Genomic DNA, 912,494 nt, shown 5'->3' with positions numbered 1-912,494 from the left:
CAGCGGCTTCCAGGCGCTCAAGGCAGGAGGCAACTCGCTCCTTGACCCCTTCCGCATCAGCCAGGGTGTTGGCGGACAACCGCAGTTCCTGGCCGGCTGCCCAGGTCAGCTCTGTGCTGCCCGGACCCTCGTCCAGTTTCTCGTGGGCGGTCTTAAGAGTTTCAGCAAGGGTGACCACATCCAGCGTCTTGCGCTGCCGCTTCACCAGCACACGCAACTCCCGAGTCTTGGCCACCAGCACCGTCCAGGTGGCGAGGGAGGCGAGTGCCAGGCCAATCATCACCGACTTCACCACCCAGTCCGCCTGCATGAACATGCCCCAGGGGCTGAGGTCGTGGGGCAGTACAGGGCCGGTGTTCTCGTCCGCTGCGGCGTCGCCCCTGGTTTCACTCTCGATACCGTCCTCCGCCACCGCCTCTTGGTCGATGGTCATAGCACCCGTCTCATCCACCGAAATTGACACTGGCCTATCGCCAGCCTCGATGACCGTGGGTGGTATATTCCTCTCGGTATCAGCGTCAGTAGCATCAGCCTGCGCGAAAGCCGCGTTCGCCGCCAACAGGCCGATGCCCACCAAGGCCATTAAACGGCCCGGCATCGAGGACAAGTTTGCCTTTGTGTTTCTCATCATAGGTCTATTCATCAATGTCTTTGTCTAGTTCATTTATTGATTGCTTATCCAGAGGGCTGCCAATCACATCTCCCGCTTCAGTGGTTGAGAAGTGCTCCCTACTCATGCCCACAATATCCCGCCAATCCACTTCGAAAGCCTCCCCCGGCCCCACGTCCATCAGGATGTAGAAGGGCTGGCTGGGCAGTGGCGTGCTGAAACGCGACGCTGTATCCAGCTTGCCCGTGGCCAAGGTTGCGCCGTTGTAGGCGATAACACGCATGGTCTCATCCACCGCGCTGGAGCCATCGTGGTAACCACCTTCGCAGTCAATTCGGTCACCGTTCAGCTCGCAGCGGCATACCGGCGTGTGGGCATAGGCCATCGCACTGGTCAGGAAGACCAAGGCAACCAGTGGAATCCTCATGTGTCCTCCCTTATAAATCGCGCCATGGCCGGTGACAGGCGCTGGATATCAAACCGCTGGTGGTACACATCACCATTGGTGGCCTCCACCGTCAGCCACAGGCCATCGTCGAGGGTGGCCGCACGCGGCAGGGGAATCTCGGCGGTTTTCTCCCGCCCCCGGCCCTCGAAGGCATTGCCCGCGGTTCGCAAAGTGCCCACAGCGTCGAATGAAAAACGAGGCTCGCGAACTTTGAGGTAGGCCATACGGATATCCCGTTCGCAGCCATCACAAAAGCGGATAACGAACGCTTTCAGTGGCACATCCAGTGCAACCACTTCTGGCGGCTTTTGGTCTTTCTCCGCCAGCGAGAAAGACCAAGGGCCAATCTCGCCGTGAAGGGCATCGTCCCGCAGCAGCGGCTTGTCCGGTGTGTTCAGCAGTTGCCAGGCAAAAGCGCCGAACGGCAGCAACAGCGCAAACGTGGCGATACCGAAACGCATGCTTCGGGAACGGCGCGACACCACCACGCGCTCTGGCACAACAACCCCACCCACATTTCCTTTGCGCTTGCGCGCCCTGGTGGGCTTGCTCTCGGGCTGCCCCGGCCATTTGGGCAAATAAAACACAAGGGCCACACCGGCAATGGTTAACCACCCCAGCCATGTCACCGTGCCCACGTCGAATTGCCATTGGGCGATGCCCAATCCCAGCGCTAGCGCCAGCAACGCCCAGCCTAGTACTCGTAAAACCTGACCCCGAGATTCCGACAATTGCCTGCGTAACACCTGCTTGCTGTGCTTGGGCATGGCCATGGCCAGCGCGATAAACCCCGCCAGGCTGAGGAGCAACACCGCCATATGCAGTACCGTCATACGCCTCCTCCCAGCACGGAACCCGGCAGTAACAGCCAGGACAAGCCCGTGCACACCGCAGTGGCAATCACCAGCCCCAGCCAAACCGTACGCAGGCGTCTAACGGCGAAAATCCACACCAGCACTCCCGTATAAAGGGCGAAACTCAGCATGGTGGAAGCCAGGACAGCCTCGGCTTGCGGCAGCGGCCAGACCAGCGCCAGCAACACCGTAGCGGCGGATGTGAGGGCATAGCCACCCACCACGGCGGCCAGCACGCGAGAAGCCACGCTCCAGCGGTATCGGGCCGTGGGACTCAAAGAGGCGATCATGCTGCCTCCCCCGCCAATGCAGCGTTATTGGTCTGTGCTTCCTGCGCAGCTTTCTTCAACCAGATACGCTTGACCTTGATGGCCATGTAGCCGAAGGCGAGCCCCAATGCCAGCATGGTCAGGTCAAACCCGGCCAGTACCCAGTCACCGGCCGCAACGGTATTCAATAAGTGTTTGTCGGTGGTCAGGGCGTTGATCAGGGGTAACAGCGCAAACGCGGCGGCGGCCAGCCACAGCAGCTCGACCCAGGCTTTGCGGCATCCCTTGAGATCAGAGCACCGGAAGAACGCATAGATCAAGGCCTCACCCCAAATGAGAAACAGAAAGTGCATCTCCCAATTGGCACGGTCGGCCATCTCCACCGGCAGCAGGCGGTTGGCCCAGAAGTAGGCGGCCACCCCCGCAGGCAAGCCGGCGATGGTGGCGACATTGAGCGCCTCAACCAGTCGCAGGCCCCAGAACGGGTGTAGGTCGCAGTGCCCGCCGGTCGCTTCATGGTTCTTGCGGCGTTTTACCGTCCACAGCACGAGTCCGGTGCCGATCATGCCGCAACCCAACAGGCCGGCGATAAAATACAGCCAGCGCAACCAGGGTCCCGCAAAGCGGCCCTCATGGAGCGCCCGCAAGGTTTCATCGGTTCTAAGCGTCAGGCCGTCGGGCGGGTCCAGCGACAGAGGCTCGCCGGTATGGGCATGAAAGCGCATGATTTCGGCGTCGAATACCCGCACCTGGCCGCCGCGCACACGGCCGATATCCACCTGCGGTTCCTCACCAGCGTCGTGCTGGATAAACACGGAGCGCACCTGATCCTGTCCCCAGGCAGCTTCCGCCTTGGCGATCATATCCGGCACCGAGGCCGTGGGGCGGGTAATGGCTTTGTGGCTATGGTCGCCGAACAAGTCATCGAAATAACGTTCGGTGGACTTGTCATCGGTACCATAGATAGCGGCAATACCGGCGGGCATATACGTAATGCCGAAAAATACCAGCCCGCTGTAGGTGATCATCAGGAAAAACGGCAGCGCCATCACACCCATTACGTTGTGGGCATCCAGCCAGGAGCGCTGCCCCTTGCCGGGCCGGAAGGTAAAAAAATCCTTGAATATCTTCTTGTGAGTAATGATGCCGCTCACCAGCGACACCAGCATGATCATGGTACAGACCCCCACCAGTTTGAAGGCCAGTTCAGCATCCATATAGTGCAGGGCGTAATGCATCACATAGAGGGCACCACCCCCGCCAGTGTCTCGGGCGTCAATGGCATTAACCCCTTCACCATTGCCTGGGTCGAGAACCTCACTGCCAAACACGCCGTGCTCGTGCCCCTCCCTGGGCATGGTTTCCCAACTGATGGAAAAATCCTCCCAGCGCCGGAAGGCTTGTGAGCGGTGTGGCAGCGTGATGCTCCAGAATTCAGCCGTGGGGGCCACCTCCTGCAGACGATCCATGGCGGCCATCACCAGCTTGCCGTTATCCTGCAGCCTAGGTTGATGCAGAGGCAATTCCGGTTGCATCCAGCGGGTAATCTCGGAATTAAAATACCCGGCGGTGCCCGTAACAAACACAAAGAACAGCACCCAGCCCACCACTAGGCCGGACCAAGTATGCAGCCAGGCCATGCTCTGGCGAAATCTTTCTTTCACAATGCAATGTCTCAAGTAATCGTAGATTTGACCCGTGCGGATTGTTAATTCCCTCACCGAAGTCATTGCCCTGGGCAGCCATTCCCTAAATCGAAAGCCCCAAAGCTATAACTTATGGACATAAAATTAAGGGAAGAGTCAGGTTAAGTTGTACCTGACTCTAGCTTTACTACTTTTATAAACAGGCTCCGCGGAGGTGGATATTGGCTCGGAAAAAGCCCTACGCATGTTGCTCAGAATTTGTATTTGACTGTCAGCATATAGTTGCGCGGATCCCCAAAATAATTCCCGCCATCTGCGCTCAGAATTCCAGCGTAGTAGCGTTTATCAAATACGTTATTTATGTTGAAGGTTGCGTCTAGGTTTCGATTTATGGTGTAGTTTGCGTAAAAGTCCACCAGCGTATAGCCACCTTGTTCTACCCCGTATTGAGTATATATTTTGCTTTGGGCGTGCACCCCTCCGCCAACTTTCCAGCGGTTTAGTTCACCTGGTAGGCGGTATGAGGTAAAGACTTTGAGTAGGTTCAGCGGTAGGTTTGTTCCATAGCGTTTTCCCGAGCTGCCAGTGCCAACTTGAGAATATGAAGATGCTTCAAGCGTTTCGGCATAGTTGTAGGTATAACCTGCGCCAATCTGCCAGCCGTCAGTCAGTTCTCCAGAAATTTCTAATTCGATACCTCGGCTACGTACTTCTCCGGAGGTGGCATAACAGCTGATTTGTCCCAGGGAGCATTGTGAGGTTTCTAGCTGGGTAGGGAGATTTTCCAAATTGATTTGAAAAACAGCCAAGCTGGCATTTAAACGTCCGTCGAGGTATTCGCCCTTGATTCCAAGCTCATAATTGGTCCCCTCCTGGGGATCAATCAGGCCACCGCTAGGTGTCATGTAGTTCTGTGGGGAAAATATACGAGTCCCGCTTGCATAGGCTGTGTAAGTATCGTTCAAGTCATAAGTCAACCCGACATAAGGCGTGAACTCACGAGTCGCTTTGTATTCGGTATTATTTCTCCAAGTACCGGATCGGATACTCTCCTCGTACTCATACCAATCAAGGCGCCCACCTATAATCAACTTCAGGTCATCGAGTATGCTGAAGCGCGCCGTCGTATAAAGACTAGATTGTTCTGTGTCGGTATTAAGAGAGTAAGGGAGAGGGCTTTGTAACAAAGGGTATGGGGCCGAACTTGCCGAATTAGAATCAAGTGGATTGAGAGCGAAGCTGTAATCGGTGGGCCAACTGCCTGCCCAGTCGTCTTTGTTTGTTCGGTAACTGCTGCCGATCACCAGTTCGTGAGTTCTTCCCAATAGGGAGAATGGGCCAGAAAGCATTCCATCAACGCTTTTTTGAGTGATGTCATAGTTGTAGGACCCCACGTTGTACACGAGGTCGTCGTTAACTCTATAGAAACTGACGCCCAGCATGTCCATTTCGCTTTCGATATCAGTTGCCACCACCTTGGCCTTCCAGTCATTGGCAAAGCGATGTTCCAGTTCGGCGAATACCGTTTTACTTTCCTTGTCCCAATAGGTCCAACTTGGAGACATGGAGTGGGATCGGGAAATGGGCAGGAAACTACCGTCGGGCCATGTCGCCATACCCACCCAGTTTGCGCCTGGATTATCTTCCCCGTTGTAGGAGATTCCGAAGCTTAGCGTGGTCGCTTCGGACAGGTCGGCTTCCAGGATGCCGTAGATCAAACTGCGTTTATTCTCGCGGTAGTCTTGAAAGGAGTTCTTGTCTTGATAGGAGATTACGCTTCGTCCTCGCAGAGTCCCTTGATCATTGAGGGGGCCACCGACATCCACACTAGTATTGTAGTTGTCCCAGCTACCAGCGCCGGCGGTGATGGAACCTTGGAATTCCCGAGTTGGTCGTTTACGAGTCAAGTTGATGGAGCCTCCAGGCTGTCCAGCACCCTCCATCAAGCCTGAAGCCCCTCGGACGATTTCGACGCGATCGTACTGTGATAACAAACCAGTGCTAAGTGCAGCTTCCTCATAAAAGATCGGTAGGCCGTCGATCATCAGGTTGCTGAGCTGGAATCCGCGGGAGTTGAAACGGGGACGCTCGTCGCCCCATTTGGTCAAGGTAAGACCCGGGGTATGTTCCACTACATCATTGAGGGTAAACATGGACTGATCGTCCATCCGCTGGTGAGTGATCACGCTGACCGACTGCGGGGTTTCACGAATGGAAAGTGGTAGCTTCGTGGCTGTATTCATGGAGCCGGTGGTGTACGACTCCGTACCCTCTGTCGTCCCCCCCAACGTTCCCCCCGTCACCGTCACCGGCGGCAACATCATCGCACCTGACTGATCCGCTTTCGACAACACCACGGTATCACCACCAGTAAAGCGATAACTGATGCCGGTACCCGCCAGCAACTGCACCAGCGCCTGACGCGGAGCCAGGCGGCCGCTGACACCGGGGGATTGGATGCCCTCCAGCTCGCTGCTGGTGTAGGCGAAGGCAATACCCGTCTGCTCGGAAAAGCGGTCTAATGCCGAACCCAGCGGCTGAGCGGCAATGGCAAAATCCTGTGTTTGATCGGTTTGAGCCAACTGTACCTGATTGGCGGGTGTGGCAGCCTCTTGCGCCAAAGCAGGAGAAGAATTAAGCAGCACCGAGGCAATGGCTGCGCTCAACAGCAGTAGTCGGTGGGTTGCCGGCAACGGGGAAAGGCCTGCTACCGTTGGAATTCGGGTGTAACACGTCATGCAATTTGCTCCTGGTGTAAATAGTCCCCAAAACGTCAGGCCACGCTGCGACCTGCGAATAACAATGAGAAGCATTTTTGTCGCTCCCATTAAGTAGACGGGTGGGGTTTTCCAAACCGGTGCAAATTGTTGGACTATTTTTGATAGAACGCGCTGAAATAAGCTGTAATCGGCCCCTGTGGGCCGACATTGGATGACTTTTCTGCAGAGGATGAGGCCTAGCGTACAAGTACCAAGTAGTCCGTCAGGCGGGTGACCTTTAGCCCTTGGGTGCCAACAAGGGCATCCAACCCATTATCTACCGAGGTGATAGACAAGCGGGCAGTGACAGGTTGAAGGCTCTCGGTATCTGCCATCAGGATAATACGGCCGGGATGGTAGCGGTCAATTTCCTTCAGGGCGTCGGCCAGCGAGCGGTTGCGGATGTCTATAAAGCCCTGCCGCCAGGCTAATTGGCTCTTTGATTGGACCTCAATTACCCGACCAGGCGATTCTCCTTTGCGATACCGCACCTGCTGGTCATGCGTCAGGACCACCCGATTGCGGGACAGGGAGGTATCGGACGCAAGCTTGTCGACAGATGCGCCCTCGGGTAGCGGTGACACCACTTCCACCGTGCCTTCGCTAACGGTGACTTCCACACTGTCCTCGACTTTACGCACGGCGTATACCGTGCCGAGCGCAGTTGAACGGCCACCACTGGCGCTGACACTGAACGGGCGCTGCGGGTTCTTTGCCACGTCAAACTGGGCCTCACCCCGCAGCAATACGACTTGTCTGCGGCCCTCGGAGTAGTTGAGGTCGATCGCGCTATCGGTATTAAGCCAGGCGACTGAGCCATCGGGCAGGTCGATTCTGGCCTGCGCGCCCACCGCCGTGTGGTAATCCGCCATCAGGCCGGGTAATAGGTGTTGAATATTGAACGCGAACAGCGCAAAACAGGCCGCCATAGCTCCGGCCCGTAGGGCTTTGCTGCGACGATGAGGGTGGCTAGACTCGCGGTCGGAAAAAGGAACTACCTTTTCAGGTGGCGGCATCGCGGAATGAAGTTGGACGAGGCATCCGGGTTCGTCGCTGGCCCGCTCGACTCTTTTTTCTAATCGGTGCCCTGAGAGGGGAGCGAATGCATCACGCAGACCATCGATGTCTGCATCGAGGGTATCCAGTTCTTCGTAGGCGATCTGGTGGCGAGGGTCTGCGACCAGCCACATTTGGAAACGCACCTGTTGTTCTTCGGTTGGTGCGCCAGACGACATCAGCACAAACCAGTCCAGAGCCTGATCATCGATCAGCTCCTGGTCTTCAGCGCCGCCGGACTGTGTGGGGTGTGTTGGTTCGCTCATAATACCTTGTGCGGACACCTGCCAACCTGCAGATGCCTCGCATTTTGTCATCCTTATAATGTAAGACGAGTGAGACGGAAGTATCTCACGCTTTTTTTCTATCCCGTCGTTTTTGGCAGCACGAATATTGGCCAAGGGGATGACAGAAGTACACTGTCATGATTCATTCCCGGCGACTTTTGACTTTGAGGGATAGTGATCGGCCTGATTATCGCCCGGCGCCTGATCATGAAAGCGCCGACGTGCGGCACGTAATACCGCCATGGCGGTTTTGAGGTCTTTGTGTATGGTGGTTAGCCCCACACCGAGTTGCTCGGCGATTTCCGCCTGGGATTTACCCTCGTAGCGGCTGAGATGAAAAATGTGGCGAGTCCGATCACTCAACCCCGCCGCCGCCTGAGCCAAATAGGCTAATTCTGCCTTGGCCAAGGTATGGCGTTCCGGGCTGAGTTCATCGGTTTCCTGCCAGACAACGCCACTGGCCTCTTGCAATATCTCGCTACGACGGTTTTCAGTGCGAAGATGGTCGGTAGCAAGATTGGCTGCCATGCCGAACAGGTAGGCTTTGTGATTGCCGACCGAAGGCTGATCCTTCATGTCGCAGATTTTCAAGTATTGGTCGTGCACCATATCCACCGCCAAGCTCGACGAGCCAAGCCGCCGCTTCAAGAAGCGCAGCAAGTCAGGCTTGCACTCCATAAAGGCGTGCAGCAGGGTGGAGTTTTTCAACATTAATCCGTACCTATTGGACAGTACTAAGGTTAGGTTTCAACCAAGCAAACAAGCGACTCTCTGTACCCACGAACATCACCACTTAAGATCGAAAACGGGCTTGCTCCGTGTTACAAGGTCGCCACAGAGGATGAGCACTTGCACATTGATACATACGCGCATCGCACGGGAGCAAAAAACATAAATGATAATAAATCTCAATAGTATTGGCAATCGATTAACGAGCTGCTGCGTGCGACGGCGAGTTACATCGGGCCGCAGCTAAATAACGGACGGGCCTCGTTGTTTAGCTATTTCCCATGAAACACCGCCATTGCGAACCATCGCGGTGATGTGCTGCATCAGATCGACGGCAACGACGCCAGTCCCGGCGGTAATCCGGGTGGCGGCGCAGATACTCCCAAGCCAGCGCCGGGCCATCCAGGTGCAGGACGTAGAGATAGGCCGCCGTCGGATACCAGGACGGGGCGCAGGGATTAGCCATGGCGCAACCTCCCTCGGCTTGAGGAACGTCGCCACGGTGGAAAATTGCGCTATGAAGCCATCATCGCAACATCATGGGTGAAACGGTATATTGTCAGCGTCAAGACCGATTGGCTCCGGTGCGTTGTGGGTTTCGTCCGAATGCGACGACGGCTCGCCCCAAAATGGCGTGCCGTATTGGCCAGCCTGCCAAAAGCCGCGCCGTGCATCATGACTGTTTCGGGCAGCTATGCACTGCGTCGGTGCAAGGTTGCTTATCCAGACCCTGTCGGTCTGAGGTCAGACCTAAAAAGACACAGTGGGCCGCCACTGATGTGGCGGTTCAGTCGGTCATTGACCCATTTTCCTCGGCCAGCCGCAGGTATTCCGATAGTCGCCGCGTCGGCTGGAGGTAGCAATCACGCATCACGGGCTGTCCCTGCGGCCCGACGATGGACGCCAGATCGGACAATTTCACCATCCCCAACTCAGGCATACCGATGCCCAGGTCGATCAGGCCGTGGGCGGTGTCGTCATCGGCAGGGTCGAGCGAGGCCAGTAGCCAGGTGGCGTGCGCATCCGGGGTGAATAAGCGTACAACAGGCACCGGGTCGGCCTCCCTATTGTTGGCAAGCAGTTGCGCACGCTTTGCATCAGTAACGAGTGCGCTCATGGCCGCCCACCCACCATAAAGGCACTGAATCGCAGAACCGCATCAGCGTTTGTGTACAAACACACGCAAGCGCACTCCCTCAAATCCACGAAAACATAGAAGCGTGTAAGCGCATTGGCGTCTATCAGCAAAGGCACGAATACGGCTCTCCGGATGGCACATGATCCGCAAAAGCGGATTTCCGTAAAGGCACAAAAACACAGAGCAACACCAAATGAACACTATAGGTTGTAGTCCTATAGGGCGCAATAGGCTCTCATCTTGGTTTTTGAGGGGAAACCATTGGTGGCAGAACAGTACTCATTGGCGAAAGCATTGAAGGCAGTCAGAAAGGCGCGTGGCTTAAGCCAGGAAGCCTTCTCTGACGTGTCCAGCCGTACCTACCTGAGTACCCTGGAGCGCGATCTGAAAAGCCCGACCCTCAGCAAGCTGGCTGAGTTGTGCGAGGTGATGGACATACACCCGCTCACGCTGCTGATGCTGGCCTATGCCGGCGACAGTGAGGCACAGGCCGACCAGCTTTTGGCGCAGGTTCAGAAAGAATTACAAGAAATTATCAAACAACGCGATAGCTGATTGTCGGCAGTGCCTACCCACTCACAATAAAACCAGAGGCCCGCTAAGATTGAATAACATTGTGGCGAAACAAGGAGTAGAGGCGTTGCCAACTGCTGCGAAGCTAATGGCGTTCTACCTAAGTCGTGACCGTGTCCTGGGGCTGCTGAACCCTCAACACCTGCCCGCGCACGTAGTGGCGGCGCTTCAGGGGCACGACGTTCAGATGTCTGCCGCAATCCTTTCGAATGCTGTTGGTTCATACCTGTTGCAAACGATCGCTGCAGGCAGGGTAAAGACACTGCCACAATTGGCCTTCGAAGGCGAACTGAAAGAAGGCACTCCGTTCATCTATAACGGTCATTTCACAGGCAAGGGCTTCGCGGCAACTAACAAGACCCCTGCTTTGAATCTCACAGAAAGGCTCGACGAACCACTTGCCGGCAAGAAGCTCGTCTTCGAGTTTTCCAAGAACGGACTGGTGAATGACACTGCATACACCCGCATGTCTGGCTCGACGCGCTTGTTCGCATTTGGCTACATCACGAGTATCGACGACACCACCATCCGTGCAGTGCCTTACGTTATAGGGGATTTGGTCGCGAGCAGCCATGCGATGACTTCACCTTTCGTGCCGACACTCGAACTGCGCCCGGAAGACATCGAGCAGTTTGCCGGAATGGACGAGACTTGGTTTCCCTCTCAGGCCGAGTTCAAGCGCATGGCCATGGTCTCGGAACAGGCCGTTAAAGAGCTGATCTGTTGCCTATTGGGCGAGTATTCAGTGCCCAGCGATTGGGGTGGAGAGGAAAGCGATGTGTTGTCGGCCAACTTGCTTGTTGCCGGCCACCGTCACACTGGGGCGTTCTTGCTGAAAGGGCCAGCACGGTTTCACCCTATGAAGCCAACCGATCTTGGAAAAAATGGCGACCAACTCTATCGCCTCTTCAACATTCCTGCCCAGATCTACGTCGTGCAGCATTGCCATACCATTGGCGCCGCCGTCCGCAAACAGGCAGAGGCGTTTGCGCTTGCACGCAGTTTTGTCTCCCCCTGCCGGATCGTTTTCATGGATGGCTTCACGACAGCGCGCCTGCTGCGAGCCCATGGCCTTTGGCCGGCGACAGCGCCAATTTCGAGAAGAGGCAAGCCAGCATGACAGTACGGTCACCCCATCGCGACGCCCTGCGAATTCTATTCGTCTTGAGGGCAGGAGGTAATCCCGTCGAACCACCAACGGCTGAGCATGCACTCATCTTCAAAGGCGAAGCACGCCTACAAGCATTCGACTTCTGGATGCGAAATCCAGACTATCTTGCGGCTGAGTTGCTTGATTTGTTCACAGAAACGAAGGACAAGAGTTACTACGAGGCAGCGCAAGCGATCTTGGACGACGAGGAACCAGACCTTCGCCGCGTTCCGATGACCCGGTACTTTTTTGGCGCCTATGAACGCTTGGATGATGCCTTGTCGCTACTGAGGTCCCGCGATCTCGTTCGCATCACTGGTATCAAAGGAGCAAACAACAAGGTCTTGGAGACAGACTTCGTTCTCACTAAGACCGGCTATGAGACATGCTCGACCGCAGTATCGCAAGAACCAATCCTTCAATGGTACGCGGATAGGGCCAAGTTGGTAGCGAAGGTTGCCGGGACCATGGGCGGGACAGCTTTGAAGCAAAAACAGTATCAGCGCGCGAGTTATGCGGAGACCAAGTTGGGAGGGGTCATTCCTGCCATTACCGAAGATGTGCGACTTCGCCTCACGCAGCTGCAATCCGACTAGCGGGGAGGAAAGATGGCGAAACCCAAGGAAGAATGGCTACAAGCGATAGCCACGAGGGCAAAGGTGGAAACTTCCGAGGTTGAAGGAGTCCTTTCCGCCCACCAAATTCAACCATCACCTGTACTCGCCCAGCCTCGCAGGCTTGTTCTGCGAGAGATCGAGTTTTCTGGCGAGAAGGACGGCGTTGCGAACGCCGGCACTTTCGCGTTTTCATGGAAGACCCTTGATCACGGCCTGTGGGCCATGCTCTCTGAGCACAACTTGCGGGGCAAATCAACCATCATCGAGATCGTTCGATGGATGATAAGAGGAAGACCGTCAAGCAACCTGCAAGACGATGTGCGGCGATGGGTTCATGCCGTGCGACTGAGTTTCCTCCTTGACTCAGACGAATACGAGATCGTTGCCAAGACTCAGGGCAAGCCTATCGGCAGCCTGTACCGTATTCGTGCACCCAGCACTGCCGAAGGCGAACCAGAGAGAACCGTTCTTGCCAGCTTCGCCACCGATGGCGAGTTCGAAGCGGTCATGGCGGATTTTTTCATGCACACGTTCGCTATGGATCCAATATCGAGTTGGAGAAAAGGCGGAGAAAACGAGGGGCAGTCGGTAACACATAGTTGGGTAGCCTTCTCAGGAGCAATGTTCATCGGCACCAATTACGAGGTACTTCTTGGTGACATGCCCGTTGCCACTGGCCTCACATCACGACTGATGCAGATGTACCTAGGAGTTCCATGGGTTTCGACACTCGCTACTGCTAAAACCGCGTACCAGGGCGTCGAGCAAGCTGTTCAAGTTTCTACTCGAAAAGCAGAGCAAGCACATGAGGCGACCAAGGAGCGCATTGCAAGTATTAGAGCCCAACTGGCAGAGAAGCGTGCTGAGCTAGCAAAGATCCCAAGCGATGAGGCAGTACGCAACGCCATTGATGCCGATGCAATCGAGCTGGCCGATGTTCGTCGCCAAGAGCGGGGCATTGCCGAACATACGGAACGTGCCGTCACCGCGCTTCGAGAACTAAGCACCGTCTATCAGGAAGATCGGCGGGACCTCCAGACCCACATAGATGCCATGTCTGCGTCGGCAGTGTTTCGTCGCTTGGAGCCGAAGTGCTGCCCTCGCTGCGACCATACGATATCCAAGGCGAAGAAAGAGCTTGAGAGTTCTACTCACTCATGCTCTGTTTGCGGTGAGTCAATCACGAACTCCGAAGACGGTGAGGCAATCAAGGCTGAACTCCAGGAGCGTGTTGCAGCATCCGAGGCTGTAGTAAAACGCGCCTCGGCCAAGAAAGAGGAGGCGGAGAATGAACTGGCAGCCCTTCGCGAAAAGATTGATCTCCTACAAAATCGTCTTGAGTCAGCTTCTAAAGAGCTAGGTTCCGCAGTGCGGCGGCAGGAGGCTGCAACAGCCGTGGCGGTCCTGGAGGGTCGATTGGAGGAAGCCGAAGCCTCGATAAGCCCGGGTGTACAAGCTGATGACCGAAGCGACGAGTTAAAAATTCTGTCTGCTGTCGTGACGGAAACAGAGTCTCGAGTTAAGGCCGTCCGGGATGGATTGCTCGAAGATGTTTCTGAGCGCTTGGTCGAGTACGCCAATGCCTTCGGAATGGAGAACTTGTCAAAAGCATCATTGAAGGGAAACGCGTCGCTCTCGTTGACCAAAGGCGGAGTACCCACAAGCTACGGCAAGGTAACGGAAGGCGAAAAGCTGCGCCTGAAGGTGGCGACCGTTCTTGCGATGATCGAAATTGCCGAAGCACGGGGAATCGGCCGGCACCCAGGATTGCTCATGATTGATTCGCCTGCTGCTCAAGAGGTGTCACCCGTTGACGTGGATCACCTTGTTGCTGGACTTCAGGCAGTTTTCACCAAGTTGCCGAATTTTCAGGTGTTTGTTGCTGGCATCTCATCTAAGGCGATAACCGATCACATACCAAAAGCGCATCGCCGTGAGGTTTCCGGGAACGCCTTCCTATGGTAACTGGCATGCATCCGATCGAAGCAGAGCTCATAGAGATCGTGAAAGACGGGCGAGACTGGCAGTTGGGAGATCTTGGAGGGATAGAGAAACTCGCACCGGCAGCACGATCGCTCGGCACTACACCCATGATGCCCGAGCTGCTTCACCCACTTGTGTTGGGGTGGAGGAATGCTAAGGCGGGTGATCGAGAAGTGCACAAGGGTGTCCTACACGATCTATTGGAGGTCGCGACAACAGACTTCATACTCCTTGAAGCGGTCGACATCCTCGAACATCATCGGCCGCTGCCAGACGACGGAGATGAGTGTTGTTTCATGCTCTTTCTGGCAAAGGCATCAACCGGAGACCATTCGCTATCTGGATTAGCGCGCGGCGCAGCGCTGGAGGGCGCGTTTCGCTGGGCCAGTGACAACAGGCGCTGGCAGCTTCGCTTACTGGACTACTTCCTCGGTCTCGCTCCAAGCGACGATACAGAGTTCCTGCGACGGGCCGCCAAGATTGTCGGCGTCGCTTATTCCCACTGGCGTGACAAGGAACTGGTCGAAGTTCTGCACAAGCTCTCTCAACTCGAAGCGGTCCGACCTGAGGCCACTTTCGAGCTGGGGATGGCGGCTCTTTCTGAAGCCATGGATAGAGCGGATAGCAACGCGGCAGCCACCGCCTTCCGTGAGGCCAGAGACTGGTTTGGTGAGTCCGACGGAGCATCCGAGCGCCGTCCAGAAACTAGCTTGTACATCGATGGGCTTGACCTACTCCTGAGCTTCCACAGTGGTGCCGCAAGCACATCGTTCGGCACCGTGAGCGCTTGCGTTCAGCAGCACGCGTTCGAGCTGCACGCCTGGTCCGGAGGCTCCGGCCCTCCATGGTTGGGGGCAAGACAGACTGAGGCGGTGTGTTGGAGCGCCTTGGCCAGTGCCATTGCAGGACTGGCAGGTTCACTTGACGAGCCGAGTTGGTGGGAGCCGGCAATTGTCATAGAGGAGGGACTCCTGTCTGTGTATAGCGCAGGTCGATCGATCTTGCGTCGAGATCAGCACGGTGGTGTCGAATCGATGGTCAGACCTCGAATACGCGCAAGCGTCGCCACGCAAGCTGGACAGGCGCATCAAGTGCGCATGTGGCTCCAACAAAACACGACCCACGAATGGGCCAAGGAAGCCCAAGATCTGATTGCGCAGGTTGATACTTTCGTTGAACAGTCAGGCAGCCCGAAAAACCCTCCTGAGGCGGCGAGCGAACGGACCTCGCTCGCCGCCATCATCGCAAGATCCAACATCCCAGAAGAAAAGAAGAATATCCTCTCCGGCGTAGTCGAGAACGCTGTGTCATTGCAGCTTGCCAACCTGACAGGCTCCGAAGCCGATGTCATCGAACGCTGCTGTCAGGAGGCACAAGGGCACACCGACTATAGCGCGAATACGAATGGGGCACGTCTCTTCGATACCGTGCTTCTCTGGATGGTCCGTTTTATTTTTAATCGCCTGGAATTGACTAAGGGCGACGATCCAACTGGCGCCTACCTCTTCGAACGCGATGACGGCTCCCTTCCTCACGAGGGCGAACTACAGCAGGACTTTTTTCGCTGGATGGCAACGTATGCCGCAGGGAGCGATCTTGAACCGACAAACATTGCGAGTGGCAGAGCCGACATACGCCTGAAGTCCGGCCCCGAACGTCTCGTTGTCGAGGTGAAGCGCGAGGAAAAAGACTGCTCCTTCGATGCACTCTTCAAATCGTATGCAGCACAAACGACGGACTACCAGAATGTCAGTATTCGCTTGGGTGTGTTGTTGGTGCTCGACCTGGCGACATCCAACCGCGAAGGTGCGCCGCATCTAACAAGCTTGTTTGAGATGCGCCACGTGCGCCGCTGCGACGAATCCCAGTCACGGCTGATTTTGATCGTCAAGGTTCCAGGCCGGCGAAAGAGGCCGAGTGACCTCACAAAGTTTGCCAAGACTAACCGACCTTAAGCGACGTGAATGCAGTGATATGGTAAGGTGACAGCAAGACTGCCTTTCTACCTTCAACGAAGGCGTGGACGGACAAGTACAACACGCAGCCCCCCAGTGCCCGAGAGTTCGACACGACAAGGGGCAGCAAAAAAAGGGGCCGAAGCCCCAGAATCAGATCAGGCCACGTTCGGCAAAGGACGTGGTGTCGCTACTGGCGACAATGACGTGATCCAACGTACGCACGTCCACCAGCGCCAGCGCCTCGGCAAGCCGCTTGGTGATGGCCTCATCCGCGCGACTCGGCTCGGGATTCCCACTGGGATGATTGTGCGAAAAAATTACCGCCGCCGCATTGAGCCGCAACGATTCCTTGACGACCTCGCGCGGATACACCGATGCACCGTCAATGGTGCCCCGGAACATCTCGGCATAGTCAATCAGGCGGTGCTGCGAATCGAGGAACAGCACCGCGAAGACTTCATGCTCGAAGCCAGCTAGCTTGGTGCACAGGAACTCCTTGACGACAGCCGGTGAGGTGAAGGACATGCCCCGCTGGAGTTTCTGGTCGATGACATGGCGTGCCGCATCAAGAATTTGGTCTACGGACGCCGGCAGGTAGCGCCCCTGCGCGTCACGCACCAGCAGAGAGGAATCGAATGAGGAAAAGGACAGTTGAGTCATGATCGTGCTCCGGTTGCTCGGGCGGAATTACCCGGAACCGCCGCCAGCACGGCGCAGCGCAAGCCGTCAGGGGTGACCAACGGCCGCGGGACACAAGCACGCGGAGCACGCGCCGCCCTTGACGGCGAGCACGCCGTGGTACGGTGAAGGAAGCAGCAAGACCGCCCACACCCCGCCCACTGCACCCACTCGCTCTTGGCAAGCGGAGCGCGCAGGCCCAACGGCCGAAGACACTCAGGGATCAAAGCTGGATGGCCGTGACTCAGTATGAGGCGCGGGGCGCAGCCCGCGAGTCCGACGGCGGAACGCCGGGGTGCAAGGGTTAGATTGGGTGACCTTGTACTGTTGTTCTGTATGCCACACGCGCATAAAACCAACCACTATAGAGCACCGGTCGATATCCAACTCGTCGAGCAACCAGGATTGGCGTCGCCGAACAACTCATGAAGGATTTTCTATGAGCAGCACTCACACCTTCAGTCGGACGGTGGAGTGATTTTGTCTAAGATCCGAAACGACGGCGATCAATCTATTGACCGGCTCGGCTAATCGCTTTGGCAATACACGGTGCTCGGAAAAGGTTTTTTCATCGGCAATCCAGCGCTTCGCAATCCACACATCGTCCTCAGGGTGATTGTTGTCCACGCCGTTGCAATACTTGTAGCCAACCAGCGCATCGGTGTGCGACAGAAGAATACGTGCCATGGTCATGTGGAAACGGTGCGCTTGAAGATCGGTCGGCCCCTTTGGGCGAGGAAGGGTCAGACGAAGACATTTCTGATCATTGAATTCTTGCCAATCGGGCCCAACAACTTGCCCGGCACGCTCCAGCATCTTGCGAGCCTGGTCGTTCTTGCCGTTGACTAATGCTACAGCAACCATTCCCTTTGGATACTCCAGTTTGTCGGCCAACAGATTCATCCAGCGCACCAGCTTGTTTAGCGTTTCATCATCGGCAAATACCAGAAACTGATGGCGTTGCTCGTTATCAAGAAACGCCGGCAATTGAGCATAGAGGGGATACAACAAGTCATGGAGATAGATGTAGGTCTGCCGACGCCCTTGTTCATGGCTACGCGTGGTTGCTGTCAACACACGTTGCGCCCATTCTGGCGTCAGTTCGGTCAGTGTCATTTCGGTGATATCGATGGAGATGAGTGGGAACCCGAGCGACTTTCCGATCAGCGCTTTGCGTCCGTCGAAAGCGTGGCCGAGTTCGATTTCAACCCCGCCAAGTACCATCGGCTCAGCCTGGACTGGCGGGCCGAGCACGGCCACATCGAGCCTAAACTGACTGCCAAACGGTGTTTCAAGGGAGTGCTCAATTGCCACTTGATCGGCACCAAGCAACAGATTGCCCTGTAACGGATAATCGGATGCATCTTCATCTTTGAATACCCAAGGCATGGCAAGCCCGGCATTTAGACGGTTGGAGAGTTCTTCTGCAACTAACTCTTTCGCCCGGCGGTGTTCGGGGCTCTCCTGCACAGCGCGCCACCGGCTGGCTTCTTCATCGTCGAAGTGCGCTTTAGGCTTAAAGACGTGCTGGGCAGGCAGTACTCTAAAATGGGATCGCCGGCGCAGTTTTCCATTGTTGAAGGAGGGACTGACCCAGGTGACCATCTGTCGCGATCCGTCAGCGGAAACCAAAGGCCACAGCTTTCGCGCATGCTCCCGACTGCGGACGTCTCGCGCAGCGATAGAGGCCTTGAAGATCCCTTTCCGGGAGAAAACAACAATCGCCTCGTCCATGGTTCCCCCTTACATCGAAACAGCAAACCTGGAGACGCCATCCAGCTTTCGGTGAATCAATGATGCCAGCGTTAGGATGTCCAGGGCGTCTTGTTCAGACATCGGCCACTGCGTTTTGGCGGCATGGGCAAGTGGGTTGCGTACCGCCCCAAACAGACCGATCAATAGGTTTACAAAGCCCTTTTGTTCGCTCTTTTCAGACTCAGTACTCAATGTTCGCAAGACAAGAACGGGCTGCTGCCCCCCAAATGCTTTATTGACCAGGTCAGCCCCATCTCCACCGAGACCTGAAAGCTGACGAATCCGCTCGGCGACACCCTTAGTCGCCTCAAAGACCGCGTGAAAATAGTTCTCTTCCATGAGTTCCGCGCGGCAGTAATTCAGAACCTCTGCATGCACCGCACGACTCTCCAACGCAGCTCTGAGACGGCCCGCACGAGCACGGGCCTCGTCCAGCGTATTGGCCTTGTCAGCATGAGCGACTTTGCCATCGTTACGCACGTAGAACCCCGAAAAGGCCAGGACTACATTGAGTTCATCGCGGCGCCATGCAAATGCTCCAGAATTGCTGGCATAATTCACTGGATTCATCGCGCGGTTAATAAACATGATGAGATGGTTGCCGACTTGGTGCTGATTCTGTGCTTCAGCCAGTGCATTGAACAGCCGTTTCCATTTGGTCATATCTGGCGAGGGATCGGCTACCTGAATCTCTTGAAGTAATCGGCCAATTTGTGTGCCGGTCAAGCCCTGTGCGGTGTCAGCAAGAACACGGCAGGCCGCTTCCAAGTGCTGGGAACTGAATGGGGCAATGCGTGAAGCCATTCTCTGTTTCTCCGCCGGACTTGCTCTATCAAATAATGGCCTGCAGGCCCTTGTCGGCGATAACGTTAAGCAGTTTGAGCGCCGGGCCAGCGGGACGGGTTTCTCCCTGTTCCCACTTGCGTACCGTCGAAGCGCTGGTATGCAGGTGGTGGGCGAATACGGGTTGGCTGAAGTGCAATGCTTCACGCAAACGTTTAATATCGTCGGCACTGAATTCGCGCACTGGCGGCGGGCAAATCGCGTCGAATTGGCGCATGGTTACTTTGTTGATTGCGCCAGCGTCGTGCAATGCAGCCAAGTCACCGAGCAAAGATTCAATGATTTTGCTTGTCACAACATACCTCCAGTAGAACACCTGCCTGTAATGCCTTCACTAACGCCGTACCCGATAGTTCCAGAAATACCTTGCCAGCATATTGCAGTGCTTTTTTCTCGTCCCGCGTGATGTTGGCCTTGTCACTCTTCGGGAACCTATGCAGGAATATATAGCGGTGGCCAACACAGGCCGATAACAAGGTGCGGTAGCCACCGCTCTTACCTGAACCAGGCCGGGCGACCCGCTTCTTGTAAAGATGGCCGCCCAAGTCTGCATCAATCAGTCCGCTTTCCATTTCCTTGACAGCCTTGCACAGGGCCGCATCGGACAATTTCTCGCTCGCCTGCCACCGCGCAAAGTCCTTTCTCTTAAAAACCGTCATAGACTACCACTCCAAAAATATACCCGTAACGGGCATGATTGTCCAGATTCTAGGAGACTTGGCCGGTTCATACGGACGCTCTCTTGTCACGCTGCGCCCCGGTGATGGTCTTGCGCCGGTTCGCCACCAGTTCAGCCGCCTCACGCACCGGATCATCCTCGGTGTGGATGTAGCGCATGAACATGGTGACCGTCTTATGCGCGGTCAGCACCATGCCGACCTTGACCGGAATACCCGAGTTGGCAATGTCGGTGGCTGAGCGGTGGCGGATGCCGTGGGTGCCAACATGCGGTACACCAGCCGCTTTGAGCGTCCGCGTCCAGCCACCGTAATATTCCCCATAGGTCAGGTGAGTAAGAGGGTTGCGTGGCGGCGGCAGCACATAACGCATTCCGGGCTGTCGAGGGGCCGTGGAAAGCAGCCGATAGGCTTCCTCACTCATGGGCTTGGACATCCCACCGGTCTTGCTGTCAGGCCAGACCACCCGGCGGTTTTCCAGATCAATCCATTCCCATTCGAGCAGGACGATTTCAGAGCGGCGGGCAGCGAACTCGAATTGCAGACGGATCGCCAACGGGATGACATAAGGTACCAAGCCCTCGGCCTCGATTTGGTCAAGATGCTTGAACAACTTGGCCATTTCTTCATCGGTAATGAGGCGGGTCGTCTTGCCACCGGTATACAGCGGAACGTGCCGGCATGGGTTCGAGCCATCCGGGCGATAGCCCCAAATTTCAGCCAGGTTGAACATCTTACGCAGGACAGACAGGGCTTTGTTCGCCTCACCTGGCTTGTAGTCCAGCTTCTTCATCATCACCGCTACGTCAGATCGTTTCACATCCTGGACTTTCATTCGCCCCAGGATTGGGATGATGTTGCGGTCGATATTGCCCTGGTAGCCTTTCTGGGTGCTGGGTTTGTTACGATGCCTGGAATAGTCCTCCATGAACTTTGCACACAGCTCCTTGACCGTCGGTGCGTTGCGCGCCTCAGCCTTTGCGGCTCCCGGATCGCCGCCCCGGCGAACCTCAGCTAACCAACTCTGCGCCAACGAGCGGGCCTGATCGACCGTCAGTTCTCCGTACAGGCCCAGTGCCGGCTTGCGCCGCTCACCAGCATTTGTCCGGTACTGGAGCATGAAGACCTTGCGTCCGGCAGGCGTGATCTTGCACAGGAAGCCGGGGACGAGAGTGTCACGCAACTCAACGGGCTGCGCCTGGGGTTTTGCCGCATCGATTGCGGACTTGGTGAGTTTGATCTTAGCCATAGCTGACTCCTTGGAAAGACCCGTTTCCAGGAGCCTGTTAGGAGCCAAGCGGAAGGAAGCCGGGTCAAGTTTCGGAAAGCACCGGCATATGATGAATTCACCTAAGTTATTGATAAACTTGCTGTAGCGAGCCTAGGCGTAGTCCAGCAAAGTACGGTGCTGGAGTCATGGTGAAATAAAAAAAGCCGCCTCATGGGCGGCAAGAGCAGTACCTTGTTGGGACAGGGCAATCCACTTTATGTGTCGTCGTGGCAGGCATATCAGGTTGCATGCCTCTGCGGCGACCAGCCAGCCACAGTCTCCCGTCAGAGGCGGTGTGGCTGGCTGCAAACGGTTACTTCATTGTCGGCATTGAGAACTCGGCGCCGGCACGGATGCCGGTGGGCCAGCGGCGGGTGACGGTCTTCATGCGGGTGAAGAAACGTACACCGTCGGAGCCGTGCATGTTCAGCGGGCCGAATACGGAACGTTTCCAGCCACCGAAGCAGTGGAAGGCCATCGGCACCGGAATCGGCACATTGATGCCGACCATGCCGACCTTGACGTTCTCCTCGAACTGGCGGGCGGTGTCGCCGTCGCGGGTGAACAGGGCCGTACCGTTGCCGTATTCGTGATTGTTGATCAGCTGCAGGGCTTCATCGAAACTGTTGACGCGCACGACCACCAGCACCGGGCCGAAGATCTCTTCCTGGTAAATGCGCATCTCGGTGGTGACGTTGTCGAACAGGGTTGGGCCGACAAAGAAGCCGTTCTCGTGGCCGTTTACTGTGAAGTTGCGACCGTCGGCAACCAGGGTGGCGCCTTCCTCTACGCCGCTATCGATGTAGGCCAGGATTTTCTGCTGATGTTCGCGGCTGACCACCGGGCCCATGTGCGGCTCCTGCTCCTGACCCAGTCCGGGACCGACACGCATCTGGCCAATCTCGGTTTTCATCATCTCGACCAGGTTATCGGCTACTTCGTTACCGACACAGACCGCCACAGAGATCGCCATGCAGCGTTCACCGGCGGAGCCGTAGGCGGCACCCATCAGTGAGTTGACTACCTGTTCGGGATCGGCGTCCGGCATGACCACCATGTGGTTCTTGGCGCCGCCCAGTGCCTGACAGCGCTTGCCGTGGGCCGATGCGGTGGCATAGATATATTCGGCGATGGGAGTGGAGCCGACGAAACTGACCGCCTGCACGCGCTCATCGGTGAGCAGCACGTCGACTGCTTCCTTGTCGCCGTTGACCAGGTTGAAGACGCCCGCCGGCAGGCCGGCTTCGGCCAGCAGTTCGGCGATGAACAGGGTGGCGCTCGGGTCTTTCTCGGACGGCTTCATGACGAAAGTGTTGCCGCAGGCGATTGATACCGGAAACATCCACATGGGCACCATGGCCGGGAAGTTGAACGGCGATATGCCGGCGCAGACGCCCAGCGGCTGCATCAGCGAGTCGGAGTCGATGTCACGCCCTACGTTGAGCGAGTGCTCACCCTTCTGCAGGTGGGGAATGCCACAGGCGAATTCGACCACTTCCATGCCGCGGGTGATTTCGCCCTGGGCGTCGGAGAACACTTTGCCGTGTTCCAGGGTGATCAGCTCGGCCAGCCTGTCCCGGTTTTCGTCCAGCAGCTGCTTGAACTTGAACATGACGCGGGCACGGACCACAGATGGGGTCTTGGACCACGCGGGAAACGCTGCCTCGGCGGCAGCAATCGCGCTGCGCGTCTCGTCGGCGGTGGACAGGGTGACGGTGCCGCTCTGTTCGCCGGTGGCCGGGTTGTAGACCGGGGCGGTACGGCTGGACTCGCTCGGGGTGCGGGTGTTGTTGATAAAGTTAGTCACGTTGGTCATCTGAGTATATTCCTGAGTCTTGTTATAAAAATTATTGTTACTGCTGATTCCAGACAGCGGCATAGAGGTCGATCAATTCATCCACGCTGGGCACGCGAGGGTTGTTGCCGGGAGAGCCTGACGCCAGTGCCTGCTCGGCCATGGTGGTGCGCAGTTCGAAGTAGCGCGTTTCATCGATGCCATAGGCGGCGGGGCTAGGCACTTCCAGCTCCTCGTTGAGGGTGCGCAGTTCGGCGATCAGTTTGGCGTTGGCGGTGTCGGTATCGTCACTCTGCAGGGCGGCACCGATGGCGCGGGCACAGTCGGCGTAGCGTTCCGGCGCGCTGTCCAGCGAGAAAGCAGTGACGGTTGGCAGCAGCATGGCGTTGGACAGACCGTGAGGCACATGGAAGAAGGCGCCTATAGGTCGGCTCATGCCGTGTACCAGCGCCACTGAAGCGGCCGAGAAGGCAATGCCGGCCAGGGTTGAACCGAGCATCATCGCCTCGCGTGCTTCCCGGTTATCCGGTTGGTGATAGGCAGTACGCAGGTTCGGGCCGAGCAGCTTCATCGCCGCCAGTGCCTGGCTGTCGCTGTACGGGTTGGCCTTGGCGCTGACATAGGCTTCGATGGCGTGGGTCAGGGCATCGATGCCGGTGTCAGCGGTGACGCGAGCCGGTACCGACAGGGTCAGTTCATAGTCGATCAGCGCGGCAGCCGGCATGAAGCCGAGACCAACGCAGAGCATCTTCTCGTCCTTGTCGGCATCGGTAATGATGGTGAAACGGGTCGCTTCGGAACCGGTGCCGGCGGTGGTCGGGATGGCGATGATCGGCAGGCCCTGCTCGCTGACATCGCGCGGGAACTTGTAGTCGCGCATCTGGCCGCCGAACTTGCCCAGGATCGAGATCGCCTTGGCAGAATCGATCGGGCTGCCGCCACCGAGGGCGATGATCGCGTCGTAATTGCCCGCTTTGACTTTATCCACACCGGCCAGAATCGAGGCTTCAGTGGGTTCGGGCAGGGTGTCGGCAAAAAGGTCGCTGGCAACGCCGGCTTCGCTCAATGCTGCCTGCAGGTTATCCACATAACCCAGCTTGACCATCATCGGATCGGAAATGATCAGTGGGTTGCTGCAGCCCAAAGCCGCCAGTACTTCAGGAGCCTTGCGACTGGCGCCGGCACCTACTTCCATCAGGCGGGGCAGAATGATTCGGTTGCTCATTGTTATTCTCCGAAAGGGTCAGTTTGAATAGGCCATGGAAGGCAGCCAGGTCACGATCTGCTGCCAGTAGAAAACGATCGACAGTCCTACCAATTGCAGTGCGATAAAGGGTAGTACGCCACGGTAGATGGTGCCGACGGTGATCCCCTCGGGGGCCACGCCTTTCATGTAAAACAGGGCGAAACCCACCGGCGGGGTCAGGAACGACGTCTGCAGGCAGACAGCGAACAGGATGGTGAACCAGACCAGATCGAAACCGAGGCCGGACACCACCGGGGCCACCAGCGGCAGGATGATCAGGGTCAGCTCGATCCAGTCGAGGAAGAAGCCGAGTACGAAGGTCACCAGCAGAATGCAGATCACGATGCCGGTGGGGCTGAACGGCAGACCGGTCAGCGCCGATTCGATCAGCTCGTCACCACCCAGGCCGCGAAGTACCAGCGAGAATGCCGTCGCACCGAGCAATAGAGCGAAGATGAACGCTGTGGTCTTGGTGGTCTCGCGGCAGACTTCATAGAGCACCTGCAGGTTGACGCGCTTCTTGATTACTGCCAGCAGAGTTGCACCGGCGGCACCGACGCCGGACGCTTCGGTGGGGGTGGCGATACCGGCGAAGATGGAACCCAGTACCGCCAGGATCAGGCCGGCAGCAGGCAACACGGTGACAAACACCTTTGCAACCAGGAGCGGCGTCACCGGCTCTGCGTCGTCCGGGGCTGGCGCGGCCTGGGGACGCAGAAGTCCCACGGCAAAAATGTAACCGATATAGAGCGCAGCCAGCAGCAGACCCGGAAAGAGTGCGCCGAGGAAAAGGTCGCCCACCGGCACGCCCAGCCGGTCGCCCATCATCACCAGCATGATACTGGGCGGAATCAGGATGCCCAGGGTACCGGTGGAACAGACTGTGCCGCAGGCCAATTCGTGGCTGTAGCCCTGGCGCATCATCATCGGGATGCCAAGCAGCGCCAGCAACACCACGGACGCACCGATAATGCCGGTGGAGGCCGCCAATAACAGCCCGACGAAGGTGACGGTGATCGCCAGCCCGCCGCGAACGCGACCGAACAGGCGCACCAGATTGGTCATCAGGTCTTCGGCGATACCGGAGCGGTCCAGCATCAGGCCCATGAAGACAAACATCGGCAGGGCAACCAGCACCCAGTTGGTCATTACGTTCCAGATGCGGGGGACGGTGATTGAAACGTATTCCCAGTCGATGCCGATCCAGGCGTCCCACATCTGGTCGGCCATCATGGAGATAGCGGCAAAGATCAGTGCCACGCCGCCCAGTACCCAGGCAACCGGAAAACCGGTGAACAGCAGCACAATAAAGCTGGCGAACATGGTGATGGCGAGAATTTCATTAATTTCCACGGGCTTTCTCCTCGCTGATTCGTATTGTCCGGGGGAAACCGAACAGTAGCGCGCAGACACGGCTCAGGCGTGACAGCATGGCAAGCAGCAGCAGCGCAAAGCCGAGCACCAGTACCGCCTTGATCGCCCAGCGGTAGGGCAGCCCGCCCGGTGCCATGGAAATTTCGCTCATCTCGAAGGAGTACTGCACAAAGGGGATGGCGTACCAGAGTACGACCAGGGCAAAGGGCAGCAACAGGAACAGGATGCCGAGCAGCTCTATAACGGCCTGGGTTTTCAGACCAAGGCGTTCATGCAACAGGTCCACCCTGACGTGGTCATCGAGCACATAGCAGAAGGAGAGGCCGACCAGCCAGCCGATGGAGTAAAGGTGCCACTGCAGTTCCTCCAGCTCGATATGGCCCTCACCGAAGGCGTAGCGCAGCACCACGTTGATCATGATGACCAACATAAGCAGTGGCCAGCTCCAGTGAGCGATGGCTGAGATTGTGCCTATAACCGCGTCGAAGCTGCGTGACAGACGTGTATGGGGCAGCTCGGTGTGATGGACCAGCTGTTCCATGTCGAAGTTGTCAGGGCTTGGTGCCTCGTCGGCGTAGACCGGGGCAGGTGTTGTCAGTTGATTCATGTCTGGACTCCGGTGATACCTGAACAGTAGGAAGGGACGGGCGGCTCCCGCCCCTTCGCTGGCAATTCAGCAGCGCCTTACAGCGATCCCAGCTCTTTCCACTGGTCGTATCCCTGACGGAAGTCCTGAATCGAGGTATACACCTCCTTGAACATCGGGTCGGTACTCGAAGTTTCCTGCATCACTTCGTTGGTGGCGTTTTCCAGTGCCTCCATCAGTGCAGGGCTCAAGCGGTGCGGTGTTACACCCTTGGCGCCGAAGCCTGCCAGTTTTTCGCCCTGCAGAGATTCGCTGTAGGCCAGGCCGCGGAAAGTGGCGGCGGTACAGGCGGTCTCGATCAGGGTCTGGTTCTGTTTGCTCAGGCCGTTCCAGACATCGGTGTTGACCACCAGATGGGACGCGGTAAACGGCTGGTGCCAGCCCGGGAAGTAGTTGTGTTTGGCGACCTTGTCAAAACCGAGCATCTCGTCGATCGCCGGCGTGGCGAATTCGGTGGCGTCGATGGCACCTTTTTCCAATGCCGGGAAAATTTCACCGCCAGGGATGACCGTGACCGAGGCGCCCAGTTTCTGCAGTACCTTGCCGCCGATACCTGCAAAACGGATCTTCAGGCCCTGGAGGTCTTCTGGCGTATTGATCTCCTTGCGAAACCAGCCAGCTGTTTCAGCACCGGTGATGGAGCAGAGGATCGGATGGATGTTATGCGGGGCGTAAAGCTTTTCGGCCAGCTGATGACCACCGCCTTCGTACCACCAGGCGCTGTAGCCCATAGGATCCATGCCGAAAGGCACGGCGGCAAACAGAGCGGCGGCTGGCATCTTGCCCTGATCGTAGGCTAGCCAGGCGAAACCGGCGGGAATCTGTTTGTTCTTGACCGCTTCGGTGATTTGAAAGGACGGCACGATTTTGCCCGGCTCGTATACCTTGATCTGGGCTTCTCCGCCACTGGCTTCCTTCAGGGACTCCTCGACCAAGCGAATGGGGTTGCCTAAACCCGGCCAGTTAGTATTGAACACCGCCTGAACTTTCCAGCGCACCTGGTCGTCGGCGGCCTGAATGGCGGTACTGAAACTGGACGCCAGCACGGCGCCGGTTAGCAGGGCGAGTGAGTGTTTGGTCAGGGAGCGTGTGAACGGTTTCATATCAGTTCCTTTTTGTTATTTTGAGACTATAAGTCTCGTTATTTATGATATTGCCTTGATGTTATGTCAATTAAAATGAGATTTAAAGTCTCAAAATAATACTAAAGTATTGTGGTTGGGTGGTTTTGGCTGGCAAGCAACCGGAATCGGTATTGACCATGCTGTTGGTCGGAAAGGGCTGTATAATCAACTCATCGACATTCACCGGTCCGCTTGTTTGGGCCGATTCAGCGTCAGCGAGGTAGAGGTGTATGAGCAAAGAGACCAATCAGCAGTGGGGCGGCCGCTTCAGTGAGCCAACCGATGCATTCGTCGCCCGTTTCACCGCTTCGGTTGATTTCGACAAGCGTCTTTATCGGCACGATATCCAGGGCTCAGTGGCGCACGCACGTATGCTGGCGAAGGTGGGGGTGCTGACCGAGGAAGAGCGCGACGCAATCATCCGTGGCCTGGGCGAGATCCGGGTCGAGATTGAGCGTGGCGAGTTCGAGTGGTCGGTGGAGCTGGAAGATGTTCACATGAACATCGAGGCTGCACTGACGAAGAAGATCGGCATCACCGGCAAGAAACTGCATACCGGTCGTTCGCGCAATGACCAGGTCGCCACTGACATCCGTCTCTACATGCGCGACGAGATCGACCTGATTCTGGCCGAGGTCAGCCGCCTGCAGCAAGGACTGCTGGATCTGGCCGAGCAGGAAGCCGATACCATCATGCCCGGCTTCACGCACCTTCAAACCGCCCAGCCGGTTACCTTCGGCCATCATCTGCTGGCCTGGTTCGAGATGCTGAGCCGTGACTATGAGCGCTTTGCCGACTGCCGCAAGCGCGTCAACATCATGCCGCTGGGGGCCGCGGCTCTGGCCGGTACAACTTATCCGATTGACCGACACTACACCGCCGAACTGCTGCAGTTTGATGCTCCGGCGGGCAATTCCCTGGATGCAGTGTCCGATCGTGATTTCGGCATCGAGTTCTGCGCTGCTGCCAGCCTGCTGCTGATGCACATGACCCGGATGTCGGAGGAATTGGTACTCTGGACATCGGCCCAGTTCAACTTTATCAACCTGCCTGACCGTTTCTGCACCGGCTCTTCCATCATGCCGCAGAAAAAGAATCCGGACGTGCCTGAGCTGGTACGAGGCAAGAGCGGCCGCGTTTACGGCCACCTGATCTCACTGCTGACGCTGATGAAGTCCCAGCCGCTGGCGTACAACAAGGACAATCAGGAAGACAAGGAGCCGCTGTTTGACGCTGTGGACACGGTGAAGGGCTGCCTGCGTGCCTTTGGTGACATGGTGCCGGCTATCGAGTCGCGCAAGGATCAGATGCGTGAAGCGGCGCGCCGTGGTTTCTCCACCGCTACCGATCTGGCCGACTATCTGGTTCGCAAGGGCGTGGCCTTCCGTGATGCCCACGAAATTGTCGGGCTGTCCGTCGCCTACGGCATCAAGACCGGCAAGGACCTGTCCGACATGACACTGGAAGAACTACAGCAGTTCTCCGATGTGATCGCCGATGATGTGTTTGCAGTGCTGACGCTGGAAGGATCGGTGGCGGCGCGTAACCACATTGGTGGCACGGCACCGGATCAGGTGCGGGCAGCGGTGATTCGCGGTCGTGACCTGTTGGCGGCGCGTGCCGACTGAAAATGACGCGGTGGTCGAAGAGCCGCCAGTTTGGTGGCTCCAGTCTTGGTTTTGCTGTCAGCGCAGGGTGATGTCCACCATCAGATCACCGGCGATCGCTTCCAGTGCCTGCTGCAGATCATCCGGATCCAGGTCTGCCGGGGCCAACAGTTCTGCCTCGGCCTTGAACAGCTCTTCCGCCGACATTGAGCCAGAGGTCAGCTCGGTGCTCAATCGTTCTACATTGATGTGTCGTGCGGCCAGTGCCTGTGAAATCTCGCGCACAATACCCGGTTTGTCATGCCCCACCAGCTCCAGTGTCATCGGCTGCATCTCGGCTACGGGTGGGGCGTCTTCGCTGCGCTCCGCCGTGACTCTGAGTCCCTGTGTTTGCAGCGCTTCCAGTGCGCTGATCAGTGCCTCGGCCTGTTCGTTGGGCACTTGAGTGATCAGAATGCCGGCGAACTTGCCACCCAGGCGTGACATGCCCGACTCCAGCCAGTTACCCTGATGCTCGGCAATGGTGCGGGACAGCAGTCCGACCAGCCCCGGCTTATCCGGTCCGATGACCGTAAGAACCAATGATGTCAGCATTATATGCAGCCTTTGTTGGTAATGGTTGAGCAACCTGTGTTGCCGTCTCTTGTAGGGGAATGTATATCAGATGCAGCCGATAATCATCGCCCTCTGGCCTGTTTTTGCGCTCCTGCTGCTCGGCTTTCTGGCTCGTCGCAGTGGATTTCCAGGTGAAGGTTTCTGGCAGCCGGCAGAAAAGGCGACCTATTATGTGCTGTTTCCGGCTTTGCTGGTGGAGCGTCTGGCCAATGCCCAGCTGGCAGGTGACGATTCTATTCGGCTGGCGGCACTGGTTGTGGTTGTGTTGGTTATGGCCGCTCTGTTCTGTTGTGCCTGCAAACCGCTGTTGCGTCTGACGGTACCTGCCTTCACCTCTTTTTTTCAGGGCAGTGTACGCTTCAATACCTATGTTGCGCTTGCTGTCACTGCGGCGCTGCACGGGTCAGAGGGCATCGTGCTGGCGGCGGTGATAACGGCCGTGATGATTCCGCTGCTGAACCTGTTCAGCGTCCTGGCTTTTGCACTGACTTCCGAGCAGGCGTTTTCGCCGCGTCAACTGCTGATGACACTGGCTCGAAATCCGTTGATTCTGGCTTGTCTGCTGGGTATTGCGTTGAGCCTTTCGGGCGCTGCTTTGCCTTTGGGTGTAACTTCGGTGCTGGAGCTGTTGGGGCGTATGGCGTTGCCAATGGGGCTGCTGGCGGTGGGAGCCGGATTGGACTTGCGGGCCTTGCGTGGCGGCGGCAGGGCACTGGTCGCGGCCAGTCTGATCAAGCTTCTGTTTTTGCCGCTGCTGGCGTTTGCGCTGGCCGGGTTGTGGCAGCTGGACCTGCTGACAACCAGTGTAGTAGTGATATTTGCGGCCGTACCGACGGCCACTTCGGCCTATATTCTGGCCCGGCAGATGGGCGGTGATGCCGAGTTGATGGCGGGCATCATTACGGCACAGACGATGATTTCAATGCTGACGCTGCCCGTAGTTTTGATTCTTCTTTAAAAGTGTCGCCAAAAAAATACCTTATTTCATACATTTTTCGGCACGTTTGGCGACATATCCCTGAAGATATAAAAAATAGAGGTTAAAATCCGGAAAAGTGCCGCCAAAGGGGTTGAAAAAAAAGCTGCGTGTGAAAGACTAGCGTTTGTCACATGATTATGCTGACACTTAAAGCATAACTTTAACTGCAACCATCGGATAACTGCTGACGATCATGAATAAAAGCCCGGATCTGGTATTGGTACTCGTGATTGTGTTCATAGTAGGTGCCGTAATGACTGGCATCTCACAGAGCGATCTCCAACTGGCCGCCATGGTGCAGCAGGTTTTCAACAGTTGATGGCGTAAACCCGCGAGTCTGTCGCGATCGCGTCCAGCGGAACGTCCCACCTTTCTATCGGTAGCTGATTTACTCGTTGCAACTCGTGTGCAAGTCCCACCAGTTTTGGTCCGCGCATGCCATTGCCTTTCAGGCGGAAGGCAAACGTCCGGTCATAATAGCCTCCTCCCATGCCCATGCGGCCACCATCGGCTGAAAACGCCACCAGCGGCAGCAGTACCAGATCCAGTGCTACAGCAGGGCGAACAGGCTTGCCCTGAAGTACAGGCTCCAGAATACGGTAGCGATTGAGCTGCATCCGGGTCGTTGTGGCGTAGGGGGTAAACCAGAGTCGGTTGTGCCGGATCGGGTGCAGTACCGGTAGATAGAGCGTTTTGCCAAGCGTGCGGCAAAGGGTTATCAGTGGTCGGGTATCGATTTCGCCATCGTTGGGCAGATAGATTGCCACATGGCGAGCCTTGGCAAACCAGAGTTGTCGGGCGAGGTTTCGAGCAAGGCAGCGACCGGCTGTGCGCTGTTGCTGGGGGGTAAGTGCCCGTCTTCGGGCCCGCATTTCGCGGCGGAGTGTTTTGCGATCCTGCATGATGTAAAAGGCTTCCCGGAGTGCCGGTGTCGGTCGTGGCCCTGAACCCTAAGGTTCAGAGTGGAAGCGCTTACTGATATATCAGGCTTTCCGTCAAGCGGACATGCTCACAATATCAGTTGAGCGCTGCCGGGGTATTGCTTATCGGCTCGAGGGACTTGACCGACTGTCGAACACTCCAGGAACCTGATTTCATTATACGCGTGCTTGTCTGAATGTCAGCTCTTGTAATTCTTTCTGCTTCTGCTAAGGATGCTTAAAATTATGAAAATAAAGTGTTTTCAGGATGATGAAGAGTTTTCATTCGCTTTGGAGGTGTTGTTGCGTGCCAGGCTCTGGTCAATTTTCTGCCCCAATCGGCGCAGGTTGACCTCTACTGTCTGACGCTGTTCCTCTCGGCTTTTGATCAGCTCGTGCGACATATTCAATGCGGCCATAACAGCGATCCGCTCAAGGCCGATGATTTTGCCTGAGTGACGTATATCGAGCATTTTCTGGTTCAGGTAGTCGGCAGAGGCCAGTAACTCCGCTTCGGCTCCGTCCGGGCAGCTGATGGTATATTCCTTGTCGAGCAACTTGACGGTGACAGTGCGTGCGTCTGCGCTCATGAGTTCTGCTCCAGTGCCTTGAGTCGCTGTATCATGCCTTCAACCTTGCTGCGGGTCTGGTCATTCAGCTGGATCAATTGAGCACGTTCTTCGCGCAGACGGGTGTCCTGTTCGCGCAGCGTGCTGTTTTCAAGCTCAAGCTGTTCTACCCGCGCAAGAAGCAGGTCAATCTTGTGTTCCAGTGCGTTGAAATAATGTTCGGTCATGCCAGGCCCCATGCAGTATGCGCTGACTATAAACAGCCGTTGCGACAGGGTCAATCTGACACGCATGGCCCTGTATAGGGCTAAATGCTAGCATAGAGATCAATGCAGTGCCGGCCCTCTCCGGATACCCTCTGTAAAAACATGACCCGAACCGGATAGATCAATATGACAGATGAACAGGCCCCCGTAATCGAGCTGCCGGATTTTGACACTTTGGCTGACCTGCTGGTGGAAGAGGGATTGCTGACCCTTTCCCCCGCTGAGCTGCACGGACTGCTGTGCGGCCAGGTAGCGGCCGGTGCCCGGTTTGATCCGGTCACCCTGTTTGCCCGTATCGGCGAGCTGCTGGATCTGGAGCCGTTCAGCCGAGAGCTGACGCGTACTGGCATCATGCAGCTGTATCTGGCCACGCTGCAGCAGCTGCAGGCCCCGGACTTCAGCTTTGAACTGGTCCTGCCGGATGATGACCAGCCACTGGCGGGGCGTGCAGATGCGTTGGGTTTGTGGTGCAGCGGTTTTCTCAGCGGTTTCGGCCTGCAGGAACGCAAGGGTAGCCAGGGGTTGTCGATCGAAGGCCAGGAAACCCTGCGAGACCTGGCTCAGATCGTTCAGATCACAACGGCTGCCGATGCCGAAGCGGAAGAAGACGAAAATGACCTGATGGAAGTGCAGGAATACGTACGCATGGCGGCATTACTGGTGTTCAGTGAATGCAATGAGCCGGATGGGCAGCCGAGCGATGCTGCAGCCGAAACAGCGCCTGTTCTGCACTGACCGGAGGAAAGCCAGCATGAAAATTGCTCAATCTGAATTTGCCCGTCGCCGCCAAAGATTGCTGGAAAAATTGCCAGCCGGCAGTGTGGCGCTGGTCTGTGCAGCCCATCTGAAAACGCGCAACCGCGATGCCGAGTACAGTTTTCGCCAGGACAGCGATTTTTATTACCTGACCGGTTTTAATGAGCCGGACGCCTTGTTGCTCCTGATTCCCGGTCGAGCCGAGGGTGAGTTTGTACTTTTCTGTCCGCCGCGCGACCCGCAGATGGAGATCTGGACCGGCTACCGCGCCGGCCCCGAGGGCTGTGTACGTGATTTTGGCGCGGACCAGGCGTTCTCGCTGACAGAGCTTGAGCAGACAATGCCGAGCCTGTTGGATGGTGCCAGCCGGCTCTACTATGCACTGGGCAGCGATGAAGCCCTGGATGGTCGGGTACGCGGCTGGCTCAACGAGATTCGCGGCCGAGCCCGTCAGGGTGCGCAGGCGCCGGAAGAGCTGGTGCTGTTGGATAATTTGCTGCATGAGCTGCGTCTGTTCAAGTCTGAAGCCGAGCAGGAGGTGATGCGTCGTGCCGCCGAAATCTCGGCTGAAGCGCATTGCCGCGCCATGCGCGCAGCAAACCCCGGGATGCATGAGTACCAGCTGGAGGCCGAGATTACCGGCTACTGCATGCAGCAGGGCGCCCGCTTTCAAGCCTACTCACCGATTGTGGGCGCCGGCGCCAACGCCTGCATTCTGCACTACATCGAAAACAGCGCTCCGATGCAGGATGGTGATCTGGTGCTGATCGATGCCGGTTGTGAGCTGGACAACTATGCCAGCGATATTACCCGTACCTTTCCGGTCAATGGCCGCTTCAGTGACGAACAAAAGGCGCTGTATCAGCTGGTACTGGATACCCAGGAAGCCTGCATCGCGGCGATGAAGCCTGGTGTCCCCTGGAACAAGATTCACGATCTGTCGGTTGAGTGTCTGACCGATGGGCTGATTAAGCTGGGTCTGCTTGTGGGCGAGCGTGATGCGTTGATTGAGGAAGGTGCCTATCGTCGTTTCTACATGCATCGCATCGGTCACTGGCTGGGGATGGATGTGCATGATGTGGGCCAGTACAAATTGAAGAGCGAGTGGCGACCGCTTGAGCCGGGTATGGTGATGACCGTGGAGCCGGGGCTGTATATCGCACCGGATGATGACAGTGTTGAGCCTCGCTGGCGCGGCATCGGTATCCGTATAGAAGATGATGTGCTGGTCACGCCTGCGGGCTGCGAGGTGCTCACTTCGGCCGTACCCAAAACCGTTGCCGCCATCGAAGAGCTGATGGCTCGCCGCTGACTCAGTGAGGAACGCGCATGCAGCAGTATGATCTGGTCATAATTGGTGGCGGCATGGTCGGGGCGAGTCTGGCCTGCGCCCTGCTGCCGACGGCAAAAGCGCTCAATTTGCGGATGGCACTGGTCGAAGCCCAGCCTTTGCCGGGTGCGGATGAGCCGATTTTCACCCCCAGTTACGACAATCGCTCAACGGCGCTGGCTCAGGGTGTGCGCACCCTGTATGAGCGTATGGGGCTTTGGCAGGCGCTGCAGGCTCATCTGACGCCGATCAATACCATACACGTGTCCGAGCGCGGGCGTTTCGGCACCACCCGGCTACAGGCCGAGGATGAGGCCGTCCCGGCGCTGGGCTATGTGGTGGAAAACCATTGGCTGGGTCAGGTGTTGAATAGCCAGCTACAGTGCAATGTCGGTCCGTGGCTGACTCTGATGGCGCCGGTCGAGGTGACTGCGCTGGAGCAGCGTGCCGGCGGCAACAGGCTGCAGCTGCAGGTCAACGGCGAGCAGCAGAGACTGCAGGCTGACCTGGTGGTCATGGCTGACGGTGGTCGCTCGTCCCTGCGCGAACAGCTGGGAATTGGCTACAGCGTACAGTCCTATGATCAGCATGCACTGGTTGCCAATGTGTCACTGGATCGGCCGCACCGCAACATAGCCTATGAGCGCTTCACTCAGGATGGCCCGCTGGCGCTGCTGCCCGGCGAATCGATCAACGGCCACAACCGTTGCGGTCTGGTCTGGACTCTGGGTGATGACGAGCTGGACAGGGTTCTGGCGCTGGATGACGCGGCGTTTCTGGCGCGCCTGCAGGAGCGCTTCGGTTACCGTGCCGGCCGTTTTACCGCGGTGGGTGAGCGCTATCATTACCCGCTGAAGCTGTCGCTGGCAGAAGAGCAGGTGCGTGCCGGGCTGGTGGTGCTGGGTAACGCCGCGCACGCCCTGCATCCGATCGCCGGACAGGGCTACAATCTTGCCCTGCGCGGCGCCGTTGCGCTGGCAGACTTGATCATCGCGCGCAAGCGTGCCGACCTTGCGCTGGGTGACCTGACTGCGCTGCAGGAGTTTGTTGAGCAGCGGCGTCAGGATCAGTTTCGTACCATTCAGTTCAGTGATCGAACCATGAAACTGTTTACCAGCCACAATCCACTGCTGCGGGCCCTGCGTGGCAGCGGGCTGCAGCTGCTTGAAAGTTGTCCTCCTGCCAAAACCCTGTTTGCCCGTGCCGCCATGGGGCTTGACCAGCCCGCCGCACGGCTTCGCTGACCCTCTTTCCTGTCGGAGCTGAACATGACCTCATCCTCTATGACCGATATTGTGATCAGTGGCGCCGGCATGGTGGGCGCCGCACTGGCCTGTGCGCTGGCACCTTCAGGTGTCAGGATTCAGCTGCTTGAGCAGCGTCCCGGATCGTTGCAGCAGTGGTTGGCAGAAGCCGACGCTGCCATGACTCCGGGCAGGCATGACGCCCGCGTCAGTGCTCTCAATCTGGCATCTGTTCAACTGCTGACCTCTTTGTCCGCCTGGAGCGGTGTGCAGGCAAGGCGTGCCGCAGCCTATACCGATATGGAGGTTTGGGATGGCGAGGGCAGTGGCCGTATCCATTTCAGTGCCGATGCCCTGCATGAAAACTGCCTGGGCTATATTGTTGAGAACAGTGTGATATTGGCGGCGCTGCATGAGCAGCTCAATCGGTTTGATAATGTGGAATTGATCAGCGATGTATCCCTGAGGCAGTTGTCGGCTCCTGATACCGATGGTCACCGCGAGCTGGTGTTGAGTAATGGTCGTCGCATTGAGACTCGGTTGCTGGTAGGGGCTGATGGAGCGGAATCCCTGACGCGACAGTTGTCAGGCATTGGTGCCACTGAGTGGGACTATGGTCATCACGCCATTGTCACCACTGTTCACACCGAACAGTCACACGCGGATACCTGCTGGCAGCGCTTTACCGAAGATGGCCCGCTGGCACTGCTGCCGCTGGCCGCGAAGAATGATCGTACCCTGTCAATTGTCTGGTCGACTTCACCCGAGCATGCTGCCAGCTTGATGGCGTTGGATGAAGCTGACTTCTGCACCGCCCTTGGGCGCGCTTTTGAGCACCGTCTGGGGCGCATCGAGGGCTGTGACGAACGCCGCTCGATTGTGCTGCGCCAGCGCCACGCACACCGCTATGCCGAGACGGGACTTGCACTGGTGGGTGATGCCGCCCATACCATCCACCCCTTGGCCGGGCAGGGCGTAAATCTCGGTTTTATGGATGCCGCCGCGTTGGCTGAAGTGCTGCTGGCAGCCAAGGCGCGAGGTGAAAGCTGGACCGATGAAGCAGTGTTGCGCCGCTTCCAGCGTCAGCGTCGTAGCGCCAATCTGACCATGGCTGCTGCCATGGAAGGGTTTCGTCGCCTGTTTGCACCCCGGCCGCCGGTTGTGCGTCTGTTACGCAGCTGTGGCATGAATCTAACCGACCGGTTGGAGCCGCTTAAGCAACACTTGGTGCTGCAGGCGATGGGGCTTTCGGGTGAGCGACCGGCGCTGGCGCGGCGTCCAACTATTTGACGGGCGGTTAAAGATTGAACTGCGGCGTAAATGCCGATACATTGTCTTCCCTTTTTTTGTGTTAACCGGTTGCGACGTGGCTGTTGAAGCTGCAAATTCCGAACACTGCTGCAGATGAGTTTGCCGATGGGACATAAGACCGCACTCTACGAACAACATCATGCGCTGGGCGCCAAGCTGGTTGATTTCAGTGGTTGGGACATGCCACTGCATTACGGATCCCAGGTTGAAGAACATCATAAGGTACGTCAGAGCGCAGGCATGTTCGATGTGTCCCACATGACAGTGGTGGATGTGTCCGGAGCTCAGGCACGCAGTTACCTGCGCCACCTGCTGGCGAACGATGTGGCACTGTTGCGGCAGAAGGGCAAGGCGCTTTACAGCGGCATGTTGAACGAAAAGGGCGGCGTGATCGATGATCTGATCGTCTATTTGATGACCGAACCGGATTCATCCGGTGAATGGTATCGGGTAGTGGTCAACTGTGGTACCCGTGACAAGGATCTGCTCTGGATGGCTGATCAGGCCGTGCGCTTTGACGTTACGCTGACCGAGCAGCCCGACCTGGCCATGATTGCTGTACAGGGCCCGAAAGCGCGTCAGCGTGTGGAACAGGTGGTAAGCGAGTCTCGTGCCCGCCTGATTTCCGAGCTGAAGCCCTTTGTGGGCCAGGAATCGGAAGGCTGGTTTATTGCGCGTACCGGCTATACTGGTGAGGACGGTCTGGAAATCATGCTGCCCGAAGAAGAGGCGGCGGACTTCTGGCAGCACTTGCTGGACGCGGGTGTCGCTCCTTGTGGTCTGGGCGCTCGTGATACCCTGCGACTGGAAGCGGGCATGAACCTGTACGGCTCCGATATGGATGAAAGTGTATCACCACTGGCCGCTGGTATGGGCTGGACCATCGCTTGGAATCCATCAGAACGTGACTTTGTCGGTCGAGCAGCGCTGGAAGCACAGAAGGCTGCCGGGGTTGCCGAACGCCAGGTAGGCCTGGTCCTGACTGAACGTGGGGTGCTGCGCTCCCACCAGAAAGTGGTGGTCGATGGGCTGGGTGAAGGTGAAATTACCAGCGGCAGTTTCTCACCGACCCTGGGACACTCCATTGCGCTGGCGCGGGTGCCGGCAGGTATCGGCAGTGACGCCGAAGTCGAAATGCGTGGCAAGCGTGTGCGCGTGCAGGTGGTGAAACCGCCGTTCGTACGCCATGGTGAAAAAGTTTTTTCCTGAATCCTGAACAAGACCGATAGGAAGCCCAGATGAGCAACATCCCCAATGAACTGAAATATGTCGCCAGCCACGAGTGGATCCGCGAAGAGGGTGAAGGTGTCGTGACCATCGGTATTACCGAGCACGCTCAGGACCTGCTGGGTGATGTGGTGTTTGTCGAATTGCCGGATGTGGGTGATGAAGTTTCAGCCGGGGATGATGCCGGTGTGGTGGAATCCGTCAAGGCCGCTTCCGATGTCTATGCTCCTCTCAGTGGTGAGGTCGTGGAAATCAATGAAGCACTTGAAGATTCTCCAGAACTGGTCAACTCTGATCCCTATGGTGATGGCTGGTTCTTCAAACTCAAGCTGACGGACCCGGCAGAGCTCGATGATCTGCTGGATGCCGACGGATACGCAGCGCACTGCGAGTCCGAAAGCTGAACCCGGCCGTTGGGCCTGCATAATTCCACTGTCCCGGCTCAGGCCGGGACAGTCATTTCAGAGCATGTGAATACGATGAATCTCAGACCCCTCCAGCTTCAGAACAATGCAGACCGCCGCCTTAGGGCTGGCCATCTCTGGATCTACAGCAACGAAGTGGACAACCAGGCCACACCGCTGAAGGCTTTCGAGCCCGGTGAGCAGGTGGTGGTACAGGATGCCCGTGGCAAAGCGCTGGGTATTGCCTCGGTAAACCCCAATACACTGATCTGTGGCCGAATGCTGAGCCGGGATCTGCGTTATCCGCTGGATCGCTCGCTGCTGGTACATCGCTTCAAGGTGGCCCAGTCACTGCGTGAAATGTGCTTTGATCAGCCCTGCTACCGGTTGATCTTTGGCGATGCCGATCTTTTGCCCGGGCTGGTGGTGGACCGTTTCTACGACATCTTTGTGGTGCAGATTTCCAGTGCCGGCATGGAACAGCTGCAGCAGGAGATCGTGGATGCGCTTAACAAAGTGTTCCAGCCGCAGGCGATTGTGTTCCGCAATGACGGCAAGATGCGTGCAACCGAAGGCTTGGAGACCTATGTCGAAGTGGTGCAGGGCGAAGTGCCGGAGCTTGCCCCGCTGATGGAAAACGGGGTGAACCTGCTGGCGCCGATTCTGACTGGACAGAAGACTGGCTGGTTTTATGACCACCGTGAGAACCGGGCGCGCATGCAGACGCTGGTCAAGGGCAAGCGGGTGCTGGATCTGTTCAGTTACGTTGGCGGCTGGGGGGCGCAGGCACTGGCCGCCGGCGCCTCCGAAGTAGTGTGTGTGGATGCTTCGGTGACGGCGCTGGAAGTGGCAGCCGAAAATGCGCGCATCAATGAGGGTGAAACCCGCTTCAGGGGCCTGCAGGGCGATGCCTTTGACCTGTGCAAGGCACTGGTCGCCGACAAGGAGCGCTTTGATGTAGTGATTGTGGACCCGCCGGCCTTTATCGCCCGGCGCAAGGATATCCGCAACGGCGAGCGTGCCTATGCCCGTATCAATAATCTGGCCATGCGGCTGCTGGAAAAGGACGGCACACTGATATCCGCGTCCTGTTCCATGCATCTGGAAAAGAGCCGTCTGGTAGATATTCTGCGCGCGAACAGCCGCGAGCTGGATCGTAACGGCCAGATCTTCGCGCAGGGCAGCCAGGGCTCGGATCACCCGATCCATCCGGCCATTCCCGAAACCGAATACCTGAAAGCCTACTTTATGCGCGTGCTGCCTTCAGGTTAAACAGGTCTAAAGTCAGAGGAGAGCGCAATGCAGTATCAAATGCTGGGACAGTCCGAGCTGAATGTCAGCCGTATCGCACTGGGGACCATGACCTTCGGGCGTCAGAACAGTGAGGCAGAAGCGTTCGAACAGCTCGATTATGCCTTGGCTCAGGGCGTGAACCTGATCGATGCCGCCGAGATGTATCCGGTGCCCACCGCTGCAGAGTTTCAGGGGCGTACGGAGCAGTATATCGGCAATTGGATGCGACAACGCGGTTGTCGGGATCAGGTCGTACTGGCCACCAAGGCAGCCGGTCCTGACGAGATGGTTAGCTATTTGCGTCCTGATCTGCACCATGACGAGGCCAATCTGCGTGCGGCAATCGAAGGCAGCCTTACCCGTTTGCAAACGGATTATATCGACCTGTATCAGCTGCACTGGCCCGATCGCAAGACCAACTTCTTTGGCCAGCTGGGCTATCAGCATGACCCTTCAGCCGATGGCACGCCATTGGCTGAAACATTGCGTGTACTGGGGGACCTGGTAAGCGAGGGCAAGGTCCGCTACATCGGTCTGTCCAACGAAACCCCCTGGGGTACCATGAAGTGCCTTCAGCTGGCCGAGCAGCTGGGTCTGCCTCGGATCATCTCGGTACAGAATCCCTACAGCCTGCTCAATCGCACGACCGAGGTAGGGCTTGCCGAGGTGCTGCTGCGTGAAAAGGTGGGTCTGTTGGCCTACTCACCGCTGGGATTTGGCGTGCTCAGCGGCAAATACGCAGGAGGGGCTCGCCCTGAGGGATCGCGTCTGGCGCTGTTTCCCGAGTACAAGCGCTATATTACCGAGCAGGGACTTGCGGCCACTGATGCTTATTTGGCGCTGGCGGCCGAGCAGGGCATGGACCCGGCACAAATGGCGCTGGCCTATGTGAACAGCAGGCCTTTCCTGGGCAGTAATATCATTGGCGCGACTCGCATGACCCAGCTGCGCAGTAACCTCGCGTCCCTGCAGCTGACCCTGACTTCCGACCTGTTGGCAGAGATTGAAGCGATCCATCAACGCTACCCCAACCCCTGTCCCTGACTATAATCAAGACAGAAGCAGGCAACGATCTGAGATAATAGCTGCAAAAGACGACCGGTGACCCAAGGAGAGTCAATATGATTCATCAGCAACGCGTAGAGGATTTGATGCAGCCTGTACCCCATCCGCTGCACGTGGAGATGACGCTGGCCGAGGCGGTGGATCTGATACTGCAGTCTGGCCAGAGCGGTTTGCCCGTGGTTGATGATGAGCATCGGGTGTGTGGCTTTGTGTCCGAGCATGATTGTGTCGGTTATCTAATCAGTGGCAGTTACCACTGTGATAGCCGGATTCAGGTGCGCGATATCATGTTCAGCGAGCCGCTGTGTGCCAGCCCCGGAGAGAACATTATTGATCAGGTGCAGAAAATGGGCGGTGATAAACCCAAAACCTGGCCGGTCGTGGGCAAGGACGGTCGGCTGGCGGGGGTGATTAGCCGTCGTTCCATCATGCGTGCGCTTAATGCCAGCATGAAAGCCTGCCGCACGCGCCTCTGATGGGGAATGGCCGCGCCGAAACAGAGTCACCCCGGCGCAGCCATCGATATCACTCCATCAACTGCAGGATCGGCCAGCCACGTGCCTCTGCCGTTGTGCGCAGGCGTTCATCCGGGTTGGTAGCTACCGGGTTGTCCACTACTTCCAGCAGTGGCAGGTCGTTATTGGAGTCGCTGTAGAACCAGCTGTCTTTCAGGCTGTGGCCGGTCTGTTTCAGCCACTGCTGGAGGCGTGTCACCTTGCCACCCTGGAAGCACGGCGTACCGGCGACCTTACCGGTGAAACGGCCGTTGATCATCTCTGGATCGGTGGCCAGCAGATCATCGACACCCAGCCGTTGGGCAATGGGTGCCGTTACGAAGCGGTTGGTTGCAGTGATGATCAGCAGAAAGTCGCCCTGTTCTCGGTGCTGTTGCAGCAATGCTTCCGCTTTGGGCAGGATGATCGGCTCGATGCACTCATGCATGAATTCTGCGTGCCATCTGTCCAGTTGTTCCGGTGAGTGCTGGGCCAGTGGATTCAGCGCAAAATTCAGAAACTGGTGGATATCCATCTCGCCGCGCAGGTACTCTTCATAGAAGCGGTCATTGGCAGCGCGGTATTCCGTTTCGTCTACCACGCCCTTGCGGCACAAAAATTCGCCCCAGGCATGGTCGCTGTCGCCGCCGATCAGGGTATGGTCCAGATCAAAAATCGCCAGGCTCACGGCTAACTCCCTCAGTGTCGGTTGCCGGCGGAGCCGGCTGAAAATAAAGCGCAAGCATAGACGGGCCTGGAGGTACGTGCAATTGCCGAGAAGCGGTGGCTATTTGCCAAATCACGGATCTGTGGAACAATAAAACTAAAACGTATATTGATCGGGATCAGAATTGTGATTGATACAGATGGATTCAGGCCCAATGTCGGAATCATTCTGGTTAATTCGCAGGGTCAGGTTCTTTGGGCAAGACGCATCGGGCAGAACGCCTGGCAGTTCCCGCAGGGGGGCATACAGTCGAACGAAACGCCGGAGCAGGCAATGTATCGTGAACTGAGCGAAGAGATCGGTTTGTCGCCCCATGATGTTGAAATCATGGCGGTGACGAGAGGCTGGCTGCGCTACCGTTTGCCCAAACGCATGATCAGGCGCCACTCACACCCTGTGTGTGTAGGCCAGAAGCAGAAATGGTTCCTGTTGCGGATGCTCAGTGAAGACAGTGCCGTGCGGATCGACCATACCGACTCTCCCGAGTTTGATGGCTGGGAGTGGGTCAGTTATTGGTACCCTCTGGGGCAGGTGGTGTCCTTCAAGCGCGAGGTGTATCGGAAAGCGATGAAGGAGTTGTCACCGCGGTTGGCACGTTTATAGGCCGTGGTCTGATGCAGAGATAGGAGCGCTCCATGAGCATGTTGAGTGTACTGCGCAAAATCGTACAGGAAGTCAGTACTGCCCCGGACCTGGAGTCTGTGCTGGACCTGATTGTGCGCCGTATTCAGCGTGCCATGCGGACGGAGGTGTGCTCTATTTTTTTGCTGGACTCAGTGCAGCAGCGCTATGTACTGCGAGCAACCCAGGGGCTGAATCAGGAAGCGGTCGGCAAGGTCAGCCTGTCCATGACAGAGGGTATCGTGGGGCTTGTGGGACAGCGAGCCGAGCCGATCAACCTGGAAGATGCCTTCAGTCACCCGGCGTTTCACTACCTCCAGTCAACCGGAGAAGAGCGCTTTCATGCCTTCCTGGGGGTGCCGATCATCCATCACCGCAGTGTACTGGGGGTACTGGTCGTACAGCAGCATGATCTGCGCCGCTTTGATGAAAGTGAAGAGGCTTTTCTGGTAACGGTGTCGGCCCAGTTGGCGGGGGTTATCGCCCATGCAGAGGCGACCGGTTCAATCAACTCGGAGCAGCACCCCCAGGCCGAGGCGAAGGCGGTGCATGATCGTCGCTTCGATGGTGTGGCTGCCGCGTCGGGAGTGGCGATTGGAACTGTGGTCGTGGCAACCATCGACGCCGAGCTGGAAACCGTTCCAGACAAGACTCCACACGATGTCGAGCAGGAGCTGCACAGTCTGGAGATGGCGATGGAAGCGGTACGGGATGATATCCGCACCGCGGGACGCAGTCTGGCACAGCGGCTGAAGTCCGAAGAACAGGCGCTGTTTGACGTTTACCTGCGGATGCTGGATGACCCGGCGCTCAAGACTGAAATTGAGGCGCACATTCGTGCCGGCAACTGGGTTCAGGGCGCGCTGCGCGAAGTTATCCTTGGCCATGTGAAGCAGTTCAACGCCATGGAAGACGCCTACCTGCGTGAGCGGGCTACCGATGTGCGCGACCTTGGCCGGCGCATTCTCAGCTATCTGCAGGAAAGTGCTGGCCCGATGGAGGTGGATTATCCCGATGACAGTATCCTGATCGCAGATGAACTGTCGCCGGCGATGCTGGGCATGGTGCCGGAGAACAAGCTGGTCGGACTGGTATCGGTGACCGGCTCGGGCAATTCCCATGCAGCGATCATGGCACGCTCAATCGGCATACCCACCGTGATGGGGGTGGTCGACCTGCCCTTTACCCGCCTTGAAGGGCGCAAGGTGATAGTGGACGGTTACTCCGGTCGCATCTATGTGAACCCTTCGGAGCAGTTGCTGGAAGCCTTCCGTGAAGTGATGCGTGAAGAGCGGCTGGTGGCAGCCGGGCTGGAAGGTCTCCGGGACCTGCCGGCTGAAACAACGGACGGTTATCGCATGCCGCTGTGGGTCAACACCGGGCTGGTGGCGGATGTGACCCGCTCACTGGAGCGTGGTGCCGAAGGGATCGGTCTGTATCGTACTGAAATTCCCTTCATGATCCGTGATTTCTTCCCCAGCGAACAGGAGCAGCTGCAGAGTTATCGCAGTCAGATGGAAGCGTTTGCACCACGGCCCGTGACCATGCGAACACTGGATATCGGCGGCGACAAGGCGCTGCCCTACTTCCCGATCGAGGAAGACAATCCCTTCCTGGGCTGGCGCGGTATCCGAGTAACCCTGGACCACCCCGAAATATTTCTGGTACAGGTGCGGGCCATGTTGCGCGCCTCCGAGGGGCTCAACAATCTGCGCATCATGCTGCCGATGGTGACCAGTGTGCACGAAGTCGAAGAGGCGATGCGCCAGATCGACCGTGCGTTGGCCGAGCTGCAGGATGAAGGTTACGCGGTTGAGCGCCCGATGGTCGGCGTGATGGTAGAGGTTCCGGCCGCGGTGTACCAGGTGCGCCGCTTTGCACGCATAGTCGATTTCATCTCAGTGGGGTCCAACGATTTGACCCAGTACCTGCTGGCGGTGGACCGCAACAACCCGCGCGTGGCCGGCTTGTATGCACCCTATCATCCCGCTGTATTGCGCGCGTTGCAGTACATTGCCCGTGAAACCCGCAAGGAGGGCAAGCCGGTTTCCATTTGTGGCGAGATGGCAGCTGACCCCGGCGGAGCTCTGCTGTTGATGGCGATGGGGTATGAAGTGCTGTCAATGAACTCCAACAACCTTCCACGGGTCAAGTCCGCCATTCGTGGTGTAAGCCTGGCCAGAGCGCAGTCACTGCTCAGCCAAGTGCTGCGCATGGATGATGCCGAAGAGATCCACCGGTATTTGCGTCGTACCCTCAAGCATCTCGGCCTGGGGCAGCTGACCCGGCCACGCCTTCCCAATCAACAGGAACCAGCAGAGGACGATCCAGACTGTAGCGGCGCAGACTGAGTGCGCGGCCATCCCGGTCGTATCCCTCCTCCAAAAACAGCATGCGGCCGCTGCGGTGCTGCAGCAAAAGAGTGCTGGCGCGGGTACCATAATCCGGCGAACGGATGAAGCAGGATGACAGCAGCCGTTCCCGTTCCAGCCGGATACCGGTATCCGGCAGTGCCTCATCACTGGGGCGATGCTCATCGTGCAGCAATCGCAGTAGCTGGGTTTCGCTCAGCTCACGGTTATCCATGGCGCGTGCCAGGGTTGCCCTGGCACGCAGTGCCTTTGGCCAGGGTGTATCCAACAGCGCGTTGCTTAATGCATGGATGCCGGGCATGACCGGCTGACACAGACCGTTGACGTTGCTGTAATGCCAAAGTCCCTTGCCATCGGCCAGCAGCAGGTTGAAGCCGGCACGTGCGGCTGTAAGGCTTTGGCAGAAATCCTGTGCCGATTGCTGAGAGAGAATGAACTCTGTAACCAGCGTCCCGCGGCTGGGGGCTTCCTCGGGTGGCTGGCGCCGTGCATCGCGGTGATTGGTAACCAGTGCAAAGCGATTGTTGTTCCCCAGTGCCATCCAGCTGCCGCCTGCCTGCAGATCCCGACCGCCCAAAATGGGCAGGTCTGGCCAGGGGGCGACGGGTGCGGTGGGGCGCGCATGAAATTCATCACGGTTGGCAACCAGCAGCAGCGGCCATTCCGGATCGGCATTAACGGCAATAGTGAGCAGACACACATCCCCTCCGGTTTCATCTGTGGGCAACAGTCACTAATATAATCGACTTTTTCGTACCAGGATTGAAACCATGTTAACAACTTTGGCGCTGTATCTGTTGCTGGGTGCGCTGGCTGGTGTCGTTGCCGGCCTGTTTGGAATCGGTGGCGGTCTGCTGATCGTGCCGGTGCTGATCGTTACCTTTGAGCTGCAGGGAATATCCGCTGCTGTACTGACCCATATGGCGGTGGCAACCTCGCTGGCAACCATCGTAGTCACGTCGATCAGCTCTGTTCGGGCGCATCACGGGCGTCGGGCGGTGCGCTGGGAACTGTTCCGGCCGCTGGGGGCGGGTATTCTGTTTGGCGCTCTGCTCGGCGTGAATACGGCAGTACAACTGCCCGGCCCGGTATTGCAGCTGACCATCGGCATTTTTGTGCTGTTGGTAGCCATCCAGATGGCCCTGAATCTCAAGCCTTCTACAGGTGATGCGCAGCCATCAAGACCTGAGCTTGGGGTAGCAGGAGCCGGGATCGGCTGGGCGTCTGCGATTTTCGGTATCGGTGGCGGTACCCTGACGGTGCCCTATCTGAACTGGCGTCGGATCGATATGCAGCAGGCAGTTGCGACTTCAGCGGCCTGTGGTCTTCCAATCGCACTGATGGGGGCCGGCACCAATATCTGGCTCGGCTGGGGTGAACAGCAGCTGCCAGCGTGGAGTCTGGGGTATGTTTACCTGCCGGCGTTTGCCGGTATTGTCGTGGCCAGCTATCTGACGGCGCCGATCGGTGCGCGGCTGGCACACAGTCTGCCTCAGGCGAAGCTGAAAAAGGTTTTTGCCCTGTTTTTGCTCGCGGTATCGCTGCGTTTTATTCTCGGTAATCTCTGGTGAGGCTTTATGTGGATTCATAATATCAACCCGCTGGCGCTGGAGCTGGGCCCGCTGCAAATTCACTGGTATGGACTGATGTATCTGATCGGTTTTGGCGGTGCCTGGTGGTTGGGCAATAGGCGCGCCCGTCAACCATGTTCAGGCTGGACCGAGCAGCAGGTGTCGGATCTGGTATTCTGGGGCGCGGTCGGCGTGATCGTCGGTGGGCGTGCAGGCTACGTCCTGTTCTACAATTTTGACTATTTTCTGCAGGACCCGCTCTGGCTGTTCGCCGTGTGGGAGGGGGGCATGTCTTTCCACGGGGGCTTGCTGGGCGTGCTCGCAGTGGCATGGCTGTTTGCCAGGCGACAAGGGAAAACCTTCTTCGAAATCGGGGATTTCATTGCGCCACTGGTGCCGATCGGGCTCGGTGCCGGCCGGTTGGGCAACTTTATCGGCGGGGAGGTCTGGGGACGGCCAACGGATCAGTCTTGGGGCGTCATCTTCCCCCGTGCCGGTGACATGCTGGCACGACACCCGTCACAGCTGTATCAGATGCTGTTGGAGGGTGTTGTCCTGTTTGTATTGCTGTGGTGGTTTTCATCCCGTCCTCGCCCACGCATGGCAGTGTCGGGCCTGTTTTTGATGGCGTATGGCAGTTTCCGCTTTCTGGTTGAATTTGTGCGTGAGCCGGACGGGCATCTCGGCTTTATCGCGTTTGACTGGCTGACCATGGGGCAGTTGTTGTCGCTGCCAATGCTGCTGCTGGGAGGGTTGCTGATGCTGCTGGCTTACCGCCGCAAAACATAGATCGATCTGGTCTACACAACCCAAACGCCCTAGAATGAAGTCCATTTGTTTTTGGAGCGGGGCGCATATGCAGCAGTATCTGGATCTGATGCGTGAGATCAAGGAGCAGGGCACCGACAAGGGCGATCGCACCGGTACAGGTACACGTTCCCTGTTCGGGCGCCAGATGCGGTTTGATCTGAGTGAAGGTTTTCCACTGTTGACCACTAAAAAGGTGCACCTGAAGTCGGTGATCTACGAGTTGCTCTGGTTTCTCTCAGGCAGCACCGACAACACCTGGCTGCAGCAGCGCGGGGTTAGTATCTGGAATGAATGGGCGCTGGAAAACGGTGAGCTGGGGCCGGTCTACGGCAAGCAGTGGCGTTCATGGGCCTGTCCGGATGGGTCCAGTATCGACCAGATCGCCACTGTTGTTGAACAGATCAAGCGCACCCCCAACTCACGCCGCCTGATCGTCAGTGGCTGGAACCCGGCGGATCTGCCGGATGAGTCGCTCAGCCCGCAAGAGAATGCCCGGCACGGCAAGGCAGCTCTCCCTCCCTGCCATACTCTGTTCCAGTTTTATGTGGCAAACGGTCGGCTGAGTTGCCAGCTGTATCAGCGCAGTGCCGATTTCTTTCTGGGGGTGCCATTCAATATAGCCTCCTATGCGCTACTGACCCACATGATCGCACAGCAATGTGATCTTGAGGTGGGGGAGTTCGTACATACCTTTGGCGATCTGCACCTGTATGCAAATCATCTGAGTGATCCGGCCATTGTGGACGAACAGTTGTCGCGTACGCCCAAGCGCTTGCCTCAGCTGCAGATAAAGCGCCGACCGGCGGATATCTTCAGCTATGAATACGATGATTTCGAGGTGATCGGCTATGCGCCTGATCCTGCCATTCGAGCCCCTATCGCTGTCTGAATCCGAGGAGATCTCATGCGTCTGGCGATGATTGCTGCCCAGTCTCAAAACCGAGTAATTGGTAATAACAATAAGCTGCCCTGGTATCTGCCGGAGGATCTGAAGTACTTCAAGCGGGTGACTTTGGGTAAGCCGATCATCATGGGGCGCAAAACCTTCGAGTCGATTGGTCGACCGCTGCCGGGACGCACCAATATCATCATCACGCGAAATCCGGACTGGACTCATTATGGTGCAGGGGTCCGGGTTGTCCACAGTCTGCAACAGGCGATTGAGCTGGCAGAGAGCCTGGCACTCGTCAATGGCTTTGAGGAGTCGCTGGTCATTGGTGGTGCCGAGATATATGCACTTGCCCTGCCGCAGGCTGATCGCCTTTATTTGACTCAGGTTCATGCCGAGGTGCAGGGTGATGCGCATTTTCCGCCGCTCGACCCCGCGCAGTGGCGAGAGATGGCACGGGAAGACTTCAGTGCCATTGAACCCAATCCTTATGATTACAGTTTTATCGTGCTGGATCGTGCTGGAGGCAAGACTGCATGATGCTGGATAACCTGTTGCGGGTTCTGGCTGACGGTGCATTCCATTCCGGCAGTGAACTTGGTCGTACCTTGGGCATCAGTCGCAGTGCTGTCTGGAAGCACATGCAGCGACTGCAGGAGCTGGGTGTTGAGGTGTATAGCGTGAAGGGACGGGGATATCGTATTCCCGGAGGCCTGGATCTGCTGGATGAAGCTGACCTGCAGCAGCAGCTGCCGCAATCTGTGCGAGACCGGCTTGGGCAGTTGGTGCTGACGGTGGAAACGGATTCAACCAATACGCGTGCACTGGATGCCATGCAGGCGGGGCTCACGGCTGGGCTGTTCGCTTCCGAGTATCAGCACTCGGGACGGGGGCGGCGTGGGCGGCAATGGGTCAGCCCGCTGGGCTCAAGTCTTTGTTTCTCTCTGGCCTGGCGCTTTAACAGTGGTGCTGCCGCCCTTGAGGGGCTCAGTCTTGCTGTCGGGTTGGCACTGCAGCAGGCGTTGACACAGGAGGGGCTAGTGAATATCGGTCTCAAGTGGCCCAATGATCTGCTGGTGAATGATGCCAAGTTGGGTGGAATTCTGATTGAACTCAGTGGCGATGCGGCGGGTGAATGTCAGGTGGCTATTGGTATAGGTCTCAATGTCCAATTGCCTGAAGCAATGGTTGAGCAGCTGGATCAACCCTGTGTGGACCTGACTCAGCTGGGATATTCCGGTTCAAAAACACAGCTGCTTGCGACTGTGGTGAGTGAGCTGATCCACATGCTGGAGCGCTTTGAAACCAGTGGCTTTGCGCCACTGCGTTCCGCCTGGGAGGAGGCCAACGCCTTTCGTGGGCGCGAGGTGGCGCTGACCTCAGGGCCACGCCGGTATGAAGGGGTCTGTTTGGGGGTGACTGATCAAGGTGGGTTGCGGCTGCAAACGAGTACCGGACAGGAAGTGTTCCACGGTGGCGAAATGAGCGTGCGACTGCAATGATACTTGAGGTCGATGCGGGTAATACGTTCATCAAATGGCGCTACAGGCAGGGGAATGGCGCTGCAGCGGCAAGCGGGCGCTGGCTGACGCGCGACTTCAGTGCTGCGAGTCTGGCTGACTGCCCTGAGGTGCCGCAACAGGTGCTGGCAGGCTCGGTTGCCGGTGTCGCTTTCGAGCAGGCGTTGTCTGCATCAGTTGCAGCGGTTTGGGGTGTGCCGGTGCGATTTGCGCGAACGGCTACAGCGGCTGCCGGTGTGCGTAACAGTTATGCTGATCCGGCCAGAATGGGGGTTGATCGCTGGTTGGTGATGTTGGCAGCCTGGCAGCGTTGCGGGCAGGCCTGCTGCATCATTGATTGTGGCAGTGCAATTACAATCGATCTGCTCGGTGCCGAAGGTGAACATCTCGGCGGCTATATACTACCGGGCCTGCGCTTGATGCGTCAGGTGTTGACCGGCTCTACGGCCGGCATACTGGTCGATCGTGACATCGAGGTGTTCAGTCTTGAACCGGGTTGTGATACCAGCAGTGCTGTGGCTCATGGAACAAATCTGATGTTCAGCTCGCTGGCACAAATGCTGCCGCGTTGGCTGGAACAGCAGCAGACAGGTGCGCCCTTGCTGGTGACCGGGGGTGATGGTGCTCTGTTTTGCGAACTTATGGGTATGGGAGAACTTGTGCCTGATCTGGTCCTTGATGGACTGCGTTGGGCGCTGGAGTAAGGCATGCTGCGTTGGTTGTTGCTGATTCTGCTGTTATGCAATGCGCTGCTTTTTTTGTGGTACGCGCAGCGTGAGCAGACGGCAACTGCCAGCAGTGCCTTCAGTCAGGATCAGGTAACCCGGTTGCGGCTGTTGCATGAGTTGTCCGGAGGGGAGGTTGTACGCCCGCTTCAGCTCGAATGTTATCAGGTGGGCGTTTTTGCAACGGAGAATGAAGCTGGGCAGGCCGCCCAACTGCTGGCGCCGATCGCAATGGCCGTTGCACAGTTCCCCGCTCCGGAAGAGGTGGCGGGTTATCAGCTGGCGGTTGAGATTCCATCACAGGCTCAGGCGCAACGTGAGTTGCTTGACCGGCTGGCGATTGCGGGGTGGGTACCGCAAACCCGTCAGGGGCGCTTCCTGCTGGGGCCGTTCACCGGTGATCGTGCCCGTGCAGAAGCAGCGGTTGAGCAGCGTGCGCTGAAGGAAGGCTTGGGACTTAACAGTGAATTGCAGCCGGTCATGCAGCCAGGTACGGGTGTTCTGCTTGAAGTTGAGGTGTCAGCGGGAACGGAAATTGGCCTTGCCCCCAGGCAGTTGTTACTGCGAGGATGGCCGGGTATAAAAATTGAAAAAAAATTATGTTCTGGGCTTGCACAGTCCCAGTCGGATCAGTAAGATACGCACCACTTCGAGAGACAAGGCCGGTATAGCTCAGTTGGTAGAGCAACTGACTTGTAATCAGTAGGTCCGGGGTTCGACTCCTCGTGCCGGCACCATCTCGACGAAGTGTTTGAAAGGCTGGTGGGGTTCCCGAGTGGCCAAAGGGATCAGACTGTAAATCTGACGCGCGAGCTTCGGTGGTTCGAATCCACCTCCCACCACCATCTCCGTTCAAGCGGGTATGGTATAGTGGCTATTACCTCAGCCTTCCAAGCTGAAGAGGCGGGTTCGATTCCCGCTACCCGCTCCAACGAAGATATACCGAATATGCTCATGTAGCTCAGGGGTAGAGCACACCCTTGGTAAGGGTGAGGTCGGCGGTTCAAATCCGCCCATGAGCTCCAGTTTTGTCGCAAAGGGTAGATATAGAGATATGTCTACCCTTTGTTGTATTTGCGTCCTTGAAACGACTTGATCAGGTTGACTCGCGATGGCTAAGCAATCATTTGAACGTAACAAGCCGCACGTTAACGTAGGTACTATCGGCCACGTTGACCACGGCAAAACGACACTGACCGCTGCACTGACTCGCGTCTGTGCAGAAGTATGGGGCGGCGCAGCCGTTGCCTTCGACGGTATCGACAATGCACCGGAAGAGCGTGAGCGTGGTATCACCATCTCTACTTCACACGTAGAGTATGAATCACCGACTCGCCACTACGCGCACGTAGACTGCCCGGGACACGCTGACTACGTTAAGAACATGATCACCGGTGCTGCCCAGATGGACGGCGCGATCCTGGTATGTTCTGCTGCTGACGGCCCCATGCCGCAGACCCGTGAGCACATCCTGCTGTCACGTCAGGTAGGTGTACCTTACATCGTCGTGTTCCTGAACAAAGCGGACATGGTAGACGATGAAGAGCTGCTGGAACTGGTAGAGATGGAAGTTCGCGAACTTCTGGATCAGTACGACTTCCCGGGCGACGACACTCCGATCGTTGTTGGTTCTGCGCTGATGGCGCTGAACGGTGAAGACGACAACGGCTTCGGCACCTCTGCTGTTAAGAAGCTGGTTGAGACTCTGGACGAGTACATTCCTGAGCCTGAGCGTGCAATTGACCTGCCGTTCCTGATGCCGATCGAGGACGTATTCTCCATCTCCGGTCGTGGTACCGTAGTAACCGGTCGTATCGAGCGTGGCATCCTGAACGTGGGTGACGAAGTGGAAATCGTGGGTATCCGCGACACCACCAAGACCACCTGTACTGGTGTTGAGATGTTCCGCAAGCTGCTGGATCAGGGTCGTGCTGGTGAGAACGTTGGTGCGCTGCTGCGTGGTACCAAGCGTGACGACGTTGAGCGTGGTCAGGTACTGTGCAAGCCGGGCTCAATCAAGCCGCATACTCAGTTCGAAGGCGAAGTGTACGTGCTGAGCAAGGAAGAAGGCGGTCGTCATACTCCGTTCTTCAAGGGCTATCGTCCGCAGTTCTACTTCCGTACTACTGACATCACTGGCGCGTGTGAACTGCCGGAAGGTGTTGAAATGGTAATGCCGGGTGACAACGTTCAGATGTCCGTTACCCTGATCAATCCGATCGCGATGGAAGAAGGCCTGCGCTTCGCTATCCGTGAAGGTGGTCGTACTGTTGGCGCAGGTGTGGTAGCCAAGATTATCGAATAAAATTCGGTAATTACCTGTTGCACCTGTGTGGGGAGGTGCATATAATGTGCCTCCCTGTTACGCAACAGGCCAGTAGCTCAACTGGCAGAGCAGCGGTCTCCAAAACCGCAGGTTGGGGGTTCGAGTCCCTCCTGGCCTGCCATTCCTAATCGGGAATGGCGTCACACAAAGCGCAAGCTTTCATTTTTCCGAGGCCCTGGCGTGAACTCTAAAGTGACTTCCGAAGGATCTAAACTCGACGGCCTGAAGTGGCTAGTCGTTGTAGCATTGGTTGCAGCTGGTGTGGTAGGGAACTCCATGTTCGCTGGCGAGTCACTGCTGTACCGTGTTTTGGCGCTGTTGGCGCTGGCGGTGATTGCAGGGCTGGTTGCACTGCAGACCGCGAAAGGAAAGGCATTCTTCAGGCTGTTCAAAGAAGCCAAGAATGAGATTCGCAGGGTTGTCTGGCCGACGCGCCAGGAAACGCTGCAGACAACTGCAATTGTAGTGATTGCTGTACTGTTGGTCGGGCTGGCGCTCTGGGGGCTTGATTCCCTGTTGGGTTGGCTGGTGTCCGGCGCCATCGGATAAGAGGTGTGAGCATGGACATGGACAAGAAGCGCTGGTATGTCGTGCATGCCTACTCCGGCTACGAAAAGCGCGTCATGAATGCACTGAAAGAACGGATTGAACTGCATGGCATGCAGGATCTGTTCGGCGAAGTGCTGGTTCCCACCGAAGAGGTGGTTGAGATTCGTGACGGCAAAAAGCGTAAGTCCGAGCGCAAGTTTTACCCCGGTTACGTGCTGGTGCAGATGGCCATGAATGATGAAACCTGGCATCTGGTGAAGAATACTCCCCGCGTAATGGGTTTTATTGGTGGTACGGCTGATAAGCCTGCACCGATTACTGAAAAAGAGGCTCAGGAAATTCTGCAGCGTGTTGAAAGCGGTGCAGACAAGCCAAGGCCCAAGACTGTATTTGAACCCGGTGAGATGGTGCGTGTCATCGATGGTCCTTTTGCTGACTTCAACGGCGTGGTCGAAGAGGTCAACTACGAGAAGAACCGTTTGCAGGTGGCTGTTCTCATCTTCGGGCGCTCGACACCGGTTGAGCTTGAATTTACTCAGGTCGAAAAGGCCTGAGATTCTGGTAACGAAGCCGCCATCAGGCGGTTTTCGTTGTTGTGGAAATGGGGAGCCTTCAGGGCGTTTGAACCCAAAGGAGTAGCTTAATGGCTAAGAAAATCAACGCTTATATCAAGCTGCAGGTAAAAGCAGGTCAGGCTAACCCGAGTCCTCCAGTAGGTCCGGCTCTGGGTCAGCACGGTGTTAACATCATGGAGTTCTGTAAGGCGTTCAACGCCCAGACTCAGGGTATCGAGCCTGGTCTGCCGACTCCGGTTGTTATTACTGTATACAGCGACCGCAGCTTTACGTTCATCACCAAGACTCCGCCGGCTGCCATTCTGTTGAAGAAGGCTGCAGGTCTGAAGAGTGGTTCTGCGCGTCCGAACACTGAAAAAGTGGGTACTGTTACCCGCGCTCAGCTGGAAGAGATTGCAACCACCAAGATGCCTGATCTGACCGCGGCTGACATGGATGCGGCTGTCCGCACCATCGCCGGAAGCGCGCGCTCCATGGGCCTTGTTGTAGAGGGTGATGAATAATGGCTAAGCTGACAAAGCGCCAGAAGGCGATTCGTGAAAAAATCGAGAGCGGCAAGCTGTACGCAGTAACAGATGCTGTATCTCTGCTGGGCGAAGTTTCCGCTGTCAAGTTCACCGAGTCTGTCGACGTTGCGGTGAACCTGGGTGTTGATCCGCGTAAATCTGATCAGGTTGTACGTGGCTCCAGCGTACTGCCGAACGGTACCGGCAAGGATGTTCGTGTTGCGGTTTTCGCGCAGGGCGAGAATGCCGAGAAGGCAAAAGCAGCTGGTGCAGACATCGTTGGTTTCGATGATCTGGCTGAGCAGGTAAAAGCCGGTAACCTGGATTTTGACGTTGTGATCGCGACTCCGGACGCTATGCGCGTTGTTGGTCAGTTGGGTCAGATTCTGGGTCCGCGCGGTCTGATGCCGAACCCGAAGGTTGGTACTGTAACTCCCGACGTGGCGACTGCCGTTAACAACGCCAAAGCTGGTCAGGTGCGCTTCCGTACTGACAAGAACGGTATCATTCACTGTTCAGTTGGCAAGCTGGGCTTCGAAGCTCAGGCTATCCAGCAGAACGTTGAAGCATTGTTGGCTGAACTGAAGAAGCTGAAGCCTTCTTCCGCCAAGGGTGTTTACGTCAAGAAAGTGACCCTGTCCACTACCATGGGCCCGGGTCTGGCGATCGATCAGTCCTCTCTGAGCTTCTGATCGACGTAAAGGTTTTTTGAGGGTCTTCGTGACCTGTAATACAGAGACGAAGGCCGTCAAAGACCGCAGGTGATGTCGTCACTTCGGTTGCGGCATCTTAATGGAAACACCAGCCTGCGCAGACGGTGCGATTCACATGAATCAAAACCACCGTACTCAGAAGCCCCGCAGGGGGTGGTTGGTAAACAGTCGCAAGACTATATCCAGGAGTAAATCGTGGCATTAGGACTCGAAGACAAAAAAGCGATCGTCGCTGAAGTCCAGGAAGCTGCCAAGTCTGCTCTGTCTGCAGTTGTAGCCGATTCACGCGGTGTAACTGTAGAAGACATGACTGCTCTGCGTAAAGAAGCCCGTGCAAACGGCGTATGGCTGAAAGTCGTACGTAATACACTGGCTCGTCGCGCAGTAGATGGCACTGACTACGCATGTCTGCAGGACAGCTTTGTAGGTCCGACCATTATCGCCTTCTCCACCGAGCACCCGGGTGCCGGTGCGCGTATCCTCAAGGATTTCGCGAAAAAGAACGAGAAGTTCGAGCTGAAAACAGCCGCCTTCGAAGGTGAACTGGTCGATATCACAATGCTGGCAAGCCTGCCGACTTACGACGAAGCAATCGCCAAGCTGATGAGCGTCTTGAAAGAAGCTTCAGCCGGCAAGCTGGTTCGTACCATTGCGGCCATTCGCGACCAGAAAGAGCAGGAAGCTGCCTGAGATTCGTTCTCGGCTGTTTCTTGAAAGTTTTAACGAGCTATTGCTCTACCCAATTATCAGGATTTGAATCATGTCTCTGACTCACGAAGATATTATCAACGCAATCTCTGAAATGTCTGTTAAGGACGTTGTTACTCTGATCGAAGCCATGGAAGAGAAGTTCGGCGTAACTGCCGCTGCTGCTGTTATGGCTGGTCCGGCTGGTGATGCCGGCGCTGCTGCTGAAGAGCAGACTGAATTCAACGTTGTTCTGGCTGCTGCCGGCGACAAGAAAGTAAACGTCATCAAGGCTGTCCGTGGCGCTACCGGCCTGGGCCTGAAAGAAGCCAAAGAGCTGGTTGACGGCGCTCCGTCTACCATCAAAGAAGGCGTTTCCAAAGATGAAGCTGAAGAGCTGAAAAAGGCTCTGGAAGAAGCTGGCGCGACTGTTGAGCTCAAGTAATCGCGTTGATGCGCAAAAAGCGGCTTAAAACTGCTTGAAAGCGTATGGCTGGTGGCGAAACGCCACCGGCCTTTTTCCGTTATTTATAGACAGCAAATAAATAATGGCTACACAGCCCGATCGCAGGCATGCGACGGACTGGCTTCTCAACCTGGGTGCAGATGCTGGGGAACACTGATGGCTTATTCATATACTGAGAAGAAACGCATTCGCAAGAATTTCGCCAAGTTGCGACAGGTTATGGATGTGCCATACCTGCTGGCGATTCAGCTCGACTCTTATCGTCGCTTCCTGCAGGATGGCAACGCAAGCGATGGACGTCGTGACGAAGGCTTGCACGCTGCGTTCAATTCCGTATTTCCAATTGTCTCTTACTCTGGCAACGCAGCCCTCGAGTACGCCGGTTACCGTCTGGGCGAACCCGTATTCGACGTGAAAGAGTGTCAGCAGCGTGGTATCACCTACGCAGCGCCTCTGCGCGTCAAAGTGCGCCTGATCATCTATGATCGCGACTCTTCTACGAAGGCGGTCAAGGATATCAAGGAGCAGGAAGTTTACATGGGCGAAATGCCCCTGATGACCGAGAACGGTACCTTTGTTGTTAATGGTACCGAGCGTGTCATCGTATCTCAGCTGCACCGCTCTCCGGGTGTGTTCTTTGACCACGACAAGGGTAAGACACACTCTTCAGGCAAACTGCTCTATTCTGCCCGCATCATTCCTTACCGTGGCTCATGGCTCGACTTCGAGTTCGATCCGAAGGACAGTCTGTTCGTGCGTATCGACCGTCGCCGCAAGTTGCCGGCGACCATTCTGCTGCGTGCGTTGGGTCTTGAAGCGGAAGAAATTCTCGAAACCTTCTTTGAAACCACCGGCTGGACCCTCGAGCAGGATGCCATCTGGATGGACCTGATCCCGGAGCGTCTGCGTGGCGAGACCATGTCGTTCGAGATCAAGGACCCTGAAGGCAGCGTGATTGTTGAAGCGGGTCGCCGTATTACCCCGCGTCACATCCGCCAGATGGCCAAGGCAGGCATGCAGCAGCTGAACGTGCCGGCCGAATACCTGATCGGCAAGGCATTGGCGCGCAACCTGGTCGATCCGAGTACCGGTGAACTGGTTGCCAACTGCAACGCCGAGATCACCGAAGAACTGATCGGTAAGATGCAGGTGCTGGGTATTGATCGCATCGAGACACTGTACACCAACGACCTGGATTGTGGTCCGTTCGTGTCTGACACTCTGCGTATCGACCCGACTCGCAGTCAGCTGGAAGCGCTGGTTGAAATCTATCGCATGATGCGTCCCGGCGAGCCGCCTACCAAGGAATCGGCTGAAGGTCTGTTCGAGAACCTGTTCTTCTCTGAAGAGCGCTATGACCTGTCCGGCGTTGGTCGCATGAAGTTCAACCGTCGACTGGGCCGTGAAGAAGTAACCGGTTCCGGTGTGCTCGACAAGAGCGACATTCTGGACGTCATGAAGACCTTGATCGAGATTCGCAACGGTCGTGGCACCGTAGATGACATCGATCACCTGGGCAACCGTCGTATCCGTTCCGTCGGTGAAATGGCCGAGAACCAGTTCCGTGTAGGTTTGGTGCGTGTTGAGCGCGCCGTACGTGAGCGCCTCTCAATGGCCGAATCCGACAACCTGATGCCGCAGGATCTGATCAACGCCAAGCCAGTGGCCGCCGCGATCAAGGAATTCTTTGGCTCCAGCCAGTTGTCGCAGTTCATGGACCAGAACAACCCGCTGTCGGAAATCACCCACAAGCGTCGTGTTTCCGCACTGGGCCCGGGTGGTTTGACCCGCGAACGTGCCGGCTTCGAAGTCCGTGACGTGCATCCGACCCACTACGGTCGCGTATGTCCGATCGAGACCCCTGAAGGTCCGAACATCGGTCTGATCAACTCGCTGGCCGTTTTTGCCCGCACCAACGACTACGGCTTCCTTGAAACGCCGTACCGTCGTGTGCTGGACGGTCAGGTAACCGACGAAATCGATTACCTGTCGGCGATTGAAGAAAACAAGTACGTTATCGCCCAGGCTTCAGCGGCCATGGATGATAACGGTCGTCTGACTGACGATCTGGTGGCAGTGCGTCACCTCAACGAATTTACCGTAATGCCGCCAGAACGTATCCAGTACATGGATGTGTCTCCGCGTCAGGTGGTATCCGTTGCAGCGGCACTGATTCCGTTCCTGGAACACGATGACGCCAACCGAGCGCTCATGGGCTCCAACATGCAGCGTCAGGCCGTGCCGACTCTCCGTGCCGAGAAGCCGCTGGTCGGTACCGGTATTGAGCGTAACGTGGCGCAGGACTCCGGTGTCTGCGTGGTTGCGCGTCGCGGTGGTGTGATCGAGTCGGTCGATGCTGCTCGCGTTGTGGTACGTGTACATGACGATGAAGTTCAGGCGGGCGATGCCGGTGTGGATATCTACAACCTCACCAAGTATGTTCGTTCCAACCAAAACACCTGCATCAACCAGCGCTCCATCGTCCGTCCGGGCGAAGTGGTACAGCGTGGCGATATCATGGCTGACGGCCCGTCCGTTGACCTGGGTGAGTTGGCACTGGGCCAGAACATGCGCATCGCGTTCATGCCCTGGAACGGTTACAACTTCGAGGACTCCATTCTCATCTCCGAGCGTGTGGTACAGGAAGATCGCTTTACCACCATCCACATTCAGGAACTGACCTGTGTGGCGCGTGATACCAAGCTGGGGCCGGAAGAGATTACCTCCGATATTCCTAACGTGGGCGAATCTGCACTCTCCAAACTGGATGAGGCCGGCATTGTTCACATCGGTGCTGAAGTGGGCCCGGGCGACATTCTGGTAGGCAAGGTAACGCCGAAAGGCGAAACCCAGTTGACGCCGGAAGAAAAACTGCTGCGTGCGATCTTCGGTGAAAAGGCGTCCGATGTTAAGGATACCTCCTTGCGCGTCAAGACCGGTACCATCGGCAAGGTTATCGATGTTCAGGTATTCACCCGTGACGGCGTGCAGAAGGATGAGCGTTCACTCTCGATCGAAAAATCAGAGCTGGATGGCATTCGCAAGGATTTGAACGAAGAGTTCCGTATCGTCGAGCAGGCAACCTTCGAACGTCTGCAGCGTAAGCTGGTCGGTCTGTCCGCTGAAGGCGGTGCAGGTCTGAAGAAAGGCGAAGAGATCAGCGAAGAGTTCCTGTCCGGACTGAAAAAGTCCGAATGGTTCAAGATTCGTGTGGCTGATGAGTCGGTAGCAGAAGAACTGGAGCTGGCACGCAAGCACCTGGAAGAGCGTCGCGAGAACCTGGACAAGCGTTTTGAAGACAAGAAACGCAAACTGCAGACCGGCGATGATCTGGCACCGGGCGTACTCAAGATCGTCAAGGTATACGTTGCTACCAAGCGCCGCGTACAGCCGGGTGACAAAATGGCGGGTCGTCACGGTAACAAGGGTGTTATCTCGGTTATCATGCCGGTTGAAGACATGCCGTACGATGCCAATGGTGAACCGGTCGATATCGTGCTCAACCCGCTGGGCGTACCGTCACGTATGAACGTGGGTCAGATTCTGGAAACGCACTTCGGTGCTGCTGCCAAGGGTCTGGGTCGCAAGATCAACGGTATCCTGGAACAGGAGCAGGCCAAGGCCGAGAAGGTCAAGGCGCTGCGTACCTTCCTGGGACAGATCTACAATGATGATCACGGCGGTTTGACCGCGGGCCGTCAGGAAGAGCTGGACAGCTTCAGCGATGCTGAAATCCTGGAGCTGGCTGCTAACCTGAAGGGCGGTGTACCGCTGGCAACGCCGGTATTTGATGGCGCCAAGGAAAGCGAAATCAAGGCACTGCTGCGTCTGGCTGATATGGATGACAGCGGTCAGGTACGTCTGTATGACGGCCGCACCGGCGACCTGTTTGACCGTCCGGTAACCGTTGGCTACATGTACATGCTGAAGTTGAACCACTTGGTTGACGATAAGATGCATGCCCGTTCCACCGGCTCCTACAGCCTCGTTACTCAGCAGCCGCTGGGTGGTAAGGCACAGTTCGGTGGTCAGCGCTTCGGTGAGATGGAGGTCTGGGCGCTGGAAGCCTATGGTGCCGCCTACACCCTGCAGGAGATGCTGACCGTGAAGTCGGACGATGTGAACGGTCGTACCAAGATGTACAAGAACATCGTCGATGGCGATCACCGTATGGAACCGGGTATGCCCGAATCGTTCAACGTGTTGATCAAGGAAATCCGTTCTCTCGGCATCGATATCGAGCTTGAGAGCGAGTAAGACCTGAATGATCACCAGGCCGGGATCCGCGGGTCCCGGCGCAGAGAACTCCGCGAGGAGCTATAGACAATGAAAGATTTGCTGAATCTGCTGAAGTCCCAGGGACAGTCCGAAGAGTTCGACTCCATTCGTGTGTCCCTGGCATCACCGGATATGATCCGTTCCTGGTCTTACGGTGAGGTCAAAAAGCCGGAAACCATCAACTACCGTACCTTCAAGCCGGAACGTGATGGCCTGTTCTGTGCCAAGATTTTTGGTCCGGTCAAGGACTACGAGTGCCTGTGCGGCAAGTACAAGCGCATGAAGCACCGTGGTGTCATCTGCGAGAAGTGTGGTGTCGAAGTCACTCAAACCAAGGTGCGTCGTGAGCGCATGGCTCATATTGAGCTTGCATCACCCGTTGCACATATCTGGTTCCTGAAGTCACTGCCGTCTCGTATCGGCCTGATGCTGGACATGACCCTGCGTGATATCGAGCGTGTACTCTACTTCGAATCTTTCGTAGTGATCGATCCGGGTATGACCACGCTTGAGCGCGGTCAGATGATGAACGACGAGCAGTACTTTGAAGCACTGGAAGAGTTCGGTGACGACTTCGATGCCCGTATGGGTGCGGAAGCGATTAAAGAACTGCTGGCTTCAATCGATCTGGAAGAAGAGTGCCAACAGCTGCGTGAAGAACTGCCGCAGACCAACTCTGAAACCAAGATCAAGAAACTGTCCAAGCGTCTCAAACTGATGGAAGCCTTCCTGAAGTCGGGCAATGATCCCGGCTGGATGATCATGGAAGTGCTGCCGGTATTGCCGCCGGATCTGCGTCCGCTGGTACCACTGGATGGTGGTCGTTTCGCGACCTCCGACCTGAACGATCTGTACCGCCGTGTGATCAACCGTAACAACCGTCTGAAGCGCCTGCTTGACCTGAACGCGCCGGATATCATCGTGCGCAACGAGAAGCGCATGCTGCAGGAATCCGTTGACGCATTGCTGGACAACGGTCGTCGCGGTCGTGCCATTACCGGTTCCAACAAACGTCCGCTGAAATCCCTGGCCGATATGATCAAGGGCAAGCAGGGTCGTTTCCGTCAGAACCTGCTCGGCAAGCGTGTTGACTACTCCGGTCGTTCCGTAATCGTGGTAGGTCCGTATCTGCGTCTGCATCAGTGCGGTCTTCCGAAGAAAATGGCACTGGAGCTGTTTAAGCCATTCATCTTCTCCAAGCTGGAGCTGCGTGGCCATGCGACCACCATCAAAGCGGCCAAGAAGATGGTTGAGCGCGAAGAACCGCTGGTATGGGATATCCTCGACGAGGTCATCCGTGAGCATCCGGTCCTGCTGAACCGTGCACCGACTCTGCACCGTCTGGGTATTCAGGCGTTCGAACCGGTTCTGATCGAAGGCAAGGCGATTCAGCTGCACCCGCTGGTGTGTGCGGCATACAACGCTGACTTCGACGGTGACCAGATGGCGGTGCACGTACCGCTGACCATCGAGGCTCAGCTTGAAGCCCGCGCTCTGATGATGTCCACCAACAACATCCTGTCACCGGCAAACGGCGAGCCGATCATTGTACCGTCTCAGGACGTGGTACTGGGCCTGTACTACATGACCCGTGAGCGTATCAACGCCAAGGGTGAAGGCATGATCTTCTCTGACATCAAGGAAGTGCAGCGCGCTCACGGTGCCGGTCAGGTTCATCTTCAGGCACGTATCAAGGTACGTATTCCTGAAGTGATCCGTGACATTGAAGGTAATGTGGAAGAGCGTCATGAGCTGCAGGATACGACTGTAGGCCGTGCCATGCTGTTCGATATCGTGCCTGATGGCCTTCCGTTCGAACTGGTCGACCAGGCGATGAAGAAGAAGTCGATCTCACGCCTTTTGAACGAAGCCTATCGCCGTTGTGGTCTTAAGGACACGGTAATCTTCGCTGACCAGTTGATGTACATGGGCTTCCGTCAGGCGACCATGTCTGGCGCCTCCATCGGTGTGAACGACTTTGAAATCCCGGCCGAGAAGGTCGAGATCATTGCCGAGGCCGATAAAGAAGTTAAAGAGATCGAGCGTCAGTTCGCTGATGGTCTCGTAACTCAGGGCGAAAAATACAACAAGGTTATCGACATCTGGTCTCGTGCCAACGAACTGCTGGCCAAGAAGATGATGGATAACCTGAAAGTCGACGTTGTCATCGATGCCGAAGGCAACAAGGTCGAGCAGGAGTCCTTCAACTCCGTTTACATGATGGCCGACTCTGGTGCTCGAGGCAGTGCCGCACAGATTCGTCAGCTGTCCGGTATGCGTGGCTTGATGGCCAAGCCGGATGGTTCCATCATCGAAACACCGATCGTGGCCAACTTCCGTGAAGGTCTGAACGTACTTCAGTACTTCATCTCAACCCACGGTGCGCGTAAGGGTCTTGCGGATACCGCTCTGAAAACCGCAAACTCTGGTTATCTGACTCGACGTCTGGTTGACGTGGCACAGGATGTTGTAATCACCGAGCCGGACTGTGGTACCGATAAGGGTGTACTGGTACAGCCGATGATCGAGGGTGGCGATGTGATCGTGACTCTGGGTGAGCGTGTACTGGGGCGTGTCGTGGCTCAGGATGTGCTTGACCCGAGCGGCAAGGAAACACTGATCGAAGCCGGCACGCTGATTGACGAAACCTGGGTTTATCGTCTGGAAAATGACGAGAAATACAGCGGTATTGACGAAATTCTGGTGCGCTCCGCGATCACCTGTGAAGCTCAGGTTGGCATCTGTTCCAACTGCTATGGCCGTGACTTGGGTCGTGGACATTTGGTTAACCGAGGCGAAGCGGTCGGTGTTATTGCCGCCCAGTCGATCGGTGAGCCGGGTACACAGCTGACCATGCGTACCTTCCACATCGGTGGTGCTGCATCGCGAGCTGCTGCTGTGGATAACATTCAAGTCAAGAACGGTGGTGAAATCCGCCTGCACAACTTGAAATACGTTGAGCGTACTGATGGCAACCTGGTGGCGACCTCTCGTTCCGGTGAAGTCGGTGTAACCGATGAGCATGGTCGTGAGCGTGAGCGTTACAAGCTGCCGTACGGTGCCATCATCAAGGTGCGTGACGGCTCCAAGGTTGATGCCGGTGCTGTTGTGGCCAACTGGGACCCGCACACCCATCCGATCGTGACCGAAGTGGCGGGCCGCATCCAGTACGTGGGTATGGAAGATGGTATCACCATCAAACGCCAGACCGACGAACTGACAGGCCTCTCAACCATTGAGATCCTGGATGGCAAGGATCGTCCGCAGGCTGGCAAAGACATTCGTCCGATGGTCAAACTGGTAGACGAGCAGGGCAACGACGTGTTCCACCCGGGCACTGAAATGCCGGCCCAGTACCTGTTGCCGGCCAAGGCGATCGTCAACCTGAACGACGGTGCTGATGTTCAGATCGGTGACATTCTTGCGCGTATTCCGCAGGAAGGTTCGGTCAACAAGGACATCACCGGTGGTCTGCCGCGTGTTGCCGACCTGTTCGAGGCACGTAAGCCGAAAGAGTCTGCCGTACTGGCAGAGGTTTCAGGTACCGTAACCTTCGGCAAGGAAACCAAGGGCAAGCGTCGCATCGTGATCACCCCGCTGGATGGTTCTGATCCGGTTGAGATCATGATCCAGAAGTGGCGTAACCTGAACGTGTTTGAGGGTGAAACGGTTGAGAAGGGTGAGGTCATCTCTGATGGTCCGTCCAACGCTCACGACATCCTGCGAATCCTGGGTGTAGCCGAACTGGCCAAGTACATTGTCAGCGAGATCCAGGAGGTTTATCGCCTCCAGGGTGTGGCAATCAACGACAAGCACATTGAAGTAATTGTGCGTCAGATGCTGCGCAAGGCCGAGATTAATGAAACCGGCGATTCCGACTTCATCCCGGGTGACCAGGTTGAGTATGCCGCGATCATTGATCAGAACAAGCGCCTTGATGCGGAAGGCAAAATTCCGGCCAAGTACGAGCGCGTACTGCTGGGTATTACCAAAGCCTCTCTGGCAACAGAGTCGTTCATCTCCGCGGCCTCCTTCCAGGAGACAACCCGCGTATTGACCGAAGGTGCGGTAACCGGCAAGCGCGACTTCCTGCGCGGCCTGAAAGAAAACGTGGTGGTAGGTCGACTGATCCCGGCGGGTACGGGTCTGGCATACCACAGCGAGCGTAAGCGTAAACGTCAGATGGCAACAGAAGGTATGACCGTGAGTGCGGAAGATGTGCAGCAGGCACTGACCGAAGCACTCAATGCATCCATGTCTTCGCCGGACGCTGAGTAAATATTGCTCAATAATTGACGTCAGGGGCCGGAATTGATTAAAATTCCGGCCCTTTCGTGCTGGACTCAAAGTTCAGCTCATAAAGATGGTAAAAAACCAAACGTGGAGTTTGCTTAATGGCAACGATTAACCAGTTGGTACGCCAGCCACGTAAGCGCAAGGTGCAGCAGAGCGACGTTCGCGCGCTCGAAGCATGTCCGCAGCGTCGTGGCGTGTGTACCCGTGTTTACACTACTACTCCGAAGAAGCCGAACTCGGCTCTGCGTAAAGTATGTCGTGTGCGTCTGACCAACGGCTTTGAAGTGTCTTCCTACATCGGTGGTGAAGGTCACAACCTGCAGGAACACTCAGTTGTTCTGATCCGTGGTGGTCGTGTAAAAGACCTCCCGGGTGTTCGTTACCACACTGTACGCGGTTCTCTGGACTGCTCCGGTGTTAACGATCGCAAACAGGGTCGTTCCAAGTACGGTACCAAGCGTCCCAAGTCCTGATCCCGTCGCTCCGACGGTGAAGCTGTTCCAGCCGGTGGCCGCTTAGGGTTGCGTAGCTGTTAAAGCGAGACCGAAAGACGATAAGAGTAAGGGCGGATGTGAATACAATCCGCATATCCTGAAGACCTTAATTTATTACAGAGGGCTTATCCAATGCCAAGAAGACGCGTCGCTGCGAAGCGCGAAATCCTGCCGGATCCCAAATTCGGTAACATTACACTGGCAAAATTCATCAACCACCTGATGGTGCACGGCAAGAAGTCTGTTGCTGAGCGCATTGTTTATGGTGCGATGGACAAAATTGAAGAACGCACCAAGCAGGACCCGCTGGAGCTGTTCGAAAAAGCACTGGAAACTGTTCAGCCGCTGGTTGAAGTCAAGTCCCGCCGTGTAGGTGGTGCGACTTACCAGGTGCCCGTGGAAGTACGTCCCTCCCGTCGTATGGCTCTGTCCATGCGCTGGCTGGTAGACGCCGCCCGTAAGCGTGGCGAGAAATCCATGGCGTTGCGTCTGGCAGGTGAGCTTGCTGATGCTGCTGAAGGTCGTGGTGCTGCTGTTAAGAAACGTGAAGACGTGCATCGCATGGCAGAAGCCAACAAGGCCTTTGCCCACTATCGCTTCTAAACATCAGAGGAATTGAGTCGTGGCTCGAACTACCCCACTTGCACGATATCGTAACATCGGTATTTGTGCGCACGTTGATGCCGGCAAGACTACCACCACTGAGCGTGTTCTGTTTTACACAGGCCGTAGCCACAAGATGGGTGAAACCCATGACGGTGCATCCACTACTGACTGGATGGAGCAGGAGCAGGAGCGTGGTATTACCATCACCTCCGCAGCTGTTACTTGTTTCTGGAGCGGTATGCAGAAGCAGTTCGATGAGCACCGCGTCAACATCATCGATACTCCGGGACACGTTGACTTCACTATCGAAGTAGAACGTTCCTTGCGTGTACTGGACGGTGCCGTCGTGGTTCTGTGTGCTTCTTCAGGCGTGCAGCCGCAGACCGAGACTGTATGGCGCCAGGCCAACAAGTATGAAGTTCCCCGCATGGTGTTCGTCAACAAAATGGACCGCGCCGGTGCCAACTTCTACATGGTTGAAGAGCAGCTGAAGAAGCGTCTCGGTGCCGTCCCTGTTCCCATCAATCTGCCGATTGGTGCAGAAGATGAGTTCAAGGGTGTTGTCGACCTGCTGCGCGGCAAGGCGATCCTGTGGAACGAAGATGACATGGGTATGACCTTTGAAGAAGGTGATATCCCGGCTGACATGCAGGACACCGTTGATCAGTACTACGAGCAGATGGTTGAAGCCGCTGCCGAAGGTTCTGAAGAGTTGATGGAAAAGTACCTTGAAGAAGGTGAGCTGACCGTTGATGAAATCAAGGAAGGCCTGCGTGCACGCACTTTGAACAATGAGATCATCCTGATGCAGGCTGGCTCGGCGTTCAAAAACAAGGGTGTACAGGCTGTACTGGATGCCGTCATTGAATACCTGCCGTCACCTACAGAAGTTAAGGCGATCGAAGGTACTCTCGACGACAAGGCTGAGACCGTTGAAACACGTGAAGCGGATGACGATGCCCCGTTTGCGGCGTTGGCATTCAAGATCGCAACTGACCCGTTTGTTGGTACCCTGACGTTCGTACGTGTTTACTCCGGCGTGCTGAATTCTGGTGACAGTGTGTATAACTCTGTCAAACAGAAGAAAGAACGTATCGGTCGTATGGTGCAGATGCATGCCAACAGCCGTGAAGAGATCAAGGAAGTACGCGCTGGTGACATCGCGGCGATGATCGGTCTGAAGGATGTAACCACAGGTGACACTCTGTGCGACCTGGACAAGAAAATTGTTCTGGAACGCATGGAATTCCCTGAGCCGGTTATCTCCGTTGCAGTAGAACCGAAGTCGAAGGCTGACCAAGAGAAAATGGGCATTGCACTGAGCAAGTTGGCTCAGGAAGACCCATCTTTCCGTGTTGAAACTGATGAAGAAACCGGTCAGACCATTATCTCCGGTATGGGTGAGCTTCACCTTGATATCATCGTTGACCGCATGCGTCGCGAATTCAAGGTTGAGGCCAATATCGGTAAGCCGCAGGTTGCCTACCGCGAAAAAATCCGTAAGCCTGTTGTGGCAAACCACAAGTTTGCTCGCCAGTCTGGTGGTCGCGGTCAGTACGGTCACGTTGTTGTAGAGTTCAGCCCGAGTGATGAAGAAGGACTGGAGTTCTTGAACGAGATCGTGGGTGGTGCGATTCCGAAGGAATACATCCCGGCGGTACAGAAAGGTATCGAAGAGCAGATGAAGAACGGTGTTATCGCCGGTTATCCGCTCATCGGTTTGAAGGCACGTCTGTACGACGGTTCCTTCCACGAAGTTGACTCCAACGAAATGGCGTTTAAAATCGCCGCATCACAGGCACTTAAGAAGTATGCACAGGAAGCCAGTCCGTGTCTGCTCGAGCCGATGATGAAAGTTGAAGTCGTAACCCCTGAAGAGTACATGGGCGATGTGATGGGTGACCTGAACCGTCGTCGTGGTCTGGTGCAGGGTATGGAAGACAGCACATCCGGCAAGGTGATCAACGCTGAAGTACCGCTGGGTGAAATGTTCGGTTACGCTACTGACCTGCGCTCTGCGTCTCAGGGTCGTGCGACCTATTCTATGGAGTTCAAGGGTTATTCCGAAGCTCCGCAGAATATTGCCGAAGCCGTTATTAAGCAGAACTGATAAGCCAATTGCTGAATTAAGAGGATATAACCGTGGCTAAGCAATCATTTGAACGTAACAAGCCGCACGTTAACGTAGGTACTATCGGCCACGTTGACCACGGCAAAACGACACTGACCGCTGCACTGACTCGCGTCTGTGCAGAAGTATGGGGCGGCGCAGCCGTTGCCTTCGACGGTATCGACAACGCACCGGAAGAGCGTGAGCGTGGTATCACCATCTCTACTTCACACGTAGAGTATGAATCACCGACTCGCCACTACGCGCACGTAGATTGCCCGGGACACGCTGACTACGTTAAGAACATGATCACCGGTGCTGCCCAGATGGACGGCGCGATCCTGGTATGTTCTGCTGCTGACGGCCCCATGCCGCAGACCCGTGAGCACATCCTGCTGTCACGTCAGGTAGGCGTACCTTACATCGTTGTGTTCCTGAACAAAGCGGACATGGTAGACGATGAAGAGCTGCTGGAACTGGTAGAGATGGAAGTTCGCGAACTTCTGGATCAGTACGACTTCCCGGGCGACGACACTCCGATCGTTGTAGGTTCTGCGCTGATGGCGCTGAACGGTGAAGACGACAACGGCTTCGGCACCTCTGCCGTTAAGAAGCTGGTTGAGACTCTGGACGAGTACATTCCTGAGCCTGAGCGTGCAATTGACCTGCCGTTCCTGATGCCGATCGAGGACGTATTCTCCATCTCCGGTCGTGGTACCGTAGTAACCGGTCGTATCGAGCGTGGCATCCTGAACGTGGGTGACGAAGTGGAAATCGTGGGTATCCGCGACACCACCAAGACCACCTGTACTGGCGTTGAGATGTTCCGCAAGCTGCTGGACCAGGGTCGTGCCGGTGAGAACGTTGGTGCGCTGCTGCGTGGTACCAAGCGTGACGACGTAGAGCGTGGTCAGGTACTGTGCAAGCCGGGCTCAATCAAGCCGCATACTCAGTTCGAAGGCGAAGTGTACGTACTGAGCAAAGAAGAAGGTGGTCGTCATACTCCGTTCTTCAAGGGCTACCGTCCGCAGTTCTACTTCCGTACTACTGACATCACTGGCGCGTGTGAACTGCCGGAAGGTGTTGAAATGGTAATGCCGGGTGACAACGTTCAGATGTCCGTTACCCTGATCAACCCGATCGCGATGGAAGAAGGCCTGCGCTTCGCTATCCGTGAAGGTGGTCGTACCGTTGGTGCGGGTGTTGTTGCCAAAATCATTGCGTAATCCTTGTTGATTACAGCATGAGTCAAAAAGCCCTCCTCGGAGGGCTTTTTTGTAGCTGTTACCATGGTTGGTCAAAAAGTAAACTTTCGGTTGACGATGGTGGCTCCACTGGGTAAAATTTGCGTCCCCTTTATCCGAGGGGAGGTCGGCTATTGCCGTTAAAAAACTTACAGGAAATGCGTGATCAGAATGCAGAACCAAAAAATCAGAATTCGTCTGAAGGCTTTTGATCATCGCCTGATCGACTCATCTGCTCAGGAGATCGTTGAGACTGCTAAGCGGACGGGTGCTCAGGTGCGTGGTCCGATCCCACTTCCTACCCGCAAAGAACGTTTTACCGTACTGATCTCTCCGCACGTCAACAAAGACGCGCGTGACCAGTACGAAATCCGTACTCACAAGCGTGTACTGGACATCGTTGAGCCGACAGAAAAAACTGTCGACGCACTGATGAAGCTGGATCTCGCTGCGGGTGTTGAAGTGCAGATCAGCCTCGGCTAATAAGCACTGCGCTAATTATTCAATTAATGAAGCGCTATTTGTGGAATGCGCCTGAAAAGGGCAGCCATAGCGGGTGACAGCCCCGTACACAACTGGCAAGAGGTATAAACATGTCTGTAGGACTTATCGGACGTAAAGCGGGTATGACCCGTATCTTCACAGAAGATGGCGTGTCCGTGCCAGTCACCGTCATCGAAATGGAACCGAACCGTGTTACCAGCATCAAGACCGTCGAAACTGACGGTTATGCAGCGGTACAGGTGACCACCGGAAGCAAGAAGGCCAATCGCCTGAGCAAGCCGGAAGCGGGTCACTTTGCCAAGGCAGGTGTCGAAGCCGGCCGCGGTTTGTGGGAGTTCCGTCTGAATGGTGACGAGGAAATCAACGTTGGCGATTCGCTGACGGTTGAGCGCTTCGAAGCAGGTCAGAAGATCGATGTTACCGGTCAATCCAAGGGTAAAGGTTTCCAGGGCGGTGTTAAGCGTTGGAATTTCCGCACTCAGGATATGACTCACGGTAACTCCGTTTCTCACCGTGCTCCGGGTTCCATTGGTCAGTGCCAGACCCCGGGTCGTGTCTTCAAGGGTAAAAAGATGGCCGGTCACATGGGTGACGAGCGTTGCACCGTACAGACTCTTGAAGTCGTACGTGTTGACGCAGAGCGCAACCTGCTGATCGTCAAGGGAGCAATCCCGGGCGCCACTGGTGGCGATGTCATCGTTAAACCTGCTGTTAAAGCACGCGCCTGAGGAGGATTGTTATGAATCTGAATCTGACTGGAGCCAACGGATCGGTTGAAGTTTCCGATCTGGCTTTTGGTAAAGAGTTCAATGAGGCGCTGGTTCACCAGGTTGTCACTGCCTATATGGCAGCTGGCCGTCAGGGTACCAAAGCGCAGAAAAATCGTTCAGCTGTATCCGGCGGTGGTGCCAAGCCCTTCCGTCAGAAGGGAACTGGCCGTGCCCGTGCCGGTACCAGTCGCTCGCCGCTGTGGCGCTCGGGTGGTGTTACCTTCGCTGCGCAGCCGCGTAGCTTTGCTCAGAAAGTAAACAAGAAGATGTATCGTGCTGCAATGCGTTGCATCCTGTCTGAGCTGGTGCGTCAGGAACGTCTGGTTGTTGTTGAAGACTTCCAGCTTGAAGCACCCAAAACCAAGCAGTTCATTGCCAAGCTCGGTGAGCTGAAGCTGGACAATGCCCTGCTGATTACCGAAAACGTCGAGCAGAATCTGTATCTGGCTGCGCGCAACGTTCCGCACGTTGATGTACGCGACGCTGCAGGTATCGACCCGGTTAGCCTGGTTGGTTTCGAGAAGGTCCTGGTAACAGTCCCTGCTCTGAAGAAAATTGAGGAGGTGCTGGCATGAACCCGGAACGCATTTATAAAGTGCTGCTCGGACCGCACATCTCTGAAAAAGCCACAATCGTAGCAGAAGGCAGCGAACAGGTTGTCTTCCGTGTGGCCAAAGATGCAACCAAGCCGGAAATCAAGCGAGCCGTTGAAGAACTCTTCAATGTTAAGGTCGCAGGCGTCAGCGTTCTGAATATCAAGGGCAAAACCAAGCGCACTCAGCGTGGTCTTGGCAAGCGTAACGATGTTCGTAAAGCGTATGTTCGTCTGGCCGAAGGCTCCGAAATCGATTTCCTGGCAGGCGAATAACGAGGGGTTGAACAATGGCAGTTATTAAAGCAAAGCCGACCTCTGCTGGACGTCGTCATCTCGTAAAGGTGGTCAGCGCTGATCTGCATAAGGGTAAGCCTTTTTCCGCACTGGTCGAGAAGAAGAGCAAGTCCGGTGGTCGTAACAACAACGGCCGTATCACCACCCGTCATATCGGTGGTGGTCACAAGCAGCATTACCGTATCGTCGATTTTCGTCGCAACAAGGATGGTATCCCCGCTGTAATCGAGCGTGTGGAATATGATCCGAACCGTTCTGCGCACATCGCTCTGGTGAAGTACGCAGATGGTGAGCGTCGTTATATTATTGCGGCTAAAGGTTTGACTGCGGGTTCCAAAATCCAGTCTGGTGATGATGCCGATATCAAAATCGGTAACACTCTGCCGCTGCGTAACATTCCGCTGGGTAGTACTGTTCACTGTGTCGAACTGAAGCCGGGTAAGGGCGCTCAGATCGCACGTTCAGCAGGAACTTCAGCACAGCTGGTAGCCCGTGAGGGAACCTACGCGACACTGCGTTTGCGTTCAGGTGAAACTCGCAAGGTGCTGTCCGAATGCCGCGCGACCCTGGGTGAAGTGAGCAACTCTGAGCACAGCCTGCGTCAGCTGGGTAAAGCTGGTGCCAAGCGCTGGCGTGGTGTTCGTCCGACCGTTCGCGGTGTGGCGATGAACCCGGTTGATCACCCGCACGGTGGTGGTGAGGGTCGTACCTCTGGTGGTCGTCACCCGGTTACACCGTGGGGCGTGCCGACCAAGGGTCACAAAACCCGTTCGAACAAGCGTACTGATAAACTGATCGTACGCCGTCGTCAGGCTAAATAAGAGGATACAGCTGTGCCACGTTCACTGAAGAAAGGTCCGTTCATTGACCTTCACCTGTTGAAGAAGGTAGAGGCTGCAATCGAGGCTAACGAGCGTCGTCCGATCAAGACCTGGTCACGTCGTTCAACTGTGTTCCCACAGTTTGTAGGTCTCACTATTGCAGTACATAACGGTCGTCAGCATGTTCCGGTTTTTATTACCGAGGACATGGTAGGCCATAAACTGGGCGAGTTCGCTGCGACACGTACATACCGCGGTCATGCAGCCGACAAGAAGGCCAAGAAGAAGTAAGGGGGTTGATGATGGAAGTTATCGCCAAGCATGTAGGCGCCAACATCTCCGCCCAGAAGGCCCGACTGGTCGCTGATCAGATCCGTGGTAAGTCTGTGGGCGAAGCTCTGAATATCCTGGCGTTCAGCACGAAGAAAGGTGCACACCTGGTCAAGAAAGTACTCGAGTCTGCTATCGCGAATGCGGAGCATAACGAAGGTGCTGATGTTGACGAGCTGCGTGTATCAACGATCTTCGTTGATGAAGGGATGACCATGAAGCGTATCCGGCCGCGTGCCAAGGGTCGCGCTGATCGCATCCTGAAGCGTACGTCACATATCACCGTCAAGGTGGCCGACTAAGAGCTGACTGCTAGGAGAGTTCAATATGGGTCAGAAAGTAAATCCGACCGGTATTCGGCTTGGTATCGTTAAAGACCACACCTCTGTGTGGTACGCGGACAAGTCTGAATACTCTGCACGGCTGCTGAACGATCTCCAGGTTCGCAAGTACCTGGATCAGCAGCTGAAAAATGCATCTGTGAGCCGCATCGAAATCGAGCGTCCGGCACAGAATGCCAAGATCACCATCTACACGGCTCGTCCGGGTATTGTGATCGGCAAGAAGGGCGAAGATGTCGAGAAGCTGCGTAACGCCGTTTCCCAGATGATGGGTGTGCCTGTTCACATCAACATCGAAGAAGTACGCAAGCCGGATCTGGATGCAAAACTGGTTGCACAGAGCGTCGCCAGTCAGCTGGAACGTCGCGTAATGTTCCGTCGCGCCATGAAGCGTGCGGTTCAGAACGCCATGCGTCAGGGCGCCAAAGGCATCAAAATTCAGGTTGGCGGACGTCTCGGCGGTGCCGAGATTGCACGTACTGAATGGTATCGCGAAGGTCGTGTTCCTCTGCACACTCTGCGTGCAGACATCGATTACGCTACCTACGAAGCCCACACTACATATGGTGTGATTGGCGTTAAAGTCTGGATCTTCAAGGGTGAGATCCTCGGCGGTATCGAACAGGTACGTGCCGAGAAGAACGCGCCCAAGAAGAAAGGTTCTAAGTGAGGTAGACGTCAATGCTGCAACCGAAACGACTGAAATACCGCAAGGTAATGAAAGGTCGCAACCGCGGCCTGGCACAGCGCGGCAGCAAGGTCAGCTTTGGTGAGTTTGCACTGAAAGCGACCGGTCGTGGCCGCATCACTGCTCGCCAGATCGAAGCGGCCCGTCGTACCATGACCCGTCACGTAAAGCGTGGTGGCAAGATCTGGATTCGGGTTTTCCCGGATAAGCCGATCACCACCAAGCCGCTTGAAGTACGTATGGGTAAAGGTAAGGGTAGCGTGGAATACTGGGTCGCTCAGATTCAGCCCGGCAAGGTGCTGTTTGAAATGAGCGGTGTTCCCGAAGAGCTGGCTGCAGAAGCCTTCGCTCTGGCTGCTGCCAAGCTGCCGGTATCAACCACTTTTGTTAAACGGACGGTGATGTAATGAAAGCTACTGAACTGCGTGACAAGTCCGTTGAAGAGCTTCAGCAGGCTCTGCTGGGCCTTCTGAAGGACCAGTTTAACCTGCGTATGCAGAAAGCTACTGGCCAGCTGGCGCAGACTCACCTGCTTGGTCAGGTTCGTCGCGACATCGCTCGCGTTAAGACAGTACTTAACGAAATGCAGGTGACCAAATGAGCGCGGAAAAACGTACTCGGACTGTGACCGGTAAGGTCGTCAGTGACAAGATGGATAAAACCATCACAGTTCTGGTTGAGCGTAAGGAAAAACACCCGATCTACGGTAAGTTTGTAAAGCGCTCCACCAAACTGCATGCTCACGATGAGAAGAATGAGTGTCAGATGGGTGATCTGGTAACTATTGCCGAATCCCGTCCGCTTTCAAAGACCAAAACCTGGTCGCTTATTCGCATTGAAGAGCGTGCAGCAAAGGTGTAAACTAGTGCGCCTTTGCTCCATTATGCCTGCTCACCTCAGCTGCTAATGGCAGTTGTGGTGACGGTTTATACAGTTTGTGGAGTAGACCATGATTCAGACTGAAACGATGCTTGATGTTGCTGACAACAGCGGCGCCAAGCGTGTGCAGTGTATTAAGGTCCTGGGTGGTTCCCACCGCCGCTACGCATCCGTTGGCGACATCATCAAGGTGACCGTCAAGGAAGCAATTCCGCGTGGCAAGGTGAAGAAAGGCCAGGTACTTAAGGCTGTCGTAGTACGTACCCGTAAAGGTGTTCGTCGTCCAGATGGTTCACTGATCCGCTTTGATACCAACTCTGCGGTTCTGCTGAACAACAACGACGCTCCGATTGGAACGCGTATCTTCGGGCCAGTAACGCGTGAGCTTCGTAATGAGAAGTTCATGAAGATCATTTCCCTGGCGCCTGAAGTGCTCTAAGACTCTGTTTATTAACAGTGTCTTGTTAAAAACGCCACTCCCAGCAGGGTTTGGCGTTTTTGAGCATGAGAGGGTAGCAGGAAAAGACAAGGTAAAATAATGCGTAAGATTCGTCGCGACGATGAAGTCATCGTTATCGCAGGTAAAGATAAGGGCAAGCGCGGCAAGGTTATGCGCGTGCTTCAGGACGATCGTCTGATCGTTTCTGGCATCAACATGATCAAGAAGCACCAGAAGCCCAATCCGATGCTGGGTCGTCAGGGTGGCATTGTTGAGAAGGAAGCGGCTATCGCGACCTCCAACGTGGCTATCTTTAACGCGCAGACCGGAAAAGGCGATCGTGTAGGCTTCAAGCTGCTCGAAGACGGCACCAAGGTCCGCTTCTACAAGTCTACCGGCGAAACCATCGTTGGTGCTAAGTAAGAGAGGTTGGTGCAAATGTCCAGATTGAAAGCGCTTTACGCAAACGAAATCAAGCAGAAGCTCAAAGAAGAGCTGAACTGCCCGAACGTCATGGCCGTTCCCCGTGTTACCAAAATCACCCTGAACATGGGTGTTGGTGAAGCATTGGGCGACAAGAAACAGCTCGAAAACGCTGTTGCTGACATGACTGCAATCGCTGGTCAGAAACCGGTCGTAACCAATGCTCGCAAGTCAATTGCAGGCTTTAAGGTTCGTGAAGGTTGGCCTATCGGTTGCAAAGTCACTCTGCGTGGTCAGCAGATGTGGGAGTTCCTGGATCGTCTGGTTGACGTTTCCATCCCGCGTATCCGCGACTTCCGTGGACTGAACCCGAAGTCCTTCGATGGCCGTGGTAACTATAGCATGGGCGTCAAAGAGCAGATTATCTTCCCGGAAATCGACTATGACAAAGTCGACAAGCTGCGTGGTCTCGATATTACGATCACCACTACCGCGAAGAATAACGACGAAGGTCGTGCGCTGCTGTCCGCTCTGCAGTTCCCGTTCAAGAAATAAGGCAGGGGTTGAATAATGGCCAAGGTTTCCATGATCAATCGTGAGCTCAAGCGCGAGAATCTCGTGAACAAGTACGCCGCAAAGCGTGCTGAGCTCAAAGCAATTATTGCAAGCCCGAACAGCTCAGAAGATGAGGTGTGGGATGCACAGGTCGCGCTGCAGAAATTGCCGCGTGATGCTAGCCCGGTGCGTAAGCAGCGTCGCTGTCAGGTTACAGGTCGTCCGCACGGCGTATATCGCAAGTTCGGACTGTGCCGTATCAAGCTGCGTGAAGCAGCTATGCGTGGCGATGTTCCGGGTCTGAAGAAGGCAAGCTGGTAAGCTTGTCATTGGTAAGCTCAGTGGTCAGGGCAGGCAATTTGCCTGCTACCGCACTGCGCTGCACTTAAGAGGACGTTAATAGCATGAGTATGCAAGACACCCTCGCGGATATGTTTACCCGTATCCGCAACGGACACATGGCTGAAAAAGCCCATGTTGCCATGCCGTCTTCCAAACAGAAGGTTGCAGTGGCAAATCTTCTGAAGGATGAAGGCTACATCACCGACTTCTCCGTTGAAGGTGATGTTAAGCCGGTCCTGTCCATCGAACTGAAATATTTCGAAGGCAAGCCGGTTATCGAAGAGATCAAGCGTGTAAGCCGTCCCAGTCTGCGTATCTACAAGAGCGCGTCTGAGCTGCCGAAAGTGGCAGATGGTCTTGGTATCGCAATTGTCTCTACCAGCAAAGGCGTCATGACCGATCGCGCTGCCCGTAAGGCCGGCATCGGTGGTGAAGTTATCTGCACGGTATTCTAAGAGGTATTCCAATGTCACGAATTGCGAAGAAACCCGTAGTAGTACCGGCAGGCGTGGAGATTAAACTGGCGGGTCAGTCTCTGACAGCCAAAGGTAAAAACGGTCAACTGAGCCTGGATGTTCATGCTTCAGTTGCTGTAGAGCAGGCTGAAGGTCAGCTCGTTTTTGCTCCGCGTGATGGCGCCAAACAGTCCATGGCACTGGCTGGTACTACACGTGCACTGGTCAACAATATGGTGGTTGGTGTAAGTGAAGGCTTTTCCAAGACCCTGAATTTGCTGGGTGTTGGTTACCGTGCGCAGGCTAAAGGTAAAGTTCTGAACCTGACGCTTGGCTTCTCTCATCCGATCGATTACGAACTGCCCGAAGGTGTTACAGCTGAAACACCGAACAACACCACGATCGTTATCAGCGGTGCTGATAAGCAGCGTGTTGGTCAGGTGGCTGCAGAAGTTCGCGCATTCCGTCCGCCTGAACCTTATAAAGGTAAGGGTGTTCGTTATGTTGACGAATATGTACGCCGTAAAGAGGCTAAGAAGAAGTAAGGCAGGGTCATGAACGTTAAGAAACAAGCTCGTATCCGTCGTGCGCGTCGGTCGCGCATGCAAATGCGCGAGCAGAGTGCTGTTCGCCTTTGCGTGAATCGCTCTCCGCGTCACATTTACGCGCAGGTTATCTCTGCTGATGGCAGCCAGGTTCTGGCCTCTGCTTCCACAGTAGAAAAAGATCTGCGTGAAGGTGCTACCGGAAATATCGAAGCAGCCAAGAAAGTGGGTGCTCTGATCGCCAGCCGTGCTAAAGAAGCAGGCGTTTCCAAGGTAGCGTTTGACCGCTCCGGTTTTAAATACCACGGTCGTGTTGCAGCTCTTGCTGATGCTGCTCGCGAAGGCGGCCTGGAATTCTAAAGGTTTCTATTATGGCAAATCACGAACAGAAAGACGGTGAACTGCAAGAGAAGCTGGTTCAGGTAAACCGCGTCGCCAAGGTGGTAAAAGGCGGTCGTATCTTCGGTTTCACAGCGCTGACTGTCGTTGGTGACGGTAACGGACGTGTGGGCTTCGGCCGCGGTAAAGCACGTGAAGTTCCTGTTGCGATCCAGAAAGCGATGGAGCAGGCGCGCCGTAACATGGTTAGCGTCCAGCTCAATGGCCACACTCTGCAGTACCCGGTTAAAGCCCGTCACGGTGCTTCCCGTGTTTACATGCAGCCCGCTTCAGAAGGTACCGGTGTAATTGCCGGTGGTGCAATGCGCGCCGTTCTGGAATTGGCAGGCGTTCACAACGTACTGGCCAAGTGCTACGGCTCTACCAACCCGGTAAACGTAGTACGTGCAACTATCAACGGCCTGAAAGTCATGAAGGCGCCTGAAGATGTTGCAGCCAAGCGTGGCAAGTCCGTTGAAGAGATTCTGGAGAGCTAAGCGATGGCGAATACTATCAAGGTAACTCTGACTCGTAGCACCATCGGTCGGCTGCCCAAGCACATTCAGTGTGTGAAGGGTCTGGGTCTGCGCCGTATCGGCCACACCGTAGAAGTGGAAGATACTCCGGCTGTGCGCGGGATGATCAACAAGGTCAACTACATGGTTAGTGTAGAAGGCGAATAAAAGGAGTCACCCAATGCGTTTGAATTCTCTGCGCCCGGGCGCCGGTTCCAAGCATGCTCCCAAGCGTGTAGGTCGCGGTATCGGTTCCGGACTGGGTAAAACTGGTGGCCGTGGCCACAAGGGCCAGAAGTCCCGTTCTGGCGGTAGCGTGAACCCGGGCTTCGAAGGCGGTCAGATGCCAATCCAGCGTCGTCTGCCGAAGTTTGGTTTTACCTCTCGTCAGGCGCGCTATGTAGCTGAAGTTCGTTTGAACGAACTGGCTGCTGCCGGTGTTGACGTTGTCGACCTGGCTGCGCTGAAACAGGCTGATATCATCCGTGAAGAGATCAAGTCTGCACGCGTGATACTGTCTGGTGAGATCAAAAAGGCAGTCACCGTTAAAGGTCTTAAAGTGACCAAAGGTGCACAGGCTGCGATCGAGGCTGCTGGCGGCAAAGTCGAGGCGTAAATGGCTAAGCAAGGACAAATACCGGCAGGCATGCAGAGTGGACTGAAAGAGCTTTGGGCTCGTCTCAGATTCGTTCTGATTGCGATCATCGTATACCGTATCGGGGCTCATATTCCGGTGCCGGGTATCAACCCTGATCGTCTTGCTGCGCTGTTTGATCAGAATCAGGGAACCATTCTCAGTCTGTTCAACATGTTCTCAGGTGGTGCGCTGGAAAGGATGTCAATCCTGGCGCTGGGGATCATGCCCTACATCTCTGCATCCATAATCATGCAGTTGATGACAGTGGTCAGTCCGCACCTGGAGCAGTTGAAGAAGGAAGGAGAGGCGGGTCGTCGCAAGATCAGCCAGTACACCCGCTACGGTACAGTCATTCTCGCGACTGTACAGGGGCTTGGTATGGCAGTTGGTCTGGCCAGTCAGGGCGTTGCCTTCGCAGCCGATATGAGCTTCTACTTTGTAGCAGTCGTAACGCTGGTTGCAGGGGCTGTATTCCTGATGTGGCTGGGTGAGCAGATCACTGAGCACGGCATTGGCAACGGCATCTCGATTCTGATCTTTGCCGGTATTGTGGCTGGTTTGCCGGGTGCGATCGGTCAGTCCTTCGAATCAGCGCGCCAGGGTGATCTCAATATCCTGGCGCTGCTGGCGATTGCTGTCATGGCCATTGCTACTGTTGGTTTTGTTGTGTTCATGGAGCGTGGCCAACGCCGCATTACCATTAACTATGCAAAACGTCAGCAGGGACGTCGTGTCTATGCCGCGCAGTCAAGTCATCTGCCTTTGAAGGTCAATATGGCTGGGGTTATCCCGCCGATCTTCGCGTCCAGCATCCTGCTCTTCCCGGCTTCGGTTGGCCAATGGTTTGGTCAGTCTGAAGGGATGGAGTGGCTGCAGGATGTGGCACTGGCTCTTGGGCCAGGACAGCCGCTGTACATTCTGCTGTTTGCGATGGCAATTGTGTTCTTCTGCTACTTCTACACTGCGATTGTTTTCAATCCACGTGATGTAGCAGATAACCTGAAGAAATCAGGTGCCTTTATTCCAGGGATTCGTCCTGGTGATCAGTCCGCACGGTATATCGACTCCGTGCTGAGTCGCCTGACATTGTTTGGTGCGCTCTATATCACGGCCGTTTCGCTGATGCCCCAGTTTCTGGTGGTAGCCTGGAACGTGCCATTCTACTTCGGCGGTACATCGTTGCTGATCGTGGTGGTAGTGGTTATGGACTTTATGGCGCAGGTGCAGTCGCATCTGATGTCACACCAGTATGAGTCCCTGATGAAAAAATCGAATCTTAAAGGCGGCGCAGGTCTGCTGCGCTAAGCCTAATGAGGTGGATCATGAAAGTACGTGCATCTGTTAAAAAGATTTGCCGTAACTGCAAGATCGTACGACGCAACGGTTCCGTGCGCGTGATCTGCAAAGTGGAGCCCCGACACAAGCAGCGCCAGGGTTAATCCACAGCTGGCCGGGAGTGGAGGTGCGTAGCCTTGATTTATTTTTGATCAGGGTGTAACATTGCGCGCCTTCCACGAACTAAAGAATGATTGGTTCTGGTGAGCATTTCTCCCAGGACATAAATATGGAGTACATTGAATGGCCCGTATAGCTGGCGTCAATATTCCTGACAATAAGCATGCGGTAATTTCTCTGACTTACATTTACGGGATAGGCCGCACGACTGCACAACAGATCTGTGATGCTACCGGCATTGCGCCTAGCACCAAGATTGGTGATCTGTCTGAAGAGCAGCTCGATAATGTTCGTGGTGAAATTGCCAAGTTGACCGTTGAAGGCGACTTGCGTCGTGAAGTCAACATGAACATCAAGCGCCTTATGGACCTCGGTTGCTACCGTGGCCTGCGTCACCGTCGTAATTTGCCGGTGCGTGGTCAGCGCAGCAAGACCAATGCGCGTACCCGTAAAGGGCCGCGTAAGCCGATCCGTAAGTAAGCGATAGGAATTTCCGAATATGGCTAAGCCAGGTAATCGCACTCGTAAAAAGGTTAAAAAGCAGGTAGCGGATGGGCTCGCGCACATCCACGCCTCTTTTAACAACACTATCATCACTATTACCGATCGCCAGGGTAATGCTCTGAGCTGGGCAACTTCAGGTGGCTCCGGCTTCCGTGGTTCCCGCAAGAGCACCCCGTTTGCCGCCCAGGTGGCAGCTGAGCGTGCCGGTCAGGCAGCTCTGGAATACGGTCTGAAAAACCTCGACGTGTTTGTGAAAGGCCCGGGACCGGGTCGTGAGTCAGCAGTCCGTGCACTGAACGGCTGTGGCTACAAAATCACAAACATCACGGACGTGACCCCGATTCCGCACAACGGTTGTCGTCCGCCGAAGAAGCGTCGCGTTTAATCTGGAGACGGTAATATGGCTCGTTATCTTGGACCAAAGTGCAAGCTGTCCCGTCGTGAAGGCACCGATCTCTTCCTGAAGAGTGGTGTCCGCGCGCTTGACAGCAAGTGCAAAGCAGAAACAGTACCCGGTGTTCACGGTGCCCGTCGCGGTCGCCTGTCTGAATACGGTCTGCAGCTGCGTGAAAAGCAAAAAGTACGTCGCATTTACGGCGTGCTGGAACGTCAGTTCCGTGGTTATTACAAAGAAGCAGCACGCCGCAAGGGTGCTACAGGTGAAAACCTGCTTCAGCTTCTCGAAGGCCGTCTGGACAACGTTGTATACCGCATGGGTTATGGTTCTACCCGTGCTGAAGCACGTCAGGTTGTGTCTCACCGTCAGATCACTGTCAATGGTCAGGTAGTTAATATTCCTTCCTACCAGGTACAGGCTGGCGACGTAGTAGCAGTTCGCGAAAAAGCCAAAAACCAGCTGCGTATCAAACACGCACTGGATCTGGCTGCTCAGCGTGCTCCCGTTGAATGGATTGAAGTTGATGCTTCGAAGATGGAAGGTACTTTCAAGTCCCTGCCGGAACGTAGCGATCTTTCAGCCGACATCAACGAGCACCTGATCGTCGAGCTCTACTCGAAGTAATTCTTGAACTCTTGACTGGTGGAACTATGCAGCGTTCAGTAAACGAGTTTCTTTACCCGCGTCACATTGACGTGCAGGAGATTAGCAAAACCCGCGCCAAGGTGACTCTTGAGCCACTGGAGCGAGGGTTCGGCCATACCCTGGGCAATGCGCTGCGCCGTATCCTGCTCTCTTCCATGCCGGGTTGTGCAATTTCGGAAGTTGAGATTGAGGGTGTGTTGCACGAGTACAGCAGCATAGAAGGGGTGCAGGAGGATGTCATCGAGATCCTGCTCAACCTCAAAGGTGTTGCCATTGCTCTGCACAACGGTGATGAGGCGCTTCTGACACTCTCCAAGTCAGAGGCAGGTTCTGTCACGGCTGGCGATATTCAGCTGACTCAGGACGTTGAAATTGCCAATCCCGAACATGTGATTGCTCACCTGAATCCAGGTGCTGCACTGAACATGCAGCTGCGCGTGACACGCGGCCGTGGCTATGTGCCGGCTGACTCACGTAACAGCGACGAGGATGAAACTCGTGCCATCGGACGTCTGCAGCTGGATGCCAGCTACAGCCCTGTTCTGCGCGTGTCCTATGCAGTTGAAAGTGCACGTGTAGAACAGCGCACCGACCTGGACAAGCTCGTGATCGATATCGAATCCAACGGTACTATCGATCCGGAAGAGTGCATCCGTCGTGCGGCTACCATACTGCAGCAGCAGCTGGTCGTGTTTGTTGATCTGGAAGACGCGGGTGAACAGACTCGCGCCGAGCCGAATGAGCCGGAGATTGATCCTGTTCTTCTGCGCCCGGTCGACGACCTGGAGCTGACTGTACGTTCCGCGAACTGTCTGAAAGCAGAGCAGATCTATTATATTGGTGATCTGATCCAGCGCACCGAAGTAGAGCTGCTGAAGACTCCTAACTTGGGCAAGAAGTCTCTGACCGAGATCAAAGATGTGCTGGCATCTAAAGGTCTGTCGCTTGGCATGCGTCTGGAAAACTGGCCCCCGGCCAGTCTGAAAGGCGATGACAAGGTTGCCTCTTGAGTCTGACTTCTAACCCTAAGTTGCAAAGGATTTAGAAAATGCGTCATCGTAAATCTGGTCGACACTTAAATCGTACAAGTGCTCACCGCAAAGCGATGTTCAAAAATATGGCAGTGTCTCTGTTCGAACACGAACTGATCAAGACTACTCTGCCTAAAGCTAAAGAACTGCGCCGCTTTGCTGAGCCGCTGATCACTCTGGCCAAGATCGATTCGGTTGCTAACCGTCGTCTGGCGTTCTCCCGTACCCGCAGCAACGATGCTGTAGGTAAACTGTTCAACGAACTGGGTCCGCGTTACGCGGCTCGTCCCGGTGGCTATATCCGCATTCTCAAGTGCGGATACCGTGCCGGCGACAAGGCTCCCATGGCCTACGTTGAACTGGTAGATCGTCCGGTTGGTCAGACTGTTGCAGATGAGAGTGCAGAAGATTAATACTCTTCTGAACTGTTAAAAAAACCCGGTGCCTTTGGTTACCGGGTTTTTTTTCGCCTGTAATTTAGTGAAGGCGGGCTGTAGTGTTGGTGACAGCCCGCACAAGGTCAGACAGGTTTCAACATGGGTTTCAGGAAGCGTCCGGTATGTGACTGTGGCATGTTTGCAACGGTCTCGGGTGTGCCGGTGGCAATGATTTCGCCACCACCGCTGCCACCTTCCGGGCCCAGGTCTATGATCCAGTCGGCGGTCTTGATTACGTCCAGGTTGTGTTCAATCACGACGATGGTATTGCCGTGGTCCCGCAGGCGATCAAGGACATTGAGCAGTTGCTGTATGTCATAGAAATGCAGCCCGGTGGTGGGCTCGTCAAGAATATACAGGGTCTTGCCGGTGTCCCGCTTACTCAATTCTCGCGCCAGTTTGACACGTTGTGCTTCGCCGCCCGAAAGTGTCGTCGCTGCCTGTCCGAGACGAATATAGCTGAGGCCGACATCGATCAGGGTTTGCAGCCGTCGTGCCAGCGCTGGTATGGCGTCGAAGAATTCACGCGCATCCTCAACCGTCAGCTGCAATACCTCATCGATGCTCTTGCCCTTGTACTTCACTTCCAGGGTTTCACGGTTATAGCGCTTGCCCTTGCAGATATCGCAGGGCACATAGATGTCCGGCAGGAAGTGCATCTCCACCTTGATTACGCCGTCCCCCTGGCAGGCTTCACAGCGGCCACCCTTTACATTGAAGCTGAAACGTCCCGGTTTGTAGCCGCGTGAGCGTGCTTCCTGGGTCCCGGAAAAGAGTTCACGGATCGGTGTAAAAATACCGGTATAGGTCGCGGGGTTGGAGCGTGGAGTGCGTCCAATCGGACTCTGGTCTATATCGATGACCTTGTCAAACAGATCCAATCCTTCAATCCGCTCATAAGGTGCCGCGTCCAGCGTTGTCGCATGATTAAGTGCCGTGGCGGCAACCGGGTACAACGTGTTGTTGATCAATGTGGATTTGCCGGAACCCGACACGCCGGTCACACAGGTCATCAGTCCAACAGGAATTTCGAGCGTCACCTGCTGCAGGTTGTTGCCGCTGGCGCCTATCAGACGCAGTATCCTGTCACTGTCCACCGGCTTGCGTTGTTCCGGTATCGCAATCGACCGTTTGCCGGACAGATACTGGCCTGTGATCGATTCGGGATTGTCCATAATGGTCTGGGGCAGGCCCGCGGCGATGACACGCCCGCCATGTACGCCGGCTCCGGGGCCGATATCAATCAGATAATCCGCCATGCGGATGGCATCTTCATCGTGTTCAACTACGATGACGGTATTGCCCAGGTCACGCAGGTGTTCCAGAGTTTTGAGCAGACGTTCATTGTCGCGTTGATGCAGTCCGATGGATGGCTCATCCAGTACATACATGACACCGACCAGACCTGCACCAATCTGACTTGCCAGTCGGATGCGCTGAGCTTCACCACCTGAAAGAGTATCAGCACTGCGTTCAAGCGATAGGTAGTCGAGTCCTACATTGACCAGAAAACTCAGGCGTTCACGAATCTCTTTTAGAATCTTGTCGGCGATCTCGCCTTGTTTGCCTCCGAGTTGAAGCTGTTCAAAGTACTCTTTTGCCTGACCAATCGGCAGGCGTACAAGATCAGGCAGAGTGCGTTGGTCAATAAATACATGGCGCGCGTCAGCACGCAATCGGCTGCCATTGCATGAGGGGCATGCATGCATGTTGAGATAGCGAGCCAGGTCTTCGCGTACACTTTCGGACTCGGTTTCCCGGTAGCGCCGCTCCAGATTATTGATCACGCCTTCAAAGGGGTGCGCCTTCTTAACGCGTTCGCCTCGATCATTACGGTAGTGAAAGTCTACGCTGTCATCACCACTGCCGTGCAGAATGATATTGCGGTGTTGTTCGCTGAGTTTCTCAAACGGGGTATCCAGATCAAAGCCGTAGTGTTGACCTACCGCCTGCAGCTGTTGGTAATAGTAGAGACTTCGCTTATCCCAGCCACGTATGGCACCCTGTGCAAGGGTCAGTGATGCGTCCTGTACCAGTTTGGCTGGATCAAAATACTGTCGTACCCCAAGACCATCACAGGCAGGGCAGGCGCCGTGGGGGTTGTTGAATGAGAACAAACGAGGCTCGAGTTCCTGAATGCTGTGGCCGCAGGTCGGGCAGGCGAAACGTGCCGAAAATACCATCTCCTCCATACCCTCATCCATGGGGGCAATTCTGGCAATGCCATCGCTCAGCTCCAGAGCGGTTTCAAATGATTCTGCCAAGCGGGTTTGAAGGTCCTCTCGAACCTTGATGCGATCAACTACCACTTCAATATCGTGTTTGCGTTTCTTGTCCAGTGTTGGGGCATCATCAAGATCGACCACCAGCCCATCTATACGGGCGCGGACGAAGCCCTGGCTGCGCAGCTGGCTGATGATATGTAAGTGCTCACCCTTGCGGCCCTGTACGACGGGAGCCAACAGCATTACGCGTGTGCCTTCGGGCAGTGCGAGCACCTGATCAACCATCTGGCTGACGGTCTGTGCCGCCAGCGGCAAGTCATGTTCAGGGCAGCGCGGTTCGCCTGCTCGGGCAAAGAGCAGACGCAGGTAATCGTAAATCTCGGTGATGGTACCAACTGTCGAGCGGGGATTATGCGATGTGGATTTCTGCTCGATCGATATGGCTGGTGACAGTCCTTCGATATGGTCTACATCGGGCTTTTCCATCATCGACAGGAACTGGCGTGCATAGGTGGACAAGGATTCCACGTAGCGGCGCTGTCCTTCGGCGTAGAGAGTGTCGAAGGCGAGTGAGGACTTGCCTGATCCCGACAGCCCTGTGATGACGATCAACTGGTCGCGGGGGATATCGAGGTCAATATTTTTCAGGTTGTGGGTGCGTGCACCCCGTACCAGAATCTTGTCCATTGCGGCTCCGCCTTGGCTGGCAAAAAGGACTATTATAGAGCCTATAGCGGGACAGCAAAAACAGCTGTGCTTGTGGTATCCTCATGGGCGTACGGCCACATGCAGGATGCGGTGGCCCAGGCTAACAGGATAACGGGAGAGTGAGATGGCGCGCGGTATCAATAAGGTAATTCTGATCGGTAATCTGGGAGCTGATCCCGAAGTACGTTACATGCCATCTGGCAATGCGGTCACCAACGTGAACCTTGCCACCAGCGATAGCTGGAAAGACAAACAGAGCGGCCAGATGCAGGAGCGTACCGAGTGGCATCGGGTCGTATTCTTCAACCGTCTGGCTGAAATTGCGGGCGAGTATCTGCGCAAGGGTTCAAAGGTTTACATTGAGGGCTCCCTGCGTACCCGCAAGTGGCAGGGACAGGATGGCCAGGATCGCTACACGACTGAAATTGTAGCCAGCGAGATGCAGATGCTGGATGGACGCGGTGGTGAAGGGGGTGGTGGTTACCAGCAACCTTCACAGGGTGGCGGTTATGCACCTCAGGGCGGCGACATGGGCTATGGTCAGCCACAACAATACAATCAGGCACCGCCACAGCAGGCTCCGCGTCAGCAGCCGGTACAACAGCCTGCGCAACAACCTCAGCAGCCAGCCCCGGGTTTTGATGACTTTGATGATGACATCCCGTTCTGAGAGCTGATCCACGCGACTGCAGCAATACCTGTTCAAAGGCCCCGCAACGCGGGGCTTTTGTGTCTGTTGCAGGGCACTTTTTTCATATCGGGCAGGTGTGCAGGGGCAGAGTTTGCGGTATGCTCGAAATGAACCGGGCTTGCCCCCGAACTTTCATTCCAGTAACAGGTGAACATCCCGTCAATGGTGGCCAGCGCCTATACAACATCAGCCAAGGTTCTCATCTGCGGAGCGGATGGCCAGATTGGTCATGCTCTGGCGGAGCTGTTGTTGCAACAGCAGGGGCTTGAGTGTATCGCCCTAGGACGACGCAAACTTGATGTGACCGACCCTGAGCAGATCCGACAGCAACTTGAACGACACCTGCCTGACTACGTGATCAACTGTGCCGGCTTCAACCGGGTTGATGATGCCGAACGGCAGCCTGATCAGGCTTTGGCCGTGAACAGTGCCGGCGCGGCCAACCTTGCTGCCGCCTGTGCGCTGCTCAGTATCCCGCTGCTGCACCTGTCCTCGGACTATGTCTTCGATGGCCACTATGCCAGTGGCTACAGTGAGGATGACGCTGCCTCCCCGCTGGGCGTATTTGGGCGCAGCAAGTGGGAAGGTGAAGAATCCGTGCGCAACCTGCACTCTCAACATCTTATCCTGCGTGTGAGCTGGGTGTTCAGTGCCCGTGGTGACAATTATCTTTTGCGTACACTGGAGCAGGCGCGGCATGAAGCCATGATTGAGGCGGTTGATGACCGGCGTGGCTGCCCTACCTCGGCTGAAGATGTGGCGCGTGTCATCCTGGCCATCCTGCGCCAGCTGACCTGCGGTATTGATGTGTGGGGAACCTATCACTATTGCGGCGCTGAAATCACCTCCCGTTATGGCTTCAGTGAGGCGATTCTGGCCGCGGCGCGGCAGTATGAGGAGCTTGCTGTACAGGAACTTCGTGCCGTAGCATCGGCTGATTATCCGGCTGCTGCACAGCGGCCGGCTTCATCTGTGCTCAAGTGCCGTAAGCTGCTCAGTACCTTCGGTATTCGTCAGCGTCCCTGGCGCAGTGAGTTGCAGCGCGTCATTCGGGAGCATTACGGCGAACTCTAAATGTTCGCCGTATACCTTCACATTCTAAAACAGCCCAAGGCTGGCAGAACGCGTCAAAGCCACTGCCAGAATATACCCCAGACACAACAGTGCCGCGAGCAGAGCCAGCAGGCGTGTTTTCATTGTTTTGCCACGCTTCAGCGCAACCGTTCCAAAACCAATATATCCGACCAGACCCAGTATCTTGGCTGTGAGCCAGTGATGGGTGAGCGGGTATTGCGACAGCACCAGCATCAGGCCGATCGCACTGACCAGCAGCAACGTATCGATCACATGGGGGAAAATCTTGAGCCAGCGAGCATTGAGCGCCTTGGGCCAAACCAGCATAAGTGCTGCGCGCAACATGAACAGGGTGATACTCAGTCCGACCATGGTCAGGTGTGCATGTTTAAGCATCAGGTAAGTATTCAATGCCGGTTTCCTCAACTATTGCAGGCGGGTGGGTGTTGGATGGGCTTCACTATACCTGCGGCATGTCTGATTTGAAATTCGCCTTTGCCTGCAGGGGAATGTTTTACCTCCCGTTGCACTGTAAAACGGGCAGTAACAGGGTAAAATGTGCAACTTTTCAGCAGCCGCTAGAGGCGTGATATACGCGAATGAATGCTCAGACTCTGACACCGGATCCCTATCAGTCCATCCGCCCCTACCGGGATGATGAAGTCGAGGCGGTACTTCAGCGGCTGGTGCGCGACGACGAATGTATTTCGGCCCTGACACGCTACCAGTTTCCCAGGGCTTCCGGCCTGCTGGGCTGGCTGCTGCGTCCACTGGTGCGCATTGCTGTGGCAGCACGAGTTGGCGAGATCGAAAGCATAGATGGTTTCCAGCAGCTGGTGGCCGATTACATGCAGAAAATGATCGGACGCACCACAACGCGGGTTAGCTGCTCGGGTATTGAGCGTTTGGACCCCAACGAAGCTTATCTGTTCGTATCCAATCACCGTGATATCGCCATGGACCCGGCGTTTGTGAACTGGGTTCGCTATAAGGCTGGCATGTCGACGGTGCGCATTGCGATCGGTGATAACCTTCTGCGCAAACCCTATGTGTCGGACCTGATGCGGCTTAATAAAAGCTTCATCGTTAATCGCTCTGCCAAGGGGCGAGAGATGATGTCGGCGCTGACTCAACTCTCTTCCTACATCGATCACAGCATCAGCAATGGCCACTCTATCTGGATCGCGCAGCGCGAGGGGCGAGCGAAAGATGGCAATGACCGTACAGATCCGGCATTGATGAAAATGTTCTACATGTCGCACCGCAAGCAGCGCAGCCTGGGCGAGATGGTGGGGCGGCTCAACATTGTACCGGTATCCATTGCCTATGAGCTTGACCCCTGTGATGCGCTCAAGGCTCGTGAGCTGGCCGCTGTTGCGCTGCACGGTGCATACGAGAAATCTGAATACGAGGATATCAGCAGTATTGTCCGAGGCATTACCGGCGACAAGGGGGAGGTTCACATCGCTTTTGGTACTCCGCTGAGTGGCGAGTTTGAAACCCCTGAGCAGATTGCCGCTGAGATCGATCGTCAAATCCACCTCAATTACCGGCTGCACCCAAGCAATCTTGCTGCTGCCGGCGAGGCGGTCAGTGTCGAGCAGCAGCAGGCCTTTGACGCGCGCCTTGAAAATGTGAGCGATGAGGAGCGGCCGTTCCTGCGTCAGATGTACGCCAACCCGGTCATCAATCATCACAATGCCAGCCAGGGGGAGAGCTGATGCCTGCTCAACGCTCTGGCAGCATGTGGCTGTATCTGCGCGGCCTGCTCTATGCAGTTGGCTTTTACCCGTTGACCATGCTGTTTGCGATTCCCTGTTTGCTGATTGGCCCATTGCTGCCGTTTCGGGCCCGGTTCAAGTTTCTGACCCTGATCAATTACTTCTATATCGACTGGTTGCGCATCTGCTGTGGTTTGGGAGTTGAACTGAAGGGGCGTGAGCATCTTCCAAAAGAAGGTGCGTATGTGGTTGTGGCCAATCATCAGAGCGAGTGGGAGACGCTGTACTTCCAGACACTCATTCGGCCTCAGGCCGTGGTGCTCAAGCGCGAGCTGCTACGAATCCCGCTGTTCGGCTGGGCACTGGCGCTGTTGCGTCCGATCGCGCTTGATCGCAGCAAGCGGCGCGGTGCGCTGAAACAGCTGCTGGAGCAGGGGCAGCAGCGGCTGGACAGCGGTATTCCATTGCTGATTTTCCCGCAGGGTACACGTGTACCTGTGGGGCAGATGGGCAAGCTGAACAAGGGCGGTGCGATGCTGGCCGTGAGTCGAGGTGTACCGATTGTACCGGTGGCACATAATGCGGGTCTTTACTGGCCCGGTAACTCGTTCGTCAAGTATCCCGGCACCGTGCAGGTCAGTGTAGGTCCCGCGATCCAGACGGAAGGGCGCAGTGTGGATGAAGTGCATGCTGAAGTAGCAGGCTGGCTGGAGCAGACCATGCGAGAGCAGGGCAGTCTGGAGTAAGCTAAGGTTGAATTCGGCCCATAAAAAAGCCGCTCCATTATGAGCGGCTTTTTTATGGGCCAGCCAACGGGGCTGGCCGCAGTATCAGCCTTCGTATTTCTCGAACACCAAAGTTGAGTTGGTGCCGCCGAAGCCGAAGCTGTTGGACATGACGCGCTTGAGCTCGATGTTGTCCTTGCGTTCCGTGACAACCGGCATGCCGGCCGCTTCCGGATCCAGTTCTTCGATGTTGGCCGACGCACAGATGAAGTTGTTCTGCTGCATCAGGATCGAGTAGATCGCTTCCTGTGCACCGGTGGCGCCCAGTGAGTGACCGGTGAGTGACTTGGTAGAGCTGACCGGCGGCATCTTGTCACCGAAGGTCTGCTTCATCGCCTTCAGCTCCTGAATGTCACCAGCCGGAGTGGAGGTGCCGTGGGAGTTGATGTAGTCGATGGGGCCATCTACGGTGGCCATCGCCTGCTGCATGCAACGAATGGCGCCTTCACCGGACGGTGCAACCATGTCGTAGCCGTCGGAAGTAGCGCCGTAGCCAGTCAGCTCAGCGTAAATCTTGGCGCCACGAGCTTTGGCGTGCTCCAGTTCTTCGAGCACCAGCATGCCGGCACCACCTGCGATCACGAAACCGTCGCGATTGGCGTCATAAGCACGAGACGCTTTTTCCGGAGTATCGTTGTACTTGCTGGACAGCGCGCCCATGGCGTCAAACATGACACTCAGCGACCAGTGCAGCTCTTCACCACCACCGGCAAAAACAACGTCCTGCTTGCCGAGCTGGATCTGCTCCATGGCGCTACCGATGCAGTGTGCACTGGTCGCGCAGGCTGAGGTGATCGAGTAGTTGACACCCTTGATCTTGAACGGAGTTGCCAGACAGGCGGAGACGGTGGAGCCCATGGTGCGGGTAACGCGGTAGGGGCCTACGCGGCGGACACCTTTTTCACGCAGAATATCAGCGGTTTCAACGATATCGGCTGAAGATGCACCCCCTGAGCCGGCGATCAGGCCGGTACGGACATTGGAGATCTGGTCTTCGCTCAGGCCGGAATCTTCAATCGCCTGCTTCATGGCCAGGTAGGCATAAGCCGCAGCGTTGCCCATGAATCGACGCAGCTTGCGATCGATCAGGTTGTCCAGGTCGATATCGATGCTGCCCGCAACCTGACTGCGGAAGCCAAGCTCCTTGTACTCCGGCTGAAACTTGATGCCGGAGCGGCCCTGCTTCAGTGAGTCCAGAACTGTTTCCAGATCATTTCCCAGGCAGGAAACGATCCCCATACCGGTCACAACGACGCGTCGCATGTGTAGCCTCTCTTCAATCGTTCAGAAATATACTGTCTTATTATATGGCAAGGTTAACGGGTCGAAGTTCAGGCTCAGAAGTTATCTGTCTGCTTGAACAGGCCGACACGCAGGTCCGTGGCAGTATAGATGGTACGGCCGTCAACAGACAGTGAACCATCGGCTATACCCATAACCAGCTTGCGCTCGATGACACGCTTGAGCTCGATGTGATAGGTCACCTTGCTGGCAGTGGGAAGCACCTGACCGGTGAACTTGACTTCGCCGGAGCCCAGTGCGCGCCCGCGTCCTTCATTGCCGCGCCAGCCGAGGAAAAAGCCTACCAGCTGCCACATGGCATCAAGACCGAGACAGCCCGGCATGACAGGGTCTTCCGGGAAGTGGCAGTCAAAGAACCAAAGGTCTGGGCGGATATCGAGTTCGGCGATGATCTCACCCTTGCCGTACTGACCACCATCGGTGTTGATCTCGATGATGCGGTCCAGCATCAGCATGTTGCCGACCGGCAGCTGGGCATTGCCTGGGCCGAACATCTCGCCATGGCCGCACTTGAGCAGCTCTTCACGTTCAAAGGAGGAGGGTCTAGTCATAGGAAACCGTATATCCAAGGCATTTCATAAAATTTGCCCGATTATACCGATTTGACTGCCTGCAGGCACGGCCTGTGTGCCCTTATTTGATCGATATCGGATCAGATGAGGGATTTTAGCGGCTGCAAAGGCTCAAGTTGCACGCCGCAGTCGAGCTGCAGCGTGCTCAGGGATCAGCTGGTGCGGCGGGTTGCCATCTGTGCCAGGGTGGTGAGTGTCTCACGGAAAGAACTGGCCGGCAGTGCTTCCAGCGCGGTAATGGCGCGACTGACTTCGGCTTCGGCCTGCTGACGGGTGTAGTCGATTGACCCTGTGCGCTGCACGATATCCAGTACCGGTTGCAGATCGTCCAGACCGCCTTCGCGAATGGCGCCACGAATCAGTTTGCGCTCAGTCTCGCTGCCGACTCGCATGGCGTGGATCAGTGGCAGGGTGGCCTTGCCTTCCGCCAGGTCATCACCGACATTCTTGCCCATGGTGGCGCTGTCGGACAGATAGTCCATCAAGTCGTCCACCAGCTGGAAGGCGATACCCAGGTGGCGACCGTACAGGCGCAGTGCTTCTCGCTCCTCTGCGCTGGCATCGGCCAGAATGGCGCCAACTTCGGTAGCAGCCTCAAACAGCATCGCCGTTTTGCCGAGAATGACCTGCATGTAGGACTCTTCGGAGGTGTCCGGATTGCGCTGATTCAGCAGCTGTAACACTTCACCTTCGGCGATTACGGTAGTTGCATTGGAGATCACCTGCATGATCTCCATGCGGTTTATCTCGACCATGATCTGGAAAGCGCGGGAATAGAGAAAATCACCCACCAGTACGCTGGGCGCATTGCCCCATTTGGCATTGGCGGTTGCATTGCCACGGCGCAGCTCTGAGTTATCCACAACATCGTCGTGCAGCAGGGTAGCGGTATGGATGAATTCGATTACGGCGGCCAGCGGGATGTGCTGCTCGCCCCTGTAGCCGCAAGCGTTGGCGCTGAGCAGTACCAGCAGCGGGCGCAGTCGCTTGCCGCCGCCGGCGACAATATAGTGACCGATCTTCTCGACCAGGGGCACAGTCGACCCAAGGTGGTTAAGAATATAATCGGTTACCGCATCGAACTGCGGCTCTATGGTCGGATTAAGCTGGTGTGGCTGCATGGGCGGGGTTCTGTATGTGGACTGAACACCCGCCGCATGCTAGGGGGCTGGGAGAAGGGTGTCAAGCCGAGCTGGGAGACGGGCGTCGGGGCGGGGGATTTGGCAAGGATTGCGCTTGCCTGTAACGAGGGACTCGGGTAAAATTGCGCGCCTTAAACCTGTCCACGATCGCTCCCTACCATAGGGTGTCCAGAAGTCTTCAGACTTCGGCCATTAGAAGTAGGTTTCGTTTCCAGTAGCCGGGCAGGTTAATACTTGGAGAAAAGCATGTTTGCAGTAATCGTAAGCGGCGGTAAACAGTACCGTGTGCAGGAAGGACAGACACTGAAGCTGGAAAAACTGACTGCTGAAGCAGGTTCCAGCGTTGAGTTCGACCGCGTTTTGCTGGTCGGTAACGGCGACGACGTTAAGGTCGGTGCTCCGGTTGTTGAAGGTGCCAAAGTGGCTGCAGAAGTTGTAGCTCACGGCCGTGGTGACAAGGTCACCATCATCAAGTTCCGTCGCCGCAAGCATCACATGAAGCGTCAGGGTCACCGTCAGTGGTTTACAGAAGTTAAAATCACAGGCATCAGTGGCTGATCAACCGAATTAGGAGATTGAATAATGGCTCATAAGAAGGCTGGTGGTTCAACGCGTAACGGCCGCGACTCACAATCAAAGCGTCTGGGCGTAAAGCGTTTCGGTGGTCAGGCCGTTATCGCGGGTAACATTCTGATCCGTCAGCGTGGCACCAAGTTCCACGCCGGCACCAACGTTGGCCTGGGCAAGGATCACACCCTGTTTGCAACTGCAAACGGCGTGGTCAAGTTCGAGGTCAAGGGTCCGAACAACCGTAAATATGTGAGCGTCGTTCCTGCCTGAGCAGTGATCTGATACTCGCATCGAAAAGCTCCGCCCAGGCGGGGCTTTTTTCGTTTGCAGGCGGCCGTGCGCAAGCATCCGGCTGTCCCGCCCGGATTGAGGGGGTATGCTCCTCTGATCCCGGGATGAATGAAAGTTGGAGGTAATGATGAAATTTGTAGATGAAGCGACCATCACAGTGGAAGCTGGCAAGGGTGGTAACGGCTGTCTGAGCTTCCGGCGTGAGAAATTCATTCCAAAGGGCGGGCCTGATGGCGGAGATGGCGGTGATGGTGGCTCGATCTGGGTTGAGGCGGATGAATCGCTCAATACGCTGATCGACTATCGCTTTACCCGCCGATTCAAGGCGCAGAACGGTGAATCCGGCAGCGGTCGCAACTGTACCGGCTCCAAGGGTGAAGATCTGATCCTGAAGGTGCCCGTGGGTACAACAATAGTGGATGTCGATACCGGAGAGGTGTTGGCGGATCTAACCCGCATCGGTCAGCAGGACAAGATTGCTCAGGGCGGTTTTCATGGCCTGGGTAATACGCGCTTCAAAAGCAGTGTCAACCGCGCACCACGCCAGACCACCAAAGGCAGTGAAGGCGAATTGCGCAACCTGCGGCTGGAGCTGAAGGTGTTGGCCGATGTAGGGTTGTTGGGTCTGCCCAATGCGGGCAAGTCCACCCTTATTCGCTCCATCTCGGCAGCCAAGCCGAAAGTGGCGGATTACCCGTTTACAACGCTGGTGCCCAACCTTGGCGTGGTGCGCACCGAAGCGCATCGCAGCTTCGTGGTGGCCGATATTCCGGGCATCATCGAAGGTGCGGCCGAAGGCGCGGGGCTGGGGATTCGCTTCCTCAAGCATCTGGCGCGCAACCGGGTGCTGCTGCATCTGGTGGATATGGCGCCCTGGGATGAAACTACGCCCGCGCAGGCGGCGGTGACCGCCGTGAACGAACTTGAAAAATTCAGCCAGACGCTGGCGCAACAGCCGCGCTGGCTGGTGCTGAACAAGCTGGATATGTTGCCTGAAGAGGAGCAGGATGCAGCCTGTCAGGCCGTAATCGACGCGTTGGGCTGGGAAGGTCCAGTGTATCGAATTTCAGCGCTGAACAAGCTGGGGCTGACGCCGCTGGTGCATGATCTGCAGGATTTTCTGGATGCCCGTGCGGCAGCTATAGCGGAAGATCCGGAACTGCTCGAGCAGGAGAGGCATACGCGTGCACTGATCGATGAAGAGGCGCGTGAAAATCTGCAGCGTCTGCGCATGGAGCAGCGGGCGCGTCGCATGGCGGATGATGGTCTCGATGATGATGACTTCGACGATGATGATTACGATGTCGAAGTGGAGTATGTACCCTGACGGAGAAGGTATAAGGTGACAGCGGGACGTAATGGTCTGACCCAGCGCGGGCGCTGGGTGGTCAAGATTGGCAGTGCGCTGCTGACCAATGATGGTCAGGGGCTGGATCAGGTCGCCATTGCGCACTGGGTGGACCAGCTGGTAGAGCTGACGCGCAGTGGTGTCGAGGTGGTGCTGGTGTCTTCCGGCTCAGTGGCTGAGGGAATGACCCGGCTGGGCTGGGCTGGGCGTCCGCGCGAGATTTACCGCCTTCAAGCGGCAGCGGCTGTCGGTCAGATGGGGTTGGTGCAGGCCTATGAGACCAATTTCCGTCGTCACGGCATGCACACGGCTCAGATATTGCTGACCCACGATGACCTGTCCAATCGCAAGCGCTATCTCAATGCTCGCTCCACGCTGCGTACCCTGATCGAGCTGGGTGTGGTTGCAGTGGTCAACGAAAACGATACCGTTGTCACCAGTGAGATTCGCTTCGGTGACAACGATACGCTGGGGGCGCTGGTGGCCAACGCGGTCGAAGCGGATGTGCTGGTACTGCTGACTGATCAGCAGGGGCTGTATACCGCTGATCCGCGCAGCAATCCCGATGCAGAGCTGATCAGTGAAGCGATGGCGGAGGATGAGCGACTGGTCGCCATGGCTGGAGATGGTGGTCGGCTTGGACGCGGTGGCATGGCGACCAAGGTGCGTGCAGCCAAGCTGGCAGCGCGCTCTGGTGCACTGACGCTGATTGCCAGTGGGCGCGAGCCGGATGTGCTGCTGCGGCTCCACCGCGGTGAGCTGATCGGTACTCTACTGTTGCCTGAGAGAGAGCCCATGGCGGCACGCAAGCAGTGGATTGCCGGGCACCTGCAGGCGCGCGGTACGCTGGTGCTGGATGCTGGTGCCGTGATGGCGCTGGCGGAACGGGGCAAGAGTCTCCTGCCTGCTGGGGTGCGCTCGGTCAGCGGTGATTTCTCGCGTGGCGAGATGGTGATGATGATGGATGAGCAGGGGCGTGTGGTTGCACGCGGGCTGGCAAATTACGGCGTAGAGGATGCGCGTCGAATTATCGGTCGTCCCAGTCGCGAAATCGAGTCATTGCTGGGCTTCATGGGCGAGGAAGAGCTGGTGCACCGCGATAACCTGGTGCTGGCCTGAGGTCGGTACCTCGCGGCGTTATTACAGCAGCTGAATGACAGGCACAAAAAAACCGGCAATTGCCGGTTTTTTTATGCTGACAAGGTAGTGACTTATGCCATTGCCTTGATGCGAGCGGTCAGGCGGCTCTTGGTGCGGGCGATCTTGTTCTTGTGGAAGATGCCTTTGGTTACAGAGCTGTCCATGATCGGCTGAGCGACCTTGAACGCTGCTTCAGCAGCAGCCTTGTCACCGCCGTCGATGGCAGCGATTACTTTTTTCATGTACGTGCGCGCCATGGAGCGCAGGCTAGCGTTGTGTTGACGACGCTTCTCCGCCTGGCGAGCGCGTTTTTTGGATCCTGCGGAATTAGCCACGGTCCGGCTCCTTTGATAATTGGGTTGATCAGATTACGACGATGCGAGTGCCGAAAATTAGACGCGACATTATTCATGTCCGGCCGGTCGATGTCAACCTTTACGCGCGTCGTCTTGAATCCACTTTGTCTGTCTGGCAAAGGGGGATATGATCGGCGCACATTTTTTGCATTTCAATAAAGGGGTCAGTGTGACAGACAAGGCGAAACGGGGCGGTGTCGGGCTACTGCGCTCCAGTGGCGTTGTGGGCATCATGACCATGATGTCGCGAGTGCTTGGCCTAGTGCGTGATGTGGTGATTGCCAATTACTTTGGTGCCAGTGGCAGTGCCGATGCCTTCTTTGTCGCATTCAAGATACCCAACTTCCTCCGCCGTCTGTTTGCCGAGGGCGCTTTCTCCCAGGCCTTTGTGCCGGTGCTGTCCGAGTATCGCAGCCAGCGAGATCTTGCCGCGGTCAAACAGCTTGTTGATCGCGTTGCCGGGGCGCTGGGTTCGGTGCTGGTGCTGGTCACAGCAATTGCGGTGATAGGAGCGCCTGTGCTGGCTGTTGTTTTTGCGCCGGGCTTTTACATGGCCGGTGGCGAAAAGTTTGAGCTTGCCGCCGACATGCTCAGAATCACCTTTCCCTATCTGTTGCTGATCTCTCTGACTGCTTTTTGCGGCGCCATTTTGAACAGCTACGAGCGCTTCGCCATTCCGGCCTTTACCCCGGTGCTGCTGAATCTTTGCCTGATCGGTTCGGCGGTTTGGCTCAGCCCCTGGTTCGAAACCCCCATCATGGCGCTCGCCTGGGGAGTGCTGATGGCTGGCGGTGTACAGCTGCTGTTCCAGTTGCCGTTCCTGGCGCGGCTGCGGCTGTTGCCGCTTCCGAAGGCTGATTTCAAGGATGAGGGGGTGCGCCGAATTCTTAAGCTGATGCTGCCGGCACTGTTCGGCGTCTCGGTAGCGCAAATCAATCTGCTGCTGGATACCGTGCTGGCCTCTTTCCTGCAGACCGGCAGTGTGTCCTGGCTGTACTACTCCGACCGGCTGTCGGAGCTGCCGCTGGGGGTGTTCGGCATCGCTATCGCTACCGTGATTCTGCCCAGTCTGTCCCGCATCCATGCCGAAAAGAGCCCGGAACGTTTTGCCCATACCCTCGACTGGGCGATCCGCATGATTCTGCTGATCGGTCTGCCCGCTGCGCTGGCGTTGGCGGTGCTGGCCGAGCCGCTGATCGCAACCCTGTTCCATTACGGTGAAATGACCGATCGGGATGTGCAGATGGCCGCCATGAGCCTGCGCGCCTATGCCTTCGGTCTGCTGGCGTTCATGCTGATCAAGGTGCTGGCACCGGGCTATTTTGCTCGTCAGAATACCCGTACCCCGGTCAAAATCGCCGTCAAGGCGATGGCTGCCAATATGGTGCTCAACTTGATTCTGATCTGGCCGCTCGACCATGTGGGGCTGGCGCTGGCGACATCCATTTCTGCCTTCATGAATGCGGGCTGGCTGCTGCATGGGCTGATCAAGGAAGGCGTGTTCCGCTGGCAACCGGGCTGGGCCATGATGCTGTTCCGGCTGGTCAGCGCTTCCATAACGCTGGTGGCGGTGTTGTTGCTGATCATGAATTGGCTGGCCGGGAACTGGCTTGAGGCAGGTGTATGGCTGCGAGTGCAGTGGATGACAGTGCTGGTGCTGGCCGGAGCGGGGGCGTATCTCCTGATGCTGCTGGTGACCGGTCTCAGGTTACGCCATCTGCGCGGTTGAACACTTTCTGAGCGGTACTCGCCGGGTTCAGAGTACGATATACTTCGCAGTCCGAAATTCTGGCGCTGGCTCGGCAACTGCATGGAACTGATACGAGGCTTACACAATCTGCGTGATCGCCACCGTGGCTGCGTGGCAACAATTGGCAACTTCGATGGTGTTCACCTGGGCCATCGCAAGGTGCTGGCGCAGGTCAAGGCAAAGGCGGCTGCGCTTGGGCTGCCGAGTGTCGTTATCATTTTTGAACCCCAGCCGCGTGAATTCTTTGGCGGCGACAGCGTGCCGCCCCGTCTGACTCGTTTTGATGAAAAGGTACGTCTGTTGGCGGCCGAGGGTGTAGACCGGGTGGTCTGCCTCAGCTTCAATGCACGCCTGCGACAGATGTCGGCGGAAGCGTTCATCAATGAGCTGCTGCTGAAGGGGCTGGCGGTAGAGCATTTCGTGGTGGGCGATGACTTCCGTTTTGGTTGTGACCGCCGCGGCGACTATCACATGCTGTGCGAAGCCGGCGAGCGTCACGGTTTCACGGTTGAGGGTACGCACACCTTCACGTTGCAGGGCGAGCGTGTCAGCAGCACGCGTGTTCGCACTGCGCTGATGCGGAATGATTTTGAGCTGGCCGAGCAACTGCTGGGTTGGCGTTACGCCGTTACCGGCCGAGTGATGCATGGCCAGAAACTGGGGCGGCAGTTGGGTGTGCCAACCGCGAACGTGCGCATGCACCGCTACCCCTGTCCTCTGCGAGGGGTGTTTGCAGCCTGGGCTCATTTTGATGGCCAGTGTTTGCCTGCCGTCTGTAATGTGGGGTTGCGTCCCACCGTGCATGGCCGCCTGCCGGTGCTGGAAGCGCACCTGCTCGACTACACAGGGGCCGAGTTGTATGGCAGCCTGATGCGGGTGGAGTTTCTGCACTTCATTCGCCCCGAACAGGCCTTTGATGGTCTGGACGCGCTCAAGACACAGATAGAAGCCGATATTGAACATGTCCGCGCCTGGTTTGCCCAGGCGGGCCGAGACTGACCTTACCTCTGGAAGCGACCTGTTATGACCGATTACAAAGCGACACTCAACCTGCCGGAAACGGCATTCCCGATGCGCGGCAACCTGCCGCAGCGTGAACCGGCTCGTCTGGCGCGCTGGGATGAAATCGACCTGTATCGTCAGTTGCGTGAAGAGGGCAAGGGACGCAAGACGTTTATCCTCCACGATGGTCCTCCCTACGCCAACGGTAATATTCATATCGGTCATGCGGTCAACAAGGTGATCAAGGACATGATCATCAAGTCCAGGACTCTGAGCGGCTTTGACGCCCCCTACGTGCCAGGGTGGGACTGTCACGGGCTGCCGATCGAGCACAAGGTCGAAACCCTGATCGGCAAGGCCGGTGATAAGGTGCCCTACCGTGAATTCCGTCAGAAGTGTCGCGAATACGCCGCCGAGCAGGTCGCCGGGCAGAAAGCGGATTTTATCCGTCTGGGCGTACTGGGCGACTGGGACAACCCCTACCTGACGATGAACTTCGACACCGAAGCCAACATCGTGCGCGCGCTGGGCAAGATCATCGACAACGGCCATCTGGTGAAGGGCTACAAGCCGGTCTACTGGAGTGTGGTCGGTCAGTCCGCACTGGCTGAAGCCGAAGTGGAATATCAGGACAAGACCTCCACCGCCATCGATGTGCGTTTTACCTTCATCGATCAGGACAAGGTGCTGGCACTGTTCGGCGCCACTGCCGGTGAGGCGCCGGTGTCGGTGGTGATCTGGACCACCACGCCCTGGACCATTCCCGCCAACCAGGCGGTGTCGATCAACGGCGCGCTGGATTATGCGCTGGTGGAAGCGCACACCGAGCAGGGTGTGGATCGAATGGTCTTGGCTGCCGAGATGGTCGACGACATCATGGCGCGCTGGGGTGTGGACAAGTTTGAAGTGCTGGCGACCTGCAACGGCGCAGCGCTGGAGTTGCTGCAGCTCAAGCATCCGATCTATGACCGTCAGGTGCCGGTGATCCTCGGTGATCATGTCACCACCGATGCCGGTACCGGTGCCGTTCACACCGCGCCTGATCACGGCATGGAAGACTTTGTGGTCGGTCAGGCCTACGGTCTGGGCACACTGAACCTGGTGCAGGCCGACGGTACCTATACCGATGCGGCCGGCGAATTTGCCGGTGTTCACGTCTACAAGGCCGATGGTCCGGTGTGCGAGGCGCTGGAGCGTGAGGGTACCCTGGTGCACCTGAAGCGTTTCCAGCACAGCTACCCGCACTGCTGGCGCACCAAAACGCCGCTGATCTACCGTGCCACACCGCAGTGGTTTGTCTCCATGGAGGCGAAGCAGCTGAAGAGCCAGGCGCTGGATGCGATCAAGGGCGTGCAGTGGTTCCCCGAGTGGGGTCAGAACCGCATTGAATCCATGGTTGAGCAGAGCCCGGACTGGTGTGTCTCGCGCCAGCGTACCTGGGGCGTGCCGATCACCGTCTTTACCCACAAGCAGACCGGTGAGCTGCACCCGCGCACCGCCGAACTGATCGAGCAGGTCGCGCAGAAGATCGAACAGGGCGGCATCGATGCCTGGTTTGAGCTGGACGCAACCGAACTGCTGGGCGATGAAGCGGCCGACTACGACAAGGTCACCGATACTCTGGATGTCTGGTTCGACTCCGGTGTGACCCACCATGCGGTCCTGCGCGAGCGCGAAGGCCTCAGCTTCCCGGCCGACATGTATCTGGAAGGTTCCGACCAGCACCGTGGCTGGTTCCAGTCATCGCTGAAAACCTCCATCGCCATCAACGGCTGCGCGCCCTACAAGCAGGTGCTGACCCACGGTTTCACCGTCGACGAAAAGGGCTACAAAATGTCCAAGTCGCTCGGTAACGTGATCGCGCCACAGGAAGTCACCGATACCCTCGGTGCCGATATCCTGCGCCTCTGGGTCGCCTCGACCGATTACTCCGGTGAAATGGCCGTGTCCAAGCAGATTCTGCAGCGCACAGCTGATTCCTACCGTCGTATTCGTAACACCGCTCGCTTCCTGCTGGCCAACCTGAACGGTTTCGACCCGGCCACCCACAGTGTGGATGCTGCTGACATGCTGGCACTCGACCGTTGGGCCGTAGACGCCACGGCGCGTCTGCAGCAGAAGGTAATTGCGGCCTACGACAGCTATCGTTTCCTCGATGTGTACCAGCAGGTGCACCACTTCTGCGTGCAGGAACTGGGCGGGTTCTATCTTGATATTATCAAGGACCGTCAGTACACCACCCAGCCGGACTCGCTGGCGCGTCGTTCCTGTCAGACCGCTCTGTTCCATATCGCCCAGGCGCTGGTGCGCTGGATCGCGCCGATCCTCAGCTTCACGGCTGAAGAGATCTATGAAGCGTTGCCGGGCGAGCATAAGGACTCGATTCTGCTGACCACCTGGTATGAAGAGCTGTTCGAGCTGGCTGAGGACGATGCCTTCGGTCGCGAGTTCTGGCAGCGAGTGATGGCGGTGAAAGACGCCGTCAACAAGTGTCTGGAAGATGCCCGTAACGAAAAGCTGGTGAAGGCTTCACTGGCGGCAGAGGCGATCCTGTATGTGGATGACAGTCTGCGGGCCGATCTGGAGCGTCTGGGCGATGAGCTGCGCTTTGTCCTGATCACCTCCGAGGCCACGCTGAAGCCGCTTAGCGAAGCCGGTGATGCCCGGGCCACGGATGTGAACGGCCTCAAGGTGGCTGTGGCGGCTTCTGGTCATGCCAAGTGTGGTCGTTGCTGGCACCACCGCGAAGATGTGGGCAGCCATGCCGGCCATGAAGAGCTGTGCGGTCGCTGCGTCAGCAACGTTGAAGGTGAGGGCGAAACTCGCCATTTTGCCTGATGACCAAGACTCTCAAGACAGGAGCCAGTGCGTTGCACTGGCTTTGGCTCAGCCTGCTGGTGATCGTGCTTGATCTGGGCAGCAAGTATCTGGCCGACAGCCTGCTGACCTATGCCAACCCAGTGCCTCTACTGCCGGTATTTGATCTGACGCTGCTCTATAACACGGGTGCCGCGTTCAGCTTTCTGGCAGGTGCTGGTGGCTGGCAGCGCTGGCTGTTCGTGGCCATCGCTATGGGCATGAGTGCCTTCCTTCTGCACTGGATGTACCGTACTCCCCGGTCACATTACCTGTTGGGCGTGGGACTGGCGCTGGTGCTGGGCGGTGCTCTGGGCAACCTTTATGATCGTACAGTGCATGGTCATGTGGTGGATTTCATATCGCTGCACTGGGAAGGCTATTACTTCCCGGCCTTTAATATCGCTGACACGGCCATCACGCTGGGCACCCTCGCGCTGCTGGTCGATATGCTGTTCAGCCGTAACGACACAACTGTTGAGGAACAGAAATGACAGACGCTGCAATTGGTCCCGGTACTCGGGTCAGTCTGCATTTTGCAATTAAACTGCAGGACGGACAGATCATCGACAGCAACTTCGATGCTCAGCCCGCCAGCTTCACCTTCGGCGACGGCAATATCCCGGAAGGATTTGAGCAGGCGATGCTCGGCCTCAAGGCTGGCGAGCACACAGAATTGACCATCGCCCCCGAGCGGGGCTTCGGCATGCACAACCCTTCCAATATCCAGATACTGCCGCGCAGCCAGTTCAAGGATATGGAGCTGGAGCCGGGCCTGGTCGTATCATTTCAGGAGCCGGGCGGTGAGCTGCCGGGCATGGTGACCGAGTTCAATGATGACAAGGTCACAGTGGACTTTAACCATCCACTGGCCGGCAAGACGCTTATCTTTGAAGTGCAGGTGGAGGCGGTCGAGGCCGCTTGACACCCGCCGACAGACTGTTCAGTCTGTAAAGGCCCGACTCAGGATGAGAACGGCCTGCACAAGGTAAGTACAGCAAGAGACAGGATCATGGATGATCATACCCATATTGCCCCGGCCTCCCAGCGGGGGCTTACGCTGATCGAATGCCTGTTGGCCATTGCCATACTGGGTATTCTGATTGCAATTGGCCCTGGCGGCTTTCACTCCCTGCTGGCTTCCAGCCGGCTAGCATCGACTCAAACCGAAATTCGCTCGTTGCTGGCCAGTGCCCGCTCGGAAGCGCTCACACGCAATCGCCAGGTAACAGTCTGTCGTACACTGGATGGTGCTCAATGTGCCGGAACCGGTCGCGCCGGTCAGCGGCAGTGGCAAGGAGCCCTGCTGTTCGTTGATCTGGATCAGGATCGCAGGGTTGGCGCAGGGGAAACAGTGTTTTACGTTGCAAACTTTCACACAGCTGTGAACATAATCTGGAATCGGGGTGATTCTCTGATCTATCAACCGGACGGTACAGCTCTGGGTGGCTCCAATGGCACATTTTCCCTGCAGGCAGAGGGCACGGCCATCGAGCACCGGGTGGTGGTCTCTTTACTGGGCCGTGTGCGTACTGAGGTGATCAACCCCTGAAGCGAAAATGGGCTCCACCGGGAGGGAGCCTGACCACAAAACGTAACAAGGGAGCGTCGTTCCATGTCCGATTTTCTGATAGCCGGTGCTGGTGTTATTGGCCTGATGACTGCCCGTCTGCTTGCGCAGGCCGGTGCCAAGGTAAAACTGATTGAACGCGGCCAATGTGCCCGTGAAGCGTCCTGGGCGGGGGGCGGCATTGTATCGCCGCTGTACCCCTGGCGTTACAGCGATGAAGTGACAGCGCTGGCGCTGTGGTCTCAGAGCAGCTATGTGCATCTGGCTGAAGACCTGTACTCAGAAACTGGCTGCGACCCTGAACTGCGCCAGAAAGGGATGCTGATGGTCAATGTGGACCCGGAACAGGAGCAGCGAGCATTGGACTGGGCGCGGCGCTATCACCGCCCCCTGACTCGCGTTGAAGCCCCATTCATCTACGAAACCGAACCCAATCTGGCAGCAGGCTTCGAGTCCGGCATCTGGATGCCGGAAGTCGCCAGTATCCGCAACCCGCGCCTTGGTCGCGCTTTGCGCGAAAGCGTACAAAAGCACCCCAATATCACCCTGTATGAAGATACCGAGATTGTGGGCTTTACCACCTTCGGTGAGCGAGTGAACGGCGTGAAAACGGCTCGTGGCCAGCATCAAGCCGATGAGGTGATTCTGGCCGGTGGGGCCTGGAGTGGTGAGCTGCTGGCATCATTGGGGCTGAAGCTGCCGGTCGAGCCGGTGCGCGGGCAGATGATGGTGTTCAGAGCCCCTGTTGGGCTGGTCAATCGCGTGGTGATGCTGGAGGGACGTTACGTTATTCCGCGCAACGATGGCCGTGTACTGGTGGGCAGCACACTGGAGCATGTGGGCTTTGACAAGCAGACCACGGAAGAGGCTGGCCATTCCCTGTTTGATACCGCCACCCGCATTGTGCCCGAGCTGGCTGCATATGAAGTCGAGCATCACTGGGCCGGCCTGCGTCCAGGCTCTCCTGACGGTATTCCCTTTATCGGTGCCGTTCCCGGCTGGAAGGGGCTGCACCTGAATACCGGACACTACCGCAACGGGCTGGTTTTGGCGCCGGCGTCCACGCGCCTGTTGTCTGATCTGCTGCTTGAGCGTTCACCCGTCATCAATCCTGAGGCATACTCTCCTGCTGGACGTTTACAGGCACTCTGAGCAGTCGCAGGAGAGAGATGAGCACACCGATCCGGGTCGTTATGGCCCAGCTGAATCTGCTGGTGGGAGATATCCCCGGCAATACGGGCCGTATCATCGATACGGCCCTCAAGGCACGAGATGAACTGAACGCTGATCTCGTGCTGTTCCCCGAACTGGCCCTGACCGGTTATCCGCCTGAAGACCTGCTGCTGCGCCCCAGCCTTGAGCTGCGTGTTCAGGAAGCGCTGCAGCGCATTCTTGCCGCCGTATCGGGGGTCACGCTGGTGCTGGGCTACCCACGCTATCGCGAGGGCGCGCTTTACAACATGGCCGGCGTGATCCGTGACGGTGAGCTGCTGCATGAATATGCCAAGCAGTGCCTGCCCAACTTTCAGGTGTTCGACGAGAAGCGCTATTTTGCGGCGGGCGATGAAGTCGGAATGTTTGAGCACAAGGGCATCAAAATCGGCCTGAGCATCTGCGAAGACATCTGGCACACCGGGCCGGTTGAACAGCTTAGGGCTGAGGGTGCAGAGCTGGTACTGAGCCTCAACGCATCCCCTTTCCATATCGGCAAGCCGGCACAGCGTCGCGATGTACTGAATCAGCGGGCGCAGCAACTGGGTTGCCCTCTGGTGTATCTGAACCTGACCGGTGGACAGGATGAGCTGGTGTTTGATGGCGGCTCCATGCTGGCCTCGGAACAGGGCGATATTCTGTTTCAGGGCGTACATTGCGAAGAAGCGCTGTACAGCTGCAGCTTTGACCCGGCTACGGGCGTACTGAAACCGGAGCAGGCTGGCGTGGCCGAGCCGGACAGTGACGCACTGGTCTATCAGGTACTGGTGCAAGGCGTGCGTGATTACATCAACAAGAACGGTTTTCGCGGCGTGGTGCTGGGGCTCTCGGGCGGCATCGATTCGGCCCTGACGGTGGCGGTGGCGGTGGATGCGCTGGGTGCCGACCGGGTAGAAGCGGTGATGATGCCGTTCCGCTATACCTCCTCAATGAGCCTTGAGGATGCCGAAGCCGAAGCGCGGGCGCTGGGCATTCAATATGATGTGATCTCCATCGAGCCCCTGTATGACAGCTTCATGCAGCAGCTGGCGCCCCAGTTCGAGGGGCTGAACCCGGATACCACCGAAGAGAACCTGCAGGCCCGCTGTCGGGGTGTGCTGCTGATGGCGATCTCCAACAAGAAAGGCTACCTGGTGCTTACCACCGGTAACAAGAGTGAAATGGCCGTGGGCTATTCCACCCTGTACGGCGATATGGCCGGTGGCTTTGATGTGCTCAAGGATATCCCCAAAACGCTGGTATACCGGCTGTCGCGCTATCGCAATACGCTGTCGCCGGTGATACCTCAGCGCGTCATCGATCGTCCGCCATCGGCCGAGCTGGCGCCTGACCAGACCGATCAGGACAGCCTGCCGGACTACGATGTACTGGACCGCATTCTTGAACTGTATGTGGAGCGTGATTACTCCGCTCAGGCGATTATCGACGAGGGTTTTGCCGCAGAGGATGTAAACCGAGTGCTGCGTCTGGTCGATATAAACGAGTACAAGCGGCGTCAGGCACCGATCGGGCCACGCGTAACCCAGCGCGGCTTTGGCCGCGACCGGCGTTATCCGATTACGTCAGGCTGGAAAGCCGGAATCTGATTCCGGTTGTCGCTGCAACAAAAAAGGCCGGCAATTTGCCGGCCTTTTTATGTGCGTAAGGATGAAGTCTTGGCTTATTCGGCCGCATCCTCATCATCAAATACACCAAAGGTCATGCGACTGAACAGCGAGCGCTTGTTGGCTTGCTCTTCAGCGTCTGCACGATCCTGCGCTTCGGCCCGCAGGCGATCAGCGGCCGGAGTGGGGCGGGCCGGTTCAGCCGGCTCGGCACCACCAAATAGACCAAAACTGGCGGCTTGCATCAGGGTCGCACTGTCTTGCTTGAACGGACGTATCTGATACTCCGGGTAGTTCAGCTGCAGCACTTCCAATGCATTTTTGGCCAGGTCATGCATGTTCAGCTCGGTATAGGCCTCGGCCATGATCGCCAGCGCATCGGGAACGGCTGGAGTTTCCTGCAGGTTCTCGACCACATAACGACCACGGTTGGCTGCGGCCACCCAAGCCTGACGGCGCATGTAGTAGGACGCTACATGGATCTCGTGGGTAGCCAGACGGTTTTTCAGGTACTGCATGCGCTTTTGCGCATCCGGTGCATACTCGCTCTGCGGGTAGCGGTTGAGCAGGGTCGAGAAGCTCTCGAAAGACTCAAGTGCGGCACCGGGATCGCGCTGGCTCACATCGATTGGCAGATATTTTTCGAAGAAGGAGCGGTCTTCCTCGAACGCGGTCAGGCCCTTGAGGTAGTAGGCGTAGTCGATGTTATCGTGGTTCGGGTGCAGACGAATGAAGCGGTCGGCAGCGGCACGGGCCGATTCGGGTTCGTAATTGCGGAAGTAGGCGTAGATCAACTCCAGCTGAGCCTGCTCCGAGTAACGGCCAAACGGATAGCGGGCTTCCAGCAGCTGCAGCTTTTCAACCGCCAGGCCGTAGTTGTCGGCTTCCAGAGCGCTGAGTGCCTCGTCATAGAGCTGCTGCTCCGGTACATCCGGTGCCACCTTGTCGCCTCCAAACCATGAGCAGGCGGAGAGCAGGCTGAAAAGCGCCAGAGTAGCCAAGATTTTCAAGGGTCGCATGATCGATCATTCCTGATGCTGGGAGCCGAATTCGGCGTGACTGGCCGGATTCGGTTATACTGGCCAGATAGTATCCGGCCTATTTAAACATAACCGGAGCCCATGCCAAAACATCCGCCGATTAAGAATCATATTGATGTCAGAACAGTTAGAGTTAGAAACACAGGTACCGACCGAAATGTTCGGAATGCGACTGGATCAGGCGGTCGCGCAGCTGTTCCCGGATTATTCCCGTTCCCGCCTGCAGGGCTGGATCAAGGAGGGAACTCTAACCGTTGACGGCAAGGTGCTCCGGCCCCGTGACAAGCTTAATGGTGGCGAACGGATCGAGGTCAAAACCGAGCTGCAGCGCATCGAGCATCACGAGGCACAGGTGATCCCCCTCGACATCATCTACGAAGATGAATCGATCATGGTGATCAATAAGCCTTCAGGGCTGGTCGTCCATCCCGGCGCCGGTCATGCCAGTGGTACGCTGATGAATGCCCTGCTGCACCACTGCCCGGATATTGCTCAGGTACCGCGTGCCGGCATCGTGCACCGGCTGGATAAGGAAACCACAGGCCTCATGGTCGTGGCCAAGACAATTGCTGCCCAGACCGATATCGTGGTCCAGCTGCAGGAACGCAGCATGGGACGGGAATACGAAGCGGTTGTAAATGGTGTCATGACAGGTGGGGGCTGCGTCGAGGAGCCAATGGGACGCCATTCCAAAAATCGCCAGAAGATGGCGGTTGTAGGGGTTGGGAAGGAAGCGATCACTCACTATCGAGTGCTGGAAAAGTTTCGTGCGCACACGCACATCCGTCTCAAGCTGGAAACCGGGCGCACCCACCAGATCCGTGTCCACATGGCCCATATCAATTACCCACTGGTGGGTGATCCGCTTTACGGTGGCCGCTTTCGCATGCCCAAGGGAGCCAGTGGCGCCATGCAGCGTGCCTTGAAAGCGTTCCATCGTCAGGCGCTGCATGCCAAAAAACTGGAGTTGTATCATCCGACCAGTGGCGAGCTGATGTCCTGGGAAATTGATCTGCCCGAAGACATGCAGCATCTTTTGACCGTTTTGAAACGGGATGCACAGGAATACGACTACGAACTATGAAACTGATCCGGCCGGACTGGTCCCTTTCTGATGGTATTGGTGCATGTGTCACCACCCGTATTGGCGGGGTGAGCCAGTCGCCATGGGCATCGCTGAATCTGGGTGACCATGTGGGTGATCAGCCGGAGGCCGTGGCCGCCAACCGTTGGCAGTTGCAGCAGGCGCTCGGTAGCATCAAGCCTCAATGGCTGTCGCAGGTACACGGCATCGAAGTGGTCGAGGCTCAGGCCGATGGCCGTGTCCGCGAGGCCGATGCCTGTTGGAGTTCGACCCCCGGCGTGGCGTGTGCAGTGCTGACGGCAGATTGCCTGCCGGTGCTGTTTGCCGATCCGGCCGGCCAGCGAGTTGCTGCTGCCCATGCCGGTTGGCGCGGGCTGTTGAACGGTGTACTGGAAGCCACCCTGGACTGTTTTGAAACACCCGAGCGGGTGCAGGTCTGGCTGGGGCCGGCGATCGGGCCATTGGCCTTTGAGGTTGGGCCTGAGGTACGGACCGCATTCTGTGAACAGATGCCAGCGGCGGAACAGGCATTCGTCCCCTCGCCACTGCACCCCAACCGCTGGTTGGCGGATCTTTATCAGCTGGCGTGGCAGCGACTGCATCGGGCCGGTGTCACCGTGATCAGTGGCGGTGAGTATTGCACCTTCACCCAGCAGGATCTGTTTTTCTCCTATCGTCGCGACGGCGTAACCGGTCGCATGGCGAGTTTGATCTGGCTAGAAACAGCGGCCGGAGGCCGCAGGGACAGCTGAATGAACCTGACTGATTTAAAAGCTCAGCAAGTTGCGCTTATCCTTGCTCTGGATGGGCCGCAGTCCTTGCGGCAGCGGCTGGCAGCATTGGGTATCCTGCGTGGCCAGCGAGTAGAGCTGCGTACCAAGTCGCTCTGGGGCGACCCGCGTGCATACCGGATCGGCAATCAGCAATTCTGTCTGCGCAACGCTGAGGCGCAACATATTTGGATACAATTGCAAGATGACTGATCGCTGCTATACGCTCGCCCTGATAGGCAACCCCAACTGTGGTAAGACCTCGTTGTTTAATCAGCTCACTGGGGCCAGTCAGCGTACCGGGAACCTGTCAGGGGTGACGGTCAGTGGTCGTATCGGGGAATGTGTGCACCAGGGGGCACGGCTGAAAATCGTCGACCTGCCGGGTATCTATTCCCTGAGTCAGAACCGCAGTGAAGAGCGAGTCGCAAGAGACTACCTGACGCAAGAGCAGCCGGATCTGGTGATCAATGTGCTGGATGCAGGCAACCTGGGTCGGCACTTGGCGTTAACCAGTCAGTTGATGGAACAGAACGTGCCGCTGCTGCTGGCGCTGAACATGCTGGACGAAGCTGAGCGCAACGGCACTCGACCGGACCTGGCCGCCATGTCCGAGATACTGGGCGTTCCGGTGCTGCCCAGCGATGGCCGACGCAAACTCTATTGTGACAAACTGTTGGACGCGGTCGTGACCCGGTTACAGCAACCGGTTGCAGTACCCCCGCTTACAATCGAATACGAACCTCATATTGATACCCTGTTGAATCGTCTGGAAACACATGGACTGCCGCGTTGGCAGAGTGTGCGCTGGCTGGAGTCCGCTGGCGACGTGGATTTTGCCTTGACCGATGAACAGCAGGCCATGCTGGATGAGGGGCAGAACAGCATCCAGGCCGAGCACGCACTCGGAGCTGCCGAACTGGTGTCCGAAGGGCGCTACGGCTGGGTTCATGGCTTGCTGCACCGCATGGGGCAGAGCCATGAAGAGTGCAATTTGGCCGATGATCGTCTGGATCGTATTGTGCTGAACCGTTGGCTGGGGCTACCGGTTCTGGTTGCACTGCTGTGGTTGATGTTCGAAACCACTTTTACCGCAGGGGCACTGCCTGCAGACTGGATCTCTCAGGGCGTGGACTGGATGACGACACAGGTGGCACAACACATGCCTGAGTCTCTGCTGCGGGAAGTGATAGTCGATGGGGTAATGGCCGGTGTCGGTGGTGTGCTGGTATTCCTGCCCAACGTGGTGCTGCTGTTCCTGTTCATGGAATTGCTTGAGCAAAGTGGCTACATGGCCCGTGCTACCTTTCTTGTCGACCGGCTGCTCAGTCGAGTGGGTTTGCATGGCAAGGCGCTGGTGCCTCTGGTGATGGGGTTTGGCTGTAACGTGCCGGCAATTATGGCGACCCGCTCCATAGAAGAACCCCGCGCCCGCCTGATCACCATTCTGATCAACCCCTTTATGAGCTGCTCGGCGCGGTTGCCGGTACTGCTGTTACTTGCCGGGGTGTTTTTTCCGGACAACGCGGGCACGGTGTTGTTTGCGGTCTACGGGCTTGGGGTCTTGATCGCGTTGGCATGTGCCGCGATCTTTGCACGGGTGCTGCCGGCGCATTATGACGAAACGTTCATCATGGAATTGCCGCCCTGGCGTATGCCTGGTGGCCGCTCACTGCTGCTGCATCTTTGGGATCGCTGCCGCGACTTTATAACCAAGGCGGGCACCGTGATTCTGATTGGTTCCATTCTGATCTGGCTGCTGCAAACCTTCCCGCGTGGTGGTGAACCGTTGCTGGAACAGTTCGGTCATGCCCTAACGCCGCTCTTTGCTCCTTTGGGGTTCACCTGGCATGAAACGGTTGCACTGCTGTCCGGTTTCCTTGCCAAAGAGGTGATCGTCGCATCGCTGGCGGTTGTCTATCAGGCCAACAGCGAGAATACCGCCCAGCTGCAGCAGGCGATAGGCCAGGTACTGCCGGCAAGCGCGGGGCTGGCCTTTATGGTCTACACCCTTCTTTACATGCCTTGTCTGGCAACACTGGCAGTGATTCGGCGTGAAACCGGGCGGTGGGCCTGGGCTGTTGTTTCACTGCTGCTTGGGCTGACACTGGCGTGGGTGTGTGCCTGGATAACCTTTCATGTAGGGCAGTGGTTGCTGTGAGCACGATGACTGTGTTCGATTGGGTCATTTTGGTCGGCCTGGTGTTACTGGTCAGCATCTGGCTGCTGCACCGTATTCGCTCCAGCCTTAAGGTCGGCTGCTGCAGCACTGATACCTCCACTTGTGCCGGTTGCAGTGGTAGTTGCGGCAAGCGTAACCAGACGAATGTCAGCCCCTCGGCTGCCAATAACAAAAAGCCCGACTGATTGCTCAGCCGGGCTTTTTATCAAAGCGCTTATGGGTTTCAGGCGCCGATCACACCACCATCTTCACGCTGTACCACCATAATGGTGGAACGCGGCTTGCTGTTGCCGCCGCCCGGGAAGTGCGACGGGGCCAGCTCTTCACCCGGGTGCTGCACACCGATGAATACCGTGCGCTGATCCGGCGAGAACGCCAGACCGGTGATCTCACAGGCGATGGGGCCAGTGGCAAAGCGGCGGATTTCGCCGGTCTGCGGATCGGCACAGAGCATCTGGTTGTTGCCCATGCCGGCAAACTCGCCCTCGTTGCTGTACTTGCCGTCGGTCTGAATCCAGAGGCGGCCGGCAGCATCAAAGCCAAGACCATCCGGGCTGTTGAACATGTTATCGGCAGTGATGTTGTCGCTGCCGGCGTAGAGGCCTTCGGCAACGGTCGGGTTGCCGGCCATGGCGAACAGGTCCCAGTCAAAGCGGCTGTCCACATGGTTGCCCTGATGCGGCCACCAGCGCACGATCTGGCCGTAGTTGTTCTTGGCCCGCGGGTTCGGACCACCCACCGGCTGGCCTTCCTTGCCGCGGTTCTTGTTGTTGGTCAGAGTGCAGAACACTGCCTTGTTGTCCGGATGAACAGCTACCCACTCCGGGCGATCCATGGTGGTGGCGCCTACTTGCGTGGCGGCTTCACGGGCAAAGATCAGCACTTCAGCCTGGTCGGCAAAGCCGTTCTCGGCGGTAAGGCCATTTTTGCCGTGAGTCAGTTCGATCCACTCGCCCTGGCCCTTGATCTCGCCGTCATTGGCGGAGAAGCGCGCCACGTACAGGGTGCCTTCTTCCAACAGGTCACGGTTGGCCTGCTGGTTGTTCGGGTTGTACTTGGCCCTGGAAACGAACTTGTACAGGTGCTCGCCGCGCTCGTCATCACCCAGATACACCACCACATGACCGGATGGGTCGATGGTGAGAGCGGCATTTTCATGCTTGAAACGGCCCAGAGCGGTGCGCTTCTTCGGTGTAGCGGTCGGGTCCATCGGATCGATCTCGACCACCCAGCCGAAGCGGTGCGGCTCGTTCGCATGCTTGGCCAGATCGAATCGCTCGTCATGGCGATACCACTGGTAGTCACGGTTGCCCGCTTTCAGGCCGTAGCGTGTATCGCGTGCCGGCAGTGCAACGTCATCCTGAGCCGAGGCGAAGTACTTGTGGAAGTTCTCTTCGCAGGTCAGGTAGGTGCCCCAGGGCGTTTCGCCGTTGGCGCAGTTGTTGAATGTGCCCAGCGGCTTGCGGCCTGAAGGATCAGCGGCGGTTTTCATCAGCGCATGGCCAGCGGCCGGGCCGGTCAGCTCCATCGGTGTGTAGGCGGTGATACGACGGTTATGGTCGGAATCGCGGTTCACCTGCCACTCGCCCTTGGCGTTGCGGCGGATCTCGAAGATGGATACGCCATGTGCCGCCTGGGACTTCTTCACCTCATCGGCGGTCAGGTCCTGCTTGCCCTGATGAGCGAACAGGTATTCCGGGTTGATGTACTCGTTATTCACTGCCAGCAATGCACGGTCTTCGTCCAGCGGGAAGAAGCTCATGCCGTCGGTATTGTCACCGAACTGACCGGCCTGCGCGGCTGCATTCTGGGTACCGGATGCGTCAAATGCCGGCGCACCCTTGAGGATGGGGTCGCCCCAGGAAATCAGCGGCTTGGCTACATAGCCTTCGGGCACCACAAAAGTATCGGCGGTGCTGGCCTGTACGGCCTTGAATCCCATCAGCTTGCTGGGTTCCGGGCGGGTTACGGCTGCAACTGCCTGTGCCAGCGGGTTGGCGGCCAGGAACAGGCCCATGGCAGCGGCTCCACCACGCAGGAAGTTGCGGCGGCTGATGCCTTTCGCCGTCATGCGGTCAAAATCGGTCTGTTCCAGTTCCGGATGATCTTCGGGATCAAAATACTCAATCTGATTCATGTCACCTGTCCTGTATTGGGTTACCGGGATGCAGGTGCATGTTGTAGCAGTGTGCTATTACAGAATTAAGAAAAGTGTACTGCTGTATAAGAAATAACTAATTTAATTGCTGTCAGATCTTGAAGCCGCCCCTGCTGGCCCCTATCTATAGGGGTAACAGAAACAGCCGAACCGTCTGACCCCCTATGTCGGACCAGCGGCACCGAGAGATCCACAGGAGACCTCATGCGACCCGACAAATTTACCTCACGACTTCAGGAAGCCCTGTCCGACGCCCAGTCACTGGCGATCGGCAAGGACCACAACATGATGGAGCCGATCCACCTGCTGGCTGCCTTTTTGCAGCAGCAGAACGGCTCGGTGGCGCCGCTTTTGCGTCAGGCCGGTGCCGACCGGATGACCCTGACCGCCAAGGTGGGCGAAGCACTGGACCGCTTGCCGGTGGTGAGCAGCCCCGATGGCGAGATCCATCTGTCCCAGAACATGGCCCGTCTGTTCAATCTGACTGACAAGCTGGCGCAGCAGCGTGGCGACCAGTACGTCGCCAGTGAACTGGTGCTGCTGGCGATGCTGGACGGCAAGAGTGATGCCGGCAAGGTATTGAAAGATTGTGGCGTGAATCGCCAGTCACTGGAAAACGCTATCAATAACATGCGTGGAGGCGACAGCGTGAACGATCCCAACGCGGAAGAGACCCGTCAGGCGCTGGACAAATACTGCATCGACCTGACCGAGCGCGCAGAGTCCGGCAAACTGGACCCGGTGATCGGTCGTGATGACGAGATTCGCCGTACCATTCAGGTGCTGCAGCGCCGCACCAAGAACAACCCGGTTCTGATCGGTGAGCCCGGTGTGGGCAAGACTGCCATCGTCGAAGGGCTGGCGCAGCGCATCGTCAACGGTGAAGTGCCCGAAGGCCTCAAGCGCAAGAAAGTGCTGTCGCTGGATATGGGATCGCTGATCGCCGGTGCCAAGTTCCGTGGCGAGTTTGAAGAGCGCCTGAAAGCGGTGCTGAACGAACTGTCGAAACAGGAAGGCCAGATCATCCTGTTCATCGACGAGCTGCATACCATGGTCGGTGCCGGCAAGGGCGAAGGTGCCATGGATGCGGGCAACATGCTCAAACCGGCGCTGGCGCGTGGCGAGCTGCACTGCGTCGGTGCCACCACCCTGGACGAGTATCGTCAGTACGTGGAAAAGGACGCCGCGCTGGAACGCCGCTTCCAGAAGGTGATCGTCGATGAGCCCTCCGAAGAGGACACCATCGCCATCCTGCGTGGCCTGAAAGAGCGCTACGAAGTGCACCACGGCGTCGATATCACCGACTCCGCGATCATTGCCTCCGCCAAGCTGAGTCAGCGTTACATCACCGACCGCCAGCTGCCGGACAAGGCGATCGACCTGATCGACGAAGCCGCCTCGCGCATCCGCATGGAGATGGACTCCAAGCCGGAAGAGATGGATCGTCTCGACCGTCGCCTGATCCAGCTGAAGATGGAACGCGAAGCGCTGAAGAAAGAGAAGGACGAAGCCTCGCGCAAGCGTCTGCAAGAGCTGGAGCACAACATCGGCAAGCTGGAGAAAGAGTACTCCGACTTCGAAGAGGTGTGGAAGGCCGAAAAAGCCAGCCTGCAGGGTTCGCAGCAGATCAAGGAGCAGCTCGACCAGGCCCGTGTCGAAATGGAACAGGCGCGTCGTGCCGGTGACCTGGCGAAGATGTCCGAGCTGCAGTATGGCCGCATCCCCGAGTTGGAAAAACAGCTGCAGGCCGCCGACAGCACCGAGCAACAGGCGGAAGAGCATAAGCTGCTGCGCAACAAGGTGACTGAAGAAGAAGTGGCCGAAGTGGTCGCCCGCTGGACCGGCATCCCGGTCAGCAAGATGCTGGAAGGCGAGCGCGAAAAGCTGCTGCGCATGGAAGATGCCCTGCACCAACGTGTGGTGGGCCAGAGCGAAGCGGTGGTGGCTGTGTCCAACGCCGTGCGTCGTTCCCGCGCCGGCCTGTCTGACCCCAACCGCCCTAACGGCTCCTTCCTGTTCCTCGGCCCGACCGGTGTCGGCAAGACCGAACTGTGCAAGGCGCTGGCCAGCTTCCTGTTCGATACTGAAGACGCTATGGTGCGCATCGACATGTCCGAGTTCATGGAGAAGCACTCCGTGGCGCGTCTGATCGGTGCGCCTCCGGGCTATGTCGGTTACGAAGAGGGCGGCTACCTGACCGAAGCGGTGCGCCGCAAACCGTATTCGGTACTGCTGCTGGACGAGGTGGAGAAGGCGCACCCGGATGTATTCAACATCCTGCTGCAGGTGCTGGAAGACGGCCGCCTGACCGATGGCCAGGGCCGTACCGTGGACTTCCGCAACACCATCGTGGTGATGACCTCTAACCTGGGGTCTGACCTGATCCAGAACTACAGCGATGACGACGACTACAACCTGATGAAACAGGCGGTGATGGAGTCTGTGGGTACTCACTTCCGTCCCGAAGTGATCAACCGCATCGACGAGGTGGTGGTATTCCATAGCCTGCGCAAGGAACAGGTGGCCGGCATTGCCGAGATCCAGCTGGACCGCCTGCGCAAGCGCCTGGCCGAGCGCGAGCTGAGCATCACCTTCACCAGCACCGCCATGGACAAGCTGGTGGATGTGGGCTTCGAGCCGATCTACGGCGCTCGTCCGCTGAAGCGGGCGATCCAGCAGTGGATCGAAAATCCGCTGGCGCAGAGACTGCTGGCCGGCGAGTACGAACCCGGTCGCAAGATCGCGGTGGATGTAGAGGCCGGAGAGTTTACCTTCAGGTAATCTCTGGTTGTCACATCATGTTGAGAGCAAAAGCCTGCCGAGCGATCGGTGGGCTTTTTTACTTTGGTTGGGTGGTCAGTTCAGACTGTGCTGGCTATAGTGTTGTTAATGGATGACAGGGAGTACCGTGCAGATCAGCGCAGCACGGCGGCGTTCAGCACGTAATGAAGGAGTATCAGGTATGACCAAACCTCACCATATTTTTCCTCTGATCCCTTCTCGGCTGCCGTTGATGGTGCTCTCTACTGAGTGGCCCTCTGCCGAGCAGGTATACCTTTTTGTCAATTCCAATAAAAATAAATCCTTATCTATCAGTTGGTTATGTGATGGGTGAAGGAATTAAAAGGTATGCCTGCTAATAATTATTATGAGGTTTACCTCATAAATAGGCTGTTACATGTCCAATCAAACTGTGGAGTAAATATGGCAAAACAAGACAAAAGGTCTGTAGGTAGCATCCAGTTATCCATTGCACTAGTGATTGGATTATTGCTTGGGATGGTCACTTTCTATCTGCTCAAAGGAGTAGGTGACTATTCTAGTTTATTAGCTGCGGTGATTGGCGCATCAATTGCTTTACTTGTACCTATTTGGCAAACATATGTTGTTCAAAGGTCGAAGCTTGCGCTTGAAGTGAATGGAATAAGCCGCAAGGTATCGGATAAAGCTAAAGTTTCATTGGATGAACATTCCGAACTTTCATATTTGAGAAAAATGAAGGAAGAGGATAATCCTAGATTTATTTTACTGGGTGGTGAGCCTAAACGAGCACCCCAAGATCGGTCTGTAACTCTTGATGAGCTAGAAGAATTGCTTCAAAGGGCTAAGCAAGAGTTAAAAGATTTTCCTGAAAAAATAGCGGATAGAAAAACTGATCTTGAAAAAGTTAATGCATTTACCCCGGAGACCTTTTCAAAACACGAGTGCAATAAACTTAATAGACCGCTACGCCCAGAAATTGATTTTAATGCTGAAGACGTTTCAGCAACATTAACTGAATTTAAAAGGCACTTTGAGGAAAAGCTTTCTAGTGTAAAAGAAAAATACGATGAGCTTCAATCATCTATTCCTGAAATAGAGCGAAAAGTAAATCTAATTAAAGAAGATTTGATAGCAAATAAATCATATTTTGAGATTTCAGTGACTCTTATTAATTCAGGCCGGTTGAATACTTCAGTTAAAAGACCTGCTTTGTTCCGAGTGTATATTGGTAGAGAAAACTACATCGACTTGAAGCTAACTCTTAGTGACTTTGAATCAAAGTCTGAGATAGCGCCCAATTCCACAGTGGTTGGAACTTTCTCATCCTCTGACATTTCCCAGCTTCCAGAGGAAGATAGAAAGCTTATTAATACTTATTGGGGGCAGAGTGTTCAATGCAAACTATTTGTCGAGGACGTACAAGGTGAAGCAACAGCATCTAATTCGATAGCGTTTTCAGAAGGGCTATATCAAAAGATCATATTTGATCGCTTAGCTGTTGTTGCCACCAATCAAAACATGTAACAAATGCGTCAATTGGGACTGGTTTTCCGCTGTCGCTGCAAACCAGCCCATTACGCAGGCGTTATATTTAGGGGAAAGCTCGTGGGAATTTCTAATCCAGAAATCAAAAAACTATATGGCCTCGCAGCTGGAAGATGTAGCATTTGCAAACTCAATGTTTTCGACAATGAAGTTCATATTGGCGAGATGGCACATATCATAGCTAAAAGTTCTGGCGGTGCACGAGGCAATGAAGAAATAGTCAGAAATCGTAATTCGTATGAAAACTTAATCCTACTTTGCGCAAATCATCACACTGAAGTTGATCAAAATCCAAGTTACTACACCGTCGAACGTCTTCACAAAATTAAATCAGAGCATGAAAGCACGGTAGCATCTCATTTCGAGTCACCAAATGAGAGGGTAGGTGACATAAGTTTTCTCAAACTATTCATGCGTTTTGTTCCGTTCACCCAGCTTCGCTATTTTACCGAGCATTTGCCAGTCTCAGTAAATTTAAAACTATGTACAGTAGGGGATATGTTTGAAGCAGGTCTTGTTGATAACCCCCACTTATACCCACTAAATGATACAAACCTTCAGGCTCATTTTCATTTATTCATTGAGGGCTATTATGAACTTTGGAATATTATATCTGGATTCACTAATGTAGATGGTCGTCAGCAGGCCAATTTTAGCCAGGCTGATGATCGAGGGTACCTGCACATGGAAAGAAGATACCTGCCGTACGAAAAAGTAAAAAAGCTAAATGAGTCTCTGGATATAAAAAAATCCAACTTTATAAGCGCATATTCGGCGCTCATCGACTTTATTCGAAGAAACTACAAAGAAGTAGACTTGGGCTCCTATGAGCCATACAAAATATAACAAGGCCAAGCACGGCGACAGCTTTTTCGTTGCGGCTTTGCCTCCACTACAAAGCTGCGCGTGTTGGCGGCGTTAGCCAAAAATAAAAAGGAGGGAACAAACTTATGGAAGGCCATGATCTGAGACTCTATGCAAAGGGTGCAGCGTTCGAGGATGGAATATATGATCTCAGATCAATGGAGCTCCTAATCTCTAGCTACCGCTCAATCACTGACAGATTGATAGCCGTACAGCTCGGCCGCCGACAGCTCACTCCAGCAATCAAAAGCCAAATTGACTACCAAACCAGAATAAAATCTGGCTCGATTGAATTTCTCATAGATTTAGTTTTCACGCACAAAGAAATAATCGGAGCCTTGGCTGCAGATGGCGGTTACCAACTTGCAGGCAGTATTACCAAACTGTTTGGGGAAGCGATTACCCTTCGGAGGCAGGTCGCTGAGTTAATAGATAAAGGCTTGCCAATTAATATCACCATTAACAATAACGTCAATATTGGTTCCGGGAATATTATCGCCAATGCAGAAAATGGAGACATCAGAATCAACGACCCCAAAATTCTTTGGGCGGCTCAAGTTACCAAATATCCAGCGGATAGACTAGTTTCCGGAATCGATGGAAAGAAAATAGAGTATGCGCAGTTTTCCGCTAGAGACGGTGAAATGCGCCTGTCTCCAGATGATCGAGCTATTTTAGGGCAAAATAAGGAAGAGCTCGCTGCCACAATCCGAGTTACTGGCAGATTGGATATGGTCGCCTTCTCCGCACATCGAGGCACAATCGTTTCTGGCGGTGAGAAATTTCCGGTAACTTGGGATGACGGTATTAGAACAAAAATGCAAAAAATCGTGGATGTGGAGGGCGTAAACTTTACGGTGCGCCCCATCATTGATCATAAGCGAATGCATGGTGAAGCAATCGCATACCATGTCTTAGACTGTTTCGTTCCGCAGCGGGATTTAGGTTTTTAGTGGCTAACCAAGGGCTGCAGCGGACCGCTTTTCCGGCGCGGTGCGCCTCCAAATCGGCCGTTGAGCCCAGGCGTTATGTGTAGTAGCCCCCATTTAAACCGGACACCTTTGTAGAAGCAAAGGCCTAGGCATAGACCTAGTGCAAAGGAGTGTCCAAGGTGGAGAGAATCGAAGTCATAACCGGAGTGCAACGCCGTCGCCGCTATTCCGCGCAGGAGAAAGCATTCATGGTTGCAGAGTGTGAGCAGCCAGGCATGTCGGTGTCGCTTGTGGCCCGGCGTCATGGTATATCAGCTAGTCTGTTATTCCGTTGGAAGAAGCTGATGAAAGACGGTGGCATGTCCGCGATTGAATCCGGTGATGAGGTTGTCAGTGCATCCGAGTTGAAAGCTCTGAACAAGAAGGTTCGGGAGCTGGAGCGGATGTTGGGTCGCAAGACGATGGAAGCTGAAATACTCCGGGAAGCCCTGGAGGTGGCCCAGTCAAAAAAGTTGATCTCGCGCATGCCGTTGCTGCCACCGGACGATACCCTCTGAAGCGGGTTGCGGAAGTGCTGAAGGTATCGCGCTCCAATCTTCTGGATCGTCTTCATGGTCGCCAGAAAGGCCGAAGCCCGAGATACAACAAACAGGACGATGACCGGCATTTGCCGTTTATCCGTGAGCTGTGCGATGCTCGTGCTGCCAATGGCTATCGAAGGATCACGGCTCGACTGAATCGATTGCTCGCAGCCAACGATGAGCGAGTGAACCATAAGCGCGTGTACCGACTGATGAAGCAGGATGGGTTGCTGTTACCCCGGTATACGGGGCGACCTCAAGAGCGCTGCCACAACGGCCAGGTCATTACGTTGAAGCCTGACCTTCGCTGGTGCTCGGATGGCTTTGAGATCCGCTGCTGGAACAAGGAGGTCGTTCGTGTGGCCTTTAGCCTGGACTGCTGTGATCGCGAGCTGATGCGCTATGTAGCGACCACGGGTGGCATCACCGGTGAGATGGTTCAGGACTTACTGCTGGAAAGCCTGGAATACCGGTTCGGCCAGTCAGAGCGAGTGCCTCATCCGTTGGAATGGCTGACGGATAATGGCAGCTGCTACATTGCCAAGGAAACACGATCCTTCGCGTCTTCTTTAGGCTTTGTGGTGTGTACCACGCCCGTGAGAAGCCCTCAGAGCAACGGCATGGCTGAGGCCTTCGTAAAGACATTCAAGCGGGACTATGTGTACCTGAACGATCTTCCTGATGCTGCGACTGTTATGACCAGGTTGCCAGAATGGATCGAGGACTATAATCGCAGCCACCCACATAAGGGGCTGAAAATGAAATCGCCCTGGGAGTACCGGGCGGAACTGGCATCAAACGAATGAGGTGGTGTCCGGTTTAGCGGGGGCAACTACATTATGTTCACAGAGTGAGCATCGAGCATCATAAAAGGAGATAGCATGAGCACGCATACGTCAAATCAGAAAATTACTACTGCTAAGATTCGGGAAATGAAAGGGAAAGGCAGCATTGTCTCTTTGACGGCTTACACCAAGCCAATGGCGGGCTTTATGGATCCGTATGTAGATCTCATCATTGTTGGTGATTCAACGGGTATGGTTGCATACGGGTTTGATTCTACCTTACCTGTAACACTGGATATGATGATTGCCCACGGTGCAGCAGTTGTTCGTGGTACCGAGCGGGCTTGTGTTGTCATTGACATGCCCTTTGGCTCATATCAAGAAAGTAAAGAGCTGGCGTATCGCAATGCAGCACGCATATTGACGGAAACCGGTGCTCAGGCAGTGAAAGTCGAGGGAGGCTTGGAGCTTGTTGAAACGGTGGAGTTCCTGATCAGTCGGGGAATTCCTGTCATGCCCCACATAGGCCTTCGTCCGCAGCATGCAAATGCTCTTGGAGGCTTCAAGGCTCAGGGGCGAGATGACGATGCTGTTGCGTTGTTGGTTAAAGAGGCACAGGCCTTTGAATCAGCAGGTGCGTTCTCGGTATTGATTGAAGGTGTTTTTGAGAAAGCAGCAAGGAAGGTTACTGAAACCATTGCCATCCCCACCATCGGCATTGGCGCTTCTCCTGAGTGTGATGGACAAGTATTAGTGACTGAGGACATCCTTGGTTTGTTCTCAGATTACACCCCGAAATTCGCCAAAAAATATGTAGACCTCAGTGCCCAGATCAAAGAGGTATTTGCAGAGTTCGAAAAAGAGGTAAGAGCTGGAACTTTCCCTTCAGATGAGCATTGTTTTGGCCTAAAAAAGTGACATAACAAATGGCTGTTGCCGGACGTTGTAGTTCCCCCGGTTCAGTGGACACCTCGATCTAATTCAGACGAGGTGAGATATGCCAGCGTACAAGAACCCAAAAAAGACGCGACAGTACACGAACGAGTTCAAGGCCAAAGCTGTTAAGCTGACGCATCTGAGTGGGGCGAGCGTGAAGGGCGTTGCGGAAGCGCTGGATATCCATCCCTTCATGTTGTCCCGCTGGCGCAAGGAGTACCGGGAAGGCAAGATCGTGGCTGATAAACGTAAAATGGTGTCTAAGAAGCCAAAGGCTTTGAGTGAGAACGAACGGATACGAAAACTTGAGAAGCAAGTTGCTGACTTGAAGGAGGAAAATGACCTGCTAAAAAAGTGGCAACGGTTTCTCGCGGAGGAACGGAAGAAAGGTTCTGGTTCGTAGTTGAGCATCGCGAGCAGTTCGGTGTGTGCCGCTTGTGCAGGTTTCTGAAAGTATCAGCCAGTGGCTTCTATGCCTGGTTGAAACGCAAAGTGAGCCGGCGTCAGCAAAGCGATACTTTGCTGACCGAACGCATCATTCGGATTTTTGAGGCAAGTCGAGAAACTTACGGCAGTCCAAGAGTACATCAGGCCCTAAAGCGACAAGGAGTCCATGTGGGTAAAAAACGAGTCGAACGGTTGATGAGGGAAGCGGGTTTGAAGGCCCGTGTTAGCCGTGTTTACCGCAAACTTGCCGGGTTACACCGTTTCTACCAACGTGCGCCGAACTTGCGTAAAGATCTGCCTAAACCAGCTGCACCCAACCAGCATTGGGCCGCTGACCTCACCTATATCCGTGTTGGTAAACGCTGGCTGTATCTGGCTGCGGTAATCGACCTGTATTCCCGTCGTATTGTGGGTTGGTCTTTGGGTAAGCAGAAGACGGTATCACTGACGAAGGCCTCATTACAGATGGCGCTGCGTAACCGACGACCTGATCCTGGTCTGATTTTTCATACGGATCGTGGGGTTGAATACCGTGCCCACGAGATCCAGTCGCTTCTAAAGCAACACGGAGTTCTAGCCAGTGCCAACCGTCCAGGTATGTGTACAGACAATGCGGAAGTGGAGTCGTTCTTTCATACCTTGAAAGGTGAGCTGATAAAGGAAAATGTCTTTTATGGCGAAATGCATCTGAGAGATAAGCTGGTCGGATACATCCAGCACTTTTATAATCGAGTTCGACTGCACTCAAGCTTAAATTACCTGAGTCCGGTCGAATATGAAGCAATGACGGTATGAGCCGCGTAGGTGTCCGATTTATCGGGGGAAGATCATTCACAACGCATGGCATTTTTTTCTTCTACTTCAAATTTAGCGTTTATGGCACAATGCTTTAGGTTTGGGGGGCGTTGTTCACCCCTTAATTGGGCGTTAAATTTTGAGAGCACTGTAGATGCTGCATAAGTATTTTGAAGATATAAGCTCTGAGCTTGAGAGAAAATCTCAATCTGTTAGAGAGTATTTTAAAACACACAAACCTTCTGCAGGTGCTAACCGAGAAGGAATGGTCGCTTCATTTCTAGAAAACTATCTTCCTGATAAGTATGCAATCAGCTCGGGGCTTATCCTTTCAAAAGGCGGTGAATTTTCTAATCAAGCTGATATTATCGTGGCGGATAAAATGTCGAATTCGCCATTGTTTGGAGAGGATAACGAAAAAATTTGGCTAGTCGAGGCAGTGTATTCTTTAATTGAGATAAAAACACAGCTTACCCCTTCGACGCTGCGTGATTCCTTGGAAAAATGTCGACGGTTTAAATCGTTGCCTAGAGAGTATGCGTCAGATTTTGGACGGCAAAATATTAAAGAATCTCTTTTTGTTCTGTGGGCGTTTGAAGGCCCAAGTCCAGAGAAAATAAAAGAAAACGTGGCCCAAGAACTAGCCAAAATCCCTCGTAACGAACAGCCAGATTTTATAATCGTCCCGGGCTCTACCATGGTTAGGGCGGGGCATTACTATGAGCTTAGTAAGCTCGGGCAAGAAAACAGCCAGCATAGAGCGAAAATTTTAGCTAGATTTGCTGGTGATACTGATTTGGCTCTTGGCTCTGGCTTCGAAGTTAATGAACTGAAGGGCAATGCCCTTCTTGCTTGGCTAGTCTGGTTTTCATCATGGCTACATGCTGCCGGCGAGCGAAGAGCTGCTTTAGATAATTACGTACCTCAAGACTTAATTTGGGGTCGCGTAGTTTAAAATGTAACAAGCGCATGTTGTCGGACTAGTTTTTCGCTGCGCTTCAAACCAGCTAAAAATGCGAGAGTTAGAAGGTGAAAATGAAAGATCATCCTCCTTTAGAAGAACTCTTATACGAGGAAGAGGGAACGACTCTCGATTTCAAGCGAGAGCAGTACGTTTTCGTCTCTGGGAACGATTACCAAAAGAGTGAATTACTAAAAGATATATTGGCATTTGCAAACGCTTGGCGCAGAAGTGATGCATATATTCTTATTGGTGTCGAGGAGGTAAAAGGAGGCAGAAGTAAGCCGTTAGGAATCGAAATCGAATTGGACGATGCGCAACTGCAACAGTTTGTAAATGGCAAGACTCAAAAACCGATTGATTTTAATTACAGGACACTTCTCATCGATGGCCTGAAAATCGGAGTTTTTACTATTCCACTCCAGTCTCGTCCATATTATCTTGAAAAAGACTACGGAAAGCTAAAGAGGCATGTTGTATATATACGCCGAGGAAGCAGCACAGACGAAGCAAGCCCCGACGAAATTCACAATATGGGTAAGGCCGAAGTTCAGGATACCCAAGAGAGTCCAAAGATTGAATTTGCGTTTGCAAACCTAAGAGAAAGAACAAGCCTTGGTGCGTCAATGCCTATTGAGGCCATTGTGTTGGATATTCCACCATTAAAGAGCATCCCTGACTATCGAGAGGAAGAGTCTTACGGGTCTTTCGGAATGCAACTTTCGAGCATTAACCTAAATCACGCTAGGACAGACTACTACAGGGATCTCGTGAAGTATTATTATGTTCTAAAGAAGTCTGAAAAGCTGTCCTTTTGCCTTGTAAATAATTCTACTTTTACCGTTTCGGACATTAGAGTAGAAATAATAGTTAAAAAGCAAGTAAATAATTTTACTTTCTTCGAAGAAGATGTTTTCCCTGAATTTCCTAGGTCGCACTATGACGTGTTGGCCAATATGCGCCCAATATCCGAGCAATTGGCAAGGAGTTCAAGGCCTTCTATTGAAATACAGGATTTGGGCGACAAATTTAGAATTGAGGTTCCATTTGAGAAGGCGCAACCGAGACAGACCGTATTCTCTGATGAATGGATCTTCATTGCTTCAAATGATAGTTACGAATTTACTGCCAATGTCACCATTTATGCTGATAACATTCCTTTCCCCCTGGAAACCTCGCTAAAAGTTCAGAGCGTTGTTACGCATGAGCCGGGAAGTCTAGAAGCAATCGAATCTATGCATAAAGAATTTCTTTTAACAAAATACTCAAGTTGACGTCAGCTTCGTTACGCTCAACTTCCGCAACTTAGTATGGCGTTATATGCCAAAATGGAATCGTGCATATGGATATATGGGAACAACATTTCGGCTTAGCTGATGACTGTCTTCGAGCATGTGTCTTTGGAGACTATATTTTTCGGCAGGAGCCCCCAGTGGATAGCGCTTGGTTCGCCATAGGTGATATGTGTTATGCCGATGCAGTTATCTCTTGGAATCAACTATTTGGGCAACGAAGCCAAGAGACCCATTGGTCGAGGCTGACTGAAAAAATTAAAATTCCTGAAGGGGATAAATTGAGACCGTTTGGTCGCGATATGATAATCGAGTATTTATCCATCTCAAATGAAGAATGGGTCCGGTATCATAAAGAAATGGTTGATATGCGTAATATGCGGATAGCACATCTAAATCTTTCCCAAACAGTTGATGTTATACCAAATTTGACTAAGGCTATGCGCTGTAGTTACTTATACAGAGATTGGTTAACGGAAGCACTGCATTTGGGTAAAAGACTGGGGATAGATATTAATATTAGCTCTCAAAGAGCTAAGGATGCATCAGAAATTTTTAGAAGCCAAATCCACAATGCATACAATGGCATATAACAAAGCGTTGAAAACTGTTCGCTTTGCTTAATGGGACCAAAAATTCTACGCTTTCTCGGCCCTTTAACCGCGGCGTTATTAGACAATACAGGATATAAACGAGATGGATTTCGTCCACATAATCAGCAACTTGCTCACCAGTTTCTGGTATCTGATCCCCCTTTTTATATTGGTAGGTGTACTTAAGTCCGCTTGGTTCAAAGGTGTAATGGGTGAATTTATTGTCAATTTGTCAGCCAGATACTTCCTCGATAAGAGCCGCTATCGCCTGATCAAGAACGTGACGCTGCCATCCGGCGATGGCACAACCCAGATTGACCACGTCATCGTTTCGGTTTTCGGCGTGTTCGTGGTTGAAACGAAAAACATGAAGGGCTGGGTTTTTGGTGACCAGCACCAGAAACAGTGGACGCAGAAGATATTCAAACACTCCAGCAAGTTTCAGAACCCACTGCACCAGAACTACAAGCATGTGAAGGCACTGGAGCAGCTGCTCGGGCTTGAAGAGAGCCAGTTGCACTCAGTCGTGGTTTTTATCGGCGATAGCACCTTCAAAACCCCCATGCCGGATAATGTCACCCGCGGTTTTGGTTATGTTGGCTACATCAAGTCGAAAACCGAGCGGGTTATTGCCGAAGCTCAGGTTGATGAAATCGTCCGTCAGATTGAGTCGGGCCGATATCCCCGCACCTTTTCGACCCATCGCCAGCATGTGAAGCATGTTAAAAGCATTGTAGAAGCCAAGGAAGCAGCGGTGGCCTGTCCCAAGTGCGGCAGTGATATGGTGCTGCGCGAATCCAAAAAGGGTGAACACAAGGGGCAGCAGTTCTGGGGCTGCTCCAGGTTTCCGGGTTGCCGTGGGGTTATGAAGCTATAACCCCAGTACCAACTGACATCCATGACTTCGACTTTAGCCAAGTCTGTGAATGTTGCTCTAACCCCACCGTTTAGAAAAGTTTGCCGAGCAGGCCCTTGGCCAGGCCGCCGACAGCGTTGCCCAGCAGGTCGCCGTTTTCGCTGTTCTTATCGATCAGTTCCGGCAGCATCTGCGCCAGGCCGCTGGTGGCGGTGTCCTGCCCCAGCCCCAGGCTATTGGCAAAGTTTGCAATGCGGTCGTTGCCGAGCACATCCAGCAGGGTCGAGGGTGAAAGGGCGGCGTTGTCACCTCCACTCAGCCAGGAAGAGGCCAGGTTGGCGAGCCCTTCGTTGCCGTTGGTAAATTGTGCGATCAGGGCACTCAGGTCCAGTTCGCCATTCTGGGTCGGCAGCAGGTTCTGCAGGGCCGTGACGACACTACCCAGATTGAGCTGGTCACCGTTGCTGCCCAGCTTGCTGATGAATAGTTGTGCTGCCATGTTGATCAGGCTCATTTTATGTCCTCGTGTCCCGTGAGTGTGTTGCACTCCGGTGGTATCGGTGTAAGTGCCGGCCAGAACGCTGCGCCTCTGACCGGGTGCGTGTGGGTTAGAGCTTGTCCAGCTCAGCATCAAAGTAGGTTGCGGCGGCATCGGTAAAGTCGAACGTGGCCCGGATGTACTTCAGGGTATCAAGTTCGGTGCCGGTTATGCCCTGACCATCGTTGGCCGACTTCAGCAGGTCGGCTGCCTCATCCTTTGAAATTTTTCCTTCGCCGCGACCGGTGGTGTGGGCCTTGGCCAGTTCGAGCAATTCTTTTTCGTACTTGTTGCCGTCAATCGTCACGTAAGCCATGGTGTGTTCCCTTGTTACGGTAGAAAGTTAGCTGTAGATGCTAAGGGGGGGATGTCGGTCAGGTTCGGGGTACTGGTTATTGCCAAACAGGCAGAACAGTGCAACCGACATGACCAATCGTTACAAGAATGCCCGAACTACGTTTCATATTCGAGTATTAGTTGTCGATCATGCATCCGTAAACAGCAGATGACATCGCCATCTCATAAGAAAAGACTGATGAATATTGTCAGAAATGGTTAGATAACATGGTCTGGTGCGAGTACGGGGCCGCGGAATTCAACTCCGATTTACGTCAAGCTCAAAGAAATTTAAGCGCATTATGCTGCATAACCCTGGCTGACATGGGAGGAGGTTCAAAACTCTGTGTCAGCCAACCAGCGGAGAGCTTGCAGAACTGGCGATGTACGGCTTTCACCGTCTTGGTGCTGTAAATCGCCTTGCGCAAGTAACCGAGGTATTGCCGGTTGATCAGAGAATCACGGCGCAGCGATAAAAGCCCCGCACCAGGCGAGGCTTCTGTTGGCTGCTTGAGGAATTGATCAGTCAGCTTTGCGCAGCTGACGCATTCCCAGAAGGCCTGCTAGACCGCCGAGCAGCAAGAGTGCGCCAAGGGGCAACACTGGCACTGGCGTGACAGGCCCAGAGGATAAGACAGGACTGATCAGCGCAACAGGGTCTTGAATCCTCCCTGCAGTGGGATCTAGATCCAAGACAGGGTCGTTATCGGTCACAGTATACGTAACGGTGGTTTCCCCAAATGTGGCTGTGGTGATCTCTGTCCAAGTTGAGCCGTTGACCTTATAAATCTTAGTGCCTGCTGCGATCGGAGCACCAACATCAATCGTGATTGTTAAAGAACCCGAGACCCCGGTCGCGGTAAAGCTGTAAGTGCCAATCTGATCGCCAACCAAAACGCCACTTGGAGGCGTTGGGTCTGTAATCTTGCTGTAGGAGATAAGCGATCCATTGCCAGCAGGGATAGTAACGTTACTGCCGCCGGACTCTGGCAATGTGAGCACAGCGTTAACGGTTACATCAATTGCAGCTGAGGTTGCTGAGGTATAGGTTGAGTCAGCGGCTTTGGTGGCTGTAATGCTACAAGTGCCGGCTCCCGTACCAGTTAGAGTGCTACCAGAGACTGTACAAGGGCCGGAAGCAACAGAATAAGTTACTGCGCCGGTACCGGACCCGCCGGAGGTAGATAGTGCGCTGGTATTTCCGACATTGATTGAGGTCGGAGTGGCTGAGACTGTTAGCGTTGCCTGAGGTTGTGGTGAGCTACAGTTTGCAGATGTCTGGGTTGTCTGGGTCGTTGTGTTTGCGAATGCGTTTGAACTAAAAGTGGGTTGAGTGCCAATAATTTGTGCTGTACCAAAGTCTCCAACGACTGGGCAGATCGAATTCCCCTCGAATGTAAAGAGTGCGATTAAGCTTCCGCTCCCACCGTAATTACCGGAATCACTATCTGCCGGTAGGCCAGACCCGCCGTTGTATAGTGCAGCTACTTCAGTATCAGAAAGTGCCCGGCTCCAAATCGCGAAATCATCTATCTCACCGTCAAGTTCGCTACCTGTGGAGGTCGATTGCCCACCAAGAAAAAGGCCGGAACTGCCGGTGTTGATAACGTCTGTTTTTTCGTGCGTTCCGCATTTAGTGCCATTTATATAAATGTCGTACTGGGATCCTGTCCATACAACCACCTTGTGCACCCAGGCTTGATCATCCTGTGTATATCCACACGTCAAAACTGAACTCGGGGACCCACTGCCACCATTAATCGTCGGCCATGGCCTCTGATCGCCGAAGACGACTCCCATACCCATGCTTGAGGTGACCCCAGCTGCAAATGCATAGTAATCGCCCGATGTACCCGCAGTGTGTTTGAACCACACCTGTGCGGTGTATGGCTGGCTAGGATCTAGATTGCCTGTGGCACCTAAAGTGAAATCCGGGAATTTCACGATAGAGTCTGCTGCACTCACCATTGAATCAGTAGCAAATACACTGCCACAGAAAAACAGCAAAACCAGTGCGGATATGAGTTTTTCAAGTTTTCGACGGACGCACTCCATTCATTAACTCTCCTAAATAAGACAAACCAGCAGTAATATTTTTCCCACAGAGTATACCAACAGTGAGTATTGGTGGTAGCTTGAACAACGTGGAAGGTGTTCAAAACTCTGTGTCAGCCAACCAGCTTTATAGGCTGATGTGATGTTCCAGTCGCCCTGGGAAGTGGGTGGCCACCTGTGACAGGGTCAAGTTCCAGTTCTGCACGGTGTTCGTTCAGTGCTCAGAGGGCTTGAGTACACACAAAGACGCACTTGGTCTTGTGCCTGTGGAGCTGGCCGGCCTGAGCGAATATAGTGGCACCCTGTTCAATACCACAGAGGTCGATGTTCAGCCGTGACGCATTCAAGCCAGTATGACCATCTGGTTCATATCCAAACCCATGAGGAATTGCGGCTCTATGAGCTGATTCCCAACGTGGTGTGGGTGTTTGATATCGACAAGCACGGCTGGTGGTGGGGCAACTCGGCAGCGGTAGAGTTCTGGGGACTGGGTTCGTTGCAGGCGCTGATCGACAAGGACCTGTCCGGTGATACTCAGGGTGCGCGCGACCGGACGCTTCAGACCTTTGAATTGGCCGTGCGTGATGGCCTGACGGTTGATCCCTGGACGACCTACCCGAATGGCAAGCCCAAGACACTGCTGATGATGCATCGGGCGGTGTTGCTGGGGCCGGAGCGGCATCGCGGCATCATTGCGTATATCAACGAGCAGGTGAACATGGGCGAGCAGCCCGAGAACCTGCTGTTGATGGAGGCGATGCGCTATACCCGTGTGCCGGCCACCACCTTTACGCTGGATGGCGATCCGGTGGTCGAAAACCCCGCCGCAACAGACGCCTACAATTACTTGTACAACCAGCCACTGGACGAGGGTATGTGTGCCTTTGTTGCCCGCTTTGCCGATCCGGCTCAGGGGCACGCCTGTCTCAAACGGGTGCAGGCGGGTGAGGAAGGGCGCTGGGATTTCATCATGCAGACCGTTGAGGGGCCGCGGCGGCACAGTGTGGATATACGCCGTACCCGCCATCCGCTCAACGGCGACTTTCTCTTTCTGATGGTGGAGTATGACTTCACCGAACTGTACGAAGCGCTGGAGGCTGTCGAATCCGCCCGTGCTGAGCTGCATGATATTGCGATGAAGGACAGGCTGACCGGTGTGCACAGCCTGCATTACATGCAGGAAGCGGCCAAGGCCGAACTAGCCCATGCGGACCGTCATCAGCAGGTGCTCTGGCTGATGTTCATTGACCTGGATGGCTTCAAGTCGATTAACGACAACTTCGGCCACAACACCGGTGATGAGGTTTTGCGTGAAGCGGCGCGTCGTCTGCAGGCGGTGATCAGGGAAGAAGACCTGCTGGCACGAATTGGTGGTGACGAGTTTGTGGTGCTCTTTGCACACGACAACACCGAAGCGGATGCCACCTCCATTGCCCAGCGCATGCTCGATACGCTGGCGCAGCCGGTCCATGCGCTCGGCCATGAGGCCCATATCAGCGCCAGTATCGGCATCGCGCGCTTCCCGGATGACGGGGAAGATCTGGAGTCATTACTCAAGGCCGCGGATGGCGCCATGTACCGGGTGAAGAAAAGCGGCAAGAATGGTTTTGTATACGTGAGAGGATGATCCACCGATGAGCCAAACACAGCCCAACAATCCACTGCACGGCCTGACCCTTGAAAAGATCCTGACGCGCCTGGTCGAGCATTATGGCTGGGAGGGGTTGTATGACGAGGTTCGGGTGAATTGCTTCTGTAACGAGCCGTCCATCAAGTCGTCGCTCAAGTTTCTGCGCCGCACGCAATGGGCACGGGACAAGATGGAAGCCTTGTATATCAATACGTTCTGCTGAAGGCGGATATCACATGAACACCATACTGATCGGCAAGGGTGAGCAACCGGCGCAGTACTGCTGACATGGTGGAGTATGAGTACGCCATATTTACTGCCTTGGTAGTCCAGCTGGGTGTCAGGCGCACAGTAGCCCCTTCTTTGTTCAGAAAAGACTGTAGAATTTCCACAAATCTATGGGTTATAGCTAGGGAGACTAGCTAAATCCGCTGCGTGAGATAATACCCGCTGCACACGATGGAGCATGACCTTAATCAGGCTGATCAACTGCTGTATGGTGAATAAGCATTCATCTTTGCGGGCGCCGGGTATCAGTGGTACTGAGAGACGAGATGAGCTAAAGCACCATTAGCCCTGCTTTGTAAAAGTCCGTTACCCTGGCCTGAAGAAAAATGATGGCAAGCTGGCGATGCTATTCGCGCAGGCCAACGTTGTGCGGGTGGACCAGATGTTGAGAGCGCAGAGTTAATCCGTGTGTACTGCCTGAAAAGGCGGTTGCAGTCGAAACTGGGGTGGTTATAGTATTGGTCATAGGATGACAGGGAGTACCGTGCTGGTTGGTTGAAGGTACGGTGGCGTTCAGCATGTAGTGAAGGAGTACTTGAGATGATCAAACAGCATTACATTTTCTTCTGATTCCTTCTCGGCTTCCATTGATGGCGCTATCCGCTGAGACAAACTTTTGTCTAGCAAATATACATTTGTGTCAATTCTAATTGGAAAAACTTTTAAAGTTCCGTAAAGGAGATCGCTATGAATAAATATGTCAAAGCAGCCCCGCTTGTGGTAGCTCTAATGCTTACTGGATGCAACGATGAACCGACTTATGATGTTGAGTACTACAAAACGCATGAGAAAGAGCGGACTGAAAAATTGGCCGAGTGCAAGAACAATCCCGGAGAGCTACGCGAGACCCCGAATTGTATTAACGCTCAAAAGGCACACACCGCGATAATTTTTAACCCTAAACTGAAAGATGCTCCAAGCATCAACTAGAAGTCTTGCGGAGATGATATTGCATTCACTCCAATTATATTGTTTTTGCTTGATTCTTAAATTTTAAAGATTTCTGAAAAACTTGTTTATAACAGAGGTAAAACAAGGACTCATCAGGGATGGAGTAATAAAAAGGGGAATATTCGCCTGCGGGTTGCTTTTGTTCACTGGGCTGCTTGCCTTGGTGCCAATAAAATACTTTAACAGGTGATGGGCTATGATCGTTACCTATGCACATCGGGGTGAGCTGTAGTCCATCCCTTAGTCCAGCAAGATGGCTGAGTGCCAAAGCAATGTTTTGAAAACTGTATGTTTATGCTTATGATGGCAGTCAATAATGCCCTCCACGCTGTTTATTTGAACAGCGTGGAGGGCTGTTTTTTCTCGGCCGGACAATGGCCATGCCCGCTGCACCCCAACACAATATTGCCAAGCGTGCTAAGCGCTTCCCATGGGGTGAAAAGGCATGGCGCTTTGGCTGTTACGATAAAGGAACGATTGCATGCCCCTGCTACAGTGGCTCAATAAAGACCAAGCCGTCAGAACCGCTGCGCAATGCGCCTACCGTTTGCTGGAGCCTGTGCCAGAACTCTCGTACGGTGATCAGGACAGCGAAAACCTGGTGATTCAGGGCGATAACCTCGAAGCGCTCAAGGCATTGCTGCCGTTCTATGCGGGCAAGGTGAAGTGCATTTATATCGACCCGCCCTACAACACCAAAAGCGCGTTCGAACATTACGATGACAATCTTGAGCACAGTCAGTGGCTGTCGTTGATCTATCCTCGTTTGGAACTGCTGCGTGAACTGTTGGCGGAAGATGGCAGTATTTGGGTGTCGATTGATGACAATGAAGCTCACTACCTGAAGGTGGTGATGGATGAGATTTTTGGGCGGAAGAATTTTATAGCATCGAATATATGGCAGAAAATCTACTCCCCAAAAAATTCAGCAAAGCACTTTTCTGATGACCACGATTACGTAATCGTATACGCGAAGGATTCAGAGCGCTGGAAACCCAACCTTCTACCCAGAACAGAAAAGCAAAATAAAGCTTATAAAAATCCTGACGATGACCCTAGAGGGCTCTGGAAGGCTGGCGATCTTTCTGCCAGAAATTATTATGGTGAAGGTACTTATTCAATTACTTGTCCATCAGGGCGAGTTATAGATGGCCCACCAAGTGGCATGTATTGGAGGGTATCAAAAGATAAGTTAAGTATTCTTGATGCGGATAACCGAATTTGGTGGGGTAAGGACGGTAATAATACGCCCGCTATTAAGCGGTTCCTCTCAGAGGTAAAGCAGGGCCGTGTTCCACAAACTCTTTGGATGTACGAAGAGGTAGGCCACACGCAAGAAGCCAAAAAAGAAGCCGTAGCGCTTTTGAGAGATAGTGTTTTTGGTACGCCGAAGCCTGAGCGCTTAATGCAGCGAATTCTTCAAATCGCAACCATCGAAGGCGATCTTGTTCTCGACTCCTTCCTTGGTTCAGCCACCACAGTCGCCGTGGCCCATAAAATGAAACGCCGCTATATCGGTATCGAGTTGGGCGAACACGCGGTCACTCATTGCCAACCCCGTTTGGTAAAGGTGGTAGAAGGCGAGCAAGGTGGTATCTCCAAGTCGGTTGATTGGCAGGGAGGTGGCGGTTTCCGTTTTTACAAGCTTGGTCAGACGGTTTTTGACAGTTACGGCTATATCAACCCGGAAGTGCGCTTCGACGCACTGGCTGCTCATATCTGGTTTGCAGAGACGCGCTCACCCAAACCCCCGGCAGAAAAATCCCCCCTGTTGGGTCTGCACAACGGCGTTGCCTACTATCTGCTGTATAACGGCATATTGGGCGATCGGCGGCCTCAAGGCGGTAACGTGCTGACGTCCAAGGTGCTTGAACTGCTGCCGCCGCATGATGGTCCCAAAGTGATTTATGGTGAAACGACTCGCCTTGGCCCCGAGCGTCTGAAACAGCAACAGATTACGTTCAAGCAGATACCCTATGATGTGCGTGCACTGTAACAGCCCGTTCAAGGAGAGATGTCACCCATGTTCAGCTTAAAAGGCTACCAGACGCGCGCCATTGAAACTCTGAGCGACTTCCTGACCAATGCCAAGTCAACCGGCGATGTAGTCTCGGCTTATGCCAAGGCGATCAAGTCACAGAGTATGCCGCCGTTGGCCTACCGTGACTACGGCTTTGAGCAGGTTCCCTATGTATGTTTTCGCATCCCGACCGGGGGCGGTAAAACTGTGATGGCTTCGCATGCTGTTGCGACTGCTGCCAAGGATTATCTGGAAGAGGCGTTTCCCATCGCGTTGTGGCTGGTGCCCAGCACAACCATTCGCCAGCAAACCGTTGATGCGCTGAAAACCCCCGGCCATCCCTATCGGGAAAAGCTGGATCAGGCGTTCAATCAGCAGGTTTTGGTGCTCGATATCGACGAAGTCACCCAAATCCGCCCGCAGGATGTTGGTGGCAAAGCGATCGTTGTGGTGTCCACGTTGGCCAACTTGCGGGTGAACGATACAGCCGGGCGCAAGGTGTATGCCTACCATGAAAATTTTGAACCGCACTTTGCCAAACTCGGTGCTGTGCATCCTGCCTGGGCGCGTCTTGAGAAGGTTGGCGAATCGGACCTGCACGAGAACGGCCTGACCCGCAAAGAGTTGGGCAAGGTTAAATGCTCTTTTGCCAATCTGTTGGCTCTACATCGACCGGTCGTGATTGTGGACGAGGCCCATAATGCTCGCACCTCCCTGACCTTTGAAACACTGAAAAGAGTCTATCCCGCTGCGGTTATCGAATTCACGGCCACCCCCAATACCTCGACGACGAACGGCAGCAACGTGCTGTATCACGTTTCGGCAGCAGAGCTGAAAGCCGAAGAGATGATCAAGCTGCCGATCATGCTGACCGAGCACACGGACTGGCAGGCGGCGGTGAGGGATGCAGCTTTGAACCGTGAACGTTTGGCAAAGGATGCACGCAAAGAACCGAATGATTATATCCGTCCTATCGTGTTACTGCAGGCCGAACCGAAAAACGGCGCTGTGACCGTCGATGTACTCAAGTCATATCTTGAAAATGACCTGAAGATCGACTCTGAAAAAATCGCGATTGCTACCGGTACGCAGCGGGAGCTGGATGGTATTGATCTGTTCCGGTCCGATTGCAAAATCGAGTACATCATCACTATTGAGGCGTTGAAGGAAGGCTGGGACTGCTCTTTCGCTTACGTATTCTGCTCAGTCAAACAGGTCAGCTCCAGCAAGGACGCCGAGCAACTACTGGGGCGTGTGCTGCGGATGCCGTATGCCCGGCGTCGGGTCATCGAAGACCTGAATCGTGCCTATGCGCATTTGGCGACACCTTCATTTTCGAAGGTTGCCTCACAGCTTACCGACAAGTTGGTCGCAATGGGCTTCGAAGAGATGGAAGTCGCCGCTTTCCTGCGCCATCAACCGGCTACACAAGGGCAGGGTGATCTATTTGGCGGTGATAGTGGCTCCTCTGAAGCCCCGCCACCACCACCTCCGCGTACGGATCATTCCATTGTGCTGGAGTTGGATGTGATGCCGGACCTTGAACAAGTGGATGAAGACGACAAGCGCAAGATTTCGGCTACCCAGGACGGGGATACTATCCTGGTGAAAGTTACCGGGGAGGTATCCGAGCCTTTGGCCCGGGCACTGACAACGTCGAAAACCAAGCCCAAAGAGCGGGCAATCATCGAGCGAGATCTCAGAATCCACAACCAAAGCATTGCGGCGATGAAGTCACCGGCAGAACGAGGCGAACGCTTTGGGCCATTGCCTCAACTCTGTGCCCACATTCAGGGTGAGCTGGAACTGGTAGAGCCTGAAATGCTGCTGGATGCAGGGCAGTGGAGCCTGATGGACCACTACACTGTCGAGCATCTTTGCTTTAAAACTGATGAACAGAACACCAGCTTTGCAATCGATATTGAAGATAAAAAAGTTCGCTTTCATACCGCCGAGCCGGGAGCAACCTATGATCTCAACGAAGCCTTTATCGATGTTACCGAGCAAGATCTGATTCGCTGGCTGGATAGGGAACTGCGTCAGCCGGACATCATGCAGTTGCAAATGATCAAGTTTTTGTCACAGTCTGTGAAAGACCTGCAGCAACAACACAACCTGTCCATGACTGCGCTGGTGCGTAACAAATATCCGTTGGTTAAAACCCTTAAGGCCTTGATCAATACCTACCGTAAAGAGGCGCGCAGGAAGGGCTATCAGGATACGCTGTTCGGCAGTGGCGCAGCCGTATCCACAACGGCCGACTTTCAATACGAATTCAGTCCCGCCCATTACCCGGCGCGCCCGCCGTATTATCAGGGTAAATATCGCTTCCAAAAGCATTACTACCCACAAATTGAAGATATGAAGTCCACGGGGGAAGAGTTCGAGTGCGCCAAGGCGATTGATAGTCTGCCGCAGGTGAAATACTGGATCAGAAACCTGGTACGCCGTGATCATGCATCTTTTTGGCTACCGCTTGCGGATGGGCGTTTCTATCCCGATTTCGTGGTGGAGCTTACGGACGGTCGAATGCTGGTGGTCGAATACAAGGGCGATGCCTACGTGACCAACGATGACTCCGTCGAGAAAAGGGCTGTCGGGCAGCTGTGGGCCGAGTCCAGCGGAGGCCGCTGCCTGTTTATCATGGCGGTGCTGCAGGATAAGCAGGGGCGCGATGTACGCCAGCAGATTCAGGCGCTGATCAATGCGTAATCACGTTTAGGGGTAGTGTATGACCACCTTCATCATCGTTGTGGCTTTCGTGCTCATGGTGTTCGCCTTTTTCGGACTGATTTTGATGGTGGGTTCAATAATCAACACTGTAATCCGGACACTGTTCAAACCTCGAACAACGGGTAAATAAAATGGACTTTACCCCGATTATCATCCAAGTATTGAGCACACTCTGGTATCTGATCCCGCTTGCGATTTTGGCTATAGTACTCAAGTCCCCTTGGTTTAAGGGCGTCATGGGTGAGTTAATCGCTAACCCGCTGCACCAAAACTGCAAGCATGCGAAGGCGCTGGAGCCGCTGCTAGGGCTTGAAGAGAACTAACTTCGTAGCAGAGTGCACCTTTCCGTGCCAGAATGATCAGCGTATGAACGAGAGGTTTTATCCATGAACTTCCAGCAAATTGAAGATGAGGCTCTGCATCTTCCAAAAGAGAAGAAAGCCCGACTGATTCACCGGCTGGTATTGAGCTTGGACGCGCCTTCTGAGGAAGAGCTGCGGGCAGACTGGCTACATGAAGCTCACCGTAGGGCAGAAGAGCTTGATGATGGTTCCGTGCAGGCGGTACCGAGTGATGAAGTTATGAGAAAGGCCCGAGCGCTGATCAAATGAAGTATTGCTTTCACCCGGCAGCGGAAGCCGAGTTCCTGGAGTCGGTCGGTTACTATGAATCGAAGGTCTTAGGGTTGGGTGGAGCCTTGATAGAGGAGTTTGAGGCCCTGGCAATATTGATCGGCACGTCCCCTAAGGGGTGGCAGATCGAGTTGGAGCCAGATATTCGTCGAGCGCCCCTTCACCGATTTCCGTTGTCCATCATATACCGCCAGAAAGTAGAAGGCTTTCAGGTTTTGGCTGTTGCCCATGACCGTAGGCGTCCACAATACTGGCTTGGCAGGGCCTAACTGGCTACATATCAATATTGGTTCAGTCATTAGAGTGTCACAGGCAAAGAAAAAGGTGTTCCCTTTGGTCGTACCATCCATGATCCAAACACAGCCCAACAACCCACTGCACGGCCTGACCCTTGAAAAGATCCTGACGCGCCTGGTCGAGCATTATGGCTGGGAAGGGTTGTATGACGAGGTTCGGGTGAATTGCTTCTGTAACGAGCCGTCCATCAAGTCGTCGCTCAAGTTTCTGCGTCGCACGCAATGGGCACGGGACAAGGTGGAAGCCTTGTATATCAATACGTTCTGCTGAAGGCGGATATCACATGAACACCATACTGATCGGCAAGGGTGAGCAACCGGTACGGTTGCTGGGCCATTACGGCAACCGACATGGCTTGATTGCGGGGGCCACCGGTACCGGTAAAACGGTATCGCTGATGATGCTGGCCGAAGGCTTTTCACGCATGGGCGTGCCGGTGTTCATGGCGGATGTGAAAGGCGATGTGTCGGGCCTTGCCATGGCCGGTCAGTCCAGCGACAGGCTGATGCAACGTGCCGCCAAAATCGGCATGGAAGGGTTTTCCACTGAGGCGAGCCCGGTGCTGTTCTGGGATCTGTACGGCCAGGCCGGGCACCCGGTGCGTACCACCATCAGCGAGATCGGGCCCACACTGCTGAGCCGCATCCTTGAGCTGAATGATACCCAGACCGGTATCCTTGAGGTGGCCTTCAAGCTGGCCGATGATCAGGGCCTGTTGCTGCTCGACCTTGACGATCTGCGCGCTCTGCTGGGCTTTGTGGCAGACAATCGCAAGGACATTTCGGCTCAATACGGGCTGGTCAGTGCCCAGTCCATTGCCGCCATCCAGCGCAGCCTGCTGTCACTGGAGCGCGAGGGCGGTACCGCTTTCTTGGGGGAACCGGCGCTTGAGATCATGGATCTGATGCGCACGGATATGAGCGGCCGCGGCGTGATCAGCATCCTTATGGCGAACCGGCTCATGTTGAAGCCGCGCCTGTATTCCACCTTCCTGTTGTGGCTGCTGTCAGAGCTGTTCGAAAACCTGCCCGAGGTGGGGGATCTGGAGCGGCCCAAGATGGTGTTCTTCTTTGATGAGTCTCACCTGCTGTTTGATGACGCGCCGGCGGCGCTGCGGCAGAAGGTGGAACAGGTGGTGCGGATGATTCGCTCCAAGGGCGTCGGCATCTATTTCTGTTCACAATCGCCTGATGACATACCGAACGAGATTCTGGGTCAGCTGGGCAACCGCATTCAGCATGCATTGCGAGCCTACACACCGCGTGATCAGAAAGCGGTGAAAACCGCTGCCGAAACCTTTGTGGCCAACCCTGGGCTGAACGTGGCGGAGGTAATTTCACAGCTGGCCATAGGCGAGGCGCTTGTTTCCACCTTACAAGAGGGTGGTGTGCCCATACCGGTCGAGCGCACACTCATCTGTCCACCGCGCTGTCGCATGGGTGCCCTCACCGCGGAAGAACATGCAGCCGTACTGGCACGCAGTCCGGTCGCGCATAAATATGACACGCCGGTCAATCGTGAGTCGGCCTATGAAATTCTGGCCCAGCGTGCGGCTGAAAGCTCAGCGGTTAAGGAGACAGCCAAGCCGGAACAGGCTGAAGCATCTGAGTCCAAGGGGGTGGTCAGCGACCTCCTCTGGGGCAACAAACGGCGTCAGGGACTTGTTGAAACCATGGCCAAGCAGGCGGCACGTACGGTCGGGAGTCAGTTGGGCCGCAAGATCCTGCGCGGTTTGCTGGGCGGACTGCTGGGTGGCAAGGGACGTTAACGGACAGATTAGCAGGCCCGCGACCAGTGGTAGTGGGCTCAGGGAGTGATGCCATGAAAAAAATCCTGCTCGCACTGGCTGTCGTATTTGGCCTGTTCCAGTTACAGGGTGGTCACCTTGATGGACTGCTGGGCAGTGCCCCCGCGACCGGGCAGTCTCATCTTTCTGCGCAAGAGCAGGAGCTGTACAACACGCTTGAGCGGATTCGCCAGAACGGCCCTTATCCCTATCAGCGTGACGGTATTACCTTCGAGAACCGCGAACGATTATTGCCGATCAAGCCAAGGGGCTATTACCGGGAATTCACCGTTGATACACCCGGGTTGTCACACCGTGGGCCACGCCGGGTGGTAACGGGCGGAAACCCTCCTGAAGTGTTCTATTACACGGAAGATCACTATCGTTCCTTCCGGCGTATTCAGGGGCACCAGAATGACTGAAAAGCATTCTCCTATTGTCTGGCAGCACAATGCCCAGCCCGACCCGCAGGCCATCCCGCTGGATGAAAATGGTTGCCTGAACAAGGCTTCAATCCTGCACCGCCTCAAAGCTGCGTTTCAGTTTCCGGATTACTTCGGTGAGAACTGGGATGCCGCCTATGATGTGCTGCTGGATCATGTCGACCAATTGGAGGCTGAAACCGTGTGGCGGTTTTCAATTGGTCGTGACACCAAGGTGAATGAGCAGGAGCTGGCGGTGTGGGTTCAACTGATGACGGATCTGTGTGCCTACGCCGATGCGCAAGGGCTGACGTTACAGGTGCTGATCCATCAGCCTGCGGCAACATTCAAACATAAAACCTGACTATCGTGGCTTAAAACCGGATAATACGGCTCAAGTTAAGCATTCACCCATCCGGTACCCCGCTCATGGAAATCAAGGTCAACTATCTCGACAATCTCCGGCTTGAAGCCAAATTCGACGACTTCACGGTGATCGCCGATCAGCCGATCCGTTACAAGGGGGATGGCTCGGCGCCCGGTCCGTTTGACTATTTCCTGGCATCCTCGGCGCTGTGTGCGGCCTATTTCGTCAAGGTGTACTGCAACGCGCGTGATATTTCCACCGAGAATATCCGCCTGTCACAGAACAACATTGTTGATCCTGAAGACCGCTACAACCAGATCTTCAAAATTCAGGTGGAGCTGCCGGAGGATATTTCCGACAAGGATCGGCAGGGCATTCTGCGCTCCATCGACCGTTGTACCGTGAAGAAGGTGGTGCAGACCGGCCCCACGTTTGAAATCGAGGTTGTGGATAACCTGGATGAAGACGCGCAGGCGTTGCTGCTGGCCAAGCCCGAAGGCGAAGGTGCCACCTGGATCGAGGGCAAGGATCTGCCGCTGGAGCAGACCATCGCCAACATGACGCAAATTCTGGCGGATCTGGGCATGAAGATCGAGATCGCCTCCTGGCGCAACATCGTGCCCCATGTCTGGTCGCTGCATATTCGTGATGCGGCGTCCCCCATGTGCTTCACCAACGGCAAGGGTGCCACCAAGGAGAGCGCGCTGGCATCGGCGCTGGGTGAGTTCATTGAGCGACTCAACTGCAACTTCTTCTATAACGACCAGTTCTTTGGCGAAGAGATCGCCGATAGCGCGTTTGTGCACTACCCCAACGAGTGCTGGTTCCAGCCCGGGCCGGATGACGCATTGCCCGAGGGCATTCTGGACGATTACTGCCTGGATATTTACAACCCGGATGGCGAGCTGTTCGGCTCCAACCTGATCGATACCAACTCAGGCCGTGTAGACCGTGGCATCTGTGCGCTGCCGTTTGTGCGTCAGTCCGATGGCGAGACGGTGTACTTCCCCTCCAACCTGATCGAGAACCTCTACCTCAGCAATGGCATGAGCGCCGGCAATACGTTGGTGGAGGCACAGGTGCAGTGCTTGTCAGAGATTTTCGAGCGTGCGGTGAAGCGAGAGATCATCGAGCAGGAGCTGGCGCTGCCGGATGTGCCGCTTGAAGTGCTTGAGCAGTACCCCGGCATTCTGGAAGGCATTCGTGCACTGGAAGAGCAGGGTTTCCCGGTGCTGGTGAAGGATGCCTCCCTTGGCGGCCAGTTCCCGGTGATGTGCGTGACCCTGATGAACCCGCGCACCGGTGGCGTGTTTGCTTCGTTTGGTGCCCACCCCAGTTTCCATGTGGCACTGGAGCGCAGCCTGACCGAGCTGCTGCAGGGCCGCAGCTTCGAAGGCTTGAATGACTTCCAGCCGCCCACCTTCAACAGTTTGGCCGTGACTGAGCCGAACAACTTTGTCGAGCACTTCATCGACTCTTCTGGCGTAATCTCCTGGCGCTTTTTCAGTGTGAAGTCGGACTATGACTTCAGCCACTGGAACTTCTCTGGCAGTAACCAGGACGAAGCCGATACTCTGTTCGGCATTCTGGCCGAGATGGGAAGGGAAGTGTACATGGCGGTGTATGAAGACCTGGGCGCGCCGGTCTGCCGCATTCTGGTGCCGGGCTACTCCGAGGTCTATCCGGTGGACGATCTGGTGTGGGATAACACCAACAAGGCGCTGGACTACCGTGAAGAGATTCTCAACCTGCACCGCTTGAGTGATGATGAACTGGCGGATCTGGCCGAGCGGCTGGACGAGAGCCAGCTCGACGTCTACACCGACATTCGGACCTTGATCGGGGTGGAGTTTGACGAAAATACCGTCTGGGGTCAGCTCACCATTTTGGAGCTGCGGCTGCTGATCATGCTGGCGCTTGAACGCCATGAAGAGGCACTGGAGCTGGTGGAGCAGTTCCTGCAGTACAACGACAATACCGTTGAACGTGGCCTGTTCTACCGTGCCGTGCAGGCGGTGCTGGAAGTGGTACTGGATGATGAACTGGAGCTGGCCCATTTTCTGCCCAACCTGTCCCGCATGTTCGGCGCAGAACGGATGCAGGCCGTGGTCGGCTCTGTCATGGGCGAGGTACGTTTCCATGGCCTGACGCCCACCAGTATGAAATTGGAAGGACTGGACAGACACCTGCGTCTGATCGACAGTTACAAGAAATTGCACGCCGCGCGTGCAGCAAAGGCCGGTTTGTCTTGAGGGGCGGTCGGTTTCATCAGATCTGTGGAGGTAAGGAATGCTGACAACAAATCGTTCATCGGCGTTGATTCTGGGCGTGTTTCTTCTGCTTGGGCTGTCAGCGCTGGGTGGCCTGCTGGGCAAGGCGGCGCTGGATCATAAACAGCTTGATCGCACGGTGACGGTAAAAGGGCTGTCGGAGCGAGAATATCAGGCCGATATCGTAATCTGGCCGATCCCCTTTGCCGTGGCCAGTAATGATCTGGACTCGCTGTACACTGATCTGGAGGTGAATGCGGCACAGATTCGTGATTTCCTGACAGAAAATGGCATCCAGCCGGACGAGATCAGCTATGCGCCGCCGGTGATTACCGACCGTTCGGCGCAGCAGTATGGCGGCGACAACCGTGCCGAGTTCCGCTATGTGGCCAGCCGTATGGTTACGGTCTATTCGGAGAATATCGAAGGTGTGCGGGCTGTGATGAATGAGCTGCCCGAGCTGGGCAAGCGCGGCATCGTATTGACCGGAGGTGATTATCAGTCACAGACCGAGTACATCTTCACACGCCTCAATGAGGTCAAGCCGGAGATGATCGAAGAGGCGACCCGTAATGCACGTGAAGTGGCGCAGAAGTTCGCGGCCGACTCACAAAGCCGGTTGGGCAAGATCCGACGTGCCTCTCAGGGTCAGTTCAGCATCAGTGAGCGTGACCGAAACAATCCGCACATCAAGCAGGTACGGGTGGTGTCCACGGTCGAGTATTACTTGTCCGATTAAGCCTTTAAACAGCTGTTTTTGATCCAGCCCGGCGTCCGGGGCTTCAGTCCCGGGCCGCTTTGTGGGACAGTGTCGGCTGACAGCAGCATTGATGGAAACACAGCGTTCGATGAGCAAACTCAATATTCTGGTGGTCGATGATGCTCGCTTCATCCGCGAGCGCGTGACCTCCATGGTGCGGGAAGCCTTTCCCGACTTCAGCGTGATGGCAGTGGAAAACGGTACCGAAGCCACTCGGGCCATGCAGCAGAAGCGTTTTGATCTGATTTTGTGTGACTGGGAAATGCCCGAGATGAGCGGGCTTGAGGTGCTGCAGTGGACCCGGTCGCAGGACGATTACAAACAGACGCCGTTTTTGATGGTGACCAGCCGTGGCGAGCGTGAATATGTGCTCAAGGCCATTCAGGCAGGCGTGAACGACTATCTGGGCAAGCCCTTTACCCGTGAGCAGCTGGTGCAGAAGATGGTCAAGGCGCTGGATAAGCGTCAGCAGCTGAGCCCTGAGCAGCAGGCGCGTGCGGCGGCCATGCTTGAGGCAGATAAAAAGGCTACACCTGCCGAGGCTTCGGCGCCTGCCAAGATGCGCTCCAAGCCCAAGGGGCTGGCGCAGCTGCGCAACAGCGAACAGACCTTCCGCTGCGCCATCAAGGATCTCAACCTGCGTGAAGTGAAGGTTGTGATCAAGAATGAAGGTGCGTTCCCGCAGGTACTGGAACAGGTGGTCGTGGATATCGAACAGCTGTCAGGCGACAGCGTAGCGCGTATCAATGGCTTCATCACCTCGATACAGGCCACGGAACAGAAGCTGGATGCGGCCTATGTGGACGTGAACGTATTTTTTATGGACGATGACCCGGACAAACTGGCGCATCTGTCCAAATACATTGCCAGTGTGCGTTAAGTCATGAAACTGCGAGTTGCATTCCTGTTGGCCCTGTTGCTGGGCGGTTGTGCCGCCCCGCCACCCCCGGTGTCTGAGCCAAGGCAACAGGAGCCGGGTGTCTCCCCATTGCCACTGTCGATCGTGCCCGTGTATGACAGCCGTGCCGAGGTACAGCTGGGGCAGGCGCTGGTGCAGCACTATCTGAGCGGCCCCTATTACCGCATTTCGGCTCCGCTGCTGCTGTCGCAGCAGTATCAGGCTCGTTATGCCGCTGACACCTCTGACCCGCAACGGATGCTGGCGCTGTTCAGTCACCCGCAGGGGCATTGGGGTTTTGTGGCCGTGAGTGTGGCGCAGGGCAGTGTAATGAACCTGTTCGAGCTGCAGCATCGTAACGAAACCGGTTATGCACTGGTACTGAAGCGGGCGCGGATCTGCTTCAACACCGGCGCGGACCAGCCGCCACGCTGGCAGGGGCGCAGCTGGGTGTATGCATCACAACCGGGGCAGTTCGAGTGCAGTGGCCAAACCAACGGCTCCCTGTATCAGCTTGGCTCCGGCCTGCCCGGTGCGCTGGGGCCCTATGCCGAGTCTGGTGATACCGTGCTGTACAGTCGCGACCGCGAGTCGCTGCAGCAGATCGCCAGTCTGTTGAAGCACCAGTTCCGTCATCTTCGGGTTCCGCAGATCCGGCCCGACCCGCTTTGATCCCATTTCAGGACACACCATGCTTAGCTACCAGCACGGCTTTCATGCCGGCAATTTTGCCGATGTTCACAAACACCTGACACTGGTTCTGCTGTTGCAGGCGTTGAACCGCAAGGCCAAACCCTGGAGTTATCTGGAAACCCATGGCGGGCGTGCGCAGTATGATCTGCACGGTGATCAGGCGGCCAAGACCGGCGAATTCCAGCAGGGTATTGCCCGCCTGTGGCGTCAGTCGGTTCCCGAAGCGGTGCAGCCCTACCTTGAACAGGTCGAAGCCGTAAACGGGAAGGCGTTGCAATATTACCCCGGCTCTCCGCTGATCGCGGCCCAGATGGCGCGTGATGCCGATCAGATCAGTGTAATGGAGCTGCACCCGGCCGAGGCTGAAGCGCTGAAGCAGGTATTCCGTCAGGATGGCCGAGTGGCGGTACATCATCGTGACGGCTATGAAGGGGTGCTGTCGCTGTTGCCGCCGAAACCCAACCGAGGGGTGGTGTTGATCGACCCGGCCTACGAGGTGAAGCAGGAATACCAGCAGCTGGTGCGTTTTGTCAGCAAGGCGATCAAGCGTTGGCCCAATGGCTGCTTTGCCATCTGGTATCCGTTACTGCCGGCAGGGCTGTGGCAAAAGATGAAGTCAGAACTGGCGGCGAGCGGGATTCGCAACATTCTCTGTTCCGAGCTTGAAATTGCTGCAGCAGAGGGCGAACGGGGCATGTATGGCAGCGGTATGCTGGTGATCAACCCGCCCTGGCAGCTGGATGCCACACTTGGGCAGGTTTCACCCTGGCTGCAGGCAACGCTGCAGCAGGGGGAAGGGCGCTGGCGCGTGGAATGGCTGGTGCCTGAGTAAGGCTCAGTACAGCGCTTTCTCGTCACGCACCACGTCGATCAGCAGCTCCAGAAACAGGCGGTCGGCATCGCTCTGTTCCAACGGAATCTTGACGTTTGTGGTGGATGACAGCTCTTCGGCGATCAACACGCCGGCGTTCTTGTCATTGAAATGCTTGCGAGCGATCTCCAGCGCTTTCTCGCTGATATCAGGCTCGACCAGCACCTTGCGGATAAAACGCAGCAGCTCGTTGATCACGCGCTCCTTGTTTTTGATCTCGGCAATGCTCATTGTTTTGCTCTCCGGCATGTAGAACGTGGACATGCGCCTACTATAACGCTAATGCCCGACAACGCCCAGAGGGCTGTCCTGTACAGTATCGGCGTCGTTCAATGGTCGTAGGCGGTTGATCGCAGCTTGTCAAGGTGCGAGAATGTCAGGCTATTTTCTTGACTTGTGGCATACAGGAAATCCCGACGTCACAAGGGGTTATTAAGCGAACCCGGCTTAAGTCTCAGAACAGGTCTGTCAGATAAGAGATCCTCATCTGACCAGCACCGAACATGATCCAATGATGCCTGCGGGCAGGGCGCGGCCGGCGATACGATTGCTCCGCGGCCGGGTCATGTTCTCGTTGCAGAAACGCTGAAACTGTTAGTTCGTCGGCAGGTGGCCGGCGCTGAGTAGAGGGTACAACAGTGGAATTACTTTCAGGCGCAGAAATGGTGGTACGCGCCCTCAAAGACGAGGGTGTTCAGTACATCTATGGTTATCCGGGCGGGTCGTTGCTGCATGTGTACGACGCTCTGTTCCAGCAGGAAGATGTACAGCACATTCTGGTGCGCCATGAGCAGGCTGCAACTCACATGGCGGATGCTTATGCGCGTGCAACCGGTAAAGCCGGTGTCGCGCTGGTGACATCCGGTCCGGGTGCAACCAATGCCGTGACCGGTATCGCGACCGCGTTCATGGACTCCATCCCGATGGTGGTGATCACCGGCCAGGTGATGAGTCATCTGATCGGTGAAGACGCCTTCCAGGAGACCGACATGCTCGGTATCTCCCGTCCCATCGTGAAACACAACTTCAGCGTCCAGCGTCCGGAAGACATCCCGGCGATCGTGCGCAAGGCGTTCCATATTGCCGAGAGCGGCCGTCCCGGTCCGGTGGTAATTGACCTGCCCAAAGACATGACCACGCCGACCGAGCGCTACCCGTACGAGTTTCCGAAACACGTCAAGATGCGTTCGTACAGCCCGATCACCCGTGGTCACAGCGGTCAGATCAAGAAGGCAACCGACATGCTGCTGGCGGCCAAGCGTCCGGTGATCTATACCGGTGGTGGTGTCATCATGGGTGACGCCAGTGCCGAGCTGACCGAGCTGGCCAAACTGCTGAACTTCCCGGTAACCAACACCCTGATGGGGCTGGGCGGTTATCCGGGTACCGATCGTCAGTTCATCGGTATGCTGGGGATGCATGGCAGCTACGAAGCCAACATGGCGATGCACCATGCTGACCTGATTCTGGCTGTGGGCGCTCGCTTTGATGACCGCGTAACCAACGCCTGTGACAAGTTCTGTCCGACTGCCAAGATCGTGCATATTGATATTGATCCGGCCTCCATTTCCAAAACCATCCAGGCGGATGTCCCCATCGTGGGTCCGGCCAAAGTGGTACTGGAAGAGATGGTGCAGCTGGTCAAGGGCAGCAAGAAACAGCCGGATCAGGATGCACTGCACGCTTGGTGGCAGCAGGTCGACGAGTGGCGCCAGCGTCACGGCGGTCGTTACCGCACTGATGACTCTGCATTGATGAAACCGCAACAGGTTATCGAAATGCTGAGCCAGGTGACCAATGGCAACGCCTTCGTAACTTCTGACGTGGGCCAGCACCAGATGTTTGCGGCGCAGTACTACAAGTTCAACAAGCCAAACCGCTGGATCAACTCCGGTGGCCTCGGCACCATGGGCTTCGGTTTGCCGGCGGCCATGGGTGTGAAAATGAACTTCCCGGATGATGACGTTGTATGCGTCACCGGCGAAGGCAGCATCCAGATGAACATTCAGGAGCTCTCCACCTGCAACCAGTATGATCTGCCGGTGAAGATTCTGTGCCTCAACAATCAGTCGCTGGGCATGGTGCGCCAGTGGCAGGACATGAACTATGAGTCCCGTCACTCCCAGTCCTACATGCAGTCGCTGCCGGATTTCGTCAAGCTGGTTGAAGCCTACGGTCATGTGGGCATGAAGGTCGAGAAATACTCCGACCTGGAAGGCGCCATGCGCGAGGCCTTCGCGCTGAAGGATCGTCTGGTCTTCATGGATATCGCGGTCGATCCGTTCGAGCACGTATATCCGATGCAGGTACCGCGCGGTTCCATGCGTGACATGTGGCTGACCAAGACAGAGAGGACCTGAGCATGCGCCATATCATTTCAGTCCTGATGGAAAACGAGCCGGGTGCCCTGTCGCGCGTGGTAGGGCTGTTCTCCCAGCGTAACTACAACATCGAGTCGCTGACGGTCGCACCGACCGAAGACTCCACCCTGTCACGTCTGACCGTGACCACCATTGGCAACGATCGTGTGGTGGAGCAGATCACCAAACAGCTGAACAAGCTGATTGACGTGGTCAAGGTGGTGGATCTGTCCGAGGGTGATCACATCGAGCGCGAAGTGATGATGATCAAACTCAAGGCCAGCGGCCAGATGCGCGCCGAGATCAAGCGGACCTGCGACATCTTCCGTGGTCAGATCATCGATGTGACCCCGACGACCTACACCGTGCAGCTGGTGGGCGCATCCGACAAACTGGATGCCTTCATCAATGCGCTGGGCAGCGCTTCCATTATGGAAGTGGTGCGCTCGGGTGTGTGTGGTATTGCGCGTGGCGAGAAAGTCCTGAGCCTTTAAAAGCTATCGGCGTCACAAAAAAAACCGCTGGCCGTGCAGACGACCAGCGGTTTTTTGTTGCCCGCTGTCAACTCAGTGGGCGTCGAGGCGGTTGCGTCGGTCCTGCCGCCACAGCAACACGCCGGTAATCAACACCGCGATGCTGACCAGCCCAACAATGATCGTTGCCAGCGCATTGATTTCAGGACTGACGCCGAGGCGTACGCTGGAGTAGACCACCATCGGCAGGGTGGTGGCACCGGGACCGGAAACGAAGCTGGCCACCACCAGATCATCCAAAGACAGCGTGAATGCCAGTAGCCAGCCAGCGATCAGCGAGGGAGCGATGATCGGCAGGGTGATGCTGAAAAATACCTTCAGCGGGCGGGCTCCCAGATCCAGCGCCGCTTCTTCCAGCGACAGGTCCATATGTGCCAGTCGGCTTTGCACCACCACGGTGACATAGGCCATCGCGAAGGTGGTGTGGGCGATCACGATGGTGGTCATGCCGCGTCCGGCCGGCCAGCCGATCACGCTTTCCATCGCCACGAACAGCAGCAGCAGCGAAAGGCCGATAATCACCTCTGGCATCACCAGTGGCGCGGTTACCATCACCTCCAGCGAGCCCCTGCCGCGAAAGCGACGGAATCGCACCAGTGCCAATGCCGCCAGTGTGCCCAGCACTACTGCTATTGTAGCGGTCAGGGCAGCAATACGGACACTGAGCCAGGCGGCGCTGAGCAGCTGGGTATTCTGCAGCAGTTCGCCGTACCATTTGGTGCTGAAGCCGCCCCATACCGTGACCAGCCGACTTTCATTGAATGAATACACGATCAGGCTGATGATCGGGCCGTACAGAAAGGCATAGCCCAGCAGCAGAATGGTAATCAGCAGTGGCATGCGTTGTTTCATGTGGCACCCTCCTCGGCGGCTCTGCGCTCAAAGTGGCGCAGCAGCACAAAGGGCACAATCAACGCCACCAGCAGCAGTGCCGCCAGCGAAGACGCCAGTGGCCAGTCCTTGTTGTTGAAGAATTCGGTCCACATCAGCTTGCCCAGCATCAGGGTGTCCGGCCCGCCCAGCAGGTCGGGAATCACGAACTCGCCCATCACCGGAATGAACACCAGCATGGCACCGGCCAGTACGCCCGGCAGTGACAGCGGCAGGGTGATCAGCAGAAACTGCTTCCAGGGGCGGCAGCCCAGATCGGCGGCCGCTTCGAGCAGGGTCAGGTCCAGCCGGATCAGGGTGGCATAGAGCGGCAACACTACGAACGGCAGGTAGTTATAGACGACGCCGATATAGACCGCGAACGGTGTGTGCATGATCTCAAGCGGGGTATCGATCAGGCCGGTCCAGAGCAGGAAGTTATTGAGCAGCCCGTTGCCCTTGAGGATACCGATCCAGGCATAGATGCGAATCAGGAACGAGGTCCAGAACGGCAGAATGATCAGCATCAACAGCGGCAGACGCCAATGCGCCGGCGAACGCGCGATGGCATAGGCCATGGGATAGCCGATCAACAGGCAGCAGACAGTGGAGATTGCGGCTATTTTGAGCGAGCCCAGCAGGGCGCTCAGATAGAGTGAATCTTCCAGCAGCAGCTGATAGTTGCCGAAATTGACCATGATGGTCACAAGCCCGTCTTCGATTTCGCGGATCAGGTCCAGATAGGGAGGCTGTGCCAATACCGGCTCGGACAGGCTGATCTTGAGTACGAAAAGGAACGGCAACAGGAAGAACAGCGCCAGCCAGAACCAGGGGATGGCGATGATCAGGTTGCGCGCCGGTGGCAAGTGCCGTTTCAGCTTCATTCCGTCAGCACCCCGCAGCTGTTGGCCGACCAGCCCAGCAGTACCTCTTCGTCCCAGGTCAGTGGCTGCTCGGCCAGTGCCTGCACGTTGGACTGGGTGAACTGCACTCGCTTACCGCCAGCCAGCTCCACATGGTAGATCGATACGTCGCCCAGATAGGCGATCTCTTTGATGACTCCACGCAGTTGGTTGGGCGCATCGGCATCCAGCTGACTCAGGACTCGAACTTTTTCAGGACGCAGCGCGACCGTCACGGCCATTCCAGGTACCAGTGGCTGACTGTGGCGTACCAACAGCTGAGAGTCGGCCTCGTCACACTGCACAATCACCTGATCGTCGTCCTGTTGCACCACGTAACCGTCAAACAGATTGACCGACCCAATGAAGCTGGCGACATAACGGGTGGACGGAAACTCATACAGACGTCGAGGCGGGTCGACCTGTTCTGTGCGCCCTTCATGCAACAGCGCGATGCGCGAGGACATGGTCATCGCCTCTTCCTGATCGTGGGTCACCACGATAAAGGTGATGCCGAGGCGTTCCTGAATGTTGACCAACTCAAACTGGGTTTGCTCACGCAGCTTCTTGTCCAGCGCCCCAAGCGGCTCGTCCAGCAGCAGAATCTTCGGGTGTTTGGCCAATGCGCGGGCCAGCGCCACACGTTGGCGTTGGCCGCCGGAGAGCTGATGCGGTTTGCGTTGAGCCAGCTTCTCGATCTGAACCAGTGCAAGCATTTCGGCGACGCGAGCCTGACGCTCGGTCTTGGGCATGCCTTCCTGCTTCAGGCCGAAGGCGATGTTGTCTGCCACGGTCATGTGCGGAAACAGGGCGTAGGACTGGAACATCATGTTCACCGGTCGCTCGTATGGAGGCACATCGGTGACATCCTGACCGTCGATGAAAATGCGACCGCTGGTCGGGGTCTCGAAGCCGGCCAGCATGCGCAGCAGGGTGGTTTTGCCGCAGCCTGAGGGGCCAAGCAGAGAAAAGAACTCACCCTGATGAATGTGCAGGCTGACATCGTCGACCGCATAGAATGAGCCGAAGCGTTTGGTGAGGTTTTCGATTCGAACCAGAGGCTCCCCTTCGGGGGCCTGCCAGGGCTCTTCGGGTTTGAACTGGCGCAGTGTTGCCATCAGTGGTGGGTACTCCCGATAAAAAAGATGCCCCTGATTTCAGGGGCATCTCAGGTTCAGGTGATCGACTGGGTTCAGCGGCCGGTTTTGACTCGGGTCCAGCTACGGTTCATGTCGCGAATCTGGCGTTCTGTCGGCGTTTTCAGCACGATCAGATTTTCACGCGTTTCCTGCGGCGGATAGATGCCGGCATCGTTGCGGATCTCTTCGTCGATCAGCTCGGTAGCCGCCGCATTGGCGTTGGCGTAGGCCACATAGTTTGTGATCGGTGCGATGACGTCCGGCTGTAGCAGGAAGTTGATGAACTGGTGCGCGGCTTCCGGGTGCGGTGCATCCGCCGGAATCACCATCACATCGGTCCAGACCACAGCGCCTTCGGAGGGTACAGCATAGGCCACTTCAACCCCGTTGCCGGCTTCGGCCGCACGGTCACGGGCCTGCAGAATGTCACCGGAGTAGCCGTGGGCTACACAGATATCGCCATTTGCCAGGTCGTTGATGTACTGCGAGCTGTGGAAGTAACGAATATTCGGACGTACGGCCATGACGGTTTCAGCCGCCTTTTCCAGTGCAGCCTTGCTGAAGTCGGTGGTATCCTCGCCCAGATAGGCACGTGCCGCGACAAATACTTCGGTCGCATCGTCCATCAGCGTCACGCCACAGCCGGCCAGTTTGGCTACGATTTCCGGATCAAACACCAGGCGCCAGGTATCCAGCGGCATGTCGTCTCCCAGAATTTCACGCACCTTCTTTACGTTGTAGCCAATGCCGGTGGTGCCCCACATATAAGGCACCAGATGTTGGTTATCCGGGTCGATGTCGGCCAGTGATTTCATGATGACCGGATCCAGGTTATCCAGATTGGTCAGCTTATCTTTGTCCAGTTTCTGGTAAAGGCCGGCCTTGATGTGACGGTCGGCAAAAGGGCGTGCTGTCGGGAACGCCAGATCATAGCCGCTGCGACCTGCCAGCAGTTTGGCTTCAAGCACCTCGTTGGAATCGTAAACGTCATAGACGACCTTGATTCCGGTCTCCTGCTCGAACCGCGCCAGTGTGTCTTCAGCGATATAGTCAGACCAGTTGTATACGTTGAGTTCCTGCGCTGATGCGGCTCCCGCCAGCAACATACCAGGGAGCAGTTTTCCGAGTTGCTTGAACACTTTTTTCATCGCCATGGGTCTCCGGCAACGCTGTGAATGGTGGAGGCTCAAGAGAGCCTCACGGTGTGTCCGGCAGCGAATGCAGCGGACGGATTCAAAGCGTGAATATGGAACAAAAGACTGGCAAAAAAAAGTATTTTTTTGCAACTGCGGTTAAACAGGGCGGTTGAGCCTGATCAGTTTTATCAGTTGATCGCGTACAGCTGACTGAAGACGAGTGTGGTCTATAGTGAGACACACCACAGAAGGACAAGGAGAACGGGCATGTGTGATATCAAGGGGTGTGGAAATACGCATTCGGACAAGCCGCTGCCGCAGGCAACCGGTGAAGAACGGCGCAATTTTCTCAAGGGCATGCTGGCATTGCCATTGGCAGTGGTGCTGGCGGATCCGTTGCTGGCGCAAGCAGCGGGCAACCGGACTCGGTCAGTGCAGCTGGCACTGGGAGGCGGGGACAAGGTGCAGGCACACCTGGCCATGCCCGAGGGGGATGGGCCTTTTCCTGCGGTGGTGCTGATTCACGAATGGTGGGGGCTGAATGACCAAATCAAAGCGGTGGCGGCTGAGCTTTCCAATTTAGGCTTTATGGCGTTGGCGGTGGATCTTTATAAAGGCGGTGTGGCTGATACCCGTGAGGATGCAATGGCACTGATGCAGGCGGTCAATGAAGAAGAGGCAACAGACACACTGACAGGCTGGATTGACTGGCTGCGGCGGCACCAGGGCTGTAATGGCAAGGTCGCTACCATGGGATGGTGTTTTGGCGGCGGCTGGTCGCTCAATGCGTCCATGGAAACCCCGGTCGACGCGACCATCATCTATTACGGCAATGTCACCCGTACCCCAAAACAGCTGTCACGCCTGCGAGGGCCGGTGCTGGGTCATTTTGGAACGTTGGACAAGAGTATCGACGAGGCGATGGTGGGCGGCTTCGAGCGGGCCATGGCCGAAGCCGGCAAAGCCGATAAGCTGAACGTTTACTGGTATGTGGCGGACCATGCCTTCGCCAACCCTACCGGCGCCCGTTATGACGCCGATGATGCAGCCTTGGCATGGTCGCGTTCGGTCAGTTTCCTGTATCGACAGCTTGGTTAGCGCTGCTATCAGAACGGAAACAGCATTGGCGTCAGTATCAACGTGATTGCCAGTGCCAACAGCTGCAACGGAATACCCACCCGGGCGAAGTCGGCAAAGCGGTAGTTGCCGGGGGCCAGTACCAGGGTGTTGACCGGTGACGCGATGGGGGTGGCGAATGCGGTCGAGGCTGCAATAGCCACGGTCATCATCACCGGTTCTGGGTTGACGCCGGTCAGCTGGGCGGTGGTGATGGCGATGGGTGCCAGCAGGACCGTAGTGGCAGTATTGGAGATGAACTGACTCAGCAAGGAGGTCAGCATGAAAAGGCTGGCACAGAGAACCAGCGGGCTGCTGTCGCCGACCAGACTGACGAGGTGTTCAACTACCCAGGCCAGGGCGCCGCTGCGTTCCATCGCCAGTGCCAGCGGCAGCATGCCAGCGATCAAAATCAGACTGGTGGCGTTGAGAGAGCGGTAAGACTCCTGCAGTGATACGCAACCGGTGAGGATCATCGCCAGCGCTGCCAGCAGAATGGCGGACAGGTTGTCCAACCAGCCCGTGGTCATACACACCAGCATTGCCAGCAGAATAATCAGAGCAACCGGCCCACGGCTGCCGTGGGTGGGAATCTCTTCCAGCTCGGCAGGTGTCTGCAATACCACCAGCTCGCGCGAACCCTGCAGGCTGCGGATCTGTTCCCAGCTGCCGGCCAGCAGTAGGGTGTCGCCGGGTGTAAGCCGAGTTTCGGTAAAGCTTGTATCCATGGCGGCCTGGTCTCGGCGGATACCCAGCACGCTCAGCCCATAGCGCTCGCGAAAATGTCCTTCCTTTATTGAACGATCACACAGCGGTGACTCAGGGGGCAGCAGTACTTCGGCCATACCGAACTGACGTTCCAGCTGACTTATCTCCCGCGCAGGGAAGCCCATCCGCTTCAACTTCAGTGTTTCGCACAGGTGTTCCAGCCGTGCTTCGTCGGCATATACGATTAACTGATCCTGATACTGCATGCGGGTGTTGCTCAGTACCGGCACTAAACTGGAGAGTAGCCCGCCACTGCGGGAAATGGCGATCACGGTGACATCATATTCGGTGCGCAGTGCCGCTTCGGCCGGTGTTTTCTGCGCCAATGGGCTGCCGGGCGTGATCATCAGCTTGTGTAGCTGACGACTCAGGGCATAACGGCCGCTGATGGCGGCGACGCCCGGTGCGGTGTTTTCCGCCAGTTGCTGTGCTCGTTCGGGCAGCAGCTTGCGGGCCACCAGAATCAGATAGCCCATGCCTGCAATCAGAATCGCCAGCCCCAATGGGGTAAAGTCAAAGAAGCCAAACGGCTCAAGGCCTGCGCTGCGCATCTGGCTGCTGACGATGATATTGGGTGGAGTACCGATCAGTGTCAGCATGCCACCAATAAGAGCGGCAAAGGCCAGCGGCATCATCAACTGTGAGGGTTGCATGCCGGAGCGGCGTGCCATGCTCAGTACCACAGGAATCAACAGTGCAACGGCACCAGTGGAACTCATGAATGCGGACAGCAGCGCCACCACAGGTAACAGGAATAGCAGAAGTCGGGTTTCGCTGCTGCCGCCCATGCGCAGCAGCCAGTTGCCTGCGGCAGCGGCGATGCCGGTGCGAAACAGCGCTTCACCGACCACAAACAGGGCGGCGATCATGATCACCACCGGCTCACCGAAGCCGGCTACTGCTTCCGCAGGCGTGATAATGCCGGACAGTGCCAGCGTAACCACAACCATCAGTGCAACCAGATCCATGCGCATACGATCGCTGACAAACAGGGCGATGGTAATGCCGAGGGTGGCAAACACAAACAGCATGTCGGGTGTCATGGAGCGGGGCCCTCTTTGAAAGTTCAGCCGGCAGTGTAGGGATTAATCCGTGACAGGGCCATTATCCAGCAATGACCAGAACGCCCGGATCAGCGGGGAGCGAAGCTTGCGCTCCAGTGCAAACAGGCCGATCTCGTAGGGCTCCAGTGCCGGTGATACCGGCAACACCCGTACCCGATCTGCCAGGGGGCTGTTGTCCAGCACAATCTGGGGTACCACTCCGATGCCGAAACCCAGACTGACCATGCTGACGATCGCTTCGTTGCCGGCGACCTGGGCATAAATGCGCGGCTGGATATGACGTTGGCTGAACCATTGATTGACGCGATCACGTGAGATACCGCTTTCGGGCAGAATCATCGGCTGGCGGCTCCACTGTGCTTCACTGCCGAGGGTGTCGCTCGACTCGCTGGCAGGGGCGATGAACAGCAGCGGGGTGCGGTCGATGGGGCGAAAGGCCACCCCGGTGGGCAGGTGAGCGGGGCGGGCGGCGATGGAGATCTCTTCACGACCGCTCTGCACCCGGGCGATCGCATGCTCGGGATCGCCGGTATGCAGCTTGATCTCGACACGCGGATACAACTGGCGAAACCGGCTCAGCAGTGAATACAAAAAGCTGTAACTGGCAGTGACCGAGCAGTATACGCTGATCTCGCCCTGCAGCTCGCTGGCGCTTTCCAGCAGCGAGTGTCGTACCTGTTCCCACTGTTGCAGCGCTTCGCGGGCGTACTGGGCGAAACGCATTCCCTCGGGCGTGAGTTGGACGCTGCGGTTGTCACGCAGGAAAAGTTCAACGCCCAGCGAGTCCTCCAACTGCTTGATGGCGCGACTCAGGGTTGAGGGGCTGACATGGCAGGCTTCACTGCTGCGACCGAAGTGCAGGGTATCGGCCAGACTCAGAAACAGGCGCAGGGTACGGGTATCCATTATGTTTCTTAAAATGAAATATGATGTTGCAAATATATCATTTTACGCAATGATTCCTATCCCTTAATGTAGGCGCCATTGCTATAGTCATCACGGCTATATGCACCCAATCACTCCATTCAAGTCAAAGGATCAGAACCATGCAGGTTTATTACGATAAAGACTGTGATCTCTCCATCATCCAGGGCAAGAAAGTTGCCATCATCGGTTACGGCTCTCAGGGCCACGCCCATGCGTGCAACCTGCACGATTCCGGCGTTGATGTAACTGTTGGTCTGCGTGCCGGCTCTTCTTCCCGTGCCAAGGCTGAAGCTCACGGTCTGAAAGTGGCTGACGTGGCTGACGCCGTTGCCGCTGCCGATCTGGTGATGATCCTGACTCCGGACGAATTCCAGGGCCAGCTGTACAAGGCCGAGATCGAGCCGAACATCAAGCAGGGCGCTACTCTGGCCTTCGCTCACGGCTTCTCCATCCACTACAACCAGATCGAGCCGCGCAAGGATCTGGACGTGATCATGATCGCGCCGAAGGCACCGGGTCACACCGTGCGTAACGAATTCGTCAAGGGCGGCGGTATCCCTGACCTGATCGCGATCTTCCAGGATGCGTCCGGCAACGCCAAAAATGTTGCTCTGTCTTACGCTTCAGGCGTGGGCGGCGGTCGTACCGGCATCATCGAAACCACTTTCAAGGACGAGACTGAAACCGACCTGTTCGGTGAACAGGCTGTTCTGTGTGGCGGCTGTGTTGAGCTGGTCAAGGCCGGTTTCGAAACCCTGGTTGAAGCCGGTTATGCACCGGAAATGGCCTACTTCGAATGTCTGCACGAACTGAAACTGATCGTGGACCTGATGTACGAAGGCGGCATCGCCAACATGAACTACTCTATCTCCAACAATGCCGAGTACGGTGAATACGTAACCGGCCCTGAGGTGATCAACGAAGAATCACGTCAGGCGATGCGTAACGCACTGAAGCGCATCCAGGATGGTGAGTACGCCAAGATGTTCATCAGCGAAGGCGCGACCAACTACCCGTCAATGACAGCCCGTCGTCGCAATAACGCTGCGCACCCGATCGAGCAGACCGGTGAGAAACTGCGTGCAATGATGCCGTGGATCGCTGCCAACAAGCTGGTCGACAAAGAAAAGAACTGATCCCGCATTTGGTTGTGTGATTAGATCAACTGCCGGGCTTTGCCCGGCAGTTTTGTTTCGGTGCTGCGGTGCTCACCAGCGGTGCTGCTTGCACCGGTTTGACGCAAAAGCTGAACTGTCTTCTCTTCTTTCTGCTGCAATATCCCTGTCATCCTTGATAACCATAATTCCCGCAGGGTTTTGGCACGGCATCTGCTTGTGTCACCCATGCGTAGTAAAGTGACAGGCCCAGCCTTGCTTGGGCCTTGTTCTTATTACGCCAAAGTATTAGAGGAAGAACCACTTTTCTTGATCCAGGTCGTGAAGTGGATTCCGGAAACTTGAACTCCGGTATGGGCGTGCTATGAATGGCTTCACTAATAAAAATAAAACGCTTGGTAGTGCGCCCCGGCCCTTAGGCTGTAACCGGATGTGCTTGTGCTACCAACAGTCAAGGATGCGTCCATCATGAGTAATGTCGATTTTTCCGTTCTGTGTGAGCAGGCGAAGGCCTATGCCGGGTTTGAGCCGCAAGATGAACTGATCCTGGTTCAGGAGGCCTCTAGGCTACAGCCACACTTCTCCGCCATCACCGATGCCTTTTACGCCGAGTTGCAAACCATTCCAGAAGCCCTGCCGTTTCTGGAGGGGCGTGTCGATACTTTGAAAACCACCCATACTGCATGGCTCAGCAAGGTTTTTACCGGCCCTTACGATGCCGACTTTGCTGCCTATATGCACCATGTTGGCGTAGTGCATGTGCAGGTGAAGCTGCCTGAGAAGTTCATGACCAGTGGTATCGGCTTGATCAACAAACACCTCATTCCGTTGTTGCCTGAAATCTATGCCAATGATGTGGGTAAAATCGGTCAGGTACTCAAGGCGCTCAACGCCGCTACCAGTTTTTGTCTGTTGATCATGCTGGAATCCTACCGCGGCCATGAATTGGAGCGTTTCATGGAGGTAACCGGCATCAGTCGTGTGCTCTACAATAATTTGGCGGCCGCCTATCGCAGCCATCATGGCCATGCGGCCTGAGTTGAATCGAACTCCCCCTGTACCCGTCACCCGGCGCCTGTATTCATCCACCGCTGGGTGACTCTTAAGTGATAGACGTTTCGAACCATAACGAGTCAAAATCAGTCTTTTCTGGAAAGGGCTCTGCCACTGTGTGCAGGGTCCATTGCAAGGATGTGTTTAATGCGACAAATCGATTTTTCCCACCTGAATCAACAGGCTAAGCTGTTTGCCGGCTTTGATGCTCAGGATGAGCATGAATTATCACGTGCTCTGCCTCAATTGATAGCAGAGCTGGACTCCGTGACGGATGCCTTTTATGCGGAACTGGCCGGGATTCCCGAAGCAATGCCCTTCCTTGAAGGGCGACTGGATGCGCTGAAAGCGACTCATCGACAGTGGCTTGAAAAGATATTTACTGGTCCCTATGACGATGAATTTGCCGCGTACATGCATAAGGTGGGTGTTGTTCATGTACAGGTGCGCCTGCCTGAGCGCTTTATGGCCAGTGGCATTGGATTGATCAGCAAACACCTTATTCCTGTATTGGCACAGCAGTTCCGTGATGACCCGGAACGCTTGGGTACGCTGATGAAAGCCGTGAACGGTGTTACGGTGTACTGCCTGATCATCATGCAGGTTTCCTATCGCGAACACGAACTGGAACGGTTTATGGATGTGACCGGGATCAGCGAAGCGCTCTATGCCAACTTGTCGGCAGCCTATCGCAAGAAAACAGGTGTGTCGTCAGACTGAGTCAAAGCGACATGCAAGTGAGGCATTGATTGTTCTCTTTAAATAACAGTGGCTTGTGTTAGTTTAGCAAACCTTGATATTTGTGGTTGGCGTGAGAAAATAGCGCCCCTTTCGAGGGTCGCCGGGAGTGACCCTGAGCCAACACATGCAAGGACGTACCTGATGAGCCAGACAGATTTTGCCACCCTGTGCCAGCGTGGGAAGCTGAATTCCGGGTTTGATTCTGAAGACGAAAAGCTGCTGATTCAGGAGGGAGGCCGGCTGCTTCCCTATTTGGCGGAGGTGACCGAAAAATTCTATGACGAATTGCAGCAGATACCGGCGGCAGTGCCTTATCTTGAAGGGCGTGTCGAAGGGCTTAAGGCGACTCACTTGGCCTGGCTGCAAACCATTTTCAGTGGTCCCTACGATGCGAATTTTGCCGCCAGTATGCACAAGGTGGGGGAGGTACATGTCCAGGTCAAGTTACCGGTCGAGTTCATGGCCAGTGGTACCCTGCTGATCAAGAAACATCTGGTACCGATCCTGACACAGGTTTATGCCGGTGATGCCCTGCGTATGGGGTTGATGATGAAAGCGGTTAACGGTGTAACGGGGTTCTGCCTGATAATTATGCAGGAGTCCTATCAGAGCTCCTTGCTGGCACAGGAATTGGATAAATTCATGGCGATTACCGGTATCAGCCGGGCGCTGTTTAATAATCTTGCCAATGCCTACAAGGATGATGGTGGGACTGGGATGGTCTGATCTTCTCGGAGCGTTGGGTTTGGCCCTTGCTGTCGGGTAGAATGAGGCTTCCGGTTACACCAAAGAGGCAGCCTTGAATGAGTGATCAGCAACAATCGCCGAGAGATGAGAGTGAGCATCAAGACAACAGTGCCCAGCGTCACCGTGGTGTTTACCTGTTGCCAAACCTGTTTACCACCGGCGCCCTGTTTTCGGGTTTTTATGCCATCGTTGCTGGGATGAACGGACAGTTCATACCTGCTTCCATTGCCATATTTGTTTCCATGCTGCTTGATGGGCTGGATGGACGAGTGGCTCGCATGACCAATACTCAAAGCGCATTCGGTGCCGAATATGACTCGCTGGCCGACATGGTCTCCTTTGGAGTGGCGCCGGCGCTGGTAGCGTATAACTGGTTGCTGTTCGATCTTGGCAAACTGGGCTTTTTTGCCGCGTTCGTATTTGCGGCGGGTGGTGCATTGCGGCTGGCACGTTTCAATACTCAGATCGGTTCGGTCGACAAGCGCTATTTCATCGGTTTGCCAAGTCCTGCTGCGGCAGCGGTCGTGGCTGGGCTTGTCTGGACGTGTGCTGAATACGAGCTCGACATGAGTGGTACCGCCTATCTGGTGGCGTTCTATGTGGCGCTGTGCGGTGTATTGATGGTCAGTAATGTGCTGTATTACAGCTTCAAGGATATTGACTTCAAGGGCAAGGTACCGTTCTGGATTCTGGCGGTGATCGCGCTGGTTCTGGGGGTCATTTCGATCAGCACTTCTACTTTCCTCTGGTTGCTGTTCCTGCTGTATGCCCTTTCTGGACCACTGCTGTGGTGCTGGCGCCGCTTTAAACATCGCCACTGATTCTTAAAACGGGCTTCGGCCCGTTTTTGCCATCTGCTCTTCACCATCACTGGCCGTTTGGTGTGTTTGTCAGCTATACCTCAATTGAGGTGATTACCATGGCAAACAAGCCTGATTGGCTGCAGGCGTTGCTGAGCGTGCTGGCAGCCTTCTTTGGTGTGCAGTCTGAACGTAATCGTGAGCATGATTTCAGCCAGGGGCGCCCGCTGCATTATGTCCTGGCGGGCCTGCTCTTGGCGCTGGTGTTTGTGCTGGGTGTGATCCTGCTGGTGTGGTGGGTGCTCAGTCTGGCGGGTGTTTGACTCAGATCATTGCGCTTGCGCTTTTTTCAGGGCTGCTATACTCCAGATACCGGATCGCCTGTCGGACAGCATTGTGAGCCTGGCCGCAGGCCAAGACGGGGAGGCCTGGAGATGGGACTTAGAATAATAAAAACCATCGGCTCAGGGGTTGGATTGGCGCTGCTGGCACCTGCATCTTTACGTGCGGAATGGGGGCTCAATCTTACACCCGGTGTCACGGATGTCAGCCGTTCGGTATATGACCTTCACATGACAATCTTCTGGATCTGTGTCGCCATAGCACTGGTGGTGTTTGGTGTCATGTTCTGGTCGATCTTTCATCACCGCAAGTCGCGAGGGGCCAAGGCCCACCACTTTCATGAAAATACACTGGTTGAGGTAATCTGGACGCTGGTACCGGTGCTGATACTGGTTGGTATGGCCGTTCCCGCGACGGCCACCCTGATCAAAATGTACGACCCGTCCGAAGCTGAACTGGATGTGCAGATTACCGGCTATCAGTGGAAGTGGCGTTATGACTATTTGGATCATGAGCTGAGCTTCTTCAGCAACATGTCGACCCCGCGTGAACAGATAACCAATGCCGCTGAGAAGCAGGAAAACTATCTGCTTGAGGTGGACCGTCACCTTGTGTTGCCGGTGGGTACCAAGATCCGATTTCTGCTGACCGCCAACGATGTTATCCACAGCTGGTGGGTGCCTGCGTTGGCCGTCAAGAAGGATGCCATTCCCGGTTTTATCAATGAGGCCTGGACCATCATTGATGAGCCGGGTATCTACCGGGGGCAGTGTGCCGAGCTTTGTGGGCAGGATCATGGCTTCATGCCAATAGTGGTCGAAGCGGTCAGCAAAGAAGACTTTGATGTCTGGCTGATGGCGGCTCGGGCAGAAAAAGAGGCTCAGGTTCAGGCTGCTGAGCGCAGCTGGACACTGGATGAGTTGATGCAGCAGGGCGAGCAGGTATATCTGCAGGCCTGCGCGGCCTGCCACCTGCCGAGCGGTGAGGGGGTGCCGGGTGCTTTCCCTGCCCTGAAGGGCAGTCCAGTCGCATTGGGTGATGTGTCTGCACATATCAATATCGTGCTGAACGGCAAAGCGGGTACCGCCATGCAGGCGTTTCGTGATCAGCTCAGCACCGTTCAACTGGCCGCTGTGATCACCTATGAGCGTAATGCCTGGGGCAACAGCTTGGGTGAGGCGGTATCACCGGCTCAGATCTCGCGCTTGTTGCAGTCGGCCGATGGGGAGGGGGAGCAATGAGTACGCTGGATACCACTCTGGAAACGCATTCAGATGAGCATCATGGCCCTGCCAGTGGTCTCGGGCGCTGGTTGTTTACCACCAACCATAAAGATATCGGCTCCATGTACCTCTGGTTCAGCCTCTTGATGTTTCTGGTGGGTGGCTCCATGGCGCTGATGATCCGCGCCGAACTGTTCCAGCCGGGGCTGCAACTGGTTGAGCCGGGCTTCTTCAATCAGATGACCACCATGCACGGGCTGATCATGGTGTTTGGGGCGGTGATGCCGGCGTTTGTGGGGCTGGCCAACTGGATGATACCGATGATGATCGGTGCCCCGGACATGGCGCTGCCGCGAATGAATAACTGGAGCTTCTGGATCCTGCCATTTGCTTTTGCCATGCTGATCTCGACCCTGTTTATGACGGGAGGGGCGCCAAACTTCGGCTGGACCTTCTATGCACCACTGTCGACGACCTATGCCCCGCCGAGCGTGACCTACTTCATCTTCGCCATTCACATGATGGGGATCAGCTCGATCATGGGTGCGATTAACATCATCGCGACGATTCTCAACATGCGGGCACCGGGCATGACGATGATGAAACTGCCACTGTTCTGCTGGACCTGGTTGATCACCGCTTTCCTGCTGATTGCGGTCATGCCGGTGCTGGCGGGGGTGGTAACCATGATGTTGATGGATATCCATTTTGGCACCAGTTTCTTTGATGCTGGTGGCGGTGGGGATCCGGTGCTGTTCCAGCATGTGTTCTGGTTCTTCGGTCATCCCGAGGTCTACATCATGATTTTGCCGGCCTTCGGCATTATCAGCCAGATCATTCCCGCCTTTGCTCGCAAGCGTCTGTTTGGCTACGCCTCCATGGTATATGCCACCGCTTCGATCGCGATATTGTCGTTTCTGGTTTGGGCGCACCACATGTTCACGGTCGGTATTCCGCTGGCCGGTGAACTGTTCTTCATGTATGCCACCATGTTGATCGCCGTGCCTACCGGGGTGAAGGTGTTCAATTGGGTGGCTACCATGTTCCGCGGCTCGATGACCTTCGAAACGCCAATGCTGTTTGCGCTGGCATTTGTAGTGCTGTTTACCATCGGCGGTTTTTCGGGGTTGATGCTGGCGATCGCACCGGTGGATTTCCAGTACCACGATACCTACTTTGTGGTGGCTCACTTCCATTATGTGCTGGTACCGGGGGCCGTTTTCGCCATTATGGCAGGTGTCTACTACTGGTTGCCGAAGTGGACTGGTCACATGCTGGATGAGCGCATGGGTCGGTTTCACTTCTGGCTGAGCTTCATTGGCGTCAATATCACCTTCTTTCCCATGCACTTCATCGGGCTGGCCGGCATGCCACGCCGCATACCGGATTACGCACTGCAGTTTGCCGACTTCAATATGGTGGCCTCGGTGGGTGCCTTTCTGTTTGGCCTGTCACAGTTGATCTTTGTCTGGAACGTGATCGCCTGTGTACGCGGTGGCCGCAAGGCTGAAGCCAGAGCCTGGGAAGGTGCCGAAGGGCTGGAGTGGGAAGTGCCATCACCGGCGCCTTACCATACCTTTGCCGAGCCGCCGAAACTGCCGGAGTCGCTGCGATGAGCCCGCAAGCAGCCACTCGCAGGCTGGTAAGGCGGCTGGTATTGGGTTGTGTGCTGATGTTCGGTTTTGGCTTTGCGCTGGTCCCTTTGTATGACGTGTTTTGTGAAGTGACGGGGCTAAACGGAAAGATTACCAATACCGGCCCGGTTGCGGCATCGGAAGTGGATACCAGTCGAGAGATCAGGGTGAGATTGATTGCGGTTCATAACGAGGCAATGCCCTGGAAATTCGGGCCGCAGCAGAATCTGATTCTCACCCACCCGGGAGAGATGAAGCAGACAGCCTTTATGGCAACCAACCCGACCGGCCGGCGTATGGTGGCGCAAGCTATCCCGTCGGTTGCTCCTGCAGAGGCTGCGCGCTATCTGCATAAGGTGAACTGCTTCTGTTTTGAGCAGCAGGTCCTTCAGTCTGGTGAATCGGTCGAAATGCCGCTGCTGTTTGTGGTCGACAAGAACCTGCCGGAGCATATCCGCTCGCTGACCTTGTCCTACACCCTGTTTGATATCTCGCCGGCGATTTCATCAACAGAGCAGGTTGAAAAGGAGCAATCGTTATGAGCAATTCAACCTATTACGTGCCTGAGCAAAGTCGCTGGCCGATTTTGGCATCCATTGCACTTTTCCTGTTGGCCTATGGTGCCGGTACCCTGATGAATGCGTTGAGTGCGCAGCAGGGAGGTGGGCTTGGCGTCGCGTTGTTGTTGGCGGGGGCGTTGATGATGGGGCTGATTCTGGTGGGATGGTTCGGCAATGTGATTCATGAAAGCCGCAGCGGGCTGTATTCCGAGCAGATGGACCGTTCCTTTCGCTGGGGGATGAGCTGGTTCATCTTCTCGGAAGTGATGTTCTTTGCCGCGTTTTTTGGCGCTCTTTTCTACGTGCGTGTGCTGGCGCTTCCCTGGTTGGGAGGTGAAGGTGACAAGGGGGTAACCGAGCTGCTCTGGCCCGGGTTTGTGGCAGAATGGCCCCTGCTCAACCCGCCCGACAGTGCGCGTTACCCCGGGCCTGAAGCTGTCATCAGCCCCTGGCACATACCGCTGCTCAACACCTGCCTGCTGGTGACGTCCAGCTTTACTCTGACACTGGCACACAAGGCCCTGTTGCGAGACGAGCTGATTATGGTGCGCCGCTGGATGACACTGACAATTCTGTTGGGTCTGATTTTTATCGGCTTCCAGGCTTATGAATATGTGCATGCGTATCAGGAGTTGGGACTGACGCTGCAGTCCGGTGTTTACGGTGCCACCTTCTTTATTCTGACCGGCTTCCACGGTCTGCATGTCACCTTGGGTACGCTGATGTTGATGATCATTCTGGGGCGCGTGGTATTGGGTCATTTCAGCTCACGCCAGCACTTCGGTTTTGAAGCGGTGGCCTGGTACTGGCATTTTGTGGATGTGGTCTGGATTGGGCTGTTCCTGTTTGTGTATGTGCTCTGAGCTCTGAGCTCTGCCAGGGCGCATGTGAGCGAAGACGGCCGCTGCTGAAACCGTAGACCAGAAGCAGTATCAGCAATACGCTGAAAATGACACGCCAAAGCAGGCGATTGGCCGTGGTGCCATCGGCTGAAGGTCGTCGAAGCAGAGACCAAAGACTGCTGAACAGTGCGATCAATACGGCAATAAACAGCAGGACGATCAGAAGATGCAACATGGAAATTTCCTTATGTCTGATCAACCAAGTAAAGCGGATAGCCCCGCTGCATTCAAATATCTGCGCTGGCTGTTGGCGCTGCTCGGTGTTCCGTTGCTGTTTGGTCTGGGCTACTGGCAGCTGCAGCGTGCCGAACAAAAGCAGATTGGGCTCGATCAGCAGGCCGTTGAGCCGATGACGCGTGCAGCCACTGCGCTCAGGCAGCTTGAACGCCAGGCGTGGGTGCCGGTACGACTGGAGGTTGAGCTGTTGCCATATCGTATTTTTCTGCTGGATAACCGTACCCTTAATGGGCGTGTGGGCTACGAAGTGATCGTTCCGATGCGCGTCGATGAGGGCTCCTTGTGGCTGGCCAGTTTGGGGTGGGTTGAAGCGCCATCCCATCGAGACCGGTTGCCTGCCCTGCAACTTGAACAACAACGCATACAGGTCGATGGGGTGCTGGCTCATCCAACCGGGTCGATGACGCTGGCAGACCTGCCCGCTGAAGTAGGCTGGCCACGACGAATTCAATCCGTCGATCTGGAGCAGATCAGGCAGGCTTTGGAGATGGAAGTTGAGGCGGTCATGCTGCACCTCAAGACGCCAGTGAGTGATCAAATCACGCCAAGGAACGCTATTCATCAAGGAGTCAGTCCACAGCGGCATCAGGGCTATGCAGTGCAGTGGTTTGCGTTGGCCATCACATTGCTGCTCTGGCTGTTCTGGGCGGCTCGACATGGCAGGAGGCAGGGCGATGGCAAGTAATAGGTGCACTTTCTGGGCTATCTGGGCATTGGGCATGTTGCCAGTGTTGCTGGCCGTGGCGGTATATACCACAGGCGTCGGTATACCGAGTGAACAGGTGAATACTGGCAGGTTGTTGCAGCCGGCAGTGCCGCTGCAGCAATGGGGCGGGCAGGCTGACCGCTTTACACGTCATTGGTCGTTGCTGCTGGTGCACCGGGGTGGGTGTGACCATGGATGCTTGCGGCAGGAGGAAAGGCTTAAACGTATACATGATGCTTTGGGTCGGGATGCTGATCGCTTTCGGGTAAGAATGGAGGCTTCAGACGCATTGGCGCCAGGTGTTTGGGTTGTTGATCCGTTGGGCAATCTGGTACTGCATTACGGACAAGCCTATGAGGGCAAGGCAGTGCTGACTGATTTGCGACGACTGCTGAAAGCATCGAGGCTGGGATGAGTGCACTGAAGCTGGTAAGAAGCGCGATAGTACTGGCGTTGATTGTTGTGCTGCTGGGCGGCTGGACACGGCTGAATGACGCAGGCCTTGGCTGTCCCGACTGGCCGGGATGTTATGGAACGTGGGTGTTGCCATCAGATCATGTTGAGCTGGCTCAGGGCTATCCAGGAGTTGTGATTGATCTACGCAAAGGCTGGATCGAAATGATACATCGGTATGCGGCCGCTTGTCTGGGCCTCATTGTACTGGTGCTGGCAGTCATCGCACTGAAAAATCGCACGGTGACAGGGTATCCGTCGAAGCTGTCGCTGCTGTTGCTGGGGCTAGTAGTATTGCAGGGGCTGTTTGGAATGTGGACTGTCACATTGAAGCTGTTACCGGTCATAGTGACTCTGCACCTGATGGGTGGTCTTGCGACATTGACGCTGCTGGTACTGCTGGAACAGCGATTGAATCATTTTTACAACCCACAAGCTCAACCAACAGGGGGCCATATGGGAACACGCATACTGCTGTTCTGCCTGTTCCTGCAGCTGCTGTTAGGTGGCTGGACCAGTACCAATTATGCCGGCTGGGCCTGCAGCGATTGGTTGTTGTGCAATTCAGATGAAACAGTTGGATACGACTTTTCAACCGGGCTTAATCCTTTCATGGCCATAGGGCCCAACTACGAAGGTGGGCTGCTGGATGCTCCGGCAAGAGCGGCCATTCAGGTTTCACATCGCTTGGGGGCGTTACTGCTTATAGTGGTGTCGTGTTGGGTTGCGCTGTCGCTTTGGCGAAGGAGGTATCTGCGCTTTCATATCACGTTGTTTCTGGCTGCGCTGGGTGTGCAGGCGCTGCTGGGTATTGCCAATATTGTATGGATGTTGCCACTCGGGCTGGCAGTTGCACATCACGCGGTAGCCGTGTTGCTGTTGTTGTTGGCGCTGAATCTGCACGACCGGGCGAGAAGTCCGGTAATGGAGGCAAATCATGAGTATCGTGTCGTTTGCGGGTAATACCGTTTCAGATGCTGGCTGGAGAGACTATCTGGCGCTATGCAAGCTGAAAATTGTCGCCGTAATGTTGCTGACATTGGTGGTTGGATTCTGTTTGGCCCAGCCGGGATTACCATCGCTGTCACTGCTGCTGATAACCAGTATAGGAGTCGGGCTAGCTGCAGCCTCGGCAGCGGCGGTCAACCATGTTCTGGATCATAATATTGATTGCTGTATGGCAAGGACTGCGCGGCGACCGCTGCCGCAGGGGCGAGTCAGTCCGGGTAATGCGCTTCTGTTTGCAGCGGTGATCGGCAGCGCCGGGCTGTTGCTTCTTGCTACATTGGTGAACCCTCTGACGGCGGTGCTAACGCTGGCGTCGCTTATCGGCTATGCCATTGTATACACGGCTGTTTTGAAGCGAGCGACACCGCAAAATATTGTGATAGGTGGCGTTGCAGGTGCTGCACCTCCGCTACTGGGCTGGACTGCTGTGACAGGCTCGCTGGACTCGCAGGCGTTACTGCTGATGCTGATTATTTTTGCCTGGACACCACCTCATTTCTGGGCGCTGTGTATCGCTAGAAAGGATGACTATGCCCGTGCCGGGGTGCCGATGCTCCCCAATACCCATGGTGAGTCCTATACGCGGCTGCACATTCTGCTGTACTCAATACTCACAACAGTGGTGACATTGCTGCCGTTTATTAATGGTATGAGCGGACTTATCTATCTGGCAGGGGTCAGTATTATCAACTACCGCTTCATTACCTGGGCTGTACGATTGAATATTTCACGTAATCCGGGCGATCCGATGAAAATGTTTCGTTACAGCATTGTGTACATCATGTGGCTGTTTGCCATACTGCTTGTAGACCATTATTGGCAGCTATTCGTATAAACGGTTGTGGAGAAAGTAACGCGAACGGATTCGGGCTGAATCAATACAATAAAAATTGTAGCCCGGGGCCAACCCGGACTGCGAGGAGGATAGTGATATGTTCCTGCAGCACATGATGGGGGTGTTCTATCACCCGAAGCAGGAGTGGCGCTCGATACGCAAAGAGCATTACTCGGCGATACATGTATTTCTTGCCCAAATAAGTGTACTGGCAGCAATACCCGCCGTGTCACTTTTCATTGGTACCACTCAAGTTGGCTGGAGTCTGGGAGGGTCAGAGTTTGTCAAATTGAGTGTGGCCAGCGCGTTACCGGCAGCACTCGCATTTTATGTGGCAATGTGGGTGGCTGTCGGTTTCATTGCCTGGTCCATTCACTGGATGGAGAAAACCTATGGTGGGAATGTAAGCTATGAAGAATGCTTGGTGCTGACAACCTTCACCGCGACACCACTTTTTCTGTCGGGTCTTGCAGGCCTTTACCCGATGCTTTGGTTCAACGTGATTGTAGGCATGATGGCATTAGCTTATACCATCTACCTGCTTTACACGGGGGTACCGGAAATCATGCAAATTCCTGAAGAGCGAGCATTTTTCTTTGCCACTTCAATTCTAACGGTTGGGGTCTGTGTGTTGGTCGGGTTGCTCGCGGCAACCGCCATTCTATGGGGCACGTTTGTGCCACTTACCTATACCGCCGGTTAGGACGCTTCCAGCACATGAACAACAGGCGCTCTGACGCCTGTTGTTGTTTTGGGGTGGGGCAATGCCGGTTTTCATCTTTCTGAAACTTTTTTACACGCAGGTGTTGACTCCCTCAGTGGTGTCTGTAGAATTCGCCTCCTCGCTTGAGACGCCCCACCGGAAACGGTTCAGGGCAGATCGATTGAGCAAGTGGTAAGATGTTGAATTAAGTGGTTTTTTGGTTCATCATTGCGCTTCTTGAGTGACTGCCGAATCGTTGTTTGAGTGCTCAGCACTGAAACAGAAAACGAAAAAAACGGTTGACACTGAAACGGGTTGCGGTAGAATACGCGCCTCGCTTGAGACAACAGGTTGCACCGAACGGTGCGGTTGGCCAGGCCCGCTCTTTAACAAATTGATCAGGTAATATGTGTGGGCGCTTGTCAGGATTGAGCACACAAAGCTTAATCAAGGCAAGCAACCTAACTGAATATTCATTTAGCGTTGTGTAATACCTTGAGCTGAACGAAAAGCTGCTTGCAGCTTTGAGTTCACAAGATTTTAAACTGAAGAGTTTGATCATGGCTCAGATTGAACGCTGGCGGCAGGCCTAACACATGCAAGTCGAGCGGTAGCACAGAGAAGCTTGCTTCTTGGGTGACGAGCGGCGGACGGGTGAGTAACGCGTGGGAATCTACCTGGTAGTGGGGGACAACAGTCGGAAACGACTGCTAATACCGCATACGCCCTTCGGGGGAAAGTGGGGGATCTTCGGACCTCACGCTATCAGATGAGCCCGCGTCGGATTAGCTTGTTGGTGAGGTAAAGGCTCACCAAGGCGATGATCCGTAGCTGGTCTGAGAGGATGACCAGCCACACTGGGACTGAGACACGGCCCAGACTCCTACGGGAGGCAGCAGTGGGGAATATTGGACAATGGGGGCAACCCTGATCCAGCCATGCCGCGTGTGTGAAGAAGGCCTTCGGGTTGTAAAGCACTTTCAGCTGTGAGGAAAGGCGAGTGGTTAATACCCGCTTGCTGTGACGTTAACAGCAGAAGAAGGACCGGCTAACTCCGTGCCAGCAGCCGCGGTAATACGGAGGGTCCGAGCGTTAATCGGAATTACTGGGCGTAAAGCGCGCGTAGGTGGTTCAGTCAGTCAGATGTGAAAGCCCCGGGCTCAACCTGGGAACTGCACCTGATACTGCTGAGCTAGAGTACGGTAGAGGGTAGTGGAATTTCCGGTGTAGCGGTGAAATGCGTAGAGATCGGAAGGAACACCAGTGGCGAAGGCGACTACCTGGACCGATACTGACACTGAGGTGCGAAAGCGTGGGTAGCAAACAGGATTAGATACCCTGGTAGTCCACGCCGTAAACGATGTCAACTAGCCGTTGGGGGACTTGATCCTTTAGTGGCGAAGCTAACGCGATAAGTTGACCGCCTGGGGAGTACGGCCGCAAGGTTAAAACTCAAATGAATTGACGGGGGCCCGCACAAGCGGTGGAGCATGTGGTTTAATTCGAAGCAACGCGAAGAACCTTACCTACTCTTGACATCCAGAGAACTTTCCAGAGATGGATTGGTGCCTTCGGGAACTCTGAGACAGGTGCTGCATGGCTGTCGTCAGCTCGTGTTGTGAAATGTTGGGTTAAGTCCCGTAACGAGCGCAACCCTTATCCTTATTTGCCAGCGAGTAATGTCGGGAACTCTAAGGAGACTGCCGGTGACAAACCGGAGGAAGGTGGGGATGACGTCAAGTCATCATGGCCCTTACGAGTAGGGCTACACACGTGCTACAATGGCCGGTACAGAGGGCTGCAAACTCGCGAGAGCAAGCTAATCTCACAAAACCGGTCGTAGTCCGGATCGCAGTCTGCAACTCGACTGCGTGAAGTCGGAATCGCTAGTAATCGTGAATCAGAATGTCACGGTGAATACGTTCCCGGGCCTTGTACACACCGCCCGTCACACCATGGGAGTGGGTTGCACCAGAAGTAGCTAGTCTAACCTTCGGGAGGACGGTTACCACGGTGTGATTCATGACTGGGGTGAAGTCGTAACAAGGTAGCCCTAGGGGAACCTGGGGCTGGATCACCTCCTTAAACGATTGCGAAATTCTGGCAAGCGTTCACACATATTACCTGATCGAACTGTTAAAGCTGACTGAGCTTTAAAGACTGTGCTTGTTTAAAGTGCATCCTTTAAAGCTTCGGCTTTAAACGCTCTTTAACAAATTGGATCTGAAAGATTGTCTTGTATTGTTTGATACAAGCGCCAATCGGCGATAATCGTTACGAACCATTCATTTGAACAGACGCCTTCGGGTTATATGGTCAAGTGAATAAGCGTGCACGGTGGATGCCTTGGCAGTCAGAGGCGATGAAGGACGTAGTAACCTGCGATAAGGTTCGGGGAGCTGGTAAACAAGCTTTGATCCGAACATTTCCGAATGGGGAAACCCACCCGCTTGCGGGTATCTCTTAGCTGAATACATAGGCTTTGAGAGGCGAACCCGGGGAACTGAAACATCTAAGTACCCGGAGGAAAAGAAATCAACCGAGATTCCCTTAGTAGCGGCGAGCGAACGGGGACCAGCCCTTAAGCTGTGTTGTGGTTAGCAGAACGCTCTGGAAAGTGCGGCCATAGTGGGTGATAGCCCCGTATGCGAAAACCTATATGCAGTGAAATCGAGTAGGACGGGACACGTGTTATCCTGTCTGAATATGGGGGGACCATCCTCCAAGGCTAAATACTCCTGACTGACCGATAGTGAACCAGTACCGTGAGGGAAAGGCGAAAAGAACCCCTGTGAGGGGAGTGAAATAGACCCTGAAACCGTGTACGTACAAGCAGTGGGAGCCGTTTTCGGACGGTGACTGCGTACCTTTTGTATAATGGGTCAGCGACTTACTTTCAGTGGCAAGCTTAACCGTTTAGGGGAGGCGTAGGGAAACCGAGTCTTAATAGGGCGATCAGTCGCTGGGAGTAGACCCGAAACCGGGCGATCTATCCATGGGCAGGTTGAAGGTTGAGTAACATCAACTGGAGGACCGAACCGACTACCGTTGAAAAGTTAGCGGATGACCTGTGGATCGGAGTGAAAGGCTAATCAAGCCCGGAGATAGCTGGTTCTCCTCGAAAGCTATTTAGGTAGCGCCTCATGTCTCACCTTGGGGGGTAGAGCACTGTTTCGGCTAGGGGGTCATCCCGACTTACCAACCCGATGCAAACTCCGAATACCCAAGAGTGCAATCATGGGAGACACACGGCGGGTGCTAACGTCCGTCGTGGAAAGGGAAACAACCCAGACCGCCAGCTAAGGTCCCAAAGTTCTGGTTAAGTGGGAAACGATGTGGGAAGGCTCAGACAGCTAGGAGGTTGGCTTAGAAGCAGCCACCCTTTAAAGAAAGCGTAATAGCTCACTAGTCGAGTCGGCCTGCGCGGAAGATATAACGGGGCTCAAACCAGACACCGAAGCTGCGGATGCCTTAGGGCATGGTAGAGGAGCGTTCTGTAAGCCGTTGAAGCCAAAGGTGTAAACCATGGTGGAGGTATCAGAAGTGCGAATGCTGACATAAGTAACGATAAAGGGGGTGAAAAACCCCCTCGCCGGAAGACCAAGGTTTCCTATCCAATGCTAATCAGGGTAGGGTGAGTCGGCCCCTAAGGCGAGGCAGAAATGCGTAGTCGATGGGAAACAGGTTAATATTCCTGTACCGGCTGTAACTGCGACGAAGGGACGGAGAAGGCTAGGCCAGCGCGGCGATGGTTGTCCGCGTTTAAGGGTGTAGGCTGGGAGAGTAGGAAAATCCGCTCTCCCTTAAGGCTGAGACCTGATGACGAGTCTCCATGTGAGACGAAGTGGTTGATGCCATGCTTCCAGGAAAAGCTTCTAAGCTTCAGGTTACAGGCGACCGTACCCCAAACCGACACAGGTGGTCAGGTTGAGAATACCAAGGCGCTTGAGAGAACTCGGGTGAAGGAACTAGGCAAAATGGTGCCGTAACTTCGGGAGAAGGCACGCCGATGTCGGTGATGGAATTTACTTCCTAAGCTGATGTCGGTCGAAGATACCAGGTGGCTGCGACTGTTTATTAAAAACACAGCACTCTGCAAACACGAAAGTGGACGTATAGGGTGTGACGCCTGCCCGGTGCCGGAAGGTTAATTGATGGGGTTAGCTCACGCGAAGCTCTTGATCGAAGCCCCGGTAAACGGCGGCCGTAACTATAACGGTCCTAAGGTAGCGAAATTCCTTGTCGGGTAAGTTCCGACCTGCACGAATGGCGTAACGATGGCCACACTGTCTCCACCCGAGACTCAGTGAAATTGAACTCGCTGTGAAGATGCAGCGTCCCCGCGGCTAGACGGAAAGACCCCGTGAACCTTTACTATAGCTTCACAGTGGACTTTGACATTACTTGTGTAGGATAGCTGGGAGGCTTTGAAACCGGGACGCCAGTTCCGGTGGAGCCAACCTTGAAATACCAGCCTGGTACTGTTGAGGTTCTAACTCAGATCCGTTACCCGGATCGAGGACATTGTGTGGTGGGTAGTTTGACTGGGGCGGTCTCCTCCCAAAGCGTAACGGAGGAGCACGAAGGTACCCTCAGGCTGGTCGGAAATCAGCCAATGAGCGCAAGAGTAGAAGGGTGCTTGACTGCGAGACAGACACGTCGAGCAGGTGCGAAAGCAGGTTCTAGTGATCCGGTGGTTCTGTATGGAAGGGCCATCGCTCAACGGATAAAAGGTACTCCGGGGATAACAGGCTGATACCGCCCAAGAGTTCACATCGACGGCGGTGTTTGGCACCTCGATGTCGGCTCATCACATCCTGGGGCTGAAGCCGGTCCCAAGGGTATGGCTGTTCGCCATTTAAAGTGGTACGCGAGCTGGGTTTAGAACGTCGTGAGACAGTTCGGTCCCTATCTGCCGTGGGCGTTTGAGATTTGAGAAGAGTTGCTCCTAGTACGAGAGGACCGGAGTGAACGAACCTCTGGTGTTCCGGTTGTCACGCCAGTGGCATTGCCGGGTAGCTACGTTCGGACGGGATAACCGCTGAAAGCATCTAAGCGGGAAGCCCCCTTCAAGATGAGATCTCACCGGGGCCTTGAGCCCCCTGAAGAGCCGTCCGAGACCAGGACGTTGATAGGCAGGGTGTGTAAGCGTTGTAAGGCGTTGAGCTAACCTGTACTAATGGCTCGTGAGGCTTGACCATATAACGCCCAAGGCGTTTGAAATGAATGGTTCGACTGGAAACAGTCAAAACACGATTATCGGCTCGCAAGAGCACCGATTGAACGCTTGTAGCAACAACACAGACAATCAGAGCAACGTGACATATAGGCACGAGGCTCAATCAGATCCGGTTTGTACCAGTTTCGCCTGGCGACCATAGAGACGTGGAACCACCTGATCCCATACCGAACTCAGTAGTGAAACGCGTCATCGCCGATGGTAGTGTGGGGCTTCCCCATGTGAGAGTAGGTCATCGCCAGGCACTTAATACCAGAAACCCCGGTCTCGTTGAGGCCGGGGTTTTTGCATTGGGGCGAGGCACAGGCAGACGGCAGACTTACGAGAGAGTGCTTGGATAGCCCGGTTGCACTGGGTGCATTAGGCGAGCAGGTCTGCCGGTCGCTCGATGCTATAGCGGCTTCAGAAGCTATCCGACCGCTGTCAGAACGGGCCCGAGACCTGAATTTACTGGCAAAGCACTGGAGCAATAGGTCTATGAGAATAAGGTGAAACTGAAACTTATATAGCCTGGAAAGCTGGTGCAAAACGGGTATATCGAGAGCTTCAATGGCAAATTCAGGGATGAATGCTTGAACGAGCATTGGTTCGGGGAACTGGCACATGCCTGAAAGCTAATCAGTGAGTGGCGAGTTGATTACAATGAACCAAGACCAGCATTCATCACTGGGCTACCAAACTCCGCTGGAGTTTGCATCTGCGTTCTGAAAGCAGAAAACAGACTCAGCAACCAACGATATCATTGGAAGCCGACTAGATTAAATGTCGGGGGGGAGTACCGCTTCGTTCAGTCAGAGGCGAGTGCCTCACCCGTTTGAAGCCCTCAGAGTAATGGCATGGACTAGGCCTTCGTGAGGCGTTTAAAATGGACTATGTGTATCTAAACTGTCTTCCTGGTGCTGCGACTGTTATGACCAGGTTGCCGAAATGGATCGAGGACCATAATCGCAGCCACCCATATTTGGGATTGAAAATGAAATCTACCTGGGAGTAGCGGGCGGAACTGGCATCAAACGAATGAGGTGGTGTCCGGTTTAGCGGGGCCTGCTACAAACAACAGCCGGAACGGTAAGCGCGTCGGGCAAAAGAAAGGGCCCGGCGCTCTCCCTGCGGCGGGCCCTGTCACTGACTTCCCTGTCAGTCGCTGCTTCAGTCCCGAAGCAGGCGATGAGGTACGAACTCCTGTCGTCTTGGTCACACCTTGTGAACCTCAGGGGCATAATAGGGGTGTGATATGAGCGGGTATATAGGAAAAACTCTTATATTGTCCGTGCAGACATTTAAATAATGATCTATGTCAAAACATGGGGGCTTTGAGGGGGCTGCCCCGTATTCAAAGCGGCGTAGCCCACATACCTCTTCCCCTACGTTCACAGATCTATGGGGGTACGCATTTCGAGACCTGTAGTGGTTGGACTTGACCAAAGAAAACTAAAAAACTAAGCGTAATTGGACACACATCTGTGTGATGAGTAGCGGCGTAGAAATGGGGGATTACCAGACCTTTTTGACCTGACCGAACGGGGCCTATTGGAACGGCGACTCACGAGCAAGGTGGCTGCATAGTGGCAATATCCCCTCTGCCGGATGGACGCTGGAAGGTCGATATTGAACCGATCAAAGGGCGTCGTTTCCGCCGCATACTCAAGACTAAAGCGGACGCAAAACGCTTTGAGCTGGTGTGCAAGCAGAAAGTCACCCTGGAACCGGAGTGGTCACCCAAAGCCAAGGACCTGCGGAAACTGAGCGAACTAATCGAACTCTGGTATGACCTGCACGGCCACACTTTGCGCGATGGTGTGCGCAGGAAGACTGCGCTTATGAATATGGCGGCTCGCCTCAAGGACCCGGCAGCAATCAAGCTGACACCGACAGCGTACATGAAAGACCGTCGCAAGCGTTCTGAATCAGGGATTACCGATAAGACACTGAACAATGAGCTGACGTATATCCGTGCGGTGTATAACGAACTCTATGCACTGGACCAGGTGAAATACGAAAACCCTTTGGCCAAGGTGAAACCGCTCAAGCTGCAGCAGATAGAATTATCCTGGTTAGCACAGGATCAGATACAGGAGTTGCTCGACGCTATCCGCTCCCGATCGGCAGGGGCGAACCCTCACCTGGAGCTGATTGTACTGGTGTGTCTGGCAACCGGGGCAAGATGGTCAGAAGCCGAGAACCTGAAACCGTCATCTGTACGGAATAGGGCAGTGACTTTTAGTAACACGAAAAACGGCAAGGTTAGGACCGTGCCTATCTCCCAGGAACTGGAACAGCGGTTAATACAGCATTGGAAAACATACGGACCTTTCACCAGTTCAATCGGTGCATTCCGCAGGGCATTGGAAAAGACCACGATAGAGCTACCCAAGGGCCAGGCAGCTCATGTGCTACGCCATACGTTCGCCAGTCACTTCATGATGAACGGTGGCAATATCCTGACGCTTCAGAAAATCCTCGGACACTCCGCCGTAACAGTTACAATGCGATATGCACACCTGTCACCTGACCACCTTCAGGATGCGGTGCTGCTCTCGCCTGTGTTGGTGCTATCAGAGCCTGCTTGATTCCTGAGGGCGGCTACTTCCAGCTCAAGTTTCTCTTTCTCTAGCCTGAGTATGTCATCATGAAAGGGTTGTACTTGCTTTGACCACCTTGTGAAGCCTGACCACGAAACAAGAATCCCGATAGCAAGGATGACCCCTATAACGTAGGTGTAATGTGTCCTGTTACTTACGGCGACGTCTATCTGTCGTACGTATAGCTTTTCGTGCTCTTCCGCTTGTTTGGCAGATTCGTCAATTACAAGCAACTTTTCGAGATTAGAAATGATGCTCTGGTTGGCATGTTGATTGTTCAAGACAAATAAAACAAATGCAGTGATGATGATGACGAGGCCAAATGTGGCCTGAAACTTGTATATGTTGTCAGTGGAAATCGGAACTCTTGGGTCCATGATCAGCTCAACTCCATTTCAGCATTGAAGGAGTTGTATAGCTGGTGAGCGTCGCTGCTGTAAAGACGGTTTCGACACTTTTTCGACACTTCGGGGAAGGAGAGAGGTCCAGAAACGAAAAAAGCCTGTAAAAACAGGCTTTTAGCTTTTGCAATTTGGTGGAGGTGGCGGGTTTCGAACCCGCGTCCGCCAATCCTCTGCCTCAAGATCTACATGCTTAGGCATCTCTATTCAATTAACCCGTCGCGACCCGAGAGCCAGGGTGCTATGGGCGAGCTCTTTTAGTTTTAACCGTTCAGCTTAGAGCAAAGCATCCAGGCGATTCTGTCTCGTATGACACCGCGAACCTCTGAGTTACAGACACCTTAGAGTGCGGCGCTAGCCGACTTAAGCGGCTAGAGCGTAGTTATCGTCGTTTGCAACTATAACTGTGTGATGAGGGATTAACGAGAATCATCACGTTCTCGGCATGCACCCAAGGGTTCGTAATCAGCGTCGAAGCCAAGTCACCCCCAGATATGTAACGAGTCATTGTACCGGCATTGTAGACCGGAAGAAAGTGAAAAGGTTCAACGGGCTGCAACAGACATTTCGCGATGTTTCTGTCGATTCCAGTCTTTTTCTTTCTCGTCAGCGCGTTTGTCGTGCAGTTTCTTTCCCTTCACAAGCGCAATTTCACACTTGACCATGCCGTTCTTCCAGTAAAGAGCCAATGCTACACAGGTGTAGCCTTTGGCCTCGACGGCGGTAGTCAGCTTTTCAATCTCGCGTCGATGCAGCAGAAGCTTTCTATCACGCCTGGGCTCGGTGACAAAGTGTGTTGAGGCTGAGATCAGGGGTGTGATGTGTGCGCCTACAAGCCAGGCTTCATCATTTTTGAAGACAACGTATGAGTCGACCAGTTGGCCACGGCCTTCGCGCAGGCTTTTCACCTCCCAGCCGCTGAGAGACACACCGGCCTCGAATCGGGTTTCGATGGTGTATTCGTGCTTGGCACGCTTGTTCAGGCAGATGGTGTTTCCGCCGGGGGACTTCTTCTTTTTTGCCATGGCGCGATTATATAGAGCGACTGTCCGCATTGAAAGCGGGTGATATAGCTGTCCCAGAGTAATTAATCTCGTGTTTGAGCGTAGAGATGCAGCAAAAGGTTGTCACCCTTGTCCGAAATATGAACAATTGCGGTTCATGAAATTTTTAACCTGAGAGCACTATGCAGTCAAAGCAGTCTATGCACGGTTCATGGGCGAACCGTTGGATCTTCATTCTGGCAGCAACAGGATCTGCAGTTGGCCTGGGTAACATCTGGAAGTTTCCCTATATCACGGGTGAAAATGGTGGCGGCGCGTTTGTGCTGGTCTATCTGGTTTGTATTCTTCTGGTTGGCATACCGATCATGATGGGTGAAATTCTGGTCGGCCGTCGTGCCAGGCAAAGCCCGATCAACGCAGTGCGCGAAACCGCTGTGGAAGCGGGCAGGGATCCTCGCTGGGGCTTGATTGGCTGGCTGGGTGTGCTGGCTGGGTACATCATTTTCTCTTTTTACTCGGTGGTGGCTGGCTGGGTTCTGCACTACATCGCAGGTATGGGTACGGGGCAGTTTGTTGATATAGGCAGCGACCTTGCCGGTAAGAAATTCGAGTCGCTGCTGGCAAGTCCGGATCAGATGCTGATTTGGCACACTGTCTTTGTGTTGATGGTGGTCGTGGTTGTAGCAGGTGGTGTAAACAAGGGGCTGGAGCGGGCAACCAAGATCATGATGCCCGCCCTCTTCCTTTTGCTATTGGTGCTTCTTGGATACTCACTCAACAGTGGCAGCTTCGCCGAAGGCTGGTCATTCCTGTTCAGCTTTAACCCTGATGCACTGACATGGGATGCGGTACTGGTGGCTCTGGGACATTCCTTCTTTACCCTGTCGCTGGGTATGGGGGCAATTATGGCCTATGGTTCCTATATGGGTAAAAAGGATTCAATTGGCGCCACAGTCCTGACAATAGGGGTACTGGATACGGTGGTTGCGCTGGTTGCAGGCTTGGCCATCTTCCCAATTGTGTTTGCCAACCAACTGGACCCGGGGGCAGGTCCCGGGCTGATGTTTATCACCCTTCCGGTTGCGTTTGGTCAAATGCCGGGAGGACAGGTCTTTGGCTTTCTGTTCTTTCTCTTGGTAGGTGTTGCAGCATGGACCTCGGCCATCTCCCTGCTAGAACCGGCAACAGCCTGGGTTGTGGAGCGTTTTGGATTCAAGCGTCTTCACGCAGCCGCTTTACTGGGCCTCATCATCTGGCTGATGGGGATTGCATCACTGCTGTCGTTCAATCATTGGGCGGATATCAAGATATTCAGCATGGGTATCTTTGATTTCCTGGATTTTATTACTGCCAATATCATGCTGCCGTTGAGTGGGTTGCTGATAGCAGTCTACGCGGGTTGGGTTTTGACACAGAAGATGACTCGCGACGAACTGGCATTGGGTAGCTCTGGTGCTTACAGTGCATGGCAGTTCACCATTCGGTTCATCGCCCCGGTTGCGGTTGCAGTGATTTTTGTGGTCAACCTGTACGACAAGCTGGCCTGAGTCGCTGATCACCATGAGGATGCTATGACACAGGTAAACCGCAGCGCTTTGGTGCTGCATTCAGCTGAGCAAATGTTCGATCTTGTAAATGATGTGCGTAACTATCCGGCATTTCTGCCTTGGTGTGCGTCGACCGATGTTGTTTCTGAGTCTTCTCAGGAGCTGGTTGCTACTCTGCATCTTGCAAAGAGCGGGCTGAAGTACAGCTTTACCACGAGAAATTTCCTGCAGCGCCCAGACTCAATGGAGATTACTTTGGTTGAGGGGCCGTTCTCGTCTTTCAGGGGTAAATGGACCTTCACCCCCCTGAGTGAGGACGCTTCGAAAGTAGAGTTGCAGATGGATTTTGAATTCAAGGGCAAGCTCACCGGGCTTGCCATGTCCAAGGTGTTTAACTCGGTGGCGACGACATTGGTCGATGCGTTTGTGATGCGTGCCGATACAGTATTGGGTCAGGAGGCGTAATGATTAGTGTCGAAGTAGCCTATGCGTTACCTTACGAGCAGAAAATCATTGCACTGCAGGTAGATGAGGAATGTACGGCCTACCAGGCTGTTGTTCGCTCTGGAATTGCTGAGCTGTTTCCCGGTGTTGATCCTGCGACCGCGTCGATGGGAATCTTCGGCAAGGCGATAAAGGACCCTGCGACGACAGTGTTGAAGGATGGTGATCGGGTTGAAATATACCGGCCGTTAATTGCGGACCCCAAGGAAGTCCGTGCTCGTCGAGCTGCTAAAATGAAAGCGGAAAAGGCATCAGAGCAAACGAAACAGGGGGGCGGGGAGTGATTCCCCGCATCGTATAACCGACTAGCGAGACTGATCCTGCGCTACCCCGGGACGAAAGTCGCCGCTAAGGCGAGTCAGCCTGCCATCTTCAAAGAAAACGCTGACCCGCTCTTGGTAACGCTGGCCATCCCCCTCCTTGATGCTGTACAGGTAGTCCCAGCGTCCCTCGCTGAAGGTGTCGCTGATCAGCGGTGTACCCATGACATAGCGCACCTGAGAGTGCGTCATGCCGGGGCGCAGCTGGTTGACCATCTCCTGAGTAACCACGTTACCCTGAGGGATATCGATCTTGTAAACGCCTGGGAACTCGGAGCAGCCGGCGATCATCAGGGCAAGTGTTGTGCTGAGAAGAACCTTTCGCATCAGTAAATGGCTTCCGTTTTCATGCCTAAACAAAGATAATGGAGTCTAACATTGCAAATCCCGAACAGCATAGTGATTGAGACCTAATATGGCACTGGAAAATCAGGAACTGCGGAAAGCCGGACTGAAGGTGACTCTGCCGCGGGTCAAAATTTATCAAATTCTCGAACGTGCCGGCGAAGGTGACCACTTCAGTGCGGAAGATATATACAAGCTGCTGATGGAGCTTGGCGAAGATGTCGGCTTGGCAACGGTATATCGTGTTCTGACTCAGTTCGAAGCAGCCGGTCTGGTGTCGCGTCATCACTTTGAAGGTGGGCATTCTGTCTTCGAATTGGCGCGCGACGAGCATCACGACCATGTGGTCTGTGTAAAGTGTGGTCGAGTACGCGAGTTTACTGAGCCCAAGGTATCCGAAATCCTCGACAAGGTTGCGGACCAGCTTGGCTTTACCATTACTGACCGTACGCTTTATCTTTACGGTGTCTGCAAGGGCGGTTGTGAAGAAGAGGACAAGAAGTAGGCAGCCTTGCTGTCAGCCGCTCAGGCTGACAGCATTTCTCGTGCATGCTCCATTGACGTCCGCGTAATATCGACACCGCCCAGCATGCGGGCAACTTCTTCTACCCTTTGGGCCTCGCTCAACCTTGATACCCGGGTCTGGGATGTACCTTTCTGTCCCTTTTTGCTTACAAACAGGTGCTGATGCCCTTGTGCCGCCACTTGGGGTTGGTGTGTTACACACAAAACCTGCACCCGTTCACCCAGTTCACGCAGCATCCGACCGACCACTTCAGCAATGGCGCCACCGATACCCACATCGACTTCATCAAATACCAGTGTTGGGGTGCTGGATGTCTGTGCCGTAACCACCTGTATCGCCAGGCTGATTCGGGACAGTTCACCACCTGATGCAACTTTTGCCAGTGCACGGGCTGGCTGGCCCTCGTTGGTGCTAATCAGGAACTCGACCTCTTCAAGGCCGCTAGCACTGTAGCGCTCAGTATCCAGTGGCGTCAGACACGCACTGAAACGGGCGGCAGGCATGCCAAGGGCATGCAGCTGGGCGTCCACCAAGCGGTCCAAGTGCTCGGCCTGTTGTTGCCGTGCAAGGCTGAGCTCAGCGGCGGTTTTGAGGTAGCTCTGCCAGGCCGATTCTACTTCGTCGGCCAGTAATTCAATTTCGTTGTCGGATCGGGTCAGGCCCATTAGCTCCTGCTGTAGAGATTGCTGGAACTCAATAAGCTGCTCAGGCAATAAGCGGTGTTTGCGCGCTACATCGTAGATGGCCGTCAGGCGTTCCTCTACCTCCCGCTGGCGTTCGGGGTTGATTTCGACCGATTCCAGAAAGTGACGAACCTCGCGACCGGCTTCTTCTACCTGTATCAGTGCGCTGTTAAACATTTCACTGGCCTGTTGCAGGCACGAATCTTCCGTGCCCAGCTGTTGCAGCAACTGAAGGCAGTGGTGCAACATGGACTGACAGTTGAGGCTGTCATCCTCATGACTGATGTTGAGCAGCTGCTGGCCTGTACTCAACAAGCTGCCGGCATTTTCCAACAGTTGCTGCTCATGCTCGAGCTGTTCCAGCTCTCCCTGAGTCAGCGCAAGCTGCTCCAGCTCTTCGACCTGGTAGCTCAATAGTTGAATGCGTGCATTGCGCTCGTCCGATACCTGGGTCAGTTGCTCCAGCTCGGCATGCTGGCGGCGCCATTTGTGGTATAGACGGCGTGCTTCTTCAGCCAGCTCGGTATGGTTGCCGAATTCGTCCAGCAGGATCCGATGATGATCCTTCTTCAATAGTCGTTGATGTTCATGCTGGCCGTGAATGTCAACCAGGTACTGGCCGAGCTCGCGCAGCAGTGCCAGTGGTGCGGGGCGACCGTTAATATAGCTGCGGCTGCGGCCTTCGCGGGTTACAACTCGCCGCAAATGGCATTCCTGGGGATCTCCCTCGAGGTCGTGTTCGCTGAGCCACAGCCTGGCCTGTGGGATTGTGCGGATATCAAAGCTGGCCGTGAGCTCGGCGCGCTCTGAGCCGCTGTTGACACTGTCACTGTCAGCTCGATCACCCAGGCAGAGTCCGAGGGCGTCCAGCATGATTGACTTGCCGGCGCCGGTTTCGCCGCTGATGACGGTCATCCCTCGATTCAGCTCGACTTCAAGGTCGCTCACGATGGCGAAGTTGCGAATGGTCAGTTGGGTCAGCATGATAATTACACATGGTTATTTATACAGTATTTACTGTATAAGCCATTTGATCGATACCTGCAATCCCCAGCTGAAAAAAATCTTGCTGCCGGTTGAATCCATCTGAGAGAGCCCCATATAGATGCCATCAACGCCAATACTCAAGTGTCAGTTGGAGAGACCTGATGTCGAAAGAGCAGCAGAATCAGAATGAAGCCGTCGAGCCGGTTCAAAACGAACCTGAAGTGCTGGTCGCCGAAGGTGAAGTTGTAGAGCCAGGTGCTGCCGAAGAGACGGAAGTCAGCCTGATCCAGCAGCTGGAAGAGTCCCGCGCTGAGGTTGACGCTTTGAAAAAGGAACTGGTTGAGCTCAAACCGCGTGCGCAGGCCGAAATTCAGAACATTCGCCGCCGTGCCGAGCAGGATGTGGAAAAGGCACACAAGTTTGGTCTGGAAAAATTTGCGACAGAGTTGCTGCCGGTGGTGGATAGTCTTGAGCGTGCAATTGAAGCCAGTCAAGGCGATGAGGAGAAGGTCAAAGCGATTCGTGAAGGTGTCGAGATGACACTGGGGCTGTTCCTCTCCAGTCTGGAAAAATTCAATGTGGAGCAACTGAATCCGCAGGGTGAAGTATTTAATCCGGAGCACCACCAGGCGATGTCCATGGTGCCGGCAGAAGGTGTTGAGCCTAACACGGTCGTCACAGTGGTACAGAAGGGTTACCTGCTGAATGGCCGTCTGGTACGTCCCGCTATGGTGATGGTAGCAAAAGGCTGAAGGCCGGAGTTGAAAAACGCGCTGCCGTACCCATATAGATGCACAACGGCTAATTGAACAGTTTTTGACCCAATATGGGTCACAGAAAGATCGGAGTAAGACATGGGCAGAATTATCGGTATCGACTTGGGCACCACCAACTCCTGCGTGGCGATCCTTGACGGCGACAAGACCAAAGTGATTGAAAATGCGGAAGGTGATCGCACCACACCGTCCATTATCGCCTATACCAATGACGGCGAAACACTGGTTGGTCAGCCGGCCAAGCGCCAGTCCGTTACCAACCCGGACAACACACTGTATGCCATCAAGCGTCTGATTGGCCGCCGCTATGATGACAAGGTGGTTCAGAAAGACATCAAGATGGTGCCTTACAAAATCATTGCGGCCGACAACGGTGATGCCTGGGTTGATGTAAAAGGCAAAAAGATGGCTCCGCCGCAGGTATCGGCTGAAGTGCTGAAAAAGATGAAGAAGACCGCTGAAGACTATCTCGGCGAGCCGGTCACTGAAGCAGTGATCACCGTACCGGCCTACTTCAATGACTCTCAGCGCCAGGCCACCAAAGACGCAGGCCGAATTGCCGGTCTGGAAGTGAAGCGCATCATCAACGAGCCGACAGCGGCTGCGCTGGCTTATGGCATGGACAAGTCCAAGGGCGACAAGACCGTTGCCGTATACGACCTCGGTGGTGGTACGTTTGATATTTCCATCATCGAGATTGCCGATGTGGATGGCGAGCACCAGTTTGAAGTGTTGGCAACCAACGGTGACACCTTCCTCGGTGGTGAAGATTTCGACCTGGCGGTTATCAACTACCTGGCGGATGAGTTCAAGAAAGAAAGTGGAATCGACCTGCACAACGACCCGCTGGCGCTGCAGCGTCTGAAGGAAGCTGGTGAGAAAGCGAAGGTTGAATTGTCTTCCGCACAGCAGACTGACGTCAACCTGCCGTACATCACGGCTGATGCGACCGGTCCGAAGCACCTGAACGTGAAACTGACACGCTCCAAGCTGGAGTCACTGGTTGAAGAGCTGGTCGAACGTTCCATCGAGCCTTGCCGTATTGCGGTAAAAGACTCCGGCTTGTCTGTGTCCGAGATTGATGAGGTGATCCTGGTCGGTGGTCAGAGCCGCATGCCGCTGGTACAGAAGAAAGTAGCTGAGTTCTTCGGCAAGGAGCCGCGCAAGGACGTTAACCCGGATGAGGCGGTTGCCATCGGTGCTGCCATTCAGGGTGCGGTGTTGTCCGGTGATGTGAAAGACGTACTGCTGCTGGACGTCACTCCGCTGACTCTGGGTATTGAAACCATGGGTGGTGTTGCGACCTCCCTGATTGAAAAGAACACCACTATCCCGACCAAAAAGTCGCAGGTGTTCTCGACAGCGGACGACAACCAGACGGCTGTGACCATTCACGTGGTACAGGGCGAGCGCAAACAGGCGAGCCAGAACAAGTCGCTTGGTCGTTTTGATTTGGCCGATATCCCGCCGGCACCTCGTGGCATGCCGCAGATCGAAGTGACCTTCGATATCGATGCCAACGGTATTCTGAACGTGTCCGCAAAGGACAAGGCTACTGGCAAGGAACAGTCCATCGTAATCAAGGCTTCTTCCGGCTTGAATGATGATGAGATTGAACAGATGGTGCGTGACGCCGAAGCGCATGCCGAAGAGGACAAGAAGTTCGAGGAGCTGACCACCGCGCGTAACCAGGGTGATGCGATGATCCACACCGCACACAAGACCCTGAAAGATGCCGGTGACAAAGCGACTGCGGATGAAAAAGAGAAGATCGAATCGGCTATCAAGGATCTGGAAGAAGCGCTCAAGGGCACAGACAAGGAAGCCATCGAGAGCAAGACTGAAACTTTGACCGAAGCGCTGTCAGTGGTGGCTCAGAAAATGTACGCAGATGCGGCTCAGGCTGAACAGGCCGGTGGCGAAGCGGGTGAAAAGGATGCCGCGGACGATGTCGTTGACGCCGAGTTTGAAGAAGTCAAAGACGACGACAAGAAGTAAGCGTTCGCGAGTGTCGATCGTTGCAGTGTGACAACGCGGGCTTCTGCCCGCGTTGTCATGTCCGGCTCTTTGGAGTCAAACCTGACGGGTCAGATTCGGATCATGGCAAAACAGGATTACTACGAACTTTTGGGCGTATCGCGCGACTCCTCCGATCGCGATATCAAAAAAGCCTATCGTCGGCTGGCGATGAAATACCACCCCGACCGCAACCCGGGCGACAAGGAAGCTGAAGACAAGTTCAAGGAGATCAGCGAAGCCTACGAAGTGCTGTCGGATGCCCAGAAAAAAGCGGCTTACGACCAGTTCGGTCACGCGGGCGTGGATGGCCAGGGTGGTATGGGTGGCTTCGGAGGTGGTGGCTTTGAAGGTAACTTCTCCGATATTTTCGGTGATGTTTTTGGCGACATCTTCGGTGGAAGCGGTGGTGGGCGCCGCCGCTCCAGCGTACAGCGTGGCGCCGATTTGCGCTACAACCTCGATTTGACGCTTGAAGAAGCGGTACGCGGGTGTGAGAAAACGCTGCAGATCCCCACCTATGTCAGCTGCGAAACCTGTGATGGCAGTGGCGCCAAGCCAGGCACCAGTGCCAAGACTTGTTCTACCTGTGGTGGCGTGGGGCAGGTGCGGATGCAGCAAGGTTTCTTCTCTGTACAACAGACCTGCCCAACCTGCCGTGGTGAGGGTAAGGTCATTTCCGACCCCTGCGACAGCTGCCACGGTCAGGGCCGGGTGGAAAAAACCAAGACGCTGCAGGTTAAGATTCCGGCCGGTGTTGATACAGGTGATCGCATTCGACTGGCCGGTGAAGGTGAAGCTGGCTCGCATGGTGGTCCGGCGGGTGATCTTTATGTACAGGTACATGTGCGTGAACACGCGATTTTCCAGCGTGATGGCAAGCACCTTTACTGTGAAGTGCCGATCAGCTTTGTGGATGCGGCACTGGGTGGTGAGCTTGACGTGCCGACACTTGATGGCCGCGTCAAACTGAAGATCCCGACCGAAACCCAGACCGGCAAGCTGTTCCGCCTGCGTGGCAAGGGTGTGACCCCGGTTCGAGGCGGCAGCGTAGGTGATTTGATGGTGAAGGTTATCGTCGAAACGCCGGTTAATCTGAACAGTCGCCAGAAAGAGCTGCTGCGAGAATTTGCGGATGCCACTGAAGAAGGCAACAGCAAGCACAGCCCGAAGAAACACGGTTTCTTCGACTCGGTTAAAAAGTTCTTTGAAGATATGACCTGATCATCACACAATCAGGTAAATGGATACAGACCAGCGGGGCAGGTGCATGATCAGAGTAGCGGTGACCGGCGCAGCCGGCCGTATGGGAAAAACCATTATTGAAGCACTGCAACAGGCTGATGATGTCAGTCTCAGTGCTGCCATCGTTGAGCCTGGCAGCTCACTTATTGGTGCTGATGCCGGCGAACTGGCGGGAGTGGGCAGGCTGGATGTCAAATTGGCTGGCAGTCTGGACGATGTGGCATCCGATTTTGACCTGTTGATCGACTTTACCACGCCGGAAGTCACCCTGCAGAACCTGGCGTTCTGTGCTGCTAACGGCAAAAAAATGGTGATCGGAACTACCGGCCTGAATGAGAGTCAGAAAGAAGAGCTGAAACAGGCTGCGGAAAAAACGGCGCTGGTATTCGCTCCCAACATGAGTGTGGGAGTAAACCTTTGCTTTAAGCTGCTTGAGATCGCTGCCAAGGCACTGGGTGATGACGGTGGCTACGATATTGAAGTGATCGAAGCGCACCATCGACATAAGGTTGATGCGCCGTCCGGTACCGCTCTGCGGATGGGAGAAGTCGTTGCTGATGCGCTCGGACGTGATCTGAAGACCTGTGCCGTATATGGTCGTCAAGGGCAAACCGGTGCTCGTCCTGCAAAAGAGATCGGCTTTGAAACCATTCGGGCCGGAGATGTTGTCGGGGATCACACAGTGCTGTTCGCGACCGAAGGCGAACGTATTGAGATCACGCACAAGGCCTCCAGTCGCATGACCTTTGCCAAGGGCGCGGTCCGTGCCGCAGGCTGGTTGGGCGATAAGCAAACCGGACTGTATGACATGCAGGACGTACTGGGCCTGCACTGAACCCAACACGTTGTTGTTCCCTCTGCCCGCTCTAGTAGCGGGCTTTTTTATGCCTGTGCGCAATGTTTGTGTCACCTTGAGCTGGCATCCTGATTTCGATGCTTGCTGCGGCTGCACAGTTGGCGCTATGGTGTAGATCGATGAAGGCACTTGGCAGGGAGACAAGCATGTACAAACTCTGTTTTTTCGTCCCTGAAGCCAACTGTGAAGCGGTTAAGCAGGCTTTGTTTGCAGTTGGCGTTGGCCATATCGGCGATTATGATCAGTGTTGTTGGCAATCTCTTGGTACGGGGCAGTTTCGTCCGCTTGATGGCTCCAATCCCCACTTGGGCCGGCAGCATCAGCTGGAACGAGTAACTGAATGGAAGGTAGAAATGGTCTGCAGTGATGAGCTGATAGAGTCAGCTGTGGCAGCCCTGAAGCAGGCGCACCCCTATGAGGAAGTCGCCTACGAGGTCTACCCGCTGGCCGCATTCTGAGTGTGATGGCAAATGAGAAGGAAGTCGGTGTGACACAATTGTTGGTTCGCTACTCGCGCATTCTTGAGATCGTGGGTGATATCGTCAAAGTCCACGTGCCTGAGCCTGAAGAGGGCGAGGTTGCCGCCATCGGTTATGGAGATCTGGCGTTGATCGAAAATATCCTCGACCCCGATCAGCCTCCGTACATGGCGCAGGTGATTCAGCTGGATCGCGACAGTGTCTCACTGCAGGTATTTTCCGGCACCAAAGGTTTGTCCACCAAGGCCGGGGTTCGTTTCCTAGGTCATCCGATGCAGGTGACTTTTTCGCCGAACATCATGGGACGCGCCTTTTCCGGTTCCGGACGCGCCATTGACGGCGGTCCCAGTCTGTCCGAAGAAACCCGTATCGAAATCGATGGCCCCACGGTCAACCCGGCCCGGCGCATTTTGGCGTCACGTATGATCCGCACCGATGTGCCGATGATCGATGTGTTCAACTGCTTGGTCGAAAGCCAGAAAATCCCCATTTTCTCGGTGGCCGGTGAGCCATACAACCGCCTGCTGGCGCAGATCGGTGCTAACGCCGATGCGGATGTGGTGGTCTTTGGTGGTATCGGCCTGATCTTCGATGACTATCACTTTTTCCGCCGCGCTTTCGAAGAGGCCGGTGTTAGCGCACGCACCGTGATGTTCGTGCACCTGGGCTCCGACCCCACCGTAGAAGGCCTGCTGGTACCGGATATGGCGCTGGCGGTGGCTGAGCGTTTTGCCGTGGAAGAGGGCAAGCGGGTGCTGGTGTTGCTCACCGACATGACCGCTTATGCCGATGCGCTGAAAGAAGTGGGCATATCCATGGAACACGTGCCCTCCAACCGAGGTTATATCGGTGACCTCTATTCCCAGCTGGCGCGTCGTTACGAGAAGGCCTGCGACTACAAGGGCGCAGGCTCGGTGACTATTCTGTCGGTGACCACCATGCCGGGTGATGATGTCACCCATCCAGTGCCTGACAACACAGGCTATATCACCGAGGGACAGTTTTATCTGCACAACGGTGTGCTCGATCCCTTCGGCTCGCTGTCGCGTCTGAAGCAACACGTGATCGGCAAGGTGACCCGTGAGGATCATGGTCAGATCATGAATACCATGGTTCGCTTTTATGCCGAAGCGCGTGATGCGCAGCAAAAGCAGGCGATGTCCTTTGATCTGACCGAGTATGACGAGCGGCTGTTGAAATTTGGTGACTTGTTCCGCGATCGCTTCATGGACATCAGTGTCTCCATGCCGCTGGAGCAGGCGTTGGACCAGTGCTGGCAGACCTTGGCTGAATGCTTCAAGCCGGAAGAGCTGCTGATGAAGCAACAGCTGATCGACAAGTATTTCCCACAGCAGCAGGCAGGCTGAATCGGTTATGGCAAAGCTGGCGCTCAACAAGAGCACGCTCAACCATGAAAACCAGCGGTTGAAATCCTTCCGCCAATTCGTTCCGGCACTGGATCTCAAGCGCAAACAGATACTGGCGGCGCGGATGAAGTCTCGCCGTGTACTGGAGCAGCTGCAGCAGGATGAGGATCTGATCAACGCCAGTGTAGCTGAGCAAATCCCCATGCTGGCTCAGACGCGGCTCGACCTGAATAGCCTGATCAGGATTCAACGGGTTGAGCACCAGCTGGATAATCTGGTGGGCATTGAGTTGCCCCGCGTGGCACGTGTTGAGCTGGACAGAGCGCAGTACTCACGACTGGCGATGCCGCAGTGGGTCGACCGTGCAGTGGATTTGATGGGCCAGATGCTTGAGCTGAAAGTGCTGCAGCAGGTTGAGCGGGTACGGCTTGAACGTCTTGAGGCGGCGCTGCAAAAAACGACACAGCGCCTTAACCTGTTTGATAAGGTCCTGATCCCTCGTACCGAGTCTAATATCCGCCGTATCCGCATCGCCCTTTCGGATGCCGAGCGTGCCGGGGTCGTGCGGGCCAAGATTGCCAAGGGGAAACGGGCCAGGGTGGCACTGCAATGAGTATTGTAACGCTGCAAAAGGCGACCTTGATCGGGTTGACCGAGGACAAGGCTCAGGTGCTGGACCAGCTGCAGGCGCTGGGGCTTGTGCATGTTATTCCGCTGCGCCATGAATCGCAGGAACGTGAGGTGGCGTTACTCGATGGTGTATACCCCGAACAGCTGCAGCAGGCTATTCGGTATCTGCTCAGTTGTCCGCAGAAGCGCAAGCAAGTGACCACGGAGCGCCATTTCAGCCTGCGACAGGTACTTGAGGGTGTCCTGAAAAATCGCAAAAAACGACTGGAATTGAACGAGCAGCGCGACTTTTTGCGCAAGCGTATCAAGGATCTGGAACCCTGGGGCAGCTTTAATCTCCCCGGCGAGCAGGGCCTGTATGGCCAGCTGCTCTGGTTCTATCTGGTGCCCAATTACCGTATGCATGAGCTGGAAGGCAATGAGCTGCCCTGGGCTGTCGTGCACCGTGACAACCGCAACTCCTATGTGGCTGTCATCTCTCGAGAAGAGCCCCGCAGTAACCAGATGCCGGTACCTCGGACTCACACCGGCTCGGTCCCGCTTGAGCAGCTTGATGCCCAACTGGAAGACCTTGAAATTGAGCTGGAAGCTCTGGACGCCGAGCGCGAGGCATTTACCCGTTGGTTGTATCTGCTGCAACGTTCACTTGCCGGCAATGAAGATGAGGCCGAGCGTGAAGAGGTCAGTCGGCAGACGCTGGATACTGAAGAGGTGTTTGCGCTGCAGGGTTGGTTCCCGGCGCAGCAGCAGGACGCACTGGAAAGCTTTGCCCGCCGACAGGGGCTGGCGCTGGTGGTTGAAGCACCTGCCGAAGACGATCTGCCGCCCACGCTGTTACAGAACCCTGATCGCATCTCCGGCGGCGAGGATATTGTCCGTTTCTACCAGATGCCGGGTTACCGCAGTTGGGATCCATCGCGGGTGATCTTTTTCTCGTTTGCCATCTTCTTTGCCCTGATCATCTCGGATGCCGGCTATGCGCTTCTGTTGGCAGCGGTGCTTGGATTTTATTGGCGCCGCATGGGCGAAAGTGCCACCGGTCGCCGTCTGCGGGCGCTCGGGGTAACGCTCACTCTGTTTTCAGCTGCCTGGGGTGCGCTGGTGGGCAGCTACTTTGGTGCCGCTCCGCCTGAACAGCTGGAGGGTTTGAAGCTGTTTGATATGAATGATTTCGACAGCATGATGAAAATATCAGTGATCATGGGAGCCGGGCACCTGGTCTTGGCAAACCTGATTACGGCCTGGCGCAGTCGAGCCAGCACTGTCATGTTGGCCCCGCTGGGCTGGATTGTACTGATTCTGGCCGGTGTTAGCGCCTGGCTAAGGCAGCAGGTCGATATTGAATGGGCCATGCTGGCCGCGGGCGTGCTGGCGATTCTGCTCTGCTCCAGCCATCGTCCATGGCAGGGGGCGAAGAACTGGATGTGGCGGCTGATTGATGGCCTGATGGCCTTGACCGGACTGTCAAAAATGTTCGGTGATGTACTCAGCTATCTGCGTCTGTTTGCACTTGGGCTGGCCAGCGCTTCGCTGGCCATCACCTTCAACCAGCTCGCCAGCGACGTTGCGGCTGCCGTTCCCGGCATGGGGCTGCTGCTGGAGGTGTTGATCCTGCTGCTGGGGCACCTGCTCAATTTTGTACTGGCCGTTGTCAGTGGTGTGATTCACGGACTGCGGTTGAATTTGATCGAGTTCTACAACTGGAGCCTTGCGGATGAAGGCTACGCATTTCAACCTTTCACCAAGCGGGAGGTGAACCCTTGGACAACCTGATACTGGCACTGGGATGGGCGGGGCTGTATGGCCCCATGGCATTGGGTGCTATTGGCAGCATCATTGGCTGTGCACTGGCGGGGCAGGCTGCCTGCGGCGCGCTGCTGGAAACGGAAACCGGACATGGGCGATACGTCGGCATTGCCGCCATGCCATCGTCACAGACCATTTATGGCATCGTGGTGATGTTCTCGCTTAACCGTGAGGTGAATATCGACAATGCGCCGGGTCTGTTTGCCGTTGGCATTCTGGCGGGTCTGGCGCTGCTGTTCAGTGCGGTCCGGCAGGGGCAGTGCTGTGCCAGCGCGATCAACGTTTCCAAAATCAAGCCGGAAATATTCGGTATGTCGATTGCGCCAGCCGCCATAGTGGAAGGCTTTGCCGTGTTTGCCTTCATTTTTGCTCTGGTGATCAGCGCCGGCATTCCGGCCTGAGGAGGTAGACCATGACCGAGCAGGTTAAGGGCCATGCAGCGTCCGGTGTTGAAGAACTGATCTCGCGCCTGCGAGAGCAGGGGGTCGAGCAGGGCCAGCAACGTGCAGCCGAGCTGATAGAAGAGGCGGAGCACCGGGCCGACTGGTTGTTGCAGCAGGCGCATCAGGAAGCGGATGAGCTCAAGCGCAAAGCGCATGACGAGGCAGAACGCATGAAACGTGCCGGCGAAGACGCACTGAAAATGGCCGCTCGCGACATGAATCTGCAGGTGCGTGAGATGTTGTCGCGGACCTTTGCCGACCGGGTGAAACTGCTGATCAGCGAGGAGCTGGACAGCCATGCGTTCATGCGTGAACTGATCCGTGAAGTGGTACTGCAGGCCTGTGGTGATGCTGATCTGGCCAGTATGGAAAAAATTGACTTGCTGTTGCCGGCTGATTTCATTGGTCTGGAAGAGCTGCGGCGCCATCCTCAGGCCTACAGAGCCAGCCAGCTAAGCCAGTACGTGCAGGAGCAGCTCAGCGTGTTGCTGCGCGAGGGTATAGTACTGGATACCCATGATGGCAAGGGAATCAGGATTCGGACCAATGGCGAGGCTACCGAGATCGACCTGAGCGACCGTGCGCTGGCAGAATTGCTGCTGCGTCACCTGCAGCCACGCTTCAGAGCGATACTGGAAGGGGTGATCCGCTAGTGTCCTCGTCTTCCTACTACACGCTCATTCCTGCACTGCCGGCCTTGCCGGCACGCATGGATCAGCTCAAGGAGCTGCCGATCTCGATTCTGCAGCTGGAAAAGCGGCTGGGCATGCTCGATGCAGCGGATCAGCGGCAGCTGGCACTGGCGCTGCGTCTGTTTCAGCGTGAGCGTGATGGTGATGAAGAGTTGTCGGACCGGGATGAAGTCCAGCACTGGCAGCAGGAACTGGCACAGATTCAGGACCACACGCTGAAGCAGTTGCTGGAGCAGCACCTGGTCTGGCGTACCCTGATTGCCGCTCAGCGCTATCGGCTGGCGGGGCAGTCGGAGGGTAATGGGTTTCAGGGCTTCGGTGATCTGGTGTGGCTGATACGGCGCCACTGGCAGGAGTCCGACTTTTCCCTTGGCGGGCGTTTTCCATGGTTGGTTGAAGCCCAGAGTATGCTTAAAAAGGGTCAAAGTGCTGAGCTGGAGCAGCAGTTGCTAGTCTGGTTCTGGCAGCAGCTGCGTGAGCTTGAGCAGTGTAACCCCTTCAGTTTTACCGCCGTGGCCGCCTACCGCCTGCGCTGGTCGATTGCCGAATACCGGCTGCGCTGGCAGGGTGAGCAGGCGCAGGAGCAGTTCAGCCGGCTGGTAACCAGCGCGTTGGCAGGATTCAAACAGGACGAGACTCTCCACTCAGTGACAGAGGCAGGATAATGAGTTCAGCGAATACCGTGACCGCACGTGTGACCGGCGTGCATGATGATATTGTCAGTATCCGCATGCTGCGTGATGCAGAGGGTGAGTTTTACCCTCTGACCAAAAACGAAGTGGTACTGATCTGTCCGCAGCGGAGTGAGGCTGGCCGTACGGAAAAGCTGCAGGCCGAAGTGCTTCGGGTGCGCCATGGCGAAGCTGATGTGCAGGTGTTTGAGACCACGCGTGGTGTGGCCATCGGTGATGCGGTTGAGCAAACCGGACAGATGCTCTCCGTAGCGCTGGGGCCGGGCCTGCTGGGGCAGGTTTATGACGGCTTGCAGAATCCGCTGGAACTGATCGCCGGCCAGCACGGCTTTTTTCTGCCGCGTGGCCTGGCCGTTGACGGTATCGATCAGAATCAGAAATGGTCGTTCCAGCCAGTGGTTAAAGTGGGTACCCGCGTCAAGGCCGGTGATCTGTTGGGACGTGTGCCTGAAGGCAAGTTCAGCCACAAGATTATGGTGCCGTTCAATTTGCGCGGCGAAGCAGAGGTCAGCTGGGTGCAGGAGGGCAGCTTCAGTGTTGCGACCCCGGTGGTTCGGCTGCGGCTGGCTAATAGTCAGGAGCGTGAAGTCAGCATGCAACAGCGCTGGCCGGTGCGTGTACCGGTTAACCGTGATCTGTTGCGCGAAGGCTACAACCAGCGGCTGTTTCCACAACAGCCCATGCTGACCAGCATTCGCCTGATCGACACCTTTTTTCCGGTGGCACTGGGTGGTACTGCCTGCATCCCCGGCCCCTTCGGTGCCGGCAAGACGGTATTGCAGGGACTGATTTCGCGCTACTCCAACGTCGATATCGTGGTGATCGTGGCCTGCGGCGAGCGCGCCGGTGAGGTGGTGGAAACCATTACCGAATTTCCCAACCTGCCCGACCCGCGTGGCGGTACGCTGATGGACCGTACCGTTATTATCTGCAACACCTCGTCCATGCCGGTGGCTGCCCGCGAAGCATCCATCTATACCGGTATTACCATCAGCGAATACTACCGTCAGATGGGCTATAACGTACTGGTCATTGCGGACTCAACCTCGCGCTGGGCACAGGCTATGCGTGAAACATCAGGCCGTCTTGAAGAGATTCCCGGTGAAGAGGCTTTTCCTGCCTATCTTGACTCGGCCGTGAGAGCGCTTTACGAAAGGGCGGGTATGGTGCAGACCAACGACGGCAGTACCGGTAGCCTGACCCTGATAGGCACCGTATCGCCCGCTGGCGGTAACTTTGAAGAGCCGGTGACCCAGTCCACCCTGCGTACGGTGAAAACCTTTCTCGGCCTCAGTGCCGAGCGCGCTTACAAGCGCGCCTACCCAGCGGTGGATCCGCTGATCTCCTGGTCACGCTATCTGGATCAGTTGGAAGACTGGTTTACGCGCGAGCTATCCGACGGCTGGGTCGGGCAGGTCAAGCGCATGATTGAGCTGATCCGTGACGGCGAACAGGTTCAACAGATGATGCAGGTAACCGGTGAGGAAGGGGTAACCCTGGACGATTATCTGACTTTCCAGAAGGCTCAGTGTCTGGACCAGGTGTATCTGCAACAGGATGCCTTCGACGACGTCGATGCTTCCACCTCGCTCAGTCGTCAGCAGGAGTTGTTCGGATTACTGGTGCGCTGTCTGGACCACCCGCTGAAGCTGGAGGAAAAGGAGCAGGTGCGTGAGCACTTTGTCCGCCTCAGTGGTCTGTTCCGCAACCTGAACTACAGCCGCCAGGACAGCCCCGACTACACTCGATTCCTGCAGGAGATCGAGATGGTCGGCCTTTCGGCGGCAGGCTAATCAGGGTTTGAGCAGCAGGCTGTCGGTACCGGGCTCCATCTCAATATGGCGCAACGGGAAATGGTTCTCGCGCCGGTCCGCAAAGTAAAAGCGCAGGGCGTTCCGAATGGTGGTAAAAGCCAGCTGGTCCCAGGGGATTTCATCTTCACTGAACAGGCGGCTTTCCAGCGTCTCGTTACTGATGCCGAATTCGGGGCGCTCCAGTTCTGCCAGATAAATCAGCTGCACCTGATTGACATGGATAATGGATGTCAGCGTGTAAAGCTGCTTAAGCTGCACCCTGGCCTGGGCCTCTTCCAGCGTTTCCCGCAGGGCAGCCTGCTCGGTGGACTCGCCGTTTTCCATAAACCCGGCCGGCAGCGTCCAGTAGCCATAGCGTGGCTCGATGGCGCGGCGACACAGCAGCACCTGGTCGCCGTACACCGGCAGGCAGCCGGCGATGATGCGCGGGTTCTGGTAATGAATACGACCGCAGCTTTCGCATACGTGTCTTGGTCGGTTGTCGCCTTCGGGTACTCTCAAGCTAACGCGTTCGCCGCAGTGGCTGCAGAAGTTCATTGGCGGTGCCTGTTCCGGTTCAGAGTTGGCAGGGTAACGTCCCGCAATGGCGGGGTGCAAGCAGGGTCGCTGATGCCTGTCGTGCAGGGTATTATAGTGATCCCGTCCACAAATGGATCGTTTCATGTCTGACCCGCTTCACCAACTGCGTCATCGCTTGCAACGACATCGCCCCTGGCGGCTGCGTACGGCTGGGCGTGAAGCCGGAGTGCTGCTGGCGCTCACGGATAGCGCCGACCCGGAAGTGATTGTAACCCTGCGTTCGCCCTACCTTTCTACTCACAGTGGAGAGATGGCGTTTCCTGGTGGCAAGCGAGATCCTGAAGACCCTGATTTGCTGGCAACCGCGCTGCGCGAGGCTGAAGAAGAAATTGCCCTGCCGCCGGGACAGGTTGAAGTGATCGGCTCACTGGGGCAAGTTGTCTCGAAACATCTGTTGCAGGTGACCCCCTGGGTGGGAGTGATTCCATCGCGCCTGCCGCTGGAACCCAATCCCGGCGAGATTGACAGCATCCATCGGGTACCACTCAGCTATCTGCTTGACCCGGCCAACCGACGCCTTGATCAGATCGACTTTGCCGGCAAAGTGCGCTACGTACCCGCCTGGCACTGGCAGGGTGAGGTGATATGGGGGCTGACAGCCTATATTCTGGCGGAGCTGCTTAATGTGGGCTTTGATGCCGACATTCCGATGCGGCCCCGCCCCGAACACCGCGAGACCGAGCATGAATAAATATGCCGATGAAAAACCGGTGCCGAGCCCCTGTGTCAGTGTGTGCGCACTGGGTGAGGGTGATATTTGCATTGCCTGCCACCGCAGCGGCGAGGAGATCAGCCGCTGGGGGAGCATGAATAATGACGAGAAGCGGGCGGTCTGGGCGCTGATTCGGCAGCGGGAACAGGGCGAGATGCTGTGATCTCGCCAGAGTTTAGAAGCTTTCCAGGGCCTTGGCTGTCTTGGTAATGCGCACGGTTTTGACCAAGTTGTCACAGATCTGCAGGGTTTCCATTCGATAGCCAGATACCTCCAGGCAGACGTTGGCGTCCGGAATCGACTCCAGAATTTCCGTGATCAAGCCATTCAGTGTCTTGGGGCCGTCAGTCGGCAGGCTCCAGTGTAGAGCCTTGTTGACTTCACGGATGTAGGCGCTGCCATCGATAAAAAAGCTGCCGTCTTCCTGTGGGTGTATCTCCTGGTTCAGGTCATCATGGTCATTGGACATCTCTCCCACGATCTCTTCCAGAATATCTTCCAGTGTCACGATCCCTTCAACATCCCCGTATTCGTCCACCACGACACCGATGCGGCGGCTGTGGCGCTGGAAGTTGAGCAGCTGAGTCTGGAGGGGTGTGCTTTCTGGAACAAAGTAGGCTTCATGCACAACCTGCATGATGGCCGGCTTGGTCAGATTGCCCTGCTGAATAAGCTGGGCGAGATTGCGCATGTGCAGGATGCCGACAATGTTGTTGATGTCGCCGCGATAAACCGGAAGACGCGTGTGCCCGGTTTTGGACAACAGCTCCAGAATCTGATCCATCTCCAGATCCAGGTCGATTCCTTCCACTTCGTTACGCGGAATCATGATGTCGTTGACCGTGACCTCATTCAGTTCCAGTACTCCGAGAAGCATCGACTGGTTGCGATGGGGCAGCAGTGAGCCCGCCTCATGTACGATGGTCCGCAGCTCCTCGGTACTCAGGTGTTCGTTGCCGGCATCATTGACGTTGACGCCAAATAGACGCAGGAAACCATTGGTAATCCCGTTAATGACCCAAACCAGCGGGTAAGCCAGCTTCAGCAGCGGCTTCAGAATATAGGAGGCGGGAAAAGCGATTCTTTCCGGGTGCAGAGCGGCCATGGTTTTGGGTGATACTTCAGCGAAAATGAGTATCACCAGCGTCAGTCCAGCGGTGGCGATGGCAATGCCGGCGTCCCCCCAGAGGCGGACGGCAATCACGGTGGCAATGGCGGAAGCGAGAATGTTGACGAAGTTGTTGCCGATCAGAATCAGGCCAATCAGCCGGTCCGGTCGTTCCAGCAGACTATTGGCCCTGCGTGCTCCGCGATGACCGCTCTTGACCAAATGGCGCAGTCGGTAGCGGTTGAGGGACATCATCCCGGTCTCGGAGCTGGAGAAAAATGCTGAACAGAAGATCAGCAGAACCAGGATGGCGGTAAGTGTGCTTATCGACGCGTCGTCCAAGGGACAGGAACCTTTGTTTGCGGATTTGGGCGTTCATTTTCTGGTCAGCCACAGGGGCTGTCAAGCGAGCGGGCTACATCTTGAGTAGCATCTCCAATACCAGTTTGGAGCCAAAAAAGCCCAACATCAGCAATACGAAGCCACCCAACGTCCAGCGTACAGCAGTTTGGCTGCGCCAGCCCAGGAAGTGTCGCCCCGCCAGCAGAAGGGCATATACACTCCAGGCGATCAGCGAAAACAGAGTCTTGTGGACCAAGTGCTGGGCAAACAGGTTGTCAACAAACAGGAAGCCGCTGATCAGGGCGGCGGTCAGCAGCAGGAAACCGGCCCAGAGGCTCTCAAACAGTAAGCGCTCCATGATTTGCAGCGGTGGCAGCGAAGCAACCAATCCGCGGGTATGGTGTTGCTTCAGGGCGCGTTCCTGACGCGACAGCATCAGGGCCTGTACGGTAGCGATGGTGAAAAGGCTATAGGCCAGCAGTGACAGCAGGATGTGCGCCAGCAAACCGCCGGCGTAAGGTTTGTGTATGTTGGCTTCGGGTGTGACTGCTGTCAGCAGTGCCGTGATGGCGGCCAGAGGAAACACACCTACGAACAGGTTATCGAGCCGGTGTCTGAGGCTGCTGATAAGTACCAGTCCTGCCACGACCCAGGCGATGAGAGAGCCGACCGGGAAGAAACTGAGGTCGATGCCATTCGGGTGGTGCAACTCCAGATACACGGCATAGCCTTGCAGCAGAAAACCGGCAAGGCCCAGGATGCGAATGGGGGTGCGGAGCTGTTCATGGGCCGTGGACGACAGCCGACGACACTGCAGTACCGTGGCAATCGCATAGCAGAGTACAGCAACGAGTGTCGTGGTGATCAGCATCCATATCCTCCCTAAAGACCGCCAAGTGTGGCACAAATGCGCAGAGGAGGAAATATAAGGTGCCGCCTGGGCGGGGGGTCCTGTATAATATGTCGCCAAAGCGTTTTAAAAAGGTGGCTGCCGGGAGTGCGGTCGCCGGCAGATAGAGGTATGCGATGTTTGATAATCTGACAGAACGGCTTACACAGACACTGCGCAGTGTAACCGGTCAGGCAAAGCTGACTGAAGACAACATCAAGGGCACGTTGCGTGAAGTGCGCATGGCATTGCTCGAGGCGGATGTCGCCCTGCCTGTGGTGAAAGATTTCATCAACAGCGTGAAGGAACGCGCTGTAGGTCAGGAAGTCAGCAAGAGCCTGAGTCCTGGGCAGGTCTTCGTCAAGATCGTTAATGAGGAACTGATCCGCGTCATGGGTGAAGCCAACGCGGAACTGGATCTTGCGGCAACGCCTCCAGCCGTGCTGATGATGGCGGGTCTGCAAGGTGCGGGCAAAACCACCTCGGTGGCCAAGTTGGCGCGCTTTCTCAAGGAACGCAAGAAAAAGAAAGTGCTGGTGGTGTCTGCAGACGTATACCGTCCGGCTGCGATTCGTCAGCTGGAAACACTGGCCGGTGAAGTGGGTGTCGAGTTCTTCCCCTCCAGTGCTGACCAGGATCCAATCTTTATTGCTGAACAGGCGATTCAGCACGCTCGCGTCAAGGCGTTCGATGTTCTGATTCTCGATACTGCGGGTCGTCTCCATGTCGATGAAGACATGATGCAGGAGATCAAGCGTCTGCATGCCGCCGTTAACCCGGTCGAAACTCTGTTTGTCGTGGACTCGATGACAGGTCAGGACGCGGCCAATACAGCGCGTTCTTTCAATGAAGTGTTGCCGCTGACCGGTGTGATTCTCACCAAAACCGATGGTGATGCCCGTGGTGGTGCCGCTCTGTCTGTGCGTCATGTCACCGGCAAGCCGATCAAGTTCCTGGGGATTGGCGAAAAGACCGATGCGCTTGAGCCGTTTCACCCGGATCGTGTTGCCTCACGCATTCTCGGCATGGGTGACGTACTGTCGCTGATCGAGGAAGCCGAGCACAAGATCGACAAGGAAAAGGCCGAAAAATTTGCCAAGAAGATCACCAAGGGCAAGGGCTTTGATCTTGAGGACTTCAAGGAGCAGATCCAGCAGATGCAGAGCATGGGCGGCATGATGTCGATGCTGGAAAAGCTGCCGGGCATGGGGCAGATGGCACAGGCTGCGCAGGCTGCACAGGCCGAAAAGGGTGTGTTGCAGATGGTTTCTATCATTAACTCCATGACACCGCATGAGCGTCGTCATCCTGATATTGTGTCGGGGTCACGCAAGCGTCGTATCGCCCAGGGTTCAGGCACACAGGTTCAGGATGTGAACCGTCTGCTTAAACAGCACAAGCAGATGGCGAAAATGATGAAAAAATTCGGTTCCAAGTCTGGGATGGCCAAGCTGGCACGTGGCATGAAAGGCATGATGCCCCCAGGCATGGGCGGAGGCGGCGGCTTTCCGCGCTTCTGAGCTGATTAAAAACTGATCTTTTTGCTTTCAACGGGCGGTGGTTTCACGTAAAATCACCGCCCTGTTTAGTTTGGCCTTCGTTTATCTGGGCAGTTTGGCCGGGGAAGCGAAGAAACAAGAATGATGGGCGATCCTAAAACCCATCCAGCGAAATAAAGGGGTCCAGCGCATGGTCACTATTCGTTTGTCTCGTGGTGGCGCTAAAAAGCGTCCGTTTTATCACATCACTGTAGCCGATTCGCGCAATGCGCGTGATGGCCGCTTTATCGAGCGGGTCGGTTTCTTCAACCCGGTTGCACGTGGTCAGGAAGAGCGTCTGCGCGTTAACCTGGAACGTGTTGAGTACTGGGTTGGCAAGGGTGCTCAGGCTTCTGAGCGTGTTGCTCAGCTGCTCAAAGAAGCACGCAAGGCAGCAGAGTAAGGTCGGATTCGGGCCGTGTCAGTAAATAGTGAAAAACAGGAAGGCCTGGTTGTACTGGGACGCTTCACTGCACCTTATGGGATCAAGGGCTGGATCAAGATTCATTCCTATACCGAGCCCATGGAAAACATACTGAACTACAACTCATGGCTGGTTGAGTCAGGCGGGCAGAAAGTGCCTGTCAGGCTGGAAGCTGGCAAACGCCATGGGAAAGGCCTGATCGCCAAATTGGCCGGTGTGAATACTCCGGAAGAGGCAAAGCTCTGGCATGGGCGCGAGATTATGGTGCCCCAGACTGAGTTGCCTGATCTGGAGGCCGGTGAGTATTACTGGAGCCAGCTGGAAAACCTGTTGGTTTACACCGAATCCGGCGTATTGCTGGGACGGGTGAGTCACCTGATGGAAACCGGTGCGAATGACGTGCTGGTGGTGAAGGGTACGGCCGAGAGTATTGATCGCGAACAGCGCTTGATTCCCTGGCTGCCTGATCAGGTGGTGAAAGAGGTTGATCTTGATTCAGGATTGATGCGGGTCGATTGGGATCCGGATTTCTGAGTGATGTGGTTCGGGATCGTCAGCCTGTTCCCGGAGATGTTCGAGGCGGTTACCCGCTATGGCATCACCGGACGGGCGGTTCGTAACGGCCTGCTGCAGGTGGAGTGCTGGAATCCCCGCGACTTCACCCATGATCGGCATCGCACAGTGGATGATCGCCCGTATGGCGGTGGCCCTGGCATGCTGATGAAAGTGCAGCCGTTGCGTGATGCGATTCTGGCTGCAAAAGAAACCGCCGGTGAGGGCGCTCGGGTGATCTATCTGTCACCCCAGGGGCGCCGCCTTGATCAGGCGGGTGTGTGTGAGCTGGCAGCAGCGGAAAAGTTGATTCTGGTGGCCGGACGCTATGAAGGCATTGATGAGCGTCTGTTGCAGAGCGAAATTGACGAAGAGTGGTCACTGGGCGACTTTGTCCTCAGTGGTGGCGAGCTGCCGGCCATGGTGATGGTGGATGCAGTGGCAAGAATGATACCGGGTGTACTCGGTCATCAGGACTCTGCAACCGAGGATTCCTTCTTTGAGGGTCTGCTTGACTGTCCCCACTACACCCGGCCCGAAGAACTGGCGGGGCAGCAGGTGCCCGCAGTGTTGCTCAGCGGCAACCATGCCGAGATTCGGCGCTGGCGACTGAAGCAGCAGCTGGGAAGGACCTGGGAACGGCGTCCGGACCTGCTGCAAAAGATTGATCTGAACCCCGAGCAGCAGACGTTGTTAAGCGAATATGTCCGCGAGGCCCAGGAGGCCAGCGGTAGAAATACTTAGGAGCGAGCGATGAGCAACAAGAGCCTGATTATTCAGCAGATTGAAGCTGAACAGATGAGCAAAGAGATCCCGGCATTTGCACCGGGTGATACCGTAGTGGTACAGGTACGCGTAGTAGAAGGCACTCGTAGCCGTCTGCAGGCGTTTGAAGGTGTAGTGCTGGGCAAGCGTAACCGCGGCCTGAACTCCGCTTTCACCGTGCGCAAGATCTCCCACGGTGTGGGCGTTGAGCGTACTTTCCAGACCTTCAGCCCGACTGTTGAACAGATCGAAGTGAAGCGTCGCGGTGACGTACGTCAGGCCAAGCTGTACTACTTGCGTGAGCGTAGCGGCAAGTCTGCACGCATCAAGGAAAAGCTGGGCTGAGGTACGCCTCACCCAACGATCCAGAAAAAGGCAGCCATTGTGGCTGCCTTTTTTGTTGATCTGGATGCTCGCCATTTGTATGGTCAGGTCCTAGAATTCTTCTCTGAACGGAAACTGAATGGGTGCAGGAGTGTCGCCATGCGCAAGCTGGGAACGGGAGTGGTGGTTCTGATACTGATCGCGGCGGCCTCGTATGGCTTCTATTGGTATCAGGTCAAAAGCAAAGCCGATGAATTGTCGCAGCAGATGGCACCTTTTGCTGAAGTTAGCTATGGGTCCGTCTATGCTCACCCGGATGGCACTGTTGGCGTCAATAATCTGGTGATATCGCCCCGTCAGATGCATGCACCTGTCAGTATCGATGCAGTGCGTATCCGTGCAGGTAACCCTCTTTTTTTCCTCTTTGGTGGTGATGCTCCGCCCGAACAGCTTAACGTCAGTTTGAAGCGGATGAGACAGGGGCTAGACTCGGAGCTGTTCCGTATGGCTCAGCAGCAGTCCGACCTGATGCTTGAGTCCAATCCGCTCTATGTCAGCCCTAATGCATTGGGGTGTGGCAATGTACGTCAGTTTGATATCAATACCATGAAACGGATGGGATTCAGCGAAATGCTGATGGATATCAACCTGGATTATCGAGGCGACAACCAGGCGCGCAAGGTGCATCTTGACCTGTTCGTGGATATACAAGACCTGGCTGAAACGCGCATGGAAATGGCTATTAGTGCTGATCCAAGCCAGTTGCAGAATCCGATGATGGCCAGCGGCAATGCGCGCCTTGAAACACTCTCGTTCAGCTATGCGGATCAAGGCTATAATCAGCGGCGTGATCGTTTTTGCGCTGCTGAGTCGGGTATAAAACCTGACGAATATCGGCAGCAGCACCGGCAGCTTTTCGTTCAATGGCTGAATGCCAGTGGGGTTGAACTGCCCGACAGCCTGTTGACGGCCTATTTTGACCTGCAGCAGCCAGACGCTGACATGGCTTTAAGTCTGCGTCCGGTGGGGGGTGTTGGTGCTGCCGAACTGATGATGCAGGATCCGATGACGGTGTTGCAGTCACTCAATCTGCAGTTCAGCATCAATGGTAAGCCGCTGGCGCTTGACGGCATCAACTGGCCTGAATTAATGACGGGGCTGGCTATGGCCGGTAACCCCGGTCGCATGGAGTCTGGTGCTGAGCCTGAAGAAGACGCAGCCGTCGCGGAGGCTGAAGCGGAATTATCGGGCGGCGTAGAGGCCCTGCAGGCAGCAGAGTCTGATTCAGCTCCAGGACAACGGGTGCGGAAACGGCCGGTGATAAAACGATATCAGCCAACGCCATTGGCAGAACTGCCAGCCTATCTGGGCTCTCCTGTACGCATTTTTACCTACTTCGGCAACGATGTGGAAGGTCAGCTGGTACATGCTGACGGGCAGGGTGTCAGAGTCATACAGAGATTGAAGCAGGGTGTCGCCGAGTACCCTCTGGACAACGACCGCATTCAGCAGGCTGAGGTCTGGCGTTGAGTGCAGATCGTCGTTGTACCGCAGTAACCGTTGCCGCAGAGGATGAACAACAGATTGATCTGTGGCTCGACAGTCTGTGGCTGGAAAAGGGGTTGAGTGATAACTCGATCGCCTCATATCGGCGCGATCTGCGCCAGTATGCGCACTGGTTGAGCAGCCGTGGTGAGCACCTGCTGCAGGCGGGTCGAAACAGTTTGCAGCAGTATCTGAACTGGCGCCTGCAACAGCAGCTGCGCAGCAGTTCAACCTCTCGCCTGCTTTCCTGTTTACGTGGGTTCTACCGTTACCAGTTGCGCGAGGCGCGCATTGTCGAGGATCCGACACTGAATCTGGACAATCCGCGTATGGGGCGGCCATTGCCCAAAACCCTGACCGAACAGGATGTGGAATCTCTACTGGCTGCTCCGGATGTGAGTGAGCCGCTGGGTCTCAGGGATCGAACCATGCTGGAACTGCTGTATGCGACCGGCCTGCGTGTGACCGAGTTGATATCACTGCAGCTGGAGCAGATCAACAGTCGGCTTGGTGTTATTCGAGTGGTTGGTAAGGGTGACAAGGAGCGGCTGGTACCGGTCGGTGATGAAGCGCTTCACTGGGTGGGGCGTTATCTGGACCAGGCTCGGCCGCTGTTGACCGACAACCCGCGGGAAGAAACCCTGTTTGTCAGTCGTCGCGGTCAGGCCATGACCCGACAAACCTTCTGGTACCGGGTGCGCCGCTATGCCATCGAAAGCGGGATCGACAAACCGCTTTCACCACATGTGCTGCGCCATGCCTTTGCCACCCACCTGCTCAATCATGGCGCAGATTTGCGCGTTGTACAGATGCTGCTGGGCCATAGTGATCTGTCCACAACCCAAATCTATACCCATGTGGCCAGCCATCGCCTGCAGAAGCTGCACCAGGCACATCATCCACGTGGATAGGAACCAATTAACGAATTCGTGTTCTACCTGAAACGGTTCACCTGAAAATAGAGGTTTACATGCGATCAACAACACTGACTTCCGCCCTGATGCTGGTACTCACGGGCTCGGTCTGGGCAGCTGATGAAGCTGCCGAAAAAATCCGTCAGCAGCTCAACAGTGTGGACAGTCGGCTTAAGGTGCAAAGCGTGGAGCCAGCACCCATGGCCGGGCTGTATGAGGTGGTGCTGAGCAGCGGTGAAACCCTGTACGCCGACAGCGAGGGCACGCACCTTTTGGCAGGGCAACTGTATCGTGTGGATACAGAGCAGGGGCTGGTCAATCTGACTGAACAGAAACGCAACGAAGCCCGTCAACTTGCAATGCAGGGCGTTGAAGAGGCCGATATGGTGGTCTACAGGCCGACAGGTGAGATCAAGGCGACTGTCAACGTATTCACGGATGTAGATTGCCCCTACTGCCGCAAGCTCCATGACGAGGTGCCGGCACTGAATCGCATGGGGGTGCAGGTGAACTATCTTGCCTTCCCGCGTGGCGGCCCCCAGTCCAAGACTTTCTCCCGAATGGAATCGATATGGTGTGGCAACGAACAGGAGCGTCGTGAGCGCATGGATGAAGTCAAGGCCGGTGATTCAATCAGCCAGCAGGAGTGCGACAACCCGGTGCAGGCACAGTATGAACTGGGCCAGAAAGTTGGTGTCACGGGCACTCCTGCTCTGGTACTGGAAAATGGCACACTGCTGCCCGGCTATGTACCTGCCGCACGTCTGCAGCAGATGCTGGAACTGAACTGATTGGGTCAAACCGGGCATACCGAGGCGGGCGTGCATAGTGCATGGCCCGCCTTTTCGCTATAATGGAGCCCATTTTTTAACCGCCAGCTGGCGGCTGTCTGATCTGACCGAACAATCTGTGAGGTGTTGGCTTGAAACCTGTAAAAGTAGGGATCTGTGGTCTGGGTACCGTTGGTGGCGGTACATTCAATGTATTGATTCGAAATGCTGAGGAAATTTCCCGGCGTGCCGGTCGGAAAATCATCATTGAGCAGATCGGTACACGCAGCGAGAATCCAGCCTGTGACACCTCTGGCATGCAGCTGACTACTGATGTGTTTGAAGTGGCCACCAACCCCGAGATCGACATCGTGGTTGAATTGATCGGTGGCTATGAAACGGCACGCGAGCTGGTGATGACCGCCATCGAGAACGGCAAACATGTCGTGACAGCCAACAAGGCACTGATTGCGGTGCACGGTAACGAGATATTTGAAGCCGCGCAGGAACAGAACGTGATGGTGGCGTTCGAAGCATCCGTTGCCGGCGGTATTCCGATCATCAAGGCGATTCGTGAAGGGCTGGCCGCTAACCAGATCAACTGGCTGGCGGGCATCATTAACGGCACCGGCAACTACATCATGACTGAGATGCGTGAAAAGGGTCGGGCCTTTGCTGACGTGCTGCAGGAGGCACAGGCGCTGGGTTATGCTGAAGCCGATCCTACCTTCGATGTCGAAGGGATCGATGCAGCGCACAAGCTCACGATTCTGTCATCACTGGCGTTTGGTGTGCCGTTGCAGTTCAACAAGGCCTTTACCGAAGGCATCAGCAAAATCACCCCTCAGGATGTGCAATACGCCGAAGAGCTTGGCTATCGTGTCAAGCATTTGGGTATTACCCGTCGCACCGACAAGGGCATAGAACTGCGTGTCCACCCGACGCTGATTCCGCGTGATGTGCTGCTGGCCAATGTGAATGGTGTCATGAACGCGATTCTGGTGGACGGCGATGCAGTTGGCCAGACCCTTTACTATGGTCCGGGTGCTGGCGCGGAAGCGACCGCATCTGCGGTTGTAGCCGATATCGTCGATGTTGTGCGTACCCTGACCGCTGACCGTGACAACCGCGTGCCACACCTGGCGTTCCAGCCTTCCGAGCTATCCGATGCGCCCATTCTTCCGGTGGAGGAAACCACCAGCGCCTACTACCTGCGTCTGCAGGCCGTGGAGCGCCCCGGCGTGTTGGCCCATGTAACCCGTATTCTGGGTGAGAAGGGGATCAATATTGAAGCGATCATCCAGAAACAGACCACCGAAGCTCAAGTGCCGGTGATCATGCTGACCCAGCGGGTGGAAGAACGGATGATGAATGAGGCGATTCGCGAGATCGAAGCGTTGCCGGATATCCTCGGCGAGATCATCCGCATCCGTGTTGAGCTGCTGGCTGATTGAGGAACGAGCAATGAATTACATTTCTACCCGTGGCCAGGCGCCTAAACTGAAGTTTGCGGATGTGCTGCTGGCAGGTCTTGCCAGTGACGGCGGCCTGTATGTGCCGGAAACCCTGCCGACTTTCAGCCGGGACGAGATCGCCTCCTGGGCCGGTCTGTCCTATGCCGAACTGGCCTTCAAGGTGATCAAGCCGTTTGTGGATGACTGCATCACGGATGCCGATCTGAAGCGGATGATCGATGACACCTATGCCGGTTTCAATCACAGCGCAGTGGCACCTCTGAAAGAGCTGGGCACCAATGAGTGGGTATTGGAGCTGTTCCATGGCCCGACGCTTGCGTTCAAGGATTTCGCCCTGCAGCTGCTGGGTCGCCTGATGGACCATGTGCTGGCCGAGCGCGGCGAGCGTCTTGTCATCATGGGTGCTACCTCCGGTGATACCGGTTCTGCTGCCATCGAAGGCTGCCGTCACTCCAGGCACCTGGATATCTTTATCCTGCATCCGTACAACCGTGTGTCCGAAGTACAGCGCCGTCAAATGACCACCATCAAGGCCGACAACGTGTTCAACATCGCGCTGGAAGGCAACTTTGATGACTGTCAGGAGATGGTGAAGGATAGCTTTGCCGATCAGGGCTTCCTCAATGGCCTCAAGTTGGGTGCTGTTAACTCGATCAACTGGGCCCGCATCATGGCCCAGATCGTCTACTATTTCTCGGCTTCACTGGCTGTTGGCGGCCCTCACCGTCCGGTCTCCTTCTCGGTGCCCACCGGCAACTTCGGTGATATCTTTGCCGGTTATCTGGCCAAGCAGATGGGATTGCCAATCGAGCAGCTGGTGGTCGCCACCAACCGCAACGACATCCTGCACCGCGTGATCAGCGGTAATGACATGTCCAAAGGCGAACTGGTGCACACCCTGTCACCCTCCATGGATATTATGGTCAGCTCCAACTTCGAGCGCCTGCTGTTTGATGTCTATGGCCGTGACGGTGCCGAAATTGCCGATCTGATGGCACGTTTCAAGAAGGAATCCGTGCAGCTGGATCCGGCGCGTTGGGAGAAGGTGCGTGCACTGTTCGACAGCCACGCCATTGATGACGCCACTACCTGTGACGTGATCCGCGATGTGCATGCCGAAACTGGCTACCTGCTCGATCCGCATACCGCGATTGGCGTCAAGGCTGCTCGCGAATGCTGGCGTGACAAGTCGGTGCCGATGATCACCTTGGCGACTGCACATCCGGTTAAGTTCCCGGAACCGGTCGTCAAAGCGGGTCTGGAATCGCCTCAGCTGCCGGCCCATATGGCCGATCTGTTCGAGCGTGACGAGCGCTTTGAAGTGCTGGCTAACGATCTGTCCGTGGTTCAGCAGTATATTACTGATAACGCCCACCGCGGCTGAGCCTGCCATACCTGGTCCGCTCGGGCCAGGCACGGGGCCCGCTGCATTGACGGCGGGCCTTTTTGTTTGTGCACTTCCCGCATGTCACAGAGGTTGATATGGCACTATGACTGAACCGGTGATTCAACAGCGTCCCCTGCAGGTTGACCCTAGCCACCCGGGCCTGAAGGCTCTGCATCCGGTGCTGGCGCGCGTGTATGCCGCGCGTGGCATTGAGGATCCTGAACAGCTGGGCCGTCGCTTGCAGGAACTGCTGCCGGACAACCGCATGAAAGGCATGGCCGCAGCAGTGGAACGATTGGTGCAGGCGCTGGAGCAGCGCCAGTCAATCGTGATTGTGGGTGACTTCGACTGCGACGGGGCTACCAGTACTGCGGTGGCAATGCTGGGGTTACGCATGCTGGGCGCTGCTGAAGTCGATTATCTGGTGCCCAACAGGTTTGAATATGGCTACGGCCTGAGCCCCGAAATTGTCGATGTGGCGGCAGTGCACAAGCCAGACCTGCTGATTACGGTGGATAACGGCATTTCGAGCATTGAGGGTGTGGCTCGGGCCAACGCCCTTGGCATCGATGTGATCGTAACCGACCACCATCTGGCGGGTAATGAGCTGCCTGCGGCCTGTGCCATCGTCAATCCCAATCAGCCTGGCTGTGAATTCATTGCCAAGTCCACCTGTGGAGTGGGGGTGATTTTCTATGTGCTGATCGCGCTGCGTCGTGCCCTGCATGAACGCGGATGGTTCAAGGCACAGGCGCCCAATTTGGCCAGCCTGCTGGATCTGGTGGCACTGGGCACCGTAGCGGATGTGGTACCGCTGGAGCGCAACAACCGGGCGCTGGTCTGGCAGGGGTTGCAGCGTATCCGTGCCGGACAGGCACGCCCCGGGCTTTTGGCGCTGATCGAAGTGTCCGGGCGCAACCGTGAACGACTGGTGGCCGGTGATCTGGGCTTTGCCATCGCCCCGCGACTGAACGCGGCGGGGCGGCTGGAAGACATGTCGATCGGTATCGAGTGTCTGCTGGAGGATGATTACGAGCGGGCACTGGAAATGGCCCGGTCGCTGGATGATCTCAACCGTGAGCGGCGTGGCATCGAACAGGAGATGCAGCAGCAGGCACTGGAGTTGCTGGGTCGGCTGAGCCTGAATGATCAGGCGCTGCCCTTTGGTCTGTGCCTGTATGATCAGAGCTGGCATCAGGGCGTAATCGGCATTCTGGCCTCCCGCATCAAGGAACGGGTTCATCGCCCGGTGATCGCCTTTGCCCCCGGTGATGCCGGCGAGGTCAAGGGCTCGGCCCGTTCCATCAACGGCTTCCACATCCGTGACGGGCTCGATGCCGTGGCAGCCAAGCATCCGGGGCTATTGAAGAAATTCGGTGGCCACGCCATGGCCGCAGGGCTCACCATAGCGGAAGATCAGCTGGATGCCTTCCGCGACGCCTTTGATGCCGAGGTCAGGCGTCAGCTGGACGCCGAGGATCTGACCCAGCGCATTCTGACCGATGGCGAGTTGCCGGAAAGCGCCTTCAGCATGGAGCTGGCCGAGGCTCTGCGCAACGCCGGCCCCTGGGGGCACCATTTCCCCGAGCCGCTGTTTGAGGGCCGCTTCCATCTGCTGCAGCAGCGTATCGTCGGTCAGCGTCACCTCAAACTGGTGGTGATGCCCGAAGGTGGTGCTCAGGCACTGGATGCGATCGCCTTCAATGTAGACACCCTGCGCTGGCCCAATGAGTCGGTACAGAAACTGCGTCTGGTATATCGGCTGGACGTGAACGAGTTTCGTGGTCAGCGTACCCTGCAGCTGATGGTGGATCAGCTGCAGCCCTGTTAATGCCATTTACACACTGGAGATACTCCCATGCACGAACTGACTCTGGAAGAACTGACTGCCCTGCTGAATGTATTCAACCGCGCCGGTGCCAGTCAGGATGCCGTCGAAGCCGATCTGCTCAGCCGCATCAAGACGCAGCATGCCGAAAAGGAAGAACTGGCGTCGATGGACTTTGACGACTGCCTTGGCGGCGCCTGCAAACTGTAAGGGGACAGCATGTACTACATCGGAGCCCATGTCAGCGCAGCCGGCGGGGTGGAAAATGCGCCGCTGAATGCGGCCAAAATCGGTGCCAACGCCTTTGCCTTGTTCACCAAGAACCAGCGCCGCTGGGATGCAAAACCGCTGACAAGCAAAAGCATCAAGGTGTTCAAAGCCAACTGTGAGCGGCTGGGGTTCAGTGCCGACCAGATCCTGCCCCACGACAGCTATCTGATCAATCTCGGCCACCCGGAAGCCGAGCCTCTGGAAAAATCCCGTGCAGCCTTTCTGGACGAAATGCAGCGCTGTGAGCAGCTGGGGCTGAGACTGCTGAACTTCCATCCCGGCAGTCATCTCAGAAAAGTCGATGAGACAACTTGTCTGGCGACCATTGCTGAGTCGATCAACCTGGCGCTGGCCAAGACCGAGAATGTTGTAGCGGTTATCGAGAACACCGCCGGGCAGGGCTCCAACCTGGGCTTTCGCTTCGAGCAGCTGGCGGCGATCATTGACCAGGTTGAGGACAAGTCCCGTGTGGGTGTTTGCCTCGATACCTGTCACACCTTCGCTGCCGGGTATGACCTGAGAACCCCAGAAGCCTGCGAGCAGACCTTTGCCGAGTTCGAACGTATCGTCGGTTTTGAATACCTGCGCGGCATGCACTTGAACGATTCCAAGGGGACGCTGGAGAGCCGCATCGACCGCCACCACAGTCTGGGGCAGGGGGAGATCGGCTGGGCGCCGTTTGAATACATCATGCGTGACAGTCGTTTCGAGGGTATACCGCTGGTACTGGAAACCATCGAGCCGGAAATCTGGGAGGATGAAATTCAGCAGCTGAGAGCACTGGCTGCTGCCCAGTCCTGAGTCTGAAGCAGCGATCCAGACTGTCATTCAAGTGTCATCAAGATGCAATAGGCTTGCCCGGCTATCATTACGATCGACCGGGGAGCCCAATGTCCACACCGCCACCCTTACCATCCGCCACGCTGATGGCGGCAGAACGGGCCGAGCTTGAGCAAATTCTGCGTCTGGAATTGCTGGAGCCCGTATTCCAGCCGATCATGGACCTGCGCAGCGGGACGGCGATTGGTCATGAAGCACTTATTCGTGGCCCCCGCGGCAGCACACTGTATGCACCTTCGCGCCTGTTTCAGGCCGCTATCCGTCATGACCATCAACTGCAGCTGGAGCTGCTCTGTCGCAAGTGCTCGCTTGCCCGCTTTGCTGAATTGAAGCCGGGTGGGCTTTTGTTTTTGAACGTAACCGCGTCCCTGCTTAGCTCACCGGACCACCAGCATGGTTTTACTGCCGACTTGTTGCGTCAGCTGGATATTCCGCTGGAATCGATCGTAATCGAGCTGTCCGAGCAGCATCCGTTCGACCATCAGGGGTTGACGCGGGCGGCGGTGGAACACTACCGCAGCATGGGCTTTCAGATTGCGATTGATGATCTTGGAGCCGGCTACTCCGGTCTGCGCCTCTGGTCCGAGTTGCAGCCAGAGTTCGTCAAAATCGACAAACATTTCATCAGTGACCTGGATCGTGACCCGGTCAAGCGTGAGTTCGTGCAGTCAATTGGCCGGATCGGGCGCAATCTGCGTTGTCAGATACTGGCGGAGGGCATTGAGCGGTATGAAGAGATGCGCGCCCTGCAGCAGATGGGGATAGGTCTGGGTCAAGGGTTTCTGTTGGGTATGCCTTCTACATGCCCACAGCCGCTGCTGCGACCGGATCAGATTCGACGTCCGCTGCATGTGCGCTCGGGGCAGGCCGCACGGCAGCTGTTTCATCTCATGCGCCAGCCGATGCAGCGCCTGCGCGGTTGAGTCCCGGCAGGGCTGGGGTCTGCTGTCTGCCGATGGTATAGTCGCGTATTCAAACAACGCGAGCTGAGGTGGAGTGATGGCCCCTGTCTGGCAACCCGCATTCAATCTGACCGATGTCCGTCTGGAGCAGGATGAGCCGCTGTATCAGGGATTTTTTCGCCTGCATCGGTTGACGCTCAGTCACCCTCGTTTTGAGGGTGGACGGGTACGTATTCAGCGTGAACTGCTGGACCGTGGTGATGCGGTCTGTGTGCTGCTGTATGACCCGATCCGTGATGCAGTCGTTCTGGTGGAACAGTTCCGTGCCGGTGCACTGACCAAAACGGATGCCCCCTGGCTACTGGAGCTGGTGGCCGGCATCGTTGAGCCGGGTGAGTCGCCGGAAGATGTGGCACGGCGTGAAAGTATCGAAGAATCTGGCATCGAACTGGGTGAGTTGATCCCGATCACAGGTTATCTGCCCAGTCCCGGTGGCTGCGATGAGTGGATCGAGCTTTTCTGCGCATTGGTGGATGCTCCCGAATCGGGCGGCGTATTCGGTCTTGATGAAGAGGGTGAAGACATCAAGGTGCATGTGATTCCGGCCATTGAAGCCTTTGCGCTGGTGCAGCAGCGGGTGGTCAACAATGCGGCCGCAATTATTGCGCTGCAGTGGCTGCAGCTCAACCATGACCGTTTGAAAGGGTCGGGAGTGGGTCATGAAACGTAAGTATGTCCCCAACCTGAAACGTCAGCAGGCCGTGGGCGAGGGCAACTACATGCGCTTGCTCAAGCTGTTGCCGGACCTGGATTACTGCGACAAACGCGAGTTTCAGCTGGTGCATGATGGACACCGTGCGCTGGTACGGCTGCAGGTGGAAGAGCGCTTTACCTATACCACTACCGTACTGGTGTCGCATCAGTACGAAAATGTATCCGAATGGCTTGATGCCCCGCGTCTGGTGGTGAGGCTCTACCACGATGCCCGCATTGCTGAAGTGATCTGCATGCGTCGGAGGCAGCTGTCCGGGGTATATCCCTACCCCAACCGGCAGATGCACCAACCGGATGAAAAGGCACAGCTCAATACCTATCTGCACGAATGGCTCAGCCACTGTCTGGCTCACGGCCAGTTACTGGAAGAGGTGTTTGCCGAATGACTCGGCTGTTGCAGCTGAGTGACTGTCATCTGCCGCCGGTGGCCGGTGAGCTGTTTCGTGGTCGTGATGCAGATCAGTGCCTGATCCGGCTGGTACAGTGGCTGCAGTCCGAGTTTGCCCCCTTCGACCATCTGCTGCTGACCGGTGATCTGGTACACCATGGCGGACCGGATGCCTATGAGCGTCTGCTGCAAATTGTGGCGCCACTGAGCCTCTGTGTGCACTGGATCCCCGGCAATCACGATGTAACAGCCGCGATGCAGCTGGCTGACCACACGGGAAAACTGGGACATAAAGTTATCCACAGCGGAAACTGGACCCTGCTGTTGCTCGACAGCACCTCGGAACCTGATGGCCGCGGCAGCGGCAGTCTGAGCCGGTCCGAGCTGGACTGGCTGCAACGGCAGTTGGCACAGGCACCGCAACGACCCACACTGCTGGTACTGCATCACAATCCGACCCCCACCGGCAGTGTGTGGCAGGATGCGATCCGTCTGGGAAATTCGACGGCGCTGGCTGATCTGGTTGATGCCGCTCCTCATGTACGTGGTGTGATCTGTGGCCACCTGCATCAACTGCAGCTGCTGAGCTTTGCCGGACGTCCACTCTGGTCGGCGCCTTCGACCGTGGTACAGTTTCGTGCCGGCTGTGAACAGTTCGAGCTGGAAACAGATCCGTCGCGTGCCACTCCGGGCGCGCGCTGGTACAGGCTCCATCCTGACGGTCAAGTGGATGCCCATTCGTTGCAGCTGCCACACGAGTTAACCTCATGAACGCGCCGGTTTTTATATACGTGCATGGCTTCAACAGCTCGCCCCAGTCCTGGAAGGCCCGCTGCCTGCAGGCAGCATTTGAGCGGCAGGGACACGCAGCTCAGCTGAGAGTGCCAGCCCTGTCGCACTGGCCGGCCGAGGCGATTGAGCAGCTGGAAGCCGAGATTGCAGCGGCCAATGGGCCGGTCACGCTGATCGGCAGCTCACTGGGCGGTTATTACAGTACCTGGCTGGTGGAGCACAATCCGGCGCTGCGAGCGGTGCTGGTCAACCCTGCAGTCTATCCGTATCGGCTGCTGGAAGAGTGGCTGGGACAAAACACGAACCTCTATACCCGCGAACAGTATCAACTGACAGAGCGTCATCTGGAGCAGCTGCTGGTGTTGCATTGCCCGCAGTTGCAGGACCCGTCGCGCTACCTGTTGCTGGTACAAAGTGGTGATGAAACACTGGATTACCGCGAAGCTGTGGATAAATATGCCGCTTGTGCGCAGTTTGTGCAGCCGGGCGGCAGTCATGGATTTGAACATTTTGAGGCGCTGATTCCGGCCGTACAGGCATTTGCCGAGGGCAGAGTTGAACTGCCCGTGCCTGTTGCGCTGCCGATTGCGGCCCCCTGAACAGGAACACCCGATGTCGAAGCAATATAACGCCGATGCGATAGAAGTGCTCAGTGGCCTGGATCCGGTACGCCGCCGGCCGGGTATGTACACAGAAACAGATCGCCCCAACCATCTGGCACAGGAAGTGATCGACAACTCGGTCGATGAAGCCCTGGCCGGACATGCCAAACAGATCGATGTCATCCTGCATGAAGACGGCTCTCTCAGTGTGGCTGACGACGGTCGCGGCATGCCGGTGGATATCCATCCGGAAGAGGGCGTCAGCGGGGTAGAGTTGATTTTGTGCAAACTGCACGCCGGCGGCAAGTTCAACAACGATAACTACAACTACTCCGGGGGTCTGCACGGGGTTGGTGTGTCGGTGGTGAACGCTCTGTCCAAGCTGCTCAATGTGGAGATCAAGCGCGACGCTCAGGTGTACCGCATCGGTTTTGCCGATGGCGACAAGGTATCCGAGCTGGAAGTGATCGGTAGCTGCGGCAAGCGCAATACCGGCACCAGCCTGCGCTTCTTGCCTGATCCCAAGTATTTCGACTCGCCCAAATTCAGTGTCACCCGGCTCAAGCATAACCTGCGTGCCAAGGCGGTACTCTGCCCCGGCCTGAAGGTGACCTTTACCGACCTCAGCGGCGGCAAGAAGGAGCAGGAAGAGTGGTACTACGAGGACGGGCTGATCGCCTATCTGCGAGGTACCACTCAGGTGTATGAAACCCTGCCCACCGAGCCGTTCAGCGGCAGTCTGCAGGGGGAAGAGGATGCGGTTGAATGGGCGGTGCAGTGGCTGGCCGATGGTGGCGAAGTCACGGCCGAAAGCTACGTCAACCTGATCCCCACCGCGCAGGGAGGCACTCACGTCAATGGCATGCGTACCGGCCTGCTGGAAGCGATGCGCGAATTCTGCGAATTCCGCAATCTGCTGCCACGTGGCGTTAAGCTGAGCCCGGATGATATCTGGGACCGCTGCTGCTATATCCTGTCGGCCAAGATGCGCGACCCTCAGTTTGCGGGTCAGACCAAGGAACGTCTGTCTTCACGCCAGATTGCGGCCTTCATTTCAGGTGCAATCAAGGATGCCTTTTCTCTGTGGCTCAACCGTCATGTTGAAGAGGGTGAGAAACTGGCTGAATTGGTCATTGCCAGCGCACAGCGCCGGCTGCGTGCCGGACGCAAGGTGGTGCGTAAGAAAGTGACCCAGGGCCCGGCGCTGCCCGGCAAGCTGGCGGACTGTTCCGGTGCTGATGCCAGCCAGTCCGAGCTGTTTCTGGTGGAAGGTGATTCCGCGGGCGGTTCCGCCAAACAAGCTCGCAGCCGTGAGTTTCAGGCGATCATGCCGTTGCGCGGCAAGATTCTGAATTCCTGGGAAGTGGATCCGGCCGAAGTGCTGGGCTCACAGGAGATCCATGACATTTCGGTAGCGATCGGGGTCGACCCCGGCTCTGACAAGCTGGATGGCCTGCGTTACAACAAGATCTGTATCTTGGCGGACGCCGATTCCGATGGGCTGCACATCGCCACGCTGCTGTGTGCACTGTTCGTGCGTCATTTTCGTCCGCTGGTGTCCGCTGGCCATATCTACGTTGCCATGCCACCACTGTACCGCATCGACTTCGGCAAGGAGGTGTACTACGCCCTCGATGATGCAGAGAAAGATGGTATCGTGGAGCGGATCCGTGCCGAGCGCAAGAACGCCAAAATCGGCGTACAGCGCTTCAAGGGGCTGGGCGAGATGAACCCGTTGCAGTTGCGTGAAACGACCATGTCGCCGGATACGCGCCGGCTGGTACAGCTGACACTGGACAGTGGTGACGACACCATGGAGATCATGGACATGCTGCTGGCGAAAAAGCGCTCACCCGATCGCAAGCGTTGGCTGGAGCAGAAGGGCAATTTGGCGGAGGTGGTGTAAGCCCGAGCTAAATGGACAGCCAAAACAGAAACGCCGGGCAATTGCCCGGCGTTTTGCATGGTGCACAAGTCTGGTTATTCCGGGATGTAGTGCAGCAACGTTTTGCCCTGCTCGCCGTCGAACAGGCAACGGAAGCCATTGTCAGTCGAAATCAGCAGGCATTGTGAGTTGGTCGCTTCGGCCGGCGCCCACTCTTGGGCACAGCTTTCACGGCTCTGTGCATCAATGGTGTTGATCTTCATTGTACGGCCTTCAATGCTCCAGTTGTAATTGCTCTGGTAGAGCTCGCAGTCGGTGTCGGCATAGACATAGCGGCCTGTACCATCTTTGCGAATCTCTTCGTAACCAGCCTCTTCACCCACTTCACATTCGAAGGTTTTGTCGACCACTACAAAGTTGCCGACGGGGTCGATGGCGTCACGGTTTCCGGTTGCCAGGCGCATATCCATATCGGTCACCCAGCCCTGAGCGTTGATATCGGAGTGGTAACCAATACTGCCGGCTTGAGCACGCAGCAGCTCGGACAGTTGCACCTGAGAAACACAACCGGTTTCTGTACCGGTATCCATTTGTGCAGCGATGGGGGCTGGAATCTGATCCACCAGATCTGCCAGACGAGGATAATTGATGCTGAGGCTGTTGAGCCCGTTGGCGTCCAATGACTCTGCCCCGATCTTATCCACGGCCTGCTGAGCCTTTTCACCCTTGAACACGACAATGTGGTTGCCCTGAATACCAGCATTGACGCTCATGCCAGGGGCAACAAACGACAAATCCAGCTCTTTCAGGCTGCCATCCTGTGGAATACTGATCATACGACCAAATGGCGTGCTGCTGAGCAGGGACAATAACGGCTGAGGGTTGGCCGTGGCGATACTGAGCAGGAAGTCATATTGCTCAGGAATCGGTTGGGTCGGGCTCAGTTGCAGATCATATAGCGAGAAACCGGCTCCAGATGTGCCTTGTGCCATGCCGGCAAACAGTCCCATCATGGCCGGGCTGACATTCGCCATCTGCTGTTGAGCGCTGACCAGCTGAGGGCAGCTGAAGTCGGCTTGGGTAAACTGATTCCATAGAGCAGTCGTGGCAGGGACCAGGTTATCAATGTTGAGACCGAGGCCCAGTCCGAGAATCTGGTTGTCGACCTCACGGCTGTGTGCCGGGATATGGCCTCTGAGCTTGCTCAGGTTCTCCACAACGGCACCGTTTTTCAATTCCAGTACCGAACGACTGTTCAATTCGCTGCCGGATGTTGGACCCGTATTGCCCGCCACCAGGCGTGGCATCTGTGCAATAAGCGCCACCAGCTCGTTGCGACAGCTTGCTTCCAGCTGCTGCTCGATCGACTTGCCGGATGAGGCTTGAATGACCGGATGCAGCTGGTGTGCCAGCGAGTTGCTGCCAGGTTCCAGAATGCCACGGGCCAGTCGTTCCAGGTGGATGAAGGCGGTCATGCTCTCGTCAAGACCATATGTTTTTTGAATTTCCTGGAGTTCGCCGCTGTCAGCCAGTGATTGCTCAGGCAGATCCAGAGCCATGCGCAGGCGTTTGGCGGCCAGGTCGTCGCTGTAGATGAAAAAACTGATCGTGGCAACGCCGTCTTTGACACGAATAGCCAGATCCACGCTGCGATCATCTTCGGGATTGAGCCGCCAAGTGCGTACGGTAGTGTCACCCAGTTGTGTGTCAGTGGACGAAAGCCCACTGGCGGCCGAGGCTTCATCCAACGGTGCCCAGAAGGTAGCTTCGTCCGTTACCCCTATGCGGATTACTGGTACCAGGCCGTCCATGTAGATCGCCTGTGGACTGGCCAAGTCAAAGCCGTAGTGGTCCACCAGTGTACCGTAGGTGGTGGAGTGGGTAAGCAGATCGGCCAGCAGGTGGCGCGCAAAGCGGGCTGCGGGACTGTCTTCCCCTGCGTTGTGCAGCTCCTGAATCAGTTCGCTCAGCTCACTCTGTGAGACCGGCATCAGCGGGATATTGCGCATTTGCTGCACCAGTCCCGGATCGGCACTGCCGCCAAGGTACATAACGGTATCAGCCGGTACGTGTGCCGCCATCTCGGTCGGGCCTCCTCCGGCGTCCCCCAGCCAGCCCTGCTGCCAGGCCAGTCCACCGCCTGCAACCACGACCAGTACACCAGCCCCTATCCATTTCTGCATCTTTGACTCCTTCAATTACGGCTTGCGTGAAAATAACCGCCAGAACCCTCGGGTGCCGGGGTATGTAAAGGTGTATTAGCATATCACTAACCGAAAACAGGCTATAGTGATGAAAGGCAAATACCGGGTGAGGTTGAGATGCTGCGAGCTGTGAGTCCACATCTGTCTGCACTAATGCTGTTGTGTGTGATCGCAATGCCGTTACAGGCCGCAGAGTCGGTTGAAACGCATTTGCAGCAGCTGCTGCAGGCGGGGGCTGCGGGTGAGCTGCCGGCAACCGACAGACTTGATTGGCCGGTGCTGCAGTCTTTGTATGAACGCTCCGGCGGGCAACTGCTGTGGAGCAATATGCGTGGCGAAGCGAAAACGGTGATGCAGCAAGAGCTGGAGCACTGGATTCGAGCATCACTGCAACATGGGCTTGATCCGTCAAATTATCAGTATTCGCGGCTGCAGCAGCCGTTTTCGGCCGGATCAGCCATGAGCCCGGAACCGGTATTGAATGACCTTCTGTTGAGTGACAGTTTCATGCGTCTGGCGCGGGATTTGGCCGGCGTAACCCCTTCTGCCGAGGAGCATGATCGGTTGTGGCGTTTCCAGCCACGTACGCTTGATGCGGTCGACCTGTTGCTGCAGGCATCCGCGGCAGAAGAGGTGGGGACAACCCTGCAGGCACTGCTGCCCCGGTCAGCCGAATATCAACGTCTGGTTGAACACTATACACAGCTGTTACAGCGGACTGATCGCGAGGCATGGGTGGCACCGGACTTGAGCATGAATGGCCTGCTGCGCACGGGGGCGAGCCACTCTGTGGTTGTGGGAGTGCGTGAGTTGTTGATTCGCAAGGAGCTGTTGAATTCGGCAGAGAGTTCGTTTGAGCCGCAGGAGGTCTATACACCACTGGTTGTGGAGGCGGTAAGGGCGTTCCAGCAGCAGCAGGGACTGGAACCCGACGGTATTCTGGGACCTGCGACCCGCGCAGCGCTACAGCGCTCGCCGGAGCAGCAGCTGCAACAGGTACGGGTCAACCTGCAGCGCTGGCGCTGGCTGCCAAGGGACTTGGGCGAACGTTACCTGCTGGTCAGAACCGGGACCTACTCAATGACACTGGTTGAGCAGGACAGGGCGGTACAGCAATACCGAATCATCAGTGGTCGTCCGCACCGTCCTACCCTGTCGTTCGAGTCGGACGTGGACCACCTCATCATGCACCCACCCTGGACGGTGCCCTTCCGCCTGGCTGTTGAGGATCTGTTGCCCAAGCAGCGAAAGGATCCCGACTATTTTGCTCGCCAACAGATCGAGGTACTGCAAAAGGTAGATGGCAGCTGGCAGCCGGTTGACCCTGAAGAGATAGACTGGGAGAGCCTGTCGCGCCGAAATTTCCCGTATCTGTTGCGGCAGCGCCCCGGCCCCTTGAACAGCTTGGGGCGTATACGCTTCGGCATGTCAAACCCCTACAGTATTTACCTGCACGATACCCCGCAGCAGACGCTGTTCGAGTCCACCGAGCGGGCGTTCAGCTCAGGCTGTATTCGAGTGGACGAAATTGAAGACCTTGCCCAGCGGCTGCTGGGTGAACGCTCTCTGGAGCAGGCGCTGAACACCTCCCGTACCCACACGCTCAGGCTTGAACGGCCACTGCCGGTATATCTGGTTTATCTGACCGTCTGGGTGGATGAGCAACAGCAGGGACACTATCACCCCGATGTGTACGGGCTGGACTGGCAGTTGCAGCAGGCATTGGGGCCTCTGCCGGAGGTGCTTGATCCGAAGACTGAACAGGGTGCACTGGCACAAACTGTGCTTAAACAGTAGCCAATGGCAGGACTATTGGGTAAAATTCAACCAGATTTGTTTATTAATCATACAGTTGTCAATTTTTTCCGAGGTGCTGCATGCTGTTCACCCCACGCCAGATCAGATCGGGTGCCGAAACGGCGCCGGAATGTCGTCAACGTCGCCGTCTGTTGACCGGGCTGGCACTGACGGCAGCTGCCCTCCATGTGCCACAGGCGGCAGCCAATATCCGCCCTCTGTTCGAGCGTAAACTGCAGTTCAGCCATCTGCATACCGGTGAGCAACTGAAAACCACGTACTGGGCAGAAGGGCGCTACCTCAGCTCCAGTCTGGATGAGATCAACTACCTGTTGCGTGATTTCCGCACTGGCGAAATTCATCCAATTGATCCTCGGCTGCTGGACCTGTTGCACACCATCAGGGTGGAGAGCGGCAACATCAACAATCCGTTCGAGATCGTGTCCGGCTACCGATCACCGAAAACCAACAACCAGCTGCGCAGCAACGGTAATGGGGGCGTGGCCAAGAAGAGCCTGCACATGCAGGGCAAGGCGATCGATATTCGCCTGCCCGGAACATCGCTGAAAGAGCTGCACCGAATCGCCTGCGAGGCGAAGGCTGGTGGGGTTGGCCTCTACACAAGCTCCAATTTTGTTCATATCGATACTGGTAACGTGCGCTACTGGGGTAGCTGAGCGCGAATGACGGTCAGCTTGTCCCTCAGGCTGGCCGCTGACAGCTCGCCCAAATGAGAATCCTGTAACCGTCCCTGTGCATCAATGAACAGGGTAGTGGGCAGAGCACGAGAGCCATAGTGCGCCCCAAGCTGGTTCCGCTGGTCCAGCAGCACGTTGTCCAGCTCGATATTCAGCTGCTGCAGAAATCCCTTCACACTCTGTGCATCTTCTCCAAGATTGGCGAACAGAAAATGTACATCCGGTAATGACCTCTGGGCTTCGGCCAACACCGGCATCTCACGCACACAGGGAGGGCACCAGCTGGCCCAGATGTTGATCACGATCGGCTGACCGCTGAACTGCTGCAAGCTCACGGTCTCTCCGCTGAGGGTGTTGAAGTTCAAGGGAGGCAGCGCTTCAGTCGTTTTGTGCAACAACTGCAGCGGCAGTGCAGTGGCGGTCCAGAACAGTGCGCCGCTCACCAGCCCGATAGTGAGCGGGCGACGCAGTGCAGGCTGGCGCAGCCCGAAAAACAGGGCGCAGGCCAATCCGGCTAGCAGACCACTGACCCACCAAAACCCACCGTCGCGAATATCGAGGATCTGCACAGGCTGCGACAGGTACTCATCGGCATACCGCAGCACAAATCCCAGTCGAGCGCCGATCAGTCCCAGCAGCAGGGTGATGAACAGGGCGCTCTCCGGATTTCTGCCAGCGCGGCGACTGCTCACCCAACCGGCAAACAAGGCAACCAGAAAGGCGATCAGCAGGGCAAGGCGGTCTGCCGAGATGGCAAAGGGACCGATGGACAGTGACAGCATCGCAGGCTCCATGGCAAAAAGGACTGGTACAGTGACCCGTCAGGATCCGGAAGATTCCGTTTTTCGATGCGAAGACTGTAGTTCAGCACAGTAATCGCGTTCGGCAATGGCATCGGTGAACAGCAGATAGTCAGCGGCTACAGGTGCTCCGGGATAACTTTCCGGCAGATAGTCATAGGGTTCGTGGCGTCCCTCCTGCACTGATGTCAGCAACACAGTAACCGCCGGCTTTTCAAGCCAGAGCGGAATCCCCAGGTCATTTCGGGCGTGAATGGTGCCGGTCAGCATGACACCGCTGAGTGCCTTAAGCTGTGCCTGATCAAGACGCTCGGCCATCTGCTGGTCCCGGGCCAGTTGCACCTGCCGCATCCCCTCCAGCGAGTCTTTGGGAAGCTGACCACAATGGCTCTCGAACAGCAGCCGACGCATGTAGTTGGCGTGCAGCTCCCCCATGTCATCGGAGGGTGCGCCCTCTCGATAGACACTGCGTTGCTGTTCACGGGGCAGGTCGGTACCGATGACAGCGGGTGCTCGGTCGAGTGACAGGCGGACCACATCGGCATACAGCGCCCAGCTCCAGCCCGCATTCCAGTTCAAGCTGTCTGGTGTGGTGGTGCTGCCACGCATCAGTGCCTGATCCAGCAGGGGCTGTTGCACTGTTGTTGCCATCTCCAGAGCGACGGCGCCCAGCTGGCCACGATCGGCAAGACTTGCTATCCAGTGCCGTTGCAGCTGATGGTGGTGCGGATTGTCGTGCTGCTCGCCCAGCAGTAACCAGCCATCCGTGGGCAGTTGAGCGAAAAGCTCAGCCTCGGATACAAAGCGTTGCTCGGATAAGCGCCAGAGCTTGCCGATTAGCGGATGCTCAGCCAGTGCTGGAAACGACAGACCAAGGGCCAGCAACAGCATGATGCGTCGACGCATTACTGCCCCCGGCTCTTCACATCCAGATAATCCCGCTGAATAACGGTTTCGAGCGCGTTCATGGCCGCCACCAGCTCATCGAAGTGTTCACGGCAGGCTGTCAGCTGTTTGATCTGGTCAGATGATGGCGCGTTACCGCCACTGATGTTGGCGATGTCGATCAATTCGCTGATATAGGCCGCACGGGCATGCGCTACCATTGACAGTACAGGCTTCAGGCTGTCCAGACTCAGCTCGGGAATCTTCGGGTTGATGATTTCACGGTTGATGTCGCGGCGCTGTTTTTCCAGCTCCAGCAGCAGGCGATTGTTGTCCTGTGACATGGGCGGTTCCTCGGTGGTTGTCCTTTTCTATTATCCTATACGCAAAAATGCACGGACGGGAGCGCTCAGGATGCGCTTTTCCTGTCGAGCTGGCATACTCCCTGCCAATCTGCAGGCTGGAACAGCTGCCTGCGCTAACGGAATCCAGTGTTCAAGGATCAGTTGATGAGTGTAGAGACCACCTTTGACGGTGATACCGAAAAACTGTCACTGCGCGACTTTACCGAGAAAGCCTATCTCGACTATTCCATGTACGTCATCCTCGATCGGGCGCTGCCCAATATCGGCGATGGCATGAAACCGGTACAGCGCCGTATCGTTTATGCGATGTCGGAGCTGGGGCTGAAGGCCACGGCCAAGTACAAGAAGTCGGCCCGTACCGTGGGTGATGTGCTGGGCAAGTTTCACCCTCATGGTGACTCGGCCTGCTATGAAGCGATGGTGTTGATGGCACAGCCGTTCAGCTACCGCTACCCGCTGGTGGATGGTCAGGGCAACTGGGGCTCGCCGGATGATCCCAAGTCATTTGCTGCTATGCGTTATACCGAATCGCGGCTGGCACCCTATGCTGAGCTGCTGCTGAAGGAGCTGGCGCAAGGCACGGTGAACTGGGTTCCCAACTTTGACGGCACCATGGACGAACCGGAAGTGCTGCCGGCAAGGCTGCCCAATGTGTTGCTCAACGGCGGTACCGGGATCGCCGTTGGCATGGCGACCGATATCCCTTCGCACAACCTGCGTGAGGTGGCATCCGCCTGCTGTCATCTGCTGGATTATCCTCAGGCTACGCTGGAAGACCTGTGCAATATTGTGCGTGGTCCGGATATGCCCACCGAGGCAGAGATCATCACGCCGGCGACGGATCTGCGTCAAATCTATACCACCGGCCGCGGCAGTTTCCGCATGCGTGCGATCTGGAGCCGGGAAGATGGTGAAGTTGTGGTGACGGCGCTGCCTGCACAGGTATCGGGCGCCAAGGTGCTGGAACAGATTGCTGCCCAGATGCAGCAGAAAAAACTGCCGATGGTGAGTGATCTGCGTGACGAGTCCGACCACGAAAATCCGACGCGCTTGGTGATTGTGCCGCGCTCCAACCGGGTCGACTGCGACCAGTTGATGGCGCACCTGTTTGCCACCACGGATCTGGAGCGCAGTTACCGCGTCAACCTGAACATGATCGGCATTGATGGCCGACCGCAGGTCAAGGAGCTGCGCCAGATCCTGACCGAGTGGCTCAGCTGGCGGACCAGCGTAGTACGTCGTCGTCTGGAATATCGCCTGCAGAAGGTACGCGATCGTCTGCATATCCTCGAAGGCCTCATGGTGGCCTACCTCAATATTGATGAGGTGATCGCCATCATCCGGGAGGAGGAAAAGCCGAAAAATGAGCTGATGCGCCGTTTTGGCTTGACCGATGTGCAGGCCGATTCAATTCTTGATCTCAAGCTGCGTCACCTGGCGCGACTGGAAGAGATGAAGATCCGGGGCGAGCAGGACGAGCTGAGTGAAGAGCGCCAGCGTCTGGAGGAAACCCTGGGCTCGGATGAGTTGATGCGCAAACTGATCCGGGAAGAGATCGAAGCGGCGGCAGAGGAGTTTGGTGATGCCCGCCGTTCGCCTCTGGCCGAACGCGGCGAGGCGCGTGCCTTCAGTGAAAAGGATCTGCTCAGCGCCGACCCTGTCACGGTGGTGCTGTCCAAGCAGGGCTGGATTCGCGCAGCCAAGGGGCATGATATTGATGCATCGGGGCTCAGCTACAAATCCGGTGATGGCTTCAAACTGGCCTGTGCCGGGCGGATGAACCAACCGACCGTTTTGCTGGACTCGACCGGGCGCAGTTATACGCTGGATACCCATGCGCTGCCTTCGGCACGGGGACAGGGCGAGCCGGTGACCGGTCATATCAGCCTGCCCAAGGGCGCGGTGGTGGATGCACTGGTCTGCGGCCGTGACGAAGACGCGGTGCTGCTGGCCTCGGATGCAGGTTACGGCTTTGTCACCCGGGTTGATCAGCTCACCAGCAAAACCAAAAACGGCAAGGCCGCCCTGACTCTGCCCAAGGGAGCGAAGGTGCTGCAGCCGGTGCTGGTACCGAGTGGTGATGCATTACTGGCGGCGATCAGCAGTGAAGGGCGGCTGCTGGTGTTCCCGGTATCAGAGCTGCCCGAGCTGGCGCGCGGCAAGGGCAACAAGATCATCAACATTCCTTCGGCGCGTGCCGCCAGTGGTGAAGAGCTCATGACCCATATCATGCTGCTGGGGCCTGAGGATACGCTGATGGTGCATGCCGGTCGCCAGCACCTGAAGCTCAAGGGAGTCGAACTGGAGCACTATCGCGGTGAACGCGGCCGTCGCGGCAACAAGCTGCCGCGGGGGTATCAGCGGGTTGATGGCATGGAGGTCATCAGCGACTGATAGCTTGCCAGCCAGCCTCCTCAGGAGGTCGGCTGGCTGTTCTGTGCCCCCTGCTGACGTTCATTCAGCTTGCTCAGCAGGTGTCTTGCCTGTTTCTCCAGCAGGGCCTGATAGGATTCGCTGACGCTGAGAATCAGCACCTTGTCTTCATCCTCGCGCCGAATATCCGCTTTCTGCAGCAGGCTCTCCTTCAGCAGCGGCGCTTCGGTCAACGCCGTATGGCTGATCAGCTCATTGCTTTGAGTGGTGCGGGTGAGGAAGTGGGCTTCCTCCTGCATCCGTTCGATGCGATCATGTGCGCCACGCACCAGGGCCATGTGCAGGTTCATGACCGGCTGGAAAGCGCGAATCTGACTCTGGTTGTACTGCTTGTAGAGATGGGTGAACAACATGGCACAGCAGAGTGCATTGATGCCATGACTGTCCTTGTCATCCGCGTTGGTGAACAGTACGCGCAGGTTGCCATCGCTCATCGGCTCGATGCTGCCGCTGTAGATGCGGGCCACAGAGTTGGCCAGGGTTCGGTAGTTTTTCAGCAGTGCATTGCGCTCGTCATCCTCCACATTGTCGGAGTGGGCGCTTCGGGTGTCGATCAGCAGCAGGTAACCTGCCTCATCGGGAGTCAGCATCAGCTCCAGTTCGTGTTCGAAACTGTACAGGCCCAGTTGTTCCTCGTTGCTACCGAGCTTCAACGGGTTGGGATGCAAGGGGGTATACTCTTCCTCTTGTCCCGTGTGCTCCTCCAACTCCATCTCATCGGTGTCGGGCACCATCGCCTCGTCACTGTCATCGGCCAGATCGCTGATGTGCGGTACCTGAGGGATGAAGCTGGGCATGCGGGCATCATCCCGTTCCGGCTTAAGCAGTGACACCAGCTCATCTGTATCAAAACTGGGCTCGCGGCGGTCATCTAACGGATATGCAGCCTTCGGCTCGGTTTCCAGTTCCTGTTCAGGCTTTAGAGGGGCGGACTCAGCCGCCATATCGCCCTGCGAGTCCTGATTCGGTTGTGCGGGAGAGGGTTTGATTTCGGCTTCAACTTGAGCTTGCTCAGGTGGCTGCCTCTTGGTCACAGGGTCTGTATTGTTTGACGCTGCCGGTGTTGGTGAACGGGGCTCCGTACCCGTGTTGTCCATGTCGTCGAAGCTGAAAGCCGGAATGGAGTCTCGGGAAGCGGCAGGGGTCAGTTCACTGACCAGTTCACGGAAATCGGGCTTGGCTTCGGTCTGGTCCGAAACAGGCTGGCGACGCAGGCTGAGGCCCAGCAGCAATGCAGTCAACAGCAGACTGCCACCCAGCAACAGTGCTGTTTCCAGCAGTTGTCGGTGCAGTAACTGCTCGAAGGGAGTCGGGTTGGTCCAGTAGGTCAGCTGGCCAATGACTTCGTCCCCTTGCACCAGGTCAAGGCTGTGGCCACGCCCCTGAGGCTGCCCCGCCAACGCGATCAGGGTCTGGTCTGGAGCGGTCAGCCGTAAACCGCTGATCAGGGGTTGTGCCGCAAGTTCGTTGAACATGAAGTTCAGGCTGATGCGGTCATCGGATAGTACCAGCGGCTGGATCAGGATGGCGCTGCTGCGGCCAAACATCATACCTACTTCATTGGCCTGCTGGCGTGCAAGGTCGCTGCTGCGCAGGTACTCGAGTACACCGCCCAGGGACAGGCTCAGCAGCAGAATAAGGGCGACCGAGAGCAATGCGCGCAGGGACAGCGTGCGAGGGCTGTGGTGAGTGTCGTCTTGTGGCTCCATGGGGGCTTCTTGCATCGAGTGACTGATAGCGAAAGATAGATGTCCGATGATAGCAACAATCATCTCAAGGTCACAGCAATACCCCCGCAGCATAAACCAGCTTTTTGCAGCACCAAAAGACCTTTTGTGTCACTGGCGTTATACTGTGCGGCTGACAATGTCCAAGCGGATAGACGATGATGGATGTAGCACAGTATATGACCCAACTCGGTGAACAGGCACGCGCGGCTTCACGTCTGATGGCCCGTGCTGACACCGACAGTAAGAACAAGGCTCTGCTGGCCATGGCTGAGGCGATTGATGCCCGCCGTGAAGCGCTGGCAGAGGCAAACCGTACCGATATGGAAAACGGTCGCGACAAAGGGCTGGATGACGCATTGCTGGACCGGCTTGAGCTTACTCCGGCCCGTATTGACGGCATGATCGAGGGGTTGCGCCAGGTCGCGGCGCTGCCGGACCCGATCGGCGCGATTCGCGACATGAGCTATCGCCCGTCCGGCATTCAGGTTGGCAAGATGCGCGTACCCCTGGGGGTTATCGGCATCATTTACGAGTCGCGTCCCAATGTGACCTGCGAAGCGGCAAGCCTGTGCCTGAAATCCGGCAACGCGGCGATTCTGCGCGGTGGGTCGGAAGCGATCCATTCCAATCAGGCGATTGCAACCTGCATCGCAGAAGGACTGAAAGCTGCTGGCTTGCCTCATGAAGCGATACAGGTGGTGGAAACCATAGACCGTGAGGCTGTTGGCCGTCTGATTACGATGCCGGAATATGTCGACGTCATCGTGCCGCGTGGCGGCAAGGGCCTGATCGAGCGGATCAGCAACGATGCCCGCGTGCCGGTGATCAAGCATCTGGACGGTATCTGCCATGTGTATATTGATGCCGAGGCCGACCGTACCAAAGCGCTGAATATCGCCATCAACGCCAAAACGCATCGCTATGGCACCTGCAACACCATGGAAACCCTGCTGGTTGACGCGGCCGTGGCCGGTGAGCTGCTTCCGGAGCTGGCGGAGCACTATGAGCAGCTGGGCGTTGAATTGCGGGGCTGTGCACGTACTCTGGCGTTGCTGTCACGACTGAATGCGGCAACCGATGCTGACTGGGACACCGAGTACCTGGCACCGATTCTGTCGATTCGGATTGTGGATGGCATGGATGAAGCGATTGCACACATCAATCGCCACAGCTCACAGCACACCGATGCCATTATCACCGAGAACTATACCAAGGCGCGTGCGTTCCTGCGCGAGGTGGATTCCAGCTCGGTGATGGTGAATGCATCGACCCGCTTTGCCGATGGTTTCGAATATGGTCTTGGCGCCGAGATCGGCATCTCCACGGACAAAATCCATGCGCGGGGTCCAGTGGGGCTGGAAGGGCTGACATCGGAAAAATACATCGTTCTGGGTGACGGTCAGGTTCGCAGCTGATGCCGCCGCTGGTGTTCATGGGTGGAACCTTCGACCCTGTTCACAATGGCCACTTGCGTACGGCGCTGGAACTGCAGCAGTGGCTTGAAGTCGAACAGGTCTGTCTGATCCCTTCCGGCGAGCCGGTACACCGTGATCGGCCCGGCTGCACAGCGCGTGAACGGCTTGAAATGGTGCAGTTGGCGGTGGCAGACGAACCGGCACTCTGTGCCGATGCGCGAGAAGTCGAAGCGGATGAGCCTTCATACTCACTGCTGACGCTGCAGTCATTGCGGCAGGAGCGCGGGCCCGATTGCCCCATTGTCATGACCATGGGTATGGATGCCTTTCAGACGTTGGAGCGTTGGCACCGTTGGCAGGCGTTTCTGGATTATGCCCATATTCTGGTTATTGCACGGCCGGGCTATGTCGACAGTGATCTCAGCCCAGTGCTGCAGGCGCTGTTGCAGCAGCATCGAAGCCGTGATCATAAGGAGCTGCTTGGATTGCCCTCAGGGCGTATTCATATTCAGGAATTAACCCCGCTGGGGATATCCGCCACCCAGATCAGGCAGTTGATAGCGTCCGGACAGTCGCCGCGCTATCTGTTACCTGAGCCGGTGTGGCACTATATCAGCCAGCATGAACTTTATGGTTTTCACTCAAAAGAGAAGGTACAAAGCGCTAATGCAAACTGAGCAACTGCGTGAACTGGTGCACAGTGCACTGGAAGATATCAAGGCCCGTGACATCACCGAAATTGATGTGCGCGGCAAGTCCAGTGTGACCGATTACATGGTTATCGCCAGCGGCACTTCCAAGCGGCACGTGATGTCCGTGGCACAGGAGGTGCTCGACAAGGTCAAGGCGTCTGGTCTGCAACCCGTGGGCACCGAAGGCCAGGCGGTGGGTGATTGGATACTGGTGGATCTGGGCGATGTGATCGTACATGTGATGATGCCGGATGCACGCAGCTTCTATGACCTGGAACGTCTGTGGCGGTTTGATGCCGAAGACAGCGCAGAACCTGTGCAGGAGTAAGCACTGAAGTATGCGTATTCGCCTGCTTGCCGTTGGTAACCGCATGCCTGCCTGGGTTGAGGAGGGCTATAACGAGTATGCCCGTCGCCTGCCGCCGGACTTCCAGCTGGAGTTGGTGGAGCTGACGCCGGGCCATCGAGGCAAGAATGCCGACATCGCCCGCGCCATTCGCAGTGAAGGTGATGCCATGCTCGCGGCCATCGGCAAGGGGGACCGGGTGGTGGCGCTGGATGTGAAAGGTCGCCCCTGGTCAACTCCACAGCTGGCCGAGCAGGCCGAACAGTGGCGCATGGACGGCCGCAATATCAGCCTGCTGATCGGTGGGCCTGATGGCCTTGATCCGCGAGCCCTTGCATTGGCCGATCAGAAGTGGTCGTTGTCTGCACTTACGTTGCCGCACCCGCTGGTGCGAGTGGTACTCGCTGAACAGCTCTACCGTGCCTGGACCATTCTCCAGGGCCACCCTTACCATAAATAGTGGCGCACCATGGCACCCTTTGAGCGCTTGAAGGACTATTCTCAGGAAAGCATCACCTTTACCAACCGGGCCGCTTTTGCCTTCGGCTGTGTACTGTTGTTGATGCTGATACTGATTGGGCGCGTCTACTATCTGCAGGTGATCGAGTTTGACCGCTATGCGGCCATATCCGAAAAAAATCGAGTGCAGCTACAGCCTGTTGCCCCTCGTCGAGGGCTTATCTATGATCGCAACGGGGTGCTGTTGGCCGATAACCAGCCCAACTTTTCGGTCACTCTGCTGAAAGAGGAAGTGCAGGATCTCGATACCACACTGGCTGAGCTGGCCGAGCTGATTGAATTGAGTGAGCGTGATATCGAGCGTTTCGAGCAGCGTCTGCAACAGCGCCGGCGGCCGTTCGAAACGGTTCCGTTACGTTTTGGTTTGAGCGAAGACGAAATCGCCCGCATTTCACTGAATTATCATCGGCTCCCAGGTGTGCAGGTTGAAGCCGACCTGATTCGACGCTACCCCTACGGAGAATCCCTGGCGCATGCGCTGGGCTATGTAGGCAGGATAAACGAGCGTGAGTTGGGGCAAGTCGACCCGATCAACTATGCCGCCACACACTATATTGGCAAGCTGGGTATCGAGCGGTTCTATGAAGACCTTCTACACGGGCAAGTGGGTTTCCAGAAAGTAGAGACCAATGCTCGGGGGCGTATTTTGCGCGTGCTTGAACGTGAAGACCCGGTGCCGGGGCAGAATATACAGCTGAGTCTGGATCTGCGCCTGCAGCAGTTTTCCGAGTCTCTGTTAGAGGGACGGCGAGCTTCCATTGTGGCGATTGAGCCAGGCAGCGGCGAAATACTGGCACTGGTCAGTACACCGGGTTATGACCCCAACCTGTTCGTGACCGGCATCTCCAGTCGTGACTACAGCGCTTTGCGTGACTCTATTGATCTGCCATTGTTCAACCGTGCTCTGCGGGGCGGTTATCCACCGGGATCCACCATCAAGCCGGTCATCGCGCTGGCGGCACTGGAAACGGATACGATTACGCCAGAGAAAAGAATCTGGGACCCCGGCTTCTATCAGATCAATCAAAATGGTCGCCGCTATCGTGACTGGAAGCGTAGCGGGCATGGCTGGGTTAATCTCAATGATGCCATGGCTGAATCCTGCGATGTCTGGTTCTATGAGGTGGGTCACAAGATGGGCGTTGACCCAATGTCTGACTTCCTCGGTCGTTTCGGAGTGGGGGCAGATACCAGTCTGGATCTGCCGGAAGCCATCACATCCTTCCTGCCCTCAAGGGAGTGGAAAGAAAATGATCGTCGTTTGCCCTGGTACCCTGGTGACTCTATCAACCTGAGTATAGGGCAGGGCTTTCTGGTTATGACGCCACTGCAGCTGGCAACGACAGCCTCCGTGTTGGCCAACCGTGGGCGTTGGGTACAGCCGCATATGCTGCAGGGGCTGGTGCCGGAGTTGGGAGACACCCCGGTACCGTTTAATCCGATCTACCGACGCAAGCCAAAGCCGGCTGATGTTGTACTCAAGAATCCTGACCATTGGGATCACGTGATTGGTGGCATGGTGTCGGTCATGCATGGCGCAAAAGGTACTGCTCGCCGCTCCGCCCAAGGGGCGCAGTATCGTATCGCGGGCAAGACCGGTACGGCCCAGGTGGTTGGTATTGCGCAGGATGCGGAATACGATGCTGAAGCACTGGCAGAACGGCACCGTGACCATGCCCTGTTTATTGCGTTCGCGCCAGCGGATAATCCCCGCATAGCTGTGGCCGTCGTGGTCGAAAATGGGGGCGGCGGGTCGAGTACCGCAGCTCCCATTGCACGTGAAGTGATGGATGCCTGGCTCGTAGGCGATTACAACAATGACCTGCAGGTGAAACCATGAGTCATCGTGACTTTCAACGCACCATGCCAGGCAGCAACGTGCACCTTCAGCGGCCGGATGGACTCTGGCGTTATACCCACCTGGATGGTTGGCTGTTGCTGTTACTGCTGCTGCTGTGTGGGTTTGGTCTTTTTGTGCTCTACAGTGCCTCAGGGCAGGATTTTGGCTATGTGAAACGCCAGGCCGTCAGGATGGGTGCTGGCTTTGTGGTCATTCTGGTGTTGGCGCAGATCCAGCCCAGAACCTATCGGTTTCTGGCTCCGCTGGCGTATCTGGCTGGGGTTGGTTTACTGCTGGGTGTGCTGTTCTTCGGTGTTGGTGCCAAGGGTGCGCAGCGCTGGCTGGAACTGCCGGGATTCCGCTTTCAGCCTTCAGAATTGATGAAGCTGGCGGTGCCTTTGATGGTTGCAGCCTGGTTAACGCGACAGCAGTTGCCGCCCACTTTCCGGCATCTGCTCAGTACGCTGGTACTGTTGGCAATCCCAACTGCTTTGATCATGAAACAGCCCGATCTTGGGACTTCATTGTTAATCGCGGCTTCAGGTGTGTTCGTTATTCTGCTTTCGGGTGTCTATTGGCGCTGGATTTTTATTGCCCTTGGGCTGGTTGGGGCTGCCTTGCCGGCGCTCTGGGCCATTATGAAAGACTATCAGCGTCAGCGGGTACTTACTTTCCTGGACCCTGAAAGTGATCCGCTGGGGGCAGGCTGGAACATTATCCAGTCCAAAACCGCCATTGGCTCCGGTGGCCTGCCGGGCAAGGGTTGGCTGCATGGCACCCAGTCACAGCTCGATTTTCTGTCGGAGTCGCATACCGACTTCATTATTGCGGTGATTGGTGAAGAGCTGGGAATGTCCGGCGTATTGATTCTGCTGGCGCTATACCTGTTGATCATTGCACGAGGGCTGATTATTGCGGTGCAGGCACAAGACAGCTTTGCTCGCCTGCTGGCCGGCAGTATTACGCTGACTTTTTTTGTATATGTGTTCGTGAATATCGGAATGGTGACCGGGTTGCTGCCGGTGGTGGGGGTACCCCTGCCAATGGTCAGTTACGGCGGGACCTCAATTGTGACGCTGATGGCGGGGTTTGGCATACTGATGTCCATCAGGACACACAGACAGATGCTGACCCGCTGAGGGAGAGATTGAATGCGCAAGAAGATCGGAACACTGCTGCTGGCAGGGCTGATGCTGGCCGGAGCAGGCACAGGTTATGCGGCTGACGGATATGACACTCATCCACTCGCCGACGACGTCGTAACCAGGCTCGCTGAACAGGGCTTTGATGCTGATGAAGTGCGTAAGGTACTGGCTGAAGCTCAGCGACAGGAGTCGATTCTGGAAGCCATTTCGCGCCCTGCGGAGCGCCGCCTGACCTGGGGTGAGTATCGCAAGATTTTTGTGGAACCGAACCGGATCAGTCAGGGAGTCAGCTTCTGGAATGAGCATGAAGATACCCTCAAGCGAGCAGAAGAAACCTACGGTGTCCCGGCGGAAATTATCGTTGCCATTATCGGTGTCGAGACTCGCTACGGCCGTATCATGGGGCGTTATCGAGTACTGGATGCCCTGGCGACACTCGGCTTTGATTACCCCAAACGGGCTGATTTCTTCAGGGGACAGCTGATCGAGTTCATGCAGATGGTGCGAGAGGAAGATCTCGATCCCACTGAGCTGGTGGGTTCCTATGCCGGTGCCATGGGGTATGGCCAGTTCATCCCCTCGAGTTTCCGCAACTACGCTGTGGACTTCGATGCCGATGGCAAGCGCAATATCTGGAGCAACAAGGTTGATGCCATTGGCAGTGTCGCCAACTATTTTAATAAGCATGGCTGGAAGGCCGGTGAACCGGTACGTTCCAACGTGGTCATGAATGAACCGGCTGACCCTCAATGGGTTAATGCTGGCCTTAAGCCCGAAGTCAGTCTGGCCGAGTGGGAGGCGCGAGGCGTCTCCACGCGACGTGACCTTGATCCGGAACAGAAGGCGACCCTGATGGAGCTGACCATGGATGATGGTGAACATTACTGGCTCGGGCTGCATAACTTTTATGTCATTACCCGCTACAACCATAGCCACCTGTATGCCATGGCGGTGTATGAGCTGAGTCAAGCGATTCGTGAAGCACGTGAATCACAGGGGCGTTGAGATGAAAAGGCTGATGTTGCGGCTGCTGGCAGTAGCACTGACCCTGGGCGGTTGCGCTTCCAAGGACAGCGGCAGCAGTCGTTACAGTATGAAGCATGATCGTGGGCCTGATCAGGCGATCAGTATGGCTCATGTGCCGGATGCCGTGCCGCGCTACGAGCCGGTCAGCCGCTGGGGCAACAAAAGCCCCTATGAAGTGCTTGGCAAGCGCTACTACGTATTGCCGAATGCCGAAGGTTATCGTGTGCGGGGCAACGCCTCGTGGTATGGCAAAAAATTCCATGGCCACACCACTTCGAACGGTGAAATATACGACATGTACCAGATGACAGCGGCGCACAAATCGCTGCCGTTACCCAGTTTTGTTCGAGTGACGAACCTCGACAATGGCCGTCAGGTGGTCGTGCGGGTTAACGACCGCGGCCCGTTTCATGATGACCGAGTAATCGATCTGTCCTACGCGGCGGCCTACCGTCTGGACATGCTGCAGAAGGGCACGGCCCGAGTTGAAGTGGAGGTAATCATTCCAGGCAGTACCGGTGCCGTGCTGGCGCAGTCCAGAGAGCAGGAAGGGCGCAGCCTGGTCAGTGCTGATCAAGCTGCGATCACTGGACGCATGTTGCAGATCGCGGCATTCTCAACCGAGTCTGGTGCTCGGGATGTTGCGGAACGTCTGCGTGGTCTGCTGCAAGAGCCGGTTCAGATCAACCCGGTGCAGCGTGAAGCGCGAACCCTTTACCGGGTTCATCTGGGTCCACTGACTGGCAGTCATACACTGAGCTGGATTCTGGATCAGCTTAAGGCAGCGGGTTATCCGGGCGCACACTTGGTGGACTTGCCCTGAACCGGCGGGTAGAGTTGAACCTTTGTACGGGCAGCGGGTCACTGCTGCAAGACTTCACTTCCACGATGTAACGAGACTATGGCGCAACGACTCACTCTTCAACACTTCTTCGCTCTTTCTGTCCTGCTGGTGCTGATGCTGATGGCGAGCACAGCCCAGGCGGTTTCAGCCCTGATTCCGGCTCCGCCCCAGATTGCAGCGCGTGCCTATCTGGTGATGGATGCCGATACGGGACATGTCATCGCCGCGGACCGTGAAGATGAGCGCTTCCCGCCCGCCAGTCTGACCAAAATGATGACCAGCTATGTGGTCGAATACGAGATTGCCAAGGGCAATATTGCACTTGAAGACATGGTTCTGGTGAGTGAAAAGGCCTGGCGTACTGGTGGCTCACGCATGTTTATCCAGGAAGGAACGCAGGTCAGCGTGGATGATCTGCTGCACGGCGTTATTATCCAGTCAGGCAACGATGCCTCAGTTGCATTGGCCGAGCATATTGCCGGCAGCGAGCGGGCATTTGCTGACTTGATGAACCAGCATGCGCGCCTGCTGGGGATGGAAAACACCCATTTCGAGAATGCCACTGGCCTGCCGGCAGAAGACCATTATTCAACGGCGATCGATTTGGCAAAACTGGGCAAGGCCCTGATTAACGAATTCCCCCAGCACTACGCTCTCTATTCACAAAAGTACTTTACCTATAACAATATACGTCAACCCAACCGCAACAAGCTGCTGTGGCGTGATGATAGCGTGGATGGCATCAAAACCGGTCATACTGACGAAGCCGGCTACTGTCTGGTGGCCTCGGCCGAACGTGATGATATGCGCCTGATTTCAGTGGTAATGGGTAGCAGCAGTGAAGAGGTAAGGGCACAGGAGAGCCAGAAGCTGCTGTCTTACGGTTTCCGTTACTACCGAACCCACGCGCTGTACGAAGCGGGACAGGTGCTGCGTGACGAAAAAGTCTGGGCTGGCAGCCGCGACCAGATTCGACTTGGCGTGGCCGAAAACCTGGCCGTGACCGTTCCGCGTGGCCAGACCGACCAGCTCGAAGCCAGTATTGAACTGGATAAGGTGATTAAGGCCCCGGTGGCCAGCGGTGATGTGTTGGGGCAGGTTCAGATAACTCTTCAGGGAGAACGCGTGGCATCGGTTCCCCTGGTTGCGCTGGAAGCCGTTCCTGAAGGTGGGCTGTTCAAGCGTATCTGGCACGCGATACTGCTTTTCTTCATTGGCCTGATCGGCTAAAAATCAGACAAAAACCTTGAATCCGGTTTATGCTGCCCACATCTACTACTGATGTGGGCAGTTGCGTTTTATGAATAAAGATATCGTCTACCTCAACGGTGAATACCTGCCGGCGGATCAGGCACAGATCTCTGTGTTTGATCGCGGCTTTCTGTTTGCTGACAGTGTGTATGAAGTGATCCCTTACTATCAGGGGGTTGGCTTTCGCCTACAGCAACATTTAGATCGTCTTGCCTACAGCCTGCGTGCTATCCGAATCGAAACAGAGTATGACTGGGCGGCTATTTTGGATGAGCTTGTCAGTCGGAACGGAGGCGGTAACCTCTCGGTCTATCTACAGATCAGCCGAGGCAGTGCCGGTTACCGTACCCACGCCTATGACGACCGGATGCAACCAACCGTGTTTGCCTGCTGCTCTCCGATCCGCGACATCTATGCAGATGGCCCGGAGCAGGTTCAGGGCTTTAAGGTGATCGTGACTGCTGACCTGCGCTGGCATCGCTGTGATATCAAGTCCACCGGTCTGCTGCCCAATATTCTGGTACTGCAGCAGGCACGCGAAGCAGGCGCTGATGAAGCTTTGCTGGTACGCGATGGTCTGTTGAGTGAGGGTACCTCCTGCAACCTGTTTCTGGTACGTCAGGGCGTGATCTATACGCCCAAACGCAGTTCGGAAATTCTGGGTGGTACCACGCGGGAACTTATTCTGGAACTGGCGGCCGAGAATGGCATCCCCTATCAGGAAGTTGATTTACGACCGGATGAACTGGCTGGTGCGGATGAGGTCTGGATTTCCAGCTCCACCCGTGGCGTTGTGCCGGTGCTGGAGATTGATGGATGCCCCGTTGCTGATGGCGCCAAGGGCCCGCTGTGGCAGCGCATGTTTACCCTGTTTACCCGTTTCCAACACCGGTTGATGACCGGAGAGAGCTCATGAGTACAGAACCCAAAGCACCCAAAATTGAATTTCCTCACCCCGACTATCCGATCAAGGTGATTGGTGACAATGCGCACGACTTCAAGGGAATGGTGGTCGAAATCGTGCAAGTCCATGCACCGGATCTGGATATTGAGCAGGTCACCGTTCAGGAAAGCGGCAACGGTAACTACAGCTCGGTGCGTATGAGAATTACCGCGACCAGCAAGGAGCAGCTGGAAAATCTGCATCAGGATCTCAAAGCGACCGGCCGTGTGAAGATGGTGCTCTGATGACGCTAGCTGACCAGCTGATTGTGCGTGAGCTGGGGCTTCAGCCCTATGCCCCCATCTGGCAGCGGATGCAAACGTTCACCAACAACCGTACAGCGGACAGTCGCGACGAGATCTGGTTGCTTCAGCATGAACCGGTCTTCACACAAGGGCAGGCAGGTAAGGCAGAGCATCTGATTAACCCCGGCAGCATACCTGTGGTACAGGTGGATCGCGGTGGTCAGGTAACCTACCACGGCCCCGGCCAGCTCATCGCTTACCTCTTGCTGGACCTGCGTCGACGCAAGTTGGGAGTACGTGATCTGGTCGATATTATTGAGCAGTCAATCGTGGCCGTGTTGGCTGACTACGGTATCAACGCCTACCCGAAACCGGATGCGCCGGGCGTATATGTCGATGAGCGCAAGATCTGCTCGCTTGGACTCCGTATCCGCAGGGGTTGCTCGTTTCATGGTCTGGCACTTAACCTGAACATGGATCTGGAACCTTTTCTGCGCATAAACCCCTGCGGTTACGCGGGGCTTGAAATGACTCAGGTGCAGACCCTGGTGCCCGACGCCGATCTGGCGCAACTGCCCAATAACCTAGTAAATTACTTGGTTAAAAAATTGGGGTATAATCAGATCACCCGCACACCAATACTGGAAGACTGAATCAGAATGGCTGAATCCACCGAAAAAAACAGCGGTAGAGTCGAGCAGGGCGTCAAACTGCGTGGCGCTGAAAAGGTTGCTCGTATCCCGGTCAAGGTGATCCCGACCGAGAAGGAGGAGATGCAGCGCAAGCCGGACTGGCTGCGGGTTCGCATGGGCTCCAATGCTGAAGTTAAGCGGATCAAGGACAAGCTGCGCAAGCACAAGCTGGCGTCTGTCTGTGAAGAGGCCAGTTGCCCCAATCTGGGTGAATGTTTTAGTCATGGCACAGCGACTTTCATGATCATGGGCGATATCTGTACCCGTCGTTGCCCATTTTGTGATGTGGCCCATGGTCGTCCCAACGCACTGGCACCGGAAGAGCCGCGTGAGCTGGCCGAAGCGATTGCCGATATGGGACTGCGCTATGTGGTGATCACTTCGGTGGACCGTGACGATCTGCGTGATGGTGGTGCCCAGCATTTTGCCGATTGCATCCGTGAGACCCGTCAGCGTATTCCGTCGATACAGATTGAGACGCTGGTGCCTGACTTCCGTGGTCGCATGGACGTGGCACTGGAAATTCTCGAACAGACCCCACCTGATGTGTTTAACCACAACCTGGAAACCGTTCCTCGTCTGTACCGTAAGGTACGGCCGGGGGCTGACTATCAGTGGTCACTGGATCTGCTCAAGCGCTACAAGGCACTGCGGCCTGAAGTGCGGACCAAATCCGGCCTGATGGTGGGCTGTGGCGAAACAAATGACGAGATCATCGAAGTGATGCGTGATCTGCGAGCACATGACGTTGACATGATTACCATCGGTCAGTACTTGCAGCCAAGTCGTAACCATCTGGCGCTGGAGCGTTATGTGACGCCTGACGAATTTGCTGAATTTGAGCGGATCGCGAAGGAGCTGGGCTTTACCCATGTGGCCAGCGGCCCGTTGGTACGCTCTTCCTACCATGCAGATCTGCAGGCCAAGGGTGAACGTGTAAGCTGAAGGCTCTGTGTCCCGCGGTGATAAAAGCAAAAGAGGAGGCATAGAGCCTCCTCTTGCGTTTCAGCACATGCCTGAATTACTTGGCAGCGTCCAGCATATACTGGATGGCGGACTTCATTTCCTCATCCGAGCAATCCATGCAGGTGCCCTTGGGCGGCATGGCGTTAATGCCGGTCAGAGAAGTTGCCAGCAGTGCATCAATACCTTTCTCGGCACGGGGTGCCCAAGCGGCAGCATCACCGAACTTCGGAGCACCGGCAACACCTGTAGCGTGGCATACGGAGCACTTGGTTTTGTAGAGTTCTTCACCGCTGCGCTCGGCCATGGCGGCAGTCGAGGACAGCGTCAGGGCCGCGGCAGCGACCAGCAGAGTTTTTTTCATTGCAGGCTTCCTTTGTTATGGCCGGCAGCAAGGGCCGGAGTATAAAAAACCGTCAGAGTGTAGAGCGGCCTTTGACCTGTTGTAAATAGCGCAAAGGTCGTTAATCCCGGCTTAATATCAGTGTTTACGCATGGAAGCCCCAACTGGATTTGTCAGTGTCGGCCAAGGCGCATGGCAAACTCGGCCTGGCCCTGCAGCAGCCGGTCATGACGTCGGCTGTGTTCCTGCAAGTGGTGCTCGTGGATAGCCTGTTCCAGTACTTCATGCGGAACGGTCACCAGGTTGCGGACATCATCGATTGAGTAGCCGCGGTTTAGTAGCTGTTTCAGCTGTGCTGTCAGGTGAATGGTGCTCATGCTTTGATCCTCCGAATATGTCATGGGATCATTGAACCTGACGTTCGTTGCAGAAACATGTCAATCAGCGTTGCAGTAGGCTGCGGATAAGGCCGATGAATGCCAGTGGTACAAACACCAAACCTGCACCGGCCAGCAGCTCGGCCATGGTCAGACCGCCCAGCATTTCCGGTGTATAGCCGCAGGACTCCCAGATCTCGAACATCCAGGGCCACCAATGGTCCGGTGCAAACCAGTCAGGCAGTCCAGAGTCAAAACTGCAGCTGCCCTCAATCCAGTTGCGCTCAATGGCCAATAAGCGCCAGCTGCGTTCGGTAAAGCCCAGCGCAATAGCGGCAGTCAGAAGGTGACAGACCTTTTGCAGATGAGTGCAACGCTGTGCCAAAAGGCCTGTTATTGCAACCAGAACAAGAGCCGCAACCCAGAGGCGGATATGGATGCAGAGCACGCAGGGGCCGTAGTCCAGCCCATACTGGAAATATAGTGCCACGCCCTCAGCCGATAGGCTGCCGACCAATAGAATTGACCAGTAAATGCCGGGCCTGAATACATGATTCAGAAATGACTCAACAGCTGGTGTGCTCATCTGAGGTGCTCACGATAACGTTCAGAGAAAAGGTGTTGCAGGAGAGTAACGGGGCAGGAAACTTGAAGCAAGCGACAGAGGCTCTGAGAGAGCCTCTGTCGGGATGTTTCAATCAAACGGTTGAGGTTTCGGAGTCGCATCCACCGATGGTGGCAGAATCGGCATCAGGAACTGGGGCTGGTCACCGGTCAGAGTTTTCATGAAGGCCACGATCTTGGCGTTTTCTTCATCGGTGAATTTACGGCCCAGCTGCAGGCGACCCATGATGTCGGTGGCTTCGGTCAGGGTGGCCGCCTCACCGTCGTGGAAGTACGGATAGGTCAGCTCCACGTTGCGCAGGGTCGGTACCTTGAAGGTAAAGCGATCCGCATCCTTGCCGGTAACCGCCGCGCGGCCTTCAACAGGGTTGTTGGTTTGGTAGGGCTCAATCAGGCCCATTTTCTGGAACGAGTTGCCGCCGACTGCCGGGCCGTTGTGACAGGCGACACAGCCGCTGGTTTTGAACAGCTCGTAGCCTTCACGCTCAAACGGGGTGATGGCATCCTGATCGCCCAGCAACCACTGGTCAAAACGGGCGTTTGGTGTCACCAGCGTATTTTCGAACTCGGCAATGGCATCGGTGATCTTGTCGATATTCACCTCTTCATCACCGAATACCAGGCGGAATTCACGTACATAGCCTGGAATGCTTTGAATGACATCGACGGCCAGCACGTGAGTGAAACCCATTTCGGCCGGGTTGGCGATCGGACCACCGGCTTGCTCCTTCAGGTCAGCCGCACGACCGTCCCAGAACTGTGCCACGTTGAGGCTGGAGTTAAGAACAGTGGGCGAGTTGATCGGACCCTGTGCCCAGCCATGTCCGATGGACGTCTTGATATTGTCGGTGCCGCCCATGCTCAGGTTGTGGCAGGAGTTGCAGGAGATGAAACCTGACTTGGACAGGCGTGGGTCGAAGTAGAGTTTCTTGCCCAGTTCGGCCAGGGCCAGGTTCACGTTCTTGAGCGGTTCGATTGGCTGGATCGGCTCATTGGCAATGGCCGAGTGGCTCACAGTGCCGATGGCAAGTGCCAACAGTGAATGTTTCAACAGACGTGTAAGTGTCATGGCTTGTGCCTCTTTCAGTGGGCTTGAGTTCCATCATGGCCTTGTTAATCTTCGGTCGCGTTGACTGGGATCAAGTAATGTGCCGGGCTTCTCTGGGTTGAAGTGCCTGACCAAAAAATGAGTGTAGATGTTTATCGCAACAGCATGTTGCACAAATATAGTGCAAGGCACCACATTAGTGCTTTTGTTGCACCAATGTGGTGCTGTATAATACCGAGCTTTTTTCCGGCGGGTGTCCCGGTTCTGCCAGTTGTCATTCTTTCATCGACTCTGGTGTTGCCCGTGAAGCTTTAATCCATTCATCAGAGGTACATTGATGTCCTACATCCATAACACCATCACGCAGCTGATGGCTTCCAGCCCCGCCCAGGCAGAGTTTTATCAGGCTGTTGAAGAGGTGCTTGAGTCGCTGGAACCCTTGCTGGAGTCAGAAGCACGCTACCGGGACAGCGGTATCATTGAGCGCATGGTAGAACCAGAACGCCAGATCATGTTCCGCATTCCCTGGGTTGATGACAAGGGCAAGGTGCAGGTCAACAAGGGCTACCGCATCGAATTCAATTCGGCTCTGGGCCCGTATAAGGGCGGTCTGCGATTTCACCCTTCCGTAAACGCCGGCATCATCAAATTTCTCGGTTTTGAACAGATATTCAAAAACGCCCTGACCGGTTTGGCAATTGGTGGTGGCAAGGGCGGTGCCAACTTCAATCCCAAAGGGCGCTCCGATCAGGAGATCATGCGCTTCTGTCAATCTTTCATGAACGAGCTGTACCGTCACATCGGCCCGACGACTGACGTGCCGGCGGGTGATATTGGTGTGGGTGCGCGTGAGATCGGCTACCTGTTCGGGCAATACAAGCGCTTGACTGGCCGTTATGAAGGAGTTCTGACCGGCAAGGGGTTGCTGTGGGGTGGTTCACTGGTACGCAAGGAAGCCACGGGTTACGGCTGTGTCTACTTCGCCCAGAACATGTTGCAGGCCCATGCCGACTCGCTAGCGGGCAAGACCTGTCTGGTGTCCGGTGCCGGCAACGTGGCGATCTACACCATCGAGAAACTGTATCACCTTGGCGCCCGTCCGGTTACATGTTCTGACTCTACCGGTACGCTGTATGACTGTCACGGTATCAATCTGGAGACCCTCAAACAGATCAAGGAAGAGCGTCGTGGCTCGCTGGCCGAATATCTGGAAGAACATCCGAAAGCGGAGTTTACCCCGGTTGAGGCCTACCCTGAAGATGGCCATGCCGTATGGCGCTATACGGCCGATGCTGCCTTCCCATGTGCAACTCAGAACGAGTTGACCGAAGCGGATGCGCGCGCACTCATCGGTAATGGCGTGCGCTGCATTAGTGAAGGTGCCAACATGCCTTCAACGCCTGAGGCGGTGGAAGTGTTTATCGCCGAGCGTATTCACTATGGCCCGGGTAAGGCGGCCAACGCAGGCGGCGTTGCTACCAGTCAGTTGGAAATGGCACAGAATGCCAGCATGCAACAGTGGACCTTCGAGCAGGTCGATGAACGCCTGCAACAGATCATGGCTGGTATCTACCAGCGCTGCAGTGAAACGGCCAAGGCATTTGACCAGCCACATAATTTGGTACTGGGTGCCAATATTGCCGGCTTCCGCCGGGTGGCGGATGCCATGCTGGAGCAGGGTGTGGTTTAATCACCTGAACCGGTTTTGCCATCATAGCCCGGGCCCTGCGCCCGGGCTTTTGCTTATTGGAGTCTAAGGATGCGGTCTCTGGCCCCTGAATTTGTTGTGATGCTGGCAGGTATCACGGCTGCCCTTCATATCGGAAAACTGCCACCAGCTATTCCGGTGCTGCAGGATGCTCTTGGTGTCACGCTGGTTGAGGCCGGATTCCTGCTGTCTTTGGTGCAGCTGGCCGGCATGCTGGCAGGGGCCTTGATCGGGCTGCTGGCGGACAGTGCCGGCTTGCGCCGCAGTGTGCTGTTGGGGCTGGGTATTCTGATGCTTGCCAGCCTGCTCGGCAGCCAGGCACAGAGTGCGGCCATGCTGCTGTTGCTGAGGGGTATTGAGGGTTTCGGTTTTCTGCTGGTGACGCTATCCGGTCCGGGGCTGATTCGGCACCTGGTGGTGGCAGAGAAGCTGAGCCTGCGGCTTGGCTGGTGGGGGTGCTATATGGGGCTGGGCACCGGCACGGCCTTGTTGACTGGGCCGTGGGTAATGGCACATGTGGGCTGGCAAGGCTGGTGGATATTGATGGCACTGTTATCTCTGCTGATGCTGTTCTGGGTCTGGCGTGCCGTGCCGCCGGATCAGCAACTGCATACGCGCCAGGAGGGGCCGGTAGGCGGTGCCTTGGGACGTGTGCTGGGGCGACTGAAACTGACCCTGAGTCATCCGGGCCCCTGGCTGGTGGCGATGATTTTCGCCACCTATTCCGGTCAGTGGCTTTCAGTCATCGGCTTTCTGCCCTCAATCTATTCCGAGGCGGGCATCAGTGCCGGGCTGGTGGGTCCGCTGACTGCTCTGGCGGCGGTGGTCAATATTATTGGTAATGTCCTGTCGGGGCGTTTGCTGCATGTGGGGGTAGGGGCAAGGCAGTTGCTTTATGGCGGTTTTGCTGTAATGGCAATGACCACGTGGTTTGCTTTCTCGGCTCTGACAGCTGACTTCCCTTGGCTGCGTTACCTTGCTGTGCTGCTGTTTTCGGCCATCGGCGGCATGGTGCCGGGAGCGTTGTTCTCGCTGGCGGTAAGGTTGGCACCGGACAGCTCTGTGGTGTCGACCTGTGTTGGCTGGATGCTGCAATGGTCGGCTTTTGGTCAGTTTGTGGCGCCACCAGCCATCGCCTGGCTGGCAGCTCAGGCTGGTGGCTGGCACTGGACCTGGATGGCAACTGGTGCGATGTCACTGCTTGGTGTCGTGCTGGTGACCAGGGTCAGCCGTCTGCCGGGGTTCGCTGCTGTTCACTGAGGATGCTATTTACCAGGCAGAGCGGTGCAGGATCAATATCGCCCGGCTTGGCGCCTGCCTGCTGCATGGCCCACTCGACTCGCGCCTCGGGGGTCAGGTGAGGACGACGCAGTGCCTCAACCGCCTTCAGGCGTGGCAGCAGGCCCTTGCCATTGGCAATCTGGATGGCTAGCCCGGGGCGGGCATTCAACTCCAGCAGCAGCGGGCCACGTAATGCGTCGACGACCAGGTCCACCCCCATGTAGCCAAGCCCGGTGGCTTCATAACAGCTGCTGGCCATGTTCAGCAGATACTGCCAGCTCTCGATCTCGATGCTGTTGAGTTCAAGGCCGGTATCGGGATGCAGCGTCAATGGACGGTCGAACTGTACGGCGTTGCGGGCGCGGCCGTTGGCAAGATCCAGCCCGACACCCACTGCACCCTGATGCAGGTTGGCCTTGCCATCTGAAGCACGCGTTGCCAGCCGCAGCATTGCCATTACGGGATAGCCCTGGAACACAATGATGCGAATGTCCGGTACACCTTGAAAAGAGTGGCGTGCAAGGCCTGGCTCGGAGCGTACCAAAGCTTCAACGATGGCTACATCGGGGGCGCCGCCCAGTGAGTAGAGCCCCGCCAGAATATTGGACAGGTGGCGTTCGATTTCCTGCAGCGAAATTTCCATCCCGGATGCTTTGATAAAGCGCTCACCCTCATGCGAGCCGATTACCAGAATGCCCTTGCCGCCGGAGCCCTTGGCCGGTTTGATCGCAAAGCCATCGAAGCCTTTAACCCGCTCCATGAAGTGGCCAATTTCGTGCTGCTCACGCACCACCTGCAGCAAGGCAGGTGTGGCGACGCCGTACTCTGCCACGGTCTGTTTGGTTAGCAGCTTGTTGTCTACCAGTGGGTAGGCACTGCGGTCGTTATAGCGCGAAATATAGTCAATATTGCGCTTGTTCATATTGAGGATGCCGAGCCGGTTCATGCGGCGCGGGCTGATCCAATCGCCCCACCAGCCCATTAGTCGTACCTTTTCATCGGGGTGAATCGGCGCAGTTCGGTGAGCTTGTAACCGGTGTACTGACCCAGCAGCAGAATTAGCCCCAGTACTACAAGGTGTAGCTCGGGAAAATTGAAGCTGAGGTGCTCTGCCAGCGGCGCGCGCATCACCAGGAATGCAAAAATGGCGACCAGCAGGCTGCCAAAGCCCTGAGTAACCACCTCGCGAGCACCTTCTTCTTCCCATAGGATCGACATCCGCTCAATGGTCCAGGCCAGAATGACCATCGGGAAAAAGGTGACGGTCATGCCGGTGCTGTAGCCCATTTGGTAGCCGATAATACTGATGCCAGCGGTGATAAACAGCACCAGTACAATCAGAGCCGATATGCGTGATACCAGCAGCAGGTTCAGGCTGGATAGATATCCTCGCATCAAGAGCCCCAGTGTGACCACGCCGATAAAGGCCGCTAGGCCTGGCAGTAGAGAGGTTTGCACAAAGGCCACAGCAATCAATACCGGCATGAATGTGCCGGAAGTCTTGATGCCAACCACTATTCGCATCAGGCAGACCACCAGTGCACCAAACGGAAGCAACAACAGCATGCGGAACATGCCTTGCTGCTCAACCGGGAGTTGATGCAGGCTGAAGGCCCCGAACGCCTGCCCGTCAGCCTCGGCGCGGATGATTTGCAGGGCGGGAACTGTCTGACGCAACATTGAGAAGCTGACCACCGAGTTGCTGCCTCCGGTTACATCCAGTAATGAGCTGGCCTCCTGCCGCCAGAGCAATACATCATCCGGCACCCCTTGCTCAGCGGTACGTGGGTTGAACGTGAGCCAGCGCTTGCCGTCATGTACCTGCAGCCAGGGTAGCAGCGATTGCTGTCGGCGAGCGTCCTCAAGTCGCAGCCCTTCGGCGATGCGGGCCGGTGTGCCACTGTGGTTGATGAGAAGGTAAAGCGCCTCGGCGCGGGTTCTGTCACTCAGCAAAAGACGTGTATTCTGGTCCGGTGTTGGGCTGTTAAGCAGGGTGATCAACTCGCGTGTGAAGCTGGCCGGATTGCTGGAGCGACTGCCCGCCAGCTCAATCGCCGCGCGTGCGGCCGCAATGTCCGGTCCCTCCAGAAAAACTTCGCTGGCGGTGACTGGAGTATTGTCGGGCTCAGTGTCGGTCTGTGCGGAAGCGATCAGTCGGCTCTTGAAGTAGAGTGTTTGTGGACCGCTTGCCTGGCGGATTGTCCACTCCGCACGGCGATCATGGCCACGTTGTGTAATGGCAAAACCGTAACCGGGTGAGGCTGCCTGCTCGGACAGTACCGAAAATCCCGGCGGACTGTCCGGCAGGTTGAGGCTGACCGTGACGGGCTCGCCCCAGGCGCGAAAATCGACCCGTGCTTCGACCAGCCAGACAGGCTGTTGCTGGCCTGGCAGCCAGGGAACCCCCAGCTGATAATGACGCAGAACGGCCAGCAGGACGCCGGCCAGAATCAGCAGGCCCGTTGCAATATAAAAAGGGGCTTTTGAATGTCGGCTCAAGGTGTTTTGGCTCCCTGTTCAGTATTGAGGCCTTCGGGCAGCTCGGTCACGAACTCCTGGCCCACATCAATCAGCATCACATCACGCAGGATATTGCGTCCAACCAGTACTGGGTAGGTCAGGTGGCTGCGATCGCTCAGGGTAAATTCAGCCAGGTCACGGTGATCGCCAATCATGAACGGCAGCTCTACGACAATTCGTCGTTCGGGATCATCGGTGTTTGATTGTATGATGCGAGCACGGCGGGAAATTTCATGCTCCATGGTCAGGGTTTCATCACGGCCGGGTACACTGATATCAAACCGGACCCAAGGCTGTCCGTTGCGCTCAAAACGCTGGATATTGAGTGCATGCAGGGAAGAGGTTGTAGCCCCACTGTCAATGCGTGCAGTATAGACTAGGCCCGGATCGGCAATGTAAATCGGTTCCGTCTCACCCACTACCAGTTTGCCCTTGAGACGGGCGGACGGCTCGCTGGTGGTTGGCTGCGGTGGCAGAATGCTTGCCTGCTGTTGCGGCAGTGACTGAATCAGGTCCTGTTGTCGGTTCAAACGATCGAGCAGTGCCTGCTGGCGCAGCTGCTGGCGCGTTTCCATGACATCAAACTGCTCAAGAGTACGTGTTTCAAGAGCTTCAAGAGCTTCAAGGCGCTGCTGTTGCAGTTTGTGCTGTTGCTCCAGTTGATCCAGCTCGGCACGCTCCAGAAACAGATAACGATCGTGGCTACAGCCTGACATTAGTACGGCAAGGCCCAGCAGAAAAGTAAGACGGGTGATCCTTGATCGGGACGAACGAGTAGAAAGCATGGATAACTCCAGCCAGCAGATAAAATAAGGAACCTGACAGTGTCAGTTGACTCTGATGTGGGTATCGACTCTGCAGTAGCGCAGCTTAACAGACGGTGAAAAGTTCACCTGAATATGTTTTGCTGCAGCGTGCAACGTGACGTGGGCATGATAAGACCGCAAAGGATCGTCTGTCACTAACCCGGGCAATAGAGGGAGAAAAAATTCGTGAAACAATGGCTAACAGGATTGTTGATCATGGTTATGACGGCATTGGCGGCTCTTGCCTGGCATCAGCTTGCCCCCGTTGAGCAGCAACAGGGGCGGGAAAAACGTCCTCAAGCCGTACACGTGGTCCAGCCAGAAGTACAGACAGTCAGGGATAGAATTGAAGCGGTTGGCACCTTGCGCTCGCGCGATGAAGTTGTGGTGACCAGTGAGGTTACCGGGCGGATTGTAGCGATTGATTTCACCACCGGTCAGCAAGTGAAAAAGGGGCAGCTTTTGGTGCAGCTGGATGATCGTCAGGCTCAGGCTGATCTGGCGGTGGCTGAGGCACGGTTGGCCGATGCTCAGCGTCAATTGCGCCGAGCCCAGCAGTTGCGCAACAGCAACAGCATATCTCAGGCTCAGGTGGATGAACTGCGTACAACCGTCAATGTGGCCGAAGCCGAGCGACAGGCAGCCAGAGTCAGGGCAGCCAACCACCGTATCGTGGCCTCCTTTGCAGGCGTAGTCGGGCTGCGTGAGTTCAGTCCAGGTGCCTATGTTGAAAGCGGAGACCCGTTGACCACTCTGGATGCAAGCGGTGAGATGGAGCTGACCTTTGCCGTAGCTGAGCGTTTTGTCGGCCAGTTGCAGTCAGGGCAGCCTGTAAACAGTGTTACCTCGAGCTGGCCTGGCGAAGTGTTTCAGGGTGAACTGGCGGAACTGGATACCCGAATCGACCCGCTTAGCCGAACGCTAAAGGTCAGGGCACTGATCGACAACAGTGAAGGACGTCTGCGTCCGGGGCAGTTTATGTCGGTTCGGCTGACACTCAGGCAGCGCGAGGCGCTGGTCGTACCTGAGCAGGCAGTGCTGCTGCAGGGGGATGAGCGCTATCTGTTCGTCGCCACTGACGACAATACGGCCGAACGCCGTTCGGTACAGCTGGGCAGTCGTGAGCCGGGCAAGGTCGAAATTCTCTCGGGCATCAACACGGAAGATCGGGTTGTGATCACGGCTCAGGATCGGCTTTCCAGTGGTGATGCACTGCAGATTCTTGAAGGTACGGATAATGCCATTCCGGCGTCTGAGTTGATCCGGCAGGAGTCCTGAACATGGTGTTGTCCGATATTTCCATCAAGCGACCCGTGTTTGCCACGGTCATGAGCCTGCTTATTCTGGTGTTTGGATTGGCGGCCCTGAATCAGCTGCCGGTGCGTGAATATCCCGACATCGATCCGCCGGTAGTATCTGTTTCGACTGACTATACCGGCGCCGCCGCCGAGGTTGTGGATACCCAGATTACGCAGGTGATCGAAGGTGCAATCAGCGGTATTGAGGGTATTCGCTCCATTGAATCCAGTACCGAGCAGGGCGAATCACGCACCACCATCGAGTTCACCACCTCGCGTGATGTGGATGTGGCGGCCAATGACGTGCGTGATGCCGTGGCCCGTGTGATTAACCGATTGCCGGATGAAGCAGATCCCCCGGTGGTTCGCAAGGCGGACTCCAATGCACGACCGATGATGTGGATTACCCTGAGATCCGATATCTGGGATTCCGCACAGCTGAGTGACTTTGCTGACCGGGTACTGAAAGACCGTTTGGCGGTGGTCGATGGTGTGGCGGAGGTACGGATTGGCGGCGAGCGTCGTTATGCCGTGCGTGTCTGGCTGGACCCGAAGCGGTTGGCGGCGCGTGATATGACGGTGGCTGAAGTGGAGCGGGCACTGCGGGCCAACAATGTCGAGTTACCCGGTGGTTCGGTGGAGTCGGTCAGTCGTGACTTTACCGTGCGCACGGAGGGGCGGCTCAACCGGGTTGAAGAGTTCCGTGAAATGGTGATTCGCCGTGACGGTAACGTGCTGTTGCGACTGGGCGATGTGGCCGATGTGCAACTGGGTGTTGAGTCTGATGTCAGTCGTTTGCGTGCCAATGGACAGACCGCCATAGGCATGGGGATTACGCGTCAGTCGAAGGCCAACACGGTCGCGGTCTCAGACCGGGTGAAGGAAGAGCTGAGTCGGATTCGGGAGAGTCTTCCGCCTGAAGTAAGCATCACCGAAAGCTATGACGAGTCGATCTTTATTCGCGCATCCATCAAGGAAGTTCTGGTCACGCTGGCGATCTCGGTATCACTGGTGATACTGGTGATCTTCATCTTCCTGCGTTCCTGGCGGGCTACTCTGATACCGGCCGTGACCATACCGGTCGCGGTCATCGGTGCGTTTATCGGCCTTGGCTTTCTCGGCTTCTCCATCAACGTGTTGACACTGCTGGCGATCATTCTGGCGATCGGTCTGGTGGTGGATGATGCCATCGTCATGCTGGAAAACATTCAGCGTCGTATTGATGAGGGTGAGAAACCACTGGTGGCCGCCTATCTGGGGGCGCGTCAGGTTGCCTTTGCCGTGATCGCCACCACGCTGACACTGGTGGCGGTATTCGTGCCGATCTCATTTATGGGCGGGAATATTGGTCGCCTGTTCAGCGAATTCGGCTTCACACTGGCTTCGGCAGTTATCGTGTCAAGTTTTGTGGCACTGACGCTGGCCCCGATGTTGTGCTCCAAGTGGCTTCAACACAGTCCAGAGCAGGAAGAGGGACACCGGATCTGGATGGCAAGCGAACGTGTATTGGGGGCGCTTAACCGAGGCTATGAACGGTTGCTGCGCTTCTCATTGCGTCAACCCGGTCTTTTGCTGGGGATTGGCCTTGCTGGCCTGGTGCTGGCAGCCGTGATCTTTCCGCGCTTGCCGCAGGAGTTGGCGCCGACCGAAGATCGGGGTGTCATTATCATGCCCAGCAAGGCACCGCGTGGTTCCACAGCCGACTATACCGAGCATCATGTGCGCCAGGTCGAACAGCGACTGCTGCCCTATCTTGAAGACGGAGTCGCGGAACGCTTGCTGTCGATTGTCGGTTTCCGTGGTGAAGCTGACAACGCTTTTATTATCTTGGGTCTTAGCCACTGGGATCAGCGTGATGTTAAACAGCAGAGCATTGCCGCTGAGTTATTTCCAAAACTGGCACAGGTACCCGGCGTGCGCTCGATTCCGATCAACCCGCCGGGGCTGGGGCAAAGTGGCTTCAGTCAGCCCGTCTCTTTTGTAATCGGAGGGCCTGACTATGAAAGCGTACAAGGCTGGAGCCAAGAGATCCTGCAGCGAGCGCAGGAAAACCCTAACCTGATCAACCTTGAAACCGACTTCGAGCTGACTCGACCAGAGCTGCGCGTTGACATCGACCGCCAGCGTGCGGCTGATCTTGATGTCACGGTTGAAGATGTGGGGCTGACCTTGCAAACCGTACTGGCGTCACGTCAGGTTACCACCTACATGGATCGGGGCCGTGAGTATGATGTTATCGTACAGGCGCAGGATGCGAGCAGGGCGACGCCAGCTGACCTTGGGCGGATCTATCTTCGCCCGCGTGAAGGGGGCGGCCTGATTCCGCTGCAGGCACTGGTGGATGTAGAGGAGGTGGGGGCGAACCCAGACCTGCGGCGCATCGACCGCTTGCCTGCCGTCATTATCAGTGGCTCACTGGCGCCCGGCTATGACCTGGGTACGGCACTGAATTACCTTAACGGGCTGGCGCAGGACTATTTGCCACCTGAAGCCCGTGTCAGCTATCAGGGACTCAGCCGTGAATTTCAGGAATCTTCAGCGGCGATCTATCTGACGTTTGCACTGGCATTTGTCATTGTCTTCCTGGTGTTGGCGGCTCAGTTCGAGAGCTGGATTCACCCCCTGATTATTATGCTGACCGTGCCTCTGGCTGTGACGGGAGCACTGGCTGCGCTTTGGGCATCGGGGATCAGTCTCAATATCTACAGCCAGATCGGCATCATCATGTTGCTGGGGCTGATGGCCAAAAACGGCATCCTTATTGTGGAGTTTGCCAATCAGTTGCGTGATAAGGGTCTGGACGTACATGAGGCGATTCTCCAGGGGGCGATCATGCGCTTCAGACCGGTATTGATGACCACCATCTCCACCATCTTCGGTGCGATACCACTGGTGCTGGCGACAGGAGCGGGGGCGGAAAGCCGTGCCGCTATTGGTGTGGTCATTCTGGGCGGGTTGTTGTTTGCCGCCACGCTGACTCTTTTCATCATTCCGGTGCTGTATAACTTGCTGGCACGCTACGCCAAGTCAGCGGGTGCGGTTGAAAAGGCACTAAGCCGAGAGTTGCCAAAAGGACGAGAAGATGAGGTCAAATAGGAACGCAATTTGGGAGGCCCGAAGTCTATTACAGGACAGGTAGCACGGAAATAAGGGTAGGGCGAATCTCTCTTTCGGTAGCCAGGCAGTCTCATCCATTGCAGACCCTAGGCTTTGCGCCCACTGCGAACAGTGGTTGCCCTTTCGGGAGAGATTCTTTCGCTGGAAAGCGGGAAAGGCCATACATCAAAGCCAAACCTGATTGCATACTAGCAATATTAGTGTGCGTTCGCCAACCATAAGGTTTTGAGTCGGATCAATAAGAACGTGGGCCATGATACACTTTAACTTGATGTTTCCTTCCTACGGGCCATGGAGTGATCATGCCTCGCTTTTCGACCGAGCAATTGTGTACAGAGTGGACTGCAATCAATCAACGCTTCAGCGCAGAGGTTCAGCAGTTTGTCATCGACTTTTCCCAGCAGCACGCGAGCTCATTGTCAGAGCACTTTTATCGCGAGATGCTGGGTGATCCCGCTGCATCACAGTTTCTGTCAAACGATGAAGTACAGAGTCGTTTGGGTCAGTCCATGCAGCGTTGGGTTGCGGGCCTGTTTGTTTCGACCACTGAAGATGATGTGCTGCGATTGATAGCGGAACAACGCAAGATCGGTGAAGTGCATGCTCGCATAGGCATACCTGTTCATCTGGTGCTGAGAGGTGCACGTTGCCTCAAGGATCGCTTTGTACAGCTGCTGCATGAAGTGCCAAATCTGCCAGATGAAGATCAGTATGCGGCGATGCGACTGGCATCGGATACCATCGATCTGACAATGGAGGTTATGGGGCACGCCTACTCCCTGTCACACGATCGAAATTCGCGATCTGAAGAGGCCTATCGACTTTTTGCCATAACCCAGAATATTGCCAGCGAGAAAGAGCAGCAGAGGGCGGCTCTGTTCGACTGGGAAAATCAGTTGATGTTCAGTCAGGCGGTTGGTACTCAACTGAGTGAACTACCGCGCATACAGTCGTCGGACTTTGGTTTATGGTTCCGTCACAAAGGTATTCATGCCTTTGAGGGCTCGGCTGAGGCCGGCGCGGTGATGGATACCATGGAAGAGATTGACAGTGTGCTGCTGCCGCTTTTCGGATCGGATGGCAGTAACACCATCGCCATCAGCCAGGATTCACGCGTACATCTGCTGCGAGACCTGCGGGATAAGGTTAAAAGCATACGCTTTCACCTCAGCAATTTGTTTGAGCGCAACGATGAATTGGAATCCGGTCGAGATGTGCTGACGCGGCTGTTGAACCGGAAGTTCATGCCGGTAGTGTTGAGCAAGCAGGTCAGCCAGTCCCGCACTCAGAAAACAGCCTTCGCCGTCCTTGCTATTGATATCGATCACTTCAAGCAAGTGAACGACATTCATGGGCATCAGGCAGGGGACAGTGTCCTGCAACAGCTGGCGTTGATATTGCTGAACAACAGCCGTTCCGGCGATTACCTGTTCCGCTTGGGTGGTGAAGAGTTCTTACTCATTGCAGTTGATATGGATGCCACGCGTGCCAGGACTGTGGCGGAGAAGCTGCGTAAAAGCGTCGAGCGGGAAAGTTTCCTGCTGTACGATGGCAAAGAGCTGAAAGCCACCATCAGCGTGGGTGTGGCCTGCTTTGATGGTCACCCCGATTATCAGAGGGTGTTGCGCAAAGCCGATGATGCACTTTATCAGGCCAAAAACAGTGGCCGCAACAGAGTGGTAGTGGCGATGGGTGGTGGGGCGTCAGAAGCTGGTTGATGTAAAAAAGACTGGTGCCCCAGGCAGGACTCTAACCTGCGACCTGCCCCTTAGGAGGGGGCTGCTCTATACAACTGAGCTACTGAGGCATTTCAAGGCTGTGGATTCTACCGTCAGAAGTCCAAATTTTCTAGGCTTTACCCAGCCTGCGTTGACCTTCGTAGCGACCCTTGTCACCTTTCTGGTCATAAATGGAGTTGCCTTGGGCATGCCCCTGCAGTAATGCCAGCAGTTGGTCAGTATTTTGTTTACTGCGTACCAACGTCTGCTCGTTGCGCTGATTTAGCACGCGTACCTGTTCCAGTGACTGTTCCAGGCGCTGCCATGCCTGCTCCAGCAATTCGCTGGCGGGCGCGGGCAGGGTACGGATGAAGACAATGACAGCATCGCGGTTGGTTTCAACCTGAAGCTTTGTCAGCAGATCGTTGCGCTCACGAATGTTGCGATCAAGTCCCAGCAGGCATTCCTGTTTCTGCTGGTTGCTTTGTTTGAGCTGTTCAAGATCGCGTGTCTCAAGCGCAGTGAGTTCTGTGTCGAGCAGTGTCTGCAGCTGTGACAATAGTGCAGTGCCTTGGTCGATCAGGGCGCCAAACTGGATACTGATATCCTTGACGGGCTGGTCAGTCATCAGTTATCAGCCGAGTAAACTGTCAAGCTGCAGCATACGGTCGGCGATACGCTCATTATCGATCTTGTAGGAGCCATCTTCGATGGCTGCCTTGATCTGAGCGACACGGTCGCTGTCCACATCTGCGTTTCCGCTGTTTTCGCCCACAGAGCGCTGCAGCGCTTGCGCTGTATCACTGATACGTACAGTGTCGTCGCTCCGAGCAGGTGTATTGTCTGCAGGCTTGTTTCCGGTGTTGTTGCCGGTGGCCTGGGTCTGCTGCTCACTGACTTTACCTCGGTTGCCTGCCGACTGGGCGGGAGACAGGCCGGGAAAATCGATAGCCATTTTAAATTACCTCGCAATCAGTTCTATGCAAGGGTATCGGTCGCCCTGAGTAAAACTTTAAGGTTTTTTACATTAGTGAACTAACCGGCAGTATAGCGGAACAGGCCAGCGGCTGCTAACCGGTGATCATGGAACGCGAACCACGCCACCACCATCCACGCGTGCACGGATTTGTCGCTCTGAGCGATTGTTGATGATATCAATTATGTCGCCAATACGTCCGTCTTCGAGAGCAGTCCCTTCGGTACGGATGACAGCGCCGCCTCGGGATGCCTCGATTATCACCGGATCGCCTCGGCTGACAGCGTTTGCCTGAGTCAGCATGCGGGGGGAGATCGGAGTGTCGGCGCTGATACTGATGCGGGCCTGACTTCCGACGACATCCTGCTGACGGTAAAAATAATCACCTGACAAACTGGCAATATCGCGCTCCCGCAGCTGCAATTTTCCGGCGCTTATACGGCTGCCTTTGACGATTGGCGTTGCAGCGACCACAATCGCTTTATACTGCTTCACTCGGCCGGTGACAAAAAGGCTCCAGCGTGGAGTGCTGCAACTGGCTTTTGCGGTGATGCGCTCACCACTGTGGAAGGGCAGTGTTACATGAACGGGAGCTTCACAGGGTGCGAGTTGCAGGTGCTGATTGACCGGGTTCAGGCTGACCTCGACCCGGCTGTCTGGTACTTTAGACAACAAGTGTTGTTTAATGGCTTCAGTCACCTGCAAGTTGATCCGTGCTGCGGTATCATCGGCAGAGGCCGAAAAAGGCAGCATCAGGATGCAGACTATGGCAAAAACAGTGGCAACTGGTGTTAAATTGATATTATTCACGCGGGTGTCCTGGCTTTCGAAGCCGGGCGAAACTCATTGTTAGCGACCTCGGGGTTGGTTAAATCATGTCAGGGATCCTGGATACTGTAAACCTGCGCACGCAGATGGTCGGTCAGAACCGTCTTGAACTGTTGCTTTTCGGGCTGGAAACCAATCAGCGCTACGGCATTAACGTATTCAAGGTACGAGAAGTGCTGCAGTGTCCGGATCTGACTGAAGTGCCGCGCCAGACCAGTGCAATCAAGGGGATGGCGCATATACGTGGCGAAACCATCCCGGTACTTGACCTGTCTGAAGCGATTGGTCGCAGGCCAATCCCGGAAGAAGATCTGCCCAAAACCTTCCTGATTGTGGCCGAGTATAACCGCCGTACGCTTGCCTTCATGGTGCGCAAGGTTGACCGTATCCTGAATACTCAGTGGGACCAGATCATGGCCCCGCCGAAAGAGATCGGTAACGAGAATTACCTGACGGCTGTTTTCGAGTACGAAGGTAAGCTGGTTGAGATTCTGGATGTAGAACAAATCCTCGCGGACCTGTACCCGATGTCCACTGATGTCAGCGATGAAGTAGCGACTCAGGATGATCGCGCCCGCGCACGCCAGCGCCACGTTCTGATCGTCGATGACTCGGCCGTGGCGCGCAATCAGATGCAGCGCAGCCTGGAAGACCTTGGCGTGAAAGTTTCGATTGCCAACAATGGGCGTCAGGCGCTTGATCTGTTGAAAGGGTTGGTCGAAAAAGGGGTGGATGTTGAAAGCTTTTTCCTGATGGTGATTTCTGATATCGAAATGCCTGAAATGGACGGCTACACCCTGACCTCTATGATCCGTGAAGACCAGCGTATGTCTAAACTGCATGTGGTGCTGCACACTTCACTGAGCGGCGGTTTCAATGTATCGATGGTGAAAAAGGTAGGGGCCGACGGATTCCTGGCCAAATTCAACCCGAACGATCTGGCCGGAGTGGTAGTCAACCGTATCCGCCAGGTCGAACAAGGCTGACGGGGAGCGTCTCCGGGTGAGCAGCAGCTTTAGTATTACACCAGCGGAATTCCGTGAGTTCAGCAGTTTTCTTGAAAAAAGCTGCGGCATTCTGCTGGCTGAACACAAGCAGTACCTGGTCCAAAGCCGCTTGGGCAAGATCATGCAGCAGCAAGGGTGTTCAAGCCTCAGTGAGCTGGTGGCGCGTCTTGGCAGAGCGGGTGGCAACAGCCTGAAAGAGCAGGTAATTGACGCCATGACCACCAACGAAACCCTCTGGTTTCGTGATATTCATCCCTACGAAATATTGCGTAATAAGCTTCTGCCTGAGCTGCATGAGAAAAGTCGCTTTCAGAAGCTGCGAATCTGGTCTGCGGCCTGCTCTACCGGGCAGGAGCCGTACTCCATCAGTATGGTGATTGACGAGTTCAAACAGAGTCATGCCGGGGCTTTTTCGTCTGGCGAAGAAATACTGGCGACTGATATTTCCACCACGGTGCTGGATCAGGCACGACGGGGTGAATATGAAATGCTGGCGTTGGGGCGTGGTCTGTCTCAGGAGCGGCTGCACCGCTACTTTGAGTCATCACCCACCGGTAGCTGGGGTATCAAACCCCACATCAAGAGCCGGGTGCGCTTTCAAAGCCTCAACCTGCTTGGGCCTTACAGTTCACTGGGGCAGTTTGATCTGATTTTTTGCCGCAATGTGCTGATCTACTTCTCGTCAGATGTAAAACTCGAAATCCTGCGCAAAATGCACAAGCAGCTGCGCCCGGGGGGGTATCTGCTGCTGGGTGCTTCCGAGTCTCTCTCAGGCCTGTCTGACTTGTATAAAATGATCCACTGCCGCCCCGGTATTATCTACCAGGCAATCTGAAAACTGAGCGGCAGTCTTGCCGCCCTTTGCCGCTCGGCATTATTTGTAGCGGTACAGCCTTGCCGCTTGCCGCTGTATATTGCCTCCCTGAAACTGTCCGAACTTTCCCAAAGCCACCCATCACGGGTTTTTTCGCTACTGGCACGTTGCTTGCTTAATTACAGATATAGCAACCTGTAACGGATAAGCGGCAATGGCGATCAACTTTGACTCAGCACTGGGGATTCATGAAAACGCCCTGATACTCAGGGCGCGACGTGCTGAGGTGCTGGCCAACAATATTGCCAATGCGGATACGCCCAACTACAAGGCCCGTGATCTGGATTTTAGTGCCGTGCTCGAAGGTGAAACCGCTGGCGCCAATCTGTCGTTGAAGAAAACGGCATCCGGTCATCAATCCGAGTTTTTGTCACCGGATGCCGCGGCTGACCTGATGTTTCGTATTCCGAACCAGCCGTCAGTAGATGGCAATACGGTAGAGACCCAGGAAGAGATGGCTCGCTACACAGACAATGCGCTCCGTTATCAAGCGTCCTTTCAGTTTCTGAACAGCAAGTTCCAGGGGCTGACACGTGCAATCAAGGGTGAATAAACATGTCGTTGAGTAACGTTTTCAACATCGCGGGCTCCGCCATGACAGCGCAAACAGTGCGGCTTAACACCACCGCCAGTAACATGGCTAATGCGGAAAGCATCAGTTCCAGCGAAGCGGAAACCTACCGCGCCCGCAAGCCGGTGTTTGCACTCAAGGAAGCTCAGACTGAACACCTGCCTGATCACCTGCAGACATTGGTGCCGGGCCAAGGTGTTGATGTTAAAGGGATCATCGAAAGCGATTCGCCCCTGCGCATGGCGTACGAACCGAATCACCCGATGGCCGATGAAAACGGGTATATCTGGTACCCGAACGTAAATGTGGTGGAAGAGATGGCGGATATGATTTCAGCCTCGCGCTCGTTCCAGATCAACGCCGATATTATGAATACGGCCAAACAGATGCTGCAGCGTACGCTGACGCTGGGGCAATAAGGTCAGTAAGAGGATAACGCCATGAGCAATGTAAACGGCGTCGGCAGTAACAACATCTACGATCAGATCAATCAGAAGAACCAGGCGCAGTCCAAGGCGCTGAATTCTCAGTCTGAAGAAAGTCAGATGTTCATGAAGTTGCTGATCGCGCAGCTGCAGAATCAGGACCCGACCAGTCCGGCGGATCCAGCTGACTTCATGCAGCAAATTTCCACGTTGAGCAACGTTGAAAGTATTCAAAACCTGTCCAAGACCATGGAAAACATGAGTAACTCAATGCTGAGTAGTCAGGCAGCGTTACAGGCTTCGTCGATGGTTGGGCAGCGTGCATACGTGAATACGAATATTGCCCAATTGCATCAGGAAGAAGGTTATGTGGATGGGCTGGTCAGTTTGGAGAACAGTGTCAATGATGTACGCATCACCATCTACGATGCGGGCGGCAATCAGATTGACCAAGTCAGTATGGGGGCGCAACCGAAGGGTGATCATAACTTTGTGTGGCAGGGCGGAGAAGGCGTGCCACCGGGTAACTACCGGATAGTGGCTGAAGTTCCTATGGGGGCGGACGGCGAGTACGAAGAGGTGGCCACCTACATGGGTTTCAATATCAACAGCGTCACTCTGGGGCAAAATGGAATTGGCATGAAAGTGAATACGGCCATCGGTTCCATTGACATGAGTGAAGTGAAACAGCTGGGCTAACCCAGTCACAGTCTAGCGAGGTAATAACAATGGCAGGTTTCAGCACAGCCGTAACAGGTCTCAAAGCATCTACAGCCATGTTGGATGTGGCTGGTAACAACATCGCAAACTCAAGCACTGTAGGCTTCAAGTCATCGCGTACCGAGTTTGGTGATATCTATGCCACTGCCGTTGTCGGTGCGGGTTCGTCCAATACCCCTGGGTCAGGTGTCACCGTGACCGATATTGCCCAGGATTTCAGTGCCGGTACCATTGAGTTCACCAACAACAACCTGGACTTGGCGATCAATGGTTCAGGCTTTTTCCAGCTTGATGATGGTCAGGGCAGTGTGACCTACACCCGAGCCGGTGCGTTTGAGCTGGATAAAGAAGGCTTTATCGTTTCCAAAAACGGGAAATACCTGCAAGGGTATGGCCTTGATGCCGATGGTAACAGGCTGCCAATTGGCAACATGGCAGTCACTGAGAAAGAAAGTCCACCAAAAGCAACTGAAAACATCGATTTGTCGTTCAATATTGATGCGCGCTCTGATGCAGCTTCTCTTCTACCGACATACAACAAGGATGAGCCGGGTTCTTTTACCTGGACAACGACAGACCGTACTTTTGACAGCTTGGGTAATGAGCACACTATCAAGTACAACTTTGCGGAACAGCGCCCAGTCAAACAGGTGCTCAACTTTCAGCTTACAACCCCCACCAACTATCCAGAAATATCCGGTATCCAGCTCCAGGCAGGGGATTTTGACGCTAATGGAAGATTGATTGACAACTCGCCCGCGACAACTGGCTATGATGAACTGGCAGTTGCTGATGACCGCATCGATCTCTCGACGGTTGTATACGATACCGGCACGGGAGAGCTCAGCTTTGAATTGAAAGCGTGGGCTACGGATTCTGGTGATGTTTTGGTGGAAGAAGGTGGAGCCGCCCTTGCGAACCTCAATACAGCGGTAGAAGACCGTTATCGTGATGCTAATGAGGTCCGCGTATATACCGTGACCCCGGGTGCAGGCAGCGGAACCATTTCTTTGGCAGGGGAAGAAATTCAGGTTTCAGCTGCTGATAATACAGCCGATGGCATTGCTGGGCTGATTGCGGCACGTGAAGCCCGTATATTGGAGAACAACCCTTCGATAGAATCAATACAGGCTACGACCAACGCTGCAGGCGACGTTATATTGCAGGTGCGCTTTAAAGCAGATGAGGGTGACATCACTCCAGAGCCTGGCCAGCTTAACGATCCCTATCCAGTAACTGTAACCGGTAACGTCACTGCTGCGCATGATGCTGATGCTTCAATCCAGGGCGATAACTCTTACAGAGGCTACTATCGCATGTATGCCTACCTGAACAATGAAGAGTTGCTGGATATTGGTAAGGTACAGGATCCGGGCAAGGGAACGCTTACTGAGCCGGGGCCGATACTGGTCCAGTTTAACCCCACCAACGGTCTGCTGCGAGAGATTAATGGTCAGGCGTTTCCGGCTGGTGGACAGGTACCTGCTCTTACCATTAAGGGTGCGGATCCAGCCAACTCTCTGACTGAAATCACACTGGATCTGACCGGTAGTACTCAGTTTGCTTCCGCATCCATCGTGAAGGGGTCGCTACAGGATGGTTACACCAAAGGTGACTTGATTGGTGTGACGTTCTCTGCAACCGGGGAAATGGTGGCTTCGTTCAGTAATGGACAGAACAAGTCGCTGGGTGTGGTGGCCGTTGCAACCTTTGAAAACCAGGCGGGTCTGCAGCCGAGTGGTGATACCGAGTGGGCCGCCACGCTGGATTCAGGCGACGCGATTGTGAACCCGCCCGGAACAGGCTTGAACGGCACGTTGCGCTCCGCTGCACTTGAAGCGTCCAATGTTGATTTGTCCGAAGAGCTGGTGAAGCTGATTGAAGGTCAGCGTAACTATCAGGCCAACTCAAAGACCCTAGAGACCATGAATGCGATCACGCAGACGATTCTGCAGATCTGATCAGTGGTATATCAACACCACAAGCCGGGCTATATGCCCGGCTTTCTCGTTTATGGCACATAGTTTGCTTGATACAAGGTAAAGCCAGTTAAAACGGCAAGGTTTTACCGGAGTAAACGATGGATAAAGTGCTGTATGTCGCCATGACCGGCGCGCGCGAGAACATGTATGCGCAGCAAGCTCATGCCAACAACCTGGCCAATGCCACGACCACCGGCTTCAAAAGTGATTTCGAGCAGGCCCGTGCCATGCGGGTGCTGGGTGAGGGCTTCGAGTCTCGCGTGTATTCTATGAGCGAACGCCCTGGTACGGATATGGACAGCGGTACGCTGATGCAGACCGGTCGCGATCTTGATGTGGCTGTGGAAGGTGATGGCTGGATCGCCATTCAGGGACCGGACGGCAACGAAGTGTATACCCGTAATGGCTCCCTGCAGATCAATGCCGCCAACCAGCTGGTGACGGGCAGCGGTTTGCCGGTGATCGGCGCGGGAGGCATTCCGATCATCATTCCGCCAGCCGAAAATATTACGATCGGCAATGATGGCACTATTACCATCCGTCCGCTGGGTGAGAATGCGGTCGAAATTGCACTGGTAGACCAGATAAAACTGGTACAGCCGGAAAATGGTCAGCTGTTCAAGGGGCGTGATGGCTTCATGCACACCGATAATGATGTGCCCTTGCCTCAGGCGCTCAATGCTCAGCTTCGTTCGGGTTATCTCGAAGCCAGTAATGTAAACGCCATCTCCGAACTGACGGCCATGATCGGCCTACAGCGTCAGTTTGAGATGCAGGTCAAAATGATGAAGACGGCAGAAGAGATGTCTACTTCTGCGTCTGAGATTCTTTCACTGAGCTGATATTAAGGAGTCTGACCCATGCACGGTGCTTTGCATGTTGCTAAAACCGGTCTGAGTGCACAGGATACTCAGCTCAAGGTAATTTCCAACAATCTGGCCAACGTCAGTACTGTTGGCTTCAAGAAAGATCGGCTGGAGTTTGAGGATCTGTTGTATCAAATCCGTCGCCAGCCCGGTGCGGCTACCGGTGAAGACTCAATGCTGCCCTCTGGTCTGCAGCTGGGCAGCGGTGTTCGTACCGTCAGCACCCAGAAGATGTTTCGTACCGGTGACATGCAGATCACTGACCAGCCTTTTGACGTGGCAATCAATGGTCGTGGTTTTTTACAAGTTGCCATGCCCAATGGTGACATCGCCTATACCCGCAATGGCGAGTTGCACCTTGATGGCGAGAACCGTCTGGTCACTTCAGAAGGCTACCTGGTTGAACCTGCAATCACCCTGCCGGACCAGGTAACCAATTTTTCGGTGGGCAATGATGGCACCGTGAGTGTAACGGTAGCGGGTGATCCCAACCCTCAAGAGTTGGGACAGCTGGAATTGGCCGATTTTGTTAACCCCCAGGGGCTGCAGGCAACAGGCCAGAACCTGTACATTGAAACGGCTGCAAGCGGTGCGCCGATTGTTGGCCTTGCCGGAGAAGAGGGGCGCGGCATCATCAAGCAGGGGATGCTTGAAGGCTCGAATGTGAATGCGGTCGAAGAGCTTGTGGATATGATCACCACCCAGCGCGCCTATGAGATGAACTCCAAAGTGATCTCGACCGCAGACGAGATGCTGTCCTATGTCAGCCAGCAGCTCTAATGACAGGCTAAGGTGAACATAATGATGACCAGACTTTTGCGACTGTGGCCATTGTTTGGCTTGGTGCTGCTGACGGGATGTGTCAATAAGGCCCCCAAGCCGGATAATCCCTATTATGCGCCAATTCAGCCCGCGCAGATGCAGCAACCCAAACCGGTGAATGGCTCTATCTATCAGGCGGGCACCGGAATGGATCTGTACAGCGACGGGCGTGCGCATCGTGTGGGTGACATTATCACGGTGGTCCTGACGGAGCGCACCCAGTCTTCTAAAAGCTCATCAACCGATACCGACAAAACCACCAATATCGGTATTGGTGTACCCAACGTATTGGGTCAGGATCTGACCCTGTTCGGCAACCCTCTCAGTGCTTCCATGAACAGCAACAGCGGTTTTGAGGGCACGGGTAATTCCGATATGCGTAACAGCCTCAGTGGCAATATTACCGTGACCATTCATCAGGTGATGCCCAACGGTACCATGTTGGTTCGCGGTGAAAAATGGCTGACCCTGAATCAGGGGGATGAATATATCCGCGTGAGTGGTCTGGTGCGGCCACAGGATATCGGACCTGACAACAGTATCGAGTCTACACGCCTTGCTGATGCTCGCATTACCTACAGCGGCACCGGTGCCACTCATGACGCAAACGTTATGGGTTGGTTGGCACGCTTCTTTATCAGTCCGTTGTGGCCATTTTAAGAGCTTCTAAGGAGAACACCATGAATAAAATGTTTCGACTTGGATTGCTGTTACTGTCTCTGTCGGCCCTGCTGGCTGCTCCTGTGCAGGCTGAACGGCTGAAGGATATCACCAGCGTAGCGGGTGTGCGTACCAACCAGCTGGTGGGCTATGGCCTGGTAGTGGGGCTTGACGGTACTGGTGACAAAACCAGTTTTACCTCACAGACATTCCGTAACATGCTGAACAATTTCGGCGTGGCGATTCCTCCCAATGTTGACCCGAAATCAAAGAATATTGCAGCAGTCGCGATCCATGCGGACTTGCCTCCTTTTGCCAAACCGGGTCAGCCGATTGATGTCACCGTTTCCACCATTGGTGATGCCAAAAGCCTGCGTGGCGGCAGTCTGTTGATGGCGCCGCTCAAGGGTGCTGACGGCAATGTCTATGCCATAGCACAGGGTAACCTGGTGGTGTCCGGTTTCGGTGTACAAGGCAGTGACGGCTCGCGCCTGTCTCTGAACGTGCCCAGTGTCGGGCGGATTCCCAACGGTGCGACTGTTGAGCGCACAGTGCCCAATGCGTTTGCACAGGGTGACAGCTTGATGTTCAACCTCAACCATCCGGACTTTACTACCGCTCGTCGAGTGGCCGAGCAGATCAATAACCTGCTGGGGCCTGATATGGCACAGGCACTCGATGCAGCCTCTATTCGTGTGCGAGCTCCGCGCGATCCGTCACAGCGGGTCTCGTTCCTTTCTGTGTTGGAGAACCTCGAAGTCCAGCCCGGTGAAGAAACAGCCAGGGTCATCATCAACTCCCGTACCGGCACCATCATCATCGGTCAGAACGTGCGGGTATCGCCGGTGGCCATCACTCATGGTGGTCTGACCGTTGCCATTACCGAAAATTTGGATGTTGCCCAGCCCAATGTGCTTGGCGGTGGTAATACCGTGGTGACACCGCGTACCGAGATTGAGATTGAAGAAGGCTCGGGCCGCATGTTCGAGTTTGCGCCAGGTGCAACCCTGAGCGACATCGTTGAAGCGGTCAATCAGGTGGGGGCAGCGCCCGGTGATCTGATGGCGATTCTTGAAGCGCTCAAACAATCCGGTGCGCTCAAGGCTGAACTGGTGGTGATCTGATATGGCGATCGACAGCGGCAGGCTTACACCTTCACAAGCGGCGCTTTTTACTGACCTGAACCAGCTGCAAAAGCTGAAAACTCAGGCTGGCAATGACCAACAAGCCGCCCTGAAAGGTGTCGCGCAGGAGTTTGAGCAACTGTTCATGAACATGATGCTCAAAAGCATGCGTCAGGCCAGTGACGTGTTGGCGTCAGACAGCCCGTTCAACTCCGGTGACGTAAAGTTTTATCAGGAGATGTTTGACCAGCAGCTGACGCTGGATCTGTCGAAAAAGGACAGCATCGGGCTGGCCGATATCATCGTCAAACAGCTGAGTCAGCAACACGCGCCTGTCGTGGCACCGGGGCAAGATGAAGAAAAAGGTGACCAGCAGTCGATGACTGAACAGATGCTGTCACGCGCCTTTGGTGGCGAGCCGCTGCCGCAAACACCGGCTGGAAACTACCGTGCACCATCAGCCAGTGAGTCTGAGCAGGAAGGCAACAGCGATACGGTTCAACCTGTAACCCAGGAACTGACCGATCAGGACAAGGCCGGCTCCGAAACCGCAGCTGTGAAAGAAACCCTGCCGGCCCGATTTGAAACGCCAGCCGAGTTCATTGAGAAGTTGATGCCGCTGGCCGAGCAAGCGGGGAAAGAGTTGGGTGTAAACCCTAATGTGCTGCTGGCGCAGGCTGCGCTTGAAACCGGCTGGGGCAAGTTCATCACCCGTGATGCAACAAGCGGTGAGAGTAGTCGTAACCTGTTCAATATCAAGGCTCACCGCGGCTGGGAAGGTGATACCGCGAAGGTACAAACGCTGGAATACCGTGGCGGTGTACCCGAGAAGGAACAGGCTCGCTTTCGTGCCTATGACAGCTATGCCGATAGCTTCAGCGACTACGTTGATTTTCTGCGCAGCAACCCGCGTTATCAACAGGCGCTGGAACAGGGTGCAGACCCGACCCGCTTTGTACGTGAACTGCACAACGCCGGTTATGCCACCGACCCTGAATATGCCAACAAGATAGAACGTATTTTCAGCGGTGACTTGCTGGCCGGTTTGGGCCGCGGCACTAAAGAAGGCTGATTGTTGGCCGATAACCACACAGTAAACGGTGAAGGTGCGTGGCACCGCACAAATAACGGAGCAACATCGTAATGTCATATGGCCTGCTGTCACTCGGAGTTCAAGGTACACGTGCCGCTCAGTCTGGACTGGGTGTGGTCGGTAATAACATTACGAACCTCAATACACCGGGGTATACTCGACAAGTTGCCCAGTTCAACAGCCTGGAAGGCGGCGGTGTCGTTCAGGACAATGTTGCTCGGATAGCGGATCAGTACATTACGGCTCGCCTGTGGAGTGACAACTCACGATTTGAGGCTTCCAAGGCATACGAAGAGCTGGCTAGCCAGCTGGACAATCTGCTGGCCAGCGACAGCACCAGCCTGACGGTAAAAATGGATGACTATTTTGCTTCGCTTCAGGCCGCCAACGATGACCCTATTTCGCTTACAAATCGTGAACTTTTTCTGGCAGAGGCAGGTGCTCTTGTGCGCCGCTACCATGACCTTCACGACCGTGTTGCACAGATCAACGAAACAGTTAATACAAGAATACGCGAGCTTACAGAGCAGGTTTCTGTTTCTGCAGGTCAAATAGCCGACTTGAATGACCGCATACGCATCGCTGAAGCCGGCAGCAAAGATGCGTTTGAGCTGAAAGACCAGCGTGATGAGGCTGTCAAAGAGCTTTCGTCTCTGGTGGACATCAAGGTCATCGAACAGTCCAATGGTGAGTTCAGTGTATTTGTAGGCAACGGTCAGCCACTCGTTGTGGGGCAGTCAGCGTATGAATTCGTTGCCCGTGAAAATGAATTCAATCCATCGCGCTACGAGGTTGGTGTGGTGATTGCGGGTAAAGAGAATGTCATTACTGACATGCTGACAGGTGGTGAACTGGGAGGTCTGATTACCTATCGTCGTGAGACCATGGATCGAAGCCTGAACGAACTGGGGCGTTTGGCGATCACCTTCGCCGATACCATGAACGCACAGCATCAAAAAGGTATCGACTACGACGGTGAAATGGGTAGAAGGCTCTATAATGATATCAACTCAGCCGAACTCATGGAGTCGCGCTTTCGGTCACGTATTGACGCTACGGGTGACGTGCGCATCACTGACAGCTCCAAACTGCGGGCAAGTGAATACGAACTGGTATTTACCGGACAGGATGACTTCCGCCTGACTCGGCTAAGTGATGGTAAAAGCTGGACACAAAACAGCTTCACAGATGCGGGTAGCGCCGCTGACGTCGATGCCGAGAATGAAATCTGGTTTGACCCGGCTAATGGCGAGTTGCGCCTCCAGGTGGATGGTTTCAGGCTGGATGCGAATAGTAACGGCCCCTTCGCGTCCAATGAGAAAATGATGATCAGCCCGGTACGAACCGGTGCAGATGACATAGAGCTGAATATACTCGATGGCCGAGACTTGGCACTGGCCTCACCCGTGACCATTTCCGCTTCAACCGGGAATGCGGGGACAGCTACGGCAAACGTCAGCGTCAGTACAATCGATGATATTACAGAGACAGATCCTCGTAATGTCTTTCCCAAGCTACCCCTTACACTTGAGTATGACAGCTCGCTTGTTCCTGCCTGGACGGTTACGGATACAGACGGCAGTACAACAACCTGGGCGGTCACCGTTGATCCTGCACAGCCTGACAGGCTTGAACTAACCGATCAGGCGACAGGCAGAACCATGCTGGAAGTGGGGCTGAGTGGACAGGTACAGGACAATGATACCTTTACTGTTGGCTATAATTTCAGTGCAAATGGCTCAAGTATTGGTATATCCGATAACCGTAACGGCTTGGTGATGTCTGACTTGATGAAGCAGGCAACAACACTTGAAGGCAGTTATCAGGACAGTTATGGCCGGTTGATCGAAAGGGTCGGAACAGATACCAAAGTGGCACAAATGGACCGCAGTGCCTCTGAAGCGGTACTGCGCAACACAATAGCTCAAAGGGAGTCTGTCAGTGGTGTTAGCCTTGATGAGGAAGCGGTCAGGCTGATCCAGTTTCAACAGGCATATCAGGCATCTGCACAGATTATCAGTGCATCACAAACCATCTTTGACGCCCTTATCCAGGCTGTTTGAGAGAGGAGAAAACGATTATGAGACTATCAACCAATCTCTTCTACTCGCAGAATGAAACCAACATCAGCGAAGCCAACTCACGGCTTTACAAGCTGCAGCAACAATTATCCACTGGTAAAAAACTGCAGCAGCCATCCGACGATCCATTGGCGACAACACAGATCATGAAGTTTGATCGTGTTATCGCCCGTACCGAGCAGTTCAGGGAAAATATTTCGGTTTCCGAACGTCGTCTCAGCTATGAAGAAACGACGGTTGCCTCGGTCGTGACCAGCCTGCAACGTGTTCAGGAAATCGCGATTCGAGGCAACAGTGGTGCCATGTCAGATAATGACCGGCAGATACTGGCTGGTGAGTTGGATGGAATCCTGGATCATGTCAAAGGGCTTCTGAATACTCAGGATGCTCAGGGCGAGTATATGTTTGCTGGCTATCGTGGAGATACCGAGCCTTATGTATTGAATGCGGGCGGTACTGCTTACGAATACCAAGGCGATTCTGGGGAGCGTTTTCTGGATATCGGTGAGAATTCAACGATCCAGTCCACAGACCCGGGAAGCGCAATTTTTGGTGATAGTACGGATAATGTCCTGAACCAGATTCTGGACCTGAAGACGGCTCTGGAATCAGGCACTGACCCCTCTGCAGCCTCTCAGGGCGTCAACGGCTGGTACGAAAACATTGTCAGCCAACAGGCACAGCTTGGCTCCAGGTTGCGTGTACTTGAAGATCAGGAATGGAACCTGACTGATCTTCAAACGTTCACCGAGTCAACACGCTCCCTGTTTGCAGATACAGACTATTATGAAGCCATCAGCCAACTGTCGCTTGAGTCCACTGCGCTGCAGGCTGCCTATCAGAGCTTTGGCAAGGTCCAACAGATGAGCCTTTTCAACTATGTTGGATAAATCAGTGCTGAAGCAGGCAGACACGGAGACGCTGATTGAAACAGCCCTTGAGTGTGGGCGTCAGCAGGCGAGTATACTTGCTCATACCGAGACGCTAACGGATGAACAAATCGAAGAACTGATTGAAATAGAGAAAATCAGAGATTTCAGTATCCGTCTTATCGACTGGACTGATGTTAAACAATTTGAGGATCGTCTCCATGTGCTGCAAAAACTTGATAATGATAATCAAGTTTTGTTGAGTACAAAGAGAAAGGCGTTACAAAAAGATATTGAACTACTTAAGAAACGGCGCAATGTTGCCGGTGAGTACATGAACTTCCGGTGAGCTTGCTTTAGATGATACAAATTAATACAGGTGTGCCCTATGGACGTTAACAACAGTGTTGCGGTAAGTAGCGGGGTCCAAAAACTGACAGGCATGGATGGTAATGCCCAAACAGAAAAAGTCAGGCAAGCAGGTAGTGCGGAGCAGAACCCTGAGTCTCCACGGTATACCGTCGAACCTACTGAAAAAGCGGACCCCAAAGCGGTACAGGATGCTGTCGAAAAGCTTAGTGAGTTTGTAGAAACCGTCAGTAATCGGGGGCTTCAGATATCCATCGACAAAGATTTATCACAGGTTGTTCTGAAAGTCGTCAATAAAGACAATGAAGAAACAATCCGGCAGATTCCCACAGAAGAAGTGCTTGAGCTTATGAAGCGCATGAAAGACTTGTCTGAAGAGTTTTTTGGGGATGCAACCGGTTTACTGGTCGAGAGCAAGGTATAAGGACGCATGTTTTGAGCCATAACGAGATGCTCACCAACCAGTTTGGAGAACAGTATCTTTACGCCGTGAACAGGGACATGTTTCAACGAGAAAGTGCCTGGGAGCGTATAGAGCGTGAGTTTGGAAAGCTACTGGCGCGTGAAGATTCACTGATCATCTTTGTTGGCTCTGACTCGGGCAATATTATCCACTACATATTGGATCGCGGGTTGCCGGCGGGTACACGTTATATCTTTCTTGAACCATCGGAGATCCTGAGTCAGGTAGTAACAACAGTCGACCTGAGTTTGGCTGAAGATCGGATATCCCTCGTGGATTCAGAGCAGTTTGTAGAGGCATCACAAAACGCCTGTATTGTTAATTACCTGTATGTGGATGGTGTATTCCTCAAGCGTTCTCTTTCAGCAGAGTATGGGTTTGTTGGTCAATACCGTTCTGAGTACTGGGATGCCAGTAGTTACATCAATGAGCTGCGCTGGAATAGCCTTGTTTCTCTTGGACAGGATGCTTTTGTACAACGTCAATTGCAGAATTGCGCGGATAATGAAAATCCTATTTCAGACATCAAGGGCTGCTTGAAAGGCAGAACCGTTATCATACTGGGTGGTGGACCCAGTTTGGATGAGCACCTGGACTGGATAAAGTCACATCGCGAGCAATTGGTTGTCTTTGCTGTTTCTCGAATTGCTGGACGGTTAATGCAGGTGGGTCTTGAGCCCGATTTTGTGTTTTCAGTAGATCCGCACGATATCAGCTATCAAGTCAGCAAGGATATGCTGAAACTGGGTCCAGGAACTGTTTTCATTAACCAGTATCACGTCAGCCCCAGGCTGCTGTCACAATGGCCTCATCGCAAATATTTCATGGGGCCGTTGCTGCCGTGGGAGTCCGAACTGAACCCCAAGTGCCTCTTTAACGGGAGTGGGCCCACCGTAACGAACTCGGCTATTTCCGCTGCTGCATGGCTTGGAAGTCAACATATTCTGCTTGCAGGCGTTGATTTGTGCTTTACGCCGGAAGGTTACACCCACGCGAAAGGTAGCAGGGAAAGAGCCGCTGGGCCAAAAACGGATCTCTCCAGTCTGGTACTTGAGACAAATGGAGGACAGCAGGCCTGTACTACTCCTGATTTTGCTTCAGCGGCACGTAACATCGCTCAGCAGGCAAAAACATTAACGGAGAAAGGGGTCCGGGTGGTTAACATATCATCTGGTGCCGCTCGTATAGAGGGTGTTCAATTTCAATCACCAACTGAACTAGAACTCAATCTATCACTGCTGGTGGACAGACTGCATCTGCCACAGCCCAAGCAGGGGAGTAAAAGGCAATGGTTACGATCACTTGAACAGGATTTGAGTGAAGCTCAAAACAAGATCGTTGAAGTTTTGGTCTTGTTGGAGAAAGCACAGGAGCACCACAACGATATGTATGAGGGGGAATACATCAACCCTCAGCGCAAGCTACAGTTGGAAGGACTGGACAAGAAACTGTCAGAAGAGTATCCAGAGCTGTTCAAAATAGTTAAAACGCTCTCGGTGCGTGCACTTTTGCGAATGGCACAGACGTTTACCGATGATGATGAGCTCCAGCTTGAGCAAATTAAACAGCGCCTGGAAACGTATTACACAGCCCTGGAAGAAGGTGCGAAACGGTTACAACAGTATATTGAGGCTGGCCTGGAATCTGTGCGTATACGTCTGCGTGAGCAATCGTTGCTCAATGAGTCGATTGAGGCGCAACAGGCACTGGCATTTAAATGGATTGAGCGAAATGAGCCTGGGCGTGCGTTTTGTCTTGCGCCTGCTGGTAAAGGAGAAGACCCTTTTGTAAAGGCACGGCAAGCGTATGAAGAGGAATTACACAGGGACTCGCTTCAGGCTTTGGCTCAACAAAGCCAGGCCAGTAATCTTCATGCGCTACCGGCCAGGGTACAGTATCTTAAGGATAAAAAAGACATTGAAACCTTGCAGCTCTTGTATGAGTCACTGAGTGCAACGGAAGGTGCAATAGACTACCTTCCACTAATTGCTGCAACCCTTTACCAAATGGAAGACAAGTCAGAAGCTGCTCTGGCTGAGTTAATTCCAGTCATGGATCTGCCGGGATCACCGATAATAGAGCAGGCTCTGGCCATGATGGTCGGCCTGTGTAGTGAGCTTGGTTATCATCAAGCAGTCATGGATGCGATGGCGGGGCTGGCGAGTATCAATGCGTTCTATCTTGGTCTTTACGCTGATGCATTGATGGCCAATGGTCAGGCTTCCGATGCAGTAGAGCACCTTACTGAGTATTTGCACTATTTTCCTGGGGACAGGCAGGCTCTGGCAAAACTCAAGCGGTGGTATAAAGAGCTGGACAATAAGGAGGGAGTTCGCTTGGTCGAAACCCTGTTGGACCTACAAGGCTCGGATCAGTCCTGAGTTTTGCCCCCGTGCTGATCATTCAGCTCTGGGGGCGCGGTTAAATTATTCTTGATGATTATGATATTCTGCAGGGATTTGATCCCATGCGTCCTTGATCGGGAAAATCAAATCACGTGCTTTTTTCAACTCTTCTACATCGTTTTTGTCAGTAGCAACCAGCAGCCGCTCACGTACGTAACGGTAAAGTGATTGAAGATTTTCGGCCAGTTCGCCTCCTTTCTCCAAATCGAGTCCTTCTTCAAGCCCACCGATAATAGCCAAGGCCTTGGATATAGCTGTACCCTTGGCGTTCATATTCTGATTTTCGAGCGCTGTGATTGCCTGATCAATACGAACCAGATAAGTGTCAAACAGCATCTGAATCAGTTTATGTGGTGATGCGCTGTCAGCGCCCACTGATTTATAGGTGTTAATTCCATTCATATTAGACCCTATACCTTATCCGGATTTTTGAGGTGCAAAACCGGGCAATGCAGCAAGCTGCCCCGCCAAATAATTCCCGGTGTTATTATATTGAGCAACGAGCGTATCCATTGTGATAAACTGGTTCAGCATACGTGTTTCAAGAGTCTGTAAACGATCCTCAAGGTCCAAGCGCTCGTCTTCGACTTTTTTGAGTGACTGGTTCAGACTGTTTGTTCTGCTATCAAAGATACCGCCGAGCTCAAGCGATTGTTTTAGAGTACTCTCCAACTGCCCTGCTATACCATCTGCAGAGCTCAATAGATTGCTGAGGGCCTCAGGGCGGGCGCTCAAAACCTCATCGAATTTGTCACCATCGATAGACATCTTGCCGTATTGGTCGATTTCCATTCCGATACTGAAGAGTGAACCGTAAGGGTTGCTGGAGTCATTGGTACGCAATATATTACGAACCTCGCTCATGATCTGCCTTGCGCTGAAGTCACCCTGAAGAGCACCACCGGATTCACTCTCCGCATTATAGCTAGTCAGGCGGTCATAAGTATCGGCCAGTTTATTGTAGGCATTCACAAAAGCTTGCACGCTTTCTCGAGTAGCATCCTTATCGACATCCAGAGACAGTCCGACCGCTGTAGTGGTTTCAGCTTTCAGGTCCAGCGTCACACCTGGAATAACATCACTGATACTGTTGCTGCTGCGCGTGGCAAGCATGCCATCGACACGAATCTGTGCATCGTCGGCCGCTACCAGTTGGTTCATGCCGCCACTGCCAACACCACCGGCATCATAGCTGTATGACAGTTGTGAAAGCCCGGGCTCTGCACCTTCGGTAACGTCAATGCTGATCTGGTTATCAGTACCGCTGTTTTTGGCGGTTAGTACCAGACGTGCCTCAGTCCCACCTGCACCATCATCAACATTCACGATTGTGGCCGTCACGCTGCTGTTATCCGCTGCGTTGTTGATTGCATCACGGATACCGGCCAGCGAGTTGTTGTCGGTGTCAATGTTGACATCGAAGCTATTGGCTCCACTGCCGATCGTCATTGTACCTGTGCCAACACTGTCGCTGGCTGAGCTGAAACCGGCTGAGCTAAGTTTTTGAGCCTTGGCCAGGTTAAGAACCTCTACGGCATAATTACCGGCAGACGCACTACTGGAGGCTGAAGCGGTGAACATTGCTTCATCAGACGAAGTTGCGTTGACTTTCAACAGATCGTCAGCATCGGCCAGTTTGGCAGCAGCATCTTTAAAACTGCTCAAGCTGCTTTTAAGTGTCCCAAGCGCCGACAGTTCTGTTTGGTAGTTTGATTCGCGGCGGTTTAGGGCGTTATTTTTGGCTGCACCTTCTGCCTGTACCAACTGAGATACAAGGCCTTTGATATCAAGGCCACTGCCAATACCACTAAGTGAAATTGCCATAATCAACCTCCGTATAAAATAAAAAGCGCCCGTACGCTGGCTTCAGTATACAGGCACTTGTTCAGCTCTGTCAGGCCGGATGCTCTGGTTTAACCAAGCAGACTCAAGACGGACTGAGGTGCCTGGTTGGCCTGTGCCAACATTGAGGTACCGGCCTGCTGCAGAATCTGAGAGCGGCTCAGGTTGGCAGTCTCTACTGCAAAGTCGGCATCCACGATGCGTGACCGAGCGGCACTCTGGTTCTCGATCGCGTTTGACAGGTTATCGATGGTGGCGCTAAAGCGGTTCTGGATAGCACCCAGTTCGGAGCGTTTGGTGTCGATCATGGCAATGGCATTATCGATCTCTTCAATTGCAGTCAGGGCATCGCCTGCTGAACCTATACTGATTGTCCCACTTGCCAGAACCGCAGACATGCCAGTAGAGCCTGCTATAGCGCCAATTGTGATACTAATCTGGTTGTCAGCAGCGGTGCTGTAGCCAACCTGGAATACAGCATTAGCGATACTGCCATTGAGCACTTTTTTACCATTGTAATCGGTGTTCTTGATGATGCGATCAAGCTCTTCCCGCAGAGAGTTGAACTCAGTTGCGAGCTTGTCTTTATCACCGCCACTCAAACCGCCATCGTTAGCCGCCTGAACGGACAGGTCACGCATACGCTGCAGGGTGTCGGTGATGGTCTGCATGGAACCTTCCGCAACCTGAGCAACGGAGATGCCGTCGTTGGCGTTACGCTGTGCCACGGTCATGCCGCGAATCTGCGAGGTCATGCGGTTGGAGATTGCCAGGCCCGCAGCATCGTCCTTGGCGCTGTTAACACGCAAACCAGAAGACAGGCGCTCCATGGCAGTCTGCAGTGAGCTGTTGGTACGCGACAGGCTGTTCTGCGCGTTGAGTGACATAATGTTGGTATTAACTACACTGGCCATGACGGTCTCCTTCAGACGATCATTCGTACTTTAAATCGTGGGCTGATTGCCTTGTACAGAGGTTAGCGGCAGCAGAAAGTAAAGCTTGAGTGGTTTTGCGTCATTGTCTCGCACACGGCTTAAAAAAATACCCGCCAACCGGAGGGGTGGGCGGGTATCTGTGCTGAGGTGTTTGAGCTTGGTATCCCGAGCGAATTAACCCAGCAGGCTCAATACAGACTGAGGTGCCTGGTTGGCCTGTGCCAACATTGAGGTACCGGCCTGCTGCAGAATCTGGGAACGGCTCAGGTTGGCAGTTTCAACCGCAAAGTCGGCATCCACGATGCGTGAACGCGCAGCACTCTGGTTCTCGATCGCGTTTGACAGGTTGTCGATGGTGGCGCTAAAGCGGTTCTGAACAGCACCCAGCTCGGAGCGTTTGGTATCGATAGTCGCTATAGCCGCATCAATCGCGTTGATGGCTTCGAGTGCGTCACCGCCAGAGCCAATGCTGATTGCATCCGCCAAGACACTTGTTACACCGGCAGCACTTGCTACTGAGCCAATGGTAACACTGATCTGGTTGTCAGCTGCAGTACTGTAGCCCACCTGGAAAACAGCACCACTGATCTCACCATTGAGGACTTTTTTGCCATTGTAGTCAGTGTTTTTGATAATACGGTCTATCTCTTCCTTGAGTGAATTAAACTCAGTAGAAAGCTTGTTTTTATCACTGTTACTCAAACCGCCATCGTTAGCCGCCTGTACTGACAGGTCACGCATACGCTGCAGGGTATCAGTAATGGTCTGCATGGAGCCTTCCGCAACCTGAGCAACGGAGATGCCGTCGTTGGCGTTGCGCTGTGCTACGGTCATGCCCCGGATCTGTGAGGTCATGCGGTTGGAGATTGCCAAGCCCGCAGCATCGTCCTTGGCGCTGTTGACACGCAAACCAGAAGACAGACGCTCCATGGCAGTCTGCAGTGAACTGTTGGTACGCGACAGGCTGTTCTGCGCGTTGAGTGACATAATGTTGGTATTAACTACACTGGCCATGACGGTCTCCTTCAGACGATCATTCGTACTTTAAATCGTGGGCTGATTGCCTTGTACAGAGGTTAGCGGCAGCAGAAAGTAAAGCTTGAGTGGTTTTGTGTCATTGCCTCGCACACAGCTTAAAAAGATACCCGCCAACCGGAGGGGGGCGGGTATCTGTGCTGAGGTGTTTAAGCTTCGTATTCCGAGCGAATTAACCCAGCAGGCTCAATACAGACTGAGGTGCCTGGTTGGCCTGTGCCAACATTGAGGTACCGGCCTGCTGCAGAATCTGAGAGCGGCTCAGGTTGGCAGTCTCTACCGCAAAGTCGGCATCCACGATGCGTGACCGAGCGGCACTCTGGTTCTCGATCGCGTTTGACAGGTTATCGATGGTAGCACTGAAGCGGTTCTGAATGGCACCCAGTTCGGAGCGCTTGGTGTCGATACTGGCAATGGCGATGTCGATCGCGTTTATGGCCTGCTTGGCACTACCCGCTGCACCGATGCTGGCAGTACCAATTACACTGGCAATACCTGAGGCGGCAGCAAGAGCGCCGATGGTGATGCTGATTTGGTTATCGGCAGCGGTACTATAGCCAACTTGGAAAACAGCGTTGGTAATGTCGCCATCAAGAACTTTTTTACCGTTGTAGTCGGTATTGTCGATTATGCGACCAATCTCATCACGCAACGAGTTGAACTCAGTTGCGAGCTTGTCTTTATCACCGTCACTCAAACCGCCATCGTTAGCCGCCTGAACGGACAGGTCACGCATACGTTGCAGGGTATCAGTGATGGTCTGCATGGAACCTTCCGCAACCTGAGCAACGGAGATGCCATCGTTGGCGTTGCGCTGTGCTACGGTCATGCCGCGGATCTGCGAGGTCATGCGGTTGGAGATTGCCAGGCCCGCAGCATCGTCCTTGGCGCTATTGACACGCAAACCAGAAGACAGACGCTCCATGGCAGTCTGCAGTGAACTGTTGGTACGCGACAGGCTGTTCTGCGCGTTGAGTGACATAATGTTGGTATTAACTACACTGGCCATGACGGTCTCCTTCAGACGATCATTCGTACTTTAAATCGTGGGCTGGTTGCCTTGTACAGAGGTTAGCGGCAGCAGAAAGTAAAGCTTGAGTGGTTTTGCGTCATTGCCTCGCACACGGCTTAAAAAAATACCCGCCAACCGGAGGGGTGGGCGGGTATCTGTGCTGAGGTGTTTGAGCTTGGTATCCCGAGCGAATTAACCCAGCAGGCTCAATACAGACTGAGGTGCCTGGTTGGCCTGTGCCAACATTGAGGTACCGGCTTGCTGCAGAATCTGGGAGCGGCTCAGGTTGGCAGTTTCAACCGCAAAGTCGGCATCCACGATGCGTGAACGCGCAGCACTCTGGTTCTCAATTGCGTTTGACAGGTTGTCGATGGTGGCACTGAAGCGGTTCTGAATCGCACCCAAGTCAGAGCGGGCTGTATCAATCTTCTGTATTGCGATATCAATATTGTTGATAACACTATGAATATTAGAAGCACTTTGACCCGCGCTGATTGCAGTGCCTGCAGCCATGATTGTATTCAAACCTGAAACGTTGGACAGGTTTGCAACGGAAATAGTGATCTGATTATCAGCCGCAGTGCTGTAGCCAACCTGAAACGTACCGCCGGCGGACAAAGAGCCCTGAAGCACTTTTTTACCATTGAAATCAGTATTACCGATAATTCGACCGATCTCTTCTTTTAACTGAGCGAACTCGGTATTCAGCTTGTCCTTGTCACCGTCACTCAGACCACCGGAGTTGGCTGCCTGCACTGAGAGGTCACGCATACGCTGCAAGGTATCGGTGATGGTCTGCATGGAACCCTCAGCAACCTGAGCAACGGAGATGCCGTCGTTGGCGTTTCGCTGTGCTACGGTCATACCACGGATCTGTGAGGTCATGCGGTTGGAGATTGCAAGGCCCGCAGCATCGTCCTTGGCGCTGTTAACACGCAGGCCAGAAGACAGACGTTCCATGGCAGTTTGCAGTGAGCTGTTGGTACGCGACAGGCTGTTCTGCGCGTTGAGGGACATGATGTTAGTGTTGACTACACTGGCCATGACGGTCTCCTTTTAGACGATCACTTGAGCTTAAATTGTTAGCGGCATGATGCCTCCATGAACCTGTTAACGGCCGCACCCAAGGGTTCTTTAGCCATAAAACAGCATTTTTTTGATTTGCAAGCCTGTTGCGATGTCAGTTGCTTTGTTGTCGCGAAAGAAACTCTGCGAATACCAAGTCTTCAGCCGTATCGATATCAACTGAGTTGGTTCTATCCATAAGAAGAGCATAGGTAGGGGGAACAAAAAAATTATGATGATCGATTAATGCCTGTTTATTAATCAAGTAAACGGCGCCGTTGAGGCGGTAGTAGGTTGGCAAGTCTTGACTGCGTTTGTTAATCAATTCGGTGGACAGGAACTGATCCATATTTCCATCGTGTGGCAAGGTGTTGGCCCAAAGAGGTGTGTGATCCATTGCGCAAACGGAAACAATGCTTGTGGCACTTGTTTCCTCCATGCGTTGTACTGCTGCCTGGATATTTTGGGCGGTTCTGAGAGGTGATGTAGGTTGCAGCAATACTACTCGTTGGGCACTGTAGCCCTTCGATTCAAGTTGCTGAAGAGCATTCAGTACCGCGTCAACAGTGGTTGCTGTATCACTTGCGAGCTCAAGGGGCCGCTTGATGGCCATAACATCCTGCTGCCGAGCAAGTTCCAGCACGGCTGGGTCATCGGAAGTCACCAGGATTAAATCAACGACTCCAGACTCTTTCGCAGCATCCAGTGACCATTGAATCAACGGTTTACCGGCCAGTGGCAACATGTTTTTGCCTGGCAGTCGTTTACTGCCGGCACGTGCCGGGATAATGGCTACGATATCAAGCTGTTGCGTCATGTCATCAGACCCGCTAATACATCTGCCACTTCATCTTGTGCACGGCGAAAGTCTTCCATGCGACCTATATCCAGCCAATACTCATGAATGGGAAACATACTGACATGTTGGCTTTGGTCGATTGCTTGCTGTAACAGGGTGGGCATATCGATTCTGGTACCTGGCGTTACACTTCTGACAAGCTCGGGTGAAAGCAAATAGATGCCAGCGTTAATGAAAAAGTGCTGGATTGGTTTTTCGGTGATAGAGGTGATGCAGCTGCCATTACTCTCAATGACGCCATAAGGTACCTGGTGTTCATACTCGCGCACGCACATGGTTGCGATAGCTTGGCTCTGCTCATGGAAGTCAAGCAATTTGCGATAATCAAGCCGAGTTAACAGGTCGCCATTCATCAAGAACATGGGCCGGTCGATTTCTTGCTGAGGCAGCAAGCCCAGTGCTCCGGCAGTTCCCAGCGGGCTTTCCTCATGAATGTATTCAATGCTTACGCCCCAGTTGCGCCCATCACCAAAGTGGTTGCGAATTACATCCGGCATATAGTGTGTAGAGATGAAAAAGCGGTAAAAGCCGGCGTCTATAAAATTCTGCAAAATCAGCTCAAGAATAGGCTTGCCACCTACTTTTAGCATGGGCTTGGGGCAGTTATGAGTAAGTGGCCTCAAACGGGTACCGAATCCGCCAGCCATCAGAAAAACCGGGTTTGCTAGATGTTGCTTGTTCAGCAGGCGCTGCAGGGTTTCAAGACCGGTGATCCGGCCTGCGGAGTCAACAACCGGAAGGTGCAGTAATTGTTGTTGCTCCAGGGCTGCCAGCAACTGTGAACGGCTCCATTCGGAGCTGGCACTTCGCGGCTGCTTATTCATGACCTGTTGGATGTTAATGTCCAGTCCAAGATGATTCAGAAGTGCGCGACGAACATCGCCATCAGTGATGGTGCCCAGCAAATGCTTTTCAGAATCAGCTACCAACAAAATGCCCTGAGCTGAAGCGTCCATTTGCTGAATGGCTTGCTGCAGCGTTGCATTCGGGGAGATTAGAGTATCTTGCCAGCGTTTCATTAAGAGAAGCCTACTAGGTAGTGATATTGAGCGCTTGTGGTTTCGCTGCAAGCAGTTTGGCATAGGCTGGAAGGTCATGCAGCACTGTTGAGCCAGCCCCTACAACAACACCTTCGCCCAAATGACAACCTTGTATAACAGCAGCATTGGTTCCAATATGGCAACAGTTGCCGGTCGAGACATCTCCGCTTAGGGTCGCTCCCGGTGCGATATGGCAGTGCTTTCCTATGCTACAGTCGTGATCCAGTTGAGCACCTGTGTTGACTATCGTGTTTTCACCGATACTCACGTCTGCCTGTAGGATACATCCAGCCATTACTTGTGCGCCGTGAGAAACTGCGACTCCGCTACCCATGATAACAGTCGGATGCACAAGCGCAGGAAAGTGGAACCCTTTTATAGTGAGCTTGTCATACAGAAGGTTTCTCCTATCCCATCCCGGCAGACTCCCCAAGCCATTGGCCAGATATATCCGGTCAGTTTGATAACACTCTAAGGTAGAGTCATTACCTAGTACGGGAATCCCTCGCCATTCAGTCACACCGGTTTCATGCAGTTGAGGGTCAAGAATCCCGGCTACATAAGCTCCCATGGCGTTAACAAGGTCCAAAACTACTTTGGCATGGCCACCAGCACCCAATATTATGGTCGGGCGATCAAGGATCATAAAGCCTCACCCGCCTTATAGTTTTTAGTTGCTGGAGTGTTTATATTATCCCAGTAATGTAGCGCACTGATTCCATTTCCCGTCCTCGCCGTACCTAAAGACTCGAAGGTAAACAGGGATCCTTTGGCCATGTCCTGTTTGGCAACCAGGTTTTGGCGTGCCGAAGTGCGAGAGTCGAATTCGCTTGGCTGTGGTGCCTTGTACCCGTCCCCAAGAGCTTGTTCCAAAGAGCGTATTTGTGTGACCATTTCTTTAAGTTCATCTGGTTCAAGAGACGCTCGATGGTCAGGACCTGGGAGTTGGCGATCAAGAGTGAAGTGTTTTTCGATTATCGTTGCACCACGCGATACCGCAGCCAGAGGTATTAACAGACCTTCAGTATGGTCGGAATATCCTACGGGCAAGCCAAAAGCAGAACTCAAGGTATCCATTGCCTTCAGGTTTACCTCTGACAGAGGTGTTGGGTATTGAGATGTACAATGCAGCAGGGACACTTTTTCACGTATGCTCTTTCTGGCATCTTGAACTGACCAGTGCTGCCATATTTGATCCAGAGATTCAGGTTCTTTGTCACATAGAAATCCCCAAGCAAGTATGGCGAGAGCTTGTTCAACTTCTCCCAAGGTTGCCATGCCCGTAGACAGAATTATCTCCTTGCCTGTTCTTGCAAACGCTTTTAGGAGAGGAGCATTTGTAATTTCACCAGATGGGACTTTATAGAAAGGGAGGCCTAGCTTTTCAAGAAACGAAAGGCTTTTGATGTCAAAAGCGGTTGATATGAATGTAATCCCTTTATTTTCTGCGTACAGTTTAAGCTCAAAATGCCAACTTTCAGGAAGCTCCAGCTTCTTTAGCATTTCAAACTGGGTTTCATTAGAGTCTGTGCTTCTCTTCTGATAATCAGCCTTCGGTACCGACATTGAGGCAAGATCTTCCGTTTTGTACGTCTGGAACTTAACCGCATCAGCTCCTGCTGCAGCCGCTGCATCAACAAGGGCAAACGCTTTATCCTTCTCGCCATTATGGTTAACACCCGCTTCAGCAATAATAAGTACAGACATGGTCAGCGTATTTCCTTAAGAATCATGAATGCTTCAGCTGCAAGGCAATTAGACTGGGCGCCACGTAAGGTAGCCAACGCACGAAGACACTCCTCACTACGTGGGAACGGGAACATCCCCATTTCTCCATCAAACAGTGACATTATTGAGATCTTTTGATCCAGATAGTCTGAGATATCTTCATAAAGGTTTGGGCGGAACCCAGGGTCGTCCGGCCGTAGACAAAAATCGGTTTCCGATAGCGTTTCATACGCATATATTGCCTTTACAAATGGCGCACGAAATGTCTTTGTGGCAGAAATGGCTGCGTCAAATACAGCTGCATGATCACTGTGGACATCGTTTCGGTAAGGAATATAGATGCAATCAGGTTTCACATATTTGATGACAGCACCGATGGCATCAACCAGCTTGCCTTTCGCCAGAGTATCCAAGGCTGCCGCAGGTAGAGAGCAATGGTGTACATCATCAAACCCGTATGCTTTCTGAACAGATTCGATTTCCTCAGCACGAACTGGAACTCTTTCTTGAGGAAAGCCTGAAACATCTTTCATGGTCGTCACGATAAGCCAATGAACCGATGCACCTTTAGCTTTCAGTTTGAGAATGGTACCGCCACAGCCAAGTGTTTCGTCATCTGGATGAGGAGCAATCACCAGAATCGTTGCAGGAAAAAGAGACTCAGCTTTCAAGAGGATCCTCCGGTTTACGGACATATTCTGAAAAATTAATCTTTTTGATTAGCCCGTAGGCACGGTCAACACTTCGCCCGTCTCCATATGGATTGGAAATACAGCGAAGTTGTGAAAGGAATTCTTCAGATTCCGTATGCAAGACTGCTTGCGTTATGGCTTCTACCGAACCACTAGAGAAAATCACGTTGCTGGGGGCAAGGCGGCCTTTTTGTCTTTCCCCAACATTCACAGCAGGAAGAGGTATGGAAGGGGCTTCAAGAAGACCTGCCGATGAATTACCTATCATTAGATCTGCTGATCGAAGCAAATTAACGAACAGTGGTCTGGATAGATTTTCGTAAATCGTAATACGAGCTGACCCCTTTAGTGTTATTAATGCATCACGAATGGCATGGTTGCCTGGATCACTATTGGGCATGCCTGCATACACATGATACCCAAGGCCATTCAGGACGCTAACCATATTATGGATATAAGTGCCTGTACGCCCCAGTTCAGAGTCTACTGGGTGAAATATGAGGACCGCAATTTTTTCATCCTCAGCGTCTGAATCGATTCCTATACGATTCAATACTTCGCTCTTTGTAACGATAGGTTCGCTCAAAAACTTATCAAGCGCAACGCTTCCAATAACAAATATTCGACGCTCAGGTTCACCGATTGCCAGTAATCTTGTTTTGTGCTCCTCAGTACTGACAAAGTGTACTGATGCAAGCTTAGAAGTAGCATGACGAACTGGGTTATCGACATGGCTATCTTTTGCGTGATCACCGCCAAAAAAGTGAATTGTAGGGATGTTCAAGAAGGCACAGACAGATGCATATATGAGTACATCCTCTCGATCTCCCGCAAAAATAACAAGATCGGGAGTTTCATTGCTTAAAATATCGGCGCATGCTGACTGCAGAATGGCTGCCGACTTGACCCTCGAAACCTGACTGTCAGAGGCAAGTAAGGTTTCTATCCGATAGCTGATTATGAAGCCATCGTTTTCTATCTCTGATACAGAACCACCCTGTGCTGGGACTAAATGAGTACCTGATACTATTAATTGAAAGTCTACATCACTGTCTAGCGAGAGCCTCTTATACAAAGCACTCATCAGGTCATATTCAGATCTGATGGAGGTAAAGGCAAAAATTTTCATTTTTTTAGAATACATCAGAAATGCACATCTGTCTGCGAACCCTATTAGGGTCGAAATCTGTATTTAGACCAAGGCCGCCGAACATATAATCAAAAGATATAATGCTCTTATCAATGATGATATCTGATGGCAGAAGGATATTGTAGGCAGACGCAAGAGGAAGATTTTTGAGATCCCTGGGTGATTCATAAAACATCACATCGATTTGGCCATTATATTCTTTATAGGCGATGCTGTCATGCCATGAATATTTAACCCCTGGCTTAGAGAGTCTCCAATCACGAAGTTCGCTATCAGACAAATTTGCAAACATCTGGAAAGATTCTTCACATTGAGCGAAGCTATCAAGATTAATAAGTTCTTCTAGTTGATTTCGATTAACAGAAACGACAACATCGGGCTCGAGAACCTCCCACTCTAATTTCTTTCTGAAACCGGGAGCAGACATTTGGTTCGGAAATCCCATAACGAAATCTGCATCATCTTTTTTTAACTCATCATAAGTTAAATTTGCCAGCTTAGTAAAAAGACCATATTTTCGATGAGTCTTTGCTACCATGGTTGTCATTGAGAGAAAAGATTTTCTCTTAGCGCCAGATTTTTCAATCAATGGATATGGAATAACTGCGTAGTGTGCAACTAATCCATCATCAAATGCCAGTGCAGCATAGGGGCTTCCAAAAGGGTTATTTATATAAGCCCAGTCCCATATGTCACTTGACAGATCTTGATCATATGCTTCACGAAATAAATTAATAATTTCTTTTTTGTAGCCAAGCAGCTCGGACTTTTCTTTAATAATTATTGTCTTCATAAAAAACCTATTATCTTTTTTTGGGGATAAAGACCTTTTATTTTTATTTCAACACGTTGCTGAACGGTTTTTTCAGACATTGTAAATGCCGGCTTTATATTGACGCAGGTTTTCAGGTCGGGTGAACCACTCGATGGTTTCCGTGAGGCCCGAACGCAATTCAAAAGCAGGTGTAAAGCCTGTCAGGCCATGCAGCTTCTTGTTACAGCCCCAGAGTCTGAATACTTCGGACTTGCCGGGTCGTAAACGTTGTTCATCCGTAATGAACTGTACATCGCTACCCATGAGTTCTCGGATGAGCTCCAAGGTGTCCCGGATGGAGACTTCGTAGTTTGAGGCGATATTAACCGTTTCGCCAATTGCCTCTGGAGCTGCAGCCAGTGCCAAAAAGCCTGCGCAAGTGTCTGTGACGTAGTTGAAGTCTCGTGTCGGACTCAGGTCGCCCAATTGGATCTCTTTCATCCCGGATGCTATCTGGCTGATGATTGTGGGAATAACGGCGCGTGCAGATTGGCGAGGGCCATAGGTGTTGAAAGGGCGTGCGATGGTCAATGGAAGGCCAAAAGCGTTGTGGAAGCTCATGGCCATTGCATCAGCGCCGATTTTGGATGCGCTATAGGGTGACTGAGGTTGCAACGGGTGATTTTCATCGATAGGTACGTACTGCGCGGTACCGTACACCTCACTTGTTGAGGTATGAATGATCCGCTCAACGCCGTTTTCGAGAGCTGCCTGACATATATTCAACGTACCGTTGACATTGGTTTCCATGTAACTTTGCGGAGCCAGGTAGGAGTAGGGGATTGCGATTAAAGCGGCCAAATGAAACACAACATCAGTGTCTTTTGTGATGTGTTTGCAGTAGTGCGGATCACGAATATCGCCGTTCAATACCTCTATATCGTTCAGGCAATCAATATTTTCCAACCAGCCCCAATGGTTGAAGGAGTTGTATTGTGACAATGCTTTGACCTTGTAGCCTTCTCGGACGAGGAGTTCAGTCAGGTGTGAGCCGATAAATCCATCTGCACCAGTAACCAGTGCTGTTCTTGCCTGTGTCATGCTTGCTCCTGGGCTTTCAAGCATTGCGAGTTTGTGTACCGCTTTTATCTTATTGGGTGTATCGGTAACAGGACGTAATTATTAAGGGTGGCCCAACAAAAAAACCATTACGTCAATCTATTGACATATCCTCTCTATTCGGTAGATTGTCAGAATCCTGACAATGCCCGGACACCCCCATGAGCATAACCAACAGTGGAGTTTCTGACCAGCCTCCTTTCCAGGCTCTGATCATCGATGACGATGCTGACAGGCGTGAGACCTTGCGTGCCTGTTTGCAGTTTATCGAGCTTGAGTGTCATGTTTTTGACTTTGTAAGCTGGCTACAGCAGAGCAGGGCATTTGCGCTGGACTCGGTGGGGGTAGTGTTGATTGGTGAGAGCAGTCTGCCAATTGCGCTGAATAAGCTGGTCGCCGAGCTGGATCGGGGTCCGGTTATCCCTAAGCTGTTGACCTGCGACTGGCCGGAGCTTGATCAGGCTGCATTTGCGCAGTCCGGTATTCTGGGTGTGCTGGCGCAGCCTTATCGTTATCCACAGTTACTGGATTGGCTGCATCAGTGTGCCCTTCTGCGTGAGCGTGGCATAACTGAGCCGCGTGCACTGCCGGATATGCCGGGTTTTGTCGGCCAGAGTGCGCCCATTCGCGAGATCCGGCACCTTATTGCTCAGGTGGCACCACGTGATATCAGTGTCCTGATCACCGGCGAGTCCGGTACCGGCAAGGAGGTGGTGGCGCGTTGCCTGCATGAGCATTCGCCGCGCCGTGACGGGCCTTTTGTGCCGGTCAACTGTGGCGCCATTCCATCCGAGCTGCTCGAAAGTGAGCTGTTCGGTCATGAGAAAGGGGCGTTTACCGGTGCTATCTCCAGCCGACCCGGTCGGTTTGAACTCGCCAACGGCGGTACGCTGTTTCTGGACGAAATCGGTGATATGCCGCTGCCGATGCAGGTCAAGCTGCTGCGTGTGTTGCAGGAGCGGCAGTTTGAGCGGGTGGGGGGCAGCAAAACACTGGAAGTGGATGTGCGCATCGTTACCGCGACCCACAAGAACCTGGAGCTGATGATTCAGGATGGGCAGTTCCGCGAAGATCTGTATTACCGCCTCAATGTATTCCCCATCGAAATGCCGGCACTGCGCGACCGACTGGAGGATCTGCCACTGCTGATCAATAATCTGAGTCAGCAATTGGATGAGACCGGCTCCGGCCGGCTGCAGTTCCATCCGACCGCGCTGGAGTCCCTGCGCCTGCACCCTTGGCCGGGCAACGTAAGGGAGTTGGCCAATCTGGTTGAACGGCTCAGTATCATTCACCCTGGTGGTGTGATCGGGGTGTCGGAGCTGCCACCCAAATTTCGCCATATTGAAGAGCCGGACCCTGAACGTTATGCACGGCCTGAGTTGCCGCTGCAGGTCGATACAGATCAACCTGTCGTATCCGCCGAAGTTGCCGCTGTTGAGGCACTGCCTGCCGAGGGGGTTGATCTCAAGGCCTGGCTGGAATCCCATGAGCAACGCTTGATCCATCAGGCACTTGATGCGACCGATCAGGTAGTATCGAAAGCGGCACGCCTGCTGCAGATTCGGCGTACCACACTGGTGGAAAAAATGCGCAAATACGGGATTGAACGCCAGTGATTGAACACCAACAGCTGCAACAACGGATCGCCGAACTTGAACGTCAGGTGTCTGCACTTCAGGCCGACAGGGTGGCTCTTGAGCGCCTGCGCCGCCTGATTGATCGCATGCCCGGCGGAGTGCTGGTTATCGGTCAAACCGGACGTATTACCGAATTCAACCCGGCTGCGGTGTTGTTGCTGGGGATAGAGTTGGCCAATAAAACCTGGCTGGAGGTGATCAATCAGTGTTTTGCACCGAGGCCAGACGATGGCCATGAGGTATCGCTGAAGAACGGCCGCCGTGTAAGTCTGTCGACACAGGCATTGGATGGCGAACCGGGCCAGCTGGTGTTTATCACCGACCAGACCCACACCCGTACGCTGCAGGAGCAGCTGCACCATTACCAGCGGCTGTCGGAAATGGGACGGATGATGGCCTCGCTGGCGCATCAAGTGCGCACACCGCTGTCGGCGGCACTGCTCTACGCCAGCCACTTGATGGCACCGCAGCTGGATGATGACAAGCGGATCCGCTTTGCCGGCAAGGTTAAATCGCGCCTGACTCACCTAGAGCAGCAGGTGCGTGACATGTTGATCTTCGCCCGCGGTGAAACCCGATTGGAAGACCGTGTTGATGGCCGTACCTTGATGGCAAGGTTGGAAGACTTGCTGGATCAGCCTTTGAGCCAGCACGATGCAGATTGTGATTGCATCAACGAAGCACCTGATGCGGTGATCCAGTGCAATCTCGAAGCCCTGCTTGGGGCAGTGCTCAATCTGGTTAACAACGCCCTGCAGGCCTGCGAAGAGGGCTCTGAGCTCACGCTGCGTCTGGCCCAAGAGGGAGACAGACTACTGCTTGAAGTGATTGATGATGGCCCGGGCATGGATGCCGCTACACTGAAGCGGGCGCAGGAGCCCTTCTACACTACCAAATCACATGGCACGGGGCTTGGCCTTGCCATCGCTCAGGTGATGGCAAGAGCGCATCATGGCGAGTTTGCTTTGGCTTCGACACCGGGTGTCGGCACCCGTGCGAGCTTCCGTCTGCCCCTGATCAATTCCACCGCACAGGAGTCGGCATGAGTGTAAAAGTCTTGATTGTTGAGGATGATATCGACCTGCGCGAGGCGATTACCGATACACTGGCACTGGCGGATATCCACTATCTGGAAGCCGGCAGTGGTGAGGACGCGCTGGCGTTGCTGAAGCGGGACAGTGTGGATATGGTGATCTCTGATGTGAACATGCCCGGTATGGACGGCCATCAACTGCTGGCCCATCTGAAGCAGCAGACCCCCTCATTGCCGGTGGCCCTTATTACCGCCTATGGTCAGGTGGAGCGGGCGGTGGACGCGATCCGCAACGGCGCCGCTGACTACCTGATGAAACCCTTTGAGCCGCAACAGCTGATTGATCTTATCCGCACCCATGCGCAGGGCCTGCTGACGACGCAGTATGACGAACCCGTGGCTGAAGCACCGGGCAGTCGCCAGCTGCTGCAGCTGGCGCAACGGGTGGCCACAACCGACTCTACCGTACTGATCACCGGTGAGTCCGGTACCGGCAAGGAGGTGCTGGCACGATATATCCACAATCACTCGCCCCGTGCTGACAAGCCGTTTATCGCCATCAACTGCGCCGCCATTCCCGAGAGCATGCTGGAAGCAACTCTGTTCGGCCATGAAAAGGGCGCTTTCACAGGCGCCATCAGCAGCCAGCCCGGCAAGTTTGAACAGGCCAACGGCGGTACGCTGCTGTTGGATGAGATCAGCGAAATGGATCTGGGGCTGCAGGCCAAGCTGTTGCGAGTGTTGCAGGAGCAGGAGGTGGAGCGTATTGGTGGGCGCAAGGTAATCCCGCTGGATGTGCGCCTGCTGGCCACCAGTAACCGCCAGCTGGAACAGACCGTGGCGGAGGGAAAGTTCCGTGAGGATCTCTACTACCGTCTGAACGTGTTCCCGCTGCAATGGCAGCCGCTGCGCGAGCGACCGGAAGATATCCGCCCGCTGGCCGAGCGCCTGCTCAAACATCACTGCCGCAAGATGGGTCGCAATCTGGCATCGCTGGACCCAACAGCCGCCAGCAGTTTGTGCGAGCATCATTGGCCGGGCAATGTGCGTGAGCTGGATAATGTAATCCAGCGTGCGCTGATTCTTCAGGCCGGCAACCGGATTACGGCCGCTGATCTGCATCTGGGCAGTGCTGCAATCCCGCTGCGTAATGGGGCCACACAGCCAGCCCCGTCAGACAGCCTGCCCACGGAGACAGACGAGCCTGAAATAGACCTGGCCGAGGGCTTGTTGGGCAAAGACCTGAAACAGCATGAGTATCAACTTATCGTAGAGGCCCTGCGCGCCACTTCAGGCAGCCGAAAGGATGCTGCTGAAAAATTGGGCATCAGTCCACGCACGCTGCGATACAAGCTGGCGCGAATGCGAGAAGAGGGAATTGATCTGGAGTCATTGCTGTCAGGTAAGTAAGTGCACGCTTACTGTGTAGTATATGACTTTTGTCGGTATCCGAGTAGACCAATGTCTAATTCAGGGGACCCGAGTGGCTTCGGTATAACCTCTCATTAATCAACTCGATCGCGCCGACAATAGCGACTATAAATAAGTGCGGCGTTCCACGTTATAAAAACAAAACGCAAGCTAAGGGCATCACGATGAGTGAACAGAACGTATATCCGGTCGATCCGGCTTTTGCTGCCAAGGCGCATGCCGATGACGACAAATATCAGGCGATGTATGAGCAGTCGATCAACGACCCGGAAGCCTTCTGGGGCGAGCAGGGCAAGCGCCTGGATTGGTTCAAGCCATACACCAAGGTTAAAAACACCACGTTTGATCCGCACACTGTCGATATCAAATGGTACGAAGACGGCGAACTGAACGCCTCCTACAACTGCCTTGACCGCCACTTGGAAACCCGTGGCGATCAGGTCGCGATCATCTGGGAAGGCGACGACCCGAGCGAAGACGAAAAGATTACCTACCGTGACCTGCACGCACGCGTGTGTCGCTTTGCCAACGCGCTGAAAGCCAAGGGCGTTCAGAAGGGCGACGTGGTCACTCTCTACATGCCGATGATCCCGGAAGCCGCCGTTGCCATGCTGGCCTGTGCTCGCGTGGGTGCGGTGCACTCCATCGTATTCGGTGGCTTCTCGCCGGAAGCACTGGCAGCCCGTATTGAAGGCGCCAAGTCGAAGGTGGTGATCACCTCCAACTACTCGCTGCGCGGTGGCAAGGTCGTACCGCTGAAAGAAAATGTCGACAAGGCGCTGGATCATCATGAAGCCGGCAACCTGATCGAGACCGTATTTGTCGTCAAGCGTGTCGATAAGGATGTGGCCTGGAACGACAGTCGCGATGTATGGTACGAAGGCGCTGTTGCTGAACAGTCCGACGACTGCCCGGCCGAGCCGATGAATGCTGAAGCACCGCTGTTCATCCTGTACACCTCCGGTTCTACCGGTGCGCCCAAGGGTCTCAAACACACTACTGGCGGTTACATGGTGTACGCTGCCATGACTCATCAGTACGTATTCGATTATCACGAAGGTGATGTGTACTGGTGTACCGCTGACGTGGGCTGGGTGACCGGTCACAGCTACATCGTTTACGGCCCGCTGGCCAACGGCGCCACCACACTGATGTTTGAAGGTGTGCCGAGCTACCCGGACAACAGCCGTTTCGGCCGCGTGATCGAGAAACACAAGGTTAATCAGTTCTACACCGCTCCGACCGCCATCCGTGCACTGATGCAGCAGGGTGAAGATGTACTGGGCGACTCTGACCTGTCCAGTCTCAAGCTGCTGGGCTCTGTGGGCGAGCCGATCAACCCTGAAGCCTGGACCTGGTATCACCGCATCTTTGGTAAGGGTAAGTGCCCAATCGTAGATACCTGGTGGCAGACTGAAACCGGCGGCATCATGATTGTTCCGCTGCCGGGTGCAACGGCCACCAAGCCTGGTTCAGCCACGCGCCCGTTCTTCGGCGTACAGCCGGCGCTTCTGGATGGTGAAGGCAAGGAAATCGAGGGCGCCGGTGAAGGCAACCTGGTGATCAAGGACTCCTGGCCGGGTCAGAGTCGTTCGATCTGGGGTGACCATGAGCGCTTCATTCAGACCTACTTCAGCACCTTCAAGGGTGTGTATACCACAGGTGACGGTGCCCGCCGTGATGAAGACGGCTACTACTGGATCACCGGTCGTGTGGATGACGTCATCAACGTATCCGGTCACCGCATGGGTACTGCCGAAGTCGAGTCCGCACTGGTGGCTCACCCGGCCGTTGCCGAGGCCGCTGTTGTCGGTTACCCGCATGATCTTAAGGGTCAGGGCATCTATGTGTATGTCACCCTGCAGAGCGGCTTCGATGCAAGCGACGAGCTGATGAAAGAGCTGCGCAACTGGGTTCGTTCCGAGATCGGCCCGATCGCATCGCCGGATCTGATCCAGTTTGCGCCGGGCATGCCGAAGACCCGTTCAGGCAAGATCATGCGCCGTATTCTGCGCAAGATCGCCGAGGATGATTTCGGTGCGCTGGGTGACACCTCCACCTTGGCCGACCCGACCGTGGTGGATGATCTGATTGAGCACCGCATGAACCGTAAGGGCTGATCAACGCCCGACAGGGTAACAGCCATTGAAACGCCCGCCGCTCACCCGGCGGGTGTTTTTGTTTTGGGATTGGCGACAAACTCGCAGCTTGGTGCAGCACTGTCGACAATGAGGTGGTATTATTGCCCCCAAGTAAAGGCCCCCTATTTGACTGATTGGCACAACGTTCGACAACTTCGGCTACTCTTAAGCGGGCCAAGGAACGAGGGAGACGATGCATGCAACTGGCACAAAAGATCATTATTGCTGACGACCATCCGCTATTTCGCGCAGCGCTGCGACAAGCGGTGACTCAGGCGGTACCCGGTGTCGAGATTGTCGAAGCCGACAGTCTGGCGGCGGTGCAGGAGAAGGTCGAACAACACGGCGATGCTGATCTGGTGCTGCTGGATATCCACATGCCGGGTACGCATGGCTTTTCCGGGCTGGTGTTCCTGCGTGGCCAGCACCCTGGCGTGCCGGTGGTCGTGGTATCCGGCAGTGAACAGCCGCATGTTATGAAACGTGCCATCGATTACGGTGCGTCCGGATTTATCCCCAAGTCCGCACCACTGGAAATCATTTCCGAGGCGATTACCGCCGTATTGGAAGGTGAAGAGTGGTTGCCACAGGAGCTGACCGAGAACATGGGCGATGTGAGCGAAGAGGATCAGCAGTTTGCGGCGGCGCTTGCCTCCCTGACACCGCAGCAGTTCCGCGTTCTGACCATGTTGACTGAAGGGCTCTTGAACAAGCAGATCGCCTACGAGCTGAGTGTGTCGGAAGCGACCATCAAGGCCCACGTGACTGCCATTCTACGCAAGCTTGGTGTGCATAGCCGTACTCAAGCGGTTATTGCGGCCCAGCGTCTGGGCGTTGAGCCGCCCAAAACCGAAGTCTGATTCCACACCTTTTCCCGGGCGCCATAACGGCCCGGGTCATGCCTTTTTTTCAGTCTTTTTCCGCCCTCAAGGTAGCAATGATCTTGTTGATCATCGCACGCAGTGCCGCCGGCTTGATTGGCTTGGTCAGAAGCTGTGCCTGAGCCGTGTCGATCTCGTCACGCACTTCGTCAGTGCGATCCGCGGTGATCACAATGGCAGGCGAGAAGTATTCTGCCTCGGCAGGCTGGCCCTCAAGTACGGCCAGTTGGCGCAGTGCCATGACCCCGGTCTCGGTCTCGCCCAAGTGGTAGTCCGCCAGCACGATATCCGGTACCCAGCTGCGTTCCAGTGTGACGGCAACCGCTTCATCGCCCGAGAGAGCGGTCACTACATCACAGGACCAACCCTGCAGCAGTGCACTCATCCCTTCCAGAATTTTGGGTTCGTTGTCGATCACCAGTACCTTGATGCCGTTGAGTCCCTTACTGCGTATCCAGCCACGCTGCTCGGGCTTGGGTTTCTGTGCCAGTGAGGCATCCCCCAGTGGCAGGGTAATGCTGAATACTGTGCCCTGACCCGGCCAAGAACGAACCTTGAGCTGGTGCCCCAACATGCGGGCGATACGGTCGGTAATTGCAAGCCCCAGTCCCAGCCCCTTCACCTGACTGTGTTTGGGGTTGTCGATCCGCTTGAACTCCTCAAACACCTCGCGCAGCTTATTATCGGGAATACCAACACCGGTATCCCAAACTTCAAGCCGCAGCTGCTGGCCCTCTCGTCGTGCCCCCATCAGCACCTTGCCGCTGGCGGTGTAGCGCATGGCGTTGGACAGAAAGTTCTGCATGATGCGGCGAAGAAGAGTCTGGTCGGAATACACTACCTGGTGGCAATTGACGCTGTGGAACGCAAGGCCTTTCTCCTTTGCCAGCACGCTGAACTCGGTATTCAGAGTCTGGAACAGGTACTCCAGTGAGAAGTGGGTCAGTGTCGGTTCCAGTGCACCGGCATCCAGCTTGGATATATCCAGAATGGCGGTGATCAGTTCTTCCGCCGCCTTGAGTGAGCCGTCAAGATTTTCCACCAGCTGGCTGGTCTCGCGGCTGTGACTTTGCTGCGCCAGGGCAGAGCTGAACAGGCGCGCGGCATTGAGCGGTTGCAGCAGGTCATGGCTGGCGGCGGCCAGGAAGCGGGTCTTGCCCAGGTTGGCGGCTTCTGCATCGGACTTGGCCTGGCGCAGTTCATCTTCCATCAGGGCGCGGATGGTGTTCTCCTTGCGCAGTTCCTTGTTGACGACTGACAGTGCATGGGTACGCTCACGCACGCGCTGTTCCAGGTTCTCGTTGGTCTCTTGCAGTGCCTGCTCTGCCTTGCGACGCTCGGTGATGTCCTGATACAGCGTGAAGTAGCCCAGAACATCGCCGTATTCACCAATATGAGGGATGTAGGTCACCTCGGCAAAACGGATGCTGTCGCCCTGTGTGGGCAGGCGGGTTTCAAAGCGCTGTCGTTCACCTCGCAGTGCAGCGTCAATATAGTGACGCCGGTTGATGTACTCCTCTTCCGGCAGGGCCTGAAGGCAATGTACGCCGGCAATATTGTGCCGATCGAGGCCGAAGGCATCCGCATAGGCCTTGTTTATAAACAGAAAGCGGCATTCCGGGTCGAGATAGGCGATCAATACCGGCACGTTGTCGGTGTAGATGCGGATATTCTGCTCGCTCTCGCGCAGTGCCTCCTCGATCCGCTTGTGCTCGGTGATGTCCATGTAGGTGTTGACGTAACCGCCATTGGGCATCGGGTTACCACGGACTTCCAGCACTGTACCATCGGGACGATAGCGCTCGTAGCTGTGAGGGGCTCCGGAGCGGATCGAATCCAGTCGCATTCTGACCTGGTGCTCAACATCTCCCAGCCCGTATTCGCCCTTGATGGCGTTATAACGGAACACCTCTTCAATCGGGCGGCCGACACAGATCAGCCCTTCCGGGTAGCTGAACATCTCCACGTAGGGGCGGTTCCAGGCGACCAGTCGCATCTGCTGGTCCACTACGCTGATACCGAGGCTGATGTTCTCGATGGTGGACTGCAGCAGCGAGCGGTTGAAGCGCAGAGCCTGCGAGGCTTCATCCACAATGGTGACGACATCGCCGATCTCCATCTCGCGACCGCGCAGGGTTGAATCCATGACGATACGGGCCGATGATGCACCGATGGCACCCGACAGCAGGCGCTCAGTATGCTGGATCAGTTCGGGCGTCGCCTTTTCGGCTGCCATTGGCGGCCCTTCCCCCCGGCCCTGCCCAAAACTGCTGAACGCTTGGCGGGTGCGGCTCATGCCCAGAAAACGCTCGCTCAACATCTGCAAATCGCCAACGGTCACTTGCCCGAAATGGCGTGATGGGTCGGCAATGCCCTTGGCAGAGGTGTTCACGAAGGCGCTGGCCTGAATCCGGTCAACCAGGCGGATGCTGGTGAAGCGTGAGACCAGCACAAACAGCAGGATGTTGACGCCCAGGCTCCAGATCACACCGTGCGTCAATGGGTCGAGTCCATTCAGGCCAAGCAGGGCGGTTGGGTTGAGTAAACCGTTGCTGTCACTGACCTGAGGCAGCCATTCAACCGGAATCAATCGGGCCGAGTTGAGGGTCGGCAGCACCAGAGTGTAGACCCAAAGCAGAAAGCCGGCGCTGAGCCCTGCCAGCACACCGTAGCGGTTGCCGCTGCGCCAGTAGATGCCGCCGATGATGGCAGGCAGGAACTGGATCGCTGCCACGAATGCCAGCAGGCCGAAGGAGGCCAGCGGCCCCTGTTCGCCCAAGATGCGGTAGTAGAAGTAGCCCATCAGTAACAGGCAGATGATGGTGATGCGCCGCACACGCAGCAGCAGGGCGCCCAGATCACGGGATTGTGACAGGCGCAGCCATGAGATGCGGAACAGCAGCGGCATTACGATATCGTTACATACCATGGTAGCCAGCGTGATGCTGGCCACGATCACCATGCTGGTGGCCGCCGACAGTCCACCAATAAAGGCGAAGGTGGCCAGGTAGCCCGAGCCCTCTGCAAGTGGCAGCATCAGTACATAGGTGTCGGCATCAACATTACTGCCGTTGAAAAAGATCATGCCACCGGTGGCGATCGGCAGCACAAACAGGCCCAGTATCAACAGATAGAGCGGGAACAGCCAACGGGCGGTGTACAGGTTGCGACGTCGGGTGTTTTCCACAATGCTGACATGAAATTGACGCGGCAGGCAGATGGCTGCCGCGCAGGCCAGAACCACCTCGGTGAGAAAACCGGTGGTAAGCGGGTTGCTGAAATTCTGGTTGTCGCGCAGCTGTGTCTGCACCTGCCAAGCCAGGTCCTGAAAACCGTCAAAAATGCCGAAGATCACGAACAGCCCGACCGCGACAAACGCGGCAAGTTTGACCAGTGATTCAAACGCCACCGCCAGCACCAGTCCTTCGTGGTGTTCAGTTGCGTCGATGTGCCGGGTGCCGAACAGAATGGCAAACACCGCCATCAACAGTGCAACAAACAGGGCGGTGTCACTGCCCTTGCTCATGGCTTCGGTAGCCCCCGGCGCCAGTGCGTTGTAACTGATAGCTACCGCCTTCAACTGCAGGGCGATATAGGGAATGGTCCCCATGACCGCGATCAGCGTCACCAGTACCGCGAGACTTTGGCTTTTGCCATAGCGTGAAGAGATGAAGTCGGCGATGGTGGTGATGTTTTGCTGCTTGCTGACGGTGAACACCTTTTCGATGACACGCATTGCCAGCAGAAATACCAGAATTGGCCCCAGGTAGGTGGCGACGAATTCCCAACCGGTAGAAACGGCGCGGCCAACAGCCCCGTAAAAGGTCCAACTGGAGCAGTAGACGGCGAGGGAGAGCGAGTAAATGACCGGGTTGCTGGCCCACTGTTTTCCGGCACTGCTTTTGTCACCAAAGTAGGCGATGGCAAACAGCAGGCCCAAGTAGGCCAATGAAATCAGGATGATGGTCCAGCCGGATAGCATGTCGAATCTCGCTTGCAAGTGGATCAGGCGGCTAGTGTAGCGCCTAAGTCTTGTGTCGGCACCGTTACGGACACCAGAGCGGACCAAAGGCCTGTGACCATTGTATTACATGCCACGGATCATGTTTTTTGAATGTTTTTGTAACATGCTGATTCTTCGATGTTATTTTTGTTCGGGTACGGCAGGGAATACAGTGTTCTACTAAAGTCGGGGCTTTTATTCCGTGCGTTCTTTCTGCAAGATCACTCTGGAATTACTCTCGGCTCCAATAACAAGAAAACGGAGAAACAACATGGCAGATGATAAATCCAAAGCTGCTCAATACTGGTCGACGAACCTTCGTCTGATCCTGGGAAGTCTGGTCGTGTGGGCCCTTGTGTCCTATGGCTGCGGCATCCTGTTCCGTGGCATGCTGTCCGGCATTCCGGTCGGTGGCGCTGACCTCGGCTTCTGGTTTGCCCAGCAGGGCTCCATCCTTACCTTTATCGGCATCATCTTCCACTACGCCTGGAGAATGAACAAGCTCGATAAAGAGATGGGTCTGGAGGAGTAAGCCGGTATGAGTCAGTTTGCAATTAACTTGATCTTCGTAGGTGCATCCTTTGCACTCTACTTCGGCATCGCCATCTGGGCCCGTGCCGGTTCTACCAAAGAGTTCTACGTTGCAGGCGGGGGTGTTCACCCGGTTGCCAACGGTATGGCGACCGCTGCTGACTGGATGTCAGCTGCCTCCTTTATCTCCATGGCGGGTCTGCTGTCTGCAGGTTATGTCAACTCCTCCTTCCTGATGGGTTGGACTGGTGGTTATGTACTGCTGGCGATGCTGCTGGCCCCGTACCTGCGCAAGTTCGGCAAGTTCACCGTACCTGACTTCATTGGCGATCGCTTCTACAGTCGTGGTGCGCGCCTGGTGGCGGTAATCTGCCTGATCGTGGCGTCTGTTACCTACGTAATCGGTCAGATGACCGGTGCCGGTGTTGCCTTCTCTCGCTTCCTGGAAGTGAGCAGTACTGCCGGTATCTGGATTGCGGCAGCGGTTGTATTCTTCTACGCCGTATTTGGTGGCATGAAGGGTATCACCTACACCCAGGTGGCTCAGTACGTGGTGCTGATCATCGCCTACACCATCCCGGCCGTGTTCATCTCTTTGCAGCTGACCGGTAACCCGATCCCGATGTTTGGCATGTTCGGCGAGCACACCGAATCCGGTCTGCCGCTGCTGACCAAGCTGGACGAAGTGGTTCGTGAACTGGGCTTCCGTGATTACACCGCTGATGTGGACAACAAGCTGAACATGGTTCTGTTCACGCTGTCTCTGATGATCGGTACTGCAGGTCTGCCGCACGTTATCATCCGCTTCTTCACTGTACCGAAGGTGGCTGATGCGCGCTGGTCTGCTGGCTGGGCACTGATCTTCATCGCGCTGCTGTACCTGACGGCTCCGGCGGTTGCTTCCATGGCTCGTCTGAACCTGATCACCACGGTGTATCCGAATGGCCCGACTGAGCCGGCCATCGAGTACGCCGAGCGTCCTGACTGGGTGAAAACCTGGGAAGAAACCGGTCTGATCAAGTTTGAAGACAAGAACAGTGACGGTCGCATCCAGTTCTACAATGCCAAAGCGGGCGATGATTTTGCTTCCGTTGAGCAGGCGCGTGGCTGGAGCGGTAACGAGCTGACTGTAAACAACGATATTCTGGTACTGGCCAACCCCGAGATTGCTCAGCTGCCGGGTTGGGTTATCGGTCTGATTGCGGCCGGTGGTATTGCAGCGGCACTGTCGACTGCAGCAGGGTTGCTGCTGGCGATCTCCTCTGCCGTATCGCACGACCTGATCAAAACCATGATCAACCCGAATATCACCGATAAGGGTGAATTGATGGCGGCTCGTATCTCCATGGCTGTAGCGATTCTGGTAGCAACCTATCTGGGTCTGAACCCGCCAGGGTTTGCGGCGCAGACGGTACACTGGCGTTCGGTATCGCAGCTGCGTCCATCTTCCCGGCCCTTATGATGGGTATCTTCTCCAAGCGGGTGAACAACAAGGGTGCAGTCGCCGGTATGCTGGCTGGTCTGCTGAGTACTCTGGTGTACATCTTCACCTTCCTGGGCTGGTTCTTCATCCCGGAAACCAACACTCTGGCCAACACTCCGGATAACTGGATTCTGGGCATCTCTCCGCTGTCCTTCGGTGCGGTGGGTGCGATGATCAACTTCGTGGTTGCCTTCGCTGTGTCTCACATGACTGAAGAGCCGCCGGTTGAGATTCAGGAACTGGTAGAAAGCGTGCGTTACCCGAAAGGTGCTGGCGCTGCGGTTGACCACTGAGCATAATACTGCCTGAGTACAGACAGCAGGTGTCTGACAAGGGTTGATCCAAATCGGGCTTCCAACTGGAAGCCCGACTTTTTTCAGGAAGTGAGAAGTATGATCTGGAATCTGGTTGCAACAGCGTTTGCCGGTCTCGGTGCCGCGGGGGTAGCGCTCATCCTGCGTATGCTGAGCCGAAAAAAACTCCCCAAGTGGATCATTCCTGCTTTTGCAGGTGCTGGTATGCTGGCCTACCAGATCTATATTGAATACAGCGCACTGGATCTGATCAAGTCCAGGTTGCCTGAAGGTACTGCTGTGATCGAAACCGAAACGGACAGTATGGTGTGGCGCCCGTGGACCTATCTGGTTCCTCTGGAAACCGCCTTTACTGCACTGGATGTAACCAATGCCGACAGCCGAACTCTTGAAACGGGTGAACAGGTGGTCAGGTTTGTGTTGTATCGGTTCGAGAAGCACCATGTAACTCAGGCGCATCCTCAGGGGTATCTGCTCAACTGTGATAACCGTGAAGTGGTTAAGCTGGATGAGGAGGGGCGGCCGATGGCTTCGCCTGCAGAGCAGATTGCCAGAGGAAAGCAGGTATATCAGATGCTGTGCCAGCCCTGACTGGCCTTGGCACAACGAACCGCTCCGACTAAAGTCGGGGCATATTTAGCCACCTGTGTTTGTTAGATTCAGTGGATAAGCCCACAGGCTTTCACCGGATATAACAACAACAGAGTGGTGTCATGTATTCAGGTAAAGAAGGCGCCAAGGCAAGTTGGCGCGAGAACCTCAGAATTAGTCTTACCGGTCTGGTTATCTGTCTTGCTGCCTTGTATGGATATGGCACTGTCTTTATCGATGAGCAGCATCAAGCCCGCCTTTCAAACACCCCACCTGACTTCTGGTTTTCTCAGGAAGGCCCTGCTTTTCTCATGATTGTGCTTATGTGGGCTTATGTGTTCTGCATGAGTCGGCCCCGCCTTTGTCTCGAGCTGCAGGAGTAGAAAATGCCCAACTCGTTCAAGATCGATAACATCCCTTTCAGCCTGCTGAATGAGGAGGAGCAAACGCTGCTGCGTGCCAACCTGGATATCGCCTATTTCCAGAAAGGCGAAACCGTCATCCAGGCAGGTGAGGTGCCAGACGGCCTGCATGTGGTGCTGAAAGGCCGAGTCAGCGAGAGTGAAGCGGTTGCCGAGGATGGCGAAAAAAGAACTCAGCATGTGTTCGTACACTATGAGAACGAAGACTACTTCGGCGGCTGGTCGGCACTGAGAGGCAAGGCGATCCATAATTTCGTGGCGGAAGAGGAAACCATTTGTCATATCCTGCCGACACGAACACTGCTGGACTTGATGGCGACCAATGCCCAGTTTGCCGATTACTTCCAGCAGAACCTGGCGGTAAAGCGTGAGATTGTCGCTCAGCATGGCAGTAATCAGGACATGGCTGAGTTCATGCTGGCCAAAATCACCGATGCCACTGTTCGTGAGCCGTTGGTGGTAGAGCAAGGGACCAGCATTCGTGCTGCAACCGAGCTTATGCGAAGCCATAAAGCGGACTGTGTACTGGCACGCAAGGGTGGTCGTTATGGCATGGTAACCGGGACTGATCTGCTGGACGCAGTCGTGCTGAAGCAGCTGCCACTGGAAACGGATGTGTCCGATATCGCCAGTTATCGATTGATCGCCATTGACCATGAGGACTACCTGTTCAACGCGCTTGTGATGATGACTCAGCAGCAGATTGAGCGTGTAGTCGTGATGGATGGTCAGGAGATGGTGGGTATTGTCGAGCTGACCGATGTGCTCAGCTACTTCTCCAGCCATTCCCATGTGATTGGCTTGCGCATCGAGCGTGCAGCCAGCATCGACCAGTTGCGTGAGGCCGCACAGGGCCTGAATGAGCTGATCAAGGCGTTGATCTCTACCGGCGTCAAGATTCGTTTTACCATGGATCTGCTGGCGGCCATGAACGGGCGCATTATTGCCAAGCTGTTCGATCTGATCGTCCCTGCGGACATGCAGCCGCACGTCTGCTTGATCGTGATGGGGTCGGAGGGGCGTGCCGAGCAGATCATGAAAACCGATCAGGATAACGCGCTTATATTTCGTGACAATCTGGCCTGGCCTGAAATGCAGCAATGCATGCAGCAATTCAGCGAGACTCTGATTTCATTCGGCTTTCCGCCTTGTCCAGGTAACATCATGGTGTCCAATCCCGAATGGGTCAATTCGGTGGGTGACTGGACCCAGAAGCTCAGTGATTGGGCCGACACCTGTGAAGGCAGTGCACAGATGAACCTGGCCATTGCGGTTGATGCCAAGCCGGTAGCGGGTAACGAGGCGCTGTTCAAGGTGGCGCGTAACTGGTTCCTGCGTCACCTGCGGAACAATGATGTGTTTTTCTCGCATTTTGCCCGTGCCGCGATTGGGTTTGATACGCCACTTACCTTCTTCGGCAACCTCAAGGACAAGGGGCAGCTGGATATCAAGAAAGGCGGGATTTTCCCCATTGTGCATGGTGTCCGTACCATCGCGCTTGAACAGCGCATCCTCAAGACGAATACTTTCCAGCGCATTGAGGCGCTGATGGAAAGTGGCCAGATGCAGGAACAGCATGGCCGTGATTTATCGGAAGCGCTGGCGCTGTTTATTCAGCTGCGTCTGCGGCAGCAGATCCGCCGTGCCGAAGAAAGTCCTGATGGAGCCGATCCAACCCCAAACATGATCGACCTGCAGCAGCTGAACAAGCTTGAGCGGGAACTGCTGCGTGATGCCTTGCATGTGGTGAAAGGGTTCAAAAAGCACCTGACAATGCGTTACCACCTGGGAGGCTGATGTAGATGATCATTCCGCGCTCAATACGGCGTCTGAAAGAGAAACGTGAGCACAGGGAAGGGCCCTGGGCGCATCTGTTCGAAGCCTACAAGGGTGACGAAGTCGTGTCACTTGACTGTGAAACCACCAGTCTTGATGTGAAAAAGGCCGAAATACTGTCGATCGGAGCTGTGCGCATCAAAGGGCGTAAAGTGATTACCAGTGAGCGTCTCGACCTGAAATTGAAGCCTCCGGCCAGCCTCAGCGGTGATTCCATCAAAATCCACAAGATCAGAGCCAGCGATCTGGCGGATGGCATCGAGCTGGACGAGGCTCTGGAAAAGGTGCTCGAATTCGTCGGCAATCGTCCCATTCTCGGTTACTACGTCAATTTTGATATTCGCATGCTGGACAAGTTTATCCGCCCCAAGTACGGTTTCGGCCTGCCCAACAAGGCTGTTGAGCTTTCCCACGTCTATCACGACATCATCAAGTGGAAGCATGTGGGGGGTAATATCGACCTGCGCTTTGACACCATTGCAGGCAAACTGGATATCCCCATCCTTGAGCGGCACACAGCTTTGGGAGACGCCATCACGGTAGCGCTGATGTATGTGCGGCTGCGCTACGGTGAATCGCCAGAAGGGCGATACTAGGGCATGCATTAACGTCAGGTTCCCCGGCGGGCTATATGGCCCGCTTTTTGCATTATAGCGTTAAGCAGTAACAGCATGACCCTTGTCAGGCTCAATTGGCGTCAGGATATTGTCAACTCTGGCGTGATTGCAGCTTGAAGCGGGAGGGTTAGTCTCTATAATGTCAAAATATTGCCGTCCGGGAGGAAGCTCTGCATGATTGAACGAGCTGATATCAACAGCCTTCTGTCACAGATGCGCGCGATCAAGTCAGAGGTGCAGCAGGGGCCGCGTCCGGTCGAAATGCTGGATCTTAGGGCCGAAGGTATTGGTGCGCCGGGGATCAGCAAGACCGAAAGCAACAGTTTTGCGACGCTGCTCAAAGGGGCTGTGGATAAGGTCAATGAACACCAGTCGGAAGCATCACGGCTGCGTGAAGCGTATGAGCGGGGCGATCCTGGCGTGGATCTGCCGCAGGTCATGATTCAGGCTCAGAAGTCTTCGGTCTCGTTTCAGGCTATGACTCAGGTGCGTAATCGTTTGGTAACGGCGTATGAAGATGTCATGAAGATGCCGATTTAATGTTTTCAGGTTTTACACGGTCAGGGCTGAATGGATAACACACCGGCACAACTTAACAGCAAGGGCAGTTTGATGACCGGCTTTAACAGCCTGGGAATCCTGCGCCAGCTGGGTCTGATGGTGGGGCTGGCTGCCAGCATCGCCATCGGCTTTGCCGTTGTGCTCTGGTCACAGAAGCCGGATTATCGGGTGCTGTTTTCCAATCTCAACTTTTCCGATGCCAATGAAGTGATTGAACAGTTACGGCTGTATAACATGCCGTACAAGTTTGACGCTGACGGCCGGGCAATTCTTGTGCCGCAGGAGCATGTGCATCAAGCGCGGCTAAAACTGGCCGCTGAAGGTTTTACCGCTGACAAGACGGTAGGCTTTGAGCTGCTGGAACAGGAACAGGGGCTGGGGACCAGTCAGTTCATGGAGAATGCTCGCTTCCGCCGTGGGCTGGAAGGCGAGTTGGCGCGTACCATCAGCAGCCTGCTTGCGGTACGTTCTGCCCGTGTTCATCTCGCGTTGCCGAAAGAGTCTGTTTTTGTACGTGATCAGCGCAAGCCGCGTGCCTCTGTATTTATCGAAATGTTTTCCGGGCGCACGCTGGAGCGGGATCAGGTGGCCGCGATCGCCAATCTGGTGGCGTCCAGTATTCCTGAGCTGGCGGTGGATGATGTCACGGTAGTTGATCAGAAAGGGCGTCTGCTCAACACACGCAGCCAGGACCAGGATGTGGTGCTGGCGGCAAAACAGCTCGAGTACACCCGCAGCATTGAAGAGACCCTGCTTAACCGGGTCAACAGTATCCTCCAACCGGTTGTTGGGTTGGGCAACTTCCGGGCTGAAGTGTCGACCGATATCGATTTTACCGAAGTTGAACAGGCAGACGAGATATACAATCCGGATCTGCCGGCGTTGCGCAGCGAGCAGACACTGGAAGAAAACCGCGCCAGTGGTGATCTCGCTCAGGGGGTTCCGGGGGCGCTCTCCAACCAGCCGCCCGGACCCAACTCAGTTCCTGAGGAGATGGATGCCAATGCTGCCGCACGTGGTGGCGCCGCACGCTCGGGTTCAAGCCGTGAGCAGGCCGTGCGCAACTACGAGCTGGACCGTACCCTCAGTTATACACGACATCAATCTGGCGTGGTGAAACGCCTGAGTGTTGCGGTTGTGGTGGATGATCTTCAGACTATCAACCCCGAGTCCGGTGAAACCGTGCGTACGCCATGGACCGAGGCTGAACTCGAGCGGCTGCAGGTACTGGTACGCAATGCCGTGGGCTTCTCGGCACTGCGCGGAGACAGCGTCACAGTGGTCAACTCACCCTTCGTGCCCCCTGAGCAATTTGAAGTTGAAGAGTCTTCCTTTTGGCAGGAGGACTGGTTTTGGGATCTGATGAAGCAGCTGATGGCGGGGCTGTTTGTGTTGCTGCTGATTTTGGGTGTATTGCGCCCGATTCTGCGCAGCCTGGCGGATGCAGGTAAGGGACGTGAAGTGGCAACGCTGGGACCGGCCGGTGAAATATCGGCAGATCTTGAAGGGTTGGATGGCGCCGGAGTGGCAGATGACAAGGTGACACTCGGTAGCTCCGATCGTGGTGTCATGCCGACACCCAATGAAAGCTTTGACTATCAGCTCAATGCGATCAGGAGCATGGTCGCAGAGGATCCGGAGAAAGTGGCGCAGGCAGTTCGGCAGTGGGTGATCGATCATGAGCGATGATAGTGATCTCACGGACATCCAGAAAGCGGCCATTCTGCTGATCAGCCTGGGCGAGTCAGATGCAGCCGAGATTCTTAAGCACTTGGGCCCCAAGGAAGTGCAGCGTATCGGCGAGGCGATGACCCAGCTGGATAATGTGCCCCAATCGCGGGTCGAGTCGGTCGTTGCCGATTTCATGCATGTCGTCAGTGACCAGACCGGCATCGGCATCAATAACGATCGCTATATCCGTGCCATGCTGAATCAGGCATTGGGTGAAGAAAAAGCCAAGACATTGATCGACCGTATCCTTTTCAGCACCAATACTTCTGGGCTGGATACCCTGCGCTGGATGGATCCGCGTCAGGTTGCCGAAGTGCTGCGCTATGAGCATCCCCAGATTCAGGCGGTGGTGGTTGCCTACCTCGATCCGGACCAGGCAGCAGTCGTGTTGACTTACTTCGATGAAAAGGTGCGGTTGGACATCCTCATGCGCATCGCGGCGTTGGATCGTATTCAGCCGCAGGCCCTGCAGGAACTGAACGACATGTTTGAAACCCAGTTTGCCGGCAGCAAGGCCAGTCAGTCGCGCACTCTGGGCGGCGTGCGTTCAGCTGCGAATATCATGAACTACATCGAGACCAGTCTTGAAGCTGAACTGCTGGAAGGCATTAAAGAGAATGATGAAGGGCTGGCAAGTGAAATTTCGGATCTCATGTTCGTGTTCGAGAATCTGATCGATGTCGACGATCGCGGCATTCAGGTGATTCTGCGCGAAATTTCCACCGACAGTCTGGTGTTGGCGCTCAAGGGGGCCGATACTGCTCTGCAGGAAAAGATTTTCAAGAACATGTCCAAGCGTGCCTCCGAGCTGTTGCGTGATGACCTTGAGGCCAAGGGCCCGGTGCGTGTGTCTGAAGTTGAGGATGCTCAGAAGGAGATTCTCAACGTAGCGCGTCGTTTGGCCGATGAGGGTGAAATCATGCTGGGTGGCTCCGGCGAAGAGATGATCTGATGAAACAGGATGCTCCTGCCCGTATTCGTGCCGCTGATGTGGCCAGCCTCGAACGTTGGCTGCCGCCCGATGTTGGCGTGGAAGCGCCGGTTGTTCAGGCGCTGGCCCGTAAGCCGAAGGCTCCGCTTGAAGATGTCGATGTCTCCGTGGTTGAAGAGGAGATATTTGCCGAAAAATTAACGCTGTCACAGTGGGAAGAGATCTGTGAGGAGGCGCGACGGGAAGGTCATGCCGAAGGGTTGAGCGAAGGCCGTGAGCAGGGGCAAAAGGAAGGCTATGAGCAGGGACTTGCTCAGGGGCTGGAAGCGGGTCAGGCCGAGATTAAGGCTAGGCTGGAGAGGCTTGACGCCTTGCTTGAGCAGTTACAGCAACCGATCGAACAGCAGCGTGAAGAACTTGAATCTACCATTGTGAAACTGGTGGTGGCTCTGTCGGAGGCGGCGGTCAAGGCTGAGCTGAGTCAACGAGTTGAACTGCTTGCTCGCAGCGTCCATGAGGCGCTGGATCAGCTGCCAAGAGCCAGTGGCGAAATCCTGGTGCGGGTTAATCCTGACCAGCTTGCAGCCCTGGAGCCACTGCTGGATGACAGTAGGCTCCAGCTCAAATCAGACGAAGGTCTTGCAGCAGGCAGCTGTATCGTTGAAAGTGGCAGTTGTCGCGTCGACTATCGCACTGAAGAACGTTTTGCACAGGTGGCCGAGCAGCTGCTGGCGCGCCTTATCAGTACACCTGACGCCAATTCCAACTGATCACCGGAGCCCGCCTTGCCGGACCTGAATCACCGTCTTGAACGTTATCTGCAGGTTGATTATGAGCCGCCTCGTCCCGGTGTTGAGGGGCAGGTGACGAGGTTGATAGGCCTTACTCTGGAAGCCGTTGGGCTGAAAGTGGCCCTGGGCGACTATTGTATGGTGGATCTGCAGGGCGATGGCAGTGTCGAGGCTGAAGTGGTTGGCTTTGCCGGTGATCGTATCTACCTCATGCCACTGGATAGTGTGGACGGACTGGCCCCCGGTGCTGCGGTTCGTCCGCGTGTAGGAGCCAGTCTGGTGCCGGTGGGATTCGGTCTGCTCGGCCGAGTGATTGACGGTATTGGCCGTCCGCTGGACGGAAAGGGACCACTCAAGCCCGACGACATGGTGACGTTGGCCGGCGAAAGCATCAACCCGTTGCATCGACACCCGATTGAACAGACTCTGGATGTCGGGATACGTGCCATCAATGGTTTGCTTACGGTAGGCCGAGGTCAGCGTCTGGGTTTGTTCGCCGGCAGCGGTGTAGGCAAATCGGTGCTGCTTGGCATGATGACTCGCTTTACCGAAGCAGAAATTACTGTTGTGGGTTTGATCGGTGAGCGTGGTCGTGAGGTGCGTGAATTCATTGATCACAGTCTGGGTGCCGAAGGCATGGCACGTTCGGTGGTGGTTGCCTCGCCAGCGGATGACTCGCCACTGATGCGTCTGCGCGCGGCCCAGCTTACCACCCGTATTGCCGAATATTTCCGTGCACAGGGGCGTAACGTATTACTGCTGATGGACTCTTTGACCCGCTATGCCCAGGCGCAGCGAGAGATCGCGCTGGCTGTGGGTGAGCCTCCCGCCACCAAAGGGTATCCACCATCGGTATTTGCCAAGTTGCCCAAGTTGGTAGAGCGTGCGGGCAACGGTGAAACAGGAGGGGGCTCCATCACAGCCTTCTACACTGTACTGACTGAGGGTGATGACCAGCAGGACCCGGTGGCTGATTCGGCGCGCGCCATACTGGACGGGCACTTTGTACTGTCTCGTACGCTGGCGGAGCAGGGGCATTATCCCGCGCTGGATATTGAGGCCTCGATCAGCCGTGCCATGCCACAGATCGTGGACAACAGTCAGTTGAACTTGGCATTGCAATTCAAGCGGTTGTACTCGCGCTATCAACAGAATGCGGACCTGATCTCGGTTGGAGCCTATGCGCGCGGCAGTGATCCTGAAACAGATCGTGCGGTCGACATGCTGCCTGCCATTCGTGCCTACCTGCAGCAGGGAATGGATGAACCGATGCCAATGCAGCGCAGCGTACAGGAACTGGCGATGGTGATGTCGCCTCCGCCACAGCCCAAGAATCAGCCTGGCCAGCCGCAAACCCTGCGGCGTACCCCATAGGAGGCAGTGACGCATGGCAGCGAAACGATCGGATCGATTACAGGTAGTGCTTTCTGTTGCCGAGCGCAAGCGCAAGGAAGCTGACCGCTTTCTGGCGGATGCCCAGAAGCGGGTGAGTCAGGGGGAAGCCGGTATCGCCCAGCTGCAAACCTATCTGCGTGAATATCAGCAGCAGTTTACGACCAGTGGCCAGCAGGGCCTGAGTATAGGTGCATTGCATACTCAGCAGGCGTTCATGCATAAGATCAATACGACCATCTCCGAGCAGGAGCATGCGCTGAAACAGGCGCGAGAACAGCTGCAACAGGTGCGTGCTTACTGGCAGCAGGTTTATGCTCGCCAGAAAGGGATTGAGCGGCTGATTCGAAAGGCGCGTGAGGATGAGCAGCAGGAGCAGGAGCGCAAGCTGCAACGGGATATTGATGAGCGCTCGCAACATGGTCGTCCTCGCTTTATCTGAATTTGGCATTTAAATTGCTTGTTCCCTGTAACCTTGTATGCAGGAACCTCTCATGGCAATCACACAACCATCTCCTTCATCCCCTTTGTTACTGGGTCTGGGCGGCATTGGACAATCGCTGAATCCAACCGCTGGCGGGGCGGTTGCTCCGGTTAGCCCGATGAAGGGGGGCGGTTTTCATTTTCATTTCAACGGTTCGCTACAGGCCTATCAGGAGGCAAGGGTTGAGGCCGAAGCTGGCACAGCCTTGCCACCGACGGGCGAGCAATTGCCGGATGCGTCGGTCATCGAGTCGGAACAGACAAGTGGTGTTGTTGACCCTGAGCTGGAACAAGACGGTCGATTGCTTGAAACTGCTTCTGAAGACGCTGAACAGCAGTCAGTAGAGAAACAGCAGGCACAAGCTGTGCAGGCTCAGGCAGCACATACTCAGGCCGCAACAGCTGATAAAACGGCACAAACCATGGCAAGCGTTGATAATGCTGAGGCACGGCAACAGGCTGAAGCGGCCATGAAAGCTGAGTCTGAGCAACAAAGCGATCAACTTCGTCAGTCTGAAGCAGCGCGCGGTGAGCGCAATGGCGAGCAACTGACGCAGGAACAGAAAGCAGCGGAGCGGTCTGCGCAGACACAGTTCAGGGATCAACAGATCGCCGCCGAGGCTGCTCGCCAGCAGCAAGCTAACGGTCAGCAAAACCGTGAGCAACAAGTACAACAGCAAATGGCGCAATCACAGCCGAGGGGCAGTGCCGACCAGCAGCGTGCTGCCATGCGTTCGGACGCACAGGCAGCCAGCAGGGCCGAAGCGGTGCGGCAAAGTGAGGCCGTCCGTCAGAATGAAACGGCACATACTGTGCGAGCTACACCGGCACACCCGTTCCCGGGAGAGGGTGAACCAGCACAGCCTGCGATACCCGCATCGGTAATGCGTGCGCAGGCACAGTCGGGGGGCGCGACGGCAGGTGAGCGTGGAGCCACTGAAACCGTCCCGGCTGCGGGCATGGGCGCTGAAGTGAATGTCGATCCATTACGCCCTACCGAAACAGGTCAACCCGAAACCATTACACAACCCGGTGCCGAACAGTCGGCTCCGGGGCAGCCGCTTGTGAGCAGTGATTCGGCCGCTGGTGAGGCGCGTCAGCCACTTAACCTGCAGCCGCAGAGCAGTTCCACTCAATCGGCAATAGGAGCAACGGCGTCGACATCATCTGATGGCGTGTTGGATGCCGCTGTTACGACTAATGGCGCGCAACGCTCCGGCCCTGATGTGGCTGGTGGGCGAGCTCAGGCTGAAATGGTGGCCAGTCGTGCAGACCAGGTAGTGCAGAGCGGCACCGGCAGTAACATGGGTGATGAGGGGCGAGAGGAACAACCGTCTCAGCGGCAGGATTCACAGCAGGCCCAGGCTGCCGCCGGCAACCGTACGCAGAGTGTTGCGTCAGGAGGTGCCCTGCCACAGCAACCCTTTTCACTGGCTCAGCAACAGCTGCTCTCGCCCAACTGGGGGCGTGCGATGGGTGAGCGTGCGATTATGATGGCCCAGCACGGTCCGCGAACGGCCCAGATTCAGCTTGATCCGCCTGAGTTGGGTGCCATGCAGATTCGTATCCACATGCAGGGCGGCGATCAGGTCAGTGTCAGCTTCACCAGCCCCAATCCAATGGTTCGTGAGGCGCTGGAGCAGCAGATGCCACGTCTGCGCGAAATGTTTGCCGAGCAGGGACTCAATCTGCAAGATTCTTCAGTGGCGGACCAGTCCTCCCAGCAGCAATCCGGGCAGCACGAACAGGCGCGGCAGGGCCAGCCCGGTGGCCGTTATGGGCAGGGTGACGCGGGTCCGAACGAAGGGCTGACTTTGCATTCGGTCAAGGTCGGTCTGGTGGACTATTACGCCTGAGGCTTCAGCCCCAAAAACAGTGTGTTATATTAGTCTCCATCCAAGCGCATTAACGCTCGACCAGCGGAGGCACTGATGGCAGATAAAGAAGAAGCGGCGGATGACGAACAGGGAGCCAAGGGTTCCAAAAAGAAGTTAATCATCATACTCGTGGCCGTGACGCTCCTGTTGTTGGGTGGGGGTGGTGCCGCTGCATTCTTCCTGCTGTCGGGCGATGACGGCTCCGATGGCGAAGCTCAGCAGGTTGAGGCGGTCAAGCGAGAGGCGATCTATACCAAGGTCCGTACGCTGGAGGGCAAGCCATCCTTTGTGGTAACCCTGCAGTCGTCTGATGGCAAGCGGCATTACATGCAGGCCTTTATCGAGGCCAAAAGTCGGGACCCGGTTGTGGATGAGGCACTGAAGCTGCATATGCCGTTGATCGTGGCACGTCTCAATGCTCTGTTCGCTACCCAGGCATTTGAAGAGCTGCAGACGCTGGAAGGCAAACAGGCGCTGCGAACAGAAGCTACGGCGCTGGTGCAGTCGATTATGCAGGAAAAAATCGGCCAGCCCGGGGTCGAAACGATCCTCTTTACCAACTTTGTGATGCAGTAGGGTTATCCATGTCGGTCAAGGACCTGCTTTCACAGGATGAAATAGATGCGCTGTTGCACGGTGTTGATGACGGTGATGTCGAGACCGAAGACAATGCCGATGAGGATGCTGATGGCATAAGGCCATATGATCTGGCCAGCCATGAGCGTATCGTGCGTGGGCGAATGCCAACGCTCGAGATGATCAATGAGCGTTTTGCCCGCCACACTCGAATCAGTCTGTTTAATTTGCTGCGCCGCACCGCCGATGTGACCGTCGGTGGCATCCAGGTCATGAAGTACGGCGACTATATCCATACCCTTTATGTCCCCACCAGCATGAGCCTGGTCAAGGTGCATCCATTGCGGGGTACGGCGCTGTTCATCATGGATGCACGGTTGGTATTCAAGCTGGTGGACCAGTTCTTTGGAGGGGATGGTCGGCATGCGAAGATCGAGGGGCGAGAGTTTACTCCCACCGAAACACGCATTGTTCACAAAACCCTGCAGCAGCTGTTTCAGGATCTCAAGGATGCCTGGCGTTCAGTAGCCGAGCTGGAGTTTGAGCATATTGGTCATGAAGTGAATCCGGCCATGGCTAACGCCATCAACCCGACTGAGGTTGTGGTGGTGAGCTCGTTTCAGATCGACCTTGAAGGAGGTACCGGCGAGCTGCATATTACCATGCCCTATTCAATGCTGGAGCCGATCCGCGAGCAACTGGTATCGGGCGTGCAGGCCAATGAAGAGAAGGGTGATGAGCGCTGGCTGACAGCATTGCGGCGTGACATCATGATGGCCACGCTGGAACTCGATCTGACCGTGGCCGAACGCGAGTTGACACTGCGTGATGTGATGCAGCTGGAAGCGGGCGATGTTATCCCGGTAGAAATGCCTGAAAATCTTGAGCTGAGAGCCAACGGCATCCCCATGTTTGAGTGCCAGCTGGGGACCTCGCGTGGTAATCTGGCGGTTAAAATCAAGGACCCCATCAAGCGGCCGGGTAGTGAGTAAACCGGCCGGCGGAGAGTGACCAAGGTGAGTGACGAGAACAACGATCAGGATCAACAGGCGCTGGCGGACGAGTGGGCCGCAGCGCTGGAACAGCAGACCGGTGATGCCGGTGTGGATACAGATGCTCTGCTGGATGATGTTCAGGCGCAGTCCGGGGGCGGGGCTCAAGGTGTCGAACTCGATGAGCTGAAGGATGAATCCACGCCGATTGCGGATCCCAAGCTGGATGTGATTCTGGATATTCCGGTACACCTGACCATGGAGGTGGGCGGTACGGAGATCGCCATTCGCAACCTTCTGCAGCTGAGTCAGGGATCGGTCATTGAACTCGACCGTGTGGCGGGAGAGCCGCTGGATGTGAAAGTAAATGGTACCCTCATCGCGCACGGTGAAGTGGTCGTGGTGAATGACCGCTATGGTATTCGCCTGACCGACGTGATCAGTCCGCAGGAACGCATTCGGCGGCTTAAATGAGGGCTTTGCTTGCTCTGATGCTGTTGCCGACACTGGCATCGGCTGCTGAAGAGACCGGCAAGGCCGGTGCGCGTGTCGATCTGCCGGACCCGCTGTCGTTGGGTGCTATGGGGCAGTTGCTGCTCGGGTTAGCGCTGGTGGTTGGGCTTATCCTGGTGTTGGCCTGGCTGGTCCGCCGAGTGAATGGTGCGCCGGCGCAGGGCAGGGGGATGAAAGTGCTTGCAGCCCTGCCGCTGGGACAACGCGAACGTGCCGTGCTGGTTCAGATCGGGCAGGAGCAGATGCTGCTTGGCGTGGCGCCAGGTCGTGTAAGCTTGCTGGCACGGTTTGATGAACCTGTGCTGGATTCGGCAGAGTTGCGCGGAGCGGCCTTTGCTGACCGTTTGCAGCAAGTACTGGGACGGGGGCAAAGCGGGTCATGAAATGCAGGCTGCTTCCCATGCTGTTATTGCCGCTGTTGATGCTGCCCTCCATGGCTGCAGTAGCTGAAACCGGCATTCCGGCCGTGACGCTGGTCACCGGCGAGGATGGAACCAGCAACTACAGCGTCACCATCCAGATCCTGGCATTGATGACGCTGCTGACGTTCCTGCCGGCCATGTTGATGATGATGACCTCATTTGCACGCATCATTATAGTATTTGCCATTCTGCGGCAGGCATTGGGTCTGCAACAGACACCTTCCAACCAGATCATCATCGGCCTGTCTCTATTTCTGACGCTGTTCATCATGTCGCCGGTGCTGGAAGAGGTGAATGTCCGCGCTGTGCAGCCGTATATGGCTGAAGAGCTGGGGCCGATGGAAGCCTTTGAAGCGGCAGGTGTCCCCTTTCATGAGTTCATGTTGAACCAGACTCGCGAGAGCGATCTGCAGCTGTTCATGCGGATCTCGGAAACGCCTCCAGTGGAAACGGCAGAAGAGATCCCGTTTACTATACTGATACCGGCGTTCGTTACCAGTGAGCTGAAAACCGCCTTCCAGATCGGTTTCATGCTGTTCATACCCTTTCTGGTGATCGACCTGGTGGTCGCCAGTGTGTTGATGGCCATGGGTATGATGATGCTGTCTCCAATCATCATCTCTTTGCCATTCAAAATCATGTTGTTTGTATTGGTGGATGGCTGGGCCATGGTGATCGGTACGCTGGCCGCAAGTTTTGGTGTTTAGGGAGGTGTTATGGATCCGGGCATGACGCTTGACCTGTTCGGTCGCGCACTCTGGCTGGTGGTCATCATCGTCGCCGTCATTGTTGGCCCGGCACTGGCGGTCGGTTTGATCATATCGGTGTTTCAGGCCGCAACTCAGATAAACGAACAGACGCTGAGTTTTTTGCCCCGCCTGATTGTAACGCTGCTGGCGGTGATGTGGGCAGGTCCCTGGATCGTTACCAATATATCGGATCTGTTCAATTACCTGTTCATGAACATCCCCAGACTGATCTCCTAGGCCATGGAAATTACCCTGCTGCAGGTCGAGCAAATGGTCAGCAGTTTTCTTTGGCCTCTGTTCCGTGTTTCCTCCTTTTTCATGGCAATGCCGATCATCGGTACCCAGATGTTGCCGATGCGTTTGCGCCTTGGGCTGGCGCTGGCGGTGACCGTTTTAATCGTGCCGGTGTTGCCCCCCATGCCTGAATTTGATGGCTTGTCGCTGCAGAACTGGATTGTAGTGGCTCAGCAGGTACTGATTGGTTCCTTGCTTGGCTTTTCAGCCAATATTCTGCTGCAGAGTTTTGTGGCTGGTGGCCAGATTATGGCAATGCAGATGGGGCTTGGCTTTGCCTCCATGACCGATCCGGCAAACGGTGTGAATACCGTTATCCTGTCCCAGATCTATCTGATGATGCTGTTTCTGGGGATGAATGGCCATCTGGTGTTGATCGAAATTATGGTGGACAGTTTTGACGTCATTCCGGTAGGGCTGGAGGGTGTCAGTAAAATGACGCTATGGGAAATTGCCCATTGGGGTGGGTGGCTGTTCATGGCTGCGCTCATGATGTCACTACCGGCCGTGACAGCGTTGCTGGTGATCAACTTTGCCTTTGGCATCATGACCAAGGCGGCACCCCAGTTGAATATCTTTGCGATTGGCTTCCCTTTCACCATGCTGATGGGGGTGTTCATTGTCTGGGTCAGCCTTTCCGGTTTTTTCAGTCACTATCAGACATTCTCGGCCGAAGCGCTGGAGAATGTCAGTCAGCTTTTAAAAGCAGGGCGCTGAGATGGCTGAAGAGACGGGTCAGGAAAAGACAGAACAACCTACGGAGAAGCGCATCAAGGATGCGCGACAAAAAGGTGATATTCCACGCTCACGTGAACTTGCCTCCACCGCATTGCTGCTGGCATCGGCAGCTGCCGCTATTCTGTTTGGCGGTAATGTAGCCGCTACCATGATAAGCATCATGCAGGAAAGTTTTACCCTCGATCGCCAAGATGTTTTTGATACAGCGCGCATGTTTACGCATCTGGGTGAGGCCCTGTATGAGGGCTTTTTCAGCCTGTGGGGGTTTTATCTGCTGACGTTGCTGGCGGCACTGCTGAGCCCGATCGCTCTGGGTGGCTGGAATTTCAGCGGTCAGGCGATTCAGCCCAAGGGCAGTCGCATCAACCCGCTCAGCGGGCTCAAGCGGATGTTCTCGCTCAAGGCTCTGATTGAGTTGTTCAAGGCGCTGGCCAAGTTTCTATTGGTGGGGGCCTTTGCAATCATGGTTCTGTGGCTGGATCGGCCTGACCTGTTTGCACTTGCGAGAGAGGCAGTGGAACCGGCCATTGCCCATTCACTGCAGATTCTGGGTTGGTCCTTTCTGGTGATGAGTTTGTCGTTGATTATCATCTCGTTGATTGATGTGCCGTTTCAGCTCTACGACTACAACAAGAAGCTGAAAATGACGCTGCAGGAAGTCAAGGATGAGATGAAGAACACCGAGGGTAAGCCTGAGGTCAAGGGGCGTATCCGTCAACTCCAGCGTGAAATTTCACAACGCAAGATGATGTCCGAAGTGCCTGAGGCCGATGTGGTGATCACCAACCCGACTCACTATGCCGTCGCGCTGAAGTATGATCAGGGTGGCAGTGGGGCGCCACGTGTGGTTGCCAAGGGGGTGGACTTTGTTGCCCTCAAGATCCGCGAGATCGCACAGGAGCATGATGTGCCGCTTTTGTCGGCTCCTCCACTGGCACGTGCACTCTATCATGCCACTGAGATTGGTGACGAGATTCCCGCCGGGCTCTACCAATCGGTTGCCCAGGTATTGGCTTATGTGTTTCAGCTCAAGCGCTATCGCAAACGGTTGGAGGAAGCGCCGGAGCCGTTGCGGGATGAAGATATCGATATCCCTGAAGAGTATCGCAAGGATCCGGATGAGTAGGTGGCTTGGCCTGTTTTTTGCATTTAACCCCTCTTGAAGTACGTTAAGCGTCAGAAAAGCAGCGTTTTTTCTCGGTATGTGGCCGGATTGATTCGGATTGCAGTGTTGTTGCTTTGGTTTGATGTTTTTTTGACGCATTCGGAGGAAGAGTGGAACGCCAAGTCGTCCTGAACAATATGCGAAGCCTGTCGCAGGGGAATCTGGGGATTCCGCTGCTGCTGCTTGTCGTGCTGGGCATGGTGGCGTTGCCTGTTCCTCCGTTCATGCTCGATGTGTTCTTCACCTTCAATATTGCTCTATCGATCGTGGTGTTGCTGGTGGCGATCTATGCCCTGCGGCCACTTGATTTCGGTGTGTTTCCAACCATTCTGCTGGCTGCGACCCTGCTGCGATTGGCTCTCAATGTGGCGTCAACTCGGGTGGTTCTGCTGTACGGCCATGAGGGAGGGGATGCTGCCGGTAAGGTGATCGAGGCCTTCGGGGATGTGATGGTTGGCGGCAACTATGTCGTCGGTATCATCGTGTTCCTTATTCTTGTGATCATCATTCTTGTGATCATCAACTTTGTGGTTGTGACCAAGGGTGCTGGCCGTATTTCCGAAGTGAGTGCTCGCTTTACCCTTGACGCAATGCCCGGCAAGCAGATGGCCATCGATGCCGATTTGAACGCGGGCCTGATTGGTCAGGAAGAGGCGCGTGATCGACGTCGAGAAGTAACGCAGGAAGCCGATTTCTACGGTGCCATGGATGGTGCCTCGAAGTTTGTGCGCGGGGATGCGGTGGCGGGTATCCTGATTTTGGTGATCAACCTGTTGGGTGGTCTGGGGATTGGCATGGTGCAGCACGGGCTGGATTTCAGTCTGGCCCTGCAATATTACTCACTGCTGACCATCGGTGACGGGCTGGTTGCACAGATCCCGTCGCTGTTGCTGTCCACTGCGGCTGCGGTGATGGTGACCCGTGCCAACTCCTCCGAAGCGATGGGGTCGCAGGTATTCCGTCAGATGTTCGCCTCACCACGTGCGTTGACTGTGGCAGCTGCCATACTCTTTATAATGGGTATTGTGCCTGGCATGCCGCACTTTGCTTTCCTGATGCTGGCGATGGCCGCAGCCGGTATTGCCTGGTGGATTCGGCGTCAGGAGTTGCAGAAACTGGAGCAGGCCAAGGCGGAAGAGGCCGAGGCGCCGTCAGACAGCAAGCCAGCGGCGGAAGAGCAGAAAGAGCTGGGCTGGGATGATGTAATGCCGGTGGATATGATCGGACTGGAAGTCGGCTACCGGCTGATTCCGATGGTGGACAAAATGCAGGGTGGGCAGCTGCTGGGGCGGATCAAGGGGGTGCGCAAGAAGCTGTCTCAGGATCTGGGCTTCCTGGTGCCGTCTGTGCATATTCGGGATAACCTGGACCTGTTGCCCGGCGCCTATCGCATTACATTGATGGGCGTTATAGCAGGTGAGGCGGAGATCTACCCCGACCGCGAACTGGCGATCAACCCGGGTCAGGTATTCGGAGAGCTGAAAGGGGTCAGCGTGCGTGACCCGGCGTTTGGTCTGGAGGCGGTCTGGATCGAAAAGAGCCATAAGGAGCACGCGCAAACACTGGGCTATACAGTAGTAGATGCCAGTACGGTGGTGGCGACCCATATCAATCAGGTGTTGCAAACCCACGCCCATGAATTGCTGGGGCATGAGGAGGTACAGCAACTGCTTGATCTGCTGAGTAAGGCTTCGCCCAAGCTGGTGGAAGAGTTGGTACCGAAGAAACTGTCGATCAGTGCGTTGCTGAAGGTGTTGCAGAACCTGCTGATGGAACAGGTGCCGTTGAAGGATTTCCGCTCCATCGCCGAGGCGCTGGCCGAGGCGGTCAACCGGACACAGGATCCGCTGGCGTTAACTGCGGCCGTGAGGGTGGCGCTGTCACGTCTGATTGTGCAAACGGTCAATGGCTCGGAACCGGAGCTCGCTGTTATTACGCTGGACCCGTCACTGGAACAGATGTTGCTCGGATCCATGCAGCAGGGGCAGGACGAAGGGATGGTACTGGAGCCCGGTATGGCCGAGCGGTTGCAGCGCTCGCTGGGCGAGACCGCTCAAAAGCAGGAGATGTCCGGCAAGCCGTCCATCCTGTTGGTGGCAGCCCCGATTCGGCCGCTGATGGCCAAATTTGTACGTTATGGAGAACACCAGATTCATGTACTCTCCTATCAGGAGATCCCGGAGAACAAGAAAGTCACGATTGTGGCCACTGTGGGTGGACAAAATGGCTAGGGTTTGGCGGCTGGCGGCCGATAAGGGACGGGTATGAAGGTAAAACGCATATTTGCACCGGATATGCGCCAGGCAATGCGCCGGGTGCGTGACGAAATCGGCCCTGATGCCGTGATCATCTCCAACCACCGTGTAGCGGGTGGGGTCGAGGTTGTAGCCGCGCGTGAAGATGAATATGAGGCTGCTCAGGCAGAGCTCAAGCGCAGCCGCAGTCGTCGTCAGCCGCCCAATCGGGATGAGCAGATACGTATCCTTACCGGTGGGCACTCGCACCAATCGGAGCAGGCCAGTCGCAATGCGGCGCTTGAAGAGGAACTGAACCGTACCAGGGCTCGAATCGCAGAAGCCAGTCGACGCATCACCGAGCCGACGCCGGTAGCGGACCGCAGCGCAAATCGCCAGATCGATGACGAAGATGATGAAGATCTGCGCTCCATTCTTGAGTCGCTTCGTGCCCGCAACCGCCAGCGGGAAGTACCCTCTCCGCCTTCCCGTCAGGTTGCAACGCCCCGTCCCGCGTCACGACCTGTTGAGAGTGATACCCTGCCTGCGGATGACGATGCGTTGCTGAGTATGCAGCAGGAAATTCAAGAGCTGCGTAATATGCTGCAGCAGCAGGTGGCGCGTCCCGAACCGGCTGCGCCTGTGTTTGCCACGCCTGCCACAGCCCCAGTGCAGGAAAGATCAGCTGTACACGCCCGCCTGGAGCAGCTGGGCCTCGGTTCACAGTTGGTACAGCAGCTGATGAGCGGTGTGGAGCCTGAGCTTGCCGCTGACAAGGCCTGGCGCAATGCGCTCGCTCGCCTTTCGGATGCTTTGCCGGTGCTGGGTGAAGAGCTGGTGGAGCGTGGCGGCATGATCGCCTTTGTCGGCCCTACCGGTGTCGGCAAAACCACCACCATCGGCAAGCTGGCTGCTCGTCATGTGCTGCAGCACGGCAGCTCCAGTGTGGCACTGGTTACCACGGACTGTTTCCGCATCGCGGCTCATGAGCAGCTGAAAACCTTTGGCCGTATTCTGGATGTGCCTGTTCGCGTGGTGGATGAAAACCATAGCCTGGAAGAAGTGCTGCAAAGTCTTCGCAACAAGCGTCTGGTGCTGATTGATACCGCTGGCATGAGTGCATCCGACCCACAGGGGCTGGTGCAGATGCAGATGCTTTCCAGTGTCACTGTTCGCCTGAAAAAGTTGCTGGTGCTGTCCTGCTCTAGTCAGCGCCAGTTGATGCGCAGTGCGTTCGACAACTATCGAGAGCTGGGTCTGAACGGTTGTGTGCTCAGCAAGACAGATGAGTCGGGCAGCCTGGGTGAGGCGCTTACGCTGGCAATCGAAAAGCAGCTGCCGATCGCCTATGTGACTGATGGGCAGAAAATTCCGGATGATATCGGTATCGCCAAGCGGCATGATCTGGTCAGCCGTGCCGTGGTGATTGCACAGAAATCGGGGGAGCATGATGCAGATCAAGCTTCCGGCAGTTCATTATTCAGGGCGGGTTGAGGAGTCATTTGATGAAGCAGACCCACCCGGTCAAGGTGATAGCAGTAACGGGCGGCAAGGGAGGCGTTGGCAAGACCAATGTGTCGGTCAATCTGGCCACCGCTCTCAGTGAAATGGGGCAGCGGGTGGTGCTGATGGATGCTGACCTGGGCCTTGCCAATGTAGACGTGATGCTCGGGCTGAGAGCGCAACGCAACATTTCGGATGTGCTTGCAGGCAACTGCAGTCTCAAGGAAGTTATGGTGCCGGCAGGGGATAATTTCTGGATAGTGCCGGCGGCTTCGGGGACGCAGGAAATGACGGCTCTAAGCGCCCATGAGCATGCAGAGTTGATCCACGCCTTTAACGACATTGCCGATGAGCTGGATGTATTGGTTATTGACACTGCGGCTGGAATCTCGGACTCGGTGGTCAGCTTTGTGCGTGCCGCTCAGGAGGTGCTGGTGGTGGTCTGTGATGAGCCTACTTCGATTACCGACGCCTATGCACTGATCAAGCTTTTGAATCGTGACTATCAGATGACACGCTTTCGAGTGTTGGCCAATATGGTCAGAACGGAATCCGAAGGACGTAATATGTTCAATAAACTGTTGACGGTGACCGACAGATTCCTGGATGTTACGCTTCAATACGTTGGCTCAATCCCTTATGATGAAACGGTGCGCAAGGCTGTACAGAGACAAAAGGCTGTTTTGAAAGCCTTTCCCAAGGACAAGGCCGCATTGGCCTATCGCCAGTTGGCGAACAAGGTGGACAGCTGGCCGGTCAGTTCCAGCCCACGTGGGCACCTTGAATTCTTTGTCGAGCGGCTCGTGCAGGGAGCGCGGGCACACTGAAAAGAAGCGTATATGTACAACGAACTGGAGTTTAAGTCAGGGCAGGAGCTGATCGAGGAGTACACCCCTCTGGTGCGCCGTATTGCGCATCATCTGCTGGCGCGCCTGCCGTCCCATGTTGTGCTGGACGACTTGCTTCAGGCTGGCATGATGGGACTGCTAGAAGCTGCCAAACGTTACGACTCCAGCAAGGGTGCCAGTTTTGAAACCTATGCCGGTATTCGTATCCGCGGTGCCATTATCGATGAGGTACGGCGGGGTGACTGGACGCCGAGATCAGTACACCGAAATGGGCGTCGGGTCAGCGAAGCGATTGCCCAGGTTGAAAACCGGACCGGCCGTGACGCTACAGACTTAGAAGTTGCGGCCGAAATGGGAATAGGGGTTGCCGAGTACCATGCCCTGCTGCAGGATTCACTCGACAGCCGCCTGTTCAGCTATGATCAGTTGACTGACAGCTCCGAAGAAACACCCTCGGAGCAGTTTGTTGCCTCTGATCCAGACCCTGGGCATGCCCATGAAGGGGAAGGATTCAGGCAGGCGCTGGCGCAGGCGATAGGTGTCTTGCCAGAGCGTGAGAGGCTTGTGCTGTCGCTGTATTATGATGAAGAGCTGAACCTTAAAGAGATAGGACAGATTCTTGGGGTGAGTGAGTCGCGCGTGAGCCAGATCCATAGCCAGGCTGCGCTGAGGCTCAGGGGCCGGCTAAGGGATTGGCGCTGACCGATTGTGGTCTGGAATAAGGACGACTCTTGAAGGTGTTTTCTGAACTGGGAGAAGTGTCTTGAAGAAAGACATCAAAATTCTCGTTGTGGATGATTTCTCCACAATGAGGCGCATCATAAAAAACCTGCTGCGGGACCTTGGTTTTACCAATGTCGACGAGGCTGACGACGGCAAGACGGCGTTGCCGATTCTCAAGCAGGGAGGTATCGACTTCCTCATTACCGACTGGAATATGCCGGAAATGACCGGTATAGACCTGCTCAAGGCAGTCCGAGCCGATCCTGCTCTGGCTTCCATTCCGGTACTGATGGTAACGGCAGAGGCCAAGCGCGAGCAGATTATTGCGGCAGCACAGGCCGGTGTGAACGGTTATGTCGTAAAACCGTTCACGGCCGCCGTGTTGAAAGAGAAGATCGACAAGATCTTCGAGCGTATCGAGGGTTAACCGGAAGCGGGGAAGACAGATGGCAGCGCAAACGGCCAGTAAAGTGGACTTCAACGGCTTCGATGAGTTTCTGCGTAGCCGTGCCCAGGCACTGGTGTCCGAACTTGAGGCCGGCAACATGGCAGAGGCGATGGGGCTTATCAATGAGCTTCAGTTTGCCCGTCACCAGGTGTTCTATAACGAGGTCGGTCACCTGACGCGCGGCCTGCATGAGGCGATCAAGTCATTTTCCAGCGATGTCGGCGAAAAAATGCCGAGCGATGCGGAAAGTACGGTCTCTGCTATCGGTGATGCTTCAGATCGACTCAACTACGTGATTGAGCTCACTGAAAAAAATGCCCATGAAACCATGGATCGTGTGGATCGATCACTCAGCCTGGTTGATAAGCTGGATCAGCAGAGTGAACGTTTCAAGGATCTGCTGTTGCTGGTAGGGCAGCTTGAGGGTGAGTTCGAGGCATTGAACGGGGTTTATGATCGCACCTGCAGCCTCAAGGATCAGTCCGAGAAAACCATTACTGAACTGCGCACAACTTTGACTGATATCCTCGTCTCCCAGGGGGTTCAGGACATAACCGGTCAGTTGATCCGCCGAGTTATCACGCTGGTGACTCAGGTTGAGGGTCAGTTGGTCAAACTGATGGATATGGCGGCCAGAGTAGAACGGCTGAGCAGCCTGGAGAGTGCAGAGGATATAGCAGCCTCTGATGACAAGCCGGTACGCCGGAAGGGCCACGCGGCTGAACAAGAACAAAAACATGATCCTATCCGGGCGGAAGGGCCCCAGCTTCCGACAGGGAAAACAGATACGCTGTGTGATCAGGACGATGTTGATGACCTGCTTTCCAGCCTGGGATTTTGATAGGAGCTCCCTATGAGTTTGGATGTTGATCAGGAAATACTGGAAGACTTTCTCGTCGAAGCCGGCGAGATACTTGAGCAGCTGTCTGAGCAGCTTGTCGATCTTGAGCAGCGCCCCGATGACAAGGATCTGCTGAACGCAATCTTTCGCGGTTTCCATACCGTCAAGGGTGGTGCCGGCTTCCTGCAGTTGGAAGCGATGGTTGAATGCTGTCACAAGGCGGAAAACCTGTTTGACCTGCTGCGCAACGGTGAACTGAGTATCAGCTCCGAACTGATGGATGTGGTGTTGCAGGCACTTGATGCCGTCAATGCCATGTTTGAAGCGGTACGCGGTGGTGAAGAACCCCAGCATGCATCGCCTGCATTGCTGCAGCGTTTGCAGGACTTTGCTGAAGGGCGTGGTGAAACAGCACCGTCGGCACCGGCACCGGCACCGGCACCGGCAGCTGCCAGCACTCCAAAACCGGCAGCGCCTGTCCCCCAAGCATCAGCCCCTGTTAACCCAAACACACCGAACGATGAATTCGAGATGCTGCTGGGTGATCTGGCGGGCAGCCACCAGCAAAGTGAATCTGAGTCGGGTGGCGATGAGCTTATCACTGAAGACGAATTCGAGGCGTTGCTGGACGAGCTACATGGCCCCGGTAAAGCGCCGAAAATTGAAGCGGCCGCGGCTGCACCGGCAACCAACAGCGATGGTGAATTGATCACCGACGATGAATTTGAAGCGCTGCTGGATGAACTTCAGTCCAGTGGCCAGGGTGCCTTTGCTCATATGCCGGATGCAGAGCAGGCCAAACCGGCCGCTGCATCCGTTGCGCCTGCGCCGGCCTCGGCTGAGCCACCGCCTCCCCCCTCTGCCGAGCCAGTCGCTACTGTTGCAGATGACGCCAAAGAAGTGAAAGGCAAACCGGCTGCTGGCAACAAACCGGCTGCCGAGAGTAATGTCCGTGTCGATACCCGTTTGCTCGACAAGATCATGAACATGGTCGGTGAGCTGGTGTTGGTGCGTAACCGTCTGGTGCGTCTGGGCGGTGCTCGTGAAGATGAAGAGATGGGCAAGGCGCTTGGCACACTGGATATGGTCACCGCCGATCTGCAAACCTCGGTTATGAAGACCCGCATGCAGCCGGTGAAAAAGGTATTTGGCCGTTTTCCCCGTCTCATTCGTGATCTGTCGCGCAATCTCAAAAAAGAGGTGCGGCTTGAGCTTCGAGGTGAAGAAACCGATCTCGACAAAAACCTGGTCGAAGCGCTGGCTGATCCGCTGATTCACTTGGTGCGCAACGCCGTTGATCATGGTATCGAGTCGCCTGAAAAACGTTCTGCATCGGGCAAGCCGCGTGAAGGTAACGTGCTGCTGTCGGCTGAGCAGGAGGGTGATCACATCCTGCTGATTATCCAGGATGACGGTGCCGGCATGGATCCAGAAGTGTTGCGTAACCTGGCGGTCAAGCGCGGCATGATGGATGTGGAGGCCGCTCGCCGCCTAACCGATCAGGAATGTTTCAATCTGATTTTCCAGGCTGGCTTTTCTACCAAGACCGAGGTGTCTGATGTATCCGGCCGCGGTGTTGGCATGGATGTGGTCAAGACCAAGATTACCCAGCTTAACGGTACTCTCAGTATCGACTCGGTGATGGGGCAAGGGACCCGGATTGCGATTCAGGTACCGCTGACATTGGCGATCATGCCGACGCTGATGGTAGTGCTTGAAGGCCAGGCCTTTGCACTGCCGTTGGTGAACGTGAACGAGATATTCAACCTGGATTTGACCAAAACGAATATTGTCGATGGGCAGCAGGTGATTATTGTTCGAGACCAGGCGCTGCCGTTGTTCCACCTCAAACGTTGGCTCATTACAGGGCATGAAAATGCACGACTGCCGGACCAGGGGCATGTGGTCATCGTCAGTGTTGGTACCTCCAGAGTGGGCTTTGTTGTCGACCAGCTGGTAGGTCAGGAAGAAGTCGTGATCAAACCGTTGGGCAGCATTTTGCATGGAACGCCGGGCCTTTCGGGTGCCACCATCACGGGCGACGGGCGCATCGCACTGATCATTGATATACCGAATCTGCTGAAACACTACGCATCGACCTGATTCGGCAGGTGTGACTGAGGGAGCGCTATGCCGGTAAAAGTGTTGATTGTCGATGACTCGGGTTTCTTTCGCCATCGCATCGAAGAGATGCTGAGCGATGATCCTCGAATGGAAGTTGTCGGTACGGCGGTAAATGGACGCGAAGCTGTCGAAAAGGTAAAGCAGCTGCGTCCTGATGTGGTCACCATGGATGTGGAGATGCCGCAGATGAACGGGATCGAAGCGGTCCGTATCATCATGCGAGAAGCACCTACCAACGTGTTGATGTTGTCTTCGCTTACCCATGAAGGTGCGCGTGTGACCCTGCAGGCACTCGAAGCAGGTGCTGCCGATTATCTGCCCAAGGATATTCGTGCCTGGATGGACAAGGGCAGCAATGTGCGCAGCCAGCTGATTGACCGGCTTGTCGCACTGGGGCGGAGTCGTCGTTTTCAGCGCAGCTCTGTTTTCGAGCGCGATTTTCCAGGCAAAGCCAAACCGGGCACCACCATGGTGTTCCGTCCGGATGATCCGGAGCCTCCATCTCGGCGCACTGCAACACCTGCCCGTACAACGATGGCGGAACCAGCCCGTTCGTCAGTGTCTGGTGGTCTGAGTACGCGTCGTGAGCGTCCAGTGCCAGCCCCAACGGCTGCCCCTGCTACTGCGCGGGAGGTATCTGGCCCGGCCACGACACCGGCAGCACGGGTACGTTTTCCGGACTGCAAACTGGTGGTGATTGCCGCTTCCACCGGTGGTCCTGCCGCCCTGCAAAAGGTGCTGACGGCACTGCCCGCGAACTTTCCCTACCCCATTCTTCTGGTTCAACATATGCCAAAGACCTTTACCCAGGTATTTGCCGAGCGACTGAACCAGCAGTGTCATATCAGTGTTAAGGAAGCGGAAGACGGTGATCGGCTTCAGCCCGGACGTGCATTGCTTGCTCCGGGTGGGCTGCAAATGATCATTGATTCCAAGCAAACCGACCGGGTACGCATTCTGCCGGGTGACGAGCGTTTGACCTACAAGCCCAGCGCCGATGTTACCTATGCCTCGGCAGCCAAAACCTATGGGGCGAAGGTGCTGGGTATCACGCTGACCGGGATGGGGGCGGATGGCTGCGATGGCTCGCGTCTGTTGAAGCAGGCCGGCTCGACCCAGTGGGCACAGAACCGTGAAAGCTGCACCATCTATGGAATGCCTCAGGCCGTCATCAATGCAGGACTGGCAGATGCAATACTTGATCTGGATGATATTGGCCCGTTACTGGCAGGGCGAGGTTCGCGCTGATGTGGGTGCTGCTGGGCCTGTTGCTCAGTACGGTCGCCATCCTGGGGGCCAACTACCTTGAAGGTGGCCAACTTCAGGAGCTGCTTAACCTGCCTGCTGCTCTCATCGTGCTGGGCGGGACCTGCGGTGCCGCGCTGGTACAAACACCCAAAAACCTGTTGCTGCGCACCCTGCATTTGGTGCGGCTGGCACTGAGCGACCCTCAGCCACATCATGCCGACGGGATCAGTCAGCTGGTGCATTGGTGTATCACGGCCCGTCGCAAAGGTTTGTTGGCGCTTGAGAACGAGCTGACGGGCGTTGACGATCCGCTGATACGAAACGGTTTGCAGTTGCTGGCTGACGGCAAGTCGGTTGAGTTGATCCGCGCCACTCTGGAGGTAGAGCTGGTGGCTCGTGAGCAGCGAGACTACCAGGCCGCTCGTGTTATCGAAAGCATGGGTGGGTATGCCCCGACCCTCGGTATCATCGGTGCCGTGCTGGGGTTGATTCAGGTGATGGTGAATCTTGAAGATCCTGCTCTGTTGGGTGCCGGCATAGCTACCGCTTTCGTGGCAACCATCTATGGTATTGCACTGGCCAACCTGCTACTGCTGCCACTGGCCGGTAAAATGCGCCAGATCATTGACAGTCGTAGCCTGTATCAGGAGATGATGCTCGAAGGGCTCTTGTTCATTGCGGAAGGACAGGGGCCAAAGAGCGTGCAGCTACGCCTGCAGGGTTACCTGGAGCGGTCAGATGCCAAGACGTCGCCGGCCTGAAGCTGACCTGCGAACAGATCGCTGGATGATTTCCTGGGCGGACTTTGTCACCCTGCTGTTTGCATTTTTTGTGGTGATGTATGGTTTGTCCAGCGTGCATGAAGAAAAGTATCGACAATTGGCGCAGTCCCTTTCCGAGGTGTTTCGGGCCGAAGGTGGTAGCCAGGTCGTATCGCCGGATGGCGGAGAGGGGCTGTTGCCTGGGCGTGGACAGCAAATGCAGGTTCCGCCGGTAACCGTACAAGCACCGGATGCGGAGCAAACGCAGGCACTGGAGCAGTTGCAGCGCCAAGCTGAGGAGCAGTTCCGTGACTGGATTGAAGACGGCAGTGTACAAGTCACTGGCAACGCCTTGTGGATCGCCATTGAGCTGAATGCCAGTTTGCTGTTTGAAAGTGGCGACGCACTGCCGGTGATCGAGGCAGAGCCGCTGTTACAGCAGGTTGCTGCACTTGCTGCAGGCAGGGATAATCCCGTGCATGTGGAAGGCTTCACCGATAATCGGCCGATCAGTACTGACCGCTTTCCGTCCAATTGGGAGCTGTCTGCGGCCCGGGCAGCTGCGGTGGTCCGCATGCTGCAGTTACAGGGCGTTAACCCCGAACGAATGGCAGCGGTGGGTTACGGTGAGTACCAGCCTGCCTACAGTAACCGAACCGAAGAGGGGCGGCAGCGCAATCGGCGTCTGGTAATTGTGATCGCACGGGATGAGCGTGTCCGCCGCCTCGTACAGGCCTTTGGCAGTCAGCGAGTCAGTGAAGATGCGGTGCGTGCACTGTTGACCGCTGACGAGAACGAAGTGACAGGCGAGCCGCCTGCACTGGAACAGGTCGATACTGAGTCCGGTATTCTGTTTCGGCAGGCACGACCGGAGCAACAACAGGAACAATAACGATGCAGGTATGGGCAGTCTCAAATCAGAAAGGCGGGGTGGGCAAGACGACAACCGCTATCACCCTGGCAGGTCTGCTGGCAGAGGTCGGATATCGGGTGCTGCTGGTGGACCTGGATCCCCATGGCTCCATGACCAGCTATTTCCGCTATGACCCGGATGAGCTCGAACACAGCGTTTACGACCTGTTTGAGCAGATTCAGGTGGATTCCGAACGGGTGCATGGACTGATTCTCGACACATCCCATGAAAGCATCAAGCTCATACCCGCCTCTACCGCCCTGGCCACGCTGGAGCGAAAGGCTGTCGCCCAGGAGGGCATGGGACTGCAGGTGGCGAAAGCACTGCGACACCTGAAAGCCGAGTATGATTTTGTGATTATGGACAGCCCGCCGGTGTTGGGAGTGTTGATGGTCAATGCGTTGGCTGCCTGCAATCACCTGCTGGTGCCTGTCCAGACCGAGTTTCTGGCCCTTAAGGGGCTGGAACGAATGGTCAGAACCATTGAAATGATCAATCGTGCGCGCAAGAACAAGCTTGCCTATACCATTGTGCCCACTTTCTATGACCGTCGCACGCAGGCGTCCGTCAGTAGTCTTCGCGAGCTGCACCACCGCTACCCTGATCATATTTCCAATGCAGTTGTACCGGTTGATACCAAATTCAGAAATGCCAGCCTGAAGGGGCTGGTGCCGTCGTCACTCGATGCAGGTAGCCGTGGCGTGCACGCGTATGCGCGCCTCCTGCGCAGCCTGCTTGAACGGCGTAAACAGGGGTGAACTGATGGCAGACCAGAAAAAAGTTGTATTTGAGTACCTCGAGGCACTTTTGCAGGACCCTCAAGCTGACGAAGAGAAGGCTGTTGCAGAAGATAAAATGGAAACGGATGCAGCGACTGCAGTTGAGCCCGATGCCGTTAATCCGCCGATAGCTGAAGACGAACAGCCAGCAGAGGATGAGTCTGTTGTAGATGAGTCTGTTATAGCAACGGAAGATGAAGTGGTTGAGGTCGTGCAACCGACGGTAGAGATCACGCCTGCTGATTCCGTTATACAGGAAAGCGAGCCATCATTGCTCGAACCCGAACCCGAACCCGAACCCGAACCCGAACCCGAACCCGAACCGGAACCGGAACCGGAACCGGAACCGGAGCCCGAGCCCGGTCTCGCACCTGAACCCGTTATACCGAAGGTGGCTTCAGGTGAGGAGATGAATTGCATACTGCTCGATATGCACGGCCTGAAGCTGGCGGTACCGTTCGACTATGTGGAAGGGGCTCTGCAGCTGGAGTCGCTTTCACTGAGGCTTGATGGGCCGGAATGGGTCCTTGGCCGTTTCGGTGAAGAACCGGCCTGGACGCAGGTCGTGGACACTGCACGCTGGCTGATACCGGAGCGCTACAAACCGGAATACTCCAAGTATGCCGAGGTGATTATCCTGAAAGGCCGCCGTTGGGCCATTGCCTGTGATGAGTTGGTCAAGTCGATACGTGTCGATACCCGTCAGATCAACTGGCATCAGGACAAAAGTCACCGCTCATGGCTGCTGGGTACCTACATGCCTGAGCGTTGTGCCATACTGGACATCGATCAACTGTTGCTCGAGTTTGAAGCCTGCAGTGTCTGAAGGCCGTGAACCGTTTAGACAGATGGGGTAGACTCACCGGCTGTGCGTGAACATTGCTAATGGGCTGGGACCGGGTGTGGCCGAATATACGTCGATACTGTTGCTTGTGCTGACACTGACAGCTGTTCTGTCAGCGGTGATCTGCGTCTATGTACTGGTGCGCATCAAGCGGCAGGAGCGGCAGCAGCAGGCGCTGATCAATGTACTGCGGAATGAAATTCGCGCCATGACCAATGGCTCGATCGGCATGGGCAAACGCCTGCTGGCGATTGAGCGGACGCTCAATATAACGGTTGAGAAACAGCAGGAGCTGGAGAACCGTGATCCGGGCGTGCTGGCCTACAATCAGGCCGCCAAGCTTATGGAAATGGGGGCGTCGGTGGATGATCTGGTGCGCAACTGCGGTATCGGTCGTCCCGAAGCGGAGCTTATGGCGTTGCTTCACCGCGAGCTTCACACGACTCAAATGTTGCCGGAACAACATCAACGTCACTAGATGTTGCTGCCTGACTGCTTGAGCCCGTAGGCGAAGGCAATCACTTCCGCGATGGCACGATACAGTGCCTCAGGTATTTCCTCACCCAATTCCAGACGAATCAATACCTCGATCAGCTCAGGGCTTTCATGGATATGGATGTCATGCTCCTGAGCTAGTGCCAGTATCTGCTCGGCGATCAGGCCTCTGCCCTTGGCCACTATCTTCGGTGCGGTCCCTTTTGCCTGGTCATAGCGCAGGGCTACGGCACTGCGTTTCGGGTTATGCTCGCTCATGTATGTACATCCACCAGTCGGCGCTGAACGTCAGTCAGCTCAGGTTGGCTTGGGCGCCCTTGGCGCGCCTGTAGCGTTTCAACCAAAAAACCCTTGCGATGCAAACCATCGCTGAAATCGTCGAGACGGCGCTCAATCTGGCGCAGGGTAGAAGCCTGCTCGGCCCAGAGTTGTACCTGCAGGCGCCACTCCTCACTCAGGCTTAAACGAGCATCGACACTGCCGTGTTGTTCAAGATCGAAATGCAGAGCCACACCCCAAAGGGTCTCGACTTCACCGCTACTGCTGCGCCTGCGCTGCTCGGTTATGGTCAGCTCAGCGTTATCGTGTTGATCTGCCTGACGGATCGGCAGGTCAAGGCGGTAGACACGCTCCTGAGTACCGTCTGGCTGGTCCTTCCACCCTTGCAAACTGCTGACCTGCTGGGTTGTGCTGCGAGCCTGAAGGGCTTCCACCAGACGTGTCATTTGCTGGCGTGCATCCGGTGGCAGTTGTTCCGCTGCTTTCAGCAGTTGGCCTAGTTGCTGCTTCAGGTCCGGCGTTGCGCCGCGCTCAGTACCCCCCCCTTGAGCCAGTCTGGATTCGGTCAACAGGCCACCCTGCTGCAGGTTGCGCTGAATTGCCTGTTCGGCATCGGCACTGCCTGGGCTGACCGAAAACATGCTTAACATCGACTGCACCAGCTGGCCAATGGCACCCTGACTGCGACCGGCCGGGCTTTGACTCAGCTGGACCAGTTGGTTCAGAGCATCACCAAACGGGATCTGTCGCGGCAGGGCTTCGCGCAGCGCCAGTTGCATCTTCTGTTGCGCCGTGGCTTCCTGGGATGGGGTTGTGGGTATAGGGACTGGTTGCAGGTTGACCTGCTGTTCACTCACTCGAGTCAGGACCACCTGCTGCCCGCTGAGCAGGGGTTTGGGGCTGATCAGGTTGAGTGTCTGGTTGTTGAGATTAAGCCGGATCATATGGTTGTCGGCTTGTACCGGGACCTGTTTGCCAAGCGTTTGCAGTAGAGCCTGTCCCGTATGGCTGACGCTGGGCTGAGTAGTTGTTTGAGCTGTCTGGACAGCCGGGGAAGCAGATGTCGAAGCGCGCGCGGTACTGTCGGCTGGTGCAGTCTGAGTTTTGGCTGCGGTGTCGGGTGAAGTGGCCTGTGTGGTGGGTGCAGGCGCCACCGGGCGAGCCTCAGAACCTGCCGTTTGCGTCTGTGCTGCAGGGGGCTGGTTCGTCGGCGTGGTTGCTGAGGTGGCGGTACTGACCTGATTGACCGCGGATGACTGTAGCTGAGCCGAGTATACCTGCACCTGTGAGCTTATTGTCCCCGAGGGGGACATCTGTGTGGCCTGTGATGACGGTGTTGCCGAAGAAGGGGGCTGGCCTGTCACTGCACTGGCAGGTTGACGTGAACCGCTGGTTGCCTGCGCAGCAGGGCTTTCGCTGCGTGCAGGTGTTGGTGCATTGCCGGTCGGTTGTGTCCGACCCTGCAGCGAACTGTTGTTCCCGCTTGTGGTGGCTGCATTGCCTTGAGTTGCCCCTTGTGAGGTATTGCCACCGGGTGGTTGGAGATAGGCGGCAGCCGGTTTGGCAGAAGTTTCGGCTGGCGTTGTTCCTGCTCCTGGTTGAGGGCTGGTTGCAGCGACAGGCTGGCGTGGGATAACGGGCTCAGACCCGGTTACCTGCGCATTTCGAGGCACGTTCAGGGGTAACAGCTGTTGCAGGCGAGCACCATCGGATGAGGTCAACTGCAGTGTCATGCTGCTTTGCGCGGCCGGGGTGGTGTTGCCTTGAACGTTTGGCTGCGCTGGTGCGGGCAAACGAATCTGCAACTCGCCCGTATTACCCCGCTGCAGTACGATGCGATCTCCCTGTGTCAAAGGGGCCTGGGTAGTCAATTCCAGCAGGCGGCTGTTGATCTCCACCTGAATACGGAAAACAGCCGCGTTGCCCCCGCTGGCCGCTACGCTACGAACAGTCGCTGCCAGTTCACGCCCAGCCGCGGGCAGAAGACTGTCAGCACTGCCGCCCTTGCTGGTACCGGCTGCAGGTGTGGTGGAACTGGTGGTGGGTGTTAACACCGCATGACTCCCTGATATTGCATCTGGAACCTGACGATCAAGTCTCTATCTGTATATAATGGCGCCTTAATGTGCTATCGGCCAGCTCGGCGATTTTTGAAGGATAGAGGCTTGTCTGAACCCCTGCTCAAAGTAAGTCAGTTGTACTGTGAACGCGATGATCGGGTACTGTTCAGTCATCTTGATTTTGCGCTGTCTGCTGGCGAAATTGTTCAGATCGAAGGTCAGAATGGCAGCGGCAAGACTACGCTGCTGCGTATTCTCTGTGGTCTGTCACGCAATTATGAAGGTGAGATTCTCTGGCGGGGTGAGCCGGTTCAGGATGTGCGTGAGCAGTTTTGTCGTGAAATGCTCTATTTTGGTCACCAGGCAGGGGTCAAGGCGGTACTGACGCCTGAAGAAAACCTGCGCTGGTATGCTGCCCTGCAGCCCAATATTGCCGTAGCCGATATTCAGGCGGCTCTGGAGCGGGTGGGTCTGCGCGGTTACGAAGATGTTCCCTGTCATTCGCTTTCGGCCGGGCAAAATAGACGCGTCAGTCTGGCCAGATTGTATCTCAGCCGTGCACCACTTTGGATTCTGGACGAACCCTTTACTGCGATCGACAAGCAAGGGGTGGCAGCCAAGGAAAAACTGTTGCTTGAGCATGCCCGCCGAGGTGGCAGCGTGATTTTGACGACGCATCACGAGCTGGGCATCGAGGGGCCGGTACGTAAAATCAATCTTGATCAGCTGGCGGGAACTTCAGCATGAGCACAGGGACTAACCCCGAGAATATGCAGAAGGTGTCAGCGCCGGCGTTGTTTATGGCCACCATGCGGCGCGAGTTTCTACTTTCGTTCAGACGAAAAAGTGACCTGGCGAACCCGCTGATCTTTTTTCTCATGGTGGCAACGCTGTTCCCGCTGGGGGTGAGTCCTGAACCCGGTTTTCTGGCTCAGCTAGCACCCGGGGTTGTATGGGTGGCGGCCCTGCTGGCAACTCTGCTGTCGATGGATGCCCTGTTTCGCTCGGACTATGAGGACGGCTCGCTGGAACAGCTGCTGCTTAGCCCACAGCCGCTGTTTGTGGTGGTGTTGGCGAAAGTCAGTGCCCACTGGTGCATGACCGGGTTGGCACTGACCGTGATGGCGCCCCTGCTGGCCGTGATGCTGTTTTTGCCTGCTGAAGGGATGCCAGGGCTGATGTTGAGCCTGCTTTTGGGAACACCCACGCTCAGCTTGGTAGGGGCTATCGGTGCTGCTTTGACGGTGGGGCTGAAAAAGGGCGGTGTATTGATCTCACTGCTGGTCTTGCCGCTGTATATTCCGGTACTGATCTTTGGTTCCAGTGCTGTGCAGGCTGCCGTAACGGGTTTGCCGCTGGGAGGGTACCTCGCGCTTTTGGGCGCGCTGCTGGCACTTGCGCTGGCGCTTGCGCCACTGGCTATTGCGGCCGCATTGCGGATCTCAATCAGTAGTTAACAAGAAGAGAGACTATGGCTGACAAAAAATGGTTGCCGCGCTGGTTCTTCCAGCTTGCTTCACCTCGGTGGTGTTATCAGATCACCGGACGTCTATTGCCCTGGTTTCTGCTGGCAACCCTGATACTGCTGGCAGGGGGGGCTGTCTGGTCGCTGTTGTTTGCCCCGGCAGACTATCAGCAGGGCAACAGTTTCCGCATCATCTATCTGCATGTCCCATCGGCCATTCTGGCGCAGTCGGCCTATATGTTGATGGCGGTAGCCGGAGCCATTGGTCTGATCTGGAAAATGAAGATGGCCGATATGGTACTCAAGTCGGCCGCACCGATCGGCGCCTCCATGGCAGTACTGGCCTTGGCCACCGGCGCAATCTGGGGTAAGCCCACCTGGGGTTCCTGGTGGGTCTGGGATGCACGCCTGACCTCCATGCTGATTCTGCTGTTTCTCTACTTGGGCATAATGGCACTGAACTCTGCGATCGAAAACGAGTCAACTGCTGCTCAGGCATCGGCTGTGCTGGCGCTGGTCGGGGTAGTCAATATCCCGATTATCAAGTATTCGGTGGAGTGGTGGAATACGCTGCATCAGCCTGCCACGTTCAAGCTGACAGAAAAACCGGCCATGCCGCCGGATATGTGGCTGCCGCTGCTGGTCATGGTGATTGGCTTTTACTGTTTTTTTGCAGTCAGCCTGATGCAGCGGCTGCGTAACGAAATAATCTGGCGCGAACGTCGTGCCAGTTGGGTTCGCGAACTACTGAATAAGCAGTGAGGTTCAGGTGAGTTTCAACAGTGTCTCCGAGTTTCTGGCCATGGGTGGACATGGTCTCTATGTTTGGCTCAGCTACGGTTTGGGGGCAGGCGTGATTGTAGCCAACCTGATCCTGCCGAAGTTGAGTCGTAACCGTCTGTTGGCGGAACAAAAACGCCGCCTGCGCCGGGAGGAAACCGCATGACCCCAAAACGCAAACAGCGTCTGATAATTGTGATGTTCATTCTGGTAGGTGTAAGCGTGTCTGTAGGGCTGACCCTTTTTGCACTGAACCAGAACATCAATCTGTTCTACTCACCTACACAGATCGTCTCAGGTGAAGCGCCTCAAAAAACACGTATTCGTGCCGGTGGGATGGTGGTGGATGGCAGCGTCAAACGTGATCCCGATTCACTGTTCGTGCAATTTGACATTACCGACTATGACAAGACAGTGACGGTTGAATACGTTGGCATCCTGCCGGACCTGTTCCGTGAAGGGCAGGGCATTGTGGCTCAGGGCATGTTGAATGAGCATGGTGTCCTGAATGCGGCTGAAGTTCTGGCCAAGCATGATGAAAATTACATGCCCCCCGAAGTGGCCGACGCGCTGGCGAAGGCTGGTAAGATGCCGATGCCTGAGGGACAGGAGTTCAATAAATGATCTTTCCCGAACTGGGTGAATATGCACTGATTCTTGCACTGTGCCTGTCAGTATTGTTGACCGTGGTGCCGATGGTCGGCGCGACCCGCGGTAATACTCTCTGGATGGGATTTGCCCGTCCTCTGAGCAAGGGTATGTTTCTGTTCACGCTGTTCAGCTTTTTGTGTCTGGGCTGGGCCTTTCTGGATAATGACTTCTCCGTTGTCTATGTAGCCAACAACTCCAATACGGCGCTGCCCTGGTATTATCGTCTTAGCGCCGTCTGGGGTGGCCATGAAGGCTCCCTGCTGCTGTGGGCGCTGATTCTTTCGGGCTGGACCGTAGCCGTAGCGATAAAAAGCCGCGACCTTCCACCGGATATCATTGCCCGCGTGCTGGCGGTAATGGGGTTGATATCGGTCGGTTTTTATCTGTTTATCCTGTTTACTTCCAGCCCGTTTGAACGCTATCTGCCTGGTTTTCCGCAGGAAGGGGCAGACCTTAATCCTCTGCTGCAGGACTTTGGCCTGATCGTCCATCCGCCCATGCTGTATATGGGTTATGTGGGCTTTGCGGTTTCCTTTGCTTTTGCCATCGCGGCCCTGCTCAGCGGACGACTTGATGCGGCATGGGCGCGCTGGTCACGTCCCTGGACGTCCGTTGCCTGGGCTTTTCTGACCCTTGGTATCGCCCTGGGTAGCTGGTGGGCCTACTACGAGCTTGGCTGGGGCGGCTGGTGGTTCTGGGATCCGGTTGAAAACGCATCCCTCATGCCGTGGCTGGTCGGTACGGCACTGATGCACAGCCTGGCCGTGACCGAAAAACGCGGTGTATTCAAAAGCTGGACCGTATTGCTGGCGATCTTCACCTTCTCGTTGAGTCTGCTGGGTACCTTCCTTGTACGCTCCGGTGTACTGACATCGGTACATGCTTTTGCTTCCGACCCTGAACGTGGACTGTTCATTCTGATTATGCTGGCGATTGTCATTGGCGGCTCGCTCTTGTTGTATGCACTGCGTGCAGGTCAGATGAAGAGTGAATCAAGCTTTGGCCTGATGTCCCGTGAAAGCATGCTGCTGGTCAATAACGTACTGTTGGTTGTTGTCTGTGCAATGGTACTGCTGGGGACAATCTACCCGTTGATCGTTGATGCGCTGGGGTTGGGCAAACTGTCTGTTGGCCCCCCCTATTTCAATGCTCTGTTCAACCCCTTGATGGCGATCCTGATGCTGGCGATGGGGGTCGGCGCCGTGAGCCGCTGGAAGCAGACATCGTTGTCAATGATGGTGCAGCAGCTCTGGCTGCCGGGTGTGTTGGCGCTGGTGCTGGGAGCGGGCAGTGCCTGGCTCTATGCCGGTGAGTTGAAGCCCTGGGTAGTGCTGGGGCTGGTGCTGTCCTGGTGGGTAGTGCTGGCCGGCTTGCGTGATCTGTACAACCGCCTGCGTCACCGCCGCGAGAAGCTGAAGGGCTTGTCGAAGCAGACTCGCAGCTACTACGGCATGGTGCTGGCGCATGTGGGAGTGGCCGTTACGGTGGTGGGGGTTTCTCTGGTGTCGGTGTACACCGAGCAGCGCGATCTTCGAATGCAGCCGGGTGATACCCTGAGTTTCCGTGATTACACCTTCGTGTTTGAAGGCAGTAAGCACGTGGAAGGCCCTAATTTTACCTCTGACCAGGGGCAGATCAGGGTGCTGCACAAGGGCGAACCCTATGGATTCATGAAGCCTGAGAAACGACTCTATACCGCGCGTGGCAATGTGATGACCGAAGCCGCGATTGATCCCGGGTTTACCCGTGACCTGTATGTGGCCTTGGGCGAGCCGCTCGAAAATGGCGCCTGGGCTGTGCGCATGCAGTACAAGCCCTATGTACGCTGGCTTTGGCTTGGCGGGCTGTTGATGACGGCGGGTGGTCTGTTGGCTGCTTCCGATCCGCGCTACCGTAAGCGTTTGCGCCCGGCAGCGGCGCTGGCTGATGCATGAGGATTTGAGATGAATAACCGCAAGATTCTGGTTTTTGTTCCACTGCTGGTTTTCATCCTGCTTGGCGTGTTTCTTTGGGTCGGGCTGTATCTTGACCCCCGTGAGCTGCCTTCCGAGCTGGCAAAAAACAAGCGTCCTGTACCTCAGTTCAGTCTGCCGTCGGTCACGGACCCCGAGCGGACTCTGACGGAAGCGGACCTGACCGGTGAAGTCGCCCTGCTCAATGTATGGGCGACCTGGTGTCCGACCTGCAAGGAGGAACATGATTTCCTGAATATGCTTGCACTGGAGCAGGGTGTGACCATATACGGCGTCAACTACAAGGATGATCCTGCGAAGGCCCGTGAATGGCTGCGTCGCTACAAGGATCCATACCGGGCTGTCGTGCTGGATCAGAATGGCTCACTGGGTCTGGACCTGGGGGTCTACGGTGCACCTGAAACCTATGTGTTGGATGCGGCTGGACGTATTCGTTACCGCCATGTGGGAGCTGTTGATGCCGACGTATGGCAGACCCTGCAACAGGTAATGGCCAGTGTAGAGCAGGAGAGCACACAATGAGGGTATTTTTGCTGACTTTGCTGATCCTGCTGCCTGGTCTGTCTCAGGCAACAATTGATGCTTACGAGTTCAGCGACGAACAGTACGAAAAGCGGTTTCATGAGCTGACCGGCGAGCTGCGTTGTCCTAAGTGCCAGAACCAGAATATTGCGGATTCTGATGCTCCGCTGGCGGCGGACTTGCGACGTGAAGTGTACCGCATGCTGGAACAGGGGGAGCCTAATGAAAGCATCATCGATTTCATGGTGACCCGTTACGGTGAGTTTGTGCTGTACCGCCCAAGGGTCAATGAAGTGACATGGTTGCTGTGGTACGGACCTTTTGTCCTGTTGGGGATCGGTGTGTTGGCGGTTGTGATGATCAGCCGCAATCGCCGCCAGCACGTTGGATCCACCTCTGGAGAGGAAACGGGTCGAACCAGGCAAGCGGACGGACGAACGGACGAGTATGCGCCGGAGCCGGGGCTTGACCCGGAAGAGGCTGAGCGTCTGAAGAAGTTACTGCAACGGGATTCTGATAAATGAGTACATTGTGGATCGGCATAGCTGTCCTGACACTGGTTGCCCTGGCCTGTGTTTTCTGGCCGCTGGTGCGTCATCAGCAGCTGGCAAAGTCCGAGGCAACTCAACGTCAGCAACAAAACATCGATATTTTCCGTGAGCGACTGGCCGAACTGGAGTCCGAGCGAGAGCAGGGAACGTTGGCAGCGGAGGAGTTCGCGACTCTGAAGCTTGAGTTGGAGCGTAACCTGTTGATCGATGCAGAGGATGTGCCGATGCAGAGCGCGCCGCTGGTTCGTGTTGGCCAGACTCAGCTGGTCACCGTCACCTTGCTGGCGTTGATGATCCCGGCTGCGGCATTGGGACTTTACAACCATCTGGGGCGTGCAGATGACCTGGCCCTTGCACTCAATGCGCCGGCCAGCCAAGGCTCTCAAGGTGAACAGATGAGTCTTGAGCAGGCTATTGCCGGGCTGGAGCGTGAGCTGGCGACAAATCCGGATAACGCGCAAGGTTGGTACCTGTTGGCCAATACCTATATGAGCATGGGCAACTATGCCGGTGGTGCAGAGGCGTTCCGCGAACTGCTTCAGGTGCTGCCACAGGATGCCCCGCAATACGCCAGCGTAATGGGTCAGTTGGCACAGGCACTCTACTTTGCCGGTGAGACACAGATGACGGATGAGGTGCGCACTCAGATCGATGCAACGCTGAGTATTGATCCGACCGAAATTGCGGCGCTGGGGTTGCTCGGTATTGATGCCTTTGAAAAACAGGACTTCAATGCAGCCATAGAACACTGGAACAAGGCACTGGCCGGTGCCGAAGGACAGGCCGCTGAGTCACTGCGCAGCGGGATTGAGCGAGCAAGAGCCGAGCTGGAAGCGAGAGGGGAGCCGGTCCCGGATATAGAAATAGAACAGGCTGCGCTGGCTGAGGTAAAACTGCAGGTATCACTGTCAGCCGAACTTGCGGAACGGGCGCAGCCTGATCAGGTCGTGTTCATCTATGCACGACCGATAGGTGGTCGCATGCCGCTGGCAGCGGCACGCTATACAGTATCGGACTTACCGGTGGAGGTGATTCTGGATGACAGTATGGCGATGATGCCACAGGCACGCCTGTCACTGCATGATCAGGTTGAAGTGGGGGCCCGGATCAGCCTTTCCGGGCAACCGCAGGCCAGCAGTGGTGATTTCGAAAGCCGTCCGTTGCAGGTTTCTACTCGTCAGGGTGACGAGGCAGTTACACTGATCATCGACCAGGTGGTACAGTAACCTTCCGGCGAACATCGAACAGGTAAAAGGCAAGGGTATGGATATCAGTCTGCGCGAATGGCTCATCATCGGCGGTATACTGATCGTGGTACTGATTCTGATTGACGGCTGGCGCCGTGTGAGTGCCAACCGCAATCGTTTGCGTCTGGAAATTGACCGTACTCTTTCGGAGTTGGGTGAGGCAGAACCGTCGCAGCACAACCCTGAACTACCTAACGGTGGTGCACGGCGGCGCAGTCAGGAATCCGTACGAGAAACCCCGACACAAAAGCCAGCCGCAGCAAAGCCTGAACGAGCCGCAACAACACCGCCACAGCCAGTGCGGCGTGAGCCGGTATTCAATGAATCGATCACTTCCAAACCCGCGAAGCAGCCATCGAATGCCACGGCGGTACAGGCAGAGCTTAGCGAGATGGACCCGCTGTTTGATGATATTCCTGCCGATACTGAGACGGGCCGTGCTCGTCCGGTTCGGAACAGAAAGAAATCAACAGCAGAAAACGATTCAACACCAGCGCCGGTACAACAGACGATTGACGATGATCCTGAGCTGCTGCGCGCCGTCGAACAGGGTGAACTGCAGGGCGGTTCACTTGACTTCAATACCGATACCGCGCACGAAGAGAGTCAGATCAGTACCAGCCTGAATGACCGCATGGAGCTGGATTTTGAGCAGCCCATTCCGATCCTGTTCGACAAGGTACCCTCACCCGATGCGGCTGATCTCCCGGATGACACCCTTGCGGCCTATAAGCGCTCATTGAATGAACAGCCAGAACCTTCTCCGCGCCAGCGTATTGAGAACGATCCATTGCAAGGGCTGACGGCCACTGAGCTGCCAGCCGAACCGGACGAATCCCTGTTCAGCAGTACCGAGTTGGGTCTGGATGAAGAAAGCCCCGCTGTAGCAGAACCGACACCTGCAGTGTCTGAAGCGTCGGCTCCTGAAAAACCACGGCCCGGATTGCGCAGTGCACCCGATCCCGAGCACGTTCTGGTGATCACGGTCGTTGGCCGTAACCGTCAGCTGCTGCCGGGACCCGCTTTGCACAAGATCGTTACGGCCTGTGGCATGGAATGGGGCGAAATGTCGATTTATCATCGCAGTGAAACAGATGCGCCCGATGCTGCCGTCCAATTCAGTATGACCAACGCCGTTGCACCGGGTACCTTTGACCCAGAGCATCTGGAGCAGCTGCAAACACCTGCCGTGTCCTTCTTCATGTCCATGAGTGAACCGGATGATCCAATGAACGCTTATGAGTGCATGCTGGCGACCGCTGAAACGCTTGCCAAGCACCTCGACGGCGATCTGCTGGATGAAGACCGCTCAGTCATGCGTCCGCAAACCAAGGAGCACTATCGCGAGCGCATTCGCGAGTTCGAGATGCACAACCGCACCCGGCGGGTACACTGATACCCGCTTTCGTTCCACCTCTGACCAGACCCAGACTCCATGACCCTGCCTGAATCCGTCGTGACCCGTGCCAAGCAGTTACGCACCGAGATCGAACAACACAGTTACCGTTATTACGTGCTGGACGAGCCGAGTGTTCCGGATGCGGAATATGACCGGCTTTTCAATGAACTCAAAGCGCTGGAAGCAGAATATCCAGAGCTTGTGAGTGAAGACTCACCTACACAGCGGGTCGGTAAAAAGCCGGATTCAGGCTTTGCCGAAGTGCGTCATGAACAGCCCATGCTGTCGCTGGACAACGCCTTCAGTGATGACGAGATGGCTACCTTTGTTCGCCGCGCCCGTGAACGTCTGGGGCTGAGCTCTGATGCGCCGCTGGCCATTGTCAGTGAACCGAAGCTGGATGGCCTGGCGGTCAGCTTGCTGTACGAGCAGGGCCGATTGGTGCGTGCTGCAACCCGGGGCGATGGTTATACAGGTGAGGATATCACCCTTAATGTACGCACCCTGCCCAGCGTGCCTTTGCGTTTGTTGGGCGAAGGCTGGCCACGGCTGCTGGAAGTGCGGGGCGAGATTTACATGCCCAGAGCCGGTTTTGAACGGCTCAATGAACAGGCCCGTGATGCCGGTGAAAAAACCTTCGTCAATCCGCGCAATGCCGCCGCTGGCAGCCTGCGTCAGCTGGATCCGGCGGTTACCGCCCGGCGACCGCTGGAGTTCTGCTGTTACAGTACCGGCGTGGTTGCGGACGGGGAGCTGCCGGGCAGTCACATTGAACGGCTGCAACAACTCAACCGCTGGGGACTGAAAATCAATCCGGAAATGCGGCGTGTTGATGGGTTGGAGGGGTGTCGGGAAAGCTACCGCTCACTGGCGGATAAGCGCGATCAGTTGCCCTACGACATTGATGGCATTGTATTCAAACTGGACCGGCTTGATCAGCAGGAAGCGCTGGGCTATGTCGCCCGCGCACCGCGCTGGGCCATTGCGCACAAGTTCCCGGCTCAGGAAGAGATTACACGCCTCAAGGCGGTTGAGTTTCAGGTTGGCAGAACCGGAGCAATCACACCGGTGGCCAGGCTGGAACCGGTCTTTGTGGGCGGAGTCACCGTCAGCAACGCGACCCTGCATAACATGGATGAAATCGCCCGACTTGATGTGCATGCCGGTGACTGGGTCACGGTACGCCGTGCCGGTGATGTCATTCCGCAAATCGTACAGGTATTGAAGGAGCGTCGCGATGGCACTGAACAAAACATCAGCATCCCTTCATCCTGTCCGGTATGTGGATCGGATGTGGAGCGTACTCGGCTGATCAAGCGAGGCAAGGGGCGGGAACAGGTCAGTGAAGGCTCAATCTACCGCTGTGTCGGTCGACTCTCGTGCCGTGCCCAGCTGACCCAGGCCCTGATCCATTTTGTCTCGCGCAAGGCGATGGACATAGATGGGCTGGGCGAAAAGAATATTGAACAGCTGGTTGAGCGTGGCCTGATAAAGTCTCCGGCTGATCTGTATCGACTACGGGTGGAAGACCTGCTCGAACTCGACGGTTTCGCACAGGTGTCAGCTGAAAAACTGTACAGCGCCATTGCGTCCAGCCGCCGCGTGGAGCTGGCCCGCTTTATCTACGCGCTTGGCATTCCGGAAGTGGGGGAAGGCACGGCGCGCACGCTGGCGCTGCAGCTGGGGTCTCTTGAGCGGTTGCGTCAGGCACTGCCGTTGCTGCTGACATGGTTGCCGGATATCGGGCTGGAAGTAGGGCATGAGATTCATAACTTCATGCAGGACGAGCATAACTGCCAAGTGATGGATGCATTACTGGCACAGGGCATTGAACTTCAGCAGGAGGCCGATATTGCAGCAGCGCTGCAGGGCGCCATCAGTCTGCCGATGTTGCTGCAGCGGCTGGACATACCGGGAGTGGCTAAAACCGGTGCTATGGCTCTGGCCGATCACTTCCAGTCACTGGAGCCTCTTCTGCAGGCAGATGCCGAGGCACTGGAATCGGTTGCCAAGCTCAGCAAAAAGGCGCGTAGCGGCCTGCTGCAGAAGTTGGCAGAGCCTGACTGGTGTGAGCAGGCAAGGGCACTGGAGCAGCAACTAAAGGCCTTTGGCATGCACTGGCAGTGCGAGGGTCCGTCTGATACCGGCTCCACACAGCCACTGGCCGGGCAGACCTGGGTACTGACTGGAACGCTCGAAACCATGACCCGAGACGAGGCCAAGGATCGCTTGCTGGCACTGGGTGCCAAGGTCAGCGGCTCCGTCTCCGGCAAGACTCAGTGTGTGGTGGCCGGTCCGGGTGCGGGTTCCAAGCTGAACAAGGCGACAGAGCTGGGCATTGAGGTACTGGACGAGGATGCATTTATGAATCAGTTACAGGCTTGGGAAAAGGCATGATTGTTCCCTGGCAGTCACTAGACCCGGATACACTGCAGAATCTGCTGGAGGAGTTTGTCAGTCGTGACGGCACCGACTATGGTGAACAGGAACTCAGTCTGGCACAGAAGGCCGAGCAGATTCGACTGAAGCTGATCAGCGGTGAGGCTCTGCTGCTGTTCAGCGAAAGCACCGGTCAGTGCAACATTGTGCCCCGTGAACGCTTGCCGGAGTTTGATCACTGAGCCCGGCGGCGAGGAGATAGTGGATGGAGCAACTGGATCAGATCAGTACACTGATCGCCCTTTCGATGGGGGTGGCCTGGGCCAGTGGCATCAATCTTTATGCCACGGTGCTCATGCTGGGTGTACTGAACAATATGGGCCATATCAGCCTGCCGCCGGGGCTGGAAATAGTCTCTGATCCATTGGTGCTGATTGCCGCCGGTTTCATGTACTGCGTTGAGTTTTTCGCTGACAAAACACCGGGGGTTGATACGGGCTGGGACGCCTTGCATACCTTTATTCGCATCCCTGCAGGAGCTGCTCTGGCGGCGGGAGCCGTGGGTGATCTGAGCCCAGCTGTTGGGCTTGCAGCAGCCCTGACCGGCGCTTCAGTGGCCGCAGGCAGCCATGCACTCAAGGCGGGCAGTCGGGTCATGATCAACACTTCTCCCGAGCCGGTCAGCAATTGGGTCGCGTCATTCAGTGAGGACCTGCTTGTAATCGGAGGGCTTTGGACGGCCCTTAACCACCCGTTATGGTTTTTGGGTGGGCTCATACTGTTTATCCTGCTGCTGGTCTGGCTGTTGCCGAAACTCTGGCGCGGAGTGAAAAAAGTGTTCGGGTTTCTGGCCAGACTGTTTGGGGGCCAGAAAGATGACAGCCCGAGCCCCGAAGGTGATCTGGAGCGTGACGCACGCCGTGCGGCTGCACCTCGTCCAGGCATTAAGCCTCAGCTGCCTCCGGACTGATCAGGCCCAGCTCTCTACGTGACCATCATTGATCAGCATTCTGATCAGATCGGTGCGACACACAATGCCTTCCAGCTTCTCGTCGCGGTCTATCACCGGAATTGCGCCGATGGGGTAACGCACAAAGCTGGCGGCAATGCTGGAAACCTCAGTGTCGGGTGAAGCTACTATCATTTGGCGATGATAGGCCTGAGTGACACTGACCGGTGAGTCAGTGCCACGTTGCATGATGTCGTGTATGGAGATAATGCCCAATGCCCGTTCGTCAGCATCTACCACCATCAGATGCGAAACTTCCTGCTCCTGCATCAAGGCCCAGGCCTGACGCAGACTGGTTTCCGGCGGAATGGTGAGCACGGGGCTGGTCATGATCTGGGCCGCCCGCAGCCCTTGCGGCTTTTTGGGCTTGTCACCGGCGGTGCTGGCGTCCTGATAGGCTTTCTGCGAAGCCTTGCCTGGACTTTCACCGGGAACCTGAAAGCGCTCCTTTGATAGCTGTATGCGCTGCTCAAGATCCTGTTGCTGACGAATCTGGTCTTCAGAGCCCGGTACAGCAGCACTGTTGATGCTTTGAGTCAGACCTTCCACTCCGCGGGGGCGAAACAGAGACTCAACCGGTGTCTGGATCCGATACCCCTGATCGTAGATGACAAGTGCCATAAACTGCTACTCCGCCAGTGCCGGATAATGCCGGCCTTCTTATTATAGCGTCTTGCGGATCAAATTCTTGACCATAAAACGCGCCGGGTTAAGGATCCGAACCTGATCTGCAGCAAGCGGCAACGGCGCACCGCTGATCAGTGCCGCGATCAACTGCCCACAGATTGGACCACTGAGCAGCCCTTTCGATCCATGGCCCACATTCACGAAGAGCCCACGCTGCAGCGGAGGCCGTGCAGTGAAGGGCCAACGGGCATCATCGCGCAGCTTGGCATAGGTCTCGATGAAAGCGTCGTGGTCCGCTACTGCACCCGCCAGCGGCAGATAGTCGGGTGTACTACAGCGAAATGCGACCTTGCCCTCAAGCGACTGCTGCTGCAGGGCCTGGCCCAGCTTTGGCAGAGCCCGCTGCAGAATGTCGAGATTGTGCTGGTGCTCTTCCTGTCGTACCTGATCATTGCTGTCATGCAGTACAAATGATGCACCGAAACAGTACTCACCATTCAGCGGAGGGGAGATATAGCCCTCACCACAGACGACCGTTTTCAGCGGCGGGAGCCCGGCCGGTGCAGACGCCTGACTGGTCTGGCCTCTGATTGGTTTGAGCGGCAACTGTGACAGTGGATCAAACCTCACGGCCTGGCTGGCGCAGCAGACCACGACCTGCTCGCTACTGAATCCGCTGTTGCCCAGGTGCCAGCGCCCGGAACGACGCTCAAGTGTCTCAACGGGCGTGTTGTAGTGGCACTCAATATTGGGGTGTGACAGCAGCAACTCACACAACCGGGCAGGCGCTATCCAGCCTGCGGTGGGGAAAAACAGCCCGCCCTCACCGGTTGTGATGCCTGCCAGCTCACTGGCGGTTGCCGCATCCACGGCACGAACCAGAGAATTGGGGTAGGCGGCCTGTTCGATGACCTGCTGTTGCCGTTCGGCTTCCTTATCGGTCAGAGCCAGCTGCAGTACACCGCAACACTGGCCTAGCTCGGGGTGTTCCTCGCTAAGAGTAGCCAGCAACGCGCTGGTATGAATCAGGCCGCTGAGATGAAAGTGGCTGTGTAGGGTTGGGCTGGCGGGCAATTTTGCATACAGAGCGCCCTGCGGGTTGCCTGAACCCTCCATCGCCGGGGCTGCATGACGTTCCAGTACAATGACCCTGTAGCCCTGCGATGCCAGAGCGTAGGCGGTGGAAGCACCGGCGATGCCGGCTCCAATCACCACAATTGGCTCGTCCGTGATGGCAGCGGCTGGGCGCTGAAACCAGATCGGAGTGTCCGCCGGTGTGGCGTCAAAGGGGGCGAGAGTCATTCGACCGCTGAGCATTTCCCGCTTGCGGCCAAAGCCAGGGCGCTTGATGACTTCGAAACCGACCTCCTGCAGGCCACGCCGAACCACTCCGGCTGCGGTGAAGGTCGCAAAGGTGCTGCCCGGCCTGCTAAGGCGTGCAATTTCACTGAACAGTTGTTCATTCCAGAGTTCAGGGTTGCGTGCCGGGGCGAAACCGTCCAAAAACCAGGCATCCACTCGCGCATCGAGTCGGGGCAGCATCTCCAGTGCATCTCCCAGCAGCAGCGTCAGCAGAATACGCCCGGCATCAAACACGAGGGTATAGGCTCCGGCGACCGGCTGTGGATAACTTTTAAGAAGCTGCTTGGCCCCATCGCTGAATTCGGCAAAGTTCGACAGAGCCTGCCTGAGATCGGCAGCGCTTAGCGGGTATTTCTCACAGGAAATGTAGTGCAGCTGCTGCTTTGCTGGCGCCTGTTGCAGCCATAGCGCGCGGCAACACAGAAAGTTCAGCCCGGTTCCAAAACCGGTTTCGGCCACCACGAAAGGAGCGCCGCTGGCTTCACTGAATCGTTGCTCAAGTGCATTGGCATTCAGAAAAACATGGCGCGTTTCCGCTACGCCGCCTGCGCGGTTGAAATAGATATCGTCAAAAAGCGTGGATGACGGCACGCCATCCTGCCACTCCAGATCGGCCTGCTGCAGTGGTGATTGAGGGTCACTCATGTTCGTTTGCGGCGGTGGGCGCCTGTTGTTCACGGGCCGGTTTCATCAGGTGCAGCGAGCGGGTGCGTTTCAAGGCACGGTTCTCATGGTGCAGCGCGGTCTTTGCTAGCATGTGAGCGGTCACTGGAGCCGTGATCAGCAAGAACAGGGTAATCAGCAGCTCATGAAGGCTCAGATAGCCCTGTTCATAAGTCATCAGGATCATGGAGGCGATCAGAATACCGCCCATGCCTAGCGTGGTCGCCTTGGTTGGTGCGTGCAGGCGGGTATAAAAGTCGGGCAGCCGGATGAGGCCGACCGAGCCTACCAGCACAAAGAAGCCACCGATCAGCAGCAATATGGATACCAGAAGTTCAACCCAAAAAGTCATATGCAAACCTATTCAATGATGTCGCCGCGCAGCAGATATTTGCACAGGGCCACGGTGCTGACGAAGCCTAGCATCGCAATCAGCAAAGCTGCTTCAAAATAGAGGCTGGTACGCATGTACATGCCGTACAGCAGAATCAGGGCGATGCTGTTGATATACATGGTGTCCAGCGCCAGAATTCGATCCGACAGATCAGGCCCGCGCAGCAGTCGCCACAGGTTGAGAATCAGGGCAACACAGAGAATGCCGCTGACGATCATGAGTGCCGTGTCTAGCATGCAAAAATCTCCTTCAGCGGCGCTTCATAACGTGACTTGATGGTGGCAATGAGAGCCTGTTCATCGGTCACATGCAACGCATGAATATAGAGCCACTTGTGGTCCGACGACAGCTCCGAGCTCACGGTGCCCGGTGTCAGGGAAACGGTGCTGGCCAGCAGCGTAATCGGCAACTCTTCCTTAATATCCAACGGCACGGCAACGAACGCTGGCTGCAGCCGGCGCACCGGTCCCAGTACCAGAATGGCAACCTCGATATTGGCAACCACGATATCCCCCAGCACCTTGAGAATGTACTTCAGTGCCAGCAAAGGGCGCCTCACATGAGGCTGCTCGGTTTTGAGTGGAGCACACAGTATGGGGATCACCAGTGACAGAAACGCGCCGAGTACAATATGCCCCGGTGCAACCGTGTTGTTCAGCAACAGCCAAACGATAAACAGCAACAGGCTGTGTATCGGCATGGGCAGCCAGAATGAGCGACTCATGAAGGACCTCCCGGCAGCAGAACAGGCAAGTGAATCGGTACAGAGTGCAGCTGGTGTGCGGCCTCACGGGTATACTCCGTCATTGGGCCACCCAAAACCACAAGCATCGGGGCTGCCAGCAAGAGCAGGGTAACGGCAGCGAGGTGCCAGGGTGAAGCGACCTCGCCTTGACTCTTGTCGGTGCTGCGACGCCAGAACAGCGTTGTACCGGCACGTGACAGTGCGATGATGGCAATCAGGCTACTGATCAGCAAGACCGGCCATACCCAAAGCATTTCAGTGGTGCCGTGGGCGGCCTGCAGCAGCAAAACCTTGCCGACAAAGCCTGAGAATGGCGGAATGCCAGCCACTGTCATGGCACCAACAAAAAACAGCACACCCAGTAGTGCCGGTTGGCGTACGCGACGAGATACCACAAAACGGTCAGCGGCCTTGCCGCGTTGTTGCCCGATCAGATCTGCGATCAGAAACAGCGCTGCGCACACCAGCGTACTGTGGACCAGGTAATAGAGCCCGGCCGATGTGGCATCTTCGTTCTGCAGCGCGATCGATACCAGCAGTGTCCCCACCGAAATTACCACCAGGTTGGCCGTCAGCTCGCGCAGGTTGGGGCTGGCAAGTGCGCCAATACTGCCAACCACCAGGGTCAGCAGGGCCAGCGGCCAGATCCAGGGCTGGGCCATGAATGCCAGCTCACCGGCATTTTCGCCGAATACAACGGTATGGATTCTGAAAATACTGTAGATGCCGACCTTGGTCATGATCGCGAACAGCGCAGCAACGGGGGCGCTGGCCGACGCATAGGTACGTGTCAGCCAGAAATGCAGCGGCAGCATCGCGGCTTTAAGGCCAAATACCACCAGCAACAACAGGCCACCGGCACGGGCCAGGGTCTTCTCACCTCCGGAAAGCGCTGCAATCTTGGTCGACATGTCGGCGATGTTCAGGGTGCCAAGTGTGCCGTAAAGAATGCCCAGAGCGAACAGGAACAGGCTCGAACCGACCAGATTCAGCGCGACATAGTGAAAGCTTGCCTGAGTCTTTTGCTTGCCACCACCGTGAATCAGCAGGGCGTAGGAGGCAATCAACAGCACCTCAAAGAAGACGAACAGGTTAAAGGCGTCACCGGTCAGGAATGCGCCATTAATGCCCATGATCTGGAACAGTACCAGCGGGTGGAAGTAGGAACCGGTGCGGTCATCGCCGGCGCAGGCATACAGAATCGAGGCCAGCCCCAACACCGAGGTCAACAGCACCAGAAGGCTGGAGAGGCGGTCAGCGACCAGCACAATACCGAATGGAGGCTGCCAGTCGCCCAGAACGTAAAGCTGAATCCCCTGTTGCTGAACCTGCAGCAGCAGGATGGATACGAGCAGTGTCAATGCCGAAAAGAGCAGAGCGGCTGCACGCTGCCGATCCGGACTGCCGCACAATGGAGGCAACAGCAGCAACAGGGCGCCAATCATGGGAATCAGGATCGGCAAAATGGGCAGGTGTGCGGTCATGCCTTCTCCTTACGGCTGCGGGCCTTGGTTTCGGGCTGTGGTGGCAGGCGGCCGTCCACATGATCATTGCCCAAGTCGGCACGGGCACGCATGGCCAGAATGACGATAAAGGCGGTCATGGCAAAACCGATCACAATGGCCGTCAGTACCAGCGCCTGTGGCAGCGGGTCAGCGTAGCTGTAAGAGGTACCAAGAATGGCCGCACCATCCAGCTTCAAACGCCCACTGGAAAACAGGAACAGATTGACGGCGTAGGACAGCAGGGTAATGCCGAGCACCACCGGGAAGGTTCTGCCCCGCAGGCAGAGGAAAATCCCTGAAAAGGTCAGCAGGCCGACACAGGTCGCGTATACGGCTTCCATTATTCAGACTCCGGCAAAGTGGGTCGATGGTTGGTAGTCAGTTTGCCCAGGTTGGCCAGGATCAGCAGGGTAGCCCCCACAACGGTCAGGTAAACCCCAAGATCAAACAGCATGGCGCTGGCCAGTTCAAATTCGCCGATCCAGGGCAGACTGAAATAGTCGAACCAGGATGTCAGGAACGGGCGGTCGAAGAACCAGCTGCCCATTCCGGTCAGGGTGGCGATCAGCACACCGCTGGCAATCAGCCACTGGTAATTGACCTTCAAGCGCTCCTTGATCCAGTCGACCCCATGAGCAACATATTGCTGGACCAAAGCGACAGAGGTAACAAGACCGGCAATGAAGCCGCCGCCGGGCAGGTTATGGCCACGCAGGAAAATGTAAACCGACACCAGAAGGGCCAAGGGCAGCAGGCTCTGCGAAATGACGGCCAGCATCATGGGGTGACGGTCGCTGGCCCAGGCACGGCCACTCTCGTCCCCGGCAGGCATGTAGAGCCGCATGCGTACGATCAGTTTGTAGATACCCAGAGCTGCAATACCCAGTACCGTAATTTCACCCAGGGTATCGAAACCACGGAAATCCACCAGAATCACGTTGACTACGTTGGTACCACCGCCACCGGTTTTGCTGTTGGCCAGGAAAAAGTCAGAGATGCTGTGCAGCGGTCGGGTCATCAACGCATAGTTGATGGTGCCAATGATGCCGCCGAGCATGGCTGCAATACCCAGATCGCGGACCACCCGCTTGGGGGAGGATTCCTTGGGCGTCTTCTGTGGCAAGAAGAACAGGGCCAACATCAGCAGGATTACGGTCACCACCTCGACCGAAAGCTGAGTAAGGGCCAGGTCCGGCGCCGAGAAGCGGGCAAAGGTAATGGACACGATCAGCCCGACCACCGACAGGGTCAGCAGTGAAATCATACGCTTGCGGTGCCACACCACCGTCGCCAGTGCGCTGAGGCAGAGCAGTACGGCTGCCGTGATTTCAACTGCATCGATCGGCAGGTGAGGGCGCAGGCCGGCTGTGGTGTTCAGATCCATCAATGGGCCTGCCATCAAAACCAGTGCAAACAGCAGCAACAGGAACATGTAGCGCTGCAGAGAGCCGTTCTCGAGGAAGCCGTGGATACTGCGAGCCGTGCGCACCATTTGTTGAATGATGCGCTCAAACACCAGCTTGGCATCGGTTTCCGGGAATTGAGCCTGGAACTGATACAGGTGACGGCGGTTATAGTAGATCATCAGGCCGCCAGCCAGTGCGATGATGCTCATCAGCAATGGCAGGTTGAAGCCGTGCCAGATCGACAGGCTGTATTCCGGCACATTGCCGTCCAGCACCGCCGACGATGCGGACTCCAGTAGCCCGCCCACGATGAAGCCGGGGAAAATGCCAAGCAGAAGACACAGTGTTACCAGAATCTCGACCGGTATTTTCATATAGCGCGGTGGTTCATGGGGTGTCTTGGGCAGGTCGATCGGCTCGCCGTTAAAAAACACGTCATGGATAAAGCGCATCGAGTAAGCCACTGCAAAAATACCCGCCAGCGTCGCCAGTACCGGTACCATCCAGGACAGTGAGCCCAGAGCTACCTGATGCAGTGTCTCGGCAAAGAACATCTCCTTCGACAGAAAGCCGTTGAGCAAAGGTACACCGGCCATGGATGCTGCTGCCACCATCGCCAGCGTGGCAGTATGCGGCATGTAATGCCACAGACCGTTCAGCTTGCGCATGTCGCGTGAACCGGATTCGTGATCAATGATCCCCGCGGCCATGAACAGCGATGCCTTGAATGTGGCATGGTTGATGATATGAAACACGGCTGCCACGGCGGCCAGTTCGGTGTCCATGCCCAGCAACAGCGTGATCAGGCCCAAATGGCTCACGGTGGAGTAGGCCAGCAGCCCTTTCAGGTCATGCTTGAACAGCGCGATATAGGCACCCAGCAGCAGGGTGGCAAGGCCAGTCAGGCTGACGGTCAGGAACCAGAGCTCGGTACCGGACAAAACCGGATAGAAGCGAGCCAGCAGGAAGATGCCTGCCTTGACCATAGTAGCCGAGTGGAGGTAGGCGCTGACCGGTGTGGGAGCTGACATGGCATGTGGCAGCCAGAAATGAAATGGAAACTGGGCCGACTTGGTGAAGGCACCGAGCAGAACCAGAATCAATGCAACCGGGTAGGCTGCATGCTCGCGCAAAGTATCACCGCTGGCCAGTACCACGCTGAGGTCGTAGCTGCCGACAATATGAGCGACCAGCAGCAGGCCTGCAAGCAGGGCAAGCCCCCCGGCACCCGTAACCGTCAAGGCCATGCGGGCGCCCTTGCGTGCCTCGCTCTTGTGGTGCCAGAAACTGATCAACAGAAAGGAGCTGATACTGGTCAGCTCCCAGAACATCCATAGCTGCAGCAGGTTGTTGGATGTCACGATGCCGACCATCGATGTCATGAACAGGATCAGGTAGGCATAGAAGCGCGCCATGGAATCCTGGGGCGAGAGGTAATAGCGGGCATACAAAATGATCAGCAGACCAATGCCAAGTATCAGTAGCAGAAACAGCAGCGCAAGGCCGTCGAGCCGGAACGACAGCTCGAGACCCAACGCCGGTATCCAACTGAACGTTTGCTGCAGGGTTTCGCCGGCAAATATCTGCGGCACGGCCTGCAGTACCAGAAACAGTGACAGTGCCGGCAGCATGGCTGTGAACCACGCACAGGCGCTGCGGCCGAAGCGTTCGGTGAACAGGGGGACCAGGGTGCCGATCAGGGGTAATAACGGAATCCAGAATAGGCTCATCTGCTGGGCGTGCTCCGGTCGGTAGCGGGTGAATTCATGTATTAGCGGTCGATGAAATATGCGCTGAATGAGAGTAATTTATACCTTTTGACGGCTCCAGAGTCCACCAAATGCGGTCGAGCAGGGCGGACTTTCCAGCAACATGTGTGCCAGTGAAAAGACCGCCTTGATGTCAGAAAAGTTCAGAACAGGAGCTGTTGTACTTGTTCAAGCACGGCCGTTTCTGTCCAGGGCTTGGTCAGGTAGGCAGAAACACCTGCGGCTTCGGCTTCGCCACGGTGCTTGCGCGTTGAGCGGGAGGTTATCATGATGATGGGGATATCATTGAAGTTTTGGCTGTTGCGTACAATGGCCGCCAGTTCCATGCCGCTCATGCGGGGCATTTCCAGGTCCGTCAAAATCATGTCGGGCGGGTTGGCGCGCACCTTGTCGAGTGCATCCAGTCCATCAATGGCCGTGGTGACATCGTAGCCACTGTCGCTGAGCAATGTCTCGAGTGTTTTGCGTGCACTGAGTGAGTCGTCAACGACCAGCAAGCGTGGCAAGTGCAGGTCAAGGTTGGCATCAGGCGATTCCAGAGCCGTTGCCAGTACCGAGTGCCGGTGACGTACGCGGGCCTGCAGGTCAATAATGGGAGCGATTTCGCCGTTGGCAAGAATGGTCACGCCCGGAATGCCAGGGATGTCGGGTATATGCTCCCCCATCGATTTGAAGACCTGCTCTCGGTGCGCCAGTATTTCAGGTACAAATACGGCTGCTTCCTCATCCTGATCAAGCTGTACCAGTACGACAGGGTGTATGCGCATGGCGGCATAATCCGGAACGGCTTCACCCGTCAGGCCTTCAAGGGTATAGGCAGGGTATTCTGCATCTGCCGTAACGAAAACGGGCCGTTCATTATGTGTCTGCAGCTGCCCGTCAAGTGAAAGCAGGTTCTTGCTGATGCTGTGGCTGGACAAGGCATGGATTTTTCCGTTGCCCGAACGTACCAGCAGGGTGTGTACGAGGAGGGAAGATGCCGGCATCGACAGGTCAAACCGGGTGCCTTTGCCCGTCTGTGAATGAATGGTGAGTGTACCCTGCATGCGGGAAACCTGCTGATAGACCACATCCATGCCGATACCGCGACCGGACAGCTGGCTGATTTCGTCCCGCGTTGAAAAACCGGGCACAAGAATCAAGCGCTGGATTTCAGCATCGCTCAATACCGAGGATGGCTGAATCAACTGCTTGCGCTCGGCAATTTCACGTACGCGTTGCAGATTAATACCGGCGCCGTCATCTTCACAACTGACCTGGACTTTACTCTGGCGCTGGCTGAAACTGATTTTCAGTGTGCCGGTTTCATCCTTGCCAGCCTCGAACCGCATGTGCGGTGTTTCCAGGCCATGATCTACGGCATTGCGGATGATGTGCATCAGAGGGTCAGCCAGCTGATTCAAGATCTGGCTGTCCATCATTACGCTTTCACCTTCAATTACAAGTCGCGCCTGCTTGCCCGAGGCTCGGCAGGCTTGTCGCATGATGCGTTGCATGCGAGAGGTGATGCTTCTGACAGGCACCAATCGGGTGTTGAGTACGTTTTCCAGAGACTCTTTCTGCAAGTTGGCCTGAGCGACGTGCAGTTCAGTGAGCTGCCTCAGTTGCTGAGCTGTTTGATGGTCAACTTCACGTACGTCGGCAACGGCTTCCTGCAGTTGCGACAAGGTCGCGTGCATATCGTGATAACGGTCCATCTCCAGCGGGTCAAAGTCCGTGTCCCCTTCCTGCATGGAAGGTGTCAGGGTGAAATGGTCGTGCAATTGCTGTTCCAGATCAAACATCACTGTCTGCAGTACACGCTGGCGGTCTCGGTTGGAGCGGGTCAGGCGGCGCAGTTGCAGCAGGCTGTCATCCAGCTGTGCGTTCAGCGTGCTTGACTCTCCGGTAATACGGAACAGATTGTCGAGGATACCGACCGGAACGCGTATCTGGTTATTGTCACGAGATTCCTGCTGAGCCGGAGTGTTGAGCTGCGGCTCTGCTGCCTGAAACTCGGCCTGTTCGCGACGACGGTGGCGCTCTGTATCGTCGAGTGCTGCTGAAGCACACTCAACCCCCTCTGTCTGCAACCGGAAGAACCAGTTCATCAACTGCTGTAGCTGGATCAAGGCGGTTTCAGGCAGTTGACCGCCTTCCGTTACAGTCTCGCTCATCTGGGCCAGACAGTCGGCTGCATCCGTCAGGTCTTGTGACAGCTGCTCACCGGGGAGCGTGGAGGTATCGGTCAATACTTCCAGAATGTCTTCAAGATGATGAGTCAAGTTGGCAAGGCCGCGTATGCCTGCCATGTTGGCCAGCCCCTTGATGGTGTGTGCGGCACGTTGTGCGCCCAGCAAACCGTTGACATCTCGGTCACTTATCACAGCTTGCAGCTGTAGCTGGAACTCATCCACCAAAAGCGGCAACTCGGCGCACAGCATATCCATCAGCTGAAGATCTATTTCATCACCTGTACTCAGGTCAATATCGTCTGCTGTGGCGGTCTGCAGTTCTATTTGGTCCGGTGATCGGAGACTGGTTAGTGCCAGCAGTCCTGAAATAAAAGCGGCCTGCTGGGGGTCAGTATGAATAGGCAGGCAGTCATCACTGAGGCAATCAATCAGATCTTCTCGGATCAACTTGTCGGCTGGCGCCTCCAGGTGTTGATGCAAAGCGCTGAGGCAGTGGGCAAAGTGGGTGCGGTTATAGTCGAAAAATTGTTCCGGATGCTGGCGAAAGAGGTGGAGGTTGGCGCCAAGACCCTGCAGCAGCAACTGGGCTCCAGTCAGATTGACGGTAGCGCAGGCGCGGCTCAAGGGCTGGAGGGCGTCCAGGCTAGTCTCCAATAGTGCCATAGTGTCGCTGGGTGGTTGTTGCCACTGCAGCTCCAATGCCTGCAGTGAACTCGTCAGCATGGCCATAATGCCCGGATCTACGGCGGGGCCATCCTGCTCCAGCAGCGACATGTCCACCTCACAAAAGCGGTCGCCATTTCGGTGCTCATCAATGAATGGATCTGCATCGGCCTGTGTGTGATTTTCGGGTCCGTCGGGGGCGGCGGGCAACGTCTCTTGAATAAGCTCTAACTGATCCTTTTGTTCACTCGGGTCCAGCGGTTCTGGCCAGCGTGGGTCGAGCAATAGATCCAGAATACTGACTGCCCGCTGTTGGTCAGGGTGTTGCAGCAGCTGTTGCAATGCAGACTGTAATTCAAGAACGGGAGTGGCATGAAGGGCTTCCACTCCCTCAACCCGTTCGGCCGCCAGGGCCACCAGGTCCGCTAATACCGGCGAATCCGCAGCAAGTGTTTCACTCAGCTCAGCCAGCCCCTCGGCCAGTGCCTCTGGGTCGTCAGTGTGCTCAAAGCAGTTCAATAACTGTTCTGAAGGCGTGCAGCTGTCCATGTCAGCTTGAGCCTCGATCGCGGCAGCTGTTTCGAGAGGAGCTGCAAGGCGACGCAGGCGTGGCCATTCTTCTTCCAACAGCTGTGGCAGTAACTCCAGATCCTGTGGGTCGAGTGGCGAGTCCCATACGTCTGTTAAATGCGCCTGCTGCACATATTCCAGCAGGCTTTTCGGCGTGTCTGCATTCAAGATCAGGCCCAGTTGGTGCAGCACACTCTCAGCCTGGGCCGGGCTCAGAGCTGCTCCCTGTTCTGCCTCGATCTGCTCTGCCAGCAGGGCCATCAGGTCGCCACATCCCGGCATCCCCTGATCGTGAAACAGATCTGCCAGCTGATTCATTTGCTCGCTGATACTGTCTGGTTCACTCCCGCTGTCGGTTTGAAGGCACTCAATCAGTTGCTGCAGCGACTCAAGAGCCGTCGTGCTTGTGGTCTGGTCCATGACGACCCCCTTTACTCGGCCTGCTGCAGCTTGAATACGCTTATGGAGCGCTGCAGTTCATCGGCCGCGCCAACCAGTCGTTCAGACAACTGTTTCTGTTGCAGCATCTCGGTATTGGTTGCGTGTGTGAAGTCGTTAATGCTGCCAGCACGCTGGCGCAGATTCTGGGCCAGCTTTGCCTGGCCGGTTGCGCTTTGCGCAATACGTACCACGGACTCAACCAGAGACTGGGTCGTTTTGCGGGTTTCTTCCATACGTTCACCCGCCTGTTCGGCCAATCGTGTACCGGATACCACATCTTCAATTACGGTGTTTATGACGTGAATGGTATCAGCAGTTTCCAACTGAATATTGTTAACCAGGCTTTCGATCTCGGCGGTCGCTTCACGTGAGTTTTCAGCCAATCGCTGCACCTCATCAACAACAACCATCAGGCCGCGGCCGGCCTCGCCTGCCGAAGCGGCATGCATACTGGCGTTCAATGACAAAATATGGGTTCGTTCGGAAATGTTGTTGATCAGGCTGATAATACCGCCTATCTCCTGTGAACGTTCTCCCAGACGCTTGATGCGTTTTTCGGCCTCATGGATCGTCTGGCGAATCTTGTTGATACTGGCTACTGTTGCCGAAACGGATTCCTTGGCATTTTCTGTCGTATTGATCGCCTTTTGAGAGGCACTGTTGGTAACGGCTGCCAATTTGGCAATCAGTTGCATTGCCTGAATGGCTGAATCAAGGCCTTGCAGTGTTTCGTTGATCTGCTCCTGTTCTTTACTGGCGTGCAGAAGCACCGCTTCCGACTGTGTTTTAACCTGTACCGAGGTGCTGTTGACCTCAGAGGTAACCGCGCTGACTTCACGCAATACGTTTTCAATCGAGTTGGTCAGCTGGTTGATGGAGTCCGCCACTGCACCGGTGATATCTTCTGCAACCGGTACGCGTACAGTCAGGTCGCGCTGACTGATCTTGAATACATTCTGAATCAGCTGAATGATTGAGTCGTTCAGTTTCTTGTTTTCTTCCGACTGGCGGGCAATTGCCGCCTCCTTTTCATCCAGCAAACTGTTCAGTACGCTTGCCATTTGTCCAAGTTCATCGCGGCTTTCCAACTCTGTACGTGCATCGGTATCACCATTACGTACCGCATTTACAGTGGCGTAGAGCTTGGCAATCGGATCCAGAACGCCGTGCTTGACGATTGCCATGGCGGCGATAAGGGCGAAGCTGAGCAGCAGCAATGATCCAAGAAACAGTTTGAGCATTTCCGCCTTGGCCTCGTTGCGTTGGGCAATGGCTTCAGCACTGTAGATGTCCGGCAGCAGTTTCAGCACGATGTTTTCATGCTGCAGTGTGGCAAAAATGGGGCCGAACGCCTTTTGCAGTCGGAGTACCCGCTCCTTGCGTGGGGCTGACGAGGCTTTAACGGCATTCAGCTCTGCCAGAGCATGCTCAATGTCCAGTGTAGAAAGGCGATCTTTCAACTCATCGCCCCCGGGCAAATTGGTCAACAGAGCCGGTAATTTCTCAAGTTGAATAAAAAAGGCTTGAGTACTGTTTTCAAGCGTATTCAGAGACGCCACCGAAAGGGTCAGGCGAGCCCGCGTAAATGCCAGCTGCGCTTCATTGAGTTGCTGTGTCAAAACGGAAGCGACATTCGACACGGCACGGGTTTCAGCGTCAATGCGCTGCGATTCCTCATCAATAACGATGGTACGGTAGTAGGCAATTGCGATGGCTACCATACAGATGAGCAGCATAATGCCTGCTATCGCAAACTTGGTGCTTATCCGTATGCCTTGCAGGTTCCGTGAAGAAGTCATATCTGTTCCCTTGAAACGTATTGTTGGCTTTTTATTGTTGTTTGGAGGGTTGAAATTGCAGCTTTAAATGGTTCAGCAGCGCCGTGTGGTCAATTTCGTACCACCGCTGCCCGTTTTGTTGCCATGCTTGGCTGATAAAGGATGACAGGTTTGCGGGCTGATCGGTGGCGTTGAGATGTTCGACAGAGGAGAGGTCTGTTAACACGGATGGCAGAGTCGGAATCATAAATCCTGCTGTATTGGGGTGAGCATCCAGCAGCAGAATCCAGAATTCTCGTTTCTGTCCTGCCCTGGGAGTGTTCGTGTCAAGGTAACGTGCCAGGTCATAGACCGGAACGGCATGGCCGCGATGATTGATAAACCCGGCAAACCAGTCGGGGCAGTCTGGCAAGGCGCAAATGCTCTGCTTTGCCGCCAGTTCGCAGTACGTACCTGGCTGTAAAAGGAAATGATGGCCGCTAAGGCTGAAGCCGTGACGAATCTCACCAGATGCTGCTGCCGTTGTAGCCATGTCGGCTTGCAGCAGTCGGTCAAGCGTACTGTTGATATCGTCCATGATGCTCTCCTGTCAGCTGAAGGCCTTGACCTGATCCAGTATGTCCTGATCAGAAAACGGCTTGGCGACCAGTGCACTCGCACCCTGTAACTGCGCCCAAACCCGGTCTGCCTCCTGGTGCTTGCTGGATACGATAACGACTGGAATAGAACGGGTGCTTTCGGCGCTGGTGATATGCCGGCAGGCAGAAAAGCCGTCCACCTCGGGCATTACAATATCCATGAATATCAGATCGGGCTTTTCCTGCTCAGCCAGGGTGATGCCTTGCTGGCCGTTTTCGGCGACAAGAATCTTGGCGCCGGTTGTCTGAAGAATGGTTTTCAGGTGCTGCTGTTGAACAGGATCGTCTTCTACAATCAGGATTTTGTTGATGGCCATGGCAGATATCTTACTCCGGTAGATGAAACGCGTTATTTTCTGAATTCACTGACCCAGCGGGAAACACGCCGGATCACTTTTTGGAACTCGGCATGCTCGATAGGCTTGGTCAGGTAGGTTGAAGAGCCAGCCATGATTCCCTTGACCTCATCCAGAGGGGAAGTTTTCGATGACAGCATGATGATTGGTGTTTTCTTTAATGCTGGCATGGATCGCATGCGGGTACAGGTCTCAAAACCATCGATGCCAGGCATCATGATGTCGAGGAAAATAAAGTCATAATGGTTGTCGGCCACCTTGGCCAGAGCCGATTCACCATCATCGGCAAAGTCCAGATTTACTGGATGATCCAGCTGTTGCAGCTCCCTGGCCAGCATCTGCTGCATTGGGTGGCTATCGTCCACGACCAGAACGGCATAGGACGCATCAATCACCGCCTCAGGGGCGGTATCTTTCAGCTTCTGGACCTCAGCGATGCGGGCGTCGTATTTGCTGAACGGGTTCTCTGTTTCCGCCTGGACATCAAGATCAATGGCATCCGGCTCAGAAAGTGGCCTTTCAGCGGGTTCGGCTGCAGGTGTTGAGAGTGACGGTTCAAACGGCTGGTACTGTTCCAGTGTGCGGATGACGCGGGATGAGATCAGGGGTGATTTGATGTGAGGCAAGCTGCTGTCATTGGGGCGGGTTTTGCTGACCAGTATCACTCGAGAGTGATACTCCTGCGGCAGCTCTGAAACCGCCGGCTGCTGCAGTTGCTCTGGCCCGAACACGAGAAGAAGGTCGGGTAACTCATTCTGATCAAAACTGACGAGCACAAGCGGCCGTTTTGACAGGCTGAGAATTTTTTCCAGTTTTTTCAGCTGATCAGAGGGGAAACCCAGCGTCCCTATCTTCATGTACTATCCCTGCTCGTCGGTCGCTCTACCAGTAGGAGTCAGAACGATTATTATTGTCGTGCTTTTGTATCAACCGATTGATATGGGTTTTTAAAGCATAAGACAGAAGATGGCAACAGTGTGGTGGATAATTGTAGTGCTGTTGAATGATAGTGTCTTCGGGGAGTGACATTGTTGCTGCGCCTGTACGGATGCAGGGCTAACCGCTATCATGCTGACCTGTTGCCTGGCAGTAGTGGTGTAAGTGTATTGAGCGGTTGGGCATTTGGATTCAGACAGGATGTGAGCAGTGAATAAACTCTTTCTTATATTGATGGCCTTGATCGCTTTTTTATCGTTGTATTTTACACCAAATACCGGTTATGACCCCCTCCTTAAGGAATACAATATATGGCTTTGGGGTGTTGTAGCTGTCGTGATTATAAGTGCCGCCGTGAAGTCGGTTATCAATCGTGCTTTTGTTTTGCCTAAATATTATATTTGGTTTTTGTTGCTACCATTTGGGCTTACCGTGGGTGCTATTGTAAATGGTGTTCCATACCCGAAAGATTTGCTGTTCAGAATCGGGTATGTGCTATCGGGTGTCTTGTTTTTTATTTCGATTTACCAGTTTGATCTTGGGCGTCGCACCAAAGAAAATGCAGTATACATTTTTGTCTTCGCGACACTGTTATTCTCTGTTGTCAGTGTGCTGCAGGCTATTCCGGGGCAGATCTTGCTTGGGTGGATACCTCATATGACAACTCCGCGTATTATTGGGGTTTTTCAGCAGGCCAATGTCAATGTAAGCGCTGTGCTGACAGGTGTTTTGCTGTCGCTGTTCATCATGACAACGCCAGGTTTCTCAAAACGCAATGCAGTACTTAAACTCATATGTGTTCTGACGATCATGTTGGGTATGGCAGTTGTGGTTTCAAGTGGTTCACGTATTGGGCTACTGGCTGCCGTTTTGGCGCTGCCGGTCTTGTTCCTGTCAAGAGCAAAAGTCTTGTATCGGAATAAGACCACAGCCGCAGGGGCGATTTTGGCCTTGGTGATCGGTGTTGGTGTCGGCATGCAGGATTTGGCTGTACTAACCAAGGATATGAAACTCACTGAGAAGGGGGGTGAAGTCCCTGAAACGGTGCAGCTGGCAGCCTTGCCCGATCGTATCGGCATGTACGCATCGGGTGGGGGCGGCGCTACGGCGTTTGATCGCACGCTTTGGAAAATTCAGCGTCTTTTCCAGGGGGAGGGTGATGTCAGGCCTCACGTGTACAGCGTTGCTTTTGATGTGATGAGTGACAAGCCTTTTTACGGCTATGGAATAGGTACATTTCAGAGCGTTTTTCACGAGCGTGCAGCTGAGTACATGGCAGCAAGAGATGGTAAGCCACTAATCGGCCCCAACCGATACGGGCATCCACACAATGAATTGCTTTTGTGGGGTGTTGAGGGTGGTGCTATTGCGCTTTTGGCGATATTGGCTGTTGCAGTTGTCATTATGACCGCCCTGTTCAATCTCGGTTGGCAAAGAGGGGGCGCTATGTTTGCACTCCTTGTCCCGATTGCCATGCATACTCAGGTTGAACTGCCTTTTTATAGTTCGGTATATCATTGGCTGCTCTTTATTTTTATTGTGTACTTGACCCTGTCGTATAAAAGACCCAGTGCAGTGCGTTGTGAGAAAACGGCTGTAGTGATGCCGGTGGCATTCGGTATGGGTGTTTGGTCGGTCTTGTTGATCTATTTCTGCATCACGACTATTCCGGTAAGTCGTGATATTAACCATTTCTTTATGTATAAGCAGCTTGATATGAAAAAGCTGGAAGCCGCAGGTGATAATCTTTACTTTGGTGACTTTGCCACGATGTTGAGGTTGAAGGTTTTGTTAAATCAAGATCTCAGGAATAGGACCAATCACTGGACCAAAGAATTTATTGAATGGTCTGAAATGTACGTCAAGAAAGAACCGGAGACTTCAACTATTCATGCTATTGCGCTCGCTTACCGCAATCTGGGTTTGAACCGTAATGCACTTGAAACCCTTAATAGAGGGCTTTATTTATACCCTGGCAATAAAAAGCTGTCCCAGCTCTATCACCAGATTTTGATTGGGAAATGATGAACTTCGAGCTTGCTGACTAAGGTGTTGATGGTGAATATACGTTTGGGCGAAATGCTGGTTGCCAGTAAAAAAATCAGTGCTCGAGATCTGGAACGCGCACTGGTTGCGCAACAGGAAATGGGTGGTCTGCTTGGCCAGGTGCTGGTTAAGCTGGGTCTGGTTTCAGAGTCTGATGTTGCTGTTGCTCTTTGTACGCAGCTTGATGTTCATCGCGTGTATGCGGCTGAGTACCCTGAGGAGCCTGTTATTGTAGCCGGGGTGTCGAGCGTATTCCTCCAAAGCCACCAAATGGTTGTGCTGAGTAACGAGTCGGGAGAGCTGCAGGTTGCGTGCCCCGAGCCCCAGAGCCAGTATCTTTCTCACGCATTGGCGCTGGCTTCCGGTGCCAAGGTTGTTTTAAAGCTGGGACTTGAAACCGATATCATCGCAGTGATGCAGCGTTATGCGGAGCAGCAGTCTGTTGAGGGTGAGGCGGATGAGGCTTTTGACAGCTTTGGCGGTGATGAAGAGTTCATTGAGCATCTCAGAGATCTGGCCAGTGAAGCGCCAGTCATTCGGCAGGTCAACCAGATTATACATCGCGCCCTTGATATGGGAGCGTCCGATATACATATCGAGCCTTTTGATGATGGTCTTCACCTGAGATATCGCGTAGATGGAGTGATTCAGGAGATGCCTGATCCTCCGTCCCTGGAGCAGGCGGCCGCCATAGCCTCTCGTATCAAGTTGCTGGCCCATCTGAATATTGCGGAAAGGCGTCTGCCCCAGGATGGACGTATCATGACGCGCGTTAAAGGTCATGAGCTGGACCTTAGGGTGTCGACGATACCGACAGTGCACGGCGAAAGTATCGTGATGCGTGTTCTTGATCGTCAAAGTATCAAACTGAGCCTTGAGAGTATGGGGTTCAGTGATGATGTTCTGTCGGCGTACAAGGAGCTGCTGCACAGACCTCATGGAGTGTTGCTGCTGACGGGGCCAACAGGGTCGGGCAAAACCACGACGCTGTATGCATCTCTGGCCACACTGGACTCTCAGGCGCTCAAGATCATAACGGTTGAAGACCCGGTGGAATACCAGTTGAACGGCATTAACCAGATTCAGGTACAGCCGCAGATTGAACTGGATTTTGCACGTGCGCTGCGCTCTATTCTGCGTCAAGACCCGGATATCATCATGATCGGTGAGATGCGAGATTCAGAAACGGCCCAGATTGCGGTGCAGTCCGCTTTGACGGGGCATCTGGTCTTATCGACTCTGCATACCAATACCGCTTCTGGGGCGATAGCACGACTTGAGGACATGGGAGTTGAGCGTTACTTGATAACGTCATCCGTAAATGGGGTATTGGCTCAAAGGCTTGTACGTCGACTCTGTTCTCACTGTAAAGTGGAAACAGAACTTGAACCTGCTGTCGCAAAGTCTTCGGGCTTGAGTCGTTGGATGCCAGAACACCAGCATCACATATACACCAGTCATGGGTGTGAACACTGTCAAGGAACGGGTTACAGTGGTCGTGTTGCGATTCATGAACTGATTGTCCTGAACGAAGAGTTGCAAAAGGCTGTCATCGCGGGGTCTGATGCGGCAAGTCTCCATACCTTGGCTCGTCAAAACGGTATGTTGACGCTTTATGAGGATGGCTTGCGAAAGGTTGTAGCGGGTGTGACGTCTCTTGAAGAGGTGCTAAGGGTTACGCAGGATCAAAACAGCGAACAGCAGTTCTGATTGAATGTCTCTTGGTGAAACGGCGATTGTGTGAGTATGAGTGATGCCTGAGTACAGATACAAGGCAGTGAGTAAAAACGGGCCCATAGAAGAGGGGGGTATTCAGGCTGCAAACCGAGAATCTGTGCTGATACAGCTGCGAGCAAAAGGGTTAACGCCTCTTAAAATCTCGGAGAAAGACGAGCAAAACGATACGCAGGCTCCTTCGAAAGTATTTGTCCGTCACAGGTCCGGGCGTGTTTCCAAAGCACCGGTCGGTCGGTCGGATGTGATTGCATTGACTTCAGAGCTGGCTGTATTGATGCGAGCCGGTCTGCCTATAGATCGTGCCTTGAAGATTTTGCTCGAGATGAGCGCAAAGCAGCGTTATACCGAGCTGTTGCAGTATTTATTGGATACAGTTAAAGGCGGTAAGCCTCTAAGTACGGCATTACAGCAGCATGAGCGACTGTTCGGTAGCTTCTATATCAATATGGTTCGTGCCGGTGAGGCAAGTGGCCAAGTCAGTCAAGTGCTTGCACGCCTTGCTGAGCACCTTGAACAGTCGAAGCAGGTGCGTGGCACCGTTGTCTCGGCGTTGATCTACCCGGCAATCCTTGCGCTGGTTGCTGTTTTGTCAGTGGTTGTGATGCTTGGATTCGTGGTGCCTCAGTTTGAAACTCTATTCGCTGATATGGGGGATGCGCTGCCGGGAATGACACGCGCGGTTATAGTGACTGGCGAATGGGTACAGAATTGGTGGTGGCTGGTCCTGATGGTTGTTGTACCTGGTTTTTGGTTTCTGCGCAGGTGGGTTGGGCAGCCGGGAGGTAAGCGCTGGCTGGATCGGCTTCTGTTGCGCCTTCCCTTTGCTGGCGGAGTGCTGTTCAAATACGAAGTTGCCCGCTTTGCGCGCACATTGGGAACTTTGCAGGGGAGTGGGGTGTCACTCCTGCAGTCATTGAATATAGCCGTGAACACCGTTGGTAATGTACATATCAGGCATCTGTTTGAAGTGTTGGCGCCGGCCGTCAAATCGGGCCGCAGGATGTCGGCAGTCCTGCAGGAGAATGGCGGATTCTCTCCCATGGTTGTTCAGATGGTACGGGTGGGGGAAGAGTCTGGCCAATTGGGCGAGATGATGCTGGAGTTGGCGAAAGTGTATGACGCTGAGGTTCAGGCAGGAGTGAAGCGAGGGCTGACACTGCTTGAGCCTGTACTTATTCTCTTTATGGGTGGCGGAATAGCCCTTATCATTATCTCCATATTGATGGGGATTCTGTCAGTGAACGATTTGGCCATGTGACTGTTGTGGTTGTCAGTTTCACAGGTTGAACTCAAGGTATAAGTGGACGTAAATGAAATACAAAATGATGGCTAGACAAACGGGTATGACCTTGATCGAAATTCTGGTCGTACTTGCAATTCTTGGGCTTCTGGCGGGCTTGGTGGGTCCTAACCTGTTGAATCGACTGGATAGTGCAAAAAGCAAAACCGCACACGTTCAAATCAAGGATCTTGAGCAGGGGCTTGAAATGTTCAAGCTTGATGTGGGGCGCTTTCCTACAACGGAAGAGGGGCTTGAGGCACTTCAAAGCCAACCATCAAACGCGGCGGGCTGGAATGGGCCCTACCTGAAGGGAACGGTTCCTGTAGACCCATGGGGACGTGGTTACCTTTATAAAAGTCCGGGTGAGCACGCAGATGTGGATATCCTCAGCTATGGAGAGGATGGCAAGCCGGGTGGTGAAGGTGACAGTGCCGACATCCATAACTGGAAGTAGCAGGCGGCGGTTCCAGGCAGGTTTTACGCTACTTGAACTGCTGGTTGTGTTTTCCATGATAGGCTTGGTCATAGGCGCTGCTGTGCCTGCTACTGCAAGATTGTATGACTCAAGCCTGTATCGTAGCGCAGTGAGAGATTCGCTGGTGGCGCTGACGTCTGCTCGTTATCGAGCCGTTGCGCATGGAACAGTGCAGGATGTCCTGATCGATGTTCAGGGGCTTACGCTGGAGTCAGGGCGCGATAAGGTTGAATATCCTGACAAAGTGGCCCTGGAAGTGCTCAGTGCACGGGAAATGAATGTGCTGTATCCAGGTAAAGCCGTTATTCGTTTTTATCCAGACGGCACCTCATCAGGAGGAACCGTGAGTATCCGTAATCAGCGTGGGACAGGTGTGGATCTCAAGGTTGACTGGTTACTTGGCCGGGTCGTCCAGGAAAAATATGCGCTCTAGTGTTGCAAGAAGGCAAGTGTCGGGGTTCACGCTCCTCGAAATGTTGGTATCCATCGTGCTGCTGGCCATGTCTCTGGGGGCCTTGTACCACGCAGTGGGTGGTGCGATGCGAGCGGTCGGTACGGATGAAAAATATGTCTATGCAGTAGAGCTTGCGCGATCTCTTGTTGCTCTTAACACGCTGGTTGAGCCGGACAGTACTCAACAGGGTGAAACGGAAGGCGGCTTCATATGGGAAGTGCGGGCGCAGAGTATCCAGACTGAAAGCAATAAGGCATTGCCAGCAAAGCAACTGCAGGATCTGCGCGTTCAGGTTCAGTGGAGCGATACCGGTAAAAAGCGCTCTATCGTGCTGGAGTCGGTTGTGGCAGGTCGATTGGATGGATAGGCGCTCAAACTATCGCGGCTTTACAATTATCGAGATGCTGGTATCGCTGGTCATCTTTTCAATGATCATGTTGGCCACACTTACGGCCATGCGTACGTTTGGTGAGTCGCAATCTCGAATTGAACAGCATACAGACCGCCTCGACGAGATGAGGCAGGCTACCAACCTGTTGCGCAGCTTGGTGGGCAAAGCCATCCCGGTAACGGCCTTTGTTGAAGAAAAAGGGATCTATAACACTTTTTTCTACGGCAATGAGGAGCAGTTGGTCTGGATAGCTCCGCTGGTAACGGGGGCCGGAAGCGGTGGAGTGTACTTCTTCCGTCTTGCCTTGCAGGATGAAGTACTTGGTCTCCAGATGGCGGCTTTTCGCTCAGCGAGCGAGCCACCGCAATGGGATGGCATCGAAGTCTACCCGCTGTTGCGCAGTGTCGAGTCGATCGATATTTCCTATTTGGCTGACCTCGAACCCGCCACGGAGTGGCAATCGGAGTGGGCAATGGGGTATTTCAGTCCCAAACTTGTACGCTTGAACCTGAAGGTAAGGGGCAAGTATTGGCCCGAAACTGTTATCAGGCTGGATAACGGGATGTTGAGGCAATGACCAGACAGGGCAGGCTTGGCATGCCGAATCAGCAAGCGGGCGTTGCACTCGTGATGCTGCTTTGGTTCATAGCAGCGATGTCACTCCTTGTCACCGGACTTATGGGGGAGGCCAAGCTGGATATTCGCCTTTCGCAACTTTATCTTCGCCAGGCGCAAGCCGAGGCGTTGGGTGATGGAGCTGCGCAACGGGCAATGCAGGCGATGTTGGAGATGCGCCGCAGTGGTGAGCCTGTGCCTTCTGTATTTGAGTGGGGAGATGAACAGGCTCAAGTTCAACTGATCGCAAATGTCCGTGGTGCATCCGGTTATGTGGATTTGAACTGGGCAACCGAGCCATTGCTTGTTGAGCTATTCGTTGAGCTGGGTGAGCTGGAGTCACAAGCAGCTGCAGTGTTGGCCAGTACAATTATTAAGTGGCGCGGACAAAAATCTGAGCAGGAGGTGGCTGATCCTGATCTTCGTTACGGTCGATTTGAGGCTCCAGAAGACCTGTTGCTGGTTAAAGGAGTGAGTCGCTCTTTATTTGATAAAGTCTTGCCTGCGCTGGCGGTAAATAGTGGTTGGCATCCCGAAGTGAATATAATGAGTGCCCCTCCTGAGGTATTACGTATTCTGGCCGGCGGTGATGAATCACTGATGGATCATTGGCAACAGGCACAGCGTGAACCGGGGGCGGGGGCGGTGCAGCCCTCAGTAAAGCCGGAATTGGTGGGCTCATCAAATGAACCAATCTATCGCATAGAGGTTCTGATCAAGTTTGCAGATGGGCTGGTTTTCCGGCGTGTGCGATGGGCTGAATATGGTCAGAAAGGGCTTGATCAGCTACCATGGCGGTTTTTCAGAACTGAGCCCATAGTGCGTGTGAGTCAACCGGGAACTCCAGCTAATTAAGGATGGATATGTCAGACGCTAAAAACCCGTGGAGCTTTCTCGGATATGACCTGCGTCAGGTGGTTTCCCCTGTATCCTGGAAGCTGGCGTGGGAGGAGCTTTTTTTTGAAAAGAACCGCTTCTTCCATCCTTATATCTGTGAAGTAGTCAAACTGGTTACCGTTGATGGTAAGGAAATGTTCATCCGGCAGGACGATCCCGTAACTGCTGCCCGGAGCAAAGCAACAGCACTTCTTCTTCCGCCGGAACAATACTTGATCAGGGAACTGGTCATCCCTGCAGTGGCTGAAGCCAATCTATACGATATTGTCAGCCTGGATGTGTTGTCCAACAGCCCCTTCCCGGCTGATGAAACCCGTTATGGGTGGCGTATCACTAAACGCGGAGAAGGCCAGGTAGAATTGGTACTTGCAATAACATCCACTCAGCTTGTTCACCATGCATTTTTCCAGAGTAACTTGAAAGGGGTGCCTGCCGAGTATGAGATATGGTGTGCTCATGGTACTGGATACATCGAGATTTCAGGGTACCAGGAGCACCAGCGCATAAGGCGGCAAAAGAAAAAAATAGCCTGGCTCCTGGGGAAGTCTGCTGCAATAACTCTATTGCTGATGCTGTGCTCAATGTTGCCGGCAGGCTTTAAACTGCTTGAAATGCAAGCCGTGCGCAGCCAGTTTCTTGCTGTAAATGAAGAGGCAGAGGAGTCAGTCAGGCTGCGTGAACAGTTGGTGGCCAATAATAATTTGATAAACAATATCAAAACATTGCCAGCGAGCAGTCTTGACCCATTGCAGCAGTTAGAGCACCTGACAAGAAGTCTTCCTGATGATGTTTTCCTGAAACTTGTAGAAATGACTCCGGTAACCATAAGAATTACCGGGCAAGCGGATCGTGCTGCTGAACTCATGCAGGATTTGAATGCAGATGAGGCATATGAGCGTGTCACGGCACCAGCGGCCATAAGTATCAACAGGGCATCAGGCAAAGAACAGTTTACGCTTGATATCAGGTTGCCTCAGAGAGGTGGCGCATGATTCGGATGTTTGCGGGGTCCAGGGCTGCTCGACTGCTGGCTGGGATAATTCTGTTAATAGTTGTTTTGTTGTTGATAGTTGCCTTCAACATGTATGACCGTTATCAGCGCTACCAGGCTGAGATTGATAGCATGCAACCGCGTATCGCTCAGTTGCAAGGGCTCTTGATGGCGCATGAAAATATTAAGGCTTCAGCAGAGGAGGCAGGGCTGGAACTGTCCGAATATACCTATCCAGCCGGTCAGGACGAGGCTGCCCTAAACTCTGATTTGCAGAAAACGGCAAGATCAATATTTGCTGATGCGGGTATGCATGTAACGGGAAGTCAGATCTTGTCATCGAAGCCTACTGAAACACTAACACAGCTGATGCTTGATCTAAACGCAAGTGGTAGCTTCGAGTCCTTTGAAGCGGCCCTGCAAGGGCTGAAAAATGTGCGTCCACGTATTTTGGTCGATCACCTCCGAATAGAGCCTGTGCCACGGCTTCGTGGCGAAAAGACTCAGGTACTGACAGTCAATGCAAGACTGTTTGTGTACAAGGAGGGAGGATGATGATGGCTCGAGTAGGTTACTTGAACCTGGCACTGGCGGCACTGTTGGTGATATGCGCGATTCAACTGGCTTATGGCTCAATCAGGCTTAATACGATTGCGCCCCCGGAGCCAAGAGAGTTTTCATCCTCTGCATTTGAAGTGGTCAGAGTCAAGGAGCAGGGCAGCACACCAATCGTATTGAACGAGCTCATGGAAAGACCTCTGTTTTGGAGTGAGCGCCGTCCATATGAGCCTCCGGTTGTTGTCGAACCCGAAAAACAGCCCGAAAAACAGCCTGATCCCGGTGAAAAGGTTTTCAAGGATACACAGTTGCTTGGCATCTATGCTGGCGGGCAGCACCCCGGCGTCATTCTGTTGCACAAAGACAAAAGAATAAGGCTAAACCAACAAGACACCCTTGAGGGGTGGACGCTTGACACATTGAATGAACGTTCAGCTGAGTTTGTGAGTGCCAGTGAGCGTTACCGCATGGAAATTCAGTACCCGAAAGTGAATTTCAGTCAGCAACCCAATAACTGAATAAGCGTGAAAAATATGCAAGCAGCGCATAAAAAAAGATTCACTGTATGCCCGAATGTCAAGGCAAGGGCCGACGGGATATCAGCCCCGAACATGATGCGCCGGGCAGGTTTTGTATTGCTGCTTTCCATTATGGCAGCAGGTTGTGCGACAACAAAAAGCCCCACGCGTACGGCGCTCGATCAGGCATCTGACCAGGTGCGAGAAAACCAGGATGCCTTCGCACTGGTCCAGAATCTGCGCAATCAGGAATCGGCCACAGAAAACAAGAGTGAAGATCAGTCAGATCAGCTGAGAGAGCCTGTTGTTTTCAAGGGAACTGACAGGCTTCATAAAGCCCCGGCTGAGCGTGAACCTATCAAACTGTATGGTGAAGCGGTATCAATCAATTTTGAACGTGCACCGTTATCAGATGTTGTTCATGCCATTTTGGGTGACATCCTTGAATTGGACTACGTTATTGAGCACCCCATTGAGGGTGAAGTAACCTTCCGTACCCGAACACCGGTGCCACAGGATCAGTTGCTGCAAATCCTTGAGTCGCTGCTGCAAGCCAACAATGCGGTAATGGTGCGTGATGCAGATGACCGCCTGTTTGTCAGCGCATCGGGTCGTGTTACCCAGATGCTGCCGAGTGTGGGAAACCCTAACAGTAAAGGGGCTGGCTACAGTATCAATGTAATTCCTCTGCAATACATTTCAGCCAATGCCATGGCGGATATACTGCGACCTCTGGCGCCTGAAGAAGCCTTTGTCCGTGTTGATAACGCCCGAAACCTCTTAATGATGGCCGGCACGCGCAACCAGGTGGATGGCTGGATGGATATGGTCTCCACCTTCGACATTGATATGCTGGCGGGGATGTCAGTCGGGATTTTCCCGCTTGAAAACAGCAATGTAACCGATATTGAGATTGCGCTTTCAGAGTTGTTGGGTGGGTCGTCATCAGTGCCCTCAGGCAATGCGTCAGGTTCAGATGACAAGGGGGGAGCATTAACGAGTGCAGCAACCGGGCTTGGTGCTGTGGTAAAGGTGATTCCCATTGAGCGTCTGAACAGCCTGCTGGTTGTCACTCCTCGGGTTAAATACCTCGAAACAGTACGTACCTGGATTACGCGCCTCGATAGAGCGCCTGATGCAGCAACCGAACGTAAACTGTATGTCTACCCGATACAGAACGCATCAGCAGGGCACTTGGCGGATCTGCTTAGCCGTGTTTACGGTGGCGATGGATTCAGCTCTACGTCGTCGACGCAGGGCGGTAACGGTGGAGTAGCACCCGGGCTGACACAGGAACGCGTATCAGGGTCGAATACCACGACCACTCAGGGAGGCGGTTCATCCAGTTCAGCCGGAAAAAGCCAAGCGCCAACCAGTATTGAACTGGGCAATATGAGTGTAGTGGCCGACGAGCAAAACAACGCGCTGTTGATTTATGCCAATGGCAAAGAGTACAAGAAAGTTGAGTCAGCACTTAAGAAGCTGGACGTGATTCCGGCTCAGGTACTGATCGAGGCCAGTATTCTTGAGGTTACGCTGACGGATGATCTTGAATACGGAGTGGAATGGGTATTCAAGGATAACTTGGGCAGTGGCAACTCCGGTTTGGGGCAGCTAGCAGTGTCTGAAAATCCGCTAACTGCAATAGCGCCCGGTTTCTCGTATGCCATTTCCAACTCGGCGGGTAACATCAAGGCGGTATTGAACGCACTGGCACAGGAATCTTTGCTGAATGTGATTTCAACGCCATCAGTTATGGTGTTGGATAATCATACAGCCAGTATCCAGGTGGGTGATCAACAGCCGATCCGCTCGGGGGAGTCGGTCAACAGTGATGGCAATGTGCTGTCCACGCGTGTTGAGTACAAGGACACAGGGGTGAAATTGTCAGTGACACCCTCAGTCAATGCAGGCGGGCTGGTAACGATGGATGTTGAGCAGTCAGTAACCGATGTGGGGTCTGCTGATACTGTAACCGGCCAACGTACTTTTAACGAGCGTAATATTACAAGCCGAGTGGCAGTACGTTCCGGCGAGTCGGTTGTACTGGGTGGTCTTATTCGTGAAAACAAGTCTCTGGCAGAGACCGGTGTTCCGGGGTTGCATAAGATTCCGTTTTTGGGCGGTTTTTTCGGGAAAACAGCCAACACCGGTAAACGAACTGAGCTGCTGATTGTGCTCACCCCGCGGGTATTAGCCAACGAGCAGGATACACGAGATATCAGCCGTGAAATGAGATCGCGCCTTCGAGGTATGGACTTGTTAAGCGAGCCGCCGCAAGACCATTTGAGTCGTTCACAGCCTGAATAAATCCGCTGCAGGGATACCTATGCTCGCTTTTTTACTTAGGCCTTGGCGCCTGATCTTGACCAATACGGGCCTGATCAGGGCCTCGGTTAGTCACACTATTGTGTCACGCTACCGTGGCTCCTGGATCGGGCTTTTATGGCCTTTCATGTTGCCGCTGCTGATGATTGGCGTCTTCAGTTTCGTCTTTATATATGTGATGCCTCTGAAATGGATATCGACCGCTGATTCGGAGATCAGTTTTCCCCTGTTTCTGTTCTCGGGCATGATTGTGTTCACGCTCTTTGCTGAAGTCATTAATCAGTCACCACAGTTGGTGATGATGAACACAAACTTGGTCAAGAAAGTCGTATTCCCGCTGGAGATGCTCAATGTGTCCAACACACTGACAGCACTCGTGTTCTTTCTGGCAAATCTGTTGGTACTGCTGGTGTTTGTGTGGTTCCAGACAGGCTCAGTCAGTCTGCGTATACTGCTGTATCTGCCCTTTGTACTTCCATTCGCACTCTTTTTGATCGGCGCGTCCTGGTTTATTTCATCGCTGTCGGTGTACATAAGAGACTTGGTGCATGTTGTGGGTGTTGTGGTTTCGGCATTGATGTTTCTTTCACCCGTGTTTTACCCACTTGATTCGGCTGCCGAGATCGTGCGGTCGATACAGTTTCTGAACCCCATCGCCATCTTGATTGAGTCGTTGCGGGCCTTTCTGTTTGATACAAGCTATAACCTGCTGAAAGCGTTTGTGCTGATGAACTTGTATGGCCTCGTAGTGTTTTACCTGGGTTTTTACTGGTTTCAGCGGCTGAAAGGAGGTTTTGCCGATGTGCTCTGATGCCGTACTCAAGGTTGATAATGTCTGTAAGCATTACCGTGCCTGGGAAAGCCCGCATGAACGCCTGAAGGAGTTGCTTTTTGGGGTTGATGCCGCCAGTCAGGTTGAGGTGATTAAAAATATCAGTCTTGAACTGGGCAGAGGGCAAATACTGGGAGTTATAGGGCCGAATGGGGCAGGTAAGTCCACGCTTTTACAAATGATAGCCGGCACCTTGAGACCCAGTTCAGGCACGATCGAAATTGATGGGCGCCTGACGGCGTTGCTTGAGCTGGGTGCTGGTGTTGATCCTGAGCTCACGGGCATCGAAAACATCTACCTGATGTCGAGCACCTATGGCATACCGCGGCCACAGATTAAAGACAGTATAGACGATATCATTCGATTCTCGGGGCTTGGCAACTACATAGAAAAACCCGTGAAAACATACTCGTCGGGTATGTTCGTTCGACTGGCATTCTCGGTATCAACTGCACTCAAACCCGATGTGTTAATTGTGGATGAAGCGCTTTCGGTCGGTGATGTGGGTTTTCAGGCAAAATGCCTGGAGCGGCTTGAGGAGTTGATCGCATCTGGAACCAGTATTCTGTTGGCATCGCACGATATGCAACTGATACGGAATTACTGCACCTCAGCCATATGCCTGCATCAAGGCGAAATCATTTCCAGAGGTGAGCCGGAGGTCGTGACTGAGCGTTACTTGCATCTTATGCGACAGGATCGTGAAAATGCACAGGAAACGCTCAGCTGGACAGCGGATGAAGAAGCCAAGGCCCGTTTTGCCTCCAAAGAGGGTGAAATCCTCTCGGTTGAAGTCCTGGGGCACGAAGCTGAAAGAAGCTTTGCGACCGGAGATACCATCCGCGTCAAGATCGTATGCAAGCTGCATGAGCTAAAACTCACTCCAGCCATCATCCTGATATTGCGAGACGCGCGGGGCTATAATATTTATGGCTTAAAGGCGCGTACAGAGTTTTTGCGACAAACGCAGGATGGTTGTGTGAGCGCCGAATTTGAAATACCCCTGCACCTTGCCGAAGGCTCATACTCGTTCACCGTTCGGCTGGAAAACACCAAGACGGATACAATTAATTACTTGCTGGACAAGCATGTGGGTATCTGTGGTTTTACCGTAAGCGACTCGCAAAAATGTTTTTTGGGTGGTGTTAACTTGCATGGCAGGATTGTCCACGATGTCTGAGCTTCTTCTTATAGGTGGCTCCGGTGGGTCGGGTACGCGCGCCGTGGTCAGATTTCTTCAGCAGTTAGGCTGTTATGCAGGCAGTGAGCTGAACGAATCACTTGATTCCATGCCTGTCGCCCGTTTGCTTGACACTTGGGTAGACCGTTGGCTTGGTCGCAAGACTGATCAAGTTTCCGAGTTGGTGGCTGAGTTCAGTGAAGACTATGCGCAAGCCTTGAGCGATCATCTGGTCGGCTGCGACAGCGCAATATGCGTGGTGAAAAATCCACGCGCAATGCTGCTGCTTGATTTGCTGTATGCAGTAAGACCGGATATCAAGTTTCTGCACCTTGTACGCAATGGGGCATCCATGGCGTTTTCGTCAAACCAGCGTCAGTTTGAGCTGCATGGCCATTTTTGGCCTCAGTTGGCCGGCTCGCGTGAGCAGGCAGTGCTGGAGTTTTGGGCAGCAACCAATATGGCGGCAAGCGATATTGGGCGCCAGCACCCAGGACAATATGCCTGGCTACAGTACGAGGCGTTTTGTACTTCGCCACTGTCCCAGGTCCGGCAAGTATGTGAGCAGCTGCGGCTGGATTTGGACTGGAGCAGGGTCGATGAGTCGCTCGTGAGCGCTTCAGGTCGGGAGCAGCAGCAACATGACGCTATAAACAGGCTGGAGCTTGAGTCAGTCAGGCCTGCACTGCAAAGGTATGGCTATCCATGTTGACCTTCATGTGTATTGGGGCACAAAAATCGGGTACCACCTGGTTGTATGAGCAGCTGAATCGTATTGAACAGGTCGGTTTTCCCGGTGGTAAGGAAGTGCACTACTGGAATGCGCGTCATGTTTCTGAGCCATTGGAATGGTACCAGTCACTGTTTTCAACCGATGTAACTCGCATAGAAGGTGATATGACACCAGCTTACGCAATGCTGTGTGACGCGACGGTTAAACAGATACAACAGCTGTATCCGAAGTTGAAGATTATTTTTATACTGCGTAACCCGATCGAGCGTGCATGGTCATCGGCATTGATGGCCCTGAAGAGGGCAGAGCTTGAAATTGATGAAGTGAGCGATCAGTGGTTCATCGATCATTTCAACTCGCGGGGATCGCGCGCGCGCGGCGCGTACGAAAGTACGTTACGCCGCTGGCGCGGCATATTTGGCGAAGAGGCCGTTAAAACGATTTTCTACCAGGATATACAGCGTCATCCGTACCTTGTCTTGCAGGATGTCTGTGATTTTTTGCAGCTGGATCTGCCCGTAAAGGCTGAGTCGCAGGTGCAGGAGCGAGTGTTCGCGGGGCCGGGCTATCCACTGCGTGAAAGTTTAAAGCCAGTATTGTGGGCGCTGTACCGTGAGCCTGTTCAGTCTCTGCAGCTATATCTGCAAAAAGATCTGAGTGACTGGCTGTCAGACTACGGCCCAAGTTCTGTATAGGTCATTGAACTTAAATGATGTTCCTGGCTCCAACCTGTACGGCAGCACGTGCCTGTTTCAGGCAGTTGGCTGTAATGAAAAAGTCATGTTTTATGCCTAAAGTGGAAGGAGTTAAAAACGTGTTGAGTCATCGTTTGGGTGAAAAAGCGCCAAAGCACGTTGACACTGAAAATCAGTTTTGTCAGCATGCGGCCATGGTGGTCAAGGCCCCGCTCCGGTGGTTGTCAATGCTGATGCTGGCGCTTGTCGTCAGTGGCTGTGCAAGCTTGAAGCTGCCAACTGCGGAAAATCGTTTGGCTGAGCGTGCAGAACAGCGTTGGCACGCACTGATAGCCGGTGATTTTGACCAGGCATATGAATACGAAACACCGGGTTACCGCGCGGTGTATTCGAAAAAGGCCTTTCAGAACCGCTTTGGTCGCCATGTACGTTGGGTGAATGCCAGCACGCACAGCGTAAAAATACATGGTGATATTGCCGAAGTTCGTGTGATGATTGGTTACCGGTCATTAACAACAGATGGCCAGCCGATTGATGGTGTTCAGCCGATTCAGGAACGCTGGCAACTGGTTGATGGCAAGTGGTGGTACAGCAAGAGTCTGTGAACCGCCAACCGTGTGGAGTTCGATCCGGCAAGCTGGATGAGACAAGGTATATAAAACGAATCTGCTCTTGTCTTGTGTAAAAAGCCGGTGTTATTATGGGATTGCGTACTGGCACTTGATTGCAGGTCAGGTGTTGAGCAATATTTAGCAAGATCGATTCCGTCATAGATGATTAAAGGAATTTTGCAATGAAGAAAACGATCAATAAAACGGCATTCGTGTCCAAGCCTGTTGCTGCCGCTGTCGGTCTGGCAATGGGTGCGCTGGTGGCCGCTAATGCACAGGCAGTGAGCATCAGCAACGACGGTATTGGTGAAGTGCTGTTGTTCCCCTACTACACCGTGAATAACGGCTACAACACTAACATCAACATCACTAACACCACAGCTGACACTGTTGCGTTCAAGATTCGTTTCCGTGAATCCGAGAACAGCCGTGATGCTCGTGACTTTAACGTAGTGTTGTCTCCGTACGATGTTTGGAATGCTTCCATCGTTAAAACCGCTCAGGGCGGCGCGCGCGTTCAGACTTTTGACACCAGCTGTACTGTTGGTAAGCTGACTCCTAGCGCTGAGTTCAATGTGCCGGGTGTTGACTTCACCAATGCTGACTTTGTAGATGGCAATGCCGATACAGGTCGTACCGGTCTGGAGCGTACCACCGAAGGTCACATCGAAGTGATCTCAATGGGTCGCATCATCGGCGGTACTCAGACTCAGGTTGACGACTCCATCGCCTACTATGCTAAGCATGTAAACGGCACTCCGCGTGACTGTGATGTGGTTCGTGATCTGATGATCAACGATATCACCACTGCTCGTGCTCAGTTCGTGGCTCCGATCAACGCGCTGAAAGGTTCTGTAACCTTCCAGAACGTAAACAGCGGTAAGCAGATTACCTCTGAGCCGACTGTGCTGGCTGATTTCTACAACCCGGCTTCTTCTACTGACAACCTGGTAGTTCTGCCGTCAACTCAGGCACCTGGCCTGCACGATGTAACGCCTGCAATGGCTTACTGGTTGAGCGATGTAACTGGCTCCACTGGTGCTGCACAGTTTGACGCTACCAGCAGCAGCCAGAACGTTGATGCAGTATCCGCACTGCTGATGCGTAAGAGCATTGTTAACCAGTACTCTGTTAACCCGTTTAACGAAGCCAAGACTGACTGGGTTGTTACCTTCCCGACCAAGCATTACTACGTAGACGAGCGTAACCCGCTGGCAAACGTAGTGGATCCTGTTAGCTACTATCCTGCTTACAGCCACCAGGTAGGTGAAGATGCAGCGGTTGCTCCGTTCAACAAAACCTTCCAGCAGTCTACTGACGGCAGTGTTGCTGCTTGTGCTGAAGTAGGTGTTGACTTCACTTACTTCAACCGTGAAGAAGCTGAAGCTTCAGTTGATAACCCGGGCTTCTCTCCGGCTTCCGTAGCAGACTCTCAGAGCCTGTGTAAGGAAACTCAGATTGTAACCTTCAACAACAGCAACCTGTTCGGTGCTCACGGCGCTGTAGGTGTGAACGTTGCGGCTGATGGCTTCAACAGTGGTTGGATGAACATGAACTTCAACGACTCTCGTACGCTGACTGATGGTACCATCACTCTGGATGGTTACCCTGTAACTGGCTTCAGTGCAACTACTCTGGAGAACGGCGTAGGTTCTGAAGGCATCCTGAACTATGGCTTCTCTTCCAACCACGGTTACACTCGTGGCGAGTCGCTGTAATAATTGAACTAACTAAGTTAGTTTGAGACTAAAAAGGGGCTTCGGCCCCTTTTTTAGTGGCCGTATTATCGATGCAAACTGATCAAGGAGTAATATGAATACAAAGCTTAAACTGGCCTGTTTGCCTTTGCTGTTGGGCGTGTCTTTGCCTGTATTCGCAGATCTGGTGATTGGGAAGTCGGCTCCACTCAATAATGAGGATGTGAAACAGGAGCTGGCGTCACTGCCTGAAAATGACGTTAATCGCCTGATGGACCAGCCTCTTTTGTTGGGCAACTTTATAGACCAGCTGGATATGCGACGGGCAGTGGCAATTGCGGCGGAAAAAGAGGGTCTTGCAAGTGACCCCAAGGTTGCAAATGCAGTTCGCATTGCCTATGAGAATGCGCTGGTTGCGCTTCTGCGTGAGAAGTTGAGAGCAGATCTCGAAATACCTGACTTTACACCGTTGGCACGAGAACAGTATCGGGCGGAAAAAGACCGATTCACGAAGCCGGAGCAGGTGCAGGCGCGCCATATTCTGCTTACATTCAAGGATGAAGCTGAAAAGCAGGAGAAAATGGCGCTGCTTGAGTCCATTCGTGAACGGATAGCGAGCGGCGAGACTGAGTTTGATAAGCTGGCTGTTGAGTACTCCGAAGACAACGGCTCTGTTGCCAAAGGAGGCGATTTAGGGACCTTTGCTCGTGGCCGAATGGTCAAGCCGTTTGAAGATGCGGTTTTTGCACTCAATGAACCAGGTGAATTGAGCGGGATAGTCGAAACACGTTTTGGCCTGCACCTGATTCAGTTGGATAAACGGCTACCTGCGCGCCAATTGGAATTTGATGAAGTTAAGGATCAATTAATTCAGTCGATTCGCAACAACTATATCCAGACCTCGATTCAGGAAAGTGAACGTGATATCATGGACAACTACACGTCAGGGATGGACATGCAGGAATTGATTGAATTTTACAACCTGCAACCTGCCAAAACCCGCTAGAATAGGCGGTAGTTCCAGTACTCGCGTTTTCTTCATATTCAAGAGGGGGCGACCCCTCTTATTTTTGTCCTTTACACGCCTCGTGTATACTCTTCCCAACGTTTTCGGCCTCAGGTATTGACCCGTGCAAACCCCCAGGGCGCTATTCATTCTTGGTATGCATCGTAGCGGTACATCAGCCCTGTCCGGTGCTATCGCATCGGCTGGCGTGTATTTTGGTGATGATCTGCTTGAGGCAGAAGCAGGGGTCAACGATAAAGGCTTTTGGGAACACCGTGAGTTGGTGCGACTGAATGAAGCGTTGTTGGCTCATGCCGAGCTGAAGTGGTTCACACCTGTAGCCGCGGATGCAATGTCTGCAATTTGTGAAGCGCCTGAGCTGGCCGGTCCATTGTATGATCAGGCACGATCTTTTGCCAAGAAGCTGCTCAGCGGCCAGTCTTTGGTTGCAATCAAAGACCCGAGGCTTTGTCTGTTGGCACCGTTTTGGCAAAAAGTGTTTGCGCTCGAAGGAGCTGATTGCTGTGCCATTCACTTGTTGCGCCATCCGGCAGAAGTTCAGGCATCCTTGCTGCGACGTGATGGCATCAAGCCTGATCATGCCAACGCCCTTTGGCTTGAGCACGCAGCCTGTGCCCAACTGTTCTGTACAACGCTGCCTGCTGCCATGCGTGCCGTGGGAAGTTATGACCAATTGATGCGCTCGCCCGATACTACCACGGAGCATTTCTTAAAGGCCTGTGGGTTGGACGTCTCACCAGAGCCAACGCAGATAAAAGAGTGGATTCAATCGGATTTAAGGCATCACAAAGTGGGCTCACAAAAGCTGGCGGGTATTATGGGTGAACGTACAGAGGCCCTGTTCAATGCCATCATGGATAGCACGGCCCCTGATCTGTATCAGCCTGACCGGTGGAGTCCCTGCGAAGAAACAATATCGCTGTTGCGTCAACTCGCCGAACAATACGAAGATTACAATCGAACGGTGAGGGAGTTGCAGTCAAGTCGCGCCCAGCTGGATCAACTGGGCGAAGCGCATGAGCAGGCGCTTGCCATTTTGGCAAACCGAGATACTCAAATTGCCGAGCTGTGGCAGCAGCATGAAGCGTTGGGCCAATTGCATACTCATGCGCAAAATGTGGTTGAGCAGCGTGATCAAGCGCTTGAAGAACTGGTCCAGCGCTGTACATCGCTTGATGCCGAAGTGGCACAACTGAATATATTACGCCAACGGTTGGAAGAGCTGGAATCGCGCCTGCCTGTTCGTATCTATAAGAAACTGTTTTTGCGGAAAAAAAGTTAATGAGCGATTTGAAAACCTCCTACCGGGCCGTCGATGTCATCATCCCGGTCTACGCCGGTTTTAATGAGACCTGTGCTGCCATTGTAACGGCTGCCAAAAGCATAGATCATCGCTGGGCTCGTCTTGTGGTTATCAATGATTGCTCGCCCGAACCTGAGATTACCCAATGGTTGCGTGATCAACATCAGGCGCTCGGGTTTGAACTACATGAGAACAGCAGCAACCTTGGGTTTGTCGGAACAGTCAACAAGGGTATGCAACTCCACCCAGAGGCCGATGTGCTGTTATTGAACAGCGATGTGGAAGTGGCAAATGACTGGTTGGAGCGACTGCAGCAAACCGCTTATAGCCACGCCCAAGTCGCGTCGGTGACTGCAACGGCCAATAACGCAACCGTGTGCAGTTTTCCGGTTTTCTGCGAGGACAATGAGTTGCCAACAGGGCTTTCTCTGGAGGAGATTGATCAGGCATTCAAGGATTCGGTCCCGGCAACGACGAGTGTAGCGCTCCCGACAGGTGTTGGATGCTGCATGTATATGCGGCGTGACGCAATCGAATTACTGGGCCTTTTCGATGAGGAAGCCTACGGCCGTGGCTATGGGGAAGAAAACGACTGGTGCCAAAAAGCCATTGCCGCTGGGTGGACGAATCTGCATGCCCTGAATGTGTTTGTCTATCACAAAGGCGCTGTCAGTTTCGCAGAAGAATCGAATCCTCGGAAAGACGCAAATCTACTGACGCTATTAAAGCGATACCCTGCATATAATGCCGATGTTCAGCGATTTATCGCGGAAGATCCAGCAAGGGAATGGCGGTTATTGGCGTACGTTAAGGTACTTGCAGCAATTCGGAAGCCAAAGGTGCTCTTGATTGCTCATGGCATGGGAGGCGGTGTTTACACTCATCTGCGCGAACTGATTGCAGAGCAACAAGAGCTTGTATACCTACTGCTTGAACCCATCACCGGCGGCACGGTACGGTTGCACCTCAAGCCGTTTGCAAAAGGCCTGTACATTGATTTTGAAATAGAGGCAGACTATCCCCAATTACTTCAATTACTGTCTGCAGCAGGTGTTGGTCACGCCCATTTTCATCATACACTGGGCCTGCCGACGCGCGTGTGGGGGGTGGCGCGTGATTTGTCGGTCTCCATGGACTACACGCTGCATGACTACACGATCGTCAACGGAAATCCCGCCTTGCTCGGCAAAGACGGTATTTTTGTAGGAGATCACGCTGAGCGTGACAGACTTTGTGCAGTTTACCCACAGGGGTTACGGCAAAGCAATGGCGTGAAAATCAGTTGTTTCTGCTTGATCGGGCACGCTACCTTATTTGCCCAAGTGGTGATATGCACCGACGATTGTCCAGCCTGGATGAGTTCAGTCACCTGAAAAGCTGGGTGATTGCGCCGCATATGGATAACCACCGCCTTGATAACAACCTGCAGCCTCCCGAGCGCGGTACAGGACCTCTAAAGGTTTTGGTGTTGGGAGCACTCAGCCCTGAAAAGGGGGCTGACGTGTTGGAAACGGTTGCGACTGAAATACAAGATCAGCATGTTCAGTTTCATTTGCTGGGCTATGCCTACCGTGTTCTGAATGAGCGTGTGATCACACATGGTGCTTATGCAGAGTCAGATGCAATACAGCTGATTAAAGAGATTTCTCCACATGTTGTGTGGTTTCCTGCGCTGTGTGCCGAGACGTACAGCTATACATTAAGTCTCGCACTGGAGGCAGGACTCCCTGTTGTGGCATCGGATATAGGTGCATTCCCGGAGCGGCTGGCAGGCCGTGCAGGTAGCCATCTATTCAAACAATATACGGATAGTAACGCGTGGGTAGAGTTTTGGAATTCTGTAGCGTCTGACTATTCCAGGCTCCTCTCTGAAACTGTGGATAGATCAAGGGCCGTATCCGTAGACACGTCGTTTTATCATCAGGCATATACCGACGGGCTTGCGTCCGGGACGGTAACTGCGTCGGTCACTGTTGATTTGATTCGAGCACAAATGGAACGGGCTTTGTTGGTTGACCGGAGCTGTGGGCGACGGCGCTGGATATTCGACAAACTGCTTTCATTGCTCAGTACCCGCTGGGGCTCCAGGGTTGGGAGGTTGATACCGGTGAGATTACAACGGCGAATCAAGCGTCTACTGGTACGTGGCGCGATACACGAATGAGTGCTGACAAACCCCGTGTTGCTGTTCTTATGGCCGTGTGTAACGGGCTACCCTGGATTGAAGAGCAAGTTGACAGCATCCTTGCGCAGAGAGGGGTTCAGCTGGATTTGTATATAAGTGTTGATGAGTCTGCCGATAATACAGAATCTTTCTGCACCGAGTTAGCATCGAAAGAGCCAAATGTACGTGTATTGCAGGGATCAGGACCTGGCAGTGCTTGTGGCAATTTTGTTCGACTGATGAGAGAAGTCAGTACGCATAGCTATGAGTACATAGCCTTGGCTGATCAGGATGACATCTGGCAAGATGATAAGCTTGAACGAGGTATTAGCTGCCTTGAAAATGTGGCAGCGGATGCATATTCGTCCAGTTTTATAGCCTTCTGGGGCACCACGGGGCAACAACGTTTTATAGACAAGAGTGCTCCGCAGAGAGAGTACGACTATCTGTTCGAATCGCCGGGACCTGGTTGTAGTTTCATCCTGAAGCCTCATTTGGTTGAGCATTTTTGCTCTCATTTTAGAGAGATCAGCCTGGCAGATATTCAGCGTGTAACATTTCATGACTGGTTAATTTATGCCTTTGCCCGCTCCCATGGCTATAGCTGGTTTATTGATCAAGAAAGCCGGCTTTTATACAGGCAACACGAAAACAATGTGTTGGGTGTGAACAGTGGAGTCAAGGCACTTATCAAACGATTGCGGAATATGCTGTCAGGAGCATGGTTAGAACAGGCTTTACTGATTGCTGATCTTATTGGAATGAGAGAGCACCCATTTGTCGTTCCTTGGCGTCGAATTGGTCCGCGTGGAGTTATATTCCTTATCAGAAATTCAGGAAAAATTCGCCGCCGACTGTTTGATCGTATGTGCTTGGTACTCATTTTACCTTTTATGATGCTGAGTATTCGTCGTAATAACCATAAATATTAAAATCAATAAATGTGCAGTATACATGAGGGATTATTGTGAAGCGCTATAGTGTATCAGGGCTGATAAATCTGCTGTCATTGTGCCTTCTTATTACGTTAACTGGTGGTTGTTCAACCCCAAGTGATGAGCCAGCCATTGGCTTTGTCGATACCCCTCGAGTGGATGAGTGGGATACGCCGATTATCAACATCGAGGGTTGGGTTTATGATCCTGATGGTATTAAGTCTGTTAAGGTTGTTTTGAATGACCAACATGTCTTTTCAACAGTTCCAAAATTGAAAAGGGCAGACGTACTCAAGGCCCATCCACATATTACGACAGACACACCAGGATTTCTTATACAGGCTGATTTTACAGGACTGTTGGAAGGTCAAGATGTGTTGGCTGTATATAGTGTCGATATTAATGGTAATCGTACCCAACTTGCCACACTTGACTGGAGTGGAAAGGAGCAAGTTGATTGGCTTAAACGCGCATCCGAGGTGTCGGGATGGGACCTCGAACCATTCTATTTGCCTGTTGCAACCAGCGGCTTAGGTGACCCACAAGCTAAAGAGCTTGTTTCGGTATATGGAGCTAAACAAAACGAAACATTTAAGATTGGCCTGCGCATTCCTGTATTATACATGCGTACAACGAAAGGGAGGGATAGTGACTGGGTTTTTGATCCCGATTTCAATACTGAAACCCGTAGTGAGACAGGTAAACTGATCGCTGAAGATGCGCTGAATGACACATTGAAGCGTTCAATCGAGTTCAATATTCCGGTTCTTATCACATTGAATGGTGGTATTTGGGCTGATGCATCAGGAACGGAACCTGATTGGGATTTAATAGATCATCTTGAGGAAGATGAAAAAAACTGTCAGTGGACATATGAAGGAAAAGTGTTTTCTGATGAATATCTCTCAAATCTGCCGGGCTCAACATTGTCACCTGAGCTATCACGTGCCTTGACGTTGAATGTCTTCGCCGATGAAGTTCGATATTACAAGAAGAGGAATCTTCAACAAGCCGCGCGCATTATCGCAAATTTTGCACAGGAACATCCTGAACTGTTTATTGGTATCAATCTTGATCCTGACGTTTATATCAATCCTTTCTTTGAAGGCAAAGCCTGGTTTGATTATAACCCTGATACATTAAGGCAGTTCAGACACTGGCTTGCTGGTACAGGTCCCTATAGTACAGGTGGTGTGCTGGAAGGGGAGCACTTAAGTCCAGTTTTGACGTTGGCAGACGTATCAGATATTGCACAACAGCACTTTCTGTCTTGGGAAGAAGTTACCCCCCCCAAGCTTAAGAAGGGTGTTCATGAAACCTCTTGGCAAGAGTTATGGGGGCAGTTCCGTCGTCACTTGGTATATCAACACTACAATGACATGGCAAACTGGGTCGAAGAGGCGGGAGTTGACCCTTACAAAATCTTTACGGCACAAGGCTTTGCAGCAACATCAGAAAAAACAATGCCTATGCCAGTTCACATTATGAGCCCCGGAAAAAACTACGATACAGCCGGTATGAGTATCGAGGGCAGCAAGCCTGAGAATGGTCATCTTGGCGCCATTCTGTACGGCGACAGTGCTATTAATACGGCCAGAATGGAAAATGATCTCAGTTTGTTTGCGAATATACAAAGCTTCGATCTGGATTGGGGTGTCCCGGAATTTAACTTGGCAAAAATTGATAAGCCAGCCGATCTTCCTGGGTATGATCTTGCTTATCAAGCAGTGCTGGAATTGCTGAACAGTAATGTGCGTTATGTTTCGCCCATGGCGTGGAATGGCTCTAATGGAATCTTTGCAGGCAGTGAAGGGTTCGTCTCATATACCTCATGGAGAAATACACCAGCAGAGCAAGCATTCATGGATTTCTCATCGGCGCGTAAAGGTCTCAGCCGTACAGCCAAGTTGTGGCCTTTTGGTTTTAGAGGTATCTCAACAGTTGATGGCTGGACAGGAAGTAAGCCTGGCTCCCTGCATGGAGAAAATGGAAAACTTATCATTAATCCCGAGAGCGGAAATATACGTGTAACATCGCCGGATTTTCAATTGCGTTACTCCGGTAAATACATCATTGCAATTAAATTCAACCATATAAATGAAGCTGCCGAGTTGAAGATTGTGTTAAGAGATAAAGAAACAGGAAATGTGCTTTATGATTCATCTTTAACAAAAGGTGCAGAACTGATTTCAAATACTACAAGTATTGGTTATGAGTGGATGATAGAGTTAGAGGACACAGATCGAACTCAGCTTGAAATTGAAATAAGATCAAATGAGAAAACAGTAGTTGATCATGTGGCGATTGTACCTATTGTAAAAAATAAAAAATGAGTTGAGGGCTATACTGTGTCATATAAGCTTGTTCTGCTTACTTTATTATGTGTTTTTGGTATAGCCATAGGACAGGTTCTGTTTAAAAAAGCGGCTATCCAGCTGCCAGATGATGCTCATTTTTTTGACTGGGTAAATAATATTTGGCTGATATCTGCATTCGTTTTATACGGCCTTACGACTCTGCTCTGGGTGTGGATACTCAGGCATGCACCACTTAGCTTGGCGTATCCTTTTATGGCTTTTGCTTTTATTCTCGTACCGGTTATGAGTTTTTTAATACTTAAAGAGTCTGTGGAGTTAAGAACATTCATTGGCAGTGTACTTATCATCATCGGTGTGACCCTTACGAGCACCACATAACCGGGGAAGTAGAATGAAAATAGCGGTTGCAATTCCCTGCTATAAGGTAAAAAAGCACGTATTGAACGTCATTTCCAGAATACCTGCAATTGTTGATAGGATTTATGCAGTTGATGACGCATGCCCAGAGTCGAGTGGTAAATGGATTGAAGAGCATGGGAATGATCCCAGGTTAGTGGTGCTCTACAATGATGAGAATCAAGGGGTAGGAGGCGCTGTTTTAAAAGCGTATAAAGAGGCCTTGGCAGATGGAATGGATATCATTGTAAAAGTTGATGGTGATGGCCAAATGGCGCCAGAGCTAATCCCTCTCTTTATCAAACCCATCATGAATAGTCAGTGCGACTATACTAAAGGTAATAGGTTCTTCAGATTAGAGTCCTTGGAGAGTATGCCGCGTGTACGACTATTAGGTAATGCGGCGCTTTCATTTATAACCAAAGCAAGTTGCGGCTATTGGAATATAATGGACCCGACCAATGGATATACAGCAATCCATAGCGCAATACTTAGAGAGCTGCCTTTAGAAAAAATATCAAAACGCTATTTTTTTGAAACAGACATGCTGTTCAGATTGAATACAGTGCGTGCTGTTGTACGTGATGTTCCAATGGATTCTTTATATGAAGACGAGAAGTCAAATCTGCATATAAAGACAGTTCTACCCGAATTCATAAAGAATAATATGAAACGTCTTGTTAAACGTTACGGGTATAGCTATTGGCTTCGGGATTTTAATATTGCATCAATATACAGTGTTCTGGGTGCCTTACTGCTTTGCATTAGTGCAATATTTGGTGGATATCATTGGTTAATTGGTAATCTGAATAATGAGCTAAACTCCAGTGGCACAGTAATGCTCGCTGCTTTACCTGTTATCATAGGATTCCAGTTTTTAATTGCTTTCCTTCAATTTGACATGGCTAATGTTCCATCAGAGCCACTGGCGCCTCAACTAGATTCTGAAATCGCAGAAAAGAATTAATCTGATGGCTGATTTTATCCGGACTAAAAATAATATATATTGGATTAGTGCATTAGTTCTATGCTGCATATATCTGATGTTTAAGATTTTAAATTCCGCCGATTATACGATTGATTATCCTGATACATCAACAACGTATTTACCTCTTGCTGATTTTTTTCTTCAAGATCCTTTAGCGGCTCTACGATCTGAGAAAGCAATTACGGTCGCACCGGGAAGTTATATATATATGGCTCTTCTTGGTGCAGAAAAGGAAAATATATTAATCGCCAATATGATACTGGCAATAATTTCCGTTTTTATAATATTCGACACGGTTCGTAGGCTATTCAACAAGAAAAGCGCGTTGTTGGCTGCTCTTTTTTATGCTGTATCACCAACTCTTACAGAGGTAGTTGTCCCTGTATTGAGCGAGCCGCCGTATGTTTTCTTTACCTTAGTGTGGATCTGGTCTCTTTCATTAATATATACATATCCTGATAAAAGATGGCCTGTGGTCCTGTCGGGTGTATCATTGTTTCTCTCTATTATTACGAGAGGTATATTCTTTTATTGGACTATTGCAGCATTATGCATATGTGCAGCGATGTATTTTTTAGCAAAGAGGGCTGATGTAAAAAAATTCGCTGTGCGTGTTGCTTTTTCACATGTTATTACTGCTGTGGGTCTGTCTGCAGTCGTTGTACATAATGACTATTTCTTTAATACACCAATGATAGCAACAGGCAGTGGTGCAGCTCTGTATTTTGGGAATGATGTTGTAACTCACGGTTATGAGCCTCAGTATGTTGGCTTGTTACATCAAGAGTGGATGATAATAGATGGGAAAAAATCACATTTGGCACCCGAAAATGATGCTCGTTTGAAATATGCTGCTTTAGAAAGAGTAAAAGATACACCTCTAAAAGAATTAGCCATTTTTTATATTAATAAGTTAGGCGTTAATTTGTTTTTCAGTAAAGAGCATCTTAATGATTATATACTTAACAAGCGAACATTACGCATCTCGTTGATCATTCTGGCATTATATGGATGTTTTATTCTTTTCCATAATCCTGTTGTTGTTATGTATTTTTTTATAACAGCATACGCCGTGGCAGTCTTGATACCTGTCATGTATAACCAGCGTTACAGTATTGGTAACATAGATTTACTATTGGTGATAATGGCCGGAATGGGTACCGCTGTATTATTTTCAAAATCATTCAAAACTATAGTTTTCGTTTTTACCCTCATATTCTTATTATCTGCAATTGGGGGGCTTCATATGGCCTACAGCCATCCTCTTGTGCCTAATACAAGCAACCGCCATGTCAAAATGGCTTTGTTGGCAGATGAAAATAGTATTGGTTTCAATGGATTGGAGGGGAATCCATTTATAGATACGGTGCATACTATCGATAATGAGGCGTCAATCACATGGAGTAGCTTTGATGACAGAAAAAAAGGGGGAGTCCCCATTCTCCAAATTGACATTGAGACACTCGATAGTCGCTGTAGGAAGGTTTATTTTAAATATACAGCGGATGGTATTGCCCCGAGAGTCGAAAGTCTGCGTTTGGATGGCTTTAATAGTCCGGGTTTGCTGAATTTTGGGACGCAGCCATTTGATAGATTAGGTCACAAGAATGGTTCTATTACAGTGACGTTCGAATGCCCAATAGCTACAGAAATGAAGTTTAATAGTATGGCCCTGTACTTGTCACAGGCGGGAAGATACTATCGTGAAAGGCTCCCTGAAGAGCTTAAAGTAATTAGATGACTACGTGTGCAATGGATTCTTCATGGCTTGATCAAACCTTCCAGTCTTTAGGCTACACATAATTCTCAAAAGAGGCTTTCAGTGGTGCAAGAGAGAGTTTTTTGGCCCGACCTTGTTCGGTGTTTCGCTATTTTTCTTGTCGTGGTTGTACATACAAGCTCTCCTGTTGTACTCAGCTTTTCTGAGGTCGAGCCTAGAGACTGGCTGCTGGCCAATGCATTCGACTCATTTGCCAGGGTTTCTGTTCCACTTTTTTTCATGATCTCAGGGTATCTGGTTTTAAATAAAGACTATAATTTCATTTCGAATATATTTCGTGTCACCAAAAGAGTTTTGATTCCGCTTATCTTTTGGTCGTTTTTCTATATCTCATATGCGGCTACCGAATATGGATTAAGTTATTTTATAGAATATGATTATATGAGCTTACTTAAGTCCCCAGCTCAATATCATCTCTGGTTTCTGTATGATATTTTCTTTCTATATTTGCTGATTCCTTTCATGAAGGCATTTATTGAAAAAAAATTAGTGATATATTTTATGGTGTTTTGGTTTTCTAAAGAATTTTTAGGTTTCATGTCTGTAGATGTATACTGGCGATTTGATCCTATATCAAAATTTGCTGGTTATATGCTTATTGGATATTATATTGGTAATATAAAAGAAATTTCATTTAGAATTAAGGCTTCTTGTTTTATATTTTTCTTTGTATGTTTTTTGATAACATTTATTAAAACATACCAGCTTTCGTTTGAAGCAGGTGAGTTTGTTAAAAAATATTACTCCTATCGATCACCCAATGTTATGATTATGTCGATTTGTTTATTTATCTTATTCAAAGATGCTGACATGCGTTCGTGTGTCATGAAGACTTTTATCACGAAGATAAGTAAGTATGCCCTCGGGATATATGGGATACACGTGCTTGTGATTCACTTGCTTTCGATAGGGAGCTTTGGCTTCAGTATTTCTGCCATGGGATATGGTGGTAGTGGATTGGCATTAATTGTATCTATTCTGTCTGTTTTTATTGTGTCTTTCTTGGTTGTTATGCTTTTGGGAAGAATTAAAATTGTAAAGAATATACTTGGATGATTATTTAGTTAAAGTTGCATCAATACAATGTACAGATCTGTTATGGCTCATGTTTATTAGTGAGCATTTTGATCAACTCGCTACGCCAGTGCGGGATTTCAATCGCCAGTTGTTCACTGATTTTACGCTTGTCTAAAACACTGAAGGCAGGGCGCTTGGCAGGAGTCGGGTACTCCTTTGAAGGGATTGGGTATATACGACAATCAAGGTTTGCCAACTCCATAATGCTACAGGCAAAGTCGTACCAACTGGCTACACCCTCTTGGCTATAGTGGAATATTTCACCTGAATACCTTCCAGCTTCTTTTGAAAGTGCCAACTGAATGACCGCTTCTGCCAGTGCAGCCGCATGGGTTGGTGTCCCGATCTGATCGTTGACGACATTTAAAGACGGTCTGCTGGCACCAAGCTTAAGCATGGTTTTTACAAAGTTATTTCCGTAACGGGAATAAACCCATCCAGTGCGTACAATTGCGCTGTTGCCATGTGCGGCGACGACTGCTTCTTCGCCACGGCATTTGGTGGTCCCGTACACCCCCAGAGGGCGTGTATTGTCGGTTTCAGTCCAGGGGCGGCAGTGGTCGCCATCGAACACATAATCAGTTGAAACATGTAGCAGGCGTGTACCGCTGCTGGCAGCAATATCGGCCAGTTGTTTTACGGCTTTGTGATTGATCTGGTCAGCCAACTCCGGCTCGTCTTCTGCTTTGTCTACTGCTGTATAGGCCGCAGCGTTGATGATGATGTCGTAGTGGTGCTGACGAAACCACGCGTCAATGCTGGCCGGGTTGGAAAGGTCGAGCTGGTGTCTCCCGGTGAAAGTGAACTGATGATCCGGGTAGTATTCATGCAACGCATGGAGTTCCTGGCCCAGTTGTCCAGATTGTCCGGTAATCAGTATTTTCATCGGGGACTGGCTCCGTGAGTGACTCAATAAAATGAAGTGTTGATGTCAAACAGATTGTCAGCCTGGCTGAGTGTGGGCTGCTTACGATCCTTATTTGACAATATCAGGCTGTCTGCGGGCAATTGCCAGTCGATGCCAAGGGCGGGGTCGTCAAATGCAACGCCACGATCGTGATCGGGCGAGTAATAGTTATCCACCTTGTAGCTGAATATTGCACTCTCGCTGAGCACGACAAAGCCATGGCCAAAGCCACGCGGAATAAACAGTTGATGTTTGTTGTCGCCGCTGAGCTGAACGGCCAGGTGATGGCCGAAGGTGGGGCTGCCACGTCGCAGGTCAACGGCGACATCCAGCACTTCACCCTCGATCACGCGCACCAGCTTGCTCTGGGCAAAAGGCGGCAGTTGGAAATGCAGGCCACGCAGTACACCGCGTGACGAACGTGACTCGTTATCCTGGATGAATGCAACCGGGTGGCCCAATGCGGCTTCCAGCTGGTCCTGGCGAAAGGTTTCAACGAAGTAGCCACGGGCATCGCCATGTACCTTGGGTTTGATCAGAAACAGGCCCTCTATCTCTTGCGGCTCAATGATCATACCTTGGCAACTCCCGCACGCTGAAGCAGATATTGGCCATACTGATTCTTGAGAAGTGGCTTTGCCAGGTCAAGCAGCTGCTCACGGCTGATGTAACCCATCTCGTATGCGATTTCTTCAAGACAGGCAATTTTCAGACCCTGGCGTTTTTCAATCGTTTCGATGAATGAAGATGCTTCCAGCAGACTTTCATGGGTGCCGGTATCGAGCCAGGCGAAACCTCGGCCCATCAGCTCGACCTTCAGGCGCTGCTCTGCCAGGTACATCTGATTTACGCTGGTGATTTCCAGCTCACCGCGATTGGAGGGTTTGACATCGATCGCCTTTTGCACCACGTCATTCGGGTAAAAATAGAGCCCTGTAACAGCATAATTGGACTTGGGCTGTGTTGGTTTCTCTTCAAGGCTGATCACATTGCCCGCTGCGTCGAATTCGGCTACACCGTAGCGTTCCGGGTCAGTGACATGGTAGCCGAAAACGGTTGCCTTGCTTTCGTCACGTGCACTGTTTACAGCACGTTGCAGCATTTCAGTCAGTGAGTGTCCGTAGTAAATGTTATCACCCAGTACAAGGCAGACGTCATCGCTGCCAATGAAATCCTTACCCAGGATAAAGGCTTGTGCGAGGCCATCCGGTGACGGCTGTACAACATATTCAAAACGTATCCCCAGTTCGTTGCCGTCGCCTAGCAGGCGTTGAAAGCTGGCCTGGTCCTCTGGGGTTGTAATGATCAGGATTTCGGTGATGCCCGCCATCATCAAGACCGAAATGGGGTAGTAGACCATGGGTTTGTCGTACAGGGGGACCAGTTGTTTTGAGACCCCTTTGGTAATCGGGTAGAGGCGGGTGCCGCTGCCGCCGGCCAGTACTATGCCTTTCATACTGTTTCTCCAATCCGTTCCAGTTGGTAACGCCCGTCCAGGACTCTTTGCCACCAGTTGCGGTTGTTCAGATACCAGATAACGGTCTCGCGAAGACCTTGTTCGAAGGTGTGCGCGGGTACCCAGCCAAGTTCGCGCTCAATTTTGCTGGCATCAATGGCATAGCGTACGTCATGGCCGGGGCGATCGGTTACGAAGGTAATCAGGTCGTGGTAACCCTGTTCGGACTGGGGCCTGGTCTCGGGTGCAAGTTCTTCCAGAAGTGTGCATATGGCACGTACCACTTCAATATTGGCCACTTCATTGTGGCCACCTATGTTGTAGGTCGATCCGGGCTTGCCCTGCTCAAGGACCTGGCACAGGCCGCGAGCATGATCTTCTACGTGTAACCAGTCTCTGATCTGCTTGCCGTCACCGTATACCGGAAGAGGCTTACCACTGATGGCGTTGAGGATCATGTGCGGAATAAGTTTTTCCGGAAACTGGCAAGGACCATAATTGTTGGAGCAGTTCGTGATCAGAATGGGCAAGCCATATGTACGCTGCCACGCCCGGACCAAGTGGTCGGAGCTTGCCTTGCTGGCCGAGTAGGGCGAGCTGGGATTGTATGGTGTTGTTTCTGTGAACAGGTCATCGGTTCCGTGCAGGTCACCGTATACTTCATCCGTGGATATATGGTGAAAGCGGAAAGCGTTTTTTCGGTTATCTTCAAGGCTCTGCCAATACTCACGGCAGACCTCCAATAGGGTGTAAGTCCCTACAATATTGGTTTCAATGAAAGCTGAGGGGCCTGAAATGGAGCGGTCCACGTGACTTTCCGCTGCAAGGTGCATGATACAATCGGGCTGATGCTTCGCGAAGATTGCGTGCATGGCACCATGGTCGCATATATCCGCTTGCACGAATTCATATCGATCAGAACCGGATGCTTCGAGGAGAGACTCCAGATTTCCGGCATACGTCAGCTTGTCAACATTGATGACAGAGTGCTCGGTATTTGAAATCATGTGACGTATAACCGCCGAGCCGATAAAGCCGGCTCCACCAGTAATCAGAATTTTCATCTGCTCTCTCAGATATTGGCCTGAAGGGGTCGTGCTCTTTGTGTCATTCGAGCTGGATCAAAGGCCTCAATTCTACACTTGCCGGGACCTTGGGACCAGCAGGCTGAAATCGGGAGCAAGTGTTGACTATTGAGACGGGGTTGATAACCATCGTCGTTTTTTGAGGCAGAGGTTGGAAATGTTGCAAAAGGCAGTCAGGGTGCTCGCCATTTTGATGGTAGCGGTAATGTGGCACGTAGGTGCTCAGGCTGCTGGGTCATACAACACCGTTAGAGTGGGGGCGCTCGAAGCCCGGGGCGATTTCGAGATTCGACGGGAGGCAGCTCTAGCTGAGTACACACGCAGCGGACGGCACAAAACGATTACACTTGACAAATTAGAGCGGTCTGGTGAGCTGAGGCAGCAGGCCTTGTCACGGCATGGGGCCATTTCGGGCGTACCATTGTCAGCCGGCATTGGCAGGACTGTTAATGCCACACGTAACCAGAAACTGTTCGGTCAACTCCTGGACTGGGAAACGATGCACGATGGCTCGTCACTGGCTGCCATCTCATTTGTGAGTCCTGGGGCTGTTGGAAACAGATTGATTTTACGCGTTTTAAGCATTGACCCTAAAGCCGTTTTTGTTTTCAGAGATGGACATGAGCAGATTATTCATCAGGTAACCGGTCTTGAAGTTCTGGATGCGGTGACGGCTGGAGGTAAACAGGACAGGCTTTTTGCAGGTCCATATATTGATGGTGAAACGTCTATCCTGGAAGTTCTGCTTCCCGCCGGAGTCAGCCCTGATACTGTCAGGTTGGCAGTTCCTGCACTGTCACATATCTTTATTTCACCCCATGACGAAGAGTTCAATTCAAAGGTTGGTGAAAGTTCCAGTTGTCAGATTGACGTTGCCTGTAAGCCTGAATGGAATGATGTTAGCCGTGGTATCGCCAAAATGCTGTACTCGGATACTCGTGATGGATATTCCTATATCTGTACGGGCAATTTGATGAACGATACGCTTAATTCGGCTACTCCTTACTTTTTAACAGCAAATCACTGCATATCAACCCAAGACGATGCATCAACACTGCAAACCTTTTGGTTTTATAAAAGCACCAGTTGTAACTCGCAGGATGCTTCCTCTTCGCTAAAAGTTCTCTATGGTGGCGCTACGCTGCTTGATACTTCCATAGATACAGATAGCACTCTTCTGAAGCTGAATGATGCCCCACCAGCAGGGGTTCAATACTTGGGGTGGTCGACTTCGCTGCCGGCGTATGGAACATCGGTTGGAAGCGTTCATCATCCTTCCGGCGACGTGCAAAAAATTTCCACCGGGGGTATTTATGGGTTTAGTGACTGCCAAATAATCTCTGACGAGGGCGACTTTTCTTGTTTTGATTCAAGCGCGATTTCATCAAATCATATGCAGGTTAAATGGAGTAGTGGAGTAACTGAAGCAGGCAGTAGTGGAGCGGGCTTGTTTCAATCCATTAACGGTAGCCAGTATTTGGTTGGACAGTTGCATGGTGGGTTGTCATCCTGTGCAGCTCCCAGCCGAACTGATTACTACGGCAGTTTTGGGGTTGCTTTCGAAAATGGCCTTTCCACTTGGCTTGATCCTGAGCCTGTGGATGCTTCACGCAGTCCTGTATATCGTTTTTATAATCTGAATTCAGGTTCTCATTTCTTTACCTCTGATGCCGGTGAGAGAAGCTTCGTTATTGCTAATTACCCTTCCTATGTGTATGAAGGTATTGCATTTTATGCGTACAAAAAATCGTTGCCTGATCTTGATTCTGTATACAGATTTTATAATTTTAATACAGGTGCCCATTTTTATACGATCAACCAAGCTGAGCGTGACTATGTGATTGCAAGCTTTGACAGTTATGCTTATGAAGGTGATGCTTGGTATGCATCCAGTGGTGATACGGAGAACGCTACGCCTCTATACCGTTTTTACAATACCAGAACGGCTACTCATTTCTATACGGCTGATCCACGGGAGCGGGACTACGTAATTGCGACCTTCCCTTCATATGTGTATGAAGGTATAGGGTACTATGCGTGGTTGACGGAATAAAACAAAAAGCCCCTGCCAATTGACAGGGGCTTTTCAGAAAATGGTGGGCCTTCCGGGACTTGAACCCAGGACCTGCCGATTATGAGTCGGATGCTCTAACCAACTGAGCTAAAGGCCCCAAAAAGAGCGCCAATGATACCACTTCCGGTCATTGGCGCAATACTATTGAAATGAAGTACTTAGCCTTCGTCGATGAAGGTGCGCAGGTGATCGGAGCGGCTTGGGTGACGCAGCTTGCGCAGGGCCTTGGCTTCGATCTGACGAATACGCTCACGGGTCACGTCGAACTGTTTGCCCACTTCCTCGAGGGTGTGGTCAGTGTTCATGTCGATACCGAAACGCATGCGCAGGACTTTGGCTTCACGCGCGGTCAGACCGGAGAGGATCTCCTTGGTCGCTTCGCGCAGACCTTCGCCAGTCGCGGTGTCGACCGGGGAGGACAGGGTGGTGTCCTCGATGAAGTCGCCCAGGCTGGAGTCTTCGTCGTCGCCGATCGGGGTTTCCATGGAGATCGGCTCTTTGGCGATCTTCAGCACCTTGCGGATCTTGTCTTCCGGCATTTCCATGCGTTCGGCCAGCTCTTCCGGGGTCGCTTCGCGGCCCATCTCCTGTAGCATCTGGCGGGAGATGCGGTTGAGCTTGTTGATCGTTTCGATCATATGCACCGGAATACGGATGGTGCGTGCCTGGTCGGCGATGGAGCGAGTGATCGCCTGACGAATCCACCAGGTTGCATAGGTGGAGAACTTGTAGCCGCGACGGTATTCGAACTTGTCCACCGCCTTCATCAGGCCGATGTTGCCTTCCTGGATCAGGTCGAGGAATTGCAGACCGCGGTTGGTGTACTTCTTGGCAATGGAAATAACCAGACGCAGGTTGGCTTCAACCATCTCTTTCTTGGCGCGGCGGGCATGTGCTTCGCCAATGGACATGGCGCGGTTGACTTCCTTGATGTCAGCCAGGCTCAGGCCTATGGTCTCTTCAATCTGAACCAGTTTGCGCTGCGCGCGCTGCAGATCATACAGGTTACGGCTGATGGCAGCAGCATAGGGCTTGTTGCCGTTGGCTAGTGATTCGAGCCACTCGCTGCTGGTTTCATTGCCCGGGAAGCTTTTGATGAACGCAGGGCGTGGCATTTTGGCTTTCTGGGTGCAGATGCGCATGATGCTGCGCTCCTGCTTGCGGATGCTTTCGATGCAGTTGCGCACACGCTCGACCAGTAACTCATAGTAACGCGGCGACAGCTTGATCGGTGCGAAGGCGTTGCACAGAGCCATTACCGCTTCGGAGATTTCATCCTGGCTGGCATCGCGCTCACGTGCGGCATTCAGGTTGTCCAGGCATTCCTGAATCAGGCCAAAACGCTGACGGGCTTCTTCGGGGTCTGGGCCGCGTTCTTTTTCGTCAGTGCTGGAGTCGCTGTTGTCGCTGTCATCGTCGTCGTCATCATCGTCGTCGCTGCGATCATCATCGTCGTCATCGATATCGACCGGCGCATCGGTTTCATCTTCGGGCACTTCGGCATCGGGGTCGATATAGCCACTGAAGATGTCACTCAGGCGACCCTCTTCCTGCAATACCTGGTTATAGGCATCCAGAATGATGTCAACGCTGCCCGGGAAGCGGGACAGGGCCATCATGACCTCACGGATCCCTTCTTCGATCCGCTTGGCAATGTCGATTTCGCCTTCACGCGTCAGCAGCTCGACCGTACCCATCTCGCGCATGTACATACGCACGGGGTCCGTGGTGCGTCCGGCGTCCGATTCTACGGCGGCCAGTGCGGCAACGGCCTCTTCATCGGCTTCATCGGCCGAGTCACCGCCTGTCAGCAGAAGATCTTCGGCATCCGGTGCTTCTTCAGCAACGCGGATACCCATGTCGTTGATCATGCGAATGATGTCTTCGACCTGATCCGGGTCGGCGATATCTTCCGGCAGGTGATCGTTAACCTCGGCATAGGTGAGATAGCCCTGCTCTTTACCCCGGGCGATCAGTTCCTTTAGACGAGACTGCTGTTGGGATTTGTCTGACATAGAGCCCCTGCGACGAATGAATGCTGGTGTGACGGATGGCGTAAAAATAAGCGCAGTATTATACCTGTTTGCCGACGTTGCGGCTACAGCTGGTCTTTACTGCACTGCAGGCATATACCTGAGTTGGTATGAGAATAGACCAGAAATCAGATGCTTGCAGAAAAAAGCAAAAAACCTTCATGGTTGGCGGCTTTGCAGTAGCTGCTGCAGTTCACGTTTCTCATCATCGGTTAATGGGGCCTGACGCGATTTTTTCAAGAGCTGGTCAAGCAAAGTCTCATGGCGACGGCCCAACAGGCGGTTGAGAGTGTCCTCCAGCAGGCGTGCAGCGTCCACATCACCCATCACCGGGTCCAGGTGTGAGATCTCATTCAGCAACATCAGATCGGCGCGATGGTCGGGGTCGTCCTGCCAGTCTACCAGCAGTGTGCCGAGAGAGCCTTCAGGTTCCTGCTGTAAATAATGCAGCAGTCGGATCAGTACGCCGATGTTGGTTTCACTAATGCTGACAAAGTCGGCCGCTGGTGCTGTAGAGCGAGCCAGATCCGGTCGGTGCAGCAGGATGGAGATGGCCTGATTGACCAGATTGCGATGCTCGCTTTGGGTTGGTTTGTTGCGTACAGGTGCTGGTCGTATTTGCTGGTAAGGGTTGGGCGTGGAAGCCGGCTGCGAGGCTTTCTCTGCACTGATTGGTGCTGGCGTGCTGGTTGCCTGGTGCAGGTCGATAACGCTGCTGATCTGTTCCAGTGACAGCCCGGTGATTTCACAGATGCGATCCAGCATCATTTGCTTCAACAGGCTGGGCTGCATCGACTGGATGAGCGGCAGAGCCTGGTTGCTGAAACGGGCGCGGCCATCCATGCTGCTCAAATCGGCTTCATCTGACAGTTGGCGGAAGAAGAACTCACTCAGCGGCAGGGCTTGACTTACTCGCTGGGAAAAAGCCGTTTCGCCTTCGCGGCGAACCAGGGTGTCGGGATCTTCGCCATCGGGCAGAAACAGGAAGCGAGCTTCCTGGCCATCACGAATCACTGGCAGTGTAACGCCCAATGCGCGTTGGGCTGCCTGGCGCCCGGCTGCATCGCCGTCGAAGCAGAAGATCACCTCGGGTACGAGCTTGAACAGGCGCTCAAGGTGTTGTGCAGTGGTTGCGGTTCCCAGTGTGGCGACGGACCAGTGGATGCCGTGCTGAGCCAGGCTGACCACGTCCATGTAGCCCTCGACAATCAGCAGTCGTTCCAGCTGATTGCTGTGCTTGCGCGCTTCATACAGGCCGTAGAGTTCACGCCCCTTGTGGAAGGTCGGTGTTTCCGGCGAGTTCAGGTATTTTGGCTTGTCGTCGCCCAGAACGCGTCCGCCGAAGCCGAGTACACGCCCGCGCACATCCCGGATTGGAAACATGATGCGGTCACGAAAACGATCGTAATAGCGTTGCTTGTCTTCGTTGTGGATGACCATGCCGGACTGCTCCAGCAGGGGGGCGGCATTCTCCAGGTGAGCAAAGTGTTGCAACAGATTGTCCCAGCCCGGAGGAGCGTAGCCGATGCCGAAAGCCGCGGCGATCTGGCCGCTGAGGCCTCGCTGCTTCAGGTAGCCGATGGCGCGCTCGCGCTCGGAGGAGCTGCGCAGCATGTCCTGAAAGTAACGGTTGGAGTGCTCCAGCGCTTCAAACTGGCGCTTGATCTCCTGCTCGCGCTGATGGTCGGCAGGTCGACCTTCATCTCGGGGAACGTCGACACCGGCGAGTTTGGCCAGTTCTTCTACAGCTTCGGGGAAGTTGAGACGATCATATTCCATCAGGAAGCCGAGCGCGTTGCCGCCGGCGCCGCAGCCGAAACAATAATAGAACTGCTTGTCGGGGCTTACCGAAAAGGAGGGGCTCTTTTCCTTGTGGAAAGGACAGAGGCCGGAGTAATTCTTTCCGGCGCGCTTGAGTTTTACGCGGCCGTCTATCACGTCAACGATGTTGACGCGTGCAAGGAGGTCGTCGATGAAGTGTTGGGGTATTCGACCTGCCATGTTCGCTCCGCTGAGGACAGGTCAGCGTATGCGGACCTTAGAGTTTTTGCTTCACCAGGCCGGAGATGCTGCCCATGTCGGCGCGGCCTTGAACCTGGGGTTTGACGAGTGCCATCACTTTGCCCATATCCTGCATCGAGCTTGCGCCGGATGCGGCGATGGCGTCATCAATTATCTGAGCGATCTCAGTATCACTGAGTGGCTGCGGCAGGAAAGTTTTAATCACCTCCAGCTCCTGCTGCTCCTTTTCTGCCAGCTCCGGGCGCTCAGCCGCCAGGTACTGGGTAATGGAGTCTTTTCTCTGCTTCTGCATCTTGTCCATCACGGCCAGAATGCGTTCATCGTTGAGCTCAACACGCTCATCGACTTCGACACGCTGTATCTCGGCCTGAATCATGCGGATCGTACCAAGGCGAACCTTGTCCTTTGCGCGCATGGCATCTTTCATCTGTTCTGTCAGTGTACTTTTCAGATCAGACATTCAAGAGGCTCCGGTGGCAGTGAGTTCAGATGCTAAAACGTCAAATCAGTACAGACGTACGCGGCGTGAAGTTTCGCGCTGCAGCTTCTTGGCATGACGCTTAACGGCAGCAGCAGCCTTACGCTTGCGAACGGAAGTGGGCTTTTCATAGCATTCACGACGACGTACTTCAGCCAGGATGCCGGCTTTTTCGCAAGAACGCTTGAAACGACGCAGAGCAACGTCAAACGGCTCGTTGTCTTTTACTTTAACCTGAGGCATTCAGAGTCTCCTGAATCTGTAAGGAAATTGGATTTTCTCCCCGCTCGGATCAGGGATCCATGGCAAGAAGGCCGCATATTTTATTAAGCCCGGGCTGTGGTGTAAAGCAAAGACCCGTGAATTTTGCCTCTATCTGAAGGATAATGCCGTCCATATTGCAACTGCGTTGTCGAAGAGGCTGTTATGCGAGTGCTGGGAATTGAGACATCCTGTGATGAAACCGGTGTGGCGGTGTACGACAGCAAGCAGGGATTGCTGTCGGATGCGCTGTATAGCCAGGTCAAAATGCACGCCGAATATGGTGGCGTTGTGCCTGAACTGGCGTCTCGTGACCATGTGCGCAAACTGCTGCCGTTGATCCGCGAAGTGATGGCGAAGGCGGATTTGACGCTGGCCGACCTGGACGGCGTAGCCTACACCTCTGGTCCCGGGCTGATCGGTGCGCTGATGGTGGGCGCTTCAACCGGTCGTGCGCTGGCGCTTGGGCTGGGAGTACCTGCGATTGGGGTGCACCATATGGAAGGTCATCTGTTGGCGCCGATGCTGGAAGAACAGCCGCCGGCCTTCCCCTTTGTGGCACTGCTGGTGTCGGGTGGTCACACACAGCTGGTGCGTGTGGATGGTATCGGTCGTTACGAACTGCTGGGTGAGTCCTTGGATGACGCCGCCGGTGAAGCGTTCGACAAGGCAGCCAAAATGTTGGGGCTTGATTACCCGGGCGGCCCCTTGATCGCCAAACTTGCGCAGCAGGGTGATCGCAGTCGCTACCGTTTTCCACGGCCCATGACCGATCGCCCCGGGCTGGAGTTCAGTTTTTCGGGACTGAAGACCTTTACCCTGAATACGGCTAATGCCGCACGAGATGAGCTGGGCCGGATCGATCCGCAGACATTGGCGGATATCGCCTGTGCGTTTGAGGATGCGGTGGTGGATACGTTGGCGATCAAGTGCAAGCGTGCCCTGCAGCAAACGGGTTTGAAGCAGTTGGTTATTGCCGGTGGGGTCAGTGCCAACCGGAATCTGCGTGAAAAACTGGGTGCCATGGTGCAAAAGGAACGTGCAGAGCTGTTTTACGCTCGCCCCGAATTCTGTACCGATAATGGTGCGATGATTGCATATGCCGGTTGTCAGCGGCTGTTGGCAGGACAGCAGGCTGATCTGACCATCCAGTGCCGACCGCGTTGGCCACTGGATACGCTGGATGTGATTTAAAAGCGGTGTTCTCGACCGTTTATCAGCTTGCGGAGGTTGCTGCTGTGACGCAGCAGCAACAGCAGGCAGGTGATACTGATCGACCAGATCAGTTCGGGCAACAGCAACAGGCAGAGCAGGGGTGTCAGCAGAGCGGTGGCGATGGATGCCAGTGACGAAATGCGGCTCAGTCCAAAAAGGATCCCCCAGCACGCCAGCTGAATCAGTGCCAGAGGCCAGTGCAGTACCAGCATGGCGCCAAGCGTAGTGGCGACACCCTTGCCGCCGCGCAGGCTGCTGAAAAACGGAAACAGATGGCCGCAGACCGCAGCCAGCAAACACCAGCCCTGCAGCTGCAGTGAGGCACCGGACAGCAGAGCCAGCAGCACGGCCAGTGAGCCCTTGCCGAGATCGCCTGCCAGCGTCAGGATGGCGGCTTCTCGGCCACCTGTCCGAAGCACGTTGGTGGCGCCGGGGTTGCCGGAGCCACTCTGGCGAGGGTCTGGCAGCCCCATTGCACGACAGACCAGCACAGCACTTGAAAAAGAGCCGAGCAGGTAGGCGCACAACAGCAGCCAGAATTCAAACATGCAGGATTCCAGACGGGCCAGCATCGATCCTTCGCGGAGTGACTGCCAGCGTGGTAAATTAACAACTGCCTCAAATCAAGCATATACAAGGCGGGTGTCAGCTACAATGCAACTCTGACATGCGCCGTACCGACGGGAGTACAGATGGATATCGTCTACATTCGAGAACTGCAGGTTGAAACCGTTATCGGTATTTACGACTGGGAGCGTGAAGTGCGCCAGACCGTGAGTCTCGATCTGGAGATGGGGACGGATATTCGTGCAGCTGCCGCCACTGAAGATATCGACAGCACTCTCAACTACAAGACTGTAGCCAAGCGGCTGATTGCGTTTATTGGCCAGAGTGAATTCCTGCTGGTCGAGACCATGGCCGAAGAGATCGCTCAGATTGTGCAGGAAGAGTTTAACGTACCCTGGCTGCGGCTGCGCTTGAGCAAGCCTGGCGCCGTACGTGGTGCACGTGATGTGGGGGTGATCATCGAGCGAGGAGAGCGGGGCTGATGCACCGGGTTTACCTCAGTCTGGGCAGCAACATCGAGCGTGAGCACTATATTCGCGCTGCGCTTGATGCATTGAGCCGCCGGTTTGGGCATTTGCAGATTTCGTCGGTGTATGAAAGTGAAGCGGTAGGCTTCAAGGGCGATAACTTCTATAACCTGGTGGTCGGGATTGAAACCGATCTGGATGTGGCCGCGCTCTCGGCCAGCCTCAAACGGATTGAAGATGATAATGGCCGCGAGCGCAGTGGTCCCCGCTTCAGTGGCCGTACGCTCGATATTGATATCCTGACCTACGATGAGTTGACTGAGCCGGTGGCCGGGGTGCAGCTGCCGCGTGACGAAATTCTCAATAACGCCTTTGTGCTGCTGCCGTTGGCCGAAATTGCACCGGATGACCTGCACCCGGTGCTCCAGTGTCCCTATGCCGAGCTCTGGCAGACCTATGATCGGGCGCAGAAATTGTGGCCGATCAATTTCAGTTGGCATGGGCGAGTCATTTCGCGGACAGGTTCAGCTGTAGAGTGAGCGCCCACCGTCCACGGCCAATACCTGTCCGGTAACATAACCGGCCTGAGCGAGGTAAAGCACGGCCTGAGCGATGTCTTCGGGTGAACCGGTGCGGCGCAACAGTGTTTTGGCGAGTACCTGCTCCCGTGCCGCCTCACTCAATGCCGCTTCAGCTTCAGGCCACAGAATGGGCCCTGGAGCGATACCGTTGACTCGCACGTCAGGGGCCAGCTCCTTTGCCAGGGAATGAGTCATCATTTTCAGACCGGCCTTGGCGATGGAGTAGATTGGGTAACCATTCAAGCCGCGCTCGGCATGTATATCCACCAGATTAATGATACAGCCACTGTTGTGTTTCAGCTGCGGGGCCAGCGCAGTGCTCAGGAAGAAGGGAGCACGCAGGTTGCTGTTGATCAGCTGATCCCAGTCGTCCTGGGTCGCCTGATCCACCGGGGTGGGGTAAAAGCTGGAGGCATTGTTGACCAGCAGACCCAAGCGGGTCTCCGTGCCGAGTGTGTCGATCATTCCCTGCAGCTCATCGAGATTGGCCAGATCGCACTGCAATAGTCGACAGCTGTCGCCGCGGCGTTGATTGAGCTGTTCGGACAGTGCGGTAGCAGCTTCGGCCGAATGGCGGTAATGCAGTAACAGATCGTAGCCTGCATCATGCAGACGTTCACAGATGGTAGCGCCGATCCTGAGTGCGGCACCGGTGACCAGTGCCAGCGGACGTGTGCTCATGGCATTTTACTCCTTGTACCGGGCGCAGATTTCGGCCTGCTGTCGGGCCAGCTCCTCTCCCAGAGCCTTGCCGCTGAAGCCCTGCTCAATCAGCGTGCGGGTATCCACTTCAGACAACTGCATCAGCAGCCGCTGCAGAGCGGCTTCCCGCGTTACCGGTATGACGTGGACATGACGGACCAGCTGTAGAAGCGTAGGCATGAGAGCCGGGCGCCTGATCAGGTCCAGTTGTTTCAGCAGCTGTAGCCGTGCGTTGCCGTCCAGCCGGTCAAACTGATACAGACCGTTTACACCCTGGCGCAGTTTCAATGCCAGGTCGCGCATCCGATTGGGTACGCGGTGCTGGCTGCAAAAATTGCCGATAATGTCGCAGGCCTGTTCTGGCAGTATCGACTCGGTGGCCTGATACAGCAGCAGAGCCAGCGCCATGGCTGGTCGTGCGTCGGTATCGGCAATTCCAGACAGACACTGAGCCAATCGATTTGTGTCCAGCCCTTCCAGTTGGGGGAAGAGGCTGCCCAGCGCCCCCGTTTTTTGCAGCAGGGCGAAGTAATGCGCTGGACTGGGAGTGGCCAGCGCGCGCTCTGTCTCTTGCCAGACACGCTCTGGCGTCAGGTGGGCAAGTTCATCCCCGGCGCTGAGTTCGCGCATCAGTGCCAGCGTTTCGTCAGCAACCTGAAAGCCAAGATCGGCGAAGCGGGCATAGAAGCGCGCCACTCGCAGTACTCGCAGCGGGTCTTCACTGAAGGCCGGTGAAACGTGGCGCAGCATCCGCGTCTTGATGTCATCCTGACCGTGCCAGGGGTCGTGCAGCGTGCCGTCTTCCGCTTCCGCGATGGCGTTGACGGTCAGGTCGCGGCGGCGCAGGTCTTCTTCGAGTGTAACATCCGGGCTGGTATGGAACTGGAAGCCGGTATACCCCTTGCCGCTTTTGCGTTCGGTACGGGCCAGAGCGTATTCCTCACCGGTATCCGGATGCAAAAACACAGGAAAATCACGTCCGACCGGTTTAAAACCCCGACCCAGCATCTCGTCAGGGGTGGCACCGACCACCACCCAGTCTCTGTCCTTGACCTCAAGCCCCAACAGTCGATCCCTGACTGCGCCGCCGACCAGATAGATCTGCATCAGCGGCTGCAACGGTCCGGGCACTGTGCGCGCCAGGCTTCAAAACCACCGTCCAGGCTACAGACCTGTTCAAACCCTTGATGTGCCAGATAGGCGGCTGCCGACTGACTGCTGATGCCGTGGTAGCAGCAGACAATCAAGGGCTGGTCAAAGTCTGCCTGTGCAAGGTACTCCGGCAGGTTGTGGTTGCTGAGGTTGGTTGCATCGCGGATGTGAAGCTCGTTGAAGCTGGTTTCATCGCGGATATCGACTACCTGTGCACCCTGGTCGATCAGGTCACAGGCTTCGGTGATGTTGATACAGCGGTACTCACTCACGTGTCAGTCTCCGGGTGTTGGGTGGTCAGTGCAGGGTTGGCTGAACAGCTGGCCATCATCCAGGCGCAGTGCGCTTAGGGCGTTACCCCATACGCAGCCGGTATCGAGCGAGATGCTGCGCTCATTGCGATGATGCCCCAGTGTAGCCCAGTGGCCGTGCAGTTGTATGCGTTTGAGTGGTTTGGCCGGCGGCAGTTCAAACCAGGGGCGAAAACCGTTGGGCGCCTCTTCAGGGCGGCCGCTGGCACTGAATTCCAGCCGCCCTTCGGTCGTGATGAAGCGCATTCGGGTCAAATAATTGGTGATACAGCGCAAACGCGCGGGTCCCTTGAGGTCGTCCTGCCAAAGATCAGGCTGGTTGCCGTACATATTGGCAAAAAAACGTTCGGCTCTGTCGCTTTGGAGCACAGCTTCAAGCTCGGCAGCCAGATTGCGGGCAGTTTTCAGACTCCAGATATGAGGAATGCCGGCGTGGGTCATGACGTAGCCCAGCGACTTGTCATCATGCAGCAGGGGGCGATGCTGCAGCCAGTGCATCAGCTCATCCCGGTCGGGTGCGGCCAGAATCGGTTCCAGTGTGGAGTTTGCTTTCTTTCCGTTGCCATTGTGCAGGGCCAGCAGGTGCAGGTCGTGGTTGCCCAGTACACAGACAGCGCGATCCCCCAAACTTTTGACAAAGCGCAGGCATTGCAGTGAACCGGGACCACGGTTGACCAGATCGCCTGCAAACCAGAGTTGATCCTGGTCGTTGAAGTTGATCTGCTCTAGAAGCTGCATTAATTCGTTATAACAGCCCTGCAGATCACCAATTGCGTAGGTCGCCATTGAGGCTCCAAAACAGTGATACAGGTGGGCATGATAACGGAAGCGGGTACTGATCTGAAACCCGACGGCAGTTGAAAAAAAGAGGCCCCGCAGGGCCCCAAGACAACCTTAGTATGTTCAGTAACGCAGAGGAGATGTCTGATCAGAGATCGAAGGTCTTGCTGATGGTGAAGACAAATTCGGAGTCTTTCTCGCCATCGCCGTCGAGTTCAGTGTCCAACTGTTTGATGAATGCCAGGCTCATGTCCAGGCCCTGAATAGTTGTACCGTAACCGGCTTCAACGTAGTCACCGTCATAGTCTTCACCGAATACACCATAGGTCAGGTAGGCGCCTTCGTATTCACCTGTCAGGCTGAAGAAGGTGTAGTCGGCGTCATCACCTGCGCCGTCAACATTTTCACGGCCAAGGACAAACTGGGCACTCAGAAATTTGTAACCGCCGCCCAGGATGAGTTCATGGTAATCGGATGCATCATCAACAGTGTAGAAGTAGCCAGCGTAGCCTACATCGTAGGTGAAGTCGCCGATTTCACCGGCGTAGCCACCGTAGAGATCGTATTCGATTTCAGCATCGTCCAGCTGAGCACCCCAGGTGCCAACGTAGAAACCATTACCGAAGTCATAGTCAGCACCAGCCATCAGGCTGGCGTTGTTGGAGGTCTGATCAATGCCACGGAACCAGTAGTCACTCATGGCGCCCACGTTGACCGACAGTTCAGCGCTTGCGGCAGCGGATGCAGTCAGCAGGCCGGCAGCGATCAGAGATTTGGTCAGCTTTTTCATCATATTCCCCTTACAGTCTCTTGAAATAGCAAGTCGGGCATTGAGTGCCGCTTGTTGATCCTGTAAAAGCGAAAGCTGTGCCAGTGTTGATAAATACAAATATTTACAATGTGTTACATGGATATGACAATGTTGTGCTCTTGATTTGTGCACCAATAAAACGCACTCGGCTCCAGGAGTGTGCAGCCGTTGGCAATCGTGAGGGCAGGTGATCCAGTTAGAAATGTATTTTGAACAATTCGACACAACCTAAAGGGTTATTGCTTCGCTTTTGATACTAAAGTAGTGTCTTTTCATGGCTGCATTCTCAGTGAGTCGCAGTACGCCCAGCAGGAGATCTCAGTTGAAGATCAACATGCCGGTTACACAACAAGAAGAAACGTTTTCAGATAGTGCTAATATTCTTTCTACTCTGTTGATCGTCTGGACCATGCAACCCTGGCGAGAGCTTGCTGCCGAGGCACAGGTGGCAATTGGTGACCCCGTGGCGCGTTATATCTGCACCGGGCGCCATGATGGGATCGGTTGGGTACAATTGGTGATGAAAATGCTGCGCTCGCAGCGTGATGGACTGGTCGGACGGCACGTATTGCGAGTGGCAACGGACTTTAACGCGCTTGCAGCACAATTCTGGCAGCGCAGTGGCGCTTGACGGAATATAACTGGATTGAGCGATGGATAGACAACAGCAGTTTCTGGATCTGACCGGCGATTTTATTGCCAGTGTCGACAAGCATTACCGGATCGAGTTTATAAACCGCTCCGGCCGTGAGCTGCTGGGAATCGGTCAGGAACATGACCTGAGTGTGCAGCCGCTGCACGTCAGCGACTTTCATACCGAAAGTACCTGGCAGCAGCTGTCTCGCGAAATTTTTCCGCAGGTACTGGAATGCGGTTACTGGGCCGGGGTGGTGAACTTCCGCACCCTTGCGGGACATGAAGTGCCTGTCAGCCTCCGCATTTTGCCTCATCTGGATGAGCATGGTCAGGTAACCGGCCTGACCGGTATAGGCCAGGATCAGCGCTTGAAACGTGCCTTTCAAACCCAGGAAGCAATGGCGGAACGCATTCTGGATAGCACTATTGAAGGTATTATCGTCACGGATGCCGCCGCCCGGATCGAGCGGGTTAACCCGGCATTTACCCAAATCACCGGTTATTCTGCATTGGAAGTGATTGGGCAGACACCCAAATTGCTGCGCTCTAATCATCACGAACAGCCCTTCTATGATGCGATGAACGCGTCGCTGCGACACCACGGCAGTTGGCAGGGGGAGGTCTGGAACCGGCGCAAGAGTGGTGAAGTCTATCTGCAGTGGATGTCGGTCAGTGCACTGAAGAATGATAACGGCGTCGTAACCAATTTTGTTTCCATCTTCCATGACCTTACAGAAATGCGTGCAAAAGAGGCGCAAATCGAGGAGCTGGCATTCACCGATCCGCTCACGGGGATGGGTAACCGCTACAAATTGGTGCAGACGCTTGCCCAGCTGCTGAAACGAAACCGAAAACCCTCTACGAACTCAGCTTTGATTGCCTTGATGTGTATCGACATTGGTCAATTGTCACCGATCAATGATCGCTTTGGCATGCGTGGCGGCGACCAGCTGATCAAACGTCAGGCTGAACGACTGCAGCAACACTTGGGCGACAGGCTCAGTTTTTTTCGTCTGACCGGCGATGAGCTGGTGGCTATTATCAATGACACCCATGACCTGACCGGAATGGCGCGTTATGCCAATGAGTGTATCAGCCAGTTGCAGGTGCCGTTATATCTTGAAGGTGAGACGATTCGCTTGAGTCCTTCGGCAGGGCTGGCGGTTTTTCCCAAAGATGGAGATGATGCCGATACTCTGCTGGCCTGCGCCCAAACAGCGTTGATCGCGGCCAAGCAGGCCGGGCGTGACAGTTATCGTTTCTACGACGAGGCTCTGAGTAACGAATTGCGTCAACGGCTTATGCTGGAGCAACAGCTGAGACAGGCGATTCAGCATGAAACCGGTCTGGGGCTTGAACTCTACCTGCAGCCGAAGGTAAACATCATCGACCGTGCGCTGGTGGGAGCAGAGGTTCTGTTGCGTTGGCAACATCCTGAAAAAGGAATGATCTCGCCGGGCGAGTTTATCCCACTTGCCGAAGAAAGCCGTCTGATCGTTGCGCTTGATCGTTGGGTGTTCAGTCAAAGCTGTGCTTTGCTGCAGCAATGGCAGACTCTGCTGCCCGGATTGCCAAGACTGAGTGTCAACCTGTCGGCACGGCAGCTGCAGGAGCCGGATCTGGTTGATTGGTGTCTGCACACCATCGCACTATATGGTTTGGAGGCGCAACAGCTGGAACTGGAAGTGACCGAGACCGCATTTATCAACCTGGCGGACGATGTTTTGCGACAGCTTGCCGGTTTGCGTGCTGCCGGCTTCAGCCTTGCGCTGGATGACTTCGGGACCGGCTATTCCAGCTTGACCTACCTGAGGCGCCTGCCTCTGGATGTGGTGAAAATCGACCGCAGTTTTGTAGCGGACCTGTGTACCGATGCACGTGCGGCTACCTTGCTTAAAGGCATAATTCAGCTGCTCTCTGAGCTGGAGTTCGGAGTGGTAGCCGAGGGGATTGAAACCGATGAACAGGCCCGATTGCTGCAGGATATAGGATGCAAGACCGGGCAGGGTTTTCTGTTTTATCGGCCCATGCCGGCGAGCGAATTCATGCGGTTGTATGGGGAAAGCTGCTCGGCTGGCAACTGAGCCCCGATGCTTCACCAGCAAGCAGGCTGGTGTAGAATCGAGAGTTTTTTGGACATCGCATCGTGCCGGATACACCTGAAACGCCCAGAGACGAGATAGCCTACCCAGAAGCTTACCGTGATCTTGTCGTCGTGAGTCTTGCCCTGTCACTTGCCATGCTGGCCAACACCATGCTGTTGCTGACGGTGCCTTTCATGGCGTTGGAACTGCAGGTCAGCCCTGCCATGATCGGTCTGATTGTGGCAGCTCCCTACGTCTTGCCTTTGGTGCTGGCCATTCCAATCGGTGGTTTCGTCGGCCGTATGGGTGCCAGAAACATTATTCTGGCCGGGGCCTTGGGTATGTCTGCGGGGCCTTTATGCTCACTGTTCTTCCCCTCCTTGACGGGTCTGCTGGCCAACCAGGTTATTGCCGGCATGTCTAATATGGTACTTATTATTGCCGCCCAGTCATTGGTGTCCGGGCTTGGACAGGGACGAGTGCTTGAGCGCTGTTTCGGCTGGTACACAATGTGTATGTCAGCCGGACAGCTGTTGGGGCCTCTGCTTGCAGGCTATCTGATTGAACACTACTCGCTGCACCTGTCTTTTGCGACCATCGCTTTCATTCCGCTGCTGTCGTTTGTCAGTGCGCTGTTTTTCTCGTCCAGTGCCGGTTATGGTGGAAAAAGTCAGCGTGGCAATGCCAGTTATGTTGCCCAGTGGCGTTTGCTTCGAACCAACCACGGCGTACAGCTGGCGATCATCATGTCGAGTGTGTCGCTGTTTATCATGGGGGCACACGCAGGCTTCATGCCGATCTACCTTGAAGGGCTTGCCATCAGCGCGAGCCTAATCGGTGTACTGCTAAGCCTCAGAGCGCTGACCTCCATGCTGGTGCGATTGGTGATGTCGCGTATGATCGACTGGCTCGGCGGGCGTACCCGCTCGATTCAAATAGGTGTTGTTGTGGTGACGGGGGCGCTGATGCTTACCGGTATGGTGGGTGACCAGGTCGTATTGTTGGCCCTGCTGACCATAGCGATCGGTGTCGCGGGCGGGATATCTCAGCCGCTGTCGATGGTGATTCTGTCCGAAAGCGTCAGCCGTGAGCAGCGATCTCCCAGTCTGGCTACACGACTGATGGGTAACCGACTTGCTCAGGCATCCGCACCCGTTATGGTTGGTTTTCTGGCTGAGCTTTACGGATTTCCGACCGCGTTCGCCCTCTCAGCCGGCATCCTGTTGTTGCTGTTTCTGGTCTGGTCCTGGCGTGTGGGGCTGGGACACGGGTTTACGGTGGACAGGAGGGATGATCTCCCACCTGTCCAGTGATCGATTTCAGGTTGACTGTTGTGTCTCCTTATTTGGTGATGGGGCCAATTTTGTGTTTCGAGTGATTTTCACTGGGTTGAAGTCCCATCTGGCTCAAGTGACCACCTGGCTGCGCCTTGCTTTAACCAAGGCAGAAATCCTTTTAAAAAACGCGTCGTCGAAGGCATGAAGTAGCTGCCATGGTGATAACAGGGGTCCAGAGTGCTGACAATGCGTCGGCCGGGGCCGCTGCTGCTGTCGTCGTAGAGCACAGACCCGCCTTCCACTGCATCGATCAATGATACTGCTCCTTCAGGTATGATCAGGGTGCCGTGGCGGTGCCAAGTGGCGTCGTCCAGGCTGATATACCGGAACAGATCATGTTCGGGTGTGCTCATACGCAGGCCTGAGTCCTCACCTGGCGTGAGCCACCACCAGAAGTTGGTCATGCCAGGTGTCCACTCAACCCCTTTCAGCCATTGCTCACAATGGCTTTCTCCCAGTGCAATGACTGTTTTCCCCTCGGCCAGAAAGTCGGCGATTCGGTTACGAGCAGCGATCAGGTCGGCCGGGTTTTGGCGGCTGGCAATATATAGACAATCTACCTCGGACAAGTCAGCGTCGGGCAGGTCCAGTACGTAGATATTGCGGTCGAAGAACGGCTTGAGTTCTGGATCGTTATAGGTGGCGTGGTGGTAGTAGGTGCCACCATCAACAAAGGCAATACGCATCTTAATGGGCCTCCTCGGTTAATTCGGAAGCGCTGGCACACACCCAGTCCAGCAGCTGGGGAGCGATGCGAGCGGGGCTGGACTTATCGTTCAGGTACATCCACATGGTATTGCCGCTATGCATGAAAACCTGGCCACCTTCGGGGCGTTGCCAGACCCAGTCGATGGGCGACCCATCCTGTTTCAATCGGTGCAGTACCTGTGCATCTACCGGCGGAGGGTTGGCGCCGCGGGCATAGAATCCGGCCACGCCACGGCGAAAACTCAAATCCTGGCAGTCGACCCCGTCAAACACGGGATGCGTATGAACGCGCTCAACCACAAGGTCATCACGTCCGCGTCCTGCTGCCACTTGAAAAGGCTCAAGTCCATCAATCAGGGGATAAACGAGATGGCCATTAAAGACGATGGTGCCGCCAGCATTAAGGCAATCCATCAAGCCGTCTTTCATGCCCAGCAGAGCTTTTTGGTCAATATGGGCTTCAATCAGCAGTACTTGGCTGGCGCGCAGGTCGTCGGCACAGAGATCTCTCACAGAACGCGAGGCTATGCCTCGTGCTTCCAGAGCTTGTACAAAGGCTGGCAGTTCATGCGATATGGCTTGCAGGTGCAAAATGTTCATCATGTTTAGTATTCCTGTGTTTTCAGGTCTGAAAAGATGGGTACGGCGGTGCCTTGATGAGGCAGTTCATCCATGGCTACACGGCGCACGGGCAGGCGATAGAGACGTGACAGGGCGTCTTCGGTCATCACCTGATCAGGTGTGCCGAAGGTGTGCTCGCCGGCCCCAAACAACAGGAGGGTATGGCTGGCGAATTCCAACGCATGCTGCGGTGAGTGGGTGCTCATCACGATAGTCATTCCATTGTCAGCCAGATCGCGCAACAGGCGAAGGATCAGAGCCTGGTTATGCCAATCCATGGCGGCACTTGGCTCGTCCAGCAACAGGATATCGGCGTCGGTTGCAAGGGCTCGGGCCATAAGCACCAGTTGGCGCTCGCCACCGGAAAGCGAAGCAAAGGCACGCCGGGTCAGATGTTCGGCTTCGACTCGATGCAGCGCGGCTTCTGCTGCGGCATAGTCAGCCTTGCCCGGTGCCCGCAGCAGTCCGATCTGACCGGAGCGTCCCAGCAGCACCATCTCCAGTGCAGTGAGTGGTAGTGCCGGATGCACTTCCTGGGGTACAAAACCAAGCTTGCCGTTGTGCTCAACTCGGCCGCGCAGTGGCTCAAGCGAGCCGGATAGAATCTTCAGCAAGGTGGACTTGCCGACACCATTGGCGCCCAGTAGGGCGCAGAAACTGCCCTGGGGCAGACTCAGGCTCAGCGCGTTCAGCACCGGGTGGTCGGCATAGGCGTGGCCGATGCCTTCCAGCTGCAGGCCGTTAATTGACTCAACCATGCAGACTTCTCCCCAGGCGGCGCACCAGGAAGGCAAACAGGGGCGCGCCCAACAGTGCGGTCAGCACGCCCAAAGGAATTTCCACCTCGCTGACGCTGCGTGCCAAGGTGTCCACCAATACCAGATAGATAGCGCCTGCCAGCAGGGTATTGAGCATGAAGCTTCGGTGGTCGGTGCCAAAAGCCATGCGCACCAGATGGGGCACCACCAGACCGACCCAGCCCACCACGCCGCAAACGGCAACACTGGACGCGGCAATCAGGCCGACAGCCAGCAATGCCAAGGTGCGTGCGCGGCGCACCGGCACGCCCAAGGCACGGGCATCACGGTCACCTACCGAGAGCGCCATCAGATGGAATCTCAAGCTGTACAGCAACGCCAGACTGATGCCGGTGCAGGGCAAGGCAAGCATCAGTTTGGCACTGTCGGCGGCGGACAGGCTGCCCATCAGCCAGAATACAATGGCCGGCAGCTGGTTCTGTGGGTCAGCCACCAGTTTGACCAGTGATACTCCAGAAGCGAAAACGGCACTGACGACAATACCTGCCAGTACCAGTAATACGGTACCGCTGCCGCGAGCTTGCTTCCCCCCAGCCAACCAAAACACCGCCACAAGTGAGATGAGGCCAAATACCAGAGCACCGATCACCACCGGCCAGCCATCCCCGGCGAACAGGAAGGCCAGTACGCCACCGAAGGCGGCACCGGAGGACACGCCAAGCAGTTGGGGCTCTGCCAGCGGGTTGCGGAACACGCTTTGCAGCGCGGCTCCAGCTCCGGCGAGACCTGCCCCTATGACAGCCGCCAGCAGGATGCGGGGCAGTCTAACCTGCTCGACCACCCGTTGTTCGATCGGACTCCAGTCTCCCACGCCCAGAAGCGGCGCCAGTAGAATATGGCCAACCGTCTCGGGCGCAATCAGGTAACGACCGGTGCCCAATGCCAGAACCATGACAACCAACATCAGAAGAAACAGAGCCATCGTCACAAGAGGCAGTGGCAAGGTACGCTGGTTCATGATTCCTCCTTGGCAAATAGACGATGGTAGTCGCGACTGCCCGCGTTGAGCTCCAGTTTAAGCAAGTCATCCAGATCCTGTTCGCTAACCTCGTAGTCATATAACAGGCGATAACCTTCACGAATGCGTTGGCGAAGGTCAGGTTCTGCGTGCTCGGGATGAGCCAGAGAAAACAGCCAGTCCAGTGAAAGCGGTGTTTCCTGGCTTGGCGGATCCCAGCGGAAGCCGCCATAGGGATAAACATACACACGACGCTCGCGAACGGCGCTGATGCCCTGCAGACGTGGGTCATCATAGAGATCCTCGGGTGAGAGGCCCGGCTCGAAGTTATTGAGTAAAATTAGCTCCGGATCCCAAACCATCAACTGTTCAATGTCCACGCTGGCAAAGCCGGGCACTTCGGCGGCCATGTTCAGCGCGCCTACCTTGCCCAGGTCCGACCCCATGCTGGTATTGGCTCCGGCTACCTGAAAGCCGGAACGAGTGCGAAACAAGTAGAGAGCACGAGGCTGTTGCTCGACGTTGGCAGCCTGCTGGCGGATCTGGTCAAGTCGCTGCTCGAACCAGTTGGCCAAACGGTTGCCGCGTTCGGTCTTGCCCAATGCCTGACCGACCATACGTAACCAGTCGGCGGCCCAGGCACTGTCGCCGTATTTCAAGGTCAGTACCGGCAGGCCCAGCTGACGCAGCGGAGTAACGATATTCTCGCCCCGGTCGCCCCACTGGAACACCAGGTCCGGTGCCTGGCTGGCCAAGGCCTCCACGTTGGGCACAAACCCCTCGCCGGACATGTTGTAGGGAATCTGCTCGGCTTCAGGGAAGATGCGCCCGAGCAGCCCGTGGTCGATATCCATACGACTGGCCTTGTGCATGCCGACCAGCCGTTCGGTGCCTTGGTCGATAGCCATGATCATGGAAGCCAGAGGAATAGTGATCGACACGACCCGTTCGACCTTATCTGGAACATTGACCACATATCCGTTCTGGTCCTGGACTTGCAGGGCTTGGGCCTGCGCGGTCATCAGTGCCACGAACAGGCCGGGCAGCAGCTGTTTACGCATCAGTAGTCCACCGTCAGTTTGACCAGGAAGGAACGGCCGGGCTCAACCAAGGGGTTTCCAACCAGCTCATTGCTGAAACTGAGGTCTTCATTGATCGATGGGTTGCGGCCTTCTCGATCAAACAGGTTTTCCACGCCGACCCGCAGTTTCCAGTCCTGCCAATCCGCACCCATGACCCGGTCCAGGTCCATGCCGGCATAAACGTTGGCAATGGCATAGCTGGCGGTTTCTCGTTCCTGGCTGGTATCGATACGGGTCTTGCCCTTGTAGGCACGGACATTGGCTTCGCTGTACCAGCCAAGACCGTCATAGCGCAGGCCAATTCGACCAGAAAGCGGAGCAATATAGGCCAGAGGGGTATCTGTGCTGTCGTCGGTACCGCGGGTGCTGGTCAACGCATATTTCAGGCTCCAGTTGTTGGTAAGGCGGGTGCGGCCATCAATCTCAACGCCACGGATGGTCGCTTCACTTATGTTCTGGCGCTGATAAAGATTATTTGACACCTGCACCAGGCTAATCAGGTCCTTGTAGCGGCTCTCATAAGCGGTCAGGTTCAGCTCGGTATTCTCACCGTACCAGCGCAGGCCGAGCTCCCCGGTAATGTTGGTCTCTTCCTCAAGCTGCGGGGAGGGCAGCGTGGTCACCGTACCTGCTACGCTGGTAATGGTCATGTCCATACCTGAGGGTGCACGAAAGCCTCGGCTAAGGTTGCCGACCAGATGTAAGTCGGGTGTGAGACGGTAGATCCCCCCAAGGCTGCCGGTGACGGCAAAGAAGTTGTTACTGAGATTGTCTTCGAATGCTGCCCGTTGGGTAGGTGTTTCACTTGCGAGCGCATCACCGATGTCGATCTTGGAAAAATCACCACGCAGGGTGCCGCTGAGGGACCATTTTTCGTTGATGAACCAGTCATCACTGATATAGGTGCCGATATTCAGCATCTCTGAATCGCGTTCCATCGGGTGCCAGTCAACACGGCCAATCAGATCGCCATTCGTGTTATAGCGGTTGATTTGCCGGGTTCGGCCGTCGAAAGCTTCATGGAAGAAATCACCTCCGTAGCTGAGAGAGTGGTCACCCAGCTGCTTCTGTGCGGTGATGTGACCTCCGAAAATTGTGGGACTGTAAACCTTGATATGGGCAAGTGCTGTCACGTTCGGGCTTTTGGCATTACGGTTGTAGATATCGGTCTCGAAGTCACGTATGTACATGCCAGCATCCAGACTGTCAGCCAGTGCCCCCCAGTTTTCGCCTTGGTAGCCAAGACGCAGATAGCGTTCGATGATTGGGTCTTCGTTCACTTTGACATAAGGTGCACCGGGCGCGCCCCCCAGCCCTCCCGCACGGCCAGTAGATACATCCTGATAACGACCGGACAACTCCCAACGTGAGGTTTCGCTTGGGCGGTAGCCGATATTGAAGTCCAACCCCTGCATGCTGTACTCGCTGTTATCGGCAGTACCCAGCGGGCTGTCGTAGTCACCGGCTTCGCGGTTGTGAGCGCCAATTAGAATATCGAAGCCGTTACCGCCGCCGACCAGTTCAACGCGTCCACCGGCCATATCGCTACCGCTTTCGAATTGCAGAGCACGCAGCTTGGGCGATAGAGCAAAGTCTTGGTCCGGATCTATCTTGGCGCGACGAGTGACAATATTGATTACGCCGTTCATTGCATCCGAGCCGTACAGGGCTGACGCAGGCCCTCGTATCACCTCGATGCGCTCGATGGATTCGGGGTCAATCATGTTGAATTGAAGGGTGCTGCGGCCACGATAGCGCTCGCCATCAATGGCAAGGATGGTGCGCCCGGTGTTGCTGTTGAAACCACGAGTCACCAGCTGGCCGCCCAATCCTCCAGATCGTGAAAATTCAATGCCAGGCAGCTCTTCCAATAAAGATTGCAGCCCACCAGAACCGATTCTTTCTGAAATTTCATCAGCAGTAATGACACTGATGGTTCTGGGAGAATCCATGGCAGCAAGCTTTGAACGTGTAGCAGAAATAGTCATTGTGTCCAGTGCATGGGTGCCGCTCGGCAAGTGTGTCCCGGCCTGCGCAGCCGAAATCGTCAGAATGCCCATCGTGGTGAGAACGTAGCTCAAATGCCGAGGTTTCAGTAGCATCTATCTGTCCCTTGTAAGTTAATCTAATTGATATGTATTATCATTAGCATCCATTATCTTCTATTGTCGGTCGTAACCAAATGACAATTATCAAGACCTACTCGCCAGAATTTCGTCGGGCGAAAGAGATGTTCAAGGGGTTGTCTTTTCTGAAAACGGTTCCTGCAGATCAGCTTGATAGCTTTGTGATCGCGGGGAATATTCTCGCCTACGAGAATGATGAGCGTATTTTTTATCAGGGGGAGCGGGCTGAGTATTGGTACCTGGTGATCGATGGGCGCGTTGATACTCTTCGGGAAGGCGCTGATGGCGAGTTCCGCGTGGTTCAATCCATTAAGCCGGGTCAGCTTCTGGCACCGATAGTTATGTTCATGCCTGAGCCAACGTACCCTGTGTCATCAAGAGTCGTGGGTTTAACAACCCTGTGTCGCTTGAAACGCGATCAGTTGCATGCACTTTGCCATGCATATTCCGAAGTGGCGGTGGCAATGCTGGAGGTGGCAGGGATCGCCTTGAGTAACCGTATCAATGAGGTTGAAAATCTGTCCAGCCGAAATGGCCCGCAGAGGCTTTCCACTTATCTACACACGCTTTACCAGGAGCAAGGCGCTGAGATAAGGCTACCCCTAAGTCATCGGGAGTTATCGGCGAAACTGGGGATCAGGCCAGAAACACTCAGCAGACTGTTCCGTAGCCTGCGTGAACAAAAGGTGCTGGAGGGTAAACGGCTGAACTGGCTGGTGTTGGATCCGAAGCGGCTCGAATGCCAGTAGTTTTTGGAAGGGGGCTCGGATAAGGGTGGTGTTCAGAAATCCGTCTCAGCTAACCGCTGTTAAATTTTAACCACCTGATCCGAGTGTCCTTCGAAAGTGCCATTCCAGTTTTGCATATTCTACTGAAATGGCACAGATTTCTGAGCACTACTGAGTCATTTGGTTACAGAGGTCTCTTCTCTCGTTCTCGTACAGCAATCAATGATGGAATAAATGATATTTTCAATCGGCTTTACGAGATCATCAATATTGCTGACACCCATACCGCCCAACCCGTCAGAAAACTCATCGGGTACGCTGGCATCCCCGATCCACGGATAGCCAACTCGAACTAGGGGAATACCCAGTTTATTGATCATGGCTGCATCTGTTTGTCCGCTTAACATGGGGGCTCCAGGATAGGGTTTTCCTTCCTGCTGCTCCCATGCGGCACGTGCAGACTGAACTATCCAATGGTCTGAAGGCGTTGAAGATCCGGGGCAGGAGCCATACATATCCCACTCAGCCTCAATATCCGGGTGACGGCTCAAAATACCTTGCATCAGCAGGTCAAACTCGTGACGTACGTCGGCCATGGTCTGGGTTGGGTTGGTGCGTACATCAATGAAAATTTCAGTTGTTGCAGCCGGGAAGGCAGGTCGCTCCGGCCAGCCGGAACGTACCGAAGCAATCCATCCTTCAGGTGCAATCTGCTCAGAGCTGTGACGGGCAGGGAAGTCAGCGAGCCACTGTTCGATTTCGTTTATCACTGTCGTGGCCGGTATGATGGAGCTGCGAAAGCCCGGTGTGCCGCGAGGAATACCGGCATAGCCAAGAGAGCCTTTCACTGACACCTTGAACCAGCACATGCCGGGGTGTTCATGATAGATTTCATACCAGGGCTTCATGATGATCCCGAAATCAGCGGTTACACCATGGGTGAGCATATAGGTCACGCCTGTAGACATGCCGTAATTATTGCGCTCAGGTACATATAAAGGCATGCCTCCCCCGGCAAAGGCCAAGGTTACTTTACCTTTCAGTTCGACCCCTGCGTCAATAACAGCATTCACGGCCTCGGTCAGGGATGCAACCATGGCTTTGGGGTTGGATGCGCCCAGCCCAATGACAAGCTCGTCCCGGAGAATCGCTTCGGGCTTCATGTCATCGCGAAGCCGATCCCCGACCATTGGCAGATCTGACTCATTTCCTTCTAGATGTGTATCAATCGGTGCATATAGCAACAGGCTTGGGCCTGTTCCATCCCCACAGAGCTCTCCAATAGCATTGCCACTGCTTTCATTGACAGGCTGATAACGAGCCTTGAGTCCGATGCTCTCAAAGTGCGTGGCCATAAACCGGCTGGCTTCCTGCTCCGCTCCAGTAGGGCTATGGATATTAACCAGATCGGCATTAAGTCCGCGTAACCGTTCCTTGTTAATGCTTTTACAGGCGGCCTCAAACCATGCCTTCTGCTGCGTATCAAAAACGTGTTTGCCGTTCATGTCAGACTCCTGTTGCGAGAGTGTTGAGGCGATCGGCCATATCAATCAATGCGTGGTCCTTGCCAAAGGGGGCTATCAACTGGATACCCAGAGGAAGATTGCTTGCTGTGCGGGCCACTGGATAGGTCAGTACCGGATTACCCAGGAATGTCCAGATTCTATTCAGAATGGGATCACCGGTTCGATCGATACCGGCGGGTGCTGCACCCAGAGCAGGTGGGGTCATGATCAGGTCGTGTGAAGCAAAGATGCTGTCGAGACGATAGCGACATTGTGCGGCCAGGTTGCGTGCGGCTGCTTCATCCTCAGGCGAGACACCCAGCCCTTCTTCAATCAGATCGATGGTGAAAGAGCCCAGTGAGTCACGATGTTCATGGTACTCATCATGCAGAGCTCGTGCAGCTTCAACAGCCATGATAAGGCGTTGAGCGTCTGCAAGTTCAGTAAACATTGGAGACAGTTCGTACTCCACACACTTGATACCTTGCCCGCAAAGGCTGGCGACATGATCCTCGAAGGCTTTCTGCATCTCTGCATCGACCTGATCCCAATACGCGGTTCTGCAAACGGCAATAACCGGTGCCGAGGGGCCATTGGCAATATGAAGATGAGGTGCCAGAGCGGTCAACAACAATCGCTGATCCGCAATCGTGCGCGAGAACAGACCAAGCGTATCGAGTGAGCCAGCCAAGGTGTGTGTGCCTTTATAGGGCAATGTGCCGAAGCTGGGCTTAAGGCCGACAACACCATTGAAGCTGGCTGGTCTGATCATTGACCCCGCGGTCTGGGTGCCGAGTGCAAAAGGCACATGCCAATCAGCCACTGCGGCTGCCGATCCACTGGACGAACCGCCAGGGGTGTGCGCCAGGTTATTGGGGTTACAGGTAGGACCGGGCGTGAAGTAGGCAAACTCTGTGGTGACAGTTTTGCCCATGATGACCGCGCCGACCTTTTTTAACAGGGTCACGATATCGGCTTCCTGCGACGGCAGGTGGCCTGCATACCGAGTGTTGCCATAAGCGGTTGGCATGTCAGTGGTATCAATAATGTCTTTGACCCCGACGGGAATGCCATGAAGTGATGAGCGCCGATCCTCGTTATCTCTTTGACGTGCCTGTGCCAGGGCCAATTCAGGATCAATGAACGCCCAGGCCCGTACATCAGACTCCCGCAGTCGTATTTGCTCAAGGCAGTCACTTACCAGCTTCTCACTGGTTATCTGCCCTGAGGCCAGGGCTACGGATGCTTGTCCAACTGATAGTTTTGACATATTTTTACCAATACTTTCTATTGAAGTTCAATCGCAATGCAATGATGATTAATTAATAATTACAGCAAGGTCAAGCTTTTCTGTAGAGATTTCCTTTCATTTGTAACACGCACACTCCACGTAATATGGCATAACTTATTGTTTCATAATGGTTGTATTGGTTATATCCCTGTTTTATGTGCTTGTTTTCTCTTGTGCCTGTAGCGGCAACTGCCTGACTGGGCTCTGTAATTATTAATTAACAGTTGACAGGTAAGTGACTTAGGCTGAATACTCGATTAAAAATCAATTGATATTCAATCATATCTTCTGGGGAGGAGGACCGCCATGCTCAGGCTGTTATCTCGAGTCACTGCCGCAGGTGTGCCGTGGCTGGTTATTGCTGGTCTTTTGTATGTGGGGCTGTTCGTGAAGCCACAGCCTGTAGGCAAAACGGTTGTGCCTGCCGCAATCGAGGCGCGTGACCGCTTCTATGGCATAGCCGTTGTTGGTGATCACGCCATTTGGGCTGTAGGTGCCGATGGCAAGGTGATTCTGAGTAATGACAAGGGCAGGAGCTGGAGTGTGCAGAAAACTCCAGTGGCGCTCCATTTGCAGGATATCGCTGCCTGGAATGACAGGTTTGCCGTGGCTGTTGGCAATGATGGAGTGGTTTTGCGAACAGAGGACGGTGGTCAGAGCTGGCACCAGGCACAGGCACCTGTCAGTGATGTCGTTAACAAACTGATCGATGTGAAGGCCTACACGGATGGCGAAGCGTGGGCTGTCGGTGCGTTTGGAATGATTATCCGAACGCAGGATTACGGACGTACCTGGGAGCAGATGCGTGAGGCCGAAGACTTCATATTGAATGAGATTGTACGTGTCAGCTCCGGTGTTCTTGTTGCTGTTGGCGAGTTTGGAACAGTGTTGAGAACCGATGATAACGGTGCCAACTGGCAAGTGGTGGATGCTGTTGCAGAGGCAAGCCTGATGTCTGTTGATTTCAGAGACGATCTCAACGGAGTTGCCGTAGGGCTTGAAGGCGTGATTCTGGCCACAGGAGATGCCGGACTGAGCTGGGCTGCCGTTACAAATTCCCTTTCTACACCCCCTGCCATGACTGAGCCAGGCACCGCCCGCAGTGACTCCTGGGAGGATATGACCACAGAGCACATTTTCACCGTCAGGTGGGTGGAGGCCATGCAGCGATGGGTTGCTGCTGGCGCCAAGGGTGTTTGGGTTACCGGAAACAAAGAGCTTGATCAATGGGAGTCGGGACGCCTGGCGGCAAGAGAGATGGCATGGCACACAGCGTTAGCCCCTATTGATAAGGGAGTCATTATGGCAGGCCGAAATCTTGGGATTTGGTCTGATCGGGTTTGGCACGTGCTGAGTGATCGTTAATCCACCGGCTGGGATTACAGGAGTCTTTCATGACTGAAAATTTTGCTAATTGGTTAATCAGGTTCCGTGTGTGGGTGGTTTCGGTAATTGCCGTCATTACGTTGGCATTGGGCTACACAGCACTGGGTATAGAAGTAAAAACCGTATTTCAGGATCTGCTGCCCAGTGATCATGAATATGTAAAGACGCATAACGAATTCAAGGATACCTTCGGTGGCTCCAACCTGGTCACCATCATGGTCGAGGTTGAAGATGGCGATATCTTTCAGCCTCGTGTGCTCAAGGTGGTGGATAACCTGACCCGAGAGCTGCAGAAGGTTTCGGCGGTGAATCCATTTCAGGTCGTATCGATAGCCTCGAAAAAGCTGAAAGAGGTCAAGGCGTCTACCGGTGGCATTGAGACAAAACCAATCATGTGGCCGGATCTGCCGCAGACTGATGCTGAACTCAAGGAGCTTGAAGACAAGGTCCTGCGAAACTCTCTCATTTACGGCCCCTATGTTTCAGCGGATCTGTCATCGACATTGATAACGGTCGATTTCATCGATCGCCTGCTGAACTATGAAACGGCGTTCAACGAAATCACCACGCTTGTCGACAGTGTCGATGAGCCTGGGGTGACAATTCGACTGGTTGGCGACCCCATATTGTATGGCTGGGTTAACTACTATCTGCCCGAAACACTGAACCTGGTGTTGATGGCACTGATTGTGGTCGTGGCTCTGCTGTTCATCCTCAATCGCACTTGGCGCGGTACGTTTCTGCCTCTGCTGTCTGGTCTGGTCAGTGCAAGCTGGGCGCTGGGTATCTCCAACTTGATTGGTATCCACTTTGATCCTCTGGTGATCGTGATCGCTATGTTGATCACGGCGCGTGCGATCTCCCACTCGGTACAGATCATCACTCGATACAACGAAGAGATCGAGTTGATTGAATCCGGCACCGAGAGCTCGGGTGCTGCTGCGCTGACGACACTTAAAGAGTTGCTGCGCCCGGGCATTTTGGGAATCGCCACGGATGCCTGCTGTGTTGCAGTCGTGGCCTTGAGCCCAATTCCGCTGTTGCAAAAGCTGGCTTTGCTGGCGGTTGTTTGGGTCGGAACCGTGGCCGTCAGCTCCATCATCCTTACGCCTGTCATGCTCTCATGGATCAAGCATCCGCGCGGTTACGCACATCCGTTCAACGTCAGTTGGTTGCTGCACCGGGTGCTGGGTCTGTGCTACCTGATCGTTGTCAGCAAAACGCGCTATGTCGTGGTGGCGTGGACACTGATTGTGTTTGTCGCTTGCGGTTATTTTGCACTGTCTCTCAAAGTCGGTGATGCGAATCCAGGCTCTCCCATTCTCTGGCCCGAGTCTCAGTACAACATGGACTCTGCCGCCATCAATGACAAGTTTCAGGGCGCTGATCGCATGTTTGTTGTGGTTGGCGGGGATGAAGCGGATCTGGTCAAGACCCCCGAAATTCTGAATGCCATGCAGGAGTTCCAGCGTTTTATCGAGGTGCAGCCGGAAGTGGGCGGCACTCTCTCAATCGCTGATGTACTGCCTGCCGTGAACAGAACCCTGCGTGAAGGTAATCCGCGCTATGAAGAGCTCGGCTCCTCGCAGGATATTAATGGTGAGCTGCTGTACATGTTTGAGGCAGGTGCCGAACCGGGTGATATGGACCGTTACGTGGATACGGATCGCGGCAACGGCTCTGTCACACTGTTCTTCCGAGACCGCCAGGGTGAAACGGTTCGTACCGCCATTGCACGCATCAAGGATTTCATCGCATCGCATCCACTGGAAGAGGGTGAGTTCAAGCTTGCAGGTGGCTTGATCGGTGTTATCGCTGCGGTGAATGAAGTGATTCTGTCCGGTCAGCTGCAATCAATCGCGCTGGCGCTGCTGATTCTTGTGGTGCTGTGTACCGCGGTCTATCGCTCTTCAGTGGCCGGGATGTTCTTCATGGTACCGGTGGTGCTGTCCAATACCGTGACGTTCAGTTTCATGGCCTACATGGGGATCGGCATGAATATCAATACCGTCCCGGTGGCAGCACTGGGTATCGGGCTTGGTGTTGATTACGCCCTCTATATCTGTGACCGCATTAAACAGGAGTTGAGCGCAGGTGCCGGCGATCTGGAGGCGATCGAGAAAGCGCTCCATAGCGCGGGTAAAGGCGTCATCGTTACCGCATTCGTTCTGATTGTTTCAGTACTGCTGGTTTACCAGAGTTCACTGAAGTTCCAGGCAGAGATGGGGCTGTTGGTAGCTCTTTGGCTGACAGTTTCCGCATTCACTGCATTGTTCGTGATGCCCGCACTGGCTCACATCTTTAAACCTTCCTTTATATACGGCGCTCGCAAGGCTTCCAGCTCCGTTGTAGAAGAGAATGAGGTGGTCAATGAAAAAGCTGCATAACAAGTTAGCTTTAACACTCTCGGCATTAACTGTCGGGTCTGTAATTCAATCAGCCCAAGCGATTGAAGTGGGTCCGGTCAGGATCGATGGTTTCATCCGTCAACATATGTCGTGGAATATGGACGATCCTATCGCGGCAGGTGGGCCCGTTGATGCTGCCGGTGATATGTCGATGAACAGGACGACACTGCAGCTCGAATGGGTTGCCGACCTGCCCAAAGACATCGCCTTCGTCGGTGTTGCGCGCGCCAACTGGGAGCAGCGACTGGATTACTTGCATGATCTTGAAGATATGGGCGCCTTTGGTAACCAGGGTGCTGGTGACTATTACGATGATGCCGATATCCGCGAAGCCTATCTGGATATTCCGGTTGGCGATCGCGTGATGCTCAAGCTGGGCAAGCAGCAGGTTGCGTGGGGGGAAACCGATTTCTTCCAGGCAATGGATATGGTGCATGGTTTTGATTACCAGTGGCGCTCATTCCTGGAGCCTGCCAACTCTGATCTGCGTAAGCCGTTGATCATGGCGAATGCCATCATCGATATACCGGAAGCGGATGGTTCCCTGCAGGTGCTGTTCCGACCAGGTTGGGATGATGAAGAGGATATCGGCAACAGCTACGATATCGAAGGCGGGCGTTGGGCATCAAACCCCTGGAAAGGTGTCCACTTTCCATCAGTTGACCCCTACAACTATAACCATAGTTCAGGCGACATGGATGATCCGACCTATGGCCTGCGTTGGAACGGCATGTGGGGTGACCTGGGATACTCCGTTGCCTACCTGAAAACCTTCAATCCCGACCCTGTCATGAACGCCAATCCGGCTTTTGGCGGTGTGGCTTATAAAGGTGAATACGGCAGTGATCAGGCAACCACCATCGGTGAAGTCATTTACCCGATGATCGATATGCTTGGCTTCTCGCTGAACGGTTATTCCAATGTTGGTGACTTTGTCTGGAGTACGGAAGTCGCTTACATCAAGGATGCGCCCTTTAACTACGGTGGCTTCGGTGAAGGGCCGGCACCCTGTAATTCTTTAGAGCACGGCTTCTGCGGTATCCAGGACAAGGATGTCATTCGCACCATGGTGCGTGTCGACAAAAACCTGGCCTTTGCACAGTCCCTGTTCGGTGCCGAGAAACCGGCTTTCTTCAGCATGCAGCTGTTTGATACCTGGATTCTCGACTATGACCGCAACGAAAACCTGAAAGTGCTTGTTGGTCAGCCTGAGCTGCGCAAGGAACACTCAACCCTTCTGACCACGATCTTCGGTCTCTCCTATATGAATGGACGTTTGACGCCTGAGCTGGTGGCCGGTTTTGACCTGACCTATGGCGGTGGTTTTGCCGTGCCCAGTGTGACCTACACCGTTGGCAACAATTGGAAGGTAAAGGGCGAGTTCGATCTGTTCTGGTCCGATGGTACGCGTGAGAACGGCGCACCGGTGGATAGCTCCACCGATGCAGGTTTGTTCGGCTGGTTTGAAGACAACGATCAATTTGCACTGACTGTGACTTATCAGTTCTGATTTCGAGGTGAAACATTATGTATAAAAAGACTTTACTGCCTTGTGCACTTGCCTTTGCATGTACGATTTCCAGTGGCGTTGCCCTTGCAGCCGTAGAGGCGGGAACCGTACTGTCAGCTGCCAACATCGATAAGCTGTACGATGACACCTTTGAAGGTCACAAAATCAAGGATCTTCTGACGGAAAAAGTTGAGTGGCGCATCCGCAACAGCGGTTACGAAATGAAACTGGTGAATTCCAAGCCGGTCAAGCTGGGCGATGCCTGGTATGAACGCTCCCAGCAGAATGTTGGCAATGTAACCATCAACGAAGCGGGTGGTCGTATTGATGGCTGGGTCGGTGGTGCGCCGTTCCCCAATATCGACATGAACGATCCGGAAGCCGCGAAAAAAGTGGTCTGGAACTGGTACTACGGTAACCCACGCGGTGATGTGATGAACGTCCCGAATGTTGCCTATGTCCTGATCGATGGCAACAGCGGTATCGAGCGTGTGCAGAACTGGAAGTTCGTACGCTACACCATGAAAGGCCGACTGACAGGTGAGCAGGTGGAGGGTGACGGTTCCGAATTGAGCCGTACTATCTTCGTGGCGACGGCGCCGCGTGATATCAAGGGGCTTGGAACTTTTTCGATTCGTAAAGACAACGAACAAGTTGAAGATGTCTGGGCATATATCCGTGCAGTACGCCGTACCCGTCGTCTGTCCGGTGGTGCCTGGATGGATCCGGTCGGTGGAACCGACCAGCTGCAGGATGATATCGAAATCTTTAACGCCAACCCTACCTGGTACAAAGAGTACCGCATGGTTGGCAAGCGCCATATCTTGACGGCTGCACACGGTATCAACAGTGCCTGGAACCCGAATGGTGCAAATGAAGCCGAGTCCTTCCCGACATTGGATCTGAGCAAGGCTCCCTACTGGAATTTCAATCAGGATCAGTATGAGCCGCGTGAAGTCTACGTAATAGAGGCTATCCCGCCGGAAGAGCACCCCTACAGCAAGAAAGTGCTTTATATCGATACCGAGTACCCACGTGTTCACATGGGTGAAGCCTACGACAAAAAAGGTGATTTCTGGAAAATGTTCCAGTTTCACTCCTACCCCAACATTGCCGAAGACGGCTCGGTGGATGTGCGTACGACCTCCGGTGCCACCATCGATTTCAAGCGTAACCATGCCACGGTGTTTTTCCCGGATACCGAGACCTGGAGCACCAACACACCGGGCCTGACTGCAGATGACGTCAGCCTGTCTGTGCTGCGAGCCACTGCACGCTAAACAGCAACACCCGCAAGCTCCTTCCCCCTTCGGGAGCTTGCGGTCCTCAAGGAGTTTTTAACATGATGAATACCCCTGAAATTGGCCAGATGCTGGATATCGGCACCATGAAGGTCAATTACCATGATGCCGGCGAAGGGCGTCCTGTCCTACTGTTGCATGGCTCTGGAGCAGGTGTCAGTGCCTGGGCCAACTGGCGCAATACGATTCCGGAACTGGCTCAATTCAGACGCGTTCTGGCACCTGATCTTGCCGGTTTTGGTTATACCGAGACACCTGACGATTATGAATTTGTCCATATGGACGGCTGGGTAGACCAGATTATCCGGTTTATGGATGCATTAGATATCGAACAGGCTGACTTCGTTGGCAACTCATTTGGTGGCTCATTGACCCTGGCGCTGGTGGTTCGCTATCCGCAGCGTGTAGGACGCATGGTGCTGATGGGCAGTGGTGGTCAGCCGTTTGAAGTAAATGAATGCTTGCAGAAGCTTTGGGGATACAAGCCCTCGATTGAAGCGATGCGTGAGATCCTCCAGATCATGGCGTATGACCAGTCGATCGCGACCGAGGAACTGGCTGAGTTGCGCTATCGCTCCACTATTCGTCCCGGTGTGCAGGAGCGGTTTGAAAAAATATTCCCTCCGCCCTATCAGCGTTGGGGTGATGTGCTGGTAATACCCGATGACCAGTTGGCGGCACTCCAGCATGAAACCCTGCTTTTGCACGGCCGTGATGACCGCGTTGTACCGGTACATGTTTCCGAAGAGCTGGCCATGAAAATACCCAACGCTCAATTGCATATCTTTGGTTGCTGCGGTCACTGGACCCAAATCGAACAGGCTGCACGTTTTAACCATTTAGTGCGTGAATTCCTGCGTGAAGCTGCTGCTGAATAAGGACAACAACGATGTCGAATGAAACTCCTGAAATTGCACATCAATTGGATCTGGGTGATATCCAGATCAATTACCACGATGAAGGCACGGGCCGGCCACTGATTCTTCTGCATGGCTCCGGCGCGGGCGTCACCGCGTGGGCTAACTGGCGCAACACCATCCCCATGTTTGCACCGACCCGACGGGTATTGGCGCCAGATCTGGTTGGCTTTGGGTATACCCAGGCGCCGGACGATTACGAATACCATCATATGGATACCTGGATCGATCAGATCGTCCGTTTCATGGATGCTCTGGATATTGAGCAGGCTGATTTCATCGGTAACTCATTTGGCGGTTCATTGACGCTGGCGCTGGCAGTTCGTCATCCCAAGCGGGTGGGGCGTATGGTGTTGATGGGCAGTGGTGGCCAGCCGTTCGACGTGGGTGATGATCTGCAAAAACTCTGGGGTTACAAGCCATCGATTGAAGCGATGAAAGAGATCCTGCAGATCATGGCGTTCAATCAGGCTATCGCAACGGACGAACTGGCGGAGTTGCGTTATCGCGCCACGATGCGCCCCGGCTTCCAGGAACGCTTTGAGCGGGTATTCCCCAAACCGTATCAGCGCTGGGCTGATGCTCAGGTTGTCAGCGATCAGGATTTGGCTGCAATTGAGCAGGAAGTGCTGATCATTCATGGCCGGGATGACCGTGTCGTACCGGTGTCTGTATCGGAGAATCTGGCTCGTAAGATCAAGCATTCCCAGTTCCACATGTTTGGTTGCTGTGGTCACTGGACCCAGATTGAGCAGGCAGAGCGATTCAATAGTCTGGTCCGATTCTTCCTGCAGGAAGAAGACTGATCGATTTGGCAACGGAGGTCTTATGAATAAAGCCAATATTCATGTCACTGAGCAGGCGGGCCAATACCTGGCTGAGATGGCGGCGCGTGAGAATTGCCGAGAACTGCGTATCGGTGTGCAGTACCCGGGGACACCCATCTCTCAATGTTACCTGAGCTTCAGTCACGAGCAGTCGGCTGATGATGAGGTAATGGACTTTGACGGCTTCCGTTTGCGTTACAAGCGCACCTTGTCCTGCTTCATCGACGGTTTGAGTGTGGACTACAGAAAAAATCGCTTGGGCAATGAGATCAGGCTGAAGGCGCCAAATCTGCACAATCTGCAGGAGCCACCTGCTGATGCCGATCTTGAACTCCGTGTCAACTGGGTACTGAACCGGCACGTCAATCCATCACTGGCCGAGCATCAAGGCAGTGTGATTGTTGACCGCGTTGAGGAGCAGAAGGTGTGGCTCAAGTTTGGCGGCAATTGTCTGGGGTGCGGTAATGCAGAAAAGACGCTGGTTGAGTTCGTTGAGAAGGTGCTTCGTGAGTACCTTCCTGAAGTCGATACGATCAGTGAAGTGACCATGCACTAAATTTTTTTAATCATTCAAATTGAATTTCAATTGAAGTTGCATTTATATTCGATAGCGAGTAATTTTTAATTACACGAACTCTGGTGAGTTGCCTAGATAGAACTGAGAGGGAACAGAATCATGTCCAAGAAGAATGCACGTGTTGCTAACGATAAAAGCACCAAGAAGCAGTATCAGCCTTACATGGAAGCCGAATGGGGCTTCATTAATCACTGGTACCCCGCTGTATTCACTCATGAACTGCCTGAGGGTGAAGTCAAGGGCATTCAGGTTGCAGGGGTTCCGATTGTTCTGCGTCGCGCCAAGGGTAAGGTTCATGCGCTGCTGGATCAGTGCCTGCACCGCGGTGTTCGTTTCTCAGCCAAGCCGATGTGTCTGAATGACGAAACCATCACCTGCTGGTATCACGGCTTTACCTTCAACCTCGACGACGGTGAGCTGAGCACAATTGTTGCCGCGCCGGAAGACAAGCTGATTGGTACCACCGGTATCCAGACCTTTGCTGTAGAAGAAGTGGGCGGCATGGTGTTCGTATTTGTCTGCGAACCGGATTGGGATGAAGAAATTCCGCCGTTGGCCAATGACCTGCCGTTGCGTTTCCCGGAAAACAACGAGCGCTTCCCGCACCCGTTCTGGCCGGATACACCGTCCATTCTGGATGAGAACGTAGTGGTTCTGGGCATGCACCGTACCGGTAATGCCAACTGGCGTTTGGCGTGTGAGAATGGCTTTGATGCAGGTCACCTGCTGATTCACCGTGACAACGCCATCGTTCAGGCCAAAGAGTGGGCGGTGCCGCTGGGTATCAAGCCGCTGTCTGATGAAGCGATCGCGATTATTGATGAGGAAAACGGACCGCGCGGATTCCTCAACCGTTATTTCACTGAGCATTATGAGCCGGTGCTGGACAACCCGGTACTGGACATCAAGGCCTACGGCCAGAATCCGAAATACTTCCGCACATCCATGTACATGCCGGGCGTTCTGATGGTTGAGAACTGGCCGGAAGATCATGTGGTTCAGTATGAGTGGTATGTACCGATCACCAACGATACCTACGAATACTGGGAAGTACTGGTACGCAAGTGCGACACCCCAGAGGAGCGTAAGGCATTCGAGTACCGCTATGAAAATCTGTACAAGCCGATGTGCCTGGAAGGGTTCAATGACTGTGACCTGATGGCGCGTGACGCCATGCAAAACTTCTATGCCGATGGTACCGGCTGGGATGACGAGCAGCTGGCCGATATGGATGCATCGGTCATCGTATGGCGCAAGTGCGCCTCACGCTTCAACCGTGGTATTGCACCAGCACCGAAAGGCGTGAACGGTTCCAAGCCTGCCCAGAGCCAGCATTTCGCATCGGCGGCGACAGGCAAATGGCCAGGCACTGATGCATTCATTACCGGTAACAAGTACGACAAAAGCTGATCATCAAATAACAGCAAGTTCTATGTTGCAGTGCTGATGACTGAAGGAGGCTAGCCTCCTTCAGTCCCTCAAATAAGGAGAAACCGCCATGTCTGCATCAGAAGCGGCTCAAGTGCTTGAGTGTGAAGCTCAAGTGACCTTCAGGTTCACAGATGGTGTCGAATATCAGGCCAGTAGCCAGCCCGGTGAGTTGCTGCTGGATGTTGCTCGCAGAAACGACGTGCCGATTACGTGGCAGTGTCTTACGGGCAGCTGTGGTTCCTGCATGTGTAAGGTTGAAGAAGGAGAGGTGAGCTCCGATACCAAGCGTCTGCTGTCTCTGCTTCCCAGTGAAGCCAAGGAAGGGTTGCGGTTGTCGTGTGCAGCTTTTGCCGATACCGATTGTGTTGTTGACCTGGATTATCCGAGTACATTTACCGAAGATCATGCGATCCATCAGGATACTGGCACAGTGACCGAGCTTGAGTGGGTCAACCACAACACTGTCCGCCTGGTGATGGAGCTGCCTGAGGATACCGAATTCGAAGACTATGAGGCGGGCCAGTACGTGCAGCTTCAGGTGCCTGGCACAGAGGAATGGCGTTCCTATTCCATGTCCAGCACGGTCAAGGATCTGCCCGAGATGACGTTTTATATCCGGGTGCTTGATCAGGGCGTGATGTCCGAATATTTGCGTGATCGTTGCCAAGTGGGTGATGAGATTCCGGTAGATGGTGCCTATGGCGTGTTCTATCTGCGGGAAGAAAAAGTGCCTCAGATCATGATCGCAGGCGGTACCGGATTGGCACCGATGCTAAGCATGATCGATACCCTGCGGTTGAGTAACTTCCGTCGCAAGAAGATTACCCTGGCCTTTGGTTGCTCTCATGAAAAAGACCTGTTTGCCATCGATGAATTGGAGATGCGTTCAGATTGGATGCCCAATCTGGATGTAAGGACCTGCGTGTCTCGTCCAGAAGGGGATTGGCAGGGACATAATTGCCGGGCGCAATATGCGATTACGGCAGATGATATTACTGACGAAAATACTATCGCATATCTATGTGGCCCACCTGCAATGACTGAGGATGCAAAAGCCCATTTGGAATCTCTGGGGGTTAAATCCGAGAACATTCACGTTGAGCTATTTGAAAGCCTTTAAAAGCGGCAGTGACTCACTCTAAATATCGTCGCGGCCTTGATTAATAAAAAGAGGTGAAGATCATGTCGGCTGTAACCAAACTATCCTATCTCGGTTTCAACGTGGCTGATTTCAGCCAGTGGAACACTATTCTTTTTGATATTCTTGGACTGGAAGTACGTAAAGACAGCCCGGCTGGGCAGACTCAGTTGAGAATGGATTCCCAGCACCATCGGTTTACGTTTTTTGAAAGCGATCATAATAGTACCGCGTATATTGGCTGGGAAGTGGATAACATTGACCAATTCAACGCGCTATACCAGCATCTTCAAACAATGGGTATTGGTGTTGAACTGGCTTCAGACAGTGAAAAAGAAGCCCGTCAGGTGCTGGAGTTAATGAAATTCCGTGGTCCTGATAACGTGGCAATGGAAGTCTGTTTTGCACCCTTCAAGGATAATCAGCCCTACGAACCAAGTTGCACGCGGTTTGGTGGCTTTGTAACAGGTGATCAGGGGCTTGGTCACATATTGTATTGTCACTCAGACATGAAGGAGGCATTGGCTTTTTATCGTGATGCATTGGGAATGCGAATTTCCGATTATATTCACTGGGATGAGGCTCGTGCTACTTTCCTTCATTGCAACCCACGTCATCATACCCTTGCCATATGTAATCCCTGCTTTGGTACCGGAGCGGGTGAGCTTAACCATTTTATGGTTCAGGCTGAAAACATCGATGACGTTGGCCAGGCATACGACCGTGTTGCAGAACTTGATGTTCCTCTGGTGTTGACGTTGGGTAAGCATACCAACGATAAAATGACATCGTTTTATATGATCACTCCGTCCGGCTTTGCTATTGAGTACGGGTTCGGAGGCGCAGAAATCCACAATGATGCCGAGTGGGAAGTCGCTTTGTATAATGCCCCTAAAATATGGGGTCATAACCTGGTCGGTTGATTTTTATTAAGTCATCATTCCCTTTTTTGGGCACAAGTTCCGGTGCCCTTTTTTTTGAGATTTATTTATGCAAGGCGCAATCATTAATGACTGTGGTGATGAGTTGTATGACGCTCTCGTTTCCGGAGTAACCGTTCCTCCGTTGACTGGACGGTTTTGCGACATGACGATTGACGATGCGTATTACATATCGTTGAGAATGATGTCGCGTCGGATTGAAGCAGGAGAGCGGGTGATCGGGAAAAAGATTGGTGTCACTTCGCGAGCTGTGCAGGCGATGCTGAAGGTTGATCAGCCCGACTTCGGCTTTCTGACGGACGCAATGTTGTTCGAAGATGGCTGCTCGCTGTCGCTGCGAGAACATCAGCTCATTCACCCGCGTGCTGAGGGTGAAATTGCATTTAAACTTAAATCAACGCTTGAGGGACCAGGGATAACCGCCAGGCAGGTCATGGCGGCAACTGAAAGCGTCATGCCTTGCTTTGAGATTGTCGACTCACGTATCGATAACTGGCAGATCAAGATTCAGGACACCGTTGCAGATAATGCTTCCTGTGGTGTTTTTGTATTGGGTAAACAGGCCATAGATCCCGCCAAACTGGATCTCGCCGCACTTGAAATGACCGTCAGCAAAAACAAGCAGCCGATCAGTCGCGGCAAGGGAGCGGCGGTGCAGGGACATCCTGCCAATGCGGTTGCCTGGCTGGCGAATACACTGGGCCGTTTTGGTATAGCCCTCGAAGCAGGTGAAATTATTCTCTCCGGTTCACTGGTGCCACTTGAGCCAGTTAAGGCTGGCGATCATATGTCACTGGAAGCGCCAGGTCTTGGATATGTGAGCGTTCATTTCACTGACTGAAGCAATTATGTGTGAGTTCTATTCATGAGCAAAAAACTCAAAGCGGTCATCATTGGCCCGGGTAACATCGGCACCGACCTGCTGATGAAAATGAAGCGTTCCGAGTGGATCGAGCCGGTCTGGATGGTCGGGATCGACCCCGAGTCCGAAGGCCTCAAGCGCGCCGCCGAAATGGGCATCAAAACCTGCGCCACCGGCGTGGATGGCATCCTGTCCCACGTGATCGAAGACGATATCCGCGTCGCCTTCGACGCCACCTCCGCCTATGTCCACGCCGAGAACAGCCGCAAGCTGAACGAACTGGGCGTGATCATGGTCGACCTGACCCCGGCGGCCATCGGTCCCTACTGCGTCCCGCCGGTGAACCTGGCTGACCACGCCAAGAACCTGGAGATGAACGTCAACATGGTCACCTGCGGTGGCCAGGCGACCATCCCGATGGTGGCGGCGGTCAGCCGCGTGCAGCCGGTGAAGTACGGCGAAATCATCGCCACCGTCTCCTCCCGCTCCGTCGGCCCGGGCACCCGTCAGAACATCGACGAGTTCACCCGCACCACTGCCGGTGCCGTTGAGAAGGTCGGCGGTGCCAAAGAGGGCAAGGCGATCATCATCATCAACCCGGCCGAGCCACCGCTGATGATGCGTGACACCATCCACTGCCTCACCGAGAGCGAACCGGATCAGGCCGCCATCACCGAGTCCGTCCACGCCATGGTGAAAGAGGTACAGAAGTACGTACCGGGTTACACCCTGGTCAACGGCCCCGTGTTTGATGGCAACAAGGTCTCCTGCTTCATGCAGGTGGAAGGGCTGGGCGACTTCCTGCCCAAGTACGCCGGCAACCTGGACATCATGACGGCTGCTGGTCTGCGCACCGCCGAGATGTTTGCTGAAGAAGCGGCCAACGGCACCATCACACTGCCGGCACGCGGCTAAGGGGAGAACAGAACATGGACCTGAACGGCAAAAAAGTAACCCTGCACGACATGAGCCTGCGCGATGGCATGCATGCCAAGCGCCACCAGATCAGCCTGGACGAAATGGTCAGCATCGCCTCGGCGATGGACGAAGCGGGCATGCCGCTGATCGAAGTCACCCACGGTGACGGCCTCGGCGGTCGCTCACTGAACTACGGCTTCCCGGCCCACAGCGACGAGGAATACCTCAGCGCCGTCGTGCCCAAGATGAAAAACGCCAAAATCTCTGCCCTGTTGCTGCCGGGGATCGGTACCGTTGACCACCTGAAAATGGCCCGGGACTGCGGCGTCTCCACCATCCGTGTGGCCACCCACTGCACCGAAGCGGACGTATCCGAACAGCACATCGGCATGGCCGCCAAAATGGAAATGGACACCGTTGGCTTCCTGATGATGGCCCACATGGTCAGCCCGGAGAAGATCCTGGAACAGGCCAAACTGATGGTCAGCTACGGCGCCAACTGCATCTACGCCACCGACTCCGCCGGCTACATGCTGCCGGATGACGTCACCGCCCGCATCGGCCTGCTGCGCGCCGAACTGCCGAAAGAGGTCGAGATCGGCTTCCACGGTCACCACAACATGGGCATGGCGATCGCCAACTCCCTGGCCGCGATCGAAGCCGGTGCCTCGCGCATCGACGGCTCCGTAGCGGGTCTGGGTGCCGGTGCTGGTAACACCCCGCTGGAAGTGTTCTGCGCCGTACTGGACCGCATGGGCGTCGAGACCGGGATTGATCTGTACAAGATCATGGATGTGGCCGAAGACCTGATTGTACCGATGATGGATCAGCCGATCCGTGTCGATCGCAACGCCCTGACGCTGGGCTATGCCGGTGTGTACTCCTCGTTCCTGCTGTTCGCGGAACGTGCGGAGAAAAAATACGGCATCTCGGCGCGCGACATACTGGTCGAGCTGGGCCGTCGCGGCACCGTAGGCGGACAGGAAGACATGATTGAAGACCTGGCACTGACCATGGCGAAAGAGAAGGGGTTGATCTAAACGAACTCATTGAGTTGAGTCGTTGAAGGTTGCATATCTCAAGGATGCAGGAGGGGGCGGATGAATTTTTCAGATAAGCGTTACATCGTGACGGGGGCCGGGTCAGGTATGGGCCGAGATGTTGCTCTGGCTCTGTTGCGTGAAGGTGCTCAGGTGCTATTGGTTGGCAGAAGCATGGCCAAGGGCGAGGCGGTAATGCATGAGGCCAGTCGACTGCCCGGTCGTGCCGTATTCTTTGCAGCGGATGTTTCTGACCCTCTTGCATGTCAGGGTATGGCAGAGACTGCGTGTAAAGAGTTTGGTGGTCTTGATGGCGCGTTCAATAACGCAGGCTATCAGGAACAGTTTGCGAAGCTGCATGAAACACCAGATGAACTGATCGACGGCGTGATCGGCACCAACCTCAAAGGGGTGCTTTACAGCATGAAGTATCAGTTGGCTTTGCTGCTGGAAAACGGATCAGGCGCCATCGTCAATAACAGTTCGATTTTCGGGCTCAAGGCGATGCCGGATCTTGCCTATTACGTGGCCAGCAAGTTTGGGGTAGTCGGTGCCACGAAGGCGGCGGCACTGGACTATGCACGGAATAATATCAGGATCAATGCGATCTGCCCGGGCCCGGTCAAGACTCCCAGTTATGACAAGGTCACGGGTGGTGACAATCATATGTACGATGACGGCGTCCCCATGCATCGTATCGCTGCAGCGGGGGAGGTTACCAATGCCGTCCTCTGGCTGCTGTCTGATCAGGCATCTTATGTTACAGGGCAGACATTGTCGGTAGATGGCGGCATGAGCGCCGCCTGAACACACCATAAAGGATCAAAGCATGAATAACGTGTTAGTTGTAACGGCAAGTGCACGCTATGAGGGTTCTCATACCCGCGATATGGCCAGCGTGTTTATGGATAAGATCAGGCAACAGCATCCTCGGATAAATATCGTTCAGCGTGACCTGACAGCTGAGCAACTGCCACCTGTCACGGAAGAAATGCTGACCGGATTTTTTTCAAAAACGAATGATTTGCCAGACCGGGTCAAGGCATCCTTGAGCTTGTCCAATCGCCTGTGCGAAGAGCTGCTTGAGGCGGATGTGATCGCCATAGCAACACCGATGTACAACTTCAATGTACCAGCTTCTCTGAAGGCCTGGATTGATCTTGTTGTACGGGCAGGGGTAACGTTTGAAAAGCTGGGAGATGGAAACCTTAGAGGATTGTGTTCCGGTAAAAGTGCCATCGTGATGTGTTCAATGGGAGGGGCATTTGCGCGGCACCAAATCAATCTGGTCGAGCCTTACTTGAAAATCATCGCTGACTTTATCGGTCTGGATGAAATTCGCTTTGTCTATATGGAAGGCACCGCGCAACAAGGGTTTGATGCTGTTGCATCATTGGCTGATGCAGCTGAAATCATTACCGACTTTATCAAGATCAAGGAGGCCTGATCAGGCCTCCTCTTCCGGCAAGGCATAGGTCGCAGAAATGCGACCTGCTTCATCGTATATGCCCGTCAACAAGCTGATCAGCTTGGATGCAACTACCAGCTTTTCGTCAATTTTGTCGATACTGGCAGTCTGTTCGGTTAAGAGTGTTGCCCGCAATGTTGCATATTGATCGACCTTCTTCTTGCCGTCGTCGGTCATGGCATAGGTATAAATCTTGCCTTGGGGTTCTTTGATCTTCGTGATCAGACTTTGGCTTACAAGCTTACGCAGGCTGTACTGAATATTGGGAATATCATCACGGTTCAACAGGCGCGCAATGATGGTCACCGGCTTGGGGCGATCCTGCATCCGGATGACATGCAGAATGATCAGCTCCTGATAGGTAAGCGAACCCAGTCCGCAGGTATTACCCAGCTGCAGACAAAAGCGCTGAAACGCTTCATGAAAGCGCAGCAGGCCCCATTCAAATTCTGTGGTGGCAACATCATGCTCAGTCGCTGCAAGGTGCCAGTTACGGTATAGAGTAATATCAGACATTATCGTTTTCGGGTTCATATCAATAGGCCTTTGGCTATATTATTTTTATCGGGAGCAAGTACCATGCCATGCCGCGATTTTGCTATAAGGTCTATTGAAATTCAAGACAAAGTTTGTTTATCAATCGGCCATCATAGCACCGTTCGGGGACATTTTTGAAGCGATACGCTTCGTTATGGTGCAACAAGGTTCAGTGAACCATTATTAAGATCATTTGCAGGACTCGAAATGCTTTGTCTATTTCACGTATTTGCTTACAGCCGCAGCGATGAGTGGGATAGCTACAGAGGCTTGGCGCCTGAAGGTGTATTGGCCAATATCCTGTCGATTGCCGCCTGTGGCAGCGCAGTCACTGTGGCGTCAGGAGCAATTTCAAGTGTGCTTCCCATCATGGAAAATGCGATGAATGTTGCCCCTGAGCCTCTTGTCGTTACATTGATTTCAATCTGCATGCCTGACTCCACCCGATAGCGCATCGTGGCGGCCAAGGCTTTCAGGTAGCGTGAAAAGCCCTTTGCTTCATTTTCGAAGGCAAAAGGCTGTTCAGCATTGCCCTTCAGGCAAGCAGAGGCCTTGGGTGTATTCAAGAAACTGGCTGCTGTCTCTTTGAGAGCGGCCAGGTCAATCACCTGCTGGTCGAAACCGATTGGATCCACCTCGCTCTCTTGTCCGCACGGCAGAGAGTTGATCAGTGCCTGCAGAAAGGATGTGTTCAGTTGCAGAGGTGGCAGCTCTGACACCAACCGCAGCAAGTTCTGGTCTGTCAGGATGTGACTGATTTCGCTGTTGTTCAAACGATATTGGGCTGAGTACACATCTGCGTATGCGTGGCGAGAGACCTGAGTGATGGATTCGATAACTTGCGGCCCGGACACCCCTATACGGGCATTGGCATCTGCGATCTGGTATTGACAGGCAGATGCTATCAGCAAGGCACCACCGAAGCAGCCACGCGTGTCTCCAATGATGGAGACTGTTTTTCGATCGGGTTGAACGTTGATGTGATGGATCATCTTGATGGATTGAGCAACGCCTTCCATCCCGTTCTTAGGGTCCTTAAGCGACACACCTGCTGAATCAATAAACAGTACAACAGTATTCACGTCATAATCAGTACACAAATTGAGAAAACGGTTCAGATCAGCGGCACTGTGAGTGTCGAAACTGCCTGCCTGGACGTAGGGATTGTTGCACCAAAGTGCAAAAGTACAGCTCCCCTTGCTGCCGAAGGCTGATCGGCTGGTCTCTGAAGTGTATGTTTCATGTATGACATCAAGCTGGTTTAGAACCTCCAGATACCGGACACTATTCCCGAACTCATTTGCCGGCATGCTCGATCCTCTTGATTTTGTTTTTCCTGTTATGGTGCTTATGAGTGGCGATCGTGCCGTCCTGTTTGAAGTGTTCGTGATTGATTTCCAGCTTTGACAGTTCGTAGATGTAGTTGACCATCAAGCCTGCTGAACTCTTCAGCCCATGAGGTTTCAGATTCGCGAACGGGTTGATTCTGTAGATGGCAGCGCCGTTGCTGAGATGGAAGCGCGCAACAGGATCGTACGGCTCCTGACCTTTTTTCACCTGTGTCAGATAATAAAAGCCAACATCTTCCAGCCAACCGGCTGTCTGTTCATCATCTGATTGAAGCGCACGGGCCTTATCAGTCAGCAATTCTGTAAAGGTATCGACACCATATCGTTCCTTGAGTACATGTCCCTTCTTGCCTGCGAGCGTTTCAAGGATATCTTCGCCAATATGTCCCTTTTCCAGTGCAATACTCAACGCAGGCATGGGCGACAGGGTCGAAAACTGATGAATTTCGGGTCGCTGCTTCAGAATTTCCTGTACTACCTGCTTGATCAGAAAGTTGCCAAACGAGATGCCCTTGAGTCCTTTCTGGCAGTTTGAGATTGAATAGAAGATGGCAGTGTCGGCTGCCGCGCTTGCTTCAAGGGGTGTGTTTTTGTCGAGAAAGGGGGCTACATCGCCACTGATACCTTTTGTATAGGCCACCTGGACAAAAATGAGTGGTTCCCCGGGGAGTGCCGGATGGAAAAACGCAAAACAGCCACGGTCATCTTCCAGGCGCCTTTTCAGTTCGTCCCAGTCGCGAATTTCGTGGACCGCTTCATACTCAATGAGCTTTTCAAGAATGTAAGCGGGGGTTTCCCATGAGATAGACTTGAATTCAAGGAAGCCCCGGTTGAACCAGCTTTGCAGGGTCGATTGCAGATCAATGTCCACCACCTTGAGTTCGGGGTGGGTACGCATGCTCTTGAGCAGGTCCTCTCTCAGAGAAACCAGTGAAGCGGTGCCCTCGCCAGGGATGTTCAGAAGTTCGAACAGGGCTTTTCTGCCACTGTTAAGAGTTGAACAAAGGCTCTGGTAGCTCTCGGTAGAACTGTTCTCGGCATAGGACTGAGACAGTTTTGATATCTGGTTGAAGTCCGGTTCCAGCCCCTGCAGAAACTGGAAAAAGACCAGTTTGTCGTTATTGGAAGAGCGCTGGTAGCGTCGCAGTATATCTTTGGCAATTGCAAGGGCAACCGCATCGCCCTGTCGTGTCAGTAATTCGCGGCAATCATCGGCAAGACTGTTGGGCAAGGCGTGACGATCATGACTTTCCTGCTGCCAGATTTCTTTGCCGCGTTCTGATACTGAGTCAATTAGCTTGCTGATCCATCCCATTATTTAACTCCTTGGTTATGGACTCTTTAAGGGCACGATATTGATTCATCAGATGTACATGCATCACTTTGCGAGCCAGGTCTCCGTCACCGGCTTCTATCGCTTCAATAATTTTACGATGCTCTTCAATGGACTCTCCCAATCTACCTTTGACGATGAGTTGTTGATGTCTTGCAAGGTGGATGACTCTGGAAAGGTCAAGTGTGATCTGTTCAAGCCAGCTGTTTCGTGCGATGCGCTTCAGGGCATCATGAAACCGGCTGTTGTCTTCGTAATAGCGCGCAATATCACCGGCAGCGGCATAATGCTCCAGGTTTCCATGCAGCTCGAGCAAACACTGCAAATCTTCACGAGTGGCCTTTTCCGCTGACAGTTGTGCGCAGTAGCCTTCAAGCATCGCCATAATCGGGAAGATTTCGCTCAAGTCTTCCAGGCTGATGGTTTTAACGAAAGCCCCTTTGCGGGGGATCAGCTCAATGAGTCCATCGGACGCAAGTACCTTGAGCGCCTCTCTCAGCGGTGTTCTGCTGATATCCATCTGTTTGCAGAGAGCAAGCTCGTCAATCCACTGACCTGGTGCCAGCTCACTTGAGTAGATCATGTGAGCAAGTGTCTCTGCTACCTCCTTGAAGAGGCCCTTCCTAGCGATCTTTGTCATATATTCGATAGAACATCAATTGAAAGTTGATTGTAGTATAATTAATAATTATGCTTGAAGTGAAGTAAAAAATTATCCGGGGTAATCCACATGAATTTGTTCGAGTCATTTCATCAAGGTTTTCAGAGCAGTAAAGACAAGACAGCGCTGAGCGTTCCTGAGGAAGGCAGGCAGGTTTCCTTTGGGGAGCTTGACCTTCTCTCAGCAAAGATAGCCAATAAGCTCACTGGATTGGGGCTTGAAGCTGGTGAGCGTGTTGCTGTTCAGGTTGATAAGAGTGTTGAAGCCCTTGCTCTATATCTTGCAGTACTGAGAGCGGGGGCAGTCTACCTTCCACTGAACACCGCCTACATGCCGGATGAACTGTCGTATTTTGTGACAAATGCCGAGCCGCGCGTAGTGGTGTCCAGGAAAAGTCAGGCAGATACCTTCACAAAGATAAAAAGTGATAGTGGCGTTGACTTTGAATTCTTGACACTGGAGAACAACGCTTCCGGTACATTGCTTGATGAACTTTCAAGTTTTGATGGAGAGTTCGAAACAGTTTCACGTTCCGATGATGACATAGCAGCGATTCTTTACACCTCAGGCACAACCGGTCGCCCCAAAGGTGCCATGATCAGTCATGGCAATCTGCTCAGCAATGCTCAGGTTTTGTCGAGTCAGTGGGGGTGGGAAAACGATGATGTATTGCTACATGCACTGCCCATTTTTCACGTACACGGCCTGTTTGTAGCCTGTAATATTTCATTCCTTAATACATCAGAAATGATATACCTCAGCAAGTTTGATACACAGCAGGTTCTCACTGAATTGCGTAATGCTACTGTCCTTATGGGAGTTCCTACCTTCTATACGCGTTTACTGAATGAACCTGACTTTTCGAGTGAGTTATGCTGCAACATTAGACTTTTCATTTCCGGATCTGCGCCATTATTAGAAGAAACATTTGAAGAGTTCAAGGTACGTACTGGTCATTCTATCCTTGAAAGATATGGGATGACTGAAACAGGTATGAATACTTCCAATCCGTTGGATGGAATGCGTTTGCCAGGCACGGTTGGTTTCCCTTTGCCAGGGACAGAGGTTCGTATTGTATCGGATGAAGGTGTCGCTCTTGGTGTCGAAGAGGTGGGTAGCTTACAGGTCCGAGGTCCCAATGTATTTAAAGGCTATTGGCGTATGCCTGAAAAAACGGCAGCCGACTTCACGGGAGATGGCTTCTTCATTACTGGAGATTTGGGGAAAATTGATAAAAATGGTTATGTCTCTATTGTTGGAAGAGAGAAAGATCTTATTATAAGTGGTGGCTATAATATATATCCGAAAGAAGTTGAGATGGTTATTAACGAGCTGCCTGGCGTTAATGAAACCGCTGTCTTCGGTTATAAGCATGCCGACTTTGGTGAAGGGGTGGCCGTCGCAGTAATCAAGGAAAAAGGGATGGATATTACGGACTCTCAGATCTCCGATTATTGTCGAGATAAGCTGGCTGCCTATAAGGTACCGCGGGTTTTTATATACCTGGATGAGCTCCCCAGGAATACGATGGGAAAAGTTCAGAAAAATATTTTACGTGAAAAATACGGCTCATAATATAATAAATAAGGATTTTCAAATGACGGGTGGTTTTATAAAAGAAGCTTTGGATTACCATGAATTTCCTCGCCCCGGGAAAATTTGCATTGAGTTGACTAAACCTGCGAATACATCCAGAGACTTGTCACTTGCCTATTCTCCGGGTGTAGCAGAGCCGGTAAGAGAAATAGCAAATAATCCTGACGCTGCGTATCGTTACACTTCAAAAGGTAACCTTGTTGCCGTTATCTCAAATGGTACAGCGATACTCGGTCTCGGAGACCTGGGGGCTTTGGCTTCAAAGCCAGTAATGGAAGGCAAGTCTCTATTGTTCAAGCGTTTTGCTAATATTGATTCAGTTGATATAGAAGTTGATACAAAAGATCCAAAAGCTTTCATTGAAACTGTTTTTAATATAGCAGATACATTTGGCGGAATAAATCTCGAAGACATTAAAGCACCTGAATGTTTTGAAATTGAAAGAGAGCTGATTAAAAGGTGTAAAATACCTGTATTCCATGATGATCAGCATGGAACAGCTATTGTTACAGCCGCTGGTTTGATAAACGCGCTTGAAATTGCCGGTAAAAAAATAGAAGACAGCACTATTGTCTGTTTGGGAGCGGGTGCTGCTGCCAGTGCTTGCATGAAAATACTTGTTAGCTTGGGTGCAAGTGTTAACCATATATATATGATTGATCGAAAAGGAGTTATTCACTCTCAAAGGAGTGACTTGACTCAGGAAAAGGCCGCTTTTGCGATACAGACAGATAAACTAACCCTTGATGAAGTGATAGAGGGCGCTGATGTATTCATTGGGTTATCAGGGGCTAATCTCTTGACACCGGATAATCTTTTGAAAATGTCAAAGGATCCGATTGTTTTTGCATGTGCCAATCCTGACCCTGAGATAACACCAGAACTTGCTAAAGAAACCAGACCTGATGTGATAATTGCAACCGGTCGATCTGACTACCCTAATCAGGTCAATAATGTTTTGGGCTTTCCTTATATATTTCGGGGTGCCTTGGATGTAAGGGCAACAGAAATTAATGAAGAGATGAAAAAAGCAGCTGTTTTTGCACTTGCAGGTTTGGCCAAAATGCCTGTGCCTCAGGAAGTGTTAAATGCTTACGGTTTAGAAGAGCTTGCTTTTGGTCGCGATTATATATTGCCAAAGGCTACGGATTCACGTTTGCTGGAAGTAGTCTCATCTGCAGTGGCCCGAGCGGCAATTGAGACAGGGGTCAGTAAAATTTATTAAATTAGCTATTCTTCAGTATTTCATGCCAACACTATTTTGAAGCGCCGCGTTCCGACAGGGGCAGGCGCTTCATTGACTAATCTGAGTTTTATAGCGGGCTGGGGGATTTGAGCCAAGACCTTAGGGCAGAAATTCTTTGCTACCCCCCCCCACCCGAGTATCGCTGCCGGCTATGATCATCAGACATCAGGTTGTGACGGACTCTCGTCTTTTGTGTCCGTCACGCAGGTGGCTAACACCCATACCCTGTGTACCTGTACCTTCCAGTGTGAAGGCGCGGCCAAATCCCTTCACATAGCGGCCACTTTGAGGAATCAATTTGAACAGTTTGAAGTCGGACAGTTGGCTCAAATTGTCAATGCGGCTACCCAGGCGTGCTGAAAGAATTTTGATCCCTTCTTCCCATGCCGGTGATGTTGTTTCAATGTGCTGTGCCTGTACCTTGTAGCTGACTCGTCGACGGGCAAACAGCTCCTTGGCACTGTCTTCATCTTCCATGATCAGAACCGATGCCGTCGGGTTGGCCTGAAGGTTTAATGCATGTATGGCTATTTCGCTCAGCAGGACATAAATTTCGCCGTCCTTGAATGCGAAAGGTGCATAAGATGCGTATGGCTCGCCTTCAATGGTCAGTGATGACAGCATCAGACTGCGACGGCTGTCGATGAAGGACTGGACCTCGGTACCAATTTTCTCTGCCTGGGTAGGGTTCGTCATGCGTCAGCTCCTGTATTACCCAAAAATTCTATGCCTGCACTTTTGATTTTCTTGAACGCTTCAACCTGGTTTGCAAATAGCTGTCCCTCGCGATCTCTGCCCAAAAATACTTTGAAAATCACGTCATCCTGCTGATTACAGAACACGAAGGCGTAGCTTTCGCGCCCACCGCGTGGGGTGTCCTGAAATCGAATTTCGTGGACTTTGCTCAAGTCCAGATGGCCCTGGAAACCAGCGCCAGCGGGTATCAGATTGTAAAAGCCGTGCCCGACTTCCCCTTTGGGAAAAGGGCCCTTGAATTCAAAGACGGACCCGCCGTGTTGAATGATCGTCATCATATCGCCCCAATCGGCGATGGTTTTCAGTAGGGTCTGAGCCGCATCCCCGGGGAGCACTGTATCGATTTCACTCATCTGTTCCGCTCCTTAAAAACGATAGGTGGTCGACAGAATCAATTCCCGACCGGCCTCGTCCAGCGATTCCCAGGCGCGTCGATAGTGTTTGTCGGTCAGGTTGTTCACCGTCAAATTCAGATCAAGGCCCGGAATGGCCTTGGGTGTATAGGACAGGTAAAGGTCAGTCAAGGTGTACCCATCGTAGCGTATGCCAGAGGTGTTTTCTTCATAGCCAGTGCGGTTCTGGGCACGAGCATGCTCCAAACGAACGCCCGCCAGCAATTGTTCATTCCAGAAACCATGGCTGATATCAGCGGTGAAGGTGTCGGCAGGGATGTTGGTTAAATCCTCACCGGTTTGCAGATCCTTGCCTCGCGTCAGACCATAACCCAGCTTGATTTTCAGGTTCTGAAGTTTGTAGGCCGCACTGACCTCAAAACCGCGGAGGCGTGCTTTATCCACATTTACCCAAGTGGTGTAGCCTGGATCCATGACAGGGAAAAAAGAAGGTCCGACAACAATCTGCTCGATGAAGTCATCAACTTCATTCTCAAAGACCGCCATTTGCAGTTCCAGATTGTCGCCACCGAGCAGCTCAGCCCAGTGTGCATTGGCAACCAATTCAGTATTGGCGGCTTTTTCAGCGTCGAGGTCAGGGTTTGATGCAAAGGTGTTACAAAAGCCAGGCCCCATGCAGAAGTGAGTGCCGGTGGTATACATTTCCTCCGAGCTTGGTGCACGGAATGCGCGTTCATGGCGTAACGACAGGCTGCCCCAGGTAACCGGGCTCCAGGTCAGGGCTGCCGAAGGAGAAAACGCACTGTCAGAGCGAGACCCCAGACCTTCGGCATCGGTCTCGAAATGATCATAGCGTCCTCCCAGTCGGGCAGACCAGTGTTCATTAAGTGCAATGTCGGCTTGCAGGAATGCACCCAACTTATCGGATTCGGCATCCGGTGGAACCGGGCGCCCACTCCCCGAGCGCTGACCACTGAACTCTTCACGACCAGCATCAATACCATAAAGGAACTGCATTTGCCCAAGGCTGGTGAGGTTATTCAAAGTAAACCCGTAGGCGTCCATTTGGGTGCTGTCTTGACGGCCATCACTGAGCCGAGATTCTTCCATTTCAACCTGATTGCGCCATACCATCAGATTGGCGTTAAGTAACGGTGAGGCAGTATCCAGGTGATATCCCAGCCGAAGGTTACGACTGCGCGTGTCGCGGTCAATCATGAAATTGCTGCTGGCGTTAGACACCGCTGCGCCGTTGGACGGTACCTGTCCTGCCGTCTTGACCTCAACATAACTCAGGTCAAGCGTCTGGTCCTGATCAACTTTCCAATCCAGTTTGGCAATGCCGCCTCGGTCCAGAATCTCGGAGCCCTCCAATGAGGAGTTGTCCCCGTGTTCCAGGTTGTTGCCATCGCGGTAAAACCCACCCAGCATCCAACTGGCTGAACCTTCTCGCCCTGCGAGGGCCGCGACCGATGCTTGCAGATCGCTGTTGGAGTTGTGTCCGGTTTTAATCAGCCCACCAAAATTTTCATCCCCTTCCAGCAGGTCGTCGGCACTTAACGTCTCTTGCGCAACAACACCGCCGATGGCACCCGATCCCCACAGTGAACTGACTGGGCCTTTCAGTACTTCCACCCGGCTGATCAGCTCCGGAGGGAGCAAGTAATCTGGCCGATGCCCCGAGCTGAAGTCCTGCCGCACGCCATCAACAGTTTGCAATACCCGACTGCCGGACAGACCACGAATGTTGACGGTCTGGTTGAGGGGGCGAGAGCCGCCAGCCACGCTCACATTAGGTACAGCCCTGAGCGCATCGGGTACCGACTGAGGCTGACGCTGCTCCATTTCATCAGTGTCGATTACGCCAACGGAACGGCGGCTGGAAACAACGCTTTCACCAAGGCGTGTGGCGCGAATGGTCAACTCGTTCAGCTCGTAAACTGGCTCGCTTTTGGGAGTCTTGGTTTCTGCTGCTGCGCAGGTGCTGGAGAGAACAGCGCTGATGGCCAGGACAATGCCCCGCTGAAGCATATGGACAGGCCGACTTCTATCAAGCGTGTGCATGATTGATCTCGCAGTTAGTGTCATTTGATTGAACGGTGTTTCAGTATGGAATCAAAAATAATCAATGTTGTAAATACAAATCGTTATCAATATCATATGATCCATGTGCTGAATAATTCAACAGAAAGGGAACGGAAGTGGGTATGAGTGCGCGACTGAAGAAGAACTTGGCCAGGCTTACGCTTTTTCTTGTGGTTGGCTCGGCTATACCTGCTGTTCAGGCTGAAGTCAGAAGAATCATCAGTACCGATGGGGCAACCACCGAGATGCTGTTGGCGCTGGGATTGGACGCATCGCTGGTCGCGGTCGATGTCACCAGTACGCTGCCTGAGCATCTTTCGAGCTTGCCCAGCGTGGGTTACCACCGTGCACTATCAGCGGAAGGCATTATGAGCCTGAACCCGGACGTGCTTGCCGGAAGTATGCATATGGGGCCAGCGAGCGTCGTTGAGCAAATACGAGCCGCAGGCGTACAGCTGATTCGGCTGCCGCCGTCTTTGGACCTTGATCAGCTTGAGGCTAATATCCAGCAGCTTTCAGATGAGCTGAACGGCGATGCAGCAGTGCAAGCGTTGAAATCCGAGTTGCAAGCCCAGAGGGTACAACTGGAAAGACAGACGTTACCGGGTACCCGTGCGGTCTTTTTGATGGCAGGTGAAAGTCGTCTGCGGTTGGCGGGTAGCGGCACTTCAGGTAACGCTTTGCTAAGCCTTATCGGCGCTGATAACCAGGCTGACTTTGAAAACTATCGTACCGTGACCGCAGAGGCAATTCTCGCGCTCCAGCCTGAGTTGATAGTACTGTCAGGTGAAAGCGATCAGGCCACAGCTGATCGCTTGCTTAAGCAGGCGCCTATGCTGGCACATACGCCGGCTGCCCAAAATGGCCATGTTTTCACCGTTGATGGCCGTACATTGGTGTCTGGTATCGGACTGGCTGCGTTGCGTGAAGCATTGCGGATTACAGCCTTGATGGAGGACGATTGAAGTGCGCCTATCGGCTTCCATCGTTGCTCTGGTTCTGCTTTCAGGCCTTGCTTTGGGTGGCGTGCTCTCTATTACCACCGGCCCAATGGCGTTGTCGATGTATCAAAGTCTGTTGGTTCCGTTTGACCATGTTTTTGGCTGGGAGCTGGCGCAGTTACAGGATTACCAGCGGGCCGTGATCATGGAGATGCGTGTACCCAGAACACTGTTGTCGATTCTGACCGGTGCCTTGTTGGCTCAATGTGGGGTTGTGATGCAGGGACTGTTTCGTAATCCACTGGCAGACCCGGGCATTATAGGCGTCTCTTCTGGAGCGGCGGTGGGGGCTGTTTTTGCCATCACTCTCGCACCTGTCGCCTGGATCGAGTGGTCTACCCCCGTAGGTGCTTTTCTGGCAGGCCTGGCAACGACTCTGGTTGTGTACTCATTGGCCCGTACCCGTAATGGTACTTCAGTTACCATCCTTCTTCTGGCGGGTGTTGCCTTGGCTGCATTTGCTGGCGCCGCCATTGGCCTGATGAGCTATTTTGCCAGTGATCAAGATCTGCGTTCGCTTAGCCTTTGGCAAATGGGATCACTGACATCTTCATCTGATATCGGCCGCTGGCTCGGACTGGCAGCGCTTGTCATGACGGCGGTTCAATTTCAGCGCCGTGCGCTGGCATTAAACGCCATGCTGTTGGGTGAGTCCGAAGCGCGTCACTTGGGAATCAACGTTGAGCGACTCAAACTGGAACTGATTCTGATGACGGCGGTTGCGGTTGGTGTTGCCGTTGCCAATACAGGTGTGATCGGTTTTGTTGGGCTGGTCGTGCCACACATCGTGCGTATGTTGACGGGGCCGGATCACCGCCTGTTGCTGCCACTGTCTGCGGTTTGCGGGGCATTGATGTTACTTCTGGCGGATACCTTGGCGCGAGTTTTGGTACCGCCTGCAGAAATTCCAGTTGGAATTATTACTGCTCTAATTGGTGCTCCCTTCTTCCTGGGTCTTCTGATTAAACAACGTAGTTTGGGCAGGCTTTGATATGTTAAAAATCGATGATCTCGCATGCCACAGTGGTGGTTCCCGATTGTTGAGTGTTACGCAGCTCAAGTTGAAAGCAGGGGAAATTCTGGCGGTTTTGGGTCCAAATGGCGCCGGCAAGTCAACGCTGTTGAAGTCCATTTGTGGTGAAATCCGCTGTGAGGGCAGTATTCAGTTACATGACCGGAGTCTCTCAGATTGGCCTGCTGATGAGCGCGCTCGTCATGTGGGTGTCTTGCCTCAGTCCAGCCAATTGACTTTCCCTTTTTTGGCGCGGGAAGTGGTTGAACTGGGGCTTATCCCGTTGAGTTTTTCACGCGGTGAGGCCAAAACCGAAATTGATCGTGTGATGGAGTTGTGTGACTGCGCTCACCTGAAAAAACGAGCTTTCCCGACACTGTCAGGCGGTGAAAAGCAGCGTGTGCAGCTGGCTCGTGTGCTGTTGCAGCTGAGTCAGGCAGAGCGGCCCCCGTTGTTGTTGCTGGATGAGCCTACTTCAGCTCAGGATTTGGGGCATCAGCATACCCTGCTGGCACTGCTTAACCAGCTTGCCCGTGACGGATATGGCATCATCAGTATCCTGCATGATCTCAACCATTGTCTGCATTATTGCCAGCGCTGTCTGGTACTGGAGCAGGGCGAAGTTCGTCACCAGGGTAGTCCTGCCAAAGTTCTCGTTCCGGATAACATTCATGATATTTGGCACTACCGTCCGGCCTTCGGCACGCTGGAAGATAAGCGTGCCGTGATGGCGTGAAGTCTCATCAGAACCGGATTTTTTTCCACGAAATGATGTTTATCCATTTTTATCGGAAGGCGGCGGGCAGTGAGAAAACAGCACATCAAATCACATCCAGTGGCTGGTCTATACGTTGAGAATCAATCATGGCTGCGAGGCTGGCTATACCGCAAAGTAGGTTGTACACACCTTGCCGCTGATCTGGTACAGGATACCTTCGAGCGTCTTTTGAAACGCGAATCATACGGAGATGTTGAAAAGAGTGGCGCTTACTTGAAAACCACTGCACGTAACCTTGTGATCGATCACTGGCGCAGAAAAGCACTGGAAGCGGCATATATGGAAGCGTTGCACATACAGGGCGAGACCTACCACCCTTCTCCGGAAGAGCAGCACATGCACTTGGATTTGCTGAATCGGATTGACCAGGTTGTACAGCGCTTGCCGGTCCAGACCAGGCAGGTCTTTCTGCGAGTGCAGCTGGAAGGATGGGGGTATGCCAAAGTGGCTGAGTCGTTGGGTATTTCGGTGAGTACAGTAAAACGGCATCTCAAGACTGCACTGTTAGAGTGCTGTTTTTACTGCGAGTAATCGATGAGTCAGGATTCGCCCAAACATGCTGTAATTCCCCGGCATATTGCCAATGAAGCGATTGACTTGTGGATGTTGTTACAAGAGGTCGGTGAGTCCGGTGAGAGGCGTCAACTGCTGGAACGTCTGGCTCAATGGCAAAACCGCTCCGTTTTGCATAAGCTCGCCTGGCAACGCCTGACTTCTTTTCAGACAGATTGGGACGCGCTTCATACAGAAAATCTTCAAGGTGTCAGCCGGCGGGTGTTGGGTCGCCGCAAAGCCCTTGGACGGCGGCAGTTGCTTTTGGCCGGTATTGCTTGCGGTGCTTTGAGTACTGGCTGGTTCTGGTCCCAACGGCAGCCGTTTGCTGGTGTGGTATACCGTACCGGCGTCGGCGAGGTTCGTAGCCTGACGCTGCACAATGGCAGCCGAGTACAGCTCAATACTTCGACTGAACTTTATGTAAGTGTGGGAGCGGAAGGGGAAATGCACCTTCGTCTGACCGCCGGCGAAATATTGGTCGAAACCGTTCCTCGCAAGACTTCTACAGCAACGCCGGATCCAGCCATGGTCGTGCAGACCGAGTTGATGCGAGTACAGCCGCTGGGCACCCGGTTCTCTGTGCGCGTGGACGACGCCTATGTCAAGGCGTCCCTGTATGAAGGTGGTTTGCAGCTCGATTCACCGTTGGCACAGGAATCTTGGCAACTGTTGCCAGGAGAGTCTCTGACCCTGTCCAGATCGGGTAAGGTGAGCCGAGGCCAAAGCAACAGCCAGGAACTTGCTTGGCAGCGGCGTATGTTGGTCGTCAACAGTATGCCACTGAAGTACTTTCTTAAGGAATTGTCTCGTTACCATCACATGTGGGTTCGTTGTGCCCCGAGTATTGCTGAATACCCGGTTTCAGGCACCTATCCGATTGATGATCTTTCTTCGGTATTCAAAGTGCTCGGTGATCAGCTTGGCGTGGAATTCAATACTTATCTGGGTGTATGGGTGATTGCACGAGATAAATTGAGCTGATTTTAATTCTCATTCGTCTTTGTCTTAAAGCAGCAAAAAACTGACTGAGTGACGGGGCAGTAAAATGGATGGGAATAGTAAACGATACTTTAATCTGATGCCCTTGGCAGGGGGGGTAACCCTAACGGTACTGGGCTTCTCACACGCTATGGCTGCAATGCCGGAGCAGATGGCAGCCAGGACCACGGCTTCTGTCCAAGTGGAAAAACGCTATGCTTTTGCAATCAATGAAGGAGAGTTGGCCAGTGTGCTCAATGCCCTGGGTCAGCAGGCAGGTATCCTGATCAGTTATGATCAGGCGCTGTTGCAGGACAAGCAATCGTCTGGACTGAATGGCAGCTATAGCCTGCCGGAGGCGTTGCGACAGATACTTGAGGTGCACGGACTCGGTGTCAAACAGTATGGTCCTGTTAGTTACGCCATTATAGGCGCGGACCAGGCTGACCAACCGCTGACACTGCCATTGGTGCGCGTAACAGGTCGTGAGGAATCGCCCGATATAAAGCAGCTCAAGCAGATCGATATGCGTGATAGCGCACGTTCTGACTTTGCTGAACTGCTGAGCATGGTGCCGTCTGTTCGAGTGGATGACACCGCCAGCTCGAGTCTGCGACAGGGAGACCTAAAGCCAGCCGAATTCTCCATTCGTGGCGCTGCACCCTATCAGAATAAGCTGATGCTTGATGGCTCCAGCATCGACAGTATGCTGGACCCGATGCAAAAAGAGAGACAGGACAGTTACACCAGTGTTGCTGGGCATTCGCAGGGACTGTTTGTTGATCCGGGGTTTGTCAAAGAAGTTAAAGTGATCGACGTCAACGCACCGGCTCGTGAAGGTAATTTCATCGGTGGTGTAGTCAAGGCTGAAACTCAATCCTATGATGGCCGTGATCGTTTTGAGATCAGCCATCGAATGACCAAGGGCAGTTGGACCGAGTTTCATGTGGACGACTCACAACTGGGCGAGTTTGAAGATGGTGCTGCACAATTACCGGTTGGGGTACCGGGTGAGTTTCAACCTGATTTTGAAAAATCCGAAACCACGCTGTCGGGCGCAACCCGTGCCGGTGATTTGGGTCTGTTCTTTGGTTTGAGCGAAAAACACGCCCAAATCACTCAGAAACAGGCCGTCGTTATCGATATGGATCACTTTTTAGAAACCGGCCGTATTTTCAAGCCTGGCGAGGAAAAGGCGCTTGACCGAAATTCGCGCTATGCCGTGATGCGGATGGACCTACTGGAACGTGACTATGACTTCAATGCCTCTCTGGCTTACAGCGATTACAAAGAAGACAGCTTCCTGATCAATTACCGCAACTCTGATTACAAAAGTCAGCACAACGGCCTGAATTTGAGCCTGAATTTTGGTCAGAACCTGGGCGAAACCCGGATGGATCTGAACGTCAGCCTTGGTACCAGCTCGGATGAGCGTAATTTTGAGCAGAATGTCATCGACCAGTATAAATACACCTCTATTTATGGAGCGCAAGGGATTAATGGAGGGTTTGGGCAGCTGGCCAATACTCAGCGCACATTGGGGGCAACACTGGACTTCATCACGCCGCTGAGTGAGCAGGTGAAACTGAATTATGGCGGCGAATTCAAATGGTCCTATTACAAGCAGGACAGGGGCAACGATTTTACTTTTAACGAGTACACGCTCGATTTTTCCCAGCCTCTGCCGCCTCAGACTTCACCGGGGTCATGGGCACCAGATGCTCAATACCACAGCCGTGAGGCCACTTATGGCAAGGGTGTCATCGATTTTACCAACCTGAATACAGCCGCATATGCCGAACTGGAAGGCGAACAAGGCCGTTTCTTCTGGCGCACGGGTGCACGCCTTGAACGAGACAGCTGGTTGGGAAATACCAATTTGGCGCCGCGTCTGCTGGCGGGTTTGTACTTGGATGAAGCGCATGACTACCGCGTAACGTTGGGTGCCAACCGCTATTATGGCAAGTCATTCCTGTCCTATAGACTGCGTGAAAAAGAGCGTAGTCTGCTGACCATTCGCGAACGTACCGGTAGCACTGGCGCTTGGGTCAATATCGATCCGAACAGTGAATGGGAATATCGTGATTTGGAAACCCCTTATGACGATGAGTACAGCCTGGGACTCTATGGGCCGGTGATGGCGGGCCAGGCCGGGTTGCAGTTGGTGACGCGCAAGGGGCGTGACCAAATACGCACCCATTATGATCCCGAACGAAAAATGAGCTGGTTTGCCAATGATGGTGCCAGTGACACCCATCAGGTTGATTTGTTCTGGCGCTCTGAGCCCCTGTCTTTCATGGGCGTCAACTGGACTTTAAACTCTAGCCTGGCCTGGATGGACAAGAACACCGACAGCCGTTACGCCAGTGGTACGGGTGGTTATCTGTCCAGCAGTGATGCAGAAGAAGAGATTATTTACGAAGGTCAGCGCATGGCGCGTTACGAGATGCCGGCAACGGATTTTGCCACACCGATAACGGCCAATGTTGATCTGATTACGCAGACGTTGAACGATCGTCTGTTTGTACGGAATTCTGTGGCATTGAGTGATGGTTATCGTTACCTGAAAAGTTTGGGCAATGACAGTGCGACTGGATTGAAAGCCTATTCCATTGAAGAACAGGGTGCTACAGCCCGATGGGATCTGAGTGTCGAATATCAATTGCTTGCGTCCCCGTCTTCGCCGTATTTGCGTGCGGACGTGATCAACGTTCTGAATAGCGGAAATGCCATTAGTGGTGAATCCGGCGTGCAATTGTTCGGCGTAGGTCGACAGTTCTGGTTGGAGCTGGGATACCGTTTCTGATGAACAAGCCAGCTATCTTGAAGTGTATGCTGGTGCTGCTTGCAGTACCGGCCCTGGCGCTTGCCTCAGAATCCCCACTGCACGCGCTGGTCGAGCGTTACCGGCAAGGCCCCGACCATTGGCCACAGGCTAACGTGGATACAGGTGTTGACTATCAGCCATTGGCCGCGATCGCCGAGCAGGTGCCGGTTCCAGCAAATAACCCATTAACCGCTGCAAAGCATGAGCTGGGAAAACATCTGTTTTTTGATCGACGTTTATCTGCGTCTGAGCAGATCGCCTGTGCCAGTTGCCATGATCCTGATCTTGGTTGGGCTGACGGTCGGCGTGCGTCCATTGGCCATAACCGCCAGAAAGGCGACATCAATGCACCTACGGTGGTGAACTCGGCTTGGCTGACTCATATATTCTGGAACGGGCGTGCAGCCTCACTGGAAGAGCAGGTCATTGCCAGCTGGACCAATCCAATAGAGATGGCTGCTGATACCGATGTGGCAGTGGAGCGCTTGAGTGAGACGCAAAGCTACCCTGCACTGTTTGAACGGGCGTTTGGTAGCGCGGAAGTGACACCAGAGCGGGTCGCCCAAGCGATTGCGAGTTTTATGCGAGGTTTGACTCTGACCAATACACCCTTCGACCGCTTTATGCGAGGAGACACGGATGCAATGAGTGACGAGGCCTTGCACGGGTTGCACTTGTTCCGCACCAAGGCGCGCTGTATCAATTGTCACCATGGTTCGCAGCTGACTGATAACCGCTTCCATCATTTGGGTACGTCTTTTCATAACGTGGGTGATTTTCAGGGGCGCTATAGGCTCACAGGTGCCCGAGATGATGTAGGTGCGTTCAGAACTCCCAGTCTTCGAGGTGCGGCTGAAACGCCACCATTCATGCACAATGGTTTTGTAAAGGATCTGGATATGCTGCTCGCGCTTTATAACATGGGGTGGTGGCAAAATGCAGAACTGCCGGATAAAGGCAACGACATACCCACAGCAAAGCTGTCTCCACTTATCAAACCGTTGTCTTTGAGTGGTACAGAGGTGCATGCGCTAAAGGCTTTCTTGAACAGTCTGAATGGGACGATGCCGTGGATGGAAATGCCAGAACTATTGCCCTGAAGATTAATATCCAATCGGCATCTATGACCCGAAATGTGAGTGAACAGTGCTCCAAAATCTTTACATCAAGTATGTATAGCTTCCTTAATGTGCTTGCGGTACGTGATTGCTAAAACAAAAACGACGCTCAGGCAGATAACTAAGCCAAGTAGCATGCCCCCATAGCCGAAATTTCCGATCATGATGCCTGAAGCCATTGGTGCCAGGGTGCGTGCGAACGCAAACAAACTCGATTGGATACCGTAATCCACCGCGGTTAAGCCTGGGCGCGTATAGTACATCATCAAGCCAAAAATCAGCCCTGAAGCAGCTCCCATAGCCAGAGCGGTGAAAAGGGCAGCTGCGGCAAAAGCCGGGAACGACATTTGGAATGTACTAACCAATAGCAAGCTGCCAACAGAGGCTAGACTCAGGAAAGCAAAAACTGGAAGAGCTACAACGGGGCCAGACCTGCGAGTGAGGCGGCTGCCGAGTAGGCTCGCGAGAGCACCAACAAAGCCACCGCCGATACCGACCACTGTAGCAATACGATCGGCTTCAAAACCCTGATCCAGCATCAGAGGTTTCACATAGACCCAGGCCGCACCGATAAACGGAAAATAGAGCAGAATCATGAGTGCCCAGCGACGAAAGTCTGGGGTTGAGAAATAACTCAACCAATCCTTGAGTCCCGCGTGCGGAGTGCTTGACTCTGCGTGTTGGATGGGTGTGTATGTGCGTGTCAGAGCTAGTAGTAATACGCCAGACCCCAGCAACGCAGCTAGAGTAGCAAACGGCCAGGCCCAACCGAGCCGTGTTTGCATCAGCAGCATGACGCCTCCTCCCATAATGGCACCCAGTGATGTCGCTGCTGAGCGAATGGCACCTGCTCGGATACGCTCAGATTCGGGCAGGTACTCAATGGCTAATGCATTCACTGGGATATCGGCCCAGGTGCCGATCAAGCTAGCGGTCAAGGCCAGGGTAAAAAGTATGCCCCAGGACGTGTGTTGAATATCGAAAAAAGCCAGAAGTACGAGTATGGAGGAATACAGCAGGGTCAGTATCATGCTCCAGTTGTGGTAGCCATGTTGACCGATACGATAACGATCAACAGGTGTTGCTAGCAGAAACTTGAGGACGGCAGGTAAACCGGCCAACTGGAAGAGGCCGATCTCGGTCCCAGACCAGCCATACTGGCGCATGATCATGGGTAGACCAAGATATAGATAAATAATGGGAGCCGTGAACGCAAAGTTTAGCCAGCCCAGCATCAATTGCAGGGGCCAGTAGTGAGTGTTTCTCATACCGGTTTCCTTCCTGTGTGGACCCAAATAGGGGTCATGGGAGCATGCAGCAACTGTCGGCTGTCCAGTAGTGTCAGATTGTGACGTTGCAAGATGGTGGGCAGTTCATCTTGGTGTGGAACATAGTGTCCACGTAACATCAAAGGCATATAGAACGGAAGTGTTTGTAAGGCTTCGGCTGCCGTATTGGCAATTTCCGCATGAGCGCATACCAATAGCCCACCGGGCTTGAGTGCTGAGATCATTCGATGCAGCACGGTGTCAATGTCAGGAAGGAAGTGCAGCACTGATGAACACCAGATGAGGTCGTAGGGGCCGCCGAGATCATCGGTAGCGGCGTTCCCCCCAAGAGTGTCCAGCCGTTCTTGCAGTCCTGCTGCCTTGATATTGCTGTTAGCAACTTCAGCAGTTGATGGCAGATCAAAAACAGTACCCGTCATCTCCGGGTACTGTAGGGCCAACTCAATGCTAATGAAGCCTGGGCCTCCGCCTAAGTCAAGAAACCGACCCCGGGAGGGGATCTCGATCTCTTGCAGTAATTGCGCCACAGCTGGGGCGGTAATGGTACGCTGCTCCTGAGCGATTTGTCCCTGAGCTGCATGGGCCCATGCCTGTTCTGATTGCACCGCCGCAAAATCATTTCCTTCAAGACGGCCTTCAAGGTATGCCGGCAGATTTTGTCCGCATGTATTAAGCGTTTCAGTGCGAAAGCGCCAAGCTTTAGCGTAGCCCTGATCCGCATCATCCAAAAGATAGCGTTTGGCAGAGGGGGTCAATGTGTAGAGCGTGGTTTCAACGGATCCCCCTTCGGACTTTTTTCTTTCGAGTATGTCCATGCTCCAGAGCAATTCCATCAGTACTGCAGTGGCTTTGGGGTCGAAATGCAGTTGTTTGGCCAGTTTTGTGCAGGTTGATGAGGTTTTCAGAGCGTTCAGCAGCCCGCTGGTCATGGCGTACTCGAGAGCCTGTACCTGCAGCACGGCAGAAGCCAGGTTCCAGTATCGCTGCATAGGATGGGGGGAGGTTAAATCCATGCATCATCTCCATGTCATAAAGTTGAACCAACCAGATGGTTAGTGTGATGAGTGTGATGTGCATAGCCTAACTCTTTAATGCTACTGGTTATCATTTAAAAAGTATGATGAACGTAAAGAAAAGTATGCGTTTTGATGTTGGGGGTGAAATTGTCATCTCCGAGTGGCCTTTGCCGGTCGTCACTGTTCTTACAGCTTCCCTCTATAGGAGAAGGTAAAACATAGTAAATTTATGTTATGTTATAACAATCTATTAAGCGTTCGCTCGGAGGTCCTGTAACTCATGCTCATCACTCATACTCGGCATATAGTCGCCGCCGCTTTGGTCTTCGTCGGTTGTTCTAGTTATCCGGCTTGGGCTGAGGTGCGAGTTTCAAACGATGATGTGTTGGTTGTGACCGCCAATCTGCATGGAGCACCACTGGTGAACGCGCCCGCCAGCATTTCACTTATTGATCGCGAAGAGTTGCAGTTGTCCAATGCGGACGATTGGGCTGATGCTCTGAGTGCACAAGAAGGTGTCAACATCAGTTCGATTGGACAGACGCGCCGTGGCATCAGTATTCGTGGCATGCCGGTTGAGCATACCCTGTACTTGATTGACGGTCGCCGTATCAGTTCCAGTAATGGTGTTATGGCGCATACGGACTTTGAGCTGGGCTGGCTACCTCTGTCTGCAATTGAAAGGATTGAAGTTGTCAGGGGGCCATTGTCGTCCCTCTACGGCTCAGATGCACTGGGCGGTGTCGTTAACCTCATTACGCGTGTGCCCGAGGATGCGCTAAGCGGCGAAATATCAACAACACACGTCTGGCAGGATGATCGCGACGGTGGTGATGCCAGTAAAACATCCTTCTATCTCAGTGGAGCAGCGATGCCGGGTACGCTTGCCATGAGCTTGGCTGGTCAATGGCTGGAACGGGATGAGCTTAAGCTGGTAGAAGATCCTCAGGTCTCCGAAATTGAAGCCAGGGAGAACCGCTCGATTCAGGGCAAGCTAATCTGGACTCCGTACGACAATCAGCGCATCGATCTCAGTTATGCGAGGGGAGACGAAGAGCGTAGCCGTAACGTGGCCAGTCGCAGTAGCTATTACAATTCAGAAGACGATATCGAGACCGAACAGCTATCGCTGGCCCACAAGGGCGACTGGTCCTGGGGGCAAAGTACAATTTCGGCGTATCAGTCTTCTGTGGAACGCGTAAATAGACGTACGGCCGGCAATACGGCTACGCCCGCTCAGAAGGTTAAAGACCAGGTTGTACAGGGGCACCTCTCAACCGGACTGGGCGATATGCACTGGCTGACATTGGGCGGACAGTTGCGCCAGGAAACCCTGTATGACCCCCGTGTCGATACCCGGGGCAAAGACTCCGTACTGCACAAAAGTTTGTTCTTTCAGGATGAAGTCAGCTTTGCACCCAATCTGCAGCTGGTCGCGGGGGCCAGTGTGGATAACCATGAGCGCTATGGAAATGAAGTAAGCCCGCGCATCTATGCCGTGTATGAGCCTCGCCCCGACCTGGTGTTGAAGGCCGGCTATGGTGAGGGTTTCAGAGCCCCGACCTTGAGCGAATTGTCACCGAACTATCAAATCTTGGCAGCTGGCGGTCGCTTCTGGGTCTATGGCAACCCGGATTTGCAGCCTGAGCAATCGTCCACTTCGGAGTTGGGCATTGATTACACGGCGGATAACTGGAATGCATCGGCCCGTCTGTTCCGCAACAATCTGGAGAACCTTGTTCAGTCTGTCTGCAGCGTCGATTGTGGCATACGTGGCCGTGAGATTCGTTACTACGAAAACATAGATGAAGCGGTGATCAATGGTATCGAGTTGGGCTGGGGCATGCGTCCACTGCAGGTGCTGGACCTTAGCCTGAATTACACCTATCTGGATACAGAAGATCGTGGCACCGGTGAGCCGCTGGAGTTCAGGCCGGAGCATAGCGCCAATCTGGCAGTGAGCTGGCATTTCCAGCCTGGCAGTCAGGTACGCTGGCGTTCAGAGCTTATTGGGCGCCAGTATGTAGGTGACGGCGAGTATGCCCCGTCTTATGCCCTGCACCATCTGGATTTTGCCTGGGAATTGGACACGGCTTTGACATTGAACGCGGGGGTCGAAAATCTTATGGATACTCGCTTGCTGGATGAGTCGGAACTATTCGGATTGGCAGAGCCTGGGCGGACAGTACGTGTTGGCCTGACAGCACGTTTCTGAGTCTAAGCAGATGACCATAACGGCTATCAGGTTTCCATTATTATTATGTGTTCTTTTCGGGCTGTTGTTGGGATCAGCGTCTGCTGTTGCAGCGGAAGCTTCGGCTGCACGGGTGCATGTAATCAGCAATGATTTTGTCTCGGTCGCCAAGTTCCGCGACCTGCAGGTACTGGCGCTGGACGCCGATGTTGAATTAACAGCTTTTCAGATCGAACAGGCGCCGGCTGATGCCGCTGCCTGGTTCGATGCCGATCTGGTGATTTTGGATACCCCACGTGGCAGTGATAGGCGGCAGGTGATGGCGTTCAGTCAGCCTTGGCTGGCGTCATCCGAGCGGCCCTGGCTGGCGGTAGGCGGTGGTCCACCCAAGGGCGGTCAGCTACCTGGACCGGTGTTGCATGATCTGGCGGCGTATTATGCCGCCGGAGGCAGGGACAACCTGAGCCGCATGATGCAGTATCTATCTGCCTGGCACCGGGGTGAGTCTACCGCACAGCTTCCTCCTGCCGTGCCTCTGCCAGCCGCCGGTTACTACCATCCTGCAGCAAAGCAGCCATTTACGGATCTGGATGCTTATTTTGCCTGGGGGGAGGATCGCTGGCCTCAGGACGCACCGATATTGGCGATCGCCATGTCATCGGGTGTACTGCGCGATCAGCAGACAGCGTTTCATGATCAATTGGTAGCCGCTATCGAGTCAGCAGGTGGAGTGCCATTGCTGTTTTGGTATGGACGCAAACAGCCTGATGCGGTGCAGGATATGCTGGCTCCGGCAAAGCCAAGTCTATTGTTGAATACCACGCACATGCTGGACGGCGAGGCGATGGAAAGGGCGTTTCGAGCGCTGGATATTCCGGTGGTGATGGGGTTGGGGAGTCGTCAGACTGTGGAGCAGTGGCGCAGCCAGGCTCAGGGAATGGATGCAGGTATGGCTGCCGTACTCATGGCCACGCCAGAGCGCTGGGGCATGACCGATCCGCTGGTGCTGTCGGCGATGGAGGATGGGCGCCGCGTGGCAATCCCGGAGCAAATCGAACTGCTGATCGGACGCTTCCTGGCCGCTGCCAGGTTACAGCGTGAGGCACCTGAGTCCATCAAGTTGGCGCTGATGTTCTGGAACTCTCCCGCAGGTGAGCGCAATCTCTCGGCCTCTCATCTGAATGTGCCACGCAGTATTGCAGACATAACAGCGGCACTGGCGGCCAGCGGATACACGCTGTCGGCGCTGGACGAACAGAAGGTGATCCAGCAGGCGCAAGCCATGCTGTCCGGACTCTACCGTCATGACCAGCTGGACAACCTGCTGGTCAAGGGACTGGCGGTCAGTTTTCCGGTCAGTCGCTATCGCCAGTGGTTGGCATCTCTGCCCGGCAAGATTCAAAATCAGGTGAAACATACCTGGGGGGAACCTGAGCAACACTGGAGTATCCGTACCCTGAACGGGGAGCCTCAGTTTGTTATTCCTGCCATGCAATTGGGACATTTCCTCTGGATGCCCCAGCCGCCCCGAGCAGACCGTCTGGGTGCGCATGTGCATGACAACGTGCAACCACCGGGGCATTTTTTCCTGGCAACCTACCTGTACCTGCGTGAAACCTATGGCGCGGATGCTCTTATCCACCTCGGAACCCATGGCACCCAAGAATGGACGCCCGGCAAGGACAGAGGGCTCTGGGCCTACAATTATCCGAACCTGGCCGTCGGCAATCTGCCGGTTTTCTATCCCTATATTCAGGACAATATCGGCGAAGCGCTCCAGGCCAAGCGGCGCGGGCGAGCGGTCGTCATCAGCCACCAGACCCCGGCCTTTGGCCCTGCCGGTCTCTATGCTGAACTGACACACCTGCATGAACTCATGCATGCCTATCAGATGCTCGATTCGGGACCAGTGAAGGACAAGGCGGGCGAGCAGCTATTGAATGCAACCATTGAGCAAAGCCTGCATCTGGATATGGGTTGGGATGAGGCGAGCCTTAAATCCAACCCACCGGCATTTGCGGCAGCACTGCATGATCACCTGCATGAGCTGGCCGCGTCATCCACTCCGCTGGGTCTGCACACCTTTGGTACAGCCGCTGCGCCTGAACATCGGGTTATGACCGTGCTACAGCAGCTGGGTATGCCCTATTTTGATGCCCTTGGCGTGGAAGGTGATGAACTGCTGGCCCTGGAGACGGAACAGTTGCAACAACAACCGGCCTATAGTCTGTTGGCCGAAACGCTGGCCACTAGGAAACTGCCAGAGCAAGCATTACCGAAGCCACTGCTTCCCCTGTTGCAGCAGGCACTCGACAATGATGCTCACCTGAGTCTGGACAACGAAATGGAAGCCCTGTTGGCGGGCCTTCAGGGCCGCTTTGTCGCGCCCGGTCCAGGTGGTGACCCGGTGCGCAACCCGGCTACCAGCAGCGGTACCAACCTGTACGCGTTTGAGCCGGATAAAATTCCCAATAAGGCCGCCTATGCAGCCGCCGAAGGCATGCTGGACCAGCTGGTTGAACGCTATCGTGAAGAACATAAGGGGGCCATGCCTGAACGTCTGGCATTTACACTTTGGTCATCAGAAGCCATACGCACGCAGGGACTGGTTGAGGCACAGATCATGCATGCCCTGGGTGTGCGGCCGGTCTGGGATGAGGGGGGACGTGTACGCCGTCTGGAAATTATTCCGCAGGCCGAGCTCAAGCGCCCAAGGATGGATGTGTTGTTGCAGGTGACCAGCGTCTATCGGGATCAGTTCGATGGCCTCATGCGGCATTATGCCACCGTTATTGAGGCGCTGTCCGAACAGGAAGACCCCGCCAACCCCATCGCGGCACACAGTCGTCAGCTGGCCGATGCCTTGCGCCAAAGGGGGCTGGCCGACGAGGATGCCCAGCAATTGTCACGCGCACGGGTGTTCAGCAGCCCACCGGGCAGTTATGGCAGCGGTGTCACTGATCTGGCCATGAACTCCACCGCCTGGGAGGACGACAGCCAGCTGGCCGATACTTTCGTAGCCAGTCAGTCTCATGTGTTCACCACCCGTGAATGGGGAAGGGCGGTTGCCGATGTGAACCTGCTGCAAGATCAACTGGCGCAGGTTGATGCCGTGATGATGTCGCGCTCCAGTCAGGTGCATGGCCTGTTGTCCACGGACCACCCGTTCGAATATCTGGGTGGACTTTCGGCCGCGGTACGTCAGCAAAGGGGCGAAACCCCGAAACTGTATATATCCGATTACCGTGGTAACAGCCCACGCATTGCTGAAGCGGCTGCATTTTTGTCTGCTGAACTTAGAACCCGTTACCAAAACCCGCAGTGGATCAAGGCCATGCAGGCGGAAGGCTATTCCGGGGCGGTGCAGATGCTGAAAACAGTCAACAACCTGTTTGGCTGGCAGGTCATGGATACCAGCATGGTGCGTGCCGATCAGTGGCAAGCCCTGCATGAAACCTATGTGATGGACCGCCATGAGCTGGGACTGAACGAATGGTTTGCCGAACAGAATCCCGATGCTCAATCACAGCTGATCGAACGGATGGTCGAGGCTGTGCGCAAAGGCTATTGGCAGCCGAGTGAAACCACCCTGAAGCAATTGACCGAACGCTGGCAAACGCTGGTACAGGACAAGGGAGCTCTGCCTGGTGCACCTAAAACTGTGGACTACATCGAGGATATGGCCCTGGGGTTTGGCTTGTCCGATCAGCCGGCGTCATCCTCGGCCGCAGCCAGTCCAGACAACAGTGAGAACAGCGCTAGCCAGCCAAGCCAGCAGGTTAAAGGTCAGGTGCTGAAAGCTCAGGAGATGAACGTCCCCACAGAGGATGAGTGGTCGTACCGCCTGAGCCTGATCGGTATGTTACTGCTGTTGGCCCTGGGCGCGTGGCGCGCCCACCGTGAGCACAAAATTCACCTTAGTAATCGAGAAACCGTCTGATGATGAGCCAATTTGAGGCCTTACTCTATCAAATCACCAGTATCTTCCTGCTGCCCGCGTTAGTATTAATTCTGGCTGCCCTGGCTTACGCTCTGATTGCTACCGGCCAATTGCTGGCGGATAGCCTGATATTCCGCCGCACACCTGTGCGTTCGGGATTGAGCCGCTATGCCCAGGAGCAAGGCATCACCAGCGATGACTTGGAATTATGGATTATGCGGCGCCTGGAAAAATTGCGCCTTACCTCACGTGTCAGTCCCTTGCTGGGGCTGGTCGCAACCTTGATACCCATGGGACCGGCCCTGCTGGCACTGGCAGAAAACGAAGTGGCGTCCGTGGGCTCGAACATGGTAGTTGCCTTTGCCGGTGTAACACTGGCGTTGATTGCGGCCAGCCTGAGTTTTGTTGTCCTGAATATCCGTCGCCGCTGGCTGTTTGAAGAACTGCGCCTGATCGAGCGCGAACAGGCTGGCTTGAGCCAAGAGGGGGTGTGAGGTGGCAGGACGCTTTATCGACCACGAAGACGATGATCCCATACTCTCGGTGGTCAATCTGATCGACCTGTTTCTGGTGATTGTAGTCATCCTGTTGCTGGTTGTCGTACGCAATCCTCTCAACCCTTTTGCGGCCGAAAATGTCGTGGTGGTTGAAAACCCGGGGCAGGACAACATGCGCATAACCGTGAAAAAAGGTGAAGAACTGACCCGCTATGAAAGCAGTGGCGAGATGGGAGAAGGGGAGGGCGTAAAGGCCGGGATTACTTACCGCTTGCCCGACGGGCGCATGGTGTACGTGCCGGAATAACCTGAAATGATTGCTTATGAGCCACGGTGGAAGAGCTGAAAAGGGCCTGATGAACATCAGGCCCTGATTCTGTACACACAGTTCAATGATTCTGTAGAGCCGTTGGATTCAGGTTGTGCACCGATATAGGCAAAGATGGTTACTGTGCCGTGTAGCCACCATCAACGGTATATTGTGACCCACTCACGAAAGCTGCATCATCCGAAAGCAGGAAAGCAACTACGTTGGCTACCTCTTCTGACGTACCAAGACGCCCCATAGGATGCAAAGCAACGAGAGAGTCATACTCCTCTCGGCTAAGCTCATTTAAAAGAGGTGTGTCGATATAACCGGGATGCACGGAATTGATCCGAATCCCCTTTGCGGAATACTGCAGTGCAGCGCTCTTGGTCAAACCGGATACAGCGTGTTTCGCCGTAACGTAAGGCACATAGCCCGGGGTGCCCACGAGGCCCAGAATGGAAGCCGTATTTACGATTGCCCCGCCGCCAGCTGCAAGGATAGCGGGCACTTCATATTTCAGCCCGTAGAAAACAGCATCAAGGTTAATGTCGATCAGTTTTTTATATCCATCAATATCCACCTCATGCAGTGGCCCCTGAGGTCCGATGATACCAGCATTGTTGAACGCCAAATGCAAGGCCCCGAATGTCTCAACAGCAAAGGCTACAGCGGCCTCATTCACTGCGGGTGATGTAAAATCACCCCCAAACGCAGCGGCCTTACCACCAGCGCCAGTGATTTCGGCGACCACCGCCTGGGCAGCTTGCTCGTGCAAGTCAGCGACAACAACAGCCGCGCCTTCAGAAGCAAGCTTGATTGCAGTAGCCTTTCCAATGCCTGAAGCTGCACCTGTTATCAGTGCTGTTTTTCCTTCAAATCTGTTCAACATCAGTACGTTCCTTTACATGATAGTTGTGTGTGCGTAACAGGGTAGATCACAACGAGAAGTGCACACATGTCTTCCTCGTGTACTTTTGAATAGCAAGGTGATGTTCATCATAATTGACAAAGATCGATAATGATAATGCTTATTATTAACTGTAAGCGCAAGGGTGTAGTCAAGGGGATATATTCAAATGATCAATAAGAGACGTCATCAGAATCCCATTCGAACACCTATCTGTGCAGACGTGCCCGGCATGGGATAGCCCGGACGATAGGCGTAATCACTGTCGAACAGGTTCTCGATGGCAAGGAATACTTCACCGTCAGGCCCCAGTTGTGGCATACGGTAACTGGTGCGGAGATTGGCCACAGTAAAACTGCTGACTTTGGCAAGATTTGTACTGCTGGCGGTTCTAGCCTGACTGAGAACATACATATCGCGCTGATACTGGGCATCTGCACTGACATGCCAGCGGCCTTTTTGGTAATTAATACCGGCCGAGATTGCGTAATCCGGAGCGTAGGGTAGCGTCTTCAAGCTGGAATCCAACCAGGTTATCCCGACAAAACTGTTGAACGCAGGGCTCCAGCTTTGTTGCCAGCTAAACTCGGCCCCATTGATATGATATCGACCCAGATTAATGTACGAAGGTCGGGTGACAGCAGGGGGGAAGGCAAACAGATAACGATTTTTCAGATTATCTCTGAACACTGCCAGATCAAAGGTTGTGCCGCTGAAGGGAGTGAAACGCAGCCCAATTTCCCGGTGATCAAGCTCTTCAGGTTCCAGCGACTCCCAACTATCTCCCAACGCGGGTATTAACTGAGACATGACAGAGGTTTCCAGCCCCGGGTAATGCATACCGCGGGATACATTAGCCCGCAACTCAATGTGATCAGTGGAGAGCACCAGGCCTGCATGGGGAGCGAGACTTGAATCATATACGTTATGATCGTAGGCCCTGATCCCGATGGAAGGCGTTAGCAGCCAATGATCATTCAGCATCAGAGAATGACTGATGGCCAGATGAGGCGACACCAGTCTGAGGACAGGCGTGTTGAAATAGTCAGCGGGGGCGGGCGCGACACGACGAAATGCGACATCGCCTTCACTTTCGTCGATATCCAGGCCAAACCTGACATCGCCCTGTGGCCAGAGCTGCATGGACTCGGTAAAACGTAGTCCGCGGGTACTGAAATCGCTAATCGTGTCACCATCAATGCCGCTTTGATTTAATGCGGCACCGCGTCCGTGACTGTAATACACACGAAGTTCGCCTTGCGCGCGGGCGTGATGATGCGACAGCGTAAAAGACGCCAGGGTTGCGCGGGTAAGAAAATCGCCATTTTTTGTGGCGGGCAAGCCCTCCTCGCCCGGGTCTGAAGCCCGGTTGTCGGTGTGCAGGGCCAGGCCAGAGACAGACCAATTATCATTGATACGGTATCCCAGCCGCCCCATGCCATTGCTTAGCCGACCGTCACCATCGTCACGCGCCCCGTCAGAACGGGAATAGCCCTGTGACAGCATATAATCCCATTTTCCCTCACGGCCGGTGAAAACGGCTTGTTCTGAAAGCGTGTAAAAGCTGCCACCTGACAACTGCAATGAGCCCCGGTGGCCATCATCTGCTTTGGCAACTTCGGGTGTCAGGTTGATGGCAGCAAAGGTATTACCAAACTGCTGAGGTTGGGGGCCCTTGTATACCTGAATGGACTGCATACCGTTAAGCGGCAAAAGGTCCGGTAACGGGTGTCCCCATAGCGGCATGTAAAAGGGAATTTCGTCGATGTATGTTTGTATTTCGCTGCCTGGTCGACTGGCCCCCATGCCGCGTACATAAACAGCGCCACCTTCGGCACCACCAAAGGAACCGACCGGGTTAAACCTTGAAACCACCACACCAGGAGTGCGGCGCAAGGCTGAAGACACATCCAGAGCATGAAGATCACGCACCTGAGTTTTATCGACCCAGGTACTCAAAGTTGCAAAATTGTCTGTTTGGTTGCCCTCAATGATTGGCGAGCCTGTCACGGTTAAGGTCGACGGGTCATGAGACTTCGGGCTTGAAGCCAAAGCAACATCAGAAATACCACCTGCTGCAAGGGTAAGCAGTAATGCTGGTATGGGTTTGGTGGGCATGAAGCGCTCCTTTGCTATTCATGTCGCATCCGTTTGCTATGCACAGGATGTACTGTTTGTGAGAAGCAGGGAGGATTGCGCGCCAGCCGCTGAACTTCAATGTGACATAGTGTCACAGCCAACGCGGAGGGTAACGGTAGCGCAATGATTCAAACCGGCTATCAAAGCCTGCACTAACCAGTTTCACACATCACCATTTCTATCGTGCTATCGACACGTGAAGTCACGGGCGTTACGCACTCGCTGCATTATTTAATAACCGCACACATCCCAAGGATGTACACCGAAATCCATACGAAATTTTCAGTTTCGCATATGAATCTAACCGATAATCATTCTTGTTTGTGGGTAGCATGGGTGTATGCCAGGTGGAGAGCGTCGATGCACTCCAAATTTCAGAACCGATAGAAAGACCCGCTCAGCGGGCTGTACAACAAAAGGAATGATTGATGAACGTTTCGCTGTATCAAGAAGCACCCCGGCTTAAGCCATTGGCATTGGCTGTGATGCTGGCGATGTCACAAGTGACGATGGAGGTCGCGCAGGCGGAGACGGTGGTTCAGGTGAAGGAATCATTGGATGACTGCTCTACCAGTGATACAGCAGAAGTGAATGGCGGAAAGGAGTGTACCGACAAGGATGTCACCGACAAGGACGTCACCTCTGATGAGGCGCTGTCGGTGATTGGCAGCGAAACTACCGTTATTCAAGGCCGCGAGCTGGCCACGGAAGATGTCTACCTGCGTGATATTTCCAACGTGCATGCCACTCGCGAAAACATTGAAAACTACAAGGGCACCTCGGTGGGTGACCACCTGGAGTTGGGGGTGCTTGACCTATCACAGCAGCGCGACCAATGAAGATGAAGAGGCCTGGATTGAAGCCGGAACCACCTCGCTTAACCGGGCCTACAGCTGGGAACCGATACTGGTATACGACGCCTACGCCACCTACGAGATAAACAACCTGCTCAAGGTGAACGCCGGCGTCAACAACATTACCGATGAATACTATCTGGACCCGTTGGCCCGCACCACGCTGCCAGCCCCCGGGCGTACCTTTAAACTGGGCCTGACGGCCAGGTTTTAACCGAACACCCACGCCAGCCGGGCAGAGGATAAGCCCGCCAGCCAGGGATGACAGGGGCGGCCGCACCCCGTAAATAGCAGGGGGCTCAATTAATCCCCATAATACTGCACACCAATCTTAATCCGGTTGCGGCCCTGGTCGGTCCGCCACCGGTTGGTATCACGCAGTGAATAGGCGCAGCCGCAGTACTCCTGCTGATAAAAACGTTCGCGTTTGGCAATCTCGATCATGCGTGATGAACCGCCGCCTTTGCGCCAGTTAAAAGTCCAGTAATGCAGCCCCGGGTAGCGGGCTGCGGCGCGTTGGCCACACGCATTGATCTGTTGCATGTTTTTCCAGCGCGAGATCCCCAGGCAGCTGGTGAACGTATCAAAGCCGTTCTCGTGGGCATATAGTGCCGAGCGTTCAAAGCGCATATCAAAACAGACGCGGCAACGTTCACCCCGTTCTGGCTCCCATTCCAGCCCCTTGACCCGTTCGAACCAGTTTTTTACATCATAATCGGCATCGACAAAAGGAATGCCGAGTTTTTCGGCAAAGCGGATATTTTCTTCCTTGCGGATCAAATACTCCTTCTGCGGATGAATATTCGGATTATAGAAAAAAATCGTGAACTTAATACCGGCGTCAGTCATGCGTTCCATCACATCGCCAGAGCAGGGGGCACAGCAAGAGTGTAACAGCACCTTGTCTGAGCCTGTTGGGGTTTCCAGGACAATACTTTCCTTTTTCATATCGCCTCGTTGGTGATTATGTGTCTGCAAAACAGCATGAACAGTGCAACCCCGGCATGCCTGGTGCAGCGATAAGAACTATACCAGGGCACTCATAACGGCTAACCCCATTAGTAAAGAGCAACAGGAGGTAAATAGTTAATCCACAGACAATGGGATAGGAGCAGCGTTGTGAAAAGGGGTGGTAATCAGCCGGTATGATAAGTAAGCAATCTTTTTATAAAAAGTGAATGCTGATCATAGGTTTATGAATATGGCTCATTAATGAAGCATAAGAACCACGGATACGCGCAAAATGTCCTTTCAATCAGGGGTGCTGACTTGGGCCGCTTGAAATCGGCTTTCGTTTCATGCCTGGTTATTTCATTCAATAGCCGCACACACACTAAGTATTTACACCGAAATCCATACGAAATTTTCAGTTTCGCATACGAATCTAACCGATAATCATTCTTGTTTGCGGGTAGTATGAGTGTGTGCCAAGTGGATGACGTCCAGCGCATCCGAATCCAAAAACCGACAGCAGGCCCCGCCCAGCGGGGCCGTACAACAAGGAGAACGATGAATGAACGTTTTGCTGTATCAGGAGGCGCCCAGGCTCAAGCCACTGGCCTTGGCTGTGATGCTGGCCATATCGAGCACAGCAGCCCAAGCGGCTGAAACAGCCCAGTCCACGCGGGCAAATGCCCAGGCAGAGCAGGTGGCAGACGACTGCGACGACGGCGATACAGCAAACGACCCGAACACCAAGGACGCGTGTACCGACAAGGACGTCACCTCTAACGAAGTGCTGCCGGTGATTGGCAGCGAAACTACCGTTATTCAAGGCCGCGATCTATCAACGGAAGATGTCTACCTGCGCGATATTTCCAACGTGCATGCCACTCGTGAAAACATTGAAAACTACAAGGGCACCTCGGTGGGTGACCTGTTCAAGGGCCTGAGCGGCGTGTACACCGGCGAGGCGCGCAACTCCGGTGCGCTGGACCCGAACATCCGTGGTATTCAGGGCACCGGGCGTGTACCGGTGCTGGTCGATGGCACCGAGCAGTCTACTACCATCTGGCTGGGGCCGGGGGGCATCAGTAATCGCAGCTATGTAGACCCTAACTTGGTGGGGGGCATTACCGCCGAGAAAGGGCCGTCCTTTGAAGGCCCCAGTGGTATCGGCGGTGCCGTACGCATCCGTACGCTGGAGCCGGGCGATATCATTCAGCCGGGCAAAACCTGGGGCATCGAGCTGAAAACCGAAACCGCCACCAACACGGTGGCTGCGCGTGATGGGGCCAACGGCTGGTATGGCCAGGATTACCGTGACGTTAAGGCGGATGGTGTACCGATCACTGGAAGGGGGGGGGATTATGGCGGAATAGATGTGCCGTATGGGGGTGGGGTTACGTTGGTGCCGGAAAGTGGCAGCGACCATCAGGGCTTTAATGGCGAGGATTACGCCTGGCGCCTGGCCGTTGCAGCCGAACAGGAGCACTTCGACCTGATTGGCGTGCATAGCTACCGCCGTAGCGGCAACTATTTTGCCGGTGAAAACGGTGCCGATGCCTACCGCACCGAAGATTGGATTGAGGCGATGCAAAAGGCGGAAGCCCAAGGGGCAGGGAACAGCAGCGAATACAACGATTATCTGGCCAATTTGTTTCGGCCAGGGCAAGAGGTACTGAATACGCACAGTGAGATGACCAGCACCCTGCTGAAAGGTCGGCTGGAACTGCCCCACAATCAGGAGCTGAGCCTGAGTTGGATGAACACCGAGCAAATTTACGGTGAAAGTAACGTATCGATCCGTATGATCGCCCACGATCCGGAAAATACGATTGATATGAATGGCACTGGTGACATGGCCTATCAGTTCAATAACCCTCCATCTGAAGTGGATCAGGATACCTGGAATCTGGGTTACAGCTGGAACCCGGACAACCCACTGATCGACTTGAAGGTGGGCGCCTGGGCAACCCAAAGCTTCAGTGTGCGGCACCAGAATGGAGGGTTCCAGTATCAGCCAATGGAGACCGACAGAAACTACAACAACTATTTAAGGTGCTCGGTGTACCCGTCAGCCTGGCCAGAGAAGGCTGCCGATAATGAATTTTGGTGTGGACGTTACTATAACCCTGATAGCAACCCCTACGAGCATGACCCTGACTACCGGGATGAGTCTATCGATGGCACATTGGTTGATGCCTCCCGCCAGGAATGGAACCACGACCGTTACGGCCTGAACGTGCGTAACCGCTTTCAGCTGAGCCCCGATTTCGCCCTCACCCTGAGCGCCGATGCACAGCATGAAGAGCTGGACGGCTGGGATGCATCCGAGGCGCACCTGAGTAAGAATCCCTTCGTATGGGGCAACAGCCATATGGGCCCGCGTGCGGGCACTCGCCGTGAATACAATGCCGCCATGCAGATGGAGTGGTTCCCCACGGATACGGTGATGATCACCGGTGGCCTGAAATGGAGCCGCTACTGGTCCTTTGATGATGGCCTTGATGAACACCGGCGCAACCAGGATTTCGGTTGGGCTAAACAGGCTGAGGTGGCATATGCCCAGATACCCTATGGCCTTTATCTGAGCGAAGAGCAGACTGCTCAGTTGAACGCCTATCTTGCCCGGGCAAAGGAAATCGGTACAGCCACCCGGGCCGGCACCCTGACCGATGAACAGCGCGCCTTTGCCGCAGAGTCCAATGCTTGGCTGGCCGAGCTGACCAGCGGCCAGTTCGCGGTGTCGAAGGAGCTTCAGGCAGCCAATAAGGACCTGGTGTTTTACGGTGCGTACGATGTCAACGCGAAAGTCCCAACCGTAGAAATTGGGGGAGCTACATATCTTGATGGTGGATATGTCACTGCTAGCGGCGGCATGTCATCAAGGGGGTTGACGGCAGCGATTGTGGACTATGCCGACGGTGATTTCAGAGGCATGCGTGATCGAAACCCCTTCTATAACGGCACCTTTGATGTCAATGAAACCGTAACCACCGCCGATGGCAAGGTGCTGCCCAAGTACCTGGCTGGGACTATGGCGTACAACGGAGAGACCGGCGAGCCGCTGGGGCAAAAAACCTTCGTAGCCAATGATCGAGTAGCGAATCCTGAAAAATATAAAGACATCGATATTGTTGAAGGGCCTTGGAGTACCTCCAACTATGTTAAGCAGGCGGTTGATGCCTCCGAGCAGTGGGTGCGCCCGCAGAAGCGGCGCAACGAGGCTTGGGCGCCGATGCTGGGCATCACCTGGTTCATGACGCCACATAATCGTGTTTATGCCCGTTACTCCGAGTATGTGCGCTTCCCCAGCCTGTGGGAAGATACCCAGTCTGCCGTTGGCTATACCTATGGATTTCAGACGGATACGAGTGGGTATTCCATCGAGCCGGAGCGCACCCGCAATATCGAACTGGGCTATGTGCAGGACCTGACGCCTTGGCTCAGCAATGTACGCATGGCGGACGTACGCCTGAACTACTACCGCAACCGCATCGAAAATTACATTGACCGTAATGTCAATTACCAGTTGCTGCAATTTGATGAAAAGCGTACCGAAGGCATTGAGCTGCAGGCCCGGGTCGATACTGGCCGCTACTTTGCCGGCCTGGGCGCCACCTACCGCCTGAACAACGATCTGTGCGATGCCGACTACGCCGCCACGCTCGACCCATATAACCTGGGGCAATATGCCGCCTGTGTTGATGGGGGTTTCCCGTTCACCTTTACCCGCACCAGTACACAGCCCGAGTTGTCTATCAACCTGGATGGCGGAATGCGTCTGATGGGCGACCGCCTCGAAGTGGGCGGGCGAGTCACCTACCACAGCAGTGCCGAAAACGAAGATGAACAGCAGTGGATCGATGGATATTATCTGTATAGCGGTTACCTGAACGAAGCCTACAACCTGGAATCGGTACTGGTATACGACGCCTACGCCACCTACGAGGTGAATAACGTGTTCAAGCTGAATGCCGGCGTCAACAATATTACCGATGAGTACTATCTGGACCCGCTGGCTCGCACCCTGTTGCCGGCCCCCGGGCGCACCTTCAAACTGGGCCTGACGGCGCGGTTTTAACCGAACACCCACGCCAGCCGGGCAGAGGATAAGCCCGCCAGCCAGGGATGACAGGGGCGGCCGCACCCCGTAAAGCGGCCATTTGAACTAACCAAACCAAAGGAATGTGAACATGAAAAAGCTTTTGCTTGTTTCCGCGATCGCCCTGGCAGCCTCTCCGGCCTTTGCAGCAACCGACGCGACTAAGGGCGGCTCCTCCAATACCGCCTATGTTCAGGTGGGTACGGGCGAGATTCTGGGCGCGGGCGTTGGTATCGCCATGCCGGCAACAAATCCGCCGTCTGGTGGCGTGCTGGCCGATGTTGTCAGCTTTGAAGGCGGGCCGATCGACAAAACCAACCTGGTTCTCGGGGGTGTCGATGGCAATGACTATATCCAGATTGGTAGCAAAGTAATTTCAGAAACCTGGAAGCACACCATCGCCAGCGGTGTCGGTGCGGATACTGAAATCTACGCCTACCGTCAGGTGAATGACCCTGTGTCAGGTTACCCGCACTTCGGCGGCGAAGTGATCGCCAAGGTACCGGGCCTGGCCGCCAGCAACGCCGTCTACTTCGGTGAATGGGCTCCTTGGGATGGCAGTGCTGGCTCTGATCTGGGCATGGACAGCTCACTGCGCACCGTGTACTACGTGGGTGAAAACCCGACCTCCAGTATGCCGACCCTGACCAACGTGGCCTACGATGTGGTGGGTATCCAGAAGTACAACCCGGATACTCAGGCCGGTGTCTACACCGGCACCCTGACCGCCAACTTCAGCGGCACCAGCGGTTCCATCACCGGTACCCTGAACGGCGTCAACTTCAGCGGCACCAGCATCAACGACACTGGCAGCTTCTCCAACGGCAGCACCATCTCCGGCAAGTTCTACGGCAACAGTGCCGAGGCGCTGGCCGGCATGTATGACACCACTGGCGTGGCCAATGACATGGCCTTCGGCGGTGCTCAGCAGTAAGGCTTAAACACCCCAGGGTGTTTACTTGAGGGGGAGGCGCGCCTCCCCCTTTTTTATGTTTCCTGCCGTTGAGATGTATCGCCATGCACCGTTTAATACCCTGCGCACTTGTATTGCTGCTGGCACCGACGGCCGCACTGGCCGACGATGATGACACCCGCTTTCTGCTTAACCAGATGGACCGCCAACAGCAAAGCGAAGAACGCGCCTACCCGACACCGGCCGTGGCCGACAACCCCGATCTGTTCACCGTGAATGGCACCACCTACCAGGTGGAACAAACCCTTGAGGCGCTGGGGCCGGCCCTGTATGTGGCCATCAACCTGAAACAGTGGCACAAGGTGCGCCAGTTTGTGCAACGCTATCGCCAGTTGCCCGGCCATGATGCCAACCTGGCCCTGTTGGCTGAGGGGATGCTGGCGCGGGTCGATGGCGACTATGCCGAGGCCATCGCCGCACTGGAAACGGCACTGGCCGGCAAGCCCGAATTTGTCCGTGCCCGGCTGGAGCTGGCACGCATCTACTTTGAAGACCACCAGCTTAACGCCGCCCGCGACGCCTTCGAACGGGCGCAAGGCAGCGCCGGGCTGCCGCCGCAGGTGCTCGGCATGATCGATCAATACCTGGCCGCGCTGGACCGGCGCGCCAGCTGGCAGGGCAGCCTGTCGCTGGGGCTGGGGTACGACACTAACCTGAACCAGGGCAATGGCGATATGCGGGTCAGCCAGGTGTGTTATCTGCCCAACTGGTGCCAAACGGTAACCCGCCGCATGCCCGAGCCGCTGGAATCGTCCGAATGGGTGTACGACCTCACGGCCGAGCGCCGTTTCAACCTGAGCGGCCATCATAACCTGCTGCTACGTGGCATTGTGTATGGCAGTTACCCCGACAAGGCACTGGAAGGCAGCGACAGCACCGACTATTTCGATGAAAACACCAGCGTGCTTTACGCCGGTTACAGCTATAAATCGGCCCGCAACGAGCTGAACCTGTTGCCGACATTCGAACATTTTTACAGTGACCGCCACACCCGCTATGAGGCGGGCGGGCTGCGGTTGGAATGGAAGCACCAGTGGTCACCGCCCTTGCAGCTCAATACCTATCTGCAAACACGCCGTTACCGTTTTCAGGGCGAAGATGCCGTCTATTTTGAAAACTATGACGAACACCGGCTGGGCCTGTCGGCCAGTTATCTGTTCAATCCGGTAACAGCGTTGTACGGCGGGCTGGATTATACCCGCAAGGATTTCCCCACCGATGCCGCCAGCAGTGATGCCTGGATGCTGAACCTGGGCGTGTACCGTCAGCTGATGCCGGGTGTCAACCTGAACGCAACCGCGCTGTACCGTGAAACGCGCAACGATGAGGCCAACACCCTGTTGGGCGGTCTGCGTGAGGATAAACAGCAGATCTACATGCTGAATGTGGATCTGCCTCGCTGGGCGATCAAGGGGTTTGTGCCGGTCTTGTCGCTCAAGCATACGATGAATGAAAGCAGCATTGACTGGGCATATGGCTATGAGCGTACGGAAGCGGCATTGAAGTTAAAAAAGACATTCTGATACGAAACAAATACGAGAGAACCATACAGTAAATGGGTAGCGAAAAAGATGAACGATTTGAATTTGCCCTGTCCTGAAGTGCAAGTCATTACAAAAGGGGGAGAACCTGCATTCGCGGTTGTGCCCTATGATCAATACCTCGTGCTTTTGGGCGCAAAACACTCCCATGTTCCACAACGTGTTTTGGATCTTCAATACAGCAATAACCTCAGTCGTATTGGTGCCTGGCGCAAATATCGTGGAATTTCACAGCGTGAGTTGGCTCAACGCTTAAATATGGTTCAGTCCACTATCACCCGTCTTGAACGTCCGAATGTCAAACCACGTCTAAAAACACTCGAACAAGTCGCTTTAGCACTGGGGTGTACGGTTGAACAACTAGCACCTTGAAACGACGATTGGGAGCTATGATGAAATACTTGATTGTTTGCCTGCTGCTTGCGGTTTTGCAGGTCAGGGCAGCGGAAACGCACTTCGTACCAGTAACGGGTGCGCCTTTTGTGGCGGATTATAGCCGTGCTACCGAACCGGGCCGCTATGGTGTCATCGTTCTGGAAGGATCGCGCGGGGGGCAGTCCAACTACCTGGCCGCTAAGGTTGCCGAACTGGGATATCCGGTACTGTCGCTGGCCTACTTCGGTGCGCCGGGCCTGCCGGCGTCACTGCAAGAGATACCACTGGAGTACTTTGAAGCGCCGCGCCAATGGCTGTTGCAACAGCCTGAAACACGCCCCGACGGGGTGGTGGTGTTGGGTTGGTCCAAGGGGGCCGAGCTGGCCTTGCTGCTGGCTGCGCATAATGAAGACTATGCTGGAGTCGTGGCCATTGCCCCCAGTTCTGTGGTCTGGTCGGCACGGCGCTCATCACCTGAAGCACCGGCAGTCAGCAGCTGGAGCCAGAACAGCAAGGGGCTGGATTTCGTGCCGCTAGATGAAGGACTGCTTCAGCAGGAGGGGTTGTTGGCGGCTTTTGCCACCGGGTTACATGACCACGCCGCTACAGAGCGCGCACGGATCCCGGTCGAAAACATCGCGGGACTGGTTCTGCTGTTGTCCGGCGAGGATGATCATATTTGGCCTGCTGCGACGATGGGGGACCAGGTGTGCCGCCGCATGTCGTCGCAATCCTGTACGCACCTTCGCTATCCTGGAGCCGGTCATCTGCTGGACCCAAAATTCCCGATGGGTGGCTCTGCAAGTATCAATGCCAAGGCAGACGCTGCCGTACGTGCCGAGCTGGCTAGTTTTCTACGGGCATTGAACAACAGCACGCCTTAACGGCTCCCTACAGGTGCGGGGTTTAACAATAGAAAATACAAATTAAAACATGCACCTATATCAAAATCTTATACCCCCGAAAACGAAAGCAAATGGATCGGTCAAAACACTGTATGTAGAGTTATAACATAACATTTGCGTGTTATGTGCATCTCTATCTGTCCTTATTACGGGGGTCTTGTCATGAACGAAAAGAAAACTGCGCTCATTATCAGTGCTCACTCTGCAGACTTTGTATGGCGTTGCGGCGGTGCCATCGCGCTGCATCAAAAACTGGGTTATGAGGTGACAATAGCCTGTTTGTCCTATGGCGAGCGCGGTGAATCGGCCAAGCTATGGAAACAGGAGAATATGACGCTTGAAAAGGTGAAAACAGAGCGTCGTAAAGAGGCGGAGGCGGCCGCTCAGGCACTCAACGCACATGACATCCGTTTTTTTGATTTTGGGGATTACCCACTGGAGATCAATACGGATGGTAAATACCAGCTAGTCGATCTGATTCGGGATACTCAACCGAATTTCATGATGAGTCACTCGAAATGGGACCCATACAATACCGACCACATGTATGCGACCGAGGTAGCTATTCAGTGCCGGATGATCGCCCAGGCTTGGGGGCACAACCCCGGTGAGAAAGTGCTGGGCGCGCCTCAGCTGTACCTGTTCGAGCCTCATCAAAGCGAACAGATGGATTGGAAGCCAGACCTCTTCCTGGACATTTCTGAAGTGTGGGACGAGAAAAAGGCTGCGATCGAGTGTATGCAAGGGCAGGAGCATCTCTGGAAGTTCTATGAAAACCTGGCCGAAAACCGCGCCAATCACTTCCGCCGTAATTCGGGTGGCCAGGCCGGTGGCAAGAACTGTCGCTATGCTGAAGGCTTTCAATCACTCTACCCGCGGTGCGTTGAGTCCTTGTAAGCGTGCCTTGTGGACAGGCATCCAGGATTTTGTCGCCGTGAAAGCAGATAGGCCGCTGATGCTGTGACCTTCGCCTGCCAGGAACTGCAAAAGGGATTAGCGGACGTTCGGCTATGATGATATTGTTATGTTATAACATTTAATAAATCCTCGAATTCAGTCACCACCCTGAGGTTCAACCTCTGGGTGCTGGCTGTAATCCGAGGGGCAGGCGAACATATGCTGGACGGTAACACGATGCACACTCACCTCACTTCCGCCAGACTACCGGTAACCGTTCTCTCCGGATTTCTCGGCGCGGGCAAAACCACTCTGCTCAATCACATTCTTAACAATCGCGAAGGCCGACGTGTGGCGGTGATCGTGAACGATATGTCCGAAGTAAATATCGATGCCACCCTCGTGCGCGAAGGGGGGGCAGAGCTTTCACGTACCGATGAAAAACTGGTCGAGATGAGCAACGGCTGTATCTGTTGCACGCTCAGGGAAGATCTTCTGGTGGAGGTTGAGCGACTTGCCAAAGAGGGACGGTTCGATCAGCTGGTAATTGAATCCACTGGCATTTCCGAGCCCATGCCAGTAGCTGAAACCTTCACCTTCGAGGGCGAGGATGGGCAAAGCCTGAGTCATATCGCCCGGCTTGATACGCTGGTGACGGTGGTCGATGCGTTCAACTTTCTGCGCGATTACAGCTCACGCGATAGCCTGCAGATGCGGGGCGAATCACTCGGTGATGATGATCAGCGGACAGTGGTTGATCTGCTCATCGAGCAGTGTGAGTTCTGTGATGTGATAGTCCTAAACAAAACTGACCTGGTATCGGATGACGAGCGTCAGCGTTTGCTTGCGATTCTGCAAAGCCTTAATCCACGTGCTCGCATTGAGATTACCGAATTTGGCAAGGTGCCACTGGATCGGGTGCTGAACACAGGACTGTTCGACTTTGATGCGGCAGCGCTTGCACCGGGGTGGTTACAGGAGTTGCGTGGCACGCATACGCCGGAAACCGAAGAATACGGGATTAGCAGCTTTGTTTATCGGGCTCGCCGCCCCTTTCATCCTCAGCGGTTTTTTGAGCTGGTGGAGAGTGAATGGCCCGGCGTTGTCCGTTCAAAAGGTTACTTTTGGTTGGCCAGTCACCCGACGATTGCCGCTTCCTGGTCTCAAGCCGGTGCCGTAGCACGGCATGGCCCTGAGGGTTACTGGTGGGCGGCAATGCCGGAAGAGCGTTGGCCTTCTGATCCTGAAACCCTTGCCTTTATTCGTGCCAAGTGGGATGAGCATGTGGGCGACGCACGCCAAGAGCTGGTCCTGATTGGTATGGAAATGGATGAAGCTGCGCTGCGTGCACGTTTTGATGCATGTCTGTTGACTGATGCCGAAATGGCGTCTGGCCCTGAAGTCTGGACCAAATGGCCAAATCCGTTCCCCGGTTGGGGCTAATCCGTTGGCAGTACTGGAAAGAGGAATACAGCTATGACGGAAGAAGAGCTGTTGCAGCAGCCTGAAGATGCGTACATGAATGAAGAGCAGAAGGCGTATTTCAATCGGCTTCTACATCAACAGCGCGAGGAGCTGCAGAATCATATTGATAGTGCCGTTGAAGCACTGAGCCAGTATGAATCCAGCAGCGATCCAGCGGACATGGGAAGCATGGAAGAGCAGCGTCAGTCACACCTGCGGATGTTGGAGCGGGAGAAAAAGCTTCTGGCAAAGATTGATCATGCTTTGCATCTCCTGGCACTGGGTGAATATGGGTGGTGCGAGCAAACCGGTGAGCCCATAGGCCTGCCAAGGTTGTTATTGAGACCAACGGCAACGCTGAGTATTGAAGCCAAAGAGCGGCAGGAACGTTTAGATAAACACCAGCGTAAAAATTGAAGTAGAGACAGGCAGGCGTAAGTCTTTCTGCATTCCGGAGGTTGATTGTGTTTGTAAGGAGTCATAAGTGACAGCCGATATGACCGACACTATTCCTGTAACGCTGTTAACTGGGTTTCTGGGTAGCGGTAAAACTACGCTGCTTAACAAGCTGGTATGTCAACCTGAGTTGGCGGACGCACTGGTCATTATCAATGAATTTGGTGAGGCGGCACTTGACCACATGCTGGTTGCTCACAGCACAGAAAACCTGGTGATGGAAATGAGTAGCGGATGTGTCTGCTGCAGCATTCGCGGTGACCTGGTCAAGACACTGCGCGACATTACCTGGCGCTTTTCCCGCAAGGGGCAGCGGCAATTCAGACGCGTGCTGATTGAGACCACAGGGCTTGCCGATCCGGCGCCGATCATCCATACGTTGATGACAGATCCTCAGGTTGCACCCAGGTACCGTCTTGATGGCATTGTGGTAACGCTGGATTTGGCGACGGGTATGCATACCCTCGATCATCACCCTGAAGCAGTCAAGCAGGCTGCCATGGCAGATACGTTGTTGCTGACCAAGCCTGATTTGGCAACCGAAGAGCAACTTGAGGTGTTGCATCAGCGGCTGGATAACATCAACCCGGCAGCTCCTCGCTGGAAGGTTAGTCAGGGCGAAATTACTGCGGACAAGCTGCTTAATCTCGGGCTGTTTTCAACGGCGAACAAAACCAACGATGTGGCGCGCTGGTTAAAAGAAGAAGCCTATGCACCGGACGCGCTTCGCCCCGTTGCGCCTGTTCACGGTGGCGGCCAGGCTGGGTTTTCGATGCGCCCGAAAACCCCCGAATTTGGCCACCAGATTCTGCATGATATCAATCGGCATGATGATCATATACGGGCTTACTGTTTCGCGGTCGACATCCCCATCCCGGAGGAAACGCTGATGACCTGGCTCGAGGTGTTGATGAGCTTTGTCGGCAGTCAGATTTTGCGTGTGAAGGGCATTCTGAATGTTGAAGGGAACAGCAAGCCAATCGTCATTCAGGGCGTCCAGCATATTTTTCATCCACCGGTCACCTTGCCCGCCTGGCCAAGTGATGACCGCCGCTCGCGCCTGGTATTCATCACCCAGGATGTAGAAAAAGACGTGATCGAGAATATCTTCAATGCTCTGTGCAAGGCATAACCCATTAAAACGGCACTCATCGTCAATGATCGTAACCAAATGCAAAACAAGTTTTGACAATCAAAAAGGTGGAACTCAGGTGTTCAAGATTAGTCCTGCTCCTGTCATCAGTGCCCATGGGGCTGACGTCTGGATGCCTATGCCATGAGCAATATTCAGACGTCCTCTGCCTGTGATACACAAAGTATCAAAGTGACCCTGCCCGATGGGCAGGAGCGAAGCTTCCCGGCACCTTTGACGGTGGCGGATGTCGCCACGTCGATTGGGCCCGGCCTGGCCAAGAACACCCTTGCAGGAAAAATTGATGGTCAGCTCGTTGACGCATGTGACCTGATCGACCGTGATGTCACTGTCCAGATTATTACGCCAAACGATGAAGAAGGACTGGCGATCATTCGTCATTCATGTGCGCACTTGGTTGGCCATGCGGTCAAGCAGCTTTTCCCGACGGCAAAAATGGTGATCGGTCCCGTTATTAATGATGGCTTCTATTACGATATTTCGTATGAACGCGCCTTCACGCCAGAGGATTTGGCGGCCATCGAGCAGCGCATGCGCGAGCTCATCGCCACTAACTACTCGGTCATCAAGAGAGTGACTTCACGCGATGAAACAATAGCCATTTTTCGTCAGCGTGATGAAACGTACAAGTTGCGCTTGATTGACGACATGCCTGATGCGACGGCAATGGGCCTCTACTATCACGAAGAATACGTGGATATGTGTCGTGGCCCTCATGTGCCCAATACACGCTTTCTGAAACATTTCAAACTGACCAAGCTCTCGGGCGCTTATTGGCGCGGTGATGCCAAGAATGAGCAGTTGCAACGAATCTATGGGACCGCCTGGGCAGATAAAAAGCAGCTGAGTGCCTATTTGTTGCGTATTGAGGAGGCTGAGAAGCGGGATCATCGCAAACTGGGACGTGAGCTGGATCTATTCCACTTCCAGGAAGATGCACCAGGCGCGGTCTTTTGGCACGCACGCGGTTGGGTCCTGTTTCAGGAGCTGATTACTTACATGCGTCGCCGCCAGCAGCTGGCCGGCTATATCGAGGTCAATACCCCTGACACCATGGACCGCAGCCTGTGGGAGATTTCGGGCCATTGGCAAAACTACAGCGAACACATGTTCACCACCGCAACCGAGGACGGGCGTGTATTGGCGCTGAAGCCCATGAACTGTCCGGGCAGTGTACTGCTGTACCGCCAGGGGCTGAAAAGCTACCGCGACCTGCCTATCCGTATGGGAGAGTTCGGCAAAGTCCATCGCTATGAGCCTTCAGGTGCTTTGCATGGTCTGCTGCGTGTACGTCATTTCACCCAGGATGATGCCCATATTTACTGCACACCTGAACAGATGGACGAGGAGTGCCGTCAGATTGTGGTGTTGGTGCTTGATATCTATCGCCAGTTCGGTTTTGACGATATCCGTATCAAGCTGTCGACCCGACCCAACAACCGTATGGGGGATGACGCCACCTGGGATCTGCTGGAAGGTGCTCTCGTACAGTCGCTTGACAGTCTGAATCTGGAGTACGAGCTAAGCCCCGGTGAAGGTGCCTTCTATGGCCCTAAACTGGAATTCGTGTTGCGCGATGCCATTGGGCGTGACTGGCAGTGCGGCACACTGCAGGTCGATATGAACCTGCCTGAGCGGTTTGGCATCGAATATGTCGATGAAGCTGGCCAACGCAAACGTCCGGTTCTGCTGCACCGCGCGCTGTTCGGCTCGCTGGAGCGCTTCACCGGTATCCTGATTGAGCACTATGCCGGCAAGCTGCCGGCCTGGCTGGCGCCGGTACAGGCGATGGTCATGCCGATTACGGATGCGCAAGCGGCCTATGCCCAGGATGTAGCGGATTGGTTGCGGGATACAGGGCTGCGTGTTGAAACAGACCTGCGCAACGAAAAAATCGGCTACAGAATACGTGAACAGACATTGCAGCGCATTCCCTACCTGATTGTCGTGGGCGCAAACGAGATGGCGTCCGCTCAGGTCTCGCTGCGTAGCCGGGATGGGCAGAATCTGGGTGTACTGGCGCTGGAGCAGGCGCGTGAGCATTTGCTGGATGCATCACGGGCGCCCGATTGGGCGGTACGTCAGCGCATGCAGCAGGAGCGGCACGCACGATTGAGTGCGGCCGAGGGCCAGTCTTTGACGAAGCCAGCCAACGAAGAGGTTACTGAATGAATAATGCAGATACTCTGAGCCGTCGCCTGGAACTTCGTCATGCTGATCTTCTGATTGAGGGCGGCACTGTACTGACCCCCAATGGTGCGGAACGCATAGACTTGGCGTGTGTGCAGGGCCGTATTGTCGCCTTGGGCGATCTGCGGCTTGACTGGAGTGCGCAGACCCGCATTGAGGCGTCTGGCCTGCATGTTCTTCCCGGCGTCATTGACAGCCAGGTGCACTTCCGAGAGCCGGGGCTGATGCATAAAGAAAACCTGGAGGCGGGCACTCGTGGCGCTGTCTTGGGTGGTGTAACCGCCGTGTTTGAAATGCCCAACACCAACCCGCTGACGCTCTGGGAAGACGACCTGCAGGCTAAGCTGGAGGCTGCACGGGGTCGTGTCTGGTGTGATCATGCCTTTTACATCGGCGGCTCGGCAGCCAACGCAAACCAGCTGTCTGTGCTGGAAAACCTGCCCGGCTGTGCCGGTATCAAGGTTTTCATGGGCAGTTCTTTCGGCGATCTGCTGGCGGATGATGAGGCGGTCTTGCGGCGGATTCTCAGTCAGGGACGCCGTCGGCTGGCGGTGCATGCTGAAGATGAGGCGCGATTACGCCAGCGTAAGGCCTTGGTCGAAACCAGTGGTGACGTCCGTCAGCACCCCGAGTGGCGAGATATGGAAAGTGCCTTGATGGCAACGCGCCGTATCCTAAGGCTGGCAGCGGAAACCGGACGTCGCCTGCATGTATTACATGTTTCCACCGCCGAGGAAATGACTCTTCTGGCGCAGCACAAGCGCCGAGTAACGGTGGAGGTGACACCGCATCACCTGACATTGTGCGCTCCCGATTGCTACGAGCGCCTCGGCAGTCTTGCCCAGATGAACCCCCCGGTTCGCGATCAACGCCATAAGGATGCCTTGTGGCGTGCCATTCAAGACGGCCTGGTGGATGTGATTGGCAGTGATCATGCGCCGCATACCTTGCAAGAAAAAGCGAAGCCCTACCCGCAGTCGCCCAGCGGAATGACCGGTGTGCAGACCCTGTTACCGGTGATGCTTGACCATGTGCATGCCGGTCGCTTGAGCCTGGAACGCTTGGTGGATTTGACCAGCGCGGGCCCTGCACGGATCTTCGGTCTCGAAGGCAAGGGGCGCATCGCGCTGGGCTTTGATGCCGATCTGACGCTGGTGGACCTGTCGGCTCGACGTACGATTCGTAACGACTGGATTGCCAGCTGCAGTGGCTGGACGCCCTACGACGATCTGGATGTGACTGGATGGCCTATCCACACGATCATTCGCGGTCAGGTCGTTGTGCGGGATGAAGTCTTGTCCGGGCAGCCCCAGGGTGAGCCTCTGCGCTTCCTGGAAGCCTGGTCAGATACGAAAGCAGAAGAAAAGCTAAGCTGACGGCTGTTTACTGCAGGCCTATGGCATGAATTGAAGAGAAAGCCGAATGGCAACCAGGGTACTGTTGCGAAGGTGTAGTGGCATCCCAGAACATCCATAGAACAGGTCGAGGAAGGGCGGTTGGGTATTACCAGCAGTCTGCAGGGCGTCTGGTAATTTCCTCTCGAAGAAATTCTATAAGCTTGGTGACTTTGGGAGATGGGTATTGTCGGTTCGGATAGAGCGCCCATATACCATCTTCTGGTTCACTGTACTCATCCAGCACGGTTACCAGCTCACCTGACTCCAGATACGGTAAAACGTAGTAGTCAGGTAACTGGACCAGTCCCATCCCTTTTAACGCTGCATCCAGTAATGCATTGCCATTATTACAGGAGATTGAACCTTTAGGGTGCAGCTTGTGATGCTTGCCTTTATGACAAAAGCGCCAGTAGTCGGTACTGCCCAGGAGGCAGTTATGGTTCTGAAGTTGTGATAACTGCTTTGGAGTGCCATGTTTCGCCAAATATTCCGGCGATGCACAAAGATGCTGTACCCGCGTATCCAGTTTACTGGCAACCATACTGGAGTCTTCCAGTTTGCCAAGCCGAATGGCCATGTCGAAACCATCACGCATCAAGTCAAAACGTTCATTACTCAACACCAGATCGATGGTGAGTTGTTCGTGCTGGCGCATGAAATCATTAACAAGCGGTGCTATCACCTTTTCACCATAGGTGATTGCTGCAGTCATTTTGATATGCCCGGTTAAGATACCAGACATATTGATGACGGCTTGATCCGCTTGCTCAAGCCCTATTAACAGCGCTTTACAGTGTTGATAGTAAGTAATGCCAACATCTGTCAAAGAGACATGACGTGTGGTTCGCAGAACCAACTTGGTACCAAGACGTTGCTCAAGCGCCGTCACTTTACGACTTACCTGAGCAGTGGAAATATCCAGAATTTTAGCGGCGGCGGTGAAACTGGCTTCATCAGCCACAGTCACGAACTCGGCAATGCCTTCCCAATGAAACATTATTACACAGACACAAAAGTAGAGTTAAAAAAGAAAAGATTACCACCATCTGGGTAAAAAATAGATTCTATTATTAATCACCGTTCGCTCACAACAATTATTGCAGATACGTAATAGTAATTTACAAAATCACCCAATTATCATTTCAATTGCAACACAATAAGCTACGCCCCACTGAGTTGGTAACCGATGAGCCATGCAGTCAGTCATACCTCACCGGCAACAACAGATGTCACCGCTGTAGCCTCCTGCCTTAACAGGAAAAGGTGTTGTTACAGCGGGAATTCAGATAATAAGTGCGACACTCATGGTTGAACGGCGAGAGGTGGCCAACTGCCGAAGGTGGTACGCTTCAGCTCGCCAAAGTCAAAGTAAGTATCACCATGAGTTATCAGCAGTTGACCGAGGGGAAACGATACCAGATATCGGCTCTCCTTACGCAGGGATATTCGCCGGCAGCGATCGCTACTGTAGTTGAAGTTCATCGCTCCACAGTCTACCGGGAGATGAAGCGTAACAGTCATGACGGGGTGTATGAGCCCGAGGAAGCGCATGCCAGAAGCCATGCACGTCGAGTCATGGCACGCAAATACAGAGTGCCGGAGCAGACCGTCATGTATGTGGAACTGACATTGTCCTGGCACTGGAGTCCGGAACAGATCAGCGGTATCGGCAAGCTCATTGGTCTGCCGGTGAGCCATGAGTGGATATACCGTCATGTCGCTGCCGATAAGGCCCGTGGCGGCAAGCTCTACAAGACATTGCGCCAAGGACACAAACGGTACCGCAAGGGCAGCAACAGCAAGCGTGCGGTCATCCCGGAGCCGATTTCGATCGACGATCGTCCGGCCATCGTGGACACGCGAGAGCGTTTTGGTGACTGGGAGGTCGATACCGTTCTGGGCAAGCATGGTAGCGGTGCGTTGGTCACGCTGGCGGAGCGCAAGAGTCGCCTGTATCTGGTCCGCAGGGTCGACGCCAAGCGGGCTACGGACGTGCGGGATGCGATCATCGATATGCTCATGCCCTATGCGGACCATGTGCATACAATCACGGCGGACAACGGCAGCGAGTTCGTCGAACACAAGGCCGTAGCGGAAGCGCTGGGGGCGGAGTTCTACTTTGCACACCCGTACTCCTCATGGGAGCGTGGACTGAACGAGAACTTCAACGGGCTGCTGCGGCAGTTCATCCCGAAGGGTACGGATCTGAGGCTGATTACGGATGAAGATGTGCGGTGGGCAGAGAAGAGGTTAAACCTGAGGCCGCGTAAATGCCTCGGATTCAGGCAGCCAGAAATGGTGTTCCAAGAATACCTTCAGGCTGCATAGGCGAGTGTCGCACTTCGGAGTTGAATTCGCGAGCAACCTAAATAATAGTGTTCAGTGGAGACCTGAAATGATTAAAACCCGCGCTGCTGTTGCCTTTGCACCAAACCAACCGCTTGAAATCGTTGAGCTAGATCTCGAAGAACCCAAGGCCGGGGAAGTATTGATTCGCAATATTGCAACGGGTGTCTGCCATACCGATTACTTTACACTATCAGGTAAAGATCCAGAGGGCGTTTTCCCTTGCGTTCTTGGGCATGAAGGCGGCTCTATCGTCGAGGCAGTTGGCGAAGGCGTAACCAGTGTTAAGCCCGGAGATCACGTCATCCCGCTTTACATCCCTGAGTGTGGTGAGTGTAAGTACTGTAAATCAGGCAAAACAAACCTTTGCCAGGCGGTTCGTGAAACACAAGGCCGCGGACTTATGCCTGATGGAACGACTCGTTTTAGCTATAAGGGTGAGCCGATCTACCACTACATGGGCACTTCGACATTTTCCGAATACTCTGTCGTTGCAGAAATCTCGTTGGCAAAAATCGACAAGGATGCCCCGTTGGATAAAGTTTGCTTGTTAGGCTGCGGTGTTACTACCGGAATCGGTGCGGCACTTAACACAGCAAAAGTTGAAGAAGGTTCGACTGTTGTGGTGTTTGGTATGGGCTTTATCGGCTTGTCTGTTGTACAAGGTGCGCTCAAGGCCAAAGCGAAGCGCATTATCTGTGTCGACATAAATGACTACAAGCTTGAGAAAGCCAAAGAGTTTGGCGGAACGGAATTCGTGAACCCGACGCACTACGATAAACCTATTGCCGACGTTATCATCGAAATGACAGATGGCGGTGCGGACTACTCTTTTGAATGTATCGGTAGCACTGACATCATGCGCTCGGCTCTGGAATGTACTCACAAAGGCTGGGGTAAAAGCGTTGTTGTTGGCGTCGCTGGAGAAGGTGAGGAGATCTCAACACGCCCATTCCAGTTGGTAACAGGCAGACAATGGCTGGGAACAGCGTTTGGCGGTGTAAAAGGTCGCAGTGAGCTGCCGGGAATGGTGGATGAATACTTGAACGGCGACATTATCATCGACCCTATCATCACTCACAACATGGGCCTTGAAGATATTAATGAAGCTTTCACACTTATGAAAAACGGTGAGTCAATTCGTACTATCATCCATTACTAAGTTGATGTAATTGGCACATTAAATATCGGCCTTGGTGGCCTGCGGTGTACTTCGTGATGCCAGCTGAGTTTGGTTCGCTTGCATCGCGGCTACCAACCTCTCTACCCGCTGTGTGAAAACGGCCATCTCTTCCGCTGGCACTTGGGACGCCGTTGGGATGTCGGCTTTCAATGGGTCGACCGGACGGTTGTTTACATGTAGTTCAAAATGCAGATGAGGGCCCGTACTGCGGCCGGTGTTGCCGGACAAGGCTATCCGGTCGCCTCGATTGAGTCGCTGCCCTTGCTTGACGTCGATGCGACTCAGGTGTAGATAACGGGTCTTGAAGTGACTTGGATGCTCGATCACGATGTACTTCCCGGCGAAGGGATGATTGCCGACTCGGGAAACAATTCCGTCACCGATGGACAGTATCGGTGTTCCTGTCGGCATGGCGAAGTCCACGCCGTGGTGTGGCGCAATTCGACCGGTGACAGGATGCAAGCGCCGCAAATTGAAATGGGAGCTGACCCTGTAACGGCCCTGCATGGGATAGCGAAGAAAGGCGCGGCTCAGGCTCTCGCCGTGGTCATCGTAATAGTTGCCATCCTCATGGAGAAAAGCGTTCAGAGTGCGGTTTCCAAGTCGCAATCGAATGGCTTCGATACGGGTCTGACCTGTAGCACCAGCATCCACCATTTCTCTGCCCAAGACGATCTCAAAATGATCGCCTGCGCGAACGTCCCGACGAAAGTTTACCTTTTCTTCTAAAATCCGCTGAGCTCGGAAGATATCGCCATCGCTTAGTCCAGCCTCGCTTGCAGAAGCATAAAAACTGCCATGGATCGGTGCGCCTAGCACTTCTTCGTGCCAGTTGCTCGGCTTGATCTCTTCTTCAAACTCGAAGTGGTCGTTGATGGTTCGCCGGTAGTGGATCGTGTGGCCGGGATGAGAAACTATCGATAGAACAAGCAAATCACCGGAGTTGGTAGCGCGCTCGAAACGCAGTAAGGTCCCGGGCCGGAGCACATCCAGTGCGAGCAGCTCTTCGTCTGCCGCGAGGACCGCATTCAAGGCAGTATTCCCGAATCCTTGTTCCATGAAAATGTCGCTGAGGGTATCGCCTGGCTGAATTTCGTAGTTCATCGAGACCTGTGCTGGTGGTTCTACAAGGTCTGGAAGCTGCCATTCGATCAAGGAAGGTGCGGCACTGTCTTCCATCGTGGCCGTACTCTGTATGTTTGATTCAGAGGATGAATTCGATAAGGCCGTGTAGACATAGATGCAACATGTGGCCACGAACCCTGCCAGGGCTAGATGAAAGCGAGGGTAGGTGCGCTGGCCAATAGTATGTGTGTTGGCTGCAATGAGCGACGCGCCCTTCGGAGTTATGGATGTCATCGGTAACTACGTTCCGTTTGTTGATCGCGCTATCACGAACCGCGAGTTAAAGCATCATTATCCAATAGATTATTGTTATAACATAACACTTGAAGGAAGTGCCATACTTCGTACACATGATGTGTGTTGCTTTTCATGCTACCTGTTCTCAGCGTTGTGAAGTGCGTAATGAGTCAGTTAATCGTGAGGCGGCCTACGCTCTCATTGAGGAGATGTATGTCGACGTCCCTAATCCAATGATCCTGTAAATTTTTCTTACTGCCTGCAGTGCATAAGCGGGCAGGGTGGATCTGCTACAGGCTGCCGTAAGTTTTCAGGAAACGATGGTCAGCACGTTTTAGGCGTGACTGTGACGGAGTGATAAGCTGCGAGGGTTAGTTCCCGCTGCTTTTCACCGATTTTGGCGCATGACCAAAAAAACGCGTGAAAGCAACACTGAAGTTGTTGGGGTAACGGTAACCGACCATCCAGGCCGTTTGTGCGACCTGATAGCCGGAAGTCAGGAGTGTATGAGCTTTGTGCATGCGTAGCTCGGTCAGCAGCTGTTTGGGGCTTGTGTTATACAGATACTGAAACCCTTGCTTCAGTTTGTGCTCGCTCAGTCCAACTTGGTGACTCAAGTAAGACAGTGTTAGATCAATATCAAGGTTCTGATTCATTAAATTTCGAGCCTGCTCAACCCGTTCCAACTCTTGAGTGCTGAATACCTGTTTTTCCTTACACGGCTCTGGCACAAGCTGCTCAAATTGTTCGGCTAGCAAGCTCAAGGCATGAATATGTGCGTTGAGCTTGTTGGGCATGTCGTTAATGTTTGGCTGGTTATGTCGGTTGAGTGCCTTGATATGACTATTAGTAGCCATGGAGTTGTGGTGAAAGGCAAGTTGATGAAGGTGCCCATCGCCCAGCAGAGCGTTACAGCGCTCGTCGCCTAGATAACGTTGTAGCCAGACTTCGTTGACCGCCAGCCGTAACTGCGAAACTGATTGGTTGGCTTTGTAGTGACGTTCGCCAGGCGTGTTGGCAAAGGTGGATATAGTGGTGTGTCCGGCCTTGAAAGATAAGTCAGAATTCTTTTGCTGGTAAAAAGCGGAGACACCATGCACTCCCAGTGTGACGACTAGCACTCGTCCCTGGTGAGGACAGGCGGTTTCTTCGATCAGTGGGCGCCGCGGATGGTAGTGCAGCCGGATTAAGGCCAGGCCAGTCTCCAGCTCCAGATGCTCTGAGTAGCACAACCCCAAGTCGGGTGGTAGTTGCCGACGGCACCAGCCGTTTTTCAGCTGAAACATCTGACGTGGGACATCCAGTCCCAAGCGAATGGGGGTACTCTGCATGATATTGACTCCTGTCAGTCTTACCGAGTCAAATGATAATCATTATTATATAGTAGTCAAGTTAATTACCTTCTGGTTGCAGTGCCTTGTGACCCTCTCCCTCCTGAGCTGTTTCGCATAGTTTTTTCTGTTTTGCATACGAAAAATGGCTTTTCATTTGTTATTTTTTTAATAAGAATGATTATCGTTATGTTTTAAGCATGGAGATTGGATTATGCCTTTGCCCCCCGTTGTGGAGCCCGCCGCCGAGTTGAGCCGGGATGAAATTAACCGTTATAGCCGACACTTGTTGATCCCCGATGTGGGTATGGAGGGGCAGCGCAGACTCAAGAATGCTCGTGTACTCGTAATCGGTGCGGGCGGCTTGGGTTCTCCAGTACTGTTGTATCTTGCTGCAGCCGGTGTCGGAACCCTGGGGATCGTTGACTTCGACCGGGTAGAGGAATCCAACCTGCAGCGTCAAGTGATCCATCAAGTGGATCAGGTCGGTGTATTGAAGGCTGAGAGTGCCAAGCGTGCCATTGATGCCCTGAATCCGCTGGTTTGTGTTGAAACTCATACCTTTCGGCTGGAGCCTGATAATGCTGTCGAGCTGTTCTCCCAGTATGACCTGATCGTGGACGGGACCGATAATTTCGCGACTCGTTACCTGGTCAATGATGCCTGCATTCTGGCGGAAAGGCCCTATGTTTGGGGCTCCATCTTCCGTTTTGAGGGGCAAGTATCCGTGTTCTGGGAAAGTGCCCCAAATGGCATGGGACTCAATTATCGTGATCTCTATCCAGAGCCGCCGCCACCCGAGTTTGCACCATCCTGCTCCGAGGGAGGCGTGCTGGGTATCCTGTGCGCTTCGATAGGGTCTGTCATGGCGACCGAGGCGATCAAGCTGATTACTGGTATTGGGGACCCTTTGCTGGGGCGCTTGCTTACCTATGATGCATTGGCGATGCACTATCATGAACTGCCGTTACGACGTGATCCGCAGCGGACTCCGGTGACGGAGTTGGTAGATTACGAATACTTCTGTGGCCTGGGTCTTGCGGTGCGGGAAACGCCCGCCATGCCCGTGCCGCAATTATCGGTACAGGCCTTGAGCGCCAAATTGGCGGAAGGGCATCGGCCCCTACTGATTGATGTGCGTGAACCCACCGAATGGGACATTGTGCGTATTCCCCAGTCTTGCCTGAGATCACGCTCTTCCAACCTGGCGAAGGAACTTGTGGACGAATACGGCGCTGATGCAGAGATGATCATCGTCTGTAAATCAGGTCAGCGCTCGCAGGCGGTCGCTGCCGAGTTGCAAGCGCTTGGTGTGCACAAAGCGCACAATCTCATAGGTGGAGTGGTGGCCTGGGTCAGCGAAATCGACCCCGCATTGCCATCCTACTGATGCGAGGACAAAGTCATGTTGAAGATCAGTAGTGCAGTGCTGGATGCCATCATTGAGCAGGCACGCAAGGACCATCCTATCGAGACCTGTGGCGTAGTAGCGGCCGACGTTGGTAGCCCGGTTGCCGATCGGTGGATTCCGATGCGCAATCAGGCGGCTTCCGAAACCTTTTTCTGTTTCGATCCACGTCAGCAATACAAGGTTTGGTGCGAGCTGGAGGAGTGCAACCAGGAGTGCCGGGTGATCTATCACTCCCATACCGCGAGCATTGCCTGGCCCAGTCGTGAAGATATCGAGCATGCCCTCTATCCCGATGCGCATTACCTGATTGTTTCCACCTGGGAGCCGGCCGACTGTCCAGTACGCAGTTTCCGCATATCAGACGGCGCGGTGCTGGAAGAGCAGGTTGTCCCCGTCTGATTGGCGTTTCATTTATTCAGCGCCGGGCATCCCGGCATACAAGGAGTACCCATGTCTATCACTGTAATGATCCCATCTGTTCTGCGTCCGTTTACTCAGGGTAACAAAGAAGTCAGCGCGGAAGGCAAAACCATCACCGATGTGATTGCCAGCCTGGAAGCACAGTACCCCGGAATCAATGCGCGGTTGATGTCTGGTGGGCAGTTGCACCGCTACATCAATATTTTTCTGAATGATGAAGACATTCGCTTTTCCCAGGGGCTGGACACGCCGGTTATCCGTGGCGATCGGCTGACTGTATTGCCGGCGGTCGCCGGTGGTGCATTGGCCAAGACAGTTGGCGACAAGTGAGTGCCCGTGATGAGATCAATGCTCGATTCATTAACGCTCACTTGGCATAGCCGCTGCGATCATGATGGTTGGGCTCCCTTTGTGTCGGCGGTTAACCTTCTGGCGAAGTCACTGGGTATAAATGTGTTGCCTGGTGAAACCTTACAGGCCGAGCCGGACTGTCTGGCATTCGGTTTACAGGGTTGCGGCCAAAATGAAGTGCGGGTTGTTACCGCCACTGGTATCCCGGGGATGGCGCCGTCTGAGTCGGTGCTGCAGGCCCAGTGCGGCATCATGTCGGTGCATGGGCGCTCGAGTGGCGGTGCGCAGGCGCTGGGATTGCCTTATGTATCGGCGCTGTCCGCCATTTTGGCGCTGCAGGGCGGACTGGCGGTACTGGTGTCCGCCCAACAGGGACGACCTTACCGTGACGTCTGGGTATCGATGCTGGGGGCGGGGCTGATTAGTATCGGTCAATATCTGGCGGGTGCCACTGCCGCCGATGAGGCCGAATCAATCCTGCCGGATTCCTCCTCGCCATCATTTCGCCCGCCCTTTGTCTCATCCGATGGTGTTCGATTTGAACTGGAAACCCTAACGCCGGAGCCTTGGCGGCAGTTCTGGGAGCAAGTCGATTTGCCCGACGCGGTGGCCGGTCGTGCCTGGCGAGGCTTTCTGATGCGTTACGCCCGTGCAGAATCACCCATGCCGGAGGCCTGTATGCAGGCGTTGGCTCAACTACCTTTTGCCCGTATCCAAGCTTTGGCGGAAGCTGCCGGCGTAGCGGTAATTCCACTGAAAAACTGGCGCGAGGCAGAGGCCAGCGCCATGGCACCAAGGCTGTGGCAGGTGCAACAGGGGCCGATTGCTCCGGCGCTGAGACAAGCTGGTGAGGATGCTACTCTGCCTTTGGCCGGGATCAGAGTAATGGAATCCTGCCGCCGGATTCAGGGCCCGCTGGCCGGTCACCTGTTAAGTCTGGCCGGGGCTAAAGTACTGCGCCTGGAGCCCCCTGGCGGCGACCCGCTACGGGCGATGCCGCCTTGTGTTAATGGCTGTTCAGTCCGTTTCGATGCGATCAGTGCCTGCAAGCAGGTCACGGAAGTGGATATACGTACAACGGAAGGGCGGGATTCTATCGCTGCGTCGTTGCCGGAAACCGACGTCTTTTTGCAAAACTGGGCGCCGGGAAAGGACCGGGCACTGGGACTGGATTTTGACATGATGACGTCTCATCAGCCGGGGCTGGTGTACACCTATGCTGGTGGCTGGGGCACTGAAAAGACCGATTTGCCGGGCACCGATTTTGTGGTTCAGGCTTGGTCGGGAGTAGCGTCCGTGATTGCCGAGCAGTCCGGCGAAAAGGGAGGCTCTCTGTTTACAGTGTTGGATGTGCTCGGTGGTGCCATGGCCACGTTGGGTGCAACGGCAGGCCTGTTGTACCGTGCATTGGATCAGCGTGGAGTGCGCATCGAAAGCAGCTTGTTGGGAGGCGCTGAACTGTTGTTGCAGCTAGTGCGAAATTATCAGTCTCGCCCCATATTTGAGACGGTAGTGTCGACCGGGCAGGGGCTATTGGCCATCGAATGCAACACAGACTGCGAATACAGGGCGCTGTGTAACTTGGCCGGTATAGAGCATTGCTCGAAAGCCGAGTTGCTACCCCAATTGCAGGACAGATTGTTATCCCGGACCGCCCAGTATTGGGAAACACGCCTGCGTGAGGAGCGTGTACCGGCATCCGTCGTTATCGAACACCTGAGCGATCTTTGTACCTGCGAGATAACTCAACCCTACCTGATATGTCGTGACTATGCGGCTGTGCAATCCCCCTGGAGGTTCATATGAATACTGCCGGCATTATCGATCTGGTTCCACCCGCTGTACGTCAACAGTGGAAAGACGAAGGTATTTATCCGAATAAACCGGCTTTTGAGCTGTTTCGAGAGCAGGTCGAAGCGCATCCCGACCAGGCTGCGGTGATCAGTCCGGATGAGAGCATATCCTATCGCGAGCTGTATCAGTCTGCGCTGCGCCTGGCACGCGGTTTTCGTGATGCCGGCGTGGTGCCGGGCGATGTAATCGCCTGTCAGCTACCCAACCATTGGGCTTGCTGCGCCATTGACCTGGCGGCGGCCGCGCTTGGCGCGGTGGTTGCGCCTTTTCCGGCCGGGCGTGACCGACTGGACATACAGTCGCTGGTTCGACGCTGCAATGCCCGCGTCATTGTGGCACCGGAGGCCTACAACGAGGTGGATCTGTGCGCGATGATTGAGTCGTTGCGGCCGTCGCTGCTGTCGCTGCGCCTGTTGGTCGTGCAGGGCGCGTCACGTGCGGGCTGGCAGACGCTGGACCGGATGCTGGACGCTGAGCCTCTGTCTGAAGCGGAGTTACCGTTGGTCTGTCCCGACTCGCCGGTGCGCCTGTTGGTGTCGTCCGGTACTGAGTCCGAACCCAAGCTGGTGGCCTATTCCCACAATGCGCTGGTCGGTGGTAGGGGGCGTTTCCTGCAACGCCTGTTACCCGAGAACGAGACGTTTACCGGTTTTTATATGGTGCCGTTAGGCTCGGCCTTCGGTTCTACGGCGACTGTCGGTGTGTTGTGCTGGCTGGGCGGCACGGTGGTGATCATGCAGAAATTCAGCGTTTCCCAGGCAGTCCAGATGATTGAACGCAATAAGCCTAATTTCCTTCTGGGTGTGCCGACGATGATGCAGCGTATCGCAGCAGAACCAGCACTGCAGCAGATCGACAGAAGCGGGCTGCGTGCCCTGATATGTGGTGGCGCTGTGATTGATCGGGCCACGGTTCAGCGCTGCACGGGTGCTTTCGGCTGTAGTTTCATCAACCTGTATGGCTCGGCCGATGGTGTCAACTGCCATACCCTGCCGGATGATGATATCGAAGCGATCCTGACAACTGCTGGCAAGCCCAATCCTGGCGTATGTGAGATCCGCATTGTCAACGATGAGGGGAAAACACTGCCGCAGGGCGAAATTGGAGAGGTGCTGGCACGTGGCCCCCTGAGCCCGATGCAGTATGTCAACGCTCCAGATCTGGATGCCCGCTACCGAACGTCAGAGGGCTGGGTCAAAACGGGCGATCTGGGCATGATCGATGCCAAAGGCTACCTGGTGCTGAAGGGACGCAAGAAGGACATCATCATACGCGGCGGGGTCAATATCAGCCCGGTGCAGGTTGAAGGACTGGTGGCCGAGCACCCTGACGTGGTGTCGGTCGCCTGTGTTCCGGTCCCGGATGAGGACATGGGCCAGCGCCTTTGTTTGTGCGTCACATTGAAAGAAGGCAGTACGCGCTTTTCATTGTCGACTATCCGGGGCTTTTTACAGCAGGCCGGACTGGATGCCGGCAAGCTGCCGGAGTATCTGCACTTTCGCCGCCAATTGCCGATGACCCCAGCAGGGAAGGTCGACAAGCGTGAGCTGGCGCAAGATGTTGCCGCATTGGCGGTACCCACATTAAAGGCAGGTTGAGGATCAGTCATGACAACATTTACTGGCCAGACATTGGCCGAGCAGGTCCGACACTTTGTCGATACCCGCATCATTCCGCGTGAGGCTGAGCTGGCCGCGGAACATGATGGAGCTTCGCAGCTGAGCGATCAATTGGCGCAGGAAGCACGACAGGCGGGGCTTTCAGGCTTGTTCTTTCCTGATGCACTGGGTGGGGAAATTGCCACCCTTGGCGATTACCTGCCGGTGGCGTTTGAAGAAGGACGATCTGAGTTCGCGCCCGCGATCCTTGGGGCGGACCTGACCGTGGATGCACATATGCTGCACCGCTTCGGTAGCCCGCTGATCCATGAGCGTTTTGCCAAACCTTTGGCGGCCGGTCTGACGGTTGCCGGTTATGCCATGTCGGAGCCTGATCGCAGCGGTTCGGTGCCGGCAACGCTGGCGTTCGATGCACGCAAGGCCGCTGATGGCTGGTGTCTGAACGGACGCAAGTGGTTTATCTGTCGCTCCGGGCGGGCGCAGTTCTTCACTGTGGTGGCGCGGACGGCTGAGGATTCCCTGTCTATGCTGCTGGTACCCGCCGATACGCCGGGCTTTACCTATGAAGGTGGTTTGAACATCCTGGGGTACTGGCAGGGGCAAGGCGCGCTCAGCTTCGATCAAGTACGGATTCCGTTCAGTTACCTGCTTGGTCGCGAGGGGCAGGGAAGGCAGGTGATGCAGTCCCGTCTGTTGCTGGGGCGGATGCTGAGATCGGCGCACTGGATAGGTCTGGCTCGGCGCTGTTCAGAATTGATGCACGCGCGTATACATTCCCCGCGCGGGAGCCTCATTCCGTTGGCGGACAAGCAGCTTGTACGGGCGCGCGTGTATGATGTTTACCGTGCAATCGCCAGTGCTGAAGGGCTGTTGCAAACCGCTGCTGCCGGGTATGACCGCGGTGAAACGGACAGCATCGCAGTTAATGTGGCCAAGCTGGCCGCCTCTGATGCCCTGAGCAGGGCGGTGGACAGTGCGATTCAGGTACATGGCGCCGAGGGGCTGGGCGACGGCCTGCCGCTGGCGCGTATTCATGCGCTGGCGCGGGCCACGCATATTCTCGATGGTGCCGATGAAGCGCTTGTCAGCAGTATTGGCCGAGAACTTCTGCGAGAAAGTGCGGTTGGCGACGCTCCAGAGGTGCGTTATGCATAATCAAATCAGGGTCTCCGAGCCTGCCCTGACGGCCCTGCTGTTGGCCGCCATGGGGATGCCGATGATGGTCTTTTACGCGGTGGGGGTACTGGGTCCCGAGATTATGTGGACTCTGCAGCTGCCAGTAGCGGCGCTGGGATGGCTAACCACGGCCACCTTTGGCGTGGCCGCCGCCGCGTCATTGGTGGCTGGACCGCTGGTGAGCCGCATTGGCGTGCGTTGCAGCCTGTTGGCCCTGTTTGTCCTGGTGGCGCTGTCTTTTGGGCTGATTAGAATGACATCCGGCTTTTATGGCCTGTTGATGGCGTTGTTGGTCTGTGGACTGGCGCAGGCGCTGGCCAACCCGTCAACCAACCAGGCCATTGCGCACTGGGCTGATCCGGAACGCAAGGCTTTTCTGGTTGGCCTTAAACAGTCTGGGGTGCAATTGTCCGCCCTGCTGGCGGGTGCGTTGATGCCCTTGCTGGCGGGTTGGTTTAGTTGGCAGGATGCCTTTCTATTCTGGGTGCCGGTGCTCATCGTGCTGGTGCTGCTGGGGGCCAGGATGATTCCGAGTGATCAGAGTGATCGGTCTTCACGTCCCATTAGCGTGATACGACCGAATCGTGCATTGATTCTGCTGGCGCTGGTGCAGCTTGGGGTCGGGCTGACCCTGTCTTCGTTCATGACCTATCTGGGGGTATTTGCCGCGGAAATGGGAGTGTCGCCGTCCTCGGTAGGATTGATGGTGATGCTGTTCGGCGTGATCGGCGTGTTGGCAAGGACATTGCTGACCCCGCTAGCCCGGAACTGGCCAGACGAGTCGTTGATGCTGGGTGTGTTGATCGTGGGTGCCTGTGTGGCGTTAAGCGTCATGCAGTTAACGACGCAGGCGTATCATCTACCACTGTGGTCGGCGGTTACGGGCATCGGGGCTACACTGGTGGCCACCAACGCCATTGCCATGAGCATGCTGCTGCATGATCCCGGTTTCGGCGAGGTTCCGCGAGCTTCCGGCTGGTTGTCGGCCGGTTTTTTCACCGGTTTTGCGTTGGGGCCACCCGGCTTTGGTGCGCTGGTGGCGACCTGGGGCTTTACTATAGCCCTGTGGGGACTGGTGGCGTGTTTGCTGCTGGCGCTGGTCGCCGTGGTGATGCTTGCAGGGCACAGACGGCGCCGGGCGGAATTGGCCCCTGCCAGTTGATGAATCTATCGGTTTCGCCCCCGCCCCCGCCCCGGATGCCCGGCGTCCGGGGCTTTTGTCATTACCAGCGTGCCGACAGGTTGAGACTGATTTCCCGCGCGGCTGCATCTTCCACCAGCAAACCGTTGGGCGTATTCAGCGCCCGGGTGTAGTACTGCTCGTCGAACAGGTTCTGTGCCGCCAGTGACAGGCGATAGTCGCGGAACGCATAGCCCAGCTCCATGTCGACGCTCTGCCAGGCCGATTGCTTGACCTGATTCTGGCTGTCGAAGTAGTAGCCGCCGCTGCCGTTGAGGCGAGCCTGGCCAAACCAGCCGTGTCCCTTGTCATACTGAACGCCCAGGCTATAGGTGTAGGGAGCCGCCAGCGGCAGCTTGTTGCCGGACAGGTTGGTACGCACAAGCTGTCCGCCCGAGAAGGTGTTCTGTGTGTAGTCGGTAGCTTCGGCATGTTGTAGGCCGAAGGTCGAGTCAAGCTGCCAGCCCTGGCCCAAAGGAGCCTTCAGCGCCAGTTCCAGTCCGTAGCTGCGTGCCTTGGCCGCATTGGAGACGGATTGGGTGCCGCCGGGTTGCAGGTCGACAATCTGTTTGTCGCTGATCCGGCTGTAGAAGAGGTTGATGTCCGCTTCGAGTTGGCCGTTGAAAAGGTCGGTTTTCAGCCCCAGTTCGGCGGTGTCGGTGTATTCGGCGTCATAGGTGAAACTCTCGGCATCACTGGCCTGATTGTAGTTGTAGCTGCCGGGCAGGTAACCGCGTGACAGGTTGAAGTAGGCCAGGCTGCCGTCCGTCAGGTGATAGCTGAGCCCCAGGTTGGGCAGGAACTCGGTGTTGCCGTGATCGGCGGAATAGCGACGCTGGCCCAGCAGGCTGATGTTGTCCTGGTTCCCGCTTTGGTCTAGGTACTCAAGACGCGCTCCCGTGGTCAACATCCAGCGTTCGCCCAGCGGGAATTCGACCTGGCCGAACAGGGCAACGCCTTCCTGATCGATATTGGTGTGCCGCAGTGTGGTGGGTGTACCAGTGCTGAAATCGATATCGCTGTCTTCATTGAACAGGTACAGGCCGATCAGCCACTGGCGCGCTGCGCTGGGCAGTGACGACAGCCTTATCTCCTGTGACCACATTCGGTTGTCCTGATCCAGGGCCGATGCTGGGGCTGGAAGGGTGGAAGCGTCCATATCCATGATGAAGTGACGGTCATAATGGCTGACACCTGTGATGGCGGTCAGCTCGGCGGTCGGCAGTTGGTGTGTCAGTCTGATGGAGTGAACGCCGGTATGCTGCTCGTTGTAGGCATCACGGTTGTATGCGGTGGTGAAGGGATCGGTACGCAGGGGGCCGCTGGCGTAGCGCATGCGCTCCATGTCGTTGTTGGTCCTGTCCAGACGGCTGCGAAAAGCGAGCCGTGTTCGTTGGGACAGATCGAGGTCGGCGCTGGCCGATAGTGACAGCTGTTCGAAGTCGCCAGCTTCATCGTGCAGTGCATGAGTGTTGTGAATGCCGGTGCCGCCGCCTTCGGCGCGGATGGCGAGTCCTGCTTTCAGCGCATCATTCAGAGGGCCGGACACGCCGGCGGCCAAGCGGCTGCGTTGCTCGCCGTTGCCATTGTCGAGGTACAGCTGTGACAGTCTTGCCCAGGTTTCCAGCTGTTGGGCCGGGGCTGGAGTGATCAAGCGTAGCGCTCCCGCTTCCGTGTTGCGGCCGTACAGAGTGCCCTGTGGCCCCTTGAGCAGTTCGATACGGTCCAGGTTGAACAGTGCTGGAGCCTGGTTGAGCCCCAGTGGCAACCCTACGCCATCGACAAAGACCCCCAGAGGGTCCTGTAATCCGGTGTTAACAGCAGTAATACCGCGCAATACGATGCGTTTCTGTACCGATGAATCCTCCAGGCGCGCATTTGCGGTGCGTCCGGTCAGCGACTCCAGACTGCTCCAGAGTTCATGATCATCAGGTTCGGGTGTCAGTAGGGTTGGCGTGGCGGGCAATTGACGAGCATTTTCCTGCCAATGTCGGGCGGTAATCACCAGGGTATCGACCGTGGTTTCGGCGGCGGCTACCGTAATGCAGGGCGTTAGCATGAGCAGAGCCGCCAAAGGTTTGATAGGAAAGCGACGCGTCATCGTGAGTGTGTTGGAAGGCATGAGTGAGTCCTGGCCAGAGAAGAATGGCATTAATGTAGGCGCAGACGCGTAACAGTGCTTTCAGATGCTGAATCGGCCAGTGTCAAATGCCGCACGACTCAGGCGGCGTTGATACGATATTGCAGAGGCGTACAGCCATTGTGTTGGCGAAAGCTGCTGGAAAAGTGGCTGGCACTGCTGTAACCCAGCTGCAGTGCAATCTCCGTGATTTCACGTCGACTGTGCCTGAGTTGGTGCCGGGCCAGACTCATGCGGTGCTGGCGTAGCCAGCCGAATACGGTATTGCCAAAGTAGAGCTTGAACTCCCGGTTGAGCCGGACATGGCTCATGCCGGTTGCCTTTGCAAGCGCCTCCAGTGATGGGGGCGAGCACAGGTCTGCTGTCAGCAACTCGGTGGCTAGATGTAGGGTATCTGAAGCACCAGCAGGCGGCTGCGGAGGCGCTTCGGCCTGCATCAGGTTCAGGCTGTGCGCCAACAATTCGAGGGCTTGGGATTCTGCCATCAATTTGTCGATCGCTGTGCTGAGCGGGTTATTGAACAATCGTTGAAAACCGACCGGAGGCTGACTTTGGCGCGCGATTCGGCAGAGCCGAAAGGGGGGGATCAAGGCGGGTATCGCCGTGTCATACAGGCGTTGCGTTGAACATTTGACGACCTGCATGGCACATATCTGGTTGGCGGGCGTCAAGCGTTGCAGCGGCTCCTCGGCTGTTTGCATTACCCAGAGATCCCCCGGACGTACCGTACACTGGTGATTTTCCGTGCTGAACTGACAAATGCCACTGATCCCGTAAAGTACCAGCGTAGTGGGAGCAGGGTGTTCGATGCAGCACTGACAGGAATCGGTGAAGTTGCAATGACTTCGGGTAATCTGGATATCAGGGCTGATGCGTGCGGTGGTGAAGCGGTTTATACCGTCTACGGCCAGGCTTTGTTCAAACCAGCCACTGAGTTGCCGTTGCTTGATAAAAAAGTCAGCGGAAAGATGGAGAGGCATGTGTTTGATTAATCCCTGCTACTGAGAATCATTATCATAGCGATCTCGTGCAGAGTCTGCAAAAGGCTGAGTGCTGTTTGCATTTAGAAATAACATGGCGGTGCTGTAGCTGACTGGCCCGGAGGAAGGGGAGCTCCGGTACCAGCCAGTGCGTATGGAGGTTAGCGCTTTTTCACGCCACCCTGTCGCGCCTTGAAGCGCGGGTTGCTTTTACAGATGACGTAGTAGCGACCTCGACGTTTGACGACCTGACAGTCGGGGTGGCGTTGTTTGGCGGTCTTCAGTGAACTCAATACTTGCATGTTGTTACCCCCCTCAGTCCTTTTTGAAATTGCGATTACCGAAACGCTTGTTGAAGCGTGCCACTCGACCTTCGTTGCTGGCCTGACGCTGCTCGCCGGTATAGATAGGATGTGACGCGCTGGAAATATCCAGGTTGATCAGGGGATAGGTTTTGCCATCCTCCCAGGTGATCGTTTCAGTTGACGTGCAGGTTGAGCGGATACGGAATGTCTTGCCGCAGCTGGTGTCGCGGAAAACGACATAGTCGTACTCTGGGTGAATACCGTGTTTCATTTCTGCTCCGTTATAACATAATAAAATTAATAGTATTGAAAATCATTTTCATTAATGTGTAAAGGCTTTGTATTAGCACAATGAAGTTTGGTGACACAAGGCAGGTGTCTGGCTAGAGCATCTGCTTGTTGATCGCAGGCTTTGTCAAAGTCAACGCGCTACAGTCGATATCTCTGCCGGTGAGGTATCTACATTCACAACATGCTGCAGCGTCTCCGCCTTCACAGAGGGAGCCAGCATTAAAGCAAGTAATAGAGCACCGAGCAGAGGGATATGCAGGTGGTAAACAAGTGTTTTCATGTGCCCACCAAATCCGCTTCACCGTCCCACAGTACAGGGGCGACAAGTGACCTTTGTTGCGTATTCCGTTGATCAAAATGATGTCGCATTGGTGTGCTGGTGGTTGGGACATCGAAAATGAGATGCATGGCAATCGCCTTCTCGCAAAAACTGGTTGTATCAGGGAGACAGGCTGTGGCTGGCGGCTGAGCGTCTGGCTAATAGCTGTCAGGTTGGGTGAACGTTACTTGGTTAATATTAATTTGCCTTTGCGTGTGATGCGCAATCGGTAAGGTTCGTCATTGTGCAGAATGAGCAGTCCCGATGGACTCTTGACCAACTCGTCACTGCGTATCCATTTGACTCCCTGTTGCTCAAGTTTGTCAGTCATACATGCGGTCCTTGTCTGGCTTGCATAAGATGATAATGAGAATACTCATCATTATCATCTTATGCAAGCTTTCAGAGTTCCTGATGTAAAAAGGAGCAAAAAAAAACCATACATCAATTTTCCACCCTTAGTTGTTTTGGTTGCTGAATCTTGGGGGTATCAATCTACAATGGCTTCACAATTCTGCTTCAGTTGATATGTAAAGGTCGCAAGGCTTGCGCTGCGAAGCGGAATAAACCGCTTTGAATTGCGTTTGCAATACTTTTTGACCTGCAGGCAGGCGTTATGGCTGACGCAGTCAATGGGGCAGAACACCATGTCTGCTTTTGACAGGCATTGGCTGAGTTCCGGATGGCTGTTTTCAATGCCGCCGTCATGACAATAAAATTGCCCATTGTGGGCTTCTACAAATGATTTAAGCCTCGGAAACAGGGCTGTGCGCCCACCCACATAGGCCAGCTTGCGGCCGTTCAGGTCGAACAGGCGGGCGGTTCGGTTATGCTCGTCCTCACTGCGGCCGGGCTGTAACAGGTTTTCAACTGTAGACTCGAGGGCATCGCGCTCTTGCGTAGTCTCCAATAGTTGATCAACAAGCGCCTCCTGTCGTTCTTCCAAGCGTTTTATGTTCGTCAGGCGTTGCTGCAGTTGCTTCAGAGCCCAATCTTTCTGGCGAGCGATCAAGTGGTATTTCTTGCGCACAGATTCCAGTTCTTTCTGCACATTCGAAGGGCCATTTTCATCAGGTCGAATTTGTTGTCGCAAGCTTTGTAATGCTTTTTCTTGAGCCGTCACCAGACGGTTGCTTTGCTGCTGTGATTTTTGGTGTTGTATCTGCTGGCGTTCAAGCTTGTCACGCAGAGTGCAAACCTCCTGCTCAAGTTTGGCCATGTACTGCAAGTCAGCCCTGTTCAGCGCCCCTTGAAGGTGTGAGAGCATATGTACATCGCCAAGGGCCAGATCAACTAGGCTGGCAGGGGAGTGAGTGTGGCTGATAACGGCCCAGAAGGCTCCCGGTACTTGTCCTGCCTTGACAGCATCATGCCAGAACTTTTTTCGTTCTGAGTCAGTTGTCAGTGCGCCATAGGATTTGATCCAGCGGCTGTATTTTGAGTCGAGAATCTTCTGGATTCGGCGTGAGGGTGGCACGTTCTGGTCTGCCAATTGAACCAGGCTGCTGTGAAGATAGTAGTCACTGCCCTGCTCGACAAGCAATCCTGTCTGCCGGACTATCTTGACCAGTTCATCCAAAGTTAAGCAGGTGCCGATAACTGGGCAGTGGGTGTAGGTGGGGAGTTGCCAGAGTTTATAGCGTTTTGACAAGCGCTGATGCTTTGCTGAGTTGATACCGTTGCAGCTTTGGCACATGACAGGCACCTCCGAAGACCATTAGCATTACTACTGCATGATAATGCTAATGGTTATCATCTGCAATTATGTCATTCAGAAGCGGACCTTTGCAGATAGTCTTATGTCACGGCCGGCCTCTGGATAGCCCGAAATGATTGAGTATCCCGGATTGGCTGTAAGGTCTTCGACGCTGGCATGGCTGAGGTACTGCTTATCAAACAGGTTGTTGATACTCACCCGACGACGAAAGTGTCGCGGCCAGTAGGTAGCCACCGGGCATACACATCTGCGAAACAGCCAAGTTCAGCATTTATAGCCGTATACCCCTTTAACCTGATGGTAAGGGGAGGCAGCTTTTTTTAATGAATATTCCTCCCTAGGATGTTTATCAGGGCCTTTAGCTTTCCTGGTAGTTCAGCAATGCTGCATTCCGTACTGACATCTTTCGGCTCATCCCGCTTTTTGGTGCCCCGGTGGCTCTCATCAGCTCTTCGTCACCGTGTAGTAGCTGGTCAGCCTGATTGAGATCATGTTCGCTTGCGGCATTTGTGTTGAAATTGTGTGATGCCGGTGCGGGCATCGATACCTATCATGAGCTTTCAGTTGGGTAAGGCATGATTAGGAGCGTGCAAGCAGTTAGAAAGGTAAAAAGTGCAGAGTTTCTGGCCCTGATGTAGTGAAAATGATAGTCCAGAGCGTTGGGGCTGACTTGTTTTAGCTCCCTAGCTAGTCGCCTTCTTATACTCACAATTTTGTAACTCTGGATGGATTGCTTGACATTTTTGTAATCTATATTTCGGTTATGGGCTAGTGTAAATTTTGTTTTTTTGTTTATAAACATGATGTTACGGGTTTTGGCATCAAATATGCTTTGTAACAAGGCAAGCTAAGTCGAAGCAGCCATTTTTCGACGTATTAGACACTTATAAAAACAAAGCAGGAGTTACAGAATATGGCGATGACAGGTGTATTGCGTCCCGGACACGCACAGGTTCGAGTACTGGATCTTGAAGAGGGTATCAAGTTCTATCGTGATGTCATGGGGCTGGTTGAAACCGGTCGCGATGAGCATGGCCGAGTGTACTTCAAGTGCTGGGATGAACGTGATCACAGCAGTTATATAATCCGTGAAGCAGATCAGGCAGGCATCGACTTCTTCGGCTTCAAGGTATTGGATGAAGCGACATTGGATCAACTGGAAGCGGATCTGCAGGCCTATGGGATCGAAACCCGCCGCATGCCCGCCGGTGATCTGCTGGAGACCGGCGAGCGTGTCCGCTTTACGTTGCCGTCAGGTCATGAAATGGAGCTGTATGCCACCAAAACCGCCTGTGGCAACGGCATGTCGATGGTCAACCCTGCCCCCTGGTATGACGAGTCTGAAAAGGGTATTGCTCCTTTAAGACTGGATCATGCTCTGCTGTACGGCCCCAATATTGCTGAAGTCAAAAAGATCTTTACCGACGTGCTGGGCTTCTTTCTGGTCGAGCGTGTCATCGGCGAGGATGGCGAAAGTGAAGCCGCCATCTGGTTGTCCTGTTCCCATAAAGTGCATGATATTGCCTTTGCTGAATACCCGGAGCCCGGCAAGCTGCATCACTGTTCATTCCTGATGGAAAGCTGGGAAAAGGTGCTGCGCGCCGGTGACATCATGTCGATGAATGAAGTGGCGGTTGATATCGGCCCGACCCGTCATGGCATTACCCGTGGCTGCACCATCTACGCCTGGGACCCTTCCGGCAACCGCTTTGAGACCTTCATGGGCGGTTATCAACCCTATCCTGACTATGAACCCCTGACCTGGACGTTCGACAACTTCGCGCAGGGGCTGGATTACCCTCAACGCAAGCTGCATGAGACGTTCCTGACGGTCGTCAGCTAAGCCGACCAAGAATCGCCATTCCTGTGCGGGAGACAGACCTGAGGTCTGTCTCCGGGGCCTCCTTGCGCCTGATGTATGGGGGTGGTTTTTAAAAACAAGGGGTTATGAATATGCATCTGGTCAAGAAAGATCACGGGCGTGATGGCTTGGGGCGTCTGACCAAATTCATCAGAGTGAGAAGCGGTCCCGAGTCGCGCTTTGTCGAGTTTGACTTTGCCATTGGCGACCCTTCCCTGTTCGTTGAGCTGGTGATGCCCCAAAAGGCTTTCGAGCATTTCTGTGCCGTCAATGACGTAGTGCACATGAGTGAAGAGCAAATGCGTGCGGTAGATGCCGAAATGGAAAAGTGGCGCTACGGAGATGACACCTTGATGGCCCGTAACCATGACCATGGTGCCGAATAGCGGGTCCGAAGACACAGCAGCATAACAACAACAGCAGCTGGAGAAATTGAGTATGAGTATAGAGATTAAAACATCAACGCTGGAGCCGGTGCGCCACACATTTGCGCATATTGAGCGCCGCTTTGGCGACAAGCCGGCCACGCGCTATCAGGAAGCGACGTACGACGTCCAGGCCGAAACCAACTTCCATTACCGTCCCTATTGGGACCCGGAACGCGAGCTGAATGACCCGCGGCGCACAGCGCTGGTGATGCAGGACTGGTACGCCCTGAAAGACCCGCGTCAGTTCTATTACGGCACCTATGTGCAGCAGCGCGCCAAGATGCAGGAGATTGCCGAGAGCAACTTTGCCTTTTTCGAGAAGAGAGGCTTGGCGGAGCAGCTCGGGGACGCGGTGCGTTCGGAGGTGATTCGGTACTTGATACCCCTGCGCCATATTGAGCATACCGCCAACCTGAACAACATGTACGGAACCGCCTATGGCTATGGCACAGCGATTACGCAGGCGCTGCTGTATGACGGCATGGATCGTTTGGGTATCGCTCAGTACCTGTCGCGTATCGGTCTGCTGCTGGACGGTAACAGCGGTGAGGTGCTTAAGGAGGCCAAAAGCCTGTGGATGAACGATCCCATCTGGCAGGGTACACGCGCGCTGTGTGAAGAAACCCTGGTGGTGAAAGACTGGTTCGAGCTCTTTCTGGCTCAGGATCTGGTGATCGATACCTTGATGCATGAGCTGTTCTATAGCCAGTTTGATCAAAAACTAACTCAAAACGGTGGGCGTGATATCGCCATGCTGACGGAATTCATGCAGCAGTGGAACAAGGATACCGGACGCTGGATGGATGCGGTGATCAAAACCGCTGCCGCCGAATCCGAGCATAACAAGGCTCTTATGGCCAAATGGATTGGAACCTGGCGTGGCAAGGCTGCTGAAGCCCTGGCACCGGTCGCCGAGGAGATGCTGGGTGCGGATGCACTGGCATCCGCGTTGACCGTTCTCGATAAACGTGTGGCGAAAGCCGGCATCCAGTAAGGAGCAGACCCATGTCAAAGGTGTATATCGCACTGCAGGATAACGACGAGTCCCGCTACATCGTCGAGGCAATAGAAGAAGACAATCCGGACGTTACCGTGATCCATAACCCGGCCATGATCCGCATCGAAAATGAAGGGCATCTGGTGGTCAGGAAAAGCACGGTCGAGGAAAAAATGGGCCGTGACTGGGAAGTTCAGGAGTTGCATTTGAACCTGATTACTCTGGGCGGCAATGTCGATGAAGACGATGACCAGCTGAGTCTGTCCTGGAACGCATAATAAAAAGGTGAACACAATGGCAGCTAAAAAACTGAACCTGAAAGACAAGTACGGCCTGTTGACCCGTGATCTGGACTGGGAATTCTCCTACCAGGATCGCAAGGAGGCGTTTCCGTTTGAAGAGTTCGAAGGCATCAAGATCACCGACTGGGACAAGTGGGAAGATCCCTTCCGCCTGACCATGGACGCCTACTGGAAATACCAGTCCGAGAAAGAGAAGAAGCTTTACGCCATTCTGGATGCGTTTGCCCAGAACAATGGCCAGCTGAACGTGACCGATCCGCGTTACGTTAACGCCATCAAGATCTTCCTGACCGCGATTTCGCCACAGGAATACCAGGCGCATCAGGGCTTTGCCCATATCGGTCGCCAGTATGGCGGCGTGGGTGCCCGTGTCGCCTGTCAGATGCAGTCGCTGGACGAACTGCGCCATGTGCAGACTCAGGTTCACGCCATGAGTCAGTACAACAAGTACTTCGATGGCTTCCAGAACTGGTCGCACATGCAGGATCGCCTCTGGTACCTGTCGGTGCCGACCTCATTCTTCCATGATGCCCGCAGTGCCGGTCCGTTCGAGTTTCTGGTCGCAATCGGTTTCAGCTTTGAATACGTGTTGACCAACCTGCTGTTCGTACCGTTCATGTCCGGTGCTGCCTATAACGGTGACATGGCGACCGTGACTTTCGGTTTCTCGGCTCAGTCCGATGAAGCACGTCACATGACGCTGGGTCTTGAGGTGATCAAGTTCCTGCTGGAACAACATGAAGACAACGTGCCGATCGTACAGAAATGGATCGACAAGTGGTTCTGGCGCGGCACCCGCCTGCTCAGCGTGGTGGCGATGATGATGGATTACATGCTGCCGAACAAGGTGATGAGCTGGCAGGAAGCCTGGGAGGTCTACTTCGAGGAAGCCGGTGGCGCCCTGTTCAAGGATCTGGTGCGTTATGGTATCAGGATTCCGAAATTTGCCGATCAGGTTGAGAAGGAAAAAGAGCACGTGTCCCATCAGACCTGGTGGACCTTTTACACCTATGGCCAGGCGGCCGGTTTCCACACCTGGATTCCGACTGACGAAGAGCTGGACTGGCTGAGCGAGAAATATCCTAACACCTTCGACAAGTACTACCGCCCACGCTGGGAGTATGCCAAGCAGCTCGAGGCCGAGGGCAAGCGTTTCTACAACGGCACACTGTTGCAGCTGTGTTCAACCTGTCAGTTGCCGCTGCTGTTTACCGAGATGGATGATCCGACGCTGATTGCCCATCGCGAGACCCACTACCAGGGTGAGCATTATCACTTCTGCTCTGACGGCTGTAAGGAGATCTTCGAAGAGGAGCCAGAAAAGTACGTGCAGTCCTGGCTGCCGGTCCATCAGATCTATCAGGGCAATTGCGGTGGTCCTGATCTGCCGGGAATTCTGGAGTTCTGCGGCATCAATCTGGGCAGCGACAACCTGGACATCAAGGGCTCGCCTGACGAAGTGCGCTGGAAAGAGTGGAAAGGTGTGGCTTAACCCTTCATCGACAACATGTGTACCCGCAACCTGCCGCCGAAGCCGCGTGGCAGGTTGTGAAACCGAGGATAAAAACAATGCCAGTACATGCTTATACACCCGAATATCGGGGTGAAGTCAGAGACCGTGCAGAGAATTTTCACGGCAATCATGTGGTGTATGTCTGTTGGGAGCGCCACCTTCTTTTTTCATGTCCGTTCGCCTTTCTGGTGCCCAAGGGCATGACCTTTCGTGAGCTGAGGGATCAGTTGATGGCCGAGGCCTATGGTCAACACCCCGAGTGGAGTCAGATCGACTGGGAACAGGCCAACTGGACGCTCAGTCATCAGTCATTTCAGCCAGAGCTGGATAAGGCCCTGGACGAGCAGGGGATTGGCCACAAGGCCAGCGTGCGCTTCAGTACGCCAGGGCTGAACGGAATCAGCGGTGCATCCATCTAGGCTGAGGGGGGAGTGCAGTCATGAGTTATGAAGTCACGGTAGAGCCAACCGGTGATGTAATTGAGGTAGAGGAGGGACAGACCATTCTGGACGCAGCCTTGCGTCAGGGTGTGTGGCTGCCTTTTGCCTGCGGTCACGGCACTTGCGCCACCTGCAAAGTGCAAGTGCTGGAGGGCGACGCCGATCTTGGCAATGCATCTCCCTTTGCCCTGATGGACATGGAACGTGAGGAGGGCAAGGTATTGGCCTGCTGCGCCATACCCGAGTCGGATATGGTGATAGAGGCTGATATCGATGTTGATCCGGACTTCGAGGGTTGCCCGGTGCATGACTTTGTTGGCACCGTGACTGACATCGTTGACCTGTCCCCGACCATCAAGGGGATCACATTTGAGCTGGACGATGACCTGGCATTCCAGGCCGGGCAGTACGTCAACCTGCGTATTCCCGGTGTCGAAGGCACACGTGCCTTTTCCATTGCCAACAAGCCATCGGACAGACGCGGGCTGGAGTTGCATGTGCGGCTTGTATCCGGTGGTGCCGGTACCACCTGGTTGCATGAGGTCCTGCAGGTGGGGGATACGCTCGATGTGTCCGGGCCCTACGGTCAGTTCTTCGTGCGCAAGTCCGATGATCAGGACGCGATTTTCATCGCCGGTGGTTCAGGCCTGTCCAGTCCACAGGCAATGATTCTGGACATGCTGGAAGAGGGCGATACGCGTCAGATCTACCTCTTTCAGGGCGCGCGCAATGTCGCTGAACTGTATAACCGTGAACTGTTCGAGACGCTGGACCGCGAGCATGAAAACTTCCACTACATTCCCGCTCTGAACGAGCCTCAGGATGAGGACTGCTGGGATGGTTTCAAGGGCTTTGTTCACGAAGCGGCGGCGAAGTATTTCGACAATCGCTTTAGCGGACACAAGGCCTATCTGTGCGGACCACCACCAATGATCGACGCGGCCATTACCACGTTGATGCAGGGGCGTCTGTTTGAGCGTGATATCCACATGGAGCGTTTTGTAACCGCAGCGGATGGGGCTCAGGAGCAAACGCGCTCGGCTCTGTTCAAGCGAATTTGAGTTTTATGCAGGCCTGAAAATCTGTTCGCCATAGCTGTCGGGCCGATGCACTCTGAGAGGGCCTTGGGCAGCTTTTTTGCGGAACCATCCTGATGGAGGTTCCGCTTTTTTGTATTGGGATAGCGCTCAATTAATACCTAATAAGTATCAAGAATTACCATAAATAGTATTAGATGGTATGGGTGTGGTTGATTAGTCTGTGGGGAGTTCTCGAATTTCATTACCGGATTGAGTGTGGGTATTCGAGCGTGGATTTCCAAACCAATCAAACCACAGGTCAAACCGAGATGCGCCTGATCAATAATTTCATAAACGGGCAGTTCGAGGTCGCTGAGCACGACAAGCGCTTCGAGAAACGTTCACCGGTCAACAACGAGATTATCGCGTCCATCGCCGAAGCGGGACGCTCTGATGTGGATCGTGCCGTGATGTCGGCCCGCAACGCCCTGCAGGGTGAGTGGGGTCGGATCTCACCTGAACAGCGCGTGGATCTGCTGTACGGCGTGGCGGACGAAATTACCCGCCGCTTCGACGAGTTTGTCGAGGCCGAAATGGCTGATACCGGACAGCCGCACCATGTCATGACCCATGCGTTTATTCCTCGCGGCGCCGCCAATTTCAAGGTGTTTGCCGATGTGGTCAAGAACGTTGCCAGTGAGTCCTTCAGGACCTCCACACCCGATGGCCGAGGCGCACTGAACTACGCCATGCGTGTACCCAAGGGTGTGATCGGCGTGATCTCGCCCTGGAACGCGCCCTTCCTGCTGATGACCTGGAAAGTCGGGCCGGCGCTGGCCTGCGGCAACACCGTGGTGGTCAAGCCCTCGGAAGAGACGCCGCTGACGGCCGCGCTGTTGGGCGAAGTAATGAACAGCGTTGGCATTCCGCAGGGCGTCTATAACGTGGTCAACGGCTTTGGCCCCAACTCGGCGGGTGAATTCCTGACCCAGCATCCGCAGGTGGATGCGATCACCTTCACCGGCGAAACCCGTACCGGTACCGCAATCATGAAGGCCGCCGCCGAAGGCACTCGTGATGTGTCCTTCGAGATGGGTGGCAAAAACGCCGGCATCGTGTTCGCGGACTGTGATTTTGACGCGGCGGTTGACGGTATCTTCCGCTCCGCATTCCTTAACAGTGGCCAGGTTTGCCTGGGCACGGAGCGCGTCTACGTTGAACGACCGCTGTTCGAGCGCTTCGTGAATGCTCTCAAAACCAGGGCTGAAAGTGTTCGTTTTGGTCACCCACTGGACAAGGCGTCCAACTATGGCCCGCTGATCAGCAGTGAGCACCGTGAAAAGGTACTGTCCTACTACCGCAAGGCGGTTGAAGAGGGGGCGACCGTCGTCACCGGTGGCGGTATTCCCGAGATGCCCGCAGAGCTGGCCGCGGGCAACTGGATCGAGCCGACCATCTGGACCGGTCTGGCCGATGATGCCGCCGTGGTGACCGAGGAAATATTTGGCCCCTGCTGCCATATTCGTCCCTTCGACACTGAAGAGGAGGTGGTGGCCCTGGCCAACAACACCGACTACGGCCTTTCGACCACCATCTGGACCCAGGATCTGACCCGGGCGCATCGCATGGCCGAGCGCGTTGATGTGGGTATCACCTGGATCAACAGCTGGTTCCTGCGCGATTTGCGCACCGCTTTTGGCGGCTCCAAACAGTCCGGTATCGGCCGTGAGGGGGGCGTGCACTCGCTGGAGTTCTACACCGAAACTCGCAATGTCTGCATCAAGCTCTGAGGTGAGAAATGGAGACTAACAGAATTCAAGAGCTCGGTGATGCGCTGTACAGCGCCTTCGTCGAACGTCGCACGATTGCGCCGCTGACCGATCAGGTGCCTGACATCACGCTTGAGGATGCCTACCGCATTCAGGAGCGCTTTATCGCCCGTCGCCTTGAAGCCGGTGAGCGCATTGTCGGCAAGAAAATCGGTGCCACCAGCAAGCCGGTGCAGCAGTTTCTCGGGGTCTATCAGCCCGATTTCGGTCAGTTGACGTCCGGTATGGTGTTCACCGATGGTGCCACTCTGGACCTGAACGGGCTGATCCAGCCCAAGGCCGAGGCTGAGCTGGCTTTTGTGTTAAAGGAGGATTTGAAAGGTCCGGGCATCACGGCGATGGATGTGATCAGGGCCACCGATTACGTAGTGCCCTGCTTCGAGATCGTCGATTCCCGCATCGATGACTGGAAAATCAAGATTCAGGACACAGTGGCGGATAACGCTTCCTGTGGCGTCTATGTGCTGGGCGAAACCAGGGGGGATCCACGCAAGCTGGATCTGACGCTGGCCGGCATGGTGCTGGAGAAAAACGGCGAGCTGTTTTCCACCGGCGTGGGCGCTGCGGTGCAGGGCTCTCCGGTCAATGCTGTGGTCTGGTTGGCCAATACCCTCGGTGAGCTGGGTATCCCATTCAAGGCCGGCGAGGTGATTCTGTCCGGTTCACAGTCACAGTTGGTGCCGGTCGTCGATGGTGACGAGCTGGTGTGCACGGTCGGTGGTCTGGGCAGCTGCCGCGTCAAGTTCAGCGGAAGGAGTGCAGTCTGATGGTTACCCTGTCTCGTGAAGATATCGTACGTCTGTGTGAGCGTGTTGAGGGGGCTCAGACCCGAGCCTACGCGATCCCGAAACTGACCGACGAATATCCCAATATGACCATGGCTGACGGCTATGCGATTCAAACCGAACTGCGCCGTCGATTTATCGAGCAGGGACACGCCCTGATCGGCTGGAAAGCGGGCCTGACCTCCAGGGCCAAAATGCAACAGATGGGTGTGGAGGTACCGTCCATTGGCTTTCTGACCGACAGAATGGCGCGGCCGGAAAGCTCCTCGATCACGGTATCCGATCTAGTGCACCCGCGGGTGGAATGCGAGGTTGCTTTCGTCACGAAGGCGGATTTGAGTGGCCCTGGCTGTACCGCCGAGCAGGTGCTGGCCGCGACCGATTATGTGCTGCCGGCCATCGAGATCATTGACTCCCGTTTTTCGGGTTTCAAGTTCGATCTGGAAAGTGTCGTGGCTGATAACGGCTCTTCCGCGCGCTTTGTCAGTGGTGGCCGTGCGCGCTATCCGGATGAACTGGATCTGCGAACGTTGGGCGTCGTGCTGGAGAAAAACGGTGAAATCGTCGAGATGGGGGCCGCTGCTGAAGTGCTGGGGCACCCTGCCGAAGCGGTCGCGATGCTGGTCAATATTCTGCATGACCTGGGTGAAACACTGCCAGCCGGCAGTTTTGTCATGAGCGGTGGTATCACCGCCGCTGTAGCGGTACAGCCGGGCGATCACATTAATGCCCGATTCCAGGAACTGGGCTCCATCTCCATTCGATTCGAACAATAACAACAGGACTGATTCATGCCAATTATCGAAATGCATCTGCTGGTGGGACGCAGCAGTGAAGACAAGGCCCGTGCGGCCAGCGCCATTACAGCCGCTGCCGCGGAAAGCCTGGGAGTGAAGCCGGATACCGTACGTATCCTGATCACTGAACATGGGAAGGATGAGTTTTATGTAGCGGGTCGGGCCGGTCGTGCCAGCGATCAGGCTGCAGCTGAGGCGGCTCAGCAGGAGGCAGCGAAGTGAAAAAGATCAAATGTGCCCTGATCGGGTCCGGCAATATCGGTACTGACCTGATCTACAAAATCCAGCGCAGCCCGGTGCTGGAGCCAGTCTGGATGGTCGGAATCGACTCCGAATCAGAAGGTCTGGCACGTGCGCGGGAGATGGGGCTGAAAGTCACGGCAGATGGCGTGGATGGGCTCTTGCCGCATGTAATTGAAGACGGTATCCAGATCGCGTTCGATGCCACCAGTGCCTACGTACATGCCGAGAACAGCCGCAAGCTGAACGCGCTGGGTGTGATGATGATCGACCTGACACCGGCGGCGATCGGCCCGCTCTGTGTGCCGCCGGTCAATCTGGCCGAGCATGCCGACAAGCAGGAGATGAACGTGAACATGATCTCCTGTGCCGGCCAGGCAACGATTCCCATCGTGAGTGCGGTTTCACGCGTTCAGCCGGTTGAGTATGCCGAGATCATTGCCAGTCTGTCGTCACGCTCCATTGGGCCAGGCACTCGCGCCAATCTGGATGAATTTACCTACACCACGTCCAACGCCATCGAAGTGGTGGGGGGGGCGAAGAAGGGCAAGGCGCTGGCGATCATCAATCCGGCCGAGCCGCCGATGATTATGCGTAATACCATCTACTGTCTCACCGAAGGCGAGCCGGATCAGGCGCGTATCCGCGATTCCATCCTGACGATGATCGGGGAAGTGCAGAAGTATGTACCCGGCTACAAGCTGGTCAACGGTCCGAGCTTTGACGGCAACAAGGTCGCCGTATTCATGGAAGTGGAAGGTCTGGGTGACTACCTGCCCAAATACGCCGGCAATCTGGACATCATGACCGCCGCCGCCACGCGTACGGCTGAAATGTTTGCCGAAGAAATCCTGTCTGGAAAAATCGAACTCAAACCGGTGGAGGTGGCCTGATGAGCACACTGAAAGGTCGCAAGGTCATTCTGCACGACATGTGTCTGCGAGATGGCATGCATGCACTGCGTGAGCAGATCAGCGTTGAGCAGATGATCAAGGTTGCCACGGCACTGGATGATGCCGGTGTGCCCTATATCCAGGTCACCCATGGTGCCGGTCTGGGCGGCAATTCACTGCAGCACGGTTTCGCGCTGGCGAGTAACGAGGAATACATCACGGCGGTGGCATCGCACATGAAACAGGCCAAGGTGTCGGTGCTGCTGATTCCGGGATTGGGGACCATGAAAGAGTTGCGTTCAGCCTATGACTGTGGGGCGCGCAGCGTCCATGTGGCGACTCACTGCACCGAGGCGGATACCTCGCCGCAGCATATCGCCTGTGCGCGCGAGTTGGGTATGGATACCTCGGGCTTTCTGATGATGTCGCATCTGAACGATGCCAGGGGACTGGCCGAGCAGGGCAAGCGGATGGAGTCCTACGGTGCCAATACCGTCTACATCACCGACTCTGCAGGGTATATGTTGCCGCAGGATGTGTCCGAACGTGTCAGTGCGTTGCGTGATGTGCTCAATCCGGAAACCGAAATCGGCTTCCACGGCCATCATAACCTGGGCATGGGGATCTCCAACTCTATCGCGGCGATCGAAGCCGGTGCAACCCGCATTGACGGTTCGGTGGCCGGGCTGGGTGCGGGGGCCGGGAACACGCCGCTGGAGGTGTTCGCCGCAGTATGCGAGCGCATGGGCATTGAAACCGGTATCGACCTGTTCAAGCTGATGGATGTGGGCGAAGAGATTATCGTACCGATGATGGAGCATATCGTGCGAGTGGATCGAGAGTCTCTGACATTGGGCTATGCCGGTGTCTACTCCACCTTCCTGCTGCACGCCAAGCGGGCCGGAGCGCGTTTCGGCATCCCGGCACGCGATATTCTGGTTGAGCTGGGCCGCAAGAAAATGATCGGTGGTCAGGAGGACATGATTCAGGACACTGCGATGACCATGGCGAAGGAGCGCGGACTGTTGGCAAGTGATGCCTGATGATGGATGCCCAGGTCAAATTCAGTGTTGAAATCGTCGACAGTGATGAAACCTTTGTCTGCAGCAGTACGCAAAACGTACTGGAGGGGATGGTTCGACTGGGACGTCGTGGCATCCCCTCAGGCTGTCGGGGCGGTGGCTGTGGGGTTTGCAAGGTCGAAGTGCTTCACGGTCATTACCGCAGCAAAAGGATGAGCCGCAGCCACATCGATGAGGATGATCTGGAACATGATCGCGTGTTGGCGTGCAGGATTTATCCCGAAAGTGACCTCATCATCCGTGTCATAGGCAAGATGAAAGGCAGATTTAAACCAGAATAAAGAACCGAGCAGGACTGCTTCGTTTACTCTCCCCCTTCAGCCAGGGATGGCTTCTTTTTAGTGTTCAGTCTCAAGGGCCTGTTGTCTGGAATACTCCCGAACCGTACCCAGAAATGCCTGCAGAATGGGAGACTGGTCTCCCTCCCGATAAATGCAGCTGAGGTCAGCGCTCGCCCCGGGAGGTGTATTGGTCAGGGGAATATAGGTGACGCCTGGCAAGGTAAGCGTGCGTGCCGCTTCCGATACAAGGCAGACACCGAAGCCACTGGCAACCAGTGCGACCCCCGTCAATACATCATCCACTTCCTGGGAAATCTGCGGGGCAAAGCCCGATACCTCACACATCTTCAATACCTTATCAATGAAGTTGGGGCGGCTCTGTGCGGGGAACAGAATCAACGGGTGATTGGCAATCTCGCGGAAATCGATCACGGGCAGGGCGGCCAGAGGCGATGAATCACTTACGGCCAGCACTAACTTTTCGGTGATCACCAGCTCTGTCCTGATGTCGCTCTGAGGTTCGACCATGCGGTTGAAACCGATCGTGATGCGTTGCTGGCGCAGCGCTTCGATCTGTGAGTGCTTGTCCATTGTGTGCAGCACAATCTTGACGTCAGGGTAGGTGTTTCGAAATGTCAGCAGGATGCGAGGGATCGTCTCGATAATGCCCGAGCCAAAGATGGCAATGTCCAGACGGCCGAGGCGGCCCTGTCCTGCGCGTTGGGTACGCTCGGTTGCCTGCTCAATCAGCGCAAAAATGTTGCGTGCTTCCTGCAGAAACAAGGAGCCGGCATGTGTGATCTCCATCCCCTTGGCCGTGCGGGTGAACAGCTGAACGCCCAGCTCCTCTTCAAGTTGCTGGATCTGACGCGTTAACGGTGGCTGGGAAATGTTAAGGACGGTCGCCGCCCGGCTGATGTGTCCTTCTTCGGCCACGGTTACAAAATATTTCAGCTTTCTGAGGTCCATGGGTATGTCTCATCAGAGCGGTTTTTTATACGTTTCTTCATACCTTATGGGTATGAAGATGGTTAGTCAATTGTATTGGAAGGTAATTGATCAGTTCTATAACGTACAAAATATCCGTGATTGCCAGGGCAAGAGCGAGACAAGAATAAAAAAACAATACAAAGGAGATCGCATGATGAGCATGCAATTTAATCCTTCGATGCCAGCCACTATTGGCACTCGGCGCACCTTGCCTGTAGTGGTGGGGTTGATCACTCTCGCCTGTGCAACGGGCGTTCAAGCCTTCCAGATCGACAGCTCCAACCCCGACATCCGCATGACCTGGGATAATACGATCAAGTACAGCCTGGGGTATCGTCTCAAGGATGCCGACCCCGATGTGGCCGACAACTCCATTGGACCACAGGCCAACACCAACGATGGTGACCTTAACTTCGATAAGGGGCTGATCTCAAACCGTCTGGATATCCTGTCGCAGTTCAACCTGTCCTATAAACGCAAATACGGTTTGCGCCTCACGGGTGCGGCCTGGTATGACGATGTCTATCATCGTGACACCGACAATCCGGGAGCCCTCGGTGGTGCACTGGTCAACTCCCGTTCAGTGGATTACACCCAGTTCACCGATGCCACCAAGGATCTGCATGGTGGTGATGCCGAGATTCTTGACGCCTTTGCTTACGGCAATTTCAACGTGGCTGACAAAAGCCTGAACCTGAAACTGGGACGCTTTACCCAGCTTTACGGCGAAAGCCTCTTTTTTGGCTCGAACGGTATTGCGGCGGCCCAGACCTCTCTGGATCTGGTAAAGGCACTGTCGGTACCCAACTCCCAGTTCCAGGAAATTCTGCGCCCGGTGGGTCAGCTGTCCGGCCAGATGCAGTTGAGTTCTGATCTCACGATCGGTGCCTACTACCAGTTGGAATGGCGCAAGACGCGTATCCCAGGCGCAGGCAGCTACTTCAGCTTTGCCGACTTCGTCGATGAAGGCGGTGAAAGCCTGATACTGGGGCCGGGAGCGGTCGTATATCGCGGTGAAGACATTGAGCCCAGTGACAGCGGTCAGTTCGGTATGCAGGTACGTTTCAAGACCGACAACGCCGAATATGGCCTGTATGCAGCTCAGTACCACGACAAAATGCCGCAGTTCTATGCACGCCCAGGTGTAAACGTGCAGCCTGGCAGTGTGGGCGATTATATGCAGGTGTTCGGTGAAGATATCCGAACTGTAGGTGCCAGCTTCAGTACACTTGTTGGCGAGACCAATGTGGCAGGGGAATTGTCGTTCCGTGACAACCAGCCGCTGGTGGCCAGTGGCAATGCCGTGATCACCCACGCGCTGTCGGATGGTGACAACAACGCGGCATACCCGGTTGGTCGCACCATGCACTTGAACCTCTCCATGATCAGTGTATTGCCCGAAAGTGCCCTCTGGGATGGCGCGACTTTCATCGGCGAATTCGCCTATAACCGCCGTCTGAGTATCAGCGAGAACGCCGATCAGCTTGATCCGTCCGCCACCCGCAGTGCCAGTGCACTGCAGTTTGTATTCACTCCCGAATACTTTCAGGTACTGCCGGGCCTGGATCTGAAAACGCCGATCGGTGTGGGATATGGCCTGTCCGGGCGCTCTTCCGTTAACGGCGTGCTGTTCCCGTCGGAGGGTGGCGGCAATATCAGTCTGGGCCTGACAGCCGATTACCAGCGTACCTGGCAGGCTGCACTCAATTACACCCATTACATTGGCAGTGCCGGTTCGATCGTGAAGTACGGTACGGCGGTACCGGAGCTGTCCTACGACAACTTCCACGGTGACCGTGACTTCATCTCACTGTCGATTCAGCGCACGTTTTGATCTGTTACGAACTCGTGGTTAGGAGAACAATAATGAAACCCACTTCATCCATTCTGGCCGGTGTTGCGGCCCTGTTGATTGCAGTGCCGCAGACACAGGCGGCCGTTTCTGCCGAGGAAGCGGCTCGCTTGAGTGCCGACCTGACACCACTTGGCGGTGAGAAAGCCGGTAATGCCGATGGCAGTATTCCCGCCTGGACGGGCGGCATGACCGAGATGCTGCCCGGTGACTATATTGGCGACATCCCCAAGTCCATTTTTGCCGATGAAAAGCCGTTGTACCAGGTGACGGCACAAAACATGTCTCAATATCAGGCGCTGCTTAGCGATGGCGTACAGGCCATGCTGCAGAAATACCCTGACAGTTTCCGGCTTGATGTCTATCCAACTCACCGTACCATGGCGGCGCCAAAATCGGTGTATGACAACACCCTGGCGAATGCGACTCGATGCCAGCTGATTGAGGGTGGTTACTCCGTTGAGGGTTGTGCAGGCGGCATCCCGTTCCCAATTCCACAGGAAGGTGTGGAAGTGATGTGGAACTTTCTGATGCGTGTGGAAGCGCCGTCTATTGAGTACACGTTCAAGAACATTGTGGGTAATGCTGATGGCAGTCATACCCTGGCGACCCGTAATGACATCTCCTTCCAGTATCCGCAGTACTACAAGGATGCAACGCCGGAAGACTGGTCAGGCGAGTACTCAATGTTCCGTTTCAATACGCTGGAACCGCCTTTCAAGGCTGGTGAGTCTCTGGTGGTACGAGACAGCATTGATCGTGATCAGCCGCGTCAGGCATGGCAGTATCTGCTGGGGCAGCGACGTGTGCGTCGTGCTCCGACAGTCTCTTACGATACCCCGGACTTCGTGGCCTCAGGTGCCAACTACTTCGATGAGGTACAGGGCTTCTTCGGTTCTGTTGATCGCTTCAACTGGACGTTGAAAGGCAAACAGGAGCTGTTGGTACCCTACAACACCAACAACTTTGTCGGCGCTTCACTTGATGATGCTCTGAGCACATACCACCTGAATCCGGATCACGTGCGTTGGGAAAAGCACCGTGTCTGGGTTGTTGAAGCCAATGTGGCTGATGGCAAGCGTCATGCCGTGCCCAAACGAACCTACTATGTTGACGAAGACAGCTGGCTGGTCCTGTTGGTTGATGGTTACGACGCTGAAGACAAGCTGTGGCGGACATCCATGGTAACGCCTTTTGTCGTGCCCAAGATACCAACCTTGATGATGAAAACCGCCACCGTGTTCAACCTGCAGGCCAACACCATGAGCGTGATCCAGGCCCTGAACGAAGAAAACTTCCGCATTGTTGAGACTAAGCCGGAAACCTTCTTTACCGGTGATGCTGTTGCTGCAGAAGCCGTTCGCTAAAAACTGAGTCGCCTGCATCGGTATTGCCGGTGCAGGCGACTCGGCCAACTACCGGGCAGGTACCCGGTAAACCCGCCAGTTGAGTAGTCAAAGATGAAAATAAAAAACGCCAGATTCAACCAGGTGTTGAAAGCCTCGGTATTGAGCACCCTGCTGATCAGTGCAGCTGACTTTTCATTGGCTCAGCCTGCAGATCGAAGCTCAGTGCCCGATCTTCTGGAGTTGCCGGCACAGCAAGCCGCCCGAGGACTTCAGTCGATCCAGCTCGGTATCGCGTTGGCAGGTGAGCGTCTTGTCTCTGTAGGTGAGCAGGGCATTGTTCTGTTGTCGGATGATAACGGGCGCAGCTGGCGCCAGAGCACAGGTGTACCGGTCAGCGTAACGTTGACTGATGTTGAGTTTGCTTCACCCATGGACGGCTGGGCTGCCGGCCATAGTGGTGTGATTCTTCACACGGCCGATGGCGGTGAAACCTGGACGTTGCAAATGGATGGCTACAAGGCCGCCGATCTGATTCATCAGGAAGCCAAGCGCAGGCTTGATGCCGGTATGCCGGATGCAGAAGATGCCGTCCGCAATGCCGAGTACCTTGTCAAGGAAGGCGCCGACAAGCCGTTTCTTGACCTGTTCTTTGCTGACCAAAGCCTGGGCTGGGCGGTCGGTGCCTATGGCATCGCCCTGCATACCCTTGACGGGGGGCAGAGCTGGCAGTCCAGTGTGGACCTGATTCCAAACACGGGTGGCCGGCATCTTTACTCGGTCCAGATGGAAGGCAGTCGTCGCATCATTGCCGGTGAGCAGGGAAGTCTGTTCCGACGCGGGGCCGAGGCGTTGACCTACTCTCGAGTGGAAACCCCCTATGAGGGAACGTTCTTCGGTTTTGTGCTTTTGTACAACGATGAGTTGCTGGTATTTGGGCTCAGAGGCAATGTCTGGCGCAGCAGCAATGAGGGCTGGGAGGCGATTGATCTCGGCTCGGAGGCGACCCTGACGGCAGGACTCAAACTGAAGGATGACCGCATTCTATTGGCTGACGAGGGTGGCCATCTGATGCTGGGCAACGACCGTGGCCTGGATTTCAAGAAGCTGGATATCAACCCGGTACCTTCAATTACAGACATGACGCTTGCCCGTGATGGTGCCTTGATACTCGCCACCGCAAGGGGCCCCGTGCGTCTGGAAGATTCCATTTTTGCGCTGGAAGACAAGTGATGAATAGATCCAATCAAGCCCATACAGGTGAGATGATTCGTCACCTGGAAGATTTTGATACCCGTTCCGGTCGGCTGACGGAGCGGCTTCTGTTTAACAATCGTATCGCCGTGATCCTGATTTGCATGGCGATTACAGTGTTTCTGGGGATGCAGTCTGTCAATCTTGGCATGAGTGCAGCCTTTGAAAAGATGATTCCAACCAATCATCCCTTCATCGTTAATTTCCTTGAAAACCGCAAACAAATGGCGGGTACGGGCAATACCCTTCGGATTGCGGTTGAAAACGCGGAAGGCACCATCTTCGATGCCGAGTATATGGACACCTTGCGAAAAATCCACGACGAGATTTTTCTGTTGCCCGGTGTCGATCGCCCCTTCATGAAATCACTATGGGCGCCGGCCGTACGCTGGACCGGCGTGACAGAAGAGGGTCTGGACGGAGGCCCCGTCATACCGGATGGATATGATGGTTCGGCTGAAAGCCTCGATCAGGTACGTAACAATGTTGAACGGTCAGGCGAGATCGGTCAGCTTGTGGCAGCAAACTTCAAGTCTTCCATTCTGTTGGTGCCGTTGCAGGAAACCGATACATCAACGGGAGAGCGTATCGACTACCATGCGTTCTCGCAGCAGCTCGAAGAGTTGAGAAGCAAGTACGAATCAGACAAGGTTCGCATCCATATCACCGGATTTGCAAAGGTAGTGGGCGATCTGATCGAGGGGCTGCAGCAGGTGTTGCTGTTCTTTGCCCTGACGATCGCCATCGCGATGCTGGTACTTTATCTGTACACCCGCTGCCTCCGCAGCACATTGTTGGTTGTGCTGAGCTCCCTTACAGCCGTGGTTTGGCTGCTGGGATTGTTGCCCCTGCTGGGCTACGACCTGGATCCATACTCGATTCTCGTTCCTTTTCTGGTGTTTGCCATCGGCATGAGTCATGGCGCGCAGAAAATGAACGGCATCATGCAGGATATTGGTCGAGGTGTGCACAAGTTGCTGGCAGCGCGTTACACCTTCCGTCGCCTTTTTCTGGCCGGCTTGACAGCCTTGCTGTCTGATGCGATTGGCTTCGCTGTTCTGATGGTCATTGATATTCCGGTGATTCAGGATCTGGCTGTGACGGCCAGCATCGGTGTAGCGGTGTTGATTTTTACCAACTTGATCCTGCTGCCTGTGCTCCTGTCTTACACTGGAGTGAATGCAAAAGCTGCCGAACGCAGTATTCGTGCCGAGATTGCCGATCTCAACGATACGGAACATAGCAAACACCCATTCTGGGCATGGCTGGACCTGTTCACTCAAAAACGTTACGCGACGCTTGTTGTGATCTTTTCCATTGCGCTGGGTGGTGTTGGGCTGGTCGTCAGTTCGAAGGTTAAAATCGGTGACACCGGTCAGGGAGCACCGGAACTGCGAGCGGACTCGCGTTACAACCTGGATAACAGGTTCATGGTAGACAACTACGCCGCCAGCAGTGACGTCTATGTTGTAATGGTGCGCACGGGGCAGTATGAGTGTGCGCACTATGACACACTGATGGCGGTCGATGCTCTGGAGCGTCAGCTGGCCCAGTTGCCGGCCGTGGAGTCCACCAGCTCACTTGCTGGGCTGGCCAAGATTGCCCAGGCCGGCATGAATGAAGGCAGCCTTAAATGGTATGGCATTCCGCGTTCTCAGGGGATGTTGAATGCCATTATCACACGGGCACCGCGTGAGCTGTTTAATCAAAACTGTGATTTGCTGACAGTTTATGCCTACCTTAAAGACCACAAGGCCGATACGTTGCACCGCGTCGTCGAAACAGTGGAGCGTTTCGCGACCCAATACAACAGTGACAACATCCGCTTTTTGAGTGCGGCGGGCAATGCCGGTATCGAAGCCGCCACCAATATCGTGGTGGAAAAGGCCAATGTGCAAATGCTGGTGCTGGTCTATTCAGCCGTTATCCTGCTTGCTTTTATTACCTTCCGGTCCTGGCGTGCGGTTGTGTGTGCGGTACTGCCCTTGATGCTCACGTCCATACTCTGCCAGGCGCTGATGGTTTGGCTGAATATTGGCGTTAAGGTGGCAACACTCCCCGTGATTGCATTGGGCGTCGGTATCGGGGTCGATTATGCCCTCTATATTCTCACAGTGACCATGGCGCGCCTGAAAGAAGGAAAATCGTTGTCAGAGGCTTACTATCAGGCCCTGCTGTTTACCGGAAAAGTGGTTGTGTTGACTGGCATTACACTGGGTGTGGCGGTCTTCACCTGGGTGCTGTCGCCCATCAAGTTCCAGGCGGACATGGGTATCCTGCTGGCATTCATGTTCATCTGGAACATGCTCGGAGCACTGATATTGCTGCCCTCACTGGGGTACTTCCTGCTTAGAAAAAAAGCATGACATAAACACGTGATTTCATGACAGGGATGTCCTTTTATTCTCGAGTGATCTCTGATGACTATAAAAACAAAGCTGAAATCAGAGCGCCTTTTATTGGCTGCGCTCGTGCTGGTGCTGGTGTGCATTACTTACAGTGCCGGTGGTTTTCAATTGAAGGCACTAACCTGTTTCGCGTTGTTGTTGGCAGTGAGCTACCATCTTTCAAGTGCGGCACGGGAAAAGCGGTTGGTAAACGCGGCTGACCGGGTTTGCGCTCTTTTCGAGACAGACGCGAGCCGCAGATCCTCGGCTGAACAGCTGCTTCAGCTCAATGACGTGTTGGCTGAGAAAGTCACTAAAGCGGCACGCATCAACGAGCTGACCCGCTCACTCTCCAATGCGGCGGGCAGTCTGGTGTCAAACTTCACACAAATTGTTGCGACGGCCGATCGTCAGGCGCTGCTGGCTGAGCAGACAACCACTGTTGTTCAACGTGTGGCGGGGCATGCATCAGACATCAGTCAACAGGCCACCGAACTGGTCGATGTATCGTCTTTGGTACAGGGCGGCGCACGACAGGGGAATGGCACGGCCAGTCAAATGGCGGAAAATGCGGCAACGATGCTGGACGTGATCACAAGGGTTTCCGGTGATTTTGGTACGGTACGCAATGATGTTGCACGTATAGGGGAAATCGTGAACATCATTCAGGAAATTGCCGGCAAGACCAATCTGTTGGCACTGAATGCTGCCATAGAAGCTGCGCGGGCAGGTGAAAACGGGCGCGGTTTTGCAGTGGTCGCTGATGAGGTACGCCAGCTCGCCGAGCGTACCGAACGTTCAACTCAGGATGTCAGACAGATCATTGACAGTATTGGAGCGGGCATTGAAAAGCTTGATGTACAGCTGACAGTCGCCACAGAGACAACAGAGACGGTACATGGCGTGGCGGAGGAGGTGTCGGCTCTATTGAGCCGTATTGATGAGCATGCAGCCATCGCTTCACAAGAAGCTGAGCGCATGCTGGGTGGTGCCGATGCTCAATTGCACATCACGGGCCAGCTGACGACGTCGGCGCATGAGGTTCAAAAGTTGTCCGACAGCCTCGATCAGCTGGTTAATAGCTGTAATGAGGATATACGTCAGCTGACGATGCAGTTCACGACGATCAAGGATATGGCCAGTGATCTGGATGTGACGGCAAGTGATCATGCGATCCTGATGGATTTAATCGAAGAGATACGTTTGAATAACATCATGATCATGAATGCGCGAACCTCTGATCAGGTCGTGCCATTTATCAGGCGCGTTCGGCAAATCGATGGCTTTATCGACATGCAAGTGGACCGGATCAGCGGTGCCTGTCACACGAACACGGCCCCCCAGCTTAAAGACCAGCTCATAACGGCATTGCGAACAGCGATCAGGGATTACCGTTCGTCCCGGGATGTGATTTTTCAGTTGGCCGAACGTGGTGAACTGTTGCAGGCCAGAGAGTTGGGGGTGCAGCAGGTTCGACCGGCATACCAGAAAGTCAAACAGGCCTGTGAAGCCATATTGGCACTGGCTTAGGCCCGGGTCTTCCTCAATACCAGCAACAGTGGCCTGAGTGGATAGTCCATGAGTGAGAAAAGATTGATCGAGCATTTCAATCTGCGCTCGAAACTCAAATTCAATATCGACAATGGCCACATCTGGCTGTGCGAAAATCGGATGTTGCTGCTGCATACGCAAGCCTTGAGCAGTTTGAGAGACGAGCTGTTCTCAAATATGAGCGAGGCACGAGCCCGTGGGGTCCTGATTCGGATGGGGTTCAAGGCCGGTCAGCTTGATGCTCAGGTTGCCATGCAGCTGTATGGGGCTGGTGATGACTATGATGTCTTCAAGATTGGTCCCGAGCTTCATGCTTTCGAAGGGCAGGTCAAGGCCGAAATCACTCAGGCCGATATCGACTGGGAGGAAGGCAGCTTTGATGGACATGTCCGCATGGAAGGGTCCTGGGAAGCTGAGGCGCACATCCAGAAGTATGGTGTTGGCGACGATGTCGGCTGCTGGACCCTGGTCGGATATGCTTCTGGTTATGTCAGCACGTTTTTTCGACGGTTCATCGTATTTCGGGAGGTTGAGTGTGCCTGCAAGGGGGATCCTCACTGCACGGTCATCGGGAAACCCGCGGAAGAGTGGAATGATGACAGCTACATTGACCTGTTCAGAATGGATCAGGTGCCGACTTCCGGCTGCGATCTTGAAGAGCAGCTGCAACAGCTGCGCGGCTCAAGGCCCAGACTTGAACCGCTGAATCGGGGGAATCTGGTCGGCCAGTCTCCCGGTTTTGCAAAGGCGTTCGACCTTTTGCAAAAAGCCTGTCGTGGACCGATCAATGTGCTGCTTCTCGGTGAAACCGGCGTGGGTAAGGAGGTCTTTGCCAAATGGTTGCATGACAACAGTGCCCGTGCCGAGCAGCCATTTGTAGCCATTAACTGCGCAGCCATCCCAAATGAATTGATTGAAGCCGAGCTGTTTGGCGTGCGCCGAGGCGCTTACACGGGCGCTCAGGAGTCACGGCCCGGACGTTTCGAGCGGGCAAATGGAGGTACCCTTTTTCTTGATGAAGTCGGCGATCTTTCGCCCTCGGCGCAGGTCAAGCTGCTGCGTGTGCTTCAAAGTGGGGAAGTGGAACGTTTGGGTGACAATCAGACACGCAAAGTGGACGTGCGGCTCATTGCCGCAACCAATGTGGATCTGGAGAAGGCGATTGCGGATGGTGCCTTCAGGGCGGATCTTTTCTATCGAATAGCGACATACCCGGTCAACATACCGCCGTTGCGTGAGCGCAAATCGGATATCCCACTGTTGGCTCAGGCCATGCTGGACAAATTTCTGCCGCTCTACGGCAAGTCCATTAGCGGCATTACGGACGGTGCAATGCAGGCCATGACCGAGTACAAATGGCCGGGCAACATCCGTGAGCTTGAAAACCTGATAGAGCGAGCGGTCATCCTCGCGCCAGAAGGTGGCGCAATGGAAATCGAGCATCTGTTCCCGGGTAAGGCAGGGCTGTCGATTTCCGGCGCAGGACTCAGTCCCGGCGGGCAGGTGCACAAACTGGAAGAGGCCGGTCTTGATGGCCTCTACGAGTCACTGATTGGCAGCTCAGTTGATATGGATACGCATCTGAATCGCATCTATCACATAGCGGTGGAAAAGTCGGGTGGCAATCTGACTCAGGCAGCGAAAATGCTCGGCGTTACCAGACGACAGGTTGCGTATCGTGTGCAGAAGGGCTGTTCGTGAATGTGTGGCTGGTTGCTTTAGTGAAAAAATTTGGGTCAGGGATAAAAACGAAAAAACCGGCACCTTTCGGTAACCGGCTTTCTCTAAATTTGGTAGCGGGGGCTGGATTTGAACCAACGACCTTCGGGTTATGAGCCCGACGAGCTACCAGACTGCTCCACCCCGCATCAACTTGATGACGCGTATACTACGCACGGATTAAGCTAAGGTCAAGAGTTTATTACGTTTTCATTCTATCGCGTCGGATGGCACGTGTTTGGCACCAGGTTACGAACTGCGACAGCATTCTGTGCTCAAACTCGGACAGGCCCGACAAGTCGCCACACCAGAGTTCATTCACCTGGCGCACCAGCTGGAGTGAGCAGTCAAAACTGAATGCGCGATCATTAATCTGGAATTTCAGCCTGACCGGATAGCACTGGAGCGACAGGTCTGCTTCAGCAAAAAAGGCGATGCCGGTTTCAGACAAGTCTTCCAGGTGTACGCTCATACCCTGTATTTCAACCCAGATGGGGTCGTCCTCGTTTACCTTGAGGCGATACGCCCTGCGTCCGTTGTCGGCCAGCTCTGGAATATGGATCCTTGGTTTCATTGTTCTACAGCCCGTTTTTCCAAAACGAATTCAATGCGGCGGTTAATGGCCCTGTTTTCTGGCGAGATGTTCGGTACAAGCGGAATCGAAGAGCCATAGCCGGTTGCCGTCAGCCGTTTGGGGTTGATACCCGCATCGACCATATAGCGCAGTACTGTGGTAGCACGCACGGCCGACAATTCCCAGTTTGACGGGAACTGAGCTGTGCTGATCGGAATATCATCGGTATGACCCTGAATTTCCAGCTTGTAGCCTGGGTTGATTACCAGCGTCTCAAGCAGTGCATCCAGCATCGGCAGCATGGCGCGATTGAACTCGGCAGAGCCGGAGCCAAACAGGGCTGCTCCCTTGACGCGCAGAGACAGCTTGCCATCTTTGGGTGCGCCGATTTCGACCGCATCCTGCATCTGCATCAGCTCAAACGCTCGCTGCATATCACGCGTAAGCTGCTGCCACTCAAGCTCCAGTGCGCGTGCTTCCTGATCCGCATCAGAATCCTGATCGGACTGTGGACGCTCTTCCGGCGTTTGCAAAATGGTATCGTTAATTTCGGTTGAGTCAGTGGTTGGGGCGTTGTGTTCCAGTGGAACGATACTGTTGGGCGCACCGGAGACGGCACGCTGGAAAGCTGTCTGAAATGAGCGCATTGCATCGGCAAAGCGTTCCTTTTCCAGGTTGGACATGGAGAACAGCAAAACAAAGAACACCAGCAGCAGCGTCATTAGGTCGGCATATGTCATCAACCAGCCTGGAGAGCCGGAGTCGTCTGTCAGCTCACGTCGACGACTGCTCACCGCGAAGCCTCGGGCTTCTTGCGAGCTGCTTTGGCATTCTCTTCACCGGGCTTTTGTGCCTTGCCGATTTTAATCGGCTTGCGCTGGGCTTCGGGCAGGTAGGAGGCCAGCTGTTCGTAGACATGCATGTAATGGTCATTGGTGAGGATACTGATGCAGCCTTCCCGAATAATCTCCAGATTGGTGACCTCAGACAGGGTGCGCGCGTGGAGTTTGCCGGCAATGGGCAGGAACACCATGGTGGCCAGAAGCGAACCATAGAAGGTTGTCAAAAGAGCAACGGCCATCGCGGGGCCAATGGTTTCCGGGTTGCTCAACTGACTGAGCATCTGGATCAGACCGATCAGGGTGCCCAGCATGCCGAAAGCCGGTGCATAGGCTGCCATCTTGCGAAACACGTCCTGTACCGAGTGATGACGTGCGATCAGAGAGTCGATCTCATTCTGCAGAGTGTTTCTGATCACCTGCTCGGAAGCGGCCTCTGCGAGCAGGTTGCAGGTGCGTTTCAGTACATGGGAGTCGCTTTCCACATCTCCCAGTTTCAACAGACCGTGACGGTGTGATACCCGGCTCAGCTCAAGCATGGTATCGATCATTTCCTGCGCATTGGTTTTGTCTTGTGTAAATACGATCCAGGCCGCCTTAAAGGCGTTCAGTACATCCTTGAACTGTACTGTCAGCAGGGTGGCTGCAATAGTCCCGCCGGCTACGATCATCAGGCCGGGGACGTTGACGAATACATCGGGGTTGCCGCCCAACAGGATGGCGCTGACGATCAGGGCAATGCCTGAAAAAATCCCGAGAAGTGAGGCGAAATCCATTGTTTTTGAGTACCCTGTACAGCCGTGCCAATGTCGGCACTGGAATGTGAAGTCGCAGTATAACAAGACCCTACCGATGTCGTCAGACTACTATATTGGCCTGCCGCAATGGAAACATCCGCAGTGGGATAACAGTTTCCAGACGGATGCACAGCAATCCGATCTGGCCCAGTATGCCGCCTGCTTCAATTCAGTGGAAGGTAATACGACCTTCTATGGGTTGCCCGGGCGGGATACGTTGTTGCATTGGCAGAGCCAAACGTCTGCAGATTTCCGTTTCTGCTTCAAATTTCCCCAAAGCATCAGCCATACAGCGCGTCTGCGCGGTTGCGGAGCTGAACTGGCTGCGTTTCTGGATCATATGCTGTTGCTGGAGCAGCGGTTGGGAATGCTCTGTCTGCAGTTGCCTGCCAGCTTCGGGCCGAACGACCTGACTCTGCTTGAACGCTTTCTGCAGCAGCTGCCAGCCGGTGTGCGTTACGGGGTAGAGGTTCGGCATCAGGCGTTTTTTCAGGGCGGGGAGCCGGAGCGCTGTCTGAACAGGCTGCTGATGGAAACGGGGATCAATCGGATCAGTTTTGATACCAGAGCTCTGTTTGCCAACCCGGCGGCTGACCCTGTTAGTCGAGAGGCACTTCAGCAGAAACCGGATCTGCCGCTGAGAGTATTGGCGACAGGGTTAACACCCATGGTGAGATTCATTGCACCGCTGGCACTGGAGCAGGGCTATCAGTGGCTTGAACCCTGGGTTGGACAGGTACTGAAATGGATTGATGAGGGCAGGACCCCCTTCATATTCATGCACTCGCCCGATAATGCGAGGGCGCCTGAGCTGGCGCGCTGGTTTGCACAGAGGCTGGAGCAACAGCGGCCCGGGATTTGTGGCTTTGTCGACTGGGCAACGCAGCCCCGGCGTCAACCGGGGCTGTTCTGACACTCAGTGCAGTGCGTTGGGCTGAGCCAGAGTGAAGGGGGGGATCTGAGCGTCAAAGCCTTGATTGTCACCCGTTACCATATGGTAGTGTCCCTGCATGCTGCCAACCTCAGTAGCAAGCACGGTGCCACTGGTGTACTCGTAGGTATGGCCAGGTTCGATGACTGGTTTTTCTCCAACCACGCCCTCACCCTCAACTTCCTGAACATGTTCATTGCCGTCGGTGATGCGCCAGCGTCGGCTCAATAGCTGAACACTTTCGGTATTGTTGTTGGTAATGCTGATTCGGTAGGAAAAAACAAAACGGTGCGCCTCTGGCTCGGACTGTTCCGGCAGGTAGGCGGTGTCGACACGGATCTCGATGTTTCGACTGTAGTCCAGATTTTGCATCAGTTTTTCGGTTTCCTCTTGCCTGTGAGCAGGGTTCATCACGCAGTCAAAGCATCGCTGATGCTGACAAATTGTGCCAGTGTCAGCCGCTCCGGGCGTAGTCCCGGGTCGATGCCCAGCTGTTCCAGCTGATCGGCATCAATCAGTGTTTTCAAGTTGTTGCGCAGTGTTTTACGGCGCTGACCGAAGGCGGTACGCACGACTGTTTGCAACAGGTGCACATCCTTTGCCGGAACCGGGGGTTCGGCATAGGGGACCAGACGAACGATGGCTGAGTCGACCTTGGGTGCTGGCGAAAAAGCCTCCGGAGGCACGATAAACAGAGGCTCTATACGGCAATAATACTGGGCCATAATCCCCAGTCGGCCGTAGTGGTTTTCACCCGGACCTGCGGCCAGGCGCTCAACGACCTCCTTTTGCAGCATGAAGTGCATATCCTTAATGAGGCCATTGAAGCTGAGCAGGTGAAAGATCAACGGTGTCGAGATGTTATAGGGCAGGTTACCCACAATGCGCAACGGCCGTTCATCCTGTTTCAGGCTCTCAAAGTCGAACTTGAGTGCATCGGCTTCATGGATGGTGAAGGTGTCGGCATAACGGAAAAACTGCGTGCGCAGGACCGGAATCAGGTCCCGATCCAGCTCCACGGCATCCAGTTCGCCATTGCAGGCGTCCAGCAGTTCTTCAGTCAGAGCTCCAAGCCCCGGGCCGATTTCGACCATATGTTCGCCCGGCTGAGGGTTAATGGCACGGATGATACGTCCTATGACGCCCTGATCGTGCAGAAAGTTCTGACCAAAACGCTTGCGCGCCTTGTGTCCAACGGGTTTTTTACTCATTGATCAGTTACCTGATTGATGGCGGGCCATGTCGAGGGCAAAACGCAGCGCGGTCTGAAGGCTGCCAATGTCGGCCAGCCCAGTGCCGGCCAGGTCAAGCGCCGTACCGTGATCAACCGAGGTGCGGATGATCGGTAACCCCAGTGTTATGTTGGCCGCTCGACCGAATCCCTTGTACTTGAGGACGGGCAGTCCCTGATCATGGTACATGGCCAGCACCGCATCGGCATCCTTGAGATGGTGTTCGGTGAACAGCGTATCAGCGGGCAGGGGGCCCACCAGATCAGCTCCGTGCTGTCTGAATTCCGCCAGTATCGGCTCGATCACATCGATCTCTTCGCGGCCCATGTGGCCACCCTCACCGGCATGGGGGTTGAGCCCGGCCACCAGTATGCGAGGCTGCTTGATGCCAAATGATCGCTTGAGATCATGCAGCAGCACCGTAATGACATCACGCAACAGCGGTTGGGTGATGGCGGCGGATACGGCGGCAAGAGGCAGGTGAGTGGTAGCCAGGGCGACTTTCAGTCCTTCAGTGGCCAGCATCATCACGACCTTGTGACTGCCGGTCATCTCTTCCAGAAACTCGGTATGGCCGGTGAAGGCGATGCCGGCGTCATTGATTACGCCCTTGTGTACAGGTGCCGTTATTAGCGCATCGAAACTGCCGGAAAGGCAGCCCAGCGTTGCCTGTCGCAACGTTTCCAGCACATAGGAAGCGTTGGCCGGGTTCAGCAGGCCGGGTTCACTTTTGGCCGTGAGCTGTACCGGCTGGCAGTAAATGGCTCCAGGCTGAGCGGGCGTAGCAGGTTCGACACTGTTGAAGGGGAGTACTTCAAGTTCAAGCCCCAGGGCTGCAGCACGCTGGCGCAGTAGCTCCGGGTCCGCTACGGCAACCAGCTGGCAGGGAAATGCCTGCTGGGCCAGCTGTACGCAGAGCTCAGGGCCTATACCGGCAGGCTCCCCGGGGGTGATGGCAAGGCGTGGGCAACTCACAGTCAAATCTTGCGCTCAATATAGGCTTGAGATCGAATCTCGCGCAGCCAGTTGTTCAATTCCTCTGAGAACTTGCGCTGGCGAATGCTGTTGCGTGCCTGAGATTCCAGCATCTCCTCACCCATATCCTGTGTACGATAGTCCTGTACCTGCAGAATGTGCCAGCCGAAACGAGACTGGAAAGGCTCGCTGATCTCACCCTTGTCGGTGCTGTTCATCACCTGCTCAAACTCAGGCACCATCTGGCCATTCTGGGTCCAGCCCAGGTCACCGCCCTGCGAGCCGCTGGCAGCATCGTCGCTGTAACGGCGTGCCAACTCATCAAAGGGTTCGCCATCCTGCAGGCGGCGGTACAGCTCGTCGATCAGGCGGCGGGTCTGTTCGGGGCTGCGAATCTCATTTGGCGTCAGCAGAATGTGGCGTACCTTAACCTGATTCACCAGCTGGACCTTGCCACCACGCTTGTCCTCAACTTTGAGGATATGAAAGCCGCCGGGAGTGCGAACTGGCTGGCTGATCTGACCAGGGCTCAGCTTGCCGATGGCTGCAGCCAGTGGTTCAGGCAGTTCGGACTCGCGCCGCCAGCCCAGTTCCCCACCCTGCAGCGCATTGGGGGCATTGGATACCGCCAGTGCGAGTTCGGCAAAGTCTGCACCCTCCTGCAGTTGCTGATACAGGTCGCGTGACTTCTCCTCGGCTTGCTGAATCATCTGGGGCGAAGCGCCGTCAGGCAGTGCGATCAGGATGTTGCGCAGCTGAAATTCCGCCTGAATTTCCTGCTGACCCAACTCTGAATCAAGGAAGTTTTGTACCTCCTGGTCAGAGACACTGATGCGACGGTTGACGTTACTCTGCTGCACCTGGCTGAGCAGAATTTCGCGCCGAATCTGCTCACGAGCGGCGTTGTAATCCTGGCCCTCGGCAATCAGTGCTTCGCGGAACTGTCCCAGCGTCATGTTGTTTTGCTGCGCGATGCGTTCCAGAGCATCGTTCAGCTGGCGGTCGGAGACGCGGATGCCCTGCTGCTGGGCAATTTGTGTCTGAATGCTTTCCAGAATCAAGCGGTCCAGCACCTGCTGTTTAAGGACATTTTCGGGTGGCAGGCGCGTGTCTTCACCGCGGGCATTAATCTGTTCAGTCACCAGCTCCAACCGCTGTTCAAGCTCGCTTTCCAGAACCACATCTTCATTCACGATGGCGGCTACGCGATCGAGTAACTCGGCGTTGACGGAGGTCAGCGGCAGGGCCAACAGTAGCAAGGCCGCAAGGGGGTGCCTCAGTTTAGAAAGAGCCATTTTCATCCTCATCATATCCGGTGATATCTTCCAGGAACTCGCGGCCACTGCCTTGTCCAAAGGCGCCAAGGCCTCGGAAAACGAATTGCAGGAAGATGCCTGTATCGGTTTCAAACTGGTTTTGGGCAACTGTATTGGGATCAACTACCCAGCTGCGTCCGGTAAGGCGCATCTTCCAGCAGCAGCTGGCGTATTCGACCCCGAGCAGGGTTTCAAGGTTTTCGCTGTTGTCCAGGTCATGTTGCCAGCGACCGTAACTGGTCCAGCTTTTGTTAAGAGGCCAGCGAAAGGCTACATCCAGCTGCTTAACACCTTCATTGAGATCCTTTTCGATACTGTCACGATAACTCACGTAGAGCAGGCGCTTGTCACCCGGCAGGTAGCTTAGCTTGTAGTTGTGTTCCAGAAACTCGTAACTGTCGCGATCAACTTCGCCATCATGACTCAGCTTCAGGCTGGGCGTGATACTCCAGTTGGCCAGAGTGGCCAAATTGGAGCTGCCTGCAGTAGAGCCTGTAATGTTATCACCCGGACGACCCGCGTGCTCACGATCAGCAAAATACTGTGCCTGAGCCACACCCACGCGCAGCTTTTCCATACCCAGATCATTATACAGGGCACTGGACAAACCAATGGTTGCCTGCGTTGTGTCAGCTACCCGGTCGTTACCACTCCAGCCGGTTTCATGGAACAGGTTGTAGTAGGTAAAGCCGAGTTGTGACGAGTCAAACCGGGGAATCAGTGAATCCGGCTGCTCGTCGGCGTCCGAATGCAGCAGGAATAAACGAGGTTCAAGCGTTTGCGTATAGTTGCTTTCAGCGAGGCCAAAATCACGTTCAAGTACCAGTCCACTGTCCAGGCTGTAAATACTGGCAGTGATTGACTGGCTACCTCCCAAGGCGCCATTGCGCTCGTTTTCGAGCTCATAGGATGAGTGCCAAAGTGTAACGGCCGGACGGATGAACCCCCAGGGACGGTCAAGAGACAGACTCAGCTTGGGGCGCAGATGTACACGGTCGCCAACAGTCGCTGCCAGATCACCTGCCGGTGCGTAGATACTGTCGAGATCACGCTCAAAGCGTGTGTATTCGGCCTGATAGCTTAGATCCAATATGCCGGCAAGGCGGTTCTGATGGCCTGTCAGCAACAGCTGCGGCAAACGTTCATAGGGGGTGGAACCACCAATGGTCTGATAGCTTTCTGTACGCAGTGCAAGATTCCAGCCCGGCTGCAGATAGCGTAGCTCAAACAGCTGGTCGAGGTGGTCATCACGCTGAACTTCGAGTGATGTGCCAAGATCTTCAAAGTAATCATCGTCACTGACTCGGGTGAAGTCGATACGGCTGTAGAGGTTGTCATAAGGGGTACCCTTATGATCGACGCCAAAAAGCCAGCGACTGTCGTTATAACGACTGTCATCGGACATCCAGGCTGTACTCAGAGTGCTGTGTGACCAGCGGTTCATGTAACGGAATTCATTTTCCAGCAGCAACCCGCGTTCACCGATGTAGCGTGGGGTCAGTGTATCGTCGAAATTCTCGGCCAGATTGAAGTAGTAGGGAATGGCGATATCGATCCCATTGCTTTCCGAGTAACCAAGGCTGGGGTAAAGGAAGCCTGACTGGCGACGATCATCAATCGGGAATGACAGATAAGGGGTGTACAGGATGGGGACGCCAGCAACATCAAATGTGGCATGCCTGGCGACACCTCGTCCGGCCTCGGGGTTGAGCTCAATGGATTCCGCTGCTATTTGCCAGGCATTGCTGCCAGGCTCGCAGAATGTGATGGCGCCTTCGTTCAACAGAATACGACGATCACCGAAGCGAGTGATGTTGTCCGCGTTGCCACGCATGTGCTGCTCATGCATCACATATTGAGCGCCATCGAATCGGGTCTCACCGCTGATCATGTTCGCTTCGGCCTGCTCACTCAGAAGGAGCAGGCCTTTTTCCCGGTAATTAACGCCACCAATCAGGCGAGCAACGCGCGCGCCCTGGTCAAATTCGCCACTGGCGCTTGTAAACAGGCGGCCACCGCGTTGTATTTCGATACCACCTTCCAGCCGGGTAATGCCGCCAAGCTCTGTGCTGGATCTGAGCGCATTGATATAGACCGGCTGTTGATCAAAGGGGCGGTTATCTTCCAGAAAGGCAAATTCAGGTTCAATGTAGCGGCCAGTACAGGCACCAGGTGCCTCACCGGGTGCGTAGGCATACCAGTCCAGCGCGGCTTGATTGGCAGGGGTCGCGATGCGAGCGCCCTGGGCCGCAGGCTGAGAGGGGGCCTGAGTGGCGACCTGCTGACAAGCCCATTCATTGCCGTCAGCTTCGCAGCTCCACTCCGGCTTGCCGGTCATTGCAGCACTCGATCCCGCAATGGCGATGCCTGGGCGAGGACCGTTGGTATCACTTTGGCGGTTGCAGTCCCACTCACCGTCGACAGCGACACAGCTCCAGTCCCCAGAGGTGGAGGGGGTGGCTGCAACCTGTGTTTGAGCCATGGAGGGCTTCGACCGTAGTGTAGCCGCTGCAGGCTCAGGCCACTGTATGGCCGCTGGTGCGCCTGTTCTCAACTCTGTGTCAGTAACGGGCGGCGCTGCAGATACAGTGCTGATGCTGACGGATTCTGCGTCTGTTTCAGCTGTTGCTTCTTTCTGTGTGGCGGCCGTTGCAGCTGTATCCGCTGTAGAGGAATCACTGGGTTGGAGCGTGTCCTGCCCGGTTGTGGAATCGGTCTCTGCCGCTGTTTGACTGGCAGATGGTGTGCCCTCCTGTTGCTGCATCAGGGCTTCATTGACTTCACAGTCCCATTCTCCAGATGGAGTCAGGTTACAGCTCCAGAGTCGTTCGTTGCTCTCCTGTGCCTGTACTGACTGAGTACAGATGGCAGCAGCAATGGCAAGGGTGAGTTTGAATGCAGCGCGGGTGTTAAAGGGCATCAGATCGCCATCCAGTTGCGGTCGTGGCCGGTTTCACGCCAGCCCGTAAGTCGAGTACCATACCGAGCCATGCATGATAAAGCATTCACAACTTCAAGTGCTAGAGGATAAGGGCGAATGGGGCAACGGCTGAAACAGCTTTCAGAATGGGTACAGCAGCAGGCCGCTGCGCAGGAAATGGAGGTAGACGCTGAGCTGCAGGCAGTCTCCGGTGACGCCAGTTTCCGCCGTTATTTTCGAGCCACAGGCCCCGAGGGGAGCTGGATTGCCGTTGATGCGCCGCCCGAGCATGAGGATTGTGAGCCTTTTCTGGCCATAGCTCAGGCCTGGCATGCACAGGGCATTGCGGTACCGAGGGTGATTGCTAGCGACCTTGAGCTGGGCTTTATGCTGCTAGAGGACTTTGGGGACCAGCTTCTACTACCCCAGCTTTCCGAAACAACGGTAGAGCAGCATTATGCCGCAGCCTTCGAAGCGTTACGGCAGATTCAGCGTACAACCGATCAGCCTGCATTACCCCCCTATGACCGTGTGATGCTGGCGCGCGAGATGGCGCTGTTTCCCGAGTGGTTTTTGACACGTTTACTGGGACTGGAACTGCAGGAAGAGGAATACCACCTCCTTGGTCTGGTGGCCAAGCTGCTGATTGAATCCGCGCTGGCGCAGCCACAAGTCAGTGTGCACCGAGATTACCACTCGCGCAATTTGATGCTGATCGACGATGGCCGGTTGGGCATTATCGATTTTCAGGATGCCGTATCGGGGCCTGTTACCTATGATCTGGTCTCGCTGTTGCGTGACTGTTATATCGACTGGCCAGACGAACAGGTGCGCTTCTGGGTGGAAGCGTTCCGTCAGCGCCTGAAACAGGATGGTCTTGATGTTGCGGAGCAGGGGCTGTTTCAGCAGCAGTTCGATTTGATGGGCATGCAGCGCCATATAAAGGTGCTGGGTATTTTCGCCCGGCTTTGGCTACGTGACGGCAAGGCTGGATACCTGGATGACCTGCCCAGAACCTTTGCCTATCTTTACCGGGTCGCTTCACGCTATGAGGAGCTGGCGCCGTTCGTGCGCTGGCTGGATCGGCGAGTGGTACCTGCCTTCGTGGCGCATCCGCATTTTGCCGGCAAGCAGATCGAGCGTTGGTGGCAGTGATGCGAGCGATGATTCTTGCGGCAGGGTTAGGGACGCGTATGCGACCGCTGACCCTGACAACCCCCAAACCGCTGCTCAGCGTGGGTGGCAAGCGGCTGATCGAGTATCCCATTGAGCGGCTGGTGGCCGCCGGTGTTACCGATATCGTGATTAATCACGCTTGGCTGGGTCAGCAGATTGAGGATTACCTTCAGGATGGCAGTCGCTACGGGGCACGGATTCAGTACTCGCCCGAAATTGAGCCACTGGAAACGGGCGGAGGGATTCTGCAGGCTCTGCCGTTGTTGTGTGAGCGAGGCGATGACCCTTTTCTGGTACTCAACGGCGATGTTTTCAGTACTCATCCCTTGCACCAGTTGGCTCAAGTCGCGCCTGCTCAGGGTGGGGCACATCTGGTGTTGACTGACAACCCACCCTGGCATCCTGCAGGGGATTTTGTACTTCAGGCGTCTGGTCAAATCAGTGAGCAGGGTGAGCCACGACTGACCTTCAGCGGCATGAGTGTGCTTACTCCCCAGCTGTTCGAGGGGGTGACCGAGACCGCTTTTGCACTGGCCCCCTTGTTACGTGCAGCAATGGCGCGTGGACGGGTCAACGGTGAGCGTCATCAGGGCTGGTGGGAAGATGTTGGTACGCCAGAGCGTCTGGCGCAACTGGATCAACGCCTGCGTAACGGCAGGATTTAGGGGAGGGAATTATGGAAAACCTGTTGCAACAGTTGCGGCGTTACCGGGCCGGGGCAATCACTGGCGGTTTGATTGGGCTGCTCAGTGGCGGCCCTCTGGGTTTACTGATCGGCGGTACGGTCGGCTTTCTGATTCAGCGTAGCCTGAGCGGCAAACTGCAGGCGTATAATCCGCAGCAATTGTTTTTTCGCGGTACCTTCAGTGTCATGGGCAAGGTAGCCAAGGCGGATGGGCGTGTAACCGAAAACGAGATCGCTTTTGCCCGTGAAGTCATGACCCGAATGAGCCTGAGCGAGGCGCGTCGACGTGAAGCGATTGAGCATTTCACGGAAGGTAAGCAGGACGATTTTGATATCGCCGCCGTATTGAGGCCACTGGCCATTGTGCTGCGCCAGCGGCCGACCGTGAAATTGATGTTCGTCGAGATTCAGCTGCAGGCAGCGATGGCAGATGGCGAAATTAGCCCGGCAGAGCAAGCTGTACTGCAGCAGGTGTTTTCGGAACTACGTTTCACGCAGCAGGAAATGGAGCTGCTGATGTCGCGCATGCGGGCAGAAGATGCTTTCAGACGCCACTCTTGGGAATCGCATCAGCAGCCTGGCTATAACGAGGCAGGCCTTTTGGCGGATGCGTATGGTGTAATCGGGGTTAGCCCCGATGCCAGTGATGCCGATGTCAAAAAGGCCTGGCGCAAGCTTATGAGTCAGCATCATCCAGACAAACTCATTGCCAAAGGGCTGCCGGAAGACATGGTTCAGCTTGCCAAAGAGAAAACCCAGGAAATACAGGCTGCCTATGACCGTATCAAGGCGGCGCGTGGCATGAGGTGACTCATACCGCTCCGGGGCCGCTCGCCGGGCGTGGGTTGCGAATGCCCGGCGCGGTCTGGTTTTCGGGTGCTGGTAACTGTTTTGACTCTGGCACTTTTGGCTCGGCCAGTAATATCCGCTCCATAATCCCGCGCAGCTGGCGAACAAGTTGTGGCATTTCGTGCTGCCAGCCTCTGAATACACCGGGCAGTCGGCTTTGATGATAGTCGAGCATCTCCGTGCGAATGACCAGTTGGCGGCGCAGTTGCGCGTCAGGTGCGGCTTCCGGGTAGCCGGGCAGTGGCAGGTAATATAGATCAATAATTCTGCCTTTAATCCGTGGCAACAGCTCAATCAGGTTGGCTTCGGAGGCTTCGCTCGGACGCGGATTGATCATCACCAGATCCCATTCATCTCCCAGCTCGGCTGCAAGGGCTGCCGCCCAGGGGGCACTACTGCCTATGCCTAATATTGCGTTAATTTCGGTGTCCTCATGGCTTCTCTGCTGTAACTCAGTGCGTGCCAGGGACAGTCGTTGGCGTACCTGATCAGCGAAAGGCATCTCGGGTGTTGCTTCGGCCGTGTCTTCCGATCCGGGTTGCGTTGGTTCAGTTTCAGTCTGGGGGCTGGGAGTGGGGGGGGTGTCTGGCGTTGTGCCGGCCCTAATCGCTCGCATGCTTGGCAGCGTGCGCTTGGGCAGAGCGGGGTTTGGAGGGCTTGGGGGCTGTAATATCAGAGTATTCCAGCCATGTGCCGAAAGATAGCGGCTGATGGCTGTGCCTTGCTCGGCCCACCCAGCACCAACACCTGTATCCGGCATGATCACCAAATTGCCAACTGGAACAGGGGCAACACCCGGACGGAAAATCAAAAAAAAGGCAGTCTCTTCCAGCTCCAGGGAAATCAGCTCTGCATTCGCTTCGAGTTGCAGGAGCAGTAGCTCAGCATCATCAAGACTACCCGCCGAATGGCGTGCAGGGGCAGTATCATCGCCCGTGGTCTCTGTTTGCGCTTGTGCAAAGGCGAAGGGGATCAGAGTACCGAGCATGAATGTGATGAGCTTCAAATAAATAGGCATGGTCTGATTATCGAGGCTGACTTGCATGGCCGCAAGAGGATTACTGGTACGGGTGCTGAATAGCGTCGGCAGCTTGGGTACAATAGCCGCATTGTTAACCAGCGAACGAGTTCCCATGGCCGATTTCAAGATTGCTCCTTCCATTCTCTCCGCCGATTTTGCCCGTCTGGGGGAAGAGGTTGAAAACGTACTGGCTGCCGGTGCGGACATTGTCCACTTTGATGTCATGGACAACCACTACGTGCCCAACCTGACCATCGGCCCGATGGTGTGCAAGGCGCTGCGTGACTACGGTATCACCGCACCCATCGATGCCCATCTGATGGTGAAGCCGGTAGACCACATGATCAGTGAGTTTCTGAAGGCGGGGGCAAGCTATATCACTTTCCACCCGGAAGCCTCCGAGCATATCGACCGTTCGCTGCAGATGATCCGCGACGGCGGCTGTCAGTCCGGCCTGGTGTTCAACCCGGCCACGCCGCTGCACTATCTGGATCATGTGATGGATAAGGTAGACATGATCCTGCTGATGTCGGTTAACCCCGGTTTTGGCGGCCAGAAATTTATTCCGACTACATTGGACAAGCTGCGTCAGGTGCGCCAGCGCATCGATGAGAGTGGCTTTGATATCCGTCTGGAAGTGGACGGTGGCGTGGGTATCGGCAATATTGCCGAGATTGCGGCTGCCGGTGCTGACACCTTTGTCGCCGGTTCCGCCATTTTCAATACCGATGACTACGCAGCGACGATTGCGCAGATGCGCGACGAGCTGGCGAAGGTCGCGGGCTGATGCGCAGTCTGTTCAATGGCGAGTTGCCCGCCTGTGTGATGTTCGACCTGGATGGCACGCTGGTGGACAGTGCGCTGGACCTGACGGCCGCTGTGGATAACATGCTGCAGGCGCTGGGGCGGAAGACGGCTGGTGAAGAGAAGGTGCGCCAGTGGGTCGGCAACGGCGCACCGGTTTTGGTGATGCGTGCACTCACGGGCGAGATGTACCCGGCGGATGATGCCATCGAGCCGGAACTGTTTCAGGCGGCGTTCGAGGTGTTTCTGTCGGCCTATACCCAGAGTAATGGGCGCTACAGCAAACTCTACCCGGGTGTTGAAGAAGTGCTGTTGTATCTGCAGCACGCCGGTGTGCCCATGGCGGTGGTGACCAACAAGCCGATGGCATTTACTACTCCTCTGCTGCGTGCGCTGAAGATTGATCATTACTTCGCTCAAGTGTTGGGCGGTGACAGCCTGCCGGTGAAAAAGCCCGATCCGCTGCCATTGCAAGTGGTGATGGAAACCCTGGGTTGTCAGCCTGAACAGGCACTGATGCTGGGGGATTCACGCAACGATGTGCTGGCTGCCCGCGCCGCCGGCTGCCCGGTGGTTTGTGTCAGCTATGGTTACAACCACGGCGAGCCGGTGGAAAACTGCTCGCCGGATCGGGTTGTAGACAGTTTTGTTGAGCTGAGGTGCGTCTAGGTCGAGTGGGCTTGAGCCATCTTGGAAACCTGCTTGCAGAAAACGAAACCTGCATTATTTTATTTCTCTAGAGCGGCGTGTTAGGTTTCATAGTTAATACGCAGCTGAATGACGCATTAATTCACTCGTACCGGTATCAATGAATAGTGATCAAGGATTAAATGCTATTTAAATAATTACACTAAGGAAACATATTCATGCAACTTGCCAAATATGTAACGCTGTATGCACTTCTTTCATACGCTCAGCATGCAGCAGCATTGGATGCTCCTGCAGCGCTCATACCGTCTGATCTCAATCCAGGCGATCAATTCTACATCATCTTTGCTGGCAGTGATGTTGTGAATGGAGCGCAGACTTCAGCGACGTACACTGCTTACGCGGCTGCAGTAAAGGCGAATGACCCGGATACTGATGCCATTAATGGTTGGACTACACTGTTCGGTCATGACGATTCTTCGTTGGTGACCCTGTCAGCATTCGGTGCTGGCACCTCATACCCGATTTACAATACCAATGGGGACAGGGTGGCAAATAATACGGCAGGGTTATTTAGTAACTCTTTGAATAATCCGATTGGATACGATGAGTCTGGAACGGCGGTTAATTCATCGATCTGGACAGGTTTTAATTTTACGGGCAGTTCAACGGGTATTGGTGATGACTCGCTTGGTGGTAATGACTCGCTTAGTGATGGATGTTTGGCGGGGAGTTCGAACCAGGTGAACAATCAGTGGGCTGCCAGCATTTTAGCAGGAGGGAATGGCTGCGCGGGTGCTAGTTATGGCCTGTACGTTGTTTCACCGTTGCTGTCTGTGCCTGCGCCAGTAGTTTCCATCTCACCTGATACAATTGATTTTGGTATTGTAGGGGCAAGTGAAACCAGTAATGAGTACACGGTGACGCTGTCTAACTCGGGCACGGCTGATTGGGAGATCAGCAGTATTGATGCAGCTGTTTCTCCGTTTGTGGCTTCAGGTGGTACTTGTGGCTCGGCACCTTTGATCATTGCTGTTGGCAGTAGTTGTACATTGAGCTTTACTGTCCGCCCGGGTGGGAGCAGTTTTGTAAGCCAAACGGTGCTAATCAACAGCAATGCACCCTCCAGCCCAGATGCAATAACTCTTAAAAGACGTGTGATCGTTCCTGTCCCGGCCTTGAATCTAAATATGCTAGTGCTGTTGATCACTATGCTTGCGGCAGTTGTTGGTTTGCACATGCGTCGCACAGCGTAGGACTCTTATGCATCGGGCTTTGTGTTTCGGTACCCTGTCATGTGCGGATGTTGTCTGATCTGGCTCTCCACTGACTCATAAACTATCTGTACGGGTGGCCCAGTTCAGACTTTCGCCAAGTTCAGCTTGGTCTGCTACAGCCTGTTTCAGGCCGGAGTGCGATACTTTTGGGTTTGCTTGACTCGTTGATTTATCACGTTCTTCAAAATAAGGACTGGAGCGTGCTAACTCTATTGATGGCGGAGCAGATAATGAAACAAGGGCGCTCATGGGCGCCCTTTTGCTGATTTCAGAGAGCGGTTATTTACTACAGAGCGCATCCAGCTTCTGCTTCAGGATGCCGGTGACGGCGCCCGGGTTGGCCTTGCCGCCCGTAGCCTTCATCACCTGTCCCATAAAGAAGCCGATCATCTTGCCGCGCTTGTCCGGTTCGGCAGCCTTGTACTGCTCCACCTGTTTGTCGGCGCTGGCGATCACTTCGTCAACGATCTTCTCGATGGCGCCAGTATCGGTGACCTGCTTCAGGCCTTCGGCTTCGATGATCTCGTCAGCGCTGCCGCCCTTGCTCCACATCAGTTCAAACACCTTCTTGGCGATGTTGCCGGAGATGGTGTTGTCCTTGATGCGTACCAGCAGGCCGCCGAGCTGCTCGGCGGAAACCGGGCTGTCCTTGATGTCGGTGTCGTTCTGGTTGAGGAACTTGGCCAGTTCACCCATCACCCAGTTGGCTGCCAGCTTGGTATCGCCGGACAGTTTGACTACCTGCTCGTAGTAGTCGGCCTGCGGACGGTAGGCGGACAGCACACCTGCATCGTACTCGGACAGGCTGTACTCGCTGATGAAGCGCTCGCGACGGGCATCCGGCAGTTCCGGCAGGGTTTCGCGGATCGCATCGATATAGCTGTCATCGATAATGACCGGCAGCAGGTCAGGGCAGGGGAAGTAACGGTAGTCGTTGGCTTCTTCCTTGGAGCGCATGCTGCGGGTTTCGTTCTTGTCCGGATCGTACAGGCGGGTTTCCTGTACCACGCGGCCACCGTCTTCGATCAGATCGATCTGGCGCGCCACTTCGGTGTCGATGGCGCGCTCGATGAAGCGGAAGGAGTTGATGTTTTTCAGCTCGGTGCGAGTGCCAAGCTCTTCCTGGCCCTTCGGGCGGATGGAGACGTTGCAGTCGCAGCGCATGGAGCCTTCGGCCATGTTGCCGTCGCAGATGCCGAGAGTGGTGACGATGGCGTGGATCTTGCGTGCGTAGGCCGCCGCTTCCTTGGAGGTGCGCATGTCCGGTTCGGAGACAATCTCCACCAGCGGGGTGCCGGCGCGGTTCAGGTCGATGCCGGACATGCCGTGGAAGTCTTCGTGCAGGGACTTGCCTGCATCCTCTTCCAGGTGGGCGTGGTGGATACGCACGCGGCGCTGTGCGCCGTCATCGGTCTCAATGTCGATAAAGCCCGGGCCGACGATCGGCTCAGCCAGCTGAGTGGTCTGGTAGCCCTTGGGCAGGTCCGGATAGAAGTAGTTCTTGCGCTCGAATACGGAGCGTTTACCGATCTCGGAGTTCACCGCCAGACCGAACATCACCGCCATGCGCAGGGCGTTCTCGTTGAATACCGGTAGGGTGCCCGGCAGCGCCAGGTCAACGGCGCAGGCCTGAGTGTTGGGCTCGGCACCGAAGGCGGTGCTGGCGCCGGAGAAAATCTTGGTTTTGGTCGACAGCTGGACGTGGATTTCCAGTCCGATAACAACTTCCCATTCCATGCTTACACCTCCACTCCGGCCGGAATCTGTTTATGCCAGTCAGTTGCCTGCTGGAACTGGTGCGCCACGTTGAGCAGCTTGGACTCGGCAAAGTAGTTGCCGATGATCTGCAGGCCCACCGGCAGGCCCTGGGTTTGACCGCAGGGGATGGAGATGCCCGGCAGGCCGGCCAGGTTCAGTGACAGGGTGAAGATATCTTCCATGTACATGGAAACTGGGTCGCTGTTCTTTTCTCCCAGTTTGAAGGCCGGATGCGGCGTGGTCGGGCCCATGATCACATCAACGTCGTTGAGCACATTGACGAAATCCTGCTGGATCATGCGACGGATCTGCTGTGCTTTGCGGTAGTAGGCATCGTAGTAACCGGCAGAAAGCGCGTAAGCCCCCACCATGATGCGGCGCTTGACCTCGGTGCCGAAACCTTCGCCACGGCTGCGCTTGTACAGGTCTTCCAGATCCACCGGATTGTCGCAACGGTAGCCATAGCGTACGCCATCAAAACGGGACAGGTTGGACGAGGCTTCTGCCGGGGCCAGAATGTAATAGGCCGGAATGCACAGCTCGGTGTTGGGCAGGCTGACCTCTTTCACGGTCGCGCCCAGCTTCTCGAACTCGGCGACGGCATTGCGCACCTGTTCAGCGACGCCTGAATCCAGTGCGGCGGAGAAATACTCCTTGGGCAGACCGATCTTCAGGCCCGCCAGCGGCTGGTTCAGTGCCGTGGTGTAATCTTCGCTGTCACGCTCGGCACTGGTAGAGTCCAGCGGATCGAAACCGGCCATGGCGTTGAGGATCATGGCACAGTCTTCGGCGGTCTGCGCCATGGGGCCTGCCTGATCCAGTGAGGAGGCAAAGGCGATCATGCCGTAGCGCGAGACGCGGCCATAGGTTGGCTTGATGCCGGTGATGCCACACAGAGCAGCAGGTTGGCGGATGGAGCCGCCGGTATCGGATCCGGTCGCAGCCGGGGTCAGGCGCGCCGCCACGGCTGCTGCCGAGCCACCGGAAGAACCGCCGGGTACGCGGTCGGTATCCCAGGGGTTGCGCACGGCGCCGTAGAAACTGCTCTCGTTGGAGGAGCCCATGGCGAACTCATCCATGTTCAGCTTGCCCAGCATCACGCTGCCGGCGTTTTTCAGGCGGCTGACGATGGTGGCGTCGTAGGGAGAGATAAAGTTGTCCAGCATTTTGGATGCGCTGGAGGTACGCACGCCCTGGGTACAGAACAGGTCCTTGTGCGCGATCGGCAGACCGCAGAGCGCACCGGCTTTGCCAGCGGCACGTGCCTCATCGGCGGCCTTGGCTTGCGCAAGTGCCTGCTCTTCGGTAACGGTGATGAATGCGTTGTATTGGCCATCCAGCGACTTGATGCGCTGCAGGTAGGCCTGTGTCAGTTCGGTACTGCTGAAGTCGCCGTTTTCCAGCCCGCGGGCCAGTTCAGCCAGTGTCAATTCAAACATTATCGGTAATCCTTGCTGCCGTAGGCATTACTCAATCACTCTGGGAACCAGAAACAGTCCGGCTTCTGTGGCCGGTGCGATGGCCTGCAGGGCTTCGCGCTGGTTGGGCTCGGTGACTTCGTCACGACGCAGGCGCTGAACGGCATCCAGTGGATGCGCCAGCGGCTCGACGCCTTCAGTGCAGGTGGCCTGCATCTGGTCAACCAGGCCCAGAATACTGTTGAGGGATTGGCTGTAGCCGTCGATATCGGCCGCATCGATCTGCAGCCGTGCCAGATGTGCAATCTGTTCCACATCGGATCGGTCCAGTGACATAGGTCCGCTTCTCGCTCTGATCAGTCTGTTGGCTTAAGGGCGGCTGAATACTCAGGCCTCGCAACAGTAGGGTTTGGAAAGGGTGAATGGCGCATAAGATAACATGTTTGAACCTTGCCCAAAATCCCTGCCGTTGTTAGAGTTGTGTGCTTTCAGAAATGCGGCCAGTTCGGTAAGGCCTGTCAGGCAATTTCAGGGTAACCACGTCATCATGTTTAAGAAAATTCGAGGCCTGTTCTCCAGCGATCTGTCCATCGATCTGGGCACCGCCAATACGTTGATTTACGTCCGTGACAAGGACATTGTGCTGAACGAGCCTTCGGTGGTCGCCATTCGTGTCAACGGCAACCAGAAATCCGTGGCAGCGGTGGGGTCTGATGCCAAGCGCATGCTGGGTCGTACTCCGGGTAACATTACCGCCATCCGGCCTATGAAAGACAGCGTGATCGCCGACTTCCATGTCACTGAAAAAATGCTGCAGTACTTTATCAGTAAGGTACATGACAACAGCTTCATGACCCCCAGCCCACGAGTGCTGGTGTGTGTGCCCTGCAAGTCGACTCAGGTTGAACGTCGCGCCATCAAGGAATCCGCTATCGGTGCCGGTGCTCGTGAAGTTTATCTGATTGAAGAGCCAATGGCGGCGGCGATCGGCGCGGGTCTGCCGGTTGAAGAAGCCAGCGGCTCCATGGTGGTTGATATCGGTGGTGGTACTACTGAGATTGCCGTGATCTCCCTTAACGGCATTGTGTACGCGGAGTCTGTGCGCGTCGGTGGTGACCGTTTTGACGAAGCAATTGTGACCTATGTGCGTCGCAACTACGGCAGCCTGATCGGTGACGCCACCGCCGAGCGCATCAAGCAGGAGGTGGGCACGGCTTACCCTTCCAGCGAAATTCTCGAAATCGATGTGCGTGGTCGTAATCTGGCAGAGGGTATCCCCCGCAGCTTTACGCTCAACAGCAACGAAATTCTGGAAGCGCTTCAGGAGCCACTGTCTGCCATCGTGCAGTCGGTCAAGAGTGCCCTGGAACAATGCCCGCCTGAGCTGGCCGCTGATATTGCCGAACACGGTATTGTGCTCACCGGCGGTGGTGCATTGCTGCGCAATATCGACCGTCTGGTCAGCGAAGAAACCGGTCTGCCGGTAATTGTGGCGGAAGATCCGCTGACCTGTGTTGCCCGTGGCGGCGGCAAGGCCCTCGAAATGCTGGATAAGCACTCCTTTGAACTGCTGACCTACGAGTGACAGCGGGTGCAGTGGCAACTGTTGAGTAACCCCGGCCACCTGCGCCCGGTTGTACGGGAGGTGGGTTATTAAACCGATCTTCCGTGGCGGTTCACCGCGTCGACTGTTTCTGTTGCTGGTGTTTCTGGCTGTGCTGCTGATGGTGGCTGACCTCAACTGGCCCAAAATGAAGGAAGGTCGTGCCTGGCTTTCCCTTGTTGTAACACCATTGCAGTGGGTGGTGGATATACCATCCCGGCTAGCTGACAGCCTCTCGGATGTGGTGGTGGAGCGTGCCAGTCTTGTGCGTGAAAACCAGAGCATGAAAGCGGAGGCGCTGGTACTGGAGCGCAAAGTGCAGCAAATGGCAGCGCTGACAGCCGAGAATATTCGCCTGCGTGAGCTGCTCAGTGCCGGTGAGCGCGTAGAGGCACCCACTCGTCTGGCGGAGCTCATAGGCGTAAACCCTGACCCCTTTCAGCATGAAGTAATCCTCAATCGCGGCTCGGAAGACGGGGTCTTTATTGGCGAGCCGGTACTGGATGCCGGTGGTGTCATGGGGCAAGTGGTGTCGCTGGCGCACTATACCAGCCGGGTTATGCTGGTGACGGATGCCCGCTCTGCGGTGCCTGTTGAAGTCAATCGAAATGGCTACCGTGGCATTGCGCTTGGCAAGGGCGTCTTAAATGAGCTGGAGCTGGAGCATGTGCCCGATACGGCTGACATTCGTGTGGATGATCTGCTGCTGACCTCAGGTTTGGGTGGACGTTTTCCGCGCGGCTATCCTGTTGCCCGAGTGACGGAAGTGATCCGCGATCCGGGACGCCCCTTCACGCTGGTGAAAGCGGAGCCATCGGCGCGACTGGACCGCAGCCGCCACCTGTTACTGGTCGAGTATCATCCGGCGCTGCCCGCCCCGCAGGAAGAGGTTGCGGATGAGTGAGGTGCGTGGCGGAGGTTTAATCATCTTTGCCACTTTTTTGGTAGGGCTGGTGCTGAGCCAGATGCCGCTGCCGGACCTGCTGGTATGGGCTAGGCCTGAATGGGTCGTGCTGATGCTGATCTACTGGGTTATGGCCTTGCCACACCGGGTGGGTCTCGGCAGTGCCTTTATGCTCGGCATTCTGCTGGATGTGGTGCGTGGCAGCGTGCTTGGCCTCAGCGCCCTGTCACTGACATTGATCGCCTTTCTGGTGCTGGTATTGTACAAGCGCCTGCGCATGTTCCCGCTCTGGCAGCAGTCGCTGATGGTACTGGTGCTGGTGGGTATCAATCAGCTGCTGTTTCACTGGATGCAAAGTGTTACCGGCACCACGGGCGAGTCATTACTGTTTCTGCTGCCATCGCTGGTCAGCGCGCTGGTCTGGCCCTGGCTGTACCTGCTGCTGCGGGCCGTTCGTCACACCTTCTACATACAGTGAAACTGTTATGCCACATCTGATTCTGGCTTCAGCCTCCCCGCGCCGACGTGAACTGCTTGAGCAGATCGGCGTCCATTTCGACTGTCGTCCCGTTGATATCTGTGAAGATCCTCTGCAGCAGGAGTCCGCTTGTGAATATGTGACTCGCCTGGCACAAGAGAAGGCATTGGCTGGACTGGAACAGGCGGGTGGCGATTCGGTGGTGTTGGGTTCTGATACTACCGTAGCCATAGATGATCATATTCTGGCCAAACCTGCCAATGAGGATGAGGCTGTGGCAATGTTGATGCAGTTGTCTGGCAGGCGCCATCAGGTGTTGACCGCTGTAGCGTTGGCCGCAGAGGGGAAAGTCGAAGTCTGCTGTGTAGGAACGGATGTGGAGTTCATTGAGCTGGATGATGCGCGTTGTCGCCAGTACTGGCGTACCGGTGAGCCTTGCGACAAAGCCGGTGCCTATGGCATACAGGGATTGGGGGCGGTGTTTGTCAAAAGCATCAATGGCAGCTATTCGGCCGTTGTGGGCTTGCCGTTGATGGAAACGGCTGCAATGCTGCAGAAATTTGATATCCCGTTATGGCAGCCAAACTGAACTATAAAGAATCAGCTGATCGAGGACACAGAGGATGGGTGAGGAGATCCTGATTAACTTCACGCCAATGGAAACGCGTGTGGCAGTGATCGAAAACGGTATGCCCCAGGAAATCTACGTGGAGCGTGCCAAGCGGCGTGGTATCGTCGGTAATATCTATATGGGCAAGGTTGCCCGCGTGTTGCCCGGCATGCAGGCGGCATTTATCGATATCGGTCTTGAGCGTGCCGCGTTTATTCATGTAGATGAAGTGGTGGATCAGAGCCTGCCGGCTGAGCAGCGTAATTCGACCTCTATCTCGCAGGTGCTGCGTGAAGGGCAGGGGTTGCTGGTACAGGTGACCAAGGACCCAATCGGGACCAAGGGTGCGCGTCTGACCACTCATATCTCGATTCCGTCGCGCTATCTGGTCTTAATGCCTGGCAGTACTCACATCGGAATTTCGCAACGCATAGAAGATCCGCAGGAGCGAGAGCGTCTGCGCAACCAGATGCAAGGGTTGATGCAGACAGAGGCAACCGCCACCCCGGAATGGGGTGTGATCCTGCGCACTGTGGCAGAAGGTGTGACTGAGGTTGAACTGGAGAGTGATCTGCAGTTCCTGCGACGTCTGTGGGAATCCATTCGATACAAAATCAAGCAGGTCAAGCCGCCTGCCATCGTGTATGAGGATCTGCCGCTGAATATGCGTGCCTTGCGAGACATGGCACATGCCGGTGTTGAACGGATCCGAATCGACTCACGCGAAACCTTTCAGCGTGCACAGGAATTCGTTCAGGCACTCGTACCCGAAATCGAGGAAAAGCTGGAGTATTACCCTGGCGAGCGTCCCATTTTCGATATGTTCAATGTCGAAGAAGAGATGCAGAAGGCGCTGGGGCGCAAGGTCGAACTCAAGTCCGGTGGTTATCTGATTTTTGATCAGACCGAGGCGATGACAACGGTAGATGTGAACACGGGCGCATTTGTGGGCCATCGCAACCTCGAAGAAACCATCTTCAAAACCAATCTTGAAGCGGCCACAGCCATCGGTCGTCAGTTACGCCTGCGTAACCTGGGCGGCATTATCATCATCGACTTTATCGATATGGAAGACCCCGACCACCAACGCCAGGTATTGCGCACCCTTGAGCGGGTGTTGGAGAAGGATCACGCCAAATGCAAGGTGACCGGTGTGTCAGAGCTGGGTCTGGTTGAGATGACCCGCAAGCGCACGCGTGAAAGCCTGGAGCAGGTGCTGTGTGAGCCCTGCAGTCACTGTCAGGGGCGGGGTTCACTGAAAACGCCAGAGACGGTGTGCTACGAAATTTTCCGTGAAATCCTGCGCCAGCATCGGGCGTATGACACCGAGACCTATTTGGTACTGGCAGCACAGTCGGTGGTGGATCATCTGCTGGATGAGGTGTCTGACCATGTGGCAGAGCTGGAGGCCTTTATCGGCAAGACGGTACGGTTCCAGGTTGAGCCGATGTATACCCCGGAACAGTTTGATGTTGTACTGCGCTGATACGGAGCGTCGATGCGTCGTCATTTGAGTCGTGCCTGGTGGTTTTTTTTGCTGCTGTTGCTGTTGTTGGCATTGCTGCTGACGGCTGCGAGGCTGGCGCTGGAGTCTGCGGATCGCTTTCGTCCGCAGGCTGAACGCTGGCTCAGTGAAGTACTGGCGCTTCCGGTACAGCTTGGCAGTATGCAGGGCAGTTGGCGCTATGCCTATCCGGTAATGGAGGTTCAGGGTATTTCGGCAAGCACTTCTGCCGATGATCCCGGTGCTGGCGGCAGGCTGCAGATTGACAGGCTTGAAGTTGAGCTGGATCTGCTTGCTTCCTTGCTGGAGGGAATGCCGATCTTTCAACGCTTTGAAGTTGAGGGAGTAGATCTGCGCTGGCACCAGCGCGAAGGGCATTGGCTGCATCGTCCGGGTGCTGCGCCCGGCAGGCAAGATCAGGGGGTGTCGCCATCCGCCTGGGAACAGCTGGTTGGTTTGCTGGTCCGTCAGCCCTATGCAGTCATTCGGGATGTCCACATTACTCTGATACCGGAGCAGGGGGTGCCACTTGTTATTACCCCGGCTGATCTGGAGCTGGAGAACGCCCCCCAGGAACATCGCCTGAGTGGCCTGTTCCGTATGCCGGAACTGGGCGCCGATGCGGGCGTGCATTTTGCGATTGAAACCGATCTGGCAACTTCGGACCCACTCAAGGCTCGCTACCGTTTTTATCTGCAGGTCGAGGATCTGGGGCCGGAGCTGTTTCAAATGCTTGAGCTTGAACCTGAGCTGGCGGCGCTGGATCTGGACCTGGAGCTTTGGGCCGATGTTCGTAATCAGCAATTGCAAAGTCTGCAGGCTGAAGTTGGCTTTGAACAGCTGCAGTTAACTGATCCTGCTCTATCTCAACCTCAGGCGGGGCGCTTTACAGCGGCGTTGCTACAGAATGATCAGGGATACCAGCTTCAGTTACAGCCGATTACCCTGGTGCATGAACAGGCGCAGTTGACCTTGCCCCTGCTGGTAGCTGATTTTGGCTGGCAAGAACGGCAACTTGATTTCAGGCACGCCTTCATATCGGAGCTGGATCTTACAGCAACCGAAGCCTGGCTTGGTATTGCAGATGGTATCGCCCCAAATTTTGTCAAGCTGCTGCAGCAGTTGAAGCCCCGAGGCGTGTTGCGACAGTTGAGGCTCAAGAAACCCGTTGATGGTAACTGGAGTGATCTGACCCTGAGCGCAGAGCTTGACGAGGTTGGGGTCAATGGCTGGCACGGTGCTCCGGCACTGGAGGGTGTCAGTGGGGAGCTGCTTGCCAACCTCGATGCTGGCTTGATCCGGCTTGATAGCCAGACCTTTGATATGCACTTCCCTGAGCTTTATCCACAGGGCTGGAGCTATGAGCAAGCCAGTGGTGAAATCCGCTGGCAGCGAGATGAGGCTGGCATCAGGGTCAGCGGCGAACAACTGCAGCTGCATAATCAGCAGACCAATGCAGCGGGGCGTTTCAGTATTGATCTGCCCTTTGATCCTGAACAGCAGGCTGACCTGATCCTGATGATCGGGATGACAGACAGTGACGGCAGTCAGGCACCACTCTATACCCCTGAAAAAGAGGTAGGCACCGGCCTGTACAGCTGGCTTGAACGTGCGGTCAAGGCAGGGCGGTTGCGTCAGGCAGGCATGTTACTCAGAACCGGTACTCGATCTCTTGGCAAGAGCTCGACCCCTGTGGTCCAGCTATTTTTTGATATCGAGGATGCACGGCTGGATTATCAGCCGGGCTGGCCAGCCATTGAGCAGGGTGATCTGTTTGTACTTGTAAAGGATCAGGGGCTGGCGATCAATATCAACCGGGCTACACTTCTCGACAGCGATATCTCCTCTGGCTGGGCTTACCTGCCACCGGGCAGTCGACAGTTGGAGATTGAGACTCTGCTGGATGGTCCGGCCAGTGATATCGATAAGGTACTCAAAACCACTCCACTGGCCAATCTGGTGGGGCAAGAGCTGCAGCGATGGCAGCTGGAAGGGCAAGCAGACACCCGTCTGGGACTGAGCATTCCGCTTGTTGAAGATCAACCACCCGATGTACGTGTTGCCGTGGATCTCCGCAAGGGGCGTTTTGGTTCACAGGCTCTCGGGCTTGAGCTGGATAATGTCGAAGGACACTTCACGTATACCAATGCCCGTGGCTTCAGTGCCCGAGCTATCCAAGCGCAGGCATGGGGAGGCCCGGTCAGCGCCAGCGTGACTACCGAGCGTGATAGAGTGAGCGTCAGTCTGCAGGGACAGACTGACCTGAAGGCCCTGAACCGCTGGCTGGAACAGCCACTTCTGGATATGGTGACGGGTGCGACCCACTGGCAGGGTGAACTGCTGCTCTGTGCTGATACCACGTGTCCGAGCCTTGAACTGAGCAGTAATCTGATTGGAGTGGAGTTGCCGTTGCCCGGTGTCTTGTTCAAGCCGGCAGAGGTCGCAGCACCTCTGAACCTGAAACTGAATTTGAGTACGCCGGTTCAGATACAGGAAGTTGAGTTGGAACTTGCGCGCGTCGGTACAACGGCCGAAACCATTAAACTCCGCGGCGCAAACGAGGCTTCCGGGCTTGCGGTTGAAATCAGAGGTGCTGACCTGCAGGGTAAGGTGTTACTGCCGCATGCAGATGAGCCACTGAAGATCCATCTTGAGCGGTTGCAGCTGAATGCACTGATGCAGGATGAAGTACCCGAGGCCGAAGCCGCGGTGGAAAGGGACGATTTTTATCCACAGTTGTTGGGGCGTATGCGCCTGCCTGCAGCCGATGTCAGGGTAGATTCACTCTGGTTGGGTGAAAAGGTACTGGGTGACTGGCGTTTCAGTCTGCGTCCGGATGAGCGAGGTACCCGCATATCTTCACTGGAGGCCTACCTGGATCAACTCATATTGCGAGGTGAGGCACATTGGAGCCAGCAGGCTGAGCAGCAAACTGAGCTGACGCTAAGGCTGGTGGGGGATGATATCGGCGCGCTGCTTGAGCGCTGGCACTATGGTCGTGTACTTGAAACAAGCCAGGTGGAATCATTGTTGCAGCTCAACTGGAAAGGTGCACCCTGGGACGTAAAACTGGATCGCCTGAATGGCGAGCTGCAGTTCTCGACCCGAGAAGGGCGTCTGATAGAAACGGCTGAAAGCACCAATCTGCTGCGGGTTTTCGGGATACTGAACTTCAACTCACTGGCGCGTCGACTTCGACTCGATTTCAGCGATCTGTTGAAGAAAGGGGTCAGCTTTGACCGTCTGGATGGACATTACCGGCTACAGCAGGGGGTTGCTGCCACCGTTGAGCCTCTGGTCATGGTGGGTCCGTCTGCCAATATGAGTATTCAGGGGCAGGTGAATCTGGCTGAAGGTACTCTGGACAAGGAGGTCGAGGTGGCCTTGCCAATCAGTAGTAATGTGCCGTTGGCAGCAGTGTTGCTTGGAGCGCCCCAGGTAGCCGGTGCTGTATTCGTGATCGACAAATTGATTGGCGATCGGCTGGAGCGCTTCTCGACACTGCGCTATCGACTCAGTGGCAGCTGGGAAAATCCGGAGCTCGAGCTATTGACTGGCTCCGGTGACTGAGTCTGTCAGACTTCGTTTAGCTCGCGAATATACTTGAACAGTTTGCGCGCATTCACGGGAGGCTTCTCCAGCTGGCGTTCGCGCTTGGCATTGCGTACCAGCTGGCGCAAGTGTTGAATATCCGCTCCCGGGTGGGCAGCGATAAAACTTTGCAGCGTTTCGTTGTCTTCGCTGATCAAGCGTTCACGCCAGCGCTCCAGCTCATGAAACAGCTGGTTGTGGGCTGCGGTAGCGGAGTCGAAGCGGTCAACCACTTCGCGGATTGCGTCCGCATCCGCTGTACGCATCAGTTTGCCAATGAATTGCAGGTGGCGTCGCTTGGCGCCATTGGCCTTTATGCGACTGTATTCATCCAGTGCGGCACGCAGGCGGTCATCAATCGGCAGTTTCTCTCGCTGGTCCGGGCGCAGTTCAGTCATCCGCTGACCCAAATTCTGCAGCTCATCTGCATCACGCTTGAGCTGGGACTTGCTTGGCGGCAGCTGTTTTTCGTCATCATGCTGCAGGTGGTCAAAATCGCTCATAACAGTTTCCATCAGGCAAAAAACAGGGTCGCCAGTCCCAGAAAGGCGAAAAAGCCCACCACGTCAGTGATGGTTGTCAGCAGGACGCCTCCGGCCAGTGCAGGGTCTATACCCATTGATTTCAATATCGTTGGCAGCAGGGTGCCGGCCATGGCGCCGGCAATCAAGTTGATTACCAATGCCATGGCGATCACGATACCAACCGTCATGTCCTGAAACCAGAGTACAGCCACTACGGCAACGACCAATGCCCAAAGCATCCCGTTCAACAGCCCTACCACCAGCTCTCGGTTGAACAGCCAGCCGATATTGGAGCGCTCGATATGCCCCAGGGCCTGACCGCGGATCACCAGTGTCAGTGTCTGGCTGCCGGCGATGCCCCCCATAGAGGCAACAATCGGCATCAGTACGGCCAGCGCGACCACTTTATCAATCGTGGCCTCAAAAAGACCGATGACCGCGGATGCCGCAAAGGCGGTTATCAGGTTGATACCAAGCCAGACTGCACGCCGGCGGGTGGTTTTCATGATCGGCGCAAAGGTATCTTCGTCGTCATCAAGGCCGGCCATGCTCATCAGTGAGTGATCAGCATCTTCGCGGATGACATCGACCACGTCATCAATGGTGATACGGCCCAGCAGGCGGCCCTCTTCATTGACTACCGGGGCCGAGATCAGGTCCAGTTGTTCGAACAGGCGGGCGACGCTTTCATCCGGCATGTCGGCCGGAATCGGCTCTACATCGGTTTGCATGATTTCACGCACCAGTACGCCGGGATCTGCCGTGAGCAAGCGGGTCAGTGGCAGTACACCAATGTAGGAGTCCTTGCGGCTCACAACGAACAGGGTGTCAGTCATTTCCGGGATGTCTTTGTGGCGGCGCAAATAGCGCAGTACCGTTTCCACATTGATGTCGGGTCTGATAGTCACTGTATCCGTGTTCATCAGACCGCCGGCGGTATCCTCCGGGTACGCCAGTACTTCCTCGACCCGCTCACGATTCTGCTGGTCCATGATCTGCAGCAGCTCCTTCATGACCCGTTCGGGCAGCTGCTGCAGGATGTCAGCCATGTCGTCCGTTTCCAGCGACTCGGTAATGGCGAGTACTTCTGAAGCCTCCATGCGGCTCAGGATTTCGGTCTGGGCATCGTCCCCCAGGTACTGCAATACCTCACCTTCCAGCTCCTGGTTGAGCAGGTTCCACAGAATCTGGCGCTCGCGAGGAGGTGTCTTTTCCAGCAGGTGCGCCACTTCAACCGGCTTTAGCCCCTTGTTGAGCATGAACCTCAATTGCTGCAGTTCACCGACCTCAAGCGCGGCGCTCAATGCTTCCAGGTTGGATTTGGTTTCCTGCTGACTCATGGCGGATCTCGATCGGAGGTGGGCGCTTGTCCGGGGAAAGGGGGAGCGCGATCTTATTCGGGCTCGTCAAAGCGATTGTTGATCAATGCGGTGATGGCATCAAGCGCCTCAGGAGCATCATCCCCTTCAGCGGCAAGCGCGATTTCGGTACCTTTGCTGGCGGCCAGCATCATCACGGACATGATGCTCTTGCCATCCACTTCGCGGCCATCCTTGTTGATTCGGATGTTGGCATTGAACTGATTGGCCAGCGTGACCAGCTTGGCAGCGGCGCGGGCGTGCAGGCCCAGCTTGTTGATAATGGTCAGTCGCGTTTCAATCATGGTGTGGTCCTGCGGCAGGCTGACTCAGTTCTCGGTGTAGCACCTGCACATTATCCATATGCCTGCGGAAATAACCAGCCAGTTGCTCGGCAATATAGACCGAGCGGTGTTGGCCCCCGGTACAGCCAATACCGATTGTGATGTAGCTGCGATTATTGGCCTGGAACTGAGGCAGCCACTTGCTTACGAAGGCCTGTATGTCGTTCACCATCTCGCTGACCTCGGGCGACTGGCGCAGAAACTCGATCACCTCGGTGTCGAGGCCGGTATGACGGCGCAATTCAGGGACCCAGTAGGGATTGGGCAAGGCCCGTACATCGAAGGTGAAATCGGCATCGAGCGGTACACCATGCTTGAAGCCAAATGACTCAAATTGCAGTGACAGAACCTGTTCACTGCGCCCGGCAACACGCAGTTTGACTTCGTCACGCAGCTCATAAAGTGATAGCCGCGTAGTATCGATGCGCAGATCAGCGAGATTGGCGATGGGCTCAAGCAGGCTGCGTTCGGTTCGAATTGCTTGCTGCAGGCTCTGTTGTTTATCGGTGAGCGGGTGACGCCGCCGGGTTGCGTTATAGCGTCGCAGCAGAGTAGCTTCACCAGCATCAAGAAACAGGGTTTCGGTGCTCAGCTTGGACTGTTCACGCAGAGTGCGCATCACACTGGGGAACTGTTTCAGGTTGCTCAGAAGGTTGCGAGCATCAATGCTGACGGCAATTTCTCGATTAGGGTTTTCCTCAGCCAGCATCAGTCGGATCAGCTCGGGCAGAAGCAGGGCCGGCAGGTTGTCGATGCAGTAGAAACCGACATCTTCCAGTGCCTGCAGGGCGGTGCTTTTGCCTGAGCCGGAGCGGCCGCTGATGACGACCAGTCGCATGTCAGGCGCCTCTGCAGAGAGTTTGAACGCGATCCAGCAGGCTTGAGGAATCTTCGCAGCTGCGCAGTGATTCACGGGTGCTGGAGTCGTTGAACAGCTCTGCCAACCCTGCCAGTGTCTGCAGGTGCTCTTCAGCGCCGTCTTCGGGAACCAGCAGGAAGCAGATCAGGTCGACTGGACGGTTGTCGATGGCATCGAAGTCAATCGGGCTGGACAGCGTCATCAGTAATCCGATGGCTGTTGTAACACCTGGAATTCTGCAATGAGGAATGGCAACGCCTTCACCGATACCGGTGCTGCCAAGGCGTTCTCGGTTGATCAGGCCGCTGAAGATATCTTCAGCGGCCATGCCGTCCAGCTGCTCGGCGATAGTCTGGCTGGCGAGCTCAAGCGCTCGCTTTTTGCTGACCACATCGACGTGGCAGAGTGTACGGGATGAGGTCAGCAGTTCTGATAGTTGCATGTCGTGACGTGCTGCTACCGGTTATTTGTGGGATTTGAGTTTTTCTTTGTGCTTGATGATCTGGCGGTCAAGCTTGTCCACCATGCCATCAATTGCAGCATACATGTCGTCATGCTCATGCGCTGCGAATACTTCACCGCCGGCCAGGTGGATATCGGCTTCGGCCTTCTGGCGCAGCTTCTCGACACTGAGGGTGACCTGTACATTGGTGATGTTATCGAAGTGGCGTTCCAGTCGGTCGAACTTGGTACGTACATATTCGTTCAGGGCGTCAGTCAGTTCGACGTGATGGCCAGTGATGTTGATCTGCATAGGTTTTCTCCTCGTCATAAAGCACGTTCTTCCGGCGTGCCTGTAGTCTCATTAAACCAGACGCTTGCGCTCATTAGAAGGCGGAATGTTCATCGCTTCACGATATTTTGCCACTGTGCGTCTGGCTACGTTAAATCCCTGCTCTTTCAGCAGGTCGGCTATCTTGTTATCACTGAGTGGTTTTGCGGTATTCTCCGCGCTGATCAGCTTCTTGATCAAGGCACGAATGGCGGTAGAGGAGGCAGCGCCTCCGTCTGACGTGCTCACATGGCTGGAGAAAAAATACTTCAGCTCGAAGATGCCTCGGGGTGTATGCATGTATTTCTGGGTAGTGACACGGGAAATGGTTGATTCGTGCATCTCTACGGCTTCAGCGATGTCATGCAGAACCATCGGCTTCATACCCTCTTCACCTTCCTCGAAAAAATCGATCTGGCGGGCCACGATCTCGGTGGCGACCTTGAGCAGGGTTTCGTTGCGACTCAGCAGGCTCTTCAGAAACCAGCGCGCTTCCTGTAGATGGTTTTTCAGATAGGTGTTGTCAGCGCTGTTGTCGGCCCGTCTTATAAGATCAGCATAGTCGGTATTGATACGCAGCTTGGGGGATGCCTCTGAGTTCAGGCTTACATTCCACTGCCCCTGCACCTTGCGCACCACGACATCAGGTATAACGTACTCTGACTGTTCACTGCTGATGCTGGTGCCCGGTTTTGGATTAAGCGACTGGATCAGACTGATGATCTGTTGCAGGGCCTCCTCCTTCAGGCGCATGCGGCGCATCAAGGTACGATAGTCATGATTACCGAGCAGACCCAGGTGATCGCGTACCAGGCGTAATGCCTCTTTCAGCATCGGAGTGTTTTCAGGCAGCTGGCGCAGCTGTATCTGCAGACATTCGCTCAGGTCTCGTGCGCAGACACCGGGCGGGTCAAACTGTTGCAGGCGGTGCAGTACCGTTTCAATCTCTTCAGGCTCGGCATCTGCAAACAGCTGGGGTTCGCTCCGGGTGAAGTGTTCCAGAACTTCATCTACGTCCGTGCGTAGATAGCCATCCGGATCGACAGCATCGATAAGGGCCATGGCGACCATACGGTCAGGGTCACTCATGGGGGTCAAGTTGAGCTGCCACAGCAGGTGATCCTGAAGGCTGTCTTCGGCCGAATCGTTATCACCGGGTTCCCAGTCATCATCACGGGCAGGACCGGGTGTACTCTGGTGCTGGAAGGTATCATCCCAGTTGCTGTCGGTGGACAGCTCACGAGGGATTTCATCATTCCACCGCTCTTCCAGTGCGTTTTCGTCCCAGCTGTCCTCGTCAGCGGTGTCGTTAGAGAGGCTGTCGGCAGAGGCGTCGTGACGATCATCACGGGCTTCAGTCTGGGCTTCTTCGGCGCTGTCCAGTTCCTCCTCGACTTCCAGCAGTGGGTTACTCTCCAGGGCTTCCTGGATCTCCTGCTGCAGGTCCAGCGTTGACAGTTGCAGCAGACGTATTGCTTGTTGCAACTGGGGTGTCATCGTCAGATGCTGGCCGATCTTGAGTTGTAACGATTGCTTCATATCAGAGCTGCCAGGTGGACGGAGTGGATGTACATGATTGACGACTCAGGATCAAAGGGAAAACTGCTCGCCCAGATAGGCACGGCGAACCTGTTCGTTAGCCAGGATCTCGGCCGGTGTGCCCTGTGCGAGTATTCCCCCTTCACTTACGATATATGCTCGTTCGCAGATGTCGAGTGTCTCGCGCACGTTATGATCGGTGATCAGAATGCCAATGCCGCGAGACTGCAGGTGGCGAATGGTTTGTTTGATATCGCTGACCGAGATTGGATCAACGCCGGCAAAGGGTTCGTCCAGCAGGATAAAGTCAGGCTCGGTTGCCAAGGCCCGTGCGATTTCAACACGTCGACGCTCTCCGCCAGACAGGGCCATACCCAGGCTATTGCGCAGGTGAGTAATGTGAAACTCTTCCAGCAGCTGCTCCAGTAATGCCTTACGATCCGAGGTATTCAGCTCCTTGCGAGTTTCCAGAATGGCCATCAGGTTGTCATGTACGCTCAGCTTCCGAAACACCGAAGCTTCCTGAGGCAGATAGCCGATACCGCGGCGAGCGCGCTCATGCATGGGCAGGCGGGTAACGTCGTCCTGGTGCAGTCGGATTTGTCCCCGGTCGGCGTGGATAAGCCCCACGATCATATAAAAGCAGGTGGTCTTGCCGGCACCGTTGGGTCCCAGCAGACCAACGATCTGGCCCGTTTCCATCTGCAGGGATACATCCTGTACCACCTGGCGCCCCTTGTAGCTTTTGGCAAGGTGCAAGGCTTCCAGTGTCGCCATCAGTTGGTCCCCGTCGGCTTGGGCTGAATCACCATTTTGACCCGTTCGCCGCCCTCGCGGTCGCTGCCGAAAGCGTTCACCACCGCACGCGCCATATTGTAAACGATCCGCTCTCCGGTGAAGGTATCCTTGGACTGATCGACGCGTGCATTTTCGGTGATGGTAACCTCTTGTTGCTTGACCCGGTACTCCATCCTTTCACCGTAGGCCTTGGTCAGGGGCTGATCGGCAGATGGCTGCTGCTGAAATCTGGCCGGCTTGCCGGTGGAGATAATGCGGTCAATGCTGCCGTCAGCTGCACGGTGCAGTTCAACGCGCTCACCACGAATTTCCATGCTGCCCTGAATTATTTCCACATCGCCTGTGTATACGGTGATACCGGTACGCTCGTTCATGCTGGCGCGGTCAGCCGAGACGTTGATTGGCTGATTGCGATCCTCGGGCAGTGCCTGCACGCTGGCGGACAGGCTCAGCAGCAGGGTGGTCAGCAACACAGGGCGGTTAATTCGCATGGTATGTACCTTTTACCTCGGACAGCAGTTCAACCCGCTGTTCGTCAAAAAAGACCTCCATGCCTTGGCTTTCCATATGGTCCAGGCCGCGTATTACCCTGACTGGCAGGTCTGTGTGGGCATAGTCGCGTGGAGGGTAGAGTGTCAGTCGCTCGGTCAGCATCTCGCTGGCACTGCCTGAAGGCGGATTATCATGAAGCTGTACATCACCTGCAAGTACTATGCGTTCCTGTGAGTCGGGCATGCGGCCTTCCTGTGCCAAAATACGGAACTCACCACTCTGCTCGCGGGGTATCAGGGTGGTTGGGTTGTCCAGCAGCATCTCACCTGGTTCAGGGTAGTGGCGCATCAGAGGAGAGCTCAGTTCCTGTGCCATTTCGCCGCTCTGGTTCCAGCGCGTGATCCGGGCCTCGCGGACGAAAAAGTCGATCCGAGCGGCACCATTGTCCAGTAAAGGCTCGTCGTTCAGCCGGGTAGAGGCAAACCCCCACCAGAGCAGGGGCACCAGCAGCAGGATCAAGGCGATGGAGAGTCTCAGTCGACTTTGCAGCATTCAGCGGTACTCGTCGTAGATGGCGCTGAGTTTGCCCTGTGCGGCCAGAATCAACTCGCAAAACTCCCTTGCGGCCCCCTTGCCTCCAGCGGCACTGCTGCACCAATCCGCCTCTTTGCGCACCAGTGGATGACCGTTGGGTACACAGGCGCCAAAGGCGCAGGCGCGAATGGCGGCAAGGTCGGGCAGGTCGTCTCCGATATAGGCGGTATCGGCAGCGCTGTGTCGACTGGTTTGCCACAGTTCATCCAGTGCGACCAGTTTGTCTTCTCGCCCCTGGCGCAGATAGGTGATGCCTAACGCTTCAGCTCGCTGCTCCACCTGGGGCGAACGGCGCCCCGTGATGATGGCCGTCTCGATGCCACAGCGATGCAGCAGCTTGATACCGAGGCCGTCGAGGGTGTGAAAGCTTTTGACTTCGCGGCCATCGGCCAGAAAGTTGAGGCGGCCATCTGTCAGAATGCCATCGACATCGAACACTGCCAGACGGATATTACTTAGTGCCTCACGCAATGAAGTGGGAAAATTGTCCAGCTGCATCAGATGACTCCCGCTTTCAGCATGTCATGCATGTTGAGAGCGCCGACCGGCCGATCATGCTCGTCAACTACCAACAATGCGTTGATTTTGCGCTGCTGCATCAGGCTGAGGGCTTCGGCAGCCAGAATGCCGGGAGATACACGTGTACATTCGGTTGTCATCACGTCAGCAATGGGTGTGCTGGCGAGGTTGATCTCCTGATCCAGTGTGCGGCGCAAGTCACCGTCAGTAAAGACACCCAGCAATTTACCCTGTGGATCGGTCACGGCCGTCATGCCCAAGCGTTTACGTGTGACTTCCAGCAGTGCTTCACGCACCGAGGTGCTGGCCTGGACCTGAGGAATGTCCTCACCGGTGTGCATGATGTCGTCGACTTTCAGCAGTAACCGTCGGCCAAGACTGCCACCTGGGTGTGAGAAGGCAAAGTCTTCGCTGCTGAAACCGCGGGCTTCGAGCAGCGCAATGGCCAATGCATCACCCAATACCAGCTGTGCCGTTGTACTGGAAGTTGGAGCAAGCCCCAATGGGCAGGCTTCACGATCGACGGGGATGTGCAGATTGACATCCGCGCTGTGCGCGAGGGTGGAATCGGCATTCGCCGTAATGCTGATCATGGGGGCTCCCATTCGTTTGATCAGTGGCAAAATGGTAATGAGTTCAGCGGTTTCGCCTGAGTTGGACAGGGCCAGCACGACATCATTGCCGGTAAACATGCCGAGATCACCGTGACTGGCTTCGCCAGGGTGAACGAAAAAGGACGGAGTGCCGGTACTGGCGAGGGTGGCGGCTATCTTGTTGCCGATGTGCCCAGACTTGCCCATACCTGTCACAATGACACGACCCTTGCAATTGAACATCAGATTACAGGCCTGGCTGAAATGCTCGTCAAGGTGGTTCAGCAACTCCTGTACCGCCTCCAGTTCCAGGCGGATGGTCTGCTGGCCGGATCGGAGGTAGTCGCTTTGAGTCATGGTCGGTATCACCTGATCAGTTGTGTCTGCCAAAAACGGCATTCTACCCCAGAGTGGCCGGGGCGCCTAACGCATGTCTGACAAGCCTGAGGAAGACGTTCAAGTTTAACCGTCGCAGTGGTATATTGCCCACCTTTGTGTATGGATTGCGGGCCCGTCACAGAGGCCTGAATCTGAACGGAAGCTGGAGCCATGCTGACGCTATGAAGCCTGAAAGCGATGCCATTATTGATATCCGCGGATTGAGTTTCTCCCGTGGCGATCGGCCAATTTTTGATGGCGTGGATATCAAAATACCACGCGGCAAAGTGACGGCTATCATGGGACCGTCCGGTACCGGCAAAACAACTTTGCTCAAGTTGATCGGTGGCCAGCTGCGCCCTGATCGTGGCGATATTCTGCTGGATTATCTTAATATTCCGACTCTGGGCCGGCGTGAGCTGTTCGAGGTGCGTGAACGCATGGGGATGCTGTTCCAGAGCGGAGCGCTTTTTACCGACATGGATGTATTTGAAAACGTGGCTTTTCCGCTGCGAGTGCATACCGATCTTCCCGAAGAAATGATCCGAGATATCGTGCTTATGAAACTGCAGGCGGTAGGGCTGCGGGGAGCGCGTGAATTGATGCCAAGTGAGTTGTCAGGTGGCATGGCGCGTCGTGTTGCCCTGGCGCGCGCCATCTCACTGGACCCGGATATCGTAATGTATGACGAACCCTTTACCGGGCAGGATCCTATTGCGATGGGTGTGTTGGTAAACCTGATTCGAAGGCTTAATCAGGCGTTGGGGCATACCAGTATCATTGTGTCGCACGATATCAAGGAGACCCTCGGAATTGCGGACTATATATACATACTTTCGGATGCCAAGGTTATTGCCCGCGGCACCCCGAAGGAGCTGGCCGATGTAGATTCCGACAAGGTGCGCCAGTTCATGCAGGGGTTGCCTGATGGACCCGTGCCGTTCCATTACAAGGCGCCGGACTACATGCAGGACCTGCTGGGAGAAACACGGTAATGATGCTGAATATGTTGCAGCGGCTGGGCCATCGGTCCCTGTCGAGACTTGCGGCGCTTGGGCGGGCGAGCCAAATTCTGTTCCAGTCCCTGGTGGCCAGGCCGCAGCCGTTGATGATGTTGCCACTGGTGCTCAAGCAGATCTGGTTTGTCGGGGTGCTGTCACTGGTGATTATCGTAGTATCCGGCGGCTTTATCGGCATGGTGCTGGGGTTGCAGGGCTATACCATCCTGGTCGATTACGGATCAGAACAGGCGGTTGGTCAGATGGTTGCGCTGAGCCTGGTACGCGAACTGGCACCGGTAGTGGCCGCTCTGCTGTTTGCCGGTCGGGCAGGTTCGGCACTGACAGCGGAAATCGGTCTGATGAAGGCCACTGAACAGCTTGCCAGTCTTGAAATGATCGGGGTCGACCCGTTGCGCCGTATTGTCGCACCACGCCTGTGGGCTGGGTTCATCTGCATGCCATTGTTGGCCATGATCTTTGCCGTTGTGGGCATCTGGGGTGGCTCTCTGGTCGCAGTGGATTGGTTGGGGATTTATGAAGGCTCTTTCTGGGCCAACATGCAGCAGTCGGTCAGTTTTTATGATGATGTTGTCAACGGCATTATCAAGGCCGTTTGTTTTGGTCTGGTGGTGACCTGGATAGCGGTATTCCAGGGATACGACTGTATCCCTACCTCGGAAGGAATCAGTCAGGCAACGACCCGTACGGTTGTGTACTCGTCGCTGGCGGTGCTGGGGCTCGATTTTGTACTGACAGCTTTGATGTTTGGAGAACTCTGAAATGCGCATGAGAACCGTAGAAATCGGTGTGGGAGCGTTCATGCTGGCGGGTATCGCCGCCCTGCTTGTGCTGGCGTTGAACGTCAGTGGTCTGAACCTGTCTGAACAAGGTAAGGGGTACAAGGTATATGCTCGTTTTGAAAACATAGGTGGCCTGACCCCAAGGGCCAAGGTATCGATGTCTGGTGTTCAGATCGGCAAGGTGACCGCGATCCGTATTGATACACGCATGTTGATGGCTGAAGTCGAGATGGAGATTTTCAACGAAGTTGATTACCTCACTACTGACAGTTCGGCCAGTATTCTGACAGCTGGACTTCTGGGTGAACAATATATCGGTGTTGTGCCGGGCGCGGATGTGGAAGTGCTTGGCGACGGTGATTACATTGAAGATACACAATCGGCTTTAGTGCTTGAAGAGCTGATCGGCAAGTTCCTGTTCAACAAGGTGGGTGAATGATGATGGTTAAAGTCTGCAGGAATGCCCTGGTCGCATTGCTGGTGCTGGTGATTCAGCCGGCGGTGGCAGAGGGCAGCTGGAATGAGGCCAGTGCTGTAATCGACAGCGCTACCCGAGACATGCTGGCGTTGATGGACAATGATGCCCTGACCGGAGAAGAGAACATCGAAAAGATGATGGGCGAAATCGAAACCATCATTGCGCCGGTGGTTGATTTCCCCTACATCGCGCGTCAAGTCATGGGCAAGTATTTCCGTCGTGCATCTGATGAGGAGCGTGATCGCTTTGCGGATGTGTTCAAGACAACCCTGCTGCGCACCTATGCCAAATCGATTTCCGGCTTTGAGTTGCGTAACTACGACATGCAGGTTCCGGGCTCGGAAAGCCCAGAGCCTGACAAACAGGTCGTGAGCGTCAATATGCAGGCCGCTAATGGTCAAACCTACACACTGGTCTACTACATGTTGCGTCAGCAGGATCGTTGGACGCTGGTGAACGTGATGGTGGATGGCATCAATCTGCGTATCACCTTCCGTAATCAGTTTGCTGACCTGTATGAGCGTAACCGGTCCATGTCAGCCACAATCGAGGCATGGGCTGATCAGATGCAGGATGTCAACCTGAAGGAGCAGCCGGGCGGGCAGGATGAAACTGACAGCAGCGAAGCTTGATACCAGCAACGACGGCGTTATCCGGGTCTCCGGTGACTTGACGTTCCAGACCGTTCCGGCGCTGCGCGAGCCGTTGCTGCAGGAACTCTTTGCCCGTGAGGGGGAACGTCGACTGAATCTGGAGGCCGTGGGGCGCGTCGACAGCTCGGCGCTGTCGCTTTGGCTGGTGTGCCAGCGTGAAGCGAAACGCAGAGGGGTCAATCTGATACTGGAAAGTCCGCCGCAAGATCTTTGTTCGATTGCCGAGTTGGTCGGGCTTGAGGGTGTGCGGCGCTGAGGGTCAATCGCCTTTTGTCCCCCTTTTCGTTATCATCAGCGCCAGTTTTAAGAGTACAGACCACGTTGCAGCATGGGAGTAGCGAATGCAGGCTGATGAAGTAAAACAGATTCTGGAACAGCAGCTTGACGGTTGCACCGCTTACACGGCAGGGGAAGGCTGTGATTTTCAGGTGACCGTAGTCGGTGATGTATTTGCTGGCCTTACACCGGTCAAGAAGCAGCAATTGGTATACGGCTGCCTCACCGAACAGATCGCCAGCGGCGCCATTCATGCCGTAACCATCAAGACCTATACCCCGGAACAATGGGCCGCACTGAACTGAGTTTCCAGCAGGAATACCGATGGACAAACTGATTATCGAAGGCGGTGCCTGCCTCAATGGAGAGGTCCGTATCTCCGGCGCCAAAAACTCGGCACTGCCGATCCTGGCCGCGACCTTGCTGGCGGACGAGCCGGTCACTATATGCAATTTGCCCCATCTGCATGATATTACCACTATGCTGGAGCTTTTGCGCCGCATGGGAGTGGATCTGACTGTTGATGAAAAGCTGAGCGTTGAGCTCAACGCCAGTACCATTACCGACCTGTGTGCGCCCTACGAGCTGGTAAAAACCATGCGCGCCTCGATTCTGGTACTTGGGCCTTTGCTGGCACACTTCGGTCGAGCAGAAGTATCCCTGCCAGGGGGCTGTGCCATCGGCAGCCGCCCGGTTGATCTGCATATCCGCGGCCTTGAGGCTATGGGGGCCGATATCGTCGTTGAAAACGGATACATCCGTGCCAGCAGCAACGGTCGTCTAAAGGGCGCGCGTGTATTTTTTGATGTGGTAACCGTAACCGGGACAGAAAATATCCTGATGGCAGCGGCACTGGCAGAAGGTGAAACCATCATCGAAAATGCTGCTCGTGAGCCTGAAGTGGTCGATCTTGCCAACTGCCTCAATGCGATGGGGGCGGATGTGCGCGGGGCCGGTACCGACACCATTACCGTACATGGTGTGGAATCACTCAAGGGTTGTCGTTACTCGGTATTGCCGGATCGAATTGAAACCGGCACCTTCCTGGTGGCTGCAGCCGCGACCGGAGGCAGGGTCAAGTGCAAGAATACACGGCCGGATACACTCGATGCCGTGTTGCAAAAATTGAGAGAGGCCGGTGCCGAGATTGAAACCGGTGCAGACTGGATCAGCCTGGATATGCATGGACAGCGGCCGAAAGCGGTCAGTGTTACAACCGCTCCCTATCCTGCATTCCCGACCGATATGCAGGCACAGTTTGCAGCACTGGATGCGGTTGCGATCGGTGTGGGCAAGATCCGCGAGACCGTATTTGAAAACCGCTTCATGCACATGCAGGAGATGATCCGCATGGGCGCGGACATCTCCATAGAAGGTAATACAGCCATTATTGAAGGTGTCAAAAAGCTGCAAGGCGCACCTGTCATGGCGACCGATCTGCGCGCATCGGCCAGCCTTGTGATTGCAGCCCTGGTGGCGGAAGGCGAAACCGAAATTGACCGCATCTATCACATTGACCGCGGTTATGAATGTATCGAAGAGAAATTGCAGCTGCTGGGCGCGCGTATTCGCCGCGTCCCGGGCTGAGTGAGCGAAGAGGCCAATGAAACAACAGCTGACCATCGCCCTGTCAAAGGGGCGCATCCTGAAAGAGACCCTGCCGCTGCTGGCAGCGGCCGATATCGTACCGGCTGAGGACATATTCAGCAGTCGCAAGCTGATTTTCGATACCAATCATTCGCATATCAAGCTGGTGGTCATTCGGGCAACCGATGTGCCCACCTATGTTGAATACGGCGGTGCCGATATGGGGGTGGCAGGCAAGGATGTGCTGATGGAGCATGGTGGTGAGGGACTGTATGAGCCACTGGACCTCGAAATTGCCAAATGTCAGCTGATGGTAGCCGGGATGAAGAATGCGGCCGCGGTTGAGGGGCGTATGAAGGTGGCGACCAAGTTCGTCAACCTGACCCGAGAGTACTTTGCCCGTCAGGGGCAGCAGGTCGATATCATCAAGCTCTACGGCGCGATGGAACTGGCGCCGATCATGGGGCTAGCCGACCGAATAGTGGATATCGTGGATACCGGCAACACCCTTCGCGCCAACGGCCTGGAGCCGATGCAGCACATTGCTGATATCAGCTCTCGCCTGGTGGTTGGCCAACCGTCAATGAAAATGAAGCACGCACTGATTCAGCCGATTCTGGATCAGTTGCAGCAGGCGATCGATGCACGTCGGGAGGGGGCAGCATGAGTATCTCCATTCAACGTCTGGATGCGGCGCAGTCCGATTTTGATCAGCAGTTGAGTCGCTTGCTGGCGTGGGAAAGTGTGTCAGATGACAAGGTCAACACGATCGTCAATGAAGTGATTGGCCGTGTACGTACCGAAGGCGATGCTGCACTGGTCGAGTACACCAACCGCTTTGACCGCACCAATGCCCGGTCGATGCAGGATCTTGAACTGGGGCAGGCGCGTTTGCAGCAGGCACTGGATGGCCTGCCGGCTGAACAGCGCGCTGCACTGGAAAAGGCAGCCGACCGTGTGCGTGGCTACCATGAACGGCAGAAGGGTGAGTCTTGGCAGTATACTGAAGCCGATGGCACCATGCTGGGCCAGCAAATCACGCCGATGGACCGTGTTGGCATCTATGTTCCCGGTGGCAAGGCGGCCTATCCCTCTTCGGTGCTGATGAATGCACTGCCGGCCCATGTGGCAGGCGTGCGTGAAATCATTATGGTTGTGCCCACCCCTGAAGGCGTTCTCAACGAACTGGTACTGGCAGCGGCAGCGCTGGCAGGTGTCGACCGTGTGTTTACCCTTGGTGGTGCTCAAGCGGTGGCTGCACTGGCCTATGGCACTGAAACGGTGCCGCGGGTAGACAAAATCGTGGGTCCGGGCAACATTTTTGTCGCGACAGCCAAACGTGCCGTTTTTGGTGCTGTTGGTATCGACATGATTGCCGGTCCCTCCGAAATCCTGGTGGTATGCGACGGCAAAACAGACCCGGACTGGGTTGCGATGGACCTGTTTTCGCAGGCTGAACATGACGAGGATGCGCAATCGATTCTGATCTGCCCAGATGCAGACTACCTGGACCAGGTTGAGGCCAGTATCAACAAGCTGCTGCCAACCATGGAACGGCGCGAGATTATCGAAATTTCATTGCAGAACCGTGCTGCCTTGATCAAAGTGGCCGACATGGAGCAGGCTGCGGAGCTGAGCAATCGTATAGCGCCGGAGCACTTGGAGCTGTCTGTGGAAGACCCGGTTGCACTGCTGCCTCAGATTCGTCATGCCGGGGCCATCTTCATGGGACGCTACACAGCGGAGGCATTGGGAGACTACTGTGCCGGTCCCAATCATGTACTGCCGACCTCTGGTACGGCGCGGTTCTCATCTCCTCTGGGGGTCTATGACTTCCAGAAACGCTCATCGTTGATCATGTTCTCAGCCGATGGGGCATCGGAAATGGGTAAGGTGGCGTCGGTACTTGCTCGTGGCGAGAGCCTGACCGCTCATGCGCGCTCGGCAGAGTACAGGATCAAGAACTGATCCGAAAACAGCATGCAGCGTGGCACAATAAAGGCTCCGGAGGGAGCCTTTATCTGTTTCAGTGGCGGATGTATCAATTACGGCTGGGTGGGCGCTCACCGATGCTGGCTGTAACCATCATCTCATGACCATCCCTAAGGACACCCAGTGCAATTTTCTGCCCAGGCTTGAAGCGAGCGATACGATTCATGGTAGCGCGACTGGTGGTGACTGGCTCACCTTCAACCTGCAGCAGAATATCGCCGGGCTGGAGTCCTGCCTGGTGGGCCGGGCCGTTGCGGAAGATGCCCGCCACAATCAGGCCAGGCCGCTCACCAACACCGAATGACTCGGCGAGCCGAGGGGTCAGTTCCTGAATCTCTACGCCGAGCCAGCCACGGATTACGCGGCCATGACTGATCAAATCCTGCATCACCTGTCTTGCCAGCGATGAGGGGATGGCAAAACCGATTCCCTGCGAGCCTCCGGATTTGGAAAAAATGGCGGTATTGATGCCAACCAGGTTGCCGTGTGCATCCACCAGCGCCCCGCCAGAATTTCCGGGGTTGATCGCGGCGTCGGTCTGGATGAAGTCTTCATAGGTGCTCAAGCCAAGGCGGTTGCGACCGGTGGCACTGATGATCCCCATGGTGACGGTCTGGCCAACGCCGAAGGGGTTGCCTATCGCCAGTGCGACATCCCCGATGCGTAGCTCGTCATTGGCCGCCAGTGTGATGCTGGGCAGGTCTGTAAGCTCTATCTTGAGGACGGCGAGATCCGTTTCCGGGTCAAGGCCGACAACGCTGGCCTGTGCCTCTCGGCCATCACGCAGTGCCACCACGATACTGTCAGCCCCGCTGATAACGTGATTATTGGTGACGACATATCCTTGTTCGTTAAGAATAACGCCAGAGCCAAGGCTGGACTCTATTCGGTCGCGTTGTGGCAGTTGCTCGGCATTGAAAAAATTGCGGAAGAAAGGATCATTCAAAAGAGGGTTGACTGGCTGGCGAACCAGTGTGCGTGTATAGATGTTCACCACGGCAGGAGCTGCTTTGTCGACCGCGTCAGCATAGGACACCACGCCTTCTCGTGCTGGGAGTGTCAGTTCAGAGGAGGCGGCCTCGCGGATCTCGACAGTGGTAACAGGCGGTGAGATCAGCTGTGGATAAAATTGCAGTATCAGCAGAGCGGCAAGAATACCGGTTACTACTGGCCAGATGAGATAGGATACTCTGCGCATCTTGCTTGATTGCACCTGTACATCATTTCAGACTGGACTGATTATACGGCTGCGCGGGCTGTTTTGAAAATTGATGGAGGAATTGATGTCGATGAATATCAATGAGCTGGTGAAATACTGTGACCAGCTGCTTCAGGTCGGCAGTTTCCGTGATTATTGTCCCAACGGCCTGCAGGTGGAAGGGCGTTCCCGGATTAGCCGTATTCTCACAGGGGTGACGGCCAGTCAGGCGCTGCTGGATGTCGCTGTTGAGTGGCAGGCTGATCTGGTACTGGTACACCATGGCTACTTCTGGAAAGGCGAGTCACAGGTGGTGACGGGGATCAAGCAGCGGCGGCTGAAAACCTTGCTGCAGCATGATATCAATTTGATGGCTTATCATTTGCCGCTGGATGCGCACCCGACACTGGGCAACAACGCCAGGCTCGCTGAGCTGCTGGGGTTCAAGGTGGAAGGGCCACTTGAGCCCGGGGCCGTGCCGGCGATTGGTAATATGGGACGACTTGAGCAAGGTTTGTCACTGCAGGCACTGGAGCAGCGCATCAGCCATGTATTGGGTCGCAGTCCGCAGGTTATAAGTGGCGGGAGTCATGATATTCGAACGGTCGCCTGGTGTACCGGGGCTGCAGAGCGGATGATTGAGCATGCGCTGGCACAGGGTGCGGATGCCTACATCAGCGGCGAGATTTCAGAGCCGGTGGTGCACATTGCGCGCGAAGCGGGAATTCACTACATCGGTGCGGGCCATCATGCAACCGAACGTTATGGTGTGCAGGCCCTTGGGGAACATCTGGCTGAGCAGTTCGGGCTGGAACACCGGTTTGTCGATATCGACAACCCGGTGTAAGCCCTGAAGTACCCTAATAAAGCGGGCGGAAGGGTCAGTTTTTTGGCTTCTGCTCTGAAGAACGCTTATGGGAATCATCCTCCGGTGCATCATCACCGTAAGCAGTCGGATCATGGGCGGCAGGCGCTTTCGTGTGCTCTTCCGCTTCTGCCTGCTCTTTACGGCTCAAGCCGTAACTTTCAGACAGGGTGCCCGCTTCGTCGGACTTCTTCGGAGCGTAATCACGCGGTGGCTCCGGGAGCTCTTCCTGTTCGCTGTTATCAAGCGCATCTGTCACGGTTGGAATGTCCTGGCCCAGTTTGGGCGGTGCCTCATGCTGCAGTGCCATTGAGGCCGGTAGCCCTGGGCAAAGCGACTCTGCGCTGTTGGCGAGGTGCTGGTGCACCTTGCGGTACTGTTCGCTCAGACCATTAACCAGCTCGGCCGTTTCCTCGAAATGGTGACCAACTTTGGTCCTGTACTGCTCAAGCTCGCTGCGGGCGCTGTCCAATTCATCCACAAGCTCTTGCTCGCGATTCGAAGAGCCACCGGCACGACCCAGCAGATAACCGATGAGGGCGCCGATCGCCAGGGCAATCAGTGTGATAATCCATATGTTGCTTTGTTCCACGCCTCAGTCCTCATTCACAAAATCTGTTAACGCCTTCATATTAAAGTAAAGCGATCCTGAAACCCATGCATCAACCATTATTCTTGTCGCAAGAGTCGTGTCCATAGGCGGTTGGTCGAGTAGCCCTCAGCTATACTGTGCAAGTGCGCCTTGGCTTGATGTCAGTCACAGCGAGTATCCGTTGTGCAGCTTAGAAGAGACTCTTCTGTACCCGCTGGATCAAGGCGTGATCGGCGGGTAACTCTGATACAATGCCGTCCAATTGCGACAGTATATTGCGGTGAGGACAGCCTAGATTGAAATACCAGGAAACACTTAACGCTATTTATGCCCGCCTGGATCGTCTGGGTGACCTGCCTGTATTCAGTGCTACGGTGAATCGTATTCGTCAGGTCAGCAGCTCCCGACAAAGTGATGCCATGGCTCTGGCCATGGCAGTGATGAAAGATGCCAACCTGTCAGCCAAACTGCTCAAGATAGCCAATACCCACACCTACAATCGAGGCCAGGGCAAAATAAGCGCCGTTTCCAGAGCGGTTGTACTGATTGGCTTTGAGCGGATTCACAATCTCTGCATGACCCTCAAGCTGATCGAAAGCTTTCGGGATGAGCAACCGGATACAGGGATCGAGCAGCTGCTGATCAGTGCCTTTCTCAATGCGTCCATCGCCCGGGAAATGGCCGCTGCGGCCGGGGCTGTTGATATAGAGGAAACCTATATCTGTGGTTTGCTCTACGGACTGGGGGAGATTATCGTTGCCTTCACCTTGCCGGATACCTATCGCGACATGCTGCGCCAGCGTGCCCTCAAGCGAGAGGGGTGGCCACGTATCCAGCTACAGGCGCTGGGTGGGCACTTCAGTGACATAGGCCAGGATTTGGCGCAAAGCTGGGGCTTTCCAAAAACCGTAGTACAGGCGATGGATCCGCTGTCAGCCGATCAACTGCACGGCAAGGACAAGCTGAATCATCGCTTGGCCGCCGGCTGTCATGATCTGTTGGAATTGATCTATCGACGTGATACTTCCGGTGACCTGGATTACACCGAGCTGATGCTGGATCTGGCATCAGCTACCCGGCAACCGGTGGACAGCCTGGATCTGCATGTCAGCGAAGCGTTTCGTCAGGTGTGTGATTTGGCTGATGAGTACGGTCTCAGGAACAGTACCATCAGTCCTCGCGTCGAGGCGTCTGAAGATGCGCCACTGGACGAAGCTACCCGCAAGTTGGCCTATTATGTCCACTCCCGAGAGGCCCGCCGACGCGACCCTGACGTTGTGCCGGCCCCGCTTGAATCGGCTCAGTTGGATGAAAAAGCTCACTGGATGGAACAACAGCTTATCTATCTGCAGCGGCTGAACGAACTCATCAGTGAGCAGGCCGGTGCCACCAGTCTGCTGGAAGTGGCTGTCGATGCGATTGTAAAAAGCTGTGCTTTGGAGCGTTCGGCGTTCTGTATGCTCGGTTCTGAAGGCAAGGAACTCAGGGCAAAACTGGTGTCGGGACTTGATGGACGACCGCTGCGTCATTTTTTTCAGCTAAGGCGCGATGATGAGTGGGCTACGCTGTTCTTTCGTCTGATGGATAAGCGTATGACCTTGCTGGTGCCTGATACCGATGAGCCGGGCTGGCGTGACCGACTGCCAGCCGAGTTCATGCAACAGGTGGATCCACGTGGTTTCATCATGGCGCCTCTGGTCGTCAATGACAGGGTGATCGGCTTAATCTATGCCGATAAAATCACACCGGGGAGTATTGTCGAGGATCAGGAATTTCGGGTATTCAACCAGTTTTTGGTGCAGGCCCGCCTTGGGTTGGAGGTCCTGCGTCATCGGCGTTAATACCTGCGCCTACTTTGGCCGGCGTGGCTGCCACAGTACTTCAGTACCACTATTGAGGCGGCTCAGTGTACGGGCACACACGAACAGCAGGTCTGAGAGTCGGTTGAGGTAAGCTGCACTTTGCGGGTTGACACTGTCGGTACCGGCCAGTTCAACAACCCGGCGTTCGGCGCGCCGACACACACAGCGACAGAGGTGAGCCTGAGCGGCTGCACGGTTGCCGCCGGGCAGAATAAACTCCTCCAGTGGCGGCAATTCGGTGTTGAGGCTATCCAGTTGCTGCTCAAGCCATAGAACCACTTCCTGTGTGATTACAGTGTAATCCGGGTCCGCTACGGCCAGCTCGCCGCCGATATCAAACAGGTCATTCTGAATGCGCTGCAACAGCGGTGACAGGCTGTCCGGCATGTCAATCTCAGCTAGCAGCAGCCCCAGCAGGCTGTTGAGTTCATCCACATCACCAAGTGCCTCGATGCGCGGGTGATATTTTGGGATGCGTTGGCCGTTTGCCAAAGCGGTAGTACCGCTGTCGCCGCTGCGAGTATAGATTCGAGTGAGACGATTACTCATGTGGGTTCCTTAGTTCTGCTCCGTTGATGGGCTTCGCTGCTGCAGGCTGATGTGTGCCGCTTGTACGATCAGAGGGTCGGGTTCGATCTGAATGTCCGGATCCGGATCCGGATAAGGCAAATGACTGAGAATATGGCGCATTGCGTTCAGGCGTGCCCGTTTCTTGTCATCAGAGCGGATAATGGTCCAGGGGGCATCTGCCGTGTCGGTATGAAAGAACATCGATTCCTTGGCTTCGGTATAGGCATCCCACTTGTCCAGCGATGCCAGATCAACCGGAGACAGTTTCCAGTGCTTGAGCGGGTCGGTACGGCGTGACTGGAAACGATTGAACTGCTCCTCTCGGCTGACTTCAAACCACAGCTTGAACAGTCGAATGCCACTGCGCACGAACATGCGTTCCAGCTCCGGTGCTTCGCGCATGAATTCCAGGTATTCCGACGGGGTGCAGAAATCCATTACACGCTCGACGCCTGCGCGGTTGTACCATGAACGGTCGAGCAGGATGATCTCACCAGCAGCGGGAAGGTGTTTTATATAGCGCTGGAAATACCATTCCGACCTCTCACGCTCGGTTGGCTTCTCAAGTGCAATGACATGGGCGCCACGCGGATTGAGGTGCTCCATGAAGCGTTTGATGGTACCTCCCTTGCCTGCGGCATCGCGCCCCTCGAATATGATCAGAATCTTCTGCCCCGTTTCTCGTACCCAGCGCTGTACCTTGAGCAACTCAATTTGCAGCTCGCGCTTTTCCGCTTCGTAGATGTCGCGCTTGAGCTTTTTTTTGTAGGGGTAATCCGGTGTGTGCGGTTCAGTCATTCCGATGTTCTCTTTCCATGGTCAATGTTCTGATCTGATGAAGCAGGGCCGTATTAAGTGGGGTGGCAATGCCATATTCAGATGCTCGATGGCAGAGGTAACCGGTAATCTGTTCGATTTCCGTCTGTCGCTTATGGCGTATATCCTGCAGCATAGAAGACAGGTTGTCGCCTGTCGCATGTGCCACGGCTTCTGCCTGTTGATGCAGCGGTTCAGTAAACAGTGTGATACCGGCTGCTGCGGCTACCTGCTCGACTTCGGTGCAAACCTGTCGCAGCAGTTGCAGGCGATGCTGATTATGCAGCAGTTCGCCGTTACGGCAGTTTTCCAGGGCGCTTAGCGGATTAATGGCACAATTGATTGCCAGCTTGCGCCACAGTACCGGCAGAATTTCGTTGCAGCCTTTCAGTGTCAGAGGCAACCGGTCCCAGCCATCAGGTAGAACAGGTGAAGCTGGGGTCAGTGGGCCGATCAGGGTTTCGCCGCGGCTGATGCAGTGCAGCTTGTTGGGTGGCTCGCGCCAGGCGCCGGCTGTAGTGGTGGCTGCCCAGAGCTGGCAGTCGGGTAGCAGATCAAGCACGGCTTGTTGCTGCCCCATACCGTTCTGCAACAGCACAATTTGACAGTCGGGTTGCAGCCGATGTTGTATGGCACGCAGCGCAGTCAGGGTATCATAGGCCTTGGTTGTGACCAGCAGGTGCCGGATCGGGTTGGGGTTGTTGATGGTTTCCGCTTTGGGTGAGCAGCGCTGTACCTGACCTGACTCATGCAGCTCTATGTTGTTGCCATGCTGCCAGCTTTTCAGTGCAGCCTTGTCGCGCAGCATAAGGGTCGTTGGTACCGAGCCGTGTTCGAAGAGGCAGGCCCAGAGGCGTCCAATCGCGCCAGCGCCAAGAATGTACCAGTGCATGGGTACTCCGCAGGTCCAAAAAGCATGATCTTAGCCCCGTTTCAGGCGGGGATGAAACCGATATTAACAGGAGAGTTGAAATGCCTTCATTCGATGTAGTGTCTGAGCTGGATATGCATGAAGTAACCAATGCTGTCGATCAGGCCAACCGTGAGCTACAGAGCCGGTATGACTTTAAGGGTGTCAAGGCGGCATATGAACTCAGCGGTGAGGTGGTGACACTGGAAGCGGAAGTGGACTTTCAACTGCAGCAGATGCTGGAAATGCTGAAGGCCAAGCTGACCGGGCGCAAGATCGATATCAAGTGTATGGAGATCAAGGATCCGGATCTGGGCGGTGTGAAGGCGAAGCAGGAGGTGGTCCTGCGTCAGGGACTCGACCAGCCGCTGTGCAAGAAGATCAGCAAGGTGATCAAGGATGCCAAACTGAAAGTGCAGACCCAGATTCAGGGTGACAAGGTGCGCGTGACCGGCAAAAAGCGCGATGACCTGCAGGAGGCGATCGCGCTGCTGCGTGAGTCTGATGTCGAGTTGCCGCTGCAGTTCAACAACTTCCGTGACTGATTGGGCAAAGCCGAGTGTGTACTCGGCTTACTGAGTCTAGTCTTGGCAACAGAGCAGAAACAGTTCGCGTGCCAGCGCCTGCTGTTCCTGCTCTCCACAGTGGCTGAAGTCCTCTGCTACCAGCCCTCCTTTAGTGAACAGCCGGTGCAGCTGTGGGCCTTTCCACTCCATCAAAGTTGCGCCGCTGAGTTTATCGCTGATACTGAGGCTGGGTTGGGGATGCTCCAGCCAAGCGTTAATTTGAAATGTCATGTCAGACTCCTGCTGTCATTCGGTTCAGCAGTTACTCTATCTGTCGTAGAATTTATTGTAAATGATAATTGATATCATTTGTTATCGGCATCAACGGCTATTGCATCAAACCGATGTCGCAGGGTCCAGAGCATCAGCAGTGATGGCAGCACCATCAGTGCCGTGACGATAAAGAACCGCTCCCAGCTCCCCAGCCAGTCAACGCTGTAGCCACTGAGGCCGGCCAGCGTGGTCCGGCTGAGGTTGCCCAACGAGGCCAGCAGTGCATACTGGGTTGCACTGAAGGCGCGACCGGTCAGCAGCGTAAGAAATGAGACAAACGCCACGGTCGAAAATGCTGTGGTGAAGTTATCCACAATCAGGGTCAGGACCAGCAGCCACTCGACCGGGCCGACGGCAGCGATCACCGCAAACATCAGATTGCTGGACGCCATCGCAACACCGCCCAGCAACAAGCCACGCACAACACCAAAACGGGTGTTAAAGGCACTGCCGAGCAGGGTAAAGCTCACGGTTACAAACCAGCCGAACATCTTGGTATATTCGCCGATCTGCTCATTACTGAACCCCACTTCCTTGTAGAACACAATCGACATCCGACCAAGAAAAGCCTCACCCACCTTGAACAGGAATATGAACAGCATCAGCATGAGTGCGACCTTGATACCATTCTTGCGGAAGAACTCGGCGAACGGTTCCACCACGGTGACCATCAGCCAGGCAACGATTTTCGAGCTGTGCAGCTCTTGCTGGTAGCGTCGATCAGCCTGCTCCTGCAACAGGTCTCGTGAGGTGACCGGCTCCCGTACGATCAGGGTAAACAGCATTAATAGAAGAATGATGCCGGCCATTAGCAAGTAGACCCCATTCCATCCGATGCGATCAGCCTGAACAAAGGCCAGGTAGCCCGGCCATGAGTAACCGGTCCACCAGCCAATAATGGCCATTGCGGCGGCTGGGGGCAGCTTTTCTTTCTCATGACGAGCAAATTGGTCTATTCGAAAGGCATCGATGGCTACATCCTGTGTGGCGGAGCTGGCGGCAATACCCAATGCCAAAGCCCCTGCCAGAACCAGATTGGAGGCTGGGTCCACGGTGGAAATCAGCAAAACGAACAGCAACATCAGTATCTGGGTAGTGAAAATCCAGCTGCGCCTTTGTCCCAGGCGGCCGACCAGTGGCAGCTTTACTCGGTCCACGAGTGGTGCCCAGAGAAAATTGATCGCATACACGGTGGCTACGGTTCCCAGCAGGCCAATGTCAGCACGGCTGGTGCCAGCATCGGCAAGCCAGCCACTGAGGCTGCTGCCAATCAGCACAAAGGGAAAACCGCTGGAGCATCCCATCAGAAAGATCCACAGCAGGCGGATATCACGGTATCGGGAGAAGGTTTCTTTCCATGAGTGCGGCATATAGATGCGGGTCCGGCTAATTCAGAAAGGCCCGAGTATAGCGGAAAGTGGTTGGTGCAACAGCGAAAGGCGGGTGCTGCAGGCCGGCGCGAACGCCGGCGCTGCATCAGGGGAACTAGATGCGCAGTGCACCGTCAATTTCCAGACAGCGACCATTCACATAGTCGTTCTCAAGAATGAAAGTGACGGTTTTGGCGATCTCTTCCGGTTTGCCCAAGCGCTTGGCCGGGATGCCGGATGCGATCTTTTCCAGTGCTTCCGGCTTCATGCTCATTACCATTTCGGTACCGATATAGCCCGGTGCAATGGAGGCTGCACGGATGCCGTAGCGTGCCAGTTCCTTGGCCCAAGTGACAGCCATGGCCTCGACGCCAGCCTTGGTGGCGGTGTAGTTGGTCTGGCCCATGTTGCCGGAGCGTGAAACGGAAGAGATGTTGATAATGCAGCCTTCACAGCCCAGCTCAATCATCTTGGCGGCGGCTTCACGCGCGCAGAGGAAAGTACCGGTCAGATTGACGGCGATAACCTGATTCCACTGCTCCATCGACATTTTGCCGACCACCTGACCATCCTTGGCTTTGATGAACAGGCCATCACGGGTGATGCCGGCATTGTTGACCAGGCCGTTGATGCTGCTGAAATCACGCACGATATCGGTAAACAGTTTTTCAACATCGGCTTCTTCGGCCACGTTGGCAGTGTAGGTGCGTGCTTCGACGCCCATTTCCATGCACAGGCCAGCGGTCTGGTCCAGGTCATCCTGATTCAGGTCTACCAGTGCCAGCTTGGCACCCTTGCCAGCCAATTCAAGCGCCATGGCGCGGCCCAGACCGCGGCCTCCACCGGTTACAACGATCACTTTATCTTTGAGTTCCATCGGGAATCCCCTCTAATCAAATGGTAGTTTCTTATTGTGCGCCGCAACATATTGCAGTGCAACAATTTAATTTGCATCGTCTAAAAAGTCTATATCTGTCGCAAAAAAGTCATGAAATGTACTAATAATGGAGGGTTTTGGTGTCTAAGGGATAAGAGGGGTGAAAGCTTAACTTTTTGTAAAATAAGGGTTTTCTCTTATATGCTTGGATTGGTTACGGCAGCATGACTTTGGGTCGGAACTGAGCGATCATGTGACTGTCCGATTGTTATATCCAGCTTGCCTTGCAGGAGTCACATGCGCGTTCTCTTTCTGTTGTTCATTATCATTCCAATCATTGAAATCACCGTCCTGATTCAGGTGGGACAGGCAATAGGCGCTTGGTACACCGTTGGACTGGTACTGTTGTCCGCCTTTATCGGTGTCAACATGCTGCGCCATCAGGGCCTGTCGACGCTGGCGCGCGCTCAGCAGCGCATGGATCAGGGTGAGGTACCGGGGCAGGAGATGGCTGAAGGCATACTGCTTGCAGTGGGTGGAGCACTATTGGTGACACCTGGCTTTGTGACGGATGTGATCGGCTTCAGCTGCCTGATCCCGGCTGTACGACGTGCCTTGATCAAACCCCTGATCGGGCGCTTTACCGTAGTGGCAGCCACTCACCGGCATCAGACCGATGATGTGCATGTGTATACAGCAGACCCGGATGATTACAGAACGGTAGAAGAGCGTGACCCGATTGAAGGTGAAATCACCCATCGAGATCGATAAAAAATCCTGTTCGGCCCCTTGAAAACACCCCCTGTCCCCCCCATTTCCTGCTGCAGGATGGAGAGCTCTGCAGCTGCAAAAAAAAGTTGCAGCTCGGGCATTGAAAAGCCTGCAGGCTCCCCCCATTAACGTTGCAACCTGAATTCGGATCGCACATCGCGTCCGCATTAACAACAACATCGCATTGGATCCTAGATACCAGGAGAACAACCAGATGAAAATTCGTCCACTTCACGACCGTGTTGTAGTTCGCCGCAGCGAAGAAGAGACCACTACGGCTGGCGGTATTGTGCTGCCGGGCTCTGCAGCCGAGAAGCCCAACCGTGGCGAAGTCGTGGCAGTAGGTCCGGGCCGGACTCTCAATAACGGTGAGATTCAGGCGCCTTCCGTAAAAGTGGGTGACAAGATCCTCTTCGGTCAGTATGCCGGCTCCAACACCGTCAAAGTCGATGGTGATGAACTGCTGATCATGCAGGAAGGTGAGATCTACGGCGTCCTGGAAGACTGAAAGCTCAGCTTCGCGTCGCTCAAATCGTCAACTTATTAACTCGATACTGAATACAGGACTAGTGAACAATGGCTGCTAAAGACGTACGTTTTGGTGATGATGCCCGTCAGCGCATGCTCAAGGGCGTGAACATCCTGGCTGATGCAGTAAAGGCAACTCTGGGCCCGAAAGGCCGTAACGTGGTACTGGACAAGTCCTTCGGTGCACCGACCGTGACCAAGGATGGCGTATCCGTTGCCAAAGAGATCGAACTGAAAGACAAGTTCGAGAACATGGGTGCACAGATGGTCAAGGAAGTCGCTTCCAAGGCCAACGATGTGGCCGGTGACGGTACTACCACTGCAACCGTTCTGGCTCAGGCGATCGTGAACGAAGGCCTGAAGTCCGTTGCCGCTGGCATGAACCCGATGGACCTGAAGCGCGGTATCGACAAGGCTGCTAAGGCGGTTGTAGAACAGCTGGCAGCCATGTCTGTACCTTGCGAAGACTCCAAGGCGATTGCGCAGGTGGGCACCATCTCCGCCAACTCTGATCCGGAAATCGGTCGCATTATCGCTGAAGCGATGGAGCGTGTAGGCAAGGACGGTGTCATCACTGTTGAAGAAGGATCCGGCTTCGATAACGAACTGGATGTGGTTGAAGGTATGCAGTTCGATCGTGGCTACCTGTCTCCCTACTTCATCAACAACCAAGAAAACATGTCAGCTGAGCTGGAAGACCCGTTCATCCTGCTGGTAGACAAGAAAATCTCCAACATCCGTGAACTGCTGCCAACACTGGAGCAGGTTGCAAAATCTTCCCGTCCGTTGCTGATCGTAGCTGAAGATGTTGAGGGTGAAGCACTGGCGACGCTGGTAGTTAACACCATGCGTGGCATCGTCAAGGTGTGTGCCGTCAAGGCGCCTGGATTTGGTGATCGTCGCAAGGCGATGCTGCAGGATATCGCCGTGATCAGCGGTGGTCAGGTAATCTCTGAAGAGATCGGCCTGAGCCTGGAAACAGTGACTCTTGAACAGTTGGGTACTGCCAAGCGCATCAACATCACCAAGGAAAACACGGTGATTGTCGATGGCTCCGGTACCAAGGCTGATATTGAGACACGTGTACAGCAGATCCGTACCCAGATCGAAGAAACCACTTCTGACTACGATCGTGAAAAGCTGCAGGAACGCGTTGCCAAGCTGGCAGGCGGTGTGGCCGTAATCAAGGTGGGTGCTGCCACCGAAGTGGAAATGAAAGAGAAGAAAGCCCGCGTTGACGATGCTCTGCACGCAACCCGTGCTGCCGTTGAAGAAGGCGTGGTACCGGGTGGTGGTGTTGCCCTGATCCGTGCGCTGAGCAAGGTGGAAGGCCTGCAAGGCGACAACCATGATCAGACCATCGGTATCCAGCTGGCACTGCGTGCCATGGAAGCACCGCTGCGTCAGATTGTGGGCAACGCAGGTGGCGAAGGCTCTGTCGTAGTCGACAAGGTACGTGCTGGTGAAGGAGCCTTCGGCTTTAACGCGGGTACCGAAGAGTACGGCGATATGATGGAAATGGGTATTATCGACCCGGCCAAGGTGACTCGTTCTGCACTGCAGGCGGCTGCCTCCATCGCTGGCCTGATGATCACCACTGAAGCAATGGTTGCCGACCACCCGGAAGAGAATGCCGGTGGCATGCCGGATATGGGCGGCATGGGCGGAATGGGTGGTATGGGCGGCATGATGTGATTCAGCCTCCCTCTCGCCTTTAATGGCCCTGAAAGCCCCGCATACGCGGGGCTTTTTCGTTCCCGGCAAACCTGCTAGGGTTGAGCGCTTAACGCCGACAGAGAAATTGAAACATCATGAGTGAACGCAAGGAGCCAGGCCTGGACACGGCCGGGCTGGAATCAATCGTCGTCGAGCCGGTGTCCCGCACTTCTTCCAGCGCCCCCACTGAACGAGCGGCGGTTACACCAGCTCCTGCCGGAGCGGGGCGGGGCGGCAGCCTTCTGATAACGTTGATCCTGCTGCTGTTGGTGGCCGGGGTTGGTTACCTGGGTTTCACACTTACGGAACAGCAGGGGCGTTTGCAGCAGCTGGAACAGGATTTGACTCAGGCACAGCAGCGGGTAGAGGTGCTGGAGGAGATGCTGGAGGTTACGTCTGACAGCGCAGCTCAATCCGGTCAGACGCTGCAGCAGCGGCTGGAAGACCTGAGTGGGCGTGTGAACGAGCGGGTGGCCCATGTTGACTCTGAAATTGCCAAGCTGTGGACCATTGCCTATCAGCGTAACAAGCCTCAGCTGGATGCGCATGCCGAACAGTTGAAAACACTTGAGGGCTCTCTGGCCGAGTTGGGCAGCAGTCTGAAATCGATCCGCCAGCAGGCGGCTCAGGCAGGCAAGGCGCTTGAAGAGGCCAGCGCTGCCAAGTCTGCTGTCAGCAGCACGCAGCAGCGTCTGGATGCTCGGCTTAAGGGGCTGGAACAGCAGTTGGCCACTCTGGAGCAGGGCCTGAAAGTGGAAAGTGAAGGTCGGCTCAAGGTACAACAGCAGCTGACTCAGCAATTGACCGGCCTGCAAGACGGCCAGGGTGGCAGTGCCGAGTTGGCGCAGCGGATCCGCCAGAATGAGCAGGCGATCAGCGCCATTGATGGAACCCGACGTCAAATCAATCAGGACCTGTTGCGTATTCGGCAGCAGTTGAACAATCTGCAACTCAAAGTGGAGCAGCAGTAGCATGATCAAAGTATATGGCAGTGTGTTTTCCCGTGCCGGCATGGTGATGCTGGCACTCGAAGAGCTGGGGCTGGAGTACGAAGCGGTGGATATGCTGCCGCGCAGTGAGCAGACTCAAACCAGCGAGTATCGGGCGCTTAACCCCACCGGAAAAATTCCCACGCTGGTCGATGGTGATCTGGTGCTGTTCGAAACGCAGGCGATTCTGTTCTATCTGGCGCGCAAGTACGGCGGCGGTCGTCTTTGGAGTACTACTCCGGAAGAGGAAGCGGATATCCTGCGTTGGTCACTTTTTGTCAGTAACCAGATGGAAGTGCCGGCACTGGATATATTGATCCAGTTCAAGTTCAACAAGGACAATCCCGATCAGTCTGTGATTGAGCGCGCCAGTGAAGAGCTGAATCGGTTTTTGCCGACGCTGGAACAGCAGCTACAGGGACGTGAATGGATTAGTGGTGATCATCTTACCATTGCGGATATTCACGGTGCGATGGTGCTGAGCTGGCCCAAACTGGGTGGATTTGACTACAGTGCCTATCCCGAGGTGCATCGCTGGATCAAGTCGATACTGTCGCATCCGGCGCAAAAGACACTGATGGCAAAAGCCGCCAAATAACAGGAAGGTGAAGGTTGCTCGCGCTGTTGTTGGCAGCGTGTGCAGCCATACGACATGAATCTGAGAACATTTTTTGCGTTGCCGGTACCCGAGCGAATTGCACGGCCGCTGTCGGACTGTGCCGATACGCTCTGTGCCTATGATCGAGGCCTGGATGCCCACTGGGTCGACTCGGCCAACTATCATCTGACACTCTGTTTTACAGGTGAAGTGACACTGGATCAGGTTACCGAGTTGGAGCAGCTTTGCCGTGAGCGGCTTAAGCAGCAGGGAAGCTTTATGGTGCAACTGGATCGGTTGGCTTATTACAAGGCCAATCCGCGTCTGGCCGTGCTGGCAGCGTTGACGAGCGAAAGCGAGCCATTGATGGCGCTGCACCGGCAGATGGTCGAGATCGCCAAGGAAGCTGGAATTCGGTATGATGAACGCGATTTCAAACCTCATATTACGCTGGCTCGTTTGCCGGCCAGTAACCGGTTCGAAGTGCCCGACTGCTGGCCACAACCGGGACTGACCACGCCGGCGGATTCAGTGGTGCTGTTTCAGAGCCGCCCGGGTGAGCGTGGCTCCATTTACACACCCCTGTTTGAGGTTCACCTGTCTGCCTGCAACCAGGCCCTATAACTACTCAGATTACACAGACTCTATGCGAACACCTGAACTGCTGTCCCCAGCCGGGACACTGAAAAACATGAAGTATGCATTTGCCTACGGGGCCGATGCGGTTTATGCGGGCCAGCCCCGCTACAGCCTGCGGGTGCGTAACAACGATTTTACGCACGACAATCTGGCCGAAGGGATTCGTATTGCGCATGAAATGGGCAAGAAATTCTTTGTTGCCAGCAACATCATGCCGCACAACTCCAAGCTCAAGACCTACATGAAGGACCTGGACCCGGTCATTGCGATGGGGCCGGATGCCCTGATCATGTCCGACCCCGGTCTGATCATGATGGTGAAGGACAAGTACCCGGATCTGCCGATCCATCTGTCAGTTCAGTCCAATACAATGAACTGGGCTTCGGTGAAGTTCTGGCATCGGGCCGGCATCGAGCGCATCATTCTGTCGCGTGAGCTGTCACTGGACGAGGTTGCCGAGATCCGTCAGCAGTGTCCCGAGATGGAGCTGGAAGTGTTCGTGCACGGCTCGCTCTGCATCGCCTACTCCGGTCGCTGTCTGCTGTCCGGCTACATCAATCACCGTGACCCCAACCAGGGTACCTGTACCAACACCTGTCGTTGGAAGTACGACGCGCACGAAGCGAAGGAAGACGAATCCGGTGATGTGGTGCCGGTACAGTCCTTTGATCCCAACGCACGGGCTGACGAAACACAACCAGCACTGGGTGAGGGTAAGCCGACCGATCGCATCTTCCTGCTGCAGGAAGAGACTCGACCCGGCGAATACATGCCGGCGTTCGAGGATGAGCACGGTACCTACATCATGAACTCCAAGGATCTGCGTGCCATCCAGCATGTACACAAGCTGGCCGAGATGGGTGTGGACTCGCTTAAGATCGAAGGTCGGACCAAGTCGCATTACTATGTGGCGCGTACGGCTCAGGCCTACCGTAAGGCGATCGATGATGCCGTAGCGGGCAAGCCGTTCGACATGAGCTTGATGGATACACTGGAAAATCTGGCCAACCGTGGTTACACCGAAGGTTTTTACCGTCGTCATGTGCATGATGAGTACCAGAACTACGAAACCGGCAATTCCGTTGGCGTGCATCAGCAGTTTGTGGGCGAAATCATCGGCCATGATGCCCAGACCGGCTTCATCGAAGTGGATGTGAAAAACCACTTTAAGAGGGGCGATACTCTGGAGCTGATGACTCCCGCCGGCAACAAGCGTTTTGTGTTGCAGGAGATGCTGGACAAGAAGGGGCAGGCAGCGGAGGTGGCGCCGGGTTCCGGCCATCGCATGCGTATTCCGGTCGATTTCGATACCGACATGACCTACGCGCTGCTGATGCGTGACCTGCCCAACGCGCCAGCGCGTGGCTGATACACACTGACTCGCACGCAATCCAGTGGGGAGCCCTTGCTCCCCATTTTTTTGAATAACCCTTGTTGGGCAGCTGGCCTGAATGAAAACTCCTGACAAATATACCTTCATCGGTGCGGTGCGCCCGTTCAGCTTCCCGGTCGCGCTTGTCACCTGTTTGATCGGCCTGCTGCTGGCCTGGCAGCAGGGGCAATTCAACTCGCTGCAGGCAGTGCTGGTACTGGTCGGTGGCGTGCTGCTGCAGGCTGGCGTAAACCTGATCAATGACTACAGTGATCTGCCGCTGTTGCGACGAAAGCCGGGCAGTGAGTGGCAGGTACAGGCAGTACAGCGGCATTTTCGATTGGGCATGGTCTGCTTCCTGCTGGCCAGTGTCATCGCGCTCTATTTTGTCAGTCTCAGAGGTCTAAGTTTCCTGTTGCTCTGTGTGCTGGGGCTGGCAGGTGCTTTGGGCTATACCCTGAAACCGGTCAACTACAAGAGTCGAGGGCTTGGTGTGGTGCTGGTGTTCTGGTTGATGGGTGTGCTGATGATCAACGGCAGTGCCGTTGCGTTGGGTGCATCAGTGACGGCTGGGCTGGTGCTGCAATCGCTGCCGGTGAGCTTGCTGGTCTCTCTACTGTTGTTGAGTAATGAACTGAGAGATTACGAAACCGATCAGCGCGATGGTCACAATACGTTGACAGTCAGAGTCGGCTATCATTTCTCGGTGCGGCTTTACTGCGTACTGCTGGCGCTGGCCTACCTGCTGCTGGCATTGCTGTTGGCACTGGGGCTGCTGCCTGGTGCCTTCTGGCTGCTGCCGAGTCTGCTTCTGACACTTAAGCCGGTTTGCCTGCTCAATGCACCCGCTGAACGTCGGGCCCCGCTGACGCCTGCCACGGCACGACTGTTGCTGGGCTTTGGCCTGTTGTTTTGTGTAGCGCTGATCAACCCGCTGCCGCCCCTGTTCTAATACCAATACCCGAGAAGTGATGGGGCCAAATTGGTGTATAATGCGGCCCCAGATTCTGCCGGTCTTTGGACTGGCCCGACCTCAGTGAACCCAAACCAGCCAGATTGGAGAGTCGTCAATGAGCGTTATTCGCCAGGATGATTTCATCAGCAGCATCGCCGATGCGCTGCAGTTCATTTCCTACTACCACCCGATCGATTTTGTGCAGGGTGTGCACGAAGCCTATCTGAAAGAGGAAAACCCGGCGGCAAAAGACGCCATGGCGCAGATCCTGATCAACTCACGCATGTGTGCCGAAGGCCACCGTCCGCTGTGTCAGGATACCGGCATCGTGACCGTGTTCCTGAAAGTGGGTATGAACGTACAGTGGGACGCCAAAATGTCCGTGACCGATATGGTCAACGAAGGCGTACGTCGCGCCTACATGCACCCGGATAACGTGCTGCGCGCCTCTATCCTGGCTGATCCGGCTGGCAAGCGTCAGAACACCAAGGACAACACCCCGGCGGTAATCCACTACGAAATCGTTGAAGGCGACGAAGTGGAAGTACACGTTGCGGCCAAGGGCGGCGGTTCCGAGAACAAGTCCAAGATGGCGATGCTCAACCCATCCGACAGCATCGTGGACTGGATCGTCAAGACCGTACCGACCATGGGTGCCGGCTGGTGTCCGCCGGGTATGCTGGGTATCGGTATTGGCGGTACCGCCGAGAAGGCGGCTGTGATGGCGAAAGAGTCGCTGATGGACCCGATCGATATTCACGAACTGCGCGAGCGTGGCCCGCAGAACCGTATCGAAGAGCTGCGCCTGGAGATCATGGACGCGGTCAACGCCCTGGGCATTGGCGCTCAGGGATTGGGTGGTCTGACTACCATTCTCGACGTCAAGATCATGGATTACCCGACTCACGCCGCGTCTTTGCCTGTGTGCATGATCCCGAACTGTGCCGCCACCCGTCACACCCACTTCACCCTGAACGGCAACGGCCCGGCCGTACTGACGCCGCCTAGCCTGGATGACTGGCCGGAAGTGACCTTCGAGGTCGGCGCCAATACCCGTCGTGTCAATCTGGACGAGATCACGCCGGAAGCGGTGAAAGAGTGGAAAGTCGGCGAAACCATCCTGCTCAACGGCAAGATGCTGACCGGTCGTGACGCCGCGCACAAACGCATGGTTGAAATGCTGAACAACGGCGAAGAGCTGCCGGTGGATCTGAAAGGCCGCTTTATCTACTACGTGGGCCCGGTTGATCCTGTGCGTGATGAAGTGGTCGGCCCGGCTGGCCCGACTACCTCTACCCGTATGGATAAGTTCACCCGTCAGATCCTGGAAAGCACAGGCCTGCTGGGCATGATCGGCAAGTCCGAGCGTGGCCCGATTGCCATCGACGCGATCAAGGACAACCAGGCTGTATACCTGATGGCGGTAGGTGGCGCGGCTTACCTGGTATCCAAGGCGATTACGCACGCTGACGTTATCGCCTTCCCGGAACTGGGCATGGAAGCGATCTACGAGTTCGAAGTGAAGGACATGCCCGTTACCGTGGCTGTCGATACGTCCGGTGAGTCTGTTCACACCACCGGCCCGGCCAAGTGGAAGGACATTATCGCCCACAAGGCGGTGTGACACCTGTGGTGTTGTGATAATACGCTGTAACAAAAAAACCCGCTTCGGCGGGTTTTTTTGTTGTTGGGTCTGACGATTCGACACCAAGGTGTCTGAGCTTCAATACCAATTCAGGGTTGCATTTCACAACAATAGATTAAATAATGCGAATCGTTTTCATTAAAATTACATATTGGGTTAATCATGCAGTCCATACACAGTAAGGCCGCTTTGCTTGCACTAGGCTGCTCAGTGTCGCTGCTGGTCCAGGCAGGACCACTCGATCAGGCGCAGCAGACACTGCAACAGAGTCATCGAGAAGGCGCACAGGTACAGCGTAACATCGATCAGCTGGATCGCCAGACTCGGGAAAACTACGAAGAGTACAGTGCGATCCTGCGTCAGGCCGATCTGGTGGAAGCCTACAACCGGCAGTTGTCACGCATGATTGACGATCAGTCCCGTGAACTTGCCGATATTGAAGAACAGCTAGTGTCACTGGCTGAAACCGAGCAGGCTACGCTGCCTCTTCTGGTTCGCATGCAGGCCATGCTGGAACAGTTCGTCGCGGCTGACCTGCCGTTCCTGCTTGAAGAGCGCCAGCAACGGACGGAGAGGCTGGCACGTTTGATGGATCGGGCCGATGTCAGTTTGGCGGAGAAATATCGCCAGATTCTTGAAGCCTATCAAATCGAAGCCGAGTATGGCCGTACGCTGGAAGCCTGGACCGGGTTGCTGAGCCAGAATGGGTCGGAGCGAGAGGTAACCTTCCTGCGACTGGGGCGTGTGGGGCTGTACTACCAGACGTTGAATGGTGAAGAGAGTGGTCGCTGGAGCAAAGCCGAAGATGGCTGGGAAGTCATGGATGCATCGCACAACTGGTCGATTCGCAAGGCGATCAGCGTTGCGCGTCAGCAGTCTGTACCTGAGTTGTTGGAACTGCCGCTTGAGCTGACAGGAGGTTCACTGTGAAACAGGTCATGAAGATCGCGCTCGTGGCATGTGCCATCATATTAAGTGTGCCGGCTCAGGCCGATGAATTGCAGAAATTGCTGCAGCAGATTCGTTCAGATGTATCTCGGGATCGCAGTCAGGATGCCGAGCGCTTGCAGGCATTTCAGGGTGATCATAATCGCCAGTTGGCCCTGCTGAATGATGCAAGGAAGCGAATGGCGGCGGCCGAAGCCGAGCAGGAAAGATTGAAGGCCGAATTTCAGGCCAATGAGGATGCGTTAACTGAGCAGGGCGAAGCCCTGCGCATGCGCAGCGGACAGCTGGGTGAGGTGTTTGGTGTGGTCAAGCAGCAGGCACAGGAACTTCAGGGACAGCTGTCTGACTCCTTGATCACGGCAGAATACCCCCAGCGTGATGAGCTATTGGCCTTCGCCGAGCTCAAGCGTATTCCTTCACTGGCCGAGCTGGAGGGACTCTGGTTCCTGCTGCAGCAGGAAATGACTGCTACGGGAGAGGTTGCTCCCTTTACCGCTTCGGTGGTGCAGCCTGATGGCAGTCGCTCCGAAACAAATGTGTTGAGGATTGGTCCGTTCACGGCCCTGACATCTGAAGGCCGCTATCTGAACTATGAAAACGGTGTGTTGCAGCAGTTGCCGGTGCAGCCAGACAGTGGCGTGATCACGCAGGCCCGTGATTTTATGGCCGGGCAGGGCAATGTGGTGGTCGTCGACCCCAGTCGAGGCAATCTGTTGGCGTTGCTGGCACAAACCCCCGATCTGAAGGCGCGCATCGCACAGGGTGGGCTGGTGGGTTACATCATTCTGTCGCTGGGTGGCATTGGTCTGCTGGTTGCGCTTTGGAAACTGATGACCACGATCACAGTCGAGTTGAGTGTACGCAAGCAGCTGCGCCAGCCGCAGCAGGCGCATAGCAATAATCCATTGGGCCGAGTGATGCAGGCGGGAGAAGCGGGCCGTACGACTGATGAAACCGAATTGAGAGTTGATGAGGCGCTTCTCAAGGAAGCCCCCATTCTTGAGCGTGGCCTGACACTGCTGAAACTGGTCGCGGCCGTTGCACCACTGCTGGGCCTGCTGGGCACCGTAACCGGTATGATCGGCACCTTCCAGAGCATCACTTTGTTCGGAACCGGTGACCCCAAACTGATGGCTGGCGGCATTTCCCAGGCGCTGATGACCACAGTGCTGGGGCTGTGTGTGGCGATACCGCTGCTGTTCTGCCACAGCCTGCTGGCTTCACGCAGCCGTCGCCTGCTGCAGCTGCTGCAGCAGAAGGGGCTGGCCTTGCTGGCCACGCAGCGTGCAAATCTCAGTGATGCGGACGAGGCGCGCCATGCTGCCTGATCTGTCCCAGTATCAGGCAGCACTGGAGGGCTTTTTCAAGGCGGGTGGTCCTGTGCTTTGGGCACTGCTGCTGGTCAGCCTGCTGCTGTGGACGCTTCTACTGGAGCGGCTCTGGTTTCGCTGGGTCGATTTCCCGCGCCGTATCCGTGCCTACCGTAAGCAACAGCCTGGCGCACTGCGAGGCCTTGAACGAGCGGACCTGCTGCTGGATCTTCAGGGGGCATTGCCGTTGATCCGAACCCTGATAGCACTGTGTCCGCTGATCGGGCTCCTCGGCACCGTGACCGGCATGATCCACCTGTTTGACACCCTGGCCTTGAACGGTACCGGTAACCCTCGTCTTATGGCCGCTGGTGTGGCCCGTGCGACCCTGCCAACGCTGGCAGGCATGGTAATGGCCGTCAGTGGACTGCTGCTGTGGAACCGTCTTGCCCGCTGGAGCCAGCTGCAACGTACCCGTCTTGATATCACAGGAGCCAGAGGATGAGGCAACGACTCAATCTGGAAATGCTGGAAAATGATGCCGAAATCGACATGACACCGATGCTGGATATCGTGTTCATCATGCTGATTTTCTTTATTGTTTCGACCAGTTTTGTACGAGAGGCCGGAGTCGAGATTGAACGTCCGGTGTCGGATACGTCTGAAGTGCAGGAAAGCCAGGGCGTGATGCTGGCAATTACGGCGCAGGATGAAGTCTGGCTGGATCGGCAGCCGGTGGATATCCGTATGATTCGACCCACACTGGAGCGGCTCAAGGTGGAGCAGCCCGATCTGGGTGTGATGATTCAGGCGGACAAGGACGCTAAAACCGGTTTGCTGGTACAGGTCATGGATCAGGTGAAACTGTCCGGTATTGAGCAGGTTGCAGTCGCCACCCGCGAGGGTAAGGGTTGATGCGAGCGCTGTTGTTCCTGCCCGGGGCTGTGTTGGTCAGCCTGTTGCTGTTTATGTTAATGGCGCATCTTGCCGGTATCGGTCGCAGTGAACCACCGGTAATGACGGATCATACAAACATCAACCTTCACCGGCTAAAGCTGGATTCAGAGGTACAATTGCGCCAGCGCGAATCGCTGCCGCCACCTGAGCCCGTGATACAGCAGCCGGATACACCACAACCGCCTGCCATACAGCAGACGGAAGCGGTCAATATGCCAACGGTTGCGCTGGATATGCCAACGCCCAACCTGGATATGAACATTCGCATCAATGCCGCTGCAAATCTGTCTGCCGCCCAGGCTGTTGCGGCCCCGGCGCCTTCACCGGGTATCAGCATGAACCTCAATGCTACGCCGGTTTCACGAATGAATCCGCAATACCCGCGGCGTGCCTTGACGCGTCGCATAGAAGGCTTCGTTGTCGCCGAATTTACGGTGGATCGCTCCGGGCATGTCGTCGCTGACTCGTTTGAAATAGTCGAGTCTTCACCGCCGGGCATGTTTGACAGTGCCGTTGAGCGCGCGCTATTGCGTTGGCGCTTCAATCCGCTGACTGAAGGGGGGCAGCCCGTGCCGTTCCGAACCCGTCAGCGTCTGGAATTCAAGTTGGAGTAATCACATGAAGCGCACGATCATCCTGTTGCCGTTACTGTTATTGCTGAGTTTGACCGGTGCTGTCCGGGCCGAAACGGTGAACATATCTCCTTTTGTGCTGCAGCAGCTGAATGCAGTGCAACAGGCGATGGCACAAGAGCAGTTCGCCAAGGCGACCGAGGTGCTGGACAAGCTTGCGCAGCAGGATCTGAGCCCACCAGGTAAAGCCTATATGCACCAGTTTCGCGGTAACCTGGCACTTCAGCAGAAACGTGAGGCCGAAGCGCTGAAGCAGTTTAAGGCCGCCTGGGAGCTGAAGGCACTGACCGAACAGGATCAGCGCCGGTTGCTGCACACGGTGGCTCAATTGCAGTTAACACTGGATCAATGGAAGAAGGGTACCGCGTCTCTGGAGCACTGGATGCAACTGGTGCGTGCGGCCGGGATGGCAGACAGTGAAATTCGTGCCGATGACTATCTATTGCTTGCACAGGGCTATTCGCAACAGGAGCAATGGCAAAAAGTCGTTGATCCCATCAAGACCGCAATCAGAATTAAAGGCCGTGCCCCCGAAGACTGGTATCGTCTGCAGCTGGCGGCACACTTCCAGCTTAAGCAGTGGCAAGGCGCGACAGCTGTATTGGAACTGCTGACTGAACGTTATCCACAGAAGTCTCAGTACTGGGAGCAGCTGGCCAGTGTATATCAGATTCGTGAGCGTCACGCTGATGCGCTGGCAACGTTGCGTGCCGCCTGGATTGGTGGCCATCTACAGAAAGAACGACAGTATATCTGGCTGGTGCAGTTGATGATGCAGCAGGGTATCCCTCAACGCGCCGCCGAAGTGTTGCAGCAGTCCCTGCGGGCGGGCACTGTGCGTAATACTCTCAAGCACCAGCGCCTGCTGGCTCAGGCACAGCTGGATGCTAAGCTCTATGAGCAGGGGCGCAAGACCCTGCAGCGCATCGCCGAGCGCAAGCCGGATTATGACACCTGGCGTCAGCTGGCCTACCTGGAGCTGCAGCTCAAGCGCTGGAGTGACATGAAGCGCAGCATTGATAAGGCCGTTGCGCTTAAGCCGGATGCGGCTGAGCTGCTTTTGCTGCGCGGCATTGCCGATATCAACCGCGCCGAATATGAACAGGCGCGTTCCAGCTTTGAACGTGCCAGTGCGTACAATGGTACCCGTGATCAGGCGAAGAGCTGGCTGAATTATCTGGAGCAGGTACAGAGCCGTAGTTAAGCGGCAGAAAACGCATTGCTTTTATGGCAGGATATCCCGCTGATCCAAGCGGAATCCTGTCATGAACAACATATCGAACCCCTCTGCCGGGCGAATGCCCGCACAGCAATGGTCCACCCGTCTTGCCTTCGTGCTGGCCGCTGCCGGTGCAGCGGTCGGGCTGGGCAATATCTGGAAATTCCCCTATATCGCTGGTGAAAATGGCGGCGGTGCCTTTGTGCTGGTCTATCTGGCATGTATCGCTGTACTGGGGCTGCCACTGCTGATGGCCGAGGTACTGATCGGTCGGCGCGGTCAGCAGAATCCGGTCAACTCCATGGCGGCTCTGGCACAGGAGGCGGGTGCCAGCCCACTGTGGAAAAACGTCGGCCGGTTGGGCGTGTTGACCGGTTTTCTGTTGCTCAGCTTCTATGTGGTGGTAGCTGGCTGGGCCCTGGCCTATATCCCTTTGACCGCCAGTGGTGTATTTGCCCAGCTGCAGCCAGCTGAAATCGGGCAGCAATTTGATGCGCATCTGCACAACCCGTGGGTATTGATTGGCTGGGGTACGCTGGTATTGGTGTTGACGCTGGGGATCGTCGGACGGGGTGTGCGCAGTGGTTTGGAAAAGGCTGCTAATCTGTTAATGCCGCTGCTGTTCCTGTTTCTGGTTATCTTGGTGGGCTTTGCCGCCAGCAGTGGTCACTTTGCACAAGCGGCCGCCTTCATGTTCAGCCCCGATTTCAGCAAGCTCAGCGCTTCCGGCATTTTACTGGCGCTGGGGCATGCCTTTTTTACCCTGAGCATCGGCGGTGGTGCGATGATGGTGTACGGCTCCTACCTGCCCAAGTCGGTGTCGATTGTGCGCACCTCCATCCTGATTGCCATACTGGATACAGCGGCTGCGCTGCTGGCGGGCATGGCGATTTTTCCGATTGTATTCGCGCATGGTCTCGAACCGGCAGGTGGTCCTGGGCTGATTTTCGTAACCCTGCCAATCGCTTTTGGTCAGATGCCGTTTGGCACGCTGTTTGGTACCTTGTTCTTCGTCATGCTGTCGGTAGCGGCACTTACCTCGGCATTCTCCTTGATTGAGCCGGCCATTGCCTGGCTGACAGAAAAGCGTGGCATGTCGCGGCTTAAAGCCTGCCTGCTCGGTGGCGGGGGCATCTGGTTGTTGAGCCTGGGTACAGTATTTTCCTTCAATATCGGTGCCGACTGGACCCTGGCCGGAAAGACATTTTTTGAGGCGCTGGATTATCTTACCTCTGGCTGGATGCTGCCACTGGGGGCTTTGTGCATGGCGTTGTTCACAGCCTGGGTTATGAAGCCGGAACATACGGCTGAAGAGTTGGGTGCACGCAAGGGGGTGTTGCGTATCTGGTTGCGGCTCATGCGCTATCTGGTACCGGTGATTATCCTGGTGATCTTTTTGCAGGCAGTGGGCGTCATTGCATTGTAGTTCGGTGCATAAAAAAGGCGCCCACAAGGAGCGCCAAATGAATGAGGGTTGCTTCTGGTCAGAAGCGGTAGTTGGCGGAGAGCCAGAAGTTGCGTGATTTCGCTTTCACATTGTAGTCGTCGATGTAGTTGGGATCCCAGGTTGTACCGCCATCTTCTGTTGTGAAAATGGTCTGGTAGCTGGTGAAATCTTCATCCAGCAGGTTGTTGATGCGTGCGTTGACCGTGAAGTTCTTCGTCACGTTGTAGCTCGCACCCAGATGAAAGATGGTGTAGTCCTTGTAGAATTCCGGGTAATCCACGTCAGATGACCAGCCGCGTGGCGTACTGGTGAAGCGCTCTGAACGCATTTCAGCGGTGAGGTAGGTGCTGAATTGCGGTGTTGCCTGCCAGTTCAGTGTTGCGTTGGCCATGTGTTTGGCTGTGCCACTCAGAGGCTGACCTTCGTTGGCACCGCTGGTGATGCGCGCATCGGTGTAGGTATAGTTGGCGCGCAGGTATAGTGTGGGTGTCAGTTGATATTTACCCGCCAACTCAATACCGTCAATTTTGGCACTGTCGATGTTGATCAGCTGACTGAAGGTGTAACCATCGCCCAGCACCTGATTCCATTCCGGTGCCAGGTTGGCGCAGTTGCCACCGTCTGCGGCTGGGTCATCGCAGTGGTAGATACCATCACCACTCTCGATCTTGTCCTTGAACTTGTTCGAGAATATGGTGGCGTTAAAGTTGTGGCCTTCCGGATGTGAGTAGTAGATCGCCAACTCGCTGTTGACGCTCGTTTCAGGCTGCAGGTCCGGCGTACCATGGAAGGGGCGTGTACCCTGACCACCAAAACCGGTGATGCCGTTATACAGATCGCTTGCCTGGGGGCTTTATAGCCTGTGCTGACGCCGCCTTTCAGAGTCCACTCGGGTGTCAGATTCCAGTTGGCATAGACGCGAGGGCTGATATGACCACCAAAAATATTGTGGTGGTCATAACGGACACCGCCCGTCAGAGTGAAGGCATCAGTCATCCCCCAGTTGTCTTCGGCAAAAAGCGACCACTGCTTGTGTTTCTGTACGCTGCCATCGGCAAAACCGCTGCCATTCATGCCGAACGTGCCATCTTCCATTTCGGCATCAATGTACTGACCGCCATATACCAGCCAGTGATCACCGATTTGTGAGTCCAGTTTGACATCCAGAGTGGTCTGGCGGGTCTCCAGTGCTCGTTTGGGGCGAGGCAGCAATGCCGCTTCTATCTCGGCATCCGTCGCACCGTCAGCCACCATCTGGTCATATTGCAGTCTTTCTGTTGCTGTCAGTGGCAGAGTGCGACCATCATTGCTGGTGGCAACATGGTGCAAGGTGATATCTGAGTGGCCAAAGGCCCAGTCACCCTCATGGCGTACGGAAAACTGATCACGGCTGAACTGCTGCTCCAGGGCGTAACCTGCACGCGGCAAACGGTTAACGCTGTCAGTGGTGCCAAGAGGGTTTGCACCATCGGATGGTTTGTTGTCGTAGGTTTGCTCGGATGTCTCGTAATCAAAGCTCAGATTCTGATTATCCGCCGGCTTGAAATCCAGCCGGATACCAAGGTTATGATTTTCATTCTCGGTGGTTTTGCCGCCAGCGCCATAGCCCAGCTCACGCGGTACCGGGTTACCGTTCGGGTCAACAATCTCAGCAAAATTGGGTTCTGAAGCATCACGCTCATACAGGCTGCCGCGAATGCCGATATTGAGAGTGTCCTGAATCAATGGGCCACTTACGGCGAAATCGGTTGTGGTGTCATTGCCGAAGTCGTCGTTGGTCTGATGGGTACGGCTGTGTGAAACCGAACCGTGCCACTCGGTACTGTTGCGTTTGGTGATGATGTTGATGACGCCACCCAGTGCGTCGGCTCCATACAAAGTTGAGGCCGGGCCACGGATGATTTCGATGCGCTCGATCATCTCCTTGGGCGGGATGTGGTTGAACTGGTTGCCGCCAAAGTTGTTCGGATAGATGTCACCCACGTTGTTCTGACGCTTGCCGTCGATCAGGATCAGAGTGTAATCAGCCCCCATGCCACGAATACTGATGCCACCCTGGCCGGTTTTGTCAGTAGTTTCACCCACATCGATACCCTCTACTTCACGCACTGCATCCAGCAGAGTGATATAGGGTTTTTTGTCCAGCTCTTCACGGGTGATTACGGTGATGGATGCAGGTGCATCTGTGAGTTTCTGCTCGATACCAGCGGCACTGATCACCATGGTATCCAGCTTGACGGCTTCTTCCGCATGGATGGATGCAGAGATGGCGGCACTCAAGGCGATTGCAGCAGTGCGGTAATGTGACTTCCTCACGTCTCTATCCTTTTCTCATTTCTAATTGGTTTTATATACAGCGAACCTGACACGGGTGTTCAAGTGGGAGGGAATCTAGCAACCAAAAATAAAAACGTCAATAAAAAGAATCATTATCATTTAGATTAAATTTGTTTTTTTCCCGCGGTTTCCCCAATAACGCAGTGGCAGGATACAAAACTTTACACTGATAATCATTATCATTCGTTGATGGTGATTGAGAATTGTTATAGTCTTTTGCGCTCTGCCGGTGATGGGGTCGTGGTAATGAATGGGGCAACACAAAGCGTGATGAGTGTTGATCAAACTGAAATGGAGCGTGTCTCTGAAGGCGCGCAAGGGAATGCTCAGGCTCGCAGCCGCTGGCTGCGCCGTTTGATGACTTGGCACTGGATCAGCTCGGCGCTGGCGCTGTTTGGCATGCTGCTGTTTGCGTTCACTGGTATCACCCTCAATCATGCCGGGCAGATTCCGGCTACGCCGGTGGTTGAGACCATTGAGGCCCGGCTCCCGCCCGAACTGATTGAGTCGCTGTCATCTCGGGCTGAAGCCTCTCCGGCAGATCTGCCCGGAGACCTGCGTCGCTGGCTTGCGAAAGAGGGCATAGGTTTGGGTAACGCCCAGCCTGAATGGTCCGATTATGAACTTTACGTATCGCTGCCGCGTCCCGGCGGTGATGCATGGCTTAGTGTGGATTTCGAATCCGGCGAGCTGCTGTATGAATCCACCGATCGTGGCTGGATCTCCTATCTGAATGACCTGCACAAGGGGCGTAACACCGGCACCGCCTGGAGCTGGTTCATCGACCTCTTCGCCCTGCTGTGCATCGTGTTCTGCCTGACGGGGCTTGGGGTTCTCTATTTACATGCGCGGGAGCGGATCAGTGTCTGGCCGATTACGGGGCTGGGTGTCATGGTGCCGCTGCTGCTTGCCATATTGCTGGTGCATTGACTGTGCATTTTGATCGAGGAGCGTTTATGCAATGGAAAACAACGGCAGCGGCTGCGCTGCTGGCTGTGGGCAGTTCAACCGCCATGGCCGCTGAGTTGAAACTGAATGTGGAGATACCGGCGCTTCAGGTGGCGGAATACCACCGGCCCTATGTAGCGATCTGGATCGAAACCGACAAGGGGCGGCATCAGACCGATTTGGCGGTCTGGTACGACCTGGAGCTGAAAGACAACGAAGGCACCAAATGGCTCAAGGACTTGCGCCAGTGGTGGCGTCGCAGCGGCCGTCAGCTGGAGTTTCCGGTGGATGGCCTTTCGGGCGCAACCCGCCCGGTGGGCACCCACTCGCTGACCTTTGGTGATGAGCATGCAGGGCTGGTGGCCATGAAGCCTGGTGACTATCAGCTGGTGGTGGAAGCGGCCCGTGAAGTGGGTGGCCGTGAGCTGCTCAAGCTCCCGTTCACCTGGCCGGTTGCGGCCGCCAGCGAGCAGACTCAGAACGGCGAACATGAGTTGGGTCGTGTAACCCTCTCACTCAAGCCCTGATAGCAGCGGTTTTGAGTGATTGCGCTCGTGTAACCGTCCCCATTCAAACAAGGAGAATACAATGAATCTGAAACAACTGGCTGCCTGTTCACTGCTGGCCCTGGGCATGGGCGCTTCCATCGAAGCTCAGGCGCATCGTGCCTGGATGCTGCCCTCCGCGACCGTCCTGTCTGGCGAAAACGCCTGGGTCACCGTAGACGGCGCCATCTCCAACAATCTGTTCTATTTTGAACACCACCCACTGCAGCTGAACAATCTGGAGATTCTGTCGCCGAGTGGTAAATTGGTTGAAGCGCAGAATCAGGCTACTGGGAAATACCGTTCGGTATTTGATGTGGAGTTGGCAGAAGAGGGTACTTACACTCTGCAAAACCGCAACCAGGGCGTGTTTGGTCGTTACAAACTGGAAGGTGAGATGAAACGCTGGCGCGGCAGTGTAGACGAAATCAGCCAGATTCCGGCTGAAGCGGAAGATCTGCGCCTGAGTGAAATCGATAGTCGCATGCAGGTGTTTGTCACCAAGGGCGCCCCGACCGATGCTAACTTCAAAACCAGCGGTCAGGGCATCGAGTTGGTGCCGGTAACCCATCCGAATGATCTGTTTACTGGCGAACCAGTGGAGTTTCGCTTTTTGCTCGATGGTGAGCCGGCGGCTGATCTCGAAGTCACCCTGATCCGTCACGGCATCCGTTATCGTGATCAGGTTGAAGAGATCATTGTGAAATCCGATGCCAAGGGTCAGGTCAATCTGGAGTTCAGCGAGCCGGGCATGTACTGGCTGGAAGTTGAGGCAGAGCGGGACAGCAAGCTGCTTGAAGGCGCCAAGCGTCGTCTGAGCTACAGCGCTACTCTGGAGGTGCTGCCGCTTTGAGGCATGCAGGCAAACTGATTCTTGCACTGCTGGCGCTGACCACGGCGCTGGTCTGGCAGATGGAGGACCTTGGCTCGGGCCGGCAGTGGCTGGCAACGCTGGTGCTGTTGGCCTACGCCCTGCTGTTGTGGCGGGCAAAGGTGCGCAGGCAGCGGCAGCAACCGGCTGTCAGTGGTGAAGCGGACTACCTGATCGCCTATGCCACTGAAACCGGCACCGCCCGCCAGCTGGCACAGCAGATGCGCAAGCGACTGGGCAAACAGGGCTGCACTGCAGCCCTGACCGAGCTGAACCGGTTGGCGGATCAGTCGCTGCCCGCCAAGGCGCTGCTGCTGGTCGCCAGTACCACTGGCCAGGGTGATGCCCCGCGCACAGGGGATCGCTGGCCAACCAACGATGACCTCAAGCGCTATGTGGACCTGCCCTTTGCCGTGCTGGCGCTGGGGGATCGCAGTTATCCACAGTTCTGTGCCTTCGGTCTGTCGGTTGCCGGTCAACTGCAGCAGGCGGGTGCCAAACCGCTATTCGCGCCGGTGCAGGTCAGTCAGGCTGACCCGGCCATGGTCAACTACTGGTATCAGTGTCTGCAGAAGGCGGCTGACATTCCGGTCTGATTTTGCTGCAATAGACGCATTATCAGACAGGACTTCATGTGGTCGCTTCCAACCCTTCATTTTTATCCCGTTATCTGCTTCGTCCCCTGTGGCGAGTGCTTTGGCGTGCCCTGCTGGTATGGTTGATTGTAACCGCGGTTGTGACAGTGGCGCTGCGTTATGTGGACCCGCCGTTCTGGTCCTGGATGGTCTGGCGCGGCATTACAACGCCCGAAGGCTATCCCGAGCGCTATCGCCACCAATGGGTGGATTTGGATGCCATTCCTCTTTACATGCAGCTGGCGGTGGTTGCGGCCGAGGATCAGCGTTTTCCCCTGCATGGGGGGGTGGATTTCAAGGAGCTGGAGCAGGCAATACGCGATGCGATAGCCGGGAAGTCTCTGCGCGGAGCCAGCACCCTGACCCAACAAACTGCCAAAAACCTGTTCCTCTGGCCAGGACGTGACTGGACCCGCAAGGGACTTGAATTGCCGTTGGCGCTGTTGCTGGAACAGGTTTGGGGCAAGCAGCGAACGCTGGAGGTTTATCTTAATATCGTCGAGTTCGGCCCCGGTGTGTATGGTGTTGGTGCGGCAAGCGAGTACTGGTTTGGCAAGCCGGTACAGCGGCTGAGCCGGAATGAGGCTGCACGGCTGGCGGCGATACTGCCCAACCCCTGGGTCTATTCGGCTCAGCCGCCTTCGCGTCATGTGCGCCAGCGTACTGACTGGGTATTGCGTCAGATGCAGCAACTGGGGCCAGACTGGATCGTCAATATCGAGTGATGGTTATAAGCTGTTCAGTTTTTATGCTTATTGTGACAGAATTGCGCGTTTCCACGCACGCAACTGCAGGCTCCATGAACCGTCGGCAGTGATCCCGTGTACTTCCTCTTTCCGCTTTCGTGTCGGTGTACCAGACTGAACGGAAGAACGTTGCGGCTGATCGCCGTAACCCAGAACGGATGATGACCGATGATTCGACAATCGCCTTTGGCTCTGTTGCCGCTGGGCCTGTTCCTTGCGCTGTTTATTGGCAGTGGTCTCTACTACCAGTCTGCCGGTGTTGATTTCGCCTTCTACCAGATCTCGGCTCCCGTAGCGATTCTGCCTGCCATTGTCCTGGCGCTGATCCTGCAAAAGGGAAGGCTGAATGAGCGTATCGAGACGTTTATCAGCGGTGTGGGCGAGCATACGATCATTACGATGGCACTGATCTTTCTGCTCGCGGGTGCCTTTGCCAGTGTGGCCAAGGCCGTGGGGGGTGTGGATGCCACCGTTAATTTTGGCCTGAGTATCATCCCGCCCCAGTTCGTGTTGCCGGGCCTGTTCGTGATTACGGCCTTTATCGCCACGTCCATGGGAACGTCCATGGGCACGATTGCCGCAGTCGCTCCCATTGCGGTCGGTGTTGCGGAAGCGACCGACCTGTCCCTGTTGCTGGCAATCGGTACAGTGGTGGGTGGTGCCATGTTCGGCGATAACCTGTCGATCATCTCCGATACCACCATTGCTGCGACCCGTACCCAGGGCTGTGAAATGAAAGACAAGTTTCGACTCAATTTCAAGATTGCCCTGCCGGCAGCATTGTTGACACTAGTCTGGCTCTATATTCAGGGCAGCAGTGCTCAGGTGGAGGCGCCGGGTGAGTACGAGTTGCTGCGCGTGTTGCCTTATCTGACTGTGCTGGTGCTGGCGCTGTCAGGGTTGAACGTCGTGGTTGTACTGTTTGTGGGGATTCTGCTGGCGGGCGGCGTGGGGCTGTTTGCGATGGATGGATACTCAATCGCACAGTGGTCCAAGGATATCTATGCGGGCTATACCGGCATGCAGGAAATTCTGATCCTGTCGCTCTTGATTGGCGGTTTGGGGGCTCTGATGAAGTCTCAGGGAGGATTGGTCTGGCTCTCCGGCATGATTGACAAGCTGTCGCGCCAGAGCAGTGATCCCAAGAAGCATCGCCGCTCAGGTGAGGTTAGCATCAGTGCCGCCGTGGCGCTGACTAACATCTGTACTGCCAATAATACGGTCTCGATTATCATTTCTGGTGGCCTGGCCAGGGACATTGCCGAGCGCTACGGTGTTGACCCGCGCCGCAGTGCCAGTTTGATGGATATTTTCTCCTGTGTCGTTCAGGGCATGCTGCCTTATGGTGCTCAGGTGCTGCTGGCTGGATCGATAGCTGGACTGTCGCCGCTCTTGCTTGCGGGCAACATTCATTACTGTTGGGTGTTGGCAGGCGCTGGACTGGTATCGATTATGCTTGGCAAGCCAGGTGTCCCTGCCTCTCGGCACTGAGTGGATTCGCTCTCGCAGCTGTAGCGCGGCGCTTTCGCTCCTGATGAGAAGGCGCTGGCTCTATTCTCTATGAAATTTTCATGAAGCGCTTTGTGGTCTTACTGCAACCTCTTGTGCTCAGGATCAATAAATCAGACAATGGTTAATAGTAATCTATCTCATTATCAATATTGATCAGAGGGAGCTTGTCTTATGTCATCGCGCTTTACCTGGAAACCCCTTGCGCTGGTCATATCCGCATCTGTTGTGTTGACGGCCTGTAACCAATCGGAAGCTGAGCAGGTATCAGTGAATACCCAACCCGCACAGGCAGTTGAACAGTCTGCTGCGAGCCAACAAGCAGTCACGCCACGACAGGTGGCAGTGCATTATGCGGATCTGGCCCATGCCACTTATAAAGATTCATTGGTCACGGCACAGGCGCTGAAACAGGCAATTGCAGAACTGTTGGCATCACCGACCGAAGCCAATCTTCAGTCAGCACGTGAAGCATGGTTGAAAGCACGAGTGGCCTATCAGCAGTCTGAGGTATTTCGCTTCGGCAATGCCGTTGTCGATGACTGGGAAGGCCAGCTCAACGCCTGGCCGCTGGATGAGGGCATGATCGATTACGTCAAAGAGGCTGACTACCAGTATGAACTGGGCAATGAAGGCGCTCTGGCCAACATCATTGCCAGTGAAAGCCTTCAGGTCGGCGGTGAAACCATCGATGTCAGTGAAATCACCCCGCAGCTGCTGGCAGATCTGAACGAAATCGGCGGCTCCGAAGCGAATGTGGCCAGTGGCTATCACGCCATCGAGTTTCTGCTCTGGGGGCAGGACCTGAACGGCTTTGCCGTAGGTGCCGGTGAGCGTTCCGTCAGTGACTTCGCGCAGGGCGAAAATTGCACCAATGGCAATTGTGACCGCCGCGGCCAGTACTTGACGGCTGCATCCGAGCTGTTGGTTCAGGACTTGGAGTGGATGGTTGCACAGTGGGCACCGGGTGCGCAGGATAACTATCGCGCCGAATTGCTGGCCGCTGATACATCAGAAGTTGTACGGCGCATGCTGTTCGGCATGGGATCTCTGTCGCTGGGTGAGCTGGCTGGTGAGCGCATGAAAGTTGCTCTGGAAGCCAATTCCTATGAAGATGAGCACGATTGCTTCAGTGACAACACGCATAACTCTCATTACTACAACGCCAAAGGTATCCAGAACGTCTACCTGGGGCGCTATGTCAGTACCAGTGGTGAAGAGCTGAAAGGCCCGTCCCTGTCTGATCTGGTTGCGACCCAGGACACTGAGCTGGATACGCGTGTGAAGTCTGACCTGGCTTCCAGTATGCAGGCGCTTGAAGTCATGGTCGCCGCGGCCGAGAGCAGTGAAGCGCCGATGCCGTTTGACATGATGATTGCCCCTGGCAATGAAAAGGGTGCTGAGATTATCAATGCGGCGATCATGGCGCTGGTTAAACAGACCGGTAGCATTGAGCAGGTAGCTGGAAAACTGGGGATCACCTCGCTGGAGCCTGATACCGCCGGTCACAACTTCTGAGGACTCAGGCCATGGCATCTGCCATGGCTTTCAAATGCAATAACCTTCGTTTGACCGGGCAAGGATGCTCGGCTGACCATCGTGAGAAGACAACAATGAACATGTTACGCAGCGGACTGTTGGCCTTGATGCTGCCGCTGGCCTCGTCCAGCCTGGCTCAGACGGACTATCCGATACAAACCAATCCGAAGAGTGGTGGCGAGGGCAGTGTGGCCCAATCTGACCACAATGCCTATTCATTGCCACAGGCCAACCTGGCCATGAGCGAAAGGCTGAATTTCAGCGTTGGTAACAGTTTTTTTCGCAACCCCTGGGTGATCGCGCCGGCCAGCACGGATGCCCGTGATGGCCTTGGTCCTCTGTTCAACACCAACTCCTGCCAGGGCTGTCATATCAAGGATGGCCGTGGCCACCCGCATGAGCCGGGTGAGCCGCCCGTTTCCATATTCCTGCGCCTGGCGGTGCTGGGCGACCCGGATGAGAATGCCGAAGCCATCCGCCAACACGGCTTCATTCCCGCGCCGGTATACGGTACTCAGCTGCAAACTGCCGCCATTCCGGGTATGGAGCCCGAAGCCGATCTGTTGCTGGAATGGAAAGAGCGAGAAGAAAAACTGGCTGACGGTACGGTTGTGAAACTGCGTGAGCCCGTTTTTACCATTGAGAACCCCCGCTACGGCCCACTGCCGGAAGGCTTGTTGACTTCACCCCGTGTTGCTCCTCCCATGATTGGTCTGGGGTTGCTTGAGGCTATTCCTGAAGAAGATATCCTGGCGGCAGAGGATCCGGATGACCGGGATGGAAACGGTATTTCCGGTCGTGCCAACCGTGTCTGGGACAAGGCGACCAAGACCAGCGGCGTCTTGGGGCGTTTTGGTCTGAAGGCGGCCGAGCCCAATGTGATGCAGCAAAGCATGGGTGCGTTTGCCGGCGATATGGGGCTGACATCGACACTGGCACCTCATACTGATTGTACGCCTGAGCAGGGCTGTGAGCGTTTTCCGAATGGTGGCGATATCGAAGTCAGCGACAAGATCGCCAACTTTGTCGGTTTCTACGCCTCCAGTCTGGCAGTACCGGAGCGTCGTGACATGGATGACATGGATGTGCAGAAGGGAGCAAAGTTATTTAATGAAGCGGGCTGTGCAGCCTGTCATACACCGCGGTATGTAACGGGTCAGGTCAATGGTCGACCGGATCTGAGTGGGCAGGAAATATGGCCCTACACCGACCTTCTGCTGCACGATATGGGACCGGGGCTGGCTGACAATCGTCCCGAGTTTCTGGCCAATGGTCAGGAGTGGCGCACTGCACCGCTTTGGGGTGTAGGGCTTGCACAGTTGATCAACCCGCGAGCCGGTTTCCTGCACGACAGTCGTGCTCGGACTCTGGAGGAGGCCATCTTGTGGCACGGAGGTGAGGCGCAGGCGGCAAAAGAGGTATATCGGGCACTAGACGCGCAACAGCGCGCGACACTGATCAGGTTTCTGGAGTCTCTGTAATGAAAAAACTGGCATGTATGGTTGTTGCCGCAGTATTACCGCTTGCCGCGCATGCGCAAACGCCTCTGCAGAGCTGGCACGCAGACCTGTCACAGGGATATGCCCGGTTGGCCGCTTCATCAGGTCAGCTCTCCGAAGCACTGAATCAGTATTGTGCGATGCCTGATGCAGCGGGACAGTCGGCTGTTCGAGAGCAGTGGATAAAGGCATTCATGGCCTGGCAGGCCGTTCGTTTTGTCGAGTTTGGACCGGTCGAGCAGGACAGTATGGGCTGGCAGATGCAGTTCTGGCCGGACAAGAAAAATCTGATTGCCCGTAAGAGTCAGATGCTGCTGCGCAGCGAAACACCGGTCACGGCCGAGAAGCTGGCGAACGAAGGGGTGGCCGTAAAAGGATTTCCGGCGCTGGAATATCTGTTGTTTGAGCATGAAGCCAAAAGCGGCCCGGGCAGTGCCTGCCCTTTATCATCTGTTATTGGGAATCAGCTTGAAGCCAATGCTGAAACACTGGCGCAAAACTGGCAGCAGTTTCAGCCTCACTTTGAGTCCCGTGACACGTACATCGCTGATATGGTGAAATCGGCGATCCACGCCACCGAAATTATTCGTGACAAGCGCCTTGGAGAGCCCATGGGACTGCATGGCAGCAATCGGCGGTTGCACTTTTTGGCCGATGCCTGGCGCAGTGAGCAGTCACTGGCGACTGTTCAGGCCTCACTGGAAGGGCTGAACGACTACTTCATGCCCGGGCTTGAGCAGGTCTTGAAAGGCTCGGCACCAGAGTTGCTGCAGGAAACCCGTGAACGGTTGACCACGGCACTGGAAAAAGCCCATGCGTTGCCACCTGGCATGAAAGCGCTGCTGAATAATGATGAGAGCTATGCACAGTTGCAGTCGCTGTTCATCAGCATCGATGCATTGGTGATCCATCTCAATGATCGCGTTGCGGTAGAGCTGGGCATTGTGAAGGGTTTTAACTCCAGTGACGGTGACTGACCATGCTCAAGCGTCGTGACTTTATGCTGGGCATGGCTTCAGCAGCTGCCTTGGCATCCCTGTCCCCCGGGTTGCTGGCGCAAACCCGCGAGGGGTGCTTCATCAGTGCAGCCAATACGGCGACGGGTGATCATCGTGTGCTGATTGCAGATGTACAGGGGAAGGTGGTGCACAGCCTCGAGGTGGCCGAGCGTTGCCATGCGGGCTGTCTGCGACCGGCGTCTGATGAGGTGGCCTTTTTCTCGCGCAGACCTGGCCGGCAGCTCAATATTATCGATGCGAAGCAGGGCCGGCTGGTTCAGGTAGTAACCTCTGAACCGGGTGAGCACTTCTATGGTCACGGGGCATTTTCGCCCGAAGGCGACCTGCTCTATGCAACGGCGCACCGCTATAAGGAAAGCGAAGGGGTACTCAACATATACGCGGCTGACCAGTCTTACCGACTGATAGGTCAGATCCAGCTTGGCGTAATGGACCCGCACGAGGTGCGGTTGCATCCCAATGGGCGTGATCTGGTGGTTGCCGCGGGTGGTATTCAGACCCATCCCGACTACGGCCGGATTAAGCTCAATCTTGATCGGATGCAGCCGGCCCTGCTGGTCGTGGATCGTCTCACGGGCAAGGTGACTCAACGGCATCAACCGTCTCACCACCAGCTCAGCATGCATCATCTGGATATCAGCCCCGAGGGGATTGTAGTGGCGGGCTATCAGTTTGAGGGGGCTGAGTGGAAGCGGCCCAACCTGATTGCCTGGCTCGATGTCGAGAAGCAGCGATTTGAAGAGATCCGTTTGCCGGATGCCGATCAACAGGTGCTGCGCAATTACATCGCCAGTGTGGCGATGGATGCAGTGACTGGAGTGGTTGCCGTTACGGCTCCTCGCGGCAACCGTGTAGTTCTGTTGGACTATCGCCGACGTCGCTATCTGCACAGCATTGAGTTGGACGATGTATCGGGCGTTTTGCCTCTGCCCGAAGGCGGTTTCATCTGCACATCGGGAATGGGGGGCGTCTATCGCCTGGCACCTGGCAGCCAAGAGTTGCAGCAAGTCAGATCTGACAGCATCCGTTGGGACAATCATCTGACACAGGTGTGAATCTGTCGATTTGACGGGGGGCGGAGATCGGCACTGATCAAAAAGTGCGCTATACTCGCGCCCCCTGATTCATCCTTAGCGCAGAGTCGTCCATGTCCGCTGTCACCCCGATCTACGAATATTCCAAATACTGGGCCGAGTGCTTTGGTCCGGCGCCGTTTCTGCCCATGTCCCGTGAAGAGATGGATCAGCTTGGCTGGGACAGCTGCGACATCATCATCGTCACCGGTGATGCCTATGTGGATCACCCGTCGTTTGGCATGGCGATCATCGGTCGTCTGCTGGAGGCTCAGGGATTTCGGGTGGGGATCATTGCCCAGCCCGACTGGCACTCTGCCGATGCATTCAAGGCACTGGGCAAGCCTAACCTGTTCTTCGGTGTCGCCGCCGGCAACATGGACTCGATGATCAACCGCTATACCGCTGATCGCAAGATTCGCTCCGATGACGCCTATACGCCGGGCGGCAAGGCGGGCAAGCGGCCGGATCGCGCCAGTCTTGTTTACAGTCAGCGCTGCCGCGAGGCGTACAAGGAGGTGCCGATCATTCTTGGTGGCATTGAAGGTTCGCTGCGCCGTATCGCTCATTACGACTACTGGCAGGACAAGGTACGACGCTCCATCCTGCTTGATGCCCGTGCCGATCTGCTGCTGTACGGCAATGCCGAACGCGCTGTGGTGGAGGTTGCCCACCGCATCGCCCGGGGTGAGCCGGTGAGCGAGATCACCGATGTGCGCGGCACCGCCTTTGTGCGCAAGGATACGCCCGAGGGCTGGATGGAGATCGACTCCACCCGCATCGACCGCCCCGGCAAGATCGACAAAATCATCAATCCCTATGTGAATACCCGGGACCTTGAGGCCTGCCAGCTGGAGAATGGCCGAGAGGGGGGCGAGACTGCCGAGATGGACGGCGAGGACGAAGTACAGATCCTGCATATCGAGCCGCGGGTGAAGTTGGACCGCAGTCAGACCGTAATCCGAATTCCGTCGTTTGAAAAGGTGCGCAACGACCCGGTACTCTACGCACACGCCAACCGGGTACTGCACTTGGAAACCAACCCCGGTAACGCCCGTGCGTTGGTGCAGCTGCATGGTGATCAGGAGGTGTGGCTCAACCCACCGCCGATCCCGCTGACCACTGCGGAGATGGATCATGTATTCGGCCTGCCGTATCAGCGCGTGCCGCACCCGGTCTATGGCAAGGCGGAGATCCCGGCCTACAAGATGATCCGCTTTTCGGTCAACATCATGCGCGGCTGCTTTGGTGGCTGCACCTTCTGCTCGATCACCGAGCATGAGGGACGCATCATTCAGAACCGCTCCCATGAGTCGATCTTGCAGGAGATCGAAGAGATTCGTGACAAGGTGCCGGGTTTTACCGGTGTGATCTCCGACCTGGGCGGCCCCACGGCTAACATGTATCGACTGGCCTGCAAAAGCCCCGAGATCGAGGCCGCCTGCCGCAAGCCTTCCTGCGTGTTCCCCGGTATCTGCCAGAACCTGAATACCGACCACAGCTCACTGACGCAGCTGTATCGCAAGGCGCGTGACGTCAAGGGGGTAAACAAGATCCTGATCGCCTCCGGCCTGCGCTACGATCTGGCGGTAGAAGATCCCGAGTACGTGCGAGAACTGGTCACCCATCATGTGGGGGGCTACCTGAAAATCGCGCCAGAACACACCGAGCGCGGCGTGCTCGATAAAATGATGAAGCCGGGCATTGGCACCTATGATGCGTTCAAACGAATGTTCGAGAAATTCTCGAAAGAGGCAGGAAAGGATCAATATCTGATTCCGTACTTCATCGCGGCGCATCCGGGCACCACTGATGAGGACATGATGAATCTGGCGCTTTGGCTCAAGCGCAGTGGTTTCAAGGCGGATCAGGTACAGGCGTTCTATCCTTCACCGATGGCCACCGCCACGGCGATGTATCACACCGGTCGTAACCCGCTACGCAAACTGACCTACAAGAAGAGCGGCGAAAAGGTCGAAACGGTGAAAGGGGAGCGTCAGCGCCGCCTGCACAAGGCGTTTCTGCGCTGGCACGACCCGGACAACTGGCCGCTGCTGCGTGAGGCGCTGACGGCGATGGGTCGTGCCGACCTGATTGGTGATGGCGAGAAGCAACTGATCCCGGTCGAGCAGCCCGAAGATGCCCGCCATGTCAGCCCAAGGCGCAAGAACTCGCCTGCATCAAACCGTGCCGGCAAGGGCAAGCTGCTGACTCAGCATACCGGTTTGCCGCCGCGTGCAGGCAATACCCCCAACAGGAGCGGTCGCAAGAAACCTCCCGCGGGGCGCAGGCGGCAGGGGTAGGCGCCGTCAGGTTTTGAAGCGCTTGATCAGCTGGCTGAGATTCTGTGCCAGCTGCAGCTGCTGTTCGGCATGTTCGGACAGGACGCGGGCGCTTTCACTGATGGTTTCGGCGCTATTGTCGATGCCGGTAATGTTGCGGCCGATATCGCTGATGGCGGTGGACTCCTCCTCGGCCGCCGCTGCGATCTGGGTCGACATGTTGGTAATATCGCCAATGGCCATGACAATCTGATCCAGCGCCTGCTCGACCTCTCTGGCGCGGCTGGTTGCAACCTCCATATCTTTCTGATTGCTTTCAACCAGCGTATTGGCCTCTTGTGTTTCGTGCTGCAAACGACGGATTATCTCGTCAATTTCCGAGGTGGACTGTTGCGTACGTTGTGCGAGTGTACGTACCTCATCAGCGACAACTGCAAAACCTCGCCCATGCTCGCCGGCCCTGGCGGCTTCGATGGCGGCATTGAGTGCCAACAGGTTGGTCTGTTCGGAAACGTTGTTGATCACATTGGTGACATCGGAGATGCGTTGGCTGCTTTCATTGAGGCGTGCTGTCATTTCAGCCAACCGCTGGCTGTCGGAGGCAAGACTGGCAACAGCCTCGACCGCCGCCTGTACCTTGGCATGACCGTCCATTGCCAGCTGATTGGCCTGATGTGCGGCATCAGATGCACTGACCGTACTGTTGGCTACATCCTGTACTGCCGTCGAAACTTCTTCAACCGCTGCCGCCACCTGCATGGTTTCATTGCTCTGTGACTGTAGGCTCTGTTCTGCCTGCTGCACAATACTGCTGGTGCTGAGCGCTTCCTGATTCAATTGGTTACTGGCGGTAGCGACCTCTCTGATCGCGCTGGAGAAGTTGTCCAGGGTGTGGTTGAGGTACTGTGCCACCGTACCCAGCTCATCACCGGACAGAACATCGGCGCGAGCGGTGAGATCATGCTCGTTGCGCACCCGGTCCATGGTATTGGCGAGGGCATCGACCTGACGGTGCAGGCCCCGGATGATCCAGGATGAGATCAGCGCAACCAAAGCCAGAATTCCGGCCAGGGCGGAACCCGCGAGCCAGGTCTGGAACTGGGCCTGCTGGTGCTGGTTGGCAGCCGTATTGAGCAGCTCGCCGGCAATCTGGTCTTCGAAGCTCTTCATAACATTGATGCGATCGGTCGCGCGATCAAACCACTCCGTGCCGGGCACACCGAAATTGCCGCTCGTTGCCTTGTCCATTGCCACCTTGCGCAAACGCTCTACGGCAGAAAATTCCGCAGAGCTGTCCAGCTGAGAAAAACGGGTTACCTGTTCTTCAGTGGCCAGTACCTTGAATTGGGCCAAGTAGGTTTCCTGCTGTGACACAAGGTTCAGAAAGCGTTCATAAAGACCGGGGGCGAAGCTGTCGCGGCCGAAAACGTTACTGAGGACTGCACGTTCGATTCCGGCGCGCTCCTTGGCCTGCAGGTACGCATAGAAGGCTGCGGACGCACGTGAAATGGCTGCATCATCGCTGATACGTGAGGCTGTGGCGGATACGCTCAGCAGCTCGGCTATCAGATCCGTGAAATAGCCCAGGGCGCGGGAGAGTTCAATATCACGGTTGTCTGCACTTTGGCGAATAGTGCGTAATTGCCCCAGCTCTCGCTGGATTTGGACCAGGGTTGAGGTGATATCGGCATCGGAAAATGTCTGCCCTTCAAGGTAGTTTTGCCAGCGGGACATTACCTGATCGGTTTGTTGCCTCTGCTGGCGCAGAGTATTGGCGAACGCCTCGGTACCTGCCCCGAGCCAACCGCTGGTGGCGCCTCGTTCTTTCTGCAATTCATGCACAAGTGCGCTGTTATAGGTAGTGAGTTCAACCTCGAGCTCCAGCTTGTTCAGCGCAGCGGCGTCGTGATAACGATCAATCAGTGTATCGCCCAGCAGCAGGGTGATGCCAAGTACGGGAAGCAGTAACAGCAGCAGTATTTTGTGGATAAAGCGAATTTTCATGGGTCGAGATCCCTTGCGACTGTCGAGACGGCGCGACGACAAATAGCTGTTTGTTGAAGGTTAGAGCGTTGTGGGTGGATTTGCCAGCGCCAAATTGGTGCAGAATGCCCTGTCAGCAGTGACTTGAATAGGGTGATTGACAGGCTGAAAAAATTCGCAGAAGCGGCATTGTATTTGCTCTGAACTTGGGTATTATGCTGGAAAGCGTTTAAATCCGGTGCTAGTGAAATAGCCGCCTGCGGGCAGCCGGACAGCCGATATGACATCGGCCCGGAGTTTGAGTTACTTGATACGACAGCCACACAGCGGCATGATTGCCGCCCGCAAAACAGACGCCATAACCCTCTTTCCCGGTTTTGGTGTCTACCGTCCTCTCTTCAGCCGCTTCTCGGCCAGTGTGAAGAACGTACCTTCTGTTGTCAGTCCTTTTGCCTCTGTTTTTTCATGTTGTGTTGTACTCACCTTGCTACAGTCTGTAGCGAGGATAAGTGCGTCATGGAATTGCAAAGACTGCACATCAGACTGGTTGATGACGGACAGCGAGGCTGTCTCAGTGTTACCTGAGTGTGCCAATACCAGGGAAGATTTCTGCATTCGGGCATGATACCCGAAGGCTGAAAGAGGCCGGATACCAGCAGGTTCCGGTATCAAGGGGTTCGAACGGTGTGTCGAACCTTTAGCGACTGGATCGCACCTTTAGTGCATCCAACCATAAGAAAAGCCGGCCAATGGCTGGTGTACATGTAAAAGAAAGAGGCAAAAAATGTCACAGCTCGTAACTGGTACCGTCAAGTGGTTCAACGATGAAAAAGGCTTCGGCTTTATCCAGCAGGAAAACGGCCCGGACGTATTCGTTCACTTCCGTGCCATCAACGGTACTGGTCGTCGTTCTCTGCAGGAAAACCAGACTGTAACTTTCGAAGTTACTCAGGGCCAGAAAGGCCCGCAGGCTGAAAACGTCACTGTTGTTGCCTGAGCATCGACAGTCCGGATTCCAACAGCGGGCGTCATGCCCGCTGTTCTGTTTATACCCCGCGATTTACGTTTGCTGCACCAAAGGTACTGAAAGCGGCAGCTGCAGACCTGTGTCGCTCTCTCCCATCAGCCAAGGCTGATTGAGCTCAATCGCATCCTTTAAAAATTGCCACAACAAGCGTACCCGCAACAGCTGGCGCTGTTCCGCACGGGCGGCTATCCAGAACTCACGGCAAATGTCGATCTCAGACCTCAATAAGGGCTCCAGTCGAGGGTCCTGCTCCGCCATGAAGCAGGGCAGCACAGCCAGTCCACTGCCGGCCAACACGGCATGCAGCTGGGTGACAATGCTGGTGCTGCGTTGTGCAAAGCGGGGCAATGTCGATAATCCCTGCAGCAGAGGATCGAGATAACACAGTTGATCACTGAAGATTAGATCGTCCACATAGCCGATCAGATCAAAGTCTGACAGCGCATCAACTCCGGCCGGGCGCCCCCTGCGATCCAGATACCCCTGCTCACCATAAAGCTGCAGCCTGTAGTGGCACAGCCGCGAAACCACCATCTCGGCATTTCGTGGACGGTCGATTGTAATGGCCAGATCCGCTTCATGCCGTCCCAGGTTGACCGCACGGGGAAGGGCAAGCAGCTCAACCGTCAACTCCGGATAGCGGCGCTGGAATGCACTCAAAAGCGGCGTGATAACGTAGGTGCCAAAGCCTTCGGTCACACCGAGGCGGATCTGGCCGCTGACCTGAAGGTTCTGGTCACTGATACTCTCGCTTGCCCCTGTGACCTGGCGAGCCATCTCTTCTGCAAACAGCAGCAGTTGCTCACCGGCGGCGGTTAACCTGTAGCCGTGGGTGCTGCGCTCAAAAAGCTGCGTATTGAGCTCGGTTTCAAAGCGACGGATACGACGTGATACCGTGGAATGGTCTATGGTTAATCGGCGGGCTGCATCGGTCAGCCTATCGGCACGGGCCACTTCTAGAAAGATCTGGATGTCCTGCCAATTGAGCATATGGAATCTTCCTTGTGCATTTTTGCACAACCAATGTGCTTGGATGGCCGTTGTCTGTCAACAGGATGCGCCGCTAGACTCGAAAGCAGCTGCAGACACTGTTCTGTTTTGCCTGAGTACACAAAAAATATAAGGAGATCAGGTAGATGTCGGTTCGAGAAATTCCGCTTTTCATTGATGGTCAACCGGTCCGTTCACAGAGCCCAGAGTGGCGCGATGTCATCAACCCGGCCACGCAGGAGGTGGTCGCCCGAGTTCCTTTTGCCACGGTGGATGAAGTTAATCGTGCGGTAGCTTCAGCCAAGGAGGCGTTCAAAAGCTGGCGCAAGGTGTCGCTGGCTCAGCGCATGCGCATCATGCTGAAATTTCAGGCACTGGTGCGTGAACATACGCCAGAGCTTGCTGCCTTGATTACCGAAGAGCATGGCAAGACGTTGCCTGATGCCGAAGGTGAAGTGGGGCGTGGTCTTGAAGTTATAGAGCATGCCTGTTCCATCACCTCACTGCAGTTGGGGGAGATCGCCGAGAATGCCGCCGGAGGCGTGAATGTCTATTCGCTGCAGCAACCGATCGGTGTGGGAGCTGGCATTACGGCGTTTAACTTCCCTGTGATGTTGCCTTGCTTCATGTTCCCGCTGGCCATCGCCACAGGCAATACCTTCATTCTCAAACCGTCCGAACAGGACCCGACGTCGACCATGCGTCTGGTTGAGCTGGCGCATGAGGCTGGGATACCAGCTGGCGTATTGAATGTGGTGCACGGTGGTGCCGATGTTGCCAACCAGATCTGTGACCATCCTGATATCAAGGCGCTGTCGTTTATCGGCTCCACTCATGTGGGTACTCATATCTACAACCGTGCCGGTGCGGCCGGCAAGCGTGTGCAGTCCATGATGGGAGCCAAGAACCACTGTGTGATCATGCCGGATGCCAACCGCAGCCAGGCGATCAACAACGTGATCGGTTCCTGCTTCGGTGCGGCAGGGCAACGCTGCATGGCCAACTCGGTTGTAGTGCTGGTCGGGGAAGCGAAGGAGTGGCTGCCCGAGATGATCGAGCGCTCCAAAGAGATGAAAGTGGGGCCAGGCACCCAGCGTGATGCCGACCTGGGGCCATTGGTATCGCCACAGGCGCGGGACCGCGTGGTTAGCCTCATCGACGCGGGAGTGGCTGAAGGTGCAACTCTGGCACTGGATGGTCGTAACATCAGTGTGGACGGTTATCCTGAAGGCAACTTTGTTGGGCCGACCATTTTCACCGATGTGAAGCCCGAAATGCGCATCTACAGCGAAGAGATCTTCGGGCCGGTGATGTGTGTTGTATGCGTTGACACTCTGGATGATGCCATTGAGTTCATCAATGCCAACCCCAACGGCAACGGTACCTCCATCTTCACCAGTTCCGGCTGGGCGGCGCGTCGCTATGAGAACGATATCGACGTCGGCCAGGTGGGCATCAATGTGCCGATTCCGGTTCCAGTGGCCTTCTTCAGTTTTACCGGCTCAAGAGCATCCAAGCTGGGGGATCTTGGCCCCAACGGCAAGCAAGCGATTCAATTCTGGACCCAAACCAAAACTGTAACCTCTCGCTGGTTTGAACCTGACAGCGAATCGCTAGGGGTCAATACTACAATTTCCATGAAGTAACTGGAGTCGCTCCGGTTTTTCACCGGAGCGATACATTCAGGTTTCAACCCACGTAATAACAACAACAGGAAGTGAAATCATGAGTCAGTACTCTCGCATGACAACCGCCATCGGCGCTGGTGTGGCAGCACTTGCGCTTTCAACCACTCTGCAGGCGGCAGGCCCCGCCAAACTGGACGTGGCGAACACCTTCAACACCAATATTTTCATCGGGGAAGGTGCAGTTCGTTTTGCCAAGGAGCTGGAAACGGTGACTGAAGGCAAGGTTAAGCTGAAGGTGCACAACCCCGGTGATCTGGTGCCGGCCTTTGAAGTTTTCAATGCCGTATCTTCAGGCGCCATACCGGCCGGCTGGGATTGGATAGGCTATTGGGCCGGTACGGTACCGGTAACCAACCTCTACGGCGCGTTGCCATTTGGCCCAAGCCCTGAAGCCTTTATGTCATGGATGTGGGCCGGCGAGGGTACCGAGATTCTGCAAAGTGCCTATGACCAGTACAACGTGAAAGTGTTGCCCTGCTTTATTTCACCGCAGGAAACCGGTGGCTGGTACAACAAGGAAATCAACGATATCAAGGATTTCGATGGTCTGCGTATCCGTATTTCCGGGCTGGGTGCCAAGGTGTTGAACAAATACGGTGCATCCACGCAGTTGATTCCGGGCGGTGAAATCTACCTCGCCCTCGAACGTGGCCGTATCGATGCCTCCGAGTTCTCGGTACCCCAGGTTGATCAGTTGATGGGTTTTGAAGAGATTACCAAATACTACTACTTCCCGGGCTGGCACCAGTCAGCCAGCTGGTTCTCTTTCATTATCAACAAGGATGTCTGGAACCAGTACGACGAAAACACCAAGGCCCAGTTTGAAACCGCCTGCCGTGCAACACTGCAGTGGGCCATGGCTGAGGCTCCGGCTGAGCAGATTCGTACCATTCGCAAGCTTGAAGAGAAGGGAATAGAAGTAAAACGTTTCCCGGAACCCGTGCTGGCCGAACTGCGCAAGGGATGGGATGAAGTCCGCGAAGAAGAGATGAAAAACAATCCATTGTTCAAGAAAGCGTACGAGTCTCTGATGGAGCATACCAAGCTGGTTGATGAGTGGTACGAGCTGCAGGCCATACCTCGCTGATCGGCTATCGACACGGGTTCGCCTTAGTGGCGGCCCCGTGTTAGTAACTCACAGCCATTCGAACTCTGCACGTCAGCCTCTTCCGGCGTGCAGTAGAGGGACAGCCGTTGCAGATAAGGGATATCGTCTTATTGATGAGTGTCATAGTTTGGTCTGACACCCAATGATAGGACTTAACACTATGAATAATAAAACTAAATCCTTTGCGTTAGGCGTTTCTGTTTTGGCTGTCAGCATGTCGGTGGTGGCGGAAGGCCCGTCCAGGCTTGATGTGGCCAGCGGTTATTCACTTCGGAACATGTTTGGTGCCAGTGCACAAAATGTTGCCGAGCAGATTGAGTTGCTCAGTGGCGGTGAGCTGAAGCTGAAAGTCCATGAGCCGGGTGAGCTGGTGCCGCCCTTCGAAATTCTGAACTCAGTCTCCTCCGGAGCTATTCCGGCAGGCTGGAGCAGCATTGCCTATTTTGCCGGCACTTTGCCGATAGCCAATCTGTATGGCGCATTGCCTTTCAGTCCATCTGCGGAAGCCGTGTTCTCATGGACTGCAGCAGGTGAAGGACGTGAGCTGCTGCAGAACTCAATGGACAAATATGGTGTCAAGGTTGTGCCCTGTTCCTTTTTGCCTCAGGAGCCTGGCGGCTGGTTCAATAAGGAAATCAATAGTATCGAGGACTTCAAGGGGCTCTCAATGCGGATTTCAGGTTTGGGAGCCAAGGTGCTTAACAAGTATGGCGCCACAACCCAGCTGATCCCGGGCGGGGAAGTCTATCTGGCGCTTGAGCGTGGTCGTGTGGACGCAGCGGAGTTTTCAATCCCGGCCGTTGACCAGTCAATGGGGCTGCATGAGATCGCCAGCAACTACTACTTCCCGGGTTGGCAGCAGGGGGCTGGCTGGCTCGCCCTCTTGATCAATCAGGGGGTATGGGACAGCTACTCCGAGACACAACAGGCAAGAATAGAAACAGCGTGTAAGGCTAATATCCAGAAGGAATTTGATGAGGTATTGCCGGCACAGATCAAGGCACTTCAGGAACTTAGAGATAAAGGGGTCAACGTAAAACGCTTCCCCGAGCCTGTCCTGACGGAACTTCGCAGAGGCTGGGATGAGGTGCGGGAAGAAGAGATGCGCAACAACCCGGAATTCAAACAAGCCTACGAGTCGCTCATGCAGCACTCTGCTCTGGTAGATGAATGGTATGAACTCCAGCAGATATCAAACTGATACTCCTATACCCGGCTGGCGCCTGCAGGGCGCCCGCTGGTGTTCAATCGTCGCCTGCCCCCTGATCGGGGTGGGGCGGTGGCTCGGCCGGATCAGCAGTTGGCTGGTGCTGGCTGTAATGGTGGCTGTGCTTACTACCGTGGTGATGAACGCCATGGGCATCAATGAATTGATGCGTTGGGATGGTAAGGTGTTTCTGCTGGGGGAGGCCGTGACAATCAACACGGTCACCGAGATGCAGTGGCACCTGTTCGGCCTGTTAACGCTGATCGGGGCCAGCTATGCCATGCATGCGGATACGCACGTTCGTGTGGATATGCTGCACCATTCCATGTCCCGTACCACGCAACACTGGGTGGAAATTGCGGGGCATACCCTGATGCTGTTGCCGTTCTGCATTCTGGTCGCCTGGCTGTCACGGCATATGGTGCAGATGTCGTTTATCTCCGGTGAGCAATCCAACTATGGGGGGCTTACGGATCGTTACCTGATCAAAGGTGCCTTGCCGGCCGGTCTCATGTTGCTCGCGCTGGGTGCGCTGGGGCAGATATTTGACCGTTTGGCACGGATCATGGACCCGGTACGTGATGTAGAGGAGAGCTCTGATGCTGGATGAATATGGCCTGGCCATCGCCATGATTGTGGCGCTGCTGGTGGGAATTTTCAGTGGCTACCCTGTTGCGTTTCTGCTGGGGGGGCTGGGTATTCTGTTCGCCTTCATTGGCGATATTCCGTTGCCGTTTCTGGGAACGGTTGCTTCCCGCATTTTTGGTGGCGTGATTGAGAACTGGCTCTTGATTGCCATTCCGCTGTTCGTCTTTATGGGACTGATGCTGGAGCGTTCCGGGGTGGCCAAAAACCTCCTGCTGACGCTGCAGCGGCTGTTCGGTAACGTGCGTGGCGGTCTCGCTGTATCGGTGGCACTGCTCGGGGTTGTGATGGCCGCGAGCACCGGCATTATCGGAGCCTCGGTTGTGATGCTGGGGCTGCTGGCGCTGCCGGTGATGCTGAAGCAGGGCTACAAACCTGAAATGGCATACGGTGTGGTGGCGGCGTCCGGTACCCTGGGTATTCTGATCCCGCCATCGATCATGCTGGTGCTGATGGGTTCCATCATGAACATTTCAGTTGGCGACCTGTTCAAGGCCGCTCTGGTTCCCGGGCTGATGCTGGGCGGACTTTATACGCTTTACCTGCTGTCGGCTGCGTACTTTCGCCCGGATTGGGCTCCGTTGGCCCGTGAGGGAGGCGAAGCGCATTTGTCAGAAGATCAGTCCCCGCTTGGGTTGGCACTTTTGCGTGACTTGTTGGGTCCCGTTGTGCTGATCGTGGCGGTACTGGGTTCGATTATGGCGGGCATTGCGACACCGACGGAAGCCGCTGCCATTGGGGCGGCCGGCTCCATGCTGCTCGCTCTCTTTCTGCGACAGCTGAACATGAATACGCTGCGCCACGTATGTCGTTCCACCTCAAAAACCTCGGCTATGATCCTGTTCGTGGTGATTGGTGCCACCTGTTTTAGTGTGGTGTTCAAGCGCCTCGGCGGTGCAGACATGATTGAGGAGCTGATCACCGGGACAGGGCTTGGGCCGTACGGTTTGCTGTTACTGTTGATGGGACTGATCTTCCTGCTGGGTTTTTTCCTGGAATGGATCGAGATCAGTTTCGTGATTCTGCCGTTGCTGCTGCCGGTGGTCGCCGGGCTCGAATTTGAGGGGCTTAACGGTAGTGCGCTGATGGTATGGTTTGCGATCCTGGTGGCGATTAATTTGCAGACCAGCTTTTTGACGCCGCCCTTTGGCTACGCGCTGTTCTATCTCAAGGGCATCACGCGGGGGGATGTGAGTATCGGTACCATCTACCGTTCAATCATCCCGTTTGTACTGCTGCAGCTGGCCGGTCTGGCACTGTGCATTATGTTCCCGTCGATCGTGCTCTGGTTACCGGGACTGAGTTGAAACTGACAGGGCGGGCTGGTCCCGCCCTGCTGTCTATTGCAGACAAGCCAACAGGTGTTTTTCCAGCTCGGCACTGTCGATCTGACGGTCGGCGAGTATTTCGATACGTGAGTCTCGGCGCCAGGCCAGCTCACTGACTTCTGCTGCTTTATCCCCGCGATTGCGGTTGTACCCCACCCATGTATGACCGATCCCCAGTGCAGCCTTGATTCGGGTGGCCTCGCTCACACTGTCGAGAAACGTTTGGATGGCTCTGTAATCGAAGCGGTCAGCTGCCGTAAAAACCCAGCCATAACTGAAATAGCCCTCGGCCTGTCCTTGCTTGAATAATGGCTGCCGTGGCTGTGGTGACTGTTCCGGCCGTGATATTACCGGTGCCATTAGTGGACTGGCTTTCGCGGACTCGGCATGCGCCTCGGGAAACTGTGCGCTGAGCTGACCATCGTGAACCAGATCGAGCCAGGCGAGGTCCAGCTGTCCTCTATCAACCCTGAAGACTCCCTGCTTGGGTGGGAACATGTGTTGAGACAGTTCCAGTGCTTCCCGCGTCAGGTTGGATTCCGCCAGATCGGTGCGGTTCAGGACAATGACATCGGATAGGTTGAGTTGATCCAGAAACCCCGGCTGCTGCATTACCTCGGGCTGTGTCAGAACAGCTGGGTCAAGCATGCAAATGATGCTGCGCAGATCGAGTACGTCTGCAAACTGTGCGCTCTGCAAAGTATCGACGATACGGGCAGGGTGACCAAGTCCCGTGGGCTCGATCAGTAGCCGGTCCGGCCTTGCCTTGCGCAGAAGTGTTGCCAGGGTGATCGGCAGGCTTGGACCCAGTGCGCAGCAGAGGCAACCGCCCGCCAGTTCACGCAGCTCAACGCCATCGGAGTGGGTCACCAAACTGGCGTCGACACCGATCTGGCCAAATTCGTTGATCAGTACGGCCCAGCGTTCGGAGGGGGGCTTGAGACTCAGCAGGTGATTGATGGCAGTGGTTTTGCCGCTGCCGAGAAACCCGGTGATGATGTTGGTTGGAACGGAGTGAAGTGGCTGTGCGGGCACAAGAGAATCCTGTCAGTGTTACAGGATAACAATTGTCTGCCAGCCACTCGGTCCTGACAAGCTCAGGCGCACACTTTCTCGTGTTTGCGTTTGGCGGCAAGGTAACGGGGGGTTGGGCCCACATCTTCATAAATGGGCTCGTCATCCTCCACCCGAATCACCTTTTTGCCGGGTTTGTACGGCATATGGGCTTCGATGTCGGTCAGAATCGTGTGCAGAAGGACAGGTGTCAGCTCAGTGATATCCATGCCGTACACTTCCGCCAGTGCCTGCAGACGAACCAGATCTTCCTGTTCGATCGGCAAGGTGATGGTCTGCAAACGGGAACGGCGATGGGATTCATGTTCAAGCTGCTGCAGCAGTGTGTCGATATGGTTGCCGGGCATGGTGACGCTCCTCAGGCTGAAACTCGACAGAGCCCGCCGTTTCGGTTGCGGCGGGCACCTGAGTTCAGCATAGACGAGCCAGAATCAGCCTGCACGGGCAGCAGGCAAAAAATCAGCGCTTGATAAACCCCCGGGATTGCAGGAAGGGCAACATGTGTGGCCGCGCTTCCTTTACCAGCATGCCGGAAATCTGCTCACTCCAGCTCATTTCCTTATTGCCGCCGGTACGGGTGCGATAGTACTGGCGTACCGTCTCGTCATAGTCACGGATGACAGCCTCGTCCTGACTGTCATCGTAGCGGTCCTGTTTAAGCACCACTGACAGGGGAAGGCGTGGTTTGACTTCCGGGTTCTGATCGGGTTTGCCCAGGCACAGACCAAATACCGGATAGACCAGTTCAGGCAACTCCAGCAATTCGGCCACATCCGCAATCCTGTTGCGCAGGCCGCCAATATAAACACCACCAAGCCCAAGTGACTCGGCTGCAACGATGACATTCTGTGCAAACAGGGCACAGTCCAGTGAAGCGGTCAGGAATTGCTCGGTATAACCGGACTGCATTTCGGCTTCGTGCATTGAGCAGGCCAGCTGGTGCCGCTTCATGTCAGCACAGAACACCAGAAACAGAGGGGCTTCCGCTACATAGGCCTGATTACCGGCCATCTCGGCCAGTGCATTGCGCTTCTCCCCCTGAGAAACTTGAATAACGGTGCAGGCCTGAATGAAGCTGGACGTGGCAGCCGCCTGTCCGGCCTTGATCAATGTTTCCACCGTGGCCTGATCGACAGGTTCCGAAGTGAATTTGCGGATGGAGCGGTGAGCATTGAGCAGTTCAATCGTCGGGTTCATGGCGTTTCTCCCAAAAGATGCGTGGCAGGATTATACATGGATCAGGCGAAAGGTCAGGTTGATGCGCGGTTCATGGCAGCGCCGGCTGCGTGGCAGGCAATGCTGCCAGTGGTGCTGGGTTGGGCCGGCCATCAGCAGCAGCGAACCGTGCTCCAGTATTAGAGTGTGAGTCTCGCGATGGGTATTGTGGCGCAGTCTGAAGCGGCGTTCGGCACCCAGACTGATGGATGCGATCAGCGGGTTGGGGCCTAGCTCAGGCTCGTTGTCTGCATGCCAGCCCATGGCATCCTGACCATCGCGGTAGAGGTTCAGCAGCAGGGCGTTGAACGGCTGGCCGCACAGTGATTCCAGCCGCTGTTTCAGTGGCCGCAGAGCGGGTAACCAGTCGCTGCCGGCCAGACGCAGCCCCGAATAGGTGTAATAAAGCCCGGGATCAGACTGAAATGCCTGCAGGCGCGGAATCAGATGTTCGCGGCCAAACAGCCGGATCCTATCCTGGCGCCAGTTCACCCGCTGCTGCAGCAGTTGCAGCAGAAAATCAGCTTCCTTGCGCTCAAGGAAGCACGGGCGGTAGCGCAACTCGGCGTTCGGCAGTGACAGTTCAGTCAGTGTCACGTTGTTGCATCAGCTCGCGCACCGCCTCGGCGATGGGGGGGGCGATATCGATCTGGTTGCTCAGGTGCGGGATGCAGGCGGTCGTGACCACATCGGCAACCTGAGTCAGGCGTGTATAGGCGTCGCCGGCAAAGATGCCGTGTACGCCGATGATGGTCGCTCTGGGCAGGCCGGCAGACTGCAGGTGGCTCAGGGTTTCCAGCATGGTACGACCGCTGGAGATGATGTCATCCACCAGTACCGGAGTGCATTGCTGCCCCTGTTCAAGATCCGGCAGCGAGATGCTGACATCATAGTCACCACGGCGCTCCTTCTGCAGAATCTGGAACGGTACTCCGGCAAGACCGGCTACATGGGATACCCACTGTTCGCTTTCACTGTCGGGACCGATAAGCAAAGGGTCGCGGATATGCTGACCGATCCAGTGTGCAATCAATGGGGCGGCCTGAACCACGCGGGATGGGATGGTATAGATCTCGTCCAATGAGTGATAGCGGTGCAGGTGCGGATCCACGGTCACCAGATAATCGAAGGCCTCTGACAGCAATCGGGCAAAGGGGCGGGAGCTGACACACTCGCCCGGTTTGAAGCGCTTGTCCTGTCGCATATAGGCCAGATAGGGGGTGACCAGACCTACCTCGGACGCCCCCATCTCGCGCAGAGTGTCCGCCAGGAACAGCAGTCGCAGCAGCCGCTCGTCAGGGTGAAACAGGTTGCAGAGGATGACACACCGGCGTCCCTTGCATTCGGTGTGTACCCGCAGATAGCTTTCGCCGTCGGGGAAGCGGCGTTGTTCCAGTACCCCCGCCTGCGCATCCAGCAGTCGAGCCAGTTGTGATGCCAGTGCCGGGTCGGAATCAGGATTGAACAGCAGAATACTCATGCGCAGGCTTCCTCGCTTGAATCGGTCAGTTCGATCACCTCCAGATGATCATTCAGATACTCTACCGCATAGTTGAGTTCGCCGGCATTCTCGGCGTGAATCATCATCAATACATCCTGACAGGCAACTCGGTCGCCGAGTTTGGCACAGATCTCAACCCCCGCCGCCGGATCAGCCGGAGCCCCCGCGAGCTTGGCAATCTTGGCCAGAATCCGGTTATCGATCCGGTCCACGATGCCGTCACGGTCAGCCACCATGGCATAGCGGTAGGGCGCCACAGGTGGCACCTTGAGTCCACCCTGGGCGAGACAGATGGCGCGAAACTTGTCCCATGCACTGCCGTTATCGAGGGTTTCTTCGGCCAGGGCAACGCCCTCTTCAACGCTGATGCCCTTGACCATTGCCAGCATGGCACCGGCGACGCTGATGGCTCGTTCACGTAAATCCAGCGGGGCGTCGGCATGATTTTGCATCACTGCCAGCAGGTCATGTGCTTCAAGGGCCGGGCCAATGCCTCTGCCCACCGGTTGGGAGCCATCGGTAAAGAGGATTTTGAGTGTCAGGCCCAGATTCTCGGCAACGGCCTGAAAGCTTTCTGCCAGCCGTTCGCCGGCTTCCTGGCTGCGCACCTTGGCGGTAGGGCCAACCGGAATGTCGATCAGTACATGAGTAGCACCAGCTGCAATCTTTTTCGACAGTACAGACGCAATCAGCTGCCCCTCGCTATCGATATCCAGTGCTCGCTCGACCTGGATCAGCATATCATCGGCCGGGCTCAGTCGCATGGAGCCGCCCCAGGCCAGACAGCCACCTTCAGCCCCGACTACTTGACGCATCTGCTCCAGTGTCAGGCTCACTTCGGTCAGTGTTTCCATGGTGTCGGCAGTACCGGCCGGAGAGGTGATGGCACGGGATGAGGTTTTGGGTACTGTCAGGCCGCAAGCGGTCAAAATGGATACCACGATCGGGGTGGTACGATTGCCGGGCAGACCGCCCACACAATGCTTGTCGACCACCATGGGGAGCTTCCAGTCTACAGTGCTGCCTGACTTGACCATTGCCTGAGTCAGGGAAGTGATCTCATTGTCATTAAGGCTGTCGTCACCACAGGCGGTAATAAAGGCCGCCAGGTGCACATCGGCATAACGGCCATCCACAATATCATTGATAATGCTCTGGAACTGCAGATCGGTCAGCTCATGACCATATACTTTGGCACGGACATAGGATAGCGACTGCACCGGCTTGGGGTGTGACAGCCAGATGGGATCGTTATGCTCCAGTCTCAGACGCAGCCAGGCTGACTCTGAGAAGCCGACCTCCTCTTCACTGAGCAGATCGCTGGTGATGATATTGAGTGAGGCAATCAGGTGCTGGTTCTGATGGGTCGTTACCAGCACGCGTGACAGGCTTTCAAACCCTTCAGAACGGCAGACATGACTCTGGGCCGGCAGGTAAAGGGTGGGCTCGTGGTGTGTATCTATTCCGAGCCGGCGGGCCTTGAGAGGCGCCATGCGCTCAGGGGTCAGCATCATCATTATTGCGGATCTCCGATCGGTTACAGCCTTTGGCTCAGTGTAACCCAACAGCGGCAATTGCGGATATTCAGCTTTCCATCTCGCATCGGGTCGAGGTGCTGTCGAGAGAAGGGCGCTGCTGTTAGAATGTTCGATTCGACTTTGGATCTATCAGGATTAGAGCACATCTATGGAACGCCGTTACCGTTTGGTTCTTTCCTGCCCGGATCGGGTGGGTATTGTTGCGATGGTCAGTAATTTCATCTCCAGCCATGGTGGCTCCATTGCAGACGCCAACCAGCATTCCGACCCGGTGACTGGTCGCTTTTTCATGCGGGTTGAGATCAGTGCGGCCACATTGCCGTTCACGCTTGCGCAGCTGCAGGAGGCATTTGCACCGATTGCTGCTTCTTTTCAGATGGACTGGGAGATCAATGACTCTTCTCGCCCCAAGCGTGTAGTACTGATGGCCAGCCGCGAGTCTCACTGTCTGGCTGATCTGCTGTATCGCTTCCACAGCAAGGAGCTGTTCTGCGATATTCCCTGCGTGATCTCCAACCACGACGACTTGCGCAGTATGGTGGAGTGGCACGGTATTCCTTACCACCATGTACCGGTCGACCCGGCTGACAAGTCTCCGCACTTCGCCGAAGTAAACCGCTTGATCAATGACTACGAAGCCGATGTCGTGGTGCTGGCGCGCTACATGCAAATCCTGCCGCCGGACCTGTGCGACCGCTACCCACACCGTATTATCAATATCCACCACAGCTTCCTGCCTTCATTTGCCGGTGCCAAGCCCTATCATCAGGCCCATGACCGGGGGGTGAAGCTGATAGGTGCCACCTGTCATTATGTGACCGAGGATCTGGATGCGGGCCCGATCATTGATCAGGACGTGACCCGAATCAGCCATCGAGACCTGCCTGAAGATATGGTGCGGCTTGGACGTGATGTCGAAAAGACGGTGCTGGCACGGGGGCTGCGATGGCACCTGGAAGATCGGGTGCTGGTCCATGGTAACAAGACGGTTGTGTTTTCCTGAACCCATGGTGGCTGGTCGGGGTCTGAACTAGTATTAACGCAAGGGCAGGCTGCCGCGCGCTACCTGGTAAGTCTACAAAAGGAGCTTCACATGCTCAGATCAGTTAAAGCACAGGATTACATGGCCACTCGCCTGATTTCATTCGGGCCGGAGACTCATCTGTTCGATGCTATCCGTGCGATGCAGGAATATGGTATCTCTGGTGCACCCGTAGTGGATGTGGATGGTTGTCTGGTCGGCATGCTGTCAGAGCTGGATTGCCTCAAGGCAATTCTGAGCCAAACCTACCATGAGGAAGAGATGGGCAGTGGTGGCCATGTGGCAGACTACATGACCCGCAACGTTGATACGGTCTCCCATGATGCCGACCTGACCGCTGTAGCGCATCAGTTTATTACGCACGGGCGGCGGCGTCTGCCGGTGGTTAAGGCCGGCAAGCTGGTTGGCCAGATCAGCCGTCGTGATGTACTGCGTGCCGTGGAAGAATTTGCCAAGGACGGTTGAGTGAAATCAAGAGACATCAACCATGAGTGATTGGCTGCCGGAAGCGCCACTGCTGTTTTATCCCTCTTTGGCGCATCGCCTGGGCAGTGATGAGGCATTGCTGCTTTATATTTATACCGACTATGGTCGCCTGGCGGGCATGAAAGCGGATGATGGCTGTGTGGAGTGCATACTGCCTCACAGCCGCTGGCTGCAGCTCGCCGGTTTCTGGAGCGAAGAGCGGCTGCGCACAGCCACTGAAAGCCTGGAGCGGCAAGGATGTTTGCAGGCTAATCTTAGTCAGGGAGGCAGTGTCCGGCTGCGGTTGCTGCCGCTGCCGCAGCAGGTAAGTGAACCTGCGCCCGAGGCTCATGCAGACAGTCGCCCGCCCTCTCAGCCCGCCGTACAGCAGTTGCCGGTATATGACGCTCCGCCGCCAAGACCTGCGCGGCGCGAGACCATGATGCAGCGCAAGGGGCCTGCTCCCACCTTTGGTGGCAGCATAGGCTGGCGCCGTCACAAAGATGAGCTGCAGGCGATCTTTGAACAGGCGGAAGAACGCAACCAGCAGCTGCAGTCGATGTTTCTGGGCTGGGAGCCTTCTGACATGTTTCACGCCATGCTGCCGCGTCACTCGATTCCTGCGGAATTCGCAAGCGGTTGCCTGGACGAGTTCGTTTTGTATTGGCTCGACAAGGATCGCAAGGAAAGCAACTGGGATCAGAAGTTTCTGGCCTGGGTGAAACGCGAGTGGGTCAAGAAGCAGACGCGGGATGCACGGGAGCAGCGCTATGAACAGGAACGCCAGTCAGTCGTAACAGGGGGCAGTGATGAAAACACCCGCCGGGATTCTCGGGAAAAGCGCAAACGGATTACCGCAGCCATCATGGACATCAAGGACACCGACTGGTAGCGACGCACGCGAGCAGGCTCAGGCCCAGCCGATCAGTTCCGAGACCAAAACGCTGGTGAACATGATTTTCGCCCGTTTCATGGCGATCTATGGGCACAAATTCAAAAGCTGTTTTGAAACCGAGGACGAGCTGCGTATCGCCAAGCGCGAGTGGGCACTCAGTTTGCGCGGCTATGGCGAGTCGGAGCTGGTGGCTGCCGTCAATCGCTGCAAGGAAACCCTCGCCTGGATGCCGACCATCTCGGAGTTCCTTGCCCTGTTGCGAGAGATTAGCGGTGATCATGGCCTTCCGGGCATGCGCGATGCCTATATAGAAGCCTGCATGCACGCCGAACATCCACTTGAACATCAATGGAACCACCCGGCGGTGTATCATGCCGGCCGCGAGACCGGCTGGTTCAGGCTGCGCAGCGAAGAGGAGCGGCAGGTGCTGCCGGCTTTCAGCTACCAGTACGAGGTCATGTGCCGGCGTGTGCGCGAGGGCGAATCGCTGGAGCAACCGGTACCCCAGGCGATTGAAAACAAGCAGGCCAATACCGTTGCCGACTTTATTCAGCGTTTTACGGCCCAGCATGATCTGGAGCCGGAAGAGGGCGCTACACTGCTGTATTACCTGACCCTGCCTCGCGGCAGCAAAATTCGTCAGCGGATGCAGCAGCAGTCACAACAGAAACTGGACCAGCGTTCGGCCGGGATCACCTTGCCGGATGAGGCGCACTGACTCAATCGCTTCTGTTCAATGTGTATCGGTGGGCGTTGCAAAACTCTGACCGAACATCTCCCCGATCGCCTGACTCAAGCACTCACTGCGTTCCGGGTTGCGAAACGCTTGTAAAATCAAGGCCCGGTGTACCGGCATGAACATCAGTTCCGCCAGAATGCGGCTGAATCCGATTTGACCCGCCTTGCCTTCTGCCAGCCGCTCCAGAAATACCTGCAGAACTTCTGGTGCCATCAGTGCACTGTCACACCGGGTCGCGATCACGGTTACTACCTCAGGCTCCAGAGCATGTGGAGTGGCCAGCACATCCAGCACCAGGTGCTGCTTAGCCGCTTCGTCCGTAATGTTGGACAATGCCCGGCAAAGAGCGGCAACACGGTTACTGTCAGTGCCTGTCAGGGACTGTTGCAGCTGCTGTTCCAGTTCGGTCTGAAGGGCTGCGCCGGGTTTAACATGCTCCAGCAGTGGGCAAAGCGTTTCCAGAACGGCCGCCGGCATTTCGGGCAAGCGATGCCTGAGGGCCTGGGCATTGCCATCCTGATCCAGCCGCATGATGAAATCGGCCAGCCCCTGATAGGCAAGTGTCTGCCACGCATCAAGCGGCAGCTGGGCGCTGAACCAGGCTTGGGTACGTTCGTAATGGGGTGACGCCGGTGACTGCATTTCGCGGGCAGCCAGGGCGTGGAAAGCAGCCATGCGGCTCTGCTCGGGAGTAAAGGAGTAGGGGTTGTCCTTCAGCGCGTCCTCATCCAGCTGGCCGTTTTTGCTGTTGATCACATTCTGGATCAGGCGGTTGAGCAGGTCACACCGTGCTGCGGGCGCGATCAACCCCTGTTCGTCCAGGGGCAAACGCAAAAACCAGACCGCATTTTCCTGTTTGCGTTTCGGATTCCAGATCAGCAACGCCAGCCAGGCAAGATGCTGGAAAGGCGTCGGGTAGGCCATTTGAGAGTCTTCAATACGGCGAAACTGGTCCTGACTTAATTTGCTGATTCGACGCCCCATATCAAATACCCGAAGGGCAGCACCGCTGGCACGCAGTAGTTCGGTGATTGAGTCGGGCAGAGCAGTTTCAGTATTGGCAGGCATAGTGCTCACACGGCTTGCTGTTGGTCGGGCAGCCATTTTACCAGCTGAGGCGCACAAATGCAGATCAACCAAGGGCCTGCCCTGTATGTGGGAACAGAGCATGTTGCACCAGCCAGCGTTTGTTAAGTCACGCTTGTGATAAAATTCCGACTTAATATGGATAAAGGCTATTCCGTACGATGATCCTCACGCTTCTATTTGCCAGCGCGATGCTGCTGATCAGCATCCTACTGAGCCCGCTTTCCAACCGTATCGGCATGCCGGTACTGTTACTGTTTTTGGGTGTTGGGCTGCTGGCCGGTCAGACTCAGATGGGGCAAAACCTGTCGGCGGATGTGGAAAGCACGTTTTTTGTCGGCCACCTGGCGCTAGCGATCATTTTGCTGGATGGTGGCATGCGTACCCGTATCGAGACGTTCCGGGTCGGGCTACGGCCTGCTTTGGCGCTGGCGACCTTCGGGGTTGTTATCACGGCCGCCGTGACCGGTCTGGCAGCCTGGTGGATTCTCGAGTTGCCACTGCTGCATGCGTTGCTGATCGGCACCATCATCTCTTCAACCGATGCTGCCGCTGTATTTGCGTTGCTGCAGAATCACGGCCTGCGTCTGAACCAGCGTGTCAGTGCAACCCTTGAGATCGAGTCGGGCAGCAACGATCCGATGGCGATCTTCCTGACAATCATCCTGCTGGAACTGATTACGCGAGATACACCTCCCGGGGTGGCTGAAGCGGCGCTATTACTGGGCAAACAGCTGGCGCTGGGGGCGCTGGGTGGCCTGGCCGGCGGTTGGGCCATGGCGCGGCTGCTGCCGCGGCTGGATCTGCAGCCGGCCTTTTATCCGTTGCTGGTAACAGCCGCGGGTCTGACCGTTTTTTCCGTGGTTTACCTGCTCGATGGCAGTGGTTTTCTTGCCATTTACCTGATGGGGATTCTGATCGGCAACCGTGGGCTGCGCAAACTGGACGATATCCTGCAGGTGCATGATGGTCTGGCGTGGCTGGCCCAGCTGAGCCTGTTTTTGATGCTGGGACTGCTGTTGTCCCCTCATGATAAGCTTGCCTTTGTGCCGGAAGGCATTGCGTTGGGTGCCGTGCTGATCCTGCTGGCCAGGCCTCTATCGATCGCACTGACGCTCTGGCCGTTCGGCTTTCGCTGGCGTGAGCAGCTGTTCATCGCCTGGGTGGGTCTGCGTGGGGCCGTGCCAATTGTACTGGCGCTGTTTCCGTTAATGGCGGGTCTGGATAATGCGGCGCTGTTCCCCACCATCGCCTTTATTGTGGTGATCATGTCGCTGCTGCTGCAGGGGACAACGCTGGCACGGGTAGCACGCTGGTTGAAACTTGAACTGCCAGCCGAGCCTGAAGCGATGCGCCGCCTGAGTCTTGAGTGGTCCGTGGAACAGAATCATCGAGTTTGGGTATTTGAACTTGATGGTGAACACTGGACTCCGGCCAGAACCCTGCAAGGGGTTAAGCTGCCGGGCAATATTGTGATCAGTGCAGTGCTGCGCGGCAGGGAGCTTCTGCCCTGGACGTCTGAACTCAAACTGCAGTCTGGTGACCGGCTAGCGGTGATTGGTAATGATGAAGCGGAAAAACCACTGGCGCGTTTGTTCAGCTCTGTCGAATCAATCCCTGCGTTGAAGGAGCGCACTTTCTTCGGCGCCTTTGAGCTCAACGCCAACATCGAACTGGCGGCACTGGCACAGAACTTCGGTGTGGCTGTGCCCCCGGATCAGGCAGAGCAACAACTGTCTGAATATATTCGTGAACGCCTGCATACGGCTCCGGTAGTGGGCGACCGGGTGCCCCTGGGGGCCATTGAGCTGGTGGTCAAGGCGGTTGAGGCGGGTCAGGTTACGCGGGTGGGCCTGAAGTTCTGATCCTGATCGCTGACACCTTTGACCTGACATGGTTTAATGCCATCCCGCGCACAGAGTCACATAAGGAGAGTACCGCGTGATCGAAGCTGTCTGGATTATCTTTGCCTTTTCGTTGGGAATGGCGGTCAAGCTGGTGGGGTTGCCGCCGCTGATCGGTTATCTGGCGGCGGGCTTTGCCATCGTGGCCGCAGGTGATATTGCAGGTATTCCTGTTGAAGGCACCGATGTACTCGAACATCTGGCTCATCTGGGTGTTCTGCTGCTTCTGTTCACGGTGGGGTTGAAGCTCAAGGTACGCAATCTGGTGCGCCCTGAGGTGATTGGCGGAGGCGTGCTCCACTTTGTCATCTCTATCTTGCTTTTCATGCCTGGCATACATTTCTTTATGGAGCTGGACTGGTACACCTCTCTGATGCTGGGTATTGCTCTCTCCTTTTCCAGCACGGTACTGGCCGCCAAGGTGCTGGAGTCCAAGCGGGAACTGCGTGCCTTTCACGGCAGGGTCGCGATCGGAATTCTGATTGTGCAGGACCTTCTGGCACTGCTGGTGCTGGCGCTGGCCAGCGGCAAAACGCCTTCCATGTGGGCGCTGGTAGTGTTTGGCATACCGCTTCTGCGACCAATACTTTACAAGGTGCTTGATGTCAGCGGGCATGACGAACTGCTTGTGTTGCTGGGGCTGTTGCTGGCGCTGGTGATAGGTGGGCACGGCTTTGAAAGTATTGGCCTCAGCTCTGAGCTGGGTGCACTGGCGTTCGGTGCTCTACTGGCTAATCACAAGCGAGCAGGGGAGCTGTCTCAGTCGCTTTGGAGCATTAAGGAAGTATTTCTGGTGGGCTTCTTCCTGCAGATCGGTATGGGTGGTCTGCCGGATATGGATGCGATTGTGTTCGCGGTGGTAATGGGTGTGCTGCTGCCGCTGAAAGGGATTCTGTTCTTCTTCCTGCTGCTGATGTTCAAACTGCGGGCACGCAGTGCCTTCCTGTCGGGCTTGAGCCTGACCAATTACAGTGAGTTCGGCCTTATTGTGGCCAGTATTGTGCTGCCGCAGTGGCTGATCCCGCTGGCAATTGCGGTGTCGGTGTCATTCCTGATATCCGCACCGCTGTACCGTATGGCGCACCCCTTGTACGATCGTTTCGGTGACTGGCTGGCGCGTTTCGAGCGCAAGGGCTTTCATCCAGACGAGCAGCCGCTGTCGCTGGGTGATGCGCGCATACTGGTGATTGGTATGGGGCGTACAGGCACGGCAGCCTATGATCACCTTAAAAAACGCAATATTGCTATGGTAGGCTTGGACTCAGACCCGGCCAAAGTGGCCGAGCACCAGCATAGAGGCCGTCATGTGGTGTTCGCTGATGCCGAGGATATTCAACTCTGGAAGAACCTTGAAGCGCCTGAGCTGGAGTATGTGATATTGGCAGCCAATGATGTGGAGGCCAAGGTCATAGCGGCACGTCAGTTGCGACAGTCTGGTTTCGAAGGCGTGATTGTGGCGCACAGCATGTTTGCTGACCACGCTGATGCAATCACGCGCGCAGGCGCTGACCACACCTACCAGACCATGGCTGAAACCGGTGTAGGTCTGGCCGAACATATTTTCAGTGTGGGTGAACGCAAGCAGCAGGAAGTGATGTAACGAAAGATTGAGCCCGGGTATTGTCAGCCGGGCTCAATCAATTTCCTGCAGCAGGGTTTCTACCATGTCATCCATGGTCACCAGTCCGATAAGATCGTTGTCTTCGACGACCAGAATACGCTTGATTCTGTGCTGCGACATCAACTCGGCCACATGTCGAACAGCCAGACTCTTGCCAACGCTCAAGGCAGGTTTCACGCACACATCATAGACGTTGAGCAAATCAATATCGCCGCTTTCCGCGATCACGGTTTTCACAATATTGGTATAGGTGATCAGACCATACGCGTCGTAGTCATGGTTCTTGTCCACAACCAGAGACTTCAGATCCCGGCGTTTCATCATGCTGAGGGCTTCGCGCAGTGTTGCGAAGGGCGAAATCATCACGACATCGCGGACCATTACATCTTGTACCAGCATGGTAATCTCCTGTCAGAGTGAATCTTTTAGATGTTGTTCAAACTTCTGGATTTGTGCCATATCCATTCCGCGCAAGTGCTCAAGCGGGAGGCTGAATACCAGTCCCTTTGAGTTACAGGCGTCATCGGCATGAAGGATGGCATCAAACGCCTTCAGTATTTCCAGGGAAAGTTGACGTTCAAGCACCATAAGCAATACGGACTGATTGCCATCGTAGGCAAAGCCGAAAAAGGTCTTGCGAGTTTCGTTGCTTATACCGCGTCCCTGAATAATGGTAATCCCTCCAGCGCCCAGCTCTCGGGCCCTGTCGACACACTGTTGCTCCATATCTTCAGGCACAATACCGACTACGGCTGTGAATTTCATACGGACTCCTGTTTGACTCTACGGTTGGCCCAATCAGCCCAGATGGCATAAAGCATGACGGTTACAATCGGAAAGATTGAGGCAAAGGCGATCAGGCCAAAACCATCAATCAATACGTTACGACCATCAATCTGACTGGCAAGACCTATTCCCAGTGCGGTTACCAGTGGGACGGTCACTTCTGACGTTGTAACTCCACCCAAGTCGTAGGCCAGTGCTACGATGTAGCGCGGAGCGATAAGTGTAAGGCCAATCACCAGAATGTAACTGCCAATAATGTAATAGTGGAGAGGGTCTCCATGGACCAGTCGCCACACACCCAACGTGATGCCCACAGCGACACCCAATGCCACCAGCAGGCGAATGGCGGCAGCGTTGATTTGGCCAACTGCCGCTTCTTCGGCCTGCTTGCCCACAGCCAGCAGTGCTGGTTCCGCCATGGTGGTGGCAAAACCGATCATGAAGGCAAAGAGGTAGATCAACAGATAACCCTCACGGGCTATCAGCTGTTCTGCCATGCTGGTGCCGATCGGGAACAGCCCCAGTTTCAGGCCGATCACAAAAGCGTACAGGCCGACAATTACCAGTATAAAACCCAATATGACCTGGCGAGGGTTGACCAGAGGGCGTCGTAGAATCAGGTATTGAAAAAACAGAATCGTGATAATGATTGGTAGTACATCGCGCACCATCGTGGCGAGATCCAGCAGGCCTTTTAGTACTGGATGTACGCTGTTGCCGTTCCCCTCGTTTGATGATGTCAGCAGTTCGGTATTGGGGGCAGGCTGTGAGTATACCCATGCCCCGTAAAGCTGTACGCTGATCATCGGTACCATAACGGCCATGGCCACCAGCCCAAAACCATCCTTGAGCGGGCTGCGACCACGGATAGAGGATGCGAGGCCAATGCCAAGAGCGGCAATCAGAGGGACAGTGACTACATTGGTTGTTACACCGCCGGAATCGTAGGCAAGGCCAACAATCTCTTCCGGTGCGAAGAAGGTGACAACGACCACTACAATATAACCAACGATCATGTAGTGATGGATGGGGTGGCCGAAAATGATTCGGAACACCCCTAATGCGGTAACGGCACCCACTGAGGCGGCAACCAGTAATCTCAACGTAAGAGCATCAATGCGCCCATTGCTGATCTGCTGTGCCTGATCGGCAACTGCAATCAGTGCAGGTTCCGCGACCACAGCGGAAAAGCCCAGACAGAAGCCGAATCCCAGCAGTATCGGTAAAGACCCCTGACGGGCAAACTGGTTGGAAAGGCTTTTGCCGACCGGAAAAATACCCAGTTCCAGTCCCTGTAGAAAGAGCGCCACCCCAACGGCAACAATCAGCAAGCCCCCAGCCATGGCGAGGCTGTTTTCTGGGACTTGCTGTAGAATAACCAGCTGAAACAGCAGTACAACTGCAACGATGGGTAGCAGGTTTTTCAACGCGTGGAGAAAGCTGTGACCAAGTTCACTCAGGTAATTCACAGGCTAGTCTCCTCGAGTTGTTTTTCCTTGTTCTGATGTGACATCAACGGGTCGGTTTTGTGCCGACTCAAGTAGAACCAGGGCGCGCTCAAGCTTTGCTTCAATGCGTTCCAATCTGTTTTCCAGGTGGTGGATGCGTTCCAGATTCTGCTGTTCCTTGATGGCGATCTCGCCTTCATCCTTTTCGATGAAGAATACTGAAAAACTGGCCGTCAGCAGTGAGAACATGCAGATCCCGATCAGAATCAGTATCGCACCAAACAGTCTGCCCTCGTTTGTGGCGGGTACGATATCACCATAGCCTACGGTGGTAATTGTGACCCAGGCCCACCAGATACCATCCCAGGGGGTATCGAATGCAGGATCAAGAGTGGATATCACCAGGCCTGAAATGATCAGAAATATGAAGCAGATCAGCAGTGTCGTGCCGAGATTGTGCCGCGCCAGAATGGAGCGTAGATCGCGTGACACCTTGAACAGAATGCCAACTACAACCATCAGGCGCAGCATGCGGATGGCACCGGCATAGAAAGAGTGGGCGCCCCATATGGCAGGCAGGCCGCCGACAATGATAACCAAAGTCATCCAGTTCTGGCGCAGATATCGTCCCCGGTCCTGTACGACCAGCAACATGATTGTAAGCTCGGCCACAAATCCGAGCCAAATCAGCCAGTCTGTAAACAGGTTTGAACGCTCAGTGCCCAGGTTCTGGGAGCGCATGTACCAATCTACCATGATCCAGAGAGCAAGAAACAGCATGGGCCATTCAAGCCGTTTGCCCCAGCGTTTGGCCCTGGGGCTTTCGGAGGGGTCTACACCACCAAAGCCGATGCGGAACAGAAAGTTGTCATGTTTCTCGTAAGCCATGAATTGCGGTCCATGTTTGGGTGTCGGCTCAGTGCAGCGTGCAGAGGGTCTTGTCCAACTGCTCGATCAGCTCGAGCAGTTGGTCTGTGTCTGCCTGTATCTGCTTGAACACCTCTTCCGCCATGGGATGGATTTGACTGCTGTGAGGCAGCGAAACCTCCTGGCGGATCATCTCCTGCAGCCGGGGTATCAGCAGCCACTGCAGCCACTCGGTGAAGTGCAGGGTGTCAACACAGAAGGGCTGGGTGCTGGCCAGCGCCTGCGCACTGGGAGGGCTGGACTGCCAAAGTTCCAGTTCCTCCATCTCGGTTCTGATCTTGAGCAACAGGACGGATACCTGTTCAGTACGTTGCATGTTTACTCCTTGCGTGCGGCCTTGAGTGTATCGGCGATCAGGAATGCCAGTTCCAGTGACTGATCGGCATTGAGGCGCGGATCACACTGGGTATGATAGCGATCGGCCAGTCCCTCTTCGGTGATCTGATAAGCGCCGCCGATGCATTCGGTAACATCGTTGCCGGTCATCTCGAAGTGAACGCCGCCGGCATGGGTGCCTTCGGCATTGTGCACTTCGAAGAAGCCCTTCATCTCGGTCAGAATCGAATTTACGCTACGGGTCTTGTAGCCACTGGAGGCCTTGATGGTATTACCGTGCATTGGGTCGGAGCTCCACACCACGTGGTGACCACTGGCCTTCACTGCGCGCACAAGCGGTGGCAAAAGCTCAGTGATCTTGTTGGCGCCCATGCGCGCAATCAGGGTGATGCGGCCCGGAATCTGGCTAGGGTTGAGAGTGTCCAGCAGGCGCAGCAGATCGTCCGGCTGCGTGCTCGGTCCGACCTTGATGCCGACCGGGTTGCGCACGCCTCGCAGGAACTCCACATGAGCATGATCCGGCTGACGGGTACGGTCACCGATCCAAAGCATATGTGCAGAGCAGTCATACCAGTCGCCGGTCAGGCTGTCCTGACGTGTCAGGGCTTCCTCGTAGCCCAGCAGCAGCGCCTCATGCGAGGTGTACAGGCTGGTTTCCTTCAGCTGCGGGGTATTGGCCGAGCTGATGCCGCAGGCTTCGATGAACGCCATGGTCTGGTCGATCTGGTCGGCCAGATGTTGAAATTTCTCACTCTGTGGGCTTTGCTGCACGAAGCCCTGCGTCCACTGATGCACCCGGTGCAGGTCGGCAAAACCACCGGTTGCGAATGCCCGCAGCAGGTTCAGTGTGGCCGCCGACTGGTGGTAGGCGGACAGCAGGCGCTGCGGATCGGGAGTACGGGCTTCGGCGGTGAATTCGATGCCGTTGATGATATCGCCACGATAGCTGGGCAGTTCAATACCGTTGATGGTTTCGGTATCGGCCGAGCGAGGCTTGGCAAACTGACCGGCCATGCGACCGATCTTGACCACCGGGCAACTGCCGGCAAAGGTCATGACGACCGACATCTGCAGCAGCACCTTGAAGGTATCGCGAATTTTGTTGGCGTTGAATTCGGTAAAGCTTTCGGCACAGTCCCCGCCTTGTAGCAGGAACGCCTTGCCTTCGGCCACCTGAGCCAGGTCCTGAGTCAGAGAGCGGATCTCCCCGGCAAACACCAGCGGCGGATATTCGCTCAGCGTGCGCTCGACCTGATACAGGGCTGCTTGATCAGGGTAGGTCGGGTGCTGCTTGATCGGTTTGCTGCGCCAGCTTTCGGGTGTCCAGGGTTCCATTTACTCTCTCACTGAAAATCGATTAAACAAGAACTTCGATCTTACCACAATGCAGGCACGGCGCATCTTGGCAAGTGCTTGCCAGGCAACCCGTTTCGGTCAGTTGTTCAGAAGGGCATGAGTGGGTCTGATTGTCCCTATAGGGACTAAAATTGATATTTGTATATGTGTAGACTATATTGGGCTTAATGCAAATGGCTTGAGGTGTTCATTGTGTTGGCTAAATCAGGACATGCCGCGAAAACGGATGAGCGACGCAGATCCGAGGTCGCACTCAAGACGTTCTTTCGTATTACGGAAGGTTGGGGGCTCGGTAATCAGGAACAGCAGGTATTGTTGGGAAGTCCGCCACGCAGTACTTTTTATAAGTGGAAAAAAGGCGAAGGCCCAGCTATCAGCGGGGATACACTGGAGCGCATCTCCTATATTTTGGGCATCTACAAGGCGTTGCGCATATTGTTTCCCACCGAGGAACAGGCCAACGCTTGGCCACGCAAGGCAAACCGGGAGTTTGATGGCGAGTCGGCCATCTCCGTGATGCTCAAGGGCAGGGTGATCAATCTGGCTGATGTCAGGCGTTACCTTGATGCAGTGCGAGGCTGACCATGCAGCAGCTGATGCCTGAATGGGAGCGAGCGCATCGACTGGTGCCCAGCCACTTTCCGCCAATCAATCTGTTCGAAAGCGTTGCTGATCCCGAGGATTTGGACATAATCTTCGAGATCGAGGGACTCACCAATGATCGCCTGATGGATGATGTGGGGGACCTGAGACGAGTGCCTGCTTCGGAACGAATATCCGGTTCCGGTTCGACCCCAGTGATGGCGGCATTCACTCACGTTGGATATGCCAGCCGGTTTACCGACGGGCGCGATGGTGTTTACTACGCCGGAAATTCCTTGGATGTGGCAATCGCCGAAACGCGGTATCACCGTGAGCGTTTTTTGTCCGCGACTCAAGAGCCCGATACGGAAATCACCATGCGTGAATACATCAGCATGATTCAGCTGCCGCTGTTGGATATTCGCGGTGATCAGTACGTGGCACTTCACCATCCTACGGATTACTCGGCTGCTCAGCGGTTTGCACATGATCAGCGCAAGGCGGGAGTCAAGGGACTGTTGTATTCCAGTGTGCGCTGTGCCGGTGGGGAGTGTGCTGCGCTATTCACTCCGAGGGCGACCTCGATCCCCATACAGGGAGGCCACTATCGATACGTGTGGAGCGGTGCTGCGCAACGAATTGTATCGGTTCTGTCGGTCAGCCTGGTCAAGTAACGGTCGATTTGCTGCAATGCTGTGAGCAGCTGATCGCTGTGGATTGACGTTGATACAGTGTCAGGTTCATACTCGAACTTCTAATCAGGAGTATTCCGGTTGTCCCACGTCTCCGGTGCTGTCGCACCTCTTCCCGCCTTGAATCAGCGTTACAGCCTGTCTGTCATGTTGATGCTGCTGGCCGCCCTGCTGCTGGGGTTCGGTATGCTCAACGCTGGGGTGAAGCAGAATGGTTACGTGGGCACCTCCGATGCCAGAGTGGCGTTGATTCAGCCGAGCAGCCTGTTGGCGACGGACGAACAACAGTCACTGACGCCGTTAGACAGCGGTGACGAACCACAATGGCTGCTGGCACTGTTGTCTGGTCTGGTACTGCTGCTCGTTGCCCATCAGATTATTCCGACCCCGGTATCATCGCCTGCCGCCAAAGCCTGGACGGCGGTCAGTCTGCCTCCCCTGCGTGCCCCACCCGTCCGCTGATCTCTCAGTATTCGCCGCTTAACGGCGGTTCAGTTCTGTTTGTTTGATCAGTTGTTGATGAGATCCGGGGATCATAATGAAAGTATTCTCCTGGCGGACCCTTGCCTGTGGTCTGCTGATTCTGTGTGGCCTGCTCAGCGCCGCACCCAATATTCTGCCGCCCAGTGCCAGCCAATCACTGCCGCAGTGGTACACCGATAACACCCTGTCATTGGGGCTTGACCTGCAGGGCGGCTCACATCTGCTGTTACAGGCCGATCTGAGCGAAGTACCCGATCAGGCGCAGTTGCGTCAGGATGTGATGGCTGCGAGTTTGGAGGTGGTGCGTCGGCGCCTGAACGAAACCGGGCTGGTGGAGCCCTTGGTGGCGCGCCAGGGGGATGATGCCATTCTGGTGCAGATGCCCGGAGTAGCTGATCCGCGCGAGGTGCGCGAACTGCTGGGCACGACCGCCAAAATGACCTTTCACTGGGTGCTGATGGGTGGAGAAGCGGTGGCGGAGATGACACTGCCGACTGTCGAGGGTGATCAGTACTATCGACTGGATAAGGCGGTGGCGTTGGAGGGCAAGCATATCCGTGATGCTCAGTTGGCCTTCAATCCGCAAACCGGTGCTGCCGTGGTCAACTTTACGCTCGACACCGACGGGGGGCGTGAGTTTGCCCGCATGACCGCCGATAACATCGGCCGCCCGCTGGCAATCGTGCTGGATGGTCGGGTGCTGACGGCACCGGTGATCCGCAGCGTGATCGCTGGTGGCAGTGGCGAGATCAGCGGCGACTTTACCCCGCAGGAGGCCGGAAAGCTGGCGCTGCTGCTCAGAGCCGGGGCGTTGCCGGTGCCCCTTGAGGTTGTCGAGGAGCGCTCGGTTGGTCCTGATCTGGGGCGTGACGCCATCAGCATGGGCCTGACAACCGGCCTGATCGGCTTCGTGCTGGTGGTGGCGTTCATGCTGGTGGTCTATCGTGGCCGGGGGCTTATCGCCTGTCTGGGGTTGGCCGTTAACCTGGTGCTGATGCTGGGAGTGCTCAGCCTGTTTCGGGCGACACTGACGCTGCCTGGCATTGCCGGAATCATCCTGACACTGGGGATGGCGGTGGATGCCAATATTCTGATCAACGAGCGTATCCGGGAGGAGAGTCGGCGCGGGCGCAGTGCAGCCATGGCCGTTAAGGACGGTTTTGCCCGGGCCTATGCCACTATTCTGGATTCCAATTTCACCACCCTGATTGCTGTCAGCCTTTTGTTTTTGATGGGCAGCGGGCCGGTGAAGGGGTTTGCCATCACCATCGGTATCGGCCTTGTCACCTCACTGTTTACCGCCATTACGCTGACGCGGCTGCTGACCGAGTGGCAGATTCGGGGTCGTGAGCGTCAACCGATCCGTTGGGGTGGCTCGGGCTGGCTGGACCGACTCAGTGCCCGAGTACCTAATGTGATGAAAGGGCGTGTAGTGGGCCTGATCGCCTCGGCAGTACTGTCATTGGCGGCGGTTACGCTGTACCTGCAGTCGGGTTTGAAATATGGCATCGACTTTACTGGCGGCACGCTGGTTGAAGTATCGGCATCGGGACTGGCGGCAGAATCGCTGCGATCGGTATTGCCGCAGCAGGCCAGTCTGCAGGAGATGGGAGTGGATGGGCACTATCTGGTACGCCTGCCGGTAGCGGCAGAACCGGCAATCACAGCCGAGCAGATGGAACAGCTAAAGCAGACCATACAGGAGCAGAGCCCGGCTGCCAGCTTCCCCAGAACCGAACTGGTGGGGCCCAAAGTCAGTGGTGACTTCAGTGATCTGAGCATCCTGGCCGTATTGCTGGCAGGCAGTGGTGTGCTGGCCTATCTTTGGTGGCGGTTTGAGTCGCACTTTGCGCTGGCGGCAACCCTGACCATTGCGTTGGATCTGACCAAAACGATCGGCTTTTTCGTATTGGCGGGGGTAGAGTTCAATCTGACAGCGGTGGCCGCTCTGTTGGCGCTGATCGGCTATTCGGTCAATGACAAAGTGGTGGTATTTGACCGTGTGCGTGAAAGTCTGCGTGCTACACCGGACAAACCGTTGCTGACGCTGCTCAATGAGAGCATTGCTGCCACGCTGACGCGTACGGTGTATACATCCGTTACGACATTGCTGGCGTTGTTGCCAATGGCGTTGGCTGGTGGCACTGCCGTGGCCAGCTTCGCACAGCCGATGCTGTTTGGGGTGGTGGTAGGCACCAGTTCATCGGTGTTCATCGCTGCACCCTTGTTGTATTGGCTGGCGCAGCGTCGTGCGTGCCGTGGCGAAGCACAGCTGCGCCTGACCACAGAGGAAATCCGCCGGGAGTTGGCGCAGATGCCTTAAGCTCAGGCCGAGCGGATGCCGTTCAGGTTGCGGAAAGTGACATCGCGGGCGGTGCTCAGGAAGTCGACCATAAAGTCGGCGTCTTTCTGGTCCTCCCGCATGGCGGCATAGAGCGTGCACCAAAGCCCCTTTTCGCCCAGTGGGCGGGCAGCAATGTACTCCCGCTCCAGATACTCATGCGCCGCCCAGTTGGGCAGGGCAGCCACGCCGCGGCCGCTGGCGACCAACTGCATGATCATCACGGTCAGCTCGGCGGTACGAATCTCGGCGGGCTCCACATCCGCAGGGTCGAGAAAGCGCGAGAAAACATCGAGTCGATCCTGTTCAACCGGGTAGGTGATCAGGGTTTCCTGGGCCAGGTCCTGAGGTTGTATGTGGCGTCTTGCTACCAGTCGGTGCTGCCGGCCCATGACGAGTACGGACTCATAGCTGAACAGGGGAACATAGTGAATCCCGCTGCGCTCTTCCGGATCGGAGGTGATCACCAGATCCAGATCACCCCGTGCAAGTGCCGGCAATGGTTGAAAACTGAAACCGGTAGACAGATCGAGCTCCACCTCAGGCCAGTGTTGGCGGAAATAGTCTATGGTCGGCATCAGCCAGTCAAAGCAGCTGTGACATTCTATACAGATGTTAAGGCGTCCGGTTTCACCGCCAGCAAGGCGCATGACGTCACGCTCAGTGCTGCGAACCATCGGCAGCAGTTCGTCAGCCAGTGTCAGCAAGCGCTGGCCTGCGCTGGTAAAGCAGATCGGTCGGGTCTTGCGGATAAACAGTGAGCAGTTGAGACGCTCCTCCAGGTCCTTGATCTGATGAGAGAGTGCAGACTGGGTCAGGTGTATCCGTTCGGCAGCCTCGACCAGACTGCCGGCATCGCGCAGCGCGGTCAGTGTTTTAAGATGACGTATCTCGATCATGCCCGGTTCCCGTAATCAGAATCACAGCCAGTATAGTATCGAATGTGGGAGTCTGGCGAGGTAAGGACAGCCCTGTCGGGCTGCCGGAGGATCACTTGTGGTTGACCAGCAGAAACTCGAGCAGCGCCTTTTGGGCGTGAAGGCGGTTTTCGGCTTCTTCAAACACCACTGAGCGCGGGTCATCGAGCATGTCTTCACTGACCTCTTCGCCGCGGTGGGCGGGCAGGCAGTGCATGAACAGGGCGTCAGGTGAAGCCAGGTCCATCAGCGCTGGGCTGACCTGGTAACCACGGAACTCGCGTACACGCTCACGCTGTTCCGCTTCTTGTCCCATGGATGCCCAAACATCAGTTACGACAAGGTGAGCGCCTTTGACAGCCAACTCTGGGCTTTCAAACACGCTCACCCGGTCACTGTTGCGGGCGACCAGATCCGCGTTGGGGGCAAACTCTTCCGGGCAGGCAATGTTCAGGTGGAAATCGAATTGGCGCGCTGCGTTGATATAGGAGTTGCACATGTTGTTGCCATCGCCGACCCAGGCTACGGTTTTTCCCTTGATGGAGCCGCGCTGTTCGATGAAGGTCTGCATGTCGGCCAGCAGCTGGCAAGGGTGGTATTCGTCCGTCAGGGCGTTGATAACCGGGACGCGTGAATAACGCGCGAAGGTTTCAACCAGTTCGTGGCTGAACGTGCGTATCATCACTACATCGACCATGCTGGAGATGACGCGCGCGCTGTCTTCCACTGGCTCGCCACGACCCAGTTGGGTATCCCGGGGTGACAGAAACATGGCGTGACCGCCGAACTGGGCCATACCGGCCTCGAAGGAAACGCGTGTGCGGGTGGATGCCTTCTCGAAGATCATCGCCATGACCTTGTTTTTCAAAGGCTCGTAGGTTTCACCGGCATTGCGCATCTGCTTGAGGATGATGGCCCGCTGCACGATCTGCTGCAGCTCTTCTGGCGTCATGTCGAGCAGGGTCAGAAAATGTCGTGTACTCATAGGTCAGTTGTCAGTCGGCGGCCGAAGCCGCCGGCTCCTGAGGTCAGTTAAAGGGGGTCTTGCTCATTCTGCGCTGTCGCGCTCTTCACCTGTATATACCTTGATCAGCTGCGATACAGTGCTGACCAGAAGGTCAGCTTCGCTGTCACTCATGATCAGAGGGGGCAGCAGGCGCACGACCTTGCCTCCACCGGTCACATTCAGCAGTATGCCTTTTACCTTGGCCAGTACGACCAATTCAGAACCGGCCTCTGTCAATTCGATGCCGATCATCAGGCCCTTGTTGCGTATCTCTTTTACGTACTGGCTGTGGCCAAGCTGTGCACGGAAGCCGTTAGCAATGCGCTCACCCAGTTCAGTAGCACGGGCACAGAGGTTGTCCTGTTCAATGGTATCGACCACGGCGATTCCGGTAGCGCAGGCCAGCGGGTTGCCACCATAGGTGGTGCCGTGCGTACCGGGCGTTAGAACATCGGCTGCGATGCCCTGTGCCAGACAAACGCCGATCGGGAAGCCGTTACCCAGGCCCTTGGCAGTGGTCACTACATCGGGCAGGATGCCGTTCTGCTGGAAGCAGAAATAGGTTCCGGTACGACCATTGCCGGTTTGAACTTCGTCCAGCATCAGCAGCCACTGGTGTTGATCACATATGTCGCGCAGCTGGTTCAGGTAGTCAGGTGCCGGAATGTGAATGCCGCCTTCGCCCTGCACGGGCTCAACCAGCACCGCCACTACGTTGGGGTTGTTGCGGGCAACCTGGCGCACCGCCTCAACATCATCGTAGGGAACACGTACAAAACCGCTTACCAGTGGTTCAAAGCCTTGCTGGGTGGCGCGGTTGCCGGTGGCGCTCAGAGTGGCCAGCGTACGTCCGTGGAAGGACTGATCCATTACAATGATGGCCGGGTTGTCGATGCCGCGGTTGTGACCGTAACGACGAGCCAGCTTGATGGCGGCCTCGTTGGCTTCAGCGCCTGAATTGGCAAAAAACGCGTTTTCCATACCGGAGATACGGGTCAGCTTGGCGCCCAGTTCAGTCTGCTGTGGAATGGTATAAATATTGGAACAGTGAATCAGCTTTGCAGCCTGTTCACTGATCGCGCGGGTGATGGCCGGATGTGCGTGGCCAAGCCCCGTGACTGCAATGCCGCTAAGGGCGTCCAGGTACTTGTTACCGTCAGTATCGTAAAGCCAGGCACCCTCGCCGTGATCGAAGGCAACTGAGAGCCGGTTGAATACATTCATCAGTGGCTGCGTGGCCATGGGGGACTCTCCCTACAACGCAAAAAGGCAGCCAGAGCTGCCGAAAAAACGACCATTCTATGAGTAGCTACCGCGTTTGGCAATTTAATCCTGCTGCCACAAGGTAACAAAATGGTCTCCAACGACTGAAAAAGTATGGTCTTTCCTCGATAAACAGTAAACAGATTTCCGCCGGGTTGTGATGGCTAAGTTGAGTGATTTGGTGGGTTATATGGTAGACTGTTGCTCACTGGCACAGTCCGACAAGTGTTAACCAAAGGTGTTTTTAAATGAGTGTAGTCGACACAATCAAAGAACAGATCGAAAACAATGCCATCCTGCTGTACATGAAAGGTACGCCGAGGTTCCCGCAGTGTGGTTTTTCTTCGCGTGCGGTTGAAGCCATCATGTCCTGCGGTGAGCGCTTTGCCTTCGTTAATATCCTCGAAAATCAGGATATCCGTGCCGAGCTGCCCAAGTATGCCAACTGGCCAACATTTCCGCAGTTGTGGATCAACGGTGAGCTGGTTGGGGGTTGTGACATCATTTGCGAAATGGCTGAAAGTGGCGAGCTGAAAGAGATGATTCAGGCGGCGGCCAAGGATGCCGGTGAGGCTGAGGCCTAAGGCAAGTAGTTGTATACAGCAACGCATTATCGAAGCATGACTGATGCTGTATAGAGAGCTGGGCCAGTCCTTCAACCATCGATGGCAATTCAGTTGATCAGTTGAAGATCAACTGGAAAGTAAATGGCTGCGGTGAGTGTGTGAACGGGCTGGTCCCTCGAGTCTTCTTCCAGCTCCACGATTTTGATGCCTGGATGTCTCTCAAACCGGTGTTAAACGAAGAAATAATAGTCAATTAATTCGGATGACTAAGCTTTCATTTGGGCTTCCCAGGAACTCTTGTTGAGTTCGATTCTTGTCAATAATCGCAATATATGGCACGCGAAACTCCAGTGTTCGCCATGCCTCGAGGTTGGTTGACTCCAAAGCAGGGCGCATGTCTTCTTTGTCTCTGCACCAGGCGCTGTCATGGGCGATAATTGCAAATACTTGGAACGACTCGCGGTTAATTATGTTCTGGAATGAGTCTACGAGTGGTGCCTGGTGTCGGTAAGGCTCACACGTATCCTGGTGTTGAAGTACCACGGCGCTTTGATCGTCCCCAAGCCCAATCAAGGTTAGTCCTCTACTGAGCTCCATGTCGCTTGTGGCAGTCTCTATGCGTGAGTTGCCGGAAGGCGAACTGGAGGAAATCAGGGTGAAAGATGAGTTTATGGATGATTTATAATCGATGACATCTGCTGTCCCGTAGCGATCAAGAAGCAACAATTGTTGCCGCTGCTCGGCGTACAGTTTACCGGCACCCTGAACCTTATAGGCCAATAGTTCTTCTTCCAATTGGTACTTGGAAAAATGTATTTTCTCTCTGAGTGCTAAGCGTTTGAAGGGCTTGTCTGCACCTAGTGCACCATAGGACATGCAAAATAAGGTATCGCTCAGAGGGGAGTCGGGGTTGATACTTTTTTTCCCGGGGCAATGGTCCACCAAAATAAAAAGCTGTTCCGGTGCCAGGTCGGAAACCTGATAAGACAAAGATGGGTCTTCTATTGATGGGAAGCGGACTTCTCTGACATGCAGGTCTGCGTTGAGAAGTATCAGTGCCGGGAAATCAAGCACCCGCTGTCCCAAAAAAAGCTTCTGAGAGTTTGGCTGTACAGTAATGCCTGCTTCTAATTGTGGAAATGACCATAGGGATTTAAAAAAATTCCTGTAGCTTGTAAGTGTGTCATCTAGAGATGCGTGTGCTTCGGTAAGTGTAGGTGTATTTTTTTCCAGTAATGAGCGCCCCATTCCCAGAACCCGGATTGGACTGCCAAGCAATTGTAGAATTGTTGGTCCAGTATCCAGCGTAGATCCTGGTTTACTGATCTGATCACCAGAGTGGTTTGGGGCAAACATCATGAGCAAGTTACGACGGGGGGATTGGTTTAAGAGTCCAGAAGCAGTGTTTTGCATTGCCAAATGATCGGATGCTACAACGATAATGGTGTTGTCTGCTGCCTTGCTTGAAAGTAGTCGGCGTATAAATGATGAAGCCAAACGGTCTGCGCAATGAACAGCATTCAGCATCGGATTTTTTCCATCGGCATACTGTACCTCCTTGCATGTGCTTGACTGGAGGCCTGATGGATGATGTGTGTCAAGAGTAAGCATAAATAAACCAAAAGGTTGGTTTTTGGTGCTTAACTCCTCAAAGCGTTGATATGCCAAATCGTAAAGTGTGTCATCGAAAAGGCCCCAGGATGATGTGTATAAGGGGTCTTTGAGTGTGTGATGTAACTCCTGTAATCCTTCAATACGCTGAAAATTATGAGTTTTATAAAAGCGCCCTTTACCAGCAAAATTTAGATGCGCACCGCCAAGGTAGTTTAATTCATAATTATGTTTGGATAGTAAGTCACCCAGGCAATTTGCTCTTGGGAGAAACTGATCCATACTGCCCATTGCATTGCCATTTGCGGGTGTTATTAAAGGTACACCGCACTGTGAAGCTGTAATTCCTGCAATTGTCCAGCCGGTACCGTATGCCTGTCGTATATCTGTGAAGCTTATGGCTTGCTGTTCAAGGGCACTCAGTTCTGGAAGCAGGTTCGGAAAAATTCTTTCATTAAAATAGGTACGCTCAAGGGACTCTAAATAAATGAAAACCAAATTCTTTGGATTTTCGGGTAAGGAAGCTTTCTTTATGTCTATATAATCAGAGGGTGTGCCGCTCTGGTTTGAGTAAAAAGCTCTTCCAATGTCCAAAAGTGTAGGATTTGTGGCTAAAGCTGCAATGAAGACTGCTATGCTGGTTGAGTAGCGTATGGGCTTTATGTGGTTTTTATTATAGCTTTTCCGATAGAGAAGGGTGCTCGTTAATAAAATGGATAGGAGATATGCTGTACTGAGCGCTATTAGGTAAGAGAATTCTTTAAGGCCGGCGCCTTCCATGTCAGTGTTTAAGTGATAAAGGACCGATTCGTTGACTCCTGATCCGGTTAAATGATCAGCAACAAAATAGAAACCAAGTAAAAAAAGTTGAAAAAAGCACAGTAATGCCAATATCACTCGCATGGGGATGGTGCGAATTGATTTGAAGCTTAAAGCTATTGCGGTCAGAGAGAGTAAAGTGGACAAGAGGGTCATTGGTAGCCTCTAGTGGCTAGAACCATGTCCCAGCCGCCCATGTCTTTCCAGGTGTTGACAATGGCGCAGAACAGCTCTGCGGTCTTGACGGTGTCATATAGCGCTGAGTGCGCCTGTTTGCCGTCAAAGTCGATGCCGGCCACGTTGCAGGCCTTTGCCAAAACGGTCTGGCCGTAGGCCAGTCCTGCCAGTGAGACGGTATCGAAGGTGGAAAACGGGTGAAAAGGGTTGCGCTTGATACCGGCTCGATCAGCTGCGTTGGTAACAAACCCGTGGTCGAACGATGCATTGTGGCCTACAAGAACGGCCCGCTTGCATCCGTGTGACTTGATCGATTTTCGGATCGGCTTGAAAATTTGCTCAAGTGCCTCCTCTTCAGGCAGGGCATTACGCTCCGGGTCGTGAGGGTCGATTCCGGTAAAGTCCAGAGCGGACTGCTCCAGATTGGCACCCGGAAATGGATGTACGTTCGCATCGTAGCTCTGATCGATCATCAGGTAGCCGTTCTCATCCATCGTAAGCGTGACGGCCGCGATTTCCAGCAGAGCATCGGTACGCGGGTTGAAGCCGGCGGTTTCGACGTCAATAACGACCGGCAGAAAGCCGCGAAAACGATCTGCCATTGGATGAGGGGCTGAATTGCGTTGAGTCAACGAAAGTCCTTATTGCAGCAGGTGATTGGCCGCAGGCATTCTAACAGTCTGGGTAGTGGCGTCAAAATGAGAGTTAAAGTGCCTGCGGCTGGTGCCGATACTTGAATGCTGACCTGATTGTCGGGAGAGACCGAATTGAAATATCCCAGTATGGCCCTGCTATTGCTCCTGTTGCTGCCGGGATGGGCGCAGGCCGTTGTGTTTCGGGCATCAATCGATCAGTCTGTGTGGGAGATGGAAACTTCGCGTTTTTTTTGTCGCTTGAGCCAGTCTGTACCTGCGTTCGGCCGAGCCGTGTTCGAGCATGAGGCGGGTGAACCGTTGCGTTTCAGGCTGCAGCCCACGCAAACCTTTCAGCTAAGCGGGTCTGCCATGCTGGTGGCGCAGGCATCGCCCTGGCAGCCGGGGGAGGCTCCGTTCAACATCGCGGAAGTGGAAGTGGATCAGCAATCGGGTGTGCTCGAGTTGGACAGTGAGGCGGCCAGTCAGATGCTGGTTGCGCTGCATCGTGGCATGACCCCAACCTTTTCCAGTGAGCGCTGGTATCAGAGTGATGAGCCGGTTCAGATTGGTATTTCGGCAGCCAATTTCAAATCAGCCTATGATGATTATTTGGGCTGTCTTGATACGTTGCTGCCGGTAAATTATCGTCAGGTGGCACGTACGGCGTTGCTGTTCCCTTCTGCTGCTTGGCAGTTGTCCGATGCAACGCGTGAGCGGCTCGACTTGATTGCCCTTTATATCAAGACCGATGACAGTGTGCATTCAGTGTATGTGGATGGCCACTCAGACAATTACGGTCGGCGCCTGTTGAACCGTGATCTGTCCAAGCGCAGGGCCGAGGAGGTGACGCGTTATCTGGTCAGTCAAGGAGTGTCGGAAGATATGATCACCACTCGCTATCACGGTGAACGCTATCCGGTCGTGCCCAACAATACGGCAGAAAATCGGGCACGGAACCGGCGTGTGGCGATCCGGCTTGAGCGCGAATAGAGGCTGTTCAGCGCCTTTGTGCTTTCTGGTATGATACTCGCCTTTGTGCCGAGTGATTTGTTTCCGTGTGCCGGTCGTGGTGACCGGCACACTCAGTTTCTGGAGCAGCAACATGTCCGATATAAAAAAGGTCGTACTGGCGTATTCGGGTGGGCTTGATACCTCCGTCATCGTGCGCTGGTTGCAGGATACCTATAACTGCGAAGTGGTGACCTTTACTGCCGATCTGGGGCAGGGTGAAGAGGTAGAGCCTGCACGTGCAAAAGCCGAAGCGCTGGGCGTGAAAGAAATCTACATTGAAGACCTGCGTGAAGAGTTTGTGCGTGACTTCGTATTCCCGATGTTTCGTGCCAATGCCATCTACGAAGGTGAATACCTGCTCGGTACGTCGATTGCGCGTCCGTTGATCGCCAAGCGGTTGATTGAAATTGCCAATGAGACCGGTGCTGATGCGATCTCCCATGGCGCTACTGGCAAGGGTAACGACCAGGTGCGTTTTGAGCTGGGTGCATATGCGCTGAAGCCGGGCGTGAAAGTGATTGCACCCTGGCGCGAGTGGGATCTGACGTCCCGTGAAACGCTGATGGCGTACTGCGAAGAGCGTAACATTCCGGTGGACTTCAGCAAGAACAAGAAGAAGTCGCCTTACTCCATGGATGCCAACCTGCTGCATATTTCCTACGAAGGCGGCATTCTGGAAGATCCCTGGGCTGAAGCCGAGGAAGATATGTGGCGCTGGAGCGTCAGCCCCGAGCAGGCACCGGATGAGCCGACCTACCTGGTACTGACCTACCGCAATGGCGACATCGTGGCTATCGATGGCAAAGAGATGAGCCCGGCAACTGTACTGGAATATCTGAACAAGGTGGGTGGTGCCAACGGTGTTGGCCGTCTCGACATCGTTGAAAACCGCTTTGTCGGTATGAAGTCCCGTGGCTGCTACGAGACGCCGGGGGGCACCATCATGATGAAGGCTCACCGTGCCATCGAGTCGATCACTCTGGACCGCGAAGCAGCCCACCTGAAAGACGAACTGATGCCGCGTTACGCCGAGATCATCTACAACGGCTTCTGGTGGTCGGAAGAGCGCAAGATGATGCAGCAAATGATCGACTACAGTCAGCGCAACGTGAACGGCGAGGTGCGTATCAAGCTGTACAAAGGCAGTGTAAGCGCTGTCGGCCGTCGCTCTGAAGATAGTCTGTTTGATGAAAGTATTGCGACCTTTGAAGATGATGCCGGTTCCTACAATCAGAAAGACGCCGAAGGCTTCATCAAGCTGAACGCGTTGCGCATGCGCATTGCAGCCAGTAAGGGGCGCAACCTGCTTGAAGACTGATTTCCTGTTGAAGGAAATCTATAGGGGGCGATGCCGGCACATGTCGGCATCGCCCCTTTGTTTTTGTGCTGTGCTAAAGCCCTGTGTGGAAAAGGGTTTTGCCTGCAGTCAGACCCTCATGCTATTTTTTCGGTAGTCTTGGTTGCTGTAGGCCTATGGATACTCTTTTTTCAGGCAAAAAGGTGCTGATCCTCGATAAGCAGCTGGAAGACCTCCGGACGTTGCGTGATCTGCTCACCGGCCTGGGGTTCGGGCACATCGAGGTCGCGTCGTCCGTCAATATGGCGCTGTCGATTCTGCGTGAGCAGAATGTCGATATCTGCTTTATGTCCTATGATCTGGGCAAAGGTGAAAAAAGTGGCCTGCAGGTGATGCATGAGGCTCAGGCTGAAGGCATTCGTCATTACGGAACCGGTTTCGTGCTGGTGGCCGCCCCTGAAACATCCGAGCTTTTATTTGGCTCTCTCGAGTACTCCCCTGATCTTTGCATCAACAAGCCTTATAACGGTGTCCAGTTACGCCAGGTCCTTGAGAAGCTAGTGCGTTTGAAGCAGTCGCTCAAGCCCTTGTCTGAGCTGATGGATCAGCAGAAATGGCTTGAGGCGCTGATGCTTTGTGATCAAAAGATTCGAGAATTTCCGGCGCTTAAGATATTTCTGCTGCGCTTCAAGGGGATTATTCTACTGAGGCTGGAACGTTACCCGGAAGCGCGGACGCTGTTTGAGCGCATGCTTGAAGCACGTGATCAGCACTGGATGCGAGTGGGGGCAGGCGTTGCAGCGTACCGTGAAGGGCGTTTCAATCTGGCCTATGACTGTCTTAGTACGGTGATTAATCAGCAGCAGGTTAGCGTGGATGCGTTCAATTGGTTGGCGCGATTGCATCGTTTGCGTGGAGATCTTAGTCAATCGATGACATTGCTGCGCAAGTCTGTCTTGCTTCAACCCTCAGTCGCGGCACTGCAAGGGGAGCTTGGCAATGTGGCAGCCCGGTTGCAGGACTGGCGCTTGGCAACTGATTCCTTTCGTGCAGCCATTCGCTTTGGTCGCTATTCGGCCTTTCAATTGCCGGACTATTATTTTGCTCTGGCGCGTTCGCTCAGCGACCGTGTCGAAGGGCAGCAGGGAGGGCTGGCTGCTGAGTCCGAGGCTGAAGCGATTCAAGTGCTGGAGCAGGTCATTTCCGACTTCGATCAGGATCGGGTGGCACTTTTCAAATCTCGCCTTCTGTTATCAGATGTTTTGCGCCGTAGCGGAGATGTGCCGAGGGCGGAGCAGGCAGCAAGGTCGGCACTGGATCTTTTTCTGGCACTGCCGCTGGATGATCAGGCGCAGTGGATTGATCAGCTTAGCGACGGGTTGGAGCTGTCGGAAGCCTCACGCAGTGTGGCAGTGTTGCGTCAGGAGTTGACCCGTAAAATGGTCAATATTGACTGGGCCAGAGCTAATCTCAAGGGCATGATGCACTTTCGCAAGGCCGAGCTCGCGCAGGCCTGTGACGCGTTTGCCTTTGCTTTGCAGGTGCAGCCTGATAACCCCAGTATTGGCTTGAATCTGGTACAAACTGAGCTGGAATTGATCAAGCGAGGTCTATCGCCGGATTTGCTGGCATCAATCCGATGCTGTGATGATGTGCTCTATGGAATCCAGTATGCGGCGCTCAGCGCCCGCCAACAGCAGCGTCATGCGGCGCTGGCTGAACGACTGGCTGCCCAGGTGCAACTACTGTCACAGCAGGATCAGAATAACTGATCCTCATCCTTGAGAAACATCTCTGAATCCATATCGTCACTGTCGGCTGCTACATATTCATCAGGGTGGACGATGGAGCGTGCGACCTTACGACTGAGCAGCTTGCGCTGGGCTGCGTCTGGCAGGTCAGTGAAGCGTATTACCTGACGGTCGATAAGGGTGTCGATCAAGTCTTCCAGGATGCGGATGGTAGATAGATCCGAATCTTCCAGAAACTCGTTGGCAGTAAAAGCAGAAGAATCCAGAGACAGGAAGCGTAATACCTCTGGATTGGCGGCATCCACTGCTTGGGAGTCAGGGATCTGACGATCGGTCAGGGCGGTGATATTGCCCGCTTCGTCTCTGAGTGCGTAGAGCATTACAATAAACCTGATCTAAGCTAAGTACAGGTTCGAGTGTAGCTCTAGAACTCTCGGCTGTAACCTGTATTTGGGGTTTATATCGATTAAAACAAGTGTTAGAGTTTTGTTTTTACACTGTCTGGAGTAATGCATGGATGTAAGACAGGACCCGTTGCTGGAGTGCCTGGTGCTGTTGACACAGCAAAGCCAGCGTCCATTTTCCGCTCAGGTACTGGTTGAGGGGTTGCCGCTGGTTGATGGGCGCCTTACCCCCAAGCTTTTCCTGCGTGCAGCTGCACGTGCAGGGTTTGCCGCCAAAGTGGCCCAACGACCTTTGCAGAAGCTTTCCAGATTGCTGCTGCCTGCTGTTCTGCTGTTGAAGGATGAGCAGTCATGCATACTGCAAAAAATTGATTTCGAAAAAGGTGAGGCCGAGATTCAGCAACCTGAAAGTGGTGGCATCGTCAGTGTCGGCCTGGATGAGCTTGAATCCCTCTATACCGGTTTTGTCATTTTCCTGCGCGCCGAATACAGCTTTGGTGAAACCACAACACGTGAACTGGATGATCGTGGGGGTCACTGGTTCTGGAGTACGATTTGGCGTTCGGCGCGTATCTACCGGGATGTGCTGCTCGCGTCTCTGCTGATCAATCTCTTTGTGCTCGCCAACCCTCTGTTCGTAATGAATGTCTACGACAGAGTGGTACCCAATCATGCGGTTGAAACCCTTTGGGTGCTCGCGATTGGTGTGCTGGTGGTGTACCTGTTCGATTTCGGCCTGAAAATGCTGAGGGCCTATTTTATTGAAGTGGCCGGAAAGAAATCAGATGTGCTGTTGTCGGCACGGTTGTTTGAAAAGGTGATGGGGGTACGTTACGACGCCATGCCGGCCTCGGTGGGTGCTTTTGCCAGTAATCTGCGCGAGTTTGAGAGCATTCGCAACTTTCTAAGCTCAACCACTAACACGGTATTGATCGACATTCCCTTTATGCTGCTGTTCCTGCTGGTGATCAGTTGGATTGGTGGCCCGTTGGTGGTGGTGCCGGCAATGGCGATCCCGATCATTCTGGTCTATGCGCTGCTGGTCAAGCCTCGGCTGCGTCGCTCCATTGAGCACACCTTTACCGCATCAGCGCAGAAAAACGGCACGTTGGTGGAGTCCTTGACGGCCATGGAAACCCTCAAGACTCAGCGAGCGGCCAGTCCGATGCAGGGGCGTTGGGAAAGTGCTGTGGGCTACATCGCTAACTGGGGACTCAAGTCGCGTATGCTGTCCTCATCAGTGGTGAATGTGGCCGGGTTTGTGCAGCAGTTGGCATCAGTACTGTTGGTGATCGGTGGTGTTTACATGATCATGGAGCAGACCCTGTCCATGGGTGGTTTGATCGCCTGTGTCATCCTGAGTGGCCGAGCCATAGCTCCGTTGGCACAGATTGCCAGCCTGATCGCGCACTATGAACAGTCGCTCAAGGCACTGAAAACCCTCGACGAGATTATGGCACTGCCCGATGAGCATGAGGCAGGGCGACGCTATATCCACAGACCGGAGCTGAAGGGGGGAGTCGAATTCAAGGATGTTGCCTTCACCTACCCCTCGACCGAATATGGTGCTTTGCATGGGGTTTCGTTCCGCTTGCAGCCGGGTGAAAAGGTGGGATTGATCGGACGCATCGGTTCGGGCAAGAGTACCATTCAGAAGTTGCTGCTGGGGCTCTACCGACCTGCCGAAGGCGCAATCTCGATTGACGGCATCGATCTTAACCAGATAGACCCTACCGATCTGCGTCGTTCGGTGGGCTACGTGCCTCAGGATGTGATGCTCTTTGCCGGTACTGTACGCGATAACATCACTATTGGCCTGCCTCATGCGACCGACACACAGATCCTGACGGCTGCACGTCTGGCCGGAGTGGAAAGTTTCGTGAATCAGCACCCTTTGGGCTTCGATATGCCGGTGGGTGAGCGTGGCAGCCGTCTGTCGGGTGGTCAGCGTCAGGCGGTGGCACTGGCAAGGGCGCTACTGCATGATCCTGCCATTCTGGTATTGGATGAGCCGAGTAATTCCATGGATAACGCCTCCGAAGAGACCATGAGACGCCAGCTCAAGGGCTACCTGAAAAACAAGACTCTGGTTATGGTGACTCACAAAATGTCGCTGCTGGATCTTGCTGACCGTCTTATCGTCGTCGACGGTGGTCGGATTTTGGCGGATGGTCCCAAGGACAGTGTCCTCGAAGCCTTGAAACAGGGTCGTTTGCAGGTGAGGAAGTAAAGCATGAGCCAACACTCCCCACAGCCGCAGGGTGATGATATCCGCTACACCTCCAGTATCAGTGAAGCGATGCTGGAGCAAGTGCCACGTGGCGCCAGCCTTCTGCTTTGGGCAGGGGCGATGTTTATCGTTTTTGCCATTATCTGGGCAAACTGGGCGGAGCTTGACGAGCTGGCACGTGGAGAGGGTGAAATAATCCCATCTCATCAGTTGCAGGTTGTCCAGAACCTGGAAGGTGGCATCGTGTCCGAAATTTTGGTGCGCGAAGGGCAGCTTGTTGATAAGGGTGAAGTGCTGTTGCGGATCGAAGACAAGCGCTTTGCCAGCTCCTTTCGTGAGAACCAGGTGCGGTTGCTGGAGCTGAATGCACGCGGCGCCCGCCTGGAAGCCGAGTCAAATAACGCAGAGTTTATTTTGCCTGAGGACTTCCCGTCTGAATACCAGAACCTGTTGCAACAGGAACGCCTGCTGTTTGCGTCCCGACGGGAAGAGCTTAGTACCAACCTCTCGGTACTTGAACAGCAACAGGAACAACGTGGACAGGAGCTTGTTGAGGCTCGGGCCAGAATTGAACAGCTGCGTCGCAGTTACAACCTGTTGTTGAGAGAACTGCGCATCAGTGATCCTTTGGTAAAGGAAGGCGTCATTTCAGAGGTTGAGCATCTGCGCCTGCGGCGTCAGGTAAATGATCTGCGAGGAGAGATGTCGAGCATCGAGCTGAGTATTCCGAGAATTGAATCCACCATTGAGGAAATTCAGCAGAAGAAGCAAGAGATGGAGCTTAACTTTCGTAATCGCGCTCGGGCCGAGCTGAATGAAGTGTTTGCCGAGCAGGTCAGGCTGGAAGAAGCGCTGGGTGGAATGGAGGACCGCATCAGCCGTACCGAGGTGCGTGCGCCCATCAAGGGGACCGTTAAACAGCTGATGATCAATACCATTGATGGTGTAGTCAGGCCGGGTGACCCGCTGTTGAGCATCGTACCCTGGGAGGACCAGTTGCTGGTGGAAGCGCGTATCAAGCCGTCTGATATTGCCAATATCCGCCTGAATCAGCCTGCCGTGGTCAAGGTGAGCGCCTATGATTTCGCCATCTACGGTGGAATGGAGGCGAAAGTGGCGTTTATTTCGCCCGGTACTATTATGGATGAAGAAAGCAAACAACCGTATTACCTGGTGCGTTTGGAGATGGATGCCCCAGAGGTGGGTGCTGAGCAGGAGGTACTGCCGTTGATGGCCGGCATGACGGTCAGCGTGGATATCATGACAGGTAAGAAATCAGTAATGCATTACCTGTTGAAGCCGATCAATCGGGCAAAAGAGCGGGCGTTGACGGAGCGATAGGATATGGAGTTGTTTGTCTGGAGCGAACGAAAAGACATCAGGGAACGTTGGCAGACCCAGCTGGCAAAGTCGGCTGTGCTGGACCTGAATTCAGGCTCGCTGTTGAAACTGCCAAACGGGGCTGTGTTGCTTCTGCATTGGAGTGCGCTGGATTCGAAGCAGCGTCAGGAGCTGATCGCACGCAGTCATGATCTGCGTCTTGTTGCCTTGGTTGATACGCCCAGTGATCAGGAAGGTATAGAGCTGCTGCAGGAAGGCTTCAGGGGATACGCCAACACGTTTATTCAGGGCGCCTTGCTGACTGAGCTTGTAATGGCAGTTGGGCGTGGCGATATCTGGGCGGGGCCCGAGTTGCTGCAGCGTCTGCTGAGACGTCTGCTGCAGCAGTCGCAACCCTCGGCGGATGTTCCGGACCTGTGGTCACTGAGTGAACGTGAGTCGCAGGTGATGGCGGCTCTTAAGCGGGGGGAGAGCAACAAGGAAATTGCACGCGAATTGAACATAACCGAACGTACAGTCAAGGCACATGTAAGTGCCATTCTGGAAAAGGCCGGAGCGAGGGACAGGATTGACCTGATCCTCAAGGCAAACGGTCAGGTGTACCCACATTGAAAATAGCCGGAGCAAGGATATGAAATTTCGATACTCAATGCTGGCACTTGCCCTGAGTGCAGGAGTTGCGGGCTGGAGTTCCGCTGCCACCCTTCAGGACGTGGTTGCTGACAATATAGAGCAGAACCCGGAAGTGCAGCGCGCACTTCAGAACTATGCTGCCGTAATTCAGGAAATTCGTCAGGCTCGGGCAGGCTATTATCCTACCCTCGATGCCACTATTGGCTACGGCTACGAGTGGACTGATAAAGAGAATGGTACTCAGGATACTGAGCTGGATAGACGTGAAGCTCGCCTTAACCTGAACCAGATGATCTTTGATGGCTTTGCTACCAGCAGTGAGGTGAAGCGTCATGAAGCGCGTGCGGCATCTCGTGCCAGCAGCCTGAAAGATACAGCTCAGCGTTATGCCTTGGAGGCCAGTCGGGCCTATATGGAGGTGCTGCGTCGTGATCAGCTTCTGACGCTGGCCAAGGAAAGCCTTTATAACCATGTCACCATCTATGACCAGATCAAACGGCGAAGCGAATCCGGCATGGACAGTCTGGCTTCCATTCAGCAGGCGGAAGGCCGTCTGGCGTTGTCAGAAGTTAATATGCTGGCGGCCGAAAACAACCTGCGCGATGCGCGGGCCAGCTATCTGCGAGTGGTTGGTCAGCCGGCACCTGAAAATCCAGAGCCTTTCAAGGCGGCTGACTTGAGCCTGCCGGCCAGCCTGGAAGAGGCCATTGCACGGGGGCTGGAAAACCAGCCCGTAGCCGGTGTTGCACAGTTCGATGTGGAAGCGGCCGTTGCGCAACGTGATGCAGCTAAAAGTGCCATGTATCCACGCCTGGATTTTGAAGTAGAGCGTCGCTGGGATAACAACATAGATGGTGTAGAGGGTGATGATGAAGACCTGACCGCCATGCTGAGGTTGCGTTACAATCTGTTTAATGGCGGTGCCGACAAGGCGCGTATTCGTCAGACTGAACATCAGATCGGCGAAGCTCAGGCAATTCAGCGTGATGCCGAGCGCCAGATTCGCGAAAGTGTTGAGCTGGCGTGGAACGCCCACGAAATTCTGACTCGGCAGATGGAGTATCTGGAGCGTCACGTGGTCTCCAGTCAGGATACTCGCGACTCCTACAAAAAACAGTTCGATATTGGCCAGCGCTCACTGCTCGACTTGCTGGATACCGAGAACGAAGTGTTCTCGGCGAAGAATCAGCTGGCAGAAGCGCGAGTCGATGACCAGATTGCACAGCTGCGTATCCTGACCGGTACCGGTGACTTGCTGGAAGCGCTCAACATACCCTTGCCTGATGTGGGTGAACAGGGTGCAGCGCAGCAGGAGGTTGCTGACAGCGGGCAGTAATTGCATCCATCTGCGCGGGTGGCTTAAAATCCCGCGCAGCCTGAGGTCTTTCAAGAGGGTTGCCACAGTTGCAGCCCTTTTTTGTTTTCAGAGGATGCGTTGAGCATGAAGTCACATAAAATACTGGAAGCTCCCATCCCGATGCGCTGGGTCGGGCCAATCAAGATCGGCGGCGATGTGCTGAATGAAAAGCTCAGTGTGCCCTTGGCGACCTATGAGACGCCACTGTGGCCATCCGTTGGCCGCGGAGCACGCGTGTCCACCTTGACCGAAAAGGGCATTGTCACCACAGTGGTGGACGAGCGCATGACGCGCTCAATTCTTTTGGAAGCGGATGATGCGCTGGCGGCACATCAGGCGCTGCAGTCAATCAAGGCACGCAAGGACGATCTCAATGCCGTGGTGGCCACCAGCAGTCGCTTTGCCAACCTGATTGACATGCACAGCCAGATCGTGGGCAACCTGATCTATCTGAGACTGGAGTTCACGACCGGTGATGCATCCGGTCACAATATGGTCACCAACGCCGCTGACAAGCTGATTCCATGGATTCTGCAGCAGTATCCTCAACTGCGTTACTGCTCCATCTCGGCCAACTATTGCTCTGACAAGAAGGCCACGGCCGTCAACGGAATACTGGGGCGTGGCAAGTACGTAGTCAGTGAGATTCTGATTCCACGTGATATCTGCGAACGCCGCCTGAAAACCACGCCGGAAAAAGTGGTTGATCTGAATATCAAAAAGAACCTTATAGGGACCTTGATGGCGGGTGGGCTGCGAAGTGCCAACGCCCACTATGCCAACATGCTGCTGGCGTTCTATCTGGCTACTGGCCAGGATGCCGCCAATATCATCGAAGGCTCACAGGGGGTTGTGCACGCCGAAGTGCGTGATGGCGACCTCTACTTTTCCTGTACGCTTCCGAACCTGATTGTAGGCTCGGTAGGTAACGGCAAGGGAATCGATTTTGTCGAGGACAATCTGCGCCAGCTGGGCTGCAAGGAGGCGCGCGAGCCCGGCGCAAACGCCCGCAGGCTGGCGGCGATCTGTGCCGCCACCGTGCTGTGTGGCGAGCTGTCGCTGATGGCGGCCCAGACCAACCCCGGTGAGCTGATGGAAGCCCATATCAAGCTGGAGCGGTAATGACCGACCCCACCAACGAGCGCAAAATAGAGCATATCCGGGCGATTGAGCAGGACCCGCTGACCGATCGGCAGGGGCATTGGTTTGATCGGATCCGACTGATGCACCGGGCTTTGCCCGAACTGGCATTCGATGAGGTTGATCCATCGGTTGAATTTCTTGGCAAACGACTCTCGTTTCCGCTGCTGATCTCTTCCATGACCGGTGGTGATCATGAGTTGGTGCGACGTATCAATATGAACCTGGCGCTGGCGGCTGAGCAGTGTCAGGTGGCCATGGCGGTCGGATCGCAGCGGGTGATGTTTACCCACCCGGAAGCGCGTGCCAGTTTTGAGTTGCGTCAATTTGCCCCGACTACTGTACTTATAGGCAATGTTGGTGGTGTGCAGCTCAATTATGGCTTCGATCTCCAGCGTTGTCAGGAGGCAGTGGACTGTGTCGGGGCCGATGCGCTCTACTTCCACCTCAACCCGCTGCAGGAAGCGGTGCAGCCCGAGGGTGACACTAACTTCAGTAATCTGGCGCAGCAGATGGGTGCAGTGGCGGCAGGGCTATCGGTTCCTGTGATGCTCAAGGAAGTGGGATCCGGCCTGTCCCCGGCGGATATAGAGTTGGGGCTCAGGCAGGGCATTCGTCACTTTGATATTGCCGGCACTGGCGGCACTTCGTGGAGCCGGATAGAGCATCATCGACGTCATGATGGCAGCGATATTGGGCTCAGGTTTCAGGACTGGGGGCTGCCAACCCCTCTGGCACTGCAGCAGGCAGAGCCCTATCTGGATCGGGCTACCCTGATCGCCAGTGGCGGGCTCAGAGATGGGATTGATATGGCCAAATCTGTTATACTCGGCGCCTCGCTGTGCGGTATGGCTGCGCCCCTGCTGCAGCCGGCGATGGAATCTGCCGAAGCGGTTGTAGACGCCATTGAGCGTTTGCGCCGCGAATTTGTTACTGCGATGTTTCTGCTCGGTACGCCTGATGTGGCGGCGCTGTTCCGGAACAGGACGCTTATTGTCCAAGAGCGTTGAGGACCCTGGTCGAGTATGTCCGTTGGTATAGACGAAATCAGCTTTTACACCTCCAACTATTACCTGGACCTGCGCACGCTGGCACAGGTGCAGGGCACCGATCCGGAGAAGTACTATACCGGCATTGGTCAGGAGAAAATGGGTATGGCCGCGCCGGACGAAGACATCGTCACCATGGCAGCCAATGCGGCCTTGCCACTGGTAGAGCGCATTGGGCCTGAAACAATCGGGACGTTGCTGTTTGCCACTGAAACCGGCATTGATCAGTCCAAGGCTGCAGGTGTGTACGTGCATCGTCTGCTTGGCCTGAGCGCCAATTGCCGGGTTGTGGAATTGAAACAGGCCTGCTACAGCGCGACCGCCGCCATTCAGATGGCCTGTGCACTGGTGGCGCGCAAGCCGGACAGCAAGGTGCTGGTGATCGCTTCTGACATTGCTCGCTACGATCTGGATACGCCCGGCGAGGCGACTCAGGGCTGCGGTGCCGTGGCTCTGCTGATCAGTGCCAATCCGCGTCTGGTCACCATCGATCCGGAGGTCGGCAATTATACTGAAGACGTGATGGACTTCTGGCGACCGAACTATCGCTCGACCGCACTGGTGGATGGCAAGTACTCCACCAAAATTTATCTCAAGGCCCTCAAAAAAGCCTGGGAGCATTTCCGTGAGGCCAGCTCATTGGCGTTTGCCGACTTCAGTCATTTCTGTTACCACCTGCCGTTCAGTCGCATGGCTCAAAAAGCGCATCAGCAGTTGGTCAAGCTGAACAGGGCTGGCTTGTCTTCAGCCGAGCAGGAGGCGCAGATCAGCAATACCCTGCTGTACAACCGCATCATCGGTAACAGCTATACCGCTTCCATGTATATCGGTCTGACCTCGCTGCTGGAAAATACACTGGAAGATTTGGCCGGCAAGCGGATCGGTTTTTTCAGTTATGGCTCCGGTTGTGTGGCCGAGTTTTTTTCCGGTACCGTGGTGGAAGGCTATAAACAGGCACTGCATACCGAACTGCATCGAGAGATGCTAAGCGCCCGGCGCGAAATCAGCCATGATGAATACCTGAAACTGTATCAGCATCAGGTGCCGACTGATGGCGGCGAATACACCTTCCCTGAAGGTACCACCGGCCGCTTCCGTCTGGCGGGCATTATCCATCACAAACGCGAATATATTCCCTGCTGATGCCGACCGCCTGCGCTCCGGGCAAGATCATTCTCAGTGGTGAACATGCTGTGGTGTACGGCGCGCCGGCGCTGGCACTGGCGGTGGATCGGCACATGCGGATCCACTACCGCCCTGACCAATTGCCGCGTTTGAGCTGGCATACCCGTGAGCGCACCCATGAGCTGGGGCTGGACAAGCTGGCCGGCCTGCGGCGTCGCCTCGACAATCACTTCGAGCGCTATCTGCGCGGCGAACTGCCAATTACCCGTATCCTGAAAAAACCCGCTGAGTTGGCCTTCTATGCCATTGATATGGCGCGAGTGCTGTCCGGGCTTGATATTCAGCCGCGAGGCAGCCTCAGTATCGACTCGGATATACCTATTGGTGCTGGCATGGGCTCTTCTGCGGCGTTGATTGCGGCACTGTTGAAACTGTTTGGGCATTTTGACAGCCTTGAACAACTGATTCAGCAGGTGCGTTACTGTGAGCGTTTGCAGCATGGACGAGGCAGCATGATCGATGCAGCGGCTGTGTGCAGTGGAGGGCTGGTCAAATTGCAGGGTGAGCAGGTGTCACGGCTTCCGCTGTCTGATGAGGGGCTGGGGGCCGGGTGGTTCTGGCTGTTTACCGGTACTCCGGCCAGCAGCACAGGCGCTTGTGTGGATGAGGTTAGGCGTCACTTCGGTCAGTCTGATATATGGAGTGAATTTGCCGACATCACCGAGCAGGTGGCGATGGCGCTGCTCAAGGGTGATGCGCCGCTGGAACAGGTGCGTGCCAACCATCGATTGCTCAGCCGTATCGGTGTTGTACCTGCCTCGTTGCAACGCTTTGCCGAGCGTGTCGAGCAGCGAGGTGGTGCCGCCAAAATCTGTGGCGCGGGTGCGGTTTCCGGAGATCAGGGTGGGCTGATGCTGCTCTGGCTGCCGCAGGGGACCCCGGCCCAGTTGCCGCTGCAGTCGCACTGGCACTGGGGTGTTCTGAAAGAGGATCGACAAGGTGTCCGCATACTCGAAGATTAACACTCGTGCCCCCGGCAGCATCATGCTGATGGGTGAGCATGCGGTACTGTTTGGCGAACCGGCACTGGCCTGTGCGCTGGAGCACTGGCTTGAAGTCGAGCTGACACCATTGGCATCACAACGGGTAGAAATTGACAGCGCACTAGCACACTATCGAAGTGATCTGAGTCAGCTGCAACCGGAACCTGCGCTGAGCTTTGTGCTGGCCGTGATTGAGGCGTACCGGCCTTACTTGAAACAGGGCTTTAGCCTGCAGATACGCTCCGGTTTTTCACATACCGTAGGGCTTGGCTCTTCGGCGGCAGTCACGGCAGCGGTCACAGCAGCACTGGCCGAATTTTGTGGCACGGATACAACGCCTGAAGCCTTGTTTGAGGTGGCCTTGCATGCCGTGCATCAAGCCCAGAACGGACGCGGCTCCGGAACTGATCTGGCGGCCAGTATCTATGGTGGTGTCGTTCAATACCGTGTGAGTCCGCGTACGGTGGAACGCCTGAATGGCCTGCCGCCACTGGCGCTGATGTATTGCGGTTACAAGATGAAAACCCCTGAGGTGCTGGCGCTTGTGGAATCCCGTGCGGCCTCTCAACCCTCACTCTATGCCGGGCTGTATCGTCTCATGGGTCAGACCTGTGAGGCGGGTCGAAGGGCGGTGGACAGCGCCGATTGGTCGCAGCTGGGGCAGTTGATGAATCTGTATCAGGGCCTGATGGATGCGCTGGGGGTGAATGATGCCACCCTGTCCGAGATGATTTGGCGCTTGAGAGCGCAACCGGGCATTCTGGGCTCCAAAATATCGGGCTCGGGCCTGGGTGACTGTGTACTGGCACTGGGACACATGACCGAAACGCTGCCCTGGGAGTCGATCCCGGTCTCGGTAGCCGCTACTGGAGTGGAGATTAGCCATGACACCTGCTGAAGTGATTGATCGTTTATTACCCTCGCACCTGCAGGCAAAGGCGTCATCGGAGCTGTTTGCCCCCAGTAATATTGCGTTGTGCAAATACTGGGGCAAGCGTGACCGAAGCTTTAATTTGCCGGTCAACGCATCCCTGTCCGTTTCGCTGGATTATCTCGGGACCCATACCCGGCTCACCCCGATTGATGCTGAAGTGGATGAAGTCTGGCTCAATGGGCAGCAGCTTTTGCCCAGCGCAAAATTCAGCCAGAAGGTATCAGCCTTCATCGACCTGTTTCGTCGGCAGCAGGATCTGAACTTCCGGGTGGAAACCCGCAACAATATCCCCACCGCCGCCGGGTTGGCGTCTTCGGCCTCGGGCTTTGCTGCACTGACGCTGGCACTGAATGATGCGCTTGGGCTTGATCTGGAGCCCCAACTGCTGTCGGTGTTGGCCCGCCATGGCAGTGGCAGCGCCTGCCGTTCGGTGTTTGATGGCTTCGTCGAGTGGCGCATGGGGCAGCGTGAAGATGGGCTCGACAGCCACGGTATTGCACTGGATGCAGAATGGCCCGGCCTGTGTATTGGCCTTGCCAAGGTGGATGCCGGAGAAAAGGCGGTAGACTCCCGCTCTGGCATGCAGCGCACGGTGGAAACCGCCCATCTCTACCAGAGCTGGCCTCTGCAGGCGGCGGCTGATCTGGAAAAGCTGCATCAGGCTATCGCACGACAGGATTTTGAGTTGTTGGGGCAAACTGCCGAACAGAATGCGCTGTCGATGCATGCCACCATGATCGCCAGCTGGCCACCACTGCTGTACTGGCAACCGGAATCGGTAGCGGCGATGCAGACGGTGTGGACGCTTCGTCGACATGGGGTGCCTGTATATTTCACCATGGATGCAGGCCCCAACTTAAAGCTGCTGTTTGAACAGCAGTGCCGTGATGAAGTGTTGCGTCACTTCCCTGATCTGGAAACCGTGGAGCCTTTCGGCAGCCGCTGATGTCCGCCTTGATCGGTTTCCCGCTGACCCGTCGACAGCGGGATCACAACGGTCGACTGCAACTGAGTTATTGGCTCAGAACCGCTACCGGTGCCCATGAGGTGGTCATTGAGGGAGAGGCGGCTGTCGCCTTTATACTGCAGTCGGATGGGGCTCATGTCGCTGAGCTCCTCTCAGACCTGCCCGGCTGTCAGTTGCGACCGCTGTCATTATCAAGCCTGAATCATGAGCCGGTCAGTGCCCTGTATGCAGACAGCCTGCGTGAATGGCATGAAGCGCTTGGTCGTTTGCAGCAGGCGGGTGTCGCGCTCATGGAAGAAGATATTCGCCCGGCTGACCGGTATCTGATTGAGCGCGGTATCTTTGCATCCGCCAGGGTCATTGATGATGCTTCAGGGCCTCGCCTGCAACGCGCCGAGTTTGAACCGCCACTGCGCATCCTGTCACTGGATATCGAAACCACTCTCCGGGCCGACCGAATCCTGTCCGTTGCACTGCAGTCACAAAGCTATGAACGAGTGCTGTTCAACGGCAACATCACCAACTCGCCTGCCGTTGTGCGCTGTCATAACGAGCGTGATCTGCTGCAGCAGCTGATGGCCGAAGTGCGTCGCTTCGATCCAGACCTGATTATCGGCTGGAATGTGATCGGCTTTGATCTGAGGGTGCTGCAGCAGCGTGCCGAGGCACAGCGCTTGCCGCTCTGTTTGGGTCGTGATCAGGAACCGGTACGGGTTGAGCAGACACGAACGGGGCGTTGGTATGCCCGTCTCAATGGTCGTGTGGTACTGGACGGGATCGATACTCTTAAAGGCGCGACTTGGCAGTTCGAGCGCTACAGTCTGGAATTTGTGGCGCGTGAGCTGCTGGGTCGTGGCAAACTGATCGAAACCCCGGACGACCGCGGAGAAGAAATCCAGCGTCTGTATCGTGAAGATCCGCAGGCGCTGGTGCGCTATAACCTTGAAGACTGCCGCCTGGTCAGCGAGATTTTTGAACATACGGAATTGATCCCTTACCTCCTGGCACGGGCACGCCTGACCGGGCTGCCGCTGGACAAGGTCGGTGGCTCATCGCAGGCGTTTGATAACCTCTACCTGCCACGTTTGCACCGCGCCGGATATGTGGCACCCCAGTATGCCTCCGGTGTGGATGGGCTGGATGTTCCGGGCGGATTCGTGATGGAATCGTGTCCCGGGTTGTATCGTCATGTGCTGGTGCTGGACTTCAAGAGCCTGTACCCCAGCATCATCCGCAGCTTTCGGATTGATCCGCTGGGGCTGGCGCTGGGTACTCACGGTGATGCGCCGCCCGATGCATTGGTGCCGGGTTTCCATCACGCCATTTTTGACCGCCGCCATGCGCTGCTGCCCGATATAATCGAACGTCTTTGGCAAGCGCGAGATGAAGCCAAGCGGCAGGGTAACTCGGCCCTGTCGCAGGCGATCAAAATTCAGATGAACGCCTGCTATGGCGTATTGGGCTCGCGGGTGTGCCGTTTTTTCGATCAGCGCCTGTCCGGTTCCATCACCCTGCGTGGCCATCAAATTCTGCAGCAGACCGCCGAGCGGATCGAGCAGGCCTTTGGTCATCAGGTGATCTACGGTGATACCGACTCGGTGTTCGTCTGGCTCGGGGATGACTGGCCGGATCGGGATACGGACCGATATGGGCATCAGCTTGCCAGTGAGCTGAACGCTTGGTGGCAGAAGCAGCTGCGGGAGCGTTTTGATATCGACTGCTCGCTTGAGCTGCAATATGAAGCGCACTATCGGCGTTTTTTGATGCCGCGCATGCGTCACTCAGAAAAGGGCAGCAAGAAACGGTATGCCGGTCTCAAGGTGCAGCCGGACGGCAGCGATCAGCTGGTGTTTCGCGGGCTCGAATCGGTCCGGACCGACTGGACGCCTCTGGCACGCCAGTTCCAGCAGGCGTTGTATGAGCGCATCTTCCGCGACCAGCCTTGGCAGGTCTTGTTGCAGGAAACCGTGCGTGCCGTTCGGGCCGGTGAACGGGATGGTGATCTGGTGTACCGCCGTCGTATTCGCCAACCGCTTGCTGCGTATCAGCGCAATCGGCCGCCTCATGCGCGTGCGGCTCAAATGTTGGATGATGATCGTCGGCACCGTGATTTGCCACCGGTCGTACGGGTTGGTGACAGCATCGCCTATCTGATGACGGTCAACGGCCCGGAACCGCAGGAATTGCTGCGCTCACCGCTGGACTACCAGCACTATATCGACCGGCAGCTGCTGCCGGTCGCTGACACTTTGTTGCCGTTCGTGGGCGAATCTTTTGAACGGCTGATCGCTCCTCAGCAGGAGCTGTTTTGAGAAGGCAGGGATAGTCCTGTCGTTTTTGAGGTCAGAACGATAAGAGGAAACGGAGAGTGCCATGACCGAACATCACCATCAGTCAGACCCTGACCGCACCCGTCGCGGGCTGGCGCGCTGGATGCACCATTTGACTTGGGTAGCACTGCTGTTCCTGCTGACGCTGTTCTTCACGGACTTTGTTGAGGATAAGCGCAACCCCAATCGTAACTTGAACCTGGTCAGCCATGATGCGGGCGAGGTGGTGCTGCAGCGTAACCGTGGTGGCCACTATGTTGCTCCGGGACGTATCAACGGTGAGCCGGTCACCTTCTTGCTGGATACCGGCGCGACCCAAGTCAGCGTGCCCGAGGCACTGGCGGACAAAATAGGACTGGAAAAGGGGCGTCGACAACAGACCATGACCGCCAATGGTGTGATCAGTGTACACACCACGCAGCTGGACTCGGTGCGGCTGGGCGGAATTGAGCTGAAGGATGTGACCGCCAGCATCAACCCCTATATGCCCGATGATACGGTGTTGCTGGGCATGAGCTTTATGCAGCATCTGGACATGGTGCAGCGGGGAAATGAGCTGACTCTAAGCCTGCCTCAATGATCGCGATAAGGCTGAGCTAAAAGGCTATTCCATATAATCCAAAGATAGAAACAGTCTGGCCTGGTGGTCGCTAACGGGTGGTGACCGGTGCACGATGCCATAACCTTCATTCCCGTGCCAGCCATCACCCTTGAGCAGTGCTACATCACCAGCGGTAAGTTGCAACACGCTTTCCGGTTCATTCGCAGGAATGCGGGCAGTGTCGCCTTCAGGTTCAGGCAGGTATTGGGTACCGGTGCCTGAATAGCAGGTAACGAGTCTTACAGGAAGCCGGTCAACATGAAACTTCGGACACATGGCGGCTTTCAGCAATGTCATTCGCAAACCGATGTGTGAGGGGCCAAGCAGGCATTCATACATTTGTAGCAGCTCTACGATATCGGCAACAATAGACGCTTGGCCATCACCTGCAGGCAATTGCGCCTGCAGCAGTTCAGATGCATTTTTCTCCAAATCTTCATCACACTGAATCACTGTTCTTATATTCAAACTCGATTGCTGCGCGCAAAGCCTGCTTACATAGCGCTCAATGGAATCATCGAGACTTCGCTGCCAAACAGTCAGGTTGCACTCAGGAGCATAAATGTCCCCCATGATAACGGGGTGGTCGCTGACATGTGCTGCGGGTTTTGGTCTGTGGTGCAACATGGACTTGGTAGGCATATCGGCAAGGTTCATGTCAGGGTTGTCCGGTAAGTTTTTCAGAGTTGGATCAAGTTTTCGTGTTATAATATAACACTTGATTTTAGAGAGTGTCACTCTGTGTCATGCCGGTATGAAACTGGTTTTGCGCATGGTCCCTCATTGGTTGATATGTGGTCCTATGAGAAAGAGTTTTTTTGAAGAGCTGGAGCTCAGTCCCGAAGGTTATGCTGTTGATTTAGAGCCGTTTATGGAAAGTCTGAGCTGGAATGATCAGGGCCTGATACCCGTTATTACTCAGCAATATGATTCCGGTGAGGTGTTGATGATGGCGTGGATGAACCGTGAATCGCTGGCGATGACCCTCAAGGAAAAGAGGGTTACCTATTGGTCACGTTCACGCCAACAGTTGTGGGAAAAAGGGAAAGTCAGTGGTAACACGCAGCGGCTGATAGAGCTGCGAGCGGATTGTGATGGCGATACCCTGCTGTGCTTGGCGGACCAGCAGGGGCCAGCGTGCCACACAGGGCGTGCAAACTGCTTCTATTTCAGGTTTTGTCCGGAAGAGTCTCAGGTTGTAGTAAGCGCCGGAATCCCTGATCCAGAAGACGGTCATTCACAGGTATGACACCCTATCAAGCCACGCTACAAATGTGGGCGATCACCATTTTGATGGACAGATGTTCAGAGCCAAGACAGGAAGTACTTGGGTGAGTGGTGTACAGGTGTACGATGTTCAAAAAGTACCGGGCTACCGGAAAGCAGCCCAGCAACTTTGGCTTGCAAGAAGCCTCTGATATCAGACGTCATCCAATCAAATAGATCACCAGCTGACGTGGGCCATGGGCTCCCATCTGCAGTTTTTGCTCAATGTCGGCACTGCGGGAAGGGCCCGTGATCAGGTTGACTGTCCTGGGCAGGCGGCCGCTGCAGAGGCTGCGCAACCGATCCCATCCATCCTCATAAACCCCTACGATATCTTTGCGCTGCAATACAACCAAGTGCGTATCCGGCAAGAAGTTGAGCGTGGTGGGGCTGTCCGGGCGGGAGTAGAGCATCAGGGTGCCGGTCTCGGCAATACCGACCAGGGCCAGCGTCAGGCTCGCCTCGTCTCCCACCTGTCCCACTCGCTGATGACAGCGGATACGCTCATGTACTGCGGCCCAGCCCAGAGCAGTGAGGGTCTCGTCGCTGGCCAGTATCAGTTCATGCTGGCCCTTTGATTCCAGGGTGTCCGCCACCGCCTCTGGTAGTTGCTCGATATTTTCAAGTGTAACCACTTCGGCGGCTGCTTCCTGTGCCATGCGGATAAACAGCTCAACCTGTGCCTCAGGCGCCTGCTGGCCGCGGGCGGGGATCAGATTACGAGGGTGTTGCTGCAAGCGGTGCTGCACCGCTTCGCGCTGGGCATCCGTTGCTTCGCTGCGGCGCAGGCCATGGCGAATGTTGGCAAAAATCTCGGCACGGCTGCTCATGACTTGTTCTCCTGTTTCTGGCGCGCTTGCCACTGCTGCATGAAAGTCTTGCCGGTTGGGACCGGCATGTCGCGGTGGTCGGTCCAGCCGGAGGCCAGCGGCAGTTTGCTGATCCTGCCTTTTTGGCCGCCCAGCAAACGCATGAGCCGGGATGCACTGGACGAGAACAGTCGGTACAGCATCGGGCGGGTGGCGAGAAAGGCCCAGCTTCCCAGCCCCCAGCGGACAGCGCGAGGCGTCAGGTGCTGTTCAAACTCCTTCTCGCGCCAGTGGCGCATCAGTTTCGGCAGCGGAATGCGAACCGGGCAGACCTCCTCGCACTTGCCGCAGGCGGTAGACGCATTGGGCAGTAGGGCGGCCTGTTCAATGCCGATCATTTGCGGAGTCAGTACCGATCCCATGGGGCCGGGGTAGACCCAGCCGTAGCTGTGACCACCGACAGCGCCGTATACCGGGCAGTGGTTCATGCAGGCGGAGCAGCGAATGCAGCGCAGCATCTCCTGAAACTCGGTGCCAACCATGTCGCTGCGACCGTTGTCGACCAGCACGACATGGAAATTTTCCGGTCCGTCCTGGTCGTCCGGGCGGCGGTTGCCGGATGACAGCGTGTTATACACGGAAAATTCCTGCCCCGTGGCCGAGCGCGCCAACAGGCGCAGGAACAGCGTCATGTCCTCCAGCGTGGGTACAACCTTTTCAATTGATGACACCACGATATGAGTTTTGGGCAGGGTCTGGGTCAGGTCGCCATTGCCCTCGTTGGTGACAATAATGGTCGACCCGGTTTCGGCAACCAGAAAATTGGCACCGGTGATGCCCACATCGGCGGCAACAAACTGCTTGCGCAGCATTTCACGGGCCTCGGCCATCAGCGCGGCCGGATCGGTCAATTTCGGGCGCTTGTGGTGTTCATGGAAGGCTTCGGATACATCTTCCAGATTGAGGTGAATCGCCGGGGCGATGATATGGCTTGGATGGTCACCGCGCAGTTGCAGGATATATTCCCCCAGGTCGGTTTCCACCGGGTGGATGCCGTTCTCCTCCAGATATTCGTTGAGGTTGATCTCCTCGGTCACCATCGACTTGCCCTTGGTGACGGTTTTGGCATTCTGCTCACGGCAAATCTGCAGGATGGTCTGGCGTGCATCATCAGCGGTGCGACACCAGTGTACCTGGCCGCCGTTCTCGACCACGCGAGCTTCAAACTCTTCCAGGTACAGGTCCAGGTGTTCAAGGATATGGTTCTTCAGGTCGCGAGCTTCATCACGCAGCCGATCGAACTCCGGCATGCGGGCGACAGCTGCGGCGCGCTTGCCGGGAAAACCGGCCTTCAGGTTGCCCAGCGCCTTTTGCAGGTTGACATCCTGTAGCGCGATGCGAGCACTTTGCTTGAATTCGGGGCTTTTGATCTGCATGGGGGGGCTCCGCTTAAAGTGGCTGACCAAGGTCGTAATCGGCTTCGCCGATTGCCGGAGTTCCAGTCATGTCGGCGAGCAGTTCGACCACATGACGTACCTGTACTTCACGGCCTTCACGTTTGAGCTTGCCGGCCATGTTGAGCAGGCAGCCCAGGTCTCCACCCACCAGCGTGCTGGCGCCGCTGTCGGCAGCAAAGCCGGTCTTGTTGCTGACCATGCGGTTGGATATGTCGGGGTACTTGACACAAAAGGTGCCGCCAAAACCGCAGCAGGTCTCCGCTTCCTGCATCTCGGCCAGTTCAGCTCCGTCGATTTCGCTGAGCAACTGTCGTGGCTGCTGCTTGATGCCAAGCTCTCGCAGCCCGGAGCAGGAGTCGTGATAGGTGATCTTGCCGTTGAATTCGCTCTGGATGCCGCTGAAATTCAATACGTCTACCAGAAAAGATGTGACTTCAAAGGCGCGAGCCTTGAGTGCTTCCGCACGTGCTTTCCAGGGATCGTCCTCGGTAAAGAGTTCAGGGTAGTGGTGCAGCATGCCGATGCAGGAGCCGGATGGACCCACCACATAGCGGTAGCCCTCCAGAGCTTCGATGGTCTGACGCGCGATGGTACGACTGTTGTGTTTGTCCCCGGAGTTGAATGCCGGTTGTCCACAGCAGGTCTGATTACGGGGTACTTCCACTTCACAGCCAGCCTGTTCCAGCAGCTTGACGGTGGCAAAGGCTACCTCGGGGCGGAACATGTCGGCCAGGCAGGTAACGAACAGACCGACCTTGATCGGCATGGTTTGGGTGTCGGACATGGTGTCGGCAACCTCGGATTATTATCGGTGCGGTTTCATGGCGGTATGGCTATCAAGATAGGTGATCAGGGCCTAAGCGTGAATGCTATACTTCCAACTGGTCTTACCAGAATGATCACCGGGGGCGATGGTGACACTACAATATGAGCTGGAAAGCCTGCTGCTGGAAGGCGAATGGGTGCCGGGGCACCCGGTGCCTTCAGAGCGCAGATTAATGCAAATATATGGAGTTTCGCGGGGGACTGTTCGTGAAGCACTGGCTGGCATGAAAGCCAACGGGGTTATCGAAACCCGTCAGGGCGGGCGCAGCCACTGCATTAATCTGTTGGCACAACACCTTGAGCTGCCGCTGGAAGGGCGGGGGGACGATATTGATTTCCAGATGCAGGTGCTGGAAGCGCGCGCCGTGCTGGAGGCTGAAGCGGCCTGGTATGCGGCGCAGCGTGCCAATGATGAGGAGCTGTTCGCTCTGGCGCAGGAGTATCAGCGGATGTGCGAGCGTAACCGCCGTCCAGTTGGCCGTGGTGACAGTACGCTGGAAAAAGCCAAGGCGGATTTGCAGTTTCACATGCTGATAGCCCAGTCCAGTCATCATCTGCTGGTGTGTTCTTTCAGTCAGCTGTTTTATCACCGTTACTTCAATGCGATCTACAGTGTGCTGTCACGCACATTGGGGCGTTTTGGCCGTTATCCCGATGGCATCGGCAGGCAGCACGAGAGCATCCACCGTGCACTGCAGGCTCGTGATGCCCCTGCGGCTCGTGAAGCGGCAAGCCAACATATCCTGTATACCCGTGACCTGCTGCAACGATGCCGCTGATTTTTGCGCTTTCGGATCGCGCTTTCCAGACTGGGCCGCTATAATCGCCGCTCGGACTGGCCGGCACCTCGTACCTGTCGCAACCATAAGTCCGCTTTCATTTACCGTGTATCAATCAGGATGTGGCCTTTCGTATGGGTACATCCGTCAATCAGGGAACAGAACATGCCTGTCATTACGCTTCCGGATGCGAGTACTCGCACCTTCAATGAGCCCGTTACCGTTCACGATGTGGCCGCCGATATCGGTACTGGCCTGGCCAAGGCTGCCCTCGCCGGCAAGATCAACGGTGAGCTGGTGGATACCAGCTATCTGATCGAAAACGATGTCAATTTGGCGATCGTCACCGCACGTGATGAAGAAGGGCTGGACGTGATTCGTCACTCCTGTGCGCATCTGATGGCGATGGCTGTACAGGATCTGTTCCCGGGTGCTCAGGTGACCATCGGTCCGGTGATCGACGATGGTTTCTATTACGATTTTGCCTATGAGCGCCCGTTCACGCCGGAAGATCTGGAAAAAATCGAGTCGCGCATGAATCAGCTGGCCAAGGAAAATCTGCCGGTCAGCCGCTCCGTGATGTCGCGCGATGAGGCTATCAAGCTGTTTGAGCAGATGGGCGAGAAGTATAAGGTCGAGATTATCGATTCCATTCCGGGCGATCAGCCGCTCTCTTTCTACAAACAGGGCGACTTTATCGACCTGTGTCGAGGCCCGCATGTGCCTTCAACCGGCCATATCAAGGCATTCAAGGTGATGAAGGTGGCCGGTGCCTATTGGCGCGGTGATGCCAAGAATGAAATGCTGCAGCGCATTTACGGTACCGCCTGGAGCGACAAGAAAGAGCTCAAGGCCTATCTGCACCGTCTTGAAGAGGCTGAAAAGCGTGACCACCGCAAGCTGGGCAAACAGCTGAACCTGTTTCACATGCAGGAAGAAGCACCGGGCATGGTGTTCTGGCATCCACATGGCTGGACGCTGTATCAGCAGATCGAGCAGTACATGCGTGCCAAGCAGCGCCGTCACGGTTACCAGGAGATCAAAACACCGCAGGTGGTGGAGCGTACTCTGTGGGAAAAGTCCGGCCACTGGGGCAAGTTTCAGGAGCAGATGTTCACTACGCACTCCGAGAGCCGTGATTTCGCCATCAAGCCGATGAACTGCCCATGCCACGTGCAGGTGTTCAACCAGGGGCTTCGTTCTTACCGCGACCTGCCGCTGCGTCTGGCCGAATTTGGCTCCTGTCACCGCAATGAACCCTCGGGCTCGTTACATGGCATCATGCGTGTGCGCGGTTTCGTGCAGGATGATGCGCACATTTTCTGTGCCGAAAACTCGATCCAGACCGAAGTGGCAGACTTTATCGACTTCCTGCATGAGGTCTACGCTGACTTTGGCTTCAGTGACATTCTGTACAAGCTGTCCACCCGTCCGGAAGAACGCGTGGGTTCAGACGAAAGTTGGGACAAGGCGGAGAAGGCGCTGGCTGATGCATTGAACACAGCAGGACTCGACTGGGAGGAACTGCCGGGTGAGGGGGCTTTCTATGGCCCGAAAATAGAATTCTCCCTGCGTGACTGCCTTGGTCGTGTCTGGCAGTGCGGCACCATTCAGGTCGACTTCTCCATGCCGGGACGTCTTGGCGCCCAGTTTGTTAACGAGCATGGCGAGCGTGAAACACCGGTAATGTTGCATCGTGCCATTCTTGGATCGTTTGAGCGCTTTATCGGTATTTTGATTGAGCATTATGCTGGCGCCTTGCCGTTGTGGCTGTCGCCGCTGCAGGCCGTCGTGATGAATATTACCGACAATCAAGCGGATTATTGCCGCGATCTTGCAGAAAAACTCGAAAAATCAGGCCTGCGAGCCACTGCGGACTTGAGAAACGAGAAGATCGGCTTTAAAATCCGCGAGCGTACTCTACAAAAAGTGCCCTACCTGTTGGTAGTAGGTGACAAAGAGGTCGAGTCCGGAACCGTTGCAGTGCGTACGCGCTCCGGTGAGGATTTGGGTACGATGACCGTCGATGCGCTGATTGAACAGCTGGTTCAGGAAACCGAGCGCAAAGGCCGTCAGGCAAAATAAAATCGTCAGGAGATATAGCTATCAGGCGTGATAACAGACGCGGGGGCCGTGCGCCTCTGCCGCCAATCAATGAAAATATCCGTGCCACCGAATGCCGTCTGATCGGCGCGGATGGAAACCAGATTGGTGTTGTTTCGATTCCAGAGGCTCTTGAGAAAGCTCAGGAAGCCGAACTTGACCTGGTTCAGATCTCGGAGTCTGATCCCATTGTCTGCAAGATCATGGACTATGGTAAGCATCAGTACGAGGCCAAGAAGAAAGCAAATGAGGCTAAGAAGAAACAGTCTCAAATGCAGGTCAAGGAAGTGAAATTCCGTCCGGGTACGGAAGAAGGGGATTATCAGGTAAAACTGCGCAACCTGATACGTTTCCTTGAAAGCGGAGACAAGGGCAAGGTTACCTTGCGCTTCCGTGGTCGTGAGATGGCTCACCAGGAGCTGGGCATGCAGCTGATGGAGCGGATCGAAAAGGATCTGACCGAAATCAGTACTGTTGAACAGCGTCCGAAAATGGAAGGTCGTCAAATGGTCATGGTGTTGGCTCCGAAAAAGAAATAGTCACCCGACTGCAGGACCCGCCTGCCTGAGATCTTCGGAAATCAGGTAACGGGTCCTTCTGTTTGTTCGGGTTGGCTGACTAACAAACGAATGCGTGGAGAAAGTTAATGCCTAAGATCAAAACTGTCCGCGGTGCGGCAAAGCGTTTCAAGAAAACCGCTAACGGCGTGAAGCACAAGCAGGCCTTCAAAAGCCACATTCTGACCAAGAAAAGCACCAAGCGTAAGCGTCAGCTTCGCCCAATGCTGCAGGTTCATGCTGCTGACCAGGCTCTGGTTAAGCGCATGCTGCCTTACCTCTGAGTTTTTTCGGTCATTATTAGTTTTTATAGGAAGGAATTGCCATGCCTCGCGTAAAACGTGGTGTACAGGCTCGCGCCCGTCACAAAAAGATTCTGAAACAGGCCAAAGGTTACTACGGTGCCCGCAGCCGTGTGTTCCGTGTAGCCAAACAGGCTGTCATCAAAGCTGGTCAGTATGCGTACCGTGACCGTCGTCAGCGTAAGCGTCAGTTCCGCGCTCTGTGGATTGCACGTATCAACGCTGCTGCCCGTATCAACGGTCTGTCCTACAGCCGCTTTATTGCTGGTCTGAAAAAGGCCAACATCGAAATCGACCGTAAGGTTCTGGCTGACCTGGCTGTATACGAGCAGGGTGCCTTTACTGCGGTTGTCGAGAAAGCCAAAGCTGCACTGGCGTAACATACGCCCGCCTATTGGTAGGTAAATGATCGAATCGAATAGGGGAAGGGTGCAAGCTCTTCCCCTATTTTTGTCTGGAGCCGGAAATGGAAAATCTTGAGACCCTGTTGGCGCAAGGCAAACAGGCTGTTGCTGAAACTGATACGCTGGCTGCGCTGGACGAAATCCGGGTGCAGTATCTTGGCAAAAAAGGTGAGCTGACACAGCTGCTCAAAGGACTGGGCAAATTGTCGGCAGACGAACGTCCTGCTGCGGGTGCTCGCATCAATGAAGCCAAAGAAGCTTTGCAGGCTGAGATTTCGGCGCGTCGTGATGCACTGGAAAGTGCTGCGATGGAGGCAAAACTGGCGGCGGAAACCGTTGATGTGACCCTGCCCGGCCGCAGCCAGTCCGTCGGTGGTCTGCACCCCGTGACCCGCACCCTGGAGCGTATCGAGGCCTTTTTCGGCAGTATCGGTTACAGTGTTGCGGAAGGTCCCGAGATTGAAGACGACTATCATAACTTCGAGGCGCTGAATATTCCGGCTCACCATCCGGCGCGGGCGATGCATGATACCTTCTACTTCGATGCCCACACACTGCTGCGGACCCATACCTCGCCGGTGCAGGTGCGGACCATGGAAGCGCAACAGCCACCGATCCGCATCATCTGCCCCGGTCGCGTGTATCGCTGTGACTACGATCAGACCCACTCGCCCATGTTCCATCAGGTGGAAGGTCTGCTGGTTGACCGCAACATCACCTTCGCCGATCTCAAGGGCACGTTGGAGCAGTTCCTGCGTGAGTTCTTTGAAGAAGACGTGAAGGTCCGCTTCCGTCCGTCCTATTTTCCGTTCACAGAGCCTTCAATCGAAGTCGATATCGACCGTGGTGACGGCAAGTGGCTGGAAGTACTCGGCTGCGGCATGGTGCATCCGAAGGTATTTGAATACTCCGGCATCGACCCGGAAGAGTTTACCGGGTTTGCGTTCGGCATGGGCGTTGAGCGTCTGGCGATGCTCCGCTACGGCGTGGACGATCTGCGTCTGTTCTTTGAAAATGATCTGCGCTTCCTCGGCCAGTTCAAGTAAGACGTCAACGCACACCAACAGATTTTTCAGGAAAGCAGCATGAAATTCAGTGAACAGTGGTTGCGCGAGCTGGTTCAGCCGCAGATCGGAACACAGGAACTGGCGGATCAGCTGAGTCTGTCCGGCCTTGAAGTGGATGATATTGAAAGCGTTGCCGGTGATTTCAGCGGCGTCGTGGTTGGCGAAATCGTCAGTGCCGAACAGCACCCCAACGCCGACAAGCTTCAGGTATGTCAGGTCAATGACGGCGAGCAGATCGTACAGGTGGTATGCGGAGCGCCGAACGCTCGTGCCGGCCTGAAAACCGCGTTTGCCCGTGTCGGAGCTGTTCTGCCGGGTGACTTCAAGATCAAGAAGGCTAAACTGCGTCAGGTCGAGTCCTTTGGCATGCTCTGTGCGGAAGACGAGCTGGGGCTGTCCGAAGACCATGGCGGCATCATGGAACTGGCGGACGATGCACCGGTCGGTCAGGATATTCGTGAATTCCTGAACCTCAACGACAAGATCATCGATGTTGATCTGACGCCGAACCGGGGCGACTGTCTCAGCATTGCCGGTATGGCACGTGAGGTTGGCGTACTGAACAAGGCGGCAGTGGCCCCGATTGAAGCAGCACCGGTTGCGCCGCAGAATGACGATCGCTTCGGTGTTGAATTGGTCCATGCTGAGGGCTGTCCGCGCTATCTGGGCCGCGTCATTCGCAATATCAACCCGGGGGTTGCTACACCGCAGTGGATGCAGGAAAAACTGCGTCGTTCCGGTGTGCGCAGCATCGATCCGGTTGTGGATGTCACCAACTACGTGCTGCTGGAGCTTGGCCAGCCGATGCACGCCTTTGACCTGAGCAAGCTCGAAGGCGGCATTCGCGTGCGCCTGGCTGAGCAGGGCGAAAAGCTGCAGCTGCTGGATGGGCAGGAGGTCGAGCTGAACGCCGACACTCTGGTGATCGCCGATGCCAGGGGCCCAGTGGCCATGGCCGGTATCATGGGCGGTGAGCCGACATCGGTTACCGACTCGACCCGCGACATCTTCCTGGAAAGCGCCTTTTTTGCGCCGCTGGCCATTGCCGGCCGTGCTCGCAGTTACGGCCTGCATACGGATTCCTCGCATCGCTTCGAACGTGGCGTCGACTGGCAGCTACAGCGCAAGGCGATCGAACGCGCCACCGCGCTGCTGCTGGACATCGTTGGCGGTGAGCCGGGTCCGGTGGTTGAGGCCGTATCCGAGGCTGACCTGCCCGAAGTGCAGCAGGTCCTCCTGCGTCGCAGCAAGCTGGCGGCGTTGCTGGCACTGGAAATCCCGGATGCCGAAGTTGAAGAGATTCTGAACCGCCTGGGCATGCTGCTGGTTGAAGTGAACGATGGCTGGCAGGTAACGGTGCCGAGCTATCGCTTTGATCTCACCATCGAAGTCGATCTGATTGAAGAGATTGCGCGGGTATACGGCTATAACAATCTGCCGGTCCACACGCCGACGGCACAGCTGCCGATCCCGCCGATCGCCGAAGCACGTCTGACGTTGCAGCAACTGCGTCGTCATCTGGTTGCACGTGGCTATCAGGAGGCGATCACCTACAGCTTCATCGAAGCCGAGCTGCAAAAGGCCTTTGATGACCAGCATACGGCACTGGCGCTGGCCAACCCCATTTCGGCTGAGATGGCGGTGATGCGCACAACGCCGTGGCCGGGACTGGCCAAGGCGCTGCAGTACAACCAGCATCGTCAGCAAAGCCGCGTGCGCCTGTTTGAAACCGGTCAGCGCTTTGTGCCCAAGGCGGAAGGTCTGGTGCAGGAGAATGTCATTGCCGGTCTGATCGCGGGCAACCGTGATGCGGAAGGCTGGACAGCCGGGAAGGACAAGCTGGACTTCTTCGATGCCAAGGGGGATCTGGAATCGCTGCTGGCGCTGGGCGGTTGTGGCGATCAGTTCAGCTTTGTGGCGGATCGCCACGTAGCACTGCATCCGGGTCAGGCTGCCCGCATTGAGCGAAATGGCGAGGCGGTGGGCTTCCTGGGAGCCTTGCATCCGTCGCTGGTGAAGAAGCTGGACCTGAATGGCCCCGTCTATCTGTTTGAAGTCACGCTGGATGCGGTGACCGGTGGCAAGCTGCCCCGTTTCAGCTCACTGTCAAAGTTCCCCGAGTCACGCCGTGATCTGGCACTGCTCGTGGACCAGGCAACCGCATTTGCCGACATCCGCAATACAGCGACCGAAGCAGCTGGCGAGTTCATCAAGCAGGTGACACTGTTTGACGTCTACCAGGGCCAAGGTATTGAACCGGGACGAAAAAGTCTGGCACTGGGCTTGACCTGGCAGCACCCATCGCGCACTCTTAATGACGAAGAGATCAACAGTGCGGTAAGTGCCGTTGTATCCGCACTCCGCGATCGTTGTGCTGCAACGTTACGAGAGTAAACACAGGGTGACCGACATGAGCTCGTTGACCAAAGCTGACATGGCCGAACGCCTCTATGAGGAGCTGGGCCTGAACAAACGCGAAGCCAAAGATATGGTGGACTCGTTTTTCGATGAGATCCGTACCAGTCTGGCGCACAACGAGCAGGTAAAACTCTCCGGCTTCGGCAATTTTGATCTGCGTGACAAGCGTGAGCGCCCAGGTCGAAATCCGAAAACCGGGGAGGAAGTCCCCATCTCTGCCCGCCGGGTGGTCACATTCCGCCCGGGGCAGAAACTCAAGGAGCGCGTGGAGATCCATGCCGGAAACCAGCCAGACAGCGTCTGAACTGGGGCCCATCCCTTCCAAACGCTATTTCACCATCGGCGAAGCTGCCGAGCTGTGTCAACTCAAGCCCCATGTACTGCGCTACTGGGAGCAGGAGTTCAAACAGGTACAGCCGGTCAAGCGCAACAATCGCCGCTATTACCAGCACAAGGATCTGTTGCTGCTGCGCCAGATCCGAAGTCTTCTGCATGAGCAGGGCTATACCATCGCCGGTGCACGCCAATGGTTGGCCGGGGAAAGTGCAGGGGATGATGCTGCGCGTTATCGCCAGTTGCTGCGTCAGACCATTACCGAGCTGGAAGAGATCCGCGCACTGCTGAAGTCGGTTTGACGGTTCAGCTCTGTACCTCGGTTCCACTGTCATCGGGTAGCTCCGGGGCAAAATCAACACGTGCAACCAGTCCCGTTTGGCCATCCCGGCGCTCAAGCAGGGTTATCCTTGCTTGATGCAGTTGCGTAATCAGGCGCACGATTGATAGCCCCAAACCACTCCCCGTGCCGTTCGGTCCCAGGCGATAGAATCGCTCGAAGACGTGCATCTTCTGTTCATCATTGAGGCCTGGGCCTGAGTCGATTACGCTCATTACAATATGATTATCGACCGACTCCAAAGTCAGGGTAACCTCGCCCCCTGAAGGAGTGTAGCGCAGGGCGTTGTCGATCAGATTGCGTAGCATCAGGCTCAGATAAAAGGCACTGCCTTGCAGTGACAGGGGGCGGTCAGGGGCGCTCAGTCCCAGATCTATGTTCCGTGCGATAGCGAATCCGATCTGGTCGTCAATAACATCGCGACACAGTTTGTTGAGGTTGACCTGCGTGGTGTCAGGCAGGCGTGCTTGTGGATCAAGTCGGCTCAGCTGCAGCAGCTGTTCAACCATCCGATTCATCCAGGATATTCCTTTTAACATCTGAGCACAGCTGATGCGACTCTCGCTGTCATCCAGATCCTGATACAAATTCTCACAATGGATCTGCAGGGCGGCCAAGGGGGTGCGCAGCTCATGTGAAGCATCGGCGGTAAAGCGGCGTTCGCGTTCGAAGCTCTGCTGCAATCGTGCCAGCAGTGCGTTGAGTGCTCTGACCAAGCCATCAATTTCATCAGGTATTTGCTGTAAAGCCAGTGGTTCAAGATGATCAGAGCCACGCGTGGCAACCTCATGACTCACCGTTACCAGTGGTCGCAGACTGCGCCCAATCAACCACCAGATCGTGAGTCCGAAAAGTCCCAGAAAGATCAGAATAGGCAAGGTATTGGACATGGCAATTTTAACGCCCAGCTCACGACGCATGCGATAGTCCTGAGAAACCTGTATATAGCGTTGACCAGTGGGTTCGGCAAGGGTGAACAGTCTCCACTGTGTGCCGTTGACATCCAGATTGCGATAGCCGCTGGTGGTACCTGGCGGGGCGTCGATCTGTTTCGGGAAACTGGGCGAGGCAATTAATACGGTGCCAGACGCATCGACAATTCGGTAGGAGAGCTGCTTCTCATAAGGGTGGGCCGGTGTCCATTCGAATTCGGCTGGCGTTTTGAAGTGGGTCAGCGGGCCAGCTGGCGCGAGCTGATCGGTCAGGCGAGCCATCTGGGCCATCTGGGCATCGAACAGCTCTTCTGCTTCATCGGTCGCGGCCCAGAATGAAAGTGCAGCGGTGACCAGGCCTGTAACCAGGCCGATGCTGAGCAAACTGAGGCTGAGTGTGCGGCGAATGGATGTCATGCGTCCACCCTGTCCATCATATAGCCCACCCCGCGTACGGTGCGTATGACCGAGGTGTTAAGCTTCTTGCGCAGATGGTGGATATGGACCTCAAGCGTATTGCTCTCAACCTCATTCCCCCAGCCATACAGGGATTCCTCCAGCCGACTCCGGCTAAGCACCTTGCCGGCATTTTCGGCCAGGGTCAGCAACAGGCCATATTCGCGTCTGGAGAGAGCAACCGCGTGTCCGCAATAGCTTACGCTTTGAGCCTGTGTGTCGATGCTGAGGTCACCCAGCTGCAGCAACGTGTCGCTATAGCCCTTGTAGCGGCGGGTCACTGCACGCAGGCGCGCACGCAGCTCAGCCAGGTCGAAAGGCTTTAGCAGGTAATCATCGGCACCGGCATCCAGCCCTGCGATACGATCTTCGATGGCATCACGAGCAGTCAGAATCAACACCGGCAGGGTGTGTCCCCCCTTGCGTAGCTGACGCAACAGGCTAAGGCCGTCCATACCGGGCAGCCCGAGATCGAGAATCATGCAGTCAAAGTGCTCAAGCTGCAAAATATGCCAAGCCTCTTCGCCCGAGGTGAGCCAATCTGCACTGTCACCCGTCTTGGTCAATGCGCGGGTGATGCCATCCCCCAAAAGTGGATCATCCTCGACGATCAGTATGCGCATACGCAGGTCCTTATTTCAGTTGTTGCAACAGCGTATGAATCTCTTCGCGTCGACCGGCATCGGCCCGTTGTCGTCCCGGGCGTGCCGGTGCCGCCAGCGCCTTGTCCAGTAATGCTTTAGCGCGAGTATTGTCGCCTTTTTCGAGCAGGAAGGCCGCATAGAAATAGTTGCTGTCGATGCCGTCGGGATTGATCGCCAGCGCCTGTTCGAACAGTTCCTGTGCCTTTTTATCGCTGCCGAATCCAAGTGGCCAGCCCGGGACTTGATGATAAAGAGTAGCGAGGCTGGTCAGTGCCGACCCGTTCAGAGCAGAGGCGTCCTGCTCAATAGCGGCCTCAAACAGCGTGCGTGCCTGCTTTACCAGCTTTAAGGCTCCCAGGCCGCCCTTGGCGCCCGCCTGTGAACTGAGAACGATACCTTGCCAGATCATCAGCTCGGGGTCGTGGGGCTGAGCGGTCAGCTGCTCGGCCAACTGTGCTGCGAGATCATCGAAGGCATCGGCCTGAGCGTCTTGATCCAGGCTGTACTGTATTTCGGCCCAGCGTTGCTGGAACGGCAGCAATTGTTCAGGTGTCGCCGCTTGGATAATAGTGGCACAACCGAGCGTGAGGGTCAGCAGGGCAGTACGGATGTGTGTAACCGGTTTCATGACAAGACTCCCGTTTAGTGGTGCTTGGCGAAGGGTTTAATTTTGCCGAGTTGCCTGTTGAGGACTGCGCTGATCATCTCAGGGCGCAGGCCATTAAGTCTGACCAACAGCTTTTCCGGCCAGCCGATGGTCACCTGGGCTTGGCCAGAGCGCAGCAGTTTCAGTGCGATCTGAGCAACCTGTTCCGGGCTGTCGGAAGCACTCCCCGTGGCTGTCAGCATGGCGTTGGTACTGTCAGAGTTGATGTCGGTGCGGGTGGCTCGTGGGGCCAGATACTGTACCCGCAGCGGTGTGTCACTAAACTCTCGAGCCAGTGCTTCGGAGAACAGACGAATCGCTGCTTTGCTGGCACAGTAGGTGCTGTAACCGGGAAAGCCGAGCGCACCGAAGGCGGAGCCGATATTGAGGATGACCGGTGATTCGCCCGCTGTTTCCAGCAGGGGGGAAATCAGGGCACGGGTCAACAGGATGGGAGCGTTGATGTTGGTCGTCAGCAGTTGCTCAATCTGCTCGGGTGTTTGCTGCTCGAACACCTGAAAACGACTTATCCCTGCGTTGTTGATCAACGTATCCAGCTTGGAAAAGCTGCTCTGCACATGGTCGATCAGTATGGCACGCCCCTCGGTCGTTGCCAGATCAGCGCTGCAGACCTGGACCTCCCGGGCGCCGAGCTGGCGACATTTATCGGCCAGTGTTGTCAATGTGTTCCGGTTACGCCCATGCAAAAGTAATGACGCCTTTTCGGTGGCGAGCGCATGAGCGAGAGCGGAGCCGATACCACCGCTGGCCCCGGTAATGAGAATGTGTCGACGGTCAAATTGCATGACTACCTCTCATACGATGGGCAAGCTACGGAAAATATTGGCGTAGAGGCGGTAAAACACCTGTGCGCTGTGGATAATCAGGGCCTGCTCGTCAGGATTGTCGATACGCTCCATCAGGCTCTGAAAGAACTTGATATGGTCCTGATCCAGTGAGCCGTGTGAACGCAGATAACTGAACGCACTGTCAGGCAAGGCCAGCCGATCCTGAATGATGTGTGACAACGGCGTAGCCAGTGCAACGCTGGTGCCTTCGAGTACCTGAACCATGCCGAAGAAACCGACCGGGTTGACCCGCTGGATCATGTCGTAGGCGTAGGCAACCATCAGCTCCGTTTCGATCGACGGCTGCCCTCGACGTACGGCTTCCTTATCCAGGCCACAGGCGGCCAGATCGTTGAGTATCCACTCCTGGTGCCCGGTTTCTTCCTCGATATATTCGGCGACCGCTTCGCGCAACCACTCATGGCTTTCGGGCAGTCGGCCACCGCACGCCATCAGCAGCGGCAGGGTATGTTTGACATGGTGGTAGGCCTGGGTCAGAAACGCAGTGTACTGGTTGTGACTGATCTCGCCGCGTTGGCAGGCGACAATTATCGGTGCGTCCAGCAGGTACTGACGTGCATCGCGGGTGTCGTGCTGTAGCTGATCGTAGAAGGACATGGCGCTATCCCTTTCAGTGGTCAAGTTGATAAACGGATTCAAAATGTTCGGCAAAGCGTGTGGCGATCGCATCGCGGCGTGGTCGTCCATTCAAGGTGAACAGTCCCTCGTCACTGCTCATCGCATTCGGGACCCGGACCCAACGCAGGGCGCGAGCGTAATCGGGCAGACGTGTGTTGACCTGAGTAATACTTCGTTGCAGCGCCGCATCGTCCAGTGTCGGGGCGTGGATCAGTGCGGTATTGAAGGGGCGAGCTTCACCAAACAGAACGGCTTGCTCGATTCCCGGCTGTGACAACAGTTCCGATTCCACCCATTCAGGGCTGATATTGCGACCGAAGCTGTTGATAATGACGTTGCGCATGCGACCTTCGATATGCACAAAACCGTCATCATCAAGGCGTACAAGGTCGCCGGTCGCATAGGGGCCAGTCGGGGCCGGTTCTCCGAGGTAACCGAGCATTCGATTACCGTCAATCAGCAGTTCGCCCGCGTCGCTTACGCTCAGGCTGTTGTGTACCAGTGGCACCCCGGCACTGCCGATACAGTCTCGCGCAGGCGTATTCAGACTGACAACCGAGGCACATTCCGACAGGCCGTAACCTTCGTAAGCGGGCAGGCCAACGGCGCGTGCGCGCCGGATCAATTCAGCCCCCACGCGGGCACCGCCAACGGCGATAAATCTCAACACCGGCAGCGCTGCGCCCTGCTCAGCAGCCCGGGTGAGGGCCGACAGTACTTGCGGCAGCGTGATCAGAGAGTCCGGCTGATGCTGGTGCAAAGCACCCAGCAAACATTGGCTATCGAGCCCGCTGGAACCTTGCCAGCCCAAACTCGGCAGTGCAGGTAGCTCGATACAGGCTCCCATCAGAAGGGCGGTGTAGACGCCCGCGATGTTCTCCAGCAAGGTGGCCAGAGGCAGCAGACACAGGTGTCGACGGATGGCCAGCGGAGCCAGTTGTGTGGTGAGTGCGCGGGCGACGTTGAGCTGCTGATCGGCGCTCAAACAGACCCCTTTGGGGGTCCCGGTGGTACCCGAGGTGAAGGTGATTTTCGCGGTACCCGCATGCAGATCGGTAACAGGATTGCTCAGGTGTTGCAGTTGCAGTTGATCCTGTTCGCAAGTGATCAGTGTATCGATGCCCGCCCGTTCAAGCAGATGGCTGCGTTGTGTGTCAGAGAAAAACAGAGGCACCGGCACCAGGACCCGTCCCAGTTTCAGTGCCGCCAAGTCGGCCAGCACCCAGTGACGGCTATTGTCAGCAAGCAGTGCCAGACGCTCGCCTCCGTGCTCGCGCAGGCGCAGAGCCAATGCATCAACCGCCGCCGGTAATTCACCCCAGTGCACGGTGCCATGGGTGTCACGCAGTGCGACAGCATCAGGCTGGCTCTGAGCCAGCCGGGTCAGTTCAGCGAACAGATGGGAGGGCATGGGCATTCTCGGTGATTGCAATTGTTGGGCGTTCGTATGTGGCGTGAGTTGGGCGGGTCACTGTCTGGCAACGCAGGCAGGCAGCACCGACCGGAATGGAAACGGCAACCACCATGGGCTTCTGGTCGTAATAATGTCCCCAACGGCTGCTGCCATGGCTCAGCCGTTCCTGCCGAGCGGGTGCCAGCGGATGCAATTCCAGTCCCAGGCGTCGAAAACTGTTGATCAGCGTTGGCGTCAGAGTGAGTACCGCCCACTCCAGCTGACGGCGATCGAACCAGGCTGCCAACGTCACAATCAACTGGCGAACCTGGCCGGGCTTAAGGGTGGCGAGGTTGCCGACCTCAACGATCCTGTCGCGTGTTGGCATTACCGTAAGCCGGTCAGCCAGACAGTGCTCGATGGGCGTGTCGAGATAGGTCTCCAGAAACAGGGATGCCTCAGCGGCCAGCTGGAAACCGGCAGCGGCTACCAACTCACCGCGTGCGTTACGGCAACTGACAAGCGTCGGCAGAAAATCGTGGATATCAGCAGCATGTACGACTCGGAAACGTTCCCGAATAAACGCTTCAATACCCGGACGCGCTGCGCAGGCCTGATCATGCAGACTAAGACTGGTCGGCTGGTTGATGCGTGGAGGATTAAGACTCATGGCATGACTCCTGTTCATAGCCACGCATTTTGGTCTTGAATACTTAAAGAAGTCTTAAGGGAGTGAAAATTACGTTTTAAAGAGGTTGAGGTGAGGCAAAGCCGGCTGAGTTTCGGACCTGGAAACAGACACCCCGGCCAGGGGGTGTCTTTTCAACGACTGCCTTCAGAGACGTTCAAAGATAACCGCGATGCCCTGACCGCCACCAATACACATGGTGACCAGCGCATATTGTCCTTGAGTTCGCTGCAGTTCGTGCAGCGCCTTGGTGGCAATATAGGCACCTGAACAGCCTACCGGATGACCCAGTGCAATGGCGCCACCGTTGGGGTTGGTCTTGGCAAGATCCAGTTCAAGCCCTTTGGCTACCGCCAGCGCTTGTGCAGCAAAGGCTTCGTTGGATTCAATGACGTCCATTTGGGCCAGACTCAAGCCGGCTTTCTTGAGTGCCAGGCGTGTAGCCGGGATGGGGCCTTCGCCCATGACTTCATTGGAAACGCCCGCAACCGCGTACGAGACCAGCCTGGCCATCGGTTTGTGGCCATCCCGTGCAGCTGCCTGGGCAGACGCCAGCACCAGATAGGATGCGCCGTCGTTGATGCCTGAAGCGTTACCGGCAGTCACCGTGCCATCCTTTTTGAACGCGGGTCGCATGGCGGCCAGCGTGTCGACGGTTGTGCCGGCTTTCACATGTTCATCGGTATCGACAATCAGCTCACCCTTACGCGTTTTGATGCTGATCGGGACGATCTGATCCTTGAAATGACCCGCCTCAATCGCTGCAACGGCGCGACGATGGGATTCAGCAGCGAATGCATCCTGCTCTTCCCGAGTGATCCCCCATTTCTCGGCCAGATTTTCGGCCGTGATGCCCATGTGTCCGACACCAAAAGGATCACTCAGTGTTGCGACCATCATGTCGATCATGGTGCTGTCACCCATACGTGCACCGCTGCGCAGGGCGGTCGACAGGTAGCCTGAGCGCGACATGACTTCTACGCCGCCACCAATACCGTATTCGTAATCATCCAGCATGATGCCCTGAGCCGTGGACACCACGGCCTGCAAACCGGAACTGCAAAGGCGGTTTACCGACATCGCTACCGAGTCCATGGGCAGCCCCGCCTGAATGGAAGCCACACGTGCAACGTAGGCAAAGCGTGAGTCAGTCGGTATGCAATGGCCTGAGGTCACGTAGCGGATCAGCTCAGGGTCTACCCCTGAACGCTCAATGGACGACTTCATTACCTGTCCGGCCAGTTCAGAAGGCTCCAGTTGGCTCAAACCACCGCCGAAAGAGCCGATTGCCGAGCGCGTAGCGCTCAGCACGACAACGTCATTATTGTTCATACATGTCTCCATTGTTCTGATTGTTTTCTCAACGGTATCTATTCCGAGGTTGGTTGTCTTGCCCTCAATCAGCGTAGACAAAAAACCATTGTGAAAGCTTCCTTTTTTCAAAACCTTAAGGTAATATTCGCGTCCTCTTCGGAACTGATCAGTCAGTTCCCGCCTAGTCGGGGCGTAGCGCAGTCTGGTAGCGCACTTGCATGGGGTGCAAGGGGTCGCAGGTTCAAATCCTGCCGTCCCGACCATTTAAACAGTGATGTTATACGAATCGCCTTTTGGCGATTTTTTTGTTTATAGTCTTCTTGTACAGATTCGAGCCTAATCGAGATTGGCTTGAGCGGCGTTGAGTTTGTTAGTGTGGATACTAACGTAAGGTCCCGTTTATGCGTCCGCAGTGAGCATTGCTTGAATCTGTTGTGTAGCTTGTTACCACTGATTGCATATCGAACATAAGCAACGCTGGCTTTTAACATTTAGAGCAAGATTAGTTCCGCGGATGCGTTAGAGTGATCATGGCTCATTCAATAATGAGGGCCTATGACCGTTTAATTGGGTGTGAAGTTGCTTTATAACTTATAGAGTTCGGTACTCAAGATTTCATCGTATGTGTATGTGCCATCATGGTTAGCACTTACATTATGGCATGCTGCACAAAGAGGAGCCCTGCTTTCGCATGGAGTGTAACTGTCCACTAAAGCAAGAAAGTAGATGCCCTGAAAAAAGCATAAATTAAGTTTAATGCAGGAGCATTTCCCTGTCATGGATGAGGTCAATACATGATCTGGCAAACCCTCTACCAGTCGGCTTATGGCTGTGTCACTTGGCACGGTGACTGCGCTCAGACCGGTGATGAACTCAATGGCTTTCTGCAAGGGCCGGTCGCCGCACGCCTGCACGATAGTAAAGGTAGCGAGGAGCTGAGCGAGCACCTGCAGGGGCTCAGTCTGACTGGTATGGGGCTCGATGCCTTGCAAGCGGTGCTGGATGCTGAGCTGCCGGAGACCCGAGACTGGGCGGCTGGTGAGGCGCTGGCTGAGGCGCTTCTGCAGGATCAGCATGATGTGGTGTTGCCCTGGAACAATGAACGTGACAAGCGCAATCCTTTTGCTTCGCTGCCGGGCGCGGATATCGTGGGCTTTCAGAGACAAGGCTCCTCTTATCGTCTGGCTTTGGGAGAAGTTAAATGCTCGTCTGAAGAAAAATGGCCTCCCCAGGTCATGAGTGGACGCAGTGGAATGATCCATCAGCTGGAGACCCTTGCCAGCCACCTTGGCACCCTGTGCCAGTTGCTCAAGTGGCTGCTTCCTCGGGTCAAGAATACTGAATATCAGCCAGCCTTTGATGCTGCCTGCAGACGCTATTTCGAGTCTGGAAATCGTGATCTGGCGCTCTTTGGAGTCCTCATCCGCGATCAGTCTGCAAGCGAGATGGATCTGAAAAATCGAGGAAAGGCGCTCGCAAAGTGTGTGCATGCCCCAACAGATTGTCACCTGATTGCCTTGTATCTGCCATGGCCGATTAAGCAGCTACCTGCTGTTATTACGCAGGGAGGTGCAACATGAGTCACTGGCTGCTGGAAGCTATTGCAGACCGGCGCACACAGGCGCTGCGTGATGCCGACCGGGTGCAGTTCTATCGTGAAATGACGCTACAAGAGCCTGATTTTGATACTCAGACGATGTATGAGGTAGTGGCTGCGCTGGAACTGGCCGTGCTGGATATGGAACTGGATCGCTTTGGCGATGACGAAGCGCGTCAGGCGGTGCTGCATAGTGCTGCAGCAGATGCTTTCCGCTTGCTGCGGGTATTGCCCTTGCCTGAGGCTCCGATGGCAGCAGCTACGCACCTGCTGCGGGCTTCGGTACTGGCTGTGATTGGTGATCGGGGGGCGGATGCTGCTCGCTGGCTGCGTGCGCTTGGCGAGAAGCAAGCCTGGCCCGTATTGCCCCTGAACTCGACAGACTGGGGTGAGCGTTGCCGTGCCACGCTCACCGATGTCTGGTTGCGCTTGGTTCGCAAGCAAGGTTGGAGCGACCGTGACACCGTGCTGGAGCGGATAGCTACCCTGCGCTCTAGTCAGCAGGAGTTTGAGCGGGAGTACCTGGGCTCTTTCGATCCGCTGGAGGCCAAACGCTCCGCGCTGGAGCTGATCGCCATCTACCACTTGGCCAAGGCTGCAGATGTGCTGGCCCACTTCATCACCGATGGCGTGGTAGAGGACAGCTTTCAGATTCAACCGGTTCTGGATTCGCACTTCGACCGCGCCATTACGGCCTGTGATACCGCTCAGCTGGTTGAGCTGGGACCGCTGACTCGCCTGCTGGCACGGGCAGCAGCCAAAATGGAGGCGAACTCGCTGTGGACGGTTACCCGTGCAGTGAACTCGCGGGTGACGATGTTCGTGCGCGAGCTGGTCAGCCGTGGCCGTGGTGATCGTGCCCTGTTCGATGTGCTGCCGCCTCAGCGCCGCACGCTGGCTGAACGTGGCTTGCTGGGTTCCAGCCGCCGTGCCGTGGTGGTCAGCCTGCCGACTTCCAGTGGCAAAACGCTGATTGCTCAGTTCCGCATGCTGCAGGCACTGAATCAGTTCGATGACCGCAAAGGTTGGGTTGCTTATCTTGCCCCCAGCCGGGCACTGGTGAATCAGGTTACGCGGCAACTGCGGCGCAACTTTCAGCCACTCGGAGTGGTTGTGGAGCGGGTCAGCCCGGCCATGGAAGTTAATGGTATTGAGGCGGGTGTTCTGGCCGAGGAACAGAGTGACGCTCAGTTCCGAGTTCTGGTGGCTACGCCGGAAAAGTTCGATCTGATGCTGCGCCAGGGTTGGGAAGAAAAGATTGGTCGTCCGTTGACGCTGGTCGTGGTGGATGAGGCGCACACGATTCAGGACGGTGATCGCGGTCTGCGGCTGGAGCTGCTGCTGGCGACGATCAACAGGGAATGCCGTGAAGCGCAGTTTCTGCTGCTCACGCCATTCATCCAGAATGCCCGCGAAGTGGCGCGCTGGCTGGGTGGTCTGAATTCGGAAGACATCAGTCTCGGGGTGGATTGGCAGCCGAATGACCGTGCCATCGGTATCGTCAGCCCGGTAGATGCAGGGGCCAAGAATGAGCGTAGCCGTGATTACCAGGTGAATTTCGAGACGGTTCATACGTCGCGTCCTAGCATTACCCTGGATGACGTGTTTCCTCTGGGCAAAGAACAGAAACTGGCTACTACGCTGTCGAAAGCCAGGGATGTAGGTACGCTGGCCGCGATTACAGCGCGCAAGCTATCTGCTCGTGGACCGGTGATTGCGATGCACAGTCGTCCGGATTATGTCTGGAAACTGGCGGATAAGCTGAAGTCTGGGCGAAGCGCGGAGCTGCCGGCGGATGTGCGCTTTGTGCAGGACTATGTAGCGGCAGAGATGGGCGAGCAGTTTCCGCTGGTGGATCTGCTGTCTCACCGTGTGGGTGTGCACCATGGCGGGCTGCCGGAAGAAGTCCGGATGCTGATGGAGTGGCTGTTCGAGAAAGGTCATCTGGATGCCCTGGCCGCAACCACTACCCTTGCTCAGGGGGTGAACTTCCCGGTCAGCGGTGTGGTGATGGCATCTACCCATTACCCGCAAGGCAAGAGCTCTGTTCCCATGCCGCCGGAAGACTTCTGGAATATCGCAGGTCGTGCAGGGCGTGTTTCTCAGGGGCAGCTAGGGGTGGTTGCACTGGTTGCCAAAGATGAAGACGACGTGGTGAAACGCCGTGATTTCATTAATCGCAACACCGGAGATCTGAACTCCGCACTGATTCAGTTGGCTCAGGTTGCAGCCAGTGAATTGACTGACCTTGGCTTGATTGTCTACCGCCATCCAGAGTGGTCGAGCTTTCTGCAGTACCTAGCTCACACCTACCGCCAGATGGGGCAGCCATCCAACTTTGCCGATCAGATCGAGCAGGTCTTGCGTGGCACCTTCGGCTTTGAGCGGCTGCGCACGTCAAACAGCCAGATCGCTCGCAATCTGCTGAGTGGTATCCGCACTTACGTGTCCTACATGGCAAGCCCAGCACAACCACTTGGTCTGGTAGACAGCACAGGCTTCTCGCTGCAGAGCATCAAGACGGTCATGACCCATCGCGGCAATATCGGGCCGGGCTCCTGGGATCAAAACAGACTGTTCCAGGCCGGTGACAGCACTCTGCAGACCATGATGGGGGTACTGCTGCGTGTGCCAGAGCTGCGGGATAACCTGAAGGCAGTTCTGGGTGGAGAAGCACAGGATGGTGACAAGCTTGCGCTCATCCTGAAGGACTGGGTGAATGGCGAAGAGCTGGCCACCATTGCCGAGCGGCACTTCAGTCAGGAGGGTTCGGACAGCGTGGCATCCTTGACCAAGTGCGGGCAGAACCTGTTCGGCAAGCTGGCTCATACCTCGTCCTGGGGGTTGAGTGCGCTGCTGGCGATTACGGCGTCCGACCTTGAAGAGAGCGAACGCAGTCAGTTGGCCAATCTTCCGTCACGGGTGTACTACGGCGTATCAAGCGATGAGGCGGTTTCGCTGCGCCTGCTGGGCGTACCGCGCCGGGCGGCACCACGCCTGGCGCAGGCGATGCAGTTGAAATCAGGGGACTCCTTGCCTTCCATCCGGCAGCGTCTTGAGGCGTTGCCTGAGCAGGCGTGGAGCGCTGCCCTGGGTGCTGACGGACAGGTCTATCGCCGGGCCTGGCGGATCATGGATGGAGTGGAGTAACGGGGGGCTGAAAAGTCGCCAACCCGTTTTTCTCCAAGGTGTCACCAACAGCAAGCAGGTTGCTTGCTACTTAAGTGCAGGAGAAAAAGAGCGCCGTTGTCTGGCCATCGAGTACCTCGTTTATGATGGTGATCTTATTACCTACGCTGGTGTCCAGAATCATTAAACGCATTACATACGTCACCCCTTAAACTGAATCATGCGGTGTTTGAGGCCCACTGCACATTAAGTACGCTGACCGGTATCCCCTGTTGCTGCATCGTTTGCAACCACAGGCGTTGATGGTCCTGCAGCCGGTCTCCAGGGCCTTTCACTTCGATCAGTCGGTACCGGCCGGCCGTGCGGTTCAGCAGGATCAGGTCCGGCAGGCCGCGGCGGTGGTGACGCAGGTCCAGTAACAGATGAGGAAACACGGCCTCCAGGTGCGCCGCCGGGATCAATGCCAGCGCGTGTTCGATCAGCGAGGGCGAGAGGCTTGGCCAATGAATCAGCGAGCAGCTGATGCCCCGTTTCTGTTCCAGTCTTTGCAATATGGTCTGGCGATAGGCTCCGGAGTGCAGTTGTGCAAAGCCTTCGTCCAGCCACGCGGATCGTGTTTCGCAGAAGTTTGGGCGGTACAGATCGGCAGGGCCGGACTGAAAGGGGTTGAAGAAGGCCCCGCGTACCGGTGCGAACAGCGCGGGCCAAAACAGCAGCGCGAACAGCCCGGTAAAGAGTCGGTTTTCAACATGGAACAGCTCGGTGTCTGCATCTGACAGGGCCGTGATGACGGCCTGCTCCACACGCCCGTGATCCGGTTTTGGCAGTATCATCGACTCGACCGGGATATCCGGGGCTTTGGGCGGGGCATGTTCAAGGCCAGCCTTGCGAGCACAGCGTTGCTGTATGCGCTGCAGTCCCACGCGAATCTCCGGCTGGAGCAGACGCGTCAGGGCATCACTGGCCCATTGGGATACCCGCTCTGGCGGCTCATGCTTCTCCTGTATCCTCAGGGTGCGCAACTGCGCCTCAGGATGTTGGCTCTGGTGGTAGAGGCTTAACGCCAGCTCCCTTTGCTGCTGGCGCTCCGCTTCTCGGCCCAGCTGAAACAGAACCTTCTGGCGGCGGTAATGGATCCATGCACAGTCGGTTGAAGGTGGCATGACCGCACACAAGGCATCGATCGACTCACCTTCAGCGGCGCGTGCCTGCAGGTGATACAACTGCAGATAGAGATCCACTTCAGCCCGGCTTTGAAAGGGACGTGACTCGGCGGTTAAGGGGACCGGCTCAAATTGCTGCAGGCCCAGCTCGGTGAGTACAAATTCGGACCACTGCTGGTACAGGTTGCCAAAAAACATCAGCCGCAGACGGTCAAACAGATCGTCGCACAGCAACTCAATGACCCTGAAAGGTGGTTCTGGCCACCATGCCTGAACCGGTTGCGACTGTTCGGCGTCGGCGGTGTCCAGCAGTGCCTGTATCAGATCGGCTTTGCGGGCAGACGATGCAAAGCCTGCATTTGGCAGACGACTGTTTGCCAGTGCACGGCATTCTTCACGCCGGCTCAAATCGCACAGTGCAGCCAGCGACAGACTGGGGTTTGCATCCACCAGTTCCGCGTCCGTCAGACTTGCTATAGCGGCGTTGAGATCGGGCACCTCGCTGTATTGCAGGGCGAAACAGCGTGCCTTTTCGCATCACCAACCGGATCAGCAGCGCCCGTGGAGACTCGTCCAGTGATAGCAGCCGTGTCAGACGCCGTGTCTCGTCCGGCGATATCAGGTCTGCATACCGGCTCAGGCACAGACGAATCACCTGCTCGGCATTACGCAGGTAGTAGAGGGGATCCTCCAGGGAGGATGCGCGGATAGATGCGATATCCATTGAATTGGGGTCTGGCGCTGAATCAATCACATGGGAGCCAGTGACTACTCTCGATTCAGCACCTCCAGCAGTTCAATTTCAAAGACCAGATTGGCATTGGGTGGAATTTTGTCGCCAAAGCCGCGCTCACCGTATCCGAGTTCGGCCGGTACTGTCAGCTTGCGTGTACCGCCTTCTTTCATGCCTTTTAGGCCTTCAACCCAGGCGGCGATCACCTTCTTTCGGCTCAGGACGGTTTGAAAGGGCTGCCCACTGTGATACGAGGAGTCAAATTCGGTCCCGCTTTCCAGAAAACCGCGATAGTGCGCCGTGATCAATGCGCCGCCTTTCTTCACCTCGGTTCCGCTGCCTTCGACAATATCCTCGATCTGTAGGTGTTCACATTCAGTCATGGCGCTTCCTGTCGTGAGCAATGGATTTCATGTTGTGGATAAATGAAAAGGCTCCGGCGCAGCGTTAGCCGGCCAGAGCCCATATGTCACGATTTTCAGTCTTCGCGACTGGTGACTTCAAGCAGGTGGTAGCCAAACTGGGTTTTCACGGGGCCCTGTACTTCATTGATCGGGGCGCTGAAGACCACTTCGTCAAAGGCCTTGACCATCTGACCCGGGCCGAAGCTGCCAAGCTCTCCGCCCTGTTGGCCGGACGGGCACTGCGAGTGTGCCTTTGCGAGGGCGGCAAAATCAGCGCCATTGGCGATCTGATCTTTCAGGGACTGACATTCAGCTTCAGAGCTGACAAGGATGTGACGAGCGCTTGCACGTGCCATGGGTTTTCTCCGTAACAATTGAGTAATGAATTCAAACACGGTTTGGGCCTCTGTTCAGGCGGACGCGTTCGAGCAGACCATCAGTGATGATGACCACCGACGCCATGGGCATGGCCATGGGCAATCTCTTCGTCTGTCGCGGCGCGAACATCGACCACTTCTATATCGTAAGTCAGCGTTTTGCCGGCCAATGGGTGGTTGGTATCGACCAGCACCATTTTCAGCCCTGGCTTGATCACAGTTACCTGGCGCATACCTTGGTCGGTCTGCACAACGGCGACCATGCCAGCCTTCCAGCTGCGCACGCCCTTGGGCAGTCCTTGCAGGTGCTTCAGGGGAACACGCTGCTCCTGACCTTCCTGGCGTTCACCGTATGCCTGGTCCGGCGCCAGTGTCAGGTGCAGAGTATCACCGGCAGACTTGCCTTCCAGTGCCGCTTCGATGGCCGGAATCATGCCGTCATGGCCGTGGAGATACGCAATGGGGTCCGCCCCGTGGTTGGTTTCGATCTGGGTGTCATCGGAGTCGGTCAGCGTGTAGAAAAACTGAACCACTGTATTGTCGGCAATCTGTGTCAACGCAAACACCTCGTACGGCATAGAGTAAAAAAACGAAGTATCCGATTATGAAACAGGCTTAGCAAGGATAAACACTACAACGGCCAAACCAGCAGAAGCAGCGGGATGCTGATTGCACAAACCAGCAGCGACACAGGTAGCCCAAGGCGCCAGTAGTCGCCAAATCGAAAACCACCCGGCCCGAGGATCAGAGTATTGTTCTGGTGGCCGATAGGTGTCAGGAACGCACAGGACGCTCCAATGGCTACTGCCATCAACAGGGCATCCGCGTTTACACCAAGCGACGCGGCGGTACCCAGTGCGATGGGACACATGGCCGCTGCAGTGGCCGCGTTGTTAACAACACTTGAAATGAGCATGGTGACGATCAGGATAAGCCCCAGGGCTGCAGGGCCGCTTCCTTGGGCTACGTGCTGAATCAGCACGTCGGCAATCAGCGTGGCAGTACCGGTACTTTCCATTACGGCAGCCACCGGCATCAACGCTCCGAGCAGAATAATGACGGGCCAGTCGATGGCGTCATACACGGACCGAAGGGGAAGGGTGCGCAGCGCCATTGATGCCAGTACGCCAGCGGCAAAGGCAACGGCTGTTGGCAGCAGTGAAAAGGCAGCGCAAGCGACAGCAATCAGCATGATCAGCGTTGCAGCCAGGGCCTTGTTGCGATCGGGTATGCGCAGCTCGCGCTCGGCCAGCGGAATACAGCCGTTATCGGCAGCGAATTCGGACAGTGCCTCTTCAGAGCCCTGCATCAAGAGTAAGTCGCCCGGTTTCAGCTTGAGCGTACGCAGGCGAGCCTTGGAGCGGGACCCTTCGCGGGATACGGCCAGCAGGTTCAGACCGTACCGGGTGCGCAGCAGGATGTCGCGGGCGGAGCGTCCCTGCAGCGGTGATTCCGTTCTGACCACCAGTTCCATCAGGATCATGCCATCGCCATTGCTGTCAGATTCCTTGTCCTTTTCCTTGTCTTTATCCGTCTCCTTATCTTCCTGCTCTGAGGCGCTTTCTGTCTGGAGGGATGTGTCATCATCGGCCGATGAGGCCTTGGCCTCTTCAAGCTGTAGTCCCAACGCGCTGATGACACCCGCAAGGGATTCTACATCCGCTTCAATCACCAGAATGTCATTCGCACGAATGCGACGACCGGAGGACGGAGCGTTGACACGAACCTCATTTCGGATCAGTCCAATGATCTGTGCATCCGCCTCGTCCAGTTCGGCTTCGGCCTCGCGCAGGTGCAGGCCAGCCAGTTTGCTGTCTTCCGGCACACGTGCCTCGGTGATATAGGCCCCCGTATCGAAGCCTTCAGTACCGGGCTGCTTGCGAGCGGGTACCAGGCGCCAGCCGGGCACGGCAATAAACAGAACGCAGAACAGGGCGACGGATAATCCAACGGCTGTGAAGTCAAACATGCCAAACCCGCTACCGATGCTTTCGCTGCGAAAGCCGGACACGATCAGGTTTGGCGGTGTGCCGATCAATGTGGTCATGCCGCCCAGAATGGTGCCAAACGCCAGTGGCATGAGGACCTGACCGGGCGTAAGGTCCAGTCGCACCGAAAGCTGCATGGCTACAGGCATCAACAGCGCCATGGCTCCGACATTGTTCATGAATCCGGACAGAAAGGCACCCAGCCCGGTCAGGGCGGCCAGACTGAGGGTGGTACCAGCCTTTTTGGGCAAGACATGACGGGTCAGAATATCCACCGCACCGGACACCTGAAGGGCCCGGCTGAGCACCAGCACACAGGCCACGGTCACGACGGCCGGGTGAGCAAAGCCCGTAAATGCATCCTGAGCTTCTATCAGGCCCGTGAGGACACAGGCCAGAAGTGCAGCGCCAGCCACCATGTCATGCCGCCAGCGTCCCCAGATGAACATCCCCATGGTCGCAACCAGGATACCGACGATCAGCAGCTGATCCTGTGTCATCCGCTGACCCCGCGGTTACTGCCGGGAGCCTCAAGTCGCAGGCTGGCAGCGGGTGCTGAACCATCCTTTTCATGTCCGAAAAAGACTGTGGTATGCGGGAAGGGAATTTCAATGCCGGCGTTGTCGAAATGGATTTTGACCAGTCGATTATAGGCACGGCCAACGGAGAATTGGTCGCCCGGCGTGGTTTTGATCCGAACACGGATATTGACTGAACTGTCGGCCAGTGCGGTCACGCCGGAAATTTCGATCGGCTCCAGAATCTTGTTTTTGTTTTCTTCATCGGCCGCCAGTTCTTCAAACGCGTTTTGCAGATGGATGATGGCTTCATCAATGCTCTCGCGGTACGCGATGCCATAGATGCCAACGTGGTAACCAAAGTCGCGCATGTAGTTTGATACGGTATCAACGCTGGAGAAGGGTATCAGGTGGTAGGTGCCATTAAGGTCACGGATGCCCACCGAGCGAATGCTGAGGCGTTCGGCCACCCCGGTAATGCCCCCTACGGTCACGATATCACCGGTATTCATGGCATTTTCCAGCTGGATGAAAATGCCGGTGATAATGTCCTGAACCAGTTTTTGAGAGCCAAAACCGATGGCAAGACCCAGTACGCCGGCACCGGCAATCAACGGACCAATATTGATACCGACCTCCGACAGCACCACCATGCCTGTCATCGTGATCAGTGCAATTGCGGCCGCATTGCGGAACAGGGCCAGCAGTGTTTTGATGCGGGGCGAGGGCTCACCAGTGCCGGTTTCGGGGTTCAGCTTGTGCTCAATCACGCTGGCAAGGATAACCCAGGCTGCAAAGGCGACGGTGAGAATGACGGCAATCGCGATGATTTTGCCAACCAGCATGCGGCCGGTATCCGATACAAACCAGTCGCTGATATTGAATGCGCCCCATGCCCCCAGGATCAGCATAGCGACGAAAACAAACAGAACTGCCCTCAGGAAGTAGAGTGCATTGGGCAGATAGCTGTTGATGCGTGACTCAAGCATTGGCAGTTTGTGCTTCAGTTCGTCGGATAGGGTGAGTCGACGGCCCAGTGTCTGGCCGAGAAGAGTTGAAAGCAGCAGGCCCGCCACGATGGCAGCAATACTCTGAATGGTTGCCAGCAGTACAAAGGGCAGAGCATCTTCCGGTCGGGTGAATGTAAGTATCAGTACCAGTGAAAAGTAGGCAATTGCCAGCAAGTGCCAGCTGCGCGACAGCATTTTCAACAAGACCTGGGCAATACCACCTTCCGTATTGTTCGCTCGCAATTCAATTATCATGCGCAGGCGACTGCGGTGCTTCAATACCACGGTTGTTGCATAGGCATATGCCAACAGCGTGATCAGGGTACCGACTGCTTCGCCCAGCGTTTTGGACAGGTACAGGTTGATCAACGGTACCAGTGTCATCAGGCCATAGCCCACCAGGCTGATCAGCTTGCCGATCCAGCGGTTCCAGAAGCGCGCTTCGTTGGCGTCAATGGCCAGCAAGCGCAGCCCCTGATGTTCGGATTGAAGCAGCATGCGAATACCCGCTTTCAGGCCTTCGATGATCAGAAACGCGTTCAAAAACAGGGAGGCTCGAGTGGTCAGCTCACCGCTTTCACCAATCAGGAATGTACCGATAAGGCTGCCGCTGACATAGGCCAATACCACCAGCAGCAGATCCAGTACCGTTGCAAGGGCGACACAAAACACCAGTCGCAGAACGGGTGTGGGCCTTTCACCCGCTTCAGTCCAACGGCTGAATACAGTGAACAGAGGACGCGAAAGCCGCTTGAGTAAAAAGAACATTATCAGAGTGGCGAGTACTACCATGCCCAGGTTAAGGGCTGCATCGGTAAAGGCGGTAGAGTCGAAACCGGGATCGGTCAGATCTCCAGACAGCAGGTTCCGGGCTGTTGAGGCCAGGTTTACGATCTGCTCTCCGACATCGTGCGCGATACTGCTGCTCAGCTGCGCCAGTCGACGTGGCAGAGACAGGGAAGCTTCTGCATCGGTTTCGGCTGTGAGATCGTTTATCTGCGCCGAGTCTGATACGGGGTCGCTATCGACGGGTTCGGCCAAGGCCAGGGGTGTAAATACAAGGCTAAGAAGAATTAGCAGGAGTCGCAGGGCTGGGGTCAATTAGGGCCTCCGTTCATAGCTTGACGCAGGCTCAGATTAGCACAACGCCGGCAGAGGGAGAATCTGCCGGCGTTGTCTGATCAGGCTTAGCCGTCAGCGTTGATGCGAGTGATCAGTTCATTCAGGACCGATTCGGCGCGGTCATTCTCAACCTGACAGGTACCGGCTGCATGATGACCTCCACCGCCATATTGCAGCATCAGCTCGCCCACATTGGTGTTTGAACTGCGATCAAAAATGGATTTGCCGGTGGCAAACACGGTGTTCTGCTGCTTCAGCCCCCACAGCACATGGATGGAAATATTGCACTGCGGATACAGGGCGTAAATCATGAAACGGTTGCCCGCCCAGATCTGCTCTTCGTGTCGCAGATCAAGTACCACAAGATTGTCATGTACGGTAGCGCAGCGCTGAATCTGCTCCTTGAACTTCGCTTCTTGCTCAAAGTACAGCTCAACCCGTTCCTTCACGTCCGGCAGGTCAAGGATCTCCTCAATACTGTGGTTCTTGCAGTAGTCGATCAGATCCATCATCAGGGCATAGTTGGAGATGCGGAATTCGCGGAAGCGCCCAAGGCCGGTACGGGCGTCCATCAGGAAGTTGAGCAGCACCCATCCTTCTGCGTTAAGCACCTCATCCTGAGTGAACTGGGCCGAGTCGCCCTTGTCCACAGCGTCCATCATTTCGTCCCACTCAACGGGGAAGGCGTCATGACCACCGTAGTATTTCCATACCACGCGCGCAGCTGAAGGTGCGTCAGGGTCGATGATGTGATTGTCCACCTTCTCGTTGCGAATTGTTTCCGACAGATGGTGGTCAAAGGCCAGGTTGACGCCCTTCACATAGGGCAGGTTGGTGGTAATGTCACGATCTGTGATATCCACCTTGCCATCCTGCATATCCTTGGGGTGAACGAACTTGATATCGTCGATCAGGTCCAGGTGCTTAAGCAGCACGGCACAGACAAGACCGTCGAAATCACTGCGGGTAACGAGGCGAAATTTTTCAGCGGACATCAGCAACAGCTCCCAGAATTAATTGACCGTATCTGGAAAGTAACACAGCCGTACGGGTGGCTGAAGCCTGAACCGCTTTGTAGGGCAGGAAAAAGCGTGCTTGTTGACCTGTAGCGACTATGTCTGAAGTGAACGGACCCAGCTGCGTAGAGCCGGCCAGCGATTGACCAGCATCGCAGTAAAGATGAGGGCGCAGCCACTGAGCTGAAGAGCGGTCATGGATTCGCCGAGCCAAAGCATGGCCAGCAGAGCTGTCCAGACAGGTTCCAGCGTCATGATGATGGCCGTATGACTGGGAGGTGCCAGGCTTTGAGCATGGGTTTGCACCAGAAAACGCAGGCTGGTTGCAATGAGTGTGCTTGCGATCAGCCAGCCCCAAATGCTGACAGACTGTTCAAAGTGCCATTCTTCCAGAAACAGTGATGCCACCGCGCTGATCAGGCCGGTGACCAGCAGTTGTACTGCGGTCAGCGGAAGTACCGGCATGCGTATGGCGGCGCGGCTGTTGAGAATAAACGTGAACGAAAAAAACAGGGCGGACAACAGAAACAGCACTTCTGCCAGACCAAGGTGAAACTCACTGTCCAGAGACAGGCAGGCAAGGCCCGCGATGACCAAAGGCAGTGACAGGAAAACATAGGGCCCGGAACGATCACCGAACAGCAGGCTGATCAAGGGCACCAGTACGACCCCAAGCCCGGTCAAAAAGGCACCGACCCCCACATGATTGGTCATCTCCAGAGCCACTATCCAGAAGCTCAGTGCCGTACCAAAAAAGACTCCCACCAGACAGGCACTTTTCCATTGCAGCCGGGTAAACAGGCGCATGGCCGACCAGCCAACAGCCGCCAGGATCAGACCTGCGCTGATAAATCGCAATGCCATGAACAGCAGCGGGGCAAGCCCCTGTACGGCCTCACGTGAGAAAATCCAGCCAGCCGCAGCAAGAATGGTGGTGAGCAGCAGCAACAGATCGGCTTTCTGATGGGTGGACAAAATATGCATCCCTTGCGTAGTCGGTGGGCAAAGCGTGTATGTTAGCAGAAAGTCTGAAACGGCACGTTTACAAGAAGAGAACTGACGCCGGCTGGCTCAGGTGCAGAGCGCAAACAGCTGTGCTCGGCTGGTAATACCCAGCTTTTCGTAGGCACGTTTGCGATAGGTGATTACGCTGCTGGCGGCAATATCCAGCTCGGCGGCAATTGCTTCGTTTTTCTTTCCGCGCAGGACCGCACGACACACCTGCTGTTCACGTTCTGACAGAAATGCCAGTGGTCCCTCAAGCCTCAAGCGTTCATTCAGCGCAAAGTGCTTGCAGATCAGTACGCTGATCAATGCGCCTACTCGACGAGTAAAGTCATGGTCATCAAAACGGCTGTCGAAACGAGAACTGCGGCGGTAAAGGTTGACATAATAGTTGCCGGCTTCAGTTCCCCGGATGATCGCCAACTTGTCCAGAAAACCCGGCGATTCAAAAAAGGCCTTGCGATAATGTAACCCCATATCACTGCTGACGGAGTCAAAGCGAACCACCTGTACCTCGCCCGGCGCGATGGTTTTCAGGATGCTGAAATTGGGATCCTGCAAGTAGTGACGTTCTTCCACATAGGCTTCGGCCAGCTGTCTGGCGGACGCTTCTCGCGCATAATCCTTGAACAGCAGAGTCGAGACCTGATGACCGTCTGCACAGTAGAACACCATACATTGTTCGGTACCGAACTCTTCATGCAGCCAGTCAAGAAAGACATCGTAAAAACTGTGAGTCCCCAGCTGTTCGAGTACCTGTAATACCTGGGAGGATGGGCTCCAGTCAGGTGTCATCTGCGATGGCATTCAGCTTTCCTGTGGCAAGTGCGAGTGGTTCTTATGCTTTGCTGAAGCTTAACCCAGAACGGGCACAGGCGGGAGAACATGATCAAAAGCCGGAGAGCGATTCGGCCACTGACTGCCGTCTAATCAGTCAGTGGCCGGCCCTCCGGCCCCCGGCGAGCTCGGGGGAACATGCCGGGGTGGAAACAGCGGGTTGTGCTTAGCGGCAGGCGAGACTGGTCAGAATCTTCTTGAAGGTTGCGATCTCGTCTTCGCTGAACTCACCGAACATTTTGTCCTGCTCCTGCTTGGACAGGGCCCAGAGGGCTTCGGCCTGCTCTTCACCGCTGGCCGTGATGTTGTAGCACTCGTCCGAGAAGCTCACCAGTCCCTTGCGCTGCAGGATTTCAGCCGCATTGTCGACCTCAACTTCAGGCATGTTGACCTCACGCAACAGCTCCTTGCGGCAGAGCTTTGGTGTTTCCTGAAGTACCATCAGCATGCGAGCTTCACTGGTGCGCAGACCCGTGGACAACTGCAGAGGCGCATAGTCGGCTTGATAGGTACGAATAGCCTGCACCATCAAGTAGTACAGATTGTCCTTGAAACGGGACTTGAGACGCTCGATGGCAGCTGGCTCATCCTCTTTCTTGGCCGGGAAGCGGGAGTGTGGCATGACCACAGAGTAGCTGCCCTGATGGTAAACCAGCGGAGCCCGGCCGTTGTCCTCAAAGGCTACAACTTTGCCTATCAAGATCCAGTGATCACCACCATCAACGGTTTCGTAGGCTTCGCACTGGAAACAGGCAGCAGTATCCGGCAGCAATGGTGCACCACCGAGACCGGCGTTGAAATCAGTGCCGGCAAATTTGTCTTCGCCGGGACGAGCAAAGTGGTTGGACAGGTCGATCTGATCTGCAGCGAGGATGTTAACAGCGAAGTGCGTCGCTTTCTCGAATATCTCGCAACTGCCGGAGCGCTTGTCGATGCTCCACAGAATCAGGGCCGGGTCCAAAGAAACGGAGTTGAAGCTGTTGGCGGTTACACCCGTTTTGACGCCGTCCGGGGTCTGCGCGGTAACAACGGTAATACCGGTGGCGAAGTTGCCCAGAGCACGACGAAAGGCTTTGGGATCGAATTCAGTGACTTGATTGCTCATAACAGCACCTGGGGTCGGGTTAACAACATTCTTATAGTAGACGAGCAACAGACAGCCCACCTGAGAAAAGGTGAGGTGTCCCCGTCAAAAGGGAAAAGGCGCCCGCCCGCATGAACAGGAGGGCGCCTCTGGATAATGCAGAGATCAGAGCAGTGAAGGATCCGGCTCAAGACCCAGCAGTTCACGACCGATGATCTGGGCGCAGACATCGTAGTCGGTGTAGGCGTGGGCCGCGGTCATGTTGGATTCGTGCCACAGACGCTGGCTCTCGCGATCCTGATACCAGTTGGACGCTCCCATCACTGCCCACAGACGGTTGACGGCTTCAACACACATCTTGATGGCATAAGCCTGGTTGGTACGCCAGTGCGCCAGCGTGTAACGGTCCGGGTATTCGTGACGCTCGCCATATTCCTTGTGCTCGTTCCAGGTCTTTTCCAGATAGGCGCGTGCGGCACATACCTGCTGATAAGATTCGGCGATGCGCAGAATCGGCGGAATGGACTCTTTCACCTGAGCGCCGGTGTAGGCACGGACACGGTTCTGGGTCAGTTCCTTGTACACATCGATCATGCGCTCGGCGACACCCAGGCTCATGGCCGCGAAACCACAGGCAAAGTATGGGCGGTACGGGGTATGGAAAATTTTGCTGTCCGGGTACAGAGGACGACCAACGTGGCGGCCTTCCATCATGTCACGAGCGGCCTGGATGCGGTGTTCGGGAACGAAGACACCCTTGATGCTGGCGGTTTTGGTGCCGCTGCCCTGCATGCCAACAGAATACCAGTCATCAATGATGGTGAACTCGCTCTTGGGGATGACCGCAAAGCTGTACACTTTTTCACCGGCTTCGTCGAAGCGGTTGAAGCCGACGATAATCCAGTCTGCGTGGTCAACACCTGAACTCCACTTCATGTCACCGGTAAAGATGATGCCACCTTCGGTTTCTTCATGCTTACCGAACGGTGCGATGGAGCTGGACGCTACAGTGTCGGGGTTCTCGGCCCAGAACTCATCCTGTGCTTTTTTGGAGAACATCGCCATCTGATGGTTATGGGTGCACAGCAGGCTGTATGCCCATGCAGTAGAGCAGCAGGCGCCGGCCAGTGCTGCGATGCAATCAGTGAATTCAGGCAGAGACATTTCCAGGCCACCGTAGGCCTTGGGCAGGAACGCACGGTTCAGACCGATACCGTGCAGCATCTCAATGTTTTCCTGGGGTACCTGACGCAGCTCAATCGCTTTGGGAGCGTTGGCGCGAATGGCAGGGAGGATCTCCTTGAGTTTGTCGAGCATCGGATTCTGTTTGTTCATCTGGATCGTCTCTCTTCTAATAATGGAATCGGTTACATCGCAATTGGGTTTTCGAGTGGCTACCCGAACAACAACTTGATAATGATCCGTGAAGGATTGCAACGATTATGCGGAGTCAGGCCTGTGCAGGAAATGTAAAATTCTGGTTTATTATTGCACTTTTCTGTATTTAAGCTGGATTGCTGTTGTCTGCCTGGCCCTGGGCTATCGATCAAAAAGTAACCGACAGCCCAAGTATAGTTCAGCCAGGCTCAGGCTGCAGAACGACGGGTCAGGGCAAGAGCCGCCAGTGAGCCGCAGCCGGTCAGACCAATGATCAGCGCCATAGGCAAGGCTGTACCATCGTGCAGAGTACTGGCGATGGAGCTTGCCAGAGCCCCAAGACCGAACTGGCAGGCAACCGCCAGTCCGGCTGCGGCACCGGCCTGTTCCGGATAGCGCGACAGCAGGCTTGCCATGCAGTTGGCACCGAGTACACCGGTAACGCTGACAAAGCCCAGCAGTGCCACCACAATCAGGGGCAGGCCGCCGATCTCGGTAATACCAGCGAAGGTCAGCAAAAGTCCTGAAAAGGCTGCAAGAGAAGCGCCTGCGAGAAGCAGTTTCTGGGTGCCGAATCGTCCCACATAACGGGCATTCAAGCTCACCAATACGATGACGCCGCCGATGTTCAGGCTGAACAGCCAGGCATAGCTCTGCGGGCTGACACCAAAGTACTCGATGTATACAAACGGCGATGCCGTGATATAGGCGAACATGCCGGCAAAGGTCAGCGACATGCAGAGAATGTAGCCGATTGCCACCGGCTGCAGACCAATCCTGAGATAAGCCTGAAACACCGCCAGTACACTGGCGCGGCGTGAATCGCCGTGATGGGTTTCAGGAATTTTCCAGGCACTGGCCAGCAGTACAATTGCTGCGAAGATGAACAGCACGACAAACAGCGAGCGCCAGTCAGAGATCATGATCAGGTAGCCACCGACCAGTGGTGCAACCAAGGTTGCGATCATGGTGACCAGGTGCATCAGCGAAAGCACCCGGGCGGCCTCGTTCAGCGGGAACAGGTCACGCACAATGGCGCGGGCCAACACCGAGGCGGCAGCTGCACCCAATGCCTGCAGGAAGCGTGCAGCGATCAGCCACTCGGCACTGGTCGCCAGCATACAGCCGATACTGGCGACCAGATACAGTGTGATGCCGCCAAGGAGCAGGCGACGACGACCGTACTTGTCCGACAGCGGGCCGTAAAACAGCATGCCGATGAACAAACCGATCAGAAAGGCACTGATGGTCAGCTGGATACTGGATTCTGGGGCCTGCAGATCCTGTGCGATCAAAGGCAAACTGGGCAGGTACATGTCAATCGACAATGGGCCGAAAGCGACCAGTGCGGCCAGCAGTACGATCAGGCGTTGGGGGTTGGCTACCGATGACATCCGTGAGTCTCCCGGTCAGATGTTGGGTTGTTATGAGAAGATCTTACCACTGTGGATAATCTGTTTAATATATTAACAAAGAGTTGTGCGCTCAGTGCCCAAACGAAAACGGCCTGCAGGTGCAGGCCGTTGGAGTCGTTGTCATCGGGTATCAGATGCGGCTTGCACCCGGCGCAAAGGATTTGGTGACGGACGCCTGAGGCCCCGGAACCTTCTCACCAGTAACGGGAGACACCGGGAAAACTGCGTTGATCTGGCCGGTACCAGAGCTGCCGAAGTAGGGGGTCAGCACTTCTACTTTCTGGTCGTATTCAGACCAGCCCAGGGCACCCAGAAGCATGGCGGTGTCATGCATGAAACCTTCACCATGGCCTTTCACGGCATACTCGGGCAGCATTTCGCAGAAGTCTTCCCATTCACCGTTTTCCCACATCTCGACCACCTGGTGGTCCAGTCGCTCAAGGAACGGTGACCAGGTTTTGGTGGCAAAATCCGGTGCCTGACCGTTCTGAGCGAAACGGTGCGACAGGGAGCCGGACGCCAGAATGGCAACGGTACCGTCGTACTTTTCTTCAATTGCCTTGCGCATGGCCCAGCCCAGACGCGCACTGTCATTCAGGTAGTGCACGGTGCACATGGCAGATACCGAGATCACCTTGAAATGGCGATCCTGGTTCATGTAGCGCATCGGTACCAGGGTGCCGTACTCCGGGTCGAGGCTGGTGGAATCATGGGCCAGGGTTTCGACGCCCTGAACGTTACATTCCTCGGCCAGCAGGCGGCCCAGCTCCGGGTTACCATCGTATTCAAACTCCATGTTGGAGATGAAATGCGGCAGCTCGTTGCTGGTGTAGTTGCCGGCCCAATGCGCAGCACAGTTGATGTGGTAGTTTGCGTTTACCAGCCAGTGGGTATCGAACACGATGATGGTGTCAACGCCCAGCTCGCGGCAGCGGCGGCTGATTTCATGGTGTCCGTCGATGGCCGCCTGACGGAAGCCTTTCTGCGGACCGTCCAGTTCAGACAGATACATGGACGGTACATGGGTGATTTTTGCAGCTAATGCGAGTTTACCCATCGAATTTTCCTCTTTTGTTATCACCGGAACGGCGGGCCGTAATCCGGTCAGCATAGTCTTGGGTCATTGACCGATATAGTCTTGTGGGCGTCCCTGCGCATTATTGGGCAGCGTTGTCGTGTCGCCTGCGCCAGGCATTGTAATGTGCCAGCAATGCAACCACGGGTGCTGCCAGAATGCAGCAGAATACCAGTGTAGTGCCATAATCCAGCAGCATGGGGACAAGCTGGGCGATGACGGCACCTGTCAACAGCTGGATGAATCCCATCAGTCCTGATGCGGTTCCGGCCGAACTGTCACTGCTGCTGATGGCGGCCGACTGGGCATTCGGCTGGCTCAAGCCGCGGCCAAAAATAACCAGGGCCATGGGCAGGAACAGCCCTGCCAGGCTAAGCGCGTTTAGCAGTGAAAGGCCCAGCAGCAATGCCGCACCCAACAGCGACAGCAAGTTGCCGCACAGGACCATCTGGTCAACGCTGAACAGCTTAGCCAGCCGTGTTGACAGAAAACTGCCCGCCATGAAGGCCAGCGACACCGTCAAAAACCAGCTGCCAAACACGGCCGAGTTGCCGCCCAGCTGGTCTGTCACGATATAGGGGCTGCTGCCAACGAAGAGGTAGAATGCCGCTGCGATGGCCGTGGTGGATAACACGTAGCCCAGATACTGGCCTGATCCCAGTACCTCACCATACCGTTTCAGGATGCCTCCGAGATGCAGGCTGTCACTGCGGGCGCGACTGGTTTCCGGCAACATGCGCAGTGCGACCAGCCATACCAGGGCGCCCATGAACACGGACATATAGAATATTGAGTTCCATCCCGTCCAAAGGTTCAGGAAGCCCCCGATGGTGGGCGCAATGGCCTGCGCAATGGCAATGGCCATGACCACGTAGCCCATGCGCCCGGCTGCCCCCTCACGGCCATGCACATCCAAAATGATGGTGCGTGCCAGCGCCATGCATGTACTGCCACCCAACGCCTGCAGGACACGCCCTGCAATCAGCATCTCGACTCCATCTGCTGAAGCAGCCAACAGGCTGCCCAGCGTGTGTAGACCCAGACCTGCCAGCAGTACCGGACGACGGCCGAAATAGTCCGCCAGCGGTCCGGTGATCAACTGGCCAATGGCCAGTGTCAACAGGTAGCAGGTAAAGGTCAGCTGAATGGTGGCGATATCCGCATCCAGCGCAGCGGCTGCATCCGGCATTGCCGGCACGAATGCATTCAGGGCCAGTGGGCTGGCCATGGCGATCAGTGTCAGCAGGGCAACAGGTGGATTCGGTTTCACGATATCTCGGCCGGTCAGGCAACCGGTGCAGTCTTGCAGGACTGCACCGGACAGCACTTACTTGGGATCGCGGATTACCAGCAGGCGCAGCTCGGTCATGTCCTCGATCGCATAGCGAACGCCTTCACGACCCAGGCCGCTGTCCTTCACGCCGCCGTACGGCATGTGATCCACACGCCAGGACGGTACGTCACCGATCACCACGCCGCCGACTTCCAGCTCGTCCCAGGCTTTCTGGATCTTGTAGATATCGCGGGTGAAAATGCCAGCCTGCAGACCGAAGTCAGAGTTGTTGACCTCTTTCAGCGCGGCATCGAAGTCGGTGAATTTGGACAGGATTGCCACCGGGCCGAAGGCTTCCTGGGTGTTGACGTTCTGATCCGCATCCACGTTTTCAAGCAGGGTTGCCTGCAGCATGGCACCTTCGCGCTCACCGCCAGCCAGAATGGTGGCACCGGCTTCCTTCGCTTCCAGTACCCAGTTATGCAGACGGGTGGCTTCCTTCTCGGAGATCATCGGTCCGATGAAGGTGTTCTCGTCTTTCGGATCGCCGTGAACCAAGGCATTAACGGCCTTGGACAGCTTCTCGCGGACTTCATCGTAGTGTGCTTCGTGCACCATGATGCGCTGAACGCTGATGCAGCTCTGGCCAGACTGGTAGTAGGCGCCGAAAACGATACGGGCAACGGCATCGTCAAGATCAGTGCCTTCGTCAACGATGCAGGCCGCATTGCCGCCCAGCTCCAGTACTACCGGCTTTTTGCCGGCCTTGGCCTTCAGCTGCCAGCCCACGTCCGGAGAACCGGTAAAGCTGAGCAGTTTCAGGCGGTCGTCGGTGGTGAATAGGTCGGCACCGTCGCGGTGGCAGGGCAGAATGGAGAATGCGCCCTTGGGCAGATCGGTTTCGGCCAGTACTTCACCGATGATGATCGCACCGATCGGCGTCAGGCTGGCCGGCTTCAGGATGAACGGACAGCCCGCTGCGATCGCCGGAGCTACCTTGTGAGCCGCCAGGTTCAGCGGGAAGTTGAACGGTGAAATGAAAGAGCAGGCACCGATAGGGACGCGCTTCCACATGCCGGTGTAACCTTCGGCACGGGGGCTGATATCCATCGGTACCACTTCACCGCCGATGCGAACGGCTTCTTCAGCGGCAATGCGGAAGGTATCGATCAGGCGGGTGACTTCACCGCGGGCGTCCTTGATCGGCTTGCCAGCTTCGATGCAGAGGGCTACGGCCAGCTCTTCGGCACGCTCTTCAAAACGCTTCACGCAGTGGTTCAGGATGGCCTGACGCTTGTAGGCCGGTAGCTTGCGCATCGGCTCGGTGGCAGCGTCAGCCGCTGCGATAGCCTTGTCGATGGCAGCCGCATCAGCCATGGCGACACGGGTGGCCGCTTCGCCGGAGAATTTGTCATAAACTACCAGGTCCTGGTTCGGAGCAAGGGCTTCGTTGGCCAGGTAGTAGGGGTAGGATGTCTGCAGCATGGATGGGTCTCCGCCTGCTTATAGTGTTGGGTTATGAGTGAGAACTGGCTGAATCGACCGCCGGGGAGGTGAAACCCCGGCGGATGTGTAACTTACTGTACCGGGAAAATAACGTTGGCCTGGCCGGTACCGGAGCTTGGGAAGTACTCGCCGATCAACTCGCCCTTGCCGGTGTACTTGTCCCAGCCGAGGGCACCGAACAGCATGGCAGTATCGTGCATGCCGCCTTCACCTGAGCAGTGCTGGGCATACTCGGGCAGCATCTTCAGGAAGGTATCGATTTCCCCGTTCTGCCACAGCTCCAGCACGCGCAGATCGACCTGACGGTTGAATTCGCGTGAAATGGTGAAGGTGCCATTGTTCGCTTCGTAGAGCTCGTTTTCCCAGATCTTGTGTGACAGGGAGCCGGAAGCCAGCAGCAGGACCTTGCAGTCGCTTTCCTTGACCGCTTCGGCGATCGCCTCACCCAGCTTGCGAGAGTCCTGCAGGTTGTGAACGGTACAGAAGGCCGCAACAGATACGATCGGCATATCACCGGGCTCCATGAAGTGCATGGGCACCAGTGTGCCGTACTCAAGGTCCAGCGTTTCAACCTGGTGGGAGAGGGTGAAAACACCTTTTTCGGTGGCCTTGGCCGCAATCGCATCGCCCAGCGCCGGGTTGCCCTTGTACTCATATTCCAGGTTCTGGATGAAGTGCGGGAACTCGTGGCTGGTGAACTTGCCCTTGAATACCGGGTTGCTGTTGATGTGATAACCGGCGTTGATCAGCCAGTGGGTATCCAGCACCACAACCGTGTCGGCACCCATTTCACGCGCACGGCGCATGATCTCACGGTGACCGTCGATTGCCTGCTGGCGGCAGCCCTGAAGTTTGCCCGGCTGCTCTGACAGCAGCATGGTCGGTACGTGAGTCACTTTTGCAGCTAATACGATTTCGCCCATGGTTAACACCTTCTTTATTGTGGGACATGCCCGGCATGATCGAGGTTTTTTTGCGCCGCGATCAAGGTTTTTGCAGGTGCGAAAACCCGGGCTGTCTTTCGTTAACATGTTAAGTAATGCTAGTTAACATATTATCTAAAGTCAACGGCCGTCCAAAAGGGGCGGCGCGTTCAACCTTGAAGATTATTGACGGGTGTCAGGGTTTAATCTGGCAGAGCTGATTCAGCAGCTTGTCCAGCTGCTCCATGTTCTCTTTGGAGAACTGCTCGGTGATCTGCTGGTAGCAGGCTTCCAGTGAGGGACTAATGCTGTCGAACATCTGCTTGGCCTTGTCGGTCAGGCTGATCAGCACGCGGCGCTGATCTTCCGGCGAGCGGCGGCGCTGAATGTAATCCTGCTGCTCCAGCCGGCTGATGATGCCGGTAAGGCTGGGGCTGAGTATGCAGCATAGGTCTGCCAGTTGTTTGGACTCAAGTTCACCGTGTTCATCCAGGGCACGAATCACGCGCCACTGCTGTTCGGTAAGCGGAATCTCCTGCAGCACAGGGCGGAAGAAGCTCATGGTCACTTCACGCGCCTTCAGCAGTTTCAGGGGGATGGAGTCTTCGTATTTGCGCATCAGTGTCTCATTACCTGTTGTTCGTATCGGCTGCAGGATGGTCACCGGACCCCCATATACTGCATTAAGTACATCAGCAGGCTGGCCGCGACCAGCATCATCACTGAATAGTTCAGGTTGTTTCTCAGCAAGCTGCGCGCCGGGCAGGCAAAACGCGCCTGAAGAATAAAGTTTACCCCGCTGAAGGTGCTGCCGGACATGGAAGCCGATGTGGCCACTATATAGGCGATCGCCATCAGTGTCGGGGCCGTGGTGACATCAGCCAGTAGACCGGCGCAGATCGCCACCAGCGCGAACTGGTGAATGCCCAGGTAGGCAAGCACCACGATCGAGATCATCACCATCGATGCCACCGTCGCATCGGTGTGGGTGAATGGCAGATCGATCAGCCCGACAGCAATGCATGCCTTGACCCCGGCCGCAAGAAAGCCTGCACTTAGAAAGAGTGATATTTCGGCGCGAGTGTCCGCCAGGCGTTGGGTGATATGCTCAATCACCCGGGATGTCGCCTGTAACGGGCCGCGGCGTAGCGTCAGCAGCATCAGTGGTGTCAGTATCGCCAGCAATGACACAGCACCCACGGTTGGCAACTGTGGCCAAATCCATGCAGCGAGCAGGATTGTACTGATCAGGCACAGCGGGAGCAACAGGGTGCCCAGTGTCATGGGGAAGCCTGAATAGTGGTGATATTCGTCGTTATGTCGATGGCGCACGTCCAGAAAAGTGAGCAACAGGCCGATCACTGCCAGTGCGGCCGAGAACGGATAGATACTGTAGAGTTCGGCACCGGGCACCTGCTCAAGCACCAGCGGAAGTATGCTCAAAAAGGGTGACCACATGATCGCAAGGCTGAAGCCGCGTGCCAGAATGATCTGTGATAACGGGCTAAGTGTTCCTTTGCGCTTGATCTGCTCGCCCACCAGCAGCATGGATGAAAAGTTGGCCACGGACGAAAACAGGTGCATCCCGCCGAGCGTGAGCAGAAAGCTTCGCGGACCGGGTGAGTCGGTGGCCGGTGCCAGTTGTGTACTGAGGCGGATGAAGTTCACGGCCGCCAGCAGCATCGCAAGTTTGAGGTGCTCGCCCAGCAAGTCAATCAATTGTGCATCAGAGCCCTGGCTCCACGCCCAGCCGGTAAAGGCCGCTCCAATGGCACAGAGTACGCTGATCTGAATGCGTTGCTTGCGGTTCAGGCGCAGGTATTCGAGCAGCACAAAGGCCCAGGCCGTGAGTGTTGCCGGCAGGGCTAGCACGGCCAGGTCGAAAGTGTCGATCAATGCCATGACCAAAGTGGCAAAGATCAGCAGGCCTGAAAGGGTGTCTATGGCGACTCCGGAGCGTTCACCGGCTGTTGGGTTCTGTTGCATGGCAGCATTTTATTAATGTATTAACTAACAGTCCAGCGGGTGTTACTGCTGTTCGCTCCGATAACGCTGAGCGGTGACGCCGGTATGGCGCTTGAAAAAGCGGGAAAAATAGGCAGGATCAGAAAATCCCAGTTGATAGCAGATGTCACTGCTGGATAGATTGCTGAAGGTAAGCAGCCGTTTGGTTTCCTGAATTATGCGGTCGTGGATCAGCTTTTTGGGGGAGCGGTTGGAGACACGTTGACAGATCTGGTGCAGCCGACTTTCTGAAATACCCAACCGGTCGGTGTACTCCGGCAGGTGCCAGTGCTCACGGTAGTGTCCTTCGATCAGGTCTGAGAAGCGTCGAAAGATCTGCAGATCATCGTTGTTGACGGTGGTGCTTTCCGCCTCCTTGGCTGACAGACGACTGATTTGAATCAGTAAAAGCCTTACCAGAGTATGCAACGCCAGCCGTTTGGCCGGGTGCTCTCTGAACCATTCCACCTTGAGGTTGCGGAACGTCTGGGTAATCAATGGCCACTGGGTACGCTGCCTGGGTTCCAGTTCGGCACGCACAATACAGATACCATGGTTCAGCTCGGTATCCATCTCCTGCTGCAAACCATCCTTGAGCAGCTGCCAGACAATGGACTGATGGATCGTTAGTACGTGGCCGCAGGCTTCGGGTTCGGTCAGAAAGGAATGGGGGACGGAGGGGGGGGTCAAAATCAGACTGGGGCCCTGTGCGTGGTAGATTTTGTCATCGATATGGAAGCTGATCTCGCCTCGGTCGATGTAGTGAATCTGCAGGTATTGGGCGTGACGATGTACCGGCATGTCGCGGCCGAAGAATACGGCCAGATTTTCCAGCACGTCATAATGGATCGGCGCGTCGATGTATCGACGGTCGTAATCCTGTCCCAGGATGATGTTGGGAATCCATTCGCTGTGATCGCTGGCGCTCATAGGGCGACTATAGCAGATATGATGTCGGAGGGAGGCGGCTCTGCCGGGGCCCGAAGGTACCGGCAGAGCCGTATCGACAAGGCTTAGCGTTTGCCGAGTGTCGGTACGCGGTGAGTACCGTGCGCGATGCAGACGTTCTTGGTTTCCATATAGAAGTCGAAGCTCCAGTCACCGCCGTCACGGCCGATACCGGACATCTTGATACCACCGAACGGAGACGGCAGGTTACGGTTGTTTTCGGAGTTCACCCACAGCATGCCGGCTTCGACGTGCTTGGCCATGCGCATGGCGCGACCGGTGCTCTCGGTCCAGATATAGCCGGACAAGCCGTACTGGGTATCGTTGGCAATGGCGATCGCTTCCTCTTCGGTATCGAAGGTGATGGCGGTCAGTACCGGGCCAAAGATCTCTTCCTGGGCGATGCGCATCTTGTTGTCAGCGCCAGTGAACAGGGTCGGTTCAACATAGTTGCCGGCCGGGTCCAGTTCAGCCTTGGCATCGGTGATGCGTTTGCCGCCAACAGCGATGTTGGCACCATCTTCCTTGGCGATATCGAAGTAGCTCAGCACCTTGTTGAAGTGTTCGGTGGCGACCAGCGGGCCCACTTCGGTTTCAGGGTCAAGCGAGTGACCTACGCGCAGGTTGCGTACACGCTGCTCCAGCGCCGCGATGAACTTGTCGCGGATGCCGCTCTGAATCAGCAGGCGGCTGGAAGAGGTGCAACGCTGACCGTTCAGGCTGTAGATCATGAACACAACAGCGTCCAGGGAGCGTTCGAAGTCGGCATCGTCAAATACGATAACCGGGTTTTTGCCGCCCAGTTCGAAGTGCATGCGTTTCAGCGTGTCAGCACCCTGGCGCATGATGTGTGAACCTGTAGCGGACTCGCCCACCAGAGCCACGGCCTTGATTGCCGGGTGTTCGGTCATGCGTTTGCCAACGCCTTCACCGAAGCCGTTAACCATGTTCCATACGCCCTTGGGCAGCACTTCATCGGCGATTTCAGCCAGGATGTAGGCGCTCAGCGGGGTCAGTTCAGCAGGCTTGTGTACCACGGTGCAGCCTGCGGCCAGTGCCGGGGCGATTTTCCAGGTGGACAGCATGAACGGCGTGTTCCACGGTGTGATGATGCCGACCGGGCCGATCGCCTTGCGGATGGTGTAGTTGGTGTGCTCGTCCTGATGCAGCGCCAGGCCGTTCTGCGCTTCCGGTGCCTTGTCGGCGAAGAAGCGGAAGTTGGCGGCACCGCGCAGGGCGGCCTGCTTCATGAAGCGGATCGCCTGACCGCAGTCCATGGACTCAACCAGTGCGATTTCGTCGGCACGCTCGACCAGACGGTCGGCAAACTTGTTCAGCAGACGCTTGCGCTCGGCGCCCGGAGTGTTGGACCAGGCTTCGAAGGCGTCTTCAGCGGCCTGACAGGCGGCGTCCATGTCGGCAACGGAGCCGGCCATGACCTTGCCGATGGAGCTGTTGTCGGTCGGCGTGTAGTTGTCGTATTCCTTGCCGCCGTTACCTAGGGTGAATTCACCGTTGATGTAGTGGCCGGTGGTGTTGTTCTTGAAGCGCTCCAGGTATTTTTGGGCGCGTTCCAGATTGGTTGCCAGTGTATCGCTCATTCTAGTCTCCTGAAGCTCTTAGTATTTGTCGCCGTAGTATTCCTGCTCGCTGACCATGCGGGTCTCGAGGGAGCAGACATTTTCGATGCTGCAGACGATGGTGTCGCCGGGCTGGCAGTCAACGATGCCGTGCGGCGTGCCGGTGCAGATCATGTCACCCGGGTTCAGGGTCATGACCTTGCTCAGGTATTCGATCACGAAGGGCACGTCAAAGATCATGTCCTTGGTGCTGCCGTCCTGAGTCAGTTTGCCATTGACCGTGGTGGTCAGTTTCAGCGCGTTGGCGTTGGGAATATCCGCAGTATCAACGATCCAGGGGCCCATCGGCAGCAGAGAGTCACGGCTCTTCACGCGCAGGTTCGGACGGTAGTAGTTTTCCAGATAGTCGCGGATCGCGAAGTCGTTGCAGACGGTGTAACCGGCAACGTAGTCCAGCGCATCTTCACGCTTGATGTTCTTGCCAGTCTTGCCGATGACCGCAACCAGTTCACACTCGTAGTGCTGGTACTCGATACAGTCGGGACGGTAGCTCACCTGCTTGTGGCCGGTCAGCGTGTTGGCATGCTTGATGAAGATCAGCGGCTCTTTCGGCGGCTCGAACGCCAGTTCAGTCGCGTGATCGGCATAGTTGATGCCCAGCGCGAAAATGGTACCCGGTTCTTTTACCGGCGGCAGCCAAGTGATCTGGTCAGAATCCAGCGCCACGTTCAGCACTTCACCTTCTGATGTGGTGATGCGATCGTTGGCGTCAATGTCGATGTCCAGCTCGCGGCCGTCAAATACGATACGTGCGTGTCTCATGGCTCAGGCACCTCCCAGCGTGTTGTTCAGGGTGCCGACACCCTCGATGCTTGCTTCTACCTTGTCACCCTTGGTAACGGCAACGCGATCACCGGCGAAGCCGACTGCGATGATTTCGCCTGCCTGCAGGGTCATGATGCGTGAAATGATGCTGATCAGCTCGGCAACACTGCGCTCCATGTTGGCCAGCTCGAAGCTGCTTTTCTGCTCGCCGTTAACGCTGACAGTCACAGTCAGGGCGTCCGGGTTGGCGATCTTGTCAACGGCAACGATTTCAGGACCTACAGGTGCAGATGCGTCCAGGCACTTGCCCTTGATGTCGGGGCGGTAATAGCTCTGTTCTGGCAGGGAGTAGTCGGCCACGACAGTGTAGCCGCCGACGTATTGCAGCGCTTCTTCAGCGGATACACGGCAGGTTTCCTTGCCGATCACCACGCCGAGGCTGGCGCCGACAACCATTTCGGCAACGTCGTTGCCGTCGAAGTCCTTGGCCCACTCGACTTCAGCACCGTCAACACTCCAGGTATTGCGCGGCTTGTAATACAGAACCGGTTGAGTCGGCGGCTTTTTGTAGGGGGCGTCGTTGAATGTGGCGTCCAGAGCAGCCAGCTGCGCCTTGTCGTTCAGGGTGACACAGACCAGCTTACTGTTGACCAGAGTGTTTGCAGTCATGATTAACCTTCTCGTGTTATGACCGGCAATTAATAGCCGGCCTGAGGTTTTTCGTCTTCAACCGGAGCGCCCTGTTTGAAGCGCTGTGCCAGCTTGCGGGTTTCGTTGGCCAGAATCATGGTGTCGACACCGACACCCACGAAGTTGGCACCCTGCTGGACATAGGTCTCTGCCAGGGACGGGTCCAGGCAGAGCAGACCGGCATACTTGCCGGCATCGCGAATCTTGTTCAGGCCCTTGTTGATGGTCTCGACCACCACCGGGTTACCGGCATCACCGATGTAGCCCATGGAGGCAGACAGGTCGGACGGGCCGATGAATACGCCATCGACACCTTCTACTTTCAGAATGGAGTCCAGATTCTGCATGGCGCTTGCGGTCTCCACCTGTACGATCAGGCAGATTTCATCGTTGGCCTTTTTCAAGTAACCCGGCACCTGGTTCCAGCGTGCGGCGCGGGCCAGGGAAGTGCCCAAGCCACGAATGCCCTGTGGCGGATATCGTACCGCTTGTACCAGCTGGGCCGCCTGCTCGGCGGTTTCAACCATCGGCACCAGCAGTGTCTGTACGCCGATGTCGAGCAGCTGCTTGATCAGAGCGGTATTGCCTTCAACGCAGCGCACGATCGGTGCGGTGTCATAAGGTGCGATCGCCTGTAGGTGGCTCATGATGGTGCGCAGATCGAAAGGTGCATGCTCACCATCGATCAGCAGCCAGTCGAAACCGGCAACGGCGGCGATTTCAGCCGCGCTGTTGTCCGGCAGACCCAGCCACAGGCCGTACTGGGTTTCGCCGGTGGCCAGACCCTGCTTGAAGCGGTTTTTCGGCAGTTCCATACTGCGATCTCCTGTCGGCACAAGCTTATTCGAAGTGCAGTGTCACACCGCCCAGAGAGCCGAAATCGGCGTGAACGGTATCGCCGGCCTTGACCGGTACCGGACGGGTAAAGGAACCGGACAGAATCACCTGACCAGGCTCCAGGCCAATACCGTGCGGTGCAAAACGCTTGCATACCCAGGTGATCCCTTTAAGCGGGTTGCCCAGTACGCCGCCGGCAAGGCCGGTTTCTTCGATCTGACCATTCAGGTACAGCATGCAACCGGCCCAGCGCAGATCGATGTCCATCGGCTTGATAGGGCGTCCGCCCATGACGATGCCGGCGTTGGCTGCATTGTCGGAAATGGTGTCATACACCTTTCGAGTGTAGCCGGTTTCCGGGTCGGTACGCAGGCAGCGAGCGGCAATCAGTTCCAGTGACGGGATGACGTAGTCTGTGGCGTTGATAACATCAAAGATGGTGACGTTCTCGCCGAACAGCGGCTTGTTCAGAACAAAAGCGAGTTCCACTTCGATACGCGGGTCGAGGAAATCGGATGCCTTGATGGTGGCGCCGTCATCAAACAACATGTCGTCCAGCAACACGCCATAGTCTGGCTCGTCGATGTTGGAGGACATTTGCATGGCGCGAGAGGTCAGGCCGATTTTGTAACCGATCACCTTGCGTCCTTCACTGATCTTGCGATCAACCCAGGCTTTCTGCACGGCATAGGCGTCAGCCATGTTCATATCGGGGTGGTCCAGTGTGAGCGCCGGGATCTGCTTGCGGTTGACTTCGGCTTCATACAGACGATCGGCCGCGGCCTGGATCTGCTCTTTATTCAACATGCTCGGATGCACCTTTCTTGTTGTCCGGTTTGTTCGCGCTCTGTGCCATGTTTTTCTGCACAGGTTATCTGAAATTCATTTTAGTTAAGATGTTAAGTAAGTCAATACCTCACGCTGATTCGTGCCATTGTGCGGTGCACAGAGTGAACCTCATGGCAACTTGTCCACACAGGCATAACGCTATCTGCGACAATGTCAGGCCGATTTTTAGCGGATCTATTCTTGTGCACGGCGCGCCCAAAAGCTGTGCAGGTGTCACTGTCATCGTATTGACAAAAGTTAATATGTTAATTAGATTCCGCCTGTTTGGCCGTAGTGCCGGGACTTCCATGTGGTCCGGTTCTGCAGGCGCATCCATCATCTGGAGGAGTGGAGCCATGCCCCATTTTATCGTTGAGTATTCTGGCAACCTGCACGATCGACTGGAATTCCAGGAACTGTTCAAGGCGCTGCATGAATATGTGGTGTCCACCGGACACTTTCCGCTGGGTGGCGTGCGCAGCCGTGCCATTCGCTGTAACGATTTTCGGGTGGCTGACGGTCGTGAGGACTTTGCGTTCCTGAACCTGAACCTGAAGATCGGACATGGCCGAGATATGGCGCTGAAGCAGGAGGTTGCGGAAAACGTCTTTCGTATTTTGTGCGATTGGATGAAACCGATCACCGACAACAGTTACTGCCAGATTTCGTTTGAAATGACTGAGCTTGACCCTGTGCTCAAGTTCAATAAGAACAATATTCACGCCCTGTTTGCCGCCAAATCCTGAGCGGCAGCCGGCGAATACATAACAAGCGTGGCCAGAGCGGAGCACCGTATCAGGCCCGATATTGGCTGGATAAACGGCCTTTAAACCACTTCCGAGCAACAGACTTTAGATTCAGGAGACAGACCATGAAAACCTTTTTCAAGTCGCTGGTGGGCGCTGCTGCCCTGACACTGGGGATGGCTGCATCAGCGAGCGCATCCGCAGAAACGACACTGGTAGTCGGTACCTGGCAGCCGCCGGGCAACCCGATGAACACCATTGTGTGGCCGACTTGGGCCGAGTGGGTTGAGGAGGCGACCGAAGGGCGTGTCAAGGTCAAGATCGAGCAGGATCTCGGACATCCCAAGACTTACTTCCAGCTGGTTGAAGATGGCGTCATCAACGCGGGCTGGAGTTATCACGGCTATGTGCCGGGTCGCTTCAAGCTGCCGATCGCCGTTGAACAGCCGGGGCTGGGTGTCAGCGCCGAGGCGGCATCTGTTGCGCTGTGGCGTGTGCAGGAAAAATATTTCGCCGATGCAGGCGAGTTTGAAGGCCTGACGCTGCTGGCCATGCTGACGCATGGTCCTGGTCAGATTCACTCCATCGACCCGATCAACAGCCTGGCTGACCTGAAGGGCAAAAAAATCCGCATCGGTGGCGGTGTGCAGACCGAAATCGGTGAGCGCATCGGCATCACCCCTGTTGCAGCCCCTGGCTCCAAGGTCTATGAAATGATGCAGCAGGGTGTTATCGATGGTGTGTTCATGCCGGTAACCGAGCAGAAAGCGCTGCGTTTGACTGAAGTGGCACCGAACCTGACCGTGCTGCCGGGTGGCATGTATTTGGGCAGCTTCTCCATGTTCATCGACCCTTACTTCCTGGAAGAGCTGGACCCGAAAGATGCCGAAGCCATTATGAGCGTATCCGGTGAAAAACTGTCTGCTTTGGCCGGTCGTGCCTGGGATGAGGCAGATAAAGAGGGCTTTGAAGCGGCCCGTGCAGCCGGTGTAACGATCAAGAATCTGACAGCCGACTCTGCTTTGGTACAAGAGTTCAATGAGTTGATCAAGGGTATGGACGACGCCTGGATCGAGAGTGTTTCCGACCGTGGTGTTGATGCCCGTGCCGCTCTGGAAGAGTTGCGCAGTATCGCACGCGAGTACGAAGCTCAGAAGCAGGAGTGATCCATGTCCGTAAGTGCCTGGATTAAGGAGCACTACGACGAGAAGGGGCCAGCCTTGTGGTTGGCCTTTTTCCTCGAAGCAGTGGCTTCCCTCGTTCTGTTTATTCTGATGGCATTGACCTGTGTCGATGTCATAGGCCGTTACCTGTTCAACAGCCCGCTGCACGGCGGTACCGAGCTGACCGAGATCGGTCTGGCGGTGATGGTGTTCGCTGCAATGCCGGTAGTGACTTGGCGCGGGGGCCACATTGTGGTCGATCTGCTGGATCGCTTTCTGGGATCGGTGATTGTAAAGGTGCTGGCGCTGTTTGCCGCGTTGGTGATGTCCTCTTCACTGTATTTTCTGGCCTGGCGCATTTTCGAACTGGGTGAGCGTTCGATTGGGCGTGGAGTCGTGACCGAGTTTCTGGGGATGCCCAGCGGTTACGTGGTGATGTACATCGCCGTGATGAGCTGGGCCACCGCGTTCGGCATGATCACCTATGGCGTGTATCGCATCCTGTTCCAGGATAAACACTAACCAGAACCGGTACGGGTAGAATTATGTCAGTTATCTTGATCGGCTTTGCCGTTCTGCTTTTTCTGATCATTGTGGTGCGGATGCCGATCGCATTCGCCATGGGTCTGGTCGGTTTTTTTGGTTTTTCGGCCTTGATGGGGCTGGAATTTGGAAATCTGGACAGCTTCCGCTGGACTGGTCCGCTGTCGATGGCCTCCAACCGTGTGGTCGACACCGTACAGGAATACAGCCTGTCGGTGATTCCGCTGTTCATTCTGATGGGTAACCTGGTGACTCGCTCGGGCCTGTCCCAAGAGCTGTATCAGGTATCCAACGCCTTCCTTGGGCACCGTAAGGGTGGCCTGGCGATGGCAACGGTAGTTGCTTGTGGTGGCTTCTCGGCCATCTGTGGCTCAAGCTTGGCAACCTCGGCCACCATGTCCAAGGTAGCCATGCCCTCCATGCGCAAATTTGGCTACGCCGATTCACTGGCGGCGGCGTCCATTGCGGCAGGTGGTTCTCTGGGTATTTTGATTCCTCCCAGCGTAATTCTGGTGATCTACGGCCTGCTGACGGAGTCCTCCATCCGTGAACTGTTTGCGGCCGGTTTTATCCCCGGTATCCTGGGTATCCTGCTGTATCTGGTGGCTGTACGCTATGTCGTATGGCGCAACCCCAAAGCGGGTCCTCCCGGTGAACGTACGTCCTGGAAAGATCGCATGATCGCCATGCAAGGTGTCTGGGGTGTGTTGGTGCTGTTCGCCGTTGTGATGGGTGGTATCTATCTGGGCGTGTTCACGCCGACCGAAGCGGCCGGTATCGGTGCTGGCGGTGCTTTCCTGATTGCACTGTTTCGTGGTCGTCTGACCCTTACCAACCTGTTCGACACCCTAGCGGATACGGCCCGTACCTCGGCTATGCTGTTCGCAGTTGTAATTGGGGCGCTGATCTTCTCCGACTTCATCAACCGTGCCGGCCTGCCGGACATGTTGCTGAACTTCGTGACCTCCATGGATGTGGCACCGATCGTAGTGATCTTTGCCATCATGGGCATCTACGTGGTGCTGGGCATGGTGTTCGAAAGTTTGTCGATGATGCTGCTGACGGTGCCGGTGTTCTATCCGGTTGTCGCTTCAATGGGCTTTGACCTGGTGTGGTTCGGCATCGTCGTGGTAGTTGTGACCGAGATCAGTCTTATCACGCCTCCAGTGGGTATGAACGTGTTTGTCTTGAGTGCTGTGGTGCGGGATATTAAAACAGGAACTATATTCAAGGGCGTGACACCGTTCTGGATAGCGGACATTGTGCGTCTGATTCTGATCATTTTCATCCCGTCCATTGCGCTTATCCTGCCAGAGGTACTGTACCGCTGAAGCAGATCACTGACCCAGGGATGGGTTGGTGAAAGTGTTACGCATATTACACTTGTCTGGCCGGCAAACTGTCTGTAGTTTCAGACGTGGACCGTGACCAAACGATATCGGCTCTGCAGCAGCACTTCCGTTGACTGCTACTGGCACTGAAGCAAAAATGCTGGATAACTTTTGTGTTGAAAGTGACAACAGCTATTTGCTTAAAACGATAAAATGATACAATAATTGTGAATAAACTATACTTATAAGTATCACAACGCGTATAACCACAACAAGCAGGAGCAATACCATGATTAAAACAATAAAATTTGCCACCAAAGCTGCAGCACTGGCTGTGGGTCTGTCTGCATCAGCCAATGTGCTGGCAGCTGATACCACGCTGATCGTAGGTACCTGGCTGCCGCCGACAGCGGTACAGAACGCTGTTGTATGGCCGACCTGGGCCAAGTGGGTTGAAGAAGCCACTGAAGGTCGTGTCGAAGTCAAGATTGAGTATGATGTGGGTCACCCGAAAACCTATTTCCAGCTGGTTGAAGACGGCGTTATCGATGCAGGCTTCAGCTACCATGGTTATGTACCGGGCCGTTTCAAGCTGCCAATCGCGGCTGAACAGCCGGGCATGGGCGTAGGCGCCGAAGCTGCCTCTGTTGCCCTGTGGAACGTACAACAGAAATACTTCGACAAAGCGAATGAATTTGAAGGTCTTGAGCTGCTGGGCATGTTTACTCATGGTCCGGGCCAGCTGATGACCACTTCTCCGATCAATAGCATCGGTGAACTTAAGGGCAAGAAAATCCGCATCGGTGGTGGCGTTCAAGCCGAGATCGGTGAGCGCATGGGCATTGCCCCGGTTGCAGCTCCGGCCACCAAAGTGTACGAGATGATGCAGCAGGGTGTTATCGATGGAGCACTGCTGCCCCTGGGCGAGCAGAAGGCCCAGCGTCTTGCTGAAGTGACCAATACCCTGAATGTGATCCCGGGCGGCATGTACCTGGGTACTTTCTCCATGTTCATCAACCCGGATTTCCTGGCTGATCTGGACCCGAAAGATCGCGAAGCGATCATGAGCGTATCGGGCGAAAAGCTTTCTGCACTGGCCGGTCAGGCATGGGAACAGGCGGACATCGATGGTTTGGCGTTTGCACGTGAACAGGGTGTAAATGTTATCGAGCATGATGAGTCTTCTGCATTCGTGCAGCAGTTCAACCAGCTGGCAGAAGGCATGGATCAGGTTTGGATCGACAGCGTTTCCGACCGTGATGTAGATGCCGCCGCCGCACTGGCTGAACTGCGCAAGATCGCACGCGAGTACGAAGCTCAGAAGCAGGAGTGATCCATGTCCGTAAGTGCCTGGGTTAAAAAGCACTACGACGAGAAGGGGCCGGCCTTGTGGCTGGCCTTTTTTCTTGAGGTCGTAGCGTCTGTTGTGCTGTTTATTCTGATGGCGTTGACCTGTGTCGATGTGGTTGGTCGTTATGTATTCAACAGCCCGCTGCACGGCGGTACCGAGCTGACCGAGATCGGTTTGGCGGTGATGGTGTTCGCTGCAATGCCGGTGGTGACCTGGCGCGGGGGCCACATTGTGGTCGATCTGCTGGATCGCTTTCTGGGATCGGTGATTGTAAAGGTGCTGGCGCTGTTTGCCGCGTTGGTGATGTCCTCTTCACTGTATTTTCTGGCCTGGCGCATTTTCGAACTGGGTGAGCGTTCGATTGGGCGTGGAGTCGTGACCGAGTTTCTGGGGATGCCCAGCGGTTACGTGGTGATGTACATCGCCGTGATGAGCTGGGCCACCGCGTTCGGCATGATCACCTATGGCGTGTATCGCATCCTGTTCCAGGATAAACACTAACCAGAACCGGTACGGGTAGAATTATGTCAGTTATCTTGATCGGCTTTGCCGTTCTGCTTTTTCTGATCATCGTGGTGCGGATGCCGATCGCATTCGCCATGGGTCTGGTCGGTTTTTTTGGTTTTTCGGCCCTGATGGGGCTGGAGTTTGGCAATCTGGACAGCTTCCGCTGGACTGGCCCGCTGTCGATGGCCTCCAACCGCGTGATCGACACCGTACAGGAATACAGCCTGTCGGTGATTCCGCTGTTCATTCTGATGGGCAACCTGGTAACACGTTCTGGCTTGTCGCATGAGTTGTATCGGGTTTCCCATGCGTTTCTGGGGCATCGCAAGGGTGGTTTGTCGATGGCGACCATCGTGGCCTGCGGTGGTTTCTCCGCCATCTGTGGTTCCAGTCTGGCAACCTCGGCCACCATGTCCAAGGTGGCGATGCCGCCGATGCGCAAGTATGGCTATGCAGACTCGCTGGCGGCGGCCTCCATTGCGGCAGGTGGCACACTGGGTATTTTGATTCCGCCCAGCGTAATTCTGGTGATCTACGGCCTGCTGACGGAGTCCTCCATCCGTGAACTGTTTGCGGCCGGCTTTATTCCCGGCTTCCTGGGTATTCTGCTGTACTTGGCAGCGGTACGCTATGTAGTCTGGCGCAACCCCAAAGCCGGCCCTGCCGGTGAAAAGACCCCGTGGTCTGAACGACTGGTCGCGCTGAAAGGCGTCTGGGGTGTTCTGATTCTGTTCACTGTGGTGATGGGTGGCATTTATCTGGGTGTGTTCACCCCGACCGAAGCGGCTGGCATTGGTGCCGGTGGTGCCTTCCTGATCACTCTGTTCCGAGGCCGCCTGACACTGTCGACCCTGTTCGATACCCTGGCGGATACAGCCCGCACCTCGGCGATGCTGTTCGCGGTGGTGATCGGTGCATTGATCTTCTCCGACTTCATCAACCGTGCGGGTCTGCCGGACATGTTGCTGAACTTCGTGACCTCCATGGACGTTGCGCCGATCGTGGTGATCTTTGCCATCATGGGGATCTACATCGTGCTGGGCATGGTGTTCGAAAGTCTGTCGATGATGCTGCTGACGGTGCCGGTGTTCTATCCGGTTGTTGCTTCGCTTGGCTATGACCTGGTGTGGTTCGGCATCGTCGTGGTAGTTGTGACCGAGATCAGTCTTATCACGCCTCCGGTGGGCATGAACGTATTTGTGCTCAGTGCAGTGCTGCGGGATATCAAAACAGGGACTATATTCAAGGGCGTGACACCCTTCTGGATGGCGGATATCGTGCGCCTGATGCTGATTATCTTCATCCCGTCCATTGCGCTTATCCTGCCAGAGGTGCTGTACCGCTAAGGCGGTGCAGCGTCCGAACGGGTCTTTGTACCGATAAGGAGTTCAACAATGTTGCCAGATGTAAAAAAGATTCTGTACGTATCCGATCTTGAAAGTGGCTCCCGTCCGGCATTCCGCGCTGCGGTAAGCCTGTGTGGTCATTACTCCGATTCCCAGATCACCTATCTGCATGTTATCGAGTCGCTGTCGGGCACCACCCGCAGCGTGCTGAGCAACATGATGGAAAAGGAAGAGATGGATGAGCTGCTGAAAAAGGGTGTGGAACAGCTCAGTGAGAAGATTCAGGAGCGTATTGAGCGTTTCTGTGCGGATGAGCTGGAAGAGCATGAAGTCCTGAGTCTCAAGAACATTAACGCCCGTGTTGAGGAAGGTACACCCTGGAGAACCATTCTGAAGGTTGCCGATGAAATCAATGCGGATGTGATCGTGATGGGTACGCGCAAGCACAGCTCCATCGGGCAGATGCTGCTGGGCTCTACGGCAACCAAAACGCTTGGGCATTCAAAACGTCCAGTACTGGTTGTGCCTTTGGGTACTAAGTGAACAGTTACGCGATTGCAGTTAATTAAAAAATGGGGCTTATTGCCCCATTTTTGTCTCTTCCGCCCTAAGCTGCCACTATACGCATCCGAATTTTCCTGACGGGATGGTGTTATGTCCCCCTTGATCCTGAAGTTTTTGCCGTTTCTGCGCTGGCGTGGCCAAATTACACCGGACAGCTTAAAGGCCGACTTCATGGCTGGCCTGACCGGGCTGGTGCTGGTGCTGCCGCAGGCGGTGGCCTATGCCTTCATTGCCGGGCTGCCGCCTGAGTATGGCATCTATACGGCTATTGTCTCTTGCTCCGTTGCCGCGTTGTTCGGTTCATCCTGGCATCTCGTCTCGGGTCCGACGGCCGCACTCGCAATTGTTGTGATGAGCGTGATCAATGGGTTGGGCAGCCACACGCCTGAGCAGTACATCGCACTGATGATCAGTCTGACCCTGCTGACGGGGGTGATTCAGTTGGCACTGGGTGTATTCAGGCTTGGTACGCTGGTCAATTTCATATCACATACGGTGGTGATCGGTTTTACTGCTGGGGCGGCGGTTCTGATTGCCGCCAGTCAGCTCAAGCACCTGTTGGGGGTAGAGCTTGGTTCAGGGCTATCTCTTTGGCAAACCATTGAACAACTTTGGGCGCACTGGGAGTCGGTCAACCTGGTCGCGGTGCAGGCCGGGGTGATTACCATACTGGTTGCGGTAGTGGTTCGCAGCATCAATCGCCGTTTACCTTATTTGTTGCTCGGCATGGCCGCTGGCAGTCTGGCCTGCTTTCTGCTGGACAGTGATGGCAGCAGGGTGGGGTATGTGGGGGCATTGCCGGGGCAGCTACCGGTACCATCGCTGCCCGAGTTTTCCTTTGCCAGCCTAAAATCACTGGCTTCGGGGGCGCTGGCGGTCGCTTTGCTTGGGTTGATCGAAGCGGTGTCGATCGCTCGTGCGATAGCGGTGCGTTCTCAGCAGCATATTCACGGCAATCAGGAGTTGATCGGGCAGGGGATGTCGAATCTGGTAGGCAGTTTCTTCAGTTGCTTTGCCAGCACTGGCTCTTTCACCCGCTCCGGTGCCAACTACGATGCAGGAGCGCGTACGCCATTGGCAACTGTCTTTGCCTCAGTAATGCTGGCACTGGTTGTGGTGATGGCCCCGGCGATTACCGAGCGTCTGCCACTGTCGGTCATGGCGGGTTCCATTCTGCTGATTTCCTGGAATCTGATCGATTTTGGCAGTATCCGTCATATCCTCTCCAGCAGCCGCTCCGAAGCGGCGATCCTGCTGGTGACCCTGTTTTCTACCTTGCTGGTTGAGCTGGAATTCGCCATCTATATTGGTGTGCTGCTGTCGCTGGCGATCTACCTGCGGCGCACGTCTCAGCCACGTATCGTGCGTGTAGCTCCATTGCAGCAAAGTGAGCGTCGGCATATGCGCAATATTCAGCGCTACAATCTTGAAGAGTGCCCACAGCTTAAGATCATCCGGGTGGATGGATCGCTGTTTTTTGGTGCGGTGGACCATGTGCAGCAGCAGATTCGGCAGTTGACGGCGCCGGGCAGTGGGGTGCGCCATATCTTGCTGGTGGGTAAGGGAATCAACTTCATTGATGTGGCCGGTGTCGAGATGCTGCATCAGGAGATCAACCGGCTGGAGCGGTTGGGTGGAAAACTGATGATCTGCTCACTGAAGGGCACGGTAATGGATGAGCTGGAGCGCACAGGGGCACTGAAGTCATTGGGCGACGATCATTTCTATGAAACGCCCAAAACGGCGTTGGCCGATCTGATCCCAATGTTGGACCGGGATCGCTGTGACAGTTGTACGGTACGTATTTTCTCAGACTGCCCACCACCGCCACCCGAAAAGGTGTGAGCGAGGCGGGCGTTGCTGCTTGTCAGTACTGTGACTCAGTGCTGAAGGAAGTCCAGCACCATGCGGTTGAACTTGTCGGCATGTTCCCATTGAGCCCAGTGACCACACTGGTTGAAAATATGCAGCTCGGAGTTGGGAATGCCGGCAATCAGGCGCAGGCCCGTGTCCATCGGTACAAAGCGATCGTTGCGGCCCCAGATGACCAATGTTTGCTGCTTGATTTCGGGTAGGCGCGGGCTGAAGTCCGGGAACTGTTTCGGGTTGGCTTCAAGACTCTTGACGAAGTTTTCCAGATGGTCGCGGCGCTTGAGCATGTTGTCCAGACGGGCTTGGAACAGCTCTTCGGTCAGGTCGCCGGTGTCAAACACAAACACCGACATCATCTTCTTCAGGTTCTCGATGGTCGGGTCACGGTATAGACCCTGCAGCAGCTTGATCCCCTCTGCTGGCATTGGTGTGAACAGGCTGGCACCACCGGTGCCACCGCCCATCAGGACCAGCTTGCCCACACGCTCGGGGTTTTCCAGTGTGAAAGCCACGGCGCTGTGGCCCCCCATGGAGTTACCGAGGATATGGATTTTGTCCAGCCCCAGTGCATCGACGACTTCTTTAAGGGCACGGGCATTCAAATCGGAACGTGAGCTGGTGCAGACGATGGAGTCACTTTTGCTCCAGCCGGGGCAGTCGAGCAGAATGACACGGTAACCGGCGTTGACCAGCGGTTCAATATTACGGTTGAAGTTGGCCCAACCGCTGGCACCGGGGCCGGAGCCGTGCAGCATGACTACCGTTTCGCTGCCTTCGCCGCAGTCGTTGTAGTGCAGCTTGAGCGGCTGGCCATCCAGAGTAATGTCGATGAAGTGGCTGCTGTCGGCTTCAGTGATGTTGATGCTCATTTAATTCTCCAGTCTCTTAAAGCAGTACACCCCGGCATGGGCCAGGGTGAGTGTAAAACGAGGTCCGTGTTACTGCGGAATCTGCCGGAAGCCGCCGTTGAGGTAGATCATCGCTTCGCCATCTTCGCGCTCGCGCATCCCAAGCACCTCACACAGGAAGGCATGATGGGTGCTTTCGTCAAATACCTTGACCACGCGGCAATCAAAATTGGCCAGTGCACTCTGCAGTGTTGGTGCGCCAGTAGCCAGTGTATCCCATTGGCCATATTCAAAGCGGGCTTCACCCTGTACGTCCTTGATCATGCCGGCGAAGGCCTTGGCAACGTCTTCCTGCTCACCAGCCAAGACGTTGACGCAGAGGGCACCGGTTTTCAGGATCAGTTCGCTGGCATAAACGCCCTTGTTGACGAAGACAACCAGGCGAGGAGGGTCGGCGGTTACTGAGCAGACCGCCGTAGCAGTCAAACCGGCGCGTGCCTTGTCGTCACCGCTGGTAATGGTACTTACGCCCATGGCGAAGTGTCGCATGCCCCGGCAGTGTTCTTCGGCGCTGACCATCGGTTTCTCATTCAGCTCGGTGTTGGGTGTCCAGTCGAGCAACTGGTTGATGTGCTGATTCATGGCGCTATCTCTTGTTATGGATCAGAAGCCCCCGGCTTTCTGCCGGGGGCAACAGCATCAGGCCTTGACGCCAAACGGGTTGGGCTGGGGTAGCGGGTTGCCCAGCAGCTGACCGCCGAGCAGGTCACCGATGTTGTCCTGGTTCTGGGTGATATGGTTGGCACCCACCAGAATGTCGCGCATCTGACGCTGCATCGGATTGTTGAGCCAGACACCGCGGGTGGATGTCTTTTTGAAGATCATATGTGCCGCATCGAAGCAGTCACCACCGGTAAACTGGTTGGTGGCGAAGTGGCGTACACGCACATCGGTCGGCACCAGTTCGCCACGGGAAGCGTAGCTCCAGGCCTCATCGGTGTTGGAAAGCACGCGGGCTTCGGCCGCCGTGATCTTGGCGAAGGCTTCGCCCAGTTTGCCCTTGATGAACGGATCGTTGACCGCAGCTCCCACTGCCTGATTGAGGTTCTGGCGCGGCACCATATGTTCCACATACAGATCGACCATGCCACGGGCCATGCCGATGATGACGGACGATACGGCTGCGTAGAACACGAAGAAGAAGGGGACCTTATACAGGTTTTCCACATGGCCGTGGGATTCCTGGTCGTAGGCGCCGATCACGTGGCTGCGGTAAGCCGGTACGAAAACGTCCTTGATCACCAGCTTTTTGCTGCCAGTGCCGGCCAGCCCGACTACGTGCCAGTCATCAACGATCTCTTCGATCTGTTCGCGCTGGATCCAGAAGGAGCGGAATACCATCTCGCCGTTCTCCTGTACCCGACCACCTACAAAAGCACCACCTTCAGCATGGTCACAGCCGCTGGAAGTCAGCCACTCGCCGTTCAGGCGATAACCGCCTTCAACCGCATCCACAGTACCAAACGGTGCGTAGGAAGAGGAAACCAGGCGCGTATTGTCATCGCTCCACAGTTCGTCGCCCACCTGCTCAGGCAACAAACCTACCTCAAAGGGGTGGACACCCAGAACCATCACGTTCCAGGCGCTGGACGGGCAGCCGCGCGCCAGTTCGATCAGAACGCGGTTAAGCGTGTTAGGGTTCATTTCATAGCCGCCCCAGCGCTTGGGCTGCAGAATTTTGAAGAATCCGGCTTCCTGGAATGCCTGAATGGTTTCTTTCGGGACCATGCGGGCCTGCTCACAGGCATCGGCACGTTCGCGCAGCATGGGGATCATGTCGCGGGCGCGTTGTACGATCTCTTCTTCGGTCGGAATCTGGGTGACGATAGCGTTCATATCGGTCTCTCCTGAAAATATATTTTATTGTTCAGCTGTGGTCAGCTCAGGCGGGAGTGGCGCTGACCACGCCGTAGCCCGCAATCCATTCATTGATCGGTCGGTAGTAGTCCTTGCGTGCCTGGTAAGGGCCTACAGCGGCAAGTGCTGCAAAGGCGGCTACCCAAGTGCGAACTTCGTGTGTTGAGCGCCCTGCCTCTGCCGAGATCTGCTGGATATCGAACTCATCCACCTGATCCAGCTCACCGCTGAGCAGGAGTTCGATGAACGCTTCATCCCAGGCCGCATTCAGCGGAGTCTGCTGACACAGCTCGGAGCCGTAGATCTTGCCGGCAGCAATGGTGCGTGCCTCACGGGCAGCGCGGGCTTCTGGTGTCGGGTTGCGGCCACAGATCAAGAACTCCTGAACCTCGGCAGGGGACTCGGCAAGAAGAGGAACAGGCGGTTCATGCGACAGGCCGCCAGTGCCCAGAATCAGGACGCGCTTGTTCAGCCCGGCAAGGAATTGGCCAACGGCTTCACCCAGTTTGCGAATGCGACGATAGGGCACAAAGGGTGGTGCCACCGAGTTGATGATGATCGGAATCACCGGGTAACGGGTCAGGCTGCCGGTCATCTCTTCCAGGGTCTGGGTGCAGCCGTGATCCACCTGCAGGCGATGGGACAGAGAAATATCCAGATCATTGTCCATAAGGTGTTTGGTCAGCTCCAGAGCCAGTTCGGAATCCACCGACAACGTGCCTGGCAGGGTGGAGTAGTCACCGACCGATTCGGCTGCAGTAGCCACTACGAAGGGAGGCATCAGGTCGTAGAACAGACCGTTGTAGTGATCAGGGGCGAAAATCAGTATCAGCTCGGGATCGAAGGCTTCCACTTCTGCCCGGGCTTTAGTCAGGACTGCATCCACTTCAGCCACAACATCAGCACCGGGGTCGTTACGACCGCGCAGTGGAGTATGCGACAGGCATTTAAGCATGATACTCATAATCTCTTCCTGTTTTTGTTATCGGATGCAGATATTTAATAATCTGTCCGGTATTGAAAGAAATGAAACCGAAAAAATCGGTCTGCATTTAAAGCTATGTGAATAACAGGCAGGGTAATAAGACTAAGGTGGCATGTTAATATTTGAATACAAACGGCCGAGCCGATTTACCCGCTGTGTTGAAATGGATTTTGTACAGGGAGGAAAACAACATCAAGCAAAAACACACCCTGTGTGCACATAGTGAACAAGGGTGTGGACAAGATTAATCAATGACGGGGTTCAAGCGGGCTTCTATTCGACCGATCACGGACTGCATCGCTTCAAGGTATCGACGGGCTGCTTCTTCAATGGTCATGGCGTCAGCTATATAGACCAGGTTCAGGCAGCCCAATACACGATCATCATGGCGGATAGGTAGTGCAATCGCGGCAATGCGACCCTCTTCACCCCAGTCCCGGTAGTTTGAGCCGTAGCCATCCTGGCGTGTCTTGCGCACCAGTTTGTCGATGTAATTCTGATCCTGCGCCAGGCCACTCTGGCTGTCGTTGCGATTGGCCAGCAGCTGCAGAATATGTTCACGTTCCTGCTCAGGACAGTTGGCAATGTAGGCACGACCTGCTGCAGTCAGCAACATGGGCAGTCGGCGACCTACCATAGAGCGGTGGAAAGACAGTCGGCTGAAGCGGTGTGTGGTTTCACGAATTACCATCGCATCCACATCCAGTGTTGAGATATCCGTTGGCCAGACCACCTGCTGCATCAGCTCGCCCAAGAGGGGAGCAGCACATTGGGACACCCACTGTTCGTCCCTGAAACCCTCGCTCAGCTCACGCACCTTGAGTGTCAGCAGATAACTGTCATCCGATTCGCTGCGGCGCACGTATCCTTCATGCTGCAGAGTTTCAAGCAGCCGCCTCACTGTGGTGCGATGCAACCCGGTCTGTTGTGCCAGCTCGGTGATACGAGCACCGCCATCACAGCGGTTGAGACAATTGAGCAACTGCAGGCCGCGAATCAGGCCCTGAACCCGTTTGTATTCCCCGCGGGCAGGCTCGTTCTGTTGCTCGGTCATGCTCATATCTCCTGTTGATACGTTGTGCACATAGTGCACCTTGGGTGCGATTTATGTTGCTGCGTTGGAACAGCAGTTTCTATACTCCGTTGCATAATAAAAATATGCAATAACGGAGTCCACGGTGTTAATAACCAGCTTGATCAACTGTGTTCAGCATTTATATACGTCGGCAAAAGATATTATTGTTGATCTGTATATATCAAAAAACTGTGAACAGTATATCAATCAAGCTGCCGTTTCAGGTATGGCCCCGGATATAAATATGCTGCTGCCTGCTCAGTTTTGCTGTTTTTCATATCTCACAGCCACTATCGCTGGTATCCCGCCTGGTCTTTCCGAAAGTTTGCCCCCGGAAATCAACTCATCGCCCACCTGTGGTGTCATTCAGGGTTACAGTTTCAATGACAGATGAACAACAGTTACAGACACTGGCCTTGCGTCTGCGAGCAGCAGAGCAAGAGAGCAGTGTGACCTCTCCGATTCGTGAGCAGCTGCAGTCTCAGGATGCCGCATCGGCTTATCGTATTCAGCAGATCAATACCGAGCATGCCGTGTCACAGGGCCGGCGCATCGTAGGGCGCAAAATCGGCCTTACCAACCCGCGAGTACAGGCCCAGCTGGGGGTGGATCAGCCGGATTTTGGCACCCTGTTTGCCGATATGAGCTACGGCGACAACGATCTAATTCCCTGCGGCCGTGTGATGCAGCCGAAGATCGAGGCCGAAATTGCCTTCATCATGGAGCGTGACCTGCCGCAGCCAGATTGTACGCATGCCGAATTGCTGCAGTCGATCGGCTGGGTGTTGCCGGCTCTGGAAATAGTCGGCAGTCGCATTGCCGATTGGGATATCCGCTTTGTGGACACGGTAGCCGACAACGCATCCAGTGGTTGCTTTGTGCTGGGAACGCTGGCTCGGCGCATCGACGGCGTTGATCTGCGCGGGGCTCACATGCGGATGACCCGCAACGGTGAAGTGGCATCAGAAGGCAGTGGGGCCGAATGCCTGGGTAATCCGCTTAACGCCGCGCTTTGGCTGGCACGTACCATGAGTCGAATGGGCACGCCGCTGCGTGCCGGCGATCTGGTATTGACAGGTGCACTTGGGCCGATGGTGGCCTGTGCTCCTGGCGATCAGTTTGAAACCGAAATCAGTGGCATTGGCCAGGTGGCCGTCACCTTTGCACAGGCCTGAGCCAATTCTCGGGTGTCTTGGGAGTCAGAATGAAGAAATTGAAAGTCGCCATCATCGGTTCCGGCAATATCGGTACCGACCTGATGATCAAGATCATGCGCAACAGCCGCTATCTGGAAATGGGCGCCATGGTTGGTATCGATCCAGCCTCCGATGGTTTGGCACGCGCTGCGCGAATGGGTGTGGCCACTACGCACGAAGGGGTTGAAGGGCTGGTTCAGATGCCGGTATTTGCCGATATCGACTTCGTGTTTGATGCCACTTCTGCCGGTGCGCATGTGAAAAATGATGCTTTTCTAAGGCAGTACAAGTCAGATATCCGTTTGATCGACCTGACTCCGGCGGCAATTGGTCCGTATTGTGTCCCGGTGGTGAATCTGGAGCAGAATCTGGATGCCAAGAACGTCAACATGGTGACCTGTGGTGGCCAGGCGACCATTCCTATGGTGGCCGCGGTATCCCGTGTAGCCAAGGTGCACTACGCCGAAATCATTGCCTCGATCTCCAGCAAGTCGGCCGGGCCCGGTACCCGTGCCAACATCGATGAATTTACCGAAACCACATCGGAAGCGATCAGTGCGGTGGGTGGTGCGGCCAAGGGCAAGGCCATTATTGTTTTGAATCCGGCTGAGCCACCGCTGATTATGCGCGACACGGTATACGTCCTGTCTGAAGCAGCGGATCAGGCACAGGTGGAAGCATCCATCGAAGAGATGGCCGCCGCTGTTCAGGCCTATGTGCCGGGCTACCGGCTCAAGCAGAAGGTCCAGTTTGATCTTATTCCTGAGGACCAACCGCTCAATATCCCGGGTGTGGGGCGTTATTCGGGACTGAAAACCTCAGTTTTCCTTGAGGTTGAGGGCGCGGCTCATTATCTGCCTGCCTATGCCGGCAACCTCGACATCATGACTTCAGCAGCCATGGCCACCGCCGAGCGGATGGCTGTTTCCATGCAAGCGCAGTAACAGGAGCGGAAACATGTCATTCAATCCAGGCAAGAAACTCTATATCTCCGACGTGACCCTGCGTGACGGCAGCCACGCAATTCGACACCAGTACTCGCTCGATAACGTTCGCGACATTGCTCGTGCGCTGGACAAGGCGAAAGTAGACAGTATTGAAGTGGCTCATGGCGATGGCCTGCAGGGTTCCAGCTTCAACTACGGCTTCGGCGCCCATACCGATCTGGAATGGATCGAGGCGGTGGCGGATGTGGTCGAGCATGCTCAGGTCGCTACGCTGCTGCTGCCCGGGATCGGTACCATTCATGATTTGAAAGCGGCCTACAATGCCGGAGCCAGGGTGGTGCGTGTTGCTACGCATTGTACCGAAGCGGATGTATCGAAGCAGCACATCGAGTGCGCGCGTGAACTGGGCATGGATACCGTTGGTTTCCTGATGATGAGCCACATGACCACGCCTCAGGGCCTGGCGCAGCAGGCAAAACTGATGGAAGGCTACGGCGCCACCTGTATCTACGTGGTGGACTCCGGTGGCGCCATGGGCATGCAGGATATCCGTGATCGCTTCCGTGCTGTCAAAGATGTACTGGACCCGGCAACGACTACCGGCATTCATGCTCACCACAACCTGTCACTGGGCGTTGCCAACTCCATCGTTGCGGTGGAAGAGGGTTGTGATCGTATCGACGCATCGCTTGCCGGAATGGGAGCCGGGGCCGGTAATGCGCCGCTGGAAGTGTTCATCGCTGCTGCCGAGCGGATGGGCTGGGAGCACGGTACCGATCTGTACACCTTGATGGATGCTGCCGATGAGTTGGTACGGCCACTGCAGGATCGTCCGGTACGTGTCGACCGTGAAACGCTGGCGCTGGGGTATGCGGGCGTTTACTCCAGCTTCCTGCGTCACTCCGAAGTAGCGGCGCAAAAATATGGTCTCAAGACAGTCGATATTCTGGTGGAGCTGGGCAAGCGCCGGATGGTCGGCGGTCAGGAGGACATGATCGTGGATGTGGCGCTGGATCTACTTAATCAGCGCTGAAACAACAGACAACACTCTGATAAACATAACTAAAACAGGTATAGCAATGAAAAAACTGAAGACTACTGTGGCCTTGGTTGCCACGCTGGGAGCCCTGTACAGCACTTCTGCCATGAGCCAGACTGTGATGCGTTTTGCCAGCTGGATGCCACCCACGCACCCGGTGAATGAAGTGGTGCTGCCGACCTGGAAAAAGTGGATCGAAGACGCCACCGACAACCGGGTTACACTGGCGGTTGAGTACAACATGGGTCACCCGAAAACCATGTTCAACCTTGTGGAAGACGGTGTTGCCGATGCGAGCTGGGGTTACCATGGCTATGTGCCGGGCCGTTTCCGTCTGACTCAGATTGTTGAACAGCCGCTATTGGGTGTGTCTGCCGAAGCAGCTTCAGTGGCGCACTGGCGCGTTCACAACAAGTACTTCCAAGGCGCACCGGAGTTCGATGGTCTTGAACTGGTTGCACTGGTAACGCATGGCCCGGGTCAGGTACACAGTACTTTCCCGGTCAATAGCATCAGCGATCTGCAGAACAAGAAAATCCGTATAGGCGGAGGTGTTCAGGCGGTAATCGGTGAGCGTGCCGGTCTGGTACCGGTGGCGGGTCCTGCGCCCAAGGTGTACGAAATGCTGCAGCAAGGCGTGATTGACGGTGTGTTCCTGCCGGTCTGTGACGTCAAGAACCTGCGTCTGGATGAAGTGATCACTCACACTACCCAGCTGCCGGGCGGGATGTATCTGGGCAGCTTCTCGTTCTTCATCAATCCTGACTTCCTGGCCGACCTGGATCCGAAAGACCGTGACGCGATTCTGAAGGTATCTGGCGAGCAGCTGTCGGCACTGGGTGGTCGTGCTCAGGATGAGTCCGATGTGGCTGGCCTTGAGGCTGCCAAGGCTGCAGGCGTTAATATCAACGTCGTGGCTGAAGGAGCTCCTCTGGCGCAGGAATACGCACAGTTGGCAGAAGGCATCGACGATGCCTGGATCGAGAGCGTGGCGGATCTGAAGGTCGATGCCCGTGCAGCGCTGGATGAGCTGCGTGCAGTAGCACGTGCCTATCAGGCTGAACTGGACAAGTAAGCAATTACTTACACAGTACCAAAGCCGGCCTTGTGGCCGGCTTTTTGCGTAAGTGGATGGCACTCAATAGCGTAATTTGGGTTACATTCGACCCGGCTCTTAATATACTCGGGAAAACCCAACCATGAGAGAGTGAGCCGTGTTTACACAAATCGTAACGCCAGCCTTCTACGATACAGATGGTCTTGGTCATATCAACAATACCCGCGTGCCTCAATGGTTCGAGGGGGCGCGCAATGAATTGTTTCGTATTTTTACACCCGATCTGGATATGAAAAAGTGGCAGCTCATCATGGCGCGGATTGAAGTCGACTATGTGGGTGAGCTGTTTTACGGCCGCGATGTCGAAATTCGGACCTACGTCTGCAAGATCGGCAACAGCTCTTTCACCGTGTATCAGGAAGCCTGGCAGGATGACAAGGTTGGCGCCAAGGGCAAGTCATTTATGGTACGTTACGACTTCGCCAACGGGCGAGCACAATCGCTGACTGATGAACAGAAAGCGATGCTGCAGGTGCATTTCAAAGAGGTTGACTGAGTCAACAGGCAGCTATCCACTTAACAGGGAGTGATCATGTCCTCATCGGATCCGTTTACCGTTTCTCAGGGTTTCAAGTGGCTGCTGGGTATTGCTGCCTTGATGGTTATACTGGGCGCATTGAAACAGGCTGAGGCCATTGTCATTCCCGTCTTATTGTCGTTCTTTGTTGCCATCATATGTACACCGCCACTGGCCTGGATGACCTCTCACCGAGTGCCCCCCTGGTTGGCGATTGTGCTGTTGGTGGTCGGGCTTGTGGTGTTTGGCTCTGTGCTGGTGTTGTTTGTGGGATCGGCCATCGATACCTTTACTTTGCGGTTGCCTACCTATCAGACGCGCCTACAGGAAGAAGCGGTCAAGCTGGTGCCCTATTTTGAACGGCTGGGACTGCCCGTAACCCGTGACCAGATGCTGAACCACTTCAACCCGGCATCCCTGATGCGGTTGGCAGGCAATGCACTGACCAATCTGGGGAGCCTGCTGACCAACCTGTTGCTGATCGTGTTTATCGTGATTTTCCTGCTGCTGGAAGCAACACTGCTGACAGACAAATTGCACAAGGCGTTGCCCAGTGCTGAAAAGTCGCTGGATCAGGCCGGCAACTTCGTGCGTCAGGTGAATACCTATCTGGTGATCAAGACAACCATCAGTATTGCAACCGGCCTGCTGATCAGTTTGTGGTTATGGATTCTGGGTGTGGACTTCGCCCCGCTGTGGGGGCTCATTGCTGCCTTGATGAACTTTATACCGAATGTAGGCTCAATTTTGGCCGCCATTCCGGCTGTACTGCTGGCTATCGTGCAGCTGGGCGTACCCGATGCCGCCCTGGTCGCTGCAGGTTACATCGCTGTGAATGTGCTCATGGGGAATATTCTGGAGCCACGCTTTATGGGCAGTGGGCTTGGGCTGTCACCGCTGGTGGTGTTTCTTTCCTTGATGATCTGGGGCTGGATGTTTGGTCCGGCAGGAATGTTTCTGTCAATACCGCTGACGATGATCGCCAAGATAGCACTGGAGCAGAACCCTTCGACTCGCTGGATCGCCATCATGTTGGGTAACTGAAACACTGTCGTTATCATGATTCTGAGCTAATCTTCTACTGCTGACAGATAGGTGGCGGTGGATCATGGACAGGAAACAGAGCTGCGGATTGCGCTTGCGATGGGTTATCAGCCTTACCATCATGCTGAGCATGTTGGCATTGAGTGCGATTCTGGTGATCAACGCCTATATGGGGCAGCGGGATGTGCTGCTGGAAGCCAGTCGCAGCTCCGCCCAGCAGTTTGCCAGCAAGCTTGATTCCGAGACCCTGCGGCTGATTCAGCCACTGCAAAGTACGCTCCGACTACTGGTGCATGACCCTTTGACCACTGCCGAGCTGCTGGAGCAGCGCCTGCAGCGGCTACCGGTTTTGGTTGAAGCGCTGCGCGCCAATCCTGTGATCAGTGCTGTGTATATTGGTTATCCTGACCATAGCTTCTGGTTGGTGCGGTCGTTGCGACAGTCTGCGTTTCGTCGCTCTGTATCCGCGCCTGAGGGGGCGGCATATCTGGTACAAAGTATTGAAGCAGCCGCGACTGACAGACCCCAGAGAGCCCGGTGGCTTTTTTTGACCGATCAGCTTGAAGTGATCAGTCAAAATGACAGACCGGATTATGTTTTTGATCCTCATCTTCGCCCCTGGTATCAGTCGGCGCTGAATGCACAAGCCCCAATCCTGACCGCCCCCTATTTGTTCTACACCACGCGAGAAACCGGAGTGACTCTGGCTTTTAAGGGGGCATCGGGTGCGGTAGTCGGTATAGATGCCTCAGTTCAGGATATATCGTTGGAGCTGGCACGCATGAGGCCTGAACAAGGCTATGAGCTGGTCGTAGTTGACCGGCTCGGACGTACGTTGGCATACCCTGAAGTTGAAAAAATGATTGTACGTCAGGCGGGCGGTATTCGCCTGGCAACACTGGATGAGCTCCAGGTGCCCGCACTTGACCAGTTGATGAGTCAATCAAGTGAGCCCGGCAAGTTGATCGGCTACACGGCGGAGGGGCGCGAGTGGTACGGCGTGCGCGTTCCCATGCTGGCGCTGGCCGATGAATCGCTGGAGCTGTTGATGGCGGTGCCTGCTGAGCAGTTGTTGGCCAATGCTCACCGGCATGGGCAGCGGATGCTGCTTTGGTCACTGGCGTTTACTCTGTTGTTGCTGCTGATCGGCTACTGGCTGGCACACTGGGTAGTGAAGCCCCTGGATCAGCTGTCCGAAAAGGTGCTTGCGCTGACGCAATTCGACTTCAGCGGGTCGGTACAGGTGCGCTCCCGGATCAAGGAGGTGCGTGACCTCAGTGGTATTATCCAGCGGCTGGTGACGGTCGTGCAGCATTTCCAGTCGATCAGCAAGACATTGGCCCGTGAGCGTCGTCTGGAGCGAATGCTGCCGGACGTTGCGGGGGATCTGAAGGCCAGCATGGAGGCGGACAGCTGTGCCATCTATCTGTACGACTACGACCGGCACGCACTGGTACTGTCTACTGTTCATCAGTCACAGAGTATAACTCATTGTTTTCCCGAGATTATCGCTGTCGACGAGCCGCGAACGTCGTACCAGGTGGCAGCCGTCAGAGATGCCTTGGCCGAAGCTGACGGAGTTATGGTGACGCCGCTTAAGGGGCGCTATAAATATCCGGCCGGTGTGATGGTGCTTCGAATGAATGGCGACGCCCGTGTGGATGGCGACTCTGTCTCTGGCTTCCTGGAAGAGCTGGCCGGCTCTGCAGCCACGGCCATCGAAACTCGGCAGCTGCTTGAGGCGCAGGAGAAATTGCTCGATGCGATCATTCGGCTGCTGGCGGATGCGATAGATGCCAAGTCACCCTATACCAGCGCTCACTGCGAGCGAGTTCCCATTCTGGCCGAAATGCTGGTGGATGCCGCCTGCAAAAGTGAGAGTGGGCGCTTCAATGCGTTTCGCATGGATGAGCAGGAGCGGTATGAATTTCGCTTGGCGGCCTGGCTGCATGACTGTGGCAAGATCACCACACCTGAATATGTGATGGATAAGTCCACCAAGCTTGAAACCCTTTACAACCGAATTCATGAAATCCGAACTCGGTTTGAAGTATTGTGGCGCGATGTGGAGATTGCCTACCTCAAAGGGGTTATTGAGAGTGGAGCGGAACCCCAGCTGCGTGAGCGTCGTGACCGGCAACGCCGTCAGTTGCAGCAAGAGTTTGAAATCGTGGCTCGCTCCAATGTGGGTAGCGAGAAGCTGCCGGATGACGACATCGCCAGGCTGCATAAAATTGCATCTCGCAGCTGGGCACGTCATTTTGATCGTCGGCTGGGTTTGTCGCAGGCTGAACTGGATCGACTGCCGAATGATGATGAACGCCTGCCTGCCCGTGAAATGCTGCTGGCTGACCGGGTTGAGCATATTATTCCCTGGGGCGATCGCAGGCCCCCGGTAGAAGCCAGCAACCCGGATAACATCTGGGGCTTTGACATGCCCTTGCCGGAATATGAGGCCAATCAGGGTGAGCTGTACAACCTGACGCAGGTCTATGGGACCTTGACGGCGGAGGAGCGTTTCAGCATCAACAACCACATCGTGCAAACCATCCGAATGCTGAGTACGCTGCCACTGCCTCCGTCATTGCGCCGTGTTCCGGATATTGCCGGTAATCATCATGAAAGAATGGATGGTGATGGTTACCCGCGGAGGTTGGATGCTGAGTCACTCACAGTACCGGAGCGCATCATGGCGCTGGCAGATGTTTTTGAAGCGTTGACCGCTGCCGATCGCCCCTACAAAACGGCCAAAATGCTGTCGGAATCATTGCGAATACTGGCTTTCATGTCTCGTGACGGGCATCTGGACCCAGAGGTGTTTTGTCTTTTTCTTGAATCGGGGGTTTACCTTGAGTATGCCCATCGCTTTCTTAAGCCTGAACAGATCGACAAAGTCGATCTGCGACAGTTGATATTGCTATCGCGGTCCGCCAAACACGGCTGATGGTTAATCCGAGAGAGTTTTAAGGTTGTCATACAGCTTTGCCAACAGCACGTTTGTGCGGTGTATCTGAGCTGAGCTGAGCCCCTTGAAACTCTTGCGGAACAGTTGACTGACAGAGCTGCGAATCAGCTCCAGGCTATCCAGCCCCTTGTCGGTCAGTGACACCAGAGTCACCCGGCCATCCTCACTGGACGTGATCAGGTTGACCAGTCCTTCATCCCGCATGCGATATACAATTTTGGTGGTGGTTGGCAGCTTGGCTACCGCATGGCTGGCGATCTCGGAGATGCTCAGTTCCGAGTGTTCCTTGAGAATCATAATAATGCGCCAGCGTGGTACATCCATATCTACCCGTTTCAGCAACCGTTCCATCTCCTGGCTGTAGAGCGCATTGAGCTGTGCAATCCAGTAGAACGGAAATTCACGACGCTTGAAATCGTCACTCAGTGGGTCGTACATGTCGGCTTTACGGTTACTGCTCATTGGACAGCGATGTCTCCGGCTACATCCGACCGCTAGGGGTCGGCTGAAAGTTGATCTGGAAAGTATATAGAGATTCTAAATTGAGTGAAAACCTTTGGTGCGCAGTGTTTGTTTTTGCTCTCTTTTAGAGCGGGTTGGAGTGGTCGGATCAGGTGGGATCTTGAAAATTCATTTATGGTAATAACTCATATTACTTGTTTTTTGACGGTGGTTTGAATGAATTTTAACAGATTTTAACGTATTTTTTAGCGGTTTTTGTGTTGTTTTTCATGTTCGTTCAAGAAGTGGCCCGACTATTGCTTGGTGTTTTTCAGGTGCTGCGGTGTGACCGTAGTCATGAATTTAATGCGGGATAATTAGTTGACGATTCAAGTGATAAGTGAAATTCTTTATGCAGCTCTTAAGCAACATTCGACCAGTCGGATTTGCCACACAATAACAACTAGACCCAACTAGAGAGCCGCTATGAACATACTGATCACCTGCTGTGAGCGGAGTGCCCTCGAAGGGCCTCGCGCCGTCAACACAACCTGTCCGGGCCACATACCCGGCGGTTCCTCCTGCAGCCCGAATGCAACCATGCAGCCGGGTTTACCAATGATGTACCAGGCGCCGAATGCGGTTTACCGGTACGTGTATCTGCAATAAAGACAACAACTAGGGAGCCTAGCGAATGCCTGGTTATCAGATCGACAAATCCCTCTGGGGCGGGGAGACCGTGTTTGATGCCCTGCTGGATGAAGTGCGCAAGCGCCGACAGGAGTTCGAGGATCAACAGTACATTTCCCACGACATTATCGAGTCCTTCAAGGATGTCGGTGTGTATCGGGCGATGGTACCAAAGGCGTTGGGTGGCGATGAGCGCAGCCCGATGGAGTTCCTGCAGATGGTCGAGGCTATGGCCGCCGCTGACGGTTCTGCTGGCTGGGTCGCAAGCTTTGGCATGAACCCCGCGTACTTGTCGGCACTGCCACCGCAGACTATCGACAAGGTTTGGGCCGAAACGCCCAACATTGTGTTCGCAGGCGGCATCTTCCCGACCCAGCCAGCGAAAAAGGTTGATGGTGGTTATATCGTCAACGGTCGCTGGAAGTTCGGCAGTGGTTGCATGGGCGCTTCTTTGATTGGTGTTGGTGTGCAGCCGGATAACGGTGAGCCGCTGCCACGCATGGCGGTAATGCCGGCCGAAAAGGTGAAGATCGAACCCAACTGGGACGTGATCGGTATGGTCGGTACCGGCAGCCATGACCTTGTGGTCGAGGATGTGTTTGTGTCGGAAGAGTGGACCTTCGTACGTGGCGGCAAGCCCAATATCGATGCGCCCTTTTTCCGTTACCCAACATTGGCTTTTGCCGCTCAGGTATTGTCGGTCACTACCGCAGGTCTGGCCCGTGAGGCGCTCGATGTCGTACAGGCAATGGCGGCCGGCCGTGCATCAGTGACCGGAGCGCCCAACCTGGGTGAGCGCGAGTATGTACAGATCGAAATCGCCAAGGCGGAAGCCAAGGTGCGTTCGTCTCGCGCTTTCTTCTATGAAGCCACCGAAGACGCCTGGAACAGCATTCTGGCCGGTGGTGAACCGAGCCGGGATCAGATCAACCTGATCCGCCTCGCGACCACCAATTTGGCACATGAGTGTGCCGATGCGATTCGCAGTACCTACGAAGTGACCGGCATGACCGGCACCTACAATGATCATCCGCTGTCGCGCATTATGCGTGACTCCATGATGTGCACTCAGCACGCCTTCATGGGGGCGGTCACCCTGAAAAATGCAGGTGCCATGTTCTTTGGCCACGATCCTCTGCCGGGCTATCTGTAATTTAACAAAAACAAGGAGATACACCATGAGTGATAAGAAACCTTTGCGCGTCCTGTTCTGCATGGGCATCAACCAGAACTTCATGGATGCTCCGCGTGAAGAGCAGCTCGATGTATGGGCGGCCTTCGGTGCAATGTGGAACGGCATTCACGATATGGATGGCGTTGAAGTGATCGGCAACATGGATGACGACCAGAGTATGGTCGGGCCTTCAAGCGGCTATCCCTGGACAACCTACCTGCTGGCGGACGTGGCGGATTACGACACAGTTGTTGCCTGCTGCAACCTGTTCCGCAGCACAGAAGTGGGCAGTGGCCCCTACAAACTGTGGCGTTATGCCAAGGTTGAGGCGCGCATCGGTCGTGAACTGATCGTCCAGCGTGCGTGAGGGCTGACTGATGAGCGAACTGGAACAGCTGCGTCAGCGGGTGTTTGCACTGGAGGCGGCACGGGATGTGAGCGCCTGCCTGCATGAATACATGCAACTGTGCGACTACCTCAACGAGGGGTTTGACCTCGACCCGCTCATGGCGCTGTTTACCGAAGACGCCATCTGGGAAGGCAAGGGCAAGCGCTACGCCGCCACTTTCGGCCGCCGTGAAGGACGTGAAGCGATCAGGGAGATGTTCGTGAAATACACCCTGCCGCCGGCGCACTTTGCTCTGAACGTGCATTTTCTGACCTCTGAAAAGGTGAACGTGCAGAGCGAAACCGAAGCTGAAGGCACCTGGGTGCTGCTGCAGACCGCTACCTTTACCGATGGTCGATCGCAGCTCAGCAGTGCACTGTTGAATGTGCGTTTTCGCCGGGAAGACGGGCGCTGGAAGATCGCTCATTTCTGTACCACCAGTCGATTCAATCGGCCCGTGCAGACCCCCTGGGACAACCCCCAGCCACTGCCGGTCCCTGAAGAATAAGTGCTCGGCGGCAGCGCCAGCAAGGCAACGAATAAAGAGAGCAAGACCATGAGTGAACTGATCGATATGCAAAACATCAGCCTGAAAGCGGCTGAAATGGTAGAAGAGGGCCGGGTACACAAGGATCTCTACTCTGATCCGGCCATCTTCGAAGAAGAGCTGGACAAGGTGTTCAACAACACCTGGGTCTTTGTTGGCCACGCGAGCGAAGTACCTGAGGCGGGCAGTTTCAAGACCTCATACATCGGTCGTCAACCGGTCATACTGAGCCGCGACCGCAAGATGAATTTGCATGTACTGCAGAACCGCTGCCGCCACCGTGGCGCCACCGTGTGCGAAGCACGCAAGGGCAAGACCAAGGCGTTCACCTGCCCCTATCACGGCTGGGGCTATGGTCTTGACGGTAGCCTGCGCGCGTTGCCCAAGCCGGAAGAGTACGACGGAGTGTTCGACAAGAGTGAGCTGCCGCTGGAAAGCCTGCGGGTGGAAACCTATCAGGGCATGGTATTTGCTACTTTTAGAGATGACATCGAGCCACTGGAAGACTTCCTCGGTGGTGCGAAGAAGTGGATCGACCTGTTCATGAAGCAGGGCGGTGGGTATCCGGTCAAGGTACTGGGCGAGCATCGTTTCAACTTCCCGGGCAACTGGAAAATCCAGCTGGAAAACACTACCGATGCCTACCATTTCCCGATTGTGCACAAATCATTTGTGACCTCTCTGGATGATGCGACTGCCGATATTTTTGACTTCCTCGATGGTGAAGGCTTCGTTGAAGACCTGGGTAACGGCCACAGCGTAATGGTGATGATTCCGCAGCTGGTGGATCTGGAAGAAGATCTGGATCAGCCGATTCCGGCCCGCTTCGAAAAGCTGGCGCAGGAGTTGCGCAATGAAGGCAAAACGGAAGACGAAGTGAAGAAACTGGTCCGTGCTGCCCACGGCACGGGTTTCAACCTCAACCTGTTCCCGAATGTCTCCTGCTCCATGGCGTTTTTCCGAGTGTTGCGGCCGGTCAGCGTAGGTGAGACCGAGATTCAGCACGTAGCGTTGGGCGGTGAAGGCGCCCCGGCTCCATTTAACCGCAAGCGCATGCGTCTGCACGAGCACTTCCAGGGGCCGATGGGCTTCGGTACGCCGGATGATGGTGAAGCCTGGGAACGGGTCCAGAAAGGCTCTATGGCAGGCAATGATGGCTGGATTCTGGTCAACCGCGGCATGAACAACCTGCACCAGTCCAAAGACGGTAATGTGGCTGGATCGGTCTGTTCCGAAACCGGCATGCGCGGTGCCTATCGCCAGTATAAGAAAATGATGGCTGCTGGAGAGGAGAAATAAGTGATGAAATCCAATACCCAACTGCTGGCGCAGGTGATCGAATTCATTGGTTATGAAGCGGATCTGCTGGACCACAAGGGCTATCAGGAATGGCTTTCGCTGTGGACCGAATCAGGCCTCTATATCGTGCCGGCTGATCTGAATGAAACGGATTATCTGAACACGCTGAACCTGGCGATGGACGATGCTGACATGCGGCGCATGCGCGTGGCGCGTCTGGAAAACGGTGAGTCTGTTTCTGCCATCTCGGTTGGCGATACCGTACGCATGATGTCCCGTGTACGTGTGCTTGAAGCGGGTGATGATCTGGTAATTGCACGCTGCGCCATGACACTGAACGAGCTGCGCCACGGCAAGCTGGTGACCTACCCGGCCAACGTGGAGTACAGCCTGAAACCGAGCGCGGACGGTTTCAAACTGGAGCAAAAGGTCGTGAAACTGCTGCATGCGGACGGCTTCTTGCGCACTGTTAGCTTCATCTTCTAAGGAGTGGCCGCATGAGTAACCCAACACAGTCTCATATTGCGCTGGTCACCGGTGCAGCACAGGGCCTTGGCAACAACATTGCAGCCCGTCTGCTGGCCGCCGGTTACCGAGTCGCCCTGTCAGACCGTTCACTGGACGCGGCCAAGGCTGCCGCAACGGCCATGGACAGCAGTGGTGAGCGGGTCATGCCGCTGGCGCTGGATGTGGCCAGCAAGGCGGATTTTGAAGCTGCACTGGCGGCTGTACTGGAGCGCTGGGGTGATCTGCATGTTCTGGTAAACAACGCAGCCGTCACCCGTGCGACACCGGTGATGGAGATCAGCCCAGAAGAGTTTGCCGATGTGGTGAACATCAATCTCGGTGGCACTTTCTCCGGCTGTCAGGTGATGGGTCGGCATATGGCTGACAAGGGTTATGGCCGCATCATCAATATGGCCTCGCTGGCTGGACAGAATGGGGGCACCTCGACCGGTGCCCACTATGCTGCCTCCAAGGGCGCCATCATTACGTTGACCAAGGTGTTTGCCAAAGAACTGGCCAGCCAAGGCGTGACGGTAAATGCCATCGCGCCGGGACCGATCGAGTCACCGATGGTCAAGGCACTTGTACCTGAAGAGCGCCTGCCAACGTTGTTGGGCGCTATTCCGGTGGGGCAATTGGGCGATGCCGACTTTATCGGCGAAATGGTGGTGCAGTTGGCACGGCCGGAAGCCTACTTCACTACCGGTACGACCCTGGACATCAACGGCGGCCTGTTCATGCGCTGAGGCGAGACCTATGACGAGCAATATTGATAACACTCTCATTCATGTGACCGTCACGCGGCGTGAAGACCAGACCGACGAGATCGCCGTGTTTGATCTGAGCGCAGCTGATGGCAACGCACTGCCGGCGTTTGAGGCCGGCGCCCATATCGATGTGGTATTGGGTCCGGAACTGATTCGGCAGTATTCCCTGAGCAATGCGCCGGGCAGCAGCAGCTACCGGTTGGGGATTCTGAATGACCCCAATTCACGTGGTGGTTCCAGGCAGATTCATGCCGAGTTGAAAGCCGGTGCCGAAGTACAGATCAGTGCCCCGCGCAACCATTTCCCACTGGAAATGGATGCAGAGCACAGCCTGTTGATCGGTGGCGGTATCGGTATTACGCCGATGATCGCCATGGCATACGCTTTGAAGGCGGCAAACAAGTCTTTCGAACTGCACTACTGCAGTCGCAGTGAAGCCAAAGCGGCGTTCCTTGAAGAACTCAAGCGCGAGTTTGGTGAGCAACTTGTGCTGCACTTTGACGACGCCGGTGACACCGGTCGGATCAATCCAAAACAGCTTTGTGCAGAAGCCCAGCCCGGTACCCATCTGTATGTCTGTGGCCCCGGCGGGTTCATGGACTGGGTGATCGAGCAGGCCAAAGCGGCAGGGTTGCCAGACAAGCAGATTCACTTCGAGTATTTCAATGCCGAGGTGGATATCAGTGGTGAAGCGTTTGAAGTTTATGCCGAAGCCAGTGATGTGACCGTACAGGTCGGTCCCAACGAAAGTATCGCCACTGCCCTGAAGGCAGCCGGGGTAAAGGTACAGATGTCCTGCGAAGAGGGTGTATGCGGGACCTGTATCTGTGATGTGATCGAGGGTATTCCTGATCACCGAGACCACTTCCTCACAGACGAGGAAAAGGAAGACAACGACCAGATCGCGCTCTGTTGCTCACGAGCCAAAAGCGCGCGCCTGGTGGTCGATATCTGAAACAGTTCGCTGTATAGGCCGACCGGCGCACTATGCTCCGGTTGGACGCCGGTTCGGACCGGACTAAAACCAGAAACGGAGAATAACGATGAAGAAGATGATGTTTCGAGTCGCTGCAACTGCAACAATCGCACTTCTGGCTTCAGGTGCGCAGGCGGAAACGCGCCTGACCATGTCGTCCTGGCTGCCGTCAGGTCATCCTCTGGTACGTGATGTAATGGTACCCTGGGCCAATAGCGTGGAAGAAGCAACTGAAGGTCGTGTCAAGGTAGTTATGCTGCCATCTGCGCTGGGTCACCCACGGGTGCATTATGATCTGGCTGCAGAAGGCCAGGCGGATATCACCTATAGTGCACACGGTTACACCCCGGGCCGTTTCAGTCTTTATAAAATGGTCGAGTTCCCCTTCGGTGGTGACAGTGCGGAAGCCACGTCTGCTGCCTACTGGCAGGTATACAACAAGTATCTGAGCAAGGCTGACGAGCATAAGGATGTTAAATTGCTGGGTCTGTTCACGCATGGTCCGGGTCATATCCACAACAGCCGTCGCAGTGTGAAAAGTGCAGCCGACATGCAGGGCCTCAAGCTTCGCGTGGGTGGTGGCATCATGAATGAACTGTCCACTGCTCTTGGTGCTGTGTCATTGCAGCAGCCCTCTTCCAGCACCTACGAGATGGTGTCCAGCGGCGTAGCTGATGGCACTCTGTTTCCGCTGGAATCCGTACCGGCTTTCAATATTCAGGACAAAACCACCTACACCACGCTGGTGCCGGGTGGGCTGTATAACTTCAGCTTCTTTGTCGTGATGAATAAAGATCGCTTCGAAAGCCTGCCGGAGGAAGATCAGGCAGCTATCGAGAAGGTGTCCGGTGAAACGCTGGCACGCTTGGCTGGTCGCATGTGGGATACCCAGGATGCCAAGGGGCTGGAAGCGATCAAGGCCAATGGCAATGAAGTGTTGACCGCAGACGAAGCGTTCATGAACGAAATTCGTACAGCCAGCGAGCCGATGGTGCAGGAGTGGTTGAAGCAGGCTGAAGCTGCCGGCGTTGACGGTGCTGCAGCGCTGGCGGAATTCCGCGAACTGAGCCGTGAACTGGCCAAAGACTGACAGGTGAGCCGATGAAAGCTTCTCTCAGAGCTTCAGCCGGCAGCCGAGAGGTGGTGGTACTGTTGTACCGCCACCTGCTCAGCGGTACGGCCGCCATCGTCATGTTCATGATGATGCTGGTGACACTGATCGATGTACTGGGACGCTATCTGTTCTCGTCTCCTTTGAATGGAGCCTATGAGCTGACCGAGTTGATGCTGGCGGCGGTGATCTTTTTGGGACTGCCACTGATTACGGCAGAAGGTGGGCACATTGCGGTGGACCTGCTGGACTCTTTCTTCGGCAGCTGGGGGCAGCGTATTCAGAATGCGTTGATTGAGGTAATCAACGTATTGGCCTTTGGTACCTTTACCTGGGTGCTGTGGGAGCATGCCCTCAAGGTGCAGCGTTACGCCGATACTACTGCCGTACTGCAGATTCCGCTGTCCTGGCTGGCTTTCATGATGGCCATTACCACAGGTCTTGCCACTCTGGCTCTGGTCCTTCGATTGATATTTGGCAGCAGTCGTCTCTTTGCACAAGGAGAGCAGTAAATGGAAGCAAGTCTGATCGGCTTTGCGGCCTTAATGGTACTGATTCTGGCCCGTGTGCCGTTGGGCATCGCCATGGCGATTGTCGGCGTGGTGGGTTTTGCACTTGTGCAGCAGGTTACCTATGGTAACCCACGTGGCTGGAGCATCTCACTCAATATGGTGGCATCGACCGCCTTTGATACCGGTCTGGCATACGGCCTGTCGGTTGTGCCGCTGTTTTTGCTGATGGGCAATCTGATTACCGAGTCGGGGATGTCAAAACAGCTCTACCGTGCGGCCAACGCTTTTCTGGGGCACTTCAAGGGTGGCCTGGCACTGGCGACCGTTGTCTCTTGCGGTGCCTTTTCTGCCGTGTGTGGCAGTTCCATGGCGACATCCGCCACCATGGCCAAAGTGGCGATGCCTTCCATGCGTGAATATAAATATTCAGATGGGCTTGCTACCGGTGCCATTGCCGCCGGCGGAAGTCTTGGCATTCTGATCCCCCCCAGTGTGATTCTGGTGGTATACGGCCTGATGACCGAAACGGATATTGGCAAGCTGTTCATTGCTGGCCTGATTCCGGGCATCATCGGTATTCTGCTCTATATGGTTGCAGTGATTGTCACTGTCAGGCTTAAGCCTGAAAGTGGCCCTGCCGGTGCTCGCTCCAGCTGGAAAGAGAGGCTCATCTCTCTGAAGGGGGTATGGGGCATCAACCTTATTTTCATCATTGTGATGGGCGGCATCTATGCCGGCATTTTTACCCCGACTGAAGCGGCCGGGATCGGCGCCTCAGGGGCCTTCCTGATTGCCATGTTCAGCGGCAAACTCAGTGCAAAGATGATGTACCGTTCACTCAGTAATGCGGCACGGACAACCGCAATGCTGTTTTTCCTTGTGATTGGTGCGCTGATTTTCTCCAATTTCATCAACATGACCGGCATGCCGATGATGCTGCGCGATTGGGTGGTGGAGCAGGGGTTCAGCCTGTTTATGGTGCTGGTAATACTGATCGCAATTTACCTGTTGTTGGGCTGTGCGCTGGAAAGCATGTCGATGATCCTGTTAACCGTACCGGTGTTCTATCCGATGGTACAGGCCATGGGCATGGATCTGATCTGGTTTGGTATTCTTGTCGTGGTCGTGACCGAAATCAGTCTGATCACACCACCGGTGGGTATGAATGTGTTCGTACTGCGCGGTGTGGTTCCGGACGTCAAACTCTCAACCATTTTCCGTGGAGTCGTTCCTTTCTGGTTGGCAGACATCCTGCGACTGGTACTGATCGCATCGATTCCATCACTGTCACTGTTACTGCCCAACTCTCTGGGTTAAATGACACACCGAAACTGACATAACAATAAAAGCTGAGGTAACCCAATGAAAAAAGGTGTAATGCGTCCCGGGCACGTGCAGATTCGCGTGCTGGATATGGATGAAGCCGTCAAGCACTACGTAGACCTGCTCGGTCTGATCGAAATGGACCGTGACGATCAGGGCCGTGTCTATCTCAAGGGCTGGACCGAAGTGGACAAGTTCTCGGTGGTGCTGCGTGAAGCGGACGAAGCCGGCATGGACTACATGGGTTTCAAGTGCTTGAGCGAAGAGGTTGTGGACAGCCTGCGTGCTGAGCTGGTTGCGTTCGGCTGCGAAGTGGAAGACATTCCTGCCGGTGATCTTAAAGACTGTGGACGCCGCGTCCGTTTTGTTGCCCCCACCGGGCACGCGTTCGAGCTTTTTGCCACCAAGGAGCAGACCGGCAAGTGGGGTGTGGGCAATCACAACCCGGAAGCCTGGCCGCGTGGCCTGAAAGGCATGCAGGCGACCCGTTTCGACCACTGCCTGCTGTACGGCCCCAACCTGGACCGCACTTTAGAGCTGTTCCGTGATGTGCTCGGCTTCGATCTGGCTGAGCAGGTGATGACACCGGACGGCAAGCGTGTCGGTCAGTTCCTGACTGCCAGCATGAAGGCACATGATGTGGCGTTTATCGATCATCCGGAACCAGGCAAGTTTCACCATGCCTCCTTCTTCCTGGAGACCTGGAACGATGTGCTCAAGGCGGCGGATTTGATCTCCATGACCGATACCTCAATCGATATTGGCCCGACACGTCATGGGCTGACTCACGGTCAAACCATCTATTTCTTTGACCCGTCCGGCAATCGTAATGAGGTTTTCTGCGGTGGCGACTACCACTACCCGGACCACGAGCCGGTGACCTGGGATGCGGGCGAGCTGGGTAAAGCAATTTTCTATCACGACCGTCAGTTAAACGAGCGTTTCCTGAGCGTGCTGACCTGAATCGGAGACAATCATGTCATTTGATCCGAAAGATTTTCGCCGGGCGCTGGGCAAGTTCCCCACCGGCGTAACCGTAATTACCACGCGAGATGCTGAGGGTAATCCCATCGGCATGACCGCCAGCAGCTTTAACACCCTGTCGATCGAGCCTGCGCTGGTGCTCTGGAGCATCGACAAGGGGGCTTGGAGTCTGGAGGCATTCACCCGTGGGAAATCCTTTGCCATCAATGTGCTGCGTAATGACCAGATTGAAATTTCCAATCGGTTCGCGCGCCGGGGCGAGGACAAGTTTGCCGATATCCACACCCGCGACGACCAGCACGGCTCGCCACTGCTGCACGGCACGGCAGCCTGGTTCGGTTGCAAGACCTGGAACGTCTACGAGGGGGGAGACCACTTTATTATTGTGGGCGAGGTGACCGATTACTCTTATGAGGAAAACGTCAGCTCACTGGTGTTCCACAACGGTCGCTATGCGGTGCCCGAAACCCACCCCGCGGTTCAGGCTCCGACCGGACCGCTGGAAGCCAGGGGATTTCTGGGTGATTACCTGTTGTTCCAGTTGCGTCAGACACTCAATGCCTATGCCTCTGACTTCTATCCGAGGTTGAGCCATTTTGGGGTGACCGCCGAAGAATGGCGTGTATTGACGCTGCTGGCCGATGGCGAAGCGATGGAACAAGAGCAGATTTGCCGCTATGTTTCCCAGCCACTCAAAGAGCTGATGTTTACCGGCGAATGGCTGCAGGACAAGGGGCTATTGCAGGTGGAGGGTAGCTGCTTCCGGTTGACCGAGAAAGGGCAGCAGCTGGCAACCCAGCTGCTGGACAAGGCGATTGAGCACGAGCGGCAGGTGATGTCCTGCCTTAGTGAGGAGCAGCAGCAAACGCTGAAAGAAAGTCTGCGCTTGTTGCAAAAGGGACTGAGCTAAGGCTTTACAGCCCTAGGACTGATCCTGGCGGCCGCGGGCCAACCTGTTGGTCGGATCGCCTTCGGCCAGCATCTGCCGCAACCGCTGACGCTCTGGGTCACCGGGTACAATCCCGGTGACCTCTGCCTCCAGCACGACCACCCCGTCCGGATTGGTCATTTCGACCCTGGCGCTGGCGCGCCCACGCGGATCTATTTCTCTGATGGTCCAGCGACAGGTAATAGCCTCGCCTACGTAAACAGGTCGTCTGAAACGGAAATTCATGCCCGCTGCCAGCCAGCCAATCTGACCGCCAATCTCGGTCAACAGGCTACCGGTCAGCAGCCCATGTGCCACTGGGGCTCTGAACCCCTTCAGCTCGGCAAACGCCTGATCAAAATGTACCGGATTGTAGTCGCCGGACAGGCGCGCGAAGGTGTCGACTTCCTCTTGTGTAAAGCTGCGAGTCACACTGAAGCTGTCACCCGGCTGCAGTCCTTCCGCTGCACGTTCTCGCATTGAATTCATGGGACCCCTCCATTAAGCGCATAATGATTATATTGAACGGTGTTCAATAATCTTGTCACTGTTTATAACACTGAGGTCTTGATTCAAAGCTGGCTCATTATCACCTAACATGCTGTTACTGTTTCAGAATCAAGGCCTATCCATGTCAGGACGACTTTCAATTCGATCATATAGCCGCCAGAGGCAGGGTCATTCGCACACGTACCATCAAATGGTACTGCCGCTACGCGGTGCTATTGAGATCGAGCTCGACGGTTTTGCCGGTCGGGTCGCGTCAGGAGAATGTGTCGTTATTCGATCTGGACAGCAACATCATTTCACTGCTGATGAAGAAGCCCGGTTTGTCGTAGCAGACATGCACCGGTTACCGGAAAATCTGCGCGCAACTGATTCATGTGTATTCAGAATCAGTGGGCCTCTGCTCCAATACCTCAGTTTCGTAGAAACGCAGTTGGGGCACCAAGTCAACGATGCTCTGGAACAGTCCATGTTTGCCACCTTCGCATTGTTGCTTGCCGAGCAGCGCTTGCTGCCTCAGGTCGATCGGCGTATCCGGCAGGTTTTGCAAGTGATAGACATGCGGCTGTCTGAGAGGCTTACCTTGGATGAGTTGGCACAGACTGCCTGCCTCAGCGAGACCCAGCTTAAAAAGCTGTTTCGCCAGCAAATCGGTCTCAGTGTGATGCAGTACCTGACCCGTGTGCGGATGGAAAAGGCCAAAGCTCTCTTGCAGCATACCGACTACTCAGTCCAGCGTATCGCTGAACAGGTTGGTTACAGTGACCTGTCGGCTTTCAGTCGCCGCTTTTCTGCCAGCTTTGGGCTGTCCCCGACCCGCTTCAGCCGTTGAAGAGCGGCTGTCTGGCATATAGAAGCGGCTGATGAGCAAAAACTCTGCAGATCCTCTCAAATAGACTGGCGTTACATTCACGAGTCAAAAGGTAGAGCATGGGGAATCAGCAGGATGACATGCAGGGTATTGCGGCTATTGTTTTGGCCAGCGTGCTTTGGGGGACAACCGGAACGGCGGCGAGTTTTGCCCCGGCCGTCAGTCCACTGGCGACAGGGGCTTTTGCCATGGGTGGCGGTGGCGTGCTGTTGGTTCTGCATGCGTTGCGCTTCCTGCTCAAGGATCGGGCGCGGCTGAAAGCCTGTTATGCGGTGCTACTGACAGGTGGGGCAGCAGTTGCTCTTTATCCGCTGGCGTTTTACAGCGCCATGCGCCTTTCCGGGGTGGCCATGGGAACGGTTATATCCATTGCCAGTGCACCACTGTTTGCCGTTGTACTGGAGCGCCTGATAGGAAAGAAACCGGTCTCCTCCAGGTGGATTCTTGGCTTTATTACGGGAGGGTTGGGAATCCTGCTGTTGACGTGGGGTAAGGAGCCACAGTCAGTGGAAGGTGGCAATGAGTGGCAATACATCGGGGCTGCACTGGGGCTGTTGGCCGGTCTGACGTATGCTGTCTACTCGTGGTCAGCTCGACGATTGATTGAGCAAGGGATACACGCCAGAGCGGCCATGGCGGCAATGTTTGGGCTGGCGGCGCTGGTATTGCTGCCATCACTGGCTATCACGGGTGACAATTTGTTGACGACTCCGATTCATGCCAGTGTTGCGCTCTATATGGCAGTGGTGCCCATGTTCATCGGTTACCTCTGCTTCAGTCGTGGGCTTAGGCAGGTGGAGGCCAGCACAGCAACACTGATTACACTGCTGGAGCCTGTAGTTGCTGTGATGTTGGCAGTGCTGATCGTCGGCGAACGCTTCATGCCTGTCGGTTGGCTGGGGGTTATGCTGATTATGTTGAGCCTATTGCTGCAGACTGTAAGACGCCGCCCCGGCGGTATAAAGTCGCGGTAGTGAACCGGAAGTTCAGTAGTTATCTTTCTTTGCATCTGTTGCGGCAACGCCCCGCCAGTCTTCAAGCTCCAGCTGTGGCTGCTCCGCTCTGAAGCGCGCATACAGCTCGATACCGTTCAGGTCTTCCAGAATGTCGACCTGAATGCCTTTGCTGCGCAGCAAAGCTTCATTGCCACTGGCGCTGGTGATGTCACCGACGACGACGCGGCTGAAACCACGCATGTACAGCAGTGTGGCGCAGACATCGCAAGGGCTGAGCGAGGTGAACAGCGTGGTATGGCTGAAGTCGATCCTGCCGGCATCTCGGATGGCTGAGGTTTCGCCGTGATTGTAGGGGTGGCTTTCCTGCACCAGCGTATTGTGTCCCTTGCCCAGAATACGGCGTGTGCTGTTATCGATGATGACGGCCCCGATGGGGCAGCCGCCTTCGTCATGACTCTTACGGGCCAGCAGTACCGCGATCCGCATGAAATCTCGGTCCGAAAGCCTGTGTGCAAAGTCGTCAGCCATCAATACAGGCAGGCTTGTAGTAGGCATGTGCGCGATTGTGTTCAGAACCGATTCGGTGATGGCAGTATCCTTGTCAAACAGCGTGGTGTTCATATGAGCTCCTTTTGCGGCACAGAATGCATTGTAGCCCTACAGCTGTCTTTTTTCGTGTTATCAATAGCAGAAGGATTTGCTGCCAAGCTGGTGCCATTAAGGTGCGGCGGGCTGACAATGCGACATTGTCGAACAATGTCATCGAATGACAATGGCAGACAAACTGCCAGTTTTTATCTTAACTTGTTGAAATATAAAACCTTTCAATAAGTGGCACGTTACATGCTTTTACTGGTTAGACACCCTCTGACCGGAGCATCACCATGGGCGCCACGATTTCACTGGATTACATTACACACCGCTTTTCGCCGTCCTCGGCACCCACCCTGAAAGAGATCGAAAACCGCATCGAGCCCGGTGAGATGGTCGCACTGATTGGCCGCAGTGGCTGTGGCAAATCCACGCTGCTGCACATGCTGGCGGGGCTTCTGATTCCCTCCGAAGGCTGTGTACGCATCAACGGGCATCAGGTTTCAAGGCCCAGTGCCAAATGGAACATGATGTTTCAGAAAGCATCCCTCTATCCGTGGATGAGTGTGAAAGAAAATGCGGCACTGGGTCTGCTGTTTGCCGGTGTCAGCAAGATAGAGGCCTATCAGCGTGTTGATGAACTGCTCGACATGGTGGGTTTGCACGATAAAAAAGATGTCAATGTACAGAGTCTGTCGGGTGGTCAGCAGCAGCGGGTCGCACTGGCGCGATCGCTGGCGACCGATCCTGAGGTGCTGTTGCTGGATGAACCGTTCTCGGCGCTGGACGCGTTTACGCGTACTGCCCTGCAGGAGGAGGTACCTGCCATTTGTCGTGCGCGCGGTATCACCATGGTGATTGTCACCCACGACATTGATGAAGCGATCACCATGGCCGACCGCGTGCTGATCATGTCACAGAACCCCGGTCGCGTTGTTGATGAGCTGAACGTAGAGCTGCCTTGGCCGCGCCGTCACATGGACGCCGGTTTTCAATCCTTGCGCGACCAGCTGATGGATCTGTTCAAAGGAACGGATAACGGTCTCGCTGGCCGCCAGTCTGACACCGAGCCGAGTAAAAATGGCGCCGAGCATGCGGCGTAATACTCAGCCTGCCTGATCTATTGAGGACCCAACCATGAAAAAACACAACAGTGAACTTGGCCAGATCTCCACGTCGGAACTGGAATATCTGCAGGAACATGAGATGAGCCGCCGTGACTTCATGCTCGACAGCCTTGCCGTTGGTGGCCTGGCGGCCACCTTTGGCCTTGCAGCCAGCGGCGCGGCCTGGAGCAGCATCCAGCCACCGGCGGATGAGGTGGTTCGCATCGGCTATCTGCCCATTACAGATGCGACAGTCCTGCTGGTGGCGCATGCCATGGGATATTTTGAGGATGAAGGCCTGAAGACCGAGCCGCCGGTATTGATTCGAGGCTGGTCGCCACTGGTGGAAGGCTTTGCCGCTGCCAAATTCAATCTGGTGCATTTGCTCAAGCCCATTCCCATCTGGATGCGTTACAACAACGGTTTTCCGGTCAAGATCATGTCCTGGGCTCACCTGAATGGCTCCGGACTGGTGGTGGGGCGTCACACCGGTGTTGAAAGTTTTGCCGATCTCGGCGGCAAGCAGGTTGCTGTTCCGTACTGGTACTCCATGCACAATATCGTGCTGCAGATGGGGTTGCGTCATGCCGGGCTGACACCTGTTATCAAGTCTCAGGGTGAGCCGCTGGCCGCCAATGAGGTCAACCTGCAGATTATGCCACCCCCGGACATGCCGCCGGCACTTGCTGCACGCAAGATCGACGCGTTCATTGTGGCCGAGCCCTTCAATGCAGTAGGCGAGATGCTGGCCGGTGGCAAGATGTTGCGTTTCACCGGTGACATGTGGAAAAACCATCCCTGCTGTGTGGTCTGCATGAACGAAAATCAGATCAATGCCAATCCGGAGTGGAGCCAGAAGGTGATGAACGCCATCGTCCGCGCCCAGATTTATGCACAACAGAACAAGAAAGAGGTTGCTCACATGCTGTCCAAGGATGGCAAGGGCTACCTGCCGATGAAAGCGGACATCATTGAACGGGCCATGACGCTGTATGACGAAGACAGCTATGCAACGCCTGATGCGATTCAGAATCCGGGCTGGGGCAGCGGCCGCATCGACTTCCAGCCCTGGCCCTATCCTTCAGCGACCAGACTGATCGTGAATGAGTTGAAGAATACCCTTGTGGGTGGTGACACCACCTTCCTGCAGCAGCTGGATGCGGATTTCGTGGCAGAGGATCTGGTTGACTATCGTTTCGTCAAGGCGGCCATGGAGAAGCATACCGACTGGCAGCAGGGACCGGGCTTCAACGCCGACAACCCGTTTGAGCGTGAAGAGGTGATCAAGCTATGAGTAGTACCCAGACCTCCCATGCACTGCAGAGCATGAGCAGTTCCAGCAATGGCCTTGTGCCATTGCTGGGCTGGCTGGCTCGACTCCGTTACCCGGTCATTGGCATCACGACGCTGCTGGCCGTGTGGTGGGCCGGTGGCTATATCGTTGCCAATGACCCGGACATGTGGGCATTTGCCAACTTCGCACCGGCTCCCACTTTCCATGCGCTTTATGATCTGGTGGCCAGCGGCTCCATCTGGCCAACCATACAATCGAGCCTGTACCGCGTGCTGGTGGGCCTGTTCTGGGGTGTCATCATTGGGGTACCGGTGGGTGTTCTGATTGGTTACATCGGTACGGCCATGAAAATTGCCAACGTGCCATTCCAGTTCCTGCGCATGATCAGCCCGCTGGCGTGGATGCCAATCGCGGTACTGGCGTTTGCCAGCTGGGATGCAGCGATCATCTTCCTGATCGTGATGGCCACCGTCTGGCCGATCATGTTCTCCACCGCTCATGGTGTGCGACGCATCGATCCGAACTGGTTCAAGGTGGCCAAGAATCTGGGAGCATCAGGCCCGCAGATGCTGCGTCGGATCATCCTGCCCGCGATTATGACCGATGTCATGGCCGGTATTCGTCTGGCGGTGGGTGTTGCCTGGGTTGTGCTGGTCCCGGCCGAATATCTGGGGGTCACCAGCGGTTTGGGGTACGCCATCAATGATGCCCGTGACACGCTGGCCTATGACACGCTGGCCGCAATCGTGATCGTGATCGGGGTTATCGGTTACGGACTGGACACGATCTGCAGCGTGCTGATCAAGCGCTTCAACTGGCATGTCGAGTAGACACTGTCTCATCTTCGCCCGCAATGGCCTGCTCTCTGAGCGGGCTTTTGCCGTTGTATCGCGTTTCCATACAGGAGCATGACTGACATGGACAAGGAACTGACTTCCCCCATGAATGCAGCCAGTGCCAATGATCGTGGTGCGGCCGACCTCACGGTACTGCACGAGGCCGCCAAGCTGATCGGCCATTCGGGCACCCCGGAGATCGCCATTACCGGAACGCTTCGGTTGATGTCCCAGATGCTGGGGCTTAACCGGGGGCGAGTATTGCTGCCATCCACCGCGGACGGACTGTTGCGCATCCGTTACAGCTATGGCCTGACCGAGGCTGAGCGAAAGCGAGGCCTGTACAGCTTTGAAGAGGGTATTACCGGCAAGGTGATGCAAAGCGGCCAGCAGGTGGTGGTACAGGACGTGGATCAGGAACCGGGGTTTCTGTTCCGCGCCGTTGACCGAGCCACCTTGCCTGAGGGTGTGGTGTCCTATCTCGCCGTCCCAATCATGGATGGCAATCTGACCGTTGGCGTTCTGGCCGCTCACCGGCTCCGCATGAGGCCCCGTGCGATAAACGCTGACTTGGTTATCCTGCGCATTCTGGCGACGTTCATTGCTCAAATCATCAAGATCAATGGCCTGATCGATGAGCGTACCAGTCACCTGCGTGAGGAAAACCAGGAGTTGAAGGAAGCCCTGGAGCAGCAGCAGAACAACTACGGCATTCTGGGAGAGAGTGCCGCAGTACGGGATGCATTGCTGCAGATTACCCGTGTGGCGGACACACCGGTTACCGTTCTGCTGACAGGGGAGTCGGGCACGGGGAAGGAGCGCTTCTCGCAAATTCTCCACCTGAACAGCAAGCGGCGAGATCAGCCCTTTCTGGCCATCAACTGTGCCGCGATTCCCGAGCAACTGCTTGAGTCTGAGCTTTTCGGTCATGAAAAGGGGGCGTTTACCGGCGCAACGTCCAGCAAGCAGGGCAAGATCGAACTGGCCAATGGGGGGACCCTGTTTCTGGATGAGATCGGTGATCTCAATATGGAGCTGCAGTCCAAGCTTCTGCGTGTGCTTGAAAGTCAGGTGATTCAGCGTGTCGGCGGCATCCGCGATATTCCTGTGGATGTTCGCATCGTCACGGCAACACACAAGAACCTGCAGGAAGCCGTGAATCGCGGCACCTTCCGACTGGACCTGTTCTACCGTCTCAACGTGTTTCCCATACATTTGCCACCCTTGCGCGAGCGCACTGGTGACGTACGCATTCTGGCGCGTCATTTCCTGCTTAACGCCAACCGCGAATACGGGCGCTACACGTTGTTTGGCAAGGGAGTAATGGAGCGGCTGGAGAGCTACAACTGGCCAGGCAATATTCGGCAGCTGGAGAACGTGATCAAGCGAGCGGTATTGATTGCACTGGACGGCAATATCACCATTGGTGACATCGAGAGCATTCTGCGCCAGGAGTCGGTGATCAACAGTCATCTTGAAGCCGGCCAGTCGGCCCTTGCTCAGTCATCCCCGTTACCACCGCCTGAATCCGCCGCAACGATCGTCCCGGTCAGCTCCGCAGGTTCCATTCAGTCCAGCGCTCGTCCCTACAGCTGGGTACGGGAGGATGAGGAACAGACATTGCTGGAAGCCCTGCAGCAAACCGGTGGCAACAAAACGCGCGCGGCCGCCCTGCTGGGAATGACGGCACGCCAGTTTCGCTATCGCCTGGAAAAGCTGTCCCTTACGGACAGTCTCTGATCAGGGTTGGACATTGTCAGACAATGTAATGCTGACAATGTCTGACACTCCGCAGCACTGTTTTCTAAAGTTATATCGAAATTTTTTTAAGTTGTTGTTTTGTAATTAAAAATAATTATTTTTCAATATTGGCACGGCTCCTGCTTTGTATATGACAAGCCACTGGAAACGTCCGATCCGGACTGAACAGTGTCATCAAAACGACTGGAGATATGCCAATGACAACTGCAACAGCAACCAAGCCTGAAACCGTTACTACCTACCTGCGCCCGATTGATCGGGACGGTCTGATGGCGTTTGCGGAAAAGGGACGCAACAACCCCGGTACGCGCGGTACCAACAAGGTTCACACCGTTACCGATGGGCAGTATCGCACCATCAGCCATGTCAATCAGCACGAAGTGGTTGTGGACGAGCCGCTGCACCTGTTCGGGGAAGACACTGCGCCGGCTCCGGGTGAAATCGTACTGTCGGGCCTGGGTGGCTGCCTTGCGGTGGGGATCACGGCGGTGGCCACCTGGAAGCAGGTCAAGCTCAGCAAGCTGGAAATATTCATGGAGGGGGATATCGGCAACCCTGCGGCCTGGGGGGCGGGCGGTGCCGAAATGAAACCTGAGCAGATGGGCTTCCAGGAAATTCGCGTCAAGGTTCTGGTCGAGGGTGACGCCACGCGTGAGGAGCTGGATGAGATTGTGCAGCATGCAAACTACTTTTCTCCGGTCGCCAACACCATGCGTAACCCGATCCCGTTCAGCATCAGCTTGATGGACTGAGCCCAATACCTGACAGGAGAGGAATGCCATGAATAACGTCGCCGTATCCACCCCGCTTTTCACCCCTTGGGCCGATGATGCCCAGGTGCTGGCTGATGTAGCCAAAGTCGCTCGGGAACAGCTGGCTCCCGCCGCCTACCGTATCGACCATGAGGGTTATTACCCGACCGACATCATGGCAGACCTCGGTCAGGCAGGTGCCTTTGCCGCGCATCTGAATCAGCATGGCGGTCGCTTTGGTCTTGCGCTTGCCACCATGCAGGAGGTCAGTCGCCACTGTGGTTCCACCGGCTTCATGACCTGGTGCCATGATGTCTGCGGCCTGTACATGGAGCAGTCCGGCAATCCGGCACTGCTGGCCCGCCTGGACGATCATGTTGCAGGCCGCACGTTCGGCGGTACCGGGCTCTCCAACCCGATGAAAGCGCTGACCGGTATCGAAAAAATGGCTCTGAAGGCGAAAAAGGTGCCGGGTGGCTACAGCGTCAGTGGCACGCTGCCTTGGGTCAGTCATATCGGCCAGGGACAGTATTGTGGTGCCATTGCCGCCGTTGATCGTGCCGATGGCAGTCGTTCACATGAAGTGATGTTCCTGCTGGATATTGATGAGCGGGTGCCGTTAAGGCCCTGTCCGGAGTTTTCCGGCATGGAGGGCACCAGTACCTGGGCCGTGCCTCTGGATAACTACTTTGTCAGCGAAGACCAAATCATCGCTGATCCGGCAAGGCCGTTTATCCAGCGTATCCGAGCGGCATTTGTTCTGCTGCAGGTTGGTATTGCCGCCGGTGTGATTCAGGGGTCCATCGACTCCATTCGAGATGTGGAAAATCAACTGGGTCACGTCAATCAGTACCTGCACAACCGTCCGGATGAGCTGCAGGCCGAGTTCGATGAAGTGGCCGCACGCGCCGGTGTACTGGCTCAAACCCCCTTCGATGGCAGCAAGGATTATCTGCTTGATGTGCTGGAACTGCGCGCGCACGGCGCAGAGCTGTCACTGAAGGCGTCACAGTCAGCGCTTCTGCATCAGGGGGCTCGTGGTTACCTGATGAACTCGGCGCCGCAGCGACGCATCCGGGAAGCGCATTTTGTGGCCATTGTCACTCCGGCGATCAAGCATCTGCGCTGGGAGATGGCCAAGTTGATGCAGGAGGAGGTGCCGGCATGAGCACAGATGTATTCAACCCCGAAGATCGCCCCTGGCAGCAGTATATCTGCCTGGCCTGTGGCCTGATTTACGATGAAGAGCTGGGTGATCCGGACAGTGGGCTGGCACCGGGTACCCGCTTTGAAGATATACCCGATGACTGGGAATGCCCGCTGTGCGGCGTGACCAAAACCGATTTTGAGCTGCTGGAGGCTAAGGTGGTAACGGCTGCTGCGCCGGTTGGTGCAGTCAGCAGCGATCGCCCCGGGATTGTTGTTGTGGGTGGCGGTATTGCAGGCTGGTCCGTTGTTGAAGCGATTCGCAGTCTGGATGGCGAGACGCCGATCACTATGGTCAGTGCCTGCAGCGCCAATCGCTATCACAAGCCGGAGCTTTCAGTGGCGCTCAGCCGTGGCCTGCAAACCGAAGCGCTGATCAAGGAAACCGCAGCGGATGCAGCCTGTCGTTTGGGCGTGCGCTTGCTCAGCGAGACTTTTGTTGTTGGCATCAGTGCGGCGCGGCGGGAGCTGCGTACCACACGTGGCACTCTGACCTATAGCCATCTGGTACTGGCGCAAGGTGCCAGGCCCGCCTTGCCTGATGAACTGCCGGCCTCTCTGTGCTGGCGTGTCAACGACCTGGCAGGATGGAGTGGACTGCAGCAGCAACTGGCCAGCGGACCGCAGCAGGTTGCCATCGTCGGAGCCGGCATGGTGGGCTGTGAACTGGCCGAAGACCTCACCCGAGCCGGGCATCGGGTCACGTTGCTGGACCGTCAGCCTCTGCCGCTGAGCGGTCTGATTCCGTCCGAGGCGGGTGAGGCATTGCAACACAGCCTTTCGGCACAGGGCGTGATCTATCGACCCTCGAGTCAGATTGCCGATGTCTGTGCTGAAAACGGCCGCAAACAGATCCGACTTGAGAGTGGAGAAACGCTGGAAGTCGATCACGTCATTGCCGCGACGGGCCTGAAAACCGACAGCCGTCTTGCGCGTCAGGCCGGATTGGCGTTCAACGCAGGGATTGTGGTGGATGAAAACATGCGCAGCAGTGATGCGTTCATCTATGCACTGGGCGACTGCATCAGCCTGGATGGTCAACCTTGCCGCTTCATTGAGCCGATTCAGCACCAGGCGCGCGCAGTGGCAGCCGCGGTACTTGGGCGGGAGCCCTCGTCCTATCAGCACAAGATGCCCGTAATTCGGCTCAAGACCCGAGCCTTGCCTCTGGTATTGCACGGCGTACCGCAGCCCGATGGGCACTGGGAGATCAGCCACAAAAGTGACGACAGCATGATCATGCAGCAGCGCATGGGAGAGGAAGTCGTCGCCACACTGAATATTGGTCAGCCTCGGCACAGTCGAGCGGCCTGAACACAACGTTATCGTCCATACGAAGGTGAACATCATGATCAGTACCCGTGAAGAAGTAACTCAGATGATCCTCGCCGCCAAGGTGAGTAAGGGCATTCAGTGGAAACAGGTGGCTGATGCCATCGGACTGTCGAAGGAGTGGACGACTGCAGGCTGTCTGGGCCAGATGACGTTCAACAAGCAGCAGGCTGAAACGGTTGGCGAAATATTTGGTCTGTCGGATGAGGCCATTGCCTGGCTGCAGGTTGTGCCTTACAAGGGATCACTGCCCAGTGCCGTGCCCACCGATCCGCTGATCTATCGTTGGTATGAAGTGGTCAGTGTCTACGGCAGCACCATCAAGGAGCTGATCCATGAGGAGTTCGGTGACGGCATCATGAGCGCCATCGATTTCTCCATGGATATCCAGCGTGAAGAAAACCCCAACGGAGACCGCGTCAACGTGGTGCTGTCTGGCAAGTTCCTGCCGTACAAGTCATATTGAATTCGATCGATACCCAGCAGACTTCTGCTGCTGGGTATCGTGCTTCAACATTTGATATGTGTCATGTTGGGTTGTTATGACATTTGTTTAGTCTGGGGTGATACTCGGGGCAGAGCGAGTCACGCTTCAATGTTAATTGAATCCGTCCATCACGCCTTTCCTACCTGTTCATCACACTAGTGCCTGCTGTTGCTCCTGCCTGCCTTTACGCTTTTTTTACGCTCTCGGCTGTTTTGCTGTCTCGAACCTTTACGCCTTGCTGTCTGACAATTTGCCTGTCATTCATAACAGGGGCCTTTCAGGCTAATGGCGTTACGATGCGAATTGTCATATTGGGGGGCGGACAGGTTGGTGCAACTCTGGCAGAACAGCTTTCCGGTGAATCCAATGACATTACAGTAGTGGATTCCCATGCAGGTCGTTTGCGCGCGCTTCAGGACCGGCTCGATATCCGCACGGTGGAAGGGCATGCTTCGTTTCCCTCGGTACTAACGCAGGCAGGGTGTGACGATGCGGATATGCTGGTGGCCGTGACCAATAGTGACGAGGTCAACATGGTGGCCTGTCAGTTAGCCCAGTCACTGTTCAGTATTCCGCGCAAGGTAGCACGTATCCGAAGCAGCAATTATCTCGGTTGTGCTGACCAGCTGTTTCAGGCCAAAGCGATTCCCGTGGATGTGCTGATTAGTCCGGAACAGCTGGTCACCGACCATATTGAGCAGCTGACCCGCTGGCCTGGAGCCCTGCAAGTACACGACTTCATGAACGGGCTGATTAAGCTTGCCGTATTTCGGATCGGTAACAATTCGTGTCTGCGAGGACATTATGTTGCTGAACTGGATACCCTGCTGCCTGGGGTTGAAGTGCGACTTGTAGCACTTTATCGGGGTGAATCTCATGTGGCGTTGCATGGCGCTCTTCAGTTCCTCCCCGGGGATGAGGTCTACATGATTGCAACCCCCGCCCACTTGGAATTCGTGACCCAGCTATTTGTGGGGCAGCGGCAGCGCTATCGTCAGATCATGATTGCCGGGGGCGGTAATATCGGGGCCTCGCTGGCAGCCCGGCTGGAAGCCCGCTTTCATGTCAAGGTGATCGAAAGTCGTTCGGAACGCTGCCGTGAGATTGCTCAAAAACTGGATGCTGCCGTCATTATCAATGGCAGTGTTTCGGAGTTGGATATTCTGACTGGGGAGGGAATTGATAATGTGGATCTTTTCTGTGCTCTAACCAATGATGATGAAGCCAATGTGATGTCCTCGATGCTGGCCAAGCGAGCAGGGGCGCGTCGAGTACTCACTATCATCAATAATCCGGCGTATGCCGATTTGGTGGACGGCAATATTATCGATTATGCCATTTCGCCCGAGCAAATCACCATCGGCAGCCTGCTGACCTACATCCGCAAGGGTGATGTGACGCGGGTTCACGCACTGCGAAAGGGGCAGGCTGAAGCGCTAGAAACAATCGTGCACGGTGATAGTAAAACCTCTCGTGTCGTTGGGCGCCAGGTGGGTGAGCTAAAACTGCCAACAGATGCACGCATTGGTGCCATTGTGCGCGGCAACCGGGTAATCATGAGTCACGCCGACACGCGCATCGAAAGTGAAGACCATCTCATATTCTTCATGACCAGCAAGCAGAGCCTGAAGCAGATTGAAAAACTGCTGCAGGTCGGACTTGGCTATTTTTGAAGGGGTAACAGGATGAAACTCTTTCGTCCGGTATTGTATGTGTGCGGTATGCTGGCTTTCATCATGGCGGGGCTGTTGCTGGCACCTGCAGTTTTTGCCCTGCTGACTGATGACGAAGAGCACATTACCTTCTTCCTGTCATCCGGTCTCGCTGTACTGGCAGGGTTACTGTTGATGCTGCCAGGCCTTGGCCACCGCTTCACGCTGACGGCACGACAGCTGTATCTTTTGACCAGCCTGAGCTGGTTGTCCCTGTCTTTTTACGGCGCCTTGCCGCTGATGCTCAGCCACCACCCGCTTTCGTTGACCGATGCGGTGTTTGAAGCGGTGTCCGGCATTACCACCACCGGCTCAACCGTGATGTCAGAGCTTGCTGCCCTGCCGCACTCCATACTGCTGTGGCGCTCCATGTTGCAGTGGGTCGGAGGGCTTGGCGTGATCGGCATGGCAGTGTCGATTCTGCCATTCCTGCAAGTGGGTGGCATGCGTCTGTTCCAGACTGAATCTTCCGACTGGTCGGAAAAATCCCTGCCACGCTTTCATGAGATGGCCCGTGCTCTTTTACTTGTCTATCTGGGTATTACCCTGGCCTGTGCGCTGTCATATCTGGCGGCTGGCATGACGCTGTTCGATGCTATCAACCATGCCATGACGACCGTTTCCACGGGGGGCTACGCTACTGATGACAGTTCCATGGGGCGTTTCAGCGATACCATTTTGTGGATTGCGGTGCTGTTTATGCTGATTGGTGGCATGCCGTTCATGCTCTATATCCGCTTTTTGAGTCAGCGCAACCTGAATGTGTTCAGAGATCAGCAAGCCCGAGGGTTTCTGCTGGTGGTATTTGGCTTGATCAGCCTGCTGACATTGCAGCAGCTGCTGACCTCTGATCGAGAGCCGTTTGAAGTGCTGACCCATGCGGCCTTCAATATCGTCTCGGTGATCACGACTACCGGTTACGCGTCGTCCGATTACACCCTATGGGGCTATTTCAGTATTGCCTTTTTCTTTCTCGTCACCTTCATCGGCGGCTGTTCAGGTTCAACCAGTGGCGGTATGAAGATTTTCCGTTTTCAGTTGTCATGGCTGTTTATGCGTGACCAGATGAACAAGCTGGTGCACCCGCGGGGTGTATTTTCGATCCGCTATAACGGTAAGGCGGTTGCAGACGATATCATGGTGTCGGCGGTGGCGTTTTCGTTTCTGTTCTTTCTGGTACTGGCACTGACAACTCTTGCCTTGTCGGCAACGGGACTCGATTTTGTGACGGCTCTCAGTGGTGCGGCAACTGCACTGACCAACGTGGGCCCGGGCCTCGGTGATATGATCGGCCCGGCCGGCAACTTCGCCGGGGTACCGGAGAGCGGCAAGTGGATTCTTGGCTTCGCCATGATTCTTGGCCGGCTTGAGCTGCTGACCGTGATGGTATTGCTGACACCCGTTTTCTGGAGAGGCTAGGTTATGTCCGAACTGCAGTCACGTGCCAGCCTGCAACGCCATTGGCTGCTGGCGTCAGCCGCCCCAGTCGCGGCGACACTGATTTGCTGGCCATTGTTCGAACTGCTGCCAGCGGCCAGCCTGTCGCTGCTGTATCTGGCCAGTGTGTTGATTGTGGCAATCGGCACCTCAACGCGCCCTGCCTTGTGGTCGGCATTGCTGTCATTTCTGGCCTACAACTTTTTCTTCACTGAGCCTCGCTTTACCCTCTTTATTCTTCACCGTGAGGATATCATCACTGCGCTTGTGCTGGTTCTGGTCGCCCTGTTGACTGGCCAGCTTGCCGCTCGACTGCGTGAAAAAGTTGATGCGCTGGAAACCAGTATACGTTGGAACCAGGGGCAGATGGCACTTGCCCAGGCATTGTCCGATTGCATGGATGCTCCTGCGCTGATTACTGTATTTTCATCCCATCTCAAGGAACGATTCAGTCATCGTCCCTGTCGCATTGAACGGTTGCCTGAAGTTGAAGCAGGTGCCGCGATGGAGATGTGCCCAGAATCGATTCTGCTGAAGGAAGAGATGACCGGCTATTGTCTGTATGTGCGTGACCAGGATGCCCAGGTGCAGGGGCTGTCGTTCCGGTTTAACGCTGATCAGTTGCCTGATCTTAAAGTCCAGCTTAATTCTGCTGTGGAACTGTTCAAGCTGGCCTGGAGTCGCATTCAACTCGCTCAAAGGCTTCAGAGAGAAACCCTTGAAAAGGAGCGAGAGCAACTCAGGTCAGCCCTGCTGTCTTCCATTTCTCACGATCTACGCACCCCTTTGGCAACCATGATTGGATCAGTCAGCACTCTCATTGATCTGCCCGAGAGCCTGTCGCAAGAACAAAAACGGGAATTGCTCGACAACACGCTTTCTGAGGCGCGTCGATTGGATCGCTATATTCAGAAGCTGCTTGATATGACGAAGATCGGGCAGGGAGAGTTGAAGCTCGAACGTGATTGGGTTGGGGTGGATGAAGTTTTGAATGTTGCGCTCAGGCGTTTGCAACCCTTGCTGAAGGGACAACGGATTGATGTCGTGTGTCAGCCCGATCTGCCCATGTTCAATTTGCATGCGGCTTTGGTTGAACAGGCCATTTTCAATGTACTGGAAAATGCAGTGCGCTTTACACCACCGAATGAGGTGATCCGAATTGAAGTGTCCGTCGAGGGGGATGATCTGAACATTGACATCGCCGATACAGGACCGGGTATTCCGGCCAGGCACTGGCCGCGTATTTTCGACATGTTTTTTACCCTTTCGCACGGTGATCAGCAGACAGGTGGGACGGGGTTGGGGTTGGCAATCTGTCAGAGCGTTCTGGGTGCCCATGGTGGCGAAGCCAGTGTTTTGTCGAGCACGCCGGATCATGGCAGCTGCATTAGGTTGCGGTTACCGCTTACATTGGCACATAACGGAGACGGGGCATGACACGAATTCTGATTATTGATGATGAGCCCCAGATTCGTCGCTTTCTTACCATCAGTCTTGAGTCTCAGGGTTATCAGATTTGTGAAGCCGTGTCAGGACGAACCGGGCTGGAACAATTGACCCTGGAACAGCCGGACCTTGTCATTCTGGATTTGGGGCTGCCGGACCTGGATGGGCAAGAAGTGTTGAAAGAGCTGCGTGGCTTCAGTGAAGTGCCTGTTGTCGTCCTGTCCGTGCGTAACAGCGAGAAGGAAAAGGTTCAGGCGCTGGATTCAGGAGCCAACGACTACGTCGAGAAGCCTTTTGGTGTCAAGGAGCTTTTAGCCCGCATTCGAGCCGTGCTGCGTTCGGCGTCGGGTAAGGATGTGCGTCCCAGCGCCTATGATGATGGCCGTTTGCGCATTGATTACCATCTGCGTACCGTACAGCTGGCCGGTGAGCGGGTGCATTTCTCGCCACGGGAATACGATCTGCTATTGGAGCTGGTGCAGCACCCGGGACAGATCCTGACGCAGCAGTATTTACTGAAGAAATTCTGGGGGCCTTCTCATCTTGAGGACAGCCACTACCTGAGAATTTTCATTCGCCAGATACGTGGCAAACTGAAAGATGATCCGGCACGGCCTCTCTACATCGAGACCGAGCCCGGAGTCGGTTACCGCTTCATTGGTGGCGTGACTTAACTAATCAACGCCCCGGCCAGCCGCTCGTAACTGCGCAGACGATCACTGTAATCATGAGTGACCGTCACAACGCCCACTTCATCGGAACGGTATTGATCCGCTACGCGATTGATCTGATCGGCACACTCTTCAGCGGTCCCCAGTATCATTGAGTTCAGAACCGCATCAAAGAAGGCCTGATCGGCCGCGCTCAGGTTTTGTTTCAGGTGCAGGGCCTCGTCGGGATGCTTAACCACCTCACGGATGCCCTGACGGAACGCCTTGACCTTCCAGTAGACGGCGGGGGCTGCCAGGTATTCGGCTTCTTCACGGCTGTCGGCACAGAGTGCCGCCACCGCAATGCTGGCTTCAGGTTGGCCAGAGTGTCCCGCCTCACGCCAGGCCTGCTTGTATTCGCTGATGACACTGGGCGGGGCCGGTTCGGGGCTGATGAACAGGGCCAGACACATCTTCATGCCGACCTGACCAGCCAGCCCGGCACTGCCACCGCTTGATCCCAACATCCAGGTTTGTGGTATGGCCGGCTGTCCCGGCATGACCTGCAGCCCCTTGTAGGCATGGCCTTCAGGCAGGCTGTGGTGCAGCAGGTTCTGCAGCAGCCATGATTGCTCAGCATAGTCTTCCAGCCCCGGCTGGGCGGGGTAGGCCAGCGCATGTGATGCCAGCGCGTCACCCCCTGGTGCCCGTCCGATGCCCAGATCGATACGACCGGGATAGAGCGTTTCCAGCATGCTGAACTGTTCAGCGACCTTGTAAGGGCTGTAGTGGGTCAACATGACCCCCCCGCTGCCGACACGAATCCGTTCGGTCACACTGGCGATGTGGCTGATCAGTATCTCCGGGCAGGGGCCGGCAAAGTTGATGCTGTTGTGGTGCTCGGCCAACCAGTAACGGTGATAGCCCCACCGATCACAGGCCTGAGCCAGCTCAACCGTCAGGGCAACGGGTGAAACGTTTGCAGGCAGACCCTGCACGGGAGATTGGTCAACAACGGTCAGTTTTAGGGTCATGGGAGTTCCTGAATTCTTGGTCCGGACGTACAACCGAGCTTAGCGCTCGTTCTGTTCTCGCTTGGGGAACAGCCAAAAGGCGAACCATCGAGTGAAACGCGGCATCAGCAGATAGGACATGGCCACCATCACCACGGCTGTAATCAGCATGGTGCGCAACAGCAGTGGTACTTGTGCCAACAGGTCGCCAAACAGCAGAAAGATGATGGTGACGGTGGGGTAAAGCGCCAACCAGCTGACAAAGGTCATTTTGTATTTGGGTGGCGGTTTCACCGGGTTGTGGCCGGGCAGAGTGAACCAGTTGATGATGCCAGAGGTAGTTTCCACCTGACTCGGGGCTACCAGCAAAGGCTCGATCTGCTCCAGAATCTCGGCGCGCTCGGACGACTGCTGCCAGGCTGACAGCGTCGTTTCATCGTTGAACTTGAAAATGATGCGGTACTCGGGATCGTCGGAACTCGCAGGACGAAACATGCTGGCGCCGAGGTAACCGGGGTAACGCGCTGCACGCTCGGTCATCTGACTGCTGAGGCGTTCGAATTCGGCTTCCTGGCCCTTGATTACGCGACGGGAGATTACCACTGTAACGGGGTTGATACTGTTGTCCGCTGAGGTCTGGTCTGACATGTCGATGTCCTGAATCCCGAAAATGAGTGGGGAAAGCCGAAGCCGAGTGGTGTAGCATCAGACGATTCGGATTGCACGATCCGCCCAATGATGCTCAATATAGGCGTTCAGGGATATTTATCCACACGCTGCGCGGGACGGCGTGATTTCATTTTTGAGAATTACACTATGAACTATCAGGATCTGTACTACTTCATCAAGGTGGTTGAGAAGGGAAGTCTGGTGGCGGCGGCGCGCTATCTGGATATTCCGACTTCAACCCTGTCGCGTCGGTTGCAGGCGTTCGAGCAGGATCTTGGCTACAAGCTGGTACACCGCAGTTCCAAAAAATTCGGCCTGACGGAGTCCGGTCAGCGTTTTTACAACAGCTTATCCAGCGTTGTGACAGAGCTGGAGATGCGAACCGAGGATGTGAACACTGAACTGTCCTCCATGTCGGGTGACATCAAGATTACCGCACCATTGACCCTTGGGCACCATTACGTCAAGAACTGGGTGTTTGAGTTTATGGAGATGAACCCGCGCATCAGTGTCGAGATGTTTCTCAGCAACGAGAACGTGGATCTGGTGAAGAACAGCATTGATATCGCCTTTCGACTGGGCAAAGTCACCCTCAATGACTGGGTGATGCGTCCTTTGCTCAGTACCGAGATGGTTGTGGTGGCCACACCTGAACTGGTTGCACGCCATGGTGCTCCACAGAGACCGGAAGATTTGAGCAAGCTGCCGCTGGTGGTGCTCAAGCGTTCGGCGTTCTGGCGTTTTATGGACCCGGATGGTCACGCGATTACCTTCACCCCGCATGCCCATTTGCGAACCGATGAGATCCGCTTTGCCGTGGATGCGGTAAAGAAGAATCTGGGTGTCTGTTGCATGCCACGCTACGTTGTCGCGGCAGAACTGGAGCGGGGCGAGTTGGTCCAGTTGCTGCCCCAGTGGTCGATGGAGGGAAGGACCATGCATATGCTCTATCCACACCGGGAAAGCCTGCCGGTCAAAACCCGGGCCTTTATCGAGTTCGTCATGGACAAGGTGGCGCACATGGAGGCAGGTATGGCCGAGTGACGTTGATTAAAAAACAGGCATTGCATCGAGGGGTCTTTTACCTATAATTAAGCCGTTAACAATAATTACAAAATACGGTGCAAGCCATGTTCTCCAACGTGCTCAGTAATGCTGTGATTTTTGATCAGGCACACCCGCTGGAAGTGTCCGAATACGTCAATCGCCATGTAGGACACCACAAGCTTGAGTTTGCCGATCGCGAGTGCAGTCGTTCACCGGCCTCGCGACTGAACCACCGGGACTTTGCCGGGCTAGGATTGTCCTCCATCAGCTATGGTGACTGTGTGGATGTGCGCTGCCCTGAGTTACAGGGTATCTATCATTTCCAGGTGGTGACCCGAGGCGAATGCCGCTGGCGCTTCCGAGACGAGAATCTGCGTCTGTTTCGGGGCCAGGCACTGATGATGAACCCCGGAGAGCAGATGGACCTGACCTACTCCGAGGATTGCGAAAAAGTGATCGTCAAGGTCCCCGAGGAGCTGGTCAAGGAAGTCTGTCTGGATCAAGCGGGGCTGGTGCCACGCAGTGGGGTTCGTTTCGAGCGCCGTGTCATCGAGCTGGAGCAGTCTCTGGGGTTCATGCGATTACTGGATGCGCTGCTCCTGGAGGCCAATGAGACCGAACTCGATCTGAGCCATCTGCAGTTGCCCTACCGCGATATCCTGATTCGCAAACTGCTGCAGCAGTTCGACAGCAATGCGGCTTCGGGACGTGACCTGCATGCCAATGATCGCAGTTTTTCCCACCTGCTGGCCTACGTCGAGGCCAATATCCGTGATGATCTGAGTGTTGAAGAACTGGCGCAGGTCGGTAACGTCAGTGTACGTACCGTATACAACCTGTTCGCCAAATATTTCAATGTGACACCCAAGCTGTTCATCAAGCAATCCAAACTGAAAAGCCTGCGTGAAGAGCTGGTCAGTGGCAAGGCGGTTCGCAATGTAACCGAGGTGGCGCTGGACTATGGCTTCACCCACCTGGGCCGTTTCTCGTCCGACTATCGCAAGATGTTTGGTGAGCTGCCGTCCGAGACACTGCGCCGCAAGCGTTGATCGCGCTGTACCTCGCGGCTGAATGACCTTAGGCGACACACCGGATCAGGTGTGCCGCTTGAGGTGCTGCTGGCCGCAGATGGCTTCCGTCACCTGCTCGGCGCATCCAGTGAGTTGCTGCTGCAGCGCCGAGCCGGGACGGATGTCCGTATCACCCGCCATCCCCATCAAACTGATGACCGACGATATATTGCCGTTGACATCGAAGATGGCGCTGGCGGCCACATTCAGATCGGGCAGATAATCACCGTAGAAACAGCACAGGTTGTCCTGTCTGACCTGATCCAAATGCTCCCGGAACGCATCACGCTGCAGCAATTTGCCGCCATGGCGAGGCAGGGCCAGCGGTTGCTGGAAAAACGCGTCCAGCATGGCTTCGCGTCGCTCCTTTGGCAGGTTGGCCAGGAAGATGCGGCCAGACACCGAGAAAAAGGGGGACAGCTCCAGCCCGAGTCGAATGTTGACGGCGACCGGCTGGCTGGCATCCAGCCATTTGATGACCAGAGGCGCTTGGCCGTTCCAAACCGTTACCGATACGGTCTTGTCCGTGGTTTCATTGAGTTCTTCAACGGCCGTGAACGCCAGCCTGATCGGGTCGATGCGACGGATGGCTGCCACGCCAAGGGTCAGGCAGGATCTGCCCAGGGTATAGCTGCTGCCGTTGTCATGCATGATGTAGCCCATGCGCAGCAGACTGACGATGTACTTGTGCAACCTGCTGGGCGATAGCTCGAGCTGGTCGGACAGATTTTTCAGCGTCAGGGGCCTGGGCGACTCTGCAATGGTATTCAGAATGCGTAGCCCGATTTCAAGAGAACCAATCCCCTGGCGGAGCGTTACAGGGTGCTTTTCAGTGTCTGCTGTCATAGTGTGGGGGCCCTGTGGCGCTGCACAAATAGGGGATTGTACCAAGTAATCGCTCCGGGCCGGAATCAGCCCGAAGCGCAACGTCGCGAAGGGCTCAGACACCGAGATAGGACTCAACCTCGTCCAGCCGTGACAGCAGCTGTTCAGAGTTGTCGTTGAACACGACCTTGCCCTTGACCAGCACCACATGCCGGTCACACAGCTCCTTGAGTACCTGGATGTTCTTGTCCACGATCAGGGTGGAAATACCGCTTTCCTTGATGGTGCGAATCACGTCCCAGATCTCCTTGCGTATCAGTGGCGCCAGACCTTCGGTGGCCTCGTCCAGAATCAGCAGATCCGGATTGGTGACCAACGCTCGGCCAATGGCCAGCATCTGCTGCTCACCGCCGGACAGCTGGGTGCCCAGATTGCTCAATCGTTCCTGCAGGCGCGGAAAGGTTTCCAGTACCCGTTCGTAATTCCAGTGCTGCTCGCCTCGATTGTTGGGGCGTGCGGCCATTTCAAGATGCTCTTTTACCGTCAGGTTGTGAAACATGCCTCGGCCTTCGGGAACATAGGCGATGTCCTTGCGCATCCGCTGCCAAGTGGGCAGGGCAGAGATTTCTTCGCCCTTAAAGAACACATGACCACTGCGTGGCTGAACCAGCCCAAGGATCGATTTCAGCGTGGTGGTCTTGCCCATGCCGTTGCGTCCCATGAGACTTACCGCCTGACCTGCTTCAATTTCAAAGCTGACACCGTGCAGAATGTGGCTTTCATCGTAGAAGCTGTGCAGCCCCTTTACTTCCAGCAATTTTGTCATGTTCAGAATACCTCGTCGCCCTGGCCCAGATAGGCTTCCTTCACGCGGGGATCATCGCGCACCTCATCAACGGTGCCGGTGATCAGATGCTGACCGTCCACCATCACCGTGAGCTGGTCCGACAATTCGAACACTGCATCCATGTCGTGCTCGACCAGAACGATGCAGTATTCCCGTTTCAGTTTTTTCAACAGCTCGATGATCAGCAGCGACTCTTCATGCCCCATGCCCGCCATCGGCTCGTCAAGCAGCAGAACCTCGGGAGCTGTTGCCAGCACCATGGCGATCTCCAGTTGTCGCTGTTCGCCGTAACTGATGTGAGATGCGATTTCGTCACGCCGCGCACCCAGTCCAACCTTTTCCAGTGCCTCGGTGGCGATCTCGTCCAGTACTTTCTGGGTGTAGCGTGAGCGCAGAAAATTGAAGTTGCCGCCCATGCGCCGCTGTACCGCCACACAACAATTCTCCAGACAAGTGGCACCCGGATAGATGTTGGTTTTCTGGAAGCTGCGACCAATCCCCCGGCGGGCAAAAGCGTGTGGCTTGATCGCCTCAATCGGCTCGCCCTTGTGCAGAATCCGCCCGCTGGTGGGTTTGTAGTGGCCGCACAACAGGTTCAGCAGGGTGCTTTTACCCGCACCATTGGGGCCGACAATGCCGTGCAGTTGGTTATCGTGGAACTGGAGAGAGATATCATCCAGTGCTTTCAGCCCGCCCCAGTATTTGCACAGGCCCTCGGTTTCAAGCATCAGCTCTGTGGTCATGAGCGTTTCTCCAGCAGTTTCTCCAGATAACCGGCAATGCCGTTCTTGAACACCATTACCATTGCGATGATCAGAATGCCCATAAACAGCATCCAGTGTTCGGTCAGATGCTCCAGGGAGTAGTGCAGGCCCTCGTACACGAAGGTGCCGAGGATGGCGCCATAGATGGAGCCCATGCCGCCCAGAATTGACATCACCAGTGCCGAGCCGGAGGTAGTCCAGGCCAGCATGGACGGGTTGACGAAACCATACTGCAGGGTGAACAGGTAGCCGGCGTAAGCCCCCAGTGCTGATGCGATCACATAGCTCATTAGGCGGAACATGAAGATGTTGTAGCCAAGGGCCGTGGTGCGACCCGGATTCTGGTGGATGGCATCCACCACGCGACCGAAGCGAGAGCGGATCAGCAGTTTGAAAAACACCAATGTGTTGAACAGTGACAGCAGGCAGAGGTAGTAGAAGTGGATCGGGTTATCCAGATCAAACAGGCTCAGGCCGAAGATACTGGTTTCGGGCTTCATGTAGATGAATAGCCCGTCATTGCCACCAAACTTGATGGAGTCCGAGAAGAAATAGAAGGCCATCTGGGCAAAGGCCAGCGTGATCATGATCATATAGATGCCGTTGGTACGCAGTACCAGAAAGCCGATCACCAGTGCGATCGCGGCCGCACTCATGCATACGTAGAAGGTATACACCCAGAAGTTGACCTCGGTGTACTCCGGCGCAAGCATCCAGAACAGATAGCCGCCCAGGCCATAGAACATGGCATGGCCCAGGGTGATCAAGCCGCAGCGGCCCACCAGGTAGTCCAGTGACATCACGAACAGGGCGAAAATCATGATGCTGGTCAGCTTGCTGACGTAGAAGGTGTTCTGTTCCAGAAACAGCGGCAACAGCAGTGCCAGGGGGAAGAACACCCAGATGAAGATGCGTTCGGTACGTTTATTGAACAACATGACACAGACTCCGGATCAGGAAGAGAACAAGCCTTGCGGCTTGATCAGCAGGATGAACGCCATCAGGATGTAGATCATCATGCTCGAGATTTGGGGTACCAGAACGGACGAGAAGGTATCCACAAGCCCCACCAGAAGGGCCGCAACGAAGGCGCCCTTGATCGATCCCATGCCGCCGATCACGACCACTACAAAGCAGGTGATCAATACGTGTTCGCCCATGCCGGGCATGATGGAGGACATTGGGGCAGACGCGACCCCGGCGACAGCCGCCAGCATCACGCCAATTGCAAACACGATGGTGTAGAGGCGACGAATATCAATGCCCAGACACTCCACCATTTCACGGTTGGACTCGCCGGCTCGAATCAGCATGCCCAGCCGGGTCTTGTTGATCATGTAATACATCACGAAAGCGATGGCGATACAGAGCAGGGCGACAAAGATGCGATAGATCGGGTACTCCAGTACATCATTCAGCGGTACGGCACCGGACAGAGCCTGGGGCACCGGCACGCCCAGCGGGTCGTTACCCCAAAGCAGGCTTTGCAGTGCGTTGAAGACAAAGATCATGCCGATGGTGAGCAACACCTGGTCCAGATGGTTGCGCCGGTAGAGATGGCGTATCAGCCCCCGTTCGATGGCAATACCGATCAGCAGGGCGATCGCGGCGGAGATCAGTGCGCTGATGCCGAAGCTGCCGGTATGCTCGAAGAAATACCAGGCCAGATAAGCGCCGACCATGAACATGGAGCCGTGCGCCAGGTTGAGAATGCCCATCACGCCGAACACCAGCGTCAGGCCGGAAGCGATCAGAAACAGCAGCAGCCCATACTGCAGGCCGTTGATCAGCTGCACAAAAAACAAAGAGGTGGTCATAGCAGAACCCGGGATGATCAGTCAGGTTAATACGACCGGGCAGGGTAAAGCCCCGCCCGGTATTGCAGGCTTAGAGCTTGCAGCCGCGAGCCGGGTCTTCCAGCATCGGGGATGCGATCTCGATCACCTTGTTCTCGCCGTTTTCAACCGTACGCAGGTAGATGTTCTGCACCGGGTTGTGGGCCTTGGAGAAGGTGAAGTCGCCACGTGGGCTGTTGATTGTGGTGTTGGCCATGGTATTGATCAGTGCATCGCGATCGGAAATGTCGCCCTTGAGCTGGTTCAGCGCATTGGCAATCAGCAGACCGGTGTCATAACCCTGCACCGCGTAAAGGTCAGACGGCTTGTCGAACTGCTCCTTGTAGGAGGCTCTGAAGCGGTTGTTGAGATCATTATCCAGCGTGTCAGCATAATGCAGCGTCGTCATCACGCCTTCGGCGGCAGCACCCTGGGCTTCAATAGTGCCCTCGGTCAGGAAGCCGGAGCCCAGCAGTGGGATTTTGCCCTTCAGGCCCAGTGCATCGTAATCCTTGACGAATTTGACCGCGCCGCCGCCGGCGAAGAATACGAACACTGCATCAGGCTTGAGCGATGCGATTTCCGACAGGTAGGACTGGAATTCGGTCTGCGGGAAGGGGACCAGCATCTGTTTGACGATCGTGCCGCCACCGGCAGTAAAGGATTCTTCAAACGCATCCAGGCTCTCGCGTCCCATGCCGTAGTTCCAGCTCATGGTCACGACATTCTTGTAGCCCTTGTCGAGTGCCACCTTGCCCATTGGGTACGACGGCTGCCAGGAAGAGAAGGAAGTGCGGAATACGTTGGGTGCACATAGAGGTCCGGTCACGGGGCCGGCACCGGCGTTCGGCACAATCATCACGGTATCCTTGCCGCGCAGCACCTTCAGCATGCCCATGGCCACACCTGAGTGGACAGGGCCGATGATGAAGTCGGCCTTGCTGCGATCCAGCAGCGAGGATGCGATTTCAGGTGCACGTTCGGGGCGTGCCTCGGTGTCGATCTCGATGTATTCAATCTTGCGACCGTGCAGTTCGGCAGCCTTTTCCTGCAATGCCATTTTCAGACCGTTACGGGTAGCATCGCCCAGCGCGGCATACACACCGCTGAAGGGCAGCATGATGCCCACTTTGACCGGCTCATCCGAAGCCAGCACCGGTGTGCTAAGGGTTAGGGTTGCCAGGCCGGCAGCGACAGCAGTACGCAGAGTATTGGTCTTGAACATATAAACCTCTCAGGGAGTGCGTTATTTTTATGGTCTGCTGATTAGAAAGAACCCTGACCTGCATCAATAGCCGCTTGATGCAGACCTGTGTCCAAAAAACTGCAACGATGTTGCAGATGCATGCGGTATGCAGTGTGCGGATAAAGCTTGCACCCACCGGATTTAACACGCCGCCAAGGCCTGTAATAGTCGATCTGAGTTGTAATCGGGCCGGCAGCGGCCAAGGGTTGTCATAACAAGAGGTGGCTATGAAAAAAGGTGTAATGCGTCCTGGGCACGTGCAGATTCGCGTGCTGGATATGGATGAAGCCGTCAAGCACTACGTAGACCTGCTCGGTCTGATCGAAATGGACCGTGACGATCAGGGCCGTGTCTATCTCAAGGGCTGGACCGAAGTGGACAAGTTCTCGGTGGTGCTGCGTGAAGCGGACGAAGCCGGCATGGACTACATGGGTTTCAAGTGCTTGAGCGAAGAGGTTGTGGACAGCCTGCGTGCTGAGCTGGTTGTGTTCGGCTGCGAAGTGGAAGACATTCCCGCCGGTGATCTTAAAGACTGTGGACGCCGCGTCCGTTTTGTTGCCCCCACCGGGCACGCGTTCGAGCTTTTTGCCACCAAGGAGCAGACCGGCAAGTGGGGCGTGGGCAATCACAACCCGGAAGCATGGCCGCGTGGCCTGAAAGGCATGCAGGCGACCCGTTTCGACCACTGCCTGCTGTACGGCCCCAACCTGGACCGCACTTTAGAGCTGTTCCGTGATGTGCTCGGCTTCGATCTGGCTGAGCAGGTGATGACACCGGACGGCAAGCGTGTCGGTCAGTTCCTGACTGCCAGCATGAAGGCACATGATGTGGCGTTTATCGATCATCCGGAACCAGGCAAGTTTCACCATGCTTCCTTCTTCCTGGAGACCTGGAACGATGTGCTCAAGGCGGCGGACTTGATCTCCATGACCGATACCTCAATCGATATTGGCCCGACACGTCATGGGCTGACTCATGGTCAGACCATCTATTTCTTTGACCCTTCCGGCAATCGTAACGAGGTTTTCTGCGGTGGCGACTACCACTACCCGGACCACGAGCCGGTGACCTGGGATGCGGGCGAGCTGGGTAAAGCAATTTTCTATCACGACCGTCAGTTGAACGAGCGTTTCCTGAGCGTGCTGACCTGATTTTGTTGTTGTGCTGCACCGGTCACGGCTCTCCTGTGACCAAACCTTTTGCGCCGTCTATTGACGGCGTTTTTTGTTTGCTCGGCAAAGCCGGTCACTGATAAGTCGATGTGTCCCATGCTCGGGTCATTAATGTGATAAGGCCTGTATGCAGCGGTACATGCCTGGATCGGCTATGCACCGCTGCAATCAAGGGCGATTAATCGGTTGTCTGGCGTTGGTATTCCAGGGCTGCTCGGTTCAAGTCATCCAGAGCGGCCTGTGCATCGATGGGGCGGTCGGACACACTGTCAATCCAGGCCTCATGCATTCCTTGGACTTTCTCTGCAAATTGCTGTGTCAGAGGGTCTTCAGGGGTCAGTTCTTTTATCCGCACGTTCATCTCACGAGCAGCCTCAAGCCCCTTAGTGTCCGAGTTGCCCCAAGCGCGACCAGCGAGAGCGGATAGCTTTTCACCAGATACCGACATGATCGCATTACGGTCCTTTTCACTCAGGTCCTCAAACACATCTGGATTCATGAAAATTGTAAAAGCAGTTGTATACATGCCCGAAGGGAACAGGGTCACATCGCTCACAACCTCGTTCAGGCGAGAGTACTTCAGTTCCTGAGCGGGAAGGAAAACACCGTCTATGACACCCTGTTGCATCATTTCATACACTTTTGTAACGGGAGCAAATACAGGCACGACGCCCAGGCGTGTTGCAAGGTCGTTTACGACTCCACCGCCCGTGCGGATTTTCTTATTGTGCAGATCCGAGAGGTCGTTGACTTCGAAAGTGGTGAACAGCTGACCAGGGCCGTGTACAAACATGCCCAAAACTTTCAGCCCATCGAACTCGTGAGCCGCCTCAAAGTGTTGCTTGTACACGCGCCACAGAGCGACCGACAAGGCTTCAGGATCAGCGGTTACCCCCGGGATTTCAACGACGGCCGGTAGCTTGAATCGGCCCGGCAGATAGCCATTTACACCGAAACTGACGTCTGCCACACCATCTTCAACCAGGCTGAACATGGACTTGGGGTGTCCTGAACCATACTCCAGTTCAATTTTGACACGTCCTTCCGTTGCTTCCTCAACCCATTTCCCCCAGGTAGGCCAAACGACATCATTTTGTCCACTGGTCGGAGGCAGCCAAGTGGCCACACGCAGTGTGGTTTGTGAGTAGGTAGCGGTGGAAAACATGAATGCACAAATGTATGCGATCGTTTTTATTATATTCATTGTTGGGCCTTTCTTATGGATTAATACTTGTAGGATGGATCTTTTTTATCCATCAAACGTTCAAAAGCGGCAACTGCATCTCGACCAGAACCATATTTTGGATTGAAAAGAGGCGTATCGCGTGCGCAACGCTCAAGAATGTTATCAGGAATTTTCAGTGTTTTACCCATGGACATTGAAGCCAACTGAACTTCACATGCTCGGTTCAGAAGCCACATCAGTGAAAATGCCTGTGGTAGATCAGCCCCGATGATAACAGGGCCATGATTTCTCAACATCAGGATTTTTTTGCCCTCACTGCTGGCTACAATTCGATCGCCTTCATCCATGCGGACCGTAATGCCTTCAAAGTCATGATACGCGACTTGGTTATGCAGCTGTGCTGAGTAGAAATTTGTGAATGAAAGACCTTCTTCCAGGCAGCATACAGCCAGGGTCGGTGTTGTATGTACATGCATGATGCAATGCCCATCGGGCACATGTTTATGTATGGCACTGTGGAAGGTAAAGCCGGCAGGATTGATTGGCCAGTCAGAATCACCCACGATGTTACCATCGATATCAATCTTGACGAGGTTGGATGCTTTTACTTCACTGTAATGCAAACCAAATGGATTGATCAGAAAGTGTTCAGGTTCACCGGGTACACGTAATGAGATATGATTATAAATTGACTCATCCCAGTTGAAATGATCAAAAATCCGATACATGCAGGCCAGATCCTGCCTCGCCTTCCACTCCTCGGCACTGTATTTAAGAGGTCGGTCGAAATAATAACTCTGTTTTTTCATGTGGTTTTTCCTGTAGCGTTGATACCTGTGCCAGCATAGAAAAACTGATTCGATGACGAAACAAACAATCCGGTATAGCAGGTATAGGCAACTCCTATAGGTATAAAGCTTATGAATACCAAGCAATTGATATATTTCGTGAAATCAGCTGAGCTTGGCAGCATTGCAGCTGCAGCTCGGGAGCTTGAGATCTCGCAGCCCAGTATTAGCCAGCAGATCTCGGTACTGGAGCATGAACTCAAGGCGACCTTGTTCAGTCGTGATGTGCGTGGGGTTTATCTAACTGAGAGCGGAGAGATTTTCTTGGCTCATGCGCGCTCAGTCATTCGCCAGTTGGAGCAAGCACAGGCTGAGTTACATCAATCGATATCCTCACCTTCCGGCAAGGTTTCGATCGGTTTTACCCAGCCCATTTGCAATATTCTAGCTGTGCCATTAATGACATGCCTTGAAAGAGAATTTCCGAATATTGAATTAAGCATTTATACGGGGTATTCATCCGATCTAATTAAAATGATGAAGTGCGGTGATATTGACCTTGCTGTTTCTTCCTATGATGAAAGTGATTGTAAAAATATTAACTATGAGCTTTTCTTTCGAGAAAAAATATATTTATTGATTGGGAAGAACCGGTTTTTTGAATTTGATGATTTATTTGTTAGAAAAGGCGCTATACGGTTTTCAGACTTGAGACACTACGAGGTCATGGTTACAAATCGTACAGACTCGCTTGGCTATCTCATTGGCCAGTACGAAAAAGAGACTGGTTTTTACTTAAACAAGCGCCAGCCGCATGGTCAGTTAATGACTACATTAAGGCATGTTACAGAAGGACATGGCATGTTGATTACCCCGTCATCGTCCTTTTTTCACCTCGAAAAAAATGATGAGGTGAATGCCATTGATATTGTCGAGCCTCGACTCTATCGGGATGTTTTCCTTGTTTCGTGCAGAGACAAGCCTGTGACCAATGCGATGAGCAAGGTGATCGAAAAAATTCGTACGATCACGCGGCAGGAAAATGAAAATGGCCACTGGCGTGGCAGCGTTGTCTAGCCTGCTCATTTTTCATTTGGCAACACGGCAGCCCTTTCGTCATTGAGCACGGGTGGCTGCGCACTGGCCTGGCGCTTAGCGGTCAGTCTTTGTGCATATCAACACGGGTTTGCTCCTGTTCGAGCCGATACGAGCCGATATCCGCGATCCCCCGGATTCATGTATACACCCTCTGCAAATATGGGATAAAGAATGGCACTGGCTGGATAGTGACCACTGGCACCGCCCTCTAATCTGAGACAAACAATAAGGAGGGCATCGCCATGCAAGACAATCTGATAGCAAAAGTGGGCGGCATGATGGAGGTCGATAAAGAAAAAGGCCTGTATCGTGGTCGTCGCGACATGTTCACCGATCCCGAGCTGTTCGAGCTGGAGATGAAACACATCTTCGAAGGCAACTGGATCTATCTGGCGCACGAAAGCCAGGTCGCCAACCCGAATGACTACTTTACCGGTTACATCGGTCGTCAGCCCATCGTCATTACCCGCAACAAGGATGGCGAGCTGAACTGCTTCATCAACGCCTGCAGTCACCGTGGCGCTGTGCTCTGCCGCAAGAAAAAGGACAACAAGGCTGTCTTCACCTGCCCGTTCCATGGCTGGAGTTTCAATAATTCCGGCAAGCTGGTCAAGGTCAAGGACCCCAATGATGCGGGTTACCCGGATTCATTCAACTGCGAAGGCTCACATGACCTGAAAAAGGTCCGCATGGAGAACTACCGTGGCTTTCTGTTCGGCTCATTGAACGATGATGTCAAGCCACTGACCGAGCACTTGGGCGAGGCTGCCAAGATCGTCGATATGATCGTTGATCAGTCACCGGAAGGCCTGGAAGTGGTGCGTGGCTCTTCCACCTATATCTACGACGGTAACTGGAAGCTGCAGGCTGAGAACGGTGCTGACGGTTACCACGTCTCCGCTACGCACTGGAACTACGTTGCCACCACGGCGCGCCGCAAGGCCGGCATGTCCGCTGATGACGTCAAGGCGATGGATGCCTCCACCTGGAACAAGCAAAAGGGCGGGTTCTACGCCTTTGAACATGGCCACATTCTGCTGTGGATGAACTGGCCCAACCCGCAGGACCGTCCGCTGTATGAGCGTCGTGACGAGTTGGTAGAGAAGTTCGGCGCTGATCGTGCTGACTGGATGATCGGCAACCTGCGCAACCTCTGCCTGTACCCGAACGTATTCCTGATGGACCAGTTTAGCTCGCAGATCCGTCACTTCCGTCCGATCTCCGTCGACAAGACCGAAGTCACCATCTATTGCATCGCACCCAAGGGCGAGAGTGCCGAAGCGCGTGCGCATCGTATCCGTCAGTACGAAGACTTCTTCAACGCCTCAGGCATGGCAACTCCGGACGATTTGGAAGAGTTCCGCGCCTGTCAGGAAGGCTTCAAGGGCATGAACCTGCCCTGGAACGACATGTGCCGTGGTGCCGAGCATTGGATCGACGGTCAGGATGAAGGTGCGAAGAAGATCGATGTGCATCCGGTGATGAGCGGCGAGAAGGTCGAGGACGAAGGTCTCTACATCGTTCAGCATCACTACTGGCAGAAAGTGCTGGCCGAAGCGGCACGCAAGGAAAAGGGGGAGTAAGCCATGACTATCAGCTACGACGAAATTCGTGATTTCCTGCACTCTGAACAGCGTGCGCTGGATGACAAGGACTATGACAACTGGCTGGAGCACTACGACAAGGGTGCCGAGTTCTGGGTGCCGAGCTGGGATGTGGACGGTGAATTGACCGAAGACCCGCAGTCCGAAATCTCTCTGATCTACTATGCCCGTCGTGATGGTCTGGAAGACCGTGTTTTCCGCATTCGTACTGACCGCTCCAGTGCCAGTTCGCTGCCGGAGCCACGCACCCAGCACATGCTGAGCAATCTGGAAGTGTCCGCCGCATCGGATAATGACGCCGAAGTGCGCTACAGCTGGATGACCAACAGCGTGCGCTACAACGCCGTGGATACCTATTTCGGTACCGCGTTTGTCACTCTGATCCGTGACGAAGACGGCAAGCTGAAAATCAAACGCAAGAAGGTCGTGCTGAAGAACGACTATATCCACCACGTTGTGGATATCTATCACCTCTGATCCCGGCCCAACATAACAAGTGTCCCTCGGGGTGTTATCGACACCCCTGAAGGGGACCGAGGTAGCACACAATGTATAAAGTAGCGCTCAACTTTGAAGACGGTGTAACCCGCTTCATTACGACCTTGCCGATGGAAACGGTGGCCGATGCCGCTTATCGTTCCGGGCTCAATATCCCGCTCGATTGCCGTGACGGTGCCTGTGGTACCTGCAAATGTCACTGCGAATCGGGCAGCTATGAGATGGATGGCTATATCGAGGATGCGCTGTCCGATCAGGAAGCGGAGCAACAGTACGTGCTGACCTGTTGCATGATTCCGGAATCGGATTGTGTGGTTACCGTGCCGGCCTCGTCTGAAGTTTGTGTGCGCAGTCAGCAGGCGGATGTGCATGCCAAACTCACCGATATCAACCGTCTGTCTGATTCCACCCTGTCATTCACCGTCGCCGGTGATCAGGTGCGTGCCATGCACTTCCTGCCGGGGCAGTACGTCAACGTACAGGTGCCGGGGACCGATCAGTCCCGTGCCTACTCCTTCAGTTCCATGGTTAACCAGTCTGACGAATCGGTCTCTTTCCTCATCCGTGTTGTACCTGAAGGTTTGATGAGCACCTATATGGCCGAAAAAGCCAGTGTCGGCGACAGCATCACTCTGCGCGGTCCTTTCGGTAGTTTTTACCTGCGCGATATCAAGCGTCCGGTGTTGATGTTGGCTGGCGGTACCGGTCTGGCACCCTTCCTGGCAATGCTGGAGAAGATTCAGCAGGTCGGTAGCTCGTACCCGATTCATCTGATCTACGGCGTCACCCACGACACCGATCTGGTGGAAATGGACAAGCTGGAAGCCTTTGCAGCGGCCATCGACAATTTCACCTTCAGTGCCTGCGTCGCCTCTGAAGAGAGCAGCTGGCCGCAGAAAGGTTATGTCACCAACCACATGGAACCCGGTCATCTGCATGACGGCGATGTGGATATATACCTCTGTGGTCCGCCGCCGATGGTAGAAGCGGTGAACAGCCATATGCAGGAAAAGGGCATTCAGCCGGCCAGCTTCCATTATGAAAAGTTTGCAGCCAGCAAGTAAGGACGATTCCATGAGAGCTGAACGTTTCGAAAACAAGGTGGTTGTTGTCACCGGCGCGGCCCAGGGAATTGGTCGTGCCGTTGCCCTGCAGATGGCCGCCGAAAAAGCCAGCCTGCTGCTGGTAGACCGCTCCGAGATTGTTAAAGAAGTGGCCGAAGAAGCGCTGGCCGCCGGTGCCGTTGATGCCCAGATCATCAATGCGGATCTGGAGCAGTATGCAGGGGCCTGCAAGGCGGTGGATGCGGCTGTGAGCCATTTCGGTCGCATCGATATTCTGGTCAACAACGTGGGTGGTACCATCTGGGCCAAACCCTATGAAGCCTACGAAGAAGAGCAGATCGAAGCCGAGATTCGCCGTTCTCTGTTCCCGACCCTCTGGTGCTGTCACGCCGTGCTGGCACAGATGCAGAAACAGCAGGGTGGCGTGATCGTCAACGTGTCCTCCATCGCAACCCGAGGCCTTAACCGTGTGCCCTACGCTGCGGCCAAGGGCGGTGTGAATGCGATGACCGTTTGCATGGCGTTTGAGAATGCCAGGCACGGTATCCGGGTCAATGCGGTGGCGCCGGGTGGAACCGATGTGGGTGAGCGACGCATTCCGCGCAATAATGACACCATGAATCAGCAGGAGAAGGACTGGTACCAGACGATTGTCGACCAGACCATCGACTCGACCTTCATGAAACGCTACAGCGTCCCGGAAGAGCAGGCCAATGCCATACTCTTTCTGGCCTCGGACGAGGCCTCCTATATCACCGGTACCATATTGCCGGTGGGTGGTGGCGATCAGGGCTGACCTTTTTATCCAAACCAAGCAGGGCTACGGCCCTGCTTTTCCGTTTTATGCTGAGGAGAAACATGATGGCAACAAAAACAATAATCGTGCCTGAAGGAATGGAATTCATCCGTGACGAGATCGGCTACGCCCCGGCGGTGCTGGTCAATGACACGCTCTATATCGCCGGTCAGATCGGCCGCAATGATCAGCGTGAACTGGTCGCTGACAAGGAAGCACAGTTTGTGCAGGTGTTCGAAAACATGCAGCGGATACTTGAAACGGCGGGCGCCCGTTTCGAGGACGTTGTGGAAATCACCAGTTACCATACCGACATGCGTGACCTGCCGTTGTATATGGAAGTGCGCAACCGCTACATGAAAGGCTGCTATCCGGCCTGGACCGCGATCGGCGCAGCCTCCCTGTGCGGTGCGCCGGGCTATTTTCTGGAGGTGAAAGCGGTCGCCGTCATCGAGAGGGGGGATGAGTGATGCTGAAGGACCTTTCCATCTCGACCATTATTGCGGGCCTGATGGCCGTGCTGGTGTCCTACTCAGGGCCACTGGCGATCTTTTTTCAGGCGGCACAAAATGCCGGCATTTCGGTAGAGATGATGACCTCCTGGGTTTGGGCCATCTCCATCGGCGCGGCCGTCACCGGGATTGCACTCAGCTTGTGGTTTAAAATCCCGGTGATCACCGCCTGGTCGGCTCCGGGCACGGTACTGTTGGTGACGCTCTTTCCAGAGTTGTCTATCAACGAAGCGGTCGCGGCCTATATCACCGCTGCCGTGATCATCTTTCTGATCGGCATTACCGGGCTGTTCGACAAGGTGGTACAGATAATCCCGAAAGGGGTTGCTGCCGCCATGATGGCGGGTATCCTGTTCGACTTTGGTTTGGGGGCTTTTAGAGCGCTGGATTCCGTGCCATTGGTGACCAGTGTGATGATCTTCGGCTTTGTGCTGTTCAAGTTCCTAAGCCGCGCCTATTTTCTGGTACTGATGGTAGTACTGGGTGTAGTGTTGTCCGTCACCGCACTGGATGCCAATCTGAGCCAGCTGGAATGGCGACTGGCCAGCCCGATGTTGATTATGCCTGCATGGAGCTGGAGTTCCACTCTGGGGTTGGCGTTGCCGCTGGTCATTGTCAGCCTGACGGGTCAGTTTTTGCCGGGCTTTACCATCCTCAAGGCATCGGGTTATAGCTTCGCGTCCAGACCCATCGTGTCGATGCTGTCACTGGTGTCGATACCGACCGCGTTCTTTGGTGGCATCACCACGGTGATTGCCGCCATCACCGCCTCGATCTGTACTAGCCCCGATGCGCATGAAAATCCGGACAAACGCTATTGGGCCGGTGTCGCCAACGGCGTGTTCTACCTCATCGGCGGCATTCTGGCCGGCAGCATCGTGCTGTTCTTTACCAGCTTCCCCGGCGAAATGATCGCAATCATTGCCGGCCTTGCACTGCTGGGCGCCATCAGCAACAGTTTGACTGCCGCGCTGGAAGACAAGACGCATCTGGATGCCTCACTCATCACTTTCATGGCGACTGCGTCGGGTGTCAGTATATTCGGAATTGGTTCAGCGTTCTGGGGGGTGGTGCTTGGATCGGCGGTATATGTCCTGCAGGGAGTGTTAAGGGCGCGACAGGCACGACTGGAAGAAGCGGTAAGTCAGCGCTGAGCAGCGATCTGATCCCATGTGCGGGATCACAAGTGCTCGGTTTTGGGTGTTTTATCCCGTTTTTGCAACGCTATACTGGATTTCACTCTAATGCACCGTCTTCAGTACAGGCGGTGACTGTGTAATCCGACCATAAAAGTCCGCGACCTGATCAACCCGGTCGTAACAAACAAGGTGAGCCATGAAAGAGTTCAAACACTTTATCAACGGTGAGTATGTCGCCTCAGCCAGCGGCAAGACCTTCGAGAACCGTTGCCCGGTGGACAACAGCCTGATCGGTATGGTCCATGAAGCGGGTGAAGCTGAAGTCGATGCTGCGGTACGTGCCGCCAAGGCCGCACTGAAAGGTCCCTGGAGCAAGCTGACTCAAGCACAGCGCACTGCGCTGTTGAACAAGGTTGCCGATCGCATCAACGAGCGCTTTGAAGAGTTTTTGGCAGCCGAATGTCTGGATACCGGCAAGCCGCGCCATATTGCCAGTCATATCGATATTCCTCGTGGTGCCGCCAATTTCAAGGCGTTCTCCGAAACCCTCGCCAACCATCCGACTGAAGCGTTCCGCATGGATACGCCAGATGGGCAGGGCGCGCTGAACGTGGGTCATCGTACACCCAAGGGCGTCATCGCGGTTATCTCGCCATGGAACCTGCCGCTGCTGTTGATGACCTTCAAGGTTGGTCCGGCACTGGCCTGTGGTAACACTGTTGTGGTCAAGCCGTCTGAAGAAACGCCGGCCACTACCACCCTGCTGGGTGAAGTGATGAATGAGTGCGGCGTACCGCCGGGTGTATTCAACGTGGTGCACGGTTTCGGCCCCAACTCGGCCGGTGAATTCCTGACCACACATCCGTTGGTTAATGCGATCACCTTCACCGGTGAAACCCGTACCGGCGAGGCGATCATGCGTGCCGCTTCCGTTGGCCTGCGCAACATTTCCATGGAATGTGGCGGCAAGAACCCCGGCCTGGTGTTTGCAGACTGCGATATTGAGAAGGCGGTTGAGGGCACCATGCGCTCGGCTTTCGTCAACTGCGGTCAGGTGTGTCTGGGTACCGAACGTGTCTACGTTGAGCGCTCCATTTTCGACAAGTTCCTGTCGCGCATGAAGGAAGAAGTGGCCAAGCTGAAGCTGGGCCGTCCGGAAGATCCTGCTGCCAACTTTGGCCCGCTGGTCAGTCTGGAGCACCGTGACAAGGTCAAGTATTACTACGATTTGGCTCGTGAAGAGGGTGCAACGGTCGAAATTGGCGGTGGCATCCCGGACATGGGTGAAGAGCTGAACGGTGGAGCATGGATCGAGCCGACCATCTGGACCGGCCTGTCTGATGATGCCCGAGTGGTGCGTGAAGAGATCTTTGGCCCTTGCTGCCATATCCGTCCCTTCGATACAGAAGAGGAAGCGATCGAGCTGGCCAACGATACCGAGTACGGACTGGCATGCGCCATTTGGACTGAAAACTCTGCCCGTGCCGTACGTGTAGCCGAGCAGATGGAAGTGGGTCTGGCCTGGGTTAACTCCTGGTTCCTGCGAGACCTGCGCACCTCCTTCGGTGGCGCCAAGCAGTCCGGTATTGGCCGTGAAGGCGGCGTACACGGGTTGGAGTTCTATACCGAAACCAAAAACATCTGCATCAAGCTGTAAGGGATAGACAATGGATAAGCAAAAGATTCAAGCCTGCGGCGACGAGCTTTACCAGGCAATGGTCGACCGCAAGCCGGTACGCCCGCTGACTGAACGCTTCAGCGATATCACCATTGATGACGCCTACCACATTTCCCTGCGCATGCTGGAACGTCGCATCGAAGCCGGCGAGCGTGTGATCGGCAAGAAAATCGGTCTGACCTCCAAGGCGGTGCAGAACATGCTCAAGGTGGGCCAGCCGGATTTTGGCTATCTGACAGATGCCATGGCCTTCAGCCAGGGTGAAGAAATGCCGATCTCCGAGCGCTTGATGCAGCCCAAGGCCGAAGGTGAGATCGCCTTTATCCTGAAAAAGGATCTGATGGGCCCCGGCATCACAAACGCCGATGTTCTGGCGGCCACCGACTGCGTTATTCCCTGCTTTGAGGTGGTGGACTCCCGTGTCGAGAACTGGGATATCAAGATTCAGGATACCGTGGCGGACAACGCCTCCTGTGGTCTGTTTGTACTGGGCGATCGTGCGGTTGATCCGCGCAAGGTCGATCTGGCCACCTGCGGCATGGTGGTTGAGAAAAACGGTTCCATCATCAGCACTGGCGCCGGTGCCGCAGCACTGGGTAGCCCGGTGAACTGCGTGACCTGGCTGGCCAATACACTGGGTCAGTTCGGCATTCCATTGAAGGCCGGTGAAGTGATCCTGTCCGGCTCCCTGGTTCCGCTTGAGCCGGTTAAGGCCGGTGATTTCATGAGTGTCAGCATCGGTGGCATTGGCAGTGCGTCTGTCCGTTTCATCTGATCGGTCCCGTTGATTACAGGAATAAAAACATGAGCAAAAAACTCAAAGCGGTCATCATTGGCCCCGGTAACATCGGCACCGACCTGCTGATGAAAATGCAGCGTTCCGAGTGGATCGAGCCGGTTTGGATGGTGGGCATCGACCCTGAGTCTGAAGGCCTCAAGCGCGCTGCTGAAATGGGCATCAAAACCTGCGCCACCGGCGTGGACGGTATCCTGCCGCACATCATTGAAGACGATATCCGTGTCGCCTTCGACGCCACCTCCGCCTACGTTCATGCGGAGAACAGCCGCAAGCTGAACGAACTGGGCGTGATCATGGTTGACCTGACCCCCGCCGCCATCGGCCCGTTCTGCATCCCGCCGGTCAATCTGACCGACCATGCCAAGAACCTGGAGATGAACGTCAACATGGTCACCTGCGGTGGCCAGGCCACCATCCCGATGGTCGCTGCCGTCAGCCGCGTACAGCCGGTGGCCTACGGCGAGATCATCGCCACCGTCTCCTCCCGTTCCGTAGGCCCGGGCACCCGTCAGAACATCGACGAGTTCACCCGCACCACGGCCGGTGCCGTTGAAAAGGTCGGCGGTGCCAAAGAGGGCAAGGCGATCATCATCATCAACCCGGCCGAGCCACCGCTGATGATGCGTGACACCATCCACTGCCTCACCGAGAGCGAGCCGGATCAGGCCGCCATCACCGAGTCCGTCCACGCCATGGTGAAAGAAGTACAGAAGTACGTACCGGGTTACACCCTGGTCAACGGCCCCGTGTTTGATGGCAACAAGGTCTCCTGCTTCATGCAGGTGGAAGGGCTGGGCGACTTCCTGCCCAAGTACGCCGGCAACCTGGACATCATGACGGCTGCTGGTCTGCGCACCGCCGAGATGTTTGCTGAAGAAGCGGCCAACGGCACCATCACACTGCCGGCACGCGGCTAAGGGGAGAACAGAACATGAACCTGAACGGCAAAAAAGTAACCCTGCACGACATGAGCCTGCGCGATGGCATGCATGCCAAGCGCCACCAAATCAGCCTGGACGAAATGGTCAGCATCGCCTCGGCGATGGACGAAGCGGGCATGCCGCTGATCGAAGTCACCCACGGTGATGGCCTCGGCGGTCGCTCACTGAACTACGGCTTCCCGGCCCACAGCGACGAGGAATACCTCAGCGCCGTCGTGCCCAAGATGAAAAACGCCAAAATCTCCGCGCTGCTGCTGCCGGGGATCGGTACCGTTGACCACCTGAAAATGGCCCGGGACTGCGGCGTCTCCACCATCCGTGTGGCCACCCACTGCACCGAAGCGGACGTATCCGAACAGCACATCGGCATGGCCGCCAAAATGGAAATGGACACCGTTGGCTTCCTGATGATGGCGCACATGGTCAGCCCGGAGAAGATCCTGGAACAGGCCAAACTGATGGTCAGCTACGGCGCCAACTGCATCTACGCCACCGACTCCGCCGGCTACATGCTGCCGGATGACGTCACCGCCCGTATCGGCCTGCTGCGTGCCGAACTGCCGAAAGAAGTGGAGGTAGGCTTCCACGGTCACCACAACATGGGCATGGCGATCGCAAACTCCCTGGCCGCGATCGAAGCCGGTGCCTCGCGCATCGACGGCTCCGTAGCGGGTCTGGGTGCCGGTGCCGGCAACACCCCGCTGGAAGTGTTCTGCGCCGTACTGGACCGCATGGGCGTCGAGACCGGCGTTGACCTGTACAAGATCATGGACGTAGCTGAAGACCTGATCGTACCGATCATGGACCAGCCGATCCGTGTCGATCGCAACGCCCTGACGCTGGGCTATGCCGGTGTGTACTCCTCGTTCCTGCTGTTTGCGGAACGTGCGGAGAAGAAGTACGGCATCTCGGCGCGCGACATACTGGTCGAGTTGGGCCGTCGCGGCACCGTAGGCGGACAGGAAGACATGATTGAAGACCTGGCACTGACCATGGCGAAAGAAAAGGGGTTGATCTAATGGCTGAAGTATACGAGAACAAACTGACACCGGCACAGATTGAAGAGCTGGCGATTCACTGTGAAAACGCCGAGCTGGAAGCCTATGAGATCACCAAGATCACGGACGACTATCCTGAAATGACCTACAAGGATGCCTTCGACATCCAGTGGGAAATTCGTCGCCGCAAGGAAGAGCGTGGCCACAAGATCGTTGGCATGAAGATGGGCCTGACCTCTTGGGCCAAGATGGCGCAGATGGGTGTCGAGCAGCCCTGCTACGGCTTCCTGGCCGACTACTTCAGCGTACCTGAGGGTGGCGAGATTAAGCACGATGAGCTGATCCATCCGAAGATCGAGGCTGAGCTGGCGTTTGTACTGAAACATGAACTGAAAGGCCCGGGCGTCCACATCGGTGATGTGCTGCGCGCCACCGATTTCGTCATGCCGGCCGTTGAAGTGATTGACTCACGCTACAAGGACTTCAAGTTTGACCTCAAGAGCGTAATTGCCGACAACTCCTCTTCCAGCCGCTTCGTCACCGGCGGTCGCATGGCCGACATCGCTGACGTGGATCTGAAGAACATCGGTGTGGTCATGGAGATCAACGGTGAAGTGGTGCAGACCGGTGCCGGTGCTGCGGTTCTGGGTCATCCGGCTGCATCCGTTGCCATGCTCGCCAATATGATGGCGGATCGTGGTGAAAGCCTGCCCGCCGGCAGCTTTATCATGATCGGTGCGATCACAGCAGCGGTGCAGGTGAACAAGGGTGATGCCTTCACCGTACGCTATCAGGGTCTGGGTACTTTGAGCGGCAAGTTCGTCTGAGGAGGCCGCCATGCCGGTAGCACAAATCCACATCATGGAAGGGCGCTCGGATGAGCAGAAAGAGCAGCTGATCGCTGAAGTGACCAGCGCGATTGCTCGCTCACTCGACTCCCCCGAGGCCAATGTCCGGGTCATCATTACCGAGATGCCGAAACAGCATTTCGGTATCGGTGGCCAGTCGGCCAAGAAGCTGGGGCGTTAGCGCTCCAGCCAATGCAACATCGTTTTAACTCTCGTTGACTGTAGCTTTTACCCCGCCACTGGCGGGGTTCTTTTTTATTGGGGAAGCACACGTTCTGCTGCCTTGGCCTTGTTAGGGCGCTTGACATATACTGGTACGGAAACTCCGTACATGAAGGTGCCGTTATGGACACGATCAGTGTAAACAAATTTAGAGACAACCTGAAAGGCTTTGTAGAACAAGTGGTTAGCAGGCATGAGCCGCTCAAGGTAACTCGACGAGCCGGAGAGGCTTTCGTTGTAATGAGCGCCGATGACTGGGAGAGAGAACAAGAAACGCTTCATGTTCTCCAAAACCAGAGCCTCATGCAACAGATTGCCCACTCTCTGGAAACCCACAACCGCGACAAAGGCTATATACCGACTGAAGAGCAAATGAATGAGATCACTGGTATTTGAAGGCAACACCTGGGAAGCGTATGAAACTATGCGCGAGAAGGACAAACAATTGCACAAGGCTTTGTGTAAATTACTTAAGGAAATGCTGCGTTCAAACGATCCTGCTTCAGGATTGGGGAAGCCTGAACCACTTAAGCACAACCTCTCTGGCCTCTGGTCCAAACGGATATCACAAAAAGATCGTTTGATATATCGGTTTGACGAAAAGTCCATTTATATCTTCGCTATTGGTGGTCACTATGATCAGCCCTAACGTCGCTGAAAATTGTGTGCCGGAGCAACGGGATAGCACCTGGTGACGATCACCCTGCGGGGGCGGTCAGTAGGGAGCTACTGCGAAGCGGTTTCGTTCAACTATTGCTTTCAGCGATCAACTACATAGTCAGTGGTGATTAGACGCTGTGTGTTGCGTGGCGCTAAGATAAAGTGACATATCCACATGATTGGAGCTGTTGTCATGGATCAGGTTCAGGCGCCCGACTATTCGTTCAAGGATGTATTGTGGCGAGAGATACGCCAGCACCGCACGGCAGCCATCGGGATGGCGGTTGCGGTGGTGGCTGTACTCTTGCTGCTGTTACAGAACAGCCTTGTTGAAATTCAAAATGGCGGCGGAGAGCGTTTTGGTAATGCCATGCTGGGTGGGCTGGGGGGCTTTGTCTCGACTGCTGTGGGGGCAAGCCTTGCGTTGCTGCTGCGGGATATAAAGGCCAGAACGCAGGATACCATGCTGGGGTTCGCCGCGGGTATGATGCTGGCGGCCAGTGCATTTTCGCTGATTCTGCCGGGTATTGAGGCTGCTGAGCGCTTGGTCAGTGTGGAGTATATTGCGGCTGCAGTAGTGATTACCGGCATGGGGTTGGGTGTGCTGCTGATGCTGGGGTTGGACAAGTTCACGCCGCATGAACACGAGAACGAGGGGCCCTGTGGTCCGGGGTGCGAGCGAATAGGCCGAGTCTGGCTGTTCTTTCTGGCCATTGCACTGCATAACCTGCCCGAAGGGATGGCGATCGGGGTCAGTTTTGCCGACAACGACTTGAGTGTGGGTATGCCACTGACAATGGCTATTCTGTTCCAGAATGTTCCCGAAGGGTTGGCGGTTGCCTTGGCGCTCAGAGCGGCCATGTTGAGTCCCGTGATGGCTGCAATTGTCGCCTCGGGTACAGGCTTAATGGAGCTGCTGGGAGCGTTCCTGGGTATCGGTATAGCGGGAGGTTTGCCACTGGCCTATCCGGTTGGGCTGGGGCTTGCTGCAGGGGCCATGATTTTTGTGGTATCACATGAGGTCATTCCCGAAACTCACCGCAACGGCCATCAGACACCGGCCACGCTTGGCCTGATGGGCGGTTTCGCTGCCATGCTGGTGTTGGATACCGTATTGGGATAGGCGGACCGGGCCGGGTTGCCTCTGTTCAGAGGTTGAACCTGGCCTTGGCCTGAGTTTCGGATGGCGTTTCACCGAACATTTTTCTGTATTCAGTTGAAAAGCGTCCCAAATGATTGAAGCCCCAACTGAATGCCAGAGTGGAAATACTCTCTTCACCTGTGCATCTAATAATATCGGTACGAACACCTTCCATTCGGATGCGTTTTAAATAGGCAGTGGGTGGAACACCGATATAGCGTTTGAAATCAGAATATAACTTGTTTCGTGAAACCCCTGATATCCACTCAATATCATCAATATGTATTTCGTTGCGAGCATTCAACTTAAGGTAGTCAATGGTTTTAATCAGGTAAGAGGGAAGTTTGCTGTGAACCGCACGCTTGATTTCATCTGAATAGTTGTGTGGTTGTGAGGTCAGAATGCCTTTGATCAGGGCCTGCTCGATGTCACGAATAAAGGCAGGGCTGTTATACAGGCTATCAGGGTTGGACAGCTCGCTTTCAATATAGTGAATGGTACGCCACCAGGCACTGGATGCACCGATGTTCGCATCCATTTTTGACTCAAAGATCAAGGGCTTGCTGATACTTTCCCCAATCAGGGATTCCAGGCCGAGCTCCATGGCCTGGCGGGAAATTCGTACCAGAGTTTTGCGGCAGTTGCCACTGATTCGCAGCTCGCAGGCATTGGCCGGGGAGATGATGACACCGCTGGTTACGTTGGACTGAACCGTATTATCACCCGTATCCAATTCCTGGAATCCGCTGACCGGAAGGCTGATGCTATAACTGTTGTTGAGATCTTCAACTTTAACGGTAACGTCTGTGCCGTATTCAATATGACCAATAGCCGTTGTCGTCGAGTTTAATACATTACCAATATGCCTGAAATGCATTTTATTTGCATTGTGGACTTTCAGCTCATGTGGGCCACATATATTGGACATCCAGGATATGGCATCACCCGCATCACGAATATCCGCAATAATCTTTGTGGGACCGGTACTTCCCAAATCATAGTTTTTATTCAGCATCGAACAACCAGTTTTAATTATTATAAATATGCAGGTCTGTTGGGTTATTGCTTGAACCACTTTTTAATCTAGCACCCGGCGTGCAAAGGGGTCAAGGTTTGGCCGGCTAGCGCTTCAGCAATGGATTCAACCAGGCGAGGGAGGGGAAAAGAGGATAGATCTTCTCGAAAATGCGGATAGCTCCACAGTGCGCGGCTCTGGTCTTATGTACAGGACGAAAGAAACGGCGGGTGTGGTTACTGGCTCGCCACCAAAGGAGACCTGAGTATGAATAATAACAAACAGACCCTTGAGAGCTGGCGCGACAGGATTGAGTCCGCGCTTGACTACCGTCCTGATGACAAGACCTACCGAGTGGCTCGTGAGATCTTCACTGATCGAGAACTGTTCGATCTCGAGATGGAATTGATCTTTGAGAACACCTGGATTTTTGCCTGCCACGAAAGCCAGGTTGCCAACCCCAACGACTTTTTCACCATGAAGGCTGGCCGTCAACCGATGATCATCACCCGTGATGCCAAGGGTGAAATTCATGCGCTGCTCAACGCCTGTCAGCACCGTGGTGCAACCCTTACGCGTGTGTGCAAGGGCAATCAGTCCACGTTTACCTGCCCATTCCATGCCTGGTGTTACAAAACAGATGGCAAGCTGGTCAAGGTCAAGGCGCCTGACGAGTACCCAGCGGACTTTGACAAGTCTACTCGCGGCCTGCGTAAGGCACTGGTCAGCAATTACAAGGGCTTTGTCTTTATCAACCTGAATACCGAGTCGGCCCAGTCGCTGGAAGAATTTTTGGGTGATGCAAAGATCGGATTCGACATGATGGCTGCCCAGTCTCCCACAGGCGAACTTGAAGTACTGCCGGGTGCTTCGTCCTACACCTATGACGGCAACTGGAAGCTGCAGAACGAAAACGGTTTGGACGGTTACCATGTCAGTACCGTGCACTTCAATTATGTTGCTACCGTTCAACAACGTCAGCAGCAGGAAGCCGCCAAGTCCAATGAAGCCCGCAAAACCCTGGATTACAGCAAGCTGGGTGCCGGTGACAAGGAAACCGATGATGGCTGGTTTGCATTCAAGAATGGCCACACCATCCTGTTCAGTGATATGCCCAACCCTGACGTGCGACCGGGCTATGCCTCGGTGATGCCGCGACTGGTTGAAGAGTATGGTCAGGCACGTGCCGAGTGGATGATGCATCGCCTGCGCAACCTGAACATCTATCCCAGCCTCTTCTTCATGGATCAGATCAGCTCTCAGCTGCGTGTTATTCGCCCTGTGGCCTGGAACAAAACGGAAGTACACAGTTTCTGCCTGGGCGTGAAGGGTGAATCGGATGCTGACCGTGAGAACCGTATCCGCCAGTTCGAGGACTTCTTTAATGTCTCGGGTATGGGGACGCCGGACGATCTGGTCGAGTTTCGTGAAGCCCAGATCGGCTTTGAAGGGCGTGCAGAGCGCTGGAATGACATCTCGCGCGGTTGTGAAAACTGGACAGCAGAGCCCACGGTTAATACCGAGGCACTGGGCATCAGCCCGGTGCTGACCGGTACCGAGTTTACTCAGGAAGGCCTGTACGTGAATCAGCATTCCGCGTGGCAGCGTTATCTGCTCGAAGGTCTGGCAGCCAAGGCAAAGAAGGAGGGTTAAGCAATGAGCAATGTTATCCAGAGCATCGAGCAGTTCCTGTACCGCACATCCGAATATTGTGATCGTCAGCAGTGGGATGAATACCTGGCAGCGTTTGACGAGAGTGCCGAGTTTCATATGCCGCAATGGGATAGCGAGCATGTGTATACCACAGACCCCAAGCGTGAAATGTCTCTGATCTATTACCCGAATCGAGCCGGGCTAGAGGACCGAGTGTTCCGTATCCGTACCGGCAAAAGTGCAGCCTGTACCCCGATGCCGCGCACCGTGCACCTGATCAACAATGTGCAGGCGGAACAGCAGGAAGATGGGCAGTGGAAGGCTAGAGTCAATTGGGTCACCCATTTCTACCGCTTTGGCGAAGCCGAATGCTTCTTTGGCTGGGCGGAATACCGTCTGCGTGAAGAGGGCAATGGCTGGAAGATCACCAGCAAGCGCTCCATCGTGTTGAATGACAAAATCCGCCATGTGCTGGATTTCTACCATGTCTGAGCACCGCAAGGTGCTCATGATCCCCGAAAGAAGTGGTGAGTAGTATGCATAAGGTAGCACTGAACTTCAGTGATGGACGGACCCATTTTATTTCGATCAACCCCGGTGAAATGCTGATCGATGCCGCCCTGCGTCATGGCCTGACGTTGCCGGTTGATTGTCGCGAAGGGGTCTGCGCCTCCTGCAAGGGCACCTGCCAGTCGGGGCAATATGACCTCGAATATGTAGATGAGGATGCGCTCAGTGAAGATGATCTGGCCAGAGGAGGTATTCTGGCCTGCCAGATGCGGGTCGAAAGTGACTGTGCGGTACGCTTCGACTTTGACTCTTCGCTGTGCAGCAGTGCTGGACCTGAAGTGGTTGAAGCCGTTGTGGCAAAAGTGGAAGTACTGTCTGACTCCACCGCAACGCTGCACCTGGATGCCCGTGGGCGCATGGGGCAGCTGGACTTCCTGCCCGGACAGTATGCCCATGTTGAGGTGCCGGGTACTGACGAGTGGCGGTCTTACTCTTTTGCCTGTCAGCCCAATGAAAATAATCAGTTGCAACTTCTGATCCGTTTACTGCCGGACGGAGTGATGAGCAATTACCTGCGTGAGCGTGCCCGGCCGGGTGACCGGATCCGACTGAAAGCACCGCTGGGGGCTTTTTATCTGCAACAGGTCAAGCGGCCATTGATTATGGTGGCAGGTGGAACCGGACTGGCGGCCTTTCTGGGGATGCTGGATCAAATGGAATCAGCCCCTGGCGGAATCAACCAGTCGGTAACACTGTTCTATGGCGTGACGCGCCCCGAAGACCTGTGTGAACTGGAGCGGCTGGAGCGCTACAGGCAGGGTATACCCGGGTTCGATTTTCAGACCATCGTCATGCAACCCAGTGAGGGCTGGCAGGGCTCACAGGGGGTGGTGACGGACCTGTTTGAAGAACACCACTTTAACGATGGCGAGGTCGACGCTTACCTGTGTGGCCCGCCGCCGATGGTCGAAGCGGTCAAGAACTGGCTGGATCAGCGTCAGATGGCGAATGCCAGCATCTACTTCGAGAAGTTTTCGGCCAGTTAACAGGTAGCCCAATACAATAATAATGATGAGGTAAGCACAATGAAAAAAGGTGTAATGCGTCCAGGCCATGTCCAAATCAGGGTGCTGGATCTGGATGAGGCTCTGGTTCACTACCGCGACTTGATGGGGCTGATCGAAGTGGATCGGGACAGCCGGGGCCGCGTGTATCTCAAGGGCTGGACCGAGGTGGATCGATTTTCGGTGGTGTTGCGTGAAGCCGATCAGCCGGGGATGGATTTTATGGGGTTCAAGGTAGTGAGTGAAGCGGCACTGGAGCAGCTGCACGGCGAACTGACCGCCTTCGGTTGTGAGGTGGACCAGATCCCGGCCGGTGAGCTTGAAGGCTGTGGTCGCCGTATCCGCTTTATGGCCCCTTCCGGCCACACCTTTGAGCTGTTCGCCGACAAGGTGCAGACCGGCCGCTACGGCGTGGGCAATCATAACCCGGAAGCCTGGCCGCGAGACCTCAAGGGCATGAAGGCCGAGCGCTTTGATCATTGCTTGCTGTATGGCCCGGAGCTGGACAAAACGCTGGAGCTGTTTAAAGAAGTATTGGGCTTCGATCTGTGTGAGCAGGTGGTGACCCCTGATGGCAGGCGTGTGGCACAGTTTCTGACCTGCAGTATGAAGGCGCACGATATTGCTTTCATCGATCACCCCGAGCCCAATAAATTCCACCATGCCTCTTTCCTGCTGGAGACCTGGCAGGATGTGCTGCGGGCCGGGGACCTGATCTCGATGACCGATACCTCGATTGACATCGGCCCAACCCGGCACGGCATCACCCATGGTCAAACAGTCTATTTCTTTGATCCATCCGGCAATAGGAATGAGGTATTCTGTGGCGGGGATTATTTCTACCCGGATCATGAGCCGATCACCTGGGACGCCGATATGCTTGGCAAAGCGATTTTCTATCACGATCGCCAGCTTAATGAACGCTTTCTGACTGCTCTGACCTGAGACGGGATCTTCGCTTCGGCGCAGTCCTGACCAGAATAATAAAACATTGGAGTTTACCTATGTCTATCAAACGCTTACTCACTCCTGTCATGACCGGTGCACTGGCTCTGGCGATGGCACTGCCGGCTCAGGCGCGCGACTTCCGCCTTGGCTTGATTACGCCTCCGTCACATAAATGGACGCAGGCTGCCGTTGCCTTTGCCGATGAGGTAAAGGAACAATCAGGTGGCGAGCACAATATTTCGATCTTTCCGGCGCAACAGCTGGGTAACGAAGCCCAAATGGTGCAGCAACTGCAAACCGGTGCGCTGGATATGGCATTCCTCACCATTGCCGAGATTTCCAACCGGGTACCGGACTTCGGTGCGCTCTATGCACCTTACCTGGTCGACAATATTGATCAGGCCGCTGCTCTGTTGAGATCCGATGCAGCCAACGATCTGTTGAACCAGCTGCCGGCTGAAGCGGGACTGGTCGGTGTTGGCTACGGCATGGCGGGAATGCGTCAGGTCATGAGTCGAAGCCCTGCCAAGGGGCCGGATGATCTGGTGGGTAAGAAGCTGCGCATTACACCGTTTGAGCCTCTGCGTGATTTCTACATGGCGACCGGTGCAGCACCAACGCCCCTGCCGCTGCCTGCTGTATATGATGCACTGGCGAATGGGCAGATCGATGCAATCGACATGGATTTTGACTCTATCCTGATCTTCAAGTTTTATGAACGTGCCGATAACCTGCTGATTTCAAACCATATGATGTTCCCTATGGTGGGTGTGGTATCCGGTCGTGTGTGGAAAGACCTGAGCAAGGAAGATCGCCAGTTGCTTCAGGCCAGCATGCGGAAGCATCTTGATGGTGTGATTGATCACTTCCAACAGCAGGAAAGTCAGCAGGAACAGCAGCTGCGTGCGCTTGATATTACTATCGAAGAGGCGGGCAGAGAGACTTTTGCTGCAGCCATCGATGACTGGGAAAAAATCTGGTCCGCCAAGTCCAAGTCGCTGCCCAACCTGAGACAGGCTGCTGCCGACATCAAGAGCAACTGAGCCTGAGCCACTCTGTAAAAGCCCGCAGCGGTAAACCCCGTTGCGGGTGAGGATTCCATTATGTTGAGAACCTTTTCCGAGGCACTGGCCAAAGTTGAAATGGTTGCGGCAGCGGTATTGGCTGGAGCCGTTACCCTTCTCATTTTACTGAACATCGTCAGCCGCTCCCTGGGGATGGCGATCTATTGGGTTGATGAGCTGGCCATCTATGCCATGGTCTGGACCACTTTTCTGGCTACATCCGTTGTGCTTAAAAGACGTCAGGTCATTGCAGTCACCATACTGGTTGACCTGTTGGGCGAACGTAGCCGGGCGTGGATGCAATGCTTTTCCGACTTGATGATCCTGGCTTTTGCCGTGAGTTTGATGGTTTTGTGCTGGCGCTGGCTTGATCCCGCAACCCTGTATGCATTTGATTTTGATATCCGAGCATTTCAGGGTGATACGTTCAATTTTGTATATTCGGAAAAAACAAATACTCTTGGGACACTTAAAATATGGCCCTGGCTGATACTGCCATTTTTTTCGTTCACCCTGACCGTTCATGCATTGAGTAATATGGCAGGAAGCCTGAAGAAAGCTGTTTATTTCAAGAGGGCTTCGGCATGACATTTGTTTTCTTTCTTATACTTCTTTTTTGTGCGGTACCGATTGCACTGGTCTTGGCACTTACCGCGCTTTGGTATATTGCAACCTCTGGCAATACGGTACTGTTCAGTTCCTATCCACAGCAACTCTTCGGTGCCATCGAGAGTTACGGCCTGCTGGCTATTCCCTTGTTCATGTTGGCTGGCGAACTGATGAATGAAGGTGGGCTGACGTCACGCCTGATTAATCTGGCGCGCATCTTCGTCGGTGGCTTCAGAGGCGGGCTTGCCTATATCAATCTGGTCGCCAACATGATGATGGCCGCGATTATGGGGTCTGCGGCGTCACAGATCGCGATCATGTCGCGAGCCATGGTGCCTGCAATGGAGAAAGAAGGTTATTCCGGCTCCTATGCGGCAGCCATCACCGCCGCTGGTGGCTTGCTGTCGCCCATCATTCCGCCCTCCATGCTGTTTGTGCTGTTTGGCGTATTGGCGCAGATCCCGATTGCCGAGATGTTCATCGCAGGTATCGTGCCAGGCTTGTTGATGTCGGGGCTGTTTTTTATCGTCATCGCCGTGATCGGCTTGGTCCAGCAATACCCAGCCGGCCAGTGGCCTGATCGCCGGCAGATGAAAAGTTACCTGCTGATGGGTATTCCGGCCGGCCTCATACCCATGGTGATCATCGGTGGCATTCTGACAGGTCTGGCGACACCCACAGAGTCGGCGGCTCTTGCCTCGCTGGCCGCGTTGTTGATCGGCAAGTATGTCTATAAAGATCTGAAATTTTCCCATCTGCCAGAAATTCTCAAGCGCACCGCTCTGAACTCGGGCATGGTGATCATGCTGATCTCGGCCGCCGGTGTGTTTGGCTGGGTGATTGTGTACGAGCAGATTCCGCAGGCGGCAGCCGCATGGATTGCCCAGCAGACAACCGATCCCTTCGTGTTCATGTTGATGGTCGTGGGTGTACTGATTCTGGTGGGAATGGTGATCGATGGTATCGCGGCCCTGATTCTGGTGGTGCCCATCCTGCTGCCGATCGCACAGCAACAGTTCGATATCAGTGCCTATCAGTTCGGTGTTGTGGTGTGTCTGACACTGGTCATGGGGCTTTTGACACCACCAGTGGGGGCCGGGTTGTTCATTGGGTCGTCAATGACCGGCATCCCGCCGATGAAAATCTTCCGCTCACTTTTGCCGTTCCTGTTGGCAACACTGGTTACCCTGATACTGCTCAGTGCCTTCCCTCAGCTGTCACTGATGCTGCTCTAGTTGATCAAGCAGGGTCGAGGCAAGGCGCGGGCTTTCAGGCCTGCGCCTTGCGCTTGGTTTGGCTGGGCTTTTCGCCAAACAGCAGCTGATATTCCTTGCTGAAGCGCCCCATATGTGAAAACCCCCAGTGTATGGCCGTGTCGGTAACGGTCTGATGGTTATCAGGGTTCTGTAAAGACTCTCGTACTCGCTGGAGTCGAACGTTACGCAGGAACTCCATCGGGCTCATGTGGCGAAAGTCGCGAAATCCGGCATACAGTGTGCGTACGCTTACACCCGCCAGTTCGGCCAGCATGCCGGGGGTAAGCGGGTCCTTGGCATGTGACTCGATGTATTCTTCCACGCGTTTGACATGGCGGGGGGCCAGTGACCGAGCATCCTGGGTGAGCTCCTCCAGGTAGTTACCGGGTTGCTGACTCAACAGCGTGCTGATGACCAGCTCTTCCAGTTGCCGGGATATCAGCGTTTGCTGAAGACAGTCAGGTGCATCTTTTTGCAACTGAATGATGTATTCCAACATGTGCAGCCAGGCAGGCGAGTGCAACCAGTCAAGGTGACAGTCGAATTCTATCGGATGCTTGAGGTTGTGCCCCAGCAAACGGCTGCAGACTTGCTCCAGTTCCAGGCGGCTTATGCGCAGCATCAACTGATCGCATTCGCTGTTGTAGTGCATCTTGAGGCGTTGGGTCGGGTTTAAAACCACGCCCTGCTGGCAGCTCGAGAGTAACGAACAGTCGCCACAGCTGATGTCGGCCTTGCCTGTCAGCGGCATCTGGACCAGGAAAAAGTCGTCAAGGCACTCCGGGTCAACCTCGACCTCTCCACCATACTTAAGCCGATGGAATGAGACATGTCCTACTGAAAACTGGTGCAGTCTGGATTCGAGGGCAGAGGTGTGTCGAACGGGCTTCAAGTTATGTGGCTTGAATGACTGGCCGACCGTGTTTCTCACCTCATCAATATCGCAGGAGTTCAATACCAAGGTTTCAGGCTGATACAGCAAAGCATTCGCCAACATGGGCGGAATGGTTTTTTTGGGTGGCATGGGCTACTTCCCTTCTTATATTTATCTTTCCGCATTTAGAGCTGCGGCTGCTCAGGGTGCGATCATTATAAACAGGTGATGTGCAGGAGGTGGATAAACAATTTTACTTTTCTGCACTATATGGATAGTTGCTGCCGGAAATGGATCGTTTGAAAAGGCTAATTCTAAATAGTATGGGCTCTGAAATATGAAAAATAATAAAAGGAGCCATTTATGGGAATTCAGATTGATATCGACTCAAAAGACGGTTCAGGTGCATTTACCGGTTATCTGTCGGTTCCATCGGCAGGTACGGGGCCGGGCCTGATTCTGTTGCAGGAGATTTTTGGCGTTAACGCTACGATGCGCGAGATCGCGGACTACTATGCCGAGGAGGGATATGTGGTTCTGGTGCCGGATCTGTTCTGGCGTCAAGAGGCGAATGTAGAGCTTGGTTACGATCCTGACTCATGGCAGAAGGCGTTCGGGCTCTTTCAAGGCTTCGATCAGGACAAGGGTGTTGAAGACATTGATGCCGCTTTGAGTGTCCTGCGTTCACGTGAAGAGTGCACAGGTGGCGTGGGTGTGCTGGGCTTTTGCCTGGGTGCCCGCATGGCGTATCTGACGGCCTGCCGCTGTGACGTGGATGCGGCCATCGGCTACTACGGCATGGGGATGGAGAACCACCTGGATGAAGCGGATAACATTAAGGGACGCCTGCTGCTGCATTTTGCCGAGAATGATGAGTACTGTCCGGCCTCCGCACGCAACGATATTTTTGCGGCTCTGGAGTCGCGCGAAAATGTTGAGCTGTATCTCTATCCTGGGGTTGATCATGCCTTTGCGCGTCCGGGCTCTGAGCATTATCACAAACCTTCGGCCCTGATTGCTCATGAGCGCTCAGTGGCCGTGCTGCGCCGTGCCATCGGTCCGCATTACAACCTGTCTCACCTCTGGGACAAGCACTGTGAGTACGAATTCGATACCCGCAACGTCGACGATACCATGGCAACCATGGTGGCAGAGCCCTACGTTAACCACATTCCGACGCTGACCGGAGGGGTGGGTTACAAGGACCTGTACCGTTTCTACAAACATCACTTCGTCAATTCCAATCCGGACGATACCAAGCTGATTCCGATTTCCCGAACGATAGGGGATACCCAAATCGTGGATGAGCTGCTGTTTTGTTTTACCCATGATCGTGAAATCGACTGGCTGGTGCCCGGTATCGAACCGACCGGCAAGTATGTCGAAGTTCCTTTTGTTGCAGTGGTCAAGTTCCGTGGCGACAAGCTTTACCACGAGCATATCTACTGGGATCAGGCGACGGTACTGGTCCAGCTGGGTGTGCTTGACCCCGAAGGGTTGCCGGTGGCGGGTCGTGAAACGGCTGCCAAGTTGCTGGACGAGACTCTGCCATCCAACGAACTGATGCCAACCTGGCCCAGCAGCGCTGGAAAGGAGTGAGGACGGGTCATGAGTGAGTTCAATAACCGCACGGCGTTAATTACAGGCGGGGCCACCTTGATTGGTGCGGCTTTGGCCGAAGCCTTTGTTCGCGATGGAGCCAATGTGGCGATTCTGGATATCGACGCACATGCCGGGGCGAGTCTGGCGGATCGGCTGGGCCCTGCGGCTCTGTTTATCAAAACCGACATTACGGACGACAGTCAGCTTGAAGCCGCTGTTCGGCAGACAGCAGAGCATTTCGGTGGGCTACATTATCTGATCAACCTGGCGTGCAGTTACCTCGATGAGGGTGCCGACTCCAACCGGGAGGACTGGCTCAAGGCGCTGGATATCAATGTGGTCAGTGCTGTCATGGCCGCACGGGCAGTGCGTCCCTGGTTGAGCAAGTCAAAAGGCGGCTGCATCGTCAACTTTACCAGCATTTCGGCTCAGGCCGCTCAGACCGGCCGCTGGATTTACCCCGCCAGCAAAGCGGCGCTCAAACATTTGACCCGCAGCATGGCGCTGGATTTCGCCGCGGATGGCATTCGGGTTAATTCGGTTTCGCCGGGCTGGACCTGGTCTCGTGTAATCGAAGAAGTCAGTGGTGGTGATCGAGCCAAGGCCGACCGAGTGGCAGCTCCTTTCCACATGTTGGGGCGTTTGGGTGGTCCTGATGAGGTGGCGGAGGTGGTGCTTTTCCTTTGCTCGCCACGGGCAAGTTTCGTAACCGGTGCGGACTACGCCGTTGATGGCGGTTACTCCTCACTGGGACCGGAACAGCAGGAACCGGCCATTCCCAAACTAGCGGAATAACCGTCCAGCTTTAACTCAACAACGGGTCGAGTCACTCGGCCCGCAGCATAACAATAAGACCGGAGTCTCTCCATGACACGCAAAATCGCAATCGTAGGTGCGGGCCAGTCTGGCCTGCAAACTGGCATCGGCCTGCTCAAGGCCGGCTATGACGTGACCATTCTTTCCAACCGTACCGGCGAGCAGATTCGCAGTGGTAAGGTAATGTCCAGTCAGTGCATGTTCGACCAGGCACTGCAGACCGAGCGAGATCTGGGCTTGAATTTCTGGGAGCATGACTGCCCACCGGTGGAAGGAATAGGGGTGTCAGTCCCCAACCCTGACAAGGCAGGCGACAGATTGATCGACTGGTCTGCCCGACTGGACAATAAGGCTCAATCGGTGGATCAGCGCCTGAAAATGCCGGTATGGATGGACGAATTTGAACGGCTGGGTGGTAAGTTGCAGATCTGTGACGTGGGCATTGCAGAGCTGGAAGAGTTGGCGGCCGCCTATGAGTTGGTGCTGGTAGCTGCTGGCAAGGGCGAAATTGTGCGCATGTTTGAACGTGATGAACAGCGCTCCCGTTTTGATAAACCGCAGCGCGCACTGGCGCTGACCTACGTTCACGGCATGACCCCCAAAGAACCTTACTCTCGTGTTGCCTTCAATCTGATACCGGGAGTGGGAGAATACTTTGTCTTTCCAGCTCTCACGTTGAGCGGTCCTTGTGAAATTATGGTTTTTGAGGGAATTCCGGGCGGCCCCATGGACTGCTGGGGCGATGTCACGACGCCGCAGGAGCACCTGCAGCGCAGCCTTGAAATCATCCGTACCTATGCGCCCTGGGAAGCCGAACGCTGCCATAACGTTGAGCTGACGGATGAGGGTGGTGTGCTGGCCGGACGTTTCGCACCAACGGTCCGCAAGCCAGTGGCAACTCTGCCGTCAGGTCGCAAGGTGATGGGTATTGCCGATGCGCTGGTGGTCAACGATCCAATCACCGGCCAAGGCTCCAATAATGGCGCAAAGTGCAGCCGGGTGTACCTCGAAGCGATACTGTCTCATGGTGACCAGCCGTTCACTGAGGAATGGATGCAGCAGACCTTTGAAACTTACTGGGCGTATGCATCCCAGGTGGTCGAGTGGACCAATGCTTTCCTTCTGCCCCCGCCGCCGCACATTCTGGAATTGTTGGGAGCTGCCCAACAGTCACCATCGCTGGCAGCGCGTCTTGCCAACGGTTTCGACAACCCTCCCGACTACATGCCTTGGTGGCTGGATGCCGACGCGTGCGAGAGCCTGATCAACACCCATATGCAACAGGGAGCCGCCTGAGATGACAACAATGAACACTGCCAATGCGGCCATCGAAGTGAGCGCGCCCGCCGCCGCTACGCTCGCACCTTCAATCGATCCGCGAACACTGCGTGATGCGCTTGGGCTGTTTGCAACCGGGGTAACAGTGGTAACGGCCCCGGGAAGCGATGGTCAGCCGATCGGGATAACGGCGAACTCTTTCTCTTCACTGTCTCTTGAGCCGCCGCTGGTGCTTTGGAGTCTGGCGCTGCGGTCGCCAAACTGCGGAGCCTTTGAAGAGGGGCGGCCATTTGCAGTTAATGTTCTGCAGCGAGAACAGGAAGCGCTTGCATTGCAGTTTGCACGACCGGTTGAAGACAAGTTCCGGGACGTGGAATACCGGCTTAACCGTCATCGAGTGCCGTTGCTTGACGGTGCTCAGGCGCAGTTGGAATGTACGGTGGAGTTTACGCGCGTGCTGGGGGATCACCTGTTGATTGTTGGGCGTGTTGAGGCCCTGACGACCTTGCCGAGCGAGCCCTTGCTGTTTTACAGGGGGGCCTTCGTACAGCTGGCAAATTGACACCAGGGGTGCCGCCATCTGTGCGCGGCGCCTTGATAACAATAACAACACAGGATTCCGTGCATGATGAATGTATCAAGTAAACAGGGGTTGGCAGCCGCCATTGCGCTGGCATTGATGTTGGCGGCAGAGGCTCGGGCAACAGAGGGCGGCGGCTCCAACTATCCGATGGGGGCCGAGAACTATCTGATGGGGGCCTTGCCTCCGCCTGGCGTATACCCACTGATCTATGCCAATCGCTATGCTGCTGACGATTTGATGGATGATTCCGGCGATACCTTGCCGATCGACTTCCGCTTGCGTGCCAATGTGGTCGCGCCACGTCTGGTTTGGGTCACTGACAAGACCATTCTGGGTGGTCAGCTGTTCCATGCAGCCCTGCTGCCGCTGGTGGATCTGGATGTCTCGGTAAATGGTATGGCTGACAGTAACCAGGGTATTGGCGACCTCGACCTGACCGCGTTTGCTCTGGCGTATCATCACAGCCCCAACTTTCACTCTGTGGTCGGTATGGATATCTTCGTCCCGACAGGCGAATACGATGCCGGTGAAATGGCCAACATCGGTCGCAATTACTGGGGTATACAGGCAGCCTATGCGGCATCCTGGGTCAACCCCAGAGGCTGGAATGCCGACATCAAACTGATGTATGACTACAACTTCGAAAACGACGATACTGACTACCATTCAGGTCAGGAGCTTCATTTTGATTACTCGCTTGGCTACGGCGTTAGTCCCAATTGGGTCGTGGGTGTGGGTGGCTATGGTTACAAACAGACCACTCCGGACAAGGTGAACGGAGTCGACATCGGCAATGAGGGGCAGGCTTTCGCCATTGGTCCATCTATCAAGTATGACAACGGTCAGGGTTTCTTCCTGTCATTGAAGTACCAGAAAGAATTTGCCGTTGAGAACCGTCCAGAAGGTAATGCCTTCTGGATCAAGACCATCATCCCCTTCTGATCGGTCTTGCCGGTCCTGATCTCAGGGCCGGCACTTTTCAGATGCCATTCTTCCGTTGTCATCCGGCTGCAGATCGATATTGATAAAATCTCGGTTACAATGCGCACTGAACAAGGATGCTGGAATGGATGGCCCTATGCTCCCCAATGAAAAATCACTGCTTAATATTCGTCGTTCCCCGTTGGCTCTGCTGCGGGGGATGCTGGATCTTACAATTGCGCTACTCCTGCTGTGGGGCATGTTCAAGGCACAGGAAAGGGTGCCATTCTGGGATAGCTGGTGGCTGGTCGAGCAGTACCGAGCCCTGGCTACCCGTTTTCTGTGGGAAGGCGCGGGCATACCGGCCAGCTGGATAGCGGCAGCCTTCGGTTTGTTGGCGTTCCTGGTTGGTCTGGGCGCGCTGCGTCAGGTGATACGTGAAGCCAGTCGGCGTTACTCAGTAACCAGCCTGAGGGTCTTGAGCCGTCGTGGCTTGATCGGTCGAGCGACTGATGAACTGTACCTGCTCAGTGTGGATGGTGTGTCGCTGCATCAAAGCGCACTGGGGCGTCTATTGGGGCATGCGGACCTGATTATCGCGGGTCGAGGTAATAATCAGTTGAAATTTACCTTTGTACGTTCGCCGGACGAGGTGAGGGAGAAGATCGATAGAATCGTGTTGGCGCGGCGAACCAAGCAGCCACAGGACTGAGATCGGCAGCGACCTGCTGAAGAGGGTGGCGGTGCGGCAGTGCCATGCACTGCCACCCAAGGGCAGGTCAGTTGCGAATCAGATAATCAAAGGCGCCGAGTGCAGCCGTCGAGCCTGATCCCATGGCGATAATGATCTGCTTGTACGGCGTCGCGGTCACATCACCGGCCGCGAACACACCCGGCATGGAGGTGGCGCCGTGGCTGTCGATGACGATCTCGCCGCGCTCGGTCAGCTCCAGGCTGTTTTTCAGCCACTCGCTGTTCGGCACCAGACCGATCTGGACGAAGATACCGGCCACATCCACCACATGAGACTCATCGGTCTTGCGGTCCTTGTATTTCAGGCCGATCACCTTGTTGCCGTCACCCAGAACCTCGGTGGTCATCGCCTGCTTGATAATCTTGATGTTGGGCAGAGACTCTGCCTTTTTCACCAGCACGCTGTCGGCGCGCAGGGTGTCGGAGAATTCCAGTACGGTTACGTCCTTGACGATGCCGGCCAGGTCGATCGCCGCTTCGATGCCGGAGTTGCCGCCACCGATCACCGCCACGCTTTTGCCCTTGAACAGCGGGCCGTCGCAGTGCGGACAGTAGGCCACGCCCTTGCCGCGGTATTCCTGCTCGCCCGGTACGTTCATTTCACGCCAGCGAGCGCCGGTGGCCAGAATCACGCTGCGGCTTTTAAGGGTCGCACCGCTGGCAAGTTCCACCTCGATCAGCTCGCCTTTCTTCAATTTTGCCGCTGACTGCTCGGTGATCACCTCGACTTCATATTCCTTGACGTGCTGTTCCAGGCTGGCGACCAATTTCGGGCCTTCGGTGTAGGGCACGGAGATGAAGTTCTCGATACCGACGGTATCCATTACCTGGCCACCGAAGCGCTCGGCGACCACACCGGTGCGGATGCCCTTGCGTGCGGCGTAGATCGCTGCCGAGGCACCGGCCGGGCCACCGCCGACGATCAACACTTCGTAAGGCTCGCGCTCGTTCAGCTCAGCCGCTTTCTTCTCGGCGGCGCCAGTATCCAGCTTGTTGACGATCTCGGCCAGCGTCATGCGGCCCTGACCGAAGTGTTCGCCGTTCAGGTAGACGGACGGCACGGCCATGATCTGACGTTCTTCAACTTCTTTCTGGAACAGGGCACCGTCGATCATGGTGTGGGTGATGTTCGGGTTCAGCACCGCCATCAGGTTCAATGCCTGTACCACGTCCGGGCAGTTCTGGCATGACAGCGAGATGTAGGTCTCGAAGTGGAACTCACCTTTCAGGTTGCGGATCTGTTCCTGCAGCGCAGCATCGGCCTTGGACGGATGACCGCCGGCCTGCAGCAGCGCGAGTACCAGCGAGGTGAACTCGTGGCCCATGGGGATGCCGGCGAAGTTGACCCGCGGTGTCTGACCGACAGGGCCGACGGCGAGACTTGGAGCGCGTGCGCCCTCAACCTGTCTGAGGGTGATTTTTTCATTAAGCTCAGCGATTTCCTGTGCCAGGTCGCTGAGTTCTCGTGATTTGGGGCTGTCATTACTCGACACGCTCATCTCAATCGGGGCCACAATATTTTGCAGGTAGGTGTTCAATTGCTGTTTCAGATTGGCATCCAACATATACGTATCCCTGTGTTTGTGAGGTCGTGTCAGATAAGCATGTATAACGAAAAGGATTTTGCAAAGCGGGGGGGAGAGGAAGACCCGCCGGTCAGTGCAAACCGGCGGGGGGACAGCAGGCTGATCTTAGATTTTGCCAACCAGGTCCAGAGACGGTGCCAGAGTGGCTTCGCCTTCTTTCCACTTCGCCGGGCATACTTCACCCGGGTGAGAAGCTACGTACTGAGCGGCTTTAACCTTGCGCAGCAGGTCGTCAGCGTCACGGCCGATGCCTTCGGCAGTGATTTCAACAGCCTGGATCACACCCTGCGGGTCGATCAGGAAGGTAGCACGGTCAGCCAGACCCATGCCTTCACGCATTACACCAAAGTTGTTGGTGATGGTGCCGGTCTGGTCGCCAACCATGTAGTACTGGATCTTGCCGATGGTTTCAGACGTGTCGTGCCAAGCTTTGTGAGTAAAGTGAGTGTCAGTAGACACAGAGAACACTTCCACGCCCAGCTTCTGCAGTTCTTCGTATTTATCAGCTACGTCACCCAGCTCGGTCGGGCAAACGAAAGTGAAGTCAGCCGGGTAGAAGAAGAATACGGCCCACTTGCCTTTAACATCAGCTTCGGTGATTTCAACGAACTCACCCGCTTTGAATGCAGTTGCCTTGAACGGTTTGATTTCGGTATTGACGATACCCATGTGTGTATTTCTCCTTGGCTCGATTGAGTGGATCGTTTTGAAGTCGAAGACAATACTAGAGCAGAATTGCAGTCTAATGAAATTGATAGCCGCTAATTGGTTGATAAATTTTATCTATCAGCAACTGTGCTGCAAAACAGCTCACATCAGTTTATGCTGATTCCATGAAATGGCAATAACTGCCGGATTTCGCCCTTGAGCATGAGAAAAGAATCTTGCCCAAGGGGTTGAAACCCGAGCAGACTGCCCTGAAGAATTGAATACGGACTGATTTTTTACGCCAAGCCAAGTAAGGAGGCGAACATGCAAACCAACCGTATTGGACTGGACAGCGACAAATCGAAGCAGCTGGCTGAAAGACTCAACACACTGTTGGCCAACTACCAAATCTTCTACATGAATGTACGTGGGTACCACTGGAATGTGCGTGGCCCCGAATTTTTCGAACTGCACGTCAAGTTTGAGGAGCAGTACAACGACCTGCTGCTGAAAGTGGACGAGATCGCCGAACGTGTTCTGACACTGGGTCATCGACCGATGCATGCGTTCAGCGACTACCTGGAAAACAGCGAAGTCAAGGAAGCCAAGAATGTAACCGAAGGCAAGCTTTGTGTGCAGGGCCTGTTGCAGGGTTACAAGCAGCTGATCAGCATGCAGCGTGAAGTCATGGAGCTGGCTCAGGACGCTCAGGACGAAGGAACTGCTACCCTGATGAGTGACTACATCACTCAGCAGGAGAAGACAGTGTGGATGTTCAGCGCCTGGATGGGCTGATCATCCGTTGTAATCATCAAGCGCGGCCTGACGGGCGCGCTTGTAGTCTACGACCGGAGCAGGGCGACCCAGATGTTGTCCCGCTCCGGGCTTGTGTCGCTCCTTGGTCGGCAATTTGCCCAGCTGCGGCAGCCAATGTGCAATAAACTCCCCTTTGGGATCAAACTTCTCGCTCTGCAGTTGTGGATTGAAAATGCGGAAGTAGGGTGCGGCATCTGCCCCGACTGACGCACTCCAGGCCCACCCCCCCAAATTGGAAGCGAAATCCCCATCAATCAGCTTTGACATGAAGAACGCTTCACCCCGGCGCCAGTCGATACGGAGCAGCTTGGTCAGGAAGCTGGCAACAATCATGCGCAAGCGATTGTGCATCCACCCGGTGGCCAGTAACTGTTTCATGGCAGCGTCAACAATGGGATATCCGGTTTCCCCTGCCTTCCAGGCCTCGAAGGCCTTCTCGTTTTCAAGCCAGCTGATGCGTGTTTCCACTTCGGGTCGAAACGGCTCAAGTCGACTTTGGCCAGGGAAAGCCACCAGCAGGTGGCGGTAGAATTCGCGCCAGATCAACTCATTCAGCCAAGTGCTTTCCAGCCAGCTGTCATCGCCTCGTGCCTGTTGCAGCGCCGCCAGACACTGGCGAGCGGACAGTGCTCCGATTGTCAGAGCGGGGGACAGGCTTGATGTTCCCTTGATGGCTGGGAAGTCACGTTTTTCGGCGTAACAGGGCTCTTGCGATTCCACAAATTCCTGCAACTGCTCCAATAGAGCCCCCTGATCAACGGGCCAGCGCAAGCGGTCATAGGCATCGGAGTCGGCCCGAGCGTGTGCGGTTGTTGAGGCTTGATCTGATACAGGAACGGCTGTGGGGGCGGGCAGTGGGGCATGGTCGACCTGCAGCAGATGACGTCGCCAGGCGCGGCTGAAAGGGGTGAATACCTTGAAGGGGCCTCCGTTGCCGGTCAGTACACTGCCCGGTGGCAGAATCAGATCGCCATGATAGCCCCAGGCCTCAATTGCAGCCGATTGAAGAGCGTCGCACACGCTTCGGTCGCGAGTCTGCTCGTTGAGCGGGTATTCGTAGTTGAAATGCAGATGGCTTGCCTGCAGCGAACGCGCCAGCTCAACAATGGCCGCAGGGCAGTCACTGAACCGCTGCAACGAGAGCCGGAGCAGCGGAATGTTAAGGGCTTCAAGTTCGGTCTGCAGCCAGTTGAGTCGATCTTGCCAGAAAGCAATACGGGCCGAGGATTCATGGTGTGCTTCCCACTGTTGTGGGGTCAGGCAGACCAGTGCCGTAACCGGCTCACCTCGGCTGCAGGCAGCATGCAGTGCCGGGTGGTCCTGCAGGCGCAGGTCGTTGCGAAACCATACGAGTTGCATTCAGATGTAGTTCCTAAGCCCCAGCTCGTGCGGGTGCGGGTTCAGGTAGGTCTGTGAGCGAATGTAATCAGAGCCGAAGCGCTTGACGTAGTGCTTGAGCAGGGCCAATGGCACAACCAGATGAACATGCTCCTGACGGTACTGCTCGATGGCATCCAGCAACTCCTGCTTGCACTCGCTGTCTATCTCTTTCTTGAGATAACCGAGTATGTGCATCAGTACATTGGTGTGTGTCTTGCGTGTGGCCTTGTGACTCATGTGATGCATGAAGCGACTGATGTAATGCTGCATCACTTCTGGCAGCGGTTGCTGATGCGCATCGGCCAGATAACGACCCAGCTCACGGTAGCCTTCATAGTGATGTGCCATGAGCAGATACTTCTGCCGGCTGTGGAACTGAATGATGGCGTGATAGGAAGGGTCAGGTTCGATACTGGTTTTCCAGTCATCGTAGGCGAATACGCGTGCAATAAAGTTTTCTCGCAACACGGCATCGTTCATCCGAGCCTCTTCTTCAAGAGGCAGCTCTGGATTGGTCTGCCGTAACGCACGCACAAACAACCCCTGATCGGCGGTATTTGGCATGCCGTTGGGGTGATAGACCTTGACCCGCTCCATACCGCAGCTGGGGGAACCTTTCATCAGAATAAAACCGCGCAGGTCTCTGTTTTGACAGGCAAACTCGGTGCCGACCGCTAACAGATCGTCAGTGGCATCCAGACTCGGATCATTGGTGCCCAATGCGCGAGGCAATTCATCGGGCAGGCCAACCAGGCGTATCGGTTCACGGGGGATGCCAAGACCTGCCGCTACTTCAGGGCAGAAGGTCTTGAACTCGAAACAGTCCTGCAACACATCCAGACAGTAGCGGGATTGTTTGTGACCACCGTTGTAGCGCACTTTCTGACCGGTCAGGCAGGCACTGATGCCGACCGGAATTTTGCCTGCTGTCTGATCCGACATGAACACTCCAAGTTTGTTTACAGACCGATAAAGGGCTGTACCAGCCGCCCAACCAGTCCGCTGAACTTGAGCGGGGCATCGGTGGCGATCAGGCAGATACACTCTTCATCGGTATCGACCAGTGGCTGGTGGCTCACTTCACCATCAAGGTCGGCCACATCACCCTGACAGAAACGCCCCAGCTCATCATTATAGGAGCCTTTCAGGATCAGCGTCAGTTCATTGCCGCCGTGAGTGTGGTGCGGTACCGAAACCCCTGGTGAAATACGCAGCAGGCGTGCGGCACCGGGACCATCCAGGTGCAGGTCCAGCTGCTTTACACCGTATCCGATCCGTTTCCAGGGCAACTCATCCAGCGGCTTGTCGAGCAGTTGTGCCAAAGGTGCCGGCAGCTCCGGGTTGGCGTAGGCTTCCGGCACCGAAGTGCAGAGTTCGTGTTCCGGTTCATCAAGCCGTGCCAGCAGCTGCTCAAAGGCATCAGTTTGCAGGTGGCTTGGTGGCAGTTGTTCCAGCAGTGCTCCGCCAACCGCATCGGTGGCGTGCATCCGTTCACGACAGTGCGGGCACCAGTGCAGATGACAGGCAACCAGAAGTGCCATGCCCTGTGGCAAGGTACCAGCGGAGTACGCCATCAGGGTTGCGTCGTCAAAATGATGGCTGATTTTCACTCTTCTTCCCCCCAGTGGGCCTTGAGCTTACTGAATGCGAGTCTCAATCGTGACTTTACACTGCCCAGCGGTATACCCAGCTGGTCAGCGATCTCGGAATGGCTCTTGCCCTCGTAATAGGATAAATGCAGCACCTGAGCCTGATTTTCGGGCAGCGTTTCGATTGCAGCCCGCATGCGATCTTCCAGTACCCCGTGCTCGTTCATATCACGCTCATCAGGATCCGGTTCTTCTTCAGGCAGCTCGTACAATGGCATTTTGTCGCGCCGCATCCGGTCGATGCTTTGGTTTCGCGCCAGGGTGAATATCCAGGTACTGGCACTGGCCTTGGCTCGATTGAACAGGTGCGCCTTGCGCCAGACCAGCAGCATTGCTTCCTGGGTGATCTCTTCAGCACTGGCTTCAGGCATCCCCAAACGCAAGATGTAGGATTTGACCCGAGGGGCGAAGTGAGAGAACAAGCGAGCAAATTCAGACTTGTCTCGACTTTCGGCCAGTGCGGTCAGACAGGCACTCCAGTCGTCACGCACTTGCTTTCTCCTTTCCTCTGAGTCGCGCGCTCTGAGAGCGGCAGAATCAACAGCGGCAGCGTTCACATCGCCTCCTTCAGGCTGGTCTATCTGCATTTGCTCTCCATACGCATGAGTGGCCGTGGGTGGATCAGGCTGGATACTGATATTTCTGTTGTTGATACAGTATTGGCTTCACAATGTCGATGATCCAGCCATATCAGGGACGCGTAAGAGGCAGTAGATGCATATTTTTGAAAAGGCCCCACGCATGAACGTTAAAGTGATCAGACCGTTGAAGATTGCCGTCATTGGCTCAGGGATCTCCGGGCTGTCCGCGGCTTGGCTGCTCAACCGGCAGCATGATGTCACTCTGTTCGAGAAAGATGATCGCCCCGGTGGTCACTCCAATACCGTCACTGTCGCGACTGAGGAAGGGGACCTGGCGGTCGATACTGGCTTTATCGTATATAACCCAGTCAACTACCCCAACCTGGTCGAGTTTTTTCGTACTCTCGGTGTACCCAGCATGAAAACTGACATGTCATTTGGCGTGTCAATCAACTCGGGTGCGCTGGAGTACAGTGGCTGCGGGCTGGCAGGGGTGTTCGCACAGAAACGCAATCTGTTGCGTCCCGGTTACTGGAAAATGCTGGCCGATCTCATGCGTTTCTATCGCGAAGCTTCGGACTTGATTGATGATCCGGAGGTGCAGCCACAGACTCTTGGCGAAATGTTGAACAGCCGCGGCTACGGTCGAGCCTTTATTTATCAACACCTGATTCCCATGGGCGCGGCGATCTGGTCTACCCCTGCCGATCAGATGCTGGACTACCCTGCGGTTACCTTTCTTCGTTTCTGTCAGAATCACGGTCTGGTACAGCTCAAGGATCGACCCCAGTGGCGTACGGTAGCCGGGGGAAGTCGCGAGTATGTACAGCGGGTCTGTGATGAACTCAAGGGTGGAGTGCGCCTGAATAGCCGCATTCACCGCATTCATCGCCGTGGAGGTCAGGCGGTGGTCGAATTCATGCATGGCGAGAGTGAATCCTTTGATCATGTAGTGCTCGCCTGCCATGCCGATCAGGCACTGGCGCTGCTGGCTGATCCCAGCCCGGATGAGAAACGCCTGTTGAGTTGCTTTCCCTACCAGCGCAACCGTGCACTGCTGCATACCGATGCCGCGCTGATGCCCCGGCGCGAGGCCGCCTGGGCCAGCTGGAACTATCTTACCGACAGTCACAGTCCTGACAGTTTGCCAAGGGCAATATCGGTCACCTACTGGATGAATCGCCTGCAGCACCTGCCGCAACAGCATCCAGTGTTCGTGACCCTGAATCCGGTTGCAGAGCCCGCCGAAGGGAAGATTTTGCGCAGTTTTCTGTATGACCATCCTGTGTTCAATTTGGATTCGATTGCAGCTCAGAAGGAGTTGTGGTCACTGCAGGGCAAGCAGAACACCTGGTTTTGCGGCGCCTACTTTGGTTATGGCTTTCATGAGGATGGGTTGCAGTCCGGTTTGGCTGTAGCTGAGCAGCTCGGTGGCACAAAACGCCCCTGGACGCTGGATGATCCCAACAGCCGCATTCATGTGCAGGCGCCCGAAAAGCCACGCGTTGTCTGGTTGCATGGAGCCGTGGCATGACACAGTCCTGCCTCTACGCCGGCCAGGTGATGCACCACCGGATGAAGCCGAAGAAGCATCGCTTCATCTACCGTGTTACCTCAATGTTGATCGATCTGGATGAACTGGATCAGCTTGGCCGCACACTCAAGTGGTTTTCCCGTAACCGTTTCAACCTGTTCTCATTCCATGATCGTGATCACGGTGATGGCAGTGATCAACCGCTGGTTGAGCAGGTCAGGTCCATTCTGAGTGCAAGTGGCATCAATATCGGTCAAGGCTCGATTCGTCTGCTGTGCTACCCGCGACTGCTGGGCTATGTGTTCAATCCCTTGAGCGTGTTCTACTGCCATGACGAGTCCGGCCAGTTGCGTGCGATCCTGTACGAGGTGAGCAACACGTTCAATCAGAAACACAATTACCTGATCCCGGTAGACCATGCGGCGTCGGATCAGATTCGTCAGTCCTGTGACAAGGATTTCTACGTGTCTCCGTTCATCAGTATGGCAACCCGCTATCACTTTCGCATGCAGCCGCCCGGCAGCCGGATTGCGGTATGCATACGTCAAACCGACAGCGAGAGTGCCGTACTGCACGCGACCTTCACCGGGCAGCGCCGCGAACTGAGTGATCAGGCTCTGCTGAGAACCTTTTTCAGCCACCCGTTGATGACGCTTAAGGTGATTGCCGGCATTCACTGGGAGGCGCTGCTGATCTGGCGAAAGAAGGTTCCTTTGCAGCCGCGCCCGACACCGCCGGCACATCGCACCACACTGGTCAGTCAGACAGGGGAACACCACTGATGAAACATTCACCTACACCCAGTCTCAGTACACAGGATTCCCTCTCTCGTACCGGTTGGTTGAATCGCTGGTGCCTGCAGACCCTGCTGGATCATCTGCCTCGGATCGAGTTCGGCACTCTGGATCTACAGTTGCCGTCGGGTCAGCTGCTGCAGTTTGGTCAGGCCCGAGAAGGTGAGCCGCGTGCAGAAATCCGCCTGCATCATTACCGTGCCCTGCGACGCCTACTGCGTGGTGGCGCTATAGGCTGGGCCGAGGGGTACATGGAGGGTGACTGGGACAGCCCGGATCTTGAGTCGCTGCTGCGCTGGGCGCTGGGTAATGAAAGTGCGATGCAGAACCTGATTCGAGGCAATCCGTTGCTGCGCATGTTCAACCGCCTGCGTCATCTGCGCCGTGCCAATACCCGCAAGGGCAGTCGACGCAATATTGCCTATCACTATGACCTGGGCAACGACTTCTATCGGCTTTGGCTGGATCGCAGCATGACCTATTCCGCAGCCCTGTATGAAGATGTGGATGCGCAGGGGCAGGAAGCACTGTACCGGGCACAGCTTGCAAAATATCGGCGCATCGCTGAGATGCTAGAGCTGCAACCCGGACAGCGGGTGCTTGAGATCGGTTGCGGCTGGGGTGGTTTTGCCGAATTGGCGGCGCAAGAATACGGCGCCGAAGTGCACGGGATTACCCTGTCCACCGAGCAGCTGATCTATGCCCGTGAGCGGATCGAGAAGGCCGGGCTGAATGAGCAGTGCCGCTTTACCCTGACCGATTATCGCGATGTGGATGAAACCTACGATCATATTGTCTCGATCGAAATGTTCGAGGCGGTGGGTGAAGAGCACTGGCCGGTCTACTTCAACCAGCTCAAGCGTTGCCTCAGACCCGGTGGTCGGGCAGTACTGCAGATCATCAGTATTGAAGATCAGCGCTTTGAGCGCTATCGCAACAGTGCCGAGTTTATTCAAACCTATATCTTCCCAGGAGGCATGTTGCCAGGCCCTGGACGGTTGCGAGCCGAGATTGCCGCCGGGGGGTTGCAGCTGCAGCATGAACATACCTTTGCGCTGGGCTACGCTCGTACCCTGCGGGAGTGGCACCACAGCTTTATTGAACAGTGGCCCAGGGTTCAGGCGCAGGGGTTTGATGAGCGCTTCCGTCGCATGTGGGTCTACTATCTGGCCTACTGCGAGGCAGGCTTTCGCCACGGCAGCATCGATGTGGGCCTCTATCAGCTGAGTCACTGAGATGAAAGCCGTCAGGCTTGGTCGCCAACAGCTGTTCAACTATGCCCTGCCGGCACTGCCGCTGGCGGTTCCAACGGTCGGTCTCTATGTTCTGTTGCCAACCTGGTATGTGGAGCAGGGCGGTCTGGCGCTTTGGCTGGTCGGGCTCATTCTGATGCTGGCCCGGGTCAGCGATCTGATCTCTGACCCGCTGATCGGCTATTGGCTGGATCGAGGTAGCCCGGTGCGCTATCGACAGTTCATACTGGCTGGAGCGGTTCTGTGTCTGCCGGGGCTGGCGCTGCTTGTGCTGCCGCCTGCAGGCCATGCAGCGCTTTCTCTGCTGCTGGGATCAACACTGCTCTATCTGGGCTGGACTCTGGTGCAGGTGCCTTACTTGAGCTGGCTGGCGGCTCTTAGCCCCGAATCGTATCAGCGGGCTCGCGCTGCCAGCCTGCGTGAGGGCTTTGGTTTGATCGGTCTGTTGCTGTCGGCGGTTCTGCCGGCGGCCGGTTTAATGCTTGCGCTCAGCACACAACAAGTCCTTTGGTTGATTGCCGGCTTTACGCTCTTGCCCGGTGCCTGGGCGCTGTGGCGTCTTTTGCATTGTCTAGAATTGCCGGCGCAGGAGATGTCGAACTGCTCCGGTGCCGACTGGAAAAGCCTCTGGCGCAACCGTCCCGCTCGAATACTTCTGCAAAGCTGGTTCTGGAATGGTATTGCCAACGGGGTGCCGGCGGTTCTGTTTCCGCTCTATGTTACGCGCACTCTGGCGGGCAGTGAGGCTGACCGAGGCTTGCTGATTCTGGTGTATTTCGGTGCAGCGGTGCTGTCGTTGCCACTGTGGCTGGGTCTCAGTCGCTTGTTCGACAAGGCCGACCTGTGGCGCGGTGCCATGCTGTTTGCCATCTGTGCCTTCCTGCCTGCAAGCTGGCTGGGTGCCGGCGATCTGTACTGGTTCATGCTGGTTTGTGTCCTGACAGGACTGGCGCTGGGAGCCGATTTGGCGCTGCCCCATGCGCTACAGGCCGAGGTCTGTGACTGGGACCGTTTCCGGTATCGGCGTCAGCGCAGAGGGCTGCTGTTTGCGTGCTGGAACGGCGCCAACAAACTGGCATTGGCACTGGCCGCCCTGATCGGGTTTGGTCTGCTCAATCTGGCTGATGGATTTGTACCCGAATACTCGGATGAGCTGTTGGCGATTTTGTATGCCGGCATTCCCTGTGTGATGAAATTGATAGCTATCTGGCGATTGCGACACTACCCGCTGAGAACACGACTGCATGCCCGACTGATGCAGCGCATTCAGCTGTCATTGCCGAAATGATCTGTACATCATTACTGCACGTAATCCAGTACATGTCGTATCGGAGTGCGACACAAAGGAGACCGCCATGCGGATATTCGCTTTTCTGCTCGTGTTGACCACTGTTTTGATAACCGGATGTTCACCCATGAATACTGACCGATTAAGCCAGCAGGGACCTACCCTCAAGATCGAAGAGTTCTTCGATGGCAAGGTGTACGCTTGGGGCATTTTTGAAGACCGTTTTGGCAACCTGAGACGCCAGTTTCAGGTAGAGATTGATGGTGACTGGAATGGGCAGCGGCTGGTGCTGGACGAGAAGTTTCTGTACAGCGATGGTGAGCGCGACACCCGAGTCTGGACCATTGTGCCCAAAGGCGAGGGTGAGTACGAAGGCCGTGCAGGGGATATTATCGGGACGGCTCAGGGCTACAGTGAGGGCAATCGCCTCAACTGGCGCTATCGGATGGAGCTGAAAGTGGGTGATGGCAGCTGGAAGGTCAGTTTCGATGACTGGATGTATCTGCAGCCCGGTAACGTGCTCGTTAACCGGGCCGGTGTGAACAAGTGGGGTGTTCAACTTGGAGTGGTTACCCTGTTTTTCATGCGCTCCGAGCAGCTGAAGGAAGCACCTTTCGCCCTCTGATTGTTCGGGTTTGAAACTTAACGTTCCAGTTTCCAGCGCAGGGTTTCGCCGGCGCGCAGTGGCACGATGGTCTCCTGGCCGAACGGCATCTCGGCGGGGGCCTGCCATGGCTGTTTCACAAGTGTGATGCTGTCAGTGTTGCGTGGCAAACCGTAGAAGTCTGCCCCGTAGTGGCTGGCAAACCCTTCGAGCTTGTTGAGTACGCCCAGGTCTTCGAATATTTCGGCATAGAGCTCAATGGCTGCATAGGCGCTGTAGCAGCCGGCGCAGCCGCAGGCGTTTTCCTTGGCGCCCCTGGCGTGAGGTGCCGAGTCGGTGCCGAGGAAAAACTTGTGGCTGCCGCTGACAACCGCGTCCTGAAGGGCCTGTTGGTGCACGTTGCGCTTAAGGATCGGCAGACAAAACAGGTGAGGGCGGATACCGCCTACCAGCATATGGTTGCGGTTATAGGCCAAGTGTTGAACGGTAATGGTCGCACCCACGTTATCGCCGTGGGCGTTCACAAATTCTGCAGCGTCACGGGTGGTGATATGTTCAACCACCAGTTTCATGGCCGGATGGCGACCTGCCAAAGGTGTCAGGATCTCGTCCAGAAACTGCTTTTCACGGTCGAAGATATCCACATGGTTGTGGGTGACTTCGCCATGTACCAGCAATGGCATGCCGGCTTCGGCCAGCGCAGCGCAGATATCGTCCAGCTTGCCCAGATCTGTCACGCCTGAATCCGAGTTGGTTGTGGCACCGGCAGGGTAGAGCTTGACTGCGGCAACTCGTCTGCTGGCCTTGGCCTCGGCAATCATTTCCGGGCTTGTGTTGTCAGTCAGATACAGGGTCATCAAGGGATTGAAGCCGCTGCCCTCGGGGGCCTGAGCCAGAATGCGTTCACGGTATGCCAGTGCCTGCGCAGCATCGGTTACCGGTGGACGCAGATTGGGCATTACAATGGCACGTCCCATCTGATGAGCGGTGGCGGGCACAACATGCTGCAGCACCTCACCATCACGCAGATGCAGGTGCCAGTCATCGGGACGGGTAATTGTCAGGCGTTCAGTCATGGGGTTATCCGGTGGCTGGTGAAAAAGCGTCAGTATACCGGAATGAGTACCTGTTTCGCACCGCAAGTGGAGCTGCAACGCGTTTCGATGTTTAATAGCGGCATGTTACATGCCGACAGGGTTGGTGGATCAATGTTTACAGAAGATGATGTACGCCGGTTGACCTGGCAATGCCGCCGGGGAATGCTGGAGTTGGATGTGCTGTTTGTACCATTCATGCAGGAGGCGTTCAGAGATCTGGCGTTTGAAGATCAGCAGCGTTTTGTCAAGCTGCTGGATTGCGAGGACCAGGATCTGTTTGTCTGGTTCATGCAGCGAGAGGAGCCTCAGGATGAGGACTTGAAACGTATCATAAGGATCATGCTTGAACGGGTTCAGCCGGCTTGAATTACAGCTGAAGCAGGGTATCAGGCTGCGCGTGCTCTGTCTGGTCCTGTTAGGTGCAGCAGAGTCGGCGGTATGGCTGATGTTGCCGGATTTGGGCCTGCGGCTTCTGTCCATGCTGATACTGTTGGTTGTCATGCCACTGTTGTGTTGGCCATTGCTGTATCCGCATGCGGTCGATGCGGTAGATCAGCTTATCTGGGAGCCAGATCTGGGTTCCATGCAGCTTTTGACTCTATCAGGTGGCTGGTGCCAGGTGGAACGGCTTTACTTCAGCTGCTCTGTGCCGGGGCTGATTCAGGTGCTCAAGTTGCAACGTGCGGATCGGGCGCGGCCAACCTGGCTGATCATCACACCGGAGCAGGTCAGCCGCACGGATGTGCGGCGTCTGCATGTCGTGCTCAGATGGGCGCCTCCACTCGGGTCGCATCAGGCCACTGAAAGTTAGCCGGAGCGAGTACAGTGTCACTGCGCTCTGCTGCGGGTGCAGGGTAGTCCAGTGTATAGTGCAGACCTCGACTCTCCTTGCGGCTGATGGCGCTGCGGATGATCAGCTCGGCAACAGTGGCCAGGTTGCGCAGTTCAATCAGATCCGAGCTGACTCGGTAGTTGCTGTAGTACTCGCTGATCTCCTGCAGCAGCAGCTCGATCCGGTGCTGTGCTCTTGCCAGGCGTTTGTTTGTTCGTACGATGCCTACATAATCCCACATGAAACGGCGCAGCTCATCCCAGTTGTGCGAGATGATGACATCCTCATCCGAATCGGTGACCAGTGACTCATCCCAACCCGGAATCTCGGGGCGCTCTGCCTGGGCTGTTGTTGTATCCTGTGAAATTGCGCGTGCAGCCGCTCGACCAGAGACTATGCATTCCAGCAGTGAGTTGGATGCCAGTCGGTTGGCACCGTGCAGGCCCGTGAAAGCGGTTTCGCCGATGGCGTAGAGTCCTGCCAGATCGGTCTTGCCATCTGCTCCCGTGACGATACCGCCGCAGGTATAGTGGGCCGCCGGCACCACCGGAATCGGATCACGGGTGATATCGATCCCCAGTTCCAGGCAACGTTGGTGGATGGTGGGGAAATGTTCGCGAATGAAGTCGGCTGGCCGGTGGCTGATATCCAGATAAACACAATCGCAGCCAAGGCGCTTCATTTCGTGGTCGATGGCGCGGGCCACAATGTCGCGGGGTGCCAGTTCGGCACGCTCATCAAAATGGTGCATGAAACGAGAACCGTCCGGCAGCAGCAGTTTACCGCCTTCGCCACGCACCGCTTCGCTGATCAGAAACGACTTGGCCTGGGGGTGATACAGGCAGGTGGGGTGAAACTGGTTGAACTCCATATTGGCGATGCGGCAGCCTGCACGCCAGGCCATGGCGATGCCATCGCCGGTAGAGCCGTCACTGTTGCTGGTATAGAGATAGGCCTTGGCGGCTCCGCCGGTTGCCAGTACCACCTGTGGCGCCCGAAAGGCGCGGATATGTCCGCTGCGGATATCCAGTACATAGGCTCCGATACAGCGGTTGTGCGGCAGCTTCAGTTTGCGCCGCGTAATCAGATCAATCGCAACGTGGCGGTCCAGCAGGGTGATGTTGGCCGCCTTCTGCGCCCGTGCCAGCAAGGTTTCATGGACGGCGCGACCGGTGGCGTCGGTGGCGTGGATAATGCGACGATGGGAGTGACCCCCTTCCTTGGTGAGATGGTAGTGGTCGCCCTCGCGGGTGAAAGGCACCCCCTGATCGATCAGCCAGCGGATGCTTTCCGGGCCTTCTTCCACCATCCGAGCAACTGCATCTGGGCGGCTAAGATCGGCACCGGCGGTCAACGTATCGCGAATGTGCTCTTCAAGGCTGTCGCCCTCTTCCAGCACAGCGGCGATGCCGCCCTGGGCCAGCCAGGTAGAGCCGCTCTCGAAACTGCCCTTGCTGAGCAGGGCAATCTCCAGGTGCTCCGGCAACTGCAGTGCCAGCGTCAGGCCTGCAGCACCACTGCCGATGATCAATACATCGAAGTCCCGAGGGGGGCTCTGTGTTGTACTCATATTCAGATTCCGTACCTGTAGGGCAAACTATTATGCGGTCTTGTACAGACAAGTGTAAGGTTGCCGCAAATTTAAATTGTGTTGGAACTTCATCCCCGATTCAGGTTCATACCAGTTGCGAGCCTGCTCAAGACATGAGGTTGCAATGCATCAGGTCATCCATACATACTTTATTGAATCATGATCTCCTCGCATCTGCAGGAAAAACAGTCACAGTGACTTAAGGATACCGAGTGTCTAACGAGAGTCAGGCAGCCGCTGACCAGTTGCTGGTCAAGCGGGTTCAGGCTGGTGACAAACGTGCTTTCGACCTGCTGGTCAAACAGTACCAGCACAAGATCATCGGACTGATCGGACGTTATGTATACGATCAGCACGAGGCACTGGATGTTGCCCAGGAAGCTTTTATAAAGGCTTATAGAGCGTTGCCCGGTTTTCGTGGCGACAGCGCGTTTTATACATGGTTGTACCGTATTGCGATCAACACGGCCAAGAATCACTTGGTTGCCCGCAATCGACGACCACCGGACGTGGATGTGGATGTAGACGACGCACAATATCTAGGGGCGGAAAATGAGTTGCGTGATCTGGAGACTCCGGAAAATGCACTTTACCGCGACGAGATGGAGCGTGTCGTCAAGCAGACGCTTGATCGTCTGCCGGAAGATTTGCGTGTGGCGCTGACGCTGCGCGAATTTGAAGGCATGAGTTATGAAGATATTGCCAACGTCATGGATTGTCCTGTTGGCACGGTTCGGTCAAGGATTTTCAGGGCACGCGAGGCGATCGACAAGGAGATCGCACCGCTGCTCAATAACAACTGAGAGATCATATGACTGCCGTTTGCAGCCATTCGGGGTAAGTCTATGCGAGAAGCGAATGAATCCATATCGGCACTCCTGGATGGAGAGGTCAGTGACTTCGAGTTGCGTCGTACACTGGAGCAGGTGGGGCAGGACCCGCAGCTGGGCCAGCAGTGGCATCGTTACCAGGTTGTGCGATCTGCGCTGAAGCGTGAAACAGTTGCGGCCATTGATGTCGATCTCAGTGATCGGGTCATGGCTGCGCTTGAGCGAGAACCGGTGTACCACCCCAGTGTGGATCAGCCGGACGAACGCCAAGCGGGACAGCGAGCATTCAAACCGGTGTCTCGCTGGTGGCGCTCTGTATCCAGCATGGCAGTGGCCGCGTCCGTTACTGCTGTGGTGATTCTGGGGGCCGGCTCGCTTAATGAAACCGGTGATGCGACACGACCGACCTATACACTGCCAGGGGCAACGGCCAGTGCCGACTTGATGCGAACTCAGCTTGGTACTCGCTCGGCCTCACCTTCAATCCGCTATGATTCAGCGGATGTGATTCGTTTGTCGGACGGGCTCAAGCGTTATATCGATCAGCATCAACACCTGCTCAGCACTCAGAAGGTGCCACAGTGGACCACGCGCTGGTTGCCGGAGGGATACTCCATTGTGCGGCACGAACTTCTGCCTCATGGCGAAGTAATGGTATTTGCGAATGCGCGTGATGCCTTTTCGGTCAGTGTTGAAGAGATCGGCCACCAAAGCATGCCCGAAGGGGTGGCTCAGGCTGATGGTTACATTGCGGTTGGCAAGCGGCGCGGTGAGCATTTCGTCACTGTAGTTGGAGATGTGCCGCTGATGATAGCGGATCGCATTGCCAGTGCGGTTCAACCTGAGCGCTGAGCATGATTGAAGAAGTGGCTACCGTCACCTGGAGCGGCCAGGGGCTGGCACGGGTCGAAGCGGCCCGCAACAGTGCCTGCGCTCAGTGCAGCAGTCGCTCCAACTGCAGTCAGGGTGTGCTGTCTCAGTGGTCTCGCGGACGTACCGTTGAGATAGAGGTACTCAATCCTGCCAATCTGGCACTCTCGCCCGGGCAGCAGGTGCTGATCGGGCTGGAGGAGGGGGGGCTTATGCGTGCCTCCCTGTTGCTTTACCTTGTGCCTCTGCTGATGCTGGTTGCTGGCGCTCTGGTCGCCAGTGTGCTGGGTGCCAGTGAGGCGGTACAGATTCTGGCTGCAGCCTTCATGCTGCTGGCCGGGTTTGTGGCGGTACGTTTTCTCACACGTAAAACGGCTGAACTCAGTCGCTATCAGCCGGTCCTATTGAAAATCCTGTAATCGACAAAAGGTGAAAATCAGTGAAAAGCATCAAGATCAGCCTTGGTTTCATGCTTGCCTGGCTTTGTGCCCCTCTGGTGAATGCGGCCGCGTTGCCTGATTTCACAGAACTGGTCGAGGACGCCTCGCCGGCTGTGGTCAATATCAGCACGGTCAGTCGCAGTGAACAATCCCTTTCGACGCCCTTCGGGCACTTTGAATTCCATGGTCCTCAAGGAGAGGATGTGCCCGAAATTTTCCGGCACTTCTTCCGTGACATGCCGCAGCTTCGTGAAGGGCCGCAGCGCAAGGCTCCTCGCTCTCTGGGTTCCGGCTTCATTATTTCCAGTGATGGTTACATTCTGACCAATCATCATGTGATCAAGGATGCTGAAGAGGTGCTGGTGCGCCTGAATGACCGGCGTGAGCTGCAGGCCGAGGTGATTGGCTCCGATGAGCGCACTGACGTGGCATTGCTGCGGATCGATGCACGCGACTTGCCGGTGGTGAAGAAAGGCAGTTCGGCCGACCTCAAGGTGGGTGAGTGGGTTCTGGCCATTGGTTCCCCGTTCGGTTTCGATCACAGTGTTACCGCGGGTATCGTGAGCGCCACCGAGCGCGCATTGGCCAATGAAACCTACGTGCCGTTCATTCAGACCGACGTGGCGATCAACCCGGGCAACTCCGGCGGTCCGCTGTTCAATCTTGATGGCGAGGTCGTTGGCATCAACTCGCAGATTTATACTCGCTCGGGCGGTTTCATGGGGCTTTCCTTTGCGATACCGATCGACGTTGCCATGGATGTGGCGGACCAGCTGAAAAACCAAGGGTTCGTGCAACGCGGTTGGCTTGGTGTAATCATTCAGGAGGTTAATCGAGATCTGGCCGAGTCGTTCGGGCTCAAGAAGCCGGCGGGAGCGCTGGTCGCCAAGGTGCTGCCGGGCAGCCCAGCACAATCCGGAGGGCTGCAGGAAGGGGATGTAATCCTCAAACTCAATGGCAAGCCAGTCGAGTTGTCCTCAGATCTGCCGCCACTGGTTGGCCGTATCAAGCCAGGTCAGACTGCCCGCCTGGAGGTGATGCGTTCTGGCGAGCGTGAGATGGTAGAACTGGTTATCGGGACCATGCCAGATGAACCGCAGCAGGCATCACGTTCCGCTGAAAAGCCGGCTGAAACGGGTCGCCTGGGGCTGGTAGTGGCTCCGCTGGACCCATCACTTAAAGACAAGTGGGCCATCAGTTCGGGTGTGATGGTTCAGCAGGTCCAGGAAGGGGCCGGGCTCCAGGCGGGCCTGGTACGTGGTGATGTCATCACCATGCTCAATGGCAAGCGTATCGAAACGGTAGAGCAGTTCGAGCAGGTGGCATCCGCTTTGCCGGCAGGGCGCTCCGTCCCCTTGCGTATCGTGCGACGCGGCAGTCCCCTGTTTATTGCACTTAAAACCGAGTGACCCTGAACCCGGGGAGCGCATCGCTCCCCGGGTTTTCCGCTTTTGCCGATGACCTGATCCCCCCTCTTGCGTTAAACTGCGTCCTCTTTAACTGATCTCAGCCACTTTCTGACCGGAGTCGGGTAACCGTATCGTGAGTAAACTGGAACATATTCGTAATTTCTCGATCATCGCCCATATCGATCATGGCAAATCCACCCTGTCCGACCGCATCATTCAGATCTGTGGTGGTCTGAGCGACCGTGAAATGGCGGCCCAGGTTCTCGACTCCATGGATCTTGAGCGTGAGCGCGGCATCACGATCAAGGCACAGAGTGTTACCCTCGACTACACCGCGAAGGACGGTAAAACCTATCAGCTCAACTTCATCGACACCCCCGGACATGTGGACTTTTCGTATGAAGTGTCACGCTCGCTGTCTGCCTGTGAGGGTGCTTTGCTGGTAGTGGATGCTGCGCAGGGTGTTGAGGCCCAGTCGGTGGCCAACTGCTACACCGCTATCGAGCAAGGTCTGGAAGTGCTGCCGATACTGAACAAAATGGATCTGCCTCAGGCTGATCCTGACCGTGTGCGGCAGGAGATCGAAGAGGTGATCGGCATCGATGCTACCCATGCTGTCGCCTGTTCGGCCAAGACTGGTCTGGGGGTTGAGGAGGTGCTGGAAGAGTTGGTTCGGGTAATCCCTCCGCCGGAAGGTGATGTGGATGGTCCGCTGCAGGCGCTGATTATTGACTCCTGGTTTGATAACTACCTGGGCGTGGTGTCACTGGTGCGCGTGATACACGGCACCCTGCGCAAAAAGGACAAGCTGCTGGTCAAATCCACCGGTCAGGCGCACCAGGTGGATGCAGTGGGTGTCTTTACTCCTAAACGGAAAGAAACCGATCAGCTGTGTGCCGGCGAGGTCGGGTTTATTGTTGCGGGTATCAAGGATATTCATGGTGCGCCCGTGGGCGATACTCTGACGCATTTCAAAACGCCGGATGTACCCAGTTTGCCCGGTTTCCAGAAGGTACAGCCGCAGGTGTATGCCGGTCTGTTCCCGACCAGTGCCGATGACTATGAAGATTTTCGTGAAGCGCTGGACAAGCTGACCCTGAACGATGCCTCCCTGTTCTTCGAACCGGAGACATCCGATGCACTGGGCTTCGGTTTCCGCTGTGGCTTCCTTGGCATGTTGCACATGGAGATCATTCAGGAGCGCCTGGAGCGCGAATATGATCTTGATCTGGTCACAACCGCCCCGACCGTAGTGTACGAGCTTGAGCTGAACAACGGTGACGTGGTTCAGATCGACAGCCCCTCCAAGCTGCCGGACCCCTCTACTGTGCGTGAAATGCGCGAGCCGATCGTGCTGGCCAATATTCTGGTGCCGGACGAGCATCTGGGCCAGGTGATCGGTCTGTGCGTGGAAAAGCGAGGTGTGCAGAAAAACATGCACTTTGTCGGCAAGCAGGTTCAGGTCACTTACGAACTGCCGATGGCGGAGGTGGTGCTCGACTTCTTTGATCGCCTCAAGTCCTGCAGTCGTGGCTATGCGTCGCTTGAATACAATTTTCAGCGGTTTGAAGCAGCCAAACTGGTGCGCATGGATATCATGATTAACGGCGAGCGTGTGGATGCGCTGGCGGTCATCCTGCACAAGGATAACGCGGTGTACCGTGGCCGAATGCTGTGTGAAAAGATGAAAGAGTTGATTCCACGGCAGATGTTTGATGTGGCGATTCAGGCCGCCATTGGTGGCAAGGTGATCGCGCGAACAACCGTCAAGGCGCTGCGCAAGAACGTGCTGGCCAAGTGCTATGGTGGTGACGTGAGCCGTAAGAAGAAACTGCTGTCAAAGCAGAAAGAAGGTAAGAAACGCATGAAGCAAGTCGGGCGGGTTGAGATTCCTCAGGACGCCTTCCTTGCTGTACTCAAAGTTGACGGCTAGGGCAGGGACATGAATCTGGACTTTTCACTGATACTGGTACTGGTCACATTGTTGACTGGTATCCTCTGGCTGGTCGATACACTGATGTTTGCGCCCCGGCGCCGGGCGGCACTGGCGCAGGCTGAGCAGAGTGCCGGCGCGCCATTGCCGGAGGCGCAACAGATTAGCCTGATGCGTCAGCCTGGCTGGGCCGACACCTCTCGTTCCATGTTTCCGGTGCTGCTGGTGGTGCTGCTGCTGCGCTCTTTCCTGTTTGAGCCGTTTCAGATTCCTTCCGGCTCCATGTTGCCGACGCTCAAGATCGGCGACTTCATTTTGGTAAACAAGTTTCACTACGGGCTGCGTTTGCCAGTGCTCAATACGAAATTCGTGAGCAATAATGATCCACAGCATGGTGATGTGATCGTGTTCCGCTACCCGGAAGATACCAGTATCAACTACATTAAACGGGTAGTCGGTGTGCCGGGCGATGTGATCACCTATCAGGGCAAGACGTTGTTTATCAACGGTGAAGCACAGCCACAAAGTTTGATCGCACGCCTGCCGCCGGGCAATCCTGAGCAGTTGCTGCTGAGCGAGACGCTGGTGGGTAAGCCGCACCGAATTCACCAGGATATCTATCGACCGATCATGAACGGTCAGTGGGTGGTGCCGGAAGGGCATTACTTTGTTCTGGGTGATAACCGTGATAACAGCAGGGACAGTCGCTACTGGGGCTTTGTGCCTGAAGAACTGCTGGTCGGAAAAGCAACCGCTGTATGGATGCATTGGGACAGCTTTTTCAGTCTGCCCGATTTCAGTGATGTTCGTCGCATTAACTAGAGGATGGAAAGATGAACAACGGAGCTACACACTTTCAGCGCGGAGCCTCATTTACCTCGACTTTGATAGGGTTAATTGTGGCTGGCATCTTCTTTGCCGTAGGGTTCAAGCTGTTTGGTCCTTACTGGGAGCACGCCACCATCAATTCCATTGTGGCCAAGGTCAGCGAGGATCCGGATGAACTGTCCAAGCCGGTGCGTGAAATCCGTCGTGATTTTGACAAGAAATTCCTGATCAACCAGGTGTCGTTGCCGAACAAGGACTCACTGCAAGTCACGCAGAAAGAAGGCGTGCTCTATTTTGATCTGGTCTATGAGGTCCGTGTACCGATGTTCTACAACGTCGATGCGCTGGTTAAGTTTGAAGAACACTACGAAGCTGTTAAACCTTGATTAAACCTGCTGCTGAACTGGCCCGAAAACTGGGCAACCCCTGTGAAGATCCCGAGCTGTTTGAGCTGGCGCTGACCCATCGCAGCTGTGGTAAACGCAATAATGAACGGCTGGAGTTTCTCGGCGATGCGATTCTGAGCTTTGTCATTGCCGATGATCTCTATAGGCGCTTCCCGGATGCCCGTGAAGGTCAGATGAGTCGTTTGCGCTCCCGTGTGGTCAAGGGTGAAACGCTGGCCCTTATTGCCCGTGAAATGGCGGTCGGTGACTACCTGCGTCTGGGTTCCGGTGAACTGAAAAGTGGTGGTTTCCGGCGCGACTCCATCTTGGCCGATAGTGTCGAGGCCATTATCGGAGCCGTCTATCTCGATCAGGGTGTGGAAGCTGCCAGAGCGTTCATTCTGCACTGGTTTGGTCCCCATCTGGAGCAGCTGGATCTGAATATTACCCTCAAGGATGCCAAGACTCGATTGCAGGAGTTTCTGCAGTCACGTCGCTCGCAACTGCCTCAGTACGAGCTGGTGTCGGTGGAAGGGGAACCCCACGATCAAACCTTTCATATCCGTTGTGAAATATCATTGCTGGATGCGCCCACCGAGGGACATGGCAGCAGTCGCCGTCAGGCAGAACAGGAAGCGGCCCGTGCCGCACTGGCGCAACTGGATCAGGAGGCTAGCGCATGAGTGAGTCAACACAGCGTTGTGGTTATGTGGCCATCGTGGGCCGTCCCAATGTGGGCAAATCGACCCTGCTGAACCGCATTCTGGGGCAAAAACTGAGCATTACCTCGCGTAAGCCACAGACGACCCGGCACCAGATTCTGGGTATCAAGACCGAGGACGATCTGCAGGTGGTGTACGTGGATACACCGGGGCTGCACAAGGATGACAAGGGTAAGGCGCTCAACCGCTTCATGAACCGTACCGCCTCCGAGGCGCTACGGCATGTGGATCTGGTTGTGTTCATGATTGATCGTACCGCCTGGACCGAAGAGGACCAACTGGTACTCGACAAGCTGGAGCACTTGCACTGCCCGGTGATTCTGGCGGTCAACAAGGTTGATCAGCTTAAAGACAAGGAAGCCCTGCTGCCACAGCTTGAAGAGCTTGCGGCCAAACGCCACTTTGACGTGATTATCCCGATCTCGGCTGAGAAGGGGCACAATGTCGAACGCCTTGAACAGGAAGTCGAGTCGCGTATCCCTGAGGGCGTGCATCTGTTCCCGGAAGATCAGATTACGGACCGCAGCTCCCGCTTTGTGGCTGCCGAACTGGTGCGTGAGAAGCTGATGCGCAATCTGGGCGAAGAGGTGCCCTATGGCACCACGGTCGAGATTGAAGAGTTTAAGCATGATGGTCGTGTACTGCATATCAGTGCGCTGATTCTGGTTGAACGCGAAGGCCAGAAACGGATCGTAATCGGTGACAGCGGTGCGGTAATCAAGACCATTGGTCGTGATGCCCGTATCGATATGGAAAAAATGTTTGATACTAAAGTCATGCTCAACCTCTGGGTCAAGGTCAAGCGGGGCTGGTCCGATAATGAACGGGCACTGCAGAGCCTCGGTTACAGGCATGAGTGATGAGCCAGCGGGTCGATGCGGCGGCCGCATATGTCCTGCACAGCCGGCCCTATCGTGAAACCAGCCTGCTGGTTGATCTGCTGACGCTGGAGCATGGCAAGGTCAGCGTGGTTGCACGAGGTGCCCGCAAACCGGGCTCTCGCCTGCGTTCCACGCTACAGCCGTTCCAGTCGCTGCAGGTTGGCTGGCAGGGGCGTACCGATCTTAAAACCCTGCGCATGGCCGAGCCGGTCGAATCCCTGCTGATGCTGCAGGGTAAGGCGCTGCTGTGCGGACTGTATCTGAATGAGCTGCTGCAGCGTCTGTTGCGCCCGTTTGACTCTCACCCCCGGCTATTCGTCTACTTCCGTTATGCACTCAATGAGTTACGGCTGGGGCAAGACCTTGAAGGCGCATTGCGCACCTTTGAACGCCAACTGCTTGAGCAGCTGGGGTTTGCGCTGGATACTCGTTCACTTCAGCCGGGGCTGAGATATCGCCTGGATCCGGAGCGGGGGTTGATCGTCTGTAATCGGGCGGATGCCTATCCGGCCGAACACCTGCAGGCCATTGCCGAAGACCATTATGATGATCCTGCAGTACGGCGCAGTGCCAAGCGCCTGATGCGGAACCGACTTTCACCACTATTGGGAGACAGGCCTCTGCGCAGTCGCGAGCTGTTTCTCAAGCGCAAGGGAGTACAAGATGACCGAGCCTGATCGCCTGCTGCTGGGCATCAATATTGATCACATTGCCACGCTGCGTCAGGCGCGTGGTACCCGTTATCCTGATCCGGTACAGGCGGCTGCACTGGCGGAGGAGGCCGGAGCTGACGGCATTACCGTGCACCTGCGTGAAGATCGGCGTCATATTCAGGACCGTGATATCCACCTGTTGGCGCAGACCCTGCAAACCCGTATGAACCTGGAAATGGCCTTGACCGAAGAGATGATGCAGCTGGCCGAGGCGGTACGTCCTGCCCATGTCTGTCTGGTGCCTGAGAAACGAGAAGAGCTGACGACCGAGGGTGGGCTGGATGTGATCGGGCAGGAGTCCCAGATCCGCGCCGCGTGCATGCGTCTGGCCGATGCGGGCTGTGAGGTCTCTCTGTTTATCGACCCCGATCCGGCCCAGATTGATGCTGCCGTACGTTGTGGTGCGCCGGTCATTGAGCTGCACACCGGAAACTACGCCGATGCGCAAACCATTGTTGCGCGCAGTGAAGAGTTGGAGCGCTTGAAAACCGCTGCCCGCCATGCCTGGCAGCAGGGGCTGGTGATCAATGCAGGGCACGGGCTGCACTATCACAACGTGGAGCCCGTGGCTGAAATTCCAGAGTTGAATGAACTCAATATCGGACACGGCATCATCGCTCGAGCGTTGATGGTGGGGCTGAAGCCAGCCGTGGCCGAGATGCGCCAGCGCATGATGGAGGTACAACAAAGGGTTCAATCAAGGCGTGATGCCCTGCGCTCATGATCTACGGGATCGGCACCGACATCGTCGAGATTGATCGCATCCGGCAGGCGCTGGTTAGAACGCCACGCCTGCCGCTTCGGATTCTCACGCCCGAGGAGCTGGACGCATTCAATAAGAGCGTGCGCCCGGAAGTATTCCTGGCGAAACGTTTTGCAGCCAAGGAAGCGGCCGTAAAAGCACTCGGAACCGGAATAGGACGCGGCATCAGCTGGCAACACTTTTCTGTTCAGCATGACGCGCTGGGCCGACCTTTGCTGAAACTGGCGGGAGCGGCCGAAACGCTGGCCTGTGAGCAGGGCATCAGCCGCTGGCATCTGTCTTACAGTGATGAACAGGCCTTGGTGGTGGCCTTTGTGGTAGCTGAAACCGGCTGAGATTGCCGTTGTTCATGCGTCCTGATATTATTCCGACAATATTAGTCAGGAATAAGTAATCTGGCTGTTATATCTATATTGAAGCACTGCTCAGGAGCATTCATGGCCATTGATTATCCAACAATTGCCGATTACGTCGGTCACACGCCGCTGGTCCGTCTGCAGCGTATCCCGGTGGCCAATGGCAACACCCTGTTGTGTAAGCTGGAAGGCAACAACCCGGCAGGCTCGGTCAAGGATCGCCCGGCACTGAGCATGATCGAGCTGGCCGAAGCCCGTGGTGATATCCAGCCGGGTGACTGCCTGATTGAAGCGACTTCCGGTAACACCGGTATTGCGCTGGCAATGGCCGCCGCGATCAAGGGCTATCAGCTCAAACTGATCATGCCAGCCAATATGAGTTCTGAACGCAAGGCAGCGATGAGCGCCTATGGTGCCGAGCTGATCGAGGTAACTCAGGCCGAGGGTATGGAGCGTGCCCGTGATCTGGCCCTGGAGATGCAGGCGGCAGGAGAAGGCAAGGTGCTGGATCAGTTTTCCAACGCCGACAACCCCGAGGCTCATTATCGCAGCACCGGCCCAGAAATCTGGCAACAGACTCAGGGTACCGTCACCCATTTTGTGAGCTCCATGGGCACGACCGGTACCATAATGGGCGTGTCGCGCTACCTGAAAGAGCAGAATCCAGAAATCCAGATTGTTGGCCTGCAGCCGCAGGAGGGATCGCAGATTCCCGGTATCAGGCGCTGGCCTGAAGCCTACCTGCCCAAAATTTTTGAACGCAGCCGCGTAGACCGGGTGATCGATATCTCTCAGAAGCAGGCAGAAGAGACTATGCGCGCCCTGGCGCGTCGAGAGGGCATTTTCTGTGGCGTGTCCTCCGGTGGCTCTGTCGCAGGTGCCCTGCAGCTGGCCGAGGAGGTTAGCAACGCGACCATTGTGTGCATCATTTGTGACCGGGGCGACCGCTACCTGTCCACCGGTGTGTTTGGCTAGTGTTAACCATTAGTCACATACGGTGAAAACCGGTCAGGGAACTTGCTCGCACTGAGCGGTCTTAGGGACTAGAATGTGGCTCCATCCTGAGGGTGAGTCACTGTTGCCGGCACTGGCCCGCCTTTCAGTAATGGTCGCCGGAGGCAAGACAGGAGTGGCGTTCAGCCATGGTGAAGGTTCGAGAAGAACACCCGATACGAGAAGATGGTACCGTTGATCTGGACCTCTGGCTGCTGCGTCTGCAGCAGCAGGTGGAAGTCAGCGATATCGACCAGATCCGTCAGGCGTGTCTGCTGGCCAAGCAAGCAAGGGCTGCGGTTGCCGAGTCGGATGATGACTGGTCTCACAACACGGTTGGCAGTTTTCGTACCGGGCTGGAAATGGCCCAGATTCTGGCGGAGCTGCAGCAAGACCAGGAAACGCTGATTGCGGCGATCCTTTACCGCGCAGTGCGTGAGCGCAAGCTCAGCCTGGGGCGAGTGCAGGAGCAGTTCGGTGAAACCATCGCGGGCCTGATCGACGGGGTATTGCAGATGGCTGCCATCGGCAGCCGCAAGAATCCGCGCTCGGATGATGGTGTTCTCGGCACCAAGATTGCTCAGATCGATAATGTCCGCAAGATGCTGGTGGCGATGATCGATGATGTGCGTGTTGCACTGATCAAGATCGCCGAGCGTACCTGCGCCATTCGAGGCGTTAAGGACGGTGATCGCAAGAAGCGCTATCTGGTGGCGCGCGAGGTGTTCGACATCTACGCGCCATTGGCACATCGGCTTGGCATTGGTCATATCAAGTGGGAGCTTGAAGACCTTTCCTTCCGCTACCTGAAACCCAACGACTACAAGCATATTGCACGGTTGCTTGATGAAAAGCGTCTCGATCGCCAGCTGTTCATCAACCAGGTGGTGGAGCTGCTGCGCAGCCGGCTGGACGATGCCGGTATTGCCGGTGACGTGATGGGACGCGCCAAGCATATCTACAGTATCTGGCGCAAAATGCAGCGCAAGAATATCGACTTCAGTCAGGTTTATGATGTACGTGCCGTCCGCATTCTAGTGCCCGAAATTCGTGACTGCTACACCGTGCTGGGGATTGTGCACGGCCTTTGGCGCAACATTCCGCACGAGTTTGATGACTACATCGCATCACCCAAGCCCAACGGCTATCGCTCACTGCATACGGCCGTGTTCGGTCCGGAAGGCAAAGTGCTGGAAGTACAGATCCGTACCTTCGCCATGCATGAAGAAGCGGAGCTGGGCGTGTGTGCTCACCACCTTTACAAGGGCACGGATACCCAGGCCCGTGGCGATGGCTATGAAGAGAAAATCGCCTGGCTGAGGCAGGTGCTGGAGTGGCATGACGACTTGGGTGATACCGAAGCGCTGGGTGACATGTTGCGCGGTGATGTGGTGCAGGATCGGGTCTATGTGTTTACACCCGATGGCCATGTGATCGACCTGCCGCAGGGCGCTACAGCGGTCGACTTCGCCTACCGTGTGCATACCGAAGTCGGGCACCGTTGCCGGGGTGCGAAGGTCAACGGCCGCATTATTCCACTCAACAAGGCGTTGAAAACCGGTGATCAGGTCGAAATCATGACCTCCCGCGAGGAAGCGCCACGACGTGACTGGCTCAACAGCAACTACGGCTTTGTGACCACCTCTCGTGCACGTGCCAAGGTAGCGCACTGGTTCAAGCTTCAGGCCAAGGAGCAGAATGCCGAAGCGGGGCGAGATATTATTCTGCGTGAATTCCGCCGCCTGGCGCTGGATCCGCACACGATAGACCTCAGCGATATTGCGCGAGCACTCAACTATAAAACCTCGGAAGACCTCTGCGCAGCTCTTGGCGCTGGCGACCTGCGCCTGTCGCAGATCATTCATGAGGCCCAGCGTCAGGTTGAGCCTGATCGGCAGGAATCCCAGCTGGACCTGGCGCTGCCGACCAGCCAGTCGGCGAAGGAACCCCGCAGCGGTGGCAGCGGCATCAACATACAGGGGATTGGCAACCTGCTGACCACCCTGGCGACCTGCTGCAAACCGGTGCCCGGTGACCCGATCATGGGGTACATCACCCAGGGGCGGGGGATCTCGATTCACCATGAGGACTGTCTCAACCTGATGGGTTTGCGTGAAAACGAGCCGGACCGGGTGATCAGTGTCGACTGGGGTGACGAGCACGAACAGACTTACCCGGTGGATATGATCATTGAAGCGTTTGACCGCCCGGGTCTTCTGCGCGATGTGATGCTGGTGCTGAGCAACGAGAAACTCAATATTCTGGCGGCGAACACCCTGACTGATCGCAAGAACAACATGGCGCGTCTGACACTGACCGTTGAGATTCCACGGCTTGAGCGACTGGGCCGACTGATGGACAAGATCAATCAGGTGCCCAACGTCCTGGACGTACACCGTGAACGCAGCGGGGCCGGGCGATGAGCTACAGTCTTGATGACCTCATCCGACTGATGGATGCGCTGCGGGAGCCCGATTCAGGCTGCCCCTGGGATCTGCAGCAGACCTTCGCCAGCATTGTGCCGCATACGCTGGAAGAGGCTTACGAAGTGGCCGACTGCATCGAGCGGGAAGACTGGGAGCACCTGCGTGACGAACTGGGTGATCTGCTGTTTCAGGTGGTGTTCTATGCTCGCCTCGCGGACGAGCAGGGCTGGTTTGATCTGCATCGCATCATCGATCAGTTGGTGACCAAGTTGGTTCGTCGTCACCCACATGTGTTCCCGAACGGCAGTCTGAACTCCGCCGGTGTTGACGCCATCGCCGTGGAACAGGTCAACCGCAACTGGGAAACGATCAAACAGCAGGAGCGAGAGGCCAAATCCCGCACCGGTGTGCTGGATGATATTCCTGTTGGCTTGCCTGCACTGAGCCGTGCCGCCAAACTGCAGCGCCGTGCGGCGCGGGTTGGCTTTGACTGGCCGGATACTCAGGGCGTACTGGACAAGATAGAAGAGGAAATTGCCGAATTGCGCGAAGCGCTGGCGAAAGGTGATCTGGACAATGCACGTGAAGAGATCGGTGACCTGCTGTTTGCGCAGGTTAATCTGGCACGGCACCTTGAAATTGACCCCGAACAGGCAGTGCGTCACACCAATGCCAAGTTTGAACGTCGCTTCCGTCATGTGGAATCACGCGTAGCCGACAGTGGCCAGGCGTGGGAGCAGCTGAGTCTGGATCAGCTTGACCACTGGTGGGACGAAGCCAAGCAGAAGGGGCTTTGATACCTTCGTTCGTTGCTGTGCAATCATACCAATGGCGGTTATGCTGATCGACGGAATCGGTTAGCATCGAGGCATGATATGTCAATGGAGGTGAGCGCATGAGCGACCTGCACGAAGCGTTACGTGATGATGTCCGGATTCTGGGTGAGAGCCTGGGCCGAACAATGGAATCCCATCTGGGCCACGACTTCCTCGACAAGGTTGAGTATATCCGCAAGCTGGCCAAGTCGGCGCGACATGCCGAGGATGCGACACAAGCCGCACTGCGAGAAGCTCTCAGTGAACTGAGTGAAGATGAAGTGTTGCCAATCGCCCGTGCGTTCACCCAGTTCCTCAATCTGGCCAATATCGCCGAAGAGCATCATCGGGTACGTCGTCACTATGAAACCGAAGGTGACGAAGATGAAGAGCTGATTGACAGCCTGCTTAAACGCCTGCATGGCGAAGGTCGCGGTCCTGATGAAATCCTCGCCTGCCTGAACGAGATGTGCATCGATCTGGTGTTGACGGCTCACCCCACCGAAGTCAATCGACGTACTCTGATCCAGAAGTACGATGCCATTGCCGAGACCCTCAAACAGCGCGATCGCGGTGAGTCGGTACAGCATCGCCTCGATCAGTTGATCAGTCAGATCTGGCATACCAATGAGATTCGTCAGCACCGTCCCACCCCGGTAGAAGAGGCCAAATGGGGCTTTGCAGTGATCGAAAACTCGCTCTGGAGTGCCGTACCGCGCTTTTTGCGTTTGCTGGATGATCGCCTGCAGGAAACACAGAATACCTCACTGCCGCTGACCTGTTCACCGGTTTGCTTCTCGTCCTGGATGGGGGGCGACCGTGATGGTAACCCCAATGTGACTGCCGAGGTAACCTCCGAGGTGCTGCTGCTGGCGCGTTGGATGGCTGCCGACCTGTATGCACGTGACGTGGACCTGTTGCGTGGCGAGCTGTCCATGTATCAGGCCAATGCCGAGCTGCGACACGAAACCGATAACCACCCCGAACCCTACCGTGAGATTCTGGGGCGCTTGCGCAGCCGCCTGCATGAAACCCGGCAGGGCATCGAAGACTATCTCAAGGGCCGTGCCAGTAATCCGGACCTGTGGATCAGTGAGCTGGACGAGCTGCTTGAGCCTTTGCTGTTGTGCCATCGCTCGCTCAATGACAGTGGCATGGGCTGCATCGCTGCAGGGGCGCTGGAAGATCTGATTAGGCGTATCGCTTGCTTTGGCCTGACGCTGGTGCGTCTGGATATTCGCCAGAATGCCGAGCGTCATACCGAAGTGTTCGATGCCCTGACCGAATTTTATCAGTTGGGCCGCTACTCGGAGTGGGATGAGGCACAAAAGCAGGCTTTTCTGCTGCAGGAGCTGAATTCGCGTCGCCCGCTGATTCCTCACCGCTGGGCACCCTCTGCCAGTGTGCAGGAGGTGATCAGTACCTGTCGGGTGATCGCCGCCAATCCAGATTACAGTCTTGGTTCCTACGTGATTTCCATGGCGGGCCAGCCATCGGATGTGCTGGCCGTTATCCTGCTGCTGCAGGAGGTTGGTGTAGAGCGCAACATGCGGGTTGTACCGCTGTTTGAGACATTGGATGATCTGGACAACGCGCGTGACTGTATCGAGTCACTGCTGCAGATCGACTGGTACCGTGATTATATCGAAGGCCATCAGGAAGTGATGATCGGCTACTCGGATTCTTCGAAGGATGCCGGGCAGCTGGCAGCGGCCTGGGGGCAGTACCGTGCACAGGAGGCCCTGACAGAGTTGTGTCGGCGCAAGCAGGTTCGTCTGACGCTGTTCCATGGCCGCGGTGGTACCGTTGGCCGTGGCGGTGGCCCCAGCCATACCGCAATTCTGGCGCAGCCACCGGGTTCGGTCGCGGGCAGCCTGCGCGTGACGGAACAGGGCGAAATGATTCGCTTCAAGTTCGGTATCCCTGAAATTGCAGTACGCAACTTGACGCTTTACACCGGAGCGGTGCTGGAGGCAACCCTCAGTCCGGGGCCGCAGCCTGAACCTGAATGGCGTACGCTGATGAACAGCATGGCCACTTGTGGTATGACCATTTACCGTTCGCTGGTGCGGGAAGAGCCCCAGTTCGTACCCTATTTTCGCGCGGTTACGCCGGAGCAGGAGCTGGCCAAGCTGCCGTTGGGATCACGACCTGCGAAGCGCAAGGTCGATGGTGGAGTGGAAAGCCTCAGGGCCATACCCTGGATTTTCGCCTGGACCCAGATCCGCTTGATGCTGCCCGCTTGGCTGGGGTCGGGCGCGGCGTTGAAGCAGGCGCTGGATGAAGGCCAGGAGCCACTGTTGCACGGAATGTATGAACAGTGGCCGTTTTTTCAGTCCTGGATCGATATGCTGGAGATGGTGTTGGCCAAAAGTGATGTCAACATTTCGGCCTACTACGAAAAGCGGTTGGCCTCGCCGGAGTTAGGGGTGCTGGGTTCCAGTCTCAGGTCTCGCCTGCAGCAGGCTGTTGAGCAGGTGAAGCAGATAAAACAGGAGCAGCAGTTGCTGGAAGGCAACAGCGTGATTCGTCAGTCGATAGAGGTGCGTAACCCCTATATCGACCCATTACATGTACTGCAGGCGGAGCTGTTGTTCCGTGATCGCAACCAGCCGGATCAGCGTTTGGAGCAGGCGTTGATGGTTACCATGGCTGGCATTTCAGCGGGCATGCGTAACACCGGCTGATCACTACGAAGAGTACGTGAGGGCTTGAACAGGACTCGGGCTTTGTCGTAACCTCGGCTTTTTTGTCAACAGTTGGACAGCAGCTAGGTCTAATGTCGAATTGTGTGCGCAGGGCAGGGGCGTTTAGCCTGTCCTGCAGGATAACTATAAAGTGGCTGCCGCTGTATCGTCCCGACAGGGCCTTGGCGTGCGGCCCGAGTTGCAGTTTACAACAACGTTCAGGAGACGAAATAGATGCGCATTATTCTGCTTGGAGCACCGGGCGCCGGCAAAGGCACCCAGGCCCAGTTCATCACCGAAAAATACGGCATTCCGCAGATCTCTACAGGGGACATGCTGCGTGCTGCGGTCAAGGCGGGCACCCCGCTTGGCAAGCAGGCCAAGGAAGTGATGGACGCAGGCGGCCTGGTATCCGATGACATCATCATCGGGCTGGTCAAGGAACGTATCACAGAGGCAGACTGTGCCAATGGTTTCCTGTTTGACGGCTTCCCCCGCACCCTGCCGCAGGCTGATGCGCTGAAAGATGCCGGTGTGGATATTGATGCCGTTGTCGAGATTGATGTGGCCGATGCTGAAATCATCAAGCGTATGAGCGGTCGCCGCGTACACCCGGCTTCGGGCCGTACCTACCATATCGTGTTCAACCCGCCGAAGCAGGAAGGGTTCGACGACGTTACCGGTGAAGAACTGGTTCAGCGTGAGGATGACAAGGAAGAAACCGTACGTCAGCGCCTGAAGGTCTATCATGACCAGACAGCTCCGCTGATCAATTACTACCGCAGCTGGAATGAATCCGGTGAAGCGAACGCGCCGCGTTATGTATACGTTGAAGGTGTCGGCAGCGTTGATGATATCCGCAACAAGGTGTTTGCGGGTCTCGAAGGCTGATTGCCTGTTCTGATTGCTAAAAAGCCGCCAGTGGGCGGCTTTTTGGTTTCAATTGGCCCATAATACCCGCCTGTTTTCTGATACAGCCATATGAGGCAGCATGAACACAACGGATATCTTCGGCCTGCACGCCGTCACGACTCTTCTACAGCGCAATTCCGATCGGGTTCGTTGCCTGTTGATCCAGCAGGGCCGCGAAGATGCCCGGTTGCAGACAGTACTGGATCTGGCTGGTACGCGTGGCATCAAGGTGATCACACAGCCGCGAGAAGGGTTGGATCAGCGTGCTGGTGGGGGGCGTCATCAAGGGGTTATCGCCGAATGTGAACCGCTGCGTGCCTTGAGTGAAAAGGCACTGGACCGGCTGCTTGAGCAATCCGACACAGTTCCGCTGCTGCTGGTGCTGGACGGCGTAACCGATCCGCACAATCTTGGGGCTTGCCTGCGTACGGCAGATGCTGCAGGCGTAACAGCCGTTATTGCCCCCAAGGACAAGTCGGCACCGCTTAATGCTACCGTCGCCAAGGTTGCCTGTGGTGCCGCTGAAGTGATGCCTTACATTCAGGTGACCAACCTGGCGCGTACCCTGCAATTGTTGCAGCAACACGGTATCTGGATCACCGGAACGGCTGGCGAAGCGACCCAGAGCCTGTATCAGGCTGACCTGACCGGACCGCAGGCGATCGTGATGGGTGCGGAAGGCAAGGGCATGCGCCGCCTGACCCGCGAAAATTGCGATCAGCTGGTGAACATTCCGATGGCAGGGGAGGTCAGTAGCCTCAATGTGTCCGTGGCAACCGGAGTGTGCCTGTTTGAAGTGGTGCGTCAGCGGGCGGGGCGGTAAAAGCGGAGGCCTAGCCTCCGCTGTGCGATTCAGTGCAGCAACTCGTCCACATGGGTGGCGATCATCGCTTCCTCATTGGTCGGCATTACACGCACAGTGACCTTTGAGTCCGGCGTGCTGATGATACCGCTGTTGCGCTGATTCGCTTCACTGTCAATCTCGATCCCGAGCCAACGGCAACGCTCCAGCACGCGCGCTCGCACATCCGCATCGTTCTCGCCGACACCACCCGAGAATACCACCTGTTCCACCCCTTCCAGTGCAGCACCCAGGCGGCCCATCTCCAGCGCGACACGGTAGCAAAACATGTCGATTGCTTCCTCGGCGAGAGGATCATTGGCCTGATGCAGCTCCTTCATGTCCGAGCTGATGGTGGAAACGCCCAGCCAGCCGCTTTCCTTGTAGATCAGCTTTTCCAGTGCATCCACATCCATGTTCTCTTCCCGCATCAGATAGAGCAGCACGCCAGGGTCAAGATTGCCGGTGCGACTACCCATGGGCAGGCCTTCGACGGCGGTGAAGCCCATGCTGGATGCGATGGAGCGTCCATCTCGAATGGCACACATGCTGGCGCCTGCGCCCAGGTGACAGGCCACTGTTTTCAAATTGCCCGCTCCGCCAAGGCTGAGCTGGCGCTGGATATATTCGTAGGACAAGCCATGGAAGCCATAGCGGTGCACGCCTTTCTCGATGAGGTGGCGCGGCAAGGCATATAGCCGCTCCAGCCGGGGCTGTGCCGCATGGAACATGGTATCGAAACAGGCGACAACGGGTAGTTGTGGTGCCAGTGCACGGCAGGCTTCAACTAGCTTCAGGTTATAAGGTTGATGCAGCGGGGCCAGCGGGATAAAGCTTCTCAATTGCTCCAGCACAGCATCGTCCAGTCGCATCGGTGTGTTGAACAGGTCACCACCATGTACGACTCGGTGACCGGTCGCAATCAAACGTGACTCCGGCAGGTGCGCTTCAACCCATTGCAGCACTTCACGCAAAGCGAACTGATGACGTTCGTCCAGTGCCACTGACTGGCACTCCAGCTGATGCGAGTCCAGTACCCGGTTGTCTTCATCACGCACCTTGAACAGGGTGGTGTCACCCAGCAGGTTTTCCACTTTCAGGTGAAACAGGCAGTGAAGTTCGCTCGCACGCAGGGCATATAGGCCACATTTGAGACTGGAGGAGCCACCATTAACGGTCAGAATGGTATCCATGCTTTCAGCCCCCCTTGCGTGGATGCTTGACCATGTAGGAAGCCAGTGCACAGGACGCCAGACGGCCCAGAGTACCTTCGGCACGGCTGGTCAGAATAATGGGTACCTTGGCCCCTACGGCCAGGCCGGCTGACTTGGCATCGGCCAGGTAGATCAGCTGCTTGGCGATCATGTTGGCGGCCTCAAGGTCTGGCGCCAGCAGGATATCGGCGTCACCAGAGACCGGTGAGTTGATATGTTTGTCGATGGCGGCCTGCAGTGAAATGGCATTATCGAAAGCCAGCGGGCCGTCCAGGATGCCGCCAGTGATTTGTCCGCGATCTGCCATTTTGCACAGGGCGGCAGCGTCGATGGTACTCTGCATGGTCGGCTTCACCTTTTCAACCGCGGCCAGAATCGCAACCTTGGGCGCCTCATTGCCCAATGACTGACAGAAGTCGATGGCGTTCTGAACGATATCCCGTTTTACCAACAGATCAGGCACTACGTTGATGGCGGCATCGGTGATCACCAGTGGTTTGTGGTAGTTGGGTACGTCGAAGACGAACACATGACTCAGACGGCGCTCTGTACGGATGCCCTTGGTTTTATGAACCACGGCACTGAGCAGTTCAGAGGTGCCGAGGCTCCCTTTCATCAGCGCGACGGCCTTGGCTTCGCGAATCAGTGTACAGGCGCATTCGGCCGCCATGTGGCTGTGTTCGGTGCTGATGATTTTGTAGGGTGACAGGTCGATGCCTTCAATTTCGGCAGCGGCACGAATCTTGTGTTCCGGGCCGACCAGCAGAGGCTCGATTAACCCCTGTTCAGCCGCTTCGATGGCACCCAAAAGGCTGTTGTGATCGACCGGATGGACCACGGCGGTGCGGATAGGGCCGGACTTGCGTGCCTGCTCAATAAAGAACTCCAGCTGGTTGTGCATCGGCGGTGTCTCGGTTGAAATCGTGGTGTTGGGGGCGTCAGCTGATATCGACATGGGGGTATCCTTCCTGAGAATGCTGATGACTAGGGTATAGTCCTATAATGAACCCATTATGACGCAGTGCAACATAAAGCGGACAGGCTCGCGGCAAAATTGATCCGAGGCAAGATCCAGGGCAGCCGAGCATGTGGCTCGGCCACCATGCCTCAGTTGTTAACCGGGGTTTTCAGAGTGTCTTGATACGGAGGCCAACCCATCGGCTTGCCACCGAGGAGGTGCAGATGAATGTGGTAGACCGTTTGGCCACCGTGGGTGTTGCAGTTGAATACGGTGCGGTAGCCATCCTGATCAAAGCCCTGTTGCTGAGCAATTTTGCTGGCCACCTGAATCATATGGCCTACCACTTCGCGATCTTCGTCAGCAATGTCATTCAGGGTGGCAATATGCTTGCGCGGAATAATCAGGCAGTGAAAGGGTGCCTGTGGGTTGATGTCGCGAAAGGCGATGACCTGGTCATCTTCGTACACCCGCTCAGCCGGGATTTCACCTTCCAGAATTTTGCAGAACAGACAATCCATAACCTTCTCTCGACTCATTTGATTCGTGTCGAAGCAGTATAGCGAGCGCAGTCAGATTGCCTCAACCTTTTGCTCCCGTGGTGGGCAGGCATACTGCTTGGCAACGGTACCGTCCGGCAGTACGGATTCAAGCTGTACATCGAATCCCCACAGGCGGTGTACGTGCCGCAACACCTCTTCAGTTGATTGGCCCAATGGCTGGTTGTTATGCATGTAATGACGCAGGGTAAGGGCACGGTCGCCACGGATGTTCACATTCCAGACCTGAATGTTGGGCTCACGATTGCCGAGGTTGTACTGAGCGGACAGTGATTCGCGCAGTTGACGATAGCCACGTTCATTATGGATAGCATCGACTTTCAGTACCGGACGATTGCTGTCATCCATGATCGAAAACAGTTTCAGCTCCCGCATCAACCGGGGTGATAGATACTGCAGGATGAAGCTTTCATCCTTGAAGTTGCGCATGGCGTGGTCAAGCGTTGCTTTCCAGTCGCTGCCGGCAATATCGGGGAACCACTCCCGGTCCTCATCGGTCGGATTTTCACAGATGCGGCGAATGTCCTGCATCATGTTGTAACCCAGCGTATAGGGGTTGATGCCACTGAAGTAGGGGCTGTCGAACGGGGGTTGATAGACCACGCTGGAATGGGAGTGGAGAAACTCCATCATGAAACCGTCGGTGACCAGCCCCTCGTCATACAGCTGATGCAGCAACGTATAGTGCCAGAAGCAGGCCCAGCCTTCATTCATCACCTGAGTTTGTTTCTGGGGATAAAAATACTGTGCAACCTTGCGCACGATTCGTACGATCTCCCGTTGCCAGGGTTCGAGCAGTGGCGCGTTCTTCTCGATGAAGTAGAGAATGTTCTCTTCCGGATCTGCCGGAAAGCGAGGGTGCTTGCGATCATCACTGTCCGCCTTGCGGGGTACGGTGGTGTTCCACAGATCGTTCAGATGACGCTGTATGTATTCTTCCCTGTCCTGCTGACGCTCACGTTCTTCGGCGGCGGTGAGCGGGCGTGGGCGTTTGTAGCGGTTGACGCCATAGTTCATCAGGGCGTGGCACGAGTCCAGCAGCTGCTCAACCTCTTCCACGCCATGCTTCTCCTCGCAGCGGCGGATGTAGTTCTTGGCGAACAGCAGGTAGTCGATGATGGCACTGGCATCAGTCCAGGTTCGGAACAGGTAGTTGCCCTTGAAGAAGGAATTGTGGCCGTAGCAGGCATGTGCAATCACCAGCGCCTGCATGGTGATGGTGTTCTCTTCCATCAGATATGCGATGCAGGGGTTGGAGTTGATAACGATTTCATAGGCCAGCCCCATGCGGCCACGGGTATAGTTCTGCTCGGTCTCCACAAACTGCTTGCCGAAGGACCAATGGTTATAGTTTAGCGGCATGCCGACCGAGGAGTAGGCGTCCATCATCTGTTCCGAGGTGATGACCTCGATCTGGTTGGGATAGGTATCAAGCCCGAACTCACGGGCGACACGGCCAATTTCCCGGTCATAGGACTCGATCAGCTCGAATGTCCAGTCTGAGCCGGTCGAGATTGGCTGGCGTTTTTTACGACTCATGGGCAGCCCCCTCGGTACGCTTCTCGAACAGTCGGCGGAAGACCGGATAGATATCGCCAGCATCGGTGATTTGCTGCATGGCGAACTGCTCCTTGAAAGCTTCACGCACCTGTTCATATTCATGCCAGAGATTCTGGTGTGGACCGGTGGTGATCTCCACGTATGCGTAATACTGGGTTTTGGGCAGAATGCGGCTGGCCAACAGCTTGCTGCAGGTGGTCGAGTCGCCATCCCAGTTGTCGCCGTCCGACGCCTGAGCGATATAGATGTTCCAGTCGGCCGGTGGATACCGGGCATCGATAATATCGGCGGTCAGGGCCAGGGCGCTGGAGACTATGGTGCCACCGGTCTCGCGAGAATAGAAAAACTCCTGTTCATCCACCTCCTTGGCATGGGTGTGGTGGCGCACAAAGACCACATCGATCTGCTTGTAGTTCCGGTTCAGGAACAGATAGAGCAGGATGAAGAAACGCTTGGCGATATCCTTGACGCTTTGCGTCATGGAGCCGGATACATCCATGATGCAGAACATGACCGCCTTGCTGGAAGGCAAGGGCACTCGCACGAGGTTGGTGTAGCGCAGGTCAAAGTCATCCAGAAACGGCAGTTTGCGAGAGCCTTTTTCAAGCTGAGTGATCTGCTCACGCAAGGCGGTGATCTTCTCTGTTTTTTCAACGGAGGGTGGTGTGTCTTCAAGCGCCCACAGCTCCTTGCGCAGGGCACGAATCTGCTGTCGTACGTTCTTGTCGGTCAGCGCGATGCGACGGGCATGAGCGGCCCGCAACGAGCGCACAATATGCAGCTTCTCCGGTGATCCGCTGCTGGTGAAGCCGGCACGACGGGTTTCAAACGAGGTGGCATCCTTGAGCTGTTTGCGCACCATCCAGGGCAGCTCAAGATCCTCAAACATGAAGTCGAGGAACTCTTCCTGGCTGATGGTGAAGGTAAAGTCATCCTCGCCTTCACCCTGATTGCTGGCCTTTCCCTGACCGGCGCCACCGCCACCACCGCTTTCGGGGCGTTTGAACTCGTCGCCTTCGACAAACTCCTTGTTGCCTGGGAAAATCTTGTGCCGCAATCCACCTTCACCGTGGTGGAAGACCGGCTCGGAGATGTCACGTCGAGGAATGGTGACCTGTCCGCCCTGATCGATCTCCTTGATGGAGCGATCATGGATGGCGTCTTCAACGGCACGTTTGATGTGCTGTTTGTAGCGGCGCAGAAAACGCTGACGGTTTACCGTGCTTTTTTTCTTGGCGTTCTCTCGGCGGTCTATGATGTAACTCATGTTTCAGGCTCCCATGCGGCAGTTGCCAGGCAACTGCCGGGTCAGTTCCATCAGGGTACGGCTCCTGGTGCCCGGTTACTGCGATTTGCGGACGCGGATGTACCATTCGGACAGCAGGCGAACCTGCTTCTCGGTGTATCCACGTTCGATCATCCGTTTCACAAACTCGCCATGTTTTTTCTGATCGTCCGAAGAGGCTTTCGGATTGAAGGAGATCACCGGCAGCAAATCTTCGGTATTGGCAAACATCTTCTTCTCGATCACGGAGCGCATCTTCTCGTAGCTGTTCCATGCCGGGTTCTTGCCGTTGTTGCTGGCCCGGGCGCGCAGTACAAAGTTGACGATCTCGTGGCGGAAGTCTTTCGGGTTGCTGATACCCGCTGGCTTCTCGATCTTCTCAAGTTCTTCGTTGATGGCCTGGCGATCGAGAATGTCACCTGTTTCAGGGTCACGGTACTCCTGATCCTGAATCCAGAAGTCGGCATAGGTGACATAGCGGTCGAAAATGTTCTGCCCGTACTCGGAGTAGGATTCCAGATAGGCGGTCTGGATCTCCTTGCCGAGAAAATCGATGTACTTGGGTGCGATATATTCCTTCAAAAAGCCTATGTAGCGTTCCTGGGTCTCGGTCGGGAACTGCTGCTGACTGATCTCACGCTCCAGTACATGCATCAGGTGGACCGGGTTAGCCGCTACCTCGATGGCGTCGAAGTTAAACACCTTGGACAGAATCTTGAAGGCGAATCGGGTTGAGAGACCGTCCATACCCTCGTTGACGCCGGCGGAGTCCTTGTACTCCTGCATCGACTTGGCACGTGGATCGGTGTCCTTGAGGTTCTCGCCGTTGTAGATGCGCATCTTGGAGTAGATGCTGGAGTTTTCAGGCTCCTTCAGGCGTGACAGGACAGTGAACTGGGCCAGCATGTGCAGGGTATCCGGTGCGCATGGGGCGGCATTGAGCGAACTGTTTTCCAGCAGTTTCTCGTAGATATGGATCTCTTCGTTCACTCGGGTGCAATAGGGCACCTTGACGATATACACACGGTCAATGAACGCTTCGTTGGTCTTGTTGTTCTTGAAACTCTGCCATTCCGATTCGTTGGAGTGGGCCAGCAAAATGCCGTCGTAGGGGATGGCACCCATGCCCTCGGTGCTGTTGTAGTTGCCCTCCTGAGTGGCAGTCAGCAGTGGATGCAACACCTTGATCGGTGCCTTGAACATCTCGACGAATTCCATAATCCCCTGGTTGGCACGGCACAGGGCGCCAGAGAAGCTGTAGGCATCCGGGTCGTGCTGTGGATACTCTTCCAGCTTGCGAATGTCCACCTTACCGACAAGGCTTGAGATGTCCTGGTTGTTCTCGTCACCCGGTTCGGTCTTGGCAATTGCCACCTGATCCAGAATGGACGGATGTAGTTTCACCACCCGAAACTGAGTGATATCACCACCGTATTCATGCAGACGTTTCACGGCCCAGGGGGACATGATGCCACGCAGGTAGCGACGGGCGATGCCGTACTCCTGCTCCAGTATTTCGGCGTCTTCTTCTGGATTGAACAGTCCCAGCGGTGACTCGAATACCGGTGAGCCCTTGATCGCATAGAAGGGGATATGCTCCATCAAGTGCTTGAGACGCTCCGCCAGCGATGACTTACCACCCCCAACAGGTCCGAGCAGATACAGGATCTGTTTCTTCTCTTCGAGCCCTTGAGCTGCATGGCGGAAGTAGGACACGATACTCTCAATCGCTTCTTCCATGCCGTAGAATTCGCTGAAAGCAGGGTAGCGCTTGATCACCTTGTTTGAAAAGATGCGGCTCAGGCGAGGGTCCAGTGCGGTATCGATCACCTCGGGTTCACCGATCGCATCCAGCATGCGCTCGGCAGCATTGGCGTATACCTTTGGGGTTTCCCGACACAGGTTGAGATACTCCTGCAGGCTCATCTCTTCCTGCAGGATGGCCGAATAACGTGCCTTATAGTGCTCGAAGATACTCATGCTCACCTTCCTGTACGTTACGCTACCCACTGAAAATTCAAACGCTTATTGGCCAAACCGGCGAAGCGTTCCAGTGATTTCAGTGTAGTTCAGATTACGGAGAGTCAAGTGAGGTGCGACCTAAAAAAGCTGGTCGCACCTGTCATCCAGCGGTTCTGTCCTCCTGTCTGATTTGACCATCTGAATTGTCATACGTTGCATCGCGACAAACGGCTCAGGCCTGAAGCGACATAATCAGTGCCTGCATAAATCGCGCCGCTTCGCCACCGGTGGCGGCACGATGGTCGAATGTCAGTGACAGGGGCATCACCTTGTGTACGACGACCTGATCATCAATGGCAACCGGCTCTGATCGAATCACACCCGCACCCACAATGGCGACCTGAGGCGGTACCACCACCGGGCTGGCGTAACGGCCGGCCAGGGTGCCGAAGTTACTGAGGGTGATGGTGGCGCCCTGCATCTCGGCCGGTGGAATGGAGCGGGATTTGACATCGGCACGCAGCCGGTTCAGCCCTTCGCGAAGGTCTTCGACAGACCGGTTGCCGATATCACGCAGGACCGGTACGAACAGTCCTTGCTCGGTATCCACGGCCACGCCAAGGTCGATTTTCTGGTGTACCCGCCGTGCCAGCTGATGGCCATCAAACCAGACATTCAGCTCGGGAACGGCCTTGCAGGCAGCCGCGATGGCTTGAACCAGCCGCATGGTGATGTCGGTACCGGCGGGCCAGTGGTCGATATCGGCATCCTCACACAGCGAGACCGGTACCACCTCAGCATGGGACTGGGCCATGGTCCGTGCCATTTGTTTGCGTACGCCGCGCAGGGCCTCGGGAGCGCCCAGTGAACGGTCGAGGCTTGCGGCATGTTCCACATCCTGTGCCGTGACAGCGCCTTGTGAACCGCTGCCGCGCAGCGTATCCAGTGACACATTCAAGCGCTGAGCCAAGGCGCGTACAGCGGGTGTTACTCGGGCGGATGCCGCCTGGCGACTGCTGGGAGCCGCCCCGATAATGAACTCTTCGCGCTGACTGTCACTGCCCTGGTGTCGGCTCAGTTCGCCCACAACGGTACCACTGTCACTGTCGTCCTCATCCGCAAACTCGACCAGAGGCTCACCGGTGTGAATGGTGTCACCTACTGCACCAAACAGGTGCGCAATCACCCCATCCTGGGGCGAAGGGACTTCAATGATCGCCTTGGCCGTTTCCACCGATACCATGATCTGATCGGTCTTGATGCTGTCTCCTTCACGAACATGCCATTCCACGATTTCCGCTTCGGGCAGACCCTCGCCCAGATCGGGCAGCTTGAAATATTTCATCAGGCGTACTCCAGCGTTTCCTGCACGGCCTGAACAATGTCAGCCGTGGTGGGCAGGTAGAGTTGTTCATTACGGTAATAGGGCATGACGGTGTCATAGCCGGTGACACGGCGTGGCGGAGCCTTGAGCGAAAGCAGTGCCTGTTCGGCCAGAGTGGCGGCAATTTCTCCTCCCAGGCCGCCGTGCCGCGGTGCTTCATGCACAATGACACAGCGGCCGGTTTTGCTGACCGATGCGATCAGGGTGTCATGGTCGATCGGGTTCAGGGTGGCGACATCGATCACTTCACAACTGACACCGTTCTCTGCCAGCTGGCGGGCAGCGGCAAGGGTTTCCGTGACGGCAGCCCCCCAGCTGATCAGAGTGATGTCCTCTCCTTCGCGCAAGGTGAAGCAGGTATCCAGCGGCAGAGCCTGTCCATCGTCTTCCACCAGCGTCTTGCTGGCACGGTAGATCCGTTTCGGCTCCAGAAAGACAACCGGGTCGTCACAACGAATCGCGGCCAGCAGCAAACCGTAGGCGCGAGCGGGGGACGAGGGCACCACGACGCGTAACCCGGGGATGTGCGCCAGCAGCGCTTCGGTACTTTCCGAGTGGTGTTCGGGGGCATGAATGCCGCCGCCGAACGGCGCCCGCAGTACCATGGGGCAGTTCAGGCGGCCACGGGTGTGGTGGCGCATGCGAGCGGCATGGGCAACCAGATGTTCAAAGGCCGGAAAGATGAAGCCCATGAACTGAATTTCAGCGACGGGCCGAATGCCCTGGGTGGCCATGCCGACACTGAGACCCGCAATCATGGTTTCGGCCAACGGCGTGTCGATCACGCGGCGTTCACCGAAGCGATCCTGAAGGCCAGCAGTGGCACGAAACACGCCGCCGTTGGTGCCGATATCCTCGCCCAGCAAAATTACGTTAGGGTCATCTTCCATAGCGCGTGCCAGTGCCAGATTAACGGCATCCAGCAGGGTAATGGCATTGTCACTCATGATCCTCTCCTCCCTGCCGCTTCTGACGCATCTCTTCTTTCTGCCGTTGCAGCCCCGGCGGGCATTCTGCATAGAGATAATCAAACAGATCATCAATCGCCTGTGGCGGCATGGCCAGGTAGGCATCGACCGCCTTTCCGATCATCCCCTTGGCCTCTTCCTGCCAGCGCTGCTCCTGCTGTTCGTCCCACAGATTCTGGCTGTGGAGCCAAGTGCGCAGACGAGGCAGGGGGTCTCGTGCCCAAGCCTGTTTCAACTCTTCTGCCGAACGGTAACGGGTGGCGTCATCGGCTGTGGTATGGTCGGAGAGTCGGTAGCTGACCGCTTCAATCAATGTGGGGCCCTTTCCGTTGCGGGCGCGTGCCAATGCCTGGCCGACCACTTCATGCAGGGCAACGGCATCGTTGCCGTCCACCTGCTCGCCGCGGATACCGGCACCGATCGCTTTCTGAGCCAGTGTCGGCGCAATGCACTGTTTGGCACGAGGCACCGAAATGGCCCACTGATTGTTGTTGATCACGAAGACCACCGGCAGCTGCCAGGCACCGGCCACATTGATGGCTTCCAGAAAATCACCCTTGGAGGTGCCGCCATCGCCGATCATGGTGAGTACGGCCTGTGGTTGCTGACGCAACTTGAGTGCCGTGGCCACGCCACAGGCGTGCAGGCACTGGGTGGCGATGGGGACTGCGTTGGGAAGGTCCTTGCGCATGGCCGGTGAAGCGCTGCCGCGCTCGTCACCACCCCAGTACAGCAGCACATCCTGCATGGGAACGCCGCGCATCATCTGCAGAATATGGTTGCGATAATAGGGTACCAGCACGTCTTCCGGCTGCATCAGTGCTCCACAAACCACATCAATGGCCTCGCCTCCCAGCAGAGAGGCATAGGTACCCAGCTGGCCGGTACGCTGCAGGCTGATCGCCTTGGCATCAAACTGCCGAGCGAGCACCATCTGGCGGTAATAGTGGCACCAGGGATCACTGCCCTGCGCCCACTCAGGCATGCCACCCACAGGTGTGCCGTCCGGAGCCAGGTAACGGGTCAGATGAATTTCGCCGTGATAGCGTATCTCATGCATGCTGCACCTCCTGGTGCTGATGAGTCAGCTGTACCCCACCGGCCGCCTGCAACAGCGATTCGGCGTGCAGGTCAGCGACATGGTGCACTGACTGACCGGTACGGTCGGCTTCTGCAAAGAGATGAGTGAGGGTTGCTGCAATTTCACGAATCTTGGCATCACGCTCATCAGCGGAGCGACCGGCATGATGCATGGCAACATGAATCAATCCACCGGCATTGAGCACATAGTCAGGTACATACAGAATTCCTCGCTGACGCAGGCGGTTGCCGTCCTCATCGGTCGCCAGCTGGTTGTTGGCACAGCCGGCAACAATGCGACAGTTGAGGCGAGGGATGGTGTCGCTGTTGAGGGTGGCGCCCAGGCCACAGGGGCTGAAAATATCCGCACCGGTATCGTAGATCGCCTCGGTTGCAACGGCTCGGGCGTTGAATTCACGCACACAGCGATCGGTCCGTTCTCGCTCAATATCGGCGACGTAGAGCTGTACGCCAGCCTGGTGCAGGCGCTGTGCCAGTGCGTATCCCACATGGCCAAGCCCCTGAATGGCGATGCTGAGCCCTGCCAGACTGTCCTTGCCAAGCTGATGCATAACTGCAGCCTTGATCCCCTCGAATACACCCAGTGACGTATGTGGAGAGGGATCGCCGCTGGCACTTGTACAGCTGACAAAGCGGGTAGTGGTTTCGATGGCATCCATGTCGCTGACTTCGGTACCGCTGTCCATGGCGGTGATATAGCGCCCGCCCAGCTGATCCACCATGCGACCGAAGGCCTGCATCAATGCGGCTCGGTCAAACGCGCCTTCCGGCTTGATAATCACCGCCTTGCCGCCGCCGTGGGGCAAGCCGGCCAAGGCGGCCTTGTAGCTCATGCCACGGGCAAGTCGAAGTGCATCGGTAATGGCATCCTGCTCACGAGTGTAATGGATAAAACGGCAGCCGCCGATGGCCGGGCCGCGCGCTGTGGAGTGAATCGCGATAATGGCTTTTAGACCGGTAGCCGGATCCAGGCCGAAGTGGAGGTCGGTCAGACCGGCGTTTTCCATCTGCTTCAACATGACGGGGTCCTCCGCACTGGGGCGTCAGGGAAAACGTATGTGAATGGGTGACCTTGAGTCTTGTGGACAGCACCACCCCTTACATTCTGAATAGCACAGCTCTGGGCAAAGTACAGCTTGAGGATCAGTGATTTAGAGTGATTGGGTGCGGCATGTGCAGATGCACAAAGACACTTTCAGGCCCGATGACAGAGCGATCGGCAAGGATGAATTGGATCCGTGTTGCAGTGCGAAGAATCAGTGCGAAAGCGCTTCCAGTACACGCGGCCAGAGAGGTGAACCGGTCGGTGAGACGGGGGCAGGTGGTGCGGCTGGTGCCTCTTGGGGCAACAGGTGGGGTGGGACGGGCTCGCCGGCTGCGATCAGTCGCTCACGTTCCAGCCAGCGTTTAACCTCCGACAGAAGGGAGAACAGCTCTTCATCCGTAAAGTGGGTGCGGGGTTGCAGAGGGTCACGTACCTGGTTTACCTCCAGGGCAGGTGCTGAGCAATCGAATGCCTGCTCCTGTCCAGCCCGTAGGCAGTAGCCACTCTGCTCAGGGGAGTCATGTCGTTTCATCAGACTGCATCCCGAGAGCAGAGCCAGCAGGCCTAGCCCAGTCAGTATCTGTTGCCATCCTGTCATGCCGGTCGTTCCATTAAATCAGAGAGTGGCCACCGAAAGTGCCAGTCCCGCGGCGATCAGTGCACTGCCCGCCAGCCGCTGCTGCCAGATCATGGCCATGGGGTGAGCGAACTGCTGCCGCAGGCCCGATGCCAAGCCACTGTATCCGGTCATGATGCAGGCTTCGGTTGCCATCAGTGTAGCACTAATAGTAATTAACTGGGGCAGCTGCGGCAGGGTGGGATCGATGAACTGGGGGATCAGCGCGAGCAGAAAAACCAGACCTTTTGGGTTGGTAATGTTGACCAGCAACGCCTGCAGGAAGCGGCTGTGACGAGGCGCAAACGCAAGCGACTCCACCTCACCTGATGCGCGCTGTCTCCAGAAACGGATTCCGAGCCAGATAAGATACACTACACCGATCCATTTAAGGATGGAAAACAGCTCCGGTGAGGTGGCAATCAGACTGCCAAGCCCAAGAGATACCACCATAATCTGTACGCCATAGCCGCTGACAAGCCCAAGCGTACTCCAGCAGGCGCCGCGGACACCATAGGTCAGACCTGCGCCCATGGCGGTGGCGGCACTGGCACCGGGAGACAGGCTGATCAGCAGGGCGGTGCCCAGCAGTGCAATCCAGATCTCTGTACTCATCGTTATAAAACCTCTGCAACGCAAACAGCCGCCCGAAGGCGGCTGTTGAAACATTGGCGTGAAATATCAGGTGTTTTCGCGTGCAATCGCGCGGTAAGCGATATCGGTACGGAAGTAGGCATCCTTCCAGCTGACCTGCTTCAGCAGTGCGTAGGCGCATTGTTGAGCCTCAGTCACACTGTCACCCAGTGCGGTGACACAGAGCACACGCCCCCCGGCTGTGACCACATGGCCCTTGTCATCCAGCTGGGTGCCGGCGTGGAATATCTTGCTGCCTTCCGGGCATGATTCCGGCAGGCTGATCACATCGCCCTTGGCGTAGTCGCCCGGGTAGCCGCCAGCCGCCATGACGACCCCAACGGACTTGCGCTCATCCCATTCGGCAGTGGTCTGGTTCAGCTTCCTGTCGAGCGCCGCCTGGCACAGTTCTACCAGTGAAGACTTGAGGCGCAGCATGATTGGCTGGGTTTCGGGATCACCGAAACGGCAGTTGTACTCGATTACCTTAGGTGTACCGTCGGCCATTATCATCAGGCCGGCATACAGGAAGCCGGTATACTCGTTGTCTTCCGCCTTCATACCGTTCACGGTCGGCATGATCACTTCGTCCATTACACGCTGATCGATCTCGGCGGTTACTACCGGTGCCGGAGAGTAGGCACCCATACCGCCGGTATTCAGACCGGTGTCGCCATCGCCAACACGTTTGTGGTCTTGGCTGGTGGCCATCGGCAGCACATTGTCGCCGTCGACCATCACGATATAGGAAGCTTCCTCCCCATCGAGGAACTCTTCAACTACTACGCGGCTGCCTGCATCACCGAAGGCGTTGCCGGCCAGCATGTCACGAATGGCGTCTTCAGCTTCCTGCAGGGTCATCGCCACGATGACGCCCTTGCCGGCAGCCAGGCCGTCGGCCTTGACCACGATCGGGGCGCCTTTCTCGCGCACATAGGCCAGCGCAGGTTCGATCTCGGTGAAGTTTTGATACTCCGCCGTCGGAATCTCATGACGTGCCAGGAAGTCCTTGGTGAACGCCTTGGAACCTTCGAGCTGAGCCGCACCGGCGGTCGGACCAAAGATCGCAAGACCCGCTGCGCGGAAACGATCAACGATGCCGGCTACCAGCGGTGCCTCAGGACCGACGATGGTCAGCGCTACCGCGTTGTCGCGGGCGAAGTTGACCAGTGCATCGATCTGCATCACGTCGATATCCACATTCTCCAGCTTGGGCTCAATGGCCGTACCGGCGTTGCCGGGAGCGACAAACACGCATTCAACTGCAGGATCTTTAGCCGCAGTCCAGGCCAGTGCGTGCTCGCGACCGCCGGAACCGATAACCAGAATATTCATGTTCGATTCCCCTTGTTTAGTGACGGAAGTGACGCATGCCGGTGAATACCATGGCAAGGCCGTGCTCATCGGCAGCGTCGATCACTTCCTGATCGCGCATGGAGCCGCCGGGCTGGATCACTGCAGTGATACCCGCCGCTGCAGCAGCATCTATGCCATCACGGAACGGGAAGAACGCATCAGACGCCATAACGGAGCCCGGCACTTCCAGGCCTTCGTCAGCGGCCTTGATGCCGGCGATTTTGGCAGAATATACGCGACTCATCTGACCGGCGCCAATGCCAATGGTCTGGCCGTTCTTGGCGTAGACGATGGCGTTGGATTTGACGTACTTGGCCACTTCCCAGCAGAACAACAGGTCACGGATCTCCTGTTCGGTGGGCTGGCGCTGGGTGACGATCTTCAGCTGAGAGGCGTCGATCATGCCCAGATCCTGGTCCTGCACCAGCAGGCCGCCGTTAACACGCTTGTAGTCGAAGCTGTGTTTGCGTTCTTTATCCCACTGGCCGCATTCGAGCAGGCGCACGTTGGGTTTGGCGGCGACAATGTCAGAGGCCTCCTGTGTCACGCTCGGGGCGATGATCACTTCCACAAACTGGCGGTCAACGATCGCCTGGGCAGTCTTGCCATCCAGCTCGCGGTTGAACGCGATGATGCCCCCAAACGCTGAAGTGGGGTCAGTCTGGAAGGCACGATTGTAGGCTTCCAGAATATCGTTGCCGACAGCAACTCCACAGGGGTTGGCGTGCTTGACAATGACGCAGGCCGGTTCCTGGAACGGTTTGACACATTCCAGTGCTGCATCGGTATCGGCCACGTTGTTGAACGACAGTTCTTTGCCCTGCAGTTGACGGGCGGTTGCCACGCTGGCTTCGCCGGGGTTGGCTTCAACGTAGAAGGCCGCACGCTGGTGCGGGTTCTCGCCGTAGCGCATGTCCTGTGCCTTGATGAACTGGGTGTTGAAGGTGCGTGGGAAGTCGGCCGGCATCTCCTCGTCGCCTTCGACGATGGCGCCCAGATAGTTGGCGATCATGCCGTCGTAGGCAGCGGTGTGTTCAAATGCTTTCACAGCCAGATCGAAGCGGGTTTTGAAGCCGAGGCCGTTGTCAGATTTCAGCTCAGCGATAATGCTGTCGTAGTCGGATGCATTGACGACGATGGCAACATCCTTGTGGTTCTTGGCGGCGGAACGCACCATGGTCGGGCCACCGATATCGATATTTTCGATAGCCATAGGCAAATCGCAGTCAGGGCGGGCGATGGTAGCGGCGAACGGGTAAAGGTTAACCACAACCATGTCGATCGGCTGAATGCCGTGCTCGCTCATGATGGCATCATCGGTGCCACGACGGCCCAGAATGCCGCCATGCACTTTGGGGTGCAGGGTCTTGACGCGACCATCCATCATTTCAGGGAAGCCAGTGTAATCCGAGACTTCAATCGCCGGGATATTGTTGTCACACAGCAGTTTGTAGGTGCCGCCAGTGGACAGGATCTCGACGCCTTCGGCACTGAGTGCACGAGCAAAGTCAACGATGCCGGTCTTGTCAGACACGCTGATCAGGGCGCGACGGACGGCTTTGGTGTTCTGTTCAGACATGGTAAGCGTTCCAGTTCGAAATGAATTCAGTTACAGCAGACCGTACTGCTTGAGCTTCTTGCGCAGGGTGCCACGGTTGAGGCCCAGTACCTCTGACGCCTTGGTCTGATTGTCCTTGGTGTAGGCCATCACGCTCTCGAACAGCGGTGCCTCGATTTCGGACAGAACCATCTGATAGACATCGGTAACAGGCTGGCCGTCCAGCTGTTTGAAATAGCTGGTCAGTGACTGGTGCACGGTGTCACGCAGGGTCTGTTGGGGGATCTGCGTCTGTGTGCCGGGTTTAGTCTGTTTCAAGTCTTTGGTATCCACTGTACTTCTGTACCCAATCCAGGGATCAGGCGGCTGCCAGCCGGGACGCAAAAAAAGCGGCCACGGCACTCACCTGATCATGTGCTGTTTCTAGTTGATTGAAATCTTGCCGAAAGTCCCGGTTGCCCTCTGCTGTTTGCAGATACCAGCCCACATGCTTGCGTGCGATCCTGACGCCTAGATAGTCGCCGTAGAACGCATACAGTGCCAGCAGGTGCTCGGTCAAAATCTGCTCTTGCTCTTGGGCAGATGGGTCAGGGCGTTCCGTGCCTGTGCGCAGAAAATGATCAATCTGGCCGGGCAGCCAGGGGCGTCCCTGTGCCGCACGGCCAATCATCACTGCATCAGCACCGGTCAGCTCGAGTACCTGCCGTGCCTTGAGTGGCGAGTCGATATCACCATTGGCAAACAACGGTATACTGACTTCGTCACGTACTCGGGCGATAGTGCTGTACTCGGCCTCTCCGCGATAGCCATCGGCCCGAGTGCGACCGTGAATGGCCAGTGCCGCAATGCCGGATTGCTCGGCAAGGCGGCCAATGCGAATCGCGTTGCGGGTGTCTGGGCACCAGCCTGTGCGGATCTTGAGCGTAACCGGTACGTCTACGGCTGCGGTAACTGCCTGCAGTATATCCTGTACCAGTGGCTCGTCCCGCAGCAGAGCAGAGCCTGCGGCCTTGTTGCATACCTTTTTGGCGGGGCAGCCCATGTTGATGTCGATGATCTGAGCACCGTTCGCGACATTCAAACGAGCAGCCTCAGCCAACATATCGGGATCACCGCCGGCAATCTGAACAGAACGCGGCTCGGGTTCACCCGTGTGATCAAGACGCAGGCTGGATTTTCGAGTGTGCCAGAGACGGCTGTCGGATGTGACCATTTCGGACACGGCGAGTCCGGCACCCAGGCGGCGACACAGCTGCCGGAACGGGCGGTCCGTCACCCCGGCCATGGGGGCCAGAATCACCCGACTGTCAATGCTGTATGGGCCGATCCTGAACATGCTGCGTCCTGTCAGAAAGATAAAGGAAACTCACGTTTGCTGCAGTTGCGGCAAACCGGGGGCTTACTTTCGGAAGGCGGCCAATGATACTCCTTCGGCTTGCTGCGTCCAACCGTTTCTGATGAAAAAATGATCTGTTTTCAGGGCTCGTGAGTCGGGGCCAGCAGGGACAGCTCATAACTGACACCACGGCGTCCTGGTGAAGCAAGTTCCAGCTCGATCTGCATCGGTTGGCCAGGCATCATCTGTTCAGTGGACAGGCTGCGGGTATCAAGGTATTCGCCTGGCTGAAACGTGCGTTTAGCCACTTCTCGTCCTTTCAAGTCTGTAAAGCGCAGCTGAAGCGCCGGCCATGGCTGGGGAAAGGGGGCCATGTTTTCGAGTACGATGGAAACTTTAAGTGCATCGGCGAAGCGTGGGTGAGGTTGAACATGCAGGCTGTGGTTTCGGATCTGACTCAGCGCATGGGCACTGTCGAGATCACAGCTGATCTGATGACACAACATGGAGTAAATACTCTGTAGCTGCGGGTATTGAGCCAGTCGAGCACGCTCAAACCAGATCAGCTGCGACAGAAATACAGCCAGTGTCAGCAAAATACCCAGCAGCAGGAAGGCGGTGGTAATCGGATTGCGTTCGTCCTCGACTTTGGCCAACTGAAGCGGCTCCGCGATCAGCGGCAGGGCGGCCGTGCTTCCTGCACGAGCTTGATCTGCATCGATACCGGCAGGGGGCGGTGCCTTGACAGGTTCGGCTGCAGCAATCGGAATATCAGTCGAAGCGGAAGTGGTATCCGGGCGTGCCTTTGAAGGCGGCGGAGCTGAAGGCTCATTTACAGCCTTGATAGAGGTTTCAAGGTGTTCGTCGGCGGGGCTGTTTTGCTCGGGCTTGAACGAGCTGACTTCGTGTTGGGGGGCGCTGAAAACTCTCAGGCAGGCACCACAGCGCACCTGCCCCTCGGCCAGCTTGAGCTGGCCTTCGGTCACGCGAAAGCGGGCATGACAGTTGGGGCAGCGCGTTATGATCAAGGATCAGCTCTCCTGCTTGCGGGTACCACTGAGGCGGATCCAGCCCTCGCGTTCACCCGGTGCATCCATTTCAAACCACTGACTGTAAGTGGATATTAGCTCATCTGCCTGCTGCGATAACAGGCCAGACAGCAGGATGCGTCCTCCCGGGCAAACGCGCTCGGCAAGCGTTGGGGCCAGCTCACACAGAGGGCCTGCCAGAATATTGGCTACCAGAACATCCGCCTGCAGCTTGGGAGCATTAAGGGGCAGATAGGCGTTGAGTCGCTCTGTTGGCAGCTGGTTGCGGGCCAGGTTGTCAGCGGTGGCGGTGAGTGCCTGAGGGTCTATATCCACGGCCATGACGTGGCGCGCTCCGAGCAGCAGGGCGGCAATGCCCAGAATGCCGCTGCCGCAGCCGTAGTCGATCACCTGCGCTCCGTTCAGTTCCTGCCCATCGAGCCATTCGAGACAAAGCGCGGTTGTTGGGTGGGTGCCGGTACCGAAGGCAAGGCCCGGGTCAAGCATCAGGTTGACGGCATCAGGCTCGGGTGCTTCGCGCCAACTGGGGCATACCCAAAGGCGCTGACCGAACTGCATTGGATGGTAGTGATCCATCCACTCTCGCTCCCAGTCCTTGTCCTCCAGAATTTCGGCCTTGAACTCGGGCAGTGTGCCGGCGTTGGCAAAGGCGTCTTTCTGAGCCTTGGCCAGTAGCTGCAATGTTTCACGCAAGTCATGCTCGGCCGCGAACAGGCCTGTAACGATGGTGTGGCTCCACAGAGGCGTGGTTCCCAGATCAGGTTCAAAAATCGGTTGGTCGGCGGCGTCCTGATAGGTGACGGCTGCGCAGCCGGCGGCCAGCAGCAGGTCCTCGTAGGTTTCGGCCTGCTCGGGTGAAGTGGCAACTTTAATTTGTAGCCAAGGCATGCAGAGACTCCATCTGTTTGATATCAGTAGTATGTCCTAAAACTGCGACGGGTAAAATCCGGTGTTTGCTGATCCAGCGCACGTCAATGGTGTCTGGCAGGTGGTTGGCAGTGTCAGGCAAAAAGAGGGGAGGGTGACAACAGCCGGATTCAGCCGGCTGTTGTCGAGAAAGACTCAGAGGCCGAGCTTTTTCTCAAGGTAGTGGATGTTCACGCCGCCACGGGCAAAGTTGGTATCGCGAACAATATCCTGATGCAGCGGAATGTTGGTCTTGATCCCTTCGATCAGCGTTTCGTCCAGTGCGCTCTTCATTCGCGCCAGTGCCGTTTCGCGGTCATCCGCAAAAGTGATCAGCTTGGCGATCAGTGAGTCATAATGAGGCGGTACGCTGTAACCACTGTACAGGTGTGAATCAACGCGAATGCCATTACCGCCTGCCGCATGGAAATGAGTCACCTTGCCGGGACTGGGCATGAAGGTTTTGGGGTCTTCCGCGTTCAGACGGCACTCAATGGAGTGGCCGCGCAGCTTGATGTCTTCCTGTTTGTATGACAGAGGCAGGCCGGCTGCAATGCGCAGCTGTTCCTTGACGATATCAACACCGGTTACCATTTCAGTCACCGGATGCTCGACCTGAACGCGGGTGTTCATCTCGATGAAGAAGAACTCGCCATCTTCATACAGAAACTCGAAGGTACCGGCACCGCGGTAACCAATCTCGATACAGGCGTCGACGCAGGCCTTGAGAACCTTGGCGCGAGCGGCCTCATCAATCATCGGTGCCGGTGCTTCCTCGACAACCTTCTGGTGACGGCGCTGCATGGAGCAGTCGCGGTCGTACAGGTGAATGGCATTGCCCTGACCGTCGGCCAGTACCTGTACTTCAACATGGCGCGGCTTTTCGAGAAATTTTTCCATGTACACGGTTTCATCACCGAAAGCCGCCTTGGCCTCGGATTTGGTCACCTGTACCGCGTTACCCAGATGCGCTTCGGTATGCACCACGCGCATGCCGCGACCACCGCCACCGGCTGCAGCCTTGATGATCACCGGGTAGCCGATGCGACGGGCGATCTTGTAGACCGCTTCAGCATCGTCAGGCAGGGGTCCGTCAGATCCCGGCACGGTTGGTACACCCGCCAGCTTCATTGCATTGATGGCGGATACCTTGTCACCCATCAGGCGAATGGTATCGGCGCGCGGACCAATGAAGGTAAAACCAGAACGCTCTACCTGTTCGGCAAAGTCCGCGTTCTCGGCGAGAAAACCATAGCCGGGGTGAATCGCCACAGAGTCAGTTACCTCGGCGGCACTGATGATTGCCGGAATGTTGAGGTAGCTCTGGGTGGACGGGGCAGGGCCGATGCACACGGCTTCGTCGGCGAGGCGCACATGCATCAAATCGCGGTCAGCCACCGAATGGACGGCAACGGTCTTGATGCCCAGCTCCTTGCAGGCGCGGAGGATACGCAGCGCGATCTCACCACGGTTTGCAATCAGCACTTTATCCAGCATAGTGAAAATCCTTGGTCAGCAATCAGGCGATGGTGATCAGCGGCTGGTCGAACTCGACCGGTTGGCCATCTTCGGCCAGAATGCTTTCGACTACACCGGATTTGTCAGCTTCGATCTGGTTCATCATCTTCATCGCTTCCACGATGCAGATAACATCCCCTGCTTTCACGCTCTGTCCCACTTCAACGAAAGGTCCTGAGGTGGGAGACGGAGAGCGGTAGAAAGTGCCAACCATCGGTGAGCGTACGGCATGGCCCAAGGGGGCAGCCTCGGCCGGTGCTTCGGGAGCCGGGGCGGCTGCAGCGGGCGCCGGAGCCGCAACGGGTGCCGGTGCTGCGTATTGGGCGGGGGCCGCGATTACCTGGCTGCCGCCACGACTGATACGGACAGACTCTTCGCCTTCCTTGATCTCGATTTCGTTGATGTTTGACTCTTCCAGCAACTCGATCAGTTTTTTGACTTTGCGAATATCCATGCTTTGAAGGCTTCTCTGAATTCAATGTTGTTAAGGGGTACGAACCTGTCCGTTGCGGTTCAGCCTTGCAGCAAACGGCTGTGAGCCGCTTCAAGGGCAAAACGATAGCCTTCAGCACCAAAGCCGCAGATGACCCCTACTGCCTTGTCGGACAGGTAGGAGTGCTGGCGGAAGGGCTCGCGAGCATGCACGTTGGACAGGTGCACTTCAATAAAGGGTATGCCCACGCCCAGCAGGGCATCACGCAGTGCGACACTGGTGTGGGTAAAGGCGGCCGGATTGATAATAATGAAACCGGTGCCTTGTGCCGGTGCCTGATGAATACGATCGATCAGGGCGGCTTCGGCATTGCTCTGGAAACACTCGGCTGAATGTCCCAGCGCCGTGGCCTGAGTGACAATCGATGCTTCGATATCGGCAAGTGTGGTGGAGCCATAGATGCCGGGTTCTCGGGTGCCGAGCAGATTCAGGTTTGGACCATTCAGAACCAGAATATGTGCCATGCATTTGCCCCGTCGAAACTCAGTTGCCATGGGTTAAAACCAAGGTCGACTAGTGTGCATGAAAGTTAAATGCCTGTCTATGCTGGCTGTCGGATTTTCGTCTGTTAGCGGCGAGTTTGCCGAAGTTAGCCTTATATATGCGATAGCCGGTGATAATCACCGCTTCAGTGTCAGCGTGCTGCACGATTGACCGCAACCGCCGAATTGTCCATAGTGCAATGCAACATGGAGGCTGCGTCCAGCGGCCCCTGAATAGATGAAATGGCAGGAGACACGAGTGGAACGACTTGAGCGCATCTGGCTTGGAATCTGGGACCGATTTGCGACCGCGCGCAAGCTGCAGCTGGTATTGCTGGTGCTGATTATCTGGCTGCTGGTATCACTGGGTGTTGGCGTCTGGTGGAGCAGCGAACCAGACCGTTTCGATGTGGTCCGCGAGGCAAATGCACAGACGACAACGGGTAAGCCTGTTACCGGTACTCATACGGTTGCAACGCTGATCACTCTGGGCAATACCCTGCTGGACAAGCCGGGGGGATATTTGAGTAATGACCGTCTGCCACCGGGCATCTGGCTGGATAACATGCCTGCCTGGGAGTTTGGGGTGCTGGTACAGATGCGTGATATGGGGCGCTCACTGCGCAAAAGCATGAGCCGGTCCCAGTCTCAATCGACAGAGGACCCGGCTCTGGCCAAGGCTGAACCACTGCTGCACTTCAATAACAACAGCTGGATACTGCCGTCAACTGAAGGTGAGTATCGCAAGGCGATCAACCTGCTGCAGGATTATGCAGACAGGCTGTCGGATGAAAACCAGAGTAATGCCCAGTTCTATGCCCGTGCAGACAATTTGCGTGATTGGCTGGGCGATGTTTCCACTCGGCTCGGCAGTCTGTCGCAACGGCTCAGCGCCAGTGTTGGCCAGCGCCGTGTGAATACCGACCTGGCAGGCGAAACCGGGGCGCGCCAGTCAACCGTGTCGGATACTGAAATTGATGTCAGAACTCCCTGGCTTGAGATAGACAATGTGTTCTATGAAGCCAGGGGGACTACGTGGGCGCTTCTGCATTTGCTCGAAGCGGTCGAACAGGATTTCGGCGAAGCATTGGACCGCAAGGGCGCGCGTGCAAGCCTGCGCCAGATCATCCGTGAGCTGGAGTCGACTCAGTCAACCTTGTGGAGTCCAATGGTGCTGAATGGTACCGAGTTTGGTTTTCTTGCCAATCACTCACTGGTGATGGCGTCTTATATATCACGGGCCAACGCAGCCATTATTGATCTGCGTGACCTGCTTGCTCAGGGTTAGGAGCGGAGAAGACTCATGCGTAGAGTGGTATTCAATCAGAAAGGTGGTGTTGGCAAATCCAGTATTACAGTCAATTTGGCAGCGATCAGTGCCAGCAGGGGACTCAAGACACTGGTTATTGATCTTGACCCTCAGTGCAACTCTACCCATTACCTGTTGGGTGATAATGCCAACCAGCCGGATACCGATGCCTACGGTTTTTTTGAGCAGACGCTGAGCTTCCAGCTCAAGCCCAAGGCGCCTGAAGCCTTCATTCACCCGACACCCTTTGCCGGGCTGTCGATTCTGCCGGCACATCCGGAGCTGGGCGATCTGCAGTCGAAACTTGAGAGCAAGCACAAGATCTACAAATTGCGTGATGCGCTCGATGAGCTGGGGGATGTGTTTGATGCCATCTATATCGATACACCGCCAGCGTTCAACTTCTTTACACTGTCGGCGCTGGTCGCAGCTGAACGCTGCCTGATCCCGTTTGACTGCGATGAGTTTGCGCGTCAGGCACTCTATAACCTGCTGAATAATGTGCGTGAAACGCGGGCGGACCATAACGAACGGTTGGAAGTGGAAGGCATTGTGGTGAATCAGTATCAGCCCCGCGCCTCCTTGCCCCGCAAGATTGTTGAAGGGCTGCTGGCCGAATCGCTGCCGGTGCTAACCACTCGGCTGTCGGCCTCGGTCAAGATGAAAGAATCTCATAACGAAGCGAAACCTTTGATCCATATGGCTCCCGCCCACAAGCTGACACAGGAGTTTGTGCAGCTGTTCGAGGAGTTGGAAAAGGTCTGACGGTTTGTGTTTGTTCAGAGCATAAAAAAACGGAGCCTTGTGGCTCCGTTTTGTCGATATCGCCTGGGATAAATTGCCGGATACCGCTTATTTGTCCGGCGCAATAACCCGACCATCACTCATGAATACGCAGTCGCGCTGAGCGGCACTATCCCGTGCGGCGAGCGATTTGCGTCTCAAACGCAGCAGCCAGGTAAAAATTGCCGTGGCCGACAGCGCGAGAATGACCAATTCCGTCATGCAAACCCTGTAAAATTTCTTCGTACCCCCGCATTGTAACCAGACAGTACGGGATGGCAAGCGTAGATTACATCCCCTTTACTGCGAAGATGCCAGGCGCGTTGCGCCAATAACCCTTGTAGTCCATGCCATAGCCGAAAATGTAGCGATCCTCGATCTCGATCCCTACAAAATCGGCCTTGAACTCCGGGCGGGCCTTGCGGTCATGGCGCTTGTCAACCAGCACGGCACACTGTACTGATGCAGCACCTTCCGCCTTAAGGTAGTCCATCACTTCGGCCAGGGTATGGCCCTCGTCCAGAATGTCATCCACTACCAGTACCGGGCGGTCCTTGAACTCGACCATTGGCGGCACCTTCCATTCCAGCTCGTGGCCGGATGTGGTGTTGCGGTAGCGCGTGGCGTGCAGGTAGCTGGCCACCAGCGGGAAGTTGAGCCGGGTCAGCAGTTGGCCCGCAATCACCAGACCACCATTCATGACCGCAAAAATGACCGGTTCGCGGTCATGAAGTTCGGCGGTAATGTCGGCAGCCATGTTGCTGATTGCCGCTTCCACTTCGGCCTGGCTGTGGAGCAGGTCCGCCTCAATGTAGACGCGCTTGATCTCTTCGGAATCGATAGTGCTCATGGAACCACTCCGGCAATGGCTAATGGCCGCCATTGGCGACCGGATTGTAAAAAAAGTGAGCAAGGGTACTCAGGTTTTGCTGTCTGAGCAATATCAGGCCGTGGGCGTGGATGACATCAGGCGGATCATTCGTTAGTCTTGCCCTGAATTTTTTGTCAAGCCGGACGTTGGTTCGAACGTGCGGCTCCGCCGATGAGGTTGCCCTGCCATGAGTGTTCATGAAATCCACCATCCGCTGGTACAGCACAAGCTGAGCCTGATGCGCTCCAGTAACAAGAGTACCCGCGGCTTTCGCCAGCTGGCAGCCGAGGTTGGTTGCTTGCTGACCTACGAAGCGACCAAGGATCTGGAGCTGGAAGAGTATACCCTGCAGGGCTGGTGTGGTCCGGTCAAGGGGCAACGAATCAAGGGCAAGAAAATTACCGTAGTACCCATTTTGCGAGCAGGGCTTGGCATGCTGGATGGGGTGCTGGAACTGGTTCCCAGTGCCAAGATTTCGGTGGTAGGGCTTTATCGGGATGAAGAAACGCTGCAGCCGGTCACCTATTTCGAAAAACTGGCCAGCGACATTGAGTCACGTATGGCGCTCATCGTTGACCCGATGCTGGCCACGGGGGGCTCCATGATCGCGACCATTGATCTGTTGAAGAAGGCCGGCTGCAGCAGTATTCGTGCGCTGGTGCTGGTAGCGGCTCCGGAAGGAATCGAAAAGGTGCAGGCGGCACACCCGGATGTGGATATATTTACCGCGTCAGTGGATGAGTGCCTGAACGAGCAGGGTTATATTGTGCCCGGGCTGGGTGACGCCGGTGACAAGATTTTCGGCACCAAATAGGAGAGTCGAATATGCAACCCGTTCCTGAACGTAAAGGCGCATTGCATTGGCGCACCATGCTGGCCGGATCGCAGATGCTGTTCGTGGCATTCGGTGCGCTGGTATTGATGCCGTTGTTGACGGGTCTGGATCCGAGTGTGGCGCTGTTTACCGCCGGGATCGGGACACTGCTGTTTCATCTGGTAACCGGGCTCACGGTACCGATCTTTCTGGCATCCTCGTTTGTTTTTATCGCCCCGATTACCTACTCAGTACAGAACTGGGGTGTGGCGGCTACGATGGGCGGTCTGATGGCTGCCGGTGGTGTCTACATGCTGCTGGCACTGGCGGTGAAGCTCAAGGGGGTCGGTTTTCTGCACCGAATCATGCCACCAGTGGTAACAGGGCCGGTCATCATGATCATCGGCCTGGGTCTGGCGCCGATTGCGGTCAATATGGCGATGGGCAAGAGCGGGGATGGTTCGCTTGAGCTGTTCCCCTATGAGCAGGCGATGCTGGTTTCCATGAGTGCGCTGGTGACCACCCTTATCGTGGCTGTGTTTGCTCATGGCATCTTCCGCCTGCTGCCCATTCTGTCGGGTGTGGTGGCAGGTTACGCCGTGGCCCACTTTAGTGGGATGGTGGATTACAGCCCGATCACCGAAGCACGCTGGGTGGCCATGCCGGCATTCGTGATGCCCGAGTTCCATTGGCAGGCGATCCTGTTCATGATCCCGGTGGCGCTGGCACCGGCCATTGAGCATGTAGGCGATATCTTGGCGATCTCAAACGTGACCGGTAAGGACTACGTGCGCAAGCCGGGGCTGCACCGGACCCTGTTTGGCGATGGCCTTGCCACCGCTGCGGCCTCGCTGTTCGGTGGCCCGCCCAACACGACCTACTCCGAAGTGACCGGTGCGGTGATGCTAACCAAGGCTTTCAATCCGGTGATCATGGTCTGGGCCGCAATCGTCGCCATTGCGTTGGCGTTCATTGCCAAGTTTGGCATGGCGCTGCAGACCATTCCGGCGCCGGTGATGGGCGGTATTCTGATCCTGCTGTTCGGCTCCATTGCCGCGGTGGGGATGAACACTCTGATCAAGGCTCATGTAGATCTGGCCGAGCAACGGAATCTGGTGATTGTGGCCACCACGCTGGTGTTCGGCATTGGTGGCATGGCAATGGGGCAGGGCGATCTGAGCCTGCAGGGCGTCAGCCTCTGTGGTGCGGTGGCGATCATTCTGAATCTTGTTCTGCCGCAGTCGAAGCAGGTGGATGATGATCTTCACGAAGAGCAGGAAGTGGTCGAGGACATGGTACACCACGCCCGCGACTGATCCTGCCGGCCGGTATCAACGCGAAAGGTAGCGGATACCGGCCTCCAGCCCTTCCAGTGTCAGTGGGTACATATGCCCCTCGACCTGCTGCCGAATCATCTGCGTGCTCTGGGTGTACTGCCAGTAGCGCTCAGATGAGGGGTTCAGCCAGATTACCTTGTTCCAGGTATCCAGTATCCGCTGCAGCCAGAGTTGCCCCGGCTCCTCGTTCATGTGCTCCACGCTGCCATAGCGATCCAGCAGTTCATAGGGTGACATGGCGGCATCACCCACAAAGATTACCCGGTAATCACGGCCGTAGGTGTGAAGTACATCCAGAGTTGGTATGGCTTCGTCGTAACGGCGACGGTTGTCGCGCCAGACCTTTTCGTATACGCAGTTGTGAAAGTAAAAGTATTCCAGGTGCTTGAATTCGGTGCGCGCAGCCGAGAACAGCTCTTCGCAGGTGCGGATGAACGGGTCCATGGAGCCGCCTACATCCAAAAACAGCAGTACCTTGGCGGCGTTGTGCCGCTCCGGCACCATTTTCAAATCCAGCAGGCCGGCATTGCGCGCCGTTGAGCGAATGGTGTCATCCAGATCAAGCAGGTCGGCGGCGCCGGTGCGGGCGAACTTGCGCAGTTTGCGTAGGGCAACCTTGATATTGCGCGTGCCCAGCTCCACGCTGTCATCCAGATTGCGGAACTGGCGCTGCTCCCAGACTTTCACTGCACGTTTGTGTTTGCTCTCGCCACCGATTCGAACCCCTTCCGGGTTATAGCCGCTGTGACCAAATGGAGAGGTACCGCCGGTGCCGATCCACTTGTTGCCACCGGCATGGCGTTCACCCTGTTCTTCCAGGCGTTGCTTCAGTGTGTCCAGCAGCTTGTCCAGACCACCCAGTGCCTCGATCTGTGCCTTTTCCTCGTCACTGAGTTGCTTGATGAATTCGCTGTCCAGCCAGTGCGAGGGGATCAAGGCGTCGGTAATATCCCCCTGTGCCTGCAGTCCGGCAAAATACTGCCCGAAGGCACGGTCAAAGCGGTCGTAGTACTTTTCGTCCTTGACCATACAGGCGCGGGCCAGCAGGTAAAAGTCATTCACATCCAGACAGGCAACCTGCTGTTCCAGTGCGCCGATCAGGTCAAGCAGCTCACGCAGGGAAACCGGCACCTGTCCCTTGCGCAGCTGAGTGAACAGGTCGATCAGCATCAGCGAGCCTCACGGCGCGCCATGAAGGCTAGGCGCTGCAGCATGTGTACATCCTGCTCGTTTTTGAGCAGCGCACCATAGAGCGGAGGCATGGCGCTGGATGGGTCCTGGTTGGCCAGCACGTCAGCCGGAATGCGGTCAGCAAGCAGCAGCTTGAGCCAGTCAATCAGCTCTGATGTTGACGGTTTTTTCTTCAGACTGGGGACTTCGCGCAGGCGGAAGAATATTTCCAGTGCCTCGCGCACCAGCGTCTGCTCAATCTGCGGGAAGTGAACATCGACGATTGACTGCAGAGTGTCCTTGTCAGGAAAGGCAATGTAGTGGAAGAAGCAGCGGCGCAGGAAGGCATCCGGCAGTTCCTTCTCGTTGTTACTGGTGATGATCACGATGGGGCGTTGACGGGCACAGACGCGCTCACCGGTCTCGTACACATCGAACTCCATCTTGTCGAGCTCGGTCAACAGGTCGTTGGGAAACTCGATATCGGCCTTGTCGATCTCATCAATCAGCAGTACGACCTGCTCGTCAGCTTCAAACGCCTGCCACAGCATCCCCTTGCGGATGTAATTGCGAATATCATGCACGCGATCGTCACCCAGCTGCGAATCACGCAGGCGGGAAACGGCATCGTAATCGTACAAGCCCTGCTGAGCCTTGGTGGTGGACTTGATGTGCCAGCGCAGCAAAGGTTTGCCCAGTGCGGTGGCCAGCTCTTCAGCCAGCATGGTCTTGCCGGTGCCGGGCTCGCCCTTGACCAGCAGCGGTCGTTGCAGGGTGATGGCGGCGTTGACGGCCATCTGCAGATCGTCGGTGGCAACGTAGCGGTCGGTACCTGAAAACTTCATCGGCTTCTCTGTCGGTTGCTATGGGTCGGTTGGTAAAAGACAGGAGCCAGTGTATCAGAACAGGTCGGGTGGAAAAGAGAGGTGGGGCGAGGATTGATGTGGGGAGGGTGGGGAGATGTGATGGCACATCTCCCCGGAGGCAAGTCTTACTTGGCGGCTTCGTATGCAGCAGCAGACTTCACGATCTCGGCGCGCGCGGCGTCGGCGTTGGCCCAGCCTTCAACCTTGACCCACTTGCCCTTTTCGAGGGTTTTGTAGTTCTCGAAGAAGTGGGCGATCTGGTCACGGGTCAGCTGAGGAATATCGTCAACATCATGAATATCGTTGTACGCCTGGCTCAGTTTCTCGTGCGGAACGGCAACCAGTTTGGCATCACCGCCGGCTTCGTCGGTCATGTTCAGGATACCGACCGGACGGCAGCGAATGACAGAACCGGTCATTACCGGGTGTGGGGTCAGCACCAATACGTCCAGGGGATCGCCATCGTCTGCCAGAGTGTTGTTGATGTAGCCGTAGTTGGCCGGATAGAACATCGGGGCAGCCATGAAACGGTCAACGAAGATCGCATCAGCGTCTTTGTCGATCTCGTATTTAACCGGGGAGCTTTCCGCCGGGATTTCGATGATCACGTAGATGTCATTCGGCAGATCTTTGCCGGCAGGGACTTTCTCGAAGCTCATGAGCTGTTTTCCTGTTATCGATTACAAGGACAGAACGTATAGCGGGCCGCAGTATAAACTGCCCAGCAGCCCGCCGGAATACGACTTACAGGTGAAACGCCTGTTCAGCAGTCGCAGTGGTACTGCAGCAGCGTCTCGACTTCTTCGCGTGAACCCAGCGCCACAGATACGCGCTGATGGATGTGGTCAGGCTGAATATCCAGTATGTCGCTGTAACATGTGCTGGAGATGCCACCGGCCTGCTCGATCAGCAGGCTCATCGGATTGCCTTCGTACATAAGGCGCAGCTTGCCGGGCTTGGCGGGTTCGCGTGAATCCCAAGGGTACGTGAAAATACCGCCACGGGTCAGGACACGATGCACCTCGGCCACCATGGAGGCGATCCAGCGCATGTTGTAGTTCTTGCCACGGGGGCCTTCGGCACCCTTGAGCAGGTCGTCAACATAGTTGCGCATCGAAGGTTCCCAGAAGCGGTGGTTCGACATGTTAATGGCGAACTCTTTGGTTTCTTCGGGGATCTTGACGTTTTCACGAGTCAGCAGGAAATCACCGGTGTGAGCAAGGGTAAACATGTTGACGCCATGCCCGGTGGTCAGTGCCAGAACCGCTGAAGGACCGTACAGTACATAGCCGGAAGCCACCTGTTTGCGACCTGCCTGCAGGAACATGTCCACATTATCATCCGTGGCGCCTTCAGGGGCTTCAAGGATGGAAAAGATGGTGCCCACGGAAACATTGATGTCGATGTTGGAAGAGCCGTCCAGAGGGTCGAAAGTCACCAGGAAGCGACCATTTGGGTTGCCGAAGACAGGGTCGTCTTCCTCTTCAGACGCGAGGCCGCGGACAAGAGGATTGTCGAGCAGCACCTTTTTCAGCACGTCGTTGGAAATGACATCCAGCTTCTTCTGGGTTTCACCCTGAACGTTGGTGTCATTGGTGGTGCCGAGAATACCGGCCAGAGCGCCCTCTCGCAGTTGCAGTGCGATCTCCTTGCAGGCGATCATCAGTGTGTCGATCAGTTCAACGAGTTCGAGGTCGGTGTCGTGGTGTTTCAGGTAGTTGCTGAGCAGCTGCATCTGTGAATTCGGCCTTTGTTTGATCCGATGGGAAAGACGCGCTGAATTGTACGCTATCCTGATGGATTTTGCATAAGAACAGATCGTTTCCGGTGCGGTTTTCGTAGCGCCAAGCTGATATGATGCGATGCATTCAGAACAAGAAAAGGAGCATCCGGGTGCACATCCATATTCTCGGAATTTGCGGTACCTTCATGGGGTCGCTGGCGATACTGGCCAAACAGCTGGGGCACCGGGTCACCGGCTCGGATGCGAATGTCTATCCACCCATGAGCACGCAGCTGGAGCAGCAGGGAATTGAGCTGATCCAGGGTTACGATCCGGTGCAACTGGAGCCGGCCCCCGATATGGTGGTCATCGGCAACGCCATGAGTCGCGGCAACCCCTGTGTTGAGCATGTGCTGGAGCATAATTTGCGCTACACCTCGGGTCCTCAGTGGCTACACGACAATCTTTTGGCCGACCGCTGGGTGCTGGCGGTAGCCGGTACCCATGGTAAAACCACGACCGCTACCATGTTGGCCTGGATTCTTGAACAGGCGGGCATGTCGCCCGGTTTTCTGATAGGCGGCGTGCCGCTCAACTTTGAAACTTCTGCCCGTATCGGAGAAACCCCTTTCTTTGTGATTGAAGCGGACGAATACGACACTGCCTTTTTCGATAAGCGTTCGAAGTTTGTGCACTATCACCCCCGCACCCTGATTCTGAATAACCTTGAGTTCGACCACGCGGATATCTTTCCTGATCTGGCGGCGATTCAGCGCCAGTTCCATCACTTGATGCGGATCTTGCCCGCCACCGGACAGGTTATCATGCCGGCAGATTCGGCAGCGCTTGATGATGTAATCGACATGGGGTGCTGGAGTGAGCGAGTACTGACTGGCTTTGATCGTCGTGCCAGCTGGTCGGCTCAGCTTCTGAGCGAAGATGGCAGTCACTTTTCCGTTCAGCACCAGGGCGAGAGTCTGGGCGAAGTGTGCTGGTCACTGACCGGCCTGCACAACGTGAGCAATGCGATTAATGCACTGGTGGCGGCACGTCATGTTGGCGTTCAGCCAGAGCATGCGATTGAAGCGCTGAGCCGGTTCGGCGGTGTCAAGCGGCGAATGGAGCGGTTGGGCGAAGTGGCCGGGATCACCGTGTATGACGACTTTGCGCACCACCCCAGTGCAATTCAGACCACGCTGGAGGGGCTGCGTGCCCGTGTGGGCAAACGCCAGGCAGTGGTGGCCGTGATTGAACCGCGCTCCAACACCATGAGGCTGGGTGCCCACAAGGCACAGCTTGCCGAAGCAACCGCCATGGCGGATCAGGTGTACTGGTATCAGCCGGAAGGGCTGGACTGGTCGCTGGATGAAGTGGTGGCACAGAGCCCTGTCCCGGCACGGCTGGAAACGGAAATATGTCCGCTTGTTAACCGTCTGGCAAGCGAATTGCCGCGCGGTGCGCAGGTCGTGATCATGAGTAATGGCGGCTTTGGCGGTATTCACCAGAAGTTGCTGAAGGCGCTGGAGCAGCGGGAGTCGATTCATGTCCTCTGACAGTGGTTTTGCTGGGCGTGTGACGCTGGCCATTACCGGCGCATCCGGTGTTCAGTATGGGTTGCGTCTTCTGCAGTGCCTGTTGGCGCAGAACCAGCAAGTGCTGTTAATGGTGTCGAAAGCAGCCCAGGTTGTGATCGCAACCGAGACCGACCTCAAACTCCCAGGATCGCCCGATGCAATGGAACACTTTCTGACTGAGCAGTACGGCGGCATGGCAGGTCAGCTGTGTGTGTTCGGGCGCGAACAATGGATGGCTCCGGTGGCGTCCGGTTCGGGTGCGCCTTCTGCCATGGTTGTGTGTCCCTGCAGTACCGGTACCCTGTCGGCCATCGCCTGTGGCGCCAGCAATAACCTGATCGAGCGTGCGGCAGATGTGGCATTGAAAGAGCGCAGGCAGCTGATACTGGTACCCCGCGAGGCACCTTATTCCGAGATCCATCTGGAGCATATGCTCAAGCTGACTCGCATGGGGAGTGTCATCATTCCGGCCAGCCCCGGATTCTATCATCGCCCACAAAGTGTCGAAGATATGGTGGACTTTGTAGTGGCGCGTATCCTGTCGCAACTTGGGCTCGAACAAGCACTGTTGCCACGCTGGGGTGAGGCGCTGATTCAGGGCGGGTGATTTGTTCACTCCAGCTGATTACAATAGCCCCGTTTTTGACCGACCGAGAAGACTATGTCCAAGATACTGGCCCTGGATACCTCTACCGATGCCTGTTCAGCGGCGCTGCTGCTGGGTGATCAGTTGACTGATCGCTTTGTCATCGAGCCGCGCCGCCATACCCATCTGTTGTTGCCGATGGTTGAAGAGCTGCTGGCTGAAGCCGGTGTGGCTTTGAACAGTCTGGATGCCATCGCCTTTGGCCGTGGCCCCGGCTCTTTCGCCGGCATTCGCATTGCGACCGGAGCCGCTCAGGGGTTGGCGCTGGCAGCAGATCTGCCGGTGGTGCCGGTTTCAACCCTGAAGGCGATCGCTTGGGCAGAAGGTGAAGACAGCTGCTCGCAGTTGACGGTGTTGGACGCTCGCATGGACGAGGTCTACTGGTGTGCATGGCAGTGGCAGGACGGTGAGCCGGTTGCACTGGTCGAGGAACAGGTATGTGCCCCGGCACAGATCCACCTGCCGCCGGAAAGCCCTGTCCGGTCTTTTGTCGGGTTGGGCAGTGGCTGGTGTTATCGTGAGCGGATGCCGGCAGAGCTGGTGCGTCAGGTTCGTGAGATCAAAGCGGAGGTCTACCCGCAGGCCTCGGCGATGGCACAGCTGGCTCAGCGAGTATTCAGGCAGGGAGCTGCGATGGCGCCGGATGATGCGCGCCCAGTTTATCTGCGCGATCAGGTTGCCTGGAAGAAAAAGGATCAGCAGTGAACTTCAGCGACTGGCTGCATACCTTTTGCCTGGCCGTGATTCAGGGGCTGACGGAGTTTCTGCCCATCTCCAGTTCGGCGCATCTGATTCTGCCTTCCCAGTTGCTGGGGTGGGAGGATCAGGGGCTGGCGTTTGATGTCGGCGTTCATGTCGGCACTCTGCTGGCGGTTGTCTATTATTTCCGTCGAGAGGTCAGCGGTATGGCCATGGCCTGGGGGCGTTCTTTGGGTGGGCCGTGCGATGCCGAAGGCAAGCTGGCCTGGTTGGTGGTGCTGGCGACTCTGCCCGCGATGTTCAGCGGGCTCATGTTTGCAGGCCTGATCGAACAGTATGGTCGCTCGATACTGGTGATAGCGGCTGCTACGCTGATTTTTGGCGTTTTGTTGGGCTGGGCTGACAGTCGCCGGCAGGAATGTCGCGGAATTCGTGAGCTGACGCGACGCGATGCTGTCATGATTGGTATGGCGCAGGCATTGGCCCTGATACCCGGTACCTCGCGTTCAGGAATCACCATTACGGCGGCTTTAATGCTGGGGTTCGAGCGTCAGAGTGCTGCGCGGTTTTCATTCTTGTTGTCAATCCCGATCATATTTGGTGCCGGAGTGCTGCAGGTTGCGCGGCTTTCTGAGCAGGGCAGTGGTGCTCACTGGCTGCAGATTGGTGTCGGTACACTGGTTGCCGGACTCAGCGCGCTGGCCTGTATCCACCTGTTCCTCAAATGGCTGGATCGTGTTGGTATGATGCCGTTTGTCTGGTATCGGCTGGCGTTGGGGGTCGTGCTTTTGCTGGTCTGGTTGGCAGGCCCCGGGGGGCTGGTGTGAATCTGGCCGTAGGTTGGCAGTATGAGGACGGCAGGGCAAAAGCAGAAACATTGGCGCTTGAGCTTGGTCTTCCCTGTGTTGCGTCTCCTGATCTGGCCTCTGCCGAGCCTTGGCAGCAGGTGCTGTTGTTTGACTTGCAGGGGCTGGCGCTTTACGCGACCGGGCCAAAACGCCCGGGACCTGTCAGGGCCGATTTCGTGTCCGGTGCGGTTGCGCATCGGCGTCAGTTTGGCGGCGGTACGGGCCAGCTGATCGCCAGGGCCTGCGGTATCAAGTCAGGCATACGCCCAACCATTGTTGATGCGACTGCAGGCCTTGGGCGAGATGCCTTTGTGCTGGCGACGCTGGGCTGTCAGGTACACATGCTGGAACGCTCATCGGTTGTGCATGCACTTCTGGCAGCCGGGCTGGAACAGGCCATCAGTGTGCCTGAGCTGGCCGAAACGCTGAAGCGGATGACGCTGGAGCGGGCTGACGGGCGTATCTGGCTGCAGAAGTGTCCTGAGCAGCAACAGCCAGACCTGGTCTACCTTGATCCCATGTTCCCGCATACGGACAAGAAGGCTCAGGTCAAGAAGGAGATGCTGGCTTTCAGAGAGTTGGTCGGCCAGGATACCGATGATGCCGAGTTGCTGGCGGCGGCGCTAGAGGCTGCGCGCTGTCGGGTGGTGGTCAAACGCGCCCGAAAGGCGCCTGCCATCACGGGTCAAAAGCCTTCCTACTCGCTGGAAGGCAAGTCCAGCCGCTATGACATCTATGCCCTGCGAGCGTTGGGTGGAGCCCAGAGTTCTCAGTAATGGGGCGGCGGTACATCGGCTGCGGGCGCTTCTTCACTGCCGCCGAGTTCACGTAGCTGGCCGTGCAGAATCTTGACCATTCGTGTCAGTTTTTCCAGATCCATTTCCTGCCGCGCCACGACTTCACTCAGCTTGTCGATGGCGTCTTCCTGAAAAGCGATGCGTGATTCCAGCTCTGCCAGGGTATCGTTGTCGGCCATAATGACCTCCTTGCTGTTTGGACGGGGTCCATAGGATAGTTCATAGGTCCCTCTGTCAGAAAGCCTGTCAGGCTTAAGCCATTGAAAAAAAATGACGAATAGAGTATATCTGACGAGCTTCAATGCGCGTCTTCCTAAATCTGCGCATCTTATATTGTATAAACATTCAGCTAATAAACAGAGAAGATCAATGAGTGGTAATCAGTTAATCAAGAGTGTGTTGGCCAGTGTTCTGGCTGCGTTTATTATTCCTTTTCTGCTGCAGCGCGTTGCGGGAGTTGAAATAGGGTTCACCTTGCCGGTTTTGGCAATCATTGCTGTTGTGGTTCTGCTTGTAACCCTGGCCAGTGCCTGGCAACCTGCGGGTTCTGCCGCTACGGCGCGGACAGCTCGTCCGTTTTCCGATGCTTCAGAGCAGGATGATGACGAAGGTGACGAGAACGACGGTCGTGAAATCGGCAGCGTTAAATGGTTCAACGTGTCCAAGGGGTTCGGTTTCATCACGCGTGAAAATGGTGATGATGTGTTTGTTCATTTCCGCAACATCCGTGGCCGTGGTCACCGCTCTCTGAACGAAGGTCAGAAAGTTCGCTTCAGCGTGCGTGAAAGCGACAAAGGCCTGCAAGCTGAAGACGTGTCCATCGTTCGCAGCTGACCCCCTCTGCCGGTAGCTTTGCTGCCGGCACCTTTCCTTTCCTTTCCTTCCTTCCCTATTTCAAGACGGCTGACGTCGTTTGGTGTATCGAGTCGGCGCTGCGTTGGCAGGGTCATCCGGCCAGGGGTGTTTTGGATAGCGTCCCTTCATCTCCTTCTTCACCTCCCGGTAACTTCCAGCCCAGAATGCGGCCAGATCGGATGTCACCTGTAGCGGTCGTTGTGCCGGCGACAGCAGGTGCAGCGTGAGGGGAATCCCGTGGCCTACACGGGGAGTATCAAGGCAGCCAAACATCTCCTGCAATTTTACCGCCAGTACCGGGGGCGACTGGCTGTAGTCGATTCGATAGCTGGAGCCTGAAGGAACGGATATCCGTTCGGGGGCGAGCTGATCCAGCAACTGCTGTTGTGGCCAGTCCAGCCGGCTGCGAAAAATCGACAGCAGATCGAGCCGAGTCAGATCGTCCTGTCGAGTAACAGTATCCAGCCAGGGCGACAGCCATTGCTCCAGCGTCTGTAGCAGCCCTGCATCGGACAGGTCGGGCCACTGGGCATCACTATCCTGGCTGGCGGCAAACGCCACTCGTGCCCTGAACTGCTCGACTTCAGGTGTGAAGCTCAGCCGCAGCAACCCTTCACGCTGCAGCAGCGACACAATGGCTCTGCACCTGTGCTCCGCCGTTACTTCCTGCAGCTGTGTTCGGCTCAACACCAGATTGCCGATGCACACCTGCCGTTCAGCCACAAACCTGTCCTGTCGGCTGTCCCACTCGACGACCTCTTCAGTTCGTTTGAGATCCTTTAGCTGACTTTCGAACAGCGAGGGGGCCAGGGCACTGGCCAGTCTGATTCTGTCCGAAGCGCGTCCATTGTGGCTGCTGAGTGTGGCGATCGCGAGCCATTCATGTTTGCGCAACGGGTCCTGTTCGGCCAGCGTAACCCCGCGCCCCTGGCTTAGACGGTATTGTGAGGAGCCGGGTTCCCGCTGCCGCGCGATCCGGTCCGGGTAGGCGCAGACAATCAGATAGCCGATCCAGTGAGGCTGATCCGGTGCGCTGACGGGCTGCGAGGCGATGTCAAGGCAGCTGTTGCGCAGCTGGCTTGCAAGCTGCTGCAGTCGCCGCCGTTGTGGCTCGCGGCCTGCGTTCTGCAACCAGTCAAGCCGCTGGCGCAGGTCGGCGGACTGAGTATTCAGCGGGTCTCGCTCGGTCAGCAGTACCGCAAGGTCTGCCGCCAATGGCAGCAGGCCGTTTTCCGCACCGCATAGCAACATGTGGGCAAGACGGGGGTGAGTCGGTAGCTCGGCCATGCGCTCGCCTCTGCGGGTCAGGCGAAACTGGTTGGGGGCAGGGGCTTCAATCGCCTCCAGCTGCATCAGCAGTTGTATCGCCTGACTGAAGGTGGCCACAGGTGGTGGCTCCAGCCAGACCAGCTCGGTTGGATCGTTCACACCCCAGCGCAGCAGTTGCAGTGCCAGCGGGGCCAGATCGGCCTGAAGAATTTCCGGGCGTGTCTGGGGTTCAAGCTCACTGTGTTGGGCTTCGGACCAAAGCCGATAGCAGGTGCCTGGCCCCAGGCGTCCAGCCCTGCCTGCACGCTGAGTGGCGCTTGCCATCGACACGCGGGTGGTGAACAGACGCGTCATGCCACTGGCGGGATCAAAACGCGCCTGTCGACTCAGCCCGGAGTCGATGACCGCTTCTATGCCCTCAATGGTCAGGCTGGTTTCCGCGATGGCGGTGGCCAGTACCACTTTGCGCTGGCCCCGGGGTGGTGACAGTATCGCCTGTTGCTGCTGATCCAGCGGCAGCTCACCATGCAACGGGGTCAGCAGCAGCTCGGGATACTGTTCCAGCAGCGGTTCCAGCAGTGCCTGAGTGCGGCGAATTTCGGCCAGTCCCGGCAGAAACACCAGCAGGCTGCCGGCGTGCTGCTGCAGTGCCTGTGCCACCAGTTTTGCGATGCGAGGCTCGATCGGCTCGTCGCTGCGACTGCGGGCGGACCAGATGATCTCCACCGGATGGCTGCGGCCACTGGATTGCACCACAGGTGCGCCGTCGAGCCGTGCAGACAATGTCGAGTGCTCGAGGGTTGCCGACATCAGCAGCAGTTTGAGTGGAGGCCCTTCGCGCAGCAGCTCCCGCCCCTGCAGTGCCAGTGCCAGACTGAGGTCGGCATCCAGGCTGCGCTCGTGAAACTCATCCAGAATCAACAACCCTATGCCTTCAAGCCCCGGATTTTCCTGCAGCATGCGCACCAGCACCCCGCCGGTGACCACTTCCAGGCGGGTGGCCTCACTGGTGCGTGTTTCGAGCCGAACACGATAGCCAACACGCTTGCCGACCGGCTCACCCAGTTGCTGTGCCAGTCGTTGGGCTGCAGCCTTGGCCGCAAGTCGTCGTGGTTCCAACAGGATGATTTTCTGTCCTGCCAGCCAGGGCTGGTCCAGCAGTGCCAGTGGCACGCGTGTGGTTTTGCCCGCACCGGGTTCGGCTTCAAGAATCAGTTCGTTCTGTTGCTCAAGGGTGGCAACGATCTCTGGCAGCAGTGAGTCGATCGGCAGCTGAGAGAGGTCGGGCATGGTCATAATCCTTGGCAGTTCGGGCCTGCGAAGTGTACCAGCAACGCAGGCGGGGCGCTGCCCGCGACCGGACAGAAGACCGTGCGATGTACTATCATCCCGCGTGGACCTAACAATCGAGGACCTGCGTTGCTCATGACCTGTTACAAAACCCTGGCCGAACCGGTACACAGCGAGATCGAGATCAAGAAGTCACGCTTTATCGGCTGTATTGAGCCGATCCACTCCCATGCGGCCGGACTTGAACGGGTGGCCGAGCTTTGGCGGCAGCACCCGGAAGCGCGGCATATCTGCTATGCGATGCTGGTGGCCGGGCAGGTGCGTCAGTCCGATGACGGCGAGCCTTCGGGCACGGCGGCCCGCCCGATATTGAATGTACTGCAGCACAAAGGGCTGGATTACGTACTGGCCACGGTGGTGCGTTACTTTGGTGGTATCAAGTTGGGTGCAGGTGGTTTGGTACGCGCCTACAGCCAGGCGATCAGCGAGCCGCTGCAGCAGGTCGAATATGTCGAGGTCAAGCCTCAGGCGCAGGCGCAGATCCGGTTTGAGCATGCGCATGAAGCACTGGTGCGCCGTTTGGCCGAGCAGGCCGGGCTGGCACTTGAGGTAGAGTATCAGCAACAGGTGTTGGCCACTCTGCAGGGCGAAGCAGAGCCGCTGGAGCAATGCCTGCACCAACTGAAGGAGCAGACAAGAGGGGAGCTGGAGTTACTGAACACCAATACGGATGTTGGGGCCTGATTCGAGCCTGTTTTCACGTTAGCCTCACACAGTACAGAGCATGCTACAGGTCTGATAAATCTTCAGGACATATCCATGCTTGTTCGCCTGTTTTCAAAACTGTCTTACCTGCCTCGTCCCCGGCTGAGCGCCGTTCAGCTGGGCTGGCTGGTGGCACTGTTGTTGGGGTTGTTCTATAACGGATCGCTCTGGCGCCTGATTCTATCGCTTCAGTATGCTGATGCCGTACACAAGTGGTTTTTTGCCGCAGCTTTTTTACTGTTTCTGCTGGCGGTGATTCAGCTGTTTCTGGGCTTGTTGTGCTGGCCACGACTGATTAAGCCGGTGGCGGTGTTTCTGCTTCTGAGCACGGCGCAGGTCGGTTATTTCATGGACAGTTATGGCATCGTGATTGACAAGACCATGGTGCAAAATCTGTTCGAGACCGACCCGGCAGAAGTGAGGGATCTGGTCACCGGTGCCATGTTGCTTAACTTGTTGTTGAAAGGCGTGTTGCCGTCCCTATTGCTGCTGTGGATCAGGATCAAGCCCCAGCCGGTTAAGCGGATTCTGGTGGGGCAAACCATCAGTCTGCTCAGCTGCCTGCTCCTGATCGGGCTGAATGCAGCACTGCTGTATAAGGACTATTCCTCGCTGTTTCGCAATCACCGTGAGATCCGCAATCTGGCGCTGCCGTCCAGCTACCTGTACTACACCGGGCGGTACCTCAGTGGAGCCTATGATGCCTCCAAGCGTGCCTTTCAGCCGCTGGGGCTGGACGCTCGACTTGAATCAGCCGGGTTTCAGACTGTATCCGCGAAAGCGCAAAAGCCTGATGTGCTGATTGTGGTATTGGGTGAGACGGCACGCAGCATGAACTTTGGCCTCAACGGCTATGCGCGAAATACCACGCCCGAGCTGGAGCGCCTGCCGGTGGTGAGCTTTACGGATGTGGAATCCTGCGGTACCAGTACAGCTGTGTCGGTGCCCTGTATGTTCTCGCTGCAGCAGCGAGAACGATATGACGATGAGCAGGTGGCCTATCAGAGCAATGTGCTGGATATTTTGCAGCATGCAGGTGTTTCTGTACGTTGGCGTGAAAACAACTCCGGCTGCAAGGGTGTGTGTGCACGCATTCCGGTGATCGAGGCGGAGCAGCTCAATCCGGGGCACGACTGTACGGAAGAGGAATGCTTCGATGATCAGTTATTGTTCGGGTTGCAGCAGCAGCTGGAGGGGCTTAAGGGGCCTGCGGTGATCGTACTGCATCAAAAGGGCAGTCATGGGCCGGCTTATTTTGAACGTGTCCCTGAGAACTATCGGTACTTCACACCGGTCTGCCAAAGCAGCGAGCTGCAGACCTGTGTTCAGACCGATATCGTCAACGCCTATGACAATACCATTCGCTATACCGACCATCTTTTGGCACGGGTGATCGAGCTGTTGCAGCGGCAAGAGCAGCTTAACGCCGCCATGCTCTATGTCTCGGATCATGGCGAGTCGTTGGGGGAGAATAACCTCTACTTGCATGGTATGCCTTGGCTGCTGGCGCCAGAAGAGCAAAAGCAGGTGCCTCTGATCACTTGGCTGTCAGCCGGGTTCCAGCAGGAGCATGGTGTTGACTGGCAGTGCCTCAAGGCAAACAGCGACAAACCACTCAGCCATGACTTCCTGGCTCACTCTCTGTTGGGGCTGATGCAGGTCAGTACATCAGTCTACCAGCCAGAGCTGGATCTGTTTGCGCCTTGTCGTAATGGGCAGTGGAGTCTCGCGACAGTACACAATCAGTCGGCCCGGAAGGCTGATGGCTGAAACTCGATCCGGGCCTGGAACTGCCGAGCATCCTGGTGGTAACAAAAATGTGCTCCGGCCTTGTCACATAGTTGAGCAATGATGGGCAGGCCGTAGCCAAAGCCCTGTTGCTTGTTTTCTGGGCCTGCAGTTGCTACTGGGTTGGTCAGGATCAGTGAGTGAATAACTGCCTCAAGTGTCAGTACCCCTGTACCATGGCGGCGCGCATTGCCCAACAGGTTGTCGAGTATGACTGACAATATGAAGGGGTGAATGGACCAGTCCAGTACTGGTCCAATCTGCAGCTGCAGCTCAAGTCCCGAATGGTCACTTTGGTTGATCAGCTGCTGCAGCATGTGGCTGTCGACTTTGCAATGCTCTGAAGGCTGTTCACGGGACAGCCAAAGGAAGGAGTCGGTCAACTGCTCCATTCGATTGACGGCTTGGGCGATCCGCTGATACGCCCGTTTCTCGGCGGGATTGGTGTGATCTCTCGACATCTCCTGCAACAGATCCAGCGAGCCATGTATCACGGTCAGGGGGGAGCGCAGTTCGTGACTGGCAAAGCGGGTAAAGTTCTGTTCCCGCTGAATAAAGCCATCAATGCGCCGTAACAGCTGGGCAAAGCGCTGACTCATTTCACCCAGTTCATCCTTGCGGGGCAGGGGCGTCATCTGTGGCGAAGAAGGATCAACCGCTTCAATTGCCTGCATCAACTCCCGCACGGGGCGTGTCTGTTGCCAGACCAGCAGTAGAGTGATGCCCATGGCTCCAAGCGAAAACAGTAGAATTCCTCCAATTACGAGCGCTCGTTCCATCAATTCGGATGAATTGGGCTCGTCCAGCAATTGCTCAATACTCGTTTGCTGGAGTTCTGGCTGACTGGCCATGTATTCGAGAATGGCTGCCCGGTTGGCATCCTCAATACTTTCGACCAGGTGCCAGCCCGCCAGCCAGTACAGGCTGGTCAAGAGCAGAGTGGAGAGTCCGGTAATCAGAATGATGCGAGTTGTGAATTTCATGGCGTTTCTGTGGTGTTGGGGGCATCTGGAAGTTGTAGATACACACCGCTTCCCCTGCGGGTGTGCAGCATTGCGGAGTCGAACGGCTTGTCGAGTTGGGTTCTCAACTGATACAGCAGTGACCGCAGCGCATCACTGTCCGGGGGCTCGTCTCCCCAGATGGCCTGCTCAAGCTCGCGACGGCTGACGACGCGGGGAGCATGTGCGATCAGGTGGCGCAGCAGAGTAAAGCCCTGAGGGGTCAGCTGCAGCGGTACATCATCGCGCCGTGCCTGTTGCTGTTCCACATCCAGTTCCAGTGGACCGAAATGCAGCAGGCGCAGTTGTTGACGTGATACGCGTCGGCTCAAGGCTTCAATGCGACAAACCAGCTCGTCCATGGCAAAGGGCTTGACCAGGTAGTCGTCGGCACCGGCGGAAAAACCGGTGACCTTGTCACTCACTTGATCGAGAGCTGTCAGCAGCAGAATCGGGGTGGTGACACCCAGCTGACGCAGCTGCTGACAGAGCGCAAAACCACTGATGCCGGGCATCATGACATCCAGCACCAGTACGTCATGATGTTGTTGCCTGGACAGTTCGAGTGCTTGCTCGCCGGTACGGGCACAGTCAACACTGATGCCGCGCCAGCTTAAAAAGTCGGCGATTGCCTCAAGAATGCCAGGATCGTCATCGGCTAGTAGAACGGAAATCTGAGACATTGGGCAGACGCTCGCTTACTGATTTTAATTGCATCATAGAGCTGTCGGGGTGAAGGCTGCAATCGCGCCTGGGTGCCAGCATCAGCGCCGCCAGCAGGGCGTTGATCGACCAACACAGTGTAAAACTCCAGATATCGTGTGACAGAAAATGTGCGCCTCGCAGCTGCTGAGTGGTCCCGAACAGCAGGCCGAGCCCCAGTGCCAGGGCAAGTGCGGCATATCGCCACCGTGGCTGGACAGTTGCCGCCGCAAAATAGAGCGCAAGCCAGGCATACCCGGCACTGGCGTGTCCGGCGGGAAAGCAGCTTCCGCTACCGTGATTGAAAAGCTGCTGCAGCAAGGGTGAGTAAGGTACATCGCCTCCAAAAGGTTGCAGGCTCCAGGGACATTCAACGCCAAGGGAGCGTTTGCCCAGCAGAATCACTCCGCTGGCAATCAGTGGCGAAATGACCAGATAGGCCAAAACTCTTCGGTAAGGTCGCAGCCGTGGATGAATGCCACTGGCCAACAACAGGATGAGGCAAAGCAGAAGCAAGGCAATGCTGAGCTGCCGACCGCGTTGATGGAGTAACTCACTGAACAGCCAGTGCTCCTTCAGGGTCCATTCATGACCTTCCAGCGCATAAATCCATTGGGCCAGTGTCAGGTCAAGCTGAAAACGGTGGATGATCAGGGTCGCCACCATGGCGCATGCCAGCGCCGCAAGGGCTGAGCATATGAGGCCTGTGCGGCCTGGAAGGCTGGAATTCATGCTGTAACAACCGCCACTGTAGAGGAGACTGGCATGATGCCTGCCTCAGAGTGAAGAGGACGTGAAAGCCTCGCTCGTGTCACACAGAGGTGTTTGGTCGAGACGAGTATTCGGCTGCCGAAGGGGCATCCTCAGGCTGTTCCTGACGAATCATGGCAATGAACACCCGTATCAGCTCAGGATCAAACTGCCCTTGATCCTGCTCGGACTCGAGAATATTCAAGGCTTTCGTGACGGGCATTCCGGGGCGATAGATGCGGTCACCGGTCATGGCGTCCCAGGTGTCGGCAATTGCGACGATGCGTGCCAGCAGTGGAATCTCGTCGCCCTTGAGTCCATCGGGGTAGCCGGTCCCGTCCCAGCGCTCATGGTGCCAGGCAGCAATCTCGGCAAAGGCGCTGAAGCGTTTCAGCGGCTTCATGATGGCAGCGGTCATCACCGGGTGTTTTTTCATCTCCTGGTATTCGGCATCGGTGAGAGCAGAGGGTTTGTTGAGAATGGTGTCATGAATGCCGATCTTGCCCAGATCGTGCATCAGGGCTCCCTTCTTCAGCAGGGCCAATTGGTCGGTCTCCAGACCCAGCTGCTGGCCCAGTTTGACGGCATAACGTGAGACGCGGCCTGAGTGAGCGGCGGTATAGGGGTCCTTGGCTTCCAGTGCCTGGGCCAGTGCACTTAGCGTCGCCATGTAGGTTCTTTCCTGCTCGCGCAGTAATTCCTGAATACTCTCGGCCAGGTGGTTGACGCCGGATGCCAGCTGTCCCATCTCGTCACGGGTCGTCACGCTGACACGGCTGTCCAGCTCTCCACGGGAAAGTGCCTGTACGCAGCGATGAAGTCGCTGTATCGGACCCGTGAGCCGAAAATGGATCAAACCGCCGAGGAACAGCAGCATCAGCAGACTGCTGATCAAAATGGTATTCCACATGGATTGCTCGAAAGGGCCATCGAAACTGCTGATCGCTTTTTTCAGGCCGGTAATATCGACCTCGGCCTCAATGCCCGCAATGGCGCCACCAGGCAGGGTCATCGGCAATAGATAATCCGCCTTAATGAAGCCGCTGTCTGTGCGGTGTTCTCGGGATTCTCCAAGTGATGGCTGCCGGTCATGAATGACCCGATAATAAGTGGAGCCTGGTTGAAGTGCCTTTTGGCCCCGCTGGGCCTGGCTGTGAGCAATAATGTCGCCGTTGGCATCAAAGGCGTAGAGATCCTGAATATGCAGCTGCCACCCAAAGTCGCTATGGCGGTTTAGATAATCCACCTCGGCGGCCAGTGCAGCGTCGGTCAGTGCGATCCGCTCCTGTTCAACATTGCGTCGAATCTGATCCAGCAGCAGATGTATTTTCTGGTCGGCCTGGGCCAAAAACGCCTGCTCGATGACTTTGTCAGTCTTGTGTGACAAGAGATAACCGTTCAAGACCAGAATACTGATGGCAAACAACAGAAAACGTGCAGAGAGGGGTAATCGAGCGCGTTTTTCTTCCGTCTGTGAATCCTTGTGGCTGTCGTGATGATGATTTTGCACCCTGATCTCCCGGATCTGCTCGTGATTCTGTATCACTGCTGACTATGCACAGAGCTTATTAAAGCAGCCTTAAGAAGTCCCGTAGAAAAAAGTCGATGCTTTAAGTTTGGTTTCAGCCAGCCCGAGTAAAGTGACTCCTGTAAACCAACACAGACAGGAGAAACCTGATGAAAAAGCTGATTGCGAGCCTGATCCTTTCCACCGCTGCCGTCTCCGGTGTGGCCATGGCTGGTGACAAATGTGATGTGCCACAGGATGAATGGCAAACTGAGGAGGCCTTTCGTGCTGCCATTGAAGCGAAGGGATGGGAGATCAAAAAGTTCAAGATCGATGACGGCTGCTATGAAATCTATGGCTATGACGAGAAGCAGCGTCGTGTAGAGGCTTACTTCGATCCCAAGACCTTCGATATGGTCAAAATGGAACTGGACGACTGAGGAACTCATAATGAATGCCACTGTAAAGGTCTGGGATCTTCTGGTGCGGGTGTTTCACTGGTCACTGGTGCTCTGCTTTGCAGTGGCCTGGGCCAGTGCGGATGAATGGCAGGACCTGCATGAAATAGCAGGCTATACAGCTGCGGCATTGATCGCTTTCCGGTTGATATGGGGGCTTTTCGGCCCCCGTTATGCCAGGTTCCGGCAGTTTGTGCGTGATCCAAAAGTTGTTGCAGGATATCTGTCGGATATGTTGAAGGGGCGCGAGGCGCGTTACCTGGGACATAATCCGGCAGGTGGTATCATGGTTGTGGCCCTGCTGCTGGGCATGGGGCTATTGACACTCACCGGTTGGCTTTACACGGGTCTGTTGTGGGGTGAAGAGTGGGTCGAAGAGAGCCATGAGTTGCTGGCCAATCTGATGCTTATGCTTGCGGGGTTGCATGTGGCCGGTGTTGTTCTGGCCAGTGTTCGTCACCGCGAGAGCCTGGTTAAATCGATGATCACGGGACGTAAACGTGTACCGGGTGAGGCTGACGTGAGTTGATAAGGTCTCAACAAATTGCTGGAGGTGACACAATGAAAGGCCTGTTTGCCATTCTGCTGCCATACATGATGGGGCTGACAATAGTGCTGTCACCTGTAGCCCTGGCCGGTCGTGATCTTGATCAAAATGAAGCGCGTCGCCTGATGTTGTCCGGACAGATCCGGCCCTTGTCTGAGTTGATGTTACTGCATCCAGAACGATTGAATGGACATCTTCTTGATGTAGAGCTCGAAGAGGAGGATGGGCGCCTGGTCTATGAAATTGAGGTGCTGGATAAGGATGGTGTGGTACGTGAGTTTTACCTGGATGCTTCCAGTGGCGCTGTTATCAAGGAAGAGATCGAGGACTGAGCATGCGAATTCTTCTGGTTGAAGATGATGTTCGACTTGCGGCGGAGCTCAAGCCTCGGCTGCAGCAGGCAGGTTTTGCCGTTGAAACCGCTCATGATGGCGAGGATGGTGAGTTTCTTGGGCGGGAGGAAAATTTTGATGCCGTTATTCTGGATTTGGGCCTGCCTCGCAGGCCGGGCCTTGAAGTGCTCACAAACTGGCGCAGCGCAGGTCTGGATATGCCGGTACTGGTACTGACGGCACGTGACGCCTGGCATGAACGCGTGGATGGGCTCAAGGCCGGTGCAGATGATTACTTGGGCAAACCTTTCCACACCGAAGAGTTATTGGCGCGTCTTGAGGCGCTGGTCCGCCGTCATCACGGTCATGCCAGCAGTCGTCTGCAAGTGGCGGGGCTGGAGCTGGACAATGATCTTCAGCTGGTACGTGATCAGAAGGGGCTGGAGCATCCGTTGACCGGTCGAGAGTTCCGCCTGCTGCGTTACATGATGCTTAACGCTGACAGGGTGCTGTCCAAGAACGAGCTGAGCGAGCATGTCTACGAAGAGGAAGATCTGCGTGACAGCAACGTGATTGAGGTCTATATCAACCGTTTGCGTCAGCGTTTTGGCAAACGCTGCATCCTGACCCGGCGTGGTCAGGGTTATGTGATGCCGAGTCAGCCTGAGAGCGGCTCATGAGTCGAAATCAGGTGGCCACGAGTAGCTCGCTTGAGTGGCGGATTCGGCGGCAGCTTCTGCTGGTGCTGTTGTTGGTCATGAGCGGACTGCTGATGTTGGTACACATCAGTGTCAGCCATTTGACCCAGAATTTTGTCCTCAGTCGCCTGGAGCATGATGCCGAGAGCCTCATTGCGGCATTGGAGCGTGGGACCGATGGCCGCTGGCAGTTGAATGAGACGACATTGCCGCAAGTGTATCAGCGGGTCCACTCGGGGCACTATTATGTACTTGCAAGTGACACAATGACCTTGCGCTCACGCTCTCTTTGGGATTTGGAAACCTCAACTCGAATGATGCCAGTGGGTGACAGCCACAGTGAGCTCAAGCCCGGGGTCGGTGATCAGCAGTGGTTGATCAGAGAACAGGGGTTCAGTAAACAGGGGCAGGGCTTTTCGCTCTGGATAGCTGAAGATATTGCGGACCTGCAGCAGGAACAGCGTCAATTTGAAGCAGGGCTTCTGCTGCTGTTGCTGTTGAGTCTGCCATTGTTGCTGATCCTGCAAAGGCGTGTGCTGCGTTCGGGATTTGCCCGTCTTGAGCCTTTGCGCCAGAGCCTCGCGCGACAGCAGGCTGGTGCCGAGGTTGAGTTTCCGGCTGAGATACCTCAAGAAGTGGTGCCCCTGGTGGAAACCATCACCCAACTGTTGCGCCGTTCAGGTGAGCAAACAAGTCGCTCGCGGATGGCGCTGGGCAATCTTGCACATGAACTCAAGCATCCGTTACAAGAGTTGCAGTGGCTTGCACGGCAGCATCCTGACCCTGAACAGAGTGCACAGTTGCTGCGACTGTATCGGCAGCTGCATCAACGTATTGATCGGGAGCTGCGTCGGGCTCGGATTGCCGGTGCGCCGGGGCCGGGAAGGCAATTTGTGCCAAAAGATGAAGTGACGCATTTGGTGCGCCTGCTTCAGCGTATCGGCCGAGATGATATCGATTTTAAATCCGAATTGCCGCCCGGGGCGATCCCTTTTGATCGTGATGACATGCTGGAGCTGCTCGGCAACCTGTTGGATAACGCCTGGCGTCATGCCTGTCGGCGTGTACAACTTCACATACAGTCCGATAAGGATAATATCCACCTGTGGTCAATACTGGTCGAAGATGATGGTAAGGGTGTGAATGATGCCGATTTGCTGCGGTTGTCTGAACGTGGTGTGCGTCTGGATGAACAGGCCAACGGCAGCGGTTTGGGTCTGTCTATCTGTCGCGCGGTGGCAGAAAGCTACGATGGAGAGCTGGTTTTTGCCGCTTCAGAACTCGGGGGGCTGCAGGTAAAGGTGAGCCTGAGAGCAACATGATTTGGTTTGGCGTATGATTCGCTTCCGCTCTACGTAGTCGATATGAACGCCGTAAACTCTCTCAGCAGGTCAGGGTCATACCAATGAGCATCCGAATGCATCATGGCAATTGCGTCCGCAGGTTGTGCTCCCTTATGGTAAGGCCGGTCTTCAGTGATGGCATCGTATGAGTCGATAATTCGGACGATTCTGGCCAGTAGAGGGATTTTTTCACCCGATAGCCTGGCCGGGTATCCACTGCCATCAAAATTTTCATGATGATGCAAAACGATCGCTACAATCTGGTCATCAAGTGACAGTGGCTGGATAAGCTCTGCTCCAAGCCGGGTATGTTGCTGGATAAGCAGGTATTCGGCATGAGTCAAGCGAGAAGGTTTGTGTAAAATCGATTCGCTGATCGAAAGCTTGCCGATATCATGAATTTCAGCGCCGTAGGCCAGTGTGTAGGTATCATCCCTATTCAGGGACAGGTGCTTTGCAAAACCCTCTGCATAGGACCTCAACCGACTTTGATGACTCGCGATATCAGGGTCTCGGGCATCAACCACCCGCTGTATAAAAGCAGTAATATGAGGCATGAATAATCCTTCTCATTGCCCGTCGTGATTTCATACAGACACTATAGGCCCATTTTCACGTAAATAGAAAGCGCCAGGGATCAGCAGGGTCTCGGGTTGCAGTGATATGTACCAGTTCGCTATTACATCCCTGTAATGTATTATTGCTCAAAGTGTTCAATTCGTTTTTGTCTGCTATGGCAAACGCGGATAGAGGTCAGCGGCTGTTATGAAAACGTATTGGTTAAGCAGGGGGTTACAAAAGCAGTGCTGCTGATGATCGATAACTTCGACAGTTTTACCTGGAATGTTGTCCGCTACCTCGAAGAGCTGGGGATGGAAGTGCAGGTGCATCGCAATAACGCGATTACGCTGGAACAGATTGAAGCCCTTGCGCCCACCCATATGGTGATATCCCCCGGTCCTTGTACACCGGCTGAAGCGGGTATTTCGGTTGCTGCCATACGTCATTTTGCCGGACATCTGCCGATTCTGGGGGTTTGTCTTGGGCATCAGTGTATTGGTCATTCGTTCGGGGCTGAGGTCGTCAGGGCGCGTCAGGTCATGCATGGCAAAACATCTTTGATCGAGCATCGTGGTAAAGGCCTGTTTGCGAGTATTAAGCAGCCGCTTGAGGTGACGCGTTACCATTCTCTGGTTGTGCGCCGCGAGAGCCTGCCGGATTGTCTTGAAATGACGGCATGGACGACCACCGCAGATGGCGAGCCTGACGAAATCATGGCGCTGCGGCATCAAGAGCTTGAACTGTACGGGGTGCAGTTTCATCCCGAATCCGTTCTGACTGAACAGGGACATGCACTGCTGGAAAACTTTATTCAGCGGCGTTGAATCGCATACTAACAGGAGGCATTGGATGAATATTCAGGAAGCGCTGGCACGCATTGTCGACCATATCGACCTCGGTTTTGAGGAGATGGAAGACGTCATGCGTCAGGTAATGACCGGGCAGTGCAGTGAGTCCCAGATTGCCGGCTTTCTGGTTGGCCTGCGGATGAAGGGTGAGTCGATTGATGAAATTACCGCGGCTGCCAAGGTGATGCGTGACCTGGCCACACCGGTACGTCCGGCCGTAGGCCCCCTGGTTGATATTGTTGGTACCGGTGGCGATGGCGCCAACCTGTTCAACGTGTCATCGGCCAGTGCCTTTGTCGCGGCGGCCTGTGGTGTCAAGCTTGCCAAACACGGCAATCGTGGTGTTTCTTCCAGCAGCGGCAGCGCTGACCTGCTGGAGCAGGCCGGTATCAATCTGGATTTGGGCGCCGATGAGGTCGCACGCTGTATCGATGAAGTTGGTATCGGCTTCATGTTTGCGCCTGGCTACCACGGTGCCATGAAGCATGCGATCGGTGCCCGCCGTGCGCTCGGTATGCGGACTTTGTTCAACATACTGGGCCCCATGACCAACCCGGCTGGCGCGACCCGCGGCGTGATCGGCGTATTCACGCCCAAGCTCTGTCGCCCCATGGCGGAAGTGATGCAGCAACTGGGGGCTGAACACATTATGGTGGTGCATGCAAAGGATGGGTTGGATGAAATCAGCCTGGCCACCCAGACGCAGGTTGCGGAGCTGCAAAATGGCAAGATTACGGAATACAGCTTGTCACCTGAAGATGTGGGCATCGACAGTCAGAGCTTGATCGGTCTGAGTGTGAACAGTCCCTCGGAGTCGTTGGCCCTGATTCAGCTGGCGTTGAGTGGTTCGGATGAGCCGGTGGCACGAAAGGCCGCTGCCATGGTGGCACTGAATGCTGGCGCAGCCGTATATCTTAGCGGGCAGGCGGATACACACCAGGCCGGTGTCGAGCAGGCTTTGGAAGCCATACGTTCGGGCGTCGCACTGGATAAAATGAAGCAGCTGGCCGCGTTCAGTCAGCAGCTGGGGAAAACTGAATAATGAATGATACACCCACAATTCTGAAAAAGATCATCGCTCGCAAGCATGAAGAAGTGGCTGAGCGCAGTGCACGGGTATCGATTGCAGACCTGAAACAGCGTATTGCCGATCAGCAAGGCAGTGCGTCAGATCCGCGCGGGTTTGCGGATGCGCTGGCAGCGTCGCTGTCATCGGGTCAGCCTGCAGTGATCGCCGAGATCAAAAAGGCCAGCCCTTCAAAGGGCGTTATTCGAGACCCCTTTGAGCCGGCCGAAATTGCCGCTTCGTACGAGCGGGGCGGTGCCAGCTGCCTGTCGGTACTGACCGATGTAGACTTCTTTCAGGGGGCGGACGAATACCTGCAGCAGGCACGCAGCGCCTGTTCATTGCCGGTCATCCGCAAGGATTTTATAGTGGACCCCTATCAGATCTACGAAGCCCGCACACTTGGGGCTGACTGTATTCTGCTGATTGTTGCGGCCCTGAGCGATGCGCAGTTGTCCGACTTGACCACGCTGACCCATGAGCTTGGCATGGATGTGTTGATTGAGGTGCATAATGCAGAGGAACTTGAGCGTATTCTGCCGCTCAACACCCGTTTGGTGGGGATTAATAACCGTGATCTGCACACCTTTGACGTCAGTCTTGAAAACACCTTCCAGCTGCTCGATCGCATCCCGTCAGATCGCATTATCGTGACCGAGAGCGGCATTCTGACGCCGGATGACGTGGCTGCCATGCAGGCCCGGCAGATCAACGCTTTCCTGATCGGTGAGGCGTTCATGCGGGCAGACGATCCAGGACAGCAGCTGGCGCGCTTTTTCAGCGCTGCACACTAACGCATTGTGAGGAAACAGGCAGTATGAGCATGAATGTCAGTGTTAACTGGGATGGCGATGATCGTTTCAAGGCGACCACCGGTTCCGGTTTTGAAGTGGTAATCGACAAGGATCTCCAGCAGGGGCCGCGGCCCATGGAGCTGGTGCTGACCGGTCTGGGCGGTTGTACCAGTGTTGATGTGGTGGGCATTCTGCGCAAGGCGCGTCAGGATGTGACCGCTTGCGTGGCTGAAATCAGTGCCGAGCGCTCGGACGAAGTGCCTTCGGTCTTTACCGAAATTCATGTCAAATTCATTGTCAGTGGCCGCAAGCTGAAACCTGCTGCGGTAGAACGTGCGGTTCGCCTGTCCGCTGAACAGTACTGCTCGGCATCGCTGATGCTTGAGCGTGGAGGGGTGAAAATCAGCCACAGCTTTGAAATTGTGGACGTGGAATAAACCCGTTTTATCACTTGTTTCTTGAAGGGCGCTGAAGTAGAATTTTGCGTCCTTTTTATTTGTTCAACTCCTTGCTTTCAACCACCGGCATTCGGCGGGTGACTTGAAGGCTGTGAAACCGTAAGGAGCAAAAATGCGTCATTACGAAATCGTATTCCTGGTTCACCCGAACCAGAGCGAGCAGGTTCCGGCGATGATCGAGCGCTACAAGACTCTGATCGAAGGTGCTCAGGGCCAGATTCACCGTCTGGAAGACTGGGGCCGTCGTCAGCTGGCTTACCCGATCAACAATGCACACAAGGCACACTATGTGCTGATGAATGTTGAAACGACTCAGGACATCCTGGACGAACTGTCCAGCATGTTCCGTTACAACGACGCTGTGCTGCGTAACATGGTGATCCGTTGCAATGAAGCGGTCACTGAAGTTTCTCCGATCAAGGCAGCAGAGTCTCGCGAAGAGCGCAAGCCGCGTCGCGAAGAGCGCACAGAGCAGAAGCAGGACAACAGTTCTGCCGATGACAGCTCTGATGAAGAAGCTGCTGAAGAGTAATCGTTAACCCTATTTATTGGAGAAGTTCAGATGGCACGTTTTTTCCGTCGTCGCAAGTTCTGCCGTTTCACCGCTGAAGGCGTAAAACAGATCGACTACAAGGATCTGGATACCCTGAAAGGCTACATCACTGAAACCGGCAAAATCGTTCCGAGCCGTATCACTGGCACCAAGGCACGCTATCAGCGTCAGCTGGCGACCGCTATCAAGCGCGCCCGCTACCTGGCTCTGCTGCCGTACACCGACAGCCACGACGTTTAAGCGTCGGTTGATACAGCCGTAGGCAGCACTCAGTGCTGCCAGACTCGTTTAATGCTGCTGCCCGGAGGTTGCGTGCAGCAGCCGGGATTCAAGACTGCAGCCTTTGCAGAACAAGAGGTTTTACGAGATGGAAGTTATTCTGCTCGAAAATATCGGTAAACTGGGTAATTTGGGTGACAAGGTCGCCGTTAAATCGGGCTTTGGTCGTAACTACCTGGTTCCTCAGGGTAAAGCCGTACCGGCTACCGCTGATAATGTCGCCAAGTTTGAAGAGCGTCGTGCCGAACTGGAAAAAGCCGCTGCTGACAAGCTGGCTCAGGCCCAGGCTCGTGCCGAACAGCTGAACGAACTTGAACTGTCTCTGGTCACCAAAGCTGGTGACGAGGGTAAACTGTTCGGTTCCATCGGCACACGTGATATCGCGGAAGCACTGAGCTCTGCCGGCGTTCAGGCCGACAAGAGCGAAGTACGTCTGCCGGAAGGTGCGATCCGTCACGTTGGCGAGTTCGACGTCGACATTCAGGTACACCCTGAAGTGACCGCGACCATCAAGCTGGTTATTGCCGGCGAATAATTTCGCTCTGCAATCCGGTTAAGAAAAAGCACTGCGTGGTATATACTGCGCAGTGCTTTTTTTATGTTCAAAAATGACGATGTTGTATAGCTCAGGAGACGTGATCCGGTGGAAATGGCAGATCTGAACGACGAGGTGCTGGAACAGATCAAGCAGCCACCCCATTCGATTGAGGCCGAGCAGTCGGTTCTGGGCGGCCTGATGCTGGACAACAACGCCTGGGATACGGTCTCGGAAGTACTGCTGGAAGATCAGTTCTACCGCGGCGATCATCGCATGATCTTCCGTACCATGCAGAAGCTGATCGATGAAGGCCGGCCGATCGATGTGGTCACTCTGTCGGAAGAGCTGGACCGCACCGGCGAGCTGGAAAATGCGGGTGGTCTGGAGTATCTGGTCACGCTGGCCCGCAACACCCCCAGTACCTCGAATATCCGCGCCTACTCCGAGATTGTGCGTGACCGTTCACTGCTGCGTCAGATGATCAGCGTAGCCAACGAGATCGCCGACAGTGCATTTCATCCCGGCGGTCGCGCCTCTGATGAAATCCTCAACGAAGCCGAGCAGAAAATCTTCCAAATTGCGGAAAATCGACCCAATCAGGGAGGCCCCGAGGGGGTAAATCCGCTGCTTAAGCGTGCGGTGGACCGGATTGATGAACTGTTCAACAATGCGGACTCCCTCACGGGGGTCACCACCGGTTTTGATGACCTGGATGATCGCACCGGTGGTTTGCAGAAGTCGGACCTGGTGATTGTGGCAGCGCGTCCCTCAATGGGTAAAACCACTTTCGCCATGAACCTGGTCGAAAATGCTCTGATGGCAACTGAGAAGCCGGTGCTGGTGTTTTCGCTGGAGATGCCCGCCGACCAGTTGGTGACACGTATGCTGTCATCGCTTGGTCGTATCAATCAGACCAAGGTACGTAACGGTCAGCTTGAGGAGGATGACTGGCCCAAGCTGACGACTGCGGTCAATATGCTCAAGAACAAGCCGCTGTTTATTGATGACCAGCCAGGTATCAGTCCCAACGAGATGCGTACCCGTGCACGACGTATCGTGCGTGAGCACGGTGATCTTGCCATGATAATGGTCGATTACCTGCAGCTGATGACCCTTAAAACGGGTAAAAGTGAAGGCCGTACCCAGGAGATATCAGAGATTTCCCGATCCTTGAAAGCCCTGGCCAAGGAGATGAGCTGCCCGGTGGTGGCGCTGTCGCAGTTGAACCGAAGCCTTGAACAGCGTCCCAATAAGCGTCCGGTGAACTCGGACCTGCGTGAATCCGGCGCTATCGAGCAGGACGCCGACGTGATCATGTTCATCTATCGTGATGAGGTATACAACGAGGACAGCCCGGACAAGGGAACCGCTGAAATCATTATCGGCAAGCAGCGTAACGGTCCCATCGGTTCGGTTCGTCTAGCGTTTATAGGGCAGTACACCCGTTTCGAGAATCTTTCACACATCAACTACAACTACGATGATGGTGAGTAGGGTGATGCTCAGGACTCCCTGAGCATCTTGTTGCGAAAGCCTTCAGGCACGGCAACTACCTTGCGGTCGGTGTAATCGAAGAACACGATGCCGGTTTTTGCATGCGCAATCTCTACCGCCGTGTCCTTGTTGCTCAGCAGATAGTAAATATCGCAGCCGTACTTGTTGAAATCGGCCACCGTTACATCCACCTGAACGCGATCACCATGGAAGCTCTCCGCCTTATAAACAATGGCAGAGTCGGTCATGATGATCCCCGCCCCTTCTACATCAAACTCGGCGTAGTGGTAATGCTTGAGGAAGCGCAGGCGGGCCTCATGTACCATCGACAGCACGGCATCATTGCCCATGTGGCCGCCATAGTTGATGTCGCTGATACGGACACACAATTCGGTGCTGAACAGGTAATTGTCCGGCATATCCAGTTTGATCCGGGCCATTTGGTGCACTCTCCTGAAAGTTGCTTACAACCGATCCAGTTCCTGCATCACCGCGACCATGGCAGCGGTGAGGGTAGCAAGATCTACATCTGACATGATATAGGCTGGCATGACATAGACAAGCCTGCCAAATGGGCGTACCCACACGCCCCGGTCGACAAACATGGGCTGTACCTGGGCCAGTGAAACCGGTTCATGACGCTCAATGACACCGATCGCGCCCAGCACTCTTACATCGGCTATGCTGGTCAGAGCACGAGCGGGCTCGAGTCCCTGCTTCAGGCCTGATTCAATGCGCTGTACCTGTGTGTGCCAGTCTTGCTGCTCAAGTTGGTTAAGGCTTTCCAGTGCTACGGCACAGGCCAGTGGGTTGGCCATAAAGGTGGGACCGTGCATGAAGCATCCAGCGCCTCCTGCAGAGATGGTCTGCGCAATCTCCGCTGTGGCCAGCGTGGCGGCCAGCGTCATGTAGCCGCCTGTCAGGGCCTTGCCAAGACACATGATATCGGGGCTGATGCCGGCATGATTACAGGCAAACAGTTCACCGCTACGGCCAAACCCGGTGGCAATCTCGTCGGCAATCAGCAGCACCTTATACTGATCGCAGAGCGCCCGTGCCTGGCGCAGCCATTCGGGGGAGTAGAAGCGCATTCCTCCGGCGCCCTGAACAATGGGTTCCAGAATCAGTGCTGCCAGCTCACCATGATGCTGGGCCAGCAGGCGTTCGAGCTCTGCGATATCGGTGGCTGCAAAGCTGCCATCAAAGGGGGTCTCCGGTCGAGGGGCAAACAGCTGCTGTGCCAACACGCCACTGAACAGTTCATGCATGCCGTTGACAGGGTCGCACACCGACATGGCACCGAAGGTATCGCCATGGTAGCCGCTGCGTAGGCTGATCATGCGGTGCTTTTCCGGTTTGCCTCGGGCATGCCAGTACTGGATCGCCATTTTCAGCGCGACTTCGACGGAAACCGAGCCGGAATCGGCCAGAAAAACACGCTCCAGGCCTTCGGGTGTCATCTCGACCAGTTTGCGTGACAATTCAATAGCGGGTGAGTGTGTCAGACCACCGAACATCACATGGGACATGCGATCGATCTGCTCATGCGCGGCCTGGTTCAGAGCCGGATGATTGTAACCATGGACCACTGACCACCAGGAGGCCATGCCATCGATCAGTTCACGCCCGTCTGTCAGGCGCAGGCGTACGCCCGAAGCGGACTCCACCGGGAACATCGGTGGCGGGTTGATCATGGACGAATAGGGGTGCCAGATATGCTGACTGTCAAAGGCAAGCTGTTCTGTATCAGGGCCGCGCATGCTGATCTCCACTCCTGGGAACTGGTGTGAGGGAGCTCATTAGAGCGGTCTTTGCAGCGGGCTGCAACCTCTCGCAGGACTAGTTGCGCACTTCAATTCGGTTGCGGCCACCGCTTTTGGCCTGATACAGAGCTGCATCTGCTCGACTCAGCAGTTCGGAGCTGCCGGTATCATTGGCATGGAGTGTGGTGACGCCGATGGAGAGCGTCATGGGGATCAGACCATCCGCCGTTTCGGTAGGGGTCAGCTCAAGCAGGTGACGCAGTCGTTCTGCCAGCTGTACGGCACCCTCAAGGCCGGTGCCGGGCAGCAGGATGGCAAATTCTTCACCTCCTAGACGACCAATCGAATCAGTTTCGCGCAGGCAGCTTCGAGCAAGGCTGGCAAAGTGCTGCAATACCAGGTCGCCGGTGTTGTGGCCATATTCGTCGTTTATCAGTTTGAAATGGTCGAAGTCGATCATTAACAGGCTGCTGGGGTGGCCCAGGCGTCGGCTCAGGCGTTGCTCTTCATGCAGCCGCTCCAGAAAAGCGCGCCGGTTGCTCAAGCCGGTCAGGGAGTCGGTAGTAGCCAGTAGTTTGAGTTTGCGCTCCGCTTCCTTACGGTCGCTGATATCGCGGAATACGGTAACAACCCCGGTTATTTGCCCACGTTCAATCATCGGCTGGCTGGTCACGACAACCGGCAGAAGTTCTCCGGTTCGGGTTTTGAACTGCTCATCACCTTCATAGGTAATACCCTTGATCGCGTTTGAGAAAATCGGACACTGCTGCAGGGGCTGTTCATTTTCTTCATGTTGATGCAACAGCTGATGCAGATTTTCCTGATACAGCTTCTGTTCGTTATAGCCGGTCAATCGGCTGACAGCCCTGTTGACGTATAGAGTCCGACCCTCCCTGTCCAGAACATAGATGCCTTCGCCAACAGCAGCCCCGATGGCATCCAGCCGGTATTTCTGTACCAGAATGGCATGCCGCTGCTGGTGAAGATGAAGCAGCATTGAGCCCAGCAGGAGAGTGACCAGCAGGCTGACCACCAGCATGGTGTAAAACTCCCATTGCAGGCCGGTCAGGAGCGGTGCCGGGTGAATAGATAGGATGTACCCCCCAAGTCCTCCGGTCAGTGTTTGTACCGGAATAAACGCGACTGCATAGCCGGTACCTTGATGGTAAGTGGCTGTTGCAAAGGGCTTTCCTGTCTTGAGCTGCTGGCGAATGCCGGGTTGGGCAGCAAGCGAATGACGCAGAGTTTCCAGTGGCAGCTCTTGGTTCAGGGCATCATTCAAACTGTCAGTATGGAGCAGGAAATCCGGGCTGATCAGGGCTGGTTGCAGCCGATCCTGAGGGCCACCTACCAGCACCGATTCTACGGTACTGCGCTCAAGCAGGAAGATGAAGGTTTGACGTGGCGAAAGGGATGCCAGTGTCTGACGGATACGGGCAAAGGAAACGGCTGTTTCCATGCTGCCGATCATCTGGCCATCGAGCATGAGTGGCTGAATGAAGCGGAAGCCAATGAAAAAGCGTCCTACCTCGAAACCGTAGCAGGCCTCGGGCTGCTCCTGCAGGCGTCGAAGTGAAGGCCTTATTTCGGCCAGAGAGTCACCATGAACGCCGGGAGCATGGAAACGCAGAAAACTGGTGCCATCTGCCTGGTGGAACTGCCATTGAGAAATGCCGCGTCGCACCAGGTCCTGATAGTGTGGGAGTAGTCGTTGATACAGCTCTTCTCTCAGCAGTGCGCGCTCTGAATGATTATCGGCATTGACGCCGAGATCAAACAGGTGAATCAGTTCAGGCTGGCGGGCCAGATCCGCATAAAATGTATCCATTGCCAGCGCGTAGCGCTCCAGGCTGGCGTCATAGGTTGCCTGCA

General features: G+C 55.3%; 885 protein-coding genes, 9 tRNA genes, 3 rRNA genes, 2 other RNA genes, 6 pseudogenes and 1 riboswitch (2 of these 906 cut by a window edge). Of the genes and pseudogenes, 600 read left to right on the top strand and 305 right to left on the bottom strand.

The window, feature by feature from the left end:
• From exbB to ACAM29_RS13880, 10 genes and pseudogenes are all read right to left on the bottom strand, one after another.
• A protein-coding gene (exbB, locus tag ACAM29_RS13925; protein WP_369624478.1) for a tonB-system energizer ExbB crosses the window boundary here: on the bottom strand, window positions 1–433 show its 5' portion. The gene continues 368 nt to the left of window position 1, outside the view; 433 of the gene's 801 nt are visible here — the first part of the coding sequence; its start codon is at window positions 431–433; the stop codon falls past the left edge of the window.
• Between the two features lie 202 nt (window positions 434–635).
• Window positions 636–1,037: a hypothetical protein gene (locus ACAM29_RS13920; protein WP_369624477.1), complete on the bottom strand. Its 402-nt coding sequence runs from the start codon at window positions 1,035–1,037 to the stop codon at window positions 636–638.
• Window positions 1,034–1,891 carry a DUF3325 domain-containing protein gene (locus ACAM29_RS13915; protein ID WP_369624476.1) on the bottom strand — a complete coding sequence of 286 codons (858 nt, stop codon included), beginning with the start codon at window positions 1,889–1,891 and terminating at the stop codon, window positions 1,034–1,036. Before ACAM29_RS13915 ends, ACAM29_RS13920 begins: the two co-directional genes overlap by 4 nt.
• Entirely contained in the window at window positions 1,888–2,202 is a 315-nt protein-coding gene (locus tag ACAM29_RS13910) for a hypothetical protein (RefSeq protein WP_369624475.1), read from the bottom strand. Before ACAM29_RS13910 ends, ACAM29_RS13915 begins: the two co-directional genes overlap by 4 nt.
• On the bottom strand, window positions 2,199–3,845 hold the full coding sequence (locus ACAM29_RS13905) for a PepSY-associated TM helix domain-containing protein (protein WP_369624474.1): 1,647 nt from the start codon (window positions 3,843–3,845) through the stop codon (window positions 2,199–2,201). Before ACAM29_RS13905 ends, ACAM29_RS13910 begins: the two co-directional genes overlap by 4 nt.
• 233 nt (window positions 3,846–4,078) lie before the next feature.
• On the bottom strand, window positions 4,079–6,565 hold the full coding sequence (locus ACAM29_RS13900; RefSeq protein ID WP_369624473.1) for a TonB-dependent siderophore receptor: 2,487 nt from the start codon (window positions 6,563–6,565) through the stop codon (window positions 4,079–4,081).
• 218 nt (window positions 6,566–6,783) lie between these two features.
• Window positions 6,784–7,926 carry a FecR domain-containing protein gene (locus ACAM29_RS13895; protein ID WP_369624472.1) on the bottom strand — a complete coding sequence of 381 codons (1,143 nt, stop codon included), beginning with the start codon at window positions 7,924–7,926 and terminating at the stop codon, window positions 6,784–6,786.
• A gap of 138 nt (window positions 7,927–8,064) precedes the next feature.
• On the bottom strand, window positions 8,065–8,640 hold the full coding sequence (locus tag ACAM29_RS13890; protein WP_369624471.1) for an RNA polymerase sigma factor: 576 nt from the start codon (window positions 8,638–8,640) through the stop codon (window positions 8,065–8,067).
• Between the two features lie 334 nt (window positions 8,641–8,974).
• A pseudogene (locus tag ACAM29_RS13885) lies at window positions 8,975–9,124 on the bottom strand (DUF6499 domain-containing protein); the annotation flags it as partial.
• A gap of 321 nt (window positions 9,125–9,445) precedes the next feature.
• Entirely contained in the window at window positions 9,446–9,775 is a 330-nt protein-coding gene (locus tag ACAM29_RS13880) for a DUF2958 domain-containing protein (protein WP_369624470.1), read from the bottom strand.
• Window positions 9,776–10,060: 285 nt separating this feature from the next.
• Between ACAM29_RS13880 and ACAM29_RS13875 the strand changes: the two genes are divergently transcribed.
• The 5 genes from ACAM29_RS13875 to ACAM29_RS13855 all read left to right on the top strand — a co-directional run bounded on the left by ACAM29_RS13875 (window position 10,061) and on the right by ACAM29_RS13855 (window position 16,074).
• Window positions 10,061–10,351, top strand: coding sequence for a helix-turn-helix domain-containing protein (locus tag ACAM29_RS13875; RefSeq protein WP_369624469.1), 291 nt, complete (start codon window positions 10,061–10,063; stop codon window positions 10,349–10,351).
• Window positions 10,352–10,412: 61 nt separating this feature from the next.
• Window positions 10,413–11,489 carry a hypothetical protein gene (locus ACAM29_RS13870; RefSeq protein WP_369624468.1) on the top strand — a complete coding sequence of 359 codons (1,077 nt, stop codon included), beginning with the start codon at window positions 10,413–10,415 and terminating at the stop codon, window positions 11,487–11,489.
• A complete protein-coding gene (locus ACAM29_RS13865; protein ID WP_369624467.1) occupies window positions 11,486–12,115 on the top strand; it encodes a hypothetical protein in 630 nt (209 codons plus the stop codon). The genes ACAM29_RS13870 and ACAM29_RS13865 overlap by 4 nt, the downstream gene beginning before the upstream one ends.
• 12 nt (window positions 12,116–12,127) lie before the next feature.
• A complete protein-coding gene (locus tag ACAM29_RS13860) occupies window positions 12,128–14,101 on the top strand; it encodes a hypothetical protein (RefSeq protein ID WP_369624466.1) in 1,974 nt (657 codons plus the stop codon).
• Between the two features lie 5 nt (window positions 14,102–14,106).
• Window positions 14,107–16,074, top strand: a complete 1,968-nt coding sequence (locus tag ACAM29_RS13855) for a hypothetical protein (protein WP_369624465.1) — start codon at window positions 14,107–14,109, stop codon at window positions 16,072–16,074.
• Between the two features lie 153 nt (window positions 16,075–16,227).
• Here ACAM29_RS13855 and radC read toward each other — a convergent pair whose 3' ends face one another.
• From radC to ACAM29_RS13800, 11 genes are all read right to left on the bottom strand, one after another.
• On the bottom strand, window positions 16,228–16,737 hold the full coding sequence (radC, locus tag ACAM29_RS13850; protein WP_369624464.1) for a DNA repair protein RadC: 510 nt from the start codon (window positions 16,735–16,737) through the stop codon (window positions 16,228–16,230).
• Between the two features lie 468 nt (window positions 16,738–17,205).
• Window positions 17,206–18,489, bottom strand: coding sequence for a hypothetical protein (locus ACAM29_RS13845; protein ID WP_369624463.1), 1,284 nt, complete (start codon window positions 18,487–18,489; stop codon window positions 17,206–17,208).
• Between the two features lie 9 nt (window positions 18,490–18,498).
• Window positions 18,499–19,314, bottom strand: coding sequence for a TIGR02391 family protein (locus ACAM29_RS13840; RefSeq protein WP_369624462.1), 816 nt, complete (start codon window positions 19,312–19,314; stop codon window positions 18,499–18,501).
• Window positions 19,315–19,342: 28 nt separating this feature from the next.
• Window positions 19,343–19,648, bottom strand: coding sequence for a helix-turn-helix domain-containing protein (locus tag ACAM29_RS13835; protein WP_369624461.1), 306 nt, complete (start codon window positions 19,646–19,648; stop codon window positions 19,343–19,345).
• Window positions 19,629–20,012 (bottom strand): type II toxin-antitoxin system RelE/ParE family toxin, encoded by a 384-nt coding sequence (locus ACAM29_RS13830; protein ID WP_369624460.1) that lies wholly within the window; start codon window positions 20,010–20,012, stop codon window positions 19,629–19,631. Before ACAM29_RS13830 ends, ACAM29_RS13835 begins: the two co-directional genes overlap by 20 nt.
• 67 nt (window positions 20,013–20,079) lie before the next feature.
• Window positions 20,080–21,279 carry a tyrosine-type recombinase/integrase gene (locus tag ACAM29_RS13825; protein WP_369624459.1) on the bottom strand — a complete coding sequence of 400 codons (1,200 nt, stop codon included), beginning with the start codon at window positions 21,277–21,279 and terminating at the stop codon, window positions 20,080–20,082.
• Between the two features lie 334 nt (window positions 21,280–21,613).
• Window positions 21,614–23,116: a CoA-acylating methylmalonate-semialdehyde dehydrogenase gene (locus ACAM29_RS13820; protein ID WP_369624458.1), complete on the bottom strand. Its 1,503-nt coding sequence runs from the start codon at window positions 23,114–23,116 to the stop codon at window positions 21,614–21,616.
• 37 nt (window positions 23,117–23,153) lie between these two features.
• On the bottom strand, window positions 23,154–24,320 hold the full coding sequence (locus ACAM29_RS13815) for an iron-containing alcohol dehydrogenase (protein WP_369624457.1): 1,167 nt from the start codon (window positions 24,318–24,320) through the stop codon (window positions 23,154–23,156).
• Window positions 24,321–24,338: 18 nt separating this feature from the next.
• Window positions 24,339–25,694 carry a TRAP transporter large permease subunit gene (locus ACAM29_RS13810; protein WP_354409533.1) on the bottom strand — a complete coding sequence of 452 codons (1,356 nt, stop codon included), beginning with the start codon at window positions 25,692–25,694 and terminating at the stop codon, window positions 24,339–24,341.
• Complete coding sequence (locus ACAM29_RS13805) at window positions 25,684–26,322, bottom strand: TRAP transporter small permease subunit (protein WP_369624456.1); 639 nt, start codon at window positions 26,320–26,322, stop codon at window positions 25,684–25,686. The genes ACAM29_RS13810 and ACAM29_RS13805 overlap by 11 nt, the downstream gene beginning before the upstream one ends.
• Window positions 26,323–26,399: 77 nt before the next feature.
• Window positions 26,400–27,464, bottom strand: a complete 1,065-nt coding sequence (locus ACAM29_RS13800) for a TRAP transporter substrate-binding protein (RefSeq protein WP_091826328.1) — start codon at window positions 27,462–27,464, stop codon at window positions 26,400–26,402.
• 251 nt (window positions 27,465–27,715) lie between these two features.
• Here ACAM29_RS13800 and argH point away from each other — a divergent pair, with 251 nt between their 5' ends.
• Window positions 27,716–29,113 (top strand): argininosuccinate lyase, encoded by a 1,398-nt coding sequence (gene argH, locus ACAM29_RS13795; RefSeq protein WP_354409540.1) that lies wholly within the window; start codon window positions 27,716–27,718, stop codon window positions 29,111–29,113.
• A 57-nt stretch (window positions 29,114–29,170) separates the two neighbouring features.
• Here the strand turns inward: argH and ACAM29_RS13790 are convergent, their stop codons facing one another.
• Window positions 29,171–29,686: a glycine cleavage system protein R gene (locus ACAM29_RS13790; RefSeq protein WP_091826331.1), complete on the bottom strand. Its 516-nt coding sequence runs from the start codon at window positions 29,684–29,686 to the stop codon at window positions 29,171–29,173.
• A gap of 70 nt (window positions 29,687–29,756) precedes the next feature.
• Here ACAM29_RS13790 and ACAM29_RS13785 point away from each other — a divergent pair, with 70 nt between their 5' ends.
• The gene (locus ACAM29_RS13785; protein ID WP_091826333.1) at window positions 29,757–30,665 is read left to right on the top strand and encodes an AEC family transporter; all 909 of its coding nucleotides are present in this window, start codon (window positions 29,757–29,759) and stop codon (window positions 30,663–30,665) included.
• Window positions 30,666–30,879: 214 nt separating this feature from the next.
• Complete coding sequence (locus ACAM29_RS13780; protein ID WP_302847885.1) at window positions 30,880–31,005, top strand: hypothetical protein; 126 nt, start codon at window positions 30,880–30,882, stop codon at window positions 31,003–31,005.
• Here ACAM29_RS13780 and ACAM29_RS13775 read toward each other — a convergent pair.
• From ACAM29_RS13775 to ACAM29_RS13760, 4 genes are all read right to left on the bottom strand, one after another.
• Complete coding sequence (locus tag ACAM29_RS13775) at window positions 30,995–31,588, bottom strand: 5-formyltetrahydrofolate cyclo-ligase (RefSeq protein WP_091826335.1); 594 nt, start codon at window positions 31,586–31,588, stop codon at window positions 30,995–30,997. The two genes, ACAM29_RS13780 and ACAM29_RS13775, sit on opposite strands and share 11 nt — an antisense overlap.
• 8 nt (window positions 31,589–31,596) lie before the next feature.
• A non-coding RNA gene (ssrS, locus tag ACAM29_RS13770) (6S RNA) lies at window positions 31,597–31,776 on the bottom strand.
• Window positions 31,777–31,869: 93 nt separating this feature from the next.
• Window positions 31,870–32,196, bottom strand: a complete 327-nt coding sequence (locus ACAM29_RS13765; protein WP_369624455.1) for a cell division protein ZapA — start codon at window positions 32,194–32,196, stop codon at window positions 31,870–31,872.
• Window positions 32,193–32,402, bottom strand: coding sequence for a TIGR02449 family protein (locus ACAM29_RS13760; protein ID WP_091826339.1), 210 nt, complete (start codon window positions 32,400–32,402; stop codon window positions 32,193–32,195). Before ACAM29_RS13760 ends, ACAM29_RS13765 begins: the two co-directional genes overlap by 4 nt.
• Window positions 32,403–32,567: 165 nt before the next feature.
• Here ACAM29_RS13760 and ACAM29_RS13755 point away from each other — a divergent pair, with 165 nt between their 5' ends.
• The 9 genes from ACAM29_RS13755 (at window position 32,568) to ACAM29_RS13715 (ending at window position 41,547) form a co-directional block, all read left to right on the top strand.
• On the top strand, window positions 32,568–33,176 hold the full coding sequence (locus ACAM29_RS13755; protein WP_091826341.1) for a UPF0149 family protein: 609 nt from the start codon (window positions 32,568–32,570) through the stop codon (window positions 33,174–33,176).
• 16 nt (window positions 33,177–33,192) lie between these two features.
• Window positions 33,193–34,509 carry a Xaa-Pro aminopeptidase gene (pepP, locus tag ACAM29_RS13750; RefSeq protein ID WP_369624454.1) on the top strand — a complete coding sequence of 439 codons (1,317 nt, stop codon included), beginning with the start codon at window positions 33,193–33,195 and terminating at the stop codon, window positions 34,507–34,509.
• Window positions 34,510–34,526: 17 nt separating this feature from the next.
• Window positions 34,527–35,771, top strand: a complete 1,245-nt coding sequence (gene ubiH / locus ACAM29_RS13745; RefSeq protein WP_369624453.1) for a 2-octaprenyl-6-methoxyphenyl hydroxylase — start codon at window positions 34,527–34,529, stop codon at window positions 35,769–35,771.
• 24 nt (window positions 35,772–35,795) lie between these two features.
• Window positions 35,796–37,061: a UbiH/UbiF/VisC/COQ6 family ubiquinone biosynthesis hydroxylase gene (locus ACAM29_RS13740; RefSeq protein ID WP_369624452.1), complete on the top strand. Its 1,266-nt coding sequence runs from the start codon at window positions 35,796–35,798 to the stop codon at window positions 37,059–37,061.
• Between the two features lie 126 nt (window positions 37,062–37,187).
• Window positions 37,188–38,291 (top strand): glycine cleavage system aminomethyltransferase GcvT, encoded by a 1,104-nt coding sequence (gene gcvT / locus ACAM29_RS13735; protein WP_369624451.1) that lies wholly within the window; start codon window positions 37,188–37,190, stop codon window positions 38,289–38,291.
• Between the two features lie 29 nt (window positions 38,292–38,320).
• On the top strand, window positions 38,321–38,713 hold the full coding sequence (gcvH, locus tag ACAM29_RS13730) for a glycine cleavage system protein GcvH (RefSeq protein WP_091826348.1): 393 nt from the start codon (window positions 38,321–38,323) through the stop codon (window positions 38,711–38,713).
• A gap of 75 nt (window positions 38,714–38,788) precedes the next feature.
• Window positions 38,789–39,985 (top strand): class I SAM-dependent rRNA methyltransferase, encoded by a 1,197-nt coding sequence (locus tag ACAM29_RS13725; protein WP_369624450.1) that lies wholly within the window; start codon window positions 38,789–38,791, stop codon window positions 39,983–39,985.
• A gap of 27 nt (window positions 39,986–40,012) precedes the next feature.
• Window positions 40,013–41,050 (top strand): NADP(H)-dependent aldo-keto reductase, encoded by a 1,038-nt coding sequence (locus ACAM29_RS13720; RefSeq protein WP_369624449.1) that lies wholly within the window; start codon window positions 40,013–40,015, stop codon window positions 41,048–41,050.
• Window positions 41,051–41,127: 77 nt separating this feature from the next.
• Complete coding sequence (locus tag ACAM29_RS13715; protein ID WP_369624448.1) at window positions 41,128–41,547, top strand: CBS domain-containing protein; 420 nt, start codon at window positions 41,128–41,130, stop codon at window positions 41,545–41,547.
• A 49-nt stretch (window positions 41,548–41,596) separates the two neighbouring features.
• Here the strand turns inward: ACAM29_RS13715 and ACAM29_RS13710 are convergent, their stop codons facing one another.
• A complete protein-coding gene (locus tag ACAM29_RS13710; RefSeq protein WP_206838211.1) occupies window positions 41,597–42,253 on the bottom strand; it encodes an HAD family phosphatase in 657 nt (218 codons plus the stop codon).
• 165 nt (window positions 42,254–42,418) lie between these two features.
• On the opposite strand from ACAM29_RS13710, the gene ACAM29_RS13705 reads away from it, so the two are divergent.
• The gene (locus ACAM29_RS13705; protein WP_091826354.1) at window positions 42,419–42,895 is read left to right on the top strand and encodes an RNA pyrophosphohydrolase; all 477 of its coding nucleotides are present in this window, start codon (window positions 42,419–42,421) and stop codon (window positions 42,893–42,895) included.
• 38 nt (window positions 42,896–42,933) lie between these two features.
• Complete coding sequence (ptsP, locus tag ACAM29_RS13700) at window positions 42,934–45,264, top strand: phosphoenolpyruvate--protein phosphotransferase (RefSeq protein WP_206841819.1); 2,331 nt, start codon at window positions 42,934–42,936, stop codon at window positions 45,262–45,264.
• Here the strand turns inward: ptsP and ACAM29_RS13695 are convergent.
• Window positions 45,170–45,985 (bottom strand): NRDE family protein, encoded by an 816-nt coding sequence (locus ACAM29_RS13695; protein ID WP_369624447.1) that lies wholly within the window; start codon window positions 45,983–45,985, stop codon window positions 45,170–45,172. The genes ptsP and ACAM29_RS13695 overlap by 95 nt on opposite strands.
• Window positions 45,986–46,055: 70 nt before the next feature.
• Between ACAM29_RS13695 and ACAM29_RS13690 the strand changes: the two genes are divergently transcribed.
• The 53 genes from ACAM29_RS13690 (at window position 46,056) to rplQ (ending at window position 83,606) form a co-directional block, all read left to right on the top strand.
• Entirely contained in the window at window positions 46,056–46,856 is an 801-nt protein-coding gene (locus ACAM29_RS13690; RefSeq protein WP_354409562.1) for a sulfite exporter TauE/SafE family protein, read from the top strand.
• A gap of 6 nt (window positions 46,857–46,862) precedes the next feature.
• Entirely contained in the window at window positions 46,863–47,645 is a 783-nt protein-coding gene (gene lgt / locus ACAM29_RS13685; protein WP_369624446.1) for a prolipoprotein diacylglyceryl transferase, read from the top strand.
• A gap of 67 nt (window positions 47,646–47,712) precedes the next feature.
• Window positions 47,713–48,555: a thymidylate synthase gene (locus ACAM29_RS13680; protein ID WP_091826361.1), complete on the top strand. Its 843-nt coding sequence runs from the start codon at window positions 47,713–47,715 to the stop codon at window positions 48,553–48,555.
• Between the two features lie 15 nt (window positions 48,556–48,570).
• The gene (locus ACAM29_RS13675) at window positions 48,571–49,095 is read left to right on the top strand and encodes a dihydrofolate reductase (protein WP_369624445.1); all 525 of its coding nucleotides are present in this window, start codon (window positions 48,571–48,573) and stop codon (window positions 49,093–49,095) included.
• On the top strand, window positions 49,092–50,057 hold the full coding sequence (gene birA, locus ACAM29_RS13670) for a bifunctional biotin--[acetyl-CoA-carboxylase] ligase/biotin operon repressor BirA (RefSeq protein WP_369624444.1): 966 nt from the start codon (window positions 49,092–49,094) through the stop codon (window positions 50,055–50,057). The genes ACAM29_RS13675 and birA overlap by 4 nt, the downstream gene beginning before the upstream one ends.
• On the top strand, window positions 50,054–50,779 hold the full coding sequence (locus tag ACAM29_RS13665) for a type III pantothenate kinase (RefSeq protein WP_206838245.1): 726 nt from the start codon (window positions 50,054–50,056) through the stop codon (window positions 50,777–50,779). The genes birA and ACAM29_RS13665 overlap by 4 nt, the downstream gene beginning before the upstream one ends.
• Window positions 50,780–50,782: 3 nt before the next feature.
• Window positions 50,783–51,436: a hypothetical protein gene (locus tag ACAM29_RS13660; protein ID WP_369624443.1), complete on the top strand. Its 654-nt coding sequence runs from the start codon at window positions 50,783–50,785 to the stop codon at window positions 51,434–51,436.
• Between the two features lie 25 nt (window positions 51,437–51,461).
• Window positions 51,462–51,537 (top strand) — tRNA-Thr (locus ACAM29_RS13655).
• Between the two features lie 24 nt (window positions 51,538–51,561).
• Window positions 51,562–51,645, top strand: a tRNA-Tyr gene (locus ACAM29_RS13650).
• A gap of 11 nt (window positions 51,646–51,656) precedes the next feature.
• Window positions 51,657–51,731 (top strand) — tRNA-Gly (locus ACAM29_RS13645).
• A 19-nt stretch (window positions 51,732–51,750) separates the two neighbouring features.
• Window positions 51,751–51,825: transfer RNA gene (locus ACAM29_RS13640), tRNA-Thr, on the top strand.
• Window positions 51,826–51,911: 86 nt separating this feature from the next.
• Complete coding sequence (gene tuf / locus ACAM29_RS13635) at window positions 51,912–53,105, top strand: elongation factor Tu (protein ID WP_206838263.1); 1,194 nt, start codon at window positions 51,912–51,914, stop codon at window positions 53,103–53,105.
• A gap of 66 nt (window positions 53,106–53,171) precedes the next feature.
• Window positions 53,172–53,247: transfer RNA gene (locus ACAM29_RS13630), tRNA-Trp, on the top strand.
• A gap of 59 nt (window positions 53,248–53,306) precedes the next feature.
• Window positions 53,307–53,675, top strand: coding sequence for a preprotein translocase subunit SecE (gene secE, locus ACAM29_RS13625; protein WP_139253902.1), 369 nt, complete (start codon window positions 53,307–53,309; stop codon window positions 53,673–53,675).
• A gap of 11 nt (window positions 53,676–53,686) precedes the next feature.
• The gene (nusG, locus tag ACAM29_RS13620) at window positions 53,687–54,229 is read left to right on the top strand and encodes a transcription termination/antitermination protein NusG (protein ID WP_175527633.1); all 543 of its coding nucleotides are present in this window, start codon (window positions 53,687–53,689) and stop codon (window positions 54,227–54,229) included.
• An 89-nt stretch (window positions 54,230–54,318) separates the two neighbouring features.
• A complete protein-coding gene (rplK, locus tag ACAM29_RS13615; protein ID WP_091826371.1) occupies window positions 54,319–54,753 on the top strand; it encodes a 50S ribosomal protein L11 in 435 nt (144 codons plus the stop codon).
• On the top strand, window positions 54,753–55,448 hold the full coding sequence (gene rplA, locus ACAM29_RS13610) for a 50S ribosomal protein L1 (protein WP_091826373.1): 696 nt from the start codon (window positions 54,753–54,755) through the stop codon (window positions 55,446–55,448). The genes rplK and rplA overlap by 1 nt, the downstream gene beginning before the upstream one ends.
• 216 nt (window positions 55,449–55,664) lie before the next feature.
• The gene (gene rplJ / locus ACAM29_RS13605) at window positions 55,665–56,159 is read left to right on the top strand and encodes a 50S ribosomal protein L10 (RefSeq protein WP_091826374.1); all 495 of its coding nucleotides are present in this window, start codon (window positions 55,665–55,667) and stop codon (window positions 56,157–56,159) included.
• A 70-nt stretch (window positions 56,160–56,229) separates the two neighbouring features.
• Complete coding sequence (rplL, locus tag ACAM29_RS13600; protein ID WP_091826376.1) at window positions 56,230–56,601, top strand: 50S ribosomal protein L7/L12; 372 nt, start codon at window positions 56,230–56,232, stop codon at window positions 56,599–56,601.
• A gap of 177 nt (window positions 56,602–56,778) precedes the next feature.
• On the top strand, window positions 56,779–60,879 hold the full coding sequence (gene rpoB, locus ACAM29_RS13595; protein WP_091826378.1) for a DNA-directed RNA polymerase subunit beta: 4,101 nt from the start codon (window positions 56,779–56,781) through the stop codon (window positions 60,877–60,879).
• A gap of 69 nt (window positions 60,880–60,948) precedes the next feature.
• A complete protein-coding gene (gene rpoC, locus ACAM29_RS13590; protein ID WP_206838269.1) occupies window positions 60,949–65,178 on the top strand; it encodes a DNA-directed RNA polymerase subunit beta' in 4,230 nt (1,409 codons plus the stop codon).
• A 116-nt stretch (window positions 65,179–65,294) separates the two neighbouring features.
• A complete protein-coding gene (rpsL, locus tag ACAM29_RS13585) occupies window positions 65,295–65,669 on the top strand; it encodes a 30S ribosomal protein S12 (protein ID WP_091826381.1) in 375 nt (124 codons plus the stop codon).
• A 153-nt stretch (window positions 65,670–65,822) separates the two neighbouring features.
• The gene (rpsG, locus tag ACAM29_RS13580) at window positions 65,823–66,293 is read left to right on the top strand and encodes a 30S ribosomal protein S7 (protein WP_091826383.1); all 471 of its coding nucleotides are present in this window, start codon (window positions 65,823–65,825) and stop codon (window positions 66,291–66,293) included.
• Between the two features lie 19 nt (window positions 66,294–66,312).
• Complete coding sequence (gene fusA / locus ACAM29_RS13575; RefSeq protein WP_206838283.1) at window positions 66,313–68,406, top strand: elongation factor G; 2,094 nt, start codon at window positions 66,313–66,315, stop codon at window positions 68,404–68,406.
• A gap of 32 nt (window positions 68,407–68,438) precedes the next feature.
• Window positions 68,439–69,632, top strand: coding sequence for an elongation factor Tu (gene tuf / locus ACAM29_RS13570; RefSeq protein WP_091826387.1), 1,194 nt, complete (start codon window positions 68,439–68,441; stop codon window positions 69,630–69,632).
• A 189-nt stretch (window positions 69,633–69,821) separates the two neighbouring features.
• Complete coding sequence (gene rpsJ, locus ACAM29_RS13565) at window positions 69,822–70,133, top strand: 30S ribosomal protein S10 (RefSeq protein WP_091826389.1); 312 nt, start codon at window positions 69,822–69,824, stop codon at window positions 70,131–70,133.
• 110 nt (window positions 70,134–70,243) lie between these two features.
• Window positions 70,244–70,882 (top strand): 50S ribosomal protein L3, encoded by a 639-nt coding sequence (gene rplC, locus ACAM29_RS13560; protein WP_091826391.1) that lies wholly within the window; start codon window positions 70,244–70,246, stop codon window positions 70,880–70,882.
• 11 nt (window positions 70,883–70,893) lie between these two features.
• A complete protein-coding gene (gene rplD / locus ACAM29_RS13555; RefSeq protein ID WP_091826393.1) occupies window positions 70,894–71,499 on the top strand; it encodes a 50S ribosomal protein L4 in 606 nt (201 codons plus the stop codon).
• Window positions 71,496–71,792 (top strand): 50S ribosomal protein L23, encoded by a 297-nt coding sequence (gene rplW / locus ACAM29_RS13550; RefSeq protein WP_091826395.1) that lies wholly within the window; start codon window positions 71,496–71,498, stop codon window positions 71,790–71,792. The genes rplD and rplW overlap by 4 nt, the downstream gene beginning before the upstream one ends.
• Window positions 71,793–71,806: 14 nt before the next feature.
• On the top strand, window positions 71,807–72,634 hold the full coding sequence (gene rplB, locus ACAM29_RS13545) for a 50S ribosomal protein L2 (RefSeq protein ID WP_091826398.1): 828 nt from the start codon (window positions 71,807–71,809) through the stop codon (window positions 72,632–72,634).
• 12 nt (window positions 72,635–72,646) lie between these two features.
• The gene (rpsS, locus tag ACAM29_RS13540) at window positions 72,647–72,925 is read left to right on the top strand and encodes a 30S ribosomal protein S19 (protein WP_010324100.1); all 279 of its coding nucleotides are present in this window, start codon (window positions 72,647–72,649) and stop codon (window positions 72,923–72,925) included.
• Between the two features lie 11 nt (window positions 72,926–72,936).
• Window positions 72,937–73,266 carry a 50S ribosomal protein L22 gene (rplV, locus tag ACAM29_RS13535; RefSeq protein ID WP_091826400.1) on the top strand — a complete coding sequence of 110 codons (330 nt, stop codon included), beginning with the start codon at window positions 72,937–72,939 and terminating at the stop codon, window positions 73,264–73,266.
• 25 nt (window positions 73,267–73,291) lie between these two features.
• A complete protein-coding gene (gene rpsC / locus ACAM29_RS13530; protein ID WP_091826403.1) occupies window positions 73,292–73,975 on the top strand; it encodes a 30S ribosomal protein S3 in 684 nt (227 codons plus the stop codon).
• A gap of 11 nt (window positions 73,976–73,986) precedes the next feature.
• Window positions 73,987–74,400, top strand: coding sequence for a 50S ribosomal protein L16 (gene rplP, locus ACAM29_RS13525; RefSeq protein WP_091826405.1), 414 nt, complete (start codon window positions 73,987–73,989; stop codon window positions 74,398–74,400).
• Entirely contained in the window at window positions 74,400–74,594 is a 195-nt protein-coding gene (gene rpmC, locus ACAM29_RS13520; RefSeq protein WP_091826407.1) for a 50S ribosomal protein L29, read from the top strand. Before rplP ends, rpmC begins: the two co-directional genes overlap by 1 nt.
• Window positions 74,591–74,854 carry a 30S ribosomal protein S17 gene (rpsQ, locus tag ACAM29_RS13515; protein WP_010324095.1) on the top strand — a complete coding sequence of 88 codons (264 nt, stop codon included), beginning with the start codon at window positions 74,591–74,593 and terminating at the stop codon, window positions 74,852–74,854. Before rpmC ends, rpsQ begins: the two co-directional genes overlap by 4 nt.
• Window positions 74,855–74,942: 88 nt before the next feature.
• The gene (gene rplN / locus ACAM29_RS13510) at window positions 74,943–75,311 is read left to right on the top strand and encodes a 50S ribosomal protein L14 (protein ID WP_091826408.1); all 369 of its coding nucleotides are present in this window, start codon (window positions 74,943–74,945) and stop codon (window positions 75,309–75,311) included.
• 99 nt (window positions 75,312–75,410) lie between these two features.
• Window positions 75,411–75,734, top strand: coding sequence for a 50S ribosomal protein L24 (gene rplX / locus ACAM29_RS13505; protein ID WP_091826410.1), 324 nt, complete (start codon window positions 75,411–75,413; stop codon window positions 75,732–75,734).
• A gap of 15 nt (window positions 75,735–75,749) precedes the next feature.
• Window positions 75,750–76,289, top strand: coding sequence for a 50S ribosomal protein L5 (rplE, locus tag ACAM29_RS13500; RefSeq protein ID WP_091826412.1), 540 nt, complete (start codon window positions 75,750–75,752; stop codon window positions 76,287–76,289).
• 15 nt (window positions 76,290–76,304) lie between these two features.
• The gene (gene rpsN, locus ACAM29_RS13495; RefSeq protein WP_091826414.1) at window positions 76,305–76,610 is read left to right on the top strand and encodes a 30S ribosomal protein S14; all 306 of its coding nucleotides are present in this window, start codon (window positions 76,305–76,307) and stop codon (window positions 76,608–76,610) included.
• Between the two features lie 83 nt (window positions 76,611–76,693).
• Complete coding sequence (gene rpsH / locus ACAM29_RS13490; protein ID WP_206838304.1) at window positions 76,694–77,086, top strand: 30S ribosomal protein S8; 393 nt, start codon at window positions 76,694–76,696, stop codon at window positions 77,084–77,086.
• Window positions 77,087–77,097: 11 nt separating this feature from the next.
• Window positions 77,098–77,631, top strand: a complete 534-nt coding sequence (gene rplF / locus ACAM29_RS13485) for a 50S ribosomal protein L6 (protein ID WP_091826419.1) — start codon at window positions 77,098–77,100, stop codon at window positions 77,629–77,631.
• 9 nt (window positions 77,632–77,640) lie between these two features.
• On the top strand, window positions 77,641–77,991 hold the full coding sequence (gene rplR / locus ACAM29_RS13480; RefSeq protein WP_091826421.1) for a 50S ribosomal protein L18: 351 nt from the start codon (window positions 77,641–77,643) through the stop codon (window positions 77,989–77,991).
• 11 nt (window positions 77,992–78,002) lie between these two features.
• Window positions 78,003–78,506 carry a 30S ribosomal protein S5 gene (gene rpsE, locus ACAM29_RS13475; RefSeq protein ID WP_091826423.1) on the top strand — a complete coding sequence of 168 codons (504 nt, stop codon included), beginning with the start codon at window positions 78,003–78,005 and terminating at the stop codon, window positions 78,504–78,506.
• A gap of 3 nt (window positions 78,507–78,509) precedes the next feature.
• Window positions 78,510–78,692, top strand: coding sequence for a 50S ribosomal protein L30 (gene rpmD, locus ACAM29_RS13470; RefSeq protein WP_091826425.1), 183 nt, complete (start codon window positions 78,510–78,512; stop codon window positions 78,690–78,692).
• A gap of 13 nt (window positions 78,693–78,705) precedes the next feature.
• On the top strand, window positions 78,706–79,140 hold the full coding sequence (rplO, locus tag ACAM29_RS13465) for a 50S ribosomal protein L15 (RefSeq protein WP_091826427.1): 435 nt from the start codon (window positions 78,706–78,708) through the stop codon (window positions 79,138–79,140).
• Entirely contained in the window at window positions 79,141–80,466 is a 1,326-nt protein-coding gene (gene secY, locus ACAM29_RS13460) for a preprotein translocase subunit SecY (RefSeq protein WP_091826428.1), read from the top strand. It begins immediately after the preceding gene.
• 17 nt (window positions 80,467–80,483) lie between these two features.
• The gene (gene rpmJ / locus ACAM29_RS13455) at window positions 80,484–80,600 is read left to right on the top strand and encodes a 50S ribosomal protein L36 (RefSeq protein WP_007021200.1); all 117 of its coding nucleotides are present in this window, start codon (window positions 80,484–80,486) and stop codon (window positions 80,598–80,600) included.
• A 139-nt stretch (window positions 80,601–80,739) separates the two neighbouring features.
• Window positions 80,740–81,096 (top strand): 30S ribosomal protein S13, encoded by a 357-nt coding sequence (rpsM, locus tag ACAM29_RS13450; RefSeq protein WP_091826430.1) that lies wholly within the window; start codon window positions 80,740–80,742, stop codon window positions 81,094–81,096.
• Between the two features lie 19 nt (window positions 81,097–81,115).
• The gene (rpsK, locus tag ACAM29_RS13445; RefSeq protein WP_010324082.1) at window positions 81,116–81,505 is read left to right on the top strand and encodes a 30S ribosomal protein S11; all 390 of its coding nucleotides are present in this window, start codon (window positions 81,116–81,118) and stop codon (window positions 81,503–81,505) included.
• Window positions 81,506–81,520: 15 nt separating this feature from the next.
• Window positions 81,521–82,141, top strand: coding sequence for a 30S ribosomal protein S4 (gene rpsD, locus ACAM29_RS13440; RefSeq protein ID WP_091826432.1), 621 nt, complete (start codon window positions 81,521–81,523; stop codon window positions 82,139–82,141).
• 26 nt (window positions 82,142–82,167) lie between these two features.
• Window positions 82,168–83,172, top strand: coding sequence for a DNA-directed RNA polymerase subunit alpha (gene rpoA / locus ACAM29_RS13435; protein ID WP_091826434.1), 1,005 nt, complete (start codon window positions 82,168–82,170; stop codon window positions 83,170–83,172).
• A gap of 38 nt (window positions 83,173–83,210) precedes the next feature.
• Window positions 83,211–83,606 carry a 50S ribosomal protein L17 gene (rplQ, locus tag ACAM29_RS13430; RefSeq protein ID WP_091826436.1) on the top strand — a complete coding sequence of 132 codons (396 nt, stop codon included), beginning with the start codon at window positions 83,211–83,213 and terminating at the stop codon, window positions 83,604–83,606.
• A gap of 107 nt (window positions 83,607–83,713) precedes the next feature.
• On the opposite strand, the gene uvrA is transcribed toward rplQ, so the two are convergent.
• On the bottom strand, window positions 83,714–86,542 hold the full coding sequence (gene uvrA, locus ACAM29_RS13425) for an excinuclease ABC subunit UvrA (protein WP_369624442.1): 2,829 nt from the start codon (window positions 86,540–86,542) through the stop codon (window positions 83,714–83,716).
• 145 nt (window positions 86,543–86,687) lie between these two features.
• Between uvrA and ssb the strand changes: the two genes are divergently transcribed.
• Window positions 86,688–87,233 carry a single-stranded DNA-binding protein gene (ssb, locus tag ACAM29_RS13420; protein WP_369624441.1) on the top strand — a complete coding sequence of 182 codons (546 nt, stop codon included), beginning with the start codon at window positions 86,688–86,690 and terminating at the stop codon, window positions 87,231–87,233.
• A 168-nt stretch (window positions 87,234–87,401) separates the two neighbouring features.
• Window positions 87,402–88,328, top strand: coding sequence for a dTDP-4-dehydrorhamnose reductase (gene rfbD / locus ACAM29_RS13415; protein ID WP_369624440.1), 927 nt, complete (start codon window positions 87,402–87,404; stop codon window positions 88,326–88,328).
• Window positions 88,329–88,352: 24 nt separating this feature from the next.
• Here rfbD (ACAM29_RS13415) and ACAM29_RS13410 read toward each other — a convergent pair whose 3' ends face one another.
• The gene (locus tag ACAM29_RS13410; protein WP_369624439.1) at window positions 88,353–88,739 is read right to left on the bottom strand and encodes a SirB2 family protein; all 387 of its coding nucleotides are present in this window, start codon (window positions 88,737–88,739) and stop codon (window positions 88,353–88,355) included.
• A gap of 188 nt (window positions 88,740–88,927) precedes the next feature.
• Here ACAM29_RS13410 and ACAM29_RS13405 point away from each other — a divergent pair, with 188 nt between their 5' ends.
• Together ACAM29_RS13405 and ACAM29_RS13400 are read left to right on the top strand one after the other, a co-directional pair.
• Window positions 88,928–90,049, top strand: coding sequence for a 1-acyl-sn-glycerol-3-phosphate acyltransferase (locus tag ACAM29_RS13405; RefSeq protein WP_369624438.1), 1,122 nt, complete (start codon window positions 88,928–88,930; stop codon window positions 90,047–90,049).
• Window positions 90,049–90,795 (top strand): lysophospholipid acyltransferase family protein, encoded by a 747-nt coding sequence (locus ACAM29_RS13400; protein ID WP_369624437.1) that lies wholly within the window; start codon window positions 90,049–90,051, stop codon window positions 90,793–90,795. Before ACAM29_RS13405 ends, ACAM29_RS13400 begins: the two co-directional genes overlap by 1 nt.
• A gap of 84 nt (window positions 90,796–90,879) precedes the next feature.
• Here the strand turns inward: ACAM29_RS13400 and fabB are convergent, their stop codons facing one another.
• The 3 genes from fabB to ispB all read right to left on the bottom strand — a co-directional run bounded on the left by fabB (window position 90,880) and on the right by ispB (window position 93,829).
• A complete protein-coding gene (gene fabB / locus ACAM29_RS13395) occupies window positions 90,880–92,097 on the bottom strand; it encodes a beta-ketoacyl-ACP synthase I (protein ID WP_369624436.1) in 1,218 nt (405 codons plus the stop codon).
• 74 nt (window positions 92,098–92,171) lie between these two features.
• Window positions 92,172–92,687, bottom strand: a complete 516-nt coding sequence (fabA, locus tag ACAM29_RS13390; protein WP_369624435.1) for a 3-hydroxyacyl-[acyl-carrier-protein] dehydratase FabA — start codon at window positions 92,685–92,687, stop codon at window positions 92,172–92,174.
• Window positions 92,688–92,860: 173 nt separating this feature from the next.
• A complete protein-coding gene (ispB, locus tag ACAM29_RS13385) occupies window positions 92,861–93,829 on the bottom strand; it encodes an octaprenyl diphosphate synthase (RefSeq protein WP_091826451.1) in 969 nt (322 codons plus the stop codon).
• 267 nt (window positions 93,830–94,096) lie between these two features.
• Between ispB and rplU the strand changes: the two genes are divergently transcribed.
• From rplU to proB, 4 genes are all read left to right on the top strand, one after another.
• Window positions 94,097–94,408 carry a 50S ribosomal protein L21 gene (gene rplU / locus ACAM29_RS13380; RefSeq protein ID WP_091826453.1) on the top strand — a complete coding sequence of 104 codons (312 nt, stop codon included), beginning with the start codon at window positions 94,097–94,099 and terminating at the stop codon, window positions 94,406–94,408.
• A 24-nt stretch (window positions 94,409–94,432) separates the two neighbouring features.
• The gene (gene rpmA, locus ACAM29_RS13375) at window positions 94,433–94,690 is read left to right on the top strand and encodes a 50S ribosomal protein L27 (protein ID WP_091826454.1); all 258 of its coding nucleotides are present in this window, start codon (window positions 94,433–94,435) and stop codon (window positions 94,688–94,690) included.
• A gap of 148 nt (window positions 94,691–94,838) precedes the next feature.
• On the top strand, window positions 94,839–96,038 hold the full coding sequence (cgtA, locus tag ACAM29_RS13370) for an Obg family GTPase CgtA (RefSeq protein WP_206841830.1): 1,200 nt from the start codon (window positions 94,839–94,841) through the stop codon (window positions 96,036–96,038).
• Window positions 96,039–96,053: 15 nt separating this feature from the next.
• The gene (proB, locus tag ACAM29_RS13365) at window positions 96,054–97,178 is read left to right on the top strand and encodes a glutamate 5-kinase (protein WP_091826456.1); all 1,125 of its coding nucleotides are present in this window, start codon (window positions 96,054–96,056) and stop codon (window positions 97,176–97,178) included.
• A 92-nt stretch (window positions 97,179–97,270) separates the two neighbouring features.
• Here proB and rpsT read toward each other — a convergent pair whose 3' ends face one another.
• A complete protein-coding gene (gene rpsT, locus ACAM29_RS13360) occupies window positions 97,271–97,534 on the bottom strand; it encodes a 30S ribosomal protein S20 (RefSeq protein ID WP_091826457.1) in 264 nt (87 codons plus the stop codon).
• 190 nt (window positions 97,535–97,724) lie between these two features.
• Here rpsT and murJ point away from each other — a divergent pair, with 190 nt between their 5' ends.
• The 8 genes from murJ (at window position 97,725) to ACAM29_RS13320 (ending at window position 107,531) form a co-directional block, all read left to right on the top strand.
• Window positions 97,725–99,284 (top strand): murein biosynthesis integral membrane protein MurJ, encoded by a 1,560-nt coding sequence (murJ, locus tag ACAM29_RS13355; protein ID WP_369624434.1) that lies wholly within the window; start codon window positions 97,725–97,727, stop codon window positions 99,282–99,284.
• 81 nt (window positions 99,285–99,365) lie between these two features.
• Window positions 99,366–100,304 carry a bifunctional riboflavin kinase/FAD synthetase gene (gene ribF, locus ACAM29_RS13350; RefSeq protein WP_369624433.1) on the top strand — a complete coding sequence of 313 codons (939 nt, stop codon included), beginning with the start codon at window positions 99,366–99,368 and terminating at the stop codon, window positions 100,302–100,304.
• Window positions 100,305–100,328: 24 nt separating this feature from the next.
• Window positions 100,329–103,145: an isoleucine--tRNA ligase gene (ileS, locus tag ACAM29_RS13345; protein ID WP_369624432.1), complete on the top strand. Its 2,817-nt coding sequence runs from the start codon at window positions 100,329–100,331 to the stop codon at window positions 103,143–103,145.
• Window positions 103,145–103,657, top strand: a complete 513-nt coding sequence (gene lspA, locus ACAM29_RS13340; protein WP_369624431.1) for a signal peptidase II — start codon at window positions 103,145–103,147, stop codon at window positions 103,655–103,657. Before ileS ends, lspA begins: the two co-directional genes overlap by 1 nt.
• A complete protein-coding gene (locus tag ACAM29_RS13335; RefSeq protein ID WP_091826466.1) occupies window positions 103,654–104,088 on the top strand; it encodes a peptidylprolyl isomerase in 435 nt (144 codons plus the stop codon). The genes lspA and ACAM29_RS13335 overlap by 4 nt, the downstream gene beginning before the upstream one ends.
• 87 nt (window positions 104,089–104,175) lie before the next feature.
• Window positions 104,176–104,715, top strand: coding sequence for a GspH/FimT family pseudopilin (locus ACAM29_RS13330; protein ID WP_369624430.1), 540 nt, complete (start codon window positions 104,176–104,178; stop codon window positions 104,713–104,715).
• A 63-nt stretch (window positions 104,716–104,778) separates the two neighbouring features.
• Entirely contained in the window at window positions 104,779–105,885 is a 1,107-nt protein-coding gene (gene thiO / locus ACAM29_RS13325) for a glycine oxidase ThiO (protein ID WP_369624429.1), read from the top strand.
• Between the two features lie 17 nt (window positions 105,886–105,902).
• A complete protein-coding gene (locus ACAM29_RS13320) occupies window positions 105,903–107,531 on the top strand; it encodes an NAD+ synthase (protein ID WP_091826470.1) in 1,629 nt (542 codons plus the stop codon).
• Between the two features lie 74 nt (window positions 107,532–107,605).
• Here the strand turns inward: ACAM29_RS13320 and ACAM29_RS13315 are convergent, their stop codons facing one another.
• The gene (locus ACAM29_RS13315) at window positions 107,606–108,568 is read right to left on the bottom strand and encodes an outer membrane protein assembly factor BamD (RefSeq protein ID WP_091826472.1); all 963 of its coding nucleotides are present in this window, start codon (window positions 108,566–108,568) and stop codon (window positions 107,606–107,608) included.
• Window positions 108,569–108,704: 136 nt separating this feature from the next.
• On the opposite strand from ACAM29_RS13315, the gene rluD reads away from it, so the two are divergent.
• The 5 genes from rluD to ACAM29_RS13290 are packed head-to-tail and all read left to right on the top strand — an operon-like array spanning window position 108,705 to window position 112,810.
• Entirely contained in the window at window positions 108,705–109,673 is a 969-nt protein-coding gene (gene rluD / locus ACAM29_RS13310; protein ID WP_091826474.1) for a 23S rRNA pseudouridine(1911/1915/1917) synthase RluD, read from the top strand.
• Window positions 109,670–110,425 (top strand): peptidoglycan editing factor PgeF, encoded by a 756-nt coding sequence (gene pgeF / locus ACAM29_RS13305; RefSeq protein ID WP_091826476.1) that lies wholly within the window; start codon window positions 109,670–109,672, stop codon window positions 110,423–110,425. The genes rluD and pgeF overlap by 4 nt, the downstream gene beginning before the upstream one ends.
• Window positions 110,426–110,656 carry a FeoA family protein gene (locus ACAM29_RS13300; RefSeq protein ID WP_091826478.1) on the top strand — a complete coding sequence of 77 codons (231 nt, stop codon included), beginning with the start codon at window positions 110,426–110,428 and terminating at the stop codon, window positions 110,654–110,656.
• Window positions 110,649–112,604, top strand: a complete 1,956-nt coding sequence (feoB, locus tag ACAM29_RS13295; RefSeq protein WP_369624428.1) for a ferrous iron transport protein B — start codon at window positions 110,649–110,651, stop codon at window positions 112,602–112,604. The genes ACAM29_RS13300 and feoB overlap by 8 nt, the downstream gene beginning before the upstream one ends.
• On the top strand, window positions 112,601–112,810 hold the full coding sequence (locus tag ACAM29_RS13290; protein WP_354411142.1) for a hypothetical protein: 210 nt from the start codon (window positions 112,601–112,603) through the stop codon (window positions 112,808–112,810). Before feoB ends, ACAM29_RS13290 begins: the two co-directional genes overlap by 4 nt.
• A gap of 38 nt (window positions 112,811–112,848) precedes the next feature.
• Here the strand turns inward: ACAM29_RS13290 and ACAM29_RS13285 are convergent, their stop codons facing one another.
• A complete protein-coding gene (locus ACAM29_RS13285) occupies window positions 112,849–114,762 on the bottom strand; it encodes a PhoX family phosphatase (RefSeq protein WP_369624427.1) in 1,914 nt (637 codons plus the stop codon).
• A gap of 225 nt (window positions 114,763–114,987) precedes the next feature.
• Here ACAM29_RS13285 and clpB point away from each other — a divergent pair, with 225 nt between their 5' ends.
• The 11 genes from clpB to ACAM29_RS13230 all read left to right on the top strand — a co-directional run bounded on the left by clpB (window position 114,988) and on the right by ACAM29_RS13230 (window position 128,154).
• Entirely contained in the window at window positions 114,988–117,564 is a 2,577-nt protein-coding gene (gene clpB, locus ACAM29_RS13280) for an ATP-dependent chaperone ClpB (protein ID WP_369624426.1), read from the top strand.
• Window positions 117,565–117,987: 423 nt separating this feature from the next.
• Window positions 117,988–119,070 (top strand): hypothetical protein, encoded by a 1,083-nt coding sequence (locus ACAM29_RS13275; protein WP_369624425.1) that lies wholly within the window; start codon window positions 117,988–117,990, stop codon window positions 119,068–119,070.
• Between the two features lie 81 nt (window positions 119,071–119,151).
• Complete coding sequence (locus ACAM29_RS13270; RefSeq protein ID WP_369624424.1) at window positions 119,152–119,937, top strand: HNH endonuclease; 786 nt, start codon at window positions 119,152–119,154, stop codon at window positions 119,935–119,937.
• Between the two features lie 104 nt (window positions 119,938–120,041).
• The gene (locus ACAM29_RS13265) at window positions 120,042–120,908 is read left to right on the top strand and encodes a hypothetical protein (protein WP_369624423.1); all 867 of its coding nucleotides are present in this window, start codon (window positions 120,042–120,044) and stop codon (window positions 120,906–120,908) included.
• Window positions 120,909–121,066: 158 nt separating this feature from the next.
• Window positions 121,067–122,274 (top strand): IS3-like element ISMaq2 family transposase gene (locus tag ACAM29_RS13260; protein ID WP_369624422.1). Its coding sequence is split into 2 segments (ribosomal slippage): window positions 121,067–121,394 and window positions 121,394–122,274, totalling 1,209 coding nucleotides; the frame shifts between segments, so codons are not numbered across the junction.
• Window positions 122,275–122,349: 75 nt separating this feature from the next.
• Window positions 122,350–123,171 carry a 3-methyl-2-oxobutanoate hydroxymethyltransferase gene (gene panB / locus ACAM29_RS13255; protein ID WP_369624421.1) on the top strand — a complete coding sequence of 274 codons (822 nt, stop codon included), beginning with the start codon at window positions 122,350–122,352 and terminating at the stop codon, window positions 123,169–123,171.
• A 79-nt stretch (window positions 123,172–123,250) separates the two neighbouring features.
• Window positions 123,251–124,431, top strand: a protein-coding gene (locus ACAM29_RS13250; protein WP_369624420.1) for an IS3 family transposase whose coding sequence is annotated in 2 segments (ribosomal slippage) — window positions 123,251–123,536 and window positions 123,536–124,431 — 1,182 coding nt in all. Because the reading frame shifts where the segments join, the coding sequence is not laid out codon by codon here.
• A gap of 154 nt (window positions 124,432–124,585) precedes the next feature.
• Entirely contained in the window at window positions 124,586–125,386 is an 801-nt protein-coding gene (locus tag ACAM29_RS13245; protein WP_369624419.1) for a DUF6602 domain-containing protein, read from the top strand.
• Between the two features lie 80 nt (window positions 125,387–125,466).
• Window positions 125,467–126,666 (top strand): helix-turn-helix domain-containing protein, encoded by a 1,200-nt coding sequence (locus ACAM29_RS13240; protein ID WP_369625146.1) that lies wholly within the window; start codon window positions 125,467–125,469, stop codon window positions 126,664–126,666.
• Window positions 126,667–126,734: 68 nt separating this feature from the next.
• On the top strand, window positions 126,735–127,277 hold the full coding sequence (locus tag ACAM29_RS13235; RefSeq protein ID WP_369624418.1) for a hypothetical protein: 543 nt from the start codon (window positions 126,735–126,737) through the stop codon (window positions 127,275–127,277).
• A 208-nt stretch (window positions 127,278–127,485) separates the two neighbouring features.
• A complete protein-coding gene (locus ACAM29_RS13230; protein WP_369624417.1) occupies window positions 127,486–128,154 on the top strand; it encodes an NERD domain-containing protein in 669 nt (222 codons plus the stop codon).
• Window positions 128,155–128,224: 70 nt separating this feature from the next.
• On the opposite strand, the gene ACAM29_RS13225 is transcribed toward ACAM29_RS13230, so the two are convergent.
• The 3 genes from ACAM29_RS13225 to ACAM29_RS13215 form a co-directional block, all read right to left on the bottom strand.
• On the bottom strand, window positions 128,225–128,647 hold the full coding sequence (locus ACAM29_RS13225) for a YidB family protein (protein WP_369624416.1): 423 nt from the start codon (window positions 128,645–128,647) through the stop codon (window positions 128,225–128,227).
• 94 nt (window positions 128,648–128,741) lie between these two features.
• Window positions 128,742–128,987: a hypothetical protein gene (locus ACAM29_RS13220; RefSeq protein WP_369624415.1), complete on the bottom strand. Its 246-nt coding sequence runs from the start codon at window positions 128,985–128,987 to the stop codon at window positions 128,742–128,744.
• 542 nt (window positions 128,988–129,529) lie between these two features.
• Window positions 129,530–131,062 carry a LamG-like jellyroll fold domain-containing protein gene (locus tag ACAM29_RS13215; protein WP_369624414.1) on the bottom strand — a complete coding sequence of 511 codons (1,533 nt, stop codon included), beginning with the start codon at window positions 131,060–131,062 and terminating at the stop codon, window positions 129,530–129,532.
• Window positions 131,063–131,396: 334 nt separating this feature from the next.
• Here ACAM29_RS13215 and ACAM29_RS13210 point away from each other — a divergent pair, with 334 nt between their 5' ends.
• From ACAM29_RS13210 to ACAM29_RS13130, 17 genes and pseudogenes are all read left to right on the top strand, one after another.
• On the top strand, window positions 131,397–132,689 hold the full coding sequence (locus tag ACAM29_RS13210; RefSeq protein ID WP_369624413.1) for a diguanylate cyclase: 1,293 nt from the start codon (window positions 131,397–131,399) through the stop codon (window positions 132,687–132,689).
• 7 nt (window positions 132,690–132,696) lie between these two features.
• On the top strand, window positions 132,697–132,915 hold the full coding sequence (locus tag ACAM29_RS13205) for a VF530 family DNA-binding protein (protein ID WP_369624412.1): 219 nt from the start codon (window positions 132,697–132,699) through the stop codon (window positions 132,913–132,915).
• Between the two features lie 357 nt (window positions 132,916–133,272).
• Window positions 133,273–133,383 (top strand): annotated as a pseudogene (locus ACAM29_RS13200) (IS5/IS1182 family transposase); the annotation flags it as partial.
• A gap of 284 nt (window positions 133,384–133,667) precedes the next feature.
• Window positions 133,668–133,910 carry an EexN family lipoprotein gene (locus ACAM29_RS13195; protein WP_369624411.1) on the top strand — a complete coding sequence of 81 codons (243 nt, stop codon included), beginning with the start codon at window positions 133,668–133,670 and terminating at the stop codon, window positions 133,908–133,910.
• Between the two features lie 502 nt (window positions 133,911–134,412).
• Entirely contained in the window at window positions 134,413–135,927 is a 1,515-nt protein-coding gene (locus ACAM29_RS13190; protein ID WP_369624410.1) for a site-specific DNA-methyltransferase, read from the top strand.
• A 27-nt stretch (window positions 135,928–135,954) separates the two neighbouring features.
• Window positions 135,955–138,663: a DEAD/DEAH box helicase gene (locus ACAM29_RS13185; RefSeq protein ID WP_369624409.1), complete on the top strand. Its 2,709-nt coding sequence runs from the start codon at window positions 135,955–135,957 to the stop codon at window positions 138,661–138,663.
• A gap of 152 nt (window positions 138,664–138,815) precedes the next feature.
• The gene (locus ACAM29_RS13180) at window positions 138,816–139,007 is read left to right on the top strand and encodes a hypothetical protein (protein WP_369624408.1); all 192 of its coding nucleotides are present in this window, start codon (window positions 138,816–138,818) and stop codon (window positions 139,005–139,007) included.
• A 63-nt stretch (window positions 139,008–139,070) separates the two neighbouring features.
• On the top strand, window positions 139,071–139,295 hold the full coding sequence (locus ACAM29_RS13175; protein WP_369624407.1) for an addiction module protein: 225 nt from the start codon (window positions 139,071–139,073) through the stop codon (window positions 139,293–139,295).
• Window positions 139,296–139,664: 369 nt separating this feature from the next.
• A complete protein-coding gene (locus ACAM29_RS13170) occupies window positions 139,665–139,883 on the top strand; it encodes a VF530 family DNA-binding protein (protein ID WP_369624406.1) in 219 nt (72 codons plus the stop codon).
• Window positions 139,884–139,896: 13 nt separating this feature from the next.
• Complete coding sequence (locus ACAM29_RS13165; protein WP_369624405.1) at window positions 139,897–141,381, top strand: helicase HerA-like domain-containing protein; 1,485 nt, start codon at window positions 139,897–139,899, stop codon at window positions 141,379–141,381.
• 53 nt (window positions 141,382–141,434) lie between these two features.
• Window positions 141,435–141,821, top strand: a complete 387-nt coding sequence (locus ACAM29_RS13160; RefSeq protein ID WP_369624404.1) for a ribonuclease domain-containing protein — start codon at window positions 141,435–141,437, stop codon at window positions 141,819–141,821.
• The gene (locus ACAM29_RS13155; protein WP_369624403.1) at window positions 141,814–142,185 is read left to right on the top strand and encodes a barstar family protein; all 372 of its coding nucleotides are present in this window, start codon (window positions 141,814–141,816) and stop codon (window positions 142,183–142,185) included. The genes ACAM29_RS13160 and ACAM29_RS13155 overlap by 8 nt, the downstream gene beginning before the upstream one ends.
• A gap of 65 nt (window positions 142,186–142,250) precedes the next feature.
• Window positions 142,251–144,440: an OsmC domain/YcaO domain-containing protein gene (locus ACAM29_RS13150; protein WP_369624402.1), complete on the top strand. Its 2,190-nt coding sequence runs from the start codon at window positions 142,251–142,253 to the stop codon at window positions 144,438–144,440.
• 37 nt (window positions 144,441–144,477) lie between these two features.
• Window positions 144,478–145,197, top strand: coding sequence for an SIMPL domain-containing protein (locus ACAM29_RS13145; RefSeq protein WP_091827926.1), 720 nt, complete (start codon window positions 144,478–144,480; stop codon window positions 145,195–145,197).
• 91 nt (window positions 145,198–145,288) lie between these two features.
• On the top strand, window positions 145,289–146,098 hold the full coding sequence (locus ACAM29_RS13140) for a response regulator (RefSeq protein ID WP_254775069.1): 810 nt from the start codon (window positions 145,289–145,291) through the stop codon (window positions 146,096–146,098).
• 3 nt (window positions 146,099–146,101) lie between these two features.
• Window positions 146,102–146,788, top strand: coding sequence for a hypothetical protein (locus tag ACAM29_RS13135; protein ID WP_369624401.1), 687 nt, complete (start codon window positions 146,102–146,104; stop codon window positions 146,786–146,788).
• Between the two features lie 19 nt (window positions 146,789–146,807).
• Window positions 146,808–147,641, top strand: a complete 834-nt coding sequence (locus ACAM29_RS13130) for a 23S rRNA (adenine(2030)-N(6))-methyltransferase RlmJ (protein WP_369624400.1) — start codon at window positions 146,808–146,810, stop codon at window positions 147,639–147,641.
• Window positions 147,642–147,644: 3 nt separating this feature from the next.
• Here ACAM29_RS13130 and ACAM29_RS13125 read toward each other — a convergent pair whose 3' ends face one another.
• Complete coding sequence (locus ACAM29_RS13125; RefSeq protein ID WP_091827923.1) at window positions 147,645–147,911, bottom strand: hypothetical protein; 267 nt, start codon at window positions 147,909–147,911, stop codon at window positions 147,645–147,647.
• Between the two features lie 407 nt (window positions 147,912–148,318).
• Here ACAM29_RS13125 and ACAM29_RS13120 point away from each other — a divergent pair, with 407 nt between their 5' ends.
• Window positions 148,319–150,040 carry an acetolactate synthase 3 large subunit gene (locus ACAM29_RS13120; protein WP_369624399.1) on the top strand — a complete coding sequence of 574 codons (1,722 nt, stop codon included), beginning with the start codon at window positions 148,319–148,321 and terminating at the stop codon, window positions 150,038–150,040.
• A 2-nt stretch (window positions 150,041–150,042) separates the two neighbouring features.
• Complete coding sequence (gene ilvN, locus ACAM29_RS13115; RefSeq protein ID WP_091827921.1) at window positions 150,043–150,534, top strand: acetolactate synthase small subunit; 492 nt, start codon at window positions 150,043–150,045, stop codon at window positions 150,532–150,534.
• A gap of 72 nt (window positions 150,535–150,606) precedes the next feature.
• On the opposite strand, the gene ACAM29_RS13110 is transcribed toward ilvN, so the two are convergent.
• The 4 genes from ACAM29_RS13110 to ACAM29_RS13095 form a co-directional block, all read right to left on the bottom strand.
• Window positions 150,607–151,425: an ABC transporter permease subunit gene (locus tag ACAM29_RS13110; RefSeq protein ID WP_091827920.1), complete on the bottom strand. Its 819-nt coding sequence runs from the start codon at window positions 151,423–151,425 to the stop codon at window positions 150,607–150,609.
• Window positions 151,422–152,327: an ABC transporter permease subunit gene (locus ACAM29_RS13105; RefSeq protein ID WP_369624398.1), complete on the bottom strand. Its 906-nt coding sequence runs from the start codon at window positions 152,325–152,327 to the stop codon at window positions 151,422–151,424. Before ACAM29_RS13105 ends, ACAM29_RS13110 begins: the two co-directional genes overlap by 4 nt.
• Window positions 152,324–153,463 carry an ABC transporter ATP-binding protein gene (locus ACAM29_RS13100; RefSeq protein ID WP_369624397.1) on the bottom strand — a complete coding sequence of 380 codons (1,140 nt, stop codon included), beginning with the start codon at window positions 153,461–153,463 and terminating at the stop codon, window positions 152,324–152,326. The genes ACAM29_RS13105 and ACAM29_RS13100 overlap by 4 nt, the downstream gene beginning before the upstream one ends.
• 74 nt (window positions 153,464–153,537) lie before the next feature.
• A complete protein-coding gene (locus tag ACAM29_RS13095) occupies window positions 153,538–154,638 on the bottom strand; it encodes a polyamine ABC transporter substrate-binding protein (protein WP_369624396.1) in 1,101 nt (366 codons plus the stop codon).
• Window positions 154,639–154,887: 249 nt separating this feature from the next.
• On the opposite strand from ACAM29_RS13095, the gene ACAM29_RS13090 reads away from it, so the two are divergent.
• Window positions 154,888–155,718, top strand: a complete 831-nt coding sequence (locus tag ACAM29_RS13090) for a dienelactone hydrolase family protein (protein WP_369624395.1) — start codon at window positions 154,888–154,890, stop codon at window positions 155,716–155,718.
• Window positions 155,719–155,726: 8 nt separating this feature from the next.
• On the opposite strand, the gene ACAM29_RS13085 is transcribed toward ACAM29_RS13090, so the two are convergent.
• Complete coding sequence (locus tag ACAM29_RS13085; protein WP_369624394.1) at window positions 155,727–157,547, bottom strand: SLC13 family permease; 1,821 nt, start codon at window positions 157,545–157,547, stop codon at window positions 155,727–155,729.
• A gap of 42 nt (window positions 157,548–157,589) precedes the next feature.
• On the bottom strand, window positions 157,590–158,474 hold the full coding sequence (gene ilvY / locus ACAM29_RS13080; RefSeq protein WP_369624393.1) for an HTH-type transcriptional activator IlvY: 885 nt from the start codon (window positions 158,472–158,474) through the stop codon (window positions 157,590–157,592).
• A gap of 98 nt (window positions 158,475–158,572) precedes the next feature.
• On the opposite strand from ilvY, the gene ilvC reads away from it, so the two are divergent.
• The 10 genes from ilvC to ACAM29_RS13030 all read left to right on the top strand — a co-directional run bounded on the left by ilvC (window position 158,573) and on the right by ACAM29_RS13030 (window position 167,573).
• A complete protein-coding gene (gene ilvC, locus ACAM29_RS13075; protein WP_354411413.1) occupies window positions 158,573–159,631 on the top strand; it encodes a ketol-acid reductoisomerase in 1,059 nt (352 codons plus the stop codon).
• 447 nt (window positions 159,632–160,078) lie between these two features.
• Window positions 160,079–160,648 (top strand): protoglobin domain-containing protein, encoded by a 570-nt coding sequence (locus tag ACAM29_RS13070; RefSeq protein WP_354411347.1) that lies wholly within the window; start codon window positions 160,079–160,081, stop codon window positions 160,646–160,648.
• Window positions 160,649–160,810: 162 nt separating this feature from the next.
• Window positions 160,811–161,383, top strand: coding sequence for a protoglobin domain-containing protein (locus ACAM29_RS13065; RefSeq protein WP_369624392.1), 573 nt, complete (start codon window positions 160,811–160,813; stop codon window positions 161,381–161,383).
• A 162-nt stretch (window positions 161,384–161,545) separates the two neighbouring features.
• Complete coding sequence (locus tag ACAM29_RS13060) at window positions 161,546–162,130, top strand: protoglobin domain-containing protein (RefSeq protein WP_369624391.1); 585 nt, start codon at window positions 161,546–161,548, stop codon at window positions 162,128–162,130.
• A 77-nt stretch (window positions 162,131–162,207) separates the two neighbouring features.
• The gene (gene pssA / locus ACAM29_RS13055; protein ID WP_091827910.1) at window positions 162,208–162,972 is read left to right on the top strand and encodes a CDP-diacylglycerol--serine O-phosphatidyltransferase; all 765 of its coding nucleotides are present in this window, start codon (window positions 162,208–162,210) and stop codon (window positions 162,970–162,972) included.
• A 98-nt stretch (window positions 162,973–163,070) separates the two neighbouring features.
• A complete protein-coding gene (locus ACAM29_RS13050; protein WP_091827909.1) occupies window positions 163,071–163,274 on the top strand; it encodes a DUF2970 domain-containing protein in 204 nt (67 codons plus the stop codon).
• 111 nt (window positions 163,275–163,385) lie between these two features.
• On the top strand, window positions 163,386–164,534 hold the full coding sequence (gene coxB, locus ACAM29_RS13045) for a cytochrome c oxidase subunit II (RefSeq protein ID WP_369624390.1): 1,149 nt from the start codon (window positions 163,386–163,388) through the stop codon (window positions 164,532–164,534).
• Window positions 164,531–166,132 carry a cytochrome c oxidase subunit I gene (ctaD, locus tag ACAM29_RS13040; RefSeq protein ID WP_369624389.1) on the top strand — a complete coding sequence of 534 codons (1,602 nt, stop codon included), beginning with the start codon at window positions 164,531–164,533 and terminating at the stop codon, window positions 166,130–166,132. The genes coxB and ctaD overlap by 4 nt, the downstream gene beginning before the upstream one ends.
• Window positions 166,129–166,692 carry a cytochrome c oxidase assembly protein gene (locus ACAM29_RS13035; RefSeq protein WP_369624388.1) on the top strand — a complete coding sequence of 188 codons (564 nt, stop codon included), beginning with the start codon at window positions 166,129–166,131 and terminating at the stop codon, window positions 166,690–166,692. The genes ctaD and ACAM29_RS13035 overlap by 4 nt, the downstream gene beginning before the upstream one ends.
• Window positions 166,689–167,573 (top strand): cytochrome c oxidase subunit 3, encoded by an 885-nt coding sequence (locus ACAM29_RS13030; protein ID WP_369624387.1) that lies wholly within the window; start codon window positions 166,689–166,691, stop codon window positions 167,571–167,573. The genes ACAM29_RS13035 and ACAM29_RS13030 overlap by 4 nt, the downstream gene beginning before the upstream one ends.
• Here ACAM29_RS13030 and ACAM29_RS13025 read toward each other — a convergent pair.
• Window positions 167,473–167,787, bottom strand: coding sequence for a DUF2909 domain-containing protein (locus tag ACAM29_RS13025; protein ID WP_369624386.1), 315 nt, complete (start codon window positions 167,785–167,787; stop codon window positions 167,473–167,475). The genes ACAM29_RS13030 and ACAM29_RS13025 overlap by 101 nt on opposite strands.
• A 12-nt stretch (window positions 167,788–167,799) precedes the next feature.
• Between ACAM29_RS13025 and ACAM29_RS13020 the strand changes: the two genes are divergently transcribed.
• From ACAM29_RS13020 to ACAM29_RS12970, 11 genes and pseudogenes are all read left to right on the top strand, one after another.
• Window positions 167,800–168,534, top strand: coding sequence for an SURF1 family protein (locus ACAM29_RS13020; protein ID WP_369624385.1), 735 nt, complete (start codon window positions 167,800–167,802; stop codon window positions 168,532–168,534).
• Window positions 168,524–168,970: a hypothetical protein gene (locus ACAM29_RS13015; protein WP_369624384.1), complete on the top strand. Its 447-nt coding sequence runs from the start codon at window positions 168,524–168,526 to the stop codon at window positions 168,968–168,970. The genes ACAM29_RS13020 and ACAM29_RS13015 overlap by 11 nt, the downstream gene beginning before the upstream one ends.
• Window positions 168,967–169,971 carry a heme A synthase gene (locus ACAM29_RS13010; protein ID WP_369624383.1) on the top strand — a complete coding sequence of 335 codons (1,005 nt, stop codon included), beginning with the start codon at window positions 168,967–168,969 and terminating at the stop codon, window positions 169,969–169,971. The genes ACAM29_RS13015 and ACAM29_RS13010 overlap by 4 nt, the downstream gene beginning before the upstream one ends.
• On the top strand, window positions 169,946–170,851 hold the full coding sequence (cyoE, locus tag ACAM29_RS13005) for a heme o synthase (RefSeq protein ID WP_369624382.1): 906 nt from the start codon (window positions 169,946–169,948) through the stop codon (window positions 170,849–170,851). Before ACAM29_RS13010 ends, cyoE begins: the two co-directional genes overlap by 26 nt.
• A 97-nt stretch (window positions 170,852–170,948) precedes the next feature.
• Window positions 170,949–171,554 (top strand): Yip1 family protein, encoded by a 606-nt coding sequence (locus ACAM29_RS13000; RefSeq protein WP_369624381.1) that lies wholly within the window; start codon window positions 170,949–170,951, stop codon window positions 171,552–171,554.
• Window positions 171,555–172,096: 542 nt separating this feature from the next.
• Window positions 172,097–173,639, top strand: a 16S ribosomal RNA gene (locus ACAM29_RS12995).
• 229 nt (window positions 173,640–173,868) lie between these two features.
• Window positions 173,869–176,755 (top strand): 23S ribosomal RNA (locus ACAM29_RS12990).
• A 166-nt stretch (window positions 176,756–176,921) separates the two neighbouring features.
• Window positions 176,922–177,037, top strand: a 5S ribosomal RNA gene (gene rrf / locus ACAM29_RS12985).
• The 16S, 23S and 5S rRNA genes sit together here, the layout of an rRNA operon.
• Window positions 177,038–177,165: 128 nt before the next feature.
• A pseudogene (locus tag ACAM29_RS12980) lies at window positions 177,166–177,501 on the top strand (transposase); the annotation flags it as partial.
• A 98-nt stretch (window positions 177,502–177,599) separates the two neighbouring features.
• A pseudogene (locus ACAM29_RS12975) lies at window positions 177,600–177,787 on the top strand (IS3 family transposase); the annotation flags it as partial.
• Between the two features lie 571 nt (window positions 177,788–178,358).
• Entirely contained in the window at window positions 178,359–179,363 is a 1,005-nt protein-coding gene (locus ACAM29_RS12970) for a tyrosine-type recombinase/integrase (protein ID WP_369624380.1), read from the top strand.
• On the opposite strand, the gene ACAM29_RS12965 is transcribed toward ACAM29_RS12970, so the two are convergent.
• From ACAM29_RS12965 to smpB, 3 genes are all read right to left on the bottom strand, one after another.
• Window positions 179,312–179,752 carry a hypothetical protein gene (locus ACAM29_RS12965; RefSeq protein WP_369624379.1) on the bottom strand — a complete coding sequence of 147 codons (441 nt, stop codon included), beginning with the start codon at window positions 179,750–179,752 and terminating at the stop codon, window positions 179,312–179,314. The genes ACAM29_RS12970 and ACAM29_RS12965 overlap by 52 nt on opposite strands.
• Before the next feature lie 156 nt (window positions 179,753–179,908).
• Window positions 179,909–180,266, bottom strand: a transfer-messenger RNA (tmRNA) gene (gene ssrA, locus ACAM29_RS12960).
• Between the two features lie 55 nt (window positions 180,267–180,321).
• Entirely contained in the window at window positions 180,322–180,801 is a 480-nt protein-coding gene (gene smpB / locus ACAM29_RS12955) for an SsrA-binding protein SmpB (RefSeq protein ID WP_091822791.1), read from the bottom strand.
• Between the two features lie 161 nt (window positions 180,802–180,962).
• Here smpB and ACAM29_RS12950 point away from each other — a divergent pair, with 161 nt between their 5' ends.
• The 3 genes from ACAM29_RS12950 to ACAM29_RS12940 are packed head-to-tail and all read left to right on the top strand — an operon-like array spanning window position 180,963 to window position 183,115.
• Window positions 180,963–182,327 carry a sodium-dependent transporter gene (locus ACAM29_RS12950; RefSeq protein ID WP_369624378.1) on the top strand — a complete coding sequence of 455 codons (1,365 nt, stop codon included), beginning with the start codon at window positions 180,963–180,965 and terminating at the stop codon, window positions 182,325–182,327.
• Window positions 182,328–182,351: 24 nt separating this feature from the next.
• A complete protein-coding gene (locus tag ACAM29_RS12945; protein ID WP_354408686.1) occupies window positions 182,352–182,792 on the top strand; it encodes a type II toxin-antitoxin system RatA family toxin in 441 nt (146 codons plus the stop codon).
• Entirely contained in the window at window positions 182,792–183,115 is a 324-nt protein-coding gene (locus ACAM29_RS12940; RefSeq protein ID WP_206838646.1) for an RnfH family protein, read from the top strand. The genes ACAM29_RS12945 and ACAM29_RS12940 overlap by 1 nt, the downstream gene beginning before the upstream one ends.
• A 21-nt stretch (window positions 183,116–183,136) precedes the next feature.
• On the opposite strand, the gene ACAM29_RS12935 is transcribed toward ACAM29_RS12940, so the two are convergent.
• On the bottom strand, window positions 183,137–183,478 hold the full coding sequence (locus ACAM29_RS12935; RefSeq protein WP_369624377.1) for an outer membrane protein assembly factor BamE: 342 nt from the start codon (window positions 183,476–183,478) through the stop codon (window positions 183,137–183,139).
• 88 nt (window positions 183,479–183,566) lie between these two features.
• On the opposite strand from ACAM29_RS12935, the gene fur reads away from it, so the two are divergent.
• On the top strand, window positions 183,567–184,001 hold the full coding sequence (gene fur / locus ACAM29_RS12930; protein WP_091822776.1) for a ferric iron uptake transcriptional regulator: 435 nt from the start codon (window positions 183,567–183,569) through the stop codon (window positions 183,999–184,001).
• Window positions 184,002–184,021: 20 nt separating this feature from the next.
• Here fur and recN read toward each other — a convergent pair whose 3' ends face one another.
• Window positions 184,022–185,689 (bottom strand): DNA repair protein RecN, encoded by a 1,668-nt coding sequence (gene recN, locus ACAM29_RS12925; RefSeq protein ID WP_369624376.1) that lies wholly within the window; start codon window positions 185,687–185,689, stop codon window positions 184,022–184,024.
• A gap of 164 nt (window positions 185,690–185,853) precedes the next feature.
• Between recN and grpE the strand changes: the two genes are divergently transcribed.
• The 12 genes from grpE to ACAM29_RS12865 all read left to right on the top strand — a co-directional run bounded on the left by grpE (window position 185,854) and on the right by ACAM29_RS12865 (window position 198,487).
• On the top strand, window positions 185,854–186,444 hold the full coding sequence (grpE, locus tag ACAM29_RS12920; protein ID WP_206838665.1) for a nucleotide exchange factor GrpE: 591 nt from the start codon (window positions 185,854–185,856) through the stop codon (window positions 186,442–186,444).
• A 102-nt stretch (window positions 186,445–186,546) separates the two neighbouring features.
• Complete coding sequence (dnaK, locus tag ACAM29_RS12915) at window positions 186,547–188,466, top strand: molecular chaperone DnaK (RefSeq protein WP_369624375.1); 1,920 nt, start codon at window positions 186,547–186,549, stop codon at window positions 188,464–188,466.
• A gap of 102 nt (window positions 188,467–188,568) precedes the next feature.
• On the top strand, window positions 188,569–189,708 hold the full coding sequence (dnaJ, locus tag ACAM29_RS12910) for a molecular chaperone DnaJ (protein ID WP_091822928.1): 1,140 nt from the start codon (window positions 188,569–188,571) through the stop codon (window positions 189,706–189,708).
• A gap of 46 nt (window positions 189,709–189,754) precedes the next feature.
• Window positions 189,755–190,564 carry a 4-hydroxy-tetrahydrodipicolinate reductase gene (gene dapB, locus ACAM29_RS12905; protein ID WP_206838697.1) on the top strand — a complete coding sequence of 270 codons (810 nt, stop codon included), beginning with the start codon at window positions 189,755–189,757 and terminating at the stop codon, window positions 190,562–190,564.
• Between the two features lie 167 nt (window positions 190,565–190,731).
• Window positions 190,732–191,043 (top strand): YqfO family protein, encoded by a 312-nt coding sequence (locus ACAM29_RS12900; protein WP_091822765.1) that lies wholly within the window; start codon window positions 190,732–190,734, stop codon window positions 191,041–191,043.
• Window positions 191,044–191,072: 29 nt separating this feature from the next.
• Window positions 191,073–192,431: a V-type ATP synthase subunit B gene (locus tag ACAM29_RS12895; protein ID WP_206838701.1), complete on the top strand. Its 1,359-nt coding sequence runs from the start codon at window positions 191,073–191,075 to the stop codon at window positions 192,429–192,431.
• Window positions 192,432–192,438: 7 nt separating this feature from the next.
• Window positions 192,439–193,044 (top strand): V-type ATP synthase subunit D, encoded by a 606-nt coding sequence (locus ACAM29_RS12890; RefSeq protein ID WP_369624374.1) that lies wholly within the window; start codon window positions 192,439–192,441, stop codon window positions 193,042–193,044.
• Window positions 193,041–194,834 carry a V-type ATP synthase subunit I gene (locus ACAM29_RS12885; protein WP_369624373.1) on the top strand — a complete coding sequence of 598 codons (1,794 nt, stop codon included), beginning with the start codon at window positions 193,041–193,043 and terminating at the stop codon, window positions 194,832–194,834. The genes ACAM29_RS12890 and ACAM29_RS12885 overlap by 4 nt, the downstream gene beginning before the upstream one ends.
• Entirely contained in the window at window positions 194,822–195,268 is a 447-nt protein-coding gene (locus ACAM29_RS12880; protein WP_091822756.1) for an ATP synthase subunit C, read from the top strand. Before ACAM29_RS12885 ends, ACAM29_RS12880 begins: the two co-directional genes overlap by 13 nt.
• A gap of 11 nt (window positions 195,269–195,279) precedes the next feature.
• Window positions 195,280–195,963, top strand: coding sequence for an ATPase (locus ACAM29_RS12875; protein WP_091822753.1), 684 nt, complete (start codon window positions 195,280–195,282; stop codon window positions 195,961–195,963).
• Window positions 195,963–196,667, top strand: coding sequence for a hypothetical protein (locus ACAM29_RS12870; protein ID WP_369624372.1), 705 nt, complete (start codon window positions 195,963–195,965; stop codon window positions 196,665–196,667). Before ACAM29_RS12875 ends, ACAM29_RS12870 begins: the two co-directional genes overlap by 1 nt.
• Entirely contained in the window at window positions 196,667–198,487 is a 1,821-nt protein-coding gene (locus ACAM29_RS12865; RefSeq protein WP_369624371.1) for a V-type ATP synthase subunit A, read from the top strand. The genes ACAM29_RS12870 and ACAM29_RS12865 overlap by 1 nt, the downstream gene beginning before the upstream one ends.
• On the opposite strand, the gene ACAM29_RS12860 is transcribed toward ACAM29_RS12865, so the two are convergent.
• Window positions 198,488–199,045: an NUDIX hydrolase gene (locus ACAM29_RS12860; RefSeq protein ID WP_206841842.1), complete on the bottom strand. Its 558-nt coding sequence runs from the start codon at window positions 199,043–199,045 to the stop codon at window positions 198,488–198,490.
• A 124-nt stretch (window positions 199,046–199,169) separates the two neighbouring features.
• Here ACAM29_RS12860 and ACAM29_RS12855 point away from each other — a divergent pair, with 124 nt between their 5' ends.
• Both ACAM29_RS12855 and ACAM29_RS12850 read left to right on the top strand, forming a co-directional pair.
• Window positions 199,170–199,778 carry a CoA pyrophosphatase gene (locus tag ACAM29_RS12855; RefSeq protein ID WP_369624370.1) on the top strand — a complete coding sequence of 203 codons (609 nt, stop codon included), beginning with the start codon at window positions 199,170–199,172 and terminating at the stop codon, window positions 199,776–199,778.
• Entirely contained in the window at window positions 199,771–199,962 is a 192-nt protein-coding gene (locus ACAM29_RS12850; protein ID WP_091822743.1) for a DUF1289 domain-containing protein, read from the top strand. Before ACAM29_RS12855 ends, ACAM29_RS12850 begins: the two co-directional genes overlap by 8 nt.
• 12 nt (window positions 199,963–199,974) lie before the next feature.
• Here the strand turns inward: ACAM29_RS12850 and ACAM29_RS12845 are convergent, their stop codons facing one another.
• Both ACAM29_RS12845 and ACAM29_RS12840 read right to left on the bottom strand, forming a co-directional pair.
• On the bottom strand, window positions 199,975–201,249 hold the full coding sequence (locus ACAM29_RS12845) for an HlyC/CorC family transporter (RefSeq protein WP_091822739.1): 1,275 nt from the start codon (window positions 201,247–201,249) through the stop codon (window positions 199,975–199,977).
• A 73-nt stretch (window positions 201,250–201,322) separates the two neighbouring features.
• On the bottom strand, window positions 201,323–202,120 hold the full coding sequence (locus ACAM29_RS12840) for an inner membrane protein YpjD (RefSeq protein ID WP_091822736.1): 798 nt from the start codon (window positions 202,118–202,120) through the stop codon (window positions 201,323–201,325).
• A gap of 155 nt (window positions 202,121–202,275) precedes the next feature.
• On the opposite strand from ACAM29_RS12840, the gene ffh reads away from it, so the two are divergent.
• The 19 genes from ffh (at window position 202,276) to parE (ending at window position 220,134) form a co-directional block, all read left to right on the top strand.
• Complete coding sequence (gene ffh, locus ACAM29_RS12835; protein ID WP_369624369.1) at window positions 202,276–203,658, top strand: signal recognition particle protein; 1,383 nt, start codon at window positions 202,276–202,278, stop codon at window positions 203,656–203,658.
• Window positions 203,659–203,827: 169 nt separating this feature from the next.
• A complete protein-coding gene (gene rpsP, locus ACAM29_RS12830) occupies window positions 203,828–204,079 on the top strand; it encodes a 30S ribosomal protein S16 (protein WP_091822730.1) in 252 nt (83 codons plus the stop codon).
• 15 nt (window positions 204,080–204,094) lie between these two features.
• Window positions 204,095–204,634: a ribosome maturation factor RimM gene (gene rimM / locus ACAM29_RS12825; RefSeq protein ID WP_091822727.1), complete on the top strand. Its 540-nt coding sequence runs from the start codon at window positions 204,095–204,097 to the stop codon at window positions 204,632–204,634.
• A 3-nt stretch (window positions 204,635–204,637) separates the two neighbouring features.
• Window positions 204,638–205,396 carry a tRNA (guanosine(37)-N1)-methyltransferase TrmD gene (gene trmD, locus ACAM29_RS12820; protein WP_091822724.1) on the top strand — a complete coding sequence of 253 codons (759 nt, stop codon included), beginning with the start codon at window positions 204,638–204,640 and terminating at the stop codon, window positions 205,394–205,396.
• A 9-nt stretch (window positions 205,397–205,405) separates the two neighbouring features.
• Window positions 205,406–205,762, top strand: coding sequence for a 50S ribosomal protein L19 (gene rplS / locus ACAM29_RS12815; protein ID WP_091822721.1), 357 nt, complete (start codon window positions 205,406–205,408; stop codon window positions 205,760–205,762).
• A 138-nt stretch (window positions 205,763–205,900) separates the two neighbouring features.
• On the top strand, window positions 205,901–207,271 hold the full coding sequence (locus ACAM29_RS12810; protein ID WP_369624368.1) for a hypothetical protein: 1,371 nt from the start codon (window positions 205,901–205,903) through the stop codon (window positions 207,269–207,271).
• Window positions 207,268–208,197, top strand: coding sequence for a site-specific tyrosine recombinase XerD (gene xerD, locus ACAM29_RS12805; RefSeq protein WP_369624367.1), 930 nt, complete (start codon window positions 207,268–207,270; stop codon window positions 208,195–208,197). Before ACAM29_RS12810 ends, xerD begins: the two co-directional genes overlap by 4 nt.
• 59 nt (window positions 208,198–208,256) lie before the next feature.
• On the top strand, window positions 208,257–208,991 hold the full coding sequence (locus ACAM29_RS12800; protein WP_369624366.1) for a DsbC family protein: 735 nt from the start codon (window positions 208,257–208,259) through the stop codon (window positions 208,989–208,991).
• A gap of 131 nt (window positions 208,992–209,122) precedes the next feature.
• Window positions 209,123–210,424, top strand: a complete 1,302-nt coding sequence (locus ACAM29_RS12795) for a homoserine dehydrogenase (RefSeq protein WP_091822709.1) — start codon at window positions 209,123–209,125, stop codon at window positions 210,422–210,424.
• 10 nt (window positions 210,425–210,434) lie between these two features.
• Entirely contained in the window at window positions 210,435–211,829 is a 1,395-nt protein-coding gene (gene thrC, locus ACAM29_RS12790; protein ID WP_369624365.1) for a threonine synthase, read from the top strand.
• Window positions 211,830–211,935: 106 nt separating this feature from the next.
• On the top strand, window positions 211,936–213,663 hold the full coding sequence (gene recJ / locus ACAM29_RS12785) for a single-stranded-DNA-specific exonuclease RecJ (RefSeq protein ID WP_369624364.1): 1,728 nt from the start codon (window positions 211,936–211,938) through the stop codon (window positions 213,661–213,663).
• Window positions 213,664–213,690: 27 nt separating this feature from the next.
• Window positions 213,691–213,870 (top strand): hypothetical protein, encoded by a 180-nt coding sequence (locus ACAM29_RS12780; protein ID WP_091822701.1) that lies wholly within the window; start codon window positions 213,691–213,693, stop codon window positions 213,868–213,870.
• 9 nt (window positions 213,871–213,879) lie between these two features.
• Window positions 213,880–214,731 (top strand): deoxyribonuclease IV, encoded by an 852-nt coding sequence (nfo, locus tag ACAM29_RS12775; RefSeq protein ID WP_369624363.1) that lies wholly within the window; start codon window positions 213,880–213,882, stop codon window positions 214,729–214,731.
• Window positions 214,732–214,820: 89 nt separating this feature from the next.
• Window positions 214,821–215,693 carry an EAL domain-containing protein gene (locus ACAM29_RS12770; protein ID WP_369624362.1) on the top strand — a complete coding sequence of 291 codons (873 nt, stop codon included), beginning with the start codon at window positions 214,821–214,823 and terminating at the stop codon, window positions 215,691–215,693.
• A 76-nt stretch (window positions 215,694–215,769) separates the two neighbouring features.
• A complete protein-coding gene (locus tag ACAM29_RS12765) occupies window positions 215,770–216,402 on the top strand; it encodes an NUDIX domain-containing protein (protein ID WP_369624361.1) in 633 nt (210 codons plus the stop codon).
• Window positions 216,392–216,832, top strand: a complete 441-nt coding sequence (locus ACAM29_RS12760) for a DUF1249 domain-containing protein (protein WP_091822689.1) — start codon at window positions 216,392–216,394, stop codon at window positions 216,830–216,832. The genes ACAM29_RS12765 and ACAM29_RS12760 overlap by 11 nt, the downstream gene beginning before the upstream one ends.
• Window positions 216,829–217,605, top strand: a complete 777-nt coding sequence (locus ACAM29_RS12755; protein ID WP_206838730.1) for a metallophosphoesterase — start codon at window positions 216,829–216,831, stop codon at window positions 217,603–217,605. The genes ACAM29_RS12760 and ACAM29_RS12755 overlap by 4 nt, the downstream gene beginning before the upstream one ends.
• Window positions 217,602–218,225: a YqiA/YcfP family alpha/beta fold hydrolase gene (locus tag ACAM29_RS12750; protein WP_369624360.1), complete on the top strand. Its 624-nt coding sequence runs from the start codon at window positions 217,602–217,604 to the stop codon at window positions 218,223–218,225. Before ACAM29_RS12755 ends, ACAM29_RS12750 begins: the two co-directional genes overlap by 4 nt.
• A 13-nt stretch (window positions 218,226–218,238) precedes the next feature.
• Entirely contained in the window at window positions 218,239–220,134 is a 1,896-nt protein-coding gene (gene parE, locus ACAM29_RS12745) for a DNA topoisomerase IV subunit B (protein ID WP_369624359.1), read from the top strand.
• Between the two features lie 74 nt (window positions 220,135–220,208).
• Here parE and ACAM29_RS12740 read toward each other — a convergent pair whose 3' ends face one another.
• Window positions 220,209–222,296 (bottom strand): hypothetical protein, encoded by a 2,088-nt coding sequence (locus ACAM29_RS12740; RefSeq protein ID WP_369624358.1) that lies wholly within the window; start codon window positions 222,294–222,296, stop codon window positions 220,209–220,211.
• A 138-nt stretch (window positions 222,297–222,434) separates the two neighbouring features.
• Here ACAM29_RS12740 and ACAM29_RS12735 point away from each other — a divergent pair, with 138 nt between their 5' ends.
• The gene (locus ACAM29_RS12735; protein ID WP_369624357.1) at window positions 222,435–224,114 is read left to right on the top strand and encodes a murein L,D-transpeptidase; all 1,680 of its coding nucleotides are present in this window, start codon (window positions 222,435–222,437) and stop codon (window positions 224,112–224,114) included.
• 80 nt (window positions 224,115–224,194) lie between these two features.
• The gene (locus tag ACAM29_RS12730; RefSeq protein ID WP_354408736.1) at window positions 224,195–224,791 is read left to right on the top strand and encodes a YcbK family protein; all 597 of its coding nucleotides are present in this window, start codon (window positions 224,195–224,197) and stop codon (window positions 224,789–224,791) included.
• Here the strand turns inward: ACAM29_RS12730 and ACAM29_RS12725 are convergent.
• The 3 genes from ACAM29_RS12725 to ACAM29_RS12715 are packed head-to-tail and all read right to left on the bottom strand — an operon-like array spanning window position 224,776 to window position 226,841.
• Window positions 224,776–225,594, bottom strand: a complete 819-nt coding sequence (locus ACAM29_RS12725) for a prolipoprotein diacylglyceryl transferase family protein (protein WP_369624356.1) — start codon at window positions 225,592–225,594, stop codon at window positions 224,776–224,778. The two genes, ACAM29_RS12730 and ACAM29_RS12725, sit on opposite strands and share 16 nt — an antisense overlap.
• A 39-nt stretch (window positions 225,595–225,633) precedes the next feature.
• Window positions 225,634–226,518 carry a ChaN family lipoprotein gene (locus ACAM29_RS12720; RefSeq protein WP_369624355.1) on the bottom strand — a complete coding sequence of 295 codons (885 nt, stop codon included), beginning with the start codon at window positions 226,516–226,518 and terminating at the stop codon, window positions 225,634–225,636.
• Window positions 226,518–226,841, bottom strand: coding sequence for a hypothetical protein (locus tag ACAM29_RS12715; RefSeq protein WP_091822666.1), 324 nt, complete (start codon window positions 226,839–226,841; stop codon window positions 226,518–226,520). The genes ACAM29_RS12720 and ACAM29_RS12715 overlap by 1 nt, the downstream gene beginning before the upstream one ends.
• A gap of 165 nt (window positions 226,842–227,006) precedes the next feature.
• Between ACAM29_RS12715 and parC the strand changes: the two genes are divergently transcribed.
• Entirely contained in the window at window positions 227,007–229,256 is a 2,250-nt protein-coding gene (gene parC, locus ACAM29_RS12710) for a DNA topoisomerase IV subunit A (protein ID WP_369624354.1), read from the top strand.
• 20 nt (window positions 229,257–229,276) lie between these two features.
• On the opposite strand, the gene ACAM29_RS12705 is transcribed toward parC, so the two are convergent.
• Entirely contained in the window at window positions 229,277–231,004 is a 1,728-nt protein-coding gene (locus tag ACAM29_RS12705; protein ID WP_354408748.1) for a hypothetical protein, read from the bottom strand.
• A gap of 179 nt (window positions 231,005–231,183) precedes the next feature.
• On the opposite strand from ACAM29_RS12705, the gene ACAM29_RS12700 reads away from it, so the two are divergent.
• From ACAM29_RS12700 to lipA, 13 genes are all read left to right on the top strand, one after another.
• Window positions 231,184–232,440: a glutamate-5-semialdehyde dehydrogenase gene (locus ACAM29_RS12700; RefSeq protein ID WP_369625145.1), complete on the top strand. Its 1,257-nt coding sequence runs from the start codon at window positions 231,184–231,186 to the stop codon at window positions 232,438–232,440.
• A complete protein-coding gene (gene nadD, locus ACAM29_RS12695; protein WP_369624353.1) occupies window positions 232,440–233,117 on the top strand; it encodes a nicotinate-nucleotide adenylyltransferase in 678 nt (225 codons plus the stop codon). The genes ACAM29_RS12700 and nadD overlap by 1 nt, the downstream gene beginning before the upstream one ends.
• Window positions 233,107–233,460 carry a ribosome silencing factor gene (rsfS, locus tag ACAM29_RS12690; RefSeq protein ID WP_091822659.1) on the top strand — a complete coding sequence of 118 codons (354 nt, stop codon included), beginning with the start codon at window positions 233,107–233,109 and terminating at the stop codon, window positions 233,458–233,460. Before nadD ends, rsfS begins: the two co-directional genes overlap by 11 nt.
• Window positions 233,461–233,470: 10 nt before the next feature.
• Window positions 233,471–233,938 carry a 23S rRNA (pseudouridine(1915)-N(3))-methyltransferase RlmH gene (rlmH, locus tag ACAM29_RS12685; RefSeq protein ID WP_369624352.1) on the top strand — a complete coding sequence of 156 codons (468 nt, stop codon included), beginning with the start codon at window positions 233,471–233,473 and terminating at the stop codon, window positions 233,936–233,938.
• A gap of 9 nt (window positions 233,939–233,947) precedes the next feature.
• Window positions 233,948–235,837: a penicillin-binding protein 2 gene (gene mrdA, locus ACAM29_RS12680; RefSeq protein WP_206838754.1), complete on the top strand. Its 1,890-nt coding sequence runs from the start codon at window positions 233,948–233,950 to the stop codon at window positions 235,835–235,837.
• On the top strand, window positions 235,834–236,976 hold the full coding sequence (rodA, locus tag ACAM29_RS12675) for a rod shape-determining protein RodA (RefSeq protein ID WP_369624351.1): 1,143 nt from the start codon (window positions 235,834–235,836) through the stop codon (window positions 236,974–236,976). Before mrdA ends, rodA begins: the two co-directional genes overlap by 4 nt.
• 12 nt (window positions 236,977–236,988) lie before the next feature.
• A complete protein-coding gene (gene mltB / locus ACAM29_RS12670; RefSeq protein WP_354408762.1) occupies window positions 236,989–237,987 on the top strand; it encodes a lytic murein transglycosylase B in 999 nt (332 codons plus the stop codon).
• 1 nt (window position 237,988) lies between these two features.
• Complete coding sequence (locus ACAM29_RS12665; RefSeq protein ID WP_369624350.1) at window positions 237,989–238,831, top strand: septal ring lytic transglycosylase RlpA family protein; 843 nt, start codon at window positions 237,989–237,991, stop codon at window positions 238,829–238,831.
• A 78-nt stretch (window positions 238,832–238,909) separates the two neighbouring features.
• Window positions 238,910–240,082 carry a D-alanyl-D-alanine carboxypeptidase family protein gene (locus ACAM29_RS12660; protein ID WP_354408764.1) on the top strand — a complete coding sequence of 391 codons (1,173 nt, stop codon included), beginning with the start codon at window positions 238,910–238,912 and terminating at the stop codon, window positions 240,080–240,082.
• Between the two features lie 70 nt (window positions 240,083–240,152).
• Entirely contained in the window at window positions 240,153–241,019 is an 867-nt protein-coding gene (locus ACAM29_RS12655) for a D-amino acid aminotransferase (RefSeq protein ID WP_206838765.1), read from the top strand.
• Window positions 241,016–241,291, top strand: coding sequence for a YbeD family protein (locus ACAM29_RS12650; protein WP_206838767.1), 276 nt, complete (start codon window positions 241,016–241,018; stop codon window positions 241,289–241,291). Before ACAM29_RS12655 ends, ACAM29_RS12650 begins: the two co-directional genes overlap by 4 nt.
• Entirely contained in the window at window positions 241,291–241,944 is a 654-nt protein-coding gene (gene lipB / locus ACAM29_RS12645) for a lipoyl(octanoyl) transferase LipB (protein ID WP_206838769.1), read from the top strand. Before ACAM29_RS12650 ends, lipB begins: the two co-directional genes overlap by 1 nt.
• 6 nt (window positions 241,945–241,950) lie before the next feature.
• Window positions 241,951–242,928 carry a lipoyl synthase gene (gene lipA, locus ACAM29_RS12640; RefSeq protein ID WP_091822633.1) on the top strand — a complete coding sequence of 326 codons (978 nt, stop codon included), beginning with the start codon at window positions 241,951–241,953 and terminating at the stop codon, window positions 242,926–242,928.
• 76 nt (window positions 242,929–243,004) lie between these two features.
• Here the strand turns inward: lipA and ACAM29_RS12635 are convergent, their stop codons facing one another.
• The 4 genes from ACAM29_RS12635 to ACAM29_RS12620 form a co-directional block, all read right to left on the bottom strand.
• Complete coding sequence (locus tag ACAM29_RS12635; protein ID WP_206838771.1) at window positions 243,005–243,310, bottom strand: cytochrome c5 family protein; 306 nt, start codon at window positions 243,308–243,310, stop codon at window positions 243,005–243,007.
• 152 nt (window positions 243,311–243,462) lie between these two features.
• Entirely contained in the window at window positions 243,463–243,666 is a 204-nt protein-coding gene (locus ACAM29_RS12630; protein ID WP_091822627.1) for a hypothetical protein, read from the bottom strand.
• 64 nt (window positions 243,667–243,730) lie between these two features.
• Window positions 243,731–244,252 carry a disulfide bond formation protein B gene (locus ACAM29_RS12625; protein WP_206838775.1) on the bottom strand — a complete coding sequence of 174 codons (522 nt, stop codon included), beginning with the start codon at window positions 244,250–244,252 and terminating at the stop codon, window positions 243,731–243,733.
• Window positions 244,253–244,360: 108 nt separating this feature from the next.
• Window positions 244,361–245,359 carry a cytochrome-c peroxidase gene (locus ACAM29_RS12620; protein ID WP_206838777.1) on the bottom strand — a complete coding sequence of 333 codons (999 nt, stop codon included), beginning with the start codon at window positions 245,357–245,359 and terminating at the stop codon, window positions 244,361–244,363.
• A gap of 316 nt (window positions 245,360–245,675) precedes the next feature.
• Between ACAM29_RS12620 and gdhA the strand changes: the two genes are divergently transcribed.
• Both gdhA and ACAM29_RS12610 read left to right on the top strand, forming a co-directional pair.
• Window positions 245,676–247,028, top strand: a complete 1,353-nt coding sequence (gdhA, locus tag ACAM29_RS12615) for an NADP-specific glutamate dehydrogenase (RefSeq protein ID WP_369624349.1) — start codon at window positions 245,676–245,678, stop codon at window positions 247,026–247,028.
• Between the two features lie 69 nt (window positions 247,029–247,097).
• A complete protein-coding gene (locus ACAM29_RS12610; protein ID WP_369624348.1) occupies window positions 247,098–248,306 on the top strand; it encodes a CynX/NimT family MFS transporter in 1,209 nt (402 codons plus the stop codon).
• On the opposite strand, the gene ACAM29_RS12605 is transcribed toward ACAM29_RS12610, so the two are convergent.
• From ACAM29_RS12605 to ACAM29_RS12595, 3 genes are read right to left on the bottom strand one after another with little or no spacing between them, the layout of a single operon-like run.
• Window positions 248,272–249,309 (bottom strand): alpha-L-glutamate ligase-like protein, encoded by a 1,038-nt coding sequence (locus ACAM29_RS12605; protein ID WP_369624347.1) that lies wholly within the window; start codon window positions 249,307–249,309, stop codon window positions 248,272–248,274. The two genes, ACAM29_RS12610 and ACAM29_RS12605, sit on opposite strands and share 35 nt — an antisense overlap.
• Window positions 249,309–250,826, bottom strand: a complete 1,518-nt coding sequence (locus ACAM29_RS12600; protein ID WP_369624346.1) for an inactive transglutaminase family protein — start codon at window positions 250,824–250,826, stop codon at window positions 249,309–249,311. Before ACAM29_RS12600 ends, ACAM29_RS12605 begins: the two co-directional genes overlap by 1 nt.
• A complete protein-coding gene (locus tag ACAM29_RS12595; RefSeq protein WP_369624345.1) occupies window positions 250,823–251,632 on the bottom strand; it encodes a RimK/LysX family protein in 810 nt (269 codons plus the stop codon). Before ACAM29_RS12595 ends, ACAM29_RS12600 begins: the two co-directional genes overlap by 4 nt.
• 207 nt (window positions 251,633–251,839) lie before the next feature.
• Here ACAM29_RS12595 and ACAM29_RS12590 point away from each other — a divergent pair, with 207 nt between their 5' ends.
• The 3 genes from ACAM29_RS12590 (at window position 251,840) to ACAM29_RS12580 (ending at window position 257,786) form a co-directional block, all read left to right on the top strand.
• The gene (locus tag ACAM29_RS12590) at window positions 251,840–252,931 is read left to right on the top strand and encodes an efflux RND transporter periplasmic adaptor subunit (protein WP_369624344.1); all 1,092 of its coding nucleotides are present in this window, start codon (window positions 251,840–251,842) and stop codon (window positions 252,929–252,931) included.
• 2 nt (window positions 252,932–252,933) lie between these two features.
• Entirely contained in the window at window positions 252,934–256,047 is a 3,114-nt protein-coding gene (locus tag ACAM29_RS12585; RefSeq protein ID WP_369624343.1) for an efflux RND transporter permease subunit, read from the top strand.
• 73 nt (window positions 256,048–256,120) lie between these two features.
• Window positions 256,121–256,198, bottom strand: a riboswitch (cyclic di-GMP riboswitch).
• Window positions 256,199–256,370: 172 nt separating this feature from the next.
• A complete protein-coding gene (locus tag ACAM29_RS12580; RefSeq protein WP_369624342.1) occupies window positions 256,371–257,786 on the top strand; it encodes a diguanylate cyclase in 1,416 nt (471 codons plus the stop codon).
• 12 nt (window positions 257,787–257,798) lie between these two features.
• On the opposite strand, the gene ACAM29_RS12575 is transcribed toward ACAM29_RS12580, so the two are convergent.
• The 4 genes from ACAM29_RS12575 to flgA all read right to left on the bottom strand — a co-directional run bounded on the left by ACAM29_RS12575 (window position 257,799) and on the right by flgA (window position 259,572).
• Window positions 257,799–257,875 (bottom strand) — tRNA-Arg (locus tag ACAM29_RS12575).
• 41 nt (window positions 257,876–257,916) lie between these two features.
• On the bottom strand, window positions 257,917–258,414 hold the full coding sequence (locus ACAM29_RS12570; RefSeq protein ID WP_369624341.1) for a flagella synthesis protein FlgN: 498 nt from the start codon (window positions 258,412–258,414) through the stop codon (window positions 257,917–257,919).
• Between the two features lie 6 nt (window positions 258,415–258,420).
• Window positions 258,421–258,741 (bottom strand): flagellar biosynthesis anti-sigma factor FlgM, encoded by a 321-nt coding sequence (flgM, locus tag ACAM29_RS12565; protein ID WP_206838970.1) that lies wholly within the window; start codon window positions 258,739–258,741, stop codon window positions 258,421–258,423.
• A 126-nt stretch (window positions 258,742–258,867) separates the two neighbouring features.
• Window positions 258,868–259,572 (bottom strand): flagellar basal body P-ring formation chaperone FlgA, encoded by a 705-nt coding sequence (gene flgA, locus ACAM29_RS12560; RefSeq protein WP_369624340.1) that lies wholly within the window; start codon window positions 259,570–259,572, stop codon window positions 258,868–258,870.
• Window positions 259,573–259,637: 65 nt separating this feature from the next.
• Between flgA and ACAM29_RS12555 the strand changes: the two genes are divergently transcribed.
• The 16 genes from ACAM29_RS12555 (at window position 259,638) to ACAM29_RS12480 (ending at window position 275,897) form a co-directional block, all read left to right on the top strand.
• The gene (locus ACAM29_RS12555; RefSeq protein WP_206838975.1) at window positions 259,638–260,576 is read left to right on the top strand and encodes a chemotaxis protein CheV; all 939 of its coding nucleotides are present in this window, start codon (window positions 259,638–259,640) and stop codon (window positions 260,574–260,576) included.
• A gap of 16 nt (window positions 260,577–260,592) precedes the next feature.
• The gene (locus ACAM29_RS12550; protein WP_091822558.1) at window positions 260,593–261,432 is read left to right on the top strand and encodes a protein-glutamate O-methyltransferase CheR; all 840 of its coding nucleotides are present in this window, start codon (window positions 260,593–260,595) and stop codon (window positions 261,430–261,432) included.
• A 193-nt stretch (window positions 261,433–261,625) separates the two neighbouring features.
• Window positions 261,626–262,024, top strand: coding sequence for a flagellar basal body rod protein FlgB (gene flgB / locus ACAM29_RS12545; protein WP_206838977.1), 399 nt, complete (start codon window positions 261,626–261,628; stop codon window positions 262,022–262,024).
• Window positions 262,025–262,026: 2 nt separating this feature from the next.
• A complete protein-coding gene (gene flgC, locus ACAM29_RS12540; RefSeq protein ID WP_091822552.1) occupies window positions 262,027–262,461 on the top strand; it encodes a flagellar basal body rod protein FlgC in 435 nt (144 codons plus the stop codon).
• A 21-nt stretch (window positions 262,462–262,482) separates the two neighbouring features.
• Window positions 262,483–263,166 (top strand): flagellar hook capping FlgD N-terminal domain-containing protein, encoded by a 684-nt coding sequence (locus ACAM29_RS12535; RefSeq protein ID WP_091822550.1) that lies wholly within the window; start codon window positions 262,483–262,485, stop codon window positions 263,164–263,166.
• 29 nt (window positions 263,167–263,195) lie between these two features.
• On the top strand, window positions 263,196–265,148 hold the full coding sequence (locus ACAM29_RS12530; RefSeq protein WP_369624339.1) for a flagellar hook protein FlgE: 1,953 nt from the start codon (window positions 263,196–263,198) through the stop codon (window positions 265,146–265,148).
• Window positions 265,149–265,267: 119 nt separating this feature from the next.
• The gene (gene flgF, locus ACAM29_RS12525; protein ID WP_091822545.1) at window positions 265,268–266,011 is read left to right on the top strand and encodes a flagellar basal-body rod protein FlgF; all 744 of its coding nucleotides are present in this window, start codon (window positions 265,268–265,270) and stop codon (window positions 266,009–266,011) included.
• A gap of 18 nt (window positions 266,012–266,029) precedes the next feature.
• Window positions 266,030–266,815 carry a flagellar basal-body rod protein FlgG gene (gene flgG / locus ACAM29_RS12520; protein WP_091822542.1) on the top strand — a complete coding sequence of 262 codons (786 nt, stop codon included), beginning with the start codon at window positions 266,030–266,032 and terminating at the stop codon, window positions 266,813–266,815.
• Window positions 266,816–266,836: 21 nt separating this feature from the next.
• A complete protein-coding gene (flgH, locus tag ACAM29_RS12515; RefSeq protein WP_340147925.1) occupies window positions 266,837–267,517 on the top strand; it encodes a flagellar basal body L-ring protein FlgH in 681 nt (226 codons plus the stop codon).
• A 29-nt stretch (window positions 267,518–267,546) separates the two neighbouring features.
• Entirely contained in the window at window positions 267,547–268,641 is a 1,095-nt protein-coding gene (locus ACAM29_RS12510; protein WP_091822883.1) for a flagellar basal body P-ring protein FlgI, read from the top strand.
• A 1-nt stretch (window position 268,642) separates the two neighbouring features.
• A complete protein-coding gene (gene flgJ, locus ACAM29_RS12505) occupies window positions 268,643–269,713 on the top strand; it encodes a flagellar assembly peptidoglycan hydrolase FlgJ (protein ID WP_369624338.1) in 1,071 nt (356 codons plus the stop codon).
• A gap of 71 nt (window positions 269,714–269,784) precedes the next feature.
• On the top strand, window positions 269,785–271,797 hold the full coding sequence (flgK, locus tag ACAM29_RS12500; RefSeq protein ID WP_369624337.1) for a flagellar hook-associated protein FlgK: 2,013 nt from the start codon (window positions 269,785–269,787) through the stop codon (window positions 271,795–271,797).
• 17 nt (window positions 271,798–271,814) lie between these two features.
• On the top strand, window positions 271,815–272,705 hold the full coding sequence (flgL, locus tag ACAM29_RS12495) for a flagellar hook-associated protein FlgL (RefSeq protein ID WP_369624336.1): 891 nt from the start codon (window positions 271,815–271,817) through the stop codon (window positions 272,703–272,705).
• 4 nt (window positions 272,706–272,709) lie between these two features.
• On the top strand, window positions 272,710–273,033 hold the full coding sequence (locus ACAM29_RS12490; RefSeq protein ID WP_369624335.1) for a hypothetical protein: 324 nt from the start codon (window positions 272,710–272,712) through the stop codon (window positions 273,031–273,033).
• A 39-nt stretch (window positions 273,034–273,072) separates the two neighbouring features.
• Window positions 273,073–273,477 carry a flagellar protein FlaG gene (locus tag ACAM29_RS12485; RefSeq protein ID WP_369624334.1) on the top strand — a complete coding sequence of 135 codons (405 nt, stop codon included), beginning with the start codon at window positions 273,073–273,075 and terminating at the stop codon, window positions 273,475–273,477.
• A gap of 11 nt (window positions 273,478–273,488) precedes the next feature.
• Window positions 273,489–275,897: a motility associated factor glycosyltransferase family protein gene (locus tag ACAM29_RS12480; protein ID WP_369624333.1), complete on the top strand. Its 2,409-nt coding sequence runs from the start codon at window positions 273,489–273,491 to the stop codon at window positions 275,895–275,897.
• 45 nt (window positions 275,898–275,942) lie between these two features.
• Here ACAM29_RS12480 and fliS read toward each other — a convergent pair whose 3' ends face one another.
• The 14 genes from fliS to ACAM29_RS12410 all read right to left on the bottom strand — a co-directional run bounded on the left by fliS (window position 275,943) and on the right by ACAM29_RS12410 (window position 289,158).
• Window positions 275,943–276,323: a flagellar export chaperone FliS gene (gene fliS / locus ACAM29_RS12475; protein WP_091822517.1), complete on the bottom strand. Its 381-nt coding sequence runs from the start codon at window positions 276,321–276,323 to the stop codon at window positions 275,943–275,945.
• Between the two features lie 15 nt (window positions 276,324–276,338).
• Complete coding sequence (gene fliD, locus ACAM29_RS12470; RefSeq protein WP_369624332.1) at window positions 276,339–277,745, bottom strand: flagellar filament capping protein FliD; 1,407 nt, start codon at window positions 277,743–277,745, stop codon at window positions 276,339–276,341.
• Window positions 277,746–277,834: 89 nt separating this feature from the next.
• Window positions 277,835–278,677 (bottom strand): flagellin, encoded by an 843-nt coding sequence (locus tag ACAM29_RS12465; RefSeq protein ID WP_369624331.1) that lies wholly within the window; start codon window positions 278,675–278,677, stop codon window positions 277,835–277,837.
• A gap of 195 nt (window positions 278,678–278,872) precedes the next feature.
• Entirely contained in the window at window positions 278,873–279,712 is an 840-nt protein-coding gene (locus tag ACAM29_RS12460; protein WP_369624330.1) for a flagellin, read from the bottom strand.
• Window positions 279,713–279,905: 193 nt separating this feature from the next.
• The gene (locus ACAM29_RS12455; protein WP_369624329.1) at window positions 279,906–280,742 is read right to left on the bottom strand and encodes a flagellin; all 837 of its coding nucleotides are present in this window, start codon (window positions 280,740–280,742) and stop codon (window positions 279,906–279,908) included.
• A 195-nt stretch (window positions 280,743–280,937) separates the two neighbouring features.
• A complete protein-coding gene (locus ACAM29_RS12450) occupies window positions 280,938–281,789 on the bottom strand; it encodes a flagellin (protein ID WP_369624328.1) in 852 nt (283 codons plus the stop codon).
• Window positions 281,790–281,925: 136 nt separating this feature from the next.
• The gene (locus tag ACAM29_RS12445) at window positions 281,926–282,627 is read right to left on the bottom strand and encodes a 2-C-methyl-D-erythritol 4-phosphate cytidylyltransferase (RefSeq protein WP_369624327.1); all 702 of its coding nucleotides are present in this window, start codon (window positions 282,625–282,627) and stop codon (window positions 281,926–281,928) included.
• Window positions 282,624–283,766 carry a nucleotidyltransferase family protein gene (locus ACAM29_RS12440; RefSeq protein ID WP_369624326.1) on the bottom strand — a complete coding sequence of 381 codons (1,143 nt, stop codon included), beginning with the start codon at window positions 283,764–283,766 and terminating at the stop codon, window positions 282,624–282,626. Before ACAM29_RS12440 ends, ACAM29_RS12445 begins: the two co-directional genes overlap by 4 nt.
• The gene (locus ACAM29_RS12435; protein WP_369624325.1) at window positions 283,702–284,355 is read right to left on the bottom strand and encodes an acetyltransferase; all 654 of its coding nucleotides are present in this window, start codon (window positions 284,353–284,355) and stop codon (window positions 283,702–283,704) included. The genes ACAM29_RS12440 and ACAM29_RS12435 overlap by 65 nt, the downstream gene beginning before the upstream one ends.
• Window positions 284,352–285,416, bottom strand: coding sequence for an N-acetylneuraminate synthase (neuB, locus tag ACAM29_RS12430; protein WP_369624324.1), 1,065 nt, complete (start codon window positions 285,414–285,416; stop codon window positions 284,352–284,354). Before neuB ends, ACAM29_RS12435 begins: the two co-directional genes overlap by 4 nt.
• 2 nt (window positions 285,417–285,418) lie before the next feature.
• Window positions 285,419–286,108 carry a PIG-L deacetylase family protein gene (locus ACAM29_RS12425; protein ID WP_369624323.1) on the bottom strand — a complete coding sequence of 230 codons (690 nt, stop codon included), beginning with the start codon at window positions 286,106–286,108 and terminating at the stop codon, window positions 285,419–285,421.
• Window positions 286,098–287,273 carry a UDP-N-acetylglucosamine 2-epimerase gene (gene neuC, locus ACAM29_RS12420; protein ID WP_369624322.1) on the bottom strand — a complete coding sequence of 392 codons (1,176 nt, stop codon included), beginning with the start codon at window positions 287,271–287,273 and terminating at the stop codon, window positions 286,098–286,100. The genes ACAM29_RS12425 and neuC overlap by 11 nt, the downstream gene beginning before the upstream one ends.
• Window positions 287,263–288,072, bottom strand: a complete 810-nt coding sequence (locus tag ACAM29_RS12415; RefSeq protein ID WP_369624321.1) for a GNAT family N-acetyltransferase — start codon at window positions 288,070–288,072, stop codon at window positions 287,263–287,265. Before ACAM29_RS12415 ends, neuC begins: the two co-directional genes overlap by 11 nt.
• A 72-nt stretch (window positions 288,073–288,144) precedes the next feature.
• Complete coding sequence (locus tag ACAM29_RS12410; RefSeq protein WP_369624320.1) at window positions 288,145–289,158, bottom strand: NAD-dependent 4,6-dehydratase LegB; 1,014 nt, start codon at window positions 289,156–289,158, stop codon at window positions 288,145–288,147.
• A 155-nt stretch (window positions 289,159–289,313) separates the two neighbouring features.
• Between ACAM29_RS12410 and ACAM29_RS12405 the strand changes: the two genes are divergently transcribed.
• The 5 genes from ACAM29_RS12405 to ACAM29_RS12385 all read left to right on the top strand — a co-directional run bounded on the left by ACAM29_RS12405 (window position 289,314) and on the right by ACAM29_RS12385 (window position 296,257).
• The gene (locus ACAM29_RS12405) at window positions 289,314–290,771 is read left to right on the top strand and encodes a sigma-54 dependent transcriptional regulator (protein ID WP_369624319.1); all 1,458 of its coding nucleotides are present in this window, start codon (window positions 289,314–289,316) and stop codon (window positions 290,769–290,771) included.
• On the top strand, window positions 290,768–291,838 hold the full coding sequence (locus ACAM29_RS12400; protein ID WP_369624318.1) for a PAS domain-containing sensor histidine kinase: 1,071 nt from the start codon (window positions 290,768–290,770) through the stop codon (window positions 291,836–291,838). The genes ACAM29_RS12405 and ACAM29_RS12400 overlap by 4 nt, the downstream gene beginning before the upstream one ends.
• The gene (locus ACAM29_RS12395) at window positions 291,835–293,235 is read left to right on the top strand and encodes a sigma-54-dependent transcriptional regulator (RefSeq protein ID WP_369624317.1); all 1,401 of its coding nucleotides are present in this window, start codon (window positions 291,835–291,837) and stop codon (window positions 293,233–293,235) included. The genes ACAM29_RS12400 and ACAM29_RS12395 overlap by 4 nt, the downstream gene beginning before the upstream one ends.
• A 185-nt stretch (window positions 293,236–293,420) precedes the next feature.
• Window positions 293,421–295,376 (top strand): acetate--CoA ligase, encoded by a 1,956-nt coding sequence (acs, locus tag ACAM29_RS12390; protein ID WP_369624316.1) that lies wholly within the window; start codon window positions 293,421–293,423, stop codon window positions 295,374–295,376.
• A 218-nt stretch (window positions 295,377–295,594) separates the two neighbouring features.
• A complete protein-coding gene (locus ACAM29_RS12385) occupies window positions 295,595–296,257 on the top strand; it encodes a response regulator transcription factor (protein ID WP_091822470.1) in 663 nt (220 codons plus the stop codon).
• Window positions 296,258–296,306: 49 nt separating this feature from the next.
• On the opposite strand, the gene ACAM29_RS12380 is transcribed toward ACAM29_RS12385, so the two are convergent.
• Entirely contained in the window at window positions 296,307–300,260 is a 3,954-nt protein-coding gene (locus tag ACAM29_RS12380; protein ID WP_369624315.1) for a NahK/ErcS family hybrid sensor histidine kinase/response regulator, read from the bottom strand.
• A 292-nt stretch (window positions 300,261–300,552) separates the two neighbouring features.
• Here ACAM29_RS12380 and ACAM29_RS12375 point away from each other — a divergent pair, with 292 nt between their 5' ends.
• From ACAM29_RS12375 to ACAM29_RS12210, 34 genes and pseudogenes are all read left to right on the top strand, one after another.
• On the top strand, window positions 300,553–300,813 hold the full coding sequence (locus tag ACAM29_RS12375; RefSeq protein WP_091822464.1) for a DUF4212 domain-containing protein: 261 nt from the start codon (window positions 300,553–300,555) through the stop codon (window positions 300,811–300,813).
• Between the two features lie 6 nt (window positions 300,814–300,819).
• Window positions 300,820–302,588 (top strand): annotated as a pseudogene (locus ACAM29_RS12370) (sodium:solute symporter family protein).
• A 99-nt stretch (window positions 302,589–302,687) separates the two neighbouring features.
• Window positions 302,688–303,200 (top strand): hypothetical protein, encoded by a 513-nt coding sequence (locus ACAM29_RS12365; RefSeq protein ID WP_091822459.1) that lies wholly within the window; start codon window positions 302,688–302,690, stop codon window positions 303,198–303,200.
• Between the two features lie 122 nt (window positions 303,201–303,322).
• Window positions 303,323–303,583 (top strand): sodium/substrate symporter small subunit, encoded by a 261-nt coding sequence (locus ACAM29_RS12360; protein ID WP_369624314.1) that lies wholly within the window; start codon window positions 303,323–303,325, stop codon window positions 303,581–303,583.
• Window positions 303,584–303,586: 3 nt separating this feature from the next.
• Window positions 303,587–305,419: a DUF294 nucleotidyltransferase-like domain-containing protein gene (locus ACAM29_RS12355; protein WP_354410492.1), complete on the top strand. Its 1,833-nt coding sequence runs from the start codon at window positions 303,587–303,589 to the stop codon at window positions 305,417–305,419.
• 5 nt (window positions 305,420–305,424) lie between these two features.
• Window positions 305,425–306,054 carry a 3'-5' exonuclease gene (locus ACAM29_RS12350; protein WP_091822451.1) on the top strand — a complete coding sequence of 210 codons (630 nt, stop codon included), beginning with the start codon at window positions 305,425–305,427 and terminating at the stop codon, window positions 306,052–306,054.
• 195 nt (window positions 306,055–306,249) lie between these two features.
• Window positions 306,250–306,615: a flagellar hook-basal body complex protein FliE gene (gene fliE / locus ACAM29_RS12345; protein WP_091822449.1), complete on the top strand. Its 366-nt coding sequence runs from the start codon at window positions 306,250–306,252 to the stop codon at window positions 306,613–306,615.
• A gap of 30 nt (window positions 306,616–306,645) precedes the next feature.
• The gene (fliF, locus tag ACAM29_RS12340) at window positions 306,646–308,325 is read left to right on the top strand and encodes a flagellar basal-body MS-ring/collar protein FliF (protein ID WP_206839099.1); all 1,680 of its coding nucleotides are present in this window, start codon (window positions 306,646–306,648) and stop codon (window positions 308,323–308,325) included.
• Window positions 308,315–309,319 (top strand): flagellar motor switch protein FliG, encoded by a 1,005-nt coding sequence (fliG, locus tag ACAM29_RS12335; protein WP_091822444.1) that lies wholly within the window; start codon window positions 308,315–308,317, stop codon window positions 309,317–309,319. Before fliF ends, fliG begins: the two co-directional genes overlap by 11 nt.
• Window positions 309,319–310,068, top strand: coding sequence for a flagellar assembly protein FliH (locus ACAM29_RS12330; protein WP_369624313.1), 750 nt, complete (start codon window positions 309,319–309,321; stop codon window positions 310,066–310,068). Before fliG ends, ACAM29_RS12330 begins: the two co-directional genes overlap by 1 nt.
• A gap of 15 nt (window positions 310,069–310,083) precedes the next feature.
• A complete protein-coding gene (gene fliI / locus ACAM29_RS12325; protein ID WP_139253870.1) occupies window positions 310,084–311,463 on the top strand; it encodes a flagellar protein export ATPase FliI in 1,380 nt (459 codons plus the stop codon).
• 13 nt (window positions 311,464–311,476) lie between these two features.
• Window positions 311,477–311,923: a flagellar export protein FliJ gene (fliJ, locus tag ACAM29_RS12320; protein WP_354410483.1), complete on the top strand. Its 447-nt coding sequence runs from the start codon at window positions 311,477–311,479 to the stop codon at window positions 311,921–311,923.
• A 52-nt stretch (window positions 311,924–311,975) separates the two neighbouring features.
• Window positions 311,976–313,820, top strand: coding sequence for a flagellar hook-length control protein FliK (locus ACAM29_RS12315; protein ID WP_369624312.1), 1,845 nt, complete (start codon window positions 311,976–311,978; stop codon window positions 313,818–313,820).
• A gap of 75 nt (window positions 313,821–313,895) precedes the next feature.
• Window positions 313,896–314,417 (top strand): flagellar basal body-associated FliL family protein, encoded by a 522-nt coding sequence (locus ACAM29_RS12310; protein WP_369624311.1) that lies wholly within the window; start codon window positions 313,896–313,898, stop codon window positions 314,415–314,417.
• 8 nt (window positions 314,418–314,425) lie between these two features.
• Window positions 314,426–315,409, top strand: a complete 984-nt coding sequence (gene fliM, locus ACAM29_RS12305) for a flagellar motor switch protein FliM (protein WP_091822427.1) — start codon at window positions 314,426–314,428, stop codon at window positions 315,407–315,409.
• A 24-nt stretch (window positions 315,410–315,433) separates the two neighbouring features.
• Window positions 315,434–315,883 carry a flagellar motor switch protein FliN gene (fliN, locus tag ACAM29_RS12300; RefSeq protein ID WP_091822880.1) on the top strand — a complete coding sequence of 150 codons (450 nt, stop codon included), beginning with the start codon at window positions 315,434–315,436 and terminating at the stop codon, window positions 315,881–315,883.
• A complete protein-coding gene (gene fliO, locus ACAM29_RS12295) occupies window positions 315,880–316,305 on the top strand; it encodes a flagellar biosynthetic protein FliO (protein ID WP_369624310.1) in 426 nt (141 codons plus the stop codon). Before fliN ends, fliO begins: the two co-directional genes overlap by 4 nt.
• A complete protein-coding gene (gene fliP / locus ACAM29_RS12290) occupies window positions 316,302–317,051 on the top strand; it encodes a flagellar type III secretion system pore protein FliP (protein WP_206839120.1) in 750 nt (249 codons plus the stop codon). The genes fliO and fliP overlap by 4 nt, the downstream gene beginning before the upstream one ends.
• 9 nt (window positions 317,052–317,060) lie before the next feature.
• Window positions 317,061–317,330 carry a flagellar biosynthesis protein FliQ gene (fliQ, locus tag ACAM29_RS12285; protein WP_091822419.1) on the top strand — a complete coding sequence of 90 codons (270 nt, stop codon included), beginning with the start codon at window positions 317,061–317,063 and terminating at the stop codon, window positions 317,328–317,330.
• Between the two features lie 3 nt (window positions 317,331–317,333).
• Complete coding sequence (fliR, locus tag ACAM29_RS12280) at window positions 317,334–318,104, top strand: flagellar biosynthetic protein FliR (RefSeq protein WP_369624309.1); 771 nt, start codon at window positions 317,334–317,336, stop codon at window positions 318,102–318,104.
• A gap of 1 nt (window position 318,105) precedes the next feature.
• On the top strand, window positions 318,106–319,251 hold the full coding sequence (gene flhB, locus ACAM29_RS12275; protein WP_206839122.1) for a flagellar biosynthesis protein FlhB: 1,146 nt from the start codon (window positions 318,106–318,108) through the stop codon (window positions 319,249–319,251).
• Between the two features lie 149 nt (window positions 319,252–319,400).
• Entirely contained in the window at window positions 319,401–321,521 is a 2,121-nt protein-coding gene (gene flhA / locus ACAM29_RS12270; RefSeq protein WP_369624308.1) for a flagellar biosynthesis protein FlhA, read from the top strand.
• A 33-nt stretch (window positions 321,522–321,554) separates the two neighbouring features.
• Entirely contained in the window at window positions 321,555–323,018 is a 1,464-nt protein-coding gene (gene flhF / locus ACAM29_RS12265) for a flagellar biosynthesis protein FlhF (RefSeq protein ID WP_369624307.1), read from the top strand.
• Window positions 323,019–323,029: 11 nt separating this feature from the next.
• Window positions 323,030–323,854 carry a MinD/ParA family protein gene (locus ACAM29_RS12260; RefSeq protein WP_091822405.1) on the top strand — a complete coding sequence of 275 codons (825 nt, stop codon included), beginning with the start codon at window positions 323,030–323,032 and terminating at the stop codon, window positions 323,852–323,854.
• A gap of 12 nt (window positions 323,855–323,866) precedes the next feature.
• Window positions 323,867–324,577, top strand: a complete 711-nt coding sequence (locus ACAM29_RS12255; protein WP_206839126.1) for an RNA polymerase sigma factor FliA — start codon at window positions 323,867–323,869, stop codon at window positions 324,575–324,577.
• Window positions 324,578–324,638: 61 nt separating this feature from the next.
• The gene (gene cheY, locus ACAM29_RS12250) at window positions 324,639–325,025 is read left to right on the top strand and encodes a chemotaxis response regulator CheY (protein ID WP_091822399.1); all 387 of its coding nucleotides are present in this window, start codon (window positions 324,639–324,641) and stop codon (window positions 325,023–325,025) included.
• 19 nt (window positions 325,026–325,044) lie between these two features.
• Window positions 325,045–325,887 (top strand): protein phosphatase CheZ, encoded by an 843-nt coding sequence (locus ACAM29_RS12245; RefSeq protein WP_091822396.1) that lies wholly within the window; start codon window positions 325,045–325,047, stop codon window positions 325,885–325,887.
• A 12-nt stretch (window positions 325,888–325,899) separates the two neighbouring features.
• A complete protein-coding gene (locus ACAM29_RS12240; RefSeq protein WP_369624306.1) occupies window positions 325,900–327,990 on the top strand; it encodes a chemotaxis protein CheA in 2,091 nt (696 codons plus the stop codon).
• 27 nt (window positions 327,991–328,017) lie between these two features.
• The gene (locus ACAM29_RS12235) at window positions 328,018–329,259 is read left to right on the top strand and encodes a chemotaxis response regulator protein-glutamate methylesterase (protein ID WP_354409837.1); all 1,242 of its coding nucleotides are present in this window, start codon (window positions 328,018–328,020) and stop codon (window positions 329,257–329,259) included.
• Complete coding sequence (locus ACAM29_RS12230; RefSeq protein WP_091822387.1) at window positions 329,259–330,020, top strand: flagellar motor protein; 762 nt, start codon at window positions 329,259–329,261, stop codon at window positions 330,018–330,020. Before ACAM29_RS12235 ends, ACAM29_RS12230 begins: the two co-directional genes overlap by 1 nt.
• On the top strand, window positions 329,998–330,912 hold the full coding sequence (gene motD, locus ACAM29_RS12225; protein WP_206839135.1) for a flagellar motor protein MotD: 915 nt from the start codon (window positions 329,998–330,000) through the stop codon (window positions 330,910–330,912). Before ACAM29_RS12230 ends, motD begins: the two co-directional genes overlap by 23 nt.
• A 2-nt stretch (window positions 330,913–330,914) precedes the next feature.
• A complete protein-coding gene (locus tag ACAM29_RS12220) occupies window positions 330,915–331,691 on the top strand; it encodes a ParA family protein (RefSeq protein ID WP_091822382.1) in 777 nt (258 codons plus the stop codon).
• A gap of 4 nt (window positions 331,692–331,695) precedes the next feature.
• Window positions 331,696–332,538, top strand: a complete 843-nt coding sequence (locus tag ACAM29_RS12215) for a chemotaxis protein CheW (RefSeq protein ID WP_369624305.1) — start codon at window positions 331,696–331,698, stop codon at window positions 332,536–332,538.
• 46 nt (window positions 332,539–332,584) lie between these two features.
• On the top strand, window positions 332,585–333,034 hold the full coding sequence (locus ACAM29_RS12210; protein ID WP_242530086.1) for a DUF2802 domain-containing protein: 450 nt from the start codon (window positions 332,585–332,587) through the stop codon (window positions 333,032–333,034).
• Here the strand turns inward: ACAM29_RS12210 and ACAM29_RS12205 are convergent.
• The gene (locus ACAM29_RS12205) at window positions 333,031–333,309 is read right to left on the bottom strand and encodes an EscU/YscU/HrcU family type III secretion system export apparatus switch protein (RefSeq protein WP_206839139.1); all 279 of its coding nucleotides are present in this window, start codon (window positions 333,307–333,309) and stop codon (window positions 333,031–333,033) included. The two genes, ACAM29_RS12210 and ACAM29_RS12205, sit on opposite strands and share 4 nt — an antisense overlap.
• On the bottom strand, window positions 333,306–335,384 hold the full coding sequence (locus ACAM29_RS12200; protein ID WP_369624304.1) for a flagellar hook-length control protein FliK: 2,079 nt from the start codon (window positions 335,382–335,384) through the stop codon (window positions 333,306–333,308). The genes ACAM29_RS12205 and ACAM29_RS12200 overlap by 4 nt, the downstream gene beginning before the upstream one ends.
• A gap of 111 nt (window positions 335,385–335,495) precedes the next feature.
• Between ACAM29_RS12200 and ccmA the strand changes: the two genes are divergently transcribed.
• From ccmA to ACAM29_RS12135, 13 genes are read left to right on the top strand one after another with little or no spacing between them, the layout of a single operon-like run.
• Complete coding sequence (gene ccmA, locus ACAM29_RS12195; RefSeq protein ID WP_091822370.1) at window positions 335,496–336,137, top strand: cytochrome c biogenesis heme-transporting ATPase CcmA; 642 nt, start codon at window positions 335,496–335,498, stop codon at window positions 336,135–336,137.
• Window positions 336,134–336,847: a heme exporter protein CcmB gene (ccmB, locus tag ACAM29_RS12190; protein WP_369624303.1), complete on the top strand. Its 714-nt coding sequence runs from the start codon at window positions 336,134–336,136 to the stop codon at window positions 336,845–336,847. The genes ccmA and ccmB overlap by 4 nt, the downstream gene beginning before the upstream one ends.
• 14 nt (window positions 336,848–336,861) lie before the next feature.
• Window positions 336,862–337,617 (top strand): heme ABC transporter permease, encoded by a 756-nt coding sequence (locus ACAM29_RS12185; protein ID WP_369624302.1) that lies wholly within the window; start codon window positions 336,862–336,864, stop codon window positions 337,615–337,617.
• Window positions 337,618–337,624: 7 nt separating this feature from the next.
• Window positions 337,625–337,801, top strand: coding sequence for a heme exporter protein CcmD (gene ccmD, locus ACAM29_RS12180; RefSeq protein WP_091822364.1), 177 nt, complete (start codon window positions 337,625–337,627; stop codon window positions 337,799–337,801).
• Window positions 337,798–338,259, top strand: coding sequence for a cytochrome c maturation protein CcmE (gene ccmE, locus ACAM29_RS12175; protein WP_369624301.1), 462 nt, complete (start codon window positions 337,798–337,800; stop codon window positions 338,257–338,259). The genes ccmD and ccmE overlap by 4 nt, the downstream gene beginning before the upstream one ends.
• On the top strand, window positions 338,256–340,220 hold the full coding sequence (locus ACAM29_RS12170) for a heme lyase CcmF/NrfE family subunit (RefSeq protein ID WP_369624300.1): 1,965 nt from the start codon (window positions 338,256–338,258) through the stop codon (window positions 340,218–340,220). The genes ccmE and ACAM29_RS12170 overlap by 4 nt, the downstream gene beginning before the upstream one ends.
• Window positions 340,221–340,229: 9 nt before the next feature.
• Complete coding sequence (locus tag ACAM29_RS12165; protein WP_206839144.1) at window positions 340,230–340,781, top strand: DsbE family thiol:disulfide interchange protein; 552 nt, start codon at window positions 340,230–340,232, stop codon at window positions 340,779–340,781.
• Window positions 340,778–341,305 carry a cytochrome c-type biogenesis protein gene (locus ACAM29_RS12160; RefSeq protein ID WP_354409820.1) on the top strand — a complete coding sequence of 176 codons (528 nt, stop codon included), beginning with the start codon at window positions 340,778–340,780 and terminating at the stop codon, window positions 341,303–341,305. The genes ACAM29_RS12165 and ACAM29_RS12160 overlap by 4 nt, the downstream gene beginning before the upstream one ends.
• Window positions 341,302–342,558, top strand: coding sequence for a c-type cytochrome biogenesis protein CcmI (gene ccmI, locus ACAM29_RS12155; RefSeq protein WP_369624299.1), 1,257 nt, complete (start codon window positions 341,302–341,304; stop codon window positions 342,556–342,558). The genes ACAM29_RS12160 and ccmI overlap by 4 nt, the downstream gene beginning before the upstream one ends.
• 37 nt (window positions 342,559–342,595) lie before the next feature.
• Window positions 342,596–343,975, top strand: coding sequence for a cell division protein ZipA (zipA, locus tag ACAM29_RS12150; RefSeq protein ID WP_091822351.1), 1,380 nt, complete (start codon window positions 342,596–342,598; stop codon window positions 343,973–343,975).
• 39 nt (window positions 343,976–344,014) lie between these two features.
• The gene (gene ligA, locus ACAM29_RS12145; RefSeq protein WP_369624298.1) at window positions 344,015–346,375 is read left to right on the top strand and encodes an NAD-dependent DNA ligase LigA; all 2,361 of its coding nucleotides are present in this window, start codon (window positions 344,015–344,017) and stop codon (window positions 346,373–346,375) included.
• Complete coding sequence (locus ACAM29_RS12140; RefSeq protein ID WP_206839151.1) at window positions 346,372–346,599, top strand: YheU family protein; 228 nt, start codon at window positions 346,372–346,374, stop codon at window positions 346,597–346,599. Before ligA ends, ACAM29_RS12140 begins: the two co-directional genes overlap by 4 nt.
• A gap of 23 nt (window positions 346,600–346,622) precedes the next feature.
• A complete protein-coding gene (locus ACAM29_RS12135; protein WP_354409812.1) occupies window positions 346,623–347,327 on the top strand; it encodes a DUF4126 domain-containing protein in 705 nt (234 codons plus the stop codon).
• Here the strand turns inward: ACAM29_RS12135 and ACAM29_RS12130 are convergent, their stop codons facing one another.
• From ACAM29_RS12130 to ACAM29_RS12070, 13 genes are all read right to left on the bottom strand, one after another.
• Entirely contained in the window at window positions 347,328–347,987 is a 660-nt protein-coding gene (locus ACAM29_RS12130; protein ID WP_091822339.1) for a CBS domain-containing protein, read from the bottom strand. It lies immediately after the preceding gene.
• A gap of 42 nt (window positions 347,988–348,029) precedes the next feature.
• Window positions 348,030–350,000, bottom strand: a complete 1,971-nt coding sequence (gene mnmC / locus ACAM29_RS12125; protein WP_369624297.1) for a bifunctional tRNA (5-methylaminomethyl-2-thiouridine)(34)-methyltransferase MnmD/FAD-dependent 5-carboxymethylaminomethyl-2-thiouridine(34) oxidoreductase MnmC — start codon at window positions 349,998–350,000, stop codon at window positions 348,030–348,032.
• Window positions 349,993–350,370, bottom strand: a complete 378-nt coding sequence (locus tag ACAM29_RS12120) for a Na+/H+ antiporter subunit G (RefSeq protein WP_091822334.1) — start codon at window positions 350,368–350,370, stop codon at window positions 349,993–349,995. The genes mnmC and ACAM29_RS12120 overlap by 8 nt, the downstream gene beginning before the upstream one ends.
• Window positions 350,371–350,378: 8 nt before the next feature.
• Complete coding sequence (locus ACAM29_RS12115) at window positions 350,379–350,648, bottom strand: K+/H+ antiporter subunit F (protein ID WP_091822331.1); 270 nt, start codon at window positions 350,646–350,648, stop codon at window positions 350,379–350,381.
• A complete protein-coding gene (locus tag ACAM29_RS12110) occupies window positions 350,642–351,136 on the bottom strand; it encodes a Na+/H+ antiporter subunit E (protein ID WP_091822328.1) in 495 nt (164 codons plus the stop codon). The genes ACAM29_RS12115 and ACAM29_RS12110 overlap by 7 nt, the downstream gene beginning before the upstream one ends.
• A complete protein-coding gene (locus tag ACAM29_RS12105) occupies window positions 351,133–352,641 on the bottom strand; it encodes a monovalent cation/H+ antiporter subunit D (protein ID WP_369624296.1) in 1,509 nt (502 codons plus the stop codon). The genes ACAM29_RS12110 and ACAM29_RS12105 overlap by 4 nt, the downstream gene beginning before the upstream one ends.
• Complete coding sequence (locus tag ACAM29_RS12100) at window positions 352,638–353,003, bottom strand: Na+/H+ antiporter subunit C (RefSeq protein ID WP_091822323.1); 366 nt, start codon at window positions 353,001–353,003, stop codon at window positions 352,638–352,640. The genes ACAM29_RS12105 and ACAM29_RS12100 overlap by 4 nt, the downstream gene beginning before the upstream one ends.
• Window positions 353,003–355,798 (bottom strand): monovalent cation/H+ antiporter subunit A, encoded by a 2,796-nt coding sequence (locus tag ACAM29_RS12095; RefSeq protein ID WP_369624295.1) that lies wholly within the window; start codon window positions 355,796–355,798, stop codon window positions 353,003–353,005. The genes ACAM29_RS12100 and ACAM29_RS12095 overlap by 1 nt, the downstream gene beginning before the upstream one ends.
• A gap of 182 nt (window positions 355,799–355,980) precedes the next feature.
• Complete coding sequence (locus ACAM29_RS12090; protein ID WP_369624294.1) at window positions 355,981–359,664, bottom strand: response regulator; 3,684 nt, start codon at window positions 359,662–359,664, stop codon at window positions 355,981–355,983.
• Between the two features lie 11 nt (window positions 359,665–359,675).
• Entirely contained in the window at window positions 359,676–361,484 is a 1,809-nt protein-coding gene (locus tag ACAM29_RS12085; RefSeq protein WP_354409799.1) for a HAMP domain-containing methyl-accepting chemotaxis protein, read from the bottom strand.
• A gap of 31 nt (window positions 361,485–361,515) precedes the next feature.
• The gene (locus ACAM29_RS12080) at window positions 361,516–362,040 is read right to left on the bottom strand and encodes a chemotaxis protein CheW (protein WP_369624293.1); all 525 of its coding nucleotides are present in this window, start codon (window positions 362,038–362,040) and stop codon (window positions 361,516–361,518) included.
• A gap of 12 nt (window positions 362,041–362,052) precedes the next feature.
• Window positions 362,053–362,418: a PleD family two-component system response regulator gene (locus ACAM29_RS12075; RefSeq protein ID WP_206839180.1), complete on the bottom strand. Its 366-nt coding sequence runs from the start codon at window positions 362,416–362,418 to the stop codon at window positions 362,053–362,055.
• 32 nt (window positions 362,419–362,450) lie between these two features.
• Complete coding sequence (locus tag ACAM29_RS12070) at window positions 362,451–363,314, bottom strand: PleD family two-component system response regulator (protein WP_369624292.1); 864 nt, start codon at window positions 363,312–363,314, stop codon at window positions 362,451–362,453.
• 289 nt (window positions 363,315–363,603) lie between these two features.
• Between ACAM29_RS12070 and ACAM29_RS12065 the strand changes: the two genes are divergently transcribed.
• The 28 genes from ACAM29_RS12065 (at window position 363,604) to ACAM29_RS11930 (ending at window position 393,400) form a co-directional block, all read left to right on the top strand.
• Entirely contained in the window at window positions 363,604–365,418 is a 1,815-nt protein-coding gene (locus tag ACAM29_RS12065; RefSeq protein ID WP_369624291.1) for a Wzy polymerase domain-containing protein, read from the top strand.
• Between the two features lie 33 nt (window positions 365,419–365,451).
• Window positions 365,452–367,149, top strand: a complete 1,698-nt coding sequence (locus tag ACAM29_RS12060) for a GspE/PulE family protein (protein WP_369624290.1) — start codon at window positions 365,452–365,454, stop codon at window positions 367,147–367,149.
• A 124-nt stretch (window positions 367,150–367,273) separates the two neighbouring features.
• On the top strand, window positions 367,274–368,434 hold the full coding sequence (locus ACAM29_RS12055; protein WP_369624289.1) for a type II secretion system F family protein: 1,161 nt from the start codon (window positions 367,274–367,276) through the stop codon (window positions 368,432–368,434).
• 64 nt (window positions 368,435–368,498) lie between these two features.
• Complete coding sequence (gene gspG, locus ACAM29_RS12050; protein WP_091822296.1) at window positions 368,499–368,912, top strand: type II secretion system major pseudopilin GspG; 414 nt, start codon at window positions 368,499–368,501, stop codon at window positions 368,910–368,912.
• Window positions 368,860–369,366 carry a Tfp pilus assembly protein FimT/FimU gene (locus ACAM29_RS12045; protein WP_369624288.1) on the top strand — a complete coding sequence of 169 codons (507 nt, stop codon included), beginning with the start codon at window positions 368,860–368,862 and terminating at the stop codon, window positions 369,364–369,366. The genes gspG and ACAM29_RS12045 overlap by 53 nt, the downstream gene beginning before the upstream one ends.
• On the top strand, window positions 369,356–369,754 hold the full coding sequence (locus ACAM29_RS12040; protein WP_091822290.1) for a prepilin-type N-terminal cleavage/methylation domain-containing protein: 399 nt from the start codon (window positions 369,356–369,358) through the stop codon (window positions 369,752–369,754). Before ACAM29_RS12045 ends, ACAM29_RS12040 begins: the two co-directional genes overlap by 11 nt.
• A complete protein-coding gene (locus tag ACAM29_RS12035; RefSeq protein ID WP_369624287.1) occupies window positions 369,747–370,355 on the top strand; it encodes a type II secretion system protein J in 609 nt (202 codons plus the stop codon). The genes ACAM29_RS12040 and ACAM29_RS12035 overlap by 8 nt, the downstream gene beginning before the upstream one ends.
• Before the next feature lie 50 nt (window positions 370,356–370,405).
• Window positions 370,406–371,248, top strand: coding sequence for a hypothetical protein (locus tag ACAM29_RS12030; RefSeq protein ID WP_369624286.1), 843 nt, complete (start codon window positions 370,406–370,408; stop codon window positions 371,246–371,248).
• Between the two features lie 8 nt (window positions 371,249–371,256).
• Window positions 371,257–372,282 (top strand): PilN domain-containing protein, encoded by a 1,026-nt coding sequence (locus tag ACAM29_RS12025; RefSeq protein ID WP_369624285.1) that lies wholly within the window; start codon window positions 371,257–371,259, stop codon window positions 372,280–372,282.
• Window positions 372,279–372,836: a type II secretion system protein GspM gene (gspM, locus tag ACAM29_RS12020; RefSeq protein ID WP_369624284.1), complete on the top strand. Its 558-nt coding sequence runs from the start codon at window positions 372,279–372,281 to the stop codon at window positions 372,834–372,836. The genes ACAM29_RS12025 and gspM overlap by 4 nt, the downstream gene beginning before the upstream one ends.
• Complete coding sequence (locus ACAM29_RS12015) at window positions 372,833–373,357, top strand: hypothetical protein (protein WP_091822275.1); 525 nt, start codon at window positions 372,833–372,835, stop codon at window positions 373,355–373,357. Before gspM ends, ACAM29_RS12015 begins: the two co-directional genes overlap by 4 nt.
• Window positions 373,358–373,450: 93 nt before the next feature.
• Window positions 373,451–375,667 carry a type II secretion system secretin GspD gene (gene gspD / locus ACAM29_RS12010; protein ID WP_369624283.1) on the top strand — a complete coding sequence of 739 codons (2,217 nt, stop codon included), beginning with the start codon at window positions 373,451–373,453 and terminating at the stop codon, window positions 375,665–375,667.
• Window positions 375,668–375,686: 19 nt separating this feature from the next.
• On the top strand, window positions 375,687–376,496 hold the full coding sequence (locus tag ACAM29_RS12005; RefSeq protein WP_091822270.1) for an ABC transporter permease: 810 nt from the start codon (window positions 375,687–375,689) through the stop codon (window positions 376,494–376,496).
• Between the two features lie 109 nt (window positions 376,497–376,605).
• Window positions 376,606–377,697, top strand: a complete 1,092-nt coding sequence (locus ACAM29_RS12000) for an ABC transporter ATP-binding protein (protein ID WP_369624282.1) — start codon at window positions 376,606–376,608, stop codon at window positions 377,695–377,697.
• Window positions 377,690–378,409 (top strand): sulfotransferase, encoded by a 720-nt coding sequence (locus tag ACAM29_RS11995; RefSeq protein WP_369624281.1) that lies wholly within the window; start codon window positions 377,690–377,692, stop codon window positions 378,407–378,409. Before ACAM29_RS12000 ends, ACAM29_RS11995 begins: the two co-directional genes overlap by 8 nt.
• Complete coding sequence (locus tag ACAM29_RS11990; RefSeq protein WP_369624280.1) at window positions 378,403–379,125, top strand: sulfotransferase domain-containing protein; 723 nt, start codon at window positions 378,403–378,405, stop codon at window positions 379,123–379,125. The genes ACAM29_RS11995 and ACAM29_RS11990 overlap by 7 nt, the downstream gene beginning before the upstream one ends.
• Before the next feature lie 119 nt (window positions 379,126–379,244).
• On the top strand, window positions 379,245–379,730 hold the full coding sequence (locus ACAM29_RS11985) for a hypothetical protein (RefSeq protein ID WP_369624279.1): 486 nt from the start codon (window positions 379,245–379,247) through the stop codon (window positions 379,728–379,730).
• Between the two features lie 188 nt (window positions 379,731–379,918).
• Window positions 379,919–381,454, top strand: a complete 1,536-nt coding sequence (locus tag ACAM29_RS11980) for a hypothetical protein (RefSeq protein ID WP_369624278.1) — start codon at window positions 379,919–379,921, stop codon at window positions 381,452–381,454.
• Between the two features lie 94 nt (window positions 381,455–381,548).
• On the top strand, window positions 381,549–382,439 hold the full coding sequence (locus tag ACAM29_RS11975) for a peptidylprolyl isomerase (protein WP_091822254.1): 891 nt from the start codon (window positions 381,549–381,551) through the stop codon (window positions 382,437–382,439).
• Between the two features lie 124 nt (window positions 382,440–382,563).
• Complete coding sequence (locus ACAM29_RS11970) at window positions 382,564–383,742, top strand: sulfotransferase (protein WP_369624277.1); 1,179 nt, start codon at window positions 382,564–382,566, stop codon at window positions 383,740–383,742.
• Window positions 383,742–385,136: a glycosyltransferase gene (locus ACAM29_RS11965; protein ID WP_369624276.1), complete on the top strand. Its 1,395-nt coding sequence runs from the start codon at window positions 383,742–383,744 to the stop codon at window positions 385,134–385,136. Before ACAM29_RS11970 ends, ACAM29_RS11965 begins: the two co-directional genes overlap by 1 nt.
• Window positions 385,106–385,927, top strand: a complete 822-nt coding sequence (locus tag ACAM29_RS11960) for a glycosyltransferase (RefSeq protein ID WP_369624275.1) — start codon at window positions 385,106–385,108, stop codon at window positions 385,925–385,927. The genes ACAM29_RS11965 and ACAM29_RS11960 overlap by 31 nt, the downstream gene beginning before the upstream one ends.
• Window positions 385,924–386,859, top strand: coding sequence for a glycosyltransferase (locus ACAM29_RS11955; RefSeq protein WP_369624274.1), 936 nt, complete (start codon window positions 385,924–385,926; stop codon window positions 386,857–386,859). The genes ACAM29_RS11960 and ACAM29_RS11955 overlap by 4 nt, the downstream gene beginning before the upstream one ends.
• 35 nt (window positions 386,860–386,894) lie before the next feature.
• Window positions 386,895–389,195, top strand: coding sequence for a hypothetical protein (locus ACAM29_RS11950; RefSeq protein ID WP_369624273.1), 2,301 nt, complete (start codon window positions 386,895–386,897; stop codon window positions 389,193–389,195).
• Between the two features lie 15 nt (window positions 389,196–389,210).
• Window positions 389,211–389,558, top strand: coding sequence for an EamA family transporter (locus tag ACAM29_RS11945; protein WP_369624272.1), 348 nt, complete (start codon window positions 389,211–389,213; stop codon window positions 389,556–389,558).
• 13 nt (window positions 389,559–389,571) lie between these two features.
• Window positions 389,572–390,543 carry a glycosyltransferase family 2 protein gene (locus ACAM29_RS11940; protein ID WP_369624271.1) on the top strand — a complete coding sequence of 324 codons (972 nt, stop codon included), beginning with the start codon at window positions 389,572–389,574 and terminating at the stop codon, window positions 390,541–390,543.
• A 4-nt stretch (window positions 390,544–390,547) separates the two neighbouring features.
• A complete protein-coding gene (locus ACAM29_RS11935) occupies window positions 390,548–392,305 on the top strand; it encodes an ArnT family glycosyltransferase (RefSeq protein ID WP_369624270.1) in 1,758 nt (585 codons plus the stop codon).
• An 84-nt stretch (window positions 392,306–392,389) separates the two neighbouring features.
• Window positions 392,390–393,400 (top strand): acyltransferase, encoded by a 1,011-nt coding sequence (locus ACAM29_RS11930; RefSeq protein ID WP_369624269.1) that lies wholly within the window; start codon window positions 392,390–392,392, stop codon window positions 393,398–393,400.
• Window positions 393,401–393,440: 40 nt separating this feature from the next.
• Here ACAM29_RS11930 and rfbD (ACAM29_RS11925) read toward each other — a convergent pair whose 3' ends face one another.
• From rfbD (ACAM29_RS11925) to rfbB, 4 genes are read right to left on the bottom strand one after another with little or no spacing between them, the layout of a single operon-like run.
• Window positions 393,441–394,307: a dTDP-4-dehydrorhamnose reductase gene (rfbD, locus tag ACAM29_RS11925; protein WP_369624268.1), complete on the bottom strand. Its 867-nt coding sequence runs from the start codon at window positions 394,305–394,307 to the stop codon at window positions 393,441–393,443.
• A gap of 23 nt (window positions 394,308–394,330) precedes the next feature.
• Window positions 394,331–394,903, bottom strand: a complete 573-nt coding sequence (gene rfbC / locus ACAM29_RS11920) for a dTDP-4-dehydrorhamnose 3,5-epimerase (RefSeq protein ID WP_369624267.1) — start codon at window positions 394,901–394,903, stop codon at window positions 394,331–394,333.
• Window positions 394,900–395,784: a glucose-1-phosphate thymidylyltransferase RfbA gene (gene rfbA, locus ACAM29_RS11915; RefSeq protein ID WP_369624266.1), complete on the bottom strand. Its 885-nt coding sequence runs from the start codon at window positions 395,782–395,784 to the stop codon at window positions 394,900–394,902. Before rfbA ends, rfbC begins: the two co-directional genes overlap by 4 nt.
• Window positions 395,781–396,848 (bottom strand): dTDP-glucose 4,6-dehydratase, encoded by a 1,068-nt coding sequence (gene rfbB / locus ACAM29_RS11910; protein ID WP_369624265.1) that lies wholly within the window; start codon window positions 396,846–396,848, stop codon window positions 395,781–395,783. The genes rfbA and rfbB overlap by 4 nt, the downstream gene beginning before the upstream one ends.
• A 178-nt stretch (window positions 396,849–397,026) precedes the next feature.
• Between rfbB and ACAM29_RS11905 the strand changes: the two genes are divergently transcribed.
• On the top strand, window positions 397,027–398,922 hold the full coding sequence (locus ACAM29_RS11905) for a trypsin-like peptidase domain-containing protein (protein WP_369624264.1): 1,896 nt from the start codon (window positions 397,027–397,029) through the stop codon (window positions 398,920–398,922).
• Window positions 398,923–398,963: 41 nt separating this feature from the next.
• Here the strand turns inward: ACAM29_RS11905 and ACAM29_RS11900 are convergent.
• The 5 genes from ACAM29_RS11900 to rpsU all read right to left on the bottom strand — a co-directional run bounded on the left by ACAM29_RS11900 (window position 398,964) and on the right by rpsU (window position 403,719).
• A tRNA-Ile gene (locus ACAM29_RS11900) sits at window positions 398,964–399,040 on the bottom strand.
• A 61-nt stretch (window positions 399,041–399,101) separates the two neighbouring features.
• Entirely contained in the window at window positions 399,102–400,958 is a 1,857-nt protein-coding gene (rpoD, locus tag ACAM29_RS11895; protein WP_369624263.1) for an RNA polymerase sigma factor RpoD, read from the bottom strand.
• Window positions 400,959–401,135: 177 nt separating this feature from the next.
• On the bottom strand, window positions 401,136–402,977 hold the full coding sequence (gene dnaG / locus ACAM29_RS11890) for a DNA primase (RefSeq protein ID WP_369624262.1): 1,842 nt from the start codon (window positions 402,975–402,977) through the stop codon (window positions 401,136–401,138).
• A 37-nt stretch (window positions 402,978–403,014) separates the two neighbouring features.
• Window positions 403,015–403,458 (bottom strand): GatB/YqeY domain-containing protein, encoded by a 444-nt coding sequence (locus ACAM29_RS11885; protein ID WP_091822209.1) that lies wholly within the window; start codon window positions 403,456–403,458, stop codon window positions 403,015–403,017.
• A gap of 45 nt (window positions 403,459–403,503) precedes the next feature.
• Complete coding sequence (rpsU, locus tag ACAM29_RS11880; RefSeq protein ID WP_091822206.1) at window positions 403,504–403,719, bottom strand: 30S ribosomal protein S21; 216 nt, start codon at window positions 403,717–403,719, stop codon at window positions 403,504–403,506.
• A 183-nt stretch (window positions 403,720–403,902) separates the two neighbouring features.
• Here rpsU and tsaD point away from each other — a divergent pair, with 183 nt between their 5' ends.
• Window positions 403,903–404,931, top strand: coding sequence for a tRNA (adenosine(37)-N6)-threonylcarbamoyltransferase complex transferase subunit TsaD (gene tsaD / locus ACAM29_RS11875; RefSeq protein ID WP_369624261.1), 1,029 nt, complete (start codon window positions 403,903–403,905; stop codon window positions 404,929–404,931).
• On the opposite strand, the gene plsY is transcribed toward tsaD, so the two are convergent.
• The gene (gene plsY / locus ACAM29_RS11870; RefSeq protein ID WP_369624260.1) at window positions 404,928–405,500 is read right to left on the bottom strand and encodes a glycerol-3-phosphate 1-O-acyltransferase PlsY; all 573 of its coding nucleotides are present in this window, start codon (window positions 405,498–405,500) and stop codon (window positions 404,928–404,930) included. The genes tsaD and plsY overlap by 4 nt on opposite strands.
• A gap of 144 nt (window positions 405,501–405,644) precedes the next feature.
• Between plsY and folB the strand changes: the two genes are divergently transcribed.
• Window positions 405,645–406,001 (top strand): dihydroneopterin aldolase, encoded by a 357-nt coding sequence (gene folB / locus ACAM29_RS11865; protein ID WP_091822198.1) that lies wholly within the window; start codon window positions 405,645–405,647, stop codon window positions 405,999–406,001.
• Complete coding sequence (gene folK / locus ACAM29_RS11860; RefSeq protein ID WP_369624259.1) at window positions 406,001–406,525, top strand: 2-amino-4-hydroxy-6-hydroxymethyldihydropteridine diphosphokinase; 525 nt, start codon at window positions 406,001–406,003, stop codon at window positions 406,523–406,525. The genes folB and folK overlap by 1 nt, the downstream gene beginning before the upstream one ends.
• Here folK and ACAM29_RS11855 read toward each other — a convergent pair.
• From ACAM29_RS11855 to ACAM29_RS11835, 5 genes are all read right to left on the bottom strand, one after another.
• A complete protein-coding gene (locus tag ACAM29_RS11855) occupies window positions 406,511–407,248 on the bottom strand; it encodes a pteridine reductase (RefSeq protein WP_369624258.1) in 738 nt (245 codons plus the stop codon). The two genes, folK and ACAM29_RS11855, sit on opposite strands and share 15 nt — an antisense overlap.
• A 6-nt stretch (window positions 407,249–407,254) precedes the next feature.
• Complete coding sequence (locus ACAM29_RS11850) at window positions 407,255–408,400, bottom strand: hypothetical protein (RefSeq protein ID WP_369624257.1); 1,146 nt, start codon at window positions 408,398–408,400, stop codon at window positions 407,255–407,257.
• Window positions 408,376–408,693 carry a thiosulfate sulfurtransferase GlpE gene (gene glpE / locus ACAM29_RS11845; protein WP_206839211.1) on the bottom strand — a complete coding sequence of 106 codons (318 nt, stop codon included), beginning with the start codon at window positions 408,691–408,693 and terminating at the stop codon, window positions 408,376–408,378. The genes ACAM29_RS11850 and glpE overlap by 25 nt, the downstream gene beginning before the upstream one ends.
• 3 nt (window positions 408,694–408,696) lie before the next feature.
• Window positions 408,697–409,518 carry a symmetrical bis(5'-nucleosyl)-tetraphosphatase gene (locus ACAM29_RS11840; RefSeq protein ID WP_369624256.1) on the bottom strand — a complete coding sequence of 274 codons (822 nt, stop codon included), beginning with the start codon at window positions 409,516–409,518 and terminating at the stop codon, window positions 408,697–408,699.
• 142 nt (window positions 409,519–409,660) lie between these two features.
• Window positions 409,661–410,302 (bottom strand): TorF family putative porin, encoded by a 642-nt coding sequence (locus ACAM29_RS11835; RefSeq protein ID WP_354409748.1) that lies wholly within the window; start codon window positions 410,300–410,302, stop codon window positions 409,661–409,663.
• Window positions 410,303–410,645: 343 nt separating this feature from the next.
• Here ACAM29_RS11835 and ACAM29_RS11830 point away from each other — a divergent pair, with 343 nt between their 5' ends.
• The 3 genes from ACAM29_RS11830 to ACAM29_RS11820 all read left to right on the top strand — a co-directional run bounded on the left by ACAM29_RS11830 (window position 410,646) and on the right by ACAM29_RS11820 (window position 414,356).
• A complete protein-coding gene (locus ACAM29_RS11830) occupies window positions 410,646–410,954 on the top strand; it encodes a hypothetical protein (protein ID WP_369624255.1) in 309 nt (102 codons plus the stop codon).
• A 22-nt stretch (window positions 410,955–410,976) separates the two neighbouring features.
• Window positions 410,977–413,043 carry a putative bifunctional diguanylate cyclase/phosphodiesterase gene (locus tag ACAM29_RS11825; protein WP_369624254.1) on the top strand — a complete coding sequence of 689 codons (2,067 nt, stop codon included), beginning with the start codon at window positions 410,977–410,979 and terminating at the stop codon, window positions 413,041–413,043.
• A 62-nt stretch (window positions 413,044–413,105) separates the two neighbouring features.
• On the top strand, window positions 413,106–414,356 hold the full coding sequence (locus ACAM29_RS11820; RefSeq protein WP_139253865.1) for an MFS transporter: 1,251 nt from the start codon (window positions 413,106–413,108) through the stop codon (window positions 414,354–414,356).
• Window positions 414,357–414,424: 68 nt separating this feature from the next.
• Here ACAM29_RS11820 and ACAM29_RS11815 read toward each other — a convergent pair whose 3' ends face one another.
• The 6 genes from ACAM29_RS11815 to ACAM29_RS11790 are packed head-to-tail and all read right to left on the bottom strand — an operon-like array spanning window position 414,425 to window position 420,669.
• Window positions 414,425–415,066, bottom strand: coding sequence for a hypothetical protein (locus ACAM29_RS11815; protein ID WP_369624253.1), 642 nt, complete (start codon window positions 415,064–415,066; stop codon window positions 414,425–414,427).
• 1 nt (window position 415,067) lies between these two features.
• The gene (locus tag ACAM29_RS11810; protein WP_369624252.1) at window positions 415,068–415,691 is read right to left on the bottom strand and encodes a hypothetical protein; all 624 of its coding nucleotides are present in this window, start codon (window positions 415,689–415,691) and stop codon (window positions 415,068–415,070) included.
• 2 nt (window positions 415,692–415,693) lie between these two features.
• Window positions 415,694–416,467 carry an ABC transporter ATP-binding protein gene (locus tag ACAM29_RS11805; RefSeq protein WP_369624251.1) on the bottom strand — a complete coding sequence of 258 codons (774 nt, stop codon included), beginning with the start codon at window positions 416,465–416,467 and terminating at the stop codon, window positions 415,694–415,696.
• The gene (locus tag ACAM29_RS11800; protein ID WP_091822159.1) at window positions 416,460–417,485 is read right to left on the bottom strand and encodes an iron ABC transporter permease; all 1,026 of its coding nucleotides are present in this window, start codon (window positions 417,483–417,485) and stop codon (window positions 416,460–416,462) included. The genes ACAM29_RS11805 and ACAM29_RS11800 overlap by 8 nt, the downstream gene beginning before the upstream one ends.
• Window positions 417,482–418,546 (bottom strand): ABC transporter substrate-binding protein, encoded by a 1,065-nt coding sequence (locus ACAM29_RS11795; protein WP_369624250.1) that lies wholly within the window; start codon window positions 418,544–418,546, stop codon window positions 417,482–417,484. The genes ACAM29_RS11800 and ACAM29_RS11795 overlap by 4 nt, the downstream gene beginning before the upstream one ends.
• Window positions 418,546–420,669, bottom strand: coding sequence for a TonB-dependent receptor (locus ACAM29_RS11790; protein WP_369624249.1), 2,124 nt, complete (start codon window positions 420,667–420,669; stop codon window positions 418,546–418,548). Before ACAM29_RS11790 ends, ACAM29_RS11795 begins: the two co-directional genes overlap by 1 nt.
• An 80-nt stretch (window positions 420,670–420,749) precedes the next feature.
• On the opposite strand from ACAM29_RS11790, the gene ACAM29_RS11785 reads away from it, so the two are divergent.
• A complete protein-coding gene (locus ACAM29_RS11785; protein WP_369624248.1) occupies window positions 420,750–421,442 on the top strand; it encodes a Crp/Fnr family transcriptional regulator in 693 nt (230 codons plus the stop codon).
• 155 nt (window positions 421,443–421,597) lie between these two features.
• Here the strand turns inward: ACAM29_RS11785 and ACAM29_RS11780 are convergent, their stop codons facing one another.
• The gene (locus ACAM29_RS11780; protein WP_369624247.1) at window positions 421,598–422,926 is read right to left on the bottom strand and encodes a M20 family metallopeptidase; all 1,329 of its coding nucleotides are present in this window, start codon (window positions 422,924–422,926) and stop codon (window positions 421,598–421,600) included.
• A 1-nt stretch (window position 422,927) separates the two neighbouring features.
• Entirely contained in the window at window positions 422,928–424,196 is a 1,269-nt protein-coding gene (locus ACAM29_RS11775) for an amidase (RefSeq protein ID WP_369624246.1), read from the bottom strand.
• 327 nt (window positions 424,197–424,523) lie between these two features.
• Between ACAM29_RS11775 and ACAM29_RS11770 the strand changes: the two genes are divergently transcribed.
• The 15 genes from ACAM29_RS11770 (at window position 424,524) to ACAM29_RS11700 (ending at window position 440,920) form a co-directional block, all read left to right on the top strand.
• On the top strand, window positions 424,524–425,582 hold the full coding sequence (locus ACAM29_RS11770) for a WD40/YVTN/BNR-like repeat-containing protein (RefSeq protein ID WP_369624245.1): 1,059 nt from the start codon (window positions 424,524–424,526) through the stop codon (window positions 425,580–425,582).
• 29 nt (window positions 425,583–425,611) lie between these two features.
• The gene (locus ACAM29_RS11765; protein ID WP_369624244.1) at window positions 425,612–427,990 is read left to right on the top strand and encodes an RND family transporter; all 2,379 of its coding nucleotides are present in this window, start codon (window positions 425,612–425,614) and stop codon (window positions 427,988–427,990) included.
• A complete protein-coding gene (locus ACAM29_RS11760; RefSeq protein WP_369624243.1) occupies window positions 427,974–429,521 on the top strand; it encodes a DUF1302 family protein in 1,548 nt (515 codons plus the stop codon). The genes ACAM29_RS11765 and ACAM29_RS11760 overlap by 17 nt, the downstream gene beginning before the upstream one ends.
• A 17-nt stretch (window positions 429,522–429,538) precedes the next feature.
• Window positions 429,539–430,801, top strand: a complete 1,263-nt coding sequence (locus ACAM29_RS11755) for a DUF1329 domain-containing protein (RefSeq protein WP_369624242.1) — start codon at window positions 429,539–429,541, stop codon at window positions 430,799–430,801.
• A gap of 62 nt (window positions 430,802–430,863) precedes the next feature.
• Window positions 430,864–431,700: an alpha/beta fold hydrolase gene (locus ACAM29_RS11750; RefSeq protein ID WP_369624241.1), complete on the top strand. Its 837-nt coding sequence runs from the start codon at window positions 430,864–430,866 to the stop codon at window positions 431,698–431,700.
• Window positions 431,701–431,711: 11 nt separating this feature from the next.
• Window positions 431,712–432,545, top strand: a complete 834-nt coding sequence (locus ACAM29_RS11745; RefSeq protein ID WP_369624240.1) for an alpha/beta fold hydrolase — start codon at window positions 431,712–431,714, stop codon at window positions 432,543–432,545.
• A gap of 22 nt (window positions 432,546–432,567) precedes the next feature.
• Window positions 432,568–433,122 carry a NifU family protein gene (locus tag ACAM29_RS11740; protein WP_369624239.1) on the top strand — a complete coding sequence of 185 codons (555 nt, stop codon included), beginning with the start codon at window positions 432,568–432,570 and terminating at the stop codon, window positions 433,120–433,122.
• A 120-nt stretch (window positions 433,123–433,242) separates the two neighbouring features.
• Complete coding sequence (locus tag ACAM29_RS11735; protein ID WP_369624238.1) at window positions 433,243–434,553, top strand: Rieske 2Fe-2S domain-containing protein; 1,311 nt, start codon at window positions 433,243–433,245, stop codon at window positions 434,551–434,553.
• Window positions 434,554–434,641: 88 nt separating this feature from the next.
• Window positions 434,642–435,694, top strand: coding sequence for an FAD-binding oxidoreductase (locus ACAM29_RS11730; RefSeq protein ID WP_369624237.1), 1,053 nt, complete (start codon window positions 434,642–434,644; stop codon window positions 435,692–435,694).
• Between the two features lie 62 nt (window positions 435,695–435,756).
• Window positions 435,757–436,635, top strand: a complete 879-nt coding sequence (locus tag ACAM29_RS11725) for a VOC family protein (RefSeq protein WP_369624236.1) — start codon at window positions 435,757–435,759, stop codon at window positions 436,633–436,635.
• A gap of 67 nt (window positions 436,636–436,702) precedes the next feature.
• Window positions 436,703–437,494 (top strand): fumarylacetoacetate hydrolase family protein, encoded by a 792-nt coding sequence (locus ACAM29_RS11720; protein ID WP_369624235.1) that lies wholly within the window; start codon window positions 436,703–436,705, stop codon window positions 437,492–437,494.
• A gap of 24 nt (window positions 437,495–437,518) precedes the next feature.
• The gene (locus tag ACAM29_RS11715; protein ID WP_369624234.1) at window positions 437,519–438,430 is read left to right on the top strand and encodes an acetaldehyde dehydrogenase (acetylating); all 912 of its coding nucleotides are present in this window, start codon (window positions 437,519–437,521) and stop codon (window positions 438,428–438,430) included.
• A 14-nt stretch (window positions 438,431–438,444) separates the two neighbouring features.
• Complete coding sequence (gene dmpG, locus ACAM29_RS11710; RefSeq protein ID WP_369624233.1) at window positions 438,445–439,473, top strand: 4-hydroxy-2-oxovalerate aldolase; 1,029 nt, start codon at window positions 438,445–438,447, stop codon at window positions 439,471–439,473.
• 60 nt (window positions 439,474–439,533) lie between these two features.
• Window positions 439,534–440,280, top strand: coding sequence for an SDR family NAD(P)-dependent oxidoreductase (locus tag ACAM29_RS11705; RefSeq protein WP_369624232.1), 747 nt, complete (start codon window positions 439,534–439,536; stop codon window positions 440,278–440,280).
• 22 nt (window positions 440,281–440,302) lie between these two features.
• On the top strand, window positions 440,303–440,920 hold the full coding sequence (locus ACAM29_RS11700) for an FMN-dependent NADH-azoreductase (RefSeq protein ID WP_369624231.1): 618 nt from the start codon (window positions 440,303–440,305) through the stop codon (window positions 440,918–440,920).
• Here ACAM29_RS11700 and ACAM29_RS11695 read toward each other — a convergent pair whose 3' ends face one another.
• The 4 genes from ACAM29_RS11695 to ACAM29_RS11680 all read right to left on the bottom strand — a co-directional run bounded on the left by ACAM29_RS11695 (window position 440,921) and on the right by ACAM29_RS11680 (window position 444,800).
• Complete coding sequence (locus tag ACAM29_RS11695; protein WP_369624230.1) at window positions 440,921–441,457, bottom strand: winged helix DNA-binding protein; 537 nt, start codon at window positions 441,455–441,457, stop codon at window positions 440,921–440,923.
• 281 nt (window positions 441,458–441,738) lie between these two features.
• The gene (locus tag ACAM29_RS11690; RefSeq protein ID WP_369624229.1) at window positions 441,739–442,560 is read right to left on the bottom strand and encodes a hypothetical protein; all 822 of its coding nucleotides are present in this window, start codon (window positions 442,558–442,560) and stop codon (window positions 441,739–441,741) included.
• A 214-nt stretch (window positions 442,561–442,774) separates the two neighbouring features.
• Window positions 442,775–444,142 (bottom strand): malonyl-CoA decarboxylase family protein, encoded by a 1,368-nt coding sequence (locus tag ACAM29_RS11685; protein WP_369624228.1) that lies wholly within the window; start codon window positions 444,140–444,142, stop codon window positions 442,775–442,777.
• Window positions 444,117–444,800: a GntR family transcriptional regulator gene (locus tag ACAM29_RS11680; RefSeq protein WP_369624227.1), complete on the bottom strand. Its 684-nt coding sequence runs from the start codon at window positions 444,798–444,800 to the stop codon at window positions 444,117–444,119. The genes ACAM29_RS11685 and ACAM29_RS11680 overlap by 26 nt, the downstream gene beginning before the upstream one ends.
• Window positions 444,801–444,890: 90 nt before the next feature.
• Here ACAM29_RS11680 and ACAM29_RS11675 point away from each other — a divergent pair, with 90 nt between their 5' ends.
• Window positions 444,891–446,396, top strand: a complete 1,506-nt coding sequence (locus tag ACAM29_RS11675; RefSeq protein ID WP_369624226.1) for a malonyl-CoA synthase — start codon at window positions 444,891–444,893, stop codon at window positions 446,394–446,396.
• Between the two features lie 22 nt (window positions 446,397–446,418).
• Complete coding sequence (locus ACAM29_RS11670; RefSeq protein WP_369624225.1) at window positions 446,419–447,642, top strand: malic enzyme-like NAD(P)-binding protein; 1,224 nt, start codon at window positions 446,419–446,421, stop codon at window positions 447,640–447,642.
• 186 nt (window positions 447,643–447,828) lie between these two features.
• On the opposite strand, the gene ACAM29_RS11665 is transcribed toward ACAM29_RS11670, so the two are convergent.
• Genes ACAM29_RS11665 through ACAM29_RS11655 form a run of 3 tightly spaced genes read right to left on the bottom strand, consistent with a single transcriptional unit; the run spans window position 447,829 to window position 450,836 of the window.
• Window positions 447,829–448,359 (bottom strand): HugZ family protein, encoded by a 531-nt coding sequence (locus ACAM29_RS11665; RefSeq protein WP_369624224.1) that lies wholly within the window; start codon window positions 448,357–448,359, stop codon window positions 447,829–447,831.
• The gene (gene hutX, locus ACAM29_RS11660) at window positions 448,356–448,772 is read right to left on the bottom strand and encodes a heme utilization cystosolic carrier protein HutX (protein WP_369624223.1); all 417 of its coding nucleotides are present in this window, start codon (window positions 448,770–448,772) and stop codon (window positions 448,356–448,358) included. Before hutX ends, ACAM29_RS11665 begins: the two co-directional genes overlap by 4 nt.
• A 12-nt stretch (window positions 448,773–448,784) precedes the next feature.
• Window positions 448,785–450,836, bottom strand: a complete 2,052-nt coding sequence (locus ACAM29_RS11655) for a TonB-dependent hemoglobin/transferrin/lactoferrin family receptor (RefSeq protein WP_369624222.1) — start codon at window positions 450,834–450,836, stop codon at window positions 448,785–448,787.
• A 143-nt stretch (window positions 450,837–450,979) separates the two neighbouring features.
• On the opposite strand from ACAM29_RS11655, the gene ACAM29_RS11650 reads away from it, so the two are divergent.
• The 7 genes from ACAM29_RS11650 to ACAM29_RS11620 all read left to right on the top strand — a co-directional run bounded on the left by ACAM29_RS11650 (window position 450,980) and on the right by ACAM29_RS11620 (window position 459,108).
• Window positions 450,980–451,822 carry a hemin ABC transporter substrate-binding protein gene (locus ACAM29_RS11650; RefSeq protein ID WP_369624221.1) on the top strand — a complete coding sequence of 281 codons (843 nt, stop codon included), beginning with the start codon at window positions 450,980–450,982 and terminating at the stop codon, window positions 451,820–451,822.
• Window position 451,823: 1 nt separating this feature from the next.
• Window positions 451,824–452,849, top strand: a complete 1,026-nt coding sequence (locus tag ACAM29_RS11645) for a FecCD family ABC transporter permease (RefSeq protein ID WP_369624220.1) — start codon at window positions 451,824–451,826, stop codon at window positions 452,847–452,849.
• 1 nt (window position 452,850) lies between these two features.
• The gene (locus ACAM29_RS11640; RefSeq protein WP_369624219.1) at window positions 452,851–453,606 is read left to right on the top strand and encodes a heme ABC transporter ATP-binding protein; all 756 of its coding nucleotides are present in this window, start codon (window positions 452,851–452,853) and stop codon (window positions 453,604–453,606) included.
• A gap of 69 nt (window positions 453,607–453,675) precedes the next feature.
• Window positions 453,676–454,179: a sigma-70 family RNA polymerase sigma factor gene (locus tag ACAM29_RS11635; protein WP_369624218.1), complete on the top strand. Its 504-nt coding sequence runs from the start codon at window positions 453,676–453,678 to the stop codon at window positions 454,177–454,179.
• A gap of 3 nt (window positions 454,180–454,182) precedes the next feature.
• Window positions 454,183–455,184 (top strand): FecR family protein, encoded by a 1,002-nt coding sequence (locus tag ACAM29_RS11630; protein WP_369624217.1) that lies wholly within the window; start codon window positions 454,183–454,185, stop codon window positions 455,182–455,184.
• 169 nt (window positions 455,185–455,353) lie between these two features.
• A complete protein-coding gene (locus tag ACAM29_RS11625; RefSeq protein WP_369624216.1) occupies window positions 455,354–457,987 on the top strand; it encodes a TonB-dependent receptor plug domain-containing protein in 2,634 nt (877 codons plus the stop codon).
• Window positions 457,987–459,108: a cytochrome-c peroxidase gene (locus ACAM29_RS11620; protein WP_369624215.1), complete on the top strand. Its 1,122-nt coding sequence runs from the start codon at window positions 457,987–457,989 to the stop codon at window positions 459,106–459,108. The genes ACAM29_RS11625 and ACAM29_RS11620 overlap by 1 nt, the downstream gene beginning before the upstream one ends.
• Before the next feature lie 65 nt (window positions 459,109–459,173).
• On the opposite strand, the gene ACAM29_RS11615 is transcribed toward ACAM29_RS11620, so the two are convergent.
• Both ACAM29_RS11615 and ACAM29_RS11610 read right to left on the bottom strand, forming a co-directional pair.
• Complete coding sequence (locus ACAM29_RS11615) at window positions 459,174–460,394, bottom strand: MFS transporter (RefSeq protein WP_369624214.1); 1,221 nt, start codon at window positions 460,392–460,394, stop codon at window positions 459,174–459,176.
• Entirely contained in the window at window positions 460,391–461,428 is a 1,038-nt protein-coding gene (locus ACAM29_RS11610) for a methyltransferase (protein ID WP_369624213.1), read from the bottom strand. Before ACAM29_RS11610 ends, ACAM29_RS11615 begins: the two co-directional genes overlap by 4 nt.
• 364 nt (window positions 461,429–461,792) lie before the next feature.
• Here ACAM29_RS11610 and ACAM29_RS11605 point away from each other — a divergent pair, with 364 nt between their 5' ends.
• The 4 genes from ACAM29_RS11605 (at window position 461,793) to ACAM29_RS11590 (ending at window position 468,369) form a co-directional block, all read left to right on the top strand.
• The gene (locus ACAM29_RS11605) at window positions 461,793–463,646 is read left to right on the top strand and encodes a TonB-dependent receptor (protein WP_369624212.1); all 1,854 of its coding nucleotides are present in this window, start codon (window positions 461,793–461,795) and stop codon (window positions 463,644–463,646) included.
• A 67-nt stretch (window positions 463,647–463,713) separates the two neighbouring features.
• Window positions 463,714–467,565 (top strand): cobaltochelatase subunit CobN, encoded by a 3,852-nt coding sequence (cobN, locus tag ACAM29_RS11600; protein WP_369624211.1) that lies wholly within the window; start codon window positions 463,714–463,716, stop codon window positions 467,563–467,565.
• Window positions 467,565–468,059 (top strand): MotA/TolQ/ExbB proton channel family protein, encoded by a 495-nt coding sequence (locus ACAM29_RS11595; RefSeq protein WP_369624210.1) that lies wholly within the window; start codon window positions 467,565–467,567, stop codon window positions 468,057–468,059. Before cobN ends, ACAM29_RS11595 begins: the two co-directional genes overlap by 1 nt.
• Before the next feature lies 1 nt (window position 468,060).
• Window positions 468,061–468,369, top strand: a complete 309-nt coding sequence (locus ACAM29_RS11590) for a DUF2149 domain-containing protein (protein WP_369624209.1) — start codon at window positions 468,061–468,063, stop codon at window positions 468,367–468,369.
• A 139-nt stretch (window positions 468,370–468,508) separates the two neighbouring features.
• On the opposite strand, the gene ACAM29_RS11585 is transcribed toward ACAM29_RS11590, so the two are convergent.
• Window positions 468,509–469,261 carry an SDR family NAD(P)-dependent oxidoreductase gene (locus tag ACAM29_RS11585; protein WP_369624208.1) on the bottom strand — a complete coding sequence of 251 codons (753 nt, stop codon included), beginning with the start codon at window positions 469,259–469,261 and terminating at the stop codon, window positions 468,509–468,511.
• Window positions 469,262–469,468: 207 nt separating this feature from the next.
• Window positions 469,469–471,397 carry a TonB-dependent receptor gene (locus ACAM29_RS11580; RefSeq protein ID WP_369624207.1) on the bottom strand — a complete coding sequence of 643 codons (1,929 nt, stop codon included), beginning with the start codon at window positions 471,395–471,397 and terminating at the stop codon, window positions 469,469–469,471.
• Between the two features lie 449 nt (window positions 471,398–471,846).
• Here ACAM29_RS11580 and ACAM29_RS11575 point away from each other — a divergent pair, with 449 nt between their 5' ends.
• A complete protein-coding gene (locus ACAM29_RS11575; protein ID WP_369624206.1) occupies window positions 471,847–472,257 on the top strand; it encodes a hypothetical protein in 411 nt (136 codons plus the stop codon).
• Window positions 472,229–472,486 carry a hypothetical protein gene (locus ACAM29_RS11570; protein ID WP_369624205.1) on the top strand — a complete coding sequence of 86 codons (258 nt, stop codon included), beginning with the start codon at window positions 472,229–472,231 and terminating at the stop codon, window positions 472,484–472,486. Before ACAM29_RS11575 ends, ACAM29_RS11570 begins: the two co-directional genes overlap by 29 nt.
• An 89-nt stretch (window positions 472,487–472,575) precedes the next feature.
• Here the strand turns inward: ACAM29_RS11570 and ACAM29_RS11565 are convergent, their stop codons facing one another.
• On the bottom strand, window positions 472,576–473,220 hold the full coding sequence (locus ACAM29_RS11565) for an epoxyqueuosine reductase QueH (RefSeq protein WP_369624204.1): 645 nt from the start codon (window positions 473,218–473,220) through the stop codon (window positions 472,576–472,578).
• 565 nt (window positions 473,221–473,785) lie between these two features.
• Between ACAM29_RS11565 and ACAM29_RS11560 the strand changes: the two genes are divergently transcribed.
• From ACAM29_RS11560 to ACAM29_RS11510, 11 genes are all read left to right on the top strand, one after another.
• On the top strand, window positions 473,786–477,298 hold the full coding sequence (locus ACAM29_RS11560) for a TonB-dependent receptor (protein ID WP_369624203.1): 3,513 nt from the start codon (window positions 473,786–473,788) through the stop codon (window positions 477,296–477,298).
• Between the two features lie 112 nt (window positions 477,299–477,410).
• Window positions 477,411–478,253: a Slam-dependent surface lipoprotein gene (locus tag ACAM29_RS11555; protein ID WP_369624202.1), complete on the top strand. Its 843-nt coding sequence runs from the start codon at window positions 477,411–477,413 to the stop codon at window positions 478,251–478,253.
• Between the two features lie 83 nt (window positions 478,254–478,336).
• The gene (locus ACAM29_RS11550) at window positions 478,337–479,815 is read left to right on the top strand and encodes a surface lipoprotein assembly modifier (protein ID WP_369624201.1); all 1,479 of its coding nucleotides are present in this window, start codon (window positions 478,337–478,339) and stop codon (window positions 479,813–479,815) included.
• Between the two features lie 48 nt (window positions 479,816–479,863).
• Window positions 479,864–480,205, top strand: coding sequence for a helix-turn-helix domain-containing protein (locus ACAM29_RS11545; protein ID WP_369624200.1), 342 nt, complete (start codon window positions 479,864–479,866; stop codon window positions 480,203–480,205).
• A 20-nt stretch (window positions 480,206–480,225) separates the two neighbouring features.
• Complete coding sequence (locus ACAM29_RS11540) at window positions 480,226–481,092, top strand: acyl-CoA thioester hydrolase/BAAT C-terminal domain-containing protein (RefSeq protein ID WP_369624199.1); 867 nt, start codon at window positions 480,226–480,228, stop codon at window positions 481,090–481,092.
• 183 nt (window positions 481,093–481,275) lie between these two features.
• The gene (locus ACAM29_RS11535; RefSeq protein WP_369624198.1) at window positions 481,276–482,010 is read left to right on the top strand and encodes a PIG-L deacetylase family protein; all 735 of its coding nucleotides are present in this window, start codon (window positions 481,276–481,278) and stop codon (window positions 482,008–482,010) included.
• 219 nt (window positions 482,011–482,229) lie between these two features.
• Window positions 482,230–483,453: a zinc metallochaperone GTPase ZigA gene (gene zigA, locus ACAM29_RS11530; RefSeq protein WP_369624197.1), complete on the top strand. Its 1,224-nt coding sequence runs from the start codon at window positions 482,230–482,232 to the stop codon at window positions 483,451–483,453.
• Between the two features lie 33 nt (window positions 483,454–483,486).
• A complete protein-coding gene (dksA, locus tag ACAM29_RS11525) occupies window positions 483,487–483,891 on the top strand; it encodes an RNA polymerase-binding protein DksA (RefSeq protein WP_369624196.1) in 405 nt (134 codons plus the stop codon).
• Between the two features lie 67 nt (window positions 483,892–483,958).
• Complete coding sequence (locus tag ACAM29_RS11520) at window positions 483,959–485,062, top strand: GTP-binding protein (RefSeq protein ID WP_369624195.1); 1,104 nt, start codon at window positions 483,959–483,961, stop codon at window positions 485,060–485,062.
• A gap of 144 nt (window positions 485,063–485,206) precedes the next feature.
• Entirely contained in the window at window positions 485,207–487,255 is a 2,049-nt protein-coding gene (gene thrS, locus ACAM29_RS11515; protein ID WP_369624194.1) for a threonine--tRNA ligase, read from the top strand.
• Window positions 487,252–488,649 carry a dihydroorotase gene (locus ACAM29_RS11510; protein WP_369624193.1) on the top strand — a complete coding sequence of 466 codons (1,398 nt, stop codon included), beginning with the start codon at window positions 487,252–487,254 and terminating at the stop codon, window positions 488,647–488,649. The genes thrS (ACAM29_RS11515) and ACAM29_RS11510 overlap by 4 nt, the downstream gene beginning before the upstream one ends.
• A gap of 127 nt (window positions 488,650–488,776) precedes the next feature.
• Here ACAM29_RS11510 and ACAM29_RS11505 read toward each other — a convergent pair whose 3' ends face one another.
• On the bottom strand, window positions 488,777–489,667 hold the full coding sequence (locus ACAM29_RS11505; RefSeq protein ID WP_369624192.1) for a LysR family transcriptional regulator: 891 nt from the start codon (window positions 489,665–489,667) through the stop codon (window positions 488,777–488,779).
• Window positions 489,668–490,050: 383 nt separating this feature from the next.
• Between ACAM29_RS11505 and ACAM29_RS11500 the strand changes: the two genes are divergently transcribed.
• Together ACAM29_RS11500 and ACAM29_RS11495 are read left to right on the top strand one after the other, a co-directional pair.
• Window positions 490,051–490,998 carry an IS30 family transposase gene (locus ACAM29_RS11500; RefSeq protein WP_369622921.1) on the top strand — a complete coding sequence of 316 codons (948 nt, stop codon included), beginning with the start codon at window positions 490,051–490,053 and terminating at the stop codon, window positions 490,996–490,998.
• 67 nt (window positions 490,999–491,065) lie between these two features.
• Window positions 491,066–492,178, top strand: coding sequence for an S-(hydroxymethyl)glutathione dehydrogenase/class III alcohol dehydrogenase (locus ACAM29_RS11495; protein ID WP_369624191.1), 1,113 nt, complete (start codon window positions 491,066–491,068; stop codon window positions 492,176–492,178).
• 18 nt (window positions 492,179–492,196) lie between these two features.
• On the opposite strand, the gene ACAM29_RS11490 is transcribed toward ACAM29_RS11495, so the two are convergent.
• Complete coding sequence (locus ACAM29_RS11490; protein WP_369624190.1) at window positions 492,197–493,378, bottom strand: peptidoglycan DD-metalloendopeptidase family protein; 1,182 nt, start codon at window positions 493,376–493,378, stop codon at window positions 492,197–492,199.
• A gap of 554 nt (window positions 493,379–493,932) precedes the next feature.
• The gene (locus ACAM29_RS11485; RefSeq protein ID WP_369624189.1) at window positions 493,933–494,847 is read right to left on the bottom strand and encodes a helix-turn-helix transcriptional regulator; all 915 of its coding nucleotides are present in this window, start codon (window positions 494,845–494,847) and stop codon (window positions 493,933–493,935) included.
• Between the two features lie 259 nt (window positions 494,848–495,106).
• Here ACAM29_RS11485 and moeB point away from each other — a divergent pair, with 259 nt between their 5' ends.
• From moeB to ACAM29_RS11450, 7 genes are read left to right on the top strand one after another with little or no spacing between them, the layout of a single operon-like run.
• Entirely contained in the window at window positions 495,107–496,282 is a 1,176-nt protein-coding gene (gene moeB / locus ACAM29_RS11480; RefSeq protein ID WP_369624188.1) for a molybdopterin-synthase adenylyltransferase MoeB, read from the top strand.
• Window positions 496,283–496,297: 15 nt separating this feature from the next.
• On the top strand, window positions 496,298–496,702 hold the full coding sequence (locus ACAM29_RS11475) for a Mov34/MPN/PAD-1 family protein (protein WP_091822009.1): 405 nt from the start codon (window positions 496,298–496,300) through the stop codon (window positions 496,700–496,702).
• A gap of 51 nt (window positions 496,703–496,753) precedes the next feature.
• The gene (locus ACAM29_RS11470) at window positions 496,754–497,053 is read left to right on the top strand and encodes a MoaD/ThiS family protein (protein WP_091822005.1); all 300 of its coding nucleotides are present in this window, start codon (window positions 496,754–496,756) and stop codon (window positions 497,051–497,053) included.
• Between the two features lie 18 nt (window positions 497,054–497,071).
• Window positions 497,072–498,880 (top strand): CoA transferase, encoded by a 1,809-nt coding sequence (locus ACAM29_RS11465; RefSeq protein WP_369624187.1) that lies wholly within the window; start codon window positions 497,072–497,074, stop codon window positions 498,878–498,880.
• Window positions 498,877–500,526: a class I adenylate-forming enzyme family protein gene (locus tag ACAM29_RS11460; RefSeq protein ID WP_369624186.1), complete on the top strand. Its 1,650-nt coding sequence runs from the start codon at window positions 498,877–498,879 to the stop codon at window positions 500,524–500,526. Before ACAM29_RS11465 ends, ACAM29_RS11460 begins: the two co-directional genes overlap by 4 nt.
• A gap of 9 nt (window positions 500,527–500,535) precedes the next feature.
• Entirely contained in the window at window positions 500,536–501,702 is a 1,167-nt protein-coding gene (locus ACAM29_RS11455) for an acyl-CoA dehydrogenase family protein (RefSeq protein WP_369624185.1), read from the top strand.
• Window positions 501,695–502,885, top strand: a complete 1,191-nt coding sequence (locus ACAM29_RS11450) for a CynX/NimT family MFS transporter (protein WP_369624184.1) — start codon at window positions 501,695–501,697, stop codon at window positions 502,883–502,885. The genes ACAM29_RS11455 and ACAM29_RS11450 overlap by 8 nt, the downstream gene beginning before the upstream one ends.
• Before the next feature lie 61 nt (window positions 502,886–502,946).
• On the opposite strand, the gene ACAM29_RS11445 is transcribed toward ACAM29_RS11450, so the two are convergent.
• The 7 genes from ACAM29_RS11445 to ACAM29_RS11415 form a co-directional block, all read right to left on the bottom strand.
• Window positions 502,947–505,025 carry a TonB-dependent receptor gene (locus ACAM29_RS11445; protein ID WP_369624183.1) on the bottom strand — a complete coding sequence of 693 codons (2,079 nt, stop codon included), beginning with the start codon at window positions 505,023–505,025 and terminating at the stop codon, window positions 502,947–502,949.
• A 98-nt stretch (window positions 505,026–505,123) separates the two neighbouring features.
• Window positions 505,124–506,023: a helix-turn-helix transcriptional regulator gene (locus ACAM29_RS11440; RefSeq protein ID WP_369624182.1), complete on the bottom strand. Its 900-nt coding sequence runs from the start codon at window positions 506,021–506,023 to the stop codon at window positions 505,124–505,126.
• A 161-nt stretch (window positions 506,024–506,184) separates the two neighbouring features.
• Window positions 506,185–506,325: a type B 50S ribosomal protein L36 gene (gene ykgO / locus ACAM29_RS11435; protein ID WP_010323113.1), complete on the bottom strand. Its 141-nt coding sequence runs from the start codon at window positions 506,323–506,325 to the stop codon at window positions 506,185–506,187.
• Between the two features lie 13 nt (window positions 506,326–506,338).
• On the bottom strand, window positions 506,339–506,599 hold the full coding sequence (locus ACAM29_RS11430; protein WP_091821977.1) for a type B 50S ribosomal protein L31: 261 nt from the start codon (window positions 506,597–506,599) through the stop codon (window positions 506,339–506,341).
• A gap of 523 nt (window positions 506,600–507,122) precedes the next feature.
• Entirely contained in the window at window positions 507,123–507,269 is a 147-nt protein-coding gene (hemP, locus tag ACAM29_RS11425) for a hemin uptake protein HemP (protein ID WP_091821973.1), read from the bottom strand.
• A 159-nt stretch (window positions 507,270–507,428) separates the two neighbouring features.
• Window positions 507,429–508,634, bottom strand: coding sequence for a DUF2325 domain-containing protein (locus ACAM29_RS11420; protein ID WP_369624181.1), 1,206 nt, complete (start codon window positions 508,632–508,634; stop codon window positions 507,429–507,431).
• Window positions 508,635–508,709: 75 nt separating this feature from the next.
• On the bottom strand, window positions 508,710–508,889 hold the full coding sequence (locus ACAM29_RS11415; protein WP_369624180.1) for a hypothetical protein: 180 nt from the start codon (window positions 508,887–508,889) through the stop codon (window positions 508,710–508,712).
• A 685-nt stretch (window positions 508,890–509,574) separates the two neighbouring features.
• Here ACAM29_RS11415 and ACAM29_RS11410 point away from each other — a divergent pair.
• From ACAM29_RS11410 to ACAM29_RS11345, 14 genes are all read left to right on the top strand, one after another.
• A complete protein-coding gene (locus ACAM29_RS11410) occupies window positions 509,575–510,498 on the top strand; it encodes a catechol 2,3-dioxygenase (RefSeq protein WP_369625144.1) in 924 nt (307 codons plus the stop codon).
• A 104-nt stretch (window positions 510,499–510,602) separates the two neighbouring features.
• A complete protein-coding gene (locus ACAM29_RS11405) occupies window positions 510,603–510,902 on the top strand; it encodes a phenol hydroxylase subunit (RefSeq protein WP_369624179.1) in 300 nt (99 codons plus the stop codon).
• Window positions 510,903–510,954: 52 nt separating this feature from the next.
• The gene (locus ACAM29_RS11400; protein WP_369624178.1) at window positions 510,955–511,938 is read left to right on the top strand and encodes an aromatic/alkene monooxygenase hydroxylase subunit beta; all 984 of its coding nucleotides are present in this window, start codon (window positions 510,955–510,957) and stop codon (window positions 511,936–511,938) included.
• 11 nt (window positions 511,939–511,949) lie between these two features.
• Window positions 511,950–512,219: an MmoB/DmpM family protein gene (locus ACAM29_RS11395; RefSeq protein WP_369624177.1), complete on the top strand. Its 270-nt coding sequence runs from the start codon at window positions 511,950–511,952 to the stop codon at window positions 512,217–512,219.
• 16 nt (window positions 512,220–512,235) lie between these two features.
• Window positions 512,236–513,735: an aromatic/alkene/methane monooxygenase hydroxylase/oxygenase subunit alpha gene (locus ACAM29_RS11390; RefSeq protein ID WP_091821873.1), complete on the top strand. Its 1,500-nt coding sequence runs from the start codon at window positions 512,236–512,238 to the stop codon at window positions 513,733–513,735.
• Between the two features lie 77 nt (window positions 513,736–513,812).
• Entirely contained in the window at window positions 513,813–514,175 is a 363-nt protein-coding gene (locus ACAM29_RS11385) for a phenol hydroxylase subunit P4 (RefSeq protein WP_369624176.1), read from the top strand.
• Window positions 514,176–514,195: 20 nt separating this feature from the next.
• Window positions 514,196–515,257 carry an NADH:ubiquinone reductase (Na(+)-transporting) subunit F gene (locus ACAM29_RS11380; RefSeq protein WP_369624175.1) on the top strand — a complete coding sequence of 354 codons (1,062 nt, stop codon included), beginning with the start codon at window positions 514,196–514,198 and terminating at the stop codon, window positions 515,255–515,257.
• A 287-nt stretch (window positions 515,258–515,544) separates the two neighbouring features.
• Complete coding sequence (locus tag ACAM29_RS11375) at window positions 515,545–517,005, top strand: 2-hydroxymuconic semialdehyde dehydrogenase (protein ID WP_369624174.1); 1,461 nt, start codon at window positions 515,545–515,547, stop codon at window positions 517,003–517,005.
• Window positions 517,006–517,013: 8 nt separating this feature from the next.
• A complete protein-coding gene (gene dmpE, locus ACAM29_RS11370; RefSeq protein ID WP_369624173.1) occupies window positions 517,014–517,811 on the top strand; it encodes a 2-oxopent-4-enoate hydratase in 798 nt (265 codons plus the stop codon).
• A complete protein-coding gene (gene dmpH / locus ACAM29_RS11365; protein WP_369624172.1) occupies window positions 517,811–518,605 on the top strand; it encodes a 2-oxo-3-hexenedioate decarboxylase in 795 nt (264 codons plus the stop codon). Before dmpE (ACAM29_RS11370) ends, dmpH (ACAM29_RS11365) begins: the two co-directional genes overlap by 1 nt.
• 15 nt (window positions 518,606–518,620) lie before the next feature.
• Window positions 518,621–518,848 (top strand): tautomerase family protein, encoded by a 228-nt coding sequence (locus ACAM29_RS11360; protein ID WP_354411538.1) that lies wholly within the window; start codon window positions 518,621–518,623, stop codon window positions 518,846–518,848.
• Window positions 518,845–519,759, top strand: a complete 915-nt coding sequence (locus ACAM29_RS11355; protein WP_369624171.1) for an acetaldehyde dehydrogenase (acetylating) — start codon at window positions 518,845–518,847, stop codon at window positions 519,757–519,759. Before ACAM29_RS11360 ends, ACAM29_RS11355 begins: the two co-directional genes overlap by 4 nt.
• Entirely contained in the window at window positions 519,759–520,802 is a 1,044-nt protein-coding gene (dmpG, locus tag ACAM29_RS11350; RefSeq protein WP_369624170.1) for a 4-hydroxy-2-oxovalerate aldolase, read from the top strand. Before ACAM29_RS11355 ends, dmpG (ACAM29_RS11350) begins: the two co-directional genes overlap by 1 nt.
• Window positions 520,802–521,122, top strand: coding sequence for a 2Fe-2S iron-sulfur cluster binding domain-containing protein (locus ACAM29_RS11345; protein ID WP_369624169.1), 321 nt, complete (start codon window positions 520,802–520,804; stop codon window positions 521,120–521,122). Before dmpG (ACAM29_RS11350) ends, ACAM29_RS11345 begins: the two co-directional genes overlap by 1 nt.
• A 57-nt stretch (window positions 521,123–521,179) precedes the next feature.
• On the opposite strand, the gene ACAM29_RS11340 is transcribed toward ACAM29_RS11345, so the two are convergent.
• On the bottom strand, window positions 521,180–522,091 hold the full coding sequence (locus ACAM29_RS11340; RefSeq protein ID WP_369624168.1) for a LysR substrate-binding domain-containing protein: 912 nt from the start codon (window positions 522,089–522,091) through the stop codon (window positions 521,180–521,182).
• Window positions 522,092–522,263: 172 nt separating this feature from the next.
• On the opposite strand from ACAM29_RS11340, the gene ACAM29_RS11335 reads away from it, so the two are divergent.
• The 6 genes from ACAM29_RS11335 to ACAM29_RS11310 all read left to right on the top strand — a co-directional run bounded on the left by ACAM29_RS11335 (window position 522,264) and on the right by ACAM29_RS11310 (window position 532,203).
• A complete protein-coding gene (locus tag ACAM29_RS11335) occupies window positions 522,264–523,946 on the top strand; it encodes a DUF1302 domain-containing protein (protein ID WP_369624167.1) in 1,683 nt (560 codons plus the stop codon).
• A gap of 32 nt (window positions 523,947–523,978) precedes the next feature.
• Window positions 523,979–525,331: a DUF1329 domain-containing protein gene (locus ACAM29_RS11330; RefSeq protein ID WP_369624166.1), complete on the top strand. Its 1,353-nt coding sequence runs from the start codon at window positions 523,979–523,981 to the stop codon at window positions 525,329–525,331.
• Window positions 525,332–525,424: 93 nt separating this feature from the next.
• On the top strand, window positions 525,425–526,543 hold the full coding sequence (locus tag ACAM29_RS11325) for a WD40/YVTN/BNR-like repeat-containing protein (RefSeq protein ID WP_369624165.1): 1,119 nt from the start codon (window positions 525,425–525,427) through the stop codon (window positions 526,541–526,543).
• A 32-nt stretch (window positions 526,544–526,575) separates the two neighbouring features.
• A complete protein-coding gene (locus ACAM29_RS11320) occupies window positions 526,576–528,930 on the top strand; it encodes an RND family transporter (protein WP_369625143.1) in 2,355 nt (784 codons plus the stop codon).
• A gap of 54 nt (window positions 528,931–528,984) precedes the next feature.
• The gene (locus ACAM29_RS11315) at window positions 528,985–530,481 is read left to right on the top strand and encodes a methyl-accepting chemotaxis protein (protein ID WP_369624164.1); all 1,497 of its coding nucleotides are present in this window, start codon (window positions 528,985–528,987) and stop codon (window positions 530,479–530,481) included.
• 48 nt (window positions 530,482–530,529) lie between these two features.
• Entirely contained in the window at window positions 530,530–532,203 is a 1,674-nt protein-coding gene (locus tag ACAM29_RS11310; RefSeq protein ID WP_369624163.1) for a sigma 54-interacting transcriptional regulator, read from the top strand.
• Between the two features lie 90 nt (window positions 532,204–532,293).
• On the opposite strand, the gene ACAM29_RS11305 is transcribed toward ACAM29_RS11310, so the two are convergent.
• The 4 genes from ACAM29_RS11305 to ACAM29_RS11290 form a co-directional block, all read right to left on the bottom strand.
• Window positions 532,294–532,370 (bottom strand) — tRNA-Met (locus ACAM29_RS11305).
• A gap of 53 nt (window positions 532,371–532,423) precedes the next feature.
• Window positions 532,424–532,795 (bottom strand): PilZ domain-containing protein, encoded by a 372-nt coding sequence (locus ACAM29_RS11300; RefSeq protein ID WP_091821828.1) that lies wholly within the window; start codon window positions 532,793–532,795, stop codon window positions 532,424–532,426.
• Window positions 532,792–533,589, bottom strand: coding sequence for a flagellar motor protein MotB (locus ACAM29_RS11295; protein WP_354409257.1), 798 nt, complete (start codon window positions 533,587–533,589; stop codon window positions 532,792–532,794). The genes ACAM29_RS11300 and ACAM29_RS11295 overlap by 4 nt, the downstream gene beginning before the upstream one ends.
• Entirely contained in the window at window positions 533,586–534,410 is an 825-nt protein-coding gene (locus ACAM29_RS11290; RefSeq protein ID WP_091821821.1) for a motility protein A, read from the bottom strand. Before ACAM29_RS11290 ends, ACAM29_RS11295 begins: the two co-directional genes overlap by 4 nt.
• A gap of 76 nt (window positions 534,411–534,486) precedes the next feature.
• Here ACAM29_RS11290 and ACAM29_RS11285 point away from each other — a divergent pair, with 76 nt between their 5' ends.
• Window positions 534,487–535,344 (top strand): DUF72 domain-containing protein, encoded by an 858-nt coding sequence (locus ACAM29_RS11285; RefSeq protein ID WP_369624162.1) that lies wholly within the window; start codon window positions 534,487–534,489, stop codon window positions 535,342–535,344.
• 3 nt (window positions 535,345–535,347) lie between these two features.
• On the opposite strand, the gene apaG is transcribed toward ACAM29_RS11285, so the two are convergent.
• The 5 genes from apaG to ACAM29_RS11260 are packed head-to-tail and all read right to left on the bottom strand — an operon-like array spanning window position 535,348 to window position 541,805.
• On the bottom strand, window positions 535,348–535,734 hold the full coding sequence (gene apaG, locus ACAM29_RS11280) for a Co2+/Mg2+ efflux protein ApaG (RefSeq protein WP_091822836.1): 387 nt from the start codon (window positions 535,732–535,734) through the stop codon (window positions 535,348–535,350).
• Window positions 535,735–535,772: 38 nt separating this feature from the next.
• Window positions 535,773–536,573, bottom strand: a complete 801-nt coding sequence (rsmA, locus tag ACAM29_RS11275) for a 16S rRNA (adenine(1518)-N(6)/adenine(1519)-N(6))-dimethyltransferase RsmA (protein WP_369624161.1) — start codon at window positions 536,571–536,573, stop codon at window positions 535,773–535,775.
• A 3-nt stretch (window positions 536,574–536,576) separates the two neighbouring features.
• Window positions 536,577–537,569, bottom strand: coding sequence for a 4-hydroxythreonine-4-phosphate dehydrogenase PdxA (gene pdxA, locus ACAM29_RS11270; protein WP_369624160.1), 993 nt, complete (start codon window positions 537,567–537,569; stop codon window positions 536,577–536,579).
• Between the two features lie 2 nt (window positions 537,570–537,571).
• Window positions 537,572–538,864 carry a peptidylprolyl isomerase gene (locus ACAM29_RS11265; RefSeq protein ID WP_206839278.1) on the bottom strand — a complete coding sequence of 431 codons (1,293 nt, stop codon included), beginning with the start codon at window positions 538,862–538,864 and terminating at the stop codon, window positions 537,572–537,574.
• Entirely contained in the window at window positions 538,851–541,805 is a 2,955-nt protein-coding gene (locus ACAM29_RS11260; RefSeq protein WP_369624159.1) for an LPS-assembly protein LptD, read from the bottom strand. The genes ACAM29_RS11265 and ACAM29_RS11260 overlap by 14 nt, the downstream gene beginning before the upstream one ends.
• A gap of 117 nt (window positions 541,806–541,922) precedes the next feature.
• Here ACAM29_RS11260 and ACAM29_RS11255 point away from each other — a divergent pair, with 117 nt between their 5' ends.
• Genes ACAM29_RS11255 through djlA form a run of 3 tightly spaced genes read left to right on the top strand, consistent with a single transcriptional unit; the run spans window position 541,923 to window position 544,476 of the window.
• Complete coding sequence (locus tag ACAM29_RS11255) at window positions 541,923–542,960, top strand: phosphotransferase (protein ID WP_354409271.1); 1,038 nt, start codon at window positions 541,923–541,925, stop codon at window positions 542,958–542,960.
• Window positions 542,960–543,646 carry an N-acetylmuramate alpha-1-phosphate uridylyltransferase MurU gene (gene murU / locus ACAM29_RS11250; protein ID WP_369624158.1) on the top strand — a complete coding sequence of 229 codons (687 nt, stop codon included), beginning with the start codon at window positions 542,960–542,962 and terminating at the stop codon, window positions 543,644–543,646. Before ACAM29_RS11255 ends, murU begins: the two co-directional genes overlap by 1 nt.
• A gap of 11 nt (window positions 543,647–543,657) precedes the next feature.
• The gene (gene djlA / locus ACAM29_RS11245) at window positions 543,658–544,476 is read left to right on the top strand and encodes a co-chaperone DjlA (RefSeq protein ID WP_369624157.1); all 819 of its coding nucleotides are present in this window, start codon (window positions 543,658–543,660) and stop codon (window positions 544,474–544,476) included.
• 1 nt (window position 544,477) lies between these two features.
• Here the strand turns inward: djlA and ACAM29_RS11240 are convergent, their stop codons facing one another.
• Window positions 544,478–545,662 carry a DUF3530 family protein gene (locus tag ACAM29_RS11240; RefSeq protein ID WP_369624156.1) on the bottom strand — a complete coding sequence of 395 codons (1,185 nt, stop codon included), beginning with the start codon at window positions 545,660–545,662 and terminating at the stop codon, window positions 544,478–544,480.
• On the opposite strand from ACAM29_RS11240, the gene rpe reads away from it, so the two are divergent.
• From rpe to ACAM29_RS11225, 3 genes are all read left to right on the top strand, one after another.
• Window positions 545,649–546,323: a ribulose-phosphate 3-epimerase gene (rpe, locus tag ACAM29_RS11235; RefSeq protein ID WP_369624155.1), complete on the top strand. Its 675-nt coding sequence runs from the start codon at window positions 545,649–545,651 to the stop codon at window positions 546,321–546,323. The genes ACAM29_RS11240 and rpe overlap by 14 nt on opposite strands.
• Window positions 546,323–547,009 carry a phosphoglycolate phosphatase gene (locus tag ACAM29_RS11230; RefSeq protein WP_369624154.1) on the top strand — a complete coding sequence of 229 codons (687 nt, stop codon included), beginning with the start codon at window positions 546,323–546,325 and terminating at the stop codon, window positions 547,007–547,009. Before rpe ends, ACAM29_RS11230 begins: the two co-directional genes overlap by 1 nt.
• Window positions 547,010–547,206: 197 nt before the next feature.
• Entirely contained in the window at window positions 547,207–548,244 is a 1,038-nt protein-coding gene (locus ACAM29_RS11225) for a choice-of-anchor D domain-containing protein (RefSeq protein ID WP_369624153.1), read from the top strand.
• 75 nt (window positions 548,245–548,319) lie between these two features.
• Here the strand turns inward: ACAM29_RS11225 and ACAM29_RS11220 are convergent, their stop codons facing one another.
• Genes ACAM29_RS11220 through gatC form a run of 4 tightly spaced genes read right to left on the bottom strand, consistent with a single transcriptional unit; the run spans window position 548,320 to window position 551,777 of the window.
• Entirely contained in the window at window positions 548,320–548,514 is a 195-nt protein-coding gene (locus ACAM29_RS11220; protein WP_369624152.1) for a hypothetical protein, read from the bottom strand.
• A gap of 30 nt (window positions 548,515–548,544) precedes the next feature.
• Window positions 548,545–550,002: an Asp-tRNA(Asn)/Glu-tRNA(Gln) amidotransferase subunit GatB gene (gene gatB / locus ACAM29_RS11215; RefSeq protein WP_369624151.1), complete on the bottom strand. Its 1,458-nt coding sequence runs from the start codon at window positions 550,000–550,002 to the stop codon at window positions 548,545–548,547.
• 2 nt (window positions 550,003–550,004) lie between these two features.
• On the bottom strand, window positions 550,005–551,462 hold the full coding sequence (gene gatA / locus ACAM29_RS11210) for an Asp-tRNA(Asn)/Glu-tRNA(Gln) amidotransferase subunit GatA (protein ID WP_369624150.1): 1,458 nt from the start codon (window positions 551,460–551,462) through the stop codon (window positions 550,005–550,007).
• Between the two features lie 27 nt (window positions 551,463–551,489).
• Complete coding sequence (gatC, locus tag ACAM29_RS11205; protein ID WP_091821777.1) at window positions 551,490–551,777, bottom strand: Asp-tRNA(Asn)/Glu-tRNA(Gln) amidotransferase subunit GatC; 288 nt, start codon at window positions 551,775–551,777, stop codon at window positions 551,490–551,492.
• 211 nt (window positions 551,778–551,988) lie between these two features.
• Between gatC and ACAM29_RS11200 the strand changes: the two genes are divergently transcribed.
• The 6 genes from ACAM29_RS11200 to ACAM29_RS11175 are packed head-to-tail and all read left to right on the top strand — an operon-like array spanning window position 551,989 to window position 560,110.
• A complete protein-coding gene (locus ACAM29_RS11200; protein ID WP_369624149.1) occupies window positions 551,989–553,026 on the top strand; it encodes a rod shape-determining protein in 1,038 nt (345 codons plus the stop codon).
• A gap of 49 nt (window positions 553,027–553,075) precedes the next feature.
• Window positions 553,076–553,948, top strand: coding sequence for a rod shape-determining protein MreC (gene mreC / locus ACAM29_RS11195; RefSeq protein WP_369624148.1), 873 nt, complete (start codon window positions 553,076–553,078; stop codon window positions 553,946–553,948).
• Window positions 553,941–554,426: a rod shape-determining protein MreD gene (mreD, locus tag ACAM29_RS11190; RefSeq protein WP_091821768.1), complete on the top strand. Its 486-nt coding sequence runs from the start codon at window positions 553,941–553,943 to the stop codon at window positions 554,424–554,426. Before mreC ends, mreD begins: the two co-directional genes overlap by 8 nt.
• Before the next feature lie 7 nt (window positions 554,427–554,433).
• Window positions 554,434–555,015 (top strand): nucleoside triphosphate pyrophosphatase, encoded by a 582-nt coding sequence (locus ACAM29_RS11185; protein WP_369624147.1) that lies wholly within the window; start codon window positions 554,434–554,436, stop codon window positions 555,013–555,015.
• 34 nt (window positions 555,016–555,049) lie between these two features.
• Window positions 555,050–556,522, top strand: a complete 1,473-nt coding sequence (gene rng, locus ACAM29_RS11180; protein WP_091821762.1) for a ribonuclease G — start codon at window positions 555,050–555,052, stop codon at window positions 556,520–556,522.
• Window positions 556,523–556,534: 12 nt separating this feature from the next.
• Window positions 556,535–560,110 (top strand): YhdP family protein, encoded by a 3,576-nt coding sequence (locus tag ACAM29_RS11175; RefSeq protein WP_369624146.1) that lies wholly within the window; start codon window positions 556,535–556,537, stop codon window positions 560,108–560,110.
• A 5-nt stretch (window positions 560,111–560,115) separates the two neighbouring features.
• Here ACAM29_RS11175 and yjgA read toward each other — a convergent pair whose 3' ends face one another.
• The 12 genes from yjgA to ACAM29_RS11115 are packed head-to-tail and all read right to left on the bottom strand — an operon-like array spanning window position 560,116 to window position 568,880.
• Window positions 560,116–560,634, bottom strand: a complete 519-nt coding sequence (gene yjgA, locus ACAM29_RS11170) for a ribosome biogenesis factor YjgA (protein ID WP_369624145.1) — start codon at window positions 560,632–560,634, stop codon at window positions 560,116–560,118.
• An 11-nt stretch (window positions 560,635–560,645) separates the two neighbouring features.
• Window positions 560,646–561,995: a magnesium transporter gene (gene mgtE, locus ACAM29_RS11165; protein WP_091821753.1), complete on the bottom strand. Its 1,350-nt coding sequence runs from the start codon at window positions 561,993–561,995 to the stop codon at window positions 560,646–560,648.
• Between the two features lie 53 nt (window positions 561,996–562,048).
• Window positions 562,049–562,318: an HPr family phosphocarrier protein gene (locus ACAM29_RS11160; RefSeq protein WP_206839327.1), complete on the bottom strand. Its 270-nt coding sequence runs from the start codon at window positions 562,316–562,318 to the stop codon at window positions 562,049–562,051.
• On the bottom strand, window positions 562,311–563,195 hold the full coding sequence (gene rapZ, locus ACAM29_RS11155) for an RNase adapter RapZ (protein WP_206839328.1): 885 nt from the start codon (window positions 563,193–563,195) through the stop codon (window positions 562,311–562,313). The genes ACAM29_RS11160 and rapZ overlap by 8 nt, the downstream gene beginning before the upstream one ends.
• A gap of 1 nt (window position 563,196) precedes the next feature.
• Entirely contained in the window at window positions 563,197–563,658 is a 462-nt protein-coding gene (locus tag ACAM29_RS11150; protein ID WP_091821745.1) for a PTS sugar transporter subunit IIA, read from the bottom strand.
• Between the two features lie 21 nt (window positions 563,659–563,679).
• Window positions 563,680–563,970, bottom strand: coding sequence for a ribosome hibernation promoting factor (gene hpf, locus ACAM29_RS11145; protein ID WP_091821741.1), 291 nt, complete (start codon window positions 563,968–563,970; stop codon window positions 563,680–563,682).
• Between the two features lie 51 nt (window positions 563,971–564,021).
• A complete protein-coding gene (locus tag ACAM29_RS11140; RefSeq protein ID WP_369624144.1) occupies window positions 564,022–565,527 on the bottom strand; it encodes an RNA polymerase factor sigma-54 in 1,506 nt (501 codons plus the stop codon).
• A gap of 51 nt (window positions 565,528–565,578) precedes the next feature.
• Window positions 565,579–566,304 carry an LPS export ABC transporter ATP-binding protein gene (gene lptB, locus ACAM29_RS11135; protein WP_091821734.1) on the bottom strand — a complete coding sequence of 242 codons (726 nt, stop codon included), beginning with the start codon at window positions 566,302–566,304 and terminating at the stop codon, window positions 565,579–565,581.
• Window positions 566,304–566,816, bottom strand: coding sequence for a lipopolysaccharide transport periplasmic protein LptA (gene lptA / locus ACAM29_RS11130; protein ID WP_091821731.1), 513 nt, complete (start codon window positions 566,814–566,816; stop codon window positions 566,304–566,306). Before lptA ends, lptB begins: the two co-directional genes overlap by 1 nt.
• A complete protein-coding gene (gene lptC, locus ACAM29_RS11125) occupies window positions 566,806–567,369 on the bottom strand; it encodes an LPS export ABC transporter periplasmic protein LptC (protein ID WP_091821728.1) in 564 nt (187 codons plus the stop codon). The genes lptA and lptC overlap by 11 nt, the downstream gene beginning before the upstream one ends.
• Complete coding sequence (locus ACAM29_RS11120) at window positions 567,370–567,909, bottom strand: KdsC family phosphatase (RefSeq protein WP_369624143.1); 540 nt, start codon at window positions 567,907–567,909, stop codon at window positions 567,370–567,372.
• On the bottom strand, window positions 567,909–568,880 hold the full coding sequence (locus ACAM29_RS11115) for a KpsF/GutQ family sugar-phosphate isomerase (protein ID WP_091822833.1): 972 nt from the start codon (window positions 568,878–568,880) through the stop codon (window positions 567,909–567,911). Before ACAM29_RS11115 ends, ACAM29_RS11120 begins: the two co-directional genes overlap by 1 nt.
• A 203-nt stretch (window positions 568,881–569,083) precedes the next feature.
• On the opposite strand from ACAM29_RS11115, the gene ACAM29_RS11110 reads away from it, so the two are divergent.
• The 9 genes from ACAM29_RS11110 to hisD all read left to right on the top strand — a co-directional run bounded on the left by ACAM29_RS11110 (window position 569,084) and on the right by hisD (window position 575,664).
• On the top strand, window positions 569,084–569,896 hold the full coding sequence (locus ACAM29_RS11110; RefSeq protein ID WP_369624142.1) for an ATP-binding cassette domain-containing protein: 813 nt from the start codon (window positions 569,084–569,086) through the stop codon (window positions 569,894–569,896).
• A 2-nt stretch (window positions 569,897–569,898) separates the two neighbouring features.
• Entirely contained in the window at window positions 569,899–570,681 is a 783-nt protein-coding gene (gene mlaE / locus ACAM29_RS11105) for a lipid asymmetry maintenance ABC transporter permease subunit MlaE (protein ID WP_369625142.1), read from the top strand.
• Window position 570,682: 1 nt separating this feature from the next.
• Window positions 570,683–571,141 carry an outer membrane lipid asymmetry maintenance protein MlaD gene (gene mlaD, locus ACAM29_RS11100; RefSeq protein ID WP_091821718.1) on the top strand — a complete coding sequence of 153 codons (459 nt, stop codon included), beginning with the start codon at window positions 570,683–570,685 and terminating at the stop codon, window positions 571,139–571,141.
• Window positions 571,138–571,812: a phospholipid-binding protein MlaC gene (locus ACAM29_RS11095; RefSeq protein ID WP_254774941.1), complete on the top strand. Its 675-nt coding sequence runs from the start codon at window positions 571,138–571,140 to the stop codon at window positions 571,810–571,812. The genes mlaD and ACAM29_RS11095 overlap by 4 nt, the downstream gene beginning before the upstream one ends.
• Entirely contained in the window at window positions 571,787–572,089 is a 303-nt protein-coding gene (locus ACAM29_RS11090; protein WP_369624141.1) for a lipid asymmetry maintenance protein MlaB, read from the top strand. The genes ACAM29_RS11095 and ACAM29_RS11090 overlap by 26 nt, the downstream gene beginning before the upstream one ends.
• 85 nt (window positions 572,090–572,174) lie before the next feature.
• Window positions 572,175–572,414: a BolA family protein gene (locus tag ACAM29_RS11085; protein ID WP_091821712.1), complete on the top strand. Its 240-nt coding sequence runs from the start codon at window positions 572,175–572,177 to the stop codon at window positions 572,412–572,414.
• Between the two features lie 19 nt (window positions 572,415–572,433).
• The gene (murA, locus tag ACAM29_RS11080; RefSeq protein WP_091821708.1) at window positions 572,434–573,696 is read left to right on the top strand and encodes a UDP-N-acetylglucosamine 1-carboxyvinyltransferase; all 1,263 of its coding nucleotides are present in this window, start codon (window positions 572,434–572,436) and stop codon (window positions 573,694–573,696) included.
• Between the two features lie 16 nt (window positions 573,697–573,712).
• Window positions 573,713–574,363 (top strand): ATP phosphoribosyltransferase, encoded by a 651-nt coding sequence (gene hisG / locus ACAM29_RS11075; RefSeq protein ID WP_091821704.1) that lies wholly within the window; start codon window positions 573,713–573,715, stop codon window positions 574,361–574,363.
• Entirely contained in the window at window positions 574,360–575,664 is a 1,305-nt protein-coding gene (gene hisD / locus ACAM29_RS11070) for a histidinol dehydrogenase (RefSeq protein WP_369624140.1), read from the top strand. The genes hisG and hisD overlap by 4 nt, the downstream gene beginning before the upstream one ends.
• Window positions 575,665–575,737: 73 nt before the next feature.
• Here the strand turns inward: hisD and ACAM29_RS11065 are convergent, their stop codons facing one another.
• On the bottom strand, window positions 575,738–576,886 hold the full coding sequence (locus ACAM29_RS11065; protein ID WP_369624139.1) for a Do family serine endopeptidase: 1,149 nt from the start codon (window positions 576,884–576,886) through the stop codon (window positions 575,738–575,740).
• 85 nt (window positions 576,887–576,971) lie between these two features.
• Between ACAM29_RS11065 and ACAM29_RS11060 the strand changes: the two genes are divergently transcribed.
• Window positions 576,972–577,733 (top strand): Nif3-like dinuclear metal center hexameric protein, encoded by a 762-nt coding sequence (locus tag ACAM29_RS11060; RefSeq protein WP_369624138.1) that lies wholly within the window; start codon window positions 576,972–576,974, stop codon window positions 577,731–577,733.
• A 34-nt stretch (window positions 577,734–577,767) separates the two neighbouring features.
• Here the strand turns inward: ACAM29_RS11060 and ACAM29_RS11055 are convergent, their stop codons facing one another.
• Window positions 577,768–578,343: a DUF1043 family protein gene (locus ACAM29_RS11055; protein ID WP_354409325.1), complete on the bottom strand. Its 576-nt coding sequence runs from the start codon at window positions 578,341–578,343 to the stop codon at window positions 577,768–577,770.
• Between the two features lie 296 nt (window positions 578,344–578,639).
• Between ACAM29_RS11055 and ACAM29_RS11050 the strand changes: the two genes are divergently transcribed.
• Window positions 578,640–580,184 (top strand): HDOD domain-containing protein, encoded by a 1,545-nt coding sequence (locus tag ACAM29_RS11050; protein WP_354409327.1) that lies wholly within the window; start codon window positions 578,640–578,642, stop codon window positions 580,182–580,184.
• A 9-nt stretch (window positions 580,185–580,193) separates the two neighbouring features.
• On the opposite strand, the gene ACAM29_RS11045 is transcribed toward ACAM29_RS11050, so the two are convergent.
• From ACAM29_RS11045 to ACAM29_RS11035, 3 genes are read right to left on the bottom strand one after another with little or no spacing between them, the layout of a single operon-like run.
• A complete protein-coding gene (locus ACAM29_RS11045; protein ID WP_091821686.1) occupies window positions 580,194–580,754 on the bottom strand; it encodes a cob(I)yrinic acid a,c-diamide adenosyltransferase in 561 nt (186 codons plus the stop codon).
• Window positions 580,755–580,763: 9 nt separating this feature from the next.
• The gene (ppk2, locus tag ACAM29_RS11040) at window positions 580,764–581,573 is read right to left on the bottom strand and encodes a polyphosphate kinase 2 (RefSeq protein ID WP_206839380.1); all 810 of its coding nucleotides are present in this window, start codon (window positions 581,571–581,573) and stop codon (window positions 580,764–580,766) included.
• Window positions 581,566–582,483: a ketopantoate reductase family protein gene (locus tag ACAM29_RS11035; protein ID WP_206839388.1), complete on the bottom strand. Its 918-nt coding sequence runs from the start codon at window positions 582,481–582,483 to the stop codon at window positions 581,566–581,568. Before ACAM29_RS11035 ends, ppk2 begins: the two co-directional genes overlap by 8 nt.
• Window positions 582,484–582,563: 80 nt before the next feature.
• On the opposite strand from ACAM29_RS11035, the gene ACAM29_RS11030 reads away from it, so the two are divergent.
• Window positions 582,564–583,046, top strand: a complete 483-nt coding sequence (locus ACAM29_RS11030) for a YajQ family cyclic di-GMP-binding protein (RefSeq protein WP_091821678.1) — start codon at window positions 582,564–582,566, stop codon at window positions 583,044–583,046.
• A gap of 36 nt (window positions 583,047–583,082) precedes the next feature.
• Here ACAM29_RS11030 and ACAM29_RS11025 read toward each other — a convergent pair whose 3' ends face one another.
• From ACAM29_RS11025 to ACAM29_RS11015, 3 genes are all read right to left on the bottom strand, one after another.
• A complete protein-coding gene (locus ACAM29_RS11025; protein WP_091821675.1) occupies window positions 583,083–583,298 on the bottom strand; it encodes a hypothetical protein in 216 nt (71 codons plus the stop codon).
• A gap of 74 nt (window positions 583,299–583,372) precedes the next feature.
• A complete protein-coding gene (locus tag ACAM29_RS11020) occupies window positions 583,373–584,710 on the bottom strand; it encodes an MFS transporter (RefSeq protein WP_091821670.1) in 1,338 nt (445 codons plus the stop codon).
• A gap of 115 nt (window positions 584,711–584,825) precedes the next feature.
• A complete protein-coding gene (locus ACAM29_RS11015; protein ID WP_091821667.1) occupies window positions 584,826–585,587 on the bottom strand; it encodes an SDR family oxidoreductase in 762 nt (253 codons plus the stop codon).
• A gap of 297 nt (window positions 585,588–585,884) precedes the next feature.
• Here ACAM29_RS11015 and ACAM29_RS11010 point away from each other — a divergent pair, with 297 nt between their 5' ends.
• The 16 genes from ACAM29_RS11010 (at window position 585,885) to ACAM29_RS10935 (ending at window position 601,292) form a co-directional block, all read left to right on the top strand.
• Window positions 585,885–586,358 carry an FxsA family protein gene (locus tag ACAM29_RS11010; RefSeq protein WP_369624137.1) on the top strand — a complete coding sequence of 158 codons (474 nt, stop codon included), beginning with the start codon at window positions 585,885–585,887 and terminating at the stop codon, window positions 586,356–586,358.
• A 214-nt stretch (window positions 586,359–586,572) separates the two neighbouring features.
• Window positions 586,573–586,866 carry a co-chaperone GroES gene (locus ACAM29_RS11005; protein WP_091821661.1) on the top strand — a complete coding sequence of 98 codons (294 nt, stop codon included), beginning with the start codon at window positions 586,573–586,575 and terminating at the stop codon, window positions 586,864–586,866.
• A gap of 68 nt (window positions 586,867–586,934) precedes the next feature.
• On the top strand, window positions 586,935–588,581 hold the full coding sequence (gene groL / locus ACAM29_RS11000; RefSeq protein ID WP_206839396.1) for a chaperonin GroEL: 1,647 nt from the start codon (window positions 586,935–586,937) through the stop codon (window positions 588,579–588,581).
• A gap of 116 nt (window positions 588,582–588,697) precedes the next feature.
• Window positions 588,698–589,573 (top strand): hypothetical protein, encoded by an 876-nt coding sequence (locus tag ACAM29_RS10995; protein ID WP_354409344.1) that lies wholly within the window; start codon window positions 588,698–588,700, stop codon window positions 589,571–589,573.
• A gap of 1 nt (window position 589,574) precedes the next feature.
• Entirely contained in the window at window positions 589,575–590,189 is a 615-nt protein-coding gene (locus ACAM29_RS10990; protein ID WP_369624136.1) for a glutathione S-transferase family protein, read from the top strand.
• A gap of 54 nt (window positions 590,190–590,243) precedes the next feature.
• The gene (gene thpR / locus ACAM29_RS10985; RefSeq protein ID WP_091822825.1) at window positions 590,244–590,813 is read left to right on the top strand and encodes an RNA 2',3'-cyclic phosphodiesterase; all 570 of its coding nucleotides are present in this window, start codon (window positions 590,244–590,246) and stop codon (window positions 590,811–590,813) included.
• Between the two features lie 22 nt (window positions 590,814–590,835).
• Window positions 590,836–592,197, top strand: coding sequence for a tRNA 5-hydroxyuridine modification protein YegQ (yegQ, locus tag ACAM29_RS10980; RefSeq protein ID WP_369624135.1), 1,362 nt, complete (start codon window positions 590,836–590,838; stop codon window positions 592,195–592,197).
• Window positions 592,198–592,279: 82 nt separating this feature from the next.
• Window positions 592,280–593,152, top strand: coding sequence for a prenyltransferase (locus tag ACAM29_RS10975; RefSeq protein WP_369624134.1), 873 nt, complete (start codon window positions 592,280–592,282; stop codon window positions 593,150–593,152).
• Window positions 593,153–593,270: 118 nt separating this feature from the next.
• Window positions 593,271–594,779, top strand: a complete 1,509-nt coding sequence (locus tag ACAM29_RS10970) for a fumarate hydratase (protein WP_091821644.1) — start codon at window positions 593,271–593,273, stop codon at window positions 594,777–594,779.
• Between the two features lie 183 nt (window positions 594,780–594,962).
• Window positions 594,963–595,730: a DUF3450 domain-containing protein gene (locus tag ACAM29_RS10965; RefSeq protein ID WP_369624133.1), complete on the top strand. Its 768-nt coding sequence runs from the start codon at window positions 594,963–594,965 to the stop codon at window positions 595,728–595,730.
• The gene (locus ACAM29_RS10960) at window positions 595,727–597,076 is read left to right on the top strand and encodes a MotA/TolQ/ExbB proton channel family protein (protein WP_369624132.1); all 1,350 of its coding nucleotides are present in this window, start codon (window positions 595,727–595,729) and stop codon (window positions 597,074–597,076) included. The genes ACAM29_RS10965 and ACAM29_RS10960 overlap by 4 nt, the downstream gene beginning before the upstream one ends.
• Complete coding sequence (locus ACAM29_RS10955) at window positions 597,066–597,563, top strand: MotA/TolQ/ExbB proton channel family protein (RefSeq protein WP_369624131.1); 498 nt, start codon at window positions 597,066–597,068, stop codon at window positions 597,561–597,563. The genes ACAM29_RS10960 and ACAM29_RS10955 overlap by 11 nt, the downstream gene beginning before the upstream one ends.
• Window positions 597,560–597,973, top strand: a complete 414-nt coding sequence (locus tag ACAM29_RS10950) for a biopolymer transporter ExbD (RefSeq protein ID WP_091821634.1) — start codon at window positions 597,560–597,562, stop codon at window positions 597,971–597,973. The genes ACAM29_RS10955 and ACAM29_RS10950 overlap by 4 nt, the downstream gene beginning before the upstream one ends.
• On the top strand, window positions 597,973–598,629 hold the full coding sequence (locus ACAM29_RS10945; protein ID WP_369624130.1) for an energy transducer TonB: 657 nt from the start codon (window positions 597,973–597,975) through the stop codon (window positions 598,627–598,629). The genes ACAM29_RS10950 and ACAM29_RS10945 overlap by 1 nt, the downstream gene beginning before the upstream one ends.
• Before the next feature lie 4 nt (window positions 598,630–598,633).
• Window positions 598,634–599,851 (top strand): tetratricopeptide repeat protein, encoded by a 1,218-nt coding sequence (locus ACAM29_RS10940; protein WP_369624129.1) that lies wholly within the window; start codon window positions 598,634–598,636, stop codon window positions 599,849–599,851.
• Window positions 599,852–599,912: 61 nt separating this feature from the next.
• The gene (locus ACAM29_RS10935) at window positions 599,913–601,292 is read left to right on the top strand and encodes a sodium-dependent transporter (protein WP_206839419.1); all 1,380 of its coding nucleotides are present in this window, start codon (window positions 599,913–599,915) and stop codon (window positions 601,290–601,292) included.
• 58 nt (window positions 601,293–601,350) lie between these two features.
• On the opposite strand, the pseudogene ACAM29_RS10930 reads toward ACAM29_RS10935, so the two are convergent.
• A pseudogene (locus ACAM29_RS10930) lies at window positions 601,351–603,536 on the bottom strand (TonB-dependent receptor).
• A 360-nt stretch (window positions 603,537–603,896) separates the two neighbouring features.
• On the opposite strand from ACAM29_RS10930, the gene ACAM29_RS10925 reads away from it, so the two are divergent.
• The 11 genes from ACAM29_RS10925 to ACAM29_RS10875 all read left to right on the top strand — a co-directional run bounded on the left by ACAM29_RS10925 (window position 603,897) and on the right by ACAM29_RS10875 (window position 616,337).
• Window positions 603,897–604,580: a PepSY-associated TM helix domain-containing protein gene (locus tag ACAM29_RS10925; RefSeq protein WP_369624128.1), complete on the top strand. Its 684-nt coding sequence runs from the start codon at window positions 603,897–603,899 to the stop codon at window positions 604,578–604,580.
• A gap of 26 nt (window positions 604,581–604,606) precedes the next feature.
• The gene (locus ACAM29_RS10920) at window positions 604,607–605,125 is read left to right on the top strand and encodes a DUF2271 domain-containing protein (protein WP_369624127.1); all 519 of its coding nucleotides are present in this window, start codon (window positions 604,607–604,609) and stop codon (window positions 605,123–605,125) included.
• Between the two features lie 61 nt (window positions 605,126–605,186).
• Complete coding sequence (locus ACAM29_RS10915; protein ID WP_091821615.1) at window positions 605,187–605,996, top strand: DUF4198 domain-containing protein; 810 nt, start codon at window positions 605,187–605,189, stop codon at window positions 605,994–605,996.
• Entirely contained in the window at window positions 605,993–606,610 is a 618-nt protein-coding gene (locus ACAM29_RS10910) for a flavodoxin family protein (RefSeq protein WP_091821612.1), read from the top strand. Before ACAM29_RS10915 ends, ACAM29_RS10910 begins: the two co-directional genes overlap by 4 nt.
• Window positions 606,611–606,648: 38 nt before the next feature.
• Window positions 606,649–607,374, top strand: a complete 726-nt coding sequence (mtgA, locus tag ACAM29_RS10905; protein WP_369624126.1) for a monofunctional biosynthetic peptidoglycan transglycosylase — start codon at window positions 606,649–606,651, stop codon at window positions 607,372–607,374.
• 189 nt (window positions 607,375–607,563) lie between these two features.
• Window positions 607,564–608,886 carry a Na+/H+ antiporter NhaC family protein gene (locus tag ACAM29_RS10900; RefSeq protein ID WP_369624125.1) on the top strand — a complete coding sequence of 441 codons (1,323 nt, stop codon included), beginning with the start codon at window positions 607,564–607,566 and terminating at the stop codon, window positions 608,884–608,886.
• 192 nt (window positions 608,887–609,078) lie between these two features.
• Window positions 609,079–610,422, top strand: coding sequence for an imelysin family protein (locus tag ACAM29_RS10895; protein ID WP_369624124.1), 1,344 nt, complete (start codon window positions 609,079–609,081; stop codon window positions 610,420–610,422).
• A gap of 95 nt (window positions 610,423–610,517) precedes the next feature.
• Window positions 610,518–611,924, top strand: a complete 1,407-nt coding sequence (locus ACAM29_RS10890) for a di-heme oxidoredictase family protein (RefSeq protein WP_206839430.1) — start codon at window positions 610,518–610,520, stop codon at window positions 611,922–611,924.
• Window positions 611,924–612,919 (top strand): imelysin family protein, encoded by a 996-nt coding sequence (locus ACAM29_RS10885; RefSeq protein ID WP_369624123.1) that lies wholly within the window; start codon window positions 611,924–611,926, stop codon window positions 612,917–612,919. The genes ACAM29_RS10890 and ACAM29_RS10885 overlap by 1 nt, the downstream gene beginning before the upstream one ends.
• A gap of 2 nt (window positions 612,920–612,921) precedes the next feature.
• Window positions 612,922–614,016: a DUF1513 domain-containing protein gene (locus tag ACAM29_RS10880; RefSeq protein WP_369624122.1), complete on the top strand. Its 1,095-nt coding sequence runs from the start codon at window positions 612,922–612,924 to the stop codon at window positions 614,014–614,016.
• Between the two features lie 92 nt (window positions 614,017–614,108).
• The gene (locus tag ACAM29_RS10875) at window positions 614,109–616,337 is read left to right on the top strand and encodes a YgiQ family radical SAM protein (protein ID WP_369624121.1); all 2,229 of its coding nucleotides are present in this window, start codon (window positions 614,109–614,111) and stop codon (window positions 616,335–616,337) included.
• 6 nt (window positions 616,338–616,343) lie between these two features.
• Here the strand turns inward: ACAM29_RS10875 and ACAM29_RS10870 are convergent, their stop codons facing one another.
• The gene (locus ACAM29_RS10870; RefSeq protein ID WP_369624120.1) at window positions 616,344–618,320 is read right to left on the bottom strand and encodes a methyl-accepting chemotaxis protein; all 1,977 of its coding nucleotides are present in this window, start codon (window positions 618,318–618,320) and stop codon (window positions 616,344–616,346) included.
• A 763-nt stretch (window positions 618,321–619,083) separates the two neighbouring features.
• On the opposite strand from ACAM29_RS10870, the gene ACAM29_RS10865 reads away from it, so the two are divergent.
• Complete coding sequence (locus ACAM29_RS10865) at window positions 619,084–619,296, top strand: cold-shock protein (RefSeq protein ID WP_091821585.1); 213 nt, start codon at window positions 619,084–619,086, stop codon at window positions 619,294–619,296.
• A gap of 63 nt (window positions 619,297–619,359) precedes the next feature.
• Here the strand turns inward: ACAM29_RS10865 and ACAM29_RS10860 are convergent, their stop codons facing one another.
• Window positions 619,360–620,316, bottom strand: coding sequence for a LysR family transcriptional regulator (locus tag ACAM29_RS10860; RefSeq protein ID WP_369624119.1), 957 nt, complete (start codon window positions 620,314–620,316; stop codon window positions 619,360–619,362).
• Between the two features lie 146 nt (window positions 620,317–620,462).
• Between ACAM29_RS10860 and ACAM29_RS10855 the strand changes: the two genes are divergently transcribed.
• The 5 genes from ACAM29_RS10855 (at window position 620,463) to ACAM29_RS10835 (ending at window position 626,271) form a co-directional block, all read left to right on the top strand.
• Complete coding sequence (locus ACAM29_RS10855) at window positions 620,463–621,962, top strand: CoA-acylating methylmalonate-semialdehyde dehydrogenase (protein WP_369624118.1); 1,500 nt, start codon at window positions 620,463–620,465, stop codon at window positions 621,960–621,962.
• Between the two features lie 79 nt (window positions 621,963–622,041).
• Window positions 622,042–623,091: a TRAP transporter substrate-binding protein gene (locus tag ACAM29_RS10850; RefSeq protein ID WP_369624117.1), complete on the top strand. Its 1,050-nt coding sequence runs from the start codon at window positions 622,042–622,044 to the stop codon at window positions 623,089–623,091.
• A 181-nt stretch (window positions 623,092–623,272) separates the two neighbouring features.
• On the top strand, window positions 623,273–624,313 hold the full coding sequence (locus tag ACAM29_RS10845; RefSeq protein WP_369624116.1) for a TRAP transporter substrate-binding protein: 1,041 nt from the start codon (window positions 623,273–623,275) through the stop codon (window positions 624,311–624,313).
• Window positions 624,288–624,929, top strand: a complete 642-nt coding sequence (locus ACAM29_RS10840) for a TRAP transporter small permease subunit (protein WP_369624115.1) — start codon at window positions 624,288–624,290, stop codon at window positions 624,927–624,929. Before ACAM29_RS10845 ends, ACAM29_RS10840 begins: the two co-directional genes overlap by 26 nt.
• A complete protein-coding gene (locus ACAM29_RS10835; RefSeq protein ID WP_091821564.1) occupies window positions 624,919–626,271 on the top strand; it encodes a TRAP transporter large permease subunit in 1,353 nt (450 codons plus the stop codon). The genes ACAM29_RS10840 and ACAM29_RS10835 overlap by 11 nt, the downstream gene beginning before the upstream one ends.
• Before the next feature lie 33 nt (window positions 626,272–626,304).
• On the opposite strand, the gene ACAM29_RS10830 is transcribed toward ACAM29_RS10835, so the two are convergent.
• From ACAM29_RS10830 to ACAM29_RS10805, 6 genes are all read right to left on the bottom strand, one after another.
• Window positions 626,305–627,327: a GTP-binding protein gene (locus tag ACAM29_RS10830; RefSeq protein WP_369624114.1), complete on the bottom strand. Its 1,023-nt coding sequence runs from the start codon at window positions 627,325–627,327 to the stop codon at window positions 626,305–626,307.
• 62 nt (window positions 627,328–627,389) lie between these two features.
• Window positions 627,390–627,713 carry a hypothetical protein gene (locus ACAM29_RS10825; RefSeq protein ID WP_091821557.1) on the bottom strand — a complete coding sequence of 108 codons (324 nt, stop codon included), beginning with the start codon at window positions 627,711–627,713 and terminating at the stop codon, window positions 627,390–627,392.
• A 112-nt stretch (window positions 627,714–627,825) separates the two neighbouring features.
• The gene (gene nfsA / locus ACAM29_RS10820) at window positions 627,826–628,563 is read right to left on the bottom strand and encodes an oxygen-insensitive NADPH nitroreductase (RefSeq protein ID WP_206839472.1); all 738 of its coding nucleotides are present in this window, start codon (window positions 628,561–628,563) and stop codon (window positions 627,826–627,828) included.
• Window positions 628,564–628,593: 30 nt separating this feature from the next.
• The gene (locus ACAM29_RS10815) at window positions 628,594–629,178 is read right to left on the bottom strand and encodes an alpha-ketoglutarate-dependent dioxygenase AlkB (protein ID WP_206839473.1); all 585 of its coding nucleotides are present in this window, start codon (window positions 629,176–629,178) and stop codon (window positions 628,594–628,596) included.
• Window positions 629,165–630,061, bottom strand: coding sequence for a ribose-phosphate pyrophosphokinase (locus ACAM29_RS10810; RefSeq protein ID WP_206839488.1), 897 nt, complete (start codon window positions 630,059–630,061; stop codon window positions 629,165–629,167). The genes ACAM29_RS10815 and ACAM29_RS10810 overlap by 14 nt, the downstream gene beginning before the upstream one ends.
• The gene (locus ACAM29_RS10805) at window positions 630,058–631,596 is read right to left on the bottom strand and encodes a thymidine phosphorylase family protein (RefSeq protein WP_369625141.1); all 1,539 of its coding nucleotides are present in this window, start codon (window positions 631,594–631,596) and stop codon (window positions 630,058–630,060) included. Before ACAM29_RS10805 ends, ACAM29_RS10810 begins: the two co-directional genes overlap by 4 nt.
• Before the next feature lie 172 nt (window positions 631,597–631,768).
• On the opposite strand from ACAM29_RS10805, the gene purU reads away from it, so the two are divergent.
• The 4 genes from purU (at window position 631,769) to ACAM29_RS10785 (ending at window position 634,740) form a co-directional block, all read left to right on the top strand.
• Window positions 631,769–632,623, top strand: coding sequence for a formyltetrahydrofolate deformylase (purU, locus tag ACAM29_RS10800; RefSeq protein WP_091821542.1), 855 nt, complete (start codon window positions 631,769–631,771; stop codon window positions 632,621–632,623).
• Between the two features lie 90 nt (window positions 632,624–632,713).
• Window positions 632,714–633,127: a CBS domain-containing protein gene (locus ACAM29_RS10795; protein WP_091821539.1), complete on the top strand. Its 414-nt coding sequence runs from the start codon at window positions 632,714–632,716 to the stop codon at window positions 633,125–633,127.
• 22 nt (window positions 633,128–633,149) lie between these two features.
• On the top strand, window positions 633,150–634,019 hold the full coding sequence (locus tag ACAM29_RS10790; RefSeq protein WP_206839490.1) for a DnaT-like ssDNA-binding domain-containing protein: 870 nt from the start codon (window positions 633,150–633,152) through the stop codon (window positions 634,017–634,019).
• Window positions 633,937–634,740, top strand: coding sequence for a replication protein P (locus ACAM29_RS10785; RefSeq protein WP_354411817.1), 804 nt, complete (start codon window positions 633,937–633,939; stop codon window positions 634,738–634,740). Before ACAM29_RS10790 ends, ACAM29_RS10785 begins: the two co-directional genes overlap by 83 nt.
• Window positions 634,741–634,755: 15 nt before the next feature.
• On the opposite strand, the gene ACAM29_RS10780 is transcribed toward ACAM29_RS10785, so the two are convergent.
• Window positions 634,756–635,829, bottom strand: a complete 1,074-nt coding sequence (locus tag ACAM29_RS10780) for a DUF3549 family protein (protein WP_369624113.1) — start codon at window positions 635,827–635,829, stop codon at window positions 634,756–634,758.
• Window positions 635,830–636,008: 179 nt separating this feature from the next.
• On the opposite strand from ACAM29_RS10780, the gene ACAM29_RS10775 reads away from it, so the two are divergent.
• Together ACAM29_RS10775 and ACAM29_RS10770 are read left to right on the top strand one after the other, a co-directional pair.
• Entirely contained in the window at window positions 636,009–637,712 is a 1,704-nt protein-coding gene (locus ACAM29_RS10775) for a potassium/proton antiporter (protein WP_206839506.1), read from the top strand.
• A 76-nt stretch (window positions 637,713–637,788) separates the two neighbouring features.
• Complete coding sequence (locus ACAM29_RS10770; RefSeq protein WP_369624112.1) at window positions 637,789–639,351, top strand: cation:proton antiporter; 1,563 nt, start codon at window positions 637,789–637,791, stop codon at window positions 639,349–639,351.
• Between the two features lie 33 nt (window positions 639,352–639,384).
• Here ACAM29_RS10770 and ACAM29_RS10765 read toward each other — a convergent pair whose 3' ends face one another.
• From ACAM29_RS10765 to ACAM29_RS10740, 6 genes are read right to left on the bottom strand one after another with little or no spacing between them, the layout of a single operon-like run.
• Window positions 639,385–639,771, bottom strand: a complete 387-nt coding sequence (locus ACAM29_RS10765) for a CBS domain-containing protein (RefSeq protein ID WP_091821521.1) — start codon at window positions 639,769–639,771, stop codon at window positions 639,385–639,387.
• 12 nt (window positions 639,772–639,783) lie between these two features.
• Window positions 639,784–640,137, bottom strand: a complete 354-nt coding sequence (locus tag ACAM29_RS10760; protein WP_091821519.1) for a transcriptional regulator — start codon at window positions 640,135–640,137, stop codon at window positions 639,784–639,786.
• Entirely contained in the window at window positions 640,134–641,627 is a 1,494-nt protein-coding gene (locus tag ACAM29_RS10755; RefSeq protein ID WP_369624111.1) for a DUF1538 domain-containing protein, read from the bottom strand. The genes ACAM29_RS10760 and ACAM29_RS10755 overlap by 4 nt, the downstream gene beginning before the upstream one ends.
• 3 nt (window positions 641,628–641,630) lie before the next feature.
• Window positions 641,631–642,494 carry a potassium channel family protein gene (locus tag ACAM29_RS10750; protein ID WP_369624110.1) on the bottom strand — a complete coding sequence of 288 codons (864 nt, stop codon included), beginning with the start codon at window positions 642,492–642,494 and terminating at the stop codon, window positions 641,631–641,633.
• A gap of 28 nt (window positions 642,495–642,522) precedes the next feature.
• A complete protein-coding gene (locus ACAM29_RS10745; RefSeq protein WP_206839518.1) occupies window positions 642,523–642,849 on the bottom strand; it encodes a YqcC family protein in 327 nt (108 codons plus the stop codon).
• 2 nt (window positions 642,850–642,851) lie between these two features.
• The gene (locus ACAM29_RS10740) at window positions 642,852–644,204 is read right to left on the bottom strand and encodes a class II 3-deoxy-7-phosphoheptulonate synthase (RefSeq protein WP_369624109.1); all 1,353 of its coding nucleotides are present in this window, start codon (window positions 644,202–644,204) and stop codon (window positions 642,852–642,854) included.
• A 213-nt stretch (window positions 644,205–644,417) separates the two neighbouring features.
• Here ACAM29_RS10740 and ACAM29_RS10735 point away from each other — a divergent pair, with 213 nt between their 5' ends.
• From ACAM29_RS10735 to secD, 4 genes are all read left to right on the top strand, one after another.
• On the top strand, window positions 644,418–644,807 hold the full coding sequence (locus ACAM29_RS10735) for an MbcA/ParS/Xre antitoxin family protein (RefSeq protein WP_242530095.1): 390 nt from the start codon (window positions 644,418–644,420) through the stop codon (window positions 644,805–644,807).
• Between the two features lie 2 nt (window positions 644,808–644,809).
• On the top strand, window positions 644,810–645,481 hold the full coding sequence (locus tag ACAM29_RS10730) for an RES family NAD+ phosphorylase (RefSeq protein WP_091821500.1): 672 nt from the start codon (window positions 644,810–644,812) through the stop codon (window positions 645,479–645,481).
• A 99-nt stretch (window positions 645,482–645,580) separates the two neighbouring features.
• Complete coding sequence (locus ACAM29_RS10725; RefSeq protein ID WP_369624108.1) at window positions 645,581–645,961, top strand: hypothetical protein; 381 nt, start codon at window positions 645,581–645,583, stop codon at window positions 645,959–645,961.
• Between the two features lie 76 nt (window positions 645,962–646,037).
• Window positions 646,038–648,305, top strand: a complete 2,268-nt coding sequence (secD, locus tag ACAM29_RS10720) for a protein translocase subunit SecD (RefSeq protein ID WP_369624107.1) — start codon at window positions 646,038–646,040, stop codon at window positions 648,303–648,305.
• 2 nt (window positions 648,306–648,307) lie between these two features.
• Here the strand turns inward: secD and ACAM29_RS10715 are convergent, their stop codons facing one another.
• From ACAM29_RS10715 to ACAM29_RS10705, 3 genes are all read right to left on the bottom strand, one after another.
• A complete protein-coding gene (locus ACAM29_RS10715) occupies window positions 648,308–649,222 on the bottom strand; it encodes a LysR family transcriptional regulator (protein ID WP_091821490.1) in 915 nt (304 codons plus the stop codon).
• A 91-nt stretch (window positions 649,223–649,313) separates the two neighbouring features.
• On the bottom strand, window positions 649,314–650,225 hold the full coding sequence (gene argF, locus ACAM29_RS10710; RefSeq protein ID WP_091821486.1) for an ornithine carbamoyltransferase: 912 nt from the start codon (window positions 650,223–650,225) through the stop codon (window positions 649,314–649,316).
• A 63-nt stretch (window positions 650,226–650,288) separates the two neighbouring features.
• Window positions 650,289–651,488, bottom strand: a complete 1,200-nt coding sequence (locus ACAM29_RS10705) for an aspartate aminotransferase family protein (RefSeq protein WP_206839536.1) — start codon at window positions 651,486–651,488, stop codon at window positions 650,289–650,291.
• A 269-nt stretch (window positions 651,489–651,757) separates the two neighbouring features.
• Here ACAM29_RS10705 and grxD point away from each other — a divergent pair, with 269 nt between their 5' ends.
• On the top strand, window positions 651,758–652,093 hold the full coding sequence (gene grxD, locus ACAM29_RS10700; RefSeq protein WP_091821479.1) for a Grx4 family monothiol glutaredoxin: 336 nt from the start codon (window positions 651,758–651,760) through the stop codon (window positions 652,091–652,093).
• A gap of 231 nt (window positions 652,094–652,324) precedes the next feature.
• On the opposite strand, the gene ACAM29_RS10695 is transcribed toward grxD, so the two are convergent.
• Window positions 652,325–654,661, bottom strand: coding sequence for a sulfatase-like hydrolase/transferase (locus ACAM29_RS10695; RefSeq protein ID WP_369624106.1), 2,337 nt, complete (start codon window positions 654,659–654,661; stop codon window positions 652,325–652,327).
• On the bottom strand, window positions 654,658–655,284 hold the full coding sequence (rnt, locus tag ACAM29_RS10690) for a ribonuclease T (protein ID WP_369625140.1): 627 nt from the start codon (window positions 655,282–655,284) through the stop codon (window positions 654,658–654,660). Before rnt ends, ACAM29_RS10695 begins: the two co-directional genes overlap by 4 nt.
• Before the next feature lie 165 nt (window positions 655,285–655,449).
• On the opposite strand from rnt, the gene ACAM29_RS10685 reads away from it, so the two are divergent.
• The 3 genes from ACAM29_RS10685 (at window position 655,450) to ACAM29_RS10675 (ending at window position 659,397) form a co-directional block, all read left to right on the top strand.
• Entirely contained in the window at window positions 655,450–656,307 is an 858-nt protein-coding gene (locus ACAM29_RS10685) for an OmpA family protein (protein WP_254774937.1), read from the top strand.
• Between the two features lie 112 nt (window positions 656,308–656,419).
• The gene (locus ACAM29_RS10680) at window positions 656,420–657,646 is read left to right on the top strand and encodes an argininosuccinate synthase (RefSeq protein WP_206839550.1); all 1,227 of its coding nucleotides are present in this window, start codon (window positions 656,420–656,422) and stop codon (window positions 657,644–657,646) included.
• Between the two features lie 155 nt (window positions 657,647–657,801).
• A complete protein-coding gene (locus ACAM29_RS10675; RefSeq protein WP_369624105.1) occupies window positions 657,802–659,397 on the top strand; it encodes a hypothetical protein in 1,596 nt (531 codons plus the stop codon).
• Here the strand turns inward: ACAM29_RS10675 and ACAM29_RS10670 are convergent.
• On the bottom strand, window positions 659,385–659,756 hold the full coding sequence (locus ACAM29_RS10670; protein WP_091821461.1) for a hypothetical protein: 372 nt from the start codon (window positions 659,754–659,756) through the stop codon (window positions 659,385–659,387). The two genes, ACAM29_RS10675 and ACAM29_RS10670, sit on opposite strands and share 13 nt — an antisense overlap.
• A 133-nt stretch (window positions 659,757–659,889) precedes the next feature.
• On the opposite strand from ACAM29_RS10670, the gene ACAM29_RS10665 reads away from it, so the two are divergent.
• The 12 genes from ACAM29_RS10665 to ACAM29_RS10610 all read left to right on the top strand — a co-directional run bounded on the left by ACAM29_RS10665 (window position 659,890) and on the right by ACAM29_RS10610 (window position 674,509).
• The gene (locus ACAM29_RS10665) at window positions 659,890–662,010 is read left to right on the top strand and encodes a type I secretion system permease/ATPase (protein ID WP_369624104.1); all 2,121 of its coding nucleotides are present in this window, start codon (window positions 659,890–659,892) and stop codon (window positions 662,008–662,010) included.
• A gap of 3 nt (window positions 662,011–662,013) precedes the next feature.
• A complete protein-coding gene (locus tag ACAM29_RS10660) occupies window positions 662,014–663,351 on the top strand; it encodes an HlyD family type I secretion periplasmic adaptor subunit (protein ID WP_091821455.1) in 1,338 nt (445 codons plus the stop codon).
• A gap of 3 nt (window positions 663,352–663,354) precedes the next feature.
• Window positions 663,355–663,963, top strand: coding sequence for a response regulator transcription factor (locus ACAM29_RS10655; RefSeq protein ID WP_369624103.1), 609 nt, complete (start codon window positions 663,355–663,357; stop codon window positions 663,961–663,963).
• A gap of 19 nt (window positions 663,964–663,982) precedes the next feature.
• Window positions 663,983–665,320 (top strand): TolC family outer membrane protein, encoded by a 1,338-nt coding sequence (locus ACAM29_RS10650; RefSeq protein ID WP_091821450.1) that lies wholly within the window; start codon window positions 663,983–663,985, stop codon window positions 665,318–665,320.
• Between the two features lie 105 nt (window positions 665,321–665,425).
• A complete protein-coding gene (locus tag ACAM29_RS10645; RefSeq protein WP_091821447.1) occupies window positions 665,426–666,463 on the top strand; it encodes a hydroxymethylglutaryl-CoA reductase in 1,038 nt (345 codons plus the stop codon).
• Window positions 666,463–667,491 carry a type 2 isopentenyl-diphosphate Delta-isomerase gene (gene fni, locus ACAM29_RS10640; RefSeq protein WP_091821445.1) on the top strand — a complete coding sequence of 343 codons (1,029 nt, stop codon included), beginning with the start codon at window positions 666,463–666,465 and terminating at the stop codon, window positions 667,489–667,491. Before ACAM29_RS10645 ends, fni begins: the two co-directional genes overlap by 1 nt.
• 15 nt (window positions 667,492–667,506) lie before the next feature.
• Entirely contained in the window at window positions 667,507–668,673 is a 1,167-nt protein-coding gene (locus ACAM29_RS10635) for a hydroxymethylglutaryl-CoA synthase (protein ID WP_369624102.1), read from the top strand.
• Complete coding sequence (locus ACAM29_RS10630) at window positions 668,673–669,677, top strand: mevalonate kinase (RefSeq protein WP_369624101.1); 1,005 nt, start codon at window positions 668,673–668,675, stop codon at window positions 669,675–669,677. Before ACAM29_RS10635 ends, ACAM29_RS10630 begins: the two co-directional genes overlap by 1 nt.
• Complete coding sequence (gene mvk / locus ACAM29_RS10625) at window positions 669,655–670,596, top strand: mevalonate kinase (RefSeq protein WP_369624100.1); 942 nt, start codon at window positions 669,655–669,657, stop codon at window positions 670,594–670,596. The genes ACAM29_RS10630 and mvk overlap by 23 nt, the downstream gene beginning before the upstream one ends.
• The gene (gene mvaD, locus ACAM29_RS10620; protein WP_369624099.1) at window positions 670,583–671,578 is read left to right on the top strand and encodes a diphosphomevalonate decarboxylase; all 996 of its coding nucleotides are present in this window, start codon (window positions 670,583–670,585) and stop codon (window positions 671,576–671,578) included. The genes mvk and mvaD overlap by 14 nt, the downstream gene beginning before the upstream one ends.
• Window positions 671,578–673,911, top strand: coding sequence for a DNA polymerase II (locus tag ACAM29_RS10615; RefSeq protein WP_369624098.1), 2,334 nt, complete (start codon window positions 671,578–671,580; stop codon window positions 673,909–673,911). Before mvaD ends, ACAM29_RS10615 begins: the two co-directional genes overlap by 1 nt.
• 61 nt (window positions 673,912–673,972) lie before the next feature.
• Window positions 673,973–674,509, top strand: coding sequence for a TIGR02281 family clan AA aspartic protease (locus ACAM29_RS10610; protein WP_091821428.1), 537 nt, complete (start codon window positions 673,973–673,975; stop codon window positions 674,507–674,509).
• A gap of 24 nt (window positions 674,510–674,533) precedes the next feature.
• Here ACAM29_RS10610 and ACAM29_RS10605 read toward each other — a convergent pair whose 3' ends face one another.
• Window positions 674,534–675,187 (bottom strand): DUF1826 domain-containing protein, encoded by a 654-nt coding sequence (locus ACAM29_RS10605; RefSeq protein WP_091821425.1) that lies wholly within the window; start codon window positions 675,185–675,187, stop codon window positions 674,534–674,536.
• A 145-nt stretch (window positions 675,188–675,332) separates the two neighbouring features.
• Between ACAM29_RS10605 and hisI the strand changes: the two genes are divergently transcribed.
• The gene (hisI, locus tag ACAM29_RS10600) at window positions 675,333–675,779 is read left to right on the top strand and encodes a phosphoribosyl-AMP cyclohydrolase (protein WP_206839594.1); all 447 of its coding nucleotides are present in this window, start codon (window positions 675,333–675,335) and stop codon (window positions 675,777–675,779) included.
• A gap of 178 nt (window positions 675,780–675,957) precedes the next feature.
• Here hisI and ACAM29_RS10595 read toward each other — a convergent pair whose 3' ends face one another.
• From ACAM29_RS10595 to ACAM29_RS10585, 3 genes are read right to left on the bottom strand one after another with little or no spacing between them, the layout of a single operon-like run.
• Window positions 675,958–676,626: a lactate utilization protein gene (locus tag ACAM29_RS10595; protein WP_091821419.1), complete on the bottom strand. Its 669-nt coding sequence runs from the start codon at window positions 676,624–676,626 to the stop codon at window positions 675,958–675,960.
• Entirely contained in the window at window positions 676,623–678,041 is a 1,419-nt protein-coding gene (locus tag ACAM29_RS10590; RefSeq protein ID WP_369624097.1) for a LutB/LldF family L-lactate oxidation iron-sulfur protein, read from the bottom strand. The genes ACAM29_RS10595 and ACAM29_RS10590 overlap by 4 nt, the downstream gene beginning before the upstream one ends.
• Before the next feature lie 13 nt (window positions 678,042–678,054).
• A complete protein-coding gene (locus tag ACAM29_RS10585; protein WP_369624096.1) occupies window positions 678,055–678,846 on the bottom strand; it encodes a (Fe-S)-binding protein in 792 nt (263 codons plus the stop codon).
• 127 nt (window positions 678,847–678,973) lie between these two features.
• Here ACAM29_RS10585 and ACAM29_RS10580 point away from each other — a divergent pair, with 127 nt between their 5' ends.
• The 9 genes from ACAM29_RS10580 (at window position 678,974) to ACAM29_RS10540 (ending at window position 687,152) form a co-directional block, all read left to right on the top strand.
• The gene (locus tag ACAM29_RS10580) at window positions 678,974–679,666 is read left to right on the top strand and encodes a FadR/GntR family transcriptional regulator (protein WP_369624095.1); all 693 of its coding nucleotides are present in this window, start codon (window positions 678,974–678,976) and stop codon (window positions 679,664–679,666) included.
• Between the two features lie 165 nt (window positions 679,667–679,831).
• Window positions 679,832–681,751: a threonine--tRNA ligase gene (gene thrS, locus ACAM29_RS10575; RefSeq protein ID WP_206839606.1), complete on the top strand. Its 1,920-nt coding sequence runs from the start codon at window positions 679,832–679,834 to the stop codon at window positions 681,749–681,751.
• Between the two features lie 20 nt (window positions 681,752–681,771).
• Window positions 681,772–682,308 (top strand): translation initiation factor IF-3, encoded by a 537-nt coding sequence (gene infC, locus ACAM29_RS10570; protein WP_206841908.1) that lies wholly within the window; start codon window positions 681,772–681,774, stop codon window positions 682,306–682,308.
• A 107-nt stretch (window positions 682,309–682,415) separates the two neighbouring features.
• The gene (rpmI, locus tag ACAM29_RS10565) at window positions 682,416–682,610 is read left to right on the top strand and encodes a 50S ribosomal protein L35 (protein ID WP_091821403.1); all 195 of its coding nucleotides are present in this window, start codon (window positions 682,416–682,418) and stop codon (window positions 682,608–682,610) included.
• Between the two features lie 41 nt (window positions 682,611–682,651).
• On the top strand, window positions 682,652–683,008 hold the full coding sequence (rplT, locus tag ACAM29_RS10560; protein WP_091821399.1) for a 50S ribosomal protein L20: 357 nt from the start codon (window positions 682,652–682,654) through the stop codon (window positions 683,006–683,008).
• Between the two features lie 86 nt (window positions 683,009–683,094).
• A complete protein-coding gene (gene pheS, locus ACAM29_RS10555) occupies window positions 683,095–684,078 on the top strand; it encodes a phenylalanine--tRNA ligase subunit alpha (protein ID WP_369624094.1) in 984 nt (327 codons plus the stop codon).
• A 39-nt stretch (window positions 684,079–684,117) separates the two neighbouring features.
• Complete coding sequence (gene pheT / locus ACAM29_RS10550) at window positions 684,118–686,493, top strand: phenylalanine--tRNA ligase subunit beta (protein WP_369624093.1); 2,376 nt, start codon at window positions 684,118–684,120, stop codon at window positions 686,491–686,493.
• Window positions 686,494–686,509: 16 nt separating this feature from the next.
• A complete protein-coding gene (ihfA, locus tag ACAM29_RS10545) occupies window positions 686,510–686,821 on the top strand; it encodes an integration host factor subunit alpha (RefSeq protein WP_091821389.1) in 312 nt (103 codons plus the stop codon).
• Window positions 686,793–687,152: a MerR family transcriptional regulator gene (locus ACAM29_RS10540; protein WP_091821386.1), complete on the top strand. Its 360-nt coding sequence runs from the start codon at window positions 686,793–686,795 to the stop codon at window positions 687,150–687,152. Before ihfA ends, ACAM29_RS10540 begins: the two co-directional genes overlap by 29 nt.
• Window positions 687,153–687,156: 4 nt before the next feature.
• On the opposite strand, the gene ACAM29_RS10535 is transcribed toward ACAM29_RS10540, so the two are convergent.
• The 8 genes from ACAM29_RS10535 to ACAM29_RS10500 all read right to left on the bottom strand — a co-directional run bounded on the left by ACAM29_RS10535 (window position 687,157) and on the right by ACAM29_RS10500 (window position 694,768).
• The gene (locus tag ACAM29_RS10535; RefSeq protein ID WP_369624092.1) at window positions 687,157–688,539 is read right to left on the bottom strand and encodes an ATP-binding protein; all 1,383 of its coding nucleotides are present in this window, start codon (window positions 688,537–688,539) and stop codon (window positions 687,157–687,159) included.
• Window positions 688,536–689,201, bottom strand: coding sequence for a response regulator (locus ACAM29_RS10530; protein WP_091821380.1), 666 nt, complete (start codon window positions 689,199–689,201; stop codon window positions 688,536–688,538). The genes ACAM29_RS10535 and ACAM29_RS10530 overlap by 4 nt, the downstream gene beginning before the upstream one ends.
• 10 nt (window positions 689,202–689,211) lie before the next feature.
• Window positions 689,212–689,850 carry a tetratricopeptide repeat protein gene (locus ACAM29_RS10525; protein WP_369624091.1) on the bottom strand — a complete coding sequence of 213 codons (639 nt, stop codon included), beginning with the start codon at window positions 689,848–689,850 and terminating at the stop codon, window positions 689,212–689,214.
• 14 nt (window positions 689,851–689,864) lie between these two features.
• Entirely contained in the window at window positions 689,865–690,674 is an 810-nt protein-coding gene (locus ACAM29_RS10520; protein ID WP_369624090.1) for an SDR family oxidoreductase, read from the bottom strand.
• 9 nt (window positions 690,675–690,683) lie between these two features.
• The gene (locus ACAM29_RS10515; protein WP_369624089.1) at window positions 690,684–691,334 is read right to left on the bottom strand and encodes a TenA family transcriptional regulator; all 651 of its coding nucleotides are present in this window, start codon (window positions 691,332–691,334) and stop codon (window positions 690,684–690,686) included.
• Window positions 691,335–691,347: 13 nt separating this feature from the next.
• Window positions 691,348–692,766, bottom strand: coding sequence for an AMP-binding protein (locus ACAM29_RS10510; RefSeq protein ID WP_369624088.1), 1,419 nt, complete (start codon window positions 692,764–692,766; stop codon window positions 691,348–691,350).
• A complete protein-coding gene (locus tag ACAM29_RS10505; RefSeq protein ID WP_369624087.1) occupies window positions 692,744–693,418 on the bottom strand; it encodes a thermostable hemolysin in 675 nt (224 codons plus the stop codon). The genes ACAM29_RS10510 and ACAM29_RS10505 overlap by 23 nt, the downstream gene beginning before the upstream one ends.
• Window positions 693,419–693,583: 165 nt before the next feature.
• Window positions 693,584–694,768 (bottom strand): acetyl-CoA C-acyltransferase family protein, encoded by a 1,185-nt coding sequence (locus ACAM29_RS10500; RefSeq protein WP_369624086.1) that lies wholly within the window; start codon window positions 694,766–694,768, stop codon window positions 693,584–693,586.
• A 168-nt stretch (window positions 694,769–694,936) separates the two neighbouring features.
• Between ACAM29_RS10500 and ACAM29_RS10495 the strand changes: the two genes are divergently transcribed.
• The 3 genes from ACAM29_RS10495 to ACAM29_RS10485 all read left to right on the top strand — a co-directional run bounded on the left by ACAM29_RS10495 (window position 694,937) and on the right by ACAM29_RS10485 (window position 699,497).
• Window positions 694,937–695,013: transfer RNA gene (locus tag ACAM29_RS10495), tRNA-Pro, on the top strand.
• 531 nt (window positions 695,014–695,544) lie between these two features.
• The gene (locus ACAM29_RS10490; RefSeq protein ID WP_369624085.1) at window positions 695,545–696,330 is read left to right on the top strand and encodes a hypothetical protein; all 786 of its coding nucleotides are present in this window, start codon (window positions 695,545–695,547) and stop codon (window positions 696,328–696,330) included.
• Window positions 696,327–699,497 carry a DEAD/DEAH box helicase gene (locus ACAM29_RS10485; RefSeq protein WP_369624084.1) on the top strand — a complete coding sequence of 1,057 codons (3,171 nt, stop codon included), beginning with the start codon at window positions 696,327–696,329 and terminating at the stop codon, window positions 699,495–699,497. The genes ACAM29_RS10490 and ACAM29_RS10485 overlap by 4 nt, the downstream gene beginning before the upstream one ends.
• A 197-nt stretch (window positions 699,498–699,694) precedes the next feature.
• Here the strand turns inward: ACAM29_RS10485 and ACAM29_RS10480 are convergent, their stop codons facing one another.
• From ACAM29_RS10480 to hpaH, 25 genes are all read right to left on the bottom strand, one after another.
• Complete coding sequence (locus ACAM29_RS10480) at window positions 699,695–701,089, bottom strand: VRR-NUC domain-containing protein (RefSeq protein ID WP_369624083.1); 1,395 nt, start codon at window positions 701,087–701,089, stop codon at window positions 699,695–699,697.
• Complete coding sequence (locus ACAM29_RS10475; protein ID WP_369624082.1) at window positions 701,034–701,363, bottom strand: hypothetical protein; 330 nt, start codon at window positions 701,361–701,363, stop codon at window positions 701,034–701,036. The genes ACAM29_RS10480 and ACAM29_RS10475 overlap by 56 nt, the downstream gene beginning before the upstream one ends.
• A gap of 44 nt (window positions 701,364–701,407) precedes the next feature.
• A complete protein-coding gene (locus ACAM29_RS10470; protein ID WP_369624081.1) occupies window positions 701,408–701,755 on the bottom strand; it encodes an FKBP-type peptidyl-prolyl cis-trans isomerase in 348 nt (115 codons plus the stop codon).
• Between the two features lie 95 nt (window positions 701,756–701,850).
• A complete protein-coding gene (locus ACAM29_RS10465; RefSeq protein ID WP_091828008.1) occupies window positions 701,851–702,132 on the bottom strand; it encodes a peptidylprolyl isomerase in 282 nt (93 codons plus the stop codon).
• Window positions 702,133–702,212: 80 nt separating this feature from the next.
• A complete protein-coding gene (locus ACAM29_RS10460; protein ID WP_369624080.1) occupies window positions 702,213–702,731 on the bottom strand; it encodes a peptidylprolyl isomerase in 519 nt (172 codons plus the stop codon).
• Between the two features lie 53 nt (window positions 702,732–702,784).
• A complete protein-coding gene (locus ACAM29_RS10455; protein WP_369624079.1) occupies window positions 702,785–704,641 on the bottom strand; it encodes an SLC13 family permease in 1,857 nt (618 codons plus the stop codon).
• Window positions 704,638–706,770 (bottom strand): mechanosensitive ion channel domain-containing protein, encoded by a 2,133-nt coding sequence (locus tag ACAM29_RS10450; RefSeq protein ID WP_369624078.1) that lies wholly within the window; start codon window positions 706,768–706,770, stop codon window positions 704,638–704,640. Before ACAM29_RS10450 ends, ACAM29_RS10455 begins: the two co-directional genes overlap by 4 nt.
• Window positions 706,771–706,856: 86 nt before the next feature.
• Window positions 706,857–707,786 (bottom strand): exopolyphosphatase, encoded by a 930-nt coding sequence (locus tag ACAM29_RS10445; protein ID WP_369624077.1) that lies wholly within the window; start codon window positions 707,784–707,786, stop codon window positions 706,857–706,859.
• Window positions 707,787–707,903: 117 nt separating this feature from the next.
• Window positions 707,904–708,782, bottom strand: a complete 879-nt coding sequence (locus tag ACAM29_RS10440) for a DMT family transporter (protein WP_369624076.1) — start codon at window positions 708,780–708,782, stop codon at window positions 707,904–707,906.
• A gap of 96 nt (window positions 708,783–708,878) precedes the next feature.
• On the bottom strand, window positions 708,879–709,619 hold the full coding sequence (locus ACAM29_RS10435) for a LuxR C-terminal-related transcriptional regulator (RefSeq protein WP_369624075.1): 741 nt from the start codon (window positions 709,617–709,619) through the stop codon (window positions 708,879–708,881).
• Window positions 709,620–709,815: 196 nt separating this feature from the next.
• The gene (locus ACAM29_RS10430; protein ID WP_091828002.1) at window positions 709,816–710,754 is read right to left on the bottom strand and encodes a p-hydroxyphenylacetate 3-hydroxylase reductase component; all 939 of its coding nucleotides are present in this window, start codon (window positions 710,752–710,754) and stop codon (window positions 709,816–709,818) included.
• Between the two features lie 144 nt (window positions 710,755–710,898).
• The gene (locus ACAM29_RS10425) at window positions 710,899–712,068 is read right to left on the bottom strand and encodes a p-hydroxyphenylacetate 3-hydroxylase oxygenase component (protein WP_091828001.1); all 1,170 of its coding nucleotides are present in this window, start codon (window positions 712,066–712,068) and stop codon (window positions 710,899–710,901) included.
• Between the two features lie 251 nt (window positions 712,069–712,319).
• The gene (locus ACAM29_RS10420) at window positions 712,320–713,504 is read right to left on the bottom strand and encodes a Bcr/CflA family multidrug efflux MFS transporter (RefSeq protein ID WP_091828000.1); all 1,185 of its coding nucleotides are present in this window, start codon (window positions 713,502–713,504) and stop codon (window positions 712,320–712,322) included.
• Window positions 713,505–713,655: 151 nt separating this feature from the next.
• Window positions 713,656–714,582, bottom strand: coding sequence for a 3,4-dihydroxyphenylacetate 2,3-dioxygenase (gene hpaD, locus ACAM29_RS10415; protein WP_369624074.1), 927 nt, complete (start codon window positions 714,580–714,582; stop codon window positions 713,656–713,658).
• Between the two features lie 100 nt (window positions 714,583–714,682).
• Window positions 714,683–715,870, bottom strand: a complete 1,188-nt coding sequence (locus tag ACAM29_RS10410; RefSeq protein WP_091828014.1) for a multidrug effflux MFS transporter — start codon at window positions 715,868–715,870, stop codon at window positions 714,683–714,685.
• 57 nt (window positions 715,871–715,927) lie between these two features.
• Window positions 715,928–717,358, bottom strand: coding sequence for an aldehyde dehydrogenase family protein (locus ACAM29_RS10405; RefSeq protein WP_369624073.1), 1,431 nt, complete (start codon window positions 717,356–717,358; stop codon window positions 715,928–715,930).
• 92 nt (window positions 717,359–717,450) lie between these two features.
• Window positions 717,451–718,302, bottom strand: a complete 852-nt coding sequence (hpaD, locus tag ACAM29_RS10400; RefSeq protein WP_091827997.1) for a 3,4-dihydroxyphenylacetate 2,3-dioxygenase — start codon at window positions 718,300–718,302, stop codon at window positions 717,451–717,453.
• A 196-nt stretch (window positions 718,303–718,498) separates the two neighbouring features.
• On the bottom strand, window positions 718,499–718,921 hold the full coding sequence (gene hpaR / locus ACAM29_RS10395; RefSeq protein WP_354410454.1) for a homoprotocatechuate degradation operon regulator HpaR: 423 nt from the start codon (window positions 718,919–718,921) through the stop codon (window positions 718,499–718,501).
• 41 nt (window positions 718,922–718,962) lie between these two features.
• Complete coding sequence (locus ACAM29_RS10390; protein ID WP_369624072.1) at window positions 718,963–720,288, bottom strand: hypothetical protein; 1,326 nt, start codon at window positions 720,286–720,288, stop codon at window positions 718,963–718,965.
• 42 nt (window positions 720,289–720,330) lie between these two features.
• The gene (gene hpaA, locus ACAM29_RS10385; RefSeq protein ID WP_369624071.1) at window positions 720,331–721,236 is read right to left on the bottom strand and encodes a 4-hydroxyphenylacetate catabolism regulatory protein HpaA; all 906 of its coding nucleotides are present in this window, start codon (window positions 721,234–721,236) and stop codon (window positions 720,331–720,333) included.
• 83 nt (window positions 721,237–721,319) lie between these two features.
• Window positions 721,320–722,855, bottom strand: coding sequence for a 5-carboxymethyl-2-hydroxymuconate semialdehyde dehydrogenase (hpaE, locus tag ACAM29_RS10380; RefSeq protein WP_369624070.1), 1,536 nt, complete (start codon window positions 722,853–722,855; stop codon window positions 721,320–721,322).
• A gap of 18 nt (window positions 722,856–722,873) precedes the next feature.
• Entirely contained in the window at window positions 722,874–723,656 is a 783-nt protein-coding gene (locus ACAM29_RS10375) for a fumarylacetoacetate hydrolase family protein (protein WP_369624069.1), read from the bottom strand.
• A gap of 3 nt (window positions 723,657–723,659) precedes the next feature.
• Window positions 723,660–724,328 carry a fumarylacetoacetate hydrolase family protein gene (locus ACAM29_RS10370; protein ID WP_369624068.1) on the bottom strand — a complete coding sequence of 223 codons (669 nt, stop codon included), beginning with the start codon at window positions 724,326–724,328 and terminating at the stop codon, window positions 723,660–723,662.
• 29 nt (window positions 724,329–724,357) lie between these two features.
• A complete protein-coding gene (hpaI, locus tag ACAM29_RS10365) occupies window positions 724,358–725,164 on the bottom strand; it encodes a 4-hydroxy-2-oxoheptanedioate aldolase (protein WP_369624067.1) in 807 nt (268 codons plus the stop codon).
• A gap of 25 nt (window positions 725,165–725,189) precedes the next feature.
• Entirely contained in the window at window positions 725,190–725,993 is an 804-nt protein-coding gene (gene hpaH, locus ACAM29_RS10360) for a 2-oxo-hept-4-ene-1,7-dioate hydratase (protein ID WP_206839944.1), read from the bottom strand.
• A gap of 377 nt (window positions 725,994–726,370) precedes the next feature.
• Here hpaH and ACAM29_RS10355 point away from each other — a divergent pair, with 377 nt between their 5' ends.
• The 9 genes from ACAM29_RS10355 (at window position 726,371) to ACAM29_RS10315 (ending at window position 735,410) form a co-directional block, all read left to right on the top strand.
• Window positions 726,371–726,760 (top strand): 5-carboxymethyl-2-hydroxymuconate Delta-isomerase, encoded by a 390-nt coding sequence (locus ACAM29_RS10355; protein ID WP_091827985.1) that lies wholly within the window; start codon window positions 726,371–726,373, stop codon window positions 726,758–726,760.
• A gap of 125 nt (window positions 726,761–726,885) precedes the next feature.
• Window positions 726,886–727,926 carry a TRAP transporter substrate-binding protein gene (locus ACAM29_RS10350; RefSeq protein WP_369624066.1) on the top strand — a complete coding sequence of 347 codons (1,041 nt, stop codon included), beginning with the start codon at window positions 726,886–726,888 and terminating at the stop codon, window positions 727,924–727,926.
• Window positions 727,927–727,929: 3 nt separating this feature from the next.
• The gene (locus ACAM29_RS10345; protein ID WP_091827983.1) at window positions 727,930–728,445 is read left to right on the top strand and encodes a TRAP transporter small permease; all 516 of its coding nucleotides are present in this window, start codon (window positions 727,930–727,932) and stop codon (window positions 728,443–728,445) included.
• A gap of 23 nt (window positions 728,446–728,468) precedes the next feature.
• Window positions 728,469–729,797, top strand: a complete 1,329-nt coding sequence (locus ACAM29_RS10340) for a TRAP transporter large permease (RefSeq protein WP_369624065.1) — start codon at window positions 728,469–728,471, stop codon at window positions 729,795–729,797.
• A 289-nt stretch (window positions 729,798–730,086) separates the two neighbouring features.
• The gene (locus ACAM29_RS10335) at window positions 730,087–731,130 is read left to right on the top strand and encodes a TRAP transporter substrate-binding protein (RefSeq protein ID WP_369624064.1); all 1,044 of its coding nucleotides are present in this window, start codon (window positions 730,087–730,089) and stop codon (window positions 731,128–731,130) included.
• A 3-nt stretch (window positions 731,131–731,133) separates the two neighbouring features.
• Window positions 731,134–731,649 carry a TRAP transporter small permease gene (locus ACAM29_RS10330; protein WP_369624063.1) on the top strand — a complete coding sequence of 172 codons (516 nt, stop codon included), beginning with the start codon at window positions 731,134–731,136 and terminating at the stop codon, window positions 731,647–731,649.
• A gap of 23 nt (window positions 731,650–731,672) precedes the next feature.
• Window positions 731,673–733,001: a TRAP transporter large permease gene (locus ACAM29_RS10325; RefSeq protein WP_369624062.1), complete on the top strand. Its 1,329-nt coding sequence runs from the start codon at window positions 731,673–731,675 to the stop codon at window positions 732,999–733,001.
• 48 nt (window positions 733,002–733,049) lie between these two features.
• Window positions 733,050–733,544, top strand: a complete 495-nt coding sequence (locus ACAM29_RS10320) for a universal stress protein (RefSeq protein ID WP_369624061.1) — start codon at window positions 733,050–733,052, stop codon at window positions 733,542–733,544.
• Window positions 733,545–733,655: 111 nt separating this feature from the next.
• Window positions 733,656–735,410, top strand: a complete 1,755-nt coding sequence (locus ACAM29_RS10315) for a SulP family inorganic anion transporter (protein WP_369624060.1) — start codon at window positions 733,656–733,658, stop codon at window positions 735,408–735,410.
• 35 nt (window positions 735,411–735,445) lie between these two features.
• Here the strand turns inward: ACAM29_RS10315 and ACAM29_RS10310 are convergent, their stop codons facing one another.
• From ACAM29_RS10310 to ACAM29_RS10290, 5 genes are all read right to left on the bottom strand, one after another.
• Window positions 735,446–736,306 (bottom strand): alpha/beta fold hydrolase, encoded by an 861-nt coding sequence (locus tag ACAM29_RS10310; protein WP_206839958.1) that lies wholly within the window; start codon window positions 736,304–736,306, stop codon window positions 735,446–735,448.
• Between the two features lie 69 nt (window positions 736,307–736,375).
• Window positions 736,376–736,927, bottom strand: a complete 552-nt coding sequence (locus ACAM29_RS10305) for a flavin reductase family protein (protein ID WP_369624059.1) — start codon at window positions 736,925–736,927, stop codon at window positions 736,376–736,378.
• Between the two features lie 57 nt (window positions 736,928–736,984).
• Window positions 736,985–738,181 carry an acyl-CoA dehydrogenase family protein gene (locus tag ACAM29_RS10300; protein WP_206839961.1) on the bottom strand — a complete coding sequence of 399 codons (1,197 nt, stop codon included), beginning with the start codon at window positions 738,179–738,181 and terminating at the stop codon, window positions 736,985–736,987.
• A 46-nt stretch (window positions 738,182–738,227) separates the two neighbouring features.
• Window positions 738,228–739,166 (bottom strand): 3-carboxyethylcatechol 2,3-dioxygenase, encoded by a 939-nt coding sequence (locus ACAM29_RS10295; RefSeq protein ID WP_369624058.1) that lies wholly within the window; start codon window positions 739,164–739,166, stop codon window positions 738,228–738,230.
• 265 nt (window positions 739,167–739,431) lie between these two features.
• The gene (locus ACAM29_RS10290; protein ID WP_369624057.1) at window positions 739,432–740,241 is read right to left on the bottom strand and encodes a DNA-binding transcriptional regulator; all 810 of its coding nucleotides are present in this window, start codon (window positions 740,239–740,241) and stop codon (window positions 739,432–739,434) included.
• A 124-nt stretch (window positions 740,242–740,365) separates the two neighbouring features.
• On the opposite strand from ACAM29_RS10290, the gene ACAM29_RS10285 reads away from it, so the two are divergent.
• The 8 genes from ACAM29_RS10285 (at window position 740,366) to ACAM29_RS10250 (ending at window position 749,066) form a co-directional block, all read left to right on the top strand.
• Window positions 740,366–740,656 (top strand): hypothetical protein, encoded by a 291-nt coding sequence (locus ACAM29_RS10285; protein WP_369624056.1) that lies wholly within the window; start codon window positions 740,366–740,368, stop codon window positions 740,654–740,656.
• Complete coding sequence (gene mhpD / locus ACAM29_RS10280) at window positions 740,646–741,437, top strand: 2-keto-4-pentenoate hydratase (protein WP_369624055.1); 792 nt, start codon at window positions 740,646–740,648, stop codon at window positions 741,435–741,437. Before ACAM29_RS10285 ends, mhpD begins: the two co-directional genes overlap by 11 nt.
• 29 nt (window positions 741,438–741,466) lie before the next feature.
• Window positions 741,467–742,402, top strand: coding sequence for an acetaldehyde dehydrogenase (acetylating) (locus ACAM29_RS10275; RefSeq protein ID WP_091828144.1), 936 nt, complete (start codon window positions 741,467–741,469; stop codon window positions 742,400–742,402).
• A gap of 13 nt (window positions 742,403–742,415) precedes the next feature.
• Window positions 742,416–743,438, top strand: a complete 1,023-nt coding sequence (gene dmpG / locus ACAM29_RS10270; protein WP_206839976.1) for a 4-hydroxy-2-oxovalerate aldolase — start codon at window positions 742,416–742,418, stop codon at window positions 743,436–743,438.
• A 46-nt stretch (window positions 743,439–743,484) separates the two neighbouring features.
• On the top strand, window positions 743,485–744,519 hold the full coding sequence (locus ACAM29_RS10265) for a TRAP transporter substrate-binding protein (RefSeq protein WP_369624054.1): 1,035 nt from the start codon (window positions 743,485–743,487) through the stop codon (window positions 744,517–744,519).
• Between the two features lie 139 nt (window positions 744,520–744,658).
• A complete protein-coding gene (locus tag ACAM29_RS10260; protein WP_091828147.1) occupies window positions 744,659–745,057 on the top strand; it encodes a thioesterase family protein in 399 nt (132 codons plus the stop codon).
• 36 nt (window positions 745,058–745,093) lie between these two features.
• The gene (locus ACAM29_RS10255) at window positions 745,094–746,122 is read left to right on the top strand and encodes an AI-2E family transporter (RefSeq protein WP_091828148.1); all 1,029 of its coding nucleotides are present in this window, start codon (window positions 745,094–745,096) and stop codon (window positions 746,120–746,122) included.
• Window positions 746,123–746,186: 64 nt separating this feature from the next.
• A complete protein-coding gene (locus ACAM29_RS10250; protein ID WP_369624053.1) occupies window positions 746,187–749,066 on the top strand; it encodes an HD domain-containing phosphohydrolase in 2,880 nt (959 codons plus the stop codon).
• Window positions 749,067–749,069: 3 nt separating this feature from the next.
• Here the strand turns inward: ACAM29_RS10250 and ACAM29_RS10245 are convergent, their stop codons facing one another.
• On the bottom strand, window positions 749,070–749,549 hold the full coding sequence (locus tag ACAM29_RS10245) for a MarR family winged helix-turn-helix transcriptional regulator (RefSeq protein ID WP_091828150.1): 480 nt from the start codon (window positions 749,547–749,549) through the stop codon (window positions 749,070–749,072).
• A gap of 673 nt (window positions 749,550–750,222) precedes the next feature.
• Here ACAM29_RS10245 and ACAM29_RS10240 point away from each other — a divergent pair.
• From ACAM29_RS10240 to ACAM29_RS10185, 12 genes are all read left to right on the top strand, one after another.
• Entirely contained in the window at window positions 750,223–751,371 is a 1,149-nt protein-coding gene (locus tag ACAM29_RS10240) for an acyl-CoA dehydrogenase family protein (RefSeq protein ID WP_369624052.1), read from the top strand.
• A 25-nt stretch (window positions 751,372–751,396) separates the two neighbouring features.
• Window positions 751,397–751,759, top strand: a complete 363-nt coding sequence (locus ACAM29_RS10235; protein WP_091828152.1) for an IacB protein — start codon at window positions 751,397–751,399, stop codon at window positions 751,757–751,759.
• A gap of 10 nt (window positions 751,760–751,769) precedes the next feature.
• Window positions 751,770–752,288 (top strand): nuclear transport factor 2 family protein, encoded by a 519-nt coding sequence (locus tag ACAM29_RS10230; RefSeq protein WP_369624051.1) that lies wholly within the window; start codon window positions 751,770–751,772, stop codon window positions 752,286–752,288.
• Between the two features lie 48 nt (window positions 752,289–752,336).
• Window positions 752,337–753,626 carry an aromatic ring-hydroxylating dioxygenase subunit alpha gene (locus ACAM29_RS10225; RefSeq protein WP_369624050.1) on the top strand — a complete coding sequence of 430 codons (1,290 nt, stop codon included), beginning with the start codon at window positions 752,337–752,339 and terminating at the stop codon, window positions 753,624–753,626.
• Window positions 753,627–753,629: 3 nt separating this feature from the next.
• A complete protein-coding gene (locus ACAM29_RS10220) occupies window positions 753,630–754,112 on the top strand; it encodes an aromatic-ring-hydroxylating dioxygenase subunit beta (protein WP_091821118.1) in 483 nt (160 codons plus the stop codon).
• An 11-nt stretch (window positions 754,113–754,123) separates the two neighbouring features.
• Window positions 754,124–754,879 carry an SDR family NAD(P)-dependent oxidoreductase gene (locus ACAM29_RS10215; RefSeq protein ID WP_369624049.1) on the top strand — a complete coding sequence of 252 codons (756 nt, stop codon included), beginning with the start codon at window positions 754,124–754,126 and terminating at the stop codon, window positions 754,877–754,879.
• Window positions 754,880–754,889: 10 nt separating this feature from the next.
• Entirely contained in the window at window positions 754,890–755,855 is a 966-nt protein-coding gene (locus ACAM29_RS10210) for a 2Fe-2S iron-sulfur cluster-binding protein (protein WP_369624048.1), read from the top strand.
• 88 nt (window positions 755,856–755,943) lie between these two features.
• On the top strand, window positions 755,944–756,966 hold the full coding sequence (locus tag ACAM29_RS10205; RefSeq protein WP_369624047.1) for a TRAP transporter substrate-binding protein: 1,023 nt from the start codon (window positions 755,944–755,946) through the stop codon (window positions 756,964–756,966).
• Between the two features lie 11 nt (window positions 756,967–756,977).
• Window positions 756,978–757,499 carry a TRAP transporter small permease gene (locus ACAM29_RS10200; protein WP_206840011.1) on the top strand — a complete coding sequence of 174 codons (522 nt, stop codon included), beginning with the start codon at window positions 756,978–756,980 and terminating at the stop codon, window positions 757,497–757,499.
• A complete protein-coding gene (locus ACAM29_RS10195) occupies window positions 757,500–758,816 on the top strand; it encodes a TRAP transporter large permease (RefSeq protein WP_369624046.1) in 1,317 nt (438 codons plus the stop codon).
• 45 nt (window positions 758,817–758,861) lie between these two features.
• Complete coding sequence (locus tag ACAM29_RS10190) at window positions 758,862–759,785, top strand: catechol 2,3-dioxygenase (RefSeq protein ID WP_206840083.1); 924 nt, start codon at window positions 758,862–758,864, stop codon at window positions 759,783–759,785.
• Between the two features lie 13 nt (window positions 759,786–759,798).
• The gene (locus tag ACAM29_RS10185) at window positions 759,799–760,716 is read left to right on the top strand and encodes a flavin reductase (RefSeq protein ID WP_091828040.1); all 918 of its coding nucleotides are present in this window, start codon (window positions 759,799–759,801) and stop codon (window positions 760,714–760,716) included.
• A gap of 12 nt (window positions 760,717–760,728) precedes the next feature.
• Here ACAM29_RS10185 and ACAM29_RS10180 read toward each other — a convergent pair whose 3' ends face one another.
• Window positions 760,729–761,223 (bottom strand): MaoC family dehydratase, encoded by a 495-nt coding sequence (locus tag ACAM29_RS10180; protein WP_369624045.1) that lies wholly within the window; start codon window positions 761,221–761,223, stop codon window positions 760,729–760,731.
• Window positions 761,224–761,434: 211 nt separating this feature from the next.
• Here ACAM29_RS10180 and ACAM29_RS10175 point away from each other — a divergent pair, with 211 nt between their 5' ends.
• Window positions 761,435–762,073, top strand: coding sequence for a helix-turn-helix domain-containing protein (locus ACAM29_RS10175; protein ID WP_369624044.1), 639 nt, complete (start codon window positions 761,435–761,437; stop codon window positions 762,071–762,073).
• A gap of 98 nt (window positions 762,074–762,171) precedes the next feature.
• On the top strand, window positions 762,172–763,086 hold the full coding sequence (locus tag ACAM29_RS10170; RefSeq protein WP_369624043.1) for a DMT family transporter: 915 nt from the start codon (window positions 762,172–762,174) through the stop codon (window positions 763,084–763,086).
• A gap of 12 nt (window positions 763,087–763,098) precedes the next feature.
• Here the strand turns inward: ACAM29_RS10170 and ACAM29_RS10165 are convergent, their stop codons facing one another.
• Window positions 763,099–763,689 (bottom strand): nucleoside deaminase, encoded by a 591-nt coding sequence (locus ACAM29_RS10165; RefSeq protein WP_369624042.1) that lies wholly within the window; start codon window positions 763,687–763,689, stop codon window positions 763,099–763,101.
• Window positions 763,690–763,952: 263 nt separating this feature from the next.
• Here ACAM29_RS10165 and ACAM29_RS10160 point away from each other — a divergent pair, with 263 nt between their 5' ends.
• The 12 genes from ACAM29_RS10160 (at window position 763,953) to ACAM29_RS10105 (ending at window position 777,702) form a co-directional block, all read left to right on the top strand.
• Entirely contained in the window at window positions 763,953–764,762 is an 810-nt protein-coding gene (locus ACAM29_RS10160) for an ABC transporter ATP-binding protein (protein ID WP_091828036.1), read from the top strand.
• A gap of 34 nt (window positions 764,763–764,796) precedes the next feature.
• Window positions 764,797–766,059, top strand: coding sequence for an ABC transporter substrate-binding protein (locus ACAM29_RS10155; RefSeq protein ID WP_369624041.1), 1,263 nt, complete (start codon window positions 764,797–764,799; stop codon window positions 766,057–766,059).
• Entirely contained in the window at window positions 766,056–766,889 is an 834-nt protein-coding gene (locus ACAM29_RS10150) for an ABC transporter permease (RefSeq protein ID WP_369624040.1), read from the top strand. The genes ACAM29_RS10155 and ACAM29_RS10150 overlap by 4 nt, the downstream gene beginning before the upstream one ends.
• An 87-nt stretch (window positions 766,890–766,976) precedes the next feature.
• Window positions 766,977–768,635: a sigma 54-interacting transcriptional regulator gene (locus ACAM29_RS10145; RefSeq protein ID WP_369624039.1), complete on the top strand. Its 1,659-nt coding sequence runs from the start codon at window positions 766,977–766,979 to the stop codon at window positions 768,633–768,635.
• A gap of 218 nt (window positions 768,636–768,853) precedes the next feature.
• Entirely contained in the window at window positions 768,854–769,408 is a 555-nt protein-coding gene (locus tag ACAM29_RS10140; protein WP_369624038.1) for an OsmC family protein, read from the top strand.
• 28 nt (window positions 769,409–769,436) lie between these two features.
• On the top strand, window positions 769,437–770,576 hold the full coding sequence (locus tag ACAM29_RS10135) for an acyl-CoA dehydrogenase family protein (protein ID WP_091828032.1): 1,140 nt from the start codon (window positions 769,437–769,439) through the stop codon (window positions 770,574–770,576).
• On the top strand, window positions 770,573–771,928 hold the full coding sequence (locus ACAM29_RS10130; RefSeq protein WP_369624037.1) for an FAD-dependent oxidoreductase: 1,356 nt from the start codon (window positions 770,573–770,575) through the stop codon (window positions 771,926–771,928). The genes ACAM29_RS10135 and ACAM29_RS10130 overlap by 4 nt, the downstream gene beginning before the upstream one ends.
• A gap of 34 nt (window positions 771,929–771,962) precedes the next feature.
• Entirely contained in the window at window positions 771,963–772,412 is a 450-nt protein-coding gene (gene cynS / locus ACAM29_RS10125) for a cyanase (RefSeq protein WP_091828030.1), read from the top strand.
• A gap of 317 nt (window positions 772,413–772,729) precedes the next feature.
• The gene (gene trkA, locus ACAM29_RS10120) at window positions 772,730–774,106 is read left to right on the top strand and encodes a Trk system potassium transporter TrkA (RefSeq protein WP_369624036.1); all 1,377 of its coding nucleotides are present in this window, start codon (window positions 772,730–772,732) and stop codon (window positions 774,104–774,106) included.
• Between the two features lie 12 nt (window positions 774,107–774,118).
• Window positions 774,119–775,564, top strand: coding sequence for a TrkH family potassium uptake protein (locus ACAM29_RS10115; RefSeq protein ID WP_369624035.1), 1,446 nt, complete (start codon window positions 774,119–774,121; stop codon window positions 775,562–775,564).
• A 3-nt stretch (window positions 775,565–775,567) separates the two neighbouring features.
• A complete protein-coding gene (locus ACAM29_RS10110) occupies window positions 775,568–777,019 on the top strand; it encodes an ATP-binding protein (RefSeq protein ID WP_369624034.1) in 1,452 nt (483 codons plus the stop codon).
• Window positions 777,016–777,702 (top strand): response regulator, encoded by a 687-nt coding sequence (locus tag ACAM29_RS10105; protein WP_369624033.1) that lies wholly within the window; start codon window positions 777,016–777,018, stop codon window positions 777,700–777,702. The genes ACAM29_RS10110 and ACAM29_RS10105 overlap by 4 nt, the downstream gene beginning before the upstream one ends.
• On the opposite strand, the gene ACAM29_RS10100 is transcribed toward ACAM29_RS10105, so the two are convergent.
• Both ACAM29_RS10100 and ACAM29_RS10095 read right to left on the bottom strand, forming a co-directional pair.
• On the bottom strand, window positions 777,699–778,712 hold the full coding sequence (locus ACAM29_RS10100) for an LLM class flavin-dependent oxidoreductase (RefSeq protein ID WP_369624032.1): 1,014 nt from the start codon (window positions 778,710–778,712) through the stop codon (window positions 777,699–777,701). The two genes, ACAM29_RS10105 and ACAM29_RS10100, sit on opposite strands and share 4 nt — an antisense overlap.
• A gap of 39 nt (window positions 778,713–778,751) precedes the next feature.
• Window positions 778,752–779,339 carry an antibiotic biosynthesis monooxygenase gene (locus ACAM29_RS10095; protein ID WP_369624031.1) on the bottom strand — a complete coding sequence of 196 codons (588 nt, stop codon included), beginning with the start codon at window positions 779,337–779,339 and terminating at the stop codon, window positions 778,752–778,754.
• Between the two features lie 168 nt (window positions 779,340–779,507).
• Between ACAM29_RS10095 and ACAM29_RS10090 the strand changes: the two genes are divergently transcribed.
• Together ACAM29_RS10090 and ACAM29_RS10085 are read left to right on the top strand one after the other, a co-directional pair.
• Window positions 779,508–780,404, top strand: a complete 897-nt coding sequence (locus ACAM29_RS10090; protein ID WP_369624030.1) for a LysR family transcriptional regulator — start codon at window positions 779,508–779,510, stop codon at window positions 780,402–780,404.
• 86 nt (window positions 780,405–780,490) lie between these two features.
• Complete coding sequence (locus ACAM29_RS10085) at window positions 780,491–781,456, top strand: AraC family transcriptional regulator (RefSeq protein WP_206840065.1); 966 nt, start codon at window positions 780,491–780,493, stop codon at window positions 781,454–781,456.
• Between the two features lie 45 nt (window positions 781,457–781,501).
• Here the strand turns inward: ACAM29_RS10085 and ACAM29_RS10080 are convergent, their stop codons facing one another.
• The 6 genes from ACAM29_RS10080 to ACAM29_RS10055 form a co-directional block, all read right to left on the bottom strand.
• A complete protein-coding gene (locus ACAM29_RS10080) occupies window positions 781,502–782,323 on the bottom strand; it encodes an IclR family transcriptional regulator (RefSeq protein WP_369624029.1) in 822 nt (273 codons plus the stop codon).
• Between the two features lie 94 nt (window positions 782,324–782,417).
• Window positions 782,418–783,128 (bottom strand): ABC transporter ATP-binding protein, encoded by a 711-nt coding sequence (locus tag ACAM29_RS10075; protein ID WP_206840069.1) that lies wholly within the window; start codon window positions 783,126–783,128, stop codon window positions 782,418–782,420.
• 2 nt (window positions 783,129–783,130) lie between these two features.
• Complete coding sequence (locus ACAM29_RS10070) at window positions 783,131–783,892, bottom strand: ABC transporter ATP-binding protein (RefSeq protein WP_091828023.1); 762 nt, start codon at window positions 783,890–783,892, stop codon at window positions 783,131–783,133.
• Complete coding sequence (locus ACAM29_RS10065; protein WP_091828022.1) at window positions 783,889–784,851, bottom strand: branched-chain amino acid ABC transporter permease; 963 nt, start codon at window positions 784,849–784,851, stop codon at window positions 783,889–783,891. The genes ACAM29_RS10070 and ACAM29_RS10065 overlap by 4 nt, the downstream gene beginning before the upstream one ends.
• 15 nt (window positions 784,852–784,866) lie before the next feature.
• On the bottom strand, window positions 784,867–785,730 hold the full coding sequence (locus tag ACAM29_RS10060; RefSeq protein WP_206840071.1) for a branched-chain amino acid ABC transporter permease: 864 nt from the start codon (window positions 785,728–785,730) through the stop codon (window positions 784,867–784,869).
• Between the two features lie 70 nt (window positions 785,731–785,800).
• Entirely contained in the window at window positions 785,801–786,973 is a 1,173-nt protein-coding gene (locus ACAM29_RS10055) for an ABC transporter substrate-binding protein (protein ID WP_369624028.1), read from the bottom strand.
• A gap of 248 nt (window positions 786,974–787,221) precedes the next feature.
• Here ACAM29_RS10055 and ACAM29_RS10050 point away from each other — a divergent pair, with 248 nt between their 5' ends.
• Window positions 787,222–788,145: a catechol 2,3-dioxygenase gene (locus tag ACAM29_RS10050; protein ID WP_369624027.1), complete on the top strand. Its 924-nt coding sequence runs from the start codon at window positions 787,222–787,224 to the stop codon at window positions 788,143–788,145.
• 199 nt (window positions 788,146–788,344) lie between these two features.
• Here the strand turns inward: ACAM29_RS10050 and ACAM29_RS10045 are convergent, their stop codons facing one another.
• Together ACAM29_RS10045 and ACAM29_RS10040 are read right to left on the bottom strand one after the other, a co-directional pair.
• Window positions 788,345–789,370, bottom strand: a complete 1,026-nt coding sequence (locus ACAM29_RS10045; protein ID WP_206840085.1) for a TRAP transporter substrate-binding protein — start codon at window positions 789,368–789,370, stop codon at window positions 788,345–788,347.
• A 20-nt stretch (window positions 789,371–789,390) separates the two neighbouring features.
• A complete protein-coding gene (locus ACAM29_RS10040) occupies window positions 789,391–790,161 on the bottom strand; it encodes a class II aldolase/adducin family protein (RefSeq protein WP_091828017.1) in 771 nt (256 codons plus the stop codon).
• Between the two features lie 111 nt (window positions 790,162–790,272).
• On the opposite strand from ACAM29_RS10040, the gene ACAM29_RS10035 reads away from it, so the two are divergent.
• The 16 genes from ACAM29_RS10035 (at window position 790,273) to ACAM29_RS09960 (ending at window position 804,120) form a co-directional block, all read left to right on the top strand.
• Window positions 790,273–791,217 (top strand): LysR family transcriptional regulator, encoded by a 945-nt coding sequence (locus ACAM29_RS10035; RefSeq protein ID WP_369624026.1) that lies wholly within the window; start codon window positions 790,273–790,275, stop codon window positions 791,215–791,217.
• A gap of 263 nt (window positions 791,218–791,480) precedes the next feature.
• Window positions 791,481–792,821, top strand: a complete 1,341-nt coding sequence (benA, locus tag ACAM29_RS10030) for a benzoate 1,2-dioxygenase large subunit (RefSeq protein WP_206840091.1) — start codon at window positions 791,481–791,483, stop codon at window positions 792,819–792,821.
• A 3-nt stretch (window positions 792,822–792,824) separates the two neighbouring features.
• Window positions 792,825–793,319, top strand: coding sequence for an aromatic-ring-hydroxylating dioxygenase subunit beta (locus ACAM29_RS10025; protein ID WP_091828226.1), 495 nt, complete (start codon window positions 792,825–792,827; stop codon window positions 793,317–793,319).
• A gap of 71 nt (window positions 793,320–793,390) precedes the next feature.
• Window positions 793,391–794,404, top strand: a complete 1,014-nt coding sequence (gene benC, locus ACAM29_RS10020) for a benzoate 1,2-dioxygenase electron transfer component BenC (RefSeq protein WP_091828227.1) — start codon at window positions 793,391–793,393, stop codon at window positions 794,402–794,404.
• Window positions 794,405–794,414: 10 nt separating this feature from the next.
• A complete protein-coding gene (locus tag ACAM29_RS10015; protein WP_091828228.1) occupies window positions 794,415–795,200 on the top strand; it encodes a 1,6-dihydroxycyclohexa-2,4-diene-1-carboxylate dehydrogenase in 786 nt (261 codons plus the stop codon).
• A gap of 65 nt (window positions 795,201–795,265) precedes the next feature.
• Window positions 795,266–795,670, top strand: coding sequence for a RidA family protein (locus ACAM29_RS10010; protein WP_369624025.1), 405 nt, complete (start codon window positions 795,266–795,268; stop codon window positions 795,668–795,670).
• Entirely contained in the window at window positions 795,670–796,866 is a 1,197-nt protein-coding gene (locus ACAM29_RS10005) for a benzoate/H(+) symporter BenE family transporter (RefSeq protein WP_369624024.1), read from the top strand. Before ACAM29_RS10010 ends, ACAM29_RS10005 begins: the two co-directional genes overlap by 1 nt.
• A 181-nt stretch (window positions 796,867–797,047) precedes the next feature.
• The gene (locus tag ACAM29_RS10000; protein ID WP_369624023.1) at window positions 797,048–798,508 is read left to right on the top strand and encodes a 2-hydroxymuconic semialdehyde dehydrogenase; all 1,461 of its coding nucleotides are present in this window, start codon (window positions 797,048–797,050) and stop codon (window positions 798,506–798,508) included.
• A gap of 10 nt (window positions 798,509–798,518) precedes the next feature.
• On the top strand, window positions 798,519–799,304 hold the full coding sequence (dmpE, locus tag ACAM29_RS09995) for a 2-oxopent-4-enoate hydratase (RefSeq protein WP_369624022.1): 786 nt from the start codon (window positions 798,519–798,521) through the stop codon (window positions 799,302–799,304).
• A gap of 29 nt (window positions 799,305–799,333) precedes the next feature.
• Window positions 799,334–800,245: an acetaldehyde dehydrogenase (acetylating) gene (locus ACAM29_RS09990; protein ID WP_369624021.1), complete on the top strand. Its 912-nt coding sequence runs from the start codon at window positions 799,334–799,336 to the stop codon at window positions 800,243–800,245.
• Window positions 800,246–800,259: 14 nt separating this feature from the next.
• Entirely contained in the window at window positions 800,260–801,288 is a 1,029-nt protein-coding gene (dmpG, locus tag ACAM29_RS09985) for a 4-hydroxy-2-oxovalerate aldolase (protein WP_206840176.1), read from the top strand.
• Window positions 801,288–802,094: a 2-oxo-3-hexenedioate decarboxylase gene (gene dmpH / locus ACAM29_RS09980; protein ID WP_091825175.1), complete on the top strand. Its 807-nt coding sequence runs from the start codon at window positions 801,288–801,290 to the stop codon at window positions 802,092–802,094. Before dmpG (ACAM29_RS09985) ends, dmpH (ACAM29_RS09980) begins: the two co-directional genes overlap by 1 nt.
• Before the next feature lie 10 nt (window positions 802,095–802,104).
• Window positions 802,105–802,296, top strand: coding sequence for a 4-oxalocrotonate tautomerase (locus ACAM29_RS09975; protein WP_091825178.1), 192 nt, complete (start codon window positions 802,105–802,107; stop codon window positions 802,294–802,296).
• A gap of 164 nt (window positions 802,297–802,460) precedes the next feature.
• On the top strand, window positions 802,461–802,733 hold the full coding sequence (locus tag ACAM29_RS09970) for a type II toxin-antitoxin system Phd/YefM family antitoxin (RefSeq protein ID WP_354407546.1): 273 nt from the start codon (window positions 802,461–802,463) through the stop codon (window positions 802,731–802,733).
• Window positions 802,714–802,986 carry a Txe/YoeB family addiction module toxin gene (locus ACAM29_RS09965; RefSeq protein ID WP_354407549.1) on the top strand — a complete coding sequence of 91 codons (273 nt, stop codon included), beginning with the start codon at window positions 802,714–802,716 and terminating at the stop codon, window positions 802,984–802,986. Before ACAM29_RS09970 ends, ACAM29_RS09965 begins: the two co-directional genes overlap by 20 nt.
• A gap of 204 nt (window positions 802,987–803,190) precedes the next feature.
• Window positions 803,191–804,120, top strand: a complete 930-nt coding sequence (locus tag ACAM29_RS09960; RefSeq protein ID WP_206841947.1) for a ZIP family metal transporter — start codon at window positions 803,191–803,193, stop codon at window positions 804,118–804,120.
• 25 nt (window positions 804,121–804,145) lie between these two features.
• Here ACAM29_RS09960 and ACAM29_RS09955 read toward each other — a convergent pair whose 3' ends face one another.
• Complete coding sequence (locus ACAM29_RS09955; RefSeq protein ID WP_369624020.1) at window positions 804,146–805,153, bottom strand: AraC family transcriptional regulator; 1,008 nt, start codon at window positions 805,151–805,153, stop codon at window positions 804,146–804,148.
• 267 nt (window positions 805,154–805,420) lie between these two features.
• On the opposite strand from ACAM29_RS09955, the gene antA reads away from it, so the two are divergent.
• The 7 genes from antA (at window position 805,421) to ACAM29_RS09920 (ending at window position 812,236) form a co-directional block, all read left to right on the top strand.
• A complete protein-coding gene (antA, locus tag ACAM29_RS09950) occupies window positions 805,421–806,806 on the top strand; it encodes an anthranilate 1,2-dioxygenase large subunit (RefSeq protein WP_206840184.1) in 1,386 nt (461 codons plus the stop codon).
• Between the two features lie 3 nt (window positions 806,807–806,809).
• On the top strand, window positions 806,810–807,298 hold the full coding sequence (gene antB / locus ACAM29_RS09945; RefSeq protein WP_354407560.1) for an anthranilate 1,2-dioxygenase small subunit: 489 nt from the start codon (window positions 806,810–806,812) through the stop codon (window positions 807,296–807,298).
• A gap of 44 nt (window positions 807,299–807,342) precedes the next feature.
• Window positions 807,343–808,362 (top strand): anthranilate 1,2-dioxygenase electron transfer component AntC, encoded by a 1,020-nt coding sequence (antC, locus tag ACAM29_RS09940; RefSeq protein WP_369624019.1) that lies wholly within the window; start codon window positions 807,343–807,345, stop codon window positions 808,360–808,362.
• Between the two features lie 39 nt (window positions 808,363–808,401).
• The gene (locus ACAM29_RS09935) at window positions 808,402–809,325 is read left to right on the top strand and encodes a catechol 2,3-dioxygenase (RefSeq protein ID WP_369624018.1); all 924 of its coding nucleotides are present in this window, start codon (window positions 808,402–808,404) and stop codon (window positions 809,323–809,325) included.
• Between the two features lie 59 nt (window positions 809,326–809,384).
• Window positions 809,385–810,371 carry a TRAP transporter substrate-binding protein gene (locus ACAM29_RS09930; protein WP_242530119.1) on the top strand — a complete coding sequence of 329 codons (987 nt, stop codon included), beginning with the start codon at window positions 809,385–809,387 and terminating at the stop codon, window positions 810,369–810,371.
• A gap of 99 nt (window positions 810,372–810,470) precedes the next feature.
• Window positions 810,471–810,980, top strand: coding sequence for a TRAP transporter small permease (locus ACAM29_RS09925; RefSeq protein WP_369624017.1), 510 nt, complete (start codon window positions 810,471–810,473; stop codon window positions 810,978–810,980).
• Window positions 810,977–812,236, top strand: coding sequence for a TRAP transporter large permease (locus tag ACAM29_RS09920; protein ID WP_369624016.1), 1,260 nt, complete (start codon window positions 810,977–810,979; stop codon window positions 812,234–812,236). Before ACAM29_RS09925 ends, ACAM29_RS09920 begins: the two co-directional genes overlap by 4 nt.
• A 34-nt stretch (window positions 812,237–812,270) precedes the next feature.
• On the opposite strand, the gene ACAM29_RS09915 is transcribed toward ACAM29_RS09920, so the two are convergent.
• The gene (locus tag ACAM29_RS09915; RefSeq protein ID WP_369624015.1) at window positions 812,271–813,281 is read right to left on the bottom strand and encodes an AraC family transcriptional regulator; all 1,011 of its coding nucleotides are present in this window, start codon (window positions 813,279–813,281) and stop codon (window positions 812,271–812,273) included.
• Between the two features lie 213 nt (window positions 813,282–813,494).
• Here ACAM29_RS09915 and ACAM29_RS09910 point away from each other — a divergent pair, with 213 nt between their 5' ends.
• The 6 genes from ACAM29_RS09910 (at window position 813,495) to ACAM29_RS09885 (ending at window position 819,043) form a co-directional block, all read left to right on the top strand.
• Window positions 813,495–814,730 (top strand): dienelactone hydrolase family protein, encoded by a 1,236-nt coding sequence (locus ACAM29_RS09910; RefSeq protein WP_369624014.1) that lies wholly within the window; start codon window positions 813,495–813,497, stop codon window positions 814,728–814,730.
• 9 nt (window positions 814,731–814,739) lie between these two features.
• On the top strand, window positions 814,740–815,528 hold the full coding sequence (locus ACAM29_RS09905; protein ID WP_369624013.1) for an SDR family oxidoreductase: 789 nt from the start codon (window positions 814,740–814,742) through the stop codon (window positions 815,526–815,528).
• A gap of 72 nt (window positions 815,529–815,600) precedes the next feature.
• Window positions 815,601–816,845, top strand: coding sequence for a styrene monooxygenase/indole monooxygenase family protein (locus ACAM29_RS09900; protein ID WP_206840211.1), 1,245 nt, complete (start codon window positions 815,601–815,603; stop codon window positions 816,843–816,845).
• A gap of 1 nt (window position 816,846) precedes the next feature.
• Window positions 816,847–817,389 (top strand): flavin reductase family protein, encoded by a 543-nt coding sequence (locus tag ACAM29_RS09895; RefSeq protein WP_206840213.1) that lies wholly within the window; start codon window positions 816,847–816,849, stop codon window positions 817,387–817,389.
• Window positions 817,390–817,452: 63 nt separating this feature from the next.
• On the top strand, window positions 817,453–818,352 hold the full coding sequence (locus tag ACAM29_RS09890; RefSeq protein ID WP_369624012.1) for a transporter: 900 nt from the start codon (window positions 817,453–817,455) through the stop codon (window positions 818,350–818,352).
• Window positions 818,353–818,476: 124 nt separating this feature from the next.
• On the top strand, window positions 818,477–819,043 hold the full coding sequence (locus ACAM29_RS09885; RefSeq protein ID WP_369624011.1) for a PH domain-containing protein: 567 nt from the start codon (window positions 818,477–818,479) through the stop codon (window positions 819,041–819,043).
• A 67-nt stretch (window positions 819,044–819,110) separates the two neighbouring features.
• On the opposite strand, the gene ahpF is transcribed toward ACAM29_RS09885, so the two are convergent.
• Both ahpF and ahpC read right to left on the bottom strand, forming a co-directional pair.
• Window positions 819,111–820,649, bottom strand: coding sequence for an alkyl hydroperoxide reductase subunit F (gene ahpF, locus ACAM29_RS09880; RefSeq protein ID WP_369624010.1), 1,539 nt, complete (start codon window positions 820,647–820,649; stop codon window positions 819,111–819,113).
• 126 nt (window positions 820,650–820,775) lie between these two features.
• Window positions 820,776–821,339 carry an alkyl hydroperoxide reductase subunit C gene (gene ahpC / locus ACAM29_RS09875; protein WP_091825206.1) on the bottom strand — a complete coding sequence of 188 codons (564 nt, stop codon included), beginning with the start codon at window positions 821,337–821,339 and terminating at the stop codon, window positions 820,776–820,778.
• A gap of 303 nt (window positions 821,340–821,642) precedes the next feature.
• On the opposite strand from ahpC, the gene ACAM29_RS09870 reads away from it, so the two are divergent.
• Complete coding sequence (locus ACAM29_RS09870; RefSeq protein ID WP_091825208.1) at window positions 821,643–822,113, top strand: Dps family protein; 471 nt, start codon at window positions 821,643–821,645, stop codon at window positions 822,111–822,113.
• Here ACAM29_RS09870 and phrB read toward each other — a convergent pair whose 3' ends face one another.
• The 4 genes from phrB to ACAM29_RS09850 are packed head-to-tail and all read right to left on the bottom strand — an operon-like array spanning window position 822,114 to window position 825,750.
• A complete protein-coding gene (phrB, locus tag ACAM29_RS09865) occupies window positions 822,114–823,493 on the bottom strand; it encodes a deoxyribodipyrimidine photo-lyase (RefSeq protein ID WP_369624009.1) in 1,380 nt (459 codons plus the stop codon).
• Window positions 823,494–824,456, bottom strand: a complete 963-nt coding sequence (locus ACAM29_RS09860) for a YbgA family protein (protein WP_369624008.1) — start codon at window positions 824,454–824,456, stop codon at window positions 823,494–823,496.
• 17 nt (window positions 824,457–824,473) lie between these two features.
• Entirely contained in the window at window positions 824,474–825,124 is a 651-nt protein-coding gene (locus ACAM29_RS09855; RefSeq protein ID WP_369624007.1) for a ChrR family anti-sigma-E factor, read from the bottom strand.
• Window positions 825,121–825,750 carry a sigma-70 family RNA polymerase sigma factor gene (locus ACAM29_RS09850; protein ID WP_206840233.1) on the bottom strand — a complete coding sequence of 210 codons (630 nt, stop codon included), beginning with the start codon at window positions 825,748–825,750 and terminating at the stop codon, window positions 825,121–825,123. The genes ACAM29_RS09855 and ACAM29_RS09850 overlap by 4 nt, the downstream gene beginning before the upstream one ends.
• A 127-nt stretch (window positions 825,751–825,877) precedes the next feature.
• On the opposite strand from ACAM29_RS09850, the gene ACAM29_RS09845 reads away from it, so the two are divergent.
• The 5 genes from ACAM29_RS09845 to ACAM29_RS09825 all read left to right on the top strand — a co-directional run bounded on the left by ACAM29_RS09845 (window position 825,878) and on the right by ACAM29_RS09825 (window position 831,238).
• Window positions 825,878–827,278 (top strand): NAD(P)/FAD-dependent oxidoreductase, encoded by a 1,401-nt coding sequence (locus ACAM29_RS09845; RefSeq protein ID WP_369624006.1) that lies wholly within the window; start codon window positions 825,878–825,880, stop codon window positions 827,276–827,278.
• The gene (locus ACAM29_RS09840; RefSeq protein ID WP_091825223.1) at window positions 827,275–828,060 is read left to right on the top strand and encodes a DUF1365 domain-containing protein; all 786 of its coding nucleotides are present in this window, start codon (window positions 827,275–827,277) and stop codon (window positions 828,058–828,060) included. The genes ACAM29_RS09845 and ACAM29_RS09840 overlap by 4 nt, the downstream gene beginning before the upstream one ends.
• Window positions 828,060–829,307: a class I SAM-dependent methyltransferase gene (locus ACAM29_RS09835; protein ID WP_369624005.1), complete on the top strand. Its 1,248-nt coding sequence runs from the start codon at window positions 828,060–828,062 to the stop codon at window positions 829,305–829,307. Before ACAM29_RS09840 ends, ACAM29_RS09835 begins: the two co-directional genes overlap by 1 nt.
• A 1-nt stretch (window position 829,308) precedes the next feature.
• Window positions 829,309–830,613 carry an MFS transporter gene (locus ACAM29_RS09830; RefSeq protein WP_369624004.1) on the top strand — a complete coding sequence of 435 codons (1,305 nt, stop codon included), beginning with the start codon at window positions 829,309–829,311 and terminating at the stop codon, window positions 830,611–830,613.
• 67 nt (window positions 830,614–830,680) lie between these two features.
• The gene (locus tag ACAM29_RS09825) at window positions 830,681–831,238 is read left to right on the top strand and encodes a DUF3833 domain-containing protein (protein WP_091825231.1); all 558 of its coding nucleotides are present in this window, start codon (window positions 830,681–830,683) and stop codon (window positions 831,236–831,238) included.
• 17 nt (window positions 831,239–831,255) lie between these two features.
• On the opposite strand, the gene pyrC is transcribed toward ACAM29_RS09825, so the two are convergent.
• A complete protein-coding gene (gene pyrC / locus ACAM29_RS09820; RefSeq protein ID WP_369624003.1) occupies window positions 831,256–832,293 on the bottom strand; it encodes a dihydroorotase in 1,038 nt (345 codons plus the stop codon).
• 132 nt (window positions 832,294–832,425) lie between these two features.
• Between pyrC and ACAM29_RS09815 the strand changes: the two genes are divergently transcribed.
• Both ACAM29_RS09815 and ACAM29_RS09810 read left to right on the top strand, forming a co-directional pair.
• A complete protein-coding gene (locus ACAM29_RS09815; RefSeq protein WP_091825235.1) occupies window positions 832,426–832,680 on the top strand; it encodes a succinate dehydrogenase assembly factor 2 in 255 nt (84 codons plus the stop codon).
• Window positions 832,658–833,125, top strand: coding sequence for a hypothetical protein (locus tag ACAM29_RS09810; RefSeq protein WP_369624002.1), 468 nt, complete (start codon window positions 832,658–832,660; stop codon window positions 833,123–833,125). Before ACAM29_RS09815 ends, ACAM29_RS09810 begins: the two co-directional genes overlap by 23 nt.
• Here ACAM29_RS09810 and nadB read toward each other — a convergent pair.
• Window positions 833,079–834,716: an L-aspartate oxidase gene (gene nadB, locus ACAM29_RS09805; protein WP_369624001.1), complete on the bottom strand. Its 1,638-nt coding sequence runs from the start codon at window positions 834,714–834,716 to the stop codon at window positions 833,079–833,081. The two genes, ACAM29_RS09810 and nadB, sit on opposite strands and share 47 nt — an antisense overlap.
• 233 nt (window positions 834,717–834,949) lie before the next feature.
• On the opposite strand from nadB, the gene rpoE reads away from it, so the two are divergent.
• The 18 genes from rpoE (at window position 834,950) to rlmB (ending at window position 853,524) form a co-directional block, all read left to right on the top strand.
• Window positions 834,950–835,540 (top strand): RNA polymerase sigma factor RpoE, encoded by a 591-nt coding sequence (rpoE, locus tag ACAM29_RS09800; RefSeq protein ID WP_091825243.1) that lies wholly within the window; start codon window positions 834,950–834,952, stop codon window positions 835,538–835,540.
• Between the two features lie 42 nt (window positions 835,541–835,582).
• Window positions 835,583–836,419: a MucB/RseB C-terminal domain-containing protein gene (locus ACAM29_RS09795; RefSeq protein WP_369624000.1), complete on the top strand. Its 837-nt coding sequence runs from the start codon at window positions 835,583–835,585 to the stop codon at window positions 836,417–836,419.
• Window positions 836,420–836,421: 2 nt separating this feature from the next.
• On the top strand, window positions 836,422–836,856 hold the full coding sequence (locus ACAM29_RS09790; RefSeq protein ID WP_206840278.1) for a SoxR reducing system RseC family protein: 435 nt from the start codon (window positions 836,422–836,424) through the stop codon (window positions 836,854–836,856).
• 50 nt (window positions 836,857–836,906) lie between these two features.
• Window positions 836,907–838,286 (top strand): DegQ family serine endoprotease, encoded by a 1,380-nt coding sequence (locus ACAM29_RS09785; RefSeq protein ID WP_206841952.1) that lies wholly within the window; start codon window positions 836,907–836,909, stop codon window positions 838,284–838,286.
• Between the two features lie 133 nt (window positions 838,287–838,419).
• The gene (lepA, locus tag ACAM29_RS09780) at window positions 838,420–840,219 is read left to right on the top strand and encodes a translation elongation factor 4 (RefSeq protein ID WP_369623999.1); all 1,800 of its coding nucleotides are present in this window, start codon (window positions 838,420–838,422) and stop codon (window positions 840,217–840,219) included.
• A gap of 9 nt (window positions 840,220–840,228) precedes the next feature.
• Window positions 840,229–841,041, top strand: coding sequence for a signal peptidase I (lepB, locus tag ACAM29_RS09775; protein WP_206840282.1), 813 nt, complete (start codon window positions 840,229–840,231; stop codon window positions 841,039–841,041).
• Between the two features lie 11 nt (window positions 841,042–841,052).
• Window positions 841,053–841,433 (top strand): DUF4845 domain-containing protein, encoded by a 381-nt coding sequence (locus ACAM29_RS09770; protein ID WP_091825257.1) that lies wholly within the window; start codon window positions 841,053–841,055, stop codon window positions 841,431–841,433.
• Window positions 841,430–842,116 (top strand): ribonuclease III, encoded by a 687-nt coding sequence (rnc, locus tag ACAM29_RS09765; RefSeq protein ID WP_206840284.1) that lies wholly within the window; start codon window positions 841,430–841,432, stop codon window positions 842,114–842,116. Before ACAM29_RS09770 ends, rnc begins: the two co-directional genes overlap by 4 nt.
• Window positions 842,113–843,015: a GTPase Era gene (gene era / locus ACAM29_RS09760; RefSeq protein WP_206840286.1), complete on the top strand. Its 903-nt coding sequence runs from the start codon at window positions 842,113–842,115 to the stop codon at window positions 843,013–843,015. Before rnc ends, era begins: the two co-directional genes overlap by 4 nt.
• Entirely contained in the window at window positions 843,015–843,713 is a 699-nt protein-coding gene (recO, locus tag ACAM29_RS09755; protein ID WP_369623998.1) for a DNA repair protein RecO, read from the top strand. Before era ends, recO begins: the two co-directional genes overlap by 1 nt.
• Window positions 843,700–844,473, top strand: a complete 774-nt coding sequence (gene pdxJ / locus ACAM29_RS09750) for a pyridoxine 5'-phosphate synthase (RefSeq protein WP_369623997.1) — start codon at window positions 843,700–843,702, stop codon at window positions 844,471–844,473. The genes recO and pdxJ overlap by 14 nt, the downstream gene beginning before the upstream one ends.
• On the top strand, window positions 844,470–844,847 hold the full coding sequence (locus ACAM29_RS09745; protein WP_091825271.1) for a holo-ACP synthase: 378 nt from the start codon (window positions 844,470–844,472) through the stop codon (window positions 844,845–844,847). Before pdxJ ends, ACAM29_RS09745 begins: the two co-directional genes overlap by 4 nt.
• Window positions 844,848–844,949: 102 nt before the next feature.
• A complete protein-coding gene (cysM, locus tag ACAM29_RS09740; RefSeq protein ID WP_369623996.1) occupies window positions 844,950–845,843 on the top strand; it encodes a cysteine synthase CysM in 894 nt (297 codons plus the stop codon).
• Between the two features lie 167 nt (window positions 845,844–846,010).
• Complete coding sequence (gene relA, locus ACAM29_RS09735; RefSeq protein ID WP_091825277.1) at window positions 846,011–848,284, top strand: GTP diphosphokinase; 2,274 nt, start codon at window positions 846,011–846,013, stop codon at window positions 848,282–848,284.
• Window positions 848,281–849,084, top strand: coding sequence for a nucleoside triphosphate pyrophosphohydrolase (gene mazG, locus ACAM29_RS09730; protein ID WP_369623995.1), 804 nt, complete (start codon window positions 848,281–848,283; stop codon window positions 849,082–849,084). The genes relA and mazG overlap by 4 nt, the downstream gene beginning before the upstream one ends.
• A 98-nt stretch (window positions 849,085–849,182) precedes the next feature.
• On the top strand, window positions 849,183–851,789 hold the full coding sequence (gene ppc, locus ACAM29_RS09725; protein WP_369623994.1) for a phosphoenolpyruvate carboxylase: 2,607 nt from the start codon (window positions 849,183–849,185) through the stop codon (window positions 851,787–851,789).
• Between the two features lie 234 nt (window positions 851,790–852,023).
• Window positions 852,024–852,680 (top strand): adenylate kinase, encoded by a 657-nt coding sequence (gene adk / locus ACAM29_RS09720; protein ID WP_091825285.1) that lies wholly within the window; start codon window positions 852,024–852,026, stop codon window positions 852,678–852,680.
• A 100-nt stretch (window positions 852,681–852,780) separates the two neighbouring features.
• The gene (rlmB, locus tag ACAM29_RS09715; RefSeq protein WP_369623993.1) at window positions 852,781–853,524 is read left to right on the top strand and encodes a 23S rRNA (guanosine(2251)-2'-O)-methyltransferase RlmB; all 744 of its coding nucleotides are present in this window, start codon (window positions 852,781–852,783) and stop codon (window positions 853,522–853,524) included.
• Between the two features lie 29 nt (window positions 853,525–853,553).
• Here rlmB and ACAM29_RS09710 read toward each other — a convergent pair whose 3' ends face one another.
• The 21 genes from ACAM29_RS09710 to aroQ all read right to left on the bottom strand — a co-directional run bounded on the left by ACAM29_RS09710 (window position 853,554) and on the right by aroQ (window position 875,508).
• Complete coding sequence (locus ACAM29_RS09710) at window positions 853,554–854,735, bottom strand: acetate/propionate family kinase (RefSeq protein WP_369623992.1); 1,182 nt, start codon at window positions 854,733–854,735, stop codon at window positions 853,554–853,556.
• A gap of 4 nt (window positions 854,736–854,739) precedes the next feature.
• Window positions 854,740–855,711: a bifunctional enoyl-CoA hydratase/phosphate acetyltransferase gene (locus ACAM29_RS09705; RefSeq protein ID WP_254774988.1), complete on the bottom strand. Its 972-nt coding sequence runs from the start codon at window positions 855,709–855,711 to the stop codon at window positions 854,740–854,742.
• Between the two features lie 152 nt (window positions 855,712–855,863).
• Entirely contained in the window at window positions 855,864–856,235 is a 372-nt protein-coding gene (locus ACAM29_RS09700; protein WP_369623991.1) for a histidine triad nucleotide-binding protein, read from the bottom strand.
• Window positions 856,236–856,286: 51 nt separating this feature from the next.
• On the bottom strand, window positions 856,287–857,813 hold the full coding sequence (locus tag ACAM29_RS09695) for a SpoVR family protein (RefSeq protein WP_206840309.1): 1,527 nt from the start codon (window positions 857,811–857,813) through the stop codon (window positions 856,287–856,289).
• Window positions 857,803–859,101: a YeaH/YhbH family protein gene (locus tag ACAM29_RS09690; RefSeq protein WP_091825299.1), complete on the bottom strand. Its 1,299-nt coding sequence runs from the start codon at window positions 859,099–859,101 to the stop codon at window positions 857,803–857,805. The genes ACAM29_RS09695 and ACAM29_RS09690 overlap by 11 nt, the downstream gene beginning before the upstream one ends.
• A 75-nt stretch (window positions 859,102–859,176) precedes the next feature.
• Window positions 859,177–861,099 (bottom strand): PrkA family serine protein kinase, encoded by a 1,923-nt coding sequence (locus tag ACAM29_RS09685; RefSeq protein WP_206840313.1) that lies wholly within the window; start codon window positions 861,097–861,099, stop codon window positions 859,177–859,179.
• A gap of 214 nt (window positions 861,100–861,313) precedes the next feature.
• The gene (locus ACAM29_RS09680) at window positions 861,314–862,426 is read right to left on the bottom strand and encodes a dihydrolipoamide acetyltransferase family protein (RefSeq protein WP_369623990.1); all 1,113 of its coding nucleotides are present in this window, start codon (window positions 862,424–862,426) and stop codon (window positions 861,314–861,316) included.
• Window positions 862,426–863,412: an alpha-ketoacid dehydrogenase subunit beta gene (locus tag ACAM29_RS09675; protein WP_369623989.1), complete on the bottom strand. Its 987-nt coding sequence runs from the start codon at window positions 863,410–863,412 to the stop codon at window positions 862,426–862,428. Before ACAM29_RS09675 ends, ACAM29_RS09680 begins: the two co-directional genes overlap by 1 nt.
• Window positions 863,405–864,493, bottom strand: a complete 1,089-nt coding sequence (pdhA, locus tag ACAM29_RS09670; RefSeq protein ID WP_206840324.1) for a pyruvate dehydrogenase (acetyl-transferring) E1 component subunit alpha — start codon at window positions 864,491–864,493, stop codon at window positions 863,405–863,407. Before pdhA ends, ACAM29_RS09675 begins: the two co-directional genes overlap by 8 nt.
• Entirely contained in the window at window positions 864,486–865,553 is a 1,068-nt protein-coding gene (locus tag ACAM29_RS09665; RefSeq protein WP_369623988.1) for a Leu/Phe/Val dehydrogenase, read from the bottom strand. The genes pdhA and ACAM29_RS09665 overlap by 8 nt, the downstream gene beginning before the upstream one ends.
• A gap of 237 nt (window positions 865,554–865,790) precedes the next feature.
• Window positions 865,791–866,177, bottom strand: a complete 387-nt coding sequence (locus tag ACAM29_RS09660) for a hypothetical protein (RefSeq protein WP_369623987.1) — start codon at window positions 866,175–866,177, stop codon at window positions 865,791–865,793.
• An 18-nt stretch (window positions 866,178–866,195) separates the two neighbouring features.
• Window positions 866,196–866,810: a LysE family transporter gene (locus tag ACAM29_RS09655; RefSeq protein WP_369623986.1), complete on the bottom strand. Its 615-nt coding sequence runs from the start codon at window positions 866,808–866,810 to the stop codon at window positions 866,196–866,198.
• A 66-nt stretch (window positions 866,811–866,876) separates the two neighbouring features.
• Window positions 866,877–868,163: a phosphoribosylamine--glycine ligase gene (purD, locus tag ACAM29_RS09650; protein ID WP_369623985.1), complete on the bottom strand. Its 1,287-nt coding sequence runs from the start codon at window positions 868,161–868,163 to the stop codon at window positions 866,877–866,879.
• A 16-nt stretch (window positions 868,164–868,179) separates the two neighbouring features.
• A complete protein-coding gene (purH, locus tag ACAM29_RS09645) occupies window positions 868,180–869,763 on the bottom strand; it encodes a bifunctional phosphoribosylaminoimidazolecarboxamide formyltransferase/IMP cyclohydrolase (RefSeq protein ID WP_091825323.1) in 1,584 nt (527 codons plus the stop codon).
• Window positions 869,764–869,793: 30 nt separating this feature from the next.
• On the bottom strand, window positions 869,794–870,075 hold the full coding sequence (gene fis, locus ACAM29_RS09640) for a DNA-binding transcriptional regulator Fis (RefSeq protein ID WP_091825326.1): 282 nt from the start codon (window positions 870,073–870,075) through the stop codon (window positions 869,794–869,796).
• Between the two features lie 25 nt (window positions 870,076–870,100).
• Complete coding sequence (dusB, locus tag ACAM29_RS09635; protein WP_369623984.1) at window positions 870,101–871,078, bottom strand: tRNA dihydrouridine synthase DusB; 978 nt, start codon at window positions 871,076–871,078, stop codon at window positions 870,101–870,103.
• Between the two features lie 140 nt (window positions 871,079–871,218).
• Complete coding sequence (locus ACAM29_RS09630; protein ID WP_369623983.1) at window positions 871,219–872,106, bottom strand: DUF3426 domain-containing protein; 888 nt, start codon at window positions 872,104–872,106, stop codon at window positions 871,219–871,221.
• Between the two features lie 3 nt (window positions 872,107–872,109).
• Window positions 872,110–873,015: a 50S ribosomal protein L11 methyltransferase gene (gene prmA / locus ACAM29_RS09625; protein ID WP_206840355.1), complete on the bottom strand. Its 906-nt coding sequence runs from the start codon at window positions 873,013–873,015 to the stop codon at window positions 872,110–872,112.
• A gap of 174 nt (window positions 873,016–873,189) precedes the next feature.
• Entirely contained in the window at window positions 873,190–874,530 is a 1,341-nt protein-coding gene (accC, locus tag ACAM29_RS09620) for an acetyl-CoA carboxylase biotin carboxylase subunit (RefSeq protein WP_091825338.1), read from the bottom strand.
• A 22-nt stretch (window positions 874,531–874,552) separates the two neighbouring features.
• Window positions 874,553–875,005 carry an acetyl-CoA carboxylase biotin carboxyl carrier protein gene (accB, locus tag ACAM29_RS09615; RefSeq protein ID WP_354407668.1) on the bottom strand — a complete coding sequence of 151 codons (453 nt, stop codon included), beginning with the start codon at window positions 875,003–875,005 and terminating at the stop codon, window positions 874,553–874,555.
• 59 nt (window positions 875,006–875,064) lie between these two features.
• Window positions 875,065–875,508, bottom strand: a complete 444-nt coding sequence (gene aroQ, locus ACAM29_RS09610; protein ID WP_091825343.1) for a type II 3-dehydroquinate dehydratase — start codon at window positions 875,506–875,508, stop codon at window positions 875,065–875,067.
• Between the two features lie 277 nt (window positions 875,509–875,785).
• On the opposite strand from aroQ, the gene ACAM29_RS09605 reads away from it, so the two are divergent.
• Both ACAM29_RS09605 and ACAM29_RS09600 read left to right on the top strand, forming a co-directional pair.
• Entirely contained in the window at window positions 875,786–876,814 is a 1,029-nt protein-coding gene (locus tag ACAM29_RS09605; protein WP_091825346.1) for a DUF2333 family protein, read from the top strand.
• A 15-nt stretch (window positions 876,815–876,829) separates the two neighbouring features.
• Window positions 876,830–877,600, top strand: coding sequence for a ParA family protein (locus tag ACAM29_RS09600; protein WP_369623982.1), 771 nt, complete (start codon window positions 876,830–876,832; stop codon window positions 877,598–877,600).
• 87 nt (window positions 877,601–877,687) lie between these two features.
• On the opposite strand, the gene ACAM29_RS09595 is transcribed toward ACAM29_RS09600, so the two are convergent.
• Together ACAM29_RS09595 and ACAM29_RS09590 are read right to left on the bottom strand one after the other, a co-directional pair.
• On the bottom strand, window positions 877,688–877,840 hold the full coding sequence (locus ACAM29_RS09595; RefSeq protein ID WP_175527616.1) for a hypothetical protein: 153 nt from the start codon (window positions 877,838–877,840) through the stop codon (window positions 877,688–877,690).
• 67 nt (window positions 877,841–877,907) lie between these two features.
• Window positions 877,908–878,468, bottom strand: a complete 561-nt coding sequence (locus tag ACAM29_RS09590; protein WP_091825351.1) for a hypoxanthine-guanine phosphoribosyltransferase — start codon at window positions 878,466–878,468, stop codon at window positions 877,908–877,910.
• Between the two features lie 208 nt (window positions 878,469–878,676).
• Here ACAM29_RS09590 and upp point away from each other — a divergent pair, with 208 nt between their 5' ends.
• Both upp and ACAM29_RS09580 read left to right on the top strand, forming a co-directional pair.
• Window positions 878,677–879,303, top strand: coding sequence for a uracil phosphoribosyltransferase (upp, locus tag ACAM29_RS09585; RefSeq protein ID WP_091825354.1), 627 nt, complete (start codon window positions 878,677–878,679; stop codon window positions 879,301–879,303).
• 11 nt (window positions 879,304–879,314) lie between these two features.
• Window positions 879,315–880,619 carry a uracil-xanthine permease family protein gene (locus ACAM29_RS09580; protein WP_354407685.1) on the top strand — a complete coding sequence of 435 codons (1,305 nt, stop codon included), beginning with the start codon at window positions 879,315–879,317 and terminating at the stop codon, window positions 880,617–880,619.
• 15 nt (window positions 880,620–880,634) lie between these two features.
• Here ACAM29_RS09580 and ACAM29_RS09575 read toward each other — a convergent pair whose 3' ends face one another.
• From ACAM29_RS09575 to ACAM29_RS09560, 4 genes are all read right to left on the bottom strand, one after another.
• The gene (locus tag ACAM29_RS09575; RefSeq protein ID WP_369623981.1) at window positions 880,635–881,810 is read right to left on the bottom strand and encodes a VWA domain-containing protein; all 1,176 of its coding nucleotides are present in this window, start codon (window positions 881,808–881,810) and stop codon (window positions 880,635–880,637) included.
• The gene (locus tag ACAM29_RS09570; protein WP_369623980.1) at window positions 881,810–882,655 is read right to left on the bottom strand and encodes an AAA family ATPase; all 846 of its coding nucleotides are present in this window, start codon (window positions 882,653–882,655) and stop codon (window positions 881,810–881,812) included. The genes ACAM29_RS09575 and ACAM29_RS09570 overlap by 1 nt, the downstream gene beginning before the upstream one ends.
• Before the next feature lie 146 nt (window positions 882,656–882,801).
• Window positions 882,802–883,335 carry an inorganic diphosphatase gene (gene ppa / locus ACAM29_RS09565; RefSeq protein ID WP_091825366.1) on the bottom strand — a complete coding sequence of 178 codons (534 nt, stop codon included), beginning with the start codon at window positions 883,333–883,335 and terminating at the stop codon, window positions 882,802–882,804.
• Between the two features lie 104 nt (window positions 883,336–883,439).
• Window positions 883,440–884,411, bottom strand: a complete 972-nt coding sequence (locus ACAM29_RS09560) for a class 1 fructose-bisphosphatase (RefSeq protein ID WP_091825369.1) — start codon at window positions 884,409–884,411, stop codon at window positions 883,440–883,442.
• A gap of 158 nt (window positions 884,412–884,569) precedes the next feature.
• Here ACAM29_RS09560 and mpl point away from each other — a divergent pair, with 158 nt between their 5' ends.
• From mpl to ACAM29_RS09535, 5 genes are read left to right on the top strand one after another with little or no spacing between them, the layout of a single operon-like run.
• On the top strand, window positions 884,570–885,952 hold the full coding sequence (mpl, locus tag ACAM29_RS09555) for a UDP-N-acetylmuramate:L-alanyl-gamma-D-glutamyl-meso-diaminopimelate ligase (RefSeq protein ID WP_091825372.1): 1,383 nt from the start codon (window positions 884,570–884,572) through the stop codon (window positions 885,950–885,952).
• Complete coding sequence (locus tag ACAM29_RS09550) at window positions 885,942–886,580, top strand: flavin prenyltransferase UbiX (RefSeq protein ID WP_369623979.1); 639 nt, start codon at window positions 885,942–885,944, stop codon at window positions 886,578–886,580. The genes mpl and ACAM29_RS09550 overlap by 11 nt, the downstream gene beginning before the upstream one ends.
• 54 nt (window positions 886,581–886,634) lie before the next feature.
• On the top strand, window positions 886,635–887,324 hold the full coding sequence (gene tsaB / locus ACAM29_RS09545) for a tRNA (adenosine(37)-N6)-threonylcarbamoyltransferase complex dimerization subunit type 1 TsaB (RefSeq protein ID WP_369623978.1): 690 nt from the start codon (window positions 886,635–886,637) through the stop codon (window positions 887,322–887,324).
• Window positions 887,321–888,145 (top strand): undecaprenyl-diphosphate phosphatase, encoded by an 825-nt coding sequence (locus ACAM29_RS09540; protein ID WP_206840383.1) that lies wholly within the window; start codon window positions 887,321–887,323, stop codon window positions 888,143–888,145. The genes tsaB and ACAM29_RS09540 overlap by 4 nt, the downstream gene beginning before the upstream one ends.
• Window positions 888,142–888,942 carry a class I SAM-dependent methyltransferase gene (locus ACAM29_RS09535; protein WP_369623977.1) on the top strand — a complete coding sequence of 267 codons (801 nt, stop codon included), beginning with the start codon at window positions 888,142–888,144 and terminating at the stop codon, window positions 888,940–888,942. The genes ACAM29_RS09540 and ACAM29_RS09535 overlap by 4 nt, the downstream gene beginning before the upstream one ends.
• On the opposite strand, the gene ACAM29_RS09530 is transcribed toward ACAM29_RS09535, so the two are convergent.
• Window positions 888,936–889,142 (bottom strand): SlyX family protein, encoded by a 207-nt coding sequence (locus ACAM29_RS09530; RefSeq protein WP_091825386.1) that lies wholly within the window; start codon window positions 889,140–889,142, stop codon window positions 888,936–888,938. The genes ACAM29_RS09535 and ACAM29_RS09530 overlap by 7 nt on opposite strands.
• 190 nt (window positions 889,143–889,332) lie before the next feature.
• On the opposite strand from ACAM29_RS09530, the gene ACAM29_RS09525 reads away from it, so the two are divergent.
• Window positions 889,333–889,797 carry a cold-shock protein gene (locus tag ACAM29_RS09525; RefSeq protein ID WP_206840388.1) on the top strand — a complete coding sequence of 155 codons (465 nt, stop codon included), beginning with the start codon at window positions 889,333–889,335 and terminating at the stop codon, window positions 889,795–889,797.
• A gap of 60 nt (window positions 889,798–889,857) precedes the next feature.
• On the opposite strand, the gene hrpB is transcribed toward ACAM29_RS09525, so the two are convergent.
• Window positions 889,858–892,377, bottom strand: coding sequence for an ATP-dependent helicase HrpB (hrpB, locus tag ACAM29_RS09520; protein WP_369623976.1), 2,520 nt, complete (start codon window positions 892,375–892,377; stop codon window positions 889,858–889,860).
• Window positions 892,378–892,512: 135 nt separating this feature from the next.
• Between hrpB and ACAM29_RS09515 the strand changes: the two genes are divergently transcribed.
• Window positions 892,513–893,121: a YigZ family protein gene (locus tag ACAM29_RS09515; RefSeq protein ID WP_206840391.1), complete on the top strand. Its 609-nt coding sequence runs from the start codon at window positions 892,513–892,515 to the stop codon at window positions 893,119–893,121.
• A gap of 75 nt (window positions 893,122–893,196) precedes the next feature.
• Window positions 893,197–894,912 carry a phosphoethanolamine transferase gene (locus ACAM29_RS09510; RefSeq protein ID WP_369623975.1) on the top strand — a complete coding sequence of 572 codons (1,716 nt, stop codon included), beginning with the start codon at window positions 893,197–893,199 and terminating at the stop codon, window positions 894,910–894,912.
• On the opposite strand, the gene ACAM29_RS09505 is transcribed toward ACAM29_RS09510, so the two are convergent.
• The 4 genes from ACAM29_RS09505 to ACAM29_RS09490 all read right to left on the bottom strand — a co-directional run bounded on the left by ACAM29_RS09505 (window position 894,885) and on the right by ACAM29_RS09490 (window position 898,893).
• The gene (locus tag ACAM29_RS09505) at window positions 894,885–895,913 is read right to left on the bottom strand and encodes a histidine kinase dimerization/phospho-acceptor domain-containing protein (protein WP_369623974.1); all 1,029 of its coding nucleotides are present in this window, start codon (window positions 895,911–895,913) and stop codon (window positions 894,885–894,887) included. The genes ACAM29_RS09510 and ACAM29_RS09505 overlap by 28 nt on opposite strands.
• Window positions 895,910–896,614 carry a response regulator transcription factor gene (locus tag ACAM29_RS09500; protein ID WP_206840398.1) on the bottom strand — a complete coding sequence of 235 codons (705 nt, stop codon included), beginning with the start codon at window positions 896,612–896,614 and terminating at the stop codon, window positions 895,910–895,912. The genes ACAM29_RS09505 and ACAM29_RS09500 overlap by 4 nt, the downstream gene beginning before the upstream one ends.
• Window positions 896,583–897,365 carry a phosphatase PAP2 family protein gene (locus ACAM29_RS09495; protein WP_369623973.1) on the bottom strand — a complete coding sequence of 261 codons (783 nt, stop codon included), beginning with the start codon at window positions 897,363–897,365 and terminating at the stop codon, window positions 896,583–896,585. The genes ACAM29_RS09500 and ACAM29_RS09495 overlap by 32 nt, the downstream gene beginning before the upstream one ends.
• A gap of 79 nt (window positions 897,366–897,444) precedes the next feature.
• A complete protein-coding gene (locus tag ACAM29_RS09490) occupies window positions 897,445–898,893 on the bottom strand; it encodes an HD domain-containing phosphohydrolase (protein WP_369623972.1) in 1,449 nt (482 codons plus the stop codon).
• Window positions 898,894–899,060: 167 nt separating this feature from the next.
• Here ACAM29_RS09490 and ACAM29_RS09485 point away from each other — a divergent pair, with 167 nt between their 5' ends.
• From ACAM29_RS09485 to ACAM29_RS09465, 5 genes are read left to right on the top strand one after another with little or no spacing between them, the layout of a single operon-like run.
• Window positions 899,061–899,330 (top strand): PepSY domain-containing protein, encoded by a 270-nt coding sequence (locus ACAM29_RS09485; RefSeq protein WP_091825405.1) that lies wholly within the window; start codon window positions 899,061–899,063, stop codon window positions 899,328–899,330.
• Window positions 899,331–899,340: 10 nt separating this feature from the next.
• Window positions 899,341–899,877, top strand: a complete 537-nt coding sequence (locus ACAM29_RS09480; RefSeq protein ID WP_369623971.1) for a cytochrome b/b6 domain-containing protein — start codon at window positions 899,341–899,343, stop codon at window positions 899,875–899,877.
• A 32-nt stretch (window positions 899,878–899,909) separates the two neighbouring features.
• Window positions 899,910–900,227 carry a PepSY domain-containing protein gene (locus ACAM29_RS09475; protein WP_242530124.1) on the top strand — a complete coding sequence of 106 codons (318 nt, stop codon included), beginning with the start codon at window positions 899,910–899,912 and terminating at the stop codon, window positions 900,225–900,227.
• A gap of 2 nt (window positions 900,228–900,229) precedes the next feature.
• Window positions 900,230–900,907: a response regulator transcription factor gene (locus ACAM29_RS09470; RefSeq protein WP_206840406.1), complete on the top strand. Its 678-nt coding sequence runs from the start codon at window positions 900,230–900,232 to the stop codon at window positions 900,905–900,907.
• A complete protein-coding gene (locus ACAM29_RS09465; protein ID WP_369623970.1) occupies window positions 900,904–902,247 on the top strand; it encodes a sensor histidine kinase in 1,344 nt (447 codons plus the stop codon). Before ACAM29_RS09470 ends, ACAM29_RS09465 begins: the two co-directional genes overlap by 4 nt.
• Window positions 902,248–902,276: 29 nt before the next feature.
• Here ACAM29_RS09465 and ACAM29_RS09460 read toward each other — a convergent pair whose 3' ends face one another.
• Window positions 902,277–902,825, bottom strand: a complete 549-nt coding sequence (locus ACAM29_RS09460; RefSeq protein WP_369623969.1) for an HD-GYP domain-containing protein — start codon at window positions 902,823–902,825, stop codon at window positions 902,277–902,279.
• 255 nt (window positions 902,826–903,080) lie between these two features.
• Between ACAM29_RS09460 and ACAM29_RS09455 the strand changes: the two genes are divergently transcribed.
• The 8 genes from ACAM29_RS09455 to dnaB all read left to right on the top strand — a co-directional run bounded on the left by ACAM29_RS09455 (window position 903,081) and on the right by dnaB (window position 908,859).
• Window positions 903,081–903,653 carry an aminodeoxychorismate/anthranilate synthase component II gene (locus ACAM29_RS09455; RefSeq protein ID WP_369623968.1) on the top strand — a complete coding sequence of 191 codons (573 nt, stop codon included), beginning with the start codon at window positions 903,081–903,083 and terminating at the stop codon, window positions 903,651–903,653.
• A 25-nt stretch (window positions 903,654–903,678) separates the two neighbouring features.
• Window positions 903,679–904,719 (top strand): anthranilate phosphoribosyltransferase, encoded by a 1,041-nt coding sequence (gene trpD, locus ACAM29_RS09450; RefSeq protein WP_091825421.1) that lies wholly within the window; start codon window positions 903,679–903,681, stop codon window positions 904,717–904,719.
• The gene (trpC, locus tag ACAM29_RS09445; RefSeq protein WP_369623967.1) at window positions 904,719–905,537 is read left to right on the top strand and encodes an indole-3-glycerol phosphate synthase TrpC; all 819 of its coding nucleotides are present in this window, start codon (window positions 904,719–904,721) and stop codon (window positions 905,535–905,537) included. The genes trpD and trpC overlap by 1 nt, the downstream gene beginning before the upstream one ends.
• A gap of 29 nt (window positions 905,538–905,566) precedes the next feature.
• Complete coding sequence (locus ACAM29_RS09440; protein WP_175527626.1) at window positions 905,567–905,974, top strand: OsmC family protein; 408 nt, start codon at window positions 905,567–905,569, stop codon at window positions 905,972–905,974.
• A 133-nt stretch (window positions 905,975–906,107) separates the two neighbouring features.
• Window positions 906,108–906,527 carry a 30S ribosomal protein S6 gene (gene rpsF / locus ACAM29_RS09435; RefSeq protein ID WP_091825429.1) on the top strand — a complete coding sequence of 140 codons (420 nt, stop codon included), beginning with the start codon at window positions 906,108–906,110 and terminating at the stop codon, window positions 906,525–906,527.
• A 30-nt stretch (window positions 906,528–906,557) separates the two neighbouring features.
• Complete coding sequence (gene rpsR / locus ACAM29_RS09430; RefSeq protein WP_091825431.1) at window positions 906,558–906,788, top strand: 30S ribosomal protein S18; 231 nt, start codon at window positions 906,558–906,560, stop codon at window positions 906,786–906,788.
• A gap of 127 nt (window positions 906,789–906,915) precedes the next feature.
• Window positions 906,916–907,362 carry a 50S ribosomal protein L9 gene (gene rplI / locus ACAM29_RS09425; protein WP_091825433.1) on the top strand — a complete coding sequence of 149 codons (447 nt, stop codon included), beginning with the start codon at window positions 906,916–906,918 and terminating at the stop codon, window positions 907,360–907,362.
• A 114-nt stretch (window positions 907,363–907,476) separates the two neighbouring features.
• On the top strand, window positions 907,477–908,859 hold the full coding sequence (gene dnaB / locus ACAM29_RS09420) for a replicative DNA helicase (protein WP_091825783.1): 1,383 nt from the start codon (window positions 907,477–907,479) through the stop codon (window positions 908,857–908,859).
• A gap of 8 nt (window positions 908,860–908,867) precedes the next feature.
• Here the strand turns inward: dnaB and ACAM29_RS09415 are convergent, their stop codons facing one another.
• The 3 genes from ACAM29_RS09415 to ACAM29_RS09405 all read right to left on the bottom strand — a co-directional run.
• Window positions 908,868–909,299: an acyl-CoA thioesterase gene (locus tag ACAM29_RS09415; RefSeq protein ID WP_369623966.1), complete on the bottom strand. Its 432-nt coding sequence runs from the start codon at window positions 909,297–909,299 to the stop codon at window positions 908,868–908,870.
• Window positions 909,300–909,323: 24 nt separating this feature from the next.
• A complete protein-coding gene (gene bioA, locus ACAM29_RS09410; protein ID WP_369623965.1) occupies window positions 909,324–910,619 on the bottom strand; it encodes an adenosylmethionine--8-amino-7-oxononanoate transaminase in 1,296 nt (431 codons plus the stop codon).
• A 79-nt stretch (window positions 910,620–910,698) separates the two neighbouring features.
• Window positions 910,699–912,494, bottom strand: partial view of a diguanylate cyclase gene (locus tag ACAM29_RS09405; RefSeq protein ID WP_369623964.1) — the 3' portion only. It continues 133 nt past the right edge of the window; only the last 1,796 of its 1,929 coding nucleotides appear in the window; the start codon falls outside the window, past its right edge — the gene reads right to left on this strand; it ends in the stop codon at window positions 910,699–910,701.

The sequence above is a fragment of the Marinobacterium sp. BA1 genome, assembly GCF_041155135.1.
Classification (GTDB): domain Bacteria; phylum Pseudomonadota; class Gammaproteobacteria; order Pseudomonadales; family Balneatricaceae; genus Marinobacterium; species Marinobacterium iners.
Note: the sequence above shows the minus strand (reverse complement) of the source record. Positions and strands in the feature narration are given on the sequence as shown.

Excerpts from the sequence above, each read along its gene's own strand:
- ACAM29_RS13920 (WP_369624477.1), bottom strand. The coding sequence starts at position 1,037 with ATGAGGATTCCACTGGTTGCCTTGGTCTTCCTGACCAGTGCGATGGCC.
- ACAM29_RS13915 (WP_369624476.1), bottom strand. The coding sequence starts at position 1,891 with ATGACGGTACTGCATATGGCGGTGTTGCTCCTCAGCCTGGCGGGGTTT.
- ACAM29_RS13910 (WP_369624475.1), bottom strand. The coding sequence starts at position 2,202 with ATGATCGCCTCTTTGAGTCCCACGGCCCGATACCGCTGGAGCGTGGCT.
- ACAM29_RS13900 (WP_369624473.1), bottom strand. The coding sequence starts at position 6,565 with ATGACGTGTTACACCCGAATTCCAACGGTAGCAGGCCTTTCCCCGTTG.
- ACAM29_RS13890 (WP_369624471.1), bottom strand. The coding sequence starts at position 8,640 with ATGTTGAAAAACTCCACCCTGCTGCACGCCTTTATGGAGTGCAAGCCT.
- ACAM29_RS13880 (WP_369624470.1), bottom strand. The coding sequence starts at position 9,775 with ATGAGCGCACTCGTTACTGATGCAAAGCGTGCGCAACTGCTTGCCAAC.
- ACAM29_RS13865 (WP_369624467.1), top strand. The coding sequence starts at position 11,486 with ATGACAGTACGGTCACCCCATCGCGACGCCCTGCGAATTCTATTCGTC.
- ACAM29_RS13860 (WP_369624466.1), top strand. The coding sequence starts at position 12,128 with ATGGCGAAACCCAAGGAAGAATGGCTACAAGCGATAGCCACGAGGGCA.
- ACAM29_RS13855 (WP_369624465.1), top strand. The coding sequence starts at position 14,107 with ATGCATCCGATCGAAGCAGAGCTCATAGAGATCGTGAAAGACGGGCGA.
- radC (WP_369624464.1), bottom strand. The coding sequence starts at position 16,737 with ATGACTCAACTGTCCTTTTCCTCATTCGATTCCTCTCTGCTGGTGCGT.
- ACAM29_RS13845 (WP_369624463.1), bottom strand. The coding sequence starts at position 18,489 with ATGGACGAGGCGATTGTTGTTTTCTCCCGGAAAGGGATCTTCAAGGCC.
- ACAM29_RS13840 (WP_369624462.1), bottom strand. The coding sequence starts at position 19,314 with ATGGCTTCACGCATTGCCCCATTCAGTTCCCAGCACTTGGAAGCGGCC.
- ACAM29_RS13830 (WP_369624460.1), bottom strand. The coding sequence starts at position 20,012 with ATGACGGTTTTTAAGAGAAAGGACTTTGCGCGGTGGCAGGCGAGCGAG.
- ACAM29_RS13825 (WP_369624459.1), bottom strand. The coding sequence starts at position 21,279 with ATGGCTAAGATCAAACTCACCAAGTCCGCAATCGATGCGGCAAAACCC.
- ACAM29_RS13820 (WP_369624458.1), bottom strand. The coding sequence starts at position 23,116 with ATGACCAACGTGACTAACTTTATCAACAACACCCGCACCCCGAGCGAG.
- ACAM29_RS13815 (WP_369624457.1), bottom strand. The coding sequence starts at position 24,320 with ATGAGCAACCGAATCATTCTGCCCCGCCTGATGGAAGTAGGTGCCGGC.
- ACAM29_RS13805 (WP_369624456.1), bottom strand. The coding sequence starts at position 26,322 with ATGAATCAACTGACAACACCTGCCCCGGTCTACGCCGACGAGGCACCA.
- ACAM29_RS13800 (WP_091826328.1), bottom strand. The coding sequence starts at position 27,464 with ATGAAACCGTTCACACGCTCCCTGACCAAACACTCACTCGCCCTGCTA.
- argH (WP_354409540.1), top strand. The coding sequence starts at position 27,716 with ATGAGCAAAGAGACCAATCAGCAGTGGGGCGGCCGCTTCAGTGAGCCA.
- ACAM29_RS13790 (WP_091826331.1), bottom strand. The coding sequence starts at position 29,686 with ATGCTGACATCATTGGTTCTTACGGTCATCGGACCGGATAAGCCGGGG.
- ACAM29_RS13785 (WP_091826333.1), top strand. The coding sequence starts at position 29,757 with ATGCAGCCGATAATCATCGCCCTCTGGCCTGTTTTTGCGCTCCTGCTG.
- ACAM29_RS13780 (WP_302847885.1), top strand. The coding sequence starts at position 30,880 with ATGAATAAAAGCCCGGATCTGGTATTGGTACTCGTGATTGTGTTCATA.
- ACAM29_RS13775 (WP_091826335.1), bottom strand. The coding sequence starts at position 31,588 with ATGCAGGATCGCAAAACACTCCGCCGCGAAATGCGGGCCCGAAGACGG.
- ACAM29_RS13765 (WP_369624455.1), bottom strand. The coding sequence starts at position 32,196 with ATGAGCGCAGACGCACGCACTGTCACCGTCAAGTTGCTCGACAAGGAA.
- ACAM29_RS13760 (WP_091826339.1), bottom strand. The coding sequence starts at position 32,402 with ATGACCGAACATTATTTCAACGCACTGGAACACAAGATTGACCTGCTT.
- ACAM29_RS13755 (WP_091826341.1), top strand. The coding sequence starts at position 32,568 with ATGACAGATGAACAGGCCCCCGTAATCGAGCTGCCGGATTTTGACACT.
- pepP (WP_369624454.1), top strand. The coding sequence starts at position 33,193 with ATGAAAATTGCTCAATCTGAATTTGCCCGTCGCCGCCAAAGATTGCTG.
- ubiH (WP_369624453.1), top strand. The coding sequence starts at position 34,527 with ATGCAGCAGTATGATCTGGTCATAATTGGTGGCGGCATGGTCGGGGCG.
- ACAM29_RS13740 (WP_369624452.1), top strand. The coding sequence starts at position 35,796 with ATGACCTCATCCTCTATGACCGATATTGTGATCAGTGGCGCCGGCATG.
- gcvT (WP_369624451.1), top strand. The coding sequence starts at position 37,188 with ATGGGACATAAGACCGCACTCTACGAACAACATCATGCGCTGGGCGCC.
- gcvH (WP_091826348.1), top strand. The coding sequence starts at position 38,321 with ATGAGCAACATCCCCAATGAACTGAAATATGTCGCCAGCCACGAGTGG.
- ACAM29_RS13725 (WP_369624450.1), top strand. The coding sequence starts at position 38,789 with ATGAATCTCAGACCCCTCCAGCTTCAGAACAATGCAGACCGCCGCCTT.
- ACAM29_RS13720 (WP_369624449.1), top strand. The coding sequence starts at position 40,013 with ATGCAGTATCAAATGCTGGGACAGTCCGAGCTGAATGTCAGCCGTATC.
- ACAM29_RS13715 (WP_369624448.1), top strand. The coding sequence starts at position 41,128 with ATGATTCATCAGCAACGCGTAGAGGATTTGATGCAGCCTGTACCCCAT.
- ptsP (WP_206841819.1), top strand. The coding sequence starts at position 42,934 with ATGTTGAGTGTACTGCGCAAAATCGTACAGGAAGTCAGTACTGCCCCG.
- ACAM29_RS13690 (WP_354409562.1), top strand. The coding sequence starts at position 46,056 with ATGTTAACAACTTTGGCGCTGTATCTGTTGCTGGGTGCGCTGGCTGGT.
- lgt (WP_369624446.1), top strand. The coding sequence starts at position 46,863 with ATGTGGATTCATAATATCAACCCGCTGGCGCTGGAGCTGGGCCCGCTG.
- ACAM29_RS13680 (WP_091826361.1), top strand. The coding sequence starts at position 47,713 with ATGCAGCAGTATCTGGATCTGATGCGTGAGATCAAGGAGCAGGGCACC.
- ACAM29_RS13675 (WP_369624445.1), top strand. The coding sequence starts at position 48,571 with ATGCGTCTGGCGATGATTGCTGCCCAGTCTCAAAACCGAGTAATTGGT.
- birA (WP_369624444.1), top strand. The coding sequence starts at position 49,092 with ATGATGCTGGATAACCTGTTGCGGGTTCTGGCTGACGGTGCATTCCAT.
- ACAM29_RS13665 (WP_206838245.1), top strand. The coding sequence starts at position 50,054 with ATGATACTTGAGGTCGATGCGGGTAATACGTTCATCAAATGGCGCTAC.
- ACAM29_RS13660 (WP_369624443.1), top strand. The coding sequence starts at position 50,783 with ATGCTGCGTTGGTTGTTGCTGATTCTGCTGTTATGCAATGCGCTGCTT.
- tuf (WP_206838263.1), top strand. The coding sequence starts at position 51,912 with ATGGCTAAGCAATCATTTGAACGTAACAAGCCGCACGTTAACGTAGGT.
- nusG (WP_175527633.1), top strand. The coding sequence starts at position 53,687 with ATGGACATGGACAAGAAGCGCTGGTATGTCGTGCATGCCTACTCCGGC.
- rplK (WP_091826371.1), top strand. The coding sequence starts at position 54,319 with ATGGCTAAGAAAATCAACGCTTATATCAAGCTGCAGGTAAAAGCAGGT.
- rplA (WP_091826373.1), top strand. The coding sequence starts at position 54,753 with ATGGCTAAGCTGACAAAGCGCCAGAAGGCGATTCGTGAAAAAATCGAG.
- rplL (WP_091826376.1), top strand. The coding sequence starts at position 56,230 with ATGTCTCTGACTCACGAAGATATTATCAACGCAATCTCTGAAATGTCT.
- rpoB (WP_091826378.1), top strand. The coding sequence starts at position 56,779 with ATGGCTTATTCATATACTGAGAAGAAACGCATTCGCAAGAATTTCGCC.
- rpoC (WP_206838269.1), top strand. The coding sequence starts at position 60,949 with ATGAAAGATTTGCTGAATCTGCTGAAGTCCCAGGGACAGTCCGAAGAG.
- rpsL (WP_091826381.1), top strand. The coding sequence starts at position 65,295 with ATGGCAACGATTAACCAGTTGGTACGCCAGCCACGTAAGCGCAAGGTG.
- rpsG (WP_091826383.1), top strand. The coding sequence starts at position 65,823 with ATGCCAAGAAGACGCGTCGCTGCGAAGCGCGAAATCCTGCCGGATCCC.
- rpsJ (WP_091826389.1), top strand. The coding sequence starts at position 69,822 with ATGCAGAACCAAAAAATCAGAATTCGTCTGAAGGCTTTTGATCATCGC.
- rplC (WP_091826391.1), top strand. The coding sequence starts at position 70,244 with ATGTCTGTAGGACTTATCGGACGTAAAGCGGGTATGACCCGTATCTTC.
- rplD (WP_091826393.1), top strand. The coding sequence starts at position 70,894 with ATGAATCTGAATCTGACTGGAGCCAACGGATCGGTTGAAGTTTCCGAT.
- rplW (WP_091826395.1), top strand. The coding sequence starts at position 71,496 with ATGAACCCGGAACGCATTTATAAAGTGCTGCTCGGACCGCACATCTCT.
- rplB (WP_091826398.1), top strand. The coding sequence starts at position 71,807 with ATGGCAGTTATTAAAGCAAAGCCGACCTCTGCTGGACGTCGTCATCTC.
- rplV (WP_091826400.1), top strand. The coding sequence starts at position 72,937 with ATGGAAGTTATCGCCAAGCATGTAGGCGCCAACATCTCCGCCCAGAAG.
- rpsC (WP_091826403.1), top strand. The coding sequence starts at position 73,292 with ATGGGTCAGAAAGTAAATCCGACCGGTATTCGGCTTGGTATCGTTAAA.
- rplP (WP_091826405.1), top strand. The coding sequence starts at position 73,987 with ATGCTGCAACCGAAACGACTGAAATACCGCAAGGTAATGAAAGGTCGC.
- rpmC (WP_091826407.1), top strand. The coding sequence starts at position 74,400 with ATGAAAGCTACTGAACTGCGTGACAAGTCCGTTGAAGAGCTTCAGCAG.
- rpsQ (WP_010324095.1), top strand. The coding sequence starts at position 74,591 with ATGAGCGCGGAAAAACGTACTCGGACTGTGACCGGTAAGGTCGTCAGT.
- rplN (WP_091826408.1), top strand. The coding sequence starts at position 74,943 with ATGATTCAGACTGAAACGATGCTTGATGTTGCTGACAACAGCGGCGCC.
- rplX (WP_091826410.1), top strand. The coding sequence starts at position 75,411 with ATGCGTAAGATTCGTCGCGACGATGAAGTCATCGTTATCGCAGGTAAA.
- rplE (WP_091826412.1), top strand. The coding sequence starts at position 75,750 with ATGTCCAGATTGAAAGCGCTTTACGCAAACGAAATCAAGCAGAAGCTC.
- rpsN (WP_091826414.1), top strand. The coding sequence starts at position 76,305 with ATGGCCAAGGTTTCCATGATCAATCGTGAGCTCAAGCGCGAGAATCTC.
- rpsH (WP_206838304.1), top strand. The coding sequence starts at position 76,694 with ATGAGTATGCAAGACACCCTCGCGGATATGTTTACCCGTATCCGCAAC.
- rplF (WP_091826419.1), top strand. The coding sequence starts at position 77,098 with ATGTCACGAATTGCGAAGAAACCCGTAGTAGTACCGGCAGGCGTGGAG.
- rplR (WP_091826421.1), top strand. The coding sequence starts at position 77,641 with ATGAACGTTAAGAAACAAGCTCGTATCCGTCGTGCGCGTCGGTCGCGC.
- rpsE (WP_091826423.1), top strand. The coding sequence starts at position 78,003 with ATGGCAAATCACGAACAGAAAGACGGTGAACTGCAAGAGAAGCTGGTT.
- rpmD (WP_091826425.1), top strand. The coding sequence starts at position 78,510 with ATGGCGAATACTATCAAGGTAACTCTGACTCGTAGCACCATCGGTCGG.
- rplO (WP_091826427.1), top strand. The coding sequence starts at position 78,706 with ATGCGTTTGAATTCTCTGCGCCCGGGCGCCGGTTCCAAGCATGCTCCC.
- secY (WP_091826428.1), top strand. The coding sequence starts at position 79,141 with ATGGCTAAGCAAGGACAAATACCGGCAGGCATGCAGAGTGGACTGAAA.
- rpmJ (WP_007021200.1), top strand. The coding sequence starts at position 80,484 with ATGAAAGTACGTGCATCTGTTAAAAAGATTTGCCGTAACTGCAAGATC.
- rpsM (WP_091826430.1), top strand. The coding sequence starts at position 80,740 with ATGGCCCGTATAGCTGGCGTCAATATTCCTGACAATAAGCATGCGGTA.
- rpsK (WP_010324082.1), top strand. The coding sequence starts at position 81,116 with ATGGCTAAGCCAGGTAATCGCACTCGTAAAAAGGTTAAAAAGCAGGTA.
- rpsD (WP_091826432.1), top strand. The coding sequence starts at position 81,521 with ATGGCTCGTTATCTTGGACCAAAGTGCAAGCTGTCCCGTCGTGAAGGC.
- rpoA (WP_091826434.1), top strand. The coding sequence starts at position 82,168 with ATGCAGCGTTCAGTAAACGAGTTTCTTTACCCGCGTCACATTGACGTG.
- rplQ (WP_091826436.1), top strand. The coding sequence starts at position 83,211 with ATGCGTCATCGTAAATCTGGTCGACACTTAAATCGTACAAGTGCTCAC.
- uvrA (WP_369624442.1), bottom strand. The coding sequence starts at position 86,542 with ATGGACAAGATTCTGGTACGGGGTGCACGCACCCACAACCTGAAAAAT.
- ssb (WP_369624441.1), top strand. The coding sequence starts at position 86,688 with ATGGCGCGCGGTATCAATAAGGTAATTCTGATCGGTAATCTGGGAGCT.
- ACAM29_RS13405 (WP_369624438.1), top strand. The coding sequence starts at position 88,928 with ATGAATGCTCAGACTCTGACACCGGATCCCTATCAGTCCATCCGCCCC.
- ACAM29_RS13400 (WP_369624437.1), top strand. The coding sequence starts at position 90,049 with ATGCCTGCTCAACGCTCTGGCAGCATGTGGCTGTATCTGCGCGGCCTG.
- fabB (WP_369624436.1), bottom strand. The coding sequence starts at position 92,097 with ATGCGACGCGTCGTTGTGACCGGTATGGGGATCGTTTCCTGCCTGGGA.
- fabA (WP_369624435.1), bottom strand. The coding sequence starts at position 92,687 with ATGACTAGACCCTCCTCCTTTGAACGTGAAGAGCTGCTCAAGTGCGGC.
- ispB (WP_091826451.1), bottom strand. The coding sequence starts at position 93,829 with ATGCAGCCACACCAGCTTAATCCGACCATAGAGCCGCAGTTCGATGCG.
- rplU (WP_091826453.1), top strand. The coding sequence starts at position 94,097 with ATGTTTGCAGTAATCGTAAGCGGCGGTAAACAGTACCGTGTGCAGGAA.
- rpmA (WP_091826454.1), top strand. The coding sequence starts at position 94,433 with ATGGCTCATAAGAAGGCTGGTGGTTCAACGCGTAACGGCCGCGACTCA.
- cgtA (WP_206841830.1), top strand. The coding sequence starts at position 94,839 with ATGAAATTTGTAGATGAAGCGACCATCACAGTGGAAGCTGGCAAGGGT.
- ribF (WP_369624433.1), top strand. The coding sequence starts at position 99,366 with ATGGAACTGATACGAGGCTTACACAATCTGCGTGATCGCCACCGTGGC.
- ileS (WP_369624432.1), top strand. The coding sequence starts at position 100,329 with ATGACCGATTACAAAGCGACACTCAACCTGCCGGAAACGGCATTCCCG.
- lspA (WP_369624431.1), top strand. The coding sequence starts at position 103,145 with ATGACCAAGACTCTCAAGACAGGAGCCAGTGCGTTGCACTGGCTTTGG.
- ACAM29_RS13335 (WP_091826466.1), top strand. The coding sequence starts at position 103,654 with ATGACAGACGCTGCAATTGGTCCCGGTACTCGGGTCAGTCTGCATTTT.
- ACAM29_RS13330 (WP_369624430.1), top strand. The coding sequence starts at position 104,176 with ATGGATGATCATACCCATATTGCCCCGGCCTCCCAGCGGGGGCTTACG.
- thiO (WP_369624429.1), top strand. The coding sequence starts at position 104,779 with ATGTCCGATTTTCTGATAGCCGGTGCTGGTGTTATTGGCCTGATGACT.
- ACAM29_RS13320 (WP_091826470.1), top strand. The coding sequence starts at position 105,903 with ATGAGCACACCGATCCGGGTCGTTATGGCCCAGCTGAATCTGCTGGTG.
- ACAM29_RS13315 (WP_091826472.1), bottom strand. The coding sequence starts at position 108,568 with ATGCGACCCTTGAAAATCTTGGCTACTCTGGCGCTTTTCAGCCTGCTC.
- rluD (WP_091826474.1), top strand. The coding sequence starts at position 108,705 with ATGTCAGAACAGTTAGAGTTAGAAACACAGGTACCGACCGAAATGTTC.
- pgeF (WP_091826476.1), top strand. The coding sequence starts at position 109,670 with ATGAAACTGATCCGGCCGGACTGGTCCCTTTCTGATGGTATTGGTGCA.
- ACAM29_RS13300 (WP_091826478.1), top strand. The coding sequence starts at position 110,426 with ATGAACCTGACTGATTTAAAAGCTCAGCAAGTTGCGCTTATCCTTGCT.
- feoB (WP_369624428.1), top strand. The coding sequence starts at position 110,649 with ATGACTGATCGCTGCTATACGCTCGCCCTGATAGGCAACCCCAACTGT.
- ACAM29_RS13285 (WP_369624427.1), bottom strand. The coding sequence starts at position 114,762 with ATGAATCAGATTGAGTATTTTGATCCCGAAGATCATCCGGAACTGGAA.
- clpB (WP_369624426.1), top strand. The coding sequence starts at position 114,988 with ATGCGACCCGACAAATTTACCTCACGACTTCAGGAAGCCCTGTCCGAC.
- ACAM29_RS13275 (WP_369624425.1), top strand. The coding sequence starts at position 117,988 with ATGGCAAAACAAGACAAAAGGTCTGTAGGTAGCATCCAGTTATCCATT.
- ACAM29_RS13265 (WP_369624423.1), top strand. The coding sequence starts at position 120,042 with ATGGAAGGCCATGATCTGAGACTCTATGCAAAGGGTGCAGCGTTCGAG.
- panB (WP_369624421.1), top strand. The coding sequence starts at position 122,350 with ATGAGCACGCATACGTCAAATCAGAAAATTACTACTGCTAAGATTCGG.
- ACAM29_RS13245 (WP_369624419.1), top strand. The coding sequence starts at position 124,586 with ATGCTGCATAAGTATTTTGAAGATATAAGCTCTGAGCTTGAGAGAAAA.
- ACAM29_RS13240 (WP_369625146.1), top strand. The coding sequence starts at position 125,467 with ATGAAAGATCATCCTCCTTTAGAAGAACTCTTATACGAGGAAGAGGGA.
- ACAM29_RS13235 (WP_369624418.1), top strand. The coding sequence starts at position 126,735 with ATGGATATATGGGAACAACATTTCGGCTTAGCTGATGACTGTCTTCGA.
- ACAM29_RS13230 (WP_369624417.1), top strand. The coding sequence starts at position 127,486 with ATGGGTGAATTTATTGTCAATTTGTCAGCCAGATACTTCCTCGATAAG.
- ACAM29_RS13225 (WP_369624416.1), bottom strand. The coding sequence starts at position 128,647 with ATGAGCCTGATCAACATGGCAGCACAACTATTCATCAGCAAGCTGGGC.
- ACAM29_RS13220 (WP_369624415.1), bottom strand. The coding sequence starts at position 128,987 with ATGGCTTACGTGACGATTGACGGCAACAAGTACGAAAAAGAATTGCTC.
- ACAM29_RS13215 (WP_369624414.1), bottom strand. The coding sequence starts at position 131,062 with ATGGAGTGCGTCCGTCGAAAACTTGAAAAACTCATATCCGCACTGGTT.
- ACAM29_RS13205 (WP_369624412.1), top strand. The coding sequence starts at position 132,697 with ATGAGCCAAACACAGCCCAACAATCCACTGCACGGCCTGACCCTTGAA.
- ACAM29_RS13195 (WP_369624411.1), top strand. The coding sequence starts at position 133,668 with ATGAATAAATATGTCAAAGCAGCCCCGCTTGTGGTAGCTCTAATGCTT.
- ACAM29_RS13190 (WP_369624410.1), top strand. The coding sequence starts at position 134,413 with ATGCCCCTGCTACAGTGGCTCAATAAAGACCAAGCCGTCAGAACCGCT.
- ACAM29_RS13185 (WP_369624409.1), top strand. The coding sequence starts at position 135,955 with ATGTTCAGCTTAAAAGGCTACCAGACGCGCGCCATTGAAACTCTGAGC.
- ACAM29_RS13180 (WP_369624408.1), top strand. The coding sequence starts at position 138,816 with ATGGACTTTACCCCGATTATCATCCAAGTATTGAGCACACTCTGGTAT.
- ACAM29_RS13175 (WP_369624407.1), top strand. The coding sequence starts at position 139,071 with ATGAACTTCCAGCAAATTGAAGATGAGGCTCTGCATCTTCCAAAAGAG.
- ACAM29_RS13170 (WP_369624406.1), top strand. The coding sequence starts at position 139,665 with ATGATCCAAACACAGCCCAACAACCCACTGCACGGCCTGACCCTTGAA.
- ACAM29_RS13165 (WP_369624405.1), top strand. The coding sequence starts at position 139,897 with ATGAACACCATACTGATCGGCAAGGGTGAGCAACCGGTACGGTTGCTG.
- ACAM29_RS13160 (WP_369624404.1), top strand. The coding sequence starts at position 141,435 with ATGAAAAAAATCCTGCTCGCACTGGCTGTCGTATTTGGCCTGTTCCAG.
- ACAM29_RS13155 (WP_369624403.1), top strand. The coding sequence starts at position 141,814 with ATGACTGAAAAGCATTCTCCTATTGTCTGGCAGCACAATGCCCAGCCC.
- ACAM29_RS13150 (WP_369624402.1), top strand. The coding sequence starts at position 142,251 with ATGGAAATCAAGGTCAACTATCTCGACAATCTCCGGCTTGAAGCCAAA.
- ACAM29_RS13145 (WP_091827926.1), top strand. The coding sequence starts at position 144,478 with ATGCTGACAACAAATCGTTCATCGGCGTTGATTCTGGGCGTGTTTCTT.
- ACAM29_RS13140 (WP_254775069.1), top strand. The coding sequence starts at position 145,289 with ATGGAAACACAGCGTTCGATGAGCAAACTCAATATTCTGGTGGTCGAT.
- ACAM29_RS13135 (WP_369624401.1), top strand. The coding sequence starts at position 146,102 with ATGAAACTGCGAGTTGCATTCCTGTTGGCCCTGTTGCTGGGCGGTTGT.
- ACAM29_RS13130 (WP_369624400.1), top strand. The coding sequence starts at position 146,808 with ATGCTTAGCTACCAGCACGGCTTTCATGCCGGCAATTTTGCCGATGTT.
- ACAM29_RS13125 (WP_091827923.1), bottom strand. The coding sequence starts at position 147,911 with ATGAGCATTGCCGAGATCAAAAACAAGGAGCGCGTGATCAACGAGCTG.
- ilvN (WP_091827921.1), top strand. The coding sequence starts at position 150,043 with ATGCGCCATATCATTTCAGTCCTGATGGAAAACGAGCCGGGTGCCCTG.
- ACAM29_RS13110 (WP_091827920.1), bottom strand. The coding sequence starts at position 151,425 with ATGAAACAACGCATGCCACTGCTGATTACCATTCTGCTGCTGGGCTAT.
- ACAM29_RS13105 (WP_369624398.1), bottom strand. The coding sequence starts at position 152,327 with ATGAAGCTGAAACGGCACTTGCCACCGGCGCGCAACCTGATCATCGCC.
- ACAM29_RS13100 (WP_369624397.1), bottom strand. The coding sequence starts at position 153,463 with ATGGCAACACTGCGCCAGTTCAAACCCGAAGAGCCCTGGCAGGCCCCC.
- ACAM29_RS13095 (WP_369624396.1), bottom strand. The coding sequence starts at position 154,638 with ATGGCGATGAAAAAAGTGTTCAAGCAACTCGGAAAACTGCTCCCTGGT.
- ACAM29_RS13090 (WP_369624395.1), top strand. The coding sequence starts at position 154,888 with ATGTGTGATATCAAGGGGTGTGGAAATACGCATTCGGACAAGCCGCTG.
- ACAM29_RS13085 (WP_369624394.1), bottom strand. The coding sequence starts at position 157,547 with ATGACACCCGACATGCTGTTTGTGTTTGCCACCCTCGGCATTACCATC.
- ilvY (WP_369624393.1), bottom strand. The coding sequence starts at position 158,474 with ATGGATACCCGTACCCTGCGCCTGTTTCTGAGTCTGGCCGATACCCTG.
- ACAM29_RS13070 (WP_354411347.1), top strand. The coding sequence starts at position 160,079 with ATGAGTAATGTCGATTTTTCCGTTCTGTGTGAGCAGGCGAAGGCCTAT.
- ACAM29_RS13065 (WP_369624392.1), top strand. The coding sequence starts at position 160,811 with ATGCGACAAATCGATTTTTCCCACCTGAATCAACAGGCTAAGCTGTTT.
- ACAM29_RS13060 (WP_369624391.1), top strand. The coding sequence starts at position 161,546 with ATGAGCCAGACAGATTTTGCCACCCTGTGCCAGCGTGGGAAGCTGAAT.
- pssA (WP_091827910.1), top strand. The coding sequence starts at position 162,208 with ATGAGTGATCAGCAACAATCGCCGAGAGATGAGAGTGAGCATCAAGAC.
- ACAM29_RS13050 (WP_091827909.1), top strand. The coding sequence starts at position 163,071 with ATGGCAAACAAGCCTGATTGGCTGCAGGCGTTGCTGAGCGTGCTGGCA.
- coxB (WP_369624390.1), top strand. The coding sequence starts at position 163,386 with ATGGGACTTAGAATAATAAAAACCATCGGCTCAGGGGTTGGATTGGCG.
- ctaD (WP_369624389.1), top strand. The coding sequence starts at position 164,531 with ATGAGTACGCTGGATACCACTCTGGAAACGCATTCAGATGAGCATCAT.
- ACAM29_RS13035 (WP_369624388.1), top strand. The coding sequence starts at position 166,129 with ATGAGCCCGCAAGCAGCCACTCGCAGGCTGGTAAGGCGGCTGGTATTG.
- ACAM29_RS13030 (WP_369624387.1), top strand. The coding sequence starts at position 166,689 with ATGAGCAATTCAACCTATTACGTGCCTGAGCAAAGTCGCTGGCCGATT.
- ACAM29_RS13025 (WP_369624386.1), bottom strand. The coding sequence starts at position 167,787 with ATGTTGCATCTTCTGATCGTCCTGCTGTTTATTGCCGTATTGATCGCA.
- ACAM29_RS13020 (WP_369624385.1), top strand. The coding sequence starts at position 167,800 with ATGTCTGATCAACCAAGTAAAGCGGATAGCCCCGCTGCATTCAAATAT.
- ACAM29_RS13015 (WP_369624384.1), top strand. The coding sequence starts at position 168,524 with ATGGCAAGTAATAGGTGCACTTTCTGGGCTATCTGGGCATTGGGCATG.
- ACAM29_RS13010 (WP_369624383.1), top strand. The coding sequence starts at position 168,967 with ATGAGTGCACTGAAGCTGGTAAGAAGCGCGATAGTACTGGCGTTGATT.
- cyoE (WP_369624382.1), top strand. The coding sequence starts at position 169,946 with ATGAGTATCGTGTCGTTTGCGGGTAATACCGTTTCAGATGCTGGCTGG.
- ACAM29_RS13000 (WP_369624381.1), top strand. The coding sequence starts at position 170,949 with ATGTTCCTGCAGCACATGATGGGGGTGTTCTATCACCCGAAGCAGGAG.
- ACAM29_RS12965 (WP_369624379.1), bottom strand. The coding sequence starts at position 179,752 with ATGGACCCAAGAGTTCCGATTTCCACTGACAACATATACAAGTTTCAG.
- smpB (WP_091822791.1), bottom strand. The coding sequence starts at position 180,801 with ATGGCAAAAAAGAAGAAGTCCCCCGGCGGAAACACCATCTGCCTGAAC.
- ACAM29_RS12950 (WP_369624378.1), top strand. The coding sequence starts at position 180,963 with ATGCAGTCAAAGCAGTCTATGCACGGTTCATGGGCGAACCGTTGGATC.
- ACAM29_RS12945 (WP_354408686.1), top strand. The coding sequence starts at position 182,352 with ATGACACAGGTAAACCGCAGCGCTTTGGTGCTGCATTCAGCTGAGCAA.
- ACAM29_RS12940 (WP_206838646.1), top strand. The coding sequence starts at position 182,792 with ATGATTAGTGTCGAAGTAGCCTATGCGTTACCTTACGAGCAGAAAATC.
- ACAM29_RS12935 (WP_369624377.1), bottom strand. The coding sequence starts at position 183,478 with ATGCGAAAGGTTCTTCTCAGCACAACACTTGCCCTGATGATCGCCGGC.
- fur (WP_091822776.1), top strand. The coding sequence starts at position 183,567 with ATGGCACTGGAAAATCAGGAACTGCGGAAAGCCGGACTGAAGGTGACT.
- recN (WP_369624376.1), bottom strand. The coding sequence starts at position 185,689 with ATGCTGACCCAACTGACCATTCGCAACTTCGCCATCGTGAGCGACCTT.
- grpE (WP_206838665.1), top strand. The coding sequence starts at position 185,854 with ATGTCGAAAGAGCAGCAGAATCAGAATGAAGCCGTCGAGCCGGTTCAA.
- dnaK (WP_369624375.1), top strand. The coding sequence starts at position 186,547 with ATGGGCAGAATTATCGGTATCGACTTGGGCACCACCAACTCCTGCGTG.
- dnaJ (WP_091822928.1), top strand. The coding sequence starts at position 188,569 with ATGGCAAAACAGGATTACTACGAACTTTTGGGCGTATCGCGCGACTCC.
- dapB (WP_206838697.1), top strand. The coding sequence starts at position 189,755 with ATGATCAGAGTAGCGGTGACCGGCGCAGCCGGCCGTATGGGAAAAACC.
- ACAM29_RS12900 (WP_091822765.1), top strand. The coding sequence starts at position 190,732 with ATGTACAAACTCTGTTTTTTCGTCCCTGAAGCCAACTGTGAAGCGGTT.
- ACAM29_RS12890 (WP_369624374.1), top strand. The coding sequence starts at position 192,439 with ATGGCAAAGCTGGCGCTCAACAAGAGCACGCTCAACCATGAAAACCAG.
- ACAM29_RS12885 (WP_369624373.1), top strand. The coding sequence starts at position 193,041 with ATGAGTATTGTAACGCTGCAAAAGGCGACCTTGATCGGGTTGACCGAG.
- ACAM29_RS12875 (WP_091822753.1), top strand. The coding sequence starts at position 195,280 with ATGACCGAGCAGGTTAAGGGCCATGCAGCGTCCGGTGTTGAAGAACTG.
- ACAM29_RS12865 (WP_369624371.1), top strand. The coding sequence starts at position 196,667 with ATGAGTTCAGCGAATACCGTGACCGCACGTGTGACCGGCGTGCATGAT.
- ACAM29_RS12860 (WP_206841842.1), bottom strand. The coding sequence starts at position 199,045 with ATGAACTTCTGCAGCCACTGCGGCGAACGCGTTAGCTTGAGAGTACCC.
- ACAM29_RS12855 (WP_369624370.1), top strand. The coding sequence starts at position 199,170 with ATGTCTGACCCGCTTCACCAACTGCGTCATCGCTTGCAACGACATCGC.
- ACAM29_RS12850 (WP_091822743.1), top strand. The coding sequence starts at position 199,771 with ATGAATAAATATGCCGATGAAAAACCGGTGCCGAGCCCCTGTGTCAGT.
- ACAM29_RS12840 (WP_091822736.1), bottom strand. The coding sequence starts at position 202,120 with ATGCTGATCACCACGACACTCGTTGCTGTACTCTGCTATGCGATTGCC.
- ffh (WP_369624369.1), top strand. The coding sequence starts at position 202,276 with ATGTTTGATAATCTGACAGAACGGCTTACACAGACACTGCGCAGTGTA.
- rpsP (WP_091822730.1), top strand. The coding sequence starts at position 203,828 with ATGGTCACTATTCGTTTGTCTCGTGGTGGCGCTAAAAAGCGTCCGTTT.
- trmD (WP_091822724.1), top strand. The coding sequence starts at position 204,638 with ATGTGGTTCGGGATCGTCAGCCTGTTCCCGGAGATGTTCGAGGCGGTT.
- rplS (WP_091822721.1), top strand. The coding sequence starts at position 205,406 with ATGAGCAACAAGAGCCTGATTATTCAGCAGATTGAAGCTGAACAGATG.
- ACAM29_RS12810 (WP_369624368.1), top strand. The coding sequence starts at position 205,901 with ATGCGCAAGCTGGGAACGGGAGTGGTGGTTCTGATACTGATCGCGGCG.
- ACAM29_RS12800 (WP_369624366.1), top strand. The coding sequence starts at position 208,257 with ATGCGATCAACAACACTGACTTCCGCCCTGATGCTGGTACTCACGGGC.
- thrC (WP_369624365.1), top strand. The coding sequence starts at position 210,435 with ATGAATTACATTTCTACCCGTGGCCAGGCGCCTAAACTGAAGTTTGCG.
- recJ (WP_369624364.1), top strand. The coding sequence starts at position 211,936 with ATGACTGAACCGGTGATTCAACAGCGTCCCCTGCAGGTTGACCCTAGC.
- ACAM29_RS12780 (WP_091822701.1), top strand. The coding sequence starts at position 213,691 with ATGCACGAACTGACTCTGGAAGAACTGACTGCCCTGCTGAATGTATTC.
- nfo (WP_369624363.1), top strand. The coding sequence starts at position 213,880 with ATGTACTACATCGGAGCCCATGTCAGCGCAGCCGGCGGGGTGGAAAAT.
- ACAM29_RS12770 (WP_369624362.1), top strand. The coding sequence starts at position 214,821 with ATGTCCACACCGCCACCCTTACCATCCGCCACGCTGATGGCGGCAGAA.
- ACAM29_RS12765 (WP_369624361.1), top strand. The coding sequence starts at position 215,770 with ATGGCCCCTGTCTGGCAACCCGCATTCAATCTGACCGATGTCCGTCTG.
- ACAM29_RS12760 (WP_091822689.1), top strand. The coding sequence starts at position 216,392 with ATGAAACGTAAGTATGTCCCCAACCTGAAACGTCAGCAGGCCGTGGGC.
- ACAM29_RS12755 (WP_206838730.1), top strand. The coding sequence starts at position 216,829 with ATGACTCGGCTGTTGCAGCTGAGTGACTGTCATCTGCCGCCGGTGGCC.
- ACAM29_RS12750 (WP_369624360.1), top strand. The coding sequence starts at position 217,602 with ATGAACGCGCCGGTTTTTATATACGTGCATGGCTTCAACAGCTCGCCC.
- parE (WP_369624359.1), top strand. The coding sequence starts at position 218,239 with ATGTCGAAGCAATATAACGCCGATGCGATAGAAGTGCTCAGTGGCCTG.
- ACAM29_RS12740 (WP_369624358.1), bottom strand. The coding sequence starts at position 222,296 with ATGCAGAAATGGATAGGGGCTGGTGTACTGGTCGTGGTTGCAGGCGGT.
- ACAM29_RS12735 (WP_369624357.1), top strand. The coding sequence starts at position 222,435 with ATGCTGCGAGCTGTGAGTCCACATCTGTCTGCACTAATGCTGTTGTGT.
- ACAM29_RS12730 (WP_354408736.1), top strand. The coding sequence starts at position 224,195 with ATGCTGTTCACCCCACGCCAGATCAGATCGGGTGCCGAAACGGCGCCG.
- ACAM29_RS12725 (WP_369624356.1), bottom strand. The coding sequence starts at position 225,594 with ATGCTGTCACTGTCCATCGGTCCCTTTGCCATCTCGGCAGACCGCCTT.
- ACAM29_RS12720 (WP_369624355.1), bottom strand. The coding sequence starts at position 226,518 with ATGCGTCGACGCATCATGCTGTTGCTGGCCCTTGGTCTGTCGTTTCCA.
- ACAM29_RS12715 (WP_091822666.1), bottom strand. The coding sequence starts at position 226,841 with ATGTCACAGGACAACAATCGCCTGCTGCTGGAGCTGGAAAAACAGCGC.
- parC (WP_369624354.1), top strand. The coding sequence starts at position 227,007 with ATGAGTGTAGAGACCACCTTTGACGGTGATACCGAAAAACTGTCACTG.
- ACAM29_RS12705 (WP_354408748.1), bottom strand. The coding sequence starts at position 231,004 with ATGGAGCCACAAGACGACACTCACCACAGCCCTCGCACGCTGTCCCTG.
- ACAM29_RS12700 (WP_369625145.1), top strand. The coding sequence starts at position 231,184 with ATGGATGTAGCACAGTATATGACCCAACTCGGTGAACAGGCACGCGCG.
- nadD (WP_369624353.1), top strand. The coding sequence starts at position 232,440 with ATGCCGCCGCTGGTGTTCATGGGTGGAACCTTCGACCCTGTTCACAAT.
- rsfS (WP_091822659.1), top strand. The coding sequence starts at position 233,107 with ATGCAAACTGAGCAACTGCGTGAACTGGTGCACAGTGCACTGGAAGAT.
- rlmH (WP_369624352.1), top strand. The coding sequence starts at position 233,471 with ATGCGTATTCGCCTGCTTGCCGTTGGTAACCGCATGCCTGCCTGGGTT.
- mrdA (WP_206838754.1), top strand. The coding sequence starts at position 233,948 with ATGGCACCCTTTGAGCGCTTGAAGGACTATTCTCAGGAAAGCATCACC.
- rodA (WP_369624351.1), top strand. The coding sequence starts at position 235,834 with ATGAGTCATCGTGACTTTCAACGCACCATGCCAGGCAGCAACGTGCAC.
- mltB (WP_354408762.1), top strand. The coding sequence starts at position 236,989 with ATGCGCAAGAAGATCGGAACACTGCTGCTGGCAGGGCTGATGCTGGCC.
- ACAM29_RS12665 (WP_369624350.1), top strand. The coding sequence starts at position 237,989 with ATGAAAAGGCTGATGTTGCGGCTGCTGGCAGTAGCACTGACCCTGGGC.
- ACAM29_RS12660 (WP_354408764.1), top strand. The coding sequence starts at position 238,910 with ATGGCGCAACGACTCACTCTTCAACACTTCTTCGCTCTTTCTGTCCTG.
- ACAM29_RS12655 (WP_206838765.1), top strand. The coding sequence starts at position 240,153 with ATGAATAAAGATATCGTCTACCTCAACGGTGAATACCTGCCGGCGGAT.
- ACAM29_RS12650 (WP_206838767.1), top strand. The coding sequence starts at position 241,016 with ATGAGTACAGAACCCAAAGCACCCAAAATTGAATTTCCTCACCCCGAC.
- lipB (WP_206838769.1), top strand. The coding sequence starts at position 241,291 with ATGACGCTAGCTGACCAGCTGATTGTGCGTGAGCTGGGGCTTCAGCCC.
- lipA (WP_091822633.1), top strand. The coding sequence starts at position 241,951 with ATGGCTGAATCCACCGAAAAAAACAGCGGTAGAGTCGAGCAGGGCGTC.
- ACAM29_RS12635 (WP_206838771.1), bottom strand. The coding sequence starts at position 243,310 with ATGAAAAAAACTCTGCTGGTCGCTGCCGCGGCCCTGACGCTGTCCTCG.
- ACAM29_RS12630 (WP_091822627.1), bottom strand. The coding sequence starts at position 243,666 with ATGAGCACCATTCACCTGACAGCACAGCTGAAACAGCTACTAAACCGC.
- ACAM29_RS12625 (WP_206838775.1), bottom strand. The coding sequence starts at position 244,252 with ATGAGCACACCAGCTGTTGAGTCATTTCTGAATCATGTATTCAGGCCC.
- ACAM29_RS12620 (WP_206838777.1), bottom strand. The coding sequence starts at position 245,359 with ATGACACTTACACGTCTGTTGAAACATTCACTGTTGGCACTTGCCATC.
- gdhA (WP_369624349.1), top strand. The coding sequence starts at position 245,676 with ATGTCCTACATCCATAACACCATCACGCAGCTGATGGCTTCCAGCCCC.
- ACAM29_RS12610 (WP_369624348.1), top strand. The coding sequence starts at position 247,098 with ATGCGGTCTCTGGCCCCTGAATTTGTTGTGATGCTGGCAGGTATCACG.
- ACAM29_RS12605 (WP_369624347.1), bottom strand. The coding sequence starts at position 249,309 with ATGGGCTGGTGGGGCGATTGGATCAGCCCGCGCCGCATGAACCGGCTC.
- ACAM29_RS12595 (WP_369624345.1), bottom strand. The coding sequence starts at position 251,632 with ATGCTTTCTACTCGTTCGTCCCGATCAAGGATCACCCGTCTTACTTTT.
- ACAM29_RS12585 (WP_369624343.1), top strand. The coding sequence starts at position 252,934 with ATGGTGTTGTCCGATATTTCCATCAAGCGACCCGTGTTTGCCACGGTC.
- ACAM29_RS12580 (WP_369624342.1), top strand. The coding sequence starts at position 256,371 with ATGCCTCGCTTTTCGACCGAGCAATTGTGTACAGAGTGGACTGCAATC.
- ACAM29_RS12570 (WP_369624341.1), bottom strand. The coding sequence starts at position 258,414 with ATGACTGACCAGCCCGTCAAGGATATCAGTATCCAGTTTGGCGCCCTG.
- flgM (WP_206838970.1), bottom strand. The coding sequence starts at position 258,741 with ATGGCTATCGATTTTCCCGGCCTGTCTCCCGCCCAGTCGGCAGGCAAC.
- ACAM29_RS12555 (WP_206838975.1), top strand. The coding sequence starts at position 259,638 with ATGTCAGGGATCCTGGATACTGTAAACCTGCGCACGCAGATGGTCGGT.
- flgB (WP_206838977.1), top strand. The coding sequence starts at position 261,626 with ATGGCGATCAACTTTGACTCAGCACTGGGGATTCATGAAAACGCCCTG.
- flgC (WP_091822552.1), top strand. The coding sequence starts at position 262,027 with ATGTCGTTGAGTAACGTTTTCAACATCGCGGGCTCCGCCATGACAGCG.
- ACAM29_RS12535 (WP_091822550.1), top strand. The coding sequence starts at position 262,483 with ATGAGCAATGTAAACGGCGTCGGCAGTAACAACATCTACGATCAGATC.
- ACAM29_RS12530 (WP_369624339.1), top strand. The coding sequence starts at position 263,196 with ATGGCAGGTTTCAGCACAGCCGTAACAGGTCTCAAAGCATCTACAGCC.
- flgF (WP_091822545.1), top strand. The coding sequence starts at position 265,268 with ATGGATAAAGTGCTGTATGTCGCCATGACCGGCGCGCGCGAGAACATG.
- flgG (WP_091822542.1), top strand. The coding sequence starts at position 266,030 with ATGCACGGTGCTTTGCATGTTGCTAAAACCGGTCTGAGTGCACAGGAT.
- flgH (WP_340147925.1), top strand. The coding sequence starts at position 266,837 with ATGATGACCAGACTTTTGCGACTGTGGCCATTGTTTGGCTTGGTGCTG.
- ACAM29_RS12510 (WP_091822883.1), top strand. The coding sequence starts at position 267,547 with ATGTTTCGACTTGGATTGCTGTTACTGTCTCTGTCGGCCCTGCTGGCT.
- flgJ (WP_369624338.1), top strand. The coding sequence starts at position 268,643 with ATGGCGATCGACAGCGGCAGGCTTACACCTTCACAAGCGGCGCTTTTT.
- flgK (WP_369624337.1), top strand. The coding sequence starts at position 269,785 with ATGTCATATGGCCTGCTGTCACTCGGAGTTCAAGGTACACGTGCCGCT.
- flgL (WP_369624336.1), top strand. The coding sequence starts at position 271,815 with ATGAGACTATCAACCAATCTCTTCTACTCGCAGAATGAAACCAACATC.
- ACAM29_RS12485 (WP_369624334.1), top strand. The coding sequence starts at position 273,073 with ATGGACGTTAACAACAGTGTTGCGGTAAGTAGCGGGGTCCAAAAACTG.
- fliS (WP_091822517.1), bottom strand. The coding sequence starts at position 276,323 with ATGAATGGAATTAACACCTATAAATCAGTGGGCGCTGACAGCGCATCA.
- fliD (WP_369624332.1), bottom strand. The coding sequence starts at position 277,745 with ATGGCAATTTCACTTAGTGGTATTGGCAGTGGCCTTGATATCAAAGGC.
- ACAM29_RS12465 (WP_369624331.1), bottom strand. The coding sequence starts at position 278,677 with ATGGCCAGTGTAGTTAATACCAACATTATGTCACTCAACGCGCAGAAC.
- ACAM29_RS12460 (WP_369624330.1), bottom strand. The coding sequence starts at position 279,712 with ATGGCCAGTGTAGTTAATACCAACATTATGTCACTCAACGCGCAGAAC.
- ACAM29_RS12455 (WP_369624329.1), bottom strand. The coding sequence starts at position 280,742 with ATGGCCAGTGTAGTTAATACCAACATTATGTCACTCAACGCGCAGAAC.
- ACAM29_RS12450 (WP_369624328.1), bottom strand. The coding sequence starts at position 281,789 with ATGGCCAGTGTAGTCAACACTAACATCATGTCCCTCAACGCGCAGAAC.
- ACAM29_RS12445 (WP_369624327.1), bottom strand. The coding sequence starts at position 282,627 with ATGACGCAACAGCTTGATATCGTAGCCATTATCCCGGCACGTGCCGGC.
- ACAM29_RS12440 (WP_369624326.1), bottom strand. The coding sequence starts at position 283,766 with ATGACCTTCCAGCCTATGCCAAACTGCTTGCAGCGAAACCACAAGCGC.
- ACAM29_RS12435 (WP_369624325.1), bottom strand. The coding sequence starts at position 284,355 with ATGATCCTTGATCGCCCGACCATAATATTGGGTGCTGGTGGCCATGCC.
- neuB (WP_369624324.1), bottom strand. The coding sequence starts at position 285,416 with ATGTCTGTACTTATTATTGCTGAAGCGGGTGTTAACCATAATGGCGAG.
- neuC (WP_369624322.1), bottom strand. The coding sequence starts at position 287,273 with ATGTATTCTAAAAAAATGAAAATTTTTGCCTTTACCTCCATCAGATCT.
- ACAM29_RS12415 (WP_369624321.1), bottom strand. The coding sequence starts at position 288,072 with ATGAAGACAATAATTATTAAAGAAAAGTCCGAGCTGCTTGGCTACAAA.
- ACAM29_RS12410 (WP_369624320.1), bottom strand. The coding sequence starts at position 289,158 with ATGCTTGAAAGCCCAGGAGCAAGCATGACACAGGCAAGAACAGCACTG.
- ACAM29_RS12405 (WP_369624319.1), top strand. The coding sequence starts at position 289,314 with ATGAGCATAACCAACAGTGGAGTTTCTGACCAGCCTCCTTTCCAGGCT.
- ACAM29_RS12395 (WP_369624317.1), top strand. The coding sequence starts at position 291,835 with ATGAGTGTAAAAGTCTTGATTGTTGAGGATGATATCGACCTGCGCGAG.
- acs (WP_369624316.1), top strand. The coding sequence starts at position 293,421 with ATGAGTGAACAGAACGTATATCCGGTCGATCCGGCTTTTGCTGCCAAG.
- ACAM29_RS12385 (WP_091822470.1), top strand. The coding sequence starts at position 295,595 with ATGCAACTGGCACAAAAGATCATTATTGCTGACGACCATCCGCTATTT.
- ACAM29_RS12380 (WP_369624315.1), bottom strand. The coding sequence starts at position 300,260 with ATGCTATCCGGCTGGACCATCATCCTGATTTCATTGGCCTACTTGGGC.
- ACAM29_RS12375 (WP_091822464.1), top strand. The coding sequence starts at position 300,553 with ATGGCAGATGATAAATCCAAAGCTGCTCAATACTGGTCGACGAACCTT.
- ACAM29_RS12365 (WP_091822459.1), top strand. The coding sequence starts at position 302,688 with ATGATCTGGAATCTGGTTGCAACAGCGTTTGCCGGTCTCGGTGCCGCG.
- ACAM29_RS12360 (WP_369624314.1), top strand. The coding sequence starts at position 303,323 with ATGTATTCAGGTAAAGAAGGCGCCAAGGCAAGTTGGCGCGAGAACCTC.
- ACAM29_RS12355 (WP_354410492.1), top strand. The coding sequence starts at position 303,587 with ATGCCCAACTCGTTCAAGATCGATAACATCCCTTTCAGCCTGCTGAAT.
- ACAM29_RS12350 (WP_091822451.1), top strand. The coding sequence starts at position 305,425 with ATGATCATTCCGCGCTCAATACGGCGTCTGAAAGAGAAACGTGAGCAC.
- fliE (WP_091822449.1), top strand. The coding sequence starts at position 306,250 with ATGATTGAACGAGCTGATATCAACAGCCTTCTGTCACAGATGCGCGCG.
- fliF (WP_206839099.1), top strand. The coding sequence starts at position 306,646 with ATGGATAACACACCGGCACAACTTAACAGCAAGGGCAGTTTGATGACC.
- fliG (WP_091822444.1), top strand. The coding sequence starts at position 308,315 with ATGAGCGATGATAGTGATCTCACGGACATCCAGAAAGCGGCCATTCTG.
- ACAM29_RS12330 (WP_369624313.1), top strand. The coding sequence starts at position 309,319 with ATGAAACAGGATGCTCCTGCCCGTATTCGTGCCGCTGATGTGGCCAGC.
- fliJ (WP_354410483.1), top strand. The coding sequence starts at position 311,477 with ATGGCAGCGAAACGATCGGATCGATTACAGGTAGTGCTTTCTGTTGCC.
- ACAM29_RS12315 (WP_369624312.1), top strand. The coding sequence starts at position 311,976 with ATGGCAATCACACAACCATCTCCTTCATCCCCTTTGTTACTGGGTCTG.
- ACAM29_RS12310 (WP_369624311.1), top strand. The coding sequence starts at position 313,896 with ATGGCAGATAAAGAAGAAGCGGCGGATGACGAACAGGGAGCCAAGGGT.
- fliM (WP_091822427.1), top strand. The coding sequence starts at position 314,426 with ATGTCGGTCAAGGACCTGCTTTCACAGGATGAAATAGATGCGCTGTTG.
- fliO (WP_369624310.1), top strand. The coding sequence starts at position 315,880 with ATGAGGGCTTTGCTTGCTCTGATGCTGTTGCCGACACTGGCATCGGCT.
- fliP (WP_206839120.1), top strand. The coding sequence starts at position 316,302 with ATGAAATGCAGGCTGCTTCCCATGCTGTTATTGCCGCTGTTGATGCTG.
- fliQ (WP_091822419.1), top strand. The coding sequence starts at position 317,061 with ATGGATCCGGGCATGACGCTTGACCTGTTCGGTCGCGCACTCTGGCTG.
- fliR (WP_369624309.1), top strand. The coding sequence starts at position 317,334 with ATGGAAATTACCCTGCTGCAGGTCGAGCAAATGGTCAGCAGTTTTCTT.
- flhB (WP_206839122.1), top strand. The coding sequence starts at position 318,106 with ATGGCTGAAGAGACGGGTCAGGAAAAGACAGAACAACCTACGGAGAAG.
- flhF (WP_369624307.1), top strand. The coding sequence starts at position 321,555 with ATGAAGGTAAAACGCATATTTGCACCGGATATGCGCCAGGCAATGCGC.
- ACAM29_RS12260 (WP_091822405.1), top strand. The coding sequence starts at position 323,030 with ATGAAGCAGACCCACCCGGTCAAGGTGATAGCAGTAACGGGCGGCAAG.
- ACAM29_RS12255 (WP_206839126.1), top strand. The coding sequence starts at position 323,867 with ATGTACAACGAACTGGAGTTTAAGTCAGGGCAGGAGCTGATCGAGGAG.
- ACAM29_RS12245 (WP_091822396.1), top strand. The coding sequence starts at position 325,045 with ATGGCAGCGCAAACGGCCAGTAAAGTGGACTTCAACGGCTTCGATGAG.
- ACAM29_RS12240 (WP_369624306.1), top strand. The coding sequence starts at position 325,900 with ATGAGTTTGGATGTTGATCAGGAAATACTGGAAGACTTTCTCGTCGAA.
- ACAM29_RS12235 (WP_354409837.1), top strand. The coding sequence starts at position 328,018 with ATGCCGGTAAAAGTGTTGATTGTCGATGACTCGGGTTTCTTTCGCCAT.
- ACAM29_RS12230 (WP_091822387.1), top strand. The coding sequence starts at position 329,259 with ATGTGGGTGCTGCTGGGCCTGTTGCTCAGTACGGTCGCCATCCTGGGG.
- motD (WP_206839135.1), top strand. The coding sequence starts at position 329,998 with ATGCCAAGACGTCGCCGGCCTGAAGCTGACCTGCGAACAGATCGCTGG.
- ACAM29_RS12220 (WP_091822382.1), top strand. The coding sequence starts at position 330,915 with ATGCAGGTATGGGCAGTCTCAAATCAGAAAGGCGGGGTGGGCAAGACG.
- ACAM29_RS12215 (WP_369624305.1), top strand. The coding sequence starts at position 331,696 with ATGGCAGACCAGAAAAAAGTTGTATTTGAGTACCTCGAGGCACTTTTG.
- ACAM29_RS12205 (WP_206839139.1), bottom strand. The coding sequence starts at position 333,309 with ATGAGCGAGCATAACCCGAAACGCAGTGCCGTAGCCCTGCGCTATGAC.
- ccmB (WP_369624303.1), top strand. The coding sequence starts at position 336,134 with ATGAGCACAGGGACTAACCCCGAGAATATGCAGAAGGTGTCAGCGCCG.
- ACAM29_RS12185 (WP_369624302.1), top strand. The coding sequence starts at position 336,862 with ATGGCTGACAAAAAATGGTTGCCGCGCTGGTTCTTCCAGCTTGCTTCA.
- ccmE (WP_369624301.1), top strand. The coding sequence starts at position 337,798 with ATGACCCCAAAACGCAAACAGCGTCTGATAATTGTGATGTTCATTCTG.
- ACAM29_RS12170 (WP_369624300.1), top strand. The coding sequence starts at position 338,256 with ATGATCTTTCCCGAACTGGGTGAATATGCACTGATTCTTGCACTGTGC.
- ACAM29_RS12165 (WP_206839144.1), top strand. The coding sequence starts at position 340,230 with ATGAATAACCGCAAGATTCTGGTTTTTGTTCCACTGCTGGTTTTCATC.
- ACAM29_RS12160 (WP_354409820.1), top strand. The coding sequence starts at position 340,778 with ATGAGGGTATTTTTGCTGACTTTGCTGATCCTGCTGCCTGGTCTGTCT.
- ccmI (WP_369624299.1), top strand. The coding sequence starts at position 341,302 with ATGAGTACATTGTGGATCGGCATAGCTGTCCTGACACTGGTTGCCCTG.
- zipA (WP_091822351.1), top strand. The coding sequence starts at position 342,596 with ATGGATATCAGTCTGCGCGAATGGCTCATCATCGGCGGTATACTGATC.
- ligA (WP_369624298.1), top strand. The coding sequence starts at position 344,015 with ATGACCCTGCCTGAATCCGTCGTGACCCGTGCCAAGCAGTTACGCACC.
- ACAM29_RS12140 (WP_206839151.1), top strand. The coding sequence starts at position 346,372 with ATGATTGTTCCCTGGCAGTCACTAGACCCGGATACACTGCAGAATCTG.
- ACAM29_RS12135 (WP_354409812.1), top strand. The coding sequence starts at position 346,623 with ATGGAGCAACTGGATCAGATCAGTACACTGATCGCCCTTTCGATGGGG.
- ACAM29_RS12130 (WP_091822339.1), bottom strand. The coding sequence starts at position 347,987 with ATGGCACTTGTCATCTACGATCAGGGGTATCGGATCCAGACACCGGTT.
- mnmC (WP_369624297.1), bottom strand. The coding sequence starts at position 350,000 with ATGAGTGACCCTCAATCACCACTGCAGCAGGCCGATCTGGAGTGGCAG.
- ACAM29_RS12120 (WP_091822334.1), bottom strand. The coding sequence starts at position 350,370 with ATGACTTTTTGGGTTGAACTTCTGGTATCCATATTGCTGCTGATCGGT.
- ACAM29_RS12115 (WP_091822331.1), bottom strand. The coding sequence starts at position 350,648 with ATGCTAGACACGGCACTCATGATCGTCAGCGGCATTCTCTGTGTTGCC.
- ACAM29_RS12110 (WP_091822328.1), bottom strand. The coding sequence starts at position 351,136 with ATGAGTCGCTCATTCTGGCTGCCCATGCCGATACACAGCCTGTTGCTG.
- ACAM29_RS12105 (WP_369624296.1), bottom strand. The coding sequence starts at position 352,641 with ATGACCGCACACCTGCCCATTTTGCCGATCCTGATTCCCATGATTGGC.
- ACAM29_RS12100 (WP_091822323.1), bottom strand. The coding sequence starts at position 353,003 with ATGGAAGCCGTATACGCGACCTGTGTCGGCCTGCTGACCTTTTCAGGG.
- ACAM29_RS12095 (WP_369624295.1), bottom strand. The coding sequence starts at position 355,798 with ATGAGCCTATTCTGGATTCCGTTATTACCCCTGATCGGCACCCTGGTC.
- ACAM29_RS12090 (WP_369624294.1), bottom strand. The coding sequence starts at position 359,664 with ATGGACCAGACCACAAGCACGACGGCTCTTGAGTCGCTGCAGCAACTG.
- ACAM29_RS12085 (WP_354409799.1), bottom strand. The coding sequence starts at position 361,484 with ATGACTTCTTCACGGAACCTGCAAGGCATACGGATAAGCACCAAGTTT.
- ACAM29_RS12080 (WP_369624293.1), bottom strand. The coding sequence starts at position 362,040 with ATGGACGATATCAACAGTACGCTTGACCGACTGCTGCAAGCCGACATG.
- ACAM29_RS12075 (WP_206839180.1), bottom strand. The coding sequence starts at position 362,418 with ATGGCCATCAACAAAATCCTGATTGTAGAAGACGATCCTGTTCAACAG.
- ACAM29_RS12070 (WP_369624292.1), bottom strand. The coding sequence starts at position 363,314 with ATGAAGATAGGGACGCTGGGTTTCCCCTCTGATCAGCTGAAAAAACTG.
- gspG (WP_091822296.1), top strand. The coding sequence starts at position 368,499 with ATGATGGCTAGACAAACGGGTATGACCTTGATCGAAATTCTGGTCGTA.
- ACAM29_RS12045 (WP_369624288.1), top strand. The coding sequence starts at position 368,860 with ATGGCAAGCCGGGTGGTGAAGGTGACAGTGCCGACATCCATAACTGGA.
- ACAM29_RS12040 (WP_091822290.1), top strand. The coding sequence starts at position 369,356 with ATGCGCTCTAGTGTTGCAAGAAGGCAAGTGTCGGGGTTCACGCTCCTC.
- ACAM29_RS12035 (WP_369624287.1), top strand. The coding sequence starts at position 369,747 with ATGGATAGGCGCTCAAACTATCGCGGCTTTACAATTATCGAGATGCTG.
- ACAM29_RS12025 (WP_369624285.1), top strand. The coding sequence starts at position 371,257 with ATGTCAGACGCTAAAAACCCGTGGAGCTTTCTCGGATATGACCTGCGT.
- gspM (WP_369624284.1), top strand. The coding sequence starts at position 372,279 with ATGATTCGGATGTTTGCGGGGTCCAGGGCTGCTCGACTGCTGGCTGGG.
- ACAM29_RS12015 (WP_091822275.1), top strand. The coding sequence starts at position 372,833 with ATGATGATGGCTCGAGTAGGTTACTTGAACCTGGCACTGGCGGCACTG.
- gspD (WP_369624283.1), top strand. The coding sequence starts at position 373,451 with ATGATGCGCCGGGCAGGTTTTGTATTGCTGCTTTCCATTATGGCAGCA.
- ACAM29_RS12005 (WP_091822270.1), top strand. The coding sequence starts at position 375,687 with ATGCTCGCTTTTTTACTTAGGCCTTGGCGCCTGATCTTGACCAATACG.
- ACAM29_RS11995 (WP_369624281.1), top strand. The coding sequence starts at position 377,690 with ATGTCTGAGCTTCTTCTTATAGGTGGCTCCGGTGGGTCGGGTACGCGC.
- ACAM29_RS11990 (WP_369624280.1), top strand. The coding sequence starts at position 378,403 with ATGTTGACCTTCATGTGTATTGGGGCACAAAAATCGGGTACCACCTGG.
- ACAM29_RS11980 (WP_369624278.1), top strand. The coding sequence starts at position 379,919 with ATGAAGAAAACGATCAATAAAACGGCATTCGTGTCCAAGCCTGTTGCT.
- ACAM29_RS11975 (WP_091822254.1), top strand. The coding sequence starts at position 381,549 with ATGAATACAAAGCTTAAACTGGCCTGTTTGCCTTTGCTGTTGGGCGTG.
- ACAM29_RS11965 (WP_369624276.1), top strand. The coding sequence starts at position 383,742 with ATGAGCGATTTGAAAACCTCCTACCGGGCCGTCGATGTCATCATCCCG.
- ACAM29_RS11955 (WP_369624274.1), top strand. The coding sequence starts at position 385,924 with ATGAGTGCTGACAAACCCCGTGTTGCTGTTCTTATGGCCGTGTGTAAC.
- ACAM29_RS11940 (WP_369624271.1), top strand. The coding sequence starts at position 389,572 with ATGAAAATAGCGGTTGCAATTCCCTGCTATAAGGTAAAAAAGCACGTA.
- ACAM29_RS11935 (WP_369624270.1), top strand. The coding sequence starts at position 390,548 with ATGGCTGATTTTATCCGGACTAAAAATAATATATATTGGATTAGTGCA.
- rfbD (WP_369624268.1), bottom strand. The coding sequence starts at position 394,307 with ATGAAAATACTGATTACCGGACAATCTGGACAACTGGGCCAGGAACTC.
- rfbC (WP_369624267.1), bottom strand. The coding sequence starts at position 394,903 with ATGATCATTGAGCCGCAAGAGATAGAGGGCCTGTTTCTGATCAAACCC.
- rfbA (WP_369624266.1), bottom strand. The coding sequence starts at position 395,784 with ATGAAAGGCATAGTACTGGCCGGCGGCAGCGGCACCCGCCTCTACCCG.
- rfbB (WP_369624265.1), bottom strand. The coding sequence starts at position 396,848 with ATGAAAATTCTGATTACTGGTGGAGCCGGCTTTATCGGCTCGGCGGTT.
- ACAM29_RS11905 (WP_369624264.1), top strand. The coding sequence starts at position 397,027 with ATGTTGCAAAAGGCAGTCAGGGTGCTCGCCATTTTGATGGTAGCGGTA.
- rpoD (WP_369624263.1), bottom strand. The coding sequence starts at position 400,958 with ATGTCAGACAAATCCCAACAGCAGTCTCGTCTAAAGGAACTGATCGCC.
- dnaG (WP_369624262.1), bottom strand. The coding sequence starts at position 402,977 with ATGGCAGGTCGAATACCCCAACACTTCATCGACGACCTCCTTGCACGC.
- ACAM29_RS11885 (WP_091822209.1), bottom strand. The coding sequence starts at position 403,458 with ATGTCTGATCTGAAAAGTACACTGACAGAACAGATGAAAGATGCCATG.
- rpsU (WP_091822206.1), bottom strand. The coding sequence starts at position 403,719 with ATGCCTCAGGTTAAAGTAAAAGACAACGAGCCGTTTGACGTTGCTCTG.
- tsaD (WP_369624261.1), top strand. The coding sequence starts at position 403,903 with ATGCGAGTGCTGGGAATTGAGACATCCTGTGATGAAACCGGTGTGGCG.
- plsY (WP_369624260.1), bottom strand. The coding sequence starts at position 405,500 with ATGTTTGAATTCTGGCTGCTGTTGTGCGCCTACCTGCTCGGCTCTTTT.
- folB (WP_091822198.1), top strand. The coding sequence starts at position 405,645 with ATGGATATCGTCTACATTCGAGAACTGCAGGTTGAAACCGTTATCGGT.
- folK (WP_369624259.1), top strand. The coding sequence starts at position 406,001 with ATGCACCGGGTTTACCTCAGTCTGGGCAGCAACATCGAGCGTGAGCAC.
- ACAM29_RS11855 (WP_369624258.1), bottom strand. The coding sequence starts at position 407,248 with ATGAGCACACGTCCGCTGGCACTGGTCACCGGTGCCGCACTCAGGATC.
- ACAM29_RS11840 (WP_369624256.1), bottom strand. The coding sequence starts at position 409,518 with ATGGCGACCTACGCAATTGGTGATCTGCAGGGCTGTTATAACGAATTA.
- ACAM29_RS11835 (WP_354409748.1), bottom strand. The coding sequence starts at position 410,302 with ATGAAAAAGCTGACCAAATCTCTGATCGCTGCCGGCCTGCTGACTGCA.
- ACAM29_RS11825 (WP_369624254.1), top strand. The coding sequence starts at position 410,977 with ATGGATAGACAACAGCAGTTTCTGGATCTGACCGGCGATTTTATTGCC.
- ACAM29_RS11815 (WP_369624253.1), bottom strand. The coding sequence starts at position 415,066 with ATGCGTATTGCCTTTGTTGATGGTGGCACCTACTACCACCACGCCACC.
- ACAM29_RS11810 (WP_369624252.1), bottom strand. The coding sequence starts at position 415,691 with ATGATGAACATTTTGCACCTGCAAGCCATATCGCATGAACTGCCAGCC.
- ACAM29_RS11805 (WP_369624251.1), bottom strand. The coding sequence starts at position 416,467 with ATGGTTGAGTCAATTAACGGCCTGCAGCTGGAAGGCATCGGCCACGCC.
- ACAM29_RS11800 (WP_091822159.1), bottom strand. The coding sequence starts at position 417,485 with ATGAACCAGCGTACCTTGCCACTGCCTCTTGTGACGATGGCTCTGTTT.
- ACAM29_RS11795 (WP_369624250.1), bottom strand. The coding sequence starts at position 418,546 with ATGCGTAAACAGCTGCTGCCCGGCCTGTTCGTGGCACTGATGACCGCG.
- ACAM29_RS11790 (WP_369624249.1), bottom strand. The coding sequence starts at position 420,669 with ATGCTACTGAAACCTCGGCATTTGAGCTACGTTCTCACCACGATGGGC.
- ACAM29_RS11785 (WP_369624248.1), top strand. The coding sequence starts at position 420,750 with ATGACAATTATCAAGACCTACTCGCCAGAATTTCGTCGGGCGAAAGAG.
- ACAM29_RS11780 (WP_369624247.1), bottom strand. The coding sequence starts at position 422,926 with ATGAACGGCAAACACGTTTTTGATACGCAGCAGAAGGCATGGTTTGAG.
- ACAM29_RS11775 (WP_369624246.1), bottom strand. The coding sequence starts at position 424,196 with ATGTCAAAACTATCAGTTGGACAAGCATCCGTAGCCCTGGCCTCAGGG.
- ACAM29_RS11770 (WP_369624245.1), top strand. The coding sequence starts at position 424,524 with ATGCTCAGGCTGTTATCTCGAGTCACTGCCGCAGGTGTGCCGTGGCTG.
- ACAM29_RS11765 (WP_369624244.1), top strand. The coding sequence starts at position 425,612 with ATGACTGAAAATTTTGCTAATTGGTTAATCAGGTTCCGTGTGTGGGTG.
- ACAM29_RS11760 (WP_369624243.1), top strand. The coding sequence starts at position 427,974 with ATGAAAAAGCTGCATAACAAGTTAGCTTTAACACTCTCGGCATTAACT.
- ACAM29_RS11755 (WP_369624242.1), top strand. The coding sequence starts at position 429,539 with ATGTATAAAAAGACTTTACTGCCTTGTGCACTTGCCTTTGCATGTACG.
- ACAM29_RS11750 (WP_369624241.1), top strand. The coding sequence starts at position 430,864 with ATGATGAATACCCCTGAAATTGGCCAGATGCTGGATATCGGCACCATG.
- ACAM29_RS11745 (WP_369624240.1), top strand. The coding sequence starts at position 431,712 with ATGTCGAATGAAACTCCTGAAATTGCACATCAATTGGATCTGGGTGAT.
- ACAM29_RS11740 (WP_369624239.1), top strand. The coding sequence starts at position 432,568 with ATGAATAAAGCCAATATTCATGTCACTGAGCAGGCGGGCCAATACCTG.
- ACAM29_RS11735 (WP_369624238.1), top strand. The coding sequence starts at position 433,243 with ATGTCCAAGAAGAATGCACGTGTTGCTAACGATAAAAGCACCAAGAAG.
- ACAM29_RS11730 (WP_369624237.1), top strand. The coding sequence starts at position 434,642 with ATGTCTGCATCAGAAGCGGCTCAAGTGCTTGAGTGTGAAGCTCAAGTG.
- ACAM29_RS11725 (WP_369624236.1), top strand. The coding sequence starts at position 435,757 with ATGTCGGCTGTAACCAAACTATCCTATCTCGGTTTCAACGTGGCTGAT.
- ACAM29_RS11720 (WP_369624235.1), top strand. The coding sequence starts at position 436,703 with ATGCAAGGCGCAATCATTAATGACTGTGGTGATGAGTTGTATGACGCT.
- ACAM29_RS11715 (WP_369624234.1), top strand. The coding sequence starts at position 437,519 with ATGAGCAAAAAACTCAAAGCGGTCATCATTGGCCCGGGTAACATCGGC.
- dmpG (WP_369624233.1), top strand. The coding sequence starts at position 438,445 with ATGGACCTGAACGGCAAAAAAGTAACCCTGCACGACATGAGCCTGCGC.
- ACAM29_RS11705 (WP_369624232.1), top strand. The coding sequence starts at position 439,534 with ATGAATTTTTCAGATAAGCGTTACATCGTGACGGGGGCCGGGTCAGGT.
- ACAM29_RS11700 (WP_369624231.1), top strand. The coding sequence starts at position 440,303 with ATGAATAACGTGTTAGTTGTAACGGCAAGTGCACGCTATGAGGGTTCT.
- ACAM29_RS11695 (WP_369624230.1), bottom strand. The coding sequence starts at position 441,457 with ATGTCTGATATTACTCTATACCGTAACTGGCACCTTGCAGCGACTGAG.
- ACAM29_RS11685 (WP_369624228.1), bottom strand. The coding sequence starts at position 444,142 with ATGGGATGGATCAGCAAGCTAATTGACTCAGTATCAGAACGCGGCAAA.
- ACAM29_RS11680 (WP_369624227.1), bottom strand. The coding sequence starts at position 444,800 with ATGACAAAGATCGCTAGGAAGGGCCTCTTCAAGGAGGTAGCAGAGACA.
- ACAM29_RS11675 (WP_369624226.1), top strand. The coding sequence starts at position 444,891 with ATGAATTTGTTCGAGTCATTTCATCAAGGTTTTCAGAGCAGTAAAGAC.
- ACAM29_RS11670 (WP_369624225.1), top strand. The coding sequence starts at position 446,419 with ATGACGGGTGGTTTTATAAAAGAAGCTTTGGATTACCATGAATTTCCT.
- ACAM29_RS11665 (WP_369624224.1), bottom strand. The coding sequence starts at position 448,359 with ATGACGAACCCTACCCAGGCAGAGAAAATTGGTACCGAGGTCCAGTCC.
- hutX (WP_369624223.1), bottom strand. The coding sequence starts at position 448,772 with ATGAGTGAAATCGATACAGTGCTCCCCGGGGATGCGGCTCAGACCCTA.
- ACAM29_RS11655 (WP_369624222.1), bottom strand. The coding sequence starts at position 450,836 with ATGCACACGCTTGATAGAAGTCGGCCTGTCCATATGCTTCAGCGGGGC.
- ACAM29_RS11650 (WP_369624221.1), top strand. The coding sequence starts at position 450,980 with ATGAGTGCGCGACTGAAGAAGAACTTGGCCAGGCTTACGCTTTTTCTT.
- ACAM29_RS11640 (WP_369624219.1), top strand. The coding sequence starts at position 452,851 with ATGTTAAAAATCGATGATCTCGCATGCCACAGTGGTGGTTCCCGATTG.
- ACAM29_RS11630 (WP_369624217.1), top strand. The coding sequence starts at position 454,183 with ATGAGTCAGGATTCGCCCAAACATGCTGTAATTCCCCGGCATATTGCC.
- ACAM29_RS11625 (WP_369624216.1), top strand. The coding sequence starts at position 455,354 with ATGGCAGCCAGGACCACGGCTTCTGTCCAAGTGGAAAAACGCTATGCT.
- ACAM29_RS11620 (WP_369624215.1), top strand. The coding sequence starts at position 457,987 with ATGAACAAGCCAGCTATCTTGAAGTGTATGCTGGTGCTGCTTGCAGTA.
- ACAM29_RS11615 (WP_369624214.1), bottom strand. The coding sequence starts at position 460,394 with ATGAGAAACACTCACTACTGGCCCCTGCAATTGATGCTGGGCTGGCTA.
- ACAM29_RS11610 (WP_369624213.1), bottom strand. The coding sequence starts at position 461,428 with ATGGATTTAACCTCCCCCCATCCTATGCAGCGATACTGGAACCTGGCT.
- ACAM29_RS11595 (WP_369624210.1), top strand. The coding sequence starts at position 467,565 with ATGATGAGCCAATTTGAGGCCTTACTCTATCAAATCACCAGTATCTTC.
- ACAM29_RS11585 (WP_369624208.1), bottom strand. The coding sequence starts at position 469,261 with ATGTTGAACAGATTTGAAGGAAAAACAGCACTGATAACAGGTGCAGCT.
- ACAM29_RS11580 (WP_369624207.1), bottom strand. The coding sequence starts at position 471,397 with ATGCCCACCAAACCCATACCAGCATTACTGCTTACCCTTGCAGCAGGT.
- ACAM29_RS11575 (WP_369624206.1), top strand. The coding sequence starts at position 471,847 with ATGAACGTTTCGCTGTATCAAGAAGCACCCCGGCTTAAGCCATTGGCA.
- ACAM29_RS11565 (WP_369624204.1), bottom strand. The coding sequence starts at position 473,220 with ATGAAAAAGGAAAGTATTGTCCTGGAAACCCCAACAGGCTCAGACAAG.
- ACAM29_RS11560 (WP_369624203.1), top strand. The coding sequence starts at position 473,786 with ATGAACGTTTTGCTGTATCAGGAGGCGCCCAGGCTCAAGCCACTGGCC.
- ACAM29_RS11555 (WP_369624202.1), top strand. The coding sequence starts at position 477,411 with ATGAAAAAGCTTTTGCTTGTTTCCGCGATCGCCCTGGCAGCCTCTCCG.
- ACAM29_RS11550 (WP_369624201.1), top strand. The coding sequence starts at position 478,337 with ATGCACCGTTTAATACCCTGCGCACTTGTATTGCTGCTGGCACCGACG.
- ACAM29_RS11545 (WP_369624200.1), top strand. The coding sequence starts at position 479,864 with ATGAACGATTTGAATTTGCCCTGTCCTGAAGTGCAAGTCATTACAAAA.
- ACAM29_RS11540 (WP_369624199.1), top strand. The coding sequence starts at position 480,226 with ATGAAATACTTGATTGTTTGCCTGCTGCTTGCGGTTTTGCAGGTCAGG.
- ACAM29_RS11535 (WP_369624198.1), top strand. The coding sequence starts at position 481,276 with ATGAACGAAAAGAAAACTGCGCTCATTATCAGTGCTCACTCTGCAGAC.
- zigA (WP_369624197.1), top strand. The coding sequence starts at position 482,230 with ATGCTGGACGGTAACACGATGCACACTCACCTCACTTCCGCCAGACTA.
- dksA (WP_369624196.1), top strand. The coding sequence starts at position 483,487 with ATGACGGAAGAAGAGCTGTTGCAGCAGCCTGAAGATGCGTACATGAAT.
- thrS (WP_369624194.1), top strand. The coding sequence starts at position 485,207 with ATGAGCAATATTCAGACGTCCTCTGCCTGTGATACACAAAGTATCAAA.
- ACAM29_RS11510 (WP_369624193.1), top strand. The coding sequence starts at position 487,252 with ATGAATAATGCAGATACTCTGAGCCGTCGCCTGGAACTTCGTCATGCT.
- ACAM29_RS11505 (WP_369624192.1), bottom strand. The coding sequence starts at position 489,667 with ATGTTTCATTGGGAAGGCATTGCCGAGTTCGTGACTGTGGCTGATGAA.
- ACAM29_RS11500 (WP_369622921.1), top strand. The coding sequence starts at position 490,051 with ATGAGTTATCAGCAGTTGACCGAGGGGAAACGATACCAGATATCGGCT.
- ACAM29_RS11495 (WP_369624191.1), top strand. The coding sequence starts at position 491,066 with ATGATTAAAACCCGCGCTGCTGTTGCCTTTGCACCAAACCAACCGCTT.
- ACAM29_RS11490 (WP_369624190.1), bottom strand. The coding sequence starts at position 493,378 with ATGGAAGACAGTGCCGCACCTTCCTTGATCGAATGGCAGCTTCCAGAC.
- ACAM29_RS11485 (WP_369624189.1), bottom strand. The coding sequence starts at position 494,847 with ATGTTTCAGCTGAAAAACGGCTGGTGCCGTCGGCAACTACCACCCGAC.
- moeB (WP_369624188.1), top strand. The coding sequence starts at position 495,107 with ATGCCTTTGCCCCCCGTTGTGGAGCCCGCCGCCGAGTTGAGCCGGGAT.
- ACAM29_RS11475 (WP_091822009.1), top strand. The coding sequence starts at position 496,298 with ATGTTGAAGATCAGTAGTGCAGTGCTGGATGCCATCATTGAGCAGGCA.
- ACAM29_RS11470 (WP_091822005.1), top strand. The coding sequence starts at position 496,754 with ATGTCTATCACTGTAATGATCCCATCTGTTCTGCGTCCGTTTACTCAG.
- ACAM29_RS11465 (WP_369624187.1), top strand. The coding sequence starts at position 497,072 with ATGCTCGATTCATTAACGCTCACTTGGCATAGCCGCTGCGATCATGAT.
- ACAM29_RS11460 (WP_369624186.1), top strand. The coding sequence starts at position 498,877 with ATGAATACTGCCGGCATTATCGATCTGGTTCCACCCGCTGTACGTCAA.
- ACAM29_RS11455 (WP_369624185.1), top strand. The coding sequence starts at position 500,536 with ATGACAACATTTACTGGCCAGACATTGGCCGAGCAGGTCCGACACTTT.
- ACAM29_RS11450 (WP_369624184.1), top strand. The coding sequence starts at position 501,695 with ATGCATAATCAAATCAGGGTCTCCGAGCCTGCCCTGACGGCCCTGCTG.
- ACAM29_RS11445 (WP_369624183.1), bottom strand. The coding sequence starts at position 505,025 with ATGCCTTCCAACACACTCACGATGACGCGTCGCTTTCCTATCAAACCT.
- ACAM29_RS11440 (WP_369624182.1), bottom strand. The coding sequence starts at position 506,023 with ATGCCTCTCCATCTTTCCGCTGACTTTTTTATCAAGCAACGGCAACTC.
- ykgO (WP_010323113.1), bottom strand. The coding sequence starts at position 506,325 with ATGCAAGTATTGAGTTCACTGAAGACCGCCAAACAACGCCACCCCGAC.
- ACAM29_RS11430 (WP_091821977.1), bottom strand. The coding sequence starts at position 506,599 with ATGAAACACGGTATTCACCCAGAGTACGACTATGTCGTTTTCCGCGAC.
- hemP (WP_091821973.1), bottom strand. The coding sequence starts at position 507,269 with ATGACTGACAAACTTGAGCAACAGGGAGTCAAATGGATACGCAGTGAC.
- ACAM29_RS11420 (WP_369624181.1), bottom strand. The coding sequence starts at position 508,634 with ATGTGCCAAAGCTGCAACGGTATCAACTCAGCAAAGCATCAGCGCTTG.
- ACAM29_RS11410 (WP_369625144.1), top strand. The coding sequence starts at position 509,575 with ATGACAGGTGTATTGCGTCCCGGACACGCACAGGTTCGAGTACTGGAT.
- ACAM29_RS11405 (WP_369624179.1), top strand. The coding sequence starts at position 510,603 with ATGAATATGCATCTGGTCAAGAAAGATCACGGGCGTGATGGCTTGGGG.
- ACAM29_RS11400 (WP_369624178.1), top strand. The coding sequence starts at position 510,955 with ATGAGTATAGAGATTAAAACATCAACGCTGGAGCCGGTGCGCCACACA.
- ACAM29_RS11395 (WP_369624177.1), top strand. The coding sequence starts at position 511,950 with ATGTCAAAGGTGTATATCGCACTGCAGGATAACGACGAGTCCCGCTAC.
- ACAM29_RS11390 (WP_091821873.1), top strand. The coding sequence starts at position 512,236 with ATGGCAGCTAAAAAACTGAACCTGAAAGACAAGTACGGCCTGTTGACC.
- ACAM29_RS11385 (WP_369624176.1), top strand. The coding sequence starts at position 513,813 with ATGCCAGTACATGCTTATACACCCGAATATCGGGGTGAAGTCAGAGAC.
- ACAM29_RS11380 (WP_369624175.1), top strand. The coding sequence starts at position 514,196 with ATGAGTTATGAAGTCACGGTAGAGCCAACCGGTGATGTAATTGAGGTA.
- ACAM29_RS11375 (WP_369624174.1), top strand. The coding sequence starts at position 515,545 with ATGCGCCTGATCAATAATTTCATAAACGGGCAGTTCGAGGTCGCTGAG.
- dmpE (WP_369624173.1), top strand. The coding sequence starts at position 517,014 with ATGGAGACTAACAGAATTCAAGAGCTCGGTGATGCGCTGTACAGCGCC.
- dmpH (WP_369624172.1), top strand. The coding sequence starts at position 517,811 with ATGGTTACCCTGTCTCGTGAAGATATCGTACGTCTGTGTGAGCGTGTT.
- ACAM29_RS11360 (WP_354411538.1), top strand. The coding sequence starts at position 518,621 with ATGCCAATTATCGAAATGCATCTGCTGGTGGGACGCAGCAGTGAAGAC.
- dmpG (WP_369624170.1), top strand. The coding sequence starts at position 519,759 with ATGAGCACACTGAAAGGTCGCAAGGTCATTCTGCACGACATGTGTCTG.
- ACAM29_RS11345 (WP_369624169.1), top strand. The coding sequence starts at position 520,802 with ATGATGGATGCCCAGGTCAAATTCAGTGTTGAAATCGTCGACAGTGAT.
- ACAM29_RS11340 (WP_369624168.1), bottom strand. The coding sequence starts at position 522,091 with ATGGACCTCAGAAAGCTGAAATATTTTGTAACCGTGGCCGAAGAAGGA.
- ACAM29_RS11335 (WP_369624167.1), top strand. The coding sequence starts at position 522,264 with ATGATGAGCATGCAATTTAATCCTTCGATGCCAGCCACTATTGGCACT.
- ACAM29_RS11330 (WP_369624166.1), top strand. The coding sequence starts at position 523,979 with ATGAAACCCACTTCATCCATTCTGGCCGGTGTTGCGGCCCTGTTGATT.
- ACAM29_RS11325 (WP_369624165.1), top strand. The coding sequence starts at position 525,425 with ATGAAAATAAAAAACGCCAGATTCAACCAGGTGTTGAAAGCCTCGGTA.
- ACAM29_RS11320 (WP_369625143.1), top strand. The coding sequence starts at position 526,576 with ATGATTCGTCACCTGGAAGATTTTGATACCCGTTCCGGTCGGCTGACG.
- ACAM29_RS11315 (WP_369624164.1), top strand. The coding sequence starts at position 528,985 with ATGACTATAAAAACAAAGCTGAAATCAGAGCGCCTTTTATTGGCTGCG.
- ACAM29_RS11310 (WP_369624163.1), top strand. The coding sequence starts at position 530,530 with ATGAGTGAGAAAAGATTGATCGAGCATTTCAATCTGCGCTCGAAACTC.
- ACAM29_RS11300 (WP_091821828.1), bottom strand. The coding sequence starts at position 532,795 with ATGAAACCAAGGATCCATATTCCAGAGCTGGCCGACAACGGACGCAGG.
- ACAM29_RS11290 (WP_091821821.1), bottom strand. The coding sequence starts at position 534,410 with ATGGATTTCGCCTCACTTCTCGGGATTTTTTCAGGCATTGCCCTGATC.
- ACAM29_RS11285 (WP_369624162.1), top strand. The coding sequence starts at position 534,487 with ATGTCGTCAGACTACTATATTGGCCTGCCGCAATGGAAACATCCGCAG.
- apaG (WP_091822836.1), bottom strand. The coding sequence starts at position 535,734 with ATGCAAAATCTGGACTACAGTCGAAACATCGAGATCCGTGTCGACACC.
- rsmA (WP_369624161.1), bottom strand. The coding sequence starts at position 536,573 with ATGAGTAAAAAACCCGTTGGACACAAGGCGCGCAAGCGTTTTGGTCAG.
- ACAM29_RS11265 (WP_206839278.1), bottom strand. The coding sequence starts at position 538,864 with ATGGCTCTTTCTAAACTGAGGCACCCCCTTGCGGCCTTGCTACTGTTG.
- ACAM29_RS11260 (WP_369624159.1), bottom strand. The coding sequence starts at position 541,805 with ATGCCCTTTAACACCCGCGCTGCATTCAAACTCACCCTTGCCATTGCT.
- ACAM29_RS11255 (WP_354409271.1), top strand. The coding sequence starts at position 541,923 with ATGGGGCAACGGCTGAAACAGCTTTCAGAATGGGTACAGCAGCAGGCC.
- murU (WP_369624158.1), top strand. The coding sequence starts at position 542,960 with ATGCGAGCGATGATTCTTGCGGCAGGGTTAGGGACGCGTATGCGACCG.
- djlA (WP_369624157.1), top strand. The coding sequence starts at position 543,658 with ATGGAAAACCTGTTGCAACAGTTGCGGCGTTACCGGGCCGGGGCAATC.
- rpe (WP_369624155.1), top strand. The coding sequence starts at position 545,649 with ATGGCCGATTTCAAGATTGCTCCTTCCATTCTCTCCGCCGATTTTGCC.
- ACAM29_RS11230 (WP_369624154.1), top strand. The coding sequence starts at position 546,323 with ATGCGCAGTCTGTTCAATGGCGAGTTGCCCGCCTGTGTGATGTTCGAC.
- ACAM29_RS11225 (WP_369624153.1), top strand. The coding sequence starts at position 547,207 with ATGCAACTTGCCAAATATGTAACGCTGTATGCACTTCTTTCATACGCT.
- ACAM29_RS11220 (WP_369624152.1), bottom strand. The coding sequence starts at position 548,514 with ATGAGCGCCCTTGTTTCATTATCTGCTCCGCCATCAATAGAGTTAGCA.
- gatB (WP_369624151.1), bottom strand. The coding sequence starts at position 550,002 with ATGGAATGGGAAGTTGTTATCGGACTGGAAATCCACGTCCAGCTGTCG.
- gatA (WP_369624150.1), bottom strand. The coding sequence starts at position 551,462 with ATGTTTGAATTGACACTGGCTGAACTGGCCCGCGGGCTGGAAAACGGC.
- gatC (WP_091821777.1), bottom strand. The coding sequence starts at position 551,777 with ATGTCACTGGACCGATCCGATGTGGAACAGATTGCACATCTGGCACGG.
- ACAM29_RS11200 (WP_369624149.1), top strand. The coding sequence starts at position 551,989 with ATGTTTAAGAAAATTCGAGGCCTGTTCTCCAGCGATCTGTCCATCGAT.
- mreD (WP_091821768.1), top strand. The coding sequence starts at position 553,941 with ATGAGTGAGGTGCGTGGCGGAGGTTTAATCATCTTTGCCACTTTTTTG.
- ACAM29_RS11185 (WP_369624147.1), top strand. The coding sequence starts at position 554,434 with ATGCCACATCTGATTCTGGCTTCAGCCTCCCCGCGCCGACGTGAACTG.
- rng (WP_091821762.1), top strand. The coding sequence starts at position 555,050 with ATGGGTGAGGAGATCCTGATTAACTTCACGCCAATGGAAACGCGTGTG.
- ACAM29_RS11175 (WP_369624146.1), top strand. The coding sequence starts at position 556,535 with ATGCGTCGTCATTTGAGTCGTGCCTGGTGGTTTTTTTTGCTGCTGTTG.
- yjgA (WP_369624145.1), bottom strand. The coding sequence starts at position 560,634 with ATGAGCGATTTTGACCACCTGCAGCATGATGACGAAAAACAGCTGCCG.
- mgtE (WP_091821753.1), bottom strand. The coding sequence starts at position 561,995 with ATGAGTCAGCAGGAAACCAAATCCAACCTGGAAGCATTGAGCGCCGCG.
- ACAM29_RS11160 (WP_206839327.1), bottom strand. The coding sequence starts at position 562,318 with ATGATTGAAACGCGACTGACCATTATCAACAAGCTGGGCCTGCACGCC.
- rapZ (WP_206839328.1), bottom strand. The coding sequence starts at position 563,195 with ATGCGACTGGTCGTCATCAGCGGCCGCTCCGGCTCAGGCAAAAGCACC.
- ACAM29_RS11150 (WP_091821745.1), bottom strand. The coding sequence starts at position 563,658 with ATGCAACTATCAGAACTGCTGACCTCATCCCGTACACTCTGCCACGTC.
- hpf (WP_091821741.1), bottom strand. The coding sequence starts at position 563,970 with ATGCAGATCAACATCACTGGCCATCACGTCGAACTGACTGACGCCCTG.
- ACAM29_RS11140 (WP_369624144.1), bottom strand. The coding sequence starts at position 565,527 with ATGAAGCAATCGTTACAACTCAAGATCGGCCAGCATCTGACGATGACA.
- lptB (WP_091821734.1), bottom strand. The coding sequence starts at position 566,304 with ATGGCGACACTGGAAGCCTTGCACCTTGCCAAAAGCTACAAGGGGCGC.
- lptA (WP_091821731.1), bottom strand. The coding sequence starts at position 566,816 with ATGCGAATTAACCGCCCTGTGTTGCTGACCACCCTGCTGCTGAGCCTG.
- lptC (WP_091821728.1), bottom strand. The coding sequence starts at position 567,369 with ATGCTGCAAAGTCGACTGAGACTCTCCATCGCCTTGATCCTGCTGCTG.
- ACAM29_RS11120 (WP_369624143.1), bottom strand. The coding sequence starts at position 567,909 with ATGCAGCTGGACAATTTTCCCACTTCATTGCGTGAGGCACTAAGTAAT.
- ACAM29_RS11115 (WP_091822833.1), bottom strand. The coding sequence starts at position 568,880 with ATGACTCAAAGCGACTACCTCCGATCCGGCCAGCAGACCATCCGCCTG.
- ACAM29_RS11110 (WP_369624142.1), top strand. The coding sequence starts at position 569,084 with ATGAAGCCTGAAAGCGATGCCATTATTGATATCCGCGGATTGAGTTTC.
- mlaE (WP_369625142.1), top strand. The coding sequence starts at position 569,899 with ATGCTGAATATGTTGCAGCGGCTGGGCCATCGGTCCCTGTCGAGACTT.
- mlaD (WP_091821718.1), top strand. The coding sequence starts at position 570,683 with ATGCGCATGAGAACCGTAGAAATCGGTGTGGGAGCGTTCATGCTGGCG.
- ACAM29_RS11095 (WP_254774941.1), top strand. The coding sequence starts at position 571,138 with ATGATGATGGTTAAAGTCTGCAGGAATGCCCTGGTCGCATTGCTGGTG.
- ACAM29_RS11090 (WP_369624141.1), top strand. The coding sequence starts at position 571,787 with ATGAAACTGACAGCAGCGAAGCTTGATACCAGCAACGACGGCGTTATC.
- ACAM29_RS11085 (WP_091821712.1), top strand. The coding sequence starts at position 572,175 with ATGCAGGCTGATGAAGTAAAACAGATTCTGGAACAGCAGCTTGACGGT.
- murA (WP_091821708.1), top strand. The coding sequence starts at position 572,434 with ATGGACAAACTGATTATCGAAGGCGGTGCCTGCCTCAATGGAGAGGTC.
- hisG (WP_091821704.1), top strand. The coding sequence starts at position 573,713 with ATGAAACAACAGCTGACCATCGCCCTGTCAAAGGGGCGCATCCTGAAA.
- hisD (WP_369624140.1), top strand. The coding sequence starts at position 574,360 with ATGAGTATCTCCATTCAACGTCTGGATGCGGCGCAGTCCGATTTTGAT.
- ACAM29_RS11065 (WP_369624139.1), bottom strand. The coding sequence starts at position 576,886 with ATGCGCAGAGTATCCTATCTCATCTGGCCAGTAGTAACCGGTATTCTT.
- ACAM29_RS11060 (WP_369624138.1), top strand. The coding sequence starts at position 576,972 with ATGTCGATGAATATCAATGAGCTGGTGAAATACTGTGACCAGCTGCTT.
- ACAM29_RS11045 (WP_091821686.1), bottom strand. The coding sequence starts at position 580,754 with ATGAGTAATCGTCTCACTCGAATCTATACTCGCAGCGGCGACAGCGGT.
- ppk2 (WP_206839380.1), bottom strand. The coding sequence starts at position 581,573 with ATGACTGAACCGCACACACCGGATTACCCCTACAAAAAAAAGCTCAAG.
- ACAM29_RS11035 (WP_206839388.1), bottom strand. The coding sequence starts at position 582,483 with ATGCACTGGTACATTCTTGGCGCTGGCGCGATTGGACGCCTCTGGGCC.
- ACAM29_RS11030 (WP_091821678.1), top strand. The coding sequence starts at position 582,564 with ATGCCTTCATTCGATGTAGTGTCTGAGCTGGATATGCATGAAGTAACC.
- ACAM29_RS11025 (WP_091821675.1), bottom strand. The coding sequence starts at position 583,298 with ATGACATTTCAAATTAACGCTTGGCTGGAGCATCCCCAACCCAGCCTC.
- ACAM29_RS11020 (WP_091821670.1), bottom strand. The coding sequence starts at position 584,710 with ATGCCGCACTCATGGAAAGAAACCTTCTCCCGATACCGTGATATCCGC.
- ACAM29_RS11015 (WP_091821667.1), bottom strand. The coding sequence starts at position 585,587 with ATGGAACTCAAAGATAAAGTGATCGTTGTAACCGGTGGAGGCCGCGGT.
- ACAM29_RS11010 (WP_369624137.1), top strand. The coding sequence starts at position 585,885 with ATGCGCGTTCTCTTTCTGTTGTTCATTATCATTCCAATCATTGAAATC.
- ACAM29_RS11005 (WP_091821661.1), top strand. The coding sequence starts at position 586,573 with ATGAAAATTCGTCCACTTCACGACCGTGTTGTAGTTCGCCGCAGCGAA.
- groL (WP_206839396.1), top strand. The coding sequence starts at position 586,935 with ATGGCTGCTAAAGACGTACGTTTTGGTGATGATGCCCGTCAGCGCATG.
- ACAM29_RS10995 (WP_354409344.1), top strand. The coding sequence starts at position 588,698 with ATGAGTGAACGCAAGGAGCCAGGCCTGGACACGGCCGGGCTGGAATCA.
- ACAM29_RS10990 (WP_369624136.1), top strand. The coding sequence starts at position 589,575 with ATGATCAAAGTATATGGCAGTGTGTTTTCCCGTGCCGGCATGGTGATG.
- thpR (WP_091822825.1), top strand. The coding sequence starts at position 590,244 with ATGAATCTGAGAACATTTTTTGCGTTGCCGGTACCCGAGCGAATTGCA.
- yegQ (WP_369624135.1), top strand. The coding sequence starts at position 590,836 with ATGCGAACACCTGAACTGCTGTCCCCAGCCGGGACACTGAAAAACATG.
- ACAM29_RS10975 (WP_369624134.1), top strand. The coding sequence starts at position 592,280 with ATGAAAACTCCTGACAAATATACCTTCATCGGTGCGGTGCGCCCGTTC.
- ACAM29_RS10970 (WP_091821644.1), top strand. The coding sequence starts at position 593,271 with ATGAGCGTTATTCGCCAGGATGATTTCATCAGCAGCATCGCCGATGCG.
- ACAM29_RS10965 (WP_369624133.1), top strand. The coding sequence starts at position 594,963 with ATGCAGTCCATACACAGTAAGGCCGCTTTGCTTGCACTAGGCTGCTCA.
- ACAM29_RS10955 (WP_369624131.1), top strand. The coding sequence starts at position 597,066 with ATGCTGCCTGATCTGTCCCAGTATCAGGCAGCACTGGAGGGCTTTTTC.
- ACAM29_RS10950 (WP_091821634.1), top strand. The coding sequence starts at position 597,560 with ATGAGGCAACGACTCAATCTGGAAATGCTGGAAAATGATGCCGAAATC.
- ACAM29_RS10945 (WP_369624130.1), top strand. The coding sequence starts at position 597,973 with ATGCGAGCGCTGTTGTTCCTGCCCGGGGCTGTGTTGGTCAGCCTGTTG.
- ACAM29_RS10940 (WP_369624129.1), top strand. The coding sequence starts at position 598,634 with ATGAAGCGCACGATCATCCTGTTGCCGTTACTGTTATTGCTGAGTTTG.
- ACAM29_RS10935 (WP_206839419.1), top strand. The coding sequence starts at position 599,913 with ATGAACAACATATCGAACCCCTCTGCCGGGCGAATGCCCGCACAGCAA.
- ACAM29_RS10925 (WP_369624128.1), top strand. The coding sequence starts at position 603,897 with ATGAATGGGGCAACACAAAGCGTGATGAGTGTTGATCAAACTGAAATG.
- ACAM29_RS10920 (WP_369624127.1), top strand. The coding sequence starts at position 604,607 with ATGCAATGGAAAACAACGGCAGCGGCTGCGCTGCTGGCTGTGGGCAGT.
- ACAM29_RS10915 (WP_091821615.1), top strand. The coding sequence starts at position 605,187 with ATGAATCTGAAACAACTGGCTGCCTGTTCACTGCTGGCCCTGGGCATG.
- ACAM29_RS10900 (WP_369624125.1), top strand. The coding sequence starts at position 607,564 with ATGATTCGACAATCGCCTTTGGCTCTGTTGCCGCTGGGCCTGTTCCTT.
- ACAM29_RS10895 (WP_369624124.1), top strand. The coding sequence starts at position 609,079 with ATGTCATCGCGCTTTACCTGGAAACCCCTTGCGCTGGTCATATCCGCA.
- ACAM29_RS10890 (WP_206839430.1), top strand. The coding sequence starts at position 610,518 with ATGAACATGTTACGCAGCGGACTGTTGGCCTTGATGCTGCCGCTGGCC.
- ACAM29_RS10885 (WP_369624123.1), top strand. The coding sequence starts at position 611,924 with ATGAAAAAACTGGCATGTATGGTTGTTGCCGCAGTATTACCGCTTGCC.
- ACAM29_RS10880 (WP_369624122.1), top strand. The coding sequence starts at position 612,922 with ATGCTCAAGCGTCGTGACTTTATGCTGGGCATGGCTTCAGCAGCTGCC.
- ACAM29_RS10875 (WP_369624121.1), top strand. The coding sequence starts at position 614,109 with ATGTCCGCTGTCACCCCGATCTACGAATATTCCAAATACTGGGCCGAG.
- ACAM29_RS10870 (WP_369624120.1), bottom strand. The coding sequence starts at position 618,320 with ATGAAAATTCGCTTTATCCACAAAATACTGCTGCTGTTACTGCTTCCC.
- ACAM29_RS10865 (WP_091821585.1), top strand. The coding sequence starts at position 619,084 with ATGTCACAGCTCGTAACTGGTACCGTCAAGTGGTTCAACGATGAAAAA.
- ACAM29_RS10860 (WP_369624119.1), bottom strand. The coding sequence starts at position 620,316 with ATGCTCAATTGGCAGGACATCCAGATCTTTCTAGAAGTGGCCCGTGCC.
- ACAM29_RS10855 (WP_369624118.1), top strand. The coding sequence starts at position 620,463 with ATGTCGGTTCGAGAAATTCCGCTTTTCATTGATGGTCAACCGGTCCGT.
- ACAM29_RS10850 (WP_369624117.1), top strand. The coding sequence starts at position 622,042 with ATGAGTCAGTACTCTCGCATGACAACCGCCATCGGCGCTGGTGTGGCA.
- ACAM29_RS10845 (WP_369624116.1), top strand. The coding sequence starts at position 623,273 with ATGAATAATAAAACTAAATCCTTTGCGTTAGGCGTTTCTGTTTTGGCT.
- ACAM29_RS10840 (WP_369624115.1), top strand. The coding sequence starts at position 624,288 with ATGAACTCCAGCAGATATCAAACTGATACTCCTATACCCGGCTGGCGC.
- ACAM29_RS10835 (WP_091821564.1), top strand. The coding sequence starts at position 624,919 with ATGCTGGATGAATATGGCCTGGCCATCGCCATGATTGTGGCGCTGCTG.
- ACAM29_RS10825 (WP_091821557.1), bottom strand. The coding sequence starts at position 627,713 with ATGCCCGGCAACCATATCGACACACTGCTGCAGCAGCTTGAACATGAA.
- nfsA (WP_206839472.1), bottom strand. The coding sequence starts at position 628,563 with ATGAACCCGACGATTGAACTGCTCAATGCTCACCGCTCCATCCGCAAA.
- ACAM29_RS10810 (WP_206839488.1), bottom strand. The coding sequence starts at position 630,061 with ATGAGTATTCTGCTGTTCAATCCTGATTCCGACCCGGCACTGGCATCA.
- ACAM29_RS10805 (WP_369625141.1), bottom strand. The coding sequence starts at position 631,596 with ATGATGCTGACCCCTGAGCGCATGGCGCCTCTCAAGGCCCGCCGGCTC.
- purU (WP_091821542.1), top strand. The coding sequence starts at position 631,769 with ATGGAACGCCGTTACCGTTTGGTTCTTTCCTGCCCGGATCGGGTGGGT.
- ACAM29_RS10795 (WP_091821539.1), top strand. The coding sequence starts at position 632,714 with ATGCTCAGATCAGTTAAAGCACAGGATTACATGGCCACTCGCCTGATT.
- ACAM29_RS10790 (WP_206839490.1), top strand. The coding sequence starts at position 633,150 with ATGAGTGATTGGCTGCCGGAAGCGCCACTGCTGTTTTATCCCTCTTTG.
- ACAM29_RS10785 (WP_354411817.1), top strand. The coding sequence starts at position 633,937 with ATGAAAACACCCGCCGGGATTCTCGGGAAAAGCGCAAACGGATTACCG.
- ACAM29_RS10780 (WP_369624113.1), bottom strand. The coding sequence starts at position 635,829 with ATGCCTGCCAATACTGAAACTGCTCTGCCCGACTCAATCACCGAACTA.
- ACAM29_RS10775 (WP_206839506.1), top strand. The coding sequence starts at position 636,009 with ATGATCCTCACGCTTCTATTTGCCAGCGCGATGCTGCTGATCAGCATC.
- ACAM29_RS10765 (WP_091821521.1), bottom strand. The coding sequence starts at position 639,771 with ATGCTGGTACAAGATGTAATGGTCCGCGATGTCGTGATGATTTCGCCC.
- ACAM29_RS10760 (WP_091821519.1), bottom strand. The coding sequence starts at position 640,137 with ATGAAATTCACAGCCGTAGTCGGTATTGTGCCTGAAGATATGGAGCAA.
- ACAM29_RS10750 (WP_369624110.1), bottom strand. The coding sequence starts at position 642,494 with ATGGCTTACGAGAAACATGACAACTTTCTGTTCCGCATCGGCTTTGGT.
- ACAM29_RS10745 (WP_206839518.1), bottom strand. The coding sequence starts at position 642,849 with ATGCAACGTACTGAACAGGTATCCGTCCTGTTGCTCAAGATCAGAACC.
- ACAM29_RS10740 (WP_369624109.1), bottom strand. The coding sequence starts at position 644,204 with ATGGAACCCTGGACACCCGAAAGCTGGCGCAGCAAACCGATCAAGCAG.
- ACAM29_RS10730 (WP_091821500.1), top strand. The coding sequence starts at position 644,810 with ATGCAGCAGCTGATGCCTGAATGGGAGCGAGCGCATCGACTGGTGCCC.
- secD (WP_369624107.1), top strand. The coding sequence starts at position 646,038 with ATGAAAGTATTCTCCTGGCGGACCCTTGCCTGTGGTCTGCTGATTCTG.
- ACAM29_RS10715 (WP_091821490.1), bottom strand. The coding sequence starts at position 649,222 with ATGATCGAGATACGTCATCTTAAAACACTGACCGCGCTGCGCGATGCC.
- argF (WP_091821486.1), bottom strand. The coding sequence starts at position 650,225 with ATGAGTACACGACATTTTCTGACCCTGCTCGACATGACGCCAGAAGAG.
- ACAM29_RS10705 (WP_206839536.1), bottom strand. The coding sequence starts at position 651,488 with ATGGCCACGCAGCCACTGATGAATGTATTCAACCGGCTCTCAGTTGCC.
- grxD (WP_091821479.1), top strand. The coding sequence starts at position 651,758 with ATGAGTGTAGTCGACACAATCAAAGAACAGATCGAAAACAATGCCATC.
- ACAM29_RS10695 (WP_369624106.1), bottom strand. The coding sequence starts at position 654,661 with ATGACCCTCTTGTCCACTTTACTCTCTCTGACCGCAATAGCTTTAAGC.
- rnt (WP_369625140.1), bottom strand. The coding sequence starts at position 655,284 with ATGGCAGATCGTTTTCGCGGCTTTCTGCCGGTCGTTATTGACGTCGAA.
- ACAM29_RS10680 (WP_206839550.1), top strand. The coding sequence starts at position 656,420 with ATGTCCGATATAAAAAAGGTCGTACTGGCGTATTCGGGTGGGCTTGAT.
- ACAM29_RS10675 (WP_369624105.1), top strand. The coding sequence starts at position 657,802 with ATGGATACTCTTTTTTCAGGCAAAAAGGTGCTGATCCTCGATAAGCAG.
- ACAM29_RS10670 (WP_091821461.1), bottom strand. The coding sequence starts at position 659,756 with ATGCTCTACGCACTCAGAGACGAAGCGGGCAATATCACCGCCCTGACC.
- ACAM29_RS10665 (WP_369624104.1), top strand. The coding sequence starts at position 659,890 with ATGGATGTAAGACAGGACCCGTTGCTGGAGTGCCTGGTGCTGTTGACA.
- ACAM29_RS10660 (WP_091821455.1), top strand. The coding sequence starts at position 662,014 with ATGAGCCAACACTCCCCACAGCCGCAGGGTGATGATATCCGCTACACC.
- ACAM29_RS10655 (WP_369624103.1), top strand. The coding sequence starts at position 663,355 with ATGGAGTTGTTTGTCTGGAGCGAACGAAAAGACATCAGGGAACGTTGG.
- ACAM29_RS10650 (WP_091821450.1), top strand. The coding sequence starts at position 663,983 with ATGAAATTTCGATACTCAATGCTGGCACTTGCCCTGAGTGCAGGAGTT.
- ACAM29_RS10645 (WP_091821447.1), top strand. The coding sequence starts at position 665,426 with ATGAAGTCACATAAAATACTGGAAGCTCCCATCCCGATGCGCTGGGTC.
- fni (WP_091821445.1), top strand. The coding sequence starts at position 666,463 with ATGACCGACCCCACCAACGAGCGCAAAATAGAGCATATCCGGGCGATT.
- ACAM29_RS10635 (WP_369624102.1), top strand. The coding sequence starts at position 667,507 with ATGTCCGTTGGTATAGACGAAATCAGCTTTTACACCTCCAACTATTAC.
- ACAM29_RS10630 (WP_369624101.1), top strand. The coding sequence starts at position 668,673 with ATGCCGACCGCCTGCGCTCCGGGCAAGATCATTCTCAGTGGTGAACAT.
- mvaD (WP_369624099.1), top strand. The coding sequence starts at position 670,583 with ATGACACCTGCTGAAGTGATTGATCGTTTATTACCCTCGCACCTGCAG.
- ACAM29_RS10615 (WP_369624098.1), top strand. The coding sequence starts at position 671,578 with ATGTCCGCCTTGATCGGTTTCCCGCTGACCCGTCGACAGCGGGATCAC.
- ACAM29_RS10610 (WP_091821428.1), top strand. The coding sequence starts at position 673,973 with ATGACCGAACATCACCATCAGTCAGACCCTGACCGCACCCGTCGCGGG.
- ACAM29_RS10605 (WP_091821425.1), bottom strand. The coding sequence starts at position 675,187 with ATGAACCTTGCCGATATGCCTACCAAGTCCATGTTGCACCACAGACCA.
- hisI (WP_206839594.1), top strand. The coding sequence starts at position 675,333 with ATGAGAAAGAGTTTTTTTGAAGAGCTGGAGCTCAGTCCCGAAGGTTAT.
- ACAM29_RS10595 (WP_091821419.1), bottom strand. The coding sequence starts at position 676,626 with ATGAGCAGCCGTGCCGAGATTTTTGCCAACATTCGCCATGGCCTGCGC.
- ACAM29_RS10590 (WP_369624097.1), bottom strand. The coding sequence starts at position 678,041 with ATGCAGATCAAAAGCCCCGAATTCAAGCAAAGTGCTCGCATCGCGCTA.
- ACAM29_RS10585 (WP_369624096.1), bottom strand. The coding sequence starts at position 678,846 with ATGTCCGACACCCAAACCATGCCGATCAAGGTCGGTCTGTTCGTTACC.
- ACAM29_RS10580 (WP_369624095.1), top strand. The coding sequence starts at position 678,974 with ATGGTGACACTACAATATGAGCTGGAAAGCCTGCTGCTGGAAGGCGAA.
- thrS (WP_206839606.1), top strand. The coding sequence starts at position 679,832 with ATGCCTGTCATTACGCTTCCGGATGCGAGTACTCGCACCTTCAATGAG.
- rpmI (WP_091821403.1), top strand. The coding sequence starts at position 682,416 with ATGCCTAAGATCAAAACTGTCCGCGGTGCGGCAAAGCGTTTCAAGAAA.
- rplT (WP_091821399.1), top strand. The coding sequence starts at position 682,652 with ATGCCTCGCGTAAAACGTGGTGTACAGGCTCGCGCCCGTCACAAAAAG.
- pheS (WP_369624094.1), top strand. The coding sequence starts at position 683,095 with ATGGAAAATCTTGAGACCCTGTTGGCGCAAGGCAAACAGGCTGTTGCT.
- pheT (WP_369624093.1), top strand. The coding sequence starts at position 684,118 with ATGAAATTCAGTGAACAGTGGTTGCGCGAGCTGGTTCAGCCGCAGATC.
- ihfA (WP_091821389.1), top strand. The coding sequence starts at position 686,510 with ATGAGCTCGTTGACCAAAGCTGACATGGCCGAACGCCTCTATGAGGAG.
- ACAM29_RS10540 (WP_091821386.1), top strand. The coding sequence starts at position 686,793 with ATGCCGGAAACCAGCCAGACAGCGTCTGAACTGGGGCCCATCCCTTCC.
- ACAM29_RS10535 (WP_369624092.1), bottom strand. The coding sequence starts at position 688,539 with ATGACATCCATTCGCCGCACACTCAGCCTCAGTTTGCTCAGCATCGGC.
- ACAM29_RS10530 (WP_091821380.1), bottom strand. The coding sequence starts at position 689,201 with ATGCGCATACTGATCGTCGAGGATGATCCACTTTTGGGGGATGGCATC.
- ACAM29_RS10525 (WP_369624091.1), bottom strand. The coding sequence starts at position 689,850 with ATGAAACCGGTTACACACATCCGTACTGCCCTGCTGACCCTCACGCTC.
- ACAM29_RS10520 (WP_369624090.1), bottom strand. The coding sequence starts at position 690,674 with ATGCAATTTGACCGTCGACACATTCTCATTACCGGGGCCAGCGGTGGT.
- ACAM29_RS10515 (WP_369624089.1), bottom strand. The coding sequence starts at position 691,334 with ATGTCCTTCTACGATCAGCTACAGCACGACACCCGCGATGCACGTCAG.
- ACAM29_RS10510 (WP_369624088.1), bottom strand. The coding sequence starts at position 692,766 with ATGCCCTCCCATCTGTTCGCTGAACTGACCCGGCTGGCTCAGAGCCAG.
- ACAM29_RS10505 (WP_369624087.1), bottom strand. The coding sequence starts at position 693,418 with ATGAGTCTTAATCCTCCACGCATCAACCAGCCGACCAGTCTTAGTCTG.
- ACAM29_RS10500 (WP_369624086.1), bottom strand. The coding sequence starts at position 694,768 with ATGAACAATAATGACGTTGTCGTGCTGAGCGCTACGCGCTCGGCAATC.
- ACAM29_RS10490 (WP_369624085.1), top strand. The coding sequence starts at position 695,545 with ATGATCTGGCAAACCCTCTACCAGTCGGCTTATGGCTGTGTCACTTGG.
- ACAM29_RS10485 (WP_369624084.1), top strand. The coding sequence starts at position 696,327 with ATGAGTCACTGGCTGCTGGAAGCTATTGCAGACCGGCGCACACAGGCG.
- ACAM29_RS10475 (WP_369624082.1), bottom strand. The coding sequence starts at position 701,363 with ATGGATATCGCATCTATCCGCGCATCCTCCCTGGAGGATCCCCTCTAC.
- ACAM29_RS10470 (WP_369624081.1), bottom strand. The coding sequence starts at position 701,755 with ATGACTGAATGTGAACACCTACAGATCGAGGATATTGTCGAAGGCAGC.
- ACAM29_RS10465 (WP_091828008.1), bottom strand. The coding sequence starts at position 702,132 with ATGGCACGTGCAAGCGCTCGTCACATCCTTGTCAGCTCTGAAGCTGAA.
- ACAM29_RS10460 (WP_369624080.1), bottom strand. The coding sequence starts at position 702,731 with ATGCCGTACGAGGTGTTTGCGTTGACACAGATTGCCGACAATACAGTG.
- ACAM29_RS10455 (WP_369624079.1), bottom strand. The coding sequence starts at position 704,641 with ATGACACAGGATCAGCTGCTGATCGTCGGTATCCTGGTTGCGACCATG.
- ACAM29_RS10445 (WP_369624077.1), bottom strand. The coding sequence starts at position 707,786 with ATGTCCGCTGAAAAATTTCGCCTCGTTACCCGCAGTGATTTCGACGGT.
- ACAM29_RS10435 (WP_369624075.1), bottom strand. The coding sequence starts at position 709,619 with ATGCCATCGCAGATGACACCTGACTGGAGCCCATCCTCCCAGGTATTA.
- ACAM29_RS10430 (WP_091828002.1), bottom strand. The coding sequence starts at position 710,754 with ATGAGCAATCAAGTCACTGAATTCGATCCCAAAGCCTTTCGTCGTGCT.
- ACAM29_RS10425 (WP_091828001.1), bottom strand. The coding sequence starts at position 712,068 with ATGAACAAACAGAATCCGATGCTCGACAAACTCAAGGAGATCCTCCCT.
- ACAM29_RS10420 (WP_091828000.1), bottom strand. The coding sequence starts at position 713,504 with ATGTCATCGGTAGCCAACCCCCAACGCCTGATCGTACTGCTGGCCGCA.
- hpaD (WP_369624074.1), bottom strand. The coding sequence starts at position 714,582 with ATGGGTAAACTCGCATTAGCTGCAAAAATCACCCATGTACCGTCCATG.
- ACAM29_RS10405 (WP_369624073.1), bottom strand. The coding sequence starts at position 717,358 with ATGCTGCAGACATCCTACCCCTACTACCTGGCCAACGAAGCCCTTGCT.
- hpaD (WP_091827997.1), bottom strand. The coding sequence starts at position 718,302 with ATGGGCGAAATCGTATTAGCTGCAAAAGTGACTCACGTACCGACCATG.
- hpaR (WP_354410454.1), bottom strand. The coding sequence starts at position 718,921 with ATGCGCAAATACGAAGACTCCATCCCCCTGAAACTGCTGAAGGCGCGT.
- ACAM29_RS10390 (WP_369624072.1), bottom strand. The coding sequence starts at position 720,288 with ATGCAACAGAACCCAACAGCCGGTGAACGCTCCGGAGTCGCCATAGAC.
- hpaA (WP_369624071.1), bottom strand. The coding sequence starts at position 721,236 with ATGAGCGCCAGCGATCACAGCGAATGGATTCCCAACATCATCCTGGGA.
- hpaE (WP_369624070.1), bottom strand. The coding sequence starts at position 722,855 with ATGAGCGATACACTGGCAACCAATCTGGAACGCGCCCAAAAATACCTG.
- ACAM29_RS10375 (WP_369624069.1), bottom strand. The coding sequence starts at position 723,656 with ATGAGACACGCACGTATCGTATTTGACGGCCGCGAGCTGGACATCGAC.
- ACAM29_RS10370 (WP_369624068.1), bottom strand. The coding sequence starts at position 724,328 with ATGACTGCAAACACTCTGGTCAACAGTAAGCTGGTCTGTGTCACCCTG.
- hpaI (WP_369624067.1), bottom strand. The coding sequence starts at position 725,164 with ATGGAACTGCCGAAAAACCGCTTCAAGCAGGGTCTGGCCACCGGCGAA.
- hpaH (WP_206839944.1), bottom strand. The coding sequence starts at position 725,993 with ATGTTGAATAAAGAGCAGATCCAGGCCGCGGCCGATCGTCTGTATGAA.
- ACAM29_RS10355 (WP_091827985.1), top strand. The coding sequence starts at position 726,371 with ATGCCCCATTTTATCGTTGAGTATTCTGGCAACCTGCACGATCGACTG.
- ACAM29_RS10350 (WP_369624066.1), top strand. The coding sequence starts at position 726,886 with ATGAAAACCTTTTTCAAGTCGCTGGTGGGCGCTGCTGCCCTGACACTG.
- ACAM29_RS10345 (WP_091827983.1), top strand. The coding sequence starts at position 727,930 with ATGTCCGTAAGTGCCTGGATTAAGGAGCACTACGACGAGAAGGGGCCA.
- ACAM29_RS10340 (WP_369624065.1), top strand. The coding sequence starts at position 728,469 with ATGTCAGTTATCTTGATCGGCTTTGCCGTTCTGCTTTTTCTGATCATT.
- ACAM29_RS10335 (WP_369624064.1), top strand. The coding sequence starts at position 730,087 with ATGATTAAAACAATAAAATTTGCCACCAAAGCTGCAGCACTGGCTGTG.
- ACAM29_RS10330 (WP_369624063.1), top strand. The coding sequence starts at position 731,134 with ATGTCCGTAAGTGCCTGGGTTAAAAAGCACTACGACGAGAAGGGGCCG.
- ACAM29_RS10325 (WP_369624062.1), top strand. The coding sequence starts at position 731,673 with ATGTCAGTTATCTTGATCGGCTTTGCCGTTCTGCTTTTTCTGATCATC.
- ACAM29_RS10320 (WP_369624061.1), top strand. The coding sequence starts at position 733,050 with ATGTTGCCAGATGTAAAAAAGATTCTGTACGTATCCGATCTTGAAAGT.
- ACAM29_RS10315 (WP_369624060.1), top strand. The coding sequence starts at position 733,656 with ATGTCCCCCTTGATCCTGAAGTTTTTGCCGTTTCTGCGCTGGCGTGGC.
- ACAM29_RS10310 (WP_206839958.1), bottom strand. The coding sequence starts at position 736,306 with ATGAGCATCAACATCACTGAAGCCGACAGCAGCCACTTCATCGACATT.
- ACAM29_RS10305 (WP_369624059.1), bottom strand. The coding sequence starts at position 736,927 with ATGAATCAGCACATCAACCAGTTGCTCGACTGGACACCCAACACCGAG.
- ACAM29_RS10300 (WP_206839961.1), bottom strand. The coding sequence starts at position 738,181 with ATGAACGCTATCGTCACCCAGATTCCGACCGAAGAAGAGATCGTACAA.
- ACAM29_RS10295 (WP_369624058.1), bottom strand. The coding sequence starts at position 739,166 with ATGAGTATCATGCTTAAATGCCTGTCGCATACTCCACTGCGCGGTCGT.
- ACAM29_RS10290 (WP_369624057.1), bottom strand. The coding sequence starts at position 740,241 with ATGACCGAGCAACAGAACGAGCCTGCCCGCGGGGAATACAAACGGGTT.
- mhpD (WP_369624055.1), top strand. The coding sequence starts at position 740,646 with ATGACAGATGAACAACAGTTACAGACACTGGCCTTGCGTCTGCGAGCA.
- ACAM29_RS10275 (WP_091828144.1), top strand. The coding sequence starts at position 741,467 with ATGAAGAAATTGAAAGTCGCCATCATCGGTTCCGGCAATATCGGTACC.
- dmpG (WP_206839976.1), top strand. The coding sequence starts at position 742,416 with ATGTCATTCAATCCAGGCAAGAAACTCTATATCTCCGACGTGACCCTG.
- ACAM29_RS10265 (WP_369624054.1), top strand. The coding sequence starts at position 743,485 with ATGAAAAAACTGAAGACTACTGTGGCCTTGGTTGCCACGCTGGGAGCC.
- ACAM29_RS10255 (WP_091828148.1), top strand. The coding sequence starts at position 745,094 with ATGTCCTCATCGGATCCGTTTACCGTTTCTCAGGGTTTCAAGTGGCTG.
- ACAM29_RS10250 (WP_369624053.1), top strand. The coding sequence starts at position 746,187 with ATGGACAGGAAACAGAGCTGCGGATTGCGCTTGCGATGGGTTATCAGC.
- ACAM29_RS10245 (WP_091828150.1), bottom strand. The coding sequence starts at position 749,549 with ATGAGCAGTAACCGTAAAGCCGACATGTACGACCCACTGAGTGACGAT.
- ACAM29_RS10240 (WP_369624052.1), top strand. The coding sequence starts at position 750,223 with ATGCCTGGTTATCAGATCGACAAATCCCTCTGGGGCGGGGAGACCGTG.
- ACAM29_RS10235 (WP_091828152.1), top strand. The coding sequence starts at position 751,397 with ATGAGTGATAAGAAACCTTTGCGCGTCCTGTTCTGCATGGGCATCAAC.
- ACAM29_RS10230 (WP_369624051.1), top strand. The coding sequence starts at position 751,770 with ATGAGCGAACTGGAACAGCTGCGTCAGCGGGTGTTTGCACTGGAGGCG.
- ACAM29_RS10225 (WP_369624050.1), top strand. The coding sequence starts at position 752,337 with ATGAGTGAACTGATCGATATGCAAAACATCAGCCTGAAAGCGGCTGAA.
- ACAM29_RS10220 (WP_091821118.1), top strand. The coding sequence starts at position 753,630 with ATGAAATCCAATACCCAACTGCTGGCGCAGGTGATCGAATTCATTGGT.
- ACAM29_RS10215 (WP_369624049.1), top strand. The coding sequence starts at position 754,124 with ATGAGTAACCCAACACAGTCTCATATTGCGCTGGTCACCGGTGCAGCA.
- ACAM29_RS10210 (WP_369624048.1), top strand. The coding sequence starts at position 754,890 with ATGACGAGCAATATTGATAACACTCTCATTCATGTGACCGTCACGCGG.
- ACAM29_RS10205 (WP_369624047.1), top strand. The coding sequence starts at position 755,944 with ATGAAGAAGATGATGTTTCGAGTCGCTGCAACTGCAACAATCGCACTT.
- ACAM29_RS10200 (WP_206840011.1), top strand. The coding sequence starts at position 756,978 with ATGAAAGCTTCTCTCAGAGCTTCAGCCGGCAGCCGAGAGGTGGTGGTA.
- ACAM29_RS10195 (WP_369624046.1), top strand. The coding sequence starts at position 757,500 with ATGGAAGCAAGTCTGATCGGCTTTGCGGCCTTAATGGTACTGATTCTG.
- ACAM29_RS10190 (WP_206840083.1), top strand. The coding sequence starts at position 758,862 with ATGAAAAAAGGTGTAATGCGTCCCGGGCACGTGCAGATTCGCGTGCTG.
- ACAM29_RS10185 (WP_091828040.1), top strand. The coding sequence starts at position 759,799 with ATGTCATTTGATCCGAAAGATTTTCGCCGGGCGCTGGGCAAGTTCCCC.
- ACAM29_RS10180 (WP_369624045.1), bottom strand. The coding sequence starts at position 761,223 with ATGAATTCAATGCGAGAACGTGCAGCGGAAGGACTGCAGCCGGGTGAC.
- ACAM29_RS10175 (WP_369624044.1), top strand. The coding sequence starts at position 761,435 with ATGGTACTGCCGCTACGCGGTGCTATTGAGATCGAGCTCGACGGTTTT.
- ACAM29_RS10170 (WP_369624043.1), top strand. The coding sequence starts at position 762,172 with ATGGGGAATCAGCAGGATGACATGCAGGGTATTGCGGCTATTGTTTTG.
- ACAM29_RS10165 (WP_369624042.1), bottom strand. The coding sequence starts at position 763,689 with ATGAACACCACGCTGTTTGACAAGGATACTGCCATCACCGAATCGGTT.
- ACAM29_RS10160 (WP_091828036.1), top strand. The coding sequence starts at position 763,953 with ATGGGCGCCACGATTTCACTGGATTACATTACACACCGCTTTTCGCCG.
- ACAM29_RS10155 (WP_369624041.1), top strand. The coding sequence starts at position 764,797 with ATGAAAAAACACAACAGTGAACTTGGCCAGATCTCCACGTCGGAACTG.
- ACAM29_RS10150 (WP_369624040.1), top strand. The coding sequence starts at position 766,056 with ATGAGTAGTACCCAGACCTCCCATGCACTGCAGAGCATGAGCAGTTCC.
- ACAM29_RS10145 (WP_369624039.1), top strand. The coding sequence starts at position 766,977 with ATGGACAAGGAACTGACTTCCCCCATGAATGCAGCCAGTGCCAATGAT.
- ACAM29_RS10140 (WP_369624038.1), top strand. The coding sequence starts at position 768,854 with ATGACAACTGCAACAGCAACCAAGCCTGAAACCGTTACTACCTACCTG.
- ACAM29_RS10135 (WP_091828032.1), top strand. The coding sequence starts at position 769,437 with ATGAATAACGTCGCCGTATCCACCCCGCTTTTCACCCCTTGGGCCGAT.
- ACAM29_RS10130 (WP_369624037.1), top strand. The coding sequence starts at position 770,573 with ATGAGCACAGATGTATTCAACCCCGAAGATCGCCCCTGGCAGCAGTAT.
- cynS (WP_091828030.1), top strand. The coding sequence starts at position 771,963 with ATGATCAGTACCCGTGAAGAAGTAACTCAGATGATCCTCGCCGCCAAG.
- trkA (WP_369624036.1), top strand. The coding sequence starts at position 772,730 with ATGCGAATTGTCATATTGGGGGGCGGACAGGTTGGTGCAACTCTGGCA.
- ACAM29_RS10115 (WP_369624035.1), top strand. The coding sequence starts at position 774,119 with ATGAAACTCTTTCGTCCGGTATTGTATGTGTGCGGTATGCTGGCTTTC.
- ACAM29_RS10110 (WP_369624034.1), top strand. The coding sequence starts at position 775,568 with ATGTCCGAACTGCAGTCACGTGCCAGCCTGCAACGCCATTGGCTGCTG.
- ACAM29_RS10105 (WP_369624033.1), top strand. The coding sequence starts at position 777,016 with ATGACACGAATTCTGATTATTGATGATGAGCCCCAGATTCGTCGCTTT.
- ACAM29_RS10100 (WP_369624032.1), bottom strand. The coding sequence starts at position 778,712 with ATGACCCTAAAACTGACCGTTGTTGACCAATCTCCCGTGCAGGGTCTG.
- ACAM29_RS10095 (WP_369624031.1), bottom strand. The coding sequence starts at position 779,339 with ATGTCAGACCAGACCTCAGCGGACAACAGTATCAACCCCGTTACAGTG.
- ACAM29_RS10090 (WP_369624030.1), top strand. The coding sequence starts at position 779,508 with ATGAACTATCAGGATCTGTACTACTTCATCAAGGTGGTTGAGAAGGGA.
- ACAM29_RS10085 (WP_206840065.1), top strand. The coding sequence starts at position 780,491 with ATGTTCTCCAACGTGCTCAGTAATGCTGTGATTTTTGATCAGGCACAC.
- ACAM29_RS10080 (WP_369624029.1), bottom strand. The coding sequence starts at position 782,323 with ATGACAGCAGACACTGAAAAGCACCCTGTAACGCTCCGCCAGGGGATT.
- ACAM29_RS10075 (WP_206840069.1), bottom strand. The coding sequence starts at position 783,128 with ATGACAAAATTGCTGGAAGTAAAGGGGCTGCACAGCTTCTACGATGAA.
- ACAM29_RS10070 (WP_091828023.1), bottom strand. The coding sequence starts at position 783,892 with ATGACCACAGAGCTGATGCTTGAAACCGAGGGCCTGTGCAAATACTGG.
- ACAM29_RS10065 (WP_091828022.1), bottom strand. The coding sequence starts at position 784,851 with ATGTTGTTCAATAAACGTACCGAACGCATCTTCATCTGGGTGTTCTTC.
- ACAM29_RS10060 (WP_206840071.1), bottom strand. The coding sequence starts at position 785,730 with ATGACCACCTCTTTGTTTTTTGTGCAGCTGATCAACGGCCTGCAGTAT.
- ACAM29_RS10055 (WP_369624028.1), bottom strand. The coding sequence starts at position 786,973 with ATGTTCAAGACCAATACTCTGCGTACTGCTGTCGCTGCCGGCCTGGCA.
- ACAM29_RS10050 (WP_369624027.1), top strand. The coding sequence starts at position 787,222 with ATGAAAAAAGGTGTAATGCGTCCTGGGCACGTGCAGATTCGCGTGCTG.
- ACAM29_RS10045 (WP_206840085.1), bottom strand. The coding sequence starts at position 789,370 with ATGAATATAATAAAAACGATCGCATACATTTGTGCATTCATGTTTTCC.
- ACAM29_RS10040 (WP_091828017.1), bottom strand. The coding sequence starts at position 790,161 with ATGAAAAAACAGAGTTATTATTTCGACCGACCTCTTAAATACAGTGCC.
- ACAM29_RS10035 (WP_369624026.1), top strand. The coding sequence starts at position 790,273 with ATGAATACCAAGCAATTGATATATTTCGTGAAATCAGCTGAGCTTGGC.
- benA (WP_206840091.1), top strand. The coding sequence starts at position 791,481 with ATGCAAGACAATCTGATAGCAAAAGTGGGCGGCATGATGGAGGTCGAT.
- ACAM29_RS10025 (WP_091828226.1), top strand. The coding sequence starts at position 792,825 with ATGACTATCAGCTACGACGAAATTCGTGATTTCCTGCACTCTGAACAG.
- benC (WP_091828227.1), top strand. The coding sequence starts at position 793,391 with ATGTATAAAGTAGCGCTCAACTTTGAAGACGGTGTAACCCGCTTCATT.
- ACAM29_RS10015 (WP_091828228.1), top strand. The coding sequence starts at position 794,415 with ATGAGAGCTGAACGTTTCGAAAACAAGGTGGTTGTTGTCACCGGCGCG.
- ACAM29_RS10010 (WP_369624025.1), top strand. The coding sequence starts at position 795,266 with ATGGCAACAAAAACAATAATCGTGCCTGAAGGAATGGAATTCATCCGT.
- ACAM29_RS10005 (WP_369624024.1), top strand. The coding sequence starts at position 795,670 with ATGCTGAAGGACCTTTCCATCTCGACCATTATTGCGGGCCTGATGGCC.
- ACAM29_RS10000 (WP_369624023.1), top strand. The coding sequence starts at position 797,048 with ATGAAAGAGTTCAAACACTTTATCAACGGTGAGTATGTCGCCTCAGCC.
- dmpE (WP_369624022.1), top strand. The coding sequence starts at position 798,519 with ATGGATAAGCAAAAGATTCAAGCCTGCGGCGACGAGCTTTACCAGGCA.
- ACAM29_RS09990 (WP_369624021.1), top strand. The coding sequence starts at position 799,334 with ATGAGCAAAAAACTCAAAGCGGTCATCATTGGCCCCGGTAACATCGGC.
- dmpG (WP_206840176.1), top strand. The coding sequence starts at position 800,260 with ATGAACCTGAACGGCAAAAAAGTAACCCTGCACGACATGAGCCTGCGC.
- dmpH (WP_091825175.1), top strand. The coding sequence starts at position 801,288 with ATGGCTGAAGTATACGAGAACAAACTGACACCGGCACAGATTGAAGAG.
- ACAM29_RS09975 (WP_091825178.1), top strand. The coding sequence starts at position 802,105 with ATGCCGGTAGCACAAATCCACATCATGGAAGGGCGCTCGGATGAGCAG.
- ACAM29_RS09970 (WP_354407546.1), top strand. The coding sequence starts at position 802,461 with ATGGACACGATCAGTGTAAACAAATTTAGAGACAACCTGAAAGGCTTT.
- ACAM29_RS09965 (WP_354407549.1), top strand. The coding sequence starts at position 802,714 with ATGAGATCACTGGTATTTGAAGGCAACACCTGGGAAGCGTATGAAACT.
- ACAM29_RS09960 (WP_206841947.1), top strand. The coding sequence starts at position 803,191 with ATGGATCAGGTTCAGGCGCCCGACTATTCGTTCAAGGATGTATTGTGG.
- ACAM29_RS09955 (WP_369624020.1), bottom strand. The coding sequence starts at position 805,153 with ATGCTGAATAAAAACTATGATTTGGGAAGTACCGGTCCCACAAAGATT.
- antA (WP_206840184.1), top strand. The coding sequence starts at position 805,421 with ATGAATAATAACAAACAGACCCTTGAGAGCTGGCGCGACAGGATTGAG.
- antB (WP_354407560.1), top strand. The coding sequence starts at position 806,810 with ATGAGCAATGTTATCCAGAGCATCGAGCAGTTCCTGTACCGCACATCC.
- antC (WP_369624019.1), top strand. The coding sequence starts at position 807,343 with ATGCATAAGGTAGCACTGAACTTCAGTGATGGACGGACCCATTTTATT.
- ACAM29_RS09935 (WP_369624018.1), top strand. The coding sequence starts at position 808,402 with ATGAAAAAAGGTGTAATGCGTCCAGGCCATGTCCAAATCAGGGTGCTG.
- ACAM29_RS09930 (WP_242530119.1), top strand. The coding sequence starts at position 809,385 with ATGTCTATCAAACGCTTACTCACTCCTGTCATGACCGGTGCACTGGCT.
- ACAM29_RS09925 (WP_369624017.1), top strand. The coding sequence starts at position 810,471 with ATGGTTGCGGCAGCGGTATTGGCTGGAGCCGTTACCCTTCTCATTTTA.
- ACAM29_RS09920 (WP_369624016.1), top strand. The coding sequence starts at position 810,977 with ATGACATTTGTTTTCTTTCTTATACTTCTTTTTTGTGCGGTACCGATT.
- ACAM29_RS09915 (WP_369624015.1), bottom strand. The coding sequence starts at position 813,281 with ATGCCACCCAAAAAAACCATTCCGCCCATGTTGGCGAATGCTTTGCTG.
- ACAM29_RS09910 (WP_369624014.1), top strand. The coding sequence starts at position 813,495 with ATGGGAATTCAGATTGATATCGACTCAAAAGACGGTTCAGGTGCATTT.
- ACAM29_RS09905 (WP_369624013.1), top strand. The coding sequence starts at position 814,740 with ATGAGTGAGTTCAATAACCGCACGGCGTTAATTACAGGCGGGGCCACC.
- ACAM29_RS09900 (WP_206840211.1), top strand. The coding sequence starts at position 815,601 with ATGACACGCAAAATCGCAATCGTAGGTGCGGGCCAGTCTGGCCTGCAA.
- ACAM29_RS09895 (WP_206840213.1), top strand. The coding sequence starts at position 816,847 with ATGACAACAATGAACACTGCCAATGCGGCCATCGAAGTGAGCGCGCCC.
- ACAM29_RS09890 (WP_369624012.1), top strand. The coding sequence starts at position 817,453 with ATGATGAATGTATCAAGTAAACAGGGGTTGGCAGCCGCCATTGCGCTG.
- ACAM29_RS09885 (WP_369624011.1), top strand. The coding sequence starts at position 818,477 with ATGGATGGCCCTATGCTCCCCAATGAAAAATCACTGCTTAATATTCGT.
- ahpF (WP_369624010.1), bottom strand. The coding sequence starts at position 820,649 with ATGTTGGATGCCAATCTGAAACAGCAATTGAACACCTACCTGCAAAAT.
- ahpC (WP_091825206.1), bottom strand. The coding sequence starts at position 821,339 with ATGGGTATCGTCAATACCGAAATCAAACCGTTCAAGGCAACTGCATTC.
- ACAM29_RS09870 (WP_091825208.1), top strand. The coding sequence starts at position 821,643 with ATGCAAACCAACCGTATTGGACTGGACAGCGACAAATCGAAGCAGCTG.
- phrB (WP_369624009.1), bottom strand. The coding sequence starts at position 823,493 with ATGCAACTCGTATGGTTTCGCAACGACCTGCGCCTGCAGGACCACCCG.
- ACAM29_RS09860 (WP_369624008.1), bottom strand. The coding sequence starts at position 824,456 with ATGTCGGATCAGACAGCAGGCAAAATTCCGGTCGGCATCAGTGCCTGC.
- ACAM29_RS09850 (WP_206840233.1), bottom strand. The coding sequence starts at position 825,750 with ATGCAGATAGACCAGCCTGAAGGAGGCGATGTGAACGCTGCCGCTGTT.
- ACAM29_RS09845 (WP_369624006.1), top strand. The coding sequence starts at position 825,878 with ATGCATATTTTTGAAAAGGCCCCACGCATGAACGTTAAAGTGATCAGA.
- ACAM29_RS09840 (WP_091825223.1), top strand. The coding sequence starts at position 827,275 with ATGACACAGTCCTGCCTCTACGCCGGCCAGGTGATGCACCACCGGATG.
- ACAM29_RS09835 (WP_369624005.1), top strand. The coding sequence starts at position 828,060 with ATGAAACATTCACCTACACCCAGTCTCAGTACACAGGATTCCCTCTCT.
- ACAM29_RS09830 (WP_369624004.1), top strand. The coding sequence starts at position 829,309 with ATGAAAGCCGTCAGGCTTGGTCGCCAACAGCTGTTCAACTATGCCCTG.
- ACAM29_RS09825 (WP_091825231.1), top strand. The coding sequence starts at position 830,681 with ATGCGGATATTCGCTTTTCTGCTCGTGTTGACCACTGTTTTGATAACC.
- pyrC (WP_369624003.1), bottom strand. The coding sequence starts at position 832,293 with ATGACTGAACGCCTGACAATTACCCGTCCCGATGACTGGCACCTGCAT.
- ACAM29_RS09815 (WP_091825235.1), top strand. The coding sequence starts at position 832,426 with ATGTTTACAGAAGATGATGTACGCCGGTTGACCTGGCAATGCCGCCGG.
- nadB (WP_369624001.1), bottom strand. The coding sequence starts at position 834,716 with ATGAGTACAACACAGAGCCCCCCTCGGGACTTCGATGTATTGATCATC.
- ACAM29_RS09795 (WP_369624000.1), top strand. The coding sequence starts at position 835,583 with ATGCGAGAAGCGAATGAATCCATATCGGCACTCCTGGATGGAGAGGTC.
- ACAM29_RS09790 (WP_206840278.1), top strand. The coding sequence starts at position 836,422 with ATGATTGAAGAAGTGGCTACCGTCACCTGGAGCGGCCAGGGGCTGGCA.
- ACAM29_RS09785 (WP_206841952.1), top strand. The coding sequence starts at position 836,907 with ATGCTTGCCTGGCTTTGTGCCCCTCTGGTGAATGCGGCCGCGTTGCCT.
- lepB (WP_206840282.1), top strand. The coding sequence starts at position 840,229 with ATGAATCTGGACTTTTCACTGATACTGGTACTGGTCACATTGTTGACT.
- ACAM29_RS09770 (WP_091825257.1), top strand. The coding sequence starts at position 841,053 with ATGAACAACGGAGCTACACACTTTCAGCGCGGAGCCTCATTTACCTCG.
- era (WP_206840286.1), top strand. The coding sequence starts at position 842,113 with ATGAGTGAGTCAACACAGCGTTGTGGTTATGTGGCCATCGTGGGCCGT.
- recO (WP_369623998.1), top strand. The coding sequence starts at position 843,015 with ATGAGCCAGCGGGTCGATGCGGCGGCCGCATATGTCCTGCACAGCCGG.
- pdxJ (WP_369623997.1), top strand. The coding sequence starts at position 843,700 with ATGACCGAGCCTGATCGCCTGCTGCTGGGCATCAATATTGATCACATT.
- ACAM29_RS09745 (WP_091825271.1), top strand. The coding sequence starts at position 844,470 with ATGATCTACGGGATCGGCACCGACATCGTCGAGATTGATCGCATCCGG.
- cysM (WP_369623996.1), top strand. The coding sequence starts at position 844,950 with ATGGCCATTGATTATCCAACAATTGCCGATTACGTCGGTCACACGCCG.
- relA (WP_091825277.1), top strand. The coding sequence starts at position 846,011 with ATGGTGAAGGTTCGAGAAGAACACCCGATACGAGAAGATGGTACCGTT.
- mazG (WP_369623995.1), top strand. The coding sequence starts at position 848,281 with ATGAGCTACAGTCTTGATGACCTCATCCGACTGATGGATGCGCTGCGG.
- ppc (WP_369623994.1), top strand. The coding sequence starts at position 849,183 with ATGAGCGACCTGCACGAAGCGTTACGTGATGATGTCCGGATTCTGGGT.
- adk (WP_091825285.1), top strand. The coding sequence starts at position 852,024 with ATGCGCATTATTCTGCTTGGAGCACCGGGCGCCGGCAAAGGCACCCAG.
- rlmB (WP_369623993.1), top strand. The coding sequence starts at position 852,781 with ATGAACACAACGGATATCTTCGGCCTGCACGCCGTCACGACTCTTCTA.
- ACAM29_RS09710 (WP_369623992.1), bottom strand. The coding sequence starts at position 854,735 with ATGGATACCATTCTGACCGTTAATGGTGGCTCCTCCAGTCTCAAATGT.
- ACAM29_RS09705 (WP_254774988.1), bottom strand. The coding sequence starts at position 855,711 with ATGTCGATATCAGCTGACGCCCCCAACACCACGATTTCAACCGAGACA.
- ACAM29_RS09700 (WP_369623991.1), bottom strand. The coding sequence starts at position 856,235 with ATGGATTGTCTGTTCTGCAAAATTCTGGAAGGTGAAATCCCGGCTGAG.
- ACAM29_RS09695 (WP_206840309.1), bottom strand. The coding sequence starts at position 857,813 with ATGAGTCGTAAAAAACGCCAGCCAATCTCGACCGGCTCAGACTGGACA.
- ACAM29_RS09690 (WP_091825299.1), bottom strand. The coding sequence starts at position 859,101 with ATGAGTTACATCATAGACCGCCGAGAGAACGCCAAGAAAAAAAGCACG.
- ACAM29_RS09685 (WP_206840313.1), bottom strand. The coding sequence starts at position 861,099 with ATGAGTATCTTCGAGCACTATAAGGCACGTTATTCGGCCATCCTGCAG.
- ACAM29_RS09680 (WP_369623990.1), bottom strand. The coding sequence starts at position 862,426 with ATGAAATATTTCAAGCTGCCCGATCTGGGCGAGGGTCTGCCCGAAGCG.
- ACAM29_RS09675 (WP_369623989.1), bottom strand. The coding sequence starts at position 863,412 with ATGAGTGACAATGCCATTACCCTGCTGGATGCCGTTAATCTGGCACTG.
- pdhA (WP_206840324.1), bottom strand. The coding sequence starts at position 864,493 with ATGCATGAGATACGCTATCACGGCGAAATTCATCTGACCCGTTACCTG.
- ACAM29_RS09665 (WP_369623988.1), bottom strand. The coding sequence starts at position 865,553 with ATGTTGAAGCAGATGGAAAACGCCGGTCTGACCGACCTCCACTTCGGC.
- ACAM29_RS09660 (WP_369623987.1), bottom strand. The coding sequence starts at position 866,177 with ATGACAGGATGGCAACAGATACTGACTGGGCTAGGCCTGCTGGCTCTG.
- ACAM29_RS09655 (WP_369623986.1), bottom strand. The coding sequence starts at position 866,810 with ATGAGTACAGAGATCTGGATTGCACTGCTGGGCACCGCCCTGCTGATC.
- purD (WP_369623985.1), bottom strand. The coding sequence starts at position 868,163 with ATGAATATTCTGGTTATCGGTTCCGGCGGTCGCGAGCACGCACTGGCC.
- purH (WP_091825323.1), bottom strand. The coding sequence starts at position 869,763 with ATGTCTGAACAGAACACCAAAGCCGTCCGTCGCGCCCTGATCAGCGTG.
- dusB (WP_369623984.1), bottom strand. The coding sequence starts at position 871,078 with ATGTTCAGGATCGGCCCATACAGCATTGACAGTCGGGTGATTCTGGCC.
- prmA (WP_206840355.1), bottom strand. The coding sequence starts at position 873,015 with ATGCCTTGGCTACAAATTAAAGTTGCCACTTCACCCGAGCAGGCCGAA.
- accC (WP_091825338.1), bottom strand. The coding sequence starts at position 874,530 with ATGCTGGATAAAGTGCTGATTGCAAACCGTGGTGAGATCGCGCTGCGT.
- accB (WP_354407668.1), bottom strand. The coding sequence starts at position 875,005 with ATGGATATTCGCAAAGTCAAAAAACTGATCGAGTTGCTGGAAGAGTCA.
- aroQ (WP_091825343.1), bottom strand. The coding sequence starts at position 875,508 with ATGGCACATATTCTGGTTCTGAATGGTCCAAACCTGAATCTGCTCGGC.
- ACAM29_RS09600 (WP_369623982.1), top strand. The coding sequence starts at position 876,830 with ATGCGTAGAGTGGTATTCAATCAGAAAGGTGGTGTTGGCAAATCCAGT.
- ACAM29_RS09595 (WP_175527616.1), bottom strand. The coding sequence starts at position 877,840 with ATGACGGAATTGGTCATTCTCGCGCTGTCGGCCACGGCAATTTTTACC.
- ACAM29_RS09590 (WP_091825351.1), bottom strand. The coding sequence starts at position 878,468 with ATGAGCACTATCGATTCCGAAGAGATCAAGCGCGTCTACATTGAGGCG.
- upp (WP_091825354.1), top strand. The coding sequence starts at position 878,677 with ATGAGTGTTCATGAAATCCACCATCCGCTGGTACAGCACAAGCTGAGC.
- ACAM29_RS09580 (WP_354407685.1), top strand. The coding sequence starts at position 879,315 with ATGCAACCCGTTCCTGAACGTAAAGGCGCATTGCATTGGCGCACCATG.
- ACAM29_RS09575 (WP_369623981.1), bottom strand. The coding sequence starts at position 881,810 with ATGCTGATCGACCTGTTCACTCAGCTGCGCAAGGGACAGGTGCCGGTT.
- ACAM29_RS09570 (WP_369623980.1), bottom strand. The coding sequence starts at position 882,655 with ATGAAGTTTTCAGGTACCGACCGCTACGTTGCCACCGACGATCTGCAG.
- ppa (WP_091825366.1), bottom strand. The coding sequence starts at position 883,335 with ATGAGCTTCGAGAAAGTCCCTGCCGGCAAAGATCTGCCGAATGACATC.
- ACAM29_RS09560 (WP_091825369.1), bottom strand. The coding sequence starts at position 884,411 with ATGCAGCTGCTCAGCAACTACCTGAAACACCACGACACCGACCTCGAA.
- ACAM29_RS09550 (WP_369623979.1), top strand. The coding sequence starts at position 885,942 with ATGTCCTCTGACAGTGGTTTTGCTGGGCGTGTGACGCTGGCCATTACC.
- tsaB (WP_369623978.1), top strand. The coding sequence starts at position 886,635 with ATGTCCAAGATACTGGCCCTGGATACCTCTACCGATGCCTGTTCAGCG.
- ACAM29_RS09530 (WP_091825386.1), bottom strand. The coding sequence starts at position 889,142 with ATGGCCGACAACGATACCCTGGCAGAGCTGGAATCACGCATCGCTTTT.
- ACAM29_RS09525 (WP_206840388.1), top strand. The coding sequence starts at position 889,333 with ATGAGTGGTAATCAGTTAATCAAGAGTGTGTTGGCCAGTGTTCTGGCT.
- hrpB (WP_369623976.1), bottom strand. The coding sequence starts at position 892,377 with ATGCCCGACCTCTCTCAGCTGCCGATCGACTCACTGCTGCCAGAGATC.
- ACAM29_RS09515 (WP_206840391.1), top strand. The coding sequence starts at position 892,513 with ATGACCTGTTACAAAACCCTGGCCGAACCGGTACACAGCGAGATCGAG.
- ACAM29_RS09510 (WP_369623975.1), top strand. The coding sequence starts at position 893,197 with ATGCTTGTTCGCCTGTTTTCAAAACTGTCTTACCTGCCTCGTCCCCGG.
- ACAM29_RS09505 (WP_369623974.1), bottom strand. The coding sequence starts at position 895,913 with ATGAAATTCACAACTCGCATCATTCTGATTACCGGACTCTCCACTCTG.
- ACAM29_RS09500 (WP_206840398.1), bottom strand. The coding sequence starts at position 896,614 with ATGTCTCAGATTTCCGTTCTACTAGCCGATGACGATCCTGGCATTCTT.
- ACAM29_RS09495 (WP_369623973.1), bottom strand. The coding sequence starts at position 897,365 with ATGAATTCCAGCCTTCCAGGCCGCACAGGCCTCATATGCTCAGCCCTT.
- ACAM29_RS09485 (WP_091825405.1), top strand. The coding sequence starts at position 899,061 with ATGAAAAAGCTGATTGCGAGCCTGATCCTTTCCACCGCTGCCGTCTCC.
- ACAM29_RS09480 (WP_369623971.1), top strand. The coding sequence starts at position 899,341 with ATGAATGCCACTGTAAAGGTCTGGGATCTTCTGGTGCGGGTGTTTCAC.
- ACAM29_RS09475 (WP_242530124.1), top strand. The coding sequence starts at position 899,910 with ATGAAAGGCCTGTTTGCCATTCTGCTGCCATACATGATGGGGCTGACA.
- ACAM29_RS09470 (WP_206840406.1), top strand. The coding sequence starts at position 900,230 with ATGCGAATTCTTCTGGTTGAAGATGATGTTCGACTTGCGGCGGAGCTC.
- ACAM29_RS09465 (WP_369623970.1), top strand. The coding sequence starts at position 900,904 with ATGAGTCGAAATCAGGTGGCCACGAGTAGCTCGCTTGAGTGGCGGATT.
- ACAM29_RS09460 (WP_369623969.1), bottom strand. The coding sequence starts at position 902,825 with ATGCCTCATATTACTGCTTTTATACAGCGGGTGGTTGATGCCCGAGAC.
- ACAM29_RS09455 (WP_369623968.1), top strand. The coding sequence starts at position 903,081 with ATGATCGATAACTTCGACAGTTTTACCTGGAATGTTGTCCGCTACCTC.
- trpD (WP_091825421.1), top strand. The coding sequence starts at position 903,679 with ATGAATATTCAGGAAGCGCTGGCACGCATTGTCGACCATATCGACCTC.
- trpC (WP_369623967.1), top strand. The coding sequence starts at position 904,719 with ATGAATGATACACCCACAATTCTGAAAAAGATCATCGCTCGCAAGCAT.
- ACAM29_RS09440 (WP_175527626.1), top strand. The coding sequence starts at position 905,567 with ATGAATGTCAGTGTTAACTGGGATGGCGATGATCGTTTCAAGGCGACC.
- rpsF (WP_091825429.1), top strand. The coding sequence starts at position 906,108 with ATGCGTCATTACGAAATCGTATTCCTGGTTCACCCGAACCAGAGCGAG.
- rpsR (WP_091825431.1), top strand. The coding sequence starts at position 906,558 with ATGGCACGTTTTTTCCGTCGTCGCAAGTTCTGCCGTTTCACCGCTGAA.
- rplI (WP_091825433.1), top strand. The coding sequence starts at position 906,916 with ATGGAAGTTATTCTGCTCGAAAATATCGGTAAACTGGGTAATTTGGGT.
- dnaB (WP_091825783.1), top strand. The coding sequence starts at position 907,477 with ATGGCAGATCTGAACGACGAGGTGCTGGAACAGATCAAGCAGCCACCC.
- ACAM29_RS09415 (WP_369623966.1), bottom strand. The coding sequence starts at position 909,299 with ATGGCCCGGATCAAACTGGATATGCCGGACAATTACCTGTTCAGCACC.
- bioA (WP_369623965.1), bottom strand. The coding sequence starts at position 910,619 with ATGCGCGGCCCTGATACAGAACAGCTTGCCTTTGACAGTCAGCATATC.